We start from the raw sequence: 899,452 nt of genomic DNA, 5'->3' as shown, positions 1-899,452 counted from the left end.
TGGAAGCGTTCACGAAGGTTACCCTCAATCCGACCTCCTCTAAGTTCCTTTTGGCAACGTACAAGTGTTCCTTCCTCACCTCGAAGGAGGCCACGTCGCAGCCGAACCAGCTCAAGGTAGCTGCCACGAAGCCCGACCCGGAGCCGCCCTCCAAGCACCTCTTCCCCGGGCCTGCCCCCAGCTTGATCGCCATCAACCCCAAGTCCTTCGGGTAGATCACTTGCGTTCTTCTCTTAAATGAGAAGAGTACGTCCTCCAGCGTGGGCTTGAGGATATAAGCCCTAGCCCCCGTGCTGAACTCCACGCTCTCGCCGTACCTCTTACCAATTACGTCGTCAAGCTTCAACACTCCTAAGTCACTCCCAAATACCTTTCCTTTAATCGCTTTCACTAACTTCTTCCTCCTCTTGTCTATGTATATCAGAACCAGGTCGCCTTCCCTTACTTCCACTCTCTCCCCAGCCCGCGGTCCCGGGCGGAAATATAGGGCACGGGACGCCCATTGATGCTTCTGTATAACTCATTACCAAACTTTTATATTTGTTAATTTCCTTTCTCATCTTTGCCCACATGGGAACATCTTATATTCGAAAGCGCACCATTACTATTCACTCTCTCAAACCCCCTTATATCTTTTCATGGGAACGCTGAAGATCGTGGAGGGAAGGGCAGAGGAAAAATTTCTTGAATAAAGGGAAAAGTTTGGGGAATTGTAAACTCGCAGTAGAATGCAATTCTTTTAAGGGAAAGACCTTGGGGCTTTATATGGAAGGCTTCGGTGAAGTCTCAAAAGAGGATAGAAAGCTTTCGGTAATGTTTTTTACGCAATAACTTCTTCGTGGTGTTGTGAACTCTCAAAAGAGGATAGAAAGTAGACTTAGACTTCCTGTTGTACCTAAGTCACCGTTCGTAAGTTGTGAAGTCTCAAAAGAGGATAGAAAGACCTCGCTCTCGGCCTGTACCACCAGAACGGGGTTCACAAGTGAAGTCTCAAAAGAGGATAGAAAGTCACACAGTCTCTTGGCCTCCTCCTCGTTCGCCACTTCCTGTGAAGTCTCAAAAGAGGATAGAAAGATTCTCTAACGTTCAATATCTCTATCTCTTTACCTTCTAACACTGTGAAGTCTCAAGAGAGGATAGAAAGCGCAGGACTCCCAGACACCCAAAAGAGGAAAGAGAATGTGAAGTCTCAAAAGAGAATAGAAAGATATACGTTCAAAGGCAACAAGAATGGAACAAAGGAATGACCACTTAAAAGAAAATAAAAAATAATGAAGCTCACTTCTTCCTAAGCGAGAGCGCCAACAGCGCAACGCCAATCAAGGCTATAACGGGGGCGCCGTAGTAGATTATCGGCGGGTACCAGTAGCCGAGCTCCTCCAGCGGCAGCGCGCTCCACGGGCTGTGGCAGTCCACGCACTTCAACGCCTTACTCGCGGGGACCACCCCGTGGTCCACGTTCATGTATCGAACCATCTTGATGAACTTCCCAGTGAAGGTTAGGTTCGCAACTTTCGCTCCCGCTTGCACGGCCTTGTTGATATCTCCTAAGGCGAACACTATCCCCACCTTTATGGGTATCGGTATCTTCTTGTTCTCGTCGAAAGGTACGTAGGCAACGTGCTCCCTGAAGGGGTAGATCTTGCCGTCGCTCTCGTCTCCCACGGGCCTTGCGTAGACTATTACCTCGCCCTCCACCGGGTCGGGGTACAAGTAGGCCTCCCTCTTCTCACCGTTCCACCACATATACACCGGCTTCAAGTTCTTCTTCAATACCAGCTTGGGCTCCCACCTGCCCAGCTTCTCGTTAAACTCTATGTGCCTCCAGTCCCTCTCCACGTCTATCGGGTACTTGCCGTGGGCTATGTGCGATATGTGGCAAGTCTGACAAGCGACCTTCTTGTGGAAGTTCTCTATTATGAAGCCTACCAAGGGGGCCTTGTGCCTCTTGGGGTGGCAGTCCGTACAGCTGACGGGCCTCGCCTCCCTAGACCAAGTCCCCACCCCCTCTGTGCCCACCTTGTGGCGCTCGAACGTGTGGCAGTCCACGCACTGAAGCCCCCTAGCCATGTGTACGTCGAAGTCCTCCGACACCTTGCCCATGAGGTCCGGACTTATGTTGGGCCTCTTGAAGTGAGGCCCGCCGCCCGCGAAGGCGTGGCACGCTAAGCAAGCGTCCTTGGACGGCTTAGCTACTATCTTCGCAGCCTCCTCTATCGATATCTTAGGGACGTACCTCCAGCCTTCCTTAGTTTTAACTACTTCCTTGAACCCCTTCTTAATTCCTATAGCGCCGCCTTTGTACGTGTTTGAGTGACAAACTAAGCAGTCTACGTTCTCTAGGTCTTTCTCAGTGGGGTTTATGTTTGGTATCATGCCCAAGCTGGCTCCGTGACACATGGAGCAGCCGGTGGCTATCAGCTTGCCCTTGAGCTTCTCCATCCCCGGAGGGGTCTTCTTCAATACTGCCTTGCCTATGAAGTTGACTGACACGGTCTTGTTCCAGAATATAGCGCCGCAGAAGTCGTTGTAGAGCGTCCTGCTCCCCACCTCTACGCTGCCCTTGCCCGCTACGTCGTTAACCGTGTTTATTAGCCTGTAGTGGTAACTGTGGACGAAGTCCCTAACCTCCTTCTCGTGACACTTCAAACAAGTCTTAGAGCCCTCGTACTCTGTTATGTTAAACTTCTTGAACACTTCCGTGTGGTCCACGACCTTTATCCCCTTCGAGGCGACGTACTTCCAAGCCTCCTCCGCCCCGGGGGCCAGCGAGCAGAGGGCCGCGCCGACGGCGAACAGCGCTACGGTTCCGAGGCCGGCCAGTAAGAGCAGAAGGCCTACTAGGGCCTTCAAGTCCATTTTCCTTCCCGGTCGGTACTTGCTGACCGGAGAGTATGTGAACGCTTCTCACACTTTAAGTCTCCCAAAGGTCCAAGCGCCCCAGCGCTCCCTCCCCTTCTTTCGCCGCGGCGCGGCCCTCTTGAAGGGGCTTTACGTCCCCTCCGACGACCAAGTCTTAAACCCCGCGACCGCCGAACGTCGCCGGACTCTTCTGAGCGAAAGTTGATATCCGAGCCTTTGACGGGGCCCCTAGGAAGCCTTGAAGGACCTCGCGCTCGCCCACTACAAGTACGTCCTCTCCCAGAAGGGCAACGTGATCAGTTACCCCCGCAACGTCACCTCTTGGAAGGACTTCTTGAAGTCCAAACACCTAATACCCGCGAGGGGTTTATACGTAATTAAGAATAAAGCAGATATAATTGCTTATAGGTCTTTCACGAAGTTCCCCAACGTTCATGAGGTAACCGAGCTCTTGGGCGGGGTGCCCGAGGTAAGGAGGGCCTTCCGAAAGCACGACGGGACCTTGGTGGTGATTAGAAAGGTTAAGAATAAGGTAATAATCCACACGAGGTCGAGCGAGAACAACGCTTTCGTCAAGCTGACTAAGGGGTTGTTGGAGAACAAGGAACCCCTGCTGGAGCTGGAGGGCGAATACGCTATAATGTTGGAGCTCGTAAATAAGGACAAAAACTTGTTAGAGAAGCTGAACGAGGAATTGAGGTCTCTCGGGGTGGGGGAACTGGACGAGGTCCCCCCTCTCCCCGGGAGACCCTTGGCCCCGGAGTGGGTGGAGTACAAGCTCTTGGGCGCGAGGGTCTTTGAGAGTCCGGCCTTATTCTCCAAAGGCCGGCTCGTAGGGGACGAGCGCTCCGCCTTGTTGCCGCCGGACTCCGCGCGCAGGTACTTATCGGCCTTGAAGGAGGCCCTAGCCGCCCCCGTAGAGGAGGCCAGGAGGGACGAGGACGTGGAAGTGGAGGCGAACAAGGCAGAGAACTTTGATGACCTCATGATGATAAAGAAGCTCGCTTTACCCATAGAGGGTTGGGTCTTGTGGTTGAAGGACGACGTCTCCGAGGAGCTGGTGGGCCCAGTCCCGTACTACTTCCGGCCCGATCCCTTGCTGAAGCTCAAGTTGGACTGGTACTTGTTCTTCGCGCGTTGTCCGAAGATAAGGACCGCGCTCGACTGCGCGAGGTGGATGAAGGACGACTTGGGGGAAGAGCTGGTCACGAAGATAGAGCTCGTTTCTAGGCTGTTAGAGGAGGCGAAGAGGAACAAAATAAATGTCAAGAAATACTTGGAGGCCCCCTTGTCGGAAATAGACAGGGTAATAATCGAGCTGACGTCCCTCTTAGGCTAGGCGAGCCTCTGCACGCTTCCGACCGTATATTAGCTCCTTACGCCGATCGGTGACCGGGTGGGAGCGTGTCCAAGACCTACGCGACCTTGGGAGAGCTCAAGCCGGGCAACTTCATAATGATAGACGGCGAGCCGTGCAAGATAGTTGAGATGAGCAAGGCCAAGACCGGTAAGCACGGGAGCGCGAAGGCTCACGTGGTCGCCATAAGCTTGATCAGCGGTGCCAAGAAGACCTTCGTAGCCCCCGTGGACACGAGGGTTGAGGTCCCCATAATTGAGAAGAGGGTGGGCCAAGTGTTGGCCATCACCGGCGACAGCGTCCAGCTGATGGACATGGAGACTTACGACACCTTCGAGGTCCCGTTGCCCGAGGAGGAAGAGCTCAAGTCCCGTCTGGAGCCCGGCGTGGAGGTCGAGTACTGGGTGATGCCGCCCGGAGTTTACAAAATAATGAGGGTCAGGGGAGGGAAGTAAGCGCCTTCTCCTTTTTGCGATATAAGCTCCGGAGCGCCAAAACTTTCCGGAACCCCCCTTGAGGTCCAGGGTTTCGTTCGAGAGGGAGCTTGCGGGCAAGCTCTACCAAATGGGCTGGGCCGTGATGAGGGCCCCCGCCTCCGGGGCGGCGGCCAAGAGGTACTTGTACCCGGACTTGGTAGCGTTGAAGAAGGGGAGGGCAGTAGCGATAGAAGTGAAGACTACGAAGGATAAGAAGTACATATACTTGGAAAGGAGACAGTATGAAATACTCAAGGAATGGGAAGAGAGGGGAGGCGCGGACGCGTGGGTGGCGGTGAAGGTGCTCTACTCCGGCTGGAGCTTCTATCCCTTGAGCTCCCTAAAGGAGGCCGGAAAGAGCTTCAGGCTGGACCTCGAGGGGGGTCTGAGCTTAGAGTCCTTTGACGCGCTATATTCTGTTAAGTACACATTAACCGAATTCGCAAAGGGTATCGTAGAAGTTTAAATGAACTTGACCGTTGCTCTCCCCCCGCAACACTCCATCACGTACTCCCCGGCCGTGGGCTTGAAGGGATCTGCTACAGTCCCCAAGAGCAGGCAGCCTTCCTTGTCCTTCAACAACTCTACGTTGGCGTTTATCCTCTTCATGTCTATCCTTCCCACCAAGTTCACTCCGGGGCCGCTGACCCTCACCTCCTCGCCGTCCCTCAACTCTACCTCCTTCCCGACCACCACCTTGTTGGAGGCAGCTAGGTCGGCGAGCAGCATGAGCCAGTTCAGCTCGTCCCACCGCTTGCCGTAACGGTTGTCCGGAATTTCTATTGCTAGAAAGAAGGAGCCGTCGCAGAAGAATATCTCTGGCTCCGCTAAGGGGTCGCTGAGCTTGGCCAGCTCCACGGAGCTCCCGTTGCCCAAGAGGCCGTCTCGGAAGAGGGGCCCGGTTATGGGCCCGCCGCCGAACTTCCTCTTGCTCTCCTCCCCGGTGAGGCCCACCTTCCAGCCCGTAACGGGCCCCCAAACCTCCTTCGCGACCTCAGCTACCTTCCTCTGGACCTCCAAGGCTTCTTCGAGGTTCTCTGGCTCGCACTTCCAGTTCTTCTCCTCCAAGGCCCTCTTCCACTCAAACGGGTCACACCCTTTCAAGGCTGCGTTTCCCGTCGCTAGGTCGCTCAAAGGAATTTGAGCGCTTCCTCAGCTATGGCCTTAGCCAAGGGGGGTGGCACGGACTCGCCCACTTGGTTGTACTGGCTGTCCTTACCCCCCAAGAATATGAAGTTGTCCGGGTAGCCCATCAACCTCGCTTGCTCTCTAACAGTCAACAGCCTGTTCTCGTAAGGGTGGAAGAAGCGGGAGCTGCCGAGCACCGTGGGGGCGAGCTTCTTGGGGTGGAGCTTTATCATGTTAGGGTAGAGCTTGCCTCCGCTGCCCCTGTAATGTATTAGCGCCTCCCCCCACTTGAGCTTGGCCGCCCTCCTCTCGAGCCTCTTGGGCACGTGGGGCGGCTCGTGGTTCGGGGGCCACTCGAAGTTCGGCGGCGGCAAGCCCCTCAACGCCTCCTCTACGGTTATTACCTTGTTGCACTTCGGGGGCCTGAGCGGTACGTTAGAGACGAAGACCCTGACCCTGTGAGAGGGGACGCAGTAGTCCTCCGCCCTAAGTACGTTGAAGTAGACCTTCGGGTACCCAACCCTCGCGAACTCCCTCCTCAAGGCGTCCTTCAAGGGCCCCTCTATCAGCCCTTTCACATTTTCCATTACAAATACTTTGGGCTTCAAGTCGCCAACTATCCTTATGAAGTGGAGCACCAGCCTCCCGACCGGGTCCTTGTACAGCCTGTCCAAGGGGTCCTTCTCCCTCTTGGGGTTGGCGGCGGTGTAGGGCTCGCACGGGGGAGAGCCTATTACCACGTCCACGTCCCCTACCAACCTCTCTATGGTCTTGCTGCTCAGCTTGGACACGTCCTCCACTAGCGTTAAGGCCTTGGGGTGGTTGGCGGCGTAGCTCCTCGCCGGCGCCTTGTCGTTGTCCACCCCCAAGACCCCTTCAAAGCCGGCCATTTCAAAGCCTAAGGCGAAGCCCCCTGCCCCGGAGAAGAGGTCAAAGAACGCTCTCCTCATGCTTTATTTCCTCCTCGAGGCGCTTGACTATCTTCTCGAGGAGTTTCTTCCTAGGGTTGCTCTCGGCCAGCTCTAGGGGCTCCCCGCATCTAGGACAAGTGAAGTCGTAGCCCATGGCCTCTTCGTAGGAGAACTGGAGCCCGCACGCGGGGCAGTAGAAGTATTGGTCTTCTTCGCTCTCCAGCCTCCTCTTCAACTTTTCTAGGACGCTCTTCTTTATCTTAAGCAAGTTCCTGTTGAGGGTTTCCCGGTCTACATACCAATAGTATATGTACGTCCCGTCGTTCTCGTTCCTTATCTTGTAGTTCCTTACCAGCCCGTACCTCTCCAGCTTGTAGAGCGCCCTCCTTACGTCGTTAGGTTTCATCCCCAAGGTCTCGGTCAGTTGCTCCTCGCTTATGTCCTCGTACCTCATCAGCTCCTTGAACACCCTCACCCCGTCCTCCCCGGCCACGCTCCGCACGAACTCCAGGAGCTCCTCCAGAGGGTCCTTCTTCGCCAACCTTGACCACCTTCTTCCCCTTTTCGGTCGGAATTATCCTAAGCTTGCCGCCGACGGGCTGCCTATAAAGTTCCGCGCCCCCGTAAAGCCTGTCTAGGAATATCGCCAGGGCGGCCACTTCGGAGTGCGGCTGGTTGCCTATCGCGACGTTGTAGTGCGCGAGCTCGTAGTACTCCCTGGGGACCTTTTCTGCCCCCACGATCACCAGTATCTTGTCCTTCTGCCTTATCTCGTCAATTACCGAGTCCACGGGGAGGCCGTACATGGTTAGGTGTACTACCGTGCCGTCCCAAGTCTTGACGTACTTGAGGGGGGAGTTCGTACAAGCTATCTCCTCTAACAGCCTCCCCCACCTCTCCTCCACGTCCCTCAGCTTCTCCAGAACTTTCTCGTCGCACGGGGAGAGCACGAAGCCGTGGGCGCCGAAGGCGCGGGCGACCAGGCCCACGTGGGTTGTTATCCTCTTGTCCCTGTCCGGGCGGTGGCCTATCCTTAGGACGTAGACCTTCAAAGCACTTCCTCCGCGTACTCCAGCTGTTCGCTGAGTAAATCTTTGATGTCCATAACGGAGCTCAACAGTTCGGACTTCACCTCCCTCCCCTCCCTCTCTAACTCGCTTATTACGGAGTAGGCCATCCTTATGGTCTCATCTATCATCTCGTCCAAGGCGTCCTCTACAGACTCCTTGGTCTCCCCCTCCTCCAGCATCTCCTCTATGACTTCCGCCAGCCTCTCTTCGTCCACCCCCAGCCTAACGACCGTGGGGTTCCCTTCTCTTATGACGATAAAGAACGGGGAGGTCGGCACGAGCAGCTTGGTCTCGTTTTCTGCCCTCACCACCTCTAGGCCGTACTTCTTAGCAACCCTATCGATGCCCAAGTCGGACATCCGTTTGCTTAGCGGGTTAGGGAGGTAATTAAGGTCGGTCGCTTCGTTGCGGGCTCATCACTTTCAGCTTTGCTACCTCCGCTCATCCCGAACCGCAGTTTACCCCTCTTGCGCAGCCCCCTCGGGAATTAAAGTTGGCCAGAGGTAAGAAGGAACGAGATAAGAAGAGGAAGTTGTACGTACTCGTCTCCGCGCTCTTCGCGATCTTGATGCTGGTCCCCGCTTGGCTCGGCCGCGGGGGCGGAGGGGTCGCTATAAGCAAATCGGACTTGGAGAAGTACTTGTTTACCCCCGAGTCCGACAAGTACACTATAATGTTGTTCCTCGCCTCTCCCAAGGAATGTCCGGTCTGTCCGGAGGTAGCCAACAACGTGACCCAAGCCGTCGAGCTGTTAAAGCAATCAATCGTCGAGAACAAGCTCAACATAACCGTGGAGTTCAAGGTGTTCACCTGCGAAGGCTTCCCCCAGTGTAAGGACAAGGAAGCCTTGGTCAACTTCCAAGTGTACAGAGTCTCCCAAGTGCCCTTGCTCTTGCTAAGCTACAGGGGGCTCTTGGTGCCCTTCGACCCCACCGGCTTGGGGCCGCGGGCGCTCGCGAGCTTGTTGGCCCAGTGGTACCAAGTGATGTCGCACGCTTGGAGGCCCCCCAAGGAGGGCAAGTACCTATTGTACTTGTACGACAAGTCCCACCAGAGCCCGTACTTGGACTCCTTGCTCAAACACGCCGAGGCGAACAACGTTACGGTGGTGGAGCTGGGCTGCGAGGCTTACCCGAACAACTGTACGGACGTCCGCTCCCTAAGCACTATGCTGGTCTTGGGAGTTACCCCGAACGACCTCCCATTAGCAATAGTTTACGAGGACGGGAGGGCCGTGGCGGCGGCCAAGGTGGACCGCTTGGAGGGAGTAGACCGGATCCTCCAAGCGCTTAGGAACTGACCTCCACTTCCACTAAGGAGCCTTTGTGTAAGTAGTAGAGCAAGCCCCCCTTCAACACCGCCTCGTCCGGGAGGGTGGGGCCGCTTACGGAGAGGAGGGGCCGGGCGTCCTCTTTGTAAACGAATAGGTCGCCCTTGGAGTACACCCTAAAGGTGGACTCGTCGTCGCCCGCCTCCGGCGTCTCGTGTAACAAGAGAGCCTCCGGTTCGGCGTCGCTCAGCGTGTAGTACGCGTAAGGCGGGAACGTTATGGTAGGAACGCTCAACAAGTTGGAACCGTTAGATATTTCAATTATTTCGTAAGAACCCGTGTCGGGTATCGCAGCCCTGTGGACGTCTTTGACCAGCGCTATAACCCTTTGATCGGGCAACACCTTAGCTCCCAAGATTATTCTGGGGAGTACGCCTTTCACCCTTATCAACGTGCCTTCGTAGCCTAGTAAGACGCACGCGTTGAGCTCCGGGCAAGCGGTGAGCACCTCGTCCCGGGCCTCGTTGAGCGGGAAGGGGACGGAGGCGACTTCCTTCAAGTCCCCGTCCTCGTTGAAGGAGTACAACTTCGCCCTCCCTTGAGCGTTGACCGCGAAGCGGAGCTCCTTGACTCCGCAGCAAGTATTAGTATCGAAGAACATCGCCTTCCCTACTTCATCTAACAGCGTCTCCACCTTACCCTTCTCAACGTCCACGGCCAACAACGAGGAGGACTCGAGGTCGTGGACCAACACGTAAGGGCCGAGGAAGTGGGGCTTCCAGAAGGCGCGGCCGACGAACTTCTTCTCGCCCGTCTCTACCACTTCGTAAAGCGCCGGCCTCACTATCGTTACCTTTCCGACGTGCGTGAAGTCGCCTTCGTCTCTGAACTCGTAACCGAGCTCCGCCTCCTCGCTCTCAACGTTTACCACTTTTGGGCGGCCGTCCTCCAGAGAGACCGCGTAGACCCTTTTCCCCTCCTTGACGAGGTAGTCGTACACGCTCCCCGGCCTCGTAACCGTTCGGGCCGGAGCGTTTTGAGTGCGCTGGCCTTCTGGGCGTGGTGAGAATAGATACCCGTTCTAGGGCGATGAGGTGAGCGAGAGGGTTGGTGCGGGGGGTGGGATTTGAACCCACGCAGGCCTACGCCATCGGGTCCTGAGCCCGACCCCTTTGGCCAGGCTCGGGCACCCCCGCGAGGCTCCGGCAGCTGGAACAAAACTCTCTTTATAAGTTTTGCCTCAGCGCCGGGGTTTCCGGTCACCCTTCCCCAGCGGCCATTCACGCCTCATCGGCCCTCGGGACAGAGCGCCCTCGTCACCGCTCTGCCCGGTGGTTCGGATCCTCATCGGGCTTTAGCGGAAGAGGTAGAGCGCCTCCGCCGCCACGAGGGCCCCGGCAGCTAAAGCCCTGACCTCCTCGGGGGCCCCGAAGTAGGTCAAGAGGCCTTCAGCTGCTAAAGCGATCAAGGGTAGTGCTGTCAAAACAAAACTGTTGAGGGCTACGCCCAAGAGGAGGGAAGTTATGGCCACCGTCAAGAGCACGGAGTCGCCCCAGTCGGGAAAGGGCGCGGACGCGGCGGAGGTCAAGAGGGTTAGGACGAGAAAGTGCTTAAGCAACCTAATTCCACCTCCCGAGGTCGCTGAACCTTTCCCTACGTTTCAACCTTTAAGGAGCGAGTAGCCCTTGGGCCGGGCGAGAGCGTGGCGAAGGTAAAGGTTGGAGTAGTAATTTATAAGGAGAAGGACGAGAGCGGCGAGTACTACATAGCCGTCGAGCCCCTCTCCGGAGCCCAAGTGCAAGGGGACAGCGTAGAGGAGGTCTTAGAGAAGATAAAGGACGAGATAAAGAAGATGAGCAGCGCTTGGTGCGAGTCGGAGCTCAGGGAGGCGGTGGACGCCAGGCTAATAGAGCTGGAGCTGGAGGAGGCGGCCGCTGAGTAGAAAAGCCTTCCGGGACCGCCCTTTAGGGCCCGTTTGATTTGAAGTGTTACTGGAGGAGGCTGGTCCTCGCGAACGACAGCCTTTTGGCCCGCTTGAAGGGGAGGGTCCTCTTCGTTTCTGAGTCCAGGCCGGAGTACCCTTGGAGGAGGCTCCCCCCTAACGCCTACAGAAAGGTCTTGGGTACCGAGTGGGACCACGCGGTCATAGACCTCCGCGGCCCAGTTCCGGCCAACGCCTTCCCGGCCGTCATGGAAACGGTCAAGGCCGGCGGGACAATAGCCGTCATAAAGGAGAGGGAGCTGAAAGAGGTGTACTCCTCGAGAGGGGGAACCGGCCTCTTCGGCGTTTACCTAGAGCGGGCCTTGGAGGCCTACGAGGAAAGGGGCCCTTGCCCCAAGTGGGAGCCCCCCAAGGGGCTTACGAGGGAACAGAGGGCGGCCTTGAAGAAGCTGAACGGCTTCGTAGTGGGCACCGGGAGGGTAATGGCGATATTGGGGGACAGGGGGAGGGGGAAGAGCGCCCTCCTGGGCGCCGTGGCGGCCGCGCTGGTCTTGGACTTCGGGGTTAGGAGGGTGGAGGTGACCTCCCCCTCCCCGGAGATGCACAGCTTCTTGAAGATGTTCGAGCAACAGATGAGCGAGAGGAGGGCCCGCTTCAAGAAGGAGGAGTCCGAAGAGGGCTGGCGCTTGGTAGGGCCCGGGTGGAGGGTGGAGTGGGTCCCGCCCCCCAAGGCCGGGGGCAAGGGAGGGGCCGTCTTGGTGGACGAGGCCGCGGCCGTCGGCGTTGCTGCTGTCCGGAGAATAATCAACCGCTCTTGGAAGGTCGTAATGGCCACCACGGTCCACGGCTACGAGGGGTCCGGGAGGGCCCTCACTAAGACGTTGTTAGACAAGCTCAAGAACGTAATTGTGGTGGAGCTGAAGGAGCCCGTTAGGTACCCTCCGGGGGACCCGGTGGAGAGGTGGCTGTACGAGGCCTTCCACTTGGACGCCGAGCCCTCGCCCTCGGAGCCCTCTGGGGGGCCTAGAGAGGTGGACAGGGAGGAGCTGACGGAGCCCGCGGGGGCTAGGCCCTACGCGGCCTTGCTCTCCTACGCCCACTACCGCTGGGAGCCCTCAGACTTGGAGCTGGTGTTGGAACACCCCAAGGGGAAGCTGTGGGAGTACCCGGGGAGCGAGGGGCCGGTGGGGGTGGCCTTTACGGTGGACGAGGAGCCCCCGGAAGACCCTTGGTCCCCCGCCAAGGGCGCGGCGTTGAGCAGGCTGCTCTCCCGCTTCCTCCCCACCCCGGCGAGGCGGGTGGTGAGGATAGCCGTGGTCCCGGAGCTCCAGAGGAGGGGCATAGGGAGCTCCTTGTTAAAGGCGTTGGAGGCCGAGGTTACCGGGGCGATCTTCTCAAACCACGAGGTGCTCGACTTCTGGCTCAAGAACGGCTACAAGGTGATATACCTCTCCCCTAGGTACAACAAGGTAACGGGAGAGAAGAACGTGGCCGTCGCTAAGGGAGGGGAAGCGGTGGAGCTGGCCGCTAAGGCCTTCTCCCGCTCCTTCTTGCTCTCCGCCCACGGGGTCTATCGGGACGTGGACGTTAAGAAGGCTTTCAAAATGCTCAAGCACTCCTCCCCGGAGCCTTTGGGCATTGAGTGCGAAAGGACGTTATTGGAGAAGTTCTTAGAAGGGAAGATAGGGGCGGAGAGCGCCTTCTCGGCGCTCTACTGCTGCGCCCTCAACGGCGTTTGGGAGCTTCCCGAAGAGCTGGGCGCAGCGGCCTTCGGCTTCTTGGTGCAAGGGAAGGGCCTCTGGGACCTGGCGGCCTCCTTCGAGATCAACGTGGAGAAAGTTAAGGATATGTTGGAGGAGGGCTTGAGGGAGCTCGCCTCCAAGTGCGCCTCAGATTAATAAGCGAGGCCTTCTGCCGTAACCGGGCTCGGCGTTGCAAGAACCCTCAAACGTATTGGACGTGATAACGCAGCTGATGTTTATGGCGTTCTTACTCATGGCCTTCACCGGCGCCGACGCCCGCCTCAGGATGTACATATGGGCCAAGAACATAAGGGTGAAAATGGAAGAGATAAAGGGGTACGCGGAGGAGAGCGAGAAGGAGACCCTAGAGGTCTTGAAGAAGTTAAACGTTAAGAACGCTGATGAGATAGTAAGGAGAATAAAGGAGTTCTTCCACATAAGTCCGGTAGACATAGAGCCCACTGACATAACCAAGAGGATGGCCCACATAATTAGAACTGGTCAAGAGAGGTGGGAGAGGCTGTTATCCTCAAGCCTGCCGGAGGACGTCCCGAGGGCCCACAAGCACAACGCCATGGTAATGCTCGAAATAACCAACAGCTTGAACACGATATACAAGATCGTGAGACACTACTTGCTTACGTCCTTAAAGACTAACAACTTCTTCCTGATGATGCAACTATGGATGTTGATGCCCATGATAAGTAAGATGAGCAAGACTTTGAGGGATGCCTTGGACACCTTCAAGAACTGCAGACCCGTGGGCGACGGGGCGGGCCCGCTGGTGGCATTTAGGTTACTTATCAATAAGAAGAGGCTGTGGAGGCCCGCCAAGGACACGGTCGCGGGCGAGGTGGACATTGAAGGCAGGAGGGTAATAGTGATAAAGGCCGAGGGGCCCGGGGCCACGGTCGGCTCCCCGGGCGAGGCCGTCCAAAGGGTCGTGGAGGAGCTCCGGGGGAAGGTGGACCTCATCTTGACGGTCGACGCGGCGTTAAAGTTGGAGGGAGAGGAGACCGGCCAGATAGCGGAGGGCTCCGGCGCGGCCATAGGGGACCCCGGGCCGGAGAAGATAGCCATAGAGAGGGCGGCCACCAAGTACGGCATTCCCTTGGAGGCCATAGTAATTAAGATGAGTGCGGAGGAGGCAATAACTGACATGCCGGAGAAGGTGGCCAAAGCGGTGGACCTCGTGGTCCAGAAAGTAATAGAAAGGGTGAAGGAGCTGCCCAAGGGCGCTACCGCGATAGTGGCCGGGATAGGGAACACGTGCGGTGTGGCCCAATGAGCTTCGAGGCCTTCTCGAGGCTCGCGGAGGAGTACGACTCTTGGTACAAAGAGAACGAAGGGCTCTACCGGGAGGAGCTCGAGTGCGTTAGGAGGGCGGTGAAGGGGAGGTGCTTAGAGGTAGGCGCCGGCACGGGGGCCTTCTCGGCGCCCCTGGGCTGCGTCGCCTTGGACCCGGCCTTGGGGGCGTTGAGGTTAGCGAAGGGGAAGGGCGCGGAGGCCGTCTTAGGGGTCGCCGAAGCCCTCCCCTTCCGGAGCTCCTCCTTCGATACGGTAGCCTTCGTCACCTCGCTCTGCTTCGTACAAGACAAGGAGAGGTCGTTGAAGGAGGCTAAGAGGGTGGGGAAGAGGGTGGTCGTCTGCGCGCTGCTCAAGGAGAGCGAGCTGGTCAAGTCCTACGAAGAGAAGGGGAGGAGGGGGCATCCGATCTTCAAGTACGCGCGCTTCCTATCTAGGGAGGAGCTCGGGTCGGTCGGGGAGGAGGTGTGCTCCGTTGGCGACTTCTTCGCGTGCTACTCCCTCTCCTTATAACCCTTCAGCGCCACGAGCTCCTTGCCGTCTCGCTTTATCACTTCGAGGGAGCCCGCCTCCACCATTCGGTTGATAACTTCGTAAACGCGCTGCTTAGACCGGTCGTAACCCATCTCCCTCAGTTTCTTTAATATGTCTGCCTTTTTCATGGGCCCCTTACTCACGACCGCGTAGATCGCCCTCTCCAAGTCTCCCTTCTCGCATAGGGGCCGAAGTCCCTCTATGACTGAAGCCAAGTTCAACAACGCTCGCTTTGTGGGGTCCCCCTCGGAGCCCAAGTAGACGAAAACCCTCCCCCAGTCTTTGGTGTCGACGGTCATTACGGCTAGTACCATAGCAACCAACACGTGCCTCATGCCGGCGTTCAAACAAACCGCCACGTCCTCTAGCCTCAGCGACCTGCTAAGCATAGCTGAAACCTTGGAGACGTTCTGAAACAGGTCCCCCGGGTCCGCGGAGAGGTAAATCACCTCGAACTCCTTTCCATAATTAACTATCAAATCCTTCAAGTTAGAAAGGGCCCTTTCGGCCTTCGGGTCGCTGGGCTCCGGCACGTAGGCTATAAACCTCTTGACGTCCCCAAGGTCCTTCTCCACCTCTAGCAGACACCTCAATGGCAGCTTCTCGTCGAAGCCCACTGGCGAGTGGACCTCCACGGCCGTACACCTCGGGTATATACAGTATTAGCATGCATGAACCCTAAAAAAGGAGGGGCGGTAGGGCGGGAAGGGGCGCGCCTTGAGCGAGGACAAGGTCAACAAAGTAGTATTGTGGTTCGAAGAAATTACTAAGGACGACTTGCCCTTGGCCGGGGGCAAGGGCGCCAACCTCGGCGAGCTCGTACACGCCGGCATACCGGTCCCTCCCGGCTTCGTGGTCTCCGCCAACGCTTATAGGAGGTTTATAAAGGAGACTGGGCTCCTAGACAAGATAAACTCCATGCTCGCGGACGTGGACGTGAGCGACGTTAAGGAGCTGGAGAAGGTCTCCGAAGAAATTAAGAAGTTAATAATCGAAACCCCCATGCCCAAGGACATGGAAGAGGAGATAAGGAAGGCTTACAGGGAGCTCGCTAAGAGGGTGGGCGTGGAGCCCGATAAGCTCAGGGTGGCCGTGAGGTCCTCCGCCACCGCGGAGGACTTGCCCGACGCCTCCTTCGCGGGGCAGCAAGACACCTACTTGAACGTGATAGGCGAGGACTCCGTGGTGGAGCACGTCAAGAAGTGCTGGGCCTCCCTCTTCAACGCCAGGGCGATAGCGTACAGGGTTAGCAAGGGCATCCCTCACGAGAACGTGGCTATGGCGACCGTGGTCCAGAAGATGGTCAACGCGGACAAGGCCGGAGTGATGTTTACTTTGGACGTGAGGAACGGTGACCGCGACAAGATCACTATCGAGAGCTCGTGGGGCCTGGGCGAGGCCGTGGTGGGAGGCAAGGTCACTCCGGACACCTTCATAGTGGACAAGAGGGTCGTTAAGGAGCTTATAGACAAGGACCCCACTGAGGTGAGCGAGGAAGATTTGAAGAGGATGATCTTGGAGAAGCACATAGCTAAGAAGGAAATCGCCATAGTATTCGACCCCGAGAAGGGAGGCACCAAGGAGGTCCCGCTGCCGCCCGAGAAGGCGGAGGCCCCCTCCCTAAACGACAGGGAGATCTTCGCGTTGGCGAAGATGGGCGTCAAGGTAGAAGAACACTACGGGAGGCCTATGGACATAGAGTGGGCTATAGACAAGGAAATGGAGTTCCCCAAGAACGTGTTCATGTTGCAAGCTAGGCCGGAGACGGTCTGGTCCGCAAGGGAAGAGGTAAAGGTGAGGCCCGAAGAAGAGGAAGAGGAGGTCGAGCACGTGGAGGCCGAGGTCCTCGTCCGAGGTCTTCCGGCCTCCCCCGGGATAGGGATAGGCACCGCTAAGGTTTTGTTCGACCCCAAGAAGGACGCTGACAAGTTCAACGAGGGCGACGTGCTGGTAACTAAGATGACCGACCCCGACTGGGTACCCTTGATGAGGAAGGCGTCCGCAATAGTAACCGACGAAGGGGGCATGACCTCCCACGCGGCTATAGTATCTAGGGAGCTGGGCATACCGGCCGTGGTGGGCACCAAGGAGGCTACCAAGAAGATCCAGAGCGGCACCGTGGTGACTGTGGACGGTTATAGGGGAGTAGTTTACAAGGGCAAGGTGAAGTTGGGCGCGGAGAAGAAGGAGGAGAAGGCCGAGGCCGCGGGCTTCGGCATACCTAAGGAGGAGCTGCGCTTCCTCTACCCGCCCACCGGGACCAAGATCTACATGAACTTGGGCGAGCCCAACGCCATCGACCGCTACAAGGACTTGCCGTTCGACGGGATAGGACTCATGAGGATCGAGTTCATAATAACGGACTGGATAGGCTACCACCCGCTCTACCTAATAAAGGAAGGCAAGGAGACCTTCTTCATAAACAAGCTGGCCGACGGCATAGCGAAGGTCGCCTCCGCCATATACCCGAGGCCCGTAGTGGTTAGGTTCAGCGACTTCAAGAGCAACGAGTACAGGGGGCTGAAGGGAGGGGAGGAGTTCGAGCCCGAAGAGAGGAACCCGATGTTGGGCTGGAGGGGCGTGTCTAGGTACATCCATCCCAAGTACGAGCCCGCCTTCCGCTTGGAGGTAAGGGCGATAAAGAAGGTGAGGGAGGAGTACGGGCTGAAGAACGTCTGGGTGATGCTGCCGTTCGTGAGGACCACCTGGGAGGTAGAGAAGGTGCTGAAGATAATGGAAGAGGAGGGACTGAAGAGGAGCAGGGACTTCAAGGTGTGGATAATGGCAGAGGTCCCGAGCGTCGTGCTCCTCGCGGACCAGTTCTCCCAGCTGGTGGACGGCTTCAGCATAGGCAGCAACGACCTCACCCAGCTGGTGTTGGGCGCCGACAGAGACAGCGACTTGCTAGCTAAGATGGGCTACTTCGACGAGAGGGACCCGGCGGTGTTAAAGGCTATAGAGATGCTCATCAAGACCGCCCACAAGTACGGGAGGACCGTAAGCATATGCGGACAAGGCCCCAGCGTCTACCCGGAGCTGGTGGAGTTCTTAGTGAAGACTGGAATAGACAGCATAAGCGTCAACCCCGACGCCGTGGTGAGGACCCGCTACATGGTTGCCGGAATAGAGAGGAAGGTGATGTTGAACAGGTTGGCGGAGCTCGAGGAGAGGCTCCGCCAGTGATTCTCTCCCGCAAAACGTTTTTGGATCTCGAACGTCCCTTCTCGCACGGTGAGCGAAGACGAGGAAGGGCTTCGCGCTCATCTCGCTGCTATTGATAGCGTCGGCCCTCGCTTCCTTGATAGCTCTGACGCCGCTGGCCGAGGCCGGTCGGGGGCCCGTCAACGTGTTGAGGATAGTCAAGGTCTTCTGGGCCTTCGACGACTACGGCAAACCCGTGGTCGTGCTGGACTTGGAAGTCGAAGGCGAAGTGCTCGTCAAGGGCGTGGAGAGCCCTTGCGCCGGGACCTTGAAGCTCGAGCCCGGGACGGCGACGGGCGAGAAGGGGAAGAAGATGAATTCCTTGGACCCCTTAGACCCCATGTACCCCGGGGTGGTGCACCTAAACAAGGACGCGGTTATCTCCATAGGCTGGATGATCAGAGAGGACGTAGGCGTGGGGAGGTGCGAAATTCACGAGGTTTATACCGACGACGGGAGGCTCAAGTTCTCCCCGGAGGGGGTTACGCTCTACACCGGCAAGTACTTCATAGTTTTGAGGTTAAAGAACTTCGACTTCGAAGTGTTCTCTAAGTGCGAGGGCAAGGTTCTCTTAGAAGGGTCAGAAAAGCCCTTTTCGGTCACTTTGGGGTGAGGCACTAGGGAGCTGCTTGATAACCAGCTACGAAGAGTTCGAGGAGAAGATCAAGGAGGGGGTAAGCGTAGTGGTGTTCACCGCGGAGTGGGTGCCGGCCAGCAAGAGGCTGGTGGAGAAGCTCGTAGAGTACCTAGAGAACTTCAAGGTTAAGGTAATAGAGGTCGACGTGGCCATGGCTCCGAGGGTTATGAGCGAGGAGAGGGTGTTCATCATACCTACGGTTAAGGTCTACTTAAACGGCAAGGTAGTCATAACGCAAGAAGACACCACCGGGAACGTGGCGGTGGACGCGGAGCACTTGAGGAGGGCCTTGAAGGAAGTGATGAAGAGGAAGGGGGTACCCCTGCGCTAGTAATCGGGGGAAGGACCTCGTCGACTCCCAACAAGTATAGGGGCTTAGGGAGTTTTAGGACCTCCCCGGGACCCTTCAGAGGGAAATTAGAGTGGACGTCAGGGAGCTGGCCCTCAAGCACGCCTTGAGGAACGCCTACCTCCACGGCGGCAAGGCCCAGCTCAAGCCGGTGGTCACTGCGGTCCTAGCGGAGAGCCCGGAGCTCCGCCCTAAGGTTAAGGAGATAATACCAATAATCAAGGAAGTTGTAGAAGAAGTTAACAGGATGAGCTTGGAGGAGCAAGAGAGGATCTTGAAGGAGAGGTTCCCAGAAGCGTTGGAGGAGAGGAAGAAGGAGACTAGGAAGGGCTTGCCCCCTCTCCCCAACGCGGAGAGGGGCAAGGTCAAGACCCGCTTCGCCCCCAACCCCGACTTCTACATGACCTTGGGGAACGCGAGGCCCGCAATAATAAGTTACGAATACGCCAAGGCCTACGAGGGGAGGTTCGTCCTTCGCTTCGAGGACACGGACCCGAGGACCAAGAGGCCCTTGCCGGAGGCCTACGAGGCCATAAAGGAGGACTTGAGCTGGTTGGGGATAGGGTGGGACGAGGAGTACTACCAGTCCCAGAGGATGGAGGTTTACTACGGGCTCTTGAGGGAGCTCGTGAGGAGGGGAGGGGCTTACGTCTGCACTTGCCCCCCGGAGGAGTGGAGGAAGCTCAGGGACGAGGGCAAGCCTTGCCCCCACAGAGACTTGCCTCCGGAGGAGCAAGAGGAGCTGCTCGACCAAGTGCTAGAGGGCAAGTTCGGCGAGGGCGAAGCGGTGGTAAGGGTCAAGACCGACTTGAGGCACCCGGACCCCTCGGTTAGGGACTGGGTGGCGTTTAGGATAATAGACACCTCCAAACACCCCCACCCGCTAACGGGCGACAAGTACGTCTTGTGGCCCACCTACAACTTCGCCGCGGGGGTGGACGATTACCTAATGGGCATAACTCACGTGCTCAGGGCCAGGGAGCACAGGCAGAACACGGTGAAGCAAGAGTTCTTGTACAAACACTTGGGATGGACCATGCCTACGGTAATACACTTCGGGAGGCTCAAGCTCGAGGGCTTCGTGCTCTCCAAGAGCAAGATGAGGGAGGCCGGCTTCAAGGGCGACGACCCCAGGGCAGCGACCATAAGGGGGCTGAGGAGGAGGGGCTTCGCCCCGGAGGCGATAAGGGAAGTCATGCTGAGCGTCGGGATAAAGAGCAGCGACGCGAGCATAAGCTTCGCAAATTTAGCAGCCGAGAACAAGAAGGTGATAGACAAGAAGGCCTACAGGGTGATGGCAGTGGAGGACCCCGCGCCGGCCAAGCTGCTGGCCCCAGAGCCCTTGGAGGCGGAGCTCCCGTGGCACCCGACGGAGGGCTTGGGGTCTAGGAAGTACTCGGTGGAGCCCGGGGAGGTGGTCTACTTGGAGAGGGCCGACTTGAGGAGGGCGAAGAGGAGAGGCGGGCTGAGGCTCATGGAGTTGGCCAACTTCAAGTACAAGGGCTTTGACGAGGACGAGGGCGTCTACTTACTCGAGTTCGAGAGCAAGGAACTGGACAAGGAGAAGGGCTACGACATAGTCCAGTGGGTCAAGGACCCCAAGGGGGCTATAGTCTGGAGGCCCGGGGAGAGGAAGTCCTTTGCCTTGGTGGAGCCAGAAGCCCTCAAGTTGGAGGGCTGGGTACAGCTGATTAGGAAGGGCTACGCCAAGGTGGACGGGGTGGAGGAGGACACCTTGAACTTGATATACCTCCACGAGTGAAGGGTGTTCGGTTTTGAAGGCCCTCGTGGTGGGGGGCTTCGGGGGGCACGCGGGCCAAGCGTTCGCGATAGCTTACTGGCTCAAGGAGCTCGGCTCCCCTCCGGACGTCCTAACGGTCAAGGGGACGGAGGGGAGGTTCCGGGGGGTGGCGGAAGAGGTCATCTCGACCGAACAGCCGGTGCCGGTGGGCGAGGCCCGCCCCTCTTTGAGGAGGCTCCTCAAGGCCTTGATAGACTCATTAAAGATAAAGAAGTATGACGTAGTAATCTTAAACGGGAGCAACTTCGCCCTGGTCCCCGGCATAACGCAGAAGCTCAAGGGGGCCAAGGTGGTCAACGTAGAAGTTATAGACGCCGTAGTCAAGCCCACCAGAGCCGCCAAGCTCGCCTCCGCGTTCTCGGACTTGAACGCCTTGCACTGGGAGGAGCAGAAAGCCGCGTACCCGAAGAGGTCCAAGGTGTTCGGCCCCGTCCACGAGCCGAGGCTTTACGACCCCTACGACGGCGGCTACGTCTTAGTGACGGCCGGCAGCTTGGGTTACGAGGAGCTCTTCGACGCTGCTGCCCAAGCCTTCGGGGAGCGGGCGGTCCTCCAGACCGGCAAGGTGCCGCCGGAGAAGTACGAGGGGAAGGTTAGGGAGGCCTTCTCCTTCTCCTTCGAGTTCCACAAGTGGCTCGCGGGGGCCTCGGCGGTGGTGACCACGTTCCCGGGCTCCACGGCCGCCGTGGCTGCGCTCGCCTACGGGAAGCCCACGGTATTAGTCATCAACCCTCACTTGAAGAGGGGGGCATCGCCGGAGAACGCGGTCCCCTACGCTAGGAAGATAGGGGCCGTTTTGAGTGACTTGAAAGGGTTGAGGGAGGCGGTCGAGAGGGCTAAGGGCGTGCTCAAGCCCTCCTACCCGGAGGGGGCCAAGGAGTTGGCGCGCTACTTGCTCAGCTCCTTCCTATAGCGCTCGAAGGTCTCCGAGACCCTTTCCCTCCACTCCTCGAAGCCCTCCGGGGTCTCCGGGTAGTCCTTGTAGAGCTGCTTGACCTCCTTCATGTACTCCGCCACGGTCTTGAGCTTGGGGAGCAAGGAAGGCTTCCCGAGGGCCCTTATCACCCTGCCCAGCTTGTCCAGCGCGGAGACCCTCAAGTCCCCCTCCAGGGAGGCCTTGAGCAAGTCCTCCTCCTTTATTATTCTGTTTTTCATCCCGTAGTTTATCTCGTCGTCAGTCAAGGACTGGAGGAAGACGCGGAAGACGTCCAAGGCAGCTTGCTTCGCGCCGTAAGCGTCCATGAAGTCCTTGTTGTACTTCCACAAGTTCTCGACTGTGGGCTCCTCCTCAAGGGCCTTCACTGCGGTCTTGGCCAGCAAGTAGGCCCCCAGCATGCCGGAGCCTATGCCGCCGCCGTGGATGGGGTTCACTTGGTACGCCGCGTCGCCGGCCGTCGCGAAGCCGTGGGCGACCATGGTGTCCAAGGGCCTCCTCGTGGGCACAACGCCTCCGCCGGCGTGCTCCACCTCGCCGGGGAACCTGGGGGCCAAGTACTCGTGGAAGTACCACATGGGGTCCTTGTGGCCCACCCCGCCTTGTACCCCTAGGCCCAAGTTGACCCTAGCTCCCCCGCGGTAGGGGAAGAGCCACCAGTAGCCTCCCGGGGCCTTCTGCTGGCCGACGTATATCCTTATGTACTTGTCGTCCTCTAAGGGGGTCGTTATCCTCCTTATCTCTCTGTAAGCCACGGCGGTGTCCTTGGGGTCCAAGGGCTCGGCCACGGGCCAGCTCTTCGGTAAGGCCCTCCTCACTACGTAGGCGACCCCGCTGGCGTCCACCACGAGCCTCGCCCTCACAGTCTCCACCTTGCCGTCCTTGCGAACGGTCAAGCCGACGACTTTGTTGTCCTTCACCACGGGGCCTAGAGCGCGGGTCTTGAAGGAGAACTCCGCGCCCGCCTCCTTAGCCATGTTATACAACCACTCTCCGAACTTCTTCCTGTTGAGCATGTAGCCCTCTCCGGGGACGGTCCACACGGTCTCCTCGTCCGGGGAGTATATCTTGGCCCCCACTATGTTCCCGTCCACCGCCTCCTCCGGGGGGTTGCCTATGGGAATCTTCTCGAAGTACTCCTTGCTTATCGCGTCCCCGCAGACCTTGGTGCCCACCTCCTCCTCGGCCTTGAGCTCCACCACTAGGACCTTGTAGCCGGCCTCGGCTAGGAACTTGGCGGCCACCAGCCCGGTGGTCCCCGCGCCCACTACGACGGCGTCGTATTCCAAAATCTCGGACCCGGGCTGCGCGGCGCCGGGGGAAGGTTAGAAGCGTGTTGTCCCCGCTTCATTAATCCTCCTCCGGACGCCGTCACAAGGAGCGGAAATGAAGCTGAGGAGCATAATATGGATCTTGACCGGGAAGTGCAACTTGGACTGCAAGCACTGCTACGCCAAGAGGTTCCTAGACCCCTCCAAGTGGGGGCCGGAAGTGGGGAGGGAGGAGGTCGAGAGGGTAATGAGGGAGGCGTTGGACTTGGGGCTGGAGTGGACTAACTTCAGCGGAGGGGAGCTGCTCTTCTTCAAGCCTTGGGTCCTCGAAGTCCTAGCGGACTTGTCCCAGAGGGGGGCGGACGTCAGCTTAGTGACCAACGGGATGTTCGTAACCAAGGAGAGGGCCCGGTACATGGCCGAGAACGGGATCTTCGCTTACGTCTCCTTGGACGGCGACAAGGAGTCCCACGAGTTCTTGAGGGGCAAGGGCACTTGGGAGGCCACCTTGAGGGGGATAAACAACTTGAGGGAGGCCGGGGCCGAGTTCGCGCTCGTCATGGCGGTGGGGAAACACAACTACTCCAAGGTGGGCGAGTTCGTGAGGACGGCGAGGGCTCTGGGGGCTTCGCACGTAGCCATAATTCCCATAATGCCCTTCGGGAACGCCCTCAAGAACGGAGTATACGTGGGTCGCGACGAGTTCGTAGCCGCGTTGAAGTTGTTTGAGGAAGCGTTGGAAGAAAACGAGATGAGGGGGAGCGTGTGGTGCGCGCCTTGGGCGAAGTACGTAGTTAAGAGCAAGAGGGTGAGCGCGGGGAACTGTAGGAAGGCGTCGGGCATGGACATAGGCCCCGACGGGTGGACCATGCTCTGCGACGTGTTAGACTTCAAGATAAACGACGTCAAGGGGAGGCCGTTGGAAGAGGTGTGGGAAGAGTACTTGAGGCACCCGTTGGTGAGGAGGGTCTCCTCGCCCCCTCCCGGAGGGTGCGAGTGCCCCTACTACAAGAACTGCATGGGAGGGTGCTTCGCGAGGGCGCTGGCCTCCGGGGCAGGGTTCGAGGGGGACCCGCTGTGCCCGCTCAGACGAGCTCCAGCTTCTTGAGCCTCCCGAAGTTGTACATCAGCGTGTAGCCGCAGTTCTTGCACCTCAGCTTTACCACTTGGTTCTTGGTGACCTTGGCGAACCTCTTCTGCTCCGGCTTCCTCTGGGAGCCGTAACCCTCTTGCTTCCTCCTGTACCTCCTCTCTCCTTGGGCCAGCGCCCTCCTCTTGCCGTGCTTGTACAAGCTCACCGCGTGGGGCGTGTGGGTCTTACAGCGCGGACAGTACCTAACTATCTCCTTGGGGACCTTCACTCTTCCTCCCCGAGGGCCCCAAGCGGGAGCGAAAAATAAGGGCACCGCCCTCCACTCAATACCTCCCATGGGTCGCCCGGCTGGGGTTGGACGGGTTGGAGCTCCCCGAGGGCGCTAGCGTGAAGCTGTTGAGGGAGGAAGTGGTCAAGTGCCCGGTGTGCGGCAAGGAGAGCATGAAGGTGAGCATATACTCTTACGACATGCCGATGATAGGCCCAGTAATAATGGTGGTGGGCAAGTGCTCGGAGTGCGGGTACAAGTTCGTAGACATAAGAACTTGGGAGTCCAAGGGCGACCAGAAAATAGAGTTCAAAGTGGAGGACGAGAAGGACCTAAACACTTTGGTCCTCCGCTCCTCAACCGCGAGCTTGGAGATACCGGAGCTCCAAGCGGAGCTCACCCCGGGGCCGGCGTCCCAAGGCTTCTTGACCACCGTGGAGGGCGTGTTGCAGAGGTTCAAGGACATAATAGAGTACTTGTGCAAGGACGCCCACGACGAGAAGGAGAAGGCCGAGTGCGAGAAGAGGTTAGAAGTTCTTAAGGAGATGTTAGAAGGGAAGAGGAAGTTCACTATAATAATAAGGGACCCGGAAGGGCACAGCAAGATAGCGAGCGAAAAGGCCAAAGAGGAGGTCAAGAGGAGCGAGGAGGGGATGAAGAAATAGCCCCCTCAGCGAGCGGTGAGCTGTACGGTGGCAGTCCGACTCATATCTTCTTCTCCAAGGCTTTCAACGCGTCCTCCAAGGCTTCCTTCCGCTCGTCCCCCTCGCTCATTATAGCCCTCAAGGTGAACACTGCGGTCTTGTATAGGGTCCTAACGTCGTTCTGTAAGGAGTCCACGTTCTGTTCGCACCTCTTAACCCTCTCTTTCAAGTCCTCCAAAGTCTCCAATATGTAGACCAAGACCTCGTTTATGTCGTGGTGGTGATGATGGTGATGGTGGTGGTGCTCGTGAGCGTGTTCCATCTCTATCTCTTCTTGGATCTTCATCATGCTCTCTTCGTCCTTGGGTAGGGTCATCCTCCTCCTTCCCAACTCCGCGACCCGTTGGCGGGGCTAGGAAACGGGGTTTATTAGAGAAGGGCCGTCTCCAGCGAGTTGCAGCAGCTGCACCTCTCCGGCTCCTCCGGCAACTTGGGGATCAATGAGTACAACAGCTTCTTAGCGTTCTCAGTGTTCCTCTGCATGGTTTCTATGACCTCCTGCGCGGTCACCGGCCTCTCCGCCCACACGTCGTAATCGGTCACCATCGCTACGGTGGCGTAACACATCTGCGCCTCGCAAGCGAGGTTGACCTCGGGCACCAAGGTCATCCCTATTACGTCGGCCTTGAATACCTCCTTCCAAATCCTGCTCTCCGCCTTCGTGGAGAACCTGGGTCCCTCTATGCAAACGTACGTCCCCTTGTCGTGGACCCTTATCCCCAGCTCCTTCGCCGTCTCGTACGCGAGCCTCCTCAAGTCCTCGCAGAAGGGCTCGGCCACGCTCACGTGGGCGACCACGGGCCCGTCGAAGAAGGTGTACTCCCTCTTTTTGGTCATGTCTATGAACTGGTCTGGGATTACGAAGTCGCCGGGCTTGTAGTCCTCCCTCAAGCTGCCCACGGCGGAGACCGATATAACCCACTTGGCCCCCAAGCTCTTGAGGGCCCATATGTTGGCCCGGTAGTTGACCTTGTGGGGAGGTATCTTGTGCCCCCTGCCGTGGCGGGGCAGGAAGGCTACCCTCTTACCCTTGAGGGTGCCTACTATTATGTTGTCGCTCGGCGGGCCGTAGGGGGTGTAGACCTTGAGCTCCTTGACGCCCTCCAGTATTTCGGGGTCGTAAAGGCCGGAGCCCCCTATTATGGCTACCTCGACCCTCTCTCCGGGCTCAGGGGGGAAGGCCGGCAAGGCTCAGCTCCGGGCTCGCTGGGGCCCAAAGCCTTTTTGTGCGTCCGGCCGGAGGCCCTTGAAGATAGCCATGCGCGGGGGTGATGGCGATGGTGTTCGTAGAACCGCCGGAGGACTGGGAAGAGGAGACCAGACTAGTTCACGGGGGAGAGTATAGGGACTCCGAGACGGGTTCCATAGTCACTCCTATCTTCGTCTCGGCGATATACAAGTACCCGGAGGGGAACCCCTACGGCTACAAGTACGCCAGGAACTCCAGCCCGACTATAGAGGCCTTGGAAAGGAAGGCAGCAGCCGTAGAAAGGGCCGCGGAGGCCGTTGCCTTCTCCAGCGGCATGGCTGCCATAAGCTCCGCCGCCATGGCCCTCCTCAAGCCGGGGTCCAAGTTGGTCACCACTAAGGACATTTACGGGACGAGCTACGAGTTCTTCACCACGTTCCTTAGGTCGTACGGCATTGAAGTGGACGAGAGAGGGGTGGGGGAGGGGGTGCTCGAGAGGATAGACAAGAATACCGACGTGGTCTTCGTAGAGACCATAAGTAATCCTTTGCTCATAGTCCCGCCCGTGGACGAGATAGCTAAGGCTTGCGAGGAGGTCGGGGCCAAGCTTATAGTTGACAACACCTTCGCCACCCCGATAAACTTCTTGCCCTTGAAGGTTGGGGCCTACGGGGTCGTGCACAGCGCCAGCAAGTACTTGGCCGGCCACAACGACGTCTTGGGAGGTATATTCGCCACCAACGATAAGAAGTTCGCACTCAACTTGAAGAACGTGAGGAGGATGCTAGGGGGCATCCCCGACCCCCAGCAAGCTTACTTCATAATAAGGGGCCTCAAGACCTTGCACGTGAGGGTCGCCTACCAGAACGAGGCCGCCCTGAGGATAGCGAAGTTCTTGAGGGACCACCCGAAGGTTGAGAGGGTTTACTACCCTTGCTTGGAGGAGCACCCCAGCTACCCGGTGGCGAAGAGGCTCCTCAAGGGCTGCGGAGGGGTGGTGAGCTTCGAGGTTAGGGGCAACGGGTTCGACGCGATAAAGGTCATGAAGAAGGTCAAGGTAGTTCAGAGGACCGCCTCCCTCGGAGGGGTGGAGAGCATAATAACTCACCCCGCCACCATGACCCACCACACCGTCCCCCCCGAGGTGAGGAAGGAGCTCGGGATAAAGGACAACTTGCTGAGGTTGAGCGTTGGCTTGGAAAACGTGGAGGACTTGGAGGCCGACTTGGACCAAGCCTTGAGCTCTATCTGAGGCACCTCACCTTTACCTTGGCGGCCTTGTAGACCGGCGTCCCGGTCGGCTCCCTGGGCTCCCACGGTATTACGGCGTTTACCTTCAGGCCTAGGTGGTTGAAGAACGCGAGGACCATGCCTTTGGGAACCCTCTCGCTGACCCGGACCTCCCCCTCGACGCAGCGGCCGGTCTCCTCGGAGCAGACCTCCACCGCCTCGCACCCGGGGTCCTCCCCGAAGTAGAACGCCTCCTTCATTGCGTGCCTCTTCATCATCTTAGTCCCCCCTTTGGTCGTCCAGAGCGCCGGGTCCCTGGCGGTGTAGAACCAGTAGCCCTCCTTCAAGTGGTAGTCCAAGAGCTTGGCCTCCGGCGGGTCGACCTCCCTCCACCCCTCGGGCTTCTCCACGTACTGGTCCTCCCCGGCGTAGAGCCGCTTCACGTCTATCTTCTTGTAGTGGTCTACCAAGCTGAAGGCTTCTTCAGTAACTTCCTTTACGTCCTTAGGAAGGTACAAGCCCAAGTACTCTGCCACCAACCTGAAGAACTCGTAAGCTCTGTTGGTACTGGTCCTCACCGCGGTCACCAAGCCGTCCCCGGAGGTGACCGTCCCGGTGGTGAAGATCACCGGGCTGGAGGGCACTATCATGTCCGCGAACACGCTGGTCTCTGTAAACTTCGGAGTTACGTGGATCACCTTCGCGTTCTCCAACGCTTCCCCCACGGCGAAAGAGTTGGGGAGGGAGGCCACCACGTTCTGGCAGTGGACCAAGTAGAAGTCCCTCGGCTCCTTGAACGCCTCCACGAGGTCGGGCCCCCTTTCGGCGGGGACCGGGAAGCCCCAAGCCTCCTCCAAGGCCTCTCTGGGGGCTGGGGGGTAGGGGTTGAGGCCCATGTCCCCCGCCCCTTGGACGTTCACCTTCCCCCTGAGGGTGGCGACGGTCCCTCCCCTCTTCAAGGTGGCCAAGATCAAGCGCGCCGTCGCTTGGTAGCCGTAGCCGGACTGGGTCACGCCCATGCCGTGGACCAAGGAGGGCCTCTCGAAGGAGTTCCAGATCTCCTTCACCTCGCGGACGTCCACCCAGTCCTCCGTCCACCGAGGCACGTCCTTCCCATAGGTTATGGAATAAATAACCTCTGAGAAGGCCAAGAAGCCCGGGCCCGGGGGAACTAAGAGCCCCTCGTCCGCTTGAAGCATGGTGAAGCTCTTCCAAGCGTCCACTACCACAACCCTCTTGGCCTCCCTCTTTATCTTGCCCCAGAAGACCGGGTAAGTCACGCTGACGTCGCTGCCCACCACCAAGACTTCCTCGAGCTTATCGCTCATCTTGAAGGGAGTTACGGGTTTGCCGAAGATCAGCTTGTAAGCCTCCACGCTCGAGGAGTGGCACACCCTCCCGCAGTGGTCCACCGCGTTGGTCCCCAAGAAGCGCGCGAGCTTCTGGAGGGCCCAAGCGCTCTCGTTTGTGTCTTCCGCGGAGCCCGCGAAGAAGGGGGCTTTGGACTGCCTAATCCACTCGGCCGCCCTCTCCGCCGCCTCCTCCAAGCTGACCTCTACGAAGAGGTCGCCCTCCCGGAGGAGGGGCCTCTCCAAGACGTTCTTGTAGTACTCGAAGGCCTCGAGCCCCTTGCCGCACACCGGGCCCAACGGCTTGCCGTCCTCCTTGAGCTTGCACCCCACTCCGCAGAAGGGACAAGGCACCGGCATTCGGGGCCATCCCCTCACAAGCCCAAGACGCTCTGGTAGTTGCCCAGGTCTAACAACCCGTGGCCACTGAAGTTGAAGAGTATTACCATCTCTTCGTTCTTCCTCTTAGCTTCCAAAGCAAGGTCTATAACCGCCTTGATCGCGTGGTTTGTCTCCGGCGCCGGCACAATTCCCTCGGCCTTGGCGAAGAGCCTGCCGGCCTCGAAGCACTCCTTCTGTTCGTACTCCATAATTTCGATCCACCCTTCCTCGTAGAGCAAGGATATGGCCGGGGCCACCCCGTGGTACCTCAGTCCCCCCGCGTATATGGGGGGCGGGGTGAACTCGTGGCCTAAGGTGTGCATCTTGAGCTGCGGGAGGAGGCCGGCCGCGTCGGCGAAGTCGTACTCGTACTTGCCCTTGCTGAACTTGGGCACCTCAGAGGGGGTAACTCCCACGTACCTCCTCCTCTTCTTCTTGGGGTCCTTGGTCTTCTGGAGCTCTTGCCCCAAGAAGGGGAACACCAAGCCCCCGAAGTTAGAGCCCCCGCCTATGCAAGCCACTAACACGTCCGGGTCCTCGCCGATCTCCTCCATCTGCTTCATGGCCTCGAGGCCTATGATCGATTGGTGTAGGAGCACGAAGTTCATTACTGACCCGACGCCGTACCTCCAGTTCCTCTTCAAAGCGTATTCTATGGCCTCGCTCATGGCGATCCCCAAGCTTCCGGGGTGGTCGGGGTTCTCCCTCAACACCTTCTTCCCGAACTCGGTCTCCTCGCTGGGCGAGGGGGTGACGTCGGCGCCGTAGAGCCTCATTATTACTCTGCGGTAGGGCTTCTGGTGGTAGCTGCTCCTCACCATAAACACCTTGACCGGCATGTCGTACATCGCGCCGGCCAAGGCCAAGGCCGTGCCCCACTGGCCGGCCCCGGTCTCGGTGGTGAGGCCCTCCACTCCCTCCTCCTTAGCGTAGTAGGCTTGTGGGACGGCAGTGTTTATCTTGTGGCTGCCGGTGGGGGTGGCGCCCTCGTACTTGAAGTAAATGCGGGCCGGGGTGTCTAGGAGCTTCTCCAGCCTCCTCGCCCTCATGAGGGGGGTGGGCCTCCCTATTTCCTTGTAAACCTCCAACACCTCGTCCGGTATGGGGACCCAGCGCTCCACGGTGTTCTCTTGCCAGATGAGCTTTTGTGGCAACACCTTTAGCAACAGCTCTATCCTCGAGAACTCCTCCTCCGCCCCCTCGGGGTCTCTCGGAGGGGCCAAGGGCTTGGGGAGGTCGGGGAGTATGTTATACCATTTGTTCGGAAGCTCCACTCCTCGTTACCCAAGGCTTGGGGTCTGGGGAAAATAAAATCATCCGAGAGCTTCTCTTATCTTCCTAGCGACCTCTTGCGCCTCCTCTTCGGAGTACTTCTTCGGCGTGTACTGGAACTTCAGCTCGTCCGGGGAGTACCTCGGGACCACGTGGACGTGGAAGTGGAATACCACTTGCCCCGCGACCCCTTCGGCGTTGGTTATGACGTTCACCCCCTTAGCCCCCAAACCCTTTACGACCGCCTCTGAGATCTTCTTCGCTACTTTGAACACCTTCGCTACTACCTCGTCCGGAGTGTCCAAGATGTTCCTATAGTGCTGTTTGGGCACGACCAAGGTGTGGCCCGGCGTGGCGGGGTTTATGTCTAAGAAGGCGACCACGTCCTCGTCCTCGTAGACCTTCCACGAGGGGAGCTCTCCCCTGACTATCTTACAAAACACGCACTCCTCCAACGGGCCCCTCCTGGAAGGGGCCCGGAGGAGAGGTTATGAGCGTTGGACGCTGGTCACCGCTATCTCTGCCGGTATCTTTTGGACCTTGACCTCCAACACTTCTACCACTTTCTCCAGCTTCTTCGCCAACCACTCTACGTCCTTCTTCTTTCCGCTTATCCTCAAACTCACCTCTTTGGTCTTCCCAGAGTCTATTACGGCCATGTCGTGGAAGGTTATCGGCGCCTTCCTAACCACGTGTATCGCCCTCGCCAGGCCGTCCAGCCCGCCGTCCACCGCTGCGTATATGGAGAACCTTATGACGTAGGTCTCCACCTCGCTCATCGCTACCACCTCCTCACACCTTTATCCCGGCCGCTTGTTCGGGGGTTAAGATTAGGTTCTCGGGCGATATCACCTTGCCGGGCGCTACCATTGGCAGCACCATTATGTCCGGGTCGACGATGTAGTCTATCACCAGCGCCTCCCCCTGGGCCACCCTCCTCAGAGCCTTCCTCATCTCTTCGTAGGTCTCCGGCCTCACCCCCTCTATCCCGAAGCTCTCCGCAAGCTTCACGAAGTCCGGCAAGTACGCTAGGTTCTCGCCCACCCTCCTGTGGCTGAAGAAGAGGTCTTGCCACTGCCTTATCAGCTGGAGGGAGCCGTTGTCGAACACCAGCACCCCCACGTTGAGGTTGTACTGCTTTACGGTGGCCAAGTTCTGGGAGGTCATGAGGAAGCTGCCGTCGCCGTCTATGTCCAACACCGGCTTGTCCGGGGCGGCCGCCTTAGCCCCTATGGCCGCCGGGAAGCCGTAGCCCATGGTCCCCAGGCCCCCGCTGGTCAAGTAGGTCCCCGGCACGTAGACCGGGTAATGTAAGGCCGCCCACATCTGGTGCCCGCCTACCCCGGTGGTTATTATCGCGTCCCTCGGCAGCTCTTCCCTAGCTATCTTCAAGACCTTCCACGGCTTCAAGCCCCTACCCCTCTCCTTTAGGAGGACCTCCCAAGCCCTCTCTCCGAACTCCTTCGCCTTCCTGATGAGCGGTACCTCCTCGTTCCTCTTGAAGTTTAGGGCCTCGACGATGTAGTTCCTCAAGACCCTCAAGGCCTCTCTGGCGTCCGCCACTATGCCCACGTCCGGTTCGATGTTCTTGCCTATCTCGCTCTTGTCTATGTCTATGTGTATTATCTTCTTCCCCCTCCTGAACTCTTCGAAGTTGCCTACCGTTCTGTCGGAGAACCTCGTCCCGACGGCTAGGACCACGTCGGCGTTGTATAATGCGTAGTTGGCCTCTGGCCTGCCGTGCATGCCGGCGTTGCCCAAGACCAGCGGGTGATCCGCCGGGACGGCGTTCTTGCCCATGAGGGTCGTCACCACGGGCGCCATGAGTACCTCGGCGAGCTTGAGGAGCTCGTCCGTGGCGAAGGACCACCAAACGCCCCCGCCGGCCAGTATTACGGGGTTCTCAGCTTGCACCAGCAGCTTTGCAGCCTTCATTATCGCGTCCGGGTTGGGCTTGGGCGGGTTGGGCCGGTAGCCCGGGATCCACTCGCTTAGGAGCTCCTCGTCGCTGGGCCAGTAGAAGTCAATGTCCACCCTCCAGAAGTCCCTGGGAACGTCCACCAGCACCGGGCCCGGCCTGTTGGTGACGGATATCATCTTAGCGGCCCTTATGGCCCAAGTTATCTGCTCCGGCTTCCTAACTAGGAAGCTGTGCTTGGTTATCGGCATCGTTACGCCCACTACGTCCGTCTCTTGGAACGCGTCCCTCCCCATGACCACGGTGGGGACTTGCCCGGTTACGGCTATCATGGGGGCGCTGTCCATGTATGCGGTGGCCAGGCCGGTCACGAGGTTGGTCGCACCGGGCCCGGAGGTGGCGAAGGCCACGCCGGGGACCTTCCTCTTGACCCTTCCGTAAGCGTCGGCGGCGTGGGCGGCCCCTTGCTCGTGCCTCATCAGTATCACTTCTACGTCGTGGTCCGGTATCTTCTCGTAAAGGCCCAGGTTGGCGCTGCCCGGTATTCCGAAGGCCACCTTGAGGCCCTCCCTCTCTAACGACTCCAGCAGCGCGTCAGCTACGTACACCTCGCACCACCCCTCCTCTCCTTTGTTGTTGAGGAGCTGCCCTCGGCTCCTCTCCTTCCCGAGACGGGTCCGGGGAAAGTTAACTCAATTCCAAGGCATCAGCCCTCGGGGCCGCTCGCTTAGGGGTATTTATGTTATAGCGCGAGCGGAACCGATTATAGGCCAGCATGTAAGCGGCGAGGCGGGGTTTGATGTGGATGAAGGGCGCCTACTCCGACTCCTCTTCACGCCGATAGTAGAAAGGGCGAGGGAGGACAAGCTCCAGAGCTCCGACGAGGACCCCTCCGTGGTTCACGTTTCCAAGCTCAGCCGCGGCTGCGCGAACTTCGTGGAGCAAGACTCCTACGAGGAAAACCCGGAGTTGCTGATAAGCTCCCTCCTGAGGGGCTCGAACAACAGCATATCGTGGCTCTTGGGGCAGTTGGTCCACACTTCCATCGAGCTCTCGGTGGACAAGAAGGTCATAGATGGGTGCGAGGTGGTTAGCGAGAAGGAAGTGAAGAAGGAGGTCGAGGTGGACTGCGAGCCCGGGAAGGTGGTGGTTAAGGGACACGTGGACCTCTACGTCAAGTGCCCGCAAGAGGAGTTCGCGGTGGAGCTGAAGTACCGCAGCACTGGGGAGCTGGGGCTGAGGAGCTACTACCAAACCATGACTTACTCCGCCGCCTTGGGAGTCCCCGTTTACGTGGTTATAATAACTCCGAACAAGGTAACGGTAGAGAAGGTCGAAGCGGACGAGGGTTTCTTACGGAGGGTGGTCAACGACTTCAAGTGTAAGGGTTACCTAGAGGAGATAGTGTTCAACCCGGACGCGAGGCCTTGCAACAACTGCGCGAACAAGGCGAACTGCGAGCTGTGGAAGAGGGCCGTGGGGGTGCTGGTCTCCAAAGTGAAAAGGTGAGCGCCTTGGACGCCGTCTCCTTAGCCCTCCTCCTCTTAGGCTTCCCTCTCGGGAGGACCAGAGCTAAGGCGCTCGCGCCCCCGCTGTCGAAGTTCTTGGTCTACGCGGTCGCCCCGGTGCTGGGCTTCTGGGCCGGGACTCACCTCGAGAGCGAGCCGCTGTTGCCCTTAGCCTTGGTGGCGGAAGTAATTACGTTCTACTTGGCCCGTAAGGCCTTTGAGGGGTGCGAGAAGAAGGGGGCGGCTGGTATAGTTTCCGCCTTCGGGAACACAATATTCTTGGGAATTCCGGCCGTCCTAGCCGCCGGGGGCTCGGTCAGCGCCGCCGCGGCGTACGCTATGTTGACCACCTTCGTCCACTACACCCTCGCGGCGCTCTACAGCTGCAAGGGGAGGGGAAAGCTCTTCAAGCTCCAACCGTTTACGGTGACGTTCTTGTTGGGGGTCCTCCTCGGCCCCTTCTCCCAGCAACTGGAGGGGCTGAGGTGGACGGAGGCCCTCGCCGCGGAGCTCTCCAAGCTGGGCTTGTTGATACTAGGCTTGAGCTTTGAGTTCCAATACCTAAGGGTCGATTGGGAGGTGCTCAAGGTAGGAGCGTTCAAGCACTTGCTGTTGCCCGCCTTGACCCTTCCAGTCGCCTTGCTCACCGAACCTAAGTCGATAATGCTGGAGGCGAGCATGCCCCCGGCGTTCATGAACATAGCCCTAGCTTACGCGTACGGTTACGACACCAAGCTCGTTACTAAGTCCGTAATAACCTTGACCTTGGCGTGGCTCCCGGCGTTCTTGTCGCTGGCCCCCCTCCTCAGAGCTCGCTGAGCTCCTCCTTCAACATCTCGTATATCCTCTTTAGTATCATCTCGGCAGCGACCGCGAAGGCTAAGTCCTTTAACGAGACCATCCCCACTATTTCGTCGTCGGAAGCTACGGGCAAGTGGCGGACGTTGTGCATCTTCATCGTCTCTATAGCTTTGAGCACGCTGGTCTCCGGAGACACGGTGAGCACGTCGGGAGTCATGACCTCTGAGACCGGCGCGTTCAAGTCCTTCCCCTCTGCTACCGCCCTCACCACGTCCCTCTCGGTTATTATTCCCACGACGTCCCCCTTCTCGTCCACCACGACCAAGCTCCCCACGCCCTTATCCATCATCTCCTTTGCCGCTTCCCTCAAGGTGTTGTTGACCCCTATCACCACCACGGGCTTGGACATGACGTCCGCGACCGTAATCGGGCGCACCCTCTTCCACCGGTTTTCACGACCGGGCCGGAGGTTATATGGGGAGAGCGCGTTGCGCTTCGACTTGAAAGAGCTGGCCGAGGCGTTCGAGGCCCAAGGCCTCCCCTCGATAGAGGCCTTCTCCGCCGCGGAGGAGAGCGTGACCTACGGGACCAACTGCTTCGATTTGGTCTTCTCCGACGAGCCTTACGTAGCGTTGAGGGTGTATTACGATAACTTAAACAAGAAGTTGATCCCAGTGGTCATTAGAATTATGGTGAAGAAGGGTAAGCACGAGTTGAAGAAGGAAGCGCTAGAAGCCATCTTACCGGCCCTCATCTCGGCGGAAGAGGACCAAGAGGTGATCCTAATCGCCGCGAGGCCGCCCGCGGCTGAGAGCTTGAAGGAGATGTTCGAGCTCATGAAGAGTTTGGCCACCTCCATAAGAAAGCTGGTGGGGGAGGGCGAGGCCTCGTTCTTGGGCTACGTCCCCTCTGACTGCGCTAAGTTCCTATGAGCTCGGCCGCGGGCTGTTTCCATCACCCTTCAGGGGAGGTTCGCGCTCCTCATCGCTCCACCTTGGCTACCTTGCCCATCGCCTGTCCCGGCAAGTTGGGCTTGAATACCGCTATCGCCACCCCCTTCTTGCCGTGGGGCCTCAACACCTTCCCGACGTATACGTTGCCGTGCTCGTCCTCGTAGATTATCTTGCTCCTCACGGCGGAGGCGGCGTCCCGGTAGCTGGGGAAGCGGACCAAGACTTGGTGGGGGTTCTGGTCGTTAGAGCCCCTCCTGTACGACACTATAACGACTTCCACTTCGACGTCCCCGCGAGGGCCTCGGACGGGACTTTAGAAGGCTTTTCGAATTAAAGTTAGGCCGGCCTAAGGCCTCGCGGGCGACCTCATGCCCTTCCAGATAGACCGGCTTAGGTTCGGGCCGGCGGGGATACCGAACTCCGCGAAGAAGAGGAACGTGATAGAGGGAATAAAGAGAGTGAAGGAACTTGGGTTGGACGCCATGGAGCTTGAGTTCGTCAGGGGAGTTAGGATGAGTGAGGAGAAGGCCAGGGAGGCGGGCAAGGTGGCTAGGGAGCTGGACGTGGTGTTGACCGCCCACGCCCCTTACTACGTAAACCTCGCCTCGCCGGAGGAGGAGAAGAGGAAGAGGAGCATAGAGTACATAGTCCAAAGCGCTAAGGTCCTCCACGCCGCCGGAGGGTGGAGCGTGGTCTTCCACCCCGGGTGGTACATGAAGAAGGCCCCCTCCGTAGTGTACAAGAGGATCAGGGACGCCTTGGCGGAGGTAGTGGAGAGGGTGAAGGAGCTCGGGCTGGACGTGTGGATAAGGCCAGAAACTATGGAGCTGAAGAGCAAGTTCGGCTCACTGGACGAGGTCATAAAGCTATCCCAAGAGTTCGACATAGTGCTCCCCTGCGTGGACTTCGCCCACTTGAGGTACAGGGAGGGCTGGAACAGCAAGGAGGAGTTTAGGGCGGTCCTCGAGAAGCTGGAGAAGGAGTTGGGAAGGTTCGCCTTGGACAACATGCACATTCACGTCTCCGGGATAAAGCTGGACAAGCACGGAACCCACTTGAACTTGGAGGAGTCAGACATGAGGTGGAAAGAGTTACTGGAGGTGTTGAAGGAGTTCAACGTTAAGGGAGTTCTCATAAGTGAGTCACCGAACTTGGAGGAGGACGCGGTAATGATGAAGAAGTACTGGTACCAACTGTCAATATTTACTCCCGCGGGCTGAGAGTTTTTAGGGACAAGGGGATGCACGAGACCTTAAAGAAGATAATAGAAATAGTTGAGGCCCACGACGAGTGGAGGCACCAAACGATAAACCTCATAGCAAGCGAAAACGTGATGAGTCCTCTGGCGGAAAGCTTGTACTTGAACGACATGATGCACCGCTACGCCGAAGGCAAGCCTTTCAAGAGGTACTACCAGGGGACCAAGTACATAGACGAAATAGAGGTATTGGCCACGGAACTCATGAAGAAGCTCTTCAACTCCGAGTACGCCGAGGTGAGGCCCGTCAGCGGCACCACGGCCAACGGGACGGTGTTCTACGTCTTAGGACAAGAGAAGAAGAAAGCAATAATACCCCCGGTACAAGCGGGCTCCCACGTCAGCCACACCAAGTTCGGCATACTCGGAGCCTTGTGCATAGAGCAAGTAGAGATGCCCTACGACGAGGAGAACCTAAACATAGACGTCGATAAGGCGGTAAAGATGATAGAGGAGGTGGAGCCCGCCTTCGTGGTCCTCGGGGGCAGCATGTACCCCTTCCCCCACCCCGTGAAGGAGATAGCCGAGGCGGCCCACTCCGTGGGGGCGAAGGTGGTTTACGACGCCGCCCACGTGTTGGGGCTCATAGCCGGCAAGGCCTTAGAGAACCCCTTGTCTGAGGGCGCGGACGTGATGACCGCCTCCACCCACAAGACCTTCCCCGGCCCCCAAGGGGGAGTAATACTCACTAACGACAAGGACGTTTACAAGAAGGTGTCTAGGACCGTCTTCCCGGTCTTCGTGAGCAACCACCACGCCCACCGCCTCCCCTCCTTAGCGGTCACCGCGTTGGAGATGTTGGAGTTCGGCGAACAGTACGCCTCTCAAGTGGTTTCTAACGCGAAGGCCTTAGCGGAGGAGCTCCACGCCTTGGGGGTGAAGGTGCTCGGCGAACGCTTGGGCTTCACCAGGACACATCAAGTGGTGATAGACGTGAGGGAGTTCGGAGGAGGGTCGGAGATAGCTAAGAAGCTCGAAGAGGCTAACATAATAGTTAACAAGAACTTGTTGCCGTGGGACCCCCCAGACGCCATAGCGAACCCCAGCGGAATAAGGATGGGAGTCCAAGAGATGACGAGGTTCGGGATGAAGGAAGGGGAGATGAAGGAGGTCGCGAGGCTCATAAAGAGGGTCATGGACGGCGAGGACCCGAAGAAGGTAAAGGAAGACGTCGTGGAGTTGAGGAAACAGTTCGTAGAGGTGAAGTACGGCTACAAGTTGAGCGATTTAAAGGAGGCTGAGGAGAGGTTCAAGAAGTACTTGAAGCTGGCCTTGGAGCTCTGAGCCCTACGTCCTTTTTAAACTAATAAGGAAGCTCCCGAGACTACAAAGGGCTTAGAAATGCCCAAGCAGCGCGTCCAGAGCGAGAGGGGCGAGGAGCGCTTCAAGGCAATCGGGCCGGCGGAGTTCTTCTTCCGCAACATAGAGCTCACCGGGTTCGACAACTACACGAGGGCGATATTCCAAACCGTTAAGGAAATGTTGGACAACTCCTTAGACGCCACAGAAACTCACGGAATACTGCCCAGAATAACTATAGTTATCGAGAGGCTGAATGAGGCAAAGGCTTCGAAGGAAGAGGAAGAAAAGAAGGAGATCAAGGGCTCCAAGGACGGAATTTACAGAATAACGGTGGACGACAACGGGATCGGGGTGCCGCAAGACAAGATACCTTACGCCTTCGGCAGGATGCTGTACAGCTCCAAGTACGTGGAGAGGCAGACCAGAGGAACCTACGGCCTAGGTGTGAAGGCCGCGGTCCTCTACGCGCAGAAGACCACCGGCGAGCCCGCCACGGTAATTTCCAGCCCTATAAAGGACAAAATGACCTACAGGTTCAAGGTGTCCACTAACATAAGCACCAACGAGCCGGACGTGAAGGAAAGGGGCTCGTGGACAAAGTCCGGCGACTGGCACGGGACCAGGGTGAGCGTAATCATAGAGGGGAACTGGAGGAGGGCGAGGAGTAAGGTCGTAGAGTACGTCCGGAGGACTGCCATCGTGGCGCCCTACGCGGACATAACCCTAATCACGCCCGACGGGACGTTAATTAGATACCCCAGAAGGACCAAGGAAATGCCCAAGCCCCCCAAGGAGGTGAAGCCCCACCCGCTGGGCATAGATATAGAAACTATGAAGAGGATAGCGCAGCTGACCACTGCGAAGACCTTGCTCCAGATGTTGACCACCGAGTTCCAAGCGGTGGGTGCGAAGACCGCTAAGGCGATATTGAGCATGGCCGGCTTGGAGCCGGACCTAGAGCCGAAGAAGCTTACGGAGGAACAGATCAAAGCCTTGGTCAACGCGATGAAAGAGTACGGGACGACCAAGAGGTACAAGGCCCCCAGCAAGGAAGCCCTCTCGCCTATCGGGGAGAAGCTCATAAAGATAGGCCTCAAGAGCATGTTGAACCCGGAGTTCGTAACTGCGGTGAGCAGGAGGCCCTCCTCCTACTCCGGCCACCCGTTCGTGGTGGAGGTGGGCATAGCTTACGGAGGCGAAATACCCCCCTCCGACGCCCCGGTCTTGCTTAGGTACGCCAACAAGACCCCCCTCCTCTACAATGAGAGGAACGACGTGAGCTGGAAGGTGGTGAGCGAGCTCAACTGGAAGAACTACGAGGTCTCCTTCCCCGCCCCCTTAGTGGTCTTGGTCCACGTGGCGAGTACCAAGGTCCCGTTTAAGGACGTGAGCAAGGACACCATAGCGGACGTGCCGGAGATAGAGGCCGAGATAAGGCTCGCCCTCCAAGAGGCGGCGAGGAGGCTGAAGAGGTTCATAATTAAGAAGAGGAAGGAAGAGGAGCTCGCGGAGAAGGTAATAACCTTCCTCAAGTACGTGCCGGAGATAGCGAGGAGCTTGAAGGTCTTGAGCGTGGACCCAGAGACCAGGAAGCCCACGGTGAGCGAGGAGGAGATAGAGGAGAAGCTAAAGAAGTTGATAGCGAAAAAGCTGGGGGTTCCGGAGGACAAGCTCCCGGAGGTGGTGATAGGAATAGAGTGAGCGGCTCGGGAGGGGTCCGGCAGCTCTTCACCGATCCGAAAGACCGGACCCTCTTCATCGCCCCCCGCCGACTCCGGCAATCCTACAGCTGAGCTCCGGCTGTAAGTCTATTACCAGTATCCTCCCGTACGCGCTCACCAGCACTCTGTTAACGGTCGCCGTGACCGTCACGTAGGGCAACACCGGAACGGCCTCTATCTCCTTAGTGCACTTCTTCCCGTTGAACTCGCTCGTCACCACTAAGTTCCCGTTGGGCTTGCCCTCTATGTAGATCTTTAAGCCCGACTTGAACTCCAGCTTCAGCTCCGCCTCGCTGCAGCGGGACTGGTAGTAGGCCTTCCCCCAGTCCCCCTCGACCTCCTCGCCCGGCGGCACCGCTACTATCTTGCCGAACATGTTCAGGAGCACCGAGCTCCTCTCCGTTGGGTAAAGACAGCTCGCCGAGCTCTTGCCGTATTGATACGCCAAGAAGCCTACCACAACCGAAGCCACTACGACGGCCGCTATCGCTATCTCCGCCTCCACTTTCTTGTTCAGCCTCAAGGCCTCACCCCGAGCCTTTCCTATCGTTAGAATATTTCAGTTTCATACCCTCTCTGCAAAACGAAAAGGTGAATAGGGAGGAGTTCGGAAGGCCACACGCCGGTGTCCCGTTTGAGGTTTGTACTAGACCGGCTCAAGGTCCTCAAGTCCTCCCGGAGGAGCCTGGTTTTGGAGATGCCCAAGCCCGTGGGGTTCCACGGGTGGTCCTTCGAGACGATAAAGGTGAAGCTTCACCTCCGGAGGGGCAAGGTGGAGGTCTTCCAGTGGGACGAGAAGAGGGGCTCTTGGGTTAAGGCCCCTCCGGAGGTGGTCGCGACCCTCAAGGCCCTCCCCGCGGGGACCTTGCCCCTGAGCCCGTGAGGGGGAAAACACTTATCCCTCTCCCAAAACCCCTTTGGGGAAATACCTTGCCGAGCACGATTGCAGAGAAGATACTGGGGGCCAAGGTCGGTAAGGAAGTGAGCCCGGGCGAGCTGGTCGTAGTGGACGTGGACGGAGTAATGGCCCAAGACGGGACCGCCCCGCTTGCCATCAAAGTAATGAGGGAGAGGTTCGGGGAGGAGAGGGTCTTCGACCCCGAGAAGGTAGCCTTCGTGATAGACCACACCGCCCCCAGCAACAACCCCGGCACCTCAGAGCTTCACATAGAGATGAGGAGGTTCTGTAGGAAGCACAAGTGCACCCTCTACGACGTGGGCACCGGGATATGCCACCAAGTGATGGTGGAGGAGGGGAGGGCGTGGCCCGGCTCGGTGTTCGTGGGGGCGGACTCCCACACAGTAACCTACGGCGCCCTGGGCTCCTTTGCCACCGGCGTGGGCTCCACAGACGCCGCCATAGCGATGATGACCGGTAGGATATGGTTCAAGGTCCCGGAGGCGCTCAAGTTCAACCTGATCGGCAAGTTTAGGGAGGGTGTAATGAGTAAAGACCTAATACTGAAGATAATAGGCGACTTGAAGGAGGACGGAGCGACCTACATGAGCGCGGAGTTCGTCGGCGACGGCTTGAAGGACATGAGGATAGACTCCAGGCTGACGGTGAGCAACATGGTGGTCGAGATGGGAGCCAAGGTAGGCCTCATGCCCGCCGACGAAGAAGTCATGAGGTTCGTGGAGGGCCGGGCTAGGGGAGTCCCTAAGCCCGAGCTCACCTTCCCCGACCCCGGGGCCCACTACAAGGACGAGTTCACCTACGACTTGAGCGAGATAGAGCCGATGGTGGCAAAGCCCTACTCGCCGGCGAACTCCGTTCCGGTGAGCGAGGTGGAGGGCATAGAGGTGGACCAAGTGTTCATAGGCAGCTGTACCAACGGCAGGCTCGAAGACGTGGCAGTGGCCGCGAGGATACTGAAGGGGAAGAAGGTGGCCCCGAACACTAGGTGTATAGTCATAACTGCCTCCAGGAACGTGTACTTGCAAGCGCTCAAGAAGGGCTACGTGGACGTGCTCACCGAGGCCGGGTGCTTGGTCACCTTCGGCACTTGCGGCCCGTGCGTTGGGGCACACTACGGAGTACTGGGCCCCAACGAGGTGGGCTTGTTCACTACCAATAGAAACTTCAGGGGGAGGAGCGGGCACCGGACGAGCAAGGTCTACCTAGCGAGCCCCGCCACTGCGGCGGCGAGCGCGGTGGAGGGCAAGATAGCTGACCCGCGGAAGTACTTGAAGGTCAGAGTTAGGGACATGGAGGTCTGAGCTCGGGGCCGGTCCACCTCCTCACCGCCTCGGACTAGGTCCCGTAACCCTCATCGCTGAAAACCTCTCGCTCGCCCGGGGGGCTACGGGTCAAAAGGTTTTGAGCGCGCCGAAGGACCCCCCTAGCTTCTCCGAAGCCTTGGACTTGTGGCACTACGACTTGTACGAGCTAGGCATGATGGCCGAAGATCTCCGGAAGAAGACCGTGGGGGACGTGGTTACCTTCGTAGCCAACTACAACATAAACTACACCAACGTCTGCGTCTACCGCTGCCCCCTGTGCGCTTTTTATAAAGAGAAGGGAGAGGAGGGGGCTTACTTCTTGTCCGTCGAAGAGATGTTGAAGCAAGCTGCAGAGGCCGTGTGGCTGGGCGCCACGGAGCTCCACGTGGTCGGGGGTATAATTCCGGAACTCACGGTAGAGTACTTCGAGAAGTTCTTCTCAGAAGTGAAGAGGAGGTGGCCCTTCCTAACCATAAAAGCCTTGACGGCCACCGAGGTGAGCTACTTGGCCAGGATAAATAGGATGAGCGTGAAGGAAGTGTTAGAGAGGCTGAAGGAGGCCGGGCTAGACGCTATGCCCGGCGGAGGGGCCGAGGTGTTGGACGACGAGGTCCTCAAGGTAATAGCCCCCGCCAAGAGCGCCGAGGAGTGGCTCAGGACAATCGAAACCGCCCACGAGCTGGGCATAAGGACCAACGCCACCATGCTGTACGGGCACGTGGAGAGGCCCGAGCACATAATTAGACACTTGATGAGGATTAGGGAGCTGCAAGAGAAGACCGGGGGGTTCCTGACCTTCATCCTCTTGAAGTTTAAACCCAAGAACACGGAGCTCTGGAGGAAGGGACTGGTTAAGCACGAGGCCCCCGCCCCCTACGACGCCAAGGTAGTAGCCATATCGAGGATAGTGCTGAACGGGTTCATCAACAACATATCCGTGTACTGGGTCGGGTACGGGAAGAAGTACGCCTCCGCGCTGCTCAACTTCGGCGGCTCCGACTTGGTGGGCACGGCCTTCAGCGAGAAGATATTTAGGTCTGCGGAAGCCCACGACGGCTACGCTACGCTGGAGGAGTTGGCCCACTACGCTAGGACCTCCGGGAGGGTGCCGGCCCAGAGGGACACGTTCTTTAACATAATAAGGTACTTGTAGGCCCCGTCCCCCCGCCCCCGGAAGCCGAGGTTGCCGGCGGTCGAAGTTAAGGACGTCTGGAGGTCCTTCGGCAAGAAGACCGTCCTGAGGGGCGTGAGCTTCGAGGTGGAGGAGGGCGAGGTCTTCGGCCTCCTGGGCCCCAACGGCGCCGGAAAGACCACAACCTTGAGGATAATAACTGGAATACTCAAGCCCGACAAGGGCGACATAATAGTATACGGAAAGAGCGTGGTGAGGGAGCGAGAGGAGGTAAGGAGGATGATCTCCTACTTGCCCGAGGAGAGCGACGTATACTTGAGGCTGACCGGCTATGAGAACCTCAAGTTCTTCGCTATGATATACTTCGACGACCCGAAGGAGAGGGAAGAAGCGATTGAGGAGGGCATAAAGATAGCTAACTTGGGCGACGCAATTCACAACTTGACGAAGACTTATAGCAAGGGGATGAGGAGGAGGCTCGCCTTGGCTAGGACCTTGATGGTCCGCCCGAAGCTCGCGATACTGGACGAGCCCACCTCCGGGCTAGACGTCTACTCCTCTATCAAAGTAAGGGACAGTATAAAGGAGTTCGTAAAGAAGACCGGAGCTAGCGTGATACTCTCGAGCCACAACATGCTTGAGGTTGAGTACTTGTGCGACAGGGTAGCATTCATAGTAAACGGTAAAATAATAACGATCGGTTCCCCCGAAGAGCTGAAGAGGGAGTTCAACGCCAAGAACTTGGAGGAGGCCTTCGTCAAGGCCACGGAGGTGGGGGAGGGTGCAGCTTAAGGCGGTCATATGGAAGGAGCTCAAGGACCTCTCTAGGGACAGGAAGACGCTCTTCACCGCGATCTTCTTGCCCGCTTTCATGCTCCCATTGATGGCCCAACTGCTGATACTGGCTCTCAAGACCGTGCCTCTAACCGTGGTTATAGTGAACCAAGACGTGGGTGCGGAAGCCCCTCCCCTCTCGTTCCAGCCGCTGGCCCCCTTGGAACCTCAGAAGGTGAACTTGGGCGAGCAAGTGGCGAGGCTGATAAACGAGACTGTAAAGAGGATAAACCCGACGACCAAGGTAATAGTTGTGAAGAGCTTGGACGAGGTGAAGGATTATGACGTAATAGTGATCATACCTAAGGACTTCAGCATCAAGATGTTGGCCATGGACCCCACGATGTTCAATGTTACCGAGGTGGTTGTCTACTACAAGGCCAGCAGCAAGGGGGTTGGCGTGGGGAGCACGGCGATATACCAAAGCATAATACAAGTCTTGAAGATGGTCTCCTCCCAAGTGGCCGCCCAGAGGGCCCAAATACTCTTGGCTTGTTGCAACGCCACCGAGGTGAGCCCCGACGCAGTCTTGAACCCCTTGAAGGTGAAGACCCAATACGTCAGCGTGACTGGGGAGGCCATAAGCAGGGCGCAGCTGAGCAAGCTGATGAGCTCTAAGCTCCTCTTGTTCTCGATCTTCTACGTCTCCGCGCCCGTGTTGGCGTTCGTGAGCGACTCGGTGGCCGGGGAGAAGGAGAGGAAGACCTTGGAGACGCTCTTGGCCTCGCCCGTTAGGAGGAGGAACGTAGTGTTGGGTAAGTTCTCAGCCACTTTGGTGTTGGGCTTGATAGCCGCGGTCGCGGACGTAGTTGGCCTACTCCTATACATTCAGATACTCAACTCCCAGATAGCCGGCATGGCCTCGTTGAGCGCGGAGAGGGAGGTGGTGAGCTCCCTCACGGTGGACCTCCCCACGGTGGCCCTCCACGGGCTGGTGATGCTAATGGTGGTAGCCTCCACAGCCGCCATGTTGATGCCCGTAGCAGCCTTGACAGACAGCGTGAGGAGCGCCCAGTCCTTGGGAGGGGTGATCCAGATGGTGCCCTTGCTAATAATCTTGTACGCGATGTACGCGGACGTCAGCGCCATACCCATGCCTTGGAGGGCCTTGGTCTTCGTGATCCCCCACACCTACGCGGTCTTGGCGATAGACCAAGCGTTGAAGGGCGCTTGGGTGGAGGCCGCGGGGAGCGTGGGGGCCATGGTGGCGGCCACGGCGGCCTTGCTGTGGGTAACAATAAAGATATTCGAGAGCGAGGTGCTAGTGACCAGCTCCCTCAGGTTTGGAAAGAAGTGAGGAGATTTTTCTGGCCAGCCACTTGAGGCCTATGGCCTTTGCCAGCTCGTCGCTCATCACGTACAGCGCGTACAAGGTGCCCCTCTGGGAGAGGGCTATCGCTATCCTGGCCCAGTCCATCCTGCCTATTATTACCATCAACACCACTGTGGCAACTATCAATATTATGGCGCTCTCCGTAGCGTTTACGTTGTACTCCTCCATGATCCTCGAGTACGCGTTCCCGAAAGCTATGCTTAAGAAGGTAATTATTATTTTGCCCAACCAGACTGCGAAGAAGAACTTGATCAAGGGGTACCTAGCCACGCCCAGCGGGACGTACAGCACGTCGTCCGGGAGGGGCAGGGCGGCGAACAAGAACACCGCTACGAATATCCCCCTCTGGGCTATCTTAGAGAACAACTCGAAGTTCTTCCTCACCTTCTCCGGCAAGAGCTCTGAGGTGCCCACGCCGGTCAAGTAGACCACTACCTTCCCCAAGGCAGCCCCCAAGCCCCCCACTACGGACCAGAGAACCGCCTCCGGGAGGGTCAAGCTCTTCTGGGCCGCTAGGGCCGCTATCAAGGCTAAGTAGGGGACCGTGGCGTACGGTATGGCGTTGCCCACGAAGGATATTAAGAAAACTCCGAAGAGGCCGTAGCGCTCGGTTAAGGACAGCAACGTTTTCGTCAAGTCCTCTATCGGGTCGCCCAACGACCGCTTCCCGAAGGGCGCTGGGGGAGGCAAGATTTATCTCGACCTCGAGCCAGCCCCGCAGGGGCCGGGCGTGTCCTTCGAGGAGAGGTTCATAGAGCTAGAAGAGGAGGAGCTCCTAGAGGAAGAGGATTACATAGTGGAGGAGGAAGCCCTAGAAGAGGAAGAGATCGAAGAAGAGTACTTCGAAGAGGAAGAAGAGGCTTGAACGCGGATAGGTTGAAGCTGGCCGCTGTGCTCGCGCTCTCTTTCCTGTTTTCCTTGAACTTCTACAACTTCGGAATAGAATTCATAAGTAAGCCCCCTTTCAAGTACAACTACATCAGTGACGAAGTGTGGTACGTGTCCGCGTCCAGAAACCTCATGAGGGAGGTCTTCCGCGCCTACCCCAACTCCTCCAACGCAACCGTCCAAGCTAAGGATATAGTTGCGTTGACCAAGTTTATCTCCTTGTACTCCTCGCAGTACGGGATAGACTACTCGGAGCCCTACTCAAAAATAGAGAACGCCGCCTACTTGGTGGGCAACTCCACGGAGGGCATAAAGAAGCTCATGAAGGACGCGGAAAAGTTCAACTTAACCTTGGTTCAGCCCGGCTGGAAGTACCCCGACCACGAGGGAATACTAAAGTACTTGAACTTGGAGCACCCTCCGTTAGCGAAGTACATAATAGGGCTGAAGCTGCTCGGAGAAGACCTTCCCCCTAGCTGGAGGCTCCCCGGGGTGGCCTTAGGGTCCGTGGCCTTCTTCGCCCTCCCCGTCGCGCTCTACTTGTACTCGAGGAGCTTGATACTCTCCTTGGGCTCGCTCCTCTTACTCCACTTCGACGAGGCGTTCAGAGTAATGAGCATGGTAGCCATGCTCGACGGCTACGCGGCCTCCTTCTCGGTCCTCTCGCTCGCCGCCCTCCCCCTCAGCCCGGCCCTCGCGACGCTCTTCTACGCGTTGGCGTCGAACTCTAAGTACACAGCTTTGTTCTACTTCATACCGATAGCTTACGTCTACCGCTACGAGAGGGGCAAGAGCCCGCTGGGCTCCCTCCTCAGGCCCCTGGGCTCTTTCGCCGTGGGCTTGGTGGTCCTCTCGCTCCCCATAATACTGGGCTTGGGCTTCGACCAGTGGCTCTCCCGACTGGTCGGAGGGGTCAAGTGGTTCTTGACCTCCCGGCCCTCCGGCCCCCCGCCGGCCAGCCCGCTGGACTGGCTAACGGGCAATCAGCCCAGCCCGCTCTACGTGGACCCCGCGCTCTACGTCTACACCAACCCTTCGATCTTGCAGTTGGGGCTGATTTCGTTTTTCGCGCTCTTCCCCTTGAGGAGGAAGAGGACCTACAAGCCCGCGTGGCTCGCGAGTTTATACTTGGTCTCCGCGTTGCTGGGGCTCAGCGCCGTTTACCTGGCCGGGAACAAGACTCTGTACACCTTCTACGTAGCGGTGTTCACCCCAATGGCGGACGTGGCGGCAGCGGGGCTGGCAGCCCTCCTAGCAGACTGGGACTCCGCGTACGAGGTTGTGGAGTGGTGGGCCAAGCGGCTCAAGGGCTTGGTCGCTTGGTCCCTCGGGAGGGCGAGGCTGGAGTGTAAGCTCGAAGGGTCTTAAGAGAGGAAGGAGGAGCGAGCTCGGGAGGAAAGCTTGGAGGAAGGCAAGGTCTACGTTATAACAGACCCGGACACCGCGCCCCTCTTCCGGCTGGCGGGGGCCTCGGTGATCGAGGTCAACTCCCCGGATGAGACCAAGGAGAGGTTGGTAGAGCTGCTCAAGTCCCCGGACGCGGCGGTGGTGTTGGTCTCTAACGACGTAGCCGTGGGGATTGAGGAGGAGGTGAGGGAGATATCCTCTAAGGTCTCCAAGCCCGTCGTCACGCTAATTCCGGGGAGGAAGCAAAAGCCGCCCAAGCTGGACCCCAACGAGGTCCTACTAAAGGCGTTGGGCTTCGGGTGAGAGGTAAAAAAGTTCCGAAGGCTGAGGGTAGGGGGAGGAAGCCTTGGTGAAGGTAGAGTTCGCGGGCGACGTGAAGAACCTTACCAGCTACATAGAGAAGGACGCTAAGGCGAAGATAGACTCCGTGGTGGAGGAGGCCGTTAAGGAGGCTGAGAAGCTCCTTAACGAGAAGAAGGAGGAGCTCTTGGAGAGGGCCGTAGTAGACGTGGAGAAGCTGCTGTCCGACGCCCAAGCGAGGCTGAGCGCGGAGAAGAGCTCCATAGACATGGAAGTGAGGAGGAAGGTAGAGGAGAGGAAGAAGGAGCTCTTCCAGAAGGTGGTAGAGGAGGCTTGGAAGAGGGCCCTCGAGGAGGCCGAGAAGAAGACCGAGAGGTACAAGAAGTTCTTAGAAAAGGTGCTGATAGCCATGTCTAACGAGGCCGGCGAGGACGAGGTAATAGCCTACGTGAGGGCGGACGACTTGGAGGACGTGAGGGCGATGGTGCAAGAGAAGGGGTTGAAGAACGTGGTCGAGGTCAAGGACGTTAAAGAAGTGGGGAGGGAAATTAAGGGAGGCGTGCTGGGCAAGTCCAAGAGCGGCGGCGTTTGGTACAACTACACCCTCGAGAAGGCCTTCGACGAGCTCTTGAGGGAGGTATACCCCAAGGTTTTAGAGGCCTTGGGCTTCTGAACCCCTCGGTAAGGGGAAACGCTCCCCACCTTTCGGCTTACCGTCGTTTCCTCACGGGGGATGAGGAGCCACGGGACGTGAGCGGTGATCGGACCTGTCTCAACCGACCTCCTTTATCCTCTTCAACTCTTCAACTATCTCTATGCCGGTGCTGGTGCCTATAACTGAGGCCCCGGTCTCTATGAAGGAGAGCGCTTGCACCGGCTCCCTTATCCCTCCGGAGGCCTTCACCTCCAGCCCCGGCGCCGCCCTCTTGACCACGTACACGTCCCTCAAACTGGTCTTGTGTAAAGTGCCCGTGGCGGTCTTCAAGAAGTCTGCCCCTAGGTCGTATATCACCTTCGCCACCCTCGCAAGTTCTTCATCGCTCAGCACGGGGGCCTCGACTATGACCTTCACGACGTCGAAGCCCACCGCCCTCGCCGCGCCTAAGATCTCCCTCACGTACTCCCCGTACTTGTTAATGTCGTCCTTCGCCAAGTAGGGGGAGGCCACCACGTCGACCTCCTCCGCCCCGGCGTCCCAAGCCTCCTCCAATTCCGCCTCCACCGCCTTCAGCGGGGACTCGCCGAAGGGGAAGTTGACGACCGCGCAAGTCCTACCCTTCCAGACCTCCTTGAAGGCCCTCACCGCCCTGGGAAAGCCCACTAAGGACCTAAAGGGGTACTTAGAGGACCTTTCGGCGAAGGCCTTGGCTTGCTCGTAGGTGGAGACCAAGAGGGTCTGGTCTATCCGGGAGGCCAGCTCCTCGGGCCCGTAAGCCTTAACCAAGGAGAGCACGTCCACCTCGGGCGCCCGTCGAACTCGGGGGAGGGCGGAGCTTAATGTGTGGAGCATAGGCAGATATATGCCGTATAGTCAAGCTTGCGCCGGGTCGCAGGGGTTGGCAGTTAGGCCCGGCAAGTACTTCGAGAGCGGCGCGTGGGCAGCCTCAATGGGGGCCCTCGCCGCCGGGGCCAACTTCTTCGCCTACTACCCGATAGAGCCGGCCACGGACATAGCCGAGGAAATGGTAAAGAACGGGCCGAAGCAGGGGATGGTGATCTTCGAGGCTGAGGACGAGATCTCCGCCCTCGGGGCGGCGATAGGGGCCTCTTGGGCCGGGGCGAAGGCCTTCACCTCCACCTCCGGCCCGGGCTTCTCGCTGATGCAAGAGCACATCTCCTACGCGGCAATGACGGAGACCCCGGTCGTCTTGATAAACGGAATGAGGGAGGGCCCCTCCACCGGCCAAGCGACCAAGGCCGCTCAGCAAGACGTCATGCAAGCCAAGTGGGGCGGCCACGGCGACTACGAGACCGTGGTGTATTCCCCCTACAGCGTCCAAGAGATGTTCGACATGACGGTCAAGGCCTTCAACGCCGCCGAGAGGTGGAGGGTTCCGGCGCTGGTCATGGCTGACAAGATGACCGTCCTCTTGATGGAGGAGGTAGTGATACCGGAGAAGGTGGAGGTGGTGAACCGCAAGAGGCCGAAGGTGCCCCCGGAGCAGTTCAAGCCCTTCGAGCCCGAGGAGGACTTGGTCCCCCCGATGCCGGAGTTCGGGGAGGGCTACAGGGTACACGTCACCGGGGTCACCCACGACGAGAGGGGCATACCGGTGAGCGAGGACCCCTGGGCGCACCACAAGCTCGTCAAGAGGTTGTGCGACAAGATAAGGAAGAACAGGGACAAGATAGTGGAGTACGAGCTCTACGGGGACCCGGAGCCGCAAGTGCTGCTCTTCGCCTACGGCTTCCCGGCGAGGTCAGCTAAGGAGGCGGTCAACATGTTGAGGAAGAAGGACGTGAAGGCAGCGCTCTTCAGGCCGAAGACCTTGTGGCCCTTCCCCGACAAGGAGCTCAAGGAGGTCGCGGCCAAGGCGGAGAAGGTGATAGTGGTGGAGTGGAACTACGGCCAGATGCTCCACAACGTCTTAAAGGTCGTCCCCGAGGAGAAGGTTTCGTTCGTGTACAGGATAGGCGAGATCCCCATCCCGCCCGAACAGATCTTGGAGGAGGGGGGTGTCAGGATATGAGCTTGGAGGAGGCGAGGAGGAAGCTTAGGCGAATGCCCCAGATGGCCTTGGCCAGGGCGGAGGCCCTCCCCCACAGCCTCTGCCCCGGCTGCGGGATAGGGACGATACTGAACACGTTCTTGAGGGCCATGGACGAGCTCGTGCAAGAGGGCAAGCTCGACCCCGACAAGCTGGTGGTGGTCAGCGGCATAGGCTGCTCCGGGAGGATAAGCGGGTTCATCAAAGTCGACTCCATGCACACCACCCACGGGAGGCCAGTGGCCTTCGCCACCGGGATAAAGCTGGCCAAGCCGGAGCTGAACGTCTGGGTGTTCGGCGGCGATGCCGACTTGTTCCAGATAGGCTTGAACCACACCCTTCAAGCGGCCAGGAGGAACATAGACATAAACGTCGTCATGGTGAACAACTTCAACATAGCGATGACCGGAGGCGTGCCCACCGTGACCACCCCGCCGGGCTCGGTGACTAAGTACTCCCCCAAGGGGTGGCTGGAGAGGCCCTTCAACGTGCCAAAGCTGGTGGCCTCCGCCGGGGCCACTTGGGTAGCGCGCTGGACCACAGCCCACCCGTTCCAACTGAAGAACGCGTTCAAAGAGATGGCGCTTAGGAAGGGCTTCAACTTCTTGGAGGTGGTCTCCCAGTGCCCGGTGCTCTACGGGAGGTACAACAAGTTCAGGGACCCGTACAGCATGGTCGAGTACTTCATGAAGATGAGTAAGCCCGTCAAGAAGCCCAACGACCCGCAAACCTTGGAGGAGGCCAGCATAGAGTTCGGCAAGCCCATTTTAGTGGGCAAGTTCGTGGAGAGGGAGGCGCCCGAGTACGTGGAGACCTTGTACCAGATGTTGGGGGTGAGAAAGTGATCCAAGACGTGAGGATAACCGGGATAGGCGGCCAAGGGATACTGACCATGGGGAAGATACTGGGAACCGCGCTGGTGAGGGAAGGCAAGTACGCCACCTTGGTGCAGAACTTCGACACCTTCATATCCGGGGGGGAGAGTACGGCCGACATGAGGGTCAGCGACAAGCCCGTGGAGTACCCGGTCTTCGAGTACGCAGACATAACCGTCTTCATGGCCCCTAAGACGTACCCCAAGTACATAAAGAAGGTGAAGGAGGGAGGAGTGGTGGTCATAAACTCGGACGTAATAAAGGAGAGGCCGGAGGGCAACTTCAAGGTAATAGAAGTTCCGGCGTCCTCCATAGCCAGGAAGCTGGGCAACGTGAGGGCCGCTAACATGGTCATGTTGGGCGCGCTGGTGGCGAGGCTTTCTTTGGCCGACCCGAATGTGGTCGAGGAAATAATAAGGGAGAGGTTCGGGAACAAGGCCGAGTTGAACGTGAAGGCGTTCAGAGAGGGGCTCCGGATAGGGGGTGAGGCGTGATGGCCAAGTGGAGGATTGAGGTAATTGAGGAATTCTGCAAGGGCTGCGAGCTCTGCGTTAAGGTGTGCCCGATAACCAACTTGTACAACGCTGGGAAGGTGGACAAGCCCGTGCTCAGGATGAGCGACCGCTTCGGCTACCAAGGGTACCCGGTGGTGGAGGTGGTAGACCCGACGAAGTGCACCGGCTGCCACTTGTGCGACTACACGTGCCCGGACTTGGCCATCCACGTGATAAAGGAGGAGTGATTTTTCACTCAGTTTAATGAATTCATTCGCACAAAGCGGTTTCGTGTACCGTTGGTCCTCGTTGGAACCATCAGAATGATTAACGAGCTTTGGGGAGGCGGAAAGCGTTTAAACTCATTTAACGTCTCGGGAAGGCTCGTCTCTCGGAGACGTTCTTTGATCGGTAAGTTAGCGCTCTCCTTGCTTCCGTTCCTATTAGCCCTAGGCTACCTCACGGGCTGGTTCGTCCCCTTCGTCAGCGCGGCCCTCCTATCTGCGAAGGCCGCGCCGGGCCTGTGGGCCCTTCTCGCCGCGCTCGCTTTTCCGCTAGCGTTCTACCTAGCGAGGGGAGTTAGGGCCGGGAACGAGGTTAAGTTGAGTTACCTAATAGCTTACTTAGTGGTAGTAATTGGGCCCCTGGCTTGGTTGGTAAACGTAACGGCGATTTCCCAAGTGGGGAACTCCCTTAAGGTCGTCGAGCTGAAGGAGCTGCCGAACTTAGTGGGGGTCTACAGGTTGATACCCCTTCCAACGGCCTACAAGTACGCGATAGACAGGATTCAGTTACCCACGCACACGATCTACTATCAAGAGACCTACGTCTACTACAACGGGACCAGACCTATTTATAATTGGCTCATAGAGCCCGAAGGCGTTCTCAACTCGCTCTTCAGGGACCCCCGCGGGGCCGTGTTCGTTTACGCAGACGCCTACCCCCCGGAGGTCAAGATAGTGAGGCAAGACTTGACTTGGGGACTGCACAACTACAAACTGACCCCTCTCTTCTTAGATTCGTTGGCTTTGGAGAGCCTTTTCAGTGGGGCCTTCGGCAAAGAGGTGGTATGGGAGGACGTCGCCGACGTGTATCTGAACGGACAAGTGGTTCAGCTGTTGCCAGTAGTGGATTACAAACCCGTGTTCCCGGGATCCTTGCCTTACATCGACTCTTACTTGGTCGTCTACCCTAACGGGACCATCCTGAAAGTGAGGCCAGAGGAGGCGGTCCGCTACGGAGTGCCCGCATTGCCGGAGAGGGTAGCTAGGCGGTGGGTAGACGCCTTGAGGGTGAAGGACTGGGTCCAAGCAGTCTTCTTTCACAATACGTTTACCATAAGGGACGTCGGAGATAACCCGCAACCGTACCTCCTGTTGGACGAGGAGGGTCGCCCTTGGTGGGTCTTCGTCGCCGAACCCCCTGGGAACACTTACTCCGCTTACATGATCCTACTGGTGAACGCGTCCTCCACCGAACCGACAATCTACGTCTACAAATTCGACAAACCTAAAATAGGGGTTTCGAAGGCCTATAGCTACGTAATGAAGGCTCATCCCAACTGGGCTTGGGACTCGCTCAAAGTCCAAGAGCCCCTCCCCACAACAATTAACTCGACCTTCTATTGGAAGCTCTCGGTAACTACCTCTGACTCCAGGGGATTGGTAAGCGTTGAGTTCGTCGACGCGGACAGCGGGAACGCGGTAAGCGTTAGCGTTAAAGGAAAACTTAACGCTGAGGAGGTTCTGGCGAGCTTGCTCAAAGGAAGGGTCAGCAAGAAGGAGGAACCGAACCTTAACGAACTCTTGAGGAAAATTGAACAAATAAAGGCCGAATTGAACGAGCTCGAGGAAATGGTGAAGGAGATAGCATCTAAGTAACCAGTGAGCGCGACTATTTTAGAGCTCTGAGGTCGTTCCAAAGACCTAACTGAGCGTACGAACCACAAACGGGCGTTACAGCGTGGAAAACGATAGGTCGGTTCGCCCTTAACTTACTTTTAGACGATCGGTGACGTCGTCTTAAAATCTGCTTTAGTAGGGTTAGCCGCCTTACGCTTTTCTATCGTTTAATCTTCAAGGCCTTGGAAATGTATGACAAGGGCGTAGATATGGACTTGCAGTTCTTTTTCGTTTAATCTCATTATCATCATTACCATCATGCCATAGCCCTTATACTTGCAGTTCTCTTTCGTTTAATCTGAAAACTTGAAGAAGATGCTAATAGAATATTACTTACCTGCAGTTCTCTTTCGTTTAATCACTACCATCTTCTCCTCAACCATCTCCCGCACCCGCCATTCACTTGCAGTTCTCTTTCGTTTAATCTACCATTGCGATGACATCGCCGATCTGCCAGCAGACCCCTTGCAGTTCTCTTTCGTTTAATCCGGTTGTCCTAGTCTATCCTGGCAAGAGCTCGACAAACTTGCAGTTCTCTTTCGTTTAATCAAGGACCTCTTCGCTCAGGCCGTGTTGGGTAAGCCATTGCTTGCAGTTCTCTTTCGTTTAATCAGACAACCCAGAAGTAATCGAGGACCCGTTATTCATACTTGCAGTTCTCTTTCGTTTAATCCCTGATGCACACCGATTCGTTCATGTGGTGCTTCTAATCTTGCAGTTCTCTTTCGTTTAATCCTCGCTCCTCATCCCGCTTCCCTCCGCTCATTCCCTCGCTTGCAGTTCTCTTTCGTTTAATCGCGATAGCGAGCTACATTGCCGAAGGAAATGCAAAGCTTGCAGTTCTCTTTCGTTTAATCCTGCTCATTATGTCTTCACACGGTGAAGCGTACACTAGCTTGCAGTTCTCTTTCGTTTAATCGCTCATGAGGTGTGTGCGGTGGTGGCAGAAAGAACCCACTTGCAGTTCTCTTTCGTTTAATCTTCGCCATGGCGTCGACGTTCCCTTGGAACAGATTAGCACTTGCAGTTCTCTTTTGTTTAATCCTGAAAACGTTGAGGTCTATCTGTTCGATAGTGCTCTCTTGCAGTTCTCTTTCGTTTAATCTTCTAGGATAGTCATCGTACGACCGTCATCACGCCAGCTTGCAGTTCTCTTTCGTTTAATCGGGGACGAGGTCGAAGGCGAAAACGTGTGGTGCACCGGCTTGCAGTTCTCTTTCGTTTAATCTGTTTCTCAGAGTATGGCAGGAATGGAATGATAAAGAACCTTGCAGTTCTCTTTCGTTTAATCAGATTTGCAGAAGGTGTATGTATTTCACTGTGACGACATCTTGCAGTTCTCTTTCGTTTAATCAGATTTGCAGAAGGTGTATGTATTTCACTGTGACGACATCTTGCAGTTCTCTTTCGTTTAATCAGATTTGCAGAAGGTGTATGTATTTCACTGTGACGACATCTTGCAGTTCTCTTTCGTTTAATCCAAGCGTACGACAAGCTCGACGAGGTCGTCAACCAAGTCTTGCAGTTCTCTTTCGTTTAATCGAGCAACTGAGCTCTCCGGCCCAGCTAGCACAGTACAAGCTTGCAGTTCTCTTTCGTTTAATCCTCTGGCCTTCCATGGTCACCCTAAAGTTAGAGTTTATTTAGTTTACTGCTTCGGGACGCCGTCTACCGAGCGGTTGATGGTCGAGGATCTCCCACGCATGTAATTTGAAGAGGGGACCCTCGAAGATTCGAATTCGGACCAGATATATGAAATCGAATAGAAAAACATAGTGTTAAAAAGTAACTACGCCGGGGTCGATGAGAGCCCTAAAAGTTTCTTAAACGAACCTTAGGGTCGGAAGACGAAAGCCTTGAACTCTTTCCCAGATTCGATTGCATCTCTGAGCTGCCACGCCTTCGCGTAGACCCACTTTCTGACGGAGTACTTCTTACTCTCGAAAATAGAGTAGAACAGTTGAGTAACCTTTTGTAAGCTTTCCTTGTTTAAGAAGTCTCCCTCAAGCTCTATTTTATACGTCCTTATCGCGGTTGCCATGACATAAATTGCCATAGGCTTGAACATTTCACTAAAATCGTAAACAAAGCTCAACTTCCCTGCCCTTTCCCTGTGTATTAAACCGGCGTAAGGGTCTAGACCGGCCCCGACCAGAGCGTGGTTGCAGACAGAGTACAATAGGGCATACAAGTAGTCTAGGGTTCTATTGGGCGGGTCGTTTCCCCTAGGAACTCTGGACCTCATCCCGGGGACGAACTGAACTATATCCTTCCAGAGCTTGGAGCTCCACTCCGCCTCCAACTTCTTGACGCAGTCCAAGTTCTTGCAAGAGGCCAGCTCTCCCCTCCCCTCGCTCCTCCAGTAGTCCGAGTTGGGCGTGGGTTTCTTCCCCTTGTAGCTCAAGTTCTTAGCAACGTTGCTCATCCCCTCCAACTTTCCAAATATAAACTCTTTGGCCACCTTCACTCCCAGCTCGGTCTCCCCCATGGAATATTGGTTCTTCCTCGCCCGCGACCAGCCCACCTTGACTGGGTTGATCGTTACAAAGGACCAGTCGACCCCGTGGAACAAGGTGGGCACGTTCTGCTCCTCCAAGAGTTGCAGGGCAGCCGTGCTCACCGTAATCCCCTTTCCGACGAACACAGCCATTTCTATGTCTAATGCTGGGAACGCCTCGGTTACTTCCTTTCCGTCTTTTTTATACCTGACCGTTATCATGTAACCTTTCCTACCGACGAACGCGTGACCCCTCACGACGAGAATCAAGTTGACTCTACACCTCCCAGTCCACGAGGGGGTTGACCCCAGCAGTCCGATTTGAACATATTTACTGAGAAGTTTCGAAGTTTATCTCGGAGAAGGATGCCGCTGGAGGAGATGGTAGCGAGGGTCAGAGACCTCTTAGGGGACGAAGCGCTCAAGCTGGTGAAGCGCGGCGACGTCTTCGTCACCGCGTTTCACCACTTCGCTTCCGTCGCCGCTACGGCCGCTAAGCTCTGCGCACTCTTAGAAGAGAAAGGTTACTTGCCGGAGGGGAGTTGGGAGGAGTGCTTCTGGGCCGGAGCGGTACACGATTACGAAAAGCTGGGCGTGAGCGGGGAGTACCTCCGGAACGTCGCCAAGGAGTCTGGGATAGAGGAGAGGAGGTTAGAGGAGCTAGCGGCGCGCGCGGAGGCCGGACTACGTGGCCTTGCTCAAGGAGCCCTTAACCTCGTTGATTGTTGAAGTACAGAGGAGCGGGGACTTGAGGGCTTCCTTGTGCAGTTCCGCCGCCAGGCTGGCCTTCTACGCCCAAGGGGTGCACGAGCTCTTCGGCCTGCCGGTAGCCGTAGCCTTGTTCAGGCCGGAAGATATAGCGTTCGTTAAGGTGGAGTGTGACTTGGCGGGGGTAGTTGAGGAGCTGCTTAAGTATAAGGGGGACTATCAAGCCGCGCGCTTGGCCTCAAAGAGGGCCGCGTGTAAGAAGTACTTCCCCGCGAGGTGTGAGAATTGCGCGTTCGCGACCTATTGCCCGGATTCAAAAGGGTGAGGGTCGAGGTCGCGCTGACCCCGGTCCCCTTTGAGGATTACACGGCGAAGTTAGTGAAGAGCTTCCTCTCGTGCGTAGACGACGACTTCGCCAAGATCTTCTCAGTTGAAGGGGGATATAAGGAATTCCACATAACGCCCTTGCTGGACGAAGAAGGGAGGGCGATATACCCGAAGAGGACGGTCAAGTGCTCTTTCTGCACGGCCGGGAGGCCCTCCGGGAAGGGGGTGGTCCCCTTGCCCCCGAACGCGAGCTTCGAGCTCTCGGGGCCGGAGGAGTTGGTGAACAAACTTTTCTCCTTCGACTACTGTAAGCTCGAGTTCGGCAGGAAGGTAATAGAAATAGAGACCGTGGCGGTGGAAGAGGTGGACTTGGACTTGGGGGAGGGGAGCGGCTTGTGGGTGAAGTTCAGGGGGCCGGCAGTGTTAAGGGACCCTTGGAGGGGGCCCGGAGAGGAGCTTAGGACCCGCTTCTTGCCTTCCCCCTCCCACCTCTTCTCAGTCAACGCCTACTCCTTGTTTAAGGATAAATATCTAGAAGTTTTGTGGAAGCTCGAGCGCTCGCTGGTGGAGGACCACTCTGCCTTACACAGCGCCGGGAAGGTCTGGTACTACTACGACCGTAAGTGGTTGCCCGCCCTCAGCGGCTCGGCGCTGTTCTGGGTGAGGGAGGCGGACGAGGACGTGAAGAAGGTAATAGCGCACGCAGCGCTCTTCGGCGTGGGGAGCGGGAGGGCCGCGGGCTTCGGGGACGTAGTGATGAATTTCGTACGAGGGCCTCACGTGCGTTCGTAGTTTCCTCTCTATCCTCCCTTAAGGCTCTATAGAAGGTAAGCAACATTGAAATGAACGAGACAAAGATAGTTAAGTAACTTTCCATTCTTTCCTGAAACTCCACTTTAGAACAGTTATATGCTCTTTTGTACATTCTCGTTGATCACTTTCCATTCTCTCTTGAGACTCCACGTGAAGCTCATGCTAAACACCTCTGTACAGTATATAACGTCAACTTTCTATCCTCTCTTGAGACTCCACAGGACATGCTGATGGCCTCCGCCAACAGGCAGTACCTTCACCTCACCTTTCTATCCTCTCTTGAGACTCCACTAGGAATTCTCCTTCCCTCCCGTAAATCGGCGATATCCTTTCTATCCTCTCTTGAGACTCCACAAAACATAATTGTGTCGAGAGCTAGAACTAGGTTTAACACTTTCTATCCTCTCTTGAGACTCCACCGAGCCCTTCCATATAAAGCCCCAAGGTCTTTCCCTTAAAAGAATTGCGTTCTACCACGAGTTTACAATTCCCCAAGCTTTTCCCTTTATTCAAGAAAAATTTCCTCTGCCCTTCCCTCCATGATCTTCAGCGTTCCCATGAAAAGATATAAGGGGGTTTGAGAGAGTGAATAGTAATGGTGCGCTTTCGAATATAAGATGTTCCCATGTGGGTGAAGGTTGAAAAGGAAATGAGTAAGTGAAAAAGTTTGGTAATGAGTTATACAGAAAGTATGTTTGTGAAATATTAAATTAAGGAGAGCAAGTTCTTGGGTAGACGCAGTAAGTAAGGGACCTCGAGGACCACACCGGACAGAGGAGAGGCTTCGTAGGGAACGGGGCTTTGAGGTACCGGACTTTGGACCCACTACGGTCAGAACAAAATCCGAAAACGCGTCAAGAGTCCCAGAGGGAAGCTGAAAAGCATTCGATATTTTACAGATTAGCAACGGTCGGCGGACAAAAGAGAAAGTAGGCTGCAACGCGCAACAGCGAAGGTTTTGGGTTACGAGAGGAGGTTAAGGCTCCGGCCCAGCGAAAATACGATGTACATGAACACGGAGAGAGGTAGCGGGAGCGCAGGTTGGTCTTCCGGAATACTCCTATCTTGGGTGTTAACGATAAGGAGAAAGGACGTGGACCGAACAAGCCGGAACGCGCTCGTCACATACACAATATACCTACCAGGCGACTACGAATCAAAGGTACATCTAGTTGCTCGCTGACACCTTGTCTAAATTAAAGAGAGTAGGGCTGTACTTAGGAGGCGAGCTAACGAAGGCAAAGAGCTACGTGGTATGTCTTGATCCTGTCGTCCGCGTGCCCAATAGCTAATCTATTCCCCATCACGTCACGTTCCAAATTCTGTGCATCTTCTTGGGTAGACTAGCCTTCTATCGATGTCAAACACATTAAGCGTGTTGTTTCCGACCGGCCCGCTGTTCCAATAGTTGTCGACCACTGCTACATACTTGCAGTCCGACGAGAAGGCCGGAGTGTGCTCGATCCCATTAACGTCCGGCCCCCCACCCGTCTAGCTCGGGGGAGGGGGAGGGGGGGGCTCACGCGGCGGAGGTCTGGGGCTCAAATCCCTCGGTCCCCCATCACAAAATTATTACATATTCTTATCTTTACTAATTTGTGTAAATACAGTAGATGAGGTGCTGTGTGAATAGTCCAAGATAACTATTGGTGTAATGTGATTGTTTTTATTGCCCCCTTTTTGACTATGATTAACTTACCGTACGGATTTTCTATTCTTTCCAATACTGAGAGTATTCTTTCGGCTACGTATATGGGATTTAATGGTGGTATTCTTAGTAGGATCACTCCTGTGGTATTGGGATTCAAATTAGGATTTAAACGTGCTATTCTTCCAAAGTCTTTGTCAAACGTTACTATAATTCTCCTCTCCTTTATAGCCAGCTCTACAACTTCTTCGTCGCTTATGCCCGGACTAAGCTCCCAGACCGAGACCACGTCATATCCTTTTTCTCTAAGTGTAACGATAGCTGTTCGAGGAATATTTTCGTCTGCTAGAAGTCTAGGCTTTGACAATAACTTTCTCCCTCAAAACCTTGGCAGCGTACTTGATAGCTGCCAGCACATCTTCTCGCGAGAGGTGAGGATACTCTCTCAAGATGTCATCTATGCTCCAGCCATTAGATAATAACTCCAAGATGAAGTACACAGGAATTCTAGTTCCCTTTATTATTGGTTTGCCTCCCATAACTTTAGGATTGACGACTATTCTATCTTCGGCTTCAGACAAGGGCTCGCACCCAAGTATTGCTGAAACGAAACGCCTTTATTAGAGTATCCAAGGACCAAGCGTGAATATCTGGGTAGATTAGCATCATCGTTGATATCCATTCTGTTTACCATTTTGGATTATATTCATATCATTGATGTGAACGTTTACATATTGTTGTGCTCCCACACGGCGCCACTCCAAAATCCCCGCGACACCAAAGCAATTGTTCATCCACCGATTCCAAGCCGATTTTAGGGACGTACTATACCAAAACTACGCCCAGGATAAGGGTTGGTAGACTCTGAACTCTTATCAGAGATTCGAGAGATAAAGGAGAGGCCGACTAGGGTAGAGTGCATGTTGCGCTTCATCATCGAAAGGAATATCGAAGAAGTAGAACCCCTCCCCGACGAAATCGAGGCAATCGATGCTGACGACGAGATAATCGACCTTGACGAAATCAAACGAAAGCTGATGAGATGAAAATAACAGGGAACTTATTTTGAGCGGTAACCTCTTCTTCCAAGTAAGTAAGGGTAAAACGTAAGGCTAGTAGAGCCTTGGAGGGACTCCCCAAACATTACAAGCTTAAAGTATTGGAGGTTCTGGACAAATTGAAGATGAATCCCATCCCTTTTAGAGATTACGACGTAAAGAAGCTAAAGGGGTTTGAAGACGCTTTCAAGACTCGCTTGGGAGATATCCGTATTGTATACACAATTGATTGGGGCTCCAGGACTATTATAATACATCTTATCGATTTTAGAGGACATGCATATAAGTAGTTACTTCAGCGTAAGCGTACTGTCCTCAAAATTAGTCGTTTAGCGGTTCACATCGGCCCTCTGGTACAAGCCCATTTACTGTACACATCCCAAGACGAAATAACATCGTTACCGATATCCATTTAATATATCGTCTTGGATATCGTGTATATGATTTATAGGAACTTGTGAACGTCGTAATGCTCCTACGCGACGACGGTCTAGTTCGAATCCCCGACAACATCAAGAATAAAGGGACGGTATAACCTAATGATCTAATATCGATCGTCCTCTACAGAGTACGGTGCACACAACACGAGGAGGGGTGGCGAGAGCATAGGCCTATCGTTGGGAACGGTCCTTCCATAAATGGAGGAGGGATGCGGAGCGGGCGTTTCGTCGGACCGTTTTGGGTAGAGCGTGGAGCCGCCGCCGGGACTTGAACCCGGGACCTCCGCCTTACCAGGGCGGCGCTCTGCCGGCTGAGCTACGGCGGCCCCTTCCGGGGGGCGTGGTCGCCGCTGTGGGTTATTTGTTTTGCGCGCCTCGGGGCGCAAAAACTCGCTCACAGCTTCGCCCAAGGGCCCAGGTCCTCATCGGCGAAAAGGGGGTCTGAGAGTCCCCTTTTGGGTCAGCGGGAAGTGTGGTGCTTGGCCATAACCGGCCCTCCGGGCGCGGGGAAGAGCACCTTGGCTAGGAAGGTAGTGGAGGAGCTCAAGAAGGCCGGCCTCAAGGTCTGCGGCACCTCTTGCCCGGACGTCCGCGAGGGGGGCAGAAGGGTGGGCTTCTTGATAGTCGACGTGGAGGACGGCTCGAGGGCGTGGCTGGCGAGGGTGGACTGCGAGGGGCCGAGGGTAGGGAGGTACAAGCTCTGCCCCGGAGCGGAGGAGGTCGGGGTGAGGGCGCTCTCCAAGGACTGCGACGTATATCTGATAGACGAGATCGGTCCCATGGAGCTTAAGCTCCCAAAGCTAAGGGAGGCCATGCTGAGGGTAGTTAGCGGGAACAAGCCCTTCGTGGCGGTCTACCACGCGAGGCTGAGGGACGAGGAGTTCTTGAGGGCGCTCTCCAGATGCCATAAAATATTCGTTACGAAGGACACGAGGGAAGAGGCTTGGAAGGAGGCCTTGGAGGCGCTCTCCTCCTTCTCGCCCTAGCGGCCCTCGCCGCCGGCTCGTGGGAAGTTACGACCTACGTCCCCCTCCCGGAGACGGCCTTGAGCGTCTCCCAGTTCACCGCCACCCTTACGGGCTACAAGACCGTAACCCTGTTCGAAAAGCTGGGCGTGAGGGAGTACATCTACGTCTATACGGAGCCTTTAGAGAGGACTTTCGTAGCCTTCTGTAAGGGGAACGCGACCCTCGTCTTCACCTCCCCCGCGGCGGCGGTCGCGAAGGCGGTCTCGGCGGAGGTCCAAGTTGGGGTTACCACCGTTACCTCGACCACGACGGTAAGCTTGCCCTCGCCCTTCTACTACCTCTTGGGAGGGACCGAGAGCGAGAGCGTCGACTCGTTAGTTTTGACAACCGCGAGCTCTAAGGCCTTCGGTGAGGAAGTCGTCCGAACGTCCGGCGCCTTGGTCGGGACGGCGGTAGTCGTTCCCAAAGGAACCGTAACGTGCTCCGCCTCTCCCCCTCCGGCGACCCTAATAGCCCTCTACGGGAACGAGAAGGTCACGAGCCCCAAGGCGTATTTGGCCTTAACCGAGCCCACCGAGCTCGCCGCTTCCGCCGACAAGACCTTGACAGTCACCGCCACCTTCCCCACCTCTTTGGAGGTCTACGCCAACGTCACCACACTGCTCATAAAGGTAAAGTTCTTCGCGGAGCGCCCGAGGTCCTCCGTGCCGGCCTTGGCGCTCCTCGCGCTCCTCGTCGCGGCGGCCCTCCGCAAGAGGCCTTAAGGGCCGAGGACCTCCGACGGGCTCGAGGGAACACGCGTGGAGGAGTACAAGTTCGAGAAGATCAGGCCGCCCGAGGAGGGGAAGTTCATAGAGGTCAAGGACGGAAAGCTCGTGGTCCCGGACAACCCGATAGTGCCCTACATAGAGGGGGACGGCATAGGGCCGGAAGTGATAGGGGCGGCTAGGAGGATAGTGGACGCCGCGGTGGAGGTGGCTTACGGTAGCAAGAGGAGGGTGGTCTGGTGGAAGGTCTACGCCGGGATAGAGGCGGAGCCCGTTTACGGTACCATGCTCCCCCAAGACACCTTGAACGCAATTAAGGCGGCGAAGGTGGCCCTCAAAGGCCCCATGACCACCCCCATAGGCTCCGGGTGGAGGAGCGTCAACGTCGCCTTGAGGCAGCTCCTAGACCTGTACGCGAACATCAGGCCGGTGAAGTACATCAAGGGGATACCCGCACCTCACAAGTACGCGGACAAGGTGGACATAGTGATATTTAGAGAGAACACCGAGGACGTTTACGCCGGGATAGAGTGGAAGTACGACAGCCCGGAGGCCGAGAAGGTGAGGGAGTTCCTCAAGAGGGAGTTCAACATAGAGCTCAGGCCGGACACCGGGATAGGGTTGAAGCCCATCTCTCGCTTCGCTACGAGGAGAATAATGAGGAAGGCTCTGGAGTGGGCGATAAAGTACGGGAGGAAGAGGGTAACTGTGATGCACAAAGGTAACATAATGAAGTACACCGAAGGTTACTTCAAGATATGGGCCTTCGAGCTGGCCAAGGAGGAGTTCGGAGACAAAGTGGTCTTCGAGGAAGAGCTCCAAGGCGCCGAGGTCCCCGAAGGGAAGATCTTGGTTAATGACAGGATAGCAGACAACATGTTCAACCAAATAATAACGAGGCCTTGGGACTACGACATAATAGTTACTCCCAACCTCAACGGCGACTACTTGAGCGACGCCGCTGCCGCCTTGGTCGGCGGGCTGGGCGTGGCCCCCGGGGCCAACGTGGGGGACTACGTGGGCATGTTCGAGCCCATCCACGGCTCCGCCCCCAAGTACGCGGGCAAGAACGTAGCCAACCCCACCGCGGCTACCTTGAGCGCCGCCATGATGTTGGACCACATAGGCTGGTCCGAGGCCGCGGAGCTGGTGAGGAAAGCTATAGAAGAAACCATAGCCTCCGGCAAGGTGACCCAAGACATAGCTAGGCACTTAGGCATAAAGCCCCTGACCACCACGGAGTTCACGGAAGCGGTCATAGAGAACGTCAAGAGGTTGGGTGGAAAGGGTTGAAGGAGTTACCCTTGGCGTTCTTGATATACGCCACCCAGACCGTCCCACGCTCCCAGCTGGACGAAGTGATGGCAGAGGTCATAGCTAAGGCTATGGAGAGTGAGGAGGACTTCGAGGAGGCGCTCAAGCTCTCCAAAATAATTGGCATGGACTTGCAAGTCCTCGCAAAGGCCACGGTGATAAGGTTCGGCGAGAGGGCCGCGGAGTTCAAGGACTTGGTGGAGAGGGAGCTCAAACAGGGGGAGCAGTGGGACAAGTTCGTGAAGAGGTTCGTTAGGCTCTACAAGCGCTCCTAAGAGTCCTCTTTCTTAATGAACTTTTCTAGGCCTTCCTTGTCCTTCCTTATCTTCCAGGGGGCGGTCAGCACCTTAACTATCTCTTGGGCCTTGTTGGTCCCCAAGCCTTCCACCTTGCTCAGCTCCGCCACTGAGGCGTTGAAGACCGCCCTCACGCTCCCGAACCTCTCCAAGAGCTTTTCCGCAAGCTTGGGACCCACCCCGGGGAGGCACTGGACCAAGAACAGCTGCCACTGCCTCACGTCCCCTATCGGGGGCTTCCCTTGGAGCTTTACTGGGACCCTCCTCTTGTTCTCCCCTTGCTCCCTCTCGGCCAAGAACTTGATCACCCTCGCAGTGTCCTCCTTCGTAAGGGTGTAAATTATCCCTATACCGAAGTCGTAGACCAAGGAGGCCAGAGCGGGGGAGGCAGCCTTGGAGGTCCTCTCTGCCTTCTCCACCCAGTCCCACTTCCCCTCCACAATTATGAAGGGTTTCTGGTAAACCTCCTTGAGCCTCCTCGCTTGGTTGAAGAGCCTCCCGTCCGCCAAGCTCTTGAGGAAGTCGCTCACGCTCTTCCTCTCTATCCCCACCCTGTCGGAGACCGCATAATCCGCCACCGGCATGTTCTTGAAAGTGACTATCACGCCGTACTTCTTCGCCAGTATCTCCGGGACCCCGCTCCTCCTCTCCCTCTCGTCCGCGTATACCCTCAGCATCTCCCTTCGCTCTGTGCCGTAGGGGGGAACGGGAGACAAAAAGGGGTTGGGGCTGGACCCTCAGTTTCGGGAGGAAGAGTCCTCACCCGCGTCGGCGAAGGGCGTGGACCTCATCGGGCCGCCTTGAGCAACAAGTCCAAGGCGATGGTCATTATTGAGAGGGCGAAGGCCGCCCCTATTACGGCCTCGGGCGGGACCTTTATCTTCTCCTCAACCTCCTCGTAAAACCTGACCAGCCCTATAGCGGTGACTAGGCCCTCGCCTCCCTTCCTCCTCTTCCTAGCCACTACCTAAATCCCCGGGCCCTTCCGAAGGGACGGTTTAAACGCTCTCCCCATATATACTCCGGGGCGTAAGGGAGCTACAGGGTAAAGGGAATTGCGCGGAACAAGAGGTAGGAGGAGGGAAAGGCCGAGGGAGGGGAGGGTGCTCGACTTCCTCCCCTCGGGGCGCCCGCTGGACGCGCACCCGGAGCACCGCAACAAGCCGTTCATACAAGCGATAGAAGAGCACAAGTTCAAGCTGCTCGAGTTCAACGCGAAGTTCGGGAGCGCGTTCAACATAGGGGAGAAGGTCTCCTTCACCCCGCTCGACGAGAGGCTCCTCAACCGGTTCTATTACATTAGCTACGAGGAGCTCACCTCCGTCGCCCAGAGCAGCTTGCCAGAGGTAATAAAGGGCATAATACTCGAAAATGAGAAGTTGTTCGTAGACTTCTTCAACTTGTCCGGCCCCATAACGGTCAAGCTCCACGCGTTGGAGCTCTTGCCCGGCGTAGGTAGAAAGATGTTAGAGGAGATACTGGAGGCTAGGAAGAACAAACCGTTCGAGAGCTTCGAGGACTTGGCGAAGAGGACGCACTTGAAGCACCCGGTGGACGTGTTGGTCGAGAGGATAATAAAGGAGATAAAAGGAGAGGAGAAGTACTACTTGTTCGTAGAGCCCCCGAAGCCGGGCTATACCTACTTGAACTACTTGGGGAGGCTGCGAAGGGCGGCGAGGGGTTAGCTTGCTGAAGTGGACAAAGGCCAAGCTCGCCGAGCTCGGTATAAGGCCCAGCAAGAAGATGGGGCAGAACTTCACGGTAAACCCCAAAATAATAGAGTTCTTCTTGAGCGAGGTCCCCTCGGGGGAAGTTGTAATAGAAATAGGGGCCGGCCTCGGGGCCCTCACGGCCCCGCTCTCCAAAGTTTCTAAGAAGGTAATTGCAATAGAGAAGGATCTCAGGTTGTGTAACTATTTGAAATCCTTAAACTTGGAGAACGTGGAGGTCGTATGCGGCGACGCGTTAGAGCTGGAGCTCGACGCTCCGGTCGTAGTGGGCTCCCTCCCTTATAGCATAAGCGGGCCCCTCCTCGCGAAGCTCTTCACAGAAGGTCGGTGGAACAAGGGGGTGTTCCTCCTTCAGAAGGAGGTCGCGGAGAGGCTGGTCGCCGAGCCCGGGACGAAGGAGTACGGGAGGCTAACCGTGTTGGCCTCCTTGTGCTGCGAGGCCCGCTTGGGCCCGGTGTGGGGCCCGGAGTCCTTTTACCCCAAGCCGGAGGTCCTAAGCCGCCACGTAATATTAATTAAAAAGAGGTCCGTCCCGAAGGAGTTCTCAGAATTCTTGGCGTGCGTCTTCTCGCAGAGGAACAAGAAGGCCCGTAAGGTCTTGCCCTCTTGCGGCGCCCGCTGGGAGGGGGAAGAGAGGGTGAGGGAGCTCCCTCCCGAGAGCTTGTGGGAGGCTTGGGAGGAGCGTTAGCGCTTTATTCTCTTTTACGCCTCTGGACCGCGGATCAAGCCTTGCAAGAAGTGAGGAAGGTCTTGGTCGTCGGAGCCGGTGTCATGGGCCACGGAATAGCCCAAGTGGCCGCGATGAGCGGCTTGAACGTCAGGATGATAGACATTAAACAAGAGTTCTTGGACAGAGCTATGGAAAGGATAAAGGAGAGCTTAGAGAAGTTGTACGCCAAGGGGAAGTTGAAGGAACCGCCGGAGGAGGTGCTAAAAAGGATAGAAACTATGGTGGCCAACCCGGACGACGAGAGCAGCTACGCAGAGGCCGCTAAGGACGTGGACTTCGTCATAGAGGCCGTCCCGGAGAAGCTGGAGCTCAAGAGGGCCGTGTTCAGCGTCCTCGACAAGTACGCCCCTCCCCACGCCATCCTAGCATCTAACACCTCCTCCATACCGATAACGGAGATCGCAAAGGCGACCAAGAGGCCCGACAAAGTTGTGGGGATGCACTTCTTCAACCCGCCGGTCATACTAAAGCTCGTCGAGGTGGTGAGGGGCAAAGAGACCAGCGACGAGACCGTGAAAATTACCGTTGAATTAGCTAAGAAAATGGGGAAGGTACCAATAGTAGTAAACAAGGACGTACCTGGCTTCATAGTGAACAGGATAATGGCCCGGTTCTTGAACGAGGGATGCTGGCTGGTGGAGAGGGGCGTTTACACTAAGGAGCAGGTGGACGCGGCGCTGCGCTACAAGCTCAACTTCCCCATGGGCGCCTTCGAGCTAGCCGACTACGTGGGCTTGGACGTGTTGGTACACTTGATGGAGGCCATGAAGGAGAGGGGGATGAACCTCACCATCTGCCCGCTCTTCAAGAAGCTCTTGGAAGAGGGCAAGCTCGGAGTGAAGAGCGGGGAGGGCTTCTACAAGTACCCTGCCCCGGGTAAGTTCAAGAAGCCCGTCGTCAAGGCCTCAGCCGCCGAGGGTGTGGACTACATCTCCATAGTGGACACGGCCGTGAACGAGGGAGCTTGGCTTGTGGAGAACGGGGTGGCCGGGCCGGAGGAGGTGGACACCGCCACAGTCTTGGGGCTGAACTTGCCTATGGGTATACTTAAGTTAGGCGACAGCTTGGGCTTGGACAACGTGTTGGACTCAATAAACGAGAAGAAGGAAAAGTACGGCTTGGAGGACTACCGCCCGGTGCAGCTACTCGAGAACATGGTGAAGGAAGGCAAGTGCGGGGTCAAGTGCGGGAAGGGCTTCTACGAGTACGAGGTGAGCGAGGAGGACTTGGGCGAGATAAAGGTTAGGAGGGAGGGCGAGGCCCTTTGGATAATACTGAACAGGCCGAAGCAGAGGAACGCCCTCACGCCGGAGATGTTGCTGAAGATGGCCGAGGTCGCCCAGAAGGCTTGTGAGGACGAGGGGGTGAGGGCGATAGTGCTCTACGGAGGAGACGTCTTCAGCGCCGGCTTCGACTTGACGGTCATGAAGGATGTCGACCCGACCAAGGCCCCGGAGACTGTGGCGAGACCGTTCAAGAAGCTCGCGCTCGCCCTCGAGGGCTGTCCGAAGCCGGTGATCGCTTACATCACCGGCTACGCGCTTGGCGGAGGCTTGGAAGTGGCCATGATGGCCGACTTGAGGCTGGCCACCGAAGACTCCCTCTTGGGTCAGCCTGAGATAAACGTAGGCATAATGCCGGGGGGAGGGGGCACCCAGAGGCTCCCCAGGCTGGTGGGCTTGGGGAGGGCCATGCAGCTAGTCCTCTTAGGAGACCCCATAGACGCCGTAGAGGCCGAGAAGTGGGGCTTGGTCAACTGGGCGGTGCCGAAGAGGATAGCCGACTCGGAGGTGAGGCTGCTAGTTAAGAAGTTGTCCTCCAAGCCCAAGGAGGCGCTGGCGCTGGCCAAGAAGGCCGTGAGGGTGGCCCAGGAGGTTCCCTTGATAGACGGGCTGGAGATGGAGGCCGAAGCGTTCGCGAGGGCGTTGGCCACAGAGAACGCCAAGGAGGGCATAGCGGCCTTCTTGGAGAAGAGGAAACCAAACTTTAAGTAGGAGAGTTCGGCTTCCTCCCCACTCCTCCGGTTTTTAAATAAATGCGAAAGTTCTACTCGTATCTGGCCCATCGGGCGGTTGGTAAAGGAATCCGGAGTCGCGAGCGGAGGGCGAATATCCAACAAATTTTGCAGAGGAAAACGGGGGCATTACGTATACATAACCCTTACTAGCAGACAGGTTTACTTACCTAACGGCAAACCGGAGGGGAGGGGGTGGGGCGAACGTGTTACCCATAATAGCGTCGGCCCGCGAACTCGCTCTCGATAGATAGCACTGAGCAGCGAGGCGAGACCATGAGCTTCAAGAGAAGGGAAATAACGCCTTTTCACTTTAAATACTTCGCCCCCTTGAGGGAGATATCCCTCCGGAACTTGCCCCTCGGCGACTCCTACGACCCAGTGATGTGTCCGTCGTTCCAGTCTGAGGACCCCGAGGCCCACACCTTGCTGGACAGTATCGCCAGGATGCAGAAGAGCTACAACGTCGTAGTAAAAAACGATAAGGACGCAATCAACTTGAAGTCCATCTACCGCAACTTGAAGGGCAAAAAGAACTTCGTCAGCAAGGTAAACAAAGTGGCCTCCGTCACGTTTAAGCATCACAAGGCTTGCTGGAGCGGGCTCGAGGGCATAGTAGAGCCGCCTCCGGAGGTCCCATCCGACGTGCTGGCCGACTTGGAGGTGGGCGAGCTGTGCCACTCCACCGCGCGCATGCTCGGCTACCTCGCGTTGAAGATCGCGCAGTCCTTGAGCTATAACGACCTAGCGCAGCGCCCGCCTATAGCGTTGATCTCCCACCCGGCGGTGGAGAAAGTGAGGGTAACGGTCATACCTTACTCTATTGCCGAGAACCCGCCGTTCGCGGTCTTCGTGAACGGCGGCAAGGGTGGGCCGAAGCTCCCTCGCGACAAGGTGGTCCTAAACACCACAGTGTTCGTCCCAACGCGCCTCGACTTAAAGGAGTTCGTCGCTACCGTCGGGCTGTCCGTGCTCTCCAGCGTGGTTAGCAAGGGCAAGTTATGGGACGTGGGGGCTCTCATAGCTGTCTTAGACAAGGCGACGGTAGAGGTACTGGAGTGCGCCAACCGGCCGGCGAGGGCGATAGGCCAGAATACGCTATCAGAAATGGAGAAGAGGGGTCTCGTGACGTCTACCTTTAGGAAGTACTTAAATGAGCTTCACAAGGAGTTCGACGTGGATAAGTACGAGCTGGTGGGAACCGTAACTTGCGTGGTCGTGCGGACATTCTTGAACGACTTGGTAACCTTGGCCTCGGGCGACTTCACCCAAGAAGTTTTTCGAACCGCAGGCTACGTACCGCCCTTGGTGAGGCTTTGATCTCTCGCGGCGAGTTTTACGACACAAGGGAAATGAGGGCGGTGGAGCTCAACTCCGCTGCCCTCGGGTTCGGCGAGGAGTTGATGATGGAGAACGCCGGCTCGTGGGTCGCCCGGCTCGCTTACCCGGAGGGCAACTCGTTCCTCGTCTTGGCCGGCAAGGGCGGCAAGGGCGGGGACGGCTTGGTCGCCGCTAGACACTTGGCCCTCATGGGCCGTAAGGTGAAAGTCCTCCTCGCGCACAAGAGGTGCGAACTCAAGGAAATAACCCTCAAACAGCTGAAGAGGGCAGAAGACACGGGAGTGGAGGTAATAGAGGAGCCCGAGGAGGCGGACGTGATAATAGACGCCTTGTTGGGCACGGGCGCGAGGGGGGCCCCGAGGGGGAGGGTGAGGGAGCTCATAGAGTGGGCCAACGGGACGGAATCCTTCAAAGTGTCCGTGGACGTCCCCTCCGGCGCGGACCCGGACGGCGGCTGCGAGCTCTGTTTCGAGGCGGACTTGGTGGTGACCGTGCACAAGCCCAAGCCCGTCCTGAAGGACATGATGGACAAAGTGGTAGTGGTGGAAATAGGAATACCGAGGAAGGCCGACACCCACGCCGGCCCCGGCGACGCGCTCTTGGCTAGGAGGAGGGGGAGGAAAGGTCAGAACGGAAGGGTCGGGGTGGTCGGGGGCTCAGAGCTCTACCAAGGGGCCCCCTACTTGGCCGGGCTGGCCGCCTTTAGGTCGGGAGCCGACCTAGTCTTCGTTTACTCCCCGGTACGCATGGACTTCCCCGAACTCATATGGAGGGACAGGAGGGACTTGAAAGAGAAGTTGGCCTCCGACAAGGTCGACGTGCTCTTGGTGGGCCCCGGCCTGGGGAGGGACTTAGAAACCTTGAGAGCGGCGCTTGAGTACGCAGAAGAGAGCAAAGCGAAGGTAGTCTTAGACGCGGACGCGCTTAAGCTCTTGCCGAAGGTGGGAGCTTACTTCTCCGGGAGGGCCGTGTTGACCCCCCACTTGGGTGAGGCGAGGGCCCTTTTGGGGAGGGAGGTGGGCGACGACTTGGAGTCCAGGGTTAGGGCGGCGGAGGAAATAGCGAAAACTTACGGGGCTTGTGTTATCCTCAAGGGTAAGGTAGACGTAGTGCACTGCGGGGACAAGGGGGTCTTGAACGAGACCGGGAACGAGTGGATGACCGTGGGCGGCACCGGGGACGTGCTCGCGGGGGTGACGGCTGCCTACTTGGGGAGGGACGAACCTTGGTGGGCCGCCAAGGCGGCGGCGTACTTGAACGGGAGGGCCGGCGAGGCTTGCTACGAGGAGGAGGGCCACGCGTCTCCGGACTGCCTAATACGCGCCGTCCCGAGGCTGGCCAAGGCGGTGGGCGCCAAGTAAATATGAGCCGTTTCGCCCCGTCTCCGCCAGGTGGTCGGTTGGACTTCGAGGAGGCCCACTCTTGTTCCTCGCTCTTCGCGTTCTTGCTCTTCGAGGCTTTGAGAACTAAGTACGGAGACCGGTTCGTGAAGGAGTTCTGCGAGAACTCCGAGGTCTACCCGCTGATGGGTGTTGCTGCAATAACCTTGGAGGCGAACGTGGCTATAACCTGCCCGGAGATGGCCGAGATGTTCAAGAGGGCCGACTACCCGCCCCACCTCAAGTCCTTGGTGGAGGAGGCTTGTAAGGGGAGGGGAGGGAGGCCTAAGGAAGAGATAATAGAGGAGTTCTTGAGGGAGTGCAACACGAAGGGATTGAAGGACGCGTTGCAGAAGCTCACCGAATTTAAGCTCGAAACTTTGAACGATAAGGAGAACGAAATATTGAACGTGGCCTTCGGGAGGCTCCCACAAGCGGTCTCCTACGCGCAGAAGTACGACGTGGACGTGAGCAAGCCGGTCATGCAGAGCGTACTCCTAATGAGTATGTTTATATCAAACGTCCTTAAAGAGGTTAGGGAGGAGCTGGAGAGGTGCGAAAGGTCCTACTCTGCGAGCCCCTAAGCCCTTGGAGGGCCGCCTTGGCGGTGAACTCGGCGCTCTTCCTCTCGAACGCCATAAGGAAGGATACTATAGTGTACGTGAACGTCGAAGGGAGCGTAATCGTAATAGACGGCTCCGCGGCGCGGAGGGTCTACCCGGACTCCGAGAGCTTGGTGGGGCTCTTCAAGGCCGTCAAGAAGGGAAAGAGGGTAGCCGGCGTGTCCTTGGGCGATTGCCCAGAGCCGGGGGAGCCTTGGTGCCCGGGCTCCCCGGTTAGGGGGGAGGCCTTCTTGATCCCGAGGAGGTGCGGGCTGCCGGAGGAGTACACCTTGGAGCACGAGCTCGCGGTGCTTCAAATAGAGCTGGACCGCGCGGAGCGCGCCAGCCCTTCCAACCGCCTCGAGGGCAGAAGCTCTATATAGAGAAGGACGTGGCCTTCAGCCTCTCTTAATTAACCTCTTTAAATATTTGACGTGGGGTGGACCGTGGCTTCCCAAGTAGACTTAATGGCGCGCAAGAGAGCGATAAACACCTTCTTCGAGAAGTTCAAGGTGCTTATAGATAAAATAAGGAAGGGGGAGGAGCCCGCGCTGGAGATACTGTCCAGAACCAAGGCGAACGTGGTTTACGACAGCGACAAGAAGATGCTGATGCCGGGCGAGAGGACAATACTGAGGAAGTTCTTGGACAAGGGGGAGGCCAAGAAGTTCACTAACACCCTCCTCATGGCTTCCTTGATATATGAGGCCTTGTTGAACGACGAGTACCCGACCATACGTGACTTGTACTACAGAGGCAAGCACACCATAATCTACAGGGACCTAAGGGGGAGAAAGAGGGAAGAGAACACTTGGGACGAGCAGAAGGAGAGCGACGCGCTGATAGTGGACGTAGAGGTATACACCGGAATGTTGAGGGAGGAGATGTTAATATTGAGTAAGGAGAAGGGCAAGGTAGTAGGCGACATGAGAATAAGGTCCGGCGACGACGTGATAGACTTGAGCAAGATGGGTCACGGCGCCTACGCGATAGAGCCCACCCCGGACTTGATAGACTTCATAGACGTGAACGCAGAGTATGTACTAGTAATAGAGAAGGACGCGGTCTTTCAGCAGCTCCACAGGATAAAGTTCTGGCAGAGGAACAACTGCATACTCATCAGCACCTCCGGCCAGCCGGACAGGGCGACCAGGAGGTTCATAAGGAGGTTAAACGAAGAGTTGGGCCTCCCGGTTTACGTCCTCACGGACGCCGACCCCTACGGGTGGTACATCTTCAGCGTGATAAGGTCAGGCAGCATAAACCTGAGCTTCGAGAGCGAGAGGCTCGCCACCCCGAACGCGAAGTTCCTCGGGGTCAGCATGAGCGACGTGTTCGAGAAGAACTGGCTGAGCCCGAAGGAGAGGAAGAACGTTATAATAGTTGCTAAGGACAGAGACATCAAGAGGGCCTACGAGATGATGAAGTACGAGTGGTTCAAGAACTCTCCGAAGTGGATGCACGAGCTCAAGCTGTTCTTAAAAGAGAAGAAGAAGCTAGAGATAGAGGCCCTAGCGGTTAAGGGCTTGAAGTTCCTCGCCGAAGTTTACTTGCCTCAGAAGATCCAGACGAAGGACTGGATCGAGTGAGCCCGGCGGTAACTCACCTAATTAGTGTGAGTTACGCCGTACTCGCCGGGAGGGACGCTTGAGGGCTCTCTTGGCCGCGCTGACCTTAATTGTGGTGACCTTCGCGATGAGCAACGGCGCGCCCACCTTGAGCTGCACCCAGTGCCACGTGGACGCGAAGGCGATCCCTCCGAAGGACTTGGTAGTGGAGGGGATCCCCAAGTACTACGAGCCCGGGAAGATTTACAACATAACTGTGAAGATACTGGACGTGAACCCGTGCAACCCGGAGGTGATGGCGGGGTGTGGGGGCTTCGCCGTTCACCCGAGTGCGGGCGAGCTCGTACAGACTGATAAGGTAAACACCATAATTGCCCACAACCCCGTGGACGGGGTGTACATAACCCACAGCGAACGAGGCCACATGAAGAGGGAGTGGCGCTTCGCTTGGAAGGCCCCCTCTAAGCCCCAGCCCGTAGAGTTCAAGGTAGCCGCCCTAGCGGCGAACGGGGACGCGACCCCCTTCGGGGACTACTACGGGGCCAAGGTGATCAAGACCTACCCCGTGGGCTGGACCGGGCCCGCTAACGGCGGAGGGGCCGGGACCGGGGCACCCGAGGTCGGAGTGGCCTCTTCCTCCAAAGTGTTAAAAGAAATAAAGAACTTGTTGTTGGTATCCATATTTACTCAGTCCGTAACGCTCGCTTTCGTGATAGCACTGCTGGCCTTGAACTTGCTCAAGAAGAGGGGCACTTGACGGCCTCAACCCTAAGCTCGAACCTTTTTGTACTTAAGGTCCTTAGGTCCGTTAACGTAACCGTGACCGTGTAGTTGCCCCGCTCCAGCGCCCTTATCTTGAGCACGAAGCTCTCCTCCGCGTAGCTGGGGTAGCTCAGCGCCAGCCCGTCCCCGTCGCCCATGGCGCTCACGGAGGCCGGCGAGGGGAGCTCGAACCTCACCCCGACGGTGGAGTTAACGCAAGCCCTAACGTAAGTGGCGTTGGGGCCGAAGGCCCTCGGGCGTTCCCCCTCTACTAACGCCCTGGACCCGAAGAACAGTATCAACGCTACCAACAGCAGCGAGGCGAGCGCTATCGGGTCGAGTGCTCCTCTAGCAAGCCCTCCGCCGCGGCGTAGAGCCTCTCCAAGCTCTCCTCGTCCCACCTTCTCACCTTCTTCCAACTGACCTTGAAACCTTCAGACTTCAGAAGTTTTATCGCCTTGGCCACCAAGGTCCTCCCCTCGCTGTCCAGCGACCCCCTCGAGTCGAAGTGCTCCCTCGCTTGGGCCAGCAAGCTCAAGGCCTCCCTTAGCCTCGCGGAGCGCTTGTCTGAGGGCCTCAAGCCTCCTCTTCCCTTGTAGCAACACCTCGTTCACCGCTTTTAACAAGGAGTCCGAAGGCTTAACCAACACCTCGTCCCCCACTTTCAACAACAAGTTGGCCCTCACCCCTGTGGTGAGCTCCACCAGCCAGCCCTCTTCGTTGGCCGTCAAGATGCCGCTGTGCTTGAAGCCCGCCTTCCTAGCCATCTCCAATACTTTGAACGCGGATTCCAAGTCCTTAGCGACTACGTGAAATATGGGCCCCTGCACGTTGAGCCAGAGCCTCTTGCTGGTGGGCTTGTCCAATATCTTTATGAGCTCTTCAGAGGAGATGGGCCTGTGAACCTTGAACACTATGGTCCCGTCCCTGGACCACGGGAAGTCCGCGTCCACCGCGGTCACCCTCCCGGAACAGCTCGACTTCGTGAACGCGTAGGGCAAGGAGAAGAAGTCCTCCAATATGTCAACTATGTCCTTGTCCAAGTAACCGATTTCCAAATCCTTCTTCATCCTCTTGTAGGCCCTTTCCTTCGCCTCCGCCCAGAGCTCCCCGACCAATACCGCGCCCTAGAGGGAGTCCAAGAGCTCCGATAACTGCTTAACTGCCTCCGAAGAGACCTCCTTCAATCTCAAGAGCGCCTCGTACAAGTCCTCCGCCTCCGGCTCCACTATGTCTACCTTGCAACCGTCTATTAGGTAAAGGACCAAGTCCTCATCAACGCTGAGCACCCCCCTGCTTATCCTCACGCCGGTGTAGCAAGCCTCCACCGAGCAGCTCCTCCCCACCTTAAAGCAGTGCCTCTCCAAGAGCCTTAGCCTCTTAGCCCTCTTCATCAGCTCCCTTACCTCTTTCTTTAACTCTTCCCTCCTCTGCTGGAGCTCCTTAAGCATCTCCTCGAACGCGTCCAAATTGGTCTTTACCTCCTCAACGAGGTCCCTTATCTTCAACTGCTCTCACCCCCTTGTACATGAAGGCCCCGGTGGAGAGCGCCAAGAGCGGGTAGGCCGGCTCCAAGGCCAAGGGCAGGCCTAAGAGCGCGTGTACCGCCGAGCCCACGGCCGCCCAAGAGGCCCAGAAGGTCAAGAGCTTCCTCCCCCTCCCCTCCACCTTGGACTGCAAGAGGTAGGAGAGCAACGAGGCCGCCAGGGGCGGGACGAAGAGCTTCTCCCACATATCTTAACCTCCCTCGGCGAGGGCGGAGGGGGTAGAAGTGCTTAAGGACCCTCCCAACTACTTCAGACACCTCCACGTGCCGACGGCGGACGAGATAGTGAAGAAGGTACTCAAGAGGTATCCCGAGCTCAAGCCGAAGAGCAAGAGGCCCAAGCACATAATAGAGCTCGAAATAAACAGAGTGAACTTGACTTACCAAATAATAATAGACAAGCTCTCCTTCTTAGACAAGCTCCCCAAGCCGGAAAGCATGCACCCCTTCTACTTGGAGCTGGCCTCCTTGACGGTGCCCTACCAGAAGTACTGGGCGGCGGCCTCGGGTCTGAAGAGGCTTAGGGAGAAGCTCAAGGAGATGTGGGAGGACTACCGGGCGCTGGTGAGGGCGGCGGTGAGCTTGGAGGAGGCGGCGAGGTTCAGGAGGGAGGCCGTGGGGAGGGCCTTAAGCATGGTAAGGAGGTCGAGGGGGGCCCTTAGCACCATAAGGGAGTTCAAGTACGCGGTGGCCTCCTTGCCCTCGGTGGACTTCGAGGAGCCGAGGATTGTGGTGGCGGGGATGCCCTCCTCCGGGAAGTCGAGCTTCGTGAAGGCCGTTTCTACCGCCGAGGTGGAAGTCGCTTCCTACCCCTTCACGACCAAGCAGGTCCACTTGGGTCACTTCGAGAGAGGAGGGAGGAGGTTCCAAGTGGTGGACACCCCGGGAATATTGGATAGACCTTGGGACTCCTTGAATGAGATAGAGAGGAAGGCCGTAATAGCTATAAGGCACTTACCCAACGTTTTGCTATTCTTGTACGACGTAAGCGAGGAGGGGTACGGGGTGGAGGAGCAGACGGAGGTGCTGGACAACGTGATAAACGTGGTCGGTAAGGAGAAAGTTGTAGTGGCGCTGAACAAGATCGACGTGGCGAACGAGAGGAAGGTCGAGCTGGCGGAAGAGGAGGCTTCCCGCAGGGGGCTGAGGACCTTCAAGCTTTCCTTGAAAACCGGCGAGGGCTTGGAAGAGCTCTTGGAGGAGCTCGTCAGGAGGGCCGAGGAGGACTTGTCGGCCGCCCCAAAGCCTTAACCGCCCCCGCGCCCCTCGTGAGAGGGGAGCGTGCAAGAGGGCTACAGCGTCCTCTTTAGGGACGGCGTAGTGGTCGAGGAGCCCGGAAAGAGCTACGTGGGCTACGTTTACGCGAACAAGGGCAAGATAGTGGCGGTGGGCAAGGGGGAGCCCCCCGACGAGTACGCCTTCGCCACCTACAACATCAACGGGAAGGGGAGGATCCTCACCCCGGGCTTGATATGTCCGCTCACCTCCCTCACGAAGCACCCCTCCCGCTTTGGAGGTAAGGAGGCGGAGACGGACGAGGAGCTCTACTACGCGGCCTTGATGGCGCTGCAAGACCTCTTGTTGAGCGGGTTCACTACGGTCGGTACAATAGAGAGTAAGGTAGAGCCCGTGGTCAGGGCGGTGGTACAAGCCGGGATAAGGGCGGTCATCTTCGTGGACTCCTCTGCCCCCGGCTGGAAGGACCAGCTGAGGCTGTTGTTGAACAAGTGGAAGGGCTACGAGGAGAGGATCTACGCCGGGGTGGCGGCGCTCAACGGCGACGAGGAAGCGGTTAAGCTGGCGAGGGAGCTGGGGCTCCCGCTGGTCTCCCCGAAGGAGGGCATAGTGCTGAAGGAGGCCGAAGGGATAGCGAAGGAGAGGGGCGTTGTCCTCTTGGAGAGGGGAGGGGTTAGGACGTACGGCTTCCTGGGCTCCAAGACTACCAACTTGATGAACGTGATAAGGACCTTGTACTACACCGGCACCGGGGCGCTGGAGGCGTTCAAGGCGGTTACCGTCAACGCGGCCGAGGTCTTAGGCTTGGAGAAGGTGGGCAAACTCAAGCCCGGCTACTACGCGGACATGGTAGTGTGGGACGTCTCCGAGCCGCCGGGCTGGACCGCGGGCAAGGGAGAGCCCGAAGAAGTGATAATAGCCACCAACCCGAAGGTCGAGGCAGTAATAGCGGCCGGGGAGGTGGTGGTGGACATCTCCCAGATGCTCACCATAGGTGCCAAGGACGTCAAGAGGGCTAGGAGGCTCTTTGGCGGCTGAGCTTTTCGCTTACCTTTTCAAAAAGCTCCCTCAGGCCCTCCTCCCCGAGCAAGCTTAACGCCACCGGGTCCCTTAAGGTCTCGTACAACATTTCGCACTCTGGCAAGTCCAAGGTGGAGCAGATGAGCAACAGCTCCTCGGGCGTTATGGTCGTCGTCATACCCTTCTTCCCCTCTGAGCATGGCTCCTTTTCGAATATAAAGCTTTCGAACGGTGTGACCCTACTTGAAATACCCCTTGCCCAATAAGTTCTGGGGCTAGCAATTTTGCTCGACGGAGTTAGGGAGGCGGTGAAGAAGTTCCTCCGGTCGTCAGCTGACTACGAGACCTCCGTCAACCTATTTATAAAGGAGCTCCAGAAGACCCTAATAAAGTCTGACGTCAACGTTAAGCTGGTGCTACAACTTACCAAGAGGATAAGGGAGAGGGCCCTCAAGGAGAGGCCTCCCCCGGGCGCCTCCAGGAGGGACTGGTTCGTAAAGATAGTCTACGAAGAGCTGGCCAACTTGTTCGGGGGCGACAAGGAGCCCGAGCTGAAGCCCCCTAAGGTGCCGTGGGTCATAATGATGGTCGGCGTCCAAGGAAGCGGGAAGACCACTACCGCCGGCAAGCTAGCTAGGTTCTACAAGGTCAGGGGTTACCGCGTCGCCTTGGTGGCCGCAGACACCTACAGGCCGGGGGCGAAGGACCAGCTCCGCCAGCTCGCCGAGAGGGCGAAGGTTTTGTTTTACACCGAGCCCGGGGACGACGCGGTTGGCATAGCGAAGAGGGGGGTGGAGTGGGCCAAGTCCCAAGGCGCTGAAATAATAATAGTTGACACCGCGGGGAGGCACAAGAACGAGGCGGAACTCCTCAAGGAGATGAAGGAGATGAGCGAGGCAATAAAGCCTGACGAGGTCATGTTGGTTATAGACGCCAGCATAGGTCAGCAAGCGAAGGCGTTGGCGGAGGCCTTCCACAAGACCACGCCTATAGGGTCCATAGTGGTAACGAAGCTGGACGGAACGGCGAAGGGCGGGGGCGCGCTCTCCGCGGTCGCGGTCACGGGGGCCACCATAAAGTTCGTGGGCACCGGAGAGAAGCTGGAGGAGTTGGAACCGTTCAAGCCCAAGAAGTTCGTCGCAAGAATACTGGGGCTGGGCGACCTGGAGGGGCTGCTGGAGAGGCTCAAGGGCTTGGAAGAGGCCGACAAGCTGGAGGAGATAAGCCAGAAGGTGCTGGAGAAGGGAGACATAACCTTGAAGGACCTCTACTACCAAATAGTGTCAGTTAAGAAGATGGGGTCTCTCAAGAAGCTGCTCCAGATGCTCCCGGGGGTGGGGTTGGCGCTCAACGACAAGGTCCTAGGACAAGTGGACGACAAGGTCCTCGACAAGTGGCTCGCGATACTGAACTCCATGACCTTGGAGGAGCTCGAGAAGCCTAACATTATAGACAGGTCCAGGATGAGGAGAATAGCCATAGGCTCCGGCACGAGCGTTAAGGACGTGGAGGAGCTCCTCAAACACTACCAGATGACTCGGAAGATGATAAGGCAACTAAAGAGGAAGAGGGGAATGCTGAACAAGTTGATGGAGAAGTTCGAACTTCAGTAACGCCTCCTCTTGTTTAAGAGCTTCCTCTTTACGTACTTCAAGTAGCCCATGGTAGATACGCTCCCCTTCACCACCCTAACCCTCCCCTTCAAGATGGCCTCCAAGACCCCTTCGGGGGTGGGCTCGGCCTCTAGGACGCTGTGCGCCAAGGCGACTTGTTCGGCCTCGTGGGCGTCGCTGTTAGCTATCCCGGGCTTGCCGAGGAGCTCCGCGGCCCTCAAGGCTTCTTCGTTCAACGACCTAGGAGCTCTGGCGTTCCAGACCTCTATCGCGTGGACCTCCAAGTCGTAGAGCAGCTCCCCGCAGCCGTACCTCCGGGAGTCGAAGGGGTGGGCCGGGACGTAAAGGCAGCCCCTCTTCTCCGCCCAGTCGTAAAGGGTCAAGGCGTCCCTCGGCCACCCCTCCCCCGGGTACTCCGGGCAGAGGACGAGCACGTCCATTAACTTTCCCAAGTAGCTTGCCCTCACCTCGTTTCCGTACACGAGCACCAAGTCCAACCCTTTTTCCTTTATAACCTTGGAGGCCGCCAAGCTGCCCTTAAAAGTGTTGTGATCGGTTATGGCTATTACGTCAAGTCCCTTTTCCAGTGCGGCCTCCAAGACTACCTCGACCGGGTCCAGGCCGTCGCTGTAGGTGGTATGCACGTGGAGGTCTGCCTTTAGAGCGCGCAAAATGAACCCCACTGAGATTCCGACTTCATTTAAATTTAAGTGACGTTGCGGGGGCGCTCAAACCATAAAGCCTTCCCTTCGAGCCCGTTCGAGGAAGGGGCCATGAGGTTAGTCTTGGTGAAGTACGATCCGGAGACCGGCGCGAACGCCGTTGTTATAAAGGGCGACATGAACGAGGTGGTGAGGCAGAAGGCCATAGCCGCATTGAAGGACGAGTGGAAGCCCGAGAGCAAGGACTTTATGATAATGGGGGACTTCGTGGAGTTCGAGTACGAGCTCCCCTTGACCCCGGAGCAGTACGAAGCGCTGAGCAAGTACGACATGAGGAAGGAGGGGAAGGTAGCGGTGGTGAAGGTGCCTTACTTCGTCATAACCTTCCCCAAGTACGCCTACCAAGGCTCCCCCTACGTAGTTTACTTGGTAGCTCCTTACTTGGACGAGGAAAAGCTTGAGGAGTTAAAGGAGATGGCCGAGCAAGTCTCGGAGGAGGCGTCCAAGCCCCCCGAGTGACGTTTTAGAAGCTCAGACCACAACGGTCCCACGGGAAACGCCGTCTTGAGGCTAGTAGAGTTGTTGAAGGTCGATATGAAGGGAAGGATTACCATACCTAGGACTGTGAGGGACGCGCTGAACATAGAGGGCGGCAGCTACGTCGTGATGATAGCCGACCTCAACAAGGGTGAAATAACCATCCTTCCCAGCGTGAGCGAGGACAAGGTCATATTGGAAATATTTGTGTTGTTCAAGGACGAAAAGGGCAAGTTGGCGGAGATAGCGGAGAAGCTAGCCGAAATGGGGGTGAACCAGCTCGCCACCAGCTGCAAGACCGTGAAGAAGGGGGAGAGCGCCGAGTGCCAGATAATCGCGGAGGTGCCCAAGGAGTTGGACCCCAAGGAGGTGGAGGAGCGGCTGAGGGCGCTGGAGGGGGTCTCGGAGGCCTCAGCGGTTAAGGTTCCCCAGCCAAGCCCCTCGGAGAGAGCTTGAGCTGCGAGAGGGCCGCGAAGTATTTGAACAACCTGAAGGGAGTAATTAGCAATATTAAGTATTCTCCCGAAGCGAGCGAGGTGGTGGACCTAGCCAAGAGGTACGTGGAGGACACCGAGTACTACTTGAACTCCGGAGACTGCGAGACCGCGCTGGTGACGGCTTCCTACGCCGAGGGCTTGTTAGACGCCTTAAGGATGATAGGAAAGGCCGAGTTCGAGTGGAAGAGGGAGAGGAGGAAGAGGGTCTTCGTCGGCGGGACCTTCGACATCGTGCACCCCGGACACGTGGAGCTGTTGAAGGAGGCCTCCAAGCTCGGCGACGTCATAGTTGTGGTCGCTAGGGACGAGACCGTGAAGAGGCTGAAGGGGAGGGGGCCGGTGGTGCCCCAAGAGCAGAGGAGGTACGTGGTGGGCAGCTTGAAGTACGTCAAGGAGGCTTACGTGGGCGGGGAGGACCCGATAGAGACCGTAGTCAAGCTCAAGCCGGACGTCATCTTCTTGGGCCCCGACCAGACGTGGGACGAGGAGGAGCTGAAGGAGGAGCTGAGGAAGAGGGGGCTGGAGGTGGAAGTGGTGAGGATGAAGGAGAAGAGGTGCATACCCGGCGGCCTCTGCTCTTCAAGCTTAATAATTAAGAAGGTGTTGGAGGAGTTCTGTGACGGCGAGGGCTATTAAAGCACGAGGTAGAGAAGCTAGGGGGCGCGCGTTTTGGACCTAACCGAGTTGGTGCGCCAGAGCTTGGCTGACCCGTGGAAGCCCCTGGGGACTTACGTCAACTACACTCCCATAATGGTGGGCGACTGGAAGGGCGAGACCTTTACTGACTTCAGGGGGAGGAGGGTTGTCACCGGCCTGCCCACCTCCCAAGCCCTGCTCGCGAGGGCTAGGTACGCCTTCACCCTCGCCCTCAACGCCTACTTAGATGCCCCGAAGAGCTACAGGGAAGCTTACGGGGAGGAGAGGGAAGAGGAGAAGTCAAAGAAGAAGCTGAAGAAGGAAGCTTACGAAGAAGGGAAGAGAGAGGAAGAAAAAAGGCAAAAGAAGAAGTTGAAGTTAAAGATAGGGGAACACTCGATCTTGTGCTTGCTCTTCGGGTGTTTGAGCGTAGCGTCCCTCTTCGGGTTGAGGGTGGAGGTGGAAGTCCTAAAGGAGCACGCTTGGAACCCGAAGTACGCCAAGAAGAACCGCTACCACGCGTTGATAAGGAGGGACGACAAGTCCGGGACGAAGGCCCCCTTGCCCCCGGGGGCGCTTCGCCTAAAGGTTTACTATTCCATTGATGAGGGGCGCCTCCGGAGGCTCGGGCTTAGCGGTTACGCGAAAGCGTTGGAGAGAGCTTTCGTTAACAGCGTAAAGGCAGCCCTGACGGTAATAGGAATTGGGAAGGCCGCGTCCCGCGGCTTCGGCAGGTTCTGGGAAAGCCCCTCCGGACCCTCTTGTGAGGACGTCAAGAAGATTATTGAAAATCTCTTGAGGAGCGTTGAAGATCTTTTGATTAGCGCGGGTGAGCTAGCAGAGCAACTCAACCCAAAGGCCTTGGGGGACTTCAGCGACGGGAGGGAGGTCCCGCACCTAGGCGACCCGAAGGACCTCTGTACTGAGTACCTCAAGCGGATCCCCACAAACGATTACGGAATGATAATAGAAGAGATAGCCAAGTCCGTGTTAAAGAGCGAGTGGAAGAGGAAGGCGAGGAGGCCGATGAAGGAGATAGGGAGCAACATCCACACGTGGCCCTTGGGCCTCCCGAGGCGGTCTAAGATAAGGTGTTCTTGTCCCGGACGCGAGGACTTCAACTTCTACGGCTACCTCCTAGCCTCCGGCATTCCGGAGATGTACTGCGAGAGGACTTGTGGCGGCGGGATGAGGGTGAGCGCGGAGGAGGGTAGGAGGGTCTCCACCATTTGGTTCGTACCCGTAAGGGAGGGGGCAGCGGTGTTACCGCTCTTCGACTGGTCCCTCCTTAAGGTCATAGAAGGGGATCCCAAGGGCAAGAAGCTCTACCACGTGGGCGGGGTCTCGGTGTTTGTCGGCGGGAAGCCCAGAATCTCGTGCGACAGGAGGTTCGTGGCGGTAAAGGAAGTGTTGATCGGACGGGGAAGGAGGAACGTGGGCCGCTTCTGCCCGCCGGTCCTCTACGGCGTCATGACGCCTCAAGGACCGAGGACCTTTGATAACATCGAGGATGCGTACAAAGAAGCTCTAAAAGCCGCTTTGAATTGGGTCTTGCAGGTATGATATCCTCCGAAAGCTTATTTATAGAAAACCTTTGCGTTGTAGTGCTGTAGCGAGGTTCTCTACGCCAAACCTTGCAGGACGTCAACCCTTCAGAGGCCTCAGCGCTTGAAGAACTCCATAAGGCGTTCAGGAAAGAAGAGGGAGGTTATCATAGAGACGTGCTCCACCTCTAACATGATCATAGTCTTGAAGCCCGGGGTTCACCCGCTCGGGTGCTTCGTCTCAAAGGGCTTGAGGGTCCTCCTAGGCACTGACGACCCATTAGTGTTGAACACGGACGTCTTGGCCGAGAACGCGCTGGAGCCCGCGCTTAGGTGCTAAGGGTCCCCCTCCTTACCTTCTCCTCACCCCTCGGAGGAGGTGCATTCGGGCATCCCCCATAAGGGGGCCTTCCGCTCCCCCTTTCAAAGGAAAGGGGCTTTGAAGAGGGCGAGGTTCGTAGTGCTGGGCAGCGGCGCCGCCTCCCCGGCCCCCGAGAGGGCCCTGCCAGCCCACTACTTCGAGTACGAAGGGGTTGGGGCGCTCTTGGACTGCGGCGAGGGGACGCAGTTCCAGCTCATGAAGGCCAAGATAAGCTTCTCGAGGATAAAGGTAGTCTTCGTCTCCCACCTCCACGGGGACCACGTCCTCGGCCTCCCGGGCCTGCTCCAGACCATGGCCATGGCCTCCAGGAGGGACGAGCTGCTGGTGATAGGACCCAAGGGGTTGAAGGACTTCCTCCTCTCGTCCTTTGAGCTCACTTACTTCTACCCCCCTTACCCGATAAAGGTAGTGGAAGTCCTTAGGGATGCAGAAATAACTTATAGGAACTTGAAGTTAAAGGTGTTTCCAGTGAATCACACGGTCCCCGCCTTCGGCGTGTCGGTGGAGACCGCTTCCAAGAGGAAGGTGAGGGCAGACGTGTTGGAAAGGGAGGGGCTGCCCAAGAGGCTCTGGGGGAGGCTCCAGCGCGGGGAGGACGTGGTCTGGGAGGGGAGGGTGTTCAAGTACGAGGACTTCACGTTCGAGGGCGAGAGGATAAAGGTGGTCTACAGCGGCGACACGGCTCCTTGCGAGAGGCTGGTGGAAGAGGCCGAGGGGGCTGACTTATTGGTCCACGAGGCCACCTTCACCAAGGAGTTAAAGGAGGAGGCCCACGACAGGGGGCACTCCACCGCGGAGGACGCGGCGACGGCAGCGGCTAGGGCCGGGGTCAAGCAGCTCTTGATGGTCCACTTCTCCGCTAGGTACAAGGACTTGAGGAGGCACTTGGAGGAGGCTAGGAGGGTCTTCCCCCGCTCCTACGCCGCGGAGGACTTAACTAAGGTGGTTATACTGAAGTGAGCGGTGCCCCCCGTGGACTTGGGGCTGGCGGGCAAGAGGGTCTTGGTCACGGCCTCCACTAAGGGCATAGGCCTCGCTGTGGCGAGGGAGTTCCTAAAGGAGGGCGCGAAGGTGTTCATAAGCTCCAGGAGGGAGGAGAACGTCAAAAGAGCCTTGGAGGAGCTCTCCCCCTTGGGCGAGGTCCGGGGGACTACGGCGGACTTGAGGTCCAAGGAGGACAGGGAGAGGCTGGTGGGGGAGGCCAGGAAGGCCCTCGGCGGGGTGGACGTCTTCGTCTTCAACTCCGGCGGCCCCCCTGCCAAGGCCTTCGAGGAGACGACCTTGGAGGACTGGGAAGAAGCGTATAAGCTCTTGCTGGAGAGTGCCGCCCACTTGACCAAGCTGGTCCTCCCGGAGATGGTAGAGAGGGGGTGGGGGAGGGTAGTTTACATAACTAGCGTGGCCATAAAGATGCCCTTGGAGGGCTTGGTGCTCTCCAACGCGGTTAGGGTCGGGATAGCGGGCTTAATGAAGACCTTGGTTAAGGAGTACGCCGGGAAGGGGATTACGTTCAACTCCGTCCTCCCCGGCTACACCCTCACCGAGAGGGTTAAGGAGGTCATCAAGAAGAAGGCGGAAATGGAGGGGAAGAGCTACGAGGAAGCCCTCAGGGAGCTGAGCGACGCTATACCCCTCAAGAGGCTGGCGGAGCCGGAGGAGGTGGCTAGGGCTGTGGTGTTCCTAGCCTCCGAGGCCGCCTCTTACGTGAACGGGGTCTCCTTGCAAGTGGACGGGGGGCTAGTGCCAACGCTCTTCTAACACTTCCCTCACCCTCCTCCCCAGCTCCCCTAACCTAACCACCTCCCAGCCCTCCGCTTCCCCCGGCTCTTGCACCGCCATTATCCTCACCGGGGCAAGGTACTTCTTGCAGCTCTTAGGCCTCCTCTTCACCTCCACCACGACCTCCGGCCTCCACCCCAAGGGCTCTTGGGGGAGCCTCCAAGCGGGGGAGCCGGAGAACTTGAGCACCCCTCCCTTGAGCTCCCAGGGGGGAGGGGATATCATGATGTCCGGCACCCCTCCGCACGGGTGGGGGCTTTGAAACCAGAGCAACAGCTCGAAGTCCCCCTCGACCTCGTAGGGCAAAAGCTTGGTCCTCCAGTCCCTCCTCTTCCTCCACGGCGGTATCACCAAGCCCTCGCCCGCCCACGGGGTCCTAACCCTCCTCGTCCCCACCCCTTCTAACACCTCCAAGAGCGCCCTCAGCTCCAGCTCTCTCTCCCCCTCGAATTCCCCGAGGACTATCACGTCCACCCTCTCTAGGACCCGATAGCCCTCCAAGCCCTCGGGAAGGCCCACCAGCAAGGGACTCCACCCTTCGGGAGGCCAGCTCCAGCTCCCTCCACTTGACCTCCGCTTTAAGCTCTAGGACCAAGGCCGCGTAGGAGAGGACTGCGAGGAGCGCGCCGGAGGCGAAGAGGGCCCAGAAGAGGGGGCCGGAGAGGAGGGAAGCGAAGATCAGCGCGTAGGAGAGGAGGAGGAAGAGCTTGGGAGGCCTCAAGCGACCACCTTCAACGCGCTTACGACCTTCTCCACCGCGTCCTCTACGTTCAAGGCCGTCAGCTTGTTCGCGGGGTGGAACTTCACGCTGTCCGGGTCCTTCAGCCCGTGGCCCGTGACCACCACGGTTACCACTTCGTCCCCGTTGAAGTAGCCCTCAGAGGCCAGCCTCACCACCCCGGCCAAGCTCGCCGCGCCCGCCGGCTCGGCCGCCACGCCCTCCTCCCTCGCGAGGAGCCTTTGGGCCCTTATGATTTCAGAGTCCGAAACTACCTCGAAGGTTCCCCCGGACTCCGTCACGGCCTTCCAAGCCTTCATCCAGTTCACGGGCTTCCCTATCCTTATTGCAGTGGCCACGGTCTCGGGCGAGTCGGTGAAGAGCGGGGCGTTCAGCCCGGCCTTGAAGGCGGAGGCTATGGGCGAGGCCCCCTCCGCTTGGACCCCGACCATCTTGGGCAAGGCCTCGGAGTAGCCGAACTCCTTCAACTCCTTGAATCCCTTCCATATGGCGGATATGTTGCCCGCGTTGCCCACGGGCACCACGACCACGTCCGGGACCCCTATTTCTTCGAACAGCTCGAAGGCCAAGGTCTTCTGACCCTCGAGCCTCCAAGGGTTGAAGGAGTTCAACGGGTAAAACTCCGGCATCTTGGCCAGCTCCTTGACCGCCTCCAAGGCCGCGTCGAAGTTCCCCTCCAGCTCGACCACCACCGCCCCGTGCAACAAGCTCTGGGCCAGCTTGCCCAAGGCCACCTTGCCGCTCGGGAGTATCAAGAACGTCTTGAGCCCCGCCCTGGCCGAGTAGGCGGCAGCGGAAGCAGCCGTGTTGCCAGTGGAGGCTGCCACAACCGCTCTGGCCTTAACCTCCTTGGCTACGGTCACCGCCAGGCTCATGCCCCTGTCCTTAAAGGAGCCCGTAGGGTTGGCCCCTTCGAACTTCGCGTACAGCCTCCTTACGCCTATCACCTTCTCCAGCTTCTCCAACCTTATGAGGGGGGTATTGCCCTCGCCCATCGTTACTGGGGAACCGCTCTTGACCGGGAGGAGCTCCGCGAACCGCCATATCCCCTTCATCCTGCTCCTCTTGGTGAACTCAGAGAAGGGGGGCAGCTCCTCCGGCTCTATTACCACCTCCAGCAAGCCCCCGCACTTGGGGCACGAGAACATCTTGGGCTGTACGTCGTACTCGGCCCCGCACCGGACGCAGCGAAGCTTGGCCCGCACTGAGCTCCTTCCCTCCAAGCGCCCAGCTCCGGGACGTTAACTAATTATCGAAAGCTTAGAAAAGTTTGGAGCGAGGGAGGGGCTTGAGCTACTTGCTCCCCCTAGCCTTAAGCTTCCTAACCGCCCTCCTCCTCGCCCAAGCCCTAGGCCTCGCCGGGCCCTTCTCGAAGGGGGCCCCGGTCGCCGCGCTCTTCGGCGGGCTTGGGGGCTACCTAGCTTGCCTCTTCTGCTGCCCCGCTTGCGCGGGGGCCTGCGCCACCTCGGCCGCGACCTCTGCGATATACGCGGTGTTGGCGACCTTATACTTCAACAAGTAAATAAAATTTTATATTATGTAGAGGAACTCTTGGAGGCCTAACCTCTTCAAGGTCTCCTCTGTGGGCTTGCCGTCCTCCCACCCTCTGTACTCGTAGTAGGCCGGGAGCATGACCTCCAAGGCCTCCTTCGCGGTCTCCCCCTTCGCTGGGCCGTCGGGGAGGGCCTCTTCCAACAGCCTCTTGCTCAAGTAGTCTCCGGGGTCGCCCTCGCGGACGTTGAACAGCCTCTCCACGTTGTATATCCTCTCGCCTATCTCCATTATCTCGTCCGCAGTTACGTCCCAGCCCGTAACTCCGGCCAACAAGTCCACGTAGTCCTCCGGCGAGGGGGTCATGAAGGTGTTGAACTTACACACTATCATGCTGTCTATGGAGGCGAAGAAGTCTTGCTGCTCCTTCACCATCTTAGCCTTCTCCTTGTTTACCTCAAGCGGGTCGGTCTTGACTGGTATGCCTAACACCTCGAAGCTCACCGCGTAGGCCCTCAAGTGGCACCCTCCCCTGTTGGAGGTGGCGTAGGCCAATGCCATAGCCTTTATAGCCCTGGGGTCGTAGGCCGGCAAGCTCATGCCCCTCGCCTCGGCCACGCAGTCGCAGCCGAAGGCCTCCGCCAAGGCCTTCGCGCCGTTAGCCATGACGTTGCCTATGCCGTCCCTGTTGGCGACCTTGTAGGCGAGCTCCAACACCGGGTTGGGCACCCCCCAAACCGGCCTGAGGCCGTCCAAGAGCTTCTTCAGTTCCTCGGACTTCTCGCCGAGCTCTTCGGCCCTCTCGTACAACTCCATGAGTACAGCAACCGTGTTCCCGAACTCTATAGTATCCATTCCCAGGTCGTTCAGAACGTGGTTTATCCTAATTATGGCCTCCAAGTTGGAGAGCTCCAAGTTGGAGCCTATAGCGAATATGGTCTCGTACTCCGGCCCCTTGGAGCCCTCCGGCACTCCCCACTCCGGGGAGTAGGTCTTGACCAGCCTCCCGCACTCTATCTGACAGCCCCAGCACCCCCTGGTCTTGACCAAGTACTTCTCCGCCATCCTCTCCCCGCTTATCTCTTCGGCCTTCTCGAAGGTCCCCTTCCTCCAGTTCTTGGTGGGGAGGGCGCCTATCTTGTTGATGATGTTCACCAAGACGGCCGTGCCGTAGCTGTTCAAGGCCTTCTTGACCGGGTGGTTGCCTATCTTCTCTTTGAGGTGTTCCACCCCCTTCTTGAACCTCTCCTCGTCGACCACCTCGGGCTTCCTAGTGCCGTACACGTAAATCGCCTTGACCTTTTTAGAGCCCATCACTGCGCCCAGGCCCGTCCTCCCGCCGGCCCTCCCGCCGGCGTGGATCAAGCTGGCGAAGCGGACCCCGTTCTCCCCGGCGGGCCCTATGGCCAACACGGCCCCTTCGTTGGGCTTGGCGTTTAGCTGCTTCTTCACGTAGTACTCCGTGTAGTGGGTGCCCCTCCCCCAAACCTCCTTGGCGCTGTGGAACTTCACCTCCCCATCAATTACGCTTATCCAGACGGGCTCGTCGGACTTGCCCTCCAGCACTATCCCGTCGTAGCCGGAGTACCTCATCCAAGGGGCGAAGCGCCCGCCCATGTTGCTCTCTCCCAAGAGGCCCGTCAGGGGGCTCTTGCCCACGAAGTGGGTCCTCCCGGCCTCGAAGCCCTCTGCAGTGCCAGTTACGGGGCCGGACATGATGAAGAGCTTGTTCTCCGGGCCCAGGGGGTCGGCGCCCTTGGGTATCTCCTTCAAGGCCAAGTAGGCGCCCAGCCCCCTTCCGCCCAAGAACCTCCTCAAGGTCTTCTCGTCTACTCTCTCCTCCCTAACCTTTTGGGAGCTCAAGTTCACGCGGAGGAGCTTGAACTCGCTCAAGGGCGCCAGTCCTCAAGCTACGCCTTCGCGCGCGTCTATATATCGGCAACCTTGACCGTCCGGTACCGTTCTGTTTCGCAAAGGGAACCATACCCAAATTAGTAGGCATAAAGAGAACGTTCTTGAAAGGACCATGATCGCGGCCGAGGTCAGCTCTTTGATAGAGTACGCCATAGCGGCGGCGCTCCTCTACTTTTACGCGAAGTCCAAGGACAAGGCCGCCTTGTACTTCGGGCTCGGGGTGCTCACCTACGCCTTGGCCCACACGCTGGGCGGCACCGTCTTGAGCTGGATAAGGCAAGAGTACAACTACGAGATGGCTAAGTTCGTGAAGGACGTCAATTACAAGGTGTTCGAGAGCTTGAGGAACGTGTTGGTGGCGTCTTTCATGGCCTTGTCCTTGATGGTAATATCACAGCTCGTAAAAGACTTGTTGAAGAGCAAGGTAGCGGAATACGTTAAGGTTTACGCTGCGGTAGGAGCCTTGGCGTTCTTGGCGCTGAGGCTTTACTGCGTCTGGGTCGCGGAGGACGTGAAGCACCCCTTCTTCGCGCTGGCCCAGTGGGTCTTCTTGATCCCCGGGAGCTTGGTTGCCGCCGCCGCGGGCTTTCAGATATACTACAAACTCAAGGTGCTCGGCGGGCTGCTGCTCGGCCTGAGCTTCTTGGTGTACGCGGCGATACTGCCCTTGTACGCGGCTTGGAAGGGGACCCCGATGCTGAACACGTGGTACGTGCTGAGGATAATAAGCGACGTGTTGTTGCTGGCCGGCGTGTTGTACCTCTAAAATCTTTTTTACCTACTTACGACCGTCACCGTGACCGGTTTCCACGGGATTATGGTCACGGTCCCGGTTATGAGGGCGACCACCGGGGAGGGGCGCGGGGGCGCTTGAGGGGCTCCGCCGAAGAGGAGCGCCCGGTAGAGTGCTTCGACCTCGCCCTCGCTCAAGGCCCTGTCGTAAACCATTACCTCGTCCAAGGCTCCTATTAAGTACTCCGTTAAACCTTGGGGGTCGTAGCCCAAGAGCAAGGGCATGGGCTCCTTGCTGAGAGTCACCTTCCCCACGTACCCCTCGTACACCTTGACGCCGTTGACGTAGAGCGCGAAGTTGCTGCCGTCGTATGTGGCCGCGACGAAGGTCCAAGCCCCCCTCCGGAACTTCAAGGTGACGCCCAAGTCCCTCGCGAAGTAGCTATCATAGCCGGTGAGCCTCAAGTGGGGGACCGCCTCTATCTCGGCACTGTCGTAGTCCCTTACGTGGAACTGCAAGGCGAAGCCGTGCTCGCCCGGATCCGCGAAGTCGGAGGAGTCCTTCCCCCTCACGAGGGTCACCAGCCAACCCTCGTAGGGCTTGTCGAACCTGACCAAGTAAACTATAGTGAAGCTGTCGGAGCTCCAAGAGAAGTCTTCGCTGGCCAGAGCTGTGGAGCCGTCGAACCAAGCGGCCTCCCCGCGGGGGCCCGGGACGCAAGCGAACTCGCCCTTGAGAACCCTCAAGTGGTGCCCGTTGCCGCTGAAGTCCTTCAAGCTGCAGCCGTCGAAGGAGTAGCGCGCCACCAAGCCCCCTCCGGCCGCGGGAGGGGGGCTGTGTCTTTCCAAGGAGAAGCCCTCGAAGAACACCTTCCTCCCCTTTCCGTCAACTATCTCCACGTAGTCGATCCCCACATCCTCGCCGTCCCAAGTGCCGGTGCAGCCCGCGCAAGCTTGCACGTGCCCCCCTGCCTTGGGGCCTATGGATATCCTCACCTTGTGGCCGGCGTACTTCGAGAGGTCTAACTTTACCTCCAACCAGCCGGGGTTGTCGTCGCCCAAGTAGACTTCCTTGACCGTCGCTGGCTCGGAGCCGCTTATGTCATACACCTTTATTACCAAGTACGCGTCGTAGAAGGCTTGGGAGTACTCGCTCCACCCCCCGACCTCCGCCGCGGAGACCACCAAGTAGAGGGGCTTGACCTTCGGGAGCGCAACGTCCGCGTGGAGCTCCGCGTAGCCCCCCTTCTTCCAGCCGTCGCACCAGTACCACTCTCCCCCTCTCATCACCACGACCCACTCCTTGGGCCTCGCCAACGGGGAGGAGCCGGTGAAGGCCTTGAGGCAGCGGGGCTCGCCTTCCCTCAAGCAAGGCATGTCCTCCGGGAAGTCCTTGATCACTTGGAAGAGCCAGTGGGGCTTGCCGTCGCAGAGCTCTTCGGTGTAGGCCACGAAGGTCCACTCGTGCTCGAAGCGCAACTTAACCTTCACGCTCTTCTTCCCCTCGACCTCGAGGGCCCAGACCCCGTCGCTCACCTCCTTCAGCTGTGCCAAGGTTATTGCGCTCAACGCTACCATTATAACGAAGGCCTTAAGCGCGTTCAAGGGCCTCGCCTAAGCCGGTTCCGAACCGGATCTCTATGAGGGTTTGTGGGCGCTCGGAGCTCACGGACAGACGCTCTTGTAGGTCACCGTAACGCACACGTACCGGAAGAGGTCCGTCCAGACGCACAAGTTCGCGCTCTCGTCCCTCCCCACGCGCCCCTCCACCCCCCAGTAGTCGGCGTCCACGCATATGTTGAATATCGTCCTGTACTTGCACAACATTATCTTAGCCTTGACGTACACCTCAGGGGGACTGGAGGAGAGCTCGAAGACGTATATGTCCCTATCAAAGGCCTTGCTGTCACACTCCCCCTCGACGCAAGCCCGGTCTATTTCGAAGGGCTCGGGGACCCTTAGGATAACCTCGCCCACGTTCGGGCTCAGCGGGCACCGGTCCTCCCCGTCCGGAACGCCGTCGCCGTCGCTGTCCGGGTCCTTGGGGTCGGTGCCCAACTCCAGCTCCCTCCCGTCGCCCAACCCGTCCCCGTCCGTGTCGGAGGACCTAGGGTCCAAGCCGCGCTCGTACTCGTAGTAGTCGTTCAAGCCGTCCTCATCGGTGTCGGGGCTGGTCGGGTCGGTCCCCATTCGAAGCTCCTCGAGGTCGCTCAAGCCGTCGTGGTCGCTGTCGCCGCTCTTGGGGTCCGTGCCCAGCTCGTACTCCTTCCCGTCTGGTATGCCGTCATCGTCAGTGTCGTAGTCGAAGGGGTCGGCCAGCTTGTAGTCGGCCCCGTCCGGCAGGCCGTCCTTGTCCGTGTCCGGGTTCCGGGGGTCGGTGCCGAGCCTCAGCTCTATTCCGTCGTCCAGCCCGTCGCCGTCGGTGTCCCTTTCGCACGGGGAGGTCTTCAGCTCCACCTCCTTCGCGTCCGGCACCCCGTCGCCGTCGGTGTCTAAGGAAGTGGGAGAGGAGCAGAGCTCCGCCTCCTCCCCGTCCTTCAACCCGTCCCCGTCGGTATCTTCCTTGAAGGGGTCCGAACCCAACTTCGCCTCCTTGCCGTCGGGGAGTCCGTCGTCGTCCGTGTCCGGGTCCTTGGGGTCCGTGCCCAGTTTGAGCTCCTTGCCGTCCGGCAAACCGTCGTTGTCCACGTCGGGGTCCTTCGGGTCCAAGCCCGCTTCCAGCTCCTCCGAGTCGTTCAACCCGTCCCCGTCCGTGTCGGCGGAAGTAGGGCTCGTCCCTAAGGAAAGCTCCTTCGCGTCGTCCAAGCCGTCCTTATCGGTGTCCTCCGAAGTGGGGTCGGTGCCCAGCTTCGCTTCCTTATAATCGCTTAGGCCGTCCCCGTCGGTATCCGGCTTGGAGGGGTCGCACTTGTACTTCAACACCTCCTCCCCGTCGTCCAAGCCGTCTTTGTCCGTGTCGGGGCTCAAGGGGTTGGTGCCGTAAACCAGCTCTTCCCCGTCGCTCAGGCCGTCGTCGTCGGAGTCCGGGTTCCAGGGGTCGGTCTTGAGGGAGACCTCCTTGCCGTCCGTCAAGCCGTCGCCGTCCGTGTCCGGGCTCGTCGGGCTGGTCTTGAGGACGAGCTCGACCTTGTCGCTTAAGCCATCCCCGTCCGTATCCGGCTTGGAGGGGTCGGTGTTGTAAACCACCGCCTCCTCGTAGTCGCCGACCCCGTCCCCGTCGGTATCAACCTTCTTATCGCTGCTACCCTTCAAAACCTCTAGGAAGCTGCTCAGCCCGTCCCCGTCGGAGTCGCTATAGGGATAGACCTTAGCGTAGCCCTTGAGGGAGCCCTTATCGTCGAGGAGCTTGAACTCTATCGTCGCGTTGCCCACTACGGTGAGGGCCAACAGCCCGGGGAGCTCCTCCTTGCTGGCCACTCCCCCTCCCCGGACCGAGTACTTGACCTTACAGCCGGAGCAGTCGTACCCAAAGATAACCTTCGTGTAGCTCCCGACTTTCAACACGTTGACTGACACCGGACCGTAGGAGTATACGTTGGGCGTCACCTCTATATCGTAGGTAACGTCGGCTAGGGGGCACCTCTCAGTTACTATTATGTGAGTCGAAGGCTTTAGGAAGGTTAAAATCAAGAGCCCCTTTCCTACCTTTTTCAAGGTTGTATACTTGTAACTCTTGAGGTGGAGGTCGCAGCCCTTCAAGGGCACGAAGTTCTCCAAGCCTTGGACGACCTTAATTGAGTGCGTCTCGTGGACCCTGAGCAATTCAAATATAATCGAGGATATGATGGCAAGTATGAATAAGGCAATCCCTATGAGTAGCAGCGTCGGCGCGGAGCCCCTTTCGAGCATTTCGAACTTCACGTGAGGCCTTGGACCAAAGGCGTACTAAGTTTTGGTCCCCTCCGCCCCGCATCCCCTTTAGTTGCTTCGCGAGAAGGAACGGAGGTGCTTTATTTGTCTTTAAGTGTACGTTAGGGGTTCGCAAGGACACGTCGGTGTAGAGCTTAAGGAACGTTACTTCTTGATTATTCCCTTAAGGGATTTTGGTTCTATTTTTGTGACGCTTGCTCGCTTCCTATTCTCTCTTGAGACTCTACAAGTGTTAAGAATAGACGTAGACGATATAATAAAACTAGTCTTCTTTCTATCCTCTTTTGAGACTCCACTTCCCGAATTTCTATTCCCACCGGAATGATTTTACCACTTTCTATCCTCTTTTGAGACTCTACAAAAGAGCTAGGAAGAAGGTGCCGCCTGGCCGGCGGGTGATCTTTCCATCCTCTCTTGAGACTCCACAGAAGGTGACGGACACGTTCCTGCCGAAGATACTGACCCTGTTCTTTCCATTCTCTCTTGAGACTCCACGCTCTCACCCCATCTTCTTCATCAGTAGCACAAGTACACTTTCCATTCTCTCTTGAGACTCCACATCTCGCCTATCGTTTAGATTTGGTAATACGGCATTAGTACCTTTCCATTCTCTCTTGAGACTCCACCGAAGCCTTCCATATAAAGCTCCAAGGTCTTTCCCTTAAAAGAATTGCATTCTACTGCGAGTTTACAATTCCCCAAACTTTTCCCTTTATTCAAGAAATTTTTCCTCTGCCCTTCCCTCCACGATCTTCAGCGTTCCCATGAAAAGATATAAGGGGGTTTGAGAGAGTGAATAGTAATGGTGCGCTTTCGAATATAAGATGTTCCCATGTGGGTGAATGTGGAAAGAGAAATAAACAAATACAAAAGTTTGGCGATTTGTAATACTAGATCTACGTAGCTAGACAAAACGAAAGAAGCAACGCAGTGAAGCTTGAAGCAGGCCGCTTCAAGGTCTGCCTCTTAGGAACGAAACCGGAGACTCGACCGCGTTGGTCCGCGAGGGACGTCTTCGGAGTGCGCAACGGCTCTCCGCTTTGCCGAAAGCGGTCTAGGTCCAACAGCGCATGTGAGAGGGGCTCGACTTTGAATCTGATGAGCTTAGCGAGGGGCGCGTTACGGAGGTAAAATTTAATCCTCCCCGACGGCCGCGTGTGGGAAAGAGGGTTGAGGGCTATCGCAATAGTCTTGGCCCTCGCGCTGGGCGCCTTGGGGGCCCAGTGCTTTCGCGCACACTCCAACGTCACCTACCTAACAAGCGACGTCGTCACCAAGATCTACCCGAAGCTCAAGCCAGGGACGTATATAAAGTATATATACGTAGACGATTATAAAAATGCCTTAGGCAACTACACCGGCTGGCTGCCGGCCGTCGTGGTCAAGATAAATGAAAAGCAAGTTGGTGAGTGCGAGAGGTTCGGGAAGCTTCTGGAGGGCTGCGACGGCTCCAAGTACTGCTTGTACCCTGCCCCCCAGGCGCCCCTCTACGTTTATGCCGGGAACTACACCGAGCTGCTCTTGAAGCTCAACGTCACCGGGGGTTTGGGGGACCCGCGGGCGGGGGTCTGGATAGTGGAGCTCTTGGACCCCCTCTGCCCCTACTGCGCATTGTTCTACAGGAGCGGGGGAGCTAAAATAATAGAAGAGATGGTCAAAGAAGGCAAGGCCTACCTAATACCCATAGTCGTTGCCTTCCACACCAACGCGCCGGGCTTCGAGGAGAGCTTGCGCTTGGCCTACCAACAGAACGAGCTGAGGAAGAGGGGGGCCGCCGAGGAGTTCTTCAACTTAGAACACAAGATAGCAGAGAACTTCGAGAACTTGTACAAGAACCAGATAAAGCTCTCTAACGTAACCGCGGGCGAGCGCGAGCTAAGGGAAGCTAACCAGAAGGCCTTGGAGCTGGCCCAGAGGCTGTTCCCTTATGTAGCCACCCCCGGCAACGTGTTCGTTAACCGCACGAGCGGGGAAGCGGTGGCCTCCTTAGGCGCCTTGAGCGAGAGGGGCGTGAAAATAATACTAGAACTCTTGAAGAGGTAGGGCTTTTATTTGTGTTTAGCGACTATGAAGGAGGTGGTAGTCCTAACCACCCCCGGTATCTTTAATATTTTCTCCCTCAACGTCTTGGCTATGTCGCTGTAGCTCTCCCCCTCCATCATTATAACGAAGTCGTAGTCGCCGGTAACTTCGTATATTGCCTTGACCTCCTTCATATCTTTGAGTTTCTTTGGTATCTCAGTTACCGCTTGTGGCTCGACAACCATGAATACCAAAGCCTCCACCAACGCCTCTCCCCGCCCTAGCGGGGCGGGGGGCGTAATTAGGAAGCCCGCCCGAGGCACGTCCTTTCCACGGTCTCTAAGTTCAGCCTGACCTCGAACGCTCCCCTCGAGTTAGCGCTCAACCGGTTTGGTGCCTTATATACCTCGTCCCGCTCTTTTAACTGACTGATTCAAGCAGTTAATCGCGTCCCTCAAGGACTTCCGGAAATCGGCCCTCGCCCCCTTACAGCCCTCCGTCCCCTTGAGACAGCGGACGAAGCCTACCGGGAGGACGGCGAAGGCAGTGCCCACGTGGCTGTTAAGCGTGTCCGAAGAGCCCACTAGGACTCCGCCCCCGTAGTTTTGGGGCCTTCCTCGTAACAGAGGTATCCGGCGGAGCAGCCTAGCCTCACCGCCGGAACGCCGGCGTTCCTAGCGAACTCCGCCTCCAGTATCGACCCGGAAGGGTACAAGTCGAAAACTATTGCCAATCAAGCTAGGCCTAAGTAGCTGGAGACGTTGAACCTCGGGGGAGGAGGGGGCTGGTTTCCTGGGGCGCTGTGTACGTCTTACTGGTTATGTACCCTTCTATCTTAAGGGCCTTCCCGACCCGCTCTATTACCTTTCTGTCCATCACCCGCTCTATGTCCTCTTTCACGAGCCCCCTAAACTCCTCGTTCCTGAGGGACGGCTCGGTTAAGGCGCTCCACGGGCCGAAGAGGATGATGCCGCACATCAGCCCTCCTCGTTACCCTGATCGCTCACCTCAACTCCCCTTACCCCCACCTGTCGACCATAGCCGACATCAGAGTCTGAGCCTTCCCGGGGTCGACGTCGTTGAACAAGTCGTCCACCTTCTTTACGAATTCTTTTCTCAGCTGCTCCAACTTCTTGGGGTCTATCGAAAGAACGTAGAATTTCAAGCTACCTCTCTTGAAGGGCTCGCCCATCCCCAACGCCTTCATGATTTCGTTAAAAGCGGCGATCAGGTCCTCCAACTCCTTAATCGCCTTCTCGAAGCCCGCTTCCTTCGATCTGAAAAACCAGTAAATGAACAGCTCCCCTTCTCAAGGGGATAGCCCTCTCCCCCGCCTCGGCGATCGCCTCGCTCAAGAGGGAGCAAGCCGCCGAGAGCTCGTTGTTCTTGTACCCCACTAGAATCGTGTCTGTTCCATCTTTCGCCCTCACTCCTTCTTGCAGTACGTATTCGTTAAGCCCTAGCTTTGAGTTTGTTTTTTAAAATGTTCGCCGTCGAGAAGCCCACGAGCGCGCCTAAGAAGTTCGCGAAGAGGTCCCTCCAGTCGTAAGTCCTCCACGGCACGAACGTCTGGAAGAGCTCCGTGGACCCCGCTAAGACCGTCGAGGCCGTGAGGCCGTCCCAGCCGAACGAGCGGGAGAGGAGGCCCTCCAAGAAGAAGAGGAGGAAGTGCCTCGCGGACGCGCCGGGGTCGAGGGACCAAGGGTCTGTGGCCCTCTCGGCGAGGGCTACTTGGGAGGGAGGCATCAAGGTGAGGCCGTAGGCTAGGACTGCCGTGTAGAGCGCCCAGAGGACCTTCACAACGCCTTCAAGGCCTCTTCTACCGGCGTCCCCGGGTTTGCTGAAATTACTCTCATGCCCAAGGCCTCTACCCATCTGGACGCGCCGTGGCTTTGGGCCTCGGGGCCTATTACTACTTGGACCCCCTTACTCGCCAAGAACTCGGCCAACAGCCTCCCCTTGCCCCTCTCCGCCGTGACGAAAGGGTTCCTCAGCCTCTCCACCTCCCTCCCGTCCTCGAACAAACAGATGAAGGGCGCCATGCCGAAGTGGTGGGCCACCCAGCACTTGTCCTTGTAACACTCGCACAAGACGGCGACCCTCACCTCTCTTCCCCCTCGGGCCGCGCGCGGTAGGGCTATTTACGCGGCACAGGGCTTGTGCACGGTGACACCTTGAGGAGTGCATTACTCGTCGCCTTGGCGCTTAGTCTCCAAGCCTCGGCGCTGAGCGTCGGTCTGGGCGACTGGGGGCTGCCGACGCCCTTCTCCTTCTACCCGAGGGGCCCAGGGTACGTGCTGACGAGCTTCTCCTTCGACACGCTGGTGTGGAAGGACGAGAGGGGAGTGATCCCGTGGCTTGCGTACAAGTGGGAGGCGAACGGAACCGCGGTCAAGTTCTACTTGAGGGAGGCCAAGTGGAGCGACGGGGAGCCCCTCACGGCAGAGGACGTGGTCTTCACGTTCAAGTACCTCATGAAACACGGGTGGCACTGGAAGAACATCCCTAAGGACCTTATAAAGGACGTCAAGGCTTTGGACGACCGAACGGTGGTCGTAGAGCTCTCGAGGCCTTTCCCGTTCTTCGTGGAGGAGTACGCGACGACCGTGTTCGTGCTCCCCAAGCACGTGTGGGAGAAGGTGAAGGACCCGTTCTCCTATAGAGGGAAGGACGCCTTCGTCTGCAGCGGTCCCTACGTGCTGAAGGAATACGTCCCCGGCTCCCGCTACGTCTTCGTGAGGAACCCCTTCTTCTGGGGACCCAAGCCGAAGTACGAAGAGCTCGTGGTATCTGCCGTAGGCCCCTTCCAGCCTCAGAAGGCCGTGGCGGCCCTAATAAGGGGGGAGGTAGACAGCGTCTCCCTCTTCGGAAAGGCTTACAGGCTAGTGGAGCTGGCCAAGAGGGCCAAGCCGGACTTGATCGTAAAGAGGGGGCCCTCCTACTGGGTGCTCTTCTTAGGCTTCAACCTGGACGAAGAGCCCTACTCCTTCAAGGAGTTTCGCAAGGCCGTCGCAATGTCTTTGGACTTGAAGGAGCTAGTAGAGCTCAGCGCCGGCCCGGGCGCCGCCGAGCCCGGCTCCCCGGGCTACGTGCCGCCGTACAGCCGCTTCTACGAGGACGACGTGCCTAAGTACCGCTACGACCCCGAGGCGGCAGCGAGGCTCCTCAAGTCCGTGGGAGTGGAAGACGTGAACGGGGACGGGTGCGCGGAGTTCCGAGGGAGGCCGTGGAGGCCGCTGTTAGTAACTACTAAACAGTTCGTGCAAGAAGCCCTAATAGTTAAGAAGATGCTAAAAAGAGTTAAGATTTGTGTGAACGTCAAGGTGGTTCCCGGGCCCAAGCAGCTCGACTTAATAGTTAAGGGCGGGGGGTACGGCTTCGTTATAAGCGGCCACGGGGCGGTGGGGAACGACCCTCTGGCGGCCGCTTGGTGGTTCGAGAGGTTCAGCGCGCCTTGGAGGGACCCCCGCTACTTGGAGCTCGCGAGGGAGCTCTTGAACGCCCCCAGCGCGGAGGAAGCGATCAAAGTAGTGAAGGAAATTCAGAGGCTCGTAGCGGAGGAGCTGCCCCGCATAGCGCTTTACTACCCCTACCAGTTCTTGCTCGACTCGTCGCGGGCCGGGTGGTTCTTCACCGAGGGAGGGATAGACGGCGGCGTGCCGCTGCCCTTCAACAAGCTCGCCCTGTTGAGGTGAGCCGTTGATAGGCAAGGTAATAACGCTAATCATTAGTGTTTTGATAGCGGCGCTCGTGTCCGGTAACCTAGGCAACCCCGGGGCCGGCCTCGGGAGCTCGGAAGAGCTCGAAGTCCCCGAGGCCCTCGCCTCCAGAAGCTTGACCTACGGCCTCGACCCGTGGGATGTCGCCTCAGTAGCGTTGAGGAACACCGTAACTGTCGTAGTTATTGCGGTGGGAGCGTCGGTCCTCTTGGGTTCGTTGTGCTACTTGCGCTTCGGCAAGAGGGCCTCGTTCGAAGCCTTGGCGTACGTCCCGGAGTACGTGTACGCCTTGCTCCTTTACCTCCTCTCTTGGCGCTTCCCTTGGCCCTCCCCCTTGCCCGGGGCCGACCCCTCCAAGGCCGCAGAATACGCACTGGTGATAATAATGTCCGAGTGTCCTAAGGTAGCGTACGTGGTGTCGGAGGGGGTCGAAGGGAGGGAGGAGCTCAAGGGAGTAAGGCTCTTCTGGAAGGCTGTGGGGCTGGACGAGAGGGGAGTGAGGTCCAAGCTCTTGTTAGCCTCCAAGTGGCTGCTCTTGGCGCAGTTCTTCAACTTGACCTCCTTAGTCTTAGAAAGGTCCGTGTTGGTGGAGCCGTTGGTAGGCTACTGGGGGGTGGGGGAAGCCTTGTGCAAGGCCGTGACGGAGGCCGACCCCCAACTCGCTTTCTCTTCGTTCGTAGCAGTGGCGGTTTCGGTAATTGCACTGAACGCGCTGGGTGAGGCCCTTGTGCGGAGAAGGCTTGCCCTTGGAGCCGCCTAGCCCCTCCCACCCGTTAGGAACCACCCCCTTGGGGGAGGACGCGCTGTGCGCCCTGGCCGCGGGGCTCTGGACGAGCTTGGAGGTGGCCGCGGTCTCCTACTTAACGTCCTTTGCGTTGCTCACGGCCCTCCACTACTTGTCGTTCGCGCGGAAGGGGGTCCTAGCGGAGGCCTTGAGCGACTTGTTGCTCTCCCTCCCGCGCCTCCCGCTGTTGGTCTTGCTGGGCGTGAAGGTAACCTTGTCCCCCTTGTTGGTGGGGGCGTTGGTAGGGGCCCTTGCCTCCTCCGCGGGGGTCAAGGTGATCAAGGAAGCCGCCGAGAGGCTTAGGGAACAACCCTTCGCGCTCGCCTCCTTCGCCTCCGGCGCCTCCCCGGGGGAGGCTTGGAGGCTCCACGGGCCGAGGAACGCCTTAGAGCTGGTCAGCGCCTACGCGGGCTTGAGCTCGGCCATAGCCATCTACGCTGAGGCCGCGATATCCGCCTTGGGCTTGGAAGACCCTTCGACCCCCAGCTTGGGGAGACTAGCTTACTTGGTCCTAAACACCCCCGGGGCCGCCCTAACGGAGGCCGGCGCGGCCCAGCTGCTGGCCTCCGCGCTGTCCACAGTTGCGGTCGCTGAGGTCGTCAGGAGGGCTTGGAGGCTGCTCAGAGCCTTCTGAACACCGCCCCCCTTAGGGTCTCGAACCCCAAGCTCACCTCCTCGACCCTCAAGGCCTCGTACCCTCGGAGCTCGAACTCCGGGGTCAACGAGCTCCAGACCAAGACCAAGTATCCCCCCTTCTTTACCTTCAAGTGTTCGAGGACCTCCCTCCCCCACTTCCAACACGTGGCCGGGTCGTCCTCGCACGGCAAGTAGGGCAAGTTCGCCACCGCTAAGTCGGCCGGTCTGGACAGGCAAGAGGTAGAGTTACACAAGGCCGCCTCGAAGGAGCAGAGCTTGCAAGCCTTGGCGGCGCACGGGTTTATGTCAATGCCTATGGCGAAGTCCACCTTACGCGCGAGCACGTTCATGAGTACACAAGAGCCCGTCCCCACGTCCACCCCTAGGCCGCCGACCTCCGGCAGGCCCTCCAAGAGCCTCCACGCGAGCCAAGTGTCCTCGGCCGGGGCGTAGACCTCGTCGTCCCAACAGAAGCAGGGGTCCTTGTTACACACCAAGTCGCACAAGCGACGCCCCGGAGAGAATTTTTCCGACCCCCCTTTGCCCGTTAAGGGTACCACGCAGTGGAGCCGAAGTACGACCCCCTCAAAGTGGAGGAGGAAGTGTTCAAGTTCTGGAAAGAGAATAAGATATACGAGAAAGTTAAAGAGCTTAGCAAAAAGAGGGGGAAGGTTAAGCTCTTCCGGTTCTTGGAGGGGCCGCCCACGGCCAACGGGTTCATGCACGTAGGCCACATGAGGGGGAGGACCTACAAGGACGTGATCCTAAGGTTCTGGAGGATGAAGGGGTACTGGGTGTGGGACCAAGCCGGGTGGGACACCCAAGGCCTCCCCGTCGAGCTGGAGGTGGAGAAGAAGCACGGCTTCAAGAGCAAGAAAGACATACTCAAGTACGGGGTAGAGAAGTTCGTCAAGGAGTGTCAAGAGCTGGTGGACTACTACATCTCCCACTGGAGGGCCGACAGCGAGAGGATGGGCCTCTGGCTGGACTACGACAACGCCTACGAGACCCGCCACCCCAAGTACTTGGACGCCGCCTGGAGCTACTTGAAGAAGATGTTCGATCAAGGGAGGATATACAAGGGCTTGAGGGTAGTCGCCGTCTGCCCGCGCTGCGAGACCGCGCTCTCCTCCCACGAGGTCGCCTTGGGCTACAAGACGGTTAAGGACCCGAGCTTCTACTTCAAGCTCCCCTTGAAAGACGAGGAAGAGACCTACCTCGTCGCTTGGACCACCACCCCTTGGACCATAATCGCCAACGAGGCCGCCGCGGTTCACCCTTACGAGACCTACGTGAAAATAGAGGTGGACGCTAACGGGAAGAAGGAGAAGTGGATACTGGCTGAGAAGAGGCTAGAGCCCTTCGCGAAGGAAGTAGGTTTGAAGGACTACAAGGTCCTCGAGAAGTTCAAGGGGGAGGAGCTGATAGGGAAGGAGTACGTCCACCCGTTGTTAGAGGAGGTCCCCGCCCACAAGGAGCACCCTAAGCCCCACCACACCGTGATCGAGGGCGCGGTCGTCAGGAAGAAAGTACTGGTAAACGGGAAAGAAATAGAGGAGAAGCAGATATTCGTATCGATGGACTCCGGTACCGGAATAGTCCACATGGCCCCCGCCCACGGCGCGGAGGACTTCGAGGCTTGTAGGCGGGTCGGCATAGAGGTGTTCAGGCCGATAAGGAAGGACGGCCACTTCACCGAGGAGGCCGGCAAGTACGCGGGCATGTGGTTTAAGGAGGCGGAGAAGGAAGTTATAAAGGACCTAAAGGAGAAGGGCCTTGCCGTCCACGTAGGCACGATCGAGCACGAGTACCCCCACTGCTGGAGGTGCGACACGCCGCTGATGTACTACGCCGACGAACAGTGGTTCATAAAGGTCGAGGACTTAAGGGAGACGTTAGTCAACGAGAACGACAAGGTTACTTGGTACCCCAAGTGGGCCTACGACAGGATGAGCGACTGGCTCCAGAACGCGAAGGACTGGACTATAAGCCGAGAGAGGTTCTGGGGGACCCCTCTGCCCATATGGACTTGTACTTCGTGCGGCCACCGCGTGGCGGTCTCCAGCCTAGATGAGCTCAAGAAAGTAGCCCTTAACCCGGAGGCCGTGGTGGACCACCACAGGCCTTGGGTCGACGAGGTGAAGCTCAAGTGCCCCAAGTGCGGGGGCGTGATGGTAAGGGAGCCCTACGTCGTGGACGTGTGGCTAGACTCCGGCGTAGCCCACACCGCCTCCCTCAAGCAGATAGGCGCGGAGGACTACTGGGACTTGTTCTACCCGTACGACTGGATAACTGAGGCCCTCGACCAGACCAGAGGCTGGTTCTACACCTTGTTGGTTACCGGCGTCACGTGGCACGGGAGGGCCCCCTACAAGCAAGTGCTCACCCAAGGCCACATACTGGACAAGCACGGGAAGAAGATGAGCAAGAGCAAGGGTAACGTGGTCTGGGCTAAGGACGTGTTCAAGACTTACGGGGCGGACCCGGTGAGGTTCTTCTTCGCGATAAAGAGCGCCCCTTGGGACTCGGTACGCTTCGACCCGGAGGACATAAAGCTCGCTAAGAGGACCTTGGACATACTCTGGAACTCCGTCAAGTTCGCGAAGAGCTACATGGAGCTCGACAAGTGGAGCTTGGAGAAGTTGGAGGAGGGCTTGAAGAGCTTGGAGCCGGAGGACAGCTGGGTCCTCTGGAAGCTAAACGAGTACTCCAAGAGAGTCGCCGAGGAGTTGGAGAGGTCCGCCATTCACCGCGCCGCACAAGCCCTCCAAGAGTTCATAGTTGAGGTGTTGAGCCACAAGTACATAACGCTCGTGAGGCCTAGGGTGTGGGAGGAAGAGGAGACCCCCTCCAAGCTGGCCGCCTACAGCGCCCTGTTCCTCGCCTTGGACGCCGCAATAAGGATGAGCGCTCCCTTCGTCCCGTTCTTGGCGGAGTACTTGTACCAGCGCTTCCAGAGGGCCTTGGGCTTCGAGGAGGAGAGCGTCCACATGCTCCAGTGGCCGGAGGAGAACAGCTTGTACGACCCGGAGGAGGCCAAGGCTGTGGAGGAGCTCTTGGAGGCGGCGGAGAAGGTGTTGGCCCTTAGGACGGAGAGGGGAGTCAAGAGGAGGTGGCCCCTCCCGGAGGCCTACGTGGTGGTGAAGAGCAGGGAAGAAAAGGCGGAGAGGGTGAAGGTGAAGAGGGGCAACAAGGAGGCCGAAGAAGTGATATACAAACCCGCCTTGAGCGTCGTGGCCGTTAAGAGGGCTGCCAAGGCGCTCGGCGTGTACGCGAACGTGTTGGACGTCAAGGTTGTGGAGGAGCCTCCGGCCGGCGACTTCGACGTGATAGAGACGGAGAGCTTGAAGGTTTACGTCAAGGTGAGGCTGGACGAGAGGACCAAGATGCTGGGCTTGGCAAGAGAGGTGATAAGGAGGATACAAACAATGAGGAAGGAAGAGGACTTACCGTTGGACTACGTCCTGAAGAAGGTAATAGTTTTCAGCGACAACGAGGAGATACTGAAGGCCGTGGAAGAGTTCAAGGAGTACGTGGCCAAGGAGGTGAGGGCAGAAGAGGTGGTGACCTCCGGCGAGCCCCCGGAGGGCAAAGAATGGAGCTTAGAAGGCTCTAAGGTGGTCATAGCTCTGGTGAAGTGAGCGTGTGTTGGAGCGCCCTCTTGCTCTTAGCGGTCCTAACCTTCGGAGAGGCCTTGTACTTCTTTTTCTCGGTGGTCACCGGGAACTGGGGCGGCGCGGCGCTCTCCTTGTTGGCCTACGCCCTCCTCGCTGCGTCGATAAAGGTCCTCGGGGACGCCATGTCCCGGGGAGGACTCTGTTGAGGTGCGACCTAGAAGAGCTCCAGAAGTTCGTGGAGAGCGAGTACTTCCTCAAGGACTTCAACAGGGGGGTGGAGGCCACCGCCCTCTGGTTCGTGGAGGAGGTAGGGGAGCTGGCCGAGGCCATAATTAAGGGGGAGGGCTTGGAGGAGGAGTTCGCGGACGTCCTAGCTTGGCTCCTCTCGCTGGCCAACTTGCTGAACGTGGACCTCTGCGAGGCATTCAAGAAGAAGTACTTAGAGAGAACGCGGCGAGGAGCCCCTCCTTAACCTTTTCCGACTCCCTCTTAGTTACCTCTTTGAATATCTCGTAAGCCAGCCCGGCCGCTCGCTCCAAGACCTCCCTCCCCCCTAGACCGCAGAGGGCTTGGTCCGTGTAGAAGAGGCCGGCTTGGGCGCCCTCGTAAAAGCGGACCACTTCAAAAATGAAACAAACCTCAAACAGCTCGCCGGACTTGGTGACTGCCAGGAGCCCTCCCACGCCGTACTTTCCGTCCCTAACGGCGAAGGGCTTGCAGAACCTCTCCCCCTTCAAGCTCATTGCCTTGAACAGCTGGGAGCACTGCTCCTCCACTATCATGCCATCTTAATAAACCCCGGTCCGGGATAATGAAGGTTGGTGGGAAGCGATGGGGTCCCACGGTAGCCTTACCAAGGCCGGGAAGGTGAGGAGCCAAACCCCCAAGATACCCCCCAAGAACCCCAACAGGAAGAACAAGCCCCCCAGGGTCAGGAACAGGAGGGAGTTCTTGAGGCTCCAGAAGAAGCTCCTCGCCCAAGCGGCTTAAGCTCCCAATTTTTTCGCTTCCTTCCCTCCCAAAGCGTAGAGAGCTGAGGAGAGCAGTCCTAACCCCGCAACCGCGAACAAGGAGGCCGGCCCGAGCGCTTTATAGAGAGACGCCCCCACCAAGGGGCCCAGTGCGTTGCCCAAGCTGAAGGCGGTCTGTCTGTTGCCGAAGTGCTCTACCTTACCCGAGACGCTCCCTTGAGCCGCCTTGGAGGCGGAGACGGAAAGAGTGGAAGCGGTCCTACCCAAGGTAAGCAAGGCCAAGAGGGACCACAAGTCCGCTACGAAGGGCACTAGGGCTAAGGCGAGCACTTGGACCAGCTTGAGGACGGAGGAGGCGTAGAGCTTACTTGCAGTCCCTAAGGAGTCGAGCTTAGAAGCTAAGGCGTAGCTCAAGGCCATTGAGAGCAAGCCGGGGACCCCCCAAGCGGCCGAGTAGTGGGCCGGGAGGGCGCTTACGTACTGCATGACGTACGCCGAGAGGGCCGGCCCCCTGGAACCCAAGGACAAGCCGTTTATGAAGGCAGTTAAGTAAAGTATTTTCAACACCTTGTTGGAACCTCCCTTCCTCCTCCCCCTGGCGCCCGAGGGGACCAAGGTCGAGGCCGCGGCGGCCGCCGGCAAAGCGATTGCCAAGGGCAAGGAGGGGGTCACCATCACTGCCCCGGCGAAGAGGGAGCCCGTGGAGAAGCCCAAGTTCTGTGCGACGGTCAGCCTCACCATGCCCTTGACTCCCCTCCTCGCCGCGCCCCGCTCCAAGGCCGGGAAGGCGAGGCCCGAGCCCACCCCTTGTAAGGCCCTCCCCAGCAAGAGGGAGGGGAAGGACGGCAACGTCATTAAAGCCAAGCCGGAGGCCACCAAGAGCGCCCCGACCTTAGGGCTCCCCTCGGAGGCCCTGGAGCTCCCCAGAGCCCTCGAAAGCATGAAAGCCGTATTTATCGTTCCGAGCTCGATCACTATCCTGTCGGCCGGTACCCTCTCGCCCAGCGGTATGCCCTTGGCTTGGAGGAGCAAGTAGGGCAAGGCGACGAAGGCGGAAGCGGCTGCAAAGGTCAGGAGGAAGGCGGCTGCCTCTTCCCTCATCTCTCCTCTTGCGGCGCTCGCTGGGAGGGGCCTTATCGAGCTGCCGTCAGCGGGTTGACGGTTTGCGCTTGACTCTCCTGCGGGTACGGGGGAATTATCATGGGGAGGGTGAAGACTATGCCCAACGACAGTCCCATGACTATCAGCGCGTAGAACAAGCCCGCCGCGACCGTGCCCTTGACTATCTTCCCCGTGGCTATGCCGGCCGTCAAGGAGAGGCTCAAGCCCATGTAGAACACGTAGCCGAGGACTTCCAACGGGTCCACGGGCTTGAGCTCGTTCTTTCCGAGCTTCTTGTTAACTTCCATCGAAGACGCGTACATCTGCACCGCTAGGTAGTAAAGTATAGCTGCCGTAGCTACGAAGATGAGCACGCTGAACAGAATTATGAAGCCTTGGTTCTTCAACGTCTTCTCCCTCTCCAGTTCGAACTCCCTTATCCTCCTGGCCAGTTCGGAGGCCTTGTCCAGCACCTCCATAGCCCTCCCGCCGCTCTCGTAGGCCTCTTCAATGAAGTAGAAGTACTTCCTCGTCTCTTTTGGTAACTCCCTTATTACTAGCCTTATGGCGTCTAGCAAGTCGAGGCCTAGGAGGTATATCATGGAGGCTATTCTCCTCACGTAGGGCGAGAGGGCGCCGTAGTCTCTGTCGGAAATCTCCACGAATGCCGCGTTTACCTTCACTCCGCTCCTCACCGTTACTGCCAAGTCTTGTAGCATTAGCGGGGTGTTGGTAATTACGCTTTCGACCCTTCTCATGAACTTGTAATACCCTATGGCTGGGCCGGCAATTATCAACATCAAGCTTATTCCTATGGCCCTCAAGGTCTCCGGCCTGTAGGGCAAGTATATCCTAGGCAGAGCTTCGAACACCTTGTCCCCGGGGGGCTGGTAGAGCAAAACGCCCACGAATATCCCAACTATCGGCAACACAATTGAAATTATTATCTCGTCCTTCGAAAGCTTCAAGGCTTACCACCCCCTCACCCTGCTCAGAGTTCCGTCTACCATCAATATCGCGAATATGGAGAGCAGCGGTATGGCCAGGAAAGCCATGAGTCCCGCCAGCAGCCCGGGGGGCACGGGGAGGGAGAGGCCGAAGCTCTGGGCGGCCGGACCCATGGTGCTTAACACGACCGCGAAGGAGAGGCCGAGTATAGGCATGACCGCCGCGCCGGTGACGTACATTTCGCTCATTATCTCCAGCGCTCCCATAACTTCCTTCATTTTTGCCTCCATGGAGGCCATTGAAGTTTCGAAGCCTACATCGGCGAAGTTCTCCAGTCCGGTGCCGGACTCTATGACGTTGGCGAGGCCCCTCAAGAAGTTCGAGAAGTCCCTGTGTGGGGTCATCTCCGCCACTTCCTTCAAGACCTCAACTATGTCCTCGCCCAGTATGAACACCCTCTTTACAACCTCGCCCAGCTCCGGCTCCGCGCCCAAGCTCTCGCTCTTCTCGTAGAGCTTCCTCAGCGCCTCGGAGTAAGTGGTCCCGGAGACGCCTAGGGCGGCCAAGTAAGCGTAGAGCACCACCAAGCTCTTCTCCAGCTGGGGGGCTCTCGACGAGAACATCATTATAGGTATCATGTAGAACAACATGAACAATATGGCGTAGCCTAATACGAACGAAAGGAAGGTTAAAGCGAATACCATCGGAACTGGCAAGTAAAGTACGTAAAACGTTACGAAGAACGTGAAGGCGGCTATTATAGGAGCGATGAACAGGGGGAGGAGCACCATCGTGGAGACGTAGACCGGGTAGGACACCTTGAGAGCGGAGCCTATTATGTACTTCTCCAAGCTTTTGAAGGACTTCTCCAGAGTCCTCTCTATACCCAGCTCTTTGGCTATCCTATACATGATGTAGAATATTTGGCTCGGCGCCTCCAGCTCCTTCTTTTTCTTCCTTTCGTACTTCGCGAGGATCTCTTCTAAAACTACCTTGGTGCTCATATCGGGAGCACCTCCAGCTCCTCCACCAGCCCCGACACCCTCAGCTCCGAGGCTACTTGAGTGTAGACCGCGTTGGGGTTCCTCCTATACTTCCTCGTTATTTCCATTACGTCCTTTACGGACGTTTTCTCCCTCCACACCATCCACTTTATGACAACAGCCCTCCTCTTCATCTCGTTGTACAGCTGGTGATAGTCCATGAGCATCTTCTGGGCCGCGTCCTCAATTAGGTACAAGTGTTGGGCCTCCTTCCACGTGTCGGTCTCGTAGTCCCACTTGAAGGCGGTGCTCATAACTAGGTCTCCCCTCTCGTCCAAGGTAATTATTTCCCTTACCTCCAGCGCCCTCCTAACTATCTTGCCGCCGTACTTAACCCTAGCCATGTGAATGAATACCTTCACCGACGGTATAAGTCCCTTAGGCACGTCCATAGGTTTGGTAATTAGCCTCTTTATCGCAGCGTCTATAGTTTCTCCGTGAACCGTCCCCAAGCCCCCGTGGCCCACGGAGACCGCTTGGAAGAAGGTGAAGGCTTCCTCGCCTCGTATCTCTCCTACGATGATGAACTCCGGCCTCTGCCTCAAAGCTGACTTCAACAAGTCGTACAAAGTTATGTTGGCTACGCCGGGCTCGTTGGAGGGCCTAGTAACCATAGCTACCCAGTTCTCGTGGGGGAGCCTTATCTCCGGGGTGTCCTCTGCGGTGACTATCTTGCTCTCCGGAGGTATCATCATAGCGATCGCGTTTAGCATTGTTGTTTTCCCAGAGGCCATGGCCCCCACTACTAGAGCGGAGTTTATGGAGTCCACGAGTATCCACAAGTAAGCGGCGATTTCGGGTGAGATGGTCCCGAGCCTAACGAGCTCGGGCAAGGTGAATGGGTTCTCGCGGAACTTCCTTATCGTGAAGGAGGGCCCTCGATAAGTGACTATTGGGTGCGTGGCGTGGAGCCTATACTTCCAAGGGGGTATGGCGCCGTCCAGTATGGGCTGGGCGTAGCTAAGCTCCTTGCCCGCCCTCACGGCCAACTTCCTCACGTACCTCACCAGCTCGTCCTCGTCTATCCAGACCACGTTGCTCCTGAGCCACTCGTACTTCTGGTGCCACACGTATATGGGTAAGTTGGTGCCGTCGCAGAAGATGTCCTCTATCGCCGGGTCGTTGATTATGACGTCCATGGGCCCGTAGCCGACGGTGTCCCTCACTATGTAGTAAGTTATCTTCTCCACGCTTAATGCCGGAAGCTTGAGGCCGTAGTCCCTCGCCATCCTCCTGACCGTTTGAGCTATCAGCCTCCCGGCCTCCAACGGGTTCTTGACAGTTTCCCTCAGTATGTCGGCCCTCGCGTGGAACTCTTGGTAGAGCAAGGACTTGAGCCTAAGCAGCCCCGCGAGCTCCCTCCGGGTGAGGACGGGCTCTATGGTGTGGTACCTCATCCTGTCCTCCTCGTCTATGTAGACCAATACGTAGCTGTAGGGAGGCCTAACGGAGTAGAAGTCTATCAGCCTCTCGGGGGGTATTAGGCTCCTAAAGACCCTGGCTCCCCCCTCCGCCACCGCCGCCGTCCCGCTCCCCTCCCTCCTCGCCCTCTCCAGCACGTCCGCCGCCGGCTTCTTGGCCCTGATCCTCTCCGCGAGTTCGGCCAAGTTCCTTTGGACGCTCTCTATAACCTCAGCTAAGGTGGGCATTATTCCCCGGTCCAAACGTTTCTGCCGACCCTCCCTTTAAGTATAGCTACTAACGCTATAGTCGCCGCCGCCGCGAAGGTGGCGCTGGCAGTGAAGAAGACTTTTTGGGGACAAGAGCTGTAGACCGACCCAGCCCAGAGGGAGGCGAGGCCGGTGAATATCTGGGTTATGGAGTTGTAGAGGCCCACCATGAACCCGCACGACCTCTTACAAGAGGAGGCGACCATAGCGTCTTGCGCCACCGAGCTGCCCCCCACAGCTCCAGTCACGAAGGAGAAGCCCAAGCTGGAGAGGGCCGGGTCCCTCCAAGTTATCAACAAAGAGCCGAAGGAGCCCAACGAGTCGAACGCGAAGGCCGCCGCCTCCGGCGAGGCGCGGCCGGCCAGCCGGGGGGAAACTATAGCCGCCACGGCTGAGGGGGCGTAAGCTATCATGACCCCTACGGGACTCAAGCCGAACTGCTCCCTTATGAAGACCGGGAAGAAGGGGGTCACCGCCCCCGAGGAGAAGGCCACGAGCGAGCCTATTGCTGTGGCCAACACCCACCTCCAAGACCACTCGAACTCTACCTTGGTTTCCTTGGGCTTAGTCTCCGGCAGCCGCTTAGCTAAGTACAACGCGTAAACAGAGGCTAAGAAGTATATGAAGAAGCTCAGCCTAAACCCCAACAGCCCGAAGTAATTTATCAACGTTAAGGGGATCACCGAACCCAGCGTGCCCCCTAGGGCCAGGCTGCTGCTCAGCTTGCCGTAGGCCTCCGGAGTGGGAGCCACGTCTGCGACTATCACTATCGCTGACGTCATGGCTACCATTGCGCCGGTGCCGCACATGGAGCCCCCCAAGGCCACTACGTCGGCGTTCGGGGCCAAGGCCATTATCAACAGGCCGAGCGAGTAGACTGCTATCCCGAACACGAAGGTGCTCTTCCTCCCGAAGACGTCCGTCGCCACCCCTCCCACAAGCCTGAGGGCCGCGAAGGTGAGCGGCCCCACGCTGGCCGCCAGTCCTATAAGCTCGCTGCTGCCGTGCATCTCCCGAATGTAGAGGGGCAGTAGAATCAGCAAGGCCACTCCGGGCAGCGCCAGCACCAGCGCCAAGCGGTGTAGCTCCTCGAGTACTTCCAACGTCCCTCTCCGACGGGCCGAGAGGGTTGGAAGGTCTTTACTGCCTTCCCGGAGGGCCCCCGGTGGTGGGGCCACGAGCACGGTAATCCGCTTCGTGAGGGGGCGCTGGATACTGGACTCCCGGGGCAACCCCACGGTGGAGGTAGACGTCTACACGGAGGGCGGCTTCGGCAGAGCGGCCGCCCCCGCCGGGGCTTCCAAGGGGAGCAAGGAGGCCCTCGAGCTGAGGGACGGCGGGAACGCGTTCATGGGAAAGGGCGTGCTGAAGGCCGTAAGGAACGTAAACGAAGTAATAGGCCCTTCGCTCGTAGGCATGGACTCCTTGGACCAGAAAGAGATAGACATGAAAATGATAGAGTTAGACGGGACGGAGAATAAGTCCAAGCTGGGCGCGAACGCTATAGTCGCCACGAGTATGGCGGTGGCCAAGGCGGCGGCGGACAGCTTGTCGGTACCCCTATATTACCACTTGGGCGGCGCCTTGGCCCAAACCTTGCCCACCCCGCTCCTCAACGTGATAAACGGCGGGGCCCACGCGGGCAACGAGCTAGCCATACAAGAGTTCATGATAGTTCCTTGGGACTTCTCTTCGTTCTCTGAGGCCCTCCAAGCGGCTTCCGAGATCTACCACTACTTGAAGAGCTACTTGAAGGAGAAGTACGGCAAGTCCGCAATTAATGTGGGCGACGAGGGGGGCTTCGCTCCCCCCATGAGGCAGACGCGCGAGGCGCTGGACGCCTTGGTTAATGCAATAAAGAAGGCCGGGTATGAGGGAAGGGTTGCCTTGGCCTTGGACGCCGCCGCCACACACTTTTACGACCAAGAGAAGGGGGTGTACCGAATAGACGGGAAGGAGCTGGATAGGGAGGGGCTGTTGGAGCTCTACGAGGAGCTGATAAGGGACTACCCGATCGTTAGCATAGAAGATCCCCTCCACGAGGAAGACTGGGAAGGGTTTAAGGAGGCCGTCAAGAGGTTGAAGATAAGGGTTGTAGGCGACGACTTGCTAGTTACCAACCCCAAGCTAGTAAAAAAGGCCATAGAGGAAGGGGTCGCGAACGCGGTGCTCGTGAAGGTGAACCAAGTGGGGACCGTAACGGAGGCCTACGAGGTGGTTGACATGGCGAAGAGGGCCTCGTGGGCAGCGATAGTAAGCCACCGCTCCGGCGAGACCGAGGACACGTTCATCTCGCACTTCGCCGTGGGCTCCGGGGCGCCGGCGATAAAGGCCGGAGCGCCGGCGAGGGGCGAGAGGACCGCCAAGTACAACGAGCTGCTGAGGATTGAAGAGGAACTCGGGAGGCCTAAGTTCGCCAGGGACGCCTACTTCCGAACTTGAGTTACGTCGACCCCTCTTGACTAATAAAGCTCTTTTTTACCCCAATAGGGCACGGGTGGGTCAAGTGGCCACTGAGGAGAAGAGGCCGACGTCGGTGGCGGAGCTCCCCGGCGTGGGGCCCTCCACCGCGGCCAAGCTGATAGACGCCGGCTACGGCACCATAGAGGCGCTGGCCGTCGCCACGCCGGAGGAGCTCGTAGCGATAGGCATACCCCTCACTACGGCCCAGAAGATCATCAGAGCCGCGAGGCAGATGCTGGACATAAGGTTCAGGACGGCAAAAGAGGTAAAGCTAGAAAGGATGAACTTAAGGAAGATAACCACCGGCTCTAAGAACTTGGACGACTTGCTGGGAGGCGGTATAGAGACCAAAACCATAACCGAATTCTTCGGCGAGTTCGGGAGCGGCAAGAGCCAGCTCTGCCACCAAGCGAGCGTCAACGTCCAACTCCCCTTGGAGCAAGGGGGCTTGAGCGAGGGCGACAAGGTCGCGAAGGCCGTCTACGTAGACACCGAGGGCACCTTCAGGTGGGAGAGGATAGAACAAATGGCCAAGTGCTTGGGCCTCGACCCGGACCAAGTAATGGACAACATATACTACATCAGGGCAGTTAACAGCGACCACCAGATGGCCATCGTAGAGGAGCTCTTCAACTTGGTACCCAAGGAAAACGTGAAACTAATAGTGGTCGACTCGGTGACCAGCCACTTCAGGGCGGAGTACCCCGGCCGGGAGAACTTGGCGGTAAGGCAACAGAAGTTGAATAAGCACCTACACCAGCTGGGCAAGCTGGCGGAAGTTTACAACACCGCAGTCATAATTACAAACCAAGTAATGGCGAGGCCAGACGTGTTCTACGGCGACCCCACCCAAGCGGTGGGCGGCCACGTACTCTACCACGCCCCGGGCGTGAGGGTGCAGCTGAAGAAGGCGAGGGGCAACAAGAGGATAGCGAGGGTTGTAGATGCTCCCCACTTGCCGGAGGCGGAGGCTGTCTTCGCGATAACGGACTGCGGAATAAGGGACCCGGAGGACTAACTAAGTTTTAATAAAAAATCATTTGGAAGCGAACCTCCTCCTCAGCTTGCCTAGGAACGGCAAGGCCAACACTCCGAGGGCCGGCACCCTGTTAGTCCCGGCGCTGCTTTCCTCGTCTTCGGATGAGCTATGCTGGTTCAACAGCCTTAAGTAGTCGCCGACGGCCGGGAAGCCGTAGCCGGAGTACTTCTTGAGGGCCACGTCCCTCGCGTTGTTCTTTATGTCGTCCAAGGTGAGGCCTAAGGAGTACAAGTACGCTATGGCCCCGGCGACCTCCGGGGAGGAGTAGCTCGTGCAGCTGCTCCAAGTGAGTAAGTTGCTGTTGCTGTCTCCGCCGTACGGGGACGTCTCCCACAAGGACGCCATGGCTAACATAGAATCCCCGGGGTAAAGGCCTAGCACTACGTGACCGGGGGCGCCGAAGGTCGCAGGGTCGTAGTTGGAGAACCACGCTAAGTCGTTCGCCGGCCCGAAGGCGCTTACCGCAATCACGCCGTCACATTGGGCGGGGAACAGGTAGAGGTCATAGGCTTGGTTAAAGAGTTCTATGTCTATACCGTTGTTGCCCGCCGCGGCCACTACGGTGAGGCCGCTCTCCAAGAGGGGGGAGATCACAGCGCGGCAGCTTATGTCGAGGCCGGTGTAATCCGTCCACCAGCCCAAGCTGAAGTTGACCACCTTAGCTTTGCCTTCCCGAGCGAGCTTTGACGCTACTATTGTTGCGTTGCCTAGGGAGTAATCGTCGAAGTATCCTCCGTCAATAACTGTGTTCTTTAAGTAGTAGACGCCGTCCGACACCTCGACGCTAACGTTGCCCAAGAACTCCTTTAGGGTGGAGTAGGCGTTGTCCCACGAGTATAGGATGAGAAAGTCGGCCTTTATCGGTATTACGTAAACCCTTGCGCCGGTCGACGGAGCGGCGACTCCGGTAACGACCTTGTCGACGTATTCTGCGCGTTCTATAATATTAGAGTAGGGCGACGAGTACACGTACTTCGTAACGCCGTCGAAGTCACCGACTATCTGGGAGGCAACGAAAGTCCCGTGGCCGACTTGGTCGCTCAGCTCCTCAGCTTGGAGTATTACTAGTGTCGAGTTTTCATCTCTATCGGCAACCAAACAGTACCTAAACGATACGTCCGTGGGCAAGGTGTAGTTAAAGGGTGGCCATAAGTACTCCACAAGAGTGAGGTTGCTGAACGTGTAAGTGCCGGTGTCATTACAAACCCCTAGAGAAGCCAGGTCGTCTACGAAGCTGGTCAACGCGACGCCGTCCTCGTAGTCTATAGCGCTCCTCATGGGGTCGGGGAGGTTCCTAGATATCCCGGTGTCTATCACCACTACGCCGACAGCCTCTTTAGAAGTCGTCCCGAAGGCTCCGGTGACGTTCATGTGGTACTCGTCCAGCTGCCACCCGGCCTCGCCGCCGGGGCGGAGGTCGTGTAGGGCAGCGCTTCTTGTATCTCGGTCCTATTAGGTATTATTACGTTCAGCTTGTAAACGTGAATAACCTTCGGTCGGCAGCCGCTTTGAACGCGTAGGGCCTTCACGACGCTAGGTAGTTTGTTGTTAGGAGCTATTTTCAGCTCCTTCCCGCACACCACTATACTCTTCTCTTTCAGTATACCTTCCCCTCCGAGGACTTGGTAGGCGCTGGCCAGTGCTACGGCCGCTATGAGGAGTAGCATCAACCCCTCATTGTTCATCGTCGGTAGTTCGGCTCTGACCCCCCTATTATAATATTACCTTTTTCGAGAGCGTCGCTGGAGGGCCCTTTGGAAGGGGTAGAAGAAGTCGTGAAGGCGCTAGAGGAGCTCGGAGGCAAGGCCTCCTCCGCAGAGCTGTTGGAGAAACTAGCCCCGAAACTCGGGGCGGCGAGGGCGAGGACTTTGATAGCTGAGGCCGTGAGGAAAGGAATAATCAAAAAGGAGCCTTGCTACGAGTGCGAAAAGGAGCTGTTCGTGCTTCAGAACCCGAAGATCTGATAGTGCAAGAGCTCTTCCTCCAACCTCTCCAGCCTCTTTATTACGATCATCACCTCGTGGTCGGGCACCTCAAACACGCGGGCGGCGGTCATAATGGTGTCCTTCCACCCTTCGACCCTTTCTAGGAAGGAGCTCATTATCTCGAAAATCGCCTTCTCGTCGCTCAGGCTCACGAGCGCTCCCCGCTATCCAATAGGCCCCTTCGGAACCTATGCTAGGGAGGTGCCAGTAGCTTCCTAAAATAACCCAAATATCACCGTTATGATCTTGGCAGTTAGGATTGAAATTATTATCGAGACTCCGACAGAGAGCGCGACTAGCCTCCAGCTCTCCAGCTCTTCCTTCATGACCGCTATAGTGGCTATGCAAGGCACGTACACCGCCACGGCGAACATCAGCGCTAGGGCTTGGACCGGGGTTATGCCCAGCGCGGCCGCCGCCTCCTTTATGTTGCTCGTCCCGCTGCTTATGGCTATGACGTCGAGCACTACCTCCTTTGCAACCGTGCCAGCTAACATAGCCACGTTTATCACTTCGGCCGCTTCTCCCTTAAGACCCAGAGCCCACTCGCTCAAGGGCTCGAAGGCCTTGCCTATCGCTTGGGAGACCGAGCTCTCTAAGACGAACCACAGAATGACGCTGAACACGAATATTATCGTACCGGCCTTCTTCAAGAAGTGCTTAGCTTGGTCCCAAGTCATCCACAGCAGTATCCTCAACTTCGGCACGTGATACGGGGGGAGCTCCATGACGAGCTCGGCCTTTTCCTTGACTTTGAATATTAGTTTGGCAGATATGTAGGTCGTAACTATGAACACTAGGAGCGAGTACGCGTAGACCGCTAGCACCGAGAGCGCCCTGGACCACGGGGGCAGCAACGAAGCTAGCGCTAGGAACACCACTAGCCGGGCTTGGCACGGCACGTACATCACGTTCATTGCCACCGCTTTCCTCAAGGCCGCAGATTCCATCACCCTTGACGACAGTACTCCGGGCACGTTACAGCCCATGCTTATTATCATCGGGAATATCGCCTTCCCCGTTAAGCCCACCACACGGAAGAGGGGGTCGAGGGCCACCGCTATCCTCGGAGCTACCCCGGAGTCCTCTAAGACCGCTAACAAGAAGTAGACTGTAAATATAAGTGGGAAGAACGATAACACGGCCCCGACTCCGGCTATGATGCCGTCGCCCACCAAGCTCCCCCACGGGTCCGGCAAGGCGTTCCTAGCGGCCTCGGCCAAGCTGTCGAAGAATGATCCCAAGATCTCGGACGTGTTGTAGCTCTCCGCGGCCTCGGCCAAGGAGTCGAGGCCCAAGGAGCTGAAGACCACGTTCGCGGGGAACCCGGTGTTTAGTGAGAACGAGACGAAGAGTACTGCGAACAGTATTAGGAAGGCCGCCAGCGGGCCTAGGATGGGGTTTAGGAGGGCCGCGTCCAAGGCCTTGGCCCACCAAGCCTCCTTTACTACCTTCTCCACTTGTATGACACCCTCCACGAGTTCCTCGATGAACTTCCACCTCTGTTCAACTATTATCTTGCCTAAGTCCGTTCCTAACTCCTTCTTAGCTCCTTCTACGAGCTTCCTAACCTCCTCGCCCAAGCCCACACTTTCTATCACCTTCCAAGCGACGGGGTTGTCCGCCAAGGCCTCGGCCGCGTACCACCTAGGGTTGCCCTTCACCTTACCTCTCAGTAACTCTGATATCCTAACTACGTAGTACTCTAAATCTCCGTAGTTTATGTAAAGCTCCCTCTCCTTTTGTCTTTCTAAGGCCTTTTCGAGGACCTCCTCCACCCCTTCTAGAGTGTAAGAACTGAAGGGGATCACGGGGAAGCCGAGCTTCTTTTCGAGTAACCCGACGTTTATGTGAATCCCCGCCTTTAGGGCAGCGTCGGTCTTGCTGAGGGCCACTACTCCCTTCCCCTTGAGTTCGAGGGATTGGACCACCAAGTACAAGGTCCTCTTCAAAGACGTGGAGTCAGCTATGGCTATGTGATTGTCGAAGTCCTCCGTGACGAACCGCTCAGCTGCGATCCTCTCCTCCTCGCTGGTGGGGTTGAGGGAGTACATCCCGGGGAAGTCGTATATGCAGACTTCCTTCCCGTCGTACTCTATCTTTATTATTTTGATATCGACCGTAACTCCGGGCCAGTTCGCCACCTCGCTTACGTACTTACCTATCAAGACGTTTATGAAAGTAGACTTACCGACGTTAGGCTGGCCCACCACGGCTATGGAGTAGCACATCCGAGACCCCGTTAGGAATGCCTAACTCGGGTAAAAATTACTTACCGTAGTTGGAAGCCGCACGTTCTATCAGCTCCGAGAAGGATCTGACTATACCTAAGGTGGAGTCGGTCTTCTTCAGGCTCTCTTCCTTGCTGACCAAGCCCGTGAGGGCCCTAATTGCATCTACGTTCTCCGGGGTGACTATGCTTTCTTGGTGGACGGCTTGCATGAGGAACAGCTCGTCGCCCTCCACGCTCACGCTCTCCTCGTATATCGCCAGCTCGTATAAGTCGTACCTCTTCCTCCCGACGTCCCTGGCGAGTTCGATTATCTTAGCGGTGTCCTTCACCCCGCTCAGTTCGGAGGGGATTACCAGTATCCTGGGAGCTTCTTCAAGAACCTTCAAGACGTCCTCTCTGGTCACGGGCTCCTCGAACCTCACGTTCAGTACGTGCGAGTGCATTATCGTAGTCGGCACCACCGCGGCGACCGTCTGGACGTCCAAGTCCGGCAAGACCGTTCTGACGTCCACGCCGTGGTGGCTGGGCAAGGTAACCGGGTTGGGGACTATGGCGTTTATGGGTCCCTTCTTAGTCTCCGCCGGATCGGCCCCCCTCCTAATTATGGTCGCCCTGACGCTCTTCACTTTGAAGTGGTTTCTTAACGCGCATATGAGCCTCAACAGGCCGGTGGTGTTACAAGACACCACCCTGGCGAACTGCTTCCCCTCCGCCTCCTCGTAGTTGCACAGCGTCGAGAACGAGAAGCCCGCGACCTCGTGTTTCTCACCGCCTTGGAATATGGCTTTCACTCCGAACTTCTCGTAGAGGGGCTTGTACTCCTTACCCACGCCCCCTGGGGTGGCGTCGACGACGAGGTCGACCTTCTCGAGCAAGTCCTTCAAGGTTCCTTGTACCTCTATTCCAGCCTTCTGGAACTTCTCTACCCTGTCTTCGGGCACATAGAGCGAGCCCATGCGGGAGGCTATCATTGCCAAGTAATCCGGCTTGGTCTTCGTGACCCCCACGAGGGTCATGTCGTCTTGTTTTAGTACGGCCTCAGCTACCCTCTTGCCTATAGTACCGAAGCCGTTGACTGCGACCTTAACGCTCAAGGGCTGACCTCCGTTAGAGGGAGACACTCCTAACTCTTCAGCTTTCTCCTCCCAGGAGGCGCGGGGTGTGAGGACGCCGTCCCAGAGCGAGCGGTGAGCGGTAGCGAACCGCCCGACCCCTCAGATCAAGAAGTTCTCCAAATAGTCGTCCAAGAGGCCGTCCTCGTCTAAGAGGCTGAGCAGCCTCGCGAGCCTAACCTTGCCTTCCAATAAGAACTTATTGAGCTCAGAAACCACCTTCGCAAGCTTTTTGGAGTCGTCGTCCCCGTTCAGCGGGAACTGTATGTTTTCGTTACTCCTTATGATCACGCGGTAATACGAACCGGACCTCTGCACCCCGGAGTACTTGAACCCAGCCTTCTTGGCCAAGTCAACTATGTCCCAAGCCAAGTCTAACTCCTTCGCGAACAAGTCTAGGAGGGGATGTGAGGACTTCGCCCACAAGTGCTTGCATTTAGCCTCTCGAAGGGCGTTCTCTATTGCTGGTACGGAGGTAGTGCGGTGAGTTTTATAGATTATACGCGTGGACCTCTTGTCGTCCGGGGAGATGTCGCTACAAGCCACGGTTATCCTGCCGGAGCAGCTGCTGGTGGTGAAGAGCCCTTGATGGGAGTTGATCAAGTTTAACAACTCCAACAGCTCACCGTCGACCATCCCCAGCGCCGCCTCGCTCCTAAGGCGCTCCAGCGCCCTCGCCTTCATGAGGTCCCAGCGCATTCCTTGGACCCTTATGGTGTGTTGTGAAGCTCTTTAAAGGTTTGGACGCTGGAGCAGATTTTTATTCCCGTCGGCTAAGGGCCCGAGGGTCCGAGCGGTGGCCAAGCCCGCGCGCTGTTTCACCAAGAGGCACGCGAAGGGGTTTAGCGGCCCTCCCTACACTAGGCACGAATACATACACGGAATCCCCCAACCAAAGGTAGTCAAGTGGGTAATGGGCAACCCCCACGTAGACGCGGACGTGGAAGTGAGGCTGGTCGCCTTGGAGAGAGCCCAAGTGAGGCACAACGCCTTGGAAGCCGCGAGGGTAATGGTACACAAGAACTTGTCCAGCGACATAGGGGAGAGCAACTACGTGTTCATAATAAAGAGGTATCCCCACCACGTGCTCAGGGAGCACAAGTTCATGGCCTTCGCCGGCGCCGACAGGCTGCAAGAGGGTATGAGGCACGCCTTCGGCAAGCCCGCCGGACTGGCTGCGAGAATCTACCCGGGGATGGACATCCTCGTCGTGAGGACCAAGAAGCAGTACGTCGATAAGGTTAAGGAAGCCTTGAAGATAGCCGCTTCCAAGATGCCGATGCCTTGTAGGATAGAAGTGGTAGAACTCAAGAAGTGAGCTCCCTTGAGGTACGTCCTAGATGAGGAAAAGGTAAAGGCTTTTATAAAGGAGGTCAAGCCCTCCAAGGTCCTAGTCGAGGCCCCTCCCGGCCTCTTCAAGCCCGCGAAGAGAGTTTGTGAGCTGGTGAGCGTCGAGTGCGAGATATCTGCAATGCCCGTCTTCGGCGGCTGCCTCGCGTACGAGTTCCTCGAGGGCGACGCTATAATACACTTAGGCCACAACCCCTACCCTTGGTGGACCCCAAAGAAGCCCACCTTGTACTTGGAGGTGCCTGTCGAAGTCGAGACCGACGTAGAAGTCGTCAAAGACAAACTGAAGGGTAAGAGAGTGGTATTGGGAGCCGTCGTCCAACACTTGAACTTGTTGGACGAGCTAAAGGAGCGCCTAAGGGGGTGGGGGTTCGAGCCCCTCACCTTCACGTCCAAGGGACTTAAGGAGGGGCAAGTGCTCGGCTGCGACTACAGGAACTTGAGGAGGGGGTACGACGATTACCTAATAGTCGCCGGCGGGAGGTTCCACGCCTTGGGCGCGGCGCTGTACTTGAAGCGCGACGTGCTGGCCTTCGACCCCTACTCGTCGCGGGTCGAGAGGTTGGACCCGACTAAGGCCTTGGCGAGGAGAATGTGGCTGGTGAAGGAGGCTTCGAACACCAAAACTGTCGCGCTAGTGGACGGCCACGAGGGCCAAGCGAGGCCCGGGCTCGTAAGGGCGCTGAAAGAGATGGCGGAGAAGGCGGGAATGAGGGTAAGGGTGTATAAGTCCCTAATCCTTACGAGGGAGTTCGTACTGAACTTGCCGGAGGAAGTGGTGGTCACACTCTCTTGTCCCCGGCTGGCCTTGGACGACTTCGGCGACGTGCGGGAGAAGGTAGTGCTCGCCCCCGGGGAGTTCAGAGCCGCTGTACTGGGTTTGGACTCGTATGCGTTTCCCTTTTAGACTAAGAGGGTCCGTCCAGATAGGGAGAAAGTTTGGGTCTGGACGACTACTATACTAAGGCCTTCGTAGCGGTAGAGGGGAAGCTCCTCTACGCGGTGGTACCCAACTATAAGGGCTTGCTCGAAAAGGCCGAGGCGGGCGCGCTGGAGCTGGTGGCGGAGCTCGAGAGGAACGGGTGCAAGCTAGTGGAGAGCGAGCTGAAGGAGGGGAGGGCCTTCTTCGGCTTCTTGTGTCCCGGAGTCCACTTGACCTTGGCCTACATAAAGTGCACCGAGTACGGGTGCGGCAAGAGGCTGGTGCCCGCGTTCCCACCGCTTCAAAAGCTGCAGACCTCCAACTATACCCCCAACGGGGTAGTGTTATGGAGATAAGCTTCGTGGAACAGTTCGTGGGCTCTCACGTTCAAGACCCCTTCGGGAGGGTGGTAGGCACCTTAGTCAGCGTTTACTCTAACATAGACGGCGAGGTCGAGGCCGTGGAGCTCGCCCTCGGGGAGAACAAGTTCACCACCGTGCCTGCCGAGAGGCTGGGGAAGAAGGACGGCAAGCTCGTGATAATGCCCTTGTGGATGTCGGAAGCTAGGAGCGTGTACAGGAAGCTCGACACAGCTATGAGGAGGCTGAAGGCCTTAGAGACCATGTCTAACAACGACGACTTCAACCCCGACTTGGTCGCGGAGGCGAAGAAGAAGGTCGAGCAACAGATGAGCAAGCTGAAGGAGAGGCTCGCAGACGTGAAGAGGATGATAAGGGAAAGGATAAACGAACTCGAGGACCAGATGATACAAATGGAGAAAGCCTTGGTTAACCTCCAGATGAGCTACATAGCCGGCGAGATAAGCGAAAGGAGGTACCAGCAGGCCGCGGCTACCATCAGACAGCAGAAGGAAATAGTTAACGAGGAGAAGAGGGCCTTGAAGGAGTGGCTGGAGAAGCTCGAGAGGCTCGAGAGGGAGCCCGCGGAGGTGAGGGAGCAGCCGAAGGCCGTAGAGCCCCCGCAGACCTCCACGACCCCCATAATGATAGACTTGCAAGACTGACCCCGCGGCGCCGCCCTTCCGAGGAGGTGCAGAGAACCATGGTATTTCCGTTCAGAAAGAAGAAGGAAAGGAGGCTCAAGGACAAGTACTTCGAGCGCCTATACGAAGCCTTCGAGTGGGGGGAGAGGCTAGCCAAATACGTCCACTCGCTCGAGAGGGAGAGGGAGGAACTCGCGGAGGAGTACAGAGAGGCGAGGAGGAAGGGCGACTTCGAGAAGGCCAAGCTGCTGGAGCAGAACATAGAAGATATCAACAATAAAATAATGAAGTTAAAGAAGCTGTTGAAAATCATAGAGACGGAAAGGAAGCGCTTGGAGAGGGAGGGAGAGTACGTAGATGCGATAGCGTCCATGTCGAAGATCGAAAGCGCGCTCAGGAGCAACTTGTGGCTCCTATCGGAGGCGTTGAGGCCGCAAGCAGAGCTGGTCTTAAATAGAATGGAAGAGACTCTAAGCACCTCTAGGAAGGCCGCCTTACCCGACGTGGATACGGACTTCATATACAAAAACTACGTGAACGAGGAGAACCCAAGAGTATCCGGGGTTGCAGAGGAGGCCGTGCCAGAGCCCTCTCCGGTGTTGTTGGTGGACGGGATGGTGGCCAAGTACGACTTCGAAGAGGTCGTAGAAAAGGTCTATAAGGTCATAGAAACTTACGTTAAGTTCGGCTACAGCAACAAGCTCAGTGTGAGGAAGATCGCTCAACACGTGGGGGTGAGCGAGCAAGAGGTCAGGAAGGCCTTAAGCGAGTTGGAGAAGAGGGGGAAAATCAAGATTAGGAGGTCGTCGAGTTGAGTAGGCTGGACAGGTTGGCACAGTTCTACATAAGGAAGGCTAAGGAGGCTGAAGCGGTGGGCCGCAGGGACGAGGCGCTGGCGAACTACAAGAACGCCGCTGAAGTGATACAGAAGCTCCTAGACTTGTACCCAGACCACCCCTTGAAAAAGGCGTACTTGGAATCTTTGAAGAACATAAAGCTCAAGTTAAACGCCTTACAAGAGGAGATCATGAGCGAGCCCGTGGGAAAGGAAGAGGTAGTACAAGAGATAGAAACTACGACTAAGCCTAAGGTGAGCTTCGACGACGTCGTGGGCCTCGAGGACGCGAAGAGGGCTATAGAGGAAGCGATAGTGTTCCCGGCCAAGAGGCCGGACTTGTTCCCGCTGGGGTGGCCGAGGGGCATACTCTTGTTCGGGCCGCCCGGCTGCGGCAAGACCTTGCTGGCCGCCGCGGTCGCGAACGAGCTGGACGCCGAGTTCATTTACGTAGACGCGGCGACGATAATGAGCAAGTGGCTAGGCCAGGCCGAGAAGAACGTAGCGAGCTTGTTTAACAAGGCAAGGGAGGTGGCGAGCTCCGGGAAGCCCGTCATAATATTCATAGACGAGGTAGACTCCCTCTTCGGCACTTACGCCAACGAAGTCGGCGGCGAGACCAGGATGAGGAATCAATTCCTAAAAGAGATGGACGGCTTGCAAGACAAGGGCTCGAACCTTCAAGTGTACGTCATCGGTGCCACCAACAAGCCGTGGAAGTTGGACGAAGCCTTCGTGAGGAGGTTCGAAAAGAGGATCTACGTGCCCCCTCCCAACGAGGAGGCGAGGAAGAGGTTACTGCTCAAGACCCTCTCTAAAGTGAAGCACGAAGACGTGGACGTGGACACCTTGGCGAAGCTGACCGAGGGCTACTCGTCGGCCGACATAGTGGCCTTGGTGAGGGACGCCTACATGAGGGTGGTGAGGGAGCTCTTCGAAAAGAACGGCGGCGTCGGGGAGCCGAGGCCGGTGACCATGGACGACCTGCTGTGGGCTTTGAGGAGGAGAAAACCAAGCATAAAGAAGGAGACCCTCAAGATGTACGAAGAGTGGTTCAAGGCCCACGGCGCGCTCTGAAGGCTTTTCTGTCCTCCTCGCCTCTCGGCTCCCGGAAAGGTCGTCTTGATCTGCATAACGGGGGGCTCCGGCTACATAGGTTCTAAGCTGGTCGAAGAACTCTTGAAAGAAGGCGAGGTAAAGGTACTGGACCTCGCTCCCCCTCCGGTCCCTCACGTGAAGTTCACGAGGGTGAACGTGCTCTTGTTGGACGACTTGAAGGTCGAGCTGAGGGACTGCGAGCTGGTCTACCACCTAGCGGCCGAGATCAAGGCGGAGGAGTCCTTGAGGGAGCCCGCAAAGGTCGTGAGGGTGAACGTGGAAGGTACCTTGAACGTGTTGGAGGCCGCGAGGCTCGCGGACGCTTCTGTGGTGTTCGCCTCTACGGCCGCAGTCTACGGGGAAGCCAAGGTCGTCCCGGTGCCGGAGGAACACCCGTTGGAACCGGTAAACGTCTACGGCGCCACTAAGGTCGCGGGCGAGGCCTTGGTCAATTCCTACCGCAAGGCCTTCGGGTTGAGGGCTTGGACCTTGAGGCTGTTCAACGTTTACGGCCCCAGCGCCTCCCCCAGTCGGGGGGTGGTGGGAGAGTTCTTGAGGAGGGCGCTGAAGGGGGAGCCCTTGAGGATTTACGGCGACGGGAGGCAAGTTAGGGACTTCGTGTTTGTAGACGACGTCGTGAAAGCGTTCAAGTTGGTAAGGGAAATCCCCGAAGGAACTTACAACGTCGGGAGCGGCCGCGGCGTGAGCATAATAACCCTAGCAAAGAAAATTATTGAACTAACTGGCTCGAAGTCAGAGATGGTCTTCCTCCCCGAGAGGCCTGGCGACGTGAGGGTTAGCGTTGCAGACGTCACGAAGCTGGCGGCCTTCGGGTGGAGGCCTAGGGTTAGCTTGGAAGAGGGTTTGAGGCTGACCGCGGAGGCCCTTAAGGCAAGGGGAACTTGACCGCCGCGTACCCTACTACCGCGCTCTTGTCGCCGGAAGTGTCCCCGGACGTGGCGTGCTTGAGCAAGATCGCCCTCTCCGCGCCGTACTCCTTGTCCAAGTACATGTTGACCATAACCGGGCCGGGGCCGCACATGCTTATGTCGTACTTCACCAAGACCTCTTGAAGGCCCTCCGGGTCTAAGTTCACTATCTTCTCGAGCGCCAGCATATCTTTCTCTACGGTAATGTCGTGGGGCTCGTAGTGGTTCAAGTCTGAGGAGGAGAGGACTACGTAGTCCCTCCCTAAGTTCTCCATGGCTTCCTTTATGGATTGCATTAACAGCCTCGCCACCGAAGGGGTCTGGACCTTCATAACTATCGGCACTATCCTGAAGGAGTCGCCGAAGAGGTACTGTAGGAACGGGAGTTGCACCTCCAAGCTGTGCTCGTAGGCGTGGGCGCTGTAGTCCTCCTCGACCACGTTACTCACTTTTAGGAGCTCGCTTATGGCCTCATCGTCCGTCTTCACGCCCCCCAGCGGGGTCTCCCAAATGCTCGGGGGCATTACCGATACGGCCGGTCCCAAGCCGGTGTGGTTGGGGCCAATTATCACTACCGTCTCGGGCGCCCCCTCTTGGGCCAAGTGGTAGTAGCTCCAAGCGGCTACGGGGCCGGAGTAGATGTAGCCCGCGTGGGGCACCATGTAACCGACGCTAGCCTTCCTCCTCACGGGGCTGACTTCTGGAACCTCTCCGGGTCCCAGGGGGTGGGTGAAGCTCCACTCTATCAGTCTAATCAGCTCCTCGGCGTCGGCCGGGTAGAAGGTCCCAGCGACGGCAGGGGGCCTTACGAGCATTTTTTCCATCCCATGAGGGGCGCGGAGGCGAAGTTATTTTGTTGAAGCCCCATTAAGCGCCGCCCCCTTCTCGCGAGGGGTCCACCCTTGCTGAAGGTCTTCAACACGTTAACTAGGAGGTTAGAGGACTTCAAGCCTTTGGAGCCCCCTCTGGTTAGGATGTACGTCTGCGGTCCGACGGTTTACGACCACTCTCACATAGGCCACGCGAGGACTTGGGTGGCGTTCGACATAATTAAAAAATACTTAAGGTTGAAGGGTTATAACGTGATCCACGTTCAGAACATCACCGACATAGACGACAAGATAATAAACAGGGCGAGGGAGCTCGGCGTCAGCTGGAAGGAGGTAGCGGACACCTACACGAACGAGTACTTCGAGCTCATGAAAAAACTAAAGGTCTTCCCCACCGTCCACCCGAGGGTCACAGATCATATAGACGACATAATAGAGTTCGTTCAAGACTTGGTGGACAAGGGCTACGCGTACGTCACCCAGAGCGGGGTCTACTTCGACGTCGACAAGTACCCCTACTACGGCCAGCTCTCCGGGATAAAGGACAAGAAGATGTGGAGTCAAGAGGAGTTCGTCAAGGACAAGAAGAACCCGTACGACTTCGCCTTATGGAAGTGCGCCAAGCCCGGAGAACCTTGGTGGGACAGCCCTTGGTGTAAGGGCAGGCCGGGGTGGCACATAGAGTGCTCCACTATGAGTAGCAAATACTTGGGTAAGCAGTTCGACGTTCACGGCGGCGCTAGGGACTTGATCTTCCCGCACCACGAAAATGAAATAGCTCAGAGCGAGGCTCGCTTCGGCGTCAGGCCTTGGGTGAAGTACTGGCTCCACTCCGGCTACTTGACCGTCAAAGGGGAGAAGATGAGTAAAAGTTTGGGCAACATAGTGCCGTTGAAGGACGTGTTGAAGAGCTTCGAGCCGGAAGTAGTTAGGTACTGGCTGTCGTCCGCCCACTACCGCACGGAGCTGGACTTCTCGTGGGAGAGGCTAGAAGAGGCCAAGAGGAGCTTAACTAGGATGAGAATGACCGTCGACGAGTTGAGGAAGATAGTTAAAAAGGAGAGTCCAAAGGGCAAGCTGGACGAGTGGGAAATAAAGGCCATTTACGAAGTCTCGAAGATTAGGAATGAGTTTTACGACGCTATGGACAACGACTTCAACACCCCCGAAGCGTGGGCGGCCGTGAGGGAGGCGTTGAGGTTGGGCAACAAGGCCATAGAAGAGGGGAGTTGGGAAGTCTCCTTAGCCGTCTTAGAGTTCGTCAACGAGGCCGACAAGGTCTTTGAGGTCTTCGAAGAGAGGGTCCACGAAGGGGTTGAGCCGTTCATAGACTTGCTAGTTGAAGTGAGGAGCAAGCTGAGGGAGATGAAACAGTGGGAGCTGGCCGACTATATAAGGTCGAAGCTGGACGAGCTCGGGGTCAAGCTGTTGGACAAGGGCAAGGAAACGGAGTGGCGTTTCGCGTGATGAAACCTTGGCCGGGCGATCGGTGAGCGGATAGGTCACGGGGCCTGAACCCCTTAAGCATTAACCCTTTCCTCGCTCGCCTCGGACGCATGAAGGAACTGCGCGAGGTGGCCCGTCAAGGGCGAGGAGTTTGGGAGCTCCTTGGTGCCGGGGGTGGGATTTGAACCCACGCAGGCCTACGCCATCGGGTCCTAAGCCCGACCCCTTTGGCCAGGCTCGGGCACCCCGGCTCGGGGGACGCTGGGGCCCTAGGGGTTATGAACCTTTTTCGAAAAATTTATTAACCAGTTAGAGTCTCCCTCCCCCGGAGCCGGGGTAGCTCAGCTGGTAGAGCGCCGGGCTGTTAACCCGGTGGCCGGAGGTTCGAGTCCTCCCCCCGGCGCCACAACAATTTTAAGCCCCATCACGCTCCCTCCTTCGGAACCCCGGTCCCGCGCTTAGTAGCCCCGAGTCCCGGGGTCCGATGGGCGCGGGGCGGGTCACTCCCGGCCCAACCCCTTCTCCCCTCTTCAAACTTAGGCCCTATATTACGCCCCACGTAAGGACGTCGGAGAGCCCGAAATGCCGTGGAGCGTCTTGGAGGCGCTGAGGAACAACCCAGAGCTCCTAATAGAGTCCATGAAAAAGAGGTGCAAAGACCCCCAACCCGTTTATGAAGCGATAAGGGTGGACGAGGAGTGGAGGAAGACCCTCCAAGAAGTGGAGAGGCTACGCCACGAACACAACAAGATAACCCGCGAAGTCGCTAAGGCTAAGGACAAGGCCGAGAGGGAAGCACTAATAAAAAAGGCGAAAGAGCTATTGGCATTGAAGGAGGAGCTTGAGAAGAAGCTGAAGGAGTTAGAGGCCAAGAGGGAGGAGATCCTCCTCTCCTTGCCGAACCTCGTCCACCCCTCCGTCCCGGAGGGGTGCGACGAGGACCACAACGTGCCCGTCCGCTTCTGGGGGAAGCCGAAGGTCTGGAAGGGTCACTTGGAGGAGTTCGAGAAGCAGACGAAGAGGTGGGGGTTCGAGGTAGAACACGAGGTAGTAGAGGAGAAGCCCGTAGGCCACGCGGACATGCTGGAGAAGGTGCTGAGGCTCGGCAACACCTACAAGGCCGCCCAAGTGGCCTCCTCCCGTTTCTACTACCTCTTCAAGGACCTCGTCTGGCTGGATTACGCACTAATGATGTACGCTATGGACTTCTTGAGCAAAAAGGGCTTCGTGCTCGTGGAACCGCCCTACATGGTGAGGTACAAAGTGCTGAGGGGCGTGATAGACGTCGAGACCTTCAAGGATGCAATATACAAGATCGAGGGAGAAGACTTGTACTTGATCGCCACCTCTGAACACCCCCTAGCTGCCTACAAGATGGAAGAGATAATAGACGAAAGCGAGTTGCCCATAAAGTTGGCCGGGGTGAGCCCTTGCTTTAGGAAGGAGGCGGGGGCCGGGAACAGGGACTTAAAGGGTATATTCAGAGTTCACCAATTCCACAAAGTTGAGCAGTTCGTCTTCTCCAAGCCGGAGGACAGCTGGGAGGTCTTAGAGGAACTGATAAGGAACGCGGAGGAGCTCGTCAAAGGGCTGGAGCTCCCCTACAGGGTGGTAAACGTCTGCGGGGGCGAGCTCGGCAGCCCCGCAGCCAAGAAGTACGACTTGGAAGTTTGGTATCCTGCCCAAGGCAAGTATAGGGAGCTCGTAAGCGCCTCCAACTGCACGGACTGGCAGAGCTACCGGTTGAAGATAAGGTACAGGATAAAGGGAGGGAAGAAACACGACTTCGTACACACTTTGAACTCCACCGCGCTCGCAACTACGAGGACAATAACGGCCATCTTAGAGAACCATCAACTGCCGGACGGTCGCGTGAGGATTCCGAGGGCTTTGAGGAAGTACTTGGAACCCTTCGAAAGCGCGCCCAAAGACTACATAGAGCCGTGGACCGGGATCTAAACGAGCAAAGAATATTTAAACCCTTTAAAAATCCTTAAAAAGCGGGTCTCACTTTGTCTCTCGACGCTGAAGCGAAGCCCAGTATAAAAATAGAAAACATCGTAGCCACGGTTTCCATAGACCAAAACATAGACCTAGAGAAAATTGAAAAGGAATTCGACAGCAACGTGGAATACGACCCGGACCAGTTCCCGGGCCTCATATTCCGGTTGGAAGAGCCGAGGGTTACGGCCCTTATATTCAAGTCCGGTAAGATGGTGGTTACCGGCGCGAAGAGCACCCAAGAGTTAATAACAGCAGTTAAGAAGATATTCTACATCCTCAAGTCGAAAGGTATAGTGAGCGGCAAGGTAAGGCCGCGCATTCAGATACAGAACATAGTGGCCTCCGCCAACTTGGGTGTGGAGGTCCACCTGGAGAAGGCGGCCTACTTGCTGGAGAACAGCATGTACGAGCCGGAGCAGTTCCCGGGCCTCATATACCGACTGGACGAGCCTAGAGTGGTCTTGCTCTTGTTCTCCTCGGGTAAGATGGTGGTTACCGGCGCGAAGAAGGAAGAAGAGGTTAGTAAGGCAGTAGAGAAAGTGTTCCAGAACTTAAAGGAGAAGGGCTGTATAAGGGAGCCCGAGGTAGACCTAAGTGTAGAAGAAATGTTAGGCGAGGACGAAGAACTTTAAGAGCTTAGGAGTTCCCTCACTTTTTCCACTATTTGTTCCATCTCTTCCTCGCTCAGTTCCAAGTCTGGAACTACGCCTAACACCACCTTCAAGAAGTCCACTTCGGTTGGGCACTCGTTTTCTATCGCGACGCGGGCTTCCTCTTCGAGGCCCATTTCCTTCAAGAACTCGTCTAACTCCCTAACTTTGTCCAACGTGCACTTTATCACTAGCCTCAAGTGTCTCACGCTGTTCGTTATCGCCGTGTACTCCATCTTGCTCGCGTCCGGTCCCAGCTCCTTCCACCTCTTCTCTAGCATCACCAGAGCTTCTGTGTTCGATATGTACCTCGCCTCCAACTGCTCCTTCAAGTTCTCCCCCGCGGGTCGGCCCGGGGGGGCCCTTTTCCGTTTCCTCCCTTATCTTGTTCAGCCGGATCCACTTGTTTATCTTACTGTTGAGCTTGTAGACGTAAAAGCCGCTCTTTACTTTCACTTTAAGGACCACGCCGGCGTTGATAAGCTGCGTCAAGTGGAAGTTAACGTAACTCTCGTCGCCGTCCATCCCGTGCTCTAACAGCGCGTTGCGGAGGGCCTCCCAGACCACGCCTCTCCTAGACCTACTCAAGTACAGCACCATCGCTAGCCTTGCCGGGTGTCCCAACGCGGCGAAGGTCCTAGCCACCTCTTCTAACCCCAACTTCCCCTCACTTACAGTAGCTTCCGGCCCTCCCCTTTCGAGCGGGAGGAAGGGCGTTTCCCAGAAAACACCTTTCGAGGGCCAGGACGAAGGGTTTGAAGGGTTGAAGTATAGAGCTACCGTGTTCGACGTGGACGGCGTGCTCCTAACCTTTAAGAGCAGCTGGGAGTTCGTCCACAAAAGCTTGGGGACGTCCGGATCCTTGGATGATATGAAGAAATACTTTCGCGGCGAAATAAGTTACGAGGAGTGGTGCAGGAGGGACTGGGAGAGGTGGAAGTCCGCGAAGAAGGACTTGACGAGGGAGGACGTGTTAAGAATTATGGAAAGAGTAGTGGATTACGTACACCCCAACGCCGCCAACTCGGTCAACTTGGTTAAGCGAAGGGGGATGGCAGTGGGCCTGCTCAGCGCGGGGCTGGAGGCCAGCACGGCCAAGGTGGCCGAGCTCCTCGGGGTCCACTTGTGGCTGGCCAACCCTTGCTACGAGTGCAAGCCCGTCGTGGAGCCGAAGAACAAGGCGCTGGGATTGAAGAAATTATTGGAAAAATTGGACATAGGGCTAAAGGAGGTAATATATGTGGGCGACAGCTTGATAGACGTGCCGGCAATGCTCGCGTCCGGCTGCTCCATAGGCGTGAGGGACCCTCAAATCAAAAAGTTCTCTACCGTTTGGATAGAGGACCTAAGCCTATTTGAGGAGGCTCTCCTTCAGTGCGTCAACCACCCTAGCTCTGTTAAGCCCCAGCCAGACGAAGAACAGCATAAGTATCGCTATGGCGAAGGAGAGCACTTTGATTGGGTCGGGCTTCTTGATCTCGACTGATATTAGCTCCCTCAGTAGCGATAGCATGCCCACCTCCACGGCTATGCGCAAGTAGTCGTAGGAGCTGGTATACCTAGCCACCACTATTTGGAGGACGTCTATAATTATTAGGGTTAGCAAGGTTATGTCCAACAGCTCCACTATTGCCTCCTTGGTGACCGCGAAGCCCTCGCCGCTCCCGCTTATGTGGATGAAGTCCTTGGCGAGCGTCTGGCCGAACCACAGGAGCGAGAGGAAGGTGAACGCCGCCGTTAACAGTATCAGCATTATTTCGAGTGCCATTACTATGTATTCGAAGTACTCGCTGGGTATCTTGATGCCCCCCAACGTACCCCCGCCTGGACGGGGAACTGCTATTTTAAAAAGTACTTAGAGCTCGATCATGGAGGTACGAGCTTCGAAGCTAACTCTTTAGCCTCCTTCAATAACCCCTTGATCTCCTCGAGGCTCGAGGCCTCGAAGACTCCCCGGACCTCCAGCCTCACGCTGTACTTGCCTCCGTGTTCCTCCACCTTCGCCTCGAACCTATCTCCCTCTACTATTACCTTATCCTCCGAGAGCTTCACCTCCGCGAAGTCGCCCACTACCTCTTCGACGGCCTTCTTAACCATGTCCAGAACGTTGGTAACCTTTTCGACCTCCCCGCCCTTCTTTAGTTCTTCCAGCGCCCTCTCGACCGCTTTTACTATCTCCTCGTCGTCCTTGTAGGCTTCTTTGGTCTTTTCTAGGATCTTTATGAGGGCCGCCCTAGCCCCCGCCGCGTCAAAGAGTTCGACGACCTCTTTCCAGAGCGGCGATTGGAAGAACTTGACCAAGTTCTTAGGGTCACCCCCGAATGCGCTGAAGTTGTACTTGTTCTCGGCCAGCTCTAGCTTCTTCCTTATTTCTGTCAATATCTGCACGGGTATTTCGAACTCGAGCAAGGTGGGGTTTACTATCTGCCTCAAGAAGTCCTTCGGCAACTCCTATCTCCCTTGATGGAGCAGAGCGTTGGGTTATGAGTGGAAAGCGCGCGGGTAGTTTTATAACGTCCTCGGGAGACCCGCGTTAGGAGATGCTTATTGTTGAGGGCGTAAGGATAGCGGAAGAGCTGGAAAACCTCCCCAAAGAGGTACGCATTTTTGATACCACCTTACGTGACGGCGAGCAGACCCCCGGAATAAGCTTCACCAAGGAACAGAAGCTGATGATCGCGAGACAGCTCGCGAAGCTAGGAGTAGCGAGCATAGAGGCCGGCTTCCCGGCAGTGTCCCAAGGCGAGTTCGAGGCGGTTAAGGCGATTGCCCGAGAGGGACTGGGCCCGGAGATAGTGGCCCTAGCTAGGGCGAACAAGAGGGACATAGATAAGGCTCTGGACGCCGACGTGGACGCGATCCACGTGTTCATAGCAGCTTCGGACATCCACTTGAAGTACAAGCTTAGGATGACCAGAGAGGAAGCCCTCAGGAGGGCCGTAGAGGCGGTGGAATACGCGAAGAGCCACGGGGTGACGGTGGAGTTCAGCCCCGAGGACGGCACCAGGGCAGACCTCAACTACCTCTACACTATGGTTGAAGCCGTAGTGGACGCGGGGGCGGACAGGGTGGACATACCCGATACCGTAGGAGTCATGACGCCCACCAGGATGAAGTACCTAATAAAGTTCATACTGCCGGCCGCCAAGGGGAGGATAGTCAGCGTCCACTGCCACAACGACTTCGGCTTGGCCGTAGCGAACAGCATAGCCGGCATAGAGGCCGGCGCCAGGCAAGCCCACGTGACCGTGAACGGGATAGGGGAGAGGGCCGGCAACGCCGCGCTCGAGGAAGTGGTGGCTGCCCTAGAGTTCTTACTGAACGTGAGGACCGGCGTCAACACTAAGCTGCTCTACGAGACCAGCCTGCTGGTGTCCAAGATAACCGGCATACCGATACCTCCTAACAAGCCCATCGTCGGCGAGAACGTCTTCAGTCACGAGTCCGGCATACACGTGCACGGGGTGATCAACAACCCGTTCACCTACGAGCCCATACAGCCGGAAATGGTCGGCCAGAGGAGGAGGATCGTGCTCGGCAAGCACTCCGGCAGGCACGGCGTTGAATACGCCCTCAAGACCCTAGGCTACCCCACGGACCCTGACGTGGTCCTAAGGGTGTTAGACGAGGTTAAGAGGCTCGGCGACATGGGCATTAGGGTTACCGAGGACAAGCTGAGGGAGATCGTAGAAAAGGTCTTAGAGGAGAGGGAGAGGGCTAAGGAAGCTGCAACCTCTTAACGACCTCTTCTGCGAACTCGAAGGTGCCGTAGTTCCCGCCCAAGTCCGGCGTCTTTACTCCCTCTGACAAGGCCTTCTCTATCGCCCTCTGAAGCGCAGCGGCCGCTTCCGCCCCTTTGGGGAGCCCCTTCTTCCTCTCTAACCACTCCAACATCATCGACGCCGCTAGCATGGTCGCCGTAGGGTTGGCTATCCCCTTACCCGCTATGTCGAAGGCCGCCCCGTGGACCGGCTCGAACAGCGCGCGCTCCTCGCCTATGTTGCCGCTGGGCGCCAAGCCCAAGCTGCCGACCACTTGGGCCGCCAAGTCGGAGAGTATGTCCCCGAAGACGTTCGGAGTCAGCATTACGTCGAACCTCTCCGGCCTTCTGACCAACTCCATAGCGGCCGCGTCCACGTACATCTCGTCTACCTCAACCCCCTCAGCCTCCAAGACCTCCTTCGCGACGTCTCTGAAGAGCCCGCACGTCACCCTCATTACGTTAGCCTTGTGTACTATAGTTACTTTGTTCCTACGGGCTTTAGCGTACTCCGCGGCGACCTTCGCCACCCTCCTCGTCTCCCTCTCTGAAGCCAGTCTGAGGCCCACCGCGACCTTGTGGCCCAAGGAGGTCTGGGGCAAGAGGTTCTCGGCACCAACGTAAAGGTCCTCTATATTTTCCCTAACTATAATTAGATCTACATTTTCCTTAAGTGCGGGGACTCCGGGCAAGACCTTCGCGGGCCTTATGTTGGCGAAGAGGTCCAGCTCCCTCCTCAACCTAACTATGACGTCCGCTGCCGTCTCGCCGACGGGGCCCTTGAGTATAGCGTCCGCTCGTAGGAGCCTCTCGTAGCTCTCCTTAGGGAGGGCCTCGCCGTACTTCTCCTTAGCTCTGTCGCCCGCCTCCACGAAGACGAACTCCAGCGGCAGTTTGAAAGTTTCCCTTATCTTTTCGAGCACCTTAAGGGTCGCGCCCACGACCTCGGGGCCTATACCGTCGCCCTCTATGACGGCAACGGTTACCATAAACACCTACCGGGAGTGTAGGAGGAGTAGGGACAAAAATCATTTCGTGGGGACAATCAACAGCTTGAAGCCCACCGTGATGGACGCCACGTAGGCCCCCGCTTCCCTGGGAGACACGTTGCCGGCGAACAGGTCCGTCTTCAACGGTATGACCACTACGCTGGTGGCGTTCCTGAGCACCGGCAGCTTCAGCGAGCCCAGCTCCACGACTTCGTCGTCCTCCTTCCAGTAGACTTGTAGCTCGGTGGGGACGGACTCGCTGGTACCGTTGAAAGTAACGTTCTTCATTACGGGTTTTACGTAAAACCTCAGCGTCCTCGCCCCGAACACGGGGTTAACGTCCACTACCTCCACGCTTCCGTCCTTCTCGAAGAACAGCGCTACGTCTATAACCGCGTACGGCTTATGGTCATCTAAGTCGTAAGTGTAAGTTATCACGTGCTTGTAGACGCTCTCCGTAACTGAGCTCCCGGGGGCGCCCACGGAGGCTTGGAGCTTGTTCAAATATTCGAGAGGTACGTTGTACACTTGGTAGAGCGACACCGTTACCACCAGCCTCACGTCGCCCAGCGGTGCTGCGTCCACGGAGTCCCAAACGCCGTCCCCGTCTGTATCGGGGTTAAGCGGGTCGGTGTGGTAGACCTCGACTTCGAGGTAGTCGGTCAGCTTGTCGCTGTCGGTGTCGGGGTTAAGCGGGTCGGTACGGTAAACCTTAACCTCTTGGTAATCTGTTAAGCCGTCGCTATCGGTGTCCTCGTCGAACGGGTTAGTCTTGTAGACCTTAATCTCCTCGTAATCGGTTAGCTTGTCGCTGTCGGTGTCGGGACTGAGCGGGTCGGTGTGATACACCTTAACTTCTTGATAATCTGTCAGCTTGTCGTCGTCGCTATCCGCGTTAAGCGGGTTAGTCTTGTGCTCCTCTACTTCCTCGTAGTCCGTCAAGCCGTCCTTGTCGGTGTCGTTGCTTAGAGGGTTGGTGTGGTAAACCTTAACCTCTTGGTAGTCGGTTAGCTTGTCCTCGTCGGTGTCCGCTAACGTAGGGCTCGTGTGGTATAGCATCACTTCCTCGTAGTCCGTCAAGCCGTCCTTGTCCGTGTCGTTGCTTAGAGGGTTGGTACGGTATTTCATTATCTCCTCGTAATCGGTTAGCTTGTCCCCGTCCGTATCAGGGTTCAGGGGGTTGGTGTGGTATATCACCGTCTCCTGGTAGTCCGTCAAACCGTCCTTGTCTGTGTCGGACTTGAGCGGGGAGGTGCCTATGGTGACCTCTTGGTAGTCGGTTAAGCCATCTCCGTCGGTGTCGGTATTCAGGGGGTTAGTGCCGTATATTCTGACCTCTTGGTAATCTGTTAGCTTGTCGCCGTCCGTGTCGACCTTAAACGGGCTGGTGTTGTACTTTAGGACTTCCTCGCCGTCCGTTAGGCCGTCCTTATCGGTGTCGTTAGAGAGGTAGTCGGTGTGGTACTTCATTATCTCCTCGTAGTCGGTCAAGTCGTCGGCATCTGTGTCGGGGTTAAGCGGGTCAGTGTGGTAAACCTTAACCTCTTGGTAATCTGTCAAGCCGTCCTTGTCGGTGTCGTTGCTTAGAGGGTTGGTGTGGTAAACCTTAACCTCTTGGTAGTCGGTTAGCTTGTCCTCGTCGGTGTCCGCTAACGTAGGGCTCGTGTGGTATAGCATCACTTCCTCGTAGTCCGTCAAGCCGTCCTTGTCGGTATCGGGGGCGAGAGGGTCTGTGTGATACACCTTAACTTCTTGGTAGTCGGTTAAGCCATCTCCGTCTGTATCGGGATTAAGCGGATTGGTGTTGTACTTTAGGACTTCCTCGCCGTCCGTTAGGCCGTCCTTATCGGTGTCGTTGGACAAGGGGTTGGTCTTATAGTAAGAAAGCTCTTGGTAGTCGTCGAGGCCGTCTCTGTCGGTGTCAACCCTCAGCGGGTCAGTGTGGTAGACCTTAACTTCTTGGTAGTCGGTCAGGCCATCTCTGTCCGTATCGTTGCTAAGCGGGTTAGTGCCGTAGTCCAAGACCTCCTCGCCATCTGTTAGGCCATCGGCATCTGTATCGGGGTTAAGCGGGTTAGTCTTGTAGATCTTAACTTCTTGATAGTCCGTTAGCTTGTCCCCGTCCGTATCAGGGTTCAGGGGGTTGGTGTGGTAGAGCGAGACCTCCTCGTAATCGGTAAGCCTATCTCCGTCGGTGTCGTTGGACAAGGGGTTGGTCTGGTAAACCTTAACCTCTTGGTAATCTGTTAGCTTGTCTCCGTCTGTATCGGGGTTAAGCGGGTTAGTCTTGTAGATCTTAATCTCCTCGTAATCAGTTAGGCCGTCGCCGTCGGTGTCAGGCTTCAAGGGGTCTGTGTGATACACCTTAACTTCTTGGTAGTCGGTTAAGCCATCTCCGTCTGTATCGGAGTTGAGGGGGTTGGTGCGGTAAGTGAGAAGCTCCTTCCCGCTTGGGAGTCCGTCGCCGTCCGGGTCCGTGGAGGTCGCGTTCAAGGAGAAGTAGGCGAAAGCGCCGTCGTTGGAGAACGCCTCTACAGAGGCGACCGGCTTCGTAGGCACGAGGTACAGCGTAATAGCCTTAGTGTCGTTTGCTCTAATTATCCTTACAATGTTGTCCTTAATGATTGCTACGCCTACGCTCGGGACCGCCGAACGGGCCTTTAGACCCTCTAGGTAAACCGTTACGGAGGTAGGCTTATACGCCTCTATGTACAACGACGTCTCGAAGGCTTCTCCATCGTAAGCAGCTTTGAGGAACTTAATCACGTCCTCGGTACTGTTTAGAGCTAGCTCGGTGAGCTCACTCGAGGCCGTACACATCATTATTGGTTCCGTCATATTAATTACCTCTAAAGTAAACGCTATTTTTCTCTCATCTACAACTTCTCCCTTGTCGTTGACTAGCTCAACTGTTATAGCGCCGCAAGGGAACTTGTACCTCAGCTCCTTGAGGGGCAACTCCAAACCTATAGTTCCTTTGGTATAGGCCATCGCTACGTAAGCCTTAGAAGAAACCAAGCCGCAAGCGTCTACTCGCACCGTGAGGGAGGTCGCGTTTATCGTTATTACGGGAACGGGGACCTCGAACTTGGGGTAGTTAGCGGAAATAACACAGCTCATCGCAGTTGGAACTACCAGCTTCTGCGCCAAGGCCGCCGCCGCTAACGTCAGTAAGAACGCCAACACCTTCTTCATAGCTTAATGCCCAGAACTCCTCCTCAGAGGAGTGAAAAACCTATTTCTTACGGGCGCACAAGCCTTATTACATCACCTAAGCGGTAATGGCGCATTGTGATGCCGTTCCGATCGATGACTGCGACGTCTATGCCCTCGCCGGAGGCGGTGTCCCTCCGAGTGGCCGCGAAGACCGCGCGCACTGCTAAGTTCACCAGCTCCTCTAAGTCCATATTGGGGTTGTACTCAGCCTCGATGACCCCAACGGCCATCGGAGAGCCGGAGCCGGTGACTAAGAACTCCTCTTCAGCTACCGTCCCGAACCAGTCCAAGCTGTAGAGCCTGGGGGCGGTGTCAAAGCCGCCCACTAGCAGTTGAACTATGTAGGGGTAGAAGCGGGCCGAGTGGAGCACGTTCGATAAGAAGGTGGCCGCGGCCTTAACGCTCATTCTCTTTTTATGGAACAGCTCGTAGTTCTTCACTTCCATCCTCAACACGTCCGCGAGCACTTGAGCGTCTGCTACGAGGCCGGCCGTGGTCATCGCCATGTAATCGCTGATCTTCACTATCTTTTCCACCCTCTTGTGGACTATGAAGTTCCCCGCAGTGGCCCTCTTGTCCGCCGCGAGGACGACCGCCTTTTCGGACCTTATGCCGACGGTCGTAGTGCCCTTTAGGGCCCTCGCCACCTTCTCGTCTACGCTCAACGCGTCACACCTTCCGGTTGCAAGGAATACGGAAAGAACTAAAAGTTACTTGAGCCTAACGCGGGTCCAAGACTTCTTGTTCTGCCAGCTGTAGCGCCTCATCCTCTTAGAGCGCCCGAAGCCGCAAGCGACGCAATACCCCTTCCTAACGTTGAACGAGTGTCTGCCGCACCTCCTACACCTTATGTGGGTCTTGCCCTTGTTGTGCTTGCCGAACGAGGGAGTGCCCTTGCTCATGGCCTCACACCTCCACTGGAGATACGAAGACTACGCCGTCTCCTCTGATTAATATTGTTCCTAAGGGCCTCGTCTGGTCTTCCCTGACCTCCTCGGCATCCTCCAAGACTATGTTCAAGTGCATGTCGAAGGTCTTCAGCCTCCCCCTGACCTTACCGTCCCTCAGTTTGACTAGTACTATCTTGCCTATTGCCTCTGCCATCACCTTGTGGGCCGTGTCCGCCATATGACCTCCCGGACCGCCTGCGAGCTACGTTTTAAATCACATTCGCGCTCAGTTCTTCTCCTTCAGAAATTGTTTAATATCTTTAACCACAATTTTCCACATGTCTTCAGTGCGGTAAAGGGACATGCGGGCCAGCCCTTGCCTATAAAATATCCCTCCTGCCTCCCGGTCGTCGTCCCAGACGTCAACTACTATGCCCACCTCCTTGCCGGGGTAGGGCCTCGTGACCCTCCCGACCCTCTGGAGGGTGCGCGTCTGCGACCTCCCCCCGGCCGCCAAGACCAATGACCTAAGCGGCGGGAGGTCCAAGCCCTCGTCGGCCAAGGTGGTAGCAACTACCACGTCCAAGTCTCCCCTCAAGACTGCCCTCAGGACGGACTCCCTCTGGGAGGAGCTCTCCTTGCCGGTCAGCACCGCACACGAGAGGCGCTCCGACTTTATGGCCTTACACAACTCGTGTGCGTGTTTTACCTCTTTTACTAAGACTAGTACTGGCTTCGGCAGCTTCTTCACTACCCTCGCTATCTGCGCGTTTCTCTCGGAGTCATAGAATATGTAGTTCTTCAACTTGACGTACTTCTGAGCGCCTTGTAGACCTTCCAACGCCTTGAGGTCCTCGCGGTCCACGGTTACCTTCCTCTTTAACATTATTATTTCCACCGGAACCAAATACCCCTTCTCTATCAGCTCCGAAGAGGTTATCCTCTTAGGGACCACGTCCCCTATCAACGCGTAAATTAGAACGTCCTTTCCGTCGTCCCTCCAAGGGGTAGCCGAGAGGCCTAGCCTTAGCGACCACGGGTTGGCACGCACCACTTCGGAGACCGTGCGGGCGGGGACGTGTTGTACCTCGTCCACTATCACCAAGCCGGCTTTCATGTACTCTTCGAAGAGCCTCTCTGCCTTGTCGTCGCTCAGCTCAGCGTAGTCCATCCTTATCTCCTCGTCCACGTCATCCTTAACCTCTTTGGCCTTCCCGACCTTAACTAGCGCCCTATAGAGGGTTTGCACCGTACAAGCCACCACGGGTTCCCCTACTTGGAAGTTCTCTGAGTCCACCAGCCCCGCGCTTAATCCGTACTTCTTAAACCTCATTACAGCTTGAACGTTCAAGGTTCTGTTTAAGCTTAAGAAGAAAACCTTCCTCACCTGCCCGCTCTCCAGAAGAGTCTTCGCTACGGCTACTGCCATTTCCGTCTTCCCGGCGCCCGTGGCGGCTTGGACGGTCGCCGCCCCTTGAACGGCGAGCATCTTCAGCGCTTGGGATACCGCGACTCTCTGGTAGTCCCGTAAGAAGTCCGCATTGGGTTCCAAGGGTAAGTCTGCATATAACTTATCGACGTCCACATTCAAATGCCTAAGCAGTCTAATCAATAAGCCTCTAAAAGTTCTGATGTAGGCAGAACCGTCCTCTAAAGTTATCTCGTAAAGCCTGGTAAGCCTCCCCTCTCTGACCAGTTCCCCCGCGTAGTTCGTCCAGCGGTACTCACAATAGCTGAGGGCGTTCTCCCTCCTCTCTCTTTCTATCTCTGGAGACTCTACGTCGCAGTCCTCGTAAGGGGCGAGCTTCGTTTGCAACTCTTCCGCCTTCTCCTCGCTGACCTTAACGACAACAGAGTTCCCTAAGAACAGTGGGTACCCTTGCTCCCTCCTCTGCGAGGCAACGAGGGCGGTCGAGGAAGTCGCCTTAGCGGCCACATCTTGGGCCAAGGTAGCCGGCAAGCGACCGAAGGGGGGCAAGTAGAAGCGTCCTTTGTAATATGGAGCCAGTTCAACCAATCTAAAGAACAACTCTTTGTCCTTCTTTGTTCTGAACTTTACTAATAGTGATATATCCTTAGCTAGCTCGTTTATAATCGCCGACCCCTCTAGGAAGGCCGCGTCCACGTCATCGACGTCCAGCTCCACTGGAACCGGGCCTTCCTCAGTTACCAGCTCGAAACGTGCACCCATCTCTTTAAGGACCGTTACGGCTTCCGTCACCGTTTGGTAGTCCCTCAGGGCGGGCCTCACGACCCAAGCCTTGAGCTCCGGGTCCCAACGCGCCCCCAGCCCTTCCTTTACAATCCTCTTAAACTCGTCAAAGTTCTCCAAGCTGTATGCCTTTTTTATTAGTAAATAGTAATTCATATTTATGTCTTCCTTCAACAATAGAGACGGGTCCCCCCGCAGCACGGCCGCTATCGCTGGAGGGTCCCAGAGCAACACTAGCGCAGCAACCCTCTCGGGCTCGGCCATCTCATTGGACCTTCTAGCCGGCGGCTCCCCTCCTTAATCAAGAGTTGATAGCAAAACTTAAAAGATCCATAACGCCCGTTCTCCGGAGAGCCGCCGTAGCTCAGCCGGGCAGAGCGCCGGGCCCATAAGGTCCGGTACGCGAGAACCGAAGGCTTGGGAGACCCGGTGGCCCGGGGTTCAAATCCCCGCGGCGGCACCACCCAAACCTCGGGCGAAAACTATGGTCCCTTACCTCAAACTCCACGTCGTCGTGGACAATGAGGCCAGGCCTCCTTTCGTCGGGAGGTGGGGGCTGTCCATCTACCTCGAGACGCCCTCTTGGAAGGCCTTCTGGGATGCCAACAGCGATGCGAGGGCAGTCAAACACAACGCTAGGTTACTCAATGTACCGCTCGAAGTCGACTACTTAATCTTCAGCCACAGACACTGGGACCACACCGGCGGGGCGGAAGCGATAAGGGCTAAGAAGGTGATAGCTCCCGACGACCCGCTCTTCCCTATACCCACCGCCGAGAGGGTGCCGGGGCCCCTCAAGCTGGACGATGGCCTCTATTTGTCCAGAACCTTGGAGGCTGAAGGTATCAGGGAGAGAGCCCTAGTCGTCGACGTGAAGGGGTACGGCCAAGTAATGCTCGTGGGCTGCAGCCACCCCGGAGTGCACATGCTCTACAGAAGCGTCGTGGAGGACTTCGGCTTCCGCCCGAGGGCAGTCATTGGGGGCTTCCACCTAGCTAGCAAGCCCAAGAAAGAGGTGGACTCTGTACTACACGCTCTCTACGCCCTGGGTGCCGAAGAGGTTCACCCGATACACTGCTCCGGCAACTATGCTAAGGCCTTAGCTAAGAGTGATTTAATGACTGGAAGCGTGTTAGTCTATGGAAATGTTTAAAAATGGTCGTATCCCCGTTAGAGAAGGCAGATCGATGGTGTGATTAACGAAATCTATTTAACCACGCATTTTTCACTAACCCACGAGAAAGTGGGATAAGAGATGAGGACTGCATTAGTAGCTTCGCTCTTGTTGAGCCACGCGGTCATAGCCGCTTCCCTCTACGGGAGCGGCTCGACCTTCGTCTATCCCTTCGTATCCCTCGCAGCGTACTACTACAAGGCAGCCCACGTAACGTATCAAGGCGTGGGCTCTGGGGCCGGCATAGCCAACTTGCTGAACCACCTAACCGACTTCGCCGGGAGCGACGTGCCTATACCGAAGGAGAGGTACGCCCCACTTCTCTTTGAGGGGAAGCAAGTTGTACACGTACCAGTAGTGGCGGGCTCCGTGGTAGTGATATACAACGTACCCGAGCTAGGGAACAAGGTACTCAAGCTGGACGGGGAAGTGCTGGCGGAAATTTACATGGGTAAGATAAAGTACTGGGACGACCCTAGGATAAAGGCGCTCCAAGACCCCGAGGTGGCCGCGAAGCTCCCCCACAAGCCGATAATAGCCGTTCACCGCTCCGACGCCTCTGGCACTACAGCCGTCTTCACCAAGTACTTGGCCAAGTCTTCGGCGGAGTGGAACGCTAAGATAGGTTCCCATTTGGTGATAAACTGGCCCGTTGATAAGGTGGGAAGGGGCATCGGCGCCCCGAAGAACCAAGGAGTCGCCGCGACCGTCAGTAAGACGTCCTACAGCATAGGCTACGTGGAGTACGCCTACGCAGTCCAAGCGAAGCTCCCCACCGCCGCCCTGAAGAACGCTGAGGGTAACTTCGTGCTGCCCACTCCGGAGACCATAAGCGCCGCCACCGCCGGCGCCGCGAAGCGCTGGATATGCGTGCTCCACGCCCCTTACTTCTACGCAGACTCGCTGGTGCTGGCCCCGGGCAAGGACTCCTACCCCATAGTGGCGACCCCCTACATAATCTTCTTCAGGGACTCTCCGAAGCTGAAGCAGATAGTAGACTTCGTCAAGTACTTGCTCAGCGACGAGCTTCAAAAGGCCTCCATCAAGATGGGCTATGCGCCGCTGTCCAAGTCGTTCAGGCAGCAGCTGCTGGCCGAGCTTGACCAACTGCTTAGGAGGTAAGGCAAAGGCAGTAAGATTAAAACTGAAAAGATAAAGTAGAAAGTTTTTCCCTAGAGGTCCTCCGGCTTCCTCTTCCCGGCGTAAGGGTCCTCCACCCTTACCCTCTCGTCCAAGGGCTGCGTGGAGACCTCTATTAGGCGGACGTCTTCTAAGGCGACGAGCTGGTGGACGGTGTAAGGCTCTATAGTCACTGCCTGGCCCTCCTCCAGCACGTACTCCTTATCCCCGCTTCTAACCAAGAGCTTCCCCTTGTCCACGTATATCGTTTCCTTCTTCACCTTGTGATAGTGAACGCTAGTCGAGTACCCCTTCCTTATTTCGAGGATTTTGCCGCCGTACTCTGGCTCGTTGGCTATCCATATCTCCCTTCCCCACGGCTTTTCTACGACCTTTGCCTTCGCTATGTGCGAGGGGAGGACCGCCTTTAGGGTCTCTTGAGACAACTCGGACGTACCCGTTAGCGCAGTACAAAGCGAAGGTTATTTGTTGAGGAGTCTCCTCCGAAGCTTGAGCTTTATCTTTAGGCGGTTTATTATCTTCTTCCTTTCCTCCGCGGCCCGGCGCTCGTGCTGAGAGATTGCCTCTCGTAACTCTTCCGGGCCTCCCCAGACCTCATTGCCGCTTTCGTCTACAGCGTGGTAAGCCGTTTTGTCGCCGTCCGTGGACACGACCATAATGCTCCACTTGTTGTCCCTCAAGTAGGGTATGGTAACTAACACCTCGTCGGAGGATGGGGCAGCCCACCGGACGGAGAAGTGCTCGGCCACGAGCTCCGGTATCTGAGTGTAAGCCCTCACCCCTTCCAAGCTGCCCTCTCCCAGCAGGAGCAAGGGGACCCTCTCCGGCGGCCTCCTAAGGGGGACCAGAGGGGGGTGGCCGCTGAGGCAATCCTCGCCGAAGTACTCCGGGTGGTCAGAAGTTACTATGACCGTCCAGCCCTCGGGGACGAGTTCCTCCTCAAGCCGCTTCACGAAGCTCGCGAAGAGCTTTACGCACTCCTCGTAAGCAGTCCTCAGCTTTCTGAAGATGCCCTCGTCCTCAAGGACATCCCTTATGACGTCGCACGTTCGGTAATACCGAAGCAATCTCTCCAAGGAGTCCACTTGGTACAGCTTCAGCAGCTCCCCCACGTGTACGTTAAAGCTCCAAGTGAGCATGTGGAGGTCCAAGGCGTGCCGGAACTCGCCGCAAGAGTACTCGCCGTGAGGAGTGAAGGCGTGGAAGTAGACGAACCAATCGCCCTTGAGCTTCTTCAGTTTGTATATAGCGACCTCTGCCATGTCCTCGTAAAGGTGCCTCGCTGGGAAGTTTCCAGCTTCAAATATTATGCCCTTCTTCCAAGGCAAAACGTCTATTATCGTGTTCAGCAATGCCATCTTGCCCAGGTTTCTATACCTCTTAGTGGCTACGGTCGCCAGACGCCAAGAGACTGCCAGGATTGCTCTGCTTACGTAATCTAATCGCAATCTAGTTGTGTTCGCCAAGTCTTCCACGTCAAACGGGGGAAGGCTCAGCGGGGGGCTGTCGAGCTGGCTGTATACCATGGTACGAACGCCGGCCTTCCTCAAGGCGTGTACCACGGACTCCTCAGCCAACAGCTTGGACAAGGTGGGAATGAAGTTGAAAATTCCGAAAGTGGCAGAAGTGTCCTTTAGAGTCTCTATCCCGGCGAACCTTAAGACCGTCATGGGGTTAAGCTCCGTAGGCCAGAAGACGTGGGTGAGGTGGCGCCCGAAGAGGAGGGAAAAGGTGGCGCCGGGCGTCTGGGAATAGGCCGGCACCAGCTCCTTGTACTCCGAGGCCTTAGGTACGTAACGCTTAAACGAGTCGGCCCTCAGCGAGTCCCCAACTAGGAGTAGCAACTTCCTTTCCACTTACCGGCCCTCTCGGGGGTCCCGGAGGAAGCTCAATAAAGCGCGCGCAGCGCGCTCACCGCTGCTCCGATCAAGAGCAAGAGGACCGAGTACTCGTCCCTTATTCTTATTTTCGAGTGGAGCTTCTTGCTCGCGTAGCTCCCCAAGGCCGCGCCCGCGGCCATCGCGAACGACGGCGCGGGCCTCGGGCAGAGGGAGGAGCCGCAATAGCCTATGAGGGAAGTGAGCACGGGTAGAGCCTTTATCACTGGTAATGACATCAACGCCTCGCTTAAACTAACGCCCATGGATTTTTGTAATATAACTAGTGCTAGGCTCAAGCCTCCGCCTACCATAACTTTATCCAAAGAGACTAGGAGCGATAACAACAACGTGGCCTTTAGGTCGGGCTTTAGGAAACCCTTATCCATAGCTACCATTATAGCTACTGTCAAGAACAGCGATAACGAATACAGCGCCAAGGCGTCTTTGGTCTTCAAAGCTTTCAATCCGAAAGGGAGTATTACCGTCATTACTGATGTAACTAGCAAGAACAAGAACAGTTGACTGGGCACTTTAAGCTTCCGTATTATCAAGTACGCCGGCACGGAGGTCAGAGCTTGGGCTGCCAATATTGTCGGCACAACCTCCCTCGGGTCGGCGCCGAGCGCGCTGACCAGTATGAGCGAAGAGGTCAAGCCGAAGCCCAAGGCCAGCGTCTGGTCCAACAACGACGAAACCAAGCCGACGACGAACCACTCCCACATGGCTTTCGGGCCTCGCCTCAAAATCAGCAGATTAAAGGGCGTTCGATCGGGGGCGGGGAAGCGGGTGGAGTGGAAGGAGGTGAAAGTACCAGTTACGCTTTACAACAGACTAAGGGAGTTAGCCGCGAAGACCGGCTTCGAGGACCCTAACACCCTCCTCATCCACCTCCTAAGGGAGGCCTTGGCCAAGTTAGAAGAGGAGGTGGAGGAGGCAAACATAAGCGAGGAAGAGAGGAAGGAGATCATAGAAAGGCTGAGGAGCTTGGGCTACTTGTGAGCGAGGTGGTGAGACCTTGGTCTCCAAGCCTCACGGGGGCAAGTTAGTGGAGAGGGTAGCGAAGGGCAAGACCCGAGAGAGGTTGGTTGAAGAAGCGAAGGAAATGGTAAACGTACAAGTAGATGAAGGCTTGGCCGCGGACGTCGCTAACGTCGCCCACGGGGTCTACTCGCCCCTGGAAGGCTTCATGGTGAGGGAAGACTACCTCAGCGTGTTAGAGTTCATGAGGCTCAGCAACGACCTTCCTTGGACCATACCTATAATCCTAGACGTGGACGAGAACGTCAAGAAAAGTGTCAGAGAGGGTGACGAAGTGGCTATATTCTTCAAGGGTAAGCCGATAGCCATACTCTATGTAGAGGAAATCTTCCCTTGGGACAAGAACTACCACACGTTAAAGGTGTTCAAGACGGACGACTTGAACCACCCGGGGGTCAGAAAGGTCTTCAATAAGAAGGACTACTTGCTCGGGGGCCCCCTGATCCAGATAAGCGACGTACCTGAGCCCTTCGAGAAATATAGGTTGTGGCCCAAGGAGACCAGAGTTCTGTTCGAACAAAAGGGCTGGAAGAGGGTGGCCGCCTTTCAGACCAGGAACGTCCCCCACTTGGGCCACGAGTACGTCCAGAAGGCCGCGTTGACGTTCACCGACGGCCTTTTCGTGAACCCGCTGGTGGGCTGGAAGAAGCCGGGCGACTTCAGGGACGAGGTAATAATAAAGGCGTATGAGGCTTTGATAGAACACTACTACCCGAAGGACTCAGTTGCGTTCTCAGTGCTACGAATGGAGATGAGGTACGCCGGCCCGAGGGAGGCCGTGCACCACGCAATAGTGAGGAAGAACTTCGGCGCCACCCACTTCATAGTGGGCAGGGACCACGCCGGAGTGGGCAACTACTACGGGCCCTACGAGGCCTGGGACATATTTAAGAACTTCCCCGACTTAGGCATAACTCCCCTCTTCGTCAGGGAGGCGTTCTACTGCAAGAAGTGCGGAGGTATGGTCAACGAGAAGATTTGTCCACACCCGGAGGAGTACAGGATTAGAATTAGCGGGACGAAGCTCAGGAAGATGATAATGGAGGGGAAGAGGCCTCCGGAGTACATGATGAGGCCCGAGGTGGCGGAGGTGGTCCTCTCGTTCGAGGACCCATTCGTTCATTAAAACCGACCGTCGCCAGGCTCCGAGGGCACTTAACGATGAAGGTCTTCGTACTGGGCTTGGACTCGATGCCTCCGAGGTATTTCTACGAAATGGGGAATAAGTTCTTCCCCAACTTGCACTCCTACATAAAGGAATCTGCCAAGTGGCACATGAGGAGCTGCTACCCCCCGATAACAGTTCCCGCTTGGATGGTCATGTTCACGGGGAAGACTCCGGGAGAGTTAGGGGTTTACGGCTTTCGGCACCGCAAGCCCGGGTCGTTCGACTACTATATAGTTAATTCAAGATACTTCAAGGCTAAGACCGTTTGGGACTACGCCGCCGAAAAGGGGCTTAGGAGCGCCCTCTTCGGGGTCCCCCCTACTTACCCGCCTAAGCCGATATACGGCTACGTGGTGACCGACTTCACCACCCCTTCGCAAGCTGAGAACTGGGCCTACCCGCCTTCTCTGAGGCTCGAGCTGGAAAGGCGGGTCGGCAAGCCGCTCTTCGACATAAAGTACAACAGCTTCGATAAGGAGGCGGTTAAGAAAGATTTGTTAAAGATGTTAGACAGCCACCTAAAGGTAGTAGAGTATATCGTTACTAAGAAAAAGTGGGACTTCTTCATATACGTTGAAATAGGCATAGACAGGGCCCACCACGCCTTCTTGCGGTACTTCGAGAAGTCCCACCCGAAGTACGAGGAAAACGAAGAGCTGAACGTGATACCGGAGGTCTACCGGCGGGTGGACGAGTGGGCCGCGAGGATGTTGGAGGGGTCGCTCAAGGACGCAGTGATAGTCTTTCTGAGCGACCACGGCATAAAGCCTATGAAAGGTACCTTTGTGATTAATGAGTGGCTGGAAAGGGAGGGCTTCTTGAAGTTCAAGAGAGAACCCAAGAGGGGCGAGCAACTCAGCGAGGAGTTGGTGGACTGGGGCAAGACGCTCGCTTGGGCTTGGGGAGGCTACTACTCTAGGGTGTTCGTCAACTTGAAGGGGAGGGAGAAGTACGGGGTGGTGGACCAGAGCGAGTACGAGGACGTCGTGAGGGAGCTGAAGGAGAAGCTCTCCCGCGTCGCCGGGCCCCGAGGGGAGCCTTGGAAGAACGAGGTTTACGAGCCCTCAGAGATATACCCGGAGGTTAGGGGGGACGCTCCGGACTTGATGGCATTCTTCGCAGACCTCGACTGGAAGCCCATAGGTACGGTGGGCTGGGGGGAGCTCTACATGGACAAGGATGACAGAGGCGCGGACGACGCGGTTCACGACTGGTACGGCATTACGGCGATCTACGACCCCGAAGGTAGGTATTCCGGGGAGAGGGGCGTTATTCAAGCTCACGAGGTCTACGGGCTGCTGAGGGAACTACTCGATGAAGTGTCTCGATAAGGGCTCGGTGTTCTGGTTAACGGGACTCCCGGGCAGCGGGAAGACTACCTTGGCCAAGAGGGTAGCGAAGAAACTGTCCGAAATGGGTTACAGGGTCGAGGTCCTGGACGGCGACTGGGTCCGCAAGACCATCAACCCCGACGCAGGCTTCACGAAGGAGGAGAGGGCCCTCCATTTGAAGAGGGTAGCTTGGATAGCCCGGCTGCTCGCGAGGAACGGCGTCGTGGTTTTCTGTTCCTTCGTTTCGCCTTATAGAGACGTGAGGGAGGAGGTTAAGAGGATAGTCAGCGAGGAGGTCCCCTTCTACGAGATCTACGTAAAGGCCTCGTTGGAAGAGTGCATTAGGAGGGACCCGAAGGGGTTGTACAAGAAGGCGCTAAAGGGTGAAATAAAGAACTTTACTGGAGTGAGCGACCCCTACGAGCCCCCGGAGAGCCCGGACCTAGTTTTGGACACTGAGAAGGAAGACGTGGAGGAGAGCGAAAAGAAGTTATTGAACTTCGTATTGGAGAAGCTCGGGTGAGAGGTGTGGGGAAGGTCTGCGTGGAACTCAACGAAGAGGAGCTCGCCAGGCTAGTCAAAGCGGCTGAGGAGGCGGGCTTTAAGGACGTTAAGGAGTTCGTGAAATTCCTAGTCGAAGAAGCCACCAGCGCGGTGGAAATTAAGGAGGAGGACGTGCGCGAGGTCGTGGAGAGGCTGAGGAGCTTAGGATACCTGTAGCTCGTCCAACTTCTTCTTTATCTTTTCTCCCACCCTAACTGCTTCATTAAACCCCTTTTCCAACTCCCAAACTTTCTTAGCTATATAAAGAGAATAGGCACCTAACATCATCACTAGGGCCCTCAAGAGGGTCAGGAAGAAGGGGTCTGGGAGGAAGGAGACTACGAGTAAGATGGCTCCAAGAAAGGCGAGCGCTACGGCCTCGCGTTTCATAAAACCACCTTATATGAGGCCTATCCTGGACGCTATGTCAGTGGCCTTGTACTCCGGGCTAAGCTTCACGTACGCCTTCTTCTCATTCTTGGGCGTTATCAACGTGTTGACCTTCTCTACCTTAACGTTGTACAACTTCTCGACTGCATACTTTATCTCTGGCTTGGTCGCGTCCCTCCTTACTATGAACGTCAAAGTGTTGTACTTTTCCATCAACATTAGCGCCTTTTCCGTGTGGAGCGGCCTTATTATGATGTCCTCCGGAGCCCTCATAGTGTCAACCTCTTGCCTATCTCCTCGAGGGCCTTTTTGCTTATGATTGTTAACCTACCCGGGACCCCTCCGGGCGCTAGGTGCTTTACGCTCAACAAGTTCACGGCGACCACGTCAGTTCCCGGGAAGGCGCTCGCAGCCCTCCTAACCGGCGCCTCTTCCGTGCTCACTATTATCAAGGGGCCCACCCTCTTCTTGTACCTCCTCCCCCTCATCTTCCCCTTGGTGCTCCTCTGCCTCCATTCAGAGGCTCTCTCAACGTCGTCTATGACGCCCAACTTGACGAATGCCTCCCTCAAGTCCTTCGCCTTCTCTATGTTTTCGATGTCGTCCACTACTATTAGTGGAACTTCTTTAACGGAGCTTATCGCGTGTCCCCTGGCCTCCACTAGCTCCCTCCTCGAGGTCGCCGCGAGGGCGCTCGCTATCGCGATCAACCTCTCCTTCTTGTTTATCTCCTCGTGAAGCTTCTTGTCGGGCCTAGGCGGGAAGGCCAAGTGTCCGCCACGCGCGGAGTTAACGAACGCCGCCCTGCTGGTGCCCTTAATCCTCGGCACCCTCGCGAGGCCGTGTCCGGGCCCCAAGCTCTCGGCGGTGGTGCGCTTGCCCGCCATGGGGTCCCTCCCCTTCGGCTGGAGCCTCGCGGTGAAGGCACTTAGGAAGGCCCTCCTTATTAGGTCCTTCCTGACTGGCAGGGAGAAGACCGGCGGGAGCTCTATTTCCTCAACCGGGTTGCCGTTCAAGTCCCACACGTGCCTCTTCAAGTCGTTATACCCGAACACCCTGGCGTGGAGCCACAAGCTGGAGTACATCACCAACCACCCCTTTAGTTACCTTGCTTGGAGCTTAAGCTGATGTAAGTGATCTTGGGGGGTCCGGGAGGTACCCAAGCCGGGGGCCTGACCGGGAGGCGCATTATTATAGGCCTCTTGGGAGGGCCGAAGACGCTTCCCTTCAGCACCACGTACTTGCTCTTAACCAAGCCGTAGTGGAGCCAACCGCCTTCCACGTTTATCTTGCTGGGGTCGTCACTTATCATCAGAACCCTCTTGTTGTAGTCGGTCCTCCTGTGGTAGCCCATCTGGCCGGGCTGGGGCACGTAGCTGGACGTGCCCTTGCCCCAGCTCCTCGCGCCAACCCTCCTAGAGCCCTTGCGGTGCTTGTGCCACTTGGGGAGCTCCTTGACGCCGAACCTCTTTATGACGCCTTGGAAGCCCTTACCCTTGGTGACTCCTATCACGTCTACGAACTTTCCAGCTTCTATGACTTCCTCCACGTCCACTAGCTGGCCCAACTTGCCCTTGGCGTACTCCAAGGCTTCAACGGGCGAGCCCCCTACCTTCACCTCGAGTATGTCTGGAGCCTTCTTGCTCACCCCTCCGGCGAGGAAGGGTATGCTGCTCATGATAAGCCCTACTCCTACCACCTTCTCGGGGTCCACGTCGAGTTCCTTTTCGGGAACCTTGAACTCGAAGCCCTTGCCCGGGCCCAGCTCTTCTACCATGTGCGGCAAGCGCTTGCTCATGCCCAACAAGTATTTCCTCAAGACCTCCTCGCCCAGCTTCTCCTTTATGGTGTCGCTGGGGTTCCTCCAAACTTCCGTGAGCGCGTACCTACCTCTGTTAGGGTCGTAACCGTAAACCCTCGCGCCCAGAACCACCATGGGCGGGGTTTCTATTACGGTCACGGGTACGAAGATCTCTTGACCCGCGGTGTCCACGTGCTCCCTGTCGTCTATCATGATGACGTGGGTCATGCCGACCTTGTAACCTAGGAACGCTAGGGGCTTGACCTCGTCTATGGAGGGCCAGCTCCTCACCCTTGGGACTATGCTCGCTGCCCTCTTCCTAGGCCGTAGCCCCGCAGAGCCTCTACGCGGCGCTTCCTTCTTTCGTGCTCCCATGAGCGCCCCCGGGGCGCGTAGGAGAGGGGATATTTGAAGGGTTTGGAGGGTAAAACCGTGCTAGAGGAACTTATCCTTGAACTGCTCCACGTACTTAACGCTCTCTCTGACGTCGACGAACTTCCGCGTGGCCTCCTCGACGTCCTCCGGCGCCACCACGTCCCTTCCGTTCATCTTAGCTATGGTGTAAGCTGGCTGCAACAAGTTTATCGCATAGCGCAAGCTCCTCGCCTCGCCCATTTCGGCAAGCTTCTCTAGAGCCTCTTTGGAAAGCTTGACCCCTTCCTCTTCTGCCCTGATCTTCAATATCTCTTCAATCTCAGACCTGGTGTACGGTCTAGTCCTAATTATTAGTAACCTGTCCAGCATGTCGAGGGGTATGCCGTGGGGAGCTTCCTCGTCCGTGCCCCTTATCTTCGCCTTCCCTCTGTTGGTGGCTAGAACGATTATCGGCGCGAGTTCCTTTTCCATAGCCCTTGACAAGAAGCTGAAGGTCTCTAGGTCAAGCAAGTGAGCGTCGTCTATGAACAAGACGCCCGGAACGAGCTCCGCCCTCCCTTGCTTCACCCACTCCGAGACCATCTTGTCGACTTGTTTCCTCACCTCGTCCGTGACGCTCTCCGGGCCCAGGCCCGCCAACAAGCTGATCGGCGCTTGCTGGGCGGCGAAGTAGGTGTCCAAGTCGTGTAAGGTGAGAGTATACACTATTTCCTTCTCCTTTTTGACCGGTCCCTCCGGCACCTTCACTTCCCTGACGAGCTTTATGCCGCCGACGTCGCTCTCCTCCCTCGCCCTGCCGAGCTTGTAGACCCTACCGGTCTCCGCGTCTATGGCTATTATGTCGCCCTTCCGCACTCCGAGTTGCCTCAACTGGACGGCTATGTCCTCGTCGACGGTTAGGGTTACCCTGTCGTCGGTGGTCTCGAGCGTGATTACTGCTTCTCTAGGCACCTTGATGTAGGGGTTGAAGGGGTGGCGGCTGACGCGGTACTTTATGTCCCTTACTACGCCCTCGTAAACGGTCCTCTTCTCCTTTACCCTGACGCCTATAGACCTCCTCATCGCTTGCATGAGCAGTTCTCCCTTCCTCTGGCTCCCCATTATTTCGGAACCGCCCATAGCTACGAAGGGAGTGTCTTCGCCCAACTCCTTGGCCAGGCCGACCGCGAGCGCAGTCTTGCCCGTCCCCGGAGGGCCAACTATTAATACTCCCTTGCCCGCCATCTTACCCTCTTTTACCATCTGTGCGACCACTCCGAGGGCCTCCCTGGCCTCCTCTTGGCCTACGAGGCCGTCGGCCACCTTCTTGGCCTTCCCTTTTTCGTCGAGTCCGAGGCCCTTTATGTGGGTGTGGAATCCCACCCTAACTTCCTCGCGCTTCGGCAGCTCCTTCACTTCCCTGATCTCTACCAAGGAGTTCCCCGGTGTGGCAAGAAACGGTTCTATAAAAGTGTGGGCTATCGCTTCTTCAAGATGCTTGCTATCAATACTATAATGCTCAAGGTTACTGGATTTAGCAACGTAGCGTTGATCGCGGCGAAGAGCGCGGAGAAGCCCAAGGCGAGGCCCATCTGCCTCAACGCCACCGAGCGCGCCACGAGCATGCCCAAGTAAGCGGAGGCCATTATGCTCGCGAGCCCCAGTATTACCGGCGCCGCGCTCTTTACTGGGGCCCACACGGCGTTCTTCACGTTCTTCTCTAATTCTTCGAGCACCCTGCTTATATAGAAGACGTTGTAATCTGTCCCTATGCCCAGGGTGGCCACGAACGCTATCAGCGGCGTTATCCAGTAGAGCGGGGACCCCCACGCGTACAAGGAGAGGTAGTGGGACAGCGTCACGGCCCAAGATATGGCGGCTACCAAGCTGAAGGCCGCGCTGACCACCGGAGGGAGCCTTCGCGTGCTTACTAACAGCACTAGCATGGTAGCCGTTATCGCGAAGGGGGCCACCTTACTCCAGAACGACTTAGTCACCAATACTTTGGTGTCGAGCAGCTCCGCGGGGGTGCCTCCTACTAAGCAACACTTATCCTCGCGAATATGCCTAATTTCTTCGACTAACTTCATTGCCTCTTCACTGAAGGGCTGGGAGTTCGGTATTACCATTATTAGGTTGATACCGTCCTTCTTCAAGCTCGGCACGTCCTCGGGCATGATTACTGTAGCCACGGCGGGGTTGTGCTTCAAGCTCTCTAGGACGTTGTGGCAGTCGCAGTTAAGCGAGACGAGGTAAACGGGCCCCCAAGCCCCGGGAGGGAAGCGCTGGGCGAACTCTAGCAGCGCCTCGTAGGCCTCCGTGCCCTCGGGCAAGAAGAGCGTGGTATCGCTAGTGCCCTTGTAATTGATGTAAAATACTAATGAGTACGCTGTAAGTATGATGGCTAGCACGAACACCGCTACCAAGACAGATGTCCTAGGCCTCCCTTCGAAGGGCCTCTCTTCCCTGACCGTCAGCCTCCCCGGCCACCAGAACCAGCTCTTCTCTCCGATCTTGGAGAGGACTTCGGGAAGGAGGGTCATCGCAGTGGCCGCGGTGGCGAGGACCACCAGAGGTATGGTTAAGCCCATGCTGTCAAGCATCAAAGTCCCGGAGAGCGCGAGGGAGGCGAAGCCCAAGGAGGCCGCGAGGGCCGACACCCCGACCGCGTGGCCGGCGCGCTTGGCAGCCACTGCCGCCGCTTCCTTGGGCGAGAGGCCCTTGGTCGCCTCCTCCTTAAACCTGGCCAATATGAATATGCTATAGTCCATACCTAGCCCCAATCCCGTAGTTATCATCAAGGTCTTCGCTATGTGATATATAGGGAAGGCCAGCCCGACGAAGTACGCTAACGCCATACCCACTATTATTCCGATCCCTACGACCAAGAACGGTATGACGCTGGCGACTATCGACCTCGTGATTAGGAACAACACCACTAGTACCAGGGCGTGGCTAAGCTCTTGGACCCTTCTCGCGTCCTCTATGTTAGCTTCTTGGAGTTCGACGCTTAGCACCCCCGGTCCCAGTAAGTATGCCTTGGAGAGTATGCCTTTTCCAAGCTTAATTGCCTCCTCCTTTACTCTCTTAGCAGTTTCGTAATCGTTCGTAGGCAGCCTTATTATCGTGGCCTTCCAGTCCTTAGAGAGGAACAGAGTCTTTATTATGTCTCCTTCCTTTTCCAATATGAGCTTCAAGGCCAGACCTCTGAGGTTTACCTCTTTGCCTTCGTAGGCCGAAACCACCACCTCTTCTACGATGTCCCCGGGGAGCCCAACCTTCGCTGCGAACCAATTCGAGAAGCACCTAACCGACTTGGGTTCTACCGACTTTATGTCATCCATTATTTTGTTCTTTATGCTTTCGAAGTCCATCGGATAGTCCAACCAGTACTTCTTTCCCTTAACCTCGCCGATCAAGCCCTTGTATAAACAGTCTAGGTACGCCTTGGCGTATTCCGACTCCAAACCCGACTTGAGCTTTCGATAAGCTACGGTCAGGGTGAAGACCTCGTCCACGGAGGTGGGGTCCTTCCCGCTGGAGGCCACAGCGTCGTACAAGAGCTCGGCCACGTCAGTCATATTCTCCAGCGGGGTCCCATAAACCAGCGCTTGGAAGGTCGAGACTGCTTCCTCCTTATCCAAGCTATATAGCCCATTGATCACCATTATGTAGTGGATCACGTCTACGGCCGCCCAGAGGTTAGCTAAACCCTCGCCCAAGCCTTCGTACATGTTCTTGAAGTTCTTTGACGCGTCGTACAGCTTCTTCAACCCCTTTTCAGATGTCTTCCAGATGTCGTAGATGCTGGTCATGTTCAGTTTTGTCTCGTTCTTTAATGTCCAGTACCAGTTCCACGCCCTCTCGTCGGTTACGTTAGTCTCGAATATTGCGAACAGTAGCGTGTTATTGGCCATATCTTTAAAGTATGTATTAACAACTTCCTTCACCTTGTAGGACTCCGCATCTTTCGGGAGCATGGCAGTCTCGCTGTATACCAACACCCTATCGAGTTGGGCCGCGAACAAGGCGGCAATTGCTGCTATTACAATCCAAAACGCGGTCCTCTTCAAGTCGCTACCCGGTGTGGAAAACGCAGCTGGGTTTTTGACATTAAGCGCGCTACGAACGAGTTTTAGCTTCCGCGTGGGAGTGGAAGTGGTCCCGGAAGTTGAAGAGAAGCGACGTCTTCTTGAGGCCGGAGTACGCCCCTCATAGGGCTCTGTGGAGGGCCTCTGGGCTAATTGACGAAGAGCTGAGGAGGCCTCTAATAGGAGTGGCGAACTCTTGGAACGAAATAGTCCCCGGCCACGTCCACTTGGACAAGGTAGCGGAGGCGGTAAAGGCCGGGATAAGGATGGCAGGGGGCACTCCGCTGGAGTTCGGCACCATCGCCGTATGCGACGGGATCGCAATGGGTCACGAGGGGATGAGGTATTCGCTGCCTTCTAGGGAGGTCATAGCAGACACTGTCGAAATAATGGTGGAAGCTCACAGGCTGGACGCCGTAGTTATGGTGACCAACTGCGACAAGATAACTCCGGGCTTCTTGTTGGCCGCGGCCAGGCTGGAGGTCCCGGTAATTCTGATCAACGGCGGCCCCATGATGCCCGGCGTATACGGCAAGGAACGGATAGACTTCAAGGACCTCATGGAGAGGATGAACGTCCTCATTAAGGAGGGAAGAACGGAAGAACTAAGGAAGTTAGAGGAGAGCGCGCTCCCCGGCCCGGGCAGCTGCGCGGGCCTCTTCACGGCAAACACGATGAATATGCTCTCGGAAGCCATGGGGTTGATGTTGCCGGGCGCGTCCACGGTACCAGCAGTGGAGGCGAGGAGGCTCTGGTACGCCAAGCTTACCGGTATGAGAATAGTAAAAATGGTGGAAGAGGGACTGACTCCCGACAAAATACTGACAAGGAAGGCATTAGAGAACGCTATAGCCGTGGACATGGCGTTGGGCGGCTCTACCAACTCCGTGCTACACTTGGAAGCGTTAGCGTACGAGCTCGGAATAGACTTACCCCTCGAAGTGTTCGACGAAATATCCCGCAAGGTGCCCCACATAGCTTCCATATCGCCTTCCGGGAGACACTTCGTAGTGGACTTGGACAGAGCCGGGGGGATTCCGGCAGTACTAAAAGAGCTCGGGGAGGCCGGTCTCATTCACAAGGACGCCTTGACCGTGACCGGCAAGACCGTCTGGGAGAACGTTAAGGACGCGGCAGTCTTGGATAGAGAAGTAATAAGGCCTTTGGATAACCCCTACAGTCCCTTCGGAGGCCTTGCCATACTCAAGGGCTCCTTGGCCCCTAACGGAGCCGTGGTTAAGGCTTCAGCCGTGAAGAGGGAGCTCTGGAAGTTCAAGGGCGTGGCGAGGGTCTTTGACAGAGAGGAGGACGCGGTAAAGGCCATCAGAGGGGGCGAGATAGAGCCCGGGACCGTAATAGTGATCAGGTACGAGGGCCCGAGAGGGGGGCCCGGGATGCGCGAGATGTTGACGGCCACTGCAGCAGTTATGGCGCTCGGCTTGGGCGATAAGGTAGCGCTGGTGACGGACGGCCGCTTCTCGGGGGCCACTAGGGGGCCAGCGATAGGCCACGTCTCCCCCGAGGCCGCCGCCGGAGGGCCCATAGCGCTCGTTCAAGACGGCGACGAGATAGTGATAGATATCGAGAAGAGGAGGTTAGACTTGCTGGTGGACGAGAAGGAGCTAGAGGAGAGGAGGGCTCGCTGGAAGCCGAAGGTGAAGCCCTTGAGGAGGGGAATACTTAGGAGGTACGCGAAGATGGCCTTGAGCGCCGACAAGGGAGGGGCGTTAGAGTACTGAACAGTTAGCTATTGTTAGAGTACGTCCGTTGGGGGTTTATGCGAGAGGGAAGGGGAGTGAAGACGGTAACGCGTTCGATCAAAACGTTCTAAGCAAGAAGGCGTTTCTACCCTTCCCGAGGGGTTCGCACGTGTCAAAGGTCGAGACCGTTCCCATGCTCTGTGACCAATGCGCCATGAGCTTGCCCCCTAGGGGGTGCACCTCCTACGGCGTGTGCGGTAAGGACGCCGACCTGCAGTCCCTCCAAGAGGCCCTCATATACGGCCTCAAGGGGATCTCCGCATATTATTATCACGCGCGCTCCTTGGGCTACGACGACCCCGAGATAAGTTACTTCTTGGCCTCAGCTCTGTACAAAACTCTGACTAACGTAGACTTCAGCAAGGAAAACTTCATCAAAATGATATTGGAAGCCGGAAGGATACACATAAAGACTATGGAGCTGTTGGACAAAGCGTACGTTGAGACCTTCGGAGCGCCCCAAGTGGTGGAGGTCCCTACGGGGACCGAGGAGGGTCACGGCATATTGGTCACGGGTCACAGCTACAAGCCGCTGTACGAGCTTTTGAAACAGATAAGGGAAATGGGTTTGGAAGACGAGATAAAGGTCTACACCCACTCAGAAATGCTCCCGGCTCACTCGTACCCCAAGCTGAAGGCCTTCCCCAGCCTCTACGGTAACTGGGGAGGCAGCTGGGTCTACCAGAAGAGGGAGTTCGCCCAGTTCCCCGGGGTCATAATAGGCACGAGCAACTGCGTCCAACAGCCTACCCCCGCCTACGCGAACAGGATTTTCACTACCGACATAGCCGGGCTCGAGGGGGTGCCCCACCTAGAAGGGGACTTCACGCCCGCCATAAAGAGAGCCCTAGAGACCCCGAGGCTGGAGAAGAAGGAGGGAGGTAAGCTCGTTACGGGCTTCCACCACACGAACGTACTACCGTTGCTGGACAAGGTGATAGATTTGATCAACGAGGGTAAGATAAGGCACGTCTTCGTGGTGGGCGGCTGTGACTTGCCGAACCCCAAGATGAGCTACTACAAGAGGTTTACCGAGCTCGTGCCTAAGGACTCCATAATACTGAGCGCCGCGTGTGCCAAGTTCCACTATAACAATAGGAACTACGGCACTATAGAGGGCATACCCCGGTTCATGGACTTCGGCCAATGCAACAACGTATATTCGATACTGGTCATCGCTTCCGAGCTGGCGAAGAGGCTTGGAAAGGACCTTAACAACTTGCCCGTAAGCATTGTCCTAAGCTGGATGGAACAGAAGGCCGTCGCAATCCTGTACTCCTTGCTGTACTTAGGCATAAGAGGTATCTACATAGGCCCTGTCCTCCCGAAGTTCTTCACGCCCAACGTGCTAGAGAAGTTGGTGAAAGAGTTCGATTTGAGGCTCGTCGGCGACCCGGAGAAGGACCTACACGAGATGCTGAAGAAGGGCTCCTCGGTGGACGAGGGCTCCCCGGTCTTCACGAGCTGATCAGCTCCTTCCAAGCCTCGTAGCTGTCCTCGCCGAGCCTCTTTATTTCCTTCAAGTCTCCCACCCTGAACCTCAACCAAGGTTCGTCCCAATCGGTCCTCCAGCTTTCTAACTCTTTCAAGGAAATCAGTCCCCTTTCGTTCAGTTCCCTTATCAGTCCTTCTGGGTCGGAGGTGGGAGCTAAGTGCTTGCCCAAAGGCCTCCTCGCTAGGCCGAGCGCGGCTTGCAAGCGGGCCCACTTGACCGGGTACAAGTCGACGTATCTCAACTTCTCCGCGAAGACGGACAAAGCCCTCTCCTCCCTCTCTCCGGGAATGGGGGCCCCTTGAAGGGGGGTCCAAGGCTTGGGTACTAAGGGGTTCACCGAGACGTGGGAGCCCGGCGCCAGTTCCTTCAAGACCTCCGCGTCGCCCTCCGTAACCCTCGCAGGCTCCCCGGGAACAACCATCATGTATACTTTTAGCTTTAAGTTGAGTTTATTGATTATGCTTACTTTCTCTTTAAAGAATTCTGGAGCATAGCCCTTGCCCAGCACGCGGGCCTTCAACGGGTCGAAGGTCTCCGGCGCGACCGTTACGGTCCTCTGACCCAAACCCTTAACTTTCTCGAGCAACTCCTCCGTAACTGTCTCCAACCTTAGGCTGGGCACTGAGCCTTGCACCTTCCTCTTTCTCTTAAGTTCGATCAATGAGTCCAAGTACTCGTCTACTGACTCATAATTACCTAAGCTCAGAGAGATGGTTATTACCTTCTCGAACGGCCTACGGACGTTAGCTAGGGCCCTCTTGACTTGCTCCACGTCCCTCTGGCGGAAGGGCTTGGTGACCCAACCCTCTAGGCAGAAGCGGCACTTCCAAGGGCAGCCTCTGGTCACCTCCACGAGGAACCCCTTGCCCCACGGAGGGTCGAAGTCCAAGGGTACGAACTGGGTCGATAGCAGCGGCTCCTCAGCGACGTTCGCGTAAGCCCTCTTGCCCTCGTCGTCCTCCCCAGAGACCACGAACTCTAAGGACTCGAAGCTTTCCCAATCCCCGCTGAATAGCGCGTCTACAACACTGGGCACAGCAATTTCTACGTCAGCGAGCACCACGTTGGTCACCACGTCTAATATCGGTATGGGATTGGACGTAGGCGCGATACCTCCGGCTATTACTCTTTGTCCCTCGCGGCCGTACTTCCTCAAATACTCAGATAAGTAGGGGTAGTCCAGCTCGAAGGACGATGAGACCACTACTACGTCGAACTCTTTTAAAGTCTTGCCGGACTCCAGGCTCGTCCCGCAAGAGTCGTAAGTGAACCTCTCAACCCTCACCCCGTAGCTGACGAAGTACGCGTAGAGCAGCTGGAAGCCCAAGCTTTGGGAGGCCACAGAATAGGGGGCCGGGTAGAAGAGCGCTACGCGGGGGCCCTTCCTCGGATTATACTTATGTACCGGGTTGAACTCCCTAACCGTTTTGTCGCACAGACGAATCCTCGTCACGTCCGCTGACTTCACCTTCCTTCCCCGTCAACCAAGCTATTACTTTCTTCACGTCCTCGGCTTCCACTTCAACCGTTATAGCCCCTAAGGGGGACTCGACATCCTCTTCCGCTAAAGAGGGCGTTCCGGCATAAGCGGCTTGTTTATTTAGCTTAAAAATTAACAAGTTCTGTGTGCCTTTGCTCAGCCTCTTCAAGTACTTGTAAAACGTCTCGTCCACGGCCTTCGCTTGGATGGCCCTCTTGAGGGGGAGGAGGGAAGTTAGGTCCTCACTCTCGCCGACCCAGCTGGCCCACCCTCTGCCCCTCTCGACCAACTTGAACTCCATGTTAAACAAGTTCCTAAGGGCCTTCAAGACCTTGTTCGGGTCCTCTGTGGGCCTGACTTCGGCCTCCACCCTAACCCTCAAGGAGCCTCGCCACCTCCTCCGCAACTTCCTCGGGGGTTTTCGAAGAGGTGTCCACGACTAGGTCCACGACACCCTCCTCTCTCCACTCTTTAATTGCCTTATTCTCTAGGAACTTTAAGGTGCCGAGTAAGAAGCTCATCTGCTCTATGAAAGGTCGGTACCTACAAGTTCCCGACCTAGCCAGACGAGCTTGAATGACCGCCGGGTCCGCCGTCAGCCAGACGAACTTGTGACCTTCGTCTTTCAGCTTCCGTACCGTCATGAATATGCCCTCTTCCACGCGCCTTAGCGTCTCGTCCCCCTCGGAAGCTATGCCTATGTTCTCGGCTATAGCAGCTAAATAGAGTTGATGGGTCAAAGGCGACTCGTCTACCGCGTCGCCCCTCGCGTGGAACATCGTGTTGTTAAGCGCGTATATCTCAAACGCTATCGGGTTTTCGCCTCCGTAACACAGTTGAGGGACCTTAGAACACTTGAGGCCTCGCTTCTCCAAAGCTAAGCACGAAGACGTCTTCCCGGTTCCGTTAATTCCCCCCAAGAAGATCACGGATATTCTTACCCCTTAGAGCGACGTTAGAAAGGGGTTTTGTGTGATAGAAGTCGTCATATTTTCCACCGCCAGTTTGGACGGCAGAATAGCCACCAAGTCCGGAGACTCCAAACTCTCTTGTGAAAACGACCTAAGGCTCCTCCACAAGTGGCGCTGCTGGTCCGACTTGGTCTTGGTTGGAGCGAACACTGCTAAGACGGACGACCCCGGACTTTTCGTGAAGAGGGTGCCGTGCAAACGTCAACCCTTGAGGGGGGTAGTGGACGGGAGGCTCTCGGTCCCACACGACCTAAGGCTGTTCCGGGAGTGGCCGTGGACCAGCTTGGTCGTTACAACTGTCGAAGGTATAAGGAATAACGAGTGGAAGTACAAGTACTTTAAGTCGTTGGGCGTCGAGGTGCTCGTCGCCGGAAAGGGGCCCGAGGTGGACTGGGGGAGGGCGCTGGAAGAGCTGGGCTCTAAGGGGGTGAGGAAGGTCTTAGTTGAAGGGGGCGGAAGGCTTAACTGGAGCTTGCTGAAATATGTGAATACCTTGGAAATAACGTACGTAGGCAAAGTCTTGGGCGCCGGGACGAACTTGTTCGAAGGGGAGGGCTTCGAAAGGGTAGACGAGTCGCCGGACTTCGAGCCCTCCGCGGCTAAGTTCTGCGAGTGCGGTAGGTGTATTCACGTAACCTGGACTCGGAAACTGCACACCTCAATTTAAAGTGGTTTAATGGCTGAGCAACCAGCAAACTTCGCCCCGAGCCATGCCCTATATGGAAGACATTTTTTAACGCCCTGAAAGTCCTCCCAACCGAGGAGAGTGACCATGAGGGGCGCGCTGCTGGCTCTCCTACTGGCGACCGCGCTCCTCGCCATGCCTATGGGACACATGATGGCTCACGACGAAATGGCTAACACTGTGAACCTCCAAGAGGCCGTCGCCAAACTGAAGAACGTTAGCCCGCAGACCAAGACGTGTCTCAGCTGTCACATAAGCGTCACTCCGGGCATAGTGGCCGACTGGCTCAAGAGCAAGATGGCCCACGTGACCCCGGCTGAAGCTTGGCAGAAGCCAGCTCTGGAGAGGGAAGTGAGCACCCCGCTGGACGAGATACCGGCCAACTTGAGGAACGTGGTGGTCGGCTGCTACGAGTGCCACGGCCTCAACCCCGAGAAGCACCCTGACACCATAGACCACTTCGGCTTCAAGATACACCCCATAGTGACCCCCAACGACTGTGCTGTCTGCCACAGGACCGAAGTAGAGCAGTACTCCAAGAGCAGCAAGGCTTGGGCCTACTACAACTTGATGCATAACCCCATATACAGAGCTCTAGTTAACGCCAGCACCATGTTCACTTGTATGGGCAAGACCTTCGGTGGCGAGAGGACCAGCCAAGAGACCAGCTGTCTAGCATGCCACGGCACCGTGGTCAAGGTCGTAGGTACCGTTGACACCATATCTCACGGCATACCGGTCACCTTGGTGAAGTACGAGGGCTACCCCAACCACGGCGTCGGTAGGGTGAACCCCGACGGCAGCCTGGGCGCTTGTACCGCTTGCCACCCGAGGCACAGCTTCGACATAGAGATAGCTAGGAGCCCCTACACTTGTGGGCAGTGCCACCTAGACCCCGACGTGCCGGCGTTCAACGTGTGGAAGGAGAGCAAGCACGGCAACATATGGTTCATGCACCACAAGAAGTACAACATGAAGGCGCCGGCATGGAAGCCGGGAGCCGACTTCACCGCGCCCACTTGTGCCACGTGTCACATGAGCCTGCTAGTCAACCCGGTGACCGGTGAAGTGATAGCGGAGAGGACCCACAACGTGGACACCAGGCTGTGGGTGAGGCTGTTCGGCCTGATATACGCCCACCCGATGCCTAGGACCGGCCAGCACTTCAAGCTCAGCGTAGAAGCCATGCCGGAGAGCACCGCTGAAGCCTTGGCGAAGCAAGGCCTCACCATAGCTAAGGCATTAGTCGGCGTGAAGCTACCCATGCCGATAAGCTTAGCCCCCGACATCAAGACCGGTAAGTTCCTCTACGCCACTCTGCCGGACGGCAGCCCCGGCCTGATAAGCGAGGAGGAGATGGCCAAGAGGAGGGAGCAGATGGTGAAGATATGCTCCGCGTGTCACAACACCGAGTACGCGGAGTACAGGATGAGGCTGCTGGACACCCAGATAGAGGAGACCAACAAGGCCACCCTAAAGACTACCGTGCTGCTGCTGAAGGCGTGGCAGAGCGGCCTGGCACACGTAGACTTGGCCAAGCCCGTCACGCTCTTCGACGAATACATTGAGAAGCTGTGGGTGGAGAGCTGGCTGTTCTACAGCAACAGCATAAGGTACGGCACCGCCATGAACGGTCAAGACTGGACGACCTTCAAGAGGGGCTGGTACCAGCTCACTAAGGACATAGAGCACATGAAGACCTTGCTACGGCTCTGGGAGGCCGCCAGGGCCGCCGCTAAGTAAAAAAGGTAGCAATAAGTAAAACCAAACGAGAGCTTTTTTGTCACCGTAACCTTCTCACTCCGGGATGAAGGACCTCTGGTTGCTCCCCCTGCTCCTCTGCTTCGCGGACGACCCTTCCTCCGCGGGCGAGCTCTCGACTTGTTTAGGGTTGCCCTCCTCCCGAACCAAGACCTTGATCTACTACGCTAGGAAGGCCGGCTACATTAAAAAGAAGGAAAACACTTACGAGTTGACAGAAAAGGGGAAGGAACTCGTTGAATCGTTTGAGGTAGTGGAACGGAAGGGAAAGAGGTTGAAAGTTAAGGGGAAGGACGGTTGCTTCCTCGTCTTCGTGAGAAAGAGGAACGTGAAGGTCCTGCGCGTGCCGTGCTCTTAGGCCTCTCCTCCGGTATCTCCTCCGGGCTTGGCGCCTCCGAGTCGTCCAGCTTGACGATCTCGGTCCTCCTGTTCACGTTTACTTGAACCTCTCCCTTGTATGAGGTGGTCCACCCGTCCCTTATCTCGACCACGTCGCCCACTTCCAGAGATCCAGCCTTGTCCCTCCAGAGGGTTACCCTCACCCTTCCGGTTTCGTCGCCCACGACCGCCTCGCTGAGCTCTGCCGGTCCGTACTTCGTGTTAACGACCCTTTTCTCGCTTACCTCTAGCACGCGACCCCTTATGGTTACGCTCTTGCCTTCCTTCAAGTCTTTAATCTTGTCCAAAGTCGAGCGCCCACGAGGTCTAGTCCGCCTCGCCCCTTTTATATCAAGAGCCGCCCTAGGGCAGCGGCCACGGCCGTGGCAGCCAAGCCCAGAGCCAAGTACATCGCTGCCGACTTGAGGTCGCGCCCCGCGTAAAGTCCCAGAAACGTCAACTCGAGGTAGGCCAGGAACAACGAAGCGTAAACGGCGTTGAAGTTGAAGAACAACGCGAGGAGGAAGGGGGAGAGGGCTAGCAAGGGGAGGCCCAAGCTCCCCAGGGCGCTCCAGAGGGCCACGTACAGGGCGAGGTAGTTAGTAGCCTTAGCGTACACGGACTTCCTCAAGCTGCCTATTACTTCCTTTTCCATTTCTGATAACTCTTTCAACCTTTCCACCTTCTCAGTTATGTACACTCCTACGAACCCGCTCAACAGCCCCAAAGCCATTGCCCCTCCCAACGAGGCGCCCAAGTAAACCCTTGGGTCGAGCTCGTGGGTGGTGACGTAGGTCCCCGTAACAACTCCTATTGTGGACAAGAGGGAGTCCACGCCGTTGGTTACGAAGAGTCTCTTAGCTATGCCTTCGTCCTCCAATAGTTCGAGTAACTCCCTCCTCAAGGGGCACCGACGCCGTTAACAAACTCCTCGGTTAAAAGACAGCGGCGGTGCGAGGTGAAGGAGCCCCCCGGGCTGCTGGAGAAGCTAACACTAACGATCCTCCTCATATCCATAATATTCTTAATGCCTAAGTACGTCCCTTGCAACCCTCATGGGGACGAGGCTTGGTACTACTACATAACTAAAGAGTTGAAGTGGGACTGGGACCCCCACTTGCCCTTCTTGCCTCCCCTCCGCTGGTCGTTCATGATAACCTTCAACCCCGTTACCGATAGTTTGTGGACCTTAAGGTTCGCGTACGCCGCGTTCAACGTATTGGTAACCTCGGCAGCCGTCCTCCTCGCGTGGAACGGTCGGTGGGGCTCCCTCGCGCTGGCGTTGTCCGCGTTACTCAACCCTTTGTTCTTGACGTACTCCAGCAAAGTTTTCACGAGCGTTCCAGCTGGCGCGGCGGGCGCCCTCTCCGCGGCCCTAGCGATTAGGGGGAAGGTCTTGTCAGCAGTGCTTCTAGGTATTTACTCGGTAGGGATGTGGGAGGGCATGACGTTCTTCTATTTGGGACTGAGCTTGTACGGAATAAGGGATAGGAGGTTCCTACTGTTCTTGATACCGGCCTCCCTAGGCTTGGCAACGTCTCTGGACAACGTGTTGTTCCATAAGAGGTTGCCGGGCTGGGCCAAGGCGCCTTTGGACGCGAAGGCCATAGTCACGCTCTTCTTGCCGGAGGTCCTAGTCTTGTTACATACTCTCATAAAGAAGAGGGACTTGCTCTTGTTCTTAATATCCTTCTCGCTGCCGGCGGGGCTCCTACTGGACAACTACTTGAGGGGTACTGCGGTCCAAGTGTGGTACCAAGTCCCGGCCCACTTGCTGTACTCGGTCGCAATAGCCAACTCGTTGGGAGAGTGGAAGGGTTGGAAGTACTTGGGTGCCTTGATAATCTTAGCTTTTATATTTATAGGTACGAAGGCAGCGTCGTCCCTCAAGCACGACTGCTGCGCCTTCGAGATCGTTGATTTCTTGAAGGTCAGAGGGGAGAAGGCGGTGCTGTACAAGCCCTTCTGGGCTTACGCGGAGTACCCCTTCGGGGAGGTCAAGAAGGCCGCGTGCTGGGACTTGGGGTGCTTGAAGTGGTGGCTCAAGAGGAGCTCATACGTGGTCTCGTGGGAAGAGCTCCGCTTGAGGAAGTTAGAGCTCGTATACAAGGGAGGGAAATGTTACTTGTATAAGAAAGTGAAACGGTGACGGAGAGCATCTCAGTAAGGAGAAAAGTGTGCGAAGGGGGGAGGAGTTAAACGGTTAGAGGCCCGGTCCCAGCACGGGGCGGCTGCGGCGCCTCTCGGACGCCACTGCCGGACCCCGCGCGACCGGCTTAACTTCCGGGTTCGAAATGGGTCCGGGTGTTACCCGGTCGCTGTGGCCGGGCCGGGCCGTGTCCAGCTTCAGAGGTCAGTTTAAATGTATTGCGCTCGGTGCCCGGCTAATTCCTCACCCCTCGGTTCCGCCATAGTGCCCTCATCGCGCGCTCACGGGCGGCTTGACCTCTATGGTCGCTTGGGGCAAAAAGTTCTTAGCCATTACCGATATCAAGTAAAATACTGCGCTGCCCAGGGCCAGCCACAGAGCCGCTATAACCGCGTCCTCTACTATGCCGTGGCCCAGCCTCTTTATCCTCGAGAGGGGCACCGGCGCGCCCCTCAGCGCCCAGCCCAGGACCCAAGAGAGGCCCACCAAAGCCCAAGCCACGACGGTTATCTTGAGGGTCCAGTCTTGTATAGTATTAACCAGTTCCTCGAAGTTCACCGATCGTCCCCGTGTATGTTGAACCGGTCAACCCTAGCGGAGGGGCCGCCGCGAAACTCTTCCACATTAAATATCTCAGCCCGTGATCGTCGGAGGGTAGCGCGCGTTGAGCCAACAAACCAAGATAGACAAGGAAGAGATTAAGAAGAGGGTAATCGAAGAGGTGTTGAAGAAGGTCAGCGACCCCGAAATCCCCATAAGTGTTTGGGACTTGGGCTTGGTTTATGATGTGGACGTGACTGACGACGGCGTAGTCAAGATAAAGATGACCCTAACTTCGCCGGCGTGTCCGGCCGGGGGGCAGATATTGTGGCAGATAGTCAATATGGCTAAACAGATACCCGGGGTCAAGGACGTGGACATAGATCTGACGTTCGACCCTCCTTGGACGCCGTTCAAGATGAAGGAGGAGGGGAGGAAGAAGTATAAGGAGCTCTTCGGTTACGACATAGTGGAAGAGTACAAGGCCAAGTACGGCAGCGAGGAAGGCTACTTGAGGGCCATGGGTTACATAGACTAATCCCGTTTCGAGAGCTCCCTCATCCTCCTTATTATTCCTAACTCTTTTATGATCTCTGCCACCGCCCTAGGCACCATCTCCTCCCACTTGGGGTCTCCTAAGGCCATCAATGCCCTTATGTTCGTCGCGACGTACTTCTCCCTCCCGAAGGGAGGGGGTTCGAGGACCTCGTACCCCGCTTCCTCAAACAAGACCTTAACTAGGGGGTTCCTCGTCACTACGGCTTCGAAAGGCGGGACGTAGGTCCTCACGTGGGCCACCCAAGCGGAGTTCATTAGTATGTCCGGCACCGGAATTATGTATACCTTCCTCAAGTCTATTCCCTCGTCCTCTAGGGCCCTTCTGATCGCCAAAACCCTCTCGCCCGCGGTCATTGGGTTCTGCAAGGTATGGCTCTCTTGGGCGCTGCCCACGACTATTACCAGCTCGTCGACCCTTTCTAAGCTCCACTTGACCACAGCCAAGTGGCCCTTGTGGAAGGGCTGAAACCTCCCGGGGAAAAGCGCCCTCAAGCCTCCACCACCACCGGGTCTCCGGGCCTCAAGCCTAAGCTCTTCGACGCGTCGCCCATGTACTGGGCCACCTCTAGGTAGCCGAAGCTGTTTATGTAAACTGCCAGCTCCCCCGGCTTGACCTCAGAAAACGTCCTGACGAAGCGGGCTGGCCTCCCGTTCACTCTTACAAGCTCTCCGAGCTCGAAGGGGGCTTCTTTCGCCCAAGTCATGACGTTGCCGAAACGGTCTACGTAAACTGCTACGGTCTCCACCCTCTTGTCCCCTAGCTTGGCGTAGAGCTCGAAGGGGAGGGGGGTCAGAGAGGTCTCGGGGCCGAGCTCCTCCAAGCCCCCGCCGCACTCCAAGAACGCCCCCGCCGGGACGAAGAGGTCGCGACCGTGGAAGGTGTGAGAAGAATACCTTACTAGCTTCTTCTCTATCCTAACCGCCTTCTCCAAGCCCAGCTCCTGCGCCGCCAGCCACAGGAGGCCGTTGTTGGGGCCTATGAGGAACCTCCCCCCTACGCGCGCTGCCACCGCTTCCCTCTCGCTCCCCACCCCGGGGTCTACCACGGCGACCAAGGTGGAACCCTCGGGCAAGTGTTTAGCGGCTACCAGCGTAGCCACCGCGCCTTCTAACACGTTGAAGGGCTCTATTCCGTGAGTGACGTCTATTATCTCAGCGTCTTTACATACTTCCTTTGCAACTATCTTGAGTATTCCCGCGTAGACGTCCTTGTAACCGTAGTCGGTGATTAGGGCTAACAACTTGCCTCTCCCGAGCGATTCGCACTAAGTCCTCTCATTATCAAGGGTGGGGCCGGGAGAGAGGCCGTGAGGCGCTTGCAGCTCTTGCTCCCCGGACCGGTGAGCCTCCACCCGGAGGTGGAGCTCTCCCAAGCCTTGCCGATGATAAACCACAGGGGGCCGGAGTTCAGAGAACTGATGAGGGAGCTAACGTCCAAGCTCCAGAAGCTCTTCGGGGCGGAGAGGGTGGCTCTCTTGACCGCCTCCGGGACGGGCGCGGTGGAGGCTATGGTAGCTAACTTCGTGGAGAGGGGGGAGAAGCTACTGATAATACAGACCGGCACCTTCAGCGACAGGATGGCCAAGATAGCAGAGGTCTTGGGCGCTGAGGTGGAGCTCGTGGAGCCCGCGGAGGGCGAGGGGATCACCGCTGAGGAGCTGGACGACGCATTGAAGAGGTCGAAGGCGAGCGCCGTGGGGGTCGTGGCCAACGAGACCAGCACCGGCGTCGTCCACAAGAACTTACAAGAGCTGGCTAGGGTGGCCCACGAGAACGACGCGTTGCTGCTGGTGGACGCCGTAAGCTACTTGGGGGGCCACCCGCTGGACGTAGAGTCCATGGAGCTGGACGCTGTAGCCTCTGCCTCCCAAAAGGCCCTCATGGCGCCCCCCGGCTTGGCCTTCGTCGCCTGGGGCGAGAGGGCCGCCGAGAAGATGAAGAACGTTAAGAAGAAGAGCGTCTACTGGGACTTGGAGAGCTATGAAAAATTCTATTTAGAAAAGTACGAGACCCCCGCGACCCCGGCCGTAAGCTTGATGTACGCCCTTAACAAGTCTCTCGACATAATAATCAATGAGGTAGGGATCAACGGGTGGATAAGGAGGCACGCCGCTTTTGCAGAGGCCTTAAACGAGCTCGTGGAGCGCGCGGGCGGGAGGGTCTACCCCAAGAGGGGTTGGAGGTCCAACACGATAGTGGTGCCGATACTGCCCGAGGGCGTGAAGCCCTCGGAGGCGAGGGCGCTGGCGAGGGAGAGGTGGGGAATAGACGTGGGCGGAGGGGCTTGGAAGCTGAAGGAAGTTAGCATTAGGATAGGAACCATGGGGTGGTACGAGGAGGACGTAGTCTATAGGGCGCTCTCCTTCTTGGCGGAGATATACAAAGCGCCTAAGGGGCTGGTGGAGGAGTTGATGGAGGAGTACAAGTCTAAGCTGTGACCCTTATGCGGGGGCCTATCGAGTCCACCCTCGTCCTGATGGTCCCGAAGCCCAAGGGGGGAAACTTAACGGACCCCGGCACCAAGGCGACGTTTCCACAAACCATCGCCTTGTGGCCCCAGAGCTCCTTCCAACAGCTCCCCTCGCCGGAGAGTAACTGCTCGAACACCTCCTCCGGGTCCTCGTCCGAAGGCCTCGGCTCGAAGGAGGTGATCAGTACGGTTAGCCTCCTGCAGTCCTCCTTCTTGGCCACGAGAGTTCTACCCTCAAATAGGCCTATCCCCCTAAGGGGGAGGAGGGACCACGGCCTCTCCGTATTTATAATTACCACCGGTTTTTCCAAGAACAGCACGAGCCTCTTGTTGCCCCTCTTCGCGAGCGTAAGTGGGTAGGGCAGCCTTACTTCAAACTCCACTAACTAACACCTTCCTTAGTCTCTCCGTTGCGAAATTAATATCTTCGGAGGTCGTCACGTACGGCGGTAAGAACCTTATTACTGTCGTACCGGCCTTCAAGCTCAGCACGCCTTCCCTCTGCAAGGCCTCTATGTACTTGCCGGGCTTGACGCGGAGCTCTACGCCGACCATTAGGCCTATAGCTCTGTAGTCCCGAACGAGCTTGACGTCCTTCAACTTTTCCTCGAGCATCTCTTGGAAGAGTTTGCCCTTCTCCCTAGCTTGCTTTGGGACTTCGTCTTCTAGGAGCACGTCCACCGCCCCGCTCACCGCCGCCAGCGCCACGGGGTTAGCGCCGTAGGTGGAGCCGTGCATCCCGGGCACAACACTCTCAGCTATCTTGTCGGAAACCGCCACCATGGATACCGGGTAGCCGTTGCCTATGGCCTTCCCGCTCAGAAGTACGTCGGGGTCGGGGGCCCCCAGCCCTTGGTAGGCCCACACGTAACCGGTCCTCCCGAAGCCGGCTTGCACCTCGTCGTAAACTAGGACCGCGCCGACCTCCCTAGCCCTCCTCGCTACGGCGTTCATGAACTCCGGCGTGGCAGGGTTTATGCCGCCCTCGCCCTGGACGGGCTCCACGAAAACTGCGGCTGTGTTCTCATCTATTACCTTATCGAGCTCCTCGACGGAGTTGAAGTCCGCGAACACGACGTTCTTGTACAGCGCCCTCTCGGAGGGCTTGCGGTACTCGGAGCCCCACGTCAGGCTGAGGGCTCCCAGAGTCCTCCCGTGGAAGGCCCTCTTGAAGGCTACCACCTTCTCCCTATTAGTATAATGTAAAGCCAGCTTGAGCGCCAACTCTACTGCTTCGGCCCCGGAGTTCTGGAAGTAAACGTTGAGCAACGTATTAGGCAAGATTTTGGGAAGCTTTGCCATCAATTCCTCCTTCGCGGGGTCGTCGAACGAGGGGGAATTTATCATGAGGGTCCCCAACTGCTCTACGATCTTGGCGACCACCCTCGGGTTTCTATGCCCTAAGAAGCCTACCCCGTATCCGTTGTAGTAGTCCAAATACTTGTTCCACTTGTCGTCCCACACGTACTGCATGTAGGCCTTCACGATCTTCAAGCCTCTGGGCGGGTAGAACCGTAAAAGCCTGGCGTTCAAGACTTCAGCGCCCTCGAGGGGTCCGGCGTGGGGTTTTCAAGGGCTCTAGGGCTAAGTAGCTTTCGAGTGGAAGGCCTTGGGCCTGAGCGACGAAATGAAGGAGATTGTTAACAATTACGACAAGAAGCCCGCAATAGCGGCGGTAGCGAGCCACTCCGCCTTGGACTTGTTCGACGGTGCAAAGGACGAAGGGTTCAGAACAATAGCTGTGTGCCAAAAGGGGAGGGAAAAGCCGTACATCAAGTTCAGCCGTGTGGTTGACGAGTGTATACTCCTAGAGAGGTACAAGGACGTCCTCCGCGAGGACGTCCAGAGGAGGCTGAGGGAGGAGGCCGCGATCTTCGTACCCAACCGGAGCTTCGCCGTCTACGTCGGGTACGATGCAATAGAACAAGAGTTCGAGGTCCCCGTGTTCGGGAACCGGTACTTGCTCCGGTGGGAGGAGAGGGTAGGCGAGAAGAACTACTACAAGCTCTTGGACGAGGCTGGAATAAAGAGGCCCAAACTTTTCAACTCCCCCGAAGAGATAGACAGACCGGTCATCGTGAAGGTCCCAGAAGCTAAGAGGAGGGTCGAGAGGGGCTTCTTCGTTGCCATGGATAAAGAGGACTACTGGAAGAGGGTGAAAGAGCTCAAGGAAGCCGGCGTAATAGACGACGAAGGGCTCAAGAACGCGTCTATAGAGGAGTTGGTCTTGGGGGCTCACTTCAACATAAACTACTTCTACAGCCCCTTGTTAGAGGACCTAGAGCTGCACTCGGTTGACAGGAGGATACAGAGCGACTTGGACGGCTGGTTAAGGCTGCCGGCTAGGGAGCAGCTGCGCTTGGCCGGCAACCCGAGGATGATAGAGGTCGGCCACCTTCCGGCCACCTTGAGGGAGAGCTTATTGGAGAAAGTGTTCGACATGGGTGAGAAGTTCGTAGAAGCCGCGAGGAAGTTGGAACCTCCGGGAGTGGTGGGGCCCTTCACACTTCAAGCGGTAGTTACGCCGGAGCTGGAGTTCGTGGTGTTCGACGTGGCCCCTAGGATAGGGGGCGGGAACAACATATACATGGGGTTAGGGAGCCAGTACTCCAAGTTGCAGTTCGGGAGGCCTATAAGCTTGGGTCGGAGGGTCGCCATGGAAATAAGGCTGGCTTGGGAGACCAAGAGGTTGGCAGAGCTCGTCACGTAGGTTCCTCGACCTTCTTGAGCCTGCTTTTGTACATCTCCACTATCTCTCCACACGTGGTGGCGTCCTCCGGCCCCTTGTCGGGCCTCCAGCGTATGAAACGCGGGAAGCGTATCGCCAGCCCGCTCCCCGCGCTGACCTCGTCCTTAGCGCAAGTGTGAATAGGACTCAGCGTTATTTCCGCCCCGATGATCTCCGCCACCAGCGCCGGCCTCACCCACACGTCGGGCTTAACGTTGCTTATGACCCTAGGAGGCTTGGTCTCGCTTATGTACGGCTTCAAGAGCTCCGGGAGCCTCGCCAGCTCCTCGTCGCTGAACCCCGAGCCTACCTTGCAGACCGTCGCAAAGGCGTCCCTCTTCTCGTCGTAGCCGGCGACTAACAAGGCCCCGAAGGTGCCTCCCCTCCTACCCCTGCCGTAGAAGGCCCCTACAACTACCAAGTCGACCGGCTCTACCATTTCGCTCTTGTAGTCTTTCTTGTACTTTATCCAGAGCCACCCTCTGGCCCCAGCTTGGTAGACGCTCTTGTCGTGGACGGCCTTCACCACCAAGCCCTCGTGTCCCTCGGAAATGGACTGGTGGAAGAACTGCTCGAGCTCCTCGGGCGTACTTACTAACTTTGCCGTGGAAAGGGAGAACTCCTCGCTCTCCTCAACTACTTCTTCCAACCTCTTCCTCCTGAGGGGGAGGGGCTTGTTAGTCATGTCCTCGCCGTCCACGTATATAATGTCAAACAACTTCACGTTGACCGGTATCTCACTCATCGCCAGGGCTACGTCGTGCTTCCTCCTCCGCCTCATCAACTCTTGGAATGGCCTTGGCTCCCCGGTCTCGGGGTTGACCGCAATTATCTCTCCCTCTACTATTGCCTCCTTTGCCTTCAAGCCGGACTTGGCGTACTGGACGACGTCCGGATAGGACCTAGTTATGTTCTCCAACCTCCTCGAGAATATCACCACCTTTCCGTCCGGGAGCAAGTGGATCTGAGCCCTCTCACCGTCGTACTTGTACTCGGCCAGCCCCTTGCCACCGAGCTTCTTCAATATCTCCTTAGGGTCGTTGAGCCTCTCCGCCAACATTGGGCGGACCGGGACGCCGGGCTTCGGCCTTACCCTCTTCAGCGCTTCGGGGCCCTCGGTGACCGCTATCTTAGCCACCGCTCCCAGGTCCGCCCTCAAGTTGTAGGCCCTTTCGACGACGTCCTTGGTCGTTCCCGCCACGTGGGCCAAAGCCTCTATTATGGAAGCGTCACCCACGCCCAAGCGCAACTTCCCTTGGACGAACCTAACGATGTACTTCGCCTCCTTGGGCGAGGCCTCCTTGAGCAGGCCCGCCAACGTCTTTATCTTGAGGTCCCGGCTCCCCTCCCCTTGCATGAAGGCTATCCTCTTCAAAGTCTCGTATACCTTCTCGAACGTCAACTCTTCCTTCTTCTTTACAAACATCATCAGGCCCCCCTTTGGGGCCTTCGCCATCAACCTTTCGGCGACTAAGCCCAAGTCCCCCAGCTGCTTATACAAGCCTTCCACTTCCTTCTCCTTAACGTTAGCGGCCAAGGAGATGGCCTTTATTATCCCCTTCTCGCCGATCCCTATCTCCGGGTAGCCGTACCAGTCGGGCCAGAGCTTGCCTTGGATGAAGTAAACCACCTTATCTATTATATCTTTGTTCTCTTCAATGACTTTCTTAAATAAGTTCGTTAATATAGCGACTATCTGTGTCCTCGAGGTAGTCCTCTCCAGCCTCTCGAGGGCGTCTACGACGTCCGAAAACTTCAACGCGCGGGCCCGGGGCTCCAGTGAGAGGAGCTAATTGAGGGGAGCGGTCTCTAAGAACTCCTTAGGGTTGTAAGGCTTGCCCAGCCTCGGGGAGGGCTCGCACTTCTCTAACGTGAGGTCCAAGACCACTTGTGCTACCCTCGGCCCCACGGTTCTGACCAGCCTGACGCGCTCCACTTCGAAGGAGGAGCACCTCTTGGCCACCAGCGGGACCCCGACCCTCTTCGCAGCGTCCCTAGGCCTTTCCCCTCTCTTAACTAATACGTGTAAGTACATGTGAAGCTTCCCGGGGTACCTTAAGGCCAGCAAGGCGAAGTCCAAATAATCGGGGACCAGCTCCGGGAGGGGCATGAGGACTCTGTCGACCCCTCCCCTCAGCCACAAGCTCACCGAGGCCGCGTCGCCTAGTATGGGCACCACGAGTCCCTCAACCTTGTTCCTCCTTATGTTTTCAACCATGTATTTGTATGCGTACTCGTTGATGTCCACTGAATATACCTTCGCGCCCTTCATTTTGGCTATGAGAATCGAAAAGAGTCCCGCCCCGGCGAACATGTTGAACACCACTTCCCAAGGCTCTACGAGCTTCGCCACGCGCAAGTGTTCGCCGGAGAGGCGAGGGACCAAGAAGACCTTGCTCAAGTCCACTAAGTACTCGCAGCCGTGCTCTCTGTAAACGGTCTCGGTCCTCCTCTCGCCTGCCAAGTGGATCAAGTCCCTCAAGACGTAGGGCGGCTTGGTCCCGGGCTCTACCGCCCAAACCGACTTTATTCCCGGCATCCTCTCTAAGAGGGCTTGCCCCAAGACCTTCAATTTGTCTATTGGATAGTTGAACTTCCTATGTATTAGGGCTATGTCGCCTACTACGTCTATCCTGCTCCAGACCTCCTCGTCCCCCAAGACTTCCCTAGCGATCTTCTTTAACAGCCTCAAACGGTCACCCGCTCGAAGGAGACCTTCCTCACGCCGGCCCTCTCTAGGGGGAGGAGTTCGTTCAACCCTTTAACGGCCTCACAGCCGATGCACCTAACCACCACCTCGTCCCCGCGCCTCTCCACGTCGCGCACGTACCCCTCGCCCGGCTGGAGGGCCTCCACGAACTCGAGCTCCCTCAACTTGCCCTCAGCGAACTCCCTCACGAGCTCTAAGGCTTCCAGGCCCTCCTCGCCCAACATCTCCTCCAAGGCCTCGCGCCTCACCACCTCTAGCCTCCTCTGGAACACCTCATCCCTCTTCCCGTGGCCCTCGGCCAAGAAGTGAAGCGCCGTCGCTAGGAAGAGAGGGTCGTCGTACTCCATTGAGTTCGCCCAAGTCACTGCCTCTCCCCAATGGAGGCCCCCTTTACCGAACTCATAGTTAAGGCCCAAAGCCATAATCGCGTCTAAGTAGTCCCCGAAGAGGCTGGCCAAGCGGGCGTAGGCCTCTAGCCCCCTCTTGGGAACCCGTGGCACCCTCGCCGCGCCGTAGAGGGAGGAGAGCCTCTCCTCCGCCTCCTCCACCGCTTCCTCCACACTTACCTTCTCTTCCTTTATCAAGTAAGCCGCGAGGGCGACGGCACACCTCAAGGGGTCGAAGCCGCAGACCACCACCGCGGGCTTCTTGCTGAGGAGCACCGCCGCCGTGTGGAAGCCCACTACGTCCGGCAAGGTAGCCTTGGGGAACTCCTCGACCACCTCGTACCCAGCGAAGAGGTAGTCCCCGTATATGTCACCGAAATAGGGGTCCAAGACCACTATCCTCTTGATTCCCTTCTCCTCTATTACGTGGTCCAAACCCGGACCCTTGATGAAGGTTAACCCTCGCGCCTCAGCTACTTCGGGCAAATGCCTCACTGCCCCCTCGAGCCTTCCCGCAGCCTCTTTAATAGGGAGGAGAGGTCTTGGGGCTTCTGCCCCTTCACCTCTAACAAGGCCCTCGCCACGGCTTCCTTCTTCTCCTCCGCACACGCCTTCAAGCACTCGTCGTCCTTGCAAGAGTTCAAGCAGCTCTCCAAGTCCAAAGTAACCATGTAGTACGATGTGACGAATTCCAAGTTTTTAATTCTTAGGTCTACGTCCCCAAGCTTCACCACCCTCAAAGTCTCGTGGAGCTTCGCCTCCTCGAGGACCTCCTTGACGTCCGGCAACTCGTCAGCCTCAAATATGAAGAAGCCGAGGGCCTTGAAGGCCCTAGCCATCCTCTTCGCGAGCGCCTCGCGACTCAAAGGCCCCTCACCTTGGGGGACAAGGGCTGTGCGTCTCCCACCTTTACGTGGACCTCCTTGCCGGTCCTCCTCTCCAACTCCTCCTTTAGGGAGCTCGCCATCTCGTATTCGTCCTTTATGTAGTACAACAACTCCCTCCACTCCTCGCTCAACTTCAAGGCCCTCTCCAACAGCTGCCGGGGGACGTCCTCCAGCTCTTCCCAGACCCCCTCCTCCACGCTCTCCACCACTTCCCTGAGCGCCTCAGTCGCCTCCCTAGGGGCCACCTCTACTAGGACTTTGTCCGACTTCACCTTTTTAATTTCATTTAGTAACATATCGAAGTATGCTTCTTTAGCCTCGACCTCCAAGTTCCGCTCCAAGGAAGGCCACCGGGGGACCCCTCCTAGGGCCTCCGCCAGCGAGGGCGCGAACGGGTACAACAGCGAGCCCCACTCCCTCAGCAGCCTCCTCACTTCCTTGGAGGGCGGCAAGCCCTTGTCCTCCAACCTCTGGTAGTACCTCCTCAAGTCCTTCAAGAAGCCCAGGGCTTGTAGGGCCGCCTCCCTAACGTCCCCTTGCTCCAGCGCCGCCTCGGCCCTTTGAACCCTCAGCGCCAAGGCCGACTCCAGCCACTCCTCGAGCTCCCCGGCCTCCCTGTCCCCGGAGGGCCACTCCTTGAGTATCTCCTCTATCCTCTTTTGAACCTCGCGGAGGTCCTTTTCCGAGAACTTCAGAGGCGAGGTGGGCTTCGCCGCGGTCAGCAAGTACAACCTCAAGGCTTGCGGGTCCTCCTTAAACGGGTTTACGCTGACGCCCTCCACCTCTCCAGTTACCAACAACTTCCTCGGAACGTTGGAGGTTCCGAAGATGGCCGCGTGGTGGAACAGCATGTAGGCGACGTGGTTGCTCACGAGCTCCTCGTGGACAACCCTCATGTCTAGGGGCATCCACTCCAAGAACCTCTTCCTCAAGTACTTCAAGTCTTCCGCCTTGCCCTCCCCCAGTATCAAGTAGTCCCACGCCTCGGGTTTCACTTCTTTGTCCTTGAGGACGTCTGCAAATAGGTAGAACAAGTAATACAAGGTGGAGTCGCTGAGGCTGTCTATTACTAAGTTCTCGTCCCACGGCAACGGGGTGCCCAAGCCCCGTGCCAGAGCGAACGCCCTCTTCTTGAGGCTTTCTATGACCGTTACTAAGGACCTCGAGACTTCTTTGGGAACCACCTCCATCAGGCTAAGAACCTCTAACGCCTTCTTCTTCCACTTCTCGTCGTCGTAGTTCAAGAACCACTGGTCCTTGAGGACCTTCACCACTACTTCGTTACCGAACCTAGACCTTATCGGTCCGTTCAATACGTCGTAAAACTCTAAAGCAACTCCCCCGACGGTTGCAGCTCTCTTTATTACTTCCGAGACCTCCGCGACCGGTCGCTCGGTCAACACGGTCAAGAGCAAGCCCTTGAGGAACTGGTCCTCCGAGCCCTTCAACGCCTTTAAGACCGCTTCGGGTTTGAGCTTGCCCTTGCTCCTTTCCGCGAGCACGAGCTCCCTGTTGTCCTCGAAGCAAGCCGCTGGGACCTCACACCCGGGCAGCTCTATCACGGCCTTCGGCTCTAGCTCCTTCGGGTCAACGTCGAAGCTCTCGAGCACGAAGGGTTTGCTCAAGAGCTTCTGCACCTCGCGGTAGTCGTTCACGTCGTGCGCAGGCTTCGAGGCCACGACGCCGCTTCCCCTCTCCGGGTCCACCGAGCTTGAGGGCAGCACGGGCACGCTCTCCCCAGTTATGGGGTTGACGGCCCTCTTGCCGAGGATCTCCTCAGGATCTACCTTGCCTACTTCAAACACCTCGTCCAACTGGAACCTAATCTTAAAAGCTGCCTTGGACGACATAATCATCCTCTTGCCGCCGGCCTCCACTATCTTGTACTCTGCCTTGGGGTTGATCCATATGTTAGTTATACCGAATGAGGTCTCCGGCCGGGCGGCCGCCGGCAAGTACAAGCCCGGGCTCAACTCGAACATTAACAAGAAGAAGGATCCCACCTTTATCTGCTTGAAGCCTTCAGTGTCGTGGGAGCTCACCGGGACCTCTTCTACCGGGTCCCACGGCACCGGGTAAGTGCCCTTGACCACTAAGCCCTTTTCCTTCAGTTTTAAGTATATCCACTTTACAAAGGACTTAAATCCGGGATCCTCCGTGGTGAACGAGTGCTCCCAATCTATCCTCAACCTCAACGAATCGAAGAGCTCCTTCAGCTTTCTGGACATGAAGTCCCCAAGTTCCTTAGGGCTCTTTACGTCCTCGGGGACGCCCAGTTCCTTTAATAACTTCAGCGCCTCCGGGGAGCGGGACTTCACCCTCTCGTAGAAGGAAACGAGGGGCGTGCCGCTGTAGTGGAAAGCCATGGGAAATAGGACCCTCCTCCCCCTAGCCTCGTGGTACCTCGCGTACACGTCGGCTACTAGGTAGGAGCGCACCCTAGTTACGAGCTCGTCCACGTCGAGCGGGAGGGCGTAGGGGAAAGCTGCGGTAACGAAGAACTTCTGTTGCAACCGTACACCCGGTAGAGAAGTTTATATGGGGAATTAATGGGTAATCACAAGATGACGGGGTTTGAAGAGCTCTATAGGTACGTAATGGAGAGGTCCCGGAGGTTGGGAATACCCCACATACCGTTGGAGGACGCTTACGTGTTGCAAGGGACCTCGTTCGCCGCCCTGGCTAACGCGGAGGGAGTGGCGCTGGACTTGGGCGCCGGAATAGGCTTCTCGGCTTTGTGGATACTCCAAGCAGCCAAGGCCTTCGGGAAGAGGCTCATAGCTGTGGAGAGGGAGGCAAGATTCTTCGAAGAGTTAAAGGGCTTGGCTGAGAAGGCCGGTTTCGAGGCCGTGCACGGGGACGCCTTGGATTTCTTAAAAGGGTTCGAAGAGCCCGTGGCCTTCGCGTTCGTAGACGTGGATAAGGAGCAGTATCCAGACGTGTTGGAATTGCTCTATGAGAAGTTGGGTAAGGGAGGAGTAATGTTGTTCCACAACGCGATCTTTCCGCCACCTCCTCAGACGTTCTTCGAAAAGCTCAAAGAGCTCAAGGTCAAGTACTTGGTAGTGCCGACCTCCCTGGGCCTCGTGGTAGCCGCTAAAACTTGATACGCTCCTCTCCAGAGCCGGACGGAAGGTGTTGAGGGCGTGAGGCTCGGCATAGTGGTGTCTGAGTTCAACTACGATATAACCAGACTTATGCTAGAGAAGGCTCTGGACCACGCTAAGTTCCTCGGGGTGGAGGAGGTCTTGGTGCTCAAGGTGCCGGGCTCTTTCGAGGCCCCGCTGGCCGCGAAGAGGCTGCTGGAGGAGGGCTGCGACGCGGTAGCTGTCTTGGGCGCCGTGATAAAGGGCGAGACCGACCACGACCAAGTGGTGGCCCACCAGGTCGCTAGGAAGTTAATGGACTTGTCTTTGGAGTACGGGAAGCCCGTCACCTTAGGCGTTATAGGCCCCGGGGCCACGCGGGAGCAAGCGGCCGAGAGGATAGAGGAGTACGCGCGCCGCGCCGTGGAGGCTGCAGTCAAGGCTTGGAAGCGGTTGAACGAGGGGCCTCAGCTGGCGTGAGTAGTGAGGTGCGCTATCAAGGACTGGACGTCGAAGAAGAACGACCCCTCGTCGGCGGCCTTCCTCCCCTTCTTTTTCACGGTCTCAGTCAAGCATATGGGACAAGCCAGCAAGCCCGTCTCCTTGTCCCTTAAGACCCTTATCCTCATGCCCTCGTGCTCGACCGTAACGAGTTCCCAGACGGGCTCCCACGTTATTGCCACTCAGCTCACACCTCCCAAGGGTTCTTGACGTAGCTTACTACCATTCCTTGTAGCTTGTTCGCGTACCAGCGGAGCGACTCTTGGAGCCTCTCCCTCTCCCCCTCGTCTATGTGGAACCTCCTTCTGGCCCACTCCACGCTCTCCTCAGTTATCTTGCCCTTACCCTTGGCCGCAGCCATCCTTATTAACGAGTCTATCTCCGCGTTGCTGAACCACCGGGTGACTCTGACCACCTTCTCGATTAAGTGTTCGTCCATCTTTAGCTCATACCTCTTAGCCGCCCGCTCTACGATCTTCCTCCGGAACTCCTTGTCGGGGTACCCCACTATCACGGCCAAGTCTACTCTGCCCGGCCTAACCAGGGCTTGGTCGAGCAGCTGGGGGTGGTTGGTCGTCATCGCTATTAGCGGTCTTTCCCTGTTCTGTAATAGCTTCAGAAATACGTTCATCTCGCTTACGTAGCCCTCGTGGACCGCCAAGCCGCGGTCCATCAAGAACTCCGCGTCGTCTATGAGGACCACTACCTCATCCTTTCTCTTGCTAACAGCATTAAATATCTCTTTCAAGATCTTTTCGGTCTGGCCGTACCACATGCTCCTATACATCCCCGGCTCGAGCTCCAACAACTTCCTCCCCAGCCCCCCCGCCACCGCCTCGACCAAGATGGTCTTGCCCACTCCGGGAGGCCCCACGAGCAACATCCCCTTCGGAGCAAACGCCATCTTATTGGTAATTGGGTCTATAACTAAGGTTCTCAGTTCTTCGCCCAACTCCTCCGGGAAGTCGTCCAAGCTCCACTCCGGAACCCTCAAGGGTATGGTTATCTTTATGCTCTCGTGCCCGTCCCTCACGTCTATCTTTATTTCGTTCTCGGGGAACTCCGCGGCCACGTGGACGAAGAGGGTCGGGCCGGCAAGCTTTACGTTCGGGAGGCCCAGCTCCCGGGAGTACCTCTGTAGGAAGCCTTGAGCGGCGTTCTTCGTCTTCCTAATCAACGCCTTGTGGTTGTACCTCTTAGCGCGGCTGTCCGAGAACAGTAACCCTATCAGTATGGCCGTGTCGTCCTCTTCGGAGCGTTCCCCCTCCGGCCCCCGCGGCTTCTGAGCCAACGCGACGAACCTCTTTGCTATTATTCTGTTCTTATTCTTGAGCTCGTCGAAAGCCACCAAGACTACGTTCGCATCCGCCTTGTACGCGAGCAAGTGTAGGTAGTAGTTCACGAAGGAGGCGAATACGTCCGTCGAGCTCGCGTTGACGAAGCTTTTGAACTTGACGTAGATGTTGGGGGTGGGCTCCTTCAGTTTGATCCCCCCTATGACTTCGTCCAACACGAGCTCCTCAATCTTCGAGTACAAGTTTGAGGACAGCAGCAAATTGTCCGAGAAGTCCGGCTTGAAGCCCTTCGAGACTTCGTAGGCAACCTTGGTCCCAAGCATCTCGTTCTTTAGTACCTTCGCTGACTTGTGCTGGTTGTCCCTAGTCAACTTCTTGGTACCGCCCACTCCCTCTCGACCGGGTGACCCCCAATCCGGGAGTTTATTAACGAAGGGTTTCATGATTTATGTCTCCGCTGGGAGCCCTATTTGTTCGAAATCTTGCGCTCCTTGGGGTTAAGCGTAGAGAGAGAGAAGCGCGCGTGGGAGGTCGCGACCCTTCTCGACAGGGGAGTACAAGTCCCTCGCCTCAAGTGCGTGGAAGTGGTCGGCCCCTTTGGAGCGCCCAAGACGGGGTGCCCTAAGCTGGCCGTCGACGGGGCGGCGAACGAGCTGGAAGATTACGACTTCCTCCTGTCAGACGGCGACGGGGCGAGGGCGGAGGAGCTCTCGAGGGCCTCGGAGGAGAAGTTGCTCTTCCTAGTCGTCCACGGCGACAACTTCGAGAAATTGATTAAAATCCCGTTGGGAAACAGGGTAATTCCGGTAGTTCAGAGCCCCAGAGGTAACGGCCTTTGTGTGCCGGCCTTTAGCGACGGCGACAAGGCGAAGCTCTTAGCCTCTATGATGGCGGACGAAGTGTTTGTGAGCGGGCTGGAAGCGGAGGAGGGAAACCCCACGAAGGAGCGGAAATTCGAGTTGTCCAAGGTGATGGGCGTTGAAGGTGCTCTGGGCGGTTACGGGCGCTGGGCACTGGATGAGGGAGAGCGCCGAGGTCTTTGAGAAGCTAGCTAAGAGGGCACAAGTGACGGTAATATTTAGTAAGGCAGGCTACGAGGTGGCGAAGCTCTACGGCGTCTTGAAGAAGTTCGAGGTAGCTACAGGGGGTTACTACAGGGAGCTGGAGGTGGACCCGAAGCCCCTCTCCCACGTCTACGGGAGAGTGATGCGGAGGGCTTACGACGCGGTGGTAGTGGCCCCCATGACTGCGAACACCGCAGCGAAGTTCGTGTTAGGAATAGCAGACAACTTGGTTACTACGGCTTTAGCCATGGCTAGGAAGGCCGGAGTGGAGATCTTGGCCTTGCCGACGGACGCCCCTTGGGTGAAGTCTACCACCCTACCGTGCGTCATTAACGACTGCGTGGGGTGCGAGGCTTGTCCTCCCCAAGCCTCGTGTCCCACCGGAGCGATAGTGGGGGACAGAGTTAGGCGAATACTCTTGGAGAGGTGCGTGGGGTGCGAGGCTTGCGTGGGCAAGTGCCCGTTCGGGGCTATATCATGCTTCTCCGAGGCGCCCTTCGAAGTCCACGAGTTGGAGCTAGAAATACTGAAAAAGTTGGAGAAGTGGGCCAGGGTGTTGAAATCCCCCCGCGAGCTGGCCGCGGCCCTCGGGGTCCGATGAGGACCACCAGGCCGGTCCGGAGCGGTGAAGAGCCCCTAGCCTCACCGAGGACCTCAGAGGTACTTCCGCGGGTCAGCTATCTTGCCCTCCACCGCGCTTGCCGCTACGGTGGCGGGGCTAGCTAAGTAGACCTTGCTCTCCGGGTGGCCCATCCTGCCCTTGAAGTTCCTGTTGCTGGAGGATATCGCCACCTCGCCGGGCCCCAACACCCCTAAGTGTCCTCCGAGGCACGGACCACAAGTGCTGTGGGCGACGAAGCAGCCCGCCTCGGTTAAGATGTCAATTATGCCTTCCTTGAGTAGCCTCATGTACTGCTTCAAGGAGGCGGGTATGGCTATGCACCTAACCCCGGGAGCTACCTTCCTCCCCTTCAGTATCTTCGCCGCCTCCACGAAGTCCTCGTAACGCCCGTTGGTGCAGCTGCCTATGAAGGCTTGGTCGATGGGAGTTCCCTCCACCTCGCCCACCGCGACGACGTTGTCCACGCTGTGGGGCACCGCCACTTGAGGTTCCAGCTTACTCACGTCGAACTCCCAAACGTCCTCGTACTGAGCTCCCGGGTCGGGGCCGAAGGGCTTAACGCTTATGCCGGCCTCCTCGAAGAACTTGACCGTAACCTCGTCTGCGGGGACCATGCCTGCCTTGGCGCCCATCTCAACGCTCATGTTGGCCAGCGTCATCCTGTCTGCTATGTTCATCCTCTTGATTGTGTCTCCGTGGTACTCCACGGCCTTGTAAGTGGCGCCGTCAACGGTTACGGTGCCTATTATATGAAGTATTACGTCCTTCGCGTAGACGCCCTTGGGCAGCTCGCCCGTAACGTTGACTTTTATAGACTCGGGCACCTTGAACCAGAGCTTGCCCGTGAGCCAGACCATGGCCATGTCGCTCGCCCCGATACCAGTCGCGAAGGCCCCCACCGCCCCGGAGGTCACCGTGTGGGAGTCCGCGCCTACTATCAGCATCCCGGGCCTCGCGTAGCGCTCCTCCACCAACACTTGGTGGCAAATCCCCCCTCTCCCCACGTCGTGGAACTTCTTTATGCCGAGCTTCCTAGCCACCTTCCTCATTATCGCTTGGAGCTCCGCCGCCCTTATCTTGTCGGCGGGCACGTGGTGGTCGAATATTATGGCGACCTTGTCGGGGTCCCAGACCCTAACCTCCCCCGCTATCTCCTCAACCACCTCCACCACGTGGGGGCCGGTCAAGTCGTGAACCATGGCTAAGTCCACATTGGCCTCTACGATCTCTCCGGGACTCACGTCCTTGCCGCTGGCCCTGCCGAGTATCTTCTCTGCCATGGTTTTCGGCATGATTAGGACCCGGCGAGAGAAGAGGAGGAGGATTTTTTGTGTTGCGCGGATCGGCCTTAAGACCGGTTCATCATTCCGGCCCTCAGAGCTTGCACCCTTAGGGGCCTCACCTCCTCCGCCTCCGCCTCCTCCCGGTAGAGACGAGGGACTGGAGAGCTTGCATGGTTTCCTTCAACTCTTCTAAGCTGACCTTACCCTCTATGGCGCCGTCCCACAGGTCGGCTAGCTCCACCGAGATCTCGTAGGCTTCCAGCGGGAAGCGCTCCGTCGTGGGAGCCTTGGTTCCCTCTTCCTCCTCTACGAGCGGGGCCTCCTCCGTGGTCTCGCTCTCCCCAAAAAGGAAAGGTTCTTCCTCGTAACTCATGCCCCTCCCCCGGGCTAGGCGGCCAGCGCGGCTTTGAGCCTGTCCTTCTGCTTCTTCAATTCGTACCTTATCCTGCCCAGCAGCGCAGTTCTGTCAGTGATCACGACTACCATAGCGTCGCCTATGTCGGTGAGGAGCATCATGTTTCGGCTGTACTCGGCAGTGGCCATGTCCATCTCTCCTAGGTTGAACTCCTCGGCGAACCTCTGTAGGGCGCCGTAAACGCTCACCACCATCGCCGCGACGCTTTCGGGGTCTATCTCCTTCCCCATTTGAGATACGTAGTCGATCAGGAAGCCATCCTTGGAGACCACCAGCACTGCCCTTATGCCCTCTACCCTTATCATCTCGTTCAATACTATCTTCAAGGGCGTCTCAGCCGCCAAACCCCGATACCCAGAGTAGTTTCCTTGGGGAGCGATATTTAAGTAAGTAGAAAGGTTTCTCAATGTACGGAACCGGTCGCCGCCGGTGGAGGTTCGTCACCGCTCCGGGACGTGCAATCCCGCTCATCCCTCAGACAAATGCCTTCTCCTCACCCTTCAGCTCCGGGAGTACTCTTCACTGGGCCTCGGGCGCGAGTCGTCATAAGCCTTTAAGTTTCAATCGCCCGTCGCGGGGGAAAATGCTTGTACGTTTTGAGCGAGACGAAGTCGAATTTTCTAAAGCTAATTGCTGAGGCACTGAAGAGGAGGGGGCTTGAGGTAGAAGAGGAAGAGCTGGAGAGGCTGGCCGGGAGGCCCCCCAGTCCAGAGATGGGCGACTTGGGAGTCTCGCTCTTCAGATACGCGAAGAAGTTGGGACTCAGACCCGAGGAGCTCACGTCGGAGCTGAAGGGGGAGATAGAAGGGAGGTTGGCCGGCGTCAAGGAGGTTAAAGCCATAGGGGGGTTCTTGAACGTAGAGTTGGAGCCGTCTTGGTTGGCGGAGAGGGCGCTCCGAGAGGCCTCCAGAGAGGACTACGGCAAGTGGTCCTTCAGCGGGCGCCTCGTCGTAGAGCACACCTCGGCCAACCCCGTGCACCCCTTACACGTCGGGCATGCAAGGAACATGTTCCTGGGCGATTCTTTGGTCAGGATACTGAAGAACTGGGGAGCCGACGTGCAGTCCCGGTTCTACATAAACGACATGGGGAGACAAGTGGCCGTGTTGGTTTACGGGCTGTTGAAGCTCGGAAGGCTTGAGCCCCCGGAAGGGGAGAAGCCGGACCACTGGTACGGGAAAGTCTACAGCGTAGCGAACGCCCTCGTGGAGCTGAACTCGCCCTCGAAGGGCGACGATGAGAAGAAGGAGTGGGAAGAGGTGCTGAAAGAGCTCGAGAGCAAGTGGCCGGAAATAGTGAGGGAGATGAAAGAGAAGTTCGACGACGAGGACCCAGAGGCCAAGGTCTCGGAACTAATGAAGAAGTACGAAGAGGGTGACCCGGAGGTGAAGGAAACCTTCAGGAAGGTAGTTAATGAAGTGTTGAAAGGGTTCAAAGAGACTATGGAGAGGGTCGGAGTGAATGTGGACAAGTGGGACTGGGAGAGCGACTTGGTTTGGAGCGGCGAGGTTGATAAGATAATAAACATGGCAAAGGAGAAGGGCTTGGTAATCGAAAAGGACGGGGCCCTTGTGATGGTCTTCAAGAACTTGAACGACGAGGTCCGGAGGAGGTTAAGAATACCCAAGGGCCTCCAGATACCCCCGCTGGTCCTCAAGAGGTCTGACGGGACTACGCTCTACACCACGAGGGATATTGCCTACACGATAAAGAAGTTCGAAGAGTTCAGGGCGGATAGGGTGATAAACGTGATAGCCGCCGAGCAGAGGCTCCCCCAGATCCAGCTGAGGCTGGCCCTCTGGGAGCTCGGCTTCAAGGAGTACGCTGAGAACTTGATCCACTACGCATACGAAATGGTGAACGTTCCCGGAATGAAGATGAGCGGCAGGAGGGGGAGGATGATAACCTTGGACTGGTTGTTGGACGAGGCGGAGAGGAGGGTGAGGGAGCTCGTAGAGGGGAGGAGCGAGGCCGAGGACGTGGACGAGGTCGTCAAGAAGGTAGCCGTGGGAGCTGTGAAGTTCGCAATGGTCTCGGTGTCTCCAGAAAAACCCATAACGTTTAAGTGGGAGGAGGTCTTGAACTTCGAGAGGAACTCTGCCCCCTACCTCCAGTACACCTACGCTAGGGCCGTGGGGATACTCCGGAAGGGCGGGGAGCCGGACTTGGAGAGGGCGGACTACTCCAAGGCGGAGAAGTACAAGGACATGATATTGAGTATAGCGGAGTTTCCCGAGGTCGCGAGGAAGGCAGCAGAGGACTTAAAGCCGGACCTAATAGCGACGTACTTGCTCTCCTTGGCGGACAAGTTCAACGAGTTCTACCACAAAGAGCCCGTCGCGAAGGAGCCGGACGAAGGCCTGAGAAACCTAAAGTTGGCCTTGGTGAAGGCAGTGGCGAACACGATAAGGAGGGGGCTGTGGCTGTTGGGGGTGGAGGCGCCGGCTAGAATGTGAGCTCCTCCCCGTCCTTTAGGTTGTGAAAGCCCATGCGCTCTGCCTCGCTCCTACACTCCTCGTCCCCGTGGACCAAGTAGACTTCCTTGGCCTTTGTAAGGGAGATAAATTGCAAGAGCTCTTGCCTCGTCGCGTGCCTGGAGATCTGCAAGTGCAGCTCCGGCGGCCTCACGACGCCCTCGTTGCCCAAGGGGTCCTTCAACGTTACCTCCCCGCCCGCTAGGAGGGAGGAGGCCGGCTCGAACACGTGGCCCAACAAGACGTACGGCACCCCCTTGAGCGCCCACCAGACGCTCATGCCCCCGCTCAGGGAGCCGGAAGGCGCGACCACCGCCGTGCCGGGCCTCGCCATGTCCAACCTCTCTCTTAAAGAAGACGGGAAAGTTACGAAGTCCGTTAGCCTCCTCCTGTTCCCGTTCAACCACGCCGTCACCTCGCTTTCCTTCAAATACTCAATCATTTCGTCGTATATCTTCGTAGCGCGGAAGCCCATACCCTCGACTATGACTGCATTCAACCCTATCTGTTCTTTATAGTTCATAAGAAACTTAATGACCTCTTGAACCTTTCCCACTGCGTTGGCCGCTATCAGCACCGGCCCCTCCCGCAGCCTCTGCTTTAAGAAGTACAAGAGCCTCGACCACTCCTTCTTCGCAGATGGTCTATCCTTACACAAGTAGCTGCTCTCCGTCACCAACACGTCCGCCTGTGGCACCTCCTTCGACCAGTGGTCTAGCAAGAAGCTCGAGGTCCCCAAGTCGCCGGTGTAGAGGAGCCTCTTCCCCTCACACTCCACCAACACCATCGCGCTCCCCAACACGTGGCCCGCGTTGAACAGAGTGACCGTCGCATCCCCTACCTTGAAGGGTCTCCCGTAAGGCACCCGGAAGGACGAGTTCAAGGTCTTCTGGACGTCAGTCGCCTCCCAAGGGAGGTCCGGGTTGAGGGACTTGGCGTCCAACCACAACTCCTTTGCCAAGGCAAGCGTTGGGAGCGTGGCGTAGACCTCCTTGCCAGGGGCCATTAAGCTGTGGTCCAAGTGGGCGTGGGTCAAGATTACCTTGTCCACGCCGGGCTCCACCCCGGCGTCCAAGGCGAAGGGTTCGCCGCACTCGGCTACGAGCGATATCCCGCCGAAGCCCGTTGCCACAGCCTTTAGCCTCAAAGCGTCGCTTGCCGGAGGTGAGGGCTTGCCGGAGCTAAAGGTGTGTGGGGTCACGAACCCCGAGGACGCCGAGGTGGCCGTAGAGGCCGGGGCGAGCTACGTGGGCGTGATAATAGACGCCCCCTCCCCGAGGCTCGTGGGGCCGGAGGCCGCGCGGGACGTGGCCTCGGTACTCCCCTCCCACGTAAAGCCCGTCGGGGTGGTGGACGCGAGAAAGCCCTTGGACTTGGACAAGGTGCTTAACTCGGGAGTTAAGGTGGTTCAGCTCCACTGGGGGGACGAGTCCTCCTTCTTGAGGGCGAAGCTCCTCCTAGAGGGCTACGGCGTCTCGGTCGCGGTGGCCCCGCTGAGGGCAACCCCCTTCAAGTACGCGGGGGCCGAATACGTCTTGTGGGACAAGAAGAGTTTCGAAGAGAAGTTCGTCTCGTGGGGCGCTCGGTGGACCAAGGTGGGGGTCGCCGGCAAGGTGACGCCAGAGAACGTCAAGGAGGTCGTGGCCCTCTTCAAGCCCGACTTAATAGACGTCAGCAGCGGGGTAGAGGTTAAACCCGGCGTCAAGGACCCCGAGAAGGTAATGAAGGTAGCAGAGGTGATCGGCCTCGCGCTGTGAGAGGCTCCCGCTCTCCTCGGTGCCCAAGCCCGCGGAGCTCTTCTCGTCCTTGGAAGGTCCTTCCTTAATATTGGAGAGCGCTGCCGGCGGCGAGACCAAGGCGCGTCTGAGCTTGGTCGCGTGGGAGCCGGAGGTAGACGTAATCGTCAAAGAAGGCGAGGACGTCAGGGAAGCGTTGAGGGAGCTGAGGGGCGGGGACGCGGACACGGGGACCTTGTACAAGGGGGGCCCGATAGGCTACGTCAGCTACGAAGCCGTGGAGGCGTGGGAGGGGGTCAAGCACAAGGGAGCTAACGACATGGGGTGGCCTTGGGGCGAGTTCGTCGTGCCAAAGAAGTTCGTCGTCTACGACCACGTGCTTGGCCACGCCTCCCTCTGCGGGGTCAACAAGGACGAGCTCGGGGTCGGCGAGCCCTCCGAGCTCAAAGTTTTCGACGAGAGGCTCGACGTTCCTAAGGACGTCTTCGTGAAGTGGGTAGAGGAGGTGAGGAGGTTAGAGGAGGAGGGAGAAGCCATACAAGTGGTCATCTCAAAGTCCTACACCTACCGTTACGAGGGGGACTTGAGGAGGCTCTACTTCGAGTTGAGGAGAATTAACCCGTCGCCCTACATGTTCCACTTGAGAATGAAGAGCGGCGAGGTGTTGGGGAGCTCGCCGGAGCTCTTGTTCCGGGTTGAGCGCGGGAGGGCGGAGACCTTCCCCATAGCCGGCACCCGCCCTAGGGGGAAGGACGAGTGGGAGGACTTGAGACTTGAGGAGGACTTGAAGTCAGACCCCAAGGAGAGGGCCGAACACTTGATGTTAGTTGACTTGGCGAGGAACGACTTGGGCAAGGTGTCGAGACCGGGGACGGTCAGAGTAACTAACATGATGTACGTGGAGAAGTACAGCCACGTGCAACACTTAGTGAGCAAAGTAGAGAGCGAGCTCGACCCTCTCTTCGGGCCCGAGGACGTCTTGGCCGCTACCTTCCCCGCCGGCACGGTCAGCGGCGCCCCCAAGCCTGCTGCCATGGAGATCATAGGGAACTTGGAGACGTTGAGAAGAGGTCCCTACGCCGGGGCCGTGGGCTTCGTGAGCGGCGGGGAGGCGGAGTTCGCAATAACCATAAGGAGCTTCTTCGCGAGGTCCGGGCTGCTGAGGGCCCAAGCCGGGGCGGGGATAGTTTACTATTCCGTACCCCTAAAGGAGTGGGAGGAGACCGAGCACAAGCTGGCCGCGCTCAAGAGGGCCTTAGCCCCCTTCTTGCTGTGAGGCCTTCTTCTTCCTCCAAACGTCCGGGTACGTTCCGGGCTTCATTATCACTCTCTTGGTCTTCGCCACCCAACCCTTCTCCATTTTTAAGGCCTCTTGCGAAGAGACCAGAGCTTGTGCTATTGCCACTAGCTCCCCCTTTAGGCTAACCACCGCCACTACGTCCCCCTTCTTCATGTTGTCGGTGAGCGCCGCAACGCCCCTTATCGAGACGTTGGCGCCGTGGGCCACCGCGTCCACAGCGCCGTCCTTGATCATTATCTTTGGCATATGACAAGTGGCTACTTCACAAGGCATTATATACTTCTTCAAGAGGCTGTCGTCGCCGTAGTTGTCGTATAAGAATTTAGCCTCGCTTAAGTCTTGCATCCGAACCAAGTTCCAATCCTCGTGGAAGGGGCCGCTCCGGGTCCTCCTGAGCTCCCTCATGTGGGCCCCCGTTCCCACGAGCAAGCCCAAGTCGTGGGCGAGCTTTCTCATGTAAGTTCCGCTCTCCGAGCCGACCCTCACTAAGGCCATCCTCCTCTCGGGCCAGAACTCCAAGACGTGTATGTAATACACCTTCTTGGTTCTCAACTGCCTCTTAACGCTGCTCCTCAGAGGGGGCCTTTGGTATATCTCCCCCACCAAGTACTTCAAGTTCTCGATGACCTCCTCTTCCTTAACGGCGTCGTGGAACTGTATCACCATCACGTACTCTTTGCCAGAGAGCATCACGTAGTGGATGACCTTAGTTGCCTCCGCTAGGGCCACCGGCAGGACGCCGGTTACCTTGGGGTCGAGGGTCCCCCCGTGGCCGGCCCTCTCCAACCCGAACATCCTCTTTATCCACGCCACCACCTCGTGGGAGGTCGGGCCGGGCGGCTTGTCCAAGTTCACCACGCCGAGCTCCACCAGCTCCTTCACGTCCCTCTTCCACGGCTCCTTGCCGTACTTGGGGTCGGTCTCCGCCTCCTCCCTAATCACCCACTTCCCGCGGAAGTCGCACTTCCGGTGCATCTCTTCGTACCACTCGAGCGCCTCCTTCACCTCGTCACCCCTCCTTGACCTTGAGGACCTTACGGAGCCTCTCCTCGGGGATTTTGAAGACTTCTTTCGCTATCTTGTAGATGTAGTTGTCGTCCGGAATTACTTTTGGAAGCCCGACTCTCAACGCTAAGGACTGTTTCAAGGCCTCCTTTTCCATCCTACTCCTAACTTCCCCTTTCGCTATAGCTTCTGCAACCCTAAAGGCTACGTAGAACCTGGCGTACTTCCTTATCGTATTCTCCATGTCGGGGAACGTTTCCAACGCTCTGTGCAAGAGCCTTATGAGCTCCTCTTCGTCTTTGAACCCGAGCACTACTGAAGTGAAGACCACTCTGAATATCCTGGAGAGCAAGTTGCTGTCTATAGGCCCGAGCTCCGAGGTCACTTGCTCCCTCGCGTCCTTACCCTTCTCGAGGATAGCTTCCGCAGCCCTCTCGAGCTTCCTCTCGAACTCTAACAGGTCTCGCAACTCCTCGTCCAGACCTAAGCCGTACTTGGATATCACGTACACAGTGGCCAGTTCTTTGTCCAATATGTCTGGGGGGAGGGCGATGCCCCTCAGGGGAGATATGCCGTGTTCTTCGTACCTCTTGTACATCTCCTTCTTGAGCCTTTCCCTGTCCCAGCCCTCCTCCAAAGCCTCCGCTATCAAGTCGGTCACGACCTCCACGCGCTTCCGGTGGACCACAATCCGACCCCGGAGCTTTTGTAACGTCCCGAGGTCTTTACTCCGCCGGGAAGTCCTTGCCCTTCACGCGGAAAGAGGTAGAGGAGTACCTAGAGGCGCTCGAGAGGGCCGGAAGGGACTTGAGGGGGAAGATAGGCTACATAAGGATTGAGAGAACGCTAGTAAAGGTTAACAAGATCATAACCTACTGTACCTTGGAGAACTCGGAGGGGAAGAAGAGGCTGATGGTGAAGTACGACGGCGAGAAGCTCTGGGTCGAAGGCCCCCGGTGGGCCAGCTTACCCCTAAAGAATAGGATCTTGTACTACTTGAGCAAGCGCTGAGCCAAGTCCTCCCCCAGAGCGACCGAGACTATGCCCAAGCCCACGCTGACCGCAGTGTAAACGAAGGCAGTTATGTACTTGGAACTCCTCAATAAGATGTAGTTATCAGCAGCGAAGGTGGAGAAGGTGCTCAACGCCCCGCAGAAGCCTGTGGCGAGGGCGAGCTTCAGCTGCTGTCCCCAAGGCTTGGCCTCGAACGCGCCGATAATGAAGCCGAGCAAAAAGCTCGCAACTACGTTTACCAAAAAGGTGGCTAGGGGGAAGTCATAGACCTGGGGGACGAACTTGTAGAAGAAGTACCTCACTATGGCTCCCAGAGCGCCCCCTACGGCGACCCAGACCAGCGCCTTCAAGGCCGTGCCCGTTGCGCGTCCGGCGTAAGGGTTTTAGCACTTCCAGCGCACTAAGTCCCCTTCTAGGGACGTGACCAACTTCGCCCTCCCCTCCAAAATCAGCTTCTCGAGGAACTCTGGATCTATCACGTAAGCGTAAGCCTCCACCACTTGGCCCGTGTCCTCCCTCTTCACTCTGACCTTCTCCCTCTTGTACTCGCCCTCGACGACGCCTTCGAGTACGTCCAACTTATCCAAGCCCTCCTCGGGGATCAAGTAGAGCTCCCCAGCAACGTAGTGCTCTCCCCCGCCCAACAACATCGCCGGGTAGCGCTCGTTGCCGGACCTAACCTCGTAGAGCGCGTGGCGGTCCGCGGTGACCGCGAGGGAGGCGAACGTCGCGCCCGCCTCCTTGAGCGCGTCGTGAAGCGGGCAGCCGCGCATGAGCGTGCCGTAGACGAACAAGTAGGCCACGCCCAAAGCTCGGACCCCCAGCTATCGGAGGGGCTTGAGGTATTATTCCAGCCCTAGGAGCTCTTCGGCTGCGCACACCAACTTATAGGCTACGGTCCAAGCCTTCAACGGCCTCCCGCCGAACACGGAGTACCTCTTAGCGGACTTCCTCAAGGTACTCTTCTCGAAATCTCCCCTCGGGAAGGCGCCTATGCCCACGGGGGCCCCGGTCTCCAAGGCTTCTGAGGCTATTTCCTTGAACCTCCTCGGCTCTCCCTTTTCCCACAGCAGGATGATTTTTCCGTGTTCCTTCACGAAGTCCGAGAGGCTCTCGTACGCGAGCCACATGAGCGGCTCCCCCTCGGGAGGGACCTTGCCTCGCTGGAGGAGCTGGGCCATTATCTGCTTGAAGGCGTCGTAGTGCTTGGGGAGCCTCTCCTCGGGGCTCACGTAGTAAACCTTGCCGTCTAAGGTATGTACGTACACTTCCAAGCTGCCGTTGGCGTTTAACAGCGAGTCCAGTAAGACCAGCAGCGTCGTGTGGACTATGTCCGGCCTCCCCCTCTTCCACTTCCTCGTAAAGGCGGAGAGCTTGTGGTAGTGGTACCTCTTGTCTATCAGCGGCCCGTAGGGCCAAGAGGGAGGCGCCAGCTCTAGGGGGGACTCGAGCAGTATGACCTTAAGCTTCTTCAACCCCGCCTAGCCTCCGCAAGACGTCGTAAAGCCTTTCGGGCTCCTTAGCGTAGAGCCGGTAGCTGGGCTTGCCGTCCTCCTTAGACACCAAGTCAACTGCGCTGCTCTCCTTGACCAACTTTATCGAATACCCTTTGAGCGGGAAGGTTATGCCGCCGAAGGGCTTGATTTGGATACCCTTATCCGTTACCTTGTATTGATACACGGGTCTCGGCACCTTCTTCATATTCTTTAAGTTATACTTGTTCAAGAAGTAGTTCAGCAGGGTGTAGCTCTCGAAGTAAGCGAATATTGCTATAAAGCGGAGCCAAGGCTCTTCCAAATGCAGTATGGCTGGCCACAAAGTGAAAGCTAGAGCTATTAATATTAGGAATGGTACCATCCCTAGCGCGTTCTGCTTCATCTGCGCCTTCAGTATTATGTCTCCTTGGGGGTCCTTGTCGAAGAGCTCCTTGGCGTCCTCCTCCATTAGGGTCTTGCCGCTCCCCGGGGCCCTCATCTCCTTGATCTGCTTTGACATAAACTTTACCATTATAATTGGCATTATTACGAAGTATGCCAGTATTAAGTAGACGTAGTACTGGGGGAAAAAGGATAGGACCGCTGCGAACGCCGTGGTGCTGAGTAAGGAAATTAATAACGTCTTTTTCCCGTAGGCGAAGCCCTCCAAGTTCGGCCCCCTCTCGGCGCGCCATGGAGCGTTAAAAGGAGGCCGGAGAACAAAAGCTTATTATATAAGTAAAAACCCGATAAACCTCAAGTAGTAAGCTTTGCGAGAGCATGCTGTTGGGCCTCAAGCGCTCTCTAACTCAAGTCCCCCTGGAGCCGTATAACGAGCTCCCGTTCGAGCTCGCGCTCTACCACGCGTGCAAGAACGCCCTCCAGACGATAGCGGTCGCAGTTAAGTACGTACAAGAATACGGCTCCTACTGGTTGGACGCCGCCAAGGACGACGTCGAGAGGCTCGTGGAGGCCGAGAGGGACCGGTCGCCCAGGGAGGCGGAGACCTTGTTCAACGCGATAGAAGTGGCCTTGAGGGAGCTCGAGAGCTCGCCCTCTCTGGCGTTCATAGAGCTGCTCGACTTGGGCTCCTTAGCGTTCTTGCCGGAGGCCGTAGGGAGGAGGGAGCTGAAGAGGGCCGTGGTCGGGGCGAGCTTGGGCCTTCACGTGGAGAGGGCCCACAAGAAGGCTTTAAGGGAGGCTATGAGGTGTGTCGCGGCGATGACTGGGGCTGTACTCGGGGAGGGGTGACCGGACCTTTAAGTGGAGAGCCTAAAGCCACGGCGCGTCAACCTTCCTCTCGAAGGTCCCCATAACCCTCAACACCTCGCACTCGCCCCACCTCGGTCCCACCACTTGGAGGCCCACTCCCTCGCCCACCGGCGCGCTCCCCGCGGGCACGCCCGCGAGGTTGGCGAAGACCGTTAAGACGTCCATTGCGAAGAGCTCCTTGGGCGACCTGGCCGAGGCCAGGCTAGGCGGCTTGACCGGCATGGTGGGGGTAACTATGAGCCTTTCCTCGGTTATCTCGTATATGCGTTCGCTTATCTTCCTCCTAGCCTTCAAAGCCTTCAAGTACAGCTCCTCGCTGTAACCGGCGGAGAGCACCGTCGCGCCGGCGACTATCCTCCTCTTCACCTCCCAGCCGAAGTACTTCCCGCGTACCTCCGAGACGTACTCGTAGAAGTTCTCAGTTATGGGCGGGAGGTCTTCGTCCCTTAGGCCGTACCTTATGCCGTCGTACCGGGACAGGTTGCTGGACGCCTCCGCCATAGCTATTGTGTAGTACGCCGGCAAGGCGGCCTCGAGCTCGGGCAGCTGGCCCTCCTCTACTTCTGCCCCCTCGGAGCTCAACTTCCTCAAGGCGGCGTTGAACTCAGCTTTGACGTCGTTATCGACGTATTCCAGAGCGTTAGACGGGACGAAGAGCTTTAGGCCCTCCACCCCCTTCTCGCTACAGCCCTTCACACGCAGCTCCCGTTTCACGGTCGTCCCGTCCATCTCGTCGTAACCGGCTATAACGTCCAAGAGCTCCTCGACGCTCTTGACGGTGGGGCCTATGGGGGAGATCTGCTCGAGCGAGTCCGCGTAGGGGATAAGCCCGTAACGCGAGACCGCCCCGTAGGTGGGCTTCAAGCCGAAGGCGGAGCACCAAGCCGCCGGAGCCCTTACTGAGCCCCCCGTGTCGCTCCCCAGCCCCGGGAGGGAGTACCTCCTAGCGGCCGCGCCGGCCCCCGAGGAAGAGCCCCCCGGCACTTTGGCCGGGTCCAAGGGGTTCTTGGTGGGCCCGAAGGCGCTGTTCTCACCGGTGCTGCCCATTCCGAACTCGTCCATGTTGGTCTTTCCTACTATTACGTAGCCTCTCTCCTTTAACCTCTTAATTACGGTCGCGTCGAAGGGAGGTACGTAATCCTTCAGCATTAAGGAGCCCGCGGTGGTCCTAATTCCCTTCGTGCTTATGTTGTCCTTGATCGTGACGGGCTTTGGCCTCAGGCCCCTCTCCAGCAGGGACCTCGCCTCTCTGAGGACTTCCTCGCGGGGGCGCAAGGTTATGAAAGCGTTGAGCTCGTCGCGCTCCAGCGCGTCGTAAAGCCTCTCCAAGCTCTCCAAAGTTGGGCCCCGCGCCGGCTCGGAGGGGCCGTTTTTGACAGGCCTTGAGGGCTCCGCTCAATAAAACGCTTGACCCATCTAGCGCGAGGGTACGCGCTTGGAGTGCTGCCCGGTGCTCACGGTGGACGTGGTAGTATTTCACGAAGGAAAGGTCTTGCTCGTTAAGAGGGGGGCCGAGCCCTTCAAGGGCAAGTGGGCCTTGCCCGGGGGCAGGGTGGAGTGCGGAGAGCGCGTGGAGGAAGCGGCCCTGAGAGAGCTCAAGGAGGAGACCGGGATAGAGGCTGAACTGGTAACTTTAGTGTCGGTCTACTCCGACCCCAACAGAGACCCGAGGGGGCACTACGTCAGCGTGGCCTTCTTGGCCGCGCCGAAGGGCAACTTAGAGCCCAAAGCGTCTACGGACGCAGCGGAGGCCAAGTGGTTCGAGCTGTCGGAGGTACCTTGGGAGGACCTGGCCTTCGACCATGCAGAAATACTTAAAGACGCCCTCAAGATGCTCCTTCACCTGGGCAAATCTCCATGATGAGAAAGGCGTTCGTAGCAGCTCTCTTACTTGCCCAAGCGGTTTTTCCGTTGAGCGTGGTAGCCACAGTGAAGTCGCTAGCAATTGTAGTGAAGCCCGTGGTAGGTGAGGTGACTTACCTGGTCCCCCCGGGGGCCTCGCCGCTGTTCTGGAAGCCCACCGCCGCTCAAATAGAGGAAGCGCTTCGAGCGGACGTGTTCGTCAACACGGTCCACTGGCCCTTCGAGAGGCAGTTGGCCGAGAGGAGGGGCGCCGGCAACGTTCCCGAGCCGGTGCCCGGCACTCCCGGGGCCGCCTTAAGCAAGCTTGGCTTCGCGATATTAAGGCTACCCAACGGGGACTTGAACCCCCACGGTTGGTGGCTCTACGCCCCTAACGCGTTCTTGCTGATGTCCCAAGTGAGCGCCCACGCGTGCGAGGTTGAGCCGAGCTCCTGTGCCAAGTACGTTAACTCCTTCATAGAGGAACTTAAGAAATCCAGAGAAATCCTAGAGGAGTGTTTCGCCGGGGACAAGAGCGCGGTCGTGATGTTGCCCGGTGAACAGTACATAATCTACAACTTCGGCGTCGTCACGAAGTTCGTAGTGATGGAGAAGGGGCCTGCCTCCGTCAGCGGGCTGCAAATGAAGAAGGGCGTGGAAGCGCTCAAAGACGCTGACATGCTGGTGGTCTCTGACGTCAGCTCCAATACGCCGGCCGCCAAGTACATGATAGCCCAAGCGCACAGGCTGGGCAAGCCGGTAGTGAAGGTGTACTTGCTGAACCCCCCCGTAGAGACCTTCCATGAATACTTAAAGCTCACGTGCGAAGCGCTGAGCGGAGAGAAATGATAACGGAGATAGCCATCGCTACGACTATACTATTGGCCACGCTCCCCCTACCCACGGCCTTGGCCACCTTCTCCTTGGCGTCCCTCTCTGGCGCCATCGGGTGCAGCGTGGTCTGCATGGACCTCGTAAGCCCCTTTCTAGCCTCCGTCTTATTGGGCTTCTTCTTATCTATAGCCTCGTTCGTCTTGTCCATAGATGTGGCTCACGCCTTCGTGTTGGACGTTCTGGTCAGTTCCATAATAGCTCTCGTGTTCGCGAAGAAGTTCGTGAGCTCGGGCTTGGAAGAGGTTTCTGAAGCGGTCGCGACGCTCCTAATACTCGCCAGCATAGGCATGGCCTACGCCAGCCCAGAAGCTGCCGCACAAGCCATGATGTCCCTTTCTGGCTCCCTTTGGACCGTAGACGAGCTCAGCTCCTACTTCTTAGCAGCGATAGCTATTACAATTATGCTGGTAGGTAGTGCGTTTAAACTACAGTTAGCCGCAGTCATGTTTGATTACGAGTACCTCAAAGTTACTGCGAAGAGGCCTCTGCTCTGGGCTTGGCTCTTATTCTTCTTTATGGTTTTGGGGACTTCTTTCGCCTCGTTTACTGTCGGCCTATTGAGTTCTCAAGTGCTGTTAATCCTCCCGGCGACCTTCAGCTTGAGGTCCGGGCTGAGGGAAGTGGAGAGGAACTTCGAAGCCACCTACGCCTCCGGAGCCTTGGTGGGCTGGCTCGGGTGCGCGATCTCGGGCGAGTGGGGGGTCCCGGAGGTCGGGGTGGTTGGTGCTACTTTCGTCCTACTGATAGTATCACTATCCCTCTCTAGGAGGATAGGGTCGTTGGCCTATACTCTCAACGGGTTAAGGCGTGGAAAGCCTAGTCGCTTGCCTCAACAAGAAGGCGTGCAGGGCGGAACTGTGGCGGAGGGCTAAGGAGACAGCATCAAAATACAAGGACGAACTCGTGAATATAGCAGAATCCTTAATGAATGATGAGAGGATAAATGAAAGGGAACTAGACTTAGCCCTCAAGGCGCTGGTAGTGGACCCCCAGTACTTACACTTTAAGGGAATTAAGGTAGTAACTCCCATAGGCTTCTACCTCGCGAGGGAGTACGACCTGGACACGGTGTACGCGACGCCCGGAGAGGTGGTTCTGGAGGGCGACTGGCTCTTCCTACACCCGACCGTCAAGGACTACCACGAGTTCTTGTTCAGCTACTTGTTGGACAAGATGGGCCCGGGGGAAGTGGCCTTAATAACCCCGTGCTCGAAGGTGAAGCCTTACAGGGACAGCTTCATGTACAAGAAGATAGAATCAATAATAAACAAGTACGGCAACGACGTCTGGAGGTTCGTCATGAGTGAGCCCTTAGTTATAGTCCCTAGGTTCTTCGACGTCTACTTCCCCAGCGCCCACTACGACTACCCGCCGGAGAGGGTTGCGCCGGAGGAGGTCCCCATTTACGTTGACTTGGTGAGGAAGGCCCTAGAGGTAATAGCGACGCGGTTCGAGAGGATAGTTTACACGCTCCCGAGGAAACACAAGAGGATATTCGAGATGGCCGCCGAACAGGCCAACTTGAGCGCCAACTACACGCCTTATAATGTCTACTTCTTCCCGCGCTTAAAAGAGGCTATTGTTTGACCGCTACCTTCCTCTTGATCCTCTTCACGTACTTCGAGGCCTCTAAGGCGGCGGTGGCCCCGTGGCCGGCGGCGATCACTATCTGGAAGCCTATCCCGGTCACGTCGCCCACCGCGAAGACTCCGGGCACGTTGGTCCTAGTGTAGGGGTCTATCTTTATGAAGCCCCTTTCGTCCACCTCCACCCCAGCCTTCTTGAATATCTCGGTGCTGGGGACCTCGCCGTAAGATATGAACACGGCCCTCACCGGCAAGGTCTTGGTAGTGCCGTCCGGCAGCTCCACCACCAGCCCGGTCACCTTCTGGCCGTCGCCCACTATCTCCTTCACCTTAGCTCCTTCAAGTATTTCGACCTTCGGGTTGTTCCTTAACACGCTCATGTAAGACTCGGAGGCTTCGATCTTCTTCCCGTGAGTTACTATGTATACCTTGCTGGCGAGGGAGGTCATGTAGACCGCCTCCTCCATCGCGTGGTCGTCGTAACCCACCAAGGCCATGGGTTCGCCCTTGAAGAAGGGGGCGTCGCACACTACGCAGTAGCTCACGCCCTTGCCGAAGTACTCCTTCTCGCCCTTGACGCCCAAGCCTTTAGTGGAGACGCCGGTCGCTATGATCACCGCGGGGGCCTTGTATTCCCTCCCCTTGTGGGTCCTCACCACCTTCATCTCCTCCTTGGAGAAGTCGGCGTCCACGACCCTTTCCCCGAACACCACTTGAGCCCCGAACTTGGTGGCTTGGTTCAAGAAGCGTTGGGCCAGCTCCTCGCCGCCTATCTTGTCTATGCCGGGGTAGTCCTCGACCACGGGGGCTAGGGAGGTCCTACCCCCCGGCTTGTTGTCCTTCTCCAAGACTACCGTCTTCAACCCCAACCTGGCAGCGTACATAGCGGCAGTCAGCCCTCCGGGACCCGCGCCTATCACTACGACGTCGAACTCCCCTCCCTTCGGCCTCTTGGCCGGCGCTCCGAGCCTCAGCACGCTTTCACACCGCTTTCGCTCCGTGGGGAGGGCGAAATTTTAATTAACGACCTGACTAACCGAAAAGCAAGTTCTTGAGCTCCTCGGCTATCTCTTTAATACAACTCTCTACGTCAAGGTCTCCGCCCTCGAAGCCCCAGCAACCTGCGGGGAGCTTGGGGAGGCTCACCTTGCCCTCGGGCCACCCCTTCCGGTACTCGGGCACCTCGAGCTCCATCCCCAAGGCCTTGGCGACCGAGACCTCCGCGCCGTCGCAGTGGCCCACCTTTATCCCGCACGCCTTCCAGAAGTCGACTACGTAGAAGCCCTCTTGCCTCCCCACCGCTTGTACCAAGCCGGAGTTGCCGCCGTGCGCGTTGACCACCACCAGCTCCTTGCCTAACCTCTTTAATGAGAAATTTATGTCCCTCAAGACCGAGGCCAAGGTCTCTACCCTCAAGCTCACCGAGTCCTCCCACTCCCAGCTGCAAGAGTAGTAGAGCGGGGGGAGGACTTCCCCTCCTAGGAGCTCCGCGAGCCTCCTCGCGACCGCCGAGGCTATCCTAGCATCTAAGTCCTTGGGCAAGGGACCGTGTTGTTCGTAAGAGCCTAGGGGTAAGAAAGCGACCCTCACCCTTTCACGCCGGCGGGGAGAGGCGGAGGGCGGTTAAGGTAAGGGGGCCTCCTACGCTGACCGGGACCGACTGGCCCCACTTCCCGCAAGTGCCCGGCCTGAAGGCCAACTCGTTGCCCACCGCCTTCACTTCCTTTAACATCTCGAGGACGTTCCCAGCTATCCCTAGGGGCTTGAGCGGGTACTTGGGCTCCCCGCCCTCCACGTACCACGCCTCCTGGCTCATGAAGAAGAACGTTCCGTCGAGCTCCGCGTTACCCCCGGAGGTGTCTACTATCAAGACTCCTCTCTTAAGCTCTCCCAACACCTCGTCCCTCCTCCAGTCGCCCGGCTCGACGTAAGTTACCCTCATCCTAGGTATCGGGGGCTTGGAGGGGTCCTCTTGTCTCCCGTTCCCTGTGGGCTCGAGGCCCAAGAGGGCCGCGTGCTTGCGGTCCGTCAAGAACCCGTTGACCTTCCCTTCCTTGACTATTTCGACTTTCTTAGGCTTCACGCCCTCGTCGTCGTAGAATATGGAGCCCCACTCCCCCTCGGGCCCCGGGGAGTCGCTCACGTTCAAGAACTCCGGCCCGACGGTCTCCCCCTTCTTGAGCGGGGAGCCAGAGGCCACGTGGTCCGCCTCCGACATGTGGCCCAGCGCCTCGTGGACCATAACCCCTATCGCCGGGGGCTCCAGCGCGACCTCCCAGAGCCCGGGCTCCAGCCCCTTGCCCCTCAGCTGCAGCTCCGCCTTCCTAACGGCCTCCCTCACGGCCGTCCGAGGGTCAGTAGTGTAGCCCTTCCTCGAGGCGACGCTCCAGTAGCCGTTCCCCCTGTTCCCTCCCTCCGCCAGGGTCACGTTGGCCGCGTGGAGGGAGTAGGAGAGCCTCTGGAGGACCTCCCTCCCGTCGGAGGAGGCGTACAGCTTGTAGCCGTAAACCTCCCTATAGGCAACCACTGCCTTCCCCTTGGCCTCCTTGAGCGCGTCCAAGACGTCCTTCACCTTGGTCTCGAGGTCCACGTCCCACGGGGGGCGCTCCAGCCTCTGGCTGACCCTATCCACCAAGGGGCCCAGCTCGTAGAGCTTGGAGGGTCCCAAAGCCTTGTAGGCCTTGTAGGCCCTCTCGAAGGCCTCCACCAAGCCCTCCGGCGAAGTGGTGTAAGCTAAGCCGGACCCCTCTACCCTCACTCCGGCCAACCACGAGTGGCCTTGAACGACCTTGTGCTCTTCCCCCGATGCCGTCACGGAGGTCCTAGAGGCCCCGAGGACGTTTACCTCCACGTATACGCCCTTCTTCCACCCCAGTTCCAAGACCTTCTTGGCGAGCTCTAGGGACTCGCCCTCACTTGGAAGGCTGGAAGGTAAGTTCCACCCCTCCATCCCTCCTCACCGCCACCAGCTTACCCTCGGTCTCCCTGTAACCGCACTTCTTGCACACCCACTCGTAGACTACCACAAAGCCCTCGCCCTCGTCTATCCTCTTGGGCTTCAGTTCCAAGGTGGCCCTCTTGCACTTGGGACACAAGTACTCGCCCCAGTCTATTATCAGTCCCACGTCTGCCTCTACCATTACCGTGCCTATTTTACCCTTGAAGGCGTCTTCGGACGAAAGCTCTACGGTCGCGTGCTCTCTAGGCCTCATCTTGAACTCCTTCTTAACCTCAGGATCTTCCTTCAAATATATCTTGACGTTCGCCTCCAAGGCGTTGGGGTTGGTGAGCAATATGTAGAAGGGGCCTCCGTCGTACAGCCCCAGCGTCATCTTCGTCGTCAAGACTTGTCTCCCCCTCGCGATCCACATTCGGGAATAAATGTATCGAGCGTTATTAGGCGTTTTAAACCGTCCCATGAGGGTACAGGGGGCACAAAGTATGGCCAGAGGCTTGTACCACTTTCTGAGAGAGCAGTGGAAGAGGCCCTTCGACGGCGAGCACGGGGAGTTGATGAAGCAGAGGATCATAAAGTGGAGGAGGGAGCCGGCGGTAGTCAGAATAGAAAAGCCCACCAGGCTCGACCGGGCCAGGGCGCTGGGGTACAAGGCGAAGCAAGGCGTCGTAGTGGTCAGAGTGAGGGTTAGGAAGGGCGGCCTCAACAGGCCCAGGCCTAACAAGGGCAGGAGGCCCAAGAGGATGGGCGTTTACGGCTACGCCCCGGCCAAGAGCACCAGGCTCATAGCCGAGGAGAGGGCGGCTAGGAAGTACCCCGGCTTGGAGGTGCTGAACTCCTACTGGGTGGCGGAGGACGGCGAGTACGAGTGGTACGAGGTAATACTAGTGGACCCCCACCACCCGGCTATATGCAGCGACCCCGAGCTCAAGTGGATATGCGAGAAGCAGCACAGGGGAAGGGTGTTCAGGGGCAAGACCAGCGCCGGAAGGAAGATGAGGGGCTTGCTCAAGAGCAGGGGCCTCAGGGGCACCCACAACTACAAGTGGAAGAAGAAGGAGAAGGAAAGGAAGCTGCGCAAGAGGCACGAGGCCTCCGGGAAGGCGAGGCCGTTGGAGCTGGACGTCAGAGAAAAGCCGGATTACCACAAGGGGACCCAGTGAGCTCCTTCCTCTTTCACGTTTTGATACGATAAAAATTATGTTTTTAGGGCCTGACGAAGCACACCTCGTCCTCACAAGGCCCCTTGGGCTCTACCTCGAACAGCTTGGCTAACAAGTCGTCTTCGTAGGGGACTCCCACGAACTCCACGTTCCCGTTTATCGCTATCGCCGGAACGCTCATGACGTTGTATTTGTCAGCTATGTCCTCGTTCTCGTAGGCCTCTACTGTGTCTGCCACCACGCACGGGTTGCCTTGCTTCTTGGCCTCGAAGGCGAACATATTAATTAGTAAGGCGGCGTAGGGGCAATAAGGGCACTGGGGGGTCACCACGTTCTCGATGTAGTAACAGCCCTTGAGTTTCTTCAACCCCTCCTTGGTCTCCTCGTCCAAGCCGCTCTCATTCTCAGAGATCCTTATTACGGTTTCTACGAAGCCCTTCACTTCCTCTCCCGCGGGGATGCCGGTGTAGCGGATGTAGCCGTCCAACAACAAGACCGAGGGCACCCTATCTACCTTGTACTTGTCGAACGCCTCGTCGTCCTTCCCCCTCCAGAAGACTTTGTAGTCGAAGTAGGGCTTCCCGTTCACCTTAGGGCTCTCTTCCTTCATTACTTGCATCATTTCTATCGTAGCCTCGCACGGCTCACAGCCTTCCTCTACGAAGACTAGGGCCTCCACCGGACCTTTCATGTCCGCCAGAGCTTCCCTGAGCCCAGCTCTCGCCTCCGGCGTCCACTCCATACCGAACGACATCCAAATATCACCGCTCGGAGCGCAAAAGAGTAATTTAAGAAGTGTCGCGTTCGGTAGGTTAATAATGGGAATTGGAGTATGTTGTTGCGACCCCACTGTGAGGTGGCCGCCAGCGAGGTCTTGCCCTCCATTAGGGCGGCCGTGGTATATTACTTGAGCAAGCATTACAACTTGAGCAACTACGTGATAGCTAAAAAGATAGGGACCACCGCCTCCACGGTTAGCAACTACTTGAAGGACAAGAGGAGCAAGTGGGACAAAGTAAACGAGATACTCAACGACCCCGAAGCGTCCAAGCTAGTTAAGTTGATGGCCAAACTCATCGCAGAGGACAAGGCTACCCCGGAAGACCTGAGCTACCTAATGTGTAAGACTTGTAGGACGCTCATGCGCAAGTGGCAGAAGGCGACATGTCTCCCGATACCGTCCTTCTGATAGCCTATTCCGAAATAGCCCTCAAGGGAAAGAAGAGAGGTTTTATGGAGAGGGCGCTGGCCTCTTCGATAAGGCGCTGGCACGAGAGGAGGGGGCTGGAGGTAAGGCTCCAGCACGAGGGCGGGAGGTTAGTGGTGGAGGGGGCGTTCAGCGCGGAAGTCGCTAGGGTGCCCGGGGTCCACCACGTGGCCCGCGCGTTCGCCCTCGAGAAGGCGCCTCCGGAGGAGCTAGTGGAGGCCATAGCCGAAGTGGTGAAGGCGGAGCCTCCGGTGGCGGTGAGGGTCAAGAGGGGGGACAAGAGGTACCCATTGACCAGCGTGGAGCTCGCCGCGAAGGTGGGCGAAGCCTTGGGCCTTCCGGTGGACTTGAAGAGCCCTAGGACGGCGATCTTCGTAGAAATAAGGAAGAGGGTTTACGTCTACACCTCGAGGGACGTAAGGGAAGGGGTAGGGGGGCTTCCCTACGGCGTGGAGGGGGAGGTCGGAGTGAGCTACCGGGACCCCCTCAAGGGCCTCTTGGCCTCCGCGCTGTTGGCCCGAAGGGGGGCTAGGGTCTTCCCCCACGAGCCCTACCCGGGGTTGGAGGCGCTCGCGGAGGCCCTCCCCGAGCCCCTCATTATTAAGCGCTCTCCCCCGCCCGTCGCCGGAAGGGACCTCTTCCCGGGGGAGCCTTGTGTCCCTCAGAGGACCTTGTCCAAGGTTAAGCTCATGTTAGGGGGTGAGGGCGTTGAAGGTATTGATCGCTTCGGATGCCCACGTGCCGGATAGGGAGAGGGAAATACCAAAGGAGATAAGGGAGTTCCTGGCCTCCGAGGCCCCCTTCGACCTAGTCTTGTACGCTGGGGACTTGACAGGGCCGGAGGTGCTGGAGTGGCTCAAGGGCTTGGGGGAAGAGGTAAAGGCGGTGAGGGGGAACATGGATTACTTGCCCTTGCCGGAGGAAGCCTTGGTGGAGCTCGACGGCGTTAAGGCGTTGGTCGTCCACGGGCACCAAGTGAGGCCCCGCGGGAACTTGGACGCCTTGAGCGCGATGGCCCTCTCGAGGGGGGCGAGGGTAATAGTACACGGCCACTTACACAAGCCCCTAATCAAGGAACACAAGGGGGTGCTCCACCTCAACCCCGGCTCGGTGACCGGCACTTGGGGCGGGAGCAGCTTGGGGGGCGACCCCACGTTCATGATAGTTAGGCCGTCCAAGGGCGCCTTGGAGGTGGACCTCTACGCCCTCAAGGGCGGGAGGCTCGAGAGGAGCTCTTACAGTTTAAGGATATAATTCGTGCGGGCGGCCCTCAGTAGGGTATAAATGTATTGTGTGGCGTGGCCGCGGCCCCGTGGGCCGACGAGGTCTACGTGCTCCTAGAGGGCCTTCAGCACAGAGGCCAAGAGAGCGCCGGCGTCGCTTGGGTCGAGGACGGGGAGATCAAGTTCTCGGGAGGGATGGGGCTAGTAAAAGACGCGATAAAGGAGGCCCCGCACAAGGGGCCCGCGATAGGCCACGTGAGGTACTCCACGTCCGGCGGCTACGCCAGGGTTCAGCCTGTCGTAACGAAGAAATTGGCCCTTGCCTTCAATGGTAATATAATAAACTTCAAGTTCCTCGAGCCCAGCTCCCGGTGGGACGCGGAAGCCCTAATCAAATCCATCATTAACGAGAAGACTAAGGGGTTGGACCTCTTCGAGGCGGCCAGGAGGGTGCTAGAGAGGGCGAAGGGGAGCTACAGCTTGGTCGCCCTCGCCGCCGACGGGAGGGTGTTGGTCGCGAGGGACCCTTGGGGCTTCAGGCCGCTGGCCTACCGCTGGCCCCATGTGGCCTCCGAGACCGCGGCGCTGGAGGACATCGGCATGACGTGGGAGGAATTGGAGCCCAACAAGCTGGTCATGCTCGAGGAGGGGGTCCCCACCAAGGAAGCCAAAATAAGTTACGACAGGAGGAAGGCCTACTGCGCCTTCGAGTACGTGTACTTCCAGAGGCCGGAGAGCTACTTCAACGGGGTTAACGTCCACGTGTCTAGGGTTAGGATGGGAATGATACTAGCCGAGGAGAAGCCCGCGGACGCGGACGTGGTCTTGCCGGTCCCGGACTCGGGGAGGAGCGCGGCGATAGGCTACTCCAGGCGCTCGGGAATCCCCTTGGACGAGGGCTTGGTGAAGAATAGGTACTTGGGGAGGAGCTTCATAATGCCCCCAGGCCTAAGGGAGGTAATAGCCATGAAGAAGTACGGGGTAGTTAAGGAGGTGGTGGAGGGGAAGAGGGTAGTGGTGGTGGACGACAGCATAGTGAGGGGGACCACCATGAAGAGGATAGTGAAACTCTTAAAGGAGAAGGGGGCCGAGGAGGTGCACGTGAGGATAGCCTCTCCCCCCGTGAGGGCCCCTTGTTACATGGGGATAGACTTCCCCTCTAGAGAGGAGCTGGTCGCGGCGGAGAGGGGCGAGGAGGAGCTGAGCGAGCTCTGGGGCGCGGACAGCGTGGGCTACTTGAGCGTGGAAGGGCTGAGGAGGGCCATAGGCCTCGAGGAGCTCTGCGTGGCCTGCTTCACCGACGTGTACCCCTTCCCCATCTCCGAAGAAGAGGTGAGGAGCATGCTCAAAGCTCACAAGGCTTGAAAGGAGACGAACTTCTCCGCCGCCACTTCGGTCATCTTACCCTTGACCCATATCACCCTCGCTATGGCCCCTGTGACGCCCTTGCTCGCCTCGACCTTCAACTCCACCTCCCTCTCGTCCCCGGAGGGGAGCTTGCCCAAGGAGGTCCTAGCCAACGGCTTGCCGGGGACGTAGATCAACACCACCACGTCGTCGGCGTCGTCGCCGAGGTTCCTCAACTTCAAGAGGACTTTGCCGTCCGAGTACTCGGCCTCCTCTATCTTTATCTTGGGCAGTTTAAGTACGTAGGAACCCACTACGAAGCTCAAAGGGATTACCTCTTCTGACGCTTCGACGTAATAAGACTTGGCCCTCTCGCAGTCCGAGGCTACCTCGTTTAACTCCTCTACAACGAACTCGCCCAAGCAGTCACCGACCTTGAGCTTCACTTCTGCCCGGGGGCGCGCGCGGAAGACGCCGTAGAAGTAGCCGCTCCTCTGGGGGTCCAACGGGCCCCAGAAGCTCTTGTGGGGCTCCAAGGTTACGTAATAGCTGTACCTCAGCTCCCCCAGCTCGGGGTATTCGTAGAACACGAAGAGGCTGCTCTGCAAGAGCCTCAGGGACGAACTGCTCTCGTTAATCACCCTCAAAGTGGGGTCGCTAACGACTATGTGGGATATGGGGGTCACGTCGAAGACGAACTTCGAGAGGAGCTCGCCCTTGTACTCCTTCTGCATGACTGGCTTGAACACCTTAGTCACTGAGAACTCTCCCAAGAACACCCTCCACTTGTCGGCGGCTCCGCTGACCGTGATGTCTAGGAACATCTTCTTCGGTTTTACTCCGTCCGGCAAGGTAAAGTTCAGCGGAACCTCGGCCCTTTCCCTCACCCCGCCCCTTATCTCCTCCGGGCCCAGGGACGTCACGGTTTCTACCCATCCCTTAACCTCGTCGCTGTTCACGGCCTCTACGTAAGCCATCCTTTTTACCTCGTATCGGCATCACGCCAGCGAGGCTTTAGAAGCTCCCGGATGGGGAATTACTCCCGGACTGAGGGAGTGAGGACAGCTTACCCGGCCGACGGGAGGTTCTCCTACGGCAAACGGATCTTGGAGGAGCTGGGAGAACAGTTCGACCTCCCCGAGCTCTTCGAGGCGCTCCGGACCCCGGGCAAGAGGCTCTGCGCGAGGGTTAACTTGTTGAGGGGCTCTCCGGAGGAGGTCTTGGAGGAGCTCGAGAGGACCGGCTACGAGCCCGAGACCCCCTACCCCTACGAGGAGCTGGTCTGCGTGCGGGTGGAGGGGCCCTTCGAAGTCCCCTTGACCGACGCGGTCGTGGTGGCGGACAAGAGGGCCGCGGAGAGCGTCTTAATGGGGGCCGACCTCTACGCCCCGGGCCTCTTGGAGGCTAAGGGGGTCAAGGCGGGAGAGCCCGTGACCGTCTTAGCGGAGAAGACCTTGGAGCCCGTGGGCTTCGGGAGGGCCCTCTTCGAAGGGGAACCCCCGCGGAGGGGAAAGGTCGTCGAAACGGTAGTAACTAAGTTCAAGGCCCCTAAGTTCAGAGAGCTGAAGTCCTTCGAGAAGGGCTTGATCTACCCCCAGAGCGCTCCGGCAGTGGCCGCGGTGAGGGCGCTGGAGCCCGAGGGGTTGGTGGTCGACATGAACGCCGCCCCGGGAGGCAAGGCCTTCCACGCGTACGAGCTGTTGAGGGGGAAGGGGAAGGTAATAGCTTTCGACATCTCTAAGAAGAGAATAAGCAAAATGATGGAAGAGATGAGGAGGCTCGGGCACTCCTTCGAGGTCGTCAGGGCGGACTCGAGGTACCTAGACTTGGACTTCCCGCACTTGGTGGGGAAGGCGGACAGGGTGATAGTAGACCCCCCGTGCACAGCAATAGGCGTGATACCGAAGGTGTGGGACGTCAAGAAGGACGAAGATATGATAAACGCGTTCGAGTACCAAAAACAGTTCGTCAAGGTGGCCTACAAATTGTTGAAGAAAGGGGGTTTAATGCTCTACTCCACGTGTACCTTAACTAAGACAGAGAACGAGCGGGTGGTGGAGTTCGCGGAGGAGATGGGCTTCGAAGTGGTCGAGAAGGACACCCCTTGGGGGAAGACCCCAGTTAAGGTGAGCCCGAGCGTGCACGGGGAGCCGGGCTTCTTTATCGCAATACTCAAGAAAAAGTGAGTTCAGTAACCGAAGAGCTTCTTGAGCATCGCTTGCTCCCACGCGTCCTTCCTCTTGGTGTACTCCTCCTTGGGCTCCGGGTCCTTGCTCCCCTTGGGCTTGCCCTCACTGAAGTCCAAGCTGAACTGGACGCTCAAAGTCTTCAGCTCGCCCTTCAAGTTGCCGGCGTAGGCCCAGCCGGAGAACTTGTAGTCCACGTAGTTGCCCCCTCCGACGCCCAGCTCTTCCATTAGCTTGGCCGCCGCGTTGAGCGCGCTCTGGGTGGCTATCTCGGCGTTCTTGGGGAAGGGGAGCTTGGCTATGTCGCCCACAGCGAAGACGTCGTCGTAATCCTTCAATCTCAAGTCCTTGGGACCCCTGACCTCCAGCCAGCTGTCGAACAAGACGGGCTTGTTGGGGGGCAGTATGACCTTGTAGTCGGCCTTTATCTGGGTGCCGTCGTCCAGAACCACTCCTTCCTTGGTTACTTCAGTTATCTGCTTGTTGAGGTAGTATTCTATGCCGGCCTCCTCGAAGAGCTTGAGCCACACGTCCGCTATCACCGGAGGCTGGGGCTTCTCGTTTCCGTCCACGAATATCAGCTTCACCTTGTCCCTAACTCCCCTGTGCCTCAATATCATGTCTATGGTCATGACGGTCTCGCCGGGTGCGGGGGCACAGCGGTAGGGCTGCTTGGGGGCGTTGACCACTATGGTGCCTTCAGTTATGTTCCACACCAAGTGCTTTAGGTCAAACACCTTACCCAAGTCGTAAACGTTGAACACGTGGTCCTCAATCTTAATGGCGTCGTAAGCGTACCTCAGGCCGAGGGCAACCACCAAGTAGTCGTAGTCCAGCTCCCTCTTGTTCGCCAGCTTGACCTTGCGGTTGGCGAAGTCGACCTCCTCGACCCTGCCGTAGGTCACCTTGATTTCCTTGGGGAGGAAGTTGTACCCCCTGGTGATGCGGTCGACGCTCTGCTCGCCGCTCAAGATGAGCGGCCTGCTGGGGCCGCTGATGTAGTAGTCGTGCAAGCTGACTACGGTGCTCTCGACGCCCTTTTCGGCCAGCGCGTGAGCCACGGTGAGGCCGGCGACACCGCCGCCCAAGATGACTACCTTCGCCACTTACTTCACCGTTAGGGAAGCTCGCGCGGGTAACTATAAGATAGAATGTTAAACCTCCCCATGGCTTACCAACTAGTCAAATGAAGAATTTGAATGGAATTACCTCATGAGCTCCATAAGGAGTTCGAACTCCTCTCCCACCCCTACCTCTCGGGCGAGGGCATCGAACTTCTTGAAGAGTTTCTCCCTCCCCTCGTAAGTCTTCTTCTTGAATGGGTTATTCTTGGAGAACTCGCGGAACTCCGGCAAGGTCTCGAGCGTCTCCGGCTTCTCGTAAACTAATATCCTCCGCTCGCCCAAGGTCTTGAGGGCCGTCCAGTTGGCGACGGTCCACATGTAAACGAAGGCGGCCTCGAAGGACCTCCTTATCTTAGAGTAAGAGCTTATGGGGCATATCCTAGTAGCCATCTCCCACAGGGCGAAGAACTTGTGAGAGTCGAAGCCGAGTTTGGCTAAGCCCTTCAGCGCCGAGAAAGCTAACTTCCTTCCGAAACCTCTTCCCCCGTAGAAGTAGTTGACGTAAGAGAAGTAGTTGTCTGCAGGGTGGCGGATTATGTGGTAGACCTCCCAGCCGTCTTGGAAGAGGTCCAAGTAGAAGTGGAGCGTCACCTCCTTGAGGGGGATGCCCTTCACCAACTCCTTGAACTCCTCCAACGTCTTGGTGTCGTAGATCCACCACGACCTATAGAAGGATGCGTTCACGTTCCAAGGGTTCTTGATTAACAGGTCCCTCTTCAACCTCTCGTCCTTGATGAACTCGACGGCCACTTGAGGAGAGGTGAGGGGTTCGAAGAGGGCCTCGCCGAACTTCCACTGCAAGTACCTAAACAAGTAAGTGGTCCCGGAGCGCGGGAAACCGTTAATCAGGATGGGCTTGACCAAGGGCTTCCCGAAGGAGGGAGTCCCAAAAACCCTAATCGGGTTTACTTCTCGCCGCCCTTGCTCTCCTCTTCCTTCTTGCCGGCTATCACTATGTCGTCGATCCTCAGTATCAGAGTGGCGGCCTCGGTTCCGCTCTTGATCGCGTTGGCCGGTATGGCGACGGCCTCGAAGGCGCCCTTCTTCAACATGTCAGTTATCTCGCCGGTGTACACGTCTACGCCGCAGTGCTTGCAGCCCTCCTTGGCGTGGGCGGCCCTCAGCTGCATCAGCTTCTCCACCGGGTCGTAGCCGGCGTTCTCGACGAGGGCCATAACTATGCCCTCTAGGGCCTTGGCGAAGGCCTCTATCGCTAGCTGCTCCTTGCCGCCCACCTCCCTGGCGTAGTCCCTGAGCGCCAGCGCGAGCTCCACCTCCGGCGCCCCTCCGGCGCCCACTATCTTGCCGGCCCTCACCGCGTCAGCCACTGCGCTGAGGGCGTCCCTCAAGCTCCTCTCGGCCTCGTCTACGATCCTCTCGAAGCCTCCCCTGATCAGCACGCTCACTGCTCTCGGGTTCTTGGCGCCCTCGATGAAGACCATCTTGTCGTCGCCTACCTTTCTCTCCTCCACTAGCTTGGCCTCGCCCAAGTCGTTGGGAGTTATGTCCTCGACGTTGCTGATTATCTTGGCGCCGGTGGCCCTGGCCACCTTCTCCAGGTCGCTCCTCTTCACCCTCCTGACGGCCATTATGCCGGCCTTCGCTAGGTAGTACTGAGCGACCTCGTCGATGCCCTTCTGAGTTATCACCACGTTGGCGCCCACTTCCTTGAGCTTCTCCACCTTCTTCCTCAGTATCTCCTCCTTCTCCTCCAGTAGAGCCTTCAGCTGCTCGGGGCTGGTTATCCTTATCTCGGCGTCCAGTTCGGGCTTCTCCAGCTCCAGCGGGGCGTCGAGCACGGCTATCTTAGCGTTCTCTACCCTCTTCGGCATGTTGGGGTGGACTACCTCCTTGTCGAGGACCACTCCCTTTATCAGCTTGGTGTCCTTCAAGCTGCCGCCGTGCTTCTTGACTATTTGGACGTAGTCCAAGTCGACGTACCACTTGTCGCCCCTCTTCTCCTTGATGGTGTTTACCGCCTCCACGGCGATCTCGGCGAACAGCTCCCTAGCCTCTTGCACGCCCTTGCTGGCCAAGCTGGTGAGCGCTATCCTCTTGAGCTTCTCCTTGTCCTCAGGGTCGATGGGCTCGGCGATCTCCTCTATCTTCTCCAGCGCCTTCCCTAGGGCCTTCTTGTAACCTTGGATAATTATGGTGGGGTGTACGTCCTTCTCCAACAAGTCCTCGGCGTGCTTCAAGAGCTCGCCAGCGAAGATCACCGCCCTCTTGGTGCCGTCGCCCACCTCCTCGTCCTGGCCCTTAGCTATCTGGACCAGCAGCTTGGCGGCGGGGTGCTGCAAGTCCATCTTGTCCAATATGGTGGCGCCGTCGTTGGTTATGGTCACGTCGCCCAAGCTGTCTACCAACATCTTGTCCATTCCCTTGGGGCCGAAGGTGGTCCTCAGAACCTCGGCGACCGCCCTAGCGGCCATCATGTTAGTCCTCAGAGCCTCCCTGCCGTAGGTCCTGGTGGAGCCCTCCTTGAGTATCACTACCGGAACGCCCATGCTCTCGATAGGCCTGACCGCCATCGCGCTCACCCACCGTGGGGTGTGGTGGAACCGGTTCTATATAAGTTTTTTGCCACCATGCTGGCCCCTTAGCCTCTCAGAACATCAAATCGCCAAATTTTAATACTTATTTATTATCTTTTTCGCATTCACATACTGAACCGCCGAGCGGTACAAGAGAACTTCCAAGCCCACGTATTTTCATAATTCTGGACTCCGATGTCCGAAGGTGAAAAACTTATAACTCCGAATATGAATAGAAAGATACGGTGAATAGGTGTGTTGATCGGTCGTACCAATATCGGATTAACTGCACAAGACATGCAAGAGGGACACGTAAGGGTCAGGGAAGCGGACGACGGTAAGCGGACAACGAGAACGACGCCGAACAAACATTGAACAACGCCTACCCGGTGGGGAGAATGAAATTCTCCTCCCAGTCGCCAGAGGAGATACTTAAGCTGCTAGCAATCATCATCGCGCTCCGCTTACTCTGTTTCATAATCATTGCAATCATCATCGCGCTCTGCCTCACAATCGCTGTAATCACTTTAGTACTCGGCTCGGATGATGTCGAAACCATCTTAAACGTCGTCGACGCCTTATGCCACTCCATACTTTCCAGCAGTAAGTGGTTCTCCTTCGTACCTAAGGTGGTACGCGACCTCCGACTGGCGCTCGCGCTCTGCAAGCTGGTTAAGTCAGCTCTGTAAGGGCTTTGCGAACATAGCTGTATGTTCCTCCATTTCCCTCCTTTTTTAGGGAGTTCATGATCTCAACATGATCTCCAGTAACGTTAGAGATCTAGGGCAAGAATATAGAATGTCGTAACCGGATCGATACTGCAATACAAACGGTAGAACGCAATCCTTTTAAGGTAAAGATCCGGGAGTCTTACACGGAAGGGCCCGGCGGAGTCTCAAAAGAGGATAGAGAGGTCGTAAGAGAAGTTAATCCGATGTTGGTACATGGTGTTCACTCAATAAGAGTAACACCCTTGAGTGAAGTCTCAAGAGAGGATAGAAAGGTCGTGCCAATACCCAGTCACTCAACCCGCTATTCCCGGGTGAAGTCTCAAAAGAGGGTTGAATGCCAAACGCGGTTTCGGTCGCCCTGAGCCCCAATGTTGATCTGTGGAATTCCACAAGAGAGTTAGAAAATAGAACAGCAACACGATGGCACGTTCAGCTCGTCTCTCTAACCAGCTTCCCCCTTCCCAAGGGGCTCTTCTCCCTTACTATATCCAAAGCTTTCTCCCCGAAGATGTCCAACAAGGCTAGCCAGGAGGGCGGCAAGGGGAGCTCCCTTAAGGCTCCCAATGTGTCAACCCTCACCGGCTCACCGTCCCTCATCGCGTACACCTCGTCCGCCACCGAGGCCCAGTCCGGCTCGTGAGAAGCGACGAAGACCCCTTTGCCGGATTCCAAGGCCTCTTCGACAAATGACGTGATTATTTCATAAGATCCCTTGTCCAGGTTGGCTGTTTGCTCATCTAACAAGAGGGACTCGGGGTCGTAAACCGCCACCGAGGCCAGCGCCACCAGCTTCTTCTGGCCGTAACTGAGCTTGAAGGGGTTGCGGCCCAAGAGGTCCCTTATCCCCCAGCCTCTCGGACACTTCCAACGCCCTCTCCTCCGCCTCGTCCGCCCCCGCGGTCCGGAGGGAGTAGGCCACATCATCGTAAACTGTGGCGTTGAAGAGTTGGTCGTCAGGGTTCTGGAAGAGTATCCCAGCCCTCCTCCTGTCCGCTTGAGAGAAGGGCTTGTCGTCGACCGTGACCGAGCCCCTCTCTAGAGGCAAGAGGGCCGCGAGGGCGTAGAGTAGGGTGCTCTTTCCGGACCCCATTGGGCCTACTACGACAGTTAAGGTGTTCCTCTTGACGCACGCGTTGGCGCCTTTCAAGACGTAACCCTCATACCCGAACCAAGCGTCCCACAAGCACAGCGAGGCCGTTCACCCCCCAACAGCGCTAGGGAGGCCAGGGTCTAGCCTTCCTGGCGAGGACCAAGGAGTTGAGCTCCTTGAGGCTCAAGTACGTTTGGACGGGAATTACCTTAATCATGAATTTTATTTTGGCCGGCACGGGCAAGGAGCTGACGAAGCCATTCCACCCGGTAAGCGAGGTCAGGAAAATGAAAACGGATGAGTACGAGAAACTCCTAATCACGAAGTCCAACGCTCTGAAGGGTTGAGAGAACAACAAGGAGGTTGACACGACGACGTCAAAGAACAACAAAGTCAAGAGCGTTTTCTTAAATTCGTTCCTAACGATTAAGTAAATAGCTAAGGGCATGTCGACCAACGCGGGGAAGAGGTCGTTGGCGGCTAAGGCGGTGGAGGCCAGAGCAGCGGCGAGGAAGAGCTGGGGCGCCTCGGGCCTCGCATTCCTGGAGGAGAGCGCCCTAGCAGCCTCCGCGGTCGCCTCCGTTAGGCCTGCCAAAACCTTGTCGAACAGAAGCTTGCCCAACAAGTATACTGCTGCCACTCCGATCGCGCCAGAGACCGCGTACCCTAAGGTCTCCGGGGACCGGGCACGGTGTAGTCCAACAGAGGCGTCCAGTTAAGCTTCTCCGTAACGTCTTGGAGCCCCGAAGCCTCGGCGGCTACGTCCAAGGGCTCGTGGTAGCCCCCACCGCGTCCGCCAGTACCACGCCGAACAACGGGCTCATCGCGAGCATAACCAAAATAACGTACCAGACCTCCCTCACAGCTCCCACCCGCGCGCGTGGTCATGTAGTAAAAACTACCAAGGCTGTGATTATCCTTTCCGCCGCTCCCAGCAAGAAGTGCCAATCAAACATTATTGGTAACGTGACCTCTGCCCCGGTAGGGGAAGGAGGGGCTCAAGCCTATCTCTAGCCCAGCAACCGCGCCGGCGACCGCTATGCTCAGCCAGCCCGCCAAGAAGGCCGCTAGGAGAGTACCCCCAGTTCCGCCCACCAAGCCCTAACCGGTAGACGAGGTAGCCGGTCCACACGGCAACTATGCCCATGTTGAATATGTTGGTGCCTAACGCCGTAATCCCGCCGTCGCGGATCAAGAAGCACTGTACGCTGACAACCAAGGCCATTATCAAGCTTCCTATCCGCGGCCCGAAGAGTGTGTCGGCGAGGGCCCTCCGGGGATGGGCCAGTTGAGCATCTGCGCGGCGAAGATCGCCGAGGCGAGGGCGCTGGCCCAAGCCGACTTCTCTTCACTCAAGAACTCCTTGGCCTTCCTCCAAGCGTAGGCGAGGTAAGTCAGCGTGAGGGCGTAAGTGGACACGACCCAAGGGAGCTCAAGAACCCGTCCGGTATGTGCACATCTCTCCGCCATTGTGTGCACAAAATCGGGAGTTAACGGCCTTTCCTCCACCTCTTGTCCATTTGCGACGCGACCTTCAAGAACTCCTCCCTCGCGTGCGCGGCATACTCGTTCATCTCTTGTATCTCATCTATGACCTCGCTTAACTCCTTCAATCTTTGTATAGTCTCGAGCGTCTTCTTGAACGACCTGGTGGCGTACCTCATGTAGTCAACCCCGTACTCTTTGGACAGCTTCTTAGCAGCCTCGTCCAAGCTGACCAGTGCGAAGTGGTGGAGGACTTGGGTGACTGCCATAGCCCTGTCGTGCTCTTCCGGGGTGCTCGTGATAACTTCAAACCCCATCGACACGAATATGTTCTGGACCAGCCTGACCCAGTAGTCGTAACTCTTCACCGGCACGACCACTACCGTCTCACCCAGCGGCTCCACTTCGGGGCCGAACAGCGGGTGGAGGCTGATGTACTCTATGTACTCTGGCAAGACCTTTAGCACCTCTTCTACAAGCGTCTTCTTTACTGACGATATGTCGCTCAAGAGCGCTCCGGACCTCATGAGGGGGGCTAACTCCTTCACCAGCCCGGGAACGGCCTTGGGCGGGACGGCCAGTATGAGCCACTCGACCTCCTTCGCCACCTCCTTCGGCTCCCCCCACTCGACCTTGAACCTCTTCGCCAACCCCTCGGCCTTCTCCAAGTTCCTCCCGGTGACCACCACCCTGTGTCCCGCCCTGGAGAACACCTTCACCAGTTGCTCCCCCATGCCCCCGTAGCCGTAAATCCCGACGTACACCTTCTCCGGCGTGTACAGCTGAATCTTCTTGGACTCCTCCAGTATCATCTTGAACATCTCCTTAGTGAACTCTTGGGGTATCCCCAGCTCCAAGCCCCAGACCGTCCTAGTTACCATCACCTCTTCCTCTCTATCTCTGTCGTAAACCGGAAGCCCCAAGTTCTTCTTGGTGTCCGTAATCTCCTTGACGATTTCGAACCTCCTCTTGAGCAGCCTTAATATCTCTTTATCGAGCTTGTCGAGTTCTCTCCTCTTAACCTTAAGGGACTCGAGCGGGTTCTCGCTCATCTTCTAACCCTCCTCTCGAGCCTTTTCACAGCGTTGATTATAGAGGTAAAGTCGAGTCCGTTCGCAATTATAATGTGTCTCACGTCTCGGGCTGACTTTCCGAACGAGCGGGCGCCGAGTATCTCCATGGGCACCGGAGAGGTCTGGACCAAGTACTCCGCCACCGCCGAGCCGAGCCCTCCCCTGACGCCGTGCTCTTCCACAGTAACTATGCCGGAGTACTTCCCCGCCACTTTGTCTAACGTCTTGGTGTCCAGAGGCTTCACCGTATGCATGTTTATCACTGCGACGCTGGTCCCTTCCTTCTCGAGCTTTTCGGCCGCCACCAAGGCGTCCCACAGCAAGGGGCCGTTGCCTATTATCGCGAAGTCGTAACCGTCCTTGAGCCAGACCGCCTCCCCAACTCTGAACTCGTAGTTGTTGTCGCTGTACACCTTAGGACCGTAGTCTCTTCCTATCCTCATGTAAACTGGCGTAGGGTAGTCCAACACCTCCGGCAAGGCCTTCCTTATCTCGGTGGCGTCCGCCGGCACCACCACGCTCATACAGGGCAACGTCCTCATGAGGGCCACGTCTTCTAGCACTTGGTGGGAGGAGCCGTCGCCGGCGTCGGAGAAGCCGGCGTGGGTGCCCACTATCTTCACGTTAACGTGGGCCCTACAGACCGTATTCCTAACTTGCTCCCAAGCCCTCATCAAGAACATCGCGAAGGCCGCCACCAGCGGCTGGAAGCCCACGGCCGCTAAGCCGGCACTCATCCCTATCATGTTTTGTTCGGAAATGCCAACATTGATGAACCTTTCTGGGAACTTCTCGGCGAACCACTTCGTCCTCGTGGCGTCGGCCACGTCGGCGGTTAGCACCACCAAGTCCTTCCTCTTCTCCCCCTCCTTGACCAACTGCTCGCCGAACGCGTTACGGGGCGACTCGTTCATCACTTCTCCCACCCCGGACCCACCAAAGCCCTTTATAGTTCCAGCGAGGGAGGGGCCCCAGCGTCGCCATGAAAGTGCACGTGGGCACCTCCGGGTGGGCCTACCGCTGGAACAGGGGAGGCTTGAGGGGGTACGTGAAGAACACCCCCTTCGACACAGTCGAGCTGAACTCGAGCTTCTACCGGGTCCCCGGCGAGAGGGCCGTGGAGAGGTGGGCACGGGAGGGCTCGGGCTTGCTCTGGAGCGTCAAGGTGTATAGGGGGATTACCCACGTTTCGAGGTTCGGGCCGGACAGCTACGAGGCGTGGGAGGAGTTCAAGAGGGTCTTCAAACCATTAGACCCCTTAATCAAGTTCTACTTGTTCCAGCTCCCCCCAAGCTTCGGGCCTAAGGACTTTCCCAAACTGGAGGAGTTCTTGAAGAGCGTCTCCTTGGGGCGGAGGGCCGCGGTGGAGTTCAGGAACGAAGACCTGTTCAGAGAAGATTACATTAAAAGGTTAGGTGAGTTGGAAGCCACTTTCGTCAGCGTGGATAGCACGAAGTTCAAGGTTTACGCTAGGACGGGGCCTTACGCGTACTTCCGGCTACACGGCCGGGGTAAGCCGCCTTACGCCTACTCCTACTCAGAGGAGGAGTTAGAGGAGCTCGCGAAGGAGGTCCTCCGAGTGGGAGGGGAAGCCTTCGTGTACTTCAACAACGACGACATGTACAAAAACGCCTTAACCTTCTTAGAAATAGTGAAGAGGTTTGTAGAGGTCTAAGCTAACAGCGAGAGCAGTAAGAAGTGCGTGGACGCTAGGGCGGCGTATAAGAAGGCCGCCTCGCCCTCGGACGCCCTGGCGCTCGTGTAATATATTTCAGCCGCGTAGGGCTTGAGCCCCCTGTCTAAGGCCAGCGCGGCGTTACAGCTGAGCGCGGCCATCACCTTGTCTATCATGGTCTCGGAGGAAATGTTGTAAGTTGTGTGGAGGCTGTAGGTGACGAGGGCCGACAAGTAGGTGCTGGCCGCCAGCTTGTATATCGCCGGCATGTCGTTGGCCTCCTTGTAAACCCCCACCGCCACCTCGAGCTCGCGCGAGGGGACCGCGCCCACTTGAGAGCCTATGGTGGTGTAGTAGGCGAATAGCTCGCCGGCGGAGGAGTAAAGCGCCAAGGCGTCCCTCCAGAGGGCCTCCGGGTCTGCCTTAGGTCCCGGCGGCTCCAAAGAGGTCAACGCGATCCAAGTCTTGGCTGCCTCGGAGTAGTACTTAGCCAGTACCAAGTAATAAATTATGTTCCCCAAGTCGGTGCTGTTCAAGGCGGCGTGGTAGAAGTAGTAAGCCTTTAGGACCCTGGTGGCCGCGGTGAGGAGCGGATCCAACTTGTTAACGTCATAAGTCAAGCTGTTCATTATAGTAGCATTGGCCTCGTTTATTTTACTCTCCACCTCGTCGCTGAGCTTCACTAGCGCCCTGAAGCCGCTAAGGGCCACCTCGTCGTACCACTTGGCCTCCTCGGCCAGTATCGCGGCCGTGAAGGCGTAGTTCACGGCCTCGTACGGGTCCTTTTCCTCGCCCGCTGCCCTAGCCATCCTTTCAGCTTCGGAGAGCAAGGCGACGGACTCTTGGGTGAGCCTCCGGGCCTCGGAGCGGGCCCCCTCGTACAGCTTCAAGTAGTGCTCCTTCCACTCCCTCATCAGTCGTAAGACGTCCCCTGGCAGCCGGACGTCGGGCTTGCACTCCGGCAGCTCCGCGCCCTTCAACCACACCCTCAAGGCGTCGTAGGCCGTTGCGGCCGGGACTACTTCCACGCCCAGCCTCTTCCCCTCCTCTATCAAGTTGACCTTCTCAGTCCTCAAGCGTTGTACTATCCCGAAGGGCAGGGGCTCGGTTTCTACTACTTTCCTCGTAACGACTTCCTCTCCCTTAGGGACCACGAACACCTTGTAACCGCTCTTAGCCGCCGCGACCATCTTCGCGTAAACCCCTCCCACTGGCCCGACAACCCCGTCGGGCCCCACCGTGCCCGTGCCGGCGACGTCCTCCCTAAGGGGGGTCCCAGTGAGGGCGGAGTAGGCCGCGACGGTCATCGCTAGCCCGGCGCTGGGGCCGCCAACTATCACGCTGGGCGTCCTGAACTTAAAGAAGAAGTCGTACTTGGTCCAGTCCTTGTGTGCCAAGGCCGAGGCGACGAGCACGGCGACGCGGGCGACGCCTTGGGTATCCACCTCCGTTAAGGGCTCGGAGGCGACGTAGATTTCGCCCTTCCCGGGGTAGGCGACGGTCACTTGTAAGGTGCCGACCACCCCGCGCTCCTCTCCCCCGGGCCCGAGGCTTACGCCCACCACCGGCACCTCGACCGTGCGGACTTGAGAGTAGCACTGGCTCAGTCCGAAGGCCAAGGAGGTCAGGATCAGCAGAGCGGCGAGCTGCTTCAAGGCCTTCGCCGCCGCGTCTCCCCAAAGGCTCCTTAAATCTGGAGGACTACCCTCAACATTTCCTTAAGCTCCTCTAAGCCCTCAGTGAGCAACCTTATCATGGCTTCCTTGCCGTAGAAGCCCTTGTCGTATATGACGTCCGGCACCTTGCCCAAGTCGGAGTAGGCCTTCTTCGCTGCCCACCTCATACTCTCCTCCCCCGGCGGCTCGGTCTCCCTCTTGAGCTCGTAGACCTCGTAGCCCGCGCCGGAGAGCGCGGCGACGTTCTCCGGGCTGTACCTTATGTTCATGGCGACCCTCAGCTTCGGGTTGTACTTCTGGGCCTCCAGCAGCAAGCGCGCCGTGTGGTCGGCTTGGCCCCACCAAGGGTTGCAACAAGACCTAAGGCCTCTGGGGGTCAGCCGTAGCCTCCCGGGGACCCCTAGCACCGAGCCCTTGCCCCTCACCAACTCCTTCGGGACCGAGTAGGCGACGTTTATCCCTACCTCCGGCGCGATCTTCTTTGCCTTCTCAAAGGGCAAGCTTTCAAGCCACTCTATGAAGTACTTGTACTCCTCGTACATACAGTGTCTGACCGCGTCGTACCTCATTTGGTACAGGGGATCGAGGGCCTCCTTGCCTTGGGAGAAGAGGTGCGCGACCCTAGTGTAGCCCACGGCCTTCCTCGCGGCGACCACCGGGGCCTCCCCCAACGCCAAGTAGGAAGCCAATGCCATGGCCATGAAGCTCCCCGACCCGTGGAAGGAGGTTACCTTCCTCGTCCCCCTTATCACCTCTACGTACCCGTCGTAATATATCACGTCGGCGAAGATCTCCAAGTGACCTCCAGTTATTACCACGAGTTTAGGGCCCGCCTCTGCCAAGGCCTCTGCCGCCCTTATGGCGTCATCCACCGTGCGGACCCTCAAGCCCGTGAGGGCCTCGGCCTCGAGCGCGTTGGGGGTGACTGCGAAGGAGACCGACAAGATCTTCTTGTAAGTTTCCAGACTGCCCTCGTAGAGCGTTCCTCCGGCCGTGGCCTTGAGTACGGGATCTACCACAACCACCCCTTCTAAGTACTTCAACAAGGTCTCCGCGATCCTTTCGTTACAGAGCATCCCTAGCTTCCAGTTCCGCACTCCCTTTACGGCCTTGAGTTGGCCTTCCAGAACCTCTATATCGGTGCACTTAGAGCCGTAGAACTCGGTGGGCGTTTGGTAAGTGATGGCCGTCGCCACTGGGTGAACGTGAACGCCTACGGCGCTGCCGACCTTGACGTCCATCTCTATCCCGGCGCCCCCCGAGGGGTCGAGTCCGCCGACGGCCGCCACCTTCTTCACATTCAAACGCCTAGGGTGATGATAAGGTGCTGTTGAAAAAGTTCAACATTAAGTGTTCGAAGGTCGAATGGGGTCCCTACATAGCTGTCCTAAGAGAGACCTTCGGAGTAGGCGTTCTAGACCTAGACGGGAGGTACGTGGTCAAGGGGGGCCTAACCAAGTTCAGCGACTTGGGTTGGAGCGGCAAGGTGTTGGGGGCGGTTTCTAAAAAAAGATTAATGATGTTGGACTTCTCCGAAGGGTTGGAGAACGTAAAGGAGAGATCGGTGAAGCTGGAAGGAGCCCTCAGCGTCGTCGGCGTGGACGGCGGCTTCGCCGTGGGCACGGAAGACGGGAGGATACTGATAGTGAAAGAAGGGAAAGTGGTTAAGGAGATCAGGGTAGCGGAGGAGTTGCCGGTGGTCCGCTTGGAGAGGACCGAGAGCGGCAGCTTGCTGGCGGTGGCCGGCAAGTATAACCTAATAATATTGAGTGAGAGCGGAGAAGTGTTGGCACACCACAGCTACCAATGGGACTTGAGCAAGGTTCGCTGGACCCCGGACTTGGAGTGGCTCGTAGTGTTCAACGACGAGGTACAAATACTAAAATTTGAAAGAGAGCATGAAAACTACGTCAAACTAATGGAAGTCCGTGGGAGGGGCAAAGATGCTAAGTGGTGTAATTCTAACTTGTGCCTAGCCCTCGATAACAAAGTTATGATATATAGAGACTTCAACGTGGGCGAGTTGCCGCGAATCACGTTCACGTTCAGATGTAACTCGTGTTCGTGGGCTCCCAAGTGCAAGGGGGTTGCGATGTGCGGGAGTTTGTTGGCGGTGATCAAGCTCTAGTCCTCGAACTCGACCGCCACGGCCACGTCGTGAGGCTCCAAGTAGTCGCCGGGCCTCAGTGGCACGACCTCGTTCAATCCAAATACCTTGGCCACCACGTATATCTTCTTCTTCCTCTTCTTACTTAAGGCGTCGGAGAGCTCATGTGCCGTGAGGCGTTCCTTCCTGCCCAAGACGTACACGTTATTAGCTATCTTCGCTAGGAGCAAGCCTCCCTTTTTGAACAAGTTAACCTCGACCAACCTGGGGTGCTCCTCCGAGAGGGCGGAGAGGAACATGGCCGCGGTGGGGTCGGTCAGCGACTCCTTGAAGAGGTAGCCTAAGGAGTCTAGAGCGACCACCACGTCGGCGCCGAACTCTTGGTAGGCGAGCTTCTCGGCCCTCTTGGTGTGGGCAATGAATATCAACCTAGGGGGGTACAAGCTCTTCCCCATCAAGCTCCTTATCACGGCAAGGCTCGAGAGCCCCTCCTTGTCGTTCTTACCGCATATCACAATATCGCTGGCCGTCTCAATACCTCCCCTCACGTAAGTGTCAACCTCCGTCAAGGATCCCTTTACTATTACGACGCTTGCCTCCCTAGCCTTTATGACGTACTTCTCCGGGGTGTCGTAGGACGTGACCCACACTATCCTGCCTCTCTTCCCAACCTCCCGTATCAAGTGAGTAGCTATGTAAGCGCACGCGCTCGAGGAGCCCACTATCATTATCCTCGTCCCTTTTACTGTTAACTCACCCTCCCTTTCCCTTATCGCCTTTTCCACGATGAAGTGCGTCGCGATGCTCAAAGCTGCCGTCAGCCCGGCGAAGCCGCTTAAGGCCAGAGCTAGAGCCAAGAGCCTCCCTTGGAAGCTCGTGGGGACGACGTCTCCGTAACCCACGGTGGTTACCGTTATTATGGCCCAGTATATCGCTTCGAAAAGGGACTTGTGCTCGACGTGGTGAAATATTATGGAGCTGATGACTACTATCGTTATCAGTACGAACGCTATGATGACCGACGTCCTGCTAAAAAGTATGGAGTACCACCACAGCGTATGAACGTAGAGCGACTTGGCCCAAGCGGCCAGCTTGTCGCCCAGCCAGTTGAGCGCCGCCTTCATTTCTTTCTAGGCAGCGGCACTTGGAGAGGCATTTAAGTTGAGCCTAGAAAGGCCTTGACGAAGCTCTCCAGCTCCGAGTAGACCTCCTTGGCCTTCTTCGGGTCCGTCGCCTCGACCATTATCCTCACCACCGGCTCCGTCCCCGAGGGCCGGACCAAGAACCAGAAGTTCTCGCAGACTACCTTCAAGCCGTCTATTTCTGTGAACTGACAGTCTTGGTACTTGGACTTGAGGGCCTCGTACAACCCTCGCAACTCCTCCTTCTCGCCTCTGTAAACCTTACCCTTTATAGCATAGGCCTTGGGGAGGGCCGAGAACAGCTCCGAGGCCCTCTTGCCCCTCTGGGCGAGCATCTCCAAGAACAGCGCCGCCGTCATGGCACCGTCCCTCACCGGCTGGTGGACGGGATTCATGAAGCCGCCGTTCTCCTCGAAGCCGCTCACTCCTCCCCTCTTGATGAGCTCGTGTGCTATGACCACGCTCCCCACGGGGGTCCAGACTACTTCTATTCCTTTAGGCCTCAGGTAGCCGTCTACTACTATGTGGGAAGAGGAGACGCCCGTGAAGGTCCTCTTGGGTAAGTGGGGGTACTTCTCTGCCAAGTGCTCCGTGAGCAAGGCCCCGGAGCGGTCGCCCCAGTGGACCTCGCCGGCCTCGTCGCCAATTATCGCCCTGTCGGCGTCGGCGTCGTGGGCTACTATCAAGTCGGCCCCCACGGCTACGGCTGCGCGGGAGGTCTCCTCCAAGCTCTGAGGGGTGGGCTCGGGGTGACGGCCGGGGAAAGAGGGGTCCAAGTTGCAGTTCAAGCACAGAACCTTGGCTCCCAGCTTCCTCAGCACTAAGGGCGTGGCGAGGGAGCCGACGCTGTTGGCCCCATCGACCACCACTTTGAACTCCTTGTTCTTTACCTTTTGTACGTCTATATCGGCCAAGATACCATCAATATAGACGTCCAGCACCCTGCCCTCCCGCTTCGCCTCCTTGACCTCGTAGTATGGTACCCTTCGCACTTTGTTCTCGAATATGATCTCTTCTATTTCCCTCTCGGCGTCCCTCGGGACCTCGACCCCGTTCGAGCCTATCACCTTCACGCCGTTGTACTGAGGGGGGTTGTGGGAGGCAGTTACCATTATGCCCATGTCGTAGCCCAAGCGGGGTACCGCGTACTGCAGCGCGGGCGTGGGTACGAGGCCAGCATAGTAGGGCTCACACCCGCAAGAGCTCAGCCCCGCCAGCACGGCTGAGACCAGCATGTCGCCGCCGTAGCGGACGTCCCTCCCGACCAGAACCTTGCCTCCTCCTAACCACGTACACGCCGCTTGGGCAACTTTCATCGCCAGCTCCGGCGTCATCCCCTCGTTCGTTATTCCCCTCACTCCGTCCGTGCCGAAGAGCCTTCCCAAAACCTCCTACCGTCCCCTTACTCGCCCCCGGAAACTCTAAAGCCTCAGCTCCGGGGCACCGCTCACCGGTCGCCGGTAATACCAATCTTCATCGGGTGACGTTTATCCTCTTTCCCCACTGCCTTACGTACTGAAGGATAATGAAGTAACTCTTCGCCGCCACTTCCTTGTCGACCTCCTCGGTCTCCAAGACCTCGCCGTCGTTCGTAACTACTACTATTTTAGCTTTGTTTTTCCCCACCTCGACGATCTTCGCGTCCTCCACCAATCCTGACATGGCCATACCTTCGGCGTCCAGCAAGCGTAGCTTCATGCTCCTTCCATGGGCCGTGTTATGGAAGGCTCTTTTAATAATCTGTGTAAATGTATGCATATACCGGAGTGGCGATATTGATAGAACGAAGGAGGTTAGTGAGGCTAGGGCGTTCTACCTTAGTCGTGTCGCTTCCCGCGGACTGGATAAAGAAGAAGGGGCTGAAGGCCGGCGACGTCCTCACCTTGGTGATAGAAGATAACTACATAAAGATAGTGCCCGATACGTCGGTCTCTTCAGAAAAGGTGACGGTTACAATTGAGGTCAAGGGGAGGGTTGAAGGTCTCTACAGAGCTATAATAGCGGCCTACATAGCCGGCACGGACATAATAAGAATAACATTCGAAAACAATTCGCTGTTATACCAAATAATGAAACACGTCAAGACCGCTATGAACCAGTTGATAGGGTTGGAGATAGTGGAGCAAAGGCCCAACGAGATGGTGCTTCAAACGTTCATAAGCGGGAGCGAACAGAACCCGACGGAGCTGACCAAGAGGCTCGTAGGCTTGATATCCTTAATGATAGGGCAATTGCTAGAAGGGGACCAACTCGAGTACCTACAAGAGTTGGAGAACGAGGTAGACAAGCTCTACCGCCTCGCGCTCCGTACTTTGAACTCGTCCTCAGAGCCGGACATCTTCGTGACAAACTTGCTGACGTCGTTGGAAATGACTTCGGACAGCTTGGTGCCCTTAGCCCAGTCGTTGGGGGACGGAAGGAAGGAGGTCATAGACGTCCTTAACATAGCCAAGGAAGTAGTTGACTTCTTGCACAGCATAGAAAGCGCGGGGGAGAGGTTGAGCGAGGTGGACGAGAAGATAGAGGTATTAGAAATGGTTGAGGATGAAATAGAAAAAAGGGAGTTGGACGAAAAGTTGAAGTACAGGTTGATGTTATTCGTCCACAACTTGAAGAACGTGCTCCTAATGCTCCACAATATGGAAGTCAGGGACGTGGTTAAGAAGAGTAAGGAGCGCAAGCTAGTGATCTAAAGCTCCTCCTCCCAAGAGCTCCACACGGGCTCCTCTTCATAAAGCTCTTGAGGCGGGGCGTATGCCGGCACGTACCCCATCTTCCTAATCAAGCTCTCTACAAACGACCTCTCGGCGACCCCCAACAAGGGCGCGTATGGCAAGTATTCGATGTATTTGGACAAGAACGCCCTGGCACCGTCTATATTTCCCTTCTCAACCATTCCCTTCACGCTCGCCAGCACGTTGGACATGACTTCCGCGACCTCCCTCAGCGCCCTCTTCCCCTCGTCCGTCAAGATCAAGTACCTCTCCCTCCCGAACAGCTTCTTCTTCTTTACCTCCTTCGCGAAACCCTTCTCTACCAACTCCTTAACTACGTCCTCTAACATGTCCTCGTCCATATTCAAAATCTCTGCTATCTTCTTCAAGCTGTAGCCCTTCTCACTCAACAGCAAGACCGTGAGTTCCAGAGGGGTCAGCCGGAAGGACAAAGCTCACATCACCACCAGCTCGTGCCTTTTTAGGAAAGCGACCGCAGAAAAGGTGGCTATGAGCGCCGCTAAGAACGATACTATTGCCTTACTGCCAGGACTGGCTGGGTCGGTGACGAAGGGTACCAGCTCGAGGGCCTTTAAGGTGGGCTTCAGGCTCACCTGTACTGCGAAGTCCTTGAGGTAGCGCTCGTACACGATTACGTTCTTGTGGGCGCAGACCAAGTACTTGACGCCCCCTTCAACCACCTCGTACTTGTTACAAGGTATTATGCCGTTTGGGAAGCCCAAGGCCCCGGGCCCCACGTACTTTCCGCCCTCGAAGTTCAAGAACTTCTCCGGGGGAGTTAACATAACCTCCAATACGTTTTCACAGCGAGGGCACGGGTAGAAGAAGGTCCACGACAAGTCCCCCGCGGGGACCTCGAAGGACCCGTGGGCGAGCAGCACTCCGCTGAGAGTTAAAATGAGTACGTCGTAGGTTATCACTGCCCTTGCCCGCTCGTTAGGGCGCTCGAGCGCTTATTTTGTTGATACCGGTCGATGGCCGCCTTTATTTTCTTGTAAGCTTCCTCCTTCGGTAACCAGTCCTTTATCTTGACCCACTTGCCGGGTTCCAGCTCCTTGTAGTGTTCGAAGAAGTGTTTTATCTTGTCCTTTATTATCTGTGGTATGTCGTTGACGTCCTTAATGTCCTTGAACCTCGGGTCGACCTTCTCCACCGGGACGGCGATAATCTTGCTGTCGGGACCTTCTTCATCCTCCATGAGGAGCACGCCGACCGGCTTGGCTTTTAGGTAGGTGCCGGGGTAGAAGGGGTCGTAGCTCAGGACCAAGACGTCCACGGGGTCGCCGTCCTCTTCCAGCGTGCCCGGTATGAAGCCGTAGTTGAAGGGGTAGTACATAGCGGTGTAGAGCACTCTGTCCACCTTTATTAACCCAGTATCTTTGTCCATCTCGTACTTGACGTAGCCTCCCATAGGTATTTCTATCACTACGTTAACGACCTCGGGGGCGTCCTTCCCGGGACCCAGCTTCTCTAAACTCAAGAGCGTCCCCCGAGAGCTGTTCTCGCTCACGGAGTTTTCAACGTCTCGCTCAAACAGTCCAACAGCTCCGCCCGCCCGCAGCTCACTTGGAGGCCCTTTTCCAAGTTCTTTATGGTAACTTTATTCTCCTCTACCTCCTTCTTCCCTATTATTATAGCAACCTTAGCATTCATGGAAGAGGCAAAGGAAAGTGCCTTCTTAATACTCTTCTGTTCGGTTAGCAAGAAGGAGTTTACGTCTAAGGAGGCGAGCTCCCTCTGGACCTCTAAGGCTACCTTCCTCGCCTCCTCGGCTAAGGGCAACACGGCGACGGTTGGTCTGAACACGAACCTCCTTCCCTCTTTCATCAACGCTAGGGCGGTTCTGTCCAAACCTATGGCGAAGCCTGTCGCCGGCACCCTCTCCCAACCGTAAACCTCCGTGAGCGCGTCGTACCTCCCCCCTCCGGCCACCGACACCGGGAACCCCGGCACCCTTACTTCATAAATTAAACCAGTGTAATACGCCAAGCCGCGGGCGAAGCCCAACTTCAACCTTATTACACTCTTCACGTCATCCGGGAGATACTTCAACACCTCTTCTAAGTCCTCGAAACGGTACTTGTAGCCCCAAGACTCCATCAACTCCTTCCCCTCTTTGATTACCTCCTCGCCCCCCTCCTTGGTCGACAATACGGCGACCGCCTCCTTGGCCCTCTCCGGCCTCCTCGCCTTGTTCTCCACAAGCTCCAAGGCCTTATCTATCATGCCTTTGTCTACGTAGTGAAGGACCACGTCTTGGTCCCTCTCTTCTATGCCTTCCTCGGACAGGACGCCCCTCAGAGCCTTAACGCTGCCGAGGAGTATCTCGTGGGGGAGCCCCAAGTTCTCGTAGTACTCGTGGAGCATGGTCAAGAGTTCCGAGTCTTGGTACGGCGACGAGGCCCCGAAGACCTCGAAGTCGGCTTGGTAGAACTCCCTGTACCTCGCGAACTGAGGCTCATCGTACCTGAAGACGTTAACTACTGTGAAGAGCTTCACCGGCTTGGGCCTCGGACGCAACAACCTCAAGTAAGCCCTCACTGCGGAAGCCGTGGCCTCCGGTCGGAGGGTGACCTTCCTTCCGCCCTTGTCGACGAACACGTACATACTTCTCTCTATTTCCACACCGCTCTTCATGGCAAAGAGCTCGAAGCGCTCCACCGTGGGTAAGTAGCACCTTTCAAAGGACCAGTTCCTAGCCAGCTTCTCCGCCTCCTCGGTGACCGCCTCCAACGCCTCCGCCTCTTCCCCGAAGAGGTCTCTGAACCCTCTGAGCGGCTCGGGGTCCAGCTTCAAGGCCTCGCCTACCCGCCCCGCAGTACTAAGAACGCTAAAATTAGGACAACAACAATCATCATTATTAGCATTAACTGCTGGTAGAGCATAACTGTGGACATCATTGCGTCCATCGTTTTCATTGAATGTACCATCTCATTCGTCGTCTCATTCATGAGAAGTCTTATGTCTTTCAGTATCTCTTTGTTTGTCTTTGCCATCTCCAACATAATGTCGTGCATCTCTTTAGTTAACGTGTACATATCTTTCATCATTATTGCCATTTTGGTCATAACGTCTGCCATAGTCTTTATCACGCCCGTAACTAGGCTCTCGCTACCCCCCGAGGGCAAGGAGACTTGGGGTGCGGAGGGCAAGGATATGCTCAAACTGTGACACCTACCCTCGGACGCTCCACATCTCTTAAGTAACTACTTCGAAAGAGTTCCTCGGATGAGGCCTTGGAGGAGAAGAAGAGGGAATTGATAAGGAACTTGATCGCTGAAGGTTACATAAAGAGGAAGGAAGTAGCCGAAGCGATGATGAAGGTGCCCAGGGAGCTGTTCGTTCCGGAGGAGCTCCGACACATGGCCTACGAGGACACCCCCCTTCCGATAGGGGCGGGACAGACGATAAGTGCGCCCCACATGGTCGCTTACATGGTCGAGGCTGCCGAGCTGCGGAGGGGCGACAAGGTCCTAGAGGTGGGCACGGGTTCTGGCTACCACGCGGCCGTAATGGCAGAGCTGGTGGGGCCGGAGGGCCACGTTTATACTATAGAGAGGATCCCCGAGCTCGCCGAGCGCGCGAGGGAGAGGCTAAAGGCGTTGGGATACAACAACGTCACCGTGCTGGTGGGCGACGGAAGCAAGGGCTACCCGCCCGCCGCCCCTTACGATAAGATAATAGTAACTGCCGCGGCGAAGAGGGTTCCAGAGGCCCTCTTGAAGCAGCTCAAGGTGGGGGGAATAATGGTGATCCCAGTGGAGGAGGAGCCGGGATATCAAGTACTCTACAAGATAATCAAGACTCCGGAGGGATATGTAATAAAGAAGCTGCTGCCTGTAGCCTTCGTACCTTTAATCGAGGAGGAGTAGTCCCCGGAGAGGACGCGGGGGTTGTACGCGTCGCTGAAGCTGAGAGAGAAAGTAGAGAGGGCGATCGCGTACCTCTCGGCGAAGAATCCCGGGCTCGGCGGCCACGTCGCCAAGTACTCTGTAAAGGTCGGCGCTAGAGAAGGCGGCTACGCGTACTTCGACTACCGAGACGGCTCGGTAGTGGTCTCTAAGGAGTGGTTGTATAAGCTCGACCACAAAGGCTTGGGGGAGTTACTCGCTCACGAAGCCCTCCACGGGGTCCTCGGACACTGGATATACTTGAAAGAGAGGAAGGTCTCCCACCCCCTGCTGTGGAACTTGGCGTGCGACATAGAAGTCAACAGCATATTAGAAGAATTGGGATTGTTCTCTAACTTGTATTCTTCAATGATAAAGTTGACGGGCTCGGAACCGGTAACTTGGAGGAGGTTCCGCTTCATAGGCGTAGGACCCAAAGAGCCCGCAGAGCTCATCTACGAGAAGTTGCTCAATTCCATCAACAACAACGAGCTTAGGCTGGTAATAGAGAACCAGAGGGGCGAGAGGGAGGCCCACGGCCGCGGGGAGCGCTCCTATTACGACTTCACCGTCGTGGTAAGCGACGTAGTTGACTCGGTAAGCAACGAGGAGAGGAGGGTCTACCCCAAGGAGAAGCTTTGGCACGGCAGCAAGGACGTAGAGGAAGAATTTAAGAAATCTTACGAGTACTTCAAGAACACTAAGGATCCTACAAAATTGAAGGACAAAGTCGTAGAGCAAGCGGTTGAGCTGGCCGTCTCCTTGAGGAGGGCGGGCAACTTGCCGGGAGGGCTGGAGAGGTTCGTAGCGCCCTCCAAGCCGCAAGTTCAGTGGGCCTTGCTGTTGAGGAGCGCGCTGAAAAAGGGGACGATCAAGAGCGTGAGGAGCTGGCAAGTGCCCAACAGAAGGGGCCTCGAAGGCGTGCCGGGTTACTTGAGGACCGGCAACAACTTGTGGTTGCTCGTAGACACCTCAGCCTCGATAACTGACGAAGAGCTCTCAACGTTCTTAGCCGAAGTAGTTGCGATATCCAAGTTAGGTAAGGTAAACTTAGTCACTTGGGACGTAGAGCCGAACTTGGTGGTGACCGCCGCGAGCAGGAGCAGGCTCCTCAACTACGTCAAGAAGAGCGTCAAGGGAGGGGGAGGCACCCTCTCGCGGCCGGCGCTGGAATTCGTCTACAAAAAGATGAGGAGAGGGGACGTGGTCGTGGTGCTCACGGACGGCTACTGGTTCGACGAGACTGAGGTAACTGACGTGATGCGTAAGATTAAGAAGTACTCCTCGGCCGCCGTGCTGGTGACGGTGGGGACGGTCCCGGAGGACGCTAGGGAGGCCGGATGGACGGTAATCCGCATCAAGAGGGCCTAACTACCTTGAACTCGGGGAGGAAGTCGAGGGCCTTGGACTTGTAGGCCCTCTTGTAGAGCTCCCTCAAGGCCTCCTCCCCTTCTTCGCCCATATCAAGGGTATATTCGTTAACATACATCCTTACGAACTTCTCCGTGGTGTCCTCGTCGAGCCCCCGGGCGAACTTGAGGGCGTGCGACAGCGCCTCCTTGGGGTTCTCCAAGGACCACTTAACGGCCTCGTACCATATCTCGGCCCAGTCTTGGGAGACCTCCCACTTGGCCACGTCCAACCCTAAGGGGAGGGGCAAGCCCGTCTCCTCGTACCACAGCTCCCCGAAGTCCATAACTTTCTTCAGACCTAGCTTAGGGTAGGTCAGCTGGCCCTCGTGTATTAGGACTCCCGCGTCCACCTCGCCCCTAGCGACCGCTTGAGGTATTTCGTCAAACTTTATAACGACGAATTCCACGTCCTTAGGTAAGTACATTTTCGCGAGGAGCGCGGCGGTGGTCAGCTCGCCGGGTATCGCCACCCTAGCCCCGGAGAGCTCCTTTGCCTCCCTCGCGACCACCACCGGGCCGTAGCCCTTCCCCATGCTGGCCCCAGAGGAGAGGACGTCGAACTTGGGGGCCAGGTAGGCGTAAGCGTGGGCGGACACGGCGGTTACGTCGAGCTCCCCTTTTAAGGCCATCTTATTGAGGGTTTCGATATCTTCCACAACCTCTTCCACTTCATAGCCTCTCAAGTCTATCTTCTTGAACTTTATTGGGTAGAACATGAAGGCGTCGTCCGGGTCTGGGCTGTGGCCCACCCTTACCTTCAACTCGCGTCCCCCTCTCCTTCTCGGAGCCCCCTAAGTTTCTCCCTTGGAGGTTCGAAGCGCAGCTCCTCGTCTTGTACGTAGCTCTTGTTGAGCTTGGCCGCCAAGTGGGCCTTCTGGAGCTCCCACCCTAAGTAGAGGGCGTGTGACGGTTCCTTCACCAGCCCCTCTGCTATTATGGTTTTTCCTATCAAGTAGGCGTCGCCCCTGAGCCACACGCCGTGGGGCTCCACGGAGGCCCTCACCTCGTCGCCCTCTACCCAAATCCTAACTACAGTATTCTCCAACTTGAACTTTACGTCCCTCACCTCTATCTCTCTCTTGTTCTCCACGCTTACTTTCTCTCTCCTTATCCTTTTTTCCTTAAGTATTAACAAATCCAAGCCTAAGTCTTTGGGCAGGGTTGACTTGTACAAGGCGTATGAGGTCATTATAGCGGCCGCCTTCGCTTCCGACCACGCGCCCTTACACTTGTCGCTGTGTTCAGTTACCATGAGCAACGAGGCCCCTCCCTCTAGGGCCAAGGAGGTCAGAGCGGCCAGCTGTCCGGGGCTGTCCGCGTCCACCAGCTCCACGAAGTTGCTCAAGCCTAACATTATGGGAGCCTTAACTTTCTTTGAGATTTCTCTCAAGGCCACGAAGCTTTCCAAAGTATGCGGGAAGGGAGAGAGCACGGGGTCCACTATAACCTTCTCGAAGCCGCGCTCTTGGGCGACCTTCAGGTTAGACAAGAGTGACTCTACCTTCTCCTCGGCGTTATTTGGCCAGTAGTTCCTCTTCACGTCCCCCGGGATTACGACGAAGGCCTTGTCGTCTGAGGGCTCGAGCTCCTCGAGCTTCGACCTCTCCAAAGACAGTATGAGGTCCGCGTCCACAGCTTTCATCTCCTTTACAAACATGCTGTCGAAGCCTACCGTGTGGAAGTACCTCCTGGCGAGCTCGACCAGCCTCCGGGCCTTCTCGGGGTCCGGAGAGGTGGAGGTGGAGCCGACTATCACCATGTCGGCCACTTCGGAGGCCTTTAGGAGCTGGGACTCCACGTCTTCGTTGTCCAACACCTCCGCCGCCAACAAGGCGGGCGGGGGCCTCAACGGGACCTTCAAGCCCCCCACGACGACGTACTCCTCCGGGACGTAGGTCTCTATGAACTCCCTCAGCTCCTTCAACTTCAGCTCGCTCAACACCTCGTCGAGGGGCTCCGAGGGGGACAAGTACTTCTCCACCGCGTTTAAGTTCTTAATCATAACTTCGAAGTCACTCAAGGTCTTGGTCCCTTTATAGATCTTCGCGCCCAGCCCCTCGCCGACCTCGCTCAAGTCGCCGGGAATGGCTCCGGAGACCAAGACGTAGTCGAAGGAGCTAAGGGGGGTACCCCTCTTCCTCTCCTCTAACCTCAACAACTCCTTCAAGCTCCTCGGCCTAAGGAGGGCCACCACGTCCACCGGAAGCCCCCAGACCTCCACGGAGTAGCCCTCAGGGGGCTTGAGCATGGCCTTGACGGCGCTCTCCAACCTCTTACTCGTTACTACGAGTACCCTCTTCATTTCCTAAACACCGCCTCAGCACTTGTACCTAGCCCCGTCCGGGACGTCGCCCCTCACTACGCAGCCGGGGTAAATCCAAGAGCGGGCGCCCACCCTAGTCCCCGGCATCAAGCTCACGTTGACCCCTATCCTGGCGCCCCCGCCCACTATCGCGCCCAGTTTCCTCCTCCCCGTGCTGACCCTCTGGCCCTTGAGGGTTACCTCTACCTCCCTCTCGTCGAACCTCAAGTTGGCCGTGACGCTGCCCGCGCCGAAGTTGACGTCCTCGGCCACCACGCTGTCCCCCACGTAGTTCAAGTGGGGCAACCTCGAACCCTCCATTATCATAGACTCCTTAACTTGTACGAACGGGCCCACCTTCACGCCGTCTAGCAAGGCGACGTAGGGCCTCACGTGGGCGAAGGGGCCCAAAACGACGCCCTCGCCGAAGTAGACCGGCCCCTCCACGTAAACCTCGCCCTTGACTTCGGGCAGCTCGCCGTAGACTTTCCCGGGCCCCCAAGGGTTCTCGAGGCCCTCCCTCACCTCGAATTCCATTTTCATCACGTCGAAGATGTCCCAAGGCCTGCCGACGTCCTTCCATCCGCTCGCGACCTCCACCGCCCTAAGCCCTTTGACCAAGTCCGTCAGTTCGTATTCGCCCCTCTTGGAAGGCTTTAACTCCTTCAATAACTCAAATATTTCCTTACTGAAGACGTATACGCCTCCATTTATGAGACCGGGGCCGCTCATCTCCTTCTCAATCACTTCCCTTACCTCGCCGTTCTCGACGACCAACGCGCCGTACTGGCTCACGTCGTCCACTCGGACGGCCAGTACCGAGGGGGCCTCGGCCAAGAGCCTCTTCAGCTCTAAGAGCGGCCTCTGCAAGTACACGTCGGCGTAAGCCACTACCACGTAGTCTGCCTCCGGGGGCTTCACAGAGGCCAACGCCGCCCCCGTCCCAGGGGCGGCGATCTGTACTGCCAGCTCGACTCCGTACTCGGACCTTAAGTTTTCAAAGTATTTGACGTGTTCTTTATTGACGACTACGATGATGTCTTCCGTTATTTCCTTCAGCGCCTTAATCCATCGCTCCAACAAGCTCTCGCCCAAGGCTACGGGCAGCAAGGGCTTGGGGCGCGTGGACGTGAGGGGCCACATGCGTTCGCCCTTCCCAGCGGCGAGGAGAACTGCGGCAGTCCTCAAGGCGGGGCTCCGCGGGTCTGAGGAGGGGAGGGCAGAAAACGGCTCTCGGCCAACTCGGCTCCGTTCATCCGGGGTCACACACTGGCGGTCTCCTCATCTGCGCCTCCTCTTCTTGCTCTCTACCTCCCTAGCCCACACCTCCACCCTTAATAGCTTCTTCATGACTTCACTCAAGAACCTAACGTAGGAGCCCCTCTGACCGACGAACGCGCCGAACTCCTCCTCGTTGACCTTGACCAAGAGGGACGGACCCGCGAAGTCCACGTCAACTATATGTTTGTGTATCCAAGGCACGGGGTGTATGGCCGCTATAATGTCCTTTAGGTTCAAGGTGAGCTCGACGGTCCTCAGCCGGAGCCCGCTGTCCTCCTCTATCCGCGCGATCCTCTCGCCCCCTCTACCGATGAACCTGGGCGCGTGGCCTTCCTTTAGCACGACCAAGGCGTCTGGGACGTGTTGGTTCTCCTCCAAGCCGAACTTCCTCTTTTCCTCAGTGAACTCGACCACGGTGATCACGTCCGCGTCGGGGGCGTAGATCCTGGCGGCCTCGACGACCTTTTGCTCGAGTTCGTTCAGTTTCCTCTTCCTCATCCTAAGCTCCATCATGAACTTTATGCCCCTGCGCGCGCCGGGGCGCACGATGTCCTTTATCCCTAGGTCTATCACCCTGGCCGTGTCCTCGTTCAACAGTATCTCTCTGAGCAAGCTCGCGCCGTCCTTGCCTATTTCCGCGTGAGTCTGGAATACGGGGTCGCCCACGACTATGAACTTGCTGTTCTTTCCTATTCTCATCAAGGCCTCGACTGCCGCCTCCGGCTCGGCGTTCTGCGCGTCGTCTAGCAGGATGACGGCGTCGTCGAAGGTTCTGCCCCTCAAGTAGTGGGTGTCCACCAACATCAGCCTGTCCTCCTCGTAAAGCCTCCTGACCTCTTCCTTGCTCACGTACTCGCTCAGTATGTCTATTAAGTAGGCCGAAGCTATCCTGTAGTAGTCCTCCACACCTATGTCCGCCGCCGTTATCTCCTTCCCGGTGACCACGTCTATCACGGGCCTAGCTATTATGAATTTCTTGTACTTCCCGTTGAGCAACGAATCTATTGCATATGCTATAGTTATCAAGCTCTTCCCTGTCCCGGAGGGGCCGAAGGCGCCTACCACGTCGATTTTGTCGTCCATTAGGGCCTCCACCAGCGCCTCTTGCGCCTTAGTCTTCGGCTCTATCATTCCGAGCAGCTTCTTCATCTCGCGTCCCTAGGGGCCTCCGGAGAGGGCTTTAGAGTAGTTCCGCAACCCTTATTCTGCTGATGTCCTCGCCCTCTCGGGAAGAGATTTTGATAAGGGTCGCTGTGGTGGGTGCCGGACTCGTAGCGAGCCACTACGCGGCAGGCCTCCAGAGGTTAAAAAGGGCCGAAATCGAGCCCTACGGGGTCCCCCTGGCCAAGTTCAAGGTAATAAAAGACTACGTAGAGGAGGAGGTGGTCTCCGCGTACGACGTAGACGCCAACAAGGTGGGAAAGCCCCTCTCTGAGGTAGTGAAGAGGCAGCTGGAAGGAGTTGTCCCGGTGCCCCCGGACGTCCCCGACTTCGAGGTCAGGGAAGGGGTCCTCGCCTCCTCCGGGGCCGGACTGGACAAGATGTTCCCCGTAAGGGGGAGGGATCAGAAGCTCCCCTTAAAGGAAGCCGTAGAAGAGATAGCGAAGGAGTTTAAGAGTGACAACGTCAACGTGGTTTTGAACTTGATCTCCACCGAGCCCGCGGAGCCCTTCGGGGACGAGGGGAAGCTCGCAAAGGCCTTGGAGAGGGGCGAGGTGAGCGCCGGCCAAGCCTACGCGTTTGCAGCTTACTTGGCCGCCAAAGACTCCGGCAAGCCAGTGGCGTTCATAAACTTAATACCCACGCCCTTGGCCAATGACCCGGCCTTCGTCAAACTTTACGAAGACGCTAACTCCCTCGTACTGGGGGACGACGGGGCCACCGGGGCTACGCCGCTGACCGCAGACTTGTTGGAGCACCTAGCGGAGAGGAACAGAAAGGTCCGGTACATCGTCCAGTTCAACATAGGTGGCAACACCGACTTCTTAGCGTTGACTATACCTGAGAGGAACTTGATGAAGGAGAAGACGAAGTCCAGCGTGGTGGAAGATATCCTAGGCTACGACGCCCCCCACTACATAAAGCCGACGGGCTACGTGGAGGCTATAGGGGACAGGAAGTTCGTAGCTATGGACATAGAGTGGATAACCTTCAACGGCTTGGTGGACGAACTTATAGTTAACATGAGGATTAATGACTCGCCCGCGTTGGCGGGCCTCGCCGTGGACTTGGTCAGGCTTGCTGCGGCTCTGCTAGAAAAGGGCGTTAAGGGCACATTCTACGACGTCAACGCCTTCTTCATGAAGAACCCTGGTCCGAAGGAGGCTAGGAACAAAGCTAGAATAAAGGCGTACTATGACATGATCTCGGCCCTGAGGGAGCTCGGGGTAATAGTCGAGTGATTATAAGTTTTGTACCCACTCCCAAACTGGCGCTCCCCCTTGAGGAAAGATCTCGAGCGCCTAACGCAAGAAGTCCTCGAGGCCAAAGAGAAACTCGTGGGCTTGAGGAAGGGAACGCTTGTAGACGACGCGTTCGAGCGCGTGGGGTACCTAACAGCCAAGAACTTCAAAGTGTTGAACTACCCGCGCGACCCGTTGGTCGCATTCAACCCCTCTGCGGTCGTGAAGGACGGGCGCGTCTTCATGTTCACCCGCTTTATATTTGATTACTACGGCTACGTCTCTTCTATAGGCTTGAGTACCTTCGAGTTGGAAAAGTTGGAGAACGCGTGTTGCTTAAACTTAAGCGCGAGGCTGGTGATCTACCCCACGACCGTCCACGAGGTCAAGAGGGGGGCCGAAGACCCCCGGGCCCACCTTTACGGCGACGGGTTCTTGGTTTTTTATACTGCCGTTGGCTTGAAGGACGGTGACTTGTGGCCCAAACAAGGCGTGGCCGTGTTGGACGAGAACGGAGAAGTCGTCGAAAAGTCCGTTTTAAGGTTGGGCGACGTCTTCCCGCCCTCGTGGAAGAACACCACCATGATAAGGCCGGAGGGCAGAGGGCTGGTCATCCTGACGCGCCCGTGGATCGAAGGGCACGAAGTGATATGGAGGGCTACGGTGGACGCGGAAGAATGGGTGGTAGACCCCTCTACGATGAGGGTTACTTTGGTCCCGGAACGCTTCGAGCTGAAGGTCGGCGTGTCCACTACGCCCGTAAAGATAGGGTCCGACGAGTACTTGATAGGGTGGCACGCTATAATGAAGGACGACTTGTCCTACCGGAACGGACTGGCCGTGGTGAACGGCGACGGCGAGCTGTTGGGCATCTCGGAGTACTTACTGTACCCCAAGTACATAGAAGAACTCTACGGCGACAGGCCGATGGTAATCTACGGCTGCGGCCTGGTCAAACACAAAGAGTATATATACTGGATTGGTGGCGTCGCCGACTACGGAATAGGGATTTACAGAGCGCCTTTGGATAAGGTAATGGAACACATTAAGTGGTTGAGATGATGCTGTTTTCCGACGCCGTTTACGGAGTGATCGAGCTACCGGACTTCTTAGTTAGGCGCGTAGTGGACACCCCGGTCTTCCAGAGGCTCAGGAGGATCAAACAGATAGGCTTAGGCCACTTGGTATACCCGTCGCACGACGGGACTAGGTTCCAACACAGCTTGGGGGCAGCCTACTTGGTCGGCAGGGCGCTTGACAGCTTGAGGGCGTCCACGGAGAGGTACGTAATTCCTAAGCTTGGTCCCCAAGAGCGCTCCGAGACGAGGCAGCTCCTCGAGCTGCTGGACTCGCTCAAGCCGTGGTTCCAGTACTTCATGCTGCTCCACGACGTGGGCCACGGGCCGCTGTCCCACAACTACGAGGACGCGGTCTTCGAGGCCAAGCTGATATGGGGATTAGAGGCGCCGGAGGCGCAACAGAAGAAGTTGCACGAGAGCGTGTCGAAAAGGATAGCGTTGAAGATGTTGGAAGGGGAGTGCGGAGGTGTCACCCTAGCCGAGAGGCTCTGCGAGGAGTCCGGGAACCCCGGGCCTTGTAGCGAGGACCCAGTAAAGGCGGTCAAGTCGCTGCTGGAGCCCTCTCCGGGCTTGTGGGACGAGGAACTGTTCCAAGGGATAAGGACCATTTACGCCTTCTTGAGTAACGGAGAGATAGACGTGGACAGGGGAGACTACTTGATGAGGGACGCTATAATGGCTGGTACTAGGATCGGTTTGTTCGACTACGAGAGGCTGTACTCCGTGTTAGCTATAGTCCCTTCTGACAGGGGGACTCCCTTCGAGGTGGCTGTTTTGGATAAGGGGGTGCCCTCGGTAGAAAGCATGCTCATATCGAGGTTCTACATGTACGAGAACGTTTACTACCACAAGACCACTCTTCTGTACAGCTCAGTGGCGTCGAGGCTCATGGCGTGGTGGCTCAAGGAGGGCGCGTTCCCGAAGATATGGGAGGAAGAGGAGCTGGAGCGCGTGGACGACTGCGCGTTCTACAGGGCGCTCTTCGATGAGGAAGACCTCACCAACTTGAAGGAAGTTGTACTAAAGAGGAAGCACGAAATCTTGGTCAGAAAAGAAGTTTTAAACGTAACGGTCAATGGGAGCGTTGAGGGACTGAGGTTCCCCGCCTACAAGACTGAGGTGGACGGCGTCGCTCTGGCCGACCTCGCCCGCGAGGAGCCGGAGCTGCTGGCGTACGGAGCTTCGATAAGGCCGTTCAAGGCCAAGAGACTAAACGTCTTCGTGCGTTCCGAGGGCAAGCTGGTCGACTTGTCAACCCACTCTCCCGTCGCGTTGAACTTGAGTAAGGTAGAACACGTCAAGTTCTACTTGGCCGCGCCCAAGAGGCTGGAAGGCTTGGTGGGACGGCTGAGCGAGGAGTTGAAGAAAAGGATTAACCTCCCCCGGGGCGCGCCTTAAGGGTAAACACTTAGTGAGGACGTGGGAGAGGAGCGACCTGGCACCTATCATCGAGAAGGCCCTAGAGGGGGAAAAGCTCAGCGTGAAGGAAGTCGAAGAACTCTTGAGCAGCTGGGACTTGTGGGCCTTAGGGGAGGCAGCGAACGAGCTGAAGAAGCGGATGTACGGGAACGTGTGTACGTACATAAAGAACATGATACTCAACTACACCAACGAGTGCGTGGTTGAGTGCAAGTTCTGCGCGTTCTACAGGAGGGTTGGAGAGGGCTACTTGCTCTCCCCAGAAGCTGCCGCCTTCGCGGTTGAGAGGCTGGCGAGGGAGAAGGGCATAAGGCAAGTCCTAATCCAAGGCGGGGTCAACCCGAAGGTAGATATAGAGTATTTCGAGACCATGTTTAGGGAAATACGCAAGCGCACCCCTCAAGTAGCCATACACGCCTTGAGCCCCGTGGAGGTGGACTTCCTCAGTAAGAAGCATAAGATCAGTGTGAAAGAAGTCCTCTCCAGATTGAAGGAAGCGGGCATGGAAAGCATGCCCGGAGGGGGAGCTGAGCTTTTGGTCGAGAGGGTGAGGAAAATACTCAGCCCTAAGAAGATTTCCGTGGAAAGGTGGCTGGAAATAGTAGAAACTGCCCACAATCTGGGCATACCCACGTCCGTAACCATGATGTTTGGCCACGTAGAGACGGTGAGCGAGAGGGCGCTTCACTTGATCAAGCTGAGGGAGCTCCAAGAGAGGGCCCCGGGGAGCTTGGCCTTCATAGCTTGGAACTTCGAACCCGGGAACACGGAGCTGGCGAGGGAACGTAAAATAAAGTACCCCTACGGGGGAGCGGAGCTGTTAAGGGTAATAGCGGTCGCGCGCTTGACCTTCGGGGACCTCATACCTCACGTCCAAGCGGGCTGGCTGACCGTAGGCAAGGACGTGGCCCAGTTAGCCCTTAAGTGGGGGGCAGACGACTGGGGAGGGACCTTGTACGAGGAGAGCGTGATACCCGCAACGGGCCTCAAGGTTAAGTTCCCGGACGAGGACGACGTGAGGAGGTGGATAGAGGGGGCCGGGTGTATAGCCAAGGAGAGGGACAACCTATACCGGGTGGTAGAGTGATACTCGTAGGCTTGGTCTCGGGAGGTATGGACTCCGCCACCGCCTTCGCTGACGCAATAAACAAGTTCAACCCGGACGTGAAGGTTGCCCTCACCGTGGTTTACGGCCAGAGGCACGCGAGGGAACTTAAGGCGGCCGCGGAGGTAGCCAAGTTCTACGGAGCCCAGCACTTGGTAGTCGACTTGAGCGACTTGTTCGAAAAGGTAAAAGAAGTGAGCGCCTTGCTCGGGGGGAGGGGGGTCCCGGAGGCAGAAGAGCTCGTCCCTGGCCTCGTGCCCCCGACCTACGTTCCCCAGAGGAACGCCGTCTTGCTGGCCTCGGCGGGAGCAATACTGGAAAAGTTGATGATAGAAAGGAACGACGGCCTTGGGGTAATTTCAGTAGGCTTCCACGGAACTGACTACGCCCCGGGGGAGCCGGTCTACCCGGACACCCGCCCGGAGTTCGTAGAGGCTATGGAGAGGGCCCTTAACGAGGGCTCCTCTGTAGTATTCAACTTCAAGAGGGCCGGCAGGGAGGCTAAGATAACTATATACGCCCCGTTCGTCCGGCTGAAGAAGAAGGACGTCGTCAAGAGGGCGTTAGAGCTGGGGGTGCCGTTGGAGCTCACTTGGACGTGCTATAGGGGAGGGGATAGGCCTTGCGGCACGTGCCCGGCTTGTGTGAGTAGGTTGAGGGCCTTCATGGAGGCCGGCGTGCCCGACCCGCTGACCGAGAGTTACGAGAGGCTCCCCGAGTGGTACGTCCGGTGGCTTAGGTCCGTACGGAAGGGGCGATGAAGAAGAACCCGAGTGCTGAACGGATGATTGGTCCTAGTCCAAGTGGAGCCCTCTGTCTGGTCGTTGAGGTGCTCCTGTTCTTGTGGTCCCTCCAGTGGCTCCCCTCCAGCGCGGCGTACGCCTTGTTCGGTCACCCCTTCCTCTCCGCGTTGGCCTCGTTCTGGCTGGCTTTGCACAACCCCGTCTTCGCGCTTTTAGTCTTGGTAAACGTGTGGAGGGCCCGAAGGGGGCGCTGTTGGCCGCTGTGGTTAAGAACTTACTGCTGCGCGCCGGGAAGCGTACCCGCTTACTTGTTGTTGAGGGAGCGCTAGTCGTCGCGCTCTCCCCGAGCGTGCGAGCGCAGGGCGCTCAGCCCTTGGAGGACCTCCTCGCGAGGGTAAGGCTCCTCCCCAAGTTGATAATTGAATGGAGGGACCAGCTGATCTCGTGGGTCCGCCAGAACGACCTCTACTTGTTCATGAGCGTCCTCGCGGTCCCCCTTCTCGTGGTTATGTACTACGACGGGAAGCTCCTCTTCAGAGAGCTCAGAGACCTAACCATCTACATATTGAGGAGGAAGGAACTCTTGCCTATAGAGAAGAGGTGGTACGTTTGGAGGATGTCCATGAGGGCGGTAGGGATAGTGGCTCTAACGTTAATAATAGTATTAATGGCCGGAGTGCTGGCTTGGATGGCCCAGTTCGAACACCTGTCCGACATGTTCGCGGCCCTAGAGAAGATGAGGAGGGAAGAGAACTTGCTGGGCATCCTACAGAAGTTCGTGAGCTCGCTGAGGAGACGTTGAGGAGGCTGAGGGAAGTCTTCGGCGACTTGGACGACTACGAGAACGAGTTCATCGCGTACTACGTGTACAAGAGGTACAAAGACCCCTTCGCCGTGCTCGTGGCGACCGTACTGTCCCAGAACACCACAGAGAAGAACGCCTTCGCGGCTTGGAGGAACCTAGAGGAGGCGTTGGGGAGGGTCACTCCCGAGGCGGTCCTCTCGCTCGGAACGGAGAGGTTGAAGGAGCTCATAAGGCCCGCAGGGCTCCAAGAGCAGAAGGCCTCCGCCATCGTGGAGGCTGCCCGCAAGTGGGAAGAGGTAAAGAAGGCCATAGAAAAGGGAGACAAAGGCGTCCTAACTAGGATAAAGGGCATAGGCGAGAAAACGGCCGATGTCGTGTTGATGAGCTTCGGACACGAGGAGTTCCCCGTAGACACGCACGTGAAGAGGGTCGCTAAGAGGCTGGGGCTGGTCGACGGAAACGCTTACAAGGAGGTCTCGTCCCGGCTCAAGGAGCTCTTCAAGGGTAGGACGAGGGAGGCGCACATGTACCTAATACTGCTCGGGAGGAAGTACTGTAAGGCTAAAAAGCCTCTGTGCTCGGAGTGCCCGCTCTCCGACCTCTGCCCTAAGCGGGGGGTTTCGGCACGATGACCGCCTTAATCGGGCCCTCCGGGCTAGGCATGTAGAGGACTTTCGACTTGTATATTTCGGTCCTTCTTATCGGGTAGATTTTCCTAGCTCTGTTTGAGATCTCCTCAGCTATGTCGCCGAAGAGCATGGCATTTATTACCTCGTCCAACGTCATTTGAGGCACCATCTCTTCTATCACTTCCTTCTGTATCTTCCTTATAGCCCTCTTCTGGCTGGTCTGACACCTGTAAGCGGTGAAGGTATCCACGGTGATCCTCAGGCCGTAACCGTCCTTCGTCCAGACGTCGAATATGCCCTCTATCTTGGAGCTCTTCCTTCTGGTCAAGCTCCTTATGTAATCCCTCGCGAGCTCGTGACCCTTGAATATAGTGTATGCCTTCAACGCCTCTTCGTCTACCTTGTTTATTTGAAGGTACACGTGGACGTGTACGTACGTGAAGTCGCCGGTTATGTCGTATAGGGTAGTGTCCACGGTCCTTCCGATGAGCTTCCACGCCTCGTCGGCCGGGGTCTGGCCCACGCTGACATTGTTGAACACGTCCGGCGTGATTATCTCATACCACTTCTTTATTTTCCACTTATCCTTGAGCGCTCCCCTCCTCCTAGCAGACATCCCTTGCTACCCCTCGCGGGCTTGGGTTACCCCTTTAATTGCTTCAACCAAAGACGCGTGCTCCAAGACCTCGTCCGCGGCGTTTCTGAGCCTCAGCACGTTAGGCGTGTAGTCGAACACATATATCACTGAATTTCCATCCACACTAGAGGAGTACTCCAAACCCGGGACCTCCACGTCGTCCGGCTTGAGCGCGCTGAGCAGCTTCTTTGCCTCTTCCTCCGAGTCCGTAATAACCTTCAAGGTCAGCTTAACCGAACAACAGTTTCTTGACTCGCTCAAGCTTCTCGTCCTCGGCCACCAACGAGCCTCCTCTTATCTCCCAACCGTCCTCCACAGCCCTCCTCACGCTCCTCTCCAAGTCCAAACCACTTCTCTTTATAGAATCTATCGGTATAAAGACGTTCTTGCCCACCTTGAACACTACTACGTGACCCACGTCCCTCCCCACGCCGTAGTCCCTTACCATCCTGTAGAGCAAAGTGGGGGAAGGGGGGACTTGATCTAAGGGTAGCACTGTCAACTTCTTGCCGCTCTGGACTATTATCTTGGAACCTATGAGCGAGTTCGGCAACTCCCTCGCGGCGAACCTAACGCTGCTAACGTAGAGCTCGTCTGCCCGGTAGAAGTAGTAAGACAGCGCGGGCAGGGCTATCACGTGGAACGCGCTCAAGTCTATCGTTGTTAGGAATACGTAGGTCGCTTGCTTGAAGCCGTGAACCAGAGAGCGGGGGAGCTTCCTCTCCTTGAGGACCTCCTCCTCCAGCTCCACCCCTCGGTCTATTATTTCCGTGGGGTCCCTGTTGGGCCTCTTGCTGACCTCCTCCAAGTAGGAGACTAACAACTTTATTATTTCGACCAGCTCCTCGCTCTCCTTCCTCTGCATTAGGTCCCTTATACTAGTAGTCTCGTCTATATCTACTTTGTTCTCTTTCAAGTAATTGCAGACCTTCTCAGGCGAGGCGGCCAAGGATACGAAGAAGGGCACGGCAGTGTAAGCCACGGAGTGACACAAGGGCAGGCTCTTCCACTTGTACAAGGAGAACGTTATGTCTTCTTTAACTATATTCGCTACCTTCAAAGACTCAACTATTAGGTAAGTCAAGCCCTCTAGGGGGTTCTCCTCGGCCGCGTAAGACGCTATTATAGAGAATATCTTGTGGTCGTCCTTAACTACGAACCTCTCCTCAAGCAGTTTTATTACTATCGTGCTAGAGTTGGCGTTCTTGACCCAGAAGCTGACCTTATTTTCGGTGACCAAGGGCTGGCTGGGGACTATCTCAAGCGTGGGGCCGCTCCTCTTAGGCGCGCGCATGCCCAAGGTTATGAGGGGAGACTGATTGTCTGGCTCCCTAAATGGGAAAACGTCTACTATCGCCTTTATCGAGTTGTTCTCGAGGGTCTGTTGAAGCTGCGAGGCCGCTACGAGCTCCTCGAAGGTAGGGGAGGCGTATACTCTAACAAACCCGTAGTCCTTTAAGGAGTCGACGAATTCGAGAGCCTTCTCCAACACTTTCTGTGAGGCCGCGTCCTCGTGGCTCTTCAAAAATTGGACGAGGCTAAGCTCCGGACTCGAAGAGCGCTGAGTACTGCTGGACAAGAAGTCTCGCCCTCTCCGGGTCGTACTTCCAGTCCGGAGGCAGCTTGCCGACCCTCTTGTAGTACTTGACTAACCTCCTTATCTTGGACTCTATCTCCATTAGTCCCCTAGCGGAGTGCTTGTCCTTGGGGTGCTCGGCCAAGTGAGCCCTGACCCTCACTGCCCTCTTCATCAAGTGGAAGAGGTCCTCCGGTATCGGAGGGGCGACGCCCTGCTCTTCCATTATTTTTACTAGCTTCTTGCCCACGATGGGCTTTACCAGAGGGACTCCGAACTGGTCCCTCAATATTATTCCGATCATCGAGGGTCCGTAGCCCTTCTTGCTGAGCTCCACTATTAGCGCCTTGATCTCCTCGGGGCCGAAGGGCACCCAGCGCGGCGGGGTATTCCTCACGGGCCTCTTTGAGTGGGACTTGCCCTTCTCCTTCCTCTTGTTCACGCTCGTCTCCCCCCGCCTTCACTATCTGGGATTTTAAACGCTACCTCTGACGTAACTCTTAACTACTTGGGACAGCCTCTCGATGCCTACCCTTATCTCCTCCTCGTCCGGGTAGCTGAAGTTGAGCCTCATCGTGTTGCGCCCGCTGCCGTCGACGTAGAACGCGCTGCCGGGGACGTAAGCCACGCCGGCCGAGAGGGCCGCGGGCAACATCTCCTTAGTGTCTATGTTCTCATCTAAGTAGACGAAGACGAAGAGTCCCCCGACCGGCTTGGTCCACTTGGCCGCGCCGTCCATGTACTCCTCCAAGGCGTTTAGCATAGCGTCCCTCTTCTTCTTGTAAGCTTCTTTGACCTTGGGGATGTGTCTATCCACTACCCCCCTCTTGAGCGCCTCGGTCGCAATTAGTTGGTTGAAGGTCGGCGTGTGTAGGTCCGCGTTCTGTTTGGCTATTTCCAAGGCGTCTATTACCTCCGGGTGCGCCGCCACCCACCCCAGCCTCAGCCCAGGGGCCAGTATCTTGCTGAAGGTGCTAGTGTATATCACTCTATATTTGTCCATACTCCTTAGCCTTTTGAAGTCCACGTCCTCAAACATGAAGTGGCTGTAGGGGTCGTCCTCTATTATCAAGAAGTCGTACTCCTCCGCGAGCTCTAGCAAGTGGGAGCGTCTCTCGTTGCTCATGCTGACGCCCGAGGGGTTCTGGGCGGTGGGCACGGTGTAGACGACTTTGACTTTCTTGCCTTCGGCTTTCAAAGCCTTGAGCCTCTCCTCGAGGATATCGGTCCTCATACCGTCGTCGTCTATGGGTATGCCCTCGAAGAGGGCACCTACGGACTTGAACTCGTTTATTGCCGCCAAGTAGGTTGGCTTTTCGACTACTACTATGTCTCCGGGGTTCACCAAGACTTGGGCCAAGAGGTTCAAGGCTTGCTGGCTTCCGGAAGTGACTATTATGTTATAAGGCATCTCACCGGGCGTTCCGGTCCTTTCCATGAAAGCCGCTATCTCCTTCCTGAACTCCCTCAAGCCCCTCGTTATGCTGTATTGCAAGGCGCGCGCGCCGTACTCCTTAATCACGTACGCCGATATCTCGGCGAGCTCCTCGGTAGGGAAGTACTTCGGGTCAGGGAGGCCGCCGGCCAAGCTTATTACGTTCTTACCTTCAGTTAGCTCCAGTATCTCCCTTATCTCCGACGACTCCATTAACGAGACCCTGTCAGCGATGAACGACTTTATGTCGAGCAATAGCTCCCACCCAAGTCCCGCCAGAGGAGGGCGGGGGGCCTTTTATTCTTGCGTCTGTACTTCGGACTTTATCTCCTCTATTATCTTCAATATTAGGCTGATGTTCTCCTCCAGCTCGTTTATCGCCTCCGAGTTGCGGCGCAAGGCCTTGAGCACGGCCCGTCCCGCCTCCGTGAGGCTGTAGACGCCGTGCTCGTCTACGTCCAGCAGCCCCTCTTCCACCATCTTCTTCAACAAGGGGTAGATTGTACTTTTGGGAGGTACCCACTTGTTATTTGTCAACCTTTTGAGTTCTTTCAATAAATCGTAGCCGTTCTTAGGCCCGTTCGACAAAGAGTGGAGGACGTAGAGGCCGAGGACGTTCAATTTGTAGGACCTGTGTCCAAGTTCTATCTTAACTTCGGTTAATTTCCTCAAAAGTTCCATCCCCACCGGACTTTGTGCGCCGGGCTTTTTGACAGATATGTGAATATAGGTATAGACGTTGCCTATATTAGATCTAGATTTCTCATAAAATATACCCCCTTCTCTAGGTGGAGCTGCAGAGCTTGCTTGGAAAATAAATCGTCATTCCGGAAACCTAAGGGGGACATGGGCTTGCGCGTCGCCTTAGTCCAGATGAAGGTAACGGACGGGAACGTACACGCTAACCTAAAGAGAATTGAGGCATCATTGAAGTACGCTATTGAACATTATTCTGTGGAAGCTGCCTTCACCCCCGAGCTCTCCCTGACCGGATTTTCGATACCCTCTAAGGAAGACGTGCGCGGGGCTGTTAACCGCATAAAGGAGCTGAGCGACGGAGTAGCTATAGGCGTGGGCGCGACCTACTTCGAGGGAGATAAAACTTACAACTCATATTTGATCGTCCGCGACGGGGACGTGCTCCACGTCAGAAAGAAGTTCATGTTGTTCGAGCCCATGGGGGAACACCAGACCTTCGCGAGGGGCGAACCCCCAACCACGTTCTACCTTAAGGACCTAAAGTTCTCAGTCTTGATATGCTACGAGTTGAGGTTCCCGGAGCTGTTCGCGCGGGTGCTGGACGCCGAGGCCTTGGTGGTCCCCGCCGCGTGGCCCTCCTCGAGGAAGGAGCACTGGCGCACGCTCTTACGGGCCAGGGCGGTGGAGGCTTCGAGCTACGTCTTGGGGGTTAACCGTTGGGGAGAGGGCCTCCACGGGCCCTTCGGCGGGTGGAGCTCCTCCTCCACGCCCGAGGGAGAAACGACCTTAGGCGAGGGCGAGGGACTCCTCGTAACCGAGCTCGATAAGGATAAAATAGAAGAATGGAGGGAGTTCCCGTCGTATAAGGATAGGCTTAGCTTGTTAGGAATTCGGCCAGCTTCTGGGCGTCGCTCCGGTACAAGTTGAGGAGGGCCTTAGTACCTATCAGTTCTAACCTAGCCTCTTCGTCTTCCTCGGCTATGGGCTCTAACAGCTTGAGCTTCCTCTCCAAGCTCTTTATCTCAAGCTCTAGCTTCTCGAGTTCCATCTCGATTAGCCTCTTGGGGTCCACGCCCTCTCTCCCGGAACGGTTATAGTGCCCCTCCGAGCCATTTAACCGGCCCGCGAAGTAATATTCCTCCTCCTCAACAGCTCCGCGACTGCCCTCCACACGTTAACGCCGGACCTAACCATCCTCGTGAGCTCCTCCCACTCCGAGTCCGTAACCCTCTCGAAGACCATTTCTACCTTGTTATCTGGTAAGAACTTGCCGGACACTCTGACGTACTTCTCCCCCTTCCTCTCAGCAAAGGCGCCGCAGTAAGAGATCGTGCAGAGGATTGGCTTCCTCCGCCCCAACGCACAAGACCTCCTAGCCCTATTGAAGAAGGCGCACTGGCCAGCGCGCCGGGTGTCCAGCCGGTACACCCTCTCCTCGGCGCCGTCCACTAAGGTCACCTTGAACGCGGGCTTATCCTTTATCTCTATACCTAAATCGCGAGCCTCCGTCTCGAGCATCACCGCGCCGGAGTTCCTCTCGCAACACTGACCGCAGCCCTTTATGCAGATCATCTTGTAGGAGTTCCTCAACTCGTTTGGGGTAACCTCGACGAACGCCCTCGGGTCGGCAGCGCCTATCCTCTTGAACACTGCCGTGTACATCTTTTTGGAGGGTATATAGTAAGTCCCGACGTAGAACTTCCTGGCTAAGTGGGCTTGCTTCAGCAGCCAGTAATCGAACGACTTAGTGCCGTCCGGGTGCTTCAAGGCGTAGTAAACTTGCAACGGCAGCTCCACCTCGCTAAGGGGCCCTGTCGAAGCGAAGTATTTCAACCAACCCCTTGGCCGCCAGGTAGGCCCCCGCGGGCCCCGGGAGCTCCCCTACCTCCCCCTTCTTCATCGATACGTGCTTACCCAAGACGTCCAGCTTGAAATTGTATCTGGACCTCACCAAGGTCACGTAACTCACAAACGGGCTTAAGCTGAAGTCCCACACAAATTTATCTACTCTCTTTACAACCAACGCCGACTTGCGGTTGACGCTTCCCAGAACCCTTAGCAACCTACTCGTATCGACGGTTACTTGTTTATCAACGTCTATTTTGGCCGAAGAGAGGGCGCGTTCGAAGAGGGCCTCTGGGTCGTCCACCTCCCCCCAGAGCCTAACGCGTTCTGGGAGGAGCTTCGAGAGGGCCTCGCCCAACCTCCCCCTCCACCCGGGCTCGTCCGGCTTGGGAACGAAGCAATTTTCCTTTAGACAGAACTTTTCTTTAATTAAGAGGTCGCCCACTATAAAGTCTACTACCTCCCTCCTTAAGGTTTGGTCCGCGGCGTCGTACTGGGTGTCGCGCGCGACTACGTGGAAACCTCTGTTCCCCGAGAAGTGTAGCTCCACCTTTTCCCTCTCTACCCCGAAGTACTTCTCGAGGACGTCGATAAGCTTCGTCGCCCGCTCGAAGCCGAAGTATAAACACTCCTTGGGCAAGAGAGGGAGGGGGTCGCCGGCGCAGTCCGCCGAGGAGGGCACGACCGTTTCTCCGCAGACCTTGTAAGCCGGACCGCACCCGGGCGCGTGGTCCACGTCTATGTCGAACTGTAGGTCCGCCCTCAGCCACCCCTTAGCTTCCATGCTGGGGGCCGCCGGGTCCCGGTAGCTAGCGGTGGAAACGTAAACGTCCAGCCCACGCTTCTTGAGGACTATAGACCTCAGCTCCTCCACGTCCGAAGCGCTCATGTGTCTTACCATCCCGCCGTCGACTGTTTGGACCGCCACCTCCCTCTGGCTTAAGTCCTCCGGCACCTCAAACCTAGCTTCCTTGTAATAGTCGAGTATCATTAAGTGCAGCTTATTCGACACGCGGCGCGAGTAAGTAGACAAGCTTGCCCCCCTCTCCTATCTCGAAGGTTGCGCGGAGGGGCATGTCGTTGCCTATCTCCAGCGCGACCTTGTCCGCCACTTGGGACACCGAGCTCACGTACGTCAAGTACTCGAGGCCGTAGGAGGACTTAACGCTCTCCGGCACTTGGTAGTCCAAGAGTACGCCGGAGTCCTCCGAGATTATCACTTCCGCGTAGCCCAAGTCGCTGGTCGCCTCAACCCTTAAGGTTCCCGGCTCCAAGTTAAAGGTCACTGTGTCGGCTATGGGTTCGAGGTCCTTTACCAGCTCTCTGTAAGAGTCGGAGGTTATCTCGACCCTAGCGGGGAGCTCGAGGTCCACCTCGGGCAACTCTTCCTCGTACACCTCCAACTGAGGTAGGGTGAACTTCCTCAAGCCGTGGCCCTCGAAGATTATAGAATAGCTGTTCTCCCCCACTTCTATGCTTAACTTGTCCTCCTTCGTCGCCCTCCTCATAACTTTGGCCAAGTCCTCCATATTAATACCGAAGCTGACGTCGCTCTCAACCTCAAATACCTCGAAGCTGGAGGACGGTATCATGAAGTCTATTAGCACCACTTTAGACTCGTCCATAGTTTTTATCCTGAAGCCCTCCTCGTTCACATGGGCTACAGTTTCTTTGACTACTTTAGAAACCCCGGAGATCACGTACTTCCATACTCTGGCGTCGAAGAAGGTGAGCTTCAACCAATTCGCCCCGGGGGCGTTCCGAAGAGAGGTAAGAAAGAGTTACACCATGTAGGAGGGGTCCGCGGGCACCCTCACCGGCGCCCCGGCCAGCTCCACCACTCCCCTCTCCATCTCCTCTATGACCTTGAGGACCTCGTCAGCCTTCAACTTCATTTGCTCCCTCCTCCTCTTGTTGTGGTCGTAGGGCCTGGCGACCACCGCGCTCTCCTCGGCCTCCCTCCCGCCTATGTACAAGATCAGAGGCGGCTTCACGGTCGACTCCACCTTCCTCACGTCCCTCGACAAGTGCGTCTTGGTGCTAGTTAAGCTTGCAACCCTTATCTCGTTTTCTTTTAAAGAGTTCACAACTTTCGAGCTGAGCTCCTTTATCTTTTTGTCAACCTCCTCGTTACCCGTAGTTATCTCGATTACCAAAACCTGTAAGGGAGCCAGCGAGAAGGGCAACCTCCCCTTAAACATCTCCAAGTATATGCCCAAGAACCTCTCGAGAGAGCCCAACAGAGCCCTGTGAATCATGTACAAGTTCGCGTCAAGGCCGTGCGTCTCTTTAATCAGTTCGTGTAGTTTAAAGCGCTTTGGGAGGTTGAAGTCGAACTGCGCAGTGCCTATCTGCCACTCCTTCCCTCCCTCTTCGTAGACCACCACGTCGAGCTTGGGGCCGTAGAAGGCCGCCTCGCCCTCTTCGGCGAAGAATTCTATTCCGTACTTCCTCTTCACTTCCTCAGCCACTTTGAACAGCTTCTCTTCGGCGAACTCCCACATCTCTGGTTCTCCCATGAACTCCTCGCCTATCTTACTCTTATCCGAAAGGCTTAGCCTTAGCTTCACTGTCTCCGAGGTAACCGGTATGTAGAAGAGTTTCTCGTACACGTCCTTCATCATTTCGAAAACTTCCATTAGAGATGCCTCGACGTGCTCCTCGGGAGAGAACAAGTGGGCGTCGTCTTGGGTGAAGGCCCTTACCCTCAACAGCCCCCTCAAGGCCCCCGCTATCTCGTAGCGGTGCACAGTCCCGGTCTCGAATATCTTGAACGGTAGTTTTACCTTAGATGAGTACTTCTGCAACAAGTTCATGAATATGAGGACGTGAAAGGGACAATTCATAGGCTTTATTGCGTATTCGTCGCCCTCTATGTTCAACAAGAACATGTTTTCCTTATAGAACTTCAAGTGACCCGTGAGCTCGTAGAGGGTAGTCCTAGCTATTATAGGAGTCTCGACGACGTAGTAACCCTTCCTCGCGTGGTACTTGTGCAACACGTGCTTCAGCGCGGTCCTCAAGACCCCTCCGCCGACGCTGAACAGCGGGTTCCCCGCGCCCACGTAGTAGCCGTACTCCGCGCCCAAGTTGGGGACCGGCGTGGTGGGCTTGACGGCTATGTCAAGCTCGACGGCGTAGTCCATGTGATCCTTCTGATTCACGCTCAAGCCCCCGCACGAGGGCGTCGGAGCGCTATTCAAGCTGCGTCGCTGTTTAAGCAATAAACCTCTGAGCGTCGTTCCGCAGCCGGTGGTCGAGAAGTTGAGGTTCTGCCCTAAGTGCGGCTCGCTGATGGTGGCCAGGAGGGTGGGCGGCAAGACTATATTGAAATGTATGAGGTGTGGCTACGAGATGGAGGTTACCGGGGCGCAGAGCACCTTAAGGACTGCAAAGAAGATAAGGCACAGTGTAAAGGAGAAGACAGTTGTAATTGACAACAATATAAAAGTTGAGACCCTCCCGAAGACCAGAGACGTCATATGCCCCAAGTGCGGCCACGACGAGGCGTACTACTGGTTCGTACAGACGAGGGCCGGAGACGAGCCGCCCACGAGGTTCTACAAGTGCACGAGGTGCGGGCACGTATGGAGAGAGTACGAGTGATCGAGAAGGTGTTGTTGAAGGCGATGGAAGAGGTGGAGGGGGCCTACCTGAGGTCCCCTCCCCACTGGAGCGGGAGGCTGAACGCCTTCAGGGCGCTACAGCTCTTACGCTCGGCCCTAGACCTCCTGGGGGAGCTGAAGCGTGCTGAGGGCCTTCATAGCGGTGGACATAGAGGGGGAATTGAGCGAGAAGCTAGCCAGGCTCGCGGAGTCCTTAAAGAGCACGGGAGCTGACGTGAAGCTCGTAGAAAAGGAGAACTTCCACATCACTATAAGGTTCTTGGGCAACGTACCCGAGGAGAGCATAGATGTAATAGAAAAGATAATGAGAGACGCAGTAAGAGAGGTTAAGCCGCACAAGCTCAAGCTCAGGGGAGTTGGGGCCTTCCCCAGCCCCGAGAGGCCGAGGGTCGTGTGGGTCGGGGTTGAGGGAGATGAGGAGCTGAGGAAGATATTCGAAAGGATAGAAAGGGAGCTGAGGAGGTTGGGCTTTAAGCCCGAGACCAAAGGCTTTACCGCCCACGTGACCTTAGCTAGGGTTAGGAGCGGGAGGGGTAGGGAAGCTCTGGTGAAGTGGATTAACGACATGAAGGACGTAGAGCTAGGAGAGCTCGAGGTAAAGAGCATAAGGCTGAAGAAGAGTACCTTGACGCCTAGGGGACCAATTTACGAGACGTTGAGAGAGGTAGAGCTGGCTTGACCCCCTCCCGCTCCGAAGTAGAGAGGGAGGTCCTCGAGGAGCTTAGGCCTACGCGAGAGGAGGTGAGGCTGAGGGACGAGCTGTTCGTTAAAACGAAAAGCGTCCTCGAGGACGTCTTGAAGAAGAGGGGCTTGGAGGGCGAGGTGACCCTACAAGGGAGCGCGAGGAAGGGGACTTGGCTCAGGGGCTCCTTGGAGCTGGACGTCTTCGTTTTGTTCCCGCCCAAGGACAAGGAGTGGATAAAGGAGGTCGCCTTCCCGGCCCTCTTGGAAGCGGCCAGAGCGCTGGGCGAGCCCGAGGTGAGGTTCGCCGAGCACCCCTACGTGAGGACGGTCATCAAAGGAGTCCCGGTAGAGATAGTGCCAGCTTTTAAGGTAAGGAGCGCCAGCGAGGCAATAACCGCCGTGGACCGAACCCCGTTCCACACGGAGTGGTTCCTCCAACAAGTGAGGGCCTTGGGGGACTGGATAAGGGACGAGGTGAGGCTGCTCAAGGCCTTTATGAAGGGGATAGGAGTCTACGGAGCGGAGATAGCTGTTCAAGGGTTCTCCGGCTTCTTGTGCGAGGTGCTCGCGACGTACTACAAGGGCTTCAGAGGGGTCATAGAGGCGGCGGCGCGGGAGTGGAGGCCCCCTACGGTGCTCGAGACCTCGCTGCCTAAGGAAGAGGCCTTGAAGAGGTTCGAAGGCCCGTTGGTGGTGCCGGACCCCACGGACCCCAAGCGCAACGCCGCGGCGGCCGTAAGCTTGAACGCTTACTCGACTTTCATAATAGCCTCCAAGCTCTACTCGGTCAAGCCCTCGAAGAAGTTCTTCTTCCCCCCTAAGCCCGCCCCCGCGAGGCCCGTCTTGCCGACGTACGTGGTGGAGGTCCCCGCGCTCCGCGCCCCTCCGGAGACCGTCTGGGGGGAGCTGAGGAGAGTGGCCAAGTCCTTGGTAAAGAACTTGAGGTCGCTCGGGTTCGAAGTAACTAGGTTCGCGCTGTGGAGCGACGGGAGCGCAGCGAAGATCGCGCTCGAGTTCTTGCAAGACTCCTTGCCCGAGTGGGAGGTAGCAAAGGGGCCGCCGGCTTGGAGCCCCCACGCTTTGAGGTTCCTCCGAGACAAGGAGTCTTGGTGGGTGGACGAGGGGAGGTTATTCGCGAGGAGGAAGAGGAAGTACACCGAAGCTAAGAGCGCAATAGCCGACATATTGAAGAAGTTGAAGGCAAAAAGCTTAATCCTCGAGAACAGTAAAATAGAAAGGGTTGAGCTCGCAGAAGAGAGGTGGCTGGCGGAGTTCGTCTCGGGGAGGCCGCCTTGGTCTTGAAGGTTCGTCCCAAAGAGGCGCCCCTCTGCTTTCCCAAGGGGGAGTGTGAGCTGGGAGAGGTCTTAGAGGAGAGGGGCGTCGAGTGGGTTTACAACTTCGGGCCCAGGGACCTCATGGGGTTCAAGGTTCTGGGCGCCGGCTTCAGGGGGGTGGTGTTCCTAGCCGAGTGGAAGGGGAGGAAGGTAGCCTTGAAAGTGAGGAGGACCGACGTGAACGTTGACATGACTAGGGAGGCGGAGCTCCAGAGGTACGCGTGGCCCATAGCGCCGAAGGTGTTCGACTACGACAGAGACTTCATAATAATGGAGTACGTGCCCCTCCCCAGCATAGAAAATGTCCTCGACGCCTTGGACGTCGAAGAGCTAAGGGAAGTTGTCCTCAAGGTGCTGAGCGCCGGCAGAGAGCTCGACAAGAAGGGAATAGACCACGGGGAGCTGACGAGGCCTTGGAAGCACGTGTTAGTTGGGGACGAGGTCAAGATAATTGACTACGGCAGCGCCTCTAAGGCCCGGCGCCCCTCGAACGTGACGTCATTGGTGTCCGGACTGTTGTTGAAGCCTTCCCCGCCAGCCTCGCTCATTTCGGAGAAGCTCGGAATAAACAAAACCTTACTGTTGGAAGCCGTGAGGAAGTACAAGAGGAGGATGGACGAGGAAAGCTTCCAGAACTTGGTAAGCCTCATCCTGTAGAGAAGTACTTCAAGAGTACCATAGTAGCTGTTACGAGGCCCAGCAAGAAGCTCAACGACGCCACCGCGTAGGCCGCCGCGTATAACGGAGTGGAGGGCTCCACAGAGTTCATCACTCCCAAGGCCAGTAACATGCCAGCGCTCAAGCTCAGGATCCCCGGGAGCTCGCCCACCGGGTTCCACCTCTCCGTGACGTTCGCCAAGCTCAACGCTACCGAGGGCGCGGTCACGGTGGCGTTCCTCTCGACCCGCTCCTCGGGCCTTACGTACAAGTACACCGTACCCCCCGCAGAGGCCCTCAAAGACTGCCCGCCCAACTTCACCTCGAGCGCGGGTTTGTCGTAGACGAGTATCAAGGAACCCTTGACCTCCAATTTCTTCCCGTCCACGGTCACGTTCGCGTTGGCTAACCTCTCGAAGTAGCCCCTCTTTTCCAATACAACTATCTTGTACACGTAACACGTCCCGTCGCCCGGCTGGGCCGCTATGCTTGAGATCACTTGTTCGTTGTTGAGCGCTGTGAGCAAGGGCGGCAGCGCCACCTCGCACGACCTGTCCTTTTCGATCACCAGCATCTTCATCGTAGCGTTTAAGGCGTCTGGGGGCAAGAGTACGGTCGCCTTCTCCCGCACGGGGTATGTCAACGTCAAGTTGTTCAGGCGGAACTCCACCAGGCCCTCGGCCGGCTTCCAATTCTCGTACAGCTCCACCGATACCGGGACCGTCAGCTCCGTGGAGGTCTGGGGCGGCAGCCTGAGCACGAGCGTCCCTCCGTTGGCGAGGGCCTTCACCACCTTGCCGTCGAGCTCTAAGGTCACCACTTCGGTGGGCACGACGAACGTCGCGCTGCCGTTCACTATAACCTTCTCCCCGTTGACTGTCAGCGGGACAGTAACCTCTTCCCCGCCCCTCTCCACCACTACCCTCAAGCTGTAGTAGTTAACGTTCATAGTCTTGTTTATTATAGCATATATCGGAGTGACCTTCTCCCCCGCGGCCAACGGGGGCAAGGTAGTGTTGGCCAACGCCCCCTCGGGGGTAGTCACGCTGAAGGTAAGCTTCTGGGAGGCCCACTGACGGGGTATCATCACGTAAGCCGTGCCGTTGACGTAGTAGCTCAAGCTCGCGGTCCCGTTGCTCAAGGTCACCAGTCCCTCCTGGATACCCCTTAGGATCACCTTCACCGGGGTGTCCAAGTCGCCCAACGGAACTTTGACCGTCCGCCTCCCTCCGCCCTCGGGCTTCAAGCTAACTTCCTTTATACCTTCTGGTATAATGACTTCTAAGCTGTTTCCGTTCGAGTCCACGGCCTTAAGGAGGACGTAGGCGTACTTCGGCTTGACGAATGTGAACGTGCTGTTGTTTACCAGCGCCCACGTGAGACCTCCGTCACAGCTCACGCTTATCGGAGGTCTCATAGTCGTGTTTATCTTGATGCTCTCGCCGGAGAGCGCATAGGGGCTGGGGCACAAGTAGACCCACTCGCCGGAGGAGGCCCTCAACGGGGCCTCGTACCTACCTACCTTTAGCTTGACCTCCTCGCCGCAAGGCAAGACTACGGTAGTCGGGGTCCTCGTGACTTGCAGGCTGAAGACCGCTTGGCCCGCTTGGACCTCTACCTCAACCGGCGAGGGGGAGACCAGCTTGACCAAGCAACCCTTGGAGGGGGGCGCCGGCGGGAACGAAAGCGCAACCTCCTCCGCGCTAGGAGGTATTATCAGCGAGGTCGTGGTCCCCTTGAGCGCGGACACGGCTTGTAAGGCCACTTGGCGGGGCGGCAGCAGAGCATAACATTTGGCGTCACAGTAGACCGCCCTCTTGCCTACTACCACCTCGAAGGGCTCGGTCGAATTTATCCTCACCAGCCTCAACGCGCCCGGCTCGGGCACTACGACCACGTTCTTATTGGCGACCTCTGTTAGGTTCAATATTGCAATGGAGTCGTTAACCTTTAGGGCGGCCAAACCGTTACAAGGGGTCGGCACGGCCACATATGAGAAGGGGACGGCCCTTACCTTAACGTCGTAGGACGGAGACCTCAGAACTATTGAGTAAGTCCCCTTAGCTAGGACCGCAACGTTCAAGGCGCAAGCGGCCTTGACCCGCCCCCTCTCGGCGCCGCCCAAGGTCAAGCTGAAGTTGCCCGCGGGGAGGGTCACCCTGTCCCTAGGGGGGACGAAGTAGTAGAAGTAGCTCCCTCCCTCCTTCTCTAAACCTAAGAAGTACCTCACGATGGGCAGTTTGAAGAAGACCGTGTTACCCGATATCACGGGCTCCACCAAAGGCTCCGAAGTCAAGGATATGACGCCCGCCCCTCCGGGCCACCGCGCTAGCGCGTAAGGCGAGGGCGCCCCCGCGGGCCCGGAGGCCCCTTCGAGGCGCAAGTAGGCCTTGTCGCCGGAGAGGGCCGCGCTTACCCGCTCCTCCGGTCCGCCCCCGAGGGCCTTTGCGCGGTAGAGCGATAAGCCCTTGAGCTCCTTTCCCGCAACCACGGCTGTGACTTCCGAGGCCTCGCTCGCGTAGGCGACCCCAGTTAGGTCGCTCCCGACCCTCAAGTCGAGGACTCTAAACTTCAACAGTGACATCGATATAATGTCCTTCACGGAGTTCAACAGACACTCGGAGACCACGAGCAGAGGGGCCTTGAGCGCTAGGTCGCACCCGTTCAAGTACGAAACTATAGTCGCCTTAGCGGCCCTCGACGCCTCGGCGCTCCCCGCGTCCACCGCAACGCTCACGTTTCTCAAGGACATGGATATCGGGTCGTAATCAGCGCTTAAGGAGACCTTGAGGTAGGGCAGCTGAAGGTTCGCCGCCGCTTCAGGGTTCTCGTAAGTCAGGGTCAAATTAATCGGCCACGCGGCCACTAGCGTTATAAGGGCGATTAGCGCCAACGGGCTTCTGCTCATTCCCTATAGCCCCTACGCGCTGCGAGACCCAAGCTAGTAAAGGTTGAACTCCTCTACGAAGACCGGTGGAGGACGGTTTGAGCGAGATGAGCGCCTACGTTAGGACTAGGGAGGACGGGACCGTAGAGATAGACCTAAGCCACGTGCCCTTGAGGCCGACCAGCAAGAAGGAGATAATGGAGTTGGAGACCGCCTTGATAATAGGTACTATCTACAGGCCCGATGTGATTCAACTGATACTCGACCCCGTAGAAAGGGCCACGTGGGTGGACAGCTTGGCCGTCGCCGCGGCCGCCTTGGCTAGGTACAAGGCGGGTTACACCATACCACAGATAGCGGAAGAGCTGGGGAGGAGCGAAAGTACCATAAGGAACCACCTAAAGGGTAAGACCAAGGCTGGGAAGCTCGTCCTCGAGACTTACGAGATGCTGGCGAGAGGGGAGCTCAAGCTAGTGATACCGATCAAAGGCGTGATAATTCCAGAAGAAAGGATCAAGGAGCTAGAAGAGAGAATAAAGGAACTCGAAAAGGAGAACGCGGAGCTGAGGGAAAAGGTGAGCCAGCTGAGCTCCGCGGAGGAAGTGGAGAAGCTGAAGGCCCGCTTGGAGGAGCTCCAAAAGGAGCTGGAGGAGAAGGAGAAACTGATATCGAAGCTGAGGGAGTTGTTGTGTCCTACCAACCGTGCTTGAGCGCCCTCCTCAAGCTGGTCCATACCTTGCTCCCTCCCGGCCCCCTACCGGGGGGCGCCAACACCTCCTCAGCCGCCCTCTCCGGGTGAGGCATTAAGCCCACCACGTTCTTGAGCTCGGGGGAGTGAAGGCCCGCCACGTCCCACATGCTCCCGTTCGGATTCTCGACGTACTTAAAGACCACGTTGTTGGGCTCGCTCTCCGAGAAGTACCTCCCCTCAGCGTGCGCCACGGGCATATCCACTACTTCTCCGGGCTCGTAGTCCAAGGTCCAAGGGGTCTTGTTATCCACAACCATAACTTTTACCCACTTGCACACGAACCTGTTGTTTAGGTTGTGCAGGAGCGCTCCGTTTCCCATCAGTCCCCTTTCCATAAGCATTTGGAACCCGTTGCAGATCCCCAAAACCGGCTTGCCCTCCTCGGCCGCTTCCACCACCTGATCCATGGCCGAGGTCACGGAAGCTATCGCCCCGGCCCGCAGCCTGTCAGCGTAACTGAAGCCGCCCGCCAAGACCACCGCGTCCCACTCGCTCTGCTTGAACTCCTTGTACCACACGACCTCCCCCCTCATCCCGTACAAGTTGACCACGTGCTTGACGTCCTCGTCCCCGTTGGTCCCCGGGAACTTAAGCACGGCCACCTTGATAGGGCCTCACCTCCATCTCGTGGACCACGGGGTTGAAGATCCTCATCTCTTTACAGAGCTTCTCCACCTTTTGCAAGGCCTCCCTCTCGTCTTCGGCCAGCACAGTAAACAAGAGCCACTTCCCCGACCTGACCTCTTTTATCGAGTCCGCGAGGGAACTCCTACTAACCAGTTCGTTTTTTATGGTCTCGCCCTCCGGGTCCCTAGCGACCCTCTTGTTCCGAATTATGACCTCGACTAAGTATTCATTCAACGCCCAACGCCTCCCTCAGAGCCTCTAACAGCTCTACGTACTTCTTCAACACTTCTTCGCCGCTGGCGCCTTGGCGGAACAAGTCCTTGTCGTAAGCCTCGCCGCCCTTGTGGGCCCTAAAGGAGTCGGGACTCAACTCGTCTATTAATACGACCCTTCCGTCCTCCGTTATTCCGTACTCCACCTTGAAGTCTATCAACTTGAACCCAGCCTTCTCGAAGAGCTCTGTGAGGAGCTCGTTAACCTTCAATGTGGTTTCCCTGATAGTCTTCATTACGTCCTTGGAAACTATCCCGGCCGCTACGGGGTCGTCCTCTGCGAGCAAGGGGTCGTGGAGCTCGTCGCTCTTGTAATGGACCTCGAATACCGGCGTGAGCAACCTCTGTCCCTTCTCTAGGATCGGGAGCCTCTTCAGCAAGCTACCGTAGGCGTAGTTCCTTACGATGAACTCTAACGGAAGAGGCTTGGTTTTTATAGCAACTATCTCGTCTTCGTTCCTGCTCAAGAAGTGAGTCTTAACGCCGTGCTGTTCTAAGTACTTCATCAACAGCTCGGTGAACTCTGCGTTTACCTTTCCCTTACCTTTTACCTCTTCTACCTTCTTGCCGTCGAATGCGGTGAAAACGTCCTTGAATTTGAGCAGCACCTTATCATCCATATCGTACACTTTCTTTGTCTTTCCCTCGTAGATCAGCTTCAAGAGAGTTCCCAGAGCGGCTCTAGGTAGACGCTAATTAAGGTCTGCTCACGACTACGAACGTGATGGGAATGACCGCGCGGTGCACGGACTTCGAAGCGACGGTCGCCAAGAGCGGCGACGCCGCCTACTTAATACTGACGTGTACCAGCAACTCTAAGAAGAAAGTCTACAAGTGCTTCGAAGTAGTAGTGAGCGGGGACAGCTTAAGCGTGGGCGGCGTCGCCTCCCTAACATTCATCGACAAGATAGACATGGACATAGTTTTAAAAAGCTTACAAGCGTTCGGCAACTGGCTGGCGAAGAGGCTGAACGAGGGGAGGAGCAGGGTAGGGTACATAGAGGAGATGATAGCGAAGTTCGTGGCATATTCGTTGTGTAAGGAGAGGGGGAGAATAGTAGAATGTTTGAAGCAGTGCAAGCTAGTCACGCGCAAGGGTCCCATAGGGTGGAAGGCCGTTTATCAAATGTTCGTCAACACCAAAGACATGCCCAAGCAAGTGGAGGAGCCTAAGTTCTGGGCCGGCGAGCTGCCGGAAGAGTGTACTCGCTCAAGCTCCTCTGCCTCAAGCTCTTAAACATGACGACCTTCTCGTCTTGTAAGCGTTCTAGGGCCTCCTTCAAGCTCATGTCGCCCGAGTCCAACGCCTTCAAGGTAGCCATGTAGCTCCCCTCGCGCACTTGCCACGCCCCTAAGGGGAGGTAGTAGTCCGGAGTTACCCTCCTTATGACCAACGCTGTGGCGCTCACCCCCCTCTCCTTCAAGGCTTTGAGTACTCCGACCTTGAGCGCGTGGAAGCCCCCGTCGTCAGGGTCCAGCGCCTTGGACCTCGCGGTGGGCCCCTCGTAGTTGTATATCGTAACCTCCTTCGGCGTCCACAAGCTCCTAGGCTCCCAAACTTCTACCATCTCGACTATTGGAGGTCCGGGAACGAGCAAGACCTTGTAGACGTTGCCGTAGTGCGAGTAGACGCCTACCTTCGGGCCCCCCACCCACGGGAGACCCTTCATGTCCTCCTTTATCGCCTTAGCTACTGCTACATCAACCGCCGTGATGGCCCAACGCGTAGGGACGAGCCTCTTCTTCACCCCGAACATGCCCACGCTGAACGCCTTCTGAATCAAGTATATGCTCCTCCCCTTTCTGAAAAGCTCCTTCACCGCCTCTTCGGCCTTCAACCCCTCAGAGCTCCTCCTCTCCAGCAGAGGGTCTACCTTGGGGTTGTCAATTACCTTTATCTCCTCTGCTCTCACAGAGGCCCCCACGGGGGCTAAGATGCCGTCCAAGGACGGCGGGAGCGGCCTACCGAGGGCCTTGGCCTCGGCGTCCACGGGCCTCTCCGATACTGCCCCCCAGAGCAAGTCCCCCTTGAGCAATTCCTCCGGCCTCCTCGCGTCAAATTTCTTAAATGGGAAGATCATTTCCATGCGTAGCTTAGCGACCGCCTCTAGGTCGAAGCCCCCTCGCGCCCAGAGCTCCGGCGAGTCCCTCACCGTAGGGTCTCCATAAGGGGAAATCCCCAAGGAGACCGGGACTTTGGGGTAGCCCGCCTCCCCCACGAGGGGGGAAGGAGGGGTAGGACCCTCGGGCCTCCTGCTGTCCCAGCCGGCGGAGTAGAAGCTGCGCACCCTTTCTAGGATGGGGCACCTCCTCGCCCCGCAGAGCCTCCGGTAGCCCTTACAACGGGCGCAGACCTCGGGAGGTACCCTCTTCAAGTCGCCCTTTGCCTAGGAGGGGTGACCGCTGAGGGAAAATAAAAAAGGAGAGGTTAGGCTTGAGGGAGCTCCACCTCCTCCCTCGCGTAGCCCATCTCTTCCAGCTTCTTGGCTGTAACCGCTATCTCGTGCAACAGCTCCGCGGGGGTCTCGAAGGTGTCCTTCTCTATGTGGTCCAATATCACCTCGATGGGTATGCCCCTCCAAGTGACTCCCTTGAGCCTCTCCTTCAACTGCTCCTTGGTTACGGGGAAGTCTACGCCCTTGAGCTTCTTGAGCACCAGAGCGGCCCAGCTTATGCCCCTGTGGGTTACCAAGCCCTTCTCTTCCTCTACCTTCCTAGCCGCCTCCGCCAAGTAGTGGAGGACCTCTGCGGGGGTCTCGAAGGTGTCCTTCTCTATCTTGTCCAGCAGCTCCTCGATCGGTATACCCCTCCAGTACATCCCCTTGAGCCTCTCCTTCAACTGCTCCTTGGTTACGGGGAAGTCTACGCCCTTCAGCCTCCTCAAGACTTCCGCCGCCCAGCTTATCCCTCTGGCCGGCATGCCTCTCTCCTCGTTCTTCTCTTAGAACTGTGGGCCTTATTAATCAGAGAGAAAGCGTAATACTTTGCTACATCTCGTTCGGTTAGCGAGCCACTCCCGGCTTCAAGTTCTCCAAACTGTATAACTTTCTATAGTCATATGGGTCGAACTTCTCGATTACTCTCGAAGCCACATCCTCCACCAGCTCTTTCTTAGTGGCGTGTAACACGAAGTAGACTGGGTAGGGCCACCTCTCGTCCACTACCCTAGCCACTACGTGGGAGGCCTCCGGGACCTCTTCCGCTATTCTCCTACAGACCTCCACGTCGTCGTCAACTTTCATAACTATCATTGAATTGTACTTGAAGCCTATCTTGTCGCCGTCTACACTGGCCCCCGGGTTCCTCAGCACCCCCTCCCTCAACAACAGCTTAACTTTCTCGACCACCTCCTCTTCAGACATCCCGTACTTCTTCGCCACCTCCGCGTAAGGCCTCTCCACGGGCTTCAGCCTAGAGACGTCCTTCGGGAACTCCTCGGGCAGCCCCAAGTCCTCGGGCTTGGGAACCTCGTCCTTCTGGGGGGAGTAGGGGCTCCAAGCGATGCCCCTTATCGGGTCGTACCTAACGCTCACCTTGCATACCTTCTTGCTGGGCAGAACGACATAGTCGTTCAAACCCAAAGGCTCCAAGATGTTCTTGACCTCTTCCTTTAAGACTTCCATATTCTTGGCCTTTATTGTGAACCATACTTGGTAGTCTGGGTCGTCCCTTAGGTAGTTGTGGGTCACCTCCGGGTTATTCATCAATATGGCCTTCAACGCCTCTACGTCCTTCCTCCCCCTCACCTTCACCCCAACCAAGGCCGCTACCTTACCCATTGATTTATAGTTAACCGTGAACCCTATCCTCTTTATTATCTTATTATCCATCAATTCCTTAGTTCTCTCCAACACGCGCTCTTGAGATATCCCGAGGGCTCGGGCCACCTCCTCGAAGGGGGTGGGCGTCAAGGGGAAGTTGTACTGTAACTCGTACAGCAGCCTCTTATCCAACTCGCTCAACAAAGCCGCGTGCCCAAGGGGGAATTCGGAGGTCCGGGTTAATGATGGGCGACGTTGGAGAAAATATAACTTTGCCCGAGCGCGCGTGTGCGGGGTGAACGGAAGTGCCCGTAACTGACCCCGAATTGGTAGCGATCGTGCAAAAGAGGGTGCTCAAGAAGTACGTGTGTAGGAAGTGCGGCGCCCTTAACCCGTGGGGAGCGACGAAGTGTAGGAGGTGCAAGAGCACCAACCTCAGGCCGAAGCACTACGAGCTCGGAGGCAAGAGGTAATGCGGTTTGACGTTCACCCTAGATGATCTAATATACGTAATGAAGAAGTTACAGGAGGCCGGGCTGGACGCGGTAATAATAGGCGGGACCTCCGTCGAGTTGGAAGCCAGAAACAAGAAGTTCAGCGGCGACTTGGACCTCTTCCCCACAAACCACTACGCGCTCGTGGAGGAGGACTTCTTCCGAACCATCGCGGACGAGGAGGGCTGGGAGTACGGCCACACGGGGTTGGGCACCCCCAAGATGGTCGCCAAGGGGCCCAAGAACGAGGTCGAAATAGAGTTCTACGACAACATCATGGACTTCTACGTACCGGATGAGATATTGAACGAGGCTAAGACCGTGGAAATCAAAGGCGTGAAGATAAAGAAGGTCTCGCCGGAGGACTACGTGGTCTTAAAGTCTAGGAGCGAGGACCCGGAGGCCATAAGCATTATAAGGGGGGTCAAGGCGTTGGCCGACAGCGGCAAGATAACCTTAAACGTGAGGAAGATAAAGGAAAGGTTGGAATTGTTCCCCGAGACGGATGTGCCGTTAATGAAGAAGAGGTTAAAGGAGGCCGGGATAGATGTCTGAGAAGAGCTTCCAACCCCTAACTAAAGAGTACGCCGAGAGGCTGGCGAAGCTGCTCGACGAGTACGACGAGATGAAGGACGAGCTCCACGACCTCTCCAGACAGATCATAAAGGACAGCAAGCTCTGCATTTACGCCATAAGGAGGGGCGAGCTGGAGAGGGCCGAACGTCTGGTAAAAGAAATGAACGAGTTGAGGGAGAAGCTCAAAGGGCTGCTTAAGGCCAACTTGAGGTTAGCGACCATAAACATAGCCTTAACGGCCGAGCAAGAGTACGTAGAGGCCCTCAGCATATACTTGTTTGAAAAGGAGAGGAGGTTCCCGACGCTGGAGGAGGCGGACACCACGGTCCAAGAGTACGTGGCCGGGATAATGGATGCCGCCGGCGAGCTCTTGAGGATGGCCGTTGATAAGATGCTCAAGGGCGACCTCGAGTACCCGAAGGAGGTCAAAGATGCCATAGAGAACATCTACGTGTTCATGCTATATGTAAACCCCAGGGATTACGAATTGAGGAGGAAGATAGACTACGTAAGCAACATACTGAACAAACTTCAAGAATTCATATTTTATAAAGAAGTGATGGGCTCCGTGAGGACAGAAACCGGTGCTGAGAAGTGATGAGCCGTGTGAGGCCCGAGGCCCCGAGCTTCCGCGAGCTCGCTAGGTGCTTGGGGGCGGAGCCCAAGGTCAAGCTCCTCCGCAAGGGCAGTTCTCTGTGCGCCGGGTACTCGGGCTGTTCCTTCTATGTAGAGAGGAAGAACGCGGTGACCCCGGGAGGGGTCAAGCTCTTGGCCCGGTGGGCCAAAAGAGGGGTAGTCAAGGCGCCGGACGAGAGGAGGGCCATGTTATTCCTCTACGGGAAAGACCTATTCGAATTCGAATTGGTCGAACCCCCGTGCGAGAGGGGCTACGTCCTAGTTTACTGGGACGACGTCTTGCTGGGCTTAGGCATGATTAAGAAAGGCATAGTGCTCAACTTGTTAGACTTCGGGGAGTTCTTGAGGAGGGGGTACTGAGCTACCAACACCAAACCAGAGCCTTCTCGTGCACGACCTCGTCCGGGTCCGGGGCCTCCCTCGCGTCCACCACCTTCCCCCCGAAGGCCCTCGCTAGGGCCTCCGCGACCCCGTCGCGCTCGTTAAAGTAATAGAGCACGAAGCAGCCGGTAGCTACCGTGGGGCCCAAGGGCCCCTTGTTCCAACACCTCTGCACCAACCCTAACCCACCACGAAGTAGACCACTATGTCGCCGGGCTTCAAGTTTGTGCTGGGCGGCATCCAACGCCCCCTGCTGAGCACAGCTATCGGTATCCCCTTCTCGCCGGCCAGCGTGAAGGCGTCACACCCCTCGGAGTTGAGGCATTCCTTCGAGGCCACCTTGAGTTCTCCCTTCATTGCGTTCAGCAAGAGCAAGCCCGCGTAGGGGTATGTGGCGATGGAGGCCGCTATCCTGGCCACCGCGTTTACCGGGAGGACCACGTCCGCGCCCAAGCGCTCCAGTATCACCCTGACGTTTGGGTCGTCCGCGAGGGCGATTATCCTAGGGGCTTGGCAGTCGTTCTCCAGCGCCAAGGAGTAAACGTCCAACACGCTCTGTATGACGTCCTCGTCGCCCCCACAGCTTATGACCGCTTGATAAAAGCAGACGTCCTCGTCCTCCTCAACCCTTGGGGCCCTCTTGACCTCGTAGCCTCCCTTTTCCATGGTCTCCGATATCACCGAGCACTCCTCACCTTCCCCCACCACTAAGATCCTCAAGGCCCCTCACCAGCCCCCTCAGCGCCTCGGCGACCTCCTCGATTATCCGGAGCCCTTCCTCCTTCCGCGCCTCTGAGACCGACTCAGGGGAGCAGCCGTACTCCCCCGAGTGCCAAGGTATTAAGACCCCCTTCTTCATAGGGGGGCTCTTGTACCTCTTCGACTTACGCACGACCACGCTGTATCCTAAGGCCAACGCTAGGGAGGCCTCCGCCCTACAGAGCTTCTGGAAGTCGTCGTACCCCAAAGATTCTATTACTCCCCAGACGTCCAACAGGGCAGTCCTAACTCCCCTCTTGTAAGCCTCCATCGTCACCGCCTCCATCACCGGCGCCGCCCCCTTGTGGGCGACCACGAAGATCACCGGAACGGAGAACAAGTTGTACAGCTGCGACGTTACTTCCAGTAAGAACGCGGAGAGCGTGGGGAGGGGCACGGTCACGGAGAACGGGTGCTCGGGGCTGAAGGAGTAGTTTATGGACGGCGCCACGACCGCCTCCTCACACTTACACGCCACCGCCTCAGCTATCTTGGTGTCCAAGCCCAAGGGCAGCGGGCCGTGGTCCTCCAAGCTGCCGACGGGCACCAAGACGGCCTTAGCTAACTTCTTGACCTCGGAGGCAGAAACGTCGGCAAGTTTTATGCACAAGGGGTTTCACCCCGTCATATCAGTAAGGAAAGCGCGCCCCTGGCGCTCGCCACGCCCACGTAGCGCCTCTCCGCCACCACGGGCAGCACTTCGCTCTTGAGCTCAATCATCTCCTTGATTAGGTCCGATACCTTAGTTTCCGGGGTAGGGTAGGTGGGCAAGGGCTCCGCCAAGTCGCCGGCCGCCCTCTCAAGCGGGGCGCTCTCCCCCATCTCCAGCTGACTTAATGTGCTCTCCAGGGTTAGGAACCTCAGGAACTTCAGCGGGGTAATTATGCCGAACGGCTTCTTCTGCCCCACCACCGCGTGGCCCCTCAGCGGGTAGATTAGGGAGGCCCTCAGGGCCCTCAAGAAGTCCCAAAGGGGATTTATCAAGGGCGGCCTCTTGTCTATTATCTCGGAGACCTTGTGGCCCTCGAGCTCCTTCTCTCGCTCCACTAACACGTAGAGGGAGTCCAACAGGGAGCCTCCCTTCCCCGCCACCGCGCTCACGTCCTTCCCGAGCATAGCCTTGACCGCCTCCTCGGACCCCTCTACTATGGGGACTTCGTAGGCCAGCTCGGACGCGTCGGCCCTAAAGACCTCTATCACGTCTATCGGCGTGTCTGCCATGGCCACGGCCCTCAGTATCTGGACGGCGTCTATCATGGTCAGTGGGGCCCCTTCTAACAGCGCGTAGGGAGAGTTGTTGAGGACCATGCTCTTGGCGGCGTCCAACACGGAAGTGCCCCGAGCCAGAGGGCCTACGGTGTTCTGCGACAACAAAGGGATCTGCCCTTCCGGGCATGGGACGTGGGGAATAAAGAGCTCTAGGCGAGCTCCCTCCTTATGGACTCTAATATCAAGTTGGCGAAAGTGCTCACCGCAGCCCTCGCCCTGCTCTCCTTGTTCCCGATCTCCGCGAAGGCCCAGTAGACGTCTTGGGGGTCGGCCCCGAACTGGTCGGCTATCATGGCTATCATGTCGATTACGTCGACGCTTAACAAGTCCATCAGCGTCTCCTTCAAGTGTCCGTCCGGCATGTTGAGCACCTCCAATAGGGCCTCCGCCCTCTGGAGGGCCTCCTCCAACGGGGCCTCGCCCACCGCGGCCACCAGCTGGTCGAAGGTGGCCTCCACCGGGAGTTCCAAGGGCTTAGCCCCTGCCTTGGCGATCATCCTCAGAAGGTCGGATTCGGCCTCCCTCAAGTACTCTTCCTCGGGAAAGCCCAAGCTGAAGAGGAGCGTGCTAACGGAGGCCTTGCGAACGGGTCCTAACGTCTCCACCTCAAGTCCCCGGTACTTCGTTAGTATCGCCGACCCGAGTAATTAAAGCGGTTGGAAGGGTGTCACGGATCCGCCGTACTCCCGCCGGTCACCGCTTCCCTTCGATAATCCCTCGTCATCTCCACAAGGCGTAGTAGAGGGCCAGCGCGGAGCCCAGCGCCCAAGCGGTGTAGTAAGCGCCGTATTTAAGGAAGTCCCTAAACCTCACCGAGTACCCCTCTTCCTCTAGCAAGTGAACCGCCGTTATGTTGGTCGAGCTCCCGAAGTAAGTTATGTTCCCACCGAGGGTTGCTCCTATCAAGAGGGCTAACAGCAGCTTGAAGTAGTATATGCCGCAGTGGGAGGATATTTTAGAAATTATGGGGAACATCGCCATTAAGTAGGGAACGTTGTCTACCACGGCTGAGACAGCAACCGACGCCGCGACTATCAAGGCCGTCAGCTTGTAGTAGTCGCAAGAGGCGAGCTTGGTGAAGGACTCAGCTACCAACCTCATGGTCCCGCTGTCTTGCAGCGCCCCCACCAGTACGAACATCCCGGCCAAGAAGGCTAGCAGCTTCCACTCGATAGACTTAATAGCGAACTTTACGTCTCTAGTGTATAGTAATATTATCGAGGCCCCTATGAATGCCGGTAAGCTCAGACCTATGCCCAACTGCTTTCTGAGCGCCAGTAGCAATATCTTGATTGCTAAAGCAGTTAAGCTGACGTAAGCTAGCTTCTTGTCCCTTATCGACCTCTTCTCCTTGGATTCGCTCGGTAAATTAAACTTCCCCTTTACGAACGTATAAGTGAAGGCAGTGGTGGAGGCAATCAAGGCTGTCAAGACCATCCAGAATATGGAAGGCTTGCCCGCGTGGAAGAGGAAGTCCCCGAAGTCCAAGTTGAAGTAACCGGCGGCCAGCGCGCTCTGGGGGTCGCCCACGAGCAGCGCGGCTCCGCCCAAGTTGGAGGCGAAGGCCGCCGCGAGCAGCATCGGGACGGCGTCTACCTTCAACGCGCGCGCTACGCTGAACACCATGGGGGCGAGCATGATTAACGTCGTCACGTTCTCTATAAAGAGCGAAACCACTCCGGAGACCATAGCCAAGGACCAAGTGAGCCTCCTCAAGTCGCCCTTGCTCCACCTCAAGGACCTCTGGGCCAACTCGTCCATCAAGCCCGACTCGGTCAAGTAAGCGGAAATTACACAAGCCCCGGCTATCAAGCCCAGCACGTCTAGGTTCAAGTGCTCCGGGAGGCGGGAGGGTTCGACGAGCCCCGCCGCTAGGGCCAAGGCCGCTCCGGCTAGGGCCGCCCAAGGGCGCTTGGACTCGGGCAAGAAGATCATGACAGTTACCACTCCCGCGAAGAGCGCTCCGGCCGCCAGCTCCCTCAACGCCCCTCACCTTATCACGAACCTAGGAGGCTCTATCCACTGGCTCTTACAGCGCGGGCACTTAGAGGGCCTCTTTATCTGGGCGTCCTTAAAGACGAAGCCGCACTTCTTACAGTAGGCGGGCTGCACGTAGAGCCTCATGCCCCTCCTCTTGACGGTCTTAGCTACGTGCTTCAGCTCTTCGTAAACCAGCTTCTCGTCCTTTATGCCGAGTTCGAACGCAATTTCCTTGGCGCTCAGCGGCTCCTCCGTCTCCGAGAGGAGCTTTATCATCCTCTCCCGGAGGGTCTCCCACTCCAAACGCGTTGCCCCCGCGCCCTCGCGGTAACATTCAAATGATACTTTCCTCGCCGCTCCCTCACTCCGAAGGCCCTACTCCCGAAGGGAAGTCCGGTGGAGTACGTAGAGCTGGACCAGGGGGAGCTCAAGGAGCTGCTTGACCAATACTTGAAGGAACTGTACGAATACAACGAGAAGCTCCCGGAGAACGTCAGGTTAAAGGCGTTCCACTACGTAAAGAGCAAGGGAAGGGTGTACGTATACGTCGGCAAGTACTTTTACAAGTACGAGAGGGACGGAACGAAGCTCCGGTGGAAGTACTTGGGCACTCAGCCCCCGGAGGGGTGTCCCCCTCCGCCCCCCAACCCCTTGGACGGTCTGGTATTCCAAATAAGAAGGGGGAAGGTTTACATTAGGAAGGACTTGTACGAAAAGTACTTCGCTAAGAGGCGCGCGAAGAGCGTATCTTCTCCATGAACGGCGCGTAGGTCCTCTTGTACTCCTCGCCGGCCTCCAACAGCTTCACGTTCCTTATGTACTTCCGGAAGACGTCCGGGCCCAGCCTCTTCTTGGCTTCCTCCAAGCTCATGCTGTTCTCTTTGATTATATAGTCCCTGTACAGGTCGTTGAGGACGTTGTAAGCGCAGAACGGTATCACCCTCCCGTCCGGAGAGGAGTAGTGGATATTGCACCTCATGACCCTCTGGACGTCGTAGTTGTAGAGGTCCATGAAGTGCATAGTTCCGATGTACAGAAGCTTGTAGTGGAGCTCCCCCAGCGCCTCGTAGTTCCTCTTTACTATTATCTGGTACAAGAGCTTCCAGAAGTCGAAGCCCTCGGGGGCCTTCTCTTGATCTATGAACTTCCTCAAGTTGTACAGTATTTTCATAGCTACTTTCATCTTAGTTAAGGTGCTGCCCCCCTCCAGCTCCTCCGCCTTCTCCTCCAAGTACTCCGCCAGCCCCTCCACGTCCACGAACCTCGGCAAGGGGACGTAGCTAACCTCCGTGCCCTTGCGCTCTACGTAGACGTAGGTGGCCGCCCCACACATGGGGTGGTTGGTCATCTCGAAGTGGGGGGTGTCGTGGGAGAACCTCTCCATGAACTTGGAGAAGGCCACGGTTATGGGTACCGGGTACCAGTCGTCGGCAGTTATTTGTCCTCCAGTCTGCTCCTCTAAGGCCTTTATCAAGTCGGGTATGGTCACCCTGGCCTTGTCCCTCTCTTTCCTGGGCATGAGTCCGGTCAAGGACACGGGCTGGAAGTTGACGCCCCTAACTATGTCCATATTTAATGCTGCGAACTTTACTATGTCCCCAACTTCATGTAAGTTCCAATTCTTTATCACTGTTGGAACTAGCACAACCGAAGTCATTCCGCCCTCCCTAAACGCCGCGAAGGTATAGGGGACCTCCCAGTGGTTCTTGGGGTTGGTCTGGGGGGTGACGCCGTCGAACGACAAGTAGACCGTGTTAACGCCTATCTGACCGTCCACGTACCTCAGCGACCTTACGTATTCCACGGCGGCCCTCGGGTCCTTTAGGTAAAGCTCGGCGAAGCGGATGCCGTGGGTGTTGAGCTGTATGTGCCTCACCCCCAACCTGCGGAGGAGCCTAACTATCTCCGGCAAGTCGCTCCTCATGGTAGGCTCTCCGCCGGTCAGCTGGACCGCCAAGGGCACGCCTTGGCGCATGGCTTGCTTAACCATAAACTCTATCTGCTCCAAGGTGGGTTCGTACACGTAGCCGGCCTTCTCAGCGTAGAAGAAGCAGTACCAACAAGTTAGGTCGCAGCGGTTGGTGACCACTAGGTTGAGCAGGGCGGTGTGGCTCTTGTGCATGGGACAGAGGCCGCAGCTGAAGGGGCACGGGGCGGTGAGCTTGGTGTAGGCCGTTGTCCCCTTCCCGTCCTCTTCCCACTTCTCAAACTTCTTGTAGAGCTTAGCGTCGCCGAAGTATATCTCCTCTATCTCCCCGTGCTCCGGGCAGACCCTCCTTATGTAGACCTTCCCGTCGCGCTCGAACACCACCGCCGGGAGGAGCCTGTAGCACTCGGGGCAGAGGCTGTTTGTCACCTTCAGCAGCTTCTCCCCCTCTTTGAGCTTGGGGAGGGGACCGCCCACCTTTACGGTGCGGTTCGCTATCTTTATCGTGTCGCCTTCGTAGCGGGAAGGTTCGAGTAAGCGAAAGCTCTGCGCTTTCCGCGCGCTCAGGGCGGACATCTCGTGCCTCCAAAAGCCAGTGCGCGAACGTTAATTAATAATAAAAACGCGTTGGTTGACTCTAGGGTTCACTCGTTACTCTCTTGATATTCGAATCCCTCTATTACGAACTCCGTCCCTTGCACAATTTCCACCTCGGAACTGTTGCACTTGGGACACTTGAGTAGGTCCTTCACTAAGTGGGGATACAAGTGGATGACCGGTATGTTAGCCTTGAGCTCTGGGTAGACGTCTTTAAAGGTCCACTCGTGGCCACACCTCTTACACACGAACTTGGACGGCACCACCTCTATCTCCAGCTCGGCCCCCTCCAAGGGGCTGCCTAGGGAGTAGGCCTCGAAGGCGTTACGCAAAGCTACGGGGTCCACCAAGCTCAACTCTCCTATCTTAATTATGACTTTGGTTACTTTCACGTTCTCGAGGCCCTCCTTTTTAAGGGCCTCCATGACGGTATCCACTATCGTGAGGGCGTAGCTTGCCTCGTGCAACCCGCGGCTCCGTTGCTCTGGAGGGCGTCGAGACGTTGAAATACTTTAGCAATACGTACAACGAGAGCTTGGCCGTCTCCGGCGGGGCCCGCAGCGTCCTAGGGGTTTGGAGGGAGGGGGACGGCTTAGCGTTCAACGTCTACCCGGGGCGCTTCGAGAGGAGCATGTTAAGGGAAGGTAAGCTGTCCCTCTTCGCCTCGTGCTCCTCCGCCGAATACGCGGACTTCGCCGTGTTTAAGGAGAGGCCTTTAGCCTCCACCCCCCTAGGCCCGGGTCCCTCGCGCTGGTACTTGGCCGTGGAGTGCGAGTTGTTGAGCTACCGTTACTCCTTCCCCGCCAAGGCGTTCTGCAAGCCTACTAAGGGCTTCTGGAGGCCCGCGGGACCGCCGCGCAGGGCCTTCTTCTACATACTCGAGGCCCTAGTCTTGATAACGAGGCTCCACTTAAAGGACGAGAGGGAGAGGATAAGGGAGCTCCTCTCGGAGGCCCTCCGCCTGGGCGACGAGGAGGACCGGGAGGTCGCCCGACGCTTGTTGGAACACGCGGAGAAGGTTGGAAGCGAGGGAGGTTCGTAACACTAACCTTTTGGAAGTGGTGGACCCGCCGGGATTTGAACCCGGGACCTCCGCCTTGCGAGGGCGGCGCTCTTCCAGCTGAGCTACGGGCCCGGGGAGGGGTTCCCACAAGCCTTAATAAGTTTTGAGCTACGTGGTCCGCTTCTCGAGAAGAGGAAGGAGCGAAGGGACGACTCCGCGCAAAACGTTAAACACTTATCCGGTGAGGAGGGTGGAAACCTCCTCCGAGATAGTTAAGGAGGCGCTCGAGCTACTCGCAGCCGTCTTGGAAGTCGCCGACGTCGTGTGTCGCTTCACAACCTCCAACAATAGGCTGTGCTCGCTCGTAGCTAAGGCGAGGCGTGTCGTTCAGGCGGCGCTCGTGCTCTACAAGGAGTTCGTGGCCGCGGGAGACATGGAGACTTAGGAGCAAGCGTGCGGGAGGAATGAAGAGGCGTAGGGGCCCACGATCCGGGTCGGCCGGCCTCGAGGTTTGCCGGCCTCCGGGCCCTCGGGACCCCCGGGGACGAGCCAACCTACTCTTGCGGCTCGCCCCCGGGTGAGAAGCCCCGCCCGAGGCTAACGGCCTCGGGCGATTGGGAGCGGCGGGCTCGCCCCTCGGGAAACCCCTCGGGGCTTACACCCCCGCCCCATCAACCCCGTCTTCTACGGGAGCCCTCAATGGCCGCCTCTTTTCGGGGTGGGGTTCCCGCTTAGATGCTTTCAGCGGTTACCCCTTCCGGCGTAGCTGCCCGGCTCTGCCCTGCCGGACAACCGGTACACCAGAGGCCGGGGCGCCCCGTTCCTCTCGTACTGAGGGCACCTTCCCCTCAGGCGGCCGACACCCCCCGTGGGTAGAGTCCGACCTGTCTCACGACGGTCTAAACCCAGCTCACGTTCCCCTTTAATGGGCGGGCAGCCCCACCCTTGGGGGCTGCTGCACCCCCAGGATGGGAAAAGCCGACATCGAGGTAGCAAACCGCGGGGTCGATGTGGGCTCTCGCCCGCGACGACTCTGTTATCCCCGGGGTAACTTTTCTGTCATGCCCGGCCCCCACCAGGGGGGACACGAGCGTTCGCTAGGCCGCGGTTTCCCGGCCGGACCCCCTGCCTTTAGGGGTCCGGTCAGGCCGGCTTTTGCCCTTGCACTCTACGGCGGGTTTCTGACCCGCCTGAGCCGACCTTAGGGCGCCCGTGTTACCCTCTCGCGGGCGTGCCGCCCCAGCCAAACTGCCCACCCGGCGCTGTCCCCCGGGCTTCCCCCGGGGTAAGCCCCCCGGGTGAGGGTGGGTGGTGTTTCATGGGCGCCTCCCCGACCCCCGGAGGGGCCGGTTCACCGGCTCCCACCTACGCTACGCACCCCCACCCGGGGGGCAACGCCGGGCTGCAGTAAAGCTCCACGGGGTCTTCTCTCCCTACGGGGGGTTGCCGGACTGTGCACCGGCTCAGGGGGTTCACGGGGCCCCGGGCCGGGACAGTGGGGACCTCGTTGATCCATTCATGCGCGCCGGAACTTACCCGGCAAGGCATTTGGCTACCTTAAGAGAGTCAGAGTTACTCCCGGCCTTCAGCGGCGCTTCGCCGGGTTGAACCCCGGTTTCACGGACCGCCAGTGGCCAGGATTCGGCCCCCGTACACACCCTTTCGGGCTTGCGGGGACCTATGTTTTTATTAAACAGTCAGGCCCCCCTAGGCACTGCAACCTGCGGTCCCAGGGGTGGGCCCCAGGACCGCAGGCACCCCTTCTCCCGAAGTTACGGGGCCAATTTGCCGAGTTCCCTGGCCCGGGTTAACCCCCAGCCGCCTTGGGCTTCTCACCCAGGGGCACCTGCGTCGGTTCTCGGTACGGGCGCGGGGGATCGTTCCCCACCCCCTTTTCATGGGCCCCAGGGATCGGCGGAAGCCCCCATACGGGGGCCCCTTCCCGCCTTCGGCCCCTTCTCGCCGTTACGGCCCTCCAGGGCCTTCGGACGGTTAGCCGGGGCGACAGCCCCGGTCCGCCTACCCCGAGGCGTCGGAGGTGGGGCTTGCGTTGCCGCACCTACCCCCGCGGTGCCGGAATATTAACCGGCTTCCCTTTCCCCGCGCTCCAGTTGGGAGGCGGGTTAGGACCGACTCACCCCCGGCCTATGACAGTTGCCGGGGAACCCTTGCCCTTTCCGGCGGAGGGGATTCTCACCCCTCTTCGCTGTTACTACCGCCGGGATCGGCACTCGGAGCGGCTCCAGCGGACCTCACGGCCCGCCTTCTGGGCCGCCCCGACGCCCGCCTACCGCACCCCCTCCCACCGGGAGGGGGGCCCGGGGTCTCGGCGGCCGGCTTAAGCCCCGACCAATCTTCGGGGCCTCGGGCCTCGGCGGGTGAGCTGTTACGCACTCCTTAGAGGGTGGCTGCTGTTAGGCCCACCTCCCCGCTGTCTGAGGCCCGAGACGCCCTTTCGGTTGGCACTTAGCCGGCACTTGGGGGCCTTAACCCCGGTCTGGGTTGTTCCCCTCTCGGCCCCCGGGCTTACCCCGGGGCGCCCCACTGCCCCCTTCTACGGCGGCCACGGGTTCGGAGTTTGACGGGAGGCCGGGGGGCCTACGCCCCCCTGCACCTCCCATCAGTAGCTCTACCCCGTGGCCCGCCTCCGGGGACGCTGGGCTTAGACCCACTTCGGCGGGAACCAGCTATCACCGAGCTAGATTGGCCTTTCACCCCTAGGCGGAGGTCAGGGGAACGAATTGCACGTCAGAACCCTTGCGGGCCTCCACCGGGCTTTCGCCCGGCTTCACCCTGCCCCCGCCTAGATCGCCCGGTTTCGGGTCGCACGACCGTGACTCCGGGCCCTTGCGGACCCCGCCCCTCGGGGCATGAGCCCCTGCGGGCTCGTCGGTTTCCCTGCGGTTACGGGGGTGAACCCCTTAGCCTCGCCACGGCCGTGCACTCCCCGGCCCGTGTTTCAAGACGAAAGGTGCGACCCCGGTCTGCACCCGAACGTACTCCCCGGTCGCCCGGGTTTCCTTCCGGGGCTTCATCCCTTGCGGGCCGCACCCTGTGTGACCGCCCGGTTTCAGGCTCTTTTCACCCCCCGCCAGGGGTGCTTTTCAGCTTTCCCTCACGGTACCTAGTTCGCTATCGGTCTCGGGACGTGTTTAGCCTTGGATGCTGGTGCCACCCAGCTTCCCACGGCAATACCAAGCCGTGGTACTCATCCCCGCGGCAGGGCCCCCCTCGGTTTCCCCTACGGGGCTGTCACCCTCTACGGCCCCGGACTTCCACCGGAGTTCGGGTACCGAGGGTCGGGCCCCTCCCCTCGAGGGGGAGCCGCGGGGCATCCACCCCTCATCTCCCCACGGTTATCCCGTGGGGAATTGGTTTGGGCTACCCCCCTTTCGGTCGCCCCTACTCGGGGGATCCCGTGGTGGTTTCTCTTCCTCCCCCTACTAAGATGTTTCCGTTCGGGGGGTTCCCGCGGGTTCTCCCCGCGCCGGGGGCTGTTCGCCCCCGGCAGGAAGTCCCATTCGGGGATCCCGGGTTCGACGGCTGCGTGCGCCTCCCCCGGGCTTATCGCAGCTTGCCACGCCCTTCGTCGGCGCCCGAGCCGAGCCATCCACCGGGCGGCTTACGCGCCGTTGCCCCTGGGGCGGGGCCCCGAGGGCCCGGAGGCTTGCGGCCCTCGAGGCCGGCCGACCCGGATCGTGGGCCCCTGTCGGTCCGGGCCTCTGCCCGGACCCCACTTCTCCCGTGCTTGCCCCGTAGCTCCCGGGTCTTCCCCCGGGAGCCCGGGGTTTTTGAGCTTTCTCCCGGGCCGTCCCCGGTTCTCCCCGTCCCGGGGCGGCCCTCCGTGTTCCCCTAGCGCGGGGTAGGGGTAATAAAGTTTTCTAGAAGGTAAGTTGCGGACTTGTCATTTATGAGTTAAGGTCGAGAGGTCAGCATCTCGGATCATCGAGCGAGGACGTATGGGCGCCTAACGCTAGGGCCCCGCGGGAGGGGCCGTGCTCGTAATAGGGGTCGTCCACTTGCTTCCGCTCCCCGGCTCATACGGGTGGGGCGGCGACTTCGACGCTGTAATAGAAAGGGCCGTGAAGGACGCGAAGGCCCTCGAAAAGGGAGGGGTAGACGCTATAATAATAGAAAACTTTATGGACTACCCGTTCCCCATAAGGGTGGATTACGTCACCGTAGCTGCCGCGACCCGAGTGGTTACAGAGGTCGTCCGCTCGCTGGAGCTAAGCGCGGGAGTCAGCCTACTCCGGAACTCTGCGCCGGAAGCGATAGCAGTGGCCCTCGCGTCCGGGGCTAAGTTCGTGCGTTCCAACCAGTGGTGTTGGACCTCTGACGCCCCTGAAGGGCTCCTCACGCCCGTGGCGAGGGAAGGGCTAGAGGTCATGAGGCGCTGGGGCGCGAAGGTGGGAGTGGTAGCTGACGTCCGCGTGAAGCACGCAGCCCCAATCAGCGGGAGAGACTTGTGCGACGAGGCGCGCGACCTCGGAGGGCGGTGTAGGGCAGACGCCCTAGCCGTCTCGGGGGCGGCGACGGGGAGCGAGGCCGATCCCCGACAGTTAGAGGTCGTTAAGACTTGTACGCCCAAGCCCGTGCTTGTGGCTTCTGGAATAACTCCGGAGAACGTGGTCCGCTTCGCCTCGGCGGACGGCGTAATCGTTGGGACGTACTTCAAGGAAGGAGGGGTGACCGAGAACCCTGTGGACGTCCACAGGGTTAGGAAGCTAGTAGACGCTGCGAAGAGGCTTGGATCCGGGGAGAGGGAAGAGGTCCTCCGCCGCGCATTAGGGATATCATGAAGCGTCGACTTTCAATAGCTCGTTTGAGGTCTTTATTGAGGTCTTTAGTATAGCGTAAGAGTCAGCGTAAATGATGTTATTGATTCCCGTACTCTTTAGGCCACTTCTCAAGAAGACAAGCCTTCGCAGGGCGAGACAGCTTACAACGAAATTTGTGTGGCGCAAAAGGCGCGGATCCTAAGCGAGCGGAGCTAAGGCGAGGAAGCGCATGTAGAAGCTCGATTAGGTAGGAGACCAGAATGAACCAAGGATCAGGAAACGTGAAGAGGGGCCCACTCGGAGCCGGACGAACCGGCCTCTCGCCAACCCGGGTCCCCGGCCTCGCCCCGGAGGACCGCACTTGCTGTTGGGAGGTGATCCAGCCGCAGGTTCCCCTACGGCTACCTTGTTACGACTTCTCCCCCCTCGGGTGGAGCGACGGGCGGTGTGTGCAAGGAGCAGGGACGTGTTCACCGCGCGATGCTAACGCGCGGTTACTAGGGATTCCGCGTTCACGAGGGCGAGTTGCAGCCCTCGATCCCAACCTCGGCGGGGTTTCAGGGATTGGCTCCCCCTTTCGGGGTCGCAACCCGCTGTCCCCGCCATTGTAGCCCGCGTGCAGCCCGGGGGTTTCGGGGCATGCTGACCTGCCATAGCCCCCTCCTTCCTCCGCCTTATACGGCGGCAGTCTCCCCAGTGTGCCCCGGGGCCGGAGCCCCGGGTAGCAACTGGGGACGGGGGTCTCGCTCGTTGCCGGACTTAACCGGACACCTCACGGCACGAGCTGGCGACGGCCATGCACCTCCTCTCAGCGCGTCAGGTAAGGTCTTCAGCCTGACCTTCATCCTGCTGTCGCCCCCGGTAAGGTTCCCGGCGTTGACTCCAATTAAGCCGCAGGCTCCACCCCTTGTGGTGCTCCCCCGCCAATTCCTTTAAGTTTCAGCCTTGCGGCCGTACTCCCCAGGCGGCGGGCTTAACGGCTTCCCTGCGGCACTGGGCGGGCTCGAAGCCCGCCCAACACCTAGCCCGCATCGTTTACAGCCGGGACTACCCGGGTATCTAATCCGGTTTGCTCCCCCGGCTTTCGCCCCTCACCGTCGGGCGCGTTCCAGCCGAGCGCCTTCGCCACTGGCGGTCCTCCCGGGATTATCGGATTTCGCCCCTACCCCGGGAGTACCCTCGGCCTCTCCCGCCCCCTAGCCTGGCGCTACCCCCTCCAGTCCCCGGGTTGAGCCCGGGGCTTTAGGAGGGGGGCCACCAGGCCGGCTACGGGCGCTTTAGGCCCAATAATCGTCCCGACCACTCGCGGGGCTGGTATTACCGCGGCGGCTGACACCAGACTTGCCCCCCGCTTATTACCCCCGCCTGTTTACAGCGGGGAAAAGCCCCCGGAGAGGGGGCACTCGGGGTAACCCCGTCACGGTTGCCCGCATTGCGGAGTTTTCGCGCCTGGTGCGCCCCGTAGGGCCTGGGCCCTTGTCTCAGTGCCCATCTGGGGGCTCCCGCTCCCACGGCCCCTACCCGTCTTCGGCTTGGCGGGCCATTACCCCGCCAACTACCTGATGGGGCGCGGCCCCATCCTCGGGCGGACTCGGGGCGTTCCCCCCCGAGCCCCTTTCGGGGCGGAACCCTTCCAGGCCTCCGCCCCTATGGGGGATTAGCACCAGTTTCCCGGTGTTATCCCCCTCCCGAGGGTAGGTTAGCCACGTGTTACTCAGCCGTCCGCCACGCCCGCGGCGGCGGGCGTTCGACTCCCATGGCTTAGCCTTACCCCGATAGCGGTCGGGTCCGGCAGGATCAACCGGAGTCGCGGCCGCAAGGGCCGGCGGGGGCGGGAGGCCGGGGACCCGGGTTTTGGCGGGCGGGTCGCCCGGCTCCGAGTGGGCCCCTGTCGGTCCGGGCCTCTGCCCGGACCCCACTTCTCCCGTGCTTGCCCCGTAGCTCCCGGGTCTTCCCCCGGGAGCCCGGGGTTTTTGAGCTTTCTCCCGGGCCGTCCCCGGTTCTCCCCGTCCCGGGGCGGCCCTCCGTGTTCCCCTAGCGCGGGGTAGGGGTAATAAAGTTTTCTGTGCAGTGCTTCTGGGGATGAACGGGAGCCACCCAGCCGAGGGGTGAGGAACGCGCCCTTCGTGGGGACCCGGATGAAGAGCGAATCCCGGACGGATTCTTGGTGAAGAGCTCTTCCGCTACCCTGACGGGTTTATTAACTTTATTGCAGAGAATCGAGTTCGGGAACGCGAAACTTGTTGAGGTACGGGAGCTGTGCCAGGATTCTAAGGGACGAGAGTTGCGATGTTAGGATAGTTCTCGATAAAGAGTTTTGTAAGGAGAGTACGATTTGTCTCCCAGTAGAGAGCTTCCCGATAGAGCATTTCGGCAACCTAGTAGGCGCAATAACGGCAGCTATAGACCTAGCAGAGGAAGGTTCCAGAGTGTGCGTGTGCGACAAGGGAGGCTGTGGGAGGAGTGCAACCGTAGTGGCGAGCGCCCTCGCGTACTTCCACTCCAACCTCAATTACGGCCAATTGAAGAAACTCCTCAGGAACAAGTATAACTTAATGCGAGAGTGTCCAGAAACGCGTCCCCAAATAGAGACTGTAAAGATCATGTGGGGGGTCTTCCATTACTTTGGTGACAAGGCCTTCAAGCTCCTCGCGAGAATGACTTATTCATACGATACCTTCCTAGTACACGTAGGGAGGGTTAAGGGACTCTTTGTGCCCGTGAGGGCACTTAGCAGGAAGCTCCCCTACGGACGCGAGGCCTCCCTTAAGATGAACTACGAAGCGTTAAAGGACATTGAGGCCCCGAGGACGAGGGATTTGGTTGAGGCCTACTTGAGCGTTGAGGAGAAGGACGGCAAAGTGTTCAAGCTCGGGGAGCTTCGAGAGGGGGACGTGGAGCCCGCTGCCCTAGCCTTCGCTTCCTTCGAAGGTGCAATATCCAAGACGTTGGACCCCCGCGAGGCCCTCGTGCTGTTGACTAAGGCGTTAACGTAATAACTCTGGCTTCCGCCCCTTCGGGGGTCGAGGCCCTTGAAGGTGAAGGTCCAGTTTTTCGCGTTCCTCCGAGATGAAATAGGAAAGAAGGAGGACGAGTTCGAGTGCGACTGTTCCTCTCCCGAGGAGCTGCTCGAGGAGCTCTTCAAGAGGTACCCGAAGCTGAAGGAAGAGGACGAGCAGTACAAGCGGTTCGGTCTCGAACTAAAGGTCTTAGTGAACGGGAGGGAGTGGAAGTACCTAGATTCCCTAAAAGGAGATGAGGTTGAGGTAGCGCTCTTTCCGCCCGCAGCAGGGGGTTAAAAAAAGATACGGAAAAGAAATAAGGAAGCGGAGCGCCGGCTTACGCGGAGAGTTGAGGTGCGATGAGGCGGACCGAGCGGGCGCATTACCTCGCCCGCTTCGTTCTCAAGAAGGGGATCGTAGACTCTCGGCTCCCCTCTCTCCTCGGCGAGCGGGTCTACTATCGGGAGGTTAAAACTTGCGCCCTAGGGGGCGCCGCGATCTCCGTCGGCGAGTTCTTGGATGGTCCCGAGGGCGCAAACGGCATGATACAGTTCTCGAAAGCTAAGGGCAAAGTTAAGGTGTCGGTCTACATAAAGACGAACGGCAGGTTCGCGCGGGAAAGCATGAGGTACATCGACGACGTGATATTCGAGTTGGCACCCAACTTCAGGAGGGTCTACGTAGTTAGGTCCCCTAACTACGAGGGCGTGACCGTGGCCGATAGGCTCTGGAGGTGGCTAACGGCCGGCTACTCCCCCAAGGGGGCCCTCTACTACTTGAAGGTCCTCGCTCCCGGAAAGTTAGGCAAGAAACTCGCCCAAAAGGCGCTGGAAAGCGGCGCGTTCAGCTACAACGGCTGTAGCGGCCGACTGGAGACGAACGTCTTAAAGAAGAAGGAAAACTTGGAAAAGCTCGCAAGGGAAACGAAGGTGTGGGAGGACAGCTTGCTCCTCTGCAAGTTCGACGGGAGGTGCTGGAAGTTAAGGGAGGTGCTCACCTAGGGTCAAGGGGTATGACGACCCAACGCCTAGCCGAAGGGTGAGGAGCTTCCCTGCGGGCGAGGACCCCTCAAGCCTTGAACACGAACAGCTTCACCCACAAGTCGCCGTGGTAGACTTCCCTTTCTTCCGCCACTTCGAGTCCGCTCCTCTCCGCCAACTCCCGCGTCTCCCTTAGGGGCGTAATCATGACCAGCTTTCCGTGAAGTACCCTCGCTACCGATTGGAAGAATTCTTCATACAGCTTGAGCACCTTTTTCGGACTCCCCATCCTAACGCCGTAGGGAGGGTTAGTGACTATCAAGTCGGCCCAATCCAAGACCTCGTGAAGCTTTCTAGCGTCATGGACGCCGAACGCTATGAGCTCCCTCACCCTGGCCACCTCAGAATTTATAATAGCCTTCTTAACGTATTTCGGTTTCACGTCGAAGCACATTATCTCCGGAACCGCGAAGTCCAGCGCGCCCTCGATCGCGACTGTTCCGGAACCGCACATGGGGTCCACCAGCCTCTCCGCGCCCCTAGCACCCCCCAAGAACAACATAGCGTAAGCTATGGTGGGCTTGAGGGAGGCCATGTGTTCCTCCACTCTGTAATACCTCCTGTGTAAGCTCTCCTCTCCCGAGACCTCCACGCCCACCCTGACCCGGTCGAAGTACCACTCAGCGCGGACGACCACGCTGGGGTAGTCTAAGTTGACCTCGGGCCTCATCCCGTACACTTTTTCTACTCTCTTTATGACGCGGTCGCCCACTTCGGCCGCCAGCTCCGGGGAGCTGGGGCCCTCGCCTACCCTCTCCGCCCTTACAGCGAAGGGCGTCCACGGGGTGACGAACAATTCTATGCCGTCAAGTTCCAGTTCCTCCAGCTTCCCCTCGAATACGAGTACGTAGGCTTTGTGTATGCTCTTAGAGCGTTCCAACCTCCAAACGAGCTCTTCCAACTTTCTAAAGCGGGCCTCGACGCGGCCCTTGGAGGTGCCGAGGACCTCCAGCCCCCAAGACTTCAGCTCCGCCGCCGCCACGTCCTCCAGTCCGGGGTTAGTGCTGAACACCGCCCGCACTCGCGCTCACCAAGTGGAGGACGTAAGCGTTGAAAATAGCCCTCTTCTTAAAGTCGTTTCTAAGCTCCTCCCAAGTAAAGCCGAGCGCGCGGGCTATGCTAAGGGCTTCGACGAGCTCGTGGTCCTCTATCTTCTTCCTCCCGAAGTTGACCTCCCTGTCCGTTATGTGCCTCTCGCCCCTACCGGGCAACATTATCTTGCCGTAAGCCGCCTTGTGCCTCCAAGTCTGTGTGTCCGCGCTCTGGTAGCCCAAGGCGCTGAGTTTGGGTATCAAGAGCGCTGAGCCCAAGCCCAGGGCGTGGAGCCACCGGCCCTCCACAGACCTCATGAGCTTTAAGAACTCCCACCCTTCCTTGCGGGACGCGTTCTTGACCGTGAGTATTCTGGGAATTAGGCCCCCGACTGCGACCCTCTCGCCCACCTCGGAGTAGCCCTCCACGTACCTCTCCAACAGCTCGGGGGACACGGGGTGGTAGACCGGCAGCAACGAACACTCCACCCGTTCGGCCATGTACTTGGCCACGCTCACGTTGCGCTCAACCTTCTTGCGGGCGTTTTTATCGTTGGGGGCGACGGGGGAGTCGAGGGCGACGCAGTAATCGGGCTTGATTGTATTGTACCACTTGACAACGTTGTCCGGGTCTAGGACTATCCCCCTTCGGAGGGCTTGGTAGCCTCCGGAGTCGAGCCATATCTCTACCTCGTCCGGTATGCCCATTACCTCCCTTAAGGTCTTTCCAGACTCCAGCATGTTCATTAACTTCTTCGACTTACTCAGCTGGAAAGCATTTAACATTATTGCTTTCACGTCGAACTTCTCCCAGAGCCTCAGCAGCTGCGTGGCGGGGTGGCCGTACACCAGCAACATCTCGCGCGTATTACTAGAGAGTTTACTTTAAACTTTCGATGTACTCAACCAAGAGGTTTCGAAACATCGCGAGGGTTTCGTTCATTTGCACTAACTCGCCCTTAAGCTTCTTTAACTGATCAATTAACTCGAGCCTAGCTTTAGCTAGGGCCTCGCACGCGTAACAGCTCATCGCGCGCTCTACGTCCGTGTCGTTGAAAGACTTAAGGACGCGTAAGACTTCCGAGACGCTCTTGGCGTTCGCGAGCTCCTCCACCAAGCGCGTTTCGTTACCCGTACAGTTACACTTCACCGGCATGGAAGCTATTACCTTCTCGAGTTCCTTCGTCCAAGCGGTCGCGCAGTCGTAGTAAGTGGTCAGTTTACCTAAAGTTTCAAAGGCGTCAAAGGGGGAAACCAAAGTCGAGCGAAGCTCTGAGTCCAGCCTCTTCGAGAGGTTGGCGAACGCGTCCAAGCACTCCTTCAAGCCCTCTTCCGTAACTTCCAGCGCTCCCTTAACGTAACTCACGTTCGAGTGACTTATGGCGGCCACGCTCAGAGGGGGCAACGGGCGGGCGGCGAGCTCGTTTAAGGCGTTAGTCAAGTTCGTAAGCGTCGTCAGCGGAGAGGCGAGCGCCAGGGGTAAAAGCGTTAGGAATAAGACCGTCCTCACGGCCCTCAAGCCCCGCCGCCGAAAGGGTATAATCAAAAATAAGGTCTTCTGGGAAGGATGGAGCCCTTGATAGCCGACCTGTTGCTGACCGTCGCGAGCGCCTACCACCTCCTCGGGGCCCTCTACTACAGAGCCGCCTCAGCGCCTCCGAAGGAGAAGGTGTTCGAGTTCCCCTCGCTGGCCGTGCACGTGCCCGCGTACAAGGAGGACCCCCAAATGCTGCGCAACTCGGTAGAGAAGATCATTGAAAGGCTGAGGCCCGAACAAGTGATCGTGATCACGGATCCGGAGAGCTACGAGGAAGTGAGGAAGGCGCTGCCGCCCGAGGTCGAAGTGGTTACGGGCGCCGAGAAGGGCAAGGCGCGGGCCCTTAACGAGGCCTTAAGGCTCACCAGAACTGCATACATAATGGTCTTCGACGCCGACTCGTTCCCCGAAGAGGGCTTCTCCCTCGTCAAGTCGCCCTACGCCGCCAGCCTCTGGAAGGGCTACTCAACGGGGACCCGGTGGGGCGAGGCCCTCGCCAACGTGACCACGTTGGCCTCCGTGGCCCTCATATACGGGAGGTCGAAGCTGGGGTTCCCGGTCATCCCCCCGGGCTCGGGGGTCTTAATCGAAAAGGAGCTCTTAGAGAAGCTCGGCGGCTGGAGCGAGGGCGTCCTAACGGAGGACGTAGATTTAGCTTTGAAAGCGCTAGAAGCGGGCGTCAAGGCAGACGTCGTACCTTCGTTCGTCTTAGTGGAGGCCCCGAAGGACTACGCCTCGCTGAAGAGACAGCAGTCCAGGTGGGCGTACGGCGCCGTTCAAGCCATTAAGAGGCACGTCAGGGCGCTGACTAAGCACCCGGAGACGTTCTTCTACTTAACCCACCACGCGTCCACGTGGCTACCGCTGTTAGCCCTCATAACCTCTCCCGCCGGACTCTCGCCGCTAGCCTTGATCTTGTACTACTTGGCCGTTTCCACGGAAGCGTTCTACAGTTTCAAGGCCGCCAAGGGGTGGCGGATCCGCGTTAGCCTCGCCGACGCCGCCCGGACGAGCGCGGCTGGGCTCTCGATGTCTATAGCCATTCTGACGGCACAAATAAAGGCGTTGTTGGGCCTCAAGGAGGTCTGGAAGGTAACGCCCAAGGGGAGGAAGAGGAGCGTAGGAAAGGGTATAGGAAGCGAGGTCGTGCTCTTGCTAACACCGCTAATAGCGTTGTGGAACCCCGCTTCCTTGCCCTTAGCGTTACAGTACTTCGTGGCCTCCCTATATGTAACCTTAAGGGTCCTCAGCGAAGAGCGACGTCGTCATTGATCGGGCCCGGATTCTAACATCATCGGAGGGCCTCCGCTATCCTCCTGCTCAAACGACCAAATATCTTGTTTACGAGCGTTTCGTAGCTGACCGAGGTGGGCAAGACCGCCCCCGCCGCTCCGGGATGACCTCCGCCTCTCCCTCCGAACTCCTCCGCCAGCGCCGACAAGAACTCAGCCAAGTTAATGCCTAACTTCGTTAGCCTGGGGGAGGCTCGAGCGTACACGCGGAGCTCCTCCTTTCCCTCGCGCACGACGAAGGCCGCGTCTGCGCCTATGCACTGGATCAAGGTCCTCAAGACCGCGCCTTCGTTAGCTCCTACCCTAGTTACCGCGATTATATAGTCCTTCACCTTCCTGTAAGTGAGCCTCTCACAAGCTTTCAGCTTGGCTATCCTAGTACCCAAGTCCTCCTCTTTTTCGGACGGAAGCATCTTTAGCGCGTCGCTGAGCTTCGCGAACTCGCTCAAGTATTCCATTGCGCTGAACGTCTGAGGCCTCGAGAGCTTAAAGCCCTTGCTATCTACATATATGCCCAGCATCAGTGCCCTCGCCATCCTCTCGTCCAGTTCCACGCCCAGCTCCCGGGCGAGGAGGCTGACTATCTCAGAAGTTGAGCTGGCCTCCGGATCGACCAAGCACGGCTTCAAGTCTCCCTGGGCGTGGTGGTCTACCCTACAGTACTCCTTCGTCAAGTCGACTCCAGGCAGCTGGGAGCTCGAAGCGGTGTCCACTATTATCATCCACTCCTCCTCTATAGGCCCTTCGCGGAACTCCATGCCAACTGACTCGGCGACCCTCCTGCCCAAGGAAGAGAGGCCCCCGGGGGCGTAGGGCACCGCGCCCGCGCGCCAGAAGAAAGCCGCAGAGGCGACCGCGTCCGGGTCGGCGTGTCTATGGACTACGACTGCCGCCTTCTCAGATTTAAGCCTCTCTAAGATCTCTTTGCCCTTCGCTAGTAAATCTCCTCTCAAGCTCTTGCATTCCCGCATCGAGGGCCTCCTCCACCACCTCCTCGTAAGAGTACTTCGACCTCAGGCCCTTGACCTCCAAGCTGGCGTCTACCCTCTTTTCCTCGTCCACCTCGACAACTATCTCTAGGTCGAGGTCTTGGGCCCTCTCGCCCAACCTCTTCTTGACCTCTTCCTCGACGCGCTCAGAAGCCTTGAGGAGGGCTTCTACTACTTTCTCAACCTCCTCCTGCCAGCCCTCCACCGCTCAACACCTTCTGCAACTGCTGGCGGAGCTTTTCTAACTCGCTCTTGACGAGCTCCTCTTGCTTCTTCAGGCCGGCCAGCTTCACCTCTATGAGGTCTATCTTGTCCTTTATTTCCTTAACCAAATCGTCCTTCTTGGTTTTGTATAGGACGTGGCCCACGTTCTTATAAAGCTCGGCGTCCTCTGGGAGCTTCTCGAGCTCTTCTAAGACCTTCTTAAGCTCTTTGAGCTCGGCCTCCAGCAGTACCCTCTGCTGGACCAAGCTCTGGTAGACCTCTTGCTGTTGCTGGTATTGAGCTAACAGCTTTTGCGCTTGGGCGTCCAAGCTCATCCCGGCTCTCCCTAGCCACGCGCTCCAAGCCAATATATTAAAAGTAAGGCACGGGTCGGCGAGGTCCCACATTCGTCATCAGTCGAGCGCACAAATCGGCCACCTCATCCCCCTAACCGCCAATAACTATAAGCCCCGTAATGTGTCGAGAAGGGGTATTCAAGAGTGACCGCGTTCAAGGTGAGCGTCAAAAAGGAGACTTGTATAGGGTGTAGCGTCTGCGCCCAGATATGTCCGACGGACGTTTTTGAAATAAAGATGGTTAAGGACGGCGAATACTTCAGGTTGGTGAGCGAAGTCGTTAGGGAAGAGGCTTGTATAGGATGTATGGCTTGCGTGGAGAACTGTCCCACTGACAGCATTAGGGTCGAGAAGGCCGAAGCAGAAGTTAAGGCTTAGCTGACCCTAGCCCTGAAAAAACCACCTAAAATAACCTCGTAAGCCTTCATACATAGATCAAGATCGCCTTAGCGTTACTCAACGCTCATCTTTATATAAGCTGTATGGAGGAAGGGCCAAGTGGGAACTCGGGCGGGCTTATAGAGGAACGTTAAGGCCAAGCGAGGGATTTAGGTGGTGACGTAGCCTCACTATGCATAAGTTTCGACTACGCGAAACCTACTGTTTTAAAAACTCCCAAACCCTCCCCTCCCTCCTAATCCCGAGCTTGGCCGCTATGAGGGCGCCGAGCAGCGCTACCGTCGGTATGTACACGTTAGTAACTTGAGACACCACGGTGGTGGTCGTAACGCTCGTAAGGGTCAAGTTAGTCGTAGTGAGGAGTATGGTCGTCGAGAGCGTGGTGGCCGTTAGGAGCGTTCTAGTGATAGTCTCAGTGACTGTCTCTACCGACGTCACTACGGAAGTTATGGGCTTAGTTATGACCTCTGTGACGGTCTCTGTTATAGGATGCCTCTCGAGTACCTTAGTGGTAGTGTAGGTGGTCGTGTAAACTTCGGTCACGGTTTTGGGTCCCAAAGTCTTAGTGGTGGTGTACGTCGTTGTATAAACGATCCACCTAGTGACGGTGTCGGTGTAGGTGAGCTAGCAGCAGAGTTGTTGCCAATACTCTCATCTCTCCTTCCTCGAGCGAACATTATCTAGTATCGTATCTCTACATATAAATTTCGGCGTTGGGAATTAGTTTGATATCATGTTAAACTTCATATCGGTCTTCTGCGTTTGTATGTCTAGACCGCAAATTATAATGTGCTCTAAAGTACTAAGTTGGGGTAATAACCAGAGTATCGCGATTCTCTAAATTACAGCGATCACAATCGTTATATCGTATATTATTGTATTGCCTATCTAATATTTCAGATGTTCCGTATGCCATCACACCTCTTTCATGCAGAACTTCCTTACGAAAGGAAAGAAATTAAAAACGATTAGTTGGCGGCATTTGCCTACTTGGCAGTAACGACAACCTTTTTTGAAGATTTTTTAAATCTCTTAGTTAGTATTGCTGAAGCAAAGGCTAGCAGTATTGGCGCGGGAATGCTACCTGTAACTGTGGTGGTCGCTGTGTCGGCGGCATTTGTAGTCATGGGTTTACTCCCTTCAGCTATTGCGCTCACTGTCACTGGTATCAACATTTCAAGGACATCATGTACAGCGGTTAGTACTGTGGATGGGGTAGTTATCACTGCAGAAATCGGATTGGCGGGCATCTCTAACCCTCTTAGGGGATTTTCTGTTATGAGATTACTGAGAGTTATTGTAGTTTCAATAGCACCGCTGGTTGTAAAGGTAACCTTAGTGGTAGTGATGAAGTGAGCTGAAGTTGTGGCATAGGTGGTTTTATAGGCTGTTATTCCGGGAGGGTACACCTCTGATGCAACAGTAGGTATCATATACGTTTTGGTCGTTACGTAACTGATGGTATTGGTAACAACGCCTGACACGCTTATGGTTTGGACTGTACTGGAGATAGCATATACTCTTTGCCGCGCATTAACACAGAAGACCTTAACTATCCCATTCTCTATGGCATTCGGTAATTGGGTTAACGTTACAACGTTCTGAATCTCTGGTTGTAGTAATGTACCAGCCGTGTAAACGGTACCCGCGTCCACCGTGGTAGTAGTCGCACTTATGTTGGATCTGTAGATCAGAGTTGCCGTGAAACCATAAGGGAAGCAGTCACCCTCGAACGCTATCATAGTATTATTAGGTTGCAACATCGTATAACTAACGGTGGTTGTTGTCACTGGGAACACTATGTAAACCCGAGCAGTTGCGAGGGCAATCATCGCTGACAACACTAGCCACGACCTCATCCTCACTTCCCTCAGCCCGGTGCATTCTCTAGCTAATATATAAGCCATTGTGCAGTAACGACCTAATCTCGGTTTTCGATTTTCTAAACCTTGGCTTTTGCGATATCAGTAATGATTCCAGATAGAAAAATTCCATAAAATATATCGGTACTAAAGACTGTACACCCAAACAGAAAAGCCCAAGCTTTCCAGTTTCTATCACCTAACTGTACTGATCTTCGCAATCCATGTTGTATTGTATTAATATTCACAAAGTTAGTAGCTTTCGAGCAGTTCTAATCGAGCAAAAATGTCCTTGGATCTAAAGCTAAACCTAATTAACGCTATAAACTAACTGCCATCACCGACCCTACTCCCTAGAACGCCGTCGTAGCTCCGCAAGACGTAGGCATAGTGCTGTTAGATACGGGAGTGCTCTATAACCCTGATTACTTCAAGTGTGATATGAACGGAATAGCGCCAACCGCGTTCGTTGACGCACTCAACCAACTAGGAGCGTGTGCGGACAACGGAACTATAACTTGGAAAGAAATAAGCAGCGTAGTACCACAGTTCAAGATCTGGGGGACAGATAACACATTCCGGCCATACTCTAATGACGAAACCCCCATGAAGTACTGTGTAACCAACAGCGAGAACTTAAAGAAGATAGGGCTTGAGCCGATGTGGAACGCTTCTATTGGTTTACAGGCCCCTCGTACCTAGCGCTAAAGCTAAATTTAGGACATTTTAGACTGTATTGAGGGTATTTAAAAACTATACTGTCCGTTAAACATTCGGCTGTTATAGCAAAAACTTATTAGAGAAAGTCCATCAGTAGCCCCGACTTGAGGAAGAAAGAAAAGTGAGGGCGCTGGCAGCAGCTCTGCTGCTATTGGCCGTACTTCACGCGCTTGACCTGAAGCTCCTGTGGACCTTCAGTGAGCCTAACAACGCCATTGAGGACATGGTCTTCTCACCGAACGGCAACTTGGGAATAGCCTCTTGGGACAATTGCGCCTACATCGTTGATCCCAACGGGAACTTGTTGGGGAAGGAGTGCGGAGGAGGCATTATGGCTGGGGCCGGCTACTCCAACAGAGTGTTCGGCTTCGTTAATACCGATGACTACGTCTACCTCTTCAAGGAGGACGGAACCTTCTGGAAGAAGATAGAGGTTGGAGACAGTCACGATTTAGCAATTGCCCTCTTCGGTAACGCCTTCGTAGCTTGCGATTACTATTGCGCCAAGTACGACTTCAGCGGATACAAGTACTGGGACACCGGAGTTGGTGATTATGTTGAAGACGTAGTAGTCCATAAGGGCTACGTTTACGCGGCTAACGAAGGTGGCAAAAAGCTCCAAATACTGGACTTGAACACTGGAGAAATAGTCAATGAAATAGGCTATGATTACCCATCTGGAAGCGTTAACGCTTGCAGAAACTACTTAGCAGTAATCGCCAAGGAGCTTTACGTTTACGACATTTCGGATCCAGCCAATCCTAGGTTGCTGTGGAATAGAAGTAGATTGGGCGTTGGTGGGAACGAGCATACCCCGGCCTTCTCTCCGGGCTGTAAGTACATAGCGGTGGCTGATAATGGAAATAACATGCTCAAGATATTCGACATAAACGGAAACTTGGTCTACTTCAAGAGGATGGAGGGAATTTGGAACGTCGCTTGGTGGAAGGACAGGCTAGCAGTTGGGTATTCAAACGGCAAGATTGAGATGTACCGAGTAGTGAGGTATACCCCTCAGCCAGTATCAACCACTACTACGCCGAACACATCGGAGATTTCGGCCGTCGCTCTGGCAGCTGCGTTCTTGGTGCCTAAGTTGAGGAAGAAGAAGGAGTAACCTAGCTTTTTAAACGGGCATTCGCTTTCCTAACACCCTTCGAGTTGGTTCTCGATGAATAGCTATGTTCTTATTCAAACATTATTGTGAAGTTAACCCCCAGAAATTTCTCTCCGAAGCTTCGCTCAGTTATTCTGCCCACGCTTCCAAAAATTATCAGAGGGGCGAAATGGTCCAAGCGGCAGTCAAGAAGAGACGCAAGAGAGTATTGCTCTTCGCCGAGGCATTAGCGAAGACGTTACTTGACATTTGGGACTGGGGTGAGGGGGAAGTAAAGGAGATCGTCTTCAAATACGTTAGAGAGGTCTAGGAACTCTATAAGGACGACTTGAAGGATAGCGAGTACTTCCAAGAATTAGTCAGGAAGGGCGTTCTTTCTCCTTAATTTGATTAAGTTATTGATGCTTAAGTGATGTGCATCAGAGCTGTCTAAGAGCAACACCAAGAAAGCTTGAAAGGGCCACTTAAGCTCCTCCAAAACGTCCGTATCGTCCATATCGAGTTGCGAATTAATATCTATTATAAGTTGCCCATTTCTTGGTAACTTATAGGTCAGATCCAGGTAACTCCTTAGTCAAATGCGACCGACTCGATTGGTAACGAGCTGGTCGAAAGTTCGCATTTTCTGCGCCAAACGCAGGCAATCCGTGCGAACCACTGACTCTCTGGATCTTAAAAGTTATTGGCATGTTTGTTATAATTAGTAACTAGGCAAACGATTCAGAACGATACTTAACGATGGTGACAATTCGTAACAATGTTAACTATAAATAGAGTCTGTAACGAGTCACGTAAAACGGTAGTGAACCGTGAGGAGAGTCGCGGTAATCCTTACTCTGTTAGTAGCCATTGCTACTGCTTCGAACTGGATCTACCACGTGACCATTTACAATCCGAACGACTACAACCTCACGGAGTACCAAGTAAGGGTTGAGCTACCGGACGAGTTGAAGGGTAGAGAGATAGCCATAACCTACAACAACTCCCCAGTTCCATTCTGCTACGAAACTACCAATTACGAGTGCACTACTGACTCGACAAAGGGCGACGGTTACATTTGGATAAAGGTCCCATTCATACCGGCCAACGGGAAGACTGGACTAAAGTTAGCAGTCGGAACTAACGGAGCAGTTAATGGAGACCAAGTGTTCGACTTCTACGACGACTTCAACGAGGGTCAATTGGATACTAATAAATGGGTCTTAGGCGATGCTAATTACGGCGGAATTTACTACTCAATCGAAAACGGTCAGTTGGCTACTTGGTCGGACGGACACTGGAGGATCCTTAGGAGCAAGGATCCAATAGGCTTGGAGAACGCAGTAGTTGAAGCGAGGATCCTCAATGCTCAAGACGATCAGTGGCACGCGTTATACCTAACCGACGCGAACGGCGATTGGAATAGGTACGGAATACTCAACATCTGGGGCAGTGACGACATGTACGTGCAAGTGTACTGTAGAGGTAATTACGACAATGACTATGAGGAACTAATGGATAGGTTCCCATTGAACCAATGGTTAATACTGAGGATAGTCAAGAAAGGCACTTCCTACTGGGGAGAGGTATTCGACAATAGCTGGAACCTCTTAGTGAAAGCGAGTAAGGTGTTCACTTGCAATGACTTCACTGAAGCTTACATAAGGCAATGGAAATGCTATAGCAATAAGGACTATTGGGACTGGGTCAGGGTGAGGAAGTACGCTGATGAGGAACCAATTGCTTCCGTTGTCATGGTTTCGCCACACTCCCTCCTGGCCGTCTTCAACCCCAACGACTACGACCTCGCAGAGTACCAGCTAAGGGCTCAATTGCCAATTGAGCTCCAAGGCAAACCGCTAAAGGTGATCTACAACGGGATCAGCGTCCCCTTCTGCTACGAAACTGCTAATGATGAGTGTACAGCAGATCCATTGAAAGGCGATGGCTATGTCTGGATAAGGGTCCCGTCGATACCGGCCAAGAGCGGAATATACCTAATAATTGAGAGAGTCGCGAACGGGGCTGTAAGCGGGGACCAAGTGTTTGACTTCTACGACGACTTCTCTGAAACCCAGCTGAACTCTACCAAGTGGATTCTGGGCAGCGGTACTTACTTACCAATCAATTACAAGATCTACGACGGCCAGTTAGAGGTGTGGGGGAGCGACCACTGGTCGAACATGGTAAGCAAGGAGATATCGGTAAGCGAGTTCCTGGTTGAGGCCAAGGTAATGAACATGGGCGGGGACGACCAGTGGAACGCGTTAGTAATTGAAGACCGGAGCGGGAACGAGCTTTCGTTACACGAAATGGACGGGACCTCCTTGAGCTCTAGGTTGATATGCAACGGTCAAGTGGAAGACGTCAAACTGCTCGACGCGTTCCCCGATCACCGGTGGCTGACCTTTAAGGTCTCGTTCAACGGAACCTTCTCAATAAACGTCTTCGATCAGAACGGGAACTTATTGGCCAGCACTTCGCTGCAGTGCCCCAACTTCGGTGGGAAGTTTAAAGTAGAACAGAGGAAGAAGGTCAACGTATCGGACTTCTGGGACTGGGTCAGGGTGAGGAAGTACGCTGAGAGGGAACCCATATACGGGTTCTTCCCTCCGGCGAACGTAACTCTTACTAACACCGCTGTGGTTACAACGTCTGTAACGCTGGTTCCAACCACCTTAGTAGAGACAACTACGATACTGTCTAGTACGACAAAGCCCGAGACCCCCGTCGTTGCGTTGGCTAGTGTCTTCCTAGTCGCGCTTAGAAGGAGGCTCAAAGATGGTAGCTAGAGTTCTGGGAAAGCTAATCCGTACATTAACTATGCCAGTTACCGGCATCCTCGATTTGCTAGTTGCTTCGGGCTCGATTCACAATATTAGGATATATATCGATTATTACGGCTGAAGGGCATGATATACTATTGTATAGATAGAATGGAGTCAAAAGTTTAAAACGTTCAATTTACTGACCATTGATCTCTATCACCCCCTTGGTGCTGAGCTCTCCGCCGTACCCCAGCGCTTCGGACACACACTTGGCGAACGCCTTGAACAACGCTTCTACTTTGTGATGGTCGTTCTTGCCCTTAAGGAGGTCTAAGTGCAACGTGATCCTTGCCTCCCGAGCGAGGGTCTCGAAGAAGTGCTCCACGTTCTCCAGCGCGAGGCCGCCTATCTCCTCCCGCTCGAACTCCATACTGCCGTAGAAGCCTCCTCTCCCTGAGACGTCGAGCGCGCAGCGCGCCAGCGCCTCGTCCATGGGGACCAAAGACCACGTGAACCTCTTGAGAGTTCCCTCTTCCACCTTCTTAGCGAACTCTTCTTTCAAGAACCTTCCCAGAACTATGGCCACGTCCTCCACCAAGTGGTGGTCATCAAAGCCTTGGAGGTCGCGAGCGCTTATGCAAGCGGCCAGGCCGGAATGCTTCAAGAACGTCTCGAGCATGTGGCGGAAGAAGGGTATCTCCACGTCTGCGCTCGCGCGCTCGCACTTCTCCACTTTGACCACGGTCTCCTTAGTCCTCCTCTCCAAGGCTTGAGCCCCGGGACTGCGAGAACCAGTAAAATAGAGCGTTTTTGTGTAAAAGGCGGGCTGGTGCGAAGTTGGAAACGTCGAACAGGAAGCTTGACCACTTACGGATAACCCTCCTCGAGGACGTCGAGGCCGGCGACACGTGGTTGGACTTCGTCAAAGTCCCTCACAGAGCCGTGCCGGAGCTTAACCTAGAGGAGGTGGTCACTGAAATAGAAGTCTTCGGGAAGAAGTTGAGCGCGCCTCTCATAGTAACCGGCATGACCGGGGGCAACGAACACGCAGCTAAGATCAACGCCGTCATCGCTGAGGTCGTAGAAGAGCTGGGGTTGGGCATGGGGGTGGGGAGCCAGAGGGCAGCGGTCGAGAGGCCGGAGCTGGAGTGGACCTTCAGGATAGCCCGAGAAAGGGCCCCCAACGCGCTGTTAATAGCCAACTTGGGCGCGCCGCAGCTGCTCAAGGGCTACGGCTTAGAAGAGATAAAGAAAGCTATAGATATGATAGACGCCGACGCCATAGCTATTCACTTGAACGCCGCCCAGGAGTCATTCCAACCGGAAGGCGACGTAGATTACAAAGGGTTGCTGAACAAGCTCTCTGAACTAGTAGACAAGGTGGAGAAGCCAATAATAATAAAGGAGACGGGAGCGGGCTTGGACTACGAAAGCGTGAAGGCTCTTAGGGAGCTCGGAATAAAGGCCTTCGACGTCTCCGGCTCCGGGGGGACGAGCTGGGTGAGGGTGGAGATGTACCGAGCGAGGGAGAAGGGCGACGAAGTGCTAGCGACTGTGGCTGACTGGATGTCCTCTTGGGGGATCCCGACGGCCGCGTCGATAATGGAGGCCAGAGCCGCCGCGCCGGACGCCTTAGTAATAGCTTCGGGAGGCATAAGGGACGGCCTACACGCCGTAAAGTCGTTAGCCCTCGGGGCCGACTTGGTCGGAGTAGCCTTGCCCGCCCTCAAGGCGGCTTATGAGGGGAAAGAAGAATTGAAAAAGTTCTTGAAATCTATGATGCTATCAATAAAGATAGGCTTGTTCTTGACGGGAAGCCCCGCCCCGGAGCACATAAAGGGCAAGGCAATAGTGTTAGGCCCGTTGAAGGAGTGGGCGTTGGAGAGGGGAATATACGAAGAGTGGTTGAGGGCGCGCTGACGAGCTAACCCAAGAGAAAATTAATTACCGACCGGTCGGGAACTCCCGCGGGTTTAGGGATTGGTCATTGTCGCCGTGAGCTTTTTGATACTGGCATGCGCGGGCGCCTTAGCGTTCGTAAAGTACTGGCGCGAACTGTTAGCAAACGAAGAAGGAATGGTAGAGAGGTCGAAAATTGCTTGGAAGTTCCTAGTCCCCGCGTATTCGTTCTTCGCAACGCTAGCCGCGGGAGCGGCGATAGCCGCGGGGCTCGCGGGGCTGGGAGTGATAAGGGCTGAGCCCCAACCGTTGGCGTTCCTAGCCTTGGCCAGTTTGGTACCCGCGTGGGCGCTGGTGGTCGCCGACCTAGGCGCCCCCGAGAGGGCAATTAACATCCTAACGAGCTTCAACAAGACTTCTAGGATCGCGTGGAACGTCGCATTCTACGTGCTATTAGCGTTGTCGATACTCTGGCTCCTCCTCGCCCCCTCGCCGGAGGCCGCGCTCCTAGCCATAGCCTCGGCTATCTTGTTGGAAACGAACTTCGGTATGGCGTTCGGGACTAGTAAGGTGCCCGGGTGGCAAGGCTCCGCCAAGGCCGCCGAGTTCGCAGCGGCAACATTCCTAGCGATGGGTATATGGTTAACGAGGGGGGACATTATATTGGTATCCGTAATTTCCTTACTACTCCTCGACTTCTGGGAACTCTACTTCGTTAAGTCCTTCGAGAGGTTGGAAGTGCCGCTCAAGTACGTAGCGCCGTACTACGCGCTCCTAGCGCTGGCCGCCGTCGTCTCTCTCGCGAACCCCGTCGCGGGGGCCGCGCTGGCCTTCATAGGCTTGTTCGCGAACAAGGCGCTCTCTGCGGAGTGGCCTCAGAGGCTGAGGCTGAGCTTGCCGCCGTACTCCTACGCCTTCTCCCAAGAGGCCGCGTTCGTCGAGCGCCCCGAAGTCATGGTTACCCTCGCGGCGTTTTTGATATGGATAGCCTTGTTATTGTTAAAAGTCCTAATTTATGGGTGATAGATTATGAAGATCTTATCAAAACTCTCGGTAAAGCCGTTCAACGTGCCGTTAGAAGGCCTAGAAAAGGAGAGGGCCTCCGGAGTCAAGCTAGTACCGAACATATGCCGCATGTGTACGGCGTCGTGCAGTATACTGGTAGAGGTCCGAAACGGAAAGGCCGTGAGGGTTTACGGCAACCCCTACGCGACCTACCACAACAAAGGCCACGTGTGCCCTAGGGGGAACTCCGGGCCTCTACAGCTCGAAAACCCGGACCGGTTGAGGACGCCCCTCAAGAGGCGGGGATCCGAGAGGGGGTCGTGGGACTTCGAAGAAGTAGACTACAAGACCGCAATTGCCGAGATGGCCAGCATAATAAAGGAGAAGCTCGAAGAGGGTGCCCCTTGGAAGGTCGTGTTGGTAGTAGGCCAAGCTGCTGCCGCCGCGTACAACGACCCTATAAGTATGGCCATAGCCCCGACGATAGGCACTGACAACGTTATCAACATCCCGCTCTCGACTTGCATAGGCTCGAAGCTGCTCTCGTGGGGCTTCTCCGGGGCCCCGGGCCACCACGCGTTCTTGGTCCCAGACTACGAGAGGACCAAGTACTTCCTCTCCTTCGGAAGGAACTTGGGCGGCTCGGTAGCAGTGGGCCAGACGGCCAAGGCCGGCGCCAAGTTGGGCAGCTACAAGCTGGTAGTTATGGACCCGAGGCTGAGCGAGTGGGCGGCCAAGGCCGACGAGTGGGTTCCGGTGAAGCCCGGCACTGACTTAGCCGTCTTCCTAGCCATGCTTAACGTGATAATCAACGAAGGCCTCTACGATGAAACGTACTTGAAGAAATATACCAACGCGCCCATGCTAATATACAAGGACACCTTGGAACTGGTGGAAACGAAGAACATAGTTGTTAAGAACCCGATGAAGGAGTTCGAGGTCGTTGACTTCCTAGTATTCGACGAGGCCTCCGACTCCTTCAAGTTCTCCAGAGAAGCCAAGCTGCCCTCCCTAACCTACGAAGGTGAGTACGAGGGCAAGCCCGTCACTACGGTCTTTAACGCGCTCAAGGAACACCTCAAGGATTACACTCCGGAGTGGGCTGAGAGGGTCAGCGGCGTCCCCAAGGAGGTGGTAGAAAAACTTGCGGCCGAGTTCGCCATGACCAGGCCCGCCGCCGTAGAGACGGGGTGGAGCGCTAACAAGTACTTCAACCACTTCCAGCTGTACCGGGCCGCGGCCGTCCTCTCGATCGTTACTGGCAACTTCCTGAGGCCCGGAGGCGTGGTCCTCAGTATGGGCGGAATAGGGAAGGTGTTGCAGAGGGCCGCACCGCCGGTGGCCGGCCCTCCGGTGAAGGAAAAGCCGTCTAAGCTTTACGAGTACGAGAGCGAGACGCCGATAGCCCTCAGCGACGGCACCGTAACCAAAGGCCCGCTCATACCTTGGGGCAGGGGGTACCACGGCCTCCTCAGATTCGTCGAAGAGAACAAAGGAGTCGTAATCATCATCTTGGGCGGCAACCCCGCGAGGACCTTCATGGGTCAAGCGTTCCAGAAGGTAGCCAAACACCCCAACGTCGAGAAAATAATAGACATAGGATTAATGAAAGACGACAGCGTGCTCTACAGCGACTTGTTCATACCGGAGTGCGGTTACTTAGAAAGGTACAACGTCCTCAGCGGCATCCCATTCAGCTTGGCTAAGGGGTTCATGGCGGCCTTCCCCGCAGTCGAGGCCGAGTGCAAGGACATGCTAACCATATGGGCCGACGCCTTCAGAGAGCTTGGCCTCCTCGAGAAATACCTAAGCAAGTTGGAAAACGTGCTCTGTCCGGGCTGTGACGTAAAGGAAGCGCTCGAGAAGGGCGACTTCGAGAGCGTAATACGCAAGCAGTGCGAGAAGCAAGGGGTAAAGTTCGACGACGTGAAGAACAAAGGAATAGTGTACTTGACGGACGACTCGTGGGGATTGGAAATGAACGCAAAAATCTTGGAGAACGGCTGGCTTAACACGGCCAGCGGAAAGGTGGAGATCTTGCCGCTCAAACTATTGAAAATAATAAAGTCGAGGAAGGGTGAGCTTAAGCCCGAGTGGCACCCGCTGCCCACCTGGGTACCCCCGATCTGGATGAGGAAGGCCTTAGCCTCTGACGAGTTCGTACTTTTGACTGGGAAGGAGAAAAACATGAGCTACACGTGGCTACAACCTAACCCGCTGTTGTCGTGGATAGTTGACGATTCCAAGAAGATATGGATAAACAAGGCTAGGGGGCAGAGGTTGGGCATCAACGACGGCGAGGTGGTCGAGGTGTGCGCCGGCGAGGAGTGCGTCAGGGGGCCGGCGAAGCTGACCGAAGGCATAGTCCCAGAGGCGATCTACGTTCCGCCGAACTACGGGTTCGAGGTGAAGTTGACGTTTGGTAAGTACAAGGACCTAAAGTTCAACGTTCTTCAATCACCGTTCTTGATAGACCCGGTTACGGGCACTCACTTGTTATCGGACGTCATAGTAAAGGTGAAGAGGTGATTGCCGTGAAGCCCGCTATGATAATAGACCTCAAGAAGTGCGTGGGCTGCGGAGCCTGTACGGCCGCGTGCGTAATGGAGAACCAGTACAAAGAGGGCAAGCCGCTGGAGCTAGGGGTAATAGGGGAGCTACTATCCAAGGTGATCAAGCTGCGCAAGTACGAAGGGAGCCCGCTGGAGGAGGCCATAAAGAGGGTGGAAAGCGGAGAGAGTCCAGAGGAAGTCCTCGGAAAGCTTTTCATGACGAGGACTAACGTGATAAGATTGGAATGGGGCAAATACCCCAACGTTAGAGCGGAGTTCTGGCACCGGATATGTAGGCACTGCGAAGACGCGCCGTGCGCCCACGTGTGCCCGACGAGAGCCACCTACGTTACGAAGGACGGGGTAGTCATGGTCGATAAGAACAAGTGCATCTTGTGCGGAGCGTGCATAGTTGCGTGTCCATATGCGGCGAGGGGCGTGGACGTATACAGTAGGGCGGTGGACAAGTGCACCCTCTGTTACCACCGCATAAGGAAGGGGTTGCTTCCGGCTTGCGTGGAGACTTGTCCCACGGGAGCGAGGAGCTTCGGCGACTTGGACGATCCGACGTTTGTTAGCAAAATACCGAAGGAGAAACTAGAGGAGGGCGAACGCGTCATAATTTTGGAATGAGCCTTTCTCCCCTCTTTGGTAAGAAGGCCAAAGCCGCGCCCGAGAGCGCGAGGGAGTAAACGGCTAGCTCCGCCTCGCTCAAGGAAGGCATGACGAGGCCTCCTACGAAGTAGCCCAAGCCTAGGGCCGCGTATGCCAAGCCGTAAAGCCTCCCCTCCCCTCCGGCCTCCGCTATCACCGCCCTCACCACGACCTCGGTGTAAGCTATCGCTACGCCCGCCAAGGGTAAGAAGCGCCAATCCTTCAAGCTCAGCGAGGACAACGCGAGCAAGGGCGCTAAGTAGACTAACTTCCTAAAGAACTTTCCCATAAGTACGCTCGCCAGCGCGTCTACCAACATCACTAGCGCGTAGCCCAAAACGGGCTGAGGCGCCGAAGCGACTGAGAGTATGGGTTGCACGAAAGAGGCCCCTATTAAGAAGCTGAAGGCCACTGCCGAGCCGGCGCTCCACACCACCTCCTTCTTCCTAGGAACTACCTTGAGGTTTCTCAACTTCAACAGTATGAGTATCATTATTATATAAGGGATAAAAAACACCACCATTGACTCCCTCAACCCGAAGTAGGAAGAGAGCAAGAACAGCGTCAGGGGACCGGCAACCGCCCCCGCTTGATCCATCACTTCTATTATTGCAAAGGCCTTTCCTGGGTCTTCTACGTTGGCCGCTACTAAGGCGTCGCGGGCCGGCGACCTTATCGCCTTCCCTATTCTCTCTACTACAACGGCTACGAGGAAGGTAGTGAGGGAGGGTATCAGCGCCGCTATAGGGTACGCCACCACTAGGGAGTAGCCCAGAAACATGAATAGGTAATGGGCTCCTAGCTTATCTGCCATAACTCCGCTCAAAGCTCTTAATAGGTAGCCCAAGCCCTCCGAAGTTCCCGAAATTATCCCCAGCTCTACGGGGTCCCTAATCTCTGCCGGTATTGCGGAGCGCCCTCCTTCGTAGACGAAGTCGGCCAACATGCTCACTAAGCCGAAGAGGTATTCCAACAATTCGCCTCGCCGCCGCCCCATTATGCGCAAAACTTTAATTCTCGGGGGGAAACACTTGCCTGCACGGGGTACGTTAAGGCTATGTTCTTGTGGGGTCCGTCCTTCTTCATTGAGCCTCTGCTGACCGCTCTAGTGTTAGCACTGATGGTCGGGCTGTCTCCGATAATCAACAAGGTCCCCAAGGGTGAAAGAGGGCTGAAGCTGTTCATGGGACTTACTCTCCTAGCGTACGTCTTGTTGCTCTACTCGGGATACAGCCTAATTGCAAGCACGATTGGGTTCAACGCGACGCTAATGGGCTTCGCGCTCTTTGTAACTGCCTTCGCAGTGATACAATGGCTAATAGCGCCGTGGCTGATAAACATAATGTACCGGACCAAACCCGCCGAGGAAGTCGAGCCTAGGCTGGCGGAGATGGTAAAGGCGTTGGCTGCCAAGGCAGGGTTCAAGAAACCTCCCAAAGCCTTGGTCGCTGACGTCAACATCCCTAACGCCTTTGCGTACGGTAACTTCCTGACAGGGAAGTACGTTGCTGTAACGAGGGGCATGCTAAACGTCGCCACCGAAGAAGAGCTGGAAGCGGTCATAGGCCACGAGCTCGGCCACCACAGGCACGGAGATGTTTGGTTGATACTGGCGCTGTCGCTGGCGCCGATGCTGATCTACTATTTGGGCAGGGTGCTGGTAGACTGGGGCTTCTTCTCCGGCGCCACGAGCAGGGACGAGAGGAACGAAGGGAGCGCGCTAATGTTCGTAGGGATGGCGCTTCTAGCAATAGGCATAGCTCTCAACTTCGTGCTGCTCCAATTCAACAGGTTAAGGGAGTACTACGCAGACTTGCACGGGGCCAAGGTAAGCGGTAAGAGAAACATGCAGAGGGCCTTGGCTAGGATACACTTAGCGTTCGAGAGCTTGAAGAGCGACCCAGCCCTTAAGGAGGAAGTCGCCCGCTTCGTGGACTCGCCCGCCAAGATGCTGTTCATATACGCGTTCGCTGAGCCGTTCTACGACATAGACGACATAGTTGAGAGGTTAAAGGCGGAGAGGACCAACCCGATTGTGGAGCTGTTCATGAGCCATCCGCCCATACCCAAAAGGTTGAGGTTTTTGGACGCGATATAACGCGATATCAAGGACCTAAGGGCAACGTTATCCCTATTCTTAGGGGTATCGTTATGTTATAGTTCCCCTTGCTTATATGGTGCAACGCCAAGTATATGTCTATTAACAGCGCCAGTATGCTCAAGCTCAGCCACAGTATCATAACTATAGTGAGGGCGTCTTGCAACGTAATGCCCCTCTTCCTCACGGTTTCCGACCATAAACTATGACAGACGGACGGTCAAAAACCCTTTTCCTCGGTCCATGGGAGTTACCTCACCGCCTCGGCGACCGCTTTACCTTCCTCATCGGGAGCCCCGTTGGAAGAAGTCCGAGAGCGTGGCGCGCCGACGCGCTTTATGCTCTATTACGCGCGAGAAGTCGTCCCTCACCGGTTCGTATACTAACTTGAAGAAGGAGTTAGGATTTATGAGTACCGAGTAAGGGAAGCTTGAGACGTAATCCAAGGCCTTGTCCCAAGCTATTTCGAACGGCAACCCGGAGCGCTCGAAGCGCCTCCACACTTGAGCGTAGAAGTCCTCTGGCCTTTGGGGCTTGTCTCCCATGCAGAACCACTCCCCGCACAGCGGGGCCTTGTCCTTCAGAGGGCTCAAGGGGCGAAGCTTCTCTATCTTCTTTAGGACCTTTTCGTCGTAGCCCGGCGGCCTCCTCGCGGACCTAGGGTTGTAGTAGTACTTCAACCAAGCGTAAAATATCGCCCTGTTTAAGCCGAAGCTCAGCGCCTTCATTAAGTTACCCATAACCAAGTAGTATCTGACGGCTTGCAAGAGGGCCATTACTGGGAAGCGCCCGGGGTGGGCGAACTCCCGGGGCGCGCCCTCCTCACACCGTTTAACGAACTCCTCTAAACTTCCTTCACACACGTCAATCGCTTCCTCGTTGGGTCTCCTCAAGGGGAGGAAGGGCCCGGAGCTGGAGTACGTGTAAGGCGCCGGCGGGAACCTCTCGACGGTCAACGCCTCGTAGAAGACCTCCAGCCCCGCCTCCTCCGCCAGCTTACGGGCCACGTAGGAGGGGGTGACCCTCTTGAGGGAGCTGAAACACTTCCTGCTGACCAAGACGTAGACCTCGGAGGAGTTGCTCAAGAACCACGGGGACGCTCCCTCGCGTTTGACGGCCCTAGCCACGGCCTCCCACGCGTCGGGCCTAACCTTCAGAACTACGTCGGAGGCGAGCCTCTCCTTGCCCCGATATAGGTCGGCGCTCGCGTAGACGGTCCTCGCCCACGGGAACCTCTTCAGCCACCCCTCCAGTTCCCCCTCGAAGATGATGGGCTCGCCGTTCCAGTAGCGGGCGAACTCCCCTTCCCCTTCGAAGCCCAACCACCTCATCTTTAAGTATTCTATCAACTCCTCGGTTACTTTTGCGAAGGGCGTGTCCTTCACCCGAACCTCTAAGTAGCGGTCGAGGCGGGAAGATTAATCGAGAGGCGGATGAGCGGCCACGCAGGAGCTGAGGGGTGACGAGGGGCCAAAGGCTGGCGACGCTTCAAGTAAGGTCTCCACAACTACAGTAGACCTCGTGGACGAGGTCGTACAACTCCCTCAAGCCTTCCTTAGTCTTCGCGGAGACCAGTATAGCCCTCTCCGGAGGGGCGTACATCTCAACTATCTTTATCAAGTCCATTATCATATCGCCGGCTATCCCTCCCACCTTGTCAGCCACAGACTTGGCGAACTCCTCGGGGTTCTCTATGAGCAACCTAATGGTTTTCATGTCTTCCTCGCTTACTAAGTCGACCTTATTTATCACAGTGACCACTTGGAGCTCTGACTTAGCTTGGAGCATTAAGCTCAACATGTAGCTCGTTAGCAAGTCCTCCGGGTGGGGAGCCAAGGAGCCGTCCACTATGTAGACTATCAGTACTGGCCTCAGCCTCTCCAGCTTCTTCAAGAACTGCGTACCTTCAGGCCTAAACAAGAACATCTCTAGCTGGCCCGGCGTATCTATCAAAATGTAGTCGGAGAAGCTTCTGAACACCTTATGCCTAATTATCTCTCTGGAATATTCTCCCAACAGTTCGGCCGCCTTTAAGAAGGCGCCGTTGGGCCCCAGCCCGTACTTCTGCATTATTTCCCTAATGGTGAACAGTTGGCGTATGTCGAAGTCCGGCTGGTAAGGGAGGGCCTCGGCGCCCGGGTCCAAATTAACCACTGATATCTTCAAGCCGACCTCTTTCCTTATCCAGTCACTGAAGGAGGCCACCAGGCTGCTCTTGCCCGAGCCGGCCGTCCCGGCGAACACCACGAACATGGCTCTCCTTTAGGCCCGCCTAAGGAAGACTTAAGAGCTGGGAGAGGCTCTCACAAGCCGCATAAATCCAATAGAGGAAGGAGTTCAACGTCGCCCTGAGGGCCCTCAAGTCCTCAGCCTCTATCGTTATCTTATTATCCGTCATGTATATCCTGACTCTCCTCTCTGAGGGTGGGTCGAGTACTTCCCTCTTCAACGCCTTTAAGACTGCCTCGGAGCAAGGCCCGTCTAGCTCTATCTCAGCCCTCCCCCTCCACAACTTCCCTCACCCTCAAAGAGGGGCCCACCGGGGCGCGCGACCCCGGCGTCCTGAAGATCACTTCGAAGCCCGCTTCGTGCGGCTCTACGTCCAGTATCAAGTCGTACTCGCTCGCCTCTTCTTCCTTCTCTATTAACGGCAAACCCAACAGCTCCGAAAGCTTCTCAGCCATTTCTTGGGCCTCGGGGATGAGAGAGTAAGCCCTAATGCCTACCTTCCTCGCATTGTATACTCTCTTACCCCTTTCGGACGAGAGGGTCACCCCCTTGAGCTTTATCGTTCCCCTCGGCACCAGCTCCGCGTCCACGACGTCGTAGACCTCTAGGGAGGAGGGGTTCCCGTGGTACTCTTTAACTATTATTACCTTGTCGGCCCCCTCGTCGGCCGCTATTGCTCCTAAGAGCTCCATTGATATCTTTCCTCTGCTAAGCTTAGAGGAGCCGGGGAGCACTGAGACCAAGTCTTTGACGAACGTCCTGGTCCTCGGAGAGGGCGAGTAGGCTGTAGTTATTAAAACCTTCAAAAAGTCTTACCTCCTTTCCGGCTTAGCTCCCCAAGCCTTGTTGAGGCCGGAGACCGGCACGTAAGCCGCCCCCGCGAAGACTCTGCCGCACTTCTCGCACTTCCAGAGCCCCACGGCGATCCTCTTCACGTATCCCTTTATCCCACAGTAAGGACAAGTGTGGGGAGCGTAGCGGGCCTCCATAACTTGCTTCCACTGCTTCCTCAAGGTGGAGCCGTACCTAGCCCCGAACCGGCCGGCTATGCCTACCACTTTGGTCCTCTTACCCATACCGTTCCCCCGCGCCCCTTGTGAGGGAGATTTAAAGCCTCTCAGCGGGGGGCGCGAGCTTAAGGCTCCCAGCTTCCCGGAGTCCGTGGATTAAGGCCTCTGGTGGGATTTGAGGTTTTGGTGCCGCCGCCGGGATTTGAACCCGGGTCACGGGCTTGAAAGGCCCGCATACTTGGCCGGGCTATACTACGGCGGCCCTCCGGCCACAGGGGAAGTCATCCGTCTTATAAGTTTTCACGACTTCCGGCGGACGAGGAAGTAGTAGCCCAACACTATAAAGGGAACGGGGTCGAGGGCCAACGCCTTAGCCGTAAACGCTTCGGGCCCTATTGCCTCCGGCCTGGTCGCGAACAAGATTATGTCCTTCGTCTCTATCCAAAGCGGGCCTAACCACGTAAGCGCCAATTTCAAAGCCTTCGGCACCATTAGGCCCCCAGTCAAGCTGATTACCCTTAACGCGTCCAACACCACCGCGGCGAGTACGCTGGCCTTCGTAACGGTCTCGTAAAGCCTTCCGTAGCTTTTATCGTACACCACTATCAATACGAAAGCCACTACGGCCGCAAAGGCCGTTGCGGGGTTCAGTACGTTTATCGAGCCTCCGAATGTTAAAGCGTCGAAGTAGCCTACTGCTACTGAAGCTATCACTACTAACAATGCAATTACGATCTCTGTCACGTTCACTGATATATCCCCGCCAGCTCTTCGAAGGAGGCTATAATTCGGTCCGCTACCAGCCAGTGGTCGAGAATCGTCGGGAATATGTAATACCTCCTCTTGGCCAACTTGTAAGCGTCTAAGCCGAAGTCCCCTCGGGGGAAGCCCCCCACCACCACGGGCAGTTCCTTAGCCTCTTCAGCAACCCCCTTTGGACTTACCAAAGGGGCGTTGGGATCCATCAAGATAATCCCTTCACTTCCTATGACCTTCTTTACCAAGTACCTAAGGTTCATATTTTTTATCTCCAGCATGGGCTCTTCGCTGTCCGGGGGAACTCTCCCTTCCTCGAACAGCTGTTCCATTATCCCTAGGAACCTCTCGTAGCTTCTAATGGGCTTCATCTTAGGGTTTACAAATATTACCAAGTCATCCCTAGTGTGGACGTAAACCCTCAACATCCCTCTGAGGTTGAGCGGCGAGGAGAGCGCCGCTGCGAGGAACATGAAAACTATGTCCGGCCTCCCCCTGTTCTCCTTATCCTTCAGCTTGCTCATAGCGTGGTAATGGTAACTCTTGTCCAAGATCACTTTGGTTGGCGGCTTGTTCCTCCTCTCCGCGTACTTTCTGACCTCCGGGTGTCCGGCTATCTCTCTGGGCACCAGCTCGAGGGCCGAATAAGCCATTATCACATGTAGAATTCTCTTAATGCCTTACCCCGGAAGGCCACACGGCTCGGGGAGTTAAGGTGAACTCGCCATGGACGGCGAACAGTGCCCCTTCGCTAGGAAGCTGAACAAGTTGATGTACTTGTGTCTGGTAGACGGGAGGGCCTACCCGGACTTCTTGGGCCTACATACAAAGAGGTGGAAGGAATGCTCCCTATTTAGAGAAGGGCTCGCGCAGCTGGACGCTATTCAGAAGTGTCTGGTGAGGGCCGGGAAGTTGGGCGTAGAAGTGCTCGAGTACGTAATCAAAAGGCTAGAGGAAGGAGCGTCCATACCGAAGAAGTGTCCCAAGGAAAGCGCTTGTGCGGCCTGCCCTTGTAACTACGAGGGCAAGTGCTTGCTAGGTATCAAGTGAGAGCCGTCGCAAGAGGGCGCCTCGAAGGGGAAACCTTCCCTACAGAAAGCATAGCTCATGCCCAACCTCTTGGCCCCCTCGGCCACGGGCCTCAAGAGCTCACGTCTGAGCTCCTCGGGCAAGTAGAGGTAACCCCCAACCTTTACGGCGCTCTTGTACAACTCCTTCAAATGCGGGAAGGCCTTAGTCATCCTTTTCAAGTTGTCCGGCTTCGCCTTGTAAGTTGACGTCGTCACGTGTTTTACGCCAGCGTTTTTCAACAACTTCAACATCTCTTTGATGTCGTCCTCCGAGTCGTTTACCCCGGGGACCACCGGGTCTATTCTGACCCCTACCGGAACTCTGTGCGAGACCCTCTTGATGGCCTCGAGCCTCTCCAGGGGGGAGGGGGCGCCCGGCTCCATAACTCTGGCCAACTCCTCGTCCAAGGTAGTTATCGTAACCATTATCGCCCCGATCCCTTCAATTAAATCCGCGTCCCTCTCGAAGAGCACCCCCTTCGTCGTTATGAGGACCTTGAAGCCGTAGTCCCTGATGAGTTTCAACGCTCCCCTGGTGAGCTCCAGCCTCTCCTCTATAGGCGGGTAGGGGTCGCTGGAAGTAGACACGTTTATCACCTTTGATCTATCGGCCTTCCTCAAGTCGCACTCGAGCCTCTCCAAGAAGTTCTTTTTGGGGTAGAACTTCTTCCCTATATAGGACGTCGCGTAACAGTAAAGGCAGGAAAACGGACAACCGGTATACGGTTGGAGGCTGTACTTCCTAGGACACGTGCACAAGGGCCCGTTCCACGGGTCGAACTCCCTCAGTACCTCGAACCTCACAGCTCTATGTTGGCGTGCTGCATTCTTAAGTCTTCCTCGCTCTTACCCAGCCTGTTCATGAGCTCTACCACCAAGCTGTCCAAGAAGGCTTGGACCGTTATCTCGAAGAGCGTTCCGAGTGGGGCGAGGGGCTCGTGCTGGCCGAGGATCTGGCGGGAGAAGTAGTCTTGCGATTTCGACAACTTAGTCCTCCCGGGTATTTCCACCACTACGTCGGCCAACTTCCCTAAGGGGGAGTTGGGGTAGCTGGTGAGGACCACAACTGTCGCCCCCACTTGCTTGGCCGCCTCGGCCGCGGCCAACACGAGCTTGGTGCTCCCCGAGCCAGAGATGGCAATTACCACGTCCCCCTCTCTCACGCTAGGAACTATGGTGTCCCCCAGCACGTAAGCGTTGTAACCTAGGTGCATCAACCTCATAGCAAAGGCCCTAGCCACTAGGCCGCTGCGACCGGCTCCCATTACTAATACCTTACTGTTGGGAGTGTTATAGATCTTCACTAACAAGTTCGTGAACTCTTCAACCTGATGCTCCTTCAACATCTTGCTCGCGAAGTATATAAATGTGGCAATTTCCCTCATGGTGTCGAGTAAGTACTTCATTTGGTCCCTCGCGACGCTCCGAGGGGCTGTTTTTATAGATCTCTTAATTCGGCCCTCCTAATTACGTATACCCAGTCCCCGGGTCCCCTCTTGACTACTTCGCCTTCAACGTATATCTTCTTTTTATATAAAGGAGCTCTCAATACCAGCGTTTCCGCCTCGCCGCCCTCGAAGGCTGGGTTGAAGCCGTACCTCCTCGCGCGCCTTATTATTTCCTCTACGTCTTCAGCAGTTATTACCCTTCCTAGGAACTCCGGCCCCAAGCCTTCGGCGGCGACCCTCACTAGGATGAACTCGAAGCCGTGTCTAATGAGCATCCTCATGTACTTCTCTTGGTCTACCCTCCAGAGGGGGTTGACCGGAACGAGGCCCGCTTCCTTCGCGAAGTACCCTAAGCGCTGCCTCTGGTAGTCGGAAAGCAAGGCCCCCGAGACCAAGTAGCTCGCCCCCCGCTCTCGGGCCGCGACCATTAGGTCCCTTACCGCGCCCTCTTCCCCCTCCTCGAAGATCCACTCGACGCCCATCGCCTTGGCTTGTAAGCCCACTGTCTCTACCGCGCTGAACTGGAGGAGCTCGGAGTCCTCGGGAGGCTTAAGGGTTAGCAAACAACATATTTCGAAGCCGTGAAGCGCCGCCCAGTGAGCGGCGTAGTTACTGTCCTTGCCTCCGGAGGTCAACACGGCCGCCTTCAGAGGACCACCACTCCCCAACCCTTCAGCAACCTCTTGACGGCCCTATAGACGGAATAAATCATTATTTCGCTTATCTTATCTAGGACTTTGTACTTAGCCTTGACCTCTATTTCGGCTACTTCTGAAGTCATCTTGATCTTGTATTCCGAGCCGGACACCATGTTGTCTGCAATTATTTTGGTAGTAGGGTCGAGCCTCCCGGCCAAGACTGCAGCCATTAAGGTGTTTATGTCTTCCTTTACCTTAATCAGTTCCTCGAGCGCCGAGCCTTCGTAGACCGTGACGGGTAAGTTCAGCCCCTCGGGCTCCAAGCCGGCTTCCCGCAAGATGTTGCTCAGCTGTTCGGGGCTCCTCCTAATCCATATGGACACGTCCTTTAGCGAGTCTAGGGAGAGGGCTTCCAGCGCGTCCATGGCGGGCAGCGCTCCGAAGGGCACGACGGCGTATCTCTTGCACTCCCCGCTCAACGCCTCCACCTCCTCCACTACCTTCTTCTCGGAGAACACTGCGGCGCTAACCACCACTACGTGGGCGCAGCTCTCCAAGGACTTCCTTATTATGTCTAAAGCCCTCTTAGCCCCTATATCTTCAACCACTACGTTCGGTTTTAGCTTGAATACTTTGTCCTCGTCAACTATTACCGTCTTTTCGTCGACCAACGAACCCACGTCCTTGTAGTTCATACAGCATAGGTAAAGCTTCTGAACGTCTTGGTCATCTTTTAACAGTTTTATCAGATGCTTGTTTAGTCGCTTCGAGCCCACGAGCGCCACTGACAACTCTATGCCCTACGTTAACGCAACCCTCTACAGAGTTATGAGCTTCTCGAAGTCGAGGCCCGTATGAGCCCGACTAAAAAGGCCGCCCCGGCGACCAACAGCCAAGCGCCGTTTTGGAAGTTGGGGTCGCCGTACTCCTCCGGCAAGGCGGGCCTAGCGGGAGGAGGGTTCACCAAAACTAACGCCTTAGTTCCCGTGATAACCATCTTCTCCAATGTGTGGGGTGTATAGGGCAAGTAGCTGACCGTCCAAGTCAAAGTGCCGTTGTTGCCCGCGCCGTCGGAGTAGGCCAGAGTGAGGGTAAAGGGGGGCCGAGGTAAGGTCGCTCGAAGGTCGACTGAAGTCTTGAGGGGTTCTGTCTCCAATAAGGTAGTGGTGGTTCCATCCTTCACAATTATTATCTCCACTCTGGACACGTTACAAGGGTCCGTAAGGCCCTTAACTACGAGCAAGTTATGATCTAGAACTATCTCTTGGGGGGAAGGAGGGCTCCCGTCGTCGCAGCCCGCAGCTAACAGCAGCCCCAATCCAAATAACAGAGCTATTACGTTCCTCACGGCCGCTCTGCCGGAAAGGTGGGATGAAGTCCGCAATTATTACTTTGCTCTCCCTGGCGCTGGCGTTCGCCGCAGTAGAGCTGAACGCCGAAGTGAGAGCGGTCGCGCCGGCGGAGAGGGGTTGGGTAGCCATAACGGACGAGGGCTTGGTGCTGCTCCCCCGCCCGCCCAACGCCACGCTCATCAGAGAGAACGTGAAGGTTGTTTGCGATACCCCCTACTTGAAGGTCTACGTTCCTACCGACGCCCCCGCCGGCTGCGTTATCGAGACCTTGCCTCTTTTGCAGCCCGCGAAGCCTAAAGTGATATGGAACGCGACGATTATGTCTAACTTCACGTGCGAGGGTCGATACTTGTTCTCTCAACTGCTAGACTCGGTAGTTAAGGGCAACGGGACCGTCGTAATATATCCCTTAGAAAACACCATTTGTAAACGAGTACAGATAGACGTCGCTAACGAGAACAGCACGTTGTTAGTAACCGTCCACATAAAGAAGATAAAGGCGTGGTTGGACATATGCCCTCCCTCGAAGTTGACTGACGTGGTGGTCGCTTGGGGCAAGGCGAGGGCTGTGAAAGTTGTTATAGACGGCAAGGTCGCGCTGGAAGCACGTAGCCCCCGACCTCCTTAATGCCCACTCTAACGATTTTTGTGCCGTCAGGCTTAACGTACAGAGCACCCTTAACCTTGACCCTTTCACATTCCACGAGTACCTTCAAGAACGCACTCTCATAGCTCTCGACCACCACTTCCCCCGCGCGCCTCCGATGAGGGTAATAGAACGCGCGTTCGTCCAAGGGGTCTAAGAACAGTTCACCCACAAAGGAGCCCACGAAGGTCGCCGCGCTGGCGCCGTACCTCTCGAAGCTCCTTTTAACGTACGAGAAGGAAATCGGCGTTCCGTCGAACCTCGCTCTGAGGGCCTTTGAATACAACCTCTTTGCCGTCGAGATGGGCATTCCAAGCCTTCTGGAGACGTTGACCACCCAAGAGGTCTCGGGCTCGAGTGTCTCGTTGTTCTTGAGGTTCTCCCAAGCAGCTACGGGATCGCTGTAGATCAATAGATCTACGTCCGAGAGGTCGTGATGAATCTTAAGCAACAAGGAGCCGCCCAAACCGACCCTCCCGGACAAGAACTTGCTAAACTTCAAGACCTTGTACTCCAACTCGTCCTTAGGGGCCGACAAGACTTCCTCGAAGCGCTTCAGGGGGTCCGGCGCCTCCACGACTTCGTCCGCGCAAACCAACGGGACTTCGCTGCCGAAGTTGGGGTCGTATACCCTGCGCCCCTTAAGCACGCTCACGGGCGAGTACTCCTTGACTAAGCGCCGGAAGCCCCTCCAAGGCCCAGCGCCCACGGCGTATTTGCGATAGGCCACGTAACAGCCCGGAGGGTGCTCGTAACCCACGACTACCGCTATTGAGTCCTTCAGCACGAGAAGCCTCTTGTCCTCTAAGGGCCACATATGAATAAACCACCGATAGGTCATACCCGTGGGGCAGCAAGTTTGAGCGCGTCCCCGATGAGGTTTTACTTAGGCCTTCCGCCCGAAACCTTGAGAAAGCTGATGAAGAGAAAGGACCTCCTCGAAGAAGCCATGAGGCTAACCAAGACCAATATAAGAATAGAAGGGGGGAGGGTTATAATAGAGCCTACGGACGAGAGCACCTCTTTAGACCTCTTAAACGCCAAGAACTTGTTGCAAGCAATAGCTTTGGGCTTCGACATTGAGACCGCCTCGCTACTCTTGAGGGACGAATATGTAATGGAAATAATCGACCTCCGTGACGTTTTGTTCAGTCGTAAGGACGACAAGGAACTGAGGAGGATCTTGGGGAGGGTTATAGGGAAGCACGGCAAGGCCAAGAGGAATATAGAGGAAATAGCTAAAGTCAAGTTGAGTATATCTGACGGCATAATAGCGATAATAGGAGAGTACGAAAACGTGGAGGCCGCGAAGAGGGCTATAGAGGAGTTAATAGAGGGGAAGATGCACTCGACCGTCTACCGGAACTTGGAGACCTCGATGAGGTACCTAAAGAGGCGTAACCTAACGAGATATTGGGAAGAGTTCCCTTAATTTAGGTATTACCTTCAAAGCTGAGTAGGCCTCGCTGGGCTGCCGAAGGGAGACCTCCAGAGCCACCCTCCAGAGCGCCCCCTCGAAGGGCTCCGGAGGGGGCTCGAGGCCCCGGAGCTTAGCGTACACGGCCACCTCGTATGGGAGCAATACGTACGCGGGGTTTTTGGAACGGTAGGGGTCGGCCATAGCTAAGGCCTCTTCGTCGTTCTCGTAGAAAGCTTTCAAAAGGAAGTATAACACCTTGTCTATGGAGAAAGCCCTTATCTCGCCGCCCTCCACGAGTTCAACCTTTATTCCACGCCTCCTTAAAGCTTCAGCCAGCATGCGGGCCTCTACCGCTCCCAACGAGGTATCTATAGTGTACTCCCTTATGTCCGAACGCAACTTCAATTCCTTAAAGGAGTTCCACAACTTGCGCTCCACTAACCGGAGGAAGTGCTTAGGACATAACGCCGTCCCCGAGGAGGGGTGCCTTATTATCGCCGGACGTCCGCAGTGACACTTTAATCCTCTAACCCGAGCTGGTCCATGCCCCATATCAGCCTCAGCCTCTCCTTCACCGCCTCCAAGTCGCTCGGGTCTTCTATGAGGTCCCCTAAGAGTCCGAAGACGTAGGGGTTGAGCATCTCCGGCCCCTCAACTATTTTTTCCCTTAACTCTTCTATGTACTTCCTCACTTCTTCCCCCTTTCCCTCGGCCGCCGCGTAGTAGGCCGCCATGGCCGCAACTGACGCCAAGAACCTGTTCGCAGAATCTACGTCCTCCTTGTCTATAAACTTCGAATAGACTTTGACTACCTCATCTATGGGTGGCAGGATCAAAGCCCCTTTCCCTCGGGAGCCCCTCAGAAAGCGATATATAGGTTTACGAGGTGAAGGCACACTCGTCGTACGTCGCCACCTCTCCGGGCGACTCCTCCACCTCGACCTTACAACAGTCCGCGTCGATCTCGTCCTTGATGCGGGAACATACGTAATGCGCTACTATCTCTCCTGACACTATCGGATATGGTAGAACGGCCACCCTAACTCTTATTCCCAATGCCTCTTCCAAGAGCTCCTTTAGGCCCTTCGGCCCCAGCCACAGCTTGGCGTCAGTCTCGGGTACCAGCAAGCTAAAGCGCAAAGGATCTATTATATCATTGAGGGCCTCGCGCAACTTGACCGCGTCCACGACCCAAGCGCTGACCCCCTCCTTACAGACGGTGACCTTCACTCGCCAGTTGTGGCCGTGAAGGGTGCCCGCGGGGCTCAGACGGGGGTTGGTATAGTGGGCGGCGGGGAACTTCTCTTCAACGCTAATGCACGTAAGGGTCAACCCTTACCTACCACGGAGGAGGGGAGAGCTACCCTTTTACTGCTTGAAAGGCCTTAGGTGTTCTGGACGAACTATTATGGTCTTGTATACGTCGCCGTCCCTGACCTTCACTAGGTACGCCTTTCCTCGCTTGCCCACCACTTCGCCCACCTTCCCGCAGAACCTCCTGTGGGGCAAGCCCGACCATATTGCCGGGTTCGGGTCTATTATCACCTTGTCGCCCGGCTTGTAGTCGATCAGCACCAAGCTCAGCGGGGGAACAGCGCCCTTCTCCCTCACCCTTTTTCTATAAATGTGCCTAGTTCTGTGCCTCCACCCCTTCGGGGCCTTTACCAAGTCCTCATCACCCGGCAGGATTAATGAGGAAGGTTAAAACCCTTTGAGGGGGCGAGTCTTGAACGTACTGCGCGCGAGTTACCAAGGCTTGAGCGAGGAGTGCCGTGGCGATGGCGGGCTAACAGTAGTGGAGGTGCTCACCGGCGGCTCCGAAAGGTACGCGCTCGAGGCTTACGACGCGTGCAAGCCAAAGGCCTTCGCGTTGGTTGCCGGACCTTCGAGGAACGCCTTGGCTGCAGCGCTAGAGGCGGCGGCCGCGCTACCCAAGGCCGGAGTATTCTTCGTGAAGTCAGCTGAGGAGAGGGAAGAAGCGTTCAAGGTCCTCACCAGGCTGGACAAGTTCTTCGGCGCCCGGATAGCCTTGGTGGGCCAGAAGGCCCCTTGGTTGGTCGCGCCCGGGTACACGGAGGAAGATCTGAGGAATATCTTCGATGCTAAGATTGAATCCATCAAAAAGTCGTTAATAGTCGAAAAGTTCGAAGAGGTGAAAGATGACGAAGTGAAGGACTTAGTCGAGTCGATCGGAGTGGGCGCCACTAAGGTTGAAGTGAGCCGCGAGGACCTAGTCAAGGCCGCTAAGCTGCACGTGGCCCTAAGCGAGACCTTAAAGGGGTACAAGGCGCTCTCGATAAGTTGTTTCGAATTGATGAAGGACGTTGCCGTAACGCCTTGCTTAAGCGTGGCCTTGTTAAACTCCGCCAACGTGCCCACGGCGTGTGAGGGCGACACTAACTCCTTGCTTGCACAAGTTTTGAGTTACGCCGCCAGAGGGAGGGTGGGGGGCATCTTCAACTTAGATTACTTAGACGCGAAGTTGGTCGCCTTCGCCCACTGTACCGCGCCCTTGACTTTGTTAGATCGGTACGACCTCACGTATCACTACGAGACGGGCCTCCCTCTCGCGATCAGAGGGTACGTTAGCAAGGGCAAGGAGATTACTTCGATACGGCTGAGCAAGCTCGGCCACGAGCTGCTAGAGGGTCTTACCGTAGAGGGCGAGGAGCTGGACGCGTGTAGGACACAGATATGGGCTGAGCTGGAGGGCGAGCCTAGCCTCATAGGTAACCATAGAGTCGTAGTAGACGGGAGGATAAAGCGAGTCTTGTCCCAGCTCATTCGCTCCCTCGGACTCCATAAAGTTTAGCCACGTCCTTTAGGTTCCGTTCGAATTCCCTCGCCTCCCTCTCCGCCTCCTCCAAGTCCCTTAGGTACTCCTCTCGGTCGCCCTCTACGAACTCGCACTCTTTCAACATCCTCTCCCTCGTCATCGGGTTGAGCGTGTTAACTACGTAGAAGCGCGGGTCGAGGCCGTACCTCGTGTATATGTAGTCGTGCAAGTCGGCCGCGTGAAGAGAGGGCTTATCATCGAACTTAACGACTATGTTAAACGTCTTCAATATGGTGTCGTAGCAAAGCATTGCGTATCTTATTGGGAAATACTCGAACGACTTCTTCAGCGCATTTATTAACATTTTCTTTCTGATTTCGTTTAGCTTCTCCTCATCCAAGGGCGACCCGGGGTTAACTGTATAGGTACAACACTATAACGGCTAGCGCTGCTTCGACGAGAAGTATGAGCTCAACGACCTCCTTTTCCTTCGCGCACCCCTTCAAGGCTTTTAGAGCCTTCATAGCGAGGTGCGTCACGCTGTAGGGCTTGTCGTACGGAACCTCTAGGCATTCGCCCACTGGCCTTCCCCAACTCTCCTTCTCTACTCCATTCTTCTTTCCGTATAAGTATAGCGCAAGCTCCAAGAAGTAGGGTAAGAAGAGTATTAGCGCCGGGCCCTCCATGTTCCCTACTACGGCTACGGTAGCTATGACGGAGCCCACTGAATACGTTAAGACGTCGCCCGGGAACACCCTCGCCGGGTACCAATTTAGCTTCAAAAAGCCCAAGGCAGCTCCTACTGCTGATATGGATATAATTAAAGCTGCGAGGTTTCCGTGGGTATAGGCTAAAACACCCAAAGTTGAGAGTATTATTAAGGCCATTCCAGCTTCCAACCCGTTGAGCCCTGCTATCATGTTAAACGCGTTAGTGGCGCCCACCACGCCGACGGGGACGATCAAGAGGGGGTACAAGATCCCTAAGTTCAAACAACCTATCAAGGGCAAACACATAACGCTGACGCCCGCCTTTATTGCCATTAAAGGTATAGCTATGGGAAGGGTTGAGAGGACCTTAGCCCTATGACTTAATCCCTTCTTCCACCCCAAGACATCGTCAATAAAACCTATGAACGCTGCCATCAGAACCGTGTTGAGCGCCGCTAAGACGTATAGGCACCAAGAGCTCCTATCGACTAAGAACGTCCCTAGAGCGACCGACGCCAGCGCGCCCATGGAGAACCCCATTACGAAGCCCACTCCGCCGGCCTCCGGGACGTAGACGGTGTAAGGCTTGTTGACGTCGCGGCCTACCAAGTCCCTCCTCTTGGCGGCGTCTATCCACTTCAACGTTACGAAGTATGACGTTATAAGCGCCACCAAGAAGGACGTGCCGGCGAACAGCGTTGGCGTCAAAGGTCCGCGTCCCGTGGGGGGCCGGAGGCAGGTTAATCATATCGTTTTCACTTTCTCTCCCCCTAGCGCTAGGCATGGGCGTCTACTTCGGTATTGTCTATAATCCCATGCTGCTCGTAGCTACCCTCATTTCGTGGAGCCTTTACTATACCGTAGTAGGCGTCGTCGCTTCTTTTGTAGTTGATGAGGCGGGGCCCGCGATAGGTTCGCTCTTCCTTCTGCTAGTTTTAGCCTTCGTTGGCTTCGTTCACAAAATGCTGATGTCCCTCCCTATCAGCGCGTCGTACGCGTTTGAGTACTTCCTAGTAACTAAGACTATGAAGGAGCTCTACGCAGCCTACCAACAACAAGGCCTTACCGGCACTCCGCGCTGAATTAGGTATTTTTTGACATCTCCGACGGTGAACTTACCGTAGTGGAAAACGCTCGCCGCCAGTGCCGCGTCAGCCTTCCCTTCAGTTAGAACTGCGTAGAAGTGTTCGAGCTCGCCGGCGCCTCCAGAAGCTATTACCGGTATCTTGACTGCCTCGCTTACCGCCCTCGTCAGTTCTAAGTCGTACCCGTTCTGGGTCCCGTCGTAGTCTATTGAGGTAAGGAGTATCTCACCGGCCCCTAACTCCTCCGCCTTCTTCGCCCACTCGACTGCGTCCAGCCCCGTAGGCACCTTGCCCGCGCTGACGTAAACCTCCCACCCGTTTCCCTTTCTTTTAGCGTCTATCGCGACGACCACTGCTTGGGAGCCGAACTCCTCCGCGGCCGCAGTTATTAGCAAGGGGTTCTTCACGGCGGCGGTGTTTATGCTTACTTTGTCCGCGCCGGCCTTGAGCAGTTTTTCTATATGCTCCAAGCTCCGGACCCCTCCGCCGACGGTCAGGGGAATGCTGAGGTTTTCCGCAGTCCTCCTTACTACCTCAATCATCGTTTCCCTCCCTTCGGGGGTGGCGGATATGTCCAAGAAGACTATCTCGTCGGCGCCTTGTTCTTGATAGTACGCGGCCAGCTCTACCGGGTCCCCGGCGTCCCTCAAGTTCTGGAAGCTCACGCCCTTCACGACCCTACCGTCCTTTACGTCCAAACAAGGGATTATTCTCTTAGTTAGCGGCAAAGCGAGATCCTCCGAGGACGGGGACGGGAGGTAGAACGCTAAAAACGAGTTTACTCGCCCACCTTCCTAAATATTAACGCCAATACAGCCAGTATCACCATTAGGCCCGCCGCCAGCCCCGCGGGGACGTATACTGCAGCGACGTTCTCTATAGTGGTCGTTATTATGTCAGTTATGTGCTTGGTTATGAATGTTGTAGTGGTCACGGTTATAGCCTTGAAGGCGGTGAATGTACTCGTCAACACCGTGCTCTTAGTTGACGTGACGGTCTCTGTGAACCTAATCGTGAAGACGTCGATTATAGTGCTGGTTACTGTCATAACCTTGGTCAAGGTTTTAGTTACCGTCGACAAGACAGTAGTTGGTACGGTCAGCGTGGAGACGACAGTCTTAGTTATGTAGAAGGTGATGGGATGGTAGACATCGCGGTAGAGAGTGGTCGTGACGGTGCTGTAGACCGTCTTTATTATAGCGGTTATTGTAGTGAACACGGTCGTATAGGTAGTCTTAGTTACTGTAGTGTACACCACCTTTTGCCCTTGAGGAGCCACAGTGACCGTGGTGTACACCGTAGTATAGGTGGTATTAGTTACCGGCACTATTAAGGTAGAAGGATTGTTCGGTATCAGAGTGGCGGTCACGGTGGTCGTGGTGTAGGTGGTGCTGGTAACGGTGGTATACACAGTGGTCTGAGCTAACAGCAGAGGCAATATGGACAGTATGGTCAGGAACGCCCTTTTGTTCATAGGTCCTCTCCGGTATGGGAACAAACACCCTCCTTTTATCTTACTCGTAATGAGAACCTTATCTGTTCACCAAGTAGTTTAATGCTATAAGTACCGCCAACAAGGTCCAACCCAACGCTAGGATCACCTTGAAGAATTTCTTAAAACCTTCGAGGATCTCTATTAGGGCATAGAGTACAGTTAAGGTAACCATAAATATTATGAAATCGCCGTATTTGGATGCTAGAGAAGGGTTCTTAGAGAAGACGTAAAGTTGGAGGTAGTGAGCTACGACCTCGCGGAGCCTTGCGAAGAGGGTCCCGATTACGTTTATTAGAGCGTTTATTGCCTCGTTCTCGTTCAACGCCGCGACCCGTCTGCCTTCCCGGACTTCCTAGATTTATTTTTCGCGGGCTTCGCCGGCACTTCCACAATTACTAGAACGTTGTCGACTATCTCCGTGTACGCGTTTCTGATAGCGTTCGAGCCCCTACCCAAAGCCTTCGCTATCTCTTCTTGGGTCAGCATGGACTTTTGGTCTATGGCTAAGATGCGCAACGTCAAATAGATCGCGCCGCCCACGTATGAGCTAATGTACTTACTCCCCAGGCTGTCCTTCTTCGCTTTTATGAAAGCGTTGGAAATCTTATGTATAGTTTCCAGCGCGAGAGTCTTCCTCGGGAGCTGCAGCCCGGAGTGCAGCTCGAGGAAGTTGAGCAAGGCTTCTGTTACTTTGGTTAACTTCTCTCTCGTCGTAGTATTACATTTCAACACCTTCTCCTTGCTCCCCTTCGTCCCGCCGTGGACTATGGCGTCGTGCACTAATACGTAGAGCTCCTTGACCGTTTTCTGCTCTTCAGAGTCCAAGCCGAGCTTGTTAAGCACCACTTCCGGAGGTATATAAGAGCCGCACTCCTTTATCACGGCTAATATTATGGCGAGCCCTACCTTCCTCCTGTACTCTATATCCTTCTTCCTGTATTCTTTCGGGAGCAAGTCATATATCTTGTCGGAAACGGCGTGTGCGTTCGCAACTATCTGCTTACCGAGGGGAGTTCCGAAAGTCCTCGCTATGAGCGAAGAGTATTCTTCAATACCCTTCTTGACATCCGCTATGAAGCTCTCCTTGTCATCGCCTATCTTCAAGCGGCTATGGAGCTTTGCCATTTTCTTGAATCTGAAGTTGTGTATATCCTTAATATCTATGACACTTCCCAAGCCCTTGTCATGGAGGCTAACGGTCAGAGCGCCCCTGCTGACTATCGGTTTGTTATCGCTCCCGTACCCCTCGAACGAATCGAAGCTGACTTCGCGCGACTCTTGCAACACTGTCCCGCAGCTAGCGCAGACCAAATCGCCCATCTCGTTTTGAACTACGTAGGTACTCCCACAGACGGGGCACTTGAGGGTACCGCCTCCGGCGATCGCGCTCATGGACTATCACCCCGTAGTGTTGCTCTTTCGGGTTTCTCCGAGGGCTTTAGCTACGACGAAAGGCTCTTGTACCGGCCCAATGATGTCTAAAACTTTCATGATCTTGTTATCTACCTTTATCTTGTCGCCTATCCTGGGGAGTACCTTGTCTTCGAGTTTGAGGACGTAGATTCCGGTACGCGTAACCTTGTACACATGAAACTTCACTACCCGGCCCCCGTGTTATGTAGGTATTACCGCTCCCACTTATTATTCGGTTGAAACTGTTCGTCTACTTCCCGTACCTCCTCCTCCGCAGTTCCTTGGCCAGTAACGTTATCACCTCGCGCTTGCTCCCCCTCTTCTCAACTAAGACGGGGCCCTCCTTGTTCCACCACTCTCTAGGGTACTTACCCTCCAGCGGCTTGGCTTCCAAACCCAAGGCAGCGGCGACCTCTAACAGTTCCTTCTGGGAGGGCCTCGCCACCGCGAGCTCCCGGGGGACCCGACGTCCCTCCTTCCGGCTCAAGGAGGAATCGAAGTACTGTGGCCATAAAATAACGTACTTCCCCTTATACTTCTTTAACGTCATATACGCCTCACTTCCTCTCTATTAACACTGCGTTAATCACTCCGTCTTGACCCGGCCGGGAGGTGACCACCGCGACGCCCAGCTCGGTCTCTATCTTGGTTCCTTTAACAATGATGCCGTGTCTCGCTAACTCCTTATTGGCTGGAGTTTCTAGAACTCTCAGTATCTTCACCTTTTTCGCGACGTTTTCGTTGGGGTCAACCACGTTAGCATAGGCGGCATACCTGAGCCTCACCTTGATGTTACCTCCCCTTACCCTCTCTATCTTTCTCTTCTCGTTCTCAGCTAAGGTAGTGTTGGTTGGGTAACGACCCATCCAGTACTTCCTCTTGACCTTTCTGTGTCTCCTCTTCTTGCCGCCAGTTATCTTCTTCAAGTCCGGGCCGTGGTACACGCCCAACGTCGCGTCCCCGTTGCGCCCCCAGCGAGCGCTTTATTTTTTCACTCTCGCGCGGCTGTCAGCGGGGGCCGAACATAACACGCTTACTCGTGGTGACGGCCGGCCTCCCGGGGTCCGGGAAGGGCACCTTCGCCGAGGTCGCTAAAGCGTTGGGCATACCAGTAATAGTTATGGGCGACATAGTAAGGGAAGAGGCGAAGAAAAGGAATTTGGAGCTCACATCCGACAACTTGGCCAAGGTAGCCGCTGAATTGAGGGCTAAGCACGGCAAGGACGTACTGGCCAAATTGGTGATTGACAGAATAGAGAGAGAATACAAAGAGAGCTGCGTAGTCCTCGTGGACGGTTGTAGAGCCCCCGAAGAACTGGAGACGTTTAAGAGGTACACAAAGGTGATAGTCGTCGCCATCGAAGCGCCCTTCGAGCTGAGGGCGGAAAGGCTCTCCTCCAGGGCGCGCGCGGACGACCGAGGGAACGTAGTGGAAATATTAAAAAAGAGAGACGAAAAGGAGATAGAGCTTGGCGTCAAGAAAATCATGGAGATGGCAGATTTCATAATTCCTAACACTAGGGACGTAGAGGACTTCGTAGAGCGGGCGAAGCTCCTCTTGAAGGGCGTTCTCAAGGAAGCTTGTGACGCGTAACTACCATTTAACCCCGTAAACCACGAAGGAGACGAGGAGGTAAAATGCCCAAGAAGAGGTTGCCCAGAGTGGGAGAACTAGTCGTCGCGACAGTCAGAGAGGTGTTCGACTACGGCGCTTACGTCACCCTGGACGAGTATGACGACTTGGAAGCTTACCTCCCTTGGAGCGAAGTGGCGTCCAGGTGGGTTAGGAACATAAGGCAAGTCTTGAAGGAAAACCAAAAGATAGTTTGCAAAGTCATAAGGGTAAATAAGAAGAGGGGGACGGTCGACCTCTCGCTAAAGAAGGTGACGGATTCCGAACGAAAGAGAAAGATGTACATGTATAAGAGGTTTAAGAAAGGAGAAAACTTGTTGAAGTTGGTAGCCGAAGCTCTCGGCGAGGACTACGACAAGTTATACAACATGTTGGAACCCCACATCCAGAAGCACTTCGGTGACTTGCTGGGAGTGTTTGAGGAGGCCGCCTTAGGAGGGGAGGAAGTGCTAACCAAGCTGGGCATTCCGGAAGAAGTGGCAAAGGCTATAACAGAAGTTGCGAAGACTCACATAAAGATAAAGCCGGCGAAAGTAGTAGGCATGGCCATATTGCAGTCCTTCGCGCCGGACGGAGTCGACCGTATCAGGAGGACCCTCATGAGCGCTTACGACTTCATCAAGGGTGACGAGATAAACGTGAGGGTGTATACTGTGGGGGCGCCTAGGTACATGGTAGAGGTGACGGCTTTAGATTACAAGACCGCGGGGAAGACGCTCGAGGCCGTGGGAGAGAAGATCCTTGAAGAGGCGAAAGCAGAGGGGTTAGAAGTGGCTAAGTTCGAACAGGTGGGAAGGAAATGAAGTTCTTAATGAAGAAGTGTGTGAGGTGTGGCAGGTACACCTTCAAGGACGTCTGCCCGGTGTGTAACGGACAGACGACAGTACCCCACCCGCCGAGGTTCAGTCCAGAAGACAAGTACGTTAAGTACAGAGTCCTAGCCAAGCTTACCAAGGAACGTCCTTCAAGTGAAGGTAGTACGCTATCAAGTTAGTCAGCTTGTGTAGTATAACTATTATTATTGCACCCAGCGCCACCAGCTTCCACTCGGGCTTCCACCCGACTGCAATCATGAAGGCAGTAGCTCCTACGTAGAAGTCGAGTTGGTCGACCAGAGGTAGGGGAGCGCCCCTCTCCAAGCCGATTCTCCTTTTAAAGAATGAAGAGACTATATCCCCTATTAGAGCCCCGAGGACCGCCATTAGGCCGTACACGTACAAGGCGGGCGAGTCCAATAGGACTGACTCTGCGCACGCTATAGTCGAACCGAACAACATTCCGACCATTAGTCCCTCCCACGTCTTGCCGTCACCTAGCAAGCGCCTCCCGTCCCAGAACCTCTTCCCGAAGTCGAGAGGAGTGCCCCTCCCCACGAAGACCGGAGAAGCGTTGGCCACCATAGCTGGGGCGTAATACATGACGAGATACGTTATCACTTGTACTATTGCGTTTAGATAGTCCAAACCTCCACACCTCCGCCGTAGTCCACATTCATTAACACTTTCCCGCGCTTGAAGATAACTTCAATCACTACTCCGGCCCACGGCTCTACGTAGTTAAAGAAGGGCGGCCTTTCCGTGAAACCGCTCGTCCTCAGCAAGATGAAGGCCCTCCTCCCACTCCTCGCCGTGTACTCCTTCAAGTACCAAGATACAAACGCCATCATCTTCCGAACGTTCTTAATACCTTGGAGCTCCTCCGGCTCTACCACCGCGACGTTCATCTTTCTCCTCATGGCCTCGTTCAGCTTTATTATCAACTCTCTCGCGTTATTGACTTCAGTCACCAACCCCTTCTCTACGAAGTACTCCAAGTAAGCTAAGTGAGAAGGTATCAGATACACCGTCTCTTCGTCGCAGCCCAAGAGGGATGGCAGCAAGTAGAGTTTCTTGAACGGCTCTCCGTAGGCCAAGGCAACTTTAGAGTTGAGCAGAGAGCAGCTCTCGTGCATTCGCGACAACTTCTTTTATCCGGTCGGGGTGCGAGAGGAGCTTTTCAACCTCAGCCACTGCGAGCTCGCGCAAGGGGGCGGGTAAGCGGTCCAGCCCGTCTTCGTCTATTACACTCCACTCCCCGTCCTTGTGTATTATATCAACTTCCAAGTCTATGTACCTCACGTTGCCTTCCCCCACCTCCACACCGGTGTTTACGTTAACGTAAATTCCCTTCTCGTTGCCGTACTGGTCGTAGTACGCGTGTATTAGGTACCTCGAGAACGGGCTTACCAGCGTGATCATGAGGTCCCCCGGCTCCTTCACCACGTCCAAGCCGTCGTACTTTCCATAGTCCTTGCTCCTCCTCTCTAAGACCAAGTAGTTATCTACGTTCCCCCTAACCCTTGCCCTGCCCAACGAGTACTCGGCGCCGTCAACCTTCTTGTGGATTATGTTAAGGTACTTCATATCCCTTGCTAAGTCAATTATGTAGTCTATGACGCTCTCTGCCTTAACCTCGCTACTCGCTGCTATCTTATCGCCCAACTCGACGGCAGCGGCCATGCGGTCGCCCCCGGACTTGAGGCTGTGATGGTAAGGCATCGTGGGCACCACCTTCGACCGGATTTCGTCCAGGATTACCTTGTCTTCTAAGGTCAGCTCGACCACGTCCAGCCTCTCGCCGGGATAGACTTCGGTCCCGTGGTCGGCGTCCCTCGCCTTTACCATTATCTTCGTGGCCTCGTCGTAAAGCTTCTCGAGCTCCTCGAGGAGGACTTGAGGTTCGGCCTTCTTGGCTGAGCTCCTCCAGTGGACTTTTACCCCCCTCCTGACGACCTCAGCAGCCAAGTTCATTAGTAACATCTTGGTCTCCAAGTCTGTAATATGCTTAGAGAAAGTTACTCCGCTCCCCCTGCCGATCACTAGTTCTGCATAGAGCCCTATCACCCGGAAGCCCTCTTCCATCACCAATTTATCGGTCGGGAAGACCCTGGAACGCACGACCTCAGCTATTAACTTTTTTCCGTCGTAACACTCCTTCGCCTTAACCCTCACTTCCTCTTCGCCTAGTTTAGTCCTACACTCCTCGTCCACCTCGACCACATAAGCGCTGTGGAGGTTAGGCCTCGCTAAGTGGTGTACAGAATAGGGCATGCTCTTTCTGAGCGTTTGAATAACCTTATCCGTCTCCTCGGGAAACCCGATGATAACCAATTGGTCAGGGTTGTCATCCGACTGCTTGACAGTTACGTGAGGAGGCTCGGGAGAGCCCTCGTGTCCTATTCTCTCCTTGAGCTTCTTCGAGAGGTCACTCAGCTCGAGCCCCTCGTCCAATAAAACCTTAGCTACAGCCGTTGCGTAGATACCTCTTACCCTGACCCTAGGTTTTTCCATTATCGACCCCTTTAGTCCTTCACTGTCTCGAGGAGGGTTACGACGTTCCATATAGTTATTCTCGTATGTATAGGCATGTTGGGGTCTTGCACTATCTCGTCCAAAGCACTTATCGCGTTGGCCGCCCTCACGCCCGGGCTCAAGCGCTCGTTCTCTAAGTGCCTCACGGCTTCTATACAAGCCCTCCGGATGTTCCTGGGGACGGCCGGGTCGTTTATCACCCTCATAAGCATGGTCTTCGCTTGCCTGATCTTAGCCTCGTTATCATAGCTAGCCGCGCTCACGATCTCACCCCTTCGTTCGCCACGAACGAAGGCCTAAATTTAAGGGTAAGGGAAGCGTGTCGTGAAGCGAGAGACGAAAGAGTACAAAAATTACCTTTAGCCGCTCAGAGTCACAGTTATGGTCTTAGTTATAGTAACAGTTACCCAAACGGTCTTGGTTATGGTTATCACGTTACCTTGGGTGGTAGTTACCGTGGGGTTCACTCCGGGGACCGCCGGCTGTAAGACGAAAGTCTTCATGCCGAAGTAGTCGCCGAAGGGGCTGCCGTCGCCGTTGGCCGCTATTACTGCCACCCTAAAGGTTACGGGCTTCCTCTCCTTGGGGGCGACCCACTCGACGGTCCAAGTCCTCTTCATGCTACCTTCCTTAGTGTGGGTCACAAACGACTCAGTGGGCGTGGGGTGAGCTATGAAGGTGTTAGTAGGATCAACTACCTTGAACTCGCCGGCGTTCGCTTGGAGCGCGAAGCCGCCGCAAGCGGTCATGGCGGGGGTGCACTCGTTAGCGTCGGTTACCTCAATAGTTATGCGGTAGCTCTTACCGGGCTCGTAGTACTGGGGGAGGCCCTTGATTACTATGTGTTGAGGGCTGAGAGGCTTCGCGTCTTGGTGGCACATGGTACACCCAAAGTTGGGGGCGCCGTTGGACATTGCGAAGAGCGGCGCAGCTAGGAGCGCGAGGAGGAATAGTGAGGTTTTCTTCATGACGCCCTTCCCGTGTCTTGCTCACCCGTCTGGTTTTTAAAAACGGCGTAAATATAGCGATATCTATATAAGTTCGACACCTCGGGAGGGGTTCTCTACGATGAAGACCTTCTTGGCCCCGGAGGCCAAGAGCGCTGCCCTCACCGCTTTAACGTCCTCGGCCAGCGCTACGACTGCCCCGCCGCTCCCCGCGCCCGACGCTTTCGCGCCGTAAGCCCCAGCTAACTCGGCCGCGTGTATCGCATTCGATACTTCTTTGGTCACCAGTCCTAACGCCTCGAGCATGGCGTTGTTTAGCTTCATAAGCTCCCCCAGCTCCTTGAGGTCTCCCTTGATCAAGGCCTCACGGGCTTCCCTGGCTATTTTTCCCATAAGCTCGATTATGTCCTTATAGATCTCGGATCGTTGAACCTTTAAGGCCACTTCCCTCACGAGCTCAGCTGTCGTCTTCCTCTTCTCAAAAATCCCGACGACTAGCGGGAGCTGGTCCACGCTTAACCGCTCTATTTTCCACCCGCTGTCCTCCTTCTCTATCCATAAAACGCCGCCCAAGGCCGAAGCGAAAGTATCCATAGGGCTGGCCTTCCCTTGAACCTTCTTTTCGACCTCCCAAGCGAGCTTGGCGATTCCCTCCTTGTTCAGCCCGCACCTCTTTAGGGCACACGCCGCCGCTATCGTACCGACAGTTACTGCCGCGCTGGTGCCGACTCCCGCGCCCACCGGCATGGGCGACTCTATCTCCACCCTCGCGCCTTCCACCCCAATGGTTTGCAAGGCTTCAACGACGTATGAAACGTACTTCTCCATTTGTTTCCTCACCAAGTCGCCGACCTCTATTTTGTCCTTGGAAATCACTAAATCTACGCTTCTAAGGCTCACAGGGCCAGTTATTACCATTAGATCGTCGCTGAGGCTCAGCTTCACATTTATGTAAATCGGCATAGAGAATACTATGGCCGGCTTGCCGTAGACTACTGAGTGTTCCCCGAACAAGGTAACTTTGGTTGGCGCTCTAGCCGAGACGCTCAAATTTTGCCCGAAGCCACTCTATTAGACTTTTTATTTTTGTAATGCTGAGTTGCGCGGGGTTTTAGGGAGTTGAGCGCACCTCAGAAGAAGCTTCCCTTCAGGCCCATTCAAGAGATACAGAAGAGTATTGCTGATAGATTAAGCGGAATAAAGTACAAGATAGCCGTAATGAGCGGTAAGGGAGGGGTCGGCAAGTCGTTCGTCACGGCAAACCTAGCGTTTGCCTTGGCCTACAGGGGTAAGAAAGTTGTCGTGCTGGACGCGGACTTCTACGGCCCCAGCATCCCAAAAATGATGGGTGTAGAGGGACAGAGGGTTTACGCCACCCCCGAAGGCCTAATTCCGGTTACCGGACCCCTCGGAGTGAAGATAGTAAGCGTAGACTTCATGCTCCCCGACGACGAAGCCCCAGTCATTTGGAGGGGACCGATGCTCACCAATGCCATGCTGGAGCTCCTCGAGAACGTCTTGTGGGGAGAGGCCGACTACATGCTAATAGACTTGCCTCCGGGAACGGGCGACGCCCCCTTGACGGTGGCCCAAATGATCCCTAACCTGACGGGCGCGATAATAGTTACTATACCGTCGGAAGTGTCTCAAAAAGTGGTGATGAAATCCGTAAACTTCGCTAAGAGGTTGAACGTGCCCATACTCGGCATTGTAGAGAACATGTCGGGCTTCACTTGCCCGTGCGACGGGAAGACCTACCCGATATTCGGCAGCGGAGGGGGCAAGAGGGTCGCAGAGAGAGCCGGCGTGGACTTCTTGGGCTCCATACCCCTCGACCCGAGGATATCGGAGAGCAACGACAAGGGCATACCGTTCTTCGTAGAGTACCCCGATACGCCAGCCGCGAAGGCGTTCCTAAAGATAGCCGACAAAATCGTCGAAAAGGTTGAAAAGGCTAAAGTAACATCCTCTTGATTGTCTCGACCACGGCCTCGGGTCCCATCAACGCAGTGTTGACGACTAAGTCAAATATTTCCAAGCTCGCTACGTCAAACCCGTAAAGCTTTCTGAACCTTATCCACTGCACCTCCTCCCTCGAGAGGATCTCCTCCAACGCTTCTTCGTAACTTATGCCATCGCGACGGGCTATTCTCTTAGCCCTCTCTTCCAGAGGGGCCGTCAAGTAAACGTTCACGTCCGCGTAAGGGGCGGCGACCCAGCCGCCCAAGTGGGCCTCTATTACGACATTCCCCCTCCTAGCCTCCTCGAGTACCATTCTGTCTATCCTCAAGTCTATTTCTGGATCCTTGAGCGCCATCTCGTTCAACTCCAAGAGCGATACGCCGATCTCCTCAGCTAGCTTTCTGAACACGGATCCCGCGGAGACGAACCTCAAGCCGAGCTCCGAGGCCAGCTTCTTTGCCACAGTACTCTTCCCGCTACCGGGTGGTCCACTTATTACTACAACCGTCACGCCTTTCGCGGCCCTCCGATGATACTAACTACTCTATTAATGTCAGTTCACCACGTCTGTTGCTTTTCCATATACACTCACTGGGTAGTTGTAGCCCTCTACGGAGGCTCCGTCCAACTCTACGGACAAGGCGGCGCGCTGGAGGCCTTCCTCGAGCTCCCCGGGACGCCGGCGTGTTTGGCCGGACCTTACGCCGTCGTTCCCCACGACGGGGGCGTTTCGATATACTACCTTAAACCTCTCGATCCGGTGAGGGTCGGAGAGGTCTGGTTCGTGCCCTCGCGCTGTCACGCCGATGAAGGTATGTTGGCGCTGGCGTCGCAAGAGAGCAACGTGTCGGTGATACTGGACCTCGTAAATAACATAACGTACGTTATGCCTCAATCGAACTTTGTAAAGGTTTACGACGGAATAATAGTAGTGGTCAGGAACAAAGAGGTGGAGGTGCACAAACTCCTCGGCGGGTTTAACGTTACCTTCAAGAGCCGCGTAAACGACGTGGACTTGGATCATCTCCTATACGTCTGCACGGAGGACGGTCTCTATGCGGTTAATAATGGAAACGAAGTAGAGCTGATCTCGCAAGGAGGCTGCGAGCGCGTAGACGCGGAGGGCGGAACCTTAGTCTTCTCCCGAGGCTCGAACTTGTTCATATACAACGGCACCGAGATCATCCAAAGGTTGAGTTTCGAGAGGGGCGTTGACGCCGTAGGGATAACGAGCGAGAACGAGGTCGTCGTGTTAAGCGGCGACACGTTGTATAGTTATATAATAGTAAAGATAAACGATAAAACCTTAGCCATAATTCTAGGTGTCCCCTTGTTAGTGGCAGCTGTAGACCTCTTGCAGAAAATCGTCCGGCTAAGGGATTAGTCTCTCAACATTAAGAACTAATATGTCCTTTGCTCCTGCGTTCTTCAACTTTACTATTATGTCAGCTATCTCGTCTTCGTCTACAGCCGCAATGACCTCCCACATAGGCTTCTCACTCTTCACTTTGCTTATGGTAGGACCCGACATGGCCGGCAACACTTTGAGTACGTCGTCCAACGCTTCGTCTGGTACGTTCATCATAACCAACTTTTTCTTAGATGCCCGTAGAACTGACTCAAGCATTAACTTTATCGTTTCCACGCGAGGGTCGTCAAGCAAGTCCTTCCTAACTATCAATCTGGCGCTGCTACTCAATATCACGTCTATGGGCGTCAAGCCGTGCAGCTTAAGCGTCGTACCAGTCGACATTACGTCTATTATCCCGTCCGCTGCCCCGATGCCTGGCATCACCTCAGCCGAGCCGCTGACCTTCACGATCTTCACGTCTAACCCCTTCTTCTCGAAATAGTCAGTAGCTATATTGATGAATTTAGTAGCTATCCTGAAGCCCTTGGGTAGCTCCTCCGGCCTTTTTATTCCGGAATCTCGGGGAACCGCCAAGACGAGCTTCGAGCGACCGTAATTCAGATCAAGGATCTCTGCGACGTCCCTTCCAGACTCAAGGACGTAGTCGTGACCTGTTATCCCCACCTCAGCCGCGCCGCTCTCGACTATCCAAGGTATGTCCTCCGGCCTAGCAAAGACGAGGTCCAGATTCGGTTTGTTAGATGGCACTATCAAGGCGCGCGAGTCGAGGTAAGACGGCCTGATCCCGGCCCTCTCTAAGAGCTCCAGTGTAGCGTCCTTGAGTCTGCCCTTACTCGGTATTACGAACCTCACGGCTCTCCGAAGTCCGCGTCCAAGGGGCAAGAAAATTAGCACTACCAAAGTGGGGCAAACTAAAAAGATCGCTAAACGAACGCGTCTCGAAGGAGCGTTGTCAGAATATCTTACAACGGCGCTCGTGGCGGCCGCGTTAGCCTTACTCACGAACGCGCTATACCCAAAAATGAGAAGGATTGTTGAAAAGAGGCTCCAGCCTAGACGAGTTAAGGTACGAGTCCCTCAAGACGTAGCAGTAGTTGATGCCTCCAACGTAGTTATGCACGGTCCGAAGGTTGGAAAGAAGGGTAGGATAGAGAACTTATTAGTAGTCATTAATGCCCTCAGGGAGAGGGGCTTCGAGGTTTACGCCATCGCCGACGCCTCCTTACGCCACAAAGTGGACAAGCCCGAAGTTCTAGAGAGGCTCATAGCCAAAGGGGTTGTACTCCAAGCCCCGGCCAGCACGCCGGCCGATTATTTCATACTGTCGGTCGCCGACCGGGAGTATGGAATAGTGGTCAGTAACGACGTATTTAAGGAATGGAGGACGCTGTTCCCGTGGATAAAGGACAAGTACCGCCTCGTGAGGTACATGATAGTAGGGAAGACCGCTTACTTCTACCCGGACGTTAGGCCCAAGAAGAAGAGGAAAAAAGTTAAGGAGGAAGAGCCTCTCTGCCCCCAGCTGTTCAAGCGCTCCGAAGAGGACGAAGATTATAGCAAGTACTACGTTATGTAACCTTTCTTGTACATGAGTTCCGCCGTTAGGAGGCTGACCCCGGAGGCGCCCCTTAGGAGGTTATGTCCAACCATCACCATCCTAACTCTATTAGTTTCGGTTATCTCTATCCTTCCGACAGTAACAGCCATCCCGTTGCCGTTCATTCTGTCCAACCTAGGCTGCGGACGGTCCTCTTGTTCCATCACGATCACGGGCTTGGGCGGGGCAGTAGGTAACCCCAAACGCTGGGGTTCGCTTTCGAAACTCTTCAGCACGTCCTTTACTTGCTCGACGTCCACGCTCCTCTTCGTAGTTATGTAAACCACTTCCGTGTGGCCGTCTAAGACTGGAACCCTGGTCGTCGTAGCTTCGACCACAAAGTCAGCGGGCCTTATAGAGTCCCCTTCCAACTTACCTAACATCTTCTTGGACTCTACTTTGACTTTGTACTCCTCTTTCGCGATATAAGGAATTACGTTGTCAACTATAGAGTAAGCCGTGAGTCCGGCGAACCCCGCCCCGCTTATAGCTTGCAGCGTAGTTACAGTTATCTCCTTTATACCGAACTCATCCATAATCGGTTTGAGTGGTAACGTCAAGACGGCCGTAGTACAGTTGGGGTTCTTGACCAGCTTGCCGCCCCACCTCTCTTGTTTCTTCAAGAGTTCTAAGTGATCCCAGTTGATCTCGGGATTCATGAGGGGTACGTCGGGTTCGAGTCTGAACGGTGAGGCGTTCGAAACTACGTTGAATCCCTTCTTCAAGTACTTCAACTCTATTTCTCCTGCCACTTCGCTGGGGAGCGCGGAGAACACCAAGTCCACCTTCTCGGGCAGCGCATCGGGATCGGAGGCGTCGAACACGACGTAGTCGGAGAACTTAGTAGGGAAAGGACGGGGGATGACCCACCTTACAGCTTCCTTATACTTCTTGCCGGCCGACCTCTTGGAAGCCCCCAAGGCCACTAACTCGAAGTAAGGGTGATCCTCGAGCAACGACGCGAACCACTGACCGGCCATTCCAGTAGCCCCTAGGACAGCAACCTTGAGCTTGTCCACGTCCTTTCCCCTAGTCTTTAGGGGCATGGGCCTTTAATCCCCGTCCCCTTAGGGCTCCCGGGGTGTGACGGATGGGAGGTAGGCAGAGGACTAGCTTGTTCATGGAAAGGAGCTCGGACAGGAGTAAGGTAGAGAAGAAGATGCAGAAGAAGGGTAAGAAGTAACTCCCTTTAAATATCACATTTTTATGGAGTCGGCGGGTTTGGAATTGAAGTGTCCGTTCAGACGCCTTCGAATAGCTATTCCCGCCGACGCCCTCTCGAGTAACCCCTCCTTAAGGGAAAAGACGCTGGTTGCCGGGTACTTGGCGCGGGCCGCCGCTGCGGCTAGGGCGGAAAGCGTGGACGTTTACGGCCCCGAGGGGCCCGGCTCCGACGTGTTGATGTCCGTATTAGAATACTTGTCCTACCCCACTTATTTGAGGAAATTAATCGTCCCCCTTAAGCCGGAGCTCAAGTACGCGGGCGTGTTGCCACCGCTGGCCGTTAAGGCGTTGAACGAAGGCTTCAAGGACAGGGAAGAAGGGTTGTTCTTTAAGTTCGGTCTGATAGTAGAGTGTAAGAGGGGTTCGATCGCAACAATAGACGTGGGCGAACCGGAGAGGGTGACGCACAACGTAAAGAAATGTAAGAAAAACGTCCTAGTGTTGGTAGGGTTCAACGACAAGAAGAGAGTAGTCAAAGTCTTGCCGGCGAAGAGGGGCATATGGCGCGGAGAGTACTTAGGGTTCGAGGTGAACTATTTCGACAACATTTACGAGTTAGTAGAGTTCTACAAGGGCGCCGGCTTCAAGGCCTTGGGCACCAGCCGCCGCGGGACGTGGCCCGGCAAGCTGAGGGATTACTTGGGCTCTAACGTAGGGGTCTTATTCGGCTCCCCCGACAAGGGCTTGCTGGACAAGTACCCGGATCTGGAGTTGGACGCGCTCGTCAACTTGTTCCCCTGTCAAGGCGTCAGGACGGTTAGACTCGAAGAGGCGGTATGGGGCTTCGCGGCGTTGTGGAACTCCCTCGAAGGCGGGCTCTGTGAAACGCGCTAGATCTTGACGTATTTTGGACAAGAGTTGGACAGCGTTTGGACAGAGCTCGTACGGCTTGTTGGATATTGATTTGAACGACCCCAACGAGCTTCGTTCTGTCTTTCAGATACTCGCTCTAACTCTATGTTCATCTGGTTTTGTATAATGATTCTATTCAAATACGCAAAACTCTGTAGGTAAGGGTAGTGAGTAAAGAGCAGAGGAAGTAGCAACGTTAGGGGAAATCCAACCGCGCGGACGAGGGTGAGTCCAAGGACTCGTCCCAACTTGTCCAAATCCCGTCCAAACGCTGTCTAGAGATATTTGAGTAAGTCTACTAAGCGGCGGTCAGCTATCCTGTACTTCCCCCTCTTCCCGCTCTTGCCCACCTTTTCGACCAGTCCCTTCTTTGACAAGGGCTCCTTCAGCCTGTAGTGTACGGTACTCTTCGCCACGTCGTAGCCTTGCGCCTTTAGCCACTTAGTGACGTCGCTAGGACCCGCTTCGCCGAGCTCTGTGAGGGCCTTCAAGATCATCCTGTCTAACTCGTCTAACTCGAAGAGGACTGTGGTCTCCATTGCTCTTTCTGCCTCCTTTATTGCAAGCTCTATGTGCTTCTCCAAGAGAACTCCCTCCTTGGCCGCGTACGTGAGAGCCCTCTGGGCAACCTTGATTGCATCTCTGAGTATCGGGAAGTGGGACCAAATAGTTTCGATCCATTCCTCCCTAAAGGGGAAGTAGGGGTTCTCGGGGGTCGCGAAGCCTTCCACACGCCTTCGGAACACCTCTTTCACTTCTTCCGCTGTGTAGCCCGGAATGCGTATCTCAATGAATTTACTAACAATGAAGGGATACCTCATCCTGAAGGATTGAAGCGCGTCTGGGGTCAGCGTTATTATGAAGCTTGCCTTGTTCTGCCCTTGGAGGATGTTGTCGAACCAAAACGCAATGGCCTCGAACGACTCGGAGACTACGAACCCGTCTATCATGAATACTATAGGTACGTTTGTATTCTCCAATATGAAACCTATTGCAGACTTCATCGTTTCTATGTCTACCCGACCTAACCTCTCGTACCTCGTTAGGACGTTTTCCACGACTTGGGTTATGTACTTGAACAACTTTTCGTACTCTTGGTTTACGCTGACGTAATATATCCACCCAGGCTTCTTGAACCCCTTTTCAATGCCTTTTAGCAAGCTGTAGAATAACTTCTGAGGGTTGTCGTCGTAAGTTACTTTAACTACAATTGGTATATACTTCTTCATTGATGCTTCTAGGGGAGATCGGGGGTAGGGAACGTCAAAGCGGGTCCTCCAGAAGTTTAAGAACGTGGTCTTCCCGAGCCCGTAGCTACCTACCACGGTTACCTTCGACGTGCCTCTGTCCGACATGACCTTTTCGTAGGCTAGCTTCTCGAAGAGCTCGTCCGGCTCGTACCTCTTTACGTAGTACTTTAACATGTCGCCGTCCAACGGCACTGGTTCGAACCTCTTGATGAGTTCGTAGAACTCGGCCGGGGTCACTGGTGTGGTACCCGGATTAGATCTAGCAGTCCAGAAAGATAAAGCAGAGTGGGGGGCTTGTTTGGACAGCTGTACGAGGCATTTGGACAGAACGCCTAGCAGTCCAAACGGTGAGAGAGGACGTTGGATGAACTGCGCAGTTGTACTGTAATAGTGGTTTGTCCAAGTCTCCTGCAGGGAAGGAAGGGGTGCACGCGGGGAAGAAGCTTATCACTAGAGTGTTAGAGAGGATATACCCGCTTCACGACGAGGTGGTTGCCGTAAAGTTCGTAGAACGAGGGTACTACCAGAAGGTAGCGCGCGAGTTAGAGGAAGGATCTCGCATCCTAGAAGTGGGTTGCGGCACGGGCCGGTTTATTCAAACAGTTACGGAAAAGTGCTATGGCATCGGTCTGGACATATCCGACAAGCTCTTACGTATAGCTAAGGAGAGGTTGGAAGAGCACCCGTTTGACTGCGTGTTGGGGACGGCGACCGCCTTACCGTTCCGTTCAAACTCTTTCAAAGCTGTGGTCACGTTCACTATGATGCACCACTTAACCGACCAAGAAAAGGTCACAGCCTTGAAGGAGATAGCCCGAGTCTCCCCGACCTACTTGTTCGGGGAGGTAGGCAAGAACGCTTGCTGGTCCGCGGTCCTCCTCAAAATAATAGGCTCGAAGAAGCTGATTAGAAAGGAAATAATAGAAAGGGCCGGATTGAAGGTACGCGAGTGGCACGACATGGGAGGCTTCTGTTTGATCTTCGGGAGGGCGGAGAGAACGTAAATATTGTGCGGCCCGCCCCGGGGCCGTTAGGGAAAGAGACGTGAGGCTGAAGGTAGTTGCCTCCCATCCCGGAGGCTACCCGCGGCCGCCGGAGCTGCGGAAGAGCATCGACGCCTATAACGCCGGCAAGCTCGACTTCACCTCCCTCCGGAGCGCTTGGGAGAGGAGCACCAAGAGGGTCATAATGGAACAAGTCGAAGAGGGGCTGGACCTCCTCACCACCGGCCACTTGCTTTGGGACGACGTGTTCCGTCCCTTCGTGTCCACGTGGGAAGGCTTCGAGCTCCCGGAAGTTGGCGGTTACTACAGGTTTTACGAGCTCAACTTCTATTACAAGCGAGCTAAGGTCAAGGGCCCGATCTACCCCTTAAGGCCCGTGACCTTGGGGGAGCACAGGCTGGCGTACCAAGTTAGCCCGAGGCCCCTCAAAGCTCACTTGCCCGGTCCCCTAACCTTCGCCCTTCACGTGGACAACCAGTACTACGAGAGGATGGAAGAGCTCATGTCTGATCTAACGTCCGCTTTGGCGTACGAGGCCGTGGCCTTGAGCCAGTACGTGGACTACATATACTTGGAAGAGCCCGCCCTCGTGGACCCCGAGGTCCCAGCCGAAGCGAAGCAGTTGGGGATAGAGTACATAAACGTAATCGCACAAGCGGTCGACGTCCCCGTAGTCGTGAAAACGTACTTCAAGAACCCCGAGAACGTCTACGAAATGTTGTTGGACTTATCAGTAGATGGTATCGGATTTGACATGACTTCGTGGAACTATGACGACGCTAAAGCTACCTTCTCTGAGTACGGATACCCCTACCCGATAATAGAGTTTGGCGTGACGGACGCTTTAAACGTGAAATTGGAGCACATAGAGGAAACTGCCGCAAAGACGTTGAATTTGATAGAAGAGGTCGACGCCAATGAGGTACACGTGAGTGCTAGCTATAGATATGACGTGTTGCCATATTCTTACATTAGGAAGAAAATGAGGAGACTGGCTGAGATAGCCTTTAAGTTGAGGGAACTTGTTAACGAGGGGTGAGTTCTATGAGCTATAGAGTGCCTAAAGTGCTTCCCACGACAGTTGTCGGCAGTTACCCGAAGTTCCCCATAGCTAAAGAGGCCTTAAAGAAGCACTACAAAGGCGAAATATCCAGCGAAGAGTTCGAAAAGATGATTAAGGAAGCGATAAGGCTGGCGGTCGAGGATCAAATTAAGGCCGGCGTCGACATCATCTCCGACGGGGAGCAGAGAAGGGAAGACATGGAGGTGTACTTCGCCGAGAGGATGGAAGGGTTTGTCGTAGGCAACAAACCGGAGGACTGGGTCAGAATATTTGACAACGTCCACTACAGGAAGCCCGTGGTCGTGGGTAAGATAAGGTGGAAAGGGCCAATGACTTTAACGGACTGGAAGTACGCGACCGAGTACGCTCAAGGAAGGCCGGTAAAGGCGATAATAACAGGTCCCTACACTATGGCCGACTGGGCCTTTAACGAATACTACGGGGACAAGAAGGAGCTCATAATAGACTTGGCGAAAGAGCTTCACAAGGAACTCAAGGCCCTTTACGACGCGGGCGCGAGGTACCTTCAAGTGGATGAGCCCGCGCTCTCGACGCACCCCTACAAGGAGGACATAGAGATAACTAAGGAAGCCCTCTCGATCGTGTTCCAAGGGATGGACGACGCAAAGAAGATCGTCCACATATGCCACGGCCGGGTAGAGAAGCTCTTCCCCGACCTACTGGAGTTCCCGGTAGACCAGTTCGACCTAGAATTTGTCAATAACAACTTTAAGTTACTGGAAGCGATAAAGGAGTACGATTATGCCTCGAGCGGAAAGGAGTTAGGATACGGCGTGATAGATATACACTCTAAGAAGGTGGAGAGCAAAGACTTCGTGAAGAACGCGATATACAAAGTATTAGAAATAATGCCGCCAGAGAAGGTCTACGTCAAGCCGGACTGCGGGCTAAAGATCCTCGGGGATAGAGACATAGCTTTCAACAAGCTGAAGGTTATGGTCGAAGCGACTAAGGAAGTGAGGAAAGAGCTGGGTTACGAGGAGTGACCTCACCTCTTAGTAGCTTTCATAACGAACTCGGCCATCTTACACTTCTCTGATATAGCTACGAAGGAGCCCTCAACCTCCTCCGGCCTGCTCATGTGAACGATGCTCTCCTTTACGGCAATAACCAGATCTATTTTGTCGGGACACATCTCACCCTTTATTACTCCGTCACAGCGCCCGTCTATGAGGCCTTCTGCCACCAAGCACTCCGACAAGGCGACGTCCTTGAGCATGGTTCCTACTAGGGCAAGCCCGGAGCCCTTCGCGGCAACGTGCAGTGCTGCTATCTTTAATGTTAACGTAGGCATCTCTATTACTAAGTTGACCCTCGCGTCGGGGTTGTCTTCCAAATCGATGAGGACTTTGTCGCTGTCTAGCTCTATTATTTCTACGAAGCCTTCGGCCTCCTCTTTACACGCTTCGAAGACCTCGAGGGCCTCCCTCCCTTTGAGGAGTTTCCCGCCGGCCTCGGCCTCCATTGCTACTATCTTTTCGCTTATGACTTCAATCCTCAATATGACGTTTCCCACGTTCTTGCAAGTGCCGTCGAACACGAACCTACCGATGAACCCCTTTTTCGCGAATTCCCTCAGTATACTCTCCAAAGGGGAGTACTTGTTTACCCTTCGGAAGCCGATTGTTCTGCCCCTACTTATGAAAGGCACGGCCTAGCGCCCTCCCTCCAACCTCTCTAGCTCGGCCCTAATTGTCTCATAGCCCGGGACCGTAGGCGGGAGCACGTAAATAGCGACTATTTTTGCACCCTTGGTGAAGACGAAGAATATGTGATCTTTGAACTCCTCGCGTTGGGCGTTTAATTTATCTATCAAGCTCTGGATCTCCTCTTTGTACTCCTTGAAGGTAGACGCGACCTCCCTCTCGAAGTCCTTTGAGAAGACTAAGAGGGAGCGGTGGAGGACGGTCAAAGGCTTTTCTGAGATAACTTCCTTTTCCGGGGGTTTCGTCTTGAACCCTAGGAGCTTATACCTTACCAGCTCTTTCCTTCCCTGGTCCATCACGACCGACAAGGCGTTCCCGTAGTCGGCCAGCTCTTTCTCTACTTCCTCTACTTCTCTTTTGAGCTTGTTTATTAACGAATCCGCGCCCACAGCCACAATTATCATAGCTTTACTACCCCCGTTTCAACGCCTTTGAGCCGTTCATCAAGCCTCGGGTCCAGTACGAGCGAGACCTTTGGACACAAGAACGGCTTCGCCATCGTAACTATCCACTTACCAGGGCTTTCTAGGGGAAAGACGAACGCGTCTGAGCCCTTTATGGTTTCCACGCTCTCCGGCATGTAGAGGCTCGCTCCCAATATTTTGTCGTCACATGCGAGAACGTCCAAGGTCCACCTCTCAGTGAGCGAAACAACGTTGATTGCTTTGTGTCCTCCACTTATCAGCGTTCCCAAGAATTCCTTCGGCTCTTCGACGGTAACTGAGACGCTCTCCCACGTTTCGGTATCCACGCTTACGGACGACGGATCTATTAGTTGGGCGACGGGATACACTTTCCCCTTAATTACTAACGCTTCCCTCACCACAATTTCCTTTATGAGCGAGATCAAGCTCTCTATGGAATCTAATTTAATGTAATCTTTATCTTCAAGTTCAACGAGTATCTCTTCGTCAGTTAGTTCGTATACATTTATTTCGAGCTTCTTTGGCAAAGAGAAACTGCTTAGGTCGCCTCTGTAACCCATGATGTGACCCTCGGCGAAGAGAAGGTCCAGAGGAGGCCAGACGACGCTTATCCTACAGTTGAGGCCCTTCGAGGCCACGTAATTTATTAGGCTCAGCAAGTCCGGACCGCTCTTGATCGGGTCGCCAAGGGACCAACAGAACTCAGCCAAGGCTCTCTACCCTCACCTCTTTGATGCCCAGCGGCTCCAAGTACTCAAGCGCGATCCTCCTTACGAGCTCCGGGTCATACTCCCGGGCGGCCAGCGACACGTACGCGACCTTTTTATCTACCTTTATCTTCATGTCTTCCACCTCGTACCCCAAGCTCTCGAGCTTGTGGAGTATGGCCAACACGTGTTTGCCCAAAGCGACCACGCTCACCCCGGAAAAGTAACTGGCTTCGGTCTCCTCCAACGCGACCTCGGTTGCCACTTCGAGGTCTTCGGTAAAAGTCAAGGAAGAGGGAGGTTGATAAAAGGTCAAGTGAAATTCGCTCGACGCTCGGGATACGTCCTCCAGTAGCGCGTTCCAAGCTTCGACCCCTTGGAGCCCCCTCCACGAGCCCTCTACGACCTTTCCCTTACATAGGACGAAGCTCCCCTTGGAGCCTCCACTCCTTACGCTCAGCCTCGTACAAAGGTTGTTGAGGACCTTCTTTAGCGCGTTAACTCCACATTCTCCCTTAACAATAGAATAGCCCTTTGGCAATTCTGTTGATTGCGCCAAGTACTCTAGGACCTCCGTTTGTGGAACTAGTACTAGAAAATTAAAGCTTCCGTAGGCCTCACACACGGGGCTCAACGGGGTGCCTGAGGAGAAGAATATTAAGAAAATACGACACCCAGAGGAGGTAATGATTGAGGCCAAGAAAATAAAGAGCGGGAAAGCCATACTCCTGATACTCAAGAAGGATCTAAAGTGGAACAAATTCATACTTACTGTTGAAAACAACAGGGTGGTTGCCGGCGAGCCCAAACTACCCTCGGAGGCGGACTTCAAGGACGCCATCCTAGCTTTGTTGGTCATACCCCACACTACTATGGTCGAGGGAGGCGTGGAGTCTGTCATGGAGAGCGCGGGCCTCGACGTCTCCGCGTTGCCGGAAGACGTTAAGAAGTTGGTCCAACTAATCCCCGGAATAGAGCTCTTCATACCGGACAAGGAGCTCGTGGAGGCGGGCGTGAGCGAGACAGTAATACCGCCCGACGAAATAATGAACGAGGTAGCAAACGTTATAGAAAATATAATCAGAGAGCTAGGCGTGGAAGGTGAGGCGAAGTTGAGCAACCATGAACTGATTGTCATAGTAAGCAAGAGGGTTCCCAAGCGTATCATGGAGCAGTTACAGAAGATGTTGGAGAGTAGGGTAGGTGACCTGTTCAAGGTAAAAGTAGTTCCCGGGTGATAGCCATGATACTCTTCTTCAAGAAGAAGAAGAAAGGAGAAGAAATAGTCGTTGGCATAGAAAAGGAGAACGTCTACGGCACTATGAGCCCCAAGGGAGGCGTCGGTAAGACTAGCATAACCGTAGAGATAGCGTTCTTGATAGCACAGAGGGACTACAAGGTAGCTATGATAGACTGGGACTTGTGGTCGCCCAGGCTAACGTCCAGGTTGCTGGGTTCGTCAGAAGGGCCGGGCCTCTTGGAGCTGTTGATGGGAGAAGCCAGCCCAGACGAAGTAGTCAGAAAGGTGAGCTTCACCACGGCAGAAGGAAAGGTGATAGAAGTTGATTTGGTCCCTGCATCGGACAAGGAGGCCTTGGTGAGGGGGAAGGTAAAGAGGTTAGCCGAAGAACTCGAGGACAACTACAACAAAATAAGGGAGAGGGCCGTAAGCTTGGTTAATTACTTGTCAAACACGCACGACGTCGTGTTCAACGACTACCCCGTCCCGAGCGGACCCGCGCCCGCCCCCTTCCACAGGGTGGCGGCCAGCGCTACCCACTGGCTAAACATAGTGATAGACGCCGTCCCGACTACTGCTGAGTACGCGGCCAGATACGTGGAAATGTTCTACCCTAGCCTACCCATATACATGGTGTTCGTTAACATGATAAAGCCCGTCCACCACGAGTACAGGGCGGCAGTCGCTAAGGCTCCGGAGCTCTGTAAGAAGTTCGCTGCCCGCTACGTAGTCTTCGTACCCTTCGACGGCAAGCTCTACGACGTCAAGGTCTCCGGCGCGGCCCCTCCCGCTAGCATAAACTACAAGCCCACCGAGTCGGCCGCTTTGAAGGTCTTGAGGGACGCCGCGATGAGGATCGCTAGGGGAGACAAGCCGGTAGGGTGTGTAGCTCTACACTTAAAGGTTCTCTGAGGAGGTGATTCCGAAGATGGCACAGAAGAAGTGGAAGGTACAAGAAGTGCCCGGCTACAAGGTCGACTGGTACGTGGTTTACGAGCTGAAAGGGACTAAGCTAGAGGTGGTTGACTACGAAAACATAAGGCCAGAAAAGATCAACGAGATTTATGAGATAGCGATAAATATATTCCACGACTTGAAGAGCATATCCGAAAAGGAGTTGAGGGCCTACAGTGCCGAGAAGAGACAGTTAGACGTGGTGGTTAAGGCTGAGGGGGGCTACATAAGCATGAGTTTCGTCGCCGACAGCGTCCTAGTTATGGCCGGCTTGAAGAAGGTGGAGTAGCGCTTGACGTGCTTAGGTCGTAGATACTATTACCACCCTGACGTGGGAGCCGTCCCATATAGCTTTCAGCTTGAGTTCGGTCTCCAGCTCACTCTTCGAGAAGAGCGTTTTGAAGATTGCAATGGAAGATCTCAAGGCCCTCACGTTGTTAACCACTTCTGATAATACCGGGATCACTTGGTTTTTTATCAACTCGTCGTTAGGGTCAACCAAGATCCTCATTCGCGGATATGACGCTGACCCCTCTCCACTCCCCCTCCACTGTTCCTCTAACAGAATCTTCAGTATCCCTCTAAGGCCCTCCAAGTTCAGTTCTAACTCTCTGTTCATGTCGTCTAACAACTCCTTAAACGACTTGTACTCGCTCACCCTAACCGGCACGGCCGCCTCACCCTACTGGTACTCCTTCAAGGTCGCTAACATCAGCCTGGCGCCCCAACCGGTGGGGTAGGGAGAGCACCACCAAGCGTTGGCCTCGTGGGCCATGGCTGGACCGGCTATGTCTAAGTACACCCACCTCTCCGGCGCGAACTCCTTTAGGAACAGCGCACCGATTATGCTTCCGGCTCCCCTGCCCTTCCCCACGTTGCTCAAGTCCGCACTTGGATGCTTTAATTCTTCTTTATACTTCTCGTATAGAGGCATTCTCCACACCAGCTCCTTCGTACGCTTCGAGGCCTCCTCCACCTTCTCGGCGTCCTCGTCGTGGGTGGCGTACAGCGCAGCTATGTCGTACCCGAGGGCGATTATCTGGGCGCCCGTCAAAGTCGCTAAGGTAAAAGTCACCTTGGGCGACGAGCGTTTAGCGTAAGCTAGGGCGTCGGCCAAGATAAGCCTGCCTTCCGCGTCGGTGTTGCCTATGTGGACGTACTTGCCACTGTAACTCCTTATGATATCTTCCATTTTGTAGGCCCTCCCGGATATTAGGTTCTCTGCTAACGGAATATATGACTCTAAGTTGACGTTTAAGTTCAGTTTTGCTGCGTAGAGCGTCGCAGCGGCGACTGCAGCAGCGCCGCTCATGTCGGCGTGCATGTTTTTCATGTAATTTGCCGGCTTCAAGTTATATCCGCCGGCGTCAAAGGTGACTCCCTTTCCTACCATTGCGAGCTTCTCCCCGCCTCCGTAGTACCTCATTATTAGCAACCTCGGGGGTACGTCGGAACCCTTGCCGACCGCCAAGAGTAGCTCCAGTCCTTCCTTCTTGAGGTCGTTCTCATCTAAGACTTCTACCTCTATTGGTAAGCCCTTGACCTTTTCCATTACTCTCTCCGGGAAGGTTTTGGGGTTCAGAACGTTAGGAGGCTCGGAAGCGAGATCTCTGGCGAACATCTGCGCTTCCGCGTGCCTTAACGCCTCTTGCGCCACTTCCTTGTTAGGCGTACTGAAAACTATCTCCACTTCCCTCTTCTCGGACTTGTACTTGTCAAACTCCCAGGCAGTCAGTGCTATGCCGGTTATGTAGGGGTAAGGGTCTTCGACGTTCGTTAGGTCGACTACGCTGGTCCTCAGCTGCTTTAGTACCTTTCCCAGCGATGTGGCACACTCGAAGTCGTCCTCACAGAAGGCGGCCACGTAACCTTCTCCGTCCTTCTTCACCTTTACGACGCTGTTAGGCTTAACTTCCTCTACCGTATAGAAGGGGGAGGCGAATTCTACGAAGTCATCCTTGTTCTTAAATATTTTAACCTTTACGCCTACTAACCTTTCCGGAGGAACGTCTGTTAGTTTAAGCCTCAGCAACCTCTCCGCCAAGCATACAGTGGGAGGGGAGAGTTAAGGGCGATGATGATAACTCGGCAAGCCCGAGGCTCTCGGGTGAGGAATCAGAGTTACGCTGAGTCGCATCGAGGTCAGTTGCGCCGAGCCTCCTCATGCCCCGCCGCGAGGAGGTCGGCCGGGGGTTTCACATCACTCCCGAAGGGGCCCAGTGCAGAGCAGACACTTACAGAGCCTCTCGGAGGGTGAGTACAAGGCTCCGTGACAAAACCTCGCCTCGCACGCCGAGAGGCATTCCTCTTCGCTCTCCACGTCGCTTATTAGGACCTCACTCATTTCTTCCTCAGTTCCTCCACCACTTCTGGGGGTATATAGGAGGAGGGCGACCGGATGGCTTCCCTTGCCAGCCTCCTGAGCTCGGGCCTCAGCTTCTTGAATTCCTCACTCTCTACATTAACGAACTTAACTACTTCCTTGTACTTGTTTATGTTTTTTTGTATCTCTGAAGGGGGGACGACGAAGAATGTGAGCTTGGGCTTCTGTTCTGAGGGCACTCTGCCCATGGCTACCGCTACGTATACGTTGCCCGCCAGCCCCCTTTCGGCCTCTACTACGAAGACGTCGACGTCCACCGGCTTGAACACTCCTAGCCCACCCGGAGGCGAGGGCCTCGGGCCACTTATATTTTGGTCATAGCCCCTCTCTGCCGCTTCTGAAGAACGCGTACGCTTGCTCGATTATGGGCCTGATTGTCTTCTCCGGCAACTCTACGCTCTTGTGGGCCCATATCAGGGGGAGGGGGTAGCCGACGCCCTTAGTACACAGGGGCGAGACCTCTTTAACGAAGTTCATGGCGTCTTCCAAGCCTATCTCTCTGGGTACTTCGATGTAGTACAAGTTCCCGCCCCTCTTGAACTTAGCATAAAAGAACCAGACCTCCTCTTCCCTACCTATCAAGGGTAACTTGATAGTCTTTCTCATTGGTATAGTTACGCCGGCACCGTCCATATCGCTGCTCAAGTACGTAGTTACCAAGAATAGGATGGTGAGGTCGTCCAGCTCCTCGTCTTGGAAGAGGGCGTTGGAGTGATATTTCTTTGCAACATAGAATAAGTTAGGCGACCTTCTTTCTATGACCTTTCGAAGGTTGTTTTGTTTTACTGCACACTCGAGGCATACCTTACACCTCCCGTCGAGGCCCCCGTCGTTGAGCACTTCAGATACGGACCCGTGTCTTAGCGCACAACCGCATTTGCTCCCCTCGTAAGTCCTACATTGACCTATAGTGCTCATGGCGCCGTCCGCTAGGATTAACGCGTCGTCGGAGTACCCGACCTCTTCTAGTAGTTCGTTTACAAGCTCTAGTTCCAACGCTTCCATGTACAGTATGCTCCTATCGTTAGACTTGTACGGAGGGGTCACCGTCCCGTAAAGGCTCTTGACCTTGTGTACCCCGCTCTTGCCCTTAAAGTCTATGAGGAACGAGAGGGCGCGCACGAGGAAGAGCGACAAGGACTGGAATTCTATATGAAACTTCGACCCGTCTACAGAAAATACCTTGTCGAAGCTCACTTTCGGAGAGCGCTCGGCCTCCTCGATTGTGTACCAGACTTCCTTTACGTAGTCTTTATACTCGTCGGCGGCGACAAACATTTTTCTAATTGCGTAATCCCTCATAGATATCAAGTCTGAGAGGGGGCTGCCTTCTTGGCGGCTCAAACTTTTCACCTATTTCGAAAGGGGTTCTGACGATGGTACTAATGAGCTCTCAAGAGATGGTTGAAAGTTACGGGGGAGCGATAGGCTACGTGGTTGATGAGGCGACGTCTTCTAAGGTCACGGTCAGGACAAAAGAGCCGCTCAAGGTCGGCGAATACGTGATAATAAAGCCGTTGAACTCCAATGAGGAGGTGCTCGGTTGGGTTGAAGAGAGCATAGCTAGGAACGAGCTGTTAGGGGACTTAGCCGACCTCGAGAACCCCCACTTGGCCGGCACCATATTAAGAACGCTCATGTTCGGCCAGTCTAACACTAAGTACTTTGCAATAGTTAAGGTACTCACCAAAATAAAACCGTTAATTAAGATGGGGAAACAAGAGCCGCCCCGGGTAGCCATAGACCCCGGCTCCGAAGTTTACAAGGCTAGCAAAGAAGCTCTTGTGAAGATATTCTCACGAGAAGGAGATAAGAGGTTTATCAAGTTAGGCGAGTTGGCCGCACATCCGGGCGTGGGGTTCTACGTCGACGTCACCCAAATAGTCTCGCGCCACATGGCGGTGGTAGCAGTTACCGGAGCGGGGAAGAGTAACACCGTTACCGTCCTAACGACCAGAATAGTTAAAGAAAAGAATGGATGCGTTCTCATCTTTGACATGCACGGCGAGTACTCGAGGCTCGACGCGGAGTACGTAAACGTCATAGAGCCTAAGCTCGACCCTACGAAGCTGGACGCGGACTCCTTCTCCAAGCTCATCGGCCTCAGCAAGGACGCACATAAACAAGAGCTTTACCTCCGTAACGTGTTAACCTTATGGAAAGTGATAGAGAACAGCAACGTCGTCGAGAGTAAAGAAAAGTTCTTCAGAATATTACAAAACATGTTGATTGAGCTAATGCACACCAAAGAGATGCCCGTTATCCACTACGATAACATCGCGTTGGCGGCGCAGATTCTAAGGGAGTACGGTAAGTTCAACCCCACGACGCCGTTGACGTCAATAAAGATTGCTTTAAAGAATGCGAACAAGACGAAAGTCTGTGAGAAGAACGACTGCTCTGACTTGTACACTGTAATAGACGCGAAGAGCGACGTCAACTCTGCCATACCTAACTTGTTGGTAAAGATCCAAGATGCAGAACAGAAATACAAGGAAATATTTGACTTTGACGCCTCCGACGTAGTGGAAAGGATAAAGCCGGCCTCGCTGAACGTGATGGACTTACACTCGCTGGACGAAGATATGGCCGATATAATTGTAAGTGTATCTCTAAAGAGTATATTGAACGCGAGGAAGAGGAAGGTCTTGGGGGAGGCCGGCTCTAAGGGTAAAGCAGTCCTAAAAGTTCCTATCCTCTTGGTGCTGGAAGAGGCCCACATACTCGCGCCCGCTAACAGGAGGACCTTGACCAAGTACTGGGTGTCGAGAATAACTAGGGAAGGGAGGAAGTTCGGCGTAGGCCTAGTTATGGTCTCCCAGAGGCCTAAGGGCTTGGACCAAGACGCCTTGAGTCAAGCCAACAATCTGATAGTGCTTAAGCTGGTCGAACCCGGAGACCAGAGGCACGTACAAGCCAGCAGCGAGGGCTTGAGCGAGGAGCTGGTCAAACACTTGCCTTCGCTCTCGGTGGGAGAGGCCCTAGTCCTAGGCCCTTTGGCGCCGTTGCCGGCTATAGTGAAGGTGGACCACGCCGAAATAAAGAAAGTCGGACAAGACATCGACGCGGTGGACGAGTGGGAGAAGTACCACGCCACGAGGGACGATGAAGAATGGGGGACGTGGGAAGAGTAGCGGTCGGCTTAGGCGGAATTAGCTCAACGCTCGTCGCGTTGGGATATTTGATAACCACCGAATACGACGCTTCGAAAAAGGGAGAAGGGGGCTCAGAGGAGGTCGGCGGAAAGGGTAAGGCCCGTAGAACTTTCGACGTAGTCTCGTTGAGGCCTTGTAAGAAGGGCGAAGTCGTGGACGCCAAGAGGGTATACGACTCCGCCTTTCTGTTGAACCCCTCGAGCAGGTTGAAGAAAGGGCCCCTGCCCGAGAGTCAGTTAGCCGGGAAGGGGTTTAAGACGTTTGTAATTTGTCTCAGAGACCCCTGGCCTATGGTGTTGGACAGCGTCGACAAGGTCCTCGGGGACAAGGAGTTGGTGGTAGGGGACGCGTTCTGCGCCGCTTCGCCGCAGCCCGCAGAGTGTTTTGCCTCTTTCTTGGCTATGGCGGCTTTAGGCAAGAGAAGGGGAGAAATGGTGGTCGCCTACCCGGGGAGGCCCCCCGCGGACCCGGCTTGTGTGGCAGAGAGGCTGTTGAAAGCGAAGGAGTGTTACCTGGGGAAGAGGTACGTCAGCGTCGAGGCGTGGGAACAGTTCAAGAGACTGATAGATTACGTATATGCTAAGGTCCCCTTGGGCTCGATAAAGGCGCTCTACGCGGCGGCGGAGGAGGGCGTGAGCCCGTTCTACCTCTTCTCCTACCCGTGTTTCTACTCAAAGCAAGAGGACTGTGCCGCCCTTAGGAGGAAGGGCCCTAACAAGTTTAGGAAACCCAAAAAGCCGTGCACGGGCGACATAATGGAAGTGCTTGCCGAGCTACGGTAAGATTAGGGTTCCCCACGCCTCCTCCTCGACTATAGACGGTATCCTCTCGGGCTCACCGCCGTAGATTACAGCTATAGGAATCTTACTCCTCTCTGCAATCTGCAAGGCGATGGAGTCCATTAACTCGTACCTTCCGGGCTCGTTCTTCCAGTCGAAACTCTCTAAGAGCCTTTGGAGCTCTCTGGCCTTTATTTTTTCTATTCTCTTAGCGCCAGGCTGCGAGGGGGGCTTGTCGTACACGGCGTCCACCGTGGTCGCGTTCACCACCAAGTCAGCACCCACCAGCTCCGCCACTACCAGAGCGACTGCGTTCGTGGATTGACCGGGCTGTAAGCCCCCTACTATGAGGATGTCCTCGCCGTCCCAGAGCTCGAGCACCTCCGAGGCGCTCTTGGGGATTACTTTCTTCGCCGAGGGAGTGTGCATGGAAAGCAGCAACGCGTTCAGCCTTGACACCTCTATCCCTATCAAGTCCTTGAGACCTTTGGAGGGAGGGGCCAGCTCTATGTACTTCCTAGCGACGCTTCCCCCGCCCACGACCACTGCTAGCTTGTACTTCCTCCTAAGCGCTTCTAGAGTCTTGGCATAGCCCTCCACGAGGGGCGTGTCATAAGGCGACACGAACTTGCCTGAAATCTTCAAGACCAAGGTTTTCAACGTTCAAGCACCCGCTCCCTTCAAGCCCAAGTAGAGCTTGCCGATCTCCGGGTGACTCAATATTTCCTTGGCTGGAGCCGTGTAGGCTACTCTGCCCGTCACCAACACGTAGCCCCTGTCAGCTATCTCCAACCCCTTCTTGGCGTTCTGCTCTACTAGAACTATGGTCACTCCGGTGTCCCTTATTTCTTTAACCTTCATCAACACTAGGTCTACGTACTTTGGCGAGAGGGCGGCCGTGGGCTCGTCTAGCAACAAGGCCTTGGGCCTGGCCATCAGAGCCCTGGCCATGGCTAACATTTGCCTCTCCCCTCCCGACAAGTTGGCCGCGAGCTGGTCCTTCCTAGCTCTGAGCTCCGGGAATATCTCGAACATTTCTTCCATTCTCTTCTCTACCTCATCTTTGTCCTTTATCGTGTAAGCCCCCATCTCTAAGTTCTCCCTCACCGTCAGGCTGGGAAACACGTTGTCCGTTTGGGGGACGTAGCCGATACCCATTCTAGATATTCTGTCCAACCTTTCGTTAGTTATGTCCTTCCCCTCGTAGAGTACCTTGCCCGAGATTACTTTCGCTATGCCCAGTATTGCCTTTAGTAGTGTGCTCTTGCCAGAGCCGTTGGGGCCTACCACAGTTACAATTTCGTTCCTCAAGACGTAGAAGTTAACGCCGTGGAGGATTACCATTTTGCCGTAACCCGCGACGAGGTCAATCGTCTCTATTACTTTGTCGGCCATAACTATCACCCCTTACGCCTCACCTAGGTATATATCAACTACCACTTTGTTGTTCATGATTTCTTCGGGGGTGCCCTCAGCGACTATTTTTCCCCTATGCATGACGTACACGTAATCTACGTAGTCGAAGAGGATGTCTAGGCGGTGCTCTATTATGAGCATGCTCATACCCTTTTCGGTCTTTAAGTTTACCAAGAACTTAAATATTTCGTGGGCCAGCGTTGGGTTAACGCCGGCGGCGGGCTCGTCTAGCATTAGCATCTTAGGGTCGCTCATAAGGCCCCTAGCCAGCTCTACCAACTTCATTTGGCCTCCACTAATGGCGCCTGAAGGGTTCCTCGCTACGTGGAGTATCTTCAACAACTCCAACGTGTCCACCGCTTTCTCGGCTACCTTCATTTCTACGGACTTCCACAAGCGCTTCAATAGAGACTTAGTGTACCTCTCGCCGGGGTTGTTCCTAGCAGCAGTCATGACGTTTTCGAACACGGTCATTCCTTTGAACATCCTAGGGACTTGGAACGTCCTCACCAACCCTAGGTGGTAAATTTTCTCGGGCGGTAAGCCGGTAATGTCTTTCCCGTCGAAGAACACTTTGCCCGAGTCGGGTTTGTACACGCCAGCTATGACGTTGAACAAAGTGGTCTTTCCGGAGCCGTTGGGGCCTATTAAGGCAGTCATGCTTCCTCTCTTAACGCTCATTGTAACTCCGTCGAGGGCCACTACGCCCCCGAAGCGCTTCTTCACGTTTTGTACTTCCAAGATGTTGTCGCTCACTGCTCCTCACCCCCTGGCGGCTTGGCCCTGCCCTCTTCTTCTGCCCTCTTCAACACGCTCCACGCCGGCGTCCTCACAACTTTTTCTACCACCAGACCCTGGGGCCTAAACATTAGGAACACTATTATCAGTATACCGACCATCATAGCCTGGAAGTAGTTGGGCTCTATCGGTAGGTTTATATAATCCTTAGCTATTTGGGTCAACCTATTTATCAATATCACTATCGCACTTCCGACTACGACTCCGTAGTTGTTAGCTACTCCGCCCATTATTACCATTATCCATATCATGAACGTTATTAGAGGCATAAAGACGTCGGGGTTCAAGTAGAGGAAGTAGAACGCGTAGAGCGCGCCGGCGACGCCCGCGAGGGCGCTGCCCACGAACATAGTTATCAGCTTGTAGCGATAAGTAAACTTACCAACGCTCTTAGACGCCAGTTCGTCGTCCCTTATGCTCTTTAGGACTCGGCCCAATGGCGAGTTGCCCCACTTGTCGACTAACCAATAAGTCAAAGCGAGGAGCGAGAGCGTCAGTAGCACGAAGGCCCCTTGCCTCGCGAGTGGGTCCTTTATGTACGCGAAGACGGGGTTTATCCCCCTTAGCCCAAAGACGCCGCCCCAGACGCTCTCCGTAGGAGTGTTTCGCAAGAGGATCCTTATCATCTCTCCTATGATTATTGTTGCCATGCCCAAGTAGTCCTCGCGGAGCTTGACTGTAGGCACTGCGACGAACGCCCCTAAGAGGCCTCCGGCCAACGCGGCTGCCAGTAGGCAGTAGACGAAAGGCAAGTGGAAGGCTGACGACAAGACGCCGGCCGTGTAAGCGCCTACAGCGATGAAAGCTACTTGTCCGAAGTTGTTGAGCCCTGTGTAGCCATATTCTAAGTTTAAGCTTAGCGCAGCTATCGCGTAGAACGCTATGAAGAATATTACGTCAATAGCGTAGCTCGGGCTTACCGAAAACAGAGCCGCGAGGACCCCCAAGATCAGTAACCCTAGGAGCGCGCCGACCTTATCCATACCCAACACCCCCAGTTACGCCTTCCTCCTCCGAATGCCGGCTATCCCCTCTGGCTTAACGAAAAGAACTAAGAGGAACACGGAGAAAGGTATCATAAACCTATACCCGGTCAGTTGCGGGTCGATGGACGCCAGTATGCTGACGCCCAACTGTTCCGCGAAGGCCAGCAAGTAGCTGGCCACGAAGGTCCCCCAGAAGCTGCCGAGGCCTCCCAAGACCGCTACTGCGAACGCGTTCAGGAGGACCATCCACCCCAGCTCGGGGTAGATCTGCGTCTGCATTGCCCAGAAGAGGCCGCCTATCCCGGCCAGCGCTCCCGCGACTAACCAAGCTAAGTTGATGACCGAATCTACGTCTATTCCACACGCGGCCGCCAGCACCGGGTTGTCTGCCACCGCCCTCCAAGCCTTTCCGATCTTAGTCTTCTTGAACATGGTCGTCATTGCTATGAGTATTACTAACACAGTTACCGTACTCCACACGTGGAGGTCCGTGAACGACAAGAGCGGCTGGGGGAAACTCAACAGCAAGTCGACGGAAGGCACCTTGATTATCCTTATCCCTTGAGCCCCTACGCTCAGTGCCGGCACGTAGTCGGATATGAACGAAGCCGTCGTGTTAGCCACTATCAAGCTATTGTTCATTAACCACGCTTGGAAGCTATTTAAATTTATCCCGAAGTTTTGGTACATTATCTCGGTATTGAAGTACGTCCTGCTGTACCACGCGAGCTCGTATAAGAAGTATCTTACGAAGAGGGCTACGCCTATGCTGGCCACCATTAGTTGGACTAAGGTAGCCCCCCTCCTGCTCAAGGGGCGATAGACCAACACGTGGGAGAGCACGCTGGTTAACGCGCTAACTGAGGCCGAAATAATAATCAAGTCCACCAAGTTCGCTTGTAAGAAGCACGCCCAAAGTATGGCAAGGCCGGTTAGGGCGCTGGGCACGCCTAAGGCCAGCGCGTCGCTGCTGCCCCCCATCTTCCACAGGGCTATGAGAAGGATACCTAGAAGCAAGGATATTATGCCCACGGACAACGCCATGTTGTTTATTATTCCAGCAATGATAGCGAAATTATATATCAGATAGGCGGCGTAAGCGCCGGCCGTCGCGACGTCTCCGTGAGCGAAGTTGGCGAACTTGGCTACCGTGTAGGTCAGAGTTATGCCGACAGCGATGAGGAAGTACAAGTTACCCAAGAGTATGGCGTCCACTACCACTTGAGGCAATTGTTGAGAGACGTTGCCCAAAACGGGGGCTACGTTCCAGATAACGTAGAAGGCGATGAGGAGTGCTATGAGGCTGGCTAACGCCCTCGTCCTCAATATTATTTGCCCGCCCCGACTTCGCTTAACTTTTAATATCGTTTTGCTTTATAGGTATAAGAGTTAAATCATGACGTCCTAGCGAGAGCCGGGGAAGGTTAATGACGTATGAGGTAGCGATAGTCGGAGCCTCCGGTTACACCGGAGGCGAGTTGCTAAGGGTACTCGCAGTACACCCCGACGTGAACGTGAAAGTGGTCACCTCTAGGGAATACGCCAACAAGCCCGTCTACTATGCCCACCCTCACTTGAGGGGGATATACCCAGCGTCCTTGAAGTTTAAGAGGTTAGACGACCCTGACCAGCTCAGCGACGTCGTAGGCGACGTGGACCTGGTCTTCCTCGCCCTTCCCCACAAGGTGTCCTTGCATTACGTGCCCAAGGCTTTGGAAGTAGGATATAAGGTAGTGGACTTAAGTGCCGACTATCGTCTCAAGCGGGTTGAAGATTACAAAACTTGGTACGGCTACGAACACCCTTACCCGGACTTGCTCGAAAAGGCCGTCTACGGCCTCCCGGAACTTTACGGAGACAAAATAAGGGGCGCCCAGCTCGTTGCTAACCCCGGCTGTAACGCAACTAGCTCCATCTTGGCCGTCTTGCCCCCAGCGGCTGAAAGAATAATCGACTTGGACCGGATAGTGGTTGACGTCAAGGTGGGGAGCTCCGAGGCGGGCGCCAAGCCCTACAGAGGGGGTCATCACCCGGAGAGGGAAGGCACGGCCAGGCCTTACGACGCAGAAGGTCATAGACACGTAGCGGAGCTGGAGCAGGTTATAAGGGACTATACCGGGAGAGACGTCAAGGTAGGGTTTACCCCTCACGCCGTGAGCATGATAAGGGGGTCACTCGCCTCAGCGTATTCTTGGCTTACGAAAGACTTAGCGCCGCTGGACGTCCAAAGGATTTATGCGAAGTATTACGCGGGCAAGAAGTTCGTCAAGATAGTGAGGGGGGCGCCCATGCCTTACCCGGACGTGAAGAACGTCTACGGCAGCAACTACGCCGAGGTCGGGTTCGCCTTGGACAAGAGGGTTGGGAGGCTAGCCATGTTCGCGGCGATAGACAACTTGATGAAGGGGGCGGCGGGGACGGCGGTGCAAAATATGAATTTGATGTTGGGCATGGATGAGGACGAGGGCTTGAAGAACCTCGTTCCGGTGCGGCCCTAATAACCCAACGGGTTTGTGTTGGGCGGCGTTATATCATACGTCACCAGCGAAGTCTCTATCAATAGAGCCTTTCCGGACTTATTGAGGTAGTTTATGGCGCTGTTGTAATATCTCTCTATCATGTTCAAGAGTTGGCGGTCCTCCACTATCTTCGAGTAATTCACGAGATCATTTATCTCCTTTGCCGAGAGGGGTTGATCGTGAACATCTATGTTGTTAAGCATTCTGTTCATTAATTCGTTGAACTTAGGTTCGGCCACCCTGTCCCTAACGTAGTCGTTGAGTAACCTCTCTAAGTACCTTATGTGCTTCTCTGAGAGGACGTACTCGTAGAGGCTACCCGAAACGGCTAGGGCGTAGATCACTTGGCCCTTCCCGCCCCCGTCTTTGGGGACGCTGGCGATGGCTTGGTCTATGGACTCCTTGACGGCCATCGCTTCCTTCGGCATAACGTGGGAAACGAAGATGTAAGGGTCAATGGTTCCTAAGGTAGACCAAGGGGTCAACACGAGCTCTTCCGACAAGAGGGGAAGCAGCGCTGAGAGGGAGAGCGCCGAATCGACCACTAGCGTCTTTATGATACCTATTCCAAGGCTCTTTAGCTTCTTTACCACATATTCGGCAAATTGTACCGTGGCGTTATAGGCGTTAAACAGTATAAATAACGAATTACAATCGAAGAAAGAGCTCCTCAAAGCCCTCACGATTAGTGAGGAGTCCCTTATGTGCGACAGCATGGTGGAGAACTTCTGAGCAGCTTCCATGTACGGGTTCGCTATAACCGAAATTACGCACTCTTCCCTCAATATAATTGAAATCTCGTCCAACAGTCCTTTCCTTCCTCGAGGATGGTCGTAACTCATTAGCTTCCACCTCTCCACCTCCTCACTCTCCTTGTAATAGAGTTTCTCGCGACCATGAGGTAGGCGGATGAGGAGTGCTTTTTGAGACCGCGCACCCTCCTCTTGGAGGTGCCGTGTTCCCTTACCAGAACCACGGGCACCTCGAGGGAGGAGGGGAGTAAGTCTAGGCCCCCTTCGCTCGTAACTACTCTATCTATCTCAATAGTCTTTAGAACCTCTGAAACTACCTTGACTGCTTCGTCCCTTGAACCTTCCCACTCCCACACGGGCACGGCGTCCACGACTATGACGATGCCCACGGTCTCTCCCGGGTCTATGCCCAGCTGCGTGACTTTGAGGCCGTTACAAATCTTCAACGCCTTTATTATGCAGTCCAGCTCACTCCGACAGCTCACGCGCCTCGCGCAGCTCGGGTCCACGCCGAACTCTCTAAACTTTCTAAGTAACAAGTAGAAAGCCCTGTCCTCCAAACTCCCGCGTGCAGGGGAGAGAAAGTGTTAATAAATCGAGTGACAGAGCTCGTAACCCTCTACGATCTCGTCGTCGCGGAAGAATATCGACATTTCCCGAGCTACCTTTTCGGGACTGTCGGTCGCGTGGACTACGTTCCTCGCCTTACTCAGCGCGAAGTCCCCTCTGATCGTGCCGGGGGCGGCCTTGGCTCCGTCGGTGTCTCCTATCATCCTCCTCATCACTTCGACTGCGTTGGGTCCCTCGACGACCATCGCTACCACGGGGCCGCTGGTCACGTAACTTATCAAGTCATCGAAGAAGGGCTTTCCCTTGTGTTCTTCGTACAGCCTCTCTGCCATCTCCCTGTCCAACTTGAGCATCTTCATGGCCACTATCTTGAGCCCCTTCCTTTCGATCCTCGATATTATTTCGCCGACGAGACCCCTCTTGACACCGTCCGGCTTGATCATTACAAATTCTCTCTCCACCTTTGTCACCTCCGGGCGTACTTAGCGGTCCAAGGAAGCTTCCTCGGGTCTCTCCCCATCTTGAAGCTCTTGAAGCACTTGCTGCTACAGAACCACATAATGGAGCCGTCGTTCCTTACGTACATTATTCCGGTTCCAGGCTCTATCTCCCTACCGCAGAAGCTGCAGACCCTTCTTGCCAAGCCCAAGTCCCCGCGTCCCGGCGTTTTAGAGATTTAAAAGGAAAGCTTAGATGGGAGGGCGGGGTCGAGCCGTGCCGAAGAAGGTATATGTAGGCGAGTGGATGAACGAGATTAACGTTACGGAGGAGATAGGCTTCCCGGTGGAAGTAATCCAAATCATAGGGAGGACCGGCGTAACAGGAGAGATAACGCAAGTTAGGGTGAGGGTGCTGGAAGGTAGGGACAAGGGCCGCATCTTGACGAGAAACGTCAAGGGTCCGGTTAGGTTGGGCGACATACTCATCTTGAGGGAGACCGAAAGGGAAGCGAGGAAGCTCTCAAGCAGAAGGTGAAGATATCGAAGCGACCATTTTCGCTATCTCGGGGCTGTAAAGCCCCCGCGTTGCGAAGTTGCACCACTTGGGGTCGCCCACTCCCCACAGCAAGTAAGCCATACACTCTTCCAGCGCTTCCACGGTCTTCGAATTCCAATTTATATGTTCGTAAAGCTCTCCGCTGAACGGTATGGGAATTACCTTTATCCCCTCCTCAACTATCTCTAAAATGACGCTCAAGAGAGCCCTCCTCTCGTTGGCGTCGGCCAGCACTCTCGGGTGTATTTGGTTTACCACGAGCAGCGATGGAAGTAAGTTTATTGCTTCCCTAACCAACTTCAACGTCCTCCGTATCTCGGGGGCGGAGGCTTGCGTGACTAACGTATTCTTGGCCCTCAAGGAGTCAATCATACATTTAAGTATAGGCACGTCCGCGAAACTGGTCACCGGCACGTCTACCACTACCAAGTCGAAGTCTTCTTGGATCTCCGAAACCGTCCTCGCGACGATTTTCATAACCTCCCTCACGCCCTTCTGGGCTATCATCATTGAATACTTCATGGCCGAGTCCATAGTCCCCGAGGGCACTACGTATAAGTTCGGCTCAACCCGGTGGAGGTACTTCTCTAGCCTACCTCCCTTGACCAAGACGTCATACCACCCCTCTAGGCGCCTCGCCTCCTCTCCCAAGAAGAAACGGGAGGAGCCGTCGCGGAAGTCCGTGTCTACGAGGAGCGTGACCTTGTTGACCTTCTGAGAGCTGGCCTTGGCCACGAGGGCGCTTACCGTGGACTTGCCTACCCCGCCCTTTATGCCCCATACCGCTTGCACCTTGCTCCGGGCGAGCAGAGGAGGACACTCGAGGCCCTTGCCCCGTGTCACTACATTTACCCACCAGCTCTATGTGCTGAAGAAATAAATTGGACTATGGGACGGTCGCGCGTAGCTCAGCCTCTTCACCTTTTCAGCCCACGTACAGTTCGTCATCCCGGTACTGACCGAATGCGACCGCGAGACGCGCTATTAAAGTTGCTCTACGAGAGGGGCGCAGAGAAGCTCGCCTCCCTGAAGTGTAACATGAACTTGAGGTTTAAGAGGGACCCCTTCCAAGAGACGGCAGTCCACATGTTAGTCAAGGGCAGCAAGGTGAACTTACGAAAAGGGTTGAAGTCGCGGAGGTGGTTCCGCACCGAGTTCGGGAGCCGCACTATGTGGTACATGCTTAGGGGAGGCGAGGAAGTGAGCGACGCCACCCACGAGTCGGAGGGGGAGCTGACCCGGGAACACCTGCTCCCGCTGCTGGACGAGCTGCCCTACGTAGCCGTGTACCTAGGCTTTCTCGGAATACACACCCCCAAGGAGCTCAGAAAGCTCAAGCTGCAACTTTGGGAGACCTTGAACGCCGTTAGGTACTTCCTCTGGGACTCTCACGTAGTGTTTGTGGACGCTCCCAAAGACTTTCAGTGGAAACCAAACGACTACGTGAAGGTTATGAGGTTAGAGGATTTGTGTGTATTCGACGAAGTGGTGCTCTTGGACCCGAACGCCGAGGAGAGCTTGACCTCCCACGACGTGCTGAACGCGGACGTCTTCTTGTTCGGAGGGATCGTGGACAAAGAAATACCTAGACCCGGCTTGACCTCAAAGATCCCGTGTGACTGCTGTAGGAGGAGGAGAATAGAACTCTGGGGAAGCACGGTAGGCGTGCCCTTAATGATACACAAGCTAGTCTTCGCCGTACTCATGGCCCGCTACGAGCTGAGGGGGGATATCCAAAAGGCCATCATAAAGGTTATGGGATCCCGGGAGAGGAGGTGGAGGCTCGCGTGGGAGGCCATAACCGCTTACAAAGAGGGCAAGGACCCGTTGGAGGCGGTCCTCCGAAAGGCCGAGGCGTTGGGCGCCAGCCGGGCAGAGGTAGTTAGGGCGTTAAAGATGAGCGGAATCGAGGGAGGTAAGCTTGCCGAGAGGCTTCAAGCAGAGCATAGTGGTGAGGACAGACATTAAAATGGGGAAGGGAAAGATCTGCGCACAAGTGGCTCACGCTTCCTTAGGAGCGGCCTTGGAGGCTATGAAGAAGAAGCCATCTTGGTTCGAGGAGTGGACCAAAGGGGGCCAGAAGAAGGTGGTCCTCAAGGTTGGTTCGCTGAAGGAGTTGCTAGAAATATATCAGAAGGCTAGGGACCTCGGCCTCCCCGCGTTCTTGGTTAAGGACGCGGGCCTAACCCAAGTGGAGCCTGGCACCGTAACGGCAGTCGCAGTAGGCCCTGCCCCCGAAGAGGAGGTCGACAAGGTTACCGGCCACTTGAAGCTGCTGTAGGGCCCTTCTGGGGGGAGGAGGGTCTTTAACGGCTCCTACGCCTCAACAGTCTTGGAGTAATCAACCTTGTCGGGAGTATCCAAGTCTGAGTGGTAGATCTCGAAGAGTTTGTCCCAATCCGAAGTAACGCCCACCGCCTTTTCCAGCAAGCCCTTGTCTTCTAGCGGTAACAGGTCTTCCAAGGACTTCTTGTCCCTCAACGCTAGGGGGGAGCTGAGCCCCACCGAGTCGAAGGTCACTATGACGTCCGCGCTCTCTAAGACGTCTTTAAACTCCTTTTCGAAGAACCTAAACCCGAAGCCCCAGTAGGGCTCCTCGTGCGACGGCTCATCTGGGGCTGTGAAAGCCAACAGCGTTTTCTTCAAGTCGAGTTCCTTTAACCTCTCCAGCGCAACGGCGACGGCGGCCCCGTTGTCCACGGAGCCCCCTTCGAAGGAGTCGTAATGGATGAACACCACGGCTTCTGGGCTTTCCAAGCTACCTACCAAGATTTCGGAGAACTCGAACTTCTCCCACGTAACTTCTATCTCGCCGCCGTCGCCCTCTTCCACCGAGTCGACGTCGGCCCCACTCACAGTTATGGACGGCTGCTGCGTGAACAAAGCTTTTGAGACAGAAGGACACCTCGAGTTAGTACAGAAAAGTAGACCCTTCGGGCTCCTCGTCCTTCTAGAACAGCTCGTAGGTATCCACTATCGTGTTCTCCACGTAGCCGCTTCGGAAGCCCGTGGGCTCGCAGCGCACGGGAGGGCCTAAGACCTCACAACGAGTGTAGACCGGTAAGAGGACGTCGCCCTCGAGCTCGTAGTGCCCAACGCCTTTCTCCTTTAAGACGGAGCCTATGAAGTTGGCCACCTCTTGTAGGCGCTCGTAGAGCCTGGGGCTTAGGCGGTAGAGGGCCTCTAGGTATTCCGAAAAGCTCAGACGCCCCACCGCCCTTCAAGGAGCGGGCGCTTATCCGTTTCCTTCAAAGGCCGCCGAGCCCCTTCGCGTCGTCCAACACCGCCTCCTTCAGTTCCTTTATTACTTCCTTCCTCGCCTTCTTCGTCTTCCTTCTCCAACCGTCCGGCCTCCCCAAGATCACCGAGGCGCTCACCCTATCGGTCACCGGTTCGTATATCGGACACTCCAGCACGCAGAGCCTACACGAGACGCACCTCTCCGGGTCCACCTTAGGCCTCTCCTCAACCTTGATGGCCCCGGTGGGGCACCAGAGCTCGCAACTCTTACACTTCATGCACTGGTACCAACGGTGGATGAGCGCGTCGACCACCAAAGCTTCCTCTAAGGGGTTCTTGCCTACGACCTCAACCTTGTTTTTGGAGAAAGTTATTTCATGACCGTTCTGCGTCTTTACATTGTTACGCTCGACCCTCTTGCCCAGTATGCTCCACTGGTCTTCCAACGCTTTCTCTATATTAGAAGAGTACTCTATGATGGCCTTCTCGTCCCCGTTCTCCGACCTAATTATCCTCGGGAAGAGCCTGCTGTTATACTCTTCTTCCCAGCTGTAGCTTATTCCAAGCTTATTCATAAAACTCTTCTTCTTCGAGCTCGGGCTGAGCCACCTCCACAGGCCGTACTCCCTCCACTCGAGTGGCAACCCCATGATTCTTCTCCACCTCTCCACCTCCTTCTCCCACTTGTTCCACAAGTCTTCGTGGACGCGTTTTGTGAACTCGAACTCGGCCAACAAGCTGGCGGGACACATGAAGCAGCCTATCCTCTCGAAGCCCTTGAAGTAGAGGGGGTTGACTAAGTCCTTTAGCCCCTTTTGGAATATGTACATCCAAACGTCGAGCTGGGTCCAATAGTGTATGGGAGCGATGTTAAGCACTTGCGGGAACCACTTGTTCCTCCACACCCTCGGGGACTTGCTCCTCTCTATGCTCTCAAAGGCCCTTTGCCCCACTACGTTCAAGGTGCCGGAGGGCCACCTCTCCTTCACCAGCTTGGCCATAGGTACGAGTTTGGTTACTTTACAGCACCACCTGAGGTCCCTCGCTGGAGGGGAGTTCCTCTTCATTGCCTCCCAGAACGAGTTGCCGGCGTCGGCGACCGCCAGCTCTAGGTCGAACGCCTCCACGACCCTCCTCACGGTCTCGACGGTCTCCGGCATTTCTATTCCAGTGTTGTTAAATACCACGATAGGTTTGCCGAACTCCAAGGTTAGGTGGAGAGCTACCAAGCTGTCCTTGCCCCCGGAGAAGGAGACCGTGAGCGGCTTCTCCACCTTGCTTACCATAGAGTATATGAACCTCTTCGATTGGGAGGTGAGCCTCCGAAGGCGGCGTTCGTTGAACTTGATCGTGTCCTCTATGGTAGTGGGGAGCGGCTTGGCGGGGAACGGCTCTTTCCCGACCACCGACTTGGGAAATGACGTTATTACCCTGACGCGCCCCTTTCTGCAGACCCCGACCCCTACGGGAACCTTCTCTCTATTAACCAGTATCACTTGTTCTCCGTCCTTACAACCCTCGTAAAATATGGAGGAGCCTTCGCTCGGGTGCTCCTCTACCTCGACCGTTTTGGCTACGCCCAGCTCGACTAGAACTGAGGCCCCCGCGTAGGAGGGCCTGAACCTCCACGTCCTCTCTATTGGTTCCCAGTAGAGCTTGCCAACTATGGCGCCTCTCGAGAAGAGCTCCCTGAAGTCGTCCAGCCCGGCGCCCTTGTTTACCAAAACAACCCCTTTGCCCCCCAAGACCTTCCACAGGAAGTCGGAGTCCCCGAACTCGCGCTCTAGGGCCTCCTTGAGCAAGCCTATATCGTGCTCGAAGGCGAATCGGGCGTCCCCCGGCAAGGTCGTGGGGAGCTCTACAGTCTCGCAGTCCCAGCAGTCCTCCTTGAACGTAGGCACGTTCTTCTCTACGTCCCACACTATTCCGGTCTTAACGTTCCACCCTTTCTTCATAGTTACGGCGTCCCCCTCTCCGGCCCTTGTAGGGTTAAACGTTAGGGGCGTCGGTGGACGTCATCACTTCGCTGCTAACGCTTTCAGTAGCCCTATCGGGCTTGAGCTACGCATTAGGAGTCTTACTGTACGCCCTTCCCTTGCCGATAAGGGGCGTGAAGAGGTGGGCCCCCATCTTGATAAGCGACGCTCAACTCGTCTTGGTGATGAGCCTTGCGTATGGCTCTATAATATATTTTTCGGACTGGGTAATCGAGGCGACGACGTCCACTTCCAGGGAGGAGCTGGTACACGAGATATATGAGATAGCCAACGGGATAGCAAGGCTGTACTTGTTCTTCAAATTGTTAAAAATCATGTTCTCTAGCGTGTTCTCGCTGAACGTGTTCGGACTGCCCTTGGGTAAAGCGTTAAACGTCTTCTACGAGGTGGTCTCAGCCCTTGACCCTTTGGGCAACTGGGCGTCTTCGTTTACCTTGGACTTGTTAATAATGGTTTTCAAGGCTGGGGCTTACTTGTGGACGTTCACTTACATCTTGGCGGTCGTGGGCGAGTTGGTCATGCCAGTTATGTTAGCTCTCGGTACTTTGGCCTTAGGGGTACCGTTCCGGCTCACGAAGTCTGTAGGGGCCGCTCTGATAGGGTTCGCTATTAGTACGTACGTTTTCGTACCTTTAGTGGTCTCGCTATTGAGACTCATAGCGAGCTACAACCCGGCCTTAAAGGTAGTGACGGAACTGATATTGAACTTGCCGGTCCGCGCCTCGACGGGCGTGGCTTACCCTTACGGGAAGGTCGAGGACGCCCGCGGAGAGCCCGTTGTACACGCGTTCATCTACTTTGAGGATAGGAACGGCCGCTTCGGCCTCTACCCGTTAGACGGCGAGGGGAGGTTCGACACCCGTATCCCCTTAGGAGGGGCGCCGTGGCCTCGTGCCTTCGTGAAGGTCGACCTTTACGGGCTCGTCGTGAATTACGGGTGGGTGAGGTTCGGTTCCATGGACAAGGGGTCTTTCGGCGAGGTTACGATTAAGATGGGCAAGGTGTGGGCCTTTTCGCCCGGCGTGGCCGTAGTGGGTGACGTCTTGGCGGAGTTCAAGCCGTCCGTGGACCCTCAAGCTGGAACGTTGTACCTCCAGTTCAAATTAACCGCGCTCCGCGACACCGAGGTTCACATAGTAGCTACCGGAGTCTTGAAGGATCGCGTTAGCTTCGTCAGCAGCCACAATTTGGCTAATTCCCGGATAAACATGGATTCGTGGGAGGGGATGCCCAGCTACATAATAAGTTTCCGAATGAGCAGCGGTGAGCGCGTGGAGATAGTCGTTTACGGCACCGTGGGCACCTTCACGCCCCCCAAGCCGCACGTCTTAGGTTACTTAGCCAGCTTGATGGGAATAAGGATGAAGAACACTATAAGCTACGTTCGACACCACGCCTCCCAGCAGTACCTCCTCGTCGTCCCATTCATAGTTTCGGCCCTCCCCGCGATCCATATCGTGTTGACTGGGTTGGTGGCTAGGGCGATAGCGTCGTTGATCTCTGAGGGGTCGAAGAGCCTCGTAGTAAGGATGTGGTGACAGCGTGTTCTTGGAGCTAGCGCTTGCAATATTGTCTTCAATTATTATGTGCAATAAGTTGAACTCTAAGAAGAAGCGACGTTATCGCGTGGGCAAGGACGTTCTAATTATAGAGGAGGGCCCTTCCGAATCTTACGTAGGCGCCCTCAAGGTAGAGAAGGTGGACCCGTTGCACTCCTACGACGTCCGGAGGATCTACGACTACGCCAGGTCGCTCTCCAAGTGTTGTAAGGGCTCGGAGCTTGAGGTAAGAGTAATTAGGAGTTCCGAGGATTCTAAGAAGTTATTAAAGAAAATAGAGAACGAAATTAGTACTTTGAGAATAATATTGAGTAAGGATAACAGCAACGTGAAGGCTGAAGAGAAGTTAAAGTACTTTGAAAGTTTGTTGGAAGCCGTGTCCAAATACCCTCCCACGTCGGTAAACACGTATTACATAATACGCGCAAATTCTAAGGAAAAATTAGAGAAGGACATAGAATATCTCAAAGGTGTGGTTGAGGGCATACTCAACGTGGAAGTGAGGCGGCTGAGCGGCCCGGAGCTCTTGAGGGTTATCAAAGGTGAGGACGGTAAGAAGATAATAGCGAATTCTAAGTCTTTCTACGTGGTGCAGCCCAAGGCGAAGACGTATAACGAGAAGGCTCTTATATATTTAGGCATCCGGGAGGACGGCGAAGCCTTCCTGATGGACGCTGAGGACTTGCTCCGTCACGTCTTAGTGCTCGGCTCCACCGGGAGCGGGAAGAGCACCCTTCTGTGCACCTTGGCGGCCCGAGCCAAGCTGGTTGGTATAGAAAACATAACTATCATGGACCCCAAAGGAGATTTAATAAATATGTGCGGTGAGGGGTACAAGGTTTACGGGCCCTTCGCGGAGGAGGAAATGAGGAGGCGGAGGAAAGTCACTGAGGCCTTCGCAAGCGACATATTGTCGAGCATACTGAAAGAGGAACTGAGCGACAGTTTGAAGAGGTTGGTAATAATTGACGAGGCTTGGTTGTTGGAGGAGGAGACCTTAGAGAGCATGATGAGGGAGGGGAGGAGTAGGGGCGTCGGAGTAATTCTAGCTACACAGTCCTTGAAAGACTTTGGTAGCGGTGTCTTGAACAACGCCCATACAAAGATTTTCATGAAGTACTTAGAAGTGCAAGAATTAAAGGAGCTGGGGTTGCAGATAGACTTACTCGAATTGAGGAAGCTGGAAGTGGGCGAAGCGCTAATTATGACGCCCGACGGAGAAGTGGTAAGGGTTAAAGTGGACCCCTTTCAGACCCTTACGCGCATGACCTTGAAGTCCTCAATGCCCAAATCCCTTAAGGACTCTTCAACCCCCTCCACTAGACCTTCGAACTCTATCATTACGAAGTTCGGCACGACCTTCGACTTCTGAACGGCCTTCACGGGGAACCTCTCTCTAAGCTTAGAGACCACCTCGTCGCAGCTCCCCCTCCAACACTGGACGAACGCCCTGGTAGCCTCTACCACGGCTTCTCTACCTCCACTTCTACCTCGTACCCCAGCTCCTTCAATGCCTCCTTTAGCAAGTCCACAGAAATTCTGCGGTCGAAAACTATTGTAGCAATCTCTTCGTTGCCTTCCTTCTTTAACGCTATCTTATCGACGACAACAATTCCCCTTATCATGTCGTCTAAGCTGTGAGGGGGCGCTATGAAGTCCTTGAACCTCTTCTGCATGTCTCGGTAAAACTCCTCGAAGTGGCGGAGGTACCTCATGGTCTCCTGGAGGTCCCTCGGGCTCTTGCCCAGCTTCCCCTCAATTATTTCGAGGAGCTTCAGCGCCTCCTCCCGCGGAAGCTCTACCCACTTATACTTGCCGCCGTCTACCACGACCTTTATCGTCTTCACGCCTTACTCCCGCCCCCGTTAACCTCAAGAAAGTTAAATAGCAAACGTCGGCGGAGGAACTCCATGGACGAACCGACCTTTAGGCTCATGTTCCCCCAAGCCAGCAAATTCAAGAAGATATTCCAGCCCCTCACCAAACTCTTCGAGGCAATGCCCCTCTACGTGACTCAAGAGGGTATAGACATAAAGAGTATGAGTAGCGATAAAAACACTATGGTAATATTCACCATGCCTTCTACGTCTTTCGAGGAGTACCAAGTCAATGAAGAAAACGTGGTGGTCAAGATAGATAGCGACGAGTTGAACAAGGTGGTAAAGAGGGGGACGAAGGACGACGCTGTGATACTAGAGTACTACAAAGGAAGCCCCTACCTACACGTTAAGTTCTTGAACAGGAAGACTAGCGTGGAAAGGGAGTTCAAGATCCAAGCTTTCGAGGTCCCGGAGGAGGAACACCTAGACGAACCTCAAGTTCAATTAACCGTTACGGCGAAGATGGACCCCGCTGACCTCCGTCATGTTGTGGCCGACGCGAAGATAGTTTCTGACGAGGTAGAGGTTTCTACCCCAGACAACGAGACTCTGACATTCGTTTCATTCGAGGCCAACAAGAGCTACGAGGCCGAGCTGAAGCTCTTCAATCCGTTAGTTAGTTTGGTAGTAGAGAAGGAGGCCAAGGCAAAGTACTCCGTCCAGCACCTCTACGACGCTACGAGGGCCTACCAAGCTGCCAAGGAATTAACGTTAGAGTTTGCAACAGATATGCCTATGAAGTTGGAGATGAGTATGGAAGCGGGCTCCGAGCTCAGGATGTGGATAGCTCCGAGACTCTGAACAGATTAACCATACAGCGCTTATCGCTCTTAACGTTAGCGAACTCAACGTTCGTTACTACCACTGGGGCGAGTCCCTTTTCGGACAGCTCCCTAACCACCTCTTTTATGGAGGAGGGGGACGCGTCTTCTGGAATAACGTATACTATGGGTTTCCCGTCGACCGTAGGGTACTCGTACTCATGGACTTCAATCTTCATTATTGTTTGGTTGAGGAAGCCCAAGATGCCCCCGAGTTCGAAATACCCCTTCAAGGGCACGTTCCTCCTTATGATCTCTGCCAACCTCCCTACGTCCTTCAAAGGCGCGCTTGCGACTCCGTCTATGTAATATTTGTCTTCGTCCGACACCACTACCCCCCAAGCCCACTCAACGCCCCCGAGCGTTAAGGACGCCAACAGGTCGCTGACCTCGTAACTCCTTAAGGAGTCCAACCTGGCGATTACGAGCACTCTGAAGCCGCCCTTCGCGGCGCTTTCCGCCACCTCGTCCGTTATGGGCTTGACTAGGGAGAAGTAACCCTCCTTAGGCGGGACCGACTTAGTAAACAAGTAGTCACCGAGTCGCTCGCCAGGGAACTCTACGTTTTCCCAAGGGTACACGGCGCAGAGCCTTTCTCCCAGCTTTGCCGCGGGGAGCTCCGAGCTGGACGCGTACCACTTCAACATCAAGATGAGGATAGTCATTTCAATTAAGTATGTCGCAATGAAAGCGACGCCCAAGGCCCTCCTTTTGAGCTCCAACAACCTAAAGGTGGCGTACAGCAGTACCAGTAGGCCGGCGACCGTTAATAGCGAACCCGACAGCTTGAAGGCCATGTCCCAGCCCGGGAGGACCACGTCGCTTATTCTAGACAGCTTAGAGAGCCAGAGGTCAAACGACGCCAAGAATAATGGCGAGAAGATCATCGGAAATATGTCCCAGAACGCTATGACGTGAGCCAACGAGTACAGTAAGAACGAGAGTGTGAAATATTTGACGAACTTCTTGTCGTTTAAAACTATTGGAAGCAGCGTTGCGGGTACCACTAAGTGCTGCAGCGCCCCCACGTACGTGAGCTGTATGTAAGTTACGTAAGCTAGGAACGCAGCCGTAGGGAGCTCGAAGAGGTAGGAGACCGCGAGCAGCATTGGGACGTAGAGCGCCGATACGGGAGTTATCACGCTGTGAAGCGTTACGGCGCTGCCGTGCATCAAGACCGCGTTCGCGAGGTTCCCGGAGTACCCCCCGAGTACGTCTGTATAGAGAGATACCTCCGGAAATCCGCCGAACCCCAGCGCGTTGGGGGGCCTGTTCGCGTGGAACACGGTAACTGCGATCAAATCCCTCAGCGAGGACGTTCCCTCGCCCGTCAAGAAGCCGTACAGTAAGATCACGGAAGCGAAGGACACGAACGCGCCGATGACGAACTTCCCTAGGCTGACGACGTCCTTCTTTTTTAAGAAGGAGAAGGCGAGGCTCGGGAGCAAGATCAAGGAGTGTTGTTTGGACGTCAACGCCAGACCGTAGCTCAACCCGCCAACGACCGTCTTGTTACTAATTACGAGTAATATACTCAGCAATACGAAGAGGGCTGTAATGCTGTCGAACATTCCGTGCAGAAATACGGCGCTCAAGGAGACCGGGTTGAAGATTACGTACTTCCAAGATCCTCTTCGAACCTTTTCCGCCACGAGGGCTGATGTTATTAATGCCAAGACGCTGGGTAGCTTAATCGCCCACAAGTAGGGCAACGACAAGGGTACGTTCAGCGCTCGTAAAGCGCAGACCGGGGGAAGCCATAGCAAGATGGGTAAAGGGGGATAGGCTATCCACATGGGACCTATTCCCGGGAGGCGGGCCCCCACCCACTCTGAGTACGAATAAGCGTCTTGACCCTCACACACCAAGATGGCGCTCTTTATGAAAACGAACGTGTCCCAAGCGTTGCCGGAAATCGCGAAGGCTATTATAGCGAGGGCCGCTAGGGCGGCGAAGGTCGGCGAGCCCTTAGCTCTCACTTTAAGCCTCCTTCACAAAGGGCGTAGAGGAGCTCAAAAGCGCGCTGTGGGTCGTAAGCGTAGAGCGGCACCAACGAGGAGTCCGGAGAAATCATTACGTCGCCTACCCAGATCCCTTTCTTCAGAGGGGCGTAGTGGAGGGTGCCTACCTTGAGTAGGTAGTTAGCGAACAGCACGCTTAAGGGCCCGTAAGGGGAGGTCACGTTGAGAAGGAATTGATAGCTCCCTTCCGCGTTATCCATGAGTATGGTCGTATTAGTACCGTCAGGGTGGGGACACGAGGGACCCCAACAATAGGCAGCTCCGTAACCCTCTAAAGCGGGGGGTTCCGGCCACCTCGGTCCCTTCTGGACCACCGCGTACACCCCGATCGAGCTGGAGGCTAACGACCTAAACAAGAGGTTCAAGTTCCTTTTGAAAGTTTTAAATTCGAAAGGAGATAAGTAAATTAAAACCTTACATCTCTCCGTGCCGTTGAAGGGTTGTACGTGTAAGAGGTAGAACTCTTCCTTTTCGGACTTTATCACCTCGATCGTTGAGAGCCTCCTCAAGTCGAAGTCTAGAGTCTTGTTGATGTAGTAAGGAGAAATCGTTGAGACGTAAGTATATGTCACCAGCAACATCAACAACGTCAGTACCAGCGACGTTATGTCGTTCACTACTCTTCCCAATCAAAAGGGCTCGCCGGGGTGTATATGAGAATGATGCTCATGATCTAGGAAAGGCAACGCCAAGATACCTCCCAGCATCAGCGGCAACAACAGTGAGGCAAACAACCCCAGACCGGCGGCGTCCAGCAGAGCAAACGCCTCTTCCTCCCTCCCTTGAACTATCAGTTCCCTTGCCTTTTGAAGCTGCGGCTTTACCCTTTCCAAGGCGGCCATGAGGGTGTTGTACCCTTCTCTGGTGAGTTTCAACTCTTTGTTTTTAAAGAACAGTATTTTCTTTTCCTCTACCTTTACGAGGCCCCTCTCGACCAGTTCCCTGATGGCCTCCTCCACGCTGTCCTTGTCGACGTTCAAAAGGCGCGCTATTTCCTCCGGAGTCTTGGCACCGTTATATATTCCTAAGAGTACGCCCAAAGAGAGGGGGTCCACGTCGTATTGTACCAATCTTACGCGCCCCGCGAGGCGTTGGGTCCACGAGGAATTAAGGCGTAACGCGTATCCAACACTCCTCGAAGCCGCCTAGCTCCTTTCTTTTGGACTCCGCCACCTTGTAGACTTCGTCCCCAAAAACGTCGATCAACGCTTTGACGACTTCCAATACGTCCGCCAGCTCTTCTACCGAGGGTTCTATTAAGAATTCCAACGCTTCCTCTACTAACTTTTTCTTCAACCATTCGAGCCTTTCGCTGCCGTCACACTTAACGTAAGCCCCGGGGGCTACCGTCGGGATTTTGTCTCTGACGAGCTTGCCCCCCAAAGGGTTGAGCCTCCGGGGGAGAGTGGAATGGGAAGAGTTAGAAGAATGTTGATAGTTGACGGTTACACGGACGAGCCAGCGGGCTTGGGAGTGCCTCCTTACCTAGACGTTTACGCCAGGGAGGCCTACGGGGCACTAAAGCTAGTAGACAGCTCCAACGAAGCCTACTACCTCACAATAGACGAAGTTAGGAAGGACTGGGTCGGCTATGCAGAGTTGACGAAGAAGGTCGACTTGGTGCTGGTGATCGCCGGCGCCCTCGTGCCGGGCAAGTACTTGGGGGGTGAGCCGTTGAGGTCTCCTCAAGAGTTCGAGCGCTTGAAGTTCTTGAGCTCGGCGCCCGTTGCGTTGGCGGGCCCCGCGGCCAGCTTCGGGCTGGGCGGTACGGGAGGGAGCGTCTCCAGCGAGGTCGAGGCAGACTACCGGATAAGGGGCAGGGTGGCCCACTGGGTCTACGAGGCAGCCCTATGGGGCCCCGAGAGCGCCAGCGACGCGCTCTGGATAGACAATTACGCTCTAGTTGACAAAGCTCTCATAAGGGGTAGCGAGGTGGTTAAACAACACCCGAACTACAAGGTAGGCAACTTAACGGTCGAGCTGGAGACCTACTCTGGCTGTGCGCGTTCGGTCGGGGGAGGGTGTAGCTTCTGTCTGGCGCCCTTGAAGGGAAGGCCGGTACAACGCGACGTCAGGAAGATAGTGGAAGAGGTGGAAGCCCTTTACAAGTTCGGAGTTAGGTCCTTCCGACTGGGGAGGCAGAGCGACATTCTGGTCTACGGCTCGCCCGACTTGGGCACGGAGGAGTGGCCCAGGCCCTCCCCGCTCGCCTTGAGGAGGCTCTTCCAAGGAATAAGGAGCGTGGCGCCTTCCCTCATCACTTTGCATATAGATAACGTCAACCCCGGTACGATCTCGCGCTGGCCCGAGGAAAGCGAGCTAGCGTTGAAGGAGATAGTGAGGTGGCACACTCCCGGAGACGTGGCAGCTATGGGAATAGAAAGTGTTGACCCTAGGGTCGTTAAAATAAATAACCTAAAGGTCTTATTAGATGACGCACTAGTAGCAATTAGGATAGTTAACAAGGTAGGGCGCAATAGGGGTTGGAACGGTTTACCTCACTTGCTCCCCGGCATAAACTTCATCGCGGGACTTCCGGGGGAAAGTAAGGAGACTTGGGAGTACAACAAGGCGTTGTTGGACAGAATCGAGGAGGAAGGGCTCTTAGTGCGGAGGGTTAACCTCCGTAAGCTGAGCTTGCTCCCGGGGACGCAAGCCTACTCCCTCACGAAGAAGGTGGTCGTCTCGAAAGGTTACGAAGGCTTCCGGAAGTACGTCATGAAGTGGCAAGAGAGGATGTTGAAGAAAGTGGTCCCGCCAGGGACCGTGCTCAGGAACTTGGTCGTGGAAAAGGTGGAGAAAGGGGTTAGTTATGCAAGACAGCCCGCCAGCTACCCCCTCACCGTCGAAATAGTCAAGCCCTTGCCCGTAGGCAGCTGGATAACGGCTGTCGTTAAGAGGGCACACTCGAGGAGCGTGTTAGCTGAACTACGATGAGCGAGGTGAAGAGACCTAGGTGTTCATTTTGTGATAGAGAAGCAATAATAACGATTAAGTACGCCCGCTTGCGACTCTGCAAACGTCACTTGGAGGAGTTTCTAATTAAAAGGTTGAAGAAGGTCGAGCTCCCCAAGAGGGTGTTACTAGGGCTCTCCGGAGGGAAGGACAGCGTCGCCCTACTGTACCTATTGAAGAAAGTAGGGACAGAGGTAGTAGCGGCAACCGTCGATACGGTGCCTAACTACACTTCGTTGGAAGCAGAGTTGGCTAAGCGCGTCGCCGAAGAGCTGGGAGTTACTCATTATACGGTGTACGCTAAAGAGTTGTACGGCTTTACAGCGCTTTCGTATAAGAAGCTTAGGAGGGCGCCCTGTTCCATATGCTCGAAACTTAGGCGTCACGCCCTAGAGCTCTTGGCCCGGAGGTTGGGCATCGAGTACATCGCGACGGGTCACAACATGGACGACATGGCCTCGTGGGCCTTGTCTTACATATTGAGGGGCGACTTCCAGAGCTTGAAGAAGGTGAGGCCGGTCGAAAGGCCCAAAGGTCCCGCCCGCGGGCGCGTGAAGCCCTTGTTTTGGATAGGCGAGAAGGAAATAATGACCTTCTTGTTATCAAAGAAGCTGCCGTGGTTGAAGGCCTCGTGTCCCTTGTACGAGCCGCGGTCCACGTTCGTGGATTACGTTAAGGAGACAATACTGAAACTGGAGGAAAGGTATGGGAACGTTAGGATCAACTTACTTAATTACGTAGTAAGGCGCGAGGGCGGAAACGAGGGGGAAGGCGAGCCCAACGCGTGTAAGTACTGTGGGGGCCCCGCGTGGGGCGAGGTCTGCTCCGTTTGTTCTCTTCGTAGAAAAGTCGGTAAACTGGACGAGAGGCCCTTGGAACCGAAGGCCGAAGTTACTGGCAATGGAAACTTGCTGATAGTAGGTCAAGGTACTTACGCGTGGGCGGAGGTGGGCGGAGCGAGGAGGGTCCGAGAAGTCTTCGAGGCCCTCGAGGTGCCAACGGAGGCCGGGGTGTTCGTACACAAAGGCAAACCAGCGCCTCCCGAGAGCGCCCTGTTGGGCGAGCTGGAGCGGGGCGAGGCAGTCTTATTCCTAGCCCCCCGCGTTAAGCCCAAGCTCAGTCGACCCTAACTGACTTAACTTCCTTGAGAACCCTTAACACATACATCGTGTAGGTCTCTTGCACCCCCTCCATCTTACCTATTAAGTCCAGCAGCCTCGCTAACTCCTCCCTATCCCTAACGACAGTCTTTACCAAGAGGGAGTACTCGCCCGTTACGTCGTAAGCTTCGTAGATGTCCTCTAATTTCACGATATCTTTGACCGTCTCCGGGTACTTGTTAGCGTCTATCTTGATTAATATAAAAGCTATAGTGTCCTTCCCTATCTTCGATGCATCGATGTCAGCGTAGAAACCTCTAAGTACGCCCATCTCGCGGAGCTTCTTTACGCGCAGGTGTATCGTGGCTTCGCTGCGGTCCAACATCTTGGCAATTTTGGAAAACGACGTTCTGGCGTCCTTTTGAAGGATCTCTATAATTTTCTTATCTATTTCGTCTAGCTCTACGGGCTTGTCGGGCACGCTGTCACCCTTAAATTAGCTTCTTGAGGAGGGACAGCGAGAACGCCTTGGGCAGTATACTTAAGAACTCTCTGATGCCTGCCTCTCCCATCCCAAACTTATAGATGGCCTCCACGTTCTTCGGGCTTAGCTCCTTTAGCGTCGGCACCTTCCCCTCCTTCCTGACCTTCTTCAGAATCTTCGCTTGGAGCTGGGTTGCTTTGTATAACTTCATGCTTCCCAATACCTCCCGATAGTCCTTTTCGCGGGCTATCGCGTGGGCCAAGACCTTGGCGGTGAGTATGCTCGGCCTTATGCCCTCTCCAGTTAATGGCATTACGGCGCCCAACGCCTCGCCCACTACGTAGGTGGGCTCTTTGGCCCATTCCAGCTTTATCCCGCCCATGTCTATGGGTGCCCCATCAATCCTAGTTATCGAGCTTGTATCGATATTAAGTTCTTTTAGGAGCATATCTAACCTCACTTTGAGTTGATTTACCGTCACGTCTAGGCCGCCGATGCCCACCTTCGCCTCCCTCTCTCCGTACGGGAAGAACCACGCGTAGCCTATCAAGTCCTTGAAGAAGTAGAATTTCATCTCGCTCGGATCATCTATCTTTATATCTTTCACGTAGTACTGTAGGGTTTGCGCCAGCATGTCGCGTTCTCGGAACCTCCACGAGTACCCTGTGGCAATTATCACCTTAGAAATGTCAACTTTTTCGTTATTAATGGTTGCATACAAGTGAGTTACCTTTGCCGACGTCTTGAGGGCGACGTCGAAGGAAGTGGAGTAGTGTTCCAAGAACTTAGTCCTATCTATCAAATAGAATATCGTTTCCTTCGCGTCCCACGTCCCTACGTGTTTCATGTTAAAGTAGAGGGTCAACGACCTTATCTTGTTCAAAATGGAGTCCGCCGGAACAGTCAGCGTCATGTTCAGCTGAGTGGGCACGCCCCCGCCGCAAGGCTTGGCCCCTAAGTGGGGCCTCTGTTCGACTAGGAGTACCTTGTACCCCTCTTGACTGAGGAAGTACGCGGCCGCGACCCCCGCGGGTCCTCCTCCGAGGACGAAATAGTCGTAAGTCGTCGTTGGCACCCCCTTAAGGATCCCTCAAGGTACGTATAAAAATGAGCCCATAGAACTTTAGCTCAGCTCGTACTTACCGTCTACCTTCTTCACTAGACCCCTATACTCCATTACTCTCAGAGTTTCCGAAAGCGGTATGGGAGGCGTTATATTGTACCACTCTTGGAACTTTATTATTATCTCTTGCAAGCTTAAGGGCGCGTGTTCCTTCAATATCTTTTTAACTAGGTTGACCATGTCCTCCACGTAATTCCACGGGTACATGTACCACGTCCAGTCCCTCACCAAGTCCACGAAGTAGTCCGGCCTTATCTGAGCCACGGGCTCTATGTATTGCATAGTTGCCAACTTCACTTGTCTCGCCTTCCAGTACTTTTCGACATAGTCCTTAGCTACCATTAAGCTCTTCCCAGTATCGCAAATGTCGTCGACTATCAAGACCTTCGCGTTGCTCAAGTCGATCCCTTGCGCGGCGTACTTGATCACCGCCTCCTCTTGGTGGCTCCCGGTCTCTACCCAGTGTTCTACCTTCAGCGACAAGATATCTATGACGTCCATGTAATCTGCCAGCAGCCTGGCGGGCGTAAGGCCGCCTCTGGCGATCGCAACTATTACGTCAGGCTTGTACCCAGATTCGAGTATTACGAAGGCCAACTCCTTGGTCCAGCGGACAACGTCCTCCCAAGTTACTACCTTCACCCTAAGCTTGACCACGCCGTCTCCCCTACACGATATGAACGCTCTCTTTATAGTCTCCTCTTCTACGGCCCTCCGTTGGTGGGAGCGTGTATCTCGTAGAATACCAAGTATTGCCGCTGGGTACTTGCAGCCCCAGCGTCTCCGACTTGGTGGCGGAGGCCGTTGACGTCATTCGAAAAAGGAACTTGGAGTTCAGAGTCACCCCCATGGGTACTGTGGTAAAGCTGCCCTCGTTGGAGGAGGCGGGGGCGCTGGCTCAAGAGATCGTGGAGAGGTTGCGCGACAAAGGGGTTAAAAGGGTGGTCATGGTGATGAGGGCCGACGTAAGGTTCGATAAAGAACTAGATATGGATAAAAAAGTTGAAGCGGTCTTGGAGAAGCTGGAGAAGTCATGAGCACCTACGGGAGGCGCTTTGAAGACTACTTGAAGGTGATTTACTCCCTTCAAACGAGCAAGGGAGACGTACGGTTGAAAGAAGTGGCAAGGGCCATGGGCCTAAAGCCCCCGACGGTCTTACAATACATAAACAAGCTCCAAGAGATGGGGCTGGCCACCTACTCGCAGGGGCGGGTGAGCCTCACCGAAGAGGGGTTGAGAAGAGCGCGCGAGCTCATGATGAAATTCAAGAAGATAAAGGAATTTTTCGTTGACGTCGTTCATATGGACGAGAAGAAGGCGGAAGAAGTGGCATGTTTGATAGAACACGTGGTTGACGAGGAGACCGTGGCTCGGATGGAAGAGGTGGTAAAGAGGCTCTCCAAATGTTAAGCGCCTTGGGGACTCACTTTTTCCGAAGGGTTACGAAGATGCACGGAGACGGGGAGCCCTCCGAACACTTGGTCTCTTGAACTTGTACGTACTCCCCTTCTACAAAGGACACTATGCCGCTGAGCAGCCCCCGGGTGAAGTGACATCTGGGCCCCTTTATTGTGACTACTTCTGCCTCCAAGCTCTTCTCTAATCTAAACGTATATTCTCCGTGTTTTAGCCTTGAGACCTTAAAGTCGAAGTTCCCTATCCCAAAGCTCTTAAGTAAATCCAATACGTCTCTGATGAGAACTTCGCCCGTATGTTTGGTTTCTTCGTGTATCTCCTTTGCCAGCGAGTACCCAACCCTCATGCCCAGTTGGTACAGTATGCTGGCCGCCAAGGCGGGTTGCTTGAAGTAAGCGTAGAACGAGTTAAATAAAGCCTTCAAGAAGTCGGAACTCAGCACCACTGCCCGGTCGTAGGTGTACAGCGGAAAGGCGTTGGGGAAGAACGTTATGTCGCCCAATTTCTCGGTCTTGCTCATTACGTCCTTTATCCCTTCCATCTTCTTTAGCTCTTGAACTAGCGCCTCTATAGTTATGCTAGCCCTCCTCATGTTGAGTACGAATATGTATGTTACAGATTTTGCCTTAACGTCGGTCGGACCTCTAATCATGTGTAACACGTCTATATCTTTAGACATCAAGAGATCTAACATCTTCTTTAGTGTTTCATCCTTCTTGTCGGCTCTCATCTTAACTACGAGGAACCTTATGTCTAGTGTTCTTTGTCTCATTATAAAGGGGTATAACACTGCGACGTCCTCGTCTCTGTCGCGCACGAACGGCGGCACTCCTCGCTACCCTCTGGGCTAACTAAATATAGGATATTTTATTGTTGTCTATGGAGGTTGGAGAATATGGCGACGCTAAGCTTCAAGGTCTGCACCGAAGACGGTCGGTGCAGGACGGAGGAGTTCGAAGTGCGCGCGGTAAAGTGGATTAGAATAAGTGGAAAGCTCTTCGTGCTCGGAAGGCCTCCGGAGCGTCTCGTTGGAGGCGACGCGTGGGGCTACGCGGTGTGGGGCGGGGAAGCGATCAACGTGTTGATAGGCAACGGGACTTACCCCGTAGTGGCCTTGAACGAAGAGCCCAGCGACGTGGTCGTACGCGAGGGGTGGAAGTCCATCGCCTTTGGGGGCAAGGCGCCCGAGCCTTGGGCTCCTATAAGCGTCACCGTGAGAGGGGTTAACGTCCCCGCCCGTAAGGGGGTTTTGGTGGCAACGCCCTAATGATGTGCATCCTTATCCCAATAGTAATTGGCATTGTGTTCCACGTTAAGGCGCCCGACGACCCAACGAAATTGTTCCTACTGGGCTGGATAACGGTCGCGCTGGTTTCTTTGTTCAAGTGTGACGTCCCTTCCGCAATTAAAAGGGAAATAGTGGAAATAGCTGACTTTGCGAGGCGCTCGGACCCCCTCTTGGCTATCGCGAGGATCTTCCAACATAATATATTGATTCTGATATTGAGCGCCCTTTTGGGGAAGGGGTACTACGGCTTCGCGGTCAGCTACACGGCCCTCGTAGGCTCCTCGCTCTCCCGAGGTTACCCCCTAAATGTAGTACTCGGCGCCCACACGCTTCTGGAACTCTATGCATACGCTTTAGCGACGACGCGGAGGAAACCGGATCTGGTTAAATCAGTACTGTACCTCTTGGTCGCTGCCGCCTTCGAGGTAACGGCAATACGTTTCTAACGCTCTAGTCGCTTTAGAGATCCAGAGATGTCGGGCTATGATCCGCGACGCCTACGGCAGAAGCCTGGCGACCTTAAGGGTGTCCGTTACGGAGAGGTGTAACTTCAATTGCATATTCTGCCACTCCGAAGGCGCGGGTAGAGGCTCGTTTGACGAGCTCTCCGTCAACGATTACGACATGATAGCGGAAGCCACCTCGAGGCTCGGATTAAAGTACGTCAAGTTCACCGGGGGCGAGCCGTTGCTCCGAAGCGACCTAGAAGAAATAATTCATTCATTTAAAGAACACGGGTTCGAGGAGATATCCATCACTACCAACGGCTTCTTGCTGCCGGAGAGGACAGAGGGCCTCAAGGAGGCCGGCGTGAGTTGGATAAACGTTAGTTTACACAGCCTCAAGAGGCAGCGATTTAGAAGGATAACGGGCGTCGACGCCCTTAACCGCGTGTTGAACGGGATAGAAAAGGCTTTAGAAAACGGCATAGAGGTCAGGGTAAATGTGGTCGTTTTGAGGGGGATAAACGAGGACGAGGTGGAAGAGATAGTGAAGTACGCCATAGGAAAGGGAGCCTCCGTTCACGTGATCGAGTTGCACCCAGTAGGCAACGGGGCCCACATATTCCGCGAGCGCCACTCAAGAGAGCCCATAGAGCGGTTGAAGAAGTGGCTCGAGGAGGTTGCTGATAAAAAGGAAGTCAGAGAACTACACAATAGGCCTAGGTATTACTTGGGCAAGAACTTCGTCGAGCTGATAGAGCCCGTCGGCAACCCTTACTTCTGCGCGGGGTGCACGCGACTGAGGTTGAGCGCGGACGGTAAGTTCTACCCTTGTATAAACGTTTACCAAACGCATTTTGACGCTTCCAGAGTGTTACGATCCGGCGAGTCTAGGGAAATTAAAATAATGAAAATAATAGAGGGCATTCTAGAACTCAACGATAAGAGGAGACCATACTACATGTGGAACTTAGACTTCGAGGCTAAAGGTTTGATGGTTAAAAAGGGGATCCAAGTAGGCAGGATCGGGCTGCCGAAGAGGGCTAAACTTCAATTCCGCTCGGCGAGGGTAAGAGAGGGAAGACCTCTTGAAGCGTAATTACGTGGTCGCCCGGTACGAGTACAAGGGCCACAAGTTCGAAATCTTGGTGGACCCCGATAAAGCTCTAGAACTCAAGTCCGGTAAGCAAATACCGATAGAAGAGGTTCTAATTGCTGATACGATATACAAGGACGTGGGCAGCGGCGACAGAGTCTCCCCAGAGACTTTAAAGAAGGTGTTTGGAACGGACGACGTGAAGAAGGTTGCTTTAGAGATAATCACTAAAGGCGAGATACAGCTCACGGCCGAACAGAGGAGGAAAATTATAGAGCAGAAGAAACGTCAAATAATTAACTACATTGCCAAGAACGCGATAGATCCCCAGACCAAACTCCCGATTCCTCCGGCGAGGATAGAGGCGGCCATGGAGAGGGCCAAGGTCGGCGTAGACCCCTACAAGAGCGTGGAAGAACAAGCTATGCAGATAGTCAGGGCCATATCTAGAATAATTCCAATCAAGATAGCGAAGGCCATTATTCAAGTTAAAATACCTCCCAAGTACTCGGGCCGCGCTTACTCTGAACTCAAGAAGCTAGGGGAGATCAAGTCGATGGATTGGAAGTCGGACGGAAGCTTGGTCGCTGAAATAGAGATACCGGCCGGTTTGCAAGGCGAGATAATGGATAAGCTCGCGAAGATGACAAAGGGGGAAGCTGAGGTTAAAGTGCTGTACACATCTTAAGAAGGGGTAGGTATGAATGATACTGGCCGTCAACGCGAAGGTATATTACCCATATTCCTTCGGCGCACGTCTACTGAGGTTAGCTAGGGCTATAGACAAGGTAGCCAAGGAATACTCGATTACTACGATAATAGCGCCCCCTCATACAGAGCTGAAGGAAGTGAAGGACATTGTTGAAGTTACTAAGGTATACGCTCAACACCTAGACCCAGTGGAGCCTGGGGCCCACACGGGTTCCGTCATATTAGAGGGCATAAAGGAGATAATAGATGGAAGCATAATTAATCACAGCGAGAAGAGGATGAGGCTTGACGAGATAGAGCTCGTGGTCTCTAAGTTAAGGCGTGCGGGAAAAGAGAGCTTGGTGTGCGCCCCCACCCCTAACACTGCGGCCGCGGTCGCCGCCCTGAGGCCTTCAATGATAGCGATGGAGCCTCCGGAACTGATAGGCACCGGGGTCTCGGTCTCGCGCGCGAGGCCGGAGACGGTGGTGGAGACGGTAAGAGCCGTTAAGGGGACCGGCTTCGCGGGCCCGGTCCTAGTGGGGGCCGGGATCTCCAGCGGCGAGGACGTCAGAAAGGCCATCGAGCTAGGTGCTGATGGAGTCTTGGTCGCTTCAGCCGTAGTGAAGGCTGACGATCCATACGTAAAACTTAAGGAGTTCGCGGAGGCAATGGTAAGATGATGCTCACAAAAGAGGAAGAGAGGGCCCTCTCGGGGGAGTATGGCGAGGCCTTGTCCCAAGCTATGAGGATACTCGTCAAGGTGGGGGAGGTCCTGGGCGCGGAGAGGTTGGTCCCCATATCCCACGCCCACGCCTCCGGGGTCAGCTACGCCACTATAGGCGAGCCCGGCGTCCACTGGCTTGAGAGCCTCGTGAAGGGCGGAGCCAAGGTTAGCGTCTATTCTACGGTCAACCCAATAGGCTTTGACCCATACTCCGACATCATAAAGGTAGACGAGAACTTCGTTAAAGGTCAAATAAGAATACTGGAAGCCTTTGAAAAGATGGGATTCGACACCTCGCTGACGTGTACGCCGTACTACTTGAGGGAGCCCAAGCCCTTTGAAAGGCTCGCTTGGGGGGAGAGCAGCGCGGTCATCTACGCTAACACCGTACTGGGCGCCTTCACTAATAGGGAGGGAGGCCCGGTCGCCGTGGCAGCGGCCATCGCCGGGAAGATATACGAGGCCGGGCTCCAAGTGCTCGAGAACAGGAGGACCGACTCCCGCATAAGGTTAGGTTTCCGACCGACGGACGCGGCGGAGTGGTCCGCGGTGGGCTACGCTATAGGCGAGAGGATAGGACAAGGCATACCGCGCCTCGAGGTCCCGCCGCCCCCGCGAGATCACCTAAAGTACATGCTCGCGGCCTCCGCGGCCTCCGGCGGCTTGGCGATGATGGTAATAGAAGGGGTGACCCCTCCCAAGACCTACCTCTTGGGCGAGGAGGAGAAGGTCGAGATCGGGCGCGAGGATGTGGAGCACATGTTCGGCAGCGTAGAGGACGCGGACCTCGTGTTCCACGGCTGCCCCCACGCCTCCTTAAAGGAATTGGTCGAGTTGGACAACTTGATAAAGGAAAAAGTGGAAAAAGAGGTTTGGGTCGCCGTGGCTCCTAGGCTTTACGAGAGGGCCAACGACGTGATCAAGAGCCTATCCAAGAAGGGAGTTAAGTTCGTCAGAGGTACGTGTTTGGTCGTTTCGCCTATAGACAAAATGGGGATAAGGAAGGTGGCGACCACCAGCGCTAAGACTTATTTCTACTTGAAGAGGAGGGGGTTGGACGTATGGTTGGTGAGGTTGAGGGACGTAGCAAGCGCCTAGCGTGCGGCCGCGCGCTAGTAGGGGGAGGAGACGTCGTAGGCGTCGTAGTAAAGGTGGAGCACCCCTTAAGCTTCTTGGGCGAGGTGGACCCTCTAAAGGGGACGCTTTACGACGGGAGGTCGATCAAAAACAAAGTGCTGGTCGTTAAGGGGGTCAGAGGGTCCACGGTAGGCTCCTACGTAATCTACGCCTTGAGGTATTACAACAACGCCCCCCTCGCGATAGTCGTTGAGGGCGAGGCGGACCCGATAGCGGTCGCCGGGTGCGTTATGGCCAAGCTCCCCTTAGTCGACAAAACCGGCCCCCTCGGGCTGCGGGACGGGGACGAGGTCCTCCTCCGGTTTACCGAAGGGAAGGGCTGTATCTTGAAGGTCGGGGGTGTTGACCTAAAAACCTCGAATAGGACTGCGGAAGGGTCATAGGGAGTGGCCGTCCCGGAGAGGGTCAACCCTAAAGGCGTTGAGCTAAAGGTAATGGAAGCTAAGCAGAAGGACGTAGGTCACGGAAGGGTTAGAATAGACAGAATGATAATGGAACTCATAGGGGTCGCCCCCGGGGACGTAGTTGAGATAGAGGGCAAGAGGGTCACTGCCGCCATAGCCTTGCCTGCGTACCCCGAAGACCAAGGATTAGACATAATCAGGATGGATGGCCTCATAAGGAAGAACGCCGGCGTAACCGTGGGCGACAAGGTCTACGTACGCAAGGCGAAAGTAAAGGAAGCTAGGGTGGTAAAGCTCGCCCCGGCGAACTTCAGCGTAAGCATAGATGAGGGCTTCATACCATATGCCAAGAAAAAGTTGATGGATAGGCCCGTAGTTGAGGGGGATACGGTAATGATACCTATACTGGGTCAAACTATACCCTTCGTCGTCGTCAACACCAAGCCCAGCGGTGTAGTAAAAATAACGAAGAACACAAATATAATGATTCTAGAGAAGTATGTCGAACATGCTAGGGTACCCAAGGTAACTTGGGAGGACATAGGCGGCCTTGAAAACGTGGTCCGAAAGTTACGAGAACTAATAGAGCTACCTATGAAGTATCCTGAAATCTTCAAGAGGTTGGGCATCGAGCCCCCGAAGGGAGTGCTCCTCTTCGGCCCTCCCGGTACCGGTAAGACCATGTTGGCCAAGGCCCTAGCCAACGAGATAGATGCCCACTTCATACCCATCAACGGGCCAGAAATAATGAGCAAGTACTACGGCGAGAGCGAGCAGAGGCTTAGGGAGATCTTCGAGGAGGCGCGCAAGAACGCTCCGAGCATAATATTCATAGACGAGATAGATGCAATTGCCCCCAAGAGGGAGGAGGTAACCGGAGAGGTCGAGAAGAGGGTCGTCGCTCAGTTGTTGACCTTGATGGACGGCCTCCAAGAGAGGGGCAGGGTTGTGGTAATAGGCGCGACCAACAGGCCGAACGCCATAGACCCCGCCCTCAGGAGGCCCGGGAGGTTAGAGGTCGAGATAGAGATACCCTTACCTGACAAGAAGGGCAGGCTTGAGATACTGCAGATCCACACTAGAAACATGCCCTTAGCTGAGGACGTGGACTTAGAGAAGCTCGCCGAAATGACCCACGGTTACACCGGAGCGGACTTGGCAGCTCTCGTGAGGAGTGCTGCCTTCTACGCGCTGAGGAGGTACCTGCCGGAGATAGACCTCGACAAGGGCGAGATACCCCCGGACCTGTTGGACAGGATGAAGGTTACTATGGAGGATTTCATAAACGCGTACAAGGACATAGTACCCTCCGGCTTAAGAGAGATATACATAGAGACCCCCGAAGTGCACTGGGAGGACGTCGGAGGCCTAAAGGAGGCGAAACAACAGCTGAGAGAGGCGGTCGAGTGGCCTCTAAAGTATCCGGAGGCCTTCCGCAGGCTCGGCATAGAGCCGCCGAAGGGGATACTCCTCTTCGGCCCTCCCGGTACCGGTAAGACCTTGCTCGCCAAGGCGGCTGCCACGGAGAGCCAAGCGAACTTCATAGCGGTCAGGGGACCGGAGATCTTGAGCAAGTGGGTAGGCGAGAGCGAGAAGGCGATAAGGGAGATCTTCCGCAAGGCCAGGCAAGCGGCCCCGACCATAGTGTTCTTCGACGAGATAGACAGCATTGCCCCCGTTAGGGGGATGGACACGAGCACCCAAGTGACGGAAAGGATAGTGAGCCAGCTGCTAACCGAGATGGACGGCATAGAGAGGTTGGGCAACGTAGTTGTAATAGCTTCTACTAACAGGCCGGATATGGTCGACCCGGCGTTGCTGAGGCCCGGGAGGTTCGACAAGCTGATCTACGTCCCGCCGCCGGACAAGGAGGCGAGGTTCCAAATACTAAAGATCCACACTAGGAACATGCCGTTGGACATGGACGTAGACTTGTGGAGGCTGGCCGAGATGACTGAGGGCTACACCGGAGCGGACCTAGAGGCCCTCTGTAGGGAGGCTGGCATGGAGGCAATGAGAGAAAACATCAATACTACTAAAGTATCAATGAGGCACTTCTTAAACGCCTTGAAGAGGGTGAAGCCGAGCATCACGCCGGAGATGTTAAAGTTCTACGAGACGTTCATGGAGAGGGCGAAGCAAAGGGTCCAAGTCGCGAAGAAGGGCGGGCCTAGCATATACACGTGAGGTGGGCTCGATGAGGAAGGGTCAGAGCGTTTGGAAATCCAGACCGCTTTACCTTTCCGTGTACAACATACTCAAGACCCTTACCATACTACAAGGGGGCGGCAAGGAGATCTACTTTACTGTTGAAGAGATCTTGGAAGCAATAAAAAGCGACATGAGTTACAAGAATACCGACGTCAGTTTGAGAGACGTGGTTAAAGCCGTAATGATTTTAGAGCTCAACGGCCTAGTCAAGACTATGAGTAATGGAGAAGACGTGAGCCGACTGAGCGTAGCCCTTATCCAGAACGAGCGATAAACCCTCTCGTCGTCGAAATCGCTTAGGGAAGTGTCTTGGGCGTTACAGCCCTAAGGGAACTCATCCCCAGCAAGTGCAAGAAGACCTTAGAGCTAAAGTCCTTGTCGAACAAGAGCGTGGCCCTCGACGCTTACAACACCTTGTATCAGTTCTTAGCTGCCATAAGGGGCGAAGACGGCAGGCCCCTCATGGACTCCAAAGGGCGCGTGACCAGCCACCTCTCCGGACTTTTCTACAGAACAATCAACATGTTGGAAAACGGAATAAAGGTAGCCTACGTCTTCGACGGCGCCCCTCCCAAGCTCAAGACGCGCGAGATAGAGAGGAGGCAGAAACTCAAGCAAGAGGCCGAGAAGAAGTACGAGGAGGCAGTTAGGAGGGGGGACGTCGAGGAAGCTAGGAAGTACGCCCAGATGAGCGCAAAGCTGACGAAGGAGATGGTAGAAGAAGCTAAGAGGTTGCTCGAGGCTATGGGGGTCCCGTGGGTACAAGCCCCCAGCGAGGGAGAGGCCCAAGCGGCCTACATGGCCGCTAAGGGAGACGTCTGGGCGTCTGCTAGTCAAGATTACGACTCCTTGCTCTTCGGCTCTCCTCGCTTGGTTAGGAACTTGGCCGTGAGTGGGCGCAGGAAGCTCCCTAACAAGAACGTGTACGTCGAAGTGAAGCCCGAGGAAATAACTTTGAAGTGTGTGCTGGAGGAGTTGGGCATAACCCGAGAGCAGCTCGTTGCAATAGCCGTCTTGATAGGGACCGACTACACGCCCGGGGTGAAGGGCGTCGGGCCGAAGACCGCCTTAAGGTACGTGAAGAGCTATGGTGACTTAGAGAGGGTGCTTACTGCCCTAGGCGTCGATGACAAGGAGTTGTACTTGGAGGCGTATAATTTCTTCTTGAACCCCCAGGTGACCGACGACTACGAGCTCGTGTGGAGGAGGCCCGACCCCCAAAAGATAATTGAAATCCTAGTGTACGAACACGACTTCAACGAGGAGCGCGTGAGAAAGGCGATAGAGCGCTTAATGAAGGCCTGGAAGGAAAAGCTCAGCACTAAGCAGAGCACGTTGGACATGTTCTTTAAAAAGCGTTGAGGCTTAGAGCCCTCGGGAGTACCGCGGGCTTATCAACCCATCTCCCCCCTAAGGCTAGGCCGGGGCTAAAGTAGTGAAGAAACCCCGAAGGGGACCGACGCTCCTAGACTTCCTCAAGCAGAAACAAGCCAACGACGGGTCTAAGGCCTTAAAGGCCCCCAAGCCAGTAGAGGAGAAGGCTCCGAAGAGGCCCCTTGAGGGCGCGGAGAAGATAGAAAACAAGATAGTCAATCTAATCGTCTCGAAGAAGGTAGATCCACAGTTCCAGAAGTTCGTCAACTCCGGAGACCGGAGGTACGCGGCGCTGGCGCAGCCTAGACGGGAGGCCGGGGACGGCGAGTACTACCTACTGCAAGTGGTCTACGACGGTAAGAGGAACAAGGCTGTCCTCTTGTTATATGACGAGGAACGCCACGAGGTCGTGGAGTGGGTAGATGCCTTCGGTCACAAGCCGTACTTCCTAACCAACTTGACCCCAGAGGAGATCAGGAAGCTGGGGCTGCACAAGCACCAGAACTTCGCGGGGATGGAGGTGGTCTACCGCTACGACTTACTCCATTTTGAGAATAGGAAGTTGACGAAGATCTACACGACAGACCCCCTGGCGGTGAGGGAACTCAGGGAGAAGGTGCCCAAGGCTTGGGAGGCCAAGATAAAGTACCACGACAACTACACTTACGACATAGGCCTAGTCCCCACCTTGAAGTACAAAATTAAGAATAACAAGCTCTTCCCCGTTCCTTACAAGGTCAGCGAGGGAGAAGTGGAGAAGGTATTAAAGGCCTTCGAGGAGGAGAGCGACGAGTTCAAGCGCCTAGCCATATCTTGGATACCCATCTTCGAGGCCCCGCCTCCGACGGTCAAAGCGATAGCAATAGACATAGAGGTGTTTACGCCCGCCATAGGCAGGATACCGGACCCCGAGACCGCTCAGTACCCGGTCATCTCGGTGGCCCTCTCCTCTAACGACGGCCTTAAGAAAGTCCTCGTACTAATTAGAGAAAACCTTAAGCTCACCGAAGATCAGCTCAAGGAGCTCGCCGAAGAGGACTACGAGGTGGAGTTCTACGACTCTGAGAAAAGTATGTTGATAGAGGTTATGAGAATTATAAGGGATTACCCGGTACTGCTCACTTACAACGGCGACAACTTCGACCTCGCCTACCTTTACAACAGGGCGCTCAAGCTCGGAATACCCAAGGAGATGATAATATTTAAGAAGGGTTCTGACAAGTTCGAGATAAAACACGGAATACACATAGACCTCTACCGCTTCTACGACATAGCGGCGATAAAGACCTACGCATTCGGGAACAAGTATAAGGAAGTTAACTTGGACGCCGTCGCGGGCGCGCTCCTCGGCGAGCACAAGGTCCAACTGACCAAGTCGATAAGCGAGCTTAACTATTACGAGCTGGCCCATTACAACTTCCGCGACGCCAACCTCACGCTGAAACTCTTCACCTTTAACGACTACTTGCCGTGGAAGTTGATGGTACTGATAGCCCGAATTTCCAAGCTCGGGATAGAAGACCTAACTAGGAAGCAAGTGTCCGCGTGGATCAAGAACTTGTTCTTCTGGGAGCACCGCAGGAGGAAGTACCTCATCCCTAACAAAGAGGATATAATTTCGATGAAAGGGACCGTGAAGAGTTCGGCGATAATAAAGGGGAAGAGCTACCAAGGAGCCTTCGTCTTCGAGCCCAGCGCCGGTATATTCTTCAATGTAGTTGTATTGGACTTCGCGTCGCTGTATCCAACCATAATTAAGCAATATAACATAAGTTACGAGACGGTGAACGCCCCGAAGTGTAAGAACTACTACGAGGTTCCGGAGGTGGGGCACAGGATATGCAAGGACGTCGAGGGCATAACCTCCCAGATAGTCGGGTTGTTAAGAGATTACAGAGTTAAAATATACAAGAAAAAAGCGAAGGACAAAAGCTTGGACGACAAGATGAAAATGTGGTACGACACCGTTCAGTCAGCAATGAAGGTATACATAAACGCGTCCTACGGCGTCTTGGGCGCGGAGAGCTTCGAGCTTTACTGCCCTCCGGCGGCCGAGAGCATCACCGCTTACGGGAGGTTCGCCATAAAGAGTACTATGGATTATGCTAAGAAAAACAAGATCGCCGTTCTATACGGAGATACCGACTCGATGTTCCTTTGGGACCCTCCGCAGAACTTGTTAGACGACATCATAGAGTGGGTCAAGAACAACTTCGGCTTAGAAATAGAAATAGATAAGACCTATAGGTTCGTAGCGTTCACAGGTCTAAAGAAGAACTACATAGGTGTGTACCCGGGAGGGGAGATAGACGTCAAGGGGTTGTTGGGGAAGAAGAGGAATACCCCGCAGTTCGTCAAAGAGGCGTTCATAAAAATGATAGAAATGATCAGGAACTCCCAGAGCCCGGAAGAGGTAGTGAAGACGCGCGAAGAAGTCAAGAACTTAGTGAAAGAGTTGTATATGAACCTCAAGAGGCAGTACTACGACTTGGACGAGTTGGCGTTCCACATGCAACTTACTAAGCCCATAGAGTCTTACACTAAGAACATGCCGCAGCACGTGAAGGCGGCGAAGATGCTAGCCAAGTTCGGCATACACGTCAACCAAGGTGACGTGGTATCCTTCGTTAAGGTGAAGGGCGCAGAAGGCGTGAAGCCCGTGCAGCTGGCCAAGCTACCGGAGGTCGACGTGGAGAAGTACTACGAAGCGATAGAGTCCACGCTAGGACAGATACTGAAGGCGTTCAGCTTGGACGCGGCTTCATTGAGCGGGACGACCAAGTTGATGGCGTTCTTGAACAAATAAGAGAAAAAAGTTTATTCTATTCCGACTTCCTCCTCGCTCTCGAGCTCGCGTAACAGCCTCCTAGCCAGCTCTTCGGCAGCCACTTCGAGGAGTCTCTCGCCTTCCTCCTTCTTGGCCCTCTTCGGATCGCCCATGTACCCCCTGGAGAACGCCCTTCGCGTTTCCGAGAGGGAGCGCAACAGCTTCCTCTCTGCCGGCGGCACGGGCTCCACGTCGCCTAAGTCAACGCATTCTTCACATATGGCCATTACCATACTCGTCTCTATCTCGCACGCGTGGGAGGGCAAGGTCCCGAACGCTTGTAGGAACGCCTCCTTAGGGACCATGTCCCACCAAGAGACGGCGCCTATCTTTATTCCCGGGCTCAGCCTGTTCAAGGCCTCTTTCACGGCGACTTCCAAGGGCTCTTTGTTGCCTCCGTGTCCGTTGATTATTAGGATCCGGGGAATCCTCGGAGAAGGCAAAGTAACCAGTATGTCTTCTACGAACTTGGCTAAGTTCTCCGCTTCCACGCTAACCGTACCGTCTAGGTGTCTCAGAGACCAAGTGTAGCCGTACCAAATGGGGGGCAAGAGGCCGACGTGGTAGCCCTTCTCCGAGAGCTTCTTCGCCACCCTGCGCGCTACCTCTTCCGCTATCAACGTGTCCGTACCCAACGGCAAGTGGTTTCCGTGGCGTTCGATAGAGCCTATAGGCAAGATTACCAAGTCTAACCTTTCTACCCTTGACATAGGGACCTTTGCTAAATCGTAGACCCTTCCCAAGGTTTTAGTCACCCTCCCAGAGTTATGTGGGGCCTTTAGACAAAAATCAGCCCTTGCAAGAGGACGCAGCCCTTTCTATGTCATATACCTTTCCGCTACAGAGGACCTCGAAGTTCACGCCCAGTTCATCTTCAATTCTTTTCAGCGTCTTCCACAACTCCTCGGTGTTGTTAAAGTATACGTTCGTGAACACGAAGTTGGCTTTAACTTTATTGCCTGTAACGTTGACCGTGAGGGAGCTGGTCACGTTATTGGTAGGCAGCAAGTAGCCCTCTAGCTCCGTAACGTTGAGGGCCTTCAGTACGGGCTCCAAGCGGCTCCGGAGCTCGTAACGGACGGTATCGTTAAGGTAGACGCCTTCTCCCCTCACTTTGGCCCTTATTTCTGTGAAGAGCTCTTTTCCGGACCTCTTAAGGGACAGTTCCAGGTTTGCTTGGGCGTTAACCTTTCTGACTACAGTATCGTTCATGTTTATTAAGTTCAACAGTTCCGATGTTGGTATCCCTAGACTGTTCAACGATTCAACTATCTTATCCCTTTCTCCTTTCAAGATTACGTACATTTTGACCTTGCTAGTGGGAGGTAGGGACTTGCCAGTAACTTCGTACTTCAACTCCACTACCTTTAGTCCCAAATCCTCGATACCAGCTTTTATCTTAGGTATCATTGTGTTTAACATCTTCTCCACTGTTACCTTAGGAGACGGGAGCTCGGCGAAGCCGTCTATCGTCAAGTTCCCTGAGTTGTCTTGCTTGTTTATAACAGAGTTAAGGACTATGTCCATGTTGCGTATATAAAAGAACAATACTAGGACGGAACCCTTAATCCTGCTGTGTAAGCTCACAGTCGTCGGGTCGGACGTTATACTCAGCGTTATTTCGGCGCGTCCCTTCTTCAAGGGCGAAGAGCTGAGGGTGAGTGCGCTGTTGGTTGAAAAGGACTCCTTGACGCTCGAGCCCTCACCCCAGAGCTTGTCGACCGCGACCAGCTGGCTTGACACTAAACTCTCTCCGTACTGGAACGGGAACTTTTCCCGCTCAGCTTCTACGACGATCTTAGAGAGGGCGACCTTGCCGTCGTTTACTGTAAGGGTTATCGTAGCGGCGGCCAACGCCATGGCCGATAGCGCCAGCAGCGCTACTGCGCTCCTCAAGGTCTCGTCGCCCACTTAATGCCCAACAACCTTGTTAAATAAACTATGCTTTCCACACTTTCTGGAGCACCGGAATGAGGGCGGCGCTCTTGAGCATCAAGTACATGGAACCTTTGACGGAGCATTTTGACGTGAGGGGGTGGGAGGTAGTTAGGACCACCCCGGAAAGGAGTTTGTACATGTTTCTTAATAAGTACGTAGACTTGGCCGTGGTTTCTTCCGTAGCGGCTGCCTCGTTGAGCCTCGAGCCTTGTTTCAAGTGTCCGGCGATATACGGCTCCGGACCTATAGAAAACGTCAAGCTAAAGTTTCTGAGAAGGGGCAACAAGGTCAAACTTTGGGTCACACCTCAATCATATACGGGAAGGGCCTTAGCGGTTTGGTTCCTAACGAACAGAGGTATGGACTTCGCTTTCGTGGAAGACCCGAAGAACGCTGACGCGCTCGTTCTGATAGGCGACGAGGCGAGGGAACTAGGAGGGGACGTGGTGGACTTAGGAGAGGCTTGGGAAGAGGCTTTCGGGAGGCCTTTGGTTTACGCGGTCACCGTATCTCACGTGCCCTTTCAGCTCGAGGTGAGGTACTCGTGGCGCAACATAAGGCTCGCCCCGCTGGAAGAGGTCTTAGACGCTTACCTACACACAGTGAGTACTTTGAAAAACTACTGGATTCGACCCGCTGTGCCCCCCAAGGGCCTCTTAGGGCTACTGCGGTCGCTGTAGTGGACCACGTAGTCCTCCGGCTCTAACCTCTCGACGATTAGTTCGAACGCCCTCCACGGGTCGCTCCTCTCGCCGCAAGTGTACACGTCGACGGTCGCGTACTCGTAATCCGGCCAAGTATGTATAGTTATGTGGCTTTCTAGAACTAGTGCCATCACTGATACGCCCCCGTGGTACCCGGTGAACTTCCACGACCTCACCTCTACCAACTTCATGTTTGCTACCTCTGCAGCCTCCCTTACGAGTTCTTTCAACCCCTCCTCGTCCCAGAGCTTCGCCGGGTCGACGCCGTACAAGTTACCGTAGACGTGCCGCCCCACAATCCTGTCTTCAACCTTTTTCTTCGACCCGTTTGTAAGCTCTACGGTCTTCACCTCTCCTACCGGGGCCGCTGCGGGAACGGGGGATTTAAGGCTTTACTAACCGAGCTACCTAGGCCCTATGTAACCTCTCTTGACTAACTCCGCGAGCGACCTCTTTAACACCTTCCTAATCCTCCAGCGCGCGCCTATGTCACCGAAGAGTCTTATAGCGGCCTCCCTCAAGCTCCCCGTGTCTACTAGGGTCTTCAGTATCTTCCTCTCTTCCTCGCTGAGGTCCAAGTACCTGAGGGCCAACCTGGCTACTTCGGTTGGCTTCAACCCCATGTACGGATCTTTGACGTCCAATTCGGTCAACTTCTTCTTTATTTTGAATGAAATTACAGTTATTGTATCTTCGTCGCTGATGTCGCCGTAGGCGCCCCTCAACGCCTCCTTGAGTTCGGCCAAACTCTCGAAGCCGTCCGCGCGGACCTCGTTGGGCGTGAGCTCTTTCAGCTTCTTGTGCTTGACCTCCGTGATTTCGGCCACCGCGAACGGTCTCCCTCCCCCGTGCAAAATTATTTCCTTATACTTTGGAACCCAGTAACCTTTCCTTATAGTGGCGGTCTTCTTACCACTTAATATTAAATCTACGTACTTACCCTTTACCATTAGATGCCTTCCTAGGAACTTTTTTCTCTCCCCACCCAAGGCCTCCACCCGGCGATGACTGGAAACGGGCCCGGTCTAACCTCGGACCGGGCCTCCCGACTGTTTGGGGTGAAGAGGGGCCAAAGCGAGGAGCCTCAGCCCTAGCGAACTTCGTCACTCCTCGGAACCCACCGTAGTCTTCATCGGGTTTAGGGCCTTCAAGCGTTCTGCTGCCCTCATCCCTACCTCCTCCGGGCCCTTGCCTATCAGCTCCACGTCTACCCTCTCCCTCCCGCTGGGGCTTAAGACCGTAGCCCTCAGCCTAATCAAACTTCCCTCTTCGAAAGCTATGGCCCCCAACGCTACGAAACAACCCCCACCGAACTCTTTCAACACGGTCCTTTCGGCGGTTGCGAGCTTCTCGCTTTTCACGTCGCTTATGGACTTCAACAGGTCAGATATTTCGCTACCCTTTCTAGTTACAGCTACAATTATCCCTTGGCCGGGCGAGGGAGGGAAGAGCCTCCAATCGAGCCTAACGTAATCGACATTAAGTCCCAACCTAGACACCCCCGCCTCGGCCAGAACTATGGCGTCGTACTCTCCCCTCCTCAGCTTTTCCAAGCGCGTGTCCACGTTGCCCCTCAAGTCCTTTACTACGAGATCGGGTCTCAAGTTCTTGATTAAAGCCTTCCTGCGGGCCGAGGAGGTCCCCACCACGGAGCCTTTGGGGAGGTCAAATATGTCGTAGTTGCCGGCCCTGGAGATCAAGACGTCGTAAGGGGGGTCGCGGGGCAAGAAGGCCGCTATTTCTAACCTAGGGTCCAGTTCTGTGGGTAAGTCCTTGAGTGAGTGGACCGCCACGTCGGCCTTCCCCTCCAATACGGCCTTGTTAACTTCCTTCTCGAAGAGGCCGGTGAGGCCCCTTTTGGCGAGCTCCTCGAAAGGGGCGTTGGCCTTGTCCCCGGTGGTTTTGACTGTTATCACTTCGTACTCCAAGTCGGGAAAGAACTTGAGGAGGTAGGAGGTGAACATGGATACTTGCTTTAAGCTGAGTTTGCTCCCGCGCGCGGCTATCTTGATTTTCAAGATATCACCTTTAGCGCTTCGGATAAGGCCTCCAACGTCTTGTTGACCACGTCCTCCCCGTGAGCCGCGGAGGTGAACCACGCTTCGAACAAGCTCGGCGCTATGAATACTCCTCTCTTCAGAAGTTCCTCGTGCAGCCTTAACGAGATTTCCTTGTTGGCCTTCAAGGCGTCGGCGTAGTTGTTAACTTCTTCCACCCCGGGGAACCACTGGAACATGCTGGCCACTCTGTGCACTACGCCCCCGAACTTGGCCACCGCTTCTTGTTCCAACGCCTTGGCCACCTTTTCTGCCGCGCTGTTGGCGACCTCGTAGACGTACCCCCTCTCGAGTTCGTTGATAGTCGCGAGCCCCGCTGCCATAGTTACGGGGTGCGCGTTGAACGTGCCGGCGTTAAACACTGGGCCAGAGGGGGTTAGGTATTCCATGATCTCCCTCTTACCTCCGACGACGCCTACCGGGAAGCCTCCGCCAACTATCTTGCCTAAGGTAGTTAGATCCGGTACTACGCCGAACTTCGCTTGGGCGCCACCCAAGCCCAGCCTGTACCCGGTGATCACTTCGTCGAAGATCAAGAGCGCGCCGGTCTCATCGGCGATCCTCCTCAACTCCTTGAGGAAGCCCTCCTTGGGAGGGATTACGCCGGCATTCCCCATCACCGGTTCAACAATTATAGCGGCCAAGTCGTCTTGATTCTCCTTGGCCACCTTCTCTACCGCTTCAACGTCGTTGAAGGGCACCACCAAGGTTAGCTTGCTCACCTCCTCTGGGACGCCGGCGGAGCCGGGGACCCCGAAGTGCGAGACGGCCGAGCCGGCCTTGACTAAGACGGAGTCGTGTGCTCCGTGGTAGCAGCCGTCGAACTTGATTATTTTGTTCTTCTTAGTGAAACCCCTGGCCAGCCTTATGGCGGTCATCGTCGCTTCAGTCCCCGAATTCACGAACCTAACCATATCAATAGAGGGGTAATGGCTCACTATCTTCTTTGCTAGCTCTATCTCGAGTTCGTGGGGGGTACCGTACAACCAGCCTCTGTTCAGTTGCTCTTCCACCGCTTCCAAGACCTTAGGGTGCATGTGACCTAGTATTAAGGGGCCGTAACCCAGTACGTAGTCAATTAGTTCTACGCCGTCGACAGTCACTAAAGTGGCGCCGCTGGCCTTCTTTACGTAAAACGGATACGGTTTTACAGCAGCCCTTATGGGGCTGTTCACCCCTCCCGGGAACAAGTTCTTTGCAATTTGGAAGAGCTCGAGCGACCGGTCCACGCTTTTACCCACGGATCTCGAACAAAGGGACGTTAATTTTCGCTGTGTCTAAAAAAGCTGTTATATTGCGAAGAGTATGACTATCGCGATAGCTATTCCGTAGATAGCCGGCGTCTCTGCGATACCTATGAAGAGCAGGACCCTACCGAACTCTTCGGGCTTCTCGCTTATCACGGCGATGCCGGCGGCGCCGGTGGCGCCCAGGGCGTAGCCGGCGCCGATAGTGCCTCCGAGCAAGGCGAGGCCGGCGCCGACGGCCTTGAGGCCGGTCATCATGCCCGTTCCTAGGGACGTCTCGCCCATCTCGGCGGCGAGGGCTGCGCTCGCGCCTACGAGCGTTACGAAGAGTATGGACAGTAGGACGCTCCTTATCGCTCTTTTGGGCATCAATTCGGCCTTCACGCTCTGATCCCTCCGTTCGAGCAACGTACTGTTTGAACTTAAAAATACTTCTAAAGGTTAGAGAGAGACCGAACGACAGAGCTCACTTACCTTAGCAAGGTACTTCGTCTTTACCTCTTCTGCTTTCTTCTTTACTTTGTTAGTCGAGTTAGCGAACGCGCCTTCTACGGTCGCTTGGAGCTCCTTCAACAACTCCTCCTTCGAGGGGAACGCCGCGCTCATTATGCCACCCTCCTGCTCTGCAACTTACTCCTTATCAGCTTCAACCTTACGAACTCCTCTCTTTGTTGGTCGTCCAGCGACCTCTTGATGAACTTTATGTTGTTTTCTATTTCTGGCAAGATGGAATACTTGACTGCGTTTATGAGTCTCTGGGTCCTCCGTAACTCGTTCATTATTCTGTATATACTCATCTCGGAGTTTATAGCCTTGTTTAAGTACTTCATAGCCTCTTCGAACTCCTTCGCTGCTTTGTCTAAATAGGGCGAAGAGTAGAGGTTAGAGATGGCCCCGCCCTTAACTTCCGTTCTGGCGAACTCCACGACCGGTATCTTGACCCCGAAGGCCGTGCGCGCGTAGATCTTCGCGGTCAAGTCTTCCGGTACGTAGGCCACTTCTTGTTTGAGTGCTGACTCGCCGCTCTGAACCTCAGCCATAATTAAGTAGCTGTAAGCCCTCTCTAGGTGTTCGGAGTAGGCGTCGTAGTACTTCTGGTAATCGGCGACGGCCTTGCGCAAGTACATTAAGAGAATGTCCCTTTTGTCCTCTAGGAGCTTTCTGATCCTCTCTACTACCTTCTTTCTCTGCTTCAAGCGGATGAGGTTTATCTTTGTGGGTAAAACCCTCCTGCTGCCGGGGAAGCTCAAAGCTTAGCACCTCACGTTACTTCTGGGACGCGGCCTTCACTCTGTACTTGGGGTGGTACTTCTTTATGTACTCTGGCCTTATCTTGGTCAGCTCCTCCTCCGGCAGTATTGAGAGAACCTCCCACGCCAAGTCTAGGGTCTGCTCTATGGTCCTCCTCTCGTAGTAATCTTGCTTTAAGAACTTCTGCTCGAACGCCTCACCGAACCTCAAGTACTTGCGGTCGACCTCGCTCAGGCTCTCCTCGCCGACTATCGCGGCTAAGCCCCTCAGCTCTACGGCCCTCGAGTAGGCCGCGAACAGCTGGTTGGCCACGTCCGGGTGGTCTTCCCTAGTCTTACCCTTGCCTATTCCGTCCCTCATGAGCCTTGACAAGCTCATTAGTACGTTTATCGGCGGGTATATGCCCTTGTTGTGCAAGTCCCTCGAGAGGACTATCTGACCTTCGGTGATGTAGCCCGTGAGGTCCGGTATGGGGTGGGTTATGTCGTCGTTAGGCATCGTGAGTATGGGCATTTGGGTTATTGAACCCTTGCTTCCCTTAACCCTTCCAGCCCTTTCGTATATCGTCGCCAAGTCGGTGTACATGTAACCGGGGTAACCTTGCCTGCTCGGCACCTCCTCCCTGCTCGCGGAGATCTCCCTTAGGGCCTCACAGTAGTTGGTCATGTCAGTTATTATAACCAAGACGTGCATGTCCTTTTGGAAGGCCAAGTACTCGGCGAGGGTGAGCGCGGCCCTGGGCGTGACTATCTTCATCATTGCGGGCTCGTTGGCCAAGCTGACGAACATGGCAGTCCTAGATATGGCCCCGGTCTCTTCGAACGCCTTTTTGAAGAACAAGAGCTCGTCGTACTGGATGCCCACCGCAGCGAAGACCACGGCGAAGGACTCCTCCTCTCCCCTCACCGTGGCTTGCCTAGCTATCTGGGCCGCCAGCTTGTTGTGGGGGAGACCGGAGCCGGAGAATATGGGCAGCTTCTGGCCCCTTACCAGGGAGTTCATACCGTCTATTGCGCTTATTCCAGTTTCGATGAACTCGTCTGGGTACTCCCTAGCGTAAGGGTTAATGGGCTCGCCCCACACGTTCCTCTTTTCTACTGCCTTTATCGGAGCTCCTCCGTCGATGGGCTCTCCTAAGGCGTTCATTATTCGGCCCAACATGTCCTCGGAAACGCCCATCTCGAGTATCCTACCGGTGAAGCGGACCTTCGTGCCGGCGGGCGATATGCCGGTGGTCCCTTCGAAGACTTGGACCACCGCTAGCCCCTTCCCGGTCTCTAGGACTATTCCCCTCCTCTTCTCGCCGCTCGGCATCTCTATGTCTACCAGCTCGCCGTAGCCCGCGTCGCTTACGCCTTCGACCACCAACAGCTGACCTCTGATCTCGCTTACGGACTCGTACTCCTTGCCCTTAACCGACGGTACTGCCAAAGTGAGACCTCCCTTGAAGAGACGAGAAGGACTGCTTAAATTTTGAATTTTCGGCGTGCGGCGCGGTCACTTCAGAAGCTCCTCTAGTTTAGTCTTGGCTCTCTCAGAGACTTCCTTGTATAAGCTCCTTCCGTGGGAGTCCATGGCCACCACTAAGGGCCCGAACTTCTCTACCTCGAAAACCCACATGGCTTCTGGTATCCCGAGCTCCTCTAACCAGTATACCCCCCTGACAGCCTTTATCGCCTTGGCGGCCAAGAGCGCGGCGCCGCCAGGGAAGGCCAAGTAGGCCGCCCCGAACCTCTTAAAGAAGTCCAAGAGGTCTTCTTTCATACCGCCCTTACCTATTACTAGCCTGGCCCCGGTCTTTTCCAGCACTTGAGCTTGGAGGGCGTTCATCCTCGCGCTGGTAGTGGGGCCGGCCGCCACCACCTTCCACCGGCCCTCCTCCTTCGTCACGACGGGTCCACAATGGTATATGGCTAGACCTTTTAGGTCGAGCGGGGCCCCCTCCTCAATTATCTTCTTGTGAGCCTCGTCCCTCGCAGTAACCACGGTGCCCGTCAAGTAAACCACGTCTCCGGCCTTCAACTTCCTCACTTCTTCCTCTTCAACGGGTAACTTTATCTCAACGCCGTCCTCCGCCTCCAACGGCGGGGTCTTCAAGTCCTCCGGAGTTACGTTGTCGCTTACCAATTTCCAGCTCCCGTCGGCGTTAACCTCAACTACGGCCTCGCGCGCGGCCCAGCAGTTGAACCTAACCGCAACCGGGAACGAGGCCGGGTGCCGGTAAGCGTAGTCCGCCCTCACCGCGAGCGCCGTGGGCCCCCCGCCCAAGCCCATTGGACCCAAGCCCAAGGAGTTCACTTCGTCCAGCAGCTCTTTTTCGATCCTCGCAACCCTCTCCTCCTCGTGGGCCTCCGGCCTGTAGAGGGCCTCTTTTGCGAGCTTAGCGGTCTCTTCCACGGTCCCTCCGAAGGCGACGCCGACTATGCCCGGAGGACAAGGCTTGCCCCCGGCCTCGAAGACGGCCTTGAGCACACACTCCCTAACGCCTTCCAACCCCTTGGAAGGCGGTATCATGCACAAATTGGAGGGGTACTCGCTCCCCCCTCCCTTAGGCCTTACTTTTATTAGGAGCGTGTTGCCCGGGACTACCTTAATATTTGTGACTGGCACGCCCTTCCCGACGTTGTCGCCGGGGTTGTGGCCGCTTAGCGGGTCCACGCTGTTGGGCCTTATGGGGACCTCTCGCGTGGCCCTCCTCACGGCTTCCTTCAGAAGCTCCTCAATTTCGTAAGGCTTTATTGGGAACTCGTCACCAACTATAACATCAAAGGTCATCAAGCCCGTATCTTGACACATGGGCTTCTTCTCCTTGACGGCCAACTCTATGTTGTTCAAAATGGCCGCCAGCTGGGCCTTCCCCAACCCCTCTGAGCGCTCGTAAGCGTCCAGCAGCTTTTCATAAACCCACTTGGGCAGCGCGGTTTCGGCGAGCCTTATGGCCTCTACCACAGCGTTTACGACCTCATCCCTAAGCAAGCTGTGTACACCTCGAGGGGGCGCGAGAGATCGTTAATAACTTGCCAAACGTCGCGCGCCCGGTGAGGTTTGAGGTGGCTAAGCTAGAGTTCAAGGTAGTAGTGAACGACCCCGAGGCGGAGCCCCGCCCCCTCGGGGTAAAAGTGAAAGTAGTTGGTAAGGAAGATATCCCCTTCGATAAGGAGGCAGAGCTCGACCGAAGGACCCGCCTCCCGGTGGCCCGCGTTAACGCGAGGCTGCTGGAGGCGGCAAAGGCCGAGTACAAGATAATAACGATAAGGAGAAAGGTGAAGGAGGGAGATGAAGTAAAGAAGAAAACCGTCCACGTCGTCGCCGCAGTCGACGAAAACGTGCCCGAGGGAGAGGTATGGATAAACAAGGACCTAGCAGTAAACGTATTTGGCGAAGAGAGCTTTGAGGGAGAAGTTTTCAGAACTAAGGCGTTCCAGATAACTATTGAAGGGGAGAACGCGAGGAAGTTTATAGGCAAGAGGATAGGGGAGACCGTCCCAGCTTCCATCTTAGGCATAGAGACCCTCAAGGGCCTTCAGCTTGAGATAAGGGGAGGCTCCGACGAGAGCGGGTTCCCGATGAGACCCGACATACCGGGCCCCGTCAAGAAGAGGGCTCTGCTCAGCGGACCGCCGGGCTTCTGGCCGCGCGAGAAGGGAGAGAGGAGGAGGAAGACCGTGAGGGGCAACACCATAAGCGAGGACATAGTTCAGATAAACACCAAAATAGTCAAGCAGTGAAAGGTCCGAGCCCACTGAGGCACATTTAACCTTCACTCCACGTCCTCTTAGTGGTGTCACGTTGGCAAAGAGGAAAGGGACTCGAAGCGAGAAGAGTAAAGAAGTGGTGTTACCGGGCGAAGGCGAGGTACTCTGCGTAGTAGAGAGGATAGTGGGGGCGGACCACGCGCTGATACGCTGTTTGGACAACCCCGAGTTGGTCAGGGACGGCAGGATCCCGGGCAAGTTGAGGAGGAGGGTCTGGATAAGGGAAGGAGATATAGTGATTGCAACCGTTTGGGACTTCCAGCCCAAAAAGGCGGACATAGTGTACAGATATTCTCGAGACGAGCTAAAGAGGCTGATAGTAAAAGGCTTGTTGCCTAAGGAGATAGCCGAACTCGCGGGCATAACAGAAGAAGAAATAGCCTTGACTGCCCAACAAATGGCACAAGAAGAAGCGGAGGGTGAGGAGGCGTGAGCGAGGAGGAGGTTACCAAGGCTGAGAAGGTAGAGGACGTCATGAAAAAAGTAGAGGAAGAAGTCAAGGCCCCCCAAAAGGAAGAAGAGGTAGAAGAACAACTTGAAGAGGAAGAGGAACTCGAAGAGGGAGAGGAGTTAGAAGAGGAAGTAGAAGAACCCATTCCGAAAGAGGTCGTCCAGAGAAGGAAATACTTGAAGAGGTACAAGGACAAGGACTTGTTTGAGACTGTCGAAGAAGTCTTCGACATGGCCACGCAGATGGCCGTCTATGAACTCATTAGAAGAGGTGTCATAGGTGAGCTGAAGGGCGTCATATCGGCCGGCAAGGAGGCTAGGGTCTACTGCGGCAAGAGCCCGCAAGGCGACGACATAGCCGTCAAGATATACTTAACTACAACTGCGGAGTTCCGCAAGAGCATAAGGAAGTACATCATAGGGGACCCCCGCTTCGAACAGATAGCCAACAGAGGGCTTCGTCACTTGATCTACGCGTGGGCGAGGAAGGAGTTCAGAAACTTGAAGAGGCTGGAGCAAGCCGGAGTTAGGGTGCCCTCCCCCATCGCTGTGTACCGGAACGTGCTAGTTATGGAATTCATAGGCGAGAACTGCAAGAGGGCCCCCTTATTGGTGGAGCTGGCGAAGCCCGTCAACCAGCTCGACGTAGAGGAGTGGAAGAAGATATTCGAGACCGTATACGACTACATGGTTAAGATGTACCAAAAGGCTAGGCTCGTCCACGCGGACCTTAACGAGTACAACATAATGTACTGGAAGGGCGAGCCGGTAATTATAGACGTGAGTCAAGCCGTCCCCATAAACCACCCCTACGCCCACGACTTCTTGATGCACGACATACAGCAGATACGCCGGTTCTTCTCTTCCGTAGGCGTAGAGGTCCCGAGCGCCGCTGAGATGTACGCGCGAATAACGGGCTTAGAGTGAGCCCGAGTACAGTTTCTCTAACATTTATTTAAACTTCATTACCCCTTCTGCGCGAACTCCCGGAGAGCGCCTTTGCCGGCGAAGAGGATCGTAGTCAGAGGCCTCGTCCAAGGGGTTGGCTTCAGGCCCCAAGTCGCCCGCCTGGCCCGCGGCTTGAAGTTGAAGGGCTACGTGAAGAACGTGGCTGGAGGTGCAGCTGAGATATACGTAATTGGTGAGGATGAGAAAATCTCCAAGTTCATTAATTTGCTCAAGAAGTTACCTCCCCCCATTAGAGTAGAGGACCTCCAAGCGGAGGATGCCGAGGAGATGAGTTTTGATGACTTCATTATATTGAAAAGCGACAAAAGCTCCTACAAACACTCCCAGATACCTCCGGACTTGGGGATATGTGAGGACTGCTTGAGGGAAATGCTCAACCCCTTCTCGAGAAGGTACATGTACCCGTTGATCTCATGCGCCAAGTGTGGCCCGAGGTTTTCTATGATCCGTTCTCTGCCCTACGATAGAGAGAACACCTCGATGGCCGAGTTCCCGTTCTGCGCAGAGTGCGAAAGGGAGTACCGGGACCCGTGGGACCCTAGATACCACGTGCAGGGGTTCGCTTGCGCCAAGTGCGGCCCGAAAGTGAGGCTCTTGGACTCTGAGGGCCGTACGGTGTTGGTCAGAGATCCAATAAAGGAGGCTGCGAAGCTTCTGGACGAGGGTTTCATAATAGCGGTCAAGGGCATGGGCGGCTACCACTTGGCCGCCAAGGCGACGGAGGACGAAGTGGTGGCGGAGCTGCGGAGGAGGAAGGGGAGGCCTAGGAAGCCCTTCGCGCTGATGGCCCTTAATTCCGAGGTAGCGAATAGAATAGTCGTAGTTGACGACGAAGAGCTCTTCAACTCTCCGGAAGCCCCCATAGTCCTCTTCCGCAAGAGAGAGGACGGCCCCTTGAGCGAGCTGGTGGCGCCCGGCCACGCCTTAGTGGGGGTCATGAGGGCCTACACCGGCCTCCATTACTTGCTGCTCAACTACACTGCCGACAAGTTTTCCATTATGACTTCAGCAAACCCCTCGGGGAAGCCCACGTGTATAACGAAGGAGTGCGCACTAGGGATGGCAGACTACGTCTTAGAGCACGATAGGGAAATAGTCCACCGGGTGGACGACAGCGTAGTTAGGAGGAGCGCCGGCGAGAGGCTCTTCTTGAGGAGGAGCAGGGGCTATGCCCCCGCTTGGCTGGAGGCGGATGAAGAGCTGCTCAGCGGCGCCTCAGTGGGTGCGGAGCTTCAGAACGCGGGAGGAATTTCCTTTTCCAACAAAGTGGTCTTAACCCAATACATCGGCGACACCGACGAATACGATAACTTGAGATTTATGGAAGAAGAGTTGAGGTGGTTATTGAAACAATATTCCGTTACCCCGGAGTTCGTAGCGGCGGACCTCCACCCCCGCTACAGCAGCAAGCTCCTAGCGCTGAGCTTGGCGGAGGAGTTCGGAGCAGAGCTGGTAGAGGTCCAACACCACCACGCCCACGCGGCCTCGGTCATGGCGGAGGCGCGCTTGGAGGAGGCGGCCGCAATAGTGGTGGACGGCACGGGCTATGGCTTGGACGGGAACTCTTGGGGAGGGGAGGTCTTGAGGGTAAACAGGGAGGACTTCGAGAGGGTTGCCCACTTAGAGTACTTCCCCTTGCCGGGCGGAGACAGGGCGGTCAAGTACCCGGCGAGGGCTTTAATGGGCCTCTTGTATGCAGCCGGCGAGGACTTAGAGAAGTGGAAAGGCAAGCTCGCGAGGGCCCTCCCGGGAGGGGAGGGAGAGTTCGAGGTGGCTCGCAAGGTTCTCGGGAGGAGCGTGCTAACCTCCTCCTTAGGTAGGACCTTGGACGCGTTCGCGGCCCTCCTCGGGGTCGCCTACGAGAGGAGTTACGAGGGCGAGCCCGCGATGCTCTTGGAGGCGGCCTCCCTCGGGGGCAAACCATTAACAAAGCTAGACTTAATCGATGGAAACGTTATCAAGGTGACTGAGCTTCTGAGGTGGGCCGTCGAGGCCCTTGATAGCGGCAAAAAGTTAAGGGACGTAGCGTTTACAATCCAGTACAACCTGGGCTACAACATGGCCCTTAAGGCGGCGGAGCTCGGACTCCCGGTGGTGGTTTCCGGCGGCGCCGCAGTTAACGAGCCCTTCTTGTTGGGCGTCAAAGAAGTAGTGAAACCCCTCTTGCCACACAAGGTCCCCCCGGGGGACGGGGGGATAGCCTTGGGCCAGCTGATAATAGCGTCTAGGAAGCTGAAGTAGTTTCACCGTCCACTTAGTAAAGAAAGTCATTATAGCGGTAAACGGTCTCTAAGGAACGGAGTGAGGCTTTGCCCGAACGCGTGGTGTTCCTCGGCGGGGGAGTGTCGACCCTCGTCGCCCTGAGGCGGCTCCGAGAGGGGCCGCCGGAACTGCAAGACAAGCTCCAAATTACGATAATAAACAGAGACGAGTGGCACTACATGCCTCCCCTCTTCGCGGACTTCGCCTTGGGCGAAGTTAGGGAAGACCAGCTCAAGGCCCCCGTCGCTAACATCGCTAAGAGGTACGGCGCCGAGCTGATCATAGATGAGGTCGTAGACGTAGACCCCGCCAAGCAGCAGCTCAAGACTAAAGGTGGGAAGACAATAGAATACGACTACTTGTTCATAGGTTCTGGGGTCAGCTACGATCACGAAGCGGTCCCCGGCCTCAGTCGCTACGGCTACCACAACTACAGCTTGGAAGGCGCCAAGAGGATGAGAGAGGCCCTCAGCAAGTTCAAGGGCGGAAGGGTGGTGATGCTCGTCCCGGGCCTCCCCTTCCGGTGCGGGTGTTACCCGTTCGAGATGGCCGGCAAGTTGAAGTACTTCGCAATGAGGAAGGACCCCCGCTCGGAGGTCCACTTGGTTACGGTATTCGACGAGAAGCAGATGGGCCAGATGTTCAAGGACGTCTTTAGGCAGTTCCGGAGGATACACAACAAGCTGGGAATAATTTACCACCCGGGCAAGGAGGCCAAGGAGGTCAGAGAGAAAGAGATTGTGTTTACAGACGGTAGCACACTCAAGTATGACCTATTGATATACGTGCCTCCAGTTAAGGTGCCGGAGTTCGCAAAGAACAGGCCAGAGCTGGTCTGTCCGAACAACAAGAAGGTGTTGGCCACTACCTACCCGGAGTTCCGCAACCCGAAGTATAGGAACGTCTTCGTGCCGACCGACGCCGCTATGCCTTGTGTGAACTTCCCCATAGCTGGCATATTCTCCCACGCCGCTGCGGTCTCGGCGGCCGACGCGCTCATATCCGACCTAACCGGCGTAAGGGGCACCGTGCTCTTCCCCGACGAGATAGTCGCAGTGGCGGACTTCGGCCCCACCGGAATGATGGTCACCTTCGACATAGATCACAACGGACCTACTCAGAAGATGTACGTAACGGCCCAGAGCCCAATGATCAAGTTCATGAAATTAGCCTTTTACTTGGGCTGGATAGACGCCCTGAGGTGATAGGACGTGAGTGAGGAGCTGTCTAAGGTGTTGGAAAAGTTAGAGGCGGAGAAAATAGAGGAGCTGGCGAAGGCTATAGAAAGGTTGGCGGACGCGATAGCAAAGCTCCAAGAGACCGGCCTGCTGGGGATAGCAGTCGCTTTGGCCGAGAAGGGCGAGGAGGTGCTGGAGCTAGGGGCTAACGACAGAAGGATGCACCACGCGATGGCGGCCGCGGACGCCGCATTAAACGCCCTTGAAGACGTAGATCCTATAGTGTTCAAGGAGAACGTAGAAGCCATGTCGGAGTGTACAATGAAGGCCTTGAATTCTCCGGACTTCTTAAAGCACGCCAAGCCTGTGGGCCTCTTGGGCCTACTGAAGGTGATGAAAGATCCAGACATAACTGCGGGCCTCGGAGTGATGCTGTACTTAGCCAAGGTCATGGGCTCTTGCTTGAGACAGAAGATGGAGCAATCCTAACCGTTTAGTAAAAACGCGTAAATTATTTTCCGCGCGCTCGTGGGCCCGGTGCCCCACGTGGAGGTCGTAGTCGTAGGCGGCGGCGCCGCGGGCATGAGCGCTGCTTCCCGCGTGAAAAGGATACACAAGGACTGGACGGTTAGGGTTTTCGAGGCCTCAGGTTACGTCTCCTACGCCCCTTGCGGCCTCCCGTACTTCATCGTGGGCAAGGTAAAGGAACCCGACGACTTGGTTTACTATCCTGTCGAAGTGTTCAGGGAAAAGAGGGGTATAGACGTACACACGCACGCTAAGGTCGTGGACGCCGATTACCACAAGAGAACGGTAACCGTCATTGAGAACGGGGAAAAGAAGGAGTACAAGTGGGACAAGCTCATATTGGCCACCGGGGCGCGACCCAAGTCGTTGGGCGTCGAAGGCGAGGACCTCAGAGGAGTCATAAAGCTTCACACGGTAGAGAGCGGGATAGCCGCTAGGGAGGAGCTGAAGGACGCGAAGGAGGTAGTGGTGGTGGGCGCGGGGTTCACCGGCGTAGAGGTCGCTGCGGAGCTGAGGGACTCCGAGCGCGAGGTGCACTTGGTGGTCCGCTCGCGCGCCCTTCGCAAGAGCTTGGACCCGGAGATGAGCGAGCTCGTGGAGGAGCACCTTAAGAACGTAGGGATAAGGCTCCACAAGGGCGTAACTGTAACCAAGATACTCGGGAAGGACCGGGTCGAAGGCGTGGAGCTGAGCGACGGAGAGGTGATAAAGGCTCAAGCGGTAGTGGTGGCAGTGGGGGTAGAGCCCAACGCAGAGCTCGCTAAGAGGTTGGGCGTGAAGTTGGGTAAGTTCGGGGGAATCAAAGTGAACGAGTACATGGAGACCAACTTGCCCGACGTCTACGCCGCCGGGGACGTGGCGGAGAGCTGGCTCGTCCACACGGGGACCGAGGCTTGGTGTCCCTTCGCTCCCCCGGCCAACAAGATGGGGCTCGTCGCCGGCCTCAGCGCCAGCGGCAAAAGGGTCCCGTTTCCGGGAGTGGCTTGTACCGGGATCACGGTCGCCTCGGGCCTGGAGATCGGCCGGACGGGCCTGACCGAGGAGGAGGCGAAGGCCTTAGGCTTTAAGGTTAAGTCCTCGTTCGTGAAGGCTAGGACGAGGGCCCACTACTACCCCGGCTCCCAGTTCACCCACGTCAAGCTGGTGGCCGCCGAGGACGGCACCGTGTTGGGCGTTCAAGTGGTGGGCCCAGAGGGGGTCAAGGGGAGGGTGGACGCCGTTGCGACGTTGCTAACTAAGAGGGGGACCGTTAGGGACTTGTTCTTCTCTGACATAGGCTACGTCCCTCCCTTGGCCCCCGTGTGGGACCCCTTGGTCACCGCGGCGAGGCTCTTGTATTCGGAACTGCGCTAATCTCTTTATCCAATTTTTGCATACCAGAGCAACTCCCTATCTTAAAACCCGCTACCCCGCCGTTGTCATCGAGAGAGTGAGAACATGAAGATCGCGAGGAAGGGTGTCTCCCCCGTAATAGCGACCTTGCTGCTGATACTGATCGCCGTAGCCGCTGCCGTGCTCCTCTACACTTGGGTCAGCGGGCTGAGCGCCAACGTGGCTGGCACTCAAGTCACCGGCAAGAGCTTAACACTCATCCAAGCCACTTGGGCCAGGCCGGCCACTAACGTCGGTACTACCATAAGCAAGGATAGCTTCGACCGCTCTAAGGCCGTCCTGATACTCAGCTTCCAGCCGCCTGCTCAAGTGTTGCAAGGTGGCCAAGCTATTACCATAGACGCCATAGATGTGCTCTACCAAGGTAGGGTGGTCTGCCACTACGACAGCTTCCCTATGACCGCTGACGATAAGTATCACATAGGCCAAACTATAGGCGGCTTGACTGCGTTCGGTCTAGTCTTCTGGGGCTTCGTCGGTTCAACTCTTAGTGACTTCGACGCGCATAACGAGACCCTAGTACCGGGAGGCATCATACACGGTAAGAGCGACCTCGCTACGCAGCCGGCGGCGCGCGGCTACTTGGGTGGCGATAAGGGAGTTACTGGTGAAGTTCATCCGGGCGAGAAATATAAGCCCGATATACTACTATCGTTCGATGACCAGTACCCCTTCGCCACCATACTGGCCGGCACTTGGGAGGTCAACTACGTCAGCACCAACTATGTGGAGACCAACTTCAGGAACACTAGTGCCGTGATAAAGTTCGACAGGTTCGTGAATACTCATTACAGCCCTGATACCCAGAACAACAACGGAGTGCCCATCTTCGACGTCGCCAGCGCCAGCCAGAGCAACTTCGCCGTAGTGATATGGTGCCCCAACGTCAACCCCAACGTGATGCAGAGCGTTGACGTCAAGATGGTCTTCAGCGACGGCAGCACCTGGGAGGCCAGCGTACCTCTCAGCATAACGTAACAACAATTGTTTTTTCTCGATCTTTCCTCTTAGACTAACCTTAAGCTCGTTAACTCCTATTTACCTCTCTTTTTGTCCCTCTCTGGGGCTTCAAGATGTTGTACATCTCAATCATAATATCAGCAGTTATGAATATAGTAGCCTTCGCGGTCCCACGTCTCGCCGCGCTCTCCCTCTCGAGCGTCCTTCCGGCGGCATTCGTCTTGTACGAAGCTTTCTCGTGCAAGCCGACGAGCTTAGCGAGCTGGTACTGGCTCAACTGCGGTCTACCGAGCTTCCACAACGTCATAACTGCGATGACTACGCCTTTCTTCACAATATCCGCGTTCGCGTTCGTGTTGGCGTTAGTAGGGTTGAAAGAGGGGGACAGGAGGTTCTTCGCGCTCTCCGCGGCCTCTCTGCTTTCCCTCTTGTTCGTTTGGTCAAACTACTTGAACTTGAACTACCCCATGGTCTCCGCCCCTCCCAAGCTTCCTCCGTTGGGCTTCTCCGTACTCAGGGGGTACTGGTTCTTCTCGCTGTACCCCCTCTTAGCCATCGCTTCTGCGCTGCTCTTGGCGTATTTTCTGACATTCAATGAGCTTTACGCGAAGCTCTCCACGTTTTTAGCTTTCCTAACGGCGTTTTCCTCAATCGCCCACGGCCACACAACTTACGGCTTGCCCATACCGCCTAACTCGTTCCACCTCTCGCTCGCCTTGCTCCCGGCGTCGCTCGCGCTGCTCTTCCATACCAACGACAAGGCGTCCAAGGTAGTCGCTTTCTTGAACGCGTACGTGGCCTTTGCGCTGCTCCGCTTTTACCCCGTCCCGGCCGGGGGCTTGCCCAACCCCTACTTCGGCATCCAAACCCCCGTGGCGGCGACGTTAACGTTAGTGTACCTTTACTCCCTCTCTAAGGCAATAAAGGAAGGGCCCCTAGCGGACAAGCGGTTCGTCCTCCACTACGCTTCAGTCATAATTTTAACCGCCGTTACGGTCCTAGATCTAATAGACAACTACACGCTCGCCAACGTCTTGACCTCGAAAGCCTTGCTCTGGGCCCTCCTCGCGTCACAAGCGCTAAGCGCTCTCAACTTCTCTTTGGTACTGTACCTCAAGGACAAGAGCAAGTTAGGGCTGCTGGGCCCGGCATCGTTGCTCAGGCCCGAGTCGACAGCCGTAGCCCCCTTCGCCCTCGCCTTGGCGGACTTCTGGAAGAACAGGAAGGCGGTCAGTTCCTTAATGGTGTTAACGTCAATGACCTTCGCCGCTTCCTTAATTTACGCCTCGTGGGTCCACGCTTATTTCTTCCAACCCCCGAGCGAAGTCAAGGTTATGGGGGCGAAGACCGTAGCGACCTACACCTACCGGGGCAACTTGACGGCCTTCGAGCAGCTCTTGCTCTTGAACGCCAGCGGGTCGCGTTACGAAGTGAAGAGCTCTATAAACGTATTTATGGGTAAGTACATACCTCCCAACGAACCGGCCTTCTTCAGCTGGTCGGTCCCCCGTTGGGAAGGCTTGCGCAGCTGCGCGGTGAGCTTGAGGCCCTCGCCTCTGCCCGCGCTCAAGTGCGCCCCCTTGGCTGGGTTCGCCTACCTCTACCCGGCGTTGGGGGCGCTCACGCTCTTAGCGACTTATATTGCCTCTAAGTTCGTTAAGCCCGGAGGACGAAGTGAAGGCACAGAGCTCAATAGTGGCCGAGCTGTTACTCATAGCGATATCGGTGGCTCTGATAGCGGTAGTGGTGGGAGTGGTTAATACCACCGTAGGGAGGGTCGCGAGCTTAGCCTTGCCGACCCAGCTGCCGACGCCCGCGGGAGTTTACGACCTAATGCCAGCCTACGATTCGACCAACGGGAAAGTTTTGGCGCTGGTCCTCCGAGTTAAGAACCCCGTAACGCTGACCGGCGTAAGGGTTTACTACGGCGAGGAGTTGGTCTGTAGCTTCGACCACTTCGTGCTCTCCTCGAGCTCTCCGGTCGCGGACCAGTACGGCTGCGAGGCCTTAGTCCCCGCGGGCTACTACGGCCAGCTCGAAGGCCAAGCAGACGACTACGACGCCCTCTGCCCCGGGGCCTTGTACTTCAAGGTGGGCTGTGACAAACCGGTCAAGGCGATAAGCGTCTTGGAGGTGGACAACGGGTGGTACTCGCCCGAGGGCGCCCCGCCCTGGGCTACGGTAGGAACCTTCGTCCCTTCCTTCATTCCGCTGGGAAGCGTTAAGTGCGAAACCCGTTTGAGCAACTCCACGGGGACTTTGGAGTTTCAAGAGAGGTTGGGCGCTCCGGAGAGGGTCCTATACAACGGTACGGACTGGCTCTACGCGGTCCCCTTCAAGTCCGTAAGGCTCTATAAGGGCACTTATACTCTCTTGCTCTGGTGCCCGTCGTTGAACGTCCCCTTAGAGGACCTCAAGATAGTGGTCAGCACCGACGTGACCGAGCTAACCGTTCGCCCGCCCCGCGGCGGGCTCATCTGAGGCCCGCTAGCGACTATTGATCTCCTATACCTTCCTCCCACGGAGCACTTCGCGTCACCCCGCGGGGGTTTAGGGTCACGGGGAGTGAGGTGCCGGCGAGCCCAGTAATAATTGAGTAGAACGAAGTTGGGTTCGTAAGACCTCCTTCCTCTGAGCCCCGGGACTGGGGGTGTCTCGTCTAGATAAAGGGGTCCCGTTTTCGGGAGCGGGTCCAAGATAGTTATACGAAACTAACTTCTCGCTCCAGAGGACAGAAGAGGGATATTGCCAAGACGCCCGTTAGAGGCGAGCCCAAATGAAGTAATATTACGAACCTAGCTCTGTCGCTGCGACGCCTTGGCGATTTAGCAGTTCCTCCCGGACCCCGGAGGTTATGGAGTATGTGAATTGAAAGAAGCCGCCCCCGGGAGCGTAACACGGGCCTCCAAGGAGGAGCCAATCGCATGGTTTACTCCAGTAAGACCGGTCATGGGGGAGTTAACTGGCCGTTAACTCCACGCCCGGTAGAGTTAACCCGAACGAAGTGAGGCGTCCGGAAGGCCTCGAGATCCGCTTCGCCACGAGGAGCGTCCGCGGGGGAGGGTGCACGCTAAACTTATATCGGTTTCTGGAGCTACGTTGTTGGGGAGCTCCGCGCCCGGGTAGCTGCCATAAGGTCCCGCGCCCGGGCGGCTGCCACCCTCAACCCAACCCGAGCGCTCTCCTCAAGAAGTGCTCCGTTAAGTCCCTCCCTTCCACGAACGACAAGGCCTCGCAGAGGGCCTCGTTTCCGTGTAGCAAGCAGTTCCTGTAAGCAGCAGCCATTATGTCGGCCAAAGCGAGAGCTGACGATTGATGGGACTTCACTTCGAACGCTTCAATCACCCGTTCGCACGGGAAGTGCTTCTTTAGGTACTCCCCCTTGGGCGCGCTCCCGGACGGCACGAACTTCTCGTCCAGAATTACTATCGCGTTCTCTCCGAGCCCATCGAGCGCCCGGCACACTTGAGCGCCGAACTCCTTGAGGACCAACGGCTTCAAGCTTTTCCTTATAACGCTAGCTAGGGAGGAAGCTATTTCGTAATCAAAAGACTTCAGCTTCCTCGCTATAGTCGCCTTGTCCACGTGGGCGGCGACGGCGAGGAAGGTCCCACAAGGCCTTACCTTGTTTATGAACTTTGCTAACATGTTGTCTATTTTCTCGTTGACTACCTTCAGCTCAGAGCGCTCCCGAGCCACGCATTCGGCAACCCTCTTAGTAATTGAATAATATTTCAACTCTTCTTCGTTCTTCAACATTTCCGGGATTAGGTTGCTGCACGCCGGCTCCTCCTCGGCCACCGCCTCCCTCAGCCTTTCCGTAAGCTCCTTGGTCACAATAGAGTAACACTTCTCGTCCAACACGACCGCCAAGGTTACGAAGTACCTAGTCCTCCTCCCCTTCCTCTCCAGCGCTACGTTAGTGTCGCCGCTCTCGTCGACGGCGACTACGATCACTTTTCAAGCCCCGGTACCCTCCTTGAAATACTATAGAAATTACTGAGGACGCCCGAACTAGGCCCCCCGCGCCCCTAGGGCCCTTCGGGGCATGAGAATGAGGCTCCGAGGAGTTAAGGTATAGTAAGCGAGCTTCACGGAAGGACTTTGGATGAACCTCCCCTTGAAGGGGAGGGGAAAAAGGCCTCGTCACTGGCGTAGCCGCTCACCGCTCGCGTGGGTCGGGCTCACAACTCATCGGCCGACGCAGTTAAGCTACTGCCTTCTCTATTTCGGGCCAGACCTTCTTCTTGTACATGTTGACGCAGCGGGAGAAAGTGGCCTTCGCCGTCCTCAGGCCGGTATAGTCCTTACCCAAGTACTGCTTCGCCCTCTCTAAAGTCTCGTTGATCTTCTGTTCTATAGTCGCTAGGTCGGCCGAGCCGCTCTCGAGCAGTTCCATCATCTCTTCCCTTCCCTTCTTGACCTCTTCGAGTGCCTTAGCTATCGCTGCCCTGAGCTTCTCGGGGTCGTCGACCTTCTGCAAGTTCTTAGCTTCTATGTCCTTTAGCTTGCTTTCCATGCGGTCATATATGGACATGACGAGCTCTTCCAGCCCCAACGCCGCCTTCCCCACTCGACGCTTCGAGTAATACCGAGGGCTTTTACGACGGCTAGACGAAGTCTTGAGAAGCTGGGCGGAAGGATGATTCTAAGTTTTAACATATTGACGGAGCTTGAGTTAGAATTCCTAACTAAAAGGCGACCAATTCTCTTAATACTGCAATAGTGTTGATCGCTGCGGGAGAGGCGTTGGAGTGCTCTGCCCACGTGCTCAGCGTGGGCACCAGCGCCCTCAGGAACTTCCAAAGGACTTGCACCGACAAGAACTTGGCCAGCGCCTTGCTCAAGTTGGAGCGCGGAGAGCTCGAGCTTTCAGACATGAAGAAGGTATTGTCGGCATCCGGACTAACGTTGGACGACCTCATCGATAAGGTAGCACAATTCATCAAAAACGACCCCGTCCAAGCCTCCGCAGAACTGAACGCGTTGGTAAAGAGGGCCGGGAGCCTCCAAGGCCTCAAAGCGATTCTCCTCTGTAGCGACACCCACGCCGGACAGCTGAGCTGTAAAGCCTTGAAGACTTACTTAGAGGGGGAGGGGGCCGAGGCGGCGGCGTACGTCATTAACAATTTGGGCAAGCGCGGGACTTTCTACGAAGGATTGGTGAACCTCATGTGTGCTTACGGAAAGATACTGGACAAGGAAGTCGGCGACTGTAAGAGCTGCGTTTGTGTTAACCCTACTGGGGGCTTCAAGCCGGAATCGGCGGTCACGTACCTCCTCGCCCTAGCGGACGCGAGGACGGCGGACGTTTACTACATACACGAAGCCTTTAGGGACGTAGTGTCCCTACCTATATTCCCCGTAGTACCTTTGAAGGCCTTACTCTCCCAGACCAAGTGGCTCGACGAGTCTCTAAAGGCCTTGAAGGACTGTTTGAAGGGGAAGTCGCTCTACCCTTGGAGGCCCTTGGAGATTTGACCCCTCTTTGAAAAGCCTTCCCGTGAGCGGAGCGAGGGGTACGGATGATAGCCTTTGAAGTGTTGAAGAGAATAGTATCCGTCTACTCGCCCAGCGGCGAGGAGGACGAGGCGGCGGAGACGTTGGCAGAGGCCTTGGAGGAGCTCAGCGGCGGCACTTTGGAGGTCTGGAGGGACGGGGCGGGCAACGTGCTGGCGGCTCCCAAGAGGAAGTCCGAGTACTCGCTGGCGCTGATCTCCCACATAGATACGGTCCCCGGGTTCTGGGAACCCAAGATCACGGAGAACTCCATAAGCGGGAGGGGGGCAGTGGACGCCAAGGGGCCTCTGTCGGCCATGAGTGAAGCGTTGATCAAGCTGGCGGAGGAGGGCAAGGACGTTCTGCTGGGGGCGATGGTCGGCGAGGAGGACGACAGCCGCGGGGCAAAGTACTTGAGGGACCACGGCCCCAAACTGAAGTACGTAATAATAGGCGAGCCCTCCAACACGCGCGACGTGGTCGTGGGCTACAGGGGGTACGCGTGGCTGGAGGTGAAGTGCAGAGCCAAGGGCGGCCACGCCTCCTCACCAGAGGTCGGGGAGAACGCGGTAGAGAAGCTGTGGGGAATTTACCAGAAGGCGAAGGAGAGGCTCAGCCCGGCCACAGTGAGCCTTACGTCCATTAAGAGTTGGAACGCGTTCAACGTCCTCCCCACCGAGGTCATAGCTCGCTTCGACGTGCGGTTCCCCGCCTCCGTAAAGTTGGAGGACATTTTGGACAGTTTCTCGGAGTGCGAGGTAACCTTGAAGGACTGGTTGGGGCCGGTGGAGGTGAAGCCCACCTCTCCGGTGCCCAGAGCTTTGAGGAGGGCGCTGCTCCAGCACGGGGTTAAGGGGAAGTTCGTTAGGAAGAGGGGAACTAGCGACATGAACGTCCTAGGTGGTTCAGTGGAGAGCATCGCTGCTTACGGGCCCGGCGCCAGCGAGCTCTCGCACACTGAGAAGGAAGTCATAACTAAGGAGGAGTTGGAGACGGCCGTGAAGACCTACGTGGCGGCCGGAAGGGAGCTCGCCGATGACCTATGAAGAGGAGCTCCGGAGGGTCTACTCGAGGAAGGACTTGCTATCCTCATACTTGTTGAAGCTGAGGGTGAGAAAGGGAGACGTCGAAAGGGTCTTGAAGAAGCCGGCTGCGTGTTACTACTTGTACAAGGGCAGCCTAGTGGACCCTTACGACACCCAAATACCCTTGCACAGGCTCTCCGGCCTCGAGCGCGCCGAAGGCTTGTGCGAGGCTTTCGACTTGGGCTGGGCTTGGGCGGTCGTGTGCGATTGTGGTGGGGGGCGGGCGGTCAGGGGGCCACGGGGTTACGACCCGGTGTTCGCCCTCAGCGGTCCGCCTTACCCCTTGGTTAGCAAAGGAGAGGTCATAGCTTGTTTGCCCGAAGGGAGGTGCTCGGGAGGGCTGGTCAAGAGGGGCCTGTGGTATTGGTATTACTGAAGAGCTCGAAGGTGGACTTAGATGTCGGCGACTTCAGACCCAAGAGTTTCATAATTTCCTTCATTTTCAAGTAAGCTGAGTTGGGGTCCGCGCCCTCTACCTCTACCTCCAGCACCCACTTGCCGTTTATCTTTTCCAAGGCGACTTCGACGTCACCGTTGCTCATTATGTAGCCCTCCTCCTTGCGGACCTCGCCGCATTTCACGAACTCCATGTCCTCGAGGAGCTTGACGCACTCCTCCAAGCTGCCCTCGTAGAGCTTGACCTTGCCTTGGGGGTACAAGCTGCGCTTGAACTCCAAGTCGCCGAACTTCAGCTTCTCCACGCGAGTAAAGAGGACCTCGCAGCGACCTCCCCAGTCCCTAGCCCTAAGCGTCTTGCCCTCTTCCCTCCAGCCCCCCGGAGGACAGTAGAAGTGGTCCACGAACTTGTACTCGTACACTACTTTGAAACCCATCCTCTCTAGCGTTTCTTTGAAGCCTTCGTGGACGAAGAACCTCGCCTCGGCCTCGTAGGGCTTCACCTTTCCGTCCCCTCGGCCGGGTTGAGGGGAACTTTATTCGCAAGGCTCCGTGCGCCCCGAGGGTGGGGTTACGAAGTTCGTCCACGACACCGGCTCCCTCTTGGCGGGCATGCCGTCTCTGATGCCCGGGGAGAACTACACCACCCCGCTCAACTTGAAAGAGGTGAAGGACAAGGACTCCAAGGACGCCTTGAAACGTTACGAAGCGAAGCTGAAGGTGATGGAGCCCGATAAAGCATACGTGATAAAGGTAAAGAAGAGGTGCGAGGAGCTGGGGGAGAGGCTGAGCGAAACGGACGTCGCGGTGGTGGCCCTCGCCCTCCAGCTGCACGCCACGCTTTTGAGCGACGACTACGGAGTACTTAACGTGGCCAAGAGCTTCGGTTTGGAAGCGAGGAGCGTGAGGACCAAGGGGATAGGCGGAGTAATCAAGTGGGTCAATTACTGCCCGTTCTGTAGGAAGGAGTACCCGCCGTGGGTTAAGGTCTGCCCGGACTGCGGCTCAGTTTTGAGGAGGCGTCCCTCGAAGCTAGCTTCCCGCGAGGGTTGAGGGAGGCGTAGTGAGGTACTTCATTACGACCTTCTCGAGTGTTATGGGTATAGGCCTAATGTTAAGCGTGATATACCAGAACCCTTTGATTTTAGGGACGTACTTGTTCGCGGCAGTGGTTGCCGGTTCTTTGGCGGAGCTCTTGGGAAAGCTCTTCGAGAAGGCCGCGGGGCCCTAAAAGCTCCCCCTCAACCCCTATCCCGGTGAAGTCCTTGAAGGTTTGCTTAATCGGCTACGGCAAGCTGGGTTCCTCGATAGCTAAGGGGTTGAGGAACGCCGGCGTTGAGGTGACCGTTTCCACGCTACCCCCCACCGACGAGTGGGCGCGCGAGGACGGCTTTTCCGTCGTGCCCATGAGGGCTTGCGCGGAGGGGGTAGACCTAATAATAGTCGCCGTCCCGCCCTCGGCCGTTCCGGCAGTCATGAAGGAGCTGAGAGGGGTCGAAGTCCCGATAACCTCCACGGCCGCCTTGGTGAAGCTGGGAGAGCTAAAGAAGTACGCAGACAAGGTTTACAGAGTCATGCCCTCCGTGACGGTAGAGGTAAACAGCTCCCCCGTGCTGGTCGCTGAAAGGGGAGGCGGAGCTGACTCGGTAGTGGAGGCCGTATGGGGGAAGCTGGGCAAGGTCTACTGGGTCAACGAGAGGGTACTGGACGCCGCCCTCCCCGTGGTGGGCTCGGGCCCGGCGGTGCACGCGGAATACTTCCGCTCGGCCGTGGAGGCCTTGGTGGCCTCCGGGGTGGAGAGGTCGCTGGCCGAGGAGTTGGCTAGGGAGTCAATAATAGGAACGATAAAGATGTTAGAGAAGTACGACCCCTACAAGTTGCGCTCTAAGGTCGAGACCCCCGGGGGCATCACCGTCGAGATGCTCTTGAAGCTCGAAGAGGAGGGGGTCTTCGGTAAAATAGCTAAAGTCTTAGGAGAGAAGGGGAGGGAGCTCAGTCGATGAGCTCTTCTTCCTCCTCTTCTAACTCTCTAACCCAGAGCTCCCTCCTCAAGAGCTCCCTAATAGCCACCCTTATGGCCTCACTCCTAGAAGTGAACCTCCCCTTCCTGACCAATTCATCTATCGCTTCCACGTAAGCTTCCGGCATCTTGACCGTTACCAGCCTCACGCCCTCACCCGGTGTCTGCGTAGTATCGGGGTGTAGCTAAAAAGGGGGTGCGGGGAACACGTCAGTATCATTTGAGGACCGCTTCGATAAATTCTTCTTCAATAGGATGGAGCTTGGGTGAGGGGAAGACGAGCAAGTGCGGGGGCCCGCCCAAGTCGGACTCGGCGAGTTCCCTTAACTTGGCTACCTTTATCGTTTCGTCGTCCCAGCACAAGCGGGCCATGGCTATCGCCCTTCGGTCGCAGAGCTCTTCGTACTCGCAGAGGAGCCTCGCCGCCTCCGGAACGGTCATGTCCCTCCCGTAGCCTGTCTCCAACAAGACTATGGTATGTAAGTTCATTGAGTCGTTATCCTTTATTACGTTATATACCGACTCGGTGAAGGAGATTCCCTCCTTAGGATACATCAAAGTGACTACCTTGCCGAAGCGGTACTGGGAGAGGCCGCTCTTGCTCCTCGCCGCTTGCAGCGCCGAGACGTTCGAGATTATCTGAACGGAGTACCCCCTCCTCCTCGCTTCCAGCAACAGGGCGGAGTGGGCAGTCGCGGCCATGGGGTCGCCGGGAACTACCAAAGTTACGCTCTTCGAGAACCTAAAGGGACCCTCTAAGACGCTTCTGTCGGCCTCTAAGGCGTCCTCCCTTACCCCCTTTACGCAGTTGAGCAGCCCCCCGGGGAAGGGGCTGGTGTAGGTGTCTACCCAGACCTCTTCCGCTTCTAATATGGCCCTCTTGACCCTTTCGTTTAAGTGTTCGCACCTCAAGCCGGCCCCGGCCAGCACGAACTTCACTCCTTCACCACCTTCAAGGACCTCTTACACAAGTACAGCCCCACCCCCACGCCTACCACGGCGGCCACCGCGACGCCTATCATTGCCGCAACGAACATGGTTACGTCAGACGAACAAATCTTTACTGCCGTAACGTTGGCGTCTTGTGCAAAGGCTATGATGCTTCCACCGAACGGCGCCTCTAAGGGGCTCGCTTTAAAGCGAGCTCACCCGGCCCCTCGCAACCTAAAAACTCGCACTTCAAACCGCTCCGGGAGAGGGCATTGAGCTCTATAGAAAAGTACTTCGGTAGGGAACGTATGATAATAACGATAGATGAGGAAGCCACCATAGGCGAGGCGGTCGAGCTCATGCACGAGAACGGCATAGGGGCGCTCTTGGTCACCAGAGAGGAGGAGGGCGGCGTCGCGGCGGCGGGCTTGCTCACGGAGCGCGACGTAATAGCGGCCCTTGCCCTGGGCGCAGATCCGAACAGGGCTAAGGTAAAATATTACATGACGCCGTGGAAAGACGTAATCACGGTAACTCCCGAGACTCCGATAAAGGAGGCCCTTAGAATAATGATAGAGAACGGCATAAGGCACTTGGTGGTCGTTAGCGGGGAGAAGGTATTAGGGATAATCAGTATGCGCGACCTCTGCGCAGCGCTGCTAGTTTAAACTTTATGCCTTGAATTAACCTCAACCTCAGCCTTACCACATTTATCATTAGGCCTGCTCCTATACCTACGAAGATAGGTTCGCTGAGCTTTATCATCGGCCCGTTGGGACATAACTTCGATACGAAGTCTAGTAGCGGAGCGGTCGCGAGGCCTACCAAGAAGCCCAGCGCCGGCGCGACTCCCCCTAGCTGGAGCAACGGGAGGTAGCCGAAGGCCAGCGAAAGCTCTGTTGGGACCTTCGCCACCACGCTAGATGGGTAGCCCCCTAGGAGGGGGCTGACCGGCGGCGCCCTGGCGGCGGCAATCAAGGCGAATGGGAGGGGAGCGAAGGAGATTGCCGGGTCCAAGTAGAGCGCGGCCAAGAAGGAGCCCAACGCTAGAGGAGGGACGTCGAGGTGGGCGCCCAAGAAGGCGAGCAAGGTCGAGGGGAGCGCGAACCAGGCGCCGAAGCGCTTCCCACAATACGCCATTAGTAACGATATTATGATGGCGATTGAGCCCGCCAACGGGTCTACTGCTAGCGCCGCTACCGTAGCCAGTCCGTACGCCGCGGGGGGACGCTCCAAGGCACGCCCCTTACTTCGCCCCTCTCCTTGAGGGCCTTTTCTGTCGCTAGGTACTCTCTCAGCACCTCCTCCCTAACCAGCTCGAGCGCGTCGAAGCCCTCGACGCTCGGGAGGCACGCGAGCGGGTTCAAGAGCAAGTACAGCTCGGCCTCCCCCTTGCCCCCCGGGGCCAAGACCGCCACGTCCGCGCGGCCGCTTACCCTCTTCATCCCGACGCCCTCCAAGTACTTAGCCAAGTTCTCTGCGAAGGCCTTCATACAAGGGTTATCCTCCCACGGCCCGATGTCCAACGTGAAGGTGGCTACTCCCTTCTTCAAGCCCACCACTTCCCTGACCTTCTTGAGCTCCTTTACCCTGAGCCCTCCCGGGCTGTACAAGGTCTTCCAGACCACCAGCCGGGGGTCGTCGCCGGGGGCGTACTCCCGAACCCCCTCCACCTCCGGGACAGCGAAGTCCCCGCCCTCCACCTCCACCGGCTCCCCCAGCCCCAGCCCCTCCAAGCTCCACGAGGAGACGACCTCGTTGAGGGACAAGAAGGCCGTACACTCGCACTGCCCCTCCTTTACCTTGAGGTACGTTCCAGGCCAAAACACGAACGGGTTCAAGTCCAAGTCTATTACGTACGTAACCCTCTCGAACCCCTCCGGGCTCCCGCTCACGGGAGGGGCGGAGGGGTAATCCTTTATGTAGGTCCCCGGGGGAGCGCTCACGGTGACGAGGGCCCTCTTCTCCTTTACTTGAACTTCCCTCCTCACGGTTATCTTCTTTTCTCTGTTGCAAGCCAAGATTTGGAAGGACGCCGCGAAGAGGGCGGCCGAGGGGAGGAGCACCGCCTCCAACCAAGGACTAAGCAACAAGGCCGAGGCAGCGCCCAAGGCGGCCGAGAGGGTGGCCCTCCTCCACTTCTCGGCGGCGTGGCAGCTCGCCCGGACCTCGTATTCCATTTTATTACTCCCCCAGCGAGCCCAGAGGGGCGTAGGATGGCTGGTAAAAAGAAGTTCAGTGTCTTGGATCACGTCCTCGTCCCTCAACACGTGAAGTTGAGCCCGGAGGAGGCCGTGGAGGAGCTCAGAAAGTGGGGCCTCAGAGTTGAGCAATTACCCCTGCTGAAGGCGAGCGACCCGGTGGCCAGGGAGCTAGACTTGAAGCCTGGAGACATAGTGAAGATAATTAGGAAGAGTGAGAACGCTGAGGAGGTAGTCGTATTTAGGTACGTAGTGGCCGGGTGATGGTCGTGTCGAGCGCGAAGGCCTTCCCCACTCCGGAAGACCGTTGGGCCATAATGCGCGCCTACTTTAAGGAGAAGGGGCTAGTGAGCCAGCAGCTGGAGTCTTACAACAAGTTCGTCACGGAAACTATGCAGAAGCTAATAGAAGAGTTAGGGGAAGTGGAACCCTTCGAGAGCGGCTATAAGTTAGAATTCATTAAGATTAGGTACGGAGAGCCCATTATAAAGGAGAAGAGCGGGGGCACGAGGCCCGTAACCCCCACCGAGTGTAGGATACGCGACTTGACCTACGCTGCTCCGATATACGTTTACATGAGGCTCAGGAACCCGAAGGGCGAGATCAAGGACGAAGGATGGGTAGAAATAGGAATGATGCCCGTCATGGTTAGGTCCATCCTCGACCCGCTCTCTAAGAAGAGCCCCGAGGAGCTTGTAGAAGCCGGCGAGGACCCGAGGGACCCGGGAGGGTACTTCATAGTCGACGGCAGCGAGAAGGTGATAGTCACTCAAGAGGACTTAGCCCTCAACAAGGTGTTGGTTGACAAAGGAGGGCCCCAGAGCACCGTAACCCACACGGCGAAGGTGCTCTCTACCACCTTAGGTTACCGCGTACAAGTCATAGTGGAGAGGCAGAAGGACGGCACCCTCCACGCGATCTTCCCGCCCCTGCCCGGTAAGATACCTCTGGTCGTCTTGATAAGGGCCTTGGGCATCGAGTCCGACAAGGACATAACCTCCTTGGTGAGCTTCGACCCCGAGGTACAACAAGAGCTCTTGCCGAGCATAGAACAAGCGGCCTCCGTGCCGACCGTCGACGACGCGCTCGACTTCATTGGCGCTAGGATAGCTATAGGCATGCCTAGGGACAAGAGGATCGAAAGAGCGAAGCAAGTCCTCGACAACAACTTGCTCCCGCACTTGGGCAAGAGGCCCGAGGACAGGATAAAGAAGGCCATATTCTTGGCCCACATGGCCCGGAAGCTCTTGGAGGTTTACTTGGAGAAGAGGGAGCCAGACGACAAGGACCACTACGCCAACAGGAGGCTCAAGCTGGCCGGCGACATGTTGGCCGCACTCTTCAGGACGCACTTGAGGGGGTTATTGAACGACGTGGGCTACCAGCTGGAGAGGTCGGTCCTCAAGGGGGAGGAGAGGCTCAAGCTTAGGATACTCATCCGTTCCAACTACCTCACCGACAAGGTACGCCAAGCGCTGGCCACGGGCAACTGGGTGGGCAACAGAACCGGCGTCTCCCAGCTGCTGGACCGCACCAACTGGTTGAGCACGCTCTCTCACTTGAGGAGGGTCGTGTCCCCGCTTGCGAGGAACCAGCCCCACTACGAGGCGAGAGAGCTCCACATGACCCAGTGGGGGAGGATCTGTCCGTTCGAGACCCCCGAGGGCCCCAACATCGGACTTGTGAAGAACTTAGCCCTGTCCGCCCACATCTCAGTGGGCGTCCCAGAAGAAGAAGTGGAGAAGGTGTTAGACGAGCTGGGCGTGATAAGGGTAGAGGAGGTTTTGGAGAAAGTTAAGAACGACGAGCCCGTCCCGGAGGAGGCCATCAGCGGCGCGAGGGTGTTCTTGAACGGGAGGCCCGTCGGCTACTACAAAGACGCTCACGAGCTGGCCCAGAAGATAAGGCAGTTGAGGAGGCAAGGGAAGCTGCACTACGAGGTCAGCGTGGGCGTCTACGAGAACGACGACGGCACGATCAAAGAGGTCTACATAAACACCGACCCCGGAAGGGTGATGAGGCCTGTCTTCGTAGTTGAGAACGGCGAACTGAAGCTCAAGCCAGAGCACGTGGAGAAGGTTAAGAAGGGCGAGTGGACGTTCAAGGACCTATTGATGAGAGGTATTGTGGAGCTCTTGGACGCTGACGAGGAGGAGAACGCGCTGATAGCCATAGAGCCGGAGGACATAACCCCGAAGCACACTCACATGGAGATATGGGTACCGGCGGTCTTCGGCGTCGTGGCCTCTACTATACCTTACCTCGAACACAACCAGAGCCCGAGGAACAGCTACCAGAGCGCCATGGCCAAACAAGCGCTCGGCTTGTACGCGGCCAACTTCATGCTTAGAACCGATACCAGGGGGTACTTGCTCCACTACCCAGAGAAGCCCTTGGCGCAGACCAAGCACCTCGAAATAATAGGTTACAACAAGAGGCCCGCCGGCCAGAACGCGGTCGCGGCGATCCTCAGCTACACCGGCTACAACATAGAGGACGCTATAATTATGAACCAGTCCAGCATAGATAGGGGGTTCATGAGAGCCACTTTCATGAGGCTCTACCAGACTGAGGAGCAGAAGTACCCCGGCGGAGCGGAGGACAAAATAGAGAAGCCCAAGCCCGACCAGAGGCTCGTGGGGATGAGGGAGCCCAAGGCTTACGAGAAGTTGGACGAGGACGGCATAGTAGAGCCGGAGACCTACGTGGTCGGGGGAGACGTACTGATAGGTAAGTCCTCGCCTCCGAGGTTCACCGAAGAGTACAAGGAGATGGGCATACTGGAGACCCGTCGGAGGGACGCTTCCGTTGCGGTTAGGCACGGCGAGGAGGGCGTGGTCGATACTGTAATCTTGACCGAAAACATAGACGGCATAAAGATGGTCAAGGTAAGGGTGAGGAGCTTAAGGATCCCGGAGATAGGCGACAAGTTCGCCTCCCGCCACGGTCAGAAGGGAGTAATAGGCATGGTCCTCCCCCATTACGACATGCCTTACAGCGAGTTCGGCTTGGTGCCCGACATAATACTGAACCCCCACGCCTTCCCGTCCAGGATGACGCTGGGGCAGCTGATAGAGAGCATAGCAGCTAAGGCGGCCGCCTTCCGCGGGAGGGAAGTGGACGCGACGCCGTTCTATAAGGAGCCTCTGGACAACTTGAGAAAGATATTGGTAGAGAGGGGCTTCCCGCCCGACGGCACGGAGGTCATGTTCGACGGGAGGACGGGAGAGATGATCGCCAGGCCCGTGTTCATAGGCGTCGTCTTCTACCAGAGGTTGTACCACATGGTTAGCGACAAGATCCACGCCAGGGCCCGCGGGCCCGTGCAGATACTGACTAGGCAGCCCACCGAGGGACGCACGAGGAAGGGCGGCCTGAGGTTCGGGGAGATGGAGAGGGACGTGTTGGTTGCCCACGGGGCATCCCAGCTGCTCGTGGAGAGGCTGCTCAAGTCGAGCGACGCTACCAAGGTCTGGGTCTGCGCCAAGTGTGGTCACATAGGCTGGTGGGACGCCAACAAGGGCAAGCCCGTCTGTCCGATACACGGCGAGAGGGGAGAGATGTACCAAGTGGAGCTCAGCTACGCGTTCAAGCTGTTGATCCAAGAGATACTCAGCATGGGCATAGCAGCTAGGCTTAGGCTGGGCGACAAGTTCAGCAGGGTGTGAGCTTGAAGAAGAACTTAGCTTTTAAACTGGGCCTCTGTCCCATAGTCCTCGCCATGGAACACGTGGACCACGAGGCCAAGCGGAGGTACGCGAAGCTCTACGACCCCATAAACGATACTTTAATAGACTTGGAACTCCCTTATAGCATATACCTCTTAAGCGACGTTAAGGGCCAGCACGAGTGCTGGGAGGACGCGCTGAAGGAGCTGGGGGTCGAGTGGAGCTGCCCCCACGCACAAGAGTGTCCGATAAAGAGGCGTCAAGCTTATCAGAGACAAGAGCAGAGCGGTTAGCGCCCGGGTGTCGGGCGCGGAGGGAGCCGCAGAGCTCTCGATGAGAGCGCCTATCCGGTCTCATCCCCCAAAACTTCCTTCAGCGTCTTCACGACCGTTACTCCTTGAGGGACCTCCTTGGGAGGCTCCCGGGTCACGCCGGTCAGCACCAAGATTCCCCTGGCCCCGTTTTCTAGCGCCATCTTCATGTCGGTTTCCATCTTATCCCCTATTACTATCACGTCCCTCTCGCCGCCGCTGGCCACCTCGAAGGCGTGTCTGCTGGGCTTCCCCACCACTACTGGCTCCTTCCCGCTGGCCACCCTTATCGCCTCCACCACGCTCCCCGCGCCCGGCATGAGCCCCCTCTCGGTGGGGTAGGTCTTGTCGGTGTTGGTGGCTACGAATAGAGCCCCCTTCCTTATCATGGATGCTGCCCTAGCGACCTTGTCATACGTCAAGAACGCGTCCAAGCCCGCCACCACCGCTTGCGCGAGGTCTTCGTCTTCGGTCAAGTGTATTCCTGCCATAACCAGCTCTTCCGCCAGTCCGGAAGGTCCCACCGCGAAGGCGGATTCCACGCCCCTCTTCTTGAGGAACTGGGAGGCTATGTAGGCAGAGGTAACTACCTCCCCTTCCAACCCTATCTCCTTTAGCCTCCTAGAAACTTCCCAGCGCGAGGTAGCCTTGTTCGTTAGGAATACTTTCTTCCCTTCCAACTTTTTTATCGCGTCCACGTTTTCCCAGATTATTTCCTTTCCCTTCCACACCACGCCGTCGAGGTCTATTATCCACCTCAAGGCGCTCCCCAAACTAAAATATTTGTTAAAGGTCTTAACTCTCGAGAGAGCCTTGATAGACCCGAACGCTCCAGTAAAGTACTTCGCCAAGATGGGCTGGATAAAGGTAGTGAAGGCGGAAGAGCCCTTGAGGAACGCGGCGAAGGTAATGGTAGAGAACGGGATAAGGCACTTGCCGGTGGTGGAGGGCGAGAACCTAGTGGGCTTCATGTCTATAAAGGACGTGATGGAAGTTATTGGAAGCTACAACGCAAAAGACCTACTTAAGAAGGAAGTGTACAACTTCATGAGTAAGAAGGTCATAGCCGCGGCGGCAGAGGACCCGCTCTGGGAGGTGTTGAAGGCTATGGCAGAGGCCGACGTGGGCGCGGTTCCCTTACTCGACAACGAGGGGAAGGTGATAGGAATATTCACCGAGAGGGACGTCGTGCTGAACGTGGCTCCGGAACTCGAGTGGGAGGGAGAGGCTATGAAGTACGCTACCAAGAACCCTAAGGTGGTCGAACGTGGAACTCCCCTCGCAGACGCGTTGGACATAATGAACGAGCTGAAGGTGAGACACTTGCCGGTAGTCGAGGACGCGAAGAACAAGGGGCCGGCCTTGGGCATACTCACCGCACTCAACGTGGTGGACTACGCCCTCCGTCACGAGAACAAGCTACCAGAGGCCTTGGAGGAGGTCTCGGCGGACGAGGTCATGAGCACCTTGAGCTACGTCGTCGAGAACGCAGAGATGAGGGAGGCCGTACAAGCCCTCGGCATGTCGCCAACAGACGCGTTGTTGCTCTTGGGCGACGACAAGGTAGTGAAGGGGATAATTACAGATAGGGACGTGATGATGGCTACGGCTCGTTACGTGGAGAGGTTGGCGATGCCCTAAAGAACTCCGTCGAGGAATTTTTCTGGGACCCCACGGAGATGAACGACCTCCCCATGGTGGTGAAGTACCGACCCGTACCCATAAAGAAACTCCTCCGAAAGATGAAGGACGAAGTCAGTATAGCGCTCGACATGGCCTTCTACTCCTTAGTTTACGAGGACAAGGACGTGGCTCAAGAGGTGGAAAAGATAGACGTCGACGTGGATAACGACTTCAACTTGTTGGCCCTCCAGCTAATGGTAGCCGCCAGGGACCCGGAGGACGCGGAGAAGCTCTTGCCGGCCCTTAGGCTGGGGATGTCGATGGACTTGGCCACGGAGGCAGCCTCAGACATGGCCACTACTGTGCTAAAGGGGTACAAGGTGCCGAAGGTAGTTAAGGCAGCCCTCGAAATAACAGAGGAAATATACGTTAAGCTGGTAGTGGGCGAGAAGCTCGTGGGAATTAAGGTTAAGGAGCTCAAGGAGAGGTACGGGCTCATAGACGTTATCGTACTTAGGAGGGGAGGCGTGATGATAGTGAACCCGCCGGAGGAAGTGGAGTTGGAGCTGGGGGACGTAATTGTCATAAGGGGGGACAGGGAGGACGTAAAGAAACTTATGAAAGACATAGACATGGAGTTGGTAGTCCCCGAGGAGAAGTTCACCGAGAAGGAGAAGGAAGTAGCTTTTAGAATAGCGTTGCTCAAGAACATGACTGAGATAGCCTTCGACCTCGCAGTTTATTCGATGCTGTACCAAGACCCGAGGGCTGCAGAGGAGGTGCTGGAGATAGAGAGCTTTATGGACGAAGAGTCGGCGAAGTTAGAAATGGAAATAATTAAGAACACTGCCGAGAGCCAAGAGATATACACCAGCACGGTCTTGGTGAGGTCCTTAGAGAAGATGACAGACGCGGCGACCAGCATGGCCCAAATGGCTTTAGTAGAGAACGAGGTACACCCGATACTCAAGGAGGTTGCCGAAGAGGGGGAGGAGAGGATTTTGGTACTTCAAGTGGTTAAGGAATGCAACATGACGGTGGGACAACTGGAGGAGATGGCCGACGGGACCGCGCTGGCCATATACTTGGACGGCATATGGATACCCTTGCCCAACGCTTCAACCGAGCTTAAGAAGGGAATGAAGGTGTTATTGAAGGTTTTCAACGAGGAGCCCGAGTTCCCCGAATGTATACAAGTCCTCTAGGGGCCTATGTAGAAGCACTTCTTATCCCTATAATCATGAATGAAACGGTCGGCAAGCGTGTACAAGTACCGGGCGCTTCGGGACTTGTGCTTTAAAGGGCTTACCGAAACGCTGACCAAGCTCTTCAGCTCGCCTATCCCGGCCTCGTAAAGGGGGACGTCGAAGGGCAGGACCACGAAGTTGTCCGCTTCTATCCTCTCGCACACCGGGCTGAAAACGCTCTTGGCCCAGTTGACCGCGTCCATCGCCGGCCTCACCATGTTAACTACCAGTGCGCCCACGCGTAGCCCTTTTAACTTCGGGTGGATGAGGTTTGAGTTCAAGAGCTCTGCGCTCCAAGGAGAGGGGTCCACCACCATCACTAGGTTTCCGGCAGTCGCCCGGACGTGGTTTATGGATAGGGACAAAGGGCCCAGCGCGACCCAAGTTATAGCGGGGTAGTCGTTCATTATATATTCGTACTCGGTCTTAAGGGTAGCTACGAGCTCCTTGCACCTCTTGATGTACTCCTCGGGCTTTTCATACATCAAGTTAAAGTACTCGTCAACTATCCCCTTGTCTATGTCCTCGTAGCTCAAGGCCGGCAATACGTCTATTTTAGAGGTGGGGCTCAAGCTTACGGAATGCAAGGAAATGTTCTTCAAGGCCTTCTTAAAATCCTTGCTAGTTATTATTTTGACTAAGGTCTGGCCCCTCAAGGGCAAGCTCTTGAAAGCCCTTTGGGTAAGGCGGGGGTTGATCACGTCCCAGTCTATTACGGCTACCCGAGCCTCTTTGATGAACGCTATTAGGCTGGCTATCTCTATGGTCATAGTGGTCCTGCCAGCGCCGCCCTTGGTGGACCCGAAGCCTATTATCTTGTAGTCGTCCCAAGGCTCTTCCAGCCACTCTTTCTTCTTGAACAGCGGCAGCACGTCGCCGGCACCCTCTTCCCGCAGGGCTTATGTCTATGGGAAATTAAGGTTAGGTATATATTGCTCCCTAACCCCTCGGTGAAGGACCGCTTACCTCACCCTCTCAGCAGAGTAGGGGCCTCCTCATTGGAGCCCTTGAGCAACATAAGCTTCTTCTTAATTAAATAGTACTCGATGCCGTCCAGTATTGCTCTCACACTGGCTTCTATTATGTTTCTCGACACGGCGGTGGTGGTCCAGAACTCCTTGCCGTCGGTGAAAGTTATCTCAACCCTTACGTCGCTCTCCGTGTGCTTGGAGGCTTTGGGCAAGTGGACCCTGTAGTCTATGAGCTTTACGTGGGAGGCCTCTGGGGCGAGCTTGTCTAAGGCCTTTCTCAACGCCTTGTCTATGGTTTCTACCGGGCCTACTCCTTCCGCCGCCTCCATGTGGACCTCCGCGTTCGAGAGCTTCACCACGCCCCAGCTGCGGGAGCCCTCCTCGGCTCCCTCGCTCACCACCTTCCACTCTTCCAGCTTGAAGGGCCTCCCCCTCAGCCCCATCTCCTCCAGCAGTATTAGCAATGCGGACGCGAAGGCGTTGTCGAAGCTGTACCCCTTGTTTTCTAGTTCCTTTATCCTTTTCAGAGCTCTCCTCAAGGCTACATCGTTCTTGCTTATTACTATTCCTAACTCTCTCTTGGCCCAGCCTATCAGGTTGGCGGCGCCGCTGAGCTCAGATATGGCCAACTTCCTCTCGTTGCCCACGCTCTCCGGCGGGACGTGCTCGTACGCCCTCGGGTTCTTGAGCACAGCGTCCACGTGTACGCCGGCCTTGTGGGCGAAGGCGTTGTCGCCCACGTACGGCTGGTAGGGGTTTGGCGTGAGGCCTGCCAAGTCGTATACCATCTTGGACAAGTGCCTTAACATCTTGAGGCCTTCGGGGTTTTTCAAGGCCTTTACTCCCATCTTCAGCTCTAGGTCTGGCACTACAACGCACAAGTCCGCGTTGCCGGTCCTCTCCCCTATGCCGTTTACGGTGACGTGGACGTGCTGCGCCCCGGCGAGCACCCCCATAAGGGTGTTAGCCACCGCACAGCCGCTGTCGTTGTGCATGTGCACGCCCAGCGGCTTCTTGACATGCTCCCCGACCTCGCGGACTATAGCGTAAACCTCGTGGGGCAGTGACCCACCGTTGGTGTCGGCCAACACTATCCGGTCGGCGCCGGCCTCCTCAGCGGTCTTTAGGACTTGGAGCGCGTACTCCTTGTTTTCCTTGAACCCGTCGAAGAAGTGCTCTGCATCGAATATTACCATCCTGCCGTTCTCTTTAAAGAACCTTATCGTGTCGTATATCATGTCTAAGTTCTCTTCCAAGGTAGTTTTGAGCACGTCTCTGACGTGTAAGTCCCAGCTCTTCCCGAAGACGGTTATCCACTTCGTGTCGGCGTCGAGGGCCTTTTGGAGCAGCGGGTCGCTGGAGGCCTTGAAGCCCTTCCTCCTCGTAGAGGTGAACGCGACTATTTCGGAGTTCGTGAGCTCGTACTTCTTTATCTCTCTGAAGAACAGCTCGTCCTTCGGGTTGCTGCCGGGCCACCCGGCCTCTATGAAGTGTACGCCCACTCTGTCCAGCTCTAGGGCTATCCTTATCTTAGCTTGTAGGTCAAAATTTATCCCCCGCGCTTGAGCCCCGTCCCTTAAGGTGGTGTCCAAGACCTCTACTTCTTTGGGGGCTTTATTTTCGAAGAATTTTGTAACCACCCATTTCTCCTACCCAGCGGGCTTCGCTAGGGGGTAATTAAGGGCTGAGGCTATCAAATATAGAACTTGAGAGGGGCTAGAACCCGGGAGCGGACTTAATGAGCGTAATAATATGTACCAGCTTGAGCGAGTGTCTGGAGCGTCTCGACAAGGAACTGAACGACGCGGAGAGGGAGGCCGAGTTGGTCGCGGGCTTGTTGGAGAGCTTGGACGAAAAGGAAGCTACCTTTGAAGAGTTCGTCAAAAGGTTCGGCGGGGGCGGGGGCGAGGCGATCTACCACACTAAGGTAAACTCGTTTGAAATATACGTCCAACCGCACCCGTCCAAAATGAAGGAGGAGTTATCTAAAAAAGCTAAGGAGATAAGCGATTTGATAGAAAAGTTGAGGGCTTTGAGGGAACTGATCGAAAAGATTATAGAGACTTTAAGCGGGCTCGAGGCGGAGGCCGTAATACTGTTGGACAAGGACGTCGCCAAGCTTTTCATAAACATAAGGTGGGGGTGAAGCGCAGTGGACCTAGCTACAACCTCGAGAATTTTTATAGACGTCGCCAGCAGGCTCGCCCTCTTGCACCACGCCAAGAGGGTTGAGAGGGTCACGCTCACCGTCTCCGAGCTCGAGCGCTTGAGTGCCGAGAAGTCCAAGGAAGGTCTCTGCCTCATGTTTAAGCCTCATACGGTGGGTGGTTACATACTCGCTTGCGACGGCAAGGTAGTAGCCATAGCGATAAGGGAGCCGCCGAGGGTCGGTAACAAGGCCTTGGAGGCTGTAGACGACAACCCCCTCCCCGGGGACCTCTACGTCGTCTCTAAGGAAGCTTTTGTGGACGCCTTGAATAAGATGTTCGCCGGCAAGCGAGTGGTCGAGAAGGCGGCCCAAGTGTTGTCGGCACTGAACGAGATAGCTCAGAAAGTCTTGGAGGCGAGGCTGGAGAAGGAGACTAGCGTAGAGGAACTCGCGCAAGGGTTCGACGTCAAGGAGCTAGAAATATTCGACTTAATAGATACAGTTACCCTCACCGATGAGATCGCCTACTACCTGGACAAGATGGGGTACACAGTAGAGACCAGCACGCCGGAGGAGCTCGGGGGCCACTACGTAGTAGTGATCAAGGTCCACGACGACGTACCCCTAGAGAAGCTTATTAAGGACTTAATGGAGGTTGCTGAGAAGTGTGACGCTAAGTCACTGATAAAGTTGATTGACAGCAAGGGCAACGAGTATTACTTCGACCCGACCTTCTTCAAGAGCATAACTAAACTGCTCAGCAGGTTACCTATCGAATTGAGATACATGTACATTAAGGCCGTAAGTCCCGAGGAGGCCGAGTTCAACTTGGTGTTCTCCTCCGACGTAACTACCATATCAATGGGGAAGTTCATAGGTTTGTTGGAGAAATTGATTAAGAAGAGGAGGCTGCCGTGGAAGAAGGTAAAAGTAGTCATATACACCCCTACTAACATTTATAGGTCGCCCGACTAGCCTCCAAAAATCCTCTTGAGCTTGTATATGAGCAGTTTTATGAACGAGGGTTTCTGGCCGTTGTAATAGATCAAGTTACCGCAGTGCGGACACTCCTTCAGCGTTAAGTCCGCGCCGCAGTTCCAACACTTCGGCTCGGTAAACGGGAGCCTCTCCCCGCACTTAGGACACTTCACCACGTCGAAACTCAAGTCGTTCTTACAGTAGGGACACCTGACCTCTATGCCCTTTAGCAAGTTGTTCGTGAGGGCTTCTATTAACTTATCTATGGCGAAGTCGTACTTTATCGCAACTACGAAGTTATCCTTCTTAAATAACAACATATGATAATCTTCTGGGTAATAAATCTTGCTCCTCTCCTCCTTGCCTAAGTTGAGAGCCATCGTTAGCTCGTTTATTCTGTCGTAGAGCGAGGAAGCCACGGCGGCCACGTACTCAGCGTTCTCTCTTTCCGTGCCCTTTATCATGTACGGCAAGCCCTCTGAGCTCACCGCTACGTAGCTGACGTCCTTAAACGAGCCTACTTTCTCAACGAACGCCTTGAGCCTGTCGTTGCTCAAAACTGTCTACCGTGGTAGCCTTTAGGCTGAAGGTTTTAAAGAAATTAAACCGTGCGGGTGCTTGGGTCTGCTAGATGATTGACGAACTGATGAGAAAGGTTGAGGAACTGAAGAGGCGGCGCAGGGCTTTCATCATAGCGCACAACTACCAGCTCCCGGAAGTTCAAGAGGTAGCGGACTTCGTTGGGGACAGCCTAGAAATGGCTATGAAGGCCGAGGAGGTCGACGCGGACGTCATAGTAGTTGCTGGGGTCAGGTTCATGGCCGAGGTAGCGAAGCTTCTAAACCCCGACAGAGTAGTCCTGCACCCCGAGCCTCGGGCCGGGTGTCCTCTGGCGGACCACATGACGCCGGAGATAATCAAGCGGTTCAGAGAGAACTACCCGCACGCGCCGCTGGTAACTTACGTCAATTCCAGCGTAGAAGCGAAAGCCTTGAGCGACTACGTAGTCACCAGCGCGTCGGCGGTCAAAGTGGTCTCCAAGCTAGAGGACGAGGTAGTTTTGTTCGGGCCCGACAAGAACTTAGCCAAGTTCGTTGCCCACAGAACGAATAAGGACATAATAGCAGTGCCCCCTTGGGGCCACTGCCCGGTCCACGAGTTCTTGGTCTCCCCGTACTACTTGAGGAAGGCAAAGGAGAGGCACCCCCATTGCAAGCTCTTGGTCCACCCCGAGGCGCCGTGGGAGAGCCAGAAGATGGCTGACTTCGTGGGAAGCACGAGTCAGATGCTGAGAGCTATAGGGGAGCTCGGCGCTAAGTGTTACATACTGGGGACGGAAGAGGGCTTGAGTTACAGGGCGAAAAAGATGTACCCCCACGTGGAGGTATACCCTCCCGACGCCCGCACTATATGCATAGATATGAAGAAGATAACTCTAGACAAGATAGTTAGGGCGTTGGAGACGCTGAAGCCCCAAGTGGTCTTGGACGAGGAGGTTGCCAAGAGGGCTAGGGAGGCGGTGGTCAGAGGCCTCGAGCTGGCGAGGTCTTGAGCCTCTTCCTACCCTCCTCCCTAACCTTCTCTAGGTCGACCTTGTCCAAGCCTCCCTTAGCCACTACGTCCCTCTCCAAGTCCAGCTCCGTGTAGACCCCCAGCGCCCTCAACGCCTGGTTCGCCTCCTCGATATCGACACTCCCTCTCACAGCCTCGGCCATAACACTGTCTATTGAGTTAGAATCCAAGAAGAAGGTAGTAGCCGTCAGAGGGCTTAGGAACAGAGTCCTCGAACCTCTACGTATCTTCTTCTCCCCGAACTCCCCCAAGGCCGCCAGTATACCCATCTTGGAAGCCTCGGTGTGCATCTCGTTAACTACCTTCAAGCAGTCCTCTGCGTCGTCCTTGGATAAGACGAAGCCTCCCTTGTTGCCGCCCCTCCTCCAAGCTTCGGACACCCTCTCGAGGACCTTCTGGGGAGGCAGCTCGCCGTCGCACCCGGGACCGAAGACGGCGACCCAGCTCTCTATCTCAATTTCCTTAACGGCGGCCAAGCATATAGAATCGGCCAGGGGGCTCCAGACCTCTTCGTCCTCAGGGCGGGCTAGGACGTCCCCTCCGGCGTCCACGGCTATGAGCAAGTCCGCCCCCGCCAGCTCTATCGCCTCCTTTAGCCCTCGCTTAATCCCTTCAGCGCCGCCGTTCAAGTCGAACAAGTAAACTCGCTTCCCAGTAACCCTGGCTAATATGGAGGCTTGAGGGACCACCCTCACTCCCCCTCTTATCGCGTACTCGTCGCCGTCCGCCACCCACAAGTGATCCCCAACGGCCTCGGCGTTGTTCAACTCCCTCAAGGGCAAGGGGCCCGGTAGGGGGTCTCTGACCAAGCGCTCCCACACTACGCTGCCTAAGATTGCCTTCCCCCCGACGCTCTCGACCCACTTGCTGACGCAGTAGGCGGCGGCAACGTCGCCCCCGCCGCCTATCCCCACCACTAACACCTTCTTTCCGCGCAAAGGACATTCCAAGAGCGCGTCCCCCCATGCGGCCGCGCCGAACGTTATTACGACGCCCGGGGAAGTCGTCGCGCGCGTGAGCGGGCAGGGACGATCTGAGCTGGCTCCCGGCGATGATGGGTTCGGTGGAGCGAAGGCGACGCCAACTCCTCCTTAAAGTCCGCCCACCCTAGTCTCACCGGGGTAGTACTCTATGAGGAAGCTCGCGGCGCTCCTAGTGCTGACGGCGGCTTTGGTCTCCGCGGCCAAGGTGGACGTGAGGATAGTTACTAGCTCCCCCTACCCGGAGGGCTCCGAGGCCTACGTCGCGCTCCTAAGCTTCGTAAGGGCATGGCCGGAAGCGTTGAACTACTTGCCCAACCCTTCCGACTGGTCCGTGGGTACCGGCCTCACCAGCCCGCCCAACCCGAGGGCGTTCTCCGGGATACTGTTGGTTTTCGACAACGACGCTTCAACTGGGAACATAACTAGGGACAAAGAGTTAGCGAACGCTTATGTAAACAACGTGATATTGCCCGCTATAAAAGACAGGATTAGGGTCGCGCTGGTCGTCGGGCCTAAGAGCACCTTAGGGCAGCTCGTGTTGTACAAGCTCGGCTTGATAATACCTACGGTCCCCAAGAACGTGAGCGGTCGGCTGGTGGCGGCCCCCTCTTGCGCTGAGGGAGTGAGGCCCTTGAGGCCCGCCAGCGCGCACCCTATATACTCTAACGTGAGCGCCTTGCCCTCCTCTTGCTGTATGGTCCCTTTGGTGCCCGACTTGATAGCGCCCGAGAGCGTCGCCTCGGGCAACAGGTACTGTATAGTTATAAGGACTAGTAAAGTGTCCGACGAGATGATCATACTATCTTGGAACGGGATATTTAGGGACATAGCGAGCAACCCCAACGTTCAAAAGCTCATGTTTAACGTGATAAAGTACTTGGCCAAGGAGGAGCCCGCGAAGTACCCCTACGAGCCCCTAACCGTGACCGTCACTACTACTACGACCCTAACCGAGTTCAAGACCGTGACTAACAACGTGACCATAATAGTTACGTCACCAATTACCTACACTACAACCTCCACGGTTACAACTACCACTACCGTGACTTTGAAGAAAACCGTAGTAAGCAACGTTACAGTAGTGGAGACGGCGACTACGACGATATACGGTACTCTGACCTCCTTCTTGACGCTCACGACAACCGTCTTAAGGAACGTTACTACTACCTATACTACAACGACCACCGTGACTAGCGAAATCGTGAGTACCATAACGACTACCGTAAGCAAAACTCTAACCACTACTGTTACGAGCGTGAAAAAGGTGATTGATACAGCAACCTTAGGAGGTGCCTTGGTGCTCGGCATAATAGTAGGCGTCGTAGTTATGGCAGTAACACTGCGCAGGGGAGAGAGGAGGAAGGGCGGGGGAGCCCTAGAGGAGTGGTGAAGGGGCTGACACGCTTTTTAGTTCTAGCAACTCTTCCCTAAATAGGACTTGATCGCCCGTTACCACGAGCTCCGCCTCCTCGTGGCCCACCCACAACATAGCCTTGGACCCCTTCGCAAGCCTCGGCCCCTCTTTGCCCAAGAAGCTCCAGCACGAGGCGTCGTCGTGTTGGGCCCTCAGCTCCCCGCTCCAGTAATGAGACCTCATCAAGAGGGTCGCCACAGCTTCCAAGGCGTCGGGGCCCCAGCGCCCGGTGAGGGGGCTCAACACGGCTTTCCGCAGCTCCGGCGGAATCGGGCTGGAGGTTCCCAGTGCAACCATTTCCGGCATAAACGAGGCTATCTTGATCTTCTTTATTTCCCACGTGGTCACCCAAAAGGGGTTGAGTATTATGTTGTTCGACGCCTTGTCGCCCAAGTCCTCAACCGGCCACTTGCCGTACTTTAGCTTGTAGCCGTAAGAGGAGTCGGCGTCCAAGCTTCTGGCCACCACGGCCCCCCTCTCCGGCACCTCCTCCGGGGGGGCTAGGGGGTCCAAGACGAACGGCCTCTCCACTACTTCTACTAGAGCCGCCCTCGTCCCTTTGGGGGCTATCGCCGCGCCCACCCCTTTTACTAGGAGGGAGTCGACCCACTCCGGCTCCGGGACGGGGTCCTCTAGGAGCTCCTCCCACCGCTTGAAGGGCTTGAGCGCCACGGTGCACCTAAGCGTCTTGACCGGCATGCCCTTACAGTCGAACAGCTCCCCGCCCTCTCCCTCCTCTATCCTCCCCTTTCGTACGTGAACGGTCTTGGCGTTCGCGCAATTTATCAGGGTAATTTCGGTCACCGAGTTTACCCGACTTTTTTAAACAGCTGGGAGAGAAAAAGCGCGCTGATGAGGAGTGTCGCCCCCTATCATCCGAAGTGATGAAGAGGGTGTTGATTGCCGAGGCGATGAGCGAGGTGGTGTGTGGTGAGGCCGGTGAACGCAGCTAACGCGGGCGAGCCCTTCACTCGTACTCTATGGTCGCGGGCGGCTTGGGGGTCACGTCGTAGACCACTCTCTTGATCTTGGGACTAACTTTCATTACCTTCTTAGCTATCTCCTCCAGCGTTCCCCTATCCAGCTTGAGCACGTCGGCAGTCATGAAGTTGTCCGTCAAGACGGCCCTTATAGATATCGTGTACTCCCCTTCCTCGCGCTCGCCCACTTCCGCCACTACGTGCGTCACTTCGTTGTTCTTGTGAATTATCTCCTTCCAGTAGTCGTACACTCGTTCCCAGTCGAAGGCCTTGAGTAGGGCCACCGGGCCGTAGGCGCGAATGTCCCCTTTGACCCCGGTGGCCCTCACCCCCTCGAACAAGTAGGCCTCGGGGCTCTCGGACACCTTCGGCCCGAGCCGGTCCTCCCATATGGCCGCGAAGTACTGGCTGGGCTTGAACCTCTCCAGCTCTTTCTCCACCACTTCGGTAACTTCTTTGAGCAGTTCTAGCTTCTCCTCGGTAACGAGGCCTGGTATCCTCACAAGCAAGCCCGGGCCCGGGAAGGGTTGGCGGGAGGCTATCTCCTCCGGGAGCCCCAAGGCCCTAGCGACCGCCCTCACCTCGTCTTTGTAGAGCTCCACCAAAGGCTCCAGCAGCTTGAAGCCCCACTTCTCCCTGACGTTTATTCCGAGCTGTTCCAAGACGTTGTGTTGCGTTTTGATCCCCCCAGTGGTTTCTATCCAGTCTGGGGCGGTGGTCCCTTGGACTAACCAGCTCGCCCCCCACTTCTTGGCCTCCTCCGAGACTACTTGGTAAAACACCTCTCTGAATGCTTTCCTCTTTTCCTCGGCGTCACTCAAGCCCTTGACGGCGTTGAAGAAGCGCTCTTTGGCGTCCACTATTTCCACCGGCATGACGTCTCTAAGGACGTTCTTGACCCACTCGGGCTCGCCCTTACGCATGAAGCCCGTGTCAATGAATATCACTTTTATCTGCTCCGGCCCCAAGGCCTTGTAGGCGAGGGCAGCGGCCGTGGTGGAGTCCACGCCCCCGCTGACGGCCGCTAAAACCTTTTCCTTCCCGACCAGTTCCCTTATCTCTTCTATCTTCTTCTTAATAAAGTCGTTCGCATTGAACACGAACTTCCCTTCGCGGCTGCTCCGGAAGGACCTATGAGCCTTACTGCGAGCTCTCAACAAAGTGTATGAATCAGCGCGCACGAGCGCGAGGGGAGGCGCAATGATAACAAGCGTTGACGTCGTCCTACAAATAACGGAGCTGAAGAAGATTAGAGTCTGGAAGGGCGTGTTCGCGGCGAAAGTGGTTTTCGACGCATTCAAGAGCGTTGACGTGGACCCGGACTTCCCCTTCCACGTCGTGCCTCCGGAAAAGCTGAGTACGGAGGTCAAGCCGGGGACGGAGGTGTCCTTCAAAGTGAACTTTTGGGGAGAGGTCGCGAGCGCCCCCGCTAAGCTGGCGGAGGGGCTGTTGAACGTGGAATACGTCTTGCCCATAAAGGTGGACGTGAAGACCGTTGAAGTGGAAAGTCCTCCGAAGGGAGGAGATGAACCGGTCGCGGTCTTCTTCAGGGTAACTCACGGCCCCACGCTCTACCGCTTCCACGGCGCGTGGGTGCCCTTGCCCTCCGCTCCCCGCGCGGTTTACTCGCTGTTCAAGAGGATGAGCGAAGTTACGGGTACGGACCTAAAGGGGTACGCAGATTCTATCTCCTCCAAGGTAGAGGTAGTTGGCGGACGCCCCCGATTCTCTACGTTCAAAATTCACAAGGGCGACGAGCTCCCGGCCTTCTTCGGGCGCGTGAGTTATTACGGCATTATGGAGGAGGACTTGGCGCTTAAACTACTGTGGGCACTCAAGTACTCCCACTACTTCGGGTTAGGCTCGAACGTAAGCTTGGGATTCGGAGACGTTAAGGAAGTTAAGGTAGAGAAGCCCCCCTTCGAGGTCCCAGTTAAGAAGTACCTCACTTCAAGTACCTCTTCCGAAAGCTGACGACGCTGTCCATAAGCCAAGCGTCTATGAAGCCTCTGGCCATCTCGTCGCTCGGGAACCACTCGCTCTCGTAGCTGCTTATCGCTTTGTCGTAGATCGCGTTTGGACTCCTCCTCCCTACGACGCGCAAGGAGCCCTTGTATAACTTCACCTTCACGTCGCCGTTAACGTTCTCGCTCAGTTCGCTCAACATATTGTCCAAGGCCACCCTTATGGGGTCGAACCAGAGTCCGTCGTAAACTAGGTCCGCCCAGTAAGAGTCGAGCATCCTTTTAATTCTGTACTCCCTCTTGTTGAGCACGAGCTTCTCCAAGTCCTTCTTAGAATTTATTATAGTGAGGGCGGCAGGCGCCTCGTAAACTTCTCTGCTCTTAAGCCCGACTACCCTGTTCTCCATGTGGTCGACGCGTCCGTACCCGTGCTGGCCTGCTAACTTGTTGAGGGTATCTATTATCTCAATCAATTCCATCCTCTTGCCGTTTAGGGCCACCGGGACACCCTTCTCAAAGGTGATCGTTAAGTACGCGGGCTCCTCTGGCGCCTTCTCCGGAGGGACGGTCCACTCGAAGGCCTCCTCCGGCGGCTCTTGCCAAGGGTCCTCCAGCTCGCCACCCTCTATGCTTCTAGACCACAAGTTCTCGTCTATGCTATATTTCTTGGACTCAGCACTTATCGGGATACCCTTCTTCTTAGCGAACTCGTATTCTTCCTTTCTGTTCATCCCCCACATCCTTATAGGAGCTATTATCTTTATTTCTGGGGCTAAGGCCTTGAAGGCCGCTTCAAACCGCACTTGGTCGTTGCCCTTGCTCGTGGCCCCGTGAGCCACCGCGTCCGCCCCTTCCTTTCTGGCTACTTCTATTACCTTCTCCCCTATGAGGGGCCTGGCGAGCGCGGTGCCTAAGGGGTAGACTTCCTCGTAGAGTGCGTTCGCTATTATTGCTGGCTTTATGTACTTGTTTACGAACTCTTCTTTAGCATCAATTAGGTAATGCTTGGATGCGCCAGCCTTGTAAGCCCTCTCCTCTATCTCCTTGAAATCTTCCTTTTGTCCGACATCTACCGTCACAGTTATTACTTCCGCCCCGAACTTCTCCTTCAGCCACGCCACTGCAACCGACGTGTCCAGCCCTCCCGAGTAGGCTAGAACGATCTTAGACACTTCTCCCTTCACAGCCGCGCGCCCATAAAGGACCTTCTAGTGCAGATTATATAGTATGCTGAGGATTCTTTTGCTCAATTCATCAAAGAATCGGCAACGCCGGGACCACTATGACGTTGAAGCTATTTCTCTTTAATAGTAACGCCGCGGCGTTCGCGTTGTAATAGGGAGGCCCGGACCTCGTGAACAACGTGTACACTCTATTGTTGTGGGAGAGCGCAAAGCCGTCCACCGCGGTGTGGCCCCTTACTATGTACTTCGAGCCGAGCCTCTCTAGGAACTCTCTGGTCAACCCCGCGCCCCAGACGACCCCGGCGCCGCGCGGGTTGCTCCCCACGCAGAGCTTCGGGGGGTCCTCCCACGAGCAGAGCTTGCCGCCCATCAGTTCGTCCGGGTCGCTCCACAACACCTCCTCCAAGCTCTTGCGGTCCAACTCCTTAAGGCAATCCTCGCCCTCACACCCTTCCATTACCTTTGAGACAGGGGGCCCTCCGTGGAGGGCGACTACGTCGTCTATTAGCGCCAGCGCCGGCATGGAGTCGAAGAGCTGTAAGGCTACCTTATATATTTCGCTTCCCTTGCTCGGACCACACTTGGAGACCAGCACGTCCGGGAAGTCGTGGGGGGACGGCGGCAGCCACTCCGGCGGCTCGTGGTTCCCCCTTAGCACCACTACTTCTTCGGGCCTCATTGCCTTTAAAGCCAAGACCAAGGTTAAAGCCTCCAGCTGGTACTCCCCCCTGTCGACGTAGTCTCCTAAGAAGACCAGCTTGAACTTGTCCAAGACTTTTTCTATGCCTACTTGCTCCCATATCTTGTACAAGGTGTCTACGTCTCCGTGTATGTCTCCGTGGAAGAGCACGCCCCCTACGGAGTCCATAATTTCGACCTCGCGTCCGAAGTACCTCTCGGCCTCTTCGAGTAACTCCTTTATTTCTTCACAAGTCAGCGCGCTCACGAAGTTCTTCAGCTCCTCAGGGTCGTGGACCGGCACTTCCTCTAGCATCTCTATCACCAAAGCCCAGATAACTTCCGGAGCTTTCAAAAGACTTAGGGAGGTGAAAAAGGGTGCACAGAGTTCCCTTGAAGACCTTTAATTGGTTCTTAGAGGTCCAAACGCCGTGTTCCATGCACGCCCACGGCCTCTTGGAGACTTTGTACGTAGGCAAGAGCAAGTACCAAGAGATAGTCGTTGCGAGGCTCTGCAACGTCGGGAAGGCATTAATACTAGACGGGAAGATCCAGTCGAGCGAGTACGACGAGTGGATCTACCACGAGTCGCTAGTTCACCCGGTCATGTTGGCCCACCCCAACCCCACGGAGGTCCTAATACTGGGCGGTGGCGAGGGGGCCACCTTGAGGGAGGTCTTGAAGCATAAGAGCGTAAAGAAGGTGACGATGGTTGACTTAGACGAGGAAGTAATTAAAGTCAGTAAAAAGTACTTGCCGGAGTGGCACCGAGGGTCCTTCGACGACCCTCGGGCAGAGCTCGTTATAGAGGACGGCCGCAAGTTCTTGGAGGAAGCCCCGGAGAACTCTTACGACGTCGTAATAATAGACCTCGTGGACCCCACTGAGGGCGCGCCTGCAGCTAAGCTCTACACCAAGGAGTTCTACGAATTGGTGAAGAAGGTCTTGAGGGATGAAGGAATAATGGTCACTCAAGCTACCTCGACTTCCTACACATTGGACGTGTTCACGGTAGTATATAGAACCGTCAAGGAAGTGTTCGAGAAGGCGGGAGGCTACCACTCCTTCGTACAAGCGTTCGACGCGACTTGGGGCTTCGTCTGGGGCTCCACGGGCCCCGACCCGAGCTCTTTGAGCCCCGACGCAGTCGACCGCCTCATACGGGAGAGGCTTGAAGGGGAGCTCAAGTACTACGACGGGATTACGCACGTCGGGATGTTCTCGCTGCCAAAACACGTGAGGAAGGCTATGGCTGCGCAAACGACAGTCAGTACTGACGAGAGGCCCTACCTAGCCTTAGTCTAACACAAGTTTTCTTGCCCTTTCTAACAAGCTCGGGTTCGCCTCCAAAGTGCCCCTCACCGCCTCCGTAATCATTTCCACGTCCGGGTCCTCCACCCCCCTAACCGCTACGCAAGAGTGCTTCGCCCTAACTAGGACGTAAACGCCCCTCGCGCCGGCCTTCATTATCTCGTCGGCAATCATGGCCGTGAACCTCTCTTGCAACATAGGCCTCTTGGCTAACCACTTCACTATCCTCGGTATCTTGCTCAAACCGATCACCTCGTCCCTCTTGGGGTGGTACACGATGGAAGCTCTGCCCAGTATGGGCAGCAAGTGATGTTCGCACAAGGAGCTGAAAGACACGTTCTTGACTACTATTAGGTCGTTCTCCCCGAGGAGGTACTCGGTCTTGAAGGTCTTCAGCTCAGGCTTGGGGGTCTCCAAGCCTTTGAAGAGCTCTCTAAGAGCCCTCACGTACCTCTCGGGGGTTTCGCTCAAGCCCGGCCTGCTGGGGTCTTCGCCCATTTCTTCTAAGAACTTTTTGATAGCAACCTCCAAGACGTTCTCTTCCATAGCCTAACTCCCCTTCGGGTTGTCCGAGGCAGCATAAAAGCGGTCGAAGCGCGGGGCCTAAAGGGCGGACTCTTGAACAGAGAGGACTTCATAAAAGAGCCTGTTGAGGACATAAGGGTAAGCGAGAGGGACACGGTAGCGGACTTGATAGAGAAGTACTGCAAGGTCCACGGCTTTACTGCCGCCGACGTCTGTAGGGCGGTCGAGGTGTTGAGCGAGGGGTTGAGGAATAGCGATTTGAGGTTCTTGTCGTTCACGGCTAACTTGGTCGCCACGGGGCTCAGAGGGCTGTTGGCACAAATGGTGCGCTCCGGCTACTTCGACGTGGTCGTTACCACTTGCGGCACCCTAGACCACGACGTGGCCAGGTCGTTGGGGCATAAGTACTACAAAGGCTACTTCGAGGCTGACGACGTCGTGTTGGCGAAGTCCGACATTCACCGTTTGGGAAACGTGTTCATACCCGTTGAGAACTACGGACCCCCCGTCGAGAGGTTAGTGAAGGACGTGTTGAGGGAGTTGGGAAAGACTATGGTAGCGCCTTACGAACTGATATGGGAGGTAGGAAAGAGGCTCTCGGACGAGAACTCCATACTGAGGGCGGCGTGGGAGCGTAAGGTCCCGGTAATAGTGCCTGGCATCACCGACGGCGCATTCGGTACGGCAATATTTACGTACTCAGAGGAGCTCAAGCTACAAGGGAAGGACTTCTGCTTGGACGTCCTCGCGGACGAGAAGCTCCTATCGGACATGGTCTTCAGCAGCAAGAGGTCGGCCGCCCTCGTCGTGGGAGGGGGAATAAGTAAACACCATGTAATCTGGTGGAACCAGTTTAAGGGGGGCCTGGACTATGCAGTCTACTTGACGACGGCCCAAGAGTACGACGGGAGCTTGAGCGGCGCGCGCCCCCGAGAGGCCATAACTTGGGGCAAGCTGAAGCCCGAGGGGAGGAGCGCCACTGTTTACGGGGACGCCACCGTTCTTTTGCCGATAATTTGGGCCGGCGTGTTGGCCAAGGTACAAAAGGCGTAGATTTAAACGACAGTGCGCGAGGCGGACTTGGGTTTTATGACTTGATACCGGTAACTACTATGGTCGTCGGGAGGGGAACGGTCTCTACGAAGATAAAGGGCGAGTACCACCGGAAGAAGCCCTCCCGGTTCACAGACTACTTCCGCCCCCTCGTGTTCTGGAACATCACTTACCAGTGTAACTTACGTTGCCTTCACTGCTACATAAGGGCGAAGGCCCAACAAGACCCCAGCGAGCTGACTACGGAAGAGGCCAAGCGCTTGAGCGAAGAAATGGTTGAAATGAGAATACCTTTGGTTATCCTCTCCGGCGGCGAACCCTTGGTTAGGAAGGACTTTTGGGAGATCATCGAACCGATGGCTAAGGCACAATTTCCGAAACTATCCTTAAGCACCAATGGAACTCTCATAACGAAGGACGTAGCCAGAAGGTTGAAGGATTACGGCTTCTCATACGTCGGCATTTCCATAGACTCGATAGTCCCCGCTTACCACGACAAGTTTAGGGGAGTCCCCGGGGCTTTCAAGGCTACCTTAGAGGGGATAAAGAACAGCGTAGAAGCCGGTCTGGACGTGGGAATAAGGACCACCATAACTCGGTACAACGTAAAGGAAGTTCCCGACATAGTCAAGTGGAGCGCCGAGAACGGGATAAAGAGGGTGTCGTTTTACTTACTGGACACGATCGGGAGGGGCGAAGAGATAAAGGACTGGCTCCCAACTAAGGAGCAGCTCAAGTGGATGGCTGACGTGGTTATAGACCTCGCGCGCGAGTACGCGGACCAGCTTGAAATATTAATAGTTAGGGGGAACTTCATGGGAATTTACATAGCCAGGAAACTGGCCAAGGACGAGGAGGAGTTCAAGGAGTACCTCAAGATGCTTCAAGCCCAAGGCGACTGCGGCAGGAAGAGCGTCAGCATCTATCCCAACGGCGACGTCAAGCCGTGTCAGTTCATAGATTGGGTCACCTTAGGCAACGTCAGGGAGAAGAGCTTGAAGGAAATACTGAAGAGGGACAACCCCCAACTCGAACCCTTCTTAAACGTAGGGCAGTACCTCAAGGGCAAGTGCGGGCGCTGTCCTTACAAGGACATCTGCGGCGGCGGCAGCAGAGGTAGGGCTTACGCGATCTTCGGCGACCCGTGGGCCGAGGACCCCTTGTGCTTCATAGAGCCCGAAGCTCTTGCAAAAGAGTTTTTGGCCGCTTGAAGCACGCCGAGAAGGGCAAATCAGATCATGAAGAAGGCTCACAAGCTGACAATAGCGATGGCAACCACGGTCGTAATATACTTGCTCTTGCTAGCCTTGACGTGGCTCACCCCGCCGGAGCCTTTCCTAACCTTCTTGAGAGTTTACTTAACTCTGGTCAACTCCGCGATCGCGGCCTTAGTCTTGTGGGCGCTCTTCACCGTCAGCAAGAGGCCGAGGCCCGTGCCCCTCCCCGAGCTGGAGAAGAGGTACGAAGAAGAGTTGAAGCGCTTGATGAAGGAGTGGGAGAAGGTGGAGGGCAGTGAAGGCGGTAGTAATTAAGGGGTCCAAGGTTTCGGTGGAGGAAGTTCCCCCTCCCCGCGTCGGGGACAACATGGTCCTAGTCGCTACCGCGTACTCCGCCATAAGCGCCGGCACGGAGCTGGCCTCCTTAAGGGCCAAGAAGGTCAAAGAGGGCTGGTTGCTTGACAAGCTCCCCTTGCCCAAGCCTGTGAGGATGGTCCTCGAGAACCCCTACTACGCGCGCTTAGCTTTGCAGAAGATACGCGAAGGGGGCCTAAAGGAGTTACTTAAGTACTACCAGAAGGCGAAGGAAGTAGCGGTAAAGGGGAGGTTCAGCGGTTACAGCGCCAGCGGGTACGTGATAGGGAAGGGAAGCGGGGTAATTGACGTCAATAAGGGCGACGCCGTAGCGATCGCCGGCGTGGGCTTCGCCAGCCACGCGGAGCTCAACGCGACCCCGAGGAGGCTCGCGGTCAAGATCCCAGAGGGCTTGGGATTGAAGGAGGCCTCGACTGTGGCCTTAGGGGCGATAGCCCTCCAGGGGATTAGGAGGGCAGAACTCCACCAAGGGGATTCCGTCGCCATAATAGGCTTGGGCCTAATAGGAAACTTGGCCGCGCAGATAGCGAAGTCCTACAATTTGAAGGTAGTGGGCTTCGACATAAACGACAAGAGGGTGGAGCTGGCGAGGTCCAAGGGAGTCTTAGCGTTCAACAGCACCTCGGTGAACCCCGTGGAGAAGGTAATGGAATTGACCGAGGGCTTCGGGGCGGACGCGGTGATAATAGCGGCCTCCTCGGACAAGCCGGGCCTAATTGACCTAGCCCTAGACATGCTGAGGCACAGGGGTAAGGTGGTAGTGCTGGGCGCCTTCCCGATGCAGTTCGACCGGACTAGGATGTACTTGAAGGACGCCGAGATAAGGATATCTGTCTCTTACGGCCCAGGCAGGTACGACCCCGTATACGAGCTGGGAGGGGTGGACTACCCAATAGGCTACGTTCGCTGGACCGAAGAGAGGAACATGAAGGAGTACTTGAGGCTGCTCGCCGAGGGGTACGTGGACCTAGAGGGAGTGGTCGGCGCGGTGTACCCGGTAGAAGAGGCCCCCAAGGCCTACCAAGACCTCTTAGAAGGTAAGATAAACGGCTTGACCGCGCTCATCTCCTACGATTATGAAAAGTATCTAAAGGAGAGCAGCATAGTATCGCTTATCGAGATAAGCGGAGGCGCTCCGGCACAAGTCGTGAAGAAGGGCTCCAAGCCCACCGCTTCGTTCATAGGCTTCGGGAGCTTCGCGTCGAACGTGTTGTATCCGATAGTTAAGGAGGTGTTCGAACTCAACGGCGTGGCCGTTACGGACCCACTCAAAGCTAAGGACTTGCTCAAGAAGGGGTTCAAGTTCTCGACCACAAATTATAAGGACGTCTTGGAGAGGGAGGAAAACCTAATAATAATAGCTACCCGCCACAGCCAACATTACCCCATACTCAAGGACGCCCTCCTCAACTCCAAGGCCTCCGTGATATACGTCGAGAAGCCCCCGGTGCTTACCCCGGAGCAGCTGGAAGAGATAAACGAGCTCGTGAAGGAGAGTGGGAAAGAAGTGGTCGTGGGCTTCAACAGGAGGTGCTCCCCCATAACGCAGCTCATCAAGGAGGTCGTGGGCGACCGAGCGGCCACCCTTTCATACCGGGTGGCGGCCGGGAAGCTGCCCAAGGACCACTGGGTCTACTCGCCGGAGGAGGGCGGGAGGTACTTGGGCGAGGGCTGCCACTTCGTGGATTACGCTTTAGCGATTTTCGAAGGTAGAGAGGCGCTTAAGGGCTCGGCAGTCTTCGTCCCGCCGGACAACGCGAGCCTGTACGACACGGACTTGTGGTCCTCCTCCATAGCGTTCGAACGGGCGTTGGCAAATATAGTCTACACCTCTCTCAACCCAAAGGACGTTGAAAAAGAATTGATCGAAGTGTTCGTAGAGGGCAAGGTCGGAGTTAAAGTATATGATTACAAACGTGTCGAGTTTTACGGCGACTACGCTCAGTGGGTGAAGAGGTGCGAGGAGCTCTGCTCCCGCTACTCGCCGAACGCGGAGGGCAACCTCGTCACACTCGGCGAGCAAGCGAAGGGGTGGAGAGAAGAGGTGGAACAGCTCAAGGAGCTGTTGACGTCTGGAAGGGCCGGGTGCCTCGCTACTTGGGAGAAGGCCTACCGGAGCATGAAGGTCCTCTTTTCCTTCTACTACTGAGCCTCCTAACTCCGAAGGGCAAGAGCCCCAGCAAGCCCCCGAAGGGCAGCCCCACCTCTATGGTCTTGGTGGTGGACGAGCTCAAGGTCACTGTCTCGTGCACAGTCTTTGTCTCTATTATTGTAGGTACCGTTGCGCTCTGGGTCGAGTTCTGGAGCTGCTCCTCAATCTCCCTCTGAGGCCACTTTTCCGTGGAAACCAGCTCGAAGTTCAAAGACGGGAAGCCCATCAAAGTCCTCAAGGCGGAGAGCGCCTCGAATCTGCGCGGCCACTCTCCGCCGTTACGTATTATGTAAGACTCCAGCAGCCACTCGGCCACCTTCCTTGCGTACGTGGAGTTTAGGTGTCCGAAGGCAGAACAAGTTAGTGAAGCGTCGATGAGCAAGGAGGTGGCTTGGGCGTCGAAGTCCACTGGGGTCAGATTGGTATATGAGTAATACACCTTTTTGAAGTACGTCTGGTTGAGAATGCCACACACCTCGGCCCTAAGCTTCGCGCCTTGACCCATGGCCAGCAAGGATAACCAAGCGACCACGTAGTCCTTTCTGAGACGGGCGTTTATCTCCCCTCTTAGGTACTTCTTCAAGACGTTCCAGAAGTTCGGCTCTAAGGTAGAGTTAAGCTTTTGGAAGTCTAAGTTCTTGTCGACGATTTCGCTCTTCTTTGCGATGGCTAACGCTAAAAGCGTGGACATTAAGTCGTACGGCACCCAGCCGAAGTAGTTCTGGTAGTAGAGCGGGAGGCAAGTCCTCAGCCCCCTGGGCCCGAAGTTCTTGCTTATTATATTTTCTACAGCGACTACCAGGTCATCGCTTATGTTTGAGCTTAGTAAGGCTAGCGCGTTGAACAAGGGCCACCAAGTGTATATCTTGTTGTTAGGGTCCATGAGGTACCAGAGGTCGTACTCCTTCAAGAAGACATTTTTCACGAAGACCTCGGCCGCGTCGAGCGTTAGGGGGTCCTCGGGGGCGAGGTAATATGCTATGAGCGCGTCGCTACGGTAATAGTTAGGTTCACAATCAAAAAATCCCCCACAAGGCCGTTGGGCACCGACGAAGTAGTCCACGAGGTCCCGGTATCCCAACTTTATGGTGTCGTTCGTTATAGCGAGGGCCAACGTCGCGAACGCGAGCAAAGCTAACGCGCGCCTCACGTGACCTACCCGTAAAAGGTCTGCGCTGCGTATAGCGGGGGTCGCAACGATGAGAGTTACGCTGCTCTACTCGGCGAGCTCGCGCGACTCGCCGCCGGCCTTGAGGATGAGGTATTTGAGGGAGGCCTTAGAGGAGAGGGGCTTCGAGGTAAAAGAGATAAACTTACCGAAGAGTAGGTTAACCTACTTGAGGCCTAAGAAGGTTACCGACGAGGTCGTGCTATTCAGCGCGCCCCCGGCCTACGTGGCCTTCGCGGCGAGGGGGACAAAACTCGTGGGCGACTTGAGGGACCCTTGGGACGTCTATGCTAGGGAAGGTGGGCTTCTGAAGGGCTTGGCGACGGCCCCCATCGTGGCACGGTACTTGGGGAAGCTGAGGCGGAGCGACTTGTTGGTGGCGACCACCCGGAGCATCGCCGAGCACTACGAGAGGCTCACGGGCAAGGAAGTTCTTGTTATAGAGAACGGGACCGACCCCGAGGCCCTCAAGTGCGACGAGGATAGAAGGGAGCGCGGAGCCTTGCTGATAGCGGACTTCTCCAACCCTTACTTGCCCGTGAGGCCCTTCTTAGGCGTTGCGAGGGAAATGGAGCTGGACCTCGCCCTGGTGGGCCCAGGCTCGGAGAAGTACGGAGGGGTCGGACGAGTGCCTTACGAGCGCTTGAAGGAGGTGGGGTGTAAGTACTCGATAGGCGTCATACCGAGGCCTTGGAGGGGGAAGACCTACGAGATGACCATACCCCTCAAGACGTACGACTACATGGCCTTGGGGCTCTGCGTCTTCGCCTACGGGCCTCCCGCGGGGGAGCTGAAGCGGCTGGTGGAGGAGGAGGGCATAGGCGTTTACGCGAGCTCCCCTGAAGAGCTGAAGGCGAAGCTGAAGGAGTGCTTGGACGTCTGCCCGGAGGCCGGCGCTAGGGCTAGGAGGCTGGCGGAGGAGAAGTACGACCGAAGGGCCCTCAGCCGCAAGTACGCGGACTACTTGGCCTCCTCGTTGTAAAGTTCGAGCCAGAAGCGGGATATCGGGCCTTCCTTCAATTCGTAGTTGCACTCGGGGCCCTCCCTTAGGACCTCTACCATTGCCTCTCCCAAGCTGACCGGGTCGCCGCTCTTCACGAACCTTATGCAATCCCACCCGCCCTTTAAGTTGGCCTCTATGGTCTCCCTTATGCTGGGCAAGTCTGAGACGACTAAGGCTTTGTTAGCGGCTAAGGCGTCTACCACCTTGGTCGGGGACCCGAAGAACGGGACGGGGGTGCTGTCTTTATGCGGCGATATCACTGCCTTGCAGAGCGAATATGCCTTAACTAGCTCCCTAACGCCCTTGGCGACCACGCTCTTCAAGCCGCCGACGTTGACCTTACCTATTAGCAATACGTAGTCCTTTAGGTCGAACATCTTCACAGCCTTCAAGAAGACGTCCAAACCTTGGTAGCTGTAATAGTAGGAGGAGGGGAAGCACAAGTACCTCCCGGCCCCGACCCTCTCCCCCATGCCGGGTAAGGGCTGGTTGGGCACCACCCTCGCCTCGACCAGCGCGTCCCTCTTTAACAGCTTAGCCGCCATCGAACTTACCGTAACCACTCTTTTAGACCTCATTAACATAATTCTGACCAATACATCCCTAACGACCGACGCGAGGAACTTCGCCGGCCCCTTGAGCCCTACAGCGCCTTCCGCCGCGAGCCACAAGGGCATGGAGTTAACTTCAATCACGTCTATGTTATTTATGTTCCTGACGTACTTGAGGTCGCTCCTTATGTCCGAAGGGCGTAGGTACACCAACCCCTCGACCCCGTCTGCTTCCTCTACAGCTATGTCGAACCCCAGGAACTTCAAGTCCTCCTTAATGTATTTGGAGATCCCCGTGCGAGGGAAGAGCTTCACCGCGAAGCCCGCCCTCGCGGCGCCCAAGACGTTGTTCAGCAAGTGCACGTACGCCCCGCCAAAGGGCTTGGGGACGTTGTAGACCAGCGTCACCTCCAAACTCTCACCCAGTACGCAAAAGCTATGAGGAGGCCGTAGAGGAGGTCCGCGTCCGCTAAAGCAAGCGCCAGCAGCGGGTAGGGGAGGGCAACGATTAAGAAGGCCAAGAGGCGCCCCGAGCTGCCCTCGAACGGCCCGACCAACATTATTCGGGAGTAGAAGTACCACGCGACCAGGGCGCCCAAGACTGCCTCTACGTAGGGCGGCGTCAGAGTTAGTGCAAAAAGCGAGAGGACCTCCAGCGCTACCGCCTTTCCAACTTCACCGTAACGCTCCCTCTCTTCGGGTCCGGGCACCTCAACAACCCGTCCTCGAAGCCCATCTCTTCGGGATTTATCCCCTTTAACATCGCGTATACCACGTGTAGAGCGGAGGCCAACAAGTGTAAGCAGACGGGCTTAGTAAAGGAGACCAGCCTAAACCCTTCGAAGCATATTTCGTCCCCGACCTCGTAGCCGGCGGCGCACTCGCCCTCGACCTTTACCACCCGCATGCACACCTTCACGACCCGACCCTCTCCAAGACGTCCACTATCCTCTTACCAGCTTTGCCGTCCCCAAAAGGCGATGCCTCCGGGAGCGGGGCGCCCTCGTTCAAGGCCCTCTCCAAGGTAGCCAGCACAACTACCGGGTTGGTGCCCACTACGTAGGCGAACCCGCTCTTTATGGCCTCGGGCCTCTCGGTTGAGGTCCTCAGAACGATTATCCGCTTGCGTATCTTGGGGTGGGTGACTTCTTCTTGCAACCCTCCGGAGTCGGACAAGACTATCTTCGAGTTCTTCAACAGGCCTATGAATTCTAGGTAACCCAAAGGCTCAGTGATCATCAAGTGAGGTATTCTCTTTACTCTGTCCCACAAGCCGAACTCGAGCAACCTCTTCCTAGTCCTGGGGTGAACTGGGTATACCAAGGGTATGGGCGACCTCTCCAGTATCCTAACGAAGTCCTTAAGCGTTTGTGGGTTGTCGACGTTCTCGGCGCGGTGGAAGGTAACCACGCCGAACTCGTCGAAGGGTACCTTTTCTAACACCTCCTTCGACCTCTCTTCGGCCAAGCCCATGTATCTGTCTAACGCGTCGATGACTGTGTTGCCGGTTACGTAAATCTCTCCGTAAACCATCTCCTCCTCCAAGTTCCTCTTCGCGTCTTCCGTGGGGGCGAAGAGGTATTTGGACACGTGGTCTATCATCCTCCTGTTGTGCTCTTCTGGCATCCTCCAGTCGTAGCTCCGCAGCCCCGCCTCCACGTGGGCGACCTCCGCCCCGACCTTCAGCGCCGCGATCGCCGCTGCCACCATGCTGTTGGTGTCGCCTTGGACGGCGACCACCTTAGGCTTCCTCTCTTGCGAAATTTTGTCCAAGTGGATTATCATTTCGCCTATTTGCTCTCCCGGGGTGGAGCCCTTCAACTCGAAGCTGAAGTGGGGCTCCGGCAGCCCCAACTCCTCTATGAAAATCTTCGACATTTCGTAGTCGTAGTGTTGGCCGGTGTGAACGAAGGTGTAGTCTATTCCTCTGCTCTCGAGCTCGAGGACCACCGGCGCCATCTTTATTATTTCTGGCCTGGTGCCCACGACCACGGCTATCAAGTGCCCACGCCCAACGCCTTGTAGACGAACCCGAATTTCAACACTTCTTCCTTAGGTACCACGTTCCTGCCGTCCAACACTTTCTTCTCTTTAACTACCTTGGCCACCTCCCCCCAGTCTATTTCCTTGTAATCTGGGTGGTCGGTAACTACTGCTATCAAGCTCGCCCCCCTCACCGCGCTCAACAAGTCGTTGGTGAAGGGTATCGGAGCTTCCTTAACGTAGGGGTCGTGTACGGCCACCTCGTAATCGTCTTTGAGGAGGTCGTAGATCTTCAAGGTGGGGCTTTCCCTTATGTCGTCCACCCCTCCTTTGTAGGCTAGCCCTAGAAGCGCCACCTTCTCCCCGCGCTTTACCATGTTCTTGACGAGCTCCGCGAAGTGGTGAGGCATCCTCTCATTTATTTTTCTAGCCGTGATTATTAAGTTTTTAGACGTATCCTCCATGGGTTCTGCCAACATGTAGGGATCTTTCGTGAGGCACGGGCCCCCCACGCCGGGCCCCGGCAAGTGGATGTTTACCCTTGGGTGGGTGTTCGCCAGCTTTATCACCTCCCACACGTCTGCCCCGAGCTTCTCGGCGAGAAGTGCCAGCGCATTGGCGAAGGCTATGTTGAGGTCCCGGAAGGTGTTCTCTGCGAGCTTGCTCATCTCCGCGTTTATCGCGCTGGTAATTATTACACCTCCCTCAGTAAGCTTGGAATATATAGAGGCGGCCCTCTTAGCGTCTTCCTCCGTCAAGCCCCCCACGAGCTTCGGCACCTTGAAGAGCTCTTCCATCGCCTTCCCCGGCGCGAGCCTCTCCGGGGCGTGGGCCAAGTAGAACTCGCCGTGCTTCAGGCCGCTGGCCTCCTCTAGCACCCTCTTCGCTAACCCTTGGGTGGTGCCCGGGGGGATGGTGGACTCGATCACCACCAAGTAACCCTCCTTCATCCTCTTGCCTATTTCCCTCAGCGCGGACTCCAAGTAGCTTAGGTCGGCCTTCCCTCCCTTCACGGGGGTAGGGACCGCTATTATTGCAGCGTCCGTCTCACCTATAACGTCGTAGTTCGTAGTCGCCCTCAATAAGCCTTTGGAGACTACCTCTTTTAGCATCTCTGGGAGCTTGGGCTCCTCTATTGGCGCTACGCCCTTGTTTACCTTCTCCACCTTCTTCTCGTCTATATCGATCCCCACGACTTCGAAGCCCTTGGAAGCTAGGGCGGTCGCCAAGGGTAGGCCGACGTAACCGAGACCAACGACGGCTATCCTCAAGCTCAGCGGCCTCCGGTAAGGGTTAGGAGGGGGAGGTAAAGTTGTAGGAGCCCTTGGCCGCCGTGTGGCGGGCCCGCCGGGATTTGAACCCGGGACTTCCGCGGCGGGAAACGGGCCAAGCCCCGCCTCTACGGGTTAAGAGCCCGCCGCTCTACCAGGCTGAGCTACGGGCCCGCTCCGTGGGCTTGGGGACCGGTGGGGGTTAATAAAATTTTAGCACACGTCTCGCACTTTCCTCAAGGCTTGTGGAATCTGAGGGCGAGTTCCTTATCGGGCCTTGGGAGCCTTTGTGTAGCTTGCTTTTTGTAAGCTTTATTAGGACCTTGAGTTGCGTTTCCTATTACCTTTTGAGAGAATTATCTTTCCATTCTCTCTTGAGACTCCACCCATGATCAGCTTTAACTACTAGGCATTTTAGTTCACCTCCGCTTTCTATTCTCTCTTGAGACTCCACGCCACGAACGCTGGTATCGCTTCCACAAGCTTGTTCTTCTCTTTCCATTCTATCTTGAGACTCCACGGTGTTCTTTCCTTCTTGGTTGAAACGCGAACTGGACTTTCTATTCTCTCTTGAGACTCCACGATCGTGCTCTTCTAATTAGAAGAACTTGACTAGGCATCTTTCTATCCTCTTTTGAGACTTCACGGGTGTTGGAGATGGAAGAGAGGAAGGTGCGCCTCTACACCGAATGCTTTCTATCCTCTTTTGAGACTCCACCTCAAGCTGCCTATCGCCATCCACCCCTTCTTCTACAACGCCTTTCTATCCTCTCTTGAGACTCTACAGGTTAATGTAGTTGAATAGGACCAACCCGTACCACTTACTCTTCTTTCTATCCTCTCTTGAGACTCTACAGGAGGAGAAGGTAGAAGGGCTGCCGGTAGGGGAGGAGAAGGACTTTCTATCCTCTTTTGAGACTCCACCGAGACCTTCCATATAAAGCTCCAAGGTCTTTCCCTTAAAAGAATTGCGTTCTACCCCAAACTTACAATTCCCCAAGCTTTTCCCTTTATTCAAGAAATTTTTCCTCTGGCCTTCTCTCCATGATCTTCAGCGTTCCCATGAAAAGATATAAGGGGGTCTGAGAGAGTGAATAGTAATGGTGCGCTTTCGAACATAGGATGTTCCCATGTGGGTGAATGTGGAAAGAGAAATGAGTAAATACAAAAGTTTGGTGATTTGTAATGCTAAGAGGCTAAGGAATCAACGTTACTCTGTATCTGAGAGTTAGTTTTGCGCGAAGGTGGAGAGCGTCGCCCGTCGAGAGCGTTAAGTAGCGCTTCACTGGGCGAAGAGTGAGAGCTTTGTAGTAATACAGAGAAGGAAGACAAGTTGATATTGAATGCTCTTAGAGCTTGGGGTAACCACGAGCCCAATCTTAGAGCTACGTAGTCGAACTTATGAAGGAACCTATGAATCGCTGAGGCTTCACTTTCTAGAAAAAAGATCATGGTAACGCCAGTTGCATTGTGCGAGGGACCCGAGCAACTTCCGAGATCCGATTCGGCAAGGCCATGTGGACCCTCGACAGACGAGAGGCGAGGCAGAGCCTTTCGTGAAGGCGACTTGCTCGTCTGGAGCAACTAATAAACTTGGACGCAAGCGTTGAAGACCGTGCCCTCCCCCTCCCCTTCGGTGGCCTAGCCAATGATAGTAGTAAAAGCCGGTGGCAGGACGTTGTTGAACAACATGGATGAGATAGTCAAGAGCATTTCTCGGTTAGAGAAGGCGGTGTTCGTGCACGGAGGGGGAGACCTAGTGGACGAGTGGGAGAGGAAAATGGGGATGGAACCCCAGTTCAAGGTCTCCGCCTCCGGGATAAAATTTAGGTACACGGACGAGAAGGAGCTCGAAGTGTTCGTAGCGGTCCTCGGGGGTTTGTTGAATAAGAAGATAGTCGCCTCCTTCGCCTCCTACGGGAGGGGCGCGGTAGGGCTGACCGGAGCCGACGGGCCGAGCGTGATAGCGGAGAGGAAGAAGAAAGTTATCGTCCAAGAAAAGGTGGGCGAGAGGCTCGTAAAGAGGGCCATCGCCGGCGGCTATACGGGCAAGATAAAGGAGGTGAAAACGGACCTAATCAAGGCCTTAGTGGAGAGGGGCTTGGTACCGGTAGTCGCTCCCATAGCGCTGAGCCCCGAGGGCGAGCTCTTGAACGTAAACGGGGACCAGATGGCGGCTGAACTGGCTAAGGCGTTGTCCGCGGAGTACCTCGTACTCTTGACCGACGTTCCCGGAGTTCTGATGGACGGGAAGGTGGTACCCGAGATAAAGTCCTCAGAGGCGGAAGAGGTGGCCAAGAAGGTGGGCCCTGGGATGAACATCAAAATAATAATGGCGGGAAGGGTCGCCTCCGGGGGGACCAAAGTGGTCATATGCGACGGCACCGTCCCCGACCCCCTGAAGTGTTTGGAAGAGAGGAGCGGGACGTGGGTGGTGCCTTGAAGGCCTCGGGTCCCGAGGTCTGAGCGCTCACCGCTCGACGTAGCCCACGCTCCTCATCGGCGATAAAACCTCTTCTCTTTCCTATCGACGCGGGTAAGAGGAAATGAAAGTTTTAGGCTTGTTAGGGTCTCCGAGGAGGTACGGCAACTCCTTCAAGGGGCTTATGATGGCCCTCAAGGCGGCGGAGCGGTTCGGCGCGGAGACCGAGTGGCTCCACTTGTACGAGCTGGACGTGAAGCCTTGTCTCGGCTGCGCGTCGGAGGACGTGAAGGCTTGTAGGTACCCTTGCGTTATTAAGGACGACATGAAGATAATTTACGACAAGGTCTTGGAAGCGGACGGCATAATATTCGCTACGCCCGTCTATTGGTACTCCCCGAGCGCGGTGATGAAGAACGTCATAGACCGCTTAACTGCATTGGAAAATATGATACACATAGATGGGAAGAGTTGGATGGACGGAAAGGTGGTGGGCTTCGTGGCCACGGGCAACGACAGCGGCGCGATGTTTGCGGTAGCGCAGATGATGTCTATCCTAAACTCCATGGGGGCCGTGATACCTCCGTGGAGCATGGCTTACATAAACGGTCCTGGAGACGCCTTGGAGTTAAAGAACTTCGTCTTGGATGCGTTAAACGTTGGAAGGAGCGTGGTAATGATGATTAAGGCTATGAGGGGCGAGAAGGTTGAAAAGTGGTACGACCCGGACTTGCTCGAGTGGTACGAGAGGGAAGTAAAACCTTGGCTAATTCGGGTCGTAAAGGAAGAGGAGGAGAAGGCTGAGAAGCCTTGGAAGTCCTCTACTTCGTGACCTCCGGGGCCCACAGGACTATTCCCTTGGAAGAGATAGAGGCCCTGCACGAGGTCTACTCGTGTCCTTTGGAAGTCCTCTCGGTCCATTACAACTTAGTCTTGGCCAAGGCAAGCTTCGAGTGCTCTAAGAGGATTGTCGAAAGGAGCGCCTTCGTGAAAGAGGTAGGCAAGGTGTGCGCGGTCTGCGACGAGGTGGCGTGCGACTGGTTCGAGGATTGCTCCTTCGAGCGCCTAAGGTTTAGGAAGCTAGGGGGCTTAACCCCTCCGCGGACGAGGGCCTTCCCGACGGTGCCGGGCGCGGGGGAAGCTATCGCCACGGCCGTCGAGGGTTTCCTCATAATAAGTAAGGAGAGGGCGCTCAGGAGGCTCGGGAGGAGCCCAAAGGGCCCCTTCTTCTCTCCCGGTTCCATGGATCCGCTCCTCGCCAGAGCCATGGTCAACTTGAGCAGGGTTAGGCCGGGGGAGCGCTTCTTGGACCCCTTCTGCGGCACCGGCGTGATAGCCCAAGAGGCTTGGAGGGTGGGGGCGCTCAGCTTTTGCGCGGACTTGGACCCGAGCATGGTGTACGGCTCTAGGATAAACGCTCAACACGTGGGGGCGGAGGCGGAGCACGTGCTCCAAGACTCCGCCCAGATGCCTTTTAGGAGATCTTCGTTCTCGGCTATAGCCACCGACCCCCCTTACGGGAGGAGCGTGTTGAGCTTGGGGCACTCGGCGGAGGAGCTCTTGTTGGAGTTCCTACAAGAGGCGAGGAGGGTGTTGAAGGCCGGCTCATGGGTTGTCTTCGCCGCCTCGACGTCGATAAACGCCGAGGAGATGATCAAAAGAGCGTTCTTAAAGTTGAACAAGTGTCATACCATGAGGGTCCACCGCAGCTTAGCTAGGTACGTATGTACCGCTTATACGGGTCGATAAGCCCGCCCCAAGGGAAGCGAAGTGAGGAAGGCCGCCCTCCTAGTCTTCTTACTCGTAAGCACCGCCCTCTCGGCCTGCAACTTGACCGCCCCCCTCGGCTTCGACGAAGATACCTTGCTCCGCTACGACAATATGATAAAGGGGTTTATAGAGAGGATAAAGGCGGACATCATAACCTTAAGGCCGGAGAACGGCTACCAGAAAGCGCTCTACAAGCTCGCCCTCGAGAACCTCGAAAGGGCGAGCGCCCTCTACTCCGAGGCGCGATCCTTAACCTTGAGGAAGGAATACGACCTCGCGATGGCAAAATATCTCGCTACTCTGTACTTCGCTTTGGTAACCCAAGACATAATAGGGCTCGTGAAAGTCAAGACCTTCAACGAGCTCGCATCTTACTTAGATCGCCTAGGGGCTTTCGCCTCCTCCAGCACCTTCTCCCTCTACAAGTCTTCGTGTATGTCCACGGTATGTACAAACTCCACTAGGGTTGTCTATATTAAATCGTACTTGATTATGAAGAACGTAACGAACCGCATCAACTCTATAAAGGTCAACTTGCCCCCGGCTTTCACCGTCTCTTTGGCCCGCGAACTCGCCGACGTGGTTGCGGACTCCTCCAAGCTGGTCGTCCTCGCCTACACCCACTTCGCGTTGTCTTACGCGCGACACGTCCAAGACTCCGCCTTGGAAGGCTCGGCCCCTTGTGGGGTCCGAGGCTTGGGCAGCGCTTGGTGGTTGCCCAAGGCTTGTTACCACTTCTACCACTCCATGAAACCGTCCCCGTGTTCTAGCTTCTACGGCGTAGTTAGTGAATATATTGGCCTTAAAGATCTCGCAGAGAGGCTGTGTGGGGTGAAGGTGGGATGAGGGACGCGCTGGTGGTGGGCGCCGGACCAGCCGGCCTGACGGCGGCCGCCACCCTCAAGCAGTACGGCGTAGAGCCTTTGGTGATAGAGGCGGAGAGGGTAATGGCCACGGTTTACTCATACGCTTGGAAGCCCGTGGAAAACTACCCCGGGTTCGACGGGAAAAGGGCAATAGAAATTGCTAGAGCCTTCGAAGAGATGCAGAAGTTCTTCGGGGTGGAGGTAGTTGAGAAGGAGAGGGTCGTTAAGGCGTGGAAGGAGGGGGATAAGATAGTGCTGGGCACCCAGAGCGGGAACGAGTACGAAGGGAAGGTCCTCATAATAGCTATAGGCATACTGGGCAAGCCCAGGAGGCTAGGCATTCCCAACGAGGACGCGCCCAACGTTCACTATATAGTTAAGGATCCTACAGCTTTCGCGGGTTCTAAGGTAGTTGTCGTCGGCGGGGGAGACACAGCCGTCGACACGGCGACCGTGTTAGCCGAGAGCGGGGCCCAAGTAACCATAGTTCACCGCAGGGACCAGTTCAGGGCCCCCATGAGGAGCATCGAAAGGATGGTGAGGGCCGGAGTTAAGATGGTATTGAACAGCGTTCCCAAGGAGATAATAGCAAAGGATGGCAAGGCCACGGCTTTGGTGGTGACCCACAAGGAGGGGGGCGAGACGGTGCTCCCTCTGGACCACTTGGTCATATCCATAGGCTTCGAGCCCCCGGACTTGGAGTGGGTCAAGTCTCTCGGAGTTAACATGAGGGGTAAAGAAATACTAGTGGACGATAAGATGAGGACGAACGTTAAGGGGGTGTTCGCGGCAGGGGACATAACTCCGGCCCCCAAGAGGATACTGGTGGCGGCGGCCCAAGGTTACATTGCCGGGTTCACGGCTTTTAGGTACATACGCACTGGCGTGTGGTAATTATTCCCCCTCCTCCGTCTGTGGGTGGTCGTAAGCTTTGAGTGGCCCGGGGGCAACGGCAGTCGGAATTAAGGTAAAGGACGGCGTCGTGTTGGCGGCCGAGAGGAGGATGAGCTACGGAGGCTTCATAATGAGCAAAGCCGCTAGGAAGGTGTTTAAGGTAGGAGACAGGATGGGGATGGCGTGCGCCGGCCTTTACGCGGACATGCAAGCGATAGCTAGGGCTCTGGAGAACGAGATAAGGTACTACGAGATATCCAATAAGAGAAAAATGAAAGTGAGGTCCGCGGCGAGGCTGTTGGGACTCATCCTCTACTCGAACAAGCTGTTCCCGCTAATGACGGAAACGGTCTTCGGGGGCTACGACGACGAACCGAGGATATTCGTGTTGGACCCCGTCGGCTCCGTCATAGAGGAGAAGTACTCGGCCGTGGGGACCGGAGCGCCGCTAGCGATGGCCTTGTTGGACAAGGAGTATAGGGAGGACATGAGTTTGGAAGAGGCTCAAAACCTAGCCATAGAGAGCGTGAAGGTAGCGAGCGGACGCGACAGCTTGTCCGGCGACGGTATAGACGTATTGGTCATTCCGTTCGGGGGCAAGCCCAGCATAAGGACAGTAAGCTTAGAGGCCTGAGCAAGATATTAGTCGTCCTAGCGTTCTCCGCCTCTGAGGAAAAGATGTTCAGCGTGGCTACAGTTACGGAGACGAAAGCGATACTTTTGGGCTCTCAAGTGACCGTAGACGGCTTCACCCCTCGGAGAAAGGTAAGGGTGATCACCCACGCCCACGCTGACCACACGAAGGACATAGGTAAGAGCTTGAGCTATCAAGAAACTATCTTGGTTACCGAAGAGACCGCGGTATTCCTAAAACACACCTACCGCAGCTTGAGGAGCACTAGGAAGCTGGTAGTCCTCAAGCCGGGTCAAACGTACAAGGTGCCCGTCGACTCCCGGAGGGGAGGCTACGAAGTAATCAAGTTCGTGAAGGCCTCCCACATCCCCGGCTCCGTCCAAGTGGTCGTGGAAGACGAGGAGGGGCGGACGTTCGGCTACACGGGCGACTTCAAGGAGCCGGGAACGGGGACCCCGGTCCTCCAAGGGCTCGACGCCCTCGTGGTGGACGCCACCTACGGCTGCCCGCTCTGCATACGGAAGTACAAAGAGACGATGGATGAGGAGTTGGTGAGGTTGGTACTAGAGCTCTTGGGGAGGGGACCGGTCCACGTGTACGCCTACAACGGCAAGCTGCAAGAGGTCATGGAGCTGCTCAGGCTCCACGGGGTGGACGCGCCTTACTTGCTCTCCCGACGGGAGTTCTTAATAGCAAAGGACCTCGAGAAGCTAGGGTACACCTTCGGCGAGTACTTCCTAGAGGGGAGCCCGGAGGCGAAGGAAATAGAGAGGGACGGGTGGTACGTTCGCTTTTCTAAGTTCCACAACTTTAGGCAAGAGAGGGTGAGGGGCAGTAAGGTCCTACTAGACGGCTGGCAGTTCGTCCCCGTTCAAAAGGTGGGCCCTAACGCTTGGAGGGTGGGGTTCAGCGACCACGCAGACTTGGAGGACTTAGAGTACTACGTCCTCGAGTCCAAGGCTGGGGAAATCATAATAGACGCCTCCCGAGCCAGCGCCGCCCAGTGGTTCGCCTCCAGGCTCGAGCTCTACGGCTTGAGGAAAGTCTCCTATAGGCCTATTTAAGGATTGAACAGCAAGCGGTACGTTAAGAGCACTACGTTAGTGGAGAGCAAGTCGCCCAAGCTTGAGAGTATCGGAATAGTTATCAAGTCGGGGTCCCAGCCCCTCAAGTAACTCCACGAGGCCAATACAATAGTAATTAAAGGCATAACAGCCCTCAACAACAGCGTGCTAACGAGGGCCACCTCCAAGGCCCTTATGCCGTGGGGGCCCAGCGCGAAGAGGGCCGAGGAGGAGACGAGGGCCACCAGCACCTCGGCCGTCACCCGGAGGTTTGTGGCCAGCACCTTTTTCGAGAAGGGCCTCGAGGCCTCCACCTCGCCCAAGGCAAGGGCCGTCCCCAGCCACGAGGCGAAGTTCATCGAGGCTGAGCCGTTGAGGGCCATTATCAACGGCGCCACTGCCAGCAAGAGGGGGACCTCTGTCGCCCCTCCTTCGGCTAAGGTCAAGCCCGCTAAGGTCGATATCGTGGAGGCTATCAGCGACGAGGCCAAGTACTCCTTCTTGTAACCCAGCGCCCTTCGAAGGCCAGCGGTCGCTAAGGATTTGTAAGTTATCGCTATAGTAACTGCTATGAAGACGAGCGATACCTCACTGAACACTATAAATAGCGATATAGCGCTTAACAAGTCCGCTATTACAGTAATTAGGGAAACTACAGTCAAGTCTATGTCGAGGCCCTTAAGGAAGGCCGCGTAGCACAAGTAGGCGGTAAGCGGGACTAGGGTCAAGAGTATCAAACCTCTGGAGACTAGGAAGTAGATGAGCGGGGCGAGGGGCTCAGCCACCGTCGAGACTAGCAGTATTACATAAAGCCCCCCTATCACCCCTACAACTATCGCCGAGTAAGTTACCTTGGACTTCAACAACTCTTTCGCGTTGCTGGCCTCGCCTAGGTACAACATAGTAGAGTACTTCGCGGCGAGCGAGCCGTAGACCGCCCCCCTGTCCTCCGCCAACCCGGGCATAGCTATCAGTATTCCGGGGTGCTCCTTGAGTATTGGGGACGCCAAGGACCACAAGTGCCCCACTACGGCTTCCAATATCGCTTGTACCACCAGCGAGGCGGTCTCCGCTAAGAACTTCCTCACTGCGGCCCCCGGCGCCCCCTATAAGAAGGGTTAACCTACCCTTCCCCGGAGGCTCACGCGACCGTGCCCTCCTCCTTCTTGGGCTGTACGGCGAACTCCTCCCTTAGCACGAACGCTGGGCACGCCCTGGACTCCGGGTGTATGGTGACGGCGTGGAACCTACAGTACGTCAGCTCCAAGTGCTTACAGTACTTACACTTCCTCAAGTAGGCCGGGACTGCACGCTCCTTGGGCCTCCTCGCCTTCTTCTCCTTGGTCGCCAGCTGTTCCAGCATTGTTCTTATCTTAGAGAAGTCGAGCTTCATGGTTCCCCCTACAGCTCGGCACTCAGTAGCTTCTTGAATAAATCTGTAAGGGTGTCCAAAATGCTAGAATAGTACTTCCCTCCCTCCTCCCACGCGGTCTTCTTTTCTATACCCTTAGCTAAGTTCGAGTCAATTAGGTCTAGGGTTACGCACTCCACGCTTCCCTTACAGACCTCATAGACCAGCCCGGAGTTCTTATCGATAACGTCGAATCCCTTCTTCTTGAGGAGGTCTGTCATTGCTACGTCTTGAGGCGGCAAGCGGGAAGTGAACGCTATTACTTCCCTCTCGGGCTCCAAGAGCTCCACTACAGCGTTGAGCAGTTGCATGCTGGGTACCAACGGTACGTAGAATTCCTCTTTCACCGGCGTGCTGGTGGCGTAAACGGGGTACGCTTGGGACACCTTTAAGCCGGGTTTGAGTGCGGTGGCCACGTCTAAGAAGACGATCTTCCTCATTCCGAGGACCTTGAGCTCCAAGATGGCTTCTGCTAGGTACTGCGAGTCTGCAAACGTCAACAAGGCTACGTCGTTACTCCAAGATTTCGTAAAGATCACGTCTGGGAAGGTAGTTTCCGAGACCTCGCCTATCTGTCCCTCCCTCATGATGTTTTCTATCGCATCCTTAAGAAAGGGGTCCACAACGAGTACGGCGTGGTTCGCCGCTCGTCGTTGGGCGTCCGAGCTCATCTCCTTTGAGCCCGGCCGTAGAGGGGGGTTTCAGATATAAGGTCTCCCCAATAGCTCCCTTCCCGAAAGGGGACGGGCCATGATGGCGAGTAGAGAGGCACTGAACCTAACGGACAAAGGCGCTAAGGTGAAAGTCTACGGAAAGCACTACTACGGCAACCTCTACGGCTGCAACGTAGAGAAGCTGAAGGACGAAGAGTACTTGAGGGATTTGGTAGTAGAAGCGGCTAAGGTAGGCAACATGACTTTGTTGGACGTTAAGTCTTGGAAGATGGGGGAGGGCGTCAGCGTTGTGGCCATAGTCCTCGAGAGTCACATAACCATTCACACTTGGCCCGAGTTCGCCTTCGCCACGGTGGACGTCTACTCTTGTGGGAGCCACACTGACCCCCGTAAGGCCTTCGAGTTCATCGTTCGCAACTTAGAGGCCAAGAAGGTCGTCGGAGGTAACGCGGACCGCTCCTTGGTCGAAGGGGACGGGGTATAGGTTTCCACACCTTTTTTGTCACAAGGCTTGGGGCGCCACTACGTATTCCGCCTCTCCTCCCGCCAGTATGTTAAACTTCAAGTACAACGGCATGTCGGTTCCAAACCTCACCTCGACGTTGTCCGATACTTTCGTGATTCCCACTATGTGCTTGAGGTACGTTAGGTCGTAAGCGGCCTTTGAAGGCTCCTCCACCTCGAGCTCTAGGAGCGCCGAGGAAGCTCTGGAAACTCTGGTAACGGCCTCTGCTACGCCGGCTCCCTTCAAGTAGAGGTTGTCCGCGTCCGGCGCCTCAACTATCATTACGTCGCTTACCGCCTCTATGTCCTTGATAGCCTCCTTTATCACTGAGGCCAACAACAAAGCTTTGACTTTAAAATCGAGGTTGCTCAAGTCGGGCAGTTCCTCCGACACCACCTCTAAGTTCGGTATAACGTATTTCTTTATCAGAGCGCCCTCCAACACTATCCTTATTTTAGACCCTTCAGCCTCGCTCCCCAGCTCAAGTTTGTAGCCCTTCTTTGCTCTCTTGAAGAACTTGAGGATGTCACCTATGTTGAATCCCAAGCTCTCCTCCTCTTCGACCTCGTACTCGCTAAAGGCGTCGGCGGGAATGTATATTCTTATCATAACTACTTGGGCTGGGTCTATCGCCTTCATTTCTACCCCTTCGGGCTTCGCGACCAACGCGACTTCGTCTACTATCTTTCCGATAGCGTCCACAAGGCTTTGAAAGATTTTTGCCTCAGGGTATACGATCTTCAAGCTTACCTTCCACGTCCTTTGGCGCCGGAGAGTTATTTGAAGCCCTTCTGCGCCCTCCTTCAAGATCTTTATAAAAAGGCTTCACCGTGAAGGGATAGGGAGAAGTGACGTGTGCCTAAAGGCTGCGCTGTTTCCCGATAGAATGTTCAAAGTGAGGGTAGTCGTGCCCAAGGACAGCGCGGACAAACTAGTAGAGAAAATAGTAAACTTGGGGAGCTACGAGCCGGCCGAGGCTAAGGTAGAGTTCGGCGCGCCCATAGAGTGGGCCCGCAGAGACTTACTCGTCATAATGGACCACATCAACAAGCTGGAGCAGTATTTCGAGTTCTTCGAGCTCAGCGTGGAGCCGGAGATGGGCGAACCCGTGAAGGTTAAGAGCTGGGAAGAGGCGGCCAAGGTCGCAGCGGAAAGGGCGAAGAAGATCGAAGATGAGTTCGAGAAGTACACGAGCAGGATTAAGGAGATAGAGGCAAAGATGTTCGACGTAAGTACCTTAATATCTAAACCCGCCGAGCTGCCCAAGGACGTCGTCGAAAAGTTGAAAGAAACCTTCAACTTGATAATATCCCGCGAGATACCCGCCGAGCTCAGGAAGGATCTGGCGGTCGTCGACTTGGCAGCCAAAGAAGCCTTAAAGATAAGCACTGAGATCGTGAGAAAGGTGGCATTAGAACTCCTAAGGTTGCTGGAGGAAGAAAAGAAGTTCTTGATTGAGGAGGCCAAGGCTTGGGCCAGCGATTACGAAATAGAGATAAGCAACACCTATGCGCTCTTGTTGAGCGTTAAGAACGCCTTGGAAGTGCTCTCCAAGGGGAGGGAGAGCGATTACTTCGTCTACTTGGAAGGTTACGTACCCGAGAGCTTCTTCAAGAACACCCTGAAGGCCTTGAAGGATTACGTGGCCAGCGTGGGCTTCGCGTTAGTCCATATGGTGGACTACGACTCCGAGAAGCCGCCCACGTACGTCAAGGTAGAGAGTCAGAGCGCCAAGACCGCCTACGACGTGGAGAACATCTACGGCCCTCCCGACCCCAGAGAGTTCGTACCGGCGGCGATAATGGCCTTCACGCTGCCGTTCATCTACATGTTCATGTTCCCGGACTGGGGCCACGCATTGGTATTGGTCTTGTTCGGCTGGGGGCTGGTCAACCGTAAAGGCTGGGCCCTGGCCGTCTTCAGACCTTTCGGGCTTAGGAGGTTCACTAGGGGAACGGAGTTCCTAGGACGGATTATGATGCTGGTAGGCACAGCGTCCATCATAACTGGCTGGCTCTCCGCCGAGTTCTTCGGCCCACTCATAGGCGAGAGCGCGGTCGACCCCGCTATGTGGCTGTGGGGCGCCCTGGGCATGGCGCCGCCGCTGAGCTTCGGCCTCGAGCACCTAGGCGACACCGTGATAAAGTACGTGCTGCTGAGCATAACGATAGGCTACTTCCACTTGCTGATAGGGTTCTTAATAGGAATACTCAACGAGCTCCGCTTCGGACGGCCTTGGAAGGCGCTGCACTACGTGTTCCCGTTCATGTTGATGTACGCCACCGCCGGCGCCCCCTTCGCGGCGGGCTTCATAGCCAGTGGCTTCGGTAGCGACATAGAGCAGATGATGTACTTGACAGGGCTCTACTTCAACGAGTGGATGTTCAACTTGAAGACCGGCCACATAGGCCCGCTGTTCGTACTGTTCGTCATAGCGCTCCTTTGGAGGGGCTACGGCATCAAGTTGGAGCTGGAGCACGAGCACGGCCGCGCGCAAGCGAGCATAGTGGGCATGGAAATGTTCGACAACTTCTTGCTGGTTATCAGCAACATAATATCGTACGTGAGGATCATGGCGCTGGCCTTGGCGCACTGGGGCCTGGTGTTCGCCTTCCAAGTGATAGGCGAAATAGGCGGGCCCGTACTGTTAGCGATACTCTACGTGTTAGCAAACATAATGGTAATAATGCTAGAGGGCCTAGTGAGCTTCATCCACAACTTAAGGCTTCACTTCTACGAGTGGTTCACTAAGTTCTACATCGACCGCGGAAAGCTCTTCGAGCCTGCGGTCCAGTACACCAAGATAATCATAGAGTGACGAAGTAACGCCATTTTTAAATAAACGCGGTCACCCTCTCCCCGAAGGTGGCGGTAAGTGAGGTATGAAGACCTCTTGAAGGTTTTGTTGTACGTTTACGTGTTAAGCGCGCTCGTGATCGTCCTCTACGCGTACGGTAACTACGTGCTTTCCCTTCTCAAGTGAGTTCCCTTCTCAGAGAGAAGTGAACAATAAAAAGAACGTCCGTTACGGGAACTTCGTTACTCTTCCAAGCCCATGAGCTTTCTGAGCTCCTTACCCACCTTCTCAGCTTGGTGCTCCTTAACCTTCTCCATCAACTCCTTCAAAGTGGGCATGCCCTTCTTGTACTCCTCCACCCACTCCTTTGCGAACTCGCCGCTTATTACCCTCTCTGACGCCTTCTTCATGTTCTCTTTCACGTGTTCGTCAATGACCTTAGGCCCCACTGTAAGGCCGCCGTACTTGGCAGTGTCGCTAACCCTCAAGAGCATGCCGTAGAAGCCGTACTGCCAGATGAGGTCCATTATCAGCTTTGCTTCGTTTATGGCCTCGAAGTAAGCCACTTCAGGCTGGTAGCCGAGCTCTACTAAGTTCTCGAAGCCCTTCTTCAACAGCTCCATCAAGCCGCCCACGAGTACGGTCTGTTCGCCTATGAGGTCGCTCTCGGTCTCCTCCTTGAAGGTGGTCTTTATCACGCCGGCTCTGGTGCACCCTAACGCCTTGGCTAAAGCTAGCACCAAGTCCCAAGCCTTCCCGGTGTAATCTTGGTGTACGGCCACTAAGGCCGGAACGCCCCTTCCGGAGAGGAAGGCCTCTCTGACCTTAGGCCCCGGACTCTTGGGGGCAACCATTATGACGTCTACGTTCTTGGGAGGCTTTATGAGTCCGTAGTGAATGTTGAAGCCGTGGGCGAACACCAGTGCGTTGCCCTCGTGGAGGTTGGGCTCCACGTACTTCTCGTATATCTCTGGTTGGGCCATGTCGGGGATGAGCATAGCTATGACGTCGCCCTCCTTAGCCGCCTCCGGGATAGGCTTGGGTTCGAAGCCGTCTTTGGTAGCTAGCTCCCAACTCTTGCCTCCGGGCCTCAGCCCGACCACTACGTCCACTCCGCTGTCCCTTATGTTCAGCGCCCACGCCCTGCCTTGGGAGCCGTAGCCTATGATGGCTACCTTCCTACCCTTTAGCGGTTCCAGGGAGACGTCGCTGTCCTTCCATATCTGGGCCACGGTCACACCTACGCGTCGCAAGGCGCCAGCGTTTAACCCCATTTCTCCGCGGGCTTCCCAAATTTAGAAGCCCTAGGTGAGCCGGTCTCACGGGCGACGTTTTGAGACTCGTGGAAATAGGACTTAAGGAGCTGGATAATCAAATAATGAAGATGGCCGAACTCAGCAAGAGGGCCTTCGAGCTCTCCACTAATGCAATAGAAGAGAGGAGGGCCAGCGAGCTCAGGGACGAGGTTAAGGAGATGGTTGGAAAGCTGGGGCAGTTGAGGGAGGAGGTAAACGAGCTGGCCCTAGAAATAATAGCCCGTTACCAACCGGTCGCCAAAGACTTGAGGAAAGTCAAGGCATCTCTCGAGCTGAGCTACGCCTTCTTCCGCTTTGCCCGCTACGCCTACGACGCACTCTCCGCCTTCGCGCGCTTAGAGAGCTTGGGAGTCAAGTGCGAGCCCAAGCACTTCGCGAGCTTGGCGCCTATAGTGAAATCTATGATAGAAGGCAGTATAGACGCGCTAAAGAATATGGACGTTTTGAAGGCTATGAAAATAATAACGAAGGACGATGAGGTCGACGAGACCTACCACAGCATGCTAATGGATATAATCAAGAATTACGAAAACGTACCTTGTGCGGTGGTGGAGGCGCTCTCGATAAAGTTCCTAGAGAGGGCGGCCGACCACAGCGTGCAAGTGGCCAGCCAAGTGGTCTTTGTGGTGGAGGGGAGGTATCCGGAGTAACCGGGCCTCGGCCCTGCGCGGGCTCTTCACCGCTCGAGCCTTGAAAGCCTCCTCACGGGCCCATGCATAAAAGGCGAGCGTCAAGAGCCCTTAAAGGGCTTCGTCATGATAATCTCGCTGGACGAGCTCACCCACGAGGACGGCGAGTTTCTAGTGAGGCTGGCCAGAAAGACCATAGAGAGTTACTTGACCGCGGGGGAGTTGCCCAGAGTGGAGGTGCCGGAGAAGCTGAAGAAGCTGGGAGCGGCGTTCGTCACCATCTTGACCTATCCCGAGAGGGAGCTCAGGGGGTGCATAGGCTACGTAGAGCCCGTGAAGCCCTTGGCCCAGACGGTCATGGAGGTCGCGGTGGCGGCCGCTACCCAAGACCCTAGGTTTCCCCCTATGAGCCCCGGGGAGCTCGACCACGTGGTAGTGGAAGTCAGCGTCCTCGGCGACCACACCCCCTTCAGGCCGGCTAGGAGGGCTCTGCCTTACATAAGGATAGGTGAGACCGGAATAATAATAAGGCGCGGCCCCTTCTCCGGGGTCCTCTTACCGGAGGTCCCGGTGGAGTACTGCTGGGACCCGGAGACCTTCATAGCGGAGACGTGCGTAAAGGCTGGCATGCCCCCGGACTGTTGGCTGGACGAGGACACGGAAGCTGTGCTCTACCGGGGTAGGACTTGGACTGAGGTGGAGCCGAGGGGGGAGGTGGTGGAGAGGGACTTGAAGAGGGAGTACGCGGAGAGGTGCGGCAGAAGCGTTTAACTGGGGACCCGACCCATAGCGCCGGGGTGAAGCGGGCTTGCCGGTACTGCTCAAGAACTTCGACGAGCTTAAGTCCAGGGTGTTGGTGAAAGCGAAGGACGCAGTGAGGAAGGTAAAGGTAACCAAAGCCCCAGACTTCAGCAAGGTGAAGGTCTTAACCAACAGGAGGATGTACGTTATAGTAGTACCTTCCGATAGGCTGGACGAAACGCTTGAGAACGTAAAAAAAGAAGTGGGTAAGGAAGACCTAGAAGTCGAGGTACACGAAGTTAAGAAGCCGCTGTATAAAAAGTAGCTATACTTCGACCTTCAGCGTCTCCATTGGTTTCGGAACTATCACGTCGAGGCCCGTCTCCTCCCTCACCCTCTGCGCGAAGTGGAGGGCCGTGCTCTCTTCTGAGTGAACTATTATAACCTTCTTCAATTTGTTGACCGACTTTATTATCTCCAAGAGTTCGCTGGCCCCCGCGTGGCTGGAGAAGTCGAACCACTGGGTCCTCGCCTCCACCCGGGGTCCGCCCTCCTCGATGACTCCTTCCTCCACTAACCTGCGCCCGGGGGTCCCGGGTGCTTGGAAGGACACCAAGAAGATAGCGTCCTTCGGGATCCCTTGGATCTTCCTCGCGTAATATAGAGATGGGCCGCCTCTGAGCATGCCGGCAGAAGCTATTATTACGCCGTTCCTCTTCCACACCCTCCTCCTATCTTGCCAGCCCCTCACCACCTTGGCCTCCTCGTAGGCTTTCTCTAGCATGTCCGGATTTTTCAAGAACTTTTTGTTTTCGCCTTGAATCAAGAGCTCGGTTACGTTCCTCACCATGCCGTCTAGGTAAACGTCTCCCTCCACCTCGTGGTCCGCGAGCACCGCGAGTATCTCTTGACCCCTTCCTACGCCGAAGGCCGGGACGAGTACCGTCCCGCCGCCCTGCAAAACCTCCCTCACGTCGCTGACGAACAGCGCCTCCACGTTCTCCCTGGGGGGATGGTCGGACTTCCCGTACGTGGCTTCTATTATTAACACGTCCGCTTCCAAGCCGCTGACGTCCGCCCCTCCCAGCAGCTGGGTCTCGCTCAACCTGACGTCGCCGGTGTAGAGCAGCTTCAAGCCGCTGGGGAGCTCTAACTTCACCATTGCGCTGCCCGGTATGTGGCCGGCGTCGTAGAAGGTCAAGAGGGTCCCGCCGGCCTCCGGTATCTCCACGGTCCTCCTGTAGTCTACGGTCCTCACGGATTCTAAGAACTCCTTGACTTCGGTCTCTCCGTAGGTCGCGTAGTATCCCGAAAGTTTCAAGAAGTCGTTTATCAGTATCGCGGTGAGCTCTTTGGTCAGCTTTGTCATGTAGGCAGGCCTGCGGATGGCGGAGTAAAGCATCGGCAGCGCGCCGGAGTGGTCCAAGTGGGCGTGGCTGAGCACCACCGCGCCCACGTCCTTGGGAGACACGTACTCCGGGAACACCGGCCTATCCTCTTCGTCGAAGCTGACCCCGTAGTCGAGGAGGAGACTCGCCTTGCCGTCCTTGACCCAATAAGCGGCTCTGCCCACCTCCCTAGCGCCGCCCAAGAAAGTTATCTCTGCGCCCATTCCCCATCACCGCTTATCTAAACCCTTTTGGACCGGTTCACGAAGGCAATTTAAGGGAGGTGGTAACGCGGTGCTCCCGTTCGGCTTCAACATGAAGGCCCTAGAGAAGATGTTGAAGAAGGCGGGGTTAAAGGTCTACGAGCTAGAGGGGGTTGAACGCGTGATAATAGAGGGGGTGGACGAAAAGATAATATTGGTCGAGCCCAAGGTATTGGAGCTGGAGCTGCCCGGCCAAGCTAAGGCGTACCAAATACTCAACCCTAAGGAGGTGGTCAAAGAAAAGGGGGTCGAGGAAGGGCAGGAAGTCCAAGAGGTCTCCGAGGACGACGTGAAGGTCGTGGTCGAGCAGACCGGGTGCTCGCCGGAGAAGGCTAAGCAAGCGCTTATCGAGACGAAGGGGGACATCGCCGAGGCGATAGTCAAGCTTCAAGAGGAGGGCTGTTGAACGTCCAAGAGCCTCAACCGGTCCATGAGCTCGCCCGGCTCGGAGCACAGGGAGACTATTAGCGCTATCCCCTCTTTTTCGGCTATCCTCACCGCCAGCCGGTCCAAGTTGACCGGCTTGTGGAGTATGACCACGACCGGCTTTATCTGGGATATCCTAACCGCCACCATCGGCGGCCTCCCGGTGCCCACCTTAGTGAAGACCAAAGCCTTCTTGTACGACATAGACATGAGCAGTAAGAAGTCCTTAGAGTCGAGTTCTTCTATGCTTCTGAGGCTATCCAATATGATAAAGCCGTAGACCACCTCGTTCGGGTCGAATCGGGAGTTAACTATGTAGCCCTTGGAGGCGTTGACCAATTCCTCCAAGCGCACGCTCCTTTTATACTCATAAATGTCCAACGCCTTGCTCTTTATGCCTAACATCTTTTGGGCCAAGGAATTTATTACCTTCCAGTCCCTTTCTGCGTCTATCTCCATTAAGGCCCTCACGAACTTCTTGATGTACTTGCTTCCGGGCGCCCTCTTGTTCTTCTCGTAGTCGCTTATGACGCTCGGCGAAACGTTCATCTTTCTCGCCAGCTCCCTTATGCCCACTTCGAAGATCTCCCTCCACTTCTTCAAGGTCGAACCCGGATCGTCGGAGAGCGCTATCTCCCCGGCGATGCTTTTCGCTATCTCATCTAGAACAAACTTGGGCGGTCTCAATACTTGTGGGCCCAGACCGAGAGGAGTTCGCGTAGGAGTTTTGAGTGGTGGGCCCGCCGGGATTTGAACCCGGGGCCACGGGGACCCGAGTCGGGCGCCGGACCCGTCGCGGGGCTCGCCGGCGTACCCCGCATCCTAGTCCAGGCTAGACGACGGGCCCTCTCGCCGTCCTACGGCAACCCTCAAGGGATTATTAAGTTTTTGAGGGCCACACGATATTACTTCTCCCGCGAACTCCCTATGAGCGCAAATGGTAGAAGTGATCAAGTTAAGCGACAGACCGAGCGCCTTCGACAAGTACCCCGTCGTGAAGGACGACGTACGCAACGCCTTGAAGAGGGGGGGCGTGGTAGCGGTCGGGGACCCGGAGGGTCTGACGGAGCTCGCGAAGGAAGCGAAGGACTCCTTCTGGTACCGGCTTTTCTTGTGCCACGACGGCTGTCCCGAAGAGGTAGTGGAGACCCTCGCCAAGCTCGCGGACCACTGGGAGGTGCACTACTCCGTAAGCTTCCAGTACCCGAGGGGGAAGGTCGACCGCAGGGGCGCAATCCAGAAGCTAGTAAAGGAAGGGCTCAAGGCTAGGATTGTCGCAGTACCGGAGAACACCTTCGCTTGCGCGTCCCCTTCATGTAGGATGTGTAAGTCGGTTTGCCCTTCTAATGCGATAAGGCTCAAGGAGGGTAGGGTATCGATAGACCCGGACAAGTGTACCTCTTGCGGCCTGTGCGTGGCCGCTTGCCCACTTTACTCCCTCGACATGCCCGGCCTCGCGCCCAACGAGCTCTTCGCGGCCGTCCCTCCGGCCAAGGCCGGCGCGGCCGAAAGGGTGGTCTGGAGGACCCCCGACACGCTCTCCCCGTCGGACTTTAAGGAAAGGACGTTGGTCGTGTTAGGAATACCATTACGCGTCAGGATAATTGTAGAATACTTCACCAAGGTCTTGGGCTGGGAGTACTGTGACGACGAGGGCTGCGTGAGGCCCTCCAAAGCGGAGCCCCGGCGTTGCGACCACTCCCTCCCCGAGGACGTCTCCCCCTTGGTCTCGATAAAGATGGCCTACTCTTTGGAGGACTTCTACGAAGTCGTGGTAAACCCGAAGCTCTGCGACGCGTGTACAGCTTGCAGCGAGGCTTGTCCCACGCGCTCGCTGGTCCTCAGAACGCCCACCCCGGCTATGGTGATCTTAACTCACCTGCCGGCCGCGTGCGTGGGCTGCCATGCATGCGTGAGGGCTTGTCCGGTGCAGAAGAAGCTGGACGCGCTGGGTTTGAACATAAAGATGATTAGAGTCGTAGAGGGTGAGGGCGAGTGCGTTTGGAAGAACTTGGTAGTTAAGAGGATATTCAGGCCCAAGTGCGCGGTCTGCGACAAGTTCTTAGACGTGGACGTCGACGAATATATAAATGCTGTTGAAAGGTTTGTCGAGAGGGTTTCTCGAGGGGAGTTCGAGAACGTATTCGACATATCCAGTTTCTTAAACAAGTCCGAGGACTTGCTCAAGGTACTGCTTTGCAAGGAGTGTTACTCAAAGTATAAGCAAGGCGTCTTGCCCCCTCAGACGGTCGCGAAGCTCGTACTGCTCACGGTGGGCTGCGTATACGAACAAGAGGGGGTGAGGAGGGGCTGGGCGGACCCGGTGAAGGCGTTGTGGCACGTCGCCTCCCAGCTCGAGGTAGGTGGGATAAGCTATTGCAGCGAGCTGAACGCCTACAAGGCCTTGTTCGGCGGGGTCGAATTTAACCTAAGGGGAGGACCGCGACAGCGGTAGTGAAGGTTGGCCGGAATAGCGGGCGCTCTGGCCTTCGACCCGGTATGGAACGTAGCTAGGTTCGTGTACTACTCCTTGCTCTCGCTCCAACACAGGGGACAAGAGGAGGCGTGCCTCTACGTCGCCGACGGTGAAAAGATAGAGTGGGTCTGTGGCAAGGGCTTCGTCGACGAGGTCTTGCCTCCAGCCACCAACTTGGCCGGCTGGGCGGCCATAGGAGGGGTGTGGAGCGAACACCCGGGTTACCGGGCCTACTCAGAAGAGCCCGCGGAGGCGGCTGTAGTCTTGGACGGCAGGCTGTTCAACGCCACTCCCTACGACGTCGCCAAGAAGCTCTCGGAGCTGAAGGCCAGCGGCTACGAGGGGGAGGACCTACTCAAAGAGCTCGTGAAGGACTTAAAGGGAGCCTTTAGCATGCTCGCCTTAACTGCCTCCGGCGAGCTCTTGGCCTACCGCTCCCCTCCGGGGCTGAGGCCCCTCCAGCTGGGAGGCTTGGGCTTCGACATGGTCACCTTCGCCTCCGAGAGCTGTGCGTTCGACGTCATAGGCGCCGACTTGAAGAAGGACCTCGACCCCGGGACGGGCTTCTACGCCTCTCAGCTGTACTTCAACGAGGTTTCGGTGAAGCCCAGCGAGAAGGTGGTCTGTGCCTTCGAGTACATCTACAACGCGAGGCCGGACTCGGTCATAGACGGCGTAGAGGTCTACGAAGTGAGGGAGAGGATAGGCAAGAGGCTCGCCCAGCTCTACCCGAGGGACGTGGACGTGGTCGTGGGCGTCCCGGAGACTGCGATACCATTTGCGATAGGGTACTCTAAGGAGGCCAAGAAAGACTACCGCTTGGGCTTTATCGCTACCGGGAGGAAGGCGAGGACTGCCATAAAGCCAGACTTGAGCGAGAGGTTGATAGGAGTACAATTGAAGCTGAACCCGATAAGGAGCACCTTCAGAAAGAAGAGGGCCCTTATTATTGATGATAGCGTGGTCAGAGGCCTGACCTTGAAGACGGTGATACAAACCCTAAAGAGCAAGGTGGGAGCTGTGAGCGTCGACGTACTCATAGGGAGCCCGAAGATAATAAGCCATTGCCCTTACGGCGTGGAGGTGCCCCCCGCGGACCAGCTGATCGCCGCTAAGATGGACAACGAAAAGATAGCCGAGTATATAGGGGCTAAGAGCATCGAGTGGCTCCCGCCGGAGGAGTTAGAAAAACTAATACCGATCAAGGCTTGTATGGGCTGCTTTACCGGACGTTACCCGTTGAGGGAGGAACGATCTTAACCAGCCTCATCTCAGTGGTCATGGTCCCTAGGGCCCTCTTCCCGTGCAAGCTCGCCATTTTCAACACGCTGTGACTTTCAACCATAACCATGTACTTCAAGTCGAACTTGGAAGTGGCGTTCAGTACTACCTTAGCTCCCGTGTTCAACGCTTGCTCAGTGGAGACGTTCAAGGTACAGTACCCGTCCTCGCAACGCATTTGCCCCCTTAGCCCTTCCAACGTCTTGTTAGTTAAGAATATCAGCGACGCGTCGTCTCTAAACTTCATTATCGTCGAACTCTTAAACACCTTTATCTTTCCATTGGGAAGGGTTACGTTAGCGTTGACGGTCATATTAACGTATATAGTGTTGCCGGTGGTGTTTAAGTAGACGTAAGTTATGGTGCCGTTGACTTCCTTTCCCCTGAGGGACAACAATCCGGAGGCCTTCACGTGGTACGAATATACCAAGGTGAACCCTGGCACCGCCCATGGCTCCGCAGTTACGAGCAACGCCAAGGCCAGCAAGGCCGGGAGCGCCCTAATCAAGGTCCGGACACCTCCGAGGGGGCTTCCTCGAAGGTAAATAACGACGTCCTTCCTCTAACACCCAATAACCTTCGCGTTTCGACCTCCACAGGGAAGCGCGGTGCGTCGTAGGAGGAAGATCCCACTCACGGTCGACGACATCATGACCACGCCTCCCCTAGTGGTCAGCCCTGACGAGAGCGTAGTGGACGTCGCTAAGAAGATGCTGGAGCACGGCTACGGTTCGGCGTTGGTAATAGAGGACGACAAGCTCATAGGCATCGTAACTGAGAGGGACTTGTTGTACGCCCTCAGCGAAGGGGAGGAAGGGGTCAAGCTTAAGGCAAGTGACGTGATGACTGAAGACCCTATAAGTGTCAAGGCCAAAACGGATATAATGGAAGCTATAAAGATAATGAAGGACGCTAACGTGAGGCACTTGCCCGTGGTGGACGACAAGGGGAGGCCCGTAGGAGTGGTCGCCTTCAGAGACATACTGGAGAGCTTGCTCTTGCTCCTCCACCTCTTCTACTGCTAATAATACCCCTAGGAGGACGTTTTTGTGTGCGAACCTTGATAAAGCTTGGGAAGGTAAGGGCGCTGTTGTTACCTATAGACGCTCCCACCTTGATCTACGACAAGGTCAGCAAGAGGGGCGACGAGATACTCGCCACCTTGGTCCTCTACGAGTTCGGCTGGGAGGTTGGTTCGCGGGTGGCCTCTTCGGCCTTCAAGAAACACTTCGAACCCCCAGAGGCGTTAGAGAAGGTACCGGAGCTGGTGAAGTGGATAGGGCTGGAAGCTGAGAAGGAGGGAGAAGAGGTCGTAATCAGAGACGCGCCGGGGTTCAGCTACGGCTGTCCCTTCGAGAGGGGCTTGGTTGCGGGGATAATGAGCGGGCTCTGTAGGGCCCCTTGGGACGCGTCCGCCAGGGTGGAGGGGACTGATTGCATTATCAAGCCCCGCGTGAGGGGGGTTAGCGCGGAAGAGGTAAAAGACGTTGGCGAAGGAGTGCGCAGTAGGCTACAAGGGGAAGATATTTTATAAAGGAGAGGTGGTCGAGGCGACCCTCATCTCAGAAGGGGAGCGCTTGGCGGTGCGCGGCCCCTCGGCCGCTTGTGACTGTGAGACTTGCCTCGAGATGAGGGGTACGATCGCCCTGCCCGGCATGGTCGACGCGCACGTGCACACGAGGGGCCTCATGTTGTCACACAAGGAAGACCCCTTGACGGCCTCCCGGGCAGCGCTCAAGGGAGGGGTAGTTGCCATAGCCGACATGCCGAACACCTTACCCAAGATAAACAATCTAGAAATATTGAAGAAAAGGTTGGAAGAGTTCAAGCGAACGTGTTTGGTCGACTGCTACCAGTACGCCGGGGTCCCGGAAAGCCCGGAGGAGCTGAGGGCGATGTCTAAACACGTCGTCGGAGTGAAGGTGTATCCAGAGGACTACCCTAACCTACACGTCTTGAGGAACTATGACGGTTTGATAGTGGTTCACCCCGAGCACCCCGCGTTCGTCAAGGAGAGCCCCGACCCCGGCGAGAGGGGGCTCTCGAGGTCGCCCTTCGCTGAGCCGGCGGCTATGGAGCTGTTTAGGGGCTTCTCTAAAGTTCACTTCACCCACGTAAGCACCCCGGAAGGGGCGAGAAAAGCCGAGGAAATGGGCTTTACGTTCGACGTAACGCCCCATCACATATTGTTAAACAACGAAGTAGAAAAGCTAAAAGGATGCGTCGCAAAGGTGAACCCTCCACTGCGGGACGAGCCGAGGAGGGGGATGATGTTCGACATTTTCGTCAACAAGGACGTAATGATGGTAACCGACCACGCCCCTCACGCCGTGTGGGAGAAGGAGCTTCCATTCTACGACTGTCCCCCGGGCTTCCCCGGGCTGGAGACCGCGCTGCCCTTGCTCTTAACTTTGTACAAGAGGGGCATAATTTCCCTCAACAAGGTAGTGAGGAGCTACTCCGAGCTCCCCGCCAAGCTACTGGGCCTCTGGCCGGACTTGGGGAGGCTGGAGACCGGTTCCTTGGCCTCCTTCACAGTGGTGGACGTAAACGAGAGGAGGAGGGTGGAGCCTTGGGAGTTCGAGAGCAAAGCTAAGTACAGCCCCTTCGAGGGCATGAACCTCTGGGGAGAGGTAGTGGCAACCGTAGTGAGGGGAAAAATTAGGTACTTTAGTGGAAACTTCTATTACTGAGGCTGCTTTTAGGTTTGCTCTTTCTGCTTCTTCCTCTCCGGCTTCTCCTCCGGGTTTATGCCGGCCAAGGAAAGGGCGACATCCTCCATTTCCTCCAACGGGTAGAACCTCCTCATCCATATCCTCTGGGCCTCTGGGCTCCCCGCTCCGTGTACGCTCTCTATTAGGAACTCCACGCTCAAAGTTATGTTCTCCAGCAAGCGGAGCACGCGGTGCCTCCACTCCGCCGGGTAGTCGGGCAAGCACTGGAGGTACTGCTGTAAGTACTTCCCTATCTTCTCGTGCATCAAGTCCTTGTAAGACGGCAAAGTGCCTATCAGGCCGCCGGCTATGTCGTGGGCCAACCTGGCTATTTCGTAGGGGAACCTGGTGACCATCTGTTTGGTTACGTTGGCCTTCATCTGGTCGACGTAGTAAGTGCCGGAGGCGGCCTTCTTGCCTTCCCAAGCGGCGGCGAGCCCGCCGGCGTGCATGGCTTCCGTGAGGAATATCATCTCGGTGAGCTTCTCCCGTATGTGGCACTTGTTGGCTATGCCCATCTGCTTCGCCAAGTGGTAAGCGCCGCCTATTATCACGTCCGCTAAGCCCGGCTTGCAGCCGCCGTAGGCTTGCCTGTGGTAGCTCGAGAATATCTCGACCAATTCGGCGGCGAACTGGTACTCCCTAAACATGAACACCCTCTCCCACGGGACGAACACGTCGTCGAAGATGACTATGGCCTCAGCCGGAAAGACTCCGGGCAGCGCGTCCACGTTGGGCTCCTCGAACCTCCTAGTGTCGTTCGTGTACCTGCCGACTACCAAGGTGACCCCTTCGGCGTCTATCGGCGCCGCGAAGGCTATGGCAAAGTCCTTGTCCTTCTCCGTCATGGCCCTGGTAGGCATTACAATCATCTCTTCGCTGGCTACGACACCAGTTATGTTGGCCTTAGCTCCCCTCACTATTATGCCTTCGTCGGCTACCTCCTTCACGTGCACGTAAACGTCCTTGTTTGGCTGTTCGTGGGGCCTCAAGGACCTCACTCCCTTGGCGTCGGTCATGACTCCGGCGAGCGCGATGTCCTCCTTTTGTACGTACTTGAGGAACTTGAGGAACCTCTCGTAGTAAGTGCCGAAGTGCTCGAAGTGCTCCGGCTTCTCGCCCTTCTGTTCGTACCATTTGTCTATGTCATAGGAGATGATGCTTATCGTGTTTATGGCGTCCCAGCCTACGCACCTCTGGAAGCACGAGCCGGCCTTGTGGGAGAGCTTCCTGAAGTACTTGACCTTAATGGCTAAGTCTTGAGGGCTCTGGTGGATGTGGTTGAAGCGGTTTATCTCTTCGTTTATGAACGGCGAGTAGGCCTTAGCTAGGTGGACGCCCATCTCTTTGTCGTAGAAGTAGGGGTCCCACGGGGCCTTGTAGGTCCACTCGAAGGCCTTGACGGCCGGCAGGGTGAAGGGGTGTTTCGTGACGTCCTCTACCCTCTCCCCGAGGACGTATATTTCGGCCCTCTTGCTCTTCTCTCTGAGAGCGCTTATGTACTCCTCGGGCTTACGGAGCCCCATTGCTGTCGCCGCGACGCGTTAGAGACTCGGCGGTAAAAGGGGTTTGGCTCGGAAAGGCCAATCCTCCTCACCGGTCGGCCTGACGTGCAAACCTCATCGCCTTGAGGCGTATGCGACAACGGGCAAGAGCCTCCAAGGTTCGTCTATCTTCCCTACGAATATTTCTTCGCCGTTGTCCACGAGGAACTTCGAGCCCCCGCACTTGGCCAGCAGCTCCCCTTCGGCTTCGCCGCCCTCGCATCGGCCCTCGAGCGCCCTCGCCGCAGGGTGCCACGGCTTGACTACCTCGACCTCCCCCTCTTCCCCTTCGATTCCATTCAAACGCCTCCCCTTGCCCTTCCTAAAGCCGGCTTTCCTCGCGACCTCGTCTACCCACTCGGGCCAGTCCTCCACTTCCCATCCCAGCTCCCACCCTTCAAACCAGAAGTACTCGAGGGCCACGCAAGCCCCCAAGTCCAAGAGTCCCTCCTCATAAGCTATGAGGCTGCCCGGGGGGACGCTCAACAAGAGCCTCTCTGCCCTACAGTAGGCCTTGACTACGAAGGGGGAGGAGACCAAGTACGCCTCCTCGCCCGCTACGCTTGAATAGAAGTCCTCTTTGAGTTCGAAAAAGTAATTGAATGGCAGTATTAACGCGCTGGGGGCACCCTTCACTTCCCTTTACCCATTATTCTGTAGACGCAAGCTTCTTCAGTACACTTAATGCTCGCCCTCACTGCACACGGACACGTCAAGTAGATGGTGACGTAGTCCTTCACCCTCTTGCTCTCTTTGGGTTTACATCCGACTTTCTCCAACGCGTCGAGTATCTCGCCCACGCGGACCTTGGGTTTTAGTGGGATCACCTTACTCAAGACGCCTACGTCCGGAAGGCAGAGCTCGCCGACAAGCGTGTTCTCGTCCGGCCGAGTGTACATGAAGTAGCCCTTCGGCTTGCACGGGGGCGAGCGCGGGTCCTCCACTGGGACTTTGTACTTGAGGCAGTACTTGAGGAGCTTGGAGTAGTATATACATTCTTCGCATGTAGAAGCTTCGCTGGGGAACTTTAATGTCGCCACTTTAAATCCCCATAAGCTTCCCTTCAGCCCAGCTCTAACAAGGCCTTCGCGCCTAAGCTTTTAGGAACTTCTTCAGCCTCTCCTCAGGCCTCCCCCTTAGCAGTTCCCCCCTTACTTCAACCTTCCTCCCGCTAGGTAGCACCAACACGAAGGTACCGAGCTTCTGCACTTTCACCAACTCCCCATTGTCCTTCTCTATGGTTAGGAAGGACTTGCTCTCGTCTATTATCCTACCCTTCAAGCCCTTCATTGAGGGGTCCGGGTGAGCTAACACTTCTACCCGGAGGCCCACCAAGTTGTGGTAAATAACGTTCTTCGGCGTGTGTTTCATTGTTTGCCCCTTCTCAAGCCCAGCTCTTCTTCTCTGTTTATCGTGAGTATCCGAGCTATAGTCCTTTTGATGTTCCTAATTTTAGCCGGGTTGTCTATGTGTCCCATCTTGGCTTGGTACCTCAGCGTTATCAGCTCGCTTTTGAGCTCCTTTAACTTCTGTTCCCTCTCTTCCCTGCTCATCTTCCTTATTTCGTCCGGCTTCAAGTTAGTCATTGCGTCTCACCCCCGCTCTGTTCGACCGTTTCCTCCAACGTAGGGGCTTCCGGTTGGGTCTGTTGCATTTCTTCCCTTATCTTTTGCACTATTTCATTGACCTCCTCGGGGCTCTTTATCCTAACCTCGTCGTCCGGCCTCTCTTCTTCGCTCTTCTTCGATATGATTACTTCTACACCCTCTACGCCCACTTTGAGTAAGACGTGCGCTATCGCCCTGTCGGTCAACCTGACCACTTGGTTGCCGCTCTTGTAGACCTTGCCGGCTATGTACTTCTCGAAGCGCGCCCTCTCGCCCCTAAGCTTGCCGGAGACCTTCACTTGGGCCCCTATAGCCCCCGCCCCCATTATCCTCCTGAGGGTCGTGTAGGCGGCCCTCCTGAAGTGGAACCCCCTCTGGAGGGCGTTCGCCAGCCTGAAGGCCATGACTCTAGCGTCTAGCTCGGGCTCCTCAACCTTTACTACGGTCACTTGAGGGTTGGGTATGCCGAACCACTCTTCCAACACCTTCGTTATTTGTTTAATGGTCTGGCCCCTCCTCCCTATTATCGCTCCCGACCTCTCCGCGTATATTATGACCCTCGTACCCATGGGCGTTTTCTGCAGCTCTACCTTGCTGTAGCCCACGCTGTGAAACTTGTACGCTAGGTACTCGTCAACCTTGACTTGCGTTAAGGCTTGTTCCAAGAAGTACTTCTTTATGTTCTTTTTAGCCACGCTCAACTTACTCCACCTCCTCCACGATCACCTCTAGGTGAGTCCTCCTCTCGAACTCGGGCGTGGCCCTCCCGAAGGCGCGGGGCATCCACCTTTTAATCGTCATCCCCTTGTGAGAGGCAATATGTACTATCTTTAGCTTTTCTACCTCGAGCCCCTTGAACTCCGCGTTAGCCTCGACGTTCTTTAATAATTTCAGGAAGTACTTGGCGGCCTTTACCGGGTACCTCCCCATGGGGATCCCGTGCTTGTCCGCCAGCCCCCTCTTGTGGGCTACCTTTCCGTGGTACCTCCTATAAGGCACGGGCTCCTCCATCTTTATTACTCTCTCAAGGTAAGCCTTGGCCTCAGTTAGTTTCATACCCCTTATCACCCTCGCAAGCTCCGTGGCTTCCTTGGGCGATATCGGCGCGTCCCACATCATCGCTTTGGCGGTCTTCTCCGGGTTCTTCTCAGCTATATCAGTGGAGTAATGCCACGTGGGCACGGTTCACACCTCACTTGGCCGCTACGAACAAGCTGCTCCTGGTCGCCTTCAGGCCGGGCTCACCGTGCTTGACCACGGCGGTGGTGTGGCTGAACTCTCCCAAGTAGTGCCCTATCATCTCCGGCACTATTTTGACCGGCACGAACTCCTTGCCGTTGTAAACCTCTATAGTCAGCCCTACCATTATCGGGAGTATGACCATGTCCCTCACGTGGGTCCTTATCTTCACTTTCTTGCCTTTCTCCATTTCCTTTCGGGCCTTTAACACCTTCTCCAAGAGCCTCCTCTGAGCGTCGTTGAAGCCCCTCTTCAAACTCCTCCTCTGCCTAGCCGGCAACAACTCTATGAAGTCGTCTAGGGGCATCTCCAACAGCTCTTCCAACGTCTTCCCGCGGTACCTAAACTTCTTCCACGCGGCCGGCACTTCCAAATTTCGATACCCCGCCGCCCTCCGGGAAGTTTCTAATAAAGCTCGATTCTCTCCTTTGAAATCGTAACCGGGACGCTCTATGATAACTAGTTAACACCTACCGCCCAACCTCAAAATTTCCTTATGCCGCTACTCAGAAGACGGGAAGTTGAATGGTAGCGTTTGATATTGATAGAAAATTTGGGGGAGAGGAAAGCGACGACGTGGAGGACGTCGAACTCCTCAAGAGAAAAATAAACAGGCTGACTAAGGAGGTAAAGAGACTCAAGTCCGAGCTGGAGTACTGGAAGGGGGAGGTCAACAAGCTGACCAACCCGCCCCTCATAGAGGCGACCTTGCTCGACGTCTTGCCTGACGGGAGGGCGGTGGTGAAGTCCAGCGCCGGCCCGGTCCTAGTGGTCGAGGTAAGCTCCCGCGTCCCCAAGGAACTGCTCAAGCCCGGCATAAGCGTGGCGGTTAACCAGAGGGGTTCAACTGTAGTGGACGTGTTGAAAGGTTTGGAGGATCCTTACGTAAAAGCTATGGAGGTTGTCGAACGCCCCAAGACAAGGTATAGCGACGTAGGAGGGTTGAAACAGCAGTTGGAGGAGGTTAGAGAGGTTGTGGAACTTCCCTTGAAGAATCCCGAAATGTTCAAGGAGATAGGAATTGAGCCCTTGAAAGGAGTCCTACTCTACGGCCCTCCCGGCTGCGGGAAGACCTTGATCGCGAGGGCGGTGGCGGGCGAGGTAGGGGCTACCTTCATAAGGGTCGTGGGGAGCGAGCTAGTTAACAAGTTCATAGGCGAGGGGGCGAGGATAGTCAGAGAGGTCTTTAACATGGCTAGGAAGAAGGCGCCCAGCATAATATTCATAGACGAGATAGACGCCATAGCCGCCAAGAGAATAGAGATGGGTACCTCCGGCGAGAGGGAGGTGCAGAGAACGTTGATGCAGCTCTTGGCGGAGCTCGACGGCTTCGACCCTCTGAGCGGGGTAGCGGTCATAGCCGCCACGAACAGGCTGGACATACTCGACCCCGCGATCTTGAGGCCGGGACGGTTTGACAGAATAATCTACATCCCGCCGCCGGACAAGAAGGGTAGGCTAGAGATATTGCAGATCCACACTAGAAACATGAGGATGGCGGACGACGTAGACTTGGAGAAGATAGCGGAGATGACGGAGGGGGCTACCGGAGCGGACTTGAAGGCGATAGTGACCGAGGCCGGCTATAATGCCCTCAGAAACAAGCGCAAGTACGTAACTATGGAAGACTTCTTAGCGGCCGTCGATAAGGTTATGAGAAAGAGGGCCGGCGCAAGCTACCGCCTCAGCCCCAGAGAGGGCGCGCCGATACAAATACACACCATGTAGCAAACTTATTAACCCCAATGGGGGAAGTCCCCAACGGCGGGGAGACCTAGCGGGGTAGGGCAGCCTGGTAGCCCGCGGGGCTCATAACCCCGAGGTCGGTGGTTCAAATCCACCCCCCGCTACCACGCGGGGCCCCGCCACCACCCTACACCTCGTCCTACTCTTCCCGCTCCACGAAGTCCAACTGCTTGCCCCCGAAGTCAGGTTCGGGCCTCTCATCCCTACTTAATTTTAATCCCAACTAACCCGCTGAACGGGAGTTAATGCTTGCAAACCAGAGCCGCGCTAGCGAACAGGGGCTGGAGGACAATATCCTTCTTGATGAAGCCAATATACGAGATATATGAAAAGAAGCTGGAAGCGGAGATAAGCAAGGACCATTTGCCCAAACACGTAGCAATAATTCCCGACGGCAACAGGAGGTGGGCGCGGATGAGGGGGCTCCAAGAGTGGTTGGGTCATAGAGAAGGCTACAAGAAGATGAGGGAAGTGTTAATGTGGTTGTTGGAGTTAGGGATAGAGGTGGTCACAGTCTTCGCTATGTCGACGGAGAACTGCACTAGGAGGAGCCCGGAGGAGAGGGAAAAGCTTTACGAGCTCATAGCCGGGGGCTTGAGGGAGCTCGCCAAGGACGAGATAGTTCACAGAAACGAAGTAAAGGTCATGGTAATAGGGAGAAGGAACTTGTGGCCCAAGGAACTCCTCGAGGCCGCTAAGGAGGTAGAGGAGGCTACGAAGGGTTACAACAAGAGGGTGATAAACGTCGCCGTGTGTTACGGGGGCCGACAAGAAATAGTTGACGCGGTGAGGAAGATAGCTTGGAAGGTGAAGAGGGGGGAGCTGGAGCCGGACCAGATAGACGAGAACGTGATCACCCAACACTTATACACGGAGAACTTACCCGACCCCGACTTGATAATAAGGACGAGCGGGGAGGAGAGGATAAGCAACTTCTTGCTCTGGCAGTCGGCGTACAGCGAGCTCTACTTCGCCAACATCTACTGGCCAGAAATAAGGAGGATAGACATACTGAGGGCCCTCCGGGACTACCAGAGGAGGCAGAGGAGGTTCGGGCGCTGAGCGAGGTCGGCTAGGGGGGCCCTCTCCGCTCACCCCTCGCGACCCGGACCAACTCCTCATCCGTAGAGCCGAAACCCCCCGACCTGCCGTCGTTTGGGGGCAACTCCTCGACCTCGACCGGCTCCAAGTAAGCTACCGGGACTATAACTAGCTGTGCGAACCTCTCCCCTTTCCTAATGGTTATTTTATCACTGCCTAAGTTCGTAACAACAACCTTAACTTCCCCCCGGTAACCGGGGTCTATTACCCCGGCCAGCGCGTGTAGACCCTTCAGCGCTCGAGAGGAGCGATCCTTGATCAGCCCCACGAACCCCCTGGGTATAGCTATCGCTATTCCCGTGCGGACGACCTTCACTTCCCCGGGCTCTACTACCACTTCCTCCAGCGCGTGGAGGTCCAAACCCGCGTCCCAAGGGTTAGCCCTCTTCGGCATTACGGCGTCCTTCTCCAACCTCTTTACGGGCAGCAAGCCTCCTCATCCTCCAACCGGCTATTCCTAACAGAGCTAAGGGCGGGGGGATAAGCAGCTTCTTGACGTCCACCTCCACGACCCGCTCCGAGTACACGTACGCCCCCTCGCCGCTGATTATGGACTCTACCGTCGCCAGCAAGGGAGGGGAGCGGTACAAGGGCTCCTCGCCAACCGCCAGAGGGGGGTAGCCCCCTTCCGCGGAGTACCACGCCATGTTCCCCACGAACTTGTTTCTAACTGCTATCATGATCCCGTCGAATACGTAGACCTTCCCCTTAGTCTTGAGTTGCGAAATTATTATTACGTTACCCCTCTCGCGAAGCTCGTTAAGGGCGAGCGCGTCCTCCTTCCGCACCAGCATGGGCGCGGCGGCCAGGCCGTCCTTCCACACATAGAACTTAGGAAAGTACGTAGCTGCCAACCTTTCGTCCCTCGTAAATACTTCCAAGTTCACTATTACCCCTTCGCTGGTTACCTTGTCCAAGGTGGGCGGCGACACCAAGCCCATGACTAGGGGCCTCTTCAGACGTACGTATGCGTCCGTGAGGCTCGCGAGCAAGTTTAACCCCCTAGGGGGACTGAGAGGGGCTTATTCGGTGCTCTACCATGAGAGTGGCCGTGGTGGGGGCCGGGTTCTCGGGCCTAGTCTCCAGCATCTACTTGAGCAGAGTCGCAAACGTAACTTTGTTCGAAGAGCACGGGGAGGTCGGAGTTCCGGAGCACTGCACCGGCGTGGTCTCCGGCGCCGTGTGGGAAGCGCTGTCCTCCTTCGTCAGTTCTGAAGTAAACGAAGGAGCCTTGGAGGAGTTCTTCTTGGGCCTCCCGGAAGGCGTGGGAGTGACCCTCAAGGGCCCCAAGGGCTTCGCGGCGAAGCTCGACAGGAGGAGGTTAGAAGAGGAATTGTTGGAGACCGCACTGGCCGAGGGAGTTAAGTTCGTCAAAAAGTTAGTCATCAGAGTGACTCCGAAGGGGTACGTGGACAACGAAAAGTACGACAGAGCGGTAATAGCCGAGGGGTGGAGGGCGGAGCTCTCGGAGAGGCTAGGCGTCGCGGCCAAGCCCCGCAGGGTTTACGGCCTCAACCTCGAGGTCGTCGGGAGGGCCGCCTACCCCGGGAGGGCGGAGGTCTGGTTCGACAAAAGCTTGGCCCCGGGCTTCTTCTCTTGGGTAGTAATGCTCGACGGGAAGGCCGTAGTCGGCACGGCGGCCACGAAGGGTTACGACGTGAGGGCCCTAGCTAGGAAGGCGTTGGAAGTGGCGGAGAGGAGGGGGTTGGTAGAGGGGGAGGTGAAGAAGGAATACGGCGGCGTAATTCAGACCGGGCCACCCTCGTTAACTCCTTGCGCCTCGAAGGTCTGTGCCACAGGCGACGCGGCGGGCTTGAACAAGCCCGTCACCGGGGGAGGGCTTTATCCCTCGCTCTACGTAGCTTCCCGCTACCCTTCGAACGTGGACAACCTGGTCAAGGCTTACAGAGTAATAGTGCCCAGGCTCCTCGCGGAGACGCCGGTGGCTAGGGCCCTCCACGGCGCCCCCCAAAGGGCTTACGTCAAGCTCTTCACAGCCTTGGACGGGGAGGTGTTGAGGGTAACCGAGTACGACAACCACTTGAAGACTTTGGCGGAGTTGGTCCAAAGTAAGAAAGCCTTCAAGTTGCTCAAGGCTTTGTTGAAGGCCTTCTACCCTTTGTAATGTATTTCTATCACGTCCCCGTCCTCCACTTGATGGTCCAGCCCCACCCTCTCTCCGGGGTACTTGGCGGAGGGCCCCCAGACCTTCGCGAACTTGAAGCCCTCCACCATCCTCGAGTGTATGGAACGCGCCACGTCCTCCACCGTGGCCCCCCTCTTCAAGATTAGGGGCTTCTCCGCCTTCGGGCCGTTGGGCTTCTTTGTGTAGACCCTAATGATGTCTAAAACCTTAAATATCGTGGATCCCAGCTCCTCCAGCCCCTTGCCCTCCTTGGCGGACACCACCAGAACCGGTGCCTCTCCGTCGTAAGCCTCTAAGAACTCCTTCACCTTTTCCTCGGCGCCGGGGACGTCGGCCTTGTTAAGTATTATTATAGAAGGCTTGTATTGGTTCGTACCCAATATGGCCTTTTCGACGTCGTCTAAGCTGACCTTCCCCACGAGCTTCACAGTAGCGCTGTGTATCCCGTAAGCCCTCAGCAACCTCTTGACGTCCTCCACGTCGCCGTCTACCAACTCGCCCATGATCGCTACCTTTATTCCGCCGGCCCTCTCCTTGACTATCTCGACCCTCCCCTCCGGCTTCTTCAAACTGATTCCGCTCTCTTCGAGGAGATTTTTCAAGTAGTTGTACTGCTTAATTGGATTCAAACTCAAATCCAATACTATGGCAACGAGGTCGGCGTTCCTCACCAGCCCTATGCTCCTATGCACCCAGCCGACTCCGGGCGCTACCCCCGGCGCCTCGACGAGCTGGAACTGGACGTCCTCGAAAGGTAACATGCCCACTGCCGGCACCAAGGTCGTGTAGGGCCTGGGCGAGACCTCTACCTTAGCCCTGGTGGTGGCCGCTATTATGCTGCTCTTGCCGGAGTTGGGGATCCCGAAGAGCACCACTTGGGCCGCGCCCTCCTTCTCTACGACGAAGGGGTTCCTCCCGCCCTTCCTCTTCTTCTTCTCGGTCTCCAGCTGTTCCTTGAGCTCGGCCAGTCTCCTCCTAGCCCAGTACAGTAGGTTCTCTGCGCCCTTGTGCTTGGGGGCAACCTTCAAGAACTCTTCTAAAGCTCTTATCTTGGCTTCTACGGTCTTCGCCTCTGAGTACTCTGCGAGCTTCGCTTGGGCCTCGGGCGTTAAGTTGGCCGGCATGGGCTTCCTCCTCCCCTCTGCGCGGCGTGATAATAAATCGAAGACCGGACCTTTTTTAGTTCGTTTAAGAACTTTTACCCTCACAATTTTCACCAAAGAATATTAGAACGGTGGGATCGAGGTGGAATCGGTGATATGTATGATGAGCACCCATTTAGACAGACCGGTAAGAGAAGCGCCTTCTGCCACGAGCGACATGTTCGCGTTGATATACGAGGAGATGAAGAAGGTAATGAACACGAGCAACGCTTTCCTATACAACTTGGCAAAGGCCTCAGCTAAGAGGCTGGCCAGCGAGTTAAGGCTTGACGGGGAGGACCCCCTACGCTTTGCGACCAACTACTTGGTGAAGAGCGGGCTCGCGAGGGAAGTTGAGGTAGACGAGGAACGGATGGTCGTGAGGGGCAAGGGGCTCCTCTTCGGCTCCCGAATTAGGAGCTCCGAGCCGGCGGACGCGGTGGTGGCGGGAATACTGGCGGGCCTCTTAGAGAGCGCTACCGGAAGGAGGGTCGACGTGAAGGAAGTCGCTTGCGAGGCCAAGGGAGACCCCCACTGCGAGTTCAAGATCTTCGTGAGGTGAGCCTCTCCAAATACCTAATGGCGCCGTCCGGCGCGACTGTGGCCACCCTCAAGCCCTCCCTTTCCAGCTCCAGTGCGGCGCGGACGTTTGCGCCGGCGCTCAAGCCTGCCAAGAGGCCCTCCTTCGAGGCCAACTCCCTAGCGGTCTTCACGGCCTCTTCGTCGTCCACTTCGATTATTTCGTCTATTACGTGTTTGTACTTCTTGATTAGCTCGCTGACGGGCATCGCCGTCAAGCCTTCTATGGCGTGGCTCAGCCGCTCTCCCTCGGAGCCGAAGAAGCCCGCTATTTTAGTTCCCTTGGGAACTACTGCCACTACCTTGACGCCCTTGACCCTCTCCTTCAAGAACTTTCCAACGCCTATGACGGTGCCTCCGGTGCCCACCCCGGCCACGAAGGCGTCCAACCCTCCCATGAGCTCCCTCGCTTGCTTGAGTACCTCCGGCCCGGTGGTCTCGTAATGGGCCCTCACGTTCGCCTCGTTCTTGTATTGATCCAGCATCACCCACCCGTTCTCCTCAGCCAACCTCTTCGCCAAGGTGTAGTGATGTTCAGGGTGGCCCAAGGGTACGCCCGCTTTGGAGAAAATTACCTTGGCCCCCAACAACTCCATCATTTTCACCTTCTGTTCGCTCGTAGTTTCCGGGACCACCGCGACCATCTTGTAGCCCTTGGCGGCTGCGAGCATGGCCAAGGAGAGGGCTGTGTTTCCGGAAGAGGGTTCGACTATGGTCGATCCCGGTTTCAGGAGGCCCCTCTCCTCCGCCTCTTTGATCATGTAGAGAGCTGGCCTGTCCTTTATGCTGCCACTGGGATTCATAAATTCCAGCTTTACCATTACGTTGCCCTTACCGCTGGTGAGCCTCCTCAGCAGCACGGCTGGGGTGTTCCCTACGGCCTCCCCCACCCACACAATAGGCATCAGCCGTCCCACTGCGACGAGGGGAGATTATAAGGAGAACCTTGAAGCGCCCGAAGAGGCGGAGCCCTTGTACGGCGCCGACGTCTTGGGCTGCAAAGCCAGCCCCGAAGAAGTGGTCAATTTGATGAAGAAATACTTAGAGTTCGTGGATTATTTGGAAGGAGGGGGAGTGAAGGCGATCCAGTCCATGGACGAGGAGGGCCCGATAGCGGAGGTCCGCTGCACGGAAAAGGTCACCGAGATATACTTAACTACCAAGGCCCCGGAGGGGCTGTGGTCGGAGTTCTTCGGAGAGGGGGCCCTCCAGCTCCGGAAGTGCATAGGCAACGGCTACTTGAGCGTCGCCAAGTCCCACGTCTCTCCCAAGCTGTTCGTAACCGCTGAGGGAGACGCGGGGAGCTTCGAGGCCCTCGTCACCCCCGAGGGGGTTAAGGCTAAGGGTACTTGCCCGTTCCCCGGCGTGACGGAGATCGCGTTAAGGAGCGGTCTCAAGCTACCTCTTTGACCATCACGATCGCGTCCTTACCCCACGGATAGTACTTCCTTATCCTTCCGACTTCGACGAATCCCATCTTTTTATACAACCTCATCGCTCTGTAGTTGTCCTCTTCTACCTCTAAGTATATACTCTTTAATCCCTTCTTCTTTGCCAGTTTCTCGAGCGACTCCAAGAGGGCAGAGCCTATCCCCAAGCCTCTGTACTGCGGATCGACTGCGAAATTAAGCAAGTGTAATTTTTTGTCAACTTCTTTGGCCGCTATGGCGTAGCCTACCACCTTTCCGTTGACCTCGGCGACCAAGCTGGTGTCTCCGTGCAAAATAACTTGGGAAAGTATAACTAGGAAAGAGAAGGGGTGATCGAAGGAGCTTACCTCTATCTCGTATATCCTCTTGGCGTCGCTAGGAGTGGGGTTCCGCAGCCTCACCTTCATGGACGCTCATCCCCTAAAATCCTTCTAACACGAGCGGGGAGGGGGGTACAGAAGTGCCGTTCGTCAAGAACGGTGACGTGGTGGCGCCGGGGGACCCTCTCTGCGTAATAGAGGAGTACGCCCCTGGCCCGGGGACCTACGAGGACGACGGGATAGTCAGGGCGAGCATTCCGGGGACCGTGAGGATAGACACGGTCAACTACGTAATTGAGGTGAGGGGGCCGAGCGCCGAGAAGAAGGTGTTGTCTCCGAAAGAAGTGGTTTACGGAGAGGTGGTGAGCATGAGGAATGAGCTCGCCCAGCTGAAGGTTGCCAGAAGCTTCGACGAGGTATTTAGAGCCAGAGCCTTCAGCGCGGTCCTCCATATAAGCCAAGCGGGAAAGCCCGTGGATAGCTTGTACGACGTCGTGAGGCCCGGCGACGTGGTCAAGGCCAAGGTTCTCTCTTCCCCGCCCTACCAGCTGAGCCTCAAGGGCCCGAGGCTAGGGGTAATACTGGCTTACTGCAGCAACTGCGGTCATCCCTTGTACAAGGTGGGCAACCAGCTCCAGTGCCCTTACTGCGGGAGGGTGGAGGACCGATTGATCTCCCCAGACTACATACTTAAAGCTAAGCACCAGCCCAAGAAGTAAGGAAAGATAATGAAGGTTAGACGCTTCGTCATTAAGTGTATTAACGAGGAGGTTTGTTACGAACTGCTCCACAAGATAAGCGAAGAAGTGAGCGCGAGGTGGATCAAGGGCGAAGTCGACGGCAACAAGCTTCTCATAGAAGCCTTGGGGTTCCCTTACGAATTGAAGGAATTGAGGTACGAAATAGAAGAACTCAAAAAAGAGATAGAGTCGGCAATGCTGCCCTACACGAGGGTGAGCGTGGACGAACTGCCCAAGCTGACCAAGGCCGCGGTCCCCATAGACGCCTTAGTGGAGGCACTCAAGCTGTTGGGCTACTCTGCCAAAGTAGAGGGGAGGACGCTCGTATCTGACGCCCCCTTCGAGGAGGTGGCGGCCCTCGCCAGAAAGATGAAAGAAATAATAGATTCGGAGATAGTGCGCTTTAGGCTACCACACAGCATGAAGAAGGCGGTGGCCGTGTTGAGCACAGTCTACGGGGTTAACCCGGAGGAAGTGGTGAACGTCATGCTGCGGGAGGGCCTCTTGGAGGAGGGCGACTTCAAGTACGAACAGAGGGAGGAGTGGAGGAAAGTAATAAAGCGGGTCTCAGAGCGGCTCAGCGAAGAGTGGTGAGGGCCGTGGCTCAAGTGATAGCCGAGCCCGAGGTCGTAGTTAGGAACGACAAAGAGGTGCGAATAAGGATACCAAACGAGAGCCACACCCTAGGGAACCTAATAACCAAGTTAGCTTCTAGGAAGAAGGGAGTTACGGCGCTCTACATGGTAGAGCACCCCCTAAGGCAAGTGTTGTGGATAACCATAAGGACCGACGGCTCCGTGGATCCCTACGAGGTCTTACTGGAAACCATAGACGAAGCGATAAACTACCTAAATCAGTTCGTGAGGGAACTTGAAGAGGGGAAGTAGCGTAGCGGTCTGCTGCGGCCGAGACCCCCTGGTGGTCCTCTCCGTCAAGGCGGGCTTGGTGGAACACGCATTCGTGGTTAACGACCCCCGGGAGCTCAAAGAGGACAAGAGGTTCTGGGAAGTGATGTATCAAGACGCCGCTTGTCCCGACTTAGGGTTACCGAAGGTCGAAGTACGGGGGAGCGTTAGGAGGTTAGCTTGTCTCTACTGGCTGTCGCTTAAGGCCCTCAGCGCCTTGTAAGGTTCTCGCCTTAATCGCCCTCTTCCTCCAAGAGCGGTAGAACGCTTCGAAGATCAACGCTCCCACAGCGGTCCCGACTGAGGCTTGGAAGGCCAGCGGGTTGGTGAGGAACTCGTGACTCAATATGATTATAGCGTTAAAGACTAGCACGACCAACGCCGTTAACACGACGGCGGCGTTGCCTCCCACGACCCTCCTCAGCTTCCAATGCGAGAGGACAACAGAAATGTACGTGAGTATTAATGATATGGTAGTTACTTCGGCCACCCCTTCGAGGTTCAGAGATAGTGAGAAGGCCAGCGCCAGCGCGGCAGTGACATAAAGGCCCTCCGGCTCGCCGAACCACACCCTCCGGTCGAAGGACTCCGGCAGCTCCCCTTTCTTAGCTAGCGAGTAGGCCACGTTGGCGCCTCCGTACAAGGCCGAGTTCAGCGCGGTCGACGCCGAAACTATTGCCCCTAGCGTCAATAACGCCGGCCCCCAGGAGCCAATAGCGCTCTTCGCTACTACTGCCAGCGCGTATTCCTCCGCCTCGAGCACCTTAGCGCGCTCGGTCGTGCCCACGGTCACTATCGAGACGCCGAGGTAGACAACAGCTGACAAGGCCAAGCTTAGGTATATAGCTCGGGGGACGTTCTTCTCGGGGTCCCTTATGTTTTCTGAAGCGTTCGTTATCACTCCGAAGCCGGCGTAGCTGAGCAAGAATAAGCTGGAAGCGGTTAAGGCGTTTAATATGCCTTGCGGGCTGGCGTCGGGCTTCAAGAGTTCAGGGTTGATTACCCTCAGACCTAGCACTATTAAGGTCAGTAGCACAGCCAACTTAAATATTACTAAAATCAGCTCGGTGTCGGCTACTGCCTTTGATCCCTTAAAGTTTAAGGCCACAAATATGGAAATAATTAAGGCTTGGGATATTGAAAACAAGAAGGCGTCATCTGCAAGGCCTAGGGCGCCCAGCGCGTAACCGGCTATAGTGTATGTGAACAAAGATATAGAAAATACGAAGTTCAACCAGTATATCAAGGCTAAAGTTCCCACGAGCAAGTTATCTCCGAATGCCCGGACGACGTACTCCACGGGCCCGGCGTTGGAGATGAACTTCCTACTGAGCTTAGCGTAGGAGTAGGCTATCAAGAACGCGTACGCTGCTGAGAGGGCGAAGGCCTCGGGTAAGTTCGGGCCCGCTAGCTTGACCCCAACTCCGGCCAACGAAAATATGCTAGCACCTATTATTATCCCGACGCCCAGGGCGACGGCCTCGGCGAGCCCGAGCTCTCTCATACCGAACGCTCCGTCCACATGGGCTTCGACGACTTATTGACTCTGGGCTTGCTCTTCGTATAACTTGTCCAGCGTCTCGAGGACTTGCTTCCAGAGCTCGTAGGCCTCCCGCCACCGCTCCTCGTCCACCTTAGCTATCGCCGCGCCCGCGTGGACTATCACCTTGTCTCCGGGCTTGACGTCCGGCACTAAGGTCAAGTCCACTATCGCCTCGTTGCCGAAGACGTCCACCGCCGCGGTGCCGTCCTCGTACACCTCTTTCACGGTCGCGGGTATGCCTAGGCACATCGCTCTAAGACCCTCGGCCCGCCTTCTGGTGGAGCGTTAATTGGTTTTGCTTGCTGGGGCGACCGGGGCTAGCTTGCTCGAGGACTTGAGGGATTACTTAAACTTACTCGATGAGAAAGGTCTACTGCACAAGGTCAACGTCGAGGTAGACCCCGTCGAGGAGGTCCCCGAGGTTCTCAGGAGGCTCATGTGGAGGAGGTTCGACAAGGCGGTCCTCTTCGAGAAGCTCAAGGGCTACCCCGACTGGAAGGTGGCCGGTAACTTGTTCGGTTCCACGAATTTGATAAAGCTGGCCTTGGGAACTGAGGAGCTCGAGGAGCTCGGGGAGAGGTTCCTCGCACCCTTCAAAGCTTCCGGAGCGCGCAGCTTCGGTGAAAAGGTCAAGACCTTAATGGAGTTCATAAACATGGGAAAGTACCTACCCAAGAAAGTTCGCAAGGGCCCCGTTTTAGAGAACGAAAAGGAGCCGGACTTCCTCTCGTTGCCGGCCTTTAAGACGTGGCCTAAGGACGCTTCGAGGTACTTGACTTACGCTTTGACCGTTACGAAGGACCCGGAGAGCGGTACTTACAACTTCGGCATCTACCGGATAATGATATACTCTCCCAAGAGGGCCGTCATACATTGGCAAGTGCATAAGAGGGGGGCTTCTCACTACGCTAAATACAAAGAGCTAGGCTTCGAGAAGATGCCAGTGGCCATTGTGATAGGCGGGGACCCCGCCACTTTGCTTACCGGAGCCCTTCCCGTCCCGGAGGGGATAGACAAGTACGCCTTCGCCGGGGTCTTGAGGGGCTCGCCGGTCAAGGTGGTAGAGGTAGGCGACCTCTTGGTCCCAGCCTACGCGGAGGCTGTGATTACTGGTTACGTGAAGGTAGGCGAGCTCGCTTGGGAGGGCCCCTTCGGCGACCACACCGGCTATTACACCCCTAGGGACTTGTACCCCGTCTTCCACGCAGAGAAGTTCTTCGTGAGGACGGACCCAATTTACTACGGGACGGTTGTGGGGAGGCCACCTATGGAGGACGCTTACATAGGCAAGGCGACGGAAAGGATATTCTTGCCTTTGATCAAGTGGCTCGTCCCCGAGGTAATCGATATGAATTTGCCCCCCGAAGGGCTGTTCCACGGGATCGCCATAGTGTCCATAAGGAAGAAGTACCCCGGCCACGCGCGGAAGGTAGCTCACGCCTTGTTGGGCCTAGGCCAAATGAGCTTCACGAAAATCGTGATAGTGGTAGACCAAGACGTGAACGTGCACGACTGGGGCGAGGTGGCTTACGCGATAGCTTCCACCGTAGACCCCGAGAGGGACGTAGAGATCATTAGAAACGACGTGACAGACGTGCTGGACCACACCTCGCCCAGCCCTCCAGCTGGGAGCAAGATGATAATAGACGCGACGAGGAAGTTCAAGGAAGAGTGCGGCTACGAGTGGCCGGAGCGGAGCGCGCCTGACCCCAAGGTCTCGGAATTGGTGGAGAGGAGGTGGCGCGAGTACGGCTTTTAGGTCAAAAGTCGCGCGTCGCGGGCCCTTAGCCGGAGCGTGCCGGCGAAAGGTGAAGGGGCTTGTGCGGGATCGTAGCGGTGAGCTGCGCTAGGCCGTGCGTGGAGGAGCGCCGACTCGTCTCTGCTCTGGACGCAATAGAACACAGGGGGCCGGACGGGAGGGGGTATTGGATATCTGAGGACCGCAAGACCGCGCTGGGCAACGTCAGGCTAGCCATAATAGACCCTAAGGACGAGGGCCTCCAACCCATGTTCAACGAGGACGGTTCCGTGGGAGTAGTGTTGAACGGTGAGATATACAATTATAAAGAAATCCGCCAGAACTTGAAGGACGAACACGAGTTCTTGTCCAACACGGACACCGAGGTCTTGTTGCACGCGTACGAGGAGATGGGAGTGGACGTGGTTCACTCCTTAAGGGGGATGTTCGCGTTCGCGATATACGACGAAAGGAAGGGCACAATATTCGTTGCCAGGGACCACGTGGGCAAGAAGCCTTTATTCTATTACCAAGGTGAGGACTTCGTCGTTCTCGCCTCAGAGCCTTCAGCGATTAAGGCGTTCGTGAAGAACTTGAGCAAGAACCCCTTGGGAGCCTTCTACCTCTTCGCGCACTTCTCCCCCCTCCCGGAACAGCACTTCTTCGAAAACGTCAAGTTGCTTAGGAACGGAGAATATATGATAATAAAAGACGGGAAGGTTATAGAAAAGAAGAAGTACTACACCTTGAAGTTCGATAAAAGGGTGAGTGATATAACGAGCTACGTGAAGGAGCTCCATCGAGAGCTGATAAGGGCGGTGGAGTATAGGTTAATAGCGGACGTGCCGGTCTCCTTGGCCTTGAGCTCCGGCGTGGACTCTACGTTGCTAGCCTCAATAATAACGAAGGAACTCAACAGGAACGACGTTAGCACCTTCACCGTGACTGTTAAGGGCGCCGGGGAGTTCGACGAAGTGGAGTTGGCCTCTAAAGTTGCTGAGGAGCTAAACCTCGACCACGCAGTGGTCGAATTCGACTTTGAGGATTACATAAAGCTCACTTACGAGCTGACCAAAAAGGTCGGGCTGCCCATAACTGACCCCAGCTTGGTGATGGGGTACGGGATGGCTAAGGCGGCGAGGGAAAGGGGCTACAAGGTAATCATCGTCGGGGAGGGAGGGGACGAGCTCTTCTTCGGCTACCCCGTGTATAAACAAATATACGAGCTCACCTTAACCCTCTCCTCCCTCCCCTTGCTCGAGCTCCCCTTCTGGGTCGTGAAGGAAGTTAGAAGTTACTACAACAAGGCCTTGTGTTACGCCACCCTACACAAGCTCGTGACCGCCAGGGGGCTCTCCTTGAGGTCCCAGTGCTGCGAGGCCTTCCCCCCGGAGCTCTGCGACCTCTTAGTGTTAAGCTACCGGGTTCTGGAGTCCCTCTCCGCCCCTAGGAACCTCGCCGAGAGGCTCCTCTCGTACGAGTACAACCAGAGGATACCCAACCACTTGAACTTGAAGGTAGACTTCTACTCTATGGCTGCGAGCGTGGAAGCCAGGGCGCCGCTATTGGACTACAAGTTAATAGAAAAAGCTATGAGCTTAGACCCAGCTTGGAAGAGATACATAATGATGAAAGAGCCAAAGCTCATTGGGAAGTTGATATTAAAGAAATACTTGAGTGAGGAGACTTGGAGAAAGGTCACATCTAGGAAGGTCGGCTTCGGACAGCAAGCTAAGGACGTCCTAATGAGGATAGCCGAGGAGGAGGCACCCTCAAGGCTCAAGAGCAGCGAGATATTAAAAAAGGTCATAGACCCGAACATATTTGAGAGGTACGATACGAAGAGGTTGTCATTCGTAGCGTGGCAAGTGTTCTCCTACAGCGTTTGGGAGGAGGTGATCGCTACTTGGTAAAAGTCAGCGTGGTTTACGGCCACCCGGAGGTCCGGGTAGCGGGCGGTTCTTATTCTCATGTAGTTAACTTAGCAACCTCAATAGCTCAAGTTTTGAAGGAGAAGGGTGTAGACTACGAGGTGGACTTGGTCTTTGCGGGAAGAGTGTTCGTAGAGAAGCCCAAATTCGACAGCTCATTGAACATAAAGGTAATCGAAGCAGATATGTACAACCCGCTCTACTATAATCTTAAAAACTTAAACGCAACCATCCAAAGGTTGACCAGAGGACTCTTTAGCTATTTTCCTCCCCTAGTACTGTCAAGGGATGGAGTTAGACGGCTTAGGGAGGCGTTAAAATTAAGTAGCTTAATAATTAGTAGACCCCCAGCGACCACCTCCCTCTCATTGGCCTATTGGCTGGCCCTCCGCCTCTCTTCTCCTCGAGACGCGATTTTGGTTGACGAAAACTTCAACGAAAACTTGTGGGGCTTGATAGAGCTGGGCGTGGACGCCTTTCCCTCAAAAATTAAGGCTATAGCTGCACAAGCCTCCCAAGTGTGGCTCACGAGGATCTTGTCTTGTTTGCTTCACGACTTCGTGTTTACCATATCTGAAGGAGGGGCCGAGGTCATACTCGAAGAGGTGCCTTGGCCTCTAAAGAAGTTGTGTAAGGGTAAGATGATAGCCTTGTACCCGCCTTTGTACTCCAAGACAAAGTACCCCAGCTCCAAGGAGGGAGGGCCCTTCACGTTTTGTACTTCCGGCAGCTTCTACCCCCATCAAGGCTGGAAGGAGCTGGCGAAGTTGATATATGCTATGAACGAGGCCTTTGATATGCATGACAAAATAAAGTTCAAGATATTCGGGGCTCCAATAAACCTATATCGGTTCTTCAAGAACTTGGTAGGCGCCTTTAGCAACGTAGAATTCGACTACATAACCGTTAAGGAGGAGCTTTACAAAGCGTACGCGCGAGAGTGCGACGCCTTCTTAGCCCTCTACGACCCCTTCAGAGCTTATAAGTTCTACGGCGCCCCTGCTAAGTTAGCTGACTACGTTTTGTTTAATAAGCCCATCATAATTTGGAATAACGAAGAATACTTGAAAACACTCGAGGCCTTGACTAAGAAGTGTGACTGCGCGATAGTTGTGAACAACTTCGAGGAGCTCCTAGAGGTCGCCCTCAAGTTGGTGAAAGCGGGTCCGGGGGAGTGCGAGTGCGAGCTGAGGGAGAGGACCCGGAGCGAGGAGGCGATAGAGGAAATCATAGAGAGCGTTCTAAGTAGGCGACGTAAGCTAGGTTGACGATTAGGTATATGAAGAAGGCTACCCCTAGTAGCATGAAGAACGTTTCCTTAAATACGAACGGAAGCGCCAACAAGGCCGTCAGAGCCAAGAACGGGGCGAGCTTCAGCGCAACGCTCAACAAAGGGCCGTAGTAACGCTTCTTCACTCGTCCGGTCCCCGAGGTGAATATATGCTCCGCTTAAACCCCCTTCGGGGACGCGGAATTGCAAGACAAGGCCTCGAAGGTGGCCGACCTAGCCCAGAGGAGGGGCTTCTACTGGCCCTCTTGGGAGATCTACGGCGGCGTGGCCGGCTTCTACGACCTGGGTCCTTTGGGCAAGGAACTGAAGAACAAGATTGTTGAGTTGTGGAAGGAGAAGCTGGTAAGGCCCCTTCAAAGGATGGTAGTAGAAATGGAGACCCCAATAATCACGCCCTACAAGGTGTTGGAGGCGTCCGGGCACGTCGAGAACTTCACCGACCCGGTGGTGGAGTGTAAGTCGTGCGGGAGGAAGTTCCGCGCCGACCACTTGATAGAGGAAAAGCTGGGGATAAAGGTAGAAGGCCTCAGCCCCGAGGACTTAACCAAACTCATTAGAGAGAATAACATAAGGTGTCCGGTGTGCGGCGGCGAGTTGGGGGAGGTCCGCCCGTTCTTGCTGCTCTTCCAGACCCAGATAGGCCCTTACGAAGGCGACAAGGGCTTCATAAGGCCGGAGACCGCCCAAGGCGCCTTCGTCAACTTCAAGCGCGTATACCAATACATGAGGGAGAGGCTCCCCTTCGGGATAGCGCAGATAGGCAGAGTAGGGAGGAACGAGATATCTCCCCGTCAAGGGTTGTTGAGGCTTAGGGAGTTCACAATAGCTGAGATAGAGTTCTTCATCGACCCCTTGGACCCCGGCGAACCTCCGTTGGACTACGACGCCAAGCTGAGGCTCCTGCCTTGGGAGCTAGCTAAGGAGGGGAGGAAAGAGCCCGTGGAGGTGACGGTCAGAGAAGCCTTGGAGAAGGGATGGATAATAAACAAGTGGATGGCTTATTGGATGTTGAAGGCCAAGGAGCTGTTAAACGAGTTGGGCGTACCCGACGAGAACCAGTACTTCGAGGAGAAAGGGCCGGAGGAGAGGGCCCACTACTCCTCCCAGACGTACGACCAGTTGGTGAAGACTGAACGCTACGGCTGGATGGAGGTCAGCGGCCACGCCTACCGGGGCGACTACGACTTAAGTAGGCACATAAAGTTCAGCGGCAAGGATCTGTACGCCTTCAGGAAGTACAAGGAGCCTAAGGTCGTTAAGGTAAAGGTAGTGAAGTGGAACGCAAAAGAAATAGGTATAAGGTTGAAGGCCAAGGCGAAGCAAGTGATAGAGGAGCTGAAGAGGATGAACCCCGAAGAGGTGGAGAAGAGCTTGGAGGAGAAGGGCTACGTCGAGGTGGCGGGCGAGAGGTTGGAAAGGGGCTTGGTGTGGGTAGAGGAGGCGGAGGAGAAGGTGACCGGAGAGCGCTTCGTGCCCCACGTCGTGGAGCCCTCCTTCGGCGTGGAGAGGTTGTTGTACGTCACCTTAGAGTACGCCTTGAAGGAGAGGGAGGGGAGGCTAGTGCTGAGCTTGCCCCGGAGGCTAGCTCCAATAGAAGCGGTGGTGCTGCCGCTCTTAGAAGAGAAGCCGTTGGTCGAGAAGGCCAAGGAGGTCTGGAAGCTCTTGGCCGACGCGGGCTTCCGCGTGGAGTACGACGAGAAGGGTTCGATAGGGCGGAGGTACGCGAGGTACGACGAGGTGGGCGTGCCGGCGGCCATAACGGTGGACTTCCAGACCCTTGAGGACAACACCGTAACGCTGAGGGACAGGGACACGTGGAAGCAAGTACGCGTAAGGGTCGAGGAGCTCCCGGGGAAGCTGAGGGCCTTCTTGAACGGCTTCCCTATAGAGGAGCTCGGGGAGCCCGTCTCGGCCGGGCCCCAATGAAGGTCGCGGTTTTGCTCGTAGCCGGGAGACCCAACCTCGAGGCCGCCTTTTCCTCGGTTAGGGTCTTGGAGGAGCTGGGCGCGGAGGAGGTAACAATAGTTTACACTAGCTCGGAAGGAGCTAGGATGAACGCTAAGACCTTCAAGGAGTTCCTAGAGAAGGCGGGGTTTAAAGTCGAGATGAAGGAGGTCCCCAGCGACTCTGATTCAGATTTGGAGGAGAGAGTTAAAAAGTTGAAGGAGGTCAAGGCGGACGTCGTGGCGGTCTCCCCCGGGGGCGCTTCCCTCGCCGCGGCCGCTTCGAAGGCCTTCAATACTATAGCACACGTGAGCTTCCCCTTCTCTTTATGGAGAGGTCTGTACTTCCCCTACGTGCCCCGAACCTTCCAGAAGGTCTACTTTTTGCCTTCGAGTGACTTCAACACGAAGTTCACTAATTATGCCGACAAGATAAAGGTCGAGCTGAACCATTTGGGACCTATAAGGAAAAGGGTGGCCGAGCTGACCAAGAGGATAAACGAGGCTACTGATAGGAAGTGTCCAGAAATCGAGGTAAAGGTAGACGCGATGATGGGCGGCTTCAACATTATGAGCGTCAAATTTAAGCTGTGCGGCAATGAGGAAGAGGAAACCAAGAAGGTCTTCAGCACGTCTTTGAGAGCCATGAAAGAGTTCATCAAGGCGAGCAGAAGCTCGAGGAGTTGGATGGGCTTCGACAGCTCGCTCTACCTCTCCGGCCTCCTCCCCATCAAGGTGGGGGGTGAGGGGGCCTCAACGGAGTACATCTTGGACACTTCAAGCATCTTGATAGGGGCGTTGAACTTACACAACGCCGGCCTCCTCCGGGCCAGAGTGCCTAGGTGCGCGCTCTACGAACTCTTGCACAAGTACGAGGAAAGTTTGAAGAGGTCCAACCCCAATTATTACGGCCTCCTCGCCAAGTACGTAATGGAGGAGGCGAAAGCCCTAGTCTTTCCGAGCCCGACCGACTTGTGCGACAAGGCCTTCTTCCAGATAGACCCCCTCCTCTTGGACGGCAAGGTTATATTAACCGAGGACAACGGCATCAAGGAGATGTGGAAGGAGACTCCGTTGTCAAAGTTAGCTCGCGTTGAGAGCCCCAGGAGGGTGGACAAGTGGGAGGAAGCGAAGAAACTGGGCTACTACAACCTCCCCTATGTCACGTTTGCGTTGCTGCAATTTTACGTTATCATGAAGTTGTTGGCAGAAGAAGTGGAAAAGAACAAAATCAGCGGTGAGCCCGTGACGGGCTCCTTGAAGGTCGACAACAAGACTGTAGACGAGTTCTAGCTTCGCGAAGAGCCCGAATTAAATAGGACGTTTCGAGGAAGGGCACCCGGCCCGAGGCCGCTGGCGGCCACGGGGCCTCCAAGGCCCTGAGGAAGCTCCACCCTCCCCGCGGCGCCGGGGTCCCGCGAGGGACCGGGTTGAGAGCCCGGGCAACGGCACAGAAACGAGACCCCCCTCGGGGAGTCGTGAAGGGGAGGGCCCCCGGCGACGGGCGGCCCTACCCGGAGCGGTGAGCCGACGGGCGGGCTGAAACGGCCGCCCCCCGGGGAGCAAGGCCGTTGGGACCCGAGGAGGGCCGCGCGAGGGTCCCGGAGGGCCGCTCAGCCAAATGCCGCCGCAGTACAGAAGGTGGGCTATAGCGGCCTCGGGCCGCCAGCAACCTTTAATTCAATTTACGCCTCAGCCTTTGGGTTCCCGGCCACCGTTTTTAGCCAGACCCACTGCTCCTCATCGGCTCTCGGGGGCCGTACGGGTTGATAGTGATAAAGTTAGGGGGCAGCGTAATAAGCAACAAGAAGGTGCCCTACAGCTTGAACAAAGAACTGATAGGGAAGATCGGCAACTCCTTGAGGGAGTACGCCGGCGAGCTGGTGGTGGTCCACGGAGGGGGGAGCTTCGGCCACCCAAAGGTTAAGGAAATAATAGAGAGCGGGCACACCCTCGCGGACAAAGGCTTTGAGGTAATAAGGGTAATGAACTTAATGACCAATTTGGTAGTCGAAGCCTTGGGCCAACCATTCGCGCCCTACTCCACCCCCTCCCTTTGGGACGGGAGGCTGAACGTTCGCCCCCTCGCGCTGGCCGCGAAGGCCGGTTGGGTCCCGGTGGTCCAGGGTAACGTAGTCCCCCCCGGAAGGGTCCTTTCGGGCGACGAGATAGTGGTCGAGCTCGTGAAGGAGTTAGGCGCCGAGAGGGCCGGCGTCGCGACAGACGTCGACGGGGTTTACGAGACGTGGCCCCCGAAAGGGGGCCCTTTGAAGGAGGCGAGCCCTTGTGACGTAGAGGCCAAGGGAAGCGAGGGCATAGACGTGACCGGAGGAATGAGAAAGAAGCTAGAAGTACTGGAAGAGGCGGCGCGCTACGCTGAGGTGTGCATCTTCAACGGCCTAAAGGTCGTCAACTTCGAGAAGTTCTTGAAGGGGGAGTGCCCGGGCACGCGGGTAGTACCTTGTCGACAAGGATGAAACGTTAAAGATTTCTAGATCTACTAGCTCTCGAAGGAAAGAGAGGAGGAAGAGGTGACCGACCTGTGGTAAACTTGCTGAAGTTACTGAGGCTCATATTCATGCGTAAAAAGGTCAGTACCAACATTGATCTAGAGGCTGTCAAGAAGGAGAGGGTAACTGTACCTAACGCGATAGGCAACTCGTCCCCTAAGGGAGGCATCGGTAAGACCACTATACAGCTGGAGAGCGGCGTTCAGCTCGTGCTAAGGGGCAGAGAGGTGGTCTTCATCGACTGGGACATCATGAGCCCGCGACTCTCCTTGAGGTTGTTGAAGGAACTAAAGGAGGGCCCGAGCTTGGTGAAAGTACTAATAGGTATGATGGATATAACCGAGGCAGTTAGGGATACCGTAATCAGCGGTAGGAGGGGGTCGGTGACCGTACACTTGGTCCCTGCGGTGACCGAAGACGACGTTCCAGATAACATAAACAGATTGTTAGAGGAAATGAACGAGACGTCGAAGGTAATTAAGATAGTTAACAAGATGAAAGGCTCGGTAGAGAAGCTCGCAAAGGAGTATGACGTAGTGTTCAACGACTACCCGGTCCCCTCGTGGGCTACCTATTACACGTATCAGCACTTGCTCTCCACTACTAGCTCTTGGATAAACTTGCTTTCCGACAGCAACCCTAACATGGTGCAGCTGATAGCTCAGCTGCACCAGAGGTACACTAAGAACATCCCGGTCCTCGGTACCATAATAAACATGGTCCGGCCGACCCCGGAGGAGTTTAACAAGGCGAAGGAGTACGCCTTGGAGCTCTGCAAGGAGGTGAACGGGCGGGTAGCGATGGCCATACCCTTCGACGGCAAGCTTTACGACGTCTTCGCGGAGAGCCTAGCCTCTCCGGCCTCTTTGAACTACCCCCAGAGTCCAGCCCCGCGCTCTCCATAATTAAGAAGTTCGTGGACGTCCTCGAAAACGTAGTTGAAGGTAACCCCCCGAAGACCCAGTGTGAAATGCTCTCCACTCTCTACTAGGCCCCGGGAGGAGGAGGGAGGTGATCAGGCTATTGGTGGCCGGACCCAGACGCTTCCGACCGGGAACCGCGCTCGACGAAGTGATGGTGTTGGTGCTCGCAACGCTATCCTTACTCTTAAGCGTCCTCGGACTCCTCTATATATTGAAGAAGCCGCTCGGCTGACCCCAATCCAAAAACCTCTCGTGAGGTATTTAGTAGCGGGAGGAGGAGTTTGAAGAAGGCGCTCGTCGCCGTCGATGGCTCCGAGTACAGCAAGTACGCCGTAGAGTACGTCTCCGACTTGTTGAACAAGGACTCGTGGGAGGTAGTGGTACTTCACGTCATCCCCAGCATGGAGGAGTTCGGCATAGAGAGCGTCGCGCCGCCCTCGCTGGTCGCACAGCTCCTCGAGGAACTTAAGGAGAACGCCAAGAAGATAGTGGAGGAGTCGGCGAAGGTGTTCCAAGACAAGGGCTTCAAGGTCTCGACCCTAATCAAGGAGGGCCACGTGGGCAAGACCATAGTGGAGACCGCGAAGGAGTTGGACGCAGACCTAATAGCCCTCGGCACTAGGGGCCTTAGCGGAATCAAGGCAATAATTTTGGGCAGCGTAGCCCGCTACGTAGCCAACCACGCCCACTGTCCGGTCCTCGTGGTCCGGAAGAAGGGGGCTTGAAAGCATGGAAGACCTCGCTAAGAAGTGGTTGGGAAAGCCTTGGGTTAGGGAGGCCGACCCCGACCTAACCAAGGACTTGGGAAACGGTTGGGTGGAGTGCGACCTCTGTTGGAGGAGGTGCAAGCTCCCCCCGAACACCTACGGGGTCTGTGGGGTTAGGGCCAACATAAACGGAAAACTGTATACGCTCGTGTACGGCTACGTAACCGCCGCCAACTTGGATCCTATAGAGAAAAAGCCATTGATGCACTTCCACCCGGGAGCTAAGGTATTCAGCATTTCAACGGCCGGATGTAACTTCTTCTGCAAGTTCTGTCAGAACTGGGAGATAAGCCAAAGTAGGAGGGAACAGATCTACGGAAAGTACTTGGAGCCCGAGAGGGTGGTCCAGCTCGCCTTGGACTTGGGAGCGGACGGCATAAGCTACACCTACAACGAGCCTACCATATTCTTCGAGTTCATGTATGACGTCGCAAAAATAGCGAAGAAACATGGCCTCTTCAACACGATGGTAACCAACGGCTACATCACTCCGGAAGCGATAAGGAAACTCGGGAACTACATGGACGCCGTCACCGTAGACTTCAAGGGCAACGCGAACAAGGAGTTCTACAGGAGGTTCATGGGAGTCCCGGACCCAGAGCCCATATTCGAAAGCTTGAAGGTTATGAAGGAGGTCGGCTGGTTCATCGAAATTACTGATTTGGTCGTCCCGAAGTACGGAGATAAGCTGGAGGACGCTGAGAGGCTAATAAAGAGGGTAAAGGAGCTGTTGGGCCCAGAGACTCCAATGCACTTCCTGCGCTTCCACCCAGACTACTTAATGAGGGACGTGCCGCCGACTCCCGTCGAGACCCTAGAGAAGCACGTAGAGCTGGCCAAGAAGCTAGGGATGCACTACGCTTACATAGGCAACGTCCCCGGCCACCCTTACGAACACACGTACTGCCCCAAGTGCGGGGAGCTCGTGGTGGAGAGGTACGGCTTCTATATAGTAGCTTGGAAGCTCACGGACGACTTCCGCTGCCCCAAGTGTGGCTTCAAGCTAAACTTCAAGGGCAAGTTCCACGGCCTAACGGCCGAGTGGTACCCTTGATCACCCCGGTAGCGGTGTTCGTCGCGTCCTTAGTTTTGAGTTACATTTTATTTAAGAACAACTGCAAGTTAGCGCAGTTCGTTGCTCCAGTGACCTTGGCGGCCTTCCTAGCCTTGTTAGTTTATTCGATGGGCTACTCGTAGCTGGGCTCTTCTACTTTCACTCCCCCCTCTTCTACTTTGTAGTGAAAGCACGAGCGGTAGCCCTCGTGGCAAGCTATGAGCGAGGCTTGCCTCACCACCAGCAACACGGAGTCGGCGTCGCAGTCGTAGTAGAACTTCTCTAGGACTTGTACGTGACCGCTGGTGGCCCCCTTCACCCACAGTTCCTTTCTGCTCTTGCTCCAGTAGTGGACTATTCCCGTGGTGAGGGTCTTTATTACCGCCTCTTTGTTCATGGAGGCAACCATCAATACCTTCCCGCTCTTGTACTCTTGAGCCACCGCCACCACCGTCCGGTCGGGCCACCTGTAGTTCAGCCTCTCCGCTATCCTCTTCGCCTCCTCTTCGCTAACCCTCATCAACTATCTCCACCTCCACCTCCCCGTCGTGTTGGGAGAATATGTACAAGAAGTCGCCGTCTATCACCTTAACCCAGTAGGTCTCACCATTAACTTTGACCTTTTTAGGTCTTCCGAGAAGCGCGTAGAACAACTTGGACATTTCTATGAAATCTATGTTCTCTGGCTTTGAGAAGCTGGCCGCCTTGAACCTCTTGAGGGTTGGAAGGATGTACGGCACACAGCTCATCGTCTTGAAAACTTCGACCTTGTTCTTGCTGGCCACTGCCAAGGAGGGGCCCCTCCAAGACAAGTCGTCCACGGGCCCGGGTTTCACAGATAGCGTCATGTTACCTTCAGTATCGAAGATCACCAAGTCAGACCCTCTGCTGCCGGCCGCCAAGTAGGAACACGCGTCGTCGAAGTCCAGCCCCCAGACGTTAGAGCCCAACCTCCCCTCCCAGAGCTTAGAGGGGCTCTGCGGGTCGGAGGCGTCGTAAGTTACCACCAACCCTTCCCAAGTAGACGCCGCCAGGTAGTTGCCACACCACTTTGCCTTGTTGACCGGGGCTCCCAAGTCGTCCTTCCAGACCTCCTTGGGCTTGGTGAGTACGTACAAGTGGCCGTCGTGGCTCGCCACGGCCACGTACCTTTCGTCCGGAGACCAGCTCAGCCCCCACACGTTGTCCTCGGCCAAGTATTCCCACAAGGGCTCGAACGAGGAGTCCCTCACCGATACCTTCCCGCCCTCCGTCCCGAGGGCCACGAACGAGCCCGAGGGGGAGAAGGCGCACGAGTAAATCGCGGCGTCCAAGTCAACCTTCTTGATCATTTCACCATCAGTCTTGAAAACGTATAAGGAACCGTCGTCGTTGCCGAAGATCACTACGTCGCTGTCGGGCTTGAAGGCGGCGCAGTTAAACCCCTTCTGCGAGTCAAACCTCCAGCTCATTATCACTTTACCCTTCTTCGTGACCACGTACGCGTGGCCCCCCTCCTCGTCGTTCCTCTCACCTCTGGGAGAAGCCTTGGATACCGCGATAGCCAGCAAGTTGTCTTTTGTGTCTATCGATAAGGAGCCTCCTTCAGTGAAGAACGTGAAATCTTTTTCTAGATTTAGCGAAAGCTTTTGCAACCCCGCTCTACCGTTTTCGGCGTCAAAGCCGAGCTTATTTTGTGGGAGGAGATTCGCTGCGGGTAACCATGATATAGTCAGTCCCAGAGGCTTAGGGTAGGGCCCAGACATGCTAGACGAGGGAATAATAACTACGACCATTCTCAAGAAGAGTACCGAGGAGTTAATGAGCTATGCCCAGAGCAGCGACGTCATAGTAGTGGGGGCCGGCCCCGCCGGGCTCACGGCCGCCTATTACCTAGCTAAGGAAGGCTTCAAGACCTTAGTTCTGGAGCGCAGGATATCCTATGGCGGAGGCATAAACGGCGGCGGAACCCTCTTCCACAAGGTGGTAGTAGAGGACTTAGAGGTGGACGGCTACTCAACCTCCGACGTAGTAAGGGAGTTAGGGCTAACGCTGGAGGAGACGGAGTACGACGGGGTTAAGTTGGTGGACGCCGTAGCTTTGACGGCCACCCTCGCTTTCAAGGCTGTTGAGGCCGGAGCCAAGGTGCTGTTGGGGTGGCACGTGGAGGATTTGATATACAGAGAAGTCGACGGGAAGGTGAAAGTGACGGGCGTGGTGGCCCTCTGGTCTCCCATTGAAATAGCCGGTTTGCATGTAGATCCCATATTCTTCAAGTCAAAAGCCGTCGTGGACGCCACCGGCCACGGGGCGGAGGTCTTGAAGGTCGCTGAGAGGAAGTTGAACTTACCTTTGGGCGTGGCCACCGAGAAGGGCGCTTGGGCGGAGAGGGCGGAGGAGCTCGTAGTCAAAGAGACCGGGAAGGTGGTGGACGGCCTCTACGCGGCCGGGATGTCGGTCGCGAGCTGGAAGAGACTCCCCAGGATGGGGCCGGCAATATCCGGCATGTTGTTGTCTGGCAAGAAGGTGGCCGACCAGATCAAGGGTGACTTAAGGTCTTGACCGAGCTTTGGAGGTCTTCCATCCTCATAATTGGTAACGAAGTGTTGATCGGGAGGGTCGTCGACACCAATTCCGCTAAGGTCGCGAGGACGCTTACCATGTTAGGTTACGAAATTATAGAAATAAGGAAGGTTAGAGACAACATAACGGAGATAGCGGAGAACGCCAAGGACCTTCTACATATATCCAACGTCTTGATAACTACCGGAGGCTTGGGCCCCACCTACGACGACGTCACCGCCGAGGCGCTCTCCCTCGCGCTGGTGCTTCCCTTGGGGCTGAACGAGAGGGCCAAGGAAATGGTAGAAGAGAAGATAAAGAAGATGGGTTTGGATATGACAAAGGAGAGGTTGAAGATGGCTATAATGCCCTTGACGGCCAAACCGATACCGAACCCCGTAGGGGTCGCGCCCGGTATATACATCAAGGTCGGCCAGAAGAGGGTCTTCGCCCTCCCCGGGGTGCCCGCGGAGGTGGAGGCGATGTTAGACTACGTCGTAGAAGAGTTGGAGGACTTGTCCCTCTTCCGCAAGGGGGAGGCGTGCGAGGTGTTGGAGGGAGTCAGAGAGGCTGACATAGCCCCCTTGATAGAGGAAATGGCGAAGACCTACCCCGATATATATATAAAGACGCATCCGGGGATGAAGGACGGAACTCCTTACGTGAAGGTCTGCGCACTGGCAACGGCCGACGACGAGGAGACGGCTAAGAGGAAGGCTTCAAAGGTAGTTAAGGCCATAAAGGGTAGGTTGGGAGCTTGAGGGAGCTAGTGCCCCGAAGGCTGGCGGAGGAGCTGAGGGCGAGGGGCTTCTACGTCTCGAGGCACGCGAACTGGCTGATAGTGATGAAGGACGAAAGGATCGCGGCGCTGGTCTACGTGTACCCGCTCTACTCGGAGGCCGAAGTAGTCGACCTGGGGAGCGGGGAGGAGGTCGAAAGGGCTCTACTCAAAGTGGCGCCGGAGTTCAAGGTTAGGAGGAGGAGGGCGTTGCACCTAAAGGAGGGCGAGGAGGGTGCGCTCAGGTAACGTCAAAGTCCTAACCCACTGGGACGCGGACGGCATAGTCTCGGCGGCCAAGGCGCTTAGGAAGCTGGGGGAGGTCGAGGTCTACGTCCCCCGTATCGGGAGGTGGTCCTTCGAGGCCGTGCCCCCAGAGGCCCTCGGGGGAAAGCTGTACGTAATGGATTATTCCATGCCGTACGAGGACTGGCAGAGGCTCTGCGAGGGCGTCGAGGGGTTGGTAGTCCTAGACCACCACGCCGCGCCCAAGCCCCCTTGCGGGGAGGTCTACAACCCCGCTTTAGAGGGGAACTACGTCCCGAGCGCCTCCTTGGTGGTCTCCGACTACTTCGGGCTGCCGTACGACTGGCGGGACGCGGTGGCTATAGCCGGGGACCTCCACGACCCGTGGGGCAACGAGGTCTGGGAGGCCATATTGAGGAAGGAGAAAGTGCGTGGGGAGGACGTCGTAGAAGCGGCGGCCCTCCTGAACTCTTGCTACAAGCTACTGGACTACGACTGCATATACTACTCAATAAAGAAGGTCTCTAAGGCTAACAGCTTGAGCGAAATCTTGGAGGACCGGAGGTTGCGAGCTAAGAGGGAGGAAGCGCTCAAGCTGGTGGAGGAGCTGGAGCGGAGGGCGGAGTGCTGGGACGAGGGGTACAGGAGGGTTTGCGTAGTAAGGGACGAGAGGGCGGCGCTGGTAGCCTCCTCCCTCTGGAAGAGGTTGAACAGGGGTAAGGAGACGATCATAGTGATCGCTTGGGACGCCGGCGCTAGGGTGTACTGCAGGGGCGGGAAGAAGGACTATACCGTCCTAATAGAGGCGCTCAGGAGCGCCGGGATAAAGGAAGTGGGTGGGAAGGACGTCGTCTGTTCGGCGAACTTGAGGAGCCACGAGTTGGAAAAGGTCCTCAAGATCTTAGACTTACACCTCGAGCTTCCTTCGTCCGTAGGGGGCGAGAAGGGTCCTTAAAAATTTAAAAAGATCTGTACGGGGAGGGTCCCGGAGCCGGGTCGTCTAGCGGCCAAGGATGCGGGGCTCTGGCCCCCGTGACCGGGGTTCGAATCCCCGCCCGGCTACCACAAGCTCCCAACTCCTAAACGCTCCACAAAGTTTGAAATAATAAAAATTCTTAATAGATTTACTTGGGCATTAGGAAGAACACGACTGCCGCGAGGAGTAACGCGGTGACGGCCATTTGTATTAGAGAGGGCACGCCCAGCAACCCGGGACCGCCTCCCCTCTCCACGGGCACCAGCTTCACGCCGGACTCTCCCACCGCGCCGTCGGGCATGAAGAAGACCTTCCCGCCCCCTTGAAGCTCTATTTCGTACTCAGAGAACCCCTTGGTCGCCATTATGGGCACCGTCTTGCCGGCACCGACCCACCACCCGACCGCACCCTTCTTCTGTATCAAGACGTACGCTTGTTCCCCTTGTTGGAGGCATACCACTAAGGTGCCGGAGGGGTATCGAAATTCGCCCTCGACGACGGCCTCCGTAACGTTCCACGCCCCAACCACGGTCCTCAAGTCGGCGGGCTTCATCACCAGCCTGCCGACGGGGGTGGGCTCGCTCTCGTTGATCAACGTGATGTAAAGCCTCGCCCTCTCTATCTTCTTACCCCCTTCGATCTGGACCAGCTTGTACACCTTCTGCCAGCTGTGGGGCGAGAAGTAATAGTAATAATACCCCGTCTCGTTGCTTACTTTGATACCAACCATTATGTCTTCGCAACTTATCGCGTACGCGGCCGCGGCGAACAGCGCTAGGACCGCTAAGGCTCGAACGACCACCCCACGCCACCGGACGTTCTCCCTAATGTGGAACTATAATAAGGTTCAAGCGGCCAACTGGCCTAACAAGGCCCCTCTCCCGGCGCGCTGGGGCCAGCGATGAAGGGGCTCTTGGTAGCTACTTTCTTGGGGGTCTTGAGCGGAGTTACGTTGAGGACCGGGAGCGCGTTCAAGGAGTTGGACGAAGGGCTGAGCTTCATGGCCGGCCTCGCGGTGGCCTTCAGCTTGGGCAGGGCGTTAGTTTCCTTCCTTTCGAGCGAGGCAGTTAACAAGTACGGCGGGAAGGTCACCGCCTCCGGCTTCGCCGCGCTGTCCGCGATAGGACTGGGCTACTACCTAGCCCCGCCCTCCGCCTACCCGGCCCTAAGGCTCCTCCACGGGCTCGCCTCGGGCCTCACTTGGCCCTCCATGCAAGCCTTAGTGATGATGAGCACTAAGGACCACGAGAGGGCTAGGGTATCCTCGTTGTACTTCTTCGTAGGCAACGCCGGGGCGAGCTTGGCCTACTTGATAGGCGCCCTCGCCCCGTCGGAGGCCTTGTTGACCTCTTCCTTAACGTTGCTAACGCTCTCCATCTACTTGTTTAAAGAATCTGACAAGATAAAGTTTGTAAGGCGTACCAAGAGGGGGCTGTTCGCGCCCCCTCCGCTTCCGCTCCTAATGATGGCCATTTCGATAGGGATGTTGAATGTGCTCGTAAATTCGGAAATAATAATGTACCTGATGGGCTCGGCGTTCGGTCGGTGGCTTTCCGGGGCTCTGCTCTCGGCGGCCTCGGCCGCGGGGAGCGCGGCGAGTTACTTCGCCGGCAGGGCGCTCTTGGACGTCCGACAGTCTCCGGCCTCGCTGTTCTTGCCGGCCGCCGGCTCCTTGGTTTCCTCTTCGTTCTTGCTACACGGGGACCCTAAGACCGGCGCGGCCTCGGTGCTGTTCGCCCAAGGCTTCCTAGCTTGGTGGCGGAGCGCCTTAACGGCGGCCGCTAGGGCGGGCGACGTGGGGAAGAGAATAGGCTTGATAAACTTGGGAAGGGACTTGGGTAACGTAATAGGCGGGATAACGGTCTCGTTCTTCGGAACCTTCGGGATCTTGATGAATATCGCTATTTGTTACGTTTTGACAGCGACTAGCGCGCCTTTAACGCTCTCTGAGGGGGCCCGGAAGGGCGACGGGGGTGGTGGCCCCGCCGGGATTTGAACCCGGGACTACCGGCTTAGAAGGCCGGCGCCCTATCCTGGCTAGGCGACGGGGCCCTCCGGGTCCGGGAGTCGGCCTCCGAAGGGCTATTTAAGGTTGATCGGAGCGCAGCAGCTCCTTAACCTCGTCCAGTATCGCCCTGGCCACCAAGAGCTTGGGCACCTTTGCGACGTGTTTCACCCTCCCGTCCTTGTGCAATATGAATACTTCGTTCATATCAGACGCAAACCCTATGTCTTTCCTGTCCACTCTGTTAGCAACTATCATGTCAAATCCATACTTCTCCAGCTTGTTCTCCGCTTGACCCAGCACGTCCTCGCCCACTATCGCCGTGAAGCCCACCTTGACCCTCGCCCTTACCCTCTTGGCCACCTTCGGCGTCGGCACGAGCTTGAGCTCCACCCCTTCCGCCGAGTCCAGCTTGCCCTCGAAGCGCCTCTCCGGCTTGTAATCGGCCGGCGCGGCCGCCAAGAAAGCGACGTCGTACTCCTCCTCGCTTACGGCCTCGGCCATCTCTTCCGTTGTCTCTACGGGAACCCTCTTGACCCACGGGGGGTAGACCGCTTGAGAGGGCCCGTGGACTACCGTCACCTCCGCCCCCCTGGCGAACAGCTCCCAAGCGAGGGAGGAGCCCATCTTGCCGGTGCTCGGGTTGGATATGAGTCGTATGCGGTCTATGTACTCCCTCGTGGGCCCGGAGGTGACCAAAGCCTTGATTCCCCGATAATCCCTCCCCCTGAGGGTTACGCTCTCGACCAAGTTGGCCACCCACTCGGGCTCGGGGAACCTTACCCTCCCCCCTTCGACCGTAGGTTCCACCACGACGTAGCCCATCTCCTCCAGCGTCGCTTTGGCCCGCTCGTACTGGGGGCTCTTCAACATGCTCAAGTGCATCGAAGGGAATATCAACACGGGCTTCCCGTATTCCTTTACGTTTAGCGCAGTTAGGACCACCGGGTCGTCTGTGACGCCGTAAGCGAGCTTACTCATAACGTTCAACGTCGCCGGGGCTATAGCCATAGAGCTGACCTCCTTGGCCAGAGAGACGTGCTCGGTCTCTCCAGTGAGCTCCACCACCGGCTCCTCGCCGGTGGCCCAGTGAAACACCTCCGGCGAGATGACCCTAGAGGCTTCCCTCGTCATTATCACTTTCACGCGCCCGTCCCGCTTGAGGAGCTCCCTGGCGACGTCGATGGACTTGTACAAGGCCACGCTGTAGCTGACCCCCAAAGCTATTATTTTCCCGGAGAGCGACCGCCACTTGAGGCCCCGGATCTCTTCCGCTGGGTGCACCCCTCCCACTGCCGGAGGTGGACGCGCGTGACGGCAATTAAGGCTAGGGAGGTCGAGGTCAGGGAAGCAAAATACGAGGACTTGCCGACCGTGGTTATGATAAACAGGGCGGTGTTGCCCGAGAACTACCCCTTCAGCTTCTTCGAATTCATACACAAGATCAGTCCCCGCTACTTCCTCGTCGCCCTCGTGGACGGGAAGGTGGTCGGCTACCTAATGTCCATAATAGAGAGGAGGGGGAGCCTAATGATACCGGACGTCAGTTTGGCACAGAGGGTGAAGGCCGGCGAGAGGGCCTCTCACCTCCTTTCCTTGGGAGTCTTGAAGGAGTACTGGGGGATGGGGGTTGGTAGCGCTTTGATGAGAGAGTACTTGAGACGCTTGGAGGAGGACGGCGTGGACTTCTCGTTCCTCGAGGTGAGGGTCAGCAACCAGAGGGCCATCCGGCTCTACTCGAAGTTCGGCTACACCGTCTACAAGGTGATACGTGCATACTATTTGGACGGCGAGGACGCCTACTTAATGGTGAAGGAGCTACGAGGGTAGCGGTCCTCGCCGGCGGGAGGAGCAAGCGCTTCGGCAAGGACAAGCTGTTAGCTCTGGTCGACGGGAGGAGGGTAATAGACGCGGTCTTGTTAAACTTGAGGCCGGACGTGGGGCTTACGACTAGTGAGGAGAGGTGTAAGCTTTACGGCTTCGCCAAGTGTATGTACGACGAGGGGAGGGGGCCGGCCCACGCGGTGAGGGCCTTGGGCGAGGGGACGTGGGCGGTGGCCCCCGGGGACCACCCTTGGCTTAAGAGGGGTACGTTGGAGGCCTTGAACGCCTTCAGAGAAGCCTTCGACGCCGAGGTGGCGGTCCCCTTGCACAGCGAAGGCGTGGAGGCCACGGTGCTCAGCGTGGTCAACCCCGGCTCCTTCACTGTGTTCAGCGGCAAGATGACGGACTTCCTCAGGCAGGCGGAGAGGGCGGTCCTGGTGGGGAGCGCCTTGTTGACCAGAGACCCCCTCGAGTTCGCTCACGTAAACACCGAGGAGAGCTTGAAGCTGAGGGAGCCCAAGGGCAGGCCGAGTTACGACCTAATAGTAATAGACAAAGTCTACGAGAAGGACTCAGTTGAATTCTACGAGTCCTTGGGCCTCGGGACGCTCGCCAGACACGCAAAAGTCCCCCTGCCCCGAGGGGTTAGGGGGCGAAGGTGAGGCTCTCCGAGCTGGCGGAGGCTTTGGGCGCGGAGAGGATAGGCGAGGTCCCGCGGGAGAGGGTAAAGGAGGTCTTAGAAAAGTACGAGAGGCTCGGAAAGCCAGTAATCTATAAGGTGGAGGGTTGGGAGCCGGAGGTAGTCTCGGCCCTCTACTCCTCAAGGGAGGCCGTCTGGAAGGCCTTGAACGCGGGGAGCGACGAGGAGGCCTATGAGAAGCTCTTGCACTATAAAAAGGGTACGATGGAGATAGTTCCGTTCTCGTACAGAAAGGTGGATAGCTTGGATTACTTGCCTTGGGTCAAGTTCTACCCAGAGGACGGGGGAGCTTACCACACGGCGAGCGTCTACGTCGCTTGTTTGGACGACGTCTGCAACGCCTCTTACCACAGAACGATGTACTTGGGGCCCCGCAAGGCCGCCTTAAGGATGGTACCCCGTCACTTGTACAAGATGTACAAAGAAGCCCTCGAGAGAGGGGAAGAACTCAAGGTAGCGGTAGTGATAGGCGCCCCCAGCGAGGTGGAGTTCGCCGCGGCCCTCTCCCTCCCCTTCGGGGAGTTCGAGCTGGAGGTCGCTGCAAGCCTCGCCGGCTCCTTGGAGGTGAGCAAGACGCCCTTGTACTCCCTCCCCGTTCCCGCCCGCGCGGGGGCCGTCATAGAGGGCCGCATAACCGCCGAGAGGGTAGACGAGGGCCCGTTCGTAGACTTGCTCCACACTTACGACTCCGTGAGGAAGGAGCCCGTGCTGGAGGTCGACGCCGTTTACGTCGGCGAGGAGCCCCTCCACATAATTCTGCCCGGGGGTGTGGAGCACCAGTTCCTAATGGGGTACCCGAAGGAGGCTAGCATATGGGACTCCGTGAGGAAGGTCGTACCCAAGGTTCACAAGGTGAGGCTGACGAGGGGAGGGGGAATGTGGCTTCACGCCGTCGTGAGCGTTGAGAAGAACGTCGACGGAGACGCGAAGAACGCCATAATGGCCGCGTTCGCCGGCCACCCCTCTTTGAAGCACGTAGTGGTTGTAGACCCGGACGTGGACCCCGACGACCCTTACCAAGTGGAGTGGGCCATAGCGACGCGGTTCCAAGCCCACGAGGACTTAATAGTGATAAAGAACGCCCGGGGCTCCTCCTTGGACCCGAGCTCACAAGACGGCTTGACTAGCAAGATGGGGCTCGACGCCACCGCCCCCCTCAAGTCCAAAGATAAGTTTAAGAGGGTAGGAAACATCTAACGCACCCCTCCAAACAGTCCTTTGAGATTACCTCTTCTACCAATACCCCTTCCCTCAGCGTGAAGACGCGGTCGCAGAAGCCCAAGGCCACGGGGTCGTGGGTCACCACGAAGGAAACCTTAGTCCTCTTCTTTATAGTGTCCATAAGTTTTGCGGAGTTCTGCGGGTCGAGTTGGGAGGTGGGCTCGTCGGCGAGCAGAGAGCAGCACCCCCTGGCCAGCTGCAAGGCTACTGCGACCCTCTGTCTCTCCCCCGAGCTGAGCTCCCAAACGCCCTTGTGGAGGTACTCCGGGCCTAGGTTGAGCTCTCCCATCAATTCAACGAAGTTCTTGAGGTACGTACGGGGGCTCGCGCAGTGGTTCAGGGAAGCTAAGTGGGCCGCCAGCTCCGCGACCCTCCCGGGAGGGAACTTCAGCTCTTGAGGCACGTAAGGCCAAGAAAGCTCCTTTAGGAGTTGTTTGAGGAAGGTGCTCTTCCCCAGCCCGGAGGGGCCAACCAAACAGCTCACGCCCCTCTCAATTAGCACTTCTTGCTCTTCGACCACGACCCTCTTCCCGAACCTCACTTCCTTAACTTTAACACGACTAGGTAGGCGTTTATCGAGTTGTTCACAACTACTAAGGCCTTCAGAACCGTGACTATTAAGAGGCCGACGAGGGCCTCCCCGGGGTCCACTAGGTAGAAGGCCGCGGAGAGCGCCCCAGATGCCAGCTGCGCCCACAGCGCCGGCTCCCCGGCCGCCACGAGCGGGGCCATTATCGGGTTGACCTCCCTCCCCTCCCCGCTTTCGACCACGGCCAAGGTAGTGAAGTAGTCGGCCAGTCCAAGGAACAAGTAGACCGTTAGGAGGGCTAAGAAGAGGGGAAAGGTCTCCACACTCGCTCCCTAATAAACCTTCTCTGAGAGCTAATACGCGAAGCGGGAACGCAATGAAGGAGCCGCCCCTCAAGCCGTCGCCGGACGAGCCCCTCTCGTCTGCGATAGAGGAATACCTAGAATTCATGGAGGTTTCGGGCGCAAACAAGAAAACCTTGAAGAGCTATAGATCCGCGCTCAAGGACTTCTTGAGCGTGGTGGGCGACAAGAGGGTCGGCGAGGTCAAGTACGAGGACTACGTCAAGTGGGTGAGGAAGAGGATGAAGGAGGGTTTCCCGCGGAGCGTCAAGAAGGACAAGAGGGCACAACAGACTACCTTGCACTACTACAGCTTGTTCGTCAGGAACTTCCTCAAGTGGTTGGGCTTGGAGGGCTTGCCGGCGGTCCCCAAGCCTAGGAAGGACAGCGTAGAGGCCTTGAAGCCCGAAGAGGTGGCGGCGTTGCTCCAAGCGGCCTACGAAGACCCTATAGACTTCCTAATAGTCAGCTTGCTCCTTGAGACAGGCTTACGGGCCTCCGAGGCCCTTAACGTAACTTTGGACAAGGTGGACTTCCGCCGGAGGCAGATAGCGGTTAGGGGTAAGTACGGCAAGGAGCGCGTGGTGTTCTACGGCCCTCTGACGGAGGAGGCCCTCCGGAGGGCTTGGAGCTATATTGCTCCCTCGGGAAGGCTAGTTCCGCTCAGCTATCAAGCGCTGTACAAGAGGCTCAAGAGGTTAGCTAAGAAGGCGGGCTTGCCGGAGCACAAGCTCCACCCCCACGCGCTGAGGCACACCTTCGCCACGGAGGCGCTTAGGAGGGGGATGAGCTTGCCCGCCGTGCAAAGGCTCTTAGGCCACAGCGACATAAAAACTACTCAAATCTACTTGCACTTGTTAGTGGACGACGTGAGGAACCAGTACTTCCAAGCGTTCTCAGGCGGCCAGCATGGCGTAGACTTGGGAGGCCACTATCACGCCGACTATAGGGGGTATCAGGTTGACGGCGGTGTGTATTATGAACTTGCCGGCGGTCTGCAAGGCGGTGTAGGTCACGACCCAAGCGGTTATGAATACTATAATAGCCAGTATCAGTTTCAAATCCATCACGATCACCCCCTTAGTGAGAGAGCACGAGTAAGTAAGTTACCACCAGGGCCACCAACATCGATACCGTCGACGAGAGGCCAGACGTCAGCGCGTCAACCGACATATCTATCACAGGGCGCAACAGCTGGAGCACGGCAGCGGTCACCAACATCGCCAGCAGGCCGGCCACCAGCGCTGCCAGCGCTGCCACCACGTTCACCAAGTCCCGCTTCCCGAAGCCCACCTCCGCCCATGCCTTATAAAAACGAGGGCGTCGGCGCAGTAGGTACTGCGGTTGCTGGCGGCCCTATACTACGTCCTCAAGGGAGACCCCTACAAGGCCTTGAAGGAGGACTTGGAATCCCTGAAGAAGGCGAAGTTGCTTACAGAGGATTTGAGGATTACGGAGAAGGGAATGGAGCTTATTCAACAACTGATTTCCAAGCCCATATCTTTGAAAGGCAAGGTGGTGAGCGGGGACGGGGAGGGGAGGTACTACCTATCCCTAGAGGGCTACCGGAGGCAAGTGAGGGAGAAGCTGGGCTTCGACCCCTTCCCCGGTACCCTCAACGTGCTGTTGGACCCAACATCCACGGAGAAGAAGTCTACCCTTATGTTCAAAAGACCGATAATATTGAAGGGATTTACGGAGAACGGGAAGAGGTATGGGGAGGTCTTGGCGTTCCCGGCGAGGGTCAGTGGGGTGGAGGCGGCTTTGGTTATACCCCTGAAGACCCACCACCCGCCGGAGATAATAGAGTTAATTTCGCCCGTGGAGTTGAGGAAGGCGTTGAAACTTAAGGACGGGGACGAGGTAGAGGTCCTCGTTTACTAGGCCGCTACGAGGCCCGGAAGATGAGTTTTATCAACGCCTTTCTTCCCTCTCAATTCGGTGTCTAAATAATGGAAGGCGCGTCTCACCAAGTCCCGCCGAGCTTAGCGTTGGTCGCGCCAGTTCCCATAGCTTTGCCGTTAGTGATCTCAATAATTGTGCTGCTCAGTCCATTGTACAAGAAGAAGATTAAGTTCAAGCCTTTGTGGGCCGGCGACAGGGAGGACTGGTGGGAGTGGTCCTTAGCGGTCGCGACGGCGGGGGTAGTGGTCTTAGCTACCGCTTACTTGCTTGCGGAGGGCTACGGCAAGAGCTACGAGATTAAGTACTACTCGTGGTACCCCCTGCCCTCACATCCCAACGACTTCTCCCTCCTCATTGACACTATTTCAGGAATAATGGCAATAGTAGTAGCTACGATAACCTTCTTGGACTTGGTGTACAGCTGGGAATACATGGCCGGCGCCCGCGGCCCCAACCGGTACTACAGCGAAATGATGCTGTTCTTGGCTTCGATGGAAGGTATAGTGCTCTCTGGAAACTTGGTCTTGATAATGTTGTTCTGGGAACTGGTGGGAGCTGCCAGCTTCCTGCTGATCTCCTACTACTGGTACGACCCAATTATAGGTCCTAACGCGGTGAGGGCGGGGAGGAAGGCAATACTGGTCACCAGGGTGGCGGACTTATTCTTCTTGGCAGGCTTGGGCGCGCTCATAGCCTTGGCGGGCACGGGTAACGTCTTGGAGCTTCAGCACTACGAGACCTTAGCGTTCCAGAAGTGGCTGGGGGCGGCGGCGCTGACCGCAATACTGGTAGGGATAACCATAGGGGCCTTCGGCAAGAGCGCCCAAGTGCCCTTCTGGCCGTGGCTCTCCGACGCCATGGAGGGACCCACGACCGTCTCCGCCGTGCTCCACTCCGCCACCATGGTGGCGGCCGGCGCTTACCTAATAGCCCGGCTCTTCCCCTTGTACGAGGAGTTCATAGCTTTCAACCTGGCACTGATGGACTTCATAGCGATAGTCGGAGCGGTGACCGCGCTGGTCGCGGGCTTGTTCGGCGCGGCGGCGAGAGACATAAAGAAGGTGATAGCTTTCTCCACCATGAGCCAGCTGGGCTACATGTTCGCCGCTCTGGGATTGGGGAGCTTGGTCGCCGGGGCGGCGCACTTGTACATACACGCCTTCTTCAAGGCCCTCCTGTTCTTGGGCGCGGGCGCGGTCATACACTCCTTAGAGCACGTCTTGCATCACCCCTACAAGGCTAGGGACATGTTCAACATGGGCGGGCTGTGGAGGTACATGAAAGTTACCTTCGTGGTGACGTTAATAGCGCTCTTGAGCTTGATAGGCCTGCCGCCCTTCTCAGGCTGGTGGTCTAAGGAGCTAATAATAGAGAGCGCGCTCCACAGCCCGGTCCCCCACGCCTTAGCTGTAGGGGTGACGCTCACCTTAGCGGCCGGCTTGACCGGCTTCTACAGCGGAAGGCTGCTGTACCTCACCTTCTTCGGCAAGCCGCGCTGGAAGGCACACGGGGAGCACCTCCACGACGCCGGCCCCGCGATGAAGTTCGCATTGGTTACCCTAGCGCTGATAGTCCTAGTCTCCGGCCCTACGATAACGTTCGCGCTGAAGAAGGCGCTCCGGGCCCACGAGGGCTTGCCTAGGTACGAGCTCCCTCTGGGCAACGCGGCCCTAACCTTGGCCATAATAGGCTTCCTAACGCCCATCACCTACTACGTGCTAATGGGCGTCGCCGAGAGGGGCGGGATAATAAGGAAGGTCTGGTACCCGCTCTACAAGGAGTTCTGGTTCCACGAGTTCTTCCACTCCGTGGCCAACTTCTGGGCTTACGCGCTGTCGAAGGCGGTGGACGCCGTCGAGAGGGCTTATACAGCCTTCTTGGTCGGGATGGCCTTCTTCATAGGCCGCGCCTACGCGTGGGGCTGGGCTGTAAGCGTTAGGCTGGCGGACGAGGACTACTGGGACGTCAAGGTGATCGACGGACTTGCGAGGTCTGTAGTCAAGCTGGGCAAGAAGGCTCTCGAGCTACAGAACGGCGATATAAACCTCTACGTAGCGCTCTCAGCGGCAGGGCTGACGTTATTGATGTTTGTAACGCTGATATTGTTGTTCGGTGTGGGGTGGTAAGCCGTGTGTGAGGTGTTAGTATCCATAATAATAGCGGCCTTAGCGTCGGTAGGAGTGTTGCTAATAGGTGAAAGGAAGGCCAAGGCTTTTGCGGCCGTCATAACGGTAATTATCGCCTTACTGCTGGCGAAGCCCATAGTAGTCGGGGCCTCCGGGGGGATCTATTCGGAGAGCTACGTCATACCGGGCCTCCACGCCATAGGGGCTGACTTGACCTTCAGAGTGGACGCGCTCAGCTCGCTTTTCTTAGCGATAACCGCGCTCATCTTCATCGCCGTAGCTTGGGCGGCCAGCTGGGAGATTGAGGAAAGGCCCAGGCTGTACTTGGCACTAATGCTGGCCTCAGAGGCAGCCCTCATAGGGGTCTTCGCGACGTGGAACCTCTTCTGGTTCTACCTCTTCTGGGAGTTCACGCTGTTGCCAATGTTCATCCACATACTTTACTGGGGCGGCGAGAGGAAGGTGTACGCGGCCTACAAGTTCTTCGTGTACACCCAAGTGGGAGGGTTAATGTTGTTGGTTGCCATAGCGCTGGGCTGGCTCTACGGGGCCAACACCTTCGACTTCACGGAGTTCGCCGCCTCTTTGGCGGTGGCGCCGGACTGGGTTAAGGTAGCCTTCGCTTGGCTAACCTTGCTGTCGTTCTTCATCAAGATGCCGGTCCCGCCGTTCCACACGTGGCTCCCCGCCGCCCACGTGGAGGCGCCCAGTCCGAGCTCCGTCATACTGGCGTCGCTGATGCTAAAGATGGGCGGCTACGCGTTCATAAGGATAACCTTGGGAATGGCACCCTACGTCCTAATGGGTGCCCTACCCTTCATAGCGGTCTGGGCGGCTCTGGCGGCGGTATACGCCTCCACCGTGGCCATAGCTCAAGAGGACTTCAAGAGGGTAGTTGCATATACCAGCATCACTCACATGAGCATGAGCACCATAGGGGCCGCCGTATGGGCCTTGGGCCTCAAGGAAGCTTCGTTGCTAGGCTTCATAGGTTCAGTATTCGAAATGATATCCCACAGCTTCGTGGTAGGGGCGCTGTTCTTGCTCAGCGGGGTCATAAAGCACTACTGCCACACTAGGAAGATACCCGCCATAAGGGGGCTGGCCTTCGTGGCGCCGATACTCAGCACCGTAATAATGGTTGCTATCTTCGCCGGCTTCGGGCTGCCGGGCACCAGCGGCTACCCGGCGGAGCTCAGCTTGGTGGCCTCGGCAGCTGGCATGGCAAAGTACAACCCCGCAGGCTCCTTGGTGTTGGCACTACTGTTAATAGCCATAGCGACCGTCACGGGCTACTTGATATGGGACGCTCAGAGGATGCTCTTCACCCGCCCGCCTCTGGAGGTAAAGGACGTTCGGTTCTACCACATAGGCCCCATACTGTACTTGCTCGCGATAAGCGTCATAATAGGCGTCGTGCCAGCCCTCGTAATGGACCCGCTAATTAAGGCTGTTCACCAGATGCCAGTACTGCTCGCGGGGGTGATAGGATGATCGAGCCCGGCGCCGTCGCCTTCACCGTAGTGGCTGTCGCCATGGTCGTCGGCGGCCTCGTAGAGGGCGCCTCGCTTCTCATAAACAAGCTTCTGGAGGACAAGACTCCCCCTCACCCCGACAAGTTCGAGAGCTACGAGTGCGGAGAACTCACCATAGGCGACCCCCAGAGCGTCAACTACACCGTCAACTTCTACCCCTACTTGGTGGCCTTCTTCGTGGCTGAGGTAGCTAGCATACTCGCCCTCGCCGCCTCCGGGAGTCCCAAGCCCAACACGTTGATAGGCATAGGATTGTTGTACTTCAGCTTGGTTGTTGGGCTGGTCTGGTTAAGGAAAATAGGGATAATGAGGTGGACGCGATGAGGTTCAAGAAGGTCTCTCGCGAATTGATAAAGAAGAGCGCCCCCGTGAAGGAGGCGCTCAAGTGGAGCCGCAGGAACAGCTTGTGGTTGCTGCACCTAGGCATAATGTGTTGTGCAATAGAGATGATGCAAGCGGCCTTCGCCTTCCACGACTTCGAGAGGCTCGGCGTGCTCGCTAGGGCGACCCCGAGGCAAGTGGACGTGATACTGATCAACGGCCCGGTGAACAGAAAACTCGCCGAGAGGCTCCGAAGGCTCTTCATGCAAACCCCGGGCCCGCGCTTCGTCATAGTTATGGGGGAGTGCGCCATCAACGGCGGCCCGTGGTGGCAGAGCGACTACGTCTTGGACGGCATTCACGAGGTAATAGAGAGCTTGCCGGAGGAGTACCGGAAGGACGTCCACGTGGTCAACTTGGCCGGCTGCCCGCCCAGGCCGGAGGGGTTGTTGAGGGCGATACTGAAGATGGAGGAGTTGATAAACGAAGGGGACCTCGCGAGGGCGCCCCTCACGCGTTATCGCCTACACGACGAGGAGGGCTCGGACAAGAAGGTCGTGGACCCCATGCTCCGTTATGCCTACAACAACAGAAAGGCGGGTGAGAAGAGATGAACTTCGTGGGTGAGGTCGAGAGGAAGGAGTGGAGCAACGCCCTATACGTCGAGGTAGAGCCCCAGTACTGGTACGAGAACGCGGCGAGGCTGAAGGACCAAGGCTACTTGTTCCCCTCTATGTTAACGGCCGTGGACTGGCCCGCCGAGAAGAAGGTGCAAGTGTTCTTCTTAGTTCACAGAATAAGGGACGCCAGCTCGGTAGTCCTCAGCACAAAGGTGGACAGGGAGAACAGGGAGCTGCCCAGCCTGAGCTCCTTGTACCCTGGCGTGGAGTGGCACGAGAACGAGACGTACGAGATGTTCGGGATAAACTTCACCGGCCACCCCGACTACGAGAGGTGGGGAAGGATAAGGAAGCTGTTGCTCAGCGAGGACCCGAGGCTCTTCCCGAAGGACCGCTTCCCGTTGCTGAAGGACTCCGGGGGCTACAAGGACTTGCCGAAGGTCAACTGGGCCGAGATAGAGGGCACTGACCAAGAGAGGGAGGGGCTGAGGGAGGACCTAACGTACGTCTACGTGGGCCCCCAGCACCCGGCCACCCACGGGCCCGTGGGCTTCTTGTTAGGCTTGAAGGGAGAGATAGTAGAGGACGTCATACCTCGCTTGGGCTACGTCCACAGGGGCGTGGAGTGGATCTACGAGCAGAAGGAGTACTTAAAGGTAATACCGCTGTTGGACAGGCAATGCTACATAGACGGCATAGGCTGGGAGTGGCCCTACGTAATGGCCTTGGAAGAGATAATGGACGTTAAGGTCGATAGGAGGGCACAGCTGTTGAGGATTCTGGCGGCCGAGCTGAGCAGGATACAGTCCCACTTGCTCTACATAGGTTCCTTCGCCGAGAACGTGAACCACCTAACTGCTTTCGCTTGGACCGTTAGGGACAGGGAAGTCTTCATCAACTTGCTAGAAATGTTGACTGGCCAGAGGATGACCTTCAACTACTTGAGGCCCGGCGGGGTCGCCTTTGACCTCCCCCAAGGGTTTAAGGACGTGTACGAGAAGGTCGTTGCCAGGTTCCACAAGCATTTCGAGAAGTTAATTGAAACAACCTTAGACAACCCCACGGTAGCCATGAGGGCCGAGGGGGTAGCGCAAGTGAGCGCCGAGGACGCCATAAAGTACGGCTGGAGCGGGCCTAACCTAAGGGCCTCCGGGGTAGCTTGGGACTTGAGGATAAACAAGCCCTACGGAGGCTACGACGACGGGATAGACTTCGAGGGGGCGGTCGGGAGCGTAGGGGACAACTTGGACAGAATGCTGGTCAGGTTCGAGGAGATACGCCAGAGCTTGAAGATAATTAGGCAAGTCCTAAGGGAGCTGACTGAGAGGGGGCAGAACGAGCTCGGCACGCACTTGAAGAGGGTCCCGCCGTTCCCGCGCAAGCCCGGAATAGCTTACGGCTACCACGACAGCCCCAGGGGAGAGAACGGGATCTTGTTGGTGGCCAACCCCTCCGACCCCAAGTGGAGGACCAGGCCGTGGAGGGTACACATGAGGTCCCCGGTCTTCGTACACACGATGAGCTTGAAGTACCTAGGGAAGGGACTTCTCTTACAAGACTTCCTAGCGTTCTACATATCTCTCGACACGTGTGTCGCGGAGATGGACCGCTAGAGGCCGCTCTCAATCAACGCTTTTATCGCTTCTTTTTCTTCTTTCACTTCCTTCAACTTCGCCTCGAGCTTCTGCACCTCCTCCGAGCTCGGCAACAAGTAGTACCTCTCTAAGCACCTCTTCAACAGCTGTACGCCCTTCTTGACCCTCTCCGCCACCTCCCCGCCCTCCGCTAGCTCGGCCAGCGCGGCGGTGAACTCCTTTGGACTCTTCATCTTCAGTATTTCTATTAGCTTTTCCGGCGGGGGACAGCTCTCAACCTCTCCGATCCTCTCCTTTACCTCGTTTATCACGTTTAAGGTATCTTCCAACAACCTCTCCGCCTCTTCGTAGTTCGCGTAGACTTGCTTCCAGTCCGAGGAGGCGACGGATGTTAGTTTCTCAACCCTCGCTATTACGGAAGCTATGAGGTCGCCCGCGTTCTTGGCTCCTTCCATGGTCTCCGTGATGTTCTCTATTTCTTCAAGTATCTCCTTCGCTAAGGGAGTACCCATGTAAGAGCCCTCCGCTACGCTTTTGATCTCACCCAGCCCCGGGAGGGTCTCCTTGACCTCTTCCTTCGCTTCCTCTACCTCTTTTACCTCTGCCTCTTCCGCCCTTTCCTCTTCGGTTTCCGTGGGGAGCTGGTAGACCTTCACCTTCCCGTCGAAGAAGCCCACGGCCAAGTACTTGCCCCTGGCGTCCAGCGCCGTTGGCCTCCCCTCGAGCTCTATGTTCAACGCCTCGGCGCCGTTTATGTCGTAAGCCCTTAGGCTCTGGGAGCCCATATTTGAAGCAAATATAATGTCACCTACTACCCTCACTAGCGTTACGTGCGTCCCAACTTCCCTTTCCCACACCTTTTCTCTACCCCTAAACACTATCAACGACTTCGTGGTCCCGACGGCCGTGAGGTCGCCCTCTCGGTCCACGCTGTAGACCTTCTCCTTGCACGAGCAGAACTCCTCCCCCTTCCCGCTTATCGCGTCTACTTCGTGCACCTTTCTCCATATGTGGTCGGGGACGTAGATCGTGTTGTTCTCCACGTCGACGTTCTTACCTACGCCCCCTATGTCGTAGTGCCACCCCCTCTCTCCGTCGAAATTGAACTTCACGCACGCGTCGGAACAAGCCACCACGCTTTTGTCGTTTATTATGGCTATTGCCTCGTTGTACCTTCCCACCTTTATCTCGGCCTTTATACTCCCATCGGGGGTCAATATCTTGAGGACGCCGTTCTTGTAGGCGACCGCAAATAAGCCGTCCTTGTAGTGGGTCGCAGCGGAGGAGCCCCTCTCGCACTCCTTCTTGAGTACTCTTCCGTTCTCTATCAGGTAGGCGCAGCCGTCGTCACACGCCGCCAGCACCTTGCCGTCCTCGGAGACCGAGAGCGAGTTGACCCTCTTCCGCAAGTCGACGTTCCACAGCTCGTTCAAGCTGAGCGACATTCCGAAGTCCCGCCAAAAGCGCCGGGACCTAGCTATTTAACTGAACGTTTTATATGTGCTGGAGAGCGAGTTGCCGTTCGCCTACGCCGGCGGGAGCGCGCTTAACGCCGTGGCCTCGTGGAAAGGAGCTGCCTTCGCGATATCGCTGAAAGTGGAGGTTAAGGTAGTTGAAGGGAAGAGAATTGATAACAAGCTGTTAAGGAGTGTTTACGAAGTATTCAAAGAGCAAGTCTGTGACCCCGGGGAGGTAACCTTCGTGGTTAAAAGCGAGGTCCCCCCTGCGGGAGGCCTTAAGTCTTCCTCAGCGGTCGCCAACGCCGCAACGCTAGCCCTCTTCGAGCGTTGCGGCATGAGGCCCTCTCCCTACTACGCCCTCAAGCTCTCCGTCGAGGCGGCTAAGAGGGCCGGCGTCACCGTTACCGGGGCCTTCGACGACGCGGCGGCTAGCATGTTAGGGGGGTTGGTAATTACCGACAACAAGGAAATGGTCGTGGAGGAGAGGAGACCTCTCGAGGGCTTGAGGGCGATAGTACTACCAAGGGGAGGGAGGGGGTTGAGCTACGGGGAGGTAGCCGAGAGGCTAAGGCTGCTCAAGAGGGAGTTCTTGAAGGTTTATGAGATGTTGAAGGCAGGTGATTTGTACGGCGCGATGACTTTAAACGGCTTCTTGGTGGCCGGCGCTCTGGGCTACCCTCAAGGGCCGGTGCTGGACGCCTTGAGGGCCGGCGCCCTCGCGGCCTCCGTCAGCGGCAACGGGCCCTCCTACGTGGCTCTTGCCGACCGGGACAAGGTCGAGGACGTCTACGAGGCCCTCTCCAAGCACGGCCGCCCGGTGGTGGCGGAGGTAGTTAACTCCCCCGCGTACTTGCCCTAGCGATGAGGTGAGTCGTGCTCGCCGAAGGGGTGAGGGCAAGCGCTCCGGGGTAGCCGAGCTCCTCGAAAAGCCCCTTTAATACGAGCCCCCTTACGCGACCTACGGGGTACTAGTTGAACAGAAACTTATTGATCTTGATAGTAGCCGTAACGGCAACCTTCGTAATATCCTTCGTCGCCTTCAGCACGCTGAAGGTAGAACCCGAGGGCCCTCTGAAGGACGTCGTCGAGAAAATACTCGTAAACTTTAAGATGAAACATTGCGAGTGGATAAACGTAATAAGGGAGCACGGGTTCGACTATCACAAAGCCTTAGAGGAGTGTGAGGTCGACCTAAACTCCACCGTGGTTGCCTTCAGCGAGGCGCTGGCCACGGCGTCATTCGTAGCCGCGATACTCGGGACGCTGATGTTCTGGAACAAGAGGCTCAGCTTCGTGATGATCGGAGTCGCGCTCTTGTTGTTCCTGGGGACCGCCCCCTTCGAGATGATACTGGAACACATGGAGCTGGGATTGATACTGTTCTTGATATCAATGATGATCATAGTAGAGTACTTAAACGAGAGCGGGGTCTTGGGGTGGATAACCGTCAAGCTGGTGAAGGCCAGCAAGTTCCAACCGCTCCGCTTCGTGGCGATACTCGGGTTCTTGAGCTGGATAATGGCGGCCTTAGTGGACGAAGTGACGAGCATAGTGTTCGTAACTAGGGTAGTTATATCCATAGCCTCCATGCTCGAGCTGAACCCCATCCCACTCGTGATATACTCGGTTATGGCAACCAACATAGGCTCTTCGGCCACCATGATAGGGAACCCCATAGGCATTTACATAGCCCTCCAGTCCGGCAAGAGCTTCGAGGACTTCTTGGAGTGGGCCACCCCCGGGAGCCTCTTAGCGTTGCTCACGCTCCTTCCAATAGCCTTAGTCTGGCTCTCCAAGACTGGTCTCTTCAAGAAGCTGAGGGAGAAAGGGTCCATGATAAGCTTGGATGAGTGGAGCGCCTTGGGCATAAGCTCAGAGCTCTACGAGGCCTACAAGTCCGGCAAGCTGACGGGTAAGGAGGCGGAAGAAGTGGAGGCCGCGCTCAAGAGGTTCAAGAGGGGTTGGGCCTTCTTCATAGCCGTGCTCCTCCTAATCGCCTTCCACACCCCCTTGTCGGGGGCCTTGAACCAGTTCTTAGCTTACTTGTACGCAGCCATGAGCGTCGGGTCGGAGGTCAGCATCCACGCGGAGGTGCCCCCGGACGCCTTGCTCGTCTTCAGCCCGGTCGTGGTGGCGGCGATCTTGATGTTCACCCACGAGGAGCCGAGGAGGTTGGTAGAGAAGGGCGTGGAGTGGTGGACCTTACTCTTCTTCATGTTCTTGTTCGCCATAGCTTCGGCGCTCAGCTACACGGGCGTCACCGACAAGATGGCCTACTCATTGGTGCAGATGGTGGGAGGGCTTACCTTCGAGTCCACAGTTACCTTAGCCATAACCATAGCGGTCGTTTCGGCGGTGGTGTCTGCCTTCTTGGACAACATGCCGGTGGTAGTTGCGTTAAGCCCCGTGGTAAAGACCTTGATAGAGGTGGGCCTCCCAGGAGGCGAGGTGCTCTGGTGGGCGCTGCTCTACGGCTCTACCATGGGAGGCAACATGACTTTGATAGGGAGTACCGCCAACATAGTGGCCCTAGGCATACTCGAGAGGCACGGGAGGACGGTGAAGTTCTGGGACTGGTTCAAGGTAGGGGTGGTAGTGGTGGCCCTCACGCTCGGGGTAGCTCTGGCCTCCCTTCTGTTCCACGCCTCCCTAGTATACCACCAATAACGCCAAGGCCCTGGCCCCCCAGAGGGAAGCCCTCTTTATCACGTCCCTAGGCAAGTCCCTTGCGCCCTTGTCCGCCCTAACCATCAACGTCCTAGGAGCCTTGGTCTCGCTCTTCCTGATTACGAAAGAACAACCCACTTGGGCGGGCGCGCAAGTCCCCTCCACCCAGAAGCCGCCAAAGCGGGTGAGCACCACGAACGCCGCCCTCCTCCCCTCCGGACAAGACCGGGCCAGCTCCGAGGGGTCGTGGGTGGAGGAGGTGAGCACCACGCAGTCCCCTCTGGGAGTTAAGCGCTCCTCGCAAGTGACCTCTATCGTGCCCTTGTGGAGGGCTTGAACGTTCGCGTGGAACTTGGCCGTGAACGAGTATATCATTCTCCCAAGGCCTCTAAATAGCGGGAGTAAAGCACCTCCACCACTAAGGGGTGGTCCCCCAAAGGCTTGGCGAAGACTACCTTCTTCCCGTTCGAGACCTTCATAACCCTCTCCCGGACGTCCCGCACCACGTGGCTGCTCTCAGATATGAAGAACGGTACCACAACTACTAGGTCGCCCGGGGCCTCCTTGACCGCCTCCTCCACGCTGGGCTCTCCCATTAGGTAGCCTACGTAGACCTTCTTCCCGACCTTCTCCTCTAGCATCCTTGCTACGTTGTTTACCATCCTATAGAAGTTCTTGTTCTTGCTGCCGTGGGCTATCAAAACTATAGACGCTTCCACAGCCCTTAGCCTAGGCCTTAAACGACCTAAGCTCTATAAGCCTTCTATAAAAGTTCTCCCTCCTAAACCGCGCGAACCTAACCTTAGGCCCCGTGAGCGAAATTACGAACTCCTCCCCCGTCAACTCGACTATACCGTCCAACAGCGTTACTACTTCTTTAGTGTTGTAAACAATTTTCACCTTTATTTCAGAGTCCTTGGGAAGGACTACTGCCCTCGCGTCGAGCTGGATGGGGTTGACCGGCACCAGCAGCAGGACCTCCGCCCTCGGGTCCACTATGGGTCCCCCCGCGCTCAGGGCGTAGGCGGAGGAGCCCAAGGTGGTGGAAACTATTATTCCGTCTCCCTCCAGCCCCTCGTAGACAGAATATCCAGACACTTCGACGTTCAACTTAGTGACCCTCCTCCACTTGCTGAGGACCGCGAACTCGTTGAGCGCGAAGTGTCCGTCGACCTCCAGCCTCTTGTGTTCTTCTAGCTGGTACTCCCCCCTTACGAACTTTCTGACCGCCTCCTCCACCTCCCTTGGCTCCACGTCCAGCAAGAAGGCCCTCCTCCCGGCCCTAACGGTCATCACTGGTGGAGTCTCACAAGGGGCCTTGGAGAGGGTGTAGAGCAGCGTGCCGTCGCCTCCGACCACCACCAAGCCGTCTGCCGCACAAGGGTCTGCCTCCGGGAACCACCTCACCTTGACCCCCGCTCCCTCCAGCCCCCTCGCTACCCTCTCCGCCAACTCCCTGGCCCTCTCGTCGGGCTTGAAGGAGACTACGACCTCCACTTACTACCCCTAAGGCTCAACGACTTGTAGTAATAGAGCGTTAGGACCCCCGCCAAGGTGGGGAAGAGGAACGGCCATATCACTGAGGGGGTTACGCTGGTAACTATTAGGTTCAACACGCCGGTAGGGTCGTAGGAGAAGTAGCTCAAGGCGACCTCAGCGCTCAGCCAGTGGTAGGCCAAGTAGAAGGCGGTGGGCCTCACTAAGTTCACGTGGAGCAATATTAACAAGCTCAAGAGGCCGTAAGTCCTCTTGTCCCCGGAGAGCAACACTAAAGTCGCAAAAGTCAAGTAGTGCTGCGGTGAGACCAGGCGGTTGAAGAGCAAGTAGGGGACTAGTACTGTTGCCGCAGCGACCTCCGGAGACGGTCTGAGCTTCCACACCAAGTAATACGTCAGGAGGGTCAGCACCACCTCCGCCGCGCTGCCGACCTTGCCCCACCACAACAAGTCGACGGGGTTCCCCATGAAGCTGGGGTAATAGTTAACGTCCCCCATGTTCCTGTTCGTGTGGAAGAGCAAGGTACACGATAAGAAGGTTTTTGGCTCGGTCAGTAAGAAGTACAGGGAGGGCGAAATCGCTATTATGAAGCCTAACAGCCAAAGGACCTTCCTCCTAGAATTGAGAATCAAGGCCGGTGCGGCCAGCGCGGCGTAAATCTTGGAGGAGACCATCCCCCAAGCGAGGCCCGAGAGGAGTTGGTGAACGTTACCTTCCTCCCTCAACAAGATAAGCGACGCCACTAAGAAGGGAATTAAGAATGCCTCGAACATCCCCCACTCCACTATGATTACTATGGGAAGGAATGAGTATACGCTCAATAAGAATCTGTCCTTACCGTAGAACTTGTAAATCAAGAATGCTCCAATCAAGTAAAACAGCATGAAATACCCGTGGACTAGGACGTAATAGATAAAGGTGAGAGCGCCGAAGAGTAGCGCCCGGACTTCGGCCAGATCAACGGTTCCCGGAACCAATTGGTAGTAGTAGGGCTTGTCGAAGATAGACTCGTAGGCTAAGTAGATGGGGACGAAGAAGGGCGCCAGCTGGGGCAAGTACGCGTAACCCGGATAGAATATCTGAGGGTTAGGGAGACGATCCCTCATCAAGAGGGTGTTGTTATAAGTCCACTGGTATAGGTCCTTCCCGCTGACGACCATCTCGCCGAACTTCAAGGCCATTAATAAGTCCCAGTGGTGGCCGCTGAGCCCGGACAGCAAGATCAGGATGCTTATAAAGACTAATACCCCCTTGAAGTCTTCCAAGTTCTTAGACAGCCACTTGTACCACAGTACCACCCCTATCAAAACTACGATCAGAGGTAAGGAGTAGGTCCAATAGTTTATCATTAATAGAATCAACTTTCCCACCAGAGGGTCTTCGACGTTTTCCGCGATTACCTCTAGCTTCGAGCTTTCGTTGCATCTAAGCGACACCTGTACCAAGTACTTGCTTCCCATGATGTCCTTGAACGGCGTCGAGCGCAACACCTCCGGCTTACAGCCCGTAAACTTCATAACGACATCGAACTTCATCATGAAGGGGCCTTTAACGCCCAAGAGCCTCACTGAACCGTTGCCCTCCGCCACGCCCTCGAGCGCGGGCACCGAAAGGCCCAAGACTCCTTCGGTGAAGTTCAGCAACTCTACGTACACTGTGTCCTTGTAAACGTATGTCACCTTCTTGAACTTTGTATAGTCAATTATTATTTTGGAATCGTTAGCAACTCTGATCTTCGGGTAGCCCAAGTGGGAGATGGGAGTGCCGTTGAAGTAGCTGACCACGTCGTTGAAGGACATCAACCACGCAGAGGAGGTCTTGTGGGGGGTGAAGAACACTACTGTGGGGCGGTTGTAGGGGCTGGGGGTGGCCATGATGCCGTAGCTGCACCCGGAGACGAGGACTGCCCCACTCCACTCCACTCTGATGGGCTTTATGGAGGTGGTTAGCATAATGAGTAGTGAAGACACTGACGCGAGGGCTATAGCTATGGCGAATGTGGCCTTCGCCACCGATCTCGGGTCCTCGAGCTTTTCTGCCAGCTTCTTTAGGGCCTTCAACCTAGCTTGCCCGCCTCTGGGGCCTCCGGGCTAACACTTAATCGTTGCGCACACGAGCTCCACGACCTTCCAAGATATTGCTAACAAGGCAGTAACGATCAAAGTGTTGAAGGTGGCCATCCAGAGCGAGGCGACCGGGCCGAGGCCGTTCGCGACGTAGTACGCGGTCCAAGTGGCTAGGGAAGAGATCGCGAAGGCCTCGCCCAGCTTCTCCGGCTCCACGGCGAAGGCCGATGAACTTATCATCATAATTGTCAAGAGCGTAGCTCCCCTCTTGCGCTTCGCTAGGAGCAACGCGGGCAAGCCGGCGAAGGGTATTCCGGGCAAGGAGAGCCCTTGGCCCTCCACCGGCACGGCCACCGGCACCCCCCAGCCGGCCTCGGGCGACCACCCGGGGCCGAAGGGGTGCAATGAGTTCTGTTTTAACACCTCTCTCACCTCAGAGGTCCCTTTGACCCCCGTCCTCTGGATCCACAGCGCGGCGGTACCCGAGACCAGCGGGGCGGCGAAAGAGGTTCCGTCCAGCCTCAAGAACAGGGCCCTTCCGACCTCCTCGGCGCACGGGTCCTTCACCGCTTCGGCTATGTAAGAGTACTTGGGGACCGGCAAGTAGAGCCCGACCCCTACGCTGGAAAAGTCTACCCCGGGCCCCCCGTCGCTGAAGCTCGCCACCTCAAACTCGCCGTCCTTGTAAGCTAAGGCCGAGACGCCTATGACGTGCTCCGAGAGCGCGGGGAAGGAGGGGACCTTGAGGCCCTCGTTGCCCGCAGCCGCCACGAAGGCTGTTTCTGAGCTCTTAGAGTAGATAACGTCCCACAGCCCCCTGAGGGCTAAGGCGGTCGGGACGTCCGGCAAGGGGCCGGTGACGGGAGTTACCGAGCCCAAGCTCAAGTTCACTACGTCCGTCCCGTTAACTGCCCTTTCCAATGCGAGCTTCAAGGCTTCTGGGTCTATGAATGGGATTGCGTAAGTCACGGAGCCGTTCTCGTCGAGGAGTAGGACGTAGCAAGCCACCTTAGCAACGTGCAAGTCTACGTCGGGGGCCACCGACAGCAGGGCGGCCGCGACGGCGGTCCCGTGGCCGGCCAAGTCGGTGGTTTCGTTCACGGGGGCGGCCAAGTAAGCGCTCCTCCCCCCTACCTCCGTCAAGCCGTACACGCACATGGTGACGTTCTTGTAGTCTACGTACTTAAAGCACTCGTCCTTGTGAGCCTCGTAGGCCGCGTTGAAGTACCGGTCAACAGTCCTATTGAATACAGATTTAATTACCTCGGCGTCGACTCCGGTGTCTATAACTAAGGCCACCACGCCCTTTCCGGTGACCCCTTCCGAGTGGGCGTCAGGGGCCCGCAAGAGGTCCTTCCACCACCCGAAGGCGCAGTCCCCGGAGTCCGCGAGCATTGACGAGACGACGAGTAATAATATTATTAAGGCTCGCAAACCCCTCACCACCCCAACTCCTCCACAATGAACAGAGAAATGGAGAAGGTCACCAAGAAGAAGGCCCCCAAGATGAAGTTCGTGAGGGCGTAGTAGGCCCCCAACAAGGTATAGTTGAAGAGAGTCGACAAGAACAAGTACACTGAAAGCGCGAAGACCAAGTGCCTAAATTTCACGCACCCCAAAGCCCGCGCCCAGCTTCAAAAGCCTCCGAGGAGTTTTTCTCTTAGGGCTTCAAACCATGGACATTATAGGTCTGTTGTTTTGGCTACTCTTGTTGACGATGATAACAGAGCCAGTTCTGGAATACCAGCGTATAAAGAACGCTAGAATGAACGTTCTGAGGAGGATAGAAGAGAAGTACGGCTACCGTATCATCACGTTGATACACCGCCAAGAGAGGGTGGGCTTCTTCGGCATACCGTTCTACCGCTTCATAGACGTTGAGGACAGCGAAGCGGTCATCAGGGCTATCCACAACACTCCCAAGGACGTACCCATAATGATGATACTCCACACGCCAGGCGGAATGGTGCTGGCAGCATCCCAGATAGCTAAGGCGCTCCACGACCACCCCGCCAAGAAGGTCGCAGTGGTGCCACACTACGCCATGAGCGGTGGTACGCTGATAGCCTTAGCGGCCGACGAGATATGGATGGGCCCCGCGGCCGCCTTAGGACCGCTGGACCCCCAAGTGCCGGTGGCCACCCCGGCCGGCCCGATGCACGTGCCCTCGCCGAGCGTGGTCAAGGTAGCTGAGGAGAAGGGCAAGGAAGCTAATGAATACTTCTTGGTTCACGCGGACGTTGCCAAGAAAGCGCTGAACGAGATGTTAGAGTTCGTAACATACATACTCAAGGACAAGGTCGGCGAGGAGAAGGCGAGGGAGATAGCGGAGGAGCTGGTAACCGGCAAGTACACCCACGACCACCCCTTGTTCTACGAGGACTTGGTGAAGCTAGGGTTACCGGTGAAGAAGGAGGTGCCCGAGGAGGTCTGGGCCCTCATGGAGCTCTACCCGCAAGCCCAGCCCCAGAGGCCGGGCGTGGAATACTTGCCCGTCCCGGCGGTCCCCCAAAAGAGGGGGCTCGGCGATAAAGCCTAACCCTCACACGACTTTTTAGGAGCGACGACATGATCGAGATAGACGGCTCCTTCGGCGAGGGAGGTGGCCAAATACTTAGGACCTCCGTGGCACTCTCTGCCGTGACTTTGAAACCGGTTAGAATATTCAACATCAGGGCTAAGAGGAAGAACCCGGGCTTGAGGAGGCAACACATGGTGGCCGTCAAGGCCTTGGCCGAGATGACCGACGCGGAGGTCCGCGGCTTGGAGCTGGGCTCCACCGAAATAGTGTTCATACCGAAGACTTTGAAGGCCGGGACGTTTAGGTTCGACATAGGCACCGCGGGCAGCGTCAGCTTGGTCTTGCAAGCAGTAACTCCCGCGGCTCTCTTCGCCCCCGGAGAGGTCAGGGTTCAGCTGAGAGGGGGTACGGACGTGCCGATGAGCCCTCCGGTGGACTACTTGAGGTTCGTCTTCTATCCCCTCCTGGAGAGGTTCGGCGCCAAGACGGAGTTGGTCCTCAAGCGGCGAGGCCACTACCCCAAGGGAGGGGGAGAGGTCGAGTTCGCCTCCCGCCCTGTGGACTCACTGACCCAGTGGGGGGAGGTGGAGCGGGGCGAGGTGCTGAAGGTCCGCGGGCTCTCTCACTGCGTCAAGCTCCCTAAGCACGTCGCGGAGAGGCAAGCGAAGGCCGCCGAAGAGGTCCTCAAGAAGAGCGGCCTAAAGAACGTAGACATCGACTTGGAGTGGTACCCTCCGGAGAGGGACCCCCACTTGGGGCCCGGGAGCGGGATAGTGCTTTGGGCCATAACGGAGAGGAGCTTGTTGGGCGCGGACTCGTTGGGAGCTAGGGGGAAGAGGGCCGAGAGGGTGGGCGAGGAGGCGGCGCGGAAGCTCTTGGAGGACTTGAGCACGGGCAAGGCTTTGGACAGGCACATGAGCGACATGATAGTTCCTTACGTCTCCTTAGCTTGCGGAAGGACCGAGGTGGGAGGCGCGGCCCTTACCATGCACGCTTGGACCCACGTGCACGTGGTTAAGAAGTTCCTCCCGGAGCTCGAGGTGGAAATATCGGGTGAGCTGAACAAGCCATTCGTTATGAGGGTAAAGGGCGTGTGTTGGCAGCGCTAGGGCACCCTATCCGCGTAGAGCTCCCAGACCCTCTGGCAGTGGGGGCCCCACTCGACCCTCACCGGGTTCAAGAGGCCGGCCCTGATCGCGTGATCCACCAAGACTATGGCGAACATCGACTCGACCACCGAAACGGCCCTCAGAACTATGGCCGGGTCGTGCCTCCCGGGCACCTCCACCTCAGTCTCCTCCAGCGTGTGTATGTTCACCGTCTTTTCCGGGATCATTATGGAGCTCGTGGGCTTGAACGCGACCCTAATCCTTATCGGCGCCCCGACGCTTATTCCGCCCAGCATTCCGCCGGCCTTGTCCCCCTCCACAGTCGCCTCGCCGGCCGAGCTCACTATCTTGTCCCTCGCCTCGCTCCCCCTGAGCCGGGCCAGCTTGAAGCCCCAACCTACCTCGAAGCCCACGCTGGCGGGTATGCTCATCATGGCCTTCGCGAGGTCCGCCTTGAGCTTGTCGAACACCGGCTCGCCCAAGCCCGCCGGCGCGTTCCACGCGACCGCTTCCACCACCCCGCCCACGCTGTCCCTCCTCTCGAGCGCCTCTTTCAAGACCTCCTCGGCCTTCTCCTCACAACACAAGACCCGGAAGGGCGAGAGGCGGGACCTCAAGGACTCCTCCGCGTCCTCGGCTGACGGGAACTCTACCCCGCCCAGCTCCACCACGTAGCCGGAGACCACCACTCCTAAGCAGCCGAGCAGCTTCTTGGCCACCGCCCCCGCCGCCACTCTAGCAGCGGTCTCCCTCCCAGAGGCCCTCCCGCCTCCCCTGTAGTCCCAGTGCTCGTAGCCGTACTTCTTTATGTACGCTAAGTCCGCGTGACCTGGCCTGGGAGTTTCCTTGATCTTCTCGTAGTAGCTCGAGATAACGTCCCTATTTCTTATTATTATTGAAATAGGCATGCCGGTGGTCTTTCCGTTGAACACCCCGCTCAGTATCTCTGGGACGTCCGGCTCCCTCCTCGGGGTGGTGAACCTCCTCCCCGGCCTGCGGAGCGAGAGCTCGACCAAGAGGTCCTCCTCGCTGAGGGGCAAGCCGGCCGGGCAGCCGTCTATCACCGCGCCTATCGCCTTGCCGTGGCTCTCCCCCCAAGTAGTTACGCTGAACATCTTACCTATTGTGTTTCCGCCCAAAGCATGTGGTCCCCTTTTGAGGAGGGGACGAGGGGAAAACCGCTTTGCGGCCGGTCCGGCCAAGTTTCAATAAAAAGGGAGAATGGCGCCCCAAAGGTTGGGTAGTGAGGTCATGAAGAGGCTCGCCGCTTTCCTACCGTTACTCGCCGCCGTAGCCTTAGCTTACACTCCGGCCTACCCGTGTACCTACTGCCACACGCCTTGGCTGAAGCTGGACGGCAACGTTAAGGCGGTGGAGTTCCACAAGATCAACTTGTTGCACGGCGCCCACTCTGGCCTCTACTGTTCCAACTGCCACGACCCCCAAGACCCCATTAAGCTCGTCAACGGGGCTACTGTAGTACCCAAGGAGCTCGCCTCCCCGGAGCAGATGCACCAGTACGACACCTTGTGTGCACAGTGCCACCCGAGGGTCTACGCGGACTACTTGGTCGGGGCCCACGCCAACAGCACCTTCGTATGTGAGGGAGGCTCCTCCCACTTCGTCTACGGTTACAAGGGCTCCCCGTACTGGTACCACGAGTGCCCTAAGTACACCAACTTGAAGACCGTGCCGGGGAAGTCTTGTGTGTTCTGCCACGACCCCCACGACCCCATTAAGCCTCCCTCCAACATAATGCCCCCTCCAAGCGACAGGCCTGAGCCCTACCCACAAGACGCGGTCCTCAATTCGCTCTTCTTCTTGATGGGCGTAGCCGCGTTTCTTTCCATTATAGCATATGTTAAGAAGTAACGCGAAGTGGGGGTGGTGGGACCATGGCTAACCAGACCCGTAGGAATTTGCTCAAGGGGATAGCCGCGGCCGGCGCGGTAGGCTTGATGACCGTCAGCAGAGACGAAGTAGGTAAGGTCCTACACAAGCTCAGCGACGAAGAGCTGCTGGGCTACGTGTACGAGGAGGGGGAGTACGTAATAAGCGAGTACAGCCCCTATAAGACCCCAGAAGAGATCAAAGAGCTAGCGAAGAAGAAGGAGGAGATGGCTAAGAAGAAGTGCATGGAGAGCGCCAACTCCATATGCCAGAGGCTGGGCGAGAACAGCCCGGAGTGTAGGCTGGCGAGGAAGCACTGCGAGGAGATCAAGGTAAAGTGGACCTTGGCTAAGAAGGGAGTCCGCTGGGCCATGGCACTGGACTTGAACAAGTGTATAGGCTGTAGGAGGTGCGCCTACGCTTGTGTACAAGAGAACAACGTGGACCGCACCCAAGGCATAGAGTGGATAAAGGTAGTCAACGTGAACAGGGAGGAGCTCGAGCTGCTCGGAGTAGACCTAGACTACAAGGAGGCCCCTTACAAGGATAGGGTCTACATACCGGTCGCGTGCAACCAGTGCGAGTACCCGCCGTGCACTATGGTTTGTCCGGTTAGGGCCACTTGGCAAGAGGCCGACGGGATAGTCGTCGTGGACAGCTACCGGTGCATAGGCTGTAGGTACTGCATAACCGCTTGTCCTTACGGAGCTAGGCACATGAACTGGAAGCCAGTCACCGTGGACGCGCTGACGCTCAACCCCAACATGCACGTGTTCGGGAACGTCCCCAGGGAGGTGCATACCGTAGAGAAGTGTACTTGGTGTATACAGAGGACCAGGGACGGGGGGACCACGGCTTGTGTGGAGATATGTCCGGTGGGCTCGAGGGCCTTCGGCAACCTCCACGACGAGGAAGGGCCCATACAGAGAATAATAAAGGAGTACGGGGTGTTCGTCCTCAAGCCCTACGCCGGCACTAAGCCGAGGTTCTTCTACTACTTCGGCCCCGCTAGGACCCCTCCGCTGGACTCCGAGAACCCCAAGTCCGGCAACTGGCTGGGCACCCCGAAGCACGGCGAAGGGACTCACCACGGAAGTAGAGAAAAAGCAGAGGAGAGGGGTCACGACTGAGGAGCGACGGAGGAGGTGAGGGGCAGTGAGCAACCCAGTGGTAGAGTTTCTTGTGACCATATGGTACATAATAAAGCACATGTTCAAGGGCGACTGGAGGGGCTGGACGTGGATATTCGCCATGGCCGGTCTGACCGCCTTCGGCTTGGGTCTCTGGGCCGGCGTACAAGCGGGCCCAGCGATATACACCCAGCTGGTCTACCACCTAGGCATGGACCCCAAGCTGTTGGAACAGCTCGGCATTAGCGAGCATAGGGGAGGCATGGTCTACACCGCGTTGGACGACTGGGTCGCGTGGGGCCTCTACATCTCGTTCTTCGTCTTCTGGGTCGGAGTAGCAGCTGCGGGAGTGCTGTTCGGAGTTGCAGCGTACGTCTTCAGGGACAAAGGGTTCATGAGGCTTGCCCCCTTAGCGGAGGTCCAAGCGGTCGCGGCGCTTATAGTGGCGCTACTACTCGTGCTGGTTGACGTCGGCCGGCCCATAAGGACCATACAGCTGCTGGCGCTACCAATAGTAGCCCAGCTCCAGTTCCCCAACCCGCAGTCGATATTCGACTACGACTTCACGGTGCTCAATGGGTACCTCGTGGTCAACTTGATAGGGATACTGATAGCGGTTCACTGGTACCGCAGGGGGCCCAAGTACGCCCCGCCTAAGTGGCTCATGTACCTATTCATGCTTATCGCGGCGCCGCTGGCCATAGGTATACACACGGTAACGGGATTCATAAGCCAGCCCCTGACGGCGAGGCCTATATGGAACGCCCCTCTGCTGGCCCCGCGCTACGTGGCGACTGCCTTAGCGGCCGGTCCGGCAATGTTATTAATAGTATCTGTGATAGCCGAGAAGTTCTACAAGAAGTTCAAGGTTCCCAACTACGTATACGAAAAGACTTTGATAGCGGCCACCGCCGCCATGATCGTCGGCCTCTACTTCACCTTGTCGGAGGCCCAAGAGCTGTTCTGGTACACTACTGAGCCCCACAAGAGGGCCCAAGCGATAGGAATATTCAACTTCGCCGTCATGCCGTTCTGCGCGCTAATGAAGCCGATACTCAAGGACTTCGCGGTGTTCTTCAGCGGCACCAACTTCAACGGCTGCAGCTGGGGCTACCCCGGCATGGAGTACTTGGCCCTAATGAACTTCTTCTGGATAGTCGTCGGCTCGCTGGCCGTAATACTAACCATATTCGTGCCGAGGCTGAGGAAGACGCGCAAGGGCGTAGTCTTCTTGAGCGCCTTGATAATACTGGCGGTGGTAGGTGAGAAGACTCTGCCGATAGTCATACCGGGCTACACCCCGGACGTGCTGGGCAAGCTGGCGATCTACTACCCGACCCCCATGGAGTGGGCCTTGACCGTTGCGGCCCACGCGGCGGGCATGATGGTTTACATGCTGTTGGCGAGACCGGTCATAAGAGCTGTTATCGCTCATTACGGCGAAGAGGAACACTAACCAACACTCCCCTTTTCGCCCTCAAAGCCTTTTTGATCTTCACGATCGCCCTCCCCGTGCAAAAGGCTTCAAAGCCCTCCTCCACTTCCTCTAGGCATTGTTTCTTCAACGCCTTACACTTCTCGCACAACTCGTCGCCAAAGTATATCCAGTTTATATATGCAGATACCTTGCCTTCCAAGCACTTAGCGGCCTCCTCGGGTCCTAAGGAGGTGGTACCCAATGCCAGCCCCTTAGCGGTCGGAACCGCCAAGGCCCCCTCGTCGCAATAAAGCAACAAGTCCATAACCTCCTCCGCAGCGCGCAACTCCTTCCCGGGCTTACAAGTTACGACGAACAAGGTCTTCAACAACCTTCTTCCAGACAAACTCTCACTGCCTCCTCTAGGGCCCTCGAGGGGTCTATGGGGAGCCACTCCCTAACCCTCTCGTGGGGGAACTCCCCCCTCAAGACGGCCCTCTCTATCTCGTCCAGCATACCCTCCACAGCCTTTGCCTTGGAGTATACCTCATTGTCCAACATCCTGGCCGCGTCGTCCAACGCGTTCATCAGTATTATCTTGGCCAGCCCTTCCCACCCGAGCTTCAAGAGGTCTACCAAGCGCTTGTACTTAACTGACTTCACCTTCGCCATCAAGGGCCTCTGGCTTCCCACTTCGAACCACAACACCAAGCCCTCCCCGAAGCCTTCTGCCTTCCTCTTCGCGTCTTCCAAGTCTTCCACCTCGACCCTAGTGGGACCTTCCAACGGATACAACTTCAAGGTCTTCATGTCCCTATACGCCAAGGGGACCAAGGACCACTCGCCGGCCCTCAAGAGCTCTTGGGTGCCCCCGACCCAGGGGCTCCCGGACCCCGGGCCCAGCAGCTCGAACACCCTGGTCTCGTCCCCCAGCTCGCCCTCGAAGAGCTCCAACGCCTTTTTGGCGAAGGGAGAATCCACGTCCAGCTTTTTCCTCGTCGCGGCCCTGACCTCCCCGTCGTAGAGGAACAAGGAGACCATGGTGCCGTCCAGCTTTTCGTACGCTAGGAGCGGCCTCTCCGGGAACTCCGCCTCGCCCAAGTTAAAGAACTTGTGAAAGGGGTAGGCCACCAGCTCCGGGCCGTCCTTGCTCCACTCTATCACCGTGCCCCGCGCGTCCAGCAAGAGCGGCACCGGATCCTTGGGAGGCCTCTTGTAGGAGTAGACGCACAGCCTCTTGTCGCCTTGAGGGTAGCACTTTACCCACAAGCCAGAGAGCAGCTCCCTCACTTCCCGCTCGTCCCCCTCCCTCCCCAAGACCTCCTCGTACGGGGGCTCCTCGCCCAGCCAGAGCGACCTCAGCGCGAGCAGTAGGGCGTTCGCCATGGCTGGGCCGGGAGGGGCCGGAGAGGGATTTTAGTAACGCACCTCTCCCAAGGAGGCGACGGGCTCGCCGTCCAAGTCTATGACCGCGTAGAGCAAGGCGCCGTGCTCCGCTTCAGAGCCGGGGTTTACTGCCAGCGTCTTGCCCAGCCTGGCGGTCCCCCGGGACTCGTGGACGTGGCCGTGTAAGCTTAAGGTCGGTTGATACTTTTCGATCCATTCCCTCACCGCCTCAGAGCCCACGTGGCCCCCCTCGCGGTAGTTGCTGTAGTCCAAGAAGCCCTTCGGGGGGCTGTGGGAAACTAAGACATCGCACCTCTCCTTTGGCAACATCTCCCTTATCCTCTCCTCCGACGTCTCCCTGTAGGTCCCGAAGGGCGTGTAGGGCACGTATGAGAGCCCACAGAACTTGAGCCCGAAGAACGTGGCCTCGTCACCCTCCAAGACCTCGTCCATGTACGGGTGGTCCACGTTGCCCGCTATGACGAAGTACTTCACTCCCGAATCCTTTAGCCCTTCCAGCCACTCCTTAACCCTCCTCGCGGCCGCCCTCGCCAAGAGTCCCGGGGCGTTCCTCTCCACCTCCGTATCCGAAGCTTCTACGAAGTAACCTCCGGAGGCCAAGAACAGTTCCCTGCCCATCCTCTGCGGGTCCTTAAACCTCCCCCACACGCACTTGGTTACCTTGCCGTTGGAAACGCACTTCCCCGTCAAGTCACCGGAAACCACTAGTAAGTCCGCCCCGAGCTTGAAGTATAGCTCCTTAGTCAGCTCGAACGCTTTCACGGAGCCGTGGAGGTCGCTTACGTGGAGAATCCTCAAGCCTTCGCCCCGAGGCCCTCGCGGAAAACTCTAAAACCTCTTTTAGGGCCCCACGCCCGGGCCCGTAGCTCAGCCAGGAAGAGCGCCGGGCTTTTAACCCGGTGGTCCCGGGTTCAAATCCCGGCGGGCCCGCCACACGCGGAAGCCCCGCAGACGGGGCGGGCCCCTGGGCTCCCACCTTCGTGCCCTTGGCCCTCGCGGGCTTGGGCTACCTCTCAAAACCAGTTCCTCTCGGGATCTCAGAGCTCGAGCCCCGCCGGTCACCGCTGGTTGCGTTCTTCTATCCTCCACACGCAGTTCCCGGGCTCCCCCTCCTTCTTTATCACCACCGCCGCGTCGGGAGGGCCCCACCTCTTGCCGAAGGCCTCAACGGCGGCGCTCCCGTAGGCCCTCTCCAGCACCCCTGCCACCAAGCCCAGACAGGCCGCGCAAGAGCCCCTTCCCCTTACCTTCCTCCTCTGGGGACAGTTCCTTATCTCTACGACCAACGGCTTCGTGCTCTTGATTTCGTACGTGTAAGCCTTTCCTATTATCTCGAACAGGTTGAAGTACGCCTTCACGAGCTTCTCCGGAGGGACGTTGCCCACCACCTCCAAGACTTTATCAGCCAAGGCCTCTGAAGAGAATGCCTTCGCCAGCTCGAAGGCCTTGTCCTCGTCCACCCTCTCCGGGAGGACGTTTAGTATGAAGTCCTCACAAGCGTCTGCCACTAGCTTCAGAGCCTCCGAACGGACGCTCATTTCCTCCTTACCCCCCGTGGGGCTCCGGGCAAGCTAATTGGTTCTGGCGGCCGGCGTGGACTTGGCGGTTAAGAGGCCCTCTGCCTTAGCTATCTTTGACGGATCCAACTTCTGGACTAAGTTCTTGGACAACGAGGCGCTCGCGCCGACGCTCGGAGCCCTCCGGCCGGAGCTCGTCGCGGTGGACGCGCCCTTAGAGGTCCCAGAGGGGACTTGGAGGGAGGTGGACTTGGTCGCCCGCAAGGCGGGGCTCAAGGTGTTGCCACCCGGCTGGAGGGGCATGAGGGCCTTGGCGGAGGAGGGCAAGAGGTTGAGGGAAGAACTAGTTGGGAGGGGAATAAAGGTAATAGAAACTTTCCCGGCCCCCTTGAGGAAGCTCGTGGGCCTCCCCTTCGAGGGGGACCTCTTGGACGCAGCGCTCTGTGCGTTGACGGCCTACAAGTGTCTGAGGAAGGAGTGCTACTACGTGAGGGCGTCGGACGGGGAGATGGCCTTACCCGTGGAGGCGGCTCTCGGAAAGTCCGTAATATTTTAAAATTACGCATCCTGCAGGGAGAGCGTTTTAAGCTTCTCAAAATGCGAAGAACTGGGGACAAAATGATAGCGAGCGGGAGGGTAATATTGCGGAGGAGGGACGGGGTGGTCGTGGAGGCCAACGGGAAGAAGTTCTTGATGGGTTACGGGGCCTACTTAGTGTGGCAGAGCTTCCTAGAGGGCTCCACGCCGGAGGAGGTGATAGCCCAAGCGGTGGCCCTCAGCGGGATGAGGAGAGAAGAGGTAGAGAGCTTAATATTGCCCTTGATCGACGAGATGTTGAGCAAAGGTTTGTTGAGGCATTAATAACCTTCGGGCGCCCCCGCACAAGGTGTTCTCTTTGTCCCCCCAAGAGGTCTTGGACCTCCTCTCCCAACTCATCTCCTTCGACACCGTCTCCCCCGAAGGCAAGCAGTACGAGGACTTGGTCCACTTCCTCAAGGGCTGGCTGGAGGAGAGGGGAGTCAGCGCTAAGGTTGAGTACGTGGACGACGAGTATAGGAGCTCCCACTGCCCCCAAGGCCCCAAGCCCTTGCTCTTCGCTTGGGTGGGCGAGGGGGAGCCCTTACTCGAGTTCAACGGCCATTACGACGTGGTCCCTCCCGGCGACGGGTGGGAGGGGAACCCCTTCGAGCCCAAGGTGGTGGGCGAGTACTTGGTGGGACGGGGGGCCACGGACATGAAGGGGGGTGTGGCGGCAGTTGCTGCTTCCCTCGCGGAGCTCTCGAACTGGAAGGGTAACAAGGTGCAAGCGGTCTTCGTGCCGGACGAGGAAGTTGGGGGGAGGTGCGGGACCGGGTACAGGGTGAGCAAACTGAAGGAGAAGTACCCAATAGGTAGGCACGTAGTAATAGCGGAGCCTAGCAGCAAGAGCGTGTGGATAGGCCACAAAGGCGCGGTCTGGCTGGAGGTCAAAGTCAAGGGGTCCCAAGCTCACGCCTCCACCCCTTGGATGGGGGAAAACGCCTTCTTGAAGGCCTCTAACGTGGCAACGGCCCTTTACTACGCGCTCGTGGAGAGGTTCTCCAAGAGGTACAGCAAGTACGAGTACACCTCCGAGCACCCCTTGGCCAAGTTCAATACTGTGAGCGTCGGAGGAGTTGCCTACTCCACCTCGAACAAAGTCAACGTCATCCCGGGGTCGTTTGTATTTAGCGTGGACATAAGGGTGATACCGGAGGAGAGCGCGGAGCGCGTGGCCGAGGAAGTTTACTCCCTCTTGCCGGAATACGCCGAGGCCAAGGCTTTGGAAATGATGGAGCCTTTCATAAACGAGGGGAGCGAGGTGGCCGAAGTGATAAGGGAGGCTTGGGGGCACCCTCCCAAGGTCTGTGAAGGGGGGTTGGACTTAAGGTACTACAAGGGTTACGACGCCGTCGCGTGGGGGCCGGGAGAGATATCGGAGGCTCACAAGCCCAACGAGAAGGTAAGGATTAGCGACGTGTTGGAGTTCGCGAGGATGTACTCCCAACTGCCCCTTCTCTTAAAAAGGAGATAATCCGACTTGGTGATACCAAAGCTTATTGGTTTACCCGAGGTCGCTTTAACGGAGAGAGCATGGTCTCGAGAAAGGGGCAAGCGGAGCTGCTCGGCTTGGCGGGAATAGCCTTGCTCGCCTTAGCGGTATTAGCGTACTTCATGTTCTTCGGCGCACCTTCGGTTGCTCCCAAACTGAACGTGGAGCTCGAGGGTAACACGACGTTAAAGGCTTGTGTGAACAGCGTCGCCAAGCTGAAGTTAAGGGCCTTCAACCCCGCCACCAACCCGCCGGCGACAGTAACGATCGACGTGAAAGTCAGCAACGCCACGGTGGCTGCTGTGGTGGACGGCAAGCCCGCCACCTTGCCGCTGGTGACTACGCTGGCGCCCGGACAAAGCTTGGAGGTCAACCTCTACTTCTCGCCCTCCGCCCCCGGGGCCCACCAAGCGGTAGTGAGGGTGGCCTACACGCTGAACGGTATGGTTCACGAGAAAACCTTCGAGCTTACGGTCGTCGGCGAGAGGTGCGGTTAGCCTTCCAATAGCTTTTTCAAGCTCACGTAGAACGGCGGGTAAGCGATCCCCCTTTCCGTTATTATGGCAGTTACCAGCTCCGGCGGGGTGACGTCGAAGGCCGGGTTGTAAACCTCTACGTCCCTCACGGTTACGTACACCTTCTCGAAGGGGTAGGGGCAGCGCCTAACTTCGTCTGGGTCCCTCTCTTCTATGACGAGCTCGTCTAAGGTTATCTTGGGGTCCACTGTGGACGTCGGGGCCACCACGTAGAAGGGGACCCCGTGGTGTTTGGCCAAGACCGCTATTTGGTACGTGCCTATCTTGTTGGCGAAGTGGCCGCTGAGGAGTATCCTGTCGGCCCCCAAGAACACTTTGTCTACCTTACCTTTGCTCATTAAGTATCCTACCATAGTGTCTGCTATGAGCTTCACTGGGATTCCGTCCCTCTTGAGCTCCCACACCGTCAGCCTCGCCCCTTGGTCCAGCGGCCTGGTTTCGGTGGCTATCACTTCTATCCTCTTCCCCTCCTCCCACGCGGCCCTTATCACGCCCAAGGCGGTCCCGTAGCCCGCGGTCGCTAAACTCCCGGTGTTGCAGTGGGTCAGCACCACGTCCCCGTCCTCTATCAGCTTGGCCCCGATCTTGCCCATCTTCACGTTGGACTCTATGTCCTCTTGTTGGATCTTTCTGGCCTCCTCGACCACGGCCTCTCTCACCGCCTCCGCCGAGCCGGACCTCGTGGCCTCTTCGGCCCTCTTCATGACCCTTTCTAGGGCCCAGAACAAGTTCACCGCGGTCGGCCTGGTGTTCGCGAGGACTTCCTTAGCCTCCCTCAAACGCCTCAACAGGCCCTCCACGTCCTCCCCTTCGTAGTGCAAGGCCGCCAGCGCCATCCCGAAGGCAGCCGCTACCCCTATCGCCGGGGCCCCCCTAACCTCCATGTCCTTTATGGCCCTGGCCACCTCCTTGTAATCGGTAGTCTCCTTCCAGACCTCCTTCCAAGGTATGTACCTCGTGTCCAGCCACACTACCTTATCGCCCACTAGGTCGACCGGCTTTAAGACCTCCAAGGCCCTTCCCCCACTCCCCCTTCGAAGAGCTTAATCAAGAGGCCTAGGGCGCGGGAGGGGTCACAGCCCCTCTCCGCCGCGGAGTGCAAGAGCTCCACGACCGCCTTGCGGGCCAAGTGGGGGTGGGGCTCGGCCTCGAGCTCCTCCAAGTACTCGCACTCCTCCAGCTCCCGGTAGCACGGGTCCTCGCAGAGCTCCTTGAGCAACTCCAACGCTCCCAACTTAAGTTTCCGACTCGTGGGGGCGTTAGGAGCAAGTGAAATGCTCAAGCCTTGCGACAGCGGAGAGCTGCTGAGGTCAATGGGCTACGACTTCGAGTCTTACCGAGAGCCCCCGAGCGAGCCCGAGCTCAGCGGCGTCAGGTTCGACGAGCTGGTGCCGGGGCTGAAGAGGCTCGAGGGGGTGTACGCTTACAAGCACCAAGTGGAGACCGTGGAGGCCCTCGAGAAGGGCAAGAACGTAATCTTGGTGGCGGGCACGGGCTCCGGCAAGACCGAGGCTTGGGCGCTCGCCGCGGTGCGCGGGGGTATGAGGGCCTTAGCGGTCTACCCTACCCTGGCGCTCTCCTCCGACCAGCTGAGGAGGCTCAAGGAGTACTTCGAGGACTTGGGAGTGCCGGAGGCGGTAGTGAAGGTCGACTCTACCACGGTCAAGAGGCTGGGCGACTTGAGCTCCGCCAAGATAGTCGCTACCAACCCGGCCTTCTTAATGCAAGACTTGAAGAGGATTGCGGAGGGAAGGGGGTACTTAAGGGAGTTCTTGTTCAAAGTTGACCTACTGGTCTTCGACGAGCTCGACTTCTATGGCTCCCACGGGACCTCGGCGATATTGGGCATGATAGAGGTAATCTCCTCCTACGCCGAGAAGCCCCCACAAGTGGTCTTGTTAACTGCCACCTTGGGCAACGCGGAGCAAGTGGCGAAGCTCTTGGAGGACGTTACGGGGAGGGAGAGCGTGGTAGTCACCGGGAAGCCGTTCAAGGTTGAGAACAGAGGGTACCTAGTCATATCGAAGGACTTGAAGAAGCTGTGGGAGAGGATAAAGGCGAGGAGGGAGGAGGTAATCTCCAAGGTCCCGCAGCTTGCGGAGGCCTTGACCGATTACGACGTATTCAAGGAAAACGTGTTTACTATAGTAGAAGTGTTGAGGAGTAAGGGAGTAAGGGTCCCCTCCCCTTCGATGGACTTCGCCGAGATAATTTCTTCCTACGTCACGTGTGAGGGGGAAGGGTTAACCTTAGTGTTCGTGCCCAGCATAAGGCAAGCGGAGAAGCTCGCGAGCGAGGTCAAGCACAGGCTCCCCCCGAACCTACAAGACAAAGTGGCTACCCACCACTACATGGTCTCTAAAGAAAGGAGGAGCAAGATAGAGGAAATGGCCAGAGAGGGCAAGTTGAAGGTAATAATATCCCCTAAGACCCTAGCCCAAGGAATAGACATAGGCCACGTAGTTAGGGTAGTTCACGTGGGCTTGCCCGACACCGTAAGGGAGTTCAAACAGAGGGAGGGTAGGAAGGGGAGACGTGGCGACATAGCCTTCACGGAGACCGTAATTCTGCCCTTCCGCCAGTGGGACAAGAAGATGTTGAAGTACGGGACCTCCACGCTGTTGGAATGGGCAAAGATGGATTTGGAGAAGCTCTACGTAGATACCACCAACGAGTGGGTGAAGATGTTCACCGGCCTGTGGAAGGCGGTCGCCGGACAAATAATGAGGGAGGACGAGGAGAGGGTGTTGAAGTCCTTAGGCCTCTACGAAGGAGGGAGGCTGACCCCCGAGGGCAAGAGGGTCTGGAGGAACTTGGGCTTCTACGAGTACGGCCCCCCGTACGGGGTGCCGAGGAGGGTTCTGAGGGGAGGCTCGGAGGAGAGGCTCGAGCCGGTGGGGAGGAGGGACTTGGTGGAGAGGTTCCAGCCGGGCTCGTTCGACTACTCCTCCGACGCCGTGGTCGTGGAGGTGGACGAAAAGGGGATATTGGAAATGCCCTTGGGCGACGCCGTCAAGCGCTACCGCTGGGCCTTCGAGGCCGTCCAACAGTACCACACGATAAAGTCCAAGTGGGGTGAGACGTGGACCACGCCGGAAAAGGACTACAAGTTCGGCAAGCTGACCTCTAAGGTTGAGCTGTTGGTGAGGCCCCCGGAGGGGGGCTTCGGCAAGCTGACAGAGGAGCCCTTGCACGTGAAGTGGATAATAGAGTCGGTCAAAGCGGACTTGAAGAAGGTGGGCAAGGGCTACGTCCCGGTTTACGAGCGGGAAGAGGTGGCGCTGGACGTGCGGGTCTACGGGGAGTACGAGGACTACACTTACGGCTACGCCTACCCGATAAGCGACAACTGGGAGGAAGTGGAAGTTTACGCGGCCTTGGCCTATGCCCTCGCCGTCTTGAGGGTGAGAGAATCAATAGACATCACAGAAATAGCATACAGCTTGAAGAAAGGCCGCTTTAAGGAGGTGGTGGTGTGGGAGAGGGAGGCCTCGGGCCTCTTGAAGTCTTTGGACTGGAACGCCGTGAGCGAGGAGGTGAGGTCCCACAAACACGACAAGCTCACAGAAGTGGTGGCCTTAATGGTGGACCCCTACTCGGTAAGCGAGTTCTTGAAGAAGGAGGGGTGGAACGAGCTCAAGGAGCTGGCTTCCTTCTTAACTTCCGAGATGGGAGGGAAGGCGTTCGAGGGCTTGGAGGCAATCAAGGAGATGGAGGCTAAACCTAAGGAGGCCAACTACTTCTTGATATTTGACGACGTTATAATGGTAAAGAAAGGAAATAACGTAGTGAAGAAGAAGTTTACAAACCCGAAGGACTTGTTAGTTTTGGTGGACGTGTTCACGAGCGGGAGGGCGGTAACTTACATGCCGGAGAGGAAGCTCGAGGCGACGCTCAAGGACCACCCGCTGGTCTACAAGAGCTACTTGGCCGCCGCGACCAGGGGGCTGGTAACGAACTTATACACGCTGGTGAGGAGGAAGTTGAACAGCGAGTCCTCGCTGAAGCTGATGGCGGACAAGCTCGGAATCAAACTGGAGGAGGACGAAGACTACTTGAAGGTGTTGGAAGAGGTCTACCGGAGGCTGGGCTGAGCGCCCTTGTCGCTTAGGAAAGGAATAACCTTGGTCTCCTCTATGATATCCTTGAGTACGTTAATATACATCTTCTCGTCCTTCTTCTCCGCTATCTCGTCCATGACCTTCTCCAACCTCCTAGTGGCCTCTTCTTCCACCAGCTTTTGGAAGTACTTAGACTTGCCCTCGGGATTTATGATGACCTCCAGCGCCTTCCTAACCCAGCCGGCGCCCACTACCTTCCCGGTGAGGTACGAGTACACAGCGTAGCCCCTAACCGTGGGGACGAGTTTCTTGCCCACCTTGCTCAGAGTTACGTACCTCCTCTCGAGCAAGGTACTAACTATCTTCGCGTAGGTGCTCGGCCTGCCGAGCCCCCTCTCCTTCATGAGCCTTATGAGGTCGGCTTGGGTGTACAAGGGCACCGTGTGGCGGGAGACGGCCCTAACCTCCTTAACCTCGTACTCCCCCTCGGGGAGGCTCTCTATCTTGACTATAGGGTATACTAAGAGGAAGCCGTCGAACACCCTTTCTACGTATTTCTCCAAAACCTTCTTGCCTACTACCGCACCTCCCTCCTCAACCGTTATTTCGTACACCGCTTTCTTAACCTTCGCCTCCTTCATCTGGCTTGCCATAAACCTCCTAAATATCATGTCGTACAACATGAAGTGTTGCTTGCTGAGCTCCCTAGGGGGCGTTATCATGCCCTCCTCTATTAACCTCTTGAGGTCCTCCGCGCTCAGCGGCCTCGTGGGCCTTATCGCCTCGTGGGCCCCTCCCTCCCCCCACCTCCTGGGCGCGAACAAGCCCTCGAACTTGGAGGTTATCCACTCCCTCGCCACCGCTATGCCCGCGTCCGACACCCTGGTGGAGTCCGTCCTGTGGTAAGTTATGAACCCCATCTCGAACAAGTCTTGGGCTACCCTCATAGCTCTCGAGGGGTCCAGCCCCAGCTTGGAGGCGTCCTCGAGCATGGTGTCTGTGGTGTAGGGGGGCAAGGGCTTGAGCTCCTCTACCTCCTCCTCTACCTTGAGTATTTTGACCTTCCCGTCTATTGCGAGCTTTTTGGAGAAGCCTCTCAACTCGTCCTCGGAGAACTCGAGCTCGCGTCCGTCGAACCTTATTATGTAGAACTTCTTCTTGGACTTGGCGTATTCCTCGTACCTCTGTATTACCCACCCGAGGACGGGGGTCTGGACCCTTCCGGCGGACAAGTTCCTAGTGAGCGGACACCCGAGCAGCTTCTTCTTCATTTCTTTGGAGACCTCGCACAGCTGCGGCCACAGTTCGAACCAGAGCTTCGGGCTCAAGGTGAAGCCTGTCAGCCTGTCCTCGGCCCTCCGGACCATCTGGGACCAAACGTACCCCATGTCGAAGTCCCTTGGGTTCTCCAACGCTTTCAATATTGCCTTCTTCGTTATTTCGTGGAACTCGGCCCTCCTTATCTTCTTCGCGAACGGGGATATTAGGTTCTTCAAGTCCCAGCCTATCTTCTCCCCCTCCGTGTCGGGGTCCGTGCCGATTAGGACCTCGTCCACTTCTTGGGCGAGCTCCCTTAACCCGTCCACCACGTCCTTGGCGTCCTTTATGAAGGGCGAGCCGCACCTCGGGCACTCCTTCACGTCCCCCGAGAACTGGTGGCCGCACACGGCGCACCGCTTTATGGAGCTCAGCACCTCCTCCGGCACGTCCTTTACCCTTATGCCGAAGAGCATGCAAGGCTCCTCGTTACAAGGGTCGGCCTCTTCGACTAGGTCGTACACGTGGCCTCCGCTGGCGGCCACGTACAAGAGCTTGTCCCCCAAGGTGACCTCGTAAACCTTCACGCCCTTCACTTGTCTCACGCTGGGGCGCCCGAAGAAGCTCGTTATCGTCCTAGCTTTGTTGGGCGACTCAACTATCATTAGTACGGTCTTCATGAGGTCTCGAACTTCTTCAACCTTTAGCTCCCCCCTGATGACCTTTAAGACCTTCTTCCTATCCTCGTCTATCTCCTTGAGCAGCTCACTCAAGTTCAAGGACTCGAACTCCTTCCACTCCTCCACCACCCACGCCAACCTCTTCTTGAGGCCTCTGAAGAGGGGCTCCGAGTCCACCAGTACTACGGACAAGCCCTTGGTGACGCCTCCCGCGTAAAGCCTGGACGTCCTCCCGGAGGCTTGTAAGTAGGTGGCGGCGTCGGGAATCAAGACGTACAGAGAGTCCTCCGCTACCACGTCCACTTCGCCGGACTCCTTGAGTTTTTCAATGAAATCCGTTTTTTCTATTATCTCTTTCAGTTTGGTATAAGCTTCCATGAAGTCCTTAGAGGCCGGGGTGGAGGCGCTTCCCTCCTTCAAGGCCTCCTCTACGCTTTGAAGCCCCGCGGGCCCCAGCCTCTGGACCCACTTGCGCAGCTTGGCGTAGAGGGAGGCACACTCCTCGAAGAACCTGGCCGCCAACGAGCAGAGCCTATAAATGGTCATGGGCGAGGGCTCTTCCAGCTTCAGCTTGAACTTGAACCGGGGCACGCCTACGAAGACGGCGTAGCGCACCACGTGGGGCAAGTCTATGCCCCTCACCAACACCCCGTAGTGGGTGGCCACGCCCACCAAGACTTCAACCCTCCCTTCCTCAAAGTCCTTAATGACGCCGATCCTCTCCGAGGTCGCGACCTCAGCTGCAACCCCGGCGGCCCTCAAGGCCTCCGCGACTTCCTCGGCTCCCTTGGCTCCCAAGTCGGCGGGGACGAAGACCAGCCCTCCCTTGCCCAGCTTCTTGACCACTTCCACGACGTCCGAGGAGCGGGAGTAGGAGTCGACCACGTTCCTTACCCCTTCTCCGACGCCGCCCGGGGTGAAGCCCAACAAGCGCGTGAAGAGCCTTACCCTATTCCCTTTCGCTCTCCCCGTAGCAGAGCTTACTATCAAGTTCCCCTTAACTTTCCTCTTCAAATCTTCCAATTCTTCCTCTAGCTCTCTCATCTCCTTTAAGAGTTGGTATCTCTTCTGCAAATCTTGAAGCTTCGTTAACACTTGTGCTTTCCTAGAGAGCTCCTTGTCTACCTCCTCCAGCCTTTTGACGTCTGACTCTTGGAGGCCTAACACCATTAATATCCTGTCCACGTTTTTGGGACTCTTCAAGACTGAATCGACGTCGTCGACGAAGACGAATCCGAACTCGTAATTCTTCAGTAAGTCTAAATTATTTATTAGAAATCTGGAGGTAGTAATGAGTACGTCGAAGTCCCCAGAGAGGAGCCTCTCCTTCATTTCCTTCCTCTGAGAGGGCGACATCTTGGAGTGGAAGTAAACCGCCCGGACGCCGAAGGCCTCCGCGAAGGCGGAGACCTTTCTGAACATCATATCTACGAGCGGCGTGGTGGGGACTATAATGTAGCTCTTCTTCTTCTTTTTGTGGCTCAGATACACAGAAAGGAGCGCACCCAAGGTGCTCTTGCCCATGCCCGTCGGGGCCACTATGGAGAAGCTCTCCCCCCTCAGGGCCCTCAGGGCCCAAGCCCTCTGGGCGCTCCACATGGGGGCTCCCAAGACTTCTTGGAACACCTTCTCCAAGGACTCCAGCTCCTCTTCGAGCTTCAAGCTTTCCCCTAAGGGCCCCCCTAGTTCTATCAGCCTCCTCCGGACGGAGGGCGAGTCCTTCTTAGAAGGGTCTAACTTCAAGCTCTCTAAGCCCACAACCCTCAAGCACTTGTCGCAAGGCAAGCCCAAGGACAAGTTGACGTCCTCTATTTCCCCTCCGCACGAGGGGCACGAGCGTCGGTAGGAAGCGTACAAGCCTTCGGCCCCGCGGCGGCGTAGCCGGCTTAAGGGTTTTTCAAAAGGACGCAGCGTCGTTCAAGGGCAACTGAAGGGTGTAGGGAGCATAAAGGTAGGTAGCGGGGCTGCGCGTAGTTATTTATATCCCCCTTTCCCCTTAGGAACGCTCGGGGAGGAGGAAGATGTTAGTAATACCGTTAAGCCCCGAACTCTGGACGCCCAAAAGGTTCAAAGAAGTGATTGCTGCCGCTCAAGGGAAGCTTAGCAACATCAGGGGCTTCCTCGAGTTCTACCGAGACCTCCTAGTGAACGCGGACGAGCCCTACGGCAAGGGGGTAAGGCTCTCCGACATGCTCGGCGGGATGACGCACGTGGACAAGCTGGGCGACAAGTACCCCAGCCTCAAGAACTTCGGCATGACCGACCTGCTGTATTACTTGAGGGTTCTTGAAGCCTTCAACGTGCTGGAGGTGGTCTCCTACGACGAGGTGCCCAGCAGGCTGACCAGCTTGGCGGTGAGGAGGACCCCGGTGAGCCAGTTCGTCTACGACGTCCTCAAGGACGACCCGTCCGCGGCGTTGATGTTCAGCTTCTACGTGAACTTGATGGTGACCACGCCGGCCAGACACACCATGTTCGGCGTGACCCAAGTGAGCAGCCTGAGCCAGCTGGCCTTGTTGGAGAAGTTCAAGCAAGCCAGCCCTTACAACTTGTTGCTCGCCAGGCAAGTTCTGAACAGAACCCCGGCTATTGAGGGCGTGGAGGGGAGGCCGTGGTACGAGCCCGTCAGCGACCTGAGCTTGATAATGACCTTCCTCGGAATACTTCAAGTTATAAAGATAAGGCCCAGCCCCAACAAGCTCGCCGGCATAAGGAACTTGAGCAAGATAAAGAGGCAAATAATAAACATGCTCGAGGGCTTCGGGGACTACATAATACCCAGGGGCACTCTGTTGCTGGAGTTCGAGTACTTGATAACTGGAAGAACTAAGGATGAGTACTGGAACTACGACTTCAGCGATCAAGTGGGCAACGCCAAGGACATAACTTGGTTCAAGAGCAAGCTGTCCAGCAGGGCTTACACCGCTTTGGAGAAGCTCTACTACGCCATAAAGGACAAGCTGGACGAGCTGGACAACGAGACCAAGATGTTCTTCAAGGAGTTGGGCTACCCGCCCAGAGAGCTCATGGAGAAGGAGCTCCAGCCCGCGGAGGCCTCCGCGGAGTGAGCGCCTTTCCACCTCGTCCAACCTTGTAGATTTTTTCGTCCCCGCTCTCCTCACCCGTAGGGAAAAGTGGTGTACGGCGCGTTCTTCCTCATAGGGTTGATAAGCTCCCTAGCAGCTAACGGGAACTTAGTAGCGGCTTCCCAAGGCCCCCTGCTGTACTTGCTGAACGCCACCAGCGGCCTCACGGTCGCCCAGTTCGACCTGGGCGAGAACGTCACCTGTGTGACTTCAATACCCGGAGGCTTCCTAGTAAGCACCTCCGCCGAGAACCTCACGCACCTAGTGCTAGTGACCAACAACACCTACTACCCGATAGAGGACATAGTGTTGGGCAACGAGAGCTACCCCTCCGTGACTGGCACCTCTTTGGACTGCGCCTACTACAACGGCACCGCAGTGGTCACCGTGCGCGACGAGGAGGGTCTCAAGGCCTACTTCTTCAAGCTGAACGGCACCACCGCGACGCTGGTCAAGGAGGTGAACGCCCCGGCGCCCGAGGTGGAGGGCGGCGAGGCGCTGCTGTTCTTCGGCGACGAGGGCCTCTACTTGTACGAGGGCAACGCTGTCAGGATGATAACCAACGTCACCGTTAGGGACGCTGACTACACCGGAGGCATAGTGTTCTACGTTCACAACGGTACCTTGAACGCCTTCAGCGTCACCGGCAACGTCACGGTGTTCGTTTGGACGCCTGAGAAGGGTAGGGCTTGCGCGGTCCTAGCCCTCTCCCCCGACAAGGCGATCGTAGGGCTGCGCGGCACCAACATGGGCCTGGTGCTGGTCGAGAACGGGGCTACTAAGGTGGCGGTCGGCGTTCCCGAGGTGTACGACGTAGCTAGGGGAGAGGGTTACGTGGCCGCCGCCACCGCCGGCGGCTTGGGCGAGGGAGTAGCTACTGTGCCCTTGGAGTGGTTCCTCAAGTAGAGCCTTTTTTGAGCAACAAGCTCCCGTCCTCCAACGCCTTGGCGCTCCACCCCGGAGGCACTAGGGTCACCGAGTCGTAGTCCACTATTATGGCCGGCCCCTCCACTTCCCCCTTCCCGAACCTCGCGTAGGCCCTCGCCTCCTCCCAGCCCCGCTTGAGGAACCACGCTTCCCCCTCCCAGAGGAGCTCCGGGCCCGTCGGAGGGGCCTTTACCCTAACTTTCGGTGACTTGTGAATCGTATAAACCCTCGCCGTCTCCACGATTACTTCGGAGTCCAACGTGAAGCCGTACCTCCTCTCGTGCTCCTCCTCGAAGGCCCTCTTCACCGCTTGGGGCGAGTAGGGTCTCGGCACAGGAACCTCCACCGTCCACCCTTGACCTTCGTAGCGCGCCTCGGCAGTCCTCAACACCTCGTCGGGTTCCATGGAAGCTGCCTTCATCCTCGAAACTGCTACCCCCTCCAGCTCGGCGTAGGTGGGCTCCAAGTCCTCGTCCGCGGGGGCGTTAACGGTCTTTGATGTGCTATACATAGCGTCGGCGAACAGCATGCCTACGGCTGTGAAGACCCCCGCCCCGGGGGGCACGAGGACTTCCTTCATTCCCAAGAACTCCGCCAGCTCGGGGCCGTGGAGGGGCCCCATGCCCCCGTAGGCTATCATGACCAAGTCTGAGGGGTCCAAGCCCCTCTCGACCGTCACTACCCTCACCACTCTGGCCATCTCCTCAGTTATCGCCTCTATTACTGCTGCCGCCACCTCCAAGGGCTCCGCGGAGAGCCTCCGGGCGAGCTCGGAGTAGGCCTCGAGGGCTAGGTCCCTCCTAAGCTTCAACCCGGTGGGGAGCTCCTCGGGGAGGCGCCCCAAGAGGAGGTCCGCGTCCGTCACGGTGGGCTGCTTCCCTCCCCTGCCGTAACACGCCGGCCCCGGGTCGGCCCCCGCGGACTTGGGCCCCACGCGGAGCGCCCCTCCTTCCTCCCACGCTACGGTCCCCCCTCCCGCGGAGACCTCGGCCACGTCCACGAAGGGGTATCTAACCGGGTAGCCGGAGCCCTTCACCACCCTGCCGGCGTGGACCTTCCCGCCGACCTCGTACTCGTGTACCAGCGCCGGCCTGCCCTTAACCACCACGCTCGCCTTAGCGGTGGTGCCGCCCATGTCGAAGGCCAAGGCCTCCTCAACCCCCAACTCGGCCGCGTAGGCGGCCGCGCCCACCGCCCCTCCTGCCGGCCCGCTCTCTATCAGCTGGCCGGGCCTCGCCTTGGCCTCCTCCTCGTCCACCAGCCCCCCGGAGCTGGCGACCACCATGAGCGGAGCCCTTATCCCGAGCTCGTCCAACCCCTTGCGGAACTTGAGGAGGTACGAGCTGACCACGGGCCTCAAGGCGGCGTTTATTATGGTCGTGCTGAACCTCTCGTACTCCCTCATCTCCATAACCGACTCGTGGGAGGCGACTACCTCGAAGCCCAAGTTCCGTAACACGTCCTTGGCCTTGGCCTCGTTGTGGGGGTTGGAGTAGCTGTGTAAGAAGCACACGGCGACCGTGCCCCGAAGCTTGGGGGCGAGGGAGGCCAGCTCGCCCTCGTCTACCTCTTTCAGAACCCTCCCGTCCCAAGAGGTCCTCTCCTCCACCCCGAAGCGCAGCTCCGGGGGCACCAGGGGCTTGGGCCGCCTCCCGGAGAAGTCGTACAGCGCGGGCCTCGATTGTCTAGCAATTTCTATTATATCTTCGAACCCCTTGGTGGTCACCAAGCTTACCTCTCCCAGCTCCAGCCCCTCTTGTCCCAACAGCGCGTTGGTGGCTATCGTGGTAGCGTGAACCACTATGCCCACGTCCTCCGGCTCGACTTGGGTCTTGCGGAGGAACTCCCTTATCGCCTCTAGGGCCCCCCTCTCGGGGGCCTTAGGGGGTGGAGAGCACCTTGACCCTTTCGTAACCTCTGGGACCCACGGCGAAGAGGTCCGTGAACGTGCCGCCTACGTCTACCGCGACCCTCCACAAAGGGCGTGCCCGCGGGGCGACGGAGGCGGAGGTTAAAGCTCGAGCTTCCGTTTGAGCTCTTGTTCCACGCCGTTGTAATCGTATATTATTTCTATGTTGTTCAAGGACTCTTTCAAGTCGAAGACTTCCGCCACTATCCTCAAGGTGGTTAGGTCCCCCTTCCCGGCAGCTTCCCTCACCTTCAAGATGACGTCCTTTAGAACCTTCTTGACTAGGGACGACGTCATCTTGTCCAACACCTCTGCGTACTCTTGGGGTACTTTGGCCATCGCCTTGGAGAGCTCGTTTATTCTAATCTGTTCTACCTTCTCCATCAACTCCCTTAAGATCTTGTCCGCTAACACCCTCTGGGCGAAGTTAACGAACTTGTTCAGCTCCGCCTCTATTATGTCTTCGGCCCTCTTTATTTCTGACTTCCTCTTCTCCAGTCCCCTGTTCGCCACTTCCGCCACCGCTAACATGTCTTTGTATATCACGTAGGGGTTTAAGGAAACTCCAGGGTCTACGGCCGGAGGTTCGGAAATGTCCACTATCACCAGCTTCTTGTTTACTTCTGCCACCGCGTCCCTAGTTATTACCTTGCTCCCCCCTCCCACGGCGACCACCACCGCGTCCGCCTCCCTTAGGAGCCGGGGGAGCTCCTCCAAGGGGTAGGCCTCCCCGCCGACCTCCTCGGCCAGCTCTTTCGCCTTGCTTAAAGTTCTGTTAACGATTATCACTTTGGCTCCCCTCTTCGCTGCGTTGACTGCCACCACCCTCCCGGCCATCCCGGCGCCCACCACGAGCAGCTTCTTCCCCTCGAGCCCTATCAGCTCCTCCAAGAGCTTGACCGAGGCAGAGGGGATGCCTATGCTGCCCTTCCCCAGCGCAGTCTCCGTCCTCACCCTCTTCCCCACTCTTACTGCGTTCTCGAACGTCAGCTTCAACGCTTTACCTATGTACCCCTCTTTGGCAGCGAACTCCGCCGCCTCCCTAACTTGCCTCAATATGTCCGGCTCTCCGAGCACCATGGATTCCAAACCAGCTGCCACGCGGAACAAGTGCCTCACGGCGTCCGTGCCGTAGTAAATGACGAACTTTTCCTCCGGTATGGGCTCCCCCGCCCTAGCTTCCAACAAGCTCTTGATGGACTCTACAGTGGCCTTTTTGTTAGTCGTTATTGCGTAAACTTCTACCCTATTGCAAGTCTGGAGTAGGACCACTTCCCTCACTGCCGGTATCCTGCTGATCGCCGAGTAGGCCGCCAGAGGGTCGGGGAACTGGGCCTTCTCGACCAGCTCCTTCCCGGACGTCTTGTAGTTTACCCCTACCATCACCAAATCGTCAACGAAGAGGGGCACTCTGGCGGCGGCGGGCACTGATTGATCGCCGTCTGAAGCCCCGTGACCTAATTAATAGGGTTTTCTGTAAAATAGATAGACCTCATGTCTCGGAAGCGAAACTTAAACCACCCCTCCTCCACCGGGTGGAGCTCGTACAGCTCCCTCCTCTTGGCCTCCAAGAGCCTCTCCTCGACCCCCAAGACGTCCGAGTAGGCCCTCACGGGCCCCAAGGCCTCCCTCCAAGAGGCCACCCGGGCCGGGTGGTGGTCCACCACCGCGAAGGGGAAGGAGCGCAAGAACTCCTTGAAGCCCTCCACGTCGAACTCCTTCTTTAAGTACAGCGGAGGGCCGTCGGCGATCAACACTTCGGCCCCTTGGGACTTGGCCCACTCCCTAGCGGCCTCGTCCCCTCCCTCTATGTCCGAGGTAAACAAGACCTTCCCGACTTTGACGGCTATTACATAACCCAACTTCGGTTCTCCGTGCACTAATGGAGGGGAGAAGGAGAGGTCGAACTCCTCGAACTCCCTCCCGTCGGCCACCACGACCCGAACGTTCACCTTCATCTTCTCCAGAGCCTTCAAGAACTTGTGCGCCCTTATCTTCTGGCTGACGTTGATGTTGTTCTTGGGATCCTTAATGAATAGGGTCTTTCCGTCGTAAACGGAATAGTCGTAGAGCCAGCCGGGGTTGTAGTGGTCGCGGTGGTAGTGGGTTATGACGACGGCCTCGCTCCTCTCCACGGCCCTCACTATCCTCTCGGCCGCCTCCTTCAGCGCCCCCCACTCCAAGGGGTGAGGGGGCAAGCCGAACCGCTTGGGGGCCAGGGAGGCGGAGGGGTCTATGACTACCCTTCCCACCGCGAGGGCCATGCTCCTAACTCCCAAGGTCTCCGAAGCTAGGGGCTCCCAGCTCACTCCTCCACCTCCAAGGAGGGCAAGTCGAGCGGGACCTTAGATTTGAGCTTGGACGCCACCTTGAGGGAGAGCTTCAGAACCCTCAAAGCCTCCAAGAGTTCGGGGTCCTCGTAGCCCTCCTCCACTACCTCCTGCGCGAGCTTCGCTACCAAGGGTAGCGTTTCGAACGCGAAGTTCCGGAACCACTTCTTGTCCGAGGCGCTCAGCCTCTTCTTGGAGAGGAGGAGCTTGAGCTTCCCCTTAATTTCTTCCAGCCCCAACGCGGCCGCTTGGACCTTCAGCATCACCAACTTGGGGTCCTCTACTTCGTCCTCCTCTTCCAAGGCCTCCCTTACGGCGTCCTCCTCTACGAACCTCCACCAGTGCTGGTTTCCCGACTTGTAGGTGGTCTCAATTATTCCGTACTCTTTCTCTAACTTCGATAGGAGCAAGGAGGGCTTGTACTCCACCCCCATCAGTTTCAGAGTTTGGGTAAGCCCCTTGTAGTCGAAGTCCCCCAGCGCGTTCTTGCCCTCCGCCCTGTACTTGTCAGTAACTTGGAGGGCAGCCTTGAGCACGAGGGCCGCCCTCTCCCCGTACTCTTCCAAGAACTCCCTTACGCGCGCTAGGGCTAAGCTCATCGGGCGGCCCCTAAGGGTCAGTCGCCCTCATACCTAATATAGGGGAGTACTCGCGTCGGTTATACCAAAAAGCGCTAGTAGCTCATCCTGTGGACCGTTTCTATTTCTACCTCACTGACCCCTTCGACCCCCTTCAACACCTCTTCGAGCTTCTCCGTGCCGCCTTCGGTCTCCTCGGGCATGGCTACGTATACCTTCAACAAGTTGAGGCCGAAGGCCACCGGGACCTTCTGGTACTGGAGGAGCTCGTACCCCTCCGGCAAGCTCTTCTTTATGTTTTCTACCATCTCTTCCAAGTTCCTCTCCACGCTGTCCGGGTAGACCTTAGCTACGACTAATACTTTCACCATCGCGACCACCTCTTAAGGTCCTTCGAAGCCGCAGCGGGGGCACCTATAGGGTTTGCTCTGCTTCCTACACTTGGGACAGCGCCAGATGATCACTTCCCCGCAGTTGGGGCACCGGAAGTGGACCCCTACTTCCTTCTCGAGGGGGACCACCAACCTCCCGCAGCTGCTACACACGGGCGGCCTGGCCACAGAGCTCTCAGAGGCCACTCCTCTCTCACCCCCTCCGCGCGCAAAGGGCTAAATTATAAAGGATGAAGGTGGGGCGGCGGTAGGCTTGGAGCTCGAGGTCAAGCTCCGCGTTAGGGACCCCGAAAGGGCCAGAGAGGTGATCAAGGGCCTCGCCCAGTTCGCGGGCGAGGCGGAAGAGGAGGACGTCTACTTCAACTTCGACTGCGTTGGGGGGTGTTGTAGGAACTTCGCCGAGACGGACGAGGCGGTCAGGCTTAGGAGGAGGGGCGACCGTTGCTTCTTGACCTACAAGGGCCCCAAGAAGGTCGTCGAGGGCGTTAAGGGGAGGGAGGAGATAGAGACCGAAGTGGGCAGCTGCGAGAAACTAAAGGCCTTCTTAGAAAAGCTCTGCTTGAAGCCCGTCGCAGTGGTCAGGAAAAAGAGGGAGTACTGGAAGGCGAAGGGCGCCACAATAACTCTGGACTACGTGGAGGGCCTCGGCTACTTCGTAGAGATAGAGTCGGAGGGGGCCGGGCCGGAGGAGCTCAAGGAGCTTGCGTCCCTATTCCCGGACGCCGAGGTCGTCGAGAAGACCTACTTGGAGATGCTCCTCGAGTCTGGGCACTGAGGCCCCCACCTCCTCTGCCAGCTCGCAGACCTTGCAGACCCTCCGGTTCGGGGAGGTCGGGAAGCCGCAGCGCTCGCAGAGCTTGAAGCGCCTCTTCGGCTCCCCGAGCCCCTCGAACCTCTCCCTCCACTTGAAGAGCGTCCCCGGCCTCTCCCTCTCGTACTCGAAGAGCTCCTCCCTCAGCCTCCCCCTCAGGGAGGGCCTCCTAACTATGTACGGACACTCCTCGCTCTGGAAGGGGAACTTCTTTATGTACGCGTATATAGACACCTCCCTCTCGTAGACCTTTCTTAGCGGTTTTATCCTGCTCTTGGCGTTCAGCCTCAAGAGGTCGTCCCAAGAGCCCCTCAACAAATTCAAGAGGGCCGTGTGGGCCTCGTCGTCCAAGGTGTGGCCGGTCGCCACCACGGCGCCCAACCTCCTAGCGAGGACCTCCAGCGCCCTCCTGCGGAAGACGCCGCAGTAAGTGCAAGGACTGAGCTTCCCTTTGGCAACCATCTCCTCTAAGCTCTTCCCGAACAGCTCCTTAAACGTAATTGTAATGTGTTTTATTCCGAGCTTTTCTGCGAACCTTTTGGCGACTTGAGCTTCCTTAACTCTGTACCCTCCTGGGGCCCCTTCCACCACGGTGGCCGCCACCAAGTCCTTCGGGTCCCGCAGCTGGGCGACCACGTCCATGAGTACTAACGAGTCCTTCCCGCCGGAGACCGCGAGCAAAATCTTAGAGTTTACCCCCTCCAGCTCCTTCTCTGCCCTCTCCACCACGCTCTGTAAGAAGTGTTCCTCGCAGAGCGGCCTCCCGGAGTAGTCCTTGGCCACGACCCTCTTTCCGCAGACTGCACACCTCATGGCTCGGCCTCGGCCTCGTCTATCGAGTGGATCACCACCCCTAACCTCTCGAGGACGTCTACTACCTTGTCGAAGTCTATGTCGTTACCCTCTATAGTTATGGTCATAGTTATGCTTCCCACGTCCACCTCGTCCACCCTTATGATGACCTTCCCCACTCCCCCGGCGTCGGCTAATTCTTTGGAGACGTCCACTATACTGGGTCCCTTTATCGGTTTCACCGCGTCCAAAACGACCTTCGTCAAACGGCCCAAGACGCCTCGACAGAGGACTTCTCACACGTCCTAATTAGGTCGAGCCGAAGCCCCTCCAAGTCGAACTGGGGGAAGCCTTCCTTCTGTAACAGTTTGTTAACGAGTTCGGCCGCCTTCAGGGCCCTCTCCAAGCTGGCCTCGGAGGGCTTACACATAAAGCACAAGCTCTCGGGCTTGAAGGCGACGAAGTAAGCCTTCCCTTGAAATAGGCCGGACTTCTTAGCTAGGACCGCCAGCGCAACGGGCCCGGCCTTGTGGCTGTCTTGGACCATCTCCCTCGCTTCCTCCAACTCCGCCTTTTCCGCCTCTATGAGGAAGGCCTCCACGTCCTCTACGTCCGGAGATGCGTCCACGAATATTACCAAATCGTAGCCCTCGAGGAAGCCCAAGAGGCCCAAGCCCATGTCGTCCCCGTCCTTCACTTCCACCCCCTCCGGGGCCCTCGCCGCCAAGGCTTCGGCTAGGCAGCTGCCCACGGCGTCGTCCCCGAGGTTCCGGTTCCCCAGCCCTAGGACCAGCGCGCGCCTCATTCCAACACCTCCTCCAAAGCCCTCTCCCAGTCCCCGCAAGGGGGCTCGCACTCGAGCACCCTTATCCTACTTACGTACTCGGGGGCGAACACCCGGAGGCCGTCTATCAGCGCGTCCACGTCGAGCCAGCCCGTCAGGGTGGCTTGGGCGAGCTTGGAGAGGGCGTAAGTGTCCTCGACCTTCAGCTCCTCCGGCCTCCACAAGTAAAATCCCGGCGCCCTCCCCCTCTTCTTAACTCCTACGAGCAAGACCTCTTCTGGTTCCTTGCTCCTGAGCACGTCCGCGAAGGCCATGGCGTCTATTGAGGCGTCCACTACTTCGACGCCCTTCTTCGCGAGCTTCTCCTTCAGCGGGCCTTCAAATATTATGTGCAACTTCAATGAGTCCTCGCAAGCGGTCGAGGAGACGTAGCCCAAGAGCCTCTTCAACGCCCTTTTCCGCTGAGAGCCCTCTTTATAGCGTTAATCAAGTCTTCCTCGTCGTCCACGCCGAGGGCCTTAGCGATCGCCAAGGCTTTGGAGTCTAAGTCTTGAGCATCCTTAAAAGAGTAGATCTTTTCCAACTCCCCCAAGGGGAGCACGGCTTCCTTTATGGTGGCCTCAATCTCCTTCTTTATGAAGGAGAAGAAGAAACTCATGCTCCCGTCCAGAAAAAGACCACTATGTAACCAGTTAAAACCTTACCCGTTGTAGAGAGGGCTGTACTTTATCAGCTGCTCCAGCTGGGCCCTCAGCGCTTGTACTTGAACCTTCATCGCGTCCAAGTTCTTGCTTAGGACTTCCACTTGCTTCTCCATCTGATTCATGTGGGCGTTCATTGCTCCTATCATTATCATGGACAACATGAAGGTAGCGGTCGCCACCGCGAACGCTATTATAGCTAGGTCCGTCATTCCTCTCCTCACCGCTGGACCACCCGATGCGTTGTAGGGCCCCCTCGGGACTAATAAAGGGGCGTGGGAGCCACCAGCTCCGCCCACAAGCGGTGGACCGGGGACTCGGACTTAAGCACCTCCTCGAAGAAGCTAAAATTGCCTAGGTAAACCAGCGCGGCGCTCTTGGAGCCGGGCCGGTTGCCCCCGTAAGCTTCCGCCACCCGAGCGACTTCGAAGACCGCCTTGAGTACGTCGTTAGAGCTCGTGGAGCAAGAGGAGGTCAAGACCTTTGCGTTCGCGAGGCCGTTGCCTATGCAATAAAGCTCCAACTCCCCCAACCTCCTCTTGACGAAACCCTTGGCCGGCAAGGTACCTACCCCGGTGAAGCTCTGCACCTCACCTTCCCGGGGCACCACTATCGCTTGGCGGTAGCCCGCCAGGGGGTCGTTAAGCACGACCTCCAACGCCTCCTCGGGGTCGTCTATCCTCTCGTAGGCGGCCTTCGCGAGCTCCCTTGAGGAGTAGCCTTGGACCACTACCACCCCCTTGGGGCCCCACCAGACGGCCCTCCTCCCCACTCCGGGGGAGGGGGAAACCGTTAGGGAGGCCAACTCCGCCCCCTTGCGCGCCACTACGGTATAGGTCACTTCTGCCCCCTCTTCACCTTAGGTCCGGGGCGAGGAATGAGCGCGAGGAGGGAAGTGAAACTGGGGTGTGAGCGAGAAAAGACCGGGGTGTTCCTCAAGCGCGGACCACTTGCTTCTTCGCCTTTATGGCCTCCTTGAGCTTCCTCTCAACCTCTAGGGCGGTCTTCTGTATTATGTCTTGGTGCCTCACGGCTATGTGGGGTTCGGCGTGGTTAGTGTGGATCACGGAGTTGCAAGCCTTGCAGTAGTTGTTCTCAACTAAGGGCTCTATCTCCATTATGTAGGGCCAAGCGAGCTTCATGAGCTTGACCACCAGAGCGGGCCTCCCCTTGCTCATCAGCTGGTAGGCGGTGCTCTTTAGTTGGGTCTTGTTTATCCCGTACTTCTTAGCGGCCTCGCTGGGGGAGGTGTTGAGGACCAAGTACTCGTACAGCGCTTGGAGGACGTTCTTCTTGTTCGCCAGCGCCTTCAGCGCTAGGTACTCCAGCACCGCTCGGCGCTCCTTCGCGAGCCTAGCTCTCTGATCGGCGGCGTTCAAACCGGCCACCGTGTGACTATAGTCTCCCGCTCTTTAAAAGCTTTTTGATTATAAGTTGTGGTCTCCCGGGCTCTATTAGGGCAACTGTCGCTTTTCCCCCCTTAAAATGAACTTTCCAAGACCCCATTGCCCTTACCCTATTGAACCCCCTGCACTCGTTCCTAACTTCTTCTATTCCTTCAAGGGGGAGGTTTGTGCCGGGGTTCCAAACAGCTATGGGCACTGCTACCTTAAACTTCGACATCCTCAAGGTTTTACAGAAGCCCTTGGCGTCCATGTACCAACCCCCTCCGGCGGGGGCCAAGATCACGTCGGCTTCGACCGAAAAGGGCTCCTTCGCTCCCCCCGCGTATACTACTCTAGTCCCCCCTACTAGCACCTCGTAGCCGGTAACCCTTCCCCTAAGGCCTTCGAACTCCAGCGGCCTCCACGAGAAGGGCCCGCGGGAGCCGGCCCCGGAGGGCTTGAGGAAGCGGGGAGGGGAGCCCGTGAACAGCCCCTCCCCGCCCTCCGGCTCGAAGGCGAGGACCTCGCCCTTGAAGATTATGTAGGCCTCCAGCCCCCTTCCCAGCGCCACGATCATAGCTTGGACAGCACCTCTAAGGCGCCCCTCACCATGTTCTTTTCAGTAACTATCGAGTCCGGCTCCTTCCTCCCGACCAAGAGCGCCTCCTTGTTCTTGGATACCATTATGGCGGCGGCGAGCGAGATGGGCGCCTCAGGGGGTAGGACTTCCGTCCTCTTGACCGCGTCGTCCGCCGGGGCCGAAAGGCCGTCTTCCAGCGCCTTCTTCACTAAGTCTAGCATGGATATCACGCCAACCACCTTGCCCTCCCTACTCATAACTAAGTGCTTGGACCATAGCTCCATCATCAGTTCTAACACTTCCCTCACCGACGACCCAGCCAAAACGTAGGTGCTTATCGGCGAGGCCACGTTCGCTACTGCCTCTATGGAGGGTACCACGGAGAGGAACTTGACCACGTCCTTCTCGCTCAATATCCCCTTTATTACGTCCATATCGTCCGTAATTACTATGGAGCCTACCCCGGTCTCCAACATCAACTCCACTGCCTTGTGCAACGAGACGTCCTCGCTCACCTTCACGGGCTGGTCGTTCATCCAGTCGACGACCTTCTCCTCCTCCAGCCTCTCTCTCCCCTTCTTGAGCAAGGCGTCCGCGACGTCCCTTATGCCTATTAGCCCTATCACCCTGCCCTCTGTGTCGGTAACGGGCAAGTGCCTTATTTTGAACCTTATCATGAGGTTGGCCGCGTCGAGCAAGCTGTCGGCGGGAAGCACCTTAATAACCGACTTAGAGGCGTAGTCGGTTACCTTGATGTAGTGTCTCGGGCGCCACTCCAAAACGCCTACCCGAGGGCCCATCGGACTAAAGCCTCAAAAGCTCTAGGAAGCGCTCGAGCAAGTCCGGCCTGCCGGGGGCCATCAAGTGTACCCCGGGGAGCTCCGACGAGTAGGCCTCCTCGTACATCTCTAGGGATTTCTTGAGCACGAGCTCGTCAGCCTTGCCTTCCCTCTTAGCCTTCACCAGCTCCTCGTAGAACTCCTTCGCGTCCACTCCCCTCTCCATTAATGCCCTCACCACTTTCCTAGAGGTGGTGAGCAAGAGGCTGGGCACGGTGGGGAGGGGGTATTTCTTTATCTTGTACAACAGTTCCTTCTTGAACACCGGTTGTGTCTGGGCGAACTGGGCCCCGGCGTGGGCCTTCCTCAAGAGCCTCTTCTCTTCGTAACTGAAGTACGGGTTGGAGGCCACCCCCACCGAAAGCCTTACCCTCCTAGTCTTTCTCCCCTCCCAGTCGACCCCTTTCCTCAAGGCTTGTACCAAGCAGACGAGCCTCACCGCGTCTAGGTCGAAGGCCGCGTTGGGGGCCCAGTCGCCCGTCAAGGCTAAAACGTTGTTGACCCCAGAGGCATCAAGCGCGAGCAAGGAGGAAGCGAGCGCCTCCCTCGTCCTCCCCCTACAAGTCAGCTGGGCTATGACCTCCTTTCCCTTGGAGGCCAGCGCGGCCGATGCCCAGACCGAGTCCAAGTGGGGCAAGCCCAGGGGGTTGTCGGTGACGTTCAGCGCGTCCACCCTCCACTTCGAGGCCCTCTCCAGCTCCTCCGGCCCCCAAGGTTCGACCTCCGCCGAGACCGCGAAGTCCTCGAGCTTCTTGACGTACGGGGAGGGCTCCACCTCTACGACTTCGCAGCCCACCTTGAACCCGGGGTCCAACAAGGGCTTTAGGTACTCGGAGCTCCTTAAGTTCCTAAACGCCTCGACGAAGGGGCACTTGAAGTCGTCGACCTCGCAGAGCTCTCCCCTCACGCCTCCGCAAGGGCCGTTGAGCATCTTCTTAGGGCAGATCACTCGCACCTCAACCCCCTCAACACTTGGTTAAGAGTCAACAACCTGATGAACTCCACGCCCCTCTTTTCTATCTCCTCTACGCTGCCCTCCTCTCTGTCCAACAAGGCGGCCGCCAAGACAGGCTCTGCCCCGAAGTCCCTCAAGGCGTCTATGGTCTTCGCCAAGCTGCCGCCGGTGGTGGTCACGTCGTCCACTACAACTACCTTCTGGCCGGGCTCTACGCCCTCTACCAGCCTCATTTGACCGTGTTCCTTCCTCTTCGGCCTCGCGTAGCCCATGGGCCAACCCAAGGTTACGGACAAGTGGGCCGCGAGGGGTATCCCGCCGGTGGCCACTCCGACTATCGTCGCATACTCCACCTTAGACCTTATTAGGGCGGACATGAGCAGTGCTGCTAACCTAGCGAGCTTGGGAAAGCTCCAAAGCTTCCTCATGTCTACGTAAACGTCGCTTCGCTTCCCGGAGGAGAGTATGAAGGTGCCCCTCTTTACCAGCCCGCACTCTTGAATCCTCCTCGCCAGGTAGGACTTTATGTAGCACCTTCCGAAGTTCAGCACGGCCATCGGGTCTTGGGCCGCTTCCAGCAAGGCCTCAGCGTCGAGCGTGGAGCCGGTCCACGGCAGCTCCGCGAAGGACGCTATAGTGAACGCCTCCATATAATTCTTCAGTCTCACGAGGCTCTCCCGAGGACCGGAGCTGAAGGGGATTATGAGGGGCCATAAGGATTTGGACGAGCTGGACTATAAGATCCTCTCCTTACTGATGGAGAACGCCCGCAAGGGGGTTAGGGAGATAGCGAGAGAGCTCAACGTGTCCCCCGCGACGGTCCACAACCGCTTGAAGAAGATGCTCTCAAAAGGGATAATAAAGGGGTTCGTGCCGCTGATGGACTTCTCCGTCCTAGGGTACCAAGTGACCGCAATAATAATGTTGAGCGTCGAAGGCTCAAAATTGAAGGAATTGGAGGAGGAGCTGAAAAACATAAAAAACGTAATTGCTATATATGACATAACCGGAGATTACGATGTACTGTTGATTGCTAAGTTTAAGGACGTGAAGGCTTTAGACTTCTTCGTTAAGGATTTGCTAGAGAGGAAGGAGATCAAGAAGAGCGTCACCCACATAGCTTTCAACGTGGTCAAGGAGGACTTCAGGGTTCCCCTTTAGGGCGCTCCTCTTCGCGGTCCTCCAAGTAAATGTTCCACACCACCCTCATCCCTCCGCACTTAGGGCAAGGCCCCTCAACCATGCCTACGAAGTCCCCCTCCCTCCACTCCCTCTTCTCCTCGTAACCGCAGTTGGGACACTTGACCACAGTTACGTACTTCTTTTCCTCCTCTTTCTTCTTGTTCAAAATGAAAGTGGCGGCCAGCGCCGTGAGCACCCCGGCCAACGTGGCGGCGGTCATGAGGGCGAGGAGGTATAGGTCGTCGTTCAAGTCGTTCCCCCCAGCCGGGGCCCACCGAAATTAATAACCTTGCGAGCACGGCTGGGCTCGGCCGTGGACGTAGAGAAAATCTTGGCGAAGATAGACGGAAGGGGATACAAGGCTTACAAGGAGCTCAAGGGGGTTCGGTTCTCCGTAGGGCGCCTCGCCTTCGAGGTCGCGAGGGTGCAAGGGGACCCCTTCGCGCCCCCCAGCGTGGTTAGGGCCGAGGCCCCGGCCCGGTGCGACCTCCCCTTGCCCGCGGAGGACTACTTCCTAAGGAAATTATACGCCTCCTTGAGGGCGTACAGCTCCAAAATGGGGGAGGGGAAGAGCGGCCTCTTGGCAGTTCCCAAGCCTTCGAACGCTATCCTAAGGAGGAGTTCAGTTAAATGCTTCGGCAATAAGATAGCCTTCAGAATTTGGGTCGGCTTGCCCTCCAGGGGAAGGAGGGTCTTGGCCGACCGCGCCTCGGAGCTGCTCTTGAGGAAGCTCCCCAAAGCCGTTGAGGAGGCGCTTTCAAGGGACGAGGACTTGGAGCGGTGGAACAAGGTCTGGAAGGTACAACAAGAGATAAGGAAGAAGATGGCCGAAAAAGGGTTGATAGCCTTCGTGGCGGACGGCAGCGTCTTGCCGCGGAGGTGCGGGGACTGCGAGGAGCCCTTGGAGGGGGCGGTGCCCTTCGAGAGCCCTCCCAGCCTGAGGGTGGAGATAGAGACCAACGAGGGGCCTATAAGCGGCATGGGGGTCCGGAAGGGGATAACCTCCGTCACCGGCCCGGCCTTCCACGGCAAGACCACCTTAATAGAGGCGTTGGCAAAGGGGGTTTGGGACCACATACCGGGGGACGGCAGGGAGTTCGTACTGAGCGACAAGAACATGTTCTACGTTAGGTCAGAAGACGGGAGGCGGGTGGCGGGAGTGGACGTCTCCACTTTCATAAAGCTGGAGGGCTCGGAAAGGTTCTCCACGGACGACGCCTCCGGGGCCACCAGCGCGGCGGCCTCGTTTCAAGAGGCGGTAGAGGCGGGCTCGAGGGCCTTGATAATAGACGAGGACTACACCGCCACTAACTTCTTACACTTCGACGAGAGGTTGAACGAAATATACGATATAAAGACTGTCGAAACGTTGTCGGAGAAGTTGGAGAGCTTGAAGGAGTTCGGCTTGAGCTTGGTGCTGGTCTCCGGAGGCTCCGCACCCGTGGTGGCGCGTTCTGACACGGTAATTTACATGAAGAACTACAAGCCTCACGACGTCACCGAGAGGGCTAAGAGGATAGAAGTAAGGGCGCCCCCGAGCGAGTACTCCCCTCCTAGGGCGAGGGAGCTCCGCCGTCCGGGGGCGGAGAAGGTCAAGGTAAGGGGGCCTTGGCTGGAGAGCAAGTCTTGGAAGTCCCCGGTGAAGACGGAGGCGAACGTACACTTGGAGGAGGAGGGCCAGCTGAACTTCCTCGCCAAACTCTTGGAGAGGCCCTTCTCCGGCAAGCTGAGGGACCTCCGCGTCCCTGACCCTTGGGACGCTTGCGCGGGCCCGGAGTGCTCGGAGGTGAGGGCGCTGGACCTCGCGTTCGTCATTAACAGGGCGCCGGACCTTGAGGCGGTCTCTTGGGAGGCGATGACGACACTTGGCCGGCAGAGAGCTCCCCGCGAGTGATGACAGGTTACGGGCGCCGAGCCCCCGTTCCCCGGGAACGGGGTTTGGGGGCGCTCTGCTCTCTAATCTTAGTAGTCCACAACGTAACATTGAACGGCCTGGCCCTCCAGTACTTGGGCTACTGGAACGACACGTTGGAGCTCCCCTTGACGCTCCCGAACTTCTGTTACCGGGCCCGCGCGGACGGCGCCCTCGTGGAGGTGTGGCGGGAGGGGGAGGCCTGCGCCCAGTCGCTCCGCTCCGTAAGGCTATTCATAAAAATTAAGAACGAGACGACGTTGGTCTTGAGGTACGATAACTCTTCAATTACGTTCGGGAAAACTTACCTCTTCTGTTCCAACAACACTGCGAGGCTAGTCGAGCTCGTGAAGGACCCGGAGGAGTTTTCTAACAAGACTTTGAAGCTGAAGCTGCTCTGCCTGGGGCACTCGAGGCCCGTCAACTTGCCCGGCCCTCCCGGGGGCCCGCTCTCCAAGTGCGATAGCGTAGTTACGGACGGGACCGCTTGGGTTTACGCAGCTGGCCTCTGGTGCCCCGAGCCGGAGGAGGTCGTAGCGATAGCGAAGGCGGTGGCGCGGGGGTCGGCGCCGTACTTGGAGGTGAAGGAAGTCCTCCGGAAGGAGCCTAGGTAGTTCAACAAATCCTAGGCACCAGCTCCCCGCTGGGCTTCTCCAAGAGCCTCAGCCCGCCGACGGGGGTGCGCGATATCACGTAGCCGGGCTTGCCCTTCCTCAGCTCCCCTATTATCGCGGCCTCCTCGAAGCCCGCCTTCCTCAAGACCTCCAGCGCCTCCTCCGCTCTGTCCCCCTTAACTACGAAGACCGCTTGCCCCTCGCTGGCCAAGGCCAGGGGCTCCACCCCCAGCATCTCCGCGTACTCCTTGACGGCCTCCCTTATCGGCACCCTAGCCTCCTCGACGTATACTGTGGTCTTGCTCCTCTCCGCGAGCTCGTTGAGAGCCATAGCCAAGCCCCCTCTGGTGGGGTCCTTAGCGGCCTTCAAGTCCTCGCCCAACGCTTCCCTCAACGCCTTAACTGCTGGCCACACCGGCCTGACGTCGCTCTTCAGCGTCTTCACTTGTAGGCCGAACTGGAGGGCGAGGATGGTGGCGCCGTGGTCGCCCACCGGCCCGGTGACTAGGACCTTGTCCCCCGGCTCCCCCCGGTCTAAGGTCAGCAAGGGTCCTTCTGCTATCCCTATACCGACGGTCGAGATGACTATTTTATCTACGCTGCCCTTTGGCATGACCTTAGTGTCCCCTCCGAGCAGCGCCACGTTTAGGGAGTTCGTAACTTCGGACATAGATTTCAATATCGTCTTTAAGTCGCTTAACTTGAACCCCTCCTCAACTATTATGGCGTCCATAAGCGCTTTGGGCTCTGCGCCCATTACTGCGACGTCGTTGAGGGAGCCCGTAGCGGCGAGCTTGCCTATGTCGCCCCCAGGGAAGAACGGGGGGCTGACAGTATAGCTGTCCACGGAGACCACTAAGTACTTGTTGTCCCCTATGGGGACCGCGGCCCCGTCCTCCAAGTCGTCCAGGCCCACGCTCCCCAAGCTCCTTATCTTGAACAAGGGAAGTATGAAGTTCTTGATGAACTCTTCGGTTTCCCTCCCTCCTCCCCCGACCGCTAGGGTAACGCTCAAGGCTTGGGTCCCAGCGGTCGGCTACGACAAAACGTTATATTGTACTCGCCAGCCCCCCGGCGGGCGCGGTGAGTGAAGGCGGCTGTGTTCCACGGCTACGGCTCCTCGCCCACCAGGATAAAGTGGCTTGTGAAGGCTTTCAAGGAAGTCGCCGATGAAGTGATAGTTCCGACGCTCCCCAGCGTCCTAGCGAAGGCTTGGGAGGCCACCAAGGAGTTGGAGGCGGACGTTTACGGGGGCCACAGCATGGGGGGCGCCTTGGCCCTCTTGCACTCCGCCTCCAAGGGGAGGCCCGCGGTCGCGGTCGCCCCTCCGACGAACTTGAGGAAGCAGCTCGCTCACTTGAAAGAGAAGTTTCCGAAGATATACGAAGACATAACCAGCCAAGTTGACGAGGAGGTTATGATAGAGCTGAGCCCCATAAACATGGAGTTCAAAGCTCCAATCCTCGTAATACACGGGACAGAGGACAAGGTGGTGCCCTTAGAGCAGAGCTTGGAGTTCTGCGAAAAGGTCAAGGAGTGTCACTTGGTAGTGGTGGACGGGATGGGTCACAAGCCGGTTACGGAGGCCGAGAAGGAGCTGGTCAGGAGGCACGTGGTCGAGTTCTTGCGCTCCCTCAGCTGACGGGCCTCCACACTATCCCCAGCTCGTCGGCCCTCTTGCGGGCGGCCTCTACCTCCTCCGCGCTCACCGGCCTCGCTATGTCTGGCCAACGCTGGGGGAACTTGAGCACCAAGTACTCCGGGCGGTACTGCTCCATTATGTTGACTAATACTTTATCCTTAACGTTCTCGGCTATCCACTCGAGTATCGGGAACGTATCGCACTCTAAGTGATTGGGCATAACCAAGTGCCTTATTATCATGTCGCCCTTCTGGGCGGCCTTGTATATGTTCCTGGTCACCACTTCCCTATACCTCCTCACGCCGCTCAGCCTCCACGCGCAGCGGTCGTCCCAGTACTTGAAGTCCGGGAGCCAGATGTCTATTATATCTAACAACAGCTCTAACAGCTCCTCCGTCATGTACATGTTGCTGTTCCAAAGTTGGGGAACGTTGACCTTCAAGTACTTTAAGCTCTCAATTATGATGTGGGCACTCGGGATGGGGTCTCCCCCGACGTGGTTCACGTTCCTCGCCCCCTCGCGCCGGAGCCTCTCTTGGACCCTCGCCAGCTCCTCCGGGCCCAGCGCCGGGGCCTCGGTAGGCCTCTCTTGGCTTATGTCCCAGTTCTGGCAGAACACGCACTTGAACGGACAGCCGCCGTAGAAGATCGTGCCGGAGGGGACTAAGGGGGCCTCCTCTCCTAAGTGGAGGAAGGCCGAGTGGACGTAGGCCTTGTGGTCCACCAAGCAAGCTCCCCTGGCCTTCCTCCGGTCCACCGGGCAGCGCCTCTCGCACAGCCTACAAGGGGGCCCCAAGAGCCTCTTAGCGAGCTCCACCTTGACGTCTAAGAAATTGTTCTTCACCTCTTTAAACCACTTCCCCCTCTTGGCCTCTTCCCACCTCCTCTCGAACTCTTCCCTCAGCGTCGAGTGAAGCTCCCAGAGCTCCCTCTCGCTCAGCTCCTCCGGCCTCGCCTCGGCGGCTATAGACTTCGCTATCAAGAACTTAGCTTGGGCGCGGTTCAACATTACGTCTTTATACCAGCTCAGCCTCTCGTTCACCGCCGGGTCCTTCCACACCGCCACCGAGTCGGGCCTCAGCAGGAGCCAAGACATGCCTTCGACACTCTCGTCCTACGCCTCCGGCGTCCAAGGGTTTTGAGTGTCGGCTGTCTCGTTAGAAAACCTTATCCCACTTACTTATTTAGAGTTCTTGGATTTAGAGAGCGGTGGTTCAATGACTTCCGGAATGGGAGCGTTCCTTGCCGGCCTCAGAGCGACCTTCAACAACCCGCTGACTAGGACCTTGTTGCGCAAGGCCTCCAAGAGGGTCACGTGCGAGATAGGCGGAAGGACGGTCACCGAGAGGGTGTCTTTCTTCGCAATGGCGGAGTACGCCGGGGAGAAGGTGAGCTGTCCTTCGGCCATCTTAACGAAAAGCTTCATAAAGTTTACGATATCCACAATTGCTAAGCTGTTCAAGGTAAAGGAAGAGGAGGTCAAGGCAGCTCTGTCCGACCCGGCCGTGAGGAGGGGGCTGGCACTGGTCCTAGAGGGCTTGGCCCTCTACGGCGTCTCGGTGCCCCAGAAGTTCCCCGCGCCCTTCTTGGTGGTCTGGAACTTCACCAACATGTGTAACTTGCGCTGCAAGCACTGCTACCAGAGGGCCGACAAGCCCCTACCCAACGAGTTAACCTTGGAGGAGAAGTTGAACGTAGTAGAGCAGTTGGACCGCGCGGGGGTGGCGGCCGTAGCCTTGAGCGGCGGCGAGCCCACCATACACCCTCACTTCTGGAGGGTAGTCAAGGAGCTGAGCGACCGCTTCATATACGTCGCGGTGGCCACCAACGGCTGGCTCCTCGCGGACAAGAGGATGGCCGAGAAGGCGAAGAGGGCCGGGGTTAGGTACGTGGAAGTCTCCGTGGACTCGGCGGACCCGAAGAAGCACGACGAGTTCAGGGGGATCCCCGGGAGCTGGAAGAGGGCCGTTAAGGCGCTGAAGAATGCGGCCGAGCTGGGGATGAACGCGGCAATGGCAACTACTGTAACTAGGCTGAACGTGGACGAGGTAGACGATATATTGGACTTGGCGGAAGAGATAGGAATAAAGAGGGTGGTCTTCTTCAACTTCGTACCAACTGGAAGAGGTAAGGAGATAATCGATTTGGACTTGAGTCCCGAAGAGAGGGAGGAGTTCTTGAAAAAGATAGCCCTAGAGATGAAGAGGAGGAACTTGGAGATAGTGAGCACCGCCCCCCAGTTCGGGAGGGTCTGCTTACAAGCGGGCCTAGGGATAGTGGCCCCCACCCACATGTACGTCGGCAAGCCTGAGGAACTGGACATGGATAAGGTGATAAGCGCCTTGGCGGAGTTCGTGGGAGGCTGCGGCGCGGGGAGGATCTACGCGGCCTTGGAGCCGGAGGGCACCGTAACCCCGTGCGTGTTCCTCCCGGTCCCCATGGGCAACGTAAGGGAGAAGGACTTCAGGGAGATATGGGAGACCAGCGAGCTGTTCCAGAAGCTGAGGGACAGGAACAACTTGTGGGGCTTCTGTAGGACTTGTCCCTACCGCGAGATATGTGGTGGTTGTAGGGCTAGGGCCTACGGGTACTTCAACGACCCCTTGGCCCCGGACCCGGGGTGCATATACAACAAGAAGTACTACGAGCAGCTCAAGTCTAAGGCGCTCGTCGCGACCAGCGGGCGCTAAAACTTAAAATCTAAGTTTAGGAGAAGGCTAGAAGGGTCACGAACCTCATGAAGGGCAACGTCCTATATTGTGAGATGTGCGGGAGGCCCATCTACGGCAAGGCGTACCGGGTCTACATAGAGGGCGCGGAAATGGTGCTCTGCGAGTCTTGCTTCCGCTCCGTCAAGGCCAAGGTCGCTCCTCTCCCCAAGAAGGAGCGGAAGGCCGCTCCGAAACCCAAGACCAAGAAGGTCGTTGAGTACGTAGTGGTGGAGGACTACGCCGAGAGGGTTCGGAAGGCTAGGGAGCGCTTGGGGCTGAGCAGGAGGGAGCTGGGCATGAAGGTCGGGGAGCACGAGACCGTGATCAAGAGGATAGAACTAGGGCGCTTGGAGCCGGACTTGGAGCTCGCGAGGAAGCTGGAGAGGGTGCTGGGGGTGGAGCTGGTGAAGAAGGTAGAGTACGAGGAGAGCGAGGCCCCCAAGTTCCAAGGCCCCGCGGAGCTCACCTTGGGCGACGTGGCGGTGCTCAGGAAGGAGTGAGGCCCAAGCGCCTCAACACCCCTTCCCCCCGGAACTCCTTGAGTACCCTCCTAGTTACGGTGACCTCCTCCCCCGTCAGCGGGTGTAGCCTTTCTTCAGCACCTCGACCCTCTCCAAGAGGGTGCCGAAGGCCTCCGGGGGCAAGCGGACCTCCTTCAAGGCTTGGGAACAAGGCTTCCTCGCGACGGAGGAGGCGTAGTTGCACACGGTCACCTTAAGCCTCCACATAACGTAGGCCTTCCAGTCGCCCGCCAAGACCACGCGGCCGTCGAACCACCCCGGCGGGAGGGGACTCACCTTCACGGAGAAGTGGGAACCCAAGAAGGAGGAGAACACGGAGACCAGCTTCTCCACCCTCCCCCCGAAGGGAGGGAGCTTGCAGTAGACGCTCACCTCGTCGCTGGAGACGTAAGCGGAGTCGCAAGAGTAGTACTCCACCAACTCCTTGGCGGACGAGACCAAGGCGTTGTGAAGCCTTTCGTCTCTATGCTTGCCCAACAGCTTGGAGTACTTCCCGAAGCTAACGCCGTCCATCCTAACTATTACGGGCCCCTCAACCCTCAAGTTTGAGAAGGGTTCCCTGTCCTTCAGCCAGTCGTAGGGGAGGCGCTCAAGCCTCTCCCACCACGCACTCGGGCGGGACGTAGCTGCACACCCTTACGTGCTTCCCTGCCTTGTAGATTTTTATTCCTCTCTTCCTCAAGCACTCCCCGTCCACAATCAAGACCTTTATGCACTTACCCTTCCTCCTCGCGTTCTCTATAGCCTCCTCTAAGCTGGTGGTGAGGTGGACGAAGTTCCTCTTCATAGGTTTTATGCCCTCCTTGAGTATGGCCCTCGCGGCCTCGCAAGAGGTTCCGTGGTAGAGTAGTGTTTCGTAGGACTCCTCCAAGGTCGGCCTGACGTACTTCACCGTGTGTCCGTACCTCGCCCTCACCTTGTCGCCCCTCAGCTCGTATCGCCCCTTGTCGTCCTTGGAAATGACCTCTAGCACGTGTTCCTTCGAGACCCACGGGAAAAACTTCCTCAACTCGCGTACGAGGGAGTCCAGGCTGGCCCACCCCTCCGGGTCCACGAAGCCCTCCTTGTGCCTCAAGAGGTAGGTCATCTTCTTGCTGAGCTTAACCCTCGTCTTGTCGTCCAACAAACTCTCTGACCCTCGGGGACGACTTCACCTATAGCTCAAGGCCGCCTCCGCGAGGTAGAGCTCGAGCTCCTCCTCGGAGGGCTTGGGCTTGGGGAGTTGAACTGCGGTCTGCACGTTAGACCCCGAGCGTTAATTCGAGCCGCCCCTTAAAGGTCGGTGTCTAACGCTCTGTTCGGCAATAGCCCGGATACATCAGAGGAACACGTTAAATTTGCGCGCGAGGCCAGAGGCTATTGATGAAAGGATGCGCGTGCCGCTGTACGTCGAGGCCTCGAAGCTCACTGTAGTCGTGTTCGGAGGGGGCAAGGTGGGCACCAGGAGGGCGCAGAAGTTTGCCAACGCGGGAGCGCGGGTGAGGGTCGTCGCTAAGGAGTTCAGTGAGGACCTTTATTATTTGAACGTAGAACTGGTTAAGTCCGACCTAGAGAGGGAAGATGAAATAAGGAAGCTCATTGAGGACGCCGACATAGTTGTAATAGCGACAAACAATAAAGAGGTGAACGACAAGATATTTAGAATTGCTAAGGAGATGGGGAAACTGGTCAACGACGCCACCGAGGCCTCCCGCAGCGACGTCCACGTGCCCTTCGAGGCGGAGGTGGACGGGATAAGGATAGCGGTGACCAGCGAGGGGGCCTCCGGCGTCGCCGCTCACGTGGCGCTCGCACTAATTGAGAGGTGCTTGAAGAGCAACGAATTCTTCAAGAGGATAAACGAGTTTGCCAGGAGGTTCAAGCGAGAGCTCAAGGAACTCATAGACGACCCCAAGAGGAGGTTCGGGCTCTACTGGTACGTGATGTTGCAGAGGGACATAATCGAGATGGTGAGGGAGGGCAAGATAGACGAAGCCTTAGAGAAGGCCTTAGCTATAGCTAAGAGCTACGAAGGCGAGGGGATGACGGACGTCAAGTACGCTCTCGGGAAGTTTCTCGAAGAATGGGGCGACGAGCTACTAAGAGCGTGGCCTTGACCCCGGGCGGGTCGAAGAATGTTATCTCCAGCTTGTTCCCCCTCGCCACGTACAAGTTATACGTAGAAGGGCTCCACCAGACGGAGGTTGCGTTGCTTACTTTCCTAACTGTAGCTATCTCCTTGCTCAAGTTTGAATATATCCAACACGCCTCCTTGGAGCACAGCGCGGCGAAGTCGGAGTAGGGCGACCAAGAGATCAGCTCCACCCCCTTTAGCTTGAACTCCTTTAACTTCTCCCCGCTGTTTAAGTCTATTAACTTCACGCCCTCTCCCGTGGACAAGAGCAACAGCTCCGCGTTCGGGGACAAGGAGGCGGCCCTCCACCCCTCTACGGCTATGTTTATTATCTCCTCCCGGAGGGTGACGAGCGATATGTGGTCCTCGTAGTAAATTGCTAGAGCGGGAGTTGAGTCAACCAAGCACCACTCCGCACTCTTGGCAGCTCCTTCGACCCTCTTCAAAATGGTCCACGTTCCCTTCCTCTTAGAGATCACGTCTACTTTGTCCTTCCTTATTATAGAAGTCAAGTAACCGTAGGGAAACGAAACCACGTCCATCAAGTCCCTCACGACGGCTATTCTTTCCTTGACGTCCGGGCCCACCAAGTAGAGGCTCCCGTCGGGGAAGTAAGCGTAGAAGGAGCGGCGCGGGGCGGACAAGGGTTCCACTAAGAGAGCCTTGAAGTTGGACAAAGGGTCAAAGGTGCGTACGTCTATCGCTACGGCGGAGCCCAAGTTCTGGAGGCCCAGCACCCCTCCTCTCTCCCTCACCTTGGTCGCCTTTATATTAAACGTAAACACGTTTTTCATATTGGTAACGATATCTACGTCAGTAACGAATGGGGTTACTGGAACGCCCGTGAGGGCCCACGCCTTAACGACGAAGGAACATTCCTTTTCACAGAGGAACTTCAAGTACCCGTCCTCGTACGTCACCTTCTTCGGGGCGTTCTTTATTTTCTTGATAACCTGAATTTTGTAGGTCTTCGCCCTGCTCACGACGTCCCTCAAGATCTTGGGGGCCCGGACCTCAGAACACTGCCCCTTGGCGCCAACTAGCGCGTACACCGAGGTCCCTCCCACGTCCGGCTCCACGTGGGTCACGAGCGTTCGGCATGTCAACCTTTCACCCCCTTCAAGAGCTTCCACAACAGACACGAGAGCCTCGCCGCGGCGAGCACGGCCTCCGAGCCGCCCGCTCTGCCCATTCTCTTTAATAATTTCCTTAACTCCTCCTTACCCAACGCTTTTTCTGCCTCCTCCAAGCTTCCCGCTTCCGCTATGACGCACGCGCGTTCGTCCGGGTACAAGGAGTTTATGAACCTCACTAAAACCTCTGTGACCGCCCCCTTGACTACGTCGTAGAGCTCTTCCTTGCTAGCTACCATCACGTCCTCGAACATGAGGTACTTGACGCCCAACTTGTCTGCCAATAGCTTGGCTTCTTCGTTGGCCCACCCCGAGCCCATGACCATAGGCTCCGCCCCTATGGCCTTCGCGTTGGCGTACGCTTGTCTGACGGCGCTCACGTCCACTTTTCCGGACTTGACCTCTACCGCGAGGGGCCCGGGAGGGGGCTTGACCAACAAGTCCACCTCCGCCACCTCTTTGTCCCCGACCTTTACCGGCGCGTTGACGCTCACCACCTCGAAGCCCATGGATCGGAGCACCTCCTCCGCCAACCTCTCGCTCCTCGCCCTCCTCAAGGCCCTACACTCTGCGGCGAACGCTCTAATTCCCCTCTATGACTCTGTCCCGGGCCTTATGCCTTGAAGAGGGCTCTGGCTATCTTGGTGACGTTGGCGCTTGTGTGGGCGGCCGAACAGAAGCCGCTGCCGCCCTCGCCGGTCTACTTGGTCCCCGAACGGGCGAACTTGACCCTCGGCCACTTAGGATCCGTGAGGCTCAAGGTCTGCAACCCCTCCGTCACCTTGATCTCTTATGCAACGTTCCAGCTCGCCACGGAGGACGCCGCAGTCACCCCCTCGACCTTCTCCGTAGGAGACTTGAGACCGAGGCAGTGCAAGGAGGTCATACTGAACGTCCTCCCGTTGAAAGAAGTAATTAGGTTAAGCTTCGTTGCCAGCGCGGCCTACGCGTTGGGGAACTCCAAGGCCCTCGGAGCGACCTCGGGCTCCTTAACGCTCTTCGTCCGCTCCCCCCAGCTAGTCATGGAACCCGTGGAGGTGTCGGAAGTAGGCGGCAACGTGACCCTGAAGTTCAGGAACGTCGGAGAGGCGCCCTTTAAGGGCAATATAGTAATCACCAAGCCCTTCTTCGCGACGCTCCCCTTGGAGGTCCCCCCGGGAGGGGAGGGAGCAGCGAAGGCCGAGGTCCCGCCCACCTCTCCGGGGAAGTACGAGGTCGAGTACAAGGCCCGCTACGGGAAGGCGGAGCTCGAAGGGAAGGGCTTGATGATAGTTAACCCGGACCCCCGCGTAACGTTCAAGTTAGGAAAGGTAATAGAAGTATGCTTCCCTAGGAAACAACAATTCGTAATTAGGTTGTTCTCCCGTAATGCCGCCCCCGAGCCGGACTCCTTCAAGCTGGAGCTGAAGGGGTGCACGACGCTCAACTACACAGTTACGCCCTCCTCCCTGCCCTTTACGTTGAGCGCAGTAGCCAAGGCCGGTAACCTAGTTCTGAATGACAGCGTCGCTATGAGCTACTGTGACGTAAGCTTCAACGCGACGGAGCTGTGGGCCGGAGTGGACAACGCGGTGGAGGTTAAGGTCAACTGCCCCCTCCCGGTGAAGGGCGCTGTAACGCTCGAGCCCAGCCCCGGGGCCGTTGACCCCCCGACCTTGCCCTTGCCCGGAGGCGCCTTCGTGTGGTCCCTCCCCACCTCAGCAAAAGAAGCTATCTTGAAAGTAAAGATGTTTGGGAAGACGTTTGCATATAATTTCAACGTTAAACCGTTCAACCCGGAGTTTACGGTAACCTTCGAGCCCCGGAGCGTCGTGGAGGGGAGCGTGGTCCGGGAGAGGATGTGCGTGGAGAACGCGTGGAACAAGGCAGTAAAGGACGTGATCGTGAAAGTCGAAGTCAGCAACTGGTCGAGCGTAGCTACCTTCGACGAGGTCGCCCCCTCGCAGAGGGTTTGCCTGGAAGGCTTGGTCGCGGTCCCTTGGGAGGTGGAATCACTCAAGGCCAAGGTGAAGATAGTTGCGGGCTCCTACAGCTTGGAGAGGGAGGAAGAGCTAGAGGTCAAGCCCAACCCGGAGGTGGCGGTCCCGGCCATCGAGCTGGAAACCAAGAGCTTGGGCGTTGGAAAGGACGTAGTTACGATAAGGGTCAAGAACGTCGGGAGGGGCTACGCGAAGGGGGCGGGGCTCAGCCTCTCCTCGCCCTACTTGCTCTACCCCAGTTACGTGTACTTAGGCGATATGCCTCCAGACTCTAGCAAGGTTATAAACGCTACGTTCTTCGTACCCAAGGACGCCAAGTCTGTTAAGTTGAACGCGGCCTTGAGCTACTGCTCCGGCCCCTTGGGAGGCACTTGCCTACCGTCCCAATTGAAGAAGGAGTTCGAGGTGCCGGTTAGGAACTACGTCCCCCCGAACTTAGTAATAGCCGTAAAGGGCGAGAAGCTAAGGGGCGGGAAGTCCAACGCGGTCTACGTGGAGCTCGCCAACTCCGGGGGCGACGAGGCGAGGTCCGTCACCCTCTCGGCCTCCTCAGGGGACTCGGACGTAACGCCGAGCTACTTCATGCTGGGAGATATACCGCCGGGCAAGAAGGTTACCTTAAAGCTCTTTGTAACCCCACCGGAGAGGGCTGAGGAGGCGGAACTGAAGCTGGAGGCCCGCTACACGGACCCTTGGGGGAGCTCCTACTCAGCCTCCTTTACCAAGAAGTTCAAGGTGGTTCCCAAGCCTTCCCCGCACGTAGCGGTAAACATGCTAACTACCATACTCAAGACAGGAAAGTCCGTTCTAAGGTTCGAGGTATTTAACGACGGCGAGGTCCCGGCGAAGGGGGTGGAGCTCTACGTCTACTCCTCCGGCTTACCCCTCTCCAAGAGTTCCTTCTTCATCAAGGAGCTAGCCCCGGGCCAGAGGGCCTTGGTGGAGGTGCCTTGTTCCCCCAACTACCCCGGGACGTACTCAATAACTGTGAGGGTGAGGTACGGAAACGTCAGCGACACGTTTAACTACAAGATAAGCGTGGCGACCGGCCCCGTGCTCAAAGTTCACGACGCCGCCACCTTCCCGGAGGAGCTCTCCCCAGGCTCCTCCGGAATACTGGGCTTCTCGCTGGCCAACGTGGGAGACCAGAGCGCGGCCGACGTCAAGATATCTGTGGAGGCGAAGGGGATAAGGTTCACCAAGAAGACCCTCTTCCTCCCGAGGCTCTCCCCCGGGGCGGACGTGCCCGCGGTGTTCCCCTTCGAGGTCCCCGCGGAGGCGGAGCCCGGGACGGTGCCGGTTACCCTGAAGGTCTCCTACCTCTTCCAAGGCGAGAAGTACGAGAAGGTGTTCTCAGCCAGCGTGATAGTTAAGCCGAGAGTCAAGCTATCTGCCGAGAGCTTGGGGCCGGAGGCGATGGCCCTCGCCTTGGTGGTGCCAATAATTTTGCTCCTCTTAATTAAAAGGAGGAGGTCCAAAACGGTGGTGATAGAATGAAGTACGCGGAGCTCTTCCTTATGAGCTTAAAGGACATGAAGAGCGGCGGCTTGAGGTCCCTCTTAGTGGTCATGAGCGTTGCGGTGGGCGCCGCGGCCTTGATAGCCTTCGTCTCCCAAGCGGAGGGCTTGAGGGTCAACGTGGAGAGGCAGTTCAGGGGGCTGGCGGCGAACGTCATAATCTTGAGCGCGCGAGAGAGACCCTTTTCCTTGGAAGACGCCTTGGCCTTCAAGGCCGTTGAGGGGGTCACGGACGTGTTCGGGGTTTCGGTGTTCAGAGCTAAGGTATCGGCCTCCGGGAAAGTCTGGATACTGACCTTCGTGGGGCTGAACGAAAAGGCGTTCTTCTCCCTTTTCCCCTCCGCGAAGCCGCGCCTAGGGCGCTTCTCCCTAGCCCCCGGCACGGCGGTGGAGGGCTGGCAAGTGGCTAAGGAGGTCTTACTCCCCCCTGGCACAGTGAAGTTCCAAGTGGGTAAGGAGGAGTACTACGTAACCGTCGTGGGAGCTTTGGAGAGCCTCGGCTCGAGCCTCTTCGGCTTCAACCCGGACAAGTCGATAATGGTCTCTGAGGAGCTAGGGACGAGGGTGGTCGGGGGTTACAATGTCCTCTACTTGGTCGCCGAGAGCCCCTCCAAGACGAAGGAAGTGTTGAAGAGGGTGAGGCCCTTGGCAGAGCTCATGGACGCCGAAGCCACCGCGCCCTTAAGTTTAATAAACATGTACTCGTCCGCGGCGGAGTTCGCTGAGAGGTTCTTGTTCATGATGTCTATGATAGCTTTCGTTGCGTCTGGCTTCGGAATAGCTAACACCATGATGATAACTGTCCTCGAGAGGAGGTCTGAAATAGCAGTTATGAAGGCAATAGGCTACTCCCCGAGGGACATATTGCTTTACTACCTATTCTTGGCCTCATCCTTCGGGGTGGTAGGAGGAGCCATAGGCTCTGTAATAGGCTACTTCTTGGCGGACGCTGTGAACAAGTACGTTAATGTAATAGGGGCCCAGCTGAAGAGCTACATACAAGCGGAGTTCTTGAAGACCGCCAAGGCTTACGTGAGCCCCCAGCTGGTCGCTGAGGCGGCGCTCTTCTCCGTGTTAACCGCCGTGGTCGCCGGCCTCTACCCGGCCTACAAGGCCTCCAAGCTTGACCCCGTGGAGGCCCTCAGGGGGGAGTAAGAGCGCCACGGCCTCTTCGGAGGCCAACGAGAGCTCCGCGAACGAGACGAGGGAAACGGCCTTCGCCTCCCCTCCCTCCCAGAGGACGAGGACCTCATGGTTGGGCCTCAACAAGCAGTTAACTTCCTTTAAGTCCTTCTTCCTTATCGCCCTCCCCTTGGGAGGGGAGTTGAGGGTCACCGAGCAGAGCTCCCTCAGCGCGCGGGGCGAGAAGCTGGCCCTAGGGGGCCTTAAGGCCTCCAAGGGTTCTTCGGAACTCAGCCCCTTCCCGTAGGCCCTCTTGGCGATGACGTTGAACAGCTCCCTCGTCCCGTAAGTCCCCTCCCCCACCGGGTCCCTCTCCGGGCTGGAGTCGCAGAGCTCGCACCCCTCCGGGACCGGCGACTTGGGGAGGGCGTTCCTCTCCCTCTCGAAGTAGCCCCTCCACTTGCCCAAGGCCTCTGCAAAGGCCTCGTACAGCCTCGGGTGGCTGTGGGCGAAGGCTATCGCCCACTTGTGGAAGGTGCCGTAAACTATCCTCTCCCTTATTTCCTTCACCATTTTAATTGCTGCGTAAAGGTTGTGAAGGGCTAAGAACTTGGTCCTCTCCTCCTCGCTCATGGACAGCAAGTCGCGCGGGGAGAGGGAGGAGCAAGCGGGGCAGTCGCAGGGGAACTCCCTCATCATTACTAATTCTTCGAGCCTAAAGGTACCAAACGGCGTTAAGTACCTACCCTCCCTCGCCGCTATAGCGTACATGGCCGAGTCGAAGAGGTCCACGCCTAGGAAGGCCAAGAGGGGGAAGGCGAGCGGGTGGCCGGCCCCGAAGGCGTGCACCGCGGCCTCCGGCGGCCTGGAGGCGAGGACCGGGAGCACCGCGTTAACCAACTCCTTGAACTTGTACTCTTCCATCAAGGGAACTATACCCCCCACGGCCAAGAGCCTGGCCCCGGCCTCGGAGTACCTCCTCGCGACGGCCGCCCTCACGTCCGGGTAGAGGCCCCCTTGTACCGGGGCGCTCACCTCCTCCTTCAGCTCCCTCGCCCTCAGCCACCTCCGGAAGCTCACCTCCGCCTTCTTCGCCGCTACCTCCTTGCTGTCCGTGGGCAAGCTGAAGAGGTCCACGGGCGTTATTATGTCGGAGCCGGCGCTTATCTGGTACCTCACCGACTCCTCCGGGTCCACCCTCACCCCCCTGCTGTACGCTTGAAAGGTCCCCGAGTCGGTGTATAGGAGGCCCTCCCACCCCAAGCGCTCCTTCAAGTTCGTTGGGCCTACCTTCTTCTTAGCTATGAAGGCTGAGGTCATTATTACTTGGACCCCGGCCCTCCTCATCTCGTCCAAGGGGACGAGTTGCTTCTTCGGGTCCGGGTCCACCACCGCCAAAAGGGCGGGGGTCTCGACCTCGTAGGCGCCTACCTTGAGCTTCCCGGCCCTCGCCGGCCCGTCCCTGGCCTCCGGCTCCCAGATCAAGCTCTTCCCGGGCCCGGGCAGTCTCAGAGTTTCCTCTTGTCTATAACCCCGGGCCCCTCTCCCGAGGGGCTACCGGGAGAAAGGCTCGTAAGTCAACACGTAGGACTTCATCAGCCCCTCGTCCACCACGCCTACCAAGAGCTTCTCGCCCCAGTGGGCTTGGACCCCGTAGCACTCGTCGCTGTTCCCCTCCAAGCTCTGGGAGAAGACCAAGTTCCCGCGCAAGTCGAAGACAGAGACCCCGCAAGAGGGGACCGCCACGTAGAGGCAGTCGGGGGATATCCAAGGGGTGCCCGTCACCCCCTTCACCTCGCCCACGGGCTCTGGGTCGCCCAAGTCCTTCACCGCCAACAAGGCCAGCGCCGAGGCCTCCTCGTCGTTCACTAACAAGAGCGTGGAGCCGCAAGAGGAAGTTACCCTCCAGCTGCCGTTGCCCAGCTCCACCTCCTTCACGACCTTCCCATCTTCGTGGGAGAGGGCTAGAGCTCCGAAGGGGGTGCCGACGTATATAAGGCCCTTCGCCCTCGCCGCCCCCCTCGCGGGGCCGTAAAGGCCCCTCCAGAGCCTCTTGCCCTCCAAGCTGTAGGCCACCACGCCCTCCTCGTAAGTCAAGTACACTACTTTGTCGTCCAACAAGACCCAGTTGGGGGCCACGCCTACTTCGAACTCCCTCAAGGGGGTTCCGTAAGAGGTTATCAAGATCTTAGTGCCGTAGTAAGTAGCGCACACGCTCTCCTCGCAGCTCACGAGCTCGGCCGGCTCCTCCAAGCTGAGCTCGTTCTTCACGTTCTCGTCGAAGAAAGTCGCGAAGCCTCCGCCCTCGTACTTGGCCCCCACCGCCGCGCCCCACGAGAGCGCGGCCAGCTCCTTGCCCTCCAGCTCGAGCCTCAACCCTTCCCCCTCCCGAGCCTCTCGTGGGCCCTCGCGAGCTGCCTTGCCGCGAGGGCCGCGAGCAGGTTTAGTTCGCCGGCTAAGACGCTTGCCCCCACGATCTCGGCGAACTTGAGGGCGTTGGTGCCAGGGGGGTCGCCGCCGCCGGCCACGCCGAGTATCTCCAAGGCCTCCCTCTGGGTCTGCAGCCTAGTCCCCCCGCCCACAGTGCCTACCTCCAAGCTGGGGAGGGTGACGGAGATGTACAAGTCCTCGCCCCTCACTTCCGTCCAAGTGAAGCCCATGGAGGACTCCACTATTTGCGCGGCGTCCTGCCCGGTAGCTAAGAATATCGCGGCTATTATGTTGGCGAAGTGGGCGTTGTAGGAGAAGGAGCCCGCGAAGGCGCTCCCGGCCCAGTTCTTCCTCTCGTTTACCTCGTGCACCGACCTCGCGTCGGTCTTAAGCACCCCCTCCAGTACCTCCTTCTTTATCAAGGCCTCGGCCACCACGTACTTCCCTCTCCCCAAGAGGACGTTCAAGTGGGCAGGCTTCTTGTCGACGCACATGTTGCCGGAGAGGGCCACGCACTGGGCCCTCCCGAAGTTCTCTTCAATGTATTCGCACGCCTTCTCGGTCGCTATCGTTGCCATGTTCATTCCCATAGCATCGCCGGTAAAGTAGACGAAGCGCAGCCACACGTTGTTCCCCATGACGAACGGCTGTATTTCCTTCAGCTTCCCGTGGCGCGTGGTGCTTTCAGCAACCTCCTTTATCTCGTTAAAGTGCTCCTTAACCCACTCCACGAGCTCTTGCGCGGTCGCCACGTCTGGGACCCTGAACACCGGGGCTCTAGCCATCCCATCTTTCAACACCTTTACGTTTGCGCCGCCGGACAAGGTAACGGCCTTCATCCCCCTGTTGACGGAGGCGACCAGGGCCCCCTCGTGGGTGGCCAAGGGGACGTAGAACTCCCCCTTGGCGTAGTCCCCGTTGACCTTGATGGGTCCGGCTATGCCCAAGGGAATTTGAACCGCCCCTATCGGGTTCTCTATGTTCCTTCCCACGAGCTCTTCGAAGTCGAGTATGGTTGAGGCTATGCCGGGGAGGAGCTTGCCTATCCTCTTTTCTAAGAACCTCCTCCTGACCAGGGCGGCCAAGTTAGGGTTTAGGACCTTGTCCAGCTTGCTTAAGCTCAGCTCGCCCTTCTCCAACATCTCTACGTACTTTTCCAGCTCGTCCAAGGCCGGCTGCCCGGAGGGGGTGAGGGGAGTAAGGTCATAAACGTCTGAGAGTGGAAAAAGCTTACTTCTTCCTCTCGTCCAAGAACACTTGCAGCTTGTAGCCCTTCCAGACGCTCTCGCCGGGCCTTATCCACTCTATCTCCACGTCCTCCGGGCTCAGGCCGAGCTCCCTCGCTATGATCTCCCTTGCCTCCTTGTCGTACTCCGGAGGGGGCGGTATGGGCTTCCTGGTCTCCACCTTTATCTTCAGCTTGTCCATGTTGTCGTCGTAAACTACTATGTTGTAGGCGCCGGTGGTGTCCGGTATCTGGCTCACCGCGTTCTCGACCACTATGGGGAAGAGCAGCTTGCCCTTTACCTTGAACATCCACTCCACTCTGCCCGGTATGAGCTCGGCGAACCTACAGTGGGTTATGCCCAGCTCCGGGGTGGGGTCGCATATGAACTCGTTCTTCACGTAGTCGCCCAGGCTGTACCTTATCAAGGGCATGGTGTAGTGGGTCAGCAAGGTGGCTATGAGCTCTCCCCTCTCGCCCTGGCCCGCCGGCTCGCCCTCGGGCCTCTCCTCGTAGCTGCCGGGCACCACTATGTCGAAGATCTGGGTGTCCTCCCAGAACACCAAGGTCCCGGGCGCGTCGGGGGGCTCGATTGCCATGTGACCGTCCGTAGTGCCCCAGACGCTTATGACCTTCTCGACGTTGGGGTGGACCTCCATCAGCTTCTCCTTGGTCTTCTCGGCCGCTGCCCCTCCGTGGAGCAAGAGCACCTTGAACGGGGTCACCCAGCCCTCCAGCTTGGCTTGCTCGCCTATCCAGCGGTGGAGCCACGGGGTGGTGGCGAAGACGTCAACCTTCCACAGCTTCATTATTAGCATGTGCCTGTCCTTCCAAGTGAAGAAGGTCTCGCCCCCGCCGGCGATGGCGGTGGCGCCGCACCTCCACATGGCGGTCTCCACGAGGGGCGGGCCCCAGCTGTAGAAGCCGCTCATGTTGAGGTAGTTCGCATAGACTACGCCGGGCTTGACGCCGGCGAAGGTCCACAAGTACCTAGCTTGCTGTTCCTCGAAGTAGTCCAGCTCCACCCTGCCCCAGCCTTGGAAGGTGGGCATCCCGGTGCTGCCGGAGGTGGCGCCCACGAAGTGTATGTACTTGGCCAGTTCCGGAACCATTATGGTGCCGTAAGGCGGGTTCTTCTGCAAGTCCGCTCTCAAGTCCTTCTTGGTGAGGACCGGTATCTTGACCACGTCCTCGTGAGTCTTTATCATGTCCGGGTGGAAGCCCTTGCTCTTCCAGAACTTGCGGTAGAACTCGCTGTGCTCCCACGCCCACTTAACTATGGCCTTGAGCCTCTGGGTCTTTATCTTCTCCAGCTCTTCCCTGGGCATCCTCATAATTTTGGGGTTCCAGAGGACCTCGTCCCTCTTAGGGGGGTAGTCCGTCCTTATGAAGCCCTCTTCCCTGAACCTCCGCCCTTCCTCCAAGTACGCCCCGAGGGGGGTGGCCCTCGAGTAGCGCTCGAACACGACTGCTCTACCGCTAAGCACGGAGGGCCGGGGCGGTTTATAGGCATGTATTGACCGGCATATACTCGGATTATTTGAGCGTTACGCTTGAAACTTTCCCTTCGGAAACCGTCTGACTGAAATTTTCGAGGTCAAGGGAGAGTACTCAAAATTTAAGTATATTTCCTTGGTTCGGGTCACAAAAGCGTGGGGGAGCGGGGTGAAAGTGGCTCTGCTGCTCGCGCTCTCCGCCCTCGCGGCCCTCGCCATGACTTGCGTCTCGGAAGACCCGGACTTGAGGAAGGCGTGCGAGGAGGTGGCCCCCAAGGTGGAGGCCTTGTGGGGCAAAGCGAGGGCTAGGGTGGAGCTGCGCCTCGGGGAAGCTAACTACGCCTCGGGAGTCCCCGGGTTGCACGAGTACGCGGTCTCCCTAAGGGAGCTGAACTACTGCACGCTGGCTCACGAGCTAACGCACGTGATAGAAATGGAGAGGGGCGCCTACTGGCCGTTGTGGTTCGCGGAGGGGCTGGCGGAGTTGAGCTGCTACTTGCTCTACCCCGAGCTCTACAAGAGGAGCGGCTACGCGGAGTGGGTGACGAGAGGGTTCGGAGACCTCTCCCCCTACTTCTTCGGCCTCACGGTGCTTTACTACTTGTACGTCAACGGCGAGGACGTGTGGAGCGCGAGGAAGATGAGCCTCTACGAGGCAGCAAAGGTCTTCGCGGAGGCCGTTAGCTCAGGCGTCACCCCCTACGGTGTAGTCCCGGTGCCCCCTCCCTTCGGCGAGGTGGAGCTCGAGGAGGGCTGGGCTTACGGGGGCTCCCCGTCCGGCGAGTACTGGAAGTTCGGCAAGGTCGAGGTCTTCTACGGCCCCGGGAAGGTGAGCTACTTGCCGTTTTTAGCGCTCGTGCTGCCCCCGAGCTGGCTGAGGAAGTGTGGACGCGTTGTAGGGCGGTCGGCGAGGAGAAGGGAGTAGTTTACGTCGAGTGCTCCTACCTCAGGGCGCCTTGGGAGTCCGCTGAGGTGGAGGTGCGAGGGGAGGTCCCCGGGCTGGACGGCAACAAGCTCAAGCTGGGCCTCAAGGGAAAGGTATTATTGAAGGGGAAGGAGGGGGAGAGGGGCAAGTTCGGCGACAAGGAGTTCGTGTTCCAAGTGCCGGAGGTGGGGGCGCTGGGCAAAGTAAACGGGGTAGTGATAATATACATCTTGGGGAAGGGCGAGTACCGCGGCAAGGTCTACGGCCAGAGGGTGGAGGGGCGCAGCGAGGGGGAGGCCACCTTCCCGGTGTTCCCGGTCGGGGGTGCGAAGGCCTCGCTGGAGGTGGGCGGCATATACCTAGAGAAGGAGCTCCCCCATCCCGACGAGCTGAGCGAGCTGGACTTGGACTTCCCATACTCCGTGGTGGAAGTCGGAGAGGCGTTGAAAGTAAAGTTCGAGGCCCCCTTCTACGCCTTGGACGGGGAGAGGCTCGAGGGGGAGAGGGAACTCCCATACGGGACGGTGGCGCTCTACCAAGGGGTCCCGGAGCCCCTTAGGAGGTTCAAGTCGGAGAAGGTCGGCGAGATTTGGTTGGGGAGCGTGGAGAGGGCCTTCAAGGTTAGGGGCGGGGCGGTGGTGCATACCTCTAGGACGACCGTTATAATAAAGGACGGCCGAGTTAGGGACTTAGGTATAAAGACCTCGTGTTACTACGACGACAACTTATACTCTATAGGGGATAAGGCGTTTGTCGACGGGAGGCGCTTGGAGCTCCCGTCCGAGCCCTTCTCGTGCGTCAGGTTCGCGAACAAGGCCATCTTCTCGATCCCCTCCAGGCCGGTGACCAGCACCCTTACCCTGCTCAGCCCGACGGTAATAGTGGCCATAGGCCCCTCCAGCGTCCCTTGGAAGGTCCCGTGGAGCGCCTTCGAGAAGGCCAAGCTCTACGTGGCGGAGGAGGACTACGAGGTGGAGCTGTCCCAAGGGGCATACGCGCTGTACGCCGGCGAGAGGCTCTACGCCTATAACCTCTTCGGGGAGGCGCTAGCGTTCGACCGCGAGCTGAGGAAGGTCTGGAGGAGAGACTCAAACGGAGTTAGGGACTTGGACGAGCTCGGGGACAAGGTAGCGATCAAGACCTTCGCGCCCCCGAGGGTGAGGCTGTACGAGGGGCGCAAGGAGGTCTTGAAGGTCCACACCTCCCGGACGTCGAGCGCTTGCCTGAGCGACCGGGCCCTCTTCGTCTTGGACGGGAACAAGTTGAGGCTCTTCTTGCTCGACAAGGGGTTCTACGAGCTGGTCTCCAAGGTCGAGCCCGGAGAGCTGTGCGCTGCCTCCGGGGACTTGATTGCAGTGATATCTAAAGAGAAAGTAAGCTTCTGGAAGCCCTTAATAAGGTTCGCGTGAGCGCCCGCGAGGGCAGAGCTTGGACAAGAGGGCGCTGCTCGCGCTCGTAGCCGCTTTGGCGGTCGCCGTAGCCGTTTGGGTATTATACCCCAAGCCCCACAACTCGTTGAAGGTCTCCACTACTACCAGCTTGTACGACAGCGGCTTGCTGGGCGCGCTCTCTTCCTACTTTAAGAAGGAAAGCGGGACCGAGCTCCAGTTCTTGGTGGTGGGCAGCGGCCAAGCGCTCAGGCTGGCCAAGGACGGCGCCGTATGTTTAACCTTGGTCCACGCCCCATCATTGGAGAAGAAGTACTCTGACTACCTTACGGACCACATAATATTTGCCTACAACTACTTCGTAATAGTGGGTCCGAAGGACGACCCGGCCGGGATTAGGAATTCGACCGACGCCGTTGAGGCCTTTAAGAAGATATACGAGGCCGGCGAGCGCGGCGAAGCAACATTCGTCAGCAGGGGGGACATGTCGGGCACGAACGTGAAGGAGCTGAGCTTGTGGAAGCTTGCCGGCTTGGACCCCAAGGGCAAGGAGTGGTACAAGTCCACGGGCTCTGGCATGGCCAAGACCCTCATAGTGGCCAACGATTTGAAGGCCTACACCCTCAGCGACATATCGACATTCTTGAAGCTTAAGAAGGAAGGCAAGTTGGACAACTTGGAAATACTCTACAGCAACTCGACGGAGCTGATAAACGTCTACAGCGCCTACCGCGTGAAGGGCTGCAACGACCCCAAGGCGCTCGAGTTCTTAAAGTTCTTGAAGGGAGAGGGCCAAGAGATCATAGCCAGCTACGGGAAGGAAGAGTTCGGCGTCCCCTTGTTCTACCCGGCGGAGGGGAAGGAGGCGTGGCTTTCCCAGATATGGGAGGAGCTGGCGAAGTAGCCGAGCTGGTGGCCCGCTCCCTCTGGATATCCGGCACTGCAGTGGCGCTGGCGTCTTCTTGGTCCATCCCCCTCACCTTTTTGATAGTTAGGTACAAGGCGCTGAGGCCCCTCCTCTCCTTCTTCGAGGGCTTAGTCGGCGTCCCCACGGTGCTGGTGGGCCTCTTCTTGTACGACCTCATATGCCCCAAGTGCCCCCTGGGCTCCTTGGGCTTGCTCTACACCCCCTACGCGGTGGTCCTCGGGGAGGCCCTCCTAGTGACCCCTCTGATAGTGGCGACCTCCCACTCGGCCCTCAACTGGGCCTACCAGAACTACGGGGAGCTGGCCAGGACGTTCGGGGCGGACGAGGTCAAGGCGCTCTTGGCCTCGGCGGCGGAGGTGGTGGAGGAGCTGGCGGGCTCAATTGCTATGGCCTTCTCGCGGGCGGTGGGCGAGCTGGGGGTGGCGCTGATAGTGGGGGGCAACATCGAGGGCTACACTAGGACCTTGAGCACGGCCATAGCTTTGTACGCGCAGATGGGCGAGTACGAGAAGGCCACCGAGCTGGGTTTGATACTGACCTTCTTAAGCGTGGGAACGTCGTTCGTCGTCAAACGGCTCTCTCGAGGAAGGCCCTCCCGCCCTTAACCCTGATCCGGGGCAAGTTCAAGGGCTCGTGGGAGGCGATGACCACCACTTCGGCCTCGTCGAGCGCCTTCAGCGCTACCTCCTTGTTCTCCTCGTCCAAATAGCTCAGTATCTCGTCGACCATTAGGGCCCTAGGCCTCACCGCCAGCGCCCTGCCCAGCGTTACCAGAGCCGCTTGGCCGCTTGAGAGGGAACTAACGTCCTCGTGGAGCAAGTCCTCGATGCCCAACTTCTTGGCCGCCCACAGCGGGTCGCCGGACCCCCTTATCCTCACCCCGAACTCCAAGTTCCTCAAGACCGTTCCCTTCAAGAGCACCGGGGAGGGTGGAACGTAGACCACCTCCCCCCTAGCGTCCTCCTTCCCGAAGGCCACCACCCTCCCCTTAACGGGCTTTATCAAGAAGGACAGAGTCTTCAAGAGGGTGGTCTTCCCGGAGGCGTTGGGCCCGGAGAGCCAGTACTTGCCAGGCCCCAAGACCAAGTTGACGTCCTTCAATACCACCTTGTTTCCGTAGGCAACGGTCACCCCTTCCGCGATCACGCTCACCGCGCGGGCACCCACTCCATGAGCTCCTCCAAGCTCTTAGCCCTCACCACGTAAGCTTTACAGAGCACAGCGTAGAAGACCAGGGGGAGCACGTGGCCGAGGGGCGCGAAGCCGCTCCCGGAGGTCCTTTCGGGATCGGCCGTGACGTCCGCGCACTCCACGACCACTGCGTACTTCCCCTTGGTGCCGGCTAAGTACCTAGCGCTGAAGTCCTCCTCGTCGCACCAGCCAAAGCGCTCGCCCCTCAAGTTCAAGGCGGTCCTCCAGAACTGCGCGTACTTGAGGGCGGTGGAGCACACGTCCTCCGGGTCGTCCGGGGAAAACACGGTAACCTCCTTCTTGATCATGTACTTCTTCGCGTCCCCCATGGAAAGCGTGAGGGCCACGCCGTCTATCGGCTTGAGCAGCAAGGTCTCGTCCAGCAGCTCTGTCTTCACGACGAAGTCCCGTAATACTTGCGGAGGACCCAGAGATATAATGGATCAGGGTTCGCCGAAAGTTGTGGTCGCTTGAGGGTCGCCGAGGGGGTCTTCTTGCTCGCCGGCCCCCCTATAAACGACGAGGGGCAAGCGTTCTTAGTGAAGGCGGAGTGTCCTTTCTTGGTGGACTCCGGGGCCTTCGGTGAGATGGCGCTTCAGAACTTGCTTATGTACGAGGTTAGGCCTGAGGAGCTGGAAGCGTTAATCAACACCCACGCCCACGCGGACCGCGCCGGAGGGGACTGGCTCTTCCACTCCTTAGGGGTGACCGTCGCTGCGGGGGAGAGGGACGCCTACGCGATCCAAAAGGGAGACCCGATATACACGGCCTCGAAGGTTATAGGAGTAGAGTTCAAGCCTTGTCCAGTGGGCTGGGTGCTGAGGGGGGACGCGGAGGTCTGCGGGGCAGAGGTGCTCTGGCTCCCCGGCCACACTGCGGGGAGCCTCGGCGTCTACTACGAGGGCGTCTTGCTCGCCGGCGACCTCCTCGGCCCCTTGAGCAAGGACTGGGGGAGCGACGAGGGGGCCTGGAGGAGGAGCTTGGAGAGGGCCCTCAGCTTGGAGCCCGAGGTGATGTGCGCGAACAACGTATGTTTCTACGGAAGGGAAAAGGTTAAGGCCGTGCTCGAGAAGAGCCTCGAGCTGGGACCCCCTTGGCTCTCTTGACGTAGGGCAGCCTCGGGAACCACCCGTCCCACCCGTCTCCCAAGGCGTCGCACAAGTCCTTGTAGGGGCACTTGCTGCACCACTTGCTCCTCTTGGGAGGGGGCAAGTAGCCCTCGGCCACGAGCTTGAACAGCTCCAAGACCCTTTCGAGCTCCTCCAAGTCCACTTCGAAGGTCCTCTCGCCGTTTCTATACTTTATTATTACTTTCTTGCGCCCTAACAAGGCGGCGTAAATGGAGGCTTGCAAGTAGTCCCCGTACCAAGCGCCGTCCGACGGCCCGTCTCCGCTCTTTATCTCCACCACGGCGTCCTCCTTCACCACGTCAGCCTTCCCGACCACCTCCGTGCCCGCCAGCTCGCCCCTCACCTCCACCTCCGCCTCCTCCTCGAGGGCCTCCAACAAGGCGTGCCAGATCCTCCCCAAGAACATCCTTATCCTCTGGTATAACGTAGTCTCTTTACCTAAGTGCCTCTCGAAGAAGTACAACCTAGGGCAGAAGGCGAAGGTCCTCACGTCGGAGGGCCTCGTGGCGCACCACCTCAGAACAGCGAGAGGGGCTTGGAGAGGGCCAAGAAGTTCCTAATTATCTTCTGGCCGGCGGGCAAGGTGCCTATGCTCTCCGGGTGGAACTGGAGGCCGAAGAGCGGCAGCTCCTCGTGCCTCACCGCCATCACCTCCCCGTCGCTCAGCGAGAGGGCCTCCACCACCAGCCCCTCCCCCAGCTCGTCCACCACCAAGCTGTGGTAGCGCGTGGCGGGGAACCTCTCCGGGAGGCCGAAGAACAGGGGACCTCTGTCCTTCACTACTATTTCGTCCACCACCCCGTGGTAGACCCTCTTTGCCTTCCTCAAGGTACCGCCCAAGGCCACGTTTATTATTTGCATCCCCAAGCATATGCCGAGGATAGGCACTTTGCCTTTGAACTTGTTCACGATCCTTATGCTGGTCTCGAACTTGTCCTTCTGCGCGTAGGGGTTGCCGGGACCGGGGGAGAGGACTATCGCGGAGGGCCTCAACCTCTCAGCCGCCGAGGGCGAGAGCTCCTCCTGGCGCAAGGTGGCCACGGCGAAACCCTCTTCCATTATTATCTGTTCTACGTTGTGCACGAAGCTGTCCCTGTGGTCTACCAAGAGGACTGGCCTCAACGCGCGTTTCCTCCCGGACGGCTTCGGGGGCCCTTAACTCTGGCGCGACCGTTCTTGGCGGTTCAACAGAAGTATTATACAATTGTGAGCTCGAACTAAATAATCAAGGCTCTTTCCACCTTCACCCACATGGGAACATCCTATATTCGAAAGCGCACCATTACTATTCACTCTCTCAAACCCCCTTATATCTTTTCATGGGAACGCTGATGATCATGGAGGGAAGGGCAGAGGAAAAATTTCTCGAATAAAGGGAAAAATCAGAGGAATTGTGAACTCGGGGTAGAACGCAATTCTTTTAAGGGAAAGACCTTGGGGCTTTATATGGAAGGCTTCGGTGAAGTCTCAAGAGAGAATGGAAAGTAACACCAGAAATCCCATGTCGGTCTCAGTATTATCTTTCCATGTGAAGTCTCAAGAGAGAATGGAAAGAGTACGATATCAAGAGTTCAGCTAACCCGAGAACCCCCTTCAGTGAAGTCTCAAGAGAGAATGGAAAGTGTCATCAAAGGGAATGGAAGTTTAACATCGAAGGCGTGAAGTCTCAAGAGAGAATGGAAAGTTACCATCTTCGCTTCTTATGACCACTCCTCCTCCGCATGCGGTGGAGTCTCAAGAGAGAATGGAAAGTACGCGCGATACTGAACTTCGTCAACGTCGAGAAGCTGTGGAGTCTCAAGAGAGAATGGAAAGTGCACTAGCGAGAACGCCTCCTGCGGTATGATGAAGTGGAGTCTCAAAAGAGAATAGAAAGCTCAGCAGCTCCTCAAGTTCCTCAGGAGAGTAGACCCTGCCGTGGAGTCTCAAAAGAGAATAGAAAGAGAACTTCTTGTAAGGCTCTTTTTATTTGTTCTAGGGTTTGTGGAGTCTCAAAAGAGGATAGAAAGGTCATATCGTCGCAGTGGAATATGTATATTTTTGTACATCTGTGGAGTCTCAAAAGAAGATAGAAAGTAGATTCCATTCACTTCGGCCGGGAGGATCGCTGGCCCCTCTATGTGGGGTCTCAAAAGAGGATAGAAAGCTGCCATCGCCGTCACGTTACGTACTCTTTTTTCACCCGTGGAGTCTCAAAAGAGGATAGGAAGAAAAGGAGAGACGACAAGGGCTTCAAGCTCTCCCTCTGAAGTTCCTCCCGGTGCGCGCTGTGGAGTGGTTGAACAAGATCGTCGACGAGATAATAAAGAAAAGGGGCGGTAGGGCCTTCGTAGTGGCGTCGGGGCTCACCACCTCCGGACCGGCCCACTTGGGGACCTTGAGCGAGTTCATCTACCCCTACTCCATAGTCCAAGAGCTCCGCCGGAGGGGCTACGACGCCGAGTTCGTCTTCGTGGCGGACATAATGGACGCTTTCGACGACATCCCCCAAACTCTGAAGGACAAGGAAGAGGAGCTGAAAAAGCACTTGGGCAAGCCCTTGGCGGAGGTGCCGGACCCCTACGGGTGTCACGAGAGCTACGGCGAGCACTTCCTCGCGGAGTTCTTGGAACTCATGGACAAGTTCGGCATAAAGCCGGACGAGGTGTTGAGGGCGAGCGAGCTCTATGCCCAAGGCTGGTACGACGACTACTTGAGGCTCTTCGTGGAGCAGCGCGACAAAGTGAAGAAAATTATGGAGGAGACGGCGATGAGGAAGCTGCCGGACGACTGGTGGGGCTTCGTCAAGCCTATTTGTGAGAAGTGCGGTAGGATAGACAAAACCGTAGTGAAGAAGGTAGAGGGCGACAAGATATATTACAAGTGCGAGGCCTGCGGCCACGAGGGGGCTGTAGAAGTCTCCTCTCACCGCTGGAAGCTCGCTTGGAGGCTCGACTGGCCCTCTAGGCAAGACTTCTTGGGGGTGGACGCGGAGGGCGGAGGGGTAGACCACTTCACCAAGGGAGGCTCGTGGGATACGGCGAAGAGGATCCACAAGGAGGTCTTCGGGAAGGAGCCGCCGGTGGGCTTCCGCTACGGCTTCGTGTTGATGAACGGAAAAAAGATGAGCAAGAGCAAGGGCATAGGCGCCTTACACGAGATAATGGCCCTCCTCCACCCTTCAGTGATAATGTACTTTATACTTAAGCACGATATAAAGGAAAACAAAAACTTCAAGATGGACCCGAGGTTCCTCATGCAGCTCTACGAGGAGTACCGGAGGGTGGCCTTGGGCGAGGACGAGGACCCCAAGAGGAGGAGGGCTTGGGAGCTGAGCGGGGGAAGGGTCTGGAGGGCCGGCTTCGCGGACTTGCTGGTCTACTACCAGATATACCGGGACTGGAAGAAGGTCGGGGAGCTCACCGGAGATCCCCAAGCAGTGAAGGACTTGGCCCCTTACGTGGAGGAGTGGGTCAAGAGGGGCTTCGTGCCCGAGGAGTACGAGGTTACGGTCAAGCAAGGCAAGGTCAGCGACCCTAAGGGCTGCGAGTTCTTGAGGGCGCTCGCGGAGGAGTTAAGGGAAGACATGGACGCGGTGGAAATACACAACAAGGTGTATGAGGTCGCCAAGAAAGTAGGCCTAAGCCCCAAGGATGCCTTCAAGTTCGTCTATAAGGCCTTGCTAGATAAGGAGCGCGGGCCCAGGGCGGGGAGACTCATAAAAGCGATAGGCGTTAGGAAGGCTAAGGAGATGTTCGAGAAAGCTTGCTCCCCTACATAGGCAAGGGGAGGACGCTCCCGAAGCCCAGCTCCGCGAGCTCCCCCACCCCGCGCCAGTAGAGCTCCTCGGGTGAGACCTCTAGCGTCCCCACGACCGCGGAGCCCGGTTTGATTGCGGGGGCGAAGGGCCTCGGGCAGTTCCTCTTCATGTCCCACCCCAGGGGGTGGAGTTCCACCTCGTAACGGGAGAAGAGCCGGACGGGCGCGGCGTCCCTTAATGCTCCCTTCCAGTGGGAGCGCGGGTCGTGGGGGTCCTTGAAGCCCAGTATTATCGGGCTGACCGCCACCACAGTTGCCTTGGCCCCGGGCTCGCCCCACCGCTCTCCCCAGAGCTCCTTCAGCGCCCCCTCCACCGGGTTGGAGGGCTTTCGCCTCACCCTCGCCAAGCCGCCGTCCGAGCCCAGGGCGTAAACGCCCTCCCTAACGCCCCCGCAGCCCTCCTCCTCGAAGAAGAACTCCACGCCACTCATTATTAACCTCTCCCTGACGAAGACGAATGCACTCCTCTTCGTCCTTCTATCCAGCTTGTTTGAGATTATGCTTACCCTCTCAAAGTCAGGGCTCTTCGCGTAATAGTCCATCAAGCCCTCTCCGTCCTCCAGAACCTTCCTCCCCTCTGCCAGGCCCTCCACCTCCTCCTTGAGGCCCTTCTCCCACAGCTCCAGCAAGGCGCTCAAGTTGAAGGGCCTCTCCTCTCCGAAGTAGAGCTGGCTCCTCACCGAGGCGTAAGGGCCCCTGAGGGGCCTGCACGGGAGGCAAGAGGCCAAGGCGGAGAAGCCCAAGGGGAGCTCCTCGGGGGCCTCCGCGCAGCTCGGGTCCTCCGAGTACTTGGTATACGCCAACAGTCCCAGCAGCGTTGTAGTCTTCATGAAGTACGTGGAGCTGACCGACAGCGGGCCCCTCTGGGTCAAGCCGAAGGGGCCGGGCTTCCTGAAGGTTATTCCGGTCAAGGGCTCTACGGATATCACCCTCACTCACCTCGCGGCCTTGTGCCAGTGGAAGCCGAACTCGAGGAGGTGTTCGAGGCCCTCGGCCCCGGCGCCCAAGGCCCTCTTGAGGCGCCCGAGGGCTTCTTTCGCCGCCCCCTCCCCTCCGCTAACTACGTTCCTCTTGAGCACGTACTCTATTAAGGCCTCTAAGGCCTCCGAGCTCCCTCCCGCGGAAGCGTACTTGCCTACGAAGGAGATTAGGTCGTAGTAGTAGTTGTTGCTCAACCCTTTGTAGTTTAGGAACGCCAAGCTCGCTGTAGTGGGTCCGAGGCCCCGCTCCGCTACCTCCTCCTTCCTCGAGGCTCCCAGAGAGTTGGGCGAGGCCACGCCCTCGGCGCCCAGCCGGCCGTAGCTGACGCCCGTCCAGTCCCCCGTCGACCTCAGGGGGGCCTCCAGCCCCTCGGCCTCTTCGTAGACCTTCGCTAAGGGGTCCTTGAAGTGCCTAATGGCTATTCCGTACCTCCTCCCGTAGGCTAGGAGCGCCGGGGCGAAGAAGAGCTCGCTCCGCCGGAAGCCCTTGGGCTCGCCCAAGAGGCCCCAGTGGTTCAAGCGGGTGAGCCACCAGGCCCAGAGCGCGGGGGAGTAGTAATCCTCCTTGACCCTCTTCAAGAGGGTCTCGTCCTTTAGCAGCTTCCCCAGCTCCTCCGGCAGCCCCTTAGGCCCACACCTAGTCCGGGCGGGGACCAAGGCGACCAGCTCTCCCCCGGAGGCGAGCGCGGGCAAGCCGAAGTTCAGCTCTATTAACTTCGCGTCGACCAAGGCTTGGGTCATTAAGGAGTAGGAGAGCTGGGAGAGGTAGGTCGGGGTCACCAGCACCGTCTGCCCAGCTTCCCCTCCGCCCGCCCTCTGCGGCGCCAGCCCTCGGGCGAAGTCCACCACAATTTTTATTATATCGATCGCCAGCTCCAAGTCCTTCCCGCCCTCGGAGCCGGTGCCCTTCTTCACCGCCTCTCTGAAGTATTCCTCCGTCCCGTAGGGGAGCCTCCCCTTCTTGAGGTCGTCCAAGCGGTCCACGGTGGATTTAATAACAGCTAAGTACTTGTTCATCGAATTTATGGCCCGGAGGTCCTCCTTCGTTATTCTGATCACAAAGCCCTCGAGCCCCGCTACCAGCTCCCCCTTCTCCTCCAGCTCCTCCGGCAGCGCCTCCAAGTTGAGCCGGGTCGCCCCCGGAGGTGGCTCGAGCAGCGCCCTCGCTAAGGTCCACACGAGCTCCCTCCCGCGGGCGCCCTTGGCCGAGGCCTTCCCCTTCTCTATTAACCAGCACGCGAGCTCCGGCGCGGCCGCCAAGGTGGAGGTGAGCGCCCTGGGCGCCCTCAACCCCTCGGCCAAGGGGACGTGCTGGGCCAACCTCAAGGCCAAACAGTAGGGGCAGAGGGCCTCGTGGGCCCTAACGAACTTGGTGTCCTTGTCGGTGGGGTTGTGCACGGCGGCCGGCCTGCCGCAAGCGCACAGCGGCCTGTTGCGGACACAGCTCTCGTAAGTCCTCTTCCCCTCCTCCAAGCTCCACCCGTCCACCAGCCTCGGGTCCACGCCGACGTCCTCTGCCCCCTTGACGGCCTCGTGCTTGCTGGTCACGAGCCAGTGGAAGAAGAGCTTCCTCTCCAAGTCCCTCTCCAAGTCGTTCTCGTTTCTTGTATACGGCAACACTTTGTCACTGACCTTTCCTTTAATTACCTTCACCAAGTCCTCCCCCGGCCCTACTCTGACGCGGTACTTCTTGGCCAGCAGCTCCCTCAGCTCGTCCTTTACGCCGCGAATTAGGGACCTCTCCTTTAAGACCTTGTTGAATTCCGTTAAAGCCTTCCGCAAGTCTATTACGGTTACCCTCACCTCGAAGGGGGGCTTGTCCTCAACCCTCTCCAAGACGGCGCCCAGCTCCCCCTCCGCGCCGAACGTCCGGAGCCCCTCCAGCCCGGCCTCCCCCACGGAGTTGAGGCCCTCTAAGAGCTTCTTCACGAAGTCCTCCCACGCCTCCCTTAACCTGGTTTCGAAGTACATCTTTATTATCTTTGTAGAATCAAGCTTCAGATCTTTGGGGTGCTTGTCCTCGAGGTAACTCTTCATGAGCTCTATGGCGCAGCGGGGGAGGAAGAGGGAAACCGCCGGGGGCACTACGGGGTTCTTCACGGAGCCCAAGGGCTTCAAGTACCTCTCGTACTCTTCCTTCAGTTCTGGAATCTTCTCCTGGATCAAGGAGTAATAGAAGGGGTTGTAGCGGGCCGTGGGGAATAGCAATATGTCCGGCCCCACCTCCCAGACCAGCTCCTCCACCAAGCGCCAAGTGATGTTGGACAGCAGCCAGCCCCTGGCCCACCAGTCTCCTGGCCCCCTGCCGCCCTTCAAGAAGCTCCGGGCCTCCGGGATCTCCACCTCAACGAAGAAGCCGTCGAAGTTCTTCTTCGGGTCGTAAATGTTGACCATCATAGCCGTGGCGTAGACGTGGTCGAAGATGGTGTGGGTGGGGAACCTCGAGTCCGCGGGGAGGGGTTGGCCCACCTCAACGTACCACGCGGGCTCCATGAAGGCGTAGAGGGCGTGGTATTTCTTCCTCGTCACCCCCTTTGAGGAATCTTCTACCTTCTCCAAGATACTCTTCAGCGTTATACGGTACCTAGCTATCGCGTCGTCCTTAATCTTCGGCATTTTGACCTTATAACTGAACTCCGGGTCGAAGGGGTTAACCAAGCTCACCTCGTTGAGCCTTCCACGGACCTCCGTTCCCACGGCGGTCCACCGGTCAACGGTGGATGCTAAGCGGTCGTGCTCCTTCACCTCATCCAACGTTTTCACAAATCCCTCTCCGAAGAACTCCTTGGCGGCGTCCTTCGCGCGCTTCTCGTGGCTCTCGTGCTTGTAGAAGCTGGCCCAGACCTTCTCCGGAGGGTCGTGGAGGAGGGCCGCAGCCTTCCTAGCGAAGAGCTCCTCACAAGACAAGGGTCCCTACCCTCTCGAGGACCTAAGCCCCACCACGTCGAACCAGTACACCACGTCGGAAGTGAGGTCCTTGTCCAACGGCTCGAAGACGTTGAAGCCCTTCTGCGACCTGGCCGCTATGCCCCTCCTCATAACGTAAGCTGTAATTAGGACTAGAGCCTTCAAGGGCAGGTTAGGGTCCTCCGCGCCGGAGGAGAGGACCTTCTCCAATATTCCCTTGATGATCTTGCAGCCCCCCTCATCCTTCAAGGAGTCCTTCAGCTTTTGAACGTCCTTTATAACCCCTTCGTCCCTCCTCACCGCTATTATTAGCCTGAAGACCGTGTTCCTAGATATCCCGGCGTATACCACCGGGACGGGCTTGGCCTTCAGCTCGTTATCTACGACCTTTCCGCCTTCGAAGTAGTGGGGAGTGGTGACCAGGGGGTAGAATATGGAGCACTTCCCCGCGCACCCCACCGGGTAGGCGTCCGCGAATATCACCTTAGAGGCTTGCCCTCCCTCTGCGACGCTCTTGCCTAACAAGGGCTCCACCGCCTCTGAAGGGGCGCAGCCCTCCAAGAACGCCCTGACCGCCCCCTTGATGCCGGAGCCGGGGTAGTAGGGCAAGCCCAATATCGGGTCCACGTTGAGCCCGACCTCGAACACGGCCTTGAGGGCCCCGAAGCCTATGCCCACGAGCCCCTCGGTCTTAAGTGCCAAGTCCAAGCGGCCCACTGAGTAGTTCGCCTTCTCGAAGCCCCTTTCCACTGCCTCAGCCAGCTCCTTCGCGAGATTCAAGGCCTCCTCGTAATACTCCTTATCTATTTTGAGGAGCTCGTCCAGCACGGCCCTCTTCAAGACCTTCATGTTCTCCTGCGTGACTCCTTTCAGTACCTCGTCCACGTATTTTTTAATTGCCTTTAGGTCAGCCCTCACCCTTAGCACCCCAGACGGCTCCCGCGTAAGCCGCAGCCAAGTTCTTCAACTCCGAAGAGTATTCTAACAAAAGCCTCTCTAAGACGAGGGCCTCCTTCCGGCCTTCTTGAAGGCCCCTCAGGAAGGTCGCCACCTCGTGTACGAATCGTTCCTCGTCCGACAGTTGCACCTTTATTCCCACGGCTTCGGAGAACGCGAAGAGCGCTGCCAGCAAGGCCCCGGTGAACCACAAGTAGCCCTCTGACTCCTTCTTTCCCGCGTCCTCCTTCAAAGCGTTGAGCGCTTCCGCCTCGCTCCTCATTTTATTCATTATCTCCTTCGCCTTGTCCTCGTCCTCAGCCGTCAAGTATTCCACGAGGAGCCTCAGGGCCTCGTCCGGGTTGTCCTTGTCTATGATTTTGGAGAGGAAGAACGTTACGGAGGGCACCAGCCCTGAGGCGGCCAATAGGGAGGGGTACTGCCTAGCTCTCCGGACGAACCCCTCTAGGTTCTTCTCCTTCATCTCCTCTGAAGCTACGATGGCCCTCCACAGTTCGTTTATCTTTATGATGTGGTCCAACGCCAAGTGCACGGGTGAGAGGCGCTCAGCCCGGCTCATCCCTATCACCTCAAGCCAACGTTATCCTTACCAGCCCCTTGCCGACGGTCTCCTTCCCGCCCAAGACTAACGACTTGGGACCTTCCAAGCCCAAGAGACGTTTCCAGTTACCAACTCCTCCGGAGCGGCAGTACTCGTTCTCCCAGCCCCTATAGGCGAAGGCCCCCGACAAGACGGTCCCGTGGGGCAAGTACTCCTCCGTCCAGAGCCTCCCGCTCGCGGCGGTCTTAGTCTTCCTATCTAGGCTCACTCTGGTGAGCCTGATGAGGGACTTTTCCAGCATCAGCGGCAAGTTCTCCTCGTCCACCAAGTAGGCCTCCCCGCCCCTCTTCTTTAAGAACGGGTGGAGGGAGAGGACCGCCTCGCCCTCAAATTTCACCTTCTTCAAGACGTACGGCTCGGTCCCCACGAATACCCTCTCCTCACCGAGTTCCCTTACCTTCAACGCCTCCTCGGTTAAGCCCACGCTCTCCGCGCGCCCCAACAACAATTCCGAAGTTATGTAAATGAAGCCCTTGTCCAAGGAGGGGAGCGGGACGAGGAGGGGGTAGAAGTCGGCGACCACTATCCTAGAGGCCCCCTTCTCCCCGTCGTCCGGGCCTAAGAGACAGCAGAGCCTCTCGCACTCCTCGTCGTCCTCCCCCGGCTTGGGGCACTCCGCGCAGCCCCTCGAGAGCAAGGCCTCGCTCTTGAGCGCGCCCTTGACAGAGGAGCCGGGGATGAAGGGTATTCCCATAGGGTCCTTAATTATTGGTTGGTCCACCGTCCCCGGGCTCCTCCCGGCGCCTACGTGGACGTGGGTCAAGGCGCTCATGAGGGCTGGGACAAGCTCCTCCGCCACAATGAGTTCCCACCAGTTCTCGTTTTAGTGAGCTATAATTGCCTTCCGACCCCTCAGCAACCGGTGCACTCCTCACCGAAGGGGACCTTCGGTGAGGGGATAAGGGGCTTCATCGAGGAGCGCGCTTGAACGAACGGGATAGGAGGGAAACGATAAACGTGAGAAAAAACGGGAGTTACTTGCAGAGCTCCTTGGCGGGCCTCTCGAGGAACTTCTTGGCCTCCTCCACGTCCTCCGCGGGGGCCTTCTCGTGGCAGAACCACCAGTCGAAGCACTCGTACTTCTGCAACCTCTCCTTCGCCTCCTGCTCGGTGGATGCGGGCGGAACTATCACGTGGTCCTTGACTATCTCGTTGCACGGCCAGTTGGCCGGGGTGGCCCTTCCGAGCTTGTCGGTCACTTGTAGCGCCTTCAGCAGCCTCAGTATCTCGTCTATGTTCCTGCCGACGTTCAGCGGGTAGTAGAGTATCGCCCTAACCTTCCCTTCGGGGTCAACTATGAACACCGCCCTTACAGTCACTACGCCGCCCTCGGGGTGGAGCATCCCTAGCTTGGTGGCCACTTGGCCCAGCGGGTCGGCGATTATCGGGAACGGTATCTCGACGTTGAGCTTCTCCTTTATCCACTCCTTCCACTTGATGTGGCTGAAGCTGTTGTCCACGCTGAGGCCCAGCAGCTCGGTGTTGAGCTTCTTGAAGTCCTCGTACCTCTTCGCGAACGCTACGAACTCGGTGGTACATACCGGCGTGAAGTCGGCGGGGTGGCTGAAGATCACCAGCCACTTACCCTTGTAGTCGTCGGGGAGCTTCTTGGGGCCGTGGTCGGTGTGAACCACCATCTCCGGAAGCTTCTCGCCTATCAGGGGGATCTGTCCCGGCATGGCTCTCTTCCGTGAGGTTCTGGGAACGGTTGCATAAAAAGTCAGGATGTTCGGCTTACGACGCCCTAAGGCCCCCGACCTCAAAAGGCCCGGAGAGGCGTTCGACGACAGTTCAGTTCGGAATTCCTAACTCACTCTATCCAGCGCTTCACCTTTACCTTGTACTCGGGGAACTGGGAGGCCCAGAAGCGCTCCTCCTCCTCGTCCATCCTCCCGGGGTAGCAGTGCTCCTTGCACCACCCCTCGTCGCGGGGCTCGGTCAGCGGGGGACCGACCAAGGGGTTGACCACCACCCTCGCCTTCTCTGGGTCAAACTTGTAAACTATTCTTTTTACGACGTCAACGTGTTTACTCGTCAAGCCCTTGGCTACCGGAACCCTTATTTCGACCGGCTTGCCGCTCTTGGCCAGCTCGTCAGTACACCTCTCGAAGGTCTCCCAGACGGCCCCGGCCTTCCCGTCGAGGCCGGAGAGGGCGGGGAAGGGTACCTTCACGTCGAACGCCACGTGGTCGGCCAAGCGTATCAGTTCCAAGGCTTGCTTGGTGGTGCAGTTGGTGTTGAGAGAGAATGGGACGCCATTAGACTTACTCAAGCTAGATATCTTCTTCACCAGCTCGGGCTGTAAGGTGGGCTCGCCGCCGGTCAAGTGGACGTAGTCGACGAACTCTCTGCTCTCCATTAGGTCGTTCAAGAACCTCTCCTCGAGGAACGGGGCACAGTCCATCCACTCCGCTTGCCTCCAGTTGTGGCAGAACGGGCACTTCAAGTTACAGCCGCAAGCCCACACTGTGAACGTAATTGCTCCTTGGACGTCCACCAGCGAGAAGGGCTTCCACCCCCCTACGAGCAACTCCATACCTTCGTACCCGGAGGGAAGATTAGGACGCGAACCCCCAATATCTCAGTGGGCGTGTTATAACAGTTTCACGGGAGGGGGAGGAGCTTGAGCAACGGCGCTCCTCCCACCGCTAGTCCCACCAATATGTTGACGTCGAGGCTCCTCCTAGCCGCCCCTACGACGTCCTTCCTCGCCTCCCCGAAGAGCTCGAAGAGCAATGCCAAGCCCGCGGCGGTGAGGGCTGCGGAGGCCGCGTTCAGTGAGTAGAGCTTCACCGACCATATAGCCAGCCAAGCGAAGGCGAGGGCGCAAGCCTTCGACACGCGCAAGGCCCTCTCCACTCCGAAGTCCGCCGGGAGGCTGTGGAGCCCCTCTTTCCTGTCGAACTCCACGTCCAAGACCGCGTACAAGACGTCGAAGGAGGCAACCCAACAAGCGACCGCCGCTACGTAAGCCCAAGGGACGGAGAGGAGGGCGTGGAGCAAGCTGGGCGCGTCGCCAGAAACGGCTATCGCTCCCCCGACCACCGCGCCCCCCAGGACGCTCCCGAGCCAGAAGTGAGCTATCGGGTACTTTCTCTTTATGTAAGGGTAAACGTAGGCCATTATGGGGAATATCGGGCTGAGGAGGAGGGCGTACACGTTCAACAAGTACGCGGAAACGAAGTATATAAATAAGGAGACGAGGGCGAGGGCCCACGCCTCCCTAACGCTCACCCTCCCGCTGGGCAAGGGTCTCTTCGCGGTCCTCGGGTTCTTCGCGTCTATCTCCATGTCCACTATATTGTTAACCGCCAGGGCGAAGCTCCTTATCCCGAAGAGGGCCGTGAATACGAGCACCGCCTCCTTTAAGGTCGGCGGCCTCACGAGTACCGCTCCGGAGTAGGCGAAGGGGAGGCTGAAGAGAGTATGTTCTATTCTGATGAGCTCCGCGAAGGCCTTAAGCTTCTCCTTAACCTTTGACCACCAAGACGGGCCTGTCGCTGAGCCTTATCACCTTGTCAGAAACGCTACCTATTAAGAGCTTCTTTATTCCGCTGTACCCGTGGGCCCCCATTATTATATATTTCACGTTTTTAGACTTTGCCACCTCTACGATCTTCTCCGCGACGCTCCCGGCCTCCACAAGCCCCTCCGCCTCTACCCCCTCCTTCCTCAGCGCCTCCACCGCCTCGTTTACCACTTCCTTAGCCTTGTTCAATGCTATTTCAGCGACCTCGCCGGTGTAATCGGGGAAGACCTCGGTGAGGGCGTTGGTGTCTACGACGTAGAGGACGTAGACCTTGCCCTTTAGCTCTTTAGCCAGCCACGCCGCCTCCTCCAGAGCCTTCTTCGCCGGGGACGAGCCGTCGTAGGCCAACAAGAAGTCTACCAAGCCCGCTTACCCGCAATCCTTACAACACTAGAGAATTTAAGTGTAGGAGAGAAAGTACAGCTTGCGAGGAGAGTGAGGGATGAGTAGGAGGGCCTTGATACTGAAGTTGTTGGCGCCGTACTTAGTAGTGTACTTCGGCATGGCATTGCTCTTCGGAGCCTTCAAGGGACTCGCCGGCGCCCCGCTCTTCGGAGGCCTCTCGGTGGGCTTGGCCTACGCGCTCCTAATGTTCCCGATAACTTGGGGCGTGGTAGCGTATTACGCGCTCAAGGCCGGGGGCGAGGAGTGATGTTCTCCGTAGTAGCTCTCATAATGGTTATAATCGTTGCCATAGTTACCATGGGCATCGCGTGGTGGAGCTACCGGAGGGTTAGGAGCGTCCAAGACTTCTACGCCGCCGGACGCTCCGTGCCTTGGATACTCATAGCGTGGGCCTTGACCTCTAACTACTTGAGCGCGGCCTCCTTCTTGGGCGTCGCCGGGGGGATAAGCAACTTCGGGCTGGATAGGGTCTGGGACCCCATAGGATACTTCGCCGGGTGGGTCTTGGTCTTACTCGTGGCAGCGGAATACATTAGGAAGGTAGGAAAGTTCACAGTCGCTGACATCTTGACCGAGAGGTTCTCCGGCGCCCCGGAGCTCAGGGCGCTAGCGATGATAGCCACGGTGATCATCTCGGTATTCTACATGATTCCCCAAATGATAGGCGCCGGCTCCCTCATGAGCTTGTTGCTAGACTGGCCCTACCACGTAGCAGTAGTCGTGGTGGGTGCTATAGTAGTCCTCGTGGTGATGTTGGGAGGTATAAGGTCCACCTTGTACAGCCAAGTGTTCCAAGCGCTGGTGTTGTGGTTCTCCATGTTGCTAATATTCGCGGCCTACATGGTCGCCTTCGGTGGCCCTTCGAACTTGCTGGAGAGCTCTTGGAAGGTCCCCCCGCCGGCCTTAGCTAAGAAGTACTTCGAGCCCAAAGAGATAGACGTAAACCAGATCACCTTTAGGACCGCCCTCCAAGAGAGCTTGAAGGCCGCGGAGGAAGTCTTGCAAAAGAACCCCGAACTGCCGAGGCTCCCCCAGCCGGGCGCGTTCGCGAGGGACGTGTGGAACCAGTTCAGCCTCGCCTTGGGAATAATAATGGGCACCGTGGGCCTGCCGCACGTGCTGGTCTACTTCTACACCGTCCCCAAGCCCTCCGACGCCCGGAAGGGTACGGTAGGGGCGATATTCAACATAGGCCTCTTCTACTTGTTCTCTATATTCGTGGGCTTCGCCGCCGGCACGGCGCTCTTCTACGTAATCACTAACTGGCTGGTTACCGGTTACGTGCCGTGGGCGAAGAACATGCCTGTGGTCATGAGCGGAAAGCTACTGGGCGGGGAGCTCTTGATGGGACTGGCGGCGGCCGGCGCCTTCGCTGCGATACTCTCCACCGTGGGCGGGCTAATGGTTGCCGCCACGAACAGCGTCGCCTACGACTTGTACGCTAACATAGTGAGGAAGGGGAAGGCCAGCGAGGAGGAGCAGCTGTTCGTCGCGAGGTTGGTGGCCTTGGGAGTGGGGGCGGTAGCGATAGTGGGCGGCCTCCTCCTGAAGGGCTTCGACGTCTCCTACCTAGTGGTGTTGGCCTTCGGAATAGCTGCCAGCTCGTTCGCGACCACGCTCATAATGAACTTGTGGTGGGACAAGTTCACTAGGAGCGGCGCGGTGGCGTCGATGCTGGTTGGCCTCTTGACGTCGGTCCTCTTCGTGCTGCTGAGGCTTTCGGGCACCAAGGCCTTAGGCCCTATACCGGTGCTCGTACAACCCGCGCTGTACAGCGTGCCGGCGTCCTTCATAGCCGGCATCGTAGTGAGCAAGTTAACTTCCGACACGGGCAGCGAGGAGTTCTTGAAGAAGCTGCACTCGTGATAATTTATACTCGTTCCCCCGCGTCCCGTTTTTGGGTAACGAGCGTTGGCGTTCGGCCTGGCCTCCCAGTTAGGTTACGACAGAGCGATAACCGTGTTCTCGCCCGAGGGCAAGCTCTACCAAGTGGAGTACGCCTTCGAGGCCGTCAAGAGGGGCTGGAGCACCATAGGCGCTAAGTGTAAGGAGGGCGTCGTCGTAGCTGCCTCCAAGAAGAAGGTGCAGACTCTGGTGGACTTCGACAAGCTTGAGAAGATACACTTCATCGACGATCACATAGTTACCAGCTTCGCCGGCTTGGCCGCCGACGGGAGGGTGTTGGTGGACGTGGCCAGGAGGGCGGCCCTCAACTACCGCTTCCTCTACGACGAGCCCGCCCCGGTGGAGTACGTCACCAAGGCAGTCAGCGACCTGAAGCAAGTGTACACCCAGCACGGGGGAGTGAGGCCCTTCGGGGTTTCCTTGATAATAGCCGGCGTGGACGACGAGCCCCAAGTGTTTATGACGGAGCCCTCGGGACAGTACATGAGCTACAAGGCGGTGGCCATAGGCCAGAACCACCACATCCTCATGGAATTCTTGGAAGCTAACTATAAGTACGATCTGAGCTTGGACGAGTTGGTAAAACTGGTGCTCAAGGCGTTCCTACAAGTGTCGGAGAGCGAGAAGGACCCGGAGCTTTACGAAGTTGCAGTGGTCCCGGTGGACACCAAGACCGCGAGGAAGCTCACCGTGGAGGAGGTAGCAAAACACCTAGAGGAGCTCTGAAGTCTTAGCATCCAGCCACTTCTTTATCCATTTGACCACCTCCCTCAAGTTCCTCGCGTTGTCGAACCTCTCCAAAGCCTCCTCCGCCTCCCTCTCGCTCATAGCCTTTACGAACTTCGTTATGTTCGGTATTGCCCTAATCACGTTGTCAACTATAGTTATGTCGGCAGTTAGGGAGGTCCTCGAGAAAGGGTTCAAGTCTATTGCAATTACCTTCTTCCCGTTCCTCTTCAACGCTTCCGTGCGGTCCCCGTCCTCCAAGCTCACCAACACCACGTCAGCAGAGGCTATGCCCTTGGAGCTCACCCTCCTCCTCTCGGAGCTAAGCCCCGGCAGCTCTTGGTCGGGCCTCCACAAGACCTCCTCCGCCCCGTGGGCCTTGAGGAGCTCAGCTATCCTCTTGGCCCTCTCCTCGGACCTATAGAACAAGTTGACCTCGAGGGGGGCGTTTAGGGCCTTGCTGAGCTCCACCAACTCCCCGGGGACCAAGGCGGCCGCGTTCCCGTTGACGCTTATGACCGGCTTGCGCGCCAGCTTGAGCAGCGCCGCTGCTGCCTTTTCGGCCTCCAAGGCCGGGGGGATGGTCTGCTCGCCCAGTATGTAATCGAAGGCCTCTCCCCTCCCGTGCGCTATCAAGCCTTGCGCGACCACTACCCCTTCCTTGAACTTCTCGACCAGCCTCTCCCTATACATTAGGGAAAGGAACCTGGGGTGGTCGGGGGGCACGAAGCTCAAGGCGACACCCAGCGTACACAAAAAGCGGGGTTTTAGCCGAAGAGGGCTCCCAGGCCGGCGGAGAGCTCCTCCTCGCTGACGGCCTCCTTCTTCTCCTCCTCTTCTTCCTCTTCCTTCTTCTCCTCCTTGGCCTCTCCGCCGGCGGCGGCGGGCGCGGCCGCGGGGGCGGCGGCTACGGGGAAGGCAGCGCTCTTGATCGCCTCCTCTATGTTCACCTCGCTGAGCGCGGCGACCAACGCCTTTACCCTCGTCTCGTCCACTTCGACGCCCGCCGCCTCCAGCACCTTCTTCACGGCGTCCTCGGTTATCTCCTTACCAGCTGCGTGCAGCAAGAGCGCCGCGTAGATGTACTCCATACGCTCACCGGGAGCGCAAGGGGCTTCCAGTTTATAATGCTATTTTGAGGCGTAACCCAAGGCCTTCTTGACCGCCGCCTCGTTGGTCCTCACGAACTCCTCCCACTTGGTGGCGACGTTCAAGAACTCCGCGTCGCCGGTCTTCTCGTAGAGCCTCCTCGCGTCTTCTGCCAAGAGCCTGGCGGCCTCCACCAAGCTCAAGACCGCGTTGGCCTTCAAACACTTCTCCTTCTCCTCCAGATCTTCCAACTTCTTGTAAACGGCCCTTATCCCCCGGAGGAGGGCTTCGCAGCTCCCGGAAGAGCTCCAAGCTAGGTAAGAGAACGCGAAGGCCAAGGAAGAGAGGAGCGCGCACAACAGCTCCAACAACTCCGGTACCCGGCGGGCCCCTACTAAAGGGACCCTTTGTGCGGGCTCCCGGGGTATCTCGGGCTTGAGCGAGTTCAACGTCACCGTGGCGTGCTGGAGGGGCCGGGAGCACAAGGCGGAGGCCGAGCTGAGGAGCTACTGGGGGAAGGACTTCTACGTAGTGAGGAAGCAGCCCAGCTACTTAATAATAAAGTACAAGGGAGACCCCTTCGAGGCCGTGGAGAGGCTGAAGGAGCTGGTGGACCCCCGCTACACCGTCCTGCTGAAGGCCGTCCCCTACGACTTCTCCGTGCCCGCCGACATAGAGGACGTGGTTAAGGCAGTGAGCAAGGCGGCTCAGAAGATCCCGGAGGGGGAAACTTTCCGGGTGACTTTGGAGGGCCCGCTTTTCGAGCTCCGCGGGGACCAGTGGGAGGAGCTGGATAGGGAAGAAGCGATAAGGAGGATAGCCTCCGTAGTGAAGAGGCCGGTAAAACTGGAGGGCTACGACTGGGTCGTTTACGTAAAGAGCTTGCCCTTGAGGGGTTCCCAGTTCGCCGGCGTGAGTGTCCATAGGCCCTCTCAAGTGTTTAAGGTCAAGCCGTACAAGTGAGAGAGGCGGCAGAGTTGCGCAGGATAGGGGGCGAGGCGGTCTCGGACATAGGTCTGGGGTCTTGGGCGGTTAGGGACCCCAAGTCCTTCGTAGAAACCTTGGTTAAGGCATTCGAAATGGGAATAAACTTGGTGGACACGGCGGAGATGTATAGGACCGAGCCCCTCGTGAGGGAAGCTATGGAAATTTACGGTAGCAAGGAAATATTCGTGACCACCAAGCTCTACCCGTGGAACGTGAGGCACGACTGCGAGAGGGCCCTCAGGAGGCAAGTGGAGAGGCTCGGGAAGGTGCCCGACCTAACCTTGGTCCACTGGCCGGAGGACATAGCCACCGAGGTGAGGGAGCTGGAGAAGATGGTTGACAAGGGGCTCACGAGGATGATAGGCGTCTCCAACGTTACGAAGGAACAGCTGGAGGTGGCCCTCCACGCGACCAAGAAGCACGAAATAGTTGCGGTCCAGAACAAGTACAGCCCCACCTTCACCGCCACGGAGGAGCTCTTCCCCACGTTGGAGGAGAAGGGCATAGCGTTGCAAGCCCACACCCCTTTGGACAGGGGGAGGGCGCTGGAGCTGGACTGGGTGAGGAGGAAGGCGGAGGAGCTGGGCGCGCCCCCGGCGGCAATAGTAATAGCTTGGCTCCTCTCGCGCTCCCCGGTGGTCATACCGATCCCTAAGACGGAAAGGGTGGAGCACTTGATGGAGCTCTTGGAGGGGACGAAGATAAAGCTCTAGCCTAACGCTTGGACCTCCATCCTCCCCGTCAGCCCGAAGCCCTCCCACGAGACCATGAAGGCCTCCCCCTCTATGCCGTCGTGGTAAAGCAAGTAGAACACTGACTTGGCGGAGACCTTCAGTATGACCTCTATCCCCCCTTGGGGGAGCGGGGCCACGGCCAAGGCGCTCACCGACCCTTGCTTCGGAAATACCGTTATTCTTTTAGCATCCTTTAACATGAAGGATATTATGTTCCCCCACGGGGGGCAGTCGGTGCAGATCTTGTATACCTTTCCGGTGGAAATTACCGCCTCCCGGACGGGGATGCCCGGGTAAACCACGAAATCCTTAAACTCTAAGTGAAGTTCCTTAGCCACGCTCTCCTTAATCCCGCCCACCAACGGGTGGGGCAACCTCCCCCTGCCGACCTTGGGAAAGTCCTTCGCAAACACATAATATCTAGTGGTCTCGTCGAAGAAGTAGGGGGTCGTGAAGGAGAGCGGCGCGAACCCCCTTATCCAATCCCCGCTGTACTCGTAAGAATTCGTTATGACCAAATTCACCAATTAAGCATCCCTCAACGGAAGGTTGTGTATTTATGGGTAAATTAGTCTCTGCCCAGAGGGGCCCGTGGAGGTTTCGAAGGGGGCTTACTTGTTGGTAGTGGAGCTCGAGGAGGGGCTGGAGAGGTGGGGCCTGGGGCCGGGGCTTTACGCTTACGTGGGCTCCGCCTGGGGCCCGGGAGGCTTGTTCGCGAGGGTAAGGAGGCACTTGACCAAGGGCTTCTCCAAACCGAGGTGGCACGTGGACTACCTAACTATGAAGGGCAAGCCCTTGATAGCCTTCTTGTTCCCCGGGCTGACCGAGGAGGAGCTGTACTCCGTAGTAGCGAAGGTCCTAAGGCCCGCCGTAAAGGGGTTCGGCTCGACCGACACTAAGCACTTAACTCACTTGTTCGTTGCGGAGCCACGTAGGCTGCCGGAACTGTTGTCACGGATTCGCAGCCTACGCAAGACAGATCGAACATAGCGTCCCTCAAGTACATCATTGAGACCAAGTCCTCCAACAAGAACTCCGGAATGCCCAACTCCTTCATGACCGGCTCCAGCTCCGCCACGTCCTCCGGGAGGGGCTGGGAGTCCGTAACCACCCCCACGAACAAGTTGCCCTTGCTGACCATAGCGGCCTTATTGCAGAGGTACACTGCCCCGTTGGTGTGACACTTGTTCAAGTACTTCCTCCAGAGGTCCAAGTTCACGGACCTAACTTCCCCGTTCTCCTTCACTACGACCACTTCGTTCCTCTCGGGGTAAACGCGAGCTACGAACTTCATCTTCCGCCCGTCGGAGGGGTAGGCCGATGAAAGAGATATAAGGGGAGTTTGCGGGTCTTACCTAGACCCGCGCCTTTAAAAGCCCACTCACGGCCGCGCGGAAGGCCTCCACTGCCCGGCGGTCCGCCTCCCCGGGCTTGGGCTTGTAGGGCCTCCTCTTCCATCCCCCTCTGGCCAGCCTCGGCAAGGCGTCCGCGACCGCCTCGGTCAGGCCGGTGGAGGTGAAGATCTCCACCTCGTCCGCCCTCCCGTACTTCGCTATGCTCGCTATGGTAGCGATCACGTGCTTTACCGCTTTCTCCGCGTACTCGCTCCTCGGCGACTTGACGTCGTCGTTCCTCATGCGTTTGAACCTAAGCCCGTGCTTCAAGTTCTTTGGACACGAAGTCCCGCAGTTCTTGCACGCCACACACATCCACAAGCTCTTCTCGTTGAGGTACACCCTCTCCCTCCCGAGGGCGTCCCTGGGGTCGTAGGCGAAGCGGTACACCTTGACCAGCGCGTGGGGCCCGGCGAACTCCTCGTTGACCTTGGCTACCGGGCAGACGCTGTAGCACACCCCGCACCAGACGCACTGGGCGGAGCTCCACAAGTCCATCTGCACCGCCGGGAGCATGGGGTACCACTTGTCGGACTTGAGGACCTCCTCCTTAGGAACTAGGTAGGGCTTGACGGAGAACATCCTCCTCTCGAAGTCCGACCTGTCTACTATTAGGTCCCTCACGACCGGCATGTTGTCCAAGGGCTCGACCACTATAGTCCCGTTCCCCTCTTCTGCGGCCTCCAGGGCGTTGGTCAAGCAAGCCAGCGCGGGCCTCCCGTTTATCTTGACCGCGCAGTTCCCGCAGACGCCCATCTTGCACAGCGGCCTGTAAGCTAGGGTGGGGTCCTTCTCCTCCCTAACCCTTTGCAAGGCGACCGCTACGGAGGTGTACTTGTCCACCTCCACCTCGTACTCTTGCCACCAAGATGCCTTAGTGGCGGGGTCGTACCGGGCTACCTTGAACTTTACTTTGGGCAAGCCCCTCCCTAGGGAGGGTCTGAGCCCTTCCCTTTAGTCTCTCCCCTTCAAAAAGGGGACCGGCGAGCCGCCCCGCGGGAACGCGTCTTGAAGGTAGCTGAGGTCGCCCGGGAGGCCCCTTGGGTCACGCCGGCCACTAAGGTCTACGAGGCGGCGAGGCTCATGGAGGAGTCAGAGGTGCCTTGTGTAATGGTGAAGACCGTGGACGGGGAGTTCGTGGGGATATTCTGTAGGAGGGAGCTCGTCTCCGCGGCGTCTGAGAACAACTGTCACGACGTCATTGAAGATTATGTCAACACCGAGCCCTCCTTCGTCAGCTACGACGCAGACGTCATCGACGCCATAAAGCTGTTCAACAAGTACAAGGAGGAGGAGCTGGTGGTCTTGAACGAAAACGAGGAGCCGTACGCTGTAATAACCACCATAGACGTGGTCAGGATAGCGGGTAAAATACTGGAGTCCATTTACGGCGACTGAAGCAAGTAGCTCAAGCTCATTATCGCGGTAGTTACCGCGTTTCCCGCGAAGAGCGCCAGCACCACGTCCCTCCTTTTCAGCCCCAAGAGGTAGCCCGCGAGGGCCCCGGTCCACACCCCGGTCCCCGGCACGGGGAGCGCTACGAACGCGGCCAACCCCAACGTACCCATCTCCTCTACCTTCTTGCTCGCCTTCTTTTTGGTCCTCTCCACGACCTTCTCCAATAGTTTGGCCCCGAGCTCCCACCTCCCCTTCAAGAACTCCTCCACCAACGGGAACAGCTTCTCCAACAATAGATAAACGAGGGCCCCGGTGGAGGAGCTGAGCAAGTAGCTCAAGGCCGCGTAGTGGGCCCCGCAGCCGGCGAGCGCCAAGCAAGGGACGGAGCCGCGAACCTCCACGGCCGGCAAGGCCGACAAGGCGACGCAAGCGAGGCAGTCCAAGGCTCCCTTCCTACCCCCGAGCCCCGGGCCTCCCCCAAAAGGCCTCGGTGGGGTAACCGCTTCCTCATCGGAGCCCCTCGGGCACCCCGAAAACACCTCATCTCAACACTTCCTCCAGCCTCCCGGAGTCCCTCGCCTTCCTTATCTCCCGCGCCACCCTCCTCCCGGCGCTCATGGGCTCGTCCCAGTACAAGTAGGAGTAGGGGCTGCCGTTCACGTACAAGTTCGTGCCGGCCACTATCCTCCCGGAGAACTCGAACACCACCACCTCGCCCTCCTCAGTTATTATCGATTCGAGGCAGAAGGGGCCCACCAGCTCCTCCCCCAAGAGCTCCTCGGTCGTCCTCACGAAACTCTTCCCGTACTTGTACACGTCAATTAGCAAGCTCTCCCTCAGAACCACGGGTATGTTGCCCACTACGGTGAAGGACGGCCTTATGCCGGAGGCCAGCTCCGGCGGGAGCCTGCGCAGCCCGTCGACGTTGCTCTCGTACCTTATGTCCATCCCGGTTATCTCCAGCCTGTTATAAATGGGGGAGTAGAAGAAGTGGTAGTAAGCCGGCACCCCTATCACGTACTCTTGAATTATGTAGTTGCTGGGGTTGCCCAAGGCCTCCAAGCCCCTCCTAACTTCCTCCGGCGTCTTGGCCAAGAAGTAGCCCTTGCCTCCCTTGGCCCCTCCGAGCTTGACTATGACCAGCCCGTCGACCTCGTCGGGGCTTCGGTACTCCCTCGGCACCTTTATCCCGGCCCTCCTCAACAGCTCCATCTTCTTCTTCTGGTCCGACTCCCAGAGGAGTATTTTCCTCGAGCCGAAGATCGGCACCGGGTAGTCCAAGAGGCCTTGGGCCCCGACGTACTCCACGAAGCTCCCGTGGGGCACCAACACTGCGTTGGACGCCAACAACTCGTTTACCACGTCCTCGTTCAACACCTCCTTCCAGCTCTCAACTATTATGAAGGAATCAACCAAGTGTGAGAAGCTGGAGTAGAACTCGTACCTATCCTTCTTAACTATCAAAAGCGTCCTCAAGCCCTCCTTCTTGGCGCCGTGGACTATCTGCAAGGCCGAGTGGCTTGCGACGGTGGCTACGGTGAGCTTAGATAGGTCGTATTCCTTCAAGACATCGGTTACTCTCAAAGCGTCTCACTCTGTTTTAAGTGATAAACCGCCCCGCTTTAGAAGCGCTCGGCTGAGCGAGTTGGCTCTCACCATCGATGAGTTGGAAGGCGCCATACAGCGGGGCGTGACGTGGCTTAAGACCAGACAGCTGGAGTGCGGCGGCTGGGGGGCTTGCGACTCCTCCCAGACCGGCTTGACCGGGTTGGTAATAGTGGCCTTGAGGGAGGCCGGGCTGAGCTCGGACGACGTGAGCATAAGGCAAGCGGTGAAGTTCATAATAGAGAGGCAGAGGAAGGACGGCTTCTTGCAGTGGACCTCCCCCACCGAGCCGGGCTCCTTCTACGGCACCGCCAGGGCGCTGTTGGGCTTCTTGGTCGGCTCGGACGACGAGACGTTGAAGTACTACGAGAAGTCCGTGGCCTCGGCCGTTCACGCGCTGGCCATGGGGGAGATGCCTTGTGGGGGCTGGGAGGCCAACCCCGGAGGTGGGCTGAGCGAGTGGGCCTCGGCGGAAGTGTTATATTCCATGTTCTACGCGGGGAGGAAGTACGTGGACGAGATATTTAGGTCCCCCATGCACTACTACGTAAGGATGAGGAGGTGGTTTGAGAAGAGGCAAAGCTTGAACGGCTCTTGGGACAACAACTGCTTGGACTGTACCGCCAGGGTGGCCCTATTCTTGAGCCTCTACGGCTACAGGGGGATAGAAGTTCAGAACGCCGTCAGCTTCTTGTTAGCGCACTTCAAGGACGACAAGATAGGCGAGAGCCCTTGGGCCACCGGCTGGGGGGTTCTGGGCCTCCTGGCGGCCGCGGGCCTCAAGAACCCGATAGTTAGGGAGGCCGTGGAGAAGTCCGTCCTAACTCTGTTGGAGGCCCAGCTGAGCGACGGGGGGTGGCCGGTGTTCTACGACTCTAACTTGGCCTACGAGAGCGTTACGGCCGTGGTCGTGTGGGCCTTGTCGCTGTACAGGAACTTAAGGCACGGCCTCTTCTCGGTGCTCGGATGACCGGGGTTGGTGGACGTCTCGGTAATTGTGCCGACGTACAACGAGAGGGAGAACTTGCCAGTATTGGCGAAGAGGTTGGACAAGGCCATGGGTAAGGCCGGGATAAGCTATGAGCTCGTCGTGGTTGACGACAACTCTCCGGACGGCACGGCCGAGGTCGCTAGGAACTTGAAGCTGGAGCACGGAAAGGTAAAGGTTGTCGTTAGGAAGGACGAGAGGGGGCTGGCGAGCGCGGTAATGAAGGGCTTCGAGGTGGCGGAGGGGAAGTACTTCGTAGTCATGGACGCGGACCTACAGCACCCCCCGGAGGTGGTGCCCGAGCTCGTGAAGAGGCTGAAGGAGGACTGCGACTTAGTGATAGCCTCTAGGTACTCGAAGGAGGGCAGGATAGAGGAGTGGAACTTCGTTAGGAAGGTCATAAGTAAGGGCGCTACCATCTTGGCGAAGCTGTTAGTGCCGGCCACTAAGTACACCACCGACCCCATGAGTGGGTTCTTCGCGCTCAAGAGGGAAGTTGTGGAGAGGGCCAAGCTCCCCCTCAACCCCCTCGGGTACAAGATACTCCTAGAGCTGCTCGCGAAGGGGAGCTTCGAGAAGGTCTGCGAGGTCCCCTACGTCTTCGGCAAGAGGTTGGCAGGCGAGTCCAAGCTCGGGGGGAGGGTTATGCTCGAATACTTGATACACTTGATGAAGCTGGCGAAGGAGACCGGCGAGCTCAATAGGATGCTAACGTTCGCCGCCGTGGGCGCGAGCGGGATAGTGGTGAACGAGGGCGCGCTCTACGCGGTCTACGAGCTCTTGGGCGCCAAGTCCCTGGGCGCCTTAGGCTTGGCCGCTGCGGGCCTCGCGGGCTTCGAGGCCTCCGTGGTTTACAACTTCTTGTTGCACGAGAGGGTGACGTTCAAGGACAGGAGGAAGGGATCCGTCGTGAAGAGGTTCCTCCACTACGAGGCGGCCAGCGTCTTGGGCGCAGCGGCGCAGCTCGCCTTCCTCCTAGGCTTGACCTACGCGGGGGTGCACTACTTGATCTCGAACTTGATAGGCATAGTGGTCGGGCTCGGAATTAGGTACTCCTACTCCGCCACCAAGGCTTGGCCAGCTTGAGCAAGCACTCCACCCCCTCCGAGACCTCCTCCAAGTAGCCCGGTAAGACGAGCTCTTGAACCACCATGATTAGGGTAGCTATTAGCACGGAGGCCAAGGGGCTCACTAACAAGTGGGCCAAGAAGGGGTCAGCCCCCAAGGCCTCGCCGGCCACCACTATGGCCGCCACCCTCAGGGCGTTGAAGGGGTAGCTCAGTAAGTAGCCCAGAGCCGCGGCCAAGAGCCTCCTCCCCAAGCTCCCCCTGGCCGCTAGGGGCATGAGCGCCAAGAAGGCGCCGGAGCGGAGGGAGGAGCACCCCACCGCGTACACGGCGTAGGGCCTCTGGTCGTAGAATATCACAATTTCCCCGTTAGTAACCTTCATTTCGACGCCCAAAGGCCTTAGGACGTAGTTATTGAAGATCACGTCTGTTATCGCGAGCTTCAAGAACGCGTCGTAAGGGATCAGCCTCGGCAAGAAGTAGCCGCTGAAGCCAGCGAACACCACCAACAGCGCCCTCTTGTCGCACGGGGCCCGGAGGAGTACGGGCGCCCACAAGGCCTCCAGCGCGACCACCTCTAAGGGCTCCACCTCCCCCGCGGACGCGTGGACCCACAGCGCGTGGGCGGTGAGGAGCAGCAAGGCGATAGCCGAGAGCCTCTCTATCAAGCCGCGCTCCCCCTCCAAAAACCTCCGGCCCCTTAAGCCCCCGGGGACTTGCGTTGAGGCTCAAGGTGGGCTCTTGCGAGGTGGTGTTGACCGAAGGGGACATAACGGAGTTCGAGGGGAACGCGATAGTTAACGCGGCCAACAGCTTGATGATCATGGGAGGGGGAGTGGCGGGCGCGATAAAGAGGAAGGGCGGAGAAGAGATAGAGAGGGAAGCCGTCGAGAAGGCCCCGGTGCCGGTGGGGGAGGCGATCGCCACCTCGGCGGGCAAGCTCAAGGTGAAGTACGTCATCCACGCCCCGACTATGGAGAGGCCCGCGATGAGGGTGCCCCCGGAGAACGCTTACTTAGCTACCAAGGCCGCCCTGAAGGTCGCGAAGGAGCTGGGCCTGAAGAAGGTGGCATTCCCAATGATGGGCGCCGGGGTGGGAGGGCTGAGCGTGGGGACGGCCGCTAAGGAGATGTTGAAGGCAATAAAGGAGAGCTGCGAGGGCATGGAAGTGTGGCTCTACGCCTACGGCGAAAAGGCGTACGAGGAGCTCTTGAGGGCGGCCCGGGAGTTCGCGGAGGGCGGCTCATAAACCCCCTTTTGTCGCCTCTCAGGGCCGCCGTAGCTCAGCTGGCAGAGCGCCGGCCTTGTATCCGGTACCTCTGGGAGTACCGGCCGGAGAGCCGGTGGTCGCGGGTTCAAATCCCGCCGGCGGCTCCACCCCTCGTCGTTCCTTCCGAGCTGGAGAGCGCTGTGGGCTGTTGAGGTTTTGATCGCGATTGCCCCGTCCACACTTTCCCTTTCGTTAGCCTTGGCCACCCTTCCGGAGCGCCCCTTCGGGCCGAGGCTTCCTTGGGTTGCTTTTTCTTTGATACCTAAGTATTACAAATCACCAAACCTTTGTATTTACTCATTTCCTTTTCATCTTTGCCCACATGGGAACATCCTATATTCGAAAGCGCACCATTACTATTCACTCTCTCAAACCCCTTATATCTTTTCATGGGAACGCTGAAGATCGTGGAGGGAAGGGCAGAGGAAAAATTTCTCAAATAAAGGGAAAAATCAGAGGAATTGTAAATTCACAGCAGAACGCAATTCTTTTAAGGGAAAGACCTTGGGGCTTTATATGGAAGGGCTCGGTGGAGTCTCAAAAGAGGATAGAAAGATGATCTTAAGCGAATTGTCGATTAAGCATTTCTCGTGTTCAGTGGAGTCTCAAAAGAGGATAGAAAGGTTATTGTTATCTCTTTCCCCTTTAAAGCTAGTTTCAGCAAGTGGAGTCTCAGGAGAGGGCGGAAAGCTGAAGAACTCCGCCGTCCCGATGGGGTTACTATTTGAATGCAAGTGCCGACTGTGACAGACCGGAGAGAATTGAACTTATTTATAACAATTGCGGACAAAGCTAGGAGGGTAAGGGCCGTGTCCCTTCCCGATCAACTGCTGGACTTGGCCTTCCAGTACGCTTCCCAGAAGTTCGCAGAAATACTCGACAAGCTCAGGGCGGGCAAGCCAATTACGGATTCCGAAGCGAACTTCATCCTGCTCTTCATGGTCCTGAACCAAACCAAGGTGAGCTACGAGGTACTGTCCAAACAAATAGAGCTCAACAGAGTGGAGTTGAGGGAAGTTGAGAAGAGGCTGGACAAGAGAATAGATGAGGTAGAGAAGAGGTTGAACAGTAGGATAGACGAAACTAACAAAAGGATCGACGAGGTTAAGGAGGAGCTCAATAGGAAGATCGAGGACGTCAGGAACGAGTTGAACAATAGGATCGATGAGACCAATAGGAAGATCGACCAGTTGTGGGAAGAGATGAAGCTCATGGAAGGGAGGTTGAACAAAAGGATAGATGAACTGAAAGAAGAGCTCAGCAAGAGGATGGACGACATAGAGCAGTCGATGGACGAACTGAAGGCGGGGATGGCGGGGCTGAACTCCCAGATGAAGTTGGTGGCTGACATGCTGGGCAAGGTGGTGGAGGCGCTGGCTAAGAGGTGAGGCTAGGACTTCCAAGGCGCTTCGGCCGTTAAGCCCGTTGAGGGCCGCCGACCTTACTGTGGCGCGCTGAGCGTAGAAGCCTTTCACCCCTCGCCTCCCCCGAGCTTCTCCAAGAGGGCCTTGAACTCCTCCACCAGCTCCCCTACGCTCGCCCTCTCGGAGGGCCTAACCTTGAGCCCCCTCTTCAATACCTCCCCCAGCTCCCCTAGCCCTCCCAAGGCCTCCTCCAAGTCCGCGTTCCCCGAGGCCAGCTCTTCCCCGTCCACGCTCTCCCTCTTGAGCAAGTAAAGCACCAAGTTGGCTAGCTGGTAGGAGTCTACCTTCTCCTCCTCCCCCGGCTCCCTCAAGTCCAAGAAGTACTGCTCCGGGGCGGCGAAGCCCGGGGTGAAGTAGAGCTTCCCCGTGGTCCTCGCCATCGCCTTCTTCAAGCTCTGCAAGTCCCCAAGCTTAACTATTCCCTTCGTGAAGGCGAACACGTTTGAGGGCTTTACGTCCCCGTGCACGAAGCCGCGGGAGTGGAGGTACTCCAGCGCCTCCCCGACCCTTATTCCAACCGCCAAGGCCTCCTCCGGCAATGGCTCCCACCCCCGGGCGAGCTGGTACTCCAGGCTCCCCCCGTCCGCGAACTCGTAGGCCACCAAGGGGTACTCCTCAGAGTAGCCCTTCACCTCCAGCAAGTAAGGGTGCTTGAGGAGCGCTTGCCTCGACACCTCCTTTAAGAAGCTCGAGAACTGCGAGGGCGTTACGGTTGGCGCCTCCCCCACGAGGACCTCCACGAAGCCCTTCGCAACCCTCAAGGCTATGGTTTCCTCGTCCCTCCAGCACTTGTAAATGACCGCTTGGTCCCCTCGCCCACCTTGGAGCAGCTCCACCTCCCGGAGAGGGGCTCCGGCACCAGCTTCAGTTCGGCCTCAAAGACCTTCCCTTTGACCTCCATTGGGAAGAATTTCAAGACCGGGAGATCGACGGACCTCTCCTTCACTACCTTCACCGTCGGCTTGTAGCCCTCGAGCTCGTAAGCGGCCAACCTCCCGTCCTCGAACCCTATTATCAGTTCGTCCCTCCACCAAGCGACCGAGGAGGCCCGGGGCAAGGGGGCCTCGCACAAGACTTCGCCGTTCAAGTCCAAGAGGCGAAGTCTCCCCCCGCCCAAGACCGCGAGCCGCTTGCAGTCCGGGGAGAACGCGAGCGAGGGCGTTCCCAGCTCGAGCCTCGCTTGCGAGAGGGCCCTCTGCCTCCTCCTGTCGCCCACGTCGTACAAGAAGAGTTTGTTTGAAGTCGCCACTGCCAAGTACTTGCCGCACGAGGCTATTGCTAAGGGCTCTCGGAGGTACTTCCTCTCCCTAACTGCCCTCCCGGAGTCCAAGTCAACTACCAAGAGCCTCTTGTTCTCCTTATCCAAGACGAAGGCGAAGTCCTTGTTTACGACCACCCCGGCCGCCTCCCCGCCCAGTTCAAAGCTCCACAAGCCGTTCCCGTCTAAGTCGAACTTCCCGCACAGCTCGCCGCAAGAGATCAAGCCTTCATTCAAGAGGGCCAAGGCCTTGGAGTACTCCTCCCCGACATCCAACCTCTTCCACACGCTGTCGTCGTAGAGGAGGTAGACCTTCCCTCCCCGTCCAAGAAGGCGAAGAGCCCGTTCGCTTGGCTAACGTCCATCATCTCGTTTCCGCAATCCACGCCTTGGAAGACCCCACTCTCGTCCACTACGTAGCCGCAGCTGCCGGACGCGAAGCCTATCGAGCCCCCGGGGGAGGCGATTGCTTTCCTCACCCTTCCTTCTGCCTCCTCGAAGGCCCAGAGGGGCTTGAGCTCGAGCTCCCGCAGGGTATGGCCTCGGTGAGGTTCGGAAGGGGCTCCGAGGCGCTCGAAGGTTCGGGGGGAGGTTCGTAACCAATTATTTTGTACATCTCGACCTCACCGTCATAGATTAGTCCATCGTAGAGCACGTACCCAACCGCCAACCTGTCCTTCCACCAAGCTACGTTCCAAATTCCGTACATCTCCTTAGAGTAGACTAAATTTCCGTTTATGTCGAATATCTTGAGCATGTTATTTCCATCCGGTTCGTCGTCCCAATAGTTGTCTGCAACTGCTATGTACTTGCAGTCCGGAGAGAAGGCCGGGGTGTGCTTCCCATGAACGTCCAGTCCATTGCTCTTCCACAGAAGCTTCGGACTTGTCGGATCCGAAATGTCGTAAACGTAAAGCTCCCCGGCGATTACTGCTAGGTAATTTCCACAAGCGTTGACGCTGTCGGAACAGTAGTCGTCAGAATAGTAATCATAGCTTATCTCATTGATTGTTCTGCCAGTATTCAAGTCCAGTATTTGGAGCTTGTTGCTCCACCAGTTAGCCGCGTAAACGTAGCCCTTGTGAACTACAACGTCTGCAACACCGTCAACCTCAGTGTCCCATAGCTTGTTCCCGTTGAAGTCGTACTTGGCGCAATAGTCATCACAAGCCACGAAGCCGTTATCGAAGAGGGCAATTGCTAAATCGTGACTGTCTCCAACCTCTATCTTCTTCCAGAAGGTCCCGTCCTCGTAGAAGAGGTAGACGTAGTCATCGGTATTAACGAAGCCGAACACTCTGTTGGAGTAGCCGGCCCCAGCCATAATGCCTCCTCCGCACTCCTTCCCCAACAAGTTCCCGTTGGGATCGAGGATGTAGGCGCAGCGGTCTTTGGAGGCTATTCCCAAGTTGCCGTTGGGCGAGAAGGCCATGTCTTTAATACCATTGCTAGGCTGATCGAATGTCCACAACAGCTCGAGCTTCAACCCTCCTCGGCCCTCCTTAACCTCTCGAACAAGTCCTCGTACCGCCCTTCGGGCCCCTCAGCGCCGTAGGGGCTGAGGGCTTCCAAGGCGAGCTCCTTCTTCTTTTTCCCGAAGGGCCACGAGGCCAAGACATTCCCTCAAATTCGAACGTCTCACTAGAAAATTAAGCTTTTCTCAGGCCCTAAGTAAGGCCCTCGAGTACCCTGCGCCCAACCTCCTAGCCCTCCACCTCTCCTCCAGCTCCACCACCGCCTCATTCAGCTCTTGCAAAGACCTCACGAACTCCTCATTTGTATTTTTCAGTACTTCGAGCTTCCTCGAGATCTCAGCGAAACTCTTGGAAGTTAGGTCGACCCTCTCTTTCAGCTCCCTCGGCTTCGGGCCCTCAAGGCCCTCACGAGCTCGAAGATCAACAAGTCCCAACCTTCTTGGATGGCGTACTTCGCCAAGATGTGGTCGAGCTTCCCCCGTATCGTAGTTAAGATCAAGGTATCCGTCTCCGGGTCGCTCCACAGCCCGTCGTCGGTCAGCAAGTGGTTCAAGTACGGATAGTACTCTACCACTATCCCGTATATTTTCGATTCCTTCCTCTTTATTTTCTCAATTATCTCCCTTTCGCTCAACCTATCTATCGCTTTCAGCTTGTGGTATATCTCGAGCAAGTCGTAGTACTTCTGGGGGTACTGCTTTACGATCTCCTTGGCCTCCGACTTTTCAGAGTTCCTCAAGCTGTATGCGAGGGCCAACAAGTTCCACTCGAAGGACCGGACCACGTCGTTCCTCACGCCGCTGAAAGTGGTGTTTGACAAGTACTCCAAGTACTTATCCCTCAATTCCTTAAACATTTTTATTCTCTCTTCCTCCGTGTACCGGGATAAGAGCTCTACGTCCAGAAGCTCCGGGAGGCCGCCAACACGAGCTCGTTCCCGAGCGAGTTTTCAACTAACAGCTAAATCGCTTTTGGACGCTCAGCAAGGGCATTAACCGGGGAAGGGGAAGAGCTCTACGAGGGGGCAGTCCATGGTATATATCATTAGGAAGATAGACGTTTTCGACGAGAGCAAAATAACCATGGTCCCTCAGTACCCTCCCTTGAAGAGGTTCACAGAGCTGGTGGAGTGGTCCCGGACCGGCCCCTACAGCGGTTACGTGCGGAGGAGGGACCCGGCCACCGGGGAAGAAATAATAGTCTACATAAAGCCTTGAGCGTTTTTTCGTTTCCGGAAGTGAGGACTCCGGCAGGAGCCGAGGGGGTGAGGAAACGCCGATAGTCCGACTCCTCGGGTCGCCCTAGGCGAAGGGGAGTTGTTGAAGGTGGACCCCTCCAAGAGGCCTTGGCTGGTGGCCTACCTAACCTTGAACTACCCCGACGAACGGACCTTCCTCAAGGCCTTGGAGTACTTGAAGGATAAGGCGGAGCTCGTGGAGATAGGCATACCCCCGAAGTTCGCCAAGTACGACGGGCCCACAATAAGGAGGAGCTACAAGGCGGTCTCCTCCAAGGGCTTGGGCTTACACAACTTCGAGGGGGAGCTGCGCAAGGCTTGTCGCGCCTTCCCGGAAGAAAGAATAATTGTGATGACATATTATGACGACGTTAAGGAGAACTACGAAGAGTTCTTGGATAAGGCGTGCGGAGGGGGAGTGCTCTTCGCGGACGCCGTCATAGACTTCGCGGACCGCTTGGAGGAGATCGCGAGTAAGGCGAAGGAGCGCGGCAAGAGCGCGGTGTTCTTCGTCTCCCCCACCACCCCCGACCACGTGATAAGGAAGGCCGCGGAGCTGAGCGACCCGGTGGTTTACCTAGGCGTCAGGCCGGCCACCGGGATCCCCCTGCCCGTAGGGATACCGAACTTGCTGAGGAGGGTGAAGTCTTTGACCAACAAGTACGTGGTAGTGGGCTTCGGCTTGAAGGAAGAGGAGGTCCCCCAAGCGGTGGGAGCGGGGGCGGACGGGGTAGTGGTGGGGAGCGCTTTGGTTAAGGCCTTAGGGGAGGGCTTCGATAACTTCAAAAAGGTGGTGGATAGGTACTTGGCCCTCCTCAGCCTCCCCAAGAGATGACCAGCCCGCCGGGCCCGGAGGAGGTGGTCAAGCTGAAAGTTATTTCCGAGGTGACCGCGCTCGCCGCCCCTCCGGCTATCGCGCAGTAGGGCGCGCTGGGGGGATCTAACAACAAGCACACCCCCCACGAGATCAGCCCGCCCACGCCCCCAGCTAATGTGCCGGCGCCGGCGGCTTGGAGGACCCTCTTCGGGGAGAGGAAGAACGCTATCCCGCTGATTAGTATGAGCGTCATTATAACTACCATGGTCATCACTGTAACGTTCATCTTCCTCGACCGGGGGGCTGGCGGAGGCCCTTCCAAAAAGCTTGTGGGGCTCGGGCGAGGTCGGCCTCCTCACCGCTCCGTTCCGCGGAGCTCCTCCTCATCGCCCTCAAATCCCCCGGACCCCGGGGGCCTAAGGGTCGGAAGCTTGCGCTTGCCCGCGGGGGCGCTGGGGAGGGTGAGGCTCTCTGAGCTGCCGAACTACCTCTTGTTGCTCTTAAAGAAGCCCAGCGAGTGGGAGCGGGCGGCCCTCCCGGACGTCCGCGAGGTCGCTCCCCTCCTATCCCGGAGGCTGAACTTCAAGCTGTTGAAGCCCGCGGGCGGCCGAGAGGGGGAGGCGAGGCTCCTCTCGGAGGGCGCTTGGAGGGCCGCCGGCAAGTGGGTCAAGGGCTGCTCTTGCTCCCCCGACCTCGGGTACCCTTGTTACGAGCGGTGGGCGGAGCTCTTCGACGTCCGCTCTTGCTTCTCCTTCTCCCCCAAGGTTCATTACCTAACCGTCCCCGTGGCCCCCACTAAGGGGGCGGACGTCAAGTACCCTTGGTTCTTCACTAGGGCCTATCACTTCGCCAGGGGGGCGGTCTTAGGGGTCTCCCCGCCGAGGGAGTTCTTCCGGCTGGTCAAGCCCTACTCCGGCCCCGGCTGGGCGAACGCAATGGAGGCGGGCTTGAGGGCGCTGAACTTGACCTACTCCTTCGGGAACAACCAGTACTCCGTTGAAATAGTGGAGCAGCTGCTCGCCGCGCTCCTCTACATATTGGTGAACGTGGAGGTGGGGGTGTATACCAGCAACCACACCATGTGCGACCTCTACGGCCTCACGGTCTCCTCCTTAGCCTTGGGGAGGGCTTGGAGGCCCCTCGCGAGGGCCGCTTGGGAGGTGAGGGAGAGCTTGGTCTACGAGCTTAGGAAGCAGCTGGACGGCTGGGACTACGAGGGCTCCACCGCCTACCACTTGCTGGTCCTCGAAGGGGCGCTGGCGACCCTTTACGCAGCTAAGGAACTGGACGAGAGCTACTTCGAGAGGGTCTGGCCTGAGGTCAAGGGCCCCCTCTCGGAGGCCTCGGAGCTGCTCGCGAGCGTGACCTTGCCGGACTCCTCCTTCCCCTTGATAGGGGACAACGGCAGCGACAGGGCGCTGGTCTTGGAAAGCTTGGAGTTCGACTACACCTCGACCATAACTGCCCTCGCCCTCGCGAGGAAGCTTGGCCTCTTGAAGTCCTTCCCCAAGCTCGAGGGGCCCGCAAAGGAGGAAGCGGCGAGGGCCTTGAGCTCTTTGGGGGGAACTTACCCGGAAGAGAGGGCCCTCCGGACCTCCGACAAGCCTTGGCTCCACTCCTACAACGACGGGGAGCTGCTGGTCACCTTGGCTTGCGCTCCCACCTCCAAGGGCGCCCCTCCCGGGCACCACCACGACGACAAGGGGAGCTTCACCGTTTGGAGGAAGGGCTGGGTGGTCTTGGACCCCGGCACCTTCACCTACACCGGAATGAAGGAGGTTAAAGACTTAATGAGGTCCAGCTACTTCCACGACGTTCTGAGGGGCTGTTGCACCTTTCCCGACACCTTCGACGCTTCTTGCAACTGTACTTGCAAGTTCTACGGCTACATGAAGGTCGAGGTGTTCCCCGGGTGGAGGAGGGAGGTCTACGTTAAGAAGGACAGAGTAGTAATTAAGGACGTGGTAGACTTCAAGGGGAGCATGAGCTTGGTCTTGCCCTCGAGGCCCGAACAAGAGGGGGATTACCTCGAGCTCCCCAACGCTAGGATCAAGGTCCCCGGGGCCTACGAAGTGACCGAGGCCTTCTACTCCCCTTCCTACGGAGTTATTAAAAAAGGGTACTTGGTGAGGGTACGCGACGTGGGTCCGGGGGAGGCGACCACGGAGGTGGTGTTTTGAAGTCCTTAGCCGTTCTGGTAACGCTCTTGCTCCTAGCGCTCGCCTTCCGAGAGGGCTTCTTCCTAGCCCTCGGGGTCGTAGCTTACTTGTACTTGCTCTTCGTCGTCTATCAGTTCGTGAAGTACTACGGGAAGGCGCTGGAGGCCGGCAGGAGCGCGGAGCACTACTCCAAAGAGGTGGTGGACGAGCTAAAAGCGCTGGTTAAAGCGATACACTTGGTCAAGTCTAAGAGGTGCTAGACCTCTATCTTCTTCACTACTGTGTGGAAGGTGTTCCTCCTGCAGACCCTACAGTAGTGGTAGATCCTCCCGTTCCCCACGCTCTCCAAGTCGTAGCTCCCCAAGAAGAGCCACATCTGCCCGCAGTTCTCGCACCTCAAGTACCAGCTCGTCAAGCCCGCTCGCCGGAAAAGCGGGGGAGGGGGAGTAATTTAGGCGGGAGCTTGAGCGGGAAGGAGGCGGTCGCCAGGAGGGCGGCGGAGCTGGTCGCCTCGGAGGCCCCGGAGGTGTTGGGCGTAGGCTCCGGGACTACCGTGAGGCTGTTCATAAAGTACCTCAAGGAGTTCGGCTTCTCCGGCTTGACGGTCCCGACCAGCTACGACACGGCCTTGGAGCTCAAGAAGCACGGGCTTAAGGTTTTGGACTTAATGAGCGTGGATGAGGTGGAGCTCAGCGTCGACGGGGCGGACGAGGTCTTCACAATGAACGGCTCTCTGTACGCCGTGAAGGGCGGCGGGGCGGCGATGCTCAGGGAGAAGGTCCTCGCTTACATCTCTAGGAAGAGGATCTACATCGTGGACGAGGGGAAGGTGTCGGGCTCCCCGTGCTCCCGAGGGGTCCCGGTCCCGGCGGAGGTGGTGCCCAGCTCCTTGCCGGCGGTGGCGAGGGGGCTGAAGCTCTTGGGCGTGGGGTGGAAGTTGAGGGAGGCGAAGGGGAAGCTCGGCCCGGTGGTCACGGACAACGGCAACTTAGTTATAGACATGGACTGCAAGAGCTCAATTAACGTGATAGAAAAGGTGGAGGCCTTGCCGGGGGTGGCGGTCACCGGGCTTTTCGGCCCTGACCTCATCGACAAGGTCGTGGTCGGCGAGAGGGGGGAGCTCCCTTGAGGCCGAGGGCTTCAAATCTGAAGTCCCTCTGTCCTAAGGAGAAGACCAAGGTAGGGATACCGGTGATCAAGGTGGTCAACCGCGACCTCCCCGAGGTAACGGTCTACCGGGGGGAGTCGGGGGACTACTTGGTGGCGGACGACTTCTGCACCTGCCCCTCCTTCTTGAGGAACTTGGACTTGGGAAAGCTGGAGCCTTGCAAGCACGTCTGCGCGGAGAAGAGGGTTACTAAGAGCACCACCTTGGTTCTCGAGGACGAGGACTTCGATACCTTGTTGATCTCTTTGCTGACGCACGAGAGGAGCGCAACTTTAAACCTTCTCTTGGCGACGTACGAGGGTGAGCTAGGTGGGGAGGAGGAGAAGGAGGAAGAAGATCGTAGTTAGGAGGCCGACGTTGCCCACGGTGTTTCAGTGTCCCAACTGCGGGGCCCACGCCCTAATAATAGACATAATTCAGAACAAGAAGACTAAGGAGATGAAGGCGATAATAAGGTGCGCTGAGTGTGGGCTGGTGCACGAGGAGCCCGTGGAGAGCCCCATAATCGATAGGGCCGTCATATACGGCCGCTTCATAGACAAGTTCTACGCAGGTGAGATAAAGGTCCCCGAGGGCGGCGAGGAAGAGGAGTGAGGATGGGGGCGTACGACGAGCTGATGAAGAGAAGGGGGAGGGCGCTCCTCCCGCTGCTGGACCCCGACAAGGTGATCTCCGAGGAGGACTATTACGAAAGGGCCGTTAAGGCCTTGTGCGAGTACGCCGCCACCTTCTTGGTGGGCGGGAGCACCGGAGTGGGCCAGATAGAGACCGAGAAGACGGTCGCGCTCGTGAAGAAGAACTGCGACAAGCCCGTCACGGTCTTCCCCGGGAGCCCTTGCCAAGTCGCCCCTTCGGCGGACGCCATACTTTTCATGAGCCTGCTCAACAGCACCAACCGGAAGTACTTGATAGACTACCAGTTGGAGGGCTCTTTGTTGGTGTATAGGTACGGCTTGGAGGCCATACCTACGGCCTACATAATCGTAGGCGAGGGCGGCACCGCGGGCTGGGTGGGGGAGGCAAAGGCAATACCCCCAGAGAAGCCGGAACTTTTGAGCATGTACGTGCTAGCTGCGAAGTACTTGGGCTTCAAGGTAGTTTACCTAGAGGCGGGGAGCGGGGTCAAGAGGAGCGTGCCCCCCGAGGCGGTGAGGCTGGCCAAGAAGCTGTTGGGGGAGGAGGTGATATTGATAGTAGGCGGGGGCATAAAGGACGAGGAGGTGGCGGCCGAGATCCTCCGCGCCGGGGCCGACGGGGTGGTGGTGGGCACCGTGGTGGAAAGGGACCTAAGCGCGGCCGAGAGGATAGCCCGAAGGGTGGCGGGTTGGACCTAGAGGACGCGATCAAGTTCTTATTAGAGAAAGGCTTGAACAAGGACCAGATAATCAGCTTGGTCCTCCCCTTCCTCACCGTTAGGAAGGGCCTAAGCTTGGAGAGGGCCCTAAAGCTCGCCGAGGGCCTCTACGAGGACGCGGTCCAAGTCCTCTCCAACTCCGGCCCCTACGCCCCCTCCCCCTTGGGGGTGAGGGCCGGGGAAGGAGGGGTCGGGAGCAGGGGGCTGGGGGACTGGGCGGTCCACGAGGCATTGACCTCCCTCTCCGGCGGGGGCGACGCGGCCCGGGTGGGGGACCTAGTGCTCGCCGTGGACGGCTTCCACTCGCGCTTGAGCTCCGTCCCCCTGCTCATGGGCTTCCACGCGGTGAGGGCTGCGGTCAGGGACGTAATGGTCTCGGGCGGGGCGCCGGTTGCCAGCTTGATAGACGTGCACGTCGCCGACGACACGGACGTGGCCTACTTGCTGGACGTAACCGCGGGGGCATACGTGGCCGGCGAGCTCACCGGCGCCCCCTTGGTTGGCGGGAGCACCTTGAGGATAGGGGGAGACGCCGTCATAGGCAATAGGGTCACCGGCGGCGCCTTCGCGGTGGGGAGGAAGGTTAGGGACTGGTCCCGCTTCAACGCCTCCCCCGGGGACGAGCTCTACGCAACCGTAGGCAAGGGCGGGGGCACAGTAACTGCTTACGCCCTCACCCACGGCAGGCCGGAGCTCGTGAAGTTAACCTTAAACGTCGACTTCGTTTACGACATTAAAAGGGCAATGGAGGTGGAGTGCGTAAAGGGGGCCTTCGACTGGACGAACGGCGGCATAGCGCTCGACGCCTTCGAGATCTCGAGGAAGCTCGGAGTAAAGGTGGTGTTGTGGAAGAGCGTCTATGAGGCCGTCCACCCGGAGCTACTGAAGGCTTTCGAGGAGGACGGGATAGACCCCTTGAGGACCAGCGTGGACTCAGTAGTGTTCGTGGCGGAGAGGGGCTGCGAGCTCCCCTTCGTCAAGGTCGGGGAGGTGGAGGCCGGGGAGGGAGTGTACTTGGAGGGCGAGGAGCTGGAGCCGGCCTTCAGAGAGGCCCCCTACACGCACTCGAAGAGGGCCGTGGAGGGCCTCGAGAGGGGGGCGGACCCCGAAGAGTTAAAGGAGTACCTAACAAAGAGGATAGAAGAGCTGAGGGGGGCGGTCCTTGGAGTACGACGGGGCCCGCTGGGAGCTCTTGAGGAGGAAGAGGGAGAAGGCGATTAGAGTTATGGAGAGGTTGGCCCCCTTCTCCCCCGTGGTCCACGGCTCCGTCGCGAGGGGGGACGTGAACGAGGACAGCGACGTGGACGTGGCCATACTCTTCCCCGTGGAGCCGTACAAGGTGGAGGCGGCCTTGGGCTTCTCCAAGTCCCACGGATACATAATTATGGCAACCCCCCGGAGCACCCCGAAGGTCTACTTGGCCTTGGACGAGAAAGAGGAGGTGGTCGTTTCTTTCCCCTTGGGGAAGTTGACCACTAAGGAGAGGGAGTTCTACGCCTTCGGGGGCGAGCTGGACTTGAAGGGGCTCAAGGAGGGCAAGAGGGTGCCGGGGGTGAACAAGGACCTCCTCCTCATCGTCCCCACCCCCTACGGCCACGAGGAGGAGCCAGTCATAGGTAGGGAAGAACACGTCGCTAAGGTCTTGGGCATAAGCGCGGAGACTGTGAAGGAGAGGGTCAGGCTGCTCACCAAGAGGAGGGAAAAGGGGCGCACGGGGGTCTTCCTGGAGTTCAAGTTCTGGGGCCCGGCGGAGGAGGCCATTCACGAGCTGGCCAAGACGAACAAGGCCTTTAGGAGGAGGGTCGTCGAGGAGGGCCTTCTATAATTCGAGAGGTATTAACGGGATCTGCCCCTAATAAGTTTTGCGTATCCTACACCACACCGGGTGCGCCGATGGATCTGGACAGGTTAGCGGATATAGCCATAAGAATTGCAAGTAGGATGAGGATAAGGGAAGAGTTGTTGGAAGGGGTCTCCCAAGAGGAGCTGGAGGCCGCCAAGAGGGTGGCCGAGATGGTGAGGGAGGAGAGGAAGGGCTTGGTTTACTGCGCCATATGCGCCAAGGGGAGCTTCACCAAGAGGGGGTTCTACTTACACTTGATGAGGGTACATAAGGACGACATTAAGGTGCTCCTTGAAAGGGAGCTCAGCGCGCCCCTCGCGGGTCAGTAGGGGCGAAAGGCTCTCACCGCTCAACATTGGAGTCACTCCTCATCCCCAGAAAGGCCAACACCTCTTCCCCCTTAATGAGAGGTATCCCCAAGGACCTCGAGAGCTCCTCCGCCCTCCTCAAGCTCATCGACCTCCCGTAGTCCAACATCTCCGCGAAGGCCGCCGCGGGCGTCAGCCTTAAGGCCTCCAGCAGCCTCACGCTCAGCTCCGTGTGGCCCCTCCTCTCCTCCAGCTTGGAGGCCAAGAGGACCGGCACGTGGCCGGGGGCGTAGAACTCCTCCTCGAACCTCCTCTTGGCCTCCTCCGGGTCGCTCAAGGCCAGCTCCGCCACCTCCGCGAGCTTCCTTATCGTTAAAGCCCTGTCCTCGTCGCTTATTCCGGTTCTGACGTCCACGTGGTTCACCCACACGGAGAACGCCGGGTAGTCGCCGTACTTGGGCTTCTTGACTAGCTTGGAGTAGCCTTGCTTGGACAGAGTCTTCCAAGCCTTCTCCAGCCCTAAGGCGGAGCCCACCTCCTCAGTTGTGGCGAAGCAGATCAGCCCGCCGGCCAAGGTCCTTAAGTTGTAAACGCTGGCCGCGGTTACGGCCGGAGCGTAATAGACCAAGTCCACCTCCTCCTCCCTCCCGGGGAAGTCGAAGAGCATGAACGGCGCCCCCGAGAGCAGCCTCTCCCTTAGCTCCCGCATCCACGAGACCGTCGGAACAACAAAGGAATTTAATATTAAACTTGCCGTCGCGTGAAGGGAAGGCCTTGCTTTGCCACTATCCCGGCTGTAGCACTAGGGGTATAGGCGAAGACATGGAAATTGCTACCAGAAACGTGTTGAAGGCGTTGGGGGTGGAGTACAAGGAGATAGAGGGCTGGGTGTGCTGCGGCACCGGGGTCGTGGAGGACGCCTCCCCGTTGGGGACCGCCGTGCTGGTGGCCTCTAACTTGAGCCTCGCGAAGGAGCAAGGTTGCAGCAGCGTCTTCACCGCTTGCGGGATATGCGCGGCCCAGCTGATGTTCTGGAAGGGGAGGATGATGAAGGAAGAACCCTTGAGAGAGGAGGTAAAGGACTTGTTAGAAAGCAAACACTTGAAGTTCAACATAGACGTGAAGCTGCTCCACATACTCGACTTGCTGTTGGAGAACTTCAAGGAGGAGCACGTGAAGAGGCCCTTGTACAACCTTAGGGTCTCCTTGTACCCCGGCTGCGGCGCGAAGAAGTTCTACAACTTCTACCAGGGTAAGGACGTTTTCAAAATGATGGAAGAGGTGGTCAAGAGGACAGGGGCGGAGGTGGCGAGGAGGGTGGACACTTGCTGCGGCTTCCCCTTAATGACTTACGACAAGAAGGTGGCGACGGACTTGGCTAGGAAGGTTGTCAGCGAGAGCGCGGGGGCGGACGTGATAGTTACCTTGTGCCCCTTCTGCCAGTACCAGCTGGACACCTCCCAGAAGGGGGTGCCGGTCTGGCACCTCCACCAGCTCGTGGGCTACGCGATGGGGCTTTCGGAGAAGGAGCTCGGCTTGGACAAGCACGTCAACAAGCTCTAGCGTGTCCCCCCGCGACCGCCCCGCCGTCACCGCCCGCCCGAGCGGCCTCCGGCGGGTGTGAGGGCGGGGGTTCCGTCACTCGTATTAACTAGTTTTAAAAGGTAACACCGCGAGAGTGATGAGCGTTAAGAGGCTGAAAGTTCGCTTGTTAACGCCGCCTGAGGACGTCAGCTGGGGGCCGAAGTACATAGCGACCGCCTTGGGGAGCAAGGGATTTCAAATAGTGGAGCCCCACGAGGGCAAAATAGTGCTGGACAAGCCCGAGCCTCCCGTGCACTCGGTCCTCTGGTCTTCCCAAGGAACTTTATACTTGGGCACGGAAGATAAAATAATTGTTTTGGACAGGAACTTGGAGAAGAAGTACTCCTTCGAAGTCCCCTCACAAGTGGAGCACATGGTGGAGACCAAGGACAAGAAGGTGCTCGCCGTAGGGGAGGGCTGGTTGGCCAAGATAGAGGGTAAAGGAATTGAAATATTCAACGTGGGGTACTCCGTTTGGAGGGTGGCCGGCAAGGGCGAGTTCGTCGCCTTGGGGAGCAAGGATGGGAGGCTGTTAATTTTTGATTTGAACAAGGGCAAAGTGATCTGGAGCGCAGACTTCCAGTCCATAATTACTGGCCTCTCCTGGGGCCCCTTCTTGTTGGCCTCCGACGCCAGCGGTCACATCTATTCTATAAATACTAAGGATGAGACATTCGAGTTCAAGGTGTTAGCGAAGTACAAGAACGTCTCTGACTTGATGTGGAACCCCAAGGGGGACGAGATAGTAGTGTCAATAAGCTCGGAGAAGCGACTCGCCTTCTTGAACCAGTTGGGCTCCGAGGTAAGCTCGGTAGACCTCGAGGGCACCCCTACCTCGCTGGACTACTCGCCCACCTCCATCGAGGTGGTGGTAGTACTGGAAAACGGGGAGCTGGAGACCGTGGCGACCCCCAAGGCCGGCAAGGTCGTCGAGGAGCTTGTGAAGGCGAGCAAGTGCATCAAGGAAGGTAAGGTGGTTTGCGAGGCCTTGGAGAAGGCCTTGTGGCGCACCATAGGGATGTTGGCTCCAGACGTGAACGTGGATGAGTTCTACGCGCTGAAACAGTTAGGGGAGAAGATGCCGGAGTTATTGGTTTGTCTGCAGAAGAGGATAACAGACTTGAGGAAGGTAATTAGGAACATAATTACCTTAGAGGACGTGGTGGAGGTCCTAAAGGGCGGCTGCGAGAGGTTCGAAAGGTGGCTGGACACAATAGTTAACAACGCCACGTGCATCGTTAAGCTCTCTGAAGAGCTGGAGAAGCTGTTCGACATAGCTAGCGCCGACTTACTCGCCGCCCAAGTGCCGACCTCCGTCCACTTGGCCGAGCAGATGGGCTGCGAAAGGGCACTGGAACTCGTCAAGTGTGCCATCAAAACGTACAAGAAGATGAAGGACGTGTGGGACGCGGAGGAGGAGCTGGGGATAAGCTTGCCGCCCCCGGGGGAGGTGGTAGTTTACTTGTTCCTCGTCGGCGACTGCGAGGAGGTCTACCAGAAGGTCTCCCGGCTCTCAGAGCTCAAGGAGCTCGCCCGCCAGAAGGCGGCGGAGGGGGACGTGGAGAGCGTCATAAAGATAGTGAGGGAGGCTAACGCCATAGCGGAGGAGCTCCGGGAGAAGGTGGAAACGGCCTTGCCGGAGGGCATTTTGGAGTAATACCCGGCCTCCCGGCCAAAAGCTAGCCCCTCGAGCGCTACAAATGCGCCGGGCTACGAATGATAGAGGCCGTCTACCAGCGCTCTTGCCCTTCGTGCGGAGGGGACGTGGAGAGGGAGAGGCTCCTAGCGGGCCTCCCTTGTTCCAAGTGTTCCGAGCCCCGGGGGCTGCTCGCTTGGAAGGAAGTCTTGGAGGAGGAGTACGAGGCCTTTGCTAACTTCTTCAAGAAGGCTTACGGGTTCGAGCTGTGGGGGCCCCAGAGGGCTTGGGCCAAGCTGGCCCTGAGCGGCTCCGACGCGGTCCTCCTAGCCCCCACCGGCACCGGGAAGAGCACCTTCCTCGCCGCCCTCTCCTCGTTCTTAAAGAGGAAAGGGAAGAGGGTGCTCTACGTAGTCCCCTCCAAGAGCTTGGAGGAGCAAGTTAAGGAGAGGCTGGCGGAGGAGGTGGACGTAATAACCATGAGGAGGCTCGTGCGCGACCCGAGGGCCTACCGGGGCTACGACGTTTACATATTCGACGACGTGGACTCCGTAATGAAGTCGCCCAAAAGCGCGACTGCCCTTATAATCGCCTTGGGTTTGGAGGAGGCTGTACCGATAGTTAACGAGATGGTTGATATAATAAAGAAGGGTTTATCGGACGAGGGCCGGAGGGGGCGCTACGAGGAGCTGAAAGGAGAGCTTGAGAGGCTAAAGGACAAGAAGGGCTCGCAAGTAATAATGGCCTCCGCCACCGCCGGCGGGGGCAGCTTAACGGCCAAACTCATCCTCTCTCTGCTCGGCCTCTCCCCGGCCAGCGCCCCGCCGGCGATTAGGTACGTGGACGACGTCAAGATGTTCCACGAGGACCCCGTCGAGGGGGCGGCGGAGGTGGTCCGGTACTTCACCTCCGAGGGGCTCAAGGGGATAGTGTTCGTGCACGAGGGGTTTCCGATAGAGGAGGTGGAGAGGGCTCTGAGGGAGAGGGGCGTAGCGGCGGAGGTGGTCAAGTCCGGGAAGCTGAAAGCCTTGAAGAAGTTGGAGAAGGGGGAGCTGGACGCGGTGGTGGCGTACTCCTCTAGGTACGGCGTGGCGGCGAGGGGCATAGACATGCCAGACGTGATAAGGTTCGCCGTCTTCGTCAGGCCCCCCTTCAAAAAGTTCGACTTGGAGAGGGGCTTGAACAACCCGCTCACCTTGTTAAGGGTAATGAAGAAGTTGGAAATGAAGGAGGATACGGTCAAACTGTTCAAGATGTTGTCCAAGCTGAGCGAGGTGGAGCTAGCCCTCCTCAGGAGGGCCATGGAAGAGGGGGGAGAGCTGGAGGGGTTCTTGGGAGACGCGCTCTCTGCCTTAAAGGAGATGAAGGGCAAGGTCTTGGAAAGGTTGAAGGGAGAGAAGGTAGTGGACAAGGGGTTCGTGGTGAAGGACGGGAAGGTATTCTTGCTGGACCCCAAGACCTACCTCCAAGCCTCCGGGAGGACCTCCCGCCTCACCCCCAAGGGGATGACCCACGGGGTCAGCGTGGTGGTCTACGACGACGAGGACTTGATGAAAGCTTTTGAAGAAAGCTTGAAAGACCGGGTGGAGTTCAAGGAAGAGCTAGTTACGCCGAAGGGGCCAAAGCCTGTGAAAGCTAAAAACGTGCTAATCGTCGTAGAGTCGCCAACTAAGGCTAAGACCTTTGCTAGGATAATGGGCGGAGGGGGGAAGGTAGAGGTCGGAGGGGTGGCCGCCCACTTAGCAGTGCACGAGTTCGGAGGGGAGGCGCTCTTCGCCTTCATAGTGGCTACCAAGGGCCACTTGTTCGACGTCACCTTGGACGAGGTAGGCACTTACGGCGTAGAGCTGGGGGAGCCGGTGAGGGTCTACTACGCCCCGATAAACCGATGTAGGAGGTGCAACCTCGCTTGGGCCTCCTCCGACCCTAGGTGCCCCAAGTGCGGCCTCCCGGCGGAGAGCTCCTCTAAGGTGGTGGAGGCCTTGAGGAGGCTCGCGACGGTTGTGGACGAGGTCTACTTGGCCACCGACCCGGACGAGGAGGGGGAGAAGATAGCTTGGGACGTCATGGCTATGATATACCCCTTCAACAGCAACATAAAAAGGATGAAATACTACGAGGTCACCTTGAGGGGCCTCCACGAGGCCCTCTCCTTCCTAACTACCGTTGACGAAGGAACGGTTAGGTCGCAAATCGTTAGGAGGTTGGACGACAGGCTGGTGGGCTTCGCGGTGAGCGAGAGGTTGAAGGCCGCCTTCGGCGACCCCAACCACGGGCTCGGGAGGGTCCAAGGCCCCGTGCTCAAGTTCGTGGTAGAGAGGGCCAAGGCCAGGAAGGCCTCCGCGGGCTACTCGGTGACCCTTCACTTGTCCAACGGGGACACCTTGAGGCTGTTCGTGAAGACTAAGGAAGAAGCTTTAAAGTTGGCCTCCGTCGAAGAGGTCAAAATACTCAAGGTAGAGGAGGAGGTAGAGGAGCTCAAGCCCTTGCCCCCCTACACCACAGACACCATGCTCGAGGACGCCTCCAAGCTGGGGCTGGACCCCTCGAGAGCTATGAGGGTAGCCCAAGACTTGTTCGAGATGGGGTTCATAACTTACCACAGGACGGACTCCACCAGGGTGTCGGACGCGGGCATAGCGGTGGCGAGGGAGTGGATAACCTCCAAGTTCGAGGGCTTGTTCGCGCCCAGGAGGTGGGGGGAGGGAGGGGCCCACGAGGCGATAAGGCCCACGAGGCCGCTGAGCGCGGAGGACCTCAAGCTCGACTTCGCCCTCAACGGGATGAGTTTCGAGGCGCTCAGGCTCTACGACATGATATTTAGGAGGTTTATGGCAAGCCAGATGAAGGAGGCGAAGGTCAGGAAGGTCAAGGTAGTGTACGAGGTGGCGGGGAAGAGGGTCGAGAGCGCGTGGGTCGCGGAGATCTTGGAGCCGGGCTGGACCTCGGTCTGGAACATCAAGACTAAGGATATTAAGTTGGAAAAGGTGGCTAAGGTGGTATCTTCCGAGGTGAGGAGGGCCTCGCTGGTGCAGCTGCCCAAGGTGTTCGAAGTGATAAGGTGGATGAAGGAGCGCGGGGTGGGCAGGCCGAGCACCTACGCGAAGACTGTCGAAAACTTGAGGAGGCACGGTTATGTGGTGATAACGCCCAACAACTACGTGGTCAGCACCAAGAAGGGGGTCGCGGTCGCGGAGTACGTGGAGCGGAACTTCCCGGAGCTGGCGGAAGCAGAATACACGCGGAGGCTGGAGGAGGCTATGGAGCTGGCCAAGTCGGACTTCTGGGGGGCCTTCAACAACACCTTGAGGGCCTTCAGAGCCCTTGCGTCACTCGAATCTTGATGTAGGCCACCGGCCTCCCCCGCCTGCTCTCCTCGCTCCCTATCTCCACGTTAACAACCTTCAACGTCTCTTCCAACCTCTCCCTCAGCCTGTTGAACACGACCACGGCCTTCGATATGTAGCGCCCCCTGCCCACTATTTCCACTTCCTCCGCGCCGCTGTTAAATGCGACCACCGCGTTCAAGACGTACTCACTTACGGGTTTGTCCCTAACAACGATGACCTCCTTAGTCAACCCTCTTCTCCCCCCGCGTGAAGCACGTGAGGATAAAAAACGGGTTGAACCAGCCTGTCGACCAAGATGCCTATTAGTCCCAAAAACATCGCCACCTTCATCGCCCTCCGGGGCTTGGCGGCGCACCTCACCGGGTCCTCAGAGCGCAAGCACGCGGCCACGGAGGCGAGGGAGAGGAGTCCGCCGAGCGTCACGAAGGCCAAGAACGCGTAGCCCAAGGAGAGCAAGGGGGCCGCGAGGTAGGCCAGCGCGAGGGAGGCGCAAGCGAGCGCGAGGGCCGCGCGGAGCGCAAAGTCCGGCCCCTTGACGACAGCTAAGGTCTTCACTCCGCCCTCCTTGTCGCCAACGTAGTCCTCAACCCCTTTCACTACCTCCCTCGCCAACGTCATTAAGAACACCATGAGTATTATAGGAATAGTCCTCAGAACCCGCGCCACCTCCCCGGCCCACTCGGCCGTAGCTAGGGAGCCGTACAGCAGGGTGGAGGCGGTGGAGAAGGAGACCGCCAAGTTCCCCGGCAGGCCGGTCTTCTTGAGAGACTTGGAGTAGTAGTACATCAAGACCGCGTTGAGGGCGGCGTAGGCGCCGGTGAGGGGGCCCACGGCGAGGCCTAGGAGCGGGCCCAAGGCCAACAAAGCCAAGGCCAGCTTCCTAGCCTCTTCGGCCCCCACCCTCCCGCTGGGTATGGGCCTCTCCGGCTTGTTTACTTTGTCTATCTCCACGTCGAAGTAGTCGTTTATCGCGTACCCCCCGGCCGCCACGGCGGCGGCGCTCGCGGAGGCTATCGCGGCCGCGACGTTCACCTCGCCGAGGAGCGCCGCGCCGGCTATGACGCCCAATACCGTGCCCAAGAGGTTGTGGGCCCTAACCAGTTCCAAGTAAGCTCTGAGCTTCCCCGAAGCCTCCACCCGGGGGCCCGGAGTTAAGGCGCTTAAGACGTGGACTTGAAGACGCGGGGGCAAAGGCCTTGAACGTCCTCGCGGACGATTTTATGATCACTCAACTGGGCATGAGGAAAGCTCAAGTAAGGAGGGTAAAAGACCTCAACGGGGTGACCCTCTCCCCCGTGGAGGGGGAGGAAGTAGTTTACAAGGTGTTTAGGGACGTGGAGCCCGTTCACCAGTACGACTTGAGGGCGGACGTGACCGTGCTCTACCCCGGCGCCCTCCCGGACGGCGAGTTCTACCGCACCCACGGCCACTTCCACCCGGAGGGCCCTTGGGGGAAACCTTGGCCGGAGGTCTACTGCGTCCTCCGGGGGAGGGGGAAGTTCTTGTTACACGATCTCGAGAGGGTCTACGTGGTCGAACTGAAGGAGGGCGACGTGGTTAAGGTGCCGGAGGGGATGGCCCACGTCTTGGTGAACGACTCCGACGAGCCCTTGCTCACTTGCAACTACGTCAGCAAGTCCGTGACGCCGGACTACGGGCGGGTAAAGGCCTTGGGCGGGCCGGCGGCGTTCCTTACTAAGGACGGAATAGTACTGAATAGGAACTACGACGTCAAGGAGATAAAAGTATGCAAGCCCTTGCCGTTGAACTTGGACTCGCTGGTCGCTACCCACGCGGTCAAGCCCTCTGTGGAGGAGTGGCTGACGTGCTTTCCTTATAAAGGATGAACTTGTGGGAAGTCGGACGGGCGCGGGAATGGGAAGAATGGGAAGGAGGCGTAGGAGGTTCTGCGTCAAGTGCGGGGCGCTGGAGGCCCCCGACAACCCGATAGTGGACGGCTTGTGCTTGAAGTGTCTAACGGAGGAAAGACCCCTCTTCGAGGTTAAGAGCAAGAGGAAGTTGGTGGTGTGCCCCGTGTGCTCCTCCTACCTAGTGGACAACTCTTGGGTCAAGGGCACGGGGGACGTGGAGGAGACCATTAGGATGTTAGCCCACAGGATGGTGGAGGAGGGCCTGAGGCCCGTCCCCCCGGCGGAGGGGGCGGAGCTCCTCTCCGTAGAGGTGGTTAGGAGGAGGGGCGGGAAGTATTTCGCCGAAGTCACTGCGGAGGTAATCGTCAAGGGGGCTAAGACTGTTCAGACCTTGACCGTCCCGCTGGATGTAGAGAAGAAGCCGTGTCCCAAGTGCTTGATGAAGAGCGGGAAGGACTACGACGCGGTCTTGCAGATACGCTCCGAGTCCGGCAGGGTTACGCTAGAAGAGCTGAGGACCGCCGGGGAGCTCTTCGCTAAGGCTGGGAGCGGGGAGGACGTGGTGGAGTTAGTGGACCAGAAGAACGGCTTGGACGTGTTATTGGTGAGTAAAGAGGTCGCCAAGAGAGCCGCGCAGCTGATGAGGTTCAACATGGGGGCCAAGATAATAGAGAGCTATAGTGTCGTGGGAATGAGGAAGGACGGGAAGGTGAGGACGAGGCTGACGATAAGCGTAAGGCTCCCCAAGCTGAAGGGCGGCGAGGGCTTGCTCTTCTTCGGCGAACCGGCCATATTCGAGGGGTTCAACAAGGGGAAGTTCTCCTTGTATTTGCTCCACAGCGACAAGGAGCTCAAGCTTCCCACGGACGAGTGGTGGCAACTGAGGAAGAGCGGGAAGATAAAGTACTTGGACGAGGTGTACTTGAAGGTGGGCACGGTTGAGAGCGAGAACCCCTTGAAGGTGAACGTCGGGGGCGAGGTGGTGGAGGCGGAGGGCCCGCCGGACTTGGAGCTGGGGGAGGAGGTTTACGTAATAGAGTACAAGGGGAAGGTTTATGCCTTGCCCAAGGAGCCCCGATGAAGACCAGTTCCGCGCCCGAGAGGTGAGGAGCGAAAGGCCAGTCGGAGGGCCTCTCACTCTATCCCGGCCAGCCTCGCCAGCTCCTCCACCAGCCCTCCTCCGCCGAACCTAGCCCATATGGAGCAAGTCCCCTCGTCGCTCACCATGCAAGGCCCTATGGGGGTGGTGGGCGTACAGCGGGTCTTGAAGTACGGACAGTCCGTGGGCTTCGCTATGCCCAAGTTTATCTCCGCGCACTTGCAGCCCGGGGGCAGCTCCCTCTCAGTCGGCTTGATCTCTATCCCGTATTCCGCTGCAGCGTCGTAGTCCTTGTACTTCTCCTTGAAGGCCAGCCCGCTCTCCGGCAACACCCCTATCCCCCTCCAATACGCGTCCACCACGTCGAATACTTCCATCACCTTCCTCCAAGCAGTAACGTTGCCTTCCGGCCTCACCACCCTAGAGTACTCGTTCACTAGCTTGGCCTCTCCCCTAACTATTTGCCTAAGTATCTCCGCTACGGCGAGCAAGTAGTCGTACGCCTCGAACCCGGCCACCACGGTCGGGAAGCCGAACTCCTCCGGCAAGTACTTCCAAGCGTTCGCGCCTATTACGCTGGACACGTGGCCGGGGGCTATTATGCCGTCCAGCGGTATCCCGGTGGCCTCGTGGGCCTCTATAGCCCTCTTGAGCCCGGGGGCGGTGAGCAAGTAGGCGGAGAGCACCTTCAAGTTCTTCGGCACCCTGCCGTCGTATATCGGCCCGGCCACGGTGACTACCGTGGTCTCGAACCCTACTCCGAAGAACACCGCCTCCTTCCCGTACTGCTTGGCGTCCCTTATAGCGTCCAAGAAGCCGTAAACGACCTTGACGTCCCCTCCCCTCGCCTTGGCCACCGCCAGAGAGCCCTTTGTCCCCGGGAGCTTGTAGACGTCCCCGTAGGCGTAGACCCTAACCCCGCTCAAGGAGAGGTCTATGAGCGCGTCCACCGCCGCAGCGGGGGTCACGCAGACCGGGCACCCGGGGCCGGCTATGAGCTCCACCTCTGGGGGCATTAAGGACCTCAAGCCGTTGTGGGTTACCGTGTGTTCGTGGGTCCCGCACACGTGCATAATTTTTATAACTTCTTTGTTCTTCTTCTTGACTGCCTCCTTAGCTAAACCCCTTATCGCCTCGACTGTCTTCTGGACGAGCTCTTGGGGGATCGTCATGAGGGACACTCGGGAGCAGAGCGTCGACGAGGGAATTTTATTGTTTTCCGGCGGCCTCGACAGCTTTTACCTCTTGCAAGTTCTGAGGCCCAAAAGAGTTGCCCATTTTATAGTAAACTTCCGACAGACCTTGCTCGCACTGAGAGCCTTGAGCGCGCTCGACCCGGAGGTGGTGCTGTACGACCACAGGCCGTTCTTGAAGGCGGTGAGCGCCGAGCTGGCCAAGCACCAAATGGGCGAGTACCTCTGTCTGGCTTGCAAGAGGGGCATGGTTTTGAGGGCCTCCCAGCACGGGGTCCCGATAATGGGGGACTCTCTGGGGCAAGTGGCCTCCCAGACCCTCCAGAACGCCGCCTTCGTCTCCCGAGGCGTTAAGGTCCTCCGGCCCTTGTTCGGGTCGGACAAGGAGGACTTGGGGGTGGAGGACCCCTTGGCCCAAGCGGGGAGCGCGGTCCAGTGCCCCTTCAAGCCGGAGCCCGTGGCCACCAAGCCCCCGCGGGGGGCCAAGGCCCGCGCGCTAGAGTTCATAATTAGGAAAAACCTCCACCTCTCAAGGAGGGTCGCAGTGAGGAGGGCTTCCGAGCTAACCGCGCTGGGATGAAGAGACACGAGCGTGCCGAGGGTGATCGCCTTGAAACACGTGTTCGGAGTGGTTAGGGGGTCGGAGCTCCTAGGCTTGGTGGAGCTCGCGGAGGAGGTCCGAATAATCCCCTTGGAGGAGGACGAGCCCGTCATGATTATAGTTAACAAGGAGAATATCGAGAACGTCGACGAAAACGCGTTGTACTTAGTCTTGATAAAGGCAGACAAGCTTTCCCAAATCCTCTCGCTCAAGCTGCCGAAAGCGGAGGAGGTCCAGCGGGAAGAGGAGAAGTCTACCAAGAGGGACCTAATAGAGGAAATATACGAGAAGATAAAGTGGAACTTGGCAGAAATTTCCAACAACGCGCCGTTCGATATAATAGACTTCGTCAAGGAGAAGGACGAAGACACGGGACTCTGGGTATTCAAGTTTAGGTTGGAGAAGAAAAAGACCATCTCAATATCCATACACGGAGCCGCCAAGATGTTGTGGCAGTACGTAATGAAGGTCCTGAAGGAGGAGAGGTATCCCCAGCCCGTGATCCTCGCCGTCAGCATGGAAGGGAAGGTGATATTTATGATAGCCGACGTGGTGCTCGACGAGATGATAAGGGCAGTGGCCACTTCCGTCGGACTGGTCTTGAAGGATTATATAGTGCTCCTCGATATGGCCAACGAGATGGTGGACGTCATAGTCCTCGCCGAGAAGTCGCCGGACGCGAAGGTGGGTCTCTTCAGCGGGTATAAGGTTTCTGAAGAGATAGCGAAGGTCGTCAAGGAAAGAATGATGAGAAAGTTGAAAGTGAGGGTGAAGTTGAAGGTGGGGCTCTTCGACTACGTCAAGATACTTTGAGCACGTACCTATATATTCCGTCTATACTCATCCTCACCGAGTTCTTCAACAAGCTGCTCCTCTCCAGCTCGTCCTCGAGGGCTTCCAACAAGGGGTCGGCGACCTTCAAGTGCCTCAAGTAGCACCACACGTCTTCCTTGCACTCGTCCTTCCTAATCATTATCGTTTGCAACCACGTCCTGAGCTGCTCCACCTCGCCGGCCATCTGCAACAAGATGTTGTCCTTCCCCACAACAAACCCCCTGTGGGTATAGGCAGCGGCCCAAGGCTCCAGTTCCATCAGTTTGTTTATCGAATCTATCATCATACTCACTATGGTTCTATGAGGAGTGGTGGGGGTGTAGGCGCCCTTCCAAGTGGTCACCTCCCCCAAGGCGTCCCCGGGGAACAGCAGGCCGTTGACTAGGAACGCTTGGTGGTGGGGGGCGTGGCCGGGCGTGTGGACCACCCGCACCTCCACCTCCCCCACCTTCAGCGCTCCCTCCTCTGTCGCCACGAGCTTGCTCTCCTCCACGGGGGTGGCGGGCCCGTAGGCCTCGAAGATCTCCTTCCCCAAGGTTCTAGCGGCGGCCTCGTTGAGCTTGCTCGGGTCCACCAAGTGCCTCAAGCCCTTGGGGTGGACGTAGGCCTTGCAGTTACACTCCTTCAACACCTCCCCCAAGCCCCCCGCGTGGTCCAAGTGGATGTGGGTGAGGAGCACGGCGTCCAGCTCCCTCAAGGAGAACCCTTTAGATTCCAAGGAATCCTTGAGCACTTCGAAGGCGTTTCTGGGACCGGTCTCTACGAGTACTCTAGCCTCGGGCCCGACTATCAAGTAGGACTTTATGTAGTTCTCCCTCTTGCTGACGGGGTCGGCGTCCAACTTCAGTACCTCCAGCCCTCCGGCCCTCACCTTCTCAGCGTCGGTGTTGGGGAGCGCGTACATCTCGGGAACCCCGGCTGGGGGCTGCGAGGCGTTGAAAGATTTGGTGCGTCGCGTCGGAAAGGGGCGCGCGGTGATAGAGATATACAGCGTCGCCTTGTTGGAGGGAAAGGAGGTAACCCACTGCGACTTAGTTTACGACAACGGAACCATCAGGTTGGAGAGGCTCGCCTCTAGGGGGCTGGGGAGGTCGCGAAGGGGGCTCTCGAGGTCCCTCGACCTCTTCTTGTACAAGATTGAAAAGGAGAGGACGAAGAGGGAGGGCTTGAAGAAAACAATATTGGAGGTGAGCGTCGAGGACCTCAAGTGTTGGAGGGTGGAGGAACACACCGGAAAGGGCGTCGGCAAGGAGTACGAGAACAGCGTCCTCTTCATACTGAAGCTTAAGGACGGGAGGACCTTAAGAATGTTGATATCCAAGAAGGCTTACAACGTGTTGGAGCAGTTAGTGAAGAAGTTGAAGAGGGCCGAGGTCGAGAGGTGTAAGAGGGTTTGAGGAAGAGGCTCCTCCTCTTGGGCATAGCCCTGCTCTCCTTGGGCTACGGCTATTACACGACGGCCGCCAGAGTGAGCGGCGACGTGAGCGAGGCCGGCGCGGTGGCGGTGGCGGAGCTGGCCTCGGCGGCGTCTGCGACGTTCTTCGGGTGGCTGGCGGACAAGAAGGGCATGAGGAAGGCGAGCTTAGCCGCCCCCTTGGCCGGACCCTTGAGCGCCTTGGGCCTCGACCCCCTTTCCGTCTTCCTCACCCTGAGCTTCTTCTACTCCGCCTTCGTGGTGGCCTTGTTGGCGGCCAACGAGGCGGGCCCGGAGGAGCTGGGCGCCTCCGTGGGGGCGCTCTCCTTGGGCTGGGGGGCGGGGGTGGCGCTGGTCCCCTACTTCCGAGGCCCCCAAGTGCCCGCGGCCTCCTTCTTCGCGGGCTCCTTGGCGGTGGTCGCGGCTGTCCCGGACGTCCCCGGAAGGGCGAACTTCTTGGCCGCCGTCCCGAAGCTGAAGAGGCTCGTCCCCCCTCTGGCGGCCTTCATGGGGGCGGAGTACCTCTCCTACGCCTTAACCGCGTGGAGGTTCTACGAGCTCGCGGACCCCACAACGTTCGTGCTCTCCTACGCGGTGGGTCCGGGGGTAACGGCGTTCTTGGGAGGGCTGGTGGCCGGGAGGGCGCTGGAGAGGTTCGGCCCGGAGAGGGTCCTCCTCGGCTCCCTCCTAGCATATCCCTTCGTGGTGGCCTTGGCCTTGCTCGCTCCCCCGCCGGCGTGCTTCTTCGCTTGGAGCGTGCCCGTCTACCCCTTCTACGAGGCCGGCCTGGTGGCTACGGTGACCAAGTTCGTCCCGGAGGCTAAGGGAGCCTCTTTGGGACTGACCTACACCACTATGGCTTTGTCGTCGTTTCTAATGGCCCCCTTGACGAGGTTTAAGGACGTGAAGGTTATCGCTACCATATCCATAACATTGATGCTGATTTCAACCATAATAATAAAGAGGATTATATGTCCTCCCTCAAGAGCTCGGAGGCGGGCCTCTCCACGCCCATGAGCTTCACGCCGGTCAGCAGAGAGGCCTCGAACGTCAGTGCCCTCAAGTCCTCCTTCTCCAAGTTAGATAGCTTGCTCTTGCCCGCCAGCTGGGCGAACATACACATCTCCTCTATGAAGGCTCTTAAGTAGTTCTCTATCCTCTTCGCGGCGAGCTCCACGTTGATCCTCCTCCGGAGCTCTGGCCTCTGAGTGGCTATGCCGTAGGGGCACTTGCCGTTGTGACACGTGCCGCAGTAGGTACAACCTATGGGCACTAAGGTGGAGGAGGCTATCATGACCGCGTCGGCCCCGAGGGCGAGCACCTTCGCGGCGTCAGCGCCGGTCTTTATGCCCCCGCCGACCACCAAGCTGACCTCGTCCCTCATCCCTATCTCCTTCAACGCCCTGTGGGCCTCCACGGTGGCCGCCATGGTCGCGTAGCCGGTGTGCTCGGTCACTATGTAAGGCGTGGCCCCGGTGCCGGAGGGCTTCCCGTCTATCACTATTATGTCCGCCCCCGCCTTAGCAGCTATCTTCACGTCGTCCGCCACCCTGCCGGCCGCGTACTTAACTATGATGGGTACCTTCCAGTCCGTTATCTCCCTGAGCTGCTCTATCTTCATCTTCAAGTCCTCAGGACCTACTATGTCCAAGTGCCTAGCGGGGCTTATGGCGTCCGCCCCGACCGGTATGCCCCTCATCTTCGCGATGTCCTCAGTAACCTTCTCGCCCAATAAGAGCCCTCCCATGCCGGGCTTGGCGCCTTGGCCTATCTTGATCTCCACCGCGTCCCCGGCCCTCAAGTAGCTCGCGGAGACCCCGAACCTCCCGGAGGCGTACTGGACTATGAGGACGGAGGCGTACTTCCTCTCTTCCGGAAGCATCCCGCCCTCCCCGGTGTTGGCGGCGATCCCCAGCCTACCGGCGGCCTTGGCGAGCGCCACCTTTACCTCCTTGCTCACCGAGCCGAAGCTCATCGCGCCTATCAGTATCGGGGCCTTCAGCTTCAAGGGCCTCTCCGCGAAGCGGTCCCCCAAGACGACCTCGGTGTCACAAGGCTCGCGGTAGCTGTCTATGGGCGGCCTGGAGGTCTGGCCGGGGATGAAGGTGAGCTGGTCCAACGAGGGGAAGTACTTGTTCTCCGCCCCCATCCCCACCACAGGGGGGTGGCCCAAGGAGGCCATCTTCCTTATGTAATTGAAGGTGCTCGCGTCTATCCTGGCCCTATTGGTGAGGCTCTCTGCCACCCTCTCCACTTTAACCGCGTCGGTGGGGCAGTAGTTCACGCACGCGTAGCAGCCTATGCAGTCAGCCTCCCTAGCTGCAACGGGCTTGTAGCCCTTCATCTTAATCACGTTCTCCGGACAAACCATAGCACAAGTGCCACAACCTATACAGATGTCGTACTTGAACTCTACCCTATACTTGGGCATCAAGTTCTTCATGGCGGGGACTCCGCCGGAGGCCTTGTAAACGGGCCTCAAGCTCTTGGGGGTGATCACGTAGAAGCTGTCCTTCGTGGGGAGGCCGTACTTCCTCAAGAGCTCGTTTACCCTCTCGACCTCCTCCTGGGGAGCCTCCTCTATCTTGGCGTTCTTGCCCAAGCTCTTCGGGGAGCCCCCCACGAAGATCTTGCCCCTTATTATCATCTCCCCCGCGTAGTCGTTTATGTCCCCCAAGACGACCATCTCGCCGCCCATCATGTAGAGGCCTGTCATCAGGCCGGCGTCGCCGGCCACCAAGACCCTCCCTCCCTTCATCAGAGCCCCGGAGCGGTCGCCCACGTCGCCCTTGACCACCACCGTGCCCCCGTACATGTACTGCCCGGCCCCGTTGCCCGCGTGCCCCTCGATCACCACCTCTCCCATGGTCATGTTGTCCCCGGCGTACCAGCCGGCGTTGCCCAAGAGCAACAGCTTGGGCCCGTGTATCATAGTGCCCAAGAAGTAGCCCGCGCTCCCCTCCACCACCACTTCCACGTCCGCGGTCAGGCCGGCGGCTATGTAATGCTTGGCGTTGGGGTTTCTAATTATGATCCTCTTGTACTGCTTGGCGTACTCCCTCAGCTTCTTGTTTATTTCCCTCGGGGTCAGCGCGGAGGCGTCTATTATTGCCTCATCCATACTCTCACCTCTCCGGGCCTCATGTAGTATATCTTGGACTCGGGTAAGATCTTCCTAATGGCCACCTCCTCCGAGGCGGCCGCGAGCACCCCGTCGCCCTCAGCGACCACTAAAGGCCTTAACCCCAGCCTGTCCCTCGCCATGCCTATGCCCTCCGGCATGGAGAGCAAGAAGGCGAACGGGCCGTCCAGGTCGTTTACGGCAGACTTGAGAGCTTCTTCCAGCTCGTACCCCTTCCTCAACTTATTCACTATGTAGTGTATAATGAGCTCCGAGTCGTTGTCAGTCTGGAACACGTGGCCCTCCAGCTCCAACAGCTCCCTCATCTTCCAGTAGTTGGTTATCTGGCCGTTGTGGACTATCGCGATGTCCGGGAACTCCGGAGTCTGGAAGGGGTGGGCGTGAATCGCGTCCACCGCGCTCTCCGTGGAGAACCTCACGTGCCCTATGCCGTGGGTGCCCAGCTGCTCCTTGAAGCCGTAAACCCTGTTCACGTCGTCCACCAAACCCACGTCCTTAGAGATGACTGAGTATCTGCCCAACGAAAGTATGGGATACTTCAACTTCCTTATCACTTCCCTAATTTCCTCCAATTTGACCGACCGGGGGACGGTGAACTCGATCAAGTAGGTCCCGTCGTTCAGCTTCTTGGGCTTCTCGTACTTGCTGACGTTTAGCCTATACTTTATCTTGCTCAACGCCTCCTCGCCGTCCTCCGCCACCACGCGCACGAGCCAGTCGCCGGGCTTGTCGTCGTAAACGATGACGCCGGCCGAGTCCATCCCCCTGTGCTGCAAGCTCTTGAGCATCTCGTAAAGTTGCTCGCCTACCTCCTTCTTGCCGTCACTAAACATTATACCGGCGATGCCGCACAAGGGCCGCTCCCGCCTTCTGACAACCGAGCCTCTTTAACCTCTCCTATTTAACTCCCGAGGACTTCCTTAATCGTCTCTAGGCCGACCCTTAACTCCTCCAAAGGGGCGGAGAAGCTCAGCCTCAAGCTCCGTTTGCCGAAGGCCTCCGAGAACACCGTCCCCGGGACAGCTATCACCCCCCTCTTGGCGAGCTCCAAGGCGAGCTCATCGGCGTCCTTCGGGAACTCCGGGAAGGCGTAGAAGGTACCCTCCCCCACCCCCGGGAAGGAAGCGACCTCCTTGAGCTCCTTCAAGAGGAACTCCCTCCTCCTCGAATAGTCCTCAACCATGTTCTTTATATGGTTCTCAAGGTCGTTCTTGTAATTCTTTAAGTACTCGGCCAAGGCTATCTGCTCCCACTTGCAAGCGCAGCCGTAGACGTTCGACGCGGCGGCCGCGAGCTTTTCGATCACCTCTTCCCTAGCCACCACCGCCCCGAGCCTCCACCCGGGGACGCACAACACCTTGCTGAAGCTGTAAATGAAGATGGCTGCGTCCCTCCACCTCTCGTGCTCCAGCACGCTGACGTGCCTCCTCCCGTAGACGAAGACGTCGTAGACCTCGTCCGAAACTATCAAGGCCCCCGTGCGGAGCGCCTCGTCCACGTACTCCAAGGTCCTCGCCCCCAACACCGCGCCGGTGGGGTTGGAGGGCGAGTTGAGGACCACTATTTCCTTCCCGAGCTCCACTTCCGGGAAGACGTAAGAGTTCTCGTCCCTCAACATTTTAACTTTCTTCACCTTAACTCCGAACGCCCTTAACACCGGCTCATAGCTGTAGTAAGTTGGGTCGAAGAGCAAGGAGGAAGAGTAGCGAGTGGAGGCGTAGCCCAAAGCCAAGAACAAGGCGGCCTTCCCCGAGGGAGTTATCATGACCTCCTTGGGGGAGATATCAAGGCCGTAGCGCCCCGAGAGCCACTCCGCCACAGCCTCCCGGGCCTCCGGGAGGCCGACCGGAGGGGAGTAGGTGGGCTTGACGCGGGAGGCCTCTTGGAGGAGCTCGACCAGCTTCCGGGGAGGCCTCTTGTCGGGCTCCCCCAGCCCCAAGTTGGCCCTTATCTCTCTGGCCATTGACTTAGCTTTCGAGACGAACTTCAATGTCGACTCAGCCGTGAGGTCTTCGAACGACAACTCGCTGCCCGAGCCGCTTTTAGCGGGGAGGACTTAACTTTTCGGGAACCGCGCACCATGAAGGCACGCAAGAGGCTCTACGAGGTCGGCGAGGTGGAGGTGGACGGCGTCAAGCTGCCCGTGTTGATATTGAAAAAGAGCGAAACTGTAGAAGTTAACGTGAAAAAGAAGGACTCGGCGGACGCGCTCAGCACTGCTTTAATGAAGGACTTGATAGAACTGGAGGAGAAGGGGGTTGAAGGCGTTTACGTCGAATACGTGGCGACCAGCGGGAAGCTGGAGATAAGGGTCGGCGGGGGGAGGGGGCTCAAGGGGGAGCTCAGCAAGTGGCCCACCAAGCTCAAGAGGGTCGCCGTGATGAGGGAGAGCCCTAAGGAGGTGGACTTGAACTCCCTCAAGTGGCACGAGGTCTCCGGGGAGGTTTACGTCTACGAGGGGAAGCCCAAGGGCCAGTTCAAGGCCCTCTTGTTGGACACGGAGGACGGTGCCTACTTGATCTTATCCGACGAAGCACTGGAGGAAGAGGTAAAGGAGTGGGAGTTCGAGGACGAAGGAGCCGAGGAGGGGGAAGAGGATTAGGGGCTCGGCGAGGTGCGCCCCCGAGGCCAAGGCTAGGGCAGCGGTAGAGTTGAACACCGCTATAGTTAGGGTGAGGGCCGCCACAACGAACGCGCAAGGGCTCTTGTAATTCATCCCGTACACTAAGTTGTATATGAGGGAGGTCACCCCCCTGTACCAGAACGCTTGGGCAGTTAGGTAAGCAGAAAAGACCAGGAGCCAGTCCGGGATTAGGAGTACCGCCAAGCCCTCACACCAGCGGGCTCACTATCCTGGTGACTATGTATAGGAACAAGGCGAGTATGAACATCGCTATTACCACGTACATTATCGTGGCGGGGACTATGTACTCCGGCGTGTAGTTCGCTATGGTGTTCTGTATTAGGTTTTGGAGAGGGGTGAGTATGCCTTGGGTGGCCAGCGTCTGGTACGGGTTTATCACGTCGCCCGGGTTAGTCACGATTATATAGTCTTGGAAGTGGGCGTTCAGCACCTCGGGCCCCGTCGGTCACCCGCGCATCAAGTATATTAGGTCTTCTCTCACTTCGTCAACGCTTATACCCAACTTAACTCCAATGATCTTTATGTACTCCATTAACTGCTCCCCCTTCAAGGTGCTGAGGCCGTGCGCCAAGGCTAACCAAGCGTTGTAAGTGCTTCCGGAGCCGGCCAACAGGGCGCCCAAGTTCTTGGGCCTCTCCGACACCTCCTCCCTATACCTCGAGAGGCACAAGGGCTTCCCCGAGAACTCCTCCACCAAGACCTTCCAGCGCCCGTAGCTGGCCCACCAAGCCACGGGGGCCTTGGAGAAGCACAAGTCCTCCGGGAGCTTCGCTTCCGGCTCCTCGCCTACGTATAACCTGTAGTTTTCTAAGGCCATCTCCATTATTGCCTTCCACCTGCGGGGCAAGAGCAAGTTCCTCGCACCCTCCGGGAGGCCCAAGGCGAGGCCGAAGGTCACCCCCTCCCCTCTCAAGGACTCCGCGTCGGGCACCACGGGTTTCTTGATCAGTTCCTTCAACTCCTTCGTAGTCAGCTTCCCCCGGACGTACTTTTCGAAGACCTTTCCCCCGCGCTTCTTTACCTCTAGGTACTCTCTGAAGGTCTTGACCATGGGGTGCTTGGAGACGAAGGCTACGTCCTCCCTCTTGGCCAACTCTTGCCAGTAGTACAAGGCCTCCAACGTCTTGGGTAAGGCGACTATTTCGGAGAGCTTCGCCGTCCCCCTGGCTACCCTCACCACTCTGGCGACCCACTTAACAAGCTCCGTGTACGCGGAGCCGTCAACGAAGGTCGTACGGGGGGAGCGGGAGGCTAGCTTGAGCTCCATTGAGCTCCTCATCGCCTCCAGCGCCGCGGAGCTGTCCCACTGGAGGGCCTCCACTTCTAGGTCCTTGTCCAAGTAACCCTCCCCCACGGCCACCGCCCTGGCTACGAGGAAGTTCAGCCCTCCCAGCCTCGCCCCTCCGCCTCCCCCGTCCACCCCCACGACCTCCCCATCTTCCGGCTCCGGGAGCTCGGAGAGCGGCAAGGGCTCCGGCGGGTCGCCCCTCGGCGGCTTGAGCCCTTCTACCTTTTTGAAGAATATATCTACGAATATGTCCGTCATGGTCTCGGGGCCTTGACGAACTTCTTGTCTCCTTGTTCCTCCTTCCTCGGCACGAGGTACATCCAAGAGTCGCCCAAGGTCTCCCCGGGCTCGTCCGGCCTGGCGGCGTTGAGGGCCTCTGAAGGTGTATACATCGGTTCTACGTCTTCCAAATCTAAGTCCAATAACACGGAGAGCATCTCGGCCATCTCGTCTAAGTCCTTCTGGAGCCTCTGGAGCTCCTCCTCCGATAGTTTGACCTTAGCCAGCTCGGCCCCCTTGCGGGCGTCGAACCTCAGCCGCAAACCTCCTCAGCCCACTTCAAGTACTCCGGGAGGACGTAATTAGCCTCGAAGGCAATTATCTCCGGCACCTCGTAGGGGTGAAGCTCCCTCAGCCTCTTTACTGCCTTCTCAAACGTCTTCTTAGGAGCCTTCAATACTACTACCACCTCCTCGTCCTCCTCCAGCTTGCCCTTCCACACGTAGAAGCTCCTCACCTTTTGGGTAACCCAAGCGCAAGCGACGAGCCCCTCCTCTACCAAGGTCCTTGCCACTTTCTTGGCGTCTTCTTCGTTCCCGAAAGTGGTCAAGATGACTATCAACGCCCCTTCCCCTAGACCCTCGCCCTTCGCCTTCATTACTCCATCGCCGCCCCCTCCCCGGCGGTCGCCTTGCACGTCTGCCCGTTCCAGTGGAGGTACGGCAGCGAAGAGATGAGGAAGATAATGTCCCAAGAGGAGCGCTTGAAGAAGATGGCGTTGGTAGAGTATGCGTTGCTGAAGGCGTTGAAGGAGGTCGGGGAGGTCCCGGAGGAGGTGGACCCGGAGGAGGTCTTGAGGGCCGCGGAGGAGGTGACGGTCGAGGAGGTAGAGGAGCTGGAGAGGGAGTTAGGCCACGACGTAATGGCCTTCTTAGAGGCCCTCAGGAGGAGGACCAAGACCGCTGGTAAGTACTTGCACTTGGGGGCCACGAGCTACGACGTGGTGGACACCGCTTGGGCCTTGATAATAAGGGACGCCCTAGCTAAGGTGTATAAAGACTTAAAGGAGATAATCAAGAAGTTCCTCGAAATAAGCGAGGAGTACGCGGACTTGCCCATGGTAGGTAGGACCCACGGCCAGTGGGCCGTCCCCATAACCTTGGGCTTCAAGTTCGCAAACTACGCCTACGAGCTGGCTAGGAGCTACGAGAGGCTGAAGGAGGCCGAGAGGAGGGTGGTGAGGCTGAAGATGAGCGGCGCCGTGGGGACCATGGCCGCTTGGGGCGAGAAGGCCTTCGAGGTGGAGAGGCTCGTCTCCGAGGAGCTCAAGCTCCCTCCGCACCCCATAACGACCCAAGTGGCCCCCAGGGACGGCTTCGCCGAGCTCTTGGCGGACTTGGCTATACTCTCGTCCGTACTGGACAGGTTTGCCTTGGAGGTGAGGGAGCTCAGCAGGCCGGAGATAAGGGAGCTGGTGGAGGGGGTGAGGAGGGGACAAGTTGGCTCCAGCACCATGCCCCACAAGGCCAACCCCGTGACCTCCGAGAAGATATCTGGGCTCGCGAAGGTGATGAGGTCCTTGGTCTTGGGGGAGCTCGAGAACGTGCCCTTGTGGCACGAGAGGGACTTAACGAACTCGGCCTCCGAAAGGGTGCTCATCCCCCACGCCTTCTTGACCGTGGACGAACAGCTCAAGTCTACCAAATCTCTATTAAACAAGCTTATAATTAACGAAGAGGCAATAAGGAAGCACTTAGAGGAGGCCGGCTGCGAGGTGTTGGCAGAAAGGGTAATGATCTACCTAACGAAAGAGAAGGGGCTCGCGAGGAACGACGCCCACAAGGTAGTGATGGACGCCATTAGGGTTCACGGGAGCTTAAGGAGGGCCTTGGAGGAGGGGCACGAGCTGTCCAAGTACTTGACCTCTGAGGAGCTCGAGGCGCTGTGCGACCCCAGCAGTTACTTGGGAAAGGCTAGAGAGTTGATAGCTAGGACAGCGAAGTACGTCGAGGAGGTAGTAGGCCTTTGAGGGCCGTGGTGCTCGCAGGGGGGAACAGGGTAAAGAGGTTCAAGACGTACTTCTTAGGGAAGATGGTCGTCGAATACCCCCTAAAAGCCTTGGAAAAGGTCTACGACGTAGCCTTGCTCACCTCCGGCTGGACCTTGGACGGTTACGAAACTGTGGTCCAGAGGACCCCCGGGGTCTTGGGGGCGATAAGGGACGCGGCGGAGGAGCTGGGCTTGCCCTTGCTCGTCTCCTACGGCGACGTGGTGGCGGAGGAGGGCTTCTACACCTCTTTGGACTCCCCATGCAGCGTGGCCGCAGTCGCTTCCGTGCCCTCCTCTCGACACGGGAAGATAGGGGGGCCGCAGAGCAGCTACGTCTTCGGGGGGCTCTTGAGCTTAGATGAGGAATGCTTTGAGAAAATAATGGAAATCGGCGACCTCGCCGGAGCTTTGAACGAGCTGATTAATAGCGGAATAATGAGCGTAAAGAGGTTCGACGGCGTGTGGCACGACGTGGACGAGCCTTCGGACGTGTTGAAAATGTTTGAAGACTTCTTCAGGTACTTAAGTTCCGGCTACAGTAAGGTCGCAATCGACCTCGAGGGGGTCCACCTCAAGGGGCCGGTAATAGTGGAGCCCGGGGCAACTGTGGAGCCCGGGGCGACCTTGATAGGGCCCGCCTTCGTAGGCTCCGGGGCGTTCGTGGAGTCCCAAGCGGTGGTCAAGAGGTCTTCGGTGGAGCCCGGGGCAACCGTGGAGAGCTTCGCCTACGTAAGGGGGAGCAGCGTCCAGCCCGGGGCGGTGGCCGAGAGCTACAAGAAGTACGTGGGCGCGGTGGTTGAGAAAAACTTATAAACTGTTTTAGGATCCCTCCCTCGGAGCCGGGCGCGAGGTGGGCCGGTAGCTCAGCCTGGAAGAGCGCCCGGTTGGCAACCGGGAGGTCCCGGGTTCAAGTCCCGGCCGGTCCACCACCCTTACAAAAAATGAGGACCCTTCACCTACGCACCTCCAAGACCTCCCCTTCCGCCACCACCAGCTCCGGCGCGCTGCCCAACACATAAGGCTCCCCGTTCCACGCGACCAAGGACACCAACTTCCCTACCTTCACCTCCCCCGCGTTCAAGCCTACGACCTTCGCAGCGTTGCCCGTTACGAGCTTTATTGCCTCTTCGAAGGGCATTCCGTACATCATAAAGTACCTCAGCTGCAGCATTAGGTTCCTCTGGAGCACCACTGGGTGGTCGCTCATCAGGGCGGTGACTTCCGGCATGTACTTTATTAGGAGCTTTATGTTCTTGTAGCTCTCGTGTTTGAGCTCCACCTTGTAGGGGTGGGAGTCCACGGGGCCGTAGACCAAGGAGGCCCCGCTCTCCTTTATCATCTTGAAGCCCTCCTCCGTGTGTACGTCGCACGCGTGGTCGATCGTGTACTTGAAGCCGTACGTCTTAGCAAGTGAGATAAGTACCGCTATGTCGTCCTCCTTGTGGACGTGCACCCTTAGGGGCAACCTCCCCTCGAGCACGGGGACCAGCGCCTTGCTGGTGGGCTCTAGGTCCTTCCACTCCTTCTTCCCCTTCCTTAAGTCCTCCAAGTCGGCCGCGGCCTTGTCGAAGGCCTTCTTGAAGAGGGCTATGACCCCCATCCTGGTCGAGGGCCTAGTGCCCCTCCACGAGGTGGTGGACCTAGGGTTGTAGCCCAGCGCCGCCTTCACGCCCACGTGCTTTATGAAGGCGTCCCTCACGTTCTTCTTCCAGTTCCTCAAGAGAGCGACCTTGCCGCCGATTATGTTTCCGGACCCGTGGGTCACCGCGGAGTAGAGCACTCCCCACTCCACGCTCTCCTCGAAGGCCTTGTCGTCCATGTAGACGCTGTTCTGAGCCTCTAGGTAGGGCAGCAAGGAGTCCATAGTTTCGTTGGCCTCCTCCTCGTAATAGGGCTCGCCCGCCCTGTCCATGCCTATGTGGGAGTGCGGGTCCACCAGCGCCGGGGTGCCCACGGGGAACTCCCCTAGGAGCTCGCCCTCGGGCCTCTCTCCCCCGACGTAAGTTATCTCTTCCCCTTCGAAACCCACGTACACGTCCTTCAAGACCGAACCGTCGCCGACATAGAGCTTGGAAAACTTGAGGACCTTCAAGGCAGTCCCGGGCCTCAGACGTTGGTGAAGCTTTTCGCCCTTCCGAAGGGCCTGAGGGCCTCCTCGACCACCTGGGGGTCTAAGGACTCCAGCACCTCCGGGAGCTTGCAAGCCGGGTCGTGGCCGAAGGGGTCCTTGAAGTAAGAGTACGCCCTCGCCCTCGACCCCCCACACATGAAGTTGAACTTGCAAGTCCCGCACGGGGGCCTGAAGTTGCTCGGGTCCCTTATCATCTTAAGGGCCTTGCTGTTCTGATAGATCTCCTTTAAGCTCGCCTCCCTCACGTTCCCAACTTTGTACGGGAGGAAGCCGGAGGGGTAGACGTCCCCGTTGTAGGCCACGAAGATTATCCCGTAGCCGTCCCTAGTGTAGGCCGAGGGGGCCCTCTTCTGCTTGGGCGGCCCGTGGGGCACCGGACCCATTAGCTCTTCCAGCCTCTCCCTAAGCTTGTAGTATAACTCCCCCACCCCCAGCTCCTCGGGCCCCTTGCCCATCTCGTCCAAGACGGTCCTAAGCCGGTACACGACCCGGAAGAAGGGGCCCTCGGTGGTCCTTATGGTGGTCTTCCCGTACTTGGAGGCGTCGTACAAGAAGTTGGAGACGTCCCAATATTCATCCTTAGTGAGGTCCAAATCCTTGGAGGCCCTTCCCGTCAGTATTAGGTAGAAGACCTCCCAAGCGTCCACTCCGGCGTCCGTTATGAGCTTGAAAACCTCCGGGAGCTCCTCTACGTTGTCCCTCATTACCGCCGTGTTTATCTGGAGGAACATGCCCACATCCTTCTTGACGAAGTTCATTAGCTCTACAGTCCTTTCGAATATGCCGTTTATCCCCCTAATGGAGTCGTGCGTCTCCGCCCTCGCGCCGTCCAAGGAGAGGCTCATCCCGATTATCCCGATTTCCTTCATCTTCTTTATCTTCTCTTCCGTTAAGAGAGGGGTGACGCTCGGGGCCACCAAGGTCCTTATGCCTTTTGAGATGGAGTACCTCGCCAGGTCCCAAAAGTCCTTCCTCATTAAGACGTCTCCGCCGGTCATTATCAAGTGAGGGTAAGGCCGGCCGAACTCCGTTATCTGGTCTATTAGAGCCAAGGACTCCTCGTGGGTGAGCTCGTCCGGCAAGGGCTCCTCTATCGCCTCCGCCCTGCAGTGCTTGCAGACCAGCTTACACGCCTTGGTGGTCTCCCAGAACACCAACAGCGGCTTCTCCTCGAAGTTCCAGCCGCCTCTGACGGCTCATCCCCAGGAGGGGCGGAGCGACGAGGTTATTCTCAGTAAGCATTTGGAGTCTAAACCTCCCGGCCCCCTTTCTGGAGGGGAAGGCCTTTGAAGGCTTTATTTATACACGCGAAGAAGTTCTGCTTCAAACCCACTAAAAAGGCCTTGAAGAGTGCGGAAGAGTTGAGCTCCAAGGAGGAGGTGTGCAGAGAGAACCCCTTAGTGATCTTCTTGACCGTGGAAAAGGGTGATACAGAAGAGCTCTTGGAGAAGTTGCTAGAGGACGTTAGGGTACAGTTCCAGAGGGTCAAGCCGTCGGGCTTAGTGCTCTACCCCTACGCGCACTTGTCCAACGAGCTCGCCCCTCCGGGGGAGGCGAGGGAGCTGCTCCGGAGGGCTTGCGAGAGGCTCGGCGAGGAGTTCGAGGTGGTCTGCGCGCCCTTCGGCTGGTACAAGGAGTTCTTGCTCCACGCCCACGGCCACCCTCTGGCGGAGCTCAGCCGGAGGTACCCTTGATCGCCTTCAGAACCTTGTCGAAGTTCTTTATTAGGTGGTCGAACTCCCTCCAAGTCTTCACGCTCACCACGTTGCCGTCTATAACTAAGGGCTCGTCCACGGGCTCCGCGCCGGCGTTCCTCAAGTCGTCCCATATGCCCTTGCTCCCCGTCACCTTCTTCCCCTTAGCGACGCCGGCGCTTATGAGCACCCAGCCCCCGTGGCATATGCTCAAGACCAACTTACCCTTCTCGTACATCTCCCTCACGAACCTCTTAACGTTCTCGTCCCTCCTCACCTTGTCCGGGGCGTAGCCGCCGGCTATTATCACGGCGTCGTACTCGTCCGCCTTTAACTCGGAGAAGCTCTTGTTGGGGACCAGCTCCAGCTTGACGCCCCTCTTCCCCACCACCTCCTCTCCCGCCTTGAAGGAGGCTATGTCCACCTCGAAGCCGTACGCCTTGAAGAGGGAGTAGGGGACGACTACCTCGTACTCGTCAACCATGGGGCCCACGAGTATTACGGCCCTCAAGCCACCACCGGAGGCCTTCGCGCGGGGGCCCTATTCAGTTGGGACCTCTAAGTTCGCGTTTTTTGTGCGCTCCAACGCCCTCGGCCGGAGCCCGGTGACCAGAGAGAATGGAGGCAGAAGTGATAATTTCGATGATAGGCTTAACGTTGCTCTTAGCGAAGGCCGCGGAAGAGCTCACCTTGAAGCTGGGCCTCCCCTCGCTCCTCGGGCCCCTGTCCCTAGGCCTCTTGGGCTCGCAACTGACCCAACTGAAGGAGGAGTACCGCTACGCCCCGTTGCTCTTCGTGGTGGGCTTGAACTTCACCGCCTTCCTCTTGGGAAGCGAAGAGTTGGGCAAGCTGATAAGAGAGGTGAAGGGGAGACACGTGATCAAGGGGACGATATTCTTTTTAGTGCCCTTCGCCATTTCCTTCGCCTTGTTACAGACCTCATTGGACTTCAAGAGCTCAATCTTGTTGGCCACGATATTCTCCATGCCGAGCACTCTTAGGGCGTACACCCTCTTGAAGCACGTGGAGCTGGAGAACTTCGAAGAGGTCTTAACAATATTAAGCGTCAGTGAGATAACAGCAGTAACTATAATTTTCTTATTATCTTTGAAGAACGTACTCATGTTGATCATTGTCTCAATAGGTTTAATAATAACAATAAGGTACGGGACGGTTGTATTTAGGAAGGTACTGGAAGCGGAGGAGCAGTTCCTAGCCAAGGAGCTTCCTTTAACCTTGATCATTTCGATGGTTTTGACCTTGGGGTACGCTTCTGAGAGCTTCGGCCTAAACAGCGCGGTGGTCTCGCTGCTCTTGGGGGTGCTCGCCAGCGAGTACTTGGCAGAGCGCCCGTGGCTTACATCGAAACTGAAAACCATTAACCACAGTCTATTCGAGCCCCTCTTCTTCGTGGGCTCCGGAGCCTTGGTGAACTTCGCTACAGTAACGTACCCGACGTTGTTGCTTCTGATAACTACGAACTTTATTGTGGCACTTGTAAAAACTATGATGATTAAGTGGTGGAGCGGGTGGAGGTGGAGGTACTCCGCCTTGACCAGCGTGAAGGGAGGGATAGACACCGCCTTGCTGGCGAGCCAGTACAAGGTCAACGGAATTAGTTTGGACTTGTACTCATCTAGCATAACGGTCGTCACGTTGAACACGCTGACCTTCGGCTCTCTGGCGGTCACTAGGAAGAGGGGGCGCAAGGTAGCCTTGAGGTTCTGCGACTTGAAGTTGGTGAGGGCAGCTGTGGAGCTCAGCGAGCCTCTGACCAGCGCCTTAAAGATGTTCGAGGAAGGGATAGAGGCTGTCGTCGTGGTGGACGCCGCCAACTGGCCCGTGGGCTACCTGAGCGCGGCAGACGTCTTGCACCTGAAGGACAAAGCCGACAAGGTGAGGGTTTACGAGGTCTACCGGGAGGGGGTCCCGGTGTTCGACTGCGAGGACAGGCTAACGAAAGCGATGGTATTGGAAGAAGAAATAGACGAGTACCCGGTGATAGCGGTCGTGAAGGGGAGCTTCGGGTACTTCGGCTCCGTCCAGACGAGGGCGGTCTTAAAGAAGTTGGCCGAGGCCGTCAGCCCTTGACCACTCCTATGGGCCTCAGCCTCGCCACGAGCTTGCTTATGCCGACCTCGTGGACTACCCTGACCACTCTGTCCACGTCCTTGTAGGCCCCGGGGGCCTCCTCGGCCACCACCCTAGCTTGGGCGGCCTTCAGCACCACGCCTTGACGGCTGAGCTGCTCTATCACCTCCCTCGGCCTGTACTGCCTCACCGCCGCCGCCCTGCTGAGCCACCTCCCGGCGCCGTGGCAAGTGCTGTACCACACCCTCGCGCCCGTGGGGACTCCGACCAATACGTAGCTCGCCGTGCCCATGGAGCCCGGTATGAGCACCGGTTGGCCTATGCTCTGGTAGTCTTGAGGTATCTCCGGGTGTCCGGGAGGGAAGGCCCTCGTGGCGCCCTTCCGGTGGACCACCAGCTTCTTCCTCTTACCGTCCACGTCGTGCTCCTCTATCTTAGCTATGTTGTGGGCGACGTCGTAGACTATGTGCATGTCCAAGTTCTCGGGGTCGGTCTTGAACACTTCCTTGAAGCTCTCCCTGGTCCAGTGAGTTATCAGCTGGCGGTTGGTCCAAGCGTAGTTGGCGGCCGCGCTCATTGCCTTGAAGTAGTCTTGGGCCTCGGGGCTGTTGAAGGGCACGGAGGCGAGCTCTCTGTCGGGGACCACAATTCCGTACTTCTTCATCGCCCTTTCCATCTTTATCAAGTAGTCGCTCGCCACTTGGTGGCCCAACCCCCTGGAGCCGGTGTGAACCATTACCATTACTTGGCCCTCGTGGGTTATGCCCATCGCCTTAGCAGCCCTTTCGTCGTAGATCTTGTCCACCACTTGGACCTCTAGGAAGTGGTTGCCGCTGCCCAAGGTGCCCAGCTGAGGGGCTCCCCTCTGCTTGGCCCTCATGCTTACCTTGCTGGCGTCGGCGTACTTCATCCTGCCGTGCTCCTCTATGTGCTCTGGGTCATCGCTCCACCCGTAGCCCCTCTCCACCGCCCAGTAGACGCCCTCCTCGAGCACCTTGTCCAGCTCGCTGACGCTCAGCCTGACCTTCCCGGTGCTGCCCAGCCCGGAGGGCACGTTGCGGAAGAGCGTGTAGACCAAGTCCTTCAGTTTGGGCCTTACGTCCTTTTCGTCTAAGTTAGTCCTTATGAGCCTGACCCCACAGTTTATGTCGTACCCTACCCCTCCGGGGGATATCACGCCCCCCTCTTCCGGGTCTGTGGCGGCCACCCCGCCTATGGGGAAGCCGTAGCCTTGGTGGCCGTCGGGCATGACGTAGGAGGCCCTCTGTATGCCGGGCAGGCAAGCGACGTTGGCCGCTTGGTCCAAGGTCCTATCGCTCTTCATCTTCTCTAACAAGTACTCGTCGGCGAATATTATTGCCGGCACCTTCATACACGGCTTGACGCCCTTCTCTATCATCCATTCGTAGGTGCCGACCCTCTTCAGAGGTATGTTGGCAGACATAATCCGTGACCGGTAGCCCTCCCCCTAAGGGGAGTTATCAAGTGGAGGCTTAGGAAACTACCAGTAGTACCCCTCCCCCGGGAACTCTCCCGACCTGACCTCCTCGGCGAACTTCTTCACAGCTTCCACTATGGCCTTGCCGCAGTCGAAGTACTTCTTAGCGAAGGGAGGGCTGAAGGGGGCCAAGCCCAATATGTCGTGAATTACCAACACTTGGCCCGAACACCAAGGACCGGCGCCTATGCATATCGTAGGCACGCCGACCTCTTCGGTGATCTTCTTAGCCACCTCGGCCTTGACGAATTCAAGGACTATGGAGAAGACCCCCGCCTCCTCCAACGCCTTCGCGTCTTCCAGCAGCTCCCTCGCTTCCTCTTCCGTCTTGCCCCTCAAGCGGTAGCCGCCCAAGGCGTGCCTCTTCTGCGGCGTCAAGCCCAAGTGACCCATCACCGGTATCCCGGCCTTCACTATGGCCTCAACCTTGTCCGCCACCTCCTTTCCCCCTTCTAACTTCACCGCTTCAGCCCCGGCCCTCACCAGCTCCACCGCGTTTCTCACCGCCTCTTCCTCGGAAACCTCGTAGCTCCCGAAGGGCATGTCCCCAACTATCATCGCTTTGGGGTTCGCCCTCGCGACCGCCGCCACGTGGTGGAGCATGTCCTTCATGGTGACTTGGTTGGTAGAGGGGTAGCCGAGGACTACCATGCCCAAGGAGTCCCCAACCAGGATCATGTCCACGCCGGCCTCGTCCACGAGCTTGGCGAACGGGTAATCGTAAGCGGTAACCATGACGATCTTTTCGCCATTTTTGTACTTTTTCATAATATCTCTTATGGTAACCTTCTTCACTTCCTTAGCCCAGAGGGCTTACATCCAGCGGTTATTTCTGTTCACACAATAAGGGCCCCGGGCGGCCGGGCCTAGGTAAGGGGGCTTGTGGACGAAGCTGGTCGCCCTTTCTGCGATAATCTCGATAACGTTTTCGGCCTCTAACGTGGCTTTACCGTACTTCTTGATGTACTTGAAAGGAGAACTAAAAACGCTGAACGCAGAGCTGCTCAACGCTAGCAAGGTCGCTTTGGAGTTCGGAGCGCTCACGTCAACCTTCATGGGTACCAGGGTTGTCATTGCATTCCTCTCCGGCTACATAGCGGAAAGGATAGGAATGAAGAGGTCAGTGGTAGTAGGCTTGATATTGTACCTTGTCAGCGGAATATGGTTAATAGTTACGGAGAACTACTGGGAAGTTTTGGTATCCAGAGCCCTACAAGGGGTGGCTTCGGCGATGGTGTGGCCGGTGGCGGAGTCCATGATAGTGGAGTTCGCCGGCGGGAAGAAGACGAGGGCTTTGATGCTCTACGTCATGGCGTTTAACGTCGGCATGATCTTGGGGCCCGCGGTAGGGGGAGCGGCGCTCCAAGCGTCTTCCTCGCTGCCCCTCCCCGTGGCGGTAAGGGTCCCCTTCGCGCTCCTCCCCTTGGGCGCGCTGGCGGGCTTGCTCTTAATCTTCAAGCTGCCGGACGTGAGGTATAAAACTAAAATGAAGGTGAGGGAGCTCCACGCCAAGATAAAGTCGGCGCTTTACGTTTTCTTCTTCAACGCCTTTGCCAACGGCTTTTCTGCCGGAATATTTATGAGCGTATTGATAATATACATAATGCAGTACGTAACCTCCGTGCCAATAAAGCTGTCCTCGCTGGTGGCGCTCAGCGGCCTTTTGGGGATGGCCCTCGCCTCTCCCTTGATGAAGAGGCTCGATGAATTTGACTTTACGAATAAGTTGAAAGTAGCTATAGGTTTAGGGCTGTTGCACAAGCTCGCGTTAGCTGCGGTGGGCCTCACGAAAAGTTACTTTATCCTCCTAGCTATACTGACTGTACAAAACTTCGCGATAACTGTAGTAATACCCCTCATAAGGAGTTTGGTAAGCGACTTGGTCCCTAGGGAGTTGACCGCTAAGGTGTTCGGCATGCAGCAAGCTTACTTCAACTTGGGCATGATAGTAGGCCCCTTGGTCGGGGCCGCGCTCTACAAGTGGTTGGAGGCCTCCGGCGTCGGAGGGGGGTTGGCCTTCCCCGTGGCGGCGGCGCTGGGCGCGGCGGGGGTCCTCACGTTATTACGCGTGGACGGGCGCGAGGTGGAGGGGATGAAGGGGGAGCCCGTTAAAGCTGAGGGGTGACGAGGAGAACCCCCGTCAGACCCCTTCCGGCCACGAGGCCCACTCCGGCAACCTCTTGCCCATGGCCGCCCTCACGTAGGCTTCCCTCAGCTCCGCCCACCCGACCTCTGGGGGCTCGGCCCTCGCCAACTTCAACAAGTCCTCCACCGCCTCCTCCAGCCTCTCTTGGGGCAAGTAAGGCAGCAGCCTCACTTCCACCATAACCTTCTCCAAGCTGTCTAAGAAGGGCTTGGGGTTCCCTTCCAGCGCCCCCTTGAGGGCCTCGGGGCGGGGGGAGGGCTTGGGCCTCCACCTAGCTATCGCCGGCCTGAAGGTCCACCTCTGCATCCCCTTCAGAACCCCTTGGGGGGTTGCGTAAGCGAGGCCCATGTCGGCCCTCCTCGCCAAGACCTTCCCCTTCGCGAAGGCCTCTGCCAGCTCCTCCCAGGCGTTGAGGCTTAGGTCCAGACAAGGCTCCGCCTCTTGAGGGGCGCCGGAGGTTAGGTCTTCCAACACGTCGGCCCAGCCGGAGAAGGGCTTGGGGGCCCAAGGGTAGGGCGCGCTCGCCCACGAACGCTCGGAGAAGAGCTGCCAAGCCCTAACCCGGTACTCCTTCCACCCCGCGAACGGGGAGTTGGAATACTTCTTCAACAGCCACGGGGACGCCTTGTTTATAGCGTCTAAGACCCTCGGGAGCTCTTCCTTGCTGACGTCCAACCACACTTGGCTGGAGGCCATGGTAGCTATCTCCCAGTGTGAGTAGCCGTACCAGTGGAGCAGCCTGTAGTGCCCCCTCGGGGTGGCATTCTTGAGGTACCACCGGCGCCCCGGGGGCGGGTAGTAAGCCCGCGCGTAGGGCCTCACCCCTAAGAGCTCTAGAGCTTGGAAGGCCTTGCTTATTGCCTTAGGTCCCGGCTCTACGCTTATCTCTATTATAGCGCTAGTGGTGTCAGTCTTTACTACGAACTCATTCGTTCTCTTACCAATTACTTGGCCCGTGCAAGGGTCCTTCAGCTCCTCTCCGTCCACCTCCCCCAAGAGCTTAAGCCACCGTTCTCTGTCCATGGGCTCGGGCTCTACCGCTAGGGCTTCCAGCTCTAAGCCCACCACGGCGCGCCCCCTCGTTATAACCTTCGCCTCCCCGGCCGCGGGGGAGCGATATAATGTTCGTAGGAGGCGAGCCTCACAAGCTCGCTCTCAGGGAGCTCGAGGACGCGCTCAAGCTCAAGGACCCCGGCGCTTGCCTAATGGCCTTGGTGACCTCGCCCTCCAACAGCGCCTCTCTGGACACCGTTTACGTCCCCACTAAGCTCACCAAAGCGGTCTTAGAGCTCAAGAACGAGGGGTGTAACAACTTATACGTCTTGATATACGCCTTCGGGGGAAGCATATACTTCCCGGAGATATTCGAAAAGGTCGTAAGGGGCATAGGTATAGATGAGATAGCCTTCATTGTTCCCACCCGTTCGGGGGCCAATGCCTCCCTCCTCATCCTCAGCAACTATAACAAGCTTTACGTTAACTCATGGACAATAATGGACCCGTTCAACATAACCATCTCCGTTCCCCCCGCCGCCCCCAAGGACATATCCCTCTTCTTGGGCATTTCTGAATATTTGATGAGTTTAGTTAAAGGCGAGAAGAAGGACTTGGCCTCCCAGATAAGCGGCCAAGCGCTGAGCATAATGGCGAGTCACGGGATACTGTACGAGTACATAGAGGCCGAGAGGCTTCTGAACTATTTAGACACCATAATAGAGAACAAAATTAAGCCGAAGTTGAAGGTATCCCTACAAGAGTTCAAGGACAGCTTCGTGGGGACCGAGGAGAGGCCCCCGGTGAGCCTCTCCGGCTTGGAGGTGGCGGAGATGTTCAAGGACGTCGTAGTCATGGACAGGGAGGAGGCCGAGATAGGGAGGCTCTCCAACAACTTGGAGAACTTGCTAATGGAGATGGTGGAGAGCAGGGGGGCCGGAGGGGTCTTGCTCACCAGGAAGAGGGAAGTACTAATCGGGGGCGTGCCGGTCATCCAGCTCCCCAGCTAAGTAGCGCCCGTAGAGCTCGTTTTCTACGCCCAAAGCGTCCAACACCTTGCCGACCACGAACCTAACGGCGTCCCTCAAGCTCTTGGGCCTGTTGTAGAAAGCCAACACGGGGAGCACCACTGCCGCCCCGGCCTCCGCGACCCTCCTCATGGCCTCAAGCTCTATCGCCCCAACGGGGGTCTCACGGGGGACCACGACCACCTTCCTCCGGAGCCTCAACATGTTCAGCAACAGCCTCGAGGCCAACGTGTCCCCTATCCCGTAGGCCACTGAAGCGACCGTCTTCATGGAGCACGGCGCGCAGACCGCCGCGTCCGGGGCGCGGGAGCTGGAGGCCAAGGGGGACCTCATGTTGGTGTGTATCCTAACCCTCCTCTTTGCAAGTTCCTTTATCAAGTCGCAACCTTCGTCCTCCAAGGTGCAAGGTTCTAGCTTGGCCACCTCGAGGGCCCCGGGGGTCACTACCACGTCCACCTCGAAGCCCTTCAAGGAGTCGAGGAGCTCGAACGCTATGGGGAGCCCCGAGGCCCCCGTTATAGCCAGCGCGAGCCTCAACGGATCACCGAGGCCCAGAGCGACCAGTAGAGGTAAAGGAGGCTTATGACGCCTATTACCCACAACATTAAGACCGCGAAGAAGAGCTTCCTCCTCATTCCCCGCCCTTCTGGGACAACCACTTCTTCAAGGCTTCCACGTTCCACTCGTGTACGGTCTTCCTCCTCTTGTCTATAGGTATCCCCATCTTGAGGGCCTTCTTGAAGTCCAGCCCCACTGCTTCGAGCTCGCCCTTGCTGAAGCCCCTTCCCCTCCTCATCTTGGGCTTCTTACCGGCGTCCTTCCTCAATACGGGCGTCAAAACGTAGGCCACCGGCCTCTCCTCCACTTCCCTTCCCCTCAGGGCCCCTCCAAGGGAGGTTAAAATAACTGAAACGGCCTCCAAGGAAGAGGTCGGGGAAGGAGCGCTTGGACTTCCTCTTCAAGCCCTCTTCTGTGGCGGTGGTGGGGGCCACGCCAAAGGTCCCCAAGCCCGGGTACGTGATACTGAGCAACATGAAGAGGTCTTACAAGGGAAAGCTCTACGCGGTCAACCCCAAGTACAAGGAAGTGCTGGGCGTCCCTTGCTACCCGTCCTTGCGGGAGGTCCCGGACGAGGTGGAGCTCGCGGTGGTCGCTGTACCAACGAGCGCCGTGGAGGCGGTGGTGGACGACGCAATAGAAAAGGACGTGAGGGCCCTAATAATAATAACTTCCGGGTTCTCGGAAGTGGGCAACGAGGAGCTCGAAAATAGGATAAAGGAGAAGGCTCTGTCCCACGGCATAAGGGTGGTGGGGCCCAACTGCTTGGGTATTTACTATTACCCCTCCGGGCTGGACACGTTCTTCTTCCGCGAGGCCGGGACCCCGAGGCCGCGGCCTTCCGGGCTGGCGCTGGTCAGCCAGAGCGGGGCGCTGGCGGCGAGCCTCATGGACTGGGCCGCCTCTAGGGGGTGCGGCGTAGGAGCTGCAGTTAGCTTGGGCAACAAAGTAGACGTCGGAGAAAGCGAGGTCCTCAACTACTTGTTCGGGGAGGGCTTCAACCACTTCTTGATGTACATAGAGGGGCTCAGGGAGGGCGAGGGCAAGGCCTTCTTAGAAACGGTGTTAAAGTTGAGGCTAGGAGGCGCTAGGATAGGCTTTTACAAGGGCGGGCGGAAGAGGGAGAGCGCCGCCGCGGTGGCCTCCCACACCGCCTCGGTGGCCGGCGACTACAAGGCGTACAGGGACTTGTTGTTCGAGTTCGGGGCCACGCCCTTGTACGACTTCGCCGAGGTAAAGGCCTTCGTATCGGCCCTCCAGTACTCCCCCGAGCTGAGGGGGGACAAGCTGTTAATAGTGACCGACGCCGGTGGCATCGGCATAATGCTGACGGACTTGATAGAAGGCTACAAGATGCCCAGGCCGGTGGACGGGGAGCTCGAGAGGGAGCTGCCCAGCTACTTGAGGTTGAACAACCCGCTCGACGTGGGCGGGGACGCCGACGACGAGAGGTACCGGAAGGCCTTGGAGAGGCTGGCCCCCAAGTACGACCTCATAATAGTGGCAGCGCTCATGGAGTCCCCCGCCACAAGCCTCTACCTCGCCGACATAGTCAAAGAAAGCATGGAAAGGACCGGGAAACCTCACTTGCTCTTGGGGTTCGGCGGAACCATGGCGGAAGCCTTAGAAAGGAGGGCTAGGGAGCTGGAAATACCCTTCGCCTTCGGCGTGGACGAAGCCGTCGCGTACGCGCGGGTACTGTTAAGGGACAAGTTCGCAAGGGAGCTCGCGGAGGCGAGGAAGTCTTGCTGTTAAGGCCCTCCGAGTCTTTAAGGCTCGCGGAGGAGCTGGGCCTGCCGGTCCCCCCGTGGGGGGAGGGGGTGGAGCCCCCGGCCTACGTGAAGGCCGACGTCCCCTTGCCCCACAAGACCGAGGCCAAGGCGGTAATTTACGTAGAGACGAAGGAGGAGCTCGAGAGGGCGAGGGAGGAGCTGGAGGAGAGGTTCGGCTCGGCGATCGTTCAGAAGGCCGTTAGGGGGGACTTGGAGCTCTTAGTCTCTTCTAAGAGAGACCCCGTGTTCGGCAAGGTCTTGGTGGTGGCGGCCGGAGGGGTGCTCGCCAGCTTGCTCAAGGAGTCCTTGGTCACGCTCTGTCCCTTGTGCGTCGTCGTCTTCGAGAAGAAGCTCAACCGGTCTAAGCTGGGCGAGGCCTTGAAGTCCCGGAAGAAGCTGGACCTCAACTGCGTGGAAAACGTATTGGTCAAGCTCTGTGCTTCGGAATACAAGGTGTTTGAAGTAAACCCCTTAATAGTTTCCGAGAGGGGCTGCTGGGCGGTGGACGTCAAGGTCTGGGTCTAAAGGTCATAACAGCCTTTGAAGGGGCCCGCGAGGGCCTCCGGGAGGGGTTCCTTGCTGAAGTTCGTCCCGCCGGAGGAAGTGAAGAACGTGAGGGGGTCCTTGGACCTTTGGGAATACGTGGAGAAGGTGATGCCCGTAGTTAAGGAAGTTAAGGCCAGAGGGCTGGAGGCCGTAAAGAAGTACAACAAGGCGTTCGATAACTACGAAGGTTGCGTCTCCCTCTCGCAGGAGGACTTCGCCTCCTACTCGAAGGAGAGCTTGGTAAGCTTGTTCGAGGAGGTTTTGGAGCAACTTTCCGCGTTCCACAAGCAAACCGCCCCCAAGGACAGCGCCTTCTCGTCCAAGGGGGTTAGGGCAGTAACCTTGTGGAGGCCCGTGGAGCGCTTGGGGGCTTACGTACCCGGGGGCCTTTACCCCTACCCCTCCACGGCCTTGATGACCGCCGGAGTTGCGAAGGCCTTAGGGGTGAAGGAGGTAACTGTCGCCACCCCGCCCAAGTTCGCCACGAGCGAAGTCATGGCTTCAGCGTTCCTCGCCTCCAAGGTGGACTCCGTCTTGGCCGCCGGCGGGGCCCACGGGGTCTCGGCCCTAGCCTACGTGGCCGGGGCTCACAAGGTCGTGGGCCCCGGGGGGCCCTACGTTCAAGCCGCCAAGCTCTTAGTTTCCGTCGACGTCCCCATCGACATGATAGCCGGTCCTACGGAGCTCGCCGTGATAGCTGACTCCTCCGCGGACCCGGAGGAGGTAGCTTACGACATGTTGGCCCAAGCGGAGCACGGCCCCACCAGCTTCGCCTTGCTGGTCTCCACGGACGAGGGCCTGGTGCTTGAAGTAGAGAAGAGGGTAAAGGGGGAGGAAGTGGAAGGGGGGCTCTACGCCACGGTCGTGAGGGACCTAGAGGAGGCGAAGAGGTTGGTGAGCGAGCTGGCGCCGGAGCACGTCTCCGTTTACGCGGAAACCTACGAGCCCCCGGTCGCGGGGGCGGCCTCCTTCAAGGCCCCGAGCCCGTTCTTGGACTACTCCGCCGGCCCCAACCACGTGCTCCCCACCTCCGGGTGGGCCAAGGCGAGGGGCCCGCTGGGGCCCGTAGACTTCATGAGGTGGACCACGCTGGTGGAGGTCTTCCCGGAGGCTGCCGACCTACTGAAGTTGGCAGCGGAGCTGGCGAGGTTGGAGGGAATGAAGTACCACGCTAAGGCAATAGAGTACAAGCTCTCTAAGATCCTTTAAGCCCCTTTTTGCGGGGGGTCAGCGGCGTCCCCAGATGTATAGGGCTCTCGTAACGGACAAGGTGCACCCCGCGGGCCTCGAGCTCTTGAGGGAAAAGGGAATAGAAGTAGTGGAGGACTTGGAGGCCTACAAGCCGGAGGTCCTCAAGGAGAGGATAAAGGGGTTTGACGTGTTGATAGTAAGGAGCAGGACTAAGGTTAGGAGAGAAGTTATAGAGGCGGCGGACAAGCTCAAGGTAATCGCCAGAGCGGGGAGCGGGCTGGACAACATAGACCTAGAGGCCGCGAAGGAAAAAGGAATAAAGGTCGTGAACGCGCCCGACGCTTTGAAGAACGCGGTGGCAGAGCTGGTAATAGGAATGATGGTTGTTCTAGCCCGCAGGGCGCACTACAGCTACCGTAAGCTCTTGGAGGGCGAGTGGGAGAAGGTGATGGGCTTTGAGCTCGCCGGCAAGACCTTGGGCGTGGTCGGCTTCGGCAGGATAGGCCGGGAGGTTGCGAAGAAGGCCAAGGCGTTGGGAATGAACGTAATCGCCTACGACGTTGTAGACTTGAGCGAGACCGCGAAGGAGATGGGCGTAGAGTTCACCCAAGACTTGGAGGAGCTCTTGAGGAAGTCCGACGTGGTCAGCTTACACGTCCCCTTAACGGAGCAGACCAGAAACATGATAAATAGGGACCGGATCAAGATAATGAAGGACGGGGCCATATTGATCAACGCGGCCAGGGGGGAAGTGGCAGACTACTCCGCGTTGCTCGAGGCCTTGGAGAGCGGCAAGCTGTGGGGGGTAGGGCTGGACGTCTACCCGGAGGAGCCCCCGAAGAGCGAGGAGCTACTCAAGCTGATTAGACACCCGAGGACGTTCGCTACCGCCCACATAGGAGCCCAGACGGAGGAGGCCCAGAGGAGGACCTCCTTGGAGGTCGCCCAGAGGATCTTAGAGGCCTTAGGGCTCCAGTGAGGTGGACGCCTTGGAGGAGAGGCTGTTCTGGGTAAAGGTCCACGAAGTGGAGGGCCACGTCATCGTTGCGGTGGTTGACGAGGAGCTGATGGGCAAGGAGTTCAAGGAGGGAGAGAAAGTGCTAAAGGTTGACGAGTACTTCTTCAAGGGAGAGCTGGTCGACGAGGACGTCGCCCTAGCTAGGATGTCCGCCGCCACCTCGCTTTACGTAATAGGCGAGAGGTCGGTGAGGCTGGCCGTGGAGGGAGGCTTCGTCCACCCGAAGGCGGTGGGCAAGGTGGCCGGGGTCCCTTACGCCCAGATGATACTCGTGACCGCTTAATAGCAAGCGCCCCCCGCCCCTCGCGGATAGAGCATGATAGAGGCGCTGGTGCCCTTAATACCGCAGTTCTTGTGGGCAACCAACTTCGTGGTCTCGAAGGTCGTCATATCTAAGGGCCTCCACGCGATGACCTTGACCGCCCTCCGCTGGGCGATAGCCGGGGCATTGCTCTACGCCTACTCGAGGCTCAAGGGCTTGCGAGTGGTCTTGAGCAAGGAGCTCTTGTTGCCTTCCTTGACGGGCATAACCGGCTTCAGCGCCCTCACCTACTTAGGCCTCACCTACGCAAAGGCCTCCGTGGTCGGGCTTACGATGGCTCTAATCCCTATATTCACTTCAGTGTTGGCCGCGGCGTTCCTAAAGGAGAGGCTCACCCCGTTGCTGATCGCCTCGGTGGCCGCGGGCTCTACGGGCGTAACGCTGCTAACACTGGACAGCTCCGGGCTCTCTTGGCTGGGCGCGCTGCTGGGCTCTCTGGCGGCTCTGGACTGGGCAGTTTACACGGTAGCCTCCAAGAAGGCCATGCGGGAGCTCTCGCCGATAGAGTCCCTCACGAGCAACGCGCTGATGGCCCAACCCTTCAACTTCCTCTTGGCCCTCCCGTTCTTCTCCCTCGCCCCCATGGCGGACCCCGAGGTGCTCGCTGGGCTGCTCTACGTCTCCCTCGTGCCGGGGTTCTTGGCCTACTTCCTCTGGCTCTACTCGGTCAACCTCGTGGGGGCGGCGAGGGCCGGGGTCTACATAAACGCCTTGCCATTGCTCACCTTGGCCTTGGCCTCCGCCTCCCTCGGGGAGGCCTTGAGCGGCCCCCAGCTGGCCGGGGCGGCCTTGATCTTGCTCGCCCTGGCCCTGGTGACCCTCGACTACCTCAAGAGGCTGTCAACTTCTTAGCTCGAGGTCGGAGGGCTCGAAGGGTCAAGGGCTTTGGAGAGGGTCGAGCTGGGACAGAAGGCGGTGGAGGAGTTAACGGAGGCTCTGAAGGGCAAAAAGGTGTTCCTCGCGTTCATAGACGGGGAGACCTTCCGGAACGTAGTTCCCCTCTACTTGGGGGAGGTGGGCGAGGTTAAGGAAGGGGAGGGCTCTTTGGAGGTGGAGGGCAGCGAGGGCAAGTTCAAGGCCTTCGGGGTGGGGAACAAAACCCTGATAGTCGTTAAGGGTAAAGAGGCCAACGAGATAGCTATAGTTGACGTCCCCATAGACGAGCTGAAGTCGTTTTTGACAGAAGAGGAGGGCTACGAGGCGGACGAGTCCTTGTTGGAGGGCGCGGAGGAGGAGGGAGAAGAGGAGTGGGAGCCGGAGTAAATATTTCCTTCCTTCTCTAGCCGAGGGCGGTGGCCCCGGTGTACCACGACCCCGGCAAGCCCGTCCATAAGATAATAGAAGAGAGGGCGCGGGAGAGCCCGGACAAGGTAGCTCTGGTATACGAGGACGGGACCGAACTGACCTACAAAGACTTGATATCGAAGGCTAAGGCCGTCGCTAACTTGCTGTACGAAAACAAGGTAAGGAAGTGCGACACCGTCTTCCTAATAATGTTCAACAGGCCGGAGTTCGTCACCTCGCTGTTGGGGGCCCTCTACGCGGGGGCGAGGGTCGTCATAGTGGACGCCTTGACCCAGAAGGAAGACCTAGCCTTCCAGCTCAACGACAGCGCCCCGAAGGTCGTGCTGGCGGACGAGGAGGTCCTCCAGAGGGAGAGCGAGACCTTGAAGGGCTACGCGGTCCTCACAGAGAAGGACCTCTCCTCCGCCTCCGGGGAGCACGAGGTCGTCGTGGGCTACGAGGACGACGCGAGGGTCTTCTACTACGCCGGCATCGCGGGGAGGACCATGCAAGTGATCCACTCCCACCGCTCCTTCACCGGGGCTATAATGCCCCTCGTACAGGCTGAAGGGATAAATGCTAACGACGTGAGCTTGGTTACGGTTCCCCTAACCCACGTGTTGGGCTTGGACGCGGCCCTCCTCAGCGCGCTGGTCTCCGGAGCCACTGCCTTGTTGCTCAAGAAGTTCAACATGGATAAAATAAAGGAAATGGTAGCCAGGAGGAGCCCCACCTACTTGGTGGCGGTCCCCTTGGTGTTCCAAACCCTCATGAAGGAGGACGAGGAGTTCGTCAAGTCCCTAGGTCAGAGCTTGAGGTGGGCGATGAGCGGCGGCGCCTACTTGCCTCCCGACGACCAGAGGAGGTGGGAGGAGCTCACCGGCAAGCCGCTGCTGCAAGTCTACGGCATGACTGAGGCCCCTCAGATATTCGCGACCACCCCGGAGAAGCACAAGATCGGCAGCTTGGGCTTCCCCTTGCCCGGCGTGGAGGCCTTGCTGGTGAACCCGGAGACCCTAGAGCCCGTGGAGGACCAAGGGGAGCTCCTAGTGAGAGGTCCCCAAGTGATGAAGTGTTACCCCGACCCGGAGGAGAACTCCAAGGCCTTCGTTGAGGTTAACGGAAAGGTCTGGATGAGGACGGGCGACATACTCGCCAAGGACGAGGAGGGCTTCTATTACTTCAGAGGGGTAAGGAAGAGGATGTTGAAGTACAAGGGTTATCCGATATTCCCCAAGGACTTAGAGCTGATACTGCTCAAGCACCCGTGCGTAGCCGAAGCGGAGGTCGTGGGCGAGCCGGCGGGCGAAGTGGGCCAGATACCCGTAGCGAAGGTAAAGCTCAAGGAGGGCTGCAAGGCCACCCCGGAGGAAATAATGGACTTCGTGAACAAGAGGGTAGCGGCCTACAAAAAGGTGAGGAAAGTGATCATTTTGGAATAACCCTAAAGAAGAGCGCGTACTCTATCAAGCCCGTCTCCCCGTCGGCTCTAACCTTTCTGAGCACCGCTTGGACCTCCGAGCCCTCCTTCGGCTCTTCCATTACGTCCGTCAGCCTAGCCACCACCCTCTCCCCGTTCTCCAGTTCCACCAGCCCCACGTACAAGGGGGCTTGGTCCTCGAACCCCTCCGGCACTTGGCAGATCTTGGTCCAAGCCAGCAGCTTGCCCCTCCAAGGGAGCCTCTCCCTAACGGTCTCGACGCCGCACCTCGGGCAGTGGGTCACCTCCTCTCTGAACACCCTCTTGCAGCTGGGGCACCTCCTCACCTCTAGCCTATACCTATAGGGCTTCTCCCTCCAAACAGCAGCCGGACTTATCTCCACGGCTTACACCTCCCTCATGTACGTTAAGTACGTAGTAGCCCCCATCAAGTTGGAACTGTGGGCCAAGAAACTGCTGACCTTGCCCAGCTTGCCCAGGCCGGAGGTTATCGCGAGGAAGCCCTCGGCCACTTGGTAAACCCCCGTGGCCCCCACCGGGTGACCCCTCGCCTTCAACCCCCCAGAGGGGTTGACCGAGTGGGCGTTCTCTAACAAGTACTTAATGCCCTTCCCCCTAGGGGCGAGGCCTAAGGACTCGAGCGCTATGACGCCGGCCACGCTGAAGGGGTCGTGGACCTCCACCGCCTCCGGCTCCGGGTTCCCCAAGGCCTCCATCGCCGCCTTGGCGCTTTCCATGAAAGTTAAGTCCCTCTCTGCCAAAGTCAGTTTGGACGAAGCTGCCGCGACTTCCAAGGCTACTGGCGAGGTCTCGGAAGTAAGCATGACCGCCGCGGCCCCGTCGCTGAACGGGTGAGAGTCCAAGAGCTTCAAGGGCTCCGCTACGGAGTTGGAGTTCAAGACCTTCTCGACCGTCACCGGGAACCTCAGCTGTGCGTGGGGCACGGCGGTGGCGTTGTCGTGCATGACCACCGCCCAGTGGGCGAGCTCCTCCCTACTGACGTTGAACTCCTTCATGTACAAGGAGGCAGCGAGCGCGTGGGCGCCGGCGTAGGTCAGGCCGTAGAAGGACTCGTAAGGACTTAAGAGGGTTTGTAAGTGTTTCACGGCCTTCTTTGACTGGAAGTCGTTAGTCTTGTCCACCCCCACTACCAGTACCCTCTTGAGGCCCGACCTAACGAGCTTGTATGCGAGAGCCACCGCCGCGCCCCCCGAGGCCTCCCCGGCGGAGACCTCGTACACCTCCCCCTTGAAGCCCAAGTACTCGGCCAAGAGCGCTCCCAAGTTGCCGAAGGACTCTTGGTAGCGGGACAAGTAAGTGCTAACTACCAGCGCGTCGGGCTCGCCGCACGCCTCCACCACCGGCGCGAGGGCCTCCACGGCCAAGGCAGAAGAGCTCTTGTCGTAGTGCCTATCGACCTTCACCACGTTGGCCGAGCAGACGTACAACGGCCTCACCTCGCCAACTTCTTTATCTTGTTCCTGAACCGCAAGTAGGTCGCGTAGTCTATAACCTTCCTCCTCTCTATGTAGCTCTGCGTGGTGGGCGCCAAGGCCTTGGCCTCCTCCACCCTGTCCGTAACCTCGAAGAGGTAAGCGTCCGCCCCCGCCCCCGAGCCGAACGGCGCCATCAGCACCAAGTCGCCCGGCGACGCGTTGTCGAGTACCCTCGTCATCCCTAGGAAGGCAGAGGCGTTGTAGGTGTTCCCTATGTCAGCTGTGGTCAAGCCTATCATTAGCTGTTCCCTCTTGAAGCCCAACATCTTCGCCAGCTTCATGGGGAACCTCACGTTGGGCTGGTGGGGGACGAAGTAGGCCACGTCCGAGGGCTTTAACGAGTTCCTCTCCATCAGCTCTTTTATGGCGTTGTACAAGTGGTAGAAGTAGGCCGGCTCCCCGGTGAAGCCCTCCCCGTGGGCGGGGAACTGGCTCCCGTCGCGCCTCCAGAAGTCCGGGGTATCGGTAACGAAGGTGTAGGCGTCGAGGAAGTTGGCGACGACGTTTTCGTTGGAGACCACGAAGGCCGCCCCGCCGGAGGCGGCCGTGTACTCCAAGACGTCCCCGGGCGCCCCTTGGGCGGTGTCGGTCCCTATTATCAACGCGTGCCTCACCGCCCCCTCGCTCACCAAGACCAGCGCGTGGCGCAAGCCCTCGCTTGCTGCCCTGCAAGCGAACTCCGCGTCCACTGCCATGGTCTCTGGAGCTATCCCTAGGGCGTCGGCAATTATCGTGGAGGAGGGCTTGACCGCGTAGGGCTTGGACTCGGAGCCTATGAAGACCATCCCTACGTCTTTAGGGTCCACTTGGGCCCTCGTCAAGGCGTTTACCGCGGCCTCCCACGCTATGGTTACCGAGTCCTCGTCAGGCCCCGCGACGGACTTCTCCTTCACGCCCAAGGATAAGGGGACCTTAGGGTCGGAGCCCCAGTGAAGCGCTATCTCTTCTGTGGAGACTCTGTAGAGGGGCACGTAGGCCCCCCAGCCCGCTATGCCGACCAAGGTTTCACCGCTCCGCGCCCTCTAAGGGGAGGCGGAGTTAAGACGCTGGTCTGATATTATGTTCGACTACCGCCAAACCTCGTTAAACGCCTTTGAAAACGCCATTATGACGGCCATCTTACAGAAGTCCTTCCTCGTCACCACGCCCTTCGTGAGGACCCCCACCAACCCTTTCCCCTTCCCCAACTCCCTCCCCCCGTACGCCTCCATCATCTTGTAGAATTCCGACGTGTCCTTCAGTACCTTAGGGGCCCACGACTCCGGCAGCTCGAAGCCTGGGGACAGGCCGAAGTGGAGTCCCTCTGCCTTCACGGCTGCCACCGATATCATGAACAACTTCCCATTCAAGAGGAAGAGTCCAGACTCCAAGCCCACTCCTACGTCGCCGCGCTCGGCGGCGGCCGAGGCCCTGTTCTCCGCCCCCCGGAAGACCTCCTCCCCCACTGGGAGCGGGGGCACCCCGCTGGGGACTTCTAAGGCCTCCACCTCCGCCTCTATCCCCAGCTCTTCCAAGGCCTCCTTTACGGCTCTCACCTTGACGAGGTTGGCGCTCCCCACAACTACCTTCAACGCCCGCCCCCCGAGGGGCCGGACGAGAGCTTTTGAGGCGCCCGCGGGGATGAGGTAGCTCGTAAGGGGTGAGGCGGTGAACGGAGAGCCTCGACCGACCCGCAAGCCTAAATCTAGCTAGCCCCCAAGGGGCTGGGACACGGAAGCGTTGAAGTCATTGATAAAGAAGCTGAAGTCCCCCTTCGAGTGCAACGTTGAAGAGGCGGAGAGGGTAGAAGACATCACCTACCACTTGGAGGAGTTGTTAAAGACTATAAGGAGGTCCATAGTCGCCTTCTTCTTAGCCTTACTCTTAGTGGCCCTCTTCCCCATAAACTGGGTCACGTGTCCCCTCATGCACTTGTACTGCAGCCCCGAGGACGTGGGCAACGCCGTAGGGGCCCAGTACATAGCGGAGCTGATAAAGTGGATAGGCTACGTACCGGCGATGGTTGCGCTCCTCAGAATAATAACGTTGGCAATTATGCACATGGGGGTTAAGCCCGTAATATGTCACGCTGAGAGCTTGTTCAACGCCTACGTCATGGTTATAATTTGGGGCGCCCTGGTGATTTCTGCCCCCTATATAATATACCAGTTCTTGTGCTACTTGTGGCCCGCGCTCCACGAGCACGAGAGGAGGATGCTCCGCAACGGGGTCCTAGCCACCTTCGGGCTGTTCTTGCTCGGCGAGCTGTTCGCCTTCACCGTCGTGGTCCCCTTCGGCTTCGAGCTCGTGGTGTTCTTCGGCCAAGCCGCCGGCGCCCAGAGCATCTGGTGCCTCTCCGACATAATAGAGTTCGCCGTCATGACGGCTATAATAACCGGCCTCTCTTTCTTGCTGCCTATAGTGGTTTACTACTTGGTCTTGTTGGGGCTCTTGAGGCCGGAACAGCTCAAGGGGAGGAACTTGAGAATCGCGTTCCTCGCGATAATGTTCTTGGCCGCTGTAATAACCCCCGGAGGGACCGGGATAAGCATGCTGGCGATAGGCATACCCATGTTCGTGCTCTATTACTTGGCAATAATTATGGCTGAGAGGGCTCTGAGGGAGAGGCAACAAAAAACCCCTTCGTTCGAGTTCAACTACAAGGGAGGGAGTTGAGGGTCCTCAGGCCTAGGAGCGAGGAGGATGTTCGGAGGGCCTTAATCGAGGCGAAGGAAGTTTTGGAGTCCGGGGGGCTCGTAATCATCCCTACTGAGACCGTCTACGGCATAGCGTCTAAGCTGGAGTTCGCGGAGAAGATATACGAGGCCAAGAGGAGGCCGAGGGACAAGCCCTTACCCGTGCAGACGCCCTTGGGGAGGCACCGGGAGGTCGGCGAGTTCGACGAGGCGGCGGAGGCTCTGGCCAAGGCCTTCTGGCCCGGGCCTCTGACCATAGTGGTGAAGGCCAAGCCTTGGCTCCCCGAGGCCGTCACCGCGGGGACGGGCAAGGTCGGGGTGAGGGTGCCCGCCCACCCGTTCGCGCTCAAGCTCTTGGAGCTCGTGGGCCCCTTGGCGGTCACTTCTGCCAACCTGAGCGGGGGCAAGAGTCCCAAGAGCGCGGAAGAGGTGACCGTGGAGGCCGACTTGTTAATAGACATGGGCCCCGTCGAGGGCACGCCGTCAACTGTGGTCGAGGTAGAGGGTAAGAAGGTAAAGGTCTTGAGGAGGGGGCCCATAAGCGAGGAGGAGATACAAAAAGTCCTCAGCGCACTGCGCAGCTGACGCACACCTCAGAGGCCCCGAGGAGCTCCACCACTGAGCTCGGGTAGTACTTGTCGCGATAGACGCACAACAAGTACCTCCCGGGGGAGAGCGCCACCCTCTTCTGAGCGACGAATAGGGTTTGTCCGGTCTCCAAGCTGCTGAGCTTCACCCCCTTCACCTCCCCGGGGCTCATCACGCGTATTAGGACTGCGTAAGCGTAGGTCGCGCCGGAGTTTCCAATTTCGATGATCTTCTTTGACGATAGGAGGCCCTCGGCGTAGAGCGCGGACGCCAGCTCCGAGCACTGCTGAGACGCGCTCACCGTCTGACCCGCCGAGTCCTTCTGAGGCCCTAGGGCCACTGCCGCTTCCACCTCTACGAGCGCTGGCGTTTGCGGCTCCGCCGGCGGGCGCAAGAGCGCGGAGCCCAACAGCGCCGCCGCGACCACGGTCACCGCACTCAGTATCGCCACTTCCAGAGCGCCTAGGCCCCTACGCATGAGGACACACCCCACAAGTACTCGCCGTTGACCAAAGTTATGTTAGTGAAGCAAGAAACCACCTTCTCGCTTGAGTCGGGAAAGACTATGTGTAAAGTCGCGAAAGGCATGAAGTTTATCTTGTCGCAGGCCACTTGAGGCACTACGGCGCTGGACGATGAGGGCTTAAAGGTGTACAAAGTCACGTTGTCTACTGGATTCCTCGAGAAAGTGCCGAAGATGAAGTAGGCGCTGGGCTCCCCGTTGCAATAGAAGGGCAGGACGAAGTAGGCCTTGTAGGAGCTAGCTCCCAGTTCCGCGTAACAGTAGCGTAAGTTGTTATACTCTGTGGACTCGGCGTCAATGACGGAAGGGACCGTAGGGTCTAGGAAGACGAGGTAGTTCCCGCTGCAGTCTATCCTTATAGAGAGCTTGGCGGAACGGACGGTCACTTCGTTTACCCTCTTGATCAAGTTCCCGACCCCTTTCTCCCACTGGGCCACCAACCAAGTGAGGGCCCCCAGCACTATGGCTGCTAGCAGCATCGCCGCCAGCAGCTCGCTCTGAGCCCTCTTCAAGCGCGAGCTCCCCCTCCGCCGCCTTTAACCGAGCTTTAGGAGTGCCAGCAAGTGTTTCCGTACGAAAACGGCAATTCCTCCATTAAAACTCTCGTCGGCACAGCGGTCCTACGGTGGCTTTACAGTGACGGAAGTAAAGAAGGGCGGGGTAGCGGGGCTAATAGCGCTCATAGTGATAGTTAGCATACTGCTGGCGGCTGTAGTTCTAATGGTAAACGTGCTCAGCAAACAAGTAGCGATAAGCGAGAAGACCGTTCAAGCGGTCCAGAGGCAGCAGCTGGCCACGAGCGTGGCTCAGAGCTTGTCCGCGTGTTACGTGTTCATTAAGAAGGACCCCTGGGCCGAGGGCCCAGTCCTAGTGATAAAGACCAACGACATACCGGCCTTCTGCCAATACGTGAAGGCCATTCAAGTCTACATGAGCTCGGGGACGTCGAACGTCTCGAAGATTTACACTAAGGACAAGTGGATTTCTAGCAACACTAAAGTAACTAGCGCTTGCCAGCACAACTACGAGCCGATATACAAAGAGTTTGGTACGCTCAAGATACCAGCAGCCTTGGTTATCAACTTGGGAGAGGGAGATAAGGTCTACTCGGTCAGGATGTTGATAGAAGGCGTGGGGTGGAAAGAGGTGGACGACTGCTTAAAGACCACGGGCGGCGTCCTCCAGCAGACCACGATCCAGCAAACTACCACGGTGTTCTCAATAGGCCCGATAACGGTGCTGGCCGGGGGGAACGTTAACCCGCTGCAGTACATATGCCCTCCGCCCAAGACCGTGGTAGGCGACAACTACGCCTACCAAATTGCGCTAATACTGAACCCAGAGTTCAGCGGGACTAGGAACTACGTGCCCACCAGCGTAGTCATAGACCTCAAAGATATAGTGGAGAAGGCCGCCCCGGCGAGCAGCCCCTTGAGGTACTACTTGGACTACGTGTACCTGAGGAACATAACGGTAATGAGGATAACTTCCACGCCGCAAGTATACCAAGTGAGCTGGAGCGCCGGCTCCTACTTGCCTTGGAGCTACACCTTCACTAACTTAACCGCCGAGAAGCCCTTGTGGAGGAGCTCCGGAGTCCTAACGTTCAACTTCACCGCCCCCGCGCCAATGAGGCCGGACTCCTTGGTCCAGTACAGCGCGGTGGTCTGCCTTTACCTAGGCATAGCCGGGCAGTACCCCAAGGGCTCCGACGGGACCCCGTTCGACGGCAAGATCTTAGAGCACGAGGTAAAGTTCCCCGGGCTGGCCTACCCGTGCGCGAGCTTCAGCGGCTACGACGTCTGTTACGCCCCCGCCGCCAACCTAACTACCACCTACGCGGTCAATGTTACCACGGCCTCCGGGCTGAAGTTCTTGGGCCTCCAGTATCCGGTGGACAGCACCGTTAGGAGCTATAAGATAACCATAGAGAACCCCAACTCCGAGGCGCTGTTCGACCAAGTGATTAGGGTCAAGTTACCGGCACAGCTGAACGCCACCCCCATAACCATCATAGACGAGCTGGGCGCGCCCGTGAAGTTCTGCTACGAGACCGTCGTGGGCAACTGCACCAGCGTCCCCGTACAAAGGAATGGGCCCGCGAGGAGCGACGGCTACGTCTGGGTCAAGGTGCCCTACTTGCCGGCCGGCGGAAAGGTGACGCTCACCGTACTGGTAGGGGAGAACGGCGCCTCCGACCCGAGGGAGGTGTTCCCGGTCTACGTTGACTTCTACGGAGCGAGGGTGGAGCTAGATAGCTACTCTTGGACTTGGAACTTCCCCGGCTACGCCTTCACCATGACCGGAGTTGTGTTCGATGACCCGCAGAACAAGCTTAACTTCGTCGCGAACAGGAACTCCTTCAGCGTGGTGGCCGTAGTGAGGTGGGACGGGGCCTTCAACTTCGCCGACGAGGACCAGCTGAACTACTACATAGACCCCACTTGGCGTGACGACAGCTTCTTCATCAGAGCGCCTTACGTCGGCTACTGGCTGTTCCCCATAGCTTACCAAACGGACCCAACTACTGGCACTGGCTGGATGCTGGCGATTTACAGAGGCGCGCCGGCGCTGTTCCAGATAACTAATTACGGCTATAGGATAATACCCAAGGCTGTGGCACCCACCACGCTGGTCCCCGGGAAGAAGTACATGATAGTCGCCACCTTCAACAACGCCACCGATAAGTGGGAGGTATACGTCAAGTCCTTGGAAACGCTCGAGGGCTCGTTGCCGCCCTCCCCGGTCTTGGGCGACGTTCTGAGTGAGATAAACCAAGTTAGCAGTGGAGGGGGCCTAGCTTCCTTAATGTACGAGTTGTTTAACGGTAATACTCCGGCCTTCGTGATATCGGACGCAAGCAGGTACTACGACTACAACATAGACGAAGAGACCATGGCAGCGTTCTCCGGAGTGATATACAACGTAACCGTGTACGGAGACAGCTTCGACAGCTTGCAGACGGCGTTCCAGTGCTTCGAGGCCTACGACGCGGCTCAGTGCCCTCCGGTTTACGCTTACACGCTCGAGCCCGACGCGCACGGGCTCTACGCATACGTAGCCGGGGCTGGCAAAGAGAAGGCGAAGGTGTACATGCTGTACTGGTACCCCTACCGCTTGGGCAGACCGAGGATCAGCTTCCCGCAGCTCTACGACTACTCCAATAGCGACGGCTGCTTGCCGCTGGTGGGCCAAATAAATGCAACCATAGTCAAGGGCTTACAAGTGGTCAAGTCGACCATCTACGGCGCGCCGCTGAACGGGGAGCCCGGCGTGGTGACTTGTACGCCGCTCTGGAAGGCGGCTGAGACCGTAAGGGCCGGCATAATCAACGCCCAGAGGAACGGCATAGTACTAAACAGCACTTGGCTCAGTCAAAGGGTGGTATGGAACTTCTGGCTGTGGCCGGAAGTGCCGAGGGGGAGCTTCTACGAAGTTAGGGTGGGCATGAACGGCGGCAGCTACGGCGACTACTTCGGCGGTTGGAACATAATCTACCCCTACGTCCCCGGGGCGGTGAGCGACGGCAAGAGCTGGTTGAAGTGGATGCTCTACGAGGACGTGGACGACTGGCACCGCTTCGTGACCTCGAGGAACGGCTTCTGGTCCAACGCTTGGAGGTCCTACTTGGTAGAGTACGCCAGCGAGCCGGCATACAAGCTCAGCTCCCCGGACAAGGTATACTACAACGTGGTGAAGTATGACCTCAGCACGCCGGCTGTGTACTTCAACATACACGAGAACGGTCCCCTGGGCGAGCTGTTCTACTACGGCACGCTCGACCTTTCGGCATACAAGCTGAAAGTCGAGTATAGCCAGCTGTTGCCTGACCAAGTGAAGTACATAGGCTTCAGCTACGCTGACAGGAACAACGCTACAACCGTAAGCAAGCTTGGCACGGACGACAGGGTTTACTACTACATGTTCGTGAGGACTTTACCGAAGATACCGCTGGACGACTACGTAACCGTGGAAGTGCCAGACGTGTACTCTCCGAAGGTGGACGCGCCAATCGTATACGTCAAGAGCAAGGGATACGCGGTAATCAATGTCACCGGGCCCTACAACGCCACCCTCCAAGTGGACGTGCTGGGCAACTTGACGTCATTGCAGCTGAACGAGTACGGCTCCTACGCCACCACCAAGAATCCGTTCTACAACTACACTGACTTCATGACCAACGTAACGGTGGCGGCTTTCTGGAACGGCGAACTAGCTTGGCACAACTCCACCTCCGGCTTGCCGACAGTCTTCGCGGCCAAGCTCAACTTGCCGGTCAGCAGCGCGGACAAGTGGAACGCGGTAGCGTTCAACAAGACCGCAGAGCTCTTATCAACGAACGTCACTAACTACTATAACAACTTGACGCTGGCCGTCTCGCTGACTGACGACTACTTGATTACGTTCAACAACATGACGACGAAGGTTGACGACGTGAAGTCCTTCGTGATAGGGCTGAGCAACGACGACTACGGCGCGGTACCTCCGCTGATAGTGATCATGAGGAGCTACGCAAACAACACCTCTAAGAACGTTGATGCTATACTGACTTGGAGCTCTTTGACCAAGCCCAGCGAACTGAACGGCACGAGCATAATAATGATAAACAAGGCGAACTGGCACGTGCTGGTCAACGGGCCTTACTGCGTCAAGTGTAGCTAAAAGGGCTTTTTTACAACCTTGTCGCTGTAGTCCTCTTCGAGCTTGACCCTCCCGAATATAACGTAAAGGGGCTCTTCCTCCATACAAGTCTTTACTTTCATAACTTTCTTCAAGTGGTCTATCTTCACCACGACGCCCAGCCGCTCGTTGCCGGAGCCGTCCCCCAAGCCTACCAACAGCCCCCTCTCCTCGCCCTCCTCCAGCACCTCGACGTTCGGTACTTTCTTGTACTTCAAGCCCCTCTTTATTACGGCGACTACCTTGTTGCCCCAAGGCACCACCAATAACGGCTTGACCCCTATGAGCTCCTTCACGCCCTCCTTAAGGACCTCGTCGCCCCACGGGTTGTTGAATATAACGGACATGAGTGCGTTAACCTTAGTTAGGTCTATGTCCTTAGTCTTGCACCCCTCTAGGGCCTTCCTGTACTTATTTTTCCTTATGCTCCTCCTGTCGTTCCTACTCCTCTCCTTGCCCGTGGAGGGGGGAAGCTCCACCAGCTCCCAAGGGCCCTTGGCCCACCAGGGGGCCTTACCCATGTAAACAACGACCTCCGGCGAGACCGCCCGGAGGAGCTCGTGCTTGTAGCAGCCGGCCTCGAAGCCGTCCACCCACCCGTCGGTGTCAACTATTACCCTCCCCTTGGAGAGGGAAGAGACGGAGGAGATTATCCGGCTCTTCTCCACCGCCGGGGTTATGGTGCCGGTAAAGCGTTGCTCCTCGGCCTCCAAGTCGCTCAACGTGAAGACGTAACCCTTGACCTTCGCCTTGCACACCATAGTGGGGAAGCACAAGTTGCTCTGGCCAACGTCGCTGTCCACCACGCTGACCTCGTAGCCCTCGTTCAAATTCATGTTAACTAAGGTTGCAGTCGCGCTGCTCTTCCCGGAGTCCGTGGGGCCCAGTATCACAACCCTCTTCGCTCCCACGATCTTCGAGAGCCCCTTTACCCACTCGTCCATAACGTTCTTGTCCTTAATTTCTACCTTCGTCGTCGATGTAATTGAAACGTCCAGCTCGGAGTCCTTTATAGCCTTGAACGCGTAAGTCCTCCACTGGGGAACCACTATGACGTCGTTCTCCTCTAACGTCTTCCCCATTAGGACCGCGCTGCCCCTTACTAACCTCACCGCTGCCGGCCCGGTGACCTCCAAGTACTTGCCTCCCTCCACCTTGAGCCTCTTGTGGTCCAGCAGCAGCCCTCAGCCCCTCGCTGGAAGGCCGGGGGAGGAAATGAGTGCCCTCCTCTTGGGGAGGATCACCCCCTTCCTACGGAGCTCCACTATCTTCCAAGAGACCTCCTCTTGCTTTAACCACTGCCCCCAGCCCTTGCCCTCGCCCACGAGCTTGGCGACCTCCTTCCGCACCCTCTCCGGGAGCGGGGTCGGGTCGGCGTACGCGAGGGGGGTCCCGGGGAGGGGCATGAAGTAGTGCAAGTGTGCCCTAGCGCCCATGGAAGCTAACTTCCTCATCCCCCTCAAGGTCTCCATCATGTCCTCCTCGCTCTCCCCCGGAAGCCCGAGTATGAAGTCCACCTCCGGGACGAAGCCGTGTTTGACGCTCACCTCCACCGCGTTTACCACGTCCTCCCAAGCGTGCCCCCTGTGGATCCTCTTGAGGACCGCGTCGGAGGCGCTCTGGGCACCTATGACCAGCCTCTTGTTGCTGACGTACTTCTTCAAGATCTTTATGCTCTCCTCGTTTACGAACTCCGGCCTCACCTCGCTCGGGAAGGAGCCGAAGAAGGTCCTCACGCCCAGCTTCTTTAGCCTCGCTAAGAGCTCCTCCACCGCCTCCAAGTTAGGCCTCCTGCCGTCCCCTCCGTAGGAGAGAGCGTTAGGCGTTATGAACCTCATGTCCTTCAGTCCCATATCCCTCATTATTGAGGCATACTTGATTACGTTTTCTATAGATCGATGCCTTACAAAAGCTTTGAACATAAAGGTAGTTTGACAATAGGAACAAGCGAAGGGACAGCCCCTAGTTATCTCTATCGGCCCGACCAGCCCCCTCCAGTGAGGCCACGGGGGGTAGCGGTCTAGGTCCGCCAACCCCCTGGGGCCGGAGAAGCCCTCGTCGCTGTATACCCCTTTAACCCTCCTCCAGTCCGAGCCCTCCTCGAGGGCCCTCAGCAGCTCCGGTAAGGTCTCCTCCGCCTCCCCGTGGACGGCCGCGTCGAAGCCCAAGTTCAAGGTGCCCCAAGGGTCCCCAGTCGCGTGGGGCCCCCCGGCCACCAAGAAGGCCTTCCCCTTCAGCGCCTTGATCCACCTTAAGAGGTTCTCGTCGAGGAGGTCGGTGGTCATGAGAGAAACCCCGAAGACCACTGGCCTCTTCTTAGCTAGCTCCAGCGCTTGGGCCGGGTCCTTGACCAAGGTAGCCTCAAAGCCGGAGCTCTCCACTATCGCCACTACCGAATACGCGCTGTACTTAGTGTCCTTCCTCAACAAGTGTACGTATAGGGGCTTCAAGGCCTCTTGGTCTCCTTTAGGACCTCATAAGGGCTCCCTTTTAGTGCGCCGGCCGCCCTCTTGGCCCTCCAATAGCCCACCTTACCCAGCCACTCCGCCGGCCCGCCCTTAGTTAAGGAGTCCAGAGCCTTGTTAACTTCGTAATACAGCTTGCCGAGCCTCCTCGCCAGCGCGGCCGCGTGCTCGGGGGGCAAGGCCCCGATAGCTATGAGGAGGACCAATAGTATTTCGAAGTGGCCGCTCTCCAGGAACATTACGGTAAGTATGAAGGCTAACAACGCGGCGAGGGGGTTCATCTCTAGCTCCCCTAACCCCTTCGGGGAGGAAGCAAAAACTCACTCCCCGCCGAAGTTCTCCAGGAAGATGTCTCTGTAGTAGTCTTGCAGCATCTCTTTCTCTTCTTCCGTCAGGGTCCTCCTCTCCTCGGCCTTCACTACTTTGGAAGTTGTTATTATGTGCTTGTCCTTTTCCACGGCCCTCACTATCCTGGCGGGCTTCTTCACCTCCACCTCGTAGCCGCACCTAGGACACTTGAGTACCACCTTACCGTCCTTTCTGACCACTTGCATCAGTGCCTTACACTTGGGACAAAACGTGACGCTCAATCCAGCACCACCCAGCTGAGGGGAGGTAGGGATCCAAGGGGTAATAAGTCTTGAGAACTAACCGTAAATATATCTTAAGAGCAACGCACCTCGGGGCCCGATTTTGAGCGCCCAGATATTCACGCGCCGAGTGGGCTTCGTGAAGAAGGACGGCACCGGCTGCACCGGAGCGAGGGACATGTGGAGGACCATAAACCTCCTGGGGATGGACGTGAGCGCCGCGATATACGTCAAGAACTTGTCTGACTTTACCATAGCCATATTCTTGGACGTGGAGAGCCCGGACTACATGGGCGTGGTCGAGGTCCAGACCAAGCTCCCCACCCCCAAGCCCTTGAGGGGGCCCTCCTACTTGTCCGCGATAGCTGCGGAGGCTGCTAAGATGGCGATAAACGCGTACGAAAACGCCGAGGTCGAGAGCGGGGGCGAGCCGAAAATAACTTTAGAGGGGAAGACTGTAGACCTCATTAACATGTGCGACGTAAGGGACTTCCAGAAGGTCCCCGACGCCATAGAGCTGAAAACTATAGTTAACGGCGTAGAGGGGGTCTGCTCCTCGCCCATCTACGTTAACTTGGAAGATGTGCTCAACGACCTCCCCGCCTTCGCCGCTGCGGCTGCCAGGGGGAGCTCCAATGCGTTGAAGCCCATGTGCTTTACGGACCCGTTCTTGGTGGCGGTGGCGAGCAGCAGCATAGGTTTAACCGTTATCACCTCCGGCGCCGAGGAGGCCAGCTTCCAAGCGGAGTTCGGGTTCTGAGGTGATGGTAGTGGACGTGCTCCGGATATTGATGGAAGACGCCGGCTGTGAGAGGTTCGACGTAAACTGCATAAACAACATATTGGAATTGGTTTCCGAGAACAAGTACCCAAAGTTGGACGAGGAAGAGAAGGCTGCCTTGGACCAGAGCTTGGCCGAGCAGATAAGCAAACAGAGGTTGAAGTCCCAAGAGCTGGCCGAGAAGGCGGAGAGAGTGGGCTTGAACAAGACGGCCGACGCCCTGAGGGGTATGGGAGGGGAGGAGGAAGAGGAGGCCAAGCCGTTCGTAGAGGAGACCCTAGAGAAGGCCCCTCCTTCTCCTCCTCCCCCTCCGGAGCCGGAGGCCCCTCCGGGAACTCCAGAGCAGGGACCCCTCGGGACGGTTGCCGAAGCCCCTAAGGCACCGATCCGCGAGGTCAAGGTAGTTACCAAGACCAGTAAGGCACCAATCGTTTTATCTATAATATCCCTCGCGCTCTCCGCTTTAGCGCTAGGAACGCTAGTTGGACTAGTACAAGGAATACCTATAAACCTAAAGTTGAAAGACGTCGAGCTCTTGAAGAATGAGAGCAGCACAATAATGAATAGGTTGGACGAGCTGGAACGCGCCTTCGAGGCCCAGATAAAAGGCTTGAGGAATCAGCTAACGCAAATTATGAAGGAATATAAGTCATTAAATGAAAACTTGAACAAACTCAAAGACCAGTTCAATACGAAGATTATAGCCCTTAACATAGAACTTAACAAGACGAAGACGGACCTAATGAAGACTAAGGGAGAGATGGCGTCCTTGAGTTCCGCCGTAATAGAAATGCAAAGGACCTTGGACCAGCTCAAGACCTCGTTAGAAGCGCTCAACCAGACCTTCGCGAAGCGCGCCTCAGAGTTGGAGTTGAAGCTGACCTCGTTCGTGCCTAAGGTAGAGACCTTAGAGAAGAGCTTGAACGAACTTTACAAGGAAGTGAAGGACTTAGAGGTAGCCCAAGCGACATTCGCAACCAAAGAGGACTTGAAGATCCTTATATCCAACGTAACCAACTTAGCGTTGGAGCTTGGGACCGCGAGGGAAGAGCTGAACGCAGTGAAGAAGGAGTTAGAAAGCTTAAAGAAAGTGTCCAGCTACCTGGAAGAACTCAGGGCGAAGTTGTCGGAAATAAAGAAGGTAGAGGAGGAAATAGCTAATTTGAAGTCTGGGTACGCTAGGCTCAACGCTACGTTAGCCCAAGTAATCTCGAATCAAACTTCCATCTCCAAGGAATTAACCGAAATCAAGAACAATATAGAGAAACTGAGGCTGGAGAGTTTAAAGACCAGGGAAATCCTCAACACGACCGTCTCGAGGTTGAACTCGTTGGAGGACAAGTTCGAAGCGTTTAAGTCCAACTTAACTTTGATAATGGTAGAGCTGTTGAACAGGCCGGAGATACTGGAAGCCTTGTACAACAACTTGATAGAGAAGTACAAGATCGATAAGATGGTGGCCGAGCGCCTGCTCTCCAACTACTCAGTGCTGGTGATGTTGATAAGAAACGTGGTAGCGGAGGAGTTAGCCAAGGCCGCCGCGCCCGGGGGCTATGTCAAGCTGGGCTGACTCGGCGACCGTGGGACTCCTCACCGCTCAGAGCCCTATCGGTTCCTCATCGTCCCTAAAACCAGAAAAACCTCTTTTGGTAACCGGCCTCGGTGCCCCTAGTGGCCCAGAAGACGACCATAAGCGTGATTAAAGCCGATATCGGCTCCTTGGCTGGCCACCACACCGTCCACCCGGACTGCATGGCGGCGGCTTCCAGAGTCCTCGCCGAAGCGAAGAAGAACGGCGTCATAAACGACTTCTACGTAACCCACGTGGGCGACGACCTCATCCTAATAATGACCCACACCAAAGGCGTGGACCACCCGGACGTACACGGTTTGGCTTGGGAGGCCTTCAAGAAGGCCGCGGAAGTGGCTAAGGAGCTCGGCCTCTACGCGGCCGGGCAAGACTTGCTCAGCGACGCGTTCTCCGGCAACGTGAGGGGCCTGGGCCCCGCGGCGGCCGAGATGGAGATAGAGGAGAGGCCGAGCGAACCCATAGTGATATTCGCCGCAGACAAGACCGAGCCTGGGGCCTTCAACCTACCCTTGTACAAGATCTTCGCAGACCCCTTCAACACCGCCGGCCTGGTCATTGACCCGAGGCTCCACGACGGCTTCGTGTTCGAGGTAGTGGACGTCTTCGAGGACAAGGGAGTCCACTTGAACACCCCCGAAGAGCTTTACGACTTGCTGGCCCTCATAGGCACCCCCTCGAGGTACGTGATAAGGAGGGTGTTCCGCAAGGACGGCAAGATAGCGGCAGTGGTCAGCGTCGAGAGGCTGAACTTGATAGCCGGCAAGTACGTGGGCAAGGACGACCCGGTAATGATAGTTAGGGCCCAGAGCGGCTTCCCCGCCGTGGGCGAGGTGCTGGAGCCCTTCACCTTCCCCCACTTGGTGGCGGGCTGGATGAGGGGCTCCCACAACGGCCCCTTGATGCCCGTCCCCGTGAGGGACGCCAGGCCCACCAGGTTCGACGGGCCCCCGAGAGTGATAGCGCTGGGCTTCCAAGTGAAGAACGCCAAGCTCGTAGGCCCCAGCGACCTCTTCGACGACCCCGCCTTCGACGAGGCGAGGAGGACCGCGAACAAGGTGGCGGACTACATAAGGAGGCACGGCCCGTTCATGCCGCACAGGCTGGACCCCAGCGAGATGGAGTACACCACCTTGCCTCAAGTGCTAGAGAGGCTCAAGGACAGGTTCAAGCCCGTCAAGGACTTGCCCGTCCCGAAGGTAAAGCACTCCGAAATGTTGAGTGGGGCCGAAGAAGCGCACGACTAATAGGTTTTTGCTACCCTTATCCACCACTTCGCCTCCCTCCCGCAGACCGCGCACCTCTCGCCCTTCGCCTCCGCATCCTCGTCCAGCGGCACCCCTAACACCCTCCCCACCTCCTCGTCCACCCTCAGCCCACACTCCTTGGAGCCGCACCACGGCAACTCCACCACGTACCTCTTCTCCACTAACTCCTTCGCCTCCTCCAAGCTCCTCACCCTCTTTATCCTACTCTTCATGAAGCTCCACGCCCTCTCCCTCATGTTGTTGAGCATGTCGTCGCTCATTTCCTTTAACCTCTGGTGGATCTCACCTTTCTTCACTTTCACCCTCTTCTTCAAGTCCCTGCGCGCCACAGTGAGCTCGTCCCCCTCAACCTCCTTCTTACCTATCTCTATCCTAAATGGGACTCCCTTGAGTTCCCACTCGTAGTACTTCGCTCCGGGAGTCAGCTCGTCCCTGTCGTCGAGCACCGTCCTCCAGCCCCGAGCCTTGAGCTCCTCCTCCACCCTCTTGGCTTCCTCCAAGACCTTCCTCTGTTGTTCCTCCTCCTTCTGAGGTATGGGAACTATCACCACTTGTACGGGGGCGACCTCCGGAGGGAGGACCAAGCCCCTCTCGTCCCCGTGCACGGCCACCAACGACGCTATCACTCTGTCCGACAGCCCGTAGGAGGTCTGCCAGACGTAGTCCTTGTCCCCGTCCTCCGTGTGGAACCTGACCTCGAAGGGCACGGAGAAGTTTTGGCCTAAGTGGTGGACCGTGCCTATCTGGAGCACCCTCCCGTCGGGCATAACGGTGTCGAAGGCCACCGTGTAGAGGGCCCCCGCGAACTTGTCCCAAGGGGGCCTCTGGCTTATCATATACGGTATTCCCAGCCTATCGAAGACCTTCTTGTAGATCTCTATCGCCTCGGCGCACTGAGAGTCAGCCCCCTCGAAGCTCTCGTGAGCTGTGTGGGCCTCCTTGAAGGTGCTCACCTCCCTCAGCCTTATCAGCGGCCTCGTAGCCTTGGTCTCGTACCTATACACCGGGACTATTTGGTAAAGCTTCATGGGGAGTTGCTTGTAGCTGCTTATCCAGAAGGACTCCATGTAGCTTATAGCGGTCTCGCTCGTGGGCCTCAGAGCTAAGGGGACGTCCAAGTCCTCGTGTCCTCCCTTGGTCACCCAGAAGACCTCGCCCTCGAAGCCCCTTATGTGTTCGCTCTCTTTCTCCAATAACGTCTTGGGAATTAGGACCGGGAACAACACTTCCTCGTGACCGGTGGAGTCCAAGAGATCCCTTATTATGTTTAGGACCAACTTCCTGAGCTTGAAGCCGAAGGGGGGCCACACCCCCATGCCCTTAACCGGGTAACGGCCGTAGTCGTAGAGCCCGCTCTCCCTTAGGACCGTATCGAACCACTCGCTGAAGTTCTCCTCCTTGTTAAGCTTCACGCGCCCCTCCCAGCCCGAGGTAGTGCTAAAAATTTTATTGGTTGTCGGGACACCAGAAGAGCTCCTCCCTAGGGCTGTACCTCCCCCTGGAGACCTTTACTACTATTCCCTTCTTCTCCAGCTCGTTCAAGTAGCTCCAAGCGAGCTTCAGCGACTTCTGGGACTTGGTCAACCCTATCCTCTCGCCGATCTCTTCGACCACGTCCTTGGGCGAGGCTTCTCCCCTAGCCACCACGTAGAGGGCCACAGTCCTCAACGGCTCGTTCAACTGCATTATGGTCCAGAGGCCCTTCAGGTTGAAGCGCTGCCCCTCCAGCAATACGCACGCTTCGTCCCTCCTCAGCATGGAGGCCGCGAAGAGCACTATGGAGGTCGGGCCCCCGCCTAAGCAGAGAGCTTCGCACGGCTCGTCGAAGTAAACTTTCAACGCAGCCCTCCAGAAGCCTTCTTTCAACTCCTTCCGCAGGTCGTAGACTTTCAACTCTCCTTCTAAGCAAGGGGCCTCTCGGCTCTCCAAAGAGGCGCACGCTCTCACCAGCTAGCCCCTCTCGTACGCTCGACGCTACGAAGCCTATTATCTGCTGAAGCATTTCAAGGTAAGGAGAACTATGTCAAACACCAAATTCCAAAAGGAGAAGATTAGGGAATTGATCTGGAACACGTTAAAGCCTTACGCCCTCCCCCCGTTCCCGATAAGGGGGAGGATACCCAACTTCAAGGGCGCGAGGGAGGCCGCGGAGAGGTTGAGGGGGCTCCGGGAGCGGGCCTCCGCGGAGGTCGTCAAGGCGAACCCGGACAGCCCCCAGAGGTGGGCGAGGCTGGCGGCTTTGGAGGAGGGAAAGGTCCTAATCATGGCCACGCCGCGGCTGAGGGAGGGCTTCTTGCTGATAGACCCCAACGAGGTGCCGAGGGAAAAGTTCAAGGAGGCCTCCACAATAAGGGGCGCCTTCAAGTGGGGGAGGAAGTTGAAGACCGTGGACGACTTGCTTAATAACGTGAAAAGGGTTGACTTCGTGGTCGAGGGCTCTGTGGCGGTCGACTTGGAGGGGAGGAGGGTCGGGAAGGGGGCCGGGTACGGGGACTTGGAGTTCGGCATACTCACCGAGCTAGGCCTCATGGACGTGAATGTGCCGATAGCTACTACCGTCCACGACGTCCAAGTCTTAGAGGGCCCCTTACCCCAAGACCCGTGGGACGTCCCCTTAACCTTCGCCTCCACCCCCACGAGGCTGTTGAAGTTCAAGCCCTTGCCCCGCCCAAGGGGGGTGCTGTGGGAGGCCTTGGACGAGAGGAAGCTCGAGGAGATACCGCTCCTGAAGGAGCTCAAGGGTTTGAGGGGTGGTGGGGCCGCCGGGATTTGAACCCGGGACCACCAGCGATCCGGGGGACGCGGGGATTTCCCTCCCCAGGCTGGCATCCTACCAAGCTAGACGACGGCCCCGGACCCGGGCTCCCCTCCCCAGTATCCCTTAAAAGTTTTACTTTATGTACTCGGGGGGCAGACCCTCGTCGGCCTTCCGGACTATCACCGCGTCCACTATTTCCAATATCTCCTTCAAATCCTCCGTCATCCTGGCAGAAACCGCGCTGGCCAAACTGGCGTTGAACATGAAGGGCTGTGGCATCCTCAAGGCTATGAATTCCAACAGTAGGATGCAATCAGAACCCTTCTTGAACGCTATGCCGGGGACGCCGTTGACCAAGAGGTAGGTGGAGGCTAGGAACTTGAGGCACCTAAAGGCCCTCGTCTCCTCCGGCACCCCGCCCTTGTTGACGGTGAAGCTGCTGGAGATCCAGCACAAGTCCGAGTGGTCCGCGACGGCAACGGAGAGGGAAAGGGGGAGTAGGCGCAAGTCGCAAGAGTCGGGGACCCTATGGGGGAACACGAACGAGAGCAATTCTGGCTCGTCCTTCTCCCGGGAGCTCTCTAGCTCCAAGTTGTTGAGGAGCATGTTGATCCCGTGTATTAGGTACCTCTTGACGTTTACGAAGCCGCGCAAGTAAAGAGCCAATATGTCGGCCCGCTCCACCCCCTCGAATTCCTTGTTCAAGGCCTTGTCAATGAACTTTATCAACTCGTCCTTGAGGAACACCTCGCCCTCCAAGTACTCCTTCAGTGTTTCTTTCCAATCGAAGGTCGCGACCCCCTCTTCGCTCAAGGAGGCAACCCCTCGTCCTCCACAGGCTCTACTCTTGACCATAACTCTTCCACAGCCTTCTCCAAGGCCTCTTCCGGTTCTAAGCCTTGGAGTATATACTTCATTATTATTTCATAGTGTTCCTTCACCTCCTTGTAATACCTCTCGAGACTCTCCTTAGGTACTCCCTTCTCCGGCCCCTCCCAGAGGCCCGGGCACTTCAAGTCGAGGTAGACCTCCTCGGAGCCTATAGCCTTGGGGATTATCGGGTAGAGCTTACACCGGTAAGGCCTGACGGGGTAGATCTCGCACTCGTAGCCCTCCTCCCCCTTCCTCAAGAACACGCACTCCCCCCTCACCCCCCTTAAGGCCAAGAACGGCACGAAGTCCGCTACTATCACTTTGACGTAAGTCGGTATTAACTCCCTCCAGTCCTTCTTCAGGAACTTCGCTATCCTTATGAGGTCGTGTACCGTCAAGGACACGTTCGGGCCGCCCCTACAGCAGAAGGCCCTCCTCGTACACTTGAAGCGGAACTTGGAGTCCACTTTTATGGTCTTGTACCTCTCCAAGCTCCCACGCTTCGCGACTTAACTAGGCCGGCCCTTTAGGCTCTCCGGGCGCTGCCGTTGGCGGAGTTCAAAGAGCTAGTGAAGGTCGCCTTGCACTTGCTAGGGAGGGAGGCTAACCCCACAAGTGCTCTTCCGGCTGGTGACCAGCGCGGAGCGCGAGGACTCGCTCTTGGAGGCCTTACACGACTTGGAGAAGGAAGGGTTGTTAAAAATAAACGACGAGTTGAAAATAACTAACCTAGGGGTGGTCGAGTTTAACAAAACGTTTGCGAGGCTGTTGGACGAGGAGCCGGAGGCCGCTCTCTCCCTCTTAAGGAACTTGTACCTCCTCCGGAGGGGCAGCGCTTGAGGCCGGTCTACGCCCAAGGCTACTACTTCCTAATCCCCTTGAAGAACTCGTGGAGGGTCCACGAGGTCGTCAACTATTACTACTACGACGAGGAGGGCGAGATGAGCGAGCTGTTGCACAAGCCCTCCGAGTATGAGGAGGAGGTGTATAGGGCTTGGGAGGTCATGCAAGAGGAGTTGGAGAAGGAAGAGGTCATGATAAACGGTGTAAAGACCGTCCCTAAGGTAAACTGGGCCTCCTTGAACTTCCTCGCCTTCGCCGAACTTCCTTACTACACCTTCTTGATAGAGTTCGAGGGCCCTTCTAGGGAGGGGACCAACTGCTTCGAGAACCGCTTCGAGGACTGGGTGGCGGAGTACGACTACGAGGCCTTCTGGTACTTGCCCCCGGGCTACCGGTTCTCGGAGGTACAAACCTCTTGCGAGTACGAGGTCTCGGAGGACGGGAGGGCCTTGGGGATTTGGTGCCGCAAGGGAGAGGAAGTTAGGGGTTACGAGAGGATCTGTTGGAGGAGCACTTGAGTTCTTCTATCAGCTCCTTCAGCTCTTCCAATAAGCTCAAGGTTTCCCTTATCTTGTCCTCGCCGCTCTTACCCCAGATCAAGCGCCCCTCCGGGAGACGCCGGCGCCCAGTTATTTAGTTTGACGTACGTTACACACAATAATCCCTAATCCGTGCACAAGGCGGGTAAGCGCAGTGCCCCGCCTGGTCACCATAAAGGTGGACGTCAACCAGAAGTACTTGGACAAAGCGGCCGAGCTGAGGAGGCTGTACGACAAATACGGCGTCAAGGTGTTCGAGTTCTTGGGTAGCCCGGGCTCCGGGAAGACCGCGCTCATAGAGGCGCTGGTCGACAGGTTGAAGGACAAGTACGAGATCTTGTACTTGGGGGGCGACGTGGCCTCAACCCTAGACGCCGAGAGGGTCTCGAGGCACGGGGTGGAGGGCGTCGAGATAAACACGGGTGGTATTTGCCACTTGGAGCCAGACCACATCTTTGAGGCTCTCAAGGACGTCGACCTCAGCAAGTACGATATCATGTTTATAGAGAACGTGGGCAACTTGATATGTCCTTTCAACTTCCCCTTGGGCGCTCATAAGAGGGTCATGGTAGTCTCCGTAGCGGAGGGGGAGGACAAGTTCGTGAAGCACCCGATGAGCACGAAGAGGTCAGACGTAATAGTGATATCTAAGGTCGACATGGCTGGTCCCTTGGGAGTGGACGTGGAGAAGATGGTGAACGACGCCAAGTCGCTCAACCCCCGCGCGCCGGTAGTGTTGGTCTCGGTCAAGACCGGCGAGGGCTTAGAGGAGCTCCAGAGGGCCTTGGGCCTTTGATCGTCCCGGAGAGGCCCTTGCTCAAGCTCGAGGCCTTCCACTGCACCGTAAAGGAAAAGGTAAACAGGTTTGTGGTGAGGGCCTCCGTGGGGGAGGAGGAGCTCTTAGTACACAACACCAACACCGGCCGCTTGGAGGACTTGATCTGGGAGGGCAACGAGGCCTACTGCTCACCTAAGGGAGGCGGGAAGTTGAAGTACAAGCTAGTGGCGGCCAAAACCCCCTTCGGCTTCGCGGTAACTGATACGAACTTGCAAGAGAGGGCCTTGGAGAGGGCCTTCGAGCTCGGCTACTTGAGCTGGGCGAGGGGGTGCGAGGTCAAGCGGAGGCCCCGTTACGGCAGCTCGACCTTCGACTTCGAGCTCCGGTGCCCGGAGGGGAGGGCGTTGGTGGAGGCGAAGAGCGCGGACTTGGCATCTTGGAGGGGCTTCGGCATGTGGCCGGACTGCCCTACGGACAGGGGGGTTAGGCACTTGGAGGAGCTCGGCGCCTTCGAGGGGAGGAAGGTGGTTGTCTTCGTGGTGGGCTTCCCGAAGGCCTCGGGCTTCGTGCCCTACTGCAAGGGCGACCCCCGGGTCTGCGAGCTTTTGGCGAAGTTGGACTTGGAGCTGCGCGCGGTGGGGATGTACTTCGAACCCCTCACCTCTTCCGTCGTGCTCTACGCGGAGCTGCCGGCCTTGCTCCTAGAGGGCCGCGAGGAGCCTTTGCCTAAAGTTGTGGCGTGAAGGCCTTTTACCTTTGCCCCCCAGAGCGGCCGGGGTAAAGGGCGGTGGACGTCTGGAAGGCCTTGGAGGACGCTAAGGCATCCGTGAACGCCAAGGTGGAGGCCCTGGAGAGGGTGAGGGAGAGGATACCCTTCGAGGGGGCCAAGGCTGTAAACTTGGCTAACGTTTACACGTACATGATCGACGTCCTAGAGAGGATAAGCTCTATCTTGGAGTGCTTGGGCAACGCTAAAGAGACCAACGCGGTGAGCGTGGGCAAGAACTACTTGAGGGTGAGGGACTCCAAGTGGTTCGTGGAGGTCGCCGACGGAGGGGTGGTCCTCAAGAGGCTCAACCCCGCCTTGACCATAACCGTAACTCCCGAGAGCGTGAGGATAGCCACCAGAACCAAGGAAGACAAGGAGATAAAGAGGGAAGCTGTGCTCACCAATTCGGAGTTCGAGATCAGGAGGGACAAGTTAGAGGTCAAGGGGAGGTACGCGGACTACGACCAAGTATATGAGAACTCGTACTACATAAGGAAGGCCTTCAGGGAGCTCGCGAGGGAAGTGATGAAGAAGGGAGAGCCCTTGATACAGCACATGAAGTTCATGAACGTGAGCTGCTGAGCGTCACCACGGGGCCCTCTAGGAAAGCCAAGTCCACTTCTTCGATAAACCCCTTAAACGATTTTATGGGAACTATCAGAGCCCCTTCCCTTATCGGGGTCCCCCTTAGGGTTACCACCACCGGCAGCGCCCTCTTTCCGAGCTTGGCCAACCAGTAAGCGGCCCTCTCGACTTTCGCCTTGTGTTCCTCCGCGACCTTCAAGAGGGCAGACCTCCGGAAGGCGCTCCACCTCTTACACTCCACCACTATCACCTTGTCCCCGTCGTAGCCTATAACGTCGAACTCCGCCAGCTTGTCGCCCGCCCTGACCCTCACGTTCTTCAGCGTCTCGAAGCCCGCCTCCTCGAGCGCCCTAGCTACGTAAGATTCGAAGGCCTTCCAGTTGAGGTAGCTCGCGGCCTCGTGCTCGCCCATTACTCCCCTGATAACTGCCCAGAGGGCCACTTCCTCGGGGGAGGGACAACACACCTTCCCCCCGTCCTCGTAACAGTCCAAGAGCTTGAGCTCCGCCGCCCACGCCGCGGGGAGCTCCGAGCACCCCTCGCTCAAAAGCTTCTTAATCGAGAGGTAAACCTTGAAGTTCAAGAGGTGAGCGCCTCCAGCACCGCCCTCGCGGCCTTGTCCATGGCGTCCGCGAGCTCCTCGTGGTGGAGGAGGTCCTTCTTGTTGGGGTCTACTAAGCTGTCGGCTATTACTACTAAGGCCCCGGTCCTTAAACCCCTCATCCAGCCCAAGGCGAAGAGCGTGGCACACTCCATCTCCACCGCCACCACCCCCCTCTTAGTCCAGAACTCCACGAAGTCCGGGCTTTCAGCGTAGAAGGCGTCGTTGCTTACCACGGGGCCATAGTGGACCCTCAGCCCGACCTCTTTAGCCTTCTCGTACAGCTTCACGGTAAGCCACGGGTCCGGGGAGTTGGGCAAGCACACGTTTGGCGCGTAGACGCCCAAGGTGCCCCCGCAGTAGTGCGCCGCCCCGGTGACCACGACCGCGTCCTTCACGTCTATTTCCTTCTTCATGCTCCCGGCCGTCCCCAACCTAACCACTTCCTTAGCCCCAAGCATGGCGAGCTCCTCAATCACTATCGCGGCAGAAGGTGCACCTATGCCGTGGACCGCCACGCTCACCCTACTCCCCTTGTAGGTGCCGGTGAAGACCAGCAACTCTCTGTTCTCGCTCACCAGTTTGACATCCTCCAAGAACTTGTTAGCCACGTCCCTGGCCCTCGCGGGGTCGCCGACCACGACTACCTTCTCGGCCACCTCTCCCGGCTTGGCGGTCAAGTGTTGGGGCTTCAAGTCCTAGGCCCGGGAAGGCCTTACGGGAGGGGTTAAAGGTAGGCTCAGCCCACGCGGGAAAACCTAGGAGCTTCACGTCCGTTACGTTGTACCTTTGAGTACCTTCGAAGCATAACAAGTAGAGCCCTTGGCTTAAGGGCCTCTTCTCCACTTGCACTACCTTGGGGCTCCCCTTGGACCTCTAAGGATAGGCCCTTGAGCTCTCCGGGGACTAGGACCCTCACGAAGAGCGCCAGCTTCACGTCCACGTCGTTGAACTTGACTACCCCAACCTCGCTGTAGACTCGTTCTAAGGCCTTTAGGGGGCCCTCGCAGTCGTCCAAGATTAGTATTGTGTCGGCCGCCCCCTCCTTCGGGGTCGACGTAGCCTACGACGTCCTCCAGCACGGAGGCCTCTTGGCCGCAAGCCGCCCCAGGGGCGCTTACGTGCTTTACGGCCACCCCGTTAACGGTCGTAATCCTTTCCTTAGGTATGTACAACACGAACTCCTTCTTCTCCCCGGTGGTCGTGTAGAGGACCTCGAGCTTGACCTCCACCGCCCTTATCTTCCTTCCCTCTTCCGGCGGGGCGCAGTGGAACACTAGGTAGGGCTTGGACTGTTGGAAAGTGAGGTCTCCTATAGAACACGCGTAGACCACGTCCGCACACATCTCCGCGGCCGAGCCCCCTAGCTCGGTCTTCACGACGAGCTTCTTGACCCCCTTAAGTATTTCCAACTACACGCTTGTTATTTTGACGAACAAGAACAGCGCCATTAGTATTATTAGAGTTATGAACACGATGGAGGTTATGCTGCCTAAGCCCCCTCGTCTTAACGCCACTCTGGGATCGTTTCTCAACGCCGTTCGGTACGTATTACTACTTTCGCTTTTAAGCATATACGGAAAGGAACTTGGGCAGTAGGACAGACCCGTACTCCAAGTTGTTCTGCGTTACAAAAGTAGCCCTAAGCTTTTAGCCTCCTCTAATAGTTGGAGGACTTCCTCTTCGTCCAGGTCGTACCAGACCTCGTAGGCTTCCGCCACCGCGAAGTAGGGCCCGCTCCTCAAGTTGGGAACTATCACCAAGTCCGCCTTCCGGGCCACCCTCTCGGCGCCGTCCACGCTGGCTGTGGGCGCTGCTGCCCACACCTCCCTCGCCCCCATCTTCCTCACCGCCTCCACCGCAGCCAACATGGTGTAGCCCGCGGCTATGCCGTCGTCCACCACCGCGACCGTCAAGCCGGTGAGGTCCGGGTAGGGCTTCCCCTTCCTCAACAGCCTCTCCCTCTCCTCCACCTTCTTCAAGGCCTCAGCCAGCTGAAGCTTAACCTCCTCCTCGCTGAGGGGGCTGGGGCCCAAGACCACGGTCCCCAAGGGGCCCACCGCGCCGAAGCCCGCCTCCGTAGTCCAAGGGTACAAGACCTTCTTCACTATAATAATGTCCATCTTAACTCCCAATACCTTCGCGACCTCTAAGGCCACGGGGACGCCGCCGGCCGGTATGGCCATTATTAGGTCTGGGATTAGGGAGTGAGACTTCATGAAGGAGCCAAGGACCCTCCCGGCGTGCCTCCTGTCCTTGTAAACCTTAACCCTCTCGCTCAAGGAGGGGTCGTAAATTATCTTGCCCACTGAGCCCCCCGGAGGAGAGGTCACAAAAGGACGTTATCGGTTAGGAGCCTTCCTCCTTCTTCTCCCCGGTGAGGCCCTCCTTCTTGGCCACTTCGAGGATCTCCTTCTTTAATTCCTCAGCGCTCTTCCCTTCGGTGCTTATGCCGAGCTTCTTAGCTAGGGCCTTGAGCTCCTCGTCGCTCACGCCCTCGGAGGAGGTCCCCTTCTTAACTTCCACCTCTTCGCTGTACTCGCCCTCCGCGGCCTTCTTGAACTCCCTGACCGCCACGCCTATGCTGCGCGCGAGCTCAGGTATCTTAGAGGGACCGAAGATCAAGAGGATGGCAAATATTAACAGTATCAGCATCTCGTTGGGCCCTAGGCTGAAGAGGGCTACGGGCAACACTCGCTTGCCACCGGCCACCGAGCGACCTTGGAGGTTATAAGCGCTCTAACCCATGAGCTCGTCGATATTAAATTTCGCTTCGCGCGCGCTCAGGGTAAGGCGAGGTGGACGAGAAGATAAGACTCATCATGAGGGAACCCACCGAGGAAGTGCTCACCCCCGAGCTCCTGAAGGAGTACATAGAACAAGGGGTCCCCCTGAAGCACTACATAGGCTTCGAGATCTCCGGCTTCGTACACTTAGGAACCGGAATAGTTACCATGAGGAAGGTGGCCGACTTACAAAGGGCCGGAGTTAAGACGACCTTGTTTTTGGCAGACTATCACTCGTGGATAAACAAGAAGCTTGGCGGGGACTTGGACACCATAAAGAGGGTCGCGTTGGGCTACTTCAAGGAGGCCTTGCTCCAGTCCCTAAAGGCCGTAGGAGGGGACCCGGAGTCCGTGGAGGTAATACTCGCCTCGGAGTTCTTCGAGAAGCTCGGGATTAAGTACTTTGAAAACTTCTTGAGAGTTTCCAACAGGCTAACGCTAGCTAGGGTAAAGAGGAGCATAACAATAATGGGGAGGAAGGAGGGCGAGTCGGTGAACTTCGGACAGCTGGTTTACGTGCCAATGCAAGTGGCCGACATATTCTCCCTCGGGGTTAACTTGGCCCACGGCGGAATGGACCAGAGGAAGGCGCACGTAATAGCAATAGAGGTGGGGCCCAAGGAGTTCGGCTACAAGCCCGTGGCGCTCCACCACCACTTGCTACTGGGCCTTCACATAGATGAAGAGACGAGGGAGAAGCTGTTGAAGGCTAAGAGGGAAGGCGATAGAGAGGCCTTCGAGGAAGGGATAGTTGAAATAAAAATGTCCAAGTCTGTGCCCCAGAGCGCCATATTCGTACACGACTCCCCCGAGGAGATCAAGAGGAAACTGAAGAGGGCCTACTGTCCTATTGGAGAGGTCGAAATGAACCCGGTGTTGGAAATAGTGAAGTACGTGGTGTTCCCTTGGTTGGAGGACTTGGGGAGGAGCTTCGAAGTAGTAAACAAGAAGACGGGAGAGAGGAAGGAGTACAAGAGTTATCAAGAGGTGGAAAGGGACTTCGCCGCCAAGGCCTTACACCCGCTGGACCTCAAGTTGGCCGTGGCGGAGTACTTGGTTGAGATGCTGAAGCCCGTTAGGGAGTACTTCGTAGAGGGGCCGGGCAAGAAATACCTCGAGGAAATGAAGGAGATACAGATAACTAGGTGAAGTTTTATATCCTGGACGCGCGAGCGCGCCCACAAGGGTACTTGGGTGCCAGTTAGGCTCGTGGTAGGCGCGCTCTTCGGGGACGAGGGTAAGGGCAAAGTAGCGGCTTACCTATCCTTCGTCGAGAGGCCCGAGTTCCTAGTGAGGACCGGGGCGATAAACGCTGGCCACACGGTAGTACACATGGGTAAGGAGTACAAGCTTAGGGCCTTGCCCTCAGGGACGGTGACGTGTGACGTCTGCAAGGCCGCCGTCGCCCCGGGAGCTTTGATAAGCGTAGGGGTTCTGGCGAACGAAGTGAAGGAGCTCGGAATTTCGAAAGAGAGGGTATTCGTTGACGAAAATACCGGAATTATTGAGGAAGAGCACGTCAGGAGGGAGAGGGAGGACGCCCACTTGAGGTCGAGGATAGGCTCGACCCTCACGGGAGTCGGGGCAGCGATGAGCGACAGAGTAATGAGGAGGCTCAAGCTAGCCAGAGACTTCAAAGAAGAAATTGAAAAGTACGCAACGGTTACGGACGTGCCCTCATTGCTCTACGACGCGGTGGATTCTTATAAAGTGGTCCACGTGGAGGGCACACAAGGCTTCGGGTTGAGCTTGTTCCACGGCACGTACCCGTACGTGACCTCTAGGGACGTCACCGCCGGGGCCCTCCTAAGCGAGACCGGGCTGGCCCCTTCGGACGTGGAGGACGTCATATTGGTCACTAAGTCTTTCGTAACGAGGGTCGGGGAGGGACCCCTCAAGGGAGAGCTGAGCTTGGAGGAGCTCCAGAGGAGGGGCATGGTAGAGAGGGGCACTGTAACCGGCAGGCCGAGGAGGGCGGCCCCTCTGGAGGAGAACTTGGACTTACTCAAGAGGGCGGCGAGGGCCAACGGCGCGACCAAAATTGCAATAACGAAGATAGACGTACTGTTCCCCAAGGCGAAGGGGGTCACCTCGTGGAGCGACTTGCCGCCCGAGGCGAGGCTCTGGATCAGCGATATAGAGAAAGAGGTGGGCGTCCCGGTCTGTTACGTGGGAACCGGCCCGGAAGCTCTGGAGACCGTGGGGGTGTGTTGAGGTGAAGGAGTACGACGTCCTAATAGTGGGGGCTGGCCCCGCGGGGATGTTCGCGGCCCACGAGCTGGCCACCTTAGGGGAGGGCAAGCTGAGGGTAGGGATAATAGAGAAGGGCTACTTCGCCCACCAGAGGAAGTGCCCGCTCCAAGAGCCCAAGGTCGGGAAGTGTACCTACTGCGAGCCGTGCCACATAATCTACGGCGTGGGGGGCGCCGGCACGCTCTCCTCCGGCCTGATAAACTTGAGGCCCGACGTGGGCGGCGACCTCCACGAGCTCGTGGGGAGCTGGGAGAAGGCTTGGGAGCTGATAGAGTACGTGGACCAAGTGTTCTTGAAGTTTGGCGCCCCTCCCGACACCTTACACGAGCCCGACCCGGAGGCCACCAAGGAGATAGAGAAGAGGGCCGCCAAGGTAGGGGCCAAGTTCGTGCCCATAAGGCAGAGGCACATAGGTACGGACAACTCAGTAAAAGTGATAGATAACATGACTAAGTTCTTGCAAGAGCGTGGGGTGGACTTCATTGTGGGCACCACAGCAATAGACGTGGACAAGATCAACAGCCGGTTCGTTGTTAAGACTAACAAGGGAGAGTTCACCTCCAAGCTGCTCTTGCTGGCCCCCGGCAGAGGGGGAGCGGACTGGTTCGTGAAGGTGTCGCGGAAGCTCGGGGTGGAGCTGGAGCCCGGGCCCTTGGACGTGGGGGTAAGGGTCGAGGTCCCGGCGGCGGTCATGGAGGACGTCATAAAAGTCGAAGTAGACCCTAAGATAATCATATACACGAAGACGTTCGACGACAAGGTGAGGACCTTCTGTACGAACCACAGGGGGTTCGTGGTCAAGGAGCTCTACGACGACGGGACCGTGGGCGTAAACGGCCACGCGTACTTGAGCAAGAAGAGCGACAACACCAACTTCGCCTTCTTGGTAACTATAAACTTAACCGACCCCATGGAAGACACCATAGAATACGGGAAGAACATAGCCAAGCTCGCCACGAGGCTGGGAGGGGGGAACCCGCTGGTCCAGAGGCTAATTGACTTGGAGAGCGGAAGGAGGAGCACTTGGGAGAGGATCAAGAGGGGCATAGTGAGGCCCACCTTGAGGGAGGTGACGCCCGGCGACATAAGCATGGCCTACCCGTACAGGGTGATAACCAACATACTGGAGGGCCTGAAGAGCTTAGACTACATAATACCCGGAGTCTTCTCGCCACACACCTTGCTCTACGCCCCGGAGATAAAGTACTACAGCATGAAGGCGAGGGTGGACCGCAACATGGAGACCGTGGTCGACGGGCTTTACGCCGCCGGCGACGGGGCCGGGCTCTCGAGGGGCATAAACGTGGCCGCTGCCACTGGCGTGATAGCCGGGAGGGCTATGGCCGAAAGGCTACTTTGATTTTCCTCCCCATACGCCCTCGGACGGGGAGCCTTGATATCGAGGGACGCGTACTCGAAGGAGAAGGGGGCCTACCTCTACTTCGCCGTCGTGAAGGGCGTGGAGGTCAAGGAGGCCGACGACGAGGTCGAGGCCTTATTGAGGGAAGCTGAGGAGGGGGCCCGCGCGAGGCTCACCTTAGAGTCCCTAAAGGAGGACCCGAAGGTAAGGGCGTATAGGAAGTTCATGTGGGACATGGGGATAGACCCCACCAAGGTGAGGCCCTCCTCCGAGGCCCTCGCGAGGAGGGCCCTGAGGGGGAGGCTGCCGAGGATAAACTCGCTCGTGGACTTGGGCAACGCGATAAGCTTGAAATACCTAGTACCTATAGGAATTTACGACTTAGACAACGTAGTTGGTAATATGACGCTGAGGAGGGCTGAAAGGGGCGAACCCTTCGAGCCCATAGGCTCCGACCCCTTCGAGCTGAAAGGGATAGAAATAGTCTTGGCCGACGAGAAGGGGCCCATGCACCTCTTTCCATATAGGGACTCGAGGAGGACCATGGTTACCTTGAACACTAAGAACGCGCTGGTAGCGGGCGCCGGGGTCCCCGGGGTTCCGGAGGAGGACGTCGAGAAGGCGGTTGAGGAAATAGTGAAGTTCTTAGAGCGCAGAGGGGCGGAGGTGGGAGAGGTTGGAAGGACCCCGTAAGCTCGCCTTAAAGGTAGCCGAAAGGGCTAGGGACTTCTTGAGGTCTAAGTTCTTAGACGAAAGTTACTTGAAGGTCGTAGAAGAGCACAAGAGCGACGTGAGCAGGAAAATAGACTTAGAAGTGGAGGACTTAATAATAAAAACGTTGAGAGAAGAAGGCTTCAAAGGGGGTATAGTTACCGAAGAGAAGGGGGTGGTGGGCGAGGGGCCTCCCTACGCTGTGGTGGACCCCTTGGACGGGAGCTTGAACTACGCCGTGGGCTCCCCCCACTGGGCGGTGAGCGTGGCCATAGCCGAGGGGGAGGACTTCTCAACCTTGGTGGCCTCGGCCGTCTGCCCGGGCTTCGGGCACCCTTGCTACTCCGCCTCCGACAAGGCCTACTCCGGGGAGGGCGAGGTTATTCCCGGGGCCCCGGAGAAGGTGTTGGTATTCTACGGCGAGCCCGAGGACGAGAGGCAGAGCAAGTACTTAGTAGAGCTGAGGAAGCTCTTGGGAAGGCCCAAGGTAAGGGTGCCAGGGGCCATAGCGCTCGACATGGTAAACGTCGCGAGGGGGAAGCTGTTGGCGCTCGTGGACGTTAGGAACAAGATAAGGAACGTGGACGTCGCCGGGGCCTACTTGATTATCAAGAGGGCCGGCGTCCCCGTGCCGGAGGTTTACGAGTCCTTCCCCACGGACGAGGTGAGCGTGGTGGGCAACCTGTTCTTCGGGAGGGACGAAAGGGTGCTATCCGCGCTCCTCTCCTCCGCCTCGAAGCTCGGCCTGTGGCAAGGAGACCCAGACAACGTCCAAGCTCGCGCAGGTCGCTTCCTTCCCTAAGAAGGAGCTGAAGGAGGGTTCGGTCCTCCCCTCGTCCCCGCTCACCAGCTCCTTTATGTAGAGGCCCCCTTGGGCCTTTATGAGGGCCTCGAAGGACTTGTCGTTGAGCTTCCTTGCCTTGACCCAGTACACCTTCCTCTCCCTCACCACGTCCGCCCTCCTGTGGAGCACCCTCTTGGGCGTCCTCTGCTTTATCGTCACGTCCTCGAAGAACTCCTCTAGGGCCCTCAAGTCCCCCTCGTCCACGCCTTCGGGCACGTAAACCAAGGCCAAGTAGACCTTCTCCTTCTTGGACTCGTCGCCCTTCACCCTCTGTACCCAGTCGCGGTTCACGTAGCGCTCGAACCTGAGCCACACCAGCTCGTCCTCGTACTCCGAGCCCTCTACCGGGAGCCTCCTCCTCTTAGGCCTCTTCACCTCCGCCACGAAGGGTCTGCCCGTCCCCAAGGCCCTCACGTCCACGTCCTCCCTCCCGGAGGCGTGGAGGACCACCTCCCCTCCGAAGGGGGATAGGGCCTTCCTAACCGCCCTCTCCACCGAATACGGGTACTTCCACTCGCTCTGGGAGACGTTCCTCGCCTTCTTCTTGTATATGCCGTATATAAACACGGGCTTTATTTGTAAGTCTACCTTGTCCTCCCTCAAGTTCATTATTGCGACCACGTGCGGGTCCTCGAAGTCCGGCTCCTTTCCGAGGAGCTCCTTGACCCTCTTGCCCACTTCCCTCTTCAGCGAGTTCTTCACGCTCTCGGCGTACGGGAGCCTAAAGGCGCTTATTATCTCCCTCTGCCTCTCGACCATTCCCCCGCAGTCCGAACAGCCCACCAAGAACGTGTCGAACTCGTACTCCTTCAAGGCGTCTACTACCTTCTTACTCCACTCCTCCACCAGCTCCCTCCACTTGCCCCCGCAGACGTAACAGCTCCTCCTCCGGACGGAGTAGCCCATGTTCTTAGCCAGCTCCTCCACCTCGTCAGAATCGAAGTTACTCATTATCTTTTCTGCCTCCTCCTTTTTTATTTCCCCTTCTCTGACCATTCTATCCAACTCCATGATAATTACTCTTCTTATGGCTTCTCCCCTGTGCTCGTTCCCCAAGCCCTTGCCCAGCCTGGCGAACAAGGAGCCCAAGCAGTGGTCGCATAGGGGGTAGTGTTTCACCACCTCCAAGGCCTCTTCCGTTATCCTCAAGCGCTCCCCCTCGCCCTCCGTCGGAGCGGTTATAGCCGCTGAAGCAGTGGATATATACCCACATTTACACAAGGCCCGCTAGAGGTAGGGACGGTGAAGGTTCCCAAGCTGATGGCCACCCAGCACCCAGACAGCACAGTAGTCCTCATGCCGCAAGACGAGGTGGAGGAAGCAATCCAAGACGTCCTCCCGCTGGACCAAGGCGGGAGGGGCTGCGACGAGAAGATGGTGGACTACGAGGGCAAGGCGACACCCTACAACCAGATGAGGGACATAATAGAGGAAGTGAGGAAGTACGACGTGGTTCCGGGAGAGGACTTCTTGATAACTCCTAGAGTGCCCAACCCCAAATTAGAGGACAAGGACCGCCACCTGTTGGCCATAACCGCCGCCGTGACCGCTAACATGTATTCCCAGATGTACTTCAACACAGACGCGATAAAGTACATCATACTCCCAATGTCCACCTCAACCCTCGAGCTGGCCGAGGTGCAGAGGAGGATACTGAAGGTGGAAAGGCTGGTCTCCGAAGAGTTCTCGTTACGTATAGAGGAATGGATCAAGCTGATCCCGCTCTTCGAGACGGCCGAATCCCACATGCATATAGACGAGATAGTGGAAGGCTTGAGGATAGCTTTCATCAAGGAGATAGGTATGTTTGAGAATGAGTTCAGAATTTTCATGGGCAAGAGCGACTCTGGAATACACTCCGGCCACATAGCCAGCTCTATAGGGGTTAGGATGGGCTTGCTGAAGCTCTGGAACTGGCAAAAGGACACTATGTTCAAGGTCTACCCGATAATCGGTATGGGCAAGCCCCCGTTGAGGGGACACATGGCGGAGTGGGTGATAGAGGACTGGGTAGAGGCTTGGAGGGGCTATTATACTGCCACCGTGCAGTCGGCCCTCCGTTTCAACACGGACAGGAAGGACTACGTACATACAATTACCGTAGTGACCAAGAACTCTGGCAAACAGCCTCCCCTAGAGCTGCTGGGGTACGCCAAAGAGATGGTGAACGTGGCGTGGAGGGCCAGCGAGGTCTACTTGTCTAGGCTGGAGAGGCTGGCTGACATGATATCATTCATGGCGAAGTTCGTGACTCGGACGAGGGCGAGGCTCGACAGCTACAAGAGGAGGGCTAAGACCGGTAAGGAAATGCCCAGGGCGATAAGGTTCTGCGCCTCGCTGTACTCCATGGGCCTCGGGCCGACGCTCATAGGGGCCGGAGTGATAGAGGAGCTCGCCTCCGGCACGGCTGAGAAGCTGGAACACTTGTTAAAGTTCGTGCCCTTGCTCCCCAAAGACTTCGCCTTCGACTACGCCTTCACAGACTTGGAAGTATTCAAGAGGTACGTGGACGAGAAAACTTTCGAAATAATAAAGAAGGATGTGGACGTAGTCAAGGAGTACTTCGCTAACGTGGAGCCCCCCAAGTCCCCGCCGGAGGGGTACTTCGAGAAGCTGAGGGAGCTTAGGGGCGCTCTGGACGAGGCGGAAGTGAGCAGAGCAAAGGCAATAGTAATGGAGCTCGCCGAGATGAGGGGTTTCTTGGGCTGAGCCCTAACTTTCTGGTCAATCACAGTTATCTAAACCGACCGGACGGGAAAGAGTCGATGGTAGCGTTGTGGAGAGCCTTCAGCGCTCTCGCGGAGCTCTCGAGGAGGTGGAGCGAGGCTTGGTTGAGGAAGCTCCTATCCTCCCCCGGGACCCCCATGAGGCCGGAAGGGAGGGTTTCCCTATACTTACACGTGCCGTTTTGTAGGTCCCTCTGCAAGTTCTGCCACTTCGTCCGGTTTCCCTACTCCGAGGACTTGGCTTCTAAGTACTTCAAGAAGTTGATTAAGGACGTGGAGGAGGCTCACTCCAGCGGAGTTGAGGCGGTGGAGGTCTACGTCGGCGGGGGGTCGCCATCCTCCAAGCCGGAAGCCTTAGGGGAGCTGGTGGATCTGGTATGGTCCCTCTGGAGGCCCCAGATCTCCGTAGAGGTCCACCCAGTGGACGTGGCCTTCTTGGGGGCCGCAGAACACTTGGACCCGAAGAAGGTAACGAGGGTGAGCATGGGGGTTCAGAGCTTCTCCCCGGAAGGGTTGAAAAAGCTCGGGAGGCCAGTCTCCCCCGAAACTAACGAGCTCGCAATAGAAATTTTAAAATCTAAGAAGTTCAAGACCTTTAACGTGGACGTGGTGTGGGGCTTGGAGGACCCCACCCCCGACGCGGTTAAGGCCTTGGAGTGCGGAGCCGACCAAGTGACCTTCTACCCGCTCATGCCCTTCCCCAAGAGAGGGCCGGAGGGAGAGAGGCTGTGCTTCCAGAACTACCAGAGGATAGTGAGGGAGGCCTCCAAGAGGGGGTTCGTTAGGCAGAACGCTTGGACCTTCTCTAAGACAGAGGCCATGGTCGACGAGTACGTAGCTCGCGCGGAGGAATTCTTGGGCTTGGGAGTGAGCTCTTTCAGTTTGGTAGGAGGAGCAGCTCACTTGAACGTATTCGACTTGGAGGAGTACTTTAAGAGGGGTTGGTCGGAGCCTTGGCACTCGGTCAAGCTCAACCCCCTGGAGGGGTTGGCGTTTAAGGTAGCTATGGCGCTTCACTCGTCCCCTCCGCTGAGGGCCGAGGCGCTCTGGTACTCCGGGCTCGTGGCCTTGAGGGAGCTCTACGGCGTCTTGGGGGAGTTCAGGCTTTCTGTGGTGAGCAAGCTCTGGGAGAAGTACGCGCCGAAACCCTCGAGAGGAAGCGCCTCATTGCCCGCTCGAGGTCAGAGAGCGTGAAGAAGCCCTCTATCCTCTTGACTTCCTTGTCGTCGTGATAGAAGACCACGGTGGGGACCCAGCTTACCCCCAAGCTCTTGAAGAGCTTCGCGGTCTCCGGGCTCTTCTTTATCCTGATGAACGTTCCCTCCCCCCTGTGGAGCTCCACGAACTCCTCCCAGTGGGGCCTCACGTCGTCGCAAGTGGGGCAGTAGTCGCTGTAGAAGAACGCGACGAGGAAGTCCACGGCCTTCCCCGGGTAGGGGTTCCTGCAGGTAAGTAATATCTCTGTGTACCGCCCGGCGACCAACTCCTTATTTCCATCGCCCCAGCCCCTCGGAGGGTAGGCTTCAGTGAACGAAATACAGCGAGCGCTCGAAAAGTGGAGAAATATAATTGACAAAGAGTTAGAGGAACTTATCAAAAATACTTACGAGGAGAGGGTGATAAACGTAGCGAAGTACATAGTGAACGGGGGGAAGAGGCTCAGGGGAGCGCTGGTCATGCTGGTCAACGAGGCCTTAGGGGGGAACCCGGAGGACGCCTTGCCGGCCGCCCTGGCGCTGGAGCTGGTCCACGCGAGCTCCCTCTCAATAGACGACATAATAGACTTGGACTTCGTTAGGCGCGGGAGGCCCAGCGCTTGGGTAGCCAAGGGGGTCGCCAATACCGTAATGGTGAGTAACTTGTTAATTCCCCACGCTATAATGTTGGTTAAGAGGTACGGGAAGAGGGCAATTGACAAAGTTGTGGAAGTGTGGTGGGAGGTGAGCAAGGGGGAGGTCTGGGACGTCCACGGCCCCCCGGAGGGCAAGGGAGTGGAAGCTTACGAAGCTATAATAGAGGCCAAGACCGCCTCCATGTTTGCCCTCTCAGCTTATTTGGGCGGCTTGGCCGCGGGGGAGGAGGAGAGGCTGGAGGGCCTCTGGAGGTACGGCTTCTTGTTGGGTAAGGCCTACCAAATAGCTGACGACTTGAAGGACGTGGAGGGCGACGCCAGCTTCTCCGCCAAGCTGTTTAGGGAGTGGTTGAAGGAGGCCGGGAAGGAGGGGGTATTGAAGAGGTTGAAGGAGATAGTTGAGGAGTGCGAGAGGATAGGCTCCGAGTTCGGCCCCTTGCTGGCGAGCTTCCCCCGGAGGGGGGTCGAGCTAATGGGAGTGAAACTATGACTTTCGACCGGAGGAGGGCCTCCGAGCTCCAGAGGAAGCTCTCCGAGCTGGTGAAGGAGGAGGACTGCTTCGATCCGGAGGCGGTAGAGGCGGTGGGCGGGCTGGACGTCTCCTACAAGGGCGACGTCGGCGTCTCCGCGCTCTCGCTGATCGACTATAAAACCTTAAGGCCTCTCAAGCACTACTACGTCGTCGCGAGGGTCCCCATCCCCTACGTGCCGGGGTTCTTGGCCTTCCGGGAGGCACCCTTGCACTTGACGTTAATTAAGAAGGTCAAGGGCTACGACTTGCTCTTGGTGGACGGCCACGGGAGGACCCACCCCAGGGGGCTGGGGATAGCCTCCCACGTGGGGGTGACGAGCGGGGTCCCCACGGTCGGGGTGGCAAAGAGGAGGCTGGTGGGGGAGGAGGAGAGGTGCGGGGAGAGGGAGTGCTTGGTGCACGAGGGTAAGGTGGTGGCTTACGTCATCAGGAGAGGAAAGCAAAAGCTGTACGTCAGCGTCGGACACTGCGTGAGCTTGGAGACCGCCTACCAAATAGTGAAGAGGTTAACTGTCCGGAGGCTGCCGGAGCCGATAGCGTGGGCGGACCGAATCTCCCGTTCGCTGGCCCGCTCACTCCAGCTCCCTTAAGGCCTTAACGCACATCTCGTAGTGCTCTTCGTCCATCAAGCCCTCCTCAAAGGCGAGCTTGCAGAAGCAGCTCCCGTGAGGCCTCATCTCCCCCTCCGATATTAGGCGTTTGAGGTGGTTCATGACCGCTTCCTTCGAGCACTCCTTGACCCTATCGTCGCCCGAGAGCTTCCAGAAAGCCAAGGCGTGGTGCAAATACATCATACTGCCCAGGTAGTAATTGGACAAGAAGTAGTTGGGCCTCCTCCAGTAGGGGCTCACCTCGGCCATGGTCTTTCCGACCAAGCGCTTGAGGTCGTGGTATCCCAAAAAAGCTGCCAAGGGGAAGTATATCGCAAAGAACAAGAGCAAGAACTCGCCGAAGCCTATTACTTCCTTGAGGCCCGCGAAGTACCAGACCAACGACGCTGTGTTGAATACTGCGAGGGTGAAGGACAAATAGTTGCCCAGTCCAAGCCTCACGTAGACGTAGACCTTTAACGCCCTGTGGAGCTTGCTCATCCCCCTCACCTGAACTCCGGCTTCTTCAATATTTCCAAAATCTCATCCTTGATATCTGAGACGTCCAAACCTAACATGGAGGCCAACCTCTCCAAGCACCTCACGTCTTGGCTCATCGGGGGCTTCCCCACCTCGAGGTGGCTGAAGTAGACCCACTCCACGGTGTTGTGCACTGCGTTCCTAAAGCACCTCTTCAGCTCTTCGTCGGCTGTCCCCTCCCCCTTGAGCCTCAGCCAGAGAGAAACTACTGAGGGGAGGTCAGCGACCCTCAAGGTCAAGGTGGCGGCTTGCGCCCACGTGGGCCTCCTCCAATAGGCTTGCTTCTCCACGGTCTTCCGCGTGACGCCGGCGTTCACGTCTATCCAGCCGAGGATTAAGGAGGTCGCGCCCACCGCGAGGAGGATTAAGGCCGTAGTCGCCAAGCGGAGGGGGGCGGGGACGCGCAAGTAAGGCAGCACTACGCCGTTCAATATAACTACCAAGTTTATTATCGTGAGCGCGAACGCGACGTAGTTCATGTGGGCGGACTTCACGTAGGCGAGTAGGTCGAACGCTTTTGATTTGTAAGCGAGCTTCGCCGCCTTCCTCAAAACGTTAGTTACGTTCAAGGAGGCCCTTCCCTCACTTACACGGCCGGAAGCCCGCGAGCTTTAGTATCCTTATGGCTAGGTAGGCCGCGTTCTTGCCGTTGTCTATGCCTACCGCCGCCACCGGCACCCCTGGAGGCATTTGGACTATGCTGAAGAGGGCGTCCAAGCCCATTAGCTTGACTTCCACGGGCACCCCTATGACTGGCTGTTCTACCTTGGAGGCCACCACGCCGGGGAGCGCAGCGGAGAGGCCCGCTATGGTTATGTAGACCTTGACGTACTCCTTGCTCTCCTTTAGGTACTTGTCCAGCTCCTCTGGCTGCCGGTGGGCGGATATCACCTTGAGTTCGTAGGGTACGCAGTGTTCTTCCAAAACTTCGATGACCTTCTTCGCCACGTGCTCGTCGCTCTTGGAGCCCATTATTATAGAGACTAGGGGCTTCTGCAAGGGCTCTCCCGCGCCCTCTCCGAGGCTTCTATTTAAGTTATCAACGCACCTTCCAACTTCGAAACTTTAAGCCCTCATTAAATATCTTCTCTGAATGAGACGTCGAACGGGTTTAGACCGTGGAAGAGGCGTTCTTGTTGGTGGTGGCCCTCTCCGGCTTCTACCGGGACGCCAAGCTCGTCAACCCGATGAAGTTCAAAGCGTTGAGAACTTTGGTGAAGTACAGCAAGCTCGTCAGGTCAAAGTGTAACAAGATATTCATGAAGGTTCAGACACAACACATAATATCTACCGGCTTCTACAGGGTGGTGTTGAAATCTTTCGTTTACAAGGCTAACACGGAAATGATAAGGAAGGAGTTAGAGGACTCGGAAGTGACGGTCTCTATAGTAATGAGGAGGCTCGCCCCGGAGGAGGCGGAAGAGGTGAAAAACGTCTTGGAGAGCGCGTGTAAGAGGCGGTAATGCTCTGGCTCGTTTACAGCTCCTCTAAGTGTAACCTCAAGTGCAAGTACTGCGGGGGCTCTTGGCCGGACCTCCCCCCTAAGCCGGTCTACCCCGTCTCAACCTTGAAGGAGTACTTGGAGGCCGTGGACCCTAGGCCGGCGATAGTGTTCTACGGAGGGGAGCCCTTGCTGAACCCGAAGTTCATAATGGACGTAATGGACAACGTCGAGGCTACCTTCGGCATACAGACCAACGCCACCTTACACCACCTCTTGCCCCCGAGGTACTGGGAGAGGATGAAGAACGTCTTGATCTCTATAGACGGCCCGGAGGAGTTCAACGACTCCCGCAGGGGGAGGGGGAGCTACGCGAAGGCCTTGGAGCTGGCCTACAAGGCTAGGAGGCTGGGGGTGAAGAGGGTCATAGCCAGGATGGCCGTTGACTTGGAGAGCGACATATATAGAGACGTAAAGCACTTGCTCTCCCTCCCCTTCACCCACGTCCACTGGCAGCTGTCGGTGGACTGGGTGCCCAAGTGGGACTTGAGGGGATGGGCGGAGAGGAGCTACTTGCCGGGCATAAGGAGGTTGGCAGAGGAGTTCAAAGAACACTACTTGAGGACTGGGGAGCTCTTGGGGATAGTCCCCTTCATAGCCCTCTTAAAGGCTCACAAGGAGCCTTGGGACTGGGTGCCGTGCGGGGCCGGGAGGAAGGCCTACTCCGTGCTCACGGACGGCAGCGTGGTGGCTTGTCCCATAGCGCCCTATGAGGGTTGGGCCAAGGCCGGGAGCGTTTACGAGCGCTCCCCTCCCAAGGCCTTGAGTTACCCCGAGGGGGTCCCTTGCGAGAGGTGCGAGTACAAGGGCTACTGCGGCGGGAGGTGCTTGTACTGGCTTTACGAGAGGTTTTGGGGAGATGAAGGTATGAAGGAGATATGCTGGGTAACGAAGAAGTATATAGATACCTTCTTTGAGGTTGTGGGAGACTTGGCGGACGAGATGGCGGAGCACGAGGAAGTGGCCTCCTACGACCCCTTGGAGGACTCCACCGAAGCGGTGCCGTAAAAAAGGGCTCAGTCGAAGGGGCGGCGGGCTGAAGCTGACAAAGTTCGTTTTCATAACCGGCGGGGTGCTCTCCAGCCTAGGGAAGGGTATCCTAACGGCATCCACAGCTCTGTTTTTCAAGTCCATGGGATACACGACCACCGCGATAAAGATAGACCCGTACGTGAACGTGGACGCGAGCACGATGAACCCCTACGCCCACGGGGAGGTCTTCGTGACCGAGGACGGCGGAGAGACCGACTTGGACTTGGGTCACTACGAGAGGTTCTTACATCAGAACTTGACCAAGAATAACAACATAACTACCGGGAAAGTCTACTTGAACGTCATTGAGAAGGAGAGGAAGGGGGAGTACTTAGGGCAGACCGTCCAAATAATTCCCCACGTGACGGACGAAATTAAAAGGATGATAGACGAAGTGGCCAAGGACTTCGACGTAGCCGTGGTAGAGATAGGGGGCACGGTGGGCGACATAGAGGGGCTCCCCTTCCTGGAGGCCGCCCGCCAGATGTGGGTGGAGAGGAGGGGCGACGTCGCCTTCGTCCACGTGGCCTTGGTGCCGGTGCTAAGCACCACGGGAGAGCAGAAGACCAAGCCGCTCCAGCACTCGGTACAAGAGCTGAGGAGGATAGGCATCCAGCCCCACGTGGTGGTCGGACGCTCCACCAAGCCCTTGGAGCCCGAGACCAAGAGGAAGATAGCCCTCTACTCCAACTTGCCGGAGGAGGCGGTGTTCTCCGACCCGGACGTGGAGTTCGTCTACGAGGTGCCCCTAAGGCTGGCGGAGCAGGGGTACCCCAAGTACCTCACCAAGATATTGGGATTGGAAGAGAGGAAGATAGAACTCGAATATTGGGTAGATTTCGTTAACAAGTTGAAGTCCTTACCGGAGGGGCCCACGGTAGCTATGGTCGGTAAGTACACGAAATTGAAGGACAGCTACTTGAGCATCATAGAGTCCTTAAAACACTCGGCCGTAGAGGCGGGGTTCATGCCCAAGCTGAAGTGGGTGGAGGTGACGGACGTGGAGAGGGGCAAGCTGAGCCCGGAGGAGGCCGCGGAGGCGGACGGGGCGATAATCTTGCCCGGCTTCGGGAAGAGGGGGGCGGAGGGGAAGATAGCAGTCATAAAGGAGCTAAGGGAGAGGGGTGTGCCCACCTTGGGAATATGCTTCGGGATGCAGATGATGGTGGTTGAGGTAGCTAGGCACTTGGCCGGCCTGGAGGGCGCGAACAGCGAGGAGGTAGACCCCAACACCCCCCACCCCGTAGTGGCCTTGCTGGACGAACAGAGGAAGCTGAAGTACTTGGGCGGCACCATGAGGTTGGGAGCGAAGCCAGTAATAATAATGAAAGGGACCAAGCTCTGGGAGGCCTACAAGAAGACGTTGGTTAAAGAAAGGCATAGACATAGGTACGACGTTAACCCAAAGTACTTGGACAAGTTAGAGGAGGCGGGACTAAGGGTATCGGCGTGGAGCGAGGGAGTGCCGGAGGGGGTGGAGCTGGAGGGCCAAGAGTTCTGGGGGGTCCAGTACCACCCCGAGTTCAAGAGCAGGCCGTTGCAGCCCTCGCCGGTCTACACGCGCTTCTTGAAGACCCTCAAGTTCTCTGCTTCCTCTTGACCCCGTTCCTCCCGTTGCTCGAATGGCCCTCCGTGAAGGCTTTCTATCCTCTTTTGAGACTCTACTCTTCATAAAAGACCCTGAAACAAAGAGTGTCACAATAATTACTAACTTTCTATCCTCTCTTGAGACTCCACAGGATGATATAGACAAGTTGCTTAAGGTGATGTTGTTCTTTCTATCCTCTCTTGAGTCTCCACCAAGGAGAATAACGAGGAATATTACATAGAAATTAATGCCTTTCTATCCTCTTTTGAGACTCCACACGACAACTACCTCAGCTTCTCAAACATCGTAAAGCTAGAGAACTTTCTATCCTCTTTTGAGACTCTACTCGACTTGACCATAGTTTGTCAAATCACGAAGATGAGCCTTTCTATCCTCTCTTGAGACTCCACCGAAGCCTTCCATATAAGGCCCCAAGGTCTTTCCCTTAAAAGAATTGCGTTCTACTGCGAGTTTACAATTCCCCAAACTTTTCCCTTTATTCAAGAAATTTTTCCTCTGCCCTTCCCTCCACGATCTTCAGCGTTCCCATGAAAAGATATAAGGGGGTTTGAGAGAGTGAATAGTAATGGTGCGTTTTCGAATATAGGATGTTCCCATGTGGGCAAAGATGAAAAGGAAATGAGTAAATACAAAGGTTTGGTGATTTGTAATATTGGAAGAAGGTCGTGTAAGAGTACCGACGCGCCTGCCATACAAAGGCTTACGTCGCGCGGGCCAGAAGGACCGCCCCACGCCCTCAGCGATCAACAGCCCAACGACTTGATAGACAAGGTATTGGGGGTAACCTACAAGCTCGAGGCAGCCTTGGCCCTGAAGGCCCTAGGCTACAGGGTGCCCAAGGACTTGTTGGAGGTGCCGTCTATCAGCTTGCGCACCAAGGCTGAGAAGGCCTTCGTTTACGGCCTCGTGGGGTCCCCTCGTGGAAGGGACTCTTGGAGGAGGTTAGGAAGGTTAGCTTGCTGGAGGTCCTAAGCCCTGTCTCCCACCCCGAGCTCCGGTATGATTACCTTAAAGCCCTTGGACTTGAGGTAGTCCAGCGCGAGCAAGGTAGTGCCTCGAGGGCCCACGGAGAGGAGTTAAATTGTAGCGGCCCCTGGGCGGGCGCTCTTGAGGGGGTTTCAAGAGAGGAGGGTTGGTGCGGCGGCCGGGATTTGAACCCGGGATCTCCGGCGTGGCAGGCCGGCGTCCTAGTCCAGGCTAGACGACCGCCGCAGCCTCCAGGGAAGGGGTCCTTAGGTCAGTTAATAAATTTTCTGGAAAGGTTGGGAGCGTTCTCCGGACGGTACGTTTCAATCATTCGAAGTTCCTTGAGCTTTTTGATTATGATGAACAACAAAAAAGTCATGTGGTCGGGTCTAAGGGTAGAGGGAGCACCGTCCCGAAACCGAGGTCTCTAAAGAGGCCTAGCCCTTTCCAGTAGATTTCCTTCGGCGGTTTCTTCAACTTCCCCACGACGGCCGATCCGGGGGCAACTGCGGGGACGAAGGGCCGCGGACAATCCCTCATCAAGTCCCAGCCTAAGGGATACGCCTTGATAGTGTAGCGATCGTAGAGGGGCAACAACTCTCTAGACGCGCCTTCGAAGTCGAGGACCTCTTTGAAGGGCCTTCTGTAGTCGCTATAATCGCCCTCGGAACCCATTATCAGAGGAGATATTACCACTACTACCGATTGAGCCCCCTCGCAACCTTCCCAGCACTCGCCCCACAAGTCCTTTAATTTCTCTTCTACGGGATTTACGTCCTTGGCTTCAACTCTCGTTAATCCCCCATCGCCCCCCAGGGGCAATAGCGCGTCGTCGAGGCAGCGAGGCTCAACCTCGCCGACTTCGAAGAACATCTCCACTTTCCTAGCGTAGAACCTTTCCCTTACGAAAACGAACTCACTCATCTTCTTGGACCTCGACAACTTGTTTGAGAACTGGTGGGAGATGAGCTCTCTCCAACCCACCCCGCGCTTTTGTGGGCTACTCCCTCCCGCAAGGGCCTCATTGTATGAGGGGGTCGTGAAGTAATCGATTATTCCCTTTTTCTTCCTCCCTAACTCCGCTTCCCCCTCTAAGTACTTCTTCACTGCCGTCTTAATTTCGTTCCACTTTTCGAAGAGAACCGTTAGGTTGAACAAGTTCTCCTCGCCGAAGTATAAACAAGAGGAGTCTCGGTGCAAGACGTAAGGCCCTCGCAAGCTTCCCTTGAAGCACTGCCCTACGCACTTCTTAGTGGCCTCGAAGAGGCCTTCAGCCTCACACTCGAAGCCTTTGGAGTAGGCCAAGTAAGCCAACAACCCCACCAGCGCGGTGGTCTTCGCGAAGTACGTAGAGCTCGTGGACAGGGGGCCTCGCTGGGTCAGTCCGAAAGGGCCGGGCTTCCTGAAGCTCACGAAGCTGAGGGGCTCTATCGCTATCACCGCCGCTCACCTCACGGCCTTGTGCCACGCAAAGCCGAACTCCAACACATCAAAAATATACTCATTTGTGAGCTTCAAGAACTCTAAGACTTCCTCGACCTCCTTCTTTAGGTTTTGCGAATACTTCTCCTCGTCTGCCACGTTCCTACTAATTATATATTTCAACAATATTATGATGGGTGTGGTGAGCCCTTTCGCTGCAGCCCACTCGTGTTTCGCGTCGTGACCAAAGTACTTCTGCAACTCCCTCACGATATCATAGTAGAAATTATTGCTCAGCCCGCGGCGATGGAAGGATGAGAGTTTGGCTATAATGGGACCCAATGAAGCGGGTTCCTTTAGGTCCCCCTTGTCTTCGACGCCCAGCGAGTTCGACAGAGCGACCCCCCTCGCCCCTAAGCGCCCGTAGCTCACTCCTACACCGTCCTTCTTTTTAGATACGTTCTTCGCGCTTTCTTCCAGTTCGCTCGCGTCCTCAAAGACCTTGGCCAGCGGGTCGCGGTAGTGCCTTATTGCTATTCCGTAGCTCCTCCCGTATGCCAACAAGGCCGGGGCGAAGAAGTTGTCTGTATATCGGAAGCCGACGGGACTGCGGAGCAGTCCCCAGTGGTTGAGCCGGGTCAACCACCAAACCCAGAGCGCGGGGGAGAAGTAGAACTCCTTCACAATTTCTAGCAACTCCCGAGAGAGGAATTCCTCTAGACCTCCGAGGGGTTCCGCGCGTCCCGAACCCCTCGAGACGCTTCTCGCCGGAACCAAGGCTAGGAGGTCGTCCCCTCCGGCAAACACTAATAGGCCGTAATTCTTTTCTACTATCTCCTTATCTACTAGCGCTTCCGTCATTAAGGAGTAAGAGAGTTGGAACAAGTATGTGGGCGTGACCAAGACTGTGGGCAAGGACGAGTCGTTCTCCCCGTAGACCTCTTTCGGATATATTTCATGTAGCCTTTCTATTACGCTCCTTACTAACGAGCCAGCAAGTTTATACAGCTTCTCCTCTTGACCGACCCCTCGCCGAGGTCCGGCTTGTCTATATATCGTTTCAAAGTAAGCTTCGGCATCGTAACCGAGCCTGCCCCCTTTGAGGTTACCCATGTTGTCCGCGTCAGCTTTTACCATAGCTATGTACTTGTTCAGAGAGAGCAACTTGCTCGAGTCTCTGTCCTTACGTACAAGAACTCGTATGTACAAGTTCTTAGAATCGTCCCTTATGAGTCTCTCCACCGTCTCGTTTTTCTGCAGCTCTTCCAAGACCTCCTCCAAGCTAAAACGGGAATACTTATTCTGATAGAAGTCGAAAGAGCTATATTCCTTGAGGCTCCTCGTCAAGCTCTCTAAGAGCTGGTCCTTCGGCAACCCCACATTATTTCCATTTTCATCCATTATCTCAACCGCTCCTCCAGACTCGGAAAGCCACTTGACCAGCTCCGGCAAGGCTGCCAACGTGGACATTACGACCTTTGGAGCCTTGACGTGGTCGGCTTCCACTATGGAGGTCAACGCATCGGTGTAATATTGTAACAACCGTAAGATCAAACAGTAAGGACAGAGGGCCTCGTGCGACCTAAGTAGGGGGCTCGAGGCCTCAGACGGGTTATGAACAGCCGCGGGCCTGCCACAAGTACACATGGGCGCGGACTTGTCCTTACAGCTCTCATACCTAGCTTTAGTGACCTCTAGCGTCCAACCGTCCAGGAGCAGCGGGTCTAAGCGGACGGCCTTCGCTTTGCGGAACTCTTCGGGATACTTCTTGGTAACTAGCCAGTGGAAGAACAGCTTCTTCTCTAAGTCACTCATCACGTCGCTAAGGTCCTTGGAGTAGGGGAATACGTCCTTTCCTACGGCTAAGCCTTCGGAGCTTATAAGTTGCTCCAATTCAGCTCTCATTTTCCCTTCTATCCTTCTGAACTCTTTGACGAATTCCTCAAAGGCCTCTTCTAGGTTTATAACTACAGTTTTAACGTCGAAGGGAGCTCTCTCCGCATGCTTTATTATTTCTATCATTCTCTCTATAAGATCGTCGGCAGACGCTACGTCGGTACACGTGCCGGTACATACCCTGACCTTTTCGAGCGTTTTTATTAGATTATCGGCAGTGCTCCGCAACCGGGTCTGTATATCTTCAATGACGTTCTTCCAAGCCTCCTTCAACCTCTCCTTGAAATACCGGCTTATAATCACGGAGGGGTCGGAAACTCCTTCGCCTTCCTTCAGCGAGCCCTTCTCGACCAGTTCAGACCTCATAAGCTCTATGCTGCAGGCGGGGAGGAGCAAGGTAACTGTGGCGGGCATCAAGGGCTGTTCGGGCGAGGTGAGGTTCTCGTCCAAACACTCTCTGACCGCTTGTACTCTATGCGCTACCGTTGCGTAGTAGAAGGGGTTGTAGCGCGCGCTGGGGCTTAACAGTACGTCCGGCCCGAGGTTCCAGACGAGCTCTTTTATTAAGTACCACACGGTCGCGGAGATCAACCAGCTCCTGATCCACCAGTCCCCGGGCCTCCGTCCCCCGCTTATGAAGCTCTGAATGCCCGGTATGTCTATTCCCACTATGAAGCCGGAGAACTTCTTGCTATCGTTATTATAGATGTTAATCATGGAAGCGGTAGCGTATACGTGGTCGAAGACTGTGTGGGTAGGAAACCTGGTGTCGGCGGGGAGGGGGACCTTTACTGTCTTGTACCACAGCAGCTCCATGAGGACGTACTGGGCGTGGTACCTCTCTCTGTCACCACTTACCTTGCTCAAACACGTCTTCAACTTGTTCCAGTAATCCTCTATCTTTTCCTTACTTATTTGCCCCAAGTCGATCTCATAGAAGAAGTTGGGGTCGAAGGGGTTGATCAGCCTAATCACGCGATCGATGTTCATCCGGGAGGGCACGACCCACCTATCTATAGTAGAGGAAATTACGTCGTACGCTTTAACGTCTTTGAAGTAGTCTAAGTATTCCTCTCCAAGGACGTCCCCTATCCTTTCCTTAGCGTATTCTTCGTGTTTCTTCTTGACGTACATTAACCACGCCTTTTCCGGCGTGTCGTGGAGCAGTGCAACCATCTTTTTCTTTATTAAATTATTACACGTCATGTTAATTACCCCTCTGAGAACGTCCGATTACTTCAAGCATATGGTCCCCAATCGTTCCGAGGAACTCCGCGTGAGGCGCGCGAGCTAATTGGAACACGGGTTCGCTAAAGTTCCTTTTCTGGAATTTGAAATGGGTTGCGTTGGCCGGCGAGGACCAGTGGGGCAACCCTTGTACCCTCGCGTTCGTTGAGTTAGAGGGCTGTTTTATCTCTTCAATGTACTCATTCAACCGAACGGGGCAACGAGGCTCTCGCGAAGACTTTCTCTAGGAGCTGCGACGAGGTCCTTTCGTTTTCTCAGAAAGCCGTGATCTTAACCAAGCCTTTACCGATAGTCTCTTTGCCTCCGATCGTCAACAGAACGTCTTTCAGCCTTTCCCATATTTCCTCACACCTCTCACACCTCTCGCAGTAGACGTTCCTCCAAGGCCTGTAAACAAAGGCCCCCGCCAGGACGGTCCCGTGGGGTAGGTACTCTTCCGTCCAGAGCTTGCCGCGTTCAACGGTCTTCGTGCCCCTCGCCACTTTAACCCTAGTTAACCGTACCAGCGCCGCGTCCACCAATCTGGACAGATGATCGTCGTCAACTTTGTATACCCTTACATACTTATCACTGTCGCTTCTGAGGAAACGCTTCAAGAACGGGTGGAGCCGCGCCACACGTTCATCGAGGTGAACCGCGTTAACAGATACCTTCTGCGTTCCCACGAATATTTCCTCGCCCTCACCCTCTCCCTTAATCACTTTAATGCCTAAAGATTCTGCGTACTGCAAGAGCGAGTCAGAAGTTACGTAGACGTACCCATAGTCCAAAGAGGGCACTGGGATGAGGAGCGGGTAGAAGTCCGCTACGACCACTCTGGACGCCCCCTCTCCTCCCATTTCGCCGCCGAAGAGACAGCAAACTTCTGCGCACTTCTCGCAGTACCCCTCTCCCCCGTTCGAACTCGACGTGCACCCGCCCTCTATCAAGAACTTCGTCTTAAGCGCGCCCTTGACGGAGGAGCCGGGGATGAAGGGTATTCCCATAGGGTCCTTAATTATTGGTTGGTCCACGTCCGCTTGTCCCCTCCCCCAGCCGACGTGGACGTGCGTGACGGCGCTCATCAACGCCGGTACGACGTCCTTTTTCAAGGAGGGTCGACACCCGTCAGCCGCTCTGTTTTAGAGCATTTAACGCTTAACCCGAGCGCTGCCGGCTTTTATGTTTTCCCCTGTTAATCGATCGTTTAATCCTTGTTGACTTCTTTATGTTAATTTCTCTATTATGCACTCAAGGGAGGGGAGGTAGTACGCGACTTTGTCATTTTTCACGAAGGTTACGTTCATCTCCAAGCCCGCGTGAGCTACGAAGTTTCTAACAGTGGCTTCGTCAGCCGAACAGTCATCCCTATTGACACGGAGGGCCCACACGGCCCACCACAGGGCCTCCTCTTGGAGCTTCTTCCGTATGCTCTCTCCTCCTCCGCTGACCTCGCTGCCCACCCTAAGGAACGAGTACGGGAGCCACCCGTCCATGATGTATTTTCGAAGTTCCTCCAGTTTGCACTTGAGGCGTTCTGTGCTTTCTTTTTCTACCTTTTCCCTCAGCTTCTCCTCGGACACGGCGAGGTTCCTCAAGTCGTCTATGTTCTTTAACTCTTCGAGCGCGCTCCTCGCCTCTTCTTTTACTCGCTCATAGGATCTAATGGTCAATTTTAGGTCATTGAACTCCTTCTCCCATAAGCGCTTGGATACATCTTCCATGAGGTCCTTATATTTATTGTTGCTAGCGTTCAAGTCATCGAACTCAACCGCGAAGAAGTCACAGTTCTTCTCCCCTTTTAAGTCCTTGAGGGCTTCGCCTACTTCGATCAGCGCTATTAAGTCAAACACGCTTTTTGGATTAAATTCCACACTAAATTTGAACTTGTCGTCTTCGATGGAGAATTTCTCAAGTTCTTTACTTATCCTAAGTAACAAGTTCTCGGCTTTCTTTATGGCGTTGTTGTTCTCCAGTACGTATTTGAGGTAGCTCCACGCGAGGAGGCTCGGTACGCTTAACAATCCTATGTATTTTTTGATCTTCTTCAATTCTTCCAACTCGTCATTTATCTCGCTTTTTCCCTTTACCACGTTTTTAAACTCTATATCTATTGCCAAGGTTAGGAACGCGTTTTTGGGAAACGCCTTCTTCTCGATTAAGTGGTACTCGAGATTCATGGTCTCTTTCACAGAGCCCCCTCGGCCGCGCACGAAGGGGTCGCTCGAAGCGACGTAAAGCCTACTCTTTCCTCTGTGACTCATAACTGCTAAGAGCTTCTCGAGTATAGCTCTGGAGCTTACGGGGTAGTAGTTAACTCCGTGAGTTATGTCTAAAATAACCTCGAGTTCTTCCTCCGCACGCTTGTACTCTTCCTTCAAGCTCTCGTAGAGTTTCAAGTATAGGTCGCTTAACACGGTGTTGAACGGAACCTCAAACTTTTTTATGACCTTATTCGAGAGGAAAGTTCCACTCCCAAGAACGATTTTGACTTCGGAGCTGTTCAAGATTTCTTTTAGATCTTTTCTGCAGTCGTCGTTCTCGTTCGATGTAACTACAGTTTCCTTTATCTTGTCCTCTGCCTCTTTGAGATCATTCGCTTTTTCGTCGAGAAGGGATATCGGTAGGAGCACGACTTTTCTCGTATTCTCTTTTTTGAAGAGCTTCAGCACATTACATGAGGTGACTTCTTGTTCCAGGACGTCCTCAAGGGCATCCTTCAAATGGTCGTCCGGGCGATAGGTGACCCTTTCCCACGCTCTAGAGTTGCCCCACGTAGATATTACCAGCGCCTTCAATTACATCATCCCCCATACCTCACAAATAGGCTTTCTCTATATAAGACTACGATATTTTGGGACGACCTTTCGAAGGAGCCTTCAAGATACTGCCGTAAGGTCCTAAAGCCTCGCCCTGAAGAGCTCGGCCCACCTCGAGGGCATGAACCTAGCTATGGCCGCGGCGAGCGGGGGCAGTATCCTAGTCTGCACGTAGACCGTGGTCGGCCCCTTCACCCTTATCACGTACCCCTCCCCGCCGGTGATGAAGCTCTTCAGCCCGCCGAACTTCTCGACCCTCCACTCAGCGTCGTCCGGGAGGGCCACGAAGTGCATGTTGTCTATCACCATTTCGTCCTCCACCTCTACCTTCATTATGTCGCCGTAGCTGGAGACCCACAGCCCCCCTTCGCCGCAGGCCCTCAGCCAGACCAAGTCCCCCAAGAAGAGGCCCTTGGGGCCCTTCCACGCTAGGTCCAGCTTCAAGTCCCCGAAGTGGGCCACGTAGGAGTAGTCTTGAACGGTCCAGCACTCCCCCTTGACCTCAATGTACTCCACCCCTCCGGGGAGGCTGGGGCTCAGCCAAACCACCCCCGGGCCCTCGAAGACGTTGTGGAAGACCGTCTCCCCGGCCAACAGCTTCCTCCCGAGGGCCTCCGCCAGCGCCCTCAGCACGTTGCCCTCCTCCTCTAAGTCTATCAACACAGTATCAACCTTCACGTCGCCTTTCATCATCATCATTGCGCCCGCCTCCGCGTAGAGCTTCTCCCCCTCTTCGAGCTCTACCCTTATGACTGGGTACGCCTCGCCCTCTAGGGACCACCTCAAGCCCTTCGCCCCCGGGAGTTACCGGATATAGTCCTCGGAGCTTTACTGCGGAGCGGAAGAGGGCCTTGAGCTTCCCCAGGCTCCGGCCGCGCAGGCTGAGGAAGAACTTGTACCTCAGGGACTTGGTCGCCGAGACCAGGCTCTCCCCCAGGGACTTCATATACCCCATATTCGTCAAAGAAGGCATAGACAAGCCTGAAGAGATAAGCGCGATGCCCGGGCAGATGAGGTGGCCGGTGGGAGAGGAGTTAGTGAAGCACGTCCAAGAGGCGTTGGACCTAGGGGTAAGGTCGGTGCTGCTCTTCGGGGTCCCCAAGCACAAGGACGACCTCGGCTCCTCCGCTTACGACGACCAAGGGGTGGTCCAGAGGGCGGTCAGGCTGCTCAAGAAGGAGCTGGGGGACGAGGTGGTGGTCTTCACGGACGTGTGCCTCTGCCACTACACCTCCCACGGCCACTGCGGGGTCCTAGCCAAGAGGTGTCGCGGCGACCTCTGCGAGTACGTGGTGGACAACGACAAGACCTTGGAGCTGTTAGCTAAGGTCGCCCTCTCCCACGCCAAGGCGGGGGCGGACGTGGTGGCCCCCTCCTCGATGATGGACGGCATGGTGCTGGCCATAAGGGAGGCCTTGGACAAGGAGGGCTTCACGGACGTGGCTATAATGAGCTACGCCGCCAAGTACGCTTCCGCCTTCTACGGCCCCTTCCGCGAGGCCGCCAGCAACGCCCCCCAGCACGGGGACAGGAGGACCTACCAGATGGACCCCAGGAACGGGGAGGAGGCCTTGAAGGAGGTTATGTTGGACGTTAAGGAGGGGGCGGACATCTTGATGGTGAAGCCCGCGCTCTCCTACTTGGACGTTATAAGGAGGGTGAGGGAGGCCTTCCCCCACTACCCCTTAGCAGCATACAACGTCAGCGGAGAGTACAGCATGGTTAAGGCGGCGGCCGAGAAGGGGCTGGTGGACGAGAAGAAGATAACTTTGGAAATACTGCACTCAATAAAGAGGGCCGGCGCAAACATAATAATAACGTACCACGCCTTGGAGGCCTCGAGGTGGCTCAAGGAAGGGTTGGACCTAAAGATGTTCTAGTTTTTAACCACGCCCCAGCCCGCCAGCCTCCAGCGGCCTTGTATCCTCCTGCTGAAGGCCACCCTCGCCCCCTTCCAGGCCACCGCGGGCCTCTGGAGCTTCACGGTCATTTCGTCCTTCTTCAAGTCGACTACCATACCGATGGTTATGTTCGTACCTATGGTCATCATTAACACCTCTCCCCTCCTCAGCGGGGCCATCTTCATCTCGCCCCCTCTGAAGCCCACCACGCGGTCGAGCAAGTGGTACTCCAAGGTGAGCTGGTCGTAAACCGGCGGCAGCTCCCCGGGCCTCCCCAACACGCTCCCCACGAGGGCGTCAGCCTTGGTAACGGAGGGGTCCAGCCGGGTGCCCACCGCCACCAGCCCGCCGGGCTTGGCCTCTTCTACCTCCACGTTGCCGAACCTCAAGCTGACCACTTCGCTCTCCAGCGGGACGTACTCGACCTTGTTCCCGCTCCTTACGGCGTAGCCGGGCCTTATCTCTATCTTATCCCCTACCCTCAGCTTCCCCCTCATCAAGGAGCCCCCGACGACCCCTCCTACGAGCTTCTCCGGGGGCGTGCCCGGCCTGTTCACGTCGAAGCTCCTAGCTATCCACATGAGGGGCGGGGAGTCCAAGTCCCTCGGGGGAGTGGGGATCTCCTCTTGGATCGCCTCCAGCAGCGCGTCTATGTTGGCCTTGTGCAAGGCGCTGACCGGCACAACCACCGCGTCCTCAGCCCAAGTGCCCTCCAAGAACTTCCTGATCTGTTGGTAGTTCTTCATCGCTTGGTCCTTGCTCACCACGTCTATCTTGTTCTGGACGACAACTAACTTCCTAATGCCTATTATGTCCAAAGCCATGAAGTGCTCCTTAGTCTGCGGCTGGGGACAAGGCTCGTTTGCAGCTATTACTAGCAAGGCGCCATCCACCAAGGAGGAGCCGGAGAGCATGGTGGCCATCAACACCTCGTGTCCCGGGGCGTCCACGTAGGAGACCCTCCTCTGGAGGACCGGCTCGCTCCCCTTGGGGCACCTCGGGCATTTAGGCTCGGGGGAGTAGGCGTCCGGTTCGGGGCAGTTGGTGCACTTGTATATGTCCCCGTCGGCGTAGCCCAGCTTTATAGTCATCCCCCTCTTGAGCTCCTCGCTGTGCCTGGCGGTCCACACGCCAGTGAGCGCTTGGACCAACGTGGTCTTTCCGTGGTCCACGTGCCCTACCACGCCGATGTTAACCTCGGGCTGCACTTCCCTCTCTTCCACTCCTATAACCCCGTGGGCCTTCCGGGAGAGGCCTTAAGAAGGTCGGCTCAGACGAAAATTCCTACCTCACCTTTCGGACGGGGTTACCCACCTCATCGCCGGCTAAGGGTGATAAGGGAGAGAGTTTTGAGTTCCTAGGGTCCGATCGTGGAAAAGGTAGTCCCCTTCATACCGAGCCCGCTGAAGGTGGTGAAGGCGGCGCTAGAGCTAGCCAAGGTGGGGCCCGGGGACGTGGTCTACGACTTGGGCTCCGGGGACGGGAGGGTTGTGGTGCTGGCGGCGAAGCTCTACGGCGCCCGGGCGGTCGGGGTCGAGGTGGACGACGCCTTGGTCTTGCTTTCCCAAATGAAGGTGAGGGAGGAGGGGCTGGAAGATAAGGTAAAGATCTTGAAGAAGGACTTCAAAGAGGTGAGCTTGGAGGACGCAACGGTGGTGTACTTATACATCTACTACGACGTTATTAGGGACTTGATGCTGGAAAAGCTCGAGGGGCTCAGGCCCGGGGCGAGAGTGGTGACGCTCGAGATACCGGTCCCGGGCTGGATGCCGGTCGCGAAGAGGGGCGTCCAAGACGAGGCCGGGGTGGTTAGGACCTTGTACTTGTACGTAAAGGGGGTGTCAGACCCCTCCTCGTGGAAGAACGAGGAGGCCGACCCCAAGTGGGTGGAGGAGTTCCGCGAAAACTTGTGGGGTCACCTGCGCCGCGGGAGCTCGTCCAGCTTCAGCTTGAGTCCGTAGCCCTTCAGCTCCAGCTTGATTCCCCTGGCGCTCCACTCGTCCGTGAAAGACCACTCGTCTATAATGAAGTTGATACAAACCTTGAAGTCCGTGAGCGACGTCAGCGTGACCCGTTCGACGGCGAGCGTTCTATCGGGCAGAAGCTTCCTATCCAAAATTACCCTCAAGGTGACTGTAGCGTGCATATCTAGGTCCGGGACGAGGGGCGGCGGCTCCACGCAGACCTTGTACCTCCCGGGCCCCAGCTCGCTCTCCGTCACCTCCGAGTCCCCCTCGAACCACTTAACCTTTGCCAACTCCAACAGTGTAAGCGCGTTGAAGTATGGAATGGAGCCCACAACGCTGCACTCCCCCGTCTTCTCGTACTCCGCTAACGGACACTCCCTCAAGTAGAGGTCCCTCAAGTACAAGTAGCTTCCCTCGTAGAGCTCCAGCTCGACGTCCCGGACCTCGCCGGGCCTCAAGTAGGCCTCGTAGAGCAAGTCGTCCTCTGCCATCTTGTAGTCGCCCCACACTTGGAACACCACGGTCTCGTTAGACTTGTTCTTTACCAACAGCTTGACTGGTTCCCCGGGGGCCAAGGGCAACTTGGAGAGGACCTTTATCTCTGTGTACCGCGGCTCGGAGTCCAAGATCTTGAAGTACATGAACCGGTCGAGATTCACGCTCCCTTTATCGGTTTCAACCCTCAAGTTCACGTATACTCCCCTGAGCTCGCTGAAGAGCGCAAGAATCTTGCGCGCGTGGAACACCAGGCCCGCCGGGCCCAGCCCTCCTCCCCCGGCCGCGGCTAACATTGACTTCACCAAGGAAGCTACCATCTCGACTTCGCTTTTATCCTTCTCGCTTTCGAATAGCTTAACCACCAAGTTGAGTTCGGACAGCTTGGTGACGCAATACCTCTTGCCCGGCAAGGCCCCGAGGCTTATCGAGAACAAGTCCTCGTCGCTGCCTACTTGTACGTCCGCGCGGAAGCGCGCTTCGAAGTACGTCGGAACTTCTGAGGAGCCGCACGCCATCAAGAAGGTTTCTTTCCCCTTGACGAACCCTAAAACAACCCCTTTATGGACTTCGGGAAGAAGTACACAGTCGTGTAGGTCTCGTTGTTCCACGTTAAGTTTACTATCGGGAAGGCCAGCTCCGGCCTTAAGAGCTCGAAAGAGAACGCGTGCGCCCACGCCAAGGAGGCGATGAGCACTAAAGCTAGGGCCGACCTCATAGCTCTCGCGGCGCTCGTGGGAGGGAAGGTTTTGAAGCGCTCCTTCCCCTCCCTCGCGGATGGAACCTTTGATCGCCAAGGTCTTAGTGGCCTACTCGCTGGCGACCTTTACCGTAGCCTTGACCTTAGCCCCCGTCTTCCCCAAGCTGCATATAGACTTCATGAGGGCTGCGGTGGTAACCTTCCCCCACGGGGTGGCCCTCGCTTACGTGGCGAGCCTGAGCAAGGGGGAGAGGAGGGAGCTTCTGCCCCTCAACGCCCCGCTCCTAGCGCTCCCGTTCTGGTACGACGGGCTGAAGCACTACTTAGCAGCGCCCGCGCTCCACGTCGCCCTCTGGGCGCTCTCCTCCTCTTCCAAGTGGAAGGGGGCCTTTAGGAGGTCCCTCCAAGCGGTGGCGATATCGTACTTCGCTTTGACAATATATTCAATAACCTCTGCAGACCCAGTAACGGACGCCGTAAGGCTCTTGGCCTACCCCTTCGCTCTGATATACGCGGTCTCGTGCCAGTCCTTCCCGAAGACCTTCGGCGAGGAGGCGAACTGGCCCTTGGCCTTCGCCAGCTCCGCCCTCTCGCTCGCGCTCCTCGCCTACCCCCACCCCTCCTACGCCTTGGGCTTCTTCTCCCCTTTGGTATACTTGGTGGCTGCCAAGTTCTACAACCTCCCTAAGTACTACAAGAAGGTGAAGGGGCTCGAAGGGGTGGCGAGGAGGGCCCAAGAGTACTTCTGGTGGGGACACGCCCTCGTAATCCCCTCTTCCTTCTTGCCGTTGTTAGCGAAGGAACCGCTGACCTCCTTGCACGCTTCCCTCTTAGGCTTCGTCGCGCTCCACATATTCATTCACTTCCCTATGATGGTTCCTATCATCCTCAAGGTGCCTAATAGGAGGAGGTACTGCAAGCTCCCCCTCCCGCTGGCGTTGCTCTCCGCAACCGTCTGGCCCCACCAGAGGCACTTGGCCTACGCGCTCTTCCTCCTAGCCTACTCAACGCTATTGCTCTCAACCTTCGAGCTCCCCGGGGGCGGGCTTGCTGGCGGTGGCGGTGCCGAAGGGGGAGGCGCAAAGGGTCCTAGAGGAGCTCAGAAGGAAGAACGTCGTTGACCAAAACTACAAGATAAAGGAAGTGGGCGACAAGGTGCTCATACCGGTGAAGGCACCCGTGGAGGGCTACGAGGTCGTGGAGATCGAGCTCGAGAGGAGGGAGAGGCCGAAGAGCTTGAAGGAGTGTTTGGAGGAGAGGTTAGGGAAGGGCGACTGGCCGCGGTCCTTCAGCGTGGTGGGCGACCTGGCAGTGATTTCGTTGAAGGACGAGGAGTTGTTGAAGTACTCCAAGGAGCTCTGGGAGTGTATAAAGGCCTCGCAGAAGAGGGTCAAGTCCCTCTGGGCCAAGCTGGGCACTGAAGGGGAGCACAGAGTAGCTAAGCTGGTCCACTTGGGCGGGGAGAAGAGGACGGAGACCTTGTACAAGGAGTATGGATTAATCTTCAAAGTGGACTTGGCCAAGGCTTACGTCAACCCCTCCCTCAGCGAGGAGCACAGGGAGGTGAGCGAGGCGGTGAGGGACGGGGAGAGGGTGCTCGACATGTTCGCGGGCGTCGGCTTCTTCCCGATACACATAGCCTCCAAGAGGACAGCGACGGTAGTCGCAATAGACCTTAACCCGAACGCTGTGAAACTCATGATAGATAACATCAAATTGAACAAGAAGAAGTTGAGGGGAACTATAATACCAATCATGGGCGACGCCTCGGAGGTCACGAAGTTCTTCAAAGATAAGAGCTTCGACGTAGTGATTATGAACTTGCCCCACAAGGCTGAGGAGTTCTTGAACGAGGCCAAGAGGTTGGCCAAGAGGGCGATACTGCTTTACGTGGTGGGGACTGAGGAGGAGGTGGAGAGGAAGTACCCGGGCTGTAAGAAGAAGGGCGTGTTGGACTACTCCCCGGGCAAGCGGGTTTGGAGGGTAGAGCTGGTCCCGGAGTGCTGGGGGGAGGCTTGAGGTACCCCAAGGAGTCCCTCGCGCTCTACGCCTTCAGCTGGCAGTTCGACGGGAGGTGCGGCTACGGGGAGCTCGACGGGAGGCCCTTCAAGTTCTGTCCCCCGGACGAGCTCCACGGCGACCCCGAGGTCGCTTCCAAGGCCTTGGGCCTCCACGAGGACTTGGACGAGCTCTACGAGGCCTTGAAGGGGGACCCGCTGCTGGGGTGCGTGGCGGAGAGGTACTGGGGCCTGAGGCCGCGGGCCCTCGGCATCTGGGAGGCCGCGGTGGTGGGCATAGCGCAACAGAACGCGAGCTTCAAGCAAGCGTGGTCGAGCCTCTACAAGCTTCACATCATCGCCTCTAAGAGGATTAACGTGTTCGGGAAGGAGTACTTGAGGTTCCCGCGGCCGGAGGAGGTGGACGAGCGGGCGCTCAAGGCGGCGGGCTTCGGCTACAGAGCAAAGTTCGTGACGGCCCTCAAAGAGGCCTTGAGGGAGCGGCCGCTCACTTGCTCTAACGTGGACTCCTTGAAGGGGGTGAAGGGCGTCGGGGACTACACGCTGGGCTTGGTCAAGCTGTTCGCGTGCCGCGACTACTCCGCCCCCGTACTCGACCGGTGGCTGAAGGCTGTTTACGAGGAGGCCTACGGCGGGTTGGAGAGGTACTACGAGTTCGGGAAGTGGAAGGGCCTCGTCTCCTTGCTAACTACCGTCGCCCTCGACGCGGTCCCCCTCACAAGGGCCCTCGAGAGGGTCAGGAGGGGCGAGGTGTGCCCCTCCGAGGAGCCCAGCCCCTTGACCCTCTGGAAGTACTTCTGAGCTTTTCCGCTAACCCCTCGGGGAGAGGAAGGCTTGATCGTAGAGGTGCCCCTCCACGTCAGCGGCCTCTGGAGGCCCGTCTGGAGGAGGTCAGCCATAAGCACGGGCTCCTTGGGGGCCGGGGTGCTGCTCAAGCCCGGGGCGGTCTGCTCCCCCGGAGGCCCGCGGCCCCCGGTGCCCACGGCCTTGGGGGAGGTTAGGTGCAAGCTCCCGGTGCCCGTGGGGAAGGGGTTCGCCACCTCCGCTGCCATAGCCTTGGCCTCGGCGATATTCAAGTACAAGAGCTTCGTGGAGGCAGCTGCGAGGGCCCACGTGGCGGAGGTCTTGAACAAGACCGGGCTGGGCGACGTGATGGCGATAGCCTACGGGAGGGGAGTTGCGGTCAGGACAGAGGCCGGGGGGCCGGGGTGGGGGAGGGTGGAGAGCTTGGAGGTTCCCCGAAAAGTCTTCGTGGTGGGCTTCACCGTGAAGGGCCTCTTCGCGGACACCCCGAGCATGCTCTCCTCACTGGACGTGAGGGAAGCTTTCGAGGACGCTTGGAAGGCCTTGTTGGACGGGTTCGACTTCTACTCCTTCTTGGAGGCCGCGGAGGCCTTCTCCGCAAGGGTCGGCTTCTTGAAGTTTGTGGAGCCGAGGCTCTTGAAGTTGCCGGGGGTAATGGGGGGTTACGTGAAGAAGTCCGCGGGCGTACTCTTCGTGGAGGGAGCTTACGCAGACGAGGTCTTGGAGGAGGTCAAAAAGGTCTACAAGGTCGCGAGGGCGTTTACGCCGGCTTCGTTCTACATGAGGGTCGCGCCGTAGAACAGCAAGTATATTCCGGCTGCGAGCATGAAGGCGTTGGTTATCAGCTCTATCCTCTCGCTGTTCCTCACTATCTTCTCCGCCAGCCCCCTGACCCTCGGCCCGGCCCAGCTGACCGCGAAGAGCGGGGCCGCAACGCCTAAGGCGAAGCCCGCCAGCGTCTGGAAGCCCCCGCCGCTGGCTATGAGCAACAACGCCCCTATGACCAAGGGCAAGTTGCACTGTACCGACAAGAAGCCGTAAATGAAGCAGAACGCCTTCCCTCCGGTCTTGCCCAGCGAGCCTGCGCTGAAGCTTATAGGCACCTTCAGCAAGCTCGCCGCGCTTATAGCGACTATTACGGTCCCTACAACGGGTATCAAGAACTTCTGCAGCTCCAAGGCGGCGGTGGAGAAGGCCAAGAACAGTGCCCCGAGGAAGGCCACACCCACGGCAGCGGCCGCCGCGCAGCTTACGGCCGAGAGGGCGGAGGACCTCCTCTCCCTCAAGCCCCTAGTCACGTAAGTCACGAACAGCGGGAAGTTACAAGGGGAGACGGCCGCCCCGACCCCGGCGGCCAGGCCGACCAAGAACATCAGCGCCGGCGCGGCCGAGCCGCTAGACGGTATTTCAGTAGTCCCCGCGGACATCGACGCTGCGTTTACCTCTTTCTTCCCTATCAACACCTCGCTGACCGCTTGCAAGAACTTGGCGGTCTCGTCCACGGTCTTCTGGTCCAGGGGGACGTTGTTCCTCCTCGCCATGCCCCATATCCTCTCCTTAATGGCGTCCTCGCTCCCCAAGAGCTCCTCGAGGGTCACCCTCTTCCGGTAGGCCTCTAACAAGAGCCTCCCTATGCCGTTCCTCTCGCTCTTGGCCCACTCGAGCAAGTCCTCCCTCGAGGTCGAGGCCGGGGCGCCGTGGCACACGGAGCACTTGGCCAAGTAGGTCTGGTAGCCCGCCAAGACGGGGGTGCCGACGGCGCTGAGGGCCCAGTTGAGCATCGCCTCCGTCACGTTCTCCGCTATGAACTCGCCCTCGTGTCTCGCCACGGGCTTCCCGTCCTTGAAGAGTATGAAAGTAGGCGTCCCCTCTACCTTGTACCTCTGGAACAAGGTGGCGGTGTTGGTACCGTAAACCACGTCGACGAACCTTACTTTCCCTTGGCTCATCTCGAGCTTGAGCCAGTAGGGCAACATCTTCTCACAGTGCGGACAAGTTAGGCTCCTAAACATCACCGCCACGTACTTGTTCTCCTTTAGGAGCTTCTCGAAGGCCGGGACGTTGTATATCGTGTAAGCTTCCGTAGAGACGTAGTTGTTACTCACGTACGACTCGTACCACACCAAGCCGGCTGCGACGGCGCTCCCGACGAGGGCCAAGATCAAGAGCGCGGTTCCGGCCCTCTTCTCTTCTTTAAACTTCTTGAAGTCCAGCCGCCCCGGGCCTCCTAGCCTCATGCTCAAGCTTCCAAGCCCCCAAGGGTTCGGAACTAGGGGTTATGATGTGGACGCTCTCCCCTCGAACTCCTTACGGAGGCGGAAATAGCTTATCACCTCCGAGCCCTTACTAGAGACCCGGTGCCCTCTTTGTCCCCCCAAGAGGTCTTGGACCTCCTCTCCCAACTCATCTCCTTCGACACCGTCTCCCCCGAAGGCAAGCAGTACGAGGACTTGGTCCACTTCCTCAAGGGCTGGCTGGAGGAGAGGGGAGTCAGCGCTAAGGTTGAGTACGTGGACGACGAGTATAGGAGCTCCCACTGCCCCCAAGGCCCCAAGCCCTTGCTCTTCGCTTGGGTGGGCGAGGGGGAGCCCTTACTCGAGTTCAACGGCCATTACGACGTGGTCCCTCCCGGCGACGGGTGGGAGGGGAACCCCTTCGAGCCCAAGGTGGTGGGCGAGTACTTGGTGGGACGGGGGGCCACGGACATGAAGGGGGGTGTGGCGGCAGTTGCTGCTTCCCTCGCGGAGCTCTCGAACTGGAAGGGTAACAAGGTGCAAGCGGTCTTCGTGCCGGACGAGGAAGTTGGGGGGAGGTGCGGGACCGGGTACAGGGTGAGCAAACTGAAGGAGAAGTACGAGATCCCGAGGAGGGTCGTAGTGGCCGAGCCCACGGACCACAACGTGTGGATAGGCCACAAGGGGGTGGTTTGGCTGAGAGTGGAAGTGCCGGGGAAGCAAGTGCACGCTTCCACACCCTGGATGGGGGAAAATGCCTTTGTGAAGGCTTCTGCTTTGGTATTGGAGCTCAATAGGGCCCTCACGGACAAGTTTTCCAAGAGGTACAGCAAGTACGAATACTCGCCGGAACATCCGCTGACGAAGTTTAACGCATTCAACATAGGTGGAGTGGCGTACTCCACATCAAACAAGGAGAACGTGGTGCCCGGTTCTTTCGTTTTCAGCGTGGACGTGAGGGTGATCCCGGAGGAGGACGAGCGCGAGGTCGTGGAGTTCGTAAAGGAAGTAATAGGGGATAGGGCGAAGGTAGAGGTAAAGCTCCTAGAGCCTGGAATATTGAACGAGAACAGCGAGCTGGCCAAACTGATAAACGAGGTGTGGGGCGAGCCGCTGAAGGTCCACAAGGCGGCCTCCGACATGAGGTACTATAGGGGATACGACGTCGTCACTTGGGGGCCCGGCGACCACAGAGAGTCCCACACGCCCAATGAGAAGATAAAGATAAGTGAGGTCGTGGAGTTCGTGGGGCGTTACGCGCGGCTGGCGAAGCTCCTAGCCGGGGGCTAGTAGCTCGAAATGCGACAATTATTACCGTCGGTTCGAGTCCCGCAGGGGTTCTAAGGTTTGTTACACTGGACCGGATACCCTCCCTTAGTTTCGGCTGCGCTGCTCGCGGTCGCTTGGTACTACGCGCTCAAGAAGCAAGAGGAGAAGGCAATTAAGTTCGTCAATTTAGGAACTTTAGTAATGACCGTAGCGTGGGTGCTTTACGTAATACCCTTCGTCACCTTGGACTTCAGCTTACACGAGGTCTACTGGAACTCCAGCGAGGGGCTGCCCCTCTGGATGAGGGTCGCCACCTCTTGGTCCGGCGGCGGGGGCAGCTTGTTCCTATACACCTTCATAGCGACCATAGCCTTGTGGTGGAGCAGGAGGGCCGGGAGGGCCTTCTTACTCATAGCGATACCTCTGGTCTTAGTGGGCTTGTTCGCAGCATACATGAACGACGCGTTCGCCTTGATCCCCGGGAACCCCGTTACGGGCGCGGGCCTCAACCCCTTGCTCAAGAGCCCGTGGCTCTACCCCCACCCGCTGACCACCTTCGCCGGCTACGCGCTGTTGGCCATCTCCGCGGTCGCACTTGCCTTGGGCCACTCTAGGGCTAGGGTGACCTACAACGTCGGCTGGGCGCTGCTGACCATAGGCATAGCTCTAGGGGCCTATTGGAGCTACGAGACCTTCGGGTGGGGAGGCTACTGGGCTTGGGACCCGGTGGAGACCAGCGAGCTCTCCGTCTGGCTGACGGCCACCGTGCTCCCCCACTTGTTCCCCCTGGCGTTCCGGGCGGCGCTGGCCTACTCGCCGCTGGTCACCTCCTCGGTATACCAAGCGATGTTCGTCACTAGGACCGGCCTCAGCCCCCTGCACAGCTTCGCCGGAGCCAACTTGGGGTCCGCGGTACTCTTCTTCACCGCCGTAGCCACCTTCCTTTGGTGGGTTAAGGAGATAAGTGACAACTACAAGGAGTTCGTAGGAATAGTCAAAAGGGTCGTAGAGCAGAAGGAGCCTTATTACGTCGGCACCGCGCTGGCGTTCTCCTCACTGTTGGTAGCTGCCTTATTCGTTTACGCTACTCTCTTCGTGCCTTCGTTGCTAGTGATAATGGGCAGGGAGGCCAGCATACCCCAGCAGTCCTCCGGGATAAACTACTTCCACCCGGTGCTGTACCCGCTGCTCGTAGTGATGCTAGTAGCCATGCCGCTGGTCTTCCTCAACGAGGCGGGGTGGAGGGTAATACTGTCCGCGGAGGCGGCGGCGCTGTTGCTCTCGACCTCCATGGCCGTGGCCGCCTACTTAGGCGAGCTCAACTTGGCCTACTTCTCCCCCAAGCTAACCAACGTGATGATGGCGTTTGGAATACCTCTGGCGGCCTTCAGCCTCGTGACTGCGATATATTACATAATCAAGAGGTATAAGCTGGTGAGGGACTGGGGGATAGCGCTGTTGCACGCCGGCGTGGCGCTGACCGCCATAGGGGTCTTCATGTCCGGCACGTACGCGTACAACAACTCGTACTTCTTCGACTTCAACTTGAGGCCCGACGAAACCCACTCCCTCCCCGGCGGGAGCAAGCTCTACTTCAGCAACTACAAGTACGAGCTGAGCGACTCGATGGTGGACATAAAGAGCAAGTACTTAGAGAGGAGCTCTACGTACTTCTACGCTTGGCTGGCGCTGAAGACCATATCCCAAGACCTCTCGATGTTAATGCAGTTCTTGAAGCAAGCTAACCAGACTATCAACTCCGAGCCACTGCTCAAGGAACTGCTTACAATACTGAAGGAAAAGAGGCCCACTTTTGCCAACCAAGGGATGCTGGTCTACAGCCTCGGGCCCGTGGAGCCGTTCTCCGCTAACTACACCTACCTCAACATATCGGACGTAACCACGGGGAAGTATAGGGTGGTTAAAGAGAGGGGCAAGCTCTTCTTCGGCAACAACGAAGGGGTGGTCTACTTCATGTTCGACCCCAACGGGAACGTGAGGTACTACTTCGCCTTGTTGACTAGGGGGCTGGGCATAGACTACAAGGGCAACTTGACCTTCCACGAAGTGGTGTACGCGAGGCTGGAAAGGCCGGTGAAGTTCAAGATAGGCGACTTTAACGTAACTGCCAAGGGGTTCACCGTCTACCCTATGGGCAACTTGTTAGAGGTCCACGGTCTCAAGAGCTTCACCCAAGCGCTGGAGGTGGTGGACGGCAACGTTACCGCCGGCGGGAAGGAGTACCCCAACGGGGCTACGGTGACCTCCGGCTTCGTGACCTACTTGCAAGCGCTCAACGACCCGGTGGTCTCCACCATACTAGAGGACAAGGAGCTCTTCGAGTTCTTGTCGAACCCCAAGAACGTCGAGAAGCTCATAACGCCCCCGAAGGGCCATAAGTGTCTCAACCCCCACTGTGAGGGCTACGTGAACGCGCCCCAGTACGTGCCGGAGACCATAAGGCTGGACCTAGACTTCTACTCCGAGAAGGGAGGCCAGAGACACGCCTTCCACACCTCCATAAGGTACGAGGCATACGGCGAGATACAAGGCATCCACGGGCTGGTGCCCAAGGTGGTTCACCCGAGCTACGGCCTAACCGACTTGTACGTGGCCCTCAACCCGCCAGTGGTGTTCAGCAAGACCAGTAACATGATATCTTACCACGACATGTTGCTAATGTACTTGAACAAGGTGTTCGAGAGGTACAACGTATCGGAGAGGTTGGCCTTGGCGGCGCTCTTCGCCGCCGGCTACAACATAAACGTGATCAAGCAAGTGCCCCAGACCCACTTGCCGGGCTTCTTGGAGCAGGCCGCCATAGAGCTCTACCTCCTCGCCAAGAACTACCGCAGCCACATACCGGAGAACGGGCTGTACGTACAAGCGAAGATGATACCCGGCGTGCCGTTCGTATGGCTAGGCTCCTTGGTGATGACGATAGGTTCCCTCATAGGGGCTGTAGCCTACAAGGTCCCCCGCGCGGTTTCTCCAAAACTATAATTCGTCCTACGCTTAGGCTATAACGGAGACTAAGTAATGAAAGTGTTGATAGTGCGCAGCAAGAGCTTCGCGGCCGGGAACGAGAGGCTGGACGACGCTTTGGTCGCCTTCGTCGCCGTGGAGCCCGGGGACGAGACCGTATTAGACGAAGTCGCGGAGGACTTGATAAACTTCATGAAGTACTCTGACGCCAAAGTTTTGGTAATTTACCCCCACTCCAAGCTATCTCCAATGCCGGAGAACTACCACGAAGCTATGAAGAAGATACGGGAGTTGGTAGATCTCTTGCAGAGGAAGGGAGTGCCGGTAAAGGAGGTGGAGGCCGGCGCTAAGGGGTTCGTACTAGAGACCTTGGGCGTCCCGGCCCTTCACGAGTTCCGCTCCTACGGCCCCCGGAAGAGGCTTCAGACGGTCGCGGAGTACGTGGTGAACCCAGAAGGGGAGTTCAAGGGGATTGAGGAGTGCGAGGACGCCTCGTTGGTCAGCTTGATAAAGTTCATGAAGGGGGGCCAAAAGGTAGAGCACGACCCCAACGTGGAGAGGTTCTGTCGCAAGTTCGGCTTCGCGGAGGCCGAGGTGACCCCAAGAGGCTTTTGGACCCTCCTGCCCCACGCCTACTTCATGTACTTGGCCTTCACAGTCCACGTTACCTCCGTGCTCCAAGCTTTGGAGGTGCCCACGATCTCCGTCAAGACGCCGGAGGTGGTTAGGTACGGCTGTGACATCTCTTGTTCAGACGGCTTCTTGAGGTGCGACGAGTTCAAAGAACACAAACAAGTTGTGGAGAAGTACGCGGACCCCAACGACTTACCCTTCGCCCTCTTTGAGCAGCTCTTGTTGTTTAGGGAAGAGGAAGACACCTTCCCGTGCTACAGAACGAAAGAGTTCCACGTCCCTAAGGTAAGAATATTCGTTCCCTCCTTCTCCGAGGCCTCCGACGTTGCGCTCACCCTGCACGAGCTCATCCACACGGAGGCGGAGAAGCTCGGGATGAAGTACGTAGTCTCCTACACAGTTTCTGAGGAGCTCTTCGAAGAGGCCAAGGACTTGATCATAAAGCTGGTTAAGAGGGACAACCGCTGCGCGTACCTAAGGGTGGTCAAATCCAATGAGATCTTCATCGACGCCGAAATGTACGTGATAAACTCCATGGGGTACCCCGTGGAGCTGGGGACGTGGAAGATGAGGAAGGCGCTCATGTGGGGCAGGGAGGTCTACTCCGTCTCTGCCGCCCCCCTAGGCTCCTTCGAGCGCTTCGCTTACGTGATATTCGACAAGGCCGCCAAGGACTTGAAGTCCGGCGAGACGCCGGAGCTTCCGGCCTGGCTCTCCCCCATACAAGTTAGGGTCATACCTAAGAGCAGGGACGTACTGCCCTACGCGCTCACCGTTGCGGAGGAGCTGAGGGAGAGGGGGATAAGGGTGGATGTAGACGACAGGAACGTGCCCCTCTCCAGAAAGCTGAAGGACGCGGGAGAGGAGTGGGTGCCGTTCCTACTCTTAATAGACAAGAGGGAAGAGAAGCTCGGGAGGGTCATACTGATGAGGAGGAAGACCAACGATCGGGAGGACGTGAGCTTAGAGGAAGTAATAAGGGTGGTCTCCGAGGAAGTTGGGGGCTACCCCCAGCTCCCCCAGACGCTCCCGATACTGTACTCCAAGAGGCCCAAGTTCGCCAAGCCCGATGAGGACTAGGGCAGTATCTGAGGAGGTGAAGTAGGTCTTGAGCGCTGAGGGAATCTCCTTCAAACCCACCTTGAGGGCCAGAGCGGGGGAGCTGTTCTTCCTAGCGCTGGCCCTCGCGCTCAACGTAGCCTCGCCTTTCGTGGAGGACGTTTACCTCTGGGCGTCTTTGGCGGCGATCGCCGTCCTATCCGTATTAATTCTCAAGAAGAAGGCCGTTTTAGTTCTGGTCCCCTTGGCCTTTACCGCCGCGGCGGTTTACCTAACAAACCCCCTCTTGTTGGTTATATCATCAATAATCTCCCTGATAGAAGTAGGGTTCATCATAATTTACACCAACTCCGTAGAGTACTACTTCAACGACGACGGCTTAATAATAAGGGTAGAGTTGCCCGTGTACAGCAAGACTAGGAACGTGCCGAAGAGCACAATAGCGGAGGTCTCGGTGGAGAGCTCCCCCGTGGGCAAGCTCTTGGGCTACTCGAACGTCACCGTGAAGCTTAGGACCGGGGAAGTGGTCAACGTGGTGGGGGTCCCTAAGGGGGACGCCGAGAAGCTGGTGAAGAAGTTCGTCAGCGGATGACCACCTTGCCCCACGGGGTTTCTATCTCCGTCGGCCCCTCCACCACTTCCCCCGCCTTCCAAGCCTTCAGCCCCTCCCTCTCGAACGCCTCCACTGCCTCCTCGGAGCCCACCACAAGCATCCCGACGCCCATGTTGAAGGTCTTGTACGCCTCCTCCGCGCTCATCCCAGCCGCCTCAACTATCTTCACGAACCCCTCCGGGACCTCCCAAGCCTCGAGCCTCACCCCTAGCCCCTTGGGGAGCCTGGAGTGCACCTTGTAGAAGGCCCCTCCGGTCACGTGGGCCCCCCACTTGGCCTTACCCTCCTTCATTGCCCTCAAGAGGGGGTTGTGGTAGTTCGCCACGGGGGCGAGGAGGAAGTCCAGCAACGGCTCGGGGTCGAGCAAGCCGGCTTGGATGAGCCTCCGTATGAGGGTGTAGCCGTTGGCGTGGGGCCCGTTGGAGGCGACCGCTATGACGGCGTCGCCGGGCCTCGGGGGCTGGGGCCTCGCCTCTCTAACGCCCAAGACCGTGCAAGAGACGTCGTACCCCTTGACCACGTCCGGCATTATGGCGGTCTCCCCGCCGGCCAGCACGGCCCCCAAGGCCTCGGCCGCCTTGCTCATCCCCTCGGCAACCTCCCTTGCCAACACTGGGTCTCCCCTCTCCACGGCCAAGTAATCTACGTAGGCGAAGACCCTAAAGCCCTCACAAGCGACGTCGTTGGCGTTGACCATCAAGCAGTCCCACCCGGCCACCCAGTTTCGGGAATACTTTCGGAGGAGCTCGGTCTTGGTGCCCACCCCGTCCACGTGGAGGGTTACCTCCCCGCAGACGTTGAAGGAGGAGGCGTAGCCCCCGATCCCGTTCGCAAGCTTCTTGCTCTTCTTAATGAATTGCTCTTCCATTGCCTTTTGGGCGGAGACGTCAACGCCCGCCTTCGAGTAGGTCCACCCCACGCGGCACACCGGGCCCTCCACGACGGCTACCTTAGAAAAGTAAGCGTATACTTTGGGTAAGCACCTTTGTCTTTCTCAGAAAAAAGGTGAGGGGTCACTGAAACTAGTGGGGGTGCGTGTGGAAAGGATCAAGCTCACTGTAACCCTCTCGTCCGCGCTCCCCCGCGAGGCGGCGGCTGAGCTGATGGAGTCCTTAATCGCTGTAGGTAGGTACGTGAGGAACGCCCTAAACGTTTATATAGACATCGACGTGCGGGAGGTGGCGGGGTGCTTCCCGACCCCCCACACGTTCCACGAGTTCCACGGCCACTTGTTGGACTGCGAAACTGTCAAGGTGGAGGCGTCGGTGGAGGGGGAGGAGAGCAGCGACGCGGTGTCGGAGGCCCTATACTTAATCAAGAAAGCTCTGGTCCTGCCGGAGGGCCTGGGCGTGGGGATGAGCTGGGTCGGCGTTGCTGACGCCGCTTAGTGATGATCGAACCCGTGTGCGACCCAGATCGCACACCCCGGTTTCTCGCATATCCTCCCCTCGGGGGGCCACGGAGGGGAGCGGTAGTCCCCCTCCAAGTGCAGCTTCCTCCCTTGAACGGGGAAGACTGTGCCCTCGAAGACCTTTATTTCGAGCTTCGGGAGGACCTCAGCTTTGTAGCCGCACTTCTTGCACTTCCTCATTAAGGTCTTCTTGCCCATACTGACCATCGGCCCCCCGCACTTGGGACACTTGGGCGCTTTCCTTTTCCAGAAGAGCGCCCTCAAGTCCCTCAGCGCCGCCACCCCCTTAGAGCCAGGCTTGACCACCACGTCGAGCTTGACGGAAACCTTGTTCTCATACCCAATCATCTCTTTAAATATCTTGGTTATTCCAGTTTCGTTGAACAAAACGTAATCGCCGAAGAGTACGTCCTCCCCCCTCACCTCGTAACTCCCTTCGAACTCCTTCTGCACGAACTCGTAGGGGTACTCCTCGGCCCTCCGGGAGGGCTCGTAGGAGTGTTGGTTCGTCCTAAACATGGTCGCGAGCCAGAAGGGCTCCCCGTCGAAGAGCTGGAGGGCGGCCCACATCAAGGGAGGGTGGGAGCCCCTTATGCCCAAGAGCACCGGGTCCGGGCCCTTGGGGCATACCACCTCCGGCGAGCTCTCGTGGATCGAGGGGTAGGCCAGCTCCAGGAGGGCCTCGTAGGCCGGGTGGAAGGAGCACCTCCTAGGCCTCCCCAAGTTCTGGGGGAGCCTGTACGCCAGCAGCTCGAAGTTGTTCAGCCCCTCAGCCGCCCCCGCCGCCAGCGCGCCAACCAAGGCCTCCTTCCTCCCCCACCACAAGCCCTCGAACTTCTTGGCCACCTCGTCAGGGTCCAAGACCTTCTCCACCGCGTCGGGGTAGACCTCGGGGAACTCCTCCCCCACCGCGAGGGCCCCCCTCCCCGGGGCGCGCTCCAAGAAGGCCTTCGCCTCCTCGAAGAGCTCCTCTGCGCTCCCCTCGAACTCGAGGGCTACCGCCGCGTTCCCCCGGGTCTTCCAAGGGACCGCAGGGTTCAAGCGGACCAAGCGGGGGTAGTCCAGCATCCGGAAGCCCTTGGAGGCCAAGTGGAGGGCTAGTAAGCTGGCGGTGAGGGTCGTGCACCCGGAGCGGGGCTCGTCGAAGCTGTCCAGAGCCACTATCATCTCTGGAAGTGCTTGCCCTCTACGGCTATAAGCGTCAGGGTGGACCTAACTCCCTTCAAGTTCCTTATTTCGTTGACCACCTTCTGTATCTCGCTCAAGGTGGGCGACTCTATCTTGGCCACTATGTCGAAGGTCCCGTAGGTTATGTAAGCCTCCCTCACTGCCTTTATAGACTTGAGCTTCTCGAACACGTCCAGCTCGCCGCCTATTTCAGTGTTTATGAGGACTATCGCTAACGCCACCCTCGCTACCCACATCGGGGCGCGCGTCCATCTTATTAGCGTTCCTCCAAGGGCCTCGCGGTGAATCCTTGGACGTAGTGGAAGAGCTCTTGAAGTTAGCGGAGAGGGCCGCGAGGGAGAGGCCTACGAGGCTGCCCTCCGGCACGTGGCCGGAGGAGCTGAAGCCGGTAATAGAGTGGCTCCGCTCGCTCAGCCCAATGAAGGTCAAGGTGGCCTACTTGGGGCCCCCGGGGAGCTACACCCACGAGGCGGCGTCCTTAGTCTTCCCCAAGGAGGAGCTCGTGTCGAAGGGCAGCATACCGGAGGTGTTCGAGTCAGTGGAGAAGGGGGAGGCGGACTTCGGGGTAGTACCAATAGCGAACAGGCTGGAGGGGCCCGTCAACGAGACCATAGACGCGTTCTTGCAGTCCCACGTAAAGGTTTACTACGACGTGGAGATACCGATAAGGATAATGTTGGCCTCGGGGACTGTGAAGGACGTAAAGGAAATTAAAAGGGTCTATGGACACCCTATGATATTTAAGCAAGCTACCAAACTTTTGAAGGAGTTGGGGGTAGAGCAAGTACCTACCAGCAGCACGTCGGAAGCCGCTAGGATAGCGGCCCAAGAGCCCGGGGCGGCGGCGCTTTGTTCTCCCAAGGCGGTGGAGATGTACAAGCTGAAAGTATTGAGGGCGAACGTGGAGGACAAGCCTCACAACGCCACTAGGTTCTTCGTGATACACAAGAGGGACAACCCGGAGGGCGACAAGACGGCCTTGCTCGCCTCCGTCCCCCACAGGCCCGGGGGACTGTTCGAGTTCCTAAAGCCATTCGCGGAGAGGGGGATCAACCTAACCATGATATACTCAAGGCCCCTCAAGGACCACCCGTGGAGGTACGTGTTTTACATCGAAACGGAGGGCTCCCGGGAGGCCCTCAAGGAGGTGTTGGAGGAGGCATCCAAGATATCCTCGTTCTTGAAGATCTTGGGAAGCTACACCAAGCTGGACCTAACTGGCTAGTCCAGCTCCATCAAGCGCTCCTCCAAGGCCTTCCGGGCCAACCCCCTCTTCACCCCTTCGACCACCTTGGAGGGGAGGGTCACCTCGTCCCTCGTGTACTCCACCGGCCCCTTGACCCTCATCCCCTTTCCGTCCACTATCTCTATCTCGTGGACCCTCAAGGAGTGGGGAGTCTGTCTCATCTTCTCCACTATAACGTACCTCTTGAGCTCCCATCCCTTTATCATCTTCTTGAACCTTATTATTCCGTCCGCCACGTGCTCTATGCCGAAACCGAAGCCGAAGGAGGTGGTAATCGCGTATTGGCTGGTGGCCACTATTGTCATGTTCCACTTGTTTAATACTCTCTTCACCAAGTAACTGTACTTCCTGGCCATCGCTGGCTTGTCGAGCCAGAAGGCGCTCATGGAGTCTATCACTACCCTCGCGTCGCCGTATCCCAAGTACTTCTTAGCTTCAATTATCTTGTTTAGGAGCTCTTCGACGGTCAGCTCTACCATGTTCCACTGGTCGGCCTTGTCCCTGAGCAACGCGTCTATGATGACCATCTTCTTTTCTTCTATGGCCTTGTTGAAGTTCATCCCGAATTGAGCTGCTTGGGAAATTATGCTTTCCCTGCTCTCCTCGGTGGTTACGTATATCACCTTCTGGCCGTCTAACACCCCCTTCCACGCGAAGTGGATGCTGAAGACCGTCTTCCCCGTGCCGGGCTCCCCGACGACCGCCACCAAGAAGCCCTTGGGTATCCCGCCGGCTATCAGGTCGTCGAAGCCCTCCACGCCGGTTCTGAGCCTCACTTTCGTCACCGCTTCAGCTACATAGCTTGACCCCCGTTTTAAGTTCAGGGCGATGAGCGCCACTCCCCGGCCGGAGCGGTGACGACGAATTCCGTAAGCGAGCCCGCATAACTCATTACCAAACTTTTATATTTGTTAATTTCCTTTTTCATATTTGCCCACATGGGAACATCCTATATTCGAAAGCGCACCATTACTATTCACTCTCTCAAACCCCCTTATATCTTTTCATGGGAACGCTGAAGATCGTGGAGGGAAGGGCAGAGGAAAAATTTCTCGAATAAAGGGAAAAACGTGGAGAATTGTAAACTCGCAGTAGAACGCAATTCTTTTAAGGGAAAGACCTTGGAGCTTTATATGGAAGGCTTCGGTGGAGTCTCAAAAGAGGATAGAAAGACGAGGTAGTCGAGTAGCCTCGCGAGCTTTACTATATATTCATGTGGAGTCTCAAAAGAGGATAGAAAGATTGTTTGCTCAGTCGAAACATAAATCACTTTCCTATCGTTCGTGGAGTCTCAAAAGAGGATAGAAAGCCTGCCAAGCACGGCACTCCCCTTGCCAAGCTCTCCAGGCAGTGGAGTCTCAAAAGAGGATAGAAAGGATCATCGGGGCGACCTCTCCGGGGTTATCGTCGGCTGCCGCGGAGTCTCAAGAGAGGATAGAAAGCCCAACCACTTCCTGAGCAGTTCCTCTTGGCGAGGGGTGGGGCGGAGTCTCAAGAGAGGATAGAAAGACGCCCGCCAGCGCCCCTAGCTCCGCGTACTTCTTGCCTCTGTGGAGTCTCAAGAGAGGATAGAAAGATCGGCCTTCCCTCTTTCAGGGCCCTGAATAGATCCCAGGCCGTGGAGTCTCAAGAGAGGATAGAAAGGTGACTAAGCGGTGGCACAATTATGCAGGAGATATTGGTAGAGTCTCAAAAGAGGATAGAAAGACGTCTTTATTTCCAATCTCTTGGGATCGAACTGGTAGTACAGTAGAGTCTCAAGAGAGGATGGAAAGAAAGACCACGTTCCATTTCCATCCGGTGAACTTCCTCATATAGAATTCATTGAGGCGCGAAGAACAAAGATAATGCTCCAAAACGAAATACAAGAGCGAAGAGCTTATACTCCTCCAACATTGTGATGATCGACACAAAATTCTTCATGGGGAAGCGACCTCGAGTTCTGTTGTATAACCCCTACAGCCCCAATTGCGCTCCCAAAACCCAAGCGCCCACGGATTAGGGGTTCGAGCGGCGAAGGGCTCCGCGCTAAGGAGCTTATCACGCTCGAGGCCTTCTGAACCTTACGGTAGGGGAGCGTGAAGGTCGCGGTCGCCGCTTGTGGTTGCGAGGGACCGGGGAGCCTCGCTGAGTCCCTAGCCTCCAAGGCGGCCGAGCTCGGCGCGGAGCTCATGTTGGGCGGTTGTTGGGGACTCATGGGCAAGGTGGTGGACGAGGCCGCTAAGAGGGGAGTTAAGGTTTACATCTTCTTGCCCATAGGCTACCAGTGCCCGGCGGAGGAGAGGGAGAACGTCGTCGTAATAAGGACCAACATGGCGGAGAACTTCAGGAGCGCACTGCTGGTGAGCGCGGCGGAGGCGCTGCTCGCCTTGGGCGGAGGGGCGGGAACGCTCATGGAGGTCTTGATGGCCTACCGGGAGAGGAAGAGGGTAGCCTTAGTCAAGGGCCATGGTATGGACACCGACAAGTACTTCGAACTGATGGAAGGTGGAGTAGATTCGAGGGAGCTAGCTGAGGTCAAGGCCTTCGAGGACCCCGGGGAGGCGCTGGAGTGGCTAGTCAAAGGCTGAAAAGCCCTCCGACGCAAGGACGCGAGGGCAGCGACATGATCAAGGGTAGAGTGGTCGCTAAGCTCGGCGACAACATAGACACGGACATGATAATACCCTTCAGGTACAAGGCGAAGACCACAGACTACTACGAGCTGGCGAAGCACGTGTTCGAGGACTTGGACCCCGAGCTGGCGAAGAGGATCAAGCCCGGGGACGTGGTGGTGGCGGGCAAGAACTTCGGGATGGGGAGCTCCAGGGAGCAAGCGCCAATAGCGATCAAGTACTCCGGGGTGAGCGCAGTAATAGCTAAGAGCTTCGCCAGGATATTCTTTAGGAACGCAATAAACATAGGCCTCCCGGTCATAGAGGCCCCGGAGGTAGTGGATGAGACAGAGGAGGGCGACGAGCTCGAGGTGGACTTGGAGAAGGGCGTAATACGGAACCTCACCAAGGGGAAGGAGTACTCGTTCAAACCCTACCCCCCTATGATAATGGAGGTAATGAAGGAAGGGGGGATATACGAGTACTTCAAGAAGCACGGGAAGTTCCCGTGGGAGTGAACCGTGAAAACCCTCCTTTTTGAGGGCCCCCGGGGAAGCGGTTGCCCCAGTACGCGGTAATAACCGTAGTCGGGAAGGACCGGGTAGGCATAGTAGCCGGGATCTCCTCCGTGCTGGCCGAACAAGGGGTCAACATAGTTGACATATCCCAAACGGTCCTCCGCGGGATGTTCGCGATGATAATGGTCGTCGACTTGGCCGGGGCCAAGGTGAGCGTGGGAGAGCTCAGGGAGCTCCTAAAGAAGAAAGGGAAGGAGTTGGGGGTAGACGTGGCCCTTCACTCGGCCGAGCTCGTGGAGAGCGTTGAACGGCTGTGAGCCCAAGCGAGCGTACCTAAGGCCAGCGAGAGGGCCGGCAAGAGCGCGACCGTCCAAGGGCCGAGGGAGCTCGCGAGGGAGCCTAAGAGCCTCCCGAAGTCTCCAGCAGCGTTGAAGGCGCCGACCCTCCTCCCCACGTCGCCCGCCCGGGCGAGCCCCAAGGCGGAGCTCCTCCACCACATGGTTAAGGCCTTGGTCGAGAAGAGGCCGAGGGCCGACAGCGGGGGAGGGGCGGAGATCAAGAAGCCCGACAAGGAGGCCCCGACGGCGGGGAGCAGCATAGACAAGTGACTCTCGGAGATGTCAATTAACTTTTTGTTGAGGAAGTAACTTATTATCGATCCCACGAGGGCTGCCGCGGCCAGCAGGAGCCCTCCGAAGGCCTTCCCGAACTCCCTCCCAAACACCGCCACCGCGACCTCCGTGTTCACTAACACAGTCATAATGCCCAGCGCTATAGACGTCATCACCAGCGCCGAGAGCGGGGGAACGAAGGCCTTCCCCTTGCCCTTGCGCCTCTCCTCCACCGCCTTCCCTTTGAAGGCGAGGACCGCTAGGGAGAGGGCGAAGAGCGCCAACGCGCTCGGGACCAAGGCACTTTCGGCCAAGAGCCCTCCCAACGCGAAGGCGAAGAACCAAGCGAGGTTGCCGGAGACGAAGTAGAGGGAAGAAGCCCTCCCCCTGTACTCCCGGGGGACCTTGCTCATGGTGATCGCTTGCAAGGAAGGCCAAGTGAAGCCCGCGCTGAAGCCGTGGAAGGCCCGGAGCAAGGGGTAGTAGCTGGGCGGCAAGAGCGCGTACCCGAGGCCCGTCGCGCCCAAGGAGGCCAAGCCTAAGGAGGTCACCTTGGATCCGTACTTCTTGCTCAGCTCTCCCCCTAAGAACGAGGAGGCCAGGCGGCCCAAGGAGAAGGCCGCTGCCAAAGCCGCCAAGAAGCCCCAGCCCTCCTCCAAGGTGGCGAAGGCGCTCCCCATCCTGGCGGTCCTCGAGGCCGCGTTGCCCAAGAAGGCTACGAGCAACAAGGCGTAAAATTCCTTCAAGGGCCCTCCCGGGAGCCCCTCACAAAAGTTGCTGAAGAGCGCTGGGCTCCGGTGCGCCCCGTGTGCTTGCGCGAGGTGGCGGAGAAGGTCAAGGGGTGTTGCAAGTGCGACCTCTGTAAGGTTAGGAAGAACCCGGTCCCGGGGGAGGGGGACGAGGGGGCGGAGGTAGTCTTCGTGGGGGAGGCCCCGGGAAAGGAGGAGGACGAGGAGGGGCGCCCCTTCGTAGGGAGGGCCGGGAGGCTCCTCCGCTCCACGATATCTCAAATAGGGTTTAAGAAATACTACATAACGAACGTAGTGAAGTGTAGGCCCCCCGGGAACCGGACCCCCACTGAGGAGGAGGTGGAGGCGTGTAAGCCCTACTTAATTGAGGAGCTGAACTGCATAAGGCCTAAGTTGGTCGTGGCGCTGGGGAGGACAGCCGCCGAGGCCTTGCTGGGCCTCAAGGGCCCGTTGAAGGGCGTCAGGGGGAAGGTCTTGGTCGCCTCCGCGGGAGGGGCGCGGGTGAAGGTCTTGGTCACCTACCACCCCGCCGCCGTCCTCCGGAACCCGAAGCTCAAGGAGCAGTTCGTAAGCGACTTAAAGAAGGCCTTTAACGAGGTCTACAAGCAGAGGTCCCTGTTCGACTCCGGGTGAGGGCCTTGGGGAGGCTCACGAAGGCTATAGAGATGAAGAGGAAGAAGTTGGAAGAGTTAAAGGAGATTGTAGAGGACGTGAGGAAGGCCGAAGAGGACTGGCACGCGAGGAGGGAGCCGAGGGACTGCGGGATAACGGTCCACCCGGGGATAGGGTGCGACTTGGGCTGCGTTTATTGTTACATAGCTGACATGGGGTTCCCCACGGACAAGGTGGAGCCCTACCCCCTCAGCGGGCCGGAGCTGGCGCTGGCGTTAATGCTCAACCCCAACGTCGCCCCCGGCCCCACCGGGACCTACGTGGCGGTGGGCTCCGTTACGGAGCCCTTCCACCCCTTACTGTTGGACAAGACCTTCGAATACCTCAAGTGGTTGAAGTACTTGGGCAACTACACGCAAATGTCGTTTAAGATGGTGTTCCCCGAGAGGAGGTTGAATGAGTTCTTGGAGTCCTCCGAGAGGAGGCTGAGCGTGTTAGTTTCGGTAAGCAGCTTGAGGAGGGCAAGGGAGCTGGAGCCGAGGCTCCCCCCGGTGGAGAAGAGGTTCGAGCTGGCTAAGAAGATAAAGGACGGAGGGAAGGGGGTCGCCGTCTTCATAAGGCCGATAATCCCCGGCATAACTGACAAGGAGTCCAAGGAGTTGTTGGAACTGGCCTCCAGCTACGGCTTGGAGGACGTGGTCCTAGGGGGGCTGAGGGTGACTCAGAGGATAATGAAGAACTTGCGCTCCTTGGGGGTCTCTCTGGAGGGGAGGCTGAGGAGGCTCCCGAGGGGGAGGGAACAAGTCTACGTGTACACTAGGGATTTGAGGGACAAGATAGCTAGGGAGGCCGAGTCCTTGGGCATGAGGGTACTCTACACCGCTTGCGACGCCAACGCGAGGCACCACGGAGAGGTGTGCTGGGACTCTTGCATCTTCGAGAGGGAGCTCTGCGAGCGCTTGCCTCCCGTGGACCCGAGGGACTTGAGGGAGGGGGTGGAGATGTTGGGGGGCAAGCTGGTGAGCTTCGAGCTCAAGGAGCCCGTCCTGAAGGTCGAGGCTGAGGGGTTGAAGAAGAACGCGGGGTGGATAATACAAATGGCCTACAGGAGGCAAGTTATATTGAAGGTCGGCGGGAGGACCTTCTATTACAAGTAGGCGTAGGCCCCCTCCTCGCCGGAGCTCACGAAGAGCGCCCTGACCTTGTAAGAGTCCCCATCCTTCTCCACGTCGAAGCTCGTAGGCATGTAAAAGCTGAACTCCACCTCGTTTACAATCTCGGTTATTCTGAACTCCACGTCCTCCGGGAGTTCATCCAAAGTCATCTCTATGTAGTAAGTGCCCCCGAAGGGCGACGGCTCGGCTATCACCTTAACGGACTTGGGGTGGAACTCCTCTACAACCATCCTCTCTATCAGCTTGGAGAAGGCCTCTCCTAAGCTCATTTTCCTCCCCGACGAGAGGTTAGCCCCGCCCGGGGTTTATTTTGCGAGAGGCCGCGAGGAGCGCCGCCGAGACCAACGCCATAGAGGCGGTCGCGGTGGAGAGCGAGAGGGAGGCCTCGAAGGAGCCCGCGGCCCCCGCGAGGGGGACCGAGGTCACGTTTGCTAAGTCCCAAGCCGTCGTGAATAAACTCATGCTCTTCCCCTTCTCCTTCTCCCTCGCGGCTATTGAGAGCAACGTGGGACTGGCTAAACCCCAAGAGCCGCCGGTGAAGAACCCCGCGACGGCCGCCGCCGAGGGCTCGAGGGCGTTGAGGGCCAAGCGGGAGGCCGCGAGGGCCAGCAAGGGAGGGACCGCTATCAAGCGCGGAGCCGCGTCCGCGATTATGCCCCCGAGCACCCTGGTGCTCCCGCTGCCCAAGGCCCTCCCGGAGAAGAAGTAGGTGGTGGCCAAGTACCCGCTGCCGCGGCTCGCTTGGTAGGGCGGCAAGTAAGTGGAAATTATAAGTACGGTTGAAGCCAAGAAGAAGGAGGTAGCGTAGGCCAACGCCCAAGAGGGGCTGAAGCTCCACCCGCCCCCGCCCTTGAAGGAGTAGCCCATCAAGGTCCTCTGAATCGCGAAGGTTACTGCAGACGCCGCGGCCCCGACGGCCAGGGAGCCCGGGAGGCCCAAGGCGGAGTAAGCCAAACCCCCCACGAGGGGTCCCAAGAAGGACGCGGCCGAGAGCGCGATCCCCCTCAACGCGTAGTGGAAGCCCAGCTTGTTCGGAGGCGCCTCCTCCGCGACCACTGTTAGGGATAAAACCAATATTATTGCGAACGCTACGTTGGTGAGCATCAAGTACGCGAAGAAGCCCGGGAGGCCGAGGAGCGCCGTAGGGTAGGCGAGGATCATCAACGCGGGGGCGGAGGAGGCCATCCCCGGGCTCAAGCCCCTCTTGAACATAGTAAGCTTGGAGGCCAGTCCGACCAGCGAGGCCAGCCCGCTGGCCAGCCCCACGGAGAGGGAGCCGTAGACGTGGGCCTCCCTCAGGACGTAGGGGTCCGAGGAAGAGGCGGAGAGGAACAGGAAAAACGCGAGCAAGTGGGACTTCAAGAGGGGGTTCATTTTATCCCCCAAGGCTTGCCGGACAGCACCTCTTCGGGCAACAAGTCCTTGTACTTCCTTAGGAATTTCAAGTCCTCCTCCTTGTTTCTGAGCTCGTCCGGCAGCATGTGCGGGATGCCGTCTATTATCGGGAACCAGCGCCCGCACTTGGGGCAGACGAGCACCCCCGTCACCACCTCCTCGTCCAAGCACTGCTCGCAAGGGGGGTCTCGCACGTCCTTCAAGTACTTCCCCAAGTAGCCGCAGTAGAGCTCGCAGTAGGGCTTCTCCTTCGGGGGCCTCTTCCTCTTCACCTTCTTCTTTTCTATTACATAAAGCTTCAGCGGGAAGCCTTCATCCTTGCAGTACGGACACGCTAGGACGTCCAGCGTCATATACATCATTACCCTTCCGCCTGGGAGGGGCTCGCGCGGGGGGCGCTTTCTGTTGAACGCCCCCACACTTTGGTTCCCTTTCCTAGAATTGTCCCGGGCGAACGGGTTGCGCGAGCCCTTGATTAACCCAATAGAAATCGACCTAGAGGAGGAAAACTGGAGGAGGATAAACATAAACGCTTTGGGCCCGGTGGAAGCTGGAGTGAAGCTCCACTTGAAGTACCAAACTCAAGACTGGGACCCCGTGGAGAAGAACTTAGTAGTTATGGGTACTGGCCCCTTCGCGCGCTCCCCCTTCTTCGGGAGCAACAGGCTAATAATAGTCTTCAAAAGTCCCATGACGAGGGGCCTCCACGTCACGGCCGCCGGAGGGGCGGGCTTCGACTTCATAAGCTCCGGGACGAGCCTGGTAGTCTTCAAGGGGAGGGCCAACTCCCCCAAAATAGTGCTCTTGGAGGGGGACGAGGAAGGGCTAAAGGACGTCAAGTTCAAGAACGTTACCTCGGACGCCTTCAACTACGGGGGCTACTTCGGCACCTTCGCCTTGAGCAAGTACGTTTACGACAACTACTCCCCCGCGCGCGCCGTAGCTGTGGGACCCTTCTCCTTGTTCTCCGTGTCGGGCTCGTTGGTCAGCATAGAGAGGCTCGGCAACGAGCTTTCCCCCTTTGCGGTGGACTTCTTCGGGAGGGGAGGCCCGGGGAGCGCCTTGGCTAGGGCCCACAACGTGTGGGCAGTGGGCTTCGGGGGGCGTTACGAGCCGCCGGAGGTCCCCGGGGACTTGCCGGAGAGGCTCAGCAGGGAGGCCTTCGGCAAGAGTTACGTGGAAGCGGTCTTGGAGGCAACCACCAAGTACCGGTACGACCCCAAGTACAAGAGCGGGGGGACCTTCGGGGTGAACTACGTTTACTACAGGGACCTAATACCGATGTTCGCCTTTAACAGCATATACTACAGCGACGAGACGAGGACGAGACTGAGCAAGATGATAATTAAGTACTTCTGGACGCCGTTCGTGGAGGAGACCATAAAGAGGAGGGTCTTCGGCGGCTGCGGGGACCCGTGCCCGGCCGCTTGTAAGAAAGTCTGGAGGGGCGTGAAGCTGGACTACGAGCCGAGCAACGCCATGGGGCCCTTGATAGGAGTCTTCAAGTTGGACTTAACAGTAAAGTTGATAGAAGTGGTGGACTCGTACGGGATGGACGCCATAGAGGCCGGCCACGTGGTCTCGTGGCTCATGGACGCGCTCTACCGGAACTTGTTGAGGCCCGAGGAGCTCGGGGTGAGCGAGCCGCCGTCCTTCGACCCCTCCCACTTCGAGGTGGAGGAGAGCGAGAAGAACTACGAGATAGCGAAAAAGATATTGGAGCAGTACGCTAAGGGCGTGGGAGTGCCGGGGGAGGCGGCGAAGAGGGGGCTCAGGGGGGCGGCCAAGTACTTGGACCGGGAGCTCCCCTCCAGGACGGAGAGGGTGAAGTTCGAGGACTTAGCGGTTTACGTCGCCTTCGGGGAGAAGGGCTACATGACGCCGAATTTGTACTGGGCCCCCGGAATGGTAGCCCCGCTCTACGTCTTGGGGAGGTACTGGACCAACTACCGGCCGACCTTCGACGAGCCCGAGAAGTTCGCCGAGAGCTCCTTCAAGAGGGCCTTGAAGGAGCTCATAATAGACAACGCCGGCATATGCCGCTTCCACCGGAAGTGGGCGGAGAGGCTGGTGGGAGAGATGTACAAGGAGATGGTGGGGGCGGAGGTCAACGACGAGTACGCGAAGGCCGTGTATAGGAGCGTGGCCGTGTACAACGTGGAGGCCGGAGCCGAGCCCGTCCCGTGGGAGAGTAAGAAGACCTACGACGTCGTGAGGACTATGGCTAAGAGGGTCATGCCGGAGAAGTGGGGGAGGCTCTTCGATGAGGGGAAGGGCATAGAATGGTGGGCCAGGTTTAAGGCTAGGGTCGAGGAACTCCTTGAAATACGCCCCCCTAGGAGGGAGGGCGGTGTCAAACCATAGAGGAGCTGGAGCTCTACTTGAGGTCCGGAGAAGCTGTCAGGAGGGCGCTGGAGAGGGGGAGGGAGCTGATAAGGCCCGGCGCCTCGGTTTTAGAGATTTGCGAGGAGGTGGAGGACCTAATAAGGAAGCTCTCGGACGGGCCGGCCTTCCCCTGTAACCTGAGCGTGGGTTACGAGGCCGCCCACTACTCCCCCGTGCCGGAGGACCCGAAGAGGCTCCCGGAGAAGGGGATAGTCAAACTCGACTTGGGCGCCCACGTGCGCGGGAGGATCGCGGACTCCGCAATAAGCGTGTTACTCAAGCCCGTGGAGAAACACGAGAAGTTGTCGGAGGCCGTCAAAGAGGCGCTGGAGAGGGCCTTGGAGAGGGCCAGGCCGGGCCTCTCGGTCTCCGCCATAGGGACCACCATAAGTGTGACGATAAGGAGGAAGGGCTTCAAACCGATCTCTAACTTGGGAGGCCACGGCTTGGCCCCCTACTTGGTGCACTCCGGGGTCTCCATACCCAACGTCCCCGAGCCCTTGCCCTTCAAGCTGGAGCCCGGGCGGGCGTACGCGATAGAGCCCTTCGGCACGGACGGGGCCGGGTACGTGGTGGAGGGGAAGGAGGTTACCATCTTCTCCCTCCGGCCTAGGCCCCCCAAGGGGTGGGAGAAGAGGGCGGGCGACCTAAAAGACTTGGTAGAGGTGATAAACGAAAGGTTCAAGACCCTCCCGTTCTCCCCCCGCTGGCTCACGGACGTGATGGCTTACGACAAGTTGATGGAAGCTCTGTTGAGGTTATCGAAGATAGGTGTATTAACGGCGTATCCTATACTCATAGAGGCGAAGAGGGGCGAGGTGGCGCAGTGGGAGCACACCATCTTCGTGACGGAGGAGGGGGTGGTGGTCACCACCGCCGGCAGCAATAGAGGCTCACCTCGGTCCTCCTCTTCCTAGAGACGTGGAACTCGTAGAGCTGGGGGAGGTGCATCTCGTACCGGGCCAAGGCCTCGCACCGGAAGCCCCTCTCCTCTCCCAACCTCTTAACGACTTTCCAAACCCCCGAGGGCTGGATGGAGTAGACGGTGGGGGCCAGGTCGAAGGCCGCCAACAAGAAGGCCCTGTCCGCCCTCTTCACCTTGGTCCCGAAGGGCGGGTTCATTATTACCGTATCGGCCCTCCTCAAAGGTACGCGCGGGACCTCCGCCAGCACCCTCTCCTCCAAAGGGGCCTCCCTCAAAAGCTCCAAGTCCAGCTCCAAGCATATGGACCTAGCGCCCAAGAGCGAGGCCCCGTACGCGAGCCTCCCCGTGCCGCAGCCCAAGTCCACCACAAGCTTACCTTCGATGTCCCCGGCCAAGAAGGCCCTCCACAAGACGTCCGCCGCCACAGAGGCGGGGGTTGGGTATTGCTCGTACTTTATACCTAACTTCCCCTTCTTCCAGCGCACCCTCTCCAACTCCATCTCCAGCTCCTTCTTCGTGAGCCGCGTAGAGCTCACCCCTCCAAGCCACCCGCACGACCCGGTCCCTTACGACCAACAAGTTGAGGGGGAAGGAGCGCAGCAGGGGGAGGTCCCTTATGGAGAACTCGCGACAGCTTAGGTGCTTGTGCAAGACCCCCTCGTAGCCCGCCGCCACCGGCCTCGGGTCCAACACCTCGAAGGATGTGCGGGTAACCCGCTGGAGGGGGAAGGCGAAGTCCTTCACCAACACCTCCCCCTCCCGCGCCTCGAACTTCAAGAACAAAGCGTACTCGAAAGGAAAGTCTTTCATAACCTTTATTGCGTTGTAAACCCTCCCCGCCACCACGAGCCTCTCCAACTCTCAGACCTCCCCTTCGTAGACGTCCTCCGTCTTCTTGGAGGCCTCCTCCATCTCCCTCACCACCTCCGGGTTCAGGGGCTCCACGTAGGCCTTGCCCGCCCTCACTCTCAACACCTTGTCGTAGAACACCACTATCCCTTTGTCCGTTATCTCGAAGGGGTGCCTCCGCATGCTGTGCTTAGTCCCCCTCATCTTCCAGACAATCAGAGAGCGGTAGAGTTCGCCGTCGTACTCGTCCAAGTCCAGCCTTATTATGCCGTCAGCCGCGTGCTCCACGCCGGGGCCGCCGAAGCCCCTCTCCGTGGCGGACACTTGGCTCACCAAGATGCTGGTTACCCCCAAGCCGCTCAGAACCCTCTTCAGCTGGAGGACCACGCTCCTCGCCACCGCCGGCCTGGTCAAGTAGAGCGTGGAGACCGAGTCTATGGCGGCCCTCTTGGCCCCTAAGTCCCTTATAGCCTCCCTCAACACGTCCACGAGCATGTGGACGTCTGTAGGGTCCCTCACGACGTACTTCTCCCTCTTCGCCGCCTCGCCTATCCCGCCGGTGAAGGCGTCTATGATCGCGAAGGTCCCCTTCTTCTCATACTTCCTGACGTCCCAGCCGAACTGTAACATGTTCCTCCTAATTTGAACTGGGTGCTCCTCCAAGGCGACGTAGATCCCGGGCTCGCCGTGCTCCAGCCCGTACCACAAGAACTGCTGGGAGAATATCGTCTTCCCCGTCCCGGGGCCGCCGGACAGGAGGACCACGTTCCTCTCCGGGATGCCTCCGTAGAGTATCTCGTCCATGCCGGGTATGCCGGTCTTTACCCTCTTCACTATCATCCTTCTTCTCCGCGTAAAGTATAGCCCCTTCGAGAGTTTAAACGTTGGAGGGGATCAAGTGGGGGTCGCGAAGCTTGAAGCTCAGAGCGGGAGTGGTCCAGAGGGCCTTGAGCTACATAGCCGAAGAGATGGGAAGCGTGTTGAAACGTTCGTCCGTTTCCCCGAACATTAGAGAACGCTTGGACATGTCTTGCGCCTTGCTGGACGAGGACGGGAGGGTACTAGCTCAAGCCGAACACATCCCAGTACACTTGGGCAGCCTCTCGTGGGCGGCCCCGAGGCTGGTTGAGAGGGCCTCGGAGTTGGTCGAGGATGAGGGGGACGTCATGATAGTTAACGACCCTTACTTGACCGGCACCCACTTGAACGACGTAACTGTTATGACAAAGTATAAGAACGTTTGGATAGTTAACAAGGCCCACCACGTGGACGTAGGGGGCCCCGTGCCCGGCTCCCTGAACCCCAACGCCAAGACGTTGTTCGAGGAAGGGATAGTAATAGAGCCCGCGCTAGTGGCCAAGAGGTGGAGGGTTTTGAAGGTAGCTGAGGACTTGGCCAAGGGCGTCAGGGGGCCTAAGACGTTCTTGGCCGACTTGAAGGCACAGATAGCGGCCTTGAGGACCGGCCTCCAGAGGCTGAGGGAGTTGGAGGACCGTTACGGCGACATTAACGAGTACAAGGAAGACTTCTTAGAGGCGTCCAAGAGGGCCTACTCGGAGAGGCTGGCCGAGGTGTCGGGGGAGGGGGAGGCCGAAGTCCCCTTGGAGCTCCCGGAGGGCCTCGCGAAAATAAGGGTGAGGCTCAAGGTCGGGGAAGTCGTGGAGGCGGACTTCTCGGGGTCCTCGGACCAAGTGCCCTACAACTTGAACGCGGTGGAGGGAATAGCCTACGCCGCGGTGGCCTTCTTCGTGAAGGCGATGACCGTCCCGGAGGGGCCGGTGGACCACGGCCTTTATTCTTTAATAAAGGTAAAGACGAGGGAGGGGAGCTTGCTGAACCCCCGGTTCCCCGCCGCCGTAGGGGCCGGGAACTTGGAGACCTCCCAGAGGGCCTTGGAGGCCGTGGTGCTCGCCGCGCAAGGCTTCTCCCACGCCCCCTCCGGGGGCCCGGGCACCATGAGCAACTTGATACTGTCATGGGGGAACAAGGTCTATTATGAAACCAACGCCGGCGGCGGGAGCGCGACCAAGGACTCGGACGGCCAGAACGCCGTCCAATGGGGCATGACCAACACCATGAACACCCCGATAGAAATAATAGAGAGGGAGGCGCCGGTGCTATTCACTAGGTACTCCGTGAGGAGGGGCTCCGGAGGGGCCGGGACGCACAAGGGAGGGGACGGGGTGGTTAGGGAATTTATAGCCTTGGACGACCTAAAGGTAACCGTGATCATGTCTAGGTACTTGACGAAGTCCCCCGGCGCGAAGGGGGGCTCGGACGGGGAGCCGGGGGCGGTCTTGGTGGACGGGGAGCCGGTGGAAGGCTACTTCTCCGGGGAACTCAAGAAGGGGTCCCGGCTGACCCTCATGACCCCGGGCGCCGGGGGCTGGGGTCGAGCTTGAGGTCCAAGACGTAGTGCAAGTAGTAGATGCAGTGGGAGGCCAAGTAGCTCTTGGGGCCCAAGGAAACCCTCTCCGCCTCCAGCCAAGGAGGGAGCTCCAGGTCGTGCTGGGAGCCCAAGAGGAAGGCCGCGGACTTCGGGAACTCGAAGGACCACACGTCCTCCCCGTCCTCGGAGAGGACGTAAACCTTCATCCCCAAGCTCTTGAGCACCTCCTCGAAACTCTCCTTCGTCCTCTTACAGCCCTTGAGCTCGCCTAACATACACTTCCTTATCGCCTCCACGGCCGCCCTCTCGTCGCTCAAGTCCGCCTCGAGCTCGGGTCCCTTGAACCTCAAGGTGAGCGGAGGGTTAGGGGGGCCCTCCAAGGTGACAAAGAAAGAGGAGTCCTTCCTTACGCCCCTCTCCGTCCACAAGGCCGCCCTCAGCATCCTCGCTATCACGTCCAGCCTCCCGGTGTGGGAGGCTATCCCCCTCTTGGGGAAGGCGGGGGAAGTGGTCGCGGTAAGAGAGCGGGTGACGAAGGTCCTCAAAGCTAGTAGAGGCCCCTCCTCTTGCGCTCGTGCTCGGGCCTCACCTTAACTATACCCAAGTGCACTGCGCAGCTGATGCAGTAGCACTTAGTTATCTTGTACCTCGGTATTATAGCGCCCTTCTTCTCGAGCTCCCTGGCGAGCTGGGGGTCAACTGGGCTGTGCCACCTGGTAACGCATATCGCCTTGTCGGCCGGCACTATCCTGCCGCAGTTGTCACACTGTATCGTGCCGGTCTTGCCCTTGTCGCCCTTATGCCTTCCACGGTTCTCCCTCTTCTTAGGCAAGCGCCCCTCCCTCGCGGAAGGCTCCAAACGCGGGAATTTAAAGGTTCCTCCGAGGGAGTACTTTCGTCCCTCCCTTCCGGGACAAAAGGAGCGGGAGCCCTACGTCGCCTTAGGGGAGAGGGCTTGAGGCTCTACTCGAAGGAGTGGGTAGTGTACACGTTGGAGAAGTTGGGCGGGGAGGCGAGCGTGGACTTGTTGAGGCTGATGAGCGCCGGCCTGGCGCCCGCGGAGGCTTACGTGGCAGACTGCTACGCGCCGGAGGTCACGGAGGAGGGGCTCTTGAGCTGCATAGAGGGAGCGGTTAAGGAGCTCGCGGAGGACGGGGTGGTGAGGCTGGAGGGGGGCAAGGTGAAGCTAGTCAAGGCGCCCCACCTTAAGGGCGCTCTCAGAGGCGAACAGCGCGTCCTCTAAGCTCACTGGGGCGTCCACCTCTATGTTGGAGTAGTCCCCCACCACGCTCCTCTTCAAGGTCGCGCCTCCCCTCATCAAAACTTTAGATCCCTTGAGGATTAAGGATTCTACGAAAGAGCCCTCTGCAACCGAGCCCTCCTCCACGTCCACGAACGGGCCCGCGGAGCCCCTCACCTCCGCGCCGGGGCCCACGTAGGCCGGGCCCACGAGCCTCCCCTCCACGGTCGCCCCCCTCGCCACGTAAACCTTCCCCACCACCTCGCCCTCCACCGACCCCTCCACTTTGTGGATCAACTTCTTCTCCAAGATAAACTTCATAGCTTCGATAAGGTCCTCCGGGACCCCGGTGTCCTTCCACCAGCCCTCCACCACGGCGTACTTGACGTCGTAACCCCTCCTTATGTAACAGTTCAACAAGTCGGTTATCTCGTACTCGCCCCGCCACGAGGGCTTGAGCTCCGAGAAGCAGCTCTCGTACTGCTCCGGATCTCTGAAGGCGTAGAGGCCGGTCAGGGCGTAGTTGGAGGGGGGCCTCTCGGGCTTCTCCACGAACTTAACTATCCTCCCGGACTCGATTACTGGCACCCCGAAGCGCCTCGGGTCCTCTACCTTGGCGAGCACCACGAACGCGTCGAACTCCTCGTCAACCGAGTTGAACTTCTTTACCCACTCGTCGTCAAACACGTTGTCCCCGAAGTAGACTAGGAAGGGGGACCTCACGTTCGCGTTAACTATCGCCGTGTGTATCGCGTGTGCCACCCCGAGCCTCTTGGGTTGGAGCACGTACTCGAACCTCATCCCCAGGGCGCTCCCGTCCCCCAAGACCTCCTTGAAGAGCTCGCCCAGCCAGCCGACCACCACCACGGCCCTCTCAACGCCCACCCCCCTCAGCTGCTCTATGCCGTACTGAACCAAGGGCTTCCCGGCCACGGGGATCAACGGCTTGGGCACGGTGAGCGTTAAGGGCCTCAGCCTGCTCCCCTTCCCAGCGGCCAGTATTATCCCTTCCAAGGAGTTATTTCCCCACGAGTCGGGGGCGGGCTTTAGGTAAATTATTCGCCAGAGAGGGCCCTAGCTACCCTCGCCATTTCTACGCCCGTGGTAAGGTCGCCCACGACCGCCCCTTTGTTGTTGGCCACGAGGCCCGTCTTAACGTAGGGCACGCCGTAGTTCACCGTTCCTATGTCCAACACCACTTGGAACTTCTTCTCCAGCTCGTTCAGCTCCTCGTCGCTGGCGTCCGGGTGGACCAAACCTCCCTTGTCGTTTATCACCGCCACCGAGCCCACGGTGGGGACCCCCGCTATGGTCCCGGTCTCGCCCGGGACCCCGAGGACCTCGGTTACGTCCTTAACCCAGTTGCTCATTTCGGGATGGAAGAGGGCGAACTTGTCGTTGCAGAGTATCACGTTACCCATTGCGGTGAGTTTGCTGTATACGACCTTTATGGGCAAGTCCAACTCTCTTTTTAAGTTCTCTAATTCATACTCCTTTATTATTGAAGGGACCACCAAGGCGTGGTTGTTTCCGTTAACGAAGAGGCCTAGGAGGGTGCTGTCGGCTACCTTCGCCTCGACGACAGTCACTTTGAGCGCGCTCTCTACCTTCTTAACGACGTCCTCCTTCACCCCGGGCGGAATTAGGGCGAAGTCGTCGTTGGCGAACATGTACACGCCAATATTCGGGTTCCCAAAAATGGATATGGGGACTACGTCGAAGTTCATGTCGCTTCAGTCCTCCACGTCCTTTACGTTAGCGAGGGTGACGTAGGCTACCTTCCTCTCGCCTTCCTCGCCGGACTCGGTCTTGACGGTGACGTACACTTGCACCCTGGCCGGGGGCTTGGTGATGCTCCCGCTCCACAAGTAGTTGTTCACGGTGTTGTCTATCTTCACGTCCTCCGGCTCCACTCCGAAGTGTCTGGCCACGAACTCCCTAACCATCCTCACGGCCCTCTTGGCCCTGTTGCTCCTCCTTCCCCAGTAGAGCCTCCTCAAGTTTATTGTATAAATTACGCCGTCCTTTTCCTTGGGCACGCCCATCACCTCAGACGTTCTTTATCTTTTGCCTCCTCCAATACCTCCTCATGGGGTTCCGGGTAACCCTCCTGCGGGTCTTTAATATAACCCACGCGGGGAGGGCCCTGTTCTGCTTAGTCTTCTTGCCTAGCCTAATCTTCTTGGCCACGTGCTTGTAATGGGCCACCCTCACCACCCCCTCTCCTTTATGTTTATCCTCCCTTCTCTGCGCGTCTCGCCCGCCAGCCGGGCCAATATTTCCTTTACCTCCGCGTCCGTGAGGGGCCTGGCGATCCTCCCGGCCTGGGCGAGGGCTATTAGGTAGTTCTCCACTTGCTCCGCGAGCTCGGGCCTCACGAGCTTGACGTTAGCCAGCCTCGCGCGGGCCTCGCTGGTCAGTATGCTCTTCAGTATAGTCTCCTTCACCAGCTGCTGCTTCTTCCTCAGTTCTTCCGCCTTCCTCTCCTCTTCCATACGCTTTTGCAGCTCCATTAACTTCTTCTTCCTTATTTCCTCAAGCTCCCTGTCGTCGAAGCTCATACTCTCACCTCTCGGCGTACTTCTTGAGCTCGGCCATCTCTTCGGCTATTTCTTGGAAGGTGAAGTAGGCCACGTGGTCGAGCACGCTCCTCCCGGCGGGGGTTAGGACCCTCCCTTGGCCCTTTACCTTCTTCACCAAGCCGGCCTTCTCCAGCTGTTGGAGTATCTTCCTTATGTGGGAGCCCCCTGCCTTCCTGAAGTGCGGAGGGGCGACCCCCCTCCTCTGGCGGCCGCCGTAGATCGTCCTGAACGTCTCTATACCGAGAGGCCTCCCGGCGAGGTACAGCTTCCTCAGTATGCTCGCCGCCCTGTAGTACCACCAGTCCTCGTCCAAGGGGGGTCTGTCCTTGAAGCAGCCGGTCTTCGCGTACATGGCCCACTCCGGGGGCCTGATCTCGGGGAACCTCTCCTTCAAGTACATAGCCAACCTCTGGTTGAACCTCTCCGGAGGCACTTCCCTCGGCGTGATCAAGCCTTAGCTACCCCGGCGACCCTCCGGCCGAGCTATTTAAGTACCTTCAAGGTCCGCGGGCCGCCCGGGGCGATAACTTAAAGAGGCTAAAGGGAGCGCCCGCGGGTGGTTTCGCTCGAAGGCGGCTCTCGTGGCTTGTAAGAAGAGGGCTGACTTCCAAGAGGCCTTGGCCCTCTGCGAGACCGCGGGCTACGAGGTGGTCGCTACCGTTAACTTCTGTAAGAAGCCGCACCCGGCCACTTACATAACGCCGGGGAAGCTGGAGGAGCTGAAGGCTACAATTAAGGAGGGCGGGGCAGAGGCAGTAATAGTTTACGGGAACCCCAAGCCCTCCCAGTTCTACAGGCTCAAGAAGGAGCTGGGCGTGGAGGTCGTCGACCGCACCAGCTTGATACTGAAGATTTTCGAACTCCACGCCGGGAGCAAGGAGGCCAAGCTCCAAACGGAGCTGGCCAGGCTGAAGTACGAACTGACGTTGGCGAGGGAGTACGTAAGGAGAGTGAAGATGGGCGAGCAAGTGGACTTCTTGGGCCCGGGCGAGTACGCGGCCAAGTACGTCATAAAGGCAATAAAAAGGAGGATAAAGAAGATAGAGGAAGAGCTCGAAAAGATAAGGACGATGAGGGAACAACAGAAGCTCCGCAGAGTGAAGCGCTTGCGCGTGCCGGAGGTGGCGGTAACCGGCTACACGTGCGCGGGGAAGACCGCTCTGGTCAACGCGCTGGGCAAGCTTAACTTGAAGGAAGGGCCTGAGATGTTCACCACCTTGGCCCCCAAGCACGTGAGGGTGAGCGTGTACGAGAACGGCTTGTACGAGGCTATATTCATTGATACGGTCGGCTTCATAGAGGGCATACCGCCGCAGATACTGGAGGTCTTCCACGCGACGCTCGCCGAGATAACTTATTCCGACGCCGCCGTCTTGGTCCTCGACGGGAGCGAGGAGCTGAGCAGGGCGTTGGACAAGCTCGAGAGCAGCTTGGCTACTTTGGCGGAGATAGGCTTCATTGGGAAGCCCTTGGTAATAGCGTTCAACAAAATAGACTTGGTGGACGACTACGAAGAGAAGGTCTTGGAAGTGGACGACTGGGCGAGGAGCCTATACCCTTGGACATGGGGGACCGTTCCCATATCCGCGAAGAAGGGGACCAACTTGAGGCGTCTCGTAATAGAAAGCGTGTTGGCCGCGCGGGGAGCCCGGAATATAAAAGAACCGGAGACTAACGTCTGCGGGAAGGGGGCTTGTTGAAGAAGAACTTATTGTTAGAGGCCCTCCTCTCCCTCGACGGGAAGGCTGACGTCAAGTCCGTATACGAATACGTAAAGGCGAGGGAGCCCAACATAACCCAAAAGGAGTTCGAGGAGATGCTTAAAGAGGCCCTCTCCAGCGGGGACAAGATAATAAGGAAGGGGGACGAGCTACTCATCGACGACTAAGCACACCAAGTCCGGCCTCGCCTCCTCGCACTTCCCAAAGCCTAAGCCCTTCCCATTCAAGGAGCTCACAACGGCCTTGCGACACGTCCTAGCGATCTCCTCGAGGGCCCTCTCGGGCTCGGGCACGTTCTGGAGCATCGTGAAGCTGTAGCACGTATCGAAGGACTTGCTCCTGAAAGGCAAGCTCCGGGCGTCCCCCAAGACGAAGTCCGCCGGACGGTCGCCCCTCTTCTTCACGGCCTCCTCCAACATTCCCTTGCTCACGTCCAAGCCTACGTATATGCCTTCCACGTGCTTCAGCAGTAAGGCCGTGCCGCACCCCACGTCTAAAACCCTCTTTGACGGCTTAAGCATCTTTAAACCAACGGCATACTTTTTCTCTTGCTCCTCTCCGTAGAGCTCGTCGTAACCCTTGGCTATCGCAGAATAATATCGAGCGCTGTCCCTAACCGCCTCCCAGGGGTCCCCCGTGTACGCGGTGGCGTCCATACCGTTTACCGACTTAGGGCAAGTTAAGAAGCTTATAATTAAGTCGGCCGCCGCCGGAGCGGACTTCGTGGAGCTCAGGTTGGACTATTGGACCCGCAAGGAGACGCCCCCGTTCTTGGAAATGATAGAGTTGGCAAGGAACTACGGCTTAGACGTGATAGTTACGGTCAGGGACCCGGAGGAGGGAGGGGTCTGGTCCCCTCCTTGGAGGGGGGAGGCCTACGAGATGGCCTCGGAGGCCGGAGCGGTCTGCGACGTGGAGGTTAAGAAGTTTAAGGAACTCCCTTGCGATAGGGCGATCCTCTCCGTCCACTACTTCCGGAAGCCTCCCCGGGAGGGGGAGGTAAGGAAGCTCTCCCAGAGGGCACTGGAGGCGGGGGCGTGGGCTTTTAAGGTAGCTACGGTAGTGACGGACTTTCCGTCGTACTTCTTGTTGTTCAGCGAGAGCGTGCACCCCAGGACGGCCTTCATGCCTATGGGCGAGGGGACGGAGGCCTTGAGGTTGGCGTCGGCTCTGCTGGGCAGCTTCTTGAACTACGGGAGCGTGGGGGAGGCCACCGCCCCGGGCCAAGTGAGCGTCCGTCAACTGACAAAAGCCTTGAGCGCCCTTGGGGGGCGCGGGGACTGACCGTGAAGGGGCCTTCGTCTGCCGTCTTGATCTTGCTCTTCTTAAGCTTCATAGGAATAGACGTAGCTCACGTCATTGGAGTAATAAAGACGTTCCCCTTCTTCTTGTTCGTCGAGAACTTGGTCTACGCGGGCATTTCGTTGGCCCTCCTTTGGGGCCTCCTCAAGGACAAGGACGTCTGGTGCCTAACCGCCTCGTTCGGCAGCTACTTGACCGGGAGGGTCTCTAGGAGCGTGATCACCCCTTACGGCACTCTGCCCAAGCTCGCCCTCCAGCACGTGCCCCTCTTGGCCCTCTCCCTCGCGCTGGCGCTTTTAGGGCTGTGGGGCTGCTACCGGAGGGCCGTGAGCGGATCGAGGTAAGCCGAGGCGAGTGAGGTAGTTATCCCCGGGCGAGCCCTCAAGGGTGGTCGCGTTGCTGATCGTCCACGCCGCCGACGTCCACTTGGGCAAGAGGCAGTACGGCTTGAAGGAGAGGGAGGAGGACTTCTACAAGGCCTTCGAAGACTTGGTGGAAGCCACGATAAGGGAGAAGGCCGACGCCCTCGTAATAGCTGGAGACTTGTTCGACACCCCCGTGCCGGACAGCACAATGAAGCCGTTCAAGGTCGCGGTCGAAGGGGTAAGGAGGCTGAGGGAAAATGGCATAGAAGTGATAATGGTTGCCGGGGACCACGACATACCGAAGGTGAGGGGATATCCAGCTATAGCTTACTTGAGCGAGCTGACCGGGGCCAAGCTGCTCAGGGGGGAGCTGGGGGCCAAGGGGTACGAGCTCAAGGGCTTTACCTTCTACGGGGACGACGCCGTCACCCCCTCCAAGAGGGGGCCCCTGGAGCGCTTGAGGGCGGTCAAACCTAAGAAGAACTCCGTCTTGCTCCTTCACGTAGGCCTGTGCAGGGCGCTCCCCTTCAGCTGTGTGGACGAGGGCCTGTTGCCCAAGGGCTACAAGTACTACGCGCTCGGCCACGTCCACAAGCCCACAGTCTTGGAGGTCCACGGGGCGCCCGCCGCCTACCCGGGCTCCTTGGAGGCCACCACAGTTGACGAGGTGTTGTGGGAGTCTTCGGACAACCCGTTGTTGAGGCGGGGACCCTTGCTTGTGGACTTAGGGGGCGACGAGGCCCAGATAGTAGGCAAGTTAAACGTATACAACAGGAAGCAGATAATAAAGAAGTACGAGTTACCGAAGGACTACAAGAGGGCGCTCGCGGAGGCGGAGTCCGTACCCCAAGGCGCGGTGGTGCACCTTTACCTAACCGGCAAGGTGGGTAAGGACGCCGTAAGGGCGATATCCTCCAAGTTCCAAGCGAGGGCGTTGACCGTGAGGGTGAACTTCCTCGCGGAGGAGGAAGAGGAAGTGGAGGAGACCGTCACGAACTTTACGGGGCTGGAGGACTTGATAATAGAGTTCTACGGGAAGGAGCTCGGCCGGCTCCTCTACGAGCTCGTGAAGGCGGCACAAGAGAGGAGGTCCGACGAGCTCAAGAGGGTCGCCGAGGAGATCTTCGAGAGCGGAGCGTGGCGTAGAGCTCAGCGTGCCTCCTCGCAACGCGGTCGACGGCGGTGAAGCGCGCGTACGCCAAGGCCCCCGGGTTGCACAAGTTGCCCCTCAAAACCTCGTCTATCGCCCTCCTCAAGGCTTGTTTCATCGTAGGCAGCGGGTCGTCTATGTCGAAGGGGTGGAAGGCCTCCGGGTAGTTGCGGACGTCCCCTATCTTCGGGACCACTATGTGTTTCCCGCAAGTCAACGAGTCGTGGACTATGCCGGAGGCCTCTTGGGTGGGGTCCGAGTAAGGGAGCAAGACCACGTGGGCCGAACAAGCCCTCTCTATCAGCTCCTCTTTAGTCATCATTTTCTTCACTATCCTTATCTCCAGCCCCAGCTTCTCGGTGTACTTAGATATCTCGTCAATGAAGTCCTTCATGTATTGGTACCACCTCTCCCCCGCCTCGTCTTGTGTGGTGCCCACCACGGTGTACCTCAGCGGGACCTCCAAGCCCTCCAAGGCCAAGCTCACGAGCGCGTGGACCGCCCAGTCGTACCTCTTGGTCGGCCTGATGAACCCGGGGGTGACTATCTCCACGCGCTCCACCTTTTTACTCATCATATTTCTACATTTCTCAATAATCTCGTCTATCTTCCACGAGGGCTTGGGGGTGAAGTGAGGTATTAGGACGGCCTTCATCTTCCCCAGCCACGGGAGGAGCTCGTAGCCCCGGAGGGTGTGCACCACTAGGAGGTCGCTGAAGGCTTGGGGTATGTAAGGCACCAGAGCGCTTATCAAGAACCCCCTCATCGTTTCTATCAAGCTCTCCTTGACGTACGGAAGGCTAAACTTGACGTAGTTCTCAATGGCTTGTTTGGGCGTTAACACCGTGTGGAGAGTGGTGATGTCCCTCTTCCTCAAGAGCTTTAGGGTCAAGTAGTAGAATATCTGCGACCAGCCGAAGTGGCCCTTGAAGAGGCCGTATTCGTGTTGGGTGTGCACCAGCTCCCCGCGCGAGGCGCAGAGCGCCGCCCTCACGGAGTCCGCGTAGCTCTCCTTCTTCAAGTCGCAAACCTCCACGTCCACCCCAATGGCCTTGAGCCACTTGACCAGGGCGTCCCCGTACTCCTTTATTCCGCATTTCTTCCTGCTGAAGTCGTAGACCATCGCTACTTCGGACATTTCTTCGCTTCCTAGGGTTAGGACTAAGGGGAGAAATAGGTTAGTACTTCCTCTCTTGGGGCGGCCACCTAGTTATCGTTACAGGCAGCTTCTCCATCTCCCAAGTCCCCTTCCAGCGCATGATCGTGTGCGCGAGCCAGTTCTCGTTGTCCCTCTTGGGGTAGTCGGAACGGTAGTGCGCCCCCCTGCTCTCTGTCCTCCACAAGGCGGCCGTAGCGGTCGCGTAGGCGTTCATTACCATGTTTATAGTTTCGTGAGCGGCGACTAGCTCGTAAGCGCCGGGGCCTCCCGAGCCCTTCACGTACTTGGTCATGTTCATTAGCTCTTTCAACTTCTTGACGGCCGTCTTGAGGCCCTCTTCGTTTCTCTCTATGCCTACGTAATTCCACATGATTTCGCCTACCTCCTTCCTAAGTTGACCAAAGCTCAAGCCGCTCTCGGAGGTAGTGGGAAGCCAGAGCCTCGCCTCGGCCTCCGACAAGGCCTCCTTCGGGGGCTCCGAGTAGCCGACCTCCTTCGCGTAGGCGGCAGCGGCCATACCGGCCCTCCTGCCGAACACTAAGGTCTCCAGCAACGAGTTGCTGCCCAACCTGTTGGCCCCGTGAACGCTCACGCAAGCGGCCTCGCCGGCCGCGAACAAGCCCTTCACCTCCGTGGCGCCGTCCAAGTTGGTCTTGACCCCGCCCATGGTGTAGTGCGCGGCCGGCCTTACCGGTATGGGCTCCTTAACCGGATCCACCTTGGCGAACTTTATGGACACTTCCCTAACCAAGGGGAGCCTTTCGTTTATCTTCTCCTCCCCTAGGTGGGTCAGGTCGAGGAGCACGTAGCCCCCTTCGAAGCCCCTCCCCTCTTTAATCTCGTTCATTATCGCCCTCGCGACCACGTCCCTCGGGGCGAGCTCCATCCTCTCGGGGGCGTACCTCTTCATGAACCTCTCTCCGTTCTTGTTGATAAGGTACCCTCCCTCGCCCCTGGCGGCCTCGGTTATCAGTATGTTGGAGGGGTAGAGGGCGGTGGGGTGGAACTGGATGAACTCCATGTCCGCCAAGGGGGCGCCCGCCCTGGCGGCGATCGCGTAGCCGTCCCCCGAGTTCAGATAACTGTTCGTTGAGAACTTGTACATCAACCCGCCCCCGCCCGTGGCGAGTATCACTGCCTTGCTCTTGATGAAGTAGACGTCCCCGCTCTTGACGTCAAAGCCTATAACGCCGTAAACCTTCCTCTTGTCACTAACGACGTCGGTAACGTAGAACTCGTAAAGCATGTCTACGCCTTCAGCCAAGGCCCTTTCGTAAACCGTATGGAGCATACACATACCAGTCTTGTCTGCGGCGAACCTAGTGCGGGGGTAGGTGTGGCCCCCGAAGGGCCTCCTTGCGATCTTCCCGTCGGGGTCCCTGGAGAACAAGCAGCCCCACTTCTCTAGCTCCAGTATCGCCCTCTCGGCGTCGAAGGCCATGAGCTCCACCGCGTCTTGGTCGGCCAGCCAGTCCGAGCCCTTCACGGTGTCGAAGGCGTGCTGGAGGGGCGAGTCCCTAGGGTCGGAGGCGCCCTCGATGTAAGCGGCGACCCCGCCCTCCGCGGCGGAGGAGTGGCTCCGGACCGGGTGGGACTTCGCGACCACCAGCGCGCTTGCCCCGTGGCGCCTCGCCTCGATCGCCGCCCTGAGGCCCGCCAGGCCCCCTCCAACTACGACGACGTCATAGGGACCGAGGGTTTCCAAAACTTCCTCCTCCGGGGAGCTTGAGGGCTCGGGCTTTTACCCTTACTGCGCCTTGGGACAGCTCCCGTAGAGGGGACAAGTCTCGCAGCTCCCGCTCTCCTCAGAGCGGTATATCGGGCACTCCTCGTAGTTCCCGAAACAAGGGTACTCCGAGGGGTCGACCGCCATGTCCGCCGCTCTGCAGTGCACCAAGCCTCCCCTGGCCGGTATGGCGTAAGGACAGACCAACTCGAACGACCGAGGCAGCCCTTTCGAGAAGGGGGTTAAAGGTGTTCCGGCGCACAAGCCCGGCCCATCGCCCGCCGGGACGACGGCCGGTCGCCGGGCGCTCGCCCCTCGGCCGGAACGCTATTTTGTCTAACGCCCCGGGAGGGGGTTTAGGGAATGAGGAAGTGGGCAGCCCCTGAGCGAGTGATGTGCCTAGTCTCACTCCGACCCCCGCTTGCCCTATAACCAAGGGCCTCGCTAGAGAGGTCGGGAAGACCCTCCTTGAAGTTGGAGGAGCTCCCCACCTTGGATGATATAGACGTTTCAAACAAAAAAGTATTGTTGAGGGTAGACTTCAACAGCCCCGTAAAGGACGAGGAGCTCTTGGACGACTCGAGGATAAGGGCCCACGTGCCCACGATAAAGGAGCTCTTGGAAAAGGGGGCAGCGGTCGTGGTGATCTCCCACCAAGGGCGCCCGGGGGAGGACGACTTCATCACCTTGGAGCCGCACGCCAAGAAGCTCTCGGAGGTCCTCGGCCAGACCATAAACTTCGTGGACGACGTGATGGGCCCCGAGGCCCGGAGGAGGATAAAGGAGCTGAAGCCCGGGGAAGTCCTCTTGCTCGACAACGTCAGGTTCTTAGCGGAAGAGAACATAAACGCTCCCCCGGAGGTACAAGCGAAGACGTACCTCGTTAGGAGGCTGGCGAAGCTGTTCGACGTTTACGTAAACGACGCCTTCGCCACCGCCCACCGGTCCCAGCCCAGCGTGGTGGGCTTCCCCTTGGTCCTCCCCTCAGCGATGGGAAGGGTGATGGAAAAGGAGGTAAAGGCGTTAAGTAAGGTGTTCAACCCCCAAGTCTCCCCCAAGATATTCGTGCTGGGAGGGGGGAAGGTGCCGGACACCATAGTTATAATAGAGAACTTAGTGAAGAACAAGGTTGCCGACAGGATACTGACTACCGGGCTTGTGGCGGAGGTATTCTTGGTCGCTAAAGGGGTAGACTTGGGAGAGAAGAACATGGAAGTGCTGGAGAAGAAGGGACTCTTGGGGCTCATACCCAAGGCCAAGAAACTCTTGCTGGCCGGGGCACCTATAGAGACTCCGTTGGACTTCAAGACCGTGGACGAGGAGGGGAACGTGAGGGTAGAGCCGGCCTTCTCGGTGACGGGGCTCATAAGGGACGTGGGGCCGGCGACCGTCAAGACCTACGGGGAACTGATGAAAGACGCGAGGGTAATAGTCATGAGGGGTCCCGCCGGCGTCATGGAGGACCCGCGCTTCCGCGAGGGCACCCGGGAGCTGGTCAGGCTGGCGCTTGAGAGCGGCGCCTTCACCATCTTCGGCGGGGGCCACTTAACTGCCGTGATCAAGGAGCTAGGTATGGAGGACAAGGTAGGCCACATAAGCACCGGCGGGGGCGCGCTACTGAGCTTCCTAGCCGGCAAGGAGCTGCCGGCGCTCAAAGCCTTAGAGATGTCCAAGGAGAGGTTTTGGAGCAAGTAGCCTCGGCCGAGAACCGAGTCCTCACCCCTCGGCGCCCATGACAGCTCCTCACCGGCCCCCTACAGAAAACCGAGGGAGGTATTGAGGTTGTTAGCGATTAGGTCGAAGTACGCCCTAGTGGGCGAGGAGCTGGAGCTCGTGGAGGAAGTGGAGCTCGTCTGGGAGGGAGGGAGGCTCGTCGACTGGTACCCGACGACCAAGAAGGTTTCTGACTTGTTGGTTATGCCTGCCTTAGTCAACGCCCACACTCACTTGGCGGACTGCTACTTCCCGGATGCCTGGCTTAGGGAGAGCTTGAGCGAAATAGTGGACCCGTCCAAAGGCCTTAAGAGAAAGGCCTTAGAGGAGGCTGACATTAAAGAGGCAATAAAGATGGGGATGGAAGCTCTGCGCTCCACCGGCTCCTTTGCGGCCGCGGACTTCCGCGAGGGAGGGGCGAAGGGGCTGAAGGAGGCGCTGGAAGCGAGGGAGGAGGGTTACTTGCCCTTCGGGAGGGTGGAGAAGGAGGAGGACTTGGAGGAGGTCTTGAGGCTCGCCCACGGCCTCGGGCTGCCCGAGCCCGACTTCCCTACCCCGGACCTCGCAAGGAGGGCCGCCGAAGCCTTTAAGGCCGCCGGAAAGCCCGTGGGGCTCCACTTGGCGGAGGTGAGGAAGGAGCCGGTCCAAAAGGCCTTGGACTTGGGCGCGGACTTCGTGGTCCACGGCTGCTTCTTAGAGTACGAAGACTTGGAGGAGCTGAAGAGGAACGGCGTAGCCTTGGTGGTGTGTCCGCGCTCCAACCGCTGGTTCGGCCTCAAGCCGAAGGTTAAGGAGGCGATAGAGGTGGGGGTGAAGCTGTTGTTGGGGAGCGACAACTGCACCTTTAACAAGCCGGACCTCTGGAGGGACTTGGAGGCCAGCGCGTTCGAGCTGAGGTCCGAGGGCGCGTTCGACGACGAGGCTGCGAGGGAGTTGCTGAAAGCCGTAACGACCAACGCAGAGAAGCCGCTGGGCCTTCCGTGGAAGACCGCGCTGGTCGAGGGGTCCCGGTGGCCGGCCCTCTTGATGGACTCCAAGCTCCTAGCCTTGGACAGGTCGAAGAATAAGTACGCTACAATAGTTAAGAGGGGCGGGCCGGAGGCGTTGGTGGGCGTCGTCGGGAAAGCAAAATTAAATCGGCCTTGGTCCAGCGCGGGGTGGCGATAGATTGGGGAAGGTAAGGATCAACGTGGTTAAGAGGACCGCGAGGAAGCTCCTCCAGATGTACCCGGACTTGTTCACTAGGGACTTCGAGCACAATAAGAAGGTAGTAAGCCAATTAATAGAGGTTAACTCCAAGAAGCTGAGGAACCAGATAGCCGGCTACATAACCCACCTGAAGAAGGTTGAAGAGAGGAGGCAGAAGGTCGAGCTCAGAGAGGAGTACTTGTGAGGGGTGAGGGGGGTTGAGCGAGTTCGAGGTCCAAGTGGTTAACAAGAGGTGGAACCCCTTAGCGGAGAGGGAGGAGCTGGACCTAGTGCTGGTGCACGTGGCGAAGCCCACTCCCTCGAGGTGTGAGGTAGAGGAGAAGGTTGCCCAAATGCTCGGGGTAGACAAGAAGTTGGTGGTGGTGACCAAGCTGTTGAGCGAGTACGGCATCGGGCGGACCAGGGCCAGGGCACACGTATACAAGAACTACGAGAGGTTGCAGAAGTTAGAACCGGAAAAGGTTAAGAAGCTCCACGAGCAGTGCTCCCAGGCTCAAGAAGCACAGGCCCAGTGAGGTGATGGGAGGTGCCCAAACACGCCCAAGTGAAGCCCCACTTGTTGTACGAGTGGGACTACGAGAAAGGGATCATAAAGCCCAAGAACAAGAGGTGTCCGCGCTGCGGCAGCTTCATGGCACACCACTTGAAGCCCGTGCCCAGGTGGCACTGCGGCAAGTGCGGCTACACGATCTTCGAAAAGTAAGGGCCTACCTCCCCAAAGCCTTAAGGAGCTCCTCAACGGCCTTTTCTGGATTCGGGGACTTCGTTATATAACCCCCAACCACCACCACGTCCGCCTTCCCTACGAAGGCCCTCGCGGTCTCCGGGGTTATGCCCCCGGCCACCGCAACCACTAGCCCGAGCGACCTAACCCTCTCCGCCAGCGCCGCCAAGTCGGCCGCAGTGACGCCGTAGGCCCTCTGTTGGGATATCCCTACGTGTAGCTCAACCGCCCTAACTCCGAGCTCCTTCAGCCTCTTAGCCCTCTCCACCGGGTCTTTCAAGTGCATCATGTCGGCCACCACCACCTTCCCCCTCCTCTCCGCCTCCTCCACGGCCTCCTTTATGACGGAGTCGTCGGAGAACGCCATGACGGTCATCGCGTCGGCCCCCGCGTCGAAGGCTATGGAGGCCTCCAAGGCCCCGGTGTCGCAAGTCTTGGTGTCGGCCAGCGTAGGCTTGCCGAGCGCGGCTATCGCGGAAACGGCCTTAGAACCCTCAGACTTTATCAACGGGGTCCCGACCTCCAATATGTCGGCCTTCAGCGCCTTGACCGCGACGGAGATCGCACTCGGTATGGTCGTGAAGTCCAAGGCTACTTGTAAGAGCGGCCTCTCCCTCCTCTCCCAGACCAAGGCCTTTCCCGGCGCGTAGGGGTCCGCCCCAACCCTTAACGTCTCCGTCGGGCAGAACGCGGGAGAGGGTCGAAGTGTTCGCGCTGGGGCCTAAGGAGGCCGAGAGCTACTTGTCGTTCTCGTACTTCCTCAAGTACGCGGCCGGAGTGGAGGTCCCCATTCCAGTCCTCTACGGGCCCCCTAGGATAGGTAAGTCCGAAGTAGTGAAGAGGTCATTCGTGACGTTCGTAAGGGCGGTGGCTAAAGACATCGTAGAGAAGGACTTCCTAGGCCTCTTCGAGGAGGGCTCTAAGGAGCTCAAGGAGAGGCACGCCTCGTTGAGTAACGTGATAGCTACGGGGAACAAACAGCTGATCGCCGAGGCCCTCGAGGAGGTGGACGAGGAGACCATGTTCATAGCCACTTCCTTCTCCTTGGCCGACAAGTGCGACAACGACCCTTCGTGTTCTAACTTACACAGGATAATATCTACCATAAACAGCAAGAAGGTCAATGAATTTTACGAAAAGGTGGTACTGACCAGAGCTTTCGTCCCTACCAAGGACGGACTAAAGGCGTGGGAGGAGGGCGTGATGTACTATAAAGACCAGCTGAACGTAGACGAGTACGACAACAAGTTCGTATACGTAGAGCTCCACGCCTCCGAGCTGAGCGAGGAAGATCTAGAGGGAATGAACGTAATTAAGGAAAACTTCTTCACTAAGGTTCCGCCCAAGTGGGCCTCAGCCCTTTCGGTCTCCCTGGCCGGCTTGCTCCATATAGAGAACGCTACGGTCCTCCCGTGGAACGCCTTGTCTAAGCTGTTGGACGTCTTGATAACTAAGAGGATAGGTATGTGTGAATTCGGCAAGCTGAGCGTGCTGAGCGGCCCCGACCCCTCCTACGCGGAGGTCACCTTAATCCCTTCATACGTCTCGAGCGGCAACTTGGAATACGTAAGAGTGAGGGCCCCCACGGTGAGGGAGTGGAAGGAACAGCTGGACGACGAGGGGGAGGAGTGGGCGGAAGAGGTCTACTACTTCCTCCAAGTCACCTCGCCCAACCACGGCGAGGGCGTGAAGTACGAGGAGTTGAGGGGGGTGGTTGAGGAGGTGAGCAAGCGTGTCAAGAGCTACGACACCTTCTTGCCTCCCCCGGAGGTGGTGAAGGAGTTCGAGAACCGCTTTACTCCGTACCCCACCCCCAAGGCCTGGAAGGCCCTAGCTAAAGCCTTGGCCGTAAGCAAGGCCGAGGTGGCCCCCCTGGCCTTCAGCTACTTGGGGGACGAGAGCGTGGCGGAGCTCTTCGTGGAGTTCGTAGGCAATTACGCTGAGGCCCTCAGCGCCCCGGAGAAGCTTAAGGAGCTGGCGAGCTCGAAGGACCTAGCAGCGAGGGTCGCGCTGGCCGCCTTGACCTTCAGGGCCCTCGAGGGGGACGAAGAAGTTAAGAAGCTGTTGGAGGAGGCCGGAATCGAGGTGAGCTCAAAGTAACTTTTTTAAAGACTTACCGACGAGTAGGTAAAAACGGATGCGCGCTTTGGTAGACGATTCTCTCCTATCCGAACTCAAGATCGAATTCTTAGAGAACGTCGCGTTCAACCTCCTCTATGAAGAGGCCAAGAACTTGTTCGGGGAGGTCGCGGCGAGGCAGCTGGTGTACAAAATCATGAAGGAGGCCTCCAAAAGTATGGTGGAGCGCTTTAGGTCTCAAGGCTTGTTGAATGTAAACGACGTAACGACCGCGCTCTCCTTGCCGTGTAAGGCCTTCGGGGTCGCGGCCTCGTGCGAGCGGGAGGGGGACAAGCTGCTCGTCCGGGTGCGCGAGTGCCCCCTTCTGAAGTTCGACGAGGACAAGAGCGGTAGGGCCTGCATCACGATGATGTCTCTAGTCGCCGGGATGGTCGAATCCGTGACGGGGAAGAGGGTTTGCATAATAACGCCGAGGGTCCGCTTCGGAACTTCCTCTGCTGACCTCGTCATCAAGATGTTGAAGAGCAAGCTCCTAGGGGACGAGGAGTGCTTATTCGAGGTCCGGGCCAAGTGACCCGGAGGACGCCTTGTACGTCCTCGGCATAGAGAGCACCGCCCACACCATAGGGGTGGGAATAGTTAACGAGAGGGCAGAGGTGCTGGCGAACGAGATGCACACCTACGTGCCGAAGGAAGGCGGGATCCACCCGAGGGAGGCCGCGAGGCACCACGCGGAGTGGGGGCCGAGGCTCGTAAAGAGGGCCTTGGAGGTGGCGGGGCTAAGGCCGGAGGACTTGGACGCGGTGGCCTACAGCGCGGGCCCCGGGCTGGGGCCTTGTTTGAGGACGGGAGCCGTCATGGCGCGGGCCCTCGCCGCCTTCTACGAAAAGCCCCTAGTGCCGGTCAACCACTCGTTGGCTCACATAGAGATAGCTAGGGCCGTGACCGGCTTCTCTAAACCCGTAGCGATTTACGTATCCGGGGGAAGCACGATAATTTCTGCCCCAGCGATAAAGAGGTACAGGGTGTACGGGGAGACCTTAGACATAGGTTTGGGCAACTTGTTAGACACCTTCGCCAGGGAGGTGGGGATAGGGCCCCCCTTCGTCAAGGGAGGGGTACACGTGGTGGAGCTCTGCTCCGAAGGGGCGGAAGAGCCGGCGGACCTCCCCTACACAGTCCAAGGGGTGGACCTCTCCTTCTCGGGCCTCTTAACGGCAGCCCTGAGGGCGTGGAAGAAGGAGGACAAGAAGAAGGTATGCTACGGCCTCTGGGAAACCGCTTACGACATGGTGGTGGAAGTGGGCGAGAGGGCGTTGGCCCACTCCAAGCTAAAGGAGGTGGTCCTAGTGGGGGGCGTGGCGGGCTCGAAGAGGCTCCAGCGGAAGGTGGCGCTCATGAGCGAGGAGAGGGGCGTCTCCTTCAAGCCCATACCTTACGAGCTAGCGAGGGACAACGGCGCCATGATCGCTTGGACCGGCTTGCTCTACTACAAGCACGGCTTCACCGTCGCTCCCGAGGAGGCGTTCGTGAGGCAGAGGTGGAGGCTGGACGAGGTAGAAGTTCCGTGGCTTTAAATACGCCCGACCCCTAAAGGGCTCCCGGTATAAGCTCTTGAAACCGATCAACGAGATTGTCAAAAAGTGGTTCGAGCTCAACCCTCACTACGCCTCGGCGATGGGACTTAGGGAGTACGACTTCAAGGTTCCGTCCCTCAGCAAGAGGGCCGTAGAAGAGCTGGTGGACTGGTGCTTGGAGGGCGCGGCGAAGCTCAAGGAGTGGACCCCGGACGACGAGGAGCTCGAGGTGGACAAGGGGGAGGTGGTCAGACAGCTGGAGGTAGAGGTGCTGCTCGAGGGGGAGTGGAGGCCTTGGAAGCACTACCCCGTGGCCCCCTCGCTGGCCTCCGAGCTCTTGTTAACGGTATTGCTCTCCCCCGCTTCGGAGGACCACAAGAGGGCTGCTCTGGCGAGCAGGCTAAAGGCCTTGCCCAAGCTGTTCGAAGAGAGCAAAGAGCTGTTGGAGAGGCCTAAGTCCTTATGGGTTAACTTGGCTAGGGCTGAGATTCAAGGCCTCAAATTGTTGTTACTGGAGCTGGGCGCCCCCGAGGAAGTCAAGAGGTCCGTGGAAGAATACGACAAGTGGTTGGACGGGCTCGAGGCGGACGAGGGCTACCAGCCAATGGGCGAGAGCTTGTTCTCGACGCTCTTACGGGTCAGAGGGATAAAGGCCAGCGCCGAAGAGCTGGAAGCCTTAGGTAGGAAAAAAGCGAAGGAAATAGTTGAAGAGCTCGGAGAGCCTCCAGAGGGCAAGGAGGTTAGCGACCTCAAGGGGGCCTACTCGGAGGCCGTGAGCAAAGCCAGAGCCTTCGTCAAGGAGAGGAAGCTCGTGCCGCTGGCCCCAGACGAGGACTTAGAGGTCATAGACACCCCCGCGCCCCTCAGGCCGACCATCCCCTACGCCGCCTACGACCCTCCCCAGCCCTTCTCACCCTACAACGTGGGCTACCTGTTGGTCACCCCCGGCTCCGCGAAGAAGGACTACTTCGACGTGCTGAACACCGCGGTCCACGAGACCTACCCCGGCCACCACGCTCAGTTGAGCTTCCACTTGCCCTCGAAGTATAGATACTTGGCGTCCGCGACCGACTACGTAGAGGGCTGGGCCCACTACGCGGAGGAGCTCATGTTCGAACAAGGCTTCGAGGCCCACCCGCGCTACGCTTGGCAAGTGAAGAAGGACGAGCTGTGGAGGTGGGTCAGAGTTTACGTGGACGTGGGCTTGAGCACGGGCAAGATGAGCTTTGAGGAAGCGGTGGAGGAGTTGAAAAACGTGGCCATGTTGGACGAGTCCTCGGCCTACTCGGAGGCCTTGAGGTACACCTTGACGCCCGGGTACCAGCTGTCCTACTCCTACGGGAAGATGAGGTTGAAGGAGCTGAGGGAGCTCTACCGGGAGTACGCGGGCAGCTCGTTCAGCTTGTACGAGTTCCACGCGACCGTGTTGGGCTACGGGGCGCTGCCGGTGGACGTGCTGTCGGAACTCCTCCTCTCGAAGTTCTAAAAACTGTTAGACTTCAAACTCCAAAAGTTAGACATCTCCTTCTTCTCTTCTTCCTTCAACTTTCTCTTCTTCAACGTACACATGATTACCTTTACTGCGTCTTCCAGCTCGTCTATTAAGACGTCGTCGAAAGCGAACAAGAGCTCGTTGGTTAGCTTGGCGTCCTCGAGGAGGTCGTCGCTTATGTCCTCGCACTCCAACAAGTAAACGTCGTCCTTGTCGACCATGATGGTTTTCGCCTTCTCCTCGCCCTCGATCATGGTTATTACCGGCCTTATCTTCAAGACCTCACTTATGCACTTGGTGTGGGTCTTCATCAAGTCTTCCAAGGTAGCGTCGCTGGGTCTCTCTAGGCACTGCTGGTAGACTTCCGTTAACACCTCGTCCAGGTAAACGGAGTAGCCGTCCTCGTGAAGCAGAAATAAACTCTTGTCAAGAACCTCTTCCGCTATGGCGGCTACACCGTCTCTAACTTCAGTCGCGCCTTTTTAAGCAGATCCTACTGAGGGGGCACTTGGAACACCTAGTCCTCACCGTCTTCACTTCCTTCAAGCGAACCTCCTTCACGCAAGCTCACCGGCACGCAAGACTCGCAGAACTCTTCTGTCCTTTTTGTGTAAGTGCCTTTTATTCGGAAGTACACCTTGCGGCACCAAAACTTATCAAGAACGGAGGTTTTAGTCCTTGGGGTCGCCTTGCAGCTCGACTGGGTCCCCGAGGAGGCGCTGCGTGAGGTCCTAGAGGAGATAGAGAAGGAGAGGAGGGTGAGGAAGGTGAACAAGAGGAGGCCGACCAGGAAGGACTTGATGAAGGTTATAGTAGAGGCGCTCTCCGCGGGGCCCTCGCCCCAAGAGTTCGTGGACGTGGTCTACGAGATCTTGGAGCAGAAGGGCTTCGAGACTAAGTTCACTAACGTGAAGAGGATATGGAGGACGTACGAGGAGATGGTGAAGAAAGGCTTCATACAAGATTATTTAGACGTGGTGAAGCGCTAAGGCTTGTCGGCGCTCACGTGGTGGAGCAGTATCGCCGCCCCGCCCGAGGCCGCGGTCGCCGCGGCGAGGGCCAAGGTCCCCTCCGCCCCCAAGCCGTTGGAGTCTGCGACCACCGCCAAGGCTATTAACAATATTATGAAGGTTATAGAAAGGGCTAACTCGACCTTCTCCAACAAGCTCACTGGGGGTCCCGGCTTACTGGGAGAGGAAAAGCTCTTATCTCCTCTCCGCGAGGTCCAGCAGCGCCACCGCTTTGGCCTTCAAGTCCTCCGGGAGCCTGTCCCAGTACTTCTTGATGAGCTCCGGCGCGTGCTTGGCGACCAGCGCCAGCATCTCGGCGTCGCTCAAGGCAGTCAAGCGGCCGTGCTCGAACTGCTTCATGACGTCCTTGTATATCGCTTGCACCTTCGGGTCCTTCTTGCTCACTTGTTCCTCCCCCTTTAGGTCGAAAGTCTTGTTTATCCAGTAGACTATGCCGGCCAAGCCCGCGTAGGGAGTTATGGCGACTCCGGGCTTCACGCCCAAGATCCCTTCCGTGTCGAAGGGCAAGTAGGTCTCCGGGTTCTTCAAGAGCCCGTCCGCGTGGATTCCGGCCCTCGTCACGGCGAAGTTCCTCCCTACTATGGGGTAGTAAGGCGGTACCTCGTAACCCAGCTCGTCGCGGTAGTACTTGGCTATCTCGGTTATCACCTTAGTGTTCATCCCGTCAAACCCGTGCTTCAGCTGGGCGTAGGCGAAGACTAAGGCCTCTATCGGCACGTTGCCCGCCCTCTCGCCTATCCCTAACAGCGTGCCGTTGTTCAGCCCGGCGCCGTAGAGCCAAGCGCTCACCGCGTTAGCCACTCCTAAGTGGAAGTCGTTGTGGCCGTGGAACTCCAGCCACTCGCTCGGCACGCCGCAGACGTGGCGGAGGACCCAAGTTAGCTTGGGGATGCTCCTAGGCAACATCGCCTCCACTATGGGCACGCCGACGCCCAGCGTGTCGGGGTACCTAACCTTCACCGGGAGCCCGTACCTCTCGCTCAACTTCATTAACTTTCGGACGAACGGGACTACCACTTCGAATATGTTTGCCCTAGTTATGTCCTCCAAGTGCACCCTGGGTATTATGTCCATCTTAAGGGCCTCCTCCACGACGCTCAAGTACTTCTCTACGACTTTGCCCCTGGAAGCCTTAAACTTGAAGTATATGTGGTAGTCGCTTATGGAGGCGAGTATTCCGGTCTCCTCCAAGCCGGCCTCCTTAACCAAGCTGAGCTCTTCCTTCTTCGCCCTTATCCACCCGGTGGGGATCGGATATTTGTAGCCCAGCTCCTTTACCCTCCTCACTGCCTCCTTGTCCTTCTCTGTATACAGGAAGAACTCTGTGGTCTTAATCTTCCCTAAGGGGCCTCCGAGCTCGTGTAAGTACTTGTACAAGCGCACTATCTGCTCGACCGTGTAGGGCTCCCGGGCTTGCTGGCCGTCTCTGAAGGTGGTGTCCGTTATCCATATCTCTGAGGGCAGCTCCGTAGGGAGTATTATGCCGTCGAAGAACACGCGCGGCACTTCCTTGAAGGGAAAAATGAACTTGTAGAGCTCGGGCGACGGCGAGTCTATTACCTCGTAGTCGGGGAAGTCTATTGCCTCCTCCCTAACCTTCCTCAGGAACTCGGACCTAGCCTCTCGTGTACGGTAGTACATGTTGCGGAGCCCCTACCAGTTACCCGTTCCATTTATATAAGCTTGGGCGCGGACGACCGCTCCCCTCAAATCCCGCGGGGGCGTAACGAAGGCGGAGGCGCGAGTTGAAGGTCAAGTTGAAGTTGTACGCTATGTACAAGGACGCGCTCGGTGAGGCCGCGGAGCTCGAGTTGCCGGAGGGCTCTAAGGTGGCCGACCTCAAGAGGAAGGTTCTCGAGCTGTTGCCGGAGGGCTACCCAGAGCCCGTGGTCTTGAAGGACGGCAGGTTCGCCGAGGACGAAGAGCCCTTAACGGAGGGGGAGTACGAGCTGGTGCCCCCCGCCGCCGGCGGAGGGGGGAGGGTGGTGCTCACCGAAGAGGAGGACTGGAGCTTGGACGGCTTGGTGGAGGAGTTGGGCGACCCCGAGTCGGGTGCCACGGTAATCTTCGTTGGGACGGTAAAATCTAAAGGATCTAAAGTATTAGAGCTAATATACGAAGCTCATCCGAGCGTGAAGGAGTTTATGGAAAAGATAGTGGAGGAGGAACTGAAGAAGTGGGGGGCCTTAGACGCGAGGGTGGTGCAGTTCTTAGGGCCCCGTAAGGTGGGACAAAAAACCTTGATAATAGCAGTTAGCGGAAAGGATAGGGAGAGCGCGTTCAAAGCCGCTAGGGAGATCTTAGAGAGGTTGAAGCACGAGCCCCCGATATGGAAGAGGGAAGTGAGGACCGACGGCGAGTACTGGATAACCGGGGAGGGCGAGCTGAGGCGCTCCCCTAAGTATTAACCCCTACGTCCCTAAGCTCTGGGGTCCCGAGTGGAAGCCGTAGAGCTAGAGCGGGGACTTTACGCCACCCCTCAAGGGGCCTTGCTGTACAAGGGCTATGCAATAATAGCGGACCTCCACTTGGGCTTCGAGGAAGAGATGAGCAGAAAGGGGGTCTTCTTGCCCCCCGCCCAGCTTAGGAGGGCGCTGGAGGTCCTAGAGAGCGTCTCCAAGGCGGTCAAGAAGGTCGTCGTAGCGGGCGACTTGAAACACCAGTTCGGAAGGCTGGGCAAGATGGAAAAGAGGGACGTAGAGGCCTTCTTGTCGGCGGCTCAGAAGAAGGGTGTGGAGTTGGTGTTAGTAAGGGGGAACCACGACAATTTCGTCAAGAAGCTGGTGGAGGACGCCGGGTTCGAGGTGGTGGACGAGCTGGACTTGAGCGAGGGGGTGAAGGTAATCCACGGCCACAAGGCCGCGGAGCTGGGCGAGGTAACTATTATGGGCCACGAGCACCCGAGCGTGGCGCTGAGGGACCCGGTGGGTGCCACTGCGAAGTTCCCGTGCTACCTAAAGGTCCCCTCGCGGAGGGGAGTGGTCGTGGTGTTGCCTGCGGTGGGCCTCTACCAGTCCGGGACCAGCGTTACTCCAAATAGAGAAGCTTACTTGTCGCCTATACTGAAGGAGCTGGACCTCAAGAAGGCCGTCCCCTACGCCGCGGACCCGGAGCTGGGGGTGGTAGAGCTGCCCGCTCTGGAGGACTTGGCGGGCCTGCTCGTGGAGGAAGCTCCCTTGGGCCGATGAGGATCGCGTACTTGGCCGACTGGGTGAGGAGCGGGTCACGGGACGGAGGCCTATTACACCCCCAGAGGGCCTTCTCTCTTGGGAAGGAGCCGTGATAAGCGCGAGGTCGGCCCAGAAGGCAGCCCTCAAGGGCTTGGAGAACGCCTTGGGAGGGTTCATAGGCGAGCCTCAAGTGGAGGTGCAAGAGGGCGAGGGTTCCCTCTCAATGAAGATAGTCTTCGAGGTAGTCAAGGAGGGCCAGATAAGCGCCGGCGGCGAGACTAGGAAGGTAAAGCCCGGGAAGTACGAGATGAACGTGGAAGTCACCTTTGGGAAGAGGGGTAACATGTTAGAGGCCCACTTCTCCGGCAAGTGCGGCGAGAGCGCCTTGAGCGACATGTACGTCGTGGAGGAGAACAAGCTGGACTACGTTAGGAACTGGCTCAGCGACAAGGTAGGGGCCCTAGCGGTCCAGTGCGCGACCGAGGCCGAGGAGACCGCGGACATAGGCGGGGTCTTGGGTTGGTAAGTTTTTATTTAAAGTGAAAGAAAGGGTTCCTCGAGGTCACATTCCTAAGTCTCTCCTCAACTCCTCTACCGCCCTCTTCACTTCCTCCACGGACGCCTCGTCCTCCAAGGTGCTCAAGTCTCCCAAGGGCTGGCCGCTTATCACCGCCCTAAGCACCCTCCTCATTATCTTTCCGCTCCTAGTCTTAGGCAACTTGGTAACGAAGTGTATCTCGTCCGGAGTGGCGACGGGGCCTATGGTCTCCCTTATCCACTTCCTCAGCTCATCCCTCAGTTCGTCGCTGGGCTGGTAACCCTCCTTCAACACTACGAAGGCCACTATGCCCTCTCCCTTGACCGGGTGGGGCTTGCCCACCACCGCCGCCTCGGCCACCGCGGGGTGGGCGACGAAGGCGCTCTCTATCTCCAAGGTGCCCAGCCTGTGGCCGGCGACCTTGATCACGTCGTCCGCCCTACCCAATATCCAGAAGTAGCCGTCCTCGTCCTTCATCGCGTAGTCGCCGGTGAAGTACCACCCGGGGAACTTGCTCCAGTAGGTCCTCACGTACCTCTCCGGGTCTCCCCAGATACCGTGCAACATGCCGGGCCACGGCTTCCTTATGACCAAGTAGCCCTTAGTTCCGGGAGGCGCGGGGTTGCCGTTGTCGTCCACCACCTCGGCGTCCACGCCGGGCAACGGGAAGGTGGCGCTCCCCGGCTTCAGGGGGACCAGCTCTATCCCGGGGGCGGGGCTTATCATTATGTGCCCGGTCTCCGTCTGCCACCAAGTGTCTACTATGTGTGCCCGGTCTCCGTCTGCCACCAAGTGTCTACTATGGGACACTTGCCCTTGCCGACGTGCTTGAAGTACCACCACCACGCCTCCGGGTTTATGGGCTCGCCGACGCTGCCCAAGATCCTCAAGGTGCTGAGGTCGTGCTTCTCCACCCACTTCTCGCCATACCTCATGAACATCCTTATAGCCGTGGGAGCCGTGTAGAAGGTAGTTACACCGTACTTCTCAATTATGCTCCACCAGCGGTCGGGCTTGGGGTAGTCGGGGGCGCCCTCGTACATGAGGGTAGTGGCCCCGTGGAGCAAGGGGCCGTAGACCACGTAGGAGTGGCCGGTGATCCAGCCTATGTCTGCAGTACACCAGTGCAAGTCGTCGTCCCTTATGTCGAATACCCACTTCATCGTAGCGTAGACTCCTACCATGTAGCCCCCGGTGTCGTGAATTATCCCCTTGGGCTTGCCGGTGGTGCCGGAAGTGTAGAGGATGAAGGAGGGGTGCTCGCTCTCCACCCACTCGGGCTCCGCGTAGTCCTCCGCGCCCTCCATGAGGTCGTCCCACCAGTAGTCCCTGCCCTCGACCATGTTGACCTCCTCGCCCAGCCTCTTGTAAACCACCACGCTCTCCACGGACGGCGTCTCCTCCAAAGCCTTGTCCACTATTTCCTTGAGTATGAGCTTCTTCCCCCTCCTCCACATGCCGTCGGCCGTTATCACGACCTTAGCTTGAGCGTCGTTTATCCTCTCCGCCAACCCCTTCGCAGAGAACCCGGAGAAGACCACGCTGTGGATCGCGCCGACCCTCACGGTCGCCAGCATAGCGACGACTGCCTCGGGAACCATGGGCATGTAAATGGTCACTCTGTCTCCCTTCTTAACGCCCAAATCCTTCAGCACGTTGGCGAAGCGGTTTACTTCCTTCCAGAGCTGGTAATAAGTCATGACCCTGGTCTCGCCGGGCTCGCCCTCCCAGATTATGGCGGCCTTGTTCCTCCTCCAAGTCTTAACGTGCCTGTCTAAGGCGTTGTAGGATATGTTGGTCTTCCCGCCCACGAACCACTTGAAGTAGGGGGCCTCGCCCTCGACTACCTTATCCCAACCCTTCTTCCAATAGAGCTCCGAGGCGATCTCCGACCAGAAGCCCTCCGGGTCCTCGAGGGCCCTCTTCCTCATCTCGTGGAGCTTTCCAGTAGGGACCACGCCCTTACTGATCGGTAACACAGTCTTCTGTTCTTCGGTCAAGGACACACCTCATGACTTTCTACCGCTCAGAGGCCTAATCTACCTTTAGCCCTTTACGATGAGCACCGGTACGTTGCTTATCCTAAGCACCTTATCTGAAACGCTACCCAAGAGCGCCCTCTTGAGGCCCTTGAGGCCGCGGGAGCCCACAATTATCATTGAACAGCCCTCCTCCGCCGCCGTCTCCACTATCGCTTCCGGCGGAGGCCCCTTCTTCACCAGCCCCCTAGCCTTGACGCCTTCTTCGTTCAAGTACTTAACTGCGTCCTCCACCAAAGAGTTAGCCCTCCTCTCCAGAACTTTCAGCTTTTCCACGTCTAAGTTACCTAAAACTTCGTTTAGTTTCTTTATATCTATAACGTAAAGTACTAAGAGCTCCGAACCAGTTTTCTTCGCTAACTCCTTCGCGAAGTGTAAAGCTTTCCGAGAGGGGGGTGAAGCGTCGTACGCCAGCAACGCGCACTCCAGCAAAGCCCAGAGCCCTCGGGGGCCCGTTAAAGCGCGGGTGAAGTAACTTCACGAGGCTGTGAGGATGGTGGAACTGAGGCTCTGGGACGGCCGGAGGGCGGAGCTAGAGGCCAAGAACTTGAAGGAGTTGTTGCTCTGCGCCCGGAAGCTCTTCGGCTTGGAGAGGTACGTCGACGAGGACGGAGAACCCAAGGCAATATTGCTAGTATTCGTCAACGGCGTAGAGAGGTCGGCTCTGTTGGACGAGAGCTTGGAGGACGGCGACGTGGTGGAGCTCTACCCGGTACTTCATAGGGGGTAAAGGCTCAGAGTTCCGAACCCTCGGGGCCGAGGCTCCGGCGCGGTCCCGTGCTCCAACTTTTTAAACCTTCCAGGGAGCGGAACGCTGGGGCGCCGCCCGGAAGCTGGCCGCCGTAGCTCAGCTGGTTAGAGCGCGGGACTGTGGAGGCCCGGCTGAGGCCGCGGAGATCCCGAGGTCCCGGGTTCAAATCCCGGCGGCGGCCCCACCAAAGCCTCTCACGGCTTACATTCCTCGAGCGCCGCGTCCCAACGAATTAACTCTTCCCGGAAGGCCCTCCGGGGTCCAAAGTGCGAGTCTTAGAGGTCAACGAGTCTAAGGGGGAAGTCAAGGTAAGGGTGGAAGACGAGGAGGACGTGTGGATCTTACACAGCGCCTTGAGGCCCGGGGACTTGGTCCGGGCGAGGACCGCCAGGAGCGTGGCGGGGAGCTCCGGCAAGGAAAAGATACCCATGACGTTGACCATTAAGGTCACGGGCTCGGAGTTCCAAGCGTTCAGCAACGTATTGAGGGTCAAGGGGGTAGTCGTAGAGGGGCCGGACAAGTTCGGCTTAATAGGCTCGCACCACGCGATAAAGGTCTACCCGGGGAAGGAGATAACCATAATTAGGGAGAGGGGCCTCGCGCAGCTCTTGGAGAGGCTCAAGAAGGGGGAGGAGAGGAAGCCCCAAGTCCCGGTCCTCGCTGTGGACTACGACGAGTACTCCTTAGCGGTGGTCAGGGGACAAGGAATAGAGTGGGTCTTCGAGGGCTCCCTCAGGCTCCCGGGGAAGGGGGACGAGGGCCGCGAGGCGGCGACCGAGAGGAAGATAAACGAGCTGGCGAAGAGGGTTTCTGAGGAGCTGAAGTTAAGAAACCTCGACCACGTGGTAGTGGTGGGCCCCGGGTTCCTTAAGGACAAGGTCGCCCAACGCTTGTCCGAGGAAGGCTTCAAGGTTAAGGTGGACAGCGCCTCCTCCGGGGGGAGGGCGGGCGTCTTAGAGGCGATAAGGAAGGGCTCCTTGAGGGGGGTCGCGAAGGAGCTGGAGAGCATCAAAGCTCTCGAGGCCCTCGAGGAGTTCGTGAAACACGTCGCCCGGGGCGACGGGTACGCGCTCTACGGGGTCGACGACTGTATGACCGCCGCCCAAGCGAACGCGGTTAAAACCCTCATAATATCGGACGACCTCTTGCACTCCCCCGACTTAGGGGAGAGGGCGGTGGAGTTGGTGGAGCTCGCGGAGAAGAAGGGCGCGGAAGTGATAATAGTGCCCAAGGGGACCGAGGCTTGGGAGAGGCTGAGGCCCTTCGGCGACGTGGTGTGTTTGCTGCGCTTCCCCATTTCTCTATAGGCTCCCCCTCGTCCCCGGAACCGGGAGAAGGCAGTGGGTAAGGTGCTATGCTTGACCCCGCCCAAGGGGCTGTGCGACGGCTTGGTGGCTTCCTTGAACGCCGAGGCCCACTTCATAGAGAGGAAGAAGTTCCCGGACGGGGAGAGCTACGTGCGCATACCCATACCCGTCTCGGGCGAGGACGTACTGGTCGTACACACCGGCTTCCCCGACCAAAACGATAGGGTAATAGAAGTCTTGCTCACCATAGATACCCTCAAGGACCTAGGCGCCGAGAGCGTGACCTTGCTCATGCCCTACATGCCCTACGCAAGGCAAGACAGGAGGTTCAGGGAGGGGGAGCCCGTCTCGATAAAGACCTTGCTCAAGACGCTTTCTAACCTAGACTTGGACTACTTGGTAGTAGTGGACATACACAAAGAGTACTCCTTGAGCGAGTTCGGAGGGGGAGCGTTCAACGTCAGCGTCTTACCTTACTTAGCCGAAAAGATAAAAGACGAGGTCGAGGACCCCTTGGTGCTCGCCCCGGACCGGGGCGCCACTGCTAGGGCGAAGAGCGTCGCGTCCGTTCTAAAGGCGCCTTGGGACTACTTGGAGAAGAGGAGGGACAGAGTGACGGGCGAAGTGACCATAAGGCCTAAGGAGATAAGCGCGGAGGGCAAGACCGTAATAATAGTAGACGACATGGTGTCCACTGGCTCAACGCTGGCCTTGGCGGCGAAGCAGCTCAAGGCGGCCGGGGCCAAGAGGGTCCTAGCGCTGGTCGCGCACGCGCTCATGGTGGGCGACGCGGAGAACAAGCTCCGGGAGGCCGGAGTGGAGAGGGTCATAACGGCTAATACCCTAGCTAGGGACTATCCGACGATAACTAAGGTAATAGACGTGAGTGAGTACCTATCTAACTTCCTAGTGGAGAAGGGGCTCGCGTGAGCCAGAGCCCCGCCGCCGAGGCCAGCTCGTGTGCTAGTATCACCTCTTCCGGCAGCCCCCTCCTAACGCTCCTCTCTTCAATTATTTTCAATGCCTCTTGGTAGTCCATCCCGTAAGGCGCGACGCAGAGCTTGTGGGGCCCCCTCTTGAAGCACTTCACCCTCCTTAGGTACTCCTCCGCTACCTCCCGAAAGCGGTCGTCGCCGTAGAGCCTCCTGGCTACCGGCACAGCCTTGGTCACGCGGGGTACGAACTTACTCACCACCACTGCCCTTTCGAACTTCGAGGGGTCCACGTAGCCCAAGCCACAGATGGTTATGCTATCTATTATCACGACGTCGCCCTCGGCCAAAGGCAAGAAGGCCCCAGTCACGTCGCCGGGGTCCTTCTTGAACGCGTGCGCTTGGAGCCTTACGACCACGGGGGGCCAGAGGGCGGTCTGGAGGGCTACGACCGGACACGCCGCGGAGGGGCGACCGTCGTCAAAGCTAACCGGCGACCTCGGCCACCGTGGGGTCCACGAGCAGCCCCTTTCTTATAGCCTCTGGGTCGCTCTCCAAGCTGATCACTCGAGTGAGCCCCCTCCTCCCCCTGCTCACCACCTCGGTGGAGATGAGCCCCAACATGTCTAACTCCGAAATCAAGTCGCCGACCCTCCTAAGCGTTAGGGTCTCTATCCCGAGCTCCGCGGTCAGCTCCTTGTACTTGCGGTACACCTCGCCGGTGTAGGTGGTCTTCCCGCCCTTCGTCAAGAGGAGTATGGAATACAGTATCAACTTGCTGTGTAAGGGCAAGCTCTTCACTATCTCCACCACCCTGTCCTTCTCCATCTGCTCCCAAGCCCTCCTGACGTGCTCTACGGTAACCTTCGAGGAGCCGCTCCTCTCGGCTATTTCGCCGGATATCCTCAACAAGTCGAGGGCCTTCCTAGCGTCCCCGTTTTCCCTAGCAGCCAAGGCCGCGCAGAGCTCTATCACTCCCTCCCCCAGCACCCCCTCTACGAACGCCATCTCCGCCCTGTCCTTCAATATGTCCCTCAGCTGCTCGGCCGTGTACGGGGGGAACACGAGCTCCTCCTCGCCCAAGGAGGACTTTACCCTAGGGTCGAGCCAGCTGGTGAAGTTGACGTCGTTCGTTATTCCAACCAAGGATACCTTGGACCTTTGGAGCTCCTCGTTTATCCTGGTCAGCTTGTAGAGCAAGTCGTCGCCGTACTTCTTTACGTGATAGTCTATCTCGTCTAACACGAGTATCATCAAAGTTCCCTTCTTGTCCAGGAACTTCTTGAACCTCGAGTAGAGCTCCGCCGTCGCCACTCCCGTCGGGGGTACCCTTATCCCTATGTCCTCCAGCATCCTCGCTAGCACCCTATACGGGGTATCGTCCCTCTTGGTGTTGATGAAGGTTATTTTCAATTTAACTCCCTTCTCGACGGCTTTCTCACTTAACTTCTTGACTACCAGCTTTACGACCGCTGTCTTACCGGTGCCCGTGAGGCCATATATGAACAAGTTGTTCGGCTTGTAGCCCTTGAGGGCTTGGGCTAGGACGCTGGCCACCTTCCTTATTTGTTCTTCTCTATGGGGAAGCTTGTTAGGCAAGTAATCCGGCAGCAGCACGTCCCTGTTCTTGAATATCCTCGAGCTGGTCACCCGTTCGAAGACGTCGTCGAGTATGTCGTCGAGGTCCGCGGTCAGCACTGGTCACCCGTCACAGTGTAGGCGCCGGCCCGGGATAAATAGCCGAAGAAAGGAAAAAGGAATGAAGGTTAGCGCGAGGAGAGCGCTATCCTCTCGATTTCCTCCTTCTTTTGTATAGCGTAGCTCTTGGGGTCGTCGTTAGCCGCGGCCACTATCTCTTCCGCGAGAGTCTCCTCCAAGGGCTTCTGACTCTTGAACGCCTTCATCCTGGCGCCTTCGGTTAGGAACCTCAGAGCTAGGTCTACCCTCCTCTGGGGGCTTACGTCCACAGCCACGTGGTAGACTATACCGCCGTACATTATCCTGGTGGTCTCTTCCCTAGGGGCGGAGTTTTCAATGGCCCTCACGAGCACTTGCAGGGGGTTCTGCCCGGTCATCAAGTATATCAAGTCGAAGGCCCTCTCCACCACGCTGTAGAGCTTGGCCTTCTTGCCCATGTTCCTTCCAGGCCTCATGAGCTTGTTTATCAACCTCTCCACTATGGGGACCTCGGCCTTCCCGAACCTCCTCTTCTCGTGTCTACCGGCGGTGTACGGGGTCCACACGGGCTTCAAGCATATGTACTTCTTAAGGCTAGGGTCCCTTATCTCCACGCCGTCGTAGTCCCACTTGCCGAACAACTTGGGCTCCAAGGGACTTATAGTTTCCCTCTCCATGCCTTCGTGACCCGCTAGCGCTTTGCGCTCCCACGTTTTAAGGCTTTGATCCCAAAACCGAGGCAGACGGAGGGAGCGAGCGCCTTGGAGGGCAGGCTGGTTAGGGTCGTCGACGTAGACGCGAGGATAGAAGAAATATACCAAAACGCCCACCTAACGCCTATCACCGTCATGATTTGTAAGCTTGAAGACTCTAGGACCTTCCGCTTGTACTACATCCCCATAGAGATAGTGTACGCTATCAAGAACTTGAAGGAGGGTTTCGGGGAGGTCCCCCGGAACGCGAGGAACTCCCTCTTCGACATATTGCCGTACTTCGAGAGCGTGATAGAGAATTTTAAGAGCGTTATAGAGAAGGTCGTAATAGACGAACTCGACGAGGACAGCGGCCTTTACACCGCCAAGCTGTTCTTGAACTTGGGTTCGGTGAAGCTCTCGATACCCATGATACCCAGCCACGCCATATATTTGGCCTTGATAACCGACAAGCCCATATACGTTGACGAAAAACTCTTGGAGAGGGAGTACGGGGAAGTCGGGGACTACGAGGACTGAACCTTACCTCACGGGCTTCTGTTTTTTACCCTTCAGGATGGCGTCCAAGGATACCCCGTTCACCAGCACGACTTTGTACCTAACTCCCGGGATGTCACCCATCGACCTCCCTCTGGGCCCTCCTATGCCGACTATCACCACCTCGTCGTGTTCGGATATCACGTTGAGGCCGCCGTCCCCGGGCACGAAGGCCGTTACTACCTTCCCGTTCTTAACCAATTGCACCCTCACGCACTTCCTCACTGCGGAGTTAGGCTTACGCGCCTCCACGCCTACCTTCTCGAGGACTATCCCGCGTGCCATTGGAGCCCCTTCCAGTGGGTCGTACTTCTCCTTGAGCTTCAACATCCTCCTCTTGAACTCCCTCTGGCTCCACCTGAACTTGAGCCTCTTCCTCTCCAGCTTCCTAGCCGCGAACAGTCCGTTGGGAGCTTTCTTACCGGGCATCGCACCTCACCCCCTCAGACCACCACGAGCGAGTCCACATCGAAGTGTCTTTTAAGGATTAAACGGGCCTTGGCGACGTTTCGGCCCTCCTTACCTATGGCCACTCCCTTATCCTTGGGGTTCACTCTGGCGTACACGACCTTCCCCTTTGGAGTCTTGCTCACCCTGACTCCAATCACCCTAGCCGGGGCCAAGGCGTTCTTTACCATCTCTTCAATGTTGTCGCTGTAGGGGACTATCTCTATCTGCTTCTTCAATATTTCCTTCAACTTTCTAACCATAAAGCCCCTCTTGCCTATCGCCCTTCCCACGTCCTCCGGCTTCACTAGGAAGATTATTCTATCAAAGGTCGGGTCCACTATGCAGTCGACGGGCGTCACTCCGGTCAGCGTAGCGAAGGTCTGCATGTACCTAAACTCTTCCGGGGTGAGGACTATATCCGGCATTTCACTCAACCCTGCTCTCGGCTTTTATTGCGTCCACTATTTTAGAGTCGCCCTCGTCTACTACCGCGAGGGCGCTCACGACGAAGGGCTTGGCGCACAGCGTGCCCAGCTCCTTGCTGGTCCCGGGGTACACGTACACCGGTATGTTGCTGAGCTTGGCGTAGTACAGCACGTCCCTCCTCACTATCGGAGGAGCCCCGGCCGAGACTATGGCCGCCTTGGCCTTCCCGGTCTTCAACAACTTTATGGTTTGTTTAGCGCCCAAGACCACTTTTCCCGTTCTCAAGGCAGTCTTCAACTCGGCCTCTATCGCGGTCACGGTCATTCACCCCCTTGGCGCTCTTCACTGCTCTTTTTAACTCTCCTCACGAACTCTTGCGGATTCATAGCCAAGAGCACCATCCCGGTGCCCAACGGTATCGGCTGGCCGATTATTATGTTCTCAGTGACTCCCTTCAGCTCGTCCACCTCCCCTTCCACCGCCGCGTCCACGAGCTGCTTAACAGTGACCTCGAAGGCCGCCCTGGCGAGCACGCTGGGCTTGGTACCGGCTATCCCGTGCCTCCCCACCTGCCTGACCTCGCCGCTCCAAGTCATCGCGTCGGCTAACAACATTATGTGCCTCCTATCCACGTCCAAACCTTGGTTCTCCAAGACGTCCAATATCTCATTTATTATTGCTTGCCTAGCGGCTTCTATACCTAACACTTCTTCTATCTCCTTGATGCTGTCGCTCACCGTCCGAGTGGGGTCCACGCCTTCTACCTCTAACACTTGGGCCAAGTTAGAGCCGTCGGTAACTAAGACGTACTCATCCTCCCTCTGTTGAACGATTACTCTGTTTATCCCTTTAATGCCCTTAATCTTAGCGGACAGAACCTTATCCCTTACCTTCTGCAGCTCGCCTATGGAGGTGTAAGCCTCCGGGTCCAGCCTCACGAGCACGGCGTATTCGTCGTCGGGGTCCGGCTCCGCCCTTCCCTTTATCCTCAACCTGTTTATTGCCTTGATCACGTCGTCCCTCGTTATTCCTTTATCCTCCATCATCTCTGGGTCGAGCCGAACAATTATGGTGGTCTCGAACCAATCTATCTCTACGCTCGACGCCACGTTTTCGACCTTCGTCATCTCTATCTTTCTAGCCACTTCGAGAGCTTTCTCTTTGTCGTGTCTGTGTTCCTCGTCCAAGTAGACGGTCATAGTGGGGGTGCTGGGGGTGCGCCTCGCGTCAACTATCTCTATTAGCCTAGGAAGGCCCAAGGTTACGTTTAGCTCCTTTACGCCCGCATAGTGGAAGGTCCTCAGTGTCATCTGCGTGGAGGGCTCGCCTATGGACTGGGCAGCCACCGTGCCCACGGCCTCTCCGGGCTCGACCTGCGCCCTCAGGAAGTACCTGAACGTCAGGTCCACTACCTTCTTCAGCTCTTCCTCGCTGACCTCCGGCTTTACGTCTATCAGCTTCTCGATGTTCCTCCTCAGCTCTTCGATGAACTTCGGCTTCGACCTTATGTTGTACTCCTCGTAAAGCTTCCTCTCCCACTCGTCTATCAGCTTGAACGCGTACTCCAGCTTCTCGGCCGCCCCGCTCACAGTCTCACCTTCGTGACCTTTTCAATTACGTGCTTCACGTCGACCGACTCCCCGTGGGCACTCTTCATGGGGTCCACGCCGTCGTCGCCGTAGACGCTCTGATAAAGCGCGCCCCAAGCGTCCTTAACCGTGCCGTCGTAGTCGACCTTCAAGTCTTGTAACGCGTTTATCAGCCTCCTCTGCATGTAGCCGGACTGGCTCGTCCTCACAGCCGTGTCCACCAGCCCCTCCCTACCTCCGGCGGCGTGGAAGAACACCTCGGTGGGAGTTAGGCCCTCGTAGAACGAGTGCTTCACGAACCCTCTGGCGTCCGGGCTTATGTCGCCCCACTCGAAGTGCGGCAAGGTCCTCTTGCGGTAGCCCCTCTTGATCCTCTCCCCCCTAACCGACTGCTGGCCGAGCAGCGCCGCCATTTGCGTCAAGTTCAGTATGTTGCCCCTTGCTCCGGCCTTTGCCATTATTACGGCGTTGTTCAGCGGGCTCAAGTACTTGGCCGCGATCTCGCCGGCCTTGTCCCTTGCCTTGGCCAGTACGTCCATTATCATTAACTCCAAAGTCTCCTCCAGAGTCCTTCCGGGCAAGGGTTCCAACAAGCCGTTCTTAAAGTCCTCTATCAGTTTCTCCACTTCTTCGTAAGCTTCCTTCAAGACCTCCTCTATCTCCTTCTTAGCTTCGGGAGGCAACCTCACGTCGTCGTACCTAGTGGTGAAGCCCCTCTTCTCTATGAACCTTAGGAACATCTTGAACGCTCTGTCGTATATCTCCCTGCCCTTCTCCGGGCCGTACTCGTAGACTATCCAGTGCATTAGGCTCTTAGGCTGCTCGTGGCCTATGGACTTCTTGTCCAACACCCCTTCAACCAGCTCTCCGTCCCTGACGACCACGAAGGAGTCGTAGAAGCAGTACTCGTCGTCGCACTTGAGCTCGCCGGTGGATATGTTCGCCTTTCCGGAGTAGTTGAAGTCCTTAGGCAAGAACACGGAGAACAACTGCTTCCCGGTCCACACCGTCTTGGGGCTCAAGATCGCGGGCTCCGGGAGCTCGCCCTCGTAGCCCGTAACCCCTAGGAGCTCTTGCACGTCGCTCCTGTCCAACAAGGTCGCGACTGTGGTTAGCAAGTAGGCGCCGGAGATGTAATCTTGGAGGCCCCCGATTATCGGGCCGCCGTACCTGGGGCTCAGTATGTGCTTCTCGACCAGCATGAGCTCCAGCGCTTCAGCCCTCGCCTCCTCGCTCTGGGGCACGTGCAAGTTCATCTCGTCGCCGTCGAAGTCGGCGTTGTAGGGGGGACAGACGAGCGGGCAGAGGCGGAAGGTCTTGCCCGGCAGCACCCTAACTAAGTGGGCCATTATGCTCATCCTGTGCAAGGACGGCTGCCGGTTGAACAGCACCACGTCCCCGTCTTGCAAGTGCCTCTCGACGGTCCAGCCGGGCTGCAAGCTCTCTGCAATTATCTTGCGGTCCTTGGCGTACCTCAAGTCTATCCTGCGCCCGTCCTTCATGATGACGTAGTTGGCGCCGGGCCACTTGTCCGGGCCGTTAATGACCAACTTCCTCATCTCTTCGATATTCCAAGGAGTTACCTTAACCGGGACCGTGAGGGTCTTGGCCACCTCTATGGGGACTCCTACCTCGTTTATCGATATGTTAGGGTCGGGGCTGATGACGGTCCTAGCCGAGAAGTCGACCCTCTTACCGGAGAGGTTGGAACGGAACCTACCTTCCTTGCCCTTGAGCCTCTGGGCCAAGGTCCTCAAGGGCTTGCCCGACCTGTGCCTGGCGGGCGGGATGCCGGGGATCTCGTTATCGAAGAACGTAGCCACGTGGTACTGGAGCAAGCCCCACAAGTTCTCTATCATTGCCTCCGAAGCGCCGCTTTCGATGTTCTCCCTCAACTTGTTGTTTGTCCTAACTATGTCTGCTAGCTTGTGTGTTAGGTCGTCCTCCGACCTCATTCCGGTTTCTAGGATAATCGAGGGCCTAACAGTGACAGGGGGGACGGGCAATACGGTAAGTACGGCCCACTCCGGCCTGGCCTCTTTGGGGTCGAAGCCGAGTACCTTAGCGTCCTTGTCGGGTATGTTTTCCAGCCTGCTCCTCACCTCCTCCGGGTTCAAGTAGTGGAGCCTGGGCATCCTCTCCTCAATGAAGTTGTAGGGCTTCTCCAGCTTGATCTTGTACTGCTTCGCCCCGCAGTGGGGGCACTCCATCACCTTCGCGGCCTTCTTCCTAACGAAGGCAGTTACCCTCCTAGCCAGTAAAGGCCACTTCTTTTCCAACTTCTCATACAACCGCAAGAATTTATCTATCTCCTCGTCGGAGAGCTTCACTCTGCCGCAGACTCTGCAAGTGGCGCGGAGGGCGTCGTAAATGTGAGGCACGAACTCATAGTGTATTACCGGTTTCACTAGCTCTATGTAACCGAAGTGGCCGGGGCAGTCGTGAAGGGTGTTACCACAAGTGGGACACCTCTGGCCGGGGCTGGTGACCCCCATACGGGGGTCCATTATGCCCCCTTCCACGGGCATGCCGGCCTCGTCGTAAGCTTGGTCAGTTACGACGGCCACTACGGCCATCTTCCTTATTTCGTCCGGCGAGAGTATTCCGAACTTTATCTCTTTGATGATCTTGTCCGCTCGAGGGGCGAGGCGAAACCTTTGCGGCATGTTACCCGGGTTCGGGGCGAGAGCGGAGGAGGATAATAAGCTACCTAGTGTAGCTTTATGAATTGGTGGTAGGAAGTACAAGCGCAGCTAAAGAGGTAAATCGGGAACGCCGAAGCCCCTCCGGGTCGCGCGATTGAAGAAGCTGGCGCTCCTCGACTTAGAGGGCACATTGATAGACTTTGAGTTCTGGGAGGAGATGGCCGATGTTAAGGGGGATCAGAGCCTCAAATTGCTCTTAGAGAAGGGGTTGAGGGGGCCGGGCTGGTACGAGAGCTTCTTGGACAGGGTGAGGCTCATCCTCGGGACCCCGAAGGAAGTAGTGGAGAGCGTGGCCAAGAGGGCTATAGGGAAGATAAGGCCGGAGGCCGTAACCTTGATTTCCGAGTTGAAGAAGAGGCAGTACGTAACGATGATAGTTTCCGGAGGCTTCGAGGAGTTCGTGGCCCCGGTGGCGCACGCCCTAGGGGTGGACGACTACGTCTCCCAAAAGCTTATCTATCACAACGGCGTGATCGTGGGCGTGTTACCCGTATTTAAAGAAAAGGGAGAGGTCGTGGATAAGCTGCGCCCATGGTTCGACTTCGTTTTGGCCGTGGGTGACGGCTACAACGATATTAAAATGTTAGAGAGAGCCGACGAAGCTGTTGTCGTCGGGAAGAGGGCTAAGGAGATTTCCAAGAAAATAAACGCTAAGACCTACAACAATTTAGGGGAGTTCGTTGAAGACCTTATAAAGGGCGGCGACGCAATCAAGATTTAAGTCCCTTAGAGGGGTCGGCCCAGAGAACCTTGAAGAAGGTATTCGTCGTCGCACATGCGCCCACGAGCGTCCAACGCTTAGAGGACTTGGCCAAGCTCGCCTTCGGTTTCGGGGAGCCCGTGAGCGGACTCGTGGTCACGAAGCCCTCGGGCGCCGCGGCACAGATAGGCGTCCCAGAGGTGAGCAAGTTGGCGTACAAACTGGACAAGGCGTTTTTCGTCTTCCCAGACATAGACGACGCGTTGGAGTTGCTGAAGCCCCAGAGGGTGTACACGGTCTCAAGGGAGTACGGCGAGGAAGTGGAGCGCGTGGAGGCGGAGGGCGTAACCCTAGTCGTGGTGGGCGCCAGCGAGCCCGGGCTCAGCAAGCTAGAGGCCTCTAAGGGGAAGGCAATTTACCCTAAGGGCTTGGAGGGCGAGATAGGCCCTATAGGCGCCGCGGCCTTAATTTTGGCGGGCTTGAAATGATAGAGAGGGTAGAAGTAACCGTTATAATACACGCGACCGAAGACCCCGAAAAGGTCATGGAATCCGTATTCAACTTGTTGGGTCTTAATAAAGAGGACGTGGACGAGGTCGAGACGCTTAGGTCGAGGGGGCACCACGGCAACCCCATTACGTACGTAAAGATGGTGATTAAGGGCAAGAAGGCACAAAAGGCGCTTAGGAACATAATTAGTAGGATGGACGAGCTCGAGTATCAGATACTGAAGCGTGAGATGGACTTGAGGACCGAGGGGAGCAAGCTTTACTTGAGGTTTGACAAACAGAGGGCCTACTTGAACGAGGTATCGTTGAGCACGGGCTCTGACGTGGTGCGCGTGGTCGCCGTGTTCAAGGGCAGGGTGGACGAAGGGGCGTTGGAGAAGTTTAGGAGGGCTGACAGCGCCGGGAGATAGCGGACCTCAGCGCCTCCCTCTCCTTCTTGCTCAGAAACACCTCCACGTCCCACTTCGTCTGCGGCTCGAGGGACGTGGAGGCGTGGGAGACGTAGAGGGTCCCCCTCTTAAAGGCCTCCTTGAGTTCGTTGCACGACGCAGTCTCCAAGAACTCCTCGAACTTCGCGTCGAACTCCACCGCCTCCTTCAGCTCCTTGTCGTCCAGCACCTTCCCACAGACCATGCAGCTCCCGTCCGGGGCCACCGCTCTGAAACCGCAGTTCGGACAGTAGCCCACCGGCCCCGGGTCGCCCCGCAGCCTCCAGCCTTCCTCCCAAGCCCCTTGGAGGGGGGTGACGTCCAGCCCGAGCCTCTTGGCCTCTTTGTACAAGCGCTGGGCCACCGGTATTACCAAAGGCCCTATGTTCGCCGCTACGAACTCGTACTGTTCGGGCGTGAGCTTGCCCTCCGGAACTACCTCTAACAATTTGAACGCTATTATTGACATTATCCTGCTTTCGTTTCTCCTTATGTTTTTAATTATGTTCTCCGGCTTCGGCTTGGTCACCCTGTCGCCAACCAAGCCCACTATTATATCTCTCAAGAGCTCTACGTATTCGTCCTCGCTCAAGCCCAAGGAGTCCAAACCTAGGGCGGAGGCCACCAAGGGGGCCGCGTCCTCCGCGAACTTAGCTGGGTCCCACTGCCTCCTCTTGACCTTGCTGCTCTTCTTACGCCTCCCCTTACTGCTCAGTTTCGACCACCTCTCCGACCTTCTGGAAGGATGTTCAAATGTTGGGGGATCACACCTAAGTCCCTTCTTCGACAGACATCGACCGGGAACCACTTGTTAGCGCTCGCGTTTTCCGACGTCCATTCCCCTAAATACCTCCATCTATTAAAAGCTGACGGTCGCTACCGCCTAACCCTGATGGCCGGCGACTTGGTGGAGAGGTCTAGGGTAGAGAACTTGCGGCCAGTTGTGGAGTTCGCCAAGTCCAGATCGGACTTCATCATATCGGTCTTCGGGAACGAGGAGTACAGGGAGAAGGAGGAGGAGTTCAGGGAGGCCTACCCGGAAGTCCGCTGGCTGGACGACGAGTACGCGGTGATGGACTTGGGAGGTCCGTGCGTTAGCGTGGTGGGTTCCCGGGGCTCTCTGTTGAGGCCCACCTCTTGGCAGAGGAAGCACTTGCCCAACATAGAGGAGGAGTACTCTAAGAAGCCCGAAGTCATTAGAAAGTTAATAAGGGAGGCTAAGAAGGAGTGTCCCACAGTCATCTACTTGAGTCATTATGCTCCTACGTGGAAGACGTTGGTGGGCGAGAAGAGGAGCATATGGCCTTACTTGGGCGACCCCAGGATCGAAAGGGTGTTGTTGGAAGAGGGAGTAAGGCTGGCCGTCCACGGCCACGCCCACTACGGCAGGGTGGCCTACGTCAACTTGGGTAGGTTGACCATCTATAACGTGGCACTCCCGGCCAGGGGAAAGCCGACGAAGATAGCCATAGGTGTGCAGCGGAAGCTCATTTAGTTCAACGCGAGGGCCCCGGCGGGCAAGGGTTTTGGCGGACTGGGGCGAGCTGTTGTTGCTGAACTACGCCTTCCTCTATTCGCTCTCAACGGTGTTCTGGAGAACGCTAAGGGACAAGGTAAAGAAAGAGAGGCCGTTCGCGTTGGCCTACGCCACCGGAGCGCATTTAATATTCCTCACCTCTCTCTTGAGGTTGAACTTGATCGACTGGATACCGTTGGTAATCACGAGCTACCTCATAATGTCCATAATTTCGATAACTCGGCCGGATAAGGCTATGCTCCCTTACGTGTATACCGCGTGGGCAACTCTGTTAGCCTTAGAAGTGGCAATGGGGTGATAGGAGTTGAAAATCTTAGTCGTAGGGATAGGCGAGTTGGGGCGCCGCGTGGCCACCGACTTAAGCTTGAAAGGTTACGACGTAGTGGCGGTTGACGTTAACAGCGAGAAGTGTCAAGCGCTGGCGAGGGAGGCAGACGTCATGGTGATCAACAGGGACGCCACGGACCCGAGCCTCTATGAAGAGCTCGAGCTGGGGAGCTTCGACGTAGTCATAGCCTCCACAGACCGGGATGAAGTAAACTTGTTCGTAGCTGCAGTAGCAAAGGAATACGGGGTAGGGAACATAGTGGTCGTCACGAGGACGGCCAAAGCCTCAGAGCTTATAGAGATGTTAGGTCTGGCGGACGTCACTTTCCCATCGCCGATAGTGTCGGCCAAGCTCGTGCTCAGCTACATCGAGGGTAAATACGGGATAGTGGAGCTGACTAAGGTCCTCAGCGGCAAGTACGGGATATACTCAATAGAGATCACTTCGGGAGACAGCAGCGTAGGCATGAAAATAAGCGAAATAAAAGAGATATTGCCAAAGGACGTGATGATATTAGCGGTCTTCAACGGCGAACAGTTCGTGGAACCCGAGGAGGAATTAACTTTGGAGCCGGGGTACATCCTGATCTTACTCGCCCCGGTCGGGAGGGAGGAGGAGATCGAGAGCGCGCTGAGGTGAGAGACGTGGAGCTGTGGCTGTACGTTACCGTCCCCTACTCGATATTACTCGTGCTTGCTTACTTGTTCTTAAGGATAAAGATAATAAAGGACATGGTTAAGAGGAGGATAATGACCCCGACGAGTGCCAAAGACGTAACCCACATACTCGACTACATCTTCATGATAATGTTAATTGTAGGGGACTTCGTAGGGTACCTGTCTCCTCAAGTACTAGCGTTCTTACTCTCTGCGTTACTGATCACCACGCCGTTCCTCCTCTGGGACGTAGTGAGGTCCATCGTCCACTACTACATAATAACGTCCACTAAGATAGTCAACGTAGGCAACTTCGTTATCTTAACGAGGGGCGTGAGGGGCTGGATAAAGAGGATAACGCCGTTCTTCGTAGAGCTCAGGGGAGAGTACGAGGAAACCATAAGAGTGCCCAACAGCTTGGTCGCGATGGAGCTCGTGAGGATACCGAGCCGTTCCTTGCCCTTCACGCTAACCGTCCGGTTCTACGGGGTGAATGACTTCAACGCCATTGAAGAGGCCTTGAAGGACGCTGTCGTTTACACCAAGAAGTTCAGCGTTGCCGAACCCAAAATAAAGGTAAGGGGGGTGGGGAACGACTGGATCGAGTACGAGCTCACCTACGGACTGAGGAACTATGAAGTCACAAACGACATAATGAAGTTGTTGGCAAACAAGCTGGGGAAGCTAGTAGAGGGGGTAAAGTTCGAGATAAGGAGGGAGCACTCGCTAATGGTGAAGTGAGGCCCGAACGATGATCGAACGACGGTCTCCTGAGCCGGTGATGACTCTTCTCTCAAGTGAGTTCGGTGGAGGAAGTCTCATTAAGAGCTCGATCGAAGCTTAGCTCGGAGCTGAGCCGCGTCTTGAAGGCTGCCCTAGGTCCCTTGGAGGCGAGCGTAGAGGGGAACAAGGCCGTTATACGGAACGCGTCGGATAAGCCCGTCTTCATTGAAAGGCTCTCCGTGCTTTACTATTACACCGTTAACGCCCCCGACGGCAAGGTGATAAGGAGGAGGGGCGAAGAGACGGTCCTCGAGAGGAAAGAGTTGAAACCCAACGAAATATTGAACGTAAAGTTTGATGTAGACATAGCCGGCCTTAAGGCAGTGCTCGTCGTCAGCGACGAGGTAAAGAGCTACGAAGCGCTCCTCAAATGATTTTTAAATAACGCGAGGGCCAGCCTACGGGGACCGGCCCTACCAAAGAGAACTCCGAGGAGGCCGGTGCACCGGGCGATGACTCGGAGGGTCAGGGGTAGGGCACAAACCCTCCCACTCCTCACGCTTGAGGGCCCCCGGATGTACGAAGTCGTGAGTTGGGAAGAAGTCCACAAGATGAGTTTGGAGTTGGCAAAGGCGATCGGCGATTCGGTGGACGCAGTGGTGGGTCTCTTAAGGGGAGGCTACGTCCCGGCCCACCTAATAGCAGATGCCTTGGGCTTGGAATTGTACGTCATGAGAATCAAGAGTTACAGAGGGATAGGGAAGAAGGGCAAACCGGTCGTCACGCTGCCGCTCATTGGCAACGTGACGGACTTGAGAATCCTCTTAGTGGACGACGTGTGCGACTCCGGCGAGACCTTGAGCGTCGCTAAGAAGTTCCTCGAGGCTTACTCCCCCAAGTCAATAACTACCGCAGTTTTGTTCAAAAAACCTCAGTGCTCGGAGGAGGTTGATCTCTGGGTCAAGGAGAGCGGGAACTGGATCGTCTTCCCGTGGGACGCGTCTGAAACGCTCAGAGAGGACCCCAGCGTTAAGGGCGCCCTAGAGGAGGCCTTGGGGGTCGAGCTTGATATTCTGGGGGAAGGCGGAGGTTCCGGAGAGGCCTAGGCACGCCTACGGCACCGACCCGGTGAGGCTGAGGGCCGCCGCTGCCTTAGCTTACGACGACTTTGTTAAAGGATGCACGATCTCCAGCTATTTCCCCGTAGAGGTTTTGCTATATTACTTCGGCACGAAGCAGATCTCTAGAGCGTTGGAGCTCTCAGCCAAAGAGCTCGAGGGGGTCGAAGTCGCCTACTTTGCAGACGTAGAGCTGCCGCCCAGGCCGTTATGGGTAACCGAGCTGGAGGGGTGCCCGTTCGAGCTGGTGCCCCGCGAGTGGATGGTAAAAGCTATGGAGATTCGGTCCGAGAAGCGGCGGAAGAGGTGTAGGAAGGTTGAGGTTCAGGCCCGAGGAGATAGCTGAAGTTACTGAGATGCTTCACTACTTGAACTTGGACGTGAGAGCAGTAACCCTCTCGTTAGACGTCACAGGGAAGGAGAAGGAAGAGATAGTGGAAACGGTCGAAAGCAAGGGCTCGGAGCTAGTGCGTGCCGTTAGGGAAGTAAGCGAAGAGCACGGCATACCTATAGTAACAGTAAGGATGGCGCTGACCCCCCTCGCCGAGGTGGTCAACAAGGAAGAGGAGCTGGTCGAGCTGGCGAAGGAGCTGGACAGAGCAGCCGTAAAGACCGGGGTGGACGCCCTCGGAGGCTTCGGAGCTTTTGCAGAGGTCGGACTGAACGCGAGAGCAAAAACCTTAATCAAGGTTTTACCAGAGGTTTTATCGAAAACCGAGAGGCTCTTCGGGTTCTTGAACGTCGGCGACACGTGGAGCGGCTTGAACGTAGAGGCCGTATATGAGGTGAGCGAAGCGCTAATAGACTTGGCCATAAGGACCAAAGGTACTGGCAACGCCAAGTTCCTAGTTTCGGCGAACTTGCCCGGGGACGTGCCCTTCATGCCCGGCGCCCACCACGGCAAGGGGAGGCCCGAGGCCGAGGTGAACGTAGCGATCTCCGGCCCCGGCGTCATGGAGGCCGTAGTAAGGAGGTCTAAGGTCAACAGCTTCCGAGAGCTCTACGAGGTTTTAAAGAAGGCGGCGTTCAAGATCGCGAGGCTGGGGGAGTTCGCCGGCAGGAAGGTGGCCGAGAAGATGGGAGTTGAAATGGGATCTGTGGACTTGAGTTTGGCGCCGACGCCCAAGATGGGGGACAGCGTGGCTAAGGTGGTAGAGGCCATGGGCGTGCCCTCCTTTGGGGCCCCGGGAACTCTGGCGGCGCTAGCATTGTTGGTAGAAGCCTTGAAGAAGGGAGGGGCGATGGCTGTCTCGCGCTTCGGTGGGTTCTCCGGACTCTTCGTCCCGCTGAGCGAGGACTCGGGGATGGTCGAGGCCGCTCAGAGGGGGACCTTGGACTTGTACAAGTTGATCGCTTACACGTCTGTCTGCTCGGCCGGGCTGGACATGGTGCCGATTCCTTTGGTAACCCCAGAAACCTTGGCCTCTATAACTCTGGACCAACTCATGATAGGTGTAATAAATAGCAAGCCGTTAGGAGTTCGCTTGCTGCCAGTTCCCGACGCCAAGCCTGGGGACGTTATCGAGTTAGGCGGCCTCTTGGGGAGAGGAGTGGTGCTCCCGGTGGAGGACTTGCGCCCCAACAACTTCATAAGGTTGAAAGGCCACGTCCCCCCTCCGACGCTCAGGCTCCACAGAGGCTGATGAGGTAGCTCCGGGTGCCGAGAAGAAGGTGAGGAACACCCTACGGGGTCCGAGGCCTCGGAGCCCGACCTCCAATCACCTTTCAGCGCTCAGCTTGCTCCTCATCGGCGCCGCGGGCCTCCCTTCACTCTTTTTTAACCTCCCTCCCTCGTGCCCCTCACGACGAGGGGTAGATGAGGATGAGCAAGCCGTTCTACGTTAGGTTTGAAGTGCCCCCCGAGTTGGCCGAGAAGGCTTACGAGGCTTTGAGGAAGGCCAGAGAGAGCGGCGGGAAGATAAAGAAGGGTACTAACGAAACTACCAAGGCCGTCGACAAGGGCCTCGCGAAGCTGGTGCTGATCGCGGAGGACGTGGACCCCCCAGAGATAGTGGCGCACTTGCCCTTGCTCTGTGAAGAGAAGAAGATACCTTACGTCTACGTGCCCAGCAAGAAGAAGCTCGGGGAGGCTGCCGGCATAGAGGTGCAAGCCGCTGCCGCCGCCATAATAGACCCCGGCGCGGCCAAGGACTTGGTAGAAGAGATAATCAAGGAGGTAGAGCAGATAAAGGCCAAGGCCGGGCTCTGATGTCGGAGTTCGAAGTAATTGAGGAGTTTTTGTCGATTCAAGGCGAGGGCAGCTTGGTGGGGACGCCCGCCTACTTCGTGAGGCTCGCGAGGTGTAACTTGCGCTGCCCTTGGTGCGACACGAAGTACTCTTGGTCCCCAGGACTCAAGGTCCCCGTGAGCGAGGTAGCGGAGAGGGCCCTCGAGAGCGGCGTGGGCCTCATAGTGTTAACCGGCGGAGAGCCCCTGTTGTGGCAACTGGAGATAAGGAGCTTTTTGAAAGAGCTCGAAGAGAAGGGGTTCAAAGGGCTCGTCCAAATAGAGACCAACGGCACGATCTACCCCAGCGCCCTGGAAGGACACGAAATCTGGATTACTGTAAGCCCCAAAGTTACTTGCGATTACTACATAAACTTCCCGTCAACAGTCAGGAGGATATTGGAGAACTTCTCGGGGGAACTGAAGTTAGTGGTGCGGAGGACAGACCTAACGTGTGTAAAGAAGTTCCTCGAAGAGCTCGGAGACGTCCCGAGGCCCGTGGTCCTCCAACCCTTGGACGAGGGCGAGGGTTACGCGTCCGCCGCGAGGGAGCTCGTCCTCGAGGTGTTGAAGGACGACTACCTAAAAAGGAGGGTGAGGGTAGTACCCCAAGTCCACAAGCTCCTCCAAATGCCCTAACCCACGCTGAAAGTACAGCTCTCGCAGACCGCCTCGATCACCCCTACAGCTGACACCGCCCCGTTGCCCTTCTGGATCCACGAAACTATGTCGTCGAAGGTCAAGCTGCCCTCTTGTTTTAAGGAGTAGGGGAGCAGCGGGTTGGGGTCGTAGCTCTCGGCTAACTTTACCTTGAAGCTGAAGGTGCCCCCTTGTTGAACTACCTCCCCGGGTATTATCGGCCCGACCGCTACGCCCACCCCGCCGCTGGGCAAGTACTGGAAGGGGTTCAGGAACTTCACCATCCACGTGGTTTGAGCGTTTGCTTTGGACTTGCACCACCCTACGGCGTCGTTTACGGTTTTCTTGAGGACTTCCTCGTCGCAGCTGACGTCGAATTTGTAGACCGCGTTCAAGGTGTCGTTCAAGTAGCAGAGGGCTACGAGCTTGTTGAGGTTCCCGAAGGCGACCTCGGTGAAGTTCTGTTTGCTCCCGTCGCCTAAGTTAGACACTTCGGAAACGGTTTTTACTACGTCATACAAGGAAACCGACTTGAAGACGTTTCCGCCATACCCCTTTATCAAGTACACGCTCGAGAGCCACCAGCTCTTGCCGCTCCCTACCTCCTCTAAGCAAGCGAAGGGAACTGCGTCCTTCTGTCCGTTGGCCTCGCTCTCGCTGTTCGTGTAGTTTTCCACCACTACCGTACCTATGACCTTCGCCGGAGGATTTATTAGGAAGACGTTCTTCTGGCTTTCCTCCTTTATCTTTTCAGATTGTTGCGTCACGGACGTCATATAGAATGATGCCAAGAATGCAGCCGCCGCTAAGAAGATTACTATTAACACTAGCACCTCAACTACGTTGATGACTCCCTTCCGCAACCCTTGATGCCCGTCGAAGCTTCCGGACCTCCCGATATAATCCTAAGAAAGTTCTGCGAGGGGGCGACGGGGTGCTGGACCTAAGCGCGGACGTGGGCGGGCTGAAGTTGAGACTCCCCCTGATGCCGGCCTCCGGGATATTGGGAGGGAGCCCGGATGCGTTGGAGGCCGTGGCCAAGAAGGCGAAGGTAGGGGCTCTAGTCACCAAAACGCTCACTCTAGAGCCCCGAAAGGGGAACGACCCCCCTATAGTGGTCTCCACGCCGTGCGGGCTCGTGAACGCCGTGGGGCTGGCCAACCCCGGAGTCAAGGTCGCGAAGGAGTTGGTGGAGGTCGGGAGGAAGTACAACCTACCGGTGGTCGTGTCTATAGCTGGTAAGGACGAGCGAGAGTTCGCGGAGGCCGCTTGGGCTTCCGTGGACGCGGGCGCCAGCGCCTTGGAGTTGAACCTCTCGTGCCCCCACGCGAAGGGGTTAGGTCTCGAGCTGGGGATGGATATAAATGCCGTTAGGAAGGTAGTAGAGGCCGTGGCCACCACGGTTAACGTGCCGGTGTTCGCCAAGCTCGGGCTCGTGGACAAGCTCGTGGACACCGCCAGCGCCGCGCTGGACGCTGGGGCGTCCGGCCTGGTCTTGATAAATACGATAAGGGCCATGGTAATAGATATTGATGTTATGGAACCCGTCCTAACGAACAAAGTAGGCGGGCTGTCTGGGAGGGCCATCCACCCTATAGCCGTGAGGGCAGTCTATGAAGTCTACAAAGAACTCAAGGCCCCCATCGTCGGCGTCGGTGGGGTGTACGAGTGGAGGGACGCCGTGGAGCTCGTGTTGGCTGGGGCGAGTGCAGTTCAGATAGGCAGCGCCGTGGCCGATAAGGGGCTCGGGGTGTTTTCTGAGGTCCTCGCCGGGTTGGCTTGGTGGCTACACTCCAAGGGGTTCCGCTCGCTGAGGGAGGCCGTGGGGGCTGCGGTGAGGTAAGGTAAAAATGATCCTCCCCGTATAACCTAACGGCGGTGGGCCTCCTTGGCACGCGTCTACCTACTGATTAAGACTGAGTCGGGCATGGAAGAGAAGGTTTACCAAGCTTTAAAGGGCTTGGACTACGTCAGCAGGGTCGACATAGTAACCGGGCCTTACGACGTAATAGCAATCTTCGAGGCCGACAGCTTGAGTAAGATAGAGGACTACATACTCAACAAAGTGAGGAAGAGCGAAGGAATTAGGGAGACCACCACGCTAATAGCCCTCACGGCCTAAAGCCTTTCGATAGTAAGTTTTTCCATGCCATCGCGGTCTAGGAAAACCCTCACTAAGTACACCTTGCCCCGGTGCTCGAAGAACATCACTTCTTCCTCGTCGTAGTCCTCGTCGTCTATGAACTTGGCCTCGTGGGGGAGCACGAGAACGAACTTATCGTAGACGCCGCGGGGGGTTAGGTGCTTGCCGGTCACGCATATTACCGGCGACTCCTCGCGTTTCGAGAGCATAATGCTCTCCAGGAAACCCTTGGCCTCGTCCTTCCTCTCCAAACAGCTCATTAGCCTTTCCCTAATTCTCCCTTCGCTGATGCTCTCTATAACAAAGGCGAAGGGCTCCTCGTGCTCCACCAATTTTTGAAAACCCTTCAGGCTCTTCTCATTCGGCGTTTATTAGTGACGCCCTGCAACGGCGTTATTACCCGAGTTTCCTCTAGATCTGCAACGGGACGTACTTGATTCTCTCCGACGGCGGCATAAAATCCTATTTAAGGAGGGGACTAATGAAGATAGAACCCTTCGACGAGAACCAAGTGCGCGAGAACGGGGTAGACTTGACCATTGGCCACCAATATGCGAGATTCAAAAATACGGAAGACGTATTGGACGTCACCAAGGAGGAAGACTTGAGCAAGTACTACGAACTGGGCTTTATGGACGACGAAGGGATAGTGATAAAGCCTTACGAACACGTACTTCTCCACACGAGAGAGTACATAGAAATGCCGGCCGACTTAGTAGGCTTGGTAAATCTAAAGAGCTCCTTCGCGCGCTTGGGCCTTTACATACCGCCGACGGTTGTGGACGCGGGCTTCAAGGGCGAAATAGTGATTGAAATAATCGGGAGCTCCTTCCCCGTGAGGGTGAGGCCGGGGGTGCCGTTCATTCACTTGGTCTTCCTCAGGACAGACTCTCCCGTGTTACGGGACTATAGCGTTAGAGGCCATTATCAAGGACAAAGGGGGATAAGGTTGCCCAAGCTGCCCATAAAGCTCTGACTACGCCTTAAGCCACCAAGGCTTGCCTCTTCTCGTAAACGAGCTCCCACGAGCGGACGTCCTTCATCTCCTTCCCGACTACCTTGGGCGTGGCCTCCTCCCCCTTCCTCACGTAGTATATTTCATAGGTCACGTAATCTGCGCCCAAGCTGACGTAGGCCTTCGCCGCCGCCCTCTTCGTGAGGGGGTAGCCCAGCGGCCTGTGCTCCCTTCTGGGCGCCTCCACCCCGTGCACGTGGGCACACAAGGTCCTGCCCCCTATGGCGTTCTTCCACAACTCTATTACTTCGTCCACATCTACGTCGTTCAACTTCAACTTGTGCCTCTGCATAAAGGTAGTCACCGCGTGAGCCACGTCGAAGCAGAACTTCGCTCTCGTCTCGTCCTTCAATATGCCGAAGAACTCGGGGGTTCCCAAGTTACCTACGTTCTCCACCGCCGCCTCTACAGACATCTCGCGCGCGAAGTCCGTGAGCTCCGCGACCGCCTCCTTCCCGGCCTCGTAGACCTCGTCCACCGTGTCCTTGAACAGCTTCTCCGGGGTAGTGACGTGGTAAACTACGTACTCCGCGCCGAGCTCTGAGGCCATCCTTATGGACTTCTTTATGATATCTATAGAGGCTTTACGTACCTCGGGCCACAGCGTAGCTACGTCCAATCCCCTCCAAGGGGCGTGAAAGCTCACCGCCAATCCGAAGTCCTTAATCTTCTTAACTATCTCGGCAACTAGGTCGGCTTTGTACGGAAGGGGGTAATCCAAGCTGAACTCCACGTAATCGAAACCGGCCTCTCTGGCCTCCTTCAACAGCTCTTCCAGCTTGTCTAACTGTCCCTTCCAAGCGGCCCAGCCGTACTTCCTCGTCATTATACCCCTACGCCTAGGCTTCCGGGAGGACGCATGTTTATTTTAATAGCGGGGGTCCCGGGTTCAGGAAAGACCACGGTGGCCAAGGAACTGTCGAAAATGATCGGCTGTAAGTCGCTCAGCGTCACGGACGTAGTAGTTAAAAACAAGCTTTACGTAGATGTGGAGAAAGATGAATGCGGCAAACCGTTATACGTAGTTGACATGGACAAGTTAGAAGAGTTGATAAAGGGGTTAGAGGGGTGTTACATAATAGAGGGCGTAGTGGTCGACTTCGTCCCGCCCGAGGCCACGAAGAAGGTCCTGTACCTTCAAGCCCGACCCAAGACCTTGATCGCCAGAATGGAACAGAAGGGCTACTGTAAGGAAAAGATATGCTCCAATTTGGAGGCCGAGTTGGTAGGGTCTTACTTGCAAATGTTGAGGGGCCTCTACGGCGACAAGGTGGTCTGTGTCCAAAGCGACGGACCCTTGGATAGGACCCTCGAGGAGGCGTTAAAGGCGGTGAAGTGCGAGAGGCTCCCGTGCGCGCGCTGGTCTCAAGAGGACTTCGAGGAGTTCTCTAGCTATTGCTTATGATCACCCGCGCCAGCTTCCTTTGGGCGACTATGGCCTCCCCCACGTCCAACGATATTATCTCCTTCCACAAGCTCGGGTCTCCGACGCTCTCCGCGACGTACTTGGCGTCGTCCACCTCGCGTATCCCGTGTATTATCTTTACGTAGCTGTTCTTCATGACGTTCTCGCTCATCGCTCGGGGGGACTGGGTCACGGCTATCACGTGGAGGCCGTATTTACGACCCTCCATGAATATCTTGTCGGCAACGCTCAACTCGGAACTTTTTGGAATTACGTTGTGGGCTTCCTCAACGATGACGTAAGTCCTCTTCAACTCTCCCCCTCGAGCCTTGGCGAACAAGTAGGCCAAGACCGCGTGGGAAACGAACTTCTTCGCGTACTCGGTGACGTACCCGCTCAAGTCTATCACTAATCCGCCCTCAGTCAAGGACTCCAAGTCGGTTATCTCGAACTTACACGTCCCCCTGACTGTTAACATCTCTAGTTTTCTTAATAAGGAATACTTGCTCTCCCTTATCCACCTGCTTAACTCCTCTAAACTCTTTAAATAGAAAATGATGTCCCTTATGCCGAATTCCCCTCCCTTCGCATATAACATCTGAACCACCTTCATTAACAAGTAGTACTGCGCATCGGTCAGTTTGAGCGAGTTCGCCAAAGCGTCCATGAGTTCCAGCTGGCCCAAGCTCCTCAGCCTGTTCAAGCTAATGCACTCTATCCTCTTCGCGACGCCCCTATACTCCCCGTGCCAGTCGAGGACCAACTTGTTGTGGGCGAGCTCTTTGAATATCTTCTTGGCAGTGGTACTCTTGCCGCTGCCGGTGGATCCCACTATTACTGCGTGCCTCCTCAAGTTCCTCTCGTCCAAACAGAACGGCGATCCCGTGAAGGCCTCCACGCCCAAGCACACGCTCCCAGAGAGGGGCCACCAGCCGGAAGGCGCCGTTAGGCCCTTCGAGCCGAAGCACTTGCTCGCCTTCAGCCCCTTAACGGCCGCAAACCTAGCTTTGATCACGTCAATGAGTTTCTTGCTCCTTAAGCAACAAACTTCACAAACCAATGTCTTTCTAGAAACGTTTAGGGTCAGCTTCGCGTCGCAGCCGCTCTTCTCGGCCACTTGGGACAAATAGGAGATCAAGGGGGTCAAATCTAAGTCGTCTACTACTTTGAAGCAAGCCCTCCTACAAATCAACGCTCGTTCCGCTTCTTTAAGGCCCTTTTAATGGGGGGTCGGCCAGCGAAGAGAGGTCCTCACCGTTCGGCTCCGCCGGAAGACGTCATCCCCTCACTACGTTGTGGAGGGCCATGAAGTCCTCTTCGAAGCCCCCTAGCTCGGGGAGCTCCACGCCGGCCGACTTGAGCTCCTCCACCGTCACGGGGTCGCTCAGCTTCTTGCCCAGTACTTCCTTCTTAGCCTTCCATACCTTGGAGTTGAGCTCCATTATAGCTCTGCCCTTCTCGAGCGTGGCCTCGTCGCGCCACTCCTCCGGGGCCTCCGGCAAGCGCTGGGCATGAACGCTCTCTGAGGAGTAGAGCCGGCGCCACAAGTAATCGCTTATCGCCGGAGAGATCGGTGCCAATATCAACAACAAGTTCTTCAACACAGTATGCAAGGTCCACCAGGCGGCCTTAGCGTCCTCCTCGTCGAACCTCTCGTCCATCATCCTGGCCCTCTTCTTGCTGAGCTCTATATAATGAGAAGAGAACTTGTCCCACACGAAGTGGTAGAACTCCTCCGCCACGGTGTGGAAGTCCATCTCGGCGTACGCCTTCCTCACCTTTTCTATTAGCTCAGCCAGTTCAGCCAAGATCCACTTGTCGGCCTCTCTCAATTCCACGCGACCCTCCGGGTAAGGGAAGGAAGATACGTACCTTGCTACGTTTAAGAACTTCGTTAAGAACTTCTGGGCGCCTTGTATTTTGTTCTCAATCACCCTGTAATTCTCACCCGGCTTGACCTCTAAGGCTATCCAGAAGCGCGTCGCGTCTGCGCCGTACTTGTTCAATATCTCTTCCGGCATTATAACGTTCCCGTACCTCTTACTCATTTTCTTACCTTTGGGGTCTAACCCCATTCCGTTGATGAAGACTAAATCGAACGCCCTCTTGCCGGTCAGCTGGTGAACCCTTAACAAGCTGTAGTACAGCCACGTCCTTATGATGTCGTAACCTTGAGGCCTCAGCTTTACCCCCTCGAGGAAGGTCTTCTTCCAGAACTCCTCGTCCCTCATGTACTTCGTTATGTAAAGCACCGTCACCGATGAGTCCATCCAAGTGTCGAAGACCCTCTTCTCGCCCTCCCACTCCCTCGCGCCGCACTTCGGGCACTTGTCTATAGGGGGGTCCTCCTTCCACGGACGGTAATACCTCCCCGGAGGGGGGACGTACTTGTAGCCGCACCTCTTACAAGTCCAAACGGGAATTTCTGTGGCGTAGAACCTCCTACGGGATATCGGCCAGTCCGTGCTCACAGAGTCTATCCACTGGAGGAGGTTCTTCTTGTACCTCTCCGGCTGCCACTTCATCTCTTCTGCGTACTTTTTCAACACGTCTTTGAACTCTAGCTGCTTGAGGTAGTATTCCTTCATCGGTATTATTTCGATGGGCGTCTCGCACCTCTCATGTACAGGGACCTTGTGAACTATGTCCTCTACCTTGACTAGGTATCCTTGCTCCTTCAATAGTTCGACTATCTTCATTTTCGCTTCCTTGACCTTCAGCCCGGCTATCGGGCCGGCACACTCTGTCATCTTGCCCTCTTCGTCTATCGCCTTCACTGGAGTCAAGCCGAGCTCCCTGAATATTTGCACGTCGCGCCAGTCGCCGAAGGAACAGACCATCATCGCTCCGGTGCCGAAGTTGGGGTCCGCCATCTTGTGGGGCAAGACCGGTATCTCGTGACCATATATCGGAACTATCACCTTCTTGCCGTGATACTTCTTGTACCTCTCGTCGTCCGGGTGCACTACCACGGCCCTACAAGCACAGAGGAGCTCCGGTCTCGTGGTAGCTATCACGAGCTCCTCGTCAGAGTCCTTAACCTTGAACTTTATGTAAGCCATTATACCTTTCATCTCCTTGTACTCTACCTCTGCGTCCGCGATAGTGGTCCTACACTTGGGGCACCAGTTGTTGGGCCTCTCAGCCTCGTACACGAGGCCCTTCTTCCACGCCTCTATGAAGGTGGCTTGGGTGAACGCCCTATAGTCCGGAGAGTCCGTCTGATAGGGGTTATCTATATCAGCAGCTATCAGTAGTCTCTTCAGAGTCTCCTTCATCTTCTCTACCCAAGAGTCTAAGACTTGGCGACACGTCTCGAGGAACTTCTCTCTGTCAGTCTTCCAGGGTGTCAAACCCAAGTACTTTTCGACGTAGAGCTCTATCGGCAACCCGTTCCTATCGAAGCCTATGGGGTATAGCACTTCATAACCCATCATCCTCATAGCTCTCGCTATCATGTCGTGCATCGCGTAGCTTACGGCGGCCCCTATGTGCCACAAGGGGGCAGGATAGGGAGGGGGCGTGTCTATAACGAACTTCGGCTTGGGCGAGTTAGGGTCGAACTTCCACCAGTCCTCCTTCTCCCACCACGACCTCACTTGGTCCTCTATTTTGAAGTCCCACCTCTTGAGTTCTAGCTTCGGCTTGAACTCCACCGCTTGCCCCCGCTCGGGTGACCGAGGCCCGTTTAGAACCACTCCCAGCCGCGGGGGTCGAGGGTCCTGCCCTTGTAGACCACCTCGGGCCTTCCCGGGAGCACCTCGCCTATTGCCCTACCCTTGACCGCCTCCTCGACGGCTTCGCTCGCGCTCGGGTCGACCACGAAGACCGGCAAGTACTCCTCGCCGCCGTAGAGGCCCTCCTCGCCTAGGGGTCCCGGAGGGGGCTCGTGGAGGGCTATCGTAACGCCGGAGGCCCAGGCCAGCTTGTATAAGCTAATCACGAGGCCGTCGCTGGAGTCCGTAGAGGCGTGGACGTACTTCTCGTATCCCCTCAAGCGTTCAAGGAGTTCTAAGGGGACTTTTGGTCTCTTGCAGTGTTCCCAGTACTCGCCCCTCAAGCACCTATTTATGCAGCCCCAGCACCCCTCAGGGACCACCACCTTGTCCCCCGGCCTCGCCCCTCCCAGCCTAGGAGGGTCGAGGTCGCTGAGGCCGAAGCAGAAGACGTCCACTGCTGCCTCCCCCTTGTTCGTGTCCGCTCCGAGGAAGGCGAGGCCGTACTCCTCTGCAGCCTCTACTATTCCTTCGACTATCTCTCTTACCTCTTCAACGTCGCTCCCGTAGACCGAGTGAAGGAAGTACTTTGGCTTGACCAGCTTCGCCACCAAGTCGCTTACGCACGCCGTCACGCCCCTCCAACCTACGTCCCTCAAGTCCATAAACTCCAACAAAACACCCTTCGCAGAAAACCCATCGACGTTGAACACCAGCCGGTAGTCGCCAACCTTGATGAAGTCTACGTCGTCCCCGGGCCCCAAGAGGCCGGCCCCGAGCCTCCTCCGCACTATGGCGAGCAGCTCGTCCTCAACCTTCATAGCCTTACCGCCCCTCGACGTTCGGGGAGGCCGTCGGGGAAAACGGTATGAGGCTCGTGGCGTGGAGCGCCGGGCTCAACGTAGAGCGGAGGAGGGTCCACGTAGCGTTAATAGTCAAGTGTAACGGCAACTGTAACTCAATATTATCAAGAGCATTCGAGATCTTTAAGCCCATAGAGGATAAGCCAATATTTACTTGGAGCGACTACTTCGAGGGCTTCGTCCTTTCGACTAGGTTCCCGAAGCCTTTAGAAGAGGTAAAAGCGTTTTGCGAGAGCGCGGCAGGGGGCCTAATTGAGACGTGCGACCTCCTTGTTGACGATCGTGACTCTACTTAGTGTGGCGTACGCCGCCACCCCTATGAGTCCCGTGAGGATCTACGGGTCTTACGGTTTCACCTTCGACGGGAGAGGGATTATGATGATTGAAGGAATTAAGCTATACGATAACTTGTTCACCAAGCTCTACGTAAAGACACCACTCGAGGTCTGCGAGGGAGCGGAAGCGTGTTCCCTATACTATGAAGGTATAATGAACTTCTACCCGGCTTTGGGCACTCTGGAAAAGTTCATGGAAATAAAGTTTAAAGTGCTTACAAACGTGCCCCCGAGGTACGCCGCCCTCAAGGACTTGCTAGGAGAGACGGCGGAGAAACTGTTCGTGATGTGCACCGTAATCCCCAGGCCGGAGGTGGCGAGCGCTACGGTAGCTGGCTCAGTAGCTAAGTTCTTGGCGCTTAACATGAGGACTTTCTACTTCTTCGCCCTAGCTCCGTACAACGTAGAGTTGAGGAAGGGTGACACAGTCACCATGACCTACTTCATCTCCACCTCCCCCTCCGACGTTTCGTTGTACGGTCGCCGAATGATCGCCAAGGGCAACCCGTGCCCGCTGGGCTCCCCTTACTACGCCCCGGTACCGGACGTCTACAACTTCGGCGGGATAACTAACATAACCATGCAGTGGGGCTGGAGCGTACCAAACGCCCTAAAGCCGGTGGGCTATTGGGACTTCCCCCGGCCGGCCTACTACGTGTTCACGGTCAAGGGGGCAGTGGGCTACGCTGCCCAAGGGGGTTACACCTCCAACCGAGGTCCCTCAGGCTTGATAACCGTCCAACCGATGATAGTCAGCGTCGGCCTCTCTGCGTACCCCACGGCCCCCTTCTCCATAAATCTTCCCCCGAGTTACGTGGGGGCTGTAATGCAGAGCTTCGAAGTGACGTTCGCTAGGAAGTGTCCCGGGGACGTCGACTTAGACGGCAAGTACACCATGAAGGACTTCGAAGTGGTCGCGTGCATGACCAACTTGATAACGAACCGGAAGTATTGTAACGTAGTGATAAACAATCTTCCCCCTCAGCTTAAGGAGATCTTTAGCATGACCGGAGACGTCGACCAGAACGGCGTGGTAAACCAGAACGACGCGCTAGTTCTGCTCAGCTACGTAGGCACCGATTGTCCCGCCGCGGACTACGCCTCGAGGTGAGGAGAGGAAAAACTAAATCGTAGCCGGGTCGGGAGGCTACTTCCGTTCACGCCTCTGCGAATAGTACCACCAGTACCACCACCTCCAGCCCGGCCCTCCCCAAACAGGGGGCTCGGGGAATTCGTCCTCCTGAGCGCCTTGGGGAGGCCTCGCCTCTTGGACTGGCGGTTGCGCTACGGGGGGCGCGGCGTAGTAGTGCCACCACCAGCGGGCGCCCCACTTGCCGAAGCGCCTTCGACCCCACCCCCTACCTCTACCCCATCCCTTGCCAAACACCGCTTACACCACGTTAGACGCTCCTAACTCAGTGTAAATAAGTGTTACCGAGGGGCGCCTTAAGGTAAAGGGCGGGGATGCTCTTCGCAGTCATAGGCCACCCCATAGAACACTCGTTGTCACCCTTGCTACACAAGATATCTTTTGAGCTGATGAAGGTAGAAGCCGAATACGTGAAGGTGGACGTACCCCCTCACAGGTTAGGGGATTTCATGTCTTCCGTAGACATGATTTTTAATGGTATAAATGTGACCATTCCTCATAAGGTCGAAGTATTGAAGTACGTAGACGTGGCCGACGACCTCGTAAACGAGGTGGGAGCTGCAAACACCTTGAAGATAAAGGACGGAAAGATATATGCGTTCAATACTGACGTTGAAGGCGTTAGAGGCAGTATAAAGGACGCCGTAGATCCGAAGGGCTTGAAGGTGGCCGTCTTGGGTGCCGGCGGGGCCGCGAGGGCGGCCGTGGTAGCTCTGAGAGACGAGGCCCAAGTGACCGTTTTCAACAGGACGTTGGAGAAGGCCAAGAGGCTCGCGGAAGAGTTGGGCGTCGATTACGCGGGCCTCAACGAGGTCGACAAGATAAAGAAGCACGATATCATAATAAACGCGACTCCTGTCGGCATGGACGGCGTTTCTATGCCTATACCTCCAGACGTGATAGAAAGTAGACACGTGTTAATGGATATGGTCTACAGACCTCTGTACACTCCCTTCCTAAAGGTAGGGCTCGCGAAGGGTGCGAAGACAGTAAACGGCTTGAAGATGTTGGTTATCCAAGGGATGGAGAGCGAAAAGGTGTGGCTGGGAGCCTCCCCTTACTGGAGGGACGTATACGAGCGACTTCTGGCCTCGCTCGCGTAACTTTTAGGAACACGAACAACCCTTAAGTTGCCTTTTGGTCTCCCTAAATAGGGGTAGAGAGCTTGAAGAGGCTCCGCTTCAGGTTTACCAAAGCGAAGTGGAACATAAACGCGTTGAAAGACGTGCTGGGTAGCATAGCGGAGTCGTTCCCTGAGTCGGAGGTGTTGATATTCCGGAGCGGGAGGAACATGCCCATACTTGACATAAACGTCTACGTAGACGAAGAGCAAGTAAGCGACGAAAAGATAAAGGAAGCCGAGAAGAAGATATTCTCCGTACTTACTGATTACAACATAAGCCACGTCGTCTTCAGGGGGATAAAGATATTCGAGGTGTCGAGGGAGGGCGAGGAGGGCGGCTCTGAAGAATGACTTAAATACCGTTGTTACTACAGATAGCTACTGGGACAAAAAAGTATGAGCTCAGAGAAGTTGAACTTGACTGAACTTGAGAAGAAGGCACTCAAATTAATTATTGAGGCTGGAAAGGACGGCCTCCTCCAGCAAGACCTCTGGAAGAAGCTCAATATAGACAGTCGCGACGGCTCCAGAATAGCTCTTCGGCTCGCCAAGAAGAAGCTGATACATAGGGAGTTGGTCACCGTAAAGGGGAGGAAGACCTACAGGCTCACCGCCTTGGTAGACAAGGTACCGGAAGAGGAGGAGAGCGAGGAGAAGAAGGAAGTTAAGTATGAGAAGAGAATTCCTAGAAGCATCAAGCTGGACGTCAAGGTAAGGATGGGACTAGTCGCTAAGATCCCTTGTACCTCTTGTCCCCACGCCAACCGTTGCGGTCCCGGGAACTTCTTCGACCCCGCGACGTGCACCAAGCTGGGCCAGTGGCTCGAAAAGGCGGTCAAAGCACTGGAACGGAAAAGCGCCAAGAGAGCCACTCGCGTATGACCCTAGGCACCTCCGGCGTTTCCTCTGCGTGGTAGTGTAAGCGGAAGCCGCACCTCCTACACCTAGGCCCGTCCCATCCCAAGAGCGTGTCGTTCTCCCTCACCGCGTTCGGGGTGCCGCACCTAGGGCACTTGGTGTCCTCCCGGTAGGGCTGGGTGTGGTTGTAGACGTAGTAAAAGCCCATCTTCTCTACCTTTAAGTAGTCCGGCCACGAGAAGAGGTGTACGGGCAAGTCCTTAGGGGCCTCTTCGAGCGCCTCTAGGTTGGTTGGGTAAACTTCCAAGTGGACGTCGTCATAGGCCTTCAATTGGGCCCTCAAGTCCTCGGGGGAGGAGGTTTGCATGAGCAACGACGCCCCCTTGGGGAGCTCGAGGGGGGCGTCGTACCTCACGGCCACCCTGAACCCCCTCCTCAAGAGCTCTTCCGCTACCTCGTAAGGGAGGGGCCCGTCGAAGACTAAGGTCTTCGTCGAGTACTTGAGCGCCCTCTTCACTATCTCCTCAACGGAGAGCTGCCTCCCCTCGCCCCTCAAGAACTCCAGGGGGCTCTCTGGGGGTTCCCAGCTGTCCAAGGAGATCCACAACGCATGGGCGCCGGGCACGTAATGGTATATATAAAGTCGCTCGATGTACGTAATCTGCCCAGCTATTACCTTTAGGCTCATGCAACCACCATATTTAGCTCCGCCGCATCTCCCCTATGGGGTTAAAGGGTGAACAAGCAGAGCAATGAGGTACAAAGAAAGATAGTGATGCCCGGGGACTTAGTAGTGAAGGGCAACTATACTATCAACCCAAAGTCAATAATGTACTTGTACAAGGTGGGAGACGCGGTTTACGCGGCAGTGGCGGGGATGGCAGAAATAACGAACGGTACTGTTTCCCTCATCCCGTTTGAGGGAACTTACATTCCTAAGCCGGGAGACTTAGTAATAGGGGTAGTGGAAAACTTCGTAGTGACCCACTGGCAAGTGGACATAAACTCGCCCTACATAGGCATACTTCACGTCAGCAACCTCCTGGGGAGGCCCTACAACCCTGCTAAGGACAATTTGAAAGAATACTTAGATATAGGAGACTATATCATAGCCAAGGTAGAATCATTCGACAGGACTAAAGACCCGATACTGAACGTGCAAGGTAAGGGATTGGGGAGGGTCGTAGAGGGCAAGATAGTAGAAATAAAGCCGTCAAGAGTGCCTAGGGTAATAGGAAAGAAGAAGAGTATGTTGAACGTCATAAAGGGAGACACCGGCTGCGAAATCATAGTGGGCGCCAACGGCAGGATATGGATCAAGTGTCCCAACAAAGACCTCGAGGACATAGTAACGCTGGCAATAAAGCTAATAGAGAGGGAGGCCTTCGCTACCGGCCTAACTGAGAAGGTCAGAGTTCTTATCGCCACCGAAAAGCACGAGAGGGGACTGCTATGATGAAGGAGCCTCCCGTGCCGCTAATAGTGGACGGTAAGCGCCACGACGGAAGGGGGCCGGCTGACCTCAGGCCCTTAGAGATGAAGGTCGGCGTGCTATACAACGCAGACGGTTCGGCGTGGCTTAGGATAGGCGGCACCGAAGTGGTGGCAGCGGTCTACGGCCCCAGGGAGCCGCCGATGAGAGGCATGGTCCTTCCCGACAGGGCGGTGATTAGGTGCAGATACCACATGGCTCCCTTCAGCACCGACGAGAGGAAGAACCCGGCTCCGAGCAGAAGGGAGATAGAACTCTCTAAGGTAATAAGGGAAGCACTTGAAGCGACCATACTGACCCATTTGTTCCCCAGAACGATAATCGACGTCTTCATAGAGGTAATAAGGGCTGACGGGGGCACTAGGACTGCCGCGTTGACCGCTGCCTCCCTCGCTCTGGCCGACGCCGGCATACCCATGAAGGGATTAGTTGCGGGGGTCGCTGTGGGAAAGGTTCAAGGGACCTTAGTACTGGACATAGACGAGCTGGAGGACATGTACGGAGAGGCTGACATGCCCGTAGCGGCTATACCGTCTTTGAACAAGATAGTGTTGTTACAGCTAAACGGAGTTTTGGAGCCCCGCGAGTTCCCCCAAGCCCTCAAGCTGGCTTGGGAGGGCATCAAGAAAATTCATGCAATGCAGAAGAAGGTCTTAGCGGAGAAGTACGGCGGGGGTGAGGCCTAAATGTCCATAACGCCGTTTAACGTCCCTATCGTGCCCAAGCTGAAGAGGGATACCATACTGTCCCTCGCCAAGAGGGGGACGAGGATAGACAAGAGGAGGCTCGACCAGTATCGGCCAATCAAAATAACGCTAGGCGTAGGTGGGAAGGCCCACGGGAGCGCTTTGGTAGAGATAGGCAACACCAAGGTTCTAGCCGGCGTAAAGGTCGAGGTGGGGAAGCCCTTCAAGGACGTCCCGGACGCCGGGGTGCTTAACGTAAACGCCGAGCTGCTCCCGCTGGCCTCCTCGGAGTTCGAGCCGGGCCCGCCGGACGAGAACGCGATAGAGCTGGCGAGGGTCATAGACCGCGCTCTGAGGGAGCCCGGAGTGATAGACTTGAAGGAGTTAGTCCTCATACCCGGCGAGAAAGTATTAGTAGTGTGGTTGGACGTTTACGTGCTCGACCACGACGGCAACTTGTTCGACGCATCCATGCTAGCGTCCATGGCCGCGCTGTTAGACACTAGGTACCCAGAATACGTCGTCCGGGAGGACGGGAGCGTGGAGGTAGACGAGGCCAACAAGAGGCCGCTACCGATAGCTAACAAGGTGGTTAGCGTAACGCTGAACGTGCTCGAGAACTTGTTTATGGTAGACCCGACGCTGGAGGAAGAAGTGGTGGCGGACGGGAAGATAGTCTTCGCGTTCGACGAAAGGGGGAGGTTGGTGGGACTACAGAAGAGCGGGCCCGCTTGGCTGGACTTGGATAAGAGTACCACTGCCTTCAACTTGGCCTACTCCAAGTATAAGGAGCTGTTGGAGGTCCTAGAGAAGAGCTTAGCGGAGCGCTGACCTTACGTTCACGTACTTTAAGTGGTCTAAAGGTACAGAACGTCTGATTACTGCGTCTGTAACATCAGACTCCGGGACGACCGTTTGCAATGTGTAGAAGAGGTAAGTAAGAGGTTGGGGAAGAGAAGTGGCTGCGTGCCCCTGAAGGAGCTGATTGCCGTCCTCGACTCCCTCGAGGCAAACGAAGAAGTTAAAGAGTCCTGCATAGAACTCTTTAAACAGTTTCCGTGCGTTAGCGGGAATGAGATTCGTAATGACCTTGTTGACTTAAGGAGAGTTAGGCGTGTAGTGGAGCTCGTGGACCTCTTAACTATATTGTACCAAATAGAAACCAAGAACGCTCAGATACTCGAAGTGAAGCTAAGGGAAGACTTGAGCCCCAACTGAAGCTTTCTACCCCGACGCGCCTTCACGGTTGAGGGATCGATAGCTTGAACGTCCTCTCCAACGCGCTCCTGGCCACGCTTAAGTCGGTTCTTTCCCAGTATTCTTCCTCCCGTGTAGAGGACTACTGTTTATGTAGAAAGTTGAGCTACGCACTCGTTGACGGACGCATGGGCTTCGCGTTCTTGCCGGAGTGCGAGGGCTTGACAGAGGTCGTGGAGCCAAAAGCGTACGTGAGGAAGGTCTTTTCCCTCGCTTGGAAGGGGGAGGCAGAGACCTCGCTCGCGCTGGCGACTATGTCAGCCCTCACCCACAAATGGATAGACGAGGGAGGTGAAGTGGACTTCGACTCGACGTCGTTAATCGACGTGGTGGACATTAAAAAAGGAGACAAGGTAATAATGATAGGATACATGAGGAGGGTCCTAGACGAAATAGTGGAGAGGGGGGCGCGAGTGATATTGTACGAAGACAACTACAGGTTGCGCTGCGAGGCCAAGCAGCTCGGGGTAGAAGCCTACCCCGGCTCTTACGTTTTACTGGAGGACAGCGCAGAGGTTGTAATAGCCACCGGGGCCTCCTTGCTAGACCCTCGGGGGCCTTACGTCTTAGATAAGGTTTCGGCCAAGGAGAAGGTCTTGTTGGGGCCTACCGCCACCGTTCACCCGTACTTCGCGAAGCTCTTAGGGGCCACCCGCGTGGGCGGCAGCTACGTCCCGAAGGAAAGTCAAGAAAAGGTGTTGAGCGCCATAAAGGCCGGCTACGGCTACCACAAGCTAGTCAAGCTTGGGCTGATCAAGAGGTGGTTCGCCAAAGCCTCTTGAGTTTCTTATAAAACCTATAAGCTCTACTGGCCTCGTAGGCCGCGGCGGTGAAGGCGCCGTAGGACAAGTACTCCCTCGCGTGTCGGAGGGAGAGGACCAACAAGGCCCGCGCCGGCCCCTTGAGGGTCCTCCGGACGGCCTCCACGCACGCCTCGGCCAAGCTCATGGAGGTTCCTCTGACGACCACCCTCTTCTTGAAGTACTCCACCTCGGGGAAGCTCTCTGCGCTGGCTTGGTAGGCGCTCAACAATATTATCGCTGAGGACAGCAACAAGAGGGCGCTCACCGCCGCCTGTAACGGGTGCGTCTCGCCCACCGGGCCAGACACCACCTTAGGGCCTTCAAAACGCCCCTCCTCGGCCACTTGCCCTCCAGCAAGTACTCCCTCTGGGCGTGTTCCAATTCCTTTATGCCGGTGATCTCGGCCACCTCCCTAAGGGTGAGCCCCTTCGCGCCGTAAACCCGCTCGACACACCTCCTGAACGCCAAGGGCCACGCGACGAGCCAACCCTTCAGGGGGGCTGCGTAGATCGAAACTAACAAGAGCGCTGATATCATTACCAACAGCTCCAAGGGGTTTGTACGGAGGGCCGGCGGAGCGGTCCTCGCGCTCGCTCCTCTCCCTCCTCCCAGCTCTTGGATTGTTTGAGCTTGAGGAGCCGAGCGCTGTAAGGGGGTGCCGGAGGCGCTCGCTAGGGTCAGCGGCGGGGAGGGATCCCAAGGCACCCAGCCGCTGGGCGTCCAGACCTCCACCCAGAGGTGAGTTGGAGTAGTGAATACCCTAAGGCCGTCGTTGACGTAGCTGTTGGCGAAGCCGTAAACCACGCGGGCCCTAATGCCCATGTCGTTGAGGAGGACCGCAGCCGCCGTCGCGAAGTGAACACACATCCCAGTCTTAGAGACGAAGAGGAACCAGTCCGCTGCGTCCCCCGCCGGGGTCCCCGAGTAGCGCAGCGCGTACCGGTAGTTGTCCCGGAGCCACGAGGTCAAGTACCCTAGGAGCTCTCTAAGCGTTTTATCTCTGAACCTCTCGAGGAGCTGCGCGGCTAGCGCTTGAACCCTCGGCGTCGACCAACCCTTCGGCTCGCCCAAGAGGGAGGAGACCCTGTAACCGAGCTCCGGGTATTCCCCGTAGGGGAACGGGGCCCCGTACTCCACTCTTACCTTAATCACGAAAGAGTCACTCCTAAACTCGTCTTTGATCTTCGTGAGCCCTTGTCCTTGGGGCGTGTAGCCCGGCGCGGGCTGCGGCACCGGCATCGCGGGGTACAACATTATCGCGTAGGGCGTCACGCTGATCTTGTACTCCGCGCCGCCTAGCTTGCCGGAGAGCTCTTCGTCGCCCTTAACCCAAGCGTCGCCCGTGTAAACGCTGAAGGAAGCTACTCTGAGCCACTTGGCGTCCGGAGGGGACACGGACGCCAAGACCACCCTCGGCCCGCTTACGTCCCAAGAGTAGGGTACCTCCACCCTCCCTCCAGCCACTAACGCGCCGGCGTTCAAGGGCTCCAACGAGTTCAACATGAAATATGCAATAGCTAAAGTCACTAAGGCTACTATGAATCTCATGCGGGGGGCTCCACCTCTTCGAGGACCTCGCTGACTACCTTAAGAGCGGCGTCCCTGGAGGCGAAGAGCCTCGTCGTGGGTACTTCGACAACTATTCGGTGGGCCAACACGTACGGAGCCACATACTTGACGTCGTCGGTGAGCGCCACGTCCCTACCTTCGATCGCCGCCTTGGCCTTCGCCGCCCTAGCCAAGTGGATCGCCGCCCTCGTGGTTGCCCCTAACAGCACCCCCGGGGCCCGTCGGGTCGCCCTGACCACGTCCACTACGTACTCCGCCACTTTCCTGCTGAGCTTCACCGCCTGCGCCCGCTCTATAGCGTCGATAACGTCCTCCGGGCCCGCCACGGGGCTCGCCGAGGGCTCCCTCGCGCGGCGCTCCGAGTCGAGTAAGACTGCCATCACTTCCACCTCCCTCGGCGGGAACCTCATGTCTATGCTAGCGAGAAACCTGTCCTTGGCAGCCTCGGGAAGTTGGTAGGTACCGACCATCTCAACGGGGTTCATAGTAGCTATAACGAAGAACGGCTTCGGCAGCTCGAAAGTCTCGCCCTCTATGGTCACTTGGCCCTCTTGCATGGCCTCTAACAAGGCAGATTGCGTTCGGGGCGAGGCCCTATTTATTTCGTCGACCAATAGGACGTTCGTGAATATGGGCCCTTTGACCGTTCTGAACTCCCCAGTCTTGGGGTCGAATATCTTGCCCCCTAACAAGTCGGCGGGCAACAAGTCGGGGGTCATCTGAACCCTCCTGAAGCTCAGCCCTAAGCTCTGGGCGAAGAGCTTCGCCAGCGTAGTCTTGGCCACGCCCACTACCCCTTCCAAGAGGGCGTGGCCTCGGGACAGCAAGGAGATCGTTAGGACTTCCACGGGCCTCTCGACGCCGGCTAAATGCTGCGTTACGTTGTTTAGTATCTTTTCGTACAACTCCTTCGGCTCCACGGGATCGTGCCCCCTGGTGTGGGAGCCTAACAGTCCCCCCTTTCATTCTGAGGCCTTACGGCCTCCGTCCAGGGGGTCGGCGCGCGGTTTTGGAGCTCTCTCGCGGCGTTATTTACTTTGAGCCGGGAGGGCAAGGGGCCTCTGCCCTTCACCGGGGAGGGCCCGTTGGTTGGGCGAGGGGAAGTTTTCACCCTCTTACTCTTCTACTTGGTTTTGTCAAAGACGCGCGAAGCAATTGTTACCAACGCGACCACCTCGGCCCAAGACTTCTTAAAGGTCTGCAACGACACAGTTACCGTTTATCTCAACGGTTTCCCAGAGTACGTTGTTATAGGAGAGGGGTGCTTGACCGTACCCCTCTTGGCTAACAACTTTACTCTGCTAGACAACAAGGTGTTCTTCTGGAACTCGACCCCAATAACCTTGATGAAGGAAGATAATGAAGGTACGAGAGGTTTAAGCGTTCCTCCATGGGTCGCGCCCACCGCTTTGCTCTTGATCCGTGGGTTGCTATCTAAGAGAGCAGCTCTTTGAGGTCGACCACGCTCTCCTTACACACCCTCTCGGGACCGCAGAACTTCACCCCTTCGAGCTCTAACAGCCTCCTCTTGAACTCCTTACCCAAGGCGTAACCCCCCAGCCTACCGTCTGACATAACTACGCGGTGGCAAGGGTAAACCACCAAGTCCTCGTTTCGCGCGAGCATCGCGCCCACCGCCCTGGGGTGGGTACCCAACAAAGAGGCCAACGAAGAGTACGTGGTCACCTTCCCTAACGGTATTAAGAGCAGCAATTCTTTCAGAAGCTCCAGCCTTCTCAACAATTTTACCCCTAAGGGCCGTCTTGGGTGGGACTCGAGAGTTGGTTATATATTGGAGGAGGCCCCTCGACGGCCAAGGTCAGATCGGGGAGAGGTGTCCCTTAATAGAGGAGGCGACCTTGGGCAGAGTTGAGGACAGGCCTTTAGCTTTCGTGAGCGCACACTTCTGCTTGCTCTGTCCTTACAGAGGGAAAGAGTGCAAGAGGCCTATATGGTTCCCAGAGGTGGGCGGACTCGACGAGAAGGCGAACTTGAAAGAAGAGATATACGCCCGCTTGAAGGGTGTCAAGAAGTGATGTTACTGACCTATACTGGCCCCGCCTCGGGCCTGGCGAGGCTTTACTCAAACGCCTTGATGGAGCTCAAGGGAACGTTTGCCCCGGTGTTGAGGCCCGAAGAGGTTTCCCAAAGGTACTTGCCCTTTTCGGAGGGGGGAGGGCGAGCCACGGTCTTCGGCCTCGGGGACCCCTCGAGCACCTTGAGGGTCTTGGAGGCCTTGAAGGTCGCGGGATACGAAGTGGAGCTCTTCAGGCCCCCTCTGAAGGGGCTCCCCTACGAGCTCGAGGGCAAGCTGAGCGCCTACCCGGCCCGCGAGGTCCCTCCGGACTTGTTGCAAGCCCTCGTGGAGGTCGGGTCGACGGTCCTAAGGGAGGCTCTCGAGGGCTCGGACAACCCGAGGGCGGCTAGAATTAAAGAGGACTTGGAGGACTTGGAGATCCCTCTCACCTTAAACCTGGATATCGATATGATTATATATACAAACAGCATGGAAATGGCCGCCCAAGCTTTAAGCTACGTAACCAAGGCGCCCGCTTTGTATTATCAAGAGGCGCTCGGCGCGGAGCTCCGCAACAAGAAAATAGTGATCTTGACGACGTCGTCCGAAGAGCACTGGGTGAGGGGGATGGCGGTTAGGATGAGGGCCGGCCTAGTGAGCTTGCCCTACGACCCCCTCGTAGCCCCCTTGAGCTTCGTGGCCTCGTTAAGGAAGGTCATCGCCTATACGAGAGCCGATAATCTCTGAGCAACCTGCGCTCCCTCAACTCGCCCTCTAGAGGGGTCACCATGACTTTGGGTACCTCCTCCGGGGGATAGTTGGCCAACGCCCACATAAGCTTGACCGTTGCCACTTCAGTTAACATGTCCCCTAAGGGGGTCGCCCCGGCCTCCAGCATCTTCCTCCCGGTCGCGTAGACGTTCAAGTTTGTGGTGCCGTGGACGCACTGGGTCGTCACGCCGACGAATATTCCGGACTCGGTCAACTCCTTTATGGCGTCCACCAAGTACTCCGGGACGTGGCCCATTCCGGTGCCCTCTATTATCACCCCTTTGAAGCCCTTATCCTTGGCCAAGTATAGGAGGTCCGGGGGCATCCCGGGGTAAGCCCTTAGCTGGAGCACCCGCGGCTCGAAGGAGTTCATCAGCTTCGGGGTCCAGTCGCCCCTCGTGCGCAGCGGCCGGGACTTCGGTTCGACGTCGCCGGTCCACGGCCACACGTAAGCTAGGGGCTGGGCACATATGCTCTGAAACGCGTCCCTGCGCGTCGAGTGGAACTTCTTAGTCCTCGTGGCTCTGTGCAAGACCACGAAGGTGTCGCTGCTTTCCCCGTGCATCGCTATTATGGACTCCGCTATGTCAGACCTCGCGGCCGCTATAGTAGCCCCTATGAGGTTCAGCGTAGCGTCGCTGGAAGGCCTGTCGGAGCTCCTCTGCGCCCCCACGAACACGACGGGTTTGTTTATCTCTCTTATTGCGAACGCTACCGCGGAGGCGGTGTAAACCATCGTGTCAGTCCCGTGGGCCACCACTACTCCAGCAACCTCCTCCCTCAGCAGCTCCGCGTGTACCGCTTCCGCCACGCGGCTCCACATCTCCGGAGTCATGTTCTCCGAGAGGACGTCCATTATCTGTTCAGCCTCCACGTCGGCGTAGTCGAGCAACTCCGGTACCTCCTCTACGAGCTCTTCCGTACTCATGGCTGGCTTCACGGCGCCCGTTTCGTAGTCTATCCTAGAAGCTATGGTACCGCCCGTGCCTAACACCTTTACCAAAGGGTAGCCCGGCCTCCTAGGGGGCTTCTCGCCCTTCTCCCTCCGTTGGGGCTTCCTCTTAGCCACGAGCTCTAATTCCTTTATCCTCCTTACGTCTATCCCGACGTTGTAACCGTTCTTCAGCTTGACGACTATGTACCTTCCGCCCTTCGGCCTGGGCATGAGTATGCCTTCGACTACTAAGCCGTCATCCCTCACTACCTTAATCACGTCCCCTACTTCTATGCCCTTCTGGAGAAGCGAGGCCGCCAAGTCGGACGGGTAACTCAACTGCTGCGCGCCCCGGAAAGAGGCGAGGTTGAGCATTAATCTTATGTGAGGGGGGAGGTGCCCAGGGGTGCCGGGGTCCCTCACCGCCCGCCATCGGCGGCCCTCGGGACCCCAGGGGGCCGCGGTAAGTGAAGCTTAAGCTTTATTTTTGAATGCCCCTCGGGGCGAGGGGAGGACGAGTTGAGGAGGAGCGCCGCCCTTAAGGGCCTCACGCTCTTCGAGATATCCATAATCTTGTTATCCCTAATAGCCACGTTGGCTTGGGTATACATGGTGTACAAGATAACTACCTTGATCGACACCTTACAAACCAACCTAAACGCCATGTTTGGAGGCGCATAAAGGAAAAGCTATTTTTTAAGACATCGGCCCTCCGCCCGCGGGCTCCAGATGAAGTTAGTCGCCAAGTTCGGCGGTTCCGTGCTAAGAGACGCGGAGGGCTACTCGGCGTCGGCCAAAGTGGTCAAGGAGTGCGTCGGAGAAGGCTACAAGGTAGTTGTAGTGGTCTCGGCGATGAAGGGGGTTACCGACTCCTTGCTCAAGGTTTCCGGGAGCCTACCCAAGGACTGGAAGAAGTACGTAGAAGCGCTCAAGAGGCGCCACGAAAGGGTCCTCCAACAGCTGGGCTCGTCGGAGAGGTGGTTCAAGGAGTTAGAGAAGAACGTAGAAGAGCTCAAAAACGTGCTCTGGGCACTTTACATCCTCAGGGAACATACGCCCAGAACGAGAGACTTCGTCTTATCATTCGGCGAGAGGCTCTCCACGATACTCATGTCCGCCGCCCTGGAGAGGGAGGGACTGAACCCCATCCCCCTGACGCCCGAAAAGGCTGGGATATTCACGGACGAGAACTACAACGAAGCGGTACCCCTGTACGACGTCATAGAGAGGGAAGTTCCCAAGAGGTTGGAACCCTTCCTAGAGGAGGACAAAGTGCCCGTGGTCACCGGCTTCTTGGGCTCGACGCTTGAAGGGAGCATAACTACCTTGGGGCGCGGGGGGAGCGACCTAACGGCTACTATACTGGGCTCCTCCCTAAAGGCGGACGAGGTAAGGCTGTATACTGACATAGACGGCATAAAGACCGGGAACCCGAAGGAGTTCCCGGACGCCGTAACCATTAGGGAGCTCTCCGTAGAAGAGGCGATAGAGTTGGCCCACCTAGGGGCGAAGAGGTTGCACCCGCGTACGTTCGAACCTGTCCTCAGAAGGCACGTGGACGTGAGGGTGCTAAGCCTCTACGACCCCAAGGGCAACAACACCCTAATCTCCCACGGGCGCAGGGGACCTATGTTGAAGGCGGTGGCATTGCTGAACGGGTTAGCGATAATAACTGTGAAGGGCGTTGGAATGGTCGGAACCAAGGGAGTCGCGGCCACGGTAATGGAATCGGTGACCAAAGTGGGAGCCAACATTTACGCGATCTCTCAGCCGGTCTCCGAGATCTCCATATCTATTGCGGTTAAGTCCAGCAAGGCGGACCTAGTCTCCAACGCCATCAGGAACGCCCTCGAGGGGAAGGGGATATCCGTAGAGACTAAGATAAAAGACAACGTGACTGCTGTGTCAGTTGTGGGCAGGGGGCTCGAGGAGTTAGACTTCGTGGGCAACGTGCTCTCGCTCTTCGACAACAAGCCCGTTCTGATGGTCTCCAAAGGGCCACTCGACCAGAGCTTAACGGTACTTACAACAAACAAGGCATCGAGGGAGATCGGGCGCAAAATACACGAGAAGATAGTTGAGGAGATGATGCAGTACTACGGCGAGGCCAAATAGATGTTGTCCTTGTTCTGTCTCACCTTTACCTTGATCCTCCTCCCCACGTCTACGTCAGCGTTGACGACAGTCATGACCACGTCCCTCCTCCCCACCGGCACGCCCAACCACTCGTCCCTAAACAGCCCCCTCGACACTATCTCTACCTTGACGACTTCCCCCCTTTTGTAGAGCTCTGGAAGTTTCCTAGCCCTCATCATGCCCCACTCCTCCATGGTCCACCTCAACCTCGCACCGGTCTCCTTTTCTAGCTTCGATACGTAGTTCCAGAACTCCTCCCACGTCATCTCTTTAATCCCCTTCATTTTTCTCCCTCTTTTGTGTCTTACGTATTTTTGAATGGTGATTGGTGGCCACCTCTTTCCAAAACCCACTTCCTTTACCCACTTTATTATTTCCTTTATATCTTCGTCATTTATGCCGGGCAAGAGAACCGGGGTGACGTGAATGTCTACTTGAGTTTCTCTGAACACCTTTTCGATTACTTCCTTAACCCTTCTAACGTCGTAGTCGGGCCTCCCTGCCAGTTCCTTAGCCTTAGCTTCGTCTAGAGTTTCAATACTCAAGTTTATCCTATCGAGCCCGGCCTCGGCCAAGGAGAAAGCCAAGTCTTCGTTTAACTTTAAGCCATGGGTCTCCAAGGCAACGCTGGCCACGCCTTCAATGGACTTAAGGGTCCTCACCACTCCAACCACGTTCGGGTGCTCGAGGGGGTCGCCCACGCCGTCCAGCAAGACCTCTACCGGGACCCCCTTGAACTTGACGACGTCGTTAACCCAAGCCCTTAACCACTCGAGGTCCGTCACTACGAAGTCCGCCCACCTGCTCTTCGAGCAAGGACCCGCGTCGACGCTGCAGAACTTACAGCACATAGAACAAACCGTGGTTATCCTCACTTGTAAGACGTTCGTTCCTCTGTCTATTATTCCGAAGGCTATGCTGCCGACGAGGGGGATGGGCTCTCTAACCTCAGTGAGGACCCTTTCTACGAACCTCAAGGCAATTAACTCCCACAAGGAACGCTCCGGCGGAGTGATTAAGACGTGAGAGTCGCGTTCGTGGCGCTGCTCCTCTCCGCGCTTCTCGTCGCACAGAACCCCATAGTAGAGTCGGTCAAGGAGAGGAGCACCCAAGCGCTCTTGACTAGACTTGCTCAAGCCTACTGCAAGTCCAAAATAGCCCTCGAGGCCTTGAGCTACTCCGTGAGCAACATAGGGTCTGCCATCACAAACATAAGTCCCGACTTCGAGGAGTTGGTGGCCTTACTCAAGCCGGGGGGCAGGCTGTACGAAGAAATCGTCTCGTGGAGCGATAACTACGTAACCAATTATTCTGCTTTCAGAAACTACGTAACCAACTTACTCATCCAGGCGCGGGGGCTGAGCTCGGCGCTGAGGGCCGCCGGCGCGTTAGTCGAGGCCACCTACCCGGGCTCGGCGAGGGCTAAGCTGTTGAACGCGTACTCCCAACAGATAAACAACCTAGTCACGGAGGCCGGGCTTCACTTGCAGAAGTACGAAGCTTTGGAGACCATGCAGCTGCTGTCTGAACTGGCCTCGATCCTCCACCCGAAGGGCGTAGACGTCTACTTGGAAGTGGGCACCTCGAGGAACTTATTAGGATTCGTCAGGAACAACGTGAACGTTACCGCCATAGAGCCTCCCCCCGAGAGGGCTTGGCTCTCCCTGACCGCGTGTGCTACAGACTTCCCCAACAACACCTTCATCCTCTGCGCAGTTGTAGGCAACCCCCAGAACTACACCGTGGCTAGGAAGTACTACTTAAGCTTTAACGACCCATTCTACACGAACGTCTACTCTTTTGGATTGGGGGCCCCTTGCCCCATAAACAGTATCCAAATTCACGGCTTGATGCTCAACTCTTGGAACGGTTACGTAAACGTCTATAATTATTACATAAACAACGTGTGGAGGTACGAAGCCTTACTTATCAACTCCAAAAACGTCTTGATCAGTATCTTGAACACCTTGGGTGAAGACTTACTGGCCCCCTTGCTGGGGGCGTTCGCCGGAAGGGTGCCCTCTACCCTACAAGCGTGCCTTCAGCTCGCGAGCCCCGGGGGCCAAGCCCAAAACTTGAACAACTACGACTTGAGGGACCCCGTCCAGCTTAGAAGCTTCTTATCAAACGTCGTCAACGCCTTCTACAACGTCTTGGACGGGACCACGAAGGCAATTAACTGTATGAAATATTACTTGCCGCTGATAGAGAAGTCACAAAAGGCGTACTTAAAGGCACTAGCGTCCAAGTTTAGGCAAATCAGCGGCCAAGACGTAGAGGCGTGGGCGGCCGCAAACGGCATCGCTTGCAGCTATGTACCCCCGGTGTCGCTAGTGGAGGCGTTGAGGATAACAATAAATACCTATAAGTCGTTGCTAGACCCGCAGAGCCCCACGAGCTTCGCGAACACCATATCCACCCAAGAGCCCCCAGGAGTCCTAAAGCCCTCGGAAGTCCCACAGCTCCCCCTCGGGAGCCCGTGCTCATAAAACCCCCATGCTGCTCCTCTTCCGCGAGGCGGAGGGGGGCCAACCGGGGTAGGGCCGGAGGGCTCGCCCCCCTCCCCCCGTAAGGGGCCCGAATTGGGCGAAAGGCGGGGGCCAGTAACTCCCCGAGGCTCCCCGCGGTCCCGTGGGGGGCGTCGTCCGCGCAATGGCCCTCGCCCCGCGGGGCCCGCGGTGGCGGAGCCTCCGCCGAAGGGCGGAGGTCAACCGCCTTAACCGGGGGAACCAGGTCAGGCCCGGAAGGGAGCAGCCTAACCCCGGCCGCGGCGCGTTCGCGGGAGAACGGGGGGAGCGCGGGCGGCGCTGACCCCCGCGGGGGCGCCGCGGGGGCTCCGGTCTCGGGGAGGGCCCGGGCTTAACCCCTCCGCCCGGAGGGCTGACTTGTAAGCTTGGCCGCGAGCTTAGACAAGAGCTCTACTACCTTCTCCTCGCTCTCACAAACCACAGTAGCCCTGTTGCCCTTGCCCCCTCCCTTGCAGCCCACTTCCCGAACCACCTCTCTGACCGCCTTGCCGACGTCGACCCCCTTGGGGGCCGCCAGCTCGACCCTCCCGTCGACTATAACCGCGGCCGGGGAGTCGGAGCTTAGGGCCCGCAGGACCTCTTGGACTAGCTCCGGGTCCCTCAAGTCGAGTTTGACGTACTTGATGCCGTCGAGCGCCTTCGCCGCCTTCAAGTATTCGGAGACCAGCCTCTTACGGTACTCGGCTACCGTCTTCTTTACGTTCTCCAGCTCCTTTTGGAGCGCGTCTATCCTCTTTACCAACATCTCCGGGTTGGTGGAGAGCTTCTCCGAGGCCTCGCGTATTAGGTCCTCCATCTTGGCCGCCTCCTCCGCTACCCTGGTCCCCGCGACGAACTCCACCCTGACCACTCCGTCTTGGATCTTCCTAGTCGATATTATCTTCAGAGAACCCACCTCGCCCGTGTTGCTTAGGTGGGTGCCGAAGCACGCCTCCACGTCCCACCCTTCTATCTCTACTAACCTTATGTCCTTACTCATTGGGACACCTCCCTGATATATTGAGAACCAATATCTTGCTTCGGCTTCGTTCCTCGGAAGCGTGAATGCCCTTATCTTCCTTCTTTCGTCAATCACCTTGTTTGCCACCTCCTCAATCTTCCGCACCTCCTCGCGGGTCAAGGGCTTGTGGTGAGTGAAGTCAAACCTCGCCTTCTCCGGCGTCTTCTCAGCGCCGGCTTGCCAGACGTGGTCACCCAAGACCTTCCTCAAGGCCCCTAGGAGGAGGTGTGTGCCGGTGTGGTGCCTCATCAACCTGTACCTCCTCTCCCAGTCTATCCTCCCGACCACGACCTTGCCTCCGGAGTAATCTCTGTCGAGCACGTGCACTATCACGTCGCCGACCTTCTGGACGTCCACCACTCTGTAGCTCTCATCCCCGCTCGCGATGACTCCGGTGTCCGCCGCTTGGCCTCCCCCTTCGGGGTAGAAGGCAGTCTTGTCCAAGATGACGTAGTTTCTATTAGACCCTATCACTTGTGCGTCGAACTCCTTCATGTAGGGGTCCTCGTGGAAGAGCCGACGCGTAGGGGGGAACCCCTTGGCCCACTCGATTATTTCCGGAGGCAGCTTGCCCTTCTCCTCCGCGCCCTTCACCTTGTGTACCGTCTTCTGGTGGCGGCTGGCAACTATCGAATAGAAGTTGTGGGGTACTTCAACCCTTACGCCCATTTCCTTGGCAATTTCAGATACTATATCGGGAGGTATGCCGTGGCTGTCGTAGAGTTCTACCAAGTCGTCCAAAGTGATCTGCTTCTTCTTCTTTATCAATCTTATTACTATGTTTCTGCCTTTCTTCAACGTCTCTTCGAACTTCTTCTGTTCGAACTCTACGACGTCCAATATGTAGTCCTTGTTCTTCCAAGCCCTCGGGTAGTCGTCTTTCCAGTAGTTTATCTGCAACTCGAGGAGCTCCGAGAGCGGTACGTCGGCCTTGAGCTTCTTTAGAGCCCTTAAGGTCCTCCTTATCACCAACCTAGCTAAGTAGCCCTCCCCGACGTTGGAGGGCACTATGCCGTCGGCGAGCATCCACATGAGGGTCCTCGTGTGGTCCAACACTTGGTACACTAAGGAGGCCCTCGAGTGAATCTCCCTTATTTCGTCCACTCTCATGCCTAACTTCTCGGAGGCCCTCTTGTAAACCCGTTCTAGGGTCTCGGGTCTTTCCGGGTCCATGAGCCCCGCGCTCCTAACTAGCTCGTACAGGAGCTCGTCCGGCGGCTCCTCGACGCCCAACCTCTTGTGGAACTCGTGCAGCAGCTCCCCGTAAACCGCGTGGAAGGCCGTGGGAGTCTTCTGGGTGAACCACGCTATCCTCTCTATTCCATAGCCAGTGTCTACCACCTTAAGCTTCATAGGAACGTACTTCTTCTGCCCGTTCTCCTCTACCACGTCATACTGCATGAAGACGAGCGTTGCAAGCTCCAAGCCGGCGACCGTGACCTCGAAGGAGGGGCCCGCGTTGCCCCCTCCCTCCCACCAGCTCTCCTTGAAGTTCAGCAGCTCCTCGGGAATGCCTATCCTCTCGGTGAAGAACTCGTAGGCGAGCTTGACGGTCTCCTCCTTCCAGTAGACCCAGTTGTCGGGGTAGTTGAAGGCGTGGTGTCCTCCCATGTGGAAGCCCGTCATGTGCCTACCCAAGGTCAAACCGACGTTATCTATGTCCTCCAACCTAATACAAGGTTGGACTATCACTAGGGGGTTGGCGGGAGGGGGGACCAAGCCCTTGGTCACGTGGGGTTGGAACACCACTATGCTAGCTATAGTTAGGAAGAGGTCGTCCCTCCACCGGGCCACGACCGGCCTGGGCTCCACCGGGACGTGACCCTTCTCCTCGAAGAACTTTATGAATTCCCTCTTCGCGTCCCTTAGGCTCAACTTAACCTTGGTCGGCACGTCGAAGAACTCGTACTCTTGACACGGGGAGTCCCCGCAGACCTCGTGCTCGCCCTTGGTCCAGAAGTAAGAACCGCAGACCTTACACCTCTTCCTCTTTAGCCCCTCCTCTTCAAAGAACCTCAGTCGGTACTCGTTTTCCAAAACTTGGGACCCGTGGTAGGGCTTTGGAAAGGGGGTATTTCACGGTCTGGCTGCCTTAGGAAACACTATTACTACTATGGGCCCCTCTCTGTTAACTATTTCCAGCTCGTACTCCTCGTCCACGTCCTCCGGTATCTTCATTATCTTAACGTACTCCTCCACCTCGTACCCGCCTATCAAGATCTTCTCCCTCAATTTGGCTCTAACTTTCAACGTCTTTTGATACAAACTGACGGTTAGGCTCTTCTCGTCGGCTAGGGGCAAATCTATTAGTATCTCCACCCTGTCCGGGAGGTCGAAGACCGTGTGGAGGGGCTCCGCCTTGCCGTTTGGGGATACGCGCACCAAAGCTCCCACCCTCAAGCATACATCATCGAACGGGGACGCTCTTGAATTACCTCTTTAGCTCTGTTGGCCATCTCTTGGAGCCGTGCCTTTATCCTTTCCGAATCTTCGATCAGTTTCTGAGTGTTTATCTCGACGTCGTATATTTTGGACAACGCGTCTAACACCTTCGCCGCCGCGCCGGGGTCGGGGAAGTCCGGGAAAGCTTCGGCCAGTACCGTCACCCCGGGTATCCCCCTGCCCCTGGCCAGCTTCAACAAGACCGCGGTCGGCCCGTAGAGCACGCCGTCCTTCAGAGGCTCGCCCACCCTAGCGATCTTCCTCATCGTTTCCTCTTCGAAGAGGTCCGGATCGTTGACTATCCAAAAGGTGCTGGGCTCCTTCTTTATTCTTTGGAGGCTCGCCAAACCAGTTAGCGATATTATCTCTGAAGTGCCCCTCCTCTCGACGTAGTCCAGTATTGCGGACGCTATCGGATAAATCAAGGTGGCGGGCAAGGGCACTTCCGGCGATATGACTAACCAAGGGTGCTTGTAGTAGAGGCCTATCGGGTACTGGACGACACCGTCCCTTATAGGGGTTAGGGGAAGCTCCGATGGGGCGTCTATGCCGCCTATCGGCTCTAACCCCAGCTCTTCGATCATGTGTTTGGTTGCTATAAGGCCCACCAAGCCTACGTCCACGAAACCCACTACGGTCTTGAAGCCCGGCTTGGGCCTCGAGGTCTCCCAGAAGTCCACTGGAACCATCATGTTCGTTACACCTCGGGACGCGTAATCTTCATCATAAAAATCAGGGGGATCGAGGGACCTCATCGGAGTGGGGATCACATCTCCTTTACTGTGTAGCTGTATGCGCCCGGCTTGACCAGCTGTTCGAACTTGTCGCTGGGGACGTAAACTTGCACCCTCCTGTTCTTAGCGTAGAGCTTGAGCACGCCTCTGGTCTCTAAGTCCCTCAGCACTCTCTTGGCCAGCCCTACGCTGATGCCCATCTTCTCCGCGAGTATAGTGGGAGTGACGTACTTCATCCCTCTGATCGCCTTCTGAGCCTGGTCAACGACATTGGCCTCCGCTACCACTCGAAGGGTCACGCCCCTCTTTTCCTTCCTCTCTTCAATCATCTTTTGGCGCAGTTCCCTTAGCAGTTGCTTCATCTGCCTCTTCTCTATGGCGCTGAGAGGCTTGTTCACCCTCCCCACGTCGCGCTCCCCGTGGGGTGCTTCAGCAGAACTTTAATTCTACAGTGCCAAAAACTTATTAACCGGCTTACCAACGCCATCTCGGCGGCAGCCCGCCGTAGCTCAGCGGAAGAGCGCCCGGCTGTAGGGCCCTCCAGGCCCGCCCCCGGACCCGAAGGGCCCTTAGGCCCGCGGGATGAGGGGGCGCCGGCCCAGACACCGGGTGGTCCGGGGTTCGAATCCCCGCGGCGGGACCAAAACCCCGGCCACCACGACCCACGCCTTACAAACATATATTAAGGTGAAAGGTCGTATCTCTCCACGAGAGCTTTGTGGGAGCTCGAGGTCCTCGAAAGCTACGAGCTCTTTGCAGAGAAGAGGTTCGTGATAAGGTTAAAGGGTACTAACATAAAGTTTAACGTGTCCGCCCACAATGAAGACGAGGCCGTAAGGAAGGTTGAATCCCTACTTCTTCAACGAACGTAGACTGTCGTACAAGAAGAAGAGGAACGGTAGTACCTCGAGCTTCCCCAATATCATCGCTATGGACAAGGTTATTTTTACGTCGGGCGGCGCAATTGCCGTTAGCCCGGAGCTCAAGCCCGTTCCAGACATCGCTGAGGCCACCTCGAATATCACGTCTATGCTCGGAACCTTCACCTTGTGTGCGCTCAGCTGTTCCGTCAGCACCAAAGCTAGCGCAAACATTGTAAACAAGTAGGTCGCAACAACAGTTAACATAGTTGTTAGCTCCTCGGAGGTTATCTCCTTTCCCATGACAGTTACTGTGCTCACGTATCCCCTCGGCGTACCTAAAGATTTTATTTGTTTCATTATAGACTTGCCCAACACGTAAGCTCTATAGAGCTTTACACCGCCCCCCGTCGAGAAGGCCGAGGCCCCCACAATCATCGCTACTGTAATTATATACTTCGACGATTCGCCGAACTTGCTGACGTCTTGTATCTGGAAGCCCGAAGTCGTGACTGCGCTAGCTGAGTGGAACAGGGCGCTCCACAAGTGCTCCGCGTCGAACCTCTTCCAGACGAACAGCAACAACAGTGCGTAGAAGAGTATCGAAGCGATTAAGAGCCTCAGCTCTGGGTGTTTGAGAGCGTTCCTAACTTTGTTGTACCTCAAATTCAAGTATACGGAAAAGTTGACCGCGCCTAGTACGCACGTCAGTATGACGGCCAGCTGCTGGACGAACGGCAAGTCCGCCGTACCGCCGGCAGTGGGCGCGAAGCCTCCAGTGGCCAGCGCGGCGAATGTGTAAACTATCGCGTCGTATAAGCTCATCCCCACCAACTTCATGTAAACTATCGGAATGATTGTCAGGACTAGGTAAATCAATATCAAATCTATTAGGGTGTTATACATGCTAGGCCTTACCCTCTCGCCCTTCCCGAGCGCCGAGACTATACCGGTCGGAGATACGTGGAAGACTATGGCGAGTATCAAGGTTAAGAAGAGTGCACCGACCTCGCCCGCCCACTGGCTGGAGGCGCGAAGGGCGTTCACGAAAGGAGTTTCCGCCGACGGGTTGAGGACGGTTAACCCAGTACCCGTGAATCCGCTCACCATCTCGAAATAGGAGTCTATCAGCCCGAGCCCGGTAATATAAGAGAAGGGCAACGCAACGAGGAAAGGAGTTAAGAACCAGAACAAGACTAATGCCTTTATCATTATGGCCGGGTTGGTTACGGCGATTGCATACTTAACAAGCCTGGAGGCAGCATAGGCGTAAGCGGCCGCTATTACGAACGACAAGGCCACGTAGTCGTCGAAGTAAGGGTATGTCAAGCTGGTCAGCGAAGCTAGGAAAAACGCGAGAGAGGACACTACCAAAGACAACAGAAGGCCCCAAGCGAGCGTCGGCGACCTCTTAAGCAGACCTTCGGACCCTCTGTATGTAGGCGACCGCATTAAGCAGTACCGCGGGCAGCGCCTTCTTGGGGACGTAAAAGTATCTCGGCACAAGGTTCTTAAACAGCGGATCTCCTTGGAACATCACCTTTACCTCGTAGAATTCGTCGGCATTTATGCTCCTCAAGAACTCTTCGGCATTGTTAATTATGTCCAACGGTTTGAAGTATTTCATGTTGTATTCGTCCTTCGGGGAGGTCCGGTAGAACATGGTGAAATTCTCGTAGGGATCGAGGGGTTTAAACGACGTAGCGTATTCGTCCTTCTTCATTATTTCATCTAAGTCCTCCAACAAGCACCACCGAGTCTCGCCGAACTCCACGTCTATGAAGTGTACTACCCTCGCTTTGGAGGTAGGCTTCCTCATCTCCTTTAACTTGTTCTCGACCGTAGTAGGACTCAAGTCGAGCATAGTCGCGAGCTCTTCGGCCGTGAACGCCTCCCCCTTCAGCAAGCTCACTATACGCGCTTCTATTATCTTAAGCCACGGCCTGAAGGCCGGCAAGCTCATTACGTGCGCTGCCAACGGCGTTAGGCTCTTGGCCTTGATTAGCTTGACCTTAATCTTCTTTTCTTTCAACATCTCTATGAACTTCTTTGCCTTCTCAACATCTATGTACTTCTCTATAGCTTGTTTGACCGCCTCCTCGAAGACTAGGCCGTCGTCCGGAGTTACCTTCCCGAGCTTGCCGAAGCTGAGCTGGATCTCCTTAGCGGTCTGCACCAAGTAAGGAGACCTCTCCATAGCCTTTCTAATCGCATCCTCGACGTCGTCTATTTCCTTGAGCAGCTTTATGGGGTTCGGGGCCTCGCCGCCGTCGACGGTGACGGCTATCCCGGTAAAGGAGGAGCGGACGCTCACGGCCGTTGTATACTCCGAGGAGACCTTATACATTATCAAGTGGGCTAAGGCCTCCGCTAGCCTCTGGTCCATGAAGCCGGTCAGCACGTAGCCTCCCGGCACCTTCTCTAAATAGTAAACGTCGCCCCCGGGGAGGTCTATATTCTTCCTCTTGTAGCTCTCAAAAACCTTCCTCACTTTCTTCTCTGCGTCGGGGAGGAGCTTGACCTCCTTAGGCTTTTCCTCCTCGAGCACCCTCTTCGCGTACTCCGGGATTAGGGAGGAGCGGTGGAACTCCTCGCCCTTCCAGAGGGGTATCTCGCCCATCTGGTCGGTAGCGGGTTCTACGTAGACTTTCATGCCCTCGTCGTCTATCCCTATGACTTTCCACGTCTTCCCTCCTAGCCTTATCTTGCTCTCGGGCCGCAAGTACTTGTAAACGTAGAAGGCGTCCAAGTCCCCAACTACCTTATTGCCCCACTTGACCACGAACACGTCCCTCTCGGAGATGACCGAGAAGAACTCGCCGAAGGAGCGGCTCCACCTCTTCTTCTCGCCGCCGTCGAAGGACCAGAGCTTGTAGAACATGTAACTTACCTTTAACTTGTCTCCGTCCCATGCGAGTATCTTGTTCTTTACTAACACGTTTATCAACTCATCGAAGGTCTCTTTGGTTAAGTTTCTGTAAGGGTACGCTCCCTTCACCACCTCGTATGCCCACGAGGGGTCTAACCTCTTCTCTTGCAGCGTCATGCCTATGATCTCGCGCGCGAGCACGTCCAGCGGGGCGTCCGGGACCTTGGGGGGCTCCACTATGCCTTTTACTGCCAAGACTGCTTCCGTGTAGCCGTCCAGCGCTTCTATCTCGTCAGTAGTAATTATTACTCCTCTGGACACCCCTCCAAGCTTGTGACCTGCCCTCCCGACTCTCTGGAGCAACGAGGCCACGCTGCCCGGGGGTTTGAACAATATTACCTTGTTTAAGTCACTTATGTCTATACCTAGCTCCAAAGTCTTTGTAGCTATTACTACGTCTAACTTCCCGTCTTTCAAATTCTTCTCTATTTCTTGCCTTATTTCCTTAGATATGGAGGAGTGGTGGACCTCTACCTTAAGGCCCTCTATTTTGGAGAGCTCCTCGTGCAACCTCTCCGCGGCGTATCGCGTGTTGACGAACACTAGCGTGGGGGGCTCCACGTGCTCGAGTATTTTCTTAGCCGAGGCCTTCCAGAAGCTGTCCTCCTCCCTCGCCTCCCCTATGCTGTCCACCACCAGCTCTATTTTCCTCTTTACGTTTACTTTCACGATCTCCTTCTCTCGGGACGAAGAGCCGAAGAGCAGCTTGGCAGTCGCTTCGGGGTCGCCGACTGTGGCGCTGAGCGCTATCCTCTGGTAATCCCTACCGCTGTAAGCTTTCAGCCTCTCTAGGAGCAAGCTGAGCTGAACTCCCCTCTTACTTCCCACCAGTTCGTGGGCCTCGTCCACCACGACCCATCGGACGTTCTTGTAATACTTTCGGAATTGGGAGGCCCAGTCTAAGTCTATCTTGAACCCTTCCGGGGTGGTTAGCAGTATGTGCGGAGTCCTCTTCAACCTCAAGCTCCTCTCGGACGCGCCCACGTCGCCGTGCTTCCTGGCGACTACGAAACCTAGCCTCTCGGCCCACCACTCTATCCTGTTCTTTAAGTCATTGATCAAGGACTTAAGAGGAGTGATATAGAGTACGCTCAGGGGTTCCGGTCTCTCCTCTATCATCTTCGCGAAGATCGGTAACATAGCCGCCTCCGTCTTCCCGTAGCCCGTGGGTGCAACGATCAGGACGTTCTTGCCTTCCGTTATGGGTTTGAACGCCTTCTTCTGAACTTCAGTTAGATCCTTCCAACCCCTCTCCTTTATCAGCTCCACCAAACGCGGCGGCAGCAAGTCGGCCTCGACCGCGCTCACTCCCATCACCTCACTGGCGTGTGACCTTAACCGCTTCGTCACTGCCCCGTTATGCCTATATAAATGCTGAAGGAGTCGTTGCGAGGGCGTAAAGCTTGGGGAAAAGGGAGAAGATGAGGTGTATGTACTGTGGGAGGACATTCTTCAAAGGGCAAGGAGTAGTGATAAACATAGGTGGAGAGACTTTCTACTTTCACAGCAAGAAGTGTGCCTTAGAGTTCTTCAAGAGGCTTATGGAGAGGATCCCGCTGGAGGTCAGCTTGCCCGCAGCCAAGTCTCTGGCCAGGGAGTTGGAAGAGGCAATAAGGAAGAAGGAAGAACTCAGTAAGAAAAAGTTCTAGCGGGCTTTACTCTTGGAGCGGCTCGACGTGGATTATTTGGACGGGGCACGCGGCGGCCGCTTGCTCCGCGCAGTCCTTCAGCTCCTCGGGTATGACGCCCTCGGCGGGGTTGTCGCCGGTGCGGTACTGAGGCACGATGACGGCCTTGTACTCCTCGTTCATCTCGAATACGTCGGGGCACAAGTGAGCACACACGGCGTCAGATATGCACTTCTCGTTTTCTATCCAGACCTTGTACTTGGCCATCCCCTTTTCACCGGAAGGGAGCTGCACGTACGGTTTATTTTACTTGCGGCGAGGAGGCCTTCGGGAGCCGATGAAGAGTGTGGCGGACACCGAAACAAAGGATGTGGACTAGGAGCCCTCGGAGGCGGTTAGACCATCTTCACCTTAGTTTCGAACTCGCTGACGGGGGCGGGCTGGTCCTCGGGGGCGTCCGGGCTCAGCTGGCCCCTCTCGACCAACACTTGACGCGTTAACAGCCAGTACAAGAGGGCCAAGCTCTTCCTCCCCTTGTTGTTGCCCGGTATTATCAAGTCCACGTTTTCGGTCTTGTTGTCTGTATCGCATATCGCTACTACGGGGATCCCTATCTCGGCTGCCTCCACTATCGCTTGTTGGTCCATCCTGGTGTCCGTTACTAATATGACGTCGGGCTCGTAGTAAACTTCCAAGGCCGGGTTAGTCAAGGTGCCCGGCACGAAGCGCCCTATCACCGGTTTGGCGCCGGTGAACTGGGCGAACATGGTCACGGGCTTGTGACCGTACTGCCGGACGGAGACCACCATGATCTTCTCCGGTTCGAAGCGGGACAGGAACTTGGCCGCCACTCTGATCCTTTGATCTATCTTCCTTACGTCGAGTATAGCGAGACCGTCTATGTTTCTCCTCTTATACACGAACCTCTTCATGTAGTTAGTTACCATTTTAGTACCTATATGCACACCGTGTTGTAGGTACATCTCCAAGGGTATTAGTAACTCTACAACCTTCTCGCCCGTCTCCGCGCTCACGGCTACCACCTGTGAACACGCGTACTGAACTTAATAATCTCCTTCGATATGTCGACTGCTGAGAGCATAGTCCTTCTACAACAGTACCTCTTTATCCCCAAGTCGTCCAATACCTTGCCCGGCTCCTCGCCGGCCTCGACCCTCCGCAAGAACTCCTCGTACTCCGGCCACAAAGGCCTCCCGCAAGTGTAACAACGAATTGGGAGCATCAAGGGAGCCTCACCTATAGCTCTTCTGCTTCCTCCTCCTGGCGGAGTACCTCATCCACTTCTCCGGCTCCGTCCTCCTCGGGTCGCCGGACAGCATGTGTCGGTCGTGCTCCTCGTACAACGCCTTCAACTCCTCGCTTCCAGTATACTTCACCAAGCCCCTAGCTATGGCCATTCGCGCCGCCTCCGCTTGGGCCATGAAGCCTCCTCCTTTGACGAAAACCTTGATATCTATGTTCTTCATCACTTTCTCGCCGGCTAATAGTAAGGGCTCTAGTATCCTCCACCTCTTGATTTCTGGCTTAACTATCTCAACCGGGACGCCGTTGATCCAGACCCTTCCCTTGCCCGGGTATATGATTGCCCTAGCTATGGCCCTTTTCCTCTTCCCAGTGGCCAATACTATCCTTACGCCGCCCTTACCTTGCTGTTCCTTTGCCCACTTCACGTCCACCATCACGCCTCACCTCCCTTCCATCCCATCCGGCGCGCCACTTCCCCGACAGTTATGTACTTTCCGGAGAGCCTCAGCGCGTCCGCGTCGGGGAACCTCATCAAGTTCTCTTTGGGCACGTACTCCGGCTCCCCGATATAGACCTTTAGCCTCTTCAAGGCCTCCCGTCCCCTCGTGTTGTGTTTGGGCAACATACCCTTAACCGCGTCCTTTATTATCGCTATAGGCGTCCTCGGCCTCTTTATCTTGTTCCGGTACGGGTTGGTGTGCGTCTTGACGTTTAACAGTATTTGGTAACCCTTTACCACCCTAGTGGGTTCGCCGGACAGCACGGCTTTCTCCGCGTTGATTACGTTGACCTCCCACCCCTCGAGCAACATCTTAGCGATGTGGGAGGCCATCCGACCTACTATTTGATTCGTAGCATCGATCACGACCACTCTCTTCATGACCACCACCTCACGTAATAATCTTAATGCCGCTACCCTTGGGGTTCTCCTTCACTAGCTCCAAGATGTGGAGCGCCTTGCCACCCGCCGTCTCTATCTTCTCTAACGCGGTATAGGAGAACGAAAAAGCCGCCACGGTTACCTTCTTCTCTAACTCACCGGAGCCCAAGACCTTGCCGGGGACCACTACGACGTCGCCGTCATTGGCGTACCTATTTATCTTGCTCACGTTCACCACTATCCTCTGGCGCGCCGGCCTGTTCAGCAGCTCGTAGACCCTCCTCCACGCGGGAGACTTGGTCTTCCAGAGCTCGTCCAGCGTCTTCCTTAACAAAACGTTTGTAATCTTCCTCCTCCTCGCGGGCACCGCTCGCTCACCCCTCGCGAGACTGTAGGCGGTTCTTTAATTCGCTCAGCTTCTCGACCACCGCCTTAGCCGCTTCAACCAAAGTCCTCCTCGCGCTCAAGGAGCCGTCGCTCTCGAGCTCGAACAAGTAGGTGTCTTCCTCGAACACCGGGCGTATCCCCTTGCCCTCGCAGACGTACTCTATACAGTACATGACCATAGAGAGTGTAGTTCCCTCCTTTAAGGTGAGCTTGCCATCCTTCATCACGAAAGCTTCCTTGCACTTCTCCGCACACTCCTTTTGGCATTCGGCGTCACACAAGCCCTCTTTGACGGATATCCCCTTCAGCAAGGGTTTAACTATGGAAACGGTGGCCGGCATCCACTTGGCGTGTTCCCTCCCCCTACCCAACCTCGCGTAAGCTATTACCTTGACCTTCTGGTCGCCTATCAAGGGGACCACGGGAATGTTCTCGTATACCGGCCTGACGTCCTCGTCCTCGCTCTTCAAGTCCTTGGAATAGACTATGATCTGTTTTCCTTCTGCCGAGGCGTCTAAGTACAAGCGCACGTAACAAGGCTTCCCGTCGACGACGCACTTATCGGCCTCTGCCTCCTCCGGCGTACACTCCATGCAAGCTTCCGGAGGGGCATACCTCTCCAACGCCTCCTCGCTCCTCAGCGGAATCATCGCGAGCCTGTGCGCCAGCACCTCGTTGAACAACGTACTATCGTTTCTATCTACAGCAATGAAGTCGACCGCCATTTTAGGCGCGAGCTCCAGCGCCGCCCTCCTGATCGCGTTGAGGACCGCCAGGGGGTACCCCTTGGCTAACAAACGTATGGAGGTTGGTGTCTCCTCCAGCACCTCGATGGGCAAAACTCAGACCCTCCTGCCCCTTCTGCCGCCGGGCCTGCGTATGGTGTCGTGGGGCAAGGGCGTCACGTCCTCTATCCTCCCTATGATGAATCCCGACCTAGCTAAGGCCCTAATGGCAGCTTGGGCGCCGGGGCCCGGGGTCTTGGGACCGTAACCGCCGGGGGCCCTTACCTTTATGTGGATGGCAGTTATGCCCCTCTCCATAGCTTGCTGGGCCGCCCTCGCGGCCGCAATCATGGCCGCGTAAGGGGACGGCTTCTCGTGGTCCGCCTTTACCACCATTCCGCCGGTAACTCTCGATGCCGTCTCCGAGCCGGTGATGTCAGTTATGTGGACGAAAGTGTTGTTGGGGGAACTGAATATGTGCGCGACCCCCCACCTTATTTCCTTTGGCACGGCTCACGACCCCCCGCCGTTACTGCTGTGCCTTTTTGAAGTACGGGCTAGTGGGGGCGTAGCCTATCAACTCCTCCTCGTCCCTCCTCACTATGTACCCCGGGCTGGTGACCCTCCTGCCGTTTATGGCTATGTGGCCGTGCGTCACGAGCTGGCGAGCGTGGTATATGCTCTTTGCCAAGCCCTTCTTGTAGACGACCGTCTGCAACCTCCTCTCCAATAAGTCCCTAACAGTGAGGGACAGTACATCGTCGAGGGTTGCGTTCTCATCAACCAAGCCCAAGTCGTAGAGCCTCTTCAGAAGTGCCTTCTCCTCCTTTTCCCTCACCTCGGCCGGCAACGCTAGCAGCTCCCTCGCGCGGTGGCGGTACCTCCTTAACATCGCCGCGGCGATCCAAATCTCCCTCTTGTTCCTCAGTCCGTACTCACCCATTAGTTTCATTTCTTCGATTAGCCTCTCCTTAACCCACGGGTGACCGGGAGGAGACCACTTCTTCCTAGGCTTGCGCGGGTCTCCCATTACCTCTCACCTCACCTGGACTTCTTGCTGACGCCTACCGTCATGCCAAGCCTACCGGTGGTAGCGGTCCTCTGGCCCCTAACCTTCAAGCCTAGGCTGTGCCTCAAGCCTCTCCAGCTCTTTATCCTCTTCTCCCTCTCGATGTCTTGTCTAGCGTAGAACACCAAGTCCGCGCCTATCAAGTGCAAGTCCTTACCGGTGGTATAGTCTTTCCTCCTGTTGTAGAGCCAGCTGGGGAAGCCCAACTGGGTTATGTCCCTCACCTTCTCGTCCAACTCCCTTATCCGGGTCTCGCTCAAGTAACCCAACCTCATATGGGGGTCTATCCCCAGCTTCCTAAGGATGGCCAACGCGGTGGTATAACCAATACCCTTTATTTTGGCTAGGCCGTAAACGGCGGGCAGAGAACCGTCGATGTCAGTATCGCCTATACGCACTATGTACTTGAACTCCTCTACCAGTCTCGCCACCCCGCCGCTCCGTCGCTGGCGAGCTTAAAACTAGTTCCAAGGGGGCGCTTCGTAAAGACGAGGGATGAGCGCAACCACCGCCCCTGAGGGAATGATGGTCGGGCTACCAGAGCGACCTCAAAACATTTCAAGAGGGCTCCGTCCCTAAGTCCGGCGGCTCCCCGGCAAGGGGGCCAGAGGGCCCGCGGTGAGCCGGGGACACTCTGTTATTCCCCGGACAAGTGTTTAGCTATCTTCATGAACGCCCTCGCCCTGTGGGAAATCCTCTTCTTCACCTCCTCCCCCAGCTCGGCGAAGGTCTTCTCGTAGCCGAGGGGAACGAAGATCGGGTCGAAGCCGAAGCCCTTATCCCCCCTCGGCTCGTAAGCTATTTCGCCCTCAACCTCTCCTACCTCAATAACGATCTTATCGTCCTCCTTCACTAACGCAGCAGCGCAGACGAAGCGCGCCCTCCTGTCCTCAACCCCTTCCATGAGCTTCAACAGCCCCTCCAACCCCAGAGTTCGATAAACGTAGTTGCTGTACGGCCCCGGGAAGCCCTTCAGAGCGTCCACGAAGAGCCCGCTGTCCTCCAAGAGCAACGGCCTCTCCTTGAACCTCTTCTTGGCCTCCTCCGCCGCGAACCTCGCCACCTCCTCCACGGAGTCCGCTTGTATCTCCAACTTCTCGCCCTTCAGAGGGACCACCTCGATCGAGAACTGGCTGAGCACGTCACTAACTTCCTTCGCCTTGTGAGGGTTAGAGGTTAGGAAGTAAACCTTCTTGCTTACCATACGGTCTTCCTCCTCTCCTTTACGTAGCGGCCCAAGAGCTCTATTTGTTTGGTCAGCTCCCTCATCTTCTCCGCCTCGCCGAACTCAGAATAGCCCTTCCAGAAGCGGTCTACCAAGTCCTCCCTCCCCGGGTGCGCGCTGAGGAAAGACCTTATCATCAAGTGTGCATCTATAGCTTTCTCTATGTCCGACTTCGTCTTCCTCGACAATCCGAAATCTATTATAAACAGCTTTCTGCCCTTAATTATCAAGTTTGCCGTGGTGTAGTCCCAATGAGCTATGTCCGCTGAGTGTAAGATCGCGAGCTGTCTCCCGGCCTCCTCTATCGCCCACGCCTCCACCTTCTCGCTCAAAGGGGTTCCCTCGATATATTCCATAACGATCGAATACTCGTTGTAATCGACGTCGTAAGGCGTCGGTACGTTCATACCTTCTTTGTATGCCCTAAGCATGTTGTTAAACTCGTTACGGGTCCTCTCGTACCTCAGCCTCAAGTCCAGCTTTGGGTGTCTGTAAGCCTTAGGCTTCCTAACCTTGTAAACGGCCTTGCAACCCCAGTACTTCGCTAAGTAAACCTCCGCCTCGGCTCCCTTAGCCAGGAGGTTCAAGACCTCCAGTATTTACCTCACCCGCCGTCCGGTCCCCCCGGCTGGACGGAAATGAGGGTTTTTCCTAGCATAGACGTGTCGGAGGGGCGGGCAGTAAAGAGGGTAAGGGGTGTCAAGGGCACCGGCTTGGACCTGGGCGATCCGGTCAAGTGGGCCGAATTCTGGGCGCTCGAGGGAGCCAAGGGGCTTCACGTAGTAGACTTGGACGGCGCAGAGGCAGGAAAGCCGATAAACGTTGAGGTGATAAACAAAGTAATAGAGAAGGCGAAGGAGTACGGGCTGTGGGTCCAAGTCGCAGGGGGCTTAAGGGAAGTAGAACACTTAGAGCGCTACCCTAAAGCAGACGCATTCGTCATTGGTAGTAGGGCCCACAAGGATCCGGAGTTCCTAGAGGTCGCCTCGGAAGCGGTCGGGGCGGACAAGGTAATCGTCGCAATAGACTTGAAAGGAGGCAAGGTAAGCGTCGAAGGATGGAAGGAAGAGATACCCGTAGGTCTGAAGGAGGCACTCGAGAAGTTTAAGGGAAGGTCCTTTAGGGGTTTCCTCTACACTTACGTGGACACTGAAGGAACTATGGAAGGGCCCGACGTGAGCGGCGTCAAGTACATTAGAAGGGAGTACCCGGACAAGCTCCTAGAGTACGCCGGGGGCGTGGGGAGTCCGGAGCACGTGAAGCTCTTGGAGAGCGCCGGGGCGGACGTGGTCGTTTTGGGGATGGCTTTATATTCCGGCAAGCTGCGCCTCAAGGATCTGGTGTAGGGAATGGGCTTCTGGCCAAACAAGAGGGAGATGAGCGTTTACTATTTGCTCAAGAAGCGCTTCGGGGACCGCTTTAACCTGGGAGAGGGCCTAGAGGTCTTGTCTCCCTACTTCTCGAGGAAGGTCGCCCTTAACATAATAAAGAGGCTGACGAAGCTTGGACTGTTGGAGAAGAGGGGGAACTTCGAGTACGCCATAGTAGACCTCGAGGAGTGGCTTGGCAAGAGGACGGAGGAGTACTTGGAAGCCCGGAAGGGGCGTCACTCTTCCTCGTAGATCTCCACCACAATTCTTGCCTTCACCTTATTCTTGCTGAAGGGAGGTATACTCTTGCCTAAGTCGACAGCGACGAACACCGGTCTGTTTAAGTGATCTCTGAACTTCACTTCTGCAAAGTACTTGCTCTCAGGAGGGTTCTCAAAGGCTTTCGTCAACTCATCCATAAGCTTACTTAGCGCCATTTGGAAGGACAGGGGAGACTCGAAGTCCTCCGGCTCCAGGGTGATGGTTAGCGTAGGTACCTTCATGAGACCTATTCGAGCCTCGCCCTCGAACACGGTTACCTTTTTCGTTTCCTCCAAGCTAGCCCCGTAGTAAGGCTTAGAGTTTGCGCCTAAAAATAGCTTGGTTCGTTCGGACTTACTTGACCCTCTCCAAGACTATGTCTATGGTGCTTATCCTGCTCTGCCTGCCGTCGGCGCTGGTCACGGTCTGGCTGCCGATCCTTATCTCAGCGACCCTCACTTGGCCGGGCAGGAACCTGTTCCTCACTATCTCCACGGTGTCTACCGCCTTGCTTATGGCCCTACCCCTGGCCTTTATCTCTATCCTGTCCACACCCTGGTTCAGGAGGGTCAGGGTCGCCAGCACGTAGTTCATGACGGGCTTCTTACCGACCCTAACCTCGTTGCTTTGGGGTATCTGAGCGGCCACGACCTTTCACCGGGCTAGCCGGTCCGAGGGGGATTATAAATGATTGAGAAAGTCGAGTACTTCCTCCGCGCCCTGCTCCTCGGGGTTCACCACGACCGCGCGCGTGCCGTTCTTCTCGAGGAAGTTGGCCAGCTGCAAGGCTCTCGCGCGCCGCTTTGGATCTCTGCTGACGACCAGCGCGGCGTCTGCGAAGAGCGCGTACTCCGGGCGTTCTGCGTCGAGGACCCACGAGCTGCCCGCTAGGGAGTCGAGGTCCTTCAGCAGACCCTTCAAGAACTTACCTTCGAGCTGTAGAGCCTTTCCTACCTTATATATTTTCGCTACGACCTTCGAGCGCCTCTCTAAGGCCCCGTGCGGACACGCCCAGAAGCATGAGGTGCACGAACTGCACAAGTCGGGTACCGAGCTCGGATAGCCCTCCTCGTCCCGCAACATAGCCTTGTCCGGACAAGCCGCCGCGCACAAGTTACACCTCAAGCATTTGTCCTTAACGACCGCCGGGTAGAACGATTCCACGGTCTTGATGAGGACCCTCGGCGCGCGGATGAAGTAGTGGAGCTCGCATACCTCCTTAGCTTCTACCGGGACAGCCCCTAGGAGCTCGGCGAGCTTGAGGGAGAGCAGAGTCTTCCCCTCCCCTCCCAAGCCGACTACCGCGACTCTAACCATTCTACCACCTCCTCGACAAAGGTGCTGAAGCTTGGGTCTTCTTTATGAGGCATGTAGAACTTCTTTAAAGACGTGTTAACATCGAAGTCTCCGAGGCCCACATTGACGACTACCGCCGCGTCCCTCTCGTAGCCGGTCGAGCGCAGCTCGAACTCCTTCACTTGGTCCTCCGCCCCCGGGTGTTTCCTAACAAAGAACAAGCCCTTCTGCGCCGGCAACCGAGCCCTCGTCTCCACTAGAACTGTTCCGATTCCGTTGTCCTCCGCCAACCTCCGCGCGACCCCCATTAAGCCGAGCAAGTAGCTGAGCTCGTTGAGGCCAGGCTCCACGCGTACCTCTATGACAAAGCCCTCTTCAACCTTGATTATTTCGTACTCTGCGCCTTTGGTCTGTTTGAACTTGATCGCTCCCCTGGGGCAAGCGTAGGCGCAAGCCGGGCAGCCCTCGCACAAACCTTCTATTACCTTAAAGTCCTCCGTTATCGCCCCCTTCGTGCAAGCTTCCAAACACTCCCCGCACCTATCACAAGCGCCCTCATCGACGTAAGCCTTGAGGGCGTCGTAGATCTCGTACCTTTCCATAACTCTGTAAGAGTTCAAGTAGTTAGTTATAGGAGAGGCGGTCAGCACGACGTAACCCCTCCTCGCCAGTTCGGCGCCCAACAGAGTCTTCCCGCAGCCTCCGCTGGAAGACGTTAGGACAGCTGTTTCCAACAAGCCTTGAAGTCCCGCGCCAGACTTACGGAGGAGCGCTGATTAAGGTTGGAGTAAGCTTAATGAACTGTGACGCTCTTCGCCAAGTTCCTAGGCTTGTCGGGGTCCAAGCCCTTCTTAACTGCCATGTAGTACGACAACAGCTGCAAGGGCGGTGTCAAGGCAAAGGGGACGTACTTCCAATCGACTTCGGGGATCGGGACGTCCCCTCTCGGGGCCACCCAGTAGACCTCGCTTCCCCTGCTCTCGAACTCTTTCTCGGCCACCTCTAACTTTTCGACGTCCTCCGGGGTCCAGACTAAGAGGACGGGGAAACCCGGCTCCGCCAAGGCTATGGGACCGTGCTTAGCCTCGCCGGCGGGGTAGGCCTCCGCGTGGACGTAGGATATCTCTTTAATTTTCAATGCACCTTCCATCGCAACTGGGTAAGAAATCCCCGTCCCCAGGACGTACATGTCCCGCTTGGTGTACAGTTGATCGGCAAGCCCCTTAGCGTAGCCGGCGCTGACCTCTATGCTCTCTTTAGTTATCTTGCTGAGCTCGTTCGCCATCTCCCTTACCCTGTTCGCGCCCTCCCCGACCATCCTAGCGACCAACGCATTCAAGACGCTCAACTGCGTTAAGAAGGTCTTTGTAGCGGCTACGCCTATCTCCGGCCCGGCCCTAGTGTAAAGGCTCACGTCCGCCTCTCTGTCTAGGGTAGAGCCCACCACGTTAACCACTCCTACAACCTTTGCCCCGTTTTCCTTAGCAATCCTCACGGCCTTGAGGGTGTCATACGTTTCACCGCTCTGACTTATAGCTACGACCGTTCCCTTGAGCAATTTAGAAAAGTGGGGCGCCTCGCTGGCGTCTATGACTGGAATATATCTTCCGGTCTCTTTCATTACGTTATACGAGAATATCAAGCCGGCGTGGTAGGAGGTGCCGGCGGCGACCACCACCGCCCAGCCTTCGAGAAGGTTTACGACCTCCTCCACCTTGTCCCACTCCGAAGCTATTGATATCAGAGTCTCCTTGACCACCTGAGGTTGCTCGTGTATTTCCTTGAGCATGAAGTATTCGTAGCTTCCCTTCTGGGCTTGGACGGGGCTCCATGTAGGCTTGATGAAACTCAAACGCCTCCGCACGCCTCCCCTCTCAACGTAGATCTCCTTATCGTTCATCCACCCTACGTCGTCGTCGTATAAAGGCGATACCTCCCAACAGTTGCCCACCAAGCTGACGACGTCGCTGGAGACGTAATTCCCTTTAGGCCCCCTTCCCACCACTAAGGGGCTCTCCTTACGCGCGAAGAACACCTTGTGCGGCTCGAGGGAAGTTATCGCAACTATTGCGTAGTACCCCTCGAGACGTGCGACGGCTGCCTTGAAGGCCTCAAAGGGTTCCTTACGTTTTAGCTCTTCCTCGAATAGGTGTGCAAAGACCTCCGTGTCCGTCTCGCTTCTGAACGAGTGACCCCTCGCCTCGAGCTCTCGCTTGAGCTCTTTGTAGTTTGAAATTATTCCGTTGTGGACGACCGCAACTTTGCCCTCACAATCAATATGGGGGTGCGCGTTCTCATCCTTCGGCTCGCCGTGCGTGGCCCAGCGGGTGTGAGCTATGCCCACGCTGGCCTTGAGCTTGAAGTCGCCCAGCTGGGACCTTAGCAGCTTAACTAGGTCCGCTACCTTACCCTTCTTCTTCCAAACCCTTATTTTCTTGGAATCTACGTCATAGACTGCGATCCCGGCGGAGTCGTAACCCCTGTACTCCAAGGACTCGAGCAACCTTATTAGTTCCTTCAAGACGTCGTCGTAGTACTCTTCCCTAGCCGCTATGCCGGCAATGCCGCACAAGTCAGTGGGCCCTAGGGCCTTTCGCCTCCTTCAGTTTTTGCGCTCTCCCGTCGCACAAAATTTTTAAACGGTATGCTCTCCCGAACGCGCGGGAAGTGCCGCGGTAGTATAGCCTGGCCCAGTATGCGGGCCTGTCAAGCCCGTGACCCGGGTTCAAATCCCGGCCGCGGCGCCACACTTCCCTCTATATCTTATATACAGCCAGTGCCGAACTTACGCTTGAGCGTGATCCAGCCTTGGTAGAGCTCCCGTGGAGACCTTTCGCGAGCTCCGGCAAGATAGTGAGGAACTACGAACCGCTGAAGCACTACTTGGAACTGGTCAAGGGTACTGAATGGTACGACAAGGCCTTCCTAAGCGAGGACGATTTCAATTACTTAAGGAAGGTAGCTAAAGACAAAATGAGGCTTATAGACTTATTAAAGGAGTTGGAAGAGCACTTCTTAAACAAGATAAATGCAGAAATGGCCTTGGAGGCTTTCCGGAATGCGGATTACCCCATTGAAGACGAAGAGGAAGCCAAGAGGGAGATGGCCAAAATCTTGGCCGGGTGGTTGGTAGAAGCGGCGGAGGAGTGGGACATACTAAGGCTCAGGGGGCCGGGCTTCGACTGAATTAGGTTTATCTAACCGGTCCGTCCCCGGAATGCCGGGACGGGAAATGGTGTGCGTCGTAATACCCACGGACGACAAGAAGACCGTAAAGCTCGGCCACTTCGGCGACGCTAAGTATTACTTGCATTACGTAAAAGGAGAAGACGGGTGGACCTTGGTTAGCGAGGTAGTGAACCCTTACAAGGAGGACGAAGAACACGAGCACGAACACAACACCTTGGAGAAGAGACAGAAAATATTAGAACTTAACAAGGACTGCGACATATTCGTTTACACCGTCTTCGGCCCCGGAGGGGAAGACTTCATGAAGAAACACGGAAAAGTGGTAGTGAGAGTCAAGCCTAGGACCACTATAGAGGAGGCGTTGAGGGCCGTCGAGGAGAGCCTTCACTAAAGGACATTTTTATTAATGTTGATCCTCAATACTCTCCTAGCGTGAGTTCCTTTTTTCGTAGGTTTCGAGGATTTGAGTGAGCGGCGGGAAGGATGGCGCCGGGGGCGGGATTTGAACCCGCGCGGGGTTTCCCCCACCGGCTTAGCAGGCCGGCGCCCTGGCCAGGCTAGGCGACCCCGGCTCCGGGGCATGGGAGCCACGAACCTTTAATAAACTTTGTGCCTCGGATCCTAGCCTGCTCCTCACCGATCGGGTCCCGTCTAGTCCTCACAGGCCTCCTCAAACAAGAACTTCGCCAGCTCGAACCCAACGTCGACGTTACAAGCCCTCGAGACCCCGAACCAGAGGGGGGACGGGTTAACTTCTATTACCTTGGGGCCCTCGGGGCTCTCCACCAAGTCCACGCCGCCGTAGCTCAGCCCCAACGCCCTTACGGCCTTCACCGAGATCTCCGAGTACTCTTCGAGAGGCGCCGGGTCTACGTCAGAGCCTTGGGCGTAGTTAGTGGCGAACTTGAAAGGCGATATTCTATACATAGAAGCTACTGCTCTGTTCCCTATCACGAAGGACCGGACGTCTCGGACCTTCTCCACGTACTCTTGAATGACCAAGTCGAAGGTATAAGGCAACAGGGGGATTAGGTAGTGGATGGACCTCTCGTCAACTCTGTTGACCCCCAAGCCGAGGCTGTTGGAGAGAGGCTTTACGACGACTTCGCCTAGCTCCTTTACCTTTTCTAGCAATTCGAACCTAGTCCTCACTAGAAAGGTCTTCGGTACCGGTACGCCGTTTGATTCGAGCACTTTCATAGAAACGTACTTGTTGCGCGCTACGAGCGTGGCTTGCGGGTCGTTTATCACCTTCCTCGCTGTTCTTAAGCACTCTATCAAGGAGAGCATCCTCACGGAGTCGTAGTAGTACGGCAAACCCCTAGCGACGACCAGGTCGAAGCGTTCCAAGTCGCGGCAACTGAGCTCCTCGTAGGACTTCAAGGAAGTTATCGCGCCTAGCTTGGTCAAATAAGCTCCTAAGATGAGGACCGAACGAGGCATCTTCCTCTGAGGATAGAGTACGAGCAAGCGGGGGACTCGGCCCTGGCATCCGCGTTCATCGCCGCGCTCACCAATACCAGCCCTCCTCATCTCCAATACTCACCGGGCGGCACGTAGAACGGTATTTTGCCCTTGTGGTAATCGTAGAGAAGGGCTTTGGCCGCTTCCTCCACCAGCGGCTCGTGATCGCTCTTGTAGAACCAACCCCTCCTCCTCGCCAGCTCCTCCAAGAAAGAGTAGGGCTCTCCGGTGTCGAAGCCGTAAGCCTCTTCGAAGGCTTCGGGGTTGTACTTCTTGATGAACTTGTAGAGCTCCGCGGCGACGCCAACCGGGTCCTTGAGCTTCTCGGGCGGCGCGCCCCTCAAGGTCTTCTCGAGGGGGTTCCCGTCGGGCGGTATTACGCCGGGCGTGTCGAGGAAGTATATCTGACCGGGCCCCCTGTAGAGGCCGGGCCTCTTGGTGAAGCCTGGGCTGCCGGGTACGGGAGAGGTGCTCGCGCCGGCCCTCCCCCTTAAGGCGTTTATCACCGTACTCTTCCCGGTCTTGGGGTAGCCCACCACCGCCACTACGACGGGCCTCACATCCGTCGCTCTGTTTATCTTCTTCCTAAGCACGCGGGTTCCCTTGTGCTCCCTGGCGGCTAGGTAAACCGCCTCGTAACCCTCCCCCCTAAAGATCCTCGTCCACTCTTCGGCCACTTCGCGGGGGACCAAGTCGGCCTTGTTCAGGGCTATAATTACGGGCTTACCCATGGTTTCTACTAGGCGCTCGAGCCTCCTGCTCCGAGTGTTGAGCGGCACCCGGGCGTCTACGGTCTCTACGACTACGTCCGCCCTCCTAATCAAGGCCGCCAGAGAGCCCCAGCTTAGCGTTATCATTCCCATCTGCTCCTAAAGGCGGTCCATAATAGGGTTAAATAGCTGGAAAGGAGTGTGGCCCGAATTATCCACTCGCACACGTCGGGCCCTATTGGACTTGACGCGAGGACGTAAATTAGGAACACGAACATCACGAACGACTCCAACACGAGCGTTTGTAAGAGGCTCTGGGTAAAGGTTGGAATTAGGAGCAAGAAATTGCTTAGCGATAATATCAATGCCATTATCATAGCTAGGTAGCTATAATAGTAACCGTACTTGAACGCCAAAAGCACGAATAGTAGGAAGGGCACGTAAGTCACGAGGAGCGAGAGGCGCAAGAACATAGGGGCAAGGTCCACGCTGCCCTCTTTCCTGTCCATGTATACTACCAACAGCAAGTTCAAGGATAGCATGAACGCTACGTACTCGTAATCGATTATTGAGGACGTTTCGAAGGTTACGGCGTAGGCGGTCAGTGTCAACACTATAAACAGTATGTTCAGTAACGCGGCGAGTTGGTAGTCTCCTCCGAAGGCCGTTATAGCTACTAAGAGGAGGAAAGAGATCCCCATGAGAGGACCTGCGACGAAGGGGTACCACAGTTCTCCAGTGTTGTAATTGATCAAAGAGTACTGTATGAAGGCCAATGCTAGTAGCAACGTAATTACGTAAAACGCCACTTTGCTCAGCTCTACAGACGTCTCCACCATTGTCCTTGCTCCGCTTAAGGCCAAACTTTCTCAAAATTAATTTCCTTTCGAAACCTCTACCTCAAGCCCCAGACCGACCTCATTAGTTCGGCCACCTCGCTCCTCCTCCTTATGTACCACTCACCGCCTATATCGGGCCTCCACACGCTCTTCCAGTTCACGAACTTCACCTTGGACGCGCACGCGTTGGCCTTTTCCGCCGCCTCGCTTATGCTCTTACCCTCCGCGTACACCTCCACGGCCCTCGACCCGCCACTAACCAGCTTACCGTCCTTGACGTCCACGGAGGCGTAGTACACCTTCGCCCCCTCACACTCCGGGACGAGCACTTCCCTACCCTTGGTGAGATCCCTCCGCTCGGGGTAACCCATGGGCGCTATACACTTGACCGCACTCGCCGCCTCCCTAACCCCGAGCTCTGTCTTCAAGTTCCCTTGGGCCGCTTCGAACATCGCTTCCAACACGTTTCCCTCGACGACGTTCATTACGTTGACAGCCTCTGGGTCTCCCAGCCTCGAGTAGAACTCTATTAGGACCGGGCCCTTTGTGGTTAACATCATCTGTGCGGAGATCGCGCCTACGTATTTCTCACCAGTCTCCTTAGCTATTGCCTCTACCACCCTCTCGAGGATCTCAACGGCTACTTTGTACTCCTCCTCGGTTATGAACGGCAGTAGCTTACCGGGGCCTTGAACGCTTCCCATGCCGCCCGTCTCGGGCCCCACGTCGTAGACGAATAGGTGGGGGTTGTCTTGTACTGCCGGCAACGGCACTACGCGCTCGCCGTCGGTAAACGCTTGGACAGTATACTCCACGCCGTCCACCTTCTCCTCTATTAACAACTTCTCTTTGATGTCTGTATACTTCGCCATAACCTCGGTCAGTATCCTTTTGGCGTGTTCCTCCTTCACTTTCTTCTTCTCCTCGCTCAGGTACGCTTGCACATCGGAGATTACCTTAACTCCTTTGCCCCCGGCTTGCCTGGCCGGCTTTATCGCCACGTTCCCGGCTCTTTCTAAGAATTCTATTGCCTCCTCCCAGCTCTCGAAGAACCAGAAGTCCAAGTTGCCCGGGATGTTGTACTTCTTCATTATACTCCTTGCGAAGACCTTACTCTTCTCTATTTCTGACGCCTTCGAGGAAGCCCCGAAGACCGTGAAGCCCGCCGCCCTTAGGGCGTCCGTGACCCCCCTGAACTGCGGCTCTTCGGGTCCTATCACCACGAGCTCCGCCTTGAACTTCTTAGCAACCTCGAGTACCTCTTGAGGGCTGGTCGGATTCGCTTTAAAGAACTCGCCTCCGGAGTCCTTCGTAAGGGACAACAGTCCGGGGTTCAAATTGGAGGCCGCGACGCCCAGCACGGCCCCGTGGCTCACCAAGCGCTCTCCGATAGCGTGTTCCCTCCCGCCGCCGCCGACCAAGAGGACCCTCTCGCCGGCCAAACCTTATATCCCTCGAAGCGTCCAACTTTTTTGGCCCTAAATAGGCTCCTAGGTGGGATATCATGCTCGTTCCGGCCAACGTTAAAGAAAAAACCCGCATAAGGTTTGAGAATAACCAATGTATAGTAGATGGGAGGAGCTTCAGTACCGAACACGTGGTCCTGGTGTCCCCTTCCAACGCCAAGCTCGTCTTAAACGAAGACGGGATCAAGTTGGAGGCTAGCTATGACCAACACCCCAAGTTCAGCACTTACGGGAACTACATCGTAATAGGCGTCTCCTCGGACAGGTACATCCCCACTTGGGATACCTTGGAAGGGAAGGTAGTAAAGGTGGACGAGCACGGCGGCTCCGCGGAGGGCGAACTCGGCATCAGGGCGTCCCTAAGCAGGGGGTACGTGGTAGTGGAGCTCATAGGTAGTGACAAGAAGCCCACGAAGTTCTACGTTAAGGAGGTAAACTTGGAAGCCGAGAAACCGGACTTCGTTAACGTCTTGGGTTCCCGGTTCCACACGTTCTACGTGAAGACGCGCAAAGACTCCAAAGTGGATATTAAGAAGGAAGATGACAAGCTCTTTATCAGCATCTCCTCAAGCGAGGAGTAACGAGGGGTCTCCGGCGGGCCTCCCGCCCTCCTCAACGCTCTCCACTTTTCCGTCCCTTATCCTCACTACGTAGTTCGCGTACCTCGTGTGTTCCGGGTTGTGAGTCACCACAACCACGGTTTTTCCCATCTCCACGTTGAGGGCCTCCAATAACTTCATTATCCTCGTCGCGTTGGCCGTATCTAGGTTACCCGTGGGCTCGTCAGCAAGTATTATGTCCGGGTCGTTGGCAAGGGCCCTCGCTATGGCTACCCTCTGCTGTTCCCCTCCGGAGAGCTCCGTGGGCCTTCTGAACGCCTTCTCGCCCAAACCGACCTTCTTAAGTAAGGCTAAGGCCCTTCGTCGCCTCTCCGCCTTCGGGAGGCCTTTGGCCAGCATGGGCAGCTCCACGTTCTCCACGGCGCTCAACCTATTTATCAGGTAGAACTTCTGAAAGACGAAGCCCACGTACTCCCTCCTGAGCCTCGCTCTGCCCTCTTCGTCGAGTTCCTTCACGTTCTTTCCAGCTATTATCACTTCCCCCTTCGTCGGGGTGTCCAGCGCCCCCAGTAAGTGTAAGAGCGTGCTCTTGCCGGAGCCCGAGGGACCCAAGACGACCACGAAGCTCCCCTTGGGTATCTTCAAGGTAACTCCTCTCAACGCCGGGTAGGAGGAGCCTCCGGCCGCGTAGACCTTCCACACGTCCCTAACCTCCGCGGCGTAGGAACTCATTGAGCACCTCCCTCCCCAGCTCGGCGTGGTCTTCCGTCCAGCCTATGTATAGCTTAGCCTTACTCAAGGGCCTCCAGTCCAAGCCCAATGCTTCTGCCGCGTTCCTAGTGGTTATCGCCGCGTCCACCTCCCCGCTGGCCACGGCGGACGCCAAGGCTTGAGGGGTCGGCATGGTAACCCTCACGAACCTCTTCTGGAGCTCCTCCCTACTTATACCCTCCACCTCCAAGAACTTGGAGAAGAAGGGATACAAGAAGGACGACTTGTGGGGCACTCCGACGCGCTCTCCCCTCCCCACGGCCACCACTTCCACCTCTACCTCTTTCCCGACCGCCTCCGGCGAAATCCAGACGGAACGCAACGACATCTTAGAGGCGTAGGCGCCGCTGTAGCTACCCAAGGGTAACATTTTCGGGGGATAGTCAAGCCTCTCAACGACGGCGTCCACGGCTACGTCGGTATCGCCTACTATAGCTCCCTTGTAGCTAGGGTCCTTGAACAGCCAAACCTCCACCTCCTCGCCGGGCTCCACCGGGGCCCTCCTAGTCTCCGGTATCACTATGTAGCCGTCCGCCTTGGAGTAGCTGACCATCGCGTGGTCCGAGTGGGACGCCGGGAAGGCGAACCACCTCGAGCCGTCCGTCAACAAGCTCACGGGGACGTGGGTCCTCCTCCCCTTAGCCCCCACGAAGCTGGTCGCCGCTACGGCTTTCGTAGAGCTCTGGGACCTCTCGTCGGCCTTAACCATTTTCCTCAAATATGGTATTACCAAGCGTTCCAAGTTGAAGTATGCGGAGTCGGGGTGGCCGGCCAGGCCGAAGACCGGTTTGCCCTTCACTACGCCCAGCATGACGGGCTTGCCGGGCTTGAAGGCCAAGCCGTGGACTAGCACCTCCCCTACCTCGCCTACCGCGCGGTACACGAAGTCCGCAGGGCCGGCGGAGGTGGAGCCCGTAGTAACCACTACGTCGGCCTTCTCGACGCCCTCTAAGATGGCCTTCTTTATCTCCTCCTTGTCGTCCGGCACCACGCCGTGGACTATTGGGACAAAGCCCTCTTCCCGTAAGCGCGCTTGCAAGGAGTAAGTGTTGACGTCGTATATTTTACCAGTCTCTAAGGGCTTACCGGGCTCCACGAGCTCGGAGCCCGTGGATATTAGATAAACCTTAGGCCTCCAGACCCTCACCTTCCTTATGCCCACGGAGGCCAAGGAGGCTATTACTCTGGAGTCCACCCTGGTGCCCCTCTTCCAGAGGGGCTGCCCGGAGTAGACGTCGGTGGCGGGCCAGAGGACGTTCTCGCCGGGGACTACGGACTTGTAAACCAATATCTTGTCCCCGACCTCCTTCACGTACTCTATCATGACTACCGCGTCGGCGCCCGGGGGGAGGGCCGAGCCCGTGTCGACCTCGGCCGCCTCGCCCTCCTTCAGCTCAAAGCCCGGCGCCTCGCCGACCCTCACCTCTCCCACAACCCTCAGCTCCACGGGCTCGTCCTCTGAAGCGCCCCAAGTGGAGCGGGCCCTAACCGCGTACCCGTCGGCAGCCGAGCGGGGGTAGGGAGGTAAGTTTATTGGGGACTTCACGTCTTCCGCGAGGTAGAAGCCCAAGGCCTCTTCTATAGGTACCTCTTCCGCCTCCGGAGGGGTAGGGGGGACCCTTTCCTCTAACCTCCTCATAGCCTCGTCCGGAGGCAAGAGCTCTTTGAACACCTTCCTCTCCTTCTTCAAGCTTCGCCCCCGTAAACTACAGCCCGTTGGCCTCATTTTACGCGTATCCGGCTTTTGTAAACTTGTACAAGCTTACGCTAAGGAGACTACCCTCTCGTCGGGCCTGACCGAGTAGGGCACGCCCGTCGGCGCAGTATAGACTATGCTTACGCCTTCTTCATTGACCGACTTGAGTATTGTCATTATATCCTCTAACCCCCTTTTGTCAAGGCCGACGAACGGTTCGTCCAACAAGAGGAGCTTCGGCTTGTGTAACAAGGCCCTAACCATCTCTAGCCTCTTCCTCCACCCGAAGCTCAGCTCCGAGGCCCTCTGATCTAACTTGTCGTCGAGGCCTATCTTATTGGCTAACTCGAAAGCGTAATCCTTGTCGGCTTTATAAAGCTTCACGAAGAACTCTATGTTCTCTCGTACGGTGAGCTCGGGATAGGTCATGTTCCCGTGCATCACTACGCCGAACGCCCTCTTGCCGGAGGGGGACCAAGGCCTCGAGCCCGCCACGTAGACCTCGCCGCGCGTGGGGCGCTCTATTCCGGAGGCCAACTTCAAGACCGTCGTCTTGCCGGAGCCGTTGGGACCCTCTAGCCTCACAACCTCCCCTTCGAAGACGATTAAGTTGAAATCCTTTAGTACTACCTTATTACTGTAGACCTTCCACACTCCCTTGAAGACGAGCGTCTCCAAAAGCTGTTTCCCAGGGCGATAAAGTGTAAAAATTAAAGTAATCATAGGGCCCTCGGGAAAGGGTAGTGAAGAAGTGGCGAAGGGGCCTACTCGCCGATATCATATCGGAGTACTTAACGCCGCTTAACATGCTCTTGTTCCTCACATTCTTTATGACAATACTGGTAATGGCGTGGTTTATAAACGTCTGGTGGACTATGGAGCAGCAGAGGCTGGCCGTACTGAGGTCCGTGCAAGCCCAAGTGGTAAGCCCTTAGACGTACCCGCGAAGGAGCGCGTAACCCTTCTTCCTCTTAACCTCCACCTCCTTGAAGTATTCCTCCATTACGCCCTTCGCCCAGTCACCGCCTTGGGCCATCACTAGCTGAAGCGAGCCCCCGCTCTTCAGCCTCGCGGGCGCGCCTTCTATTATTTCCTTCACCACCTCCTTCCCGGCCGCCAACGGAGGGTTGCTGACAATTGTTGAGAAGTCCTTTATACCCAACAAGTCTGTGGGCTCGTACAAGTTCCCTTGTAAAACGGTTACCCTCACCCCGTTCAGCTCGGCGTTCCTCTTAGCGGCGTCGACCGCCACAGGGTTCACGTCAACCATGTAAACTTCTAAGTTGGGGTTCAGTTTCGCCATCAATATGCCTAACACTCCGTAACCGCAGCCTACGTCCAATACCTTGCCCTCCTTAGGAATTTCCATAAATTCCGCCAAGAGCGCCGTACCTAGGTCCACCTTAGAGCTCGAGAACAACCCCCTCGGAACTATGAACTTCAGGGGGGCTCCCCTTATCCAAGCCCCGACCACTTCCGGCCGCCCGCCGGCCCCTCCCTTGAAGTAGTGCTTCACGCAAGAACCCCTCGGGTCGAGCGTTGGAAGAGGCTCTTAATCCGAGCGCATTGGGCTTCGGGCTCATAATCTTAGGCGTGTTTTTGATTTTTATCGGGTTACTAATGATGATAGTCTTGAGGGGCGGCGAGGTGGAGTGGGGAGGTGGGGCGATAATCTTCATCGGCCCGTTCCCCATAGCTATAGGCGGCGGCAAGCTGGGCTGGTTCGCGCTCCTAATAGCCGCCTTGCTGGCCTTAGCAATGATAATACTACTGTTTACGACTACGTATTGGGGCAAGCCCGCTGGGAAGGGAGGCTAGAAGACGCTTATCTTACCTTCTAATATCTCCTTGGTTATCATGGGTAGTCTGTCGAGCTCCGCCTCTATTATTTCCTTCACCCTCTTCTCGATTGTGGGCGTCAACTCTCCCTTGACTCTGACCGCCGCTATGAGTGGGTCGGTGATGGGCCTTCCTATCTGGCTGAGTATTTCTAAGTAGACCTCCTTCGTTTCGGGAACTTCTTCCACTACTTTCTGTGCAGCTATGTTGGCCAAGACGTTGTACAGCTTGCCTACGTGGTTGACGGGGTTCTTCCCAGCCGCCGCCTCCAAGCTCATGGGCCTCATAGGAGTTATCAGCCCGTTCACCCTGTTGCCCCTCCCCGTAGCTCCGTCGTCCCCGTGCTCGGCGCTGGTCCCGGTGACGGTCAAGTAGAATATTCCTTTCTCGGGGTTGTCGGCAGTGTTGATGAAGACCTCCACCTCGTGGTTTGGCGCCACCTCGTGAGCCACTGCCTCCACTATTTCCTTCACTTCCTCCTTAACCGCCGCGTACTCCCCCGCGTCCCTGACGTACTCCGAGACTATGGCCGCCGCGACGGTTAACTTTATCTTGTTCTTCATGCGGAGGCCCATTACCTTTATGTCCTCGCCCAGTGCCTTGATTTTTGCCTTGGTTTCGGCGGAATTCAGCTTGCGTTCGACGGTGTAAACCAATTTCTCTAACGTACTGAACGGGGCGAAGCCTACTCCCACCGAAGTGTCGTTGGCGAGAGGCACGGTCTTGCCCAACTCGAACACGCCCACTAAGTCCGCAGAGCCCTTACCTACCTTGTAGTCCACCACCACGTGGTGTTCGACGTCCAAGTGCGGTAAGTTTTTCTTCAACCAGTCCTTGGCGGCCTTTAGTAACACCGTACCCAAGGGCACGTCCACCACGCCGTCGTCAGTCCTCACCTCCGTCACCGCCCTGCCGGAGATTATGATGTAGATGGGCTGGAGCACGTCGCCCCCTCCGAACCTAGGGGAGGCTTGACCGCCCACCAGCAAGGTCTTGTCCAAGTTGTGGTGGAAGACGTGGCCGAACTCCTTGAGGTAGTACAGAGAGAGTTGTCTGCTGGCCTCCTCGGAGACCGCGTCGGCTATGTAGTCCGGGTGTCCGGTCCCCTTCCTCTCAACTATCTCCACGTCTAACTCGTCCTGTGGTGGAAGGGGGAGCTTGGTTACGGTTACGTTCTTCATTTCCGGTCACCTATTTCATGACCTTGTGATAGTCCAGACTTATGAAGAGTACGTAACTCCCTCTGATCATGATCCGGCCGTACTTGGCTACGGGCTCTCCGGTCTCTGGGGAAAGCTCGGTGCAGTCGTCGAGTATCAAGTTCATTGTGTTATCAGTGAAGACGAGCTTGCCCACGTATTCGTTGCCGTCCTTCAGCCTCACTAGTACCACGTTGTCCACTGCCGCCCTCAAGTACTTCAACGGGTTCTCGAGGTTCAGCTTACCTTTCTCTTGGCCGCGCGCCATCGCTTCTTTCCCGCCTTCCCATCAGAGCTCGTTAGCTTAAAGCGGTTCCATGCGCTCGAGACTTATATACGCCTCACAGGAAGGTAGTGCCTCGGGTCGAAGGTTTGAGGCACAGGGACGGATTAGTAGAAGTTGGTTTTGACGCTATAGCCAACTTCTTCTACAAGCTCGCGGAGACTGCCGACAAGCTGAAGGAGGAAGGCTTGTGGACTTACTTGCCCGACCCCCGTGAAGTGGAACGAGAGGTAGCCAAAGGGACCGTCCGCGCGAAGCTCGGCTTCCCGGTGTATCAGAAGGGCGGCGTTATCATGGACGTTACCAACATAGAGCAAGCCGAAATAGCGGAGGACGCGGGGGCCGTCGCGGTAATGGTGCTGGACAAGCTTCCCTACGACATAAGGAAGAGCGGCGGCGTCGCCAGGATGGCGGACGTAAACGTAATCAGAGAAGTTATGGATTCTATCTCCCTCCCAGTTATGGCCAAGGTTAGGATAGGGCACTTCATGGAGGCGAAGGTACTGGAAGCGCTGGGCGTAGACATGATAGACGAGAGCGAAGTACTGACGCCGGCGGACGAGAAACACCACATAAATAAGTGGCTGTTTAAAGTACCCTTCGTCAACGGCGCTAGGAACTTGGGAGAGGCGCTCAGGAGGATCAGCGAGGGCGCGTCAATGATAAGGACTAAGGGAGAGGCGGGGACCGGCAACGTGGTGGAGGCAGTAAAGCACATGAAGACTGTTATGGGAGAGATTAGGGAAATAGTCTCCATGAGCGAGGAGGATAGGGTCCTAAAGGCCAGAGAGATGGGCGTGAGTTACGAGCTCGTGGAGCTCGTCGCTAGGCTTAGGAGGCTACCGGTGGTCAACTTCGCCGCCGGGGGCATCGCCACCCCAGCGGACGCCGCACTCATGATGTGGCTGGGCGCCGACGGAGTGTTCGTAGGCTCCGGGATCTTCAAGAGCGAGGACCCCCGCCAGAGGGCTGAAGCGATAGTCCTCGCGACGTCCCTTTGGATGGATCCCGAGGCCGTACTCGAAGCGCAGTCCATGATAAGCGAGAGGAAGAGTATGATGGGCATTGACGTAAAACAGCTCAAGCCCGAAGAGCTGTTGCAGGTTAGGGGTGAGTGAGTTGAAGGTCGGCGTCTTGGCGCTTCAAGGCGGCGTGGTCGAACACATCTACATGATAAGGGAAGCCGCCAAGAGGTTGGGCAAAGAAGTGGAAGTGGTGGAAGTTAGGAAGCCGGAGCACTTGAACTCCTTGAGGGCGATAGTGCTGCCCGGAGGGGAAAGCACCGCCATGTACAAGTTAGGTAAGAGGACTGGCTTGGACAAGCGCCTCAAGGAGGCCCTCCTCGAGGGCTTGCCGGCGCTCGGGACGTGCGCCGGCGCCGCACTGTTGGCGAGGGAGATAGAAGACAAGCAGAGCGGCAAGCGCTACGAGCCCTTGTTGGGGGTCGCGGACTTTAAGGTAGTTAGGAACTTCTTTGGGAGGCAGAGGGAGAGCTTCGAGGCCAACTTGAACATAAAGGGAATAGGGACGTTCAGGGGAGTGTTCATAAGGGCCCCCGTGATGGTCCCCCTAAGCCCCGCCGTGGAGGTGTTGGGCGAGTTCAAGGGGAACGCAGTGATGGTAAAGCAAGGCAACATAATAGCCACGTCCTTCCATCCCGAACTAACGAGCGACACCAGGATTCATGAGATGTTGTTATCTGAGGCCTCGTGAGCCCCGTCCATATAAGGTCAGCCTCGAGCACCCACACGTGGGGCCGGTGCCGCGCCTGCCCACACCTCTAATCGAAATGCACAGCGAGATAGAAGAGGCGAGGAACCTCATACCGGAGGACGAGCTCAGCGGCCTCGTCGTCAATTTGAACAAAGTCATTATGTATAGCGATATTTTAAAGACTTTCACAAATTACATGAGGTTCATGGAAAGCGGCATAGATATGTGCGAGGACGTTAAGAAGGCCCAATGGAAGCTCGAGGCGCTTAACGAAGTTCTAATGAACGTAGTTTTGGTTATGAAGAAGCTCAACGAAAGCGTTAAGTATATAGAAAGGTGGATAGATAAGAACCTAGACAAGCTCAAAGACACTTGCGAGAGCTGTGAGACCTACAGAAAGGTGCTGAGGGCCTCCAAGCTGTGGAACAAGTGGAAGAGCGAAGAGCTGTGCAAACAGATCGTTGAGCCCGAGAGGGAGACGGTAACCAAACTCGCGGAGAAGATGCTCAAATGCCAAGAGGACTCGAAGGACGCGAGCCTGATCGGAAGGATAATGGCGCTCTTTCAGCGCGACACCCACCAGAGGAACGGGAACGCGAACAGCGCGACGTAGCCTAAGTAAGGGACTTTGATTGTATAACCGAACGTTTCGAGGACCTCGCCCTCCACCCTCTCGTAGGGCACGCCGGGAAGGGGTCGCCCGGTCCTACAGTCGACGAACTGTCCCAAGAAGTAGTCGCTGTCGGGGTTGTTATCGCCCTTCGTAACGTAATAATATTGCGAACCTACTTTTACTACCTTAATGACGCGGTGTATTATTAACGGACCTTGGCAAGACTTGTACACTATTATGTCACCGACGCTCACGTCGTCCGGAGCTACCCCCCGAACTATCACTAGGTCTCCCCTTTCCAAGGTAGGCAACATGCTGCCGGAGGCCACGGCGGCCAAGGGGACGTTCGTCTTGAGGAGGAACTTAAGCACTGTAAGTATTATAATAGCCTCTATTATAGCCTTTATCCATTCAATAGCTTCCTTCTTCGCCTTGTTCAACGTACTTACCCCACCGGAACGACAAGGAATAAAGTTATCAAGGTTGAGGCAAGAGCCACTACACTCGTCCTAGAGAACGGGTCCTTCCACTGGGCCCTCTCCCTAACGAAGGCGGAGAACAGGGTAGCCATTAGGACGTAACCGCCCAAGAGCTCTCCCAAGACCGGTCTGTCGACCGACAAGGCGACGCCTACCGAGAGGGGGAAGAGCGCATTGGAACGGCCCAAGAGGGGCCAAGAAGGGGAATACGGGTAGCCGGTGAGCTGGAAGAGAGCCGAAAGGGCGTAGGCGAGTGCGGCCAGTTGCACCGGCCCCGAGGGCGCGTCGGCGAGCGCCAACGGGACGGACTCCAGCACTTGCGGCTTGCCCTTCGGGTACGCGTGGAACGCCAAGGTATGCGACAGAATGGCCGCCAAGAGCATGGAAGCCAAGAGGGGGAGGGCCACGGCGAGCTGGAAGTCGCCCCTCCGGCAGAACGCCCTCTCGGCCGTGAACAAGGGCAACAGGGAGGGCAAGGGCGAGGGAACAACGACCCACGTCACGTTCAACGACGCACCCATCAGCCTAGCTATGAGCGAACTGAGCGTGGACTGAAAGCCCGCTAACAACAGCAACGTACCCAAGTAGCCCAAAAAGGCCGTCTCGAAGGTTATTGTGCTAATTGACGAGAGCGCCTTGGAGTAAGCGACCGCCAGCGCGGCCAAGAACGCTATGGAAATTAAGGTAACATGCGCGCTGTTCTTAGTTTCAAGCCTCTTCATAACCACGAACGGGCCGGCGGACTCGCCGTAGCCCTCACACCCACAAGCGTCCCGCCGCGTGACTAAGAGGTAACCGTCAGAGGCCAAGTACTCACATGAGCTTCGGTACCTCTCCGAAGACTTCTTTCTCTTTCTTAAGTAAGCAGTCAAGAGGTACTAACACCTCCTTGCCGCTCTGCGTCCTCCTCTTCACGGTTATTGGGAGCAGGCCCCGCCTCAACTCTTCCCTCGCTATTATAAGGGCATCCCTCTTAGGCAACTTGGATATGTCTATCAACGGCGGAGCGCCTATCGATAGCTGGAGGGCCCTGACGCCTACTATGACGGCCCTTTCAAACTTGGTCAAGTGAGGGGGGCCCAATTCTATTTTACACTCCTCGCTCAAGGTTCGCCCCGGCTGTAGGCAGGGGCGAAGAGCTATAATTTATTCCACGTAAATGGCTGGCCTCAGGGGCTCGGGGCGCTTCTTCCCGCCCTCGTAGCGCCTTATCTCTACCTCACTCCCCACTTCCTCTTCTATCAACCTCTTGAACTCCTCCAAGACAGCCTTCTCGTCGAACTCGCCTCTGGCTATGACGCTTCTCATGCTCTCGCTCAGTGAAGTTGCCCTCTCGAACGCTTGTCTCAAGCTCTTAGCCTCTTTCTTGCCGAACACCTTCGTCGCCTCTGCCATAAACTCCCTTAAGCTCTTTCCGCTATTTACGAACTCCACTGCCATTTTCAACATCTTCACTTGCTCCGGCGACGCTACCTCTATCCTCACCTTCTTGGGTTTCTCAATTTTAGCAACCTTAATTATTTCTTTGATGTCCTCAATCACCTTCTCTACGTACTCCTTGGCGGCCTCTGCCAACGGGTTCACCAGCTCTTCGTCCTTTACCGGCCAAGGCTCCGTCACCACGAAGGTGTTAAAGCCCAACTCGTGCCACATTTCCTCCGCGAAGAACGGCGTGAAGGGCGTCATCATCTTCACCCACCTCTCCACCGTATACCTCAAGACCCACTTGGCGACCTCGTCCAGCCCCCTGCCCATCGCTTCCAGGGCGTTGAGGTACTCCTTCGTCCTATTCAGCAGTATGAAGTATAATACATTCGTTACTTCCCTAATCTTCAGATCTTCCATCATGTTCGTAACGTTTTCCACGTCCTTGACGAATGAGCTTAAGTACCAAGCGTCCAGCATCGTCAAGTTGGCGGGGCGAGGGCCGTTGTAATCCTTAACCTTTTCCACTATCGACTTAATCTCTCTGAGGTTACTAATCGCTCTGGACACCATCTCGGTGCGGAAGTCCGCGTCGCTGCCCAACTCGGCCGAGTGTAGTAACACTAACCTTATTATGTCCGGAGCGAAGCTCCTTATGGCTACCGTTATCGGTATTATGTTCCCCAAGCTCTTGCTCATCTTCTTGCCTTCCAAGTTCACGAAGCCGTTGACCACTATCTGGCGGGGCCACTTGTCCTCTGGGAATATCGCAGCATGGTTGAATATGAAGAACGTGAGGTGGTTCCTTATCAAGTCCTTCCCCGAGTGACGGGAGTCCACCGGGTACCAGTAGTCGAAGCTTCTCCTAGCCTCCTCCAGAACGGCCGCACTTATCCCGTACTTCTCCTCCAGTTCCTTAGGATTGCCCTTACCCAACATTATGTAGTCCCACACCTCGGGTTGGAGCTTCTCCGGCTCCACCGACGCGCCCCTAAGTATGTTGACGACAGTATAGAAAGCCATGTATATCGTAGAATCGCTCAAGCTCTCTATGATCCACCTCTTGTCCCACGGCAGGGGCGTTCCCAGGCCCCTAGTCCTCGCACAAGCCCTCTTTTGCAACCAGTCTATGGTGTCTTCGAACTCCTTCAAGAAGTTCTCCGGAATTATCCTCATCCTAGCCAAGGCCTTCCGAGCCAACTCCTTCCACTGGGGGTCGCCGTAGTTCAAGAACCACTGGTCCTTGAGTACCTTCACTACCACCTCGTTGCCGAACCTAGAGTAGACCGGGGCGTTCTTGATCTCGTAGAAGACGTCGCCGGCGCCGAACAGCTTCAGCCACTTAGCCGTCTTCTCCCTGGCGTCCGGGACCGGGTCGTTGCCCAAGAAGGCCTTTAGGGCCGCCCGAAGCCTCTCGTCTCCCTTGACCCTCTCCAAGACGCTTTCCAACATCCTTCCCTTCCTATACTCCTTCGAGTATACCTCCCTCGTCGCCTCCTCTAACTTCTTCTTGTCGCTAGTGTCCCTAATACCGAGCTTCTCTACCAACTGGGGGACTAGTAAGCCCTCCTCCGGGACCCTAATCACTTGAACTAATTCTATCGACTTGACTATGTCTGAATACTCGGGATCCCCTTCTAACTCCTTCAACGCTACGTAATCGAAGGGGGCGTGTGCAGGAACGCTCATCACCACTCCCGTGGCCACGTTGGGGTCGACGAACCTCGCCGGGAGGACCGGGACCTCCTCCTCCGTCGCCGGGTTGATTACCATTTTCTTGAGCAGTTTCTTAGGATCTATGGGGCCGAGGGACTTGACCTCGTCCTTTTGGAACTTTATCTTGTAAGCTGCCTTCTTGCTCAGCACCCACCTCTTGCCGTCCACTTCGACTACTTCGTACTCCGCCTCGGGGTTCAGCCAAACGTTGGTAACCCCGAAGACGGTCTCAGCCCTCAGAGTGGCCGCCGGCAGGTACAAGTCCTCGTCTTTCAACTTGAATAGAATCACGTCGTACTCCTCAATTTCCGGCTCCACGTCTCCCTTGGTGTCGTGCTGGGAGACCGGAGTGTCGTAGACCGGGTCCCACGCGACCGGGTGCGTCCCCTTCTCTACGTAACCTAAGTCGTAGAGTTTCAAGAACTGCCACGTAATGAACTTCTGGAAGTCGGGGTCGACCGTAGTGAACTTGCGCCTCCAGTCTATCATATATCCGAGCTCTTTCATACCTTCCTCAGTAATGGAAGCGAAGTAGTTTGCCATGGAAAGCGGCTCAGTCAGCTTCTCTAAGTCCTCCACCGGTATTTCGAAGACCTTATAGAAGAGTACCAAGTATTCTATCGAGTCTGTTTTGTCCATCAAGTCCTCGCGGCCCGCCCCCCTCAAGTATTCCTTGATTGCCTCTCCTATCGACAAGTTCCTCTCTACCTTGATCTTCCAAATTTCTTCCAGAATGGTCTTGACTTCCCCTAAGCTCCTAAGAGCTTGGAGCCCTTGTTTTACCTTCTCGCTCATAGCTATTATGGGTGTACCGGTGTAGTGGAATCCCATTGGGAACAGTACGTTAAATCCCCTCATCCTCTTGAAACGCGCGTACGCGTCCGTGACGCTGTAGGTTCTCGAGTGGCCTAAGTGCATAGGACTGTTCGGGTAGGGGAAGGCGGCAGTTACGTAAAACTTGGGCCTGTTAGGGTCCACGTCCGCTTCGTGTAGCCTCGCCCTTTCCCACTCTTCCCTCCACTTGGCCGCTATCTCTTTGAGGTAGCGGACGAAGTCTTCCACGAAGTCCCCCACGCCAGCTCCTCTTCAAAGGGTTTTTGCCCTTCTTCCAAAACCCTCTCGTGCGGGAACTTCATTTCTAGCGGGTCCCTCAAGCGAGGCCCTTTAGGGACCTCGAGCTTCAGTTTACATATCGTTCCAAAACTTCAACCCCACCCAAGGTCCCACAAAGTTTAAGGCATAGCTCCCGGAGCCCCTCCCTCCGCCGGCGAGGGTACAAACGAGAGAGGGCGCTAGCATAATACTTACGCCTCACCCGTCCGACTAGGGGTCCAGCATAACCAGTATAGAAGACCTCAACGAAAGAGAGAAAAGGGCCTTAGAGAATGCTATATTAGCTTTAAAGGCCGGCGATAAGGAAACTGCGAAGGTAATACTCACAGAGGAGTTCTCCGAAGACAAGCGAAAGATCGTAATCAAATACTTGGCCGACCTCGGCTTTATGTTGCCCTCGGTGAAGGTTACCAACGACCTCCCGAGGGCCCCGAAGAAGGCCCCGCTCCCGAGGGGTCCAGGACAGAGACCCCTTTTCCCCAGACGCGAGGCTCTGTTGCTCCCTTATTTCGAGCGCGAAAGGTCCCCAGCACAACATAGAATAGAAAGACAGCTAGAGAAGATAAACTTGGAAGAGGCGACCCTCGCCCTCATAGAGGTCGCCGAGAGGGAGATCTACGTAGCCTCGGAAAAGTTTCCGCATAAGGTGCTGAGGGCCCTCAAGAGGAAGAGCGAAAGCGGCGTGAGCGTGAAGATCATAACTGCGGACGAGAGCTGCGAGGTCTTGAAGTTCTGGGGCCTGAGGACCTCTAAGTGTATAACCAAAGGTCTAATGAAAGGCACGGTCATAAGGTTGCCACTGTTAGCTGCGTCCTTGTTCCTCCCCTCCCACCTGAACGCCGCGCTCACCCCGTACTCGCTGCTGGGAGTAATCATAGGCTCCTCGTTGCCCGCCTCCTACGCTCTGCTCCTCGCCGAGCTCTATTGGTGGCGAGAGTACTTCGCCTACACCTTTATCCCGTGGGTCTTGAAGGCCTCGTGCGCTACTTCATTCATCGAGCTGCTGATCAAAACTTTCATGCCTAAGAACAAAAATGCGGGGAACGTGGAGGTTAGGACCGTGGACGCGCTCCCCTCTACCCTCGTCGTCGTTGACGGGAAGCGCGGCTTCTCTTCCGAGTGTCGCCTCTCCTCTTCTCGCTGCCTCGCGAACGTTTACCGCGAGGGCGCCCACGAGCTCTTGAGGGAGTTCTCCTTACTTTGGGAGGCCTCGAGGCCCGCAAAATGACCAAACCCTTTAGGTGGCCGGGCTCCACGTCCCACGAGAGGACGTACTTTTCCCCCCTCAACCTCCACAAGGTAAGTCGCCAACACTTCTCCAACTCCAGGGGGTCGCCCTTGACCTCGAATTCGCCGGAACGGGGGAGGGCCTCCGGAAGCCCCTCACAGTCGACCTCCCTCTCCTCCCCTCCGACAAAAACTTTCATCTCACGGTCACCGCTACTTTAACTGGAGTTCGTTATTCTTCAGCTTTTCTTCAATCATCTTCATCTTGTACCTAAGCAAGGTCGGGGGTATCCAGACCAGCCAGGCCGGCATCTTCTTCACGAACTCGTATGCCTCCTCCCAACCGTCGAGGCCTAGCTCCTCGGCGAGCTTCTCCAAGCTGTACTCGGTCCTCAGATAGACCCTTACCTTCCTTAGTACTTCCTCAGTGAGCTCTATTTCTTTCGCGTTTTCCCCCTCACCTATCCTAACTACTAGGACGATCCCCTCGTCCTCAGCCACCTTCCGAGACCCCACGCTGCCCATAAGTGGGAGTCAAAAACCTCACTCCACGTCCGAGCGCTCAAACAGCTTAGTCGCTAACAGCAGCGCCGACGCGTCGAATACCAGTAGGGCGCAGAGGTCCTTCAGAGGCTCGAACTTGTTCACGCCTACCAAGAAGTACCGCATTAAGTCTACGCTGTAAGTCAAGGGGTCCGTGTAGCTTATGATCCAGAACCAGTCCGGTAAGTTGTTTAGTGGGAAGAAGGCGCCAGAAGCGAATATGGCCGGCATCATGAGCAAATTCACCATAGCGAAGAAGCCTTCAACGGACTTTACGTGCCTCAAAGAAGCCATGGTCACTCCTAACGCGCTGAAGCCCATAGCCGTCATGAACATTATTATGATTGCTGGGAGAGCGCCAGAGAGGTACATGTTCGTGGCTATCAAGTAGCCTATTAGGAGCATTACGGAACCTTGGAGCGAGGCCACCAACGAGTCACCCAAGATCCTCCCTAGCACTGCCTCCAGCTTGGAGGTCGGGGCTACTAGGACCTCCTTGAGGAAGCCGAGCTGCCTGTCCCATATGACGGACGCGCCGGACATAAGTCCGGAAGTGAACACCGTCATAGCTATTACTCCAGGCAACATGAAGCTTAAGTAGTCGGTACCTAGGATCAGCTCGATCCCAGGGAAGTTCATGCTGGACGCCCACCCCACTCCGAAGAAGAGCACCCAGAACAGCGGCATGGTTAGCATTGACAGCACTCTGGCCCTTGCTCTCAAGAACTTTTTCAGTTGCCTATATGCCATCGCTAACAACACGTCCATACTCTCAGCCCCACATCCTCTTAGTGATTATGTGTTTCAAATAATCATTTGAATCCTCATCTCTAAGTTCTCTTCCAGTGAGCTTCAAGAACACTTCGTTTAGAGTGGGTTTCCTCACGTCGAGTTCCGTTATTTCGTACGACCTCAACGAGTCTATGACGTCAATTAGTTCTTTGCCCAAGTTTTTAAGCGAAATGATCAATTTATCTCCCTTCTTCTCGCACTCGAAGCCTTGCGGACAAGGGGCCTCCTTCTTGGTCTTTACGATAACTAGCGCGCCCCCGACGGAGCTCTTGAGCTCTTCCGGGCTACCCTCCGCTATTATCTTGCCGTGGTCTATTATCGCTATCCTGTCGCACATCTCGTCGGCCTCGTCCATGTAGTGCGTGGTCATGAATACTGTGACGCCCAACTTTTTATTGAGCGTCTTTATGTACTCCCAAACCTTGTTGCGCGACTGCGGATCCAAGCCAACCGTGGGCTCGTCTAAGAACAAGACTTTGGGCTCGTGTAACATGGCCCGGGCGAGTTCAAGCCTCCTCCTCATACCCCCGGAGAGGTACCTCGCCACCTTGTTCCTGTGCTCCCACAAGTCGAAAAACGTCAAGGCTTCCTTTATCCTCTCTTTAAGGACGTTCCCCTTGATCCCGTAAAGCTTGCCGTGGACGTACATGTTCTCATACACGGTTAGGTAAGAGTCTAAGGTGGGGTCTTGGAAGACTATTCCGATGTTCTTCCTCACCTCGTTCTTCTCCTTTACAACGTGGTAACCGGCGACGTAGGCCTCGCCGGACGTAGGCTCAACCAACGTTGTTAACATCATTATGGTTGTGGTCTTCCCAGCGCCGTTGGGACCCAAGAAACCGAAGACCTCCCCCCACCGGACGGTAAAGGAAACTCCCCTCACCGCCTCGAACTCGCCGTACCTCTTCCGTAGGTCTCTAGCTTCTATAGCGTAGCTCACAGAGACTCCCGCGCGGTTGAGAGGAAGGCGCTAAAAAGTGTGGATACCGCACCTAAACTCGACTAGAGGGGATTGAAAACTATGAAGCTGAGGAGCTACCAGTTGAGGGCTTTGGACATAGCACTGAGAATGAAAAGATGTGTAATCGTTATGCCGACCGGTTCCGGGAAGACCGTTGTGGCCGGAGCTTGGCTTAAGGAACTCTTCGAGAGGGGCGAAATACGCAAGGCCTTGGTCCTAGAGCCCACCAGGATACTCGTAGAACAGAATTCGCTGCTTTTGAGAAACGCGTTCTCTTTGAACGCTATGCCCTTACACGGGAAAAAGACGAAAGCCCAAAAGTTGGAGGCCGTGAAGGCGGAGGTGGTCGTCGCCACCCCGGAGGAGGCGGAGCTGTGGCTGGCGGAGCTCTCCAATTCCGACGCACTGGTGGTCGACGAATGCCACCACACCAGCGGAAAGGACCCTTACGTGAAGGTTGTCAAGTCCGTCAAGGCCGAGTGGCGCTTGGGTCTGAGCGCCTTTATACCTCCGAAAAGGAGAAGCATTATAGAGAAGTACATAGGCCCGATAATCGAGATCCCGTGGAGCGACGAGGAAGTGCGCAAGTACGTGCCCCCGTACATAGGCGAGGTTTACGAGGCCCCCTTGCCGGAGAGCTGCATGAAGCTCTACGAGGCCCTCAAGTCGCGTTGGCCCAGCTCGGACAAGAAGACGCGACTCCTGATATCCTTAGCCTTGAGGTTCCTCGCTCGCGACGGGCCGATGGCCCTCCGAGAGTCCTCTAAGGGGGAGGGCGCCTTAGCGCGGCTCCTCAAGGAGTACTCGCAACAAATAGAGAAGTGCTATGAGGAGGCGCCGTTACACAAGCTCCCGGCCCTCACGAGGGTCTTGGACGACCACGTGTACGAAAAGGCCCTAGTCTTTGTAGATAGGGTCAGCATAGCCCTAGCGGTCGCGAAGGAGCTGGGGGCCCTCCCCCTCACCAGCAAGAGTAAGGGAAGGCTTGAAGATTTGAAAAGCGCTAAGGTGATCGTCGCCACTTCGGCTGGGGAGGAGGGGTTAGATCTACCAGAGATAGACTTGCTCGTCATTTGGAGCAACACTTCCTCCGCGCTGCGCCTCATACAGAGGATAGGGAGGCTTCTTAGGCCTAAGGGCGACAAAAAGGTGAAGTTCCTAACGTTCATAGTAACTCCGGATACAATAGACGTTGACTTGTTAATAGAGGGATTAGAAGTAGCCAAGAAGGTAGGTGTAGACCCCAACGTGGATCCGGAGGTCTTGAGGAAACTGTTAAAGGTCTCGAGCGTCGGCGGGGTGCTCGAGGTCCTTCGCGGGAGGGCGCTTCCGGAAGACCTAATAGCCGAGCTCTCCTCGCTTCCCCTTTCTCGCGTTAAGAGGCTTCTGAGGAAGATGGGCGAAGAGGGGATAGCGGCTTACGTCTACTCCCCCTACGGCAAGCTGTGGTTCTTGCAAGAGGAAGCTGAAGCGGTTGGGGAGGAGCTGAAGGAGCTGCTCGAACCGTTAGAGGGGGCGACGCTGGCCATAGAAGAGCTGGGCTTGAGGGGAAAGCTCGAACAAGTGATAGAGCGTCTGAAGGGGTTGCTCCCCGCGGGCCCCCTTACGGTTAAGGTGAGGGCTAGGACAGGGTCCATGGAAATTTTTGACGTACGAAAATACAATTTCGTGGTAAGCAACGAAAAGGTGGCAGAAATTGTGTTGAGGAACGCTACCTCCAAGAGGTTGTTGCTCGGTTGAGCGACTCCTCAGAGCTTGCTGGCCGCGGGCGCCTTTCCCTTAACGACCAAGACGCTCCTGTTACACGTTAAGAGCACTCTAGTGGACACGCTGCCCAAGAGGTAACCGCCCACCGGTCCGGCACCCCTAGCGCCCATGACCACTAGGTCGACGTCCAAATCCTCCGCCTTCTTAACTATTGCGTTGACCGGGTTGTCGTGAACTACTATGAACTCGCCTTCGACGCCGGCTTCCTTGAGCTTCTCCTCCACCTCACCCTTCAGTTTCTCCGCCCTTTCTAGCAGCGGCTTCACGAGGACGTCCTTGTGAGGTATGTCGGGTATCGCCGTGGTGTCCACCGCGTGGACCACGTAGAGCTTCGCCCCGTACTTCTTGGCCAAGTCGAGCGCCACTTCGAACGCCTTCCAACCGCACAAGCTGGAGTCATGAGCCATGAGTATCTTTTTGAACATAGTATCAGCCTCCAAGCAGCAGCATCCTGACTACCTTCTTGCTCCTCTCCACCGCCTTTGCCAAGGGCAGTACGACCTCCTTCGCTATGGCGACAGCTTCCTCGTACTCTTCGATTTTAGCTTTCAGCACGTTCTTAGTGACGAACTCCTTGAGCTTCTCGTCTAGCAAGAAGCTAAGGGACTCCTCCTCCCTTGCCTTGGCCACGTCACAACACCTCCTCCTTAATTATCTGGGATAGCCTTTTAGGTGTGACTATCTCTATCTCCCTGAGCTTCTTGTTCAAGTTGACCCTGTTCACGGCAGTAACCACGCTCTTGTTAGCCATCCTCCTAGAGTCCCACGAAACCAAATAGTCAACGTCGCCGAGCGTAGCCGACGCTATGACTAACAAGTTGGTGAAGTACTTCTCTGACAGAACCCTCTCGTTCAAGTACTCGTTCGCCAGCTCCAGCACCTTCTTATGGTCGTCCTCGATTATCTTTATCTCGTACTTGGGGAGCGCCGAAAGCGCGTGCCGGAGCCTGAACCAGCCCATGTCGCCCAAGTAGAGCAACTGTTCCAGCTCGAGCAGTATGGGGGTGCCTATAACTAGCTCCCAGTCGGCCTTCTTCACCAAGTCTAAGAACTCTACCGTTTCGTCGTGCAGCTTATCTTCTAGGGTGGAGGCCGCCAACAACACGTTGCCGTCCAAGTATACCTTCGCCTCGCCTTTCGCTACCAAAACCCCTCCCACGAGGGAAGGGGCTGAGGGCTTTTTGAATGAGGTCTCCATCAAAGAAAGACGAACTTGGCCAACTTGAGCATCTCAAAGCTATTCAAGGTGGGCGTCTCCAGCACGAGGCTGTCCTTGACGAAGCCGAGCCTTTCTAGGGCTTGTAAGGTGCTCGGAACGAAGGCCGGCATACCCTTTCCTACGTTAACGACCGCCACCTTCTCTGCCTTCCTCCCCTCAAAAGCCGCGAGCATGTTAGCCAGTTCAATGGAGGCGTAGGCTTGGGTCTCGGGATCGAAGACGTAGACTATTCTCTTAACGCCCCCCATTATTTTGGCCAAGCCCTCTGGGTCGTCCACTATTTCGTAAATCGTCTCCTTCGGGAGACTCCCCCTAAACGCTCTTATACTGTCCTTAAGGTTGGACAATATTTTCGTGGATATTTCGGACGGGACGCCTACTAACCAGTACTCCTTAGTCTTCTTTCCTATAGTAAACATGATTTTAGCGTATGGAGCTTCGTCGCCGGGTACGGAGAAGACGTTGTTGTCTATCATCCCCGCTGAAGACACCATATCGAGTTCCTCTAACTTGGTTAGGGCTACATACAGGGAGTTTATGAGCTTGTACTTAGGCTCGAAAGTACCCATAATGAGTACGCTCTTTTTCGGGGGAGCGGGCGCGAAGCGAACGGTAGAGGAAGTCTGCGCGCTCCCGGGGAGGCTAGCGACCGCCACCTTAAGGCACCCGGTATGGAGTAGTACTACTCCGCTCGCCATATATAAACCAGCTGCCGAGCGCCCAGCCAACCTCAGCTCCGAAGCGCTTGCGAAGTCGTATATATTGATCATATACAGTTATGTACAATGCTATGTATGTTAGGGGTGCATATACTCAAAAACCCGGTCTGTGCAGCGAAAGGGTGAGGGTGTAACCAGTGAGGACGGGTTTACTGTTAACGCTATTAATGACGGCCTTTGTAATCGCAGCTTCGACCGAAGAGATGGACCTGTTGACCAAGCCCTACCAACTGGGGCCCAACTGCGAGAGCATAAAGAAGGTGATAGAATGGGCCGGCGGCGTAGACAACATACGCCTCCCGAAGGAGATACCGATAGGCGCACCCGCCCCGCTCAGCGGGGCCTTGGGTTCGTTCGCCGTCTCTAACTACAATGCAATTAAGATGGCCTCCGACGACATCAACGGCTGTATGGAGAAGCTCGGCCTTCCGTGGAGGTTCAAGTTCATAATGGAAGACACCCGCACAGACCCCCAAGTCGCTGTAGAAGTCGTTAGGAAGCTCGCTCTCCAAGGAGTACAAATAATTGCGGGCAGGATCACGAGCAGACCTATGGGGTCGTTGATGTATCCGGTCAACTCGGAGCTACACGTAGTGGTGATGTCCGCTACCAGCACCGCGCCCAACTTAAGGATCGCCAACTACAAGGAGTACATCTCCAAGACCGGGAAGTCCTACATATTCTGGGCCATCACCAACGACTACTTCCAAGGGAAGGCGTTAGCCGAACTGGCCACCAAGCTCGGCTACAAGAAGGTCACTATCGTGTTCCGCCAAGACGACTACGGCGTTGGGCTGGCTAACGCCTTCAAGTATTACTTCTCTCAAAACGGCGGCGAATGCGTACTGGTCCCCTACGACCCTAACGCGAGGACCTTCGACGCGGAGCTGAGAGTAGTTGCCAACAGCAACCCCGACGCGATACTCTTCATCTCATTCGACGAGCTGAAGGTTATATTGAGGCAAGCGATGCAACTAGGTTTGCAGAGGTACCCGTGGTTGTTCAGCGAGACTTGTAGGGGCGTGCTCCTGAACGACCCGTACCTAGCCAAAGTAGTGGCCCTCAAGAACGGCATGGGCACCGGGCCCGGCGGCAGCGACGTCTTCGCAAAGCTGTACGAAAAGAGGTTCGGCATACCTCCAATGTTGTACGCGGACTACATATATGACACCTTGTGGCTGTCTGCCCTCAGCGTATTGAAGGCGAAGAAGTACGACGCCGACGCCATAAGGGAGGCGCTGATCGAGGTCGGAGCGTACTTCAAGGGCTATACCGGACCCAAGACCTTCAACCCGCTGACTCAAGAAGTTATGAGGTCCTCATACCACTACTGGACTATCAAGATAGAGAACGGCAAGCCGACCGTGGTCAAAGTAGGGTTCTGGGACCCCGAGAAAGGAATAGAACTCTTTACGCCGATCAGGCCCAAGTAAAATTAAAATTTTTAAACCGAGGTTTACTCCCAAGGCTTTGGAGACTGTGCCATGAAGAAGTTTCTTCCTCTGCTCTTACTAGCCGTAATGACGTCCGCAGTCCTCGCTGTCGCGCCTCAAGAAGCTTACGGCGGGCCCAAGTGCGACTACCTCAAGATAGCTGTTGAGAGAGCCGGCGGTTTAGAGAAGGTGAAGGAAGGCTTAGGAGGTACCACCATAAAGATAGGTGCCCTAATACCCATGAGCGGTGCCCTCGCCAGCTTCGCCGACGAGCGCTACGCCGTAGAGCTGGCCGCGAGGGACTTGAACTACTGTTTCAAGGAATTGGGGCTGCCGTTCAAGGTGACGTGGGTAGTGGAGGACACCCAGACTAACCCGCAAGTGGCTTTAGAGAAGGTTAGGAAGCTGGTCAACGTCGACGGCGTCCGTTTGGTCGTAGGCCCCGCCACCAGCGCGGCCGTCGGTACCCTCCAAGACGTCATCAACGGCGAGCTCAAGGTAATACTGATGAGCCACTCCAGCACCTCCCCGCTAGTGAGGTTCAACAACCGTGACTACATAGCGAAGCTGGGCTACAGCTACGTCTTCTTCAGCGTTAGCAGCGACTTGTTCCAAGCGAAGGCTCTAGCTAAGGTCGTTAAGAGCTTCGGCTACAATAAGGTAGTGTTCTTCTACAGGAACGACGACTACGGCAAAGGCTTCGCCATGGCCTTCAAGCAGGCCTTTGAGGCCGAAGGAGGGAAGGCCTACCTGATACCTTACGACCCCAACGCGAGGAGCTACCTTGCCGAGCTTAGGACCATAAACAACTACAAGCCGCAAGCGATAGTGTGGCTCGCCTTCGACGAGATAAAGGTAATACTAAGGCAAGCCTTGCAATTAGGCTTACAGAGGTACCCGTGGTTCTTCACTGAGGCCGTAAAGGGCCCAGCGCTCATAGAGGACCCGGTGGTCGCTAGGGTACTCGCTGCCAAGCACGTACTCGGCACCGCCCCCTACACCTCTGGCAACTTCATCAAGTACTATGAGAGCGTCTACGGCAAGGCTCCGGTCGTGTTCAGCGACACCCTGTACGACGCAGTGTGGCTGGTGACGCTGGGCGCCCTCAGGGCAGCCAGCTACAACCCGAACTTGGTGGAGCACGGCATAATAGAGATGAGCTACATATACAAGGGCTTCAGCGGCGACAAGAGCATGAACGCGATATACCAAGAGCCCTTGAGCACTAGTTACAGCATCTGGACAGTGAAGATGGTGGACGGCAAGCCCGTATTCGAGGACGTGGGCTTCTGGAGCCCGGCCGAAGGGCTGAAGCTCTACACGAACCTAACTCCTAGGTGAAGCAGTCATTGATACACGTTTTTTATTAGGTAGTTAGGAACCTCTTCTATGGCTAACGCCCTTACCTCTTCTGAACAGAGCGGGCACCCGTCGTTCTTGACGTCACTGGCCATGTAAGCTTTCAAGGGCTCTTCTAGGTTGACGTGTACCTCGCTCGGCCAGTCCATACCTAAAGCCGCCCGCAAGGCCGCTTGTGCCCCCAACGCCGCCACCACCTCGGCCAAGTTGGGGTTGGTGTAGTAAGTAACCTTCTCTTCCCAAACCTTCGAGCATATCGGGCAGTAACCGTCTTTCAAGAACTTCACGTACCCCCTGGTGCTCCCGAGGCCTACGTCAACGTACTTCTTTCCGTACTTAACTGCCAACAACAGTGCGGTAGCCCGAGGGGGCAAGGTGTCGAAAGCCGTCACCACGACGTCGCTCTCCCTCACTAGCTCCGCAAACTTCTTCAGCTCGCTAAGGGAGCTCAAACCGGAGGGAGTGAAGACCTCCAAGTATACTCCTTGAACCTCCGTCCAAGGGTGGTACCTCCGGAACCTCTTGCTAAGAGCTTCGACCTTAGGCGCCCCTATCTCTTCCGTGTGATAGCACTGGTAACCCACGTTCTCCGGGCCGACGTAGTCTATGTCGATAATGATAATCTTTTTGAAGTTGAACCTAGCTAAGTTCCTGACGAGCCTGGAACCTATGGTGCCGACGCCCCCCACTAGGACGACCTTGTCCTTCAGCGCCTCGGGGTCGGCGACCTCCCGCAAGTACCTCAACGTCCTCTCGTAGAAGCCCCTCGGAGCCGCCAAACGAGTCCCCGTATGACCGCGTCCTTCGCGTCAAAATTAGCCACTTCCACCTCGTATACTACCGCCTTAGAGGGCGACACCTTTGCGTAAGGAAATTTCTTCTTCTTGGTATTTATACTATATGAAAGGATGAATATGAAGTCCTCCAATACTATTTCCGGCACGCTTCCGTAGCGAAAAGGGTAGCAGCCGCGCTCGAGCCCCTCACAAAGGTCGGTTAAATAATACTCGGAGTCCCCCTCCTCCAAGCGGACGAAGCCCTTCCTAATGCCCTCGAGGAAGTCTAAGTCGCCCAGCCTCAAGCGCTCCGTCTTGAAAGCTATAGTAGCCTTGGGCACAGGCTCGTAGAGGCTTAATGACAAGCAGAAGGAGGACCCCGCCACCGTAGGGGAGATTATGCCGAAGACCCTCGGCCTCCCCGGCAGCGTAGCCATTAGTTGAGCCCTCAAGGCGAGTTTCATGGTTTCTACGTCGATTGCGGAGGGCTCAGGAGGGATGCCGCAGTGGTAGTGGGCAACCACCACGTCGTCCGGCAAGAAGTCGTACGTCCTTACGTGCGTCGGCCCCTTTTCCACGGCCTTCATGTATCTGACGCTGTTAATAGTTATGGTCGTGTCGTCCAAGCTCCCGCTGAACGACACCACGTCTTCGGAGGCGTCGACGGTAAGCTCATAGCACTTGTTCTTAATGCCTACCTCGGCCAAGGGCACGAAGACTGCCGGGTCTATTACGGCGTTATGCACCGGTACCGTCGCAGAGTCCAACGTCCGTGCATAGGGCACGGTCCAGCACCTCTAGGGGGTTCCTCTCGACCTTTCTTAAGTAATCCCAAGATTCTATGTGCATAACACACATGTTAACGTTTACCAACTTGGAGGCCTCCTCGAAGGCGGGCGCGAGCTCCGGAAGCTCCTTGGCCTTTATATCGAAGAACTGCGACTTCAAGTTGTAAAAACAACACTTGTGGAGGACCTTAGGGGAGACGAATATCAAGGGTTGAGTGACGGGGTAGCCTACGCTGGGAAAAACGAAGACTCTGTAGGGGCGGGAGGGGCTGCAATACTCCTTCCTCTTGCAAGACTTTTCCGTCCAGATCCCCAAGCCCGGGTCGTTGGCCAATGGGGAGTACTTCTTTTGTAGCTCTCCCGAACTCAAGTAGTGTTCTCTGAAGGCCTCGATGGCATCTATCAAGGAGCCGTAAGGCTCCTCTATCGAAGCGTACCACACGTTCCCGTGGACGCTCACTATTTGGCCCACGCTCTCGGAGGAGTGGGTTATCTCGTACTCCGCCCCGTCCGGCCTCTTTATGAAAAGCCTTATCCTCGAGGGGCTTATGCCCAACTTCTCCGCCAGCTTGTTCCTGACCTCGTCCGGGGTGTCGCCGTAGTTCGCAGTGACGTGGTACTCGGAGAGCTCGGGCTTCATCAATATCGTTATGTGGATTTCGCCGGGCTGGGCGCTCAACCTTACGGCCTCCTCCTCATCTCAACTTCGGCCTCTATTGGCTCTATCACGGGCTTCAGCTGGTCCACCAGCGACAGTATAGGCTTGATCTCTTCTTCGGGAAGCCCGTTCTTCTCCAAGAACTCCTCGCCGTCGCGGGTGAGCCTCAGCTTGTTCTTGGCCGGGTTCCTCTCGAGGAGGCCTACGTAGAGCAAGTCCATTATGTCTTGGTGAAGGTCCTTGCTCCCTATGACTTTTCCTATCTTTACGAACTGGTAACCCAAGTCAAGGCCCTTCTCCTTCATCTCGTAGAGGAGCCTCGTTAGCCCCTTCTCCGAGACTTCGCCCAAGTGTTTAACTATGTGTAATATTATCTTCATGTTCTTGTTTTTCTTAACGTCATCTACGGTGAGTACTTGCCTAGTTATTATTTTCAGCTCCTTGGTCTTCCCTCCTCCCGGCGCTGACACGCTCTCCTCCTAACCTTCCGTAACCCCTTGAGGATATTTGTGTGTTGGTGAGCCTCTCCCAGAGCTCGGAAAGGGCCTCCTCCACGGTCCTTCCAGAAAGTATCAGCTGGTACAGCTCGAAGCGGAAGAGCTCGCGTCCCAGCCTCTCGCCGTAGTACTGGACGAACAAGCGCTCCACCTCCTCTCGAGAGACCCTCCTCGCGACCTTCGGGACGCTCAAGTCTAGTTCTACCTTCCTCTCGAGGTATCCCCCAACAGCAGATATCAAGAACAACAATCCCAAGGTAGGCTTCAAAGCCAACGCCGCCAGACCGGAGGACGCGAGCAAGAGGAGGGCGGCGACGGGCGAGAGCTGGTACACGAGTAAGCTAGCCCAAGGGACGTAGCTAATGGGAGTTAACGGCTTGGCGAGCACGCTTATGACTGCGGATAACAGCAACACTGCGTTCCCCTTGGCGTTCCACTCCTTTTCCGAGCTCACCAAGGCTAGGACGCCGTCCCTGATCTTTTCCGCGTAAACCTTCTTGAGGTAATAGTCGTTGGTTTCTCTGGCCTTCTTGACGAACTCCGTCAGCTTGCTCCAAAAGCCGGAAGTCCTAGGGGTGCAAGGGGTGGCGAGCAAGTTCCTCGAGGCCTCGGCGAGTATCCCCATTACCACTGTAGAATCCGCAGTTACCTCGTCCTTAGCGCTCTCGACCATTAACCTTTCAAATTCTAAAAAGAAGTTCTCTTTTGACCGGCACATCATAACGCCTTACCTAAGCTGACGTTCGAGCCCTCAGCCTTCTAAGAACTTCTTCAGCAACTCCTCGTCGGTGCCCAGCTTGGCCGGAGGGACCCTCCTCACGAGCTCCCTCTCGTAGGCCCGGAAGAAGGGGCATACGTAACAGCCCAACCGGTAGAAGCCGGAGGCGTAGAGCGGGTTGGGAAAGACCTTATTCTTGAATAGGTAAAGCTGGACCATCATAGCGCTCCAGAGCTTTAAGGGGGCCTTAACCGTGCCCACGCCCTCCCAAGCCCTCTCCTCCCACCTGGCCGAGCGCGCTTGGGACTCCGCGTCCCGGTCGCCCACGACTATGTAGTCGGGCTTCACTTCCCTTATCGCCTCCTCTAACCCCTTCAACTTGAGGGCTGTACACCACCTGTCCTCTTTGGTGGGCAACCCTCTTTGGAATATCTGACTCTTCACGGGAACTTCTTTAATTATCAAGTCTACATTCAGCTTCTGGGACCAGAGTTCCACGTACTTCCTATTTAAGTACATATCGACGCCCGTGTCAACGTAGACCGCAGTGACCTCGTCGCAAGCCCTCTTCGCTATCAACAGAGCTGCAGTACTGTCCTTCCCGCCGCTCCAAGGGACGACCGCCCTCTCGCAGCCTTCTAATACCTTGGAAGAGACCTTTTCCCAAACCTCCAACACGCCTTCGCTCATCTCGACGGACTTCATTATGTCGAAGCCTTTAACCTCTCCCAGCTTAGTAACCTTAGGGTACGCAAAATCATTCATTTCAAACATGGCTACAGTTCTACCTTCTGAATAGACCTCGTGGAAGCCCTTCTGCCTCTTAAAGACTAAGAACGATTTTTCGGATGGTTCTCCGAGGCCCAAGGTCTTCCACCAGAGGCCCCAGGCGAGGAACGGTTCCTCGCCCGGCTCGACCCTCGCGGGGAACTTCTTCTCCAAGTAAGGCACTTCGCCCGACCACCGCACCCAGCCCCTGGGCTGGGCCTTGGCCCTCTCCAGCTCCCACCTAAGGTGGGAGAGCCTCGCGTTCCTAACCCTGGCCCGGGGCACGAGGTGTACTATTACGTTAGGCGGCGTGGTCTCTGTTAATTCCCTTATCACTTCCGAATCCTCCCTTCCCAACAGCACTATGTTGAACGCGTCCGGATCGACGACGTCATTTATAACATCCAATATCTTTTCCTTCCTAGCCCCCTTTAGCGTGACCACCTCGGCGTTCCACGAGGGGAGGGCTTGGCTCAACATCGCCCTTACTGCGTCCGCGTCCTTCTTACTCCTCACAACTATACGCATCATTAGCCTTCGGCGCCTCAAGTGCGCTCTCTGCCTTAAAAACTAAATACTTGTCGTGAGCTCCCGGGCGCGGTGACGACGGTGTACAACCCCTTCGGCGACTACGTCTGGGAGTTCCGCTCCCCCCGCAGCAAGTTCGGGCCGGGGGCGCTAAACGAGCTCAAGGTAGACCTTGAGAGGCTCAGGGTGGAGAAGCCCTTCCTAATAACCACCAAGGGGTGGGTAAAGAGGGGTATAGTCGACAGGCTTAGGGAAATACTAGGAAAGGACGTGCCCTACTGGGACGGGGTGGAGCCAGAGCCCTCCGCCGAGAGCGTCGAGGAGGCCGCCAAGGCTTTAGCAGAGAGCGGGGCCGACTCGGTAATCGCCATTGGCGGGGGCTCTGCCTTGGACACCGCCAAGATAGCGAACTTGCTCGCAACCTACGGCGGGAGGGTTAGGGACTACGTCGCCCCGCCCTACGGTGAAGGCAAGCCCGTCCCGGGCCCGGTCAAGCCAATGGTAGCGGTGCCCACCACCGCCGGCACCGGCAGCGAAGTCACTAGCGTGGCCGTGGTGACCCTAAAGGACGTCGGAGTTAAGGTGGGCATAAGCTCGGACTTCCTAAGGCCCAGCTTGGCCCTGTTGGACCCCGAGCTGACCATGACTGTGCCCCCCAAGGTCACCGCCGACACCGGGATGGACGCCCTCACGCACGCGGTAGAGTCTTACATAGCCAAGCCGTACTGGGCTAGGGAGAGGCCAGAGGACCCGGCCAAGAGGCCGGTCTACGTGGGCTCCTTCACCGTGACGGACGCGTTGGCCGAAAGGGCGATAGAACTCATAGGTAAGTACTTGAGGAGGGCAGTGTACCAAGGTAGAACGGACTTAGAGGCTAGATCGGGCATGTTGATAGCCAGCTACTTGGCGGGCCTCGCCTTCGGCAACGCGGGCGTCGGACTGGCCCACGCCGCCTCTTACCCGCTCGGGGGCCGCTACAAGGTGACCCACGGCGAGGCAGTAGGCATCTTACTCCCGGCGGTCTTGGAGTTCAACGCTCCGGCGAACTACGAGAAGGCCAAGAGGGTCGGGGAGCTGTTGACCGGCGAGAAGTGTCCGGAGAGGGACCCCGCTAAGTGCGCGGAGTGGGCGGCCAACGCGATCAGGGAGCTCCAGCGCGACATAAAGTTCACGCCGGGCCTCGAGGCGGTAGGGGTCAAGGAAGAGGACTTGATGGAAATGGCCAAGGAGACCTTGAACCAGAAGAGGCTCCTAGCGACCAACCCGAGGCCCGTAACTGAGGAGGACGTGTATTGGGTCTACAAGAGGAGCATGAGAAACTACTAAACCTTAGGGGATTGGACCGTCATGAAGTTAAAGGACGTTTTAGAGGCGGCCGCCTCCTTAGTTAGGACGGGGTGGATGCAGAGGGGGGTGCCCCCTCAGCTGGGGGAGACCGTCGCCCTCCACTCCTTCTATGCCGCTCTGATAGCGCTGGAGCTGGGGTTGAGGTTAAAGAACGTGGGGGTGGAGGTCAACCCGGAGAGGGCGGCCTCCATAGCGATCGCGCACGACTTACCAGAAGTGCTAGTAGGGGACTTGCCGAAGTGGACTACCGACAAGATAGGTGACATAAAGGAGAGCTTGGAGCTCAAGGCCATAGGGGAGATGGACTCGTTAGAGGTCGTCGAGTACTCGAAGGCTTACATAGACGAACGTGGTCGCGAGCGGGCTTTGGCAAAGGTCAGTGAAACCCTCGCCACTCTATGGCAAGCCGAAAAGTACTTGAACATGGGCTTCTCCAGAGTTAAAGAAATAAGGGACACCATGGTGGAGCACTTAAGCGGAATTATAAAGAAAGTGCTTGAGGAGGACGAGGAGTTCGGAAAAGCCTTAGTGAAGGTACTGGGTGAGCTGGATGAAGGTCTGCAGGCTCTGCGGGCTCAAGTACAGAGATGAATTCAATTTCTGTTTGATCTGTGGGAACCCTCTGTCCGATGAGCGCTCCCCCGAGCTGACCGGTGAAGAGTTCAGCCTTGGGCGAGGGCGCCGGACCAGCGCTTGAAGTTCCGCAAGACGGCTTCAGCGACCGCTTCCTCGCTCACTTTCTTGACCTTTGCAATAATTCCTATCAGCTCCGGAACGGCCTTGGGAGTTAGCTTGACCCCTCTGTAGACGTAAGGTCCGTCGCTCTCGGTCATGATAGAGGTCAGCGGAGCCCTCTCTATCACCCTTAAGTGTTTCTTCTGTATTTTGGCCGCCGCGTTTATGCCCACGTAATAGCCTTGAGAGACTATCTCGTCTAAGAGGTGGAGGGGACCGTTGAACCAGTGGAAGTAGGCCCTATCCACGTCATATCTCAGCAACATGTTGAAGACTTCTTCCCAAGCGTCCAAAGCGTGGAGGTTCACCGGTAAGGAGTACTCCTTGGATAACGTTAGAAAGTGTTCGAAGACCCTCCTCTGCTTCTCAAAGTCCGGGACGTAACGCTTGTCCAGCCCTATCTCGCCTAAACAGAGAGCCCTTTCCACGAGCTTCTCGAACTCCTTCAGTTCCTCCTCCCCCACCTCGGGGGAGCTCCACGGGTGAACGCCCACGCACGGGACTACGTTCTCTCCCTTGAGCGAGAGGGTCTTTAGAGAGCTCTCCAAGTCGTCTGAGACCGCCACTAGGATGGTTTCCTCGTCCGCCATCGTGGGGTCTTCGTATAAGTGGACGTGGGCGTCCACTACCCTCCTAATAGCCTTCCACCGCGCGGGGTCCCAAGGGCCGAATTAATGTTGAAGCAGTTCTTAAGGGAACTCGAAGACGACCTCGACAACGCCGTAGAAGGGAAGCACAGGAGGTTAGTGGTGATTTCCGGGGACGACCCTTCAAAGGTCGGAGAGGCAGTTAAGGAAGTCTTGTTGCTCTACGACAGGATAAGGTACAGGCGCGACATGGAAAAAGGAACGGTGCTTTACATGTTTCACGATGAGTTCGAGGACGCAAAGAAAATTAAGGACATAGTTAAGGCTGGAGTAAAAGAAAACAGAAAGAACATAGAGCTAAGCATAAACGTATACGAGGCATCCAAGAAGCTCTTGGGAAGTACGTACCAAGGCTTGGTATTGGACCTAACTCACGACCTAAGGCCTAACGATGTAGGAAGGCTAGTGGAAGTGGTGGAAGGGGGAGCCCCGGTAATCCTGATAGTCCCTAAGTGGGAAGAGTGGGACACTCGAATAACTCTGTTCAAGAAGTTGCTGACCGTACCCCAGTATCCAGAGCCACGCCACGTGTTCATAACTTGGTTCAAGAGGAAGTTGTTGGCCCACCCTTCCCACATATACCACGCCGACAAGGAAGAAATAATTAAGCAGGAGAAGTTCGAGAGTCCCAAGTGGGTCCCCAAGAGACCGGAAATACCGGAAAAGACGCGCTTCCCCAAGAAGCTCTACGAGCTTGCGCTGACTCAAGACCAAGTTAACGTCATTCAAGGGATAGAGTGGCTGTTGGGGAGGAAGAAGAGTCACAGGGTTCTGACGGTCACTGCGGACAGGGGAAGGGGGAAGAGCGGGGCCGTAGGCATAGGGCTCATCGGGTTCGTGGAGACCTTTAAGAAGTCTAAGGGAGGTTTCGCAAAAGTAATAGTCACGAGCGCGGACCCCATAGGGGTCCAGACTCTCTTCAGCTTAGCTATGAAGGCGGCTAACGTCTTGGGCATAAAGGCTAAGAGGGTCGAGAAGAAGGGCTACGTTTACGAGCTCCACGGAGAGGGGTGGAGCATAGAGTACTGGCCCCCCGCCGACGCCGCAGTCAAGAGCGCAGACTTGGTCGTGGTAGACGAAGCAGCCGGGATTCCCGTCCCGCTCCTCCACAAGATATGGAAGAACCACAAGAGGAGCCTCTTCGCTACGACGATACACGGTTACGAGGGCGCCGGGAGGGGCTTCAACGTGCGCTTCTTGCCGGCGCTGAAGAACGACAAGAAGACCGAACTTAAAATGATCCACATGACGGAGCCGATAAGGTACGCGCCGGGAGACCCCGTGGAGAGGTGGCTGTACGACTCCTTGCTGTTGGACGCAGAGCCTGCCAAGTTAGATTCGGAAGACTTGAAGGCAATAAAGGAAAAGAGGCTGAAGTACTTAAAGTTGGACCCCGAGTGGCTGTTCTCCGAAGAGGGCGAGGGGGTCCTAAGGCAGCTCTTCGGGATATACGTCTTGGCCCACTACCGCAACGAGCCCGACGACTTGGCTATGATCGCCGACGCCCCGCACCACACGCCGAGGGCGGTGGTTACGGACACCGGCAAGGTTGTAGGGGCAATTCACTTAGCAGAGGAAGGGCCCATACCCGAGGACATGATAGACGAGCTGCTAGCCGGAGGGAAGATAGCTGGGAACATAATTCCCGACAGGTTCTTGAAACACTTAAGGGTTAGGGACTTCGCATATACGAAGGGTTGGAGGGTAGTTAGGATAGCCACCCACCCGGACGTACAAGGGAAGGGCATAGGCACCTTCGGGCTGGAGAGGGTCTCGGAAGAGGCCTCTGAGAGGGGCTACGACTGGGTGGCCTCGGGCTTCGGGGTCACCGCCCAGCTCTTGAGGTTCTGGTTGAGGTCCGGGTTCATACCCGTTCACATGAGCCCCGACAGAAACCCCTCCAGCGGTGAGTTTACAATACTGTTGGCAAAGCCCCTCAACGAGAAGCTGAGGAGTTTGATAATGGAGGCTAATAGGCTGTTCCGCAGGAGGCTGGTGATGGCGTTGCACCTCAACTATAGGGACTTGGAGTGGGACGTGGCCAAGCTCATACTGGAAACGGACCCCTTGCCCGTCCAACCGGACCTAAAGGTCCCACGCTTCCACCCCGTAGACTTGGACAGGCTGTGGATCTACGCCTACGGACCCATGACGTTTGAAGCTGCGAGCGACTTGTTGTACCGCTTGAGCTTGGCCTACTGGTCGCAGCCTAAGGCTTGGAGGCCGGAGGTGGACGAAGAAATGAAAATAGTGCTGATAACGAAGGTACTACAGTCGAAGAAGTGGGAGGAAGTGGAGGAGGAGACCGGTATACCCTTCAAGAAACAGACCGCGATACTGAAGTCGTTCGCCCGAAAGGCGCTGAAGCACTACTGGGGCATCGAGGATGGAGGGAAGGGAGTCAGCAAGACCGCGCTCGACGCGTTCCTAGCCTTCCGGGGGAGGAAGTTGCTAGACTTCTAGGGGGTTAGAGCGCCATGGACTTAAACGCCGTAATAAACGCGTTCATCTCGATGTTAATAATAATAGACCCCTTCACCAACGCGCCCATATTCTATCAGCTCACTTCCAGCTTCGAGCCCAAGCGGAGGAAAAGGATAATCGTTAGGAGCGCTACGGTGTCCACGATAATTTTGTTAGTCTTCGCCTTGTTCGGCGACTTAATAGTAAGGCCATTCGGAATGACACTGGAAGACATAAAGGTTGCCACAGGCTTGATATTGCTCATATATGCCATTCAAGCACTATTGGGCAAGAGCGAGGCCGAGATGATCGATCCGGAGAGCGTCGCGATAGTTCCGATGGCCATCCCCATGTTGGCCGGCCCAGGGGCCATAAGCTTGGTACTTTACTATAGGTCGGTGTTGGAGCCCTACGAGCTGGCCCTAGTGGTAGTGGGAGTTATGTTAGTGAGCTTGCCAATATTGCTATTGGGAGGATACTTGGATAAGCTGCTAGGCAAGAACGGGACCCTAGCCTTAAACAGGATACTGGCGATACTGATGGCTGGGCTGGGGATAGCCATGGTTAGGGAAGGCCTCTTAACCTTCATTCGCCCAGTCGGTTAGCGCACTTGCTCAACAAGTATAGCAAGTTCCTCAGCTCTTGTCTAGTGGCCTTGGCCAGAAGCCTCTTTATCGCGACTGTTACCCTTTCCCTCTTGGCTTCGTCCTTTATCAAGGCCCTCGCTAGGCGTTCCGCCACTCCCAAGGCCAGCCTCAGGTCCCTCTCGTCCGGCCTCTCCGGCTGCGCCCCTTTTTCTATTCTGTATTGCTTCCACACCTCCCATAAGACTACCGCGACCGCGTGGGACAAGTTCATCACCGGGTACTGGGGGGACGCCGGGACGTGGAGGAGCGCGTCGCACTCCTTCAGCTCCTCTCTCGTCAGCCCCACGCTCTCCCTACCGAAGACCAAGGTCAGCCTTTCGGGCTCGCCGAACTTCTCCTTGAGTTCCCACGGCAAGACGAAGTCCCTGAGGGGATCAGCGCTGGAGACCTTGGCGCTCGTACACACTACCAAGCCTTCCAGAGCTTCCTTGTAGTCGTCTACCACCTTCACCTTGTCCACGTAATCCCTTCCGTTCGCAGCAAACGTGAGTACCTCTTCGTCGCGTACGTCAAATTTTGGCCTCACGGCTACTATTTCATCCACTTCGAAGTTTTTGCATAATCTCAATATGAATCCGAAATTTATCTTACCTTCGGGCTCCACCAAGACGAGGCGGACCTTCACTCAGACGGAACCCCGGATGTGGGTTTTGAAAAGGGTTTATTGTACGACCTCCTCCACGTGTGCCTGTATCCTCTTTACGGCCTCCAGCAGCAGCTCGCCCTCTCCGGTCAAGTCCTTGGCCCCTAGGAGCTTCGCCTCCCTGGCGACCACGAGGGCGTCCTTCACTATGCCCAGCGTGAGCCTAGTTCTATTGACTATTTCGGCCAAGTCCTCGTAGCTCCCGAGTTCCTTAACCGCTTGCAACACCCTTATGAAGTGCGGGTGTACCGGAGTGGCCACTCCGGGTGGGGTGGCCACTAAGGCGTGTTTAATCATGTCGCCTATCTCGGTGAGCTCCACGTAGCCGTTGCCGTAGACCTCCAACGCTCCCCACATCTCCAGCCAGTAGATCGCCGCTCGGACCTCCTCCTCGTCATAACCCAAGGCGCTCACTCTCTTGACGAGCTCCTCCAAGGGCTCAGCTCTTCTGGAAGGCAAGGTCTTTTGCAACACTAAGTGTTCTAATTTGGTTATCAAGGGCAACCTCTTTACTCTCCTGGATATCCACATGAGCACTCTGGCCTTGGTGCCGGCGCCTTGTGGCCCCATAAGCCCCCAGCGTATGGCCTCCTCTATCCATAGCCTAAAGGGCGGTATCCCCTTGTCGGCGTAAACTAAGGTCTTTACGGCGTGGGCGGGCACTTCGGTTATTTGGCCCAGCACCTCGAGTAGTCTCTTGCCGTATTCCGTCAGCTCGTAAACCAGCTTGCCCTTCTCTTCGTAAGAGTCTACCAACCTCACCGCTTCCAAGCGGTAGAGCGCGAGACCTATGGTGTAGTCGCTGAACTCCAGCTCCTTGTACGTTTCCTCGTCCATACCTAACTCGTCCCGGTGCTTCTCGATCCAGTACTGTATCAGCTTCTTGGTGGGCTTCAGCTCGGGGTTGTTTTCAGCCTTCTTCCACAAGTGGTCTATGGTCTTGAGCACCCACTCGTCTACCCTAGTCAAGCCTATGGGGAACGTGTCCCACCACTCGCCCCTCTCGAGCTCTTTCAACGCCAAGTACAACCACTTGGCCGCGCGCGTGGGCTTGCCGTCCCTGTAGTACCCCAAGTTCATTAGCCAGTACTTCTCTTCCTCCGTCAGCTCGCCCCCTTCTACGAGCTTTTTGACCATCTCCGCTATTTTCATATTTACTAAGACGTACTCCATAGCAACGGGCCTGAGCTCCCTTATCGCTTCCCTTAGGAAGCGCCCGAAGCGCGTGAGCGCGTAGTACTTTCTGTCGGGGGAAGTGAAGACTATGACGCCCATTGCCTCGAGCAAGTCTATGTGCTCTTCGGGGAACTTGCTGAGCGGGGCCACGGCCGCGGGACCAGGGGGGACCCTCGCTAGGGTCCAGCCCAAGTCCCTGGTAACCCTCACCTTAACTGGCCTCACCTTGGGCTCGAACTGTTCCACCAATTTCTTGGCCGCATCTGTGAGGAACCCCTCTTCGTCGACCAGTCCCCTCTCCCTCAGTGGGGTGAACCAGTCCTTAGGCGCCTTAGCTGAAGTCCTCCACAAGCTCCACACGGCGGCGTGGATGGAGCTGTCGAACCACCTCTCCGCTTCCGGCCTCCCGGCCTCCTCCCAGGCCTCCAAGACCTTCTTGCCGGCTTCCGTCAGCCTGAAGCTCCTGGGCCTCTCCTTGCTGACGGGCTCTATGAGTCCCTGGACCTCTAGTGCCAATAAGATGAACAAGACGTTCTCAGCTTCTTCGTATTCGCCGGTGGCGACCTCCGCTACGTCTACTTCATCCTTACCCTTGAACTTTTCTAAAACTTGCATGTATTCTCTTTTTAGTAGCACGGTCTTTCTCCGGCACGGCTCCCCGACGGGTGTATAAATATATCGGACCCCGCGGAGGACACGCTTTTGAGTTCTCTTTCCCTGCGAAACGCGGACCAAAGCATGATACCGCTTTACGACATAAACGCGGTGAGGGGAAAATCGATAATTAACACGGCTATAATAACAATCAACGTATTAGTGTTCGTCGTGTTGGAGCTCCCCTTGCTACTGCAAGGAAACGTGCTATCGTTTAACGAACTAGTGAAGAACTATGGCATGGTCCCGTACTTCGTCGTAAATGGTATGAGGGAATACACGCTCCTAACGCATATGTGGTTACACGGTAGCTTGGAGCACATAGCGGGGAACATGCTCTTCCTCTACATCTTTGGAGACAACGTCGAAGCAGTCTTGGGGAGGAGGGGGTACTTGGCCCTCTACCTCCTCTCCGGATTAGGGGCGGTGGTCTTCCACTTGCTATCAGTGATGCTAACGCCTTCAATCATCTTGAACCCGTACTTGAGACAGAACCCTTGGCTCACCCCGGCCATAGGGGCCTCGGGTGCGATCAGC

The 899,452-nt window shown here is 56.9% G+C and carries 1026 protein-coding genes, 21 tRNA genes, 3 rRNA genes, 2 other RNA genes, 11 pseudogenes and 5 CRISPR repeat arrays (2 of these 1068 running past the window's edge); of the genes and pseudogenes, 505 read left to right on the top strand and 558 right to left on the bottom strand.

Going from position 1 to position 899,452, the window contains the following annotated elements; translation table 11 throughout:
- Positions 1-451: the 5' portion of a tRNA (adenine-N1)-methyltransferase gene (locus IGNI_RS05820; RefSeq protein WP_012123272.1), read on the bottom strand. 305 nt of this gene lie to the left of the window's left edge; the window shows 451 of its 756 coding nt (coding positions 1-451); the start codon lies at positions 449-451; its stop codon lies off the left edge, out of view.
- A 327-nt stretch (positions 452-778) separates the two neighbouring features.
- A CRISPR array of direct repeats spans positions 779-1,207; the repeat unit is 26 nt; unit sequence GTGAAGTCTCAAAAGAGGATAGAAAG.
- 71 nt (positions 1,208-1,278) lie between these two features.
- Positions 1,279-2,859 carry a cytochrome c3 family protein gene (locus IGNI_RS05815; protein ID WP_012123271.1) on the bottom strand — a complete coding sequence of 527 codons (1,581 nt, stop codon included), beginning with the start codon at positions 2,857-2,859 and terminating at the stop codon, positions 1,279-1,281.
- Between the two features lie 241 nt (positions 2,860-3,100).
- On the opposite strand from IGNI_RS05815, the gene IGNI_RS05810 reads away from it, so the two are divergent.
- From IGNI_RS05810 to hjc, 3 genes are all read left to right on the top strand, one after another.
- Positions 3,101-4,201, top strand: coding sequence for a T4 RnlA family RNA ligase (locus IGNI_RS05810; RefSeq protein WP_012123270.1), 1,101 nt, complete (start codon positions 3,101-3,103; stop codon positions 4,199-4,201).
- A gap of 65 nt (positions 4,202-4,266) precedes the next feature.
- Positions 4,267-4,674 carry a translation initiation factor IF-5A gene (locus tag IGNI_RS05805; protein WP_012123269.1) on the top strand — a complete coding sequence of 136 codons (408 nt, stop codon included), beginning with the start codon at positions 4,267-4,269 and terminating at the stop codon, positions 4,672-4,674.
- Between the two features lie 58 nt (positions 4,675-4,732).
- Positions 4,733-5,161, top strand: a complete 429-nt coding sequence (gene hjc, locus IGNI_RS05800) for a Holliday junction resolvase Hjc (RefSeq protein WP_012123268.1) — start codon at positions 4,733-4,735, stop codon at positions 5,159-5,161.
- Here the strand turns inward: hjc and IGNI_RS05795 are convergent.
- Genes IGNI_RS05795 through IGNI_RS05775 form a run of 5 tightly spaced genes read right to left on the bottom strand, consistent with a single transcriptional unit; the run spans position 5,158 to position 8,154 of the window.
- Positions 5,158-5,799, bottom strand: coding sequence for a hypothetical protein (locus tag IGNI_RS05795; protein WP_187145955.1), 642 nt, complete (start codon positions 5,797-5,799; stop codon positions 5,158-5,160). The two genes, hjc and IGNI_RS05795, sit on opposite strands and share 4 nt — an antisense overlap.
- A 26-nt stretch (positions 5,800-5,825) precedes the next feature.
- Positions 5,826-6,773, bottom strand: a complete 948-nt coding sequence (locus IGNI_RS05790) for a DNA cytosine methyltransferase (RefSeq protein WP_012123266.1) — start codon at positions 6,771-6,773, stop codon at positions 5,826-5,828.
- Positions 6,754-7,209: a hypothetical protein gene (locus IGNI_RS05785; RefSeq protein ID WP_052570262.1), complete on the bottom strand. Its 456-nt coding sequence runs from the start codon at positions 7,207-7,209 to the stop codon at positions 6,754-6,756. The genes IGNI_RS05790 and IGNI_RS05785 overlap by 20 nt, the downstream gene beginning before the upstream one ends.
- Positions 7,130-7,786, bottom strand: a complete 657-nt coding sequence (locus tag IGNI_RS05780) for a tRNA methyltransferase (RefSeq protein ID WP_012123264.1) — start codon at positions 7,784-7,786, stop codon at positions 7,130-7,132. The genes IGNI_RS05785 and IGNI_RS05780 overlap by 80 nt, the downstream gene beginning before the upstream one ends.
- Positions 7,783-8,154: a hypothetical protein gene (locus IGNI_RS05775; protein ID WP_187145954.1), complete on the bottom strand. Its 372-nt coding sequence runs from the start codon at positions 8,152-8,154 to the stop codon at positions 7,783-7,785. The genes IGNI_RS05780 and IGNI_RS05775 overlap by 4 nt, the downstream gene beginning before the upstream one ends.
- Positions 8,155-8,297: 143 nt before the next feature.
- Here IGNI_RS05775 and IGNI_RS05770 point away from each other — a divergent pair, with 143 nt between their 5' ends.
- Positions 8,298-9,104, top strand: a complete 807-nt coding sequence (locus tag IGNI_RS05770) for a hypothetical protein (protein WP_012123262.1) — start codon at positions 8,298-8,300, stop codon at positions 9,102-9,104.
- On the opposite strand, the gene IGNI_RS05765 is transcribed toward IGNI_RS05770, so the two are convergent.
- From IGNI_RS05765 to IGNI_RS07675, 3 genes are all read right to left on the bottom strand, one after another.
- Positions 9,094-10,074 (bottom strand): hypothetical protein, encoded by a 981-nt coding sequence (locus tag IGNI_RS05765; RefSeq protein ID WP_012123261.1) that lies wholly within the window; start codon positions 10,072-10,074, stop codon positions 9,094-9,096. The two genes, IGNI_RS05770 and IGNI_RS05765, sit on opposite strands and share 11 nt — an antisense overlap.
- A 108-nt stretch (positions 10,075-10,182) precedes the next feature.
- A tRNA-Leu gene (locus tag IGNI_RS05760) sits at positions 10,183-10,270 on the bottom strand.
- 158 nt (positions 10,271-10,428) lie between these two features.
- Positions 10,429-10,692 carry a hypothetical protein gene (locus IGNI_RS07675; RefSeq protein ID WP_012123260.1) on the bottom strand — a complete coding sequence of 88 codons (264 nt, stop codon included), beginning with the start codon at positions 10,690-10,692 and terminating at the stop codon, positions 10,429-10,431.
- An 84-nt stretch (positions 10,693-10,776) separates the two neighbouring features.
- Here IGNI_RS07675 and IGNI_RS05750 point away from each other — a divergent pair, with 84 nt between their 5' ends.
- From IGNI_RS05750 to IGNI_RS05735, 4 genes are read left to right on the top strand one after another with little or no spacing between them, the layout of a single operon-like run.
- Positions 10,777-11,016 carry a type II toxin-antitoxin system HicB family antitoxin gene (locus IGNI_RS05750; RefSeq protein WP_012123259.1) on the top strand — a complete coding sequence of 80 codons (240 nt, stop codon included), beginning with the start codon at positions 10,777-10,779 and terminating at the stop codon, positions 11,014-11,016.
- A 38-nt stretch (positions 11,017-11,054) separates the two neighbouring features.
- The gene (locus tag IGNI_RS05745) at positions 11,055-12,914 is read left to right on the top strand and encodes a tRNA(Met) cytidine acetyltransferase TmcA domain-containing protein (protein WP_012123258.1); all 1,860 of its coding nucleotides are present in this window, start codon (positions 11,055-11,057) and stop codon (positions 12,912-12,914) included.
- 34 nt (positions 12,915-12,948) lie between these two features.
- Positions 12,949-14,046, top strand: a complete 1,098-nt coding sequence (locus IGNI_RS05740; RefSeq protein WP_012123257.1) for a DUF1512 domain-containing protein — start codon at positions 12,949-12,951, stop codon at positions 14,044-14,046.
- The gene (locus IGNI_RS05735; protein WP_052570255.1) at positions 14,043-14,576 is read left to right on the top strand and encodes a class I SAM-dependent methyltransferase; all 534 of its coding nucleotides are present in this window, start codon (positions 14,043-14,045) and stop codon (positions 14,574-14,576) included. Before IGNI_RS05740 ends, IGNI_RS05735 begins: the two co-directional genes overlap by 4 nt.
- Here IGNI_RS05735 and IGNI_RS05730 read toward each other — a convergent pair.
- Positions 14,558-15,232 (bottom strand): hypothetical protein, encoded by a 675-nt coding sequence (locus IGNI_RS05730; RefSeq protein ID WP_012123255.1) that lies wholly within the window; start codon positions 15,230-15,232, stop codon positions 14,558-14,560. The two genes, IGNI_RS05735 and IGNI_RS05730, sit on opposite strands and share 19 nt — an antisense overlap.
- 82 nt (positions 15,233-15,314) lie before the next feature.
- Between IGNI_RS05730 and ppsA the strand changes: the two genes are divergently transcribed.
- The 5 genes from ppsA to IGNI_RS05705 all read left to right on the top strand — a co-directional run bounded on the left by ppsA (position 15,315) and on the right by IGNI_RS05705 (position 21,498).
- Positions 15,315-17,780 carry a phosphoenolpyruvate synthase gene (gene ppsA, locus IGNI_RS05725; protein WP_012123254.1) on the top strand — a complete coding sequence of 822 codons (2,466 nt, stop codon included), beginning with the start codon at positions 15,315-15,317 and terminating at the stop codon, positions 17,778-17,780.
- A 91-nt stretch (positions 17,781-17,871) separates the two neighbouring features.
- Positions 17,872-18,411, top strand: coding sequence for a hypothetical protein (locus IGNI_RS05720; protein WP_012123253.1), 540 nt, complete (start codon positions 17,872-17,874; stop codon positions 18,409-18,411).
- A gap of 16 nt (positions 18,412-18,427) precedes the next feature.
- On the top strand, positions 18,428-18,766 hold the full coding sequence (locus IGNI_RS05715) for a thioredoxin family protein (protein WP_012123252.1): 339 nt from the start codon (positions 18,428-18,430) through the stop codon (positions 18,764-18,766).
- A 91-nt stretch (positions 18,767-18,857) separates the two neighbouring features.
- The gene (locus IGNI_RS05710; RefSeq protein ID WP_012123251.1) at positions 18,858-20,546 is read left to right on the top strand and encodes a glutamate--tRNA ligase; all 1,689 of its coding nucleotides are present in this window, start codon (positions 18,858-18,860) and stop codon (positions 20,544-20,546) included.
- 13 nt (positions 20,547-20,559) lie between these two features.
- Positions 20,560-21,498 carry a UDP-N-acetylglucosamine--N-acetylmuramyl-(pentapeptide) pyrophosphoryl-undecaprenol N-acetylglucosamine transferase gene (locus IGNI_RS05705; protein ID WP_012123250.1) on the top strand — a complete coding sequence of 313 codons (939 nt, stop codon included), beginning with the start codon at positions 20,560-20,562 and terminating at the stop codon, positions 21,496-21,498.
- Here the strand turns inward: IGNI_RS05705 and IGNI_RS05700 are convergent.
- A complete protein-coding gene (locus tag IGNI_RS05700; RefSeq protein WP_012123249.1) occupies positions 21,474-22,808 on the bottom strand; it encodes a digeranylgeranylglycerophospholipid reductase in 1,335 nt (444 codons plus the stop codon). The genes IGNI_RS05705 and IGNI_RS05700 overlap by 25 nt on opposite strands.
- Positions 22,809-22,905: 97 nt before the next feature.
- On the opposite strand from IGNI_RS05700, the gene IGNI_RS05695 reads away from it, so the two are divergent.
- Positions 22,906-23,898, top strand: coding sequence for a radical SAM protein (locus IGNI_RS05695; protein ID WP_012123248.1), 993 nt, complete (start codon positions 22,906-22,908; stop codon positions 23,896-23,898).
- Here IGNI_RS05695 and IGNI_RS05690 read toward each other — a convergent pair.
- Positions 23,876-24,151 (bottom strand): 50S ribosomal protein L44e, encoded by a 276-nt coding sequence (locus IGNI_RS05690; protein ID WP_012123247.1) that lies wholly within the window; start codon positions 24,149-24,151, stop codon positions 23,876-23,878. The genes IGNI_RS05695 and IGNI_RS05690 overlap by 23 nt on opposite strands.
- 119 nt (positions 24,152-24,270) lie before the next feature.
- Between IGNI_RS05690 and IGNI_RS05685 the strand changes: the two genes are divergently transcribed.
- Positions 24,271-24,816 (top strand): ZPR1 zinc finger domain-containing protein, encoded by a 546-nt coding sequence (locus tag IGNI_RS05685; RefSeq protein ID WP_148202265.1) that lies wholly within the window; start codon positions 24,271-24,273, stop codon positions 24,814-24,816.
- A 40-nt stretch (positions 24,817-24,856) separates the two neighbouring features.
- Here IGNI_RS05685 and IGNI_RS05680 read toward each other — a convergent pair whose 3' ends face one another.
- Entirely contained in the window at positions 24,857-25,186 is a 330-nt protein-coding gene (locus IGNI_RS05680) for a hypothetical protein (RefSeq protein ID WP_012123245.1), read from the bottom strand.
- A 38-nt stretch (positions 25,187-25,224) separates the two neighbouring features.
- Positions 25,225-26,043 carry an S-methyl-5'-thioadenosine phosphorylase gene (locus tag IGNI_RS05675; protein WP_012123244.1) on the bottom strand — a complete coding sequence of 273 codons (819 nt, stop codon included), beginning with the start codon at positions 26,041-26,043 and terminating at the stop codon, positions 25,225-25,227.
- 89 nt (positions 26,044-26,132) lie between these two features.
- Here IGNI_RS05675 and IGNI_RS05670 point away from each other — a divergent pair, with 89 nt between their 5' ends.
- A complete protein-coding gene (locus tag IGNI_RS05670) occupies positions 26,133-27,296 on the top strand; it encodes a trans-sulfuration enzyme family protein (RefSeq protein ID WP_012123243.1) in 1,164 nt (387 codons plus the stop codon).
- On the opposite strand, the gene IGNI_RS05665 is transcribed toward IGNI_RS05670, so the two are convergent.
- From IGNI_RS05665 to ilvB, 5 genes are read right to left on the bottom strand one after another with little or no spacing between them, the layout of a single operon-like run.
- The gene (locus IGNI_RS05665) at positions 27,289-28,983 is read right to left on the bottom strand and encodes a molybdopterin oxidoreductase family protein (protein WP_012123242.1); all 1,695 of its coding nucleotides are present in this window, start codon (positions 28,981-28,983) and stop codon (positions 27,289-27,291) included. The genes IGNI_RS05670 and IGNI_RS05665 overlap by 8 nt on opposite strands.
- A gap of 14 nt (positions 28,984-28,997) precedes the next feature.
- Positions 28,998-30,278 (bottom strand): TrpB-like pyridoxal phosphate-dependent enzyme, encoded by a 1,281-nt coding sequence (locus tag IGNI_RS05660; protein ID WP_012123241.1) that lies wholly within the window; start codon positions 30,276-30,278, stop codon positions 28,998-29,000.
- A gap of 39 nt (positions 30,279-30,317) precedes the next feature.
- Entirely contained in the window at positions 30,318-30,731 is a 414-nt protein-coding gene (locus IGNI_RS05655) for an HIT family protein (protein ID WP_012123240.1), read from the bottom strand.
- 33 nt (positions 30,732-30,764) lie between these two features.
- Positions 30,765-31,055, bottom strand: a complete 291-nt coding sequence (locus IGNI_RS05650; protein WP_338032777.1) for an ACT domain-containing protein — start codon at positions 31,053-31,055, stop codon at positions 30,765-30,767.
- 13 nt (positions 31,056-31,068) lie between these two features.
- Positions 31,069-32,802 (bottom strand): biosynthetic-type acetolactate synthase large subunit, encoded by a 1,734-nt coding sequence (gene ilvB, locus IGNI_RS05645; protein WP_012123238.1) that lies wholly within the window; start codon positions 32,800-32,802, stop codon positions 31,069-31,071.
- A 193-nt stretch (positions 32,803-32,995) separates the two neighbouring features.
- On the opposite strand from ilvB, the gene IGNI_RS05640 reads away from it, so the two are divergent.
- Positions 32,996-33,703 (top strand): hypothetical protein, encoded by a 708-nt coding sequence (locus tag IGNI_RS05640; protein ID WP_052570248.1) that lies wholly within the window; start codon positions 32,996-32,998, stop codon positions 33,701-33,703.
- A 5-nt stretch (positions 33,704-33,708) separates the two neighbouring features.
- Positions 33,709-34,521 carry an AEC family transporter gene (locus IGNI_RS05635; RefSeq protein ID WP_187145953.1) on the top strand — a complete coding sequence of 271 codons (813 nt, stop codon included), beginning with the start codon at positions 33,709-33,711 and terminating at the stop codon, positions 34,519-34,521.
- On the opposite strand, the gene IGNI_RS05630 is transcribed toward IGNI_RS05635, so the two are convergent.
- Positions 34,508-34,939: a CBS domain-containing protein gene (locus IGNI_RS05630; protein ID WP_012123235.1), complete on the bottom strand. Its 432-nt coding sequence runs from the start codon at positions 34,937-34,939 to the stop codon at positions 34,508-34,510. The two genes, IGNI_RS05635 and IGNI_RS05630, sit on opposite strands and share 14 nt — an antisense overlap.
- Positions 34,940-34,991: 52 nt before the next feature.
- Between IGNI_RS05630 and IGNI_RS05625 the strand changes: the two genes are divergently transcribed.
- Positions 34,992-35,435 (top strand): hypothetical protein, encoded by a 444-nt coding sequence (locus IGNI_RS05625; RefSeq protein WP_052570245.1) that lies wholly within the window; start codon positions 34,992-34,994, stop codon positions 35,433-35,435.
- A 49-nt stretch (positions 35,436-35,484) separates the two neighbouring features.
- Here the strand turns inward: IGNI_RS05625 and IGNI_RS05620 are convergent, their stop codons facing one another.
- Positions 35,485-35,736 (bottom strand): 50S ribosomal protein L35ae, encoded by a 252-nt coding sequence (locus IGNI_RS05620; RefSeq protein ID WP_012123234.1) that lies wholly within the window; start codon positions 35,734-35,736, stop codon positions 35,485-35,487.
- Between the two features lie 88 nt (positions 35,737-35,824).
- Here IGNI_RS05620 and IGNI_RS05615 point away from each other — a divergent pair, with 88 nt between their 5' ends.
- From IGNI_RS05615 to IGNI_RS05605, 3 genes are read left to right on the top strand one after another with little or no spacing between them, the layout of a single operon-like run.
- Positions 35,825-36,676: a TIM barrel protein gene (locus tag IGNI_RS05615; RefSeq protein WP_012123233.1), complete on the top strand. Its 852-nt coding sequence runs from the start codon at positions 35,825-35,827 to the stop codon at positions 36,674-36,676.
- 20 nt (positions 36,677-36,696) lie between these two features.
- The gene (glyA, locus tag IGNI_RS05610; protein ID WP_012123232.1) at positions 36,697-37,998 is read left to right on the top strand and encodes a serine hydroxymethyltransferase; all 1,302 of its coding nucleotides are present in this window, start codon (positions 36,697-36,699) and stop codon (positions 37,996-37,998) included.
- A gap of 57 nt (positions 37,999-38,055) precedes the next feature.
- Positions 38,056-39,717: a DNA topoisomerase VI subunit B gene (locus IGNI_RS05605; protein ID WP_012123231.1), complete on the top strand. Its 1,662-nt coding sequence runs from the start codon at positions 38,056-38,058 to the stop codon at positions 39,715-39,717.
- Between the two features lie 54 nt (positions 39,718-39,771).
- Here the strand turns inward: IGNI_RS05605 and IGNI_RS05600 are convergent, their stop codons facing one another.
- Positions 39,772-40,260, bottom strand: coding sequence for a hypothetical protein (locus IGNI_RS05600; RefSeq protein ID WP_012123230.1), 489 nt, complete (start codon positions 40,258-40,260; stop codon positions 39,772-39,774).
- A gap of 111 nt (positions 40,261-40,371) precedes the next feature.
- Here IGNI_RS05600 and IGNI_RS05595 point away from each other — a divergent pair, with 111 nt between their 5' ends.
- The 5 genes from IGNI_RS05595 to IGNI_RS05575 all read left to right on the top strand — a co-directional run bounded on the left by IGNI_RS05595 (position 40,372) and on the right by IGNI_RS05575 (position 45,223).
- Entirely contained in the window at positions 40,372-40,620 is a 249-nt protein-coding gene (locus IGNI_RS05595) for a hypothetical protein (protein WP_012123229.1), read from the top strand.
- A gap of 47 nt (positions 40,621-40,667) precedes the next feature.
- Positions 40,668-41,957: a 3-isopropylmalate dehydratase large subunit gene (locus IGNI_RS05590; protein WP_012123228.1), complete on the top strand. Its 1,290-nt coding sequence runs from the start codon at positions 40,668-40,670 to the stop codon at positions 41,955-41,957.
- 100 nt (positions 41,958-42,057) lie between these two features.
- Positions 42,058-43,113 carry a radical SAM protein gene (locus IGNI_RS05585; RefSeq protein ID WP_012123227.1) on the top strand — a complete coding sequence of 352 codons (1,056 nt, stop codon included), beginning with the start codon at positions 42,058-42,060 and terminating at the stop codon, positions 43,111-43,113.
- Positions 43,114-43,143: 30 nt separating this feature from the next.
- On the top strand, positions 43,144-43,884 hold the full coding sequence (ccmA, locus tag IGNI_RS05580; RefSeq protein WP_012123226.1) for a heme ABC exporter ATP-binding protein CcmA: 741 nt from the start codon (positions 43,144-43,146) through the stop codon (positions 43,882-43,884).
- On the top strand, positions 43,874-45,223 hold the full coding sequence (locus tag IGNI_RS05575; RefSeq protein WP_012123225.1) for an ABC transporter permease: 1,350 nt from the start codon (positions 43,874-43,876) through the stop codon (positions 45,221-45,223). The genes ccmA and IGNI_RS05575 overlap by 11 nt, the downstream gene beginning before the upstream one ends.
- On the opposite strand, the gene IGNI_RS05570 is transcribed toward IGNI_RS05575, so the two are convergent.
- Positions 45,188-45,916: a VTT domain-containing protein gene (locus IGNI_RS05570; protein ID WP_052570242.1), complete on the bottom strand. Its 729-nt coding sequence runs from the start codon at positions 45,914-45,916 to the stop codon at positions 45,188-45,190. The genes IGNI_RS05575 and IGNI_RS05570 overlap by 36 nt on opposite strands.
- Positions 45,917-45,989: 73 nt before the next feature.
- Here IGNI_RS05570 and IGNI_RS07940 point away from each other — a divergent pair, with 73 nt between their 5' ends.
- The 4 genes from IGNI_RS07940 to IGNI_RS05555 are packed head-to-tail and all read left to right on the top strand — an operon-like array spanning position 45,990 to position 48,527.
- Positions 45,990-46,124: a hypothetical protein gene (locus IGNI_RS07940; RefSeq protein ID WP_274377259.1), complete on the top strand. Its 135-nt coding sequence runs from the start codon at positions 45,990-45,992 to the stop codon at positions 46,122-46,124.
- Positions 46,121-47,515: a membrane-bound dolichyl-phosphate-mannose-protein mannosyltransferase-like protein gene (locus IGNI_RS05565; protein WP_012123223.1), complete on the top strand. Its 1,395-nt coding sequence runs from the start codon at positions 46,121-46,123 to the stop codon at positions 47,513-47,515. The genes IGNI_RS07940 and IGNI_RS05565 overlap by 4 nt, the downstream gene beginning before the upstream one ends.
- 33 nt (positions 47,516-47,548) lie before the next feature.
- A complete protein-coding gene (locus tag IGNI_RS05560) occupies positions 47,549-47,857 on the top strand; it encodes a V-type ATP synthase subunit F (RefSeq protein ID WP_012123222.1) in 309 nt (102 codons plus the stop codon).
- A gap of 46 nt (positions 47,858-47,903) precedes the next feature.
- Complete coding sequence (locus IGNI_RS05555) at positions 47,904-48,527, top strand: V-type ATP synthase subunit E (protein ID WP_238374129.1); 624 nt, start codon at positions 47,904-47,906, stop codon at positions 48,525-48,527.
- Between the two features lie 99 nt (positions 48,528-48,626).
- Here the strand turns inward: IGNI_RS05555 and deoC are convergent, their stop codons facing one another.
- Positions 48,627-49,313, bottom strand: coding sequence for a deoxyribose-phosphate aldolase (gene deoC, locus IGNI_RS05550; RefSeq protein WP_052570240.1), 687 nt, complete (start codon positions 49,311-49,313; stop codon positions 48,627-48,629).
- Between the two features lie 97 nt (positions 49,314-49,410).
- Between deoC and IGNI_RS05545 the strand changes: the two genes are divergently transcribed.
- The 5 genes from IGNI_RS05545 (at position 49,411) to IGNI_RS05525 (ending at position 53,811) form a co-directional block, all read left to right on the top strand.
- Positions 49,411-50,544 (top strand): 2-oxoacid:acceptor oxidoreductase subunit alpha, encoded by a 1,134-nt coding sequence (locus tag IGNI_RS05545; RefSeq protein ID WP_238374084.1) that lies wholly within the window; start codon positions 49,411-49,413, stop codon positions 50,542-50,544.
- The gene (locus tag IGNI_RS05540; RefSeq protein ID WP_012123218.1) at positions 50,541-51,407 is read left to right on the top strand and encodes a thiamine pyrophosphate-dependent enzyme; all 867 of its coding nucleotides are present in this window, start codon (positions 50,541-50,543) and stop codon (positions 51,405-51,407) included. Before IGNI_RS05545 ends, IGNI_RS05540 begins: the two co-directional genes overlap by 4 nt.
- A complete protein-coding gene (locus IGNI_RS05535) occupies positions 51,404-51,931 on the top strand; it encodes a 2-oxoacid:acceptor oxidoreductase family protein (protein ID WP_012123217.1) in 528 nt (175 codons plus the stop codon). The genes IGNI_RS05540 and IGNI_RS05535 overlap by 4 nt, the downstream gene beginning before the upstream one ends.
- On the top strand, positions 51,931-52,179 hold the full coding sequence (locus tag IGNI_RS05530; protein ID WP_012123216.1) for a 4Fe-4S binding protein: 249 nt from the start codon (positions 51,931-51,933) through the stop codon (positions 52,177-52,179). Before IGNI_RS05535 ends, IGNI_RS05530 begins: the two co-directional genes overlap by 1 nt.
- A 156-nt stretch (positions 52,180-52,335) precedes the next feature.
- Positions 52,336-53,811 carry a hypothetical protein gene (locus IGNI_RS05525; RefSeq protein WP_012123215.1) on the top strand — a complete coding sequence of 492 codons (1,476 nt, stop codon included), beginning with the start codon at positions 52,336-52,338 and terminating at the stop codon, positions 53,809-53,811.
- A 235-nt stretch (positions 53,812-54,046) separates the two neighbouring features.
- A CRISPR array of direct repeats spans positions 54,047-55,437; the repeat unit is 24 nt; unit sequence CTTGCAGTTCTCTTTCGTTTAATC.
- Between the two features lie 229 nt (positions 55,438-55,666).
- On the opposite strand, the gene cas1 is transcribed toward IGNI_RS05525, so the two are convergent.
- A complete protein-coding gene (gene cas1 / locus IGNI_RS05520) occupies positions 55,667-56,599 on the bottom strand; it encodes a CRISPR-associated endonuclease Cas1 (RefSeq protein ID WP_012123214.1) in 933 nt (310 codons plus the stop codon).
- Between the two features lie 96 nt (positions 56,600-56,695).
- Here cas1 and IGNI_RS05515 point away from each other — a divergent pair, with 96 nt between their 5' ends.
- From IGNI_RS05515 to IGNI_RS05505, 3 genes are read left to right on the top strand one after another with little or no spacing between them, the layout of a single operon-like run.
- Positions 56,696-57,058 (top strand): hypothetical protein, encoded by a 363-nt coding sequence (locus tag IGNI_RS05515; protein WP_012123213.1) that lies wholly within the window; start codon positions 56,696-56,698, stop codon positions 57,056-57,058.
- On the top strand, positions 57,024-57,362 hold the full coding sequence (locus tag IGNI_RS05510) for a hypothetical protein (protein WP_187145952.1): 339 nt from the start codon (positions 57,024-57,026) through the stop codon (positions 57,360-57,362). Before IGNI_RS05515 ends, IGNI_RS05510 begins: the two co-directional genes overlap by 35 nt.
- Entirely contained in the window at positions 57,359-58,156 is a 798-nt protein-coding gene (locus tag IGNI_RS05505) for a CRISPR system precrRNA processing endoribonuclease RAMP protein Cas6 (protein ID WP_012123211.1), read from the top strand. Before IGNI_RS05510 ends, IGNI_RS05505 begins: the two co-directional genes overlap by 4 nt.
- A 77-nt stretch (positions 58,157-58,233) precedes the next feature.
- Positions 58,234-58,596: direct repeats of the CRISPR family, unit length 26 nt; unit sequence CTTTCTATCCTCTCTTGAGACTCCAC.
- A 1,224-nt stretch (positions 58,597-59,820) separates the two neighbouring features.
- Here IGNI_RS05505 and IGNI_RS07575 read toward each other — a convergent pair.
- Both IGNI_RS07575 and IGNI_RS05500 read right to left on the bottom strand, forming a co-directional pair.
- Positions 59,821-60,192, bottom strand: coding sequence for a DUF5615 family PIN-like protein (locus IGNI_RS07575; RefSeq protein ID WP_012123210.1), 372 nt, complete (start codon positions 60,190-60,192; stop codon positions 59,821-59,823).
- Entirely contained in the window at positions 60,179-60,406 is a 228-nt protein-coding gene (locus IGNI_RS05500; RefSeq protein WP_012123209.1) for a DUF433 domain-containing protein, read from the bottom strand. Before IGNI_RS05500 ends, IGNI_RS07575 begins: the two co-directional genes overlap by 14 nt.
- 273 nt (positions 60,407-60,679) lie before the next feature.
- Here IGNI_RS05500 and IGNI_RS05495 point away from each other — a divergent pair, with 273 nt between their 5' ends.
- Complete coding sequence (locus tag IGNI_RS05495; RefSeq protein ID WP_052570236.1) at positions 60,680-60,871, top strand: hypothetical protein; 192 nt, start codon at positions 60,680-60,682, stop codon at positions 60,869-60,871.
- A 59-nt stretch (positions 60,872-60,930) separates the two neighbouring features.
- Positions 60,931-61,173 (top strand): annotated as a pseudogene (locus IGNI_RS07995) (type II toxin-antitoxin system RelE family toxin); the annotation flags it as partial.
- 400 nt (positions 61,174-61,573) lie between these two features.
- On the opposite strand, the gene IGNI_RS05485 reads toward IGNI_RS07995, so the two are convergent.
- A tRNA-Thr gene (locus tag IGNI_RS05485) sits at positions 61,574-61,649 on the bottom strand.
- Positions 61,650-61,793: 144 nt separating this feature from the next.
- On the opposite strand from IGNI_RS05485, the gene IGNI_RS05480 reads away from it, so the two are divergent.
- The 4 genes from IGNI_RS05480 to IGNI_RS05465 are packed head-to-tail and all read left to right on the top strand — an operon-like array spanning position 61,794 to position 64,647.
- Positions 61,794-62,309: a nucleoside-triphosphatase gene (locus IGNI_RS05480; RefSeq protein ID WP_012123208.1), complete on the top strand. Its 516-nt coding sequence runs from the start codon at positions 61,794-61,796 to the stop codon at positions 62,307-62,309.
- Positions 62,267-63,055 (top strand): hypothetical protein, encoded by a 789-nt coding sequence (locus IGNI_RS05475; RefSeq protein ID WP_052570231.1) that lies wholly within the window; start codon positions 62,267-62,269, stop codon positions 63,053-63,055. The genes IGNI_RS05480 and IGNI_RS05475 overlap by 43 nt, the downstream gene beginning before the upstream one ends.
- A 36-nt stretch (positions 63,056-63,091) precedes the next feature.
- Positions 63,092-64,351: an NADP-dependent isocitrate dehydrogenase gene (locus IGNI_RS05470; protein ID WP_012123206.1), complete on the top strand. Its 1,260-nt coding sequence runs from the start codon at positions 63,092-63,094 to the stop codon at positions 64,349-64,351.
- The gene (locus IGNI_RS05465) at positions 64,348-64,647 is read left to right on the top strand and encodes a hypothetical protein (RefSeq protein WP_012123205.1); all 300 of its coding nucleotides are present in this window, start codon (positions 64,348-64,350) and stop codon (positions 64,645-64,647) included. Before IGNI_RS05470 ends, IGNI_RS05465 begins: the two co-directional genes overlap by 4 nt.
- Here the strand turns inward: IGNI_RS05465 and IGNI_RS05460 are convergent.
- Together IGNI_RS05460 and IGNI_RS07570 are read right to left on the bottom strand one after the other, a co-directional pair.
- The gene (locus IGNI_RS05460; protein WP_052570228.1) at positions 64,644-65,345 is read right to left on the bottom strand and encodes an ERCC4 domain-containing protein; all 702 of its coding nucleotides are present in this window, start codon (positions 65,343-65,345) and stop codon (positions 64,644-64,646) included. The genes IGNI_RS05465 and IGNI_RS05460 overlap by 4 nt on opposite strands.
- Before the next feature lie 110 nt (positions 65,346-65,455).
- Positions 65,456-65,632 (bottom strand): preprotein translocase subunit Sec61beta, encoded by a 177-nt coding sequence (locus tag IGNI_RS07570; protein WP_012123203.1) that lies wholly within the window; start codon positions 65,630-65,632, stop codon positions 65,456-65,458.
- Between the two features lie 91 nt (positions 65,633-65,723).
- Here IGNI_RS07570 and IGNI_RS05455 point away from each other — a divergent pair, with 91 nt between their 5' ends.
- The 9 genes from IGNI_RS05455 to IGNI_RS05415 all read left to right on the top strand — a co-directional run bounded on the left by IGNI_RS05455 (position 65,724) and on the right by IGNI_RS05415 (position 74,789).
- Entirely contained in the window at positions 65,724-66,353 is a 630-nt protein-coding gene (locus IGNI_RS05455) for a DUF655 domain-containing protein (RefSeq protein WP_012123202.1), read from the top strand.
- A 1-nt stretch (position 66,354) separates the two neighbouring features.
- Positions 66,355-67,086, top strand: a complete 732-nt coding sequence (gene rsmA, locus IGNI_RS05450; RefSeq protein ID WP_012123201.1) for a 16S rRNA (adenine(1518)-N(6)/adenine(1519)-N(6))-dimethyltransferase RsmA — start codon at positions 66,355-66,357, stop codon at positions 67,084-67,086.
- Positions 67,087-67,136: 50 nt separating this feature from the next.
- A complete protein-coding gene (locus IGNI_RS05445) occupies positions 67,137-69,122 on the top strand; it encodes a 3-hydroxyacyl-CoA dehydrogenase/enoyl-CoA hydratase family protein (protein ID WP_238374128.1) in 1,986 nt (661 codons plus the stop codon).
- A 296-nt stretch (positions 69,123-69,418) separates the two neighbouring features.
- The gene (locus tag IGNI_RS05440) at positions 69,419-70,462 is read left to right on the top strand and encodes a hypothetical protein (RefSeq protein ID WP_012123199.1); all 1,044 of its coding nucleotides are present in this window, start codon (positions 69,419-69,421) and stop codon (positions 70,460-70,462) included.
- A gap of 32 nt (positions 70,463-70,494) precedes the next feature.
- Positions 70,495-71,844, top strand: a complete 1,350-nt coding sequence (locus IGNI_RS05435) for an NAD(P)H-hydrate dehydratase (protein WP_148202261.1) — start codon at positions 70,495-70,497, stop codon at positions 71,842-71,844.
- A 38-nt stretch (positions 71,845-71,882) separates the two neighbouring features.
- Complete coding sequence (locus tag IGNI_RS05430) at positions 71,883-72,446, top strand: hypothetical protein (RefSeq protein WP_052570226.1); 564 nt, start codon at positions 71,883-71,885, stop codon at positions 72,444-72,446.
- A complete protein-coding gene (locus IGNI_RS05425) occupies positions 72,416-72,847 on the top strand; it encodes a hypothetical protein (protein WP_052570223.1) in 432 nt (143 codons plus the stop codon). The genes IGNI_RS05430 and IGNI_RS05425 overlap by 31 nt, the downstream gene beginning before the upstream one ends.
- A gap of 63 nt (positions 72,848-72,910) precedes the next feature.
- Positions 72,911-74,053 (top strand): DNA topoisomerase IV subunit A, encoded by a 1,143-nt coding sequence (locus tag IGNI_RS05420; protein ID WP_012123195.1) that lies wholly within the window; start codon positions 72,911-72,913, stop codon positions 74,051-74,053.
- Positions 74,054-74,111: 58 nt separating this feature from the next.
- Positions 74,112-74,789, top strand: coding sequence for a choice-of-anchor V domain-containing protein (locus IGNI_RS05415; RefSeq protein ID WP_012123194.1), 678 nt, complete (start codon positions 74,112-74,114; stop codon positions 74,787-74,789).
- Here IGNI_RS05415 and IGNI_RS05410 read toward each other — a convergent pair.
- The 5 genes from IGNI_RS05410 to IGNI_RS05395 are packed head-to-tail and all read right to left on the bottom strand — an operon-like array spanning position 74,770 to position 76,528.
- Complete coding sequence (locus tag IGNI_RS05410; RefSeq protein ID WP_052570222.1) at positions 74,770-75,105, bottom strand: hypothetical protein; 336 nt, start codon at positions 75,103-75,105, stop codon at positions 74,770-74,772. The genes IGNI_RS05415 and IGNI_RS05410 overlap by 20 nt on opposite strands.
- Positions 75,106-75,122: 17 nt before the next feature.
- Positions 75,123-75,260, bottom strand: coding sequence for a hypothetical protein (locus tag IGNI_RS07810; RefSeq protein WP_187145951.1), 138 nt, complete (start codon positions 75,258-75,260; stop codon positions 75,123-75,125).
- Positions 75,229-75,912, bottom strand: a complete 684-nt coding sequence (locus IGNI_RS05405) for a tRNA(Phe) 7-((3-amino-3-carboxypropyl)-4-demethylwyosine(37)-N(4))-methyltransferase (protein ID WP_012123192.1) — start codon at positions 75,910-75,912, stop codon at positions 75,229-75,231. The genes IGNI_RS07810 and IGNI_RS05405 overlap by 32 nt, the downstream gene beginning before the upstream one ends.
- A 9-nt stretch (positions 75,913-75,921) precedes the next feature.
- Positions 75,922-76,302, bottom strand: coding sequence for a hypothetical protein (locus IGNI_RS05400; protein WP_052570219.1), 381 nt, complete (start codon positions 76,300-76,302; stop codon positions 75,922-75,924).
- Positions 76,280-76,528: a hypothetical protein gene (locus IGNI_RS05395; protein ID WP_012123190.1), complete on the bottom strand. Its 249-nt coding sequence runs from the start codon at positions 76,526-76,528 to the stop codon at positions 76,280-76,282. Before IGNI_RS05395 ends, IGNI_RS05400 begins: the two co-directional genes overlap by 23 nt.
- A gap of 37 nt (positions 76,529-76,565) precedes the next feature.
- Between IGNI_RS05395 and IGNI_RS07805 the strand changes: the two genes are divergently transcribed.
- Positions 76,566-77,591: an NOG1 family protein gene (locus IGNI_RS07805; protein WP_012123189.1), complete on the top strand. Its 1,026-nt coding sequence runs from the start codon at positions 76,566-76,568 to the stop codon at positions 77,589-77,591.
- Between the two features lie 30 nt (positions 77,592-77,621).
- Positions 77,622-78,614, top strand: a complete 993-nt coding sequence (locus IGNI_RS05385) for an amidohydrolase family protein (RefSeq protein WP_012123188.1) — start codon at positions 77,622-77,624, stop codon at positions 78,612-78,614.
- Here IGNI_RS05385 and IGNI_RS05380 read toward each other — a convergent pair.
- On the bottom strand, positions 78,592-78,774 hold the full coding sequence (locus IGNI_RS05380) for a hypothetical protein (protein WP_012123187.1): 183 nt from the start codon (positions 78,772-78,774) through the stop codon (positions 78,592-78,594). The two genes, IGNI_RS05385 and IGNI_RS05380, sit on opposite strands and share 23 nt — an antisense overlap.
- 106 nt (positions 78,775-78,880) lie before the next feature.
- Here IGNI_RS05380 and IGNI_RS05375 point away from each other — a divergent pair, with 106 nt between their 5' ends.
- Complete coding sequence (locus IGNI_RS05375; protein WP_012123186.1) at positions 78,881-80,209, top strand: signal recognition particle protein Srp54; 1,329 nt, start codon at positions 78,881-78,883, stop codon at positions 80,207-80,209.
- On the opposite strand, the gene IGNI_RS05370 is transcribed toward IGNI_RS05375, so the two are convergent.
- Positions 80,203-80,880 carry a PHP domain-containing protein gene (locus tag IGNI_RS05370; RefSeq protein WP_012123185.1) on the bottom strand — a complete coding sequence of 226 codons (678 nt, stop codon included), beginning with the start codon at positions 80,878-80,880 and terminating at the stop codon, positions 80,203-80,205. The two genes, IGNI_RS05375 and IGNI_RS05370, sit on opposite strands and share 7 nt — an antisense overlap.
- A gap of 102 nt (positions 80,881-80,982) precedes the next feature.
- Here IGNI_RS05370 and IGNI_RS05365 point away from each other — a divergent pair, with 102 nt between their 5' ends.
- From IGNI_RS05365 to IGNI_RS05335, 7 genes are all read left to right on the top strand, one after another.
- Positions 80,983-81,390, top strand: a complete 408-nt coding sequence (locus IGNI_RS05365; protein WP_052570215.1) for a DUF2286 domain-containing protein — start codon at positions 80,983-80,985, stop codon at positions 81,388-81,390.
- 45 nt (positions 81,391-81,435) lie between these two features.
- Positions 81,436-81,864: an AbrB/MazE/SpoVT family DNA-binding domain-containing protein gene (locus IGNI_RS05360; RefSeq protein ID WP_012123183.1), complete on the top strand. Its 429-nt coding sequence runs from the start codon at positions 81,436-81,438 to the stop codon at positions 81,862-81,864.
- Positions 81,861-82,541: a DUF357 domain-containing protein gene (locus tag IGNI_RS05355; protein ID WP_012123182.1), complete on the top strand. Its 681-nt coding sequence runs from the start codon at positions 81,861-81,863 to the stop codon at positions 82,539-82,541. Before IGNI_RS05360 ends, IGNI_RS05355 begins: the two co-directional genes overlap by 4 nt.
- Positions 82,542-82,574: 33 nt before the next feature.
- On the top strand, positions 82,575-84,104 hold the full coding sequence (locus IGNI_RS05350) for an RAMP superfamily CRISPR-associated protein (protein WP_012123181.1): 1,530 nt from the start codon (positions 82,575-82,577) through the stop codon (positions 84,102-84,104).
- A gap of 105 nt (positions 84,105-84,209) precedes the next feature.
- Positions 84,210-84,425 carry a hypothetical protein gene (locus tag IGNI_RS05345; RefSeq protein ID WP_052570213.1) on the top strand — a complete coding sequence of 72 codons (216 nt, stop codon included), beginning with the start codon at positions 84,210-84,212 and terminating at the stop codon, positions 84,423-84,425.
- A 99-nt stretch (positions 84,426-84,524) separates the two neighbouring features.
- Positions 84,525-85,427: a ribonuclease Z gene (gene rnz, locus IGNI_RS05340; protein WP_012123180.1), complete on the top strand. Its 903-nt coding sequence runs from the start codon at positions 84,525-84,527 to the stop codon at positions 85,425-85,427.
- A gap of 12 nt (positions 85,428-85,439) precedes the next feature.
- Entirely contained in the window at positions 85,440-86,225 is a 786-nt protein-coding gene (locus tag IGNI_RS05335; RefSeq protein WP_012123179.1) for an SDR family oxidoreductase, read from the top strand.
- Here IGNI_RS05335 and IGNI_RS05330 read toward each other — a convergent pair.
- Complete coding sequence (locus IGNI_RS05330) at positions 86,205-86,771, bottom strand: hypothetical protein (RefSeq protein ID WP_012123178.1); 567 nt, start codon at positions 86,769-86,771, stop codon at positions 86,205-86,207. The two genes, IGNI_RS05335 and IGNI_RS05330, sit on opposite strands and share 21 nt — an antisense overlap.
- A 192-nt stretch (positions 86,772-86,963) precedes the next feature.
- Positions 86,964-88,190, bottom strand: coding sequence for a threonine synthase (gene thrC, locus IGNI_RS05325; RefSeq protein WP_012123177.1), 1,227 nt, complete (start codon positions 88,188-88,190; stop codon positions 86,964-86,966).
- Between the two features lie 83 nt (positions 88,191-88,273).
- Between thrC and IGNI_RS05320 the strand changes: the two genes are divergently transcribed.
- Entirely contained in the window at positions 88,274-88,507 is a 234-nt protein-coding gene (locus IGNI_RS05320; RefSeq protein ID WP_148202258.1) for a hypothetical protein, read from the top strand.
- Positions 88,508-88,515: 8 nt separating this feature from the next.
- Here the strand turns inward: IGNI_RS05320 and IGNI_RS05315 are convergent, their stop codons facing one another.
- Positions 88,516-90,369 carry an aldehyde ferredoxin oxidoreductase family protein gene (locus tag IGNI_RS05315; protein WP_012123175.1) on the bottom strand — a complete coding sequence of 618 codons (1,854 nt, stop codon included), beginning with the start codon at positions 90,367-90,369 and terminating at the stop codon, positions 88,516-88,518.
- A gap of 133 nt (positions 90,370-90,502) precedes the next feature.
- Between IGNI_RS05315 and IGNI_RS05310 the strand changes: the two genes are divergently transcribed.
- Complete coding sequence (locus tag IGNI_RS05310) at positions 90,503-91,156, top strand: hypothetical protein (RefSeq protein WP_052570211.1); 654 nt, start codon at positions 90,503-90,505, stop codon at positions 91,154-91,156.
- Between the two features lie 8 nt (positions 91,157-91,164).
- Here the strand turns inward: IGNI_RS05310 and IGNI_RS05305 are convergent, their stop codons facing one another.
- Positions 91,165-92,727: a LamG domain-containing protein gene (locus tag IGNI_RS05305; protein WP_012123173.1), complete on the bottom strand. Its 1,563-nt coding sequence runs from the start codon at positions 92,725-92,727 to the stop codon at positions 91,165-91,167.
- 60 nt (positions 92,728-92,787) lie between these two features.
- A complete protein-coding gene (locus IGNI_RS05300; protein WP_012123172.1) occupies positions 92,788-94,983 on the bottom strand; it encodes a thrombospondin type 3 repeat-containing protein in 2,196 nt (731 codons plus the stop codon).
- Positions 94,984-96,162: 1,179 nt separating this feature from the next.
- Between IGNI_RS05300 and IGNI_RS05295 the strand changes: the two genes are divergently transcribed.
- On the top strand, positions 96,163-97,035 hold the full coding sequence (locus IGNI_RS05295; protein WP_012123171.1) for a thioredoxin domain-containing protein: 873 nt from the start codon (positions 96,163-96,165) through the stop codon (positions 97,033-97,035).
- Between the two features lie 5 nt (positions 97,036-97,040).
- Here the strand turns inward: IGNI_RS05295 and IGNI_RS05290 are convergent, their stop codons facing one another.
- The 6 genes from IGNI_RS05290 to IGNI_RS05260 form a co-directional block, all read right to left on the bottom strand.
- Positions 97,041-97,277 carry an Lrp/AsnC family transcriptional regulator gene (locus IGNI_RS05290; RefSeq protein ID WP_238374127.1) on the bottom strand — a complete coding sequence of 79 codons (237 nt, stop codon included), beginning with the start codon at positions 97,275-97,277 and terminating at the stop codon, positions 97,041-97,043.
- 320 nt (positions 97,278-97,597) lie between these two features.
- Complete coding sequence (locus IGNI_RS07800) at positions 97,598-97,747, bottom strand: hypothetical protein (RefSeq protein ID WP_012123169.1); 150 nt, start codon at positions 97,745-97,747, stop codon at positions 97,598-97,600.
- An 11-nt stretch (positions 97,748-97,758) separates the two neighbouring features.
- The gene (locus IGNI_RS05280) at positions 97,759-97,992 is read right to left on the bottom strand and encodes a hypothetical protein (protein ID WP_012123168.1); all 234 of its coding nucleotides are present in this window, start codon (positions 97,990-97,992) and stop codon (positions 97,759-97,761) included.
- Between the two features lie 40 nt (positions 97,993-98,032).
- Positions 98,033-98,254: a hypothetical protein gene (locus IGNI_RS05275; RefSeq protein ID WP_012123167.1), complete on the bottom strand. Its 222-nt coding sequence runs from the start codon at positions 98,252-98,254 to the stop codon at positions 98,033-98,035.
- A gap of 212 nt (positions 98,255-98,466) precedes the next feature.
- Positions 98,467-98,814 (bottom strand): VanZ family protein, encoded by a 348-nt coding sequence (locus IGNI_RS05265; RefSeq protein WP_012123166.1) that lies wholly within the window; start codon positions 98,812-98,814, stop codon positions 98,467-98,469.
- A complete protein-coding gene (locus IGNI_RS05260) occupies positions 98,811-99,119 on the bottom strand; it encodes a NifB/NifX family molybdenum-iron cluster-binding protein (RefSeq protein ID WP_012123165.1) in 309 nt (102 codons plus the stop codon). The genes IGNI_RS05265 and IGNI_RS05260 overlap by 4 nt, the downstream gene beginning before the upstream one ends.
- Positions 99,120-99,188: 69 nt before the next feature.
- Between IGNI_RS05260 and IGNI_RS05255 the strand changes: the two genes are divergently transcribed.
- Genes IGNI_RS05255 through IGNI_RS05245 form a run of 3 tightly spaced genes read left to right on the top strand, consistent with a single transcriptional unit; the run spans position 99,189 to position 102,151 of the window.
- Positions 99,189-100,709, top strand: a complete 1,521-nt coding sequence (locus IGNI_RS05255) for an ABC transporter substrate-binding protein (protein ID WP_012123164.1) — start codon at positions 99,189-99,191, stop codon at positions 100,707-100,709.
- Between the two features lie 4 nt (positions 100,710-100,713).
- Complete coding sequence (locus IGNI_RS05250) at positions 100,714-101,493, top strand: hypothetical protein (protein ID WP_012123163.1); 780 nt, start codon at positions 100,714-100,716, stop codon at positions 101,491-101,493.
- Complete coding sequence (locus IGNI_RS05245) at positions 101,459-102,151, top strand: ABC transporter permease subunit (RefSeq protein ID WP_012123162.1); 693 nt, start codon at positions 101,459-101,461, stop codon at positions 102,149-102,151. Before IGNI_RS05250 ends, IGNI_RS05245 begins: the two co-directional genes overlap by 35 nt.
- Here IGNI_RS05245 and IGNI_RS05240 read toward each other — a convergent pair.
- Positions 102,138-102,659, bottom strand: coding sequence for a class I SAM-dependent methyltransferase (locus tag IGNI_RS05240; protein ID WP_012123161.1), 522 nt, complete (start codon positions 102,657-102,659; stop codon positions 102,138-102,140). The genes IGNI_RS05245 and IGNI_RS05240 overlap by 14 nt on opposite strands.
- Positions 102,660-102,716: 57 nt before the next feature.
- Here IGNI_RS05240 and ileS point away from each other — a divergent pair, with 57 nt between their 5' ends.
- The 3 genes from ileS to IGNI_RS05225 are packed head-to-tail and all read left to right on the top strand — an operon-like array spanning position 102,717 to position 106,242.
- The gene (ileS, locus tag IGNI_RS05235; protein ID WP_012123160.1) at positions 102,717-105,794 is read left to right on the top strand and encodes an isoleucine--tRNA ligase; all 3,078 of its coding nucleotides are present in this window, start codon (positions 102,717-102,719) and stop codon (positions 105,792-105,794) included.
- Positions 105,795-105,796: 2 nt separating this feature from the next.
- Complete coding sequence (locus tag IGNI_RS07795) at positions 105,797-105,976, top strand: hypothetical protein (protein WP_187145998.1); 180 nt, start codon at positions 105,797-105,799, stop codon at positions 105,974-105,976.
- Entirely contained in the window at positions 105,973-106,242 is a 270-nt protein-coding gene (locus IGNI_RS05225) for a MazG nucleotide pyrophosphohydrolase domain-containing protein (RefSeq protein WP_012123158.1), read from the top strand. The genes IGNI_RS07795 and IGNI_RS05225 overlap by 4 nt, the downstream gene beginning before the upstream one ends.
- Here IGNI_RS05225 and IGNI_RS05220 read toward each other — a convergent pair.
- On the bottom strand, positions 106,196-106,552 hold the full coding sequence (locus tag IGNI_RS05220) for a hypothetical protein (protein ID WP_012123157.1): 357 nt from the start codon (positions 106,550-106,552) through the stop codon (positions 106,196-106,198). The genes IGNI_RS05225 and IGNI_RS05220 overlap by 47 nt on opposite strands.
- A gap of 49 nt (positions 106,553-106,601) precedes the next feature.
- Here IGNI_RS05220 and IGNI_RS05215 point away from each other — a divergent pair, with 49 nt between their 5' ends.
- The gene (locus tag IGNI_RS05215; protein WP_012123156.1) at positions 106,602-106,760 is read left to right on the top strand and encodes a 30S ribosomal protein S30e; all 159 of its coding nucleotides are present in this window, start codon (positions 106,602-106,604) and stop codon (positions 106,758-106,760) included.
- Here the strand turns inward: IGNI_RS05215 and IGNI_RS05210 are convergent.
- The 5 genes from IGNI_RS05210 to IGNI_RS05190 are packed head-to-tail and all read right to left on the bottom strand — an operon-like array spanning position 106,757 to position 112,606.
- Complete coding sequence (locus IGNI_RS05210; protein WP_012123155.1) at positions 106,757-107,842, bottom strand: MFS transporter; 1,086 nt, start codon at positions 107,840-107,842, stop codon at positions 106,757-106,759. The two genes, IGNI_RS05215 and IGNI_RS05210, sit on opposite strands and share 4 nt — an antisense overlap.
- Positions 107,843-107,874: 32 nt before the next feature.
- On the bottom strand, positions 107,875-108,810 hold the full coding sequence (locus IGNI_RS05205; RefSeq protein WP_012123154.1) for a type II secretion system F family protein: 936 nt from the start codon (positions 108,808-108,810) through the stop codon (positions 107,875-107,877).
- Positions 108,811-108,813: 3 nt separating this feature from the next.
- Positions 108,814-109,794, bottom strand: a complete 981-nt coding sequence (locus IGNI_RS05200; RefSeq protein WP_012123153.1) for a type II secretion system F family protein — start codon at positions 109,792-109,794, stop codon at positions 108,814-108,816.
- Entirely contained in the window at positions 109,791-111,497 is a 1,707-nt protein-coding gene (locus IGNI_RS05195) for a type II/IV secretion system ATPase subunit (protein WP_012123152.1), read from the bottom strand. Before IGNI_RS05195 ends, IGNI_RS05200 begins: the two co-directional genes overlap by 4 nt.
- Positions 111,482-112,606, bottom strand: a complete 1,125-nt coding sequence (locus IGNI_RS05190) for an MFS transporter (protein WP_012123151.1) — start codon at positions 112,604-112,606, stop codon at positions 111,482-111,484. Before IGNI_RS05190 ends, IGNI_RS05195 begins: the two co-directional genes overlap by 16 nt.
- An 85-nt stretch (positions 112,607-112,691) precedes the next feature.
- Between IGNI_RS05190 and eno the strand changes: the two genes are divergently transcribed.
- Together eno and radA are read left to right on the top strand one after the other, a co-directional pair.
- Positions 112,692-113,945, top strand: coding sequence for a phosphopyruvate hydratase (eno, locus tag IGNI_RS05185; RefSeq protein WP_052570203.1), 1,254 nt, complete (start codon positions 112,692-112,694; stop codon positions 113,943-113,945).
- Positions 113,946-114,000: 55 nt separating this feature from the next.
- Positions 114,001-114,984, top strand: coding sequence for a DNA repair and recombination protein RadA (radA, locus tag IGNI_RS05180; protein WP_012123149.1), 984 nt, complete (start codon positions 114,001-114,003; stop codon positions 114,982-114,984).
- Between the two features lie 18 nt (positions 114,985-115,002).
- Here radA and IGNI_RS05175 read toward each other — a convergent pair whose 3' ends face one another.
- Together IGNI_RS05175 and IGNI_RS05170 are read right to left on the bottom strand one after the other, a co-directional pair.
- Positions 115,003-116,376 carry a S8 family serine peptidase gene (locus IGNI_RS05175; protein WP_012123148.1) on the bottom strand — a complete coding sequence of 458 codons (1,374 nt, stop codon included), beginning with the start codon at positions 116,374-116,376 and terminating at the stop codon, positions 115,003-115,005.
- Positions 116,373-116,672, bottom strand: coding sequence for a hypothetical protein (locus IGNI_RS05170; RefSeq protein WP_012123147.1), 300 nt, complete (start codon positions 116,670-116,672; stop codon positions 116,373-116,375). Before IGNI_RS05170 ends, IGNI_RS05175 begins: the two co-directional genes overlap by 4 nt.
- An 87-nt stretch (positions 116,673-116,759) precedes the next feature.
- Here IGNI_RS05170 and IGNI_RS05165 point away from each other — a divergent pair, with 87 nt between their 5' ends.
- On the top strand, positions 116,760-116,969 hold the full coding sequence (locus tag IGNI_RS05165) for a hypothetical protein (RefSeq protein ID WP_052570198.1): 210 nt from the start codon (positions 116,760-116,762) through the stop codon (positions 116,967-116,969).
- On the opposite strand, the gene IGNI_RS05160 is transcribed toward IGNI_RS05165, so the two are convergent.
- The 4 genes from IGNI_RS05160 to IGNI_RS05145 form a co-directional block, all read right to left on the bottom strand.
- Complete coding sequence (locus IGNI_RS05160; RefSeq protein WP_012123146.1) at positions 116,951-117,142, bottom strand: hypothetical protein; 192 nt, start codon at positions 117,140-117,142, stop codon at positions 116,951-116,953. The genes IGNI_RS05165 and IGNI_RS05160 overlap by 19 nt on opposite strands.
- 63 nt (positions 117,143-117,205) lie before the next feature.
- Positions 117,206-119,221 (bottom strand): ferrous iron transport protein B, encoded by a 2,016-nt coding sequence (gene feoB / locus IGNI_RS05155; RefSeq protein ID WP_012123145.1) that lies wholly within the window; start codon positions 119,219-119,221, stop codon positions 117,206-117,208.
- Positions 119,222-119,258: 37 nt separating this feature from the next.
- Positions 119,259-120,317 (bottom strand): type II glyceraldehyde-3-phosphate dehydrogenase, encoded by a 1,059-nt coding sequence (locus IGNI_RS05150; protein ID WP_012123144.1) that lies wholly within the window; start codon positions 120,315-120,317, stop codon positions 119,259-119,261.
- Between the two features lie 120 nt (positions 120,318-120,437).
- Positions 120,438-121,034 carry a tRNA-wybutosine modification methyltransferase TYW3 gene (locus tag IGNI_RS05145; RefSeq protein WP_012123143.1) on the bottom strand — a complete coding sequence of 199 codons (597 nt, stop codon included), beginning with the start codon at positions 121,032-121,034 and terminating at the stop codon, positions 120,438-120,440.
- Positions 121,035-121,131: 97 nt separating this feature from the next.
- On the opposite strand from IGNI_RS05145, the gene IGNI_RS05140 reads away from it, so the two are divergent.
- From IGNI_RS05140 to IGNI_RS05110, 7 genes are read left to right on the top strand one after another with little or no spacing between them, the layout of a single operon-like run.
- A complete protein-coding gene (locus IGNI_RS05140) occupies positions 121,132-121,653 on the top strand; it encodes a 50S ribosomal protein L16 (protein ID WP_012123142.1) in 522 nt (173 codons plus the stop codon).
- Positions 121,654-121,659: 6 nt separating this feature from the next.
- Complete coding sequence (locus IGNI_RS05135) at positions 121,660-122,592, top strand: diphthamide synthesis protein (RefSeq protein ID WP_012123141.1); 933 nt, start codon at positions 121,660-121,662, stop codon at positions 122,590-122,592.
- A 32-nt stretch (positions 122,593-122,624) separates the two neighbouring features.
- On the top strand, positions 122,625-122,963 hold the full coding sequence (locus tag IGNI_RS05130; RefSeq protein WP_012123140.1) for a hypothetical protein: 339 nt from the start codon (positions 122,625-122,627) through the stop codon (positions 122,961-122,963).
- Entirely contained in the window at positions 122,954-123,631 is a 678-nt protein-coding gene (locus IGNI_RS05125) for a CdvA-like protein (protein WP_012123139.1), read from the top strand. Before IGNI_RS05130 ends, IGNI_RS05125 begins: the two co-directional genes overlap by 10 nt.
- A 38-nt stretch (positions 123,632-123,669) precedes the next feature.
- Positions 123,670-124,425 carry a DeoR family transcriptional regulator gene (locus IGNI_RS05120; RefSeq protein WP_052570197.1) on the top strand — a complete coding sequence of 252 codons (756 nt, stop codon included), beginning with the start codon at positions 123,670-123,672 and terminating at the stop codon, positions 124,423-124,425.
- Complete coding sequence (locus IGNI_RS05115; RefSeq protein WP_012123137.1) at positions 124,422-125,522, top strand: AAA family ATPase; 1,101 nt, start codon at positions 124,422-124,424, stop codon at positions 125,520-125,522. Before IGNI_RS05120 ends, IGNI_RS05115 begins: the two co-directional genes overlap by 4 nt.
- 45 nt (positions 125,523-125,567) lie before the next feature.
- A complete protein-coding gene (locus IGNI_RS05110) occupies positions 125,568-126,449 on the top strand; it encodes an NAD-dependent epimerase/dehydratase family protein (protein ID WP_012123136.1) in 882 nt (293 codons plus the stop codon).
- On the opposite strand, the gene amrB is transcribed toward IGNI_RS05110, so the two are convergent.
- Positions 126,430-127,287, bottom strand: coding sequence for an AmmeMemoRadiSam system protein B (gene amrB, locus IGNI_RS05105; protein ID WP_012123135.1), 858 nt, complete (start codon positions 127,285-127,287; stop codon positions 126,430-126,432). The two genes, IGNI_RS05110 and amrB, sit on opposite strands and share 20 nt — an antisense overlap.
- An 87-nt stretch (positions 127,288-127,374) precedes the next feature.
- Between amrB and cysS the strand changes: the two genes are divergently transcribed.
- Positions 127,375-128,769, top strand: a complete 1,395-nt coding sequence (cysS, locus tag IGNI_RS05100) for a cysteine--tRNA ligase (RefSeq protein ID WP_012123134.1) — start codon at positions 127,375-127,377, stop codon at positions 128,767-128,769.
- A gap of 142 nt (positions 128,770-128,911) precedes the next feature.
- Here cysS and IGNI_RS05095 read toward each other — a convergent pair.
- Positions 128,912-128,999: transfer RNA gene (locus IGNI_RS05095), tRNA-Leu, on the bottom strand.
- 79 nt (positions 129,000-129,078) lie between these two features.
- Between IGNI_RS05095 and IGNI_RS05090 the strand changes: the two genes are divergently transcribed.
- From IGNI_RS05090 to IGNI_RS05080, 3 genes are all read left to right on the top strand, one after another.
- Positions 129,079-129,154: transfer RNA gene (locus IGNI_RS05090), tRNA-Asn, on the top strand.
- Between the two features lie 176 nt (positions 129,155-129,330).
- On the top strand, positions 129,331-130,707 hold the full coding sequence (gene serS / locus IGNI_RS05085) for a serine--tRNA ligase (protein ID WP_012123133.1): 1,377 nt from the start codon (positions 129,331-129,333) through the stop codon (positions 130,705-130,707).
- A 53-nt stretch (positions 130,708-130,760) separates the two neighbouring features.
- Complete coding sequence (locus IGNI_RS05080; RefSeq protein WP_012123132.1) at positions 130,761-131,384, top strand: TATA-box-binding protein; 624 nt, start codon at positions 130,761-130,763, stop codon at positions 131,382-131,384.
- Here IGNI_RS05080 and IGNI_RS05075 read toward each other — a convergent pair.
- Positions 131,381-131,734, bottom strand: a complete 354-nt coding sequence (locus tag IGNI_RS05075) for an Rpb4 family DNA-directed RNA polymerase subunit (RefSeq protein ID WP_012123131.1) — start codon at positions 131,732-131,734, stop codon at positions 131,381-131,383. The two genes, IGNI_RS05080 and IGNI_RS05075, sit on opposite strands and share 4 nt — an antisense overlap.
- Before the next feature lie 449 nt (positions 131,735-132,183).
- Here IGNI_RS05075 and IGNI_RS07915 point away from each other — a divergent pair.
- A pseudogene (locus IGNI_RS07915) lies at positions 132,184-132,693 on the top strand (HAD-IB family phosphatase); the annotation flags it as partial.
- 60 nt (positions 132,694-132,753) lie between these two features.
- Here the strand turns inward: IGNI_RS07915 and IGNI_RS07910 are convergent.
- Together IGNI_RS07910 and IGNI_RS05065 are read right to left on the bottom strand one after the other, a co-directional pair.
- A complete protein-coding gene (locus IGNI_RS07910; protein WP_052570193.1) occupies positions 132,754-133,215 on the bottom strand; it encodes a phosphate-starvation-inducible PsiE family protein in 462 nt (153 codons plus the stop codon).
- Between the two features lie 53 nt (positions 133,216-133,268).
- Positions 133,269-133,850 carry a hypothetical protein gene (locus IGNI_RS05065; protein ID WP_012123128.1) on the bottom strand — a complete coding sequence of 194 codons (582 nt, stop codon included), beginning with the start codon at positions 133,848-133,850 and terminating at the stop codon, positions 133,269-133,271.
- Positions 133,851-133,942: 92 nt separating this feature from the next.
- Between IGNI_RS05065 and IGNI_RS05060 the strand changes: the two genes are divergently transcribed.
- The gene (locus IGNI_RS05060; protein WP_012123127.1) at positions 133,943-135,142 is read left to right on the top strand and encodes an isopropylmalate synthase; all 1,200 of its coding nucleotides are present in this window, start codon (positions 133,943-133,945) and stop codon (positions 135,140-135,142) included.
- Here IGNI_RS05060 and IGNI_RS05055 read toward each other — a convergent pair.
- The 6 genes from IGNI_RS05055 to IGNI_RS05030 are packed head-to-tail and all read right to left on the bottom strand — an operon-like array spanning position 135,120 to position 142,733.
- Entirely contained in the window at positions 135,120-136,151 is a 1,032-nt protein-coding gene (locus IGNI_RS05055; RefSeq protein WP_012123126.1) for an isocitrate/isopropylmalate dehydrogenase family protein, read from the bottom strand. The two genes, IGNI_RS05060 and IGNI_RS05055, sit on opposite strands and share 23 nt — an antisense overlap.
- A 39-nt stretch (positions 136,152-136,190) precedes the next feature.
- Positions 136,191-139,346 (bottom strand): binary toxin-like calcium binding domain-containing protein, encoded by a 3,156-nt coding sequence (locus IGNI_RS05050; protein WP_012123125.1) that lies wholly within the window; start codon positions 139,344-139,346, stop codon positions 136,191-136,193.
- Between the two features lie 47 nt (positions 139,347-139,393).
- Positions 139,394-140,032, bottom strand: a complete 639-nt coding sequence (gene psmB / locus IGNI_RS05045; protein ID WP_012123124.1) for an archaeal proteasome endopeptidase complex subunit beta — start codon at positions 140,030-140,032, stop codon at positions 139,394-139,396.
- Between the two features lie 45 nt (positions 140,033-140,077).
- A complete protein-coding gene (locus tag IGNI_RS05040) occupies positions 140,078-140,269 on the bottom strand; it encodes a 50S ribosomal protein L37e (RefSeq protein ID WP_012123123.1) in 192 nt (63 codons plus the stop codon).
- Between the two features lie 4 nt (positions 140,270-140,273).
- A complete protein-coding gene (locus tag IGNI_RS05035) occupies positions 140,274-140,495 on the bottom strand; it encodes an LSm family protein (protein ID WP_012123122.1) in 222 nt (73 codons plus the stop codon).
- Between the two features lie 48 nt (positions 140,496-140,543).
- Positions 140,544-142,733, bottom strand: a complete 2,190-nt coding sequence (locus IGNI_RS05030) for a DEAD/DEAH box helicase (protein ID WP_012123121.1) — start codon at positions 142,731-142,733, stop codon at positions 140,544-140,546.
- Between the two features lie 89 nt (positions 142,734-142,822).
- Between IGNI_RS05030 and IGNI_RS05025 the strand changes: the two genes are divergently transcribed.
- From IGNI_RS05025 to pstS, 3 genes are all read left to right on the top strand, one after another.
- Positions 142,823-142,932 (top strand) — tRNA-Met (locus IGNI_RS05025).
- A 21-nt stretch (positions 142,933-142,953) separates the two neighbouring features.
- Positions 142,954-143,622 carry an MBL fold metallo-hydrolase gene (locus IGNI_RS05020; RefSeq protein WP_012123120.1) on the top strand — a complete coding sequence of 223 codons (669 nt, stop codon included), beginning with the start codon at positions 142,954-142,956 and terminating at the stop codon, positions 143,620-143,622.
- Between the two features lie 102 nt (positions 143,623-143,724).
- Positions 143,725-144,765 (top strand): phosphate ABC transporter substrate-binding protein PstS, encoded by a 1,041-nt coding sequence (pstS, locus tag IGNI_RS05015; RefSeq protein ID WP_012123119.1) that lies wholly within the window; start codon positions 143,725-143,727, stop codon positions 144,763-144,765.
- A 50-nt stretch (positions 144,766-144,815) separates the two neighbouring features.
- On the opposite strand, the gene IGNI_RS05010 is transcribed toward pstS, so the two are convergent.
- Genes IGNI_RS05010 through IGNI_RS05000 form a run of 3 tightly spaced genes read right to left on the bottom strand, consistent with a single transcriptional unit; the run spans position 144,816 to position 147,385 of the window.
- Positions 144,816-145,208, bottom strand: a complete 393-nt coding sequence (locus IGNI_RS05010) for a cupin domain-containing protein (RefSeq protein WP_012123118.1) — start codon at positions 145,206-145,208, stop codon at positions 144,816-144,818.
- 36 nt (positions 145,209-145,244) lie between these two features.
- Positions 145,245-146,639: a hypothetical protein gene (locus IGNI_RS05005; protein WP_012123117.1), complete on the bottom strand. Its 1,395-nt coding sequence runs from the start codon at positions 146,637-146,639 to the stop codon at positions 145,245-145,247.
- 32 nt (positions 146,640-146,671) lie between these two features.
- Positions 146,672-147,385 carry a hypothetical protein gene (locus IGNI_RS05000; RefSeq protein WP_012123116.1) on the bottom strand — a complete coding sequence of 238 codons (714 nt, stop codon included), beginning with the start codon at positions 147,383-147,385 and terminating at the stop codon, positions 146,672-146,674.
- 64 nt (positions 147,386-147,449) lie between these two features.
- Here IGNI_RS05000 and IGNI_RS04995 point away from each other — a divergent pair, with 64 nt between their 5' ends.
- The 5 genes from IGNI_RS04995 to IGNI_RS04975 are packed head-to-tail and all read left to right on the top strand — an operon-like array spanning position 147,450 to position 150,920.
- Positions 147,450-147,662 carry a hypothetical protein gene (locus IGNI_RS04995; protein WP_012123115.1) on the top strand — a complete coding sequence of 71 codons (213 nt, stop codon included), beginning with the start codon at positions 147,450-147,452 and terminating at the stop codon, positions 147,660-147,662.
- A gap of 16 nt (positions 147,663-147,678) precedes the next feature.
- The gene (gene sat / locus IGNI_RS04990; RefSeq protein ID WP_012123114.1) at positions 147,679-148,827 is read left to right on the top strand and encodes a sulfate adenylyltransferase; all 1,149 of its coding nucleotides are present in this window, start codon (positions 147,679-147,681) and stop codon (positions 148,825-148,827) included.
- 35 nt (positions 148,828-148,862) lie between these two features.
- Positions 148,863-150,200, top strand: a complete 1,338-nt coding sequence (locus IGNI_RS04985) for an alkaline phosphatase family protein (protein WP_012123113.1) — start codon at positions 148,863-148,865, stop codon at positions 150,198-150,200.
- A complete protein-coding gene (gene cysC / locus IGNI_RS04980) occupies positions 150,184-150,723 on the top strand; it encodes an adenylyl-sulfate kinase (protein WP_012123112.1) in 540 nt (179 codons plus the stop codon). The genes IGNI_RS04985 and cysC overlap by 17 nt, the downstream gene beginning before the upstream one ends.
- Positions 150,724-150,728: 5 nt before the next feature.
- The gene (locus tag IGNI_RS04975; protein ID WP_052570191.1) at positions 150,729-150,920 is read left to right on the top strand and encodes a hypothetical protein; all 192 of its coding nucleotides are present in this window, start codon (positions 150,729-150,731) and stop codon (positions 150,918-150,920) included.
- Here IGNI_RS04975 and IGNI_RS04970 read toward each other — a convergent pair.
- The 6 genes from IGNI_RS04970 to IGNI_RS04945 are packed head-to-tail and all read right to left on the bottom strand — an operon-like array spanning position 150,906 to position 157,361.
- Positions 150,906-151,133, bottom strand: a complete 228-nt coding sequence (locus tag IGNI_RS04970) for a hypothetical protein (protein ID WP_012123111.1) — start codon at positions 151,131-151,133, stop codon at positions 150,906-150,908. The genes IGNI_RS04975 and IGNI_RS04970 overlap by 15 nt on opposite strands.
- A 9-nt stretch (positions 151,134-151,142) precedes the next feature.
- On the bottom strand, positions 151,143-151,406 hold the full coding sequence (locus tag IGNI_RS04965) for a 50S ribosomal protein L23 (protein WP_012123110.1): 264 nt from the start codon (positions 151,404-151,406) through the stop codon (positions 151,143-151,145).
- Entirely contained in the window at positions 151,403-152,218 is an 816-nt protein-coding gene (rpl4p, locus tag IGNI_RS04960; protein WP_012123109.1) for a 50S ribosomal protein L4, read from the bottom strand. Before rpl4p ends, IGNI_RS04965 begins: the two co-directional genes overlap by 4 nt.
- A 14-nt stretch (positions 152,219-152,232) precedes the next feature.
- Entirely contained in the window at positions 152,233-153,309 is a 1,077-nt protein-coding gene (locus tag IGNI_RS04955) for a 50S ribosomal protein L3 (protein WP_012123108.1), read from the bottom strand.
- Between the two features lie 60 nt (positions 153,310-153,369).
- On the bottom strand, positions 153,370-154,722 hold the full coding sequence (locus IGNI_RS04950) for a RuvB-like helicase (RefSeq protein ID WP_012123107.1): 1,353 nt from the start codon (positions 154,720-154,722) through the stop codon (positions 153,370-153,372).
- Between the two features lie 44 nt (positions 154,723-154,766).
- A complete protein-coding gene (locus IGNI_RS04945) occupies positions 154,767-157,361 on the bottom strand; it encodes an MMPL family transporter (RefSeq protein ID WP_012123106.1) in 2,595 nt (864 codons plus the stop codon).
- 98 nt (positions 157,362-157,459) lie between these two features.
- Here IGNI_RS04945 and ilvD point away from each other — a divergent pair, with 98 nt between their 5' ends.
- Both ilvD and hcp read left to right on the top strand, forming a co-directional pair.
- Positions 157,460-159,118: a dihydroxy-acid dehydratase gene (gene ilvD, locus IGNI_RS04940; protein WP_012123105.1), complete on the top strand. Its 1,659-nt coding sequence runs from the start codon at positions 157,460-157,462 to the stop codon at positions 159,116-159,118.
- 154 nt (positions 159,119-159,272) lie between these two features.
- A complete protein-coding gene (gene hcp / locus IGNI_RS04935; protein WP_052570533.1) occupies positions 159,273-160,607 on the top strand; it encodes a hydroxylamine reductase in 1,335 nt (444 codons plus the stop codon).
- On the opposite strand, the gene IGNI_RS04930 is transcribed toward hcp, so the two are convergent.
- Genes IGNI_RS04930 through IGNI_RS07665 form a run of 3 tightly spaced genes read right to left on the bottom strand, consistent with a single transcriptional unit; the run spans position 160,597 to position 163,043 of the window.
- On the bottom strand, positions 160,597-162,102 hold the full coding sequence (locus IGNI_RS04930; RefSeq protein ID WP_083756915.1) for a B12-binding domain-containing radical SAM protein: 1,506 nt from the start codon (positions 162,100-162,102) through the stop codon (positions 160,597-160,599). The genes hcp and IGNI_RS04930 overlap by 11 nt on opposite strands.
- Positions 162,053-162,496, bottom strand: coding sequence for an RNA-binding domain-containing protein (locus tag IGNI_RS04925; RefSeq protein WP_012123102.1), 444 nt, complete (start codon positions 162,494-162,496; stop codon positions 162,053-162,055). Before IGNI_RS04925 ends, IGNI_RS04930 begins: the two co-directional genes overlap by 50 nt.
- The gene (locus IGNI_RS07665; protein WP_012123101.1) at positions 162,486-163,043 is read right to left on the bottom strand and encodes a nucleoside/nucleotide kinase family protein; all 558 of its coding nucleotides are present in this window, start codon (positions 163,041-163,043) and stop codon (positions 162,486-162,488) included. Before IGNI_RS07665 ends, IGNI_RS04925 begins: the two co-directional genes overlap by 11 nt.
- Before the next feature lie 43 nt (positions 163,044-163,086).
- Between IGNI_RS07665 and IGNI_RS04915 the strand changes: the two genes are divergently transcribed.
- The 3 genes from IGNI_RS04915 to IGNI_RS07660 all read left to right on the top strand — a co-directional run bounded on the left by IGNI_RS04915 (position 163,087) and on the right by IGNI_RS07660 (position 165,889).
- On the top strand, positions 163,087-163,752 hold the full coding sequence (locus IGNI_RS04915) for a RibD family protein (protein ID WP_012123100.1): 666 nt from the start codon (positions 163,087-163,089) through the stop codon (positions 163,750-163,752).
- Between the two features lie 105 nt (positions 163,753-163,857).
- Entirely contained in the window at positions 163,858-165,513 is a 1,656-nt protein-coding gene (locus IGNI_RS04910; protein WP_012123099.1) for a multiheme c-type cytochrome, read from the top strand.
- A gap of 79 nt (positions 165,514-165,592) precedes the next feature.
- Positions 165,593-165,889, top strand: a complete 297-nt coding sequence (locus tag IGNI_RS07660) for a winged helix-turn-helix domain-containing protein (protein WP_187145949.1) — start codon at positions 165,593-165,595, stop codon at positions 165,887-165,889.
- Here IGNI_RS07660 and IGNI_RS07790 read toward each other — a convergent pair.
- Together IGNI_RS07790 and IGNI_RS07785 are read right to left on the bottom strand one after the other, a co-directional pair.
- Positions 165,813-166,217 carry an OB-fold nucleic acid binding domain-containing protein gene (locus tag IGNI_RS07790; protein WP_012123097.1) on the bottom strand — a complete coding sequence of 135 codons (405 nt, stop codon included), beginning with the start codon at positions 166,215-166,217 and terminating at the stop codon, positions 165,813-165,815. The two genes, IGNI_RS07660 and IGNI_RS07790, sit on opposite strands and share 77 nt — an antisense overlap.
- 38 nt (positions 166,218-166,255) lie before the next feature.
- A complete protein-coding gene (locus tag IGNI_RS07785) occupies positions 166,256-166,813 on the bottom strand; it encodes a hypothetical protein (RefSeq protein ID WP_012123096.1) in 558 nt (185 codons plus the stop codon).
- Positions 166,814-166,867: 54 nt separating this feature from the next.
- Here IGNI_RS07785 and IGNI_RS04895 point away from each other — a divergent pair, with 54 nt between their 5' ends.
- Positions 166,868-168,058: a hypothetical protein gene (locus tag IGNI_RS04895; protein WP_012123095.1), complete on the top strand. Its 1,191-nt coding sequence runs from the start codon at positions 166,868-166,870 to the stop codon at positions 168,056-168,058.
- A 70-nt stretch (positions 168,059-168,128) separates the two neighbouring features.
- Here the strand turns inward: IGNI_RS04895 and rrf are convergent.
- Positions 168,129-168,235, bottom strand: a 5S ribosomal RNA gene (gene rrf / locus IGNI_RS04890).
- Between the two features lie 93 nt (positions 168,236-168,328).
- The gene (gene cedA1 / locus IGNI_RS04885; RefSeq protein WP_012123094.1) at positions 168,329-168,616 is read right to left on the bottom strand and encodes a DNA import protein CedA1; all 288 of its coding nucleotides are present in this window, start codon (positions 168,614-168,616) and stop codon (positions 168,329-168,331) included.
- 106 nt (positions 168,617-168,722) lie between these two features.
- Between cedA1 and IGNI_RS04880 the strand changes: the two genes are divergently transcribed.
- The gene (locus tag IGNI_RS04880; protein WP_012123093.1) at positions 168,723-169,136 is read left to right on the top strand and encodes a metal-sulfur cluster assembly factor; all 414 of its coding nucleotides are present in this window, start codon (positions 168,723-168,725) and stop codon (positions 169,134-169,136) included.
- On the opposite strand, the gene IGNI_RS04875 is transcribed toward IGNI_RS04880, so the two are convergent.
- Together IGNI_RS04875 and IGNI_RS04870 are read right to left on the bottom strand one after the other, a co-directional pair.
- Positions 169,133-169,648, bottom strand: coding sequence for a nicotinamide-nucleotide adenylyltransferase (locus IGNI_RS04875; RefSeq protein ID WP_012123092.1), 516 nt, complete (start codon positions 169,646-169,648; stop codon positions 169,133-169,135). The genes IGNI_RS04880 and IGNI_RS04875 overlap by 4 nt on opposite strands.
- Positions 169,645-170,397: an SAM hydrolase/SAM-dependent halogenase family protein gene (locus tag IGNI_RS04870; protein WP_012123091.1), complete on the bottom strand. Its 753-nt coding sequence runs from the start codon at positions 170,395-170,397 to the stop codon at positions 169,645-169,647. Before IGNI_RS04870 ends, IGNI_RS04875 begins: the two co-directional genes overlap by 4 nt.
- Before the next feature lie 66 nt (positions 170,398-170,463).
- On the opposite strand from IGNI_RS04870, the gene IGNI_RS04865 reads away from it, so the two are divergent.
- On the top strand, positions 170,464-171,594 hold the full coding sequence (locus IGNI_RS04865; protein WP_012123090.1) for a pyridoxal-phosphate-dependent aminotransferase family protein: 1,131 nt from the start codon (positions 170,464-170,466) through the stop codon (positions 171,592-171,594).
- Here the strand turns inward: IGNI_RS04865 and IGNI_RS04860 are convergent.
- Together IGNI_RS04860 and IGNI_RS04855 are read right to left on the bottom strand one after the other, a co-directional pair.
- The gene (locus IGNI_RS04860) at positions 171,584-172,009 is read right to left on the bottom strand and encodes a hypothetical protein (protein ID WP_012123089.1); all 426 of its coding nucleotides are present in this window, start codon (positions 172,007-172,009) and stop codon (positions 171,584-171,586) included. The two genes, IGNI_RS04865 and IGNI_RS04860, sit on opposite strands and share 11 nt — an antisense overlap.
- Positions 171,999-173,159: an aspartate aminotransferase family protein gene (locus IGNI_RS04855; RefSeq protein ID WP_012123088.1), complete on the bottom strand. Its 1,161-nt coding sequence runs from the start codon at positions 173,157-173,159 to the stop codon at positions 171,999-172,001. Before IGNI_RS04855 ends, IGNI_RS04860 begins: the two co-directional genes overlap by 11 nt.
- A 94-nt stretch (positions 173,160-173,253) precedes the next feature.
- Between IGNI_RS04855 and IGNI_RS04850 the strand changes: the two genes are divergently transcribed.
- Positions 173,254-174,336: a formate--phosphoribosylaminoimidazolecarboxamide ligase family protein gene (locus tag IGNI_RS04850; RefSeq protein WP_052570525.1), complete on the top strand. Its 1,083-nt coding sequence runs from the start codon at positions 173,254-173,256 to the stop codon at positions 174,334-174,336.
- On the opposite strand, the gene IGNI_RS04845 is transcribed toward IGNI_RS04850, so the two are convergent.
- Genes IGNI_RS04845 through IGNI_RS04825 form a run of 5 tightly spaced genes read right to left on the bottom strand, consistent with a single transcriptional unit; the run spans position 174,329 to position 180,850 of the window.
- Positions 174,329-176,113 carry an ATP-dependent DNA ligase gene (locus tag IGNI_RS04845; RefSeq protein ID WP_012123086.1) on the bottom strand — a complete coding sequence of 595 codons (1,785 nt, stop codon included), beginning with the start codon at positions 176,111-176,113 and terminating at the stop codon, positions 174,329-174,331. The genes IGNI_RS04850 and IGNI_RS04845 overlap by 8 nt on opposite strands.
- Before the next feature lie 30 nt (positions 176,114-176,143).
- Positions 176,144-177,046: a class I SAM-dependent methyltransferase gene (locus tag IGNI_RS04840; protein ID WP_012123085.1), complete on the bottom strand. Its 903-nt coding sequence runs from the start codon at positions 177,044-177,046 to the stop codon at positions 176,144-176,146.
- On the bottom strand, positions 177,043-177,885 hold the full coding sequence (locus tag IGNI_RS04835) for a hypothetical protein (protein ID WP_148202253.1): 843 nt from the start codon (positions 177,883-177,885) through the stop codon (positions 177,043-177,045). The genes IGNI_RS04840 and IGNI_RS04835 overlap by 4 nt, the downstream gene beginning before the upstream one ends.
- 56 nt (positions 177,886-177,941) lie before the next feature.
- On the bottom strand, positions 177,942-178,316 hold the full coding sequence (locus IGNI_RS04830; protein WP_012123083.1) for a hypothetical protein: 375 nt from the start codon (positions 178,314-178,316) through the stop codon (positions 177,942-177,944).
- On the bottom strand, positions 178,313-180,850 hold the full coding sequence (locus IGNI_RS04825; protein WP_012123082.1) for a class I tRNA ligase family protein: 2,538 nt from the start codon (positions 180,848-180,850) through the stop codon (positions 178,313-178,315). Before IGNI_RS04825 ends, IGNI_RS04830 begins: the two co-directional genes overlap by 4 nt.
- Positions 180,851-180,886: 36 nt before the next feature.
- Between IGNI_RS04825 and IGNI_RS04820 the strand changes: the two genes are divergently transcribed.
- Both IGNI_RS04820 and ribH read left to right on the top strand, forming a co-directional pair.
- Positions 180,887-181,444: an O-methyltransferase gene (locus tag IGNI_RS04820; protein ID WP_012123081.1), complete on the top strand. Its 558-nt coding sequence runs from the start codon at positions 180,887-180,889 to the stop codon at positions 181,442-181,444.
- A 39-nt stretch (positions 181,445-181,483) separates the two neighbouring features.
- Entirely contained in the window at positions 181,484-181,903 is a 420-nt protein-coding gene (gene ribH / locus IGNI_RS04815) for a 6,7-dimethyl-8-ribityllumazine synthase (protein WP_012123080.1), read from the top strand.
- Here the strand turns inward: ribH and IGNI_RS04810 are convergent.
- Together IGNI_RS04810 and IGNI_RS04805 are read right to left on the bottom strand one after the other, a co-directional pair.
- Complete coding sequence (locus IGNI_RS04810) at positions 181,891-182,106, bottom strand: hypothetical protein (protein WP_012123079.1); 216 nt, start codon at positions 182,104-182,106, stop codon at positions 181,891-181,893. The two genes, ribH and IGNI_RS04810, sit on opposite strands and share 13 nt — an antisense overlap.
- A gap of 5 nt (positions 182,107-182,111) precedes the next feature.
- Complete coding sequence (locus IGNI_RS04805) at positions 182,112-183,608, bottom strand: ATP-binding protein (protein ID WP_052570188.1); 1,497 nt, start codon at positions 183,606-183,608, stop codon at positions 182,112-182,114.
- 81 nt (positions 183,609-183,689) lie between these two features.
- Here IGNI_RS04805 and IGNI_RS04800 point away from each other — a divergent pair, with 81 nt between their 5' ends.
- Together IGNI_RS04800 and IGNI_RS04795 are read left to right on the top strand one after the other, a co-directional pair.
- On the top strand, positions 183,690-184,262 hold the full coding sequence (locus tag IGNI_RS04800) for a hypothetical protein (RefSeq protein ID WP_012123077.1): 573 nt from the start codon (positions 183,690-183,692) through the stop codon (positions 184,260-184,262).
- A complete protein-coding gene (locus tag IGNI_RS04795; RefSeq protein WP_238374125.1) occupies positions 184,204-184,884 on the top strand; it encodes a flavoprotein in 681 nt (226 codons plus the stop codon). The genes IGNI_RS04800 and IGNI_RS04795 overlap by 59 nt, the downstream gene beginning before the upstream one ends.
- A gap of 53 nt (positions 184,885-184,937) precedes the next feature.
- Here IGNI_RS04795 and IGNI_RS04790 read toward each other — a convergent pair whose 3' ends face one another.
- The 3 genes from IGNI_RS04790 to IGNI_RS04780 all read right to left on the bottom strand — a co-directional run bounded on the left by IGNI_RS04790 (position 184,938) and on the right by IGNI_RS04780 (position 186,947).
- A complete protein-coding gene (locus IGNI_RS04790) occupies positions 184,938-186,197 on the bottom strand; it encodes a 3-isopropylmalate dehydratase large subunit (protein ID WP_012123075.1) in 1,260 nt (419 codons plus the stop codon).
- 106 nt (positions 186,198-186,303) lie between these two features.
- Complete coding sequence (locus IGNI_RS04785; RefSeq protein ID WP_012123074.1) at positions 186,304-186,561, bottom strand: RNA polymerase subunit Rpo13; 258 nt, start codon at positions 186,559-186,561, stop codon at positions 186,304-186,306.
- Positions 186,562-186,575: 14 nt separating this feature from the next.
- Positions 186,576-186,947 (bottom strand): roadblock/LC7 domain-containing protein, encoded by a 372-nt coding sequence (locus IGNI_RS04780; RefSeq protein ID WP_012123073.1) that lies wholly within the window; start codon positions 186,945-186,947, stop codon positions 186,576-186,578.
- 243 nt (positions 186,948-187,190) lie between these two features.
- Between IGNI_RS04780 and IGNI_RS04775 the strand changes: the two genes are divergently transcribed.
- The gene (locus tag IGNI_RS04775) at positions 187,191-189,059 is read left to right on the top strand and encodes an arginine--tRNA ligase (protein ID WP_012123072.1); all 1,869 of its coding nucleotides are present in this window, start codon (positions 187,191-187,193) and stop codon (positions 189,057-189,059) included.
- On the opposite strand, the gene IGNI_RS04770 is transcribed toward IGNI_RS04775, so the two are convergent.
- Entirely contained in the window at positions 189,049-190,224 is a 1,176-nt protein-coding gene (locus IGNI_RS04770) for an MBL fold metallo-hydrolase (RefSeq protein WP_187145948.1), read from the bottom strand. The genes IGNI_RS04775 and IGNI_RS04770 overlap by 11 nt on opposite strands.
- Before the next feature lie 25 nt (positions 190,225-190,249).
- Here IGNI_RS04770 and trpF point away from each other — a divergent pair, with 25 nt between their 5' ends.
- Both trpF and IGNI_RS04760 read left to right on the top strand, forming a co-directional pair.
- Complete coding sequence (gene trpF / locus IGNI_RS04765; RefSeq protein ID WP_012123070.1) at positions 190,250-190,834, top strand: phosphoribosylanthranilate isomerase; 585 nt, start codon at positions 190,250-190,252, stop codon at positions 190,832-190,834.
- A 19-nt stretch (positions 190,835-190,853) separates the two neighbouring features.
- Positions 190,854-192,089 carry an anthranilate synthase component I family protein gene (locus IGNI_RS04760; protein ID WP_052570183.1) on the top strand — a complete coding sequence of 412 codons (1,236 nt, stop codon included), beginning with the start codon at positions 190,854-190,856 and terminating at the stop codon, positions 192,087-192,089.
- On the opposite strand, the gene IGNI_RS04755 is transcribed toward IGNI_RS04760, so the two are convergent.
- Positions 192,069-193,088: an RNA-guided pseudouridylation complex pseudouridine synthase subunit Cbf5 gene (locus IGNI_RS04755; RefSeq protein WP_052570522.1), complete on the bottom strand. Its 1,020-nt coding sequence runs from the start codon at positions 193,086-193,088 to the stop codon at positions 192,069-192,071. The genes IGNI_RS04760 and IGNI_RS04755 overlap by 21 nt on opposite strands.
- Positions 193,089-193,122: 34 nt before the next feature.
- Positions 193,123-193,806, bottom strand: a complete 684-nt coding sequence (locus IGNI_RS04750) for a DUF2192 domain-containing protein (RefSeq protein WP_012123067.1) — start codon at positions 193,804-193,806, stop codon at positions 193,123-193,125.
- 56 nt (positions 193,807-193,862) lie between these two features.
- On the opposite strand from IGNI_RS04750, the gene IGNI_RS04745 reads away from it, so the two are divergent.
- Positions 193,863-194,129, top strand: coding sequence for a hypothetical protein (locus IGNI_RS04745; protein ID WP_012123066.1), 267 nt, complete (start codon positions 193,863-193,865; stop codon positions 194,127-194,129).
- Here IGNI_RS04745 and crcB read toward each other — a convergent pair.
- From crcB to IGNI_RS04725, 4 genes are read right to left on the bottom strand one after another with little or no spacing between them, the layout of a single operon-like run.
- Complete coding sequence (gene crcB / locus IGNI_RS04740; protein WP_012123065.1) at positions 194,111-194,482, bottom strand: fluoride efflux transporter CrcB; 372 nt, start codon at positions 194,480-194,482, stop codon at positions 194,111-194,113. The two genes, IGNI_RS04745 and crcB, sit on opposite strands and share 19 nt — an antisense overlap.
- A 33-nt stretch (positions 194,483-194,515) precedes the next feature.
- The gene (locus tag IGNI_RS04735) at positions 194,516-194,935 is read right to left on the bottom strand and encodes a gamma-glutamylcyclotransferase family protein (protein ID WP_238374124.1); all 420 of its coding nucleotides are present in this window, start codon (positions 194,933-194,935) and stop codon (positions 194,516-194,518) included.
- A 42-nt stretch (positions 194,936-194,977) separates the two neighbouring features.
- A complete protein-coding gene (locus IGNI_RS04730) occupies positions 194,978-195,607 on the bottom strand; it encodes a 16S rRNA methyltransferase (protein WP_012123063.1) in 630 nt (209 codons plus the stop codon).
- Entirely contained in the window at positions 195,594-196,277 is a 684-nt protein-coding gene (locus IGNI_RS04725) for a DUF2208 domain-containing protein (RefSeq protein WP_012123062.1), read from the bottom strand. Before IGNI_RS04725 ends, IGNI_RS04730 begins: the two co-directional genes overlap by 14 nt.
- Before the next feature lie 116 nt (positions 196,278-196,393).
- Here IGNI_RS04725 and IGNI_RS04720 point away from each other — a divergent pair, with 116 nt between their 5' ends.
- Complete coding sequence (locus IGNI_RS04720; RefSeq protein ID WP_148202251.1) at positions 196,394-196,858, top strand: hypothetical protein; 465 nt, start codon at positions 196,394-196,396, stop codon at positions 196,856-196,858.
- Between the two features lie 21 nt (positions 196,859-196,879).
- On the opposite strand, the gene IGNI_RS04715 is transcribed toward IGNI_RS04720, so the two are convergent.
- Positions 196,880-198,217, bottom strand: a complete 1,338-nt coding sequence (locus tag IGNI_RS04715) for an amidase family protein (protein ID WP_012123060.1) — start codon at positions 198,215-198,217, stop codon at positions 196,880-196,882.
- Positions 198,218-198,314: 97 nt separating this feature from the next.
- Between IGNI_RS04715 and IGNI_RS04710 the strand changes: the two genes are divergently transcribed.
- From IGNI_RS04710 to IGNI_RS04695, 4 genes are read left to right on the top strand one after another with little or no spacing between them, the layout of a single operon-like run.
- On the top strand, positions 198,315-198,740 hold the full coding sequence (locus IGNI_RS04710; protein WP_012123059.1) for an NUDIX domain-containing protein: 426 nt from the start codon (positions 198,315-198,317) through the stop codon (positions 198,738-198,740).
- The gene (locus IGNI_RS04705) at positions 198,737-199,570 is read left to right on the top strand and encodes a metal ABC transporter solute-binding protein, Zn/Mn family (RefSeq protein WP_012123058.1); all 834 of its coding nucleotides are present in this window, start codon (positions 198,737-198,739) and stop codon (positions 199,568-199,570) included. The genes IGNI_RS04710 and IGNI_RS04705 overlap by 4 nt, the downstream gene beginning before the upstream one ends.
- Positions 199,567-200,487, top strand: a complete 921-nt coding sequence (locus IGNI_RS04700; protein WP_012123057.1) for a hypothetical protein — start codon at positions 199,567-199,569, stop codon at positions 200,485-200,487. Before IGNI_RS04705 ends, IGNI_RS04700 begins: the two co-directional genes overlap by 4 nt.
- Positions 200,423-201,202, top strand: coding sequence for a DUF5591 domain-containing protein (locus IGNI_RS04695; RefSeq protein ID WP_052570177.1), 780 nt, complete (start codon positions 200,423-200,425; stop codon positions 201,200-201,202). The genes IGNI_RS04700 and IGNI_RS04695 overlap by 65 nt, the downstream gene beginning before the upstream one ends.
- On the opposite strand, the gene IGNI_RS04690 is transcribed toward IGNI_RS04695, so the two are convergent.
- From IGNI_RS04690 to IGNI_RS04675, 4 genes are read right to left on the bottom strand one after another with little or no spacing between them, the layout of a single operon-like run.
- The gene (locus tag IGNI_RS04690; RefSeq protein ID WP_012123055.1) at positions 201,192-202,178 is read right to left on the bottom strand and encodes an NAD(P)/FAD-dependent oxidoreductase; all 987 of its coding nucleotides are present in this window, start codon (positions 202,176-202,178) and stop codon (positions 201,192-201,194) included. The genes IGNI_RS04695 and IGNI_RS04690 overlap by 11 nt on opposite strands.
- A gap of 55 nt (positions 202,179-202,233) precedes the next feature.
- The gene (locus IGNI_RS04685) at positions 202,234-202,791 is read right to left on the bottom strand and encodes a creatininase family protein (protein ID WP_012123054.1); all 558 of its coding nucleotides are present in this window, start codon (positions 202,789-202,791) and stop codon (positions 202,234-202,236) included.
- A 4-nt stretch (positions 202,792-202,795) separates the two neighbouring features.
- Entirely contained in the window at positions 202,796-204,151 is a 1,356-nt protein-coding gene (locus IGNI_RS04680) for a TldD/PmbA family protein (RefSeq protein WP_052570174.1), read from the bottom strand.
- Positions 204,114-204,545 carry a zinc ribbon domain-containing protein gene (locus IGNI_RS04675; protein WP_012123052.1) on the bottom strand — a complete coding sequence of 144 codons (432 nt, stop codon included), beginning with the start codon at positions 204,543-204,545 and terminating at the stop codon, positions 204,114-204,116. Before IGNI_RS04675 ends, IGNI_RS04680 begins: the two co-directional genes overlap by 38 nt.
- Before the next feature lie 97 nt (positions 204,546-204,642).
- On the opposite strand from IGNI_RS04675, the gene IGNI_RS04670 reads away from it, so the two are divergent.
- Positions 204,643-205,320, top strand: coding sequence for a 50S ribosomal protein L15e (locus tag IGNI_RS04670; protein WP_052570171.1), 678 nt, complete (start codon positions 204,643-204,645; stop codon positions 205,318-205,320).
- A gap of 43 nt (positions 205,321-205,363) precedes the next feature.
- On the opposite strand, the gene pdo is transcribed toward IGNI_RS04670, so the two are convergent.
- Positions 205,364-206,074: a protein disulfide oxidoreductase gene (gene pdo, locus IGNI_RS04665; protein ID WP_012123050.1), complete on the bottom strand. Its 711-nt coding sequence runs from the start codon at positions 206,072-206,074 to the stop codon at positions 205,364-205,366.
- A 78-nt stretch (positions 206,075-206,152) separates the two neighbouring features.
- On the opposite strand from pdo, the gene IGNI_RS04660 reads away from it, so the two are divergent.
- Genes IGNI_RS04660 through purF form a run of 4 tightly spaced genes read left to right on the top strand, consistent with a single transcriptional unit; the run spans position 206,153 to position 209,115 of the window.
- Complete coding sequence (locus IGNI_RS04660) at positions 206,153-206,509, top strand: transcriptional regulator (protein WP_012123049.1); 357 nt, start codon at positions 206,153-206,155, stop codon at positions 206,507-206,509.
- Positions 206,470-207,276: a THUMP domain-containing protein gene (locus IGNI_RS04655; RefSeq protein WP_187145947.1), complete on the top strand. Its 807-nt coding sequence runs from the start codon at positions 206,470-206,472 to the stop codon at positions 207,274-207,276. Before IGNI_RS04660 ends, IGNI_RS04655 begins: the two co-directional genes overlap by 40 nt.
- Positions 207,236-207,781, top strand: coding sequence for a YfcE family phosphodiesterase (locus tag IGNI_RS04650; RefSeq protein ID WP_187145946.1), 546 nt, complete (start codon positions 207,236-207,238; stop codon positions 207,779-207,781). Before IGNI_RS04655 ends, IGNI_RS04650 begins: the two co-directional genes overlap by 41 nt.
- 44 nt (positions 207,782-207,825) lie before the next feature.
- Positions 207,826-209,115 carry an amidophosphoribosyltransferase gene (purF, locus tag IGNI_RS04645; protein ID WP_052570167.1) on the top strand — a complete coding sequence of 430 codons (1,290 nt, stop codon included), beginning with the start codon at positions 207,826-207,828 and terminating at the stop codon, positions 209,113-209,115.
- Here the strand turns inward: purF and IGNI_RS04640 are convergent.
- Positions 209,103-210,074, bottom strand: coding sequence for a hypothetical protein (locus IGNI_RS04640; RefSeq protein ID WP_012123045.1), 972 nt, complete (start codon positions 210,072-210,074; stop codon positions 209,103-209,105). The two genes, purF and IGNI_RS04640, sit on opposite strands and share 13 nt — an antisense overlap.
- Positions 210,075-210,152: 78 nt before the next feature.
- On the opposite strand from IGNI_RS04640, the gene IGNI_RS04635 reads away from it, so the two are divergent.
- On the top strand, positions 210,153-211,283 hold the full coding sequence (locus tag IGNI_RS04635; protein WP_052570164.1) for an RsmB/NOP family class I SAM-dependent RNA methyltransferase: 1,131 nt from the start codon (positions 210,153-210,155) through the stop codon (positions 211,281-211,283).
- A 2-nt stretch (positions 211,284-211,285) separates the two neighbouring features.
- On the opposite strand, the gene IGNI_RS04630 is transcribed toward IGNI_RS04635, so the two are convergent.
- The 3 genes from IGNI_RS04630 to thsB form a co-directional block, all read right to left on the bottom strand.
- Positions 211,286-212,389, bottom strand: a complete 1,104-nt coding sequence (locus tag IGNI_RS04630; RefSeq protein WP_012123043.1) for an NAD(P)/FAD-dependent oxidoreductase — start codon at positions 212,387-212,389, stop codon at positions 211,286-211,288.
- 99 nt (positions 212,390-212,488) lie between these two features.
- Positions 212,489-213,271 carry a sulfotransferase family protein gene (locus tag IGNI_RS04625; protein ID WP_012123042.1) on the bottom strand — a complete coding sequence of 261 codons (783 nt, stop codon included), beginning with the start codon at positions 213,269-213,271 and terminating at the stop codon, positions 212,489-212,491.
- Between the two features lie 41 nt (positions 213,272-213,312).
- Entirely contained in the window at positions 213,313-214,938 is a 1,626-nt protein-coding gene (gene thsB, locus IGNI_RS04620; protein WP_012123041.1) for a thermosome subunit beta, read from the bottom strand.
- A gap of 374 nt (positions 214,939-215,312) precedes the next feature.
- Here thsB and IGNI_RS04615 point away from each other — a divergent pair, with 374 nt between their 5' ends.
- Positions 215,313-215,630 (top strand): hypothetical protein, encoded by a 318-nt coding sequence (locus tag IGNI_RS04615; protein WP_012123040.1) that lies wholly within the window; start codon positions 215,313-215,315, stop codon positions 215,628-215,630.
- A gap of 471 nt (positions 215,631-216,101) precedes the next feature.
- Here the strand turns inward: IGNI_RS04615 and IGNI_RS04610 are convergent, their stop codons facing one another.
- The 7 genes and pseudogenes from IGNI_RS04610 to IGNI_RS04595 all read right to left on the bottom strand — a co-directional run bounded on the left by IGNI_RS04610 (position 216,102) and on the right by IGNI_RS04595 (position 220,234).
- The gene (locus IGNI_RS04610; protein WP_052570162.1) at positions 216,102-216,503 is read right to left on the bottom strand and encodes a P-loop NTPase family protein; all 402 of its coding nucleotides are present in this window, start codon (positions 216,501-216,503) and stop codon (positions 216,102-216,104) included.
- Positions 216,406-216,819 carry an ATP-binding cassette domain-containing protein gene (locus IGNI_RS07990; protein WP_476737614.1) on the bottom strand — a complete coding sequence of 138 codons (414 nt, stop codon included), beginning with the start codon at positions 216,817-216,819 and terminating at the stop codon, positions 216,406-216,408. Before IGNI_RS07990 ends, IGNI_RS04610 begins: the two co-directional genes overlap by 98 nt.
- 67 nt (positions 216,820-216,886) lie before the next feature.
- Entirely contained in the window at positions 216,887-217,402 is a 516-nt protein-coding gene (locus IGNI_RS07865; protein ID WP_012123039.1) for a hypothetical protein, read from the bottom strand.
- A gap of 308 nt (positions 217,403-217,710) precedes the next feature.
- Positions 217,711-217,857, bottom strand: a complete 147-nt coding sequence (locus IGNI_RS07900) for a hypothetical protein (protein ID WP_238374137.1) — start codon at positions 217,855-217,857, stop codon at positions 217,711-217,713.
- A gap of 28 nt (positions 217,858-217,885) precedes the next feature.
- Positions 217,886-218,232: pseudogene (locus IGNI_RS07895) on the bottom strand (energy-coupling factor ABC transporter permease); the annotation flags it as partial.
- 20 nt (positions 218,233-218,252) lie between these two features.
- The gene (locus IGNI_RS04600) at positions 218,253-219,299 is read right to left on the bottom strand and encodes a bifunctional chorismate mutase/prephenate dehydrogenase (protein ID WP_012123038.1); all 1,047 of its coding nucleotides are present in this window, start codon (positions 219,297-219,299) and stop codon (positions 218,253-218,255) included.
- On the bottom strand, positions 219,296-220,234 hold the full coding sequence (locus IGNI_RS04595) for a transketolase family protein (protein WP_052570520.1): 939 nt from the start codon (positions 220,232-220,234) through the stop codon (positions 219,296-219,298). The genes IGNI_RS04600 and IGNI_RS04595 overlap by 4 nt, the downstream gene beginning before the upstream one ends.
- 68 nt (positions 220,235-220,302) lie before the next feature.
- On the opposite strand from IGNI_RS04595, the gene IGNI_RS04590 reads away from it, so the two are divergent.
- Entirely contained in the window at positions 220,303-220,995 is a 693-nt protein-coding gene (locus IGNI_RS04590) for a DUF72 domain-containing protein (RefSeq protein ID WP_012123036.1), read from the top strand.
- Here IGNI_RS04590 and IGNI_RS04585 read toward each other — a convergent pair.
- Positions 220,992-222,650 (bottom strand): S16 family serine protease, encoded by a 1,659-nt coding sequence (locus IGNI_RS04585; protein WP_012123035.1) that lies wholly within the window; start codon positions 222,648-222,650, stop codon positions 220,992-220,994. The two genes, IGNI_RS04590 and IGNI_RS04585, sit on opposite strands and share 4 nt — an antisense overlap.
- 32 nt (positions 222,651-222,682) lie before the next feature.
- The gene (locus IGNI_RS04580; RefSeq protein WP_052570160.1) at positions 222,683-223,969 is read right to left on the bottom strand and encodes a PfkB family carbohydrate kinase; all 1,287 of its coding nucleotides are present in this window, start codon (positions 223,967-223,969) and stop codon (positions 222,683-222,685) included.
- Between the two features lie 26 nt (positions 223,970-223,995).
- Here IGNI_RS04580 and IGNI_RS04575 point away from each other — a divergent pair, with 26 nt between their 5' ends.
- Positions 223,996-224,799, top strand: a complete 804-nt coding sequence (locus IGNI_RS04575) for a hypothetical protein (protein WP_012123033.1) — start codon at positions 223,996-223,998, stop codon at positions 224,797-224,799.
- Here the strand turns inward: IGNI_RS04575 and IGNI_RS04570 are convergent.
- From IGNI_RS04570 to IGNI_RS04560, 3 genes are all read right to left on the bottom strand, one after another.
- Complete coding sequence (locus IGNI_RS04570) at positions 224,796-225,902, bottom strand: ion channel (RefSeq protein WP_012123032.1); 1,107 nt, start codon at positions 225,900-225,902, stop codon at positions 224,796-224,798. The two genes, IGNI_RS04575 and IGNI_RS04570, sit on opposite strands and share 4 nt — an antisense overlap.
- A 32-nt stretch (positions 225,903-225,934) precedes the next feature.
- Positions 225,935-227,305, bottom strand: a complete 1,371-nt coding sequence (gene glmM / locus IGNI_RS04565; RefSeq protein ID WP_012123031.1) for a phosphoglucosamine mutase — start codon at positions 227,303-227,305, stop codon at positions 225,935-225,937.
- An 88-nt stretch (positions 227,306-227,393) separates the two neighbouring features.
- On the bottom strand, positions 227,394-227,618 hold the full coding sequence (locus IGNI_RS04560) for a hypothetical protein (protein ID WP_052570159.1): 225 nt from the start codon (positions 227,616-227,618) through the stop codon (positions 227,394-227,396).
- A gap of 77 nt (positions 227,619-227,695) precedes the next feature.
- Here IGNI_RS04560 and IGNI_RS04555 point away from each other — a divergent pair, with 77 nt between their 5' ends.
- Positions 227,696-228,613, top strand: coding sequence for an AbrB/MazE/SpoVT family DNA-binding domain-containing protein (locus IGNI_RS04555; protein ID WP_148202247.1), 918 nt, complete (start codon positions 227,696-227,698; stop codon positions 228,611-228,613).
- Here the strand turns inward: IGNI_RS04555 and IGNI_RS04550 are convergent.
- The 5 genes from IGNI_RS04550 to IGNI_RS04530 are packed head-to-tail and all read right to left on the bottom strand — an operon-like array spanning position 228,610 to position 231,819.
- Positions 228,610-229,086 (bottom strand): hypothetical protein, encoded by a 477-nt coding sequence (locus IGNI_RS04550; RefSeq protein WP_012123028.1) that lies wholly within the window; start codon positions 229,084-229,086, stop codon positions 228,610-228,612. The two genes, IGNI_RS04555 and IGNI_RS04550, sit on opposite strands and share 4 nt — an antisense overlap.
- 3 nt (positions 229,087-229,089) lie before the next feature.
- Positions 229,090-229,575, bottom strand: coding sequence for a hypothetical protein (locus tag IGNI_RS04545; protein WP_012123027.1), 486 nt, complete (start codon positions 229,573-229,575; stop codon positions 229,090-229,092).
- On the bottom strand, positions 229,572-230,135 hold the full coding sequence (gene ppa, locus IGNI_RS04540; protein ID WP_012123026.1) for an inorganic diphosphatase: 564 nt from the start codon (positions 230,133-230,135) through the stop codon (positions 229,572-229,574). Before ppa ends, IGNI_RS04545 begins: the two co-directional genes overlap by 4 nt.
- Before the next feature lie 26 nt (positions 230,136-230,161).
- A complete protein-coding gene (hisS, locus tag IGNI_RS04535; RefSeq protein WP_012123025.1) occupies positions 230,162-231,451 on the bottom strand; it encodes a histidine--tRNA ligase in 1,290 nt (429 codons plus the stop codon).
- Positions 231,452-231,459: 8 nt separating this feature from the next.
- Positions 231,460-231,819 (bottom strand): hypothetical protein, encoded by a 360-nt coding sequence (locus tag IGNI_RS04530; RefSeq protein ID WP_012123024.1) that lies wholly within the window; start codon positions 231,817-231,819, stop codon positions 231,460-231,462.
- 72 nt (positions 231,820-231,891) lie between these two features.
- Between IGNI_RS04530 and IGNI_RS04525 the strand changes: the two genes are divergently transcribed.
- Both IGNI_RS04525 and IGNI_RS04520 read left to right on the top strand, forming a co-directional pair.
- Positions 231,892-232,527, top strand: coding sequence for a protein-L-isoaspartate O-methyltransferase (locus IGNI_RS04525; protein WP_012123023.1), 636 nt, complete (start codon positions 231,892-231,894; stop codon positions 232,525-232,527).
- A gap of 21 nt (positions 232,528-232,548) precedes the next feature.
- Positions 232,549-233,916 carry a DUF2201 family putative metallopeptidase gene (locus IGNI_RS04520; RefSeq protein ID WP_012123022.1) on the top strand — a complete coding sequence of 456 codons (1,368 nt, stop codon included), beginning with the start codon at positions 232,549-232,551 and terminating at the stop codon, positions 233,914-233,916.
- Here IGNI_RS04520 and IGNI_RS04515 read toward each other — a convergent pair.
- The 4 genes from IGNI_RS04515 to IGNI_RS04500 all read right to left on the bottom strand — a co-directional run bounded on the left by IGNI_RS04515 (position 233,903) and on the right by IGNI_RS04500 (position 238,689).
- Positions 233,903-234,718 (bottom strand): MqnA/MqnD/SBP family protein, encoded by an 816-nt coding sequence (locus IGNI_RS04515; RefSeq protein ID WP_012123021.1) that lies wholly within the window; start codon positions 234,716-234,718, stop codon positions 233,903-233,905. The two genes, IGNI_RS04520 and IGNI_RS04515, sit on opposite strands and share 14 nt — an antisense overlap.
- Entirely contained in the window at positions 234,715-236,259 is a 1,545-nt protein-coding gene (locus IGNI_RS04510; RefSeq protein ID WP_012123020.1) for a dihydropteroate synthase-like protein, read from the bottom strand. The genes IGNI_RS04515 and IGNI_RS04510 overlap by 4 nt, the downstream gene beginning before the upstream one ends.
- Positions 236,260-236,274: 15 nt before the next feature.
- The gene (gene glmU, locus IGNI_RS04505; RefSeq protein WP_202943250.1) at positions 236,275-237,447 is read right to left on the bottom strand and encodes a bifunctional sugar-1-phosphate nucleotidylyltransferase/acetyltransferase; all 1,173 of its coding nucleotides are present in this window, start codon (positions 237,445-237,447) and stop codon (positions 236,275-236,277) included.
- 93 nt (positions 237,448-237,540) lie between these two features.
- On the bottom strand, positions 237,541-238,689 hold the full coding sequence (locus tag IGNI_RS04500; RefSeq protein ID WP_012123018.1) for a PhoH family protein: 1,149 nt from the start codon (positions 238,687-238,689) through the stop codon (positions 237,541-237,543).
- 89 nt (positions 238,690-238,778) lie between these two features.
- Here IGNI_RS04500 and IGNI_RS04495 point away from each other — a divergent pair, with 89 nt between their 5' ends.
- From IGNI_RS04495 to IGNI_RS07775, 8 genes are read left to right on the top strand one after another with little or no spacing between them, the layout of a single operon-like run.
- Positions 238,779-239,942, top strand: a complete 1,164-nt coding sequence (locus IGNI_RS04495) for an inositol-3-phosphate synthase (RefSeq protein ID WP_012123017.1) — start codon at positions 238,779-238,781, stop codon at positions 239,940-239,942.
- Positions 239,943-239,981: 39 nt separating this feature from the next.
- Entirely contained in the window at positions 239,982-241,004 is a 1,023-nt protein-coding gene (locus IGNI_RS04490) for a glycoside hydrolase family 130 protein (RefSeq protein WP_187145944.1), read from the top strand.
- The gene (locus tag IGNI_RS04485) at positions 241,001-242,419 is read left to right on the top strand and encodes an HD domain-containing protein (RefSeq protein WP_148202246.1); all 1,419 of its coding nucleotides are present in this window, start codon (positions 241,001-241,003) and stop codon (positions 242,417-242,419) included. The genes IGNI_RS04490 and IGNI_RS04485 overlap by 4 nt, the downstream gene beginning before the upstream one ends.
- Positions 242,420-242,432: 13 nt before the next feature.
- Positions 242,433-243,527 carry a cyclic dehypoxanthinyl futalosine synthase gene (mqnC, locus tag IGNI_RS04480; RefSeq protein WP_012123014.1) on the top strand — a complete coding sequence of 365 codons (1,095 nt, stop codon included), beginning with the start codon at positions 242,433-242,435 and terminating at the stop codon, positions 243,525-243,527.
- Entirely contained in the window at positions 243,524-244,306 is a 783-nt protein-coding gene (locus IGNI_RS04475; protein WP_012123013.1) for a 7-cyano-7-deazaguanine synthase, read from the top strand. The genes mqnC and IGNI_RS04475 overlap by 4 nt, the downstream gene beginning before the upstream one ends.
- The gene (locus tag IGNI_RS04470) at positions 244,303-244,617 is read left to right on the top strand and encodes a hypothetical protein (RefSeq protein ID WP_012123012.1); all 315 of its coding nucleotides are present in this window, start codon (positions 244,303-244,305) and stop codon (positions 244,615-244,617) included. Before IGNI_RS04475 ends, IGNI_RS04470 begins: the two co-directional genes overlap by 4 nt.
- Before the next feature lie 44 nt (positions 244,618-244,661).
- A complete protein-coding gene (locus IGNI_RS07780; protein WP_052570148.1) occupies positions 244,662-245,090 on the top strand; it encodes a hypothetical protein in 429 nt (142 codons plus the stop codon).
- Positions 245,087-245,725 carry an endonuclease III domain-containing protein gene (locus tag IGNI_RS07775; protein WP_012123010.1) on the top strand — a complete coding sequence of 213 codons (639 nt, stop codon included), beginning with the start codon at positions 245,087-245,089 and terminating at the stop codon, positions 245,723-245,725. The genes IGNI_RS07780 and IGNI_RS07775 overlap by 4 nt, the downstream gene beginning before the upstream one ends.
- Here the strand turns inward: IGNI_RS07775 and IGNI_RS04455 are convergent.
- Genes IGNI_RS04455 through IGNI_RS04430 form a run of 6 tightly spaced genes read right to left on the bottom strand, consistent with a single transcriptional unit; the run spans position 245,700 to position 250,042 of the window.
- Positions 245,700-246,338 (bottom strand): 30S ribosomal protein S3ae, encoded by a 639-nt coding sequence (locus tag IGNI_RS04455; RefSeq protein WP_012123009.1) that lies wholly within the window; start codon positions 246,336-246,338, stop codon positions 245,700-245,702. The genes IGNI_RS07775 and IGNI_RS04455 overlap by 26 nt on opposite strands.
- Before the next feature lie 6 nt (positions 246,339-246,344).
- On the bottom strand, positions 246,345-246,620 hold the full coding sequence (locus IGNI_RS04450) for a KEOPS complex subunit Pcc1 (RefSeq protein WP_148202245.1): 276 nt from the start codon (positions 246,618-246,620) through the stop codon (positions 246,345-246,347).
- The gene (locus IGNI_RS04445; RefSeq protein WP_012123007.1) at positions 246,589-247,884 is read right to left on the bottom strand and encodes a hypothetical protein; all 1,296 of its coding nucleotides are present in this window, start codon (positions 247,882-247,884) and stop codon (positions 246,589-246,591) included. Before IGNI_RS04445 ends, IGNI_RS04450 begins: the two co-directional genes overlap by 32 nt.
- A 13-nt stretch (positions 247,885-247,897) precedes the next feature.
- Positions 247,898-248,377: a 30S ribosomal protein S15 gene (locus tag IGNI_RS04440; RefSeq protein ID WP_012123006.1), complete on the bottom strand. Its 480-nt coding sequence runs from the start codon at positions 248,375-248,377 to the stop codon at positions 247,898-247,900.
- A gap of 33 nt (positions 248,378-248,410) precedes the next feature.
- Positions 248,411-249,625 (bottom strand): aminotransferase-like domain-containing protein, encoded by a 1,215-nt coding sequence (locus IGNI_RS04435; protein WP_012123005.1) that lies wholly within the window; start codon positions 249,623-249,625, stop codon positions 248,411-248,413.
- A gap of 42 nt (positions 249,626-249,667) precedes the next feature.
- Positions 249,668-250,042 (bottom strand): PadR family transcriptional regulator, encoded by a 375-nt coding sequence (locus IGNI_RS04430; protein ID WP_012123004.1) that lies wholly within the window; start codon positions 250,040-250,042, stop codon positions 249,668-249,670.
- 180 nt (positions 250,043-250,222) lie between these two features.
- Here IGNI_RS04430 and IGNI_RS04425 point away from each other — a divergent pair, with 180 nt between their 5' ends.
- On the top strand, positions 250,223-250,996 hold the full coding sequence (locus IGNI_RS04425; RefSeq protein WP_187145943.1) for a carbon-nitrogen hydrolase family protein: 774 nt from the start codon (positions 250,223-250,225) through the stop codon (positions 250,994-250,996).
- Here the strand turns inward: IGNI_RS04425 and IGNI_RS04420 are convergent.
- From IGNI_RS04420 to IGNI_RS04400, 5 genes are read right to left on the bottom strand one after another with little or no spacing between them, the layout of a single operon-like run.
- A complete protein-coding gene (locus IGNI_RS04420; protein ID WP_052570145.1) occupies positions 250,944-251,141 on the bottom strand; it encodes a hypothetical protein in 198 nt (65 codons plus the stop codon). The genes IGNI_RS04425 and IGNI_RS04420 overlap by 53 nt on opposite strands.
- Before the next feature lie 41 nt (positions 251,142-251,182).
- The gene (locus IGNI_RS04415; protein ID WP_187145942.1) at positions 251,183-251,854 is read right to left on the bottom strand and encodes a hypothetical protein; all 672 of its coding nucleotides are present in this window, start codon (positions 251,852-251,854) and stop codon (positions 251,183-251,185) included.
- A 16-nt stretch (positions 251,855-251,870) separates the two neighbouring features.
- Positions 251,871-252,947 (bottom strand): DNA primase small subunit domain-containing protein, encoded by a 1,077-nt coding sequence (locus IGNI_RS04410; protein ID WP_187145941.1) that lies wholly within the window; start codon positions 252,945-252,947, stop codon positions 251,871-251,873.
- The gene (gene pcn / locus IGNI_RS04405) at positions 252,916-253,653 is read right to left on the bottom strand and encodes a proliferating cell nuclear antigen (pcna) (protein WP_012123000.1); all 738 of its coding nucleotides are present in this window, start codon (positions 253,651-253,653) and stop codon (positions 252,916-252,918) included. Before pcn ends, IGNI_RS04410 begins: the two co-directional genes overlap by 32 nt.
- Positions 253,654-253,695: 42 nt before the next feature.
- Entirely contained in the window at positions 253,696-255,078 is a 1,383-nt protein-coding gene (locus IGNI_RS04400) for an aminoacyl--tRNA ligase-related protein (RefSeq protein ID WP_238374122.1), read from the bottom strand.
- Between the two features lie 100 nt (positions 255,079-255,178).
- Here IGNI_RS04400 and IGNI_RS04395 point away from each other — a divergent pair, with 100 nt between their 5' ends.
- The 4 genes from IGNI_RS04395 to IGNI_RS04380 all read left to right on the top strand — a co-directional run bounded on the left by IGNI_RS04395 (position 255,179) and on the right by IGNI_RS04380 (position 258,215).
- Entirely contained in the window at positions 255,179-255,520 is a 342-nt protein-coding gene (locus IGNI_RS04395; protein ID WP_012122998.1) for a transcription factor S, read from the top strand.
- Positions 255,521-255,661: 141 nt separating this feature from the next.
- Entirely contained in the window at positions 255,662-256,219 is a 558-nt protein-coding gene (gene thpR / locus IGNI_RS04390) for an RNA 2',3'-cyclic phosphodiesterase (RefSeq protein ID WP_012122996.1), read from the top strand.
- Positions 256,216-257,526, top strand: coding sequence for a CCA tRNA nucleotidyltransferase (cca, locus tag IGNI_RS04385; protein WP_012122995.1), 1,311 nt, complete (start codon positions 256,216-256,218; stop codon positions 257,524-257,526). Before thpR ends, cca begins: the two co-directional genes overlap by 4 nt.
- Positions 257,517-258,215, top strand: a complete 699-nt coding sequence (locus tag IGNI_RS04380; protein WP_012122994.1) for a serine/threonine protein kinase — start codon at positions 257,517-257,519, stop codon at positions 258,213-258,215. The genes cca and IGNI_RS04380 overlap by 10 nt, the downstream gene beginning before the upstream one ends.
- On the opposite strand, the gene IGNI_RS04375 is transcribed toward IGNI_RS04380, so the two are convergent.
- The gene (locus IGNI_RS04375; protein WP_012122993.1) at positions 258,205-261,123 is read right to left on the bottom strand and encodes a hypothetical protein; all 2,919 of its coding nucleotides are present in this window, start codon (positions 261,121-261,123) and stop codon (positions 258,205-258,207) included. The two genes, IGNI_RS04380 and IGNI_RS04375, sit on opposite strands and share 11 nt — an antisense overlap.
- Positions 261,124-261,209: 86 nt before the next feature.
- On the opposite strand from IGNI_RS04375, the gene IGNI_RS04370 reads away from it, so the two are divergent.
- Positions 261,210-261,812: a helix-turn-helix domain-containing protein gene (locus tag IGNI_RS04370; protein ID WP_052570515.1), complete on the top strand. Its 603-nt coding sequence runs from the start codon at positions 261,210-261,212 to the stop codon at positions 261,810-261,812.
- Here IGNI_RS04370 and purQ read toward each other — a convergent pair.
- Genes purQ through IGNI_RS04355 form a run of 3 tightly spaced genes read right to left on the bottom strand, consistent with a single transcriptional unit; the run spans position 261,796 to position 263,414 of the window.
- Positions 261,796-262,455, bottom strand: coding sequence for a phosphoribosylformylglycinamidine synthase subunit PurQ (gene purQ, locus IGNI_RS04365; protein WP_012122991.1), 660 nt, complete (start codon positions 262,453-262,455; stop codon positions 261,796-261,798). The genes IGNI_RS04370 and purQ overlap by 17 nt on opposite strands.
- Positions 262,442-262,714, bottom strand: coding sequence for a phosphoribosylformylglycinamidine synthase subunit PurS (locus tag IGNI_RS04360; RefSeq protein WP_012122990.1), 273 nt, complete (start codon positions 262,712-262,714; stop codon positions 262,442-262,444). The genes purQ and IGNI_RS04360 overlap by 14 nt, the downstream gene beginning before the upstream one ends.
- Positions 262,707-263,414 (bottom strand): phosphoribosylaminoimidazolesuccinocarboxamide synthase, encoded by a 708-nt coding sequence (locus IGNI_RS04355; protein WP_012122989.1) that lies wholly within the window; start codon positions 263,412-263,414, stop codon positions 262,707-262,709. The genes IGNI_RS04360 and IGNI_RS04355 overlap by 8 nt, the downstream gene beginning before the upstream one ends.
- A gap of 68 nt (positions 263,415-263,482) precedes the next feature.
- On the opposite strand from IGNI_RS04355, the gene IGNI_RS04350 reads away from it, so the two are divergent.
- Entirely contained in the window at positions 263,483-263,989 is a 507-nt protein-coding gene (locus IGNI_RS04350; RefSeq protein WP_012122988.1) for a hypothetical protein, read from the top strand.
- Here IGNI_RS04350 and IGNI_RS04345 read toward each other — a convergent pair.
- From IGNI_RS04345 to IGNI_RS04335, 3 genes are all read right to left on the bottom strand, one after another.
- Entirely contained in the window at positions 263,922-265,127 is a 1,206-nt protein-coding gene (locus tag IGNI_RS04345; protein ID WP_012122987.1) for an Nre family DNA repair protein, read from the bottom strand. The two genes, IGNI_RS04350 and IGNI_RS04345, sit on opposite strands and share 68 nt — an antisense overlap.
- A 53-nt stretch (positions 265,128-265,180) precedes the next feature.
- Positions 265,181-265,672, bottom strand: a complete 492-nt coding sequence (locus tag IGNI_RS04340) for a DUF2795 domain-containing protein (protein WP_012122986.1) — start codon at positions 265,670-265,672, stop codon at positions 265,181-265,183.
- A gap of 82 nt (positions 265,673-265,754) precedes the next feature.
- Complete coding sequence (locus IGNI_RS04335) at positions 265,755-266,714, bottom strand: AsnC family transcriptional regulator (RefSeq protein ID WP_187145940.1); 960 nt, start codon at positions 266,712-266,714, stop codon at positions 265,755-265,757.
- A gap of 104 nt (positions 266,715-266,818) precedes the next feature.
- Here IGNI_RS04335 and IGNI_RS04330 point away from each other — a divergent pair, with 104 nt between their 5' ends.
- The 4 genes from IGNI_RS04330 to IGNI_RS04315 are packed head-to-tail and all read left to right on the top strand — an operon-like array spanning position 266,819 to position 268,579.
- On the top strand, positions 266,819-266,986 hold the full coding sequence (locus IGNI_RS04330) for a 50S ribosomal protein L40e (protein WP_012122984.1): 168 nt from the start codon (positions 266,819-266,821) through the stop codon (positions 266,984-266,986).
- A gap of 6 nt (positions 266,987-266,992) precedes the next feature.
- Positions 266,993-267,562 carry a nucleotidyltransferase gene (locus IGNI_RS04325; protein ID WP_012122983.1) on the top strand — a complete coding sequence of 190 codons (570 nt, stop codon included), beginning with the start codon at positions 266,993-266,995 and terminating at the stop codon, positions 267,560-267,562.
- Positions 267,555-268,181: a translin family protein gene (locus IGNI_RS04320; RefSeq protein WP_012122982.1), complete on the top strand. Its 627-nt coding sequence runs from the start codon at positions 267,555-267,557 to the stop codon at positions 268,179-268,181. The genes IGNI_RS04325 and IGNI_RS04320 overlap by 8 nt, the downstream gene beginning before the upstream one ends.
- On the top strand, positions 268,181-268,579 hold the full coding sequence (locus IGNI_RS04315) for a hypothetical protein (RefSeq protein WP_012122981.1): 399 nt from the start codon (positions 268,181-268,183) through the stop codon (positions 268,577-268,579). The genes IGNI_RS04320 and IGNI_RS04315 overlap by 1 nt, the downstream gene beginning before the upstream one ends.
- Position 268,580: 1 nt before the next feature.
- Here the strand turns inward: IGNI_RS04315 and IGNI_RS04310 are convergent, their stop codons facing one another.
- From IGNI_RS04310 to IGNI_RS04280, 7 genes are all read right to left on the bottom strand, one after another.
- Positions 268,581-268,775 carry a hypothetical protein gene (locus IGNI_RS04310; RefSeq protein ID WP_148202241.1) on the bottom strand — a complete coding sequence of 65 codons (195 nt, stop codon included), beginning with the start codon at positions 268,773-268,775 and terminating at the stop codon, positions 268,581-268,583.
- A 5-nt stretch (positions 268,776-268,780) separates the two neighbouring features.
- Positions 268,781-269,320 (bottom strand): potassium channel family protein, encoded by a 540-nt coding sequence (locus IGNI_RS04305; protein WP_052570132.1) that lies wholly within the window; start codon positions 269,318-269,320, stop codon positions 268,781-268,783.
- Entirely contained in the window at positions 269,292-269,969 is a 678-nt protein-coding gene (locus IGNI_RS04300) for a creatininase family protein (protein WP_012122978.1), read from the bottom strand. The genes IGNI_RS04305 and IGNI_RS04300 overlap by 29 nt, the downstream gene beginning before the upstream one ends.
- Before the next feature lie 14 nt (positions 269,970-269,983).
- A complete protein-coding gene (locus IGNI_RS04295) occupies positions 269,984-270,688 on the bottom strand; it encodes a CBS domain-containing protein (RefSeq protein ID WP_187145939.1) in 705 nt (234 codons plus the stop codon).
- Positions 270,689-270,777: 89 nt separating this feature from the next.
- Complete coding sequence (locus IGNI_RS04290) at positions 270,778-271,233, bottom strand: hypothetical protein (RefSeq protein WP_012122976.1); 456 nt, start codon at positions 271,231-271,233, stop codon at positions 270,778-270,780.
- A gap of 115 nt (positions 271,234-271,348) precedes the next feature.
- A complete protein-coding gene (locus IGNI_RS04285) occupies positions 271,349-272,611 on the bottom strand; it encodes an ArsB/NhaD family transporter (protein WP_012122975.1) in 1,263 nt (420 codons plus the stop codon).
- A gap of 6 nt (positions 272,612-272,617) precedes the next feature.
- Entirely contained in the window at positions 272,618-272,911 is a 294-nt protein-coding gene (locus tag IGNI_RS04280) for a transcriptional regulator (protein ID WP_012122974.1), read from the bottom strand.
- A 93-nt stretch (positions 272,912-273,004) separates the two neighbouring features.
- Here IGNI_RS04280 and IGNI_RS04275 point away from each other — a divergent pair, with 93 nt between their 5' ends.
- Positions 273,005-273,367 carry a hypothetical protein gene (locus IGNI_RS04275; RefSeq protein ID WP_012122973.1) on the top strand — a complete coding sequence of 121 codons (363 nt, stop codon included), beginning with the start codon at positions 273,005-273,007 and terminating at the stop codon, positions 273,365-273,367.
- On the opposite strand, the gene tes is transcribed toward IGNI_RS04275, so the two are convergent.
- Together tes and IGNI_RS04265 are read right to left on the bottom strand one after the other, a co-directional pair.
- Positions 273,333-275,111, bottom strand: a complete 1,779-nt coding sequence (tes, locus tag IGNI_RS04270) for a tetraether lipid synthase Tes (protein ID WP_012122972.1) — start codon at positions 275,109-275,111, stop codon at positions 273,333-273,335. The genes IGNI_RS04275 and tes overlap by 35 nt on opposite strands.
- Positions 275,112-275,179: 68 nt before the next feature.
- Positions 275,180-275,599: a hydrogenase maturation nickel metallochaperone HypA/HybF gene (locus IGNI_RS04265; protein WP_012122971.1), complete on the bottom strand. Its 420-nt coding sequence runs from the start codon at positions 275,597-275,599 to the stop codon at positions 275,180-275,182.
- Between IGNI_RS04265 and IGNI_RS04260 the strand changes: the two genes are divergently transcribed.
- Positions 275,587-276,174, top strand: coding sequence for a DUF447 family spectrin-like domain-containing protein (locus tag IGNI_RS04260; RefSeq protein WP_148202240.1), 588 nt, complete (start codon positions 275,587-275,589; stop codon positions 276,172-276,174). The two genes, IGNI_RS04265 and IGNI_RS04260, sit on opposite strands and share 13 nt — an antisense overlap.
- Positions 276,175-276,191: 17 nt before the next feature.
- Here IGNI_RS04260 and IGNI_RS04255 read toward each other — a convergent pair.
- Positions 276,192-276,267 (bottom strand) — tRNA-Ala (locus IGNI_RS04255).
- Between the two features lie 118 nt (positions 276,268-276,385).
- On the opposite strand from IGNI_RS04255, the gene IGNI_RS04250 reads away from it, so the two are divergent.
- A complete protein-coding gene (locus IGNI_RS04250; protein ID WP_187145938.1) occupies positions 276,386-276,580 on the top strand; it encodes a hypothetical protein in 195 nt (64 codons plus the stop codon).
- 149 nt (positions 276,581-276,729) lie between these two features.
- On the opposite strand, the gene IGNI_RS04245 is transcribed toward IGNI_RS04250, so the two are convergent.
- Positions 276,730-279,774: ribosomal RNA gene (locus tag IGNI_RS04245) — 23S ribosomal RNA — on the bottom strand.
- 356 nt (positions 279,775-280,130) lie between these two features.
- Between IGNI_RS04245 and IGNI_RS04240 the strand changes: the two genes are divergently transcribed.
- Positions 280,131-280,937, top strand: a complete 807-nt coding sequence (locus tag IGNI_RS04240) for a BtpA family protein (protein WP_012122968.1) — start codon at positions 280,131-280,133, stop codon at positions 280,935-280,937.
- Positions 280,938-281,285: 348 nt separating this feature from the next.
- On the opposite strand, the gene IGNI_RS04235 is transcribed toward IGNI_RS04240, so the two are convergent.
- Positions 281,286-282,724: ribosomal RNA gene (locus IGNI_RS04235) — 16S ribosomal RNA — on the bottom strand.
- Together the 16S and 23S rRNA genes form the textbook arrangement of a ribosomal RNA operon.
- Before the next feature lie 432 nt (positions 282,725-283,156).
- Between IGNI_RS04235 and IGNI_RS04230 the strand changes: the two genes are divergently transcribed.
- The 3 genes from IGNI_RS04230 to IGNI_RS04220 all read left to right on the top strand — a co-directional run bounded on the left by IGNI_RS04230 (position 283,157) and on the right by IGNI_RS04220 (position 284,919).
- Positions 283,157-283,912: an FAD-dependent oxidoreductase gene (locus IGNI_RS04230; RefSeq protein ID WP_012122967.1), complete on the top strand. Its 756-nt coding sequence runs from the start codon at positions 283,157-283,159 to the stop codon at positions 283,910-283,912.
- A gap of 42 nt (positions 283,913-283,954) precedes the next feature.
- Positions 283,955-284,215 carry a MoaD family protein gene (locus IGNI_RS04225; protein ID WP_238374121.1) on the top strand — a complete coding sequence of 87 codons (261 nt, stop codon included), beginning with the start codon at positions 283,955-283,957 and terminating at the stop codon, positions 284,213-284,215.
- A gap of 245 nt (positions 284,216-284,460) precedes the next feature.
- Positions 284,461-284,919 (top strand): hypothetical protein, encoded by a 459-nt coding sequence (locus tag IGNI_RS04220; RefSeq protein ID WP_187145937.1) that lies wholly within the window; start codon positions 284,461-284,463, stop codon positions 284,917-284,919.
- A 67-nt stretch (positions 284,920-284,986) separates the two neighbouring features.
- On the opposite strand, the gene IGNI_RS04215 is transcribed toward IGNI_RS04220, so the two are convergent.
- From IGNI_RS04215 to IGNI_RS04205, 3 genes are read right to left on the bottom strand one after another with little or no spacing between them, the layout of a single operon-like run.
- Positions 284,987-285,979, bottom strand: coding sequence for a THUMP domain-containing protein (locus tag IGNI_RS04215; protein ID WP_052570130.1), 993 nt, complete (start codon positions 285,977-285,979; stop codon positions 284,987-284,989).
- A complete protein-coding gene (locus tag IGNI_RS04210; RefSeq protein ID WP_187145936.1) occupies positions 285,957-286,838 on the bottom strand; it encodes a tRNA guanosine transglycosylase family protein in 882 nt (293 codons plus the stop codon). Before IGNI_RS04210 ends, IGNI_RS04215 begins: the two co-directional genes overlap by 23 nt.
- Before the next feature lie 31 nt (positions 286,839-286,869).
- On the bottom strand, positions 286,870-287,499 hold the full coding sequence (locus IGNI_RS04205; protein ID WP_012122962.1) for a hypothetical protein: 630 nt from the start codon (positions 287,497-287,499) through the stop codon (positions 286,870-286,872).
- A 66-nt stretch (positions 287,500-287,565) separates the two neighbouring features.
- Here IGNI_RS04205 and IGNI_RS04200 point away from each other — a divergent pair, with 66 nt between their 5' ends.
- A complete protein-coding gene (locus tag IGNI_RS04200; protein WP_187145935.1) occupies positions 287,566-288,798 on the top strand; it encodes a glycosyltransferase family 2 protein in 1,233 nt (410 codons plus the stop codon).
- Between the two features lie 19 nt (positions 288,799-288,817).
- Here the strand turns inward: IGNI_RS04200 and IGNI_RS04195 are convergent, their stop codons facing one another.
- Genes IGNI_RS04195 through IGNI_RS04185 form a run of 3 tightly spaced genes read right to left on the bottom strand, consistent with a single transcriptional unit; the run spans position 288,818 to position 290,346 of the window.
- On the bottom strand, positions 288,818-289,789 hold the full coding sequence (locus IGNI_RS04195; protein ID WP_012122960.1) for a DHH family phosphoesterase: 972 nt from the start codon (positions 289,787-289,789) through the stop codon (positions 288,818-288,820).
- Positions 289,722-290,012 (bottom strand): hypothetical protein, encoded by a 291-nt coding sequence (locus IGNI_RS04190; protein ID WP_052570127.1) that lies wholly within the window; start codon positions 290,010-290,012, stop codon positions 289,722-289,724. The genes IGNI_RS04195 and IGNI_RS04190 overlap by 68 nt, the downstream gene beginning before the upstream one ends.
- Complete coding sequence (locus tag IGNI_RS04185; RefSeq protein WP_012122959.1) at positions 289,987-290,346, bottom strand: prefoldin subunit beta; 360 nt, start codon at positions 290,344-290,346, stop codon at positions 289,987-289,989. Before IGNI_RS04185 ends, IGNI_RS04190 begins: the two co-directional genes overlap by 26 nt.
- A gap of 165 nt (positions 290,347-290,511) precedes the next feature.
- On the opposite strand from IGNI_RS04185, the gene IGNI_RS04180 reads away from it, so the two are divergent.
- Complete coding sequence (locus IGNI_RS04180; protein ID WP_012122958.1) at positions 290,512-290,745, top strand: 4Fe-4S dicluster domain-containing protein; 234 nt, start codon at positions 290,512-290,514, stop codon at positions 290,743-290,745.
- A 219-nt stretch (positions 290,746-290,964) separates the two neighbouring features.
- On the opposite strand, the gene IGNI_RS04175 is transcribed toward IGNI_RS04180, so the two are convergent.
- Together IGNI_RS04175 and IGNI_RS04170 are read right to left on the bottom strand one after the other, a co-directional pair.
- Positions 290,965-291,309, bottom strand: a complete 345-nt coding sequence (locus IGNI_RS04175; protein ID WP_012122957.1) for a hypothetical protein — start codon at positions 291,307-291,309, stop codon at positions 290,965-290,967.
- A gap of 443 nt (positions 291,310-291,752) precedes the next feature.
- Complete coding sequence (locus IGNI_RS04170) at positions 291,753-292,625, bottom strand: hypothetical protein (protein WP_187145934.1); 873 nt, start codon at positions 292,623-292,625, stop codon at positions 291,753-291,755.
- Between the two features lie 844 nt (positions 292,626-293,469).
- On the opposite strand from IGNI_RS04170, the gene IGNI_RS04160 reads away from it, so the two are divergent.
- From IGNI_RS04160 to IGNI_RS04155, 3 genes are all read left to right on the top strand, one after another.
- On the top strand, positions 293,470-294,465 hold the full coding sequence (locus IGNI_RS04160; RefSeq protein ID WP_012122954.1) for an LVIVD repeat-containing protein: 996 nt from the start codon (positions 293,470-293,472) through the stop codon (positions 294,463-294,465).
- Positions 294,466-294,634: 169 nt separating this feature from the next.
- Positions 294,635-294,775: a hypothetical protein gene (locus IGNI_RS07770; protein ID WP_187145933.1), complete on the top strand. Its 141-nt coding sequence runs from the start codon at positions 294,635-294,637 to the stop codon at positions 294,773-294,775.
- Positions 294,776-295,274: 499 nt separating this feature from the next.
- Positions 295,275-297,236: a DUF2341 domain-containing protein gene (locus tag IGNI_RS04155; RefSeq protein WP_012122952.1), complete on the top strand. Its 1,962-nt coding sequence runs from the start codon at positions 295,275-295,277 to the stop codon at positions 297,234-297,236.
- 172 nt (positions 297,237-297,408) lie between these two features.
- Here the strand turns inward: IGNI_RS04155 and IGNI_RS04150 are convergent, their stop codons facing one another.
- Positions 297,409-297,978: an imidazoleglycerol-phosphate dehydratase gene (locus IGNI_RS04150; protein ID WP_012122951.1), complete on the bottom strand. Its 570-nt coding sequence runs from the start codon at positions 297,976-297,978 to the stop codon at positions 297,409-297,411.
- A 71-nt stretch (positions 297,979-298,049) separates the two neighbouring features.
- Between IGNI_RS04150 and fni the strand changes: the two genes are divergently transcribed.
- From fni to IGNI_RS07935, 4 genes are read left to right on the top strand one after another with little or no spacing between them, the layout of a single operon-like run.
- Positions 298,050-299,132 (top strand): type 2 isopentenyl-diphosphate Delta-isomerase, encoded by a 1,083-nt coding sequence (gene fni, locus IGNI_RS04145; protein ID WP_012122950.1) that lies wholly within the window; start codon positions 298,050-298,052, stop codon positions 299,130-299,132.
- Between the two features lie 60 nt (positions 299,133-299,192).
- Positions 299,193-300,134 (top strand): NrfD/PsrC family molybdoenzyme membrane anchor subunit, encoded by a 942-nt coding sequence (gene nrfD / locus IGNI_RS04140; protein WP_012122949.1) that lies wholly within the window; start codon positions 299,193-299,195, stop codon positions 300,132-300,134.
- A gap of 6 nt (positions 300,135-300,140) precedes the next feature.
- Positions 300,141-302,645: a molybdopterin-containing oxidoreductase family protein gene (locus tag IGNI_RS04135; RefSeq protein WP_012122948.1), complete on the top strand. Its 2,505-nt coding sequence runs from the start codon at positions 300,141-300,143 to the stop codon at positions 302,643-302,645.
- Positions 302,646-302,650: 5 nt separating this feature from the next.
- Positions 302,651-303,301 carry a 4Fe-4S dicluster domain-containing protein gene (locus tag IGNI_RS07935; RefSeq protein WP_274377258.1) on the top strand — a complete coding sequence of 217 codons (651 nt, stop codon included), beginning with the start codon at positions 302,651-302,653 and terminating at the stop codon, positions 303,299-303,301.
- Here the strand turns inward: IGNI_RS07935 and IGNI_RS04125 are convergent.
- Positions 303,285-304,295, bottom strand: coding sequence for an MFS transporter (locus tag IGNI_RS04125; protein WP_187145932.1), 1,011 nt, complete (start codon positions 304,293-304,295; stop codon positions 303,285-303,287). The two genes, IGNI_RS07935 and IGNI_RS04125, sit on opposite strands and share 17 nt — an antisense overlap.
- An 84-nt stretch (positions 304,296-304,379) precedes the next feature.
- Here IGNI_RS04125 and IGNI_RS04120 point away from each other — a divergent pair, with 84 nt between their 5' ends.
- The gene (locus tag IGNI_RS04120) at positions 304,380-305,420 is read left to right on the top strand and encodes a zinc metalloprotease HtpX (RefSeq protein WP_012122945.1); all 1,041 of its coding nucleotides are present in this window, start codon (positions 304,380-304,382) and stop codon (positions 305,418-305,420) included.
- A gap of 7 nt (positions 305,421-305,427) precedes the next feature.
- Here the strand turns inward: IGNI_RS04120 and IGNI_RS04115 are convergent, their stop codons facing one another.
- From IGNI_RS04115 to IGNI_RS04075, 9 genes are all read right to left on the bottom strand, one after another.
- Entirely contained in the window at positions 305,428-305,607 is a 180-nt protein-coding gene (locus IGNI_RS04115; RefSeq protein WP_052570120.1) for a hypothetical protein, read from the bottom strand.
- A gap of 97 nt (positions 305,608-305,704) precedes the next feature.
- Entirely contained in the window at positions 305,705-306,805 is a 1,101-nt protein-coding gene (locus IGNI_RS04110) for a hypothetical protein (RefSeq protein ID WP_012122943.1), read from the bottom strand.
- A 103-nt stretch (positions 306,806-306,908) separates the two neighbouring features.
- Positions 306,909-307,673 (bottom strand): ATP/GTP-binding protein, encoded by a 765-nt coding sequence (locus tag IGNI_RS04105; protein WP_012122942.1) that lies wholly within the window; start codon positions 307,671-307,673, stop codon positions 306,909-306,911.
- A 19-nt stretch (positions 307,674-307,692) separates the two neighbouring features.
- On the bottom strand, positions 307,693-307,932 hold the full coding sequence (locus IGNI_RS04100; RefSeq protein ID WP_012122941.1) for a KEOPS complex subunit Pcc1: 240 nt from the start codon (positions 307,930-307,932) through the stop codon (positions 307,693-307,695).
- Positions 307,913-308,455, bottom strand: coding sequence for a Brix domain-containing protein (locus IGNI_RS04095; protein ID WP_012122940.1), 543 nt, complete (start codon positions 308,453-308,455; stop codon positions 307,913-307,915). Before IGNI_RS04095 ends, IGNI_RS04100 begins: the two co-directional genes overlap by 20 nt.
- A gap of 6 nt (positions 308,456-308,461) precedes the next feature.
- Positions 308,462-308,725, bottom strand: coding sequence for a 50S ribosomal protein L37ae (locus IGNI_RS04090; protein WP_012122939.1), 264 nt, complete (start codon positions 308,723-308,725; stop codon positions 308,462-308,464).
- Between the two features lie 118 nt (positions 308,726-308,843).
- Positions 308,844-308,921: transfer RNA gene (locus IGNI_RS04085), tRNA-Glu, on the bottom strand.
- A 38-nt stretch (positions 308,922-308,959) separates the two neighbouring features.
- Positions 308,960-309,409, bottom strand: a complete 450-nt coding sequence (locus tag IGNI_RS04080; protein WP_012122938.1) for a hypothetical protein — start codon at positions 309,407-309,409, stop codon at positions 308,960-308,962.
- A complete protein-coding gene (locus IGNI_RS04075) occupies positions 309,406-310,068 on the bottom strand; it encodes a hypothetical protein (RefSeq protein WP_052570509.1) in 663 nt (220 codons plus the stop codon). The genes IGNI_RS04080 and IGNI_RS04075 overlap by 4 nt, the downstream gene beginning before the upstream one ends.
- 73 nt (positions 310,069-310,141) lie before the next feature.
- Between IGNI_RS04075 and IGNI_RS04070 the strand changes: the two genes are divergently transcribed.
- Positions 310,142-310,465, top strand: a complete 324-nt coding sequence (locus IGNI_RS04070; RefSeq protein ID WP_012122936.1) for a hypothetical protein — start codon at positions 310,142-310,144, stop codon at positions 310,463-310,465.
- On the opposite strand, the gene IGNI_RS04065 is transcribed toward IGNI_RS04070, so the two are convergent.
- The 5 genes from IGNI_RS04065 to IGNI_RS04045 are packed head-to-tail and all read right to left on the bottom strand — an operon-like array spanning position 310,432 to position 313,919.
- Complete coding sequence (locus IGNI_RS04065) at positions 310,432-311,289, bottom strand: SPL family radical SAM protein (protein WP_012122935.1); 858 nt, start codon at positions 311,287-311,289, stop codon at positions 310,432-310,434. The genes IGNI_RS04070 and IGNI_RS04065 overlap by 34 nt on opposite strands.
- Positions 311,286-311,891: a 6-phospho-3-hexuloisomerase gene (gene hxlB, locus IGNI_RS04060; protein WP_012122934.1), complete on the bottom strand. Its 606-nt coding sequence runs from the start codon at positions 311,889-311,891 to the stop codon at positions 311,286-311,288. The genes IGNI_RS04065 and hxlB overlap by 4 nt, the downstream gene beginning before the upstream one ends.
- A gap of 32 nt (positions 311,892-311,923) precedes the next feature.
- Positions 311,924-312,571 (bottom strand): diphthine--ammonia ligase, encoded by a 648-nt coding sequence (locus IGNI_RS04055; RefSeq protein WP_238374082.1) that lies wholly within the window; start codon positions 312,569-312,571, stop codon positions 311,924-311,926.
- 8 nt (positions 312,572-312,579) lie between these two features.
- Entirely contained in the window at positions 312,580-313,362 is a 783-nt protein-coding gene (locus IGNI_RS04050; RefSeq protein ID WP_012122932.1) for a dinucleotide-utilizing protein, read from the bottom strand.
- Positions 313,363-313,397: 35 nt separating this feature from the next.
- Complete coding sequence (locus IGNI_RS04045) at positions 313,398-313,919, bottom strand: hypothetical protein (RefSeq protein ID WP_012122931.1); 522 nt, start codon at positions 313,917-313,919, stop codon at positions 313,398-313,400.
- A gap of 23 nt (positions 313,920-313,942) precedes the next feature.
- On the opposite strand from IGNI_RS04045, the gene IGNI_RS04040 reads away from it, so the two are divergent.
- Positions 313,943-314,551 carry a hypothetical protein gene (locus IGNI_RS04040; protein WP_012122930.1) on the top strand — a complete coding sequence of 203 codons (609 nt, stop codon included), beginning with the start codon at positions 313,943-313,945 and terminating at the stop codon, positions 314,549-314,551.
- Here IGNI_RS04040 and IGNI_RS04035 read toward each other — a convergent pair.
- Entirely contained in the window at positions 314,502-315,386 is an 885-nt protein-coding gene (locus IGNI_RS04035) for a hypothetical protein (protein WP_012122929.1), read from the bottom strand. The two genes, IGNI_RS04040 and IGNI_RS04035, sit on opposite strands and share 50 nt — an antisense overlap.
- Before the next feature lie 42 nt (positions 315,387-315,428).
- Here IGNI_RS04035 and IGNI_RS04030 point away from each other — a divergent pair, with 42 nt between their 5' ends.
- Positions 315,429-316,001, top strand: coding sequence for a KH domain-containing protein (locus IGNI_RS04030; RefSeq protein ID WP_052570114.1), 573 nt, complete (start codon positions 315,429-315,431; stop codon positions 315,999-316,001).
- Here IGNI_RS04030 and IGNI_RS04025 read toward each other — a convergent pair.
- From IGNI_RS04025 to IGNI_RS04010, 5 genes and pseudogenes are all read right to left on the bottom strand, one after another.
- On the bottom strand, positions 315,972-316,427 hold the full coding sequence (locus IGNI_RS04025) for a hypothetical protein (RefSeq protein WP_052570112.1): 456 nt from the start codon (positions 316,425-316,427) through the stop codon (positions 315,972-315,974). The genes IGNI_RS04030 and IGNI_RS04025 overlap by 30 nt on opposite strands.
- A 15-nt stretch (positions 316,428-316,442) precedes the next feature.
- Positions 316,443-316,541: pseudogene (locus IGNI_RS07985) on the bottom strand (hypothetical protein); the annotation flags it as partial.
- Entirely contained in the window at positions 316,508-316,825 is a 318-nt protein-coding gene (locus tag IGNI_RS04020; protein ID WP_012122926.1) for a hypothetical protein, read from the bottom strand. The pseudogene IGNI_RS07985 and the gene IGNI_RS04020, both read right to left, overlap by 34 nt.
- Before the next feature lie 43 nt (positions 316,826-316,868).
- Complete coding sequence (locus IGNI_RS04015; RefSeq protein WP_012122925.1) at positions 316,869-317,321, bottom strand: 6-carboxytetrahydropterin synthase; 453 nt, start codon at positions 317,319-317,321, stop codon at positions 316,869-316,871.
- A gap of 36 nt (positions 317,322-317,357) precedes the next feature.
- Positions 317,358-317,657, bottom strand: coding sequence for a 50S ribosomal protein L21e (locus IGNI_RS04010; RefSeq protein ID WP_012122924.1), 300 nt, complete (start codon positions 317,655-317,657; stop codon positions 317,358-317,360).
- A gap of 58 nt (positions 317,658-317,715) precedes the next feature.
- Here IGNI_RS04010 and IGNI_RS04005 point away from each other — a divergent pair, with 58 nt between their 5' ends.
- A complete protein-coding gene (locus IGNI_RS04005) occupies positions 317,716-318,801 on the top strand; it encodes an L-fucose isomerase (RefSeq protein WP_012122923.1) in 1,086 nt (361 codons plus the stop codon).
- Here the strand turns inward: IGNI_RS04005 and IGNI_RS04000 are convergent.
- Positions 318,770-319,165: a hypothetical protein gene (locus IGNI_RS04000; protein WP_012122922.1), complete on the bottom strand. Its 396-nt coding sequence runs from the start codon at positions 319,163-319,165 to the stop codon at positions 318,770-318,772. The two genes, IGNI_RS04005 and IGNI_RS04000, sit on opposite strands and share 32 nt — an antisense overlap.
- A 13-nt stretch (positions 319,166-319,178) precedes the next feature.
- The gene (locus IGNI_RS03995) at positions 319,179-320,183 is read right to left on the bottom strand and encodes an MraY family glycosyltransferase (protein WP_052570108.1); all 1,005 of its coding nucleotides are present in this window, start codon (positions 320,181-320,183) and stop codon (positions 319,179-319,181) included.
- A 107-nt stretch (positions 320,184-320,290) separates the two neighbouring features.
- On the opposite strand from IGNI_RS03995, the gene IGNI_RS03990 reads away from it, so the two are divergent.
- On the top strand, positions 320,291-320,557 hold the full coding sequence (locus tag IGNI_RS03990) for a hypothetical protein (protein ID WP_187145931.1): 267 nt from the start codon (positions 320,291-320,293) through the stop codon (positions 320,555-320,557).
- On the opposite strand, the gene hisF is transcribed toward IGNI_RS03990, so the two are convergent.
- From hisF to IGNI_RS03955, 7 genes are all read right to left on the bottom strand, one after another.
- Complete coding sequence (gene hisF / locus IGNI_RS03985) at positions 320,521-321,288, bottom strand: imidazole glycerol phosphate synthase subunit HisF (protein ID WP_012122919.1); 768 nt, start codon at positions 321,286-321,288, stop codon at positions 320,521-320,523. The genes IGNI_RS03990 and hisF overlap by 37 nt on opposite strands.
- A 50-nt stretch (positions 321,289-321,338) precedes the next feature.
- A complete protein-coding gene (locus tag IGNI_RS03980) occupies positions 321,339-322,034 on the bottom strand; it encodes a hypothetical protein (protein ID WP_052570106.1) in 696 nt (231 codons plus the stop codon).
- 58 nt (positions 322,035-322,092) lie between these two features.
- Entirely contained in the window at positions 322,093-322,377 is a 285-nt protein-coding gene (locus tag IGNI_RS03975) for a hypothetical protein (protein WP_012122917.1), read from the bottom strand.
- The gene (locus tag IGNI_RS03970; RefSeq protein WP_012122916.1) at positions 322,374-323,447 is read right to left on the bottom strand and encodes a TFIIB-type zinc ribbon-containing protein; all 1,074 of its coding nucleotides are present in this window, start codon (positions 323,445-323,447) and stop codon (positions 322,374-322,376) included. Before IGNI_RS03970 ends, IGNI_RS03975 begins: the two co-directional genes overlap by 4 nt.
- A 6-nt stretch (positions 323,448-323,453) precedes the next feature.
- On the bottom strand, positions 323,454-323,654 hold the full coding sequence (locus IGNI_RS03965) for an H/ACA ribonucleoprotein complex subunit GAR1/NAF1 (protein ID WP_012122915.1): 201 nt from the start codon (positions 323,652-323,654) through the stop codon (positions 323,454-323,456).
- Between the two features lie 64 nt (positions 323,655-323,718).
- On the bottom strand, positions 323,719-324,018 hold the full coding sequence (locus IGNI_RS03960; RefSeq protein ID WP_012122914.1) for a signal recognition particle subunit SRP19/SEC65 family protein: 300 nt from the start codon (positions 324,016-324,018) through the stop codon (positions 323,719-323,721).
- A gap of 7 nt (positions 324,019-324,025) precedes the next feature.
- Positions 324,026-324,418 carry a 30S ribosomal protein S8e gene (locus IGNI_RS03955; protein WP_012122913.1) on the bottom strand — a complete coding sequence of 131 codons (393 nt, stop codon included), beginning with the start codon at positions 324,416-324,418 and terminating at the stop codon, positions 324,026-324,028.
- 92 nt (positions 324,419-324,510) lie between these two features.
- Here IGNI_RS03955 and IGNI_RS03950 point away from each other — a divergent pair, with 92 nt between their 5' ends.
- Genes IGNI_RS03950 through IGNI_RS07535 form a run of 3 tightly spaced genes read left to right on the top strand, consistent with a single transcriptional unit; the run spans position 324,511 to position 326,095 of the window.
- Positions 324,511-325,062 (top strand): nucleoside monophosphate kinase, encoded by a 552-nt coding sequence (locus IGNI_RS03950; RefSeq protein WP_187145930.1) that lies wholly within the window; start codon positions 324,511-324,513, stop codon positions 325,060-325,062.
- Between the two features lie 44 nt (positions 325,063-325,106).
- Positions 325,107-325,904: a translation initiation factor IF-2 subunit alpha gene (locus IGNI_RS03945; protein WP_012122911.1), complete on the top strand. Its 798-nt coding sequence runs from the start codon at positions 325,107-325,109 to the stop codon at positions 325,902-325,904.
- Positions 325,901-326,095 (top strand): RNA-protein complex protein Nop10, encoded by a 195-nt coding sequence (locus IGNI_RS07535; RefSeq protein ID WP_012122910.1) that lies wholly within the window; start codon positions 325,901-325,903, stop codon positions 326,093-326,095. The genes IGNI_RS03945 and IGNI_RS07535 overlap by 4 nt, the downstream gene beginning before the upstream one ends.
- Here the strand turns inward: IGNI_RS07535 and IGNI_RS03940 are convergent.
- The 6 genes from IGNI_RS03940 to mvk all read right to left on the bottom strand — a co-directional run bounded on the left by IGNI_RS03940 (position 326,049) and on the right by mvk (position 330,448).
- Positions 326,049-326,564 (bottom strand): CDP-2,3-bis-(O-geranylgeranyl)-sn-glycerol synthase, encoded by a 516-nt coding sequence (locus tag IGNI_RS03940; protein WP_012122909.1) that lies wholly within the window; start codon positions 326,562-326,564, stop codon positions 326,049-326,051. The genes IGNI_RS07535 and IGNI_RS03940 overlap by 47 nt on opposite strands.
- Positions 326,552-327,052, bottom strand: a complete 501-nt coding sequence (locus IGNI_RS03935) for a hypothetical protein (protein WP_148202235.1) — start codon at positions 327,050-327,052, stop codon at positions 326,552-326,554. Before IGNI_RS03935 ends, IGNI_RS03940 begins: the two co-directional genes overlap by 13 nt.
- Positions 327,021-328,430, bottom strand: coding sequence for a ribonuclease FAU-1 family protein (locus IGNI_RS03930; protein WP_012122907.1), 1,410 nt, complete (start codon positions 328,428-328,430; stop codon positions 327,021-327,023). The genes IGNI_RS03935 and IGNI_RS03930 overlap by 32 nt, the downstream gene beginning before the upstream one ends.
- Before the next feature lie 11 nt (positions 328,431-328,441).
- Positions 328,442-328,714: a stationary phase-response protein gene (locus tag IGNI_RS03925; protein ID WP_012122906.1), complete on the bottom strand. Its 273-nt coding sequence runs from the start codon at positions 328,712-328,714 to the stop codon at positions 328,442-328,444.
- A gap of 96 nt (positions 328,715-328,810) precedes the next feature.
- The gene (locus tag IGNI_RS03920; protein ID WP_012122905.1) at positions 328,811-329,419 is read right to left on the bottom strand and encodes a Reeler domain-containing protein; all 609 of its coding nucleotides are present in this window, start codon (positions 329,417-329,419) and stop codon (positions 328,811-328,813) included.
- Positions 329,420-329,482: 63 nt separating this feature from the next.
- A complete protein-coding gene (mvk, locus tag IGNI_RS03915; RefSeq protein ID WP_012122904.1) occupies positions 329,483-330,448 on the bottom strand; it encodes a mevalonate kinase in 966 nt (321 codons plus the stop codon).
- A gap of 69 nt (positions 330,449-330,517) precedes the next feature.
- Here mvk and IGNI_RS03910 point away from each other — a divergent pair, with 69 nt between their 5' ends.
- Positions 330,518-331,372, top strand: coding sequence for an Mrp/NBP35 family ATP-binding protein (locus tag IGNI_RS03910; protein WP_012122903.1), 855 nt, complete (start codon positions 330,518-330,520; stop codon positions 331,370-331,372).
- On the opposite strand, the gene cmk is transcribed toward IGNI_RS03910, so the two are convergent.
- Positions 331,353-331,871 (bottom strand): (d)CMP kinase, encoded by a 519-nt coding sequence (cmk, locus tag IGNI_RS03905; RefSeq protein WP_012122902.1) that lies wholly within the window; start codon positions 331,869-331,871, stop codon positions 331,353-331,355. The genes IGNI_RS03910 and cmk overlap by 20 nt on opposite strands.
- 18 nt (positions 331,872-331,889) lie before the next feature.
- Between cmk and IGNI_RS03900 the strand changes: the two genes are divergently transcribed.
- Positions 331,890-332,744, top strand: coding sequence for a hypothetical protein (locus IGNI_RS03900; protein ID WP_012122901.1), 855 nt, complete (start codon positions 331,890-331,892; stop codon positions 332,742-332,744).
- On the opposite strand, the gene hisG is transcribed toward IGNI_RS03900, so the two are convergent.
- Complete coding sequence (gene hisG / locus IGNI_RS03895; RefSeq protein ID WP_012122900.1) at positions 332,733-333,584, bottom strand: ATP phosphoribosyltransferase; 852 nt, start codon at positions 333,582-333,584, stop codon at positions 332,733-332,735. The genes IGNI_RS03900 and hisG overlap by 12 nt on opposite strands.
- A 124-nt stretch (positions 333,585-333,708) precedes the next feature.
- Here hisG and IGNI_RS03890 point away from each other — a divergent pair, with 124 nt between their 5' ends.
- Positions 333,709-334,308 (top strand): NYN domain-containing protein, encoded by a 600-nt coding sequence (locus tag IGNI_RS03890; protein ID WP_052570094.1) that lies wholly within the window; start codon positions 333,709-333,711, stop codon positions 334,306-334,308.
- Here IGNI_RS03890 and asd read toward each other — a convergent pair.
- Positions 334,296-335,375: an aspartate-semialdehyde dehydrogenase gene (gene asd, locus IGNI_RS03885; RefSeq protein ID WP_012122898.1), complete on the bottom strand. Its 1,080-nt coding sequence runs from the start codon at positions 335,373-335,375 to the stop codon at positions 334,296-334,298. The two genes, IGNI_RS03890 and asd, sit on opposite strands and share 13 nt — an antisense overlap.
- 181 nt (positions 335,376-335,556) lie before the next feature.
- Between asd and IGNI_RS03880 the strand changes: the two genes are divergently transcribed.
- Positions 335,557-336,387 carry a putative RNA uridine N3 methyltransferase gene (locus IGNI_RS03880; protein ID WP_012122897.1) on the top strand — a complete coding sequence of 277 codons (831 nt, stop codon included), beginning with the start codon at positions 335,557-335,559 and terminating at the stop codon, positions 336,385-336,387.
- Between the two features lie 293 nt (positions 336,388-336,680).
- On the opposite strand, the gene IGNI_RS03875 is transcribed toward IGNI_RS03880, so the two are convergent.
- The gene (locus IGNI_RS03875) at positions 336,681-337,892 is read right to left on the bottom strand and encodes a winged-helix domain-containing protein (protein WP_012122896.1); all 1,212 of its coding nucleotides are present in this window, start codon (positions 337,890-337,892) and stop codon (positions 336,681-336,683) included.
- A gap of 188 nt (positions 337,893-338,080) precedes the next feature.
- On the opposite strand from IGNI_RS03875, the gene IGNI_RS03870 reads away from it, so the two are divergent.
- Genes IGNI_RS03870 through IGNI_RS03860 form a run of 3 tightly spaced genes read left to right on the top strand, consistent with a single transcriptional unit; the run spans position 338,081 to position 340,729 of the window.
- Complete coding sequence (locus IGNI_RS03870; protein WP_052570090.1) at positions 338,081-338,659, top strand: class I SAM-dependent methyltransferase; 579 nt, start codon at positions 338,081-338,083, stop codon at positions 338,657-338,659.
- 40 nt (positions 338,660-338,699) lie between these two features.
- A complete protein-coding gene (locus tag IGNI_RS03865; RefSeq protein ID WP_012122894.1) occupies positions 338,700-339,698 on the top strand; it encodes a cobalamin-independent synthase MetE in 999 nt (332 codons plus the stop codon).
- 5 nt (positions 339,699-339,703) lie between these two features.
- Positions 339,704-340,729 carry a methionine synthase gene (locus IGNI_RS03860; protein ID WP_012122893.1) on the top strand — a complete coding sequence of 342 codons (1,026 nt, stop codon included), beginning with the start codon at positions 339,704-339,706 and terminating at the stop codon, positions 340,727-340,729.
- A gap of 2 nt (positions 340,730-340,731) precedes the next feature.
- Here the strand turns inward: IGNI_RS03860 and IGNI_RS03855 are convergent, their stop codons facing one another.
- Genes IGNI_RS03855 through IGNI_RS03840 form a run of 4 tightly spaced genes read right to left on the bottom strand, consistent with a single transcriptional unit; the run spans position 340,732 to position 343,215 of the window.
- Positions 340,732-341,394 (bottom strand): hypothetical protein, encoded by a 663-nt coding sequence (locus IGNI_RS03855; protein WP_012122892.1) that lies wholly within the window; start codon positions 341,392-341,394, stop codon positions 340,732-340,734.
- 3 nt (positions 341,395-341,397) lie between these two features.
- Positions 341,398-341,853 (bottom strand): magnesium transporter CorA family protein, encoded by a 456-nt coding sequence (locus IGNI_RS03850; protein ID WP_012122891.1) that lies wholly within the window; start codon positions 341,851-341,853, stop codon positions 341,398-341,400.
- Positions 341,850-342,584 carry a hypothetical protein gene (locus tag IGNI_RS03845; protein ID WP_011998778.1) on the bottom strand — a complete coding sequence of 245 codons (735 nt, stop codon included), beginning with the start codon at positions 342,582-342,584 and terminating at the stop codon, positions 341,850-341,852. The genes IGNI_RS03850 and IGNI_RS03845 overlap by 4 nt, the downstream gene beginning before the upstream one ends.
- Complete coding sequence (locus IGNI_RS03840; RefSeq protein WP_011998777.1) at positions 342,577-343,215, bottom strand: hypothetical protein; 639 nt, start codon at positions 343,213-343,215, stop codon at positions 342,577-342,579. Before IGNI_RS03840 ends, IGNI_RS03845 begins: the two co-directional genes overlap by 8 nt.
- Before the next feature lie 4 nt (positions 343,216-343,219).
- Here IGNI_RS03840 and IGNI_RS03835 point away from each other — a divergent pair, with 4 nt between their 5' ends.
- The 3 genes from IGNI_RS03835 to IGNI_RS03825 are packed head-to-tail and all read left to right on the top strand — an operon-like array spanning position 343,220 to position 345,064.
- Positions 343,220-343,819, top strand: a complete 600-nt coding sequence (locus tag IGNI_RS03835; RefSeq protein WP_011998776.1) for a hypothetical protein — start codon at positions 343,220-343,222, stop codon at positions 343,817-343,819.
- Positions 343,820-343,824: 5 nt separating this feature from the next.
- Positions 343,825-344,733: a nucleotide-binding protein gene (locus IGNI_RS03830; protein ID WP_011998775.1), complete on the top strand. Its 909-nt coding sequence runs from the start codon at positions 343,825-343,827 to the stop codon at positions 344,731-344,733.
- Between the two features lie 16 nt (positions 344,734-344,749).
- Positions 344,750-345,064: a hypothetical protein gene (locus IGNI_RS03825; protein WP_148202234.1), complete on the top strand. Its 315-nt coding sequence runs from the start codon at positions 344,750-344,752 to the stop codon at positions 345,062-345,064.
- 12 nt (positions 345,065-345,076) lie between these two features.
- Here IGNI_RS03825 and IGNI_RS03820 read toward each other — a convergent pair whose 3' ends face one another.
- The 5 genes from IGNI_RS03820 to IGNI_RS03805 all read right to left on the bottom strand — a co-directional run bounded on the left by IGNI_RS03820 (position 345,077) and on the right by IGNI_RS03805 (position 348,502).
- Positions 345,077-345,445 (bottom strand): hypothetical protein, encoded by a 369-nt coding sequence (locus IGNI_RS03820; RefSeq protein ID WP_011998773.1) that lies wholly within the window; start codon positions 345,443-345,445, stop codon positions 345,077-345,079.
- A gap of 12 nt (positions 345,446-345,457) precedes the next feature.
- Positions 345,458-346,807: a M17 family metallopeptidase gene (locus tag IGNI_RS03815; protein ID WP_052570084.1), complete on the bottom strand. Its 1,350-nt coding sequence runs from the start codon at positions 346,805-346,807 to the stop codon at positions 345,458-345,460.
- 168 nt (positions 346,808-346,975) lie between these two features.
- The gene (locus IGNI_RS07765) at positions 346,976-347,119 is read right to left on the bottom strand and encodes a hypothetical protein (RefSeq protein ID WP_187145929.1); all 144 of its coding nucleotides are present in this window, start codon (positions 347,117-347,119) and stop codon (positions 346,976-346,978) included.
- Positions 347,116-347,427 (bottom strand): hypothetical protein, encoded by a 312-nt coding sequence (locus tag IGNI_RS03810; protein WP_011998771.1) that lies wholly within the window; start codon positions 347,425-347,427, stop codon positions 347,116-347,118. Before IGNI_RS03810 ends, IGNI_RS07765 begins: the two co-directional genes overlap by 4 nt.
- A 46-nt stretch (positions 347,428-347,473) precedes the next feature.
- On the bottom strand, positions 347,474-348,502 hold the full coding sequence (locus tag IGNI_RS03805; RefSeq protein ID WP_011998770.1) for a DNA double-strand break repair nuclease NurA: 1,029 nt from the start codon (positions 348,500-348,502) through the stop codon (positions 347,474-347,476).
- Positions 348,503-348,534: 32 nt separating this feature from the next.
- On the opposite strand from IGNI_RS03805, the gene IGNI_RS03800 reads away from it, so the two are divergent.
- Together IGNI_RS03800 and IGNI_RS03795 are read left to right on the top strand one after the other, a co-directional pair.
- On the top strand, positions 348,535-350,292 hold the full coding sequence (locus IGNI_RS03800) for an ATP-binding protein (RefSeq protein WP_011998769.1): 1,758 nt from the start codon (positions 348,535-348,537) through the stop codon (positions 350,290-350,292).
- Positions 350,271-351,095, top strand: a complete 825-nt coding sequence (locus IGNI_RS03795) for a hypothetical protein (protein ID WP_052570083.1) — start codon at positions 350,271-350,273, stop codon at positions 351,093-351,095. The genes IGNI_RS03800 and IGNI_RS03795 overlap by 22 nt, the downstream gene beginning before the upstream one ends.
- Here the strand turns inward: IGNI_RS03795 and pyrH are convergent.
- The 6 genes and pseudogenes from pyrH to IGNI_RS03770 form a co-directional block, all read right to left on the bottom strand.
- Positions 351,087-351,752, bottom strand: a complete 666-nt coding sequence (gene pyrH, locus IGNI_RS03790) for a UMP kinase (RefSeq protein ID WP_011998767.1) — start codon at positions 351,750-351,752, stop codon at positions 351,087-351,089. The two genes, IGNI_RS03795 and pyrH, sit on opposite strands and share 9 nt — an antisense overlap.
- Positions 351,753-351,755: 3 nt before the next feature.
- A complete protein-coding gene (locus IGNI_RS03785) occupies positions 351,756-352,487 on the bottom strand; it encodes an ABC transporter ATP-binding protein (protein WP_052570499.1) in 732 nt (243 codons plus the stop codon).
- Between the two features lie 12 nt (positions 352,488-352,499).
- On the bottom strand, positions 352,500-352,589 hold the full coding sequence (locus IGNI_RS07980) for an ABC transporter ATP-binding protein C-terminal domain-containing protein (RefSeq protein ID WP_420805655.1): 90 nt from the start codon (positions 352,587-352,589) through the stop codon (positions 352,500-352,502).
- A 147-nt stretch (positions 352,590-352,736) separates the two neighbouring features.
- Positions 352,737-353,210, bottom strand: a pseudogene (locus tag IGNI_RS07975) (ABC transporter ATP-binding protein); the annotation flags it as partial.
- A gap of 50 nt (positions 353,211-353,260) precedes the next feature.
- Positions 353,261-354,289 (bottom strand): branched-chain amino acid ABC transporter permease, encoded by a 1,029-nt coding sequence (locus IGNI_RS03775; RefSeq protein ID WP_011998764.1) that lies wholly within the window; start codon positions 354,287-354,289, stop codon positions 353,261-353,263.
- A gap of 15 nt (positions 354,290-354,304) precedes the next feature.
- A complete protein-coding gene (locus tag IGNI_RS03770) occupies positions 354,305-355,618 on the bottom strand; it encodes a branched-chain amino acid ABC transporter permease (RefSeq protein ID WP_011998763.1) in 1,314 nt (437 codons plus the stop codon).
- 101 nt (positions 355,619-355,719) lie between these two features.
- Between IGNI_RS03770 and argC the strand changes: the two genes are divergently transcribed.
- The gene (gene argC / locus IGNI_RS03765) at positions 355,720-356,790 is read left to right on the top strand and encodes an N-acetyl-gamma-glutamyl-phosphate reductase (protein ID WP_011998762.1); all 1,071 of its coding nucleotides are present in this window, start codon (positions 355,720-355,722) and stop codon (positions 356,788-356,790) included.
- On the opposite strand, the gene IGNI_RS03760 is transcribed toward argC, so the two are convergent.
- The 4 genes from IGNI_RS03760 to IGNI_RS03745 are packed head-to-tail and all read right to left on the bottom strand — an operon-like array spanning position 356,787 to position 358,782.
- Entirely contained in the window at positions 356,787-357,671 is an 885-nt protein-coding gene (locus tag IGNI_RS03760; RefSeq protein ID WP_052570079.1) for a hypothetical protein, read from the bottom strand. The genes argC and IGNI_RS03760 overlap by 4 nt on opposite strands.
- Positions 357,653-358,123, bottom strand: coding sequence for a hypothetical protein (locus tag IGNI_RS03755; RefSeq protein ID WP_011998760.1), 471 nt, complete (start codon positions 358,121-358,123; stop codon positions 357,653-357,655). Before IGNI_RS03755 ends, IGNI_RS03760 begins: the two co-directional genes overlap by 19 nt.
- 27 nt (positions 358,124-358,150) lie before the next feature.
- Positions 358,151-358,594 (bottom strand): nucleoside-diphosphate kinase, encoded by a 444-nt coding sequence (gene ndk / locus IGNI_RS03750; protein WP_011998759.1) that lies wholly within the window; start codon positions 358,592-358,594, stop codon positions 358,151-358,153.
- 5 nt (positions 358,595-358,599) lie between these two features.
- Positions 358,600-358,782 (bottom strand): 50S ribosomal protein L24e, encoded by a 183-nt coding sequence (locus IGNI_RS03745; RefSeq protein ID WP_011998758.1) that lies wholly within the window; start codon positions 358,780-358,782, stop codon positions 358,600-358,602.
- Between the two features lie 95 nt (positions 358,783-358,877).
- Here IGNI_RS03745 and IGNI_RS03740 point away from each other — a divergent pair, with 95 nt between their 5' ends.
- Positions 358,878-359,108: a 30S ribosomal protein S28e gene (locus tag IGNI_RS03740; protein WP_148202318.1), complete on the top strand. Its 231-nt coding sequence runs from the start codon at positions 358,878-358,880 to the stop codon at positions 359,106-359,108.
- Here IGNI_RS03740 and IGNI_RS03735 read toward each other — a convergent pair.
- Positions 359,094-359,972, bottom strand: a complete 879-nt coding sequence (locus IGNI_RS03735) for an AAA family ATPase (RefSeq protein WP_011998756.1) — start codon at positions 359,970-359,972, stop codon at positions 359,094-359,096. The two genes, IGNI_RS03740 and IGNI_RS03735, sit on opposite strands and share 15 nt — an antisense overlap.
- A gap of 120 nt (positions 359,973-360,092) precedes the next feature.
- Here IGNI_RS03735 and IGNI_RS03730 point away from each other — a divergent pair, with 120 nt between their 5' ends.
- Both IGNI_RS03730 and pth2 read left to right on the top strand, forming a co-directional pair.
- Complete coding sequence (locus IGNI_RS03730; RefSeq protein ID WP_187145928.1) at positions 360,093-361,097, top strand: hypothetical protein; 1,005 nt, start codon at positions 360,093-360,095, stop codon at positions 361,095-361,097.
- Between the two features lies 1 nt (position 361,098).
- Positions 361,099-361,410, top strand: a complete 312-nt coding sequence (pth2, locus tag IGNI_RS03725; protein WP_011998754.1) for a peptidyl-tRNA hydrolase Pth2 — start codon at positions 361,099-361,101, stop codon at positions 361,408-361,410.
- 35 nt (positions 361,411-361,445) lie between these two features.
- Here the strand turns inward: pth2 and IGNI_RS03720 are convergent, their stop codons facing one another.
- From IGNI_RS03720 to IGNI_RS03710, 3 genes are all read right to left on the bottom strand, one after another.
- Complete coding sequence (locus IGNI_RS03720; RefSeq protein ID WP_148202233.1) at positions 361,446-361,985, bottom strand: zinc-binding metallopeptidase family protein; 540 nt, start codon at positions 361,983-361,985, stop codon at positions 361,446-361,448.
- A gap of 94 nt (positions 361,986-362,079) precedes the next feature.
- On the bottom strand, positions 362,080-362,343 hold the full coding sequence (locus IGNI_RS03715) for a hypothetical protein (protein ID WP_011998752.1): 264 nt from the start codon (positions 362,341-362,343) through the stop codon (positions 362,080-362,082).
- A gap of 34 nt (positions 362,344-362,377) precedes the next feature.
- A complete protein-coding gene (locus IGNI_RS03710) occupies positions 362,378-364,324 on the bottom strand; it encodes a phosphoadenosine phosphosulfate reductase domain-containing protein (protein WP_011998751.1) in 1,947 nt (648 codons plus the stop codon).
- 53 nt (positions 364,325-364,377) lie between these two features.
- Between IGNI_RS03710 and IGNI_RS03705 the strand changes: the two genes are divergently transcribed.
- Positions 364,378-365,904, top strand: coding sequence for a hypothetical protein (locus tag IGNI_RS03705; protein ID WP_011998750.1), 1,527 nt, complete (start codon positions 364,378-364,380; stop codon positions 365,902-365,904).
- A gap of 4 nt (positions 365,905-365,908) precedes the next feature.
- Positions 365,909-367,297 carry a helicase HerA domain-containing protein gene (locus IGNI_RS03700; RefSeq protein ID WP_052570073.1) on the top strand — a complete coding sequence of 463 codons (1,389 nt, stop codon included), beginning with the start codon at positions 365,909-365,911 and terminating at the stop codon, positions 367,295-367,297.
- An 88-nt stretch (positions 367,298-367,385) separates the two neighbouring features.
- Here IGNI_RS03700 and IGNI_RS03695 read toward each other — a convergent pair whose 3' ends face one another.
- On the bottom strand, positions 367,386-367,772 hold the full coding sequence (locus IGNI_RS03695) for a hypothetical protein (protein ID WP_011998748.1): 387 nt from the start codon (positions 367,770-367,772) through the stop codon (positions 367,386-367,388).
- A 63-nt stretch (positions 367,773-367,835) separates the two neighbouring features.
- On the opposite strand from IGNI_RS03695, the gene IGNI_RS03690 reads away from it, so the two are divergent.
- Complete coding sequence (locus IGNI_RS03690) at positions 367,836-368,606, top strand: DNA polymerase sliding clamp (RefSeq protein ID WP_011998747.1); 771 nt, start codon at positions 367,836-367,838, stop codon at positions 368,604-368,606.
- On the opposite strand, the gene IGNI_RS03685 is transcribed toward IGNI_RS03690, so the two are convergent.
- The 4 genes from IGNI_RS03685 to IGNI_RS03670 are packed head-to-tail and all read right to left on the bottom strand — an operon-like array spanning position 368,578 to position 372,030.
- A complete protein-coding gene (locus IGNI_RS03685; protein ID WP_011998746.1) occupies positions 368,578-370,605 on the bottom strand; it encodes a hypothetical protein in 2,028 nt (675 codons plus the stop codon). The genes IGNI_RS03690 and IGNI_RS03685 overlap by 29 nt on opposite strands.
- A complete protein-coding gene (locus tag IGNI_RS03680) occupies positions 370,602-371,276 on the bottom strand; it encodes a hypothetical protein (protein WP_148202232.1) in 675 nt (224 codons plus the stop codon). Before IGNI_RS03680 ends, IGNI_RS03685 begins: the two co-directional genes overlap by 4 nt.
- On the bottom strand, positions 371,277-371,717 hold the full coding sequence (locus IGNI_RS03675) for a MarR family transcriptional regulator (protein ID WP_011998744.1): 441 nt from the start codon (positions 371,715-371,717) through the stop codon (positions 371,277-371,279).
- A 37-nt stretch (positions 371,718-371,754) separates the two neighbouring features.
- Positions 371,755-372,030 carry a nucleoside triphosphate pyrophosphohydrolase gene (locus IGNI_RS03670; protein ID WP_011998743.1) on the bottom strand — a complete coding sequence of 92 codons (276 nt, stop codon included), beginning with the start codon at positions 372,028-372,030 and terminating at the stop codon, positions 371,755-371,757.
- Positions 372,031-372,057: 27 nt separating this feature from the next.
- Between IGNI_RS03670 and IGNI_RS03665 the strand changes: the two genes are divergently transcribed.
- On the top strand, positions 372,058-373,584 hold the full coding sequence (locus tag IGNI_RS03665) for a radical SAM protein (RefSeq protein ID WP_011998742.1): 1,527 nt from the start codon (positions 372,058-372,060) through the stop codon (positions 373,582-373,584).
- Positions 373,581-374,732 carry a tRNA lysidine(34) synthetase gene (locus IGNI_RS03660; protein WP_011998741.1) on the top strand — a complete coding sequence of 384 codons (1,152 nt, stop codon included), beginning with the start codon at positions 373,581-373,583 and terminating at the stop codon, positions 374,730-374,732. Before IGNI_RS03665 ends, IGNI_RS03660 begins: the two co-directional genes overlap by 4 nt.
- On the opposite strand, the gene IGNI_RS03655 is transcribed toward IGNI_RS03660, so the two are convergent.
- Genes IGNI_RS03655 through IGNI_RS03645 form a run of 3 tightly spaced genes read right to left on the bottom strand, consistent with a single transcriptional unit; the run spans position 374,719 to position 376,966 of the window.
- On the bottom strand, positions 374,719-375,183 hold the full coding sequence (locus IGNI_RS03655) for an Lrp/AsnC family transcriptional regulator (RefSeq protein ID WP_011998740.1): 465 nt from the start codon (positions 375,181-375,183) through the stop codon (positions 374,719-374,721). The genes IGNI_RS03660 and IGNI_RS03655 overlap by 14 nt on opposite strands.
- A 10-nt stretch (positions 375,184-375,193) precedes the next feature.
- On the bottom strand, positions 375,194-376,261 hold the full coding sequence (locus IGNI_RS03650) for an FAD-dependent oxidoreductase (RefSeq protein ID WP_011998739.1): 1,068 nt from the start codon (positions 376,259-376,261) through the stop codon (positions 375,194-375,196).
- Between the two features lie 48 nt (positions 376,262-376,309).
- Positions 376,310-376,966, bottom strand: coding sequence for a phosphoribosyltransferase (locus tag IGNI_RS03645; RefSeq protein ID WP_011998738.1), 657 nt, complete (start codon positions 376,964-376,966; stop codon positions 376,310-376,312).
- A 71-nt stretch (positions 376,967-377,037) separates the two neighbouring features.
- On the opposite strand from IGNI_RS03645, the gene IGNI_RS03640 reads away from it, so the two are divergent.
- Both IGNI_RS03640 and IGNI_RS03635 read left to right on the top strand, forming a co-directional pair.
- The gene (locus IGNI_RS03640) at positions 377,038-377,346 is read left to right on the top strand and encodes an MTH1187 family thiamine-binding protein (RefSeq protein WP_011998737.1); all 309 of its coding nucleotides are present in this window, start codon (positions 377,038-377,040) and stop codon (positions 377,344-377,346) included.
- Positions 377,343-377,720 (top strand): metal-dependent transcriptional regulator, encoded by a 378-nt coding sequence (locus IGNI_RS03635; RefSeq protein ID WP_011998736.1) that lies wholly within the window; start codon positions 377,343-377,345, stop codon positions 377,718-377,720. Before IGNI_RS03640 ends, IGNI_RS03635 begins: the two co-directional genes overlap by 4 nt.
- Positions 377,721-377,733: 13 nt before the next feature.
- On the opposite strand, the gene IGNI_RS03630 is transcribed toward IGNI_RS03635, so the two are convergent.
- Entirely contained in the window at positions 377,734-378,555 is an 822-nt protein-coding gene (locus tag IGNI_RS03630; protein ID WP_011998735.1) for a V4R domain-containing protein, read from the bottom strand.
- Positions 378,556-378,621: 66 nt separating this feature from the next.
- Between IGNI_RS03630 and IGNI_RS03625 the strand changes: the two genes are divergently transcribed.
- The 11 genes from IGNI_RS03625 (at position 378,622) to IGNI_RS03575 (ending at position 389,902) form a co-directional block, all read left to right on the top strand.
- On the top strand, positions 378,622-378,993 hold the full coding sequence (locus tag IGNI_RS03625) for a hypothetical protein (RefSeq protein ID WP_011998734.1): 372 nt from the start codon (positions 378,622-378,624) through the stop codon (positions 378,991-378,993).
- Positions 378,993-379,460: a hypothetical protein gene (locus IGNI_RS03620; RefSeq protein WP_011998733.1), complete on the top strand. Its 468-nt coding sequence runs from the start codon at positions 378,993-378,995 to the stop codon at positions 379,458-379,460. The genes IGNI_RS03625 and IGNI_RS03620 overlap by 1 nt, the downstream gene beginning before the upstream one ends.
- A gap of 37 nt (positions 379,461-379,497) precedes the next feature.
- Positions 379,498-380,556 carry a GTP 3',8-cyclase MoaA gene (gene moaA / locus IGNI_RS03615; protein WP_011998732.1) on the top strand — a complete coding sequence of 353 codons (1,059 nt, stop codon included), beginning with the start codon at positions 379,498-379,500 and terminating at the stop codon, positions 380,554-380,556.
- Entirely contained in the window at positions 380,546-381,241 is a 696-nt protein-coding gene (locus tag IGNI_RS03610; RefSeq protein WP_011998731.1) for a ribosome assembly factor SBDS, read from the top strand. Before moaA ends, IGNI_RS03610 begins: the two co-directional genes overlap by 11 nt.
- Before the next feature lie 16 nt (positions 381,242-381,257).
- Positions 381,258-381,926, top strand: a complete 669-nt coding sequence (gene tpiA, locus IGNI_RS03605; RefSeq protein WP_011998730.1) for a triose-phosphate isomerase — start codon at positions 381,258-381,260, stop codon at positions 381,924-381,926.
- A complete protein-coding gene (locus IGNI_RS03600; protein WP_011998729.1) occupies positions 381,923-383,068 on the top strand; it encodes an aconitase X catalytic domain-containing protein in 1,146 nt (381 codons plus the stop codon). The genes tpiA and IGNI_RS03600 overlap by 4 nt, the downstream gene beginning before the upstream one ends.
- The gene (locus tag IGNI_RS03595) at positions 383,032-383,490 is read left to right on the top strand and encodes an aconitase X swivel domain-containing protein (RefSeq protein ID WP_011998728.1); all 459 of its coding nucleotides are present in this window, start codon (positions 383,032-383,034) and stop codon (positions 383,488-383,490) included. The genes IGNI_RS03600 and IGNI_RS03595 overlap by 37 nt, the downstream gene beginning before the upstream one ends.
- Before the next feature lie 51 nt (positions 383,491-383,541).
- Positions 383,542-385,698: a CDC48 family AAA ATPase gene (locus IGNI_RS03590; protein WP_083756977.1), complete on the top strand. Its 2,157-nt coding sequence runs from the start codon at positions 383,542-383,544 to the stop codon at positions 385,696-385,698.
- A 10-nt stretch (positions 385,699-385,708) separates the two neighbouring features.
- Positions 385,709-385,996: a hypothetical protein gene (locus IGNI_RS03585; protein ID WP_011998726.1), complete on the top strand. Its 288-nt coding sequence runs from the start codon at positions 385,709-385,711 to the stop codon at positions 385,994-385,996.
- A 35-nt stretch (positions 385,997-386,031) separates the two neighbouring features.
- Entirely contained in the window at positions 386,032-387,084 is a 1,053-nt protein-coding gene (gene fen, locus IGNI_RS03580) for a flap endonuclease-1 (RefSeq protein WP_011998725.1), read from the top strand.
- Positions 387,085-387,157: 73 nt separating this feature from the next.
- Entirely contained in the window at positions 387,158-389,902 is a 2,745-nt protein-coding gene (locus tag IGNI_RS03575; RefSeq protein ID WP_011998724.1) for a DNA-directed DNA polymerase I, read from the top strand.
- 11 nt (positions 389,903-389,913) lie between these two features.
- Here IGNI_RS03575 and IGNI_RS03570 read toward each other — a convergent pair whose 3' ends face one another.
- Together IGNI_RS03570 and IGNI_RS03565 are read right to left on the bottom strand one after the other, a co-directional pair.
- Entirely contained in the window at positions 389,914-390,666 is a 753-nt protein-coding gene (locus IGNI_RS03570) for a creatininase family protein (protein WP_011998723.1), read from the bottom strand.
- Positions 390,667-390,712: 46 nt separating this feature from the next.
- The gene (locus IGNI_RS03565) at positions 390,713-391,834 is read right to left on the bottom strand and encodes a hypothetical protein (protein WP_011998722.1); all 1,122 of its coding nucleotides are present in this window, start codon (positions 391,832-391,834) and stop codon (positions 390,713-390,715) included.
- Between the two features lie 59 nt (positions 391,835-391,893).
- Here IGNI_RS03565 and IGNI_RS03560 point away from each other — a divergent pair, with 59 nt between their 5' ends.
- The gene (locus IGNI_RS03560) at positions 391,894-392,541 is read left to right on the top strand and encodes an MqnA/MqnD/SBP family protein (protein ID WP_011998721.1); all 648 of its coding nucleotides are present in this window, start codon (positions 391,894-391,896) and stop codon (positions 392,539-392,541) included.
- On the opposite strand, the gene speD (IGNI_RS03555) is transcribed toward IGNI_RS03560, so the two are convergent.
- From speD (IGNI_RS03555) to IGNI_RS07880, 9 genes are all read right to left on the bottom strand, one after another.
- Positions 392,481-392,915, bottom strand: coding sequence for an adenosylmethionine decarboxylase (speD, locus tag IGNI_RS03555; RefSeq protein ID WP_011998720.1), 435 nt, complete (start codon positions 392,913-392,915; stop codon positions 392,481-392,483). The two genes, IGNI_RS03560 and speD (IGNI_RS03555), sit on opposite strands and share 61 nt — an antisense overlap.
- Before the next feature lie 54 nt (positions 392,916-392,969).
- Positions 392,970-393,563 carry an ASCH domain-containing protein gene (locus tag IGNI_RS03550; RefSeq protein ID WP_420805652.1) on the bottom strand — a complete coding sequence of 198 codons (594 nt, stop codon included), beginning with the start codon at positions 393,561-393,563 and terminating at the stop codon, positions 392,970-392,972.
- A gap of 105 nt (positions 393,564-393,668) precedes the next feature.
- Positions 393,669-394,583 carry a hydroxymethylbilane synthase gene (gene hemC / locus IGNI_RS03545; protein WP_011998718.1) on the bottom strand — a complete coding sequence of 305 codons (915 nt, stop codon included), beginning with the start codon at positions 394,581-394,583 and terminating at the stop codon, positions 393,669-393,671.
- On the bottom strand, positions 394,580-395,851 hold the full coding sequence (gene hemL, locus IGNI_RS03540; RefSeq protein ID WP_011998717.1) for a glutamate-1-semialdehyde 2,1-aminomutase: 1,272 nt from the start codon (positions 395,849-395,851) through the stop codon (positions 394,580-394,582). The genes hemC and hemL overlap by 4 nt, the downstream gene beginning before the upstream one ends.
- 60 nt (positions 395,852-395,911) lie before the next feature.
- Positions 395,912-396,253, bottom strand: a complete 342-nt coding sequence (locus tag IGNI_RS03535) for an ATP synthase subunit C (RefSeq protein WP_011998716.1) — start codon at positions 396,251-396,253, stop codon at positions 395,912-395,914.
- Between the two features lie 57 nt (positions 396,254-396,310).
- Positions 396,311-396,475: a hypothetical protein gene (locus IGNI_RS07760; protein ID WP_011998715.1), complete on the bottom strand. Its 165-nt coding sequence runs from the start codon at positions 396,473-396,475 to the stop codon at positions 396,311-396,313.
- Complete coding sequence (locus tag IGNI_RS03530; protein WP_011998714.1) at positions 396,475-397,119, bottom strand: V-type ATP synthase subunit D; 645 nt, start codon at positions 397,117-397,119, stop codon at positions 396,475-396,477. Before IGNI_RS03530 ends, IGNI_RS07760 begins: the two co-directional genes overlap by 1 nt.
- A gap of 16 nt (positions 397,120-397,135) precedes the next feature.
- Positions 397,136-398,551: a V-type ATP synthase subunit B gene (locus tag IGNI_RS03525; protein WP_011998713.1), complete on the bottom strand. Its 1,416-nt coding sequence runs from the start codon at positions 398,549-398,551 to the stop codon at positions 397,136-397,138.
- 66 nt (positions 398,552-398,617) lie between these two features.
- Positions 398,618-400,096, bottom strand: a complete 1,479-nt coding sequence (locus IGNI_RS07880) for a fumarate hydratase (protein ID WP_011998712.1) — start codon at positions 400,094-400,096, stop codon at positions 398,618-398,620.
- A gap of 74 nt (positions 400,097-400,170) precedes the next feature.
- On the opposite strand from IGNI_RS07880, the gene IGNI_RS03515 reads away from it, so the two are divergent.
- The 10 genes and pseudogenes from IGNI_RS03515 (at position 400,171) to IGNI_RS03465 (ending at position 411,095) form a co-directional block, all read left to right on the top strand.
- On the top strand, positions 400,171-400,848 hold the full coding sequence (locus IGNI_RS03515; RefSeq protein WP_052570494.1) for a 30S ribosomal protein S6e: 678 nt from the start codon (positions 400,171-400,173) through the stop codon (positions 400,846-400,848).
- A 61-nt stretch (positions 400,849-400,909) separates the two neighbouring features.
- A pseudogene (locus tag IGNI_RS03510) lies at positions 400,910-401,236 on the top strand (translation initiation factor aIF-1A); the annotation flags it as partial.
- 68 nt (positions 401,237-401,304) lie between these two features.
- Complete coding sequence (locus IGNI_RS03505; RefSeq protein ID WP_238374101.1) at positions 401,305-402,252, top strand: serine protein kinase RIO; 948 nt, start codon at positions 401,305-401,307, stop codon at positions 402,250-402,252.
- 72 nt (positions 402,253-402,324) lie between these two features.
- A complete protein-coding gene (hypF, locus tag IGNI_RS03500; protein WP_011998708.1) occupies positions 402,325-404,535 on the top strand; it encodes a carbamoyltransferase HypF in 2,211 nt (736 codons plus the stop codon).
- A 68-nt stretch (positions 404,536-404,603) separates the two neighbouring features.
- Positions 404,604-405,761 carry an NAD(P)/FAD-dependent oxidoreductase gene (locus IGNI_RS03495; RefSeq protein WP_011998707.1) on the top strand — a complete coding sequence of 386 codons (1,158 nt, stop codon included), beginning with the start codon at positions 404,604-404,606 and terminating at the stop codon, positions 405,759-405,761.
- Positions 405,762-405,767: 6 nt separating this feature from the next.
- On the top strand, positions 405,768-406,223 hold the full coding sequence (locus IGNI_RS03490) for a helical membrane plugin domain-containing protein (RefSeq protein WP_011998706.1): 456 nt from the start codon (positions 405,768-405,770) through the stop codon (positions 406,221-406,223).
- Between the two features lie 57 nt (positions 406,224-406,280).
- Positions 406,281-407,615: an FAD-dependent oxidoreductase gene (locus IGNI_RS03485; RefSeq protein ID WP_148202231.1), complete on the top strand. Its 1,335-nt coding sequence runs from the start codon at positions 406,281-406,283 to the stop codon at positions 407,613-407,615.
- Between the two features lie 84 nt (positions 407,616-407,699).
- A complete protein-coding gene (locus IGNI_RS03480) occupies positions 407,700-408,632 on the top strand; it encodes an archaellin/type IV pilin N-terminal domain-containing protein (protein ID WP_011998704.1) in 933 nt (310 codons plus the stop codon).
- 95 nt (positions 408,633-408,727) lie between these two features.
- Positions 408,728-410,374 (top strand): hypothetical protein, encoded by a 1,647-nt coding sequence (locus IGNI_RS03470; RefSeq protein WP_011998703.1) that lies wholly within the window; start codon positions 408,728-408,730, stop codon positions 410,372-410,374.
- Entirely contained in the window at positions 410,289-411,095 is an 807-nt protein-coding gene (locus IGNI_RS03465; RefSeq protein WP_148202230.1) for a hypothetical protein, read from the top strand. The genes IGNI_RS03470 and IGNI_RS03465 overlap by 86 nt, the downstream gene beginning before the upstream one ends.
- A 681-nt stretch (positions 411,096-411,776) precedes the next feature.
- Here the strand turns inward: IGNI_RS03465 and IGNI_RS03460 are convergent.
- Both IGNI_RS03460 and IGNI_RS03455 read right to left on the bottom strand, forming a co-directional pair.
- Positions 411,777-412,571: a DUF3800 domain-containing protein gene (locus IGNI_RS03460; protein ID WP_011998701.1), complete on the bottom strand. Its 795-nt coding sequence runs from the start codon at positions 412,569-412,571 to the stop codon at positions 411,777-411,779.
- Positions 412,572-412,821: 250 nt separating this feature from the next.
- Complete coding sequence (locus tag IGNI_RS03455; protein ID WP_052570055.1) at positions 412,822-413,187, bottom strand: hypothetical protein; 366 nt, start codon at positions 413,185-413,187, stop codon at positions 412,822-412,824.
- A 176-nt stretch (positions 413,188-413,363) separates the two neighbouring features.
- Here IGNI_RS03455 and IGNI_RS03450 point away from each other — a divergent pair, with 176 nt between their 5' ends.
- Genes IGNI_RS03450 through IGNI_RS03440 form a run of 3 tightly spaced genes read left to right on the top strand, consistent with a single transcriptional unit; the run spans position 413,364 to position 415,574 of the window.
- Positions 413,364-414,095 carry a putative CRISPR-associated protein gene (locus tag IGNI_RS03450; protein WP_011998699.1) on the top strand — a complete coding sequence of 244 codons (732 nt, stop codon included), beginning with the start codon at positions 413,364-413,366 and terminating at the stop codon, positions 414,093-414,095.
- 44 nt (positions 414,096-414,139) lie between these two features.
- Positions 414,140-415,159: an N-acetyl-lysine deacetylase gene (locus IGNI_RS03445; protein WP_011998698.1), complete on the top strand. Its 1,020-nt coding sequence runs from the start codon at positions 414,140-414,142 to the stop codon at positions 415,157-415,159.
- Entirely contained in the window at positions 415,149-415,574 is a 426-nt protein-coding gene (locus IGNI_RS03440) for a hypothetical protein (RefSeq protein WP_011998697.1), read from the top strand. The genes IGNI_RS03445 and IGNI_RS03440 overlap by 11 nt, the downstream gene beginning before the upstream one ends.
- Here the strand turns inward: IGNI_RS03440 and IGNI_RS03435 are convergent.
- Positions 415,543-416,097, bottom strand: a complete 555-nt coding sequence (locus IGNI_RS03435; RefSeq protein WP_011998696.1) for a CYTH domain-containing protein — start codon at positions 416,095-416,097, stop codon at positions 415,543-415,545. The genes IGNI_RS03440 and IGNI_RS03435 overlap by 32 nt on opposite strands.
- 49 nt (positions 416,098-416,146) lie before the next feature.
- Between IGNI_RS03435 and IGNI_RS03430 the strand changes: the two genes are divergently transcribed.
- The 3 genes from IGNI_RS03430 to IGNI_RS03425 are packed head-to-tail and all read left to right on the top strand — an operon-like array spanning position 416,147 to position 417,597.
- Positions 416,147-416,647 carry an NOB1 family endonuclease gene (locus tag IGNI_RS03430; protein WP_011998695.1) on the top strand — a complete coding sequence of 167 codons (501 nt, stop codon included), beginning with the start codon at positions 416,147-416,149 and terminating at the stop codon, positions 416,645-416,647.
- A 10-nt stretch (positions 416,648-416,657) separates the two neighbouring features.
- Positions 416,658-416,825, top strand: coding sequence for a hypothetical protein (locus IGNI_RS07755; protein WP_011998694.1), 168 nt, complete (start codon positions 416,658-416,660; stop codon positions 416,823-416,825).
- A gap of 34 nt (positions 416,826-416,859) precedes the next feature.
- The gene (locus tag IGNI_RS03425) at positions 416,860-417,597 is read left to right on the top strand and encodes a pyrroline-5-carboxylate reductase family protein (protein WP_011998693.1); all 738 of its coding nucleotides are present in this window, start codon (positions 416,860-416,862) and stop codon (positions 417,595-417,597) included.
- Here the strand turns inward: IGNI_RS03425 and IGNI_RS03420 are convergent.
- Both IGNI_RS03420 and dph5 read right to left on the bottom strand, forming a co-directional pair.
- Entirely contained in the window at positions 417,587-417,763 is a 177-nt protein-coding gene (locus IGNI_RS03420; protein WP_011998692.1) for a ribbon-helix-helix domain-containing protein, read from the bottom strand. The genes IGNI_RS03425 and IGNI_RS03420 overlap by 11 nt on opposite strands.
- A 67-nt stretch (positions 417,764-417,830) precedes the next feature.
- Positions 417,831-418,553, bottom strand: coding sequence for a diphthine synthase (dph5, locus tag IGNI_RS03415; RefSeq protein WP_011998691.1), 723 nt, complete (start codon positions 418,551-418,553; stop codon positions 417,831-417,833).
- Positions 418,554-418,816: 263 nt separating this feature from the next.
- Between dph5 and IGNI_RS03410 the strand changes: the two genes are divergently transcribed.
- A complete protein-coding gene (locus IGNI_RS03410) occupies positions 418,817-419,212 on the top strand; it encodes a CBS domain-containing protein (protein WP_011998689.1) in 396 nt (131 codons plus the stop codon).
- On the opposite strand, the gene IGNI_RS03405 is transcribed toward IGNI_RS03410, so the two are convergent.
- Both IGNI_RS03405 and IGNI_RS07750 read right to left on the bottom strand, forming a co-directional pair.
- Positions 419,175-419,780: a hypothetical protein gene (locus IGNI_RS03405; protein ID WP_052570050.1), complete on the bottom strand. Its 606-nt coding sequence runs from the start codon at positions 419,778-419,780 to the stop codon at positions 419,175-419,177. The two genes, IGNI_RS03410 and IGNI_RS03405, sit on opposite strands and share 38 nt — an antisense overlap.
- On the bottom strand, positions 419,741-420,724 hold the full coding sequence (locus IGNI_RS07750) for a DUF58 domain-containing protein (RefSeq protein WP_011998687.1): 984 nt from the start codon (positions 420,722-420,724) through the stop codon (positions 419,741-419,743). The genes IGNI_RS03405 and IGNI_RS07750 overlap by 40 nt, the downstream gene beginning before the upstream one ends.
- A 36-nt stretch (positions 420,725-420,760) precedes the next feature.
- On the opposite strand from IGNI_RS07750, the gene IGNI_RS03395 reads away from it, so the two are divergent.
- The 3 genes from IGNI_RS03395 to IGNI_RS03385 are packed head-to-tail and all read left to right on the top strand — an operon-like array spanning position 420,761 to position 424,706.
- Entirely contained in the window at positions 420,761-421,009 is a 249-nt protein-coding gene (locus IGNI_RS03395; protein WP_052570048.1) for a DNA-directed RNA polymerase subunit H, read from the top strand.
- Positions 421,009-424,413: a DNA-directed RNA polymerase subunit B gene (locus IGNI_RS03390; RefSeq protein ID WP_052570488.1), complete on the top strand. Its 3,405-nt coding sequence runs from the start codon at positions 421,009-421,011 to the stop codon at positions 424,411-424,413. Before IGNI_RS03395 ends, IGNI_RS03390 begins: the two co-directional genes overlap by 1 nt.
- Before the next feature lie 2 nt (positions 424,414-424,415).
- Positions 424,416-424,706 (top strand): hypothetical protein, encoded by a 291-nt coding sequence (locus tag IGNI_RS03385; protein ID WP_011998684.1) that lies wholly within the window; start codon positions 424,416-424,418, stop codon positions 424,704-424,706.
- Positions 424,707-424,756: 50 nt separating this feature from the next.
- Here IGNI_RS03385 and IGNI_RS03380 read toward each other — a convergent pair whose 3' ends face one another.
- Positions 424,757-425,485 (bottom strand): HAD-IIA family hydrolase, encoded by a 729-nt coding sequence (locus tag IGNI_RS03380; protein WP_187145994.1) that lies wholly within the window; start codon positions 425,483-425,485, stop codon positions 424,757-424,759.
- Positions 425,486-425,537: 52 nt separating this feature from the next.
- Between IGNI_RS03380 and IGNI_RS03375 the strand changes: the two genes are divergently transcribed.
- The gene (locus IGNI_RS03375) at positions 425,538-426,365 is read left to right on the top strand and encodes a CBS domain-containing protein (RefSeq protein ID WP_011998682.1); all 828 of its coding nucleotides are present in this window, start codon (positions 425,538-425,540) and stop codon (positions 426,363-426,365) included.
- 38 nt (positions 426,366-426,403) lie between these two features.
- The gene (locus IGNI_RS03370; protein WP_011998681.1) at positions 426,404-427,552 is read left to right on the top strand and encodes a PhoU domain-containing protein; all 1,149 of its coding nucleotides are present in this window, start codon (positions 426,404-426,406) and stop codon (positions 427,550-427,552) included.
- Here the strand turns inward: IGNI_RS03370 and IGNI_RS03365 are convergent.
- The gene (locus IGNI_RS03365) at positions 427,549-428,466 is read right to left on the bottom strand and encodes a MinD/ParA family ATP-binding protein (protein WP_011998680.1); all 918 of its coding nucleotides are present in this window, start codon (positions 428,464-428,466) and stop codon (positions 427,549-427,551) included. The two genes, IGNI_RS03370 and IGNI_RS03365, sit on opposite strands and share 4 nt — an antisense overlap.
- Before the next feature lie 95 nt (positions 428,467-428,561).
- Positions 428,562-430,205 (bottom strand): citramalate synthase, encoded by a 1,644-nt coding sequence (gene cimA, locus IGNI_RS03360; protein ID WP_011998679.1) that lies wholly within the window; start codon positions 430,203-430,205, stop codon positions 428,562-428,564.
- 98 nt (positions 430,206-430,303) lie between these two features.
- On the opposite strand from cimA, the gene IGNI_RS03355 reads away from it, so the two are divergent.
- A complete protein-coding gene (locus IGNI_RS03355; RefSeq protein WP_011998678.1) occupies positions 430,304-430,711 on the top strand; it encodes a Rossmann-fold NAD(P)-binding domain-containing protein in 408 nt (135 codons plus the stop codon).
- A 6-nt stretch (positions 430,712-430,717) separates the two neighbouring features.
- Positions 430,718-431,689: a hypothetical protein gene (locus tag IGNI_RS03350; protein WP_011998677.1), complete on the top strand. Its 972-nt coding sequence runs from the start codon at positions 430,718-430,720 to the stop codon at positions 431,687-431,689.
- Here the strand turns inward: IGNI_RS03350 and IGNI_RS03345 are convergent.
- Entirely contained in the window at positions 431,686-432,249 is a 564-nt protein-coding gene (locus tag IGNI_RS03345; RefSeq protein WP_011998676.1) for a zinc ribbon domain-containing protein, read from the bottom strand. The two genes, IGNI_RS03350 and IGNI_RS03345, sit on opposite strands and share 4 nt — an antisense overlap.
- Before the next feature lie 74 nt (positions 432,250-432,323).
- Between IGNI_RS03345 and nadA the strand changes: the two genes are divergently transcribed.
- Complete coding sequence (gene nadA / locus IGNI_RS03340) at positions 432,324-433,244, top strand: quinolinate synthase NadA (RefSeq protein ID WP_011998675.1); 921 nt, start codon at positions 432,324-432,326, stop codon at positions 433,242-433,244.
- Here nadA and IGNI_RS03335 read toward each other — a convergent pair.
- Complete coding sequence (locus IGNI_RS03335; RefSeq protein ID WP_011998674.1) at positions 433,216-434,214, bottom strand: DUF1152 domain-containing protein; 999 nt, start codon at positions 434,212-434,214, stop codon at positions 433,216-433,218. The two genes, nadA and IGNI_RS03335, sit on opposite strands and share 29 nt — an antisense overlap.
- Positions 434,215-434,395: 181 nt before the next feature.
- On the opposite strand from IGNI_RS03335, the gene IGNI_RS03330 reads away from it, so the two are divergent.
- Positions 434,396-435,637, top strand: a complete 1,242-nt coding sequence (locus IGNI_RS03330; protein ID WP_011998673.1) for a hypothetical protein — start codon at positions 434,396-434,398, stop codon at positions 435,635-435,637.
- Here IGNI_RS03330 and IGNI_RS03325 read toward each other — a convergent pair.
- The gene (locus IGNI_RS03325; RefSeq protein ID WP_011998672.1) at positions 435,623-436,465 is read right to left on the bottom strand and encodes a hypothetical protein; all 843 of its coding nucleotides are present in this window, start codon (positions 436,463-436,465) and stop codon (positions 435,623-435,625) included. The two genes, IGNI_RS03330 and IGNI_RS03325, sit on opposite strands and share 15 nt — an antisense overlap.
- Positions 436,466-436,628: 163 nt before the next feature.
- Complete coding sequence (locus IGNI_RS03320; RefSeq protein ID WP_011998671.1) at positions 436,629-437,741, bottom strand: GMP synthase (glutamine-hydrolyzing); 1,113 nt, start codon at positions 437,739-437,741, stop codon at positions 436,629-436,631.
- A 100-nt stretch (positions 437,742-437,841) separates the two neighbouring features.
- Between IGNI_RS03320 and cas6 the strand changes: the two genes are divergently transcribed.
- Positions 437,842-438,615 (top strand): CRISPR system precrRNA processing endoribonuclease RAMP protein Cas6, encoded by a 774-nt coding sequence (gene cas6 / locus IGNI_RS03315; RefSeq protein ID WP_011998670.1) that lies wholly within the window; start codon positions 437,842-437,844, stop codon positions 438,613-438,615.
- Here the strand turns inward: cas6 and IGNI_RS03310 are convergent.
- Entirely contained in the window at positions 438,587-439,777 is a 1,191-nt protein-coding gene (locus IGNI_RS03310) for an argininosuccinate synthase (RefSeq protein ID WP_011998669.1), read from the bottom strand. The two genes, cas6 and IGNI_RS03310, sit on opposite strands and share 29 nt — an antisense overlap.
- Positions 439,778-439,859: 82 nt before the next feature.
- A complete protein-coding gene (locus tag IGNI_RS03305) occupies positions 439,860-440,783 on the bottom strand; it encodes a metallophosphoesterase family protein (RefSeq protein WP_238374120.1) in 924 nt (307 codons plus the stop codon).
- 77 nt (positions 440,784-440,860) lie between these two features.
- Between IGNI_RS03305 and speE the strand changes: the two genes are divergently transcribed.
- Complete coding sequence (speE, locus tag IGNI_RS03300) at positions 440,861-441,772, top strand: polyamine aminopropyltransferase (RefSeq protein ID WP_148202313.1); 912 nt, start codon at positions 440,861-440,863, stop codon at positions 441,770-441,772.
- On the opposite strand, the gene folE is transcribed toward speE, so the two are convergent.
- On the bottom strand, positions 441,764-442,324 hold the full coding sequence (folE, locus tag IGNI_RS03295; protein ID WP_011998666.1) for a GTP cyclohydrolase I: 561 nt from the start codon (positions 442,322-442,324) through the stop codon (positions 441,764-441,766). The genes speE and folE overlap by 9 nt on opposite strands.
- 72 nt (positions 442,325-442,396) lie before the next feature.
- Between folE and IGNI_RS03290 the strand changes: the two genes are divergently transcribed.
- Genes IGNI_RS03290 through IGNI_RS03275 form a run of 4 tightly spaced genes read left to right on the top strand, consistent with a single transcriptional unit; the run spans position 442,397 to position 447,097 of the window.
- Positions 442,397-443,356 (top strand): deoxyhypusine synthase, encoded by a 960-nt coding sequence (locus tag IGNI_RS03290; protein WP_011998665.1) that lies wholly within the window; start codon positions 442,397-442,399, stop codon positions 443,354-443,356.
- A gap of 41 nt (positions 443,357-443,397) precedes the next feature.
- The gene (locus IGNI_RS03285) at positions 443,398-444,567 is read left to right on the top strand and encodes a radical SAM/SPASM domain-containing protein (RefSeq protein ID WP_011998664.1); all 1,170 of its coding nucleotides are present in this window, start codon (positions 443,398-443,400) and stop codon (positions 444,565-444,567) included.
- A gap of 27 nt (positions 444,568-444,594) precedes the next feature.
- Positions 444,595-444,888, top strand: coding sequence for a hypothetical protein (locus IGNI_RS03280; protein WP_011998663.1), 294 nt, complete (start codon positions 444,595-444,597; stop codon positions 444,886-444,888).
- Positions 444,869-447,097, top strand: coding sequence for a bi-domain-containing oxidoreductase (locus tag IGNI_RS03275; protein WP_011998662.1), 2,229 nt, complete (start codon positions 444,869-444,871; stop codon positions 447,095-447,097). Before IGNI_RS03280 ends, IGNI_RS03275 begins: the two co-directional genes overlap by 20 nt.
- Here the strand turns inward: IGNI_RS03275 and IGNI_RS03270 are convergent.
- Positions 447,042-448,250, bottom strand: a complete 1,209-nt coding sequence (locus IGNI_RS03270; RefSeq protein WP_011998661.1) for a hypothetical protein — start codon at positions 448,248-448,250, stop codon at positions 447,042-447,044. The genes IGNI_RS03275 and IGNI_RS03270 overlap by 56 nt on opposite strands.
- 49 nt (positions 448,251-448,299) lie before the next feature.
- On the opposite strand from IGNI_RS03270, the gene IGNI_RS03265 reads away from it, so the two are divergent.
- A complete protein-coding gene (locus IGNI_RS03265; protein WP_011998660.1) occupies positions 448,300-449,250 on the top strand; it encodes a glycosyltransferase family protein in 951 nt (316 codons plus the stop codon).
- On the opposite strand, the gene IGNI_RS03260 is transcribed toward IGNI_RS03265, so the two are convergent.
- From IGNI_RS03260 to IGNI_RS03235, 6 genes are all read right to left on the bottom strand, one after another.
- Positions 449,229-450,230 carry a glycosyltransferase gene (locus tag IGNI_RS03260; protein WP_238374119.1) on the bottom strand — a complete coding sequence of 334 codons (1,002 nt, stop codon included), beginning with the start codon at positions 450,228-450,230 and terminating at the stop codon, positions 449,229-449,231. The two genes, IGNI_RS03265 and IGNI_RS03260, sit on opposite strands and share 22 nt — an antisense overlap.
- Positions 450,227-450,532 carry a hypothetical protein gene (locus tag IGNI_RS07650; protein WP_148202227.1) on the bottom strand — a complete coding sequence of 102 codons (306 nt, stop codon included), beginning with the start codon at positions 450,530-450,532 and terminating at the stop codon, positions 450,227-450,229. The genes IGNI_RS03260 and IGNI_RS07650 overlap by 4 nt, the downstream gene beginning before the upstream one ends.
- Entirely contained in the window at positions 450,481-450,741 is a 261-nt protein-coding gene (locus IGNI_RS03250) for a TIGR04076 family protein (protein WP_011998658.1), read from the bottom strand. Before IGNI_RS03250 ends, IGNI_RS07650 begins: the two co-directional genes overlap by 52 nt.
- Positions 450,738-451,814: a non-hydrolyzing UDP-N-acetylglucosamine 2-epimerase gene (gene wecB, locus IGNI_RS03245; protein WP_238374118.1), complete on the bottom strand. Its 1,077-nt coding sequence runs from the start codon at positions 451,812-451,814 to the stop codon at positions 450,738-450,740. Before wecB ends, IGNI_RS03250 begins: the two co-directional genes overlap by 4 nt.
- Positions 451,815-451,819: 5 nt before the next feature.
- On the bottom strand, positions 451,820-453,076 hold the full coding sequence (locus tag IGNI_RS03240; RefSeq protein ID WP_011998656.1) for a nucleotide sugar dehydrogenase: 1,257 nt from the start codon (positions 453,074-453,076) through the stop codon (positions 451,820-451,822).
- A gap of 65 nt (positions 453,077-453,141) precedes the next feature.
- Positions 453,142-453,250, bottom strand: a tRNA-Lys gene (locus IGNI_RS03235).
- A gap of 1,474 nt (positions 453,251-454,724) precedes the next feature.
- On the opposite strand from IGNI_RS03235, the gene IGNI_RS03230 reads away from it, so the two are divergent.
- The 7 genes from IGNI_RS03230 to IGNI_RS03200 all read left to right on the top strand — a co-directional run bounded on the left by IGNI_RS03230 (position 454,725) and on the right by IGNI_RS03200 (position 460,726).
- Complete coding sequence (locus IGNI_RS03230) at positions 454,725-455,519, top strand: [LysW]-aminoadipate/[LysW]-glutamate kinase (RefSeq protein WP_011998655.1); 795 nt, start codon at positions 454,725-454,727, stop codon at positions 455,517-455,519.
- 103 nt (positions 455,520-455,622) lie between these two features.
- On the top strand, positions 455,623-456,330 hold the full coding sequence (locus IGNI_RS03225) for a flavodoxin family protein (protein ID WP_011998654.1): 708 nt from the start codon (positions 455,623-455,625) through the stop codon (positions 456,328-456,330).
- A complete protein-coding gene (locus IGNI_RS03220; RefSeq protein ID WP_052570029.1) occupies positions 456,309-457,247 on the top strand; it encodes a TRM11 family SAM-dependent methyltransferase in 939 nt (312 codons plus the stop codon). The genes IGNI_RS03225 and IGNI_RS03220 overlap by 22 nt, the downstream gene beginning before the upstream one ends.
- Before the next feature lie 21 nt (positions 457,248-457,268).
- Positions 457,269-458,114: a hypothetical protein gene (locus tag IGNI_RS03215; protein ID WP_011998652.1), complete on the top strand. Its 846-nt coding sequence runs from the start codon at positions 457,269-457,271 to the stop codon at positions 458,112-458,114.
- On the top strand, positions 458,111-459,028 hold the full coding sequence (locus IGNI_RS03210; RefSeq protein ID WP_011998651.1) for an NAD(P)/FAD-dependent oxidoreductase: 918 nt from the start codon (positions 458,111-458,113) through the stop codon (positions 459,026-459,028). Before IGNI_RS03215 ends, IGNI_RS03210 begins: the two co-directional genes overlap by 4 nt.
- A gap of 37 nt (positions 459,029-459,065) precedes the next feature.
- Positions 459,066-459,662 carry an archaeal proteasome endopeptidase complex subunit beta gene (gene psmB, locus IGNI_RS03205; protein WP_011998650.1) on the top strand — a complete coding sequence of 199 codons (597 nt, stop codon included), beginning with the start codon at positions 459,066-459,068 and terminating at the stop codon, positions 459,660-459,662.
- Between the two features lie 44 nt (positions 459,663-459,706).
- Positions 459,707-460,726 (top strand): MBL fold metallo-hydrolase, encoded by a 1,020-nt coding sequence (locus tag IGNI_RS03200; RefSeq protein WP_011998649.1) that lies wholly within the window; start codon positions 459,707-459,709, stop codon positions 460,724-460,726.
- On the opposite strand, the gene IGNI_RS03195 is transcribed toward IGNI_RS03200, so the two are convergent.
- From IGNI_RS03195 to IGNI_RS03185, 3 genes are read right to left on the bottom strand one after another with little or no spacing between them, the layout of a single operon-like run.
- Entirely contained in the window at positions 460,723-461,814 is a 1,092-nt protein-coding gene (locus IGNI_RS03195) for a magnesium transporter (protein ID WP_011998648.1), read from the bottom strand. The two genes, IGNI_RS03200 and IGNI_RS03195, sit on opposite strands and share 4 nt — an antisense overlap.
- A 53-nt stretch (positions 461,815-461,867) precedes the next feature.
- Positions 461,868-462,119: a hypothetical protein gene (locus IGNI_RS03190; protein WP_011998647.1), complete on the bottom strand. Its 252-nt coding sequence runs from the start codon at positions 462,117-462,119 to the stop codon at positions 461,868-461,870.
- An 8-nt stretch (positions 462,120-462,127) separates the two neighbouring features.
- The gene (locus tag IGNI_RS03185) at positions 462,128-462,808 is read right to left on the bottom strand and encodes a hypothetical protein (RefSeq protein ID WP_011998646.1); all 681 of its coding nucleotides are present in this window, start codon (positions 462,806-462,808) and stop codon (positions 462,128-462,130) included.
- Positions 462,809-462,887: 79 nt separating this feature from the next.
- On the opposite strand from IGNI_RS03185, the gene speD (IGNI_RS03180) reads away from it, so the two are divergent.
- Positions 462,888-463,295, top strand: a complete 408-nt coding sequence (speD, locus tag IGNI_RS03180) for an adenosylmethionine decarboxylase (protein WP_011998645.1) — start codon at positions 462,888-462,890, stop codon at positions 463,293-463,295.
- Positions 463,296-463,313: 18 nt separating this feature from the next.
- On the opposite strand, the gene IGNI_RS03175 is transcribed toward speD (IGNI_RS03180), so the two are convergent.
- Entirely contained in the window at positions 463,314-464,060 is a 747-nt protein-coding gene (locus IGNI_RS03175) for a DNA polymerase sliding clamp (RefSeq protein WP_011998644.1), read from the bottom strand.
- 109 nt (positions 464,061-464,169) lie between these two features.
- Between IGNI_RS03175 and IGNI_RS03170 the strand changes: the two genes are divergently transcribed.
- Positions 464,170-466,134, top strand: coding sequence for a V-type ATP synthase subunit I (locus IGNI_RS03170; RefSeq protein ID WP_011998643.1), 1,965 nt, complete (start codon positions 464,170-464,172; stop codon positions 466,132-466,134).
- Between the two features lie 221 nt (positions 466,135-466,355).
- On the opposite strand, the gene ilvC is transcribed toward IGNI_RS03170, so the two are convergent.
- Positions 466,356-467,345 (bottom strand): ketol-acid reductoisomerase, encoded by a 990-nt coding sequence (gene ilvC, locus IGNI_RS03165; RefSeq protein WP_052570482.1) that lies wholly within the window; start codon positions 467,343-467,345, stop codon positions 466,356-466,358.
- 110 nt (positions 467,346-467,455) lie between these two features.
- On the opposite strand from ilvC, the gene IGNI_RS03160 reads away from it, so the two are divergent.
- From IGNI_RS03160 to IGNI_RS03150, 3 genes are all read left to right on the top strand, one after another.
- Positions 467,456-468,079 (top strand): phosphate signaling complex PhoU family protein, encoded by a 624-nt coding sequence (locus IGNI_RS03160; protein WP_238374117.1) that lies wholly within the window; start codon positions 467,456-467,458, stop codon positions 468,077-468,079.
- Between the two features lie 105 nt (positions 468,080-468,184).
- Positions 468,185-468,829 carry a TIGR00296 family protein gene (locus IGNI_RS03155; protein WP_011998640.1) on the top strand — a complete coding sequence of 215 codons (645 nt, stop codon included), beginning with the start codon at positions 468,185-468,187 and terminating at the stop codon, positions 468,827-468,829.
- A 37-nt stretch (positions 468,830-468,866) separates the two neighbouring features.
- A complete protein-coding gene (locus IGNI_RS03150) occupies positions 468,867-469,124 on the top strand; it encodes a hypothetical protein (RefSeq protein WP_011998639.1) in 258 nt (85 codons plus the stop codon).
- On the opposite strand, the gene IGNI_RS03145 is transcribed toward IGNI_RS03150, so the two are convergent.
- Positions 469,125-470,411, bottom strand: coding sequence for an MBL fold metallo-hydrolase (locus IGNI_RS03145; protein WP_011998638.1), 1,287 nt, complete (start codon positions 470,409-470,411; stop codon positions 469,125-469,127).
- Positions 470,412-470,481: 70 nt separating this feature from the next.
- On the opposite strand from IGNI_RS03145, the gene IGNI_RS03140 reads away from it, so the two are divergent.
- Positions 470,482-470,856, top strand: a complete 375-nt coding sequence (locus tag IGNI_RS03140) for a nascent polypeptide-associated complex protein (RefSeq protein ID WP_011998637.1) — start codon at positions 470,482-470,484, stop codon at positions 470,854-470,856.
- Here IGNI_RS03140 and IGNI_RS03135 read toward each other — a convergent pair.
- A complete protein-coding gene (locus tag IGNI_RS03135) occupies positions 470,838-471,479 on the bottom strand; it encodes a helix-turn-helix domain-containing protein (protein ID WP_187145992.1) in 642 nt (213 codons plus the stop codon). The two genes, IGNI_RS03140 and IGNI_RS03135, sit on opposite strands and share 19 nt — an antisense overlap.
- A gap of 129 nt (positions 471,480-471,608) precedes the next feature.
- Positions 471,609-471,723, bottom strand: a tRNA-Pro gene (locus IGNI_RS03130).
- Between the two features lie 99 nt (positions 471,724-471,822).
- Between IGNI_RS03130 and IGNI_RS03125 the strand changes: the two genes are divergently transcribed.
- Together IGNI_RS03125 and IGNI_RS03120 are read left to right on the top strand one after the other, a co-directional pair.
- The gene (locus IGNI_RS03125) at positions 471,823-473,331 is read left to right on the top strand and encodes a 4Fe-4S binding protein (RefSeq protein ID WP_187145991.1); all 1,509 of its coding nucleotides are present in this window, start codon (positions 471,823-471,825) and stop codon (positions 473,329-473,331) included.
- A gap of 6 nt (positions 473,332-473,337) precedes the next feature.
- On the top strand, positions 473,338-474,612 hold the full coding sequence (locus IGNI_RS03120) for an amidophosphoribosyltransferase (RefSeq protein ID WP_011998634.1): 1,275 nt from the start codon (positions 473,338-473,340) through the stop codon (positions 474,610-474,612).
- On the opposite strand, the gene IGNI_RS03115 is transcribed toward IGNI_RS03120, so the two are convergent.
- Positions 474,575-475,141 (bottom strand): hypothetical protein, encoded by a 567-nt coding sequence (locus tag IGNI_RS03115; protein WP_011998633.1) that lies wholly within the window; start codon positions 475,139-475,141, stop codon positions 474,575-474,577. The two genes, IGNI_RS03120 and IGNI_RS03115, sit on opposite strands and share 38 nt — an antisense overlap.
- Positions 475,142-475,241: 100 nt before the next feature.
- On the opposite strand from IGNI_RS03115, the gene IGNI_RS03110 reads away from it, so the two are divergent.
- Genes IGNI_RS03110 through pyrC form a run of 3 tightly spaced genes read left to right on the top strand, consistent with a single transcriptional unit; the run spans position 475,242 to position 477,326 of the window.
- Positions 475,242-475,658 carry a CBS domain-containing protein gene (locus IGNI_RS03110; RefSeq protein WP_011998632.1) on the top strand — a complete coding sequence of 139 codons (417 nt, stop codon included), beginning with the start codon at positions 475,242-475,244 and terminating at the stop codon, positions 475,656-475,658.
- A 26-nt stretch (positions 475,659-475,684) separates the two neighbouring features.
- Complete coding sequence (locus IGNI_RS03105) at positions 475,685-476,167, top strand: hypothetical protein (RefSeq protein WP_011998631.1); 483 nt, start codon at positions 475,685-475,687, stop codon at positions 476,165-476,167.
- Positions 476,121-477,326 (top strand): dihydroorotase, encoded by a 1,206-nt coding sequence (gene pyrC / locus IGNI_RS03100; RefSeq protein ID WP_052570017.1) that lies wholly within the window; start codon positions 476,121-476,123, stop codon positions 477,324-477,326. Before IGNI_RS03105 ends, pyrC begins: the two co-directional genes overlap by 47 nt.
- A gap of 8 nt (positions 477,327-477,334) precedes the next feature.
- Here the strand turns inward: pyrC and IGNI_RS03095 are convergent, their stop codons facing one another.
- From IGNI_RS03095 to IGNI_RS03060, 8 genes are all read right to left on the bottom strand, one after another.
- Positions 477,335-478,873 (bottom strand): 4-hydroxyphenylacetate 3-hydroxylase family protein, encoded by a 1,539-nt coding sequence (locus tag IGNI_RS03095; RefSeq protein WP_011998629.1) that lies wholly within the window; start codon positions 478,871-478,873, stop codon positions 477,335-477,337.
- Between the two features lie 93 nt (positions 478,874-478,966).
- Positions 478,967-479,527 carry a hypothetical protein gene (locus tag IGNI_RS03090; RefSeq protein WP_011998628.1) on the bottom strand — a complete coding sequence of 187 codons (561 nt, stop codon included), beginning with the start codon at positions 479,525-479,527 and terminating at the stop codon, positions 478,967-478,969.
- Positions 479,524-479,931 (bottom strand): hypothetical protein, encoded by a 408-nt coding sequence (locus IGNI_RS03085; RefSeq protein ID WP_011998627.1) that lies wholly within the window; start codon positions 479,929-479,931, stop codon positions 479,524-479,526. Before IGNI_RS03085 ends, IGNI_RS03090 begins: the two co-directional genes overlap by 4 nt.
- Before the next feature lie 52 nt (positions 479,932-479,983).
- Entirely contained in the window at positions 479,984-480,262 is a 279-nt protein-coding gene (locus IGNI_RS03080; RefSeq protein ID WP_011998626.1) for a ribonuclease P protein component 1, read from the bottom strand.
- Positions 480,259-480,468, bottom strand: coding sequence for a 50S ribosomal protein L29 (gene rpmC / locus IGNI_RS03075; RefSeq protein ID WP_052570480.1), 210 nt, complete (start codon positions 480,466-480,468; stop codon positions 480,259-480,261). The genes IGNI_RS03080 and rpmC overlap by 4 nt, the downstream gene beginning before the upstream one ends.
- A 5-nt stretch (positions 480,469-480,473) precedes the next feature.
- A complete protein-coding gene (locus tag IGNI_RS03070; protein WP_011998624.1) occupies positions 480,474-481,199 on the bottom strand; it encodes a 30S ribosomal protein S3 in 726 nt (241 codons plus the stop codon).
- A gap of 1 nt (position 481,200) precedes the next feature.
- Positions 481,201-481,680, bottom strand: coding sequence for a 50S ribosomal protein L22 (locus IGNI_RS03065; RefSeq protein WP_011998623.1), 480 nt, complete (start codon positions 481,678-481,680; stop codon positions 481,201-481,203).
- 10 nt (positions 481,681-481,690) lie between these two features.
- Complete coding sequence (locus tag IGNI_RS03060) at positions 481,691-482,110, bottom strand: 30S ribosomal protein S19 (protein ID WP_011998622.1); 420 nt, start codon at positions 482,108-482,110, stop codon at positions 481,691-481,693.
- Positions 482,111-482,262: 152 nt separating this feature from the next.
- Here IGNI_RS03060 and IGNI_RS03055 point away from each other — a divergent pair, with 152 nt between their 5' ends.
- The 3 genes from IGNI_RS03055 to uppS all read left to right on the top strand — a co-directional run bounded on the left by IGNI_RS03055 (position 482,263) and on the right by uppS (position 484,545).
- On the top strand, positions 482,263-483,465 hold the full coding sequence (locus IGNI_RS03055) for a proteasome-activating nucleotidase (protein WP_011998621.1): 1,203 nt from the start codon (positions 482,263-482,265) through the stop codon (positions 483,463-483,465).
- A gap of 48 nt (positions 483,466-483,513) precedes the next feature.
- Positions 483,514-483,590: transfer RNA gene (locus IGNI_RS03050), tRNA-Met, on the top strand.
- A 142-nt stretch (positions 483,591-483,732) separates the two neighbouring features.
- Complete coding sequence (uppS, locus tag IGNI_RS03045; RefSeq protein ID WP_011998620.1) at positions 483,733-484,545, top strand: polyprenyl diphosphate synthase; 813 nt, start codon at positions 483,733-483,735, stop codon at positions 484,543-484,545.
- Positions 484,546-484,555: 10 nt separating this feature from the next.
- On the opposite strand, the gene dut is transcribed toward uppS, so the two are convergent.
- Together dut and IGNI_RS03035 are read right to left on the bottom strand one after the other, a co-directional pair.
- Complete coding sequence (dut, locus tag IGNI_RS03040; RefSeq protein WP_202943261.1) at positions 484,556-485,014, bottom strand: dUTP diphosphatase; 459 nt, start codon at positions 485,012-485,014, stop codon at positions 484,556-484,558.
- Positions 484,962-485,576, bottom strand: coding sequence for a hypothetical protein (locus IGNI_RS03035; RefSeq protein ID WP_011998618.1), 615 nt, complete (start codon positions 485,574-485,576; stop codon positions 484,962-484,964). The genes dut and IGNI_RS03035 overlap by 53 nt, the downstream gene beginning before the upstream one ends.
- A gap of 47 nt (positions 485,577-485,623) precedes the next feature.
- Here IGNI_RS03035 and IGNI_RS03030 point away from each other — a divergent pair, with 47 nt between their 5' ends.
- Positions 485,624-486,709: a geranylgeranyl reductase family protein gene (locus IGNI_RS03030; RefSeq protein WP_011998617.1), complete on the top strand. Its 1,086-nt coding sequence runs from the start codon at positions 485,624-485,626 to the stop codon at positions 486,707-486,709.
- Here the strand turns inward: IGNI_RS03030 and IGNI_RS03025 are convergent.
- Positions 486,697-487,854: an OBG GTPase family GTP-binding protein gene (locus IGNI_RS03025; protein WP_052570015.1), complete on the bottom strand. Its 1,158-nt coding sequence runs from the start codon at positions 487,852-487,854 to the stop codon at positions 486,697-486,699. The two genes, IGNI_RS03030 and IGNI_RS03025, sit on opposite strands and share 13 nt — an antisense overlap.
- Positions 487,855-487,975: 121 nt before the next feature.
- Between IGNI_RS03025 and IGNI_RS03020 the strand changes: the two genes are divergently transcribed.
- Positions 487,976-488,434 (top strand): V4R domain-containing protein, encoded by a 459-nt coding sequence (locus IGNI_RS03020; protein WP_011998615.1) that lies wholly within the window; start codon positions 487,976-487,978, stop codon positions 488,432-488,434.
- Here the strand turns inward: IGNI_RS03020 and IGNI_RS03015 are convergent.
- Positions 488,415-489,356 (bottom strand): PLP-dependent cysteine synthase family protein, encoded by a 942-nt coding sequence (locus IGNI_RS03015; RefSeq protein WP_011998614.1) that lies wholly within the window; start codon positions 489,354-489,356, stop codon positions 488,415-488,417. The two genes, IGNI_RS03020 and IGNI_RS03015, sit on opposite strands and share 20 nt — an antisense overlap.
- Before the next feature lie 67 nt (positions 489,357-489,423).
- Here IGNI_RS03015 and IGNI_RS03010 point away from each other — a divergent pair, with 67 nt between their 5' ends.
- Positions 489,424-489,861: a hypothetical protein gene (locus IGNI_RS03010; protein ID WP_011998613.1), complete on the top strand. Its 438-nt coding sequence runs from the start codon at positions 489,424-489,426 to the stop codon at positions 489,859-489,861.
- Here the strand turns inward: IGNI_RS03010 and rimI are convergent.
- Complete coding sequence (rimI, locus tag IGNI_RS03005) at positions 489,845-490,288, bottom strand: ribosomal protein S18-alanine N-acetyltransferase (protein WP_011998612.1); 444 nt, start codon at positions 490,286-490,288, stop codon at positions 489,845-489,847. The genes IGNI_RS03010 and rimI overlap by 17 nt on opposite strands.
- Positions 490,289-490,341: 53 nt before the next feature.
- Between rimI and IGNI_RS03000 the strand changes: the two genes are divergently transcribed.
- Genes IGNI_RS03000 through IGNI_RS02985 form a run of 4 tightly spaced genes read left to right on the top strand, consistent with a single transcriptional unit; the run spans position 490,342 to position 492,069 of the window.
- Positions 490,342-490,920: an exosome complex RNA-binding protein Csl4 gene (locus IGNI_RS03000; protein ID WP_011998611.1), complete on the top strand. Its 579-nt coding sequence runs from the start codon at positions 490,342-490,344 to the stop codon at positions 490,918-490,920.
- A gap of 9 nt (positions 490,921-490,929) precedes the next feature.
- Positions 490,930-491,535 (top strand): DUF2067 domain-containing protein, encoded by a 606-nt coding sequence (locus tag IGNI_RS02995; protein ID WP_011998610.1) that lies wholly within the window; start codon positions 490,930-490,932, stop codon positions 491,533-491,535.
- Positions 491,532-491,828, top strand: a complete 297-nt coding sequence (locus tag IGNI_RS02990) for an RpoL/Rpb11 RNA polymerase subunit family protein (protein WP_011998609.1) — start codon at positions 491,532-491,534, stop codon at positions 491,826-491,828. Before IGNI_RS02995 ends, IGNI_RS02990 begins: the two co-directional genes overlap by 4 nt.
- Complete coding sequence (locus IGNI_RS02985; protein ID WP_011998608.1) at positions 491,812-492,069, top strand: hypothetical protein; 258 nt, start codon at positions 491,812-491,814, stop codon at positions 492,067-492,069. The genes IGNI_RS02990 and IGNI_RS02985 overlap by 17 nt, the downstream gene beginning before the upstream one ends.
- On the opposite strand, the gene IGNI_RS02980 is transcribed toward IGNI_RS02985, so the two are convergent.
- Together IGNI_RS02980 and IGNI_RS02975 are read right to left on the bottom strand one after the other, a co-directional pair.
- Positions 492,022-493,350 carry an APC family permease gene (locus IGNI_RS02980; RefSeq protein ID WP_011998607.1) on the bottom strand — a complete coding sequence of 443 codons (1,329 nt, stop codon included), beginning with the start codon at positions 493,348-493,350 and terminating at the stop codon, positions 492,022-492,024. The genes IGNI_RS02985 and IGNI_RS02980 overlap by 48 nt on opposite strands.
- Before the next feature lie 33 nt (positions 493,351-493,383).
- Entirely contained in the window at positions 493,384-493,638 is a 255-nt protein-coding gene (locus IGNI_RS02975; protein WP_011998606.1) for a HypC/HybG/HupF family hydrogenase formation chaperone, read from the bottom strand.
- Positions 493,639-493,711: 73 nt separating this feature from the next.
- On the opposite strand from IGNI_RS02975, the gene IGNI_RS02970 reads away from it, so the two are divergent.
- From IGNI_RS02970 to IGNI_RS02960, 3 genes are read left to right on the top strand one after another with little or no spacing between them, the layout of a single operon-like run.
- Complete coding sequence (locus IGNI_RS02970) at positions 493,712-495,148, top strand: UbiD family decarboxylase (protein WP_148202226.1); 1,437 nt, start codon at positions 493,712-493,714, stop codon at positions 495,146-495,148.
- A gap of 59 nt (positions 495,149-495,207) precedes the next feature.
- On the top strand, positions 495,208-497,040 hold the full coding sequence (gene asnB, locus IGNI_RS02965; RefSeq protein WP_011998604.1) for an asparagine synthase (glutamine-hydrolyzing): 1,833 nt from the start codon (positions 495,208-495,210) through the stop codon (positions 497,038-497,040).
- Entirely contained in the window at positions 497,034-498,326 is a 1,293-nt protein-coding gene (locus IGNI_RS02960) for a glycosyltransferase family protein (RefSeq protein ID WP_011998603.1), read from the top strand. The genes asnB and IGNI_RS02960 overlap by 7 nt, the downstream gene beginning before the upstream one ends.
- Here IGNI_RS02960 and IGNI_RS07645 read toward each other — a convergent pair.
- On the bottom strand, positions 498,286-498,474 hold the full coding sequence (locus IGNI_RS07645) for a hypothetical protein (protein ID WP_148202225.1): 189 nt from the start codon (positions 498,472-498,474) through the stop codon (positions 498,286-498,288). The two genes, IGNI_RS02960 and IGNI_RS07645, sit on opposite strands and share 41 nt — an antisense overlap.
- 58 nt (positions 498,475-498,532) lie before the next feature.
- On the opposite strand from IGNI_RS07645, the gene glyS reads away from it, so the two are divergent.
- From glyS to IGNI_RS07740, 9 genes are all read left to right on the top strand, one after another.
- Positions 498,533-500,275 (top strand): glycine--tRNA ligase, encoded by a 1,743-nt coding sequence (glyS, locus tag IGNI_RS02955; protein ID WP_011998602.1) that lies wholly within the window; start codon positions 498,533-498,535, stop codon positions 500,273-500,275.
- Positions 500,272-501,585 (top strand): hypothetical protein, encoded by a 1,314-nt coding sequence (locus tag IGNI_RS02950; protein WP_011998601.1) that lies wholly within the window; start codon positions 500,272-500,274, stop codon positions 501,583-501,585. Before glyS ends, IGNI_RS02950 begins: the two co-directional genes overlap by 4 nt.
- A gap of 51 nt (positions 501,586-501,636) precedes the next feature.
- Positions 501,637-501,953, top strand: an RNA gene (gene rnpB, locus IGNI_RS07495) — RNase P RNA component.
- A 111-nt stretch (positions 501,954-502,064) separates the two neighbouring features.
- Positions 502,065-502,769 carry an isopentenyl phosphate kinase gene (locus IGNI_RS02945; RefSeq protein WP_238374115.1) on the top strand — a complete coding sequence of 235 codons (705 nt, stop codon included), beginning with the start codon at positions 502,065-502,067 and terminating at the stop codon, positions 502,767-502,769.
- 65 nt (positions 502,770-502,834) lie between these two features.
- Positions 502,835-503,707, top strand: coding sequence for a nucleotide-binding protein (locus tag IGNI_RS02940; RefSeq protein WP_011998599.1), 873 nt, complete (start codon positions 502,835-502,837; stop codon positions 503,705-503,707).
- 106 nt (positions 503,708-503,813) lie between these two features.
- On the top strand, positions 503,814-503,957 hold the full coding sequence (locus tag IGNI_RS07745; RefSeq protein WP_187145990.1) for a hypothetical protein: 144 nt from the start codon (positions 503,814-503,816) through the stop codon (positions 503,955-503,957).
- Between the two features lie 49 nt (positions 503,958-504,006).
- Positions 504,007-504,450, top strand: a complete 444-nt coding sequence (locus IGNI_RS02935; protein ID WP_011998598.1) for a universal stress protein — start codon at positions 504,007-504,009, stop codon at positions 504,448-504,450.
- A 4-nt stretch (positions 504,451-504,454) separates the two neighbouring features.
- A complete protein-coding gene (gene amrS / locus IGNI_RS02930; RefSeq protein WP_011998597.1) occupies positions 504,455-505,546 on the top strand; it encodes an AmmeMemoRadiSam system radical SAM enzyme in 1,092 nt (363 codons plus the stop codon).
- Positions 505,543-505,689, top strand: coding sequence for a hypothetical protein (locus IGNI_RS07740; RefSeq protein ID WP_187145989.1), 147 nt, complete (start codon positions 505,543-505,545; stop codon positions 505,687-505,689). The genes amrS and IGNI_RS07740 overlap by 4 nt, the downstream gene beginning before the upstream one ends.
- Here the strand turns inward: IGNI_RS07740 and hisI are convergent.
- Positions 505,680-506,066, bottom strand: coding sequence for a phosphoribosyl-AMP cyclohydrolase (gene hisI, locus IGNI_RS02925; RefSeq protein WP_052570476.1), 387 nt, complete (start codon positions 506,064-506,066; stop codon positions 505,680-505,682). The genes IGNI_RS07740 and hisI overlap by 10 nt on opposite strands.
- Positions 506,056-507,180, bottom strand: coding sequence for a WD40 repeat domain-containing protein (locus IGNI_RS02920; RefSeq protein WP_011998595.1), 1,125 nt, complete (start codon positions 507,178-507,180; stop codon positions 506,056-506,058). Before IGNI_RS02920 ends, hisI begins: the two co-directional genes overlap by 11 nt.
- Positions 507,181-507,289: 109 nt before the next feature.
- Here IGNI_RS02920 and IGNI_RS02915 point away from each other — a divergent pair, with 109 nt between their 5' ends.
- The 5 genes from IGNI_RS02915 to IGNI_RS02895 all read left to right on the top strand — a co-directional run bounded on the left by IGNI_RS02915 (position 507,290) and on the right by IGNI_RS02895 (position 510,176).
- Positions 507,290-508,087: a sulfide-dependent adenosine diphosphate thiazole synthase gene (locus IGNI_RS02915; RefSeq protein WP_011998594.1), complete on the top strand. Its 798-nt coding sequence runs from the start codon at positions 507,290-507,292 to the stop codon at positions 508,085-508,087.
- Positions 508,084-508,848, top strand: a complete 765-nt coding sequence (locus IGNI_RS02910) for a molybdopterin-binding protein (protein WP_011998593.1) — start codon at positions 508,084-508,086, stop codon at positions 508,846-508,848. Before IGNI_RS02915 ends, IGNI_RS02910 begins: the two co-directional genes overlap by 4 nt.
- The gene (locus IGNI_RS02905) at positions 508,845-509,114 is read left to right on the top strand and encodes a hypothetical protein (protein WP_011998592.1); all 270 of its coding nucleotides are present in this window, start codon (positions 508,845-508,847) and stop codon (positions 509,112-509,114) included. Before IGNI_RS02910 ends, IGNI_RS02905 begins: the two co-directional genes overlap by 4 nt.
- Positions 509,101-510,066: a single-stranded-DNA-specific exonuclease RecJ family protein gene (locus IGNI_RS02900; RefSeq protein ID WP_011998591.1), complete on the top strand. Its 966-nt coding sequence runs from the start codon at positions 509,101-509,103 to the stop codon at positions 510,064-510,066. The genes IGNI_RS02905 and IGNI_RS02900 overlap by 14 nt, the downstream gene beginning before the upstream one ends.
- 34 nt (positions 510,067-510,100) lie before the next feature.
- Positions 510,101-510,176: transfer RNA gene (locus IGNI_RS02895), tRNA-Gln, on the top strand.
- Positions 510,177-510,235: 59 nt separating this feature from the next.
- On the opposite strand, the gene IGNI_RS02890 is transcribed toward IGNI_RS02895, so the two are convergent.
- Positions 510,236-510,889 (bottom strand): hypothetical protein, encoded by a 654-nt coding sequence (locus tag IGNI_RS02890; protein ID WP_011998590.1) that lies wholly within the window; start codon positions 510,887-510,889, stop codon positions 510,236-510,238.
- Between the two features lie 99 nt (positions 510,890-510,988).
- Here IGNI_RS02890 and IGNI_RS07530 point away from each other — a divergent pair, with 99 nt between their 5' ends.
- Entirely contained in the window at positions 510,989-512,083 is a 1,095-nt protein-coding gene (locus tag IGNI_RS07530; RefSeq protein ID WP_011998589.1) for an MFS transporter, read from the top strand.
- Here IGNI_RS07530 and IGNI_RS02880 read toward each other — a convergent pair.
- Both IGNI_RS02880 and coaBC read right to left on the bottom strand, forming a co-directional pair.
- Positions 512,062-512,139, bottom strand: a tRNA-Arg gene (locus IGNI_RS02880). The two genes, IGNI_RS07530 and IGNI_RS02880, sit on opposite strands and share 22 nt — an antisense overlap.
- 34 nt (positions 512,140-512,173) lie before the next feature.
- On the bottom strand, positions 512,174-513,376 hold the full coding sequence (coaBC, locus tag IGNI_RS02875) for a bifunctional phosphopantothenoylcysteine decarboxylase/phosphopantothenate--cysteine ligase CoaBC (RefSeq protein WP_011998588.1): 1,203 nt from the start codon (positions 513,374-513,376) through the stop codon (positions 512,174-512,176).
- Between the two features lie 27 nt (positions 513,377-513,403).
- Here coaBC and IGNI_RS02870 point away from each other — a divergent pair, with 27 nt between their 5' ends.
- From IGNI_RS02870 to IGNI_RS02860, 3 genes are read left to right on the top strand one after another with little or no spacing between them, the layout of a single operon-like run.
- Positions 513,404-513,922: a GNAT family N-acetyltransferase gene (locus IGNI_RS02870; protein WP_011998587.1), complete on the top strand. Its 519-nt coding sequence runs from the start codon at positions 513,404-513,406 to the stop codon at positions 513,920-513,922.
- Positions 513,868-514,578, top strand: coding sequence for a molybdenum cofactor guanylyltransferase (gene mobA / locus IGNI_RS02865; RefSeq protein WP_083756887.1), 711 nt, complete (start codon positions 513,868-513,870; stop codon positions 514,576-514,578). Before IGNI_RS02870 ends, mobA begins: the two co-directional genes overlap by 55 nt.
- Positions 514,575-515,813: a UbiD family decarboxylase gene (locus tag IGNI_RS02860; protein WP_011998585.1), complete on the top strand. Its 1,239-nt coding sequence runs from the start codon at positions 514,575-514,577 to the stop codon at positions 515,811-515,813. Before mobA ends, IGNI_RS02860 begins: the two co-directional genes overlap by 4 nt.
- Here IGNI_RS02860 and IGNI_RS07735 read toward each other — a convergent pair.
- Both IGNI_RS07735 and IGNI_RS07730 read right to left on the bottom strand, forming a co-directional pair.
- Positions 515,791-516,378, bottom strand: a complete 588-nt coding sequence (locus tag IGNI_RS07735; protein ID WP_011998584.1) for an ATP-binding cassette domain-containing protein — start codon at positions 516,376-516,378, stop codon at positions 515,791-515,793. The two genes, IGNI_RS02860 and IGNI_RS07735, sit on opposite strands and share 23 nt — an antisense overlap.
- Entirely contained in the window at positions 516,375-516,689 is a 315-nt protein-coding gene (locus IGNI_RS07730) for a DUF5658 family protein (RefSeq protein ID WP_011998583.1), read from the bottom strand. The genes IGNI_RS07735 and IGNI_RS07730 overlap by 4 nt, the downstream gene beginning before the upstream one ends.
- Positions 516,690-516,742: 53 nt before the next feature.
- On the opposite strand from IGNI_RS07730, the pseudogene IGNI_RS07970 reads away from it, so the two are divergent.
- Positions 516,743-517,531, top strand: a pseudogene (locus IGNI_RS07970) (tyrosine-type recombinase/integrase); the annotation flags it as partial.
- Positions 517,532-517,603: 72 nt separating this feature from the next.
- Here IGNI_RS07970 and IGNI_RS02840 read toward each other — a convergent pair.
- Together IGNI_RS02840 and IGNI_RS02835 are read right to left on the bottom strand one after the other, a co-directional pair.
- Positions 517,604-517,777, bottom strand: a complete 174-nt coding sequence (locus tag IGNI_RS02840; RefSeq protein ID WP_187145988.1) for a hypothetical protein — start codon at positions 517,775-517,777, stop codon at positions 517,604-517,606.
- 10 nt (positions 517,778-517,787) lie between these two features.
- Positions 517,788-517,979, bottom strand: coding sequence for a hypothetical protein (locus IGNI_RS02835; RefSeq protein ID WP_148202222.1), 192 nt, complete (start codon positions 517,977-517,979; stop codon positions 517,788-517,790).
- Positions 517,980-518,051: 72 nt separating this feature from the next.
- Here IGNI_RS02835 and IGNI_RS02830 point away from each other — a divergent pair, with 72 nt between their 5' ends.
- From IGNI_RS02830 to IGNI_RS02805, 6 genes are all read left to right on the top strand, one after another.
- Complete coding sequence (locus IGNI_RS02830; RefSeq protein WP_011998581.1) at positions 518,052-518,591, top strand: DUF120 domain-containing protein; 540 nt, start codon at positions 518,052-518,054, stop codon at positions 518,589-518,591.
- Positions 518,592-518,659: 68 nt separating this feature from the next.
- Positions 518,660-520,738, top strand: coding sequence for an NADH-quinone oxidoreductase subunit 5 family protein (locus IGNI_RS02825; RefSeq protein WP_011998580.1), 2,079 nt, complete (start codon positions 518,660-518,662; stop codon positions 520,736-520,738).
- A 3-nt stretch (positions 520,739-520,741) separates the two neighbouring features.
- Positions 520,742-522,232 carry a complex I subunit 4 family protein gene (locus tag IGNI_RS02820; protein WP_011998579.1) on the top strand — a complete coding sequence of 497 codons (1,491 nt, stop codon included), beginning with the start codon at positions 520,742-520,744 and terminating at the stop codon, positions 522,230-522,232.
- Positions 522,229-522,597, top strand: a complete 369-nt coding sequence (locus tag IGNI_RS02815; protein WP_011998578.1) for an NADH-quinone oxidoreductase subunit A — start codon at positions 522,229-522,231, stop codon at positions 522,595-522,597. Before IGNI_RS02820 ends, IGNI_RS02815 begins: the two co-directional genes overlap by 4 nt.
- Positions 522,594-523,208: an NADH-quinone oxidoreductase subunit B gene (locus IGNI_RS02810; RefSeq protein ID WP_083756975.1), complete on the top strand. Its 615-nt coding sequence runs from the start codon at positions 522,594-522,596 to the stop codon at positions 523,206-523,208. Before IGNI_RS02815 ends, IGNI_RS02810 begins: the two co-directional genes overlap by 4 nt.
- Positions 523,205-524,827 (top strand): NADH-quinone oxidoreductase subunit D-related protein, encoded by a 1,623-nt coding sequence (locus IGNI_RS02805; protein WP_011998576.1) that lies wholly within the window; start codon positions 523,205-523,207, stop codon positions 524,825-524,827. Before IGNI_RS02810 ends, IGNI_RS02805 begins: the two co-directional genes overlap by 4 nt.
- On the opposite strand, the gene IGNI_RS02800 is transcribed toward IGNI_RS02805, so the two are convergent.
- Positions 524,824-526,254: a hypothetical protein gene (locus tag IGNI_RS02800; RefSeq protein ID WP_011998575.1), complete on the bottom strand. Its 1,431-nt coding sequence runs from the start codon at positions 526,252-526,254 to the stop codon at positions 524,824-524,826. The two genes, IGNI_RS02805 and IGNI_RS02800, sit on opposite strands and share 4 nt — an antisense overlap.
- Before the next feature lie 70 nt (positions 526,255-526,324).
- Between IGNI_RS02800 and IGNI_RS02795 the strand changes: the two genes are divergently transcribed.
- Together IGNI_RS02795 and IGNI_RS02790 are read left to right on the top strand one after the other, a co-directional pair.
- Complete coding sequence (locus IGNI_RS02795; protein WP_052570473.1) at positions 526,325-527,128, top strand: shikimate kinase; 804 nt, start codon at positions 526,325-526,327, stop codon at positions 527,126-527,128.
- 113 nt (positions 527,129-527,241) lie between these two features.
- Positions 527,242-528,936 carry an ArsB/NhaD family transporter gene (locus IGNI_RS02790; protein ID WP_011998573.1) on the top strand — a complete coding sequence of 565 codons (1,695 nt, stop codon included), beginning with the start codon at positions 527,242-527,244 and terminating at the stop codon, positions 528,934-528,936.
- Here the strand turns inward: IGNI_RS02790 and IGNI_RS02785 are convergent.
- From IGNI_RS02785 to IGNI_RS02760, 6 genes are read right to left on the bottom strand one after another with little or no spacing between them, the layout of a single operon-like run.
- The gene (locus tag IGNI_RS02785) at positions 528,919-529,311 is read right to left on the bottom strand and encodes a DUF371 domain-containing protein (RefSeq protein WP_011998572.1); all 393 of its coding nucleotides are present in this window, start codon (positions 529,309-529,311) and stop codon (positions 528,919-528,921) included. The genes IGNI_RS02790 and IGNI_RS02785 overlap by 18 nt on opposite strands.
- Positions 529,308-529,655 carry a sirohydrochlorin chelatase gene (locus IGNI_RS02780; protein WP_011998571.1) on the bottom strand — a complete coding sequence of 116 codons (348 nt, stop codon included), beginning with the start codon at positions 529,653-529,655 and terminating at the stop codon, positions 529,308-529,310. Before IGNI_RS02780 ends, IGNI_RS02785 begins: the two co-directional genes overlap by 4 nt.
- 10 nt (positions 529,656-529,665) lie before the next feature.
- Positions 529,666-530,433, bottom strand: coding sequence for an NAD(+)/NADH kinase (locus IGNI_RS02775; RefSeq protein WP_011998570.1), 768 nt, complete (start codon positions 530,431-530,433; stop codon positions 529,666-529,668).
- The gene (locus tag IGNI_RS02770) at positions 530,421-532,493 is read right to left on the bottom strand and encodes a hypothetical protein (protein WP_011998569.1); all 2,073 of its coding nucleotides are present in this window, start codon (positions 532,491-532,493) and stop codon (positions 530,421-530,423) included. Before IGNI_RS02770 ends, IGNI_RS02775 begins: the two co-directional genes overlap by 13 nt.
- Before the next feature lie 30 nt (positions 532,494-532,523).
- Positions 532,524-533,933: a S8 family peptidase gene (locus IGNI_RS02765; protein WP_011998568.1), complete on the bottom strand. Its 1,410-nt coding sequence runs from the start codon at positions 533,931-533,933 to the stop codon at positions 532,524-532,526.
- 5 nt (positions 533,934-533,938) lie between these two features.
- Positions 533,939-534,118 carry a hypothetical protein gene (locus IGNI_RS02760; protein WP_052569987.1) on the bottom strand — a complete coding sequence of 60 codons (180 nt, stop codon included), beginning with the start codon at positions 534,116-534,118 and terminating at the stop codon, positions 533,939-533,941.
- 56 nt (positions 534,119-534,174) lie between these two features.
- Here IGNI_RS02760 and IGNI_RS02755 point away from each other — a divergent pair, with 56 nt between their 5' ends.
- Entirely contained in the window at positions 534,175-535,038 is an 864-nt protein-coding gene (locus tag IGNI_RS02755; RefSeq protein ID WP_011998567.1) for an SDH family Clp fold serine proteinase, read from the top strand.
- 29 nt (positions 535,039-535,067) lie between these two features.
- Positions 535,068-536,129, top strand: coding sequence for an RNA 3'-terminal phosphate cyclase (gene rtcA / locus IGNI_RS02750; protein ID WP_011998566.1), 1,062 nt, complete (start codon positions 535,068-535,070; stop codon positions 536,127-536,129).
- Here the strand turns inward: rtcA and aroC are convergent.
- Complete coding sequence (gene aroC, locus IGNI_RS02745) at positions 536,126-537,268, bottom strand: chorismate synthase (protein WP_011998565.1); 1,143 nt, start codon at positions 537,266-537,268, stop codon at positions 536,126-536,128. The two genes, rtcA and aroC, sit on opposite strands and share 4 nt — an antisense overlap.
- A gap of 112 nt (positions 537,269-537,380) precedes the next feature.
- On the opposite strand from aroC, the gene IGNI_RS02740 reads away from it, so the two are divergent.
- The 3 genes from IGNI_RS02740 to nrfD (IGNI_RS02730) are packed head-to-tail and all read left to right on the top strand — an operon-like array spanning position 537,381 to position 540,605.
- Entirely contained in the window at positions 537,381-538,001 is a 621-nt protein-coding gene (locus IGNI_RS02740; RefSeq protein ID WP_148202221.1) for a hypothetical protein, read from the top strand.
- A gap of 23 nt (positions 538,002-538,024) precedes the next feature.
- The gene (locus IGNI_RS02735; protein WP_148202220.1) at positions 538,025-539,149 is read left to right on the top strand and encodes a 4Fe-4S dicluster domain-containing protein; all 1,125 of its coding nucleotides are present in this window, start codon (positions 538,025-538,027) and stop codon (positions 539,147-539,149) included.
- Between the two features lie 25 nt (positions 539,150-539,174).
- Complete coding sequence (nrfD, locus tag IGNI_RS02730; protein WP_011998562.1) at positions 539,175-540,605, top strand: NrfD/PsrC family molybdoenzyme membrane anchor subunit; 1,431 nt, start codon at positions 539,175-539,177, stop codon at positions 540,603-540,605.
- On the opposite strand, the gene IGNI_RS02725 is transcribed toward nrfD (IGNI_RS02730), so the two are convergent.
- Genes IGNI_RS02725 through IGNI_RS02715 form a run of 3 tightly spaced genes read right to left on the bottom strand, consistent with a single transcriptional unit; the run spans position 540,574 to position 542,771 of the window.
- Positions 540,574-540,954: a hypothetical protein gene (locus tag IGNI_RS02725; protein ID WP_011998561.1), complete on the bottom strand. Its 381-nt coding sequence runs from the start codon at positions 540,952-540,954 to the stop codon at positions 540,574-540,576. The two genes, nrfD (IGNI_RS02730) and IGNI_RS02725, sit on opposite strands and share 32 nt — an antisense overlap.
- Positions 540,951-541,952 carry an RNA ligase gene (locus IGNI_RS02720; RefSeq protein WP_011998560.1) on the bottom strand — a complete coding sequence of 334 codons (1,002 nt, stop codon included), beginning with the start codon at positions 541,950-541,952 and terminating at the stop codon, positions 540,951-540,953. Before IGNI_RS02720 ends, IGNI_RS02725 begins: the two co-directional genes overlap by 4 nt.
- Positions 541,953-541,982: 30 nt before the next feature.
- Positions 541,983-542,771 (bottom strand): metallophosphoesterase family protein, encoded by a 789-nt coding sequence (locus IGNI_RS02715; RefSeq protein WP_011998559.1) that lies wholly within the window; start codon positions 542,769-542,771, stop codon positions 541,983-541,985.
- A 58-nt stretch (positions 542,772-542,829) separates the two neighbouring features.
- On the opposite strand from IGNI_RS02715, the gene IGNI_RS02710 reads away from it, so the two are divergent.
- A tRNA-Lys gene (locus tag IGNI_RS02710) sits at positions 542,830-542,906 on the top strand.
- A 125-nt stretch (positions 542,907-543,031) separates the two neighbouring features.
- Here the strand turns inward: IGNI_RS02710 and IGNI_RS02705 are convergent.
- Positions 543,032-543,511, bottom strand: a complete 480-nt coding sequence (locus tag IGNI_RS02705; RefSeq protein WP_011998558.1) for a hypothetical protein — start codon at positions 543,509-543,511, stop codon at positions 543,032-543,034.
- A gap of 37 nt (positions 543,512-543,548) precedes the next feature.
- On the opposite strand from IGNI_RS02705, the gene IGNI_RS02700 reads away from it, so the two are divergent.
- The 4 genes from IGNI_RS02700 to IGNI_RS02685 all read left to right on the top strand — a co-directional run bounded on the left by IGNI_RS02700 (position 543,549) and on the right by IGNI_RS02685 (position 546,058).
- Positions 543,549-544,046 (top strand): DUF429 domain-containing protein, encoded by a 498-nt coding sequence (locus IGNI_RS02700; RefSeq protein ID WP_011998557.1) that lies wholly within the window; start codon positions 543,549-543,551, stop codon positions 544,044-544,046.
- Positions 544,047-544,108: 62 nt separating this feature from the next.
- Positions 544,109-544,351, top strand: coding sequence for a hypothetical protein (locus tag IGNI_RS02695; RefSeq protein WP_052569983.1), 243 nt, complete (start codon positions 544,109-544,111; stop codon positions 544,349-544,351).
- A gap of 34 nt (positions 544,352-544,385) precedes the next feature.
- Positions 544,386-545,543 (top strand): M20 family metallopeptidase, encoded by a 1,158-nt coding sequence (locus IGNI_RS02690; RefSeq protein ID WP_011998555.1) that lies wholly within the window; start codon positions 544,386-544,388, stop codon positions 545,541-545,543.
- 59 nt (positions 545,544-545,602) lie between these two features.
- The gene (locus IGNI_RS02685; protein ID WP_011998554.1) at positions 545,603-546,058 is read left to right on the top strand and encodes a hypothetical protein; all 456 of its coding nucleotides are present in this window, start codon (positions 545,603-545,605) and stop codon (positions 546,056-546,058) included.
- Here the strand turns inward: IGNI_RS02685 and mtnA are convergent.
- Together mtnA and IGNI_RS02675 are read right to left on the bottom strand one after the other, a co-directional pair.
- A complete protein-coding gene (gene mtnA / locus IGNI_RS02680) occupies positions 546,055-547,110 on the bottom strand; it encodes an S-methyl-5-thioribose-1-phosphate isomerase (protein ID WP_011998553.1) in 1,056 nt (351 codons plus the stop codon). The genes IGNI_RS02685 and mtnA overlap by 4 nt on opposite strands.
- Positions 547,098-547,331, bottom strand: coding sequence for a hypothetical protein (locus IGNI_RS02675; protein ID WP_011998552.1), 234 nt, complete (start codon positions 547,329-547,331; stop codon positions 547,098-547,100). Before IGNI_RS02675 ends, mtnA begins: the two co-directional genes overlap by 13 nt.
- 40 nt (positions 547,332-547,371) lie before the next feature.
- On the opposite strand from IGNI_RS02675, the gene IGNI_RS02670 reads away from it, so the two are divergent.
- Positions 547,372-550,191 carry a DEAD/DEAH box helicase gene (locus tag IGNI_RS02670; RefSeq protein ID WP_011998551.1) on the top strand — a complete coding sequence of 940 codons (2,820 nt, stop codon included), beginning with the start codon at positions 547,372-547,374 and terminating at the stop codon, positions 550,189-550,191.
- Here the strand turns inward: IGNI_RS02670 and rgy (IGNI_RS02665) are convergent.
- The gene (gene rgy / locus IGNI_RS02665; protein ID WP_011998550.1) at positions 550,173-553,952 is read right to left on the bottom strand and encodes a reverse gyrase; all 3,780 of its coding nucleotides are present in this window, start codon (positions 553,950-553,952) and stop codon (positions 550,173-550,175) included. The genes IGNI_RS02670 and rgy (IGNI_RS02665) overlap by 19 nt on opposite strands.
- 164 nt (positions 553,953-554,116) lie before the next feature.
- On the opposite strand from rgy (IGNI_RS02665), the gene IGNI_RS02660 reads away from it, so the two are divergent.
- Together IGNI_RS02660 and IGNI_RS02655 are read left to right on the top strand one after the other, a co-directional pair.
- Complete coding sequence (locus IGNI_RS02660) at positions 554,117-555,163, top strand: hypothetical protein (protein ID WP_011998549.1); 1,047 nt, start codon at positions 554,117-554,119, stop codon at positions 555,161-555,163.
- A 69-nt stretch (positions 555,164-555,232) separates the two neighbouring features.
- Positions 555,233-556,087 carry a hypothetical protein gene (locus IGNI_RS02655; RefSeq protein WP_148202218.1) on the top strand — a complete coding sequence of 285 codons (855 nt, stop codon included), beginning with the start codon at positions 555,233-555,235 and terminating at the stop codon, positions 556,085-556,087.
- Here the strand turns inward: IGNI_RS02655 and IGNI_RS02650 are convergent.
- From IGNI_RS02650 to IGNI_RS02625, 7 genes are all read right to left on the bottom strand, one after another.
- Positions 556,080-557,960 (bottom strand): hydantoinase/oxoprolinase family protein, encoded by a 1,881-nt coding sequence (locus IGNI_RS02650; protein WP_238374113.1) that lies wholly within the window; start codon positions 557,958-557,960, stop codon positions 556,080-556,082. The two genes, IGNI_RS02655 and IGNI_RS02650, sit on opposite strands and share 8 nt — an antisense overlap.
- Positions 557,961-557,988: 28 nt before the next feature.
- Complete coding sequence (locus IGNI_RS07930; protein ID WP_202943259.1) at positions 557,989-558,087, bottom strand: hydantoinase/oxoprolinase N-terminal domain-containing protein; 99 nt, start codon at positions 558,085-558,087, stop codon at positions 557,989-557,991.
- A gap of 32 nt (positions 558,088-558,119) precedes the next feature.
- A complete protein-coding gene (hemA, locus tag IGNI_RS02645) occupies positions 558,120-559,445 on the bottom strand; it encodes a glutamyl-tRNA reductase (protein WP_011998547.1) in 1,326 nt (441 codons plus the stop codon).
- 29 nt (positions 559,446-559,474) lie between these two features.
- Positions 559,475-560,326, bottom strand: coding sequence for an MBL fold metallo-hydrolase (locus IGNI_RS02640; RefSeq protein ID WP_011998546.1), 852 nt, complete (start codon positions 560,324-560,326; stop codon positions 559,475-559,477).
- Entirely contained in the window at positions 560,323-560,946 is a 624-nt protein-coding gene (locus tag IGNI_RS02635) for a hypothetical protein (RefSeq protein WP_011998545.1), read from the bottom strand. Before IGNI_RS02635 ends, IGNI_RS02640 begins: the two co-directional genes overlap by 4 nt.
- A gap of 74 nt (positions 560,947-561,020) precedes the next feature.
- On the bottom strand, positions 561,021-561,296 hold the full coding sequence (locus IGNI_RS02630; RefSeq protein WP_052570471.1) for an elongation factor 1-beta: 276 nt from the start codon (positions 561,294-561,296) through the stop codon (positions 561,021-561,023).
- A 12-nt stretch (positions 561,297-561,308) separates the two neighbouring features.
- Positions 561,309-561,503, bottom strand: a complete 195-nt coding sequence (locus IGNI_RS02625) for a zinc finger domain-containing protein (protein WP_011998543.1) — start codon at positions 561,501-561,503, stop codon at positions 561,309-561,311.
- 67 nt (positions 561,504-561,570) lie between these two features.
- Between IGNI_RS02625 and cyaB the strand changes: the two genes are divergently transcribed.
- Positions 561,571-562,092, top strand: coding sequence for a class IV adenylate cyclase (gene cyaB, locus IGNI_RS02620; protein ID WP_011998542.1), 522 nt, complete (start codon positions 561,571-561,573; stop codon positions 562,090-562,092).
- On the opposite strand, the gene IGNI_RS02615 is transcribed toward cyaB, so the two are convergent.
- From IGNI_RS02615 to pyrE, 12 genes are all read right to left on the bottom strand, one after another.
- Complete coding sequence (locus IGNI_RS02615) at positions 562,027-562,941, bottom strand: TIGR00269 family protein (protein WP_011998541.1); 915 nt, start codon at positions 562,939-562,941, stop codon at positions 562,027-562,029. The genes cyaB and IGNI_RS02615 overlap by 66 nt on opposite strands.
- Positions 562,938-563,186, bottom strand: a complete 249-nt coding sequence (locus IGNI_RS02610; protein WP_238374098.1) for a DUF211 domain-containing protein — start codon at positions 563,184-563,186, stop codon at positions 562,938-562,940. The genes IGNI_RS02615 and IGNI_RS02610 overlap by 4 nt, the downstream gene beginning before the upstream one ends.
- Entirely contained in the window at positions 563,183-563,725 is a 543-nt protein-coding gene (locus IGNI_RS02605; protein ID WP_011998539.1) for a hydrogenase maturation protease, read from the bottom strand. The genes IGNI_RS02610 and IGNI_RS02605 overlap by 4 nt, the downstream gene beginning before the upstream one ends.
- A complete protein-coding gene (locus IGNI_RS02600) occupies positions 563,722-564,153 on the bottom strand; it encodes a hypothetical protein (protein WP_011998538.1) in 432 nt (143 codons plus the stop codon). Before IGNI_RS02600 ends, IGNI_RS02605 begins: the two co-directional genes overlap by 4 nt.
- Entirely contained in the window at positions 564,150-564,362 is a 213-nt protein-coding gene (locus IGNI_RS02595; RefSeq protein WP_011998537.1) for a hypothetical protein, read from the bottom strand. Before IGNI_RS02595 ends, IGNI_RS02600 begins: the two co-directional genes overlap by 4 nt.
- Before the next feature lie 42 nt (positions 564,363-564,404).
- Positions 564,405-564,629 (bottom strand): hypothetical protein, encoded by a 225-nt coding sequence (locus IGNI_RS02590; protein ID WP_011998536.1) that lies wholly within the window; start codon positions 564,627-564,629, stop codon positions 564,405-564,407.
- 38 nt (positions 564,630-564,667) lie between these two features.
- Entirely contained in the window at positions 564,668-565,246 is a 579-nt protein-coding gene (locus IGNI_RS02585; RefSeq protein ID WP_011998535.1) for a DUF1028 domain-containing protein, read from the bottom strand.
- A 94-nt stretch (positions 565,247-565,340) separates the two neighbouring features.
- Positions 565,341-565,784 (bottom strand): hypothetical protein, encoded by a 444-nt coding sequence (locus IGNI_RS02580; protein WP_011998534.1) that lies wholly within the window; start codon positions 565,782-565,784, stop codon positions 565,341-565,343.
- Between the two features lie 16 nt (positions 565,785-565,800).
- On the bottom strand, positions 565,801-566,367 hold the full coding sequence (locus IGNI_RS02575) for a hypothetical protein (RefSeq protein ID WP_011998533.1): 567 nt from the start codon (positions 566,365-566,367) through the stop codon (positions 565,801-565,803).
- Entirely contained in the window at positions 566,364-567,149 is a 786-nt protein-coding gene (locus IGNI_RS02570; protein WP_011998532.1) for a CBS domain-containing protein, read from the bottom strand. Before IGNI_RS02570 ends, IGNI_RS02575 begins: the two co-directional genes overlap by 4 nt.
- A 25-nt stretch (positions 567,150-567,174) precedes the next feature.
- The gene (locus IGNI_RS02565; protein WP_011998531.1) at positions 567,175-568,164 is read right to left on the bottom strand and encodes a methylenetetrahydrofolate reductase C-terminal domain-containing protein; all 990 of its coding nucleotides are present in this window, start codon (positions 568,162-568,164) and stop codon (positions 567,175-567,177) included.
- Positions 568,155-568,832 (bottom strand): orotate phosphoribosyltransferase, encoded by a 678-nt coding sequence (gene pyrE / locus IGNI_RS02560; protein WP_083756882.1) that lies wholly within the window; start codon positions 568,830-568,832, stop codon positions 568,155-568,157. Before pyrE ends, IGNI_RS02565 begins: the two co-directional genes overlap by 10 nt.
- A 34-nt stretch (positions 568,833-568,866) precedes the next feature.
- Between pyrE and IGNI_RS02555 the strand changes: the two genes are divergently transcribed.
- Positions 568,867-569,325 (top strand): Lrp/AsnC family transcriptional regulator, encoded by a 459-nt coding sequence (locus tag IGNI_RS02555; RefSeq protein WP_011998529.1) that lies wholly within the window; start codon positions 568,867-568,869, stop codon positions 569,323-569,325.
- Here IGNI_RS02555 and IGNI_RS02550 read toward each other — a convergent pair.
- The gene (locus IGNI_RS02550) at positions 569,309-569,596 is read right to left on the bottom strand and encodes a hypothetical protein (protein WP_011998528.1); all 288 of its coding nucleotides are present in this window, start codon (positions 569,594-569,596) and stop codon (positions 569,309-569,311) included. The genes IGNI_RS02555 and IGNI_RS02550 overlap by 17 nt on opposite strands.
- A 39-nt stretch (positions 569,597-569,635) precedes the next feature.
- Between IGNI_RS02550 and IGNI_RS02545 the strand changes: the two genes are divergently transcribed.
- Both IGNI_RS02545 and IGNI_RS02540 read left to right on the top strand, forming a co-directional pair.
- Entirely contained in the window at positions 569,636-571,240 is a 1,605-nt protein-coding gene (locus IGNI_RS02545) for an ABC-ATPase domain-containing protein (protein WP_011998527.1), read from the top strand.
- Positions 571,241-571,284: 44 nt separating this feature from the next.
- Positions 571,285-571,872 (top strand): hypothetical protein, encoded by a 588-nt coding sequence (locus IGNI_RS02540; RefSeq protein ID WP_011998526.1) that lies wholly within the window; start codon positions 571,285-571,287, stop codon positions 571,870-571,872.
- 1 nt (position 571,873) lies between these two features.
- On the opposite strand, the gene hypE is transcribed toward IGNI_RS02540, so the two are convergent.
- Positions 571,874-572,887 (bottom strand): hydrogenase expression/formation protein HypE, encoded by a 1,014-nt coding sequence (gene hypE, locus IGNI_RS02535; RefSeq protein WP_011998525.1) that lies wholly within the window; start codon positions 572,885-572,887, stop codon positions 571,874-571,876.
- Positions 572,888-572,959: 72 nt separating this feature from the next.
- Between hypE and IGNI_RS02530 the strand changes: the two genes are divergently transcribed.
- On the top strand, positions 572,960-573,514 hold the full coding sequence (locus IGNI_RS02530; RefSeq protein WP_148202216.1) for an alpha/beta hydrolase family protein: 555 nt from the start codon (positions 572,960-572,962) through the stop codon (positions 573,512-573,514).
- Here the strand turns inward: IGNI_RS02530 and IGNI_RS02525 are convergent.
- Complete coding sequence (locus IGNI_RS02525) at positions 573,507-574,610, bottom strand: radical SAM protein (protein ID WP_011998523.1); 1,104 nt, start codon at positions 574,608-574,610, stop codon at positions 573,507-573,509. The two genes, IGNI_RS02530 and IGNI_RS02525, sit on opposite strands and share 8 nt — an antisense overlap.
- Before the next feature lie 121 nt (positions 574,611-574,731).
- Here IGNI_RS02525 and IGNI_RS02520 point away from each other — a divergent pair, with 121 nt between their 5' ends.
- Complete coding sequence (locus IGNI_RS02520) at positions 574,732-576,204, top strand: radical SAM/SPASM domain-containing protein (RefSeq protein WP_148202215.1); 1,473 nt, start codon at positions 574,732-574,734, stop codon at positions 576,202-576,204.
- Between the two features lie 47 nt (positions 576,205-576,251).
- Positions 576,252-576,725, top strand: a complete 474-nt coding sequence (locus tag IGNI_RS02515; protein WP_011998521.1) for a multiprotein bridging factor aMBF1 — start codon at positions 576,252-576,254, stop codon at positions 576,723-576,725.
- A 75-nt stretch (positions 576,726-576,800) separates the two neighbouring features.
- Here the strand turns inward: IGNI_RS02515 and IGNI_RS02510 are convergent, their stop codons facing one another.
- Positions 576,801-577,316 (bottom strand): tRNA(His) guanylyltransferase Thg1 family protein, encoded by a 516-nt coding sequence (locus tag IGNI_RS02510; protein WP_083756881.1) that lies wholly within the window; start codon positions 577,314-577,316, stop codon positions 576,801-576,803.
- A gap of 19 nt (positions 577,317-577,335) precedes the next feature.
- Positions 577,336-577,872, bottom strand: coding sequence for an RNA 2'-phosphotransferase (locus IGNI_RS02505; protein WP_011998519.1), 537 nt, complete (start codon positions 577,870-577,872; stop codon positions 577,336-577,338).
- 211 nt (positions 577,873-578,083) lie between these two features.
- Here IGNI_RS02505 and IGNI_RS02500 point away from each other — a divergent pair, with 211 nt between their 5' ends.
- Positions 578,084-578,842: a precorrin-2 dehydrogenase/sirohydrochlorin ferrochelatase family protein gene (locus IGNI_RS02500; RefSeq protein WP_011998518.1), complete on the top strand. Its 759-nt coding sequence runs from the start codon at positions 578,084-578,086 to the stop codon at positions 578,840-578,842.
- On the opposite strand, the gene IGNI_RS02495 is transcribed toward IGNI_RS02500, so the two are convergent.
- Both IGNI_RS02495 and IGNI_RS02490 read right to left on the bottom strand, forming a co-directional pair.
- Positions 578,778-579,965 (bottom strand): hypothetical protein, encoded by a 1,188-nt coding sequence (locus IGNI_RS02495; RefSeq protein WP_011998517.1) that lies wholly within the window; start codon positions 579,963-579,965, stop codon positions 578,778-578,780. The genes IGNI_RS02500 and IGNI_RS02495 overlap by 65 nt on opposite strands.
- The gene (locus tag IGNI_RS02490; protein WP_011998516.1) at positions 579,962-580,549 is read right to left on the bottom strand and encodes a restriction endonuclease; all 588 of its coding nucleotides are present in this window, start codon (positions 580,547-580,549) and stop codon (positions 579,962-579,964) included. The genes IGNI_RS02495 and IGNI_RS02490 overlap by 4 nt, the downstream gene beginning before the upstream one ends.
- A gap of 63 nt (positions 580,550-580,612) precedes the next feature.
- Between IGNI_RS02490 and IGNI_RS02485 the strand changes: the two genes are divergently transcribed.
- Both IGNI_RS02485 and IGNI_RS02480 read left to right on the top strand, forming a co-directional pair.
- Complete coding sequence (locus IGNI_RS02485; protein WP_052569962.1) at positions 580,613-583,468, top strand: COG1361 S-layer family protein; 2,856 nt, start codon at positions 580,613-580,615, stop codon at positions 583,466-583,468.
- Positions 583,465-584,643, top strand: coding sequence for an ABC transporter permease (locus IGNI_RS02480; protein WP_011998514.1), 1,179 nt, complete (start codon positions 583,465-583,467; stop codon positions 584,641-584,643). The genes IGNI_RS02485 and IGNI_RS02480 overlap by 4 nt, the downstream gene beginning before the upstream one ends.
- On the opposite strand, the gene IGNI_RS02475 is transcribed toward IGNI_RS02480, so the two are convergent.
- The 4 genes from IGNI_RS02475 to IGNI_RS02460 form a co-directional block, all read right to left on the bottom strand.
- Positions 584,563-586,095, bottom strand: a complete 1,533-nt coding sequence (locus IGNI_RS02475; protein ID WP_011998513.1) for a tRNA-ribosyltransferase family protein — start codon at positions 586,093-586,095, stop codon at positions 584,563-584,565. The genes IGNI_RS02480 and IGNI_RS02475 overlap by 81 nt on opposite strands.
- A gap of 69 nt (positions 586,096-586,164) precedes the next feature.
- A complete protein-coding gene (locus IGNI_RS02470; protein ID WP_011998512.1) occupies positions 586,165-586,986 on the bottom strand; it encodes a hypothetical protein in 822 nt (273 codons plus the stop codon).
- Positions 586,983-588,209 carry a hydroxymethylglutaryl-CoA reductase (NADPH) gene (gene hmgA, locus IGNI_RS02465; protein ID WP_011998511.1) on the bottom strand — a complete coding sequence of 409 codons (1,227 nt, stop codon included), beginning with the start codon at positions 588,207-588,209 and terminating at the stop codon, positions 586,983-586,985. Before hmgA ends, IGNI_RS02470 begins: the two co-directional genes overlap by 4 nt.
- Positions 588,210-588,270: 61 nt before the next feature.
- Positions 588,271-589,731 (bottom strand): acyl-CoA synthetase family protein, encoded by a 1,461-nt coding sequence (locus IGNI_RS02460; RefSeq protein WP_202943258.1) that lies wholly within the window; start codon positions 589,729-589,731, stop codon positions 588,271-588,273.
- Positions 589,732-589,930: 199 nt separating this feature from the next.
- Here IGNI_RS02460 and IGNI_RS02455 point away from each other — a divergent pair, with 199 nt between their 5' ends.
- From IGNI_RS02455 to IGNI_RS02440, 4 genes are read left to right on the top strand one after another with little or no spacing between them, the layout of a single operon-like run.
- Entirely contained in the window at positions 589,931-590,686 is a 756-nt protein-coding gene (locus IGNI_RS02455) for a hypothetical protein (RefSeq protein WP_011998509.1), read from the top strand.
- The gene (locus tag IGNI_RS02450; protein ID WP_052569958.1) at positions 590,644-592,095 is read left to right on the top strand and encodes a hypothetical protein; all 1,452 of its coding nucleotides are present in this window, start codon (positions 590,644-590,646) and stop codon (positions 592,093-592,095) included. Before IGNI_RS02455 ends, IGNI_RS02450 begins: the two co-directional genes overlap by 43 nt.
- A gap of 19 nt (positions 592,096-592,114) precedes the next feature.
- The gene (locus tag IGNI_RS02445; RefSeq protein ID WP_011998507.1) at positions 592,115-592,978 is read left to right on the top strand and encodes an ABC transporter substrate-binding protein; all 864 of its coding nucleotides are present in this window, start codon (positions 592,115-592,117) and stop codon (positions 592,976-592,978) included.
- A complete protein-coding gene (locus tag IGNI_RS02440) occupies positions 592,942-593,607 on the top strand; it encodes an ABC transporter permease (protein ID WP_238374097.1) in 666 nt (221 codons plus the stop codon). Before IGNI_RS02445 ends, IGNI_RS02440 begins: the two co-directional genes overlap by 37 nt.
- Here IGNI_RS02440 and IGNI_RS02435 read toward each other — a convergent pair.
- On the bottom strand, positions 593,570-594,154 hold the full coding sequence (locus IGNI_RS02435; RefSeq protein WP_011998505.1) for an ABC transporter ATP-binding protein: 585 nt from the start codon (positions 594,152-594,154) through the stop codon (positions 593,570-593,572). The genes IGNI_RS02440 and IGNI_RS02435 overlap by 38 nt on opposite strands.
- The gene (locus IGNI_RS02430; RefSeq protein WP_011998504.1) at positions 594,151-594,591 is read right to left on the bottom strand and encodes a hypothetical protein; all 441 of its coding nucleotides are present in this window, start codon (positions 594,589-594,591) and stop codon (positions 594,151-594,153) included. The genes IGNI_RS02435 and IGNI_RS02430 overlap by 4 nt, the downstream gene beginning before the upstream one ends.
- A 72-nt stretch (positions 594,592-594,663) precedes the next feature.
- Between IGNI_RS02430 and IGNI_RS02425 the strand changes: the two genes are divergently transcribed.
- Complete coding sequence (locus IGNI_RS02425; RefSeq protein ID WP_052569956.1) at positions 594,664-595,299, top strand: MBL fold metallo-hydrolase; 636 nt, start codon at positions 594,664-594,666, stop codon at positions 595,297-595,299.
- Here the strand turns inward: IGNI_RS02425 and cas4 are convergent.
- Complete coding sequence (cas4, locus tag IGNI_RS02420) at positions 595,247-595,813, bottom strand: CRISPR-associated protein Cas4 (RefSeq protein WP_011998502.1); 567 nt, start codon at positions 595,811-595,813, stop codon at positions 595,247-595,249. The genes IGNI_RS02425 and cas4 overlap by 53 nt on opposite strands.
- 26 nt (positions 595,814-595,839) lie before the next feature.
- Positions 595,840-596,445 (bottom strand): anthranilate synthase component II, encoded by a 606-nt coding sequence (locus IGNI_RS02415; RefSeq protein ID WP_011998501.1) that lies wholly within the window; start codon positions 596,443-596,445, stop codon positions 595,840-595,842.
- A 1,147-nt stretch (positions 596,446-597,592) separates the two neighbouring features.
- Between IGNI_RS02415 and lysS the strand changes: the two genes are divergently transcribed.
- Positions 597,593-599,083: a lysine--tRNA ligase gene (gene lysS / locus IGNI_RS02410; RefSeq protein WP_011998500.1), complete on the top strand. Its 1,491-nt coding sequence runs from the start codon at positions 597,593-597,595 to the stop codon at positions 599,081-599,083.
- Here the strand turns inward: lysS and IGNI_RS02405 are convergent.
- The 9 genes and pseudogenes from IGNI_RS02405 to IGNI_RS02365 all read right to left on the bottom strand — a co-directional run bounded on the left by IGNI_RS02405 (position 599,076) and on the right by IGNI_RS02365 (position 608,458).
- A complete protein-coding gene (locus IGNI_RS02405; protein ID WP_011998499.1) occupies positions 599,076-600,050 on the bottom strand; it encodes a hypothetical protein in 975 nt (324 codons plus the stop codon). The genes lysS and IGNI_RS02405 overlap by 8 nt on opposite strands.
- Before the next feature lie 6 nt (positions 600,051-600,056).
- Positions 600,057-603,008 carry a type III-B CRISPR-associated protein Cas10/Cmr2 gene (locus IGNI_RS02400; RefSeq protein WP_011998498.1) on the bottom strand — a complete coding sequence of 984 codons (2,952 nt, stop codon included), beginning with the start codon at positions 603,006-603,008 and terminating at the stop codon, positions 600,057-600,059.
- Between the two features lie 6 nt (positions 603,009-603,014).
- Entirely contained in the window at positions 603,015-603,935 is a 921-nt protein-coding gene (locus tag IGNI_RS02395; RefSeq protein ID WP_011998497.1) for an RAMP superfamily CRISPR-associated protein, read from the bottom strand.
- Positions 603,916-604,524, bottom strand: a complete 609-nt coding sequence (locus IGNI_RS02390; protein ID WP_011998496.1) for a type III-B CRISPR module-associated protein Cmr5 — start codon at positions 604,522-604,524, stop codon at positions 603,916-603,918. Before IGNI_RS02390 ends, IGNI_RS02395 begins: the two co-directional genes overlap by 20 nt.
- Before the next feature lie 10 nt (positions 604,525-604,534).
- On the bottom strand, positions 604,535-605,365 hold the full coding sequence (gene cmr4, locus IGNI_RS02385; protein WP_011998495.1) for a type III-B CRISPR module RAMP protein Cmr4: 831 nt from the start codon (positions 605,363-605,365) through the stop codon (positions 604,535-604,537).
- A gap of 175 nt (positions 605,366-605,540) precedes the next feature.
- Positions 605,541-606,245 (bottom strand): peroxiredoxin, encoded by a 705-nt coding sequence (locus IGNI_RS02380; protein ID WP_011998494.1) that lies wholly within the window; start codon positions 606,243-606,245, stop codon positions 605,541-605,543.
- Positions 606,246-606,376: 131 nt separating this feature from the next.
- Positions 606,377-607,102, bottom strand: coding sequence for an anaerobic ribonucleoside-triphosphate reductase activating protein (locus IGNI_RS02375; RefSeq protein ID WP_011998493.1), 726 nt, complete (start codon positions 607,100-607,102; stop codon positions 606,377-606,379).
- A 68-nt stretch (positions 607,103-607,170) separates the two neighbouring features.
- Positions 607,171-608,019: pseudogene (locus IGNI_RS02370) on the bottom strand (UbiA-like polyprenyltransferase); the annotation flags it as partial.
- Positions 608,020-608,035: 16 nt separating this feature from the next.
- On the bottom strand, positions 608,036-608,458 hold the full coding sequence (locus tag IGNI_RS02365; RefSeq protein ID WP_011998491.1) for a universal stress protein: 423 nt from the start codon (positions 608,456-608,458) through the stop codon (positions 608,036-608,038).
- 79 nt (positions 608,459-608,537) lie between these two features.
- Here IGNI_RS02365 and IGNI_RS02360 point away from each other — a divergent pair, with 79 nt between their 5' ends.
- The 3 genes from IGNI_RS02360 to psmA are packed head-to-tail and all read left to right on the top strand — an operon-like array spanning position 608,538 to position 611,131.
- Positions 608,538-608,747 (top strand): DUF485 domain-containing protein, encoded by a 210-nt coding sequence (locus IGNI_RS02360; protein WP_011998490.1) that lies wholly within the window; start codon positions 608,538-608,540, stop codon positions 608,745-608,747.
- Positions 608,747-610,366 (top strand): sodium/solute symporter, encoded by a 1,620-nt coding sequence (locus tag IGNI_RS02355; RefSeq protein WP_011998489.1) that lies wholly within the window; start codon positions 608,747-608,749, stop codon positions 610,364-610,366. The genes IGNI_RS02360 and IGNI_RS02355 overlap by 1 nt, the downstream gene beginning before the upstream one ends.
- A 45-nt stretch (positions 610,367-610,411) precedes the next feature.
- On the top strand, positions 610,412-611,131 hold the full coding sequence (psmA, locus tag IGNI_RS02350) for an archaeal proteasome endopeptidase complex subunit alpha (RefSeq protein WP_011998488.1): 720 nt from the start codon (positions 610,412-610,414) through the stop codon (positions 611,129-611,131).
- On the opposite strand, the gene IGNI_RS02345 is transcribed toward psmA, so the two are convergent.
- The 3 genes from IGNI_RS02345 to IGNI_RS02335 are packed head-to-tail and all read right to left on the bottom strand — an operon-like array spanning position 611,117 to position 612,591.
- The gene (locus IGNI_RS02345) at positions 611,117-611,866 is read right to left on the bottom strand and encodes a 4-phosphopantoate--beta-alanine ligase (protein WP_011998487.1); all 750 of its coding nucleotides are present in this window, start codon (positions 611,864-611,866) and stop codon (positions 611,117-611,119) included. The two genes, psmA and IGNI_RS02345, sit on opposite strands and share 15 nt — an antisense overlap.
- Before the next feature lie 32 nt (positions 611,867-611,898).
- Positions 611,899-612,222: a 50S ribosomal protein P1 gene (gene rpl12p, locus IGNI_RS02340; protein WP_011998486.1), complete on the bottom strand. Its 324-nt coding sequence runs from the start codon at positions 612,220-612,222 to the stop codon at positions 611,899-611,901.
- Positions 612,223-612,261: 39 nt separating this feature from the next.
- Positions 612,262-612,591, bottom strand: a complete 330-nt coding sequence (locus tag IGNI_RS02335; protein WP_011998485.1) for a hypothetical protein — start codon at positions 612,589-612,591, stop codon at positions 612,262-612,264.
- Positions 612,592-612,655: 64 nt separating this feature from the next.
- Here IGNI_RS02335 and IGNI_RS02330 point away from each other — a divergent pair, with 64 nt between their 5' ends.
- Together IGNI_RS02330 and IGNI_RS02325 are read left to right on the top strand one after the other, a co-directional pair.
- Positions 612,656-613,183, top strand: coding sequence for a THUMP domain-containing protein (locus IGNI_RS02330; RefSeq protein ID WP_052569946.1), 528 nt, complete (start codon positions 612,656-612,658; stop codon positions 613,181-613,183).
- A 14-nt stretch (positions 613,184-613,197) separates the two neighbouring features.
- Complete coding sequence (locus IGNI_RS02325) at positions 613,198-613,920, top strand: aldo/keto reductase (RefSeq protein ID WP_187145987.1); 723 nt, start codon at positions 613,198-613,200, stop codon at positions 613,918-613,920.
- Here the strand turns inward: IGNI_RS02325 and IGNI_RS02320 are convergent.
- Positions 613,917-614,468: a hypothetical protein gene (locus IGNI_RS02320; protein WP_011998482.1), complete on the bottom strand. Its 552-nt coding sequence runs from the start codon at positions 614,466-614,468 to the stop codon at positions 613,917-613,919. The genes IGNI_RS02325 and IGNI_RS02320 overlap by 4 nt on opposite strands.
- A gap of 64 nt (positions 614,469-614,532) precedes the next feature.
- On the opposite strand from IGNI_RS02320, the gene IGNI_RS07515 reads away from it, so the two are divergent.
- On the top strand, positions 614,533-614,931 hold the full coding sequence (locus IGNI_RS07515; protein ID WP_011998481.1) for a GIY-YIG nuclease family protein: 399 nt from the start codon (positions 614,533-614,535) through the stop codon (positions 614,929-614,931).
- Here the strand turns inward: IGNI_RS07515 and IGNI_RS02315 are convergent.
- Positions 614,837-615,235 carry a hypothetical protein gene (locus tag IGNI_RS02315; protein ID WP_052569944.1) on the bottom strand — a complete coding sequence of 133 codons (399 nt, stop codon included), beginning with the start codon at positions 615,233-615,235 and terminating at the stop codon, positions 614,837-614,839. The two genes, IGNI_RS07515 and IGNI_RS02315, sit on opposite strands and share 95 nt — an antisense overlap.
- A gap of 61 nt (positions 615,236-615,296) precedes the next feature.
- Positions 615,297-616,256 carry a succinate dehydrogenase/fumarate reductase iron-sulfur subunit gene (locus tag IGNI_RS02310; protein ID WP_011998480.1) on the bottom strand — a complete coding sequence of 320 codons (960 nt, stop codon included), beginning with the start codon at positions 616,254-616,256 and terminating at the stop codon, positions 615,297-615,299.
- Between the two features lie 87 nt (positions 616,257-616,343).
- Between IGNI_RS02310 and IGNI_RS02305 the strand changes: the two genes are divergently transcribed.
- Entirely contained in the window at positions 616,344-616,733 is a 390-nt protein-coding gene (locus IGNI_RS02305) for a CBS domain-containing protein (RefSeq protein ID WP_011998479.1), read from the top strand.
- Here IGNI_RS02305 and IGNI_RS02300 read toward each other — a convergent pair.
- Both IGNI_RS02300 and IGNI_RS02295 read right to left on the bottom strand, forming a co-directional pair.
- The gene (locus tag IGNI_RS02300) at positions 616,721-617,176 is read right to left on the bottom strand and encodes a COG2426 family protein (RefSeq protein ID WP_011998478.1); all 456 of its coding nucleotides are present in this window, start codon (positions 617,174-617,176) and stop codon (positions 616,721-616,723) included. The two genes, IGNI_RS02305 and IGNI_RS02300, sit on opposite strands and share 13 nt — an antisense overlap.
- Positions 617,177-617,273: 97 nt before the next feature.
- The gene (locus IGNI_RS02295; RefSeq protein WP_011998477.1) at positions 617,274-618,317 is read right to left on the bottom strand and encodes a formate--phosphoribosylaminoimidazolecarboxamide ligase; all 1,044 of its coding nucleotides are present in this window, start codon (positions 618,315-618,317) and stop codon (positions 617,274-617,276) included.
- Between the two features lie 106 nt (positions 618,318-618,423).
- Here IGNI_RS02295 and IGNI_RS02290 point away from each other — a divergent pair, with 106 nt between their 5' ends.
- Positions 618,424-619,308 (top strand): prenyltransferase/squalene oxidase repeat-containing protein, encoded by an 885-nt coding sequence (locus tag IGNI_RS02290; protein ID WP_187145986.1) that lies wholly within the window; start codon positions 618,424-618,426, stop codon positions 619,306-619,308.
- Positions 619,309-619,317: 9 nt separating this feature from the next.
- The gene (locus IGNI_RS02285) at positions 619,318-620,412 is read left to right on the top strand and encodes a glycosyltransferase (RefSeq protein WP_238374111.1); all 1,095 of its coding nucleotides are present in this window, start codon (positions 619,318-619,320) and stop codon (positions 620,410-620,412) included.
- Here the strand turns inward: IGNI_RS02285 and IGNI_RS02280 are convergent.
- Positions 620,372-621,061, bottom strand: a complete 690-nt coding sequence (locus IGNI_RS02280; protein WP_148202213.1) for an archaeosortase/exosortase family protein — start codon at positions 621,059-621,061, stop codon at positions 620,372-620,374. The two genes, IGNI_RS02285 and IGNI_RS02280, sit on opposite strands and share 41 nt — an antisense overlap.
- Before the next feature lie 53 nt (positions 621,062-621,114).
- Between IGNI_RS02280 and IGNI_RS02275 the strand changes: the two genes are divergently transcribed.
- From IGNI_RS02275 to IGNI_RS02265, 3 genes are all read left to right on the top strand, one after another.
- Positions 621,115-621,642, top strand: a complete 528-nt coding sequence (locus IGNI_RS02275) for a macro domain-containing protein (RefSeq protein WP_011998473.1) — start codon at positions 621,115-621,117, stop codon at positions 621,640-621,642.
- A 23-nt stretch (positions 621,643-621,665) separates the two neighbouring features.
- Positions 621,666-621,770, top strand: a tRNA-Thr gene (locus IGNI_RS02270).
- A 621-nt stretch (positions 621,771-622,391) separates the two neighbouring features.
- Complete coding sequence (locus IGNI_RS02265) at positions 622,392-623,051, top strand: hypothetical protein (protein WP_011998472.1); 660 nt, start codon at positions 622,392-622,394, stop codon at positions 623,049-623,051.
- Positions 623,052-623,134: 83 nt separating this feature from the next.
- On the opposite strand, the gene IGNI_RS02260 is transcribed toward IGNI_RS02265, so the two are convergent.
- From IGNI_RS02260 to IGNI_RS02245, 6 genes are all read right to left on the bottom strand, one after another.
- Positions 623,135-623,923, bottom strand: a complete 789-nt coding sequence (locus IGNI_RS02260) for a protein kinase domain-containing protein (protein ID WP_083756872.1) — start codon at positions 623,921-623,923, stop codon at positions 623,135-623,137.
- Positions 623,851-624,633 (bottom strand): YncE family protein, encoded by a 783-nt coding sequence (locus IGNI_RS02255; protein WP_011998470.1) that lies wholly within the window; start codon positions 624,631-624,633, stop codon positions 623,851-623,853. The genes IGNI_RS02260 and IGNI_RS02255 overlap by 73 nt, the downstream gene beginning before the upstream one ends.
- On the bottom strand, positions 624,579-624,824 hold the full coding sequence (locus IGNI_RS07640; protein WP_148202212.1) for a hypothetical protein: 246 nt from the start codon (positions 624,822-624,824) through the stop codon (positions 624,579-624,581). Before IGNI_RS07640 ends, IGNI_RS02255 begins: the two co-directional genes overlap by 55 nt.
- Positions 624,821-625,831 carry an LVIVD repeat-containing protein gene (locus tag IGNI_RS02250; RefSeq protein WP_011998469.1) on the bottom strand — a complete coding sequence of 337 codons (1,011 nt, stop codon included), beginning with the start codon at positions 625,829-625,831 and terminating at the stop codon, positions 624,821-624,823. The genes IGNI_RS07640 and IGNI_RS02250 overlap by 4 nt, the downstream gene beginning before the upstream one ends.
- Entirely contained in the window at positions 625,828-625,959 is a 132-nt protein-coding gene (locus IGNI_RS07925; protein WP_274377265.1) for a hypothetical protein, read from the bottom strand. Before IGNI_RS07925 ends, IGNI_RS02250 begins: the two co-directional genes overlap by 4 nt.
- Positions 625,960-626,193: 234 nt before the next feature.
- Positions 626,194-626,676: a hypothetical protein gene (locus IGNI_RS02245; RefSeq protein WP_011998468.1), complete on the bottom strand. Its 483-nt coding sequence runs from the start codon at positions 626,674-626,676 to the stop codon at positions 626,194-626,196.
- Positions 626,677-626,851: 175 nt separating this feature from the next.
- Here IGNI_RS02245 and IGNI_RS02240 point away from each other — a divergent pair, with 175 nt between their 5' ends.
- Entirely contained in the window at positions 626,852-627,037 is a 186-nt protein-coding gene (locus tag IGNI_RS02240; RefSeq protein ID WP_011998467.1) for a hypothetical protein, read from the top strand.
- Positions 627,038-627,145: 108 nt separating this feature from the next.
- Positions 627,146-627,892 (top strand): tryptophan synthase subunit alpha, encoded by a 747-nt coding sequence (locus IGNI_RS02235; protein WP_238374110.1) that lies wholly within the window; start codon positions 627,146-627,148, stop codon positions 627,890-627,892.
- On the opposite strand, the gene IGNI_RS02230 is transcribed toward IGNI_RS02235, so the two are convergent.
- On the bottom strand, positions 627,873-628,160 hold the full coding sequence (locus IGNI_RS02230; RefSeq protein ID WP_052569929.1) for a hypothetical protein: 288 nt from the start codon (positions 628,158-628,160) through the stop codon (positions 627,873-627,875). The genes IGNI_RS02235 and IGNI_RS02230 overlap by 20 nt on opposite strands.
- 145 nt (positions 628,161-628,305) lie before the next feature.
- Between IGNI_RS02230 and IGNI_RS02225 the strand changes: the two genes are divergently transcribed.
- Entirely contained in the window at positions 628,306-630,054 is a 1,749-nt protein-coding gene (locus IGNI_RS02225) for a heparinase II/III domain-containing protein (RefSeq protein WP_052569927.1), read from the top strand.
- Positions 630,051-630,293, top strand: coding sequence for a hypothetical protein (locus IGNI_RS02220; protein WP_011998464.1), 243 nt, complete (start codon positions 630,051-630,053; stop codon positions 630,291-630,293). Before IGNI_RS02225 ends, IGNI_RS02220 begins: the two co-directional genes overlap by 4 nt.
- On the opposite strand, the gene IGNI_RS07725 is transcribed toward IGNI_RS02220, so the two are convergent.
- Positions 630,290-630,448: a hypothetical protein gene (locus tag IGNI_RS07725; RefSeq protein ID WP_187145985.1), complete on the bottom strand. Its 159-nt coding sequence runs from the start codon at positions 630,446-630,448 to the stop codon at positions 630,290-630,292. The genes IGNI_RS02220 and IGNI_RS07725 overlap by 4 nt on opposite strands.
- A 48-nt stretch (positions 630,449-630,496) precedes the next feature.
- Here IGNI_RS07725 and rpiA point away from each other — a divergent pair, with 48 nt between their 5' ends.
- The 7 genes from rpiA to IGNI_RS02185 all read left to right on the top strand — a co-directional run bounded on the left by rpiA (position 630,497) and on the right by IGNI_RS02185 (position 634,727).
- On the top strand, positions 630,497-631,162 hold the full coding sequence (gene rpiA / locus IGNI_RS02215; protein WP_011998463.1) for a ribose 5-phosphate isomerase A: 666 nt from the start codon (positions 630,497-630,499) through the stop codon (positions 631,160-631,162).
- Positions 631,159-631,548 carry a zinc finger SWIM domain-containing protein gene (locus IGNI_RS02210; RefSeq protein WP_011998462.1) on the top strand — a complete coding sequence of 130 codons (390 nt, stop codon included), beginning with the start codon at positions 631,159-631,161 and terminating at the stop codon, positions 631,546-631,548. Before rpiA ends, IGNI_RS02210 begins: the two co-directional genes overlap by 4 nt.
- A complete protein-coding gene (locus IGNI_RS02205) occupies positions 631,511-631,795 on the top strand; it encodes an HVO_0476 family zinc finger protein (protein ID WP_052569925.1) in 285 nt (94 codons plus the stop codon). Before IGNI_RS02210 ends, IGNI_RS02205 begins: the two co-directional genes overlap by 38 nt.
- A gap of 2 nt (positions 631,796-631,797) precedes the next feature.
- Positions 631,798-632,535, top strand: coding sequence for a phosphoglycerol geranylgeranyltransferase (locus IGNI_RS02200; protein WP_011998460.1), 738 nt, complete (start codon positions 631,798-631,800; stop codon positions 632,533-632,535).
- Entirely contained in the window at positions 632,526-633,776 is a 1,251-nt protein-coding gene (locus tag IGNI_RS02195; protein ID WP_011998459.1) for an AIR synthase related protein, read from the top strand. The genes IGNI_RS02200 and IGNI_RS02195 overlap by 10 nt, the downstream gene beginning before the upstream one ends.
- Positions 633,718-634,380: a nucleotidyltransferase domain-containing protein gene (locus tag IGNI_RS02190; protein WP_011998458.1), complete on the top strand. Its 663-nt coding sequence runs from the start codon at positions 633,718-633,720 to the stop codon at positions 634,378-634,380. Before IGNI_RS02195 ends, IGNI_RS02190 begins: the two co-directional genes overlap by 59 nt.
- 68 nt (positions 634,381-634,448) lie before the next feature.
- Complete coding sequence (locus IGNI_RS02185) at positions 634,449-634,727, top strand: C2H2-type zinc finger protein (RefSeq protein WP_011998457.1); 279 nt, start codon at positions 634,449-634,451, stop codon at positions 634,725-634,727.
- A 13-nt stretch (positions 634,728-634,740) separates the two neighbouring features.
- Here IGNI_RS02185 and IGNI_RS02180 read toward each other — a convergent pair whose 3' ends face one another.
- Positions 634,741-635,415, bottom strand: a complete 675-nt coding sequence (locus tag IGNI_RS02180; protein ID WP_011998456.1) for a 3,4-dihydroxy-2-butanone-4-phosphate synthase — start codon at positions 635,413-635,415, stop codon at positions 634,741-634,743.
- Positions 635,416-635,480: 65 nt separating this feature from the next.
- Between IGNI_RS02180 and IGNI_RS02175 the strand changes: the two genes are divergently transcribed.
- The 3 genes from IGNI_RS02175 to rgy (IGNI_RS02165) all read left to right on the top strand — a co-directional run bounded on the left by IGNI_RS02175 (position 635,481) and on the right by rgy (IGNI_RS02165) (position 641,270).
- Positions 635,481-636,269 (top strand): heterodisulfide reductase-related iron-sulfur binding cluster, encoded by a 789-nt coding sequence (locus tag IGNI_RS02175; protein ID WP_011998455.1) that lies wholly within the window; start codon positions 635,481-635,483, stop codon positions 636,267-636,269.
- A gap of 115 nt (positions 636,270-636,384) precedes the next feature.
- On the top strand, positions 636,385-637,947 hold the full coding sequence (locus IGNI_RS02170) for a WD40 repeat domain-containing protein (RefSeq protein ID WP_011998454.1): 1,563 nt from the start codon (positions 636,385-636,387) through the stop codon (positions 637,945-637,947).
- Positions 637,948-638,006: 59 nt separating this feature from the next.
- The gene (rgy, locus tag IGNI_RS02165) at positions 638,007-641,270 is read left to right on the top strand and encodes a reverse gyrase (protein WP_011998453.1); all 3,264 of its coding nucleotides are present in this window, start codon (positions 638,007-638,009) and stop codon (positions 641,268-641,270) included.
- Here rgy (IGNI_RS02165) and IGNI_RS02160 read toward each other — a convergent pair.
- Both IGNI_RS02160 and IGNI_RS02155 read right to left on the bottom strand, forming a co-directional pair.
- A complete protein-coding gene (locus IGNI_RS02160; protein WP_011998452.1) occupies positions 641,242-641,505 on the bottom strand; it encodes a DNA/RNA-binding protein in 264 nt (87 codons plus the stop codon). The two genes, rgy (IGNI_RS02165) and IGNI_RS02160, sit on opposite strands and share 29 nt — an antisense overlap.
- The gene (locus IGNI_RS02155; RefSeq protein ID WP_052569918.1) at positions 641,502-642,413 is read right to left on the bottom strand and encodes a geranylgeranylglycerol-phosphate geranylgeranyltransferase; all 912 of its coding nucleotides are present in this window, start codon (positions 642,411-642,413) and stop codon (positions 641,502-641,504) included. Before IGNI_RS02155 ends, IGNI_RS02160 begins: the two co-directional genes overlap by 4 nt.
- Positions 642,414-642,472: 59 nt before the next feature.
- Between IGNI_RS02155 and IGNI_RS02150 the strand changes: the two genes are divergently transcribed.
- Both IGNI_RS02150 and IGNI_RS02145 read left to right on the top strand, forming a co-directional pair.
- Complete coding sequence (locus IGNI_RS02150; RefSeq protein WP_011998450.1) at positions 642,473-643,123, top strand: glucose-6-phosphate isomerase family protein; 651 nt, start codon at positions 642,473-642,475, stop codon at positions 643,121-643,123.
- A gap of 37 nt (positions 643,124-643,160) precedes the next feature.
- Positions 643,161-644,228, top strand: coding sequence for a 60S ribosomal export protein NMD3 (locus IGNI_RS02145; RefSeq protein WP_011998449.1), 1,068 nt, complete (start codon positions 643,161-643,163; stop codon positions 644,226-644,228).
- A 53-nt stretch (positions 644,229-644,281) separates the two neighbouring features.
- Here the strand turns inward: IGNI_RS02145 and hypD are convergent, their stop codons facing one another.
- Positions 644,282-645,418 carry a hydrogenase formation protein HypD gene (gene hypD / locus IGNI_RS02140; RefSeq protein WP_011998448.1) on the bottom strand — a complete coding sequence of 379 codons (1,137 nt, stop codon included), beginning with the start codon at positions 645,416-645,418 and terminating at the stop codon, positions 644,282-644,284.
- Here hypD and IGNI_RS02135 point away from each other — a divergent pair.
- Together IGNI_RS02135 and IGNI_RS02130 are read left to right on the top strand one after the other, a co-directional pair.
- On the top strand, positions 645,417-646,019 hold the full coding sequence (locus IGNI_RS02135; protein WP_052569917.1) for an adenine nucleotide alpha hydrolase family protein: 603 nt from the start codon (positions 645,417-645,419) through the stop codon (positions 646,017-646,019). The genes hypD and IGNI_RS02135 overlap by 2 nt on opposite strands.
- A 12-nt stretch (positions 646,020-646,031) precedes the next feature.
- Positions 646,032-646,853, top strand: coding sequence for a hypothetical protein (locus IGNI_RS02130; protein WP_011998446.1), 822 nt, complete (start codon positions 646,032-646,034; stop codon positions 646,851-646,853).
- Here IGNI_RS02130 and IGNI_RS02125 read toward each other — a convergent pair.
- A complete protein-coding gene (locus IGNI_RS02125; RefSeq protein ID WP_011998445.1) occupies positions 646,840-647,778 on the bottom strand; it encodes an MBL fold metallo-hydrolase in 939 nt (312 codons plus the stop codon). The genes IGNI_RS02130 and IGNI_RS02125 overlap by 14 nt on opposite strands.
- 70 nt (positions 647,779-647,848) lie before the next feature.
- On the opposite strand from IGNI_RS02125, the gene IGNI_RS02120 reads away from it, so the two are divergent.
- Positions 647,849-648,271 (top strand): hypothetical protein, encoded by a 423-nt coding sequence (locus IGNI_RS02120; protein ID WP_052569915.1) that lies wholly within the window; start codon positions 647,849-647,851, stop codon positions 648,269-648,271.
- Positions 648,268-649,305: an MFS transporter gene (locus tag IGNI_RS02115; RefSeq protein ID WP_011998444.1), complete on the top strand. Its 1,038-nt coding sequence runs from the start codon at positions 648,268-648,270 to the stop codon at positions 649,303-649,305. The genes IGNI_RS02120 and IGNI_RS02115 overlap by 4 nt, the downstream gene beginning before the upstream one ends.
- Here IGNI_RS02115 and IGNI_RS02110 read toward each other — a convergent pair.
- The 4 genes and pseudogenes from IGNI_RS02110 to IGNI_RS02100 form a co-directional block, all read right to left on the bottom strand.
- The gene (locus tag IGNI_RS02110) at positions 649,256-650,719 is read right to left on the bottom strand and encodes a glutamate synthase-related protein (RefSeq protein ID WP_420805654.1); all 1,464 of its coding nucleotides are present in this window, start codon (positions 650,717-650,719) and stop codon (positions 649,256-649,258) included. The genes IGNI_RS02115 and IGNI_RS02110 overlap by 50 nt on opposite strands.
- Before the next feature lie 141 nt (positions 650,720-650,860).
- Positions 650,861-651,409, bottom strand: a pseudogene (locus IGNI_RS07965) (GltB/FmdC/FwdC-like GXGXG domain-containing protein); the annotation flags it as partial.
- Entirely contained in the window at positions 651,394-652,284 is an 891-nt protein-coding gene (locus tag IGNI_RS02105; RefSeq protein WP_011998442.1) for a class II glutamine amidotransferase domain-containing protein, read from the bottom strand. The pseudogene IGNI_RS07965 and the gene IGNI_RS02105, both read right to left, overlap by 16 nt.
- Before the next feature lie 47 nt (positions 652,285-652,331).
- Positions 652,332-653,453 (bottom strand): pyridoxal phosphate-dependent aminotransferase, encoded by a 1,122-nt coding sequence (locus IGNI_RS02100; RefSeq protein ID WP_011998441.1) that lies wholly within the window; start codon positions 653,451-653,453, stop codon positions 652,332-652,334.
- A 57-nt stretch (positions 653,454-653,510) separates the two neighbouring features.
- On the opposite strand from IGNI_RS02100, the gene IGNI_RS02095 reads away from it, so the two are divergent.
- The gene (locus IGNI_RS02095) at positions 653,511-654,032 is read left to right on the top strand and encodes a hypothetical protein (RefSeq protein ID WP_011998440.1); all 522 of its coding nucleotides are present in this window, start codon (positions 653,511-653,513) and stop codon (positions 654,030-654,032) included.
- On the opposite strand, the gene IGNI_RS07635 is transcribed toward IGNI_RS02095, so the two are convergent.
- The 5 genes from IGNI_RS07635 to cutA are packed head-to-tail and all read right to left on the bottom strand — an operon-like array spanning position 653,952 to position 656,203.
- Positions 653,952-654,257 (bottom strand): hypothetical protein, encoded by a 306-nt coding sequence (locus IGNI_RS07635; RefSeq protein ID WP_148202210.1) that lies wholly within the window; start codon positions 654,255-654,257, stop codon positions 653,952-653,954. The two genes, IGNI_RS02095 and IGNI_RS07635, sit on opposite strands and share 81 nt — an antisense overlap.
- 4 nt (positions 654,258-654,261) lie before the next feature.
- Positions 654,262-654,504 (bottom strand): hypothetical protein, encoded by a 243-nt coding sequence (locus IGNI_RS02090; RefSeq protein ID WP_011998439.1) that lies wholly within the window; start codon positions 654,502-654,504, stop codon positions 654,262-654,264.
- 15 nt (positions 654,505-654,519) lie between these two features.
- Complete coding sequence (locus IGNI_RS02085; protein WP_011998438.1) at positions 654,520-655,620, bottom strand: DNA double-strand break repair nuclease NurA; 1,101 nt, start codon at positions 655,618-655,620, stop codon at positions 654,520-654,522.
- Positions 655,617-655,904, bottom strand: coding sequence for an Asp-tRNA(Asn)/Glu-tRNA(Gln) amidotransferase subunit GatC (gatC, locus tag IGNI_RS02080; protein ID WP_011998437.1), 288 nt, complete (start codon positions 655,902-655,904; stop codon positions 655,617-655,619). Before gatC ends, IGNI_RS02085 begins: the two co-directional genes overlap by 4 nt.
- On the bottom strand, positions 655,895-656,203 hold the full coding sequence (cutA, locus tag IGNI_RS02075; protein WP_011998436.1) for a divalent-cation tolerance protein CutA: 309 nt from the start codon (positions 656,201-656,203) through the stop codon (positions 655,895-655,897). Before cutA ends, gatC begins: the two co-directional genes overlap by 10 nt.
- A 69-nt stretch (positions 656,204-656,272) precedes the next feature.
- Here cutA and purB point away from each other — a divergent pair, with 69 nt between their 5' ends.
- The 3 genes from purB (at position 656,273) to IGNI_RS02060 (ending at position 658,559) form a co-directional block, all read left to right on the top strand.
- The gene (gene purB / locus IGNI_RS02070) at positions 656,273-657,610 is read left to right on the top strand and encodes an adenylosuccinate lyase (RefSeq protein WP_011998435.1); all 1,338 of its coding nucleotides are present in this window, start codon (positions 656,273-656,275) and stop codon (positions 657,608-657,610) included.
- Positions 657,607-658,443 carry a nucleotidyltransferase family protein gene (locus tag IGNI_RS02065; RefSeq protein WP_011998434.1) on the top strand — a complete coding sequence of 279 codons (837 nt, stop codon included), beginning with the start codon at positions 657,607-657,609 and terminating at the stop codon, positions 658,441-658,443. The genes purB and IGNI_RS02065 overlap by 4 nt, the downstream gene beginning before the upstream one ends.
- Positions 658,444-658,482: 39 nt before the next feature.
- Positions 658,483-658,559, top strand: a tRNA-Ala gene (locus tag IGNI_RS02060).
- Positions 658,560-658,582: 23 nt separating this feature from the next.
- Here IGNI_RS02060 and IGNI_RS02055 read toward each other — a convergent pair.
- Positions 658,583-659,722: an amidohydrolase family protein gene (locus IGNI_RS02055; RefSeq protein ID WP_011998433.1), complete on the bottom strand. Its 1,140-nt coding sequence runs from the start codon at positions 659,720-659,722 to the stop codon at positions 658,583-658,585.
- Between the two features lie 14 nt (positions 659,723-659,736).
- Positions 659,737-660,930 (bottom strand): annotated as a pseudogene (locus IGNI_RS02050) (TIGR04053 family radical SAM/SPASM domain-containing protein); the annotation flags it as partial.
- A gap of 117 nt (positions 660,931-661,047) precedes the next feature.
- Between IGNI_RS02050 and IGNI_RS02045 the strand changes: the two are divergent.
- A complete protein-coding gene (locus IGNI_RS02045) occupies positions 661,048-661,455 on the top strand; it encodes a threonyl-tRNA synthetase editing domain-containing protein (RefSeq protein ID WP_011998431.1) in 408 nt (135 codons plus the stop codon).
- Here the strand turns inward: IGNI_RS02045 and IGNI_RS02040 are convergent.
- The gene (locus IGNI_RS02040; protein ID WP_011998430.1) at positions 661,436-661,966 is read right to left on the bottom strand and encodes a type 1 glutamine amidotransferase domain-containing protein; all 531 of its coding nucleotides are present in this window, start codon (positions 661,964-661,966) and stop codon (positions 661,436-661,438) included. The two genes, IGNI_RS02045 and IGNI_RS02040, sit on opposite strands and share 20 nt — an antisense overlap.
- A gap of 107 nt (positions 661,967-662,073) precedes the next feature.
- Between IGNI_RS02040 and IGNI_RS02035 the strand changes: the two genes are divergently transcribed.
- Positions 662,074-663,546: a cation:proton antiporter domain-containing protein gene (locus IGNI_RS02035; RefSeq protein ID WP_011998429.1), complete on the top strand. Its 1,473-nt coding sequence runs from the start codon at positions 662,074-662,076 to the stop codon at positions 663,544-663,546.
- Here the strand turns inward: IGNI_RS02035 and IGNI_RS02030 are convergent.
- Together IGNI_RS02030 and panB are read right to left on the bottom strand one after the other, a co-directional pair.
- A complete protein-coding gene (locus IGNI_RS02030; protein ID WP_011998428.1) occupies positions 663,536-664,990 on the bottom strand; it encodes an RtcB family protein in 1,455 nt (484 codons plus the stop codon). The two genes, IGNI_RS02035 and IGNI_RS02030, sit on opposite strands and share 11 nt — an antisense overlap.
- A gap of 57 nt (positions 664,991-665,047) precedes the next feature.
- Positions 665,048-665,839, bottom strand: coding sequence for a 3-methyl-2-oxobutanoate hydroxymethyltransferase (gene panB / locus IGNI_RS02025; protein ID WP_011998427.1), 792 nt, complete (start codon positions 665,837-665,839; stop codon positions 665,048-665,050).
- An 85-nt stretch (positions 665,840-665,924) separates the two neighbouring features.
- Here panB and IGNI_RS02020 point away from each other — a divergent pair, with 85 nt between their 5' ends.
- A complete protein-coding gene (locus IGNI_RS02020) occupies positions 665,925-667,169 on the top strand; it encodes an MFS transporter (RefSeq protein ID WP_011998426.1) in 1,245 nt (414 codons plus the stop codon).
- 15 nt (positions 667,170-667,184) lie between these two features.
- Here the strand turns inward: IGNI_RS02020 and IGNI_RS02015 are convergent, their stop codons facing one another.
- On the bottom strand, positions 667,185-668,258 hold the full coding sequence (locus IGNI_RS02015) for a hypothetical protein (protein ID WP_011998425.1): 1,074 nt from the start codon (positions 668,256-668,258) through the stop codon (positions 667,185-667,187).
- 53 nt (positions 668,259-668,311) lie between these two features.
- On the opposite strand from IGNI_RS02015, the gene IGNI_RS02010 reads away from it, so the two are divergent.
- Entirely contained in the window at positions 668,312-669,193 is an 882-nt protein-coding gene (locus tag IGNI_RS02010) for a hypothetical protein (RefSeq protein WP_011998424.1), read from the top strand.
- On the opposite strand, the gene IGNI_RS02005 is transcribed toward IGNI_RS02010, so the two are convergent.
- On the bottom strand, positions 669,155-669,748 hold the full coding sequence (locus IGNI_RS02005) for a UbiX family flavin prenyltransferase (RefSeq protein ID WP_011998423.1): 594 nt from the start codon (positions 669,746-669,748) through the stop codon (positions 669,155-669,157). The genes IGNI_RS02010 and IGNI_RS02005 overlap by 39 nt on opposite strands.
- 94 nt (positions 669,749-669,842) lie before the next feature.
- Positions 669,843-670,076: a 50S ribosomal protein L13e gene (locus IGNI_RS02000; RefSeq protein ID WP_148202207.1), complete on the bottom strand. Its 234-nt coding sequence runs from the start codon at positions 670,074-670,076 to the stop codon at positions 669,843-669,845.
- A gap of 80 nt (positions 670,077-670,156) precedes the next feature.
- Here IGNI_RS02000 and IGNI_RS01995 point away from each other — a divergent pair, with 80 nt between their 5' ends.
- The 8 genes from IGNI_RS01995 to IGNI_RS01960 are packed head-to-tail and all read left to right on the top strand — an operon-like array spanning position 670,157 to position 677,344.
- Positions 670,157-671,524, top strand: a complete 1,368-nt coding sequence (locus IGNI_RS01995) for a CoA-binding protein (RefSeq protein WP_011998421.1) — start codon at positions 670,157-670,159, stop codon at positions 671,522-671,524.
- Positions 671,515-672,066 carry an acetate--CoA ligase family protein gene (locus tag IGNI_RS01990; RefSeq protein ID WP_011998420.1) on the top strand — a complete coding sequence of 184 codons (552 nt, stop codon included), beginning with the start codon at positions 671,515-671,517 and terminating at the stop codon, positions 672,064-672,066. Before IGNI_RS01995 ends, IGNI_RS01990 begins: the two co-directional genes overlap by 10 nt.
- 51 nt (positions 672,067-672,117) lie before the next feature.
- Positions 672,118-673,296: a histidinol dehydrogenase gene (gene hisD, locus IGNI_RS01985; RefSeq protein ID WP_148202206.1), complete on the top strand. Its 1,179-nt coding sequence runs from the start codon at positions 672,118-672,120 to the stop codon at positions 673,294-673,296.
- Between the two features lie 34 nt (positions 673,297-673,330).
- Positions 673,331-674,257 (top strand): D-2-hydroxyacid dehydrogenase, encoded by a 927-nt coding sequence (locus IGNI_RS01980; RefSeq protein WP_011998418.1) that lies wholly within the window; start codon positions 673,331-673,333, stop codon positions 674,255-674,257.
- A gap of 1 nt (position 674,258) precedes the next feature.
- Positions 674,259-674,579 (top strand): DUF424 domain-containing protein, encoded by a 321-nt coding sequence (locus IGNI_RS01975; protein ID WP_011998417.1) that lies wholly within the window; start codon positions 674,259-674,261, stop codon positions 674,577-674,579.
- Between the two features lie 33 nt (positions 674,580-674,612).
- Entirely contained in the window at positions 674,613-675,470 is an 858-nt protein-coding gene (locus IGNI_RS01970) for a DMT family transporter (RefSeq protein ID WP_011998416.1), read from the top strand.
- A 33-nt stretch (positions 675,471-675,503) separates the two neighbouring features.
- The gene (locus tag IGNI_RS01965) at positions 675,504-675,881 is read left to right on the top strand and encodes a hypothetical protein (protein WP_011998415.1); all 378 of its coding nucleotides are present in this window, start codon (positions 675,504-675,506) and stop codon (positions 675,879-675,881) included.
- A gap of 38 nt (positions 675,882-675,919) precedes the next feature.
- Entirely contained in the window at positions 675,920-677,344 is a 1,425-nt protein-coding gene (locus tag IGNI_RS01960) for a class I adenylate-forming enzyme family protein (RefSeq protein WP_011998414.1), read from the top strand.
- Here the strand turns inward: IGNI_RS01960 and IGNI_RS01955 are convergent.
- The 4 genes from IGNI_RS01955 to IGNI_RS01940 all read right to left on the bottom strand — a co-directional run bounded on the left by IGNI_RS01955 (position 677,331) and on the right by IGNI_RS01940 (position 680,410).
- The gene (locus IGNI_RS01955; protein WP_011998413.1) at positions 677,331-677,726 is read right to left on the bottom strand and encodes a Zn-ribbon domain-containing OB-fold protein; all 396 of its coding nucleotides are present in this window, start codon (positions 677,724-677,726) and stop codon (positions 677,331-677,333) included. The genes IGNI_RS01960 and IGNI_RS01955 overlap by 14 nt on opposite strands.
- Before the next feature lie 3 nt (positions 677,727-677,729).
- Entirely contained in the window at positions 677,730-678,791 is a 1,062-nt protein-coding gene (locus IGNI_RS01950; protein ID WP_011998412.1) for a thiolase C-terminal domain-containing protein, read from the bottom strand.
- Between the two features lie 5 nt (positions 678,792-678,796).
- Positions 678,797-679,840 (bottom strand): hydroxymethylglutaryl-CoA synthase, encoded by a 1,044-nt coding sequence (locus IGNI_RS01945; protein ID WP_011998411.1) that lies wholly within the window; start codon positions 679,838-679,840, stop codon positions 678,797-678,799.
- A gap of 66 nt (positions 679,841-679,906) precedes the next feature.
- Positions 679,907-680,410, bottom strand: coding sequence for a DUF84 family protein (locus IGNI_RS01940; RefSeq protein WP_011998410.1), 504 nt, complete (start codon positions 680,408-680,410; stop codon positions 679,907-679,909).
- Between the two features lie 148 nt (positions 680,411-680,558).
- Here IGNI_RS01940 and tatC point away from each other — a divergent pair, with 148 nt between their 5' ends.
- Positions 680,559-681,494, top strand: coding sequence for a twin-arginine translocase subunit TatC (gene tatC / locus IGNI_RS01935; protein WP_011998409.1), 936 nt, complete (start codon positions 680,559-680,561; stop codon positions 681,492-681,494).
- Positions 681,491-682,099, top strand: a complete 609-nt coding sequence (locus IGNI_RS01930; RefSeq protein ID WP_011998408.1) for an L-threonylcarbamoyladenylate synthase — start codon at positions 681,491-681,493, stop codon at positions 682,097-682,099. Before tatC ends, IGNI_RS01930 begins: the two co-directional genes overlap by 4 nt.
- On the opposite strand, the gene IGNI_RS01925 is transcribed toward IGNI_RS01930, so the two are convergent.
- Together IGNI_RS01925 and IGNI_RS01920 are read right to left on the bottom strand one after the other, a co-directional pair.
- The gene (locus IGNI_RS01925; RefSeq protein WP_011998407.1) at positions 682,080-682,580 is read right to left on the bottom strand and encodes a hypothetical protein; all 501 of its coding nucleotides are present in this window, start codon (positions 682,578-682,580) and stop codon (positions 682,080-682,082) included. The two genes, IGNI_RS01930 and IGNI_RS01925, sit on opposite strands and share 20 nt — an antisense overlap.
- Positions 682,565-683,137, bottom strand: coding sequence for a hypothetical protein (locus IGNI_RS01920; RefSeq protein ID WP_011998406.1), 573 nt, complete (start codon positions 683,135-683,137; stop codon positions 682,565-682,567). Before IGNI_RS01920 ends, IGNI_RS01925 begins: the two co-directional genes overlap by 16 nt.
- A gap of 124 nt (positions 683,138-683,261) precedes the next feature.
- Between IGNI_RS01920 and IGNI_RS01915 the strand changes: the two genes are divergently transcribed.
- The gene (locus tag IGNI_RS01915) at positions 683,262-687,287 is read left to right on the top strand and encodes a DUF2341 domain-containing protein (protein ID WP_011998405.1); all 4,026 of its coding nucleotides are present in this window, start codon (positions 683,262-683,264) and stop codon (positions 687,285-687,287) included.
- Here the strand turns inward: IGNI_RS01915 and IGNI_RS01910 are convergent.
- From IGNI_RS01910 to IGNI_RS01895, 4 genes are read right to left on the bottom strand one after another with little or no spacing between them, the layout of a single operon-like run.
- Positions 687,284-688,459: a Clp1/GlmU family protein gene (locus IGNI_RS01910; protein WP_011998404.1), complete on the bottom strand. Its 1,176-nt coding sequence runs from the start codon at positions 688,457-688,459 to the stop codon at positions 687,284-687,286. The two genes, IGNI_RS01915 and IGNI_RS01910, sit on opposite strands and share 4 nt — an antisense overlap.
- Before the next feature lie 30 nt (positions 688,460-688,489).
- Positions 688,490-689,755 (bottom strand): TIGR04013 family B12-binding domain/radical SAM domain-containing protein, encoded by a 1,266-nt coding sequence (locus IGNI_RS01905; protein WP_011998403.1) that lies wholly within the window; start codon positions 689,753-689,755, stop codon positions 688,490-688,492.
- Positions 689,752-690,051, bottom strand: coding sequence for a hypothetical protein (locus IGNI_RS01900; protein WP_011998402.1), 300 nt, complete (start codon positions 690,049-690,051; stop codon positions 689,752-689,754). Before IGNI_RS01900 ends, IGNI_RS01905 begins: the two co-directional genes overlap by 4 nt.
- A 39-nt stretch (positions 690,052-690,090) precedes the next feature.
- Complete coding sequence (locus IGNI_RS01895; RefSeq protein ID WP_011998401.1) at positions 690,091-690,360, bottom strand: DNA-directed RNA polymerase subunit M; 270 nt, start codon at positions 690,358-690,360, stop codon at positions 690,091-690,093.
- A 103-nt stretch (positions 690,361-690,463) separates the two neighbouring features.
- Here IGNI_RS01895 and IGNI_RS01890 point away from each other — a divergent pair, with 103 nt between their 5' ends.
- From IGNI_RS01890 to fbp, 3 genes are all read left to right on the top strand, one after another.
- Positions 690,464-691,120, top strand: coding sequence for a hypothetical protein (locus tag IGNI_RS01890; RefSeq protein ID WP_011998400.1), 657 nt, complete (start codon positions 690,464-690,466; stop codon positions 691,118-691,120).
- Between the two features lies 1 nt (position 691,121).
- A complete protein-coding gene (locus IGNI_RS01885) occupies positions 691,122-692,711 on the top strand; it encodes a hypothetical protein (protein WP_052569901.1) in 1,590 nt (529 codons plus the stop codon).
- A 101-nt stretch (positions 692,712-692,812) separates the two neighbouring features.
- Entirely contained in the window at positions 692,813-693,976 is a 1,164-nt protein-coding gene (gene fbp, locus IGNI_RS01880) for a fructose-1,6-bisphosphate aldolase/phosphatase (RefSeq protein WP_011998398.1), read from the top strand.
- Here fbp and proS read toward each other — a convergent pair.
- Together proS and IGNI_RS01870 are read right to left on the bottom strand one after the other, a co-directional pair.
- Entirely contained in the window at positions 693,973-695,409 is a 1,437-nt protein-coding gene (gene proS / locus IGNI_RS01875) for a proline--tRNA ligase (RefSeq protein ID WP_011998397.1), read from the bottom strand. The two genes, fbp and proS, sit on opposite strands and share 4 nt — an antisense overlap.
- Before the next feature lie 34 nt (positions 695,410-695,443).
- The gene (locus IGNI_RS01870) at positions 695,444-695,944 is read right to left on the bottom strand and encodes a hypothetical protein (RefSeq protein ID WP_011998396.1); all 501 of its coding nucleotides are present in this window, start codon (positions 695,942-695,944) and stop codon (positions 695,444-695,446) included.
- Positions 695,945-696,017: 73 nt separating this feature from the next.
- Between IGNI_RS01870 and IGNI_RS07510 the strand changes: the two genes are divergently transcribed.
- Positions 696,018-696,770, top strand: coding sequence for a 5-formyltetrahydrofolate cyclo-ligase (locus IGNI_RS07510; RefSeq protein WP_011998395.1), 753 nt, complete (start codon positions 696,018-696,020; stop codon positions 696,768-696,770).
- On the opposite strand, the gene IGNI_RS01860 is transcribed toward IGNI_RS07510, so the two are convergent.
- The 3 genes from IGNI_RS01860 to IGNI_RS01850 form a co-directional block, all read right to left on the bottom strand.
- A tRNA-Pro gene (locus tag IGNI_RS01860) sits at positions 696,749-696,850 on the bottom strand. The two genes, IGNI_RS07510 and IGNI_RS01860, sit on opposite strands and share 22 nt — an antisense overlap.
- Before the next feature lie 37 nt (positions 696,851-696,887).
- A complete protein-coding gene (locus IGNI_RS01855; protein WP_011998394.1) occupies positions 696,888-697,568 on the bottom strand; it encodes a hypothetical protein in 681 nt (226 codons plus the stop codon).
- Complete coding sequence (locus tag IGNI_RS01850) at positions 697,565-698,119, bottom strand: YkgJ family cysteine cluster protein (RefSeq protein ID WP_011998393.1); 555 nt, start codon at positions 698,117-698,119, stop codon at positions 697,565-697,567. The genes IGNI_RS01855 and IGNI_RS01850 overlap by 4 nt, the downstream gene beginning before the upstream one ends.
- A gap of 124 nt (positions 698,120-698,243) precedes the next feature.
- Here IGNI_RS01850 and IGNI_RS01845 point away from each other — a divergent pair, with 124 nt between their 5' ends.
- From IGNI_RS01845 to IGNI_RS01825, 5 genes are all read left to right on the top strand, one after another.
- Positions 698,244-698,468: a hypothetical protein gene (locus tag IGNI_RS01845; RefSeq protein WP_011998392.1), complete on the top strand. Its 225-nt coding sequence runs from the start codon at positions 698,244-698,246 to the stop codon at positions 698,466-698,468.
- Entirely contained in the window at positions 698,465-698,989 is a 525-nt protein-coding gene (locus tag IGNI_RS01840) for a hypothetical protein (RefSeq protein ID WP_011998391.1), read from the top strand. Before IGNI_RS01845 ends, IGNI_RS01840 begins: the two co-directional genes overlap by 4 nt.
- 175 nt (positions 698,990-699,164) lie before the next feature.
- The gene (gene hypB, locus IGNI_RS01835) at positions 699,165-699,806 is read left to right on the top strand and encodes a hydrogenase nickel incorporation protein HypB (RefSeq protein ID WP_011998390.1); all 642 of its coding nucleotides are present in this window, start codon (positions 699,165-699,167) and stop codon (positions 699,804-699,806) included.
- Entirely contained in the window at positions 699,803-700,531 is a 729-nt protein-coding gene (locus IGNI_RS01830) for a DNA/RNA nuclease SfsA (protein WP_011998389.1), read from the top strand. Before hypB ends, IGNI_RS01830 begins: the two co-directional genes overlap by 4 nt.
- A gap of 44 nt (positions 700,532-700,575) precedes the next feature.
- Positions 700,576-701,139, top strand: a complete 564-nt coding sequence (locus tag IGNI_RS01825) for a hypothetical protein (protein ID WP_011998388.1) — start codon at positions 700,576-700,578, stop codon at positions 701,137-701,139.
- On the opposite strand, the gene IGNI_RS01820 is transcribed toward IGNI_RS01825, so the two are convergent.
- The 5 genes from IGNI_RS01820 to IGNI_RS01800 form a co-directional block, all read right to left on the bottom strand.
- Positions 701,120-701,725: a restriction endonuclease gene (locus IGNI_RS01820; protein ID WP_011998387.1), complete on the bottom strand. Its 606-nt coding sequence runs from the start codon at positions 701,723-701,725 to the stop codon at positions 701,120-701,122. The two genes, IGNI_RS01825 and IGNI_RS01820, sit on opposite strands and share 20 nt — an antisense overlap.
- Entirely contained in the window at positions 701,722-702,438 is a 717-nt protein-coding gene (locus IGNI_RS01815; RefSeq protein WP_011998386.1) for a purine-nucleoside phosphorylase, read from the bottom strand. Before IGNI_RS01815 ends, IGNI_RS01820 begins: the two co-directional genes overlap by 4 nt.
- Positions 702,439-702,594: 156 nt before the next feature.
- Positions 702,595-703,155 (bottom strand): hypothetical protein, encoded by a 561-nt coding sequence (locus IGNI_RS01810; RefSeq protein WP_052569898.1) that lies wholly within the window; start codon positions 703,153-703,155, stop codon positions 702,595-702,597.
- Between the two features lie 216 nt (positions 703,156-703,371).
- Positions 703,372-704,052 (bottom strand): phosphoribosyltransferase, encoded by a 681-nt coding sequence (locus IGNI_RS01805; protein ID WP_011998384.1) that lies wholly within the window; start codon positions 704,050-704,052, stop codon positions 703,372-703,374.
- Between the two features lie 40 nt (positions 704,053-704,092).
- Positions 704,093-704,437 (bottom strand): twin-arginine translocase TatA/TatE family subunit, encoded by a 345-nt coding sequence (locus IGNI_RS01800; RefSeq protein ID WP_238374096.1) that lies wholly within the window; start codon positions 704,435-704,437, stop codon positions 704,093-704,095.
- Positions 704,438-704,541: 104 nt separating this feature from the next.
- Between IGNI_RS01800 and IGNI_RS01795 the strand changes: the two genes are divergently transcribed.
- The 5 genes from IGNI_RS01795 to IGNI_RS01775 are packed head-to-tail and all read left to right on the top strand — an operon-like array spanning position 704,542 to position 709,655.
- Complete coding sequence (locus IGNI_RS01795) at positions 704,542-705,678, top strand: tyrosine--tRNA ligase (RefSeq protein WP_011998382.1); 1,137 nt, start codon at positions 704,542-704,544, stop codon at positions 705,676-705,678.
- A 45-nt stretch (positions 705,679-705,723) separates the two neighbouring features.
- Entirely contained in the window at positions 705,724-706,743 is a 1,020-nt protein-coding gene (locus IGNI_RS01790; RefSeq protein WP_011998381.1) for an adenylosuccinate synthetase, read from the top strand.
- Between the two features lies 1 nt (position 706,744).
- Positions 706,745-708,142 (top strand): NAD(P)/FAD-dependent oxidoreductase, encoded by a 1,398-nt coding sequence (locus tag IGNI_RS01785; protein ID WP_011998380.1) that lies wholly within the window; start codon positions 706,745-706,747, stop codon positions 708,140-708,142.
- 33 nt (positions 708,143-708,175) lie between these two features.
- Positions 708,176-708,835 (top strand): B3/B4 domain-containing protein, encoded by a 660-nt coding sequence (locus tag IGNI_RS01780; RefSeq protein WP_011998379.1) that lies wholly within the window; start codon positions 708,176-708,178, stop codon positions 708,833-708,835.
- On the top strand, positions 708,819-709,655 hold the full coding sequence (locus tag IGNI_RS01775) for an inositol monophosphatase family protein (protein WP_011998378.1): 837 nt from the start codon (positions 708,819-708,821) through the stop codon (positions 709,653-709,655). The genes IGNI_RS01780 and IGNI_RS01775 overlap by 17 nt, the downstream gene beginning before the upstream one ends.
- Here the strand turns inward: IGNI_RS01775 and IGNI_RS01770 are convergent.
- Positions 709,563-710,846 (bottom strand): tRNA pseudouridine(54/55) synthase Pus10, encoded by a 1,284-nt coding sequence (locus IGNI_RS01770; protein ID WP_011998377.1) that lies wholly within the window; start codon positions 710,844-710,846, stop codon positions 709,563-709,565. The two genes, IGNI_RS01775 and IGNI_RS01770, sit on opposite strands and share 93 nt — an antisense overlap.
- A gap of 93 nt (positions 710,847-710,939) precedes the next feature.
- On the opposite strand from IGNI_RS01770, the gene ppcA reads away from it, so the two are divergent.
- A complete protein-coding gene (gene ppcA / locus IGNI_RS01765) occupies positions 710,940-712,406 on the top strand; it encodes a phosphoenolpyruvate carboxylase (RefSeq protein WP_011998376.1) in 1,467 nt (488 codons plus the stop codon).
- Between the two features lie 56 nt (positions 712,407-712,462).
- A complete protein-coding gene (locus IGNI_RS01760; protein ID WP_011998375.1) occupies positions 712,463-713,617 on the top strand; it encodes a radical SAM protein in 1,155 nt (384 codons plus the stop codon).
- On the opposite strand, the gene IGNI_RS07720 is transcribed toward IGNI_RS01760, so the two are convergent.
- Positions 713,523-713,843, bottom strand: coding sequence for a thioredoxin family protein (locus tag IGNI_RS07720; protein ID WP_187145984.1), 321 nt, complete (start codon positions 713,841-713,843; stop codon positions 713,523-713,525). The genes IGNI_RS01760 and IGNI_RS07720 overlap by 95 nt on opposite strands.
- A gap of 106 nt (positions 713,844-713,949) precedes the next feature.
- Between IGNI_RS07720 and IGNI_RS01755 the strand changes: the two genes are divergently transcribed.
- Both IGNI_RS01755 and IGNI_RS01750 read left to right on the top strand, forming a co-directional pair.
- Entirely contained in the window at positions 713,950-714,765 is an 816-nt protein-coding gene (locus tag IGNI_RS01755) for a polyprenyl synthetase family protein (protein ID WP_011998373.1), read from the top strand.
- On the top strand, positions 714,762-715,397 hold the full coding sequence (locus IGNI_RS01750) for an endonuclease V (RefSeq protein WP_011998372.1): 636 nt from the start codon (positions 714,762-714,764) through the stop codon (positions 715,395-715,397). The genes IGNI_RS01755 and IGNI_RS01750 overlap by 4 nt, the downstream gene beginning before the upstream one ends.
- Here IGNI_RS01750 and IGNI_RS01745 read toward each other — a convergent pair.
- From IGNI_RS01745 to purE, 3 genes are read right to left on the bottom strand one after another with little or no spacing between them, the layout of a single operon-like run.
- On the bottom strand, positions 715,380-715,898 hold the full coding sequence (locus IGNI_RS01745; RefSeq protein ID WP_148202204.1) for a hypothetical protein: 519 nt from the start codon (positions 715,896-715,898) through the stop codon (positions 715,380-715,382). The genes IGNI_RS01750 and IGNI_RS01745 overlap by 18 nt on opposite strands.
- Before the next feature lie 5 nt (positions 715,899-715,903).
- A complete protein-coding gene (locus IGNI_RS01740; protein WP_011998370.1) occupies positions 715,904-716,506 on the bottom strand; it encodes a hypothetical protein in 603 nt (200 codons plus the stop codon).
- 13 nt (positions 716,507-716,519) lie between these two features.
- A complete protein-coding gene (gene purE, locus IGNI_RS01735; protein WP_052570454.1) occupies positions 716,520-716,909 on the bottom strand; it encodes a 5-(carboxyamino)imidazole ribonucleotide mutase in 390 nt (129 codons plus the stop codon).
- A 146-nt stretch (positions 716,910-717,055) separates the two neighbouring features.
- Here purE and IGNI_RS01730 point away from each other — a divergent pair, with 146 nt between their 5' ends.
- The 4 genes from IGNI_RS01730 to IGNI_RS07630 all read left to right on the top strand — a co-directional run bounded on the left by IGNI_RS01730 (position 717,056) and on the right by IGNI_RS07630 (position 721,051).
- Positions 717,056-717,400, top strand: a complete 345-nt coding sequence (locus IGNI_RS01730) for a hypothetical protein (protein ID WP_011998368.1) — start codon at positions 717,056-717,058, stop codon at positions 717,398-717,400.
- The gene (locus IGNI_RS01725; RefSeq protein ID WP_011998367.1) at positions 717,400-718,446 is read left to right on the top strand and encodes a TIGR04084 family radical SAM/SPASM domain-containing protein; all 1,047 of its coding nucleotides are present in this window, start codon (positions 717,400-717,402) and stop codon (positions 718,444-718,446) included. Before IGNI_RS01730 ends, IGNI_RS01725 begins: the two co-directional genes overlap by 1 nt.
- Positions 718,447-718,480: 34 nt before the next feature.
- Positions 718,481-720,070, top strand: a complete 1,590-nt coding sequence (locus IGNI_RS01720; protein ID WP_052570452.1) for a CTP synthase — start codon at positions 718,481-718,483, stop codon at positions 720,068-720,070.
- A gap of 39 nt (positions 720,071-720,109) precedes the next feature.
- A CRISPR array of direct repeats spans positions 720,110-720,465; the repeat unit is 23 nt; unit sequence CTTTCTATCCTCTTTTGAGACTC.
- Positions 720,466-720,676: 211 nt separating this feature from the next.
- Positions 720,677-721,051 carry a hypothetical protein gene (locus IGNI_RS07630; RefSeq protein ID WP_187145983.1) on the top strand — a complete coding sequence of 125 codons (375 nt, stop codon included), beginning with the start codon at positions 720,677-720,679 and terminating at the stop codon, positions 721,049-721,051.
- Between the two features lie 161 nt (positions 721,052-721,212).
- Here the strand turns inward: IGNI_RS07630 and IGNI_RS01710 are convergent.
- The 6 genes from IGNI_RS01710 to IGNI_RS01680 form a co-directional block, all read right to left on the bottom strand.
- Positions 721,213-721,291, bottom strand: a tRNA-Gly gene (locus IGNI_RS01710).
- A gap of 129 nt (positions 721,292-721,420) precedes the next feature.
- Entirely contained in the window at positions 721,421-722,485 is a 1,065-nt protein-coding gene (locus IGNI_RS01705) for a hypothetical protein (protein WP_011998364.1), read from the bottom strand.
- 6 nt (positions 722,486-722,491) lie between these two features.
- Positions 722,492-725,569, bottom strand: coding sequence for a type III-B CRISPR-associated protein Cas10/Cmr2 (gene cas10, locus IGNI_RS01700; protein WP_011998363.1), 3,078 nt, complete (start codon positions 725,567-725,569; stop codon positions 722,492-722,494).
- Positions 725,570-725,865: 296 nt separating this feature from the next.
- Positions 725,866-726,702, bottom strand: a complete 837-nt coding sequence (cmr4, locus tag IGNI_RS01690; protein ID WP_011998362.1) for a type III-B CRISPR module RAMP protein Cmr4 — start codon at positions 726,700-726,702, stop codon at positions 725,866-725,868.
- A 114-nt stretch (positions 726,703-726,816) separates the two neighbouring features.
- Positions 726,817-728,388 (bottom strand): TM1812 family CRISPR-associated protein, encoded by a 1,572-nt coding sequence (locus IGNI_RS01685; protein WP_011998361.1) that lies wholly within the window; start codon positions 728,386-728,388, stop codon positions 726,817-726,819.
- Positions 728,389-728,490: 102 nt separating this feature from the next.
- Complete coding sequence (locus IGNI_RS01680) at positions 728,491-729,195, bottom strand: TIGR00266 family protein (protein ID WP_011998360.1); 705 nt, start codon at positions 729,193-729,195, stop codon at positions 728,491-728,493.
- A gap of 65 nt (positions 729,196-729,260) precedes the next feature.
- On the opposite strand from IGNI_RS01680, the gene hemB reads away from it, so the two are divergent.
- A complete protein-coding gene (hemB, locus tag IGNI_RS01675; protein WP_011998359.1) occupies positions 729,261-730,289 on the top strand; it encodes a porphobilinogen synthase in 1,029 nt (342 codons plus the stop codon).
- Here the strand turns inward: hemB and IGNI_RS01670 are convergent.
- Positions 730,286-731,533: a translation initiation factor IF-2 subunit gamma gene (locus IGNI_RS01670; protein WP_011998358.1), complete on the bottom strand. Its 1,248-nt coding sequence runs from the start codon at positions 731,531-731,533 to the stop codon at positions 730,286-730,288. The genes hemB and IGNI_RS01670 overlap by 4 nt on opposite strands.
- Before the next feature lie 147 nt (positions 731,534-731,680).
- Between IGNI_RS01670 and IGNI_RS01665 the strand changes: the two genes are divergently transcribed.
- Positions 731,681-732,271 carry an SAM-dependent methyltransferase gene (locus tag IGNI_RS01665; RefSeq protein WP_011998357.1) on the top strand — a complete coding sequence of 197 codons (591 nt, stop codon included), beginning with the start codon at positions 731,681-731,683 and terminating at the stop codon, positions 732,269-732,271.
- On the opposite strand, the gene IGNI_RS01660 is transcribed toward IGNI_RS01665, so the two are convergent.
- Both IGNI_RS01660 and IGNI_RS07715 read right to left on the bottom strand, forming a co-directional pair.
- The gene (locus tag IGNI_RS01660) at positions 732,226-733,293 is read right to left on the bottom strand and encodes a hypothetical protein (protein ID WP_052569891.1); all 1,068 of its coding nucleotides are present in this window, start codon (positions 733,291-733,293) and stop codon (positions 732,226-732,228) included. The two genes, IGNI_RS01665 and IGNI_RS01660, sit on opposite strands and share 46 nt — an antisense overlap.
- Positions 733,294-733,319: 26 nt before the next feature.
- A complete protein-coding gene (locus IGNI_RS07715) occupies positions 733,320-733,490 on the bottom strand; it encodes a hypothetical protein (RefSeq protein WP_187145982.1) in 171 nt (56 codons plus the stop codon).
- A gap of 68 nt (positions 733,491-733,558) precedes the next feature.
- Here IGNI_RS07715 and IGNI_RS01655 point away from each other — a divergent pair, with 68 nt between their 5' ends.
- Genes IGNI_RS01655 through IGNI_RS01640 form a run of 4 tightly spaced genes read left to right on the top strand, consistent with a single transcriptional unit; the run spans position 733,559 to position 737,092 of the window.
- On the top strand, positions 733,559-734,593 hold the full coding sequence (locus tag IGNI_RS01655; protein WP_148202200.1) for a hypothetical protein: 1,035 nt from the start codon (positions 733,559-733,561) through the stop codon (positions 734,591-734,593).
- Positions 734,529-735,491: a class I SAM-dependent methyltransferase gene (locus tag IGNI_RS01650; RefSeq protein WP_238374107.1), complete on the top strand. Its 963-nt coding sequence runs from the start codon at positions 734,529-734,531 to the stop codon at positions 735,489-735,491. The genes IGNI_RS01655 and IGNI_RS01650 overlap by 65 nt, the downstream gene beginning before the upstream one ends.
- Complete coding sequence (locus tag IGNI_RS01645; RefSeq protein WP_011998353.1) at positions 735,488-736,291, top strand: DNA glycosylase family protein; 804 nt, start codon at positions 735,488-735,490, stop codon at positions 736,289-736,291. The genes IGNI_RS01650 and IGNI_RS01645 overlap by 4 nt, the downstream gene beginning before the upstream one ends.
- Before the next feature lie 33 nt (positions 736,292-736,324).
- Positions 736,325-737,092, top strand: a complete 768-nt coding sequence (locus tag IGNI_RS01640; protein WP_011998352.1) for a GHMP kinase — start codon at positions 736,325-736,327, stop codon at positions 737,090-737,092.
- On the opposite strand, the gene IGNI_RS01635 is transcribed toward IGNI_RS01640, so the two are convergent.
- The gene (locus IGNI_RS01635; RefSeq protein ID WP_011998351.1) at positions 737,071-738,531 is read right to left on the bottom strand and encodes a thioredoxin domain-containing protein; all 1,461 of its coding nucleotides are present in this window, start codon (positions 738,529-738,531) and stop codon (positions 737,071-737,073) included. The two genes, IGNI_RS01640 and IGNI_RS01635, sit on opposite strands and share 22 nt — an antisense overlap.
- Before the next feature lie 129 nt (positions 738,532-738,660).
- Between IGNI_RS01635 and IGNI_RS01630 the strand changes: the two genes are divergently transcribed.
- Genes IGNI_RS01630 through IGNI_RS01615 form a run of 4 tightly spaced genes read left to right on the top strand, consistent with a single transcriptional unit; the run spans position 738,661 to position 745,066 of the window.
- Entirely contained in the window at positions 738,661-739,818 is a 1,158-nt protein-coding gene (locus IGNI_RS01630) for a M20 family metallopeptidase (RefSeq protein ID WP_011998350.1), read from the top strand.
- Positions 739,819-739,875: 57 nt separating this feature from the next.
- Entirely contained in the window at positions 739,876-742,800 is a 2,925-nt protein-coding gene (ccsA, locus tag IGNI_RS01625; RefSeq protein WP_011998349.1) for a cytochrome c biogenesis protein CcsA, read from the top strand.
- Positions 742,801-742,836: 36 nt separating this feature from the next.
- Entirely contained in the window at positions 742,837-744,495 is a 1,659-nt protein-coding gene (locus IGNI_RS01620) for a His/Gly/Thr/Pro-type tRNA ligase C-terminal domain-containing protein (protein ID WP_011998348.1), read from the top strand.
- A gap of 28 nt (positions 744,496-744,523) precedes the next feature.
- Entirely contained in the window at positions 744,524-745,066 is a 543-nt protein-coding gene (locus tag IGNI_RS01615; protein WP_011998347.1) for a PH domain-containing protein, read from the top strand.
- Here the strand turns inward: IGNI_RS01615 and IGNI_RS01610 are convergent.
- A complete protein-coding gene (locus IGNI_RS01610) occupies positions 745,056-746,027 on the bottom strand; it encodes a phosphoribosylformylglycinamidine cyclo-ligase (RefSeq protein WP_052569883.1) in 972 nt (323 codons plus the stop codon). The genes IGNI_RS01615 and IGNI_RS01610 overlap by 11 nt on opposite strands.
- A gap of 97 nt (positions 746,028-746,124) precedes the next feature.
- Between IGNI_RS01610 and IGNI_RS01605 the strand changes: the two genes are divergently transcribed.
- Positions 746,125-746,475, top strand: a complete 351-nt coding sequence (locus IGNI_RS01605; RefSeq protein WP_052569880.1) for a hypothetical protein — start codon at positions 746,125-746,127, stop codon at positions 746,473-746,475.
- On the opposite strand, the gene IGNI_RS01600 is transcribed toward IGNI_RS01605, so the two are convergent.
- Entirely contained in the window at positions 746,472-747,665 is a 1,194-nt protein-coding gene (locus IGNI_RS01600; RefSeq protein ID WP_011998344.1) for a TiaS agmantine-binding domain-containing protein, read from the bottom strand. The two genes, IGNI_RS01605 and IGNI_RS01600, sit on opposite strands and share 4 nt — an antisense overlap.
- Complete coding sequence (locus IGNI_RS01595; protein WP_011998343.1) at positions 747,662-747,922, bottom strand: Lrp/AsnC ligand binding domain-containing protein; 261 nt, start codon at positions 747,920-747,922, stop codon at positions 747,662-747,664. Before IGNI_RS01595 ends, IGNI_RS01600 begins: the two co-directional genes overlap by 4 nt.
- A 62-nt stretch (positions 747,923-747,984) precedes the next feature.
- Between IGNI_RS01595 and pheA the strand changes: the two genes are divergently transcribed.
- Positions 747,985-748,911, top strand: a complete 927-nt coding sequence (gene pheA, locus IGNI_RS01590; RefSeq protein WP_238374106.1) for a prephenate dehydratase — start codon at positions 747,985-747,987, stop codon at positions 748,909-748,911.
- On the opposite strand, the gene IGNI_RS01585 is transcribed toward pheA, so the two are convergent.
- Positions 748,908-749,717 (bottom strand): KaiC domain-containing protein, encoded by an 810-nt coding sequence (locus IGNI_RS01585; protein ID WP_187145995.1) that lies wholly within the window; start codon positions 749,715-749,717, stop codon positions 748,908-748,910. The genes pheA and IGNI_RS01585 overlap by 4 nt on opposite strands.
- A gap of 361 nt (positions 749,718-750,078) precedes the next feature.
- Positions 750,079-750,707: a CRISPR direct-repeat array (repeat unit 26 nt; unit sequence GTGGAGTCTCAAGAGAGGATAGAAAG).
- A 303-nt stretch (positions 750,708-751,010) separates the two neighbouring features.
- On the opposite strand from IGNI_RS01585, the gene IGNI_RS01580 reads away from it, so the two are divergent.
- Genes IGNI_RS01580 through IGNI_RS01570 form a run of 3 tightly spaced genes read left to right on the top strand, consistent with a single transcriptional unit; the run spans position 751,011 to position 752,361 of the window.
- On the top strand, positions 751,011-751,502 hold the full coding sequence (locus IGNI_RS01580) for an SLOG cluster 4 domain-containing protein (RefSeq protein WP_011998340.1): 492 nt from the start codon (positions 751,011-751,013) through the stop codon (positions 751,500-751,502).
- 35 nt (positions 751,503-751,537) lie between these two features.
- On the top strand, positions 751,538-752,044 hold the full coding sequence (locus tag IGNI_RS01575) for a 3-isopropylmalate dehydratase small subunit (RefSeq protein ID WP_148202198.1): 507 nt from the start codon (positions 751,538-751,540) through the stop codon (positions 752,042-752,044).
- A gap of 41 nt (positions 752,045-752,085) precedes the next feature.
- Complete coding sequence (locus tag IGNI_RS01570) at positions 752,086-752,361, top strand: ACT domain-containing protein (RefSeq protein WP_011998338.1); 276 nt, start codon at positions 752,086-752,088, stop codon at positions 752,359-752,361.
- Here the strand turns inward: IGNI_RS01570 and IGNI_RS01565 are convergent.
- Positions 752,322-753,401, bottom strand: coding sequence for an MFS transporter (locus IGNI_RS01565; RefSeq protein ID WP_011998337.1), 1,080 nt, complete (start codon positions 753,399-753,401; stop codon positions 752,322-752,324). The two genes, IGNI_RS01570 and IGNI_RS01565, sit on opposite strands and share 40 nt — an antisense overlap.
- A gap of 60 nt (positions 753,402-753,461) precedes the next feature.
- Between IGNI_RS01565 and IGNI_RS01560 the strand changes: the two genes are divergently transcribed.
- Both IGNI_RS01560 and IGNI_RS01555 read left to right on the top strand, forming a co-directional pair.
- On the top strand, positions 753,462-754,037 hold the full coding sequence (locus IGNI_RS01560; RefSeq protein ID WP_011998336.1) for a uracil-DNA glycosylase: 576 nt from the start codon (positions 753,462-753,464) through the stop codon (positions 754,035-754,037).
- Positions 754,038-754,042: 5 nt separating this feature from the next.
- A complete protein-coding gene (locus IGNI_RS01555; protein ID WP_011998335.1) occupies positions 754,043-755,173 on the top strand; it encodes a radical SAM protein in 1,131 nt (376 codons plus the stop codon).
- Here IGNI_RS01555 and IGNI_RS01550 read toward each other — a convergent pair.
- Genes IGNI_RS01550 through IGNI_RS01540 form a run of 3 tightly spaced genes read right to left on the bottom strand, consistent with a single transcriptional unit; the run spans position 755,164 to position 756,948 of the window.
- Positions 755,164-755,460, bottom strand: a complete 297-nt coding sequence (locus IGNI_RS01550; RefSeq protein ID WP_011998334.1) for a hypothetical protein — start codon at positions 755,458-755,460, stop codon at positions 755,164-755,166. The genes IGNI_RS01555 and IGNI_RS01550 overlap by 10 nt on opposite strands.
- A 19-nt stretch (positions 755,461-755,479) precedes the next feature.
- The gene (locus IGNI_RS01545) at positions 755,480-756,565 is read right to left on the bottom strand and encodes an MFS transporter (RefSeq protein ID WP_011998333.1); all 1,086 of its coding nucleotides are present in this window, start codon (positions 756,563-756,565) and stop codon (positions 755,480-755,482) included.
- On the bottom strand, positions 756,562-756,948 hold the full coding sequence (locus tag IGNI_RS01540; protein WP_052570445.1) for a Trm112 family protein: 387 nt from the start codon (positions 756,946-756,948) through the stop codon (positions 756,562-756,564). Before IGNI_RS01540 ends, IGNI_RS01545 begins: the two co-directional genes overlap by 4 nt.
- A 97-nt stretch (positions 756,949-757,045) precedes the next feature.
- On the opposite strand from IGNI_RS01540, the gene IGNI_RS01535 reads away from it, so the two are divergent.
- Positions 757,046-758,950 (top strand): aldehyde ferredoxin oxidoreductase N-terminal domain-containing protein, encoded by a 1,905-nt coding sequence (locus IGNI_RS01535; RefSeq protein WP_052569876.1) that lies wholly within the window; start codon positions 757,046-757,048, stop codon positions 758,948-758,950.
- Positions 758,951-758,967: 17 nt separating this feature from the next.
- On the top strand, positions 758,968-759,888 hold the full coding sequence (gene map / locus IGNI_RS01530; protein ID WP_011998330.1) for a type II methionyl aminopeptidase: 921 nt from the start codon (positions 758,968-758,970) through the stop codon (positions 759,886-759,888).
- On the opposite strand, the gene IGNI_RS01525 is transcribed toward map, so the two are convergent.
- The 3 genes from IGNI_RS01525 to IGNI_RS01515 are packed head-to-tail and all read right to left on the bottom strand — an operon-like array spanning position 759,839 to position 761,585.
- On the bottom strand, positions 759,839-760,381 hold the full coding sequence (locus IGNI_RS01525; protein ID WP_420805653.1) for an METTL5 family protein: 543 nt from the start codon (positions 760,379-760,381) through the stop codon (positions 759,839-759,841). The genes map and IGNI_RS01525 overlap by 50 nt on opposite strands.
- Positions 760,269-760,754, bottom strand: coding sequence for a Link domain-containing protein (locus IGNI_RS07960; protein WP_052569868.1), 486 nt, complete (start codon positions 760,752-760,754; stop codon positions 760,269-760,271). The genes IGNI_RS01525 and IGNI_RS07960 overlap by 113 nt, the downstream gene beginning before the upstream one ends.
- Before the next feature lie 3 nt (positions 760,755-760,757).
- Positions 760,758-761,585: a KaiC domain-containing protein gene (locus IGNI_RS01515; RefSeq protein ID WP_011998328.1), complete on the bottom strand. Its 828-nt coding sequence runs from the start codon at positions 761,583-761,585 to the stop codon at positions 760,758-760,760.
- 74 nt (positions 761,586-761,659) lie between these two features.
- Here IGNI_RS01515 and IGNI_RS01510 point away from each other — a divergent pair, with 74 nt between their 5' ends.
- Entirely contained in the window at positions 761,660-763,147 is a 1,488-nt protein-coding gene (locus IGNI_RS01510; protein ID WP_011998327.1) for a hydantoinase B/oxoprolinase family protein, read from the top strand.
- On the opposite strand, the gene IGNI_RS01505 is transcribed toward IGNI_RS01510, so the two are convergent.
- Positions 763,110-763,679 (bottom strand): RNA methyltransferase, encoded by a 570-nt coding sequence (locus IGNI_RS01505; protein ID WP_011998326.1) that lies wholly within the window; start codon positions 763,677-763,679, stop codon positions 763,110-763,112. The genes IGNI_RS01510 and IGNI_RS01505 overlap by 38 nt on opposite strands.
- Before the next feature lie 2 nt (positions 763,680-763,681).
- Positions 763,682-763,966 (bottom strand): 30S ribosomal protein S26e, encoded by a 285-nt coding sequence (locus IGNI_RS01500; RefSeq protein ID WP_011998325.1) that lies wholly within the window; start codon positions 763,964-763,966, stop codon positions 763,682-763,684.
- Between the two features lie 123 nt (positions 763,967-764,089).
- On the opposite strand from IGNI_RS01500, the gene IGNI_RS01495 reads away from it, so the two are divergent.
- The gene (locus tag IGNI_RS01495) at positions 764,090-764,377 is read left to right on the top strand and encodes a hypothetical protein (protein WP_052569865.1); all 288 of its coding nucleotides are present in this window, start codon (positions 764,090-764,092) and stop codon (positions 764,375-764,377) included.
- Here IGNI_RS01495 and IGNI_RS01490 read toward each other — a convergent pair.
- The 6 genes from IGNI_RS01490 to IGNI_RS01465 are packed head-to-tail and all read right to left on the bottom strand — an operon-like array spanning position 764,321 to position 767,407.
- Positions 764,321-765,388, bottom strand: a complete 1,068-nt coding sequence (locus IGNI_RS01490) for a sugar phosphate nucleotidyltransferase (protein ID WP_011998324.1) — start codon at positions 765,386-765,388, stop codon at positions 764,321-764,323. The genes IGNI_RS01495 and IGNI_RS01490 overlap by 57 nt on opposite strands.
- A gap of 41 nt (positions 765,389-765,429) precedes the next feature.
- Positions 765,430-766,101: a translation initiation factor IF-6 gene (locus tag IGNI_RS01485; RefSeq protein WP_011998323.1), complete on the bottom strand. Its 672-nt coding sequence runs from the start codon at positions 766,099-766,101 to the stop codon at positions 765,430-765,432.
- Between the two features lie 6 nt (positions 766,102-766,107).
- Positions 766,108-766,419 carry a 50S ribosomal protein L31e gene (locus IGNI_RS01480; protein WP_238374105.1) on the bottom strand — a complete coding sequence of 104 codons (312 nt, stop codon included), beginning with the start codon at positions 766,417-766,419 and terminating at the stop codon, positions 766,108-766,110.
- A gap of 4 nt (positions 766,420-766,423) precedes the next feature.
- Positions 766,424-766,591, bottom strand: a complete 168-nt coding sequence (locus IGNI_RS01475; protein ID WP_011998321.1) for a 50S ribosomal protein L39e — start codon at positions 766,589-766,591, stop codon at positions 766,424-766,426.
- The gene (locus tag IGNI_RS01470; RefSeq protein WP_011998320.1) at positions 766,585-766,935 is read right to left on the bottom strand and encodes a DNA-binding protein; all 351 of its coding nucleotides are present in this window, start codon (positions 766,933-766,935) and stop codon (positions 766,585-766,587) included. Before IGNI_RS01470 ends, IGNI_RS01475 begins: the two co-directional genes overlap by 7 nt.
- Before the next feature lie 4 nt (positions 766,936-766,939).
- Positions 766,940-767,407, bottom strand: a complete 468-nt coding sequence (locus IGNI_RS01465) for a 30S ribosomal protein S19e (protein WP_011998319.1) — start codon at positions 767,405-767,407, stop codon at positions 766,940-766,942.
- 130 nt (positions 767,408-767,537) lie between these two features.
- On the opposite strand from IGNI_RS01465, the gene hflX reads away from it, so the two are divergent.
- Positions 767,538-768,656: a GTPase HflX gene (gene hflX / locus IGNI_RS01460; RefSeq protein ID WP_011998318.1), complete on the top strand. Its 1,119-nt coding sequence runs from the start codon at positions 767,538-767,540 to the stop codon at positions 768,654-768,656.
- Positions 768,653-768,844 carry a hypothetical protein gene (locus IGNI_RS01455; protein ID WP_148202196.1) on the top strand — a complete coding sequence of 64 codons (192 nt, stop codon included), beginning with the start codon at positions 768,653-768,655 and terminating at the stop codon, positions 768,842-768,844. Before hflX ends, IGNI_RS01455 begins: the two co-directional genes overlap by 4 nt.
- On the opposite strand, the gene IGNI_RS01450 is transcribed toward IGNI_RS01455, so the two are convergent.
- Complete coding sequence (locus tag IGNI_RS01450; RefSeq protein WP_052569863.1) at positions 768,827-769,333, bottom strand: class I SAM-dependent methyltransferase; 507 nt, start codon at positions 769,331-769,333, stop codon at positions 768,827-768,829. The genes IGNI_RS01455 and IGNI_RS01450 overlap by 18 nt on opposite strands.
- Between IGNI_RS01450 and IGNI_RS01445 the strand changes: the two genes are divergently transcribed.
- Genes IGNI_RS01445 through IGNI_RS01435 form a run of 3 tightly spaced genes read left to right on the top strand, consistent with a single transcriptional unit; the run spans position 769,314 to position 771,530 of the window.
- On the top strand, positions 769,314-769,961 hold the full coding sequence (locus IGNI_RS01445) for a type I 3-dehydroquinate dehydratase (RefSeq protein ID WP_011998316.1): 648 nt from the start codon (positions 769,314-769,316) through the stop codon (positions 769,959-769,961). The genes IGNI_RS01450 and IGNI_RS01445 overlap by 20 nt on opposite strands.
- Before the next feature lie 2 nt (positions 769,962-769,963).
- Complete coding sequence (locus tag IGNI_RS01440; RefSeq protein ID WP_011998315.1) at positions 769,964-770,323, top strand: hypothetical protein; 360 nt, start codon at positions 769,964-769,966, stop codon at positions 770,321-770,323.
- A gap of 52 nt (positions 770,324-770,375) precedes the next feature.
- A complete protein-coding gene (locus IGNI_RS01435) occupies positions 770,376-771,530 on the top strand; it encodes a DNA repair exonuclease (RefSeq protein ID WP_011998314.1) in 1,155 nt (384 codons plus the stop codon).
- Here IGNI_RS01435 and IGNI_RS01430 read toward each other — a convergent pair.
- Genes IGNI_RS01430 through IGNI_RS01420 form a run of 3 tightly spaced genes read right to left on the bottom strand, consistent with a single transcriptional unit; the run spans position 771,445 to position 774,586 of the window.
- Entirely contained in the window at positions 771,445-772,632 is a 1,188-nt protein-coding gene (locus IGNI_RS01430) for a glycosyltransferase family protein (protein WP_011998313.1), read from the bottom strand. The genes IGNI_RS01435 and IGNI_RS01430 overlap by 86 nt on opposite strands.
- A gap of 40 nt (positions 772,633-772,672) precedes the next feature.
- Complete coding sequence (locus tag IGNI_RS01425; protein ID WP_011998312.1) at positions 772,673-774,358, bottom strand: FAD-binding protein; 1,686 nt, start codon at positions 774,356-774,358, stop codon at positions 772,673-772,675.
- Between the two features lie 42 nt (positions 774,359-774,400).
- A complete protein-coding gene (locus IGNI_RS01420; RefSeq protein WP_052569857.1) occupies positions 774,401-774,586 on the bottom strand; it encodes a hypothetical protein in 186 nt (61 codons plus the stop codon).
- A gap of 261 nt (positions 774,587-774,847) precedes the next feature.
- Here IGNI_RS01420 and IGNI_RS01415 point away from each other — a divergent pair, with 261 nt between their 5' ends.
- From IGNI_RS01415 to IGNI_RS01395, 5 genes are all read left to right on the top strand, one after another.
- On the top strand, positions 774,848-776,074 hold the full coding sequence (locus tag IGNI_RS01415; protein WP_011998310.1) for a phosphoglycerate kinase: 1,227 nt from the start codon (positions 774,848-774,850) through the stop codon (positions 776,072-776,074).
- Between the two features lie 81 nt (positions 776,075-776,155).
- Entirely contained in the window at positions 776,156-777,259 is a 1,104-nt protein-coding gene (locus IGNI_RS01410) for an amidohydrolase family protein (protein ID WP_011998309.1), read from the top strand.
- A 1-nt stretch (position 777,260) separates the two neighbouring features.
- The gene (locus IGNI_RS01405) at positions 777,261-777,485 is read left to right on the top strand and encodes a 30S ribosomal protein S17e (RefSeq protein ID WP_011998308.1); all 225 of its coding nucleotides are present in this window, start codon (positions 777,261-777,263) and stop codon (positions 777,483-777,485) included.
- A 13-nt stretch (positions 777,486-777,498) separates the two neighbouring features.
- Positions 777,499-777,816 carry a 30S ribosomal protein S24e gene (locus IGNI_RS01400; protein ID WP_011998307.1) on the top strand — a complete coding sequence of 106 codons (318 nt, stop codon included), beginning with the start codon at positions 777,499-777,501 and terminating at the stop codon, positions 777,814-777,816.
- Between the two features lie 11 nt (positions 777,817-777,827).
- Entirely contained in the window at positions 777,828-778,004 is a 177-nt protein-coding gene (locus tag IGNI_RS01395; RefSeq protein ID WP_011998306.1) for a 30S ribosomal protein S27ae, read from the top strand.
- Positions 778,005-778,008: 4 nt separating this feature from the next.
- Here IGNI_RS01395 and IGNI_RS01390 read toward each other — a convergent pair whose 3' ends face one another.
- Entirely contained in the window at positions 778,009-778,656 is a 648-nt protein-coding gene (locus IGNI_RS01390) for an orotidine 5'-phosphate decarboxylase / HUMPS family protein (protein ID WP_011998305.1), read from the bottom strand.
- A 74-nt stretch (positions 778,657-778,730) separates the two neighbouring features.
- On the opposite strand from IGNI_RS01390, the gene IGNI_RS01385 reads away from it, so the two are divergent.
- From IGNI_RS01385 to IGNI_RS01370, 4 genes are read left to right on the top strand one after another with little or no spacing between them, the layout of a single operon-like run.
- The gene (locus IGNI_RS01385) at positions 778,731-780,125 is read left to right on the top strand and encodes a hypothetical protein (protein ID WP_011998304.1); all 1,395 of its coding nucleotides are present in this window, start codon (positions 778,731-778,733) and stop codon (positions 780,123-780,125) included.
- A gap of 37 nt (positions 780,126-780,162) precedes the next feature.
- Complete coding sequence (locus tag IGNI_RS01380) at positions 780,163-780,678, top strand: hypothetical protein (protein ID WP_011998303.1); 516 nt, start codon at positions 780,163-780,165, stop codon at positions 780,676-780,678.
- Between the two features lie 13 nt (positions 780,679-780,691).
- Complete coding sequence (gene kae1 / locus IGNI_RS01375; RefSeq protein WP_011998302.1) at positions 780,692-781,681, top strand: KEOPS complex N(6)-L-threonylcarbamoyladenine synthase Kae1; 990 nt, start codon at positions 780,692-780,694, stop codon at positions 781,679-781,681.
- 37 nt (positions 781,682-781,718) lie between these two features.
- Positions 781,719-783,167, top strand: coding sequence for a DUF885 domain-containing protein (locus tag IGNI_RS01370; protein WP_011998301.1), 1,449 nt, complete (start codon positions 781,719-781,721; stop codon positions 783,165-783,167).
- Here the strand turns inward: IGNI_RS01370 and IGNI_RS01365 are convergent.
- The gene (locus tag IGNI_RS01365; RefSeq protein WP_011998300.1) at positions 783,164-783,547 is read right to left on the bottom strand and encodes a hypothetical protein; all 384 of its coding nucleotides are present in this window, start codon (positions 783,545-783,547) and stop codon (positions 783,164-783,166) included. The two genes, IGNI_RS01370 and IGNI_RS01365, sit on opposite strands and share 4 nt — an antisense overlap.
- A 315-nt stretch (positions 783,548-783,862) precedes the next feature.
- On the opposite strand from IGNI_RS01365, the gene IGNI_RS01360 reads away from it, so the two are divergent.
- Entirely contained in the window at positions 783,863-784,162 is a 300-nt protein-coding gene (locus IGNI_RS01360) for a hypothetical protein (protein ID WP_011998299.1), read from the top strand.
- Here the strand turns inward: IGNI_RS01360 and IGNI_RS01355 are convergent.
- Together IGNI_RS01355 and IGNI_RS01350 are read right to left on the bottom strand one after the other, a co-directional pair.
- Positions 784,159-784,344 (bottom strand): hypothetical protein, encoded by a 186-nt coding sequence (locus tag IGNI_RS01355; RefSeq protein WP_011998298.1) that lies wholly within the window; start codon positions 784,342-784,344, stop codon positions 784,159-784,161. The two genes, IGNI_RS01360 and IGNI_RS01355, sit on opposite strands and share 4 nt — an antisense overlap.
- Positions 784,345-784,378: 34 nt before the next feature.
- Positions 784,379-785,845 (bottom strand): 2-isopropylmalate synthase, encoded by a 1,467-nt coding sequence (locus IGNI_RS01350; protein WP_011998297.1) that lies wholly within the window; start codon positions 785,843-785,845, stop codon positions 784,379-784,381.
- A 104-nt stretch (positions 785,846-785,949) separates the two neighbouring features.
- Between IGNI_RS01350 and IGNI_RS01345 the strand changes: the two genes are divergently transcribed.
- The 3 genes from IGNI_RS01345 to IGNI_RS01335 all read left to right on the top strand — a co-directional run bounded on the left by IGNI_RS01345 (position 785,950) and on the right by IGNI_RS01335 (position 787,900).
- Positions 785,950-786,612 (top strand): molybdenum cofactor biosynthesis protein, encoded by a 663-nt coding sequence (locus tag IGNI_RS01345; protein ID WP_011998296.1) that lies wholly within the window; start codon positions 785,950-785,952, stop codon positions 786,610-786,612.
- 30 nt (positions 786,613-786,642) lie between these two features.
- A complete protein-coding gene (locus IGNI_RS01340) occupies positions 786,643-787,392 on the top strand; it encodes a metallophosphoesterase (protein ID WP_011998295.1) in 750 nt (249 codons plus the stop codon).
- A gap of 91 nt (positions 787,393-787,483) precedes the next feature.
- Positions 787,484-787,900: a hypothetical protein gene (locus IGNI_RS01335; protein WP_011998294.1), complete on the top strand. Its 417-nt coding sequence runs from the start codon at positions 787,484-787,486 to the stop codon at positions 787,898-787,900.
- Between the two features lie 36 nt (positions 787,901-787,936).
- Here IGNI_RS01335 and IGNI_RS07955 read toward each other — a convergent pair.
- Together IGNI_RS07955 and IGNI_RS01325 are read right to left on the bottom strand one after the other, a co-directional pair.
- Positions 787,937-789,837 (bottom strand): annotated as a pseudogene (locus IGNI_RS07955) (acetate--CoA ligase); the annotation flags it as partial.
- A 120-nt stretch (positions 789,838-789,957) separates the two neighbouring features.
- Positions 789,958-790,383 (bottom strand): universal stress protein, encoded by a 426-nt coding sequence (locus tag IGNI_RS01325; protein ID WP_052569855.1) that lies wholly within the window; start codon positions 790,381-790,383, stop codon positions 789,958-789,960.
- Between the two features lie 61 nt (positions 790,384-790,444).
- On the opposite strand from IGNI_RS01325, the gene IGNI_RS01320 reads away from it, so the two are divergent.
- The 4 genes from IGNI_RS01320 (at position 790,445) to prs (ending at position 792,939) form a co-directional block, all read left to right on the top strand.
- Entirely contained in the window at positions 790,445-790,681 is a 237-nt protein-coding gene (locus IGNI_RS01320) for a ubiquitin family protein (protein ID WP_011998290.1), read from the top strand.
- A gap of 106 nt (positions 790,682-790,787) precedes the next feature.
- Positions 790,788-790,886: transfer RNA gene (locus IGNI_RS01315), tRNA-His, on the top strand.
- Between the two features lie 82 nt (positions 790,887-790,968).
- Positions 790,969-792,009, top strand: a complete 1,041-nt coding sequence (locus tag IGNI_RS01310; RefSeq protein WP_011998289.1) for a pelota family protein — start codon at positions 790,969-790,971, stop codon at positions 792,007-792,009.
- Between the two features lie 33 nt (positions 792,010-792,042).
- Positions 792,043-792,939 carry a ribose-phosphate diphosphokinase gene (gene prs / locus IGNI_RS01305; protein WP_011998288.1) on the top strand — a complete coding sequence of 299 codons (897 nt, stop codon included), beginning with the start codon at positions 792,043-792,045 and terminating at the stop codon, positions 792,937-792,939.
- On the opposite strand, the gene IGNI_RS01300 is transcribed toward prs, so the two are convergent.
- The 3 genes from IGNI_RS01300 to IGNI_RS01290 form a co-directional block, all read right to left on the bottom strand.
- A complete protein-coding gene (locus IGNI_RS01300; protein WP_011998287.1) occupies positions 792,908-793,360 on the bottom strand; it encodes an endonuclease V in 453 nt (150 codons plus the stop codon). The two genes, prs and IGNI_RS01300, sit on opposite strands and share 32 nt — an antisense overlap.
- A 67-nt stretch (positions 793,361-793,427) precedes the next feature.
- The gene (locus IGNI_RS01295; RefSeq protein WP_011998286.1) at positions 793,428-794,639 is read right to left on the bottom strand and encodes an ORC1-type DNA replication protein; all 1,212 of its coding nucleotides are present in this window, start codon (positions 794,637-794,639) and stop codon (positions 793,428-793,430) included.
- 68 nt (positions 794,640-794,707) lie between these two features.
- On the bottom strand, positions 794,708-795,295 hold the full coding sequence (locus tag IGNI_RS01290; RefSeq protein WP_011998285.1) for a 30S ribosomal protein S7: 588 nt from the start codon (positions 795,293-795,295) through the stop codon (positions 794,708-794,710).
- Between the two features lie 84 nt (positions 795,296-795,379).
- Between IGNI_RS01290 and IGNI_RS01285 the strand changes: the two genes are divergently transcribed.
- Positions 795,380-795,850: a bifunctional nuclease family protein gene (locus tag IGNI_RS01285; protein WP_148202195.1), complete on the top strand. Its 471-nt coding sequence runs from the start codon at positions 795,380-795,382 to the stop codon at positions 795,848-795,850.
- A 3-nt stretch (positions 795,851-795,853) separates the two neighbouring features.
- On the opposite strand, the gene IGNI_RS01280 is transcribed toward IGNI_RS01285, so the two are convergent.
- The 5 genes from IGNI_RS01280 to IGNI_RS01260 are packed head-to-tail and all read right to left on the bottom strand — an operon-like array spanning position 795,854 to position 800,999.
- On the bottom strand, positions 795,854-796,297 hold the full coding sequence (locus IGNI_RS01280; RefSeq protein ID WP_011998283.1) for a 30S ribosomal protein S12: 444 nt from the start codon (positions 796,295-796,297) through the stop codon (positions 795,854-795,856).
- A gap of 14 nt (positions 796,298-796,311) precedes the next feature.
- On the bottom strand, positions 796,312-796,743 hold the full coding sequence (locus tag IGNI_RS01275) for a NusA-like transcription termination signal-binding factor (RefSeq protein WP_011998282.1): 432 nt from the start codon (positions 796,741-796,743) through the stop codon (positions 796,312-796,314).
- A 1-nt stretch (position 796,744) separates the two neighbouring features.
- Complete coding sequence (locus IGNI_RS01270; RefSeq protein ID WP_011998281.1) at positions 796,745-797,068, bottom strand: 50S ribosomal protein L30e; 324 nt, start codon at positions 797,066-797,068, stop codon at positions 796,745-796,747.
- Positions 797,065-798,294, bottom strand: a complete 1,230-nt coding sequence (rpoA2, locus tag IGNI_RS01265) for a DNA-directed RNA polymerase subunit A'' (RefSeq protein ID WP_052570437.1) — start codon at positions 798,292-798,294, stop codon at positions 797,065-797,067. Before rpoA2 ends, IGNI_RS01270 begins: the two co-directional genes overlap by 4 nt.
- Positions 798,295-798,329: 35 nt before the next feature.
- A complete protein-coding gene (locus IGNI_RS01260) occupies positions 798,330-800,999 on the bottom strand; it encodes a DNA-directed RNA polymerase subunit A' (protein WP_011998279.1) in 2,670 nt (889 codons plus the stop codon).
- A 133-nt stretch (positions 801,000-801,132) separates the two neighbouring features.
- Here IGNI_RS01260 and IGNI_RS01255 point away from each other — a divergent pair, with 133 nt between their 5' ends.
- Genes IGNI_RS01255 through IGNI_RS01245 form a run of 3 tightly spaced genes read left to right on the top strand, consistent with a single transcriptional unit; the run spans position 801,133 to position 802,657 of the window.
- Positions 801,133-801,759: an HAD family hydrolase gene (locus IGNI_RS01255; protein ID WP_011998278.1), complete on the top strand. Its 627-nt coding sequence runs from the start codon at positions 801,133-801,135 to the stop codon at positions 801,757-801,759.
- A gap of 29 nt (positions 801,760-801,788) precedes the next feature.
- Complete coding sequence (locus tag IGNI_RS01250; protein WP_011998277.1) at positions 801,789-802,226, top strand: RecB-family nuclease; 438 nt, start codon at positions 801,789-801,791, stop codon at positions 802,224-802,226.
- Positions 802,223-802,657: an RNA-binding domain-containing protein gene (locus IGNI_RS01245; protein WP_011998276.1), complete on the top strand. Its 435-nt coding sequence runs from the start codon at positions 802,223-802,225 to the stop codon at positions 802,655-802,657. Before IGNI_RS01250 ends, IGNI_RS01245 begins: the two co-directional genes overlap by 4 nt.
- Here the strand turns inward: IGNI_RS01245 and IGNI_RS01240 are convergent.
- Positions 802,629-803,483, bottom strand: a complete 855-nt coding sequence (locus tag IGNI_RS01240) for a hypothetical protein (protein WP_011998275.1) — start codon at positions 803,481-803,483, stop codon at positions 802,629-802,631. The genes IGNI_RS01245 and IGNI_RS01240 overlap by 29 nt on opposite strands.
- On the opposite strand from IGNI_RS01240, the gene IGNI_RS01235 reads away from it, so the two are divergent.
- The 10 genes from IGNI_RS01235 to IGNI_RS01190 all read left to right on the top strand — a co-directional run bounded on the left by IGNI_RS01235 (position 803,484) and on the right by IGNI_RS01190 (position 809,902).
- Positions 803,484-804,170, top strand: a complete 687-nt coding sequence (locus tag IGNI_RS01235; RefSeq protein ID WP_011998274.1) for a metallophosphoesterase family protein — start codon at positions 803,484-803,486, stop codon at positions 804,168-804,170.
- A 31-nt stretch (positions 804,171-804,201) separates the two neighbouring features.
- Entirely contained in the window at positions 804,202-804,510 is a 309-nt protein-coding gene (locus IGNI_RS01230) for a hypothetical protein (protein WP_052569836.1), read from the top strand.
- Between the two features lie 6 nt (positions 804,511-804,516).
- The gene (locus IGNI_RS01225) at positions 804,517-805,179 is read left to right on the top strand and encodes a potassium channel family protein (RefSeq protein WP_011998272.1); all 663 of its coding nucleotides are present in this window, start codon (positions 804,517-804,519) and stop codon (positions 805,177-805,179) included.
- A gap of 5 nt (positions 805,180-805,184) precedes the next feature.
- Entirely contained in the window at positions 805,185-805,937 is a 753-nt protein-coding gene (locus IGNI_RS01220; RefSeq protein WP_011998271.1) for a mechanosensitive ion channel family protein, read from the top strand.
- Between the two features lie 65 nt (positions 805,938-806,002).
- Entirely contained in the window at positions 806,003-806,353 is a 351-nt protein-coding gene (locus IGNI_RS01215; protein ID WP_011998270.1) for a hypothetical protein, read from the top strand.
- Positions 806,354-806,494: 141 nt separating this feature from the next.
- A complete protein-coding gene (locus IGNI_RS01210) occupies positions 806,495-807,025 on the top strand; it encodes a phosphoribosyltransferase (RefSeq protein ID WP_052569829.1) in 531 nt (176 codons plus the stop codon).
- Positions 806,985-807,383, top strand: a complete 399-nt coding sequence (locus IGNI_RS01205; protein ID WP_052569827.1) for a hypothetical protein — start codon at positions 806,985-806,987, stop codon at positions 807,381-807,383. Before IGNI_RS01210 ends, IGNI_RS01205 begins: the two co-directional genes overlap by 41 nt.
- On the top strand, positions 807,355-808,680 hold the full coding sequence (locus tag IGNI_RS01200; protein ID WP_052569823.1) for a PFL family protein: 1,326 nt from the start codon (positions 807,355-807,357) through the stop codon (positions 808,678-808,680). Before IGNI_RS01205 ends, IGNI_RS01200 begins: the two co-directional genes overlap by 29 nt.
- Positions 808,681-808,859: 179 nt before the next feature.
- Positions 808,860-809,246: a 50S ribosomal protein L7Ae gene (gene rpl7ae / locus IGNI_RS01195; RefSeq protein WP_011998266.1), complete on the top strand. Its 387-nt coding sequence runs from the start codon at positions 808,860-808,862 to the stop codon at positions 809,244-809,246.
- Positions 809,246-809,902: a 7-carboxy-7-deazaguanine synthase QueE gene (locus tag IGNI_RS01190; protein WP_011998265.1), complete on the top strand. Its 657-nt coding sequence runs from the start codon at positions 809,246-809,248 to the stop codon at positions 809,900-809,902. Before rpl7ae ends, IGNI_RS01190 begins: the two co-directional genes overlap by 1 nt.
- Here IGNI_RS01190 and IGNI_RS01185 read toward each other — a convergent pair.
- On the bottom strand, positions 809,899-810,765 hold the full coding sequence (locus tag IGNI_RS01185) for a hypothetical protein (protein WP_011998264.1): 867 nt from the start codon (positions 810,763-810,765) through the stop codon (positions 809,899-809,901). The genes IGNI_RS01190 and IGNI_RS01185 overlap by 4 nt on opposite strands.
- A gap of 71 nt (positions 810,766-810,836) precedes the next feature.
- Here IGNI_RS01185 and pyrD point away from each other — a divergent pair, with 71 nt between their 5' ends.
- Complete coding sequence (pyrD, locus tag IGNI_RS01180) at positions 810,837-811,745, top strand: dihydroorotate dehydrogenase PyrD (protein WP_011998263.1); 909 nt, start codon at positions 810,837-810,839, stop codon at positions 811,743-811,745.
- A gap of 45 nt (positions 811,746-811,790) precedes the next feature.
- On the top strand, positions 811,791-812,024 hold the full coding sequence (locus IGNI_RS01175) for an Lrp/AsnC ligand binding domain-containing protein (protein WP_011998262.1): 234 nt from the start codon (positions 811,791-811,793) through the stop codon (positions 812,022-812,024).
- Here IGNI_RS01175 and IGNI_RS01170 read toward each other — a convergent pair.
- A complete protein-coding gene (locus tag IGNI_RS01170; protein ID WP_011998261.1) occupies positions 812,021-812,377 on the bottom strand; it encodes a hypothetical protein in 357 nt (118 codons plus the stop codon). The two genes, IGNI_RS01175 and IGNI_RS01170, sit on opposite strands and share 4 nt — an antisense overlap.
- Before the next feature lie 101 nt (positions 812,378-812,478).
- Between IGNI_RS01170 and dcd the strand changes: the two genes are divergently transcribed.
- Positions 812,479-813,021 (top strand): dCTP deaminase, encoded by a 543-nt coding sequence (dcd, locus tag IGNI_RS01165; protein WP_011998260.1) that lies wholly within the window; start codon positions 812,479-812,481, stop codon positions 813,019-813,021.
- 7 nt (positions 813,022-813,028) lie between these two features.
- Here the strand turns inward: dcd and IGNI_RS01160 are convergent, their stop codons facing one another.
- Positions 813,029-813,886 carry a sugar phosphate isomerase/epimerase family protein gene (locus tag IGNI_RS01160; protein WP_011998259.1) on the bottom strand — a complete coding sequence of 286 codons (858 nt, stop codon included), beginning with the start codon at positions 813,884-813,886 and terminating at the stop codon, positions 813,029-813,031.
- A gap of 33 nt (positions 813,887-813,919) precedes the next feature.
- Here IGNI_RS01160 and IGNI_RS01155 point away from each other — a divergent pair, with 33 nt between their 5' ends.
- Positions 813,920-814,465 carry an adenylate kinase family protein gene (locus IGNI_RS01155; RefSeq protein ID WP_011998258.1) on the top strand — a complete coding sequence of 182 codons (546 nt, stop codon included), beginning with the start codon at positions 813,920-813,922 and terminating at the stop codon, positions 814,463-814,465.
- On the opposite strand, the gene IGNI_RS01150 is transcribed toward IGNI_RS01155, so the two are convergent.
- The 3 genes from IGNI_RS01150 to IGNI_RS01140 form a co-directional block, all read right to left on the bottom strand.
- The gene (locus tag IGNI_RS01150) at positions 814,449-815,657 is read right to left on the bottom strand and encodes an ATP-binding protein (protein WP_011998257.1); all 1,209 of its coding nucleotides are present in this window, start codon (positions 815,655-815,657) and stop codon (positions 814,449-814,451) included. The genes IGNI_RS01155 and IGNI_RS01150 overlap by 17 nt on opposite strands.
- A gap of 85 nt (positions 815,658-815,742) precedes the next feature.
- Positions 815,743-818,121 (bottom strand): valine--tRNA ligase, encoded by a 2,379-nt coding sequence (locus IGNI_RS01145; RefSeq protein ID WP_011998256.1) that lies wholly within the window; start codon positions 818,119-818,121, stop codon positions 815,743-815,745.
- A gap of 32 nt (positions 818,122-818,153) precedes the next feature.
- A complete protein-coding gene (locus IGNI_RS01140; protein WP_011998255.1) occupies positions 818,154-819,002 on the bottom strand; it encodes a thiamine-phosphate kinase in 849 nt (282 codons plus the stop codon).
- 47 nt (positions 819,003-819,049) lie between these two features.
- Between IGNI_RS01140 and IGNI_RS01135 the strand changes: the two genes are divergently transcribed.
- The 5 genes from IGNI_RS01135 (at position 819,050) to IGNI_RS01115 (ending at position 822,534) form a co-directional block, all read left to right on the top strand.
- Entirely contained in the window at positions 819,050-819,340 is a 291-nt protein-coding gene (locus IGNI_RS01135) for a hypothetical protein (RefSeq protein ID WP_011998254.1), read from the top strand.
- Positions 819,341-819,419: 79 nt separating this feature from the next.
- Positions 819,420-820,490 (top strand): hypothetical protein, encoded by a 1,071-nt coding sequence (locus tag IGNI_RS01130; RefSeq protein WP_148202193.1) that lies wholly within the window; start codon positions 819,420-819,422, stop codon positions 820,488-820,490.
- A 353-nt stretch (positions 820,491-820,843) separates the two neighbouring features.
- Complete coding sequence (gene aroE, locus IGNI_RS01125) at positions 820,844-821,632, top strand: shikimate dehydrogenase (RefSeq protein ID WP_011998251.1); 789 nt, start codon at positions 820,844-820,846, stop codon at positions 821,630-821,632.
- A gap of 62 nt (positions 821,633-821,694) precedes the next feature.
- Positions 821,695-822,003 carry a hypothetical protein gene (locus tag IGNI_RS01120; protein ID WP_011998250.1) on the top strand — a complete coding sequence of 103 codons (309 nt, stop codon included), beginning with the start codon at positions 821,695-821,697 and terminating at the stop codon, positions 822,001-822,003.
- Between the two features lie 45 nt (positions 822,004-822,048).
- Positions 822,049-822,534, top strand: coding sequence for a hypothetical protein (locus tag IGNI_RS01115; protein ID WP_011998249.1), 486 nt, complete (start codon positions 822,049-822,051; stop codon positions 822,532-822,534).
- On the opposite strand, the gene IGNI_RS01110 is transcribed toward IGNI_RS01115, so the two are convergent.
- A complete protein-coding gene (locus IGNI_RS01110) occupies positions 822,488-823,198 on the bottom strand; it encodes a hypothetical protein (protein WP_011998248.1) in 711 nt (236 codons plus the stop codon). The genes IGNI_RS01115 and IGNI_RS01110 overlap by 47 nt on opposite strands.
- Positions 823,199-823,246: 48 nt before the next feature.
- Here IGNI_RS01110 and rrp4 point away from each other — a divergent pair, with 48 nt between their 5' ends.
- From rrp4 to IGNI_RS01085, 5 genes are all read left to right on the top strand, one after another.
- Positions 823,247-823,966: an exosome complex RNA-binding protein Rrp4 gene (gene rrp4, locus IGNI_RS01105; RefSeq protein ID WP_011998247.1), complete on the top strand. Its 720-nt coding sequence runs from the start codon at positions 823,247-823,249 to the stop codon at positions 823,964-823,966.
- Complete coding sequence (gene rrp41, locus IGNI_RS01100) at positions 823,963-824,688, top strand: exosome complex exonuclease Rrp41 (RefSeq protein WP_011998246.1); 726 nt, start codon at positions 823,963-823,965, stop codon at positions 824,686-824,688. Before rrp4 ends, rrp41 begins: the two co-directional genes overlap by 4 nt.
- A complete protein-coding gene (gene rrp42 / locus IGNI_RS01095; protein ID WP_011998245.1) occupies positions 824,689-825,519 on the top strand; it encodes an exosome complex protein Rrp42 in 831 nt (276 codons plus the stop codon). It begins immediately after the preceding gene.
- Positions 825,520-825,603: 84 nt separating this feature from the next.
- Complete coding sequence (locus IGNI_RS07710) at positions 825,604-825,906, top strand: hypothetical protein (protein ID WP_011998244.1); 303 nt, start codon at positions 825,604-825,606, stop codon at positions 825,904-825,906.
- Between the two features lie 44 nt (positions 825,907-825,950).
- Positions 825,951-826,727: a Rossmann-like domain-containing protein gene (locus IGNI_RS01085; RefSeq protein WP_011998243.1), complete on the top strand. Its 777-nt coding sequence runs from the start codon at positions 825,951-825,953 to the stop codon at positions 826,725-826,727.
- Here the strand turns inward: IGNI_RS01085 and IGNI_RS01080 are convergent.
- The 3 genes from IGNI_RS01080 to IGNI_RS01070 are packed head-to-tail and all read right to left on the bottom strand — an operon-like array spanning position 826,699 to position 829,237.
- The gene (locus IGNI_RS01080) at positions 826,699-827,001 is read right to left on the bottom strand and encodes a hypothetical protein (protein ID WP_187145981.1); all 303 of its coding nucleotides are present in this window, start codon (positions 826,999-827,001) and stop codon (positions 826,699-826,701) included. The two genes, IGNI_RS01085 and IGNI_RS01080, sit on opposite strands and share 29 nt — an antisense overlap.
- A gap of 8 nt (positions 827,002-827,009) precedes the next feature.
- Positions 827,010-828,296 (bottom strand): transglutaminase-like domain-containing protein, encoded by a 1,287-nt coding sequence (locus IGNI_RS01075; protein WP_011998242.1) that lies wholly within the window; start codon positions 828,294-828,296, stop codon positions 827,010-827,012.
- A complete protein-coding gene (locus IGNI_RS01070; protein WP_011998241.1) occupies positions 828,293-829,237 on the bottom strand; it encodes an AAA family ATPase in 945 nt (314 codons plus the stop codon). Before IGNI_RS01070 ends, IGNI_RS01075 begins: the two co-directional genes overlap by 4 nt.
- Before the next feature lie 165 nt (positions 829,238-829,402).
- Here IGNI_RS01070 and IGNI_RS01065 point away from each other — a divergent pair, with 165 nt between their 5' ends.
- The gene (locus IGNI_RS01065; RefSeq protein WP_011998240.1) at positions 829,403-829,771 is read left to right on the top strand and encodes a hypothetical protein; all 369 of its coding nucleotides are present in this window, start codon (positions 829,403-829,405) and stop codon (positions 829,769-829,771) included.
- Here IGNI_RS01065 and IGNI_RS01060 read toward each other — a convergent pair.
- Complete coding sequence (locus IGNI_RS01060; protein ID WP_148202303.1) at positions 829,752-830,057, bottom strand: MGMT family protein; 306 nt, start codon at positions 830,055-830,057, stop codon at positions 829,752-829,754. The two genes, IGNI_RS01065 and IGNI_RS01060, sit on opposite strands and share 20 nt — an antisense overlap.
- Before the next feature lie 41 nt (positions 830,058-830,098).
- Between IGNI_RS01060 and IGNI_RS01055 the strand changes: the two genes are divergently transcribed.
- Together IGNI_RS01055 and IGNI_RS01050 are read left to right on the top strand one after the other, a co-directional pair.
- The gene (locus tag IGNI_RS01055) at positions 830,099-830,353 is read left to right on the top strand and encodes a hypothetical protein (protein ID WP_052569814.1); all 255 of its coding nucleotides are present in this window, start codon (positions 830,099-830,101) and stop codon (positions 830,351-830,353) included.
- On the top strand, positions 830,350-831,081 hold the full coding sequence (locus IGNI_RS01050; RefSeq protein WP_052569812.1) for a hypothetical protein: 732 nt from the start codon (positions 830,350-830,352) through the stop codon (positions 831,079-831,081). The genes IGNI_RS01055 and IGNI_RS01050 overlap by 4 nt, the downstream gene beginning before the upstream one ends.
- Here IGNI_RS01050 and gatD read toward each other — a convergent pair.
- Positions 831,050-832,378 (bottom strand): Glu-tRNA(Gln) amidotransferase subunit GatD, encoded by a 1,329-nt coding sequence (gene gatD, locus IGNI_RS01045; protein ID WP_011998237.1) that lies wholly within the window; start codon positions 832,376-832,378, stop codon positions 831,050-831,052. The genes IGNI_RS01050 and gatD overlap by 32 nt on opposite strands.
- Before the next feature lie 180 nt (positions 832,379-832,558).
- Here gatD and IGNI_RS07705 point away from each other — a divergent pair, with 180 nt between their 5' ends.
- Both IGNI_RS07705 and IGNI_RS01040 read left to right on the top strand, forming a co-directional pair.
- A complete protein-coding gene (locus tag IGNI_RS07705) occupies positions 832,559-832,720 on the top strand; it encodes a hypothetical protein (RefSeq protein ID WP_011998236.1) in 162 nt (53 codons plus the stop codon).
- Between the two features lie 48 nt (positions 832,721-832,768).
- Positions 832,769-834,154 (top strand): aspartate kinase, encoded by a 1,386-nt coding sequence (locus IGNI_RS01040; RefSeq protein ID WP_011998235.1) that lies wholly within the window; start codon positions 832,769-832,771, stop codon positions 834,152-834,154.
- On the opposite strand, the gene IGNI_RS01035 is transcribed toward IGNI_RS01040, so the two are convergent.
- Positions 834,136-835,170, bottom strand: coding sequence for a radical SAM protein (locus IGNI_RS01035; protein WP_238374095.1), 1,035 nt, complete (start codon positions 835,168-835,170; stop codon positions 834,136-834,138). The genes IGNI_RS01040 and IGNI_RS01035 overlap by 19 nt on opposite strands.
- Before the next feature lie 27 nt (positions 835,171-835,197).
- Here IGNI_RS01035 and IGNI_RS01030 point away from each other — a divergent pair, with 27 nt between their 5' ends.
- Positions 835,198-836,664: a hypothetical protein gene (locus IGNI_RS01030; RefSeq protein WP_011998233.1), complete on the top strand. Its 1,467-nt coding sequence runs from the start codon at positions 835,198-835,200 to the stop codon at positions 836,662-836,664.
- Between the two features lie 41 nt (positions 836,665-836,705).
- An RNA gene (ffs, locus tag IGNI_RS00005) (signal recognition particle sRNA) lies at positions 836,706-837,017 on the top strand.
- A gap of 17 nt (positions 837,018-837,034) precedes the next feature.
- Here ffs and alaS read toward each other — a convergent pair.
- The 4 genes from alaS to IGNI_RS01010 form a co-directional block, all read right to left on the bottom strand.
- Positions 837,035-839,740: an alanine--tRNA ligase gene (gene alaS, locus IGNI_RS01025; RefSeq protein WP_011998232.1), complete on the bottom strand. Its 2,706-nt coding sequence runs from the start codon at positions 839,738-839,740 to the stop codon at positions 837,035-837,037.
- A gap of 39 nt (positions 839,741-839,779) precedes the next feature.
- Positions 839,780-840,088, bottom strand: coding sequence for an Hsp20/alpha crystallin family protein (locus IGNI_RS01020; protein ID WP_011998231.1), 309 nt, complete (start codon positions 840,086-840,088; stop codon positions 839,780-839,782).
- Positions 840,089-840,099: 11 nt separating this feature from the next.
- Positions 840,100-840,837, bottom strand: a complete 738-nt coding sequence (locus IGNI_RS01015; RefSeq protein WP_052569803.1) for a proteasome assembly chaperone family protein — start codon at positions 840,835-840,837, stop codon at positions 840,100-840,102.
- 74 nt (positions 840,838-840,911) lie between these two features.
- Positions 840,912-841,286, bottom strand: coding sequence for a 30S ribosomal protein S25E (locus tag IGNI_RS01010; RefSeq protein ID WP_011998229.1), 375 nt, complete (start codon positions 841,284-841,286; stop codon positions 840,912-840,914).
- A 91-nt stretch (positions 841,287-841,377) separates the two neighbouring features.
- Between IGNI_RS01010 and IGNI_RS07625 the strand changes: the two genes are divergently transcribed.
- Both IGNI_RS07625 and IGNI_RS07700 read left to right on the top strand, forming a co-directional pair.
- Positions 841,378-841,522: transfer RNA gene (locus IGNI_RS07625), tRNA-Tyr, on the top strand.
- Positions 841,523-841,595: 73 nt separating this feature from the next.
- Positions 841,596-841,751, top strand: a complete 156-nt coding sequence (locus tag IGNI_RS07700; RefSeq protein ID WP_187145980.1) for a hypothetical protein — start codon at positions 841,596-841,598, stop codon at positions 841,749-841,751.
- Here IGNI_RS07700 and IGNI_RS01005 read toward each other — a convergent pair.
- Positions 841,731-843,119 (bottom strand): TrkH family potassium uptake protein, encoded by a 1,389-nt coding sequence (locus tag IGNI_RS01005; RefSeq protein WP_011998228.1) that lies wholly within the window; start codon positions 843,117-843,119, stop codon positions 841,731-841,733. The genes IGNI_RS07700 and IGNI_RS01005 overlap by 21 nt on opposite strands.
- Before the next feature lie 31 nt (positions 843,120-843,150).
- Complete coding sequence (locus IGNI_RS01000; RefSeq protein ID WP_187145979.1) at positions 843,151-845,976, bottom strand: DEAD/DEAH box helicase; 2,826 nt, start codon at positions 845,974-845,976, stop codon at positions 843,151-843,153.
- Positions 845,977-846,071: 95 nt separating this feature from the next.
- Between IGNI_RS01000 and IGNI_RS00995 the strand changes: the two genes are divergently transcribed.
- A complete protein-coding gene (locus tag IGNI_RS00995) occupies positions 846,072-846,317 on the top strand; it encodes a hypothetical protein (RefSeq protein WP_052569797.1) in 246 nt (81 codons plus the stop codon).
- Positions 846,318-846,323: 6 nt separating this feature from the next.
- Here the strand turns inward: IGNI_RS00995 and IGNI_RS00990 are convergent, their stop codons facing one another.
- The 12 genes from IGNI_RS00990 to IGNI_RS00935 form a co-directional block, all read right to left on the bottom strand.
- Entirely contained in the window at positions 846,324-846,563 is a 240-nt protein-coding gene (locus tag IGNI_RS00990) for a ferredoxin (protein WP_011998225.1), read from the bottom strand.
- A 128-nt stretch (positions 846,564-846,691) separates the two neighbouring features.
- The gene (gene rpsB / locus IGNI_RS00985; RefSeq protein WP_011998224.1) at positions 846,692-847,330 is read right to left on the bottom strand and encodes a 30S ribosomal protein S2; all 639 of its coding nucleotides are present in this window, start codon (positions 847,328-847,330) and stop codon (positions 846,692-846,694) included.
- A 2-nt stretch (positions 847,331-847,332) separates the two neighbouring features.
- Complete coding sequence (locus IGNI_RS00980; RefSeq protein ID WP_052569794.1) at positions 847,333-847,542, bottom strand: DNA-directed RNA polymerase subunit N; 210 nt, start codon at positions 847,540-847,542, stop codon at positions 847,333-847,335.
- A 7-nt stretch (positions 847,543-847,549) separates the two neighbouring features.
- Positions 847,550-847,996, bottom strand: a complete 447-nt coding sequence (locus IGNI_RS00975; protein ID WP_011998222.1) for a 30S ribosomal protein S9 — start codon at positions 847,994-847,996, stop codon at positions 847,550-847,552.
- Entirely contained in the window at positions 847,996-848,442 is a 447-nt protein-coding gene (locus IGNI_RS00970; protein ID WP_011998221.1) for a 50S ribosomal protein L13, read from the bottom strand. The genes IGNI_RS00975 and IGNI_RS00970 overlap by 1 nt, the downstream gene beginning before the upstream one ends.
- Before the next feature lie 10 nt (positions 848,443-848,452).
- Entirely contained in the window at positions 848,453-848,809 is a 357-nt protein-coding gene (locus IGNI_RS00965; protein WP_011998220.1) for a 50S ribosomal protein L18e, read from the bottom strand.
- Between the two features lie 7 nt (positions 848,810-848,816).
- Positions 848,817-849,668 (bottom strand): DNA-directed RNA polymerase subunit D, encoded by an 852-nt coding sequence (locus IGNI_RS00960; protein ID WP_011998219.1) that lies wholly within the window; start codon positions 849,666-849,668, stop codon positions 848,817-848,819.
- Between the two features lie 3 nt (positions 849,669-849,671).
- Entirely contained in the window at positions 849,672-850,064 is a 393-nt protein-coding gene (locus tag IGNI_RS00955) for a 30S ribosomal protein S11 (protein ID WP_011998218.1), read from the bottom strand.
- A gap of 19 nt (positions 850,065-850,083) precedes the next feature.
- Entirely contained in the window at positions 850,084-850,584 is a 501-nt protein-coding gene (locus IGNI_RS00950) for a 30S ribosomal protein S4 (protein ID WP_011998217.1), read from the bottom strand.
- Positions 850,585-850,595: 11 nt separating this feature from the next.
- Positions 850,596-851,054 carry a 30S ribosomal protein S13 gene (locus IGNI_RS00945; protein WP_011998216.1) on the bottom strand — a complete coding sequence of 153 codons (459 nt, stop codon included), beginning with the start codon at positions 851,052-851,054 and terminating at the stop codon, positions 850,596-850,598.
- Positions 851,055-851,260: 206 nt separating this feature from the next.
- On the bottom strand, positions 851,261-851,827 hold the full coding sequence (locus tag IGNI_RS00940; RefSeq protein ID WP_011998215.1) for an XTP/dITP diphosphatase: 567 nt from the start codon (positions 851,825-851,827) through the stop codon (positions 851,261-851,263).
- Positions 851,821-852,435 (bottom strand): KEOPS complex kinase/ATPase Bud32, encoded by a 615-nt coding sequence (locus IGNI_RS00935; RefSeq protein WP_011998214.1) that lies wholly within the window; start codon positions 852,433-852,435, stop codon positions 851,821-851,823. The genes IGNI_RS00940 and IGNI_RS00935 overlap by 7 nt, the downstream gene beginning before the upstream one ends.
- 51 nt (positions 852,436-852,486) lie before the next feature.
- Between IGNI_RS00935 and IGNI_RS00930 the strand changes: the two genes are divergently transcribed.
- The gene (locus tag IGNI_RS00930; protein ID WP_011998213.1) at positions 852,487-853,194 is read left to right on the top strand and encodes a 1-(5-phosphoribosyl)-5-[(5-phosphoribosylamino)methylideneamino]imidazole-4-carboxamide isomerase; all 708 of its coding nucleotides are present in this window, start codon (positions 852,487-852,489) and stop codon (positions 853,192-853,194) included.
- Positions 853,195-853,197: 3 nt separating this feature from the next.
- Positions 853,198-853,470, top strand: coding sequence for a hypothetical protein (locus IGNI_RS00925; protein WP_011998212.1), 273 nt, complete (start codon positions 853,198-853,200; stop codon positions 853,468-853,470).
- Here the strand turns inward: IGNI_RS00925 and IGNI_RS00920 are convergent.
- From IGNI_RS00920 to glmS, 5 genes are read right to left on the bottom strand one after another with little or no spacing between them, the layout of a single operon-like run.
- Complete coding sequence (locus IGNI_RS00920; protein WP_011998211.1) at positions 853,455-853,775, bottom strand: hypothetical protein; 321 nt, start codon at positions 853,773-853,775, stop codon at positions 853,455-853,457. The two genes, IGNI_RS00925 and IGNI_RS00920, sit on opposite strands and share 16 nt — an antisense overlap.
- A gap of 58 nt (positions 853,776-853,833) precedes the next feature.
- On the bottom strand, positions 853,834-854,127 hold the full coding sequence (gene albA / locus IGNI_RS00915) for a DNA-binding protein Alba (RefSeq protein WP_011998210.1): 294 nt from the start codon (positions 854,125-854,127) through the stop codon (positions 853,834-853,836).
- A 33-nt stretch (positions 854,128-854,160) separates the two neighbouring features.
- The gene (locus IGNI_RS00910) at positions 854,161-854,796 is read right to left on the bottom strand and encodes a 4Fe-4S binding protein (RefSeq protein ID WP_011998209.1); all 636 of its coding nucleotides are present in this window, start codon (positions 854,794-854,796) and stop codon (positions 854,161-854,163) included.
- Complete coding sequence (locus tag IGNI_RS00905) at positions 854,778-855,512, bottom strand: 4Fe-4S binding protein (RefSeq protein WP_011998208.1); 735 nt, start codon at positions 855,510-855,512, stop codon at positions 854,778-854,780. Before IGNI_RS00905 ends, IGNI_RS00910 begins: the two co-directional genes overlap by 19 nt.
- Positions 855,513-855,568: 56 nt before the next feature.
- Positions 855,569-857,347 (bottom strand): glutamine--fructose-6-phosphate transaminase (isomerizing), encoded by a 1,779-nt coding sequence (gene glmS, locus IGNI_RS00900; protein ID WP_011998207.1) that lies wholly within the window; start codon positions 857,345-857,347, stop codon positions 855,569-855,571.
- A gap of 97 nt (positions 857,348-857,444) precedes the next feature.
- Between glmS and IGNI_RS00895 the strand changes: the two genes are divergently transcribed.
- The 3 genes from IGNI_RS00895 to IGNI_RS00885 all read left to right on the top strand — a co-directional run bounded on the left by IGNI_RS00895 (position 857,445) and on the right by IGNI_RS00885 (position 858,355).
- Positions 857,445-857,522 (top strand) — tRNA-Asp (locus IGNI_RS00895).
- A 61-nt stretch (positions 857,523-857,583) separates the two neighbouring features.
- A complete protein-coding gene (locus tag IGNI_RS00890; RefSeq protein WP_011998206.1) occupies positions 857,584-857,961 on the top strand; it encodes a hypothetical protein in 378 nt (125 codons plus the stop codon).
- A 46-nt stretch (positions 857,962-858,007) separates the two neighbouring features.
- Complete coding sequence (locus IGNI_RS00885; protein WP_011998205.1) at positions 858,008-858,355, top strand: NifB/NifX family molybdenum-iron cluster-binding protein; 348 nt, start codon at positions 858,008-858,010, stop codon at positions 858,353-858,355.
- Between the two features lie 93 nt (positions 858,356-858,448).
- Here IGNI_RS00885 and IGNI_RS00880 read toward each other — a convergent pair.
- From IGNI_RS00880 to purD, 5 genes are all read right to left on the bottom strand, one after another.
- Positions 858,449-858,536 (bottom strand) — tRNA-Ser (locus IGNI_RS00880).
- 79 nt (positions 858,537-858,615) lie between these two features.
- Entirely contained in the window at positions 858,616-859,374 is a 759-nt protein-coding gene (locus tag IGNI_RS00875; protein WP_187145977.1) for an ATP-grasp domain-containing protein, read from the bottom strand.
- A 119-nt stretch (positions 859,375-859,493) separates the two neighbouring features.
- Positions 859,494-860,285: a GTPase gene (locus IGNI_RS00870; RefSeq protein ID WP_011998203.1), complete on the bottom strand. Its 792-nt coding sequence runs from the start codon at positions 860,283-860,285 to the stop codon at positions 859,494-859,496.
- Positions 860,282-860,977 (bottom strand): hypothetical protein, encoded by a 696-nt coding sequence (locus IGNI_RS00865; protein WP_011998202.1) that lies wholly within the window; start codon positions 860,975-860,977, stop codon positions 860,282-860,284. Before IGNI_RS00865 ends, IGNI_RS00870 begins: the two co-directional genes overlap by 4 nt.
- Before the next feature lie 56 nt (positions 860,978-861,033).
- Positions 861,034-862,419, bottom strand: a complete 1,386-nt coding sequence (purD, locus tag IGNI_RS00860; RefSeq protein WP_011998201.1) for a phosphoribosylamine--glycine ligase — start codon at positions 862,417-862,419, stop codon at positions 861,034-861,036.
- 62 nt (positions 862,420-862,481) lie between these two features.
- Between purD and IGNI_RS00855 the strand changes: the two genes are divergently transcribed.
- Positions 862,482-863,024, top strand: a complete 543-nt coding sequence (locus tag IGNI_RS00855) for a hypothetical protein (protein WP_011998200.1) — start codon at positions 862,482-862,484, stop codon at positions 863,022-863,024.
- On the opposite strand, the gene IGNI_RS00850 is transcribed toward IGNI_RS00855, so the two are convergent.
- From IGNI_RS00850 to IGNI_RS00840, 3 genes are all read right to left on the bottom strand, one after another.
- On the bottom strand, positions 863,010-863,735 hold the full coding sequence (locus IGNI_RS00850; RefSeq protein WP_011998199.1) for an ABC transporter ATP-binding protein: 726 nt from the start codon (positions 863,733-863,735) through the stop codon (positions 863,010-863,012). The genes IGNI_RS00855 and IGNI_RS00850 overlap by 15 nt on opposite strands.
- Positions 863,710-865,464 carry a molybdenum cofactor synthesis domain-containing protein gene (locus tag IGNI_RS00845; RefSeq protein WP_011998198.1) on the bottom strand — a complete coding sequence of 585 codons (1,755 nt, stop codon included), beginning with the start codon at positions 865,462-865,464 and terminating at the stop codon, positions 863,710-863,712. The genes IGNI_RS00850 and IGNI_RS00845 overlap by 26 nt, the downstream gene beginning before the upstream one ends.
- A 72-nt stretch (positions 865,465-865,536) precedes the next feature.
- The gene (locus IGNI_RS00840; protein ID WP_052569784.1) at positions 865,537-866,148 is read right to left on the bottom strand and encodes an ATP-binding cassette domain-containing protein; all 612 of its coding nucleotides are present in this window, start codon (positions 866,146-866,148) and stop codon (positions 865,537-865,539) included.
- A 65-nt stretch (positions 866,149-866,213) separates the two neighbouring features.
- On the opposite strand from IGNI_RS00840, the gene IGNI_RS00835 reads away from it, so the two are divergent.
- A complete protein-coding gene (locus IGNI_RS00835; RefSeq protein WP_052569781.1) occupies positions 866,214-866,405 on the top strand; it encodes a hypothetical protein in 192 nt (63 codons plus the stop codon).
- Here IGNI_RS00835 and IGNI_RS00830 read toward each other — a convergent pair.
- Positions 866,402-866,986, bottom strand: a complete 585-nt coding sequence (locus IGNI_RS00830) for a class I SAM-dependent methyltransferase (protein ID WP_011998196.1) — start codon at positions 866,984-866,986, stop codon at positions 866,402-866,404. The genes IGNI_RS00835 and IGNI_RS00830 overlap by 4 nt on opposite strands.
- Positions 866,987-867,009: 23 nt before the next feature.
- Between IGNI_RS00830 and IGNI_RS00825 the strand changes: the two genes are divergently transcribed.
- Entirely contained in the window at positions 867,010-867,288 is a 279-nt protein-coding gene (locus tag IGNI_RS00825; protein ID WP_011998195.1) for a TIGR00304 family membrane protein, read from the top strand.
- On the opposite strand, the gene IGNI_RS00820 is transcribed toward IGNI_RS00825, so the two are convergent.
- Together IGNI_RS00820 and IGNI_RS00815 are read right to left on the bottom strand one after the other, a co-directional pair.
- Positions 867,285-868,490 (bottom strand): methionine adenosyltransferase, encoded by a 1,206-nt coding sequence (locus IGNI_RS00820; RefSeq protein WP_011998194.1) that lies wholly within the window; start codon positions 868,488-868,490, stop codon positions 867,285-867,287. The genes IGNI_RS00825 and IGNI_RS00820 overlap by 4 nt on opposite strands.
- Before the next feature lie 10 nt (positions 868,491-868,500).
- Entirely contained in the window at positions 868,501-868,776 is a 276-nt protein-coding gene (locus IGNI_RS00815) for a U6 snRNA-associated Sm-like protein LSm6 (protein WP_011998193.1), read from the bottom strand.
- 104 nt (positions 868,777-868,880) lie between these two features.
- On the opposite strand from IGNI_RS00815, the gene pdxS reads away from it, so the two are divergent.
- From pdxS to IGNI_RS00800, 3 genes are read left to right on the top strand one after another with little or no spacing between them, the layout of a single operon-like run.
- Positions 868,881-869,909, top strand: a complete 1,029-nt coding sequence (gene pdxS / locus IGNI_RS00810) for a pyridoxal 5'-phosphate synthase lyase subunit PdxS (RefSeq protein ID WP_011998192.1) — start codon at positions 868,881-868,883, stop codon at positions 869,907-869,909.
- Complete coding sequence (gene pdxT, locus IGNI_RS00805) at positions 869,902-870,504, top strand: pyridoxal 5'-phosphate synthase glutaminase subunit PdxT (RefSeq protein ID WP_011998191.1); 603 nt, start codon at positions 869,902-869,904, stop codon at positions 870,502-870,504. The genes pdxS and pdxT overlap by 8 nt, the downstream gene beginning before the upstream one ends.
- A gap of 46 nt (positions 870,505-870,550) precedes the next feature.
- Positions 870,551-871,117: a hypothetical protein gene (locus IGNI_RS00800; protein WP_148202187.1), complete on the top strand. Its 567-nt coding sequence runs from the start codon at positions 870,551-870,553 to the stop codon at positions 871,115-871,117.
- On the opposite strand, the gene IGNI_RS00795 is transcribed toward IGNI_RS00800, so the two are convergent.
- Genes IGNI_RS00795 through leuS form a run of 4 tightly spaced genes read right to left on the bottom strand, consistent with a single transcriptional unit; the run spans position 871,069 to position 875,811 of the window.
- The gene (locus IGNI_RS00795; RefSeq protein WP_011998189.1) at positions 871,069-871,557 is read right to left on the bottom strand and encodes a signal peptidase I; all 489 of its coding nucleotides are present in this window, start codon (positions 871,555-871,557) and stop codon (positions 871,069-871,071) included. The genes IGNI_RS00800 and IGNI_RS00795 overlap by 49 nt on opposite strands.
- Positions 871,558-871,562: 5 nt before the next feature.
- The gene (locus IGNI_RS00790; RefSeq protein ID WP_238374094.1) at positions 871,563-872,468 is read right to left on the bottom strand and encodes a hypothetical protein; all 906 of its coding nucleotides are present in this window, start codon (positions 872,466-872,468) and stop codon (positions 871,563-871,565) included.
- Positions 872,410-872,703: a DNA-directed RNA polymerase subunit K gene (locus tag IGNI_RS00785; protein WP_011998187.1), complete on the bottom strand. Its 294-nt coding sequence runs from the start codon at positions 872,701-872,703 to the stop codon at positions 872,410-872,412. Before IGNI_RS00785 ends, IGNI_RS00790 begins: the two co-directional genes overlap by 59 nt.
- Before the next feature lie 39 nt (positions 872,704-872,742).
- The gene (gene leuS, locus IGNI_RS00780; protein WP_011998186.1) at positions 872,743-875,811 is read right to left on the bottom strand and encodes a leucine--tRNA ligase; all 3,069 of its coding nucleotides are present in this window, start codon (positions 875,809-875,811) and stop codon (positions 872,743-872,745) included.
- 607 nt (positions 875,812-876,418) lie between these two features.
- Between leuS and IGNI_RS00775 the strand changes: the two genes are divergently transcribed.
- Complete coding sequence (locus IGNI_RS00775) at positions 876,419-877,078, top strand: phospholipase D-like domain-containing protein (protein WP_187145976.1); 660 nt, start codon at positions 876,419-876,421, stop codon at positions 877,076-877,078.
- Between the two features lie 212 nt (positions 877,079-877,290).
- Here IGNI_RS00775 and IGNI_RS00770 read toward each other — a convergent pair whose 3' ends face one another.
- Genes IGNI_RS00770 through IGNI_RS00760 form a run of 3 tightly spaced genes read right to left on the bottom strand, consistent with a single transcriptional unit; the run spans position 877,291 to position 879,352 of the window.
- Positions 877,291-877,578, bottom strand: a complete 288-nt coding sequence (locus IGNI_RS00770) for a hypothetical protein (RefSeq protein ID WP_011998184.1) — start codon at positions 877,576-877,578, stop codon at positions 877,291-877,293.
- Positions 877,579-877,620: 42 nt separating this feature from the next.
- The gene (locus IGNI_RS00765) at positions 877,621-878,388 is read right to left on the bottom strand and encodes an ABC transporter permease (RefSeq protein WP_011998183.1); all 768 of its coding nucleotides are present in this window, start codon (positions 878,386-878,388) and stop codon (positions 877,621-877,623) included.
- 4 nt (positions 878,389-878,392) lie between these two features.
- Entirely contained in the window at positions 878,393-879,352 is a 960-nt protein-coding gene (locus IGNI_RS00760; protein ID WP_011998182.1) for a daunorubicin resistance protein DrrA family ABC transporter ATP-binding protein, read from the bottom strand.
- Positions 879,353-879,433: 81 nt separating this feature from the next.
- On the opposite strand from IGNI_RS00760, the gene IGNI_RS00755 reads away from it, so the two are divergent.
- Positions 879,434-881,113 carry a DEAD/DEAH box helicase gene (locus tag IGNI_RS00755; RefSeq protein ID WP_011998181.1) on the top strand — a complete coding sequence of 560 codons (1,680 nt, stop codon included), beginning with the start codon at positions 879,434-879,436 and terminating at the stop codon, positions 881,111-881,113.
- A gap of 8 nt (positions 881,114-881,121) precedes the next feature.
- Here the strand turns inward: IGNI_RS00755 and IGNI_RS00750 are convergent, their stop codons facing one another.
- Genes IGNI_RS00750 through IGNI_RS00735 form a run of 4 tightly spaced genes read right to left on the bottom strand, consistent with a single transcriptional unit; the run spans position 881,122 to position 883,015 of the window.
- Complete coding sequence (locus tag IGNI_RS00750; protein ID WP_052569765.1) at positions 881,122-881,580, bottom strand: universal stress protein; 459 nt, start codon at positions 881,578-881,580, stop codon at positions 881,122-881,124.
- Entirely contained in the window at positions 881,570-881,770 is a 201-nt protein-coding gene (locus IGNI_RS00745) for a hypothetical protein (protein ID WP_011998179.1), read from the bottom strand. Before IGNI_RS00745 ends, IGNI_RS00750 begins: the two co-directional genes overlap by 11 nt.
- Position 881,771: 1 nt before the next feature.
- A complete protein-coding gene (locus IGNI_RS00740; protein ID WP_011998178.1) occupies positions 881,772-882,287 on the bottom strand; it encodes a PIN domain-containing protein in 516 nt (171 codons plus the stop codon).
- A 50-nt stretch (positions 882,288-882,337) separates the two neighbouring features.
- Positions 882,338-883,015 (bottom strand): hypothetical protein, encoded by a 678-nt coding sequence (locus tag IGNI_RS00735; RefSeq protein WP_148202184.1) that lies wholly within the window; start codon positions 883,013-883,015, stop codon positions 882,338-882,340.
- Between the two features lie 200 nt (positions 883,016-883,215).
- Here IGNI_RS00735 and IGNI_RS00730 point away from each other — a divergent pair, with 200 nt between their 5' ends.
- Both IGNI_RS00730 and IGNI_RS00725 read left to right on the top strand, forming a co-directional pair.
- Positions 883,216-884,511, top strand: coding sequence for an ABC transporter substrate-binding protein (locus IGNI_RS00730; RefSeq protein ID WP_011998176.1), 1,296 nt, complete (start codon positions 883,216-883,218; stop codon positions 884,509-884,511).
- Positions 884,512-884,562: 51 nt separating this feature from the next.
- Positions 884,563-885,852, top strand: a complete 1,290-nt coding sequence (locus IGNI_RS00725; protein ID WP_011998175.1) for an ABC transporter substrate-binding protein — start codon at positions 884,563-884,565, stop codon at positions 885,850-885,852.
- Positions 885,853-885,857: 5 nt separating this feature from the next.
- Here IGNI_RS00725 and IGNI_RS00720 read toward each other — a convergent pair whose 3' ends face one another.
- From IGNI_RS00720 to IGNI_RS00695, 6 genes are read right to left on the bottom strand one after another with little or no spacing between them, the layout of a single operon-like run.
- The gene (locus IGNI_RS00720) at positions 885,858-886,649 is read right to left on the bottom strand and encodes a ThiF family adenylyltransferase (protein ID WP_011998174.1); all 792 of its coding nucleotides are present in this window, start codon (positions 886,647-886,649) and stop codon (positions 885,858-885,860) included.
- Positions 886,613-887,431: a hypothetical protein gene (locus IGNI_RS00715; RefSeq protein ID WP_148202183.1), complete on the bottom strand. Its 819-nt coding sequence runs from the start codon at positions 887,429-887,431 to the stop codon at positions 886,613-886,615. The genes IGNI_RS00720 and IGNI_RS00715 overlap by 37 nt, the downstream gene beginning before the upstream one ends.
- Positions 887,385-888,113 (bottom strand): hypothetical protein, encoded by a 729-nt coding sequence (locus IGNI_RS00710; RefSeq protein ID WP_011998172.1) that lies wholly within the window; start codon positions 888,111-888,113, stop codon positions 887,385-887,387. The genes IGNI_RS00715 and IGNI_RS00710 overlap by 47 nt, the downstream gene beginning before the upstream one ends.
- Positions 888,114-888,115: 2 nt before the next feature.
- A complete protein-coding gene (locus tag IGNI_RS00705) occupies positions 888,116-888,562 on the bottom strand; it encodes a hypothetical protein (protein WP_011998171.1) in 447 nt (148 codons plus the stop codon).
- A complete protein-coding gene (locus IGNI_RS00700) occupies positions 888,513-889,310 on the bottom strand; it encodes a hypothetical protein (RefSeq protein WP_011998170.1) in 798 nt (265 codons plus the stop codon). The genes IGNI_RS00705 and IGNI_RS00700 overlap by 50 nt, the downstream gene beginning before the upstream one ends.
- Before the next feature lie 30 nt (positions 889,311-889,340).
- Positions 889,341-890,624, bottom strand: a complete 1,284-nt coding sequence (locus tag IGNI_RS00695; protein ID WP_187145975.1) for a phosphoadenosine phosphosulfate reductase domain-containing protein — start codon at positions 890,622-890,624, stop codon at positions 889,341-889,343.
- Positions 890,625-890,675: 51 nt separating this feature from the next.
- Between IGNI_RS00695 and IGNI_RS00690 the strand changes: the two genes are divergently transcribed.
- Both IGNI_RS00690 and IGNI_RS00685 read left to right on the top strand, forming a co-directional pair.
- The gene (locus IGNI_RS00690; RefSeq protein ID WP_148202182.1) at positions 890,676-891,929 is read left to right on the top strand and encodes a hydroxyacid-oxoacid transhydrogenase; all 1,254 of its coding nucleotides are present in this window, start codon (positions 890,676-890,678) and stop codon (positions 891,927-891,929) included.
- 21 nt (positions 891,930-891,950) lie between these two features.
- Positions 891,951-892,541 carry a YfbR-like 5'-deoxynucleotidase gene (locus IGNI_RS00685; protein ID WP_011998167.1) on the top strand — a complete coding sequence of 197 codons (591 nt, stop codon included), beginning with the start codon at positions 891,951-891,953 and terminating at the stop codon, positions 892,539-892,541.
- A gap of 71 nt (positions 892,542-892,612) precedes the next feature.
- On the opposite strand, the gene IGNI_RS00680 is transcribed toward IGNI_RS00685, so the two are convergent.
- Positions 892,613-893,311: a TatD family hydrolase gene (locus tag IGNI_RS00680; protein ID WP_011998166.1), complete on the bottom strand. Its 699-nt coding sequence runs from the start codon at positions 893,309-893,311 to the stop codon at positions 892,613-892,615.
- 48 nt (positions 893,312-893,359) lie between these two features.
- Between IGNI_RS00680 and IGNI_RS00675 the strand changes: the two genes are divergently transcribed.
- Positions 893,360-895,795: a tRNA(Met) cytidine acetyltransferase TmcA gene (locus tag IGNI_RS00675; protein WP_011998165.1), complete on the top strand. Its 2,436-nt coding sequence runs from the start codon at positions 893,360-893,362 to the stop codon at positions 895,793-895,795.
- A gap of 14 nt (positions 895,796-895,809) precedes the next feature.
- The gene (locus tag IGNI_RS00670; RefSeq protein WP_011998164.1) at positions 895,810-896,400 is read left to right on the top strand and encodes a MarC family protein; all 591 of its coding nucleotides are present in this window, start codon (positions 895,810-895,812) and stop codon (positions 896,398-896,400) included.
- On the opposite strand, the gene IGNI_RS00665 is transcribed toward IGNI_RS00670, so the two are convergent.
- Together IGNI_RS00665 and IGNI_RS00660 are read right to left on the bottom strand one after the other, a co-directional pair.
- On the bottom strand, positions 896,381-897,067 hold the full coding sequence (locus IGNI_RS00665; RefSeq protein WP_011998163.1) for a TrmH family RNA methyltransferase: 687 nt from the start codon (positions 897,065-897,067) through the stop codon (positions 896,381-896,383). The two genes, IGNI_RS00670 and IGNI_RS00665, sit on opposite strands and share 20 nt — an antisense overlap.
- A 36-nt stretch (positions 897,068-897,103) precedes the next feature.
- Positions 897,104-898,897, bottom strand: coding sequence for a DUF505 domain-containing protein (locus IGNI_RS00660; protein ID WP_011998162.1), 1,794 nt, complete (start codon positions 898,895-898,897; stop codon positions 897,104-897,106).
- A gap of 102 nt (positions 898,898-898,999) precedes the next feature.
- Here IGNI_RS00660 and IGNI_RS00655 point away from each other — a divergent pair, with 102 nt between their 5' ends.
- Positions 899,000-899,452, top strand: the 5' portion of a protein-coding gene (locus IGNI_RS00655) for a rhomboid family intramembrane serine protease (RefSeq protein WP_052569748.1). The gene runs 288 nt beyond the window's last position; 453 of the gene's 741 nt are visible here — the first part of the coding sequence; it begins with the start codon at positions 899,000-899,002; its stop codon lies beyond the right edge, outside the window.

The sequence above is a fragment of the Ignicoccus hospitalis KIN4/I genome, from assembly GCF_000017945.1.
Lineage (GTDB): Archaea > Thermoproteota > Thermoprotei_A > Sulfolobales > Ignicoccaceae > Ignicoccus > Ignicoccus hospitalis.
This window is presented reverse-complemented; position numbering and strand designations above follow the sequence as displayed.

Coding starts and splice junctions, on each gene's coding strand:
- IGNI_RS05815 (WP_012123271.1), bottom strand. CDS start 2,859: ATGGACTTGAAGGCCCTAGTAGGCCTTCTGCTCTTACTGGCCGGCCTC.
- IGNI_RS05790 (WP_012123266.1), bottom strand. CDS start 6,773: ATGAGGAGAGCGTTCTTTGACCTCTTCTCCGGGGCAGGGGGCTTCGCC.
- IGNI_RS05735 (WP_052570255.1), top strand. CDS start 14,043: ATGAGCTTCGAGGCCTTCTCGAGGCTCGCGGAGGAGTACGACTCTTGG.
- IGNI_RS05695 (WP_012123248.1), top strand. CDS start 22,906: ATGAAGCTGAGGAGCATAATATGGATCTTGACCGGGAAGTGCAACTTG.
- IGNI_RS05670 (WP_012123243.1), top strand. CDS start 26,133: ATGGTGTTCGTAGAACCGCCGGAGGACTGGGAAGAGGAGACCAGACTA.
- IGNI_RS05665 (WP_012123242.1), bottom strand. CDS start 28,983: ATGCCGGTGCCTTGTCCCTTCTGCGGAGTGGGGTGCAAGCTCAAGGAG.
- IGNI_RS05650 (WP_338032777.1), bottom strand. CDS start 31,055: ATGAGCGAGGTGGAGACCTACGTCATAAGGTTCTCCATATACGCAGCG.
- IGNI_RS05615 (WP_012123233.1), top strand. CDS start 35,825: ATGCCCTTCCAGATAGACCGGCTTAGGTTCGGGCCGGCGGGGATACCG.
- glyA (WP_012123232.1), top strand. CDS start 36,697: ATGCACGAGACCTTAAAGAAGATAATAGAAATAGTTGAGGCCCACGAC.
- IGNI_RS05605 (WP_012123231.1), top strand. CDS start 38,056: ATGCCCAAGCAGCGCGTCCAGAGCGAGAGGGGCGAGGAGCGCTTCAAG.
- IGNI_RS05540 (WP_012123218.1), top strand. CDS start 50,541: ATGAGCTTGGAGGAGGCGAGGAGGAAGCTTAGGCGAATGCCCCAGATG.
- IGNI_RS05530 (WP_012123216.1), top strand. CDS start 51,931: ATGGCCAAGTGGAGGATTGAGGTAATTGAGGAATTCTGCAAGGGCTGC.
- IGNI_RS05515 (WP_012123213.1), top strand. CDS start 56,696: ATGCCGCTGGAGGAGATGGTAGCGAGGGTCAGAGACCTCTTAGGGGAC.
- IGNI_RS05460 (WP_052570228.1), bottom strand. CDS start 65,345: ATGCTGAGGGTATACGCGGACGAGAGGGAGAGGAGGAGCGGGGTCCCG.
- IGNI_RS05440 (WP_012123199.1), top strand. CDS start 69,419: ATGAGCTTCAAGAGAAGGGAAATAACGCCTTTTCACTTTAAATACTTC.
- IGNI_RS05435 (WP_148202261.1), top strand. CDS start 70,495: ATGAGGGCGGTGGAGCTCAACTCCGCTGCCCTCGGGTTCGGCGAGGAG.
- IGNI_RS05395 (WP_012123190.1), bottom strand. CDS start 76,528: ATGTGGGAGAAGCTCTTCGTCCCGCCCCTGGCGGCCTCGTTGCTCTCC.
- IGNI_RS05380 (WP_012123187.1), bottom strand. CDS start 78,774: ATGACGACGACCATAACGCCCGAGGAGCTGTTGCTCATCTGCTCCACC.
- IGNI_RS05365 (WP_052570215.1), top strand. CDS start 80,983: ATGAGGTTAGTCTTGGTGAAGTACGATCCGGAGACCGGCGCGAACGCC.
- IGNI_RS05310 (WP_052570211.1), top strand. CDS start 90,503: ATGATCGCGGCCGAGGTCAGCTCTTTGATAGAGTACGCCATAGCGGCG.
- IGNI_RS05280 (WP_012123168.1), bottom strand. CDS start 97,992: ATGTGCGGCATCATCCTCTTCGGCCCGTGGAGCGCCTTAACCGAGCCG.
- IGNI_RS05220 (WP_012123157.1), bottom strand. CDS start 106,552: ATGATAGTGGAGGAGCAGTGCTCCCAGCTGTTCAAGGCAATGAGCTTG.
- IGNI_RS05215 (WP_012123156.1), top strand. CDS start 106,602: ATGGGGTCCCACGGTAGCCTTACCAAGGCCGGGAAGGTGAGGAGCCAA.
- IGNI_RS05210 (WP_012123155.1), bottom strand. CDS start 107,842: ATGAGGGAAGAGGCAGCCGCCTTCCTCCTGACCTTTGCAGCCGCTTCC.
- IGNI_RS05200 (WP_012123153.1), bottom strand. CDS start 109,794: ATGAGCACCAAGGTAGTTTTAGAAGAGATCCTCGCGAAGTACGAAAGG.
- IGNI_RS05175 (WP_012123148.1), bottom strand. CDS start 116,376: ATGAACGTCACCGGAGCCTTCGGGACGACTTCTAAAGAGGCTGTCGGC.
- IGNI_RS05170 (WP_012123147.1), bottom strand. CDS start 116,672: ATGCTACTCCTCATAGCGGCCGTAGCACTGGCCAGCGCCTACCAAGTC.
- feoB (WP_012123145.1), bottom strand. CDS start 119,221: ATGTGCTACTCCATAGCCGTGGTGGGCCAGCCTAACGTCGGTAAGTCT.
- IGNI_RS05145 (WP_012123143.1), bottom strand. CDS start 121,034: ATGCGCTGGGACCTCATGAAGGCGAGGGCGCTGGAGCGCCTTAGGAGC.
- IGNI_RS05125 (WP_012123139.1), top strand. CDS start 122,954: ATGGAGATAAGCTTCGTGGAACAGTTCGTGGGCTCTCACGTTCAAGAC.
- IGNI_RS05120 (WP_052570197.1), top strand. CDS start 123,670: ATGGTATTTCCGTTCAGAAAGAAGAAGGAAAGGAGGCTCAAGGACAAG.
- amrB (WP_012123135.1), bottom strand. CDS start 127,287: ATGCTCGTAAGGCCCCCTGCCGTCGCTGGGACCTTCTACCCGGCCGAC.
- serS (WP_012123133.1), top strand. CDS start 129,331: ATGCCGTGGAGCGTCTTGGAGGCGCTGAGGAACAACCCAGAGCTCCTA.
- IGNI_RS05060 (WP_012123127.1), top strand. CDS start 133,943: ATGCTTATTGTTGAGGGCGTAAGGATAGCGGAAGAGCTGGAAAACCTC.
- IGNI_RS05055 (WP_012123126.1), bottom strand. CDS start 136,151: ATGGTAACCGTTGCCGTCATAGAGGGCGACGGTATAGGCCCCGAGGTC.
- IGNI_RS05050 (WP_012123125.1), bottom strand. CDS start 139,346: ATGAAGAAGGTGTTGGCGTTCTTACTGACGTTAGCGGCGGCGGCCTTG.
- IGNI_RS05040 (WP_012123123.1), bottom strand. CDS start 140,269: ATGAGCAAGGGCACTCCCTCGTTCGGCAAGCACAACAAGGGCAAGACC.
- IGNI_RS05035 (WP_012123122.1), bottom strand. CDS start 140,495: ATGGCGGACACGGCCCACAAGGTGATGGCAGAGGCAATAGGCAAGATA.
- IGNI_RS05030 (WP_012123121.1), bottom strand. CDS start 142,733: ATGGCCGAGCCCGAGAGGGTTGCTGCGCTAGTGTTGCTCTGGGACCCT.
- IGNI_RS05020 (WP_012123120.1), top strand. CDS start 142,954: ATGGTCCCTTACCTCAAACTCCACGTCGTCGTGGACAATGAGGCCAGG.
- pstS (WP_012123119.1), top strand. CDS start 143,725: ATGAGGACTGCATTAGTAGCTTCGCTCTTGTTGAGCCACGCGGTCATA.
- IGNI_RS05000 (WP_012123116.1), bottom strand. CDS start 147,385: ATGTGGGAGTGGTTCGTCGTCGGCTTGGTTTCGTCGTTGTTGGACCAG.
- IGNI_RS04985 (WP_012123113.1), top strand. CDS start 148,863: ATGAAGGTCTTCGTACTGGGCTTGGACTCGATGCCTCCGAGGTATTTC.
- cysC (WP_012123112.1), top strand. CDS start 150,184: ATGAAGTGTCTCGATAAGGGCTCGGTGTTCTGGTTAACGGGACTCCCG.
- IGNI_RS04970 (WP_012123111.1), bottom strand. CDS start 151,133: ATGAAACGCGAGGCCGTAGCGCTCGCCTTTCTTGGAGCCATCTTACTC.
- IGNI_RS04965 (WP_012123110.1), bottom strand. CDS start 151,406: ATGAGGGCTCCGGAGGACATCATAATAAGGCCGCTCCACACGGAAAAG.
- rpl4p (WP_012123109.1), bottom strand. CDS start 152,218: ATGTACTCCAGCTTGTGGCTCCACGCCAGGGTGTTCGGGTATAACGAC.
- IGNI_RS04955 (WP_012123108.1), bottom strand. CDS start 153,309: ATGGGAGCACGAAAGAAGGAAGCGCCGCGTAGAGGCTCTGCGGGGCTA.
- hcp (WP_052570533.1), top strand. CDS start 159,273: ATGCTCTGTGACCAATGCGCCATGAGCTTGCCCCCTAGGGGGTGCACC.
- IGNI_RS04910 (WP_012123099.1), top strand. CDS start 163,858: ATGAGGGGCGCGCTGCTGGCTCTCCTACTGGCGACCGCGCTCCTCGCC.
- IGNI_RS04850 (WP_052570525.1), top strand. CDS start 173,254: ATGAAGGAGATTGTTAACAATTACGACAAGAAGCCCGCAATAGCGGCG.
- IGNI_RS04820 (WP_012123081.1), top strand. CDS start 180,887: ATGGGTAATCACAAGATGACGGGGTTTGAAGAGCTCTATAGGTACGTA.
- IGNI_RS04790 (WP_012123075.1), bottom strand. CDS start 186,197: ATGCCGAAAACCATGGCAGAGAAGATACTCGGCAGGGCCAGCGGCAAG.
- IGNI_RS04785 (WP_012123074.1), bottom strand. CDS start 186,561: ATGAGTTACGAGGAAGAACCTTTCCTTTTTGGGGAGAGCGAGACCACG.
- IGNI_RS04755 (WP_052570522.1), bottom strand. CDS start 193,088: ATGCACCGGAAGTGCGACTTCCGCGGGAAGTGGGTGATTAGGGAGGAG.
- IGNI_RS04705 (WP_012123058.1), top strand. CDS start 198,737: ATGATGAGAAAGGCGTTCGTAGCAGCTCTCTTACTTGCCCAAGCGGTT.
- IGNI_RS04700 (WP_012123057.1), top strand. CDS start 199,567: ATGATAACGGAGATAGCCATCGCTACGACTATACTATTGGCCACGCTC.
- IGNI_RS04680 (WP_052570174.1), bottom strand. CDS start 204,151: ATGGAGGGGTGGAACTTACCTTCCAGCCTTCCAAGTGAGGGCGAGTCC.
- IGNI_RS04670 (WP_052570171.1), top strand. CDS start 204,643: ATGGCCAGAGGCTTGTACCACTTTCTGAGAGAGCAGTGGAAGAGGCCC.
- pdo (WP_012123050.1), bottom strand. CDS start 206,074: ATGTCGTTCGGTATGGAGTGGACGCCGGAGGCGAGAGCTGGGCTCAGG.
- IGNI_RS04660 (WP_012123049.1), top strand. CDS start 206,153: ATGTTGTTGCGACCCCACTGTGAGGTGGCCGCCAGCGAGGTCTTGCCC.
- IGNI_RS04640 (WP_012123045.1), bottom strand. CDS start 210,074: ATGGCTTACGTAGAGGCCGTGAACAGCGACGAGGTTAAGGGATGGGTA.
- thsB (WP_012123041.1), bottom strand. CDS start 214,938: ATGGCGGTCAGGCCTATCGAGAGCATGGGCGTTCCGGTAGTGATACTC.
- IGNI_RS04600 (WP_012123038.1), bottom strand. CDS start 219,299: ATGAGCGAGAACCCGCTCGAGTCCCTTAAGGTTAAGAGGAGAGAACTC.
- IGNI_RS04595 (WP_052570520.1), bottom strand. CDS start 220,234: ATGAACGAGTCGCCCCGTAACGCGTTCGGCGAGCAGTTGGTCAAGGAG.
- IGNI_RS04590 (WP_012123036.1), top strand. CDS start 220,303: ATGAAAGTGCACGTGGGCACCTCCGGGTGGGCCTACCGCTGGAACAGG.
- IGNI_RS04570 (WP_012123032.1), bottom strand. CDS start 225,902: ATGAAGGCGGCGCTCAACTGGCTGGGCGACAAGCTGGCCGCTTGGGCC.
- IGNI_RS04560 (WP_052570159.1), bottom strand. CDS start 227,618: ATGAAGCTACGCTTGCTGGACGCCGAAGGTATGGCCATGTCAGGATTG.
- IGNI_RS04510 (WP_012123020.1), bottom strand. CDS start 236,259: ATGAAGAGGGTACTCGTAGTAACGAGTAAGAGGTTGGAGAGCGCCGTC.
- IGNI_RS04500 (WP_012123018.1), bottom strand. CDS start 238,689: ATGAAGAAGCTGCTCGGAATGATAGAGCCGAAGACTAAGGCGCAAGAG.
- IGNI_RS04485 (WP_148202246.1), top strand. CDS start 241,001: ATGATGCTGTTTTCCGACGCCGTTTACGGAGTGATCGAGCTACCGGAC.
- IGNI_RS04470 (WP_012123012.1), top strand. CDS start 244,303: ATGAAGAAGAACCCGAGTGCTGAACGGATGATTGGTCCTAGTCCAAGT.
- IGNI_RS04455 (WP_012123009.1), bottom strand. CDS start 246,338: ATGTCTGCTAGGAGGAGGGGAGCGCTCAAGGATAAGTGGAAAATAAAG.
- IGNI_RS04375 (WP_012122993.1), bottom strand. CDS start 261,123: ATGAGCAGAAGCCCGTTGGCGCTAATCGCCCTTATAACGCTAGTGGCC.
- IGNI_RS04370 (WP_052570515.1), top strand. CDS start 261,210: ATGAGCGCCTACGTTAGGACTAGGGAGGACGGGACCGTAGAGATAGAC.
- IGNI_RS04350 (WP_012122988.1), top strand. CDS start 263,483: ATGACCGCGCGGTGCACGGACTTCGAAGCGACGGTCGCCAAGAGCGGC.
- IGNI_RS04340 (WP_012122986.1), bottom strand. CDS start 265,672: ATGCCGGCCAGAGGGATAAGCTGGGCGGCGGAAGTCTTGAGGAGGCTG.
- IGNI_RS04320 (WP_012122982.1), top strand. CDS start 267,555: ATGTCTGAGAAGAGCTTCCAACCCCTAACTAAAGAGTACGCCGAGAGG.
- IGNI_RS04315 (WP_012122981.1), top strand. CDS start 268,181: ATGAGCCGTGTGAGGCCCGAGGCCCCGAGCTTCCGCGAGCTCGCTAGG.
- tes (WP_012122972.1), bottom strand. CDS start 275,111: ATGTCCGCCCTGAGCGCGCGGAAAGCGCAGAGCTTTCGCTTACTCGAA.
- IGNI_RS04220 (WP_187145937.1), top strand. CDS start 284,461: ATGATACAGTTCTCGAAAGCTAAGGGCAAAGTTAAGGTGTCGGTCTAC.
- IGNI_RS04195 (WP_012122960.1), bottom strand. CDS start 289,789: ATGCGGGAATGCAAGAGCTTGAGAGGAGATTTACTAGCGAAGGGCAAA.
- IGNI_RS04185 (WP_012122959.1), bottom strand. CDS start 290,346: ATGAGCTTGGACGCCCAAGCGCAAAAGCTGTTAGCTCAATACCAGCAA.
- IGNI_RS04170 (WP_187145934.1), bottom strand. CDS start 292,625: ATGAGGTCGTGGCTAGTGTTGTCAGCGATGATTGCCCTCGCAACTGCT.
- IGNI_RS07770 (WP_187145933.1), top strand. CDS start 294,635: ATGGTCCAAGCGGCAGTCAAGAAGAGACGCAAGAGAGTATTGCTCTTC.
- IGNI_RS04135 (WP_012122948.1), top strand. CDS start 300,141: ATGAAGATCTTATCAAAACTCTCGGTAAAGCCGTTCAACGTGCCGTTA.
- IGNI_RS04120 (WP_012122945.1), top strand. CDS start 304,380: ATGTTCTTGTGGGGTCCGTCCTTCTTCATTGAGCCTCTGCTGACCGCT.
- IGNI_RS04105 (WP_012122942.1), bottom strand. CDS start 307,673: ATGTTCGTGGTGTTCGCCGGGACGGCCGGCTCGGGCAAGAGCAGCCTG.
- IGNI_RS04090 (WP_012122939.1), bottom strand. CDS start 308,725: ATGGGTAAGAGGACCAAAGTGGTAGGCATAGCCGGCCGGTTCGGGGCT.
- IGNI_RS04075 (WP_052570509.1), bottom strand. CDS start 310,068: ATGGCTTATTCGGCCCTCGAGCTGGTGCCCAGAGAGATAGCCGGACAC.
- IGNI_RS04070 (WP_012122936.1), top strand. CDS start 310,142: ATGGACGGCGAACAGTGCCCCTTCGCTAGGAAGCTGAACAAGTTGATG.
- hxlB (WP_012122934.1), bottom strand. CDS start 311,891: ATGAAGTACTTACTCGACACCATGAGGGAAATTGCCACATTTATATAC.
- IGNI_RS04040 (WP_012122930.1), top strand. CDS start 313,943: ATGAAGTCCGCAATTATTACTTTGCTCTCCCTGGCGCTGGCGTTCGCC.
- IGNI_RS04035 (WP_012122929.1), bottom strand. CDS start 315,386: ATGTGGCCCTTAGAGGACAAGAGGCTTCTCGTGCTGAAGGACTCAATA.
- IGNI_RS03990 (WP_187145931.1), top strand. CDS start 320,291: ATGCTGCTCGTAGCTACCCTCATTTCGTGGAGCCTTTACTATACCGTA.
- IGNI_RS03980 (WP_052570106.1), bottom strand. CDS start 322,034: ATGAACAAAAGGGCGTTCCTGACCATACTGTCCATATTGCCTCTGCTG.
- IGNI_RS03970 (WP_012122916.1), bottom strand. CDS start 323,447: ATGAGCGCGATCGCCGGAGGCGGTACCCTCAAGTGCCCCGTCTGTGGG.
- IGNI_RS03960 (WP_012122914.1), bottom strand. CDS start 324,018: ATGACGTTAAAGAAGTATAAGGGGAAGTACGTTATTTTATGGCCACAG.
- IGNI_RS03945 (WP_012122911.1), top strand. CDS start 325,107: ATGCCCAAGAAGAGGTTGCCCAGAGTGGGAGAACTAGTCGTCGCGACA.
- IGNI_RS07535 (WP_012122910.1), top strand. CDS start 325,901: ATGAAGTTCTTAATGAAGAAGTGTGTGAGGTGTGGCAGGTACACCTTC.
- IGNI_RS03935 (WP_148202235.1), bottom strand. CDS start 327,052: ATGCACGAGAGCTGCTCTCTGCTCAACTCTAAAGTTGCCTTGGCCTAC.
- IGNI_RS03930 (WP_012122907.1), bottom strand. CDS start 328,430: ATGGAAAAACCTAGGGTCAGGGTAAGAGGTATCTACGCAACGGCTGTA.
- IGNI_RS03920 (WP_012122905.1), bottom strand. CDS start 329,419: ATGAAGAAAACCTCACTATTCCTCCTCGCGCTCCTAGCTGCGCCGCTC.
- IGNI_RS03900 (WP_012122901.1), top strand. CDS start 331,890: ATGATACTAACTACTCTATTAATGTCAGTTCACCACGTCTGTTGCTTT.
- asd (WP_012122898.1), bottom strand. CDS start 335,375: ATGCCCCTAAAGACTAGGGGAAAGGACGTGGACAAGCTCAAGGTTGCT.
- IGNI_RS03860 (WP_012122893.1), top strand. CDS start 339,704: ATGAGCTATAGAGTGCCTAAAGTGCTTCCCACGACAGTTGTCGGCAGT.
- IGNI_RS03850 (WP_012122891.1), bottom strand. CDS start 341,853: ATGATAATTGTGGCTGTGGGCGCGGATTCGTTAATAAACAAGCTCAAA.
- IGNI_RS03830 (WP_011998775.1), top strand. CDS start 343,825: ATGATACTCTTCTTCAAGAAGAAGAAGAAAGGAGAAGAAATAGTCGTT.
- IGNI_RS03825 (WP_148202234.1), top strand. CDS start 344,750: ATGGCACAGAAGAAGTGGAAGGTACAAGAAGTGCCCGGCTACAAGGTC.
- IGNI_RS07765 (WP_187145929.1), bottom strand. CDS start 347,119: ATGAGTGAGGTCCTAATAAGCGACGTGGAGAGCGAAGAGGAATGCCTC.
- IGNI_RS03800 (WP_011998769.1), top strand. CDS start 348,535: ATGGTACTAATGAGCTCTCAAGAGATGGTTGAAAGTTACGGGGGAGCG.
- IGNI_RS03795 (WP_052570083.1), top strand. CDS start 350,271: ATGGGGGACGTGGGAAGAGTAGCGGTCGGCTTAGGCGGAATTAGCTCA.
- IGNI_RS03785 (WP_052570499.1), bottom strand. CDS start 352,487: ATGGCCGACAAAGTAATAGAGACGATTGACCTCGTCGCGGGTTACGGC.
- IGNI_RS07980 (WP_420805655.1), bottom strand. CDS start 352,589: ATGCATAGGGGAAAAATAGTCGCTGAGGGCACCCCCGAAGAAATCATG.
- IGNI_RS03775 (WP_011998764.1), bottom strand. CDS start 354,289: ATGGATAAGGTCGGCGCGCTCCTAGGGTTACTGATCTTGGGGGTCCTC.
- argC (WP_011998762.1), top strand. CDS start 355,720: ATGACGTATGAGGTAGCGATAGTCGGAGCCTCCGGTTACACCGGAGGC.
- IGNI_RS03740 (WP_148202318.1), top strand. CDS start 358,878: ATGAACGAGATTAACGTTACGGAGGAGATAGGCTTCCCGGTGGAAGTA.
- IGNI_RS03730 (WP_187145928.1), top strand. CDS start 360,093: ATGCGACCGCGAGACGCGCTATTAAAGTTGCTCTACGAGAGGGGCGCA.
- pth2 (WP_011998754.1), top strand. CDS start 361,099: ATGGGGAAGGGAAAGATCTGCGCACAAGTGGCTCACGCTTCCTTAGGA.
- IGNI_RS03710 (WP_011998751.1), bottom strand. CDS start 364,324: ATGAAGAAAGGGTGGAACGTTAAGACCGGAATAGTGTGGGACGTAGAG.
- IGNI_RS03690 (WP_011998747.1), top strand. CDS start 367,836: ATGGACGAACCGACCTTTAGGCTCATGTTCCCCCAAGCCAGCAAATTC.
- IGNI_RS03665 (WP_011998742.1), top strand. CDS start 372,058: ATGGGAAGAGTTAGAAGAATGTTGATAGTTGACGGTTACACGGACGAG.
- IGNI_RS03660 (WP_011998741.1), top strand. CDS start 373,581: ATGAGCGAGGTGAAGAGACCTAGGTGTTCATTTTGTGATAGAGAAGCA.
- IGNI_RS03635 (WP_011998736.1), top strand. CDS start 377,343: ATGAGCACCTACGGGAGGCGCTTTGAAGACTACTTGAAGGTGATTTAC.
- IGNI_RS03625 (WP_011998734.1), top strand. CDS start 378,622: ATGGCGACGCTAAGCTTCAAGGTCTGCACCGAAGACGGTCGGTGCAGG.
- IGNI_RS03620 (WP_011998733.1), top strand. CDS start 378,993: ATGATGTGCATCCTTATCCCAATAGTAATTGGCATTGTGTTCCACGTT.
- moaA (WP_011998732.1), top strand. CDS start 379,498: ATGATCCGCGACGCCTACGGCAGAAGCCTGGCGACCTTAAGGGTGTCC.
- tpiA (WP_011998730.1), top strand. CDS start 381,258: ATGATACTGGCCGTCAACGCGAAGGTATATTACCCATATTCCTTCGGC.
- IGNI_RS03600 (WP_011998729.1), top strand. CDS start 381,923: ATGATGCTCACAAAAGAGGAAGAGAGGGCCCTCTCGGGGGAGTATGGC.
- IGNI_RS03595 (WP_011998728.1), top strand. CDS start 383,032: ATGGTTGGTGAGGTTGAGGGACGTAGCAAGCGCCTAGCGTGCGGCCGC.
- IGNI_RS03590 (WP_083756977.1), top strand. CDS start 383,542: ATGGAAGCTAAGCAGAAGGACGTAGGTCACGGAAGGGTTAGAATAGAC.
- IGNI_RS03585 (WP_011998726.1), top strand. CDS start 385,709: ATGAGGAAGGGTCAGAGCGTTTGGAAATCCAGACCGCTTTACCTTTCC.
- IGNI_RS03560 (WP_011998721.1), top strand. CDS start 391,894: ATGAGGGCGGCGCTCTTGAGCATCAAGTACATGGAACCTTTGACGGAG.
- IGNI_RS07760 (WP_011998715.1), bottom strand. CDS start 396,475: ATGAGCGCGGCGTTCCCCTCGAAGGAGGAGTTGTTGAAGGAGCTCCAA.
- IGNI_RS03480 (WP_011998704.1), top strand. CDS start 407,700: ATGAAGATCGCGAGGAAGGGTGTCTCCCCCGTAATAGCGACCTTGCTG.
- IGNI_RS03470 (WP_011998703.1), top strand. CDS start 408,728: ATGTTGTACATCTCAATCATAATATCAGCAGTTATGAATATAGTAGCC.
- IGNI_RS03445 (WP_011998698.1), top strand. CDS start 414,140: ATGATAGCCTTTGAAGTGTTGAAGAGAATAGTATCCGTCTACTCGCCC.
- IGNI_RS03440 (WP_011998697.1), top strand. CDS start 415,149: ATGACCTATGAAGAGGAGCTCCGGAGGGTCTACTCGAGGAAGGACTTG.
- IGNI_RS07750 (WP_011998687.1), bottom strand. CDS start 420,724: ATGGAATACGAGGTCCGGGCGAGCTGCCACGCCGCCGAGAAGTGGAGG.
- IGNI_RS03395 (WP_052570048.1), top strand. CDS start 420,761: ATGGCTGGTAAAAAGAAGTTCAGTGTCTTGGATCACGTCCTCGTCCCT.
- IGNI_RS03390 (WP_052570488.1), top strand. CDS start 421,009: ATGGTCGTGTCGAGCGCGAAGGCCTTCCCCACTCCGGAAGACCGTTGG.
- IGNI_RS03370 (WP_011998681.1), top strand. CDS start 426,404: ATGAACGACCTCCCCATGGTGGTGAAGTACCGACCCGTACCCATAAAG.
- IGNI_RS03355 (WP_011998678.1), top strand. CDS start 430,304: ATGAGCGTAATAATATGTACCAGCTTGAGCGAGTGTCTGGAGCGTCTC.
- nadA (WP_011998675.1), top strand. CDS start 432,324: ATGATTGACGAACTGATGAGAAAGGTTGAGGAACTGAAGAGGCGGCGC.
- IGNI_RS03330 (WP_011998673.1), top strand. CDS start 434,396: ATGAGGAAGCTCGCGGCGCTCCTAGTGCTGACGGCGGCTTTGGTCTCC.
- cas6 (WP_011998670.1), top strand. CDS start 437,842: ATGATAACAAGCGTTGACGTCGTCCTACAAATAACGGAGCTGAAGAAG.
- IGNI_RS03305 (WP_238374120.1), bottom strand. CDS start 440,783: ATGCTAGAGGAAGTGCCGGTCCACGACCCTGAGGAGCTGAAGAACTTC.
- folE (WP_011998666.1), bottom strand. CDS start 442,324: ATGGAAGAGAACGTCTTGGAGGTTGCTATCAAAAAGTTCTTAGAAGAA.
- IGNI_RS03280 (WP_011998663.1), top strand. CDS start 444,595: ATGAAGAAGGCTCACAAGCTGACAATAGCGATGGCAACCACGGTCGTA.
- IGNI_RS03265 (WP_011998660.1), top strand. CDS start 448,300: ATGAGAGTTACGCTGCTCTACTCGGCGAGCTCGCGCGACTCGCCGCCG.
- IGNI_RS03230 (WP_011998655.1), top strand. CDS start 454,725: ATGATAGTAGTAAAAGCCGGTGGCAGGACGTTGTTGAACAACATGGAT.
- IGNI_RS03225 (WP_011998654.1), top strand. CDS start 455,623: ATGAAAGTTTTAGGCTTGTTAGGGTCTCCGAGGAGGTACGGCAACTCC.
- IGNI_RS03210 (WP_011998651.1), top strand. CDS start 458,111: ATGAGGGACGCGCTGGTGGTGGGCGCCGGACCAGCCGGCCTGACGGCG.
- IGNI_RS03200 (WP_011998649.1), top strand. CDS start 459,707: ATGTTCAGCGTGGCTACAGTTACGGAGACGAAAGCGATACTTTTGGGC.
- IGNI_RS03190 (WP_011998647.1), bottom strand. CDS start 462,119: ATGAAGCTCGACTTCTCTAAGATAAGAACAATGCTGGAACAGCTGGCG.
- IGNI_RS03185 (WP_011998646.1), bottom strand. CDS start 462,808: ATGAGCTCGGACGCCCAACGACGAGCGGCGAACCACGCCGTACTCGTT.
- speD (WP_011998645.1), top strand. CDS start 462,888: ATGATGGCGAGTAGAGAGGCACTGAACCTAACGGACAAAGGCGCTAAG.
- IGNI_RS03155 (WP_011998640.1), top strand. CDS start 468,185: ATGATAATCTCGCTGGACGAGCTCACCCACGAGGACGGCGAGTTTCTA.
- IGNI_RS03145 (WP_011998638.1), bottom strand. CDS start 470,411: ATGGGCGCAGAGATAACTTTCTTGGGCGGCGCTAGGGAGGTGGGCAGA.
- IGNI_RS03095 (WP_011998629.1), bottom strand. CDS start 478,873: ATGGGGCTCCGTAAGCCCGAGGAGTACATAAGCGCTCTCAGAGAGAAG.
- IGNI_RS03080 (WP_011998626.1), bottom strand. CDS start 480,262: ATGAAACACACGCCGAAGAACGTTATTTACCACAACTTGGTGGGCCTC.
- IGNI_RS03055 (WP_011998621.1), top strand. CDS start 482,263: ATGGTAGCGTTTGATATTGATAGAAAATTTGGGGGAGAGGAAAGCGAC.
- IGNI_RS03030 (WP_011998617.1), top strand. CDS start 485,624: ATGAGAGTGGCCGTGGTGGGGGCCGGGTTCTCGGGCCTAGTCTCCAGC.
- IGNI_RS03025 (WP_052570015.1), bottom strand. CDS start 487,854: ATGCCGGCCAACTTAACGCCCGAGGCCCAAGCGAAGCTCGCAGAGTAC.
- IGNI_RS03015 (WP_011998614.1), bottom strand. CDS start 489,356: ATGCCTATTGTGTGGGTGGGGGAGGCCGTAGGGAACACCCCAGCCGTG.
- rimI (WP_011998612.1), bottom strand. CDS start 490,288: ATGAAGGTGAGGCTGCGGAACCCCACTCCTAGCGACGCCAAGAGGATA.
- IGNI_RS02995 (WP_011998610.1), top strand. CDS start 490,930: ATGAAGGTTAGACGCTTCGTCATTAAGTGTATTAACGAGGAGGTTTGT.
- IGNI_RS02980 (WP_011998607.1), bottom strand. CDS start 493,350: ATGAGAGAGCTCGGGCTCGCCGAGGCCGTCGCCCTGGGCGTCGGGATA.
- IGNI_RS02975 (WP_011998606.1), bottom strand. CDS start 493,638: ATGTGCCTAGGCATACCCGCGACCGTGAAAGAGGTGTACGAGGACGGC.
- IGNI_RS02950 (WP_011998601.1), top strand. CDS start 500,272: ATGAAGGTCGCGGTTTTGCTCGTAGCCGGGAGACCCAACCTCGAGGCC.
- amrS (WP_011998597.1), top strand. CDS start 504,455: ATGGAAGACCTCGCTAAGAAGTGGTTGGGAAAGCCTTGGGTTAGGGAG.
- hisI (WP_052570476.1), bottom strand. CDS start 506,066: ATGAGGGTTAGCGAAGAGGAGGCGAAGAGGATAGCGGAGAGGCTGAAC.
- IGNI_RS02915 (WP_011998594.1), top strand. CDS start 507,290: ATGCTAGACGAGGGAATAATAACTACGACCATTCTCAAGAAGAGTACC.
- IGNI_RS07530 (WP_011998589.1), top strand. CDS start 510,989: ATGAAGGGGCTCTTGGTAGCTACTTTCTTGGGGGTCTTGAGCGGAGTT.
- IGNI_RS02825 (WP_011998580.1), top strand. CDS start 518,660: ATGGAAGGCGCGTCTCACCAAGTCCCGCCGAGCTTAGCGTTGGTCGCG.
- IGNI_RS02815 (WP_011998578.1), top strand. CDS start 522,229: ATGATCGAGCCCGGCGCCGTCGCCTTCACCGTAGTGGCTGTCGCCATG.
- IGNI_RS02810 (WP_083756975.1), top strand. CDS start 522,594: ATGAGGTTCAAGAAGGTCTCTCGCGAATTGATAAAGAAGAGCGCCCCC.
- IGNI_RS02805 (WP_011998576.1), top strand. CDS start 523,205: ATGAACTTCGTGGGTGAGGTCGAGAGGAAGGAGTGGAGCAACGCCCTA.
- IGNI_RS02800 (WP_011998575.1), bottom strand. CDS start 526,254: ATGTCGCTCAGCTTGAACGAGCTGTGGAACGTCGACTTGCGGAAGAGG.
- IGNI_RS02785 (WP_011998572.1), bottom strand. CDS start 529,311: ATGATATACTCGTTCACGGCCAAGTTCCACGCGAACGTTCAAGCCCTC.
- IGNI_RS02755 (WP_011998567.1), top strand. CDS start 534,175: ATGGACATTATAGGTCTGTTGTTTTGGCTACTCTTGTTGACGATGATA.
- rtcA (WP_011998566.1), top strand. CDS start 535,068: ATGATCGAGATAGACGGCTCCTTCGGCGAGGGAGGTGGCCAAATACTT.
- IGNI_RS02740 (WP_148202221.1), top strand. CDS start 537,381: ATGAAGAGGCTCGCCGCTTTCCTACCGTTACTCGCCGCCGTAGCCTTA.
- IGNI_RS02735 (WP_148202220.1), top strand. CDS start 538,025: ATGGCTAACCAGACCCGTAGGAATTTGCTCAAGGGGATAGCCGCGGCC.
- IGNI_RS02720 (WP_011998560.1), bottom strand. CDS start 541,952: ATGGCGAACGCCCTACTGCTCGCGCTGAGGTCGCTCTGGCTGGGCGAG.
- IGNI_RS02705 (WP_011998558.1), bottom strand. CDS start 543,511: ATGAGCGTCCGTTCGGAGGCTCTGAAGCTAGTGGCAGACGCTTGTGAG.
- IGNI_RS02695 (WP_052569983.1), top strand. CDS start 544,109: ATGATAGCGAGCGGGAGGGTAATATTGCGGAGGAGGGACGGGGTGGTC.
- IGNI_RS02685 (WP_011998554.1), top strand. CDS start 545,603: ATGGTCTCGAGAAAGGGGCAAGCGGAGCTGCTCGGCTTGGCGGGAATA.
- IGNI_RS02670 (WP_011998551.1), top strand. CDS start 547,372: ATGCTCAAGCCTTGCGACAGCGGAGAGCTGCTGAGGTCAATGGGCTAC.
- IGNI_RS02660 (WP_011998549.1), top strand. CDS start 554,117: ATGTTAGTAATACCGTTAAGCCCCGAACTCTGGACGCCCAAAAGGTTC.
- IGNI_RS02635 (WP_011998545.1), bottom strand. CDS start 560,946: ATGAGCTTAGCCCTAGCGCGCGTAAGGGAGTTCTTGGAAGAGTACGGG.
- IGNI_RS02630 (WP_052570471.1), bottom strand. CDS start 561,296: ATGGTGAAAGTATTAGTCGTAGCTAAGGTCTACCCGGACAGCGTGGAG.
- IGNI_RS02615 (WP_011998541.1), bottom strand. CDS start 562,941: ATGAGGTGTGCAGTCTGCGGAAAGAGGGTCGTGGCCAAGGACTACTCC.
- IGNI_RS02605 (WP_011998539.1), bottom strand. CDS start 563,725: ATGAGGCGCGCGCTGGTCCTAGGGCTGGGGAACCGGAACCTCGGGGAC.
- IGNI_RS02595 (WP_011998537.1), bottom strand. CDS start 564,362: ATGAGTTTCTTCTTCTCCTTCATAAAGAAGGAGATTGAGGCCACCATA.
- IGNI_RS02575 (WP_011998533.1), bottom strand. CDS start 566,367: ATGATCGTGGCGCTGGGAAGGGGGCTGGAGGCCTACATAATCTTCAAG.
- IGNI_RS02555 (WP_011998529.1), top strand. CDS start 568,867: ATGAGGGGCCATAAGGATTTGGACGAGCTGGACTATAAGATCCTCTCC.
- IGNI_RS02525 (WP_011998523.1), bottom strand. CDS start 574,610: ATGTCTTGGCTCCTGCTGAGGCCCGACTCGGTGGCGGTGTGGAAGGAC.
- IGNI_RS02520 (WP_148202215.1), top strand. CDS start 574,732: ATGACTTCCGGAATGGGAGCGTTCCTTGCCGGCCTCAGAGCGACCTTC.
- IGNI_RS02515 (WP_011998521.1), top strand. CDS start 576,252: ATGAAGGGCAACGTCCTATATTGTGAGATGTGCGGGAGGCCCATCTAC.
- IGNI_RS02480 (WP_011998514.1), top strand. CDS start 583,465: ATGAAGTACGCGGAGCTCTTCCTTATGAGCTTAAAGGACATGAAGAGC.
- IGNI_RS02390 (WP_011998496.1), bottom strand. CDS start 604,524: ATGAGCCGGGCTGAGCGCCTCTCACCCGTGCACTTGGCGTTGGACCAC.
- IGNI_RS02380 (WP_011998494.1), bottom strand. CDS start 606,245: ATGCCGGGACAGATCCCCCTGATAGGCGAGAAGCTTCCGGAGATGGTG.
- IGNI_RS02375 (WP_011998493.1), bottom strand. CDS start 607,102: ATGGAGTTGCTCGTAGGGGGGTGGAAGCCCTTCTCGCTGGTGGACGTC.
- IGNI_RS02360 (WP_011998490.1), top strand. CDS start 608,538: ATGAGTAGGAGGGCCTTGATACTGAAGTTGTTGGCGCCGTACTTAGTA.
- IGNI_RS02355 (WP_011998489.1), top strand. CDS start 608,747: ATGTTCTCCGTAGTAGCTCTCATAATGGTTATAATCGTTGCCATAGTT.
- rpl12p (WP_011998486.1), bottom strand. CDS start 612,222: ATGGAGTACATCTACGCGGCGCTCTTGCTGCACGCAGCTGGTAAGGAG.
- IGNI_RS02315 (WP_052569944.1), bottom strand. CDS start 615,235: ATGAAGTTCGTAGCTCGCGTTTACCCCGAGAGGAACGAAGTGGTCGTA.
- IGNI_RS02265 (WP_011998472.1), top strand. CDS start 622,392: ATGCAAGTGCCGACTGTGACAGACCGGAGAGAATTGAACTTATTTATA.
- IGNI_RS02245 (WP_011998468.1), bottom strand. CDS start 626,676: ATGTTTAAGGAATTGAGGGATAAGTACTTGGAGTACTTGTCAAACACC.
- IGNI_RS02240 (WP_011998467.1), top strand. CDS start 626,852: ATGGTATATATCATTAGGAAGATAGACGTTTTCGACGAGAGCAAAATA.
- IGNI_RS02230 (WP_052569929.1), bottom strand. CDS start 628,160: ATGAACGTTACAGTGATGACCATGGTAGTTATAATGACGCTCATACTA.
- IGNI_RS02200 (WP_011998460.1), top strand. CDS start 631,798: ATGGGGGCGTACGACGAGCTGATGAAGAGAAGGGGGAGGGCGCTCCTC.
- IGNI_RS02185 (WP_011998457.1), top strand. CDS start 634,449: ATGGATCTGGACAGGTTAGCGGATATAGCCATAAGAATTGCAAGTAGG.
- IGNI_RS02180 (WP_011998456.1), bottom strand. CDS start 635,415: ATGCGGGAGCTAAGGGAGAGGCTGCTCTCGGGGGCGCCGTTCATGCTC.
- rgy (WP_011998453.1), top strand. CDS start 638,007: ATGATAGAGGCCGTCTACCAGCGCTCTTGCCCTTCGTGCGGAGGGGAC.
- IGNI_RS02145 (WP_011998449.1), top strand. CDS start 643,161: ATGGGAAGGAGGCGTAGGAGGTTCTGCGTCAAGTGCGGGGCGCTGGAG.
- IGNI_RS02135 (WP_052569917.1), top strand. CDS start 645,417: ATGAGGGACACTCGGGAGCAGAGCGTCGACGAGGGAATTTTATTGTTT.
- hypD (WP_011998448.1), bottom strand. CDS start 645,418: ATGACGATCCCCCAAGAGCTCGTCCAGAAGACAGTCGAGGCGATAAGG.
- IGNI_RS02125 (WP_011998445.1), bottom strand. CDS start 647,778: ATGTACGCGCTCCCCAACACCGACGCTGAGAAGGTGAGGGCCGGAGGG.
- IGNI_RS02110 (WP_420805654.1), bottom strand. CDS start 650,719: ATGCCCAAGTATAGGGTAGAGTTCAAGTACGACATCTGTATAGGTTGT.
- IGNI_RS02095 (WP_011998440.1), top strand. CDS start 653,511: ATGAAGGCACGCAAGAGGCTCTACGAGGTCGGCGAGGTGGAGGTGGAC.
- IGNI_RS02085 (WP_011998438.1), bottom strand. CDS start 655,620: ATGACGGACATATTCGTAGATATATTCTTCAAAAAGGTAGAAGGGCTC.
- IGNI_RS02035 (WP_011998429.1), top strand. CDS start 662,074: ATGGAGGCAGAAGTGATAATTTCGATGATAGGCTTAACGTTGCTCTTA.
- IGNI_RS02030 (WP_011998428.1), bottom strand. CDS start 664,990: ATGTCTGCCAACATACCTCTGAAGAGGGTCGGCACCTACGAATGGATG.
- IGNI_RS02010 (WP_011998424.1), top strand. CDS start 668,312: ATGTTCGTAGGAGGCGAGCCTCACAAGCTCGCTCTCAGGGAGCTCGAG.
- IGNI_RS01980 (WP_011998418.1), top strand. CDS start 673,331: ATGTATAGGGCTCTCGTAACGGACAAGGTGCACCCCGCGGGCCTCGAG.
- IGNI_RS01970 (WP_011998416.1), top strand. CDS start 674,613: ATGATAGAGGCGCTGGTGCCCTTAATACCGCAGTTCTTGTGGGCAACC.
- IGNI_RS01925 (WP_011998407.1), bottom strand. CDS start 682,580: ATGCGTAGGGGCCTAGGCGCTCTGGAAGTGGCGATACTGAGTGCGGTG.
- IGNI_RS01900 (WP_011998402.1), bottom strand. CDS start 690,051: ATGAACCCCCTCGCCGCGTTGTTAGCCTTCATACTTACCGTAATGTTC.
- IGNI_RS07510 (WP_011998395.1), top strand. CDS start 696,018: ATGTCAAACACCAAATTCCAAAAGGAGAAGATTAGGGAATTGATCTGG.
- IGNI_RS01760 (WP_011998375.1), top strand. CDS start 712,463: ATGGTAGCGTTGTGGAGAGCCTTCAGCGCTCTCGCGGAGCTCTCGAGG.
- IGNI_RS01750 (WP_011998372.1), top strand. CDS start 714,762: ATGACTTTCGACCGGAGGAGGGCCTCCGAGCTCCAGAGGAAGCTCTCC.
- IGNI_RS01745 (WP_148202204.1), bottom strand. CDS start 715,898: ATGAGCAAGCTCCACAGGGCGTTAAAGGTCTACGTCTACGTGAGGCTT.
- purE (WP_052570454.1), bottom strand. CDS start 716,909: ATGGGCTCCAAGAGCGACGAGCACGTGGCGAAGAAGGTCATCGAAGTT.
- IGNI_RS01725 (WP_011998367.1), top strand. CDS start 717,400: ATGCTCTGGCTCGTTTACAGCTCCTCTAAGTGTAACCTCAAGTGCAAG.
- cas10 (WP_011998363.1), bottom strand. CDS start 725,569: ATGACGTGTAATAATTTAATAAAGAAAAAGATGGTTGCACTGCTCCAC.
- IGNI_RS07715 (WP_187145982.1), bottom strand. CDS start 733,490: ATGAGGTCGGCCCTAGCTTTAGTGCTCATCGCCTCCTTGGCGTGGGCG.
- IGNI_RS01635 (WP_011998351.1), bottom strand. CDS start 738,531: ATGAGGCTAGGAGGCCCGGGGCGGCTGGACTTCAAGAAGTTTAAAGAA.
- IGNI_RS01620 (WP_011998348.1), top strand. CDS start 742,837: ATGAAAGTGTTGATAGTGCGCAGCAAGAGCTTCGCGGCCGGGAACGAG.
- IGNI_RS01600 (WP_011998344.1), bottom strand. CDS start 747,665: ATGATAGTGGCTCTGGACAGCTTCGACGAGCCCCGCTCCGGGTGCACG.
- IGNI_RS01595 (WP_011998343.1), bottom strand. CDS start 747,922: ATGTGGGTAGCGAGGGTGGCGTTAGCGATAGTCCTCATAAACACTGAA.
- IGNI_RS01575 (WP_148202198.1), top strand. CDS start 751,538: ATGATCAAGGGTAGAGTGGTCGCTAAGCTCGGCGACAACATAGACACG.
- IGNI_RS01550 (WP_011998334.1), bottom strand. CDS start 755,460: ATGAGCTTAGGAGAGGCCTTCTCCAAGCTGATAGAGAGGATGGTTGTA.
- IGNI_RS01545 (WP_011998333.1), bottom strand. CDS start 756,565: ATGAACCCCCTCTTGAAGTCCCACTTGCTCGCGTTTTTCCTGTTCCTC.
- IGNI_RS01540 (WP_052570445.1), bottom strand. CDS start 756,948: ATGATGTATATGACGCTGGACGTCCTAGCGTGTCCGTACTGCAAGGAT.
- IGNI_RS01515 (WP_011998328.1), bottom strand. CDS start 761,585: ATGATAGTGAAGAGGGTAAAGACCGGCATACCCGGCATGGACGAGATA.
- IGNI_RS01485 (WP_011998323.1), bottom strand. CDS start 766,101: ATGAACTTCGACGTAGTCCCCATATCCATTTTTGGGAACCCGAATATT.
- IGNI_RS01480 (WP_238374105.1), bottom strand. CDS start 766,419: ATGGGCGTGCCCAAGGAAAAGGACGGCGTAATTTATACAATAAACTTG.
- IGNI_RS01470 (WP_011998320.1), bottom strand. CDS start 766,935: ATGAGCTTCGACGACAGGGAGCTTGAGGAAATAAGGAAGAAGAAGTTA.
- IGNI_RS01450 (WP_052569863.1), bottom strand. CDS start 769,333: ATGGACGCCACCGCGTACACGGGGGACCCCTGGGAGGCGGTTAGGGAC.
- IGNI_RS01430 (WP_011998313.1), bottom strand. CDS start 772,632: ATGTCCGAAGTAGCGATGGTCTACGACTTCAGCAGGAAGAAATGCGGA.
- IGNI_RS01380 (WP_011998303.1), top strand. CDS start 780,163: ATGCGCGCTTTGGTAGACGATTCTCTCCTATCCGAACTCAAGATCGAA.
- IGNI_RS01350 (WP_011998297.1), bottom strand. CDS start 785,845: ATGTACTACCGTACACGAGAGGCTAGGTCCGAGTTCCTGAGGAAGGTT.
- IGNI_RS01320 (WP_011998290.1), top strand. CDS start 790,445: ATGGTGGAACTGAGGCTCTGGGACGGCCGGAGGGCGGAGCTAGAGGCC.
- IGNI_RS01290 (WP_011998285.1), bottom strand. CDS start 795,295: ATGGAGAGGGAAACTATAAGTCCCTTGGAGCCCAAGTTGTTCGGCAAG.
- IGNI_RS01280 (WP_011998283.1), bottom strand. CDS start 796,297: ATGCCCGGTAAGAAAGCTCCCAACGGACTGTTCGCGGCTAGGAAGCTG.
- IGNI_RS01275 (WP_011998282.1), bottom strand. CDS start 796,743: ATGCCGGATATAGTCCTCACCCCGGAAGAGTTTAGGTACATGCAGACC.
- IGNI_RS01270 (WP_011998281.1), bottom strand. CDS start 797,068: ATGACCGTGACCGCGATAGAGGCCGAGTTGAAGACTGCCTTGAGAACG.
- IGNI_RS01260 (WP_011998279.1), bottom strand. CDS start 800,999: ATGCCGCAAAGGTTTCGCCTCGCCCCTCGAGCGGACAAGATCATCAAA.
- IGNI_RS01245 (WP_011998276.1), top strand. CDS start 802,223: ATGATAGAGAGGGTAGAAGTAACCGTTATAATACACGCGACCGAAGAC.
- IGNI_RS01210 (WP_052569829.1), top strand. CDS start 806,495: ATGTACGAAGTCGTGAGTTGGGAAGAAGTCCACAAGATGAGTTTGGAG.
- rpl7ae (WP_011998266.1), top strand. CDS start 808,860: ATGAGCAAGCCGTTCTACGTTAGGTTTGAAGTGCCCCCCGAGTTGGCC.
- IGNI_RS01190 (WP_011998265.1), top strand. CDS start 809,246: ATGTCGGAGTTCGAAGTAATTGAGGAGTTTTTGTCGATTCAAGGCGAG.
- IGNI_RS01160 (WP_011998259.1), bottom strand. CDS start 813,886: ATGACGAGGAAGTACGGCTGGGCCGCTTGGAAGGGACAGTTAGACAAG.
- IGNI_RS01155 (WP_011998258.1), top strand. CDS start 813,920: ATGTTTATTTTAATAGCGGGGGTCCCGGGTTCAGGAAAGACCACGGTG.
- IGNI_RS01140 (WP_011998255.1), bottom strand. CDS start 819,002: ATGAAGGTTGAGGACGAGCTGCTCGCCATAGTGCGGAGGAGGCTCGGG.
- IGNI_RS01135 (WP_011998254.1), top strand. CDS start 819,050: ATGAGGCTCGTGGCGTGGAGCGCCGGGCTCAACGTAGAGCGGAGGAGG.
- IGNI_RS01130 (WP_148202193.1), top strand. CDS start 819,420: ATGATGATTGAAGGAATTAAGCTATACGATAACTTGTTCACCAAGCTC.
- aroE (WP_011998251.1), top strand. CDS start 820,844: ATGCTCTTCGCAGTCATAGGCCACCCCATAGAACACTCGTTGTCACCC.
- IGNI_RS01115 (WP_011998249.1), top strand. CDS start 822,049: ATGAGCTCAGAGAAGTTGAACTTGACTGAACTTGAGAAGAAGGCACTC.
- IGNI_RS01110 (WP_011998248.1), bottom strand. CDS start 823,198: ATGAGCCTAAAGGTAATAGCTGGGCAGATTACGTACATCGAGCGACTT.
- rrp41 (WP_011998246.1), top strand. CDS start 823,963: ATGATGAAGGAGCCTCCCGTGCCGCTAATAGTGGACGGTAAGCGCCAC.
- rrp42 (WP_011998245.1), top strand. CDS start 824,689: ATGTCCATAACGCCGTTTAACGTCCCTATCGTGCCCAAGCTGAAGAGG.
- IGNI_RS01075 (WP_011998242.1), bottom strand. CDS start 828,296: ATGAGATTCATAGTAGCCTTAGTGACTTTAGCTATTGCATATTTCATG.
- IGNI_RS01040 (WP_011998235.1), top strand. CDS start 832,769: ATGAAGTTAGTCGCCAAGTTCGGCGGTTCCGTGCTAAGAGACGCGGAG.
- IGNI_RS01015 (WP_052569803.1), bottom strand. CDS start 840,837: ATGATGGTTCCAGTGGACTTCTGGGAGACCTCGAGGCCCAAGCCGGGC.
- IGNI_RS00990 (WP_011998225.1), bottom strand. CDS start 846,563: ATGGCCAAGTACAAGGTCTGGATAGAAAACGAGAAGTGCATATCTGAC.
- IGNI_RS00975 (WP_011998222.1), bottom strand. CDS start 847,996: ATGGTGGACGTGAAGTGGGCAAAGGAACAGCAAGGTAAGGGCGGCGTA.
- IGNI_RS00970 (WP_011998221.1), bottom strand. CDS start 848,442: ATGAAGAGAGTGGTCGTGATCGATGCTACGAATCAAATAGTAGGTCGG.
- IGNI_RS00950 (WP_011998217.1), bottom strand. CDS start 850,584: ATGGGAGACCCGCGCAAGCCTAGGAAGAAGTGGTCTCCTCCCGGTCAC.
- IGNI_RS00940 (WP_011998215.1), bottom strand. CDS start 851,827: ATGGTAAGCAAGAAGGTTTACTTCCTAACCTCTAACCCTCACAAGGCG.
- IGNI_RS00930 (WP_011998213.1), top strand. CDS start 852,487: ATGAGGGTTTTTCCTAGCATAGACGTGTCGGAGGGGCGGGCAGTAAAG.
- IGNI_RS00925 (WP_011998212.1), top strand. CDS start 853,198: ATGGGCTTCTGGCCAAACAAGAGGGAGATGAGCGTTTACTATTTGCTC.
- IGNI_RS00910 (WP_011998209.1), bottom strand. CDS start 854,796: ATGGTTAGAGTCGCGGTAGTCGGCTTGGGAGGGGAGGGGAAGACTCTG.
- IGNI_RS00885 (WP_011998205.1), top strand. CDS start 858,008: ATGGTGTGCGTCGTAATACCCACGGACGACAAGAAGACCGTAAAGCTC.
- IGNI_RS00870 (WP_011998203.1), bottom strand. CDS start 860,285: ATGATAACGCTAAGCTGGGGCTCTCTGGCGGCCTTGATTAGGAGGGCG.
- IGNI_RS00865 (WP_011998202.1), bottom strand. CDS start 860,977: ATGGTGGAGACGTCTGTAGAGCTGAGCAAAGTGGCGTTTTACGTAATT.
- IGNI_RS00855 (WP_011998200.1), top strand. CDS start 862,482: ATGCTCGTTCCGGCCAACGTTAAAGAAAAAACCCGCATAAGGTTTGAG.
- IGNI_RS00850 (WP_011998199.1), bottom strand. CDS start 863,735: ATGAGTTCCTACGCCGCGGAGGTTAGGGACGTGTGGAAGGTCTACGCG.
- IGNI_RS00820 (WP_011998194.1), bottom strand. CDS start 868,490: ATGAAGAACGTAACCGTAACCAAGCTCCCCCTTCCACCACAGGACGAG.
- IGNI_RS00815 (WP_011998193.1), bottom strand. CDS start 868,776: ATGGCGCGCGGCCAAGAGAAAGGTAAGCTGAACCTCGAGAACCCGTTG.
- IGNI_RS00765 (WP_011998183.1), bottom strand. CDS start 878,388: ATGGACGTGTTGTTAGCGATGGCATATAGGCAACTGAAAAAGTTCTTG.
- IGNI_RS00755 (WP_011998181.1), top strand. CDS start 879,434: ATGAAGCTGAGGAGCTACCAGTTGAGGGCTTTGGACATAGCACTGAGA.
- IGNI_RS00725 (WP_011998175.1), top strand. CDS start 884,563: ATGAAGAAGTTTCTTCCTCTGCTCTTACTAGCCGTAATGACGTCCGCA.
- IGNI_RS00700 (WP_011998170.1), bottom strand. CDS start 889,310: ATGATGTGCCGGTCAAAAGAGAACTTCTTTTTAGAATTTGAAAGGTTA.
- IGNI_RS00685 (WP_011998167.1), top strand. CDS start 891,951: ATGAAGTTAAAGGACGTTTTAGAGGCGGCCGCCTCCTTAGTTAGGACG.
- IGNI_RS00675 (WP_011998165.1), top strand. CDS start 893,360: ATGTTGAAGCAGTTCTTAAGGGAACTCGAAGACGACCTCGACAACGCC.
- IGNI_RS00670 (WP_011998164.1), top strand. CDS start 895,810: ATGGACTTAAACGCCGTAATAAACGCGTTCATCTCGATGTTAATAATA.